This is a genomic window from Dehalococcoides mccartyi 195, assembly GCF_000011905.1.
In the GTDB taxonomy this organism is placed as follows: Bacteria; Chloroflexota; Dehalococcoidia; order Dehalococcoidales; family Dehalococcoidaceae; genus Dehalococcoides; species Dehalococcoides mccartyi.
The window spans coordinates 691,452-1,469,720 of sequence record NC_002936.3 but is presented as its reverse complement, the minus strand read 5'-3'; the positions used below and the strand labels follow the sequence as shown (position 1 = coordinate 1,469,720).

Below are 778,269 nucleotides of genomic sequence, written 5' to 3'. Positions count from 1 at the left end.
TATGGTAATTAGGCGGTGTTACAATGGCGGTGATGAATGAACTCAGGATTGTTTTTATGGGCAGCCCCGAATTTGCCCTTACTCCGCTTAAGATGCTCCTTGCCGAAGGATACGCTATCTGCGGGGTTTACACCCAGCCTGACCGTCCGGCCGGGCGGGGGCGTGAGCTTTGTCCTCCCCCGGTAAAGGCGCTGGCACTGGAACGCGGGCTGGCGGTTTACCAGCCCCAAAGCCTCAAGAAACCCGAAGAGCAGGCAGTCTTAAGCGGGCTTAAGCCGGATGTAATAGTAGTGGCGGCTTACGGCCTTATCTTGCCCCAGGCGGTGCTGGATATACCCGCATACGGGGTCTTAAATATCCACCCCTCCCTGCTCCCCCGTTACCGCGGGGCAACCCCGGTGGCCGCTACCCTGCTGGGGGGTGACGAATGGGCCGGCGTTTCCCTGATGAAACTGGAAGCCGGGCTGGATACCGGGCCGGTTTATTCCCGGGCTGCGATACCTGTCCGCCCGGAAGATACCACACCTCTTTTGGCTGACAAACTGGCCTTTATCGGCGGCTGTCTGCTTTTAGAATTATTAAGCCGGATTCCCTCTTTGCCCCAGCCGGAGCTTCAGGATAATGCAAAGGCCACTTATTTCGGTATGGTCACCAAGGACATGGGGCAGGTAAACTGGCAGACTCCGGCAGCGGAGATTGAGCGGCGGGTGAGGGCGTTTTTCCCCTGGCCGGGTGTTTTTACTTCGTATAACCAAAAGACCCTGAAAATACTGGAAGCAAGACCCCAAAAGCTGGGTTTGGGCTTACAGCCGTCTCAGGTCAGGGTTTATGAGGGTGACAGAATAATGGTCGGCTCAGCTTCGGGAGAGCTTGAGATAATACGGCTTCAGCTGGAGGGCAAGGCCGCCTGCTCTGCGGCAGATTTCCTGCGCGGTCAGCGCCACTTTGACGGGGTTAATCTGGGGGTTTAGCAAGCCCGCTTCAGCTGGCGGGCTAAATAGGTCACCTGGCACATTTCTTCCAAAGCAAAGGTGTATTTCAGGGCTTCTTCAATAGTCTCCCCTGTGGCAAAGCTGCCATGCCCGGCTACTACGATAACCTTGCGGTTTTCAAGTGCCCGGGCCGCTTCTTCCGCCATACCGCCGGGGTGAACCCTCTCCCCGAAACCGATAACCGGTATGGCCCCCATACAGTAAAGTCCTTCACCGCAGTCCGGTATTATTTCCGCCTCAAGCAGGGAAAGGGCGGCCGCATACGGCGGGTGGGCATGGACAATGGCTTTGGCGGAAGTGCGGCGGTAAATAGCCCGGTGTACCGGCAGTTCGCTTGAGGCAAGCGGGGTAAACTGGTCATCATAATCTATACCTGTCAGTATCAGGTCTGTTTCAGCCAGCAGGGGCAGTGAACTGCCTGTTCTGGTTATGTAAAGCTTGTCCTGCTGTCTCTGGCTAAGGTTGCCGGAGTGCGAAGAAACCAGCCCCCTGCTGAACAGCAGTTTTCCGGCCTGTATAAACCAGCTCAGGGTTTCAGGGGGTATCTGTTTATTCAACGCCGGCTTATCCCCTAATCCATCTGGCGGATTACAGCTATAACCCGCCCCTGTATTTCAACATTATCCGGCTGGGTATATATGGGCGGCATAGTGCGGTTGGCCGGCTGCAGGCGCACCCTGCCTGGTTCCATATAAACCTTCTTCAGGGTGACTTCTTTCTGGTCTTTCAGCCAGACAGCAGCCGTTTCGCCGTTGTCTACCGTTTGGGTGTGCTGCATAATTACCAGGTCTCCGTCATTTATCAAATCTTCTATCATGGAGACGCCCTTAACCCGCAAAGCGTAGATATTCTCCCGGCCGCGGGTAAGGTCTTCGGTCACCTCTATATTTTCGTCAGAAGTGACTACCGCAAAGCTGTCTGATTCGGGAACGGGTATGGGGATACCGGCGGCAATCTGGCCGATAACCGGTATGCTTATACGCCCTTCCTCGGTTTCTTCCGTTCCCACCAGCTCAATCCCGCGGGATATCTCAGCCTGACGGCGGATAAGCCCCATTTTCTGCAGGATTTTCAAATTATAATCAACCACAGAGGTAGAGCTGATATTACAGCCGTTTACAATATCCCGTATGCTGGGGGGATATCCGTAACGGCGGCGGAAACGGGCAATAAAATCTATCATAGCCCGCTGTCTGGTGGTCAGTTTCAAAGTCAACTCTGTCCCCGCATAAGAACACTTGTTCTACATAATAAATCAAAAACACCTTCCCTGTCAATACACAAAGGAAGGTGAAAAACGCAAATAAAAAGCGGAGTTATTTAGCGGCTTGGTTGAGCTTTTTCATCAGGCGGCTTTTGCGGCGGGCGGCGTTTTTAGGGTGAAGAATGCCCTTTTCGGCAGCCTTATCTAAAGTGCTCTGAGCGGACACAGCAGCGGCTTCAGCTTCGGTTAGCGAACCGGCGTCAACCAGTTTCTTGACCTTGGTCAGGCTGGTCTTTACCTGGCTCTTGGCCCGGCGGTTCTCCTGACGGTTGGCATCTGCTACGCGCAAAGCTTTTTCCGCAGATTTTGTGTTAGGCAAGTGAGTCTACCTCCAATAAAATGTACCTATGGAATATAGCAAATATGCAATCCAAATGCAACCGCAGGCACACCGCCTTTATCGGCGGGGATATTTCTGTTAAAATATAATATATTTATGTAACCTAAGGAGCATATCATGTTTTTGTATCTGCTGTTTATGCTGCCTCCCTTGGCGCTGATGCTGTATGCCCAGTGGCGGGTAAGCAGTTCTTTTAAAAAATATTCCAAAGTGGGCAATCTGGCCGGTCTCAGCGGTCTTCAGGCGGCCAGACGGCTGCTGGACGAACACGGGCTGGCAAATATTCAGGTGGAGCTTACCAAGGGCAAGCTTTCAGACCACTATGACCCCAGAGCCAAGGTACTCAGGCTGTCTCCCGAAGTAGCCAATACCGCTTCGGTGGCTTCTATAGGTATTGTTGCCCATGAAGTAGGCCATGCGGTTCAGGACAGGGAGTTTTACGCCCCCCTGAAAGTCCGTAATTCCCTTTTTCCGGTGGCCAGTTTCGGCAGCCAGTTCGGTTTCATTCTGGTACTGGTGGGATTGTTCCTTTACGGCTTCTCTTTATCATTCGGGCTTCCGGTTGCCTGGGCGGGGGTTGCTTTGTTTGCGGTGGCGGTAATATTTTCGCTCATTACCCTGCCGGTGGAGTTTAACGCTTCCAGCCGGGCCATGGCTATGCTTAGCGGCGGCTCACTGGTTTCGGTCAGAGAGTCAGCCGGGGTCAAAGCCGTGCTGGGTGCGGCCGCCCTTACTTACGTGGCGGCTTTGCTGCAGGCGGTAGGCCAGCTGCTTTACTTTGTGCTTATGCTGGTGGGGTTCGGGCGGAACGACTAAAGCTTTTACCTGCCGCGTATCTGTTTTTTTGAGTCTTAAAGCCCCGCCCCAAAAGCGGGGCTTTTTCTTGTCAAGCCAAGGGTTATAAACGTATAATCACACCAGTAGTCTTAGGGGGGTAGGTTATGAAACAGCCGCAAGACCTGCGCAGTTTTGAAAGTTTGCAGCAGATTCTGCATATGCTTCGCAGTCCGGAGGGGTGTCCCTGGGACAGGGCGCAGACCCATAAATCCATGCGGGACAGCCTGCTTGAAGAAACCTATGAAGTGCTGGAAGCCTTGGACGCAGAAGACACAGGGCGTTTTTGCGGTGAGCTGGGTGATTTGCTCCTCCAGATAGTTTTCCATGCTGAAATCGGCGCTGAAGCCAAAGAGTTTAACATGGGTGACGTGATAGAGGCTATAAATACCAAGCTTATCCGCCGCCATCCCCATGTATTCAGTCAGTCTAAATTTACGTCTCCGGCTGAGGTTCTGCATAACTGGGAGGAGATTAAAAAGACTGAGCGCGGCTATGACAAGTCCATGCTTTCCGGCGTACCCAAACAGCTGCCGGCTCTCAGTTACAGCCAGGAAGTGCAGGGGCGGGTGGCCAGAGTGGGCTTTGACTGGAAAGAAGACGAAGGGGTGCTGGAAAAGCTGGGAGAAGAAATAGCCGAATACGGCTCTGCCCCTACCCTTTCTGAAAAAGAAAAGGAATTCGGGGATATACTTTTTACCCTGGCCAATTATGCCCGCAGGCAGGGTATAGATTTGGAGTCTGCCCTCAGGGGGGCGAACAAACGTTTTTACAGCCGCTTTGAACACATGGAAGAACTTTGCCGGAACACGGGCAGAGATATATCTAAACTGAGCTTTACCGAACAGAACGAACTCTGGCAGGCGGCTAAAAAGAAAGAAAACGGGGAAAAAGCAGATTAGAATGGTCGGGGCGAGAAGATTCGAACTTCCGGCCTCAGCGTCCCGAACGCTGCGCGCTAACCAGGCTGCGCTACGCCCCGCCAGATTTAATATTATAGAGACAATTGCTTATAAGGGCAACTTGAAGCTAAAGCAGGCAGGGGTTAAATAAAATGAAATATTGCGTACTTATTACTGACGGTGCTTCCGGCTGGGGGATAAAAGAACAGGGCGGTAAAACCGCACTGGAACTGGCCCGCACCCCCAATCTGGATAAAATGGCCAAAAATGGCTTTATGGGCCAAAGTGCCAATGTGCCGCCGGGAATGGAGCCTTCGTCTGCCTGTGCCTGCATGTCCCTGCTGGGGTACGACCCCGAAATATATTATAAAGGGCGGGCGGCTATAGAGGCGGTCAGCATGGGGGTAGATGTTGCCCCTGACGAGGTTGTTTTCCGCTGTAATCTGGTGTCTGTAATAGACGGCAAAATGGCCAGTTATTCGGCCGGGCATATTTCCAGCGAAGAGGCGGCCGAACTGCTTGAGGCAGTAGCCAAAGAGCTTGGCAGTGAGCGGGTAAAGTTTTACCCCGGGGTAAATTACCGCCACCTGCTTAAACTAAAGGGCATGGGTGATACGGCCAAAGCGCTCTGCACCCCTCCCCATGATATTTCCGACCGTGAGGTATCCCCGTATTTGCCGCAGGGTGAGGGCAGCCTTATTTTAAACCAGCTTATCAGCTCCTCCCAGCAGATACTCAAAGACCACCCGCTAAACCTCCGCCGCCAGAGTCAGGGTAAACTGCCGGCAAATTCCATCTGGCTGTTCTGGGGCAGCGGCCCTATCCCGCCCATGCCCTCTTTCAAAAAGGCTTACGGGCTGGATGCAGTTTTAAATTCAGGGGTGGATTTGCTGCGGGGGCTGGGTATTATGATGAATATGAAAATACTGGAACTAAACGGCATAACAGACGGGCTTAATAATGATTTTTCCGGCCAGATGCGGGGCGGCCTTTTGGCACTTGGGGATAATGACCTGGCGGTAATCCATGTAGAAGCGCCGGATGAAGCCGGTCATGCCGGCAGCCTGGCAGATAAAGTAAAGGCAATAGAGCTTATAGATGAGCTTATGGTTGGCCAGCTTCTGGCTTATCCCGAAGATATACGGGTGCTGGTTACGCCTGACCATCCTACCCCGCTTGAACTTAAAACCCATGTGGCAGAGCCGGTACCCTTCCTGATGTGGGGCAAAGGGGTTGCCTCTAACGGTGTCTCCCGCTTTACAGAGAAAGAAGCGGCTAAAACAGGTATAATATTTGAAAAGGGCTGCAATCTGATGCAGGCTTTTCTCAAATAGGTTTATTTAGAGGTAGATAAATATGCCCAGAGAAGATGACAGATACCGGAACGCTATGTACAACGGGCATCCCCCGGCCTGTACCTGTGTGGACTGCACCCGCCGGCGGCTGGCGGGAAATGCCCGCCGCAAGAGCGTGGAACGCAGCCTGTTCAGCTGGATTATCATCGGGGCGGTGGTTTTGGTGATAATCATGTTTGTTCTCTGGTGGGGCAGCCGCGCCTGAGCCTTTTATTTTCAGGCTAAAGGTTTATAATATAGGGCAAAACCGTCTTTTAAGCCTGTGCAATTCTTAAAACGTACAGGCAAAATATAAACAGATTGTTTGGGGTTTAGTATGGCAGTTGTAGTTCATAAATACGGCGGCACTTCGGTTGGTGATGCCGAAAGGATTAAACACGTAGCCAAGCGGATTATTGCCGCCCGCCAGAAGGGCAGCGATGTGGTGGCGGTGGTTTCGGCTATGGGAGATACTACCGATGACCTGATTGCCCTTGCCCACAAGCTGAATGACTGTCCCGAACCGCGGGAGATGGACGTTTTACTGTCTACCGGTGAAATAGTCTCCAGCACCCTTTTGGCCATGGCGCTTAAAAACATGGGGCAGGATGCTATCAGCCTTTCAGGCCAGCAGGCAGGTATCCGTACGGATTCGGCTCATTCAAAAGCCCGCATTACCGGCATTGACCCCAAGCGTATTCATGATGAACTGGCTAAAGGGCGGGTGGTAATTGTGGCCGGTTTTCAGGGCGTGTCAGACTGTCAGGACGTAACCACCCTGGGGCGGGGCGGTTCTGATACTACGGCGGTTGCTCTGGCGGCCAGTTTGGGTGCCAGTATATGTGAGCGTTATACAGACGTGGACGGCGTTTATACCGCTGACCCCCGCCTGATACCGGATGCCCGGCGGCTTGCGGAAATAAGTTATGAAGAAATGCTGGAACTTTCATCTTACGGGGCTAAGATAATGCACCCCCGGGCGGTGGAAATAGGCCAGGTGTACAATATACCCATTCTGGTAGCGTCCAGCTTTAATGAAAATCCCGGCACACTGATACATGGAGGGGAAAATATGGAAATACGAAACAGGGTCAGCGGAATAGCCCATGATTTTGAGGTTGCCAAGATAACCATACTCGGGGTGCCTGACAAGCCGGGCATAGCGGCCGGTCTTTTTGCCCCGCTGGCCAAAGCCGGAGTCAGCGTGGACACCATCGTCCAGAACTCCAGCCAGGACCATATAACAGACCTGACCTTTACGGTTACCAAGTCAGATTTGGGCAAGGCGCTGGAGGTTATCGGCCCTATTGCCAAGGATATTCAGGCCCGGGAAGTGCTGAGTGATTCCAGGATAGGCAAAGTCAGCATTATCGGCACCGGCATGTTAAATGCACCCGGTTATGCCGCCCGCATGTTCAAAGCTTTGTCAGATGCCGGAATAAATATTTTGCTTATTTCCACCTCGGAAATACGTATAACCTGCATTATAGAAGAAGACAAGGTAAAAGATGCGGTTAAGGCTATACACAAGGCCTTTGAGATGGAAAAAGACTAGGGGTTTGTAAGAGGGTATAAACCGGGGTTTAAACTGAATATAAAAAGAGAGTGGCTGCCTTAAGCAGCCACTACTTCTTTGACTTCGGGTATTTCGCGCTTCAAGATTTTTTCAATGCCGTTTTTCAGGGTCATTGTAGACATGGGGCAGCCGGCGCAGGCGCCCACCAGTTTTACTTTTACTACTCCGTCCACAACTTCTACCAGTTCAACATTGCCGCCATCGGCTTCCAGGGCCGGTCTGATTTTATCCAGAACGGCTTCCACTTTTTCCAGCATTAGTAGCTCCTTCCAGCAGTATAAAAATTATTAAAACACCTATAATTTACAGTACCATAGCCCGGAAATGGTGTCAATTTGCCCCTGAAATAAGCGAATTTTTAAGCTATATGGAGTATAATAACCGGATAAAGGGTTTCTCATACTTGTAGACGGGTTTAGTATACAGTAAAATAACTACTCGTTTAGCAAATAACTGAAAATGAGGAATCTATGGCATACCAAGAAGAGGAACAGCTAAGACTCAAGCGGCAGAGCAGTAAACAGGCTGTAAGTTTAGCCATGGAAGGGCGCTGGCAAGAGGCGGTGGAGGTTAATAAAAAGATTATTGAGCAGTTCCCCAATGATGTGGAGGCCTTTAACCGTCTGGGGCGGGCTTATCTGGAACTGGCTATCTACCCGGAGGCTATTGCCGCCTATACCCGTGCCAAAGAGATAGATCCTTATAATATAATAGCTGAAAAAAATCTGCACCGGCTGGAAGTACTCAGCAAGGAAAATGCATCTGCCGGGACGGTGATTCACCGGGTTCAGCCCCAGGATTTCCTTGAAGAAATAGGCAAGGCCGGGGTGATAAACCTGACCCGTTTAGCTCCCAAAGGGGTACTGGCCAGAATCGTAGCTGGTGACCAGCTTTGTCTGCGGATAGACGGTGCCAATTTGTGGGTGGAAAACTGCGGCGGGGAAGTGCTGGGTATGGTGGACATACCCACTTCCAAGCGGCTTATAAAGCTGATGAAGGGCGGCAACAAATATTCAGCCACCGTTATCAGTTCCAATGAAGAAAAACTGGTGGTTATTATCCGCGAAACCTTCCAGCACCCCTCGCAGATGGGCATTCCCTCATTCTCGTCCAGAGGGCTTTCCAAGGGTGCGGTCAGCGCCGAATCTGAAGAGGGTGACAAAGAAGAAGGCGGATACGAGATGGAAGTAGACGAAACCGAACTGATGGTGGAAGAAGCCGAGGCTGAAAGCCAGACATATACAGATGATGAAAACGAGGGTGATCTGGAGGTTTAGAAGATGGTAACAGGTAATACCAGGCCTATAAATATAGAAGAGGAAATGAAGGGTTCGTACCTTGATTACGCTATGAGTGTAATCGTTTCGCGTGCCCTGCCGGATGTGCGTGACGGCCTTAAGCCGGTACAGAGGCGTATCCTCTATGCCATGAATGACCTGGGCATGAAGCATAATACCCCATATAAAAAGAGTGCCCGTATCGTGGGTGAGGTTTTAGGTAAATATCACCCCCACGGTGACTCTTCCGTTTATGATGCTATGGTGCGTATGGCCCAGCCCTTTTCCTACCGCTATCCGCTGGTAGACGGTCAGGGTAACTTCGGCAGCGTGGACAACGACCCTCCGGCTGCCATGCGTTACACCGAAGCCCGCCTGGCCCAGATAGCCGAGCAATTGCTGACTGACATAGATAAAAATACGGTAGACTTTATGCCTAACTTTGATGCCTCACTGGAGGAGCCTACCGTTCTGCCGGCCCGCATACCTAACTTGCTTATGAACGGCAGTTCGGGTATCGCAGTGGGTATGGCAACCAATATACCCCCCCATAATCTGGCTGAGCTCTGCCAGGCCATCTGCTACCTGATAGACAACCCGGATTGCGGCGTAGATGATCTGATGCAGTTTGTTTCCGGGCCGGACTTCCCCACCGGCGGCACTATCCTGGGCACCGACGGCATAAAGAGTGCTTACGCAACCGGCAAAGGCAAGATTGTTATACAGGCCAAAGCCCATATAGGCGAAGTGGACAACCGCAAGGCCATATTTGTTACCGAGATTCCCTACCAGGTAAACAAGGCCGAACTGGTGGTCAAGATTGCCGAACTGGTCAAAGACCGCAAGATAGTAGGTATTTCCGACCTCAGGGACGAATCTGACCGGCAGGGTATGCGGGTAGTTATTGAGCTGAAGCGGGATGCCGAACCCCAGCAGGTTTTAAACAGCCTATATAAACATACCAATATGCGTACTTCATTCTTTGTTAATATGCTGGCACTGGTAGACGGCCAGCCGCAGGTACTCAGCCTGAAAGAAGTGCTTAAAAACTTTATAGACTTCCGCCACCTTATCATCACCCGCCGGAGTCAGTTTGAACTTAAAGCCGCCAAAGACCGCGCCCATATACTGGAAGGTCTTAAAAAGGCGCTGGATTTTATTGACCGTATTATTGCCATTATCCGAAACTCTGAAAACGGTGATACCGCCCGCAAAAATCTGGTGGCTGAGTTTGATTTTTCAGTTATTCAGGCCCAGGCTATTCTGGACTTGCAGCTTCGCCGTCTGGCCAATCTGGAACGCCAGAAGATACTGGACGAATACGCCGAGCTTATGAAACGGATAGGTTATCTGGAAGATTTACTGTCTCACCCTGAAAAGATTTATGCCCTGGTAAAGGAAGACGCCAAAGACCTTAAGGGGAGCTACGGCCAGCCTCGTGCTACCGAGATTTCCAGCCAGGGGGTTATAGAATTCCGGGTGGAAGACCTGGTACCCCATATGGATGTTATCGTAACCTTGAGCGAGAGGGGCTTTATCAAACGGGTGCCGGCTAACGTATTCCGCCTGCAGCACCGCGGCGGTACCGGCATAATGGGCATGCCCACCCGTGAGGCAGACGCAGTCCGTTTCCTTTCGGTTTCAGATACCCATGACACCCTGCTCTTCTTTACCAACCGGGGTAAGGTATTCAGCCTGCGCTGTTTTGATATACCTGATGATGCCTCCCGTATTGCCAAGGGTACGGCTATCGTAAACCTGATACCTGTGACCCAGGACGAACGGATAACCGCCATACTGGACTTAAAGAGCTTCCCGGCAGACCATTTCCTGCTGATGGCCACCAATAAAGGTGAAATCAAAAAAACCTCACTTCAGGAGTTTACCGCAGTCCGTTCCTCCGGCCTGATAGCTATGGATTTGGCTACCTCTGATGAACTGGTGGCGGCGGTTGAAACCACTGAGGAAAAAGATATTCTGCTGGCTACCCGCATGGGGCAGTCTATCCGCTTCCCGGTAAGTGAACTCCGCACCAGCCTCAGGGCTTCCGGCGGTGTCAAGGCTATAGTCCTCTCCAAGGGGGACGAAGTGGTCAGTATGGACGTTGCCCAGGAGGGTACGCTGGTAATAACGGTAACTGAAAATGGTGCCGGCAAACTGACTGCCATAGAGGAATACCCCCAGCAGCACCGGGCTGGCAGCGGGGTTATAAACTTCAAGGTAGTAGACAAAACCGGTGAGGTGGTGGCCTCAAAGGTAGTCAGCGAGACTGACCAGATGATGCTTATCTCCGCTGACGGCATGGTTACCCGTACCCAGGTCAAGGAAGAAGACCCCTCACACGGCATACCTATCATGGGCAGAGCCACTCAGGGTGTGAGGGTAATGCGCCTTGAGGAAGGCGACCGGGTGGTTGCGGTGGCTACTTTTTAGCTGAAATATTCCGGTTAAAACATAAAGGGGGCTTTTAAAGCCCCCTTTTTTATTGGCGTTTTACCAGGCTGTTTATTTGCCGTGCAGGCGGTTGTTACATTCGGCTACCGCTTTTTCCAGCCCGCAGGCATGGCATTTGCCTTCGCGGCAGTCAGGCGTATCCTGCCCTTCCACTGAGCGGGCATATTCCCTTTTCAGGAATTCGGCACTTACCCCGGCATTTATATGCCCCCAGGGCAGTGTTTCGTCAAGCGGGCGTTTGCGGTGGGCATAGAACGAGGGGTTTAAACCGCATTGGTCAAAAGCCTCCTGCCAGAGGGTAAAATTGAAACACTCACTCCAGGCATCAAACTTGGCACCCTTTTGCCAGGCGGTGTATATTACTTTGCCCAGACGGCGGTCTCCTCTGGAAAACACGGCTTCCAGCAGGCTCATTTTGGTATCAGACCAGGAAACCTTTATTCCCCAGCGTTTCAGCCCCTGCCTTACTATATCCGCCCTGCGGTAGAGGGATTCTTCGTCCAGCTGGGCTTCCCACTGAAATGGGGTATGGGCTTTGGGTACGTATGAGGCCAGGCTCAGTCGTATCTGGGGGCGGCGTCCGGGAGCGCCGCGGGACAGTGAATTTACCCTGCCGGCCATCTGGCAGATAGCGGCGGCATCTTCGTCAGTTTCGGTCGGAAGCCCTATCATGAAATACATCTTGAAGCTGGTCCAGCCGCTTTCAAAGGCAGTACGGGCGGTATCACACAGCTCTTCTTCGGAGGTAAGTTTATTTATAACCCGCTGGAGACGCTCACTGGCTGCTTCGGGTGCAAAGGTAAGCCCGCTTTTACGCCCGCCCGCCAGCACGTTTACCAGCCCGACCGAATCCGGGGTCAGGCGTAAACTGGGCAGTGATAGGGCCAGGTGTTTGTCTGCGTATTTTCCCGCCAGGGTTTTTACCAGATTTTCAATACCCGGGTAGTCCGAACAGCTCAGCGAAAGCAGCGAAATTTCATCATAACCGCAGTTATCCAGTATGCCTTCAACGGCACTTAAAACCTCTGCCGCCGGGCGCACCCTGACCGGGCGGTAAATAATACCGGCAGAGCAGAAACGGCAGCCCCGGCTGCAGCCGCGGCTTATTTCCACTGCTCCCCTGTCCTGCACCACCTCTATATACGGTACTACCGGTTTTACGGTTGGCGGGGGTAGCTCAGGTAAAATGCGGCGGTTTATTACGGGAGGTGCTTCAGGTGCGGTGGGGATTATGGATTTTAAAATACCGTCAGGGTTATATTCGGCCTTATACAGGCTGGGTACGTAAATACCGGGGATTTTAGCCAGTTCCCGCAAGATTTGGTCTTTACTAAGGGTCTGTTTCTTGGCATCAAGGACGGCTTGGCACAGGTCTTGTATAGCCTCTTCGGCATCACCTATTACAAAAGCATCTATAAAATCTGCCAGGGGTTCGGGGTTGAGGCTGCAGCTGCCGCCGGCAACCACCAGCGGAAAATCCCCTCCCCTTTCGGAAGCAAGTATGGGTATGCCTGCCAGAGAAAGCATATTAAGTATATTGGTATAGGTAAGCTCATACCCCAGTGAAAAACCCAAGATATCAAACTCTTTTACGGGGTGTCCGCTTTCCAGACTGACAAAGGCAAGTTTTCTCTCACGGATAAGGTTTTCCATATCCAGCCAGGGGCTGAAAACCCTTTCGGCCAGAATATCCGGGTTGCGGTTTAAAATATCATAAAGCAGGGGTATGGCCAGGTTGGACATGCCTATTTCATAAGTATCCGGAAAGCTCAGGGCAACCTTAAGCGGGGTCTTTGCCCATTCCTTGCAAACGGAATTCCACTCCCCGCCGGTATAGCGGCCGGGTTTTTCAACCTGATGGAGAATATATTCGGGGTAGTTCAACAAAAGTTCCTCTCTGGGACAAGTCCGTTAAAATATGGTTTGCTTTTATTCCAGCTTAAACAGCAAATCATCTGCGGCGGCTATGACAGGTATGCCGGTTTCGGTTTCAACTTTGGCTGCCATCCTGGCCGGGTCTGCCCGGAAAAGCTGCAGTCCGAAGTGGGTAAGTATGGCTGTTTTGGGTTTAGCCCCGCTGATAAGTTTGGCAGCATCCGCTATGCTCAAATGATAAATGCGTTCTATAGATTCCCTAAGAACAACATTTATTATCAGTACGTCACAGCCGGCATAAATCTGGGGCATATCTTCAAAGTAGCGGGTATCACTTACGTAGCCTATGCGCTTTCCGCAAGATTCAAATATAAACCCGTAGGTTTCCACCGGGTGCTGATGACGCCGGGTAGTGAAAACCTTTATCCCGTCCAGATTGTATTCGTGTTCTTCCTCAAGCACAGTCAGGTCATTCAGAAACGGCCTTAGATACGAGTATATAACCGGTTCGTTATCCAGGGCATCTTCAGGGGCCAGAAAATGGCCGTTTTTGTTAAAGCCGCCCTGGGTCATGGCCTCTATCATTACGTTTACATCACCGGAGTGGTCCAGATGGCGGTGGGACAAAAGGATAGCGCTCAGGTTTTCCGGGTTTAAGCCCAGACGGCATACCTGCACAATACTGCCTGGGCCGGGGTCAATCAGGAACCGTTTGCCGTCAAGGTTCAGCCAGATTCCGCCCGAAGCCAGTATCTGGCGGCTGACCATAAATCTGGCCCCGCCTGTACCTAGAAAAGTGATGCTGTTGGTTTCTTCGGTGTAGCTCATATCAGACACTTAGTATAGACATTATTTAGCCAAATGCCAATTCAGAAAATATTTTGGCTATCTTGGGGTGTTAGTTACAAAAGCCTGTGTAGAAAGTACGGGTCTATATGTTAGAATATGACATCCCCGATTTTCCCCCGCATAAGGAGAGGGCATTGGAAGAATTAGGCTCCAGCTTCGGGCTGGACTTAATCATTGTGCTTGTATCGGCCGTTCTGGCCGGTTTACTGGCACGCCGCTTCAGACTGCCGCTCCTTTTGGGTTATCTGGGGGCGGGAATAGCCATAGGGCCAAACGGTTTTGGTCTGGTTCAGTCTCCGGGTGTTATTGAATCCATGGCTACAGTCGGCGTTATTCTGCTCCTTTTTACCCTTGGCCTGGACTTTTCGCTGGATGAGCTTAAGCGGGTGGGAAAGGTGGCGGTGCTGGGCGGCCTTATCCAGATAGTGGTTACCGCCGGGTTCGGGTTTTTGCTGGGCAGAGGCCTTGGCTGGGATATAAACGCCTCTATCTTCTTCGGGTTTATGGTCTCTCTTTCCTCTACCCTGATAGTCCTTAAAATACTTATGGACAAGGGTGAAGCCGAAGCCCCTCACGGGCGGGTGATGCTGGGCATCCTGCTGGTGCAGGATATCTGCCTTATTCCCCTGATGATTATCTTGCCGGCTTTGGGGGGTGAAGGCGGGGACATCGGCCTGACCATAGGTGTTGCCTTTGCTAAAGCGGCGGCCTTTATTCTGGCCATGTTTGGTTTGGGATTTTGGGTTTTCCCCCGTCTGCTGGGGAGAGTGGCTTCCCATTCGCACGAGCTTTTTCTGCTGTCTGTTATCACCCTGTCCCTGGGGGCGGCCCTGGGGGCAACTGCGCTGGGGCTTTCACCGGCGGTTGGGGCTTTTATAGCCGGGCTTCTTATCGGGCAGTCTATGTATGCCAAGCAGGCACTGGCAGATATAATCCCCCTTAGGGATATTTTCGGGGCTTTGTTCTTTGTTTCTCTGGGTATGCTGGCAAACCTTAACTTTGCAGTGGAAAATATAGGTCTGGTTCTGCTGGTAGTGGTATTTTTGCTGGTTATCAAAAGTCTGGTGGCCGGGGCAGTCCCCTGGCTGTTCGGCTATACCTTCCAGACCTCTTTTACTACCGGTATCGGCCTGATGCAGATAGGTGAATTCAGCTTTGTACTGGCCGGGGTGGGTCTGGCATCATCAGTTATTTCAGACAGTATTTATGCCATTACCATCAGCAGTGCCGTTATTACCATGATAATCACCCCTTTTGCCTTAAGTTTCAGCGGTGCGGCTTACCGAAAGGTCAGCCAGTGGCCGCTGGCCAGCAAGCTGGTCAGTTTGCGTACCTCCGGCCAGGCGGAGTTTATGGATTTGGATATTTCCAACCATGCGGTTATCTGTTCGCAGGGGGGTGTTGCCAAGACTCTGACCCGGGTGATGAACCGCCGCAATTTCCCCTTTCTGGTTATAGATTTAGACCCCCAGACCATAGCCGAACTCCGCCGCCAGAAAGCCCCCGCTATCTACGGTGATGCCGCTAATCCCGAAATACTCAGGTTTGCCCGCCTGGATAAAGCCCGCCTGCTTATATGCGCCATGCCCGGTTTTGCGGATACCGAACAGGTGGTTAAAAATGCCCGCAAGATAAACGACCGGCTGGATATAGTAGCCAGAGTTTCCAGTGACATCCAGGCCGAAAAGCTGAAAAAAATGGGTGTCAGCGAGGTAGTCCAGCCTGAGTTTGAGGTGGGTCTGGAACTTTCACGCCACGCCATGCACCGCTTCGGCATGACCACCATTGAAATCCAGTACATTTTAAACAGCCTGCGGAATATGGGTAAACCGGAGTAGCTTCGGCTGCGGCCGGATGTGCTATACTTTTAGCATCTTTTAATGGGAAAAGCAGATGAAAAAATATAAAGCAGGTATTATAAACGTAACCGGTTATGCCGGGCTGGAGCTTGCCCGTATTTTGGCAAGCCACCCCTCGGTGGAGCTTTGTTCGGTAACCGGGCGGAGTCTGGCCGGGAAAAAGCTTTCGGATGCATTTCCTTACCTGCACAGCCTTGATTTACCTATTACTGAAAGTCTGGAAGGGGAAGTGGATATTGCCTTTATGGCCTTGCCCCACAAGGAAGGGGCGTCACTGGTACCTGATTTGCTCTCAAAGGGTATGCGGGTTATAGATATCAGCGCTGATTTCCGCCTGAAAGACCCTCCACTGTATCAGGCATGGTACGGGTTTGAGCATCCCTGTCCGGAGCTTCTTGCCGAAGCGGTGTATGGTCTGCCTGAACTTAAGCGCAAGGATATTGCCAGTGCCCGTCTGGTGGCAAACCCGGGCTGTTACCCCACCTCTGCCATACTCGGGCTGGCCCCGGCTTTTAAAATGGACCTGATAGAGCCAAATGCCATTGTAGATGCCAAGTCCGGGCTTTCCGGTTCAGGGCGGACACCTACTGCTAAAAATATATTTTGTGAAGCCAGCGAAGATGTTTGCGCTTATTCCATTGGCACTCACCGCCACCAGCCGGAAATAGTGCAGGAGCTTTCTCTGGTTGGCGGGGGAGTAATACCTCGGGTTACTTTCTGCCCCCATCTGGTACCCATGAGCCGGGGTATACTTTCCAGTGCCTATGCCCGCTTGAAACAGCCGGTTACAGACGAAGAAGTCAAAGAGATTTACCGCCGTTTTTACAAAGACGAGCCTTTTGTAAAGATAACCGCCGAGCCGCCCCACACCCGTTATACCCGCGGTACCAATATGTGCTTTATTTACCCGGTGGTAGATGCCCTGAATGAACGGCTGATAGTCATAAGCTGTATAGATAATCTGGTAAAAGGTGCGGCAGGACAGGCTGTACAGAATATGAATATTATGCTGGGACTATCTGAAGATACCGGCCTCAAAGCTATAGCTGCCCTGCCCTAGCTTCAGTTTGCCAGCTACCCTTAGTTTTGCTATACTGATTACCCTGTGTGCCCCCATCGTCTAGAGGCCCAGGACAGCGGCCTTTCACGCCGTCAACAGGGGTTCGAATCCCCTTGGGGGTACCAATTTTTTCTCCGGCTGTTTTTATTTTCACTCTGGCAGTTAAATATTGTCTGTTTTCCGGCTATGTTTCTTAAGCGGACTGGTATAATATATATCTACAGTCCTTTGGCGGGAGGTTACAGATATGCTGGAATACTTTCGTACCCATGTTATAGCTTATACTATTGTTCTTCTGGTGTGTTTCTTCATTATGCTGGCGGGTATAATTTACTGGCCGCTCTTTATTGTGGGCGGGCTGCTTTTTATGGGGCTGTTTCTGCTGGGTTTCAAACTTATCCGCGAACCCGAAGAATACGAAGAAGAAATAATTATTAAACCTGTCAAAAAAGACTAGCTGTATTCTTAACGAAACGGAGGCTTCCGGGAATGGGTGTAAAACAGCTGGGTGAAACCTACAAGTGTGACATATGCGGCAATATTGTACGTGTTATTAAGGTAGGCGGCGGAACGCTGGTCTGCTGCGGGCAGGATATGAAACGGATAGAAGACTCGTATAAAGCCCCGGTAAACCTGCCTGATTCCAGCGGTGAGTAGTCCTGATTTGGTACCTCCTCTGTTTAAGTTTTAAAAGAGGGCGTCAGATTATCATTAGACTGCTGTTTGGCATTCCCAAACGGCAGTTTTGATGCAGTATCCTTCAAAGCAAACTTAATTGCTTCCCCGTAGTGTTATCAGCCTTAAACCTGAAAAAGGGTTATTCTGGTTGGAGCAGGCTGAACTGGGTTTTTTCATCAAAGCGGCGGATGGCCTTTGCCCCCAGTATTTCATACATAACCGCCTCACCCACAATCCAGGTGTTTACCCCCGGCCTCAGGCAGCCGGTGGTTGTTTTACCCATTCGCCCAAGAGCTGCGTGGATATGCAGCTTGGGGTTACCGCTTTCATCAGGCGTTATTATACCTACCCCGGCCACTTCATGGGCTCCGTCAAGGGGTATCAGCACCGGCTCAGGCGGGTACTCACGGCTTTGGCGCGGTCCTACCACCACCTGTCCTCCCTCAATTCCCCCGATAAGCACCACCTGGGCATGGCTTATATGCTGGGTGCGGGCAAAATCTTCCAGGCAGGACGGTACTTTATCGCCGTCTTCCAGCCGTATTATAAATACTCTGCCTATACTTCCCTGACTGGCTTTCATCTTTCTCTCCTTAGGCTATATGTGTTAACGCAAAGACCGGCATAGGTCTTGCCTCTATACCGGTCTGAGTTTAGCAGTTACAGGTCTTTGCGTTAGCTCCAGGAATAACCGCTTATCACCCAGCCCCCGGGACTGAATGACATATTTAGGTCTTTTATAAATGAACTGTAGTGGGATATTTTCAGCATATAGGTACCGCTTACCTGGGCGGTAAAAGCAAAAATATGTTCCGGGGTCAGCCAGTAGTCGCCGAACCAGTTTTCAATATGTTCTCCGTCCGGACCGAATACTTCTACCCGCCAGAGGTGGCTTGAATCCGACAGGTTAAAGGCACCGGTCAGGCTGGAATTGATGACTATGTACTGGTCTTTCAGAAGCTCCTTGCTCCAGCTTATCCAGGTAGATTCGCCGATACGGTTAGGCAGTACTAAAGAAGTGGTCTGGATAACCGGTGCAAAGTTGGCGGTTAAGGTGTAATTTTTATCCATCGTAATGTTTATAGTAGTCAGATTAGTAGTCAGGTCTCCTGTCCAGCCTATAAACTGGTAGCCGGGGGCGGCCTGGGCTGTCAGGGTTATGCTGGCCCCGTAGTCAAAATAGTCCCCTTCCGGGGTGACAATACCGGCGGCATTCGGTGAGATATTAACCGCAAGCAGCAGCAGGGGTACGAAATTAGCCACAATAGTCTTGTTGGCATCCATTATAAAGCTGATGGAGGGGTCAGTACCGCTTAAATCTCCGCTCCAGTGGTCAAAACGGTAACCCTGCATAGGATTAGCGCTTAGCTCTATGACAGACCCGGCATCAAAGCTGCCGCTGACTGTGCTTAGACTGCCCCCTGCCTGGGGTGAGGTGCTTATGTTAAGCTGAAACTGCCTTACAAAATTGGCTACTATATTCTTAGATGAGTTCAGGCTGAGGCTTACGGCTGGGTTAGTACCGCTTAAGTCTCCGCTCCAGTGGTCAAAACGGTAACCGGCAGCCGCCACCGCATTCAGGTTAATACTTGAGCCGCGGCTGTAAGAAGATTTATCCGGGCTTAGGTTTACTGTTCCCCCACCGGACGGGGAAATGGAGACATCAACCGCTATACCCCAAGGCGGGAAATGCCCGGCTGTCAGCCCCCAGCTGCCGAAGATTACGCCCAGTACAATCAGTACCGCCAGGCTTATGTTAAACCAGGCAGGCATTTTGGAGTGCCTGCCTTTTAGTTTGGTCTTAGCTTGTTTACGGCGGTAAAAGTAGTAGCCCGGTATTTTCTCTGATTGGGAAACCTCCGCCGGGGTTTCAGGTTCCAGCGGAGGTTCTTCATATTCATCTGCGGGTTCAGAGTTTTCTTTGGAAAACTCGTTATTTTTGTCTAGAGGTTCAAAGTCTTCATCATGGGGTTCTCTGGAATTATCGGGTTCAGGGTTCAGCTCTTTCTCAGGCATCTCCTTCAACCTTCCTTCACATTTTCTCTCCTATTATAACTCTTTTCTCTCCAGCCTGATACGGGCAAAATACAGACAAAGACCAATAATGGCTATGCTTACCGCCAATGCCCCCCAGGCCGGGTCGCTGCTTGCTGAGAGCAGCCGGGTAGACCAGCTGGAAAGGTTGCCGGGCAGAAATTGACCTATCCAGGGCAGCTGGGTTGCCAGACCCTGGGCTATCAGAATTACCAGAGCAGTGCCTCCGGCCGCCAGAGAGCTTTTAAAGAAGCTGGAGAAAAACAGGGTAACTGCCAGACACAAAAGCAAAAACAGGCTCATCAGCAGGGTGCTGCCCAGAAAAGGCATAAATGAAAAGTCGCCTATCAGCATAACGGTGTACCAGTAACACAGCCCGGCGCCCAGCAGCATGGAAACCAGCACCAGCAGTCCCAGAGCCAGATACTTGGACATTACAAATGCCCCCCGGCTGACCGGTTTGGACAGAGTCAGCATGGCCGTACCCTTATCCCGTTCCCCGGAAATTGCACCCATGGCAATCAGAATGCAGATAAGCACCCCTACCTGCAGCATGGTCTGACCGAATTCCTGCATAGACATAAGGGGGGTGGGGTCAGGCATTACCACCGGTATGTCGCCCCCCTGCCCGCTCATCTCAATAATCTGGGGCAGGTAGGCCAGAATGAGCGGGGTGGATATGCCGAAGAAGGCAAAGGCAATGGCTACTATAAGTGTCTTATAGGTTTTCCACTGCTCCTTCAGTTCTTTTTTAAATAAAGGTATCAGTCCGCTCATGCCTTCGCACCATTCCCTACAAGCTGGATAAATACATCTTCAATACTGGGGGTGGTAAGTTCATAATGGGTCAGGGTCAGCCCGCTTTGGGCAATTATGCCGGGTATTTCAGTTTTGGCTTTGGCAAGGTCACTGGCCTGAACATACACCACCTTCAGGTCACCTTCGGTTCGGACCTCGGCTGTTTTGACATAAGGCATTTTCAGAAGCTGGGTCAGAATGGGGGTGGGTTCTTCCTCAAACTGTATCTCAAAGGCCGAAGTGGAGTATTTGCGTTTAAGCTCCTCCACGCTGGCCGATGTTATCAGTTTGCCTTCGCTTATAATAGCTACCCGGTCACATACCCTTTCCACGTCTGAAAGTATATGGGTGGACATGAAAACAGTGGTATCCCCGCTTAGGCGCTCAATAAGGTTCAGCACATCTCTCCGCCCCATAGGGTCAAGGGCAGAGGTGGGTTCGTCCATAAATAGCACTTCGGGTTTGTTTACCAGGGCCTGGGCAATACCCAGCCGCTGTTTCATGCCCCGCGAGTACCCGCCCACCCGGCGTTTACCGGCCTCTTTCAGGTCTACCAGCTCCAGCAGTTCGTCTGCCCGCAGATTATTATCTTTGGGAGCTAATTTGTGGAGTTCGCCAGAAAAAAGCATAAATTCACGTCCTGTCATCCAGCCGTAAAAGGCAGGTACGTCCGGCAGAAAGCCAATCTTGGATCGGAGTGACAGGTTTCGGGGTGTTACCTCCTCGCCGGATACGTAAGCCTTGCCTGAGGTGGGCTGGGAAAGGCCGGTCAGCATCCGGACGGCAGTAGTCTTGCCTGCCCCGTTCGGGCCTAAAAACCCGAAAACCCGGTTTTTTTCAACCGCCAGGTCCAGCCCGTCCAGGGTGGTAAAATCACCGAATTTTTTGGTCAGCTTTTGGCAGAGTATGGCATCCAAGGTTTAGTCTTCCTCCCGGCCCAGAGTCAGGTAGATTATCGGGCCTATAATGTTTACAAATACGATTATTACCGCCCAGACCCACTTGTTGTCCCAGCGGACTTTGGGGCGTTTGACTAAATCCACCACTGCTATAATAAGCAGTATCAGCTGGAGGACAATCAGAGGGGCAATAAGTGCCCAGTTAATATCCATTTTATTTTCCTGCCTTTTATTCCACTATTACGGCTGTGCCGTAGGCCATTACTTCGGAAGCATTTTGCATAACCGCCGAGGTTGAAAAGCGGACACAAATAATAGCGTTAGCCCCCTTTTCCTTGGCTTCGGCTTCCATGCGCCGTATGGCTTCATTCCGGGCTTCGTCCAGCATCTGGGTATATTCCTCAATTTCACCACCCACAATGCTCCTTAATCCGGCCAGAATATCCTTGCCTATGTGTTTAGCCCGGATAGTATTTCCTTTTACCAGCCCCAGGTTTTTTATAATCTTGTGTCCGGCTACATCTTCGGTATTGGTAAGTATCATTTGGTTTTAGTCTCCTTCTTTGTTTCGTTTGCCAGTTCGGCATTGGCTCTTTGTATCTGGGCTCTTGCCTGGTCCAGCTGGCTCTGCATGGCAGACAGCTGGTCAGCCCTCATGACCGCAAAAGCATTCTGCTGGGGGTTTCCCATGAAAATCACCTGGTCTCCGGGGTGAATATTGAATATTTTGCGGAATTTTACCGGTATGACTATCTGCCCCTTAGCTCCCACCGAACCCGAACCGTAAAAAATCTCCATCTGTTGTGGGTTCATTCCACTGCCTCCCGTTTAAATATCTGGGGATAATAATACATATCCTACTAGTATGAATAGTATAACAAGTATTACTAAAAGGCAAGACCCTGCAGGCGGGTTTTGCAAATAAAGTTTCTGAAAGGCTGGCAAAGACAAAAACGGGCTTATTTAAACGGACTGGAAGCAGGGCTTAAGGCGGCGGTAGGTATCTGCCGGGGCTTCGTTCTGAACCTTGGTCTGGCCTATAACCGGCATGAAGTTGGTATCCCCGTTCCAGCGGGGCACAATATGGGTGTGGATGTGTTTGTCTATACCGGCACCGCCCACCCGTCCCAGATTCATACCTATATTAAAGCCTTCAGGTTTGTATTCATTTTTAAGTACGGCAACCGCCCGGCAGACCAGACGGTAATGCTCGTTGCGTTCTTCTTCGGGAAGCTCCTCCAAAGCGGAAGTATGGCGGAAGGGTACAACCATAAGGTGCCCGGCATTGTAAGGAAAAGCATTTAAGATAACAAAGTTGTATTGGCCGCGGAAAAGTATCAGGTTTTTCTGGTCTTCGCTTGCGGCCGGAAAAGTGCAGAATATACAGCCGCTATCTTCGTTTTTGACTGCCTTTTCTATGTATTTTGCCCGCCAGGGTGCCCATAAATTATCCATGCCAGCTCCTTGTCTGTTTATGATTTTAAACGTAAAAAGCCCCCAAGTCAAAGGGTTTTTGGATGTTAAAACAGAGAAAGAAACCGCAAGGGTTTGTGGGCTAAAGCAGGCTATGATAAAATATTATATTTAGCGCATCTATTACAGGGGGTATAATCACGTGGGAAAAATTTTCATAGTTGATGTAACCAACAGAGACGGTGTCCAAACAGCGCGCCTCGGCCTTTCTAAGCTGGAAAAGACCCTGATAAATATGTATCTGGACGAAATGGGTGTTTTTCAGTCTGAGTTCGGCTTTCCCACCACTAAACATGAGCGCGGTTATATTGAAGCTAACCTTGAGCTGGCCAAAATGGGCGTTATCAAGAATCTGCGTCTGGAAGGCTGGATACGGGCTCTTGTGGCTGATGTAGACCTGGCTTTCCGCCGGGCACCCGGCCTGAGACACCTCAATTTGTCCATATCCACTTCGGAACAGATGATAAACGGCAAGTTTCAGGGGCGCAAGGTCTTTACCGATATAATTGATGATATGACTGTGGCTGTCAATGCCGCTTATGCCAAAGGGGCTGAGACAGTGGGGGTAAATGCCGAAGATGCCTCCCGCACCTCAATTGTAAACTTGCTTGAGTTCGGCAAGGCTGCCAAAGAAGCAGGTGCTACCCGCCTGCGTTATTGTGACACTCTGGGTTATGACAACCCTTTTACCATATATGAAACTGCCCGTACTCTGTCAGAAAAAGTGGGAATGCCTATAGAGATTCACTGCCACGGTGATTTAGGTATGGCTATCGGCAACTCTCTGGCCGGTGCTAAGGGCGTGGTTGACGGCGGTCAGGACGTGTATGTAAATACCACCATAAACGGCATTGGCGAACGGGCGGGCAATGCCGACCTGGTAGCTTTCCTGCTGGCTGTTCTTAAATCCAAGGGTTTTGGTGAAAAATATCAGCTGGGCCATGAGATAGACCTTTCCAAGGCCTGGAAGATAGCCCGCTTTGCCTCATATGCGTTTGATGTGGAAATACCCATTAACCAGCCTGGGGTGGGACGCAACTGTTTTGCCCATGCCTCCGGCATACACGCAGACGGCGTTATCAAAGACTCCCAGAACTACGAGCTTTATGGCTATGAGGAACTGGGACGGGGTGAAGCCCTGATGGTTGAAACCGGGCGTGAAATCTGTGCCGGCCAGTACAGCGGCATTTCAGGCTTCCGCCACGTTATGGGCAATATGTCGGTGGAACTGCCTGAAGATAAAGATGAAGCCAACAAGATACTGGAACTGGTACGTTATGCCAACGTAGAGGCCCATAAACCTCTGGTGGAAGACGAGCTTATCTTTATTGCCAAATATCCGGAGATAAGCCGCCGCCTGCTTACTCTGACACCGCTTATGAATGACTAAAAAGCCGGACTTTAAAAAGGGGATTTAAATCCCCTTTTTTATTTGGAGGGTAAGATGAATATACAAATGAAATCCATCGGCACTGTGGTAAATGATATTGCCGCCAAACCTGACCATAATTTTAAATGGGCAGATGTGGTCTCCGAAATACATATAAATCCGGAACTGGCTGAGGGACTTGAGCGTATAGAAGAGTTTTCCCACCTGAATATTATCTGGTCTTTCCATCAGTCCCAGTCCGAAGGCCTGGCGCTCCTGGTCTATCCCAGAGGTCAAAAGGAGTTCGGTAAAATAGGGGTTTTTGCCAGCCGCTCTCCCTTCCGCCCTAATCCCATCGCCAAGACGCTGGTCAGGCTGCTTGAGCACAAAGGCAATGTGCTTAAAGTAAAAGGGCTGGATGCCATAAACGGTACGCCGGTACTGGATATCAAGCCTTTTATAATAGATTATGACTCTGATAAAGAGGCGATAACAGCACCTTGGCTCAGCAAAATTTAAGCCAAAAACTCAGTGACATATACCAGTGTCTTTTAGATAAATACGGCCCTCAGCACTGGTGGCCGGCTGAAAGCCGCTTTGAGATGATGACAGGTGCGGTGCTTACCCAGAGTGCCGCCTGGACAAATGTAGAAAAAGCCATTGCAAGATTAAAAGAGGCTGGTCTGCTCTCACCGGAAGCTATAATGAAGACCGATGAGGATACTCTGGCCGAAGCTATCCGTCCCTCAGGCTACTTCAATGTCAAAACCCGTAAACTAAAGGCTTTAGCTGCCTGGCTTGTAGCTGGTTATAACGGACAGGCTGATAAACTGCTGCCGGCGGAGACTGACGCACTCCGCCAGGAACTTCTGGGGGTATGGGGCATAGGTGAGGAAACGGCAGATTCCATACTTTTATATGCCTGCGGAAAACCCGTTTTTGTTATAGATGCTTATACCCGCAGAATTTTCAGCCGTTTGGGTCTGGCGGAGAGGGATGCGGGTTATGACCGTCTTCAAAGGCTTTTTACGGCAAATCTGGCGGCTGATGCCGCGGTTTTTAACGAATACCATGCCCTAGTAGTCAGGCATGCCAAAGAGCATTGCAGGGTCAAGCCTGTGTGTCAGGGGTGCGTGCTGAAAACTATCTGCGGCTTTAACTGATAGACCGGGCAGTTGCCTGCGGAAATATTCTTTGCTTAGGCAAAACAGGATTATAAAATATTCGGGCTTTCCTCAGCGGGGGCAGAATTCCGGTTTATCCAGACGGAGCGGCTTCTTATATCCCGGTCAAGAAACATGCGGTTAAATATCAGCTCGGCTTTGGAAACGGTATGGGCATATTCATTGTCAGGTGCCATCAGGCGGCGGGTAACCATGATTAGAAAAATTCCTATAAAGCCCCAGCTAATAGTCTGGTATTCCCGGATGCCAAAAAACCCGTGAAAATAGCCTGACATAAACGGCAGTGCGGCCACCCCCAGAAACACCCCCGGAGCCATTTTTTTGAAGAGACCAAAGGCGATGGCTGTTCCCAAAGCTATCAAAGCCGGAACGGGTGCCATTACCAGAGCCACTCCCAGTGAGGTGGCAATACCCCTCCCCCCGTTAAAGCGGAGAAAGACCGGCCAGTTATGCCCGGCAATAGTAAACAAACCGACTACTATTTGCTGCCAGAGCGCCAGTCCCAAAGCGCCGGACAGGAGTATCATCACAGCCCCTTTTGAAACATCAAAAATAAAAACAGCCAGCCCCAGCCTCTTGCCGGCGGTTTTAACAACATTGGAAGCCCCCACATTGCCGCTGCCGTAACGGCGTATATCTATGCCCCTGCGCCAGCGGGAAAGCAGGTAGGCCATGGGGATAGCCCCTACCAGATAACCGGCTATGGCCATGATTATAAATACCAGGCTCATTCCATATCCTCCGCCAGCCCTTTGGCCTTTATTTGGCGGGCTTTGGCAATCAGCTTTTTGGCATCCTGCAAGGGTACTTCCGCCCCGCCGATGGGTGTTTCGGTAAGTTCGTCCAGACCGTGATAATCGCTGCCGCCGGTAGTGAGCAGGTGGTGTTTGCCAGCCAGCTTTACCAGCCCGTCTATCTGCTGGGGGTTAAACCCCCCGTAGTGGCATTCAAGGCCCATCAGCCCGGCCTGAACCAGCCGTTCCACCATAGGCTCATGGTCCATTATGGTCAGGGGGTGAGCCATGACCGGTATGCCCCCGCAGGAAAGTACCAGCCGGACCGCTTCTTCGGGGTTCATTTTTATCCGCTCCACATAGGCAGGCCCTCCCCGCCCTATGTACTTGTCAAAAGCCTCGCCCATGTTCTGGATATAGCCTTTTTCAAGCATGGCGGTGGCAATATGCGGCCGTCCCACTGTACCTTCACCGGCAATTTCCGAAACCCTCTGCCAGCTTATTTCCATACCCAGCCCGTTAAGCTTTATGACCATATCACGGGCGCGTTCCACTCTGGAGCGGCGCATTTCGGTCAGGGTATCATTCAGAACCGGGTCTTGGTAATCTACAAAATACCCCAGAATATGGACATCCCCGCCGCTGTAGTCGGTGCTTATCTCCACGCCGGGTATGACCCTTAGTTTGGGGTACCTACGGGTGGCTTCTATGGCAATGCCAACCCCGCCCAGATTGTCATGGTCACATATGGCAATATACTCCATATTGACTTTGGCGGCTTTGGCAACAATATTCTCTGGTGAGTGGACACCGTCTGAAACGGTGGTGTGGATATGCAAATCTACTTTGGAAGACATGTTTAGCTTATCTCCCTGTAAATGCGTTCTATACCTGTGGCCAGTCCGGTTTTGGTATTTACGGTGACTACCACGGCATTCAGCATGACCCTGCCCTGGGCTACACTCAGGCGGCCGGGTATGCCGGTCAGGAAACGCTGGATAACCGCATCCGGTTCGTCCCCTATTATGGAATCAATAGGCCCTACCATGCCTATATCACTGACATAGGCGGTGTTTTTGGGCAGCAAACGGGTATCACAGGTGGCCACATGGGTATGGGTGCCAAGAACGGCACTTACCCTCCCGTCCAGATAGAAACCCAGCGCCATTTTTTCAGAGGTGGCTTCGGCATGGAAATCCACAATAATGGCAGCCGGTTTGAAATTCAGTTTGCACAGCAGGGCATCAATACTGCGGAAGGGGCAGTCTATATCGTACATAAAGGTACGCCCCATCAGGTTTACCACTAAAACCTTGTCTTTAAGGACATAACCCTGTCCGGGTACGCCCGGAGGGTAGTTTAAAGGGCGGATAACCGGCAGGCTCTCCTCGTCCATCACCGTGGCTATGTCACGGTGCTTCCAGACGTGGTTGCCGGTGGTGATTACGTCTGCCCCGGCCGAAATCAGGTCCTGGGCAGTGGCCGGGGTTATGCCAATCCCCCCGGCCGTATTTTCTCCGTTTACAATGGTAAAATCTATCTTGTATTCCTGTTTCAGTCCCGGCAAGATATCCCGCAGGGCATCCCGCCCCGGCTTGCCGATGACATCACCGATTACCAGTATCTTCATTACTACCTGCCCTACTTGGCAAAGTCTACAGACCGGGTTTCCCGGATAACAGTAACCTTAATCTGTCCGGGGTACTCCAGCCCGTCTTCAATCTTCTTGACTATATCTCTGGCCAGCCGCATAGCACCCAGGTCATCAATCTCCTCAGGTTTGACCATGATGCGCACTTCGCGCCCTGCCTGTATGGCAAAGGATTTTTCAACCCCTTTGAAGCTGTCGGCAATCTCTTCAAGAGCCTTGAGGCGTTTGATGTAGTTTTCCAGTGATTCGCGGCGGGCACCGGGTCTGGCCGAAGAAATGGCATCTGCGGCAGATACGATAAAACCCCAGATGGAAACGGTGGGGGTGTCAAAGTGGTGTTCAGCCACACCCTTGATAACTTCGGGTGATTTTTCCCACTGCTTGACCATGTCTGCGCCTATCTGGGTATGGGTGCCTTCCACGTCACGGTCAACCGCTTTGCCTATGTCATGCAGGAAGCCGGCCCGTCTGGCAAGGGTAACATTTACCCCCAGCTCGCTGCCTATCATGCCGGACATCTGGGCTACCTCTATACTGTGCTGAAGCACGTTCTGGCCGTAACTGGTGCGGTATTTCAGCCGCCCCATTACCTTTATGATTTCAGGCCGCAGTCCGTGAACGCCTGCCTGATAGGCGGCCTGTTCGCCGGAAGCTATCATGGCGGCTTCCACTTCCTCTTTGGCTTTTGCTACCACTTCTTCAATGCGGGCCGGGTGGATACGCCCGTCAATAATAAGTTTGGAAAGTGCCTGTCTGGCAATTTCCCGCCGTACCGGGTCAAAACTGGAGATAGTAACTGCCTCCGGGGTGTCATCTATAATAAGGTCTACTCCGGTTGCCTGTTCCAGCGCCCGTATATTGCGGCCTTCGCGGCCAATCAGCCTGCCCTTCATTTCATCGCTGGGCAGGGGTACGACATTGGTAGTGGTTTCGGTAACTACGTCAGAGGCACAGCGCTGGATAGCCTGGGAAACAATCTCCCGGGCTTTTTCATCCGCTTCAGCCTTGATTTTTATCTCCCACTCACGCAATCGGCGGGAGGTTTCCTGCTGCATTTCGCCTTCCAGCATCTCAAGCAAACTTGACTTGGCCTGTTCAGTGGTCATGCTGGCCACTTCTTCCAGACGCTTCAGTTCGGCTGTCCGTATTTCTTCAATCTGGGACTGTGTTTCATCAATACTTTTTTCCCGGTTGGTTAAGGACTGTTCCCGCTGTTCCAGGTTTTCAAGCTTGCGGTCCAGGGCTTCGGTCTTCTGCATAACCCGGTTTTCCTGCTTGGCCAGTTCAGAACGGCGTTCTTTAAGTTCAGCTTCGGCGGAATTGCGGGCCTTGTCAGCTTCGCGCTTGGCTTCCACCAGCACATCTTTAGCTTCCACTTTGGAGTCCGCCAGCATTTTGGTTGCTTTGCGCTGGGCGATACGGAGCTGGCGGTTCATAATAAAGCCCCTGAATACAAACAGGGCCATACCGCCGAAGACAATACCTATAATAAAACTGAAAAAGATGGCCAGAATGGCAGATAAAGGCAGGCCGGTAGTTGTTGTCGGCGCTGTCTCCATAAAGAATTCCAACATATATATATAAACCCCTTTCTTTTAGAAGCTCTCTTCAACGGGGGTATCAGAGAGCCGTAACTATGTAAGACTTACAATTCGTCTGTGTTACCGTTTCCGCATTCATCCCACAGGCGGGAAACGGTACGGTTAATTACCTCGTAGCCGAATCCGCGGCGCAGCAAATACTGGCTGAGGCGCTGGCGGAACAGGTGGTAATTATCTTTGGGCAGGTTTTTTGCCTTGGTCAGGGCTGCCCGGTAAGCACTGTCCACGTCATCAACAGTGTTTACCACGTTTTCAATTATCTCATTAGATATACCCTTTTTCTTGAGTTCCTGTGAAGTCAGGCTGCGGCTGCGGGGACGGAATGACTGGCGGTTTTCATGCCAGAACTGGGCAAAAGCCTGGTCATCTACCAGCCCCTGCTCCTTCAGCTTGGCCAGTATGGAGTCAATATCCCGGCTGCAAAATCCCCGCTTAACCAGTTTCTGGGCCAGCTCAGACTGGCTGCGGGGGCGATAGGACAGATACCCCAAAGCAGCTTCGTAACAGCTTTGGCAGTCATCAATGAGCTTTAAGGTTTCAATCTGGCTGGGGCTCAATTCCTGGCCTATTTTCAGGCCTTCCCTCTCACATACGCTATAAGACAGGTTGAAGAAATCCTTGTTGTCCAGAGATATCTTGCACCTCTGGTTAGCACCTCGGGTTTTTCTTATTGCCGTTATACTTGGCATTTAATCCCCCAAAAAAAAGACAAAGCCGAGACACAGTCTGCCTCAGCCCCAATATAAAAAGATGTCTTTTTACTTAAAGCCAGGGATTAATCGCCATCACCAATACTGCAAAGGGTGACCGCTGAGGCACGTATTTTTTCTTCAATTTCCTGCGCCAGATCTGGATTTGCCGCCAGATAGTTTTTGGCGCTCTCTCTGCCTTGCCCCAGGCGAATGTCCCCATAGGAAAAGAAAGCCCCTGCTTTCCTTATAACTTCACTGGTTACGCCTAAATCAATAAGGTTGCCCTCGCGGCTGATACCTGAGTCAAACATGATATCAAATTCGGCTGTCCTGAAAGGGGGAGCAACCTTGTTTTTTACCACTTTGGCCCGTACCCGTGTACCAATTGCTACGGTACCTTGCTTGATGGTTTCTATGCGCCTTAGATCTATACGCACCGAACTGTAGAACTTAAGCGCCCGGCCGCCGGGGGTGACTTCGGGATTGCCGAACATAACACCCACTTTTTCTCTCAACTGGTTAATAAAGATTACGGCCGTTCTGGTTTGCCCGATGGAAGCAGTCAGTTTACGCAGTGCCTGGGACATAAGCCTGGCCTGCAGACCTACATGTGAGTCACCCATGTCGCCTTCTATTTCGGCTTTGGGCACCAGCGCCGCTACGCTGTCAATCACTATGACACCAATGGCGGTGCTTCTCACCAGCTCTTCGGCAATACCAAGCGCTTCTTCACCGGTATCCGGCTGAGATATTAAAAGCTCATCCAGATTAACCCCGCAGGTTGAAGCGTATTTGGGATCAAGGGCATGCTCCACGTCTATGTAGGCGGCTTTTTCACCCATTTTTTGGGCCTGGGCAATAATATGTTGGGCCAGAGTCGTCTTGCCGGAGCCTTCCGGACCGAATATTTCAGATATCCGGCCTCTGGGAATCCCGCCAACGCCCAAAGCAATATCAAGTGCCAGTGAACTTGTAGGAATGAACTCAACTGTCTGCCTGAAGGTAGGGTCACTTAGTTTCATTATTGAACCCTTGCCAAAACGCTTTTCTATTATGCCGACAGTGAGTTCCAGTGCCTTATCTTTTTCCGTGGTCATTTCGCCTCGTTTTCTAGTCAAAATGATAGCATATAGTAACTTATTCTACAATAAGCCCTTGACTTTTCAGCCCTTTGGCGTGCGTGAAAACGGTCTTGTCCAGACCTTTAGTCAAGGGTGTGGTTAGTCAGGCTGGTAGAGCACAGAGCTGTCCGGTGATTCCCAGACCTCCACCCCCCGCAGCTCCACCCCCATCCGGCTGATAACCGGTTTCAGCTTGTCATATATGTCTCTGGATATGTTTTCGGCGGAGGGGTTTTGGTTGTCAAAGGGTGTCAAGTCATTCAGGCAGGTATGGTCGTAGCTTTGCAAAACCTCACCCAGGCTGGTTTTTAGCACTTTGAAATCAGCCCCCATGCCGCATTCGTCCAGTTCATTTGCCCTTACCTTCAGGGCTACTTCATAGCGGTGGCCGTGCAGGTTTTCGCACTTGCCTTTATATCCCCGCAGGAAATGGGCGGCTTCAAAATGTTTTTTTACACTCAGGTAGTACATTACTCGTCCTCCTCGTCATCTTCCGCTGTATCTTCGCCGCTTTGCGGCAGGCGGGAAAACGGGCGGATAGACTGGCCGGGCGGCAGTTCTTCAAGCAGCTCTGACAAACTTAAGCGGCTGCCCGGATAGATAAAATCAGCTGCCAGTTCCACAAGAGGCAGCATTACAAAAGCCCTTTCAGTCAGGCCGGGGTGAGGTATAGTCAGGGCGGGTGTATTCAAGCGCTTCTGTCCGTACAGCAGGATATCAATATCTATTATGCGGGGCTGGTTATGGCTGCTTGGGCTTCGTCCCATATCCTGCTCTACCTTTTGGGTAAACGCAAGCAGGTCTTGGGGTGAAAGTTCGGTGCGGGCTTCCAGCACCATATTTAAAAAGTCGGGTTGAGCCGGGCAGTTAAGCGGCTTGGTTTCATAAATTGTAGAAAGGCCGCTAATACTGATTTTCTCTGAAAGGCGGCTCTGGGCATCTTTCAGGTTCTGTTCACGCTCACCCGTGTTTGACCCCAGCCCCAGGTAGATTATTTCCATATTTTACCCCTTACAACAGCATCACTCATCCGGCAGACCCGTTTCATATAGGCTACATCATGCACCCTTACAATATCCGCCCCGCCCCCTATCCCCAGGGCAACCGTGGCGGCCGTCCCTTCCAGCCTTTCGCCCGGCGGGGTGTCCAGCACCTGCCCGATAAGGGATTTGCGGGAAGTGCCCAGCAGTATAGGCAGATTTAGGGTTTTCAGTTCTGACAAACGGCGGACAATTTCCAGATTTTGCTCCAGGGTTTTGCCGAACCCCACTCCGGGGTCAATAATAATATTTCGGGCGGGTACACCCAAGCCAAGCAGCCTCAGGGCAGTTTCCCTCAGTTCGCTGGTGACTGCCGCCATTATATCTTCCGCCGGGTTTTCCCGCTGGTTGGAGGTTATCACCCAGCCGGCAGGCCTTTTGGCTGCCAGCTCAAAAAGGGAAGGGTCTTTTTTTAACCCCCAGACATCATTTATTATGCAGGCGCCGGCTTTCAGGGCTTCTTCCGCCACTTCTCGCCGGTAGGTATCTACGCTTACGGGTATATCCAGATTTCGGGAAATAAGCCTAACCGCCGGTATGACCCTGTCCAGTTCTTCCCGGGTGTTTACCGGCTGGCTGCCCGGGCGGGTGCTTTCACCGCCTATATCCAGTATATCTGCCCCTTCCAGAGCAAAACGGCGGGCCTGTTCCAGAGCGGCTTCGGGGTTAGCACCCAGTCCGTCACCTGAAAATGAGTCAGCGGTGACATTGACTATACCCATTATGTAGGTACGCTCTCCCCAGCCGAATTGTTTTGAGCCGAAGAGGCTTTCTACAGGTTTTTTTGCGGGTAAATCCATTAACTTTCCCCTCTGTGATGATTATCTCAGCAAATGATAAAAGGAGCAAGCAAATACTGCCGCCCGGCCGTCATTTCCAAGCTTAAAAGGGCTTAATCAAAGTATTTTGAGCCTTAACTAATTTTTTATGTAGTTTGACAAGCCAAATTTTAGCGAGTATCATAAAACGTTGGTTGTGAGTATTTGATATATCGCAATTAAGCCTCAGTCTAAGTCCATTTCAGGTTTAATTTAGGAGGTCACACATGCCTAAGATTGGTCCTATGGAAATACTTATCATAGTTCTTTTGGTTGTAGTGGTGTTCGGTATAGGCAAACTTCCTCAGGTCGGAGATGCTATCGGCAAGGGCATCAGAAACTTCAGGAAGGCTTCCTCCGGTGAAGAAGAAAAAGAGGAAGTTGAAACCAAGGAAGAAACCAAGACCATTGAAAAATCAGAATAAATAAAACTGAATTAACCCCTTTTATATGTATAGAAGGGATTTGTTTTGAAAACCTGTGAAAGGTTTTAAATAGGAGGTAGGCTATGCCTAAGATTGGCCCAATAGAGATACTCATTATTGTACTTCTGATTGTGGTGGTTTTTGGTGCCAGCCGAATTCCCAAAATCGGCGAATCACTGGGTAAAGCCCTGCACAATATCCGCAAGAAGAATGACTTTGAAGAGGAAACTCCCAAGCCGAAGGTTGTAAAAAAACTGGAGGATGGTGCGGTTTCCGCCAAGATAAACGAAAAGATAGCTGAGACTAAAAAAGAGTCTTAAGCCCTTTTGTCTTTTACTAGGCTCTAAAGTAAAATTCGCTAGTAATTTGGATTAAGGCGTTAGATTATGGATTTTCTGGGAATCGGCTTCGGTGAAATTATTATCGTGCTTATTGTGGCCACCCTGATCTTCGGGCCCGGCAAGATACCTGAGTTTGCCCGCCAAATCGGACAGTTCGTTAATTCCTTCCGCAAGGTAACCAGTGAGATGACCAGAGACTTTACCAGAGCTATTGATGCTGAAAATCTGGCCTCTCCCGGTAAAAAGAAGACCGGCAGTAGTTCTACCAGTACCTCCAGCAAATCTAAATCGCTTGAAAATTTTCTGAACGGACCTGGAAGCGGGGGTAAGGCGTGAGCAGTAAGAACGAAACTCCCGAAACGGACGAAGAAGAACCCCCGGAGGAAGCCAAGGCAAAAGGCAAAATGCCTATCGGCGGGCATTTTAATGAGCTTCGCCAGCGTTTTACCCGGAGTATCATTGCCCTGATAGTGGGTGTACTGGTGGCCTTTTTCTTTGCCACTCCCATTATCGGCTTTTTAACCGCTCCCGGCGGCCCGGATTTCAAACCGGCCCAGCTGGGGGTCATGGAATATGCCTCGGTCTTTTTCAATGTATCACTCTGGGCGGGGTTTATTCTGGCTTCCCCTTATATCCTTTACCAGCTGATTGCTTTTATTACCCCGGCTCTAAACCGCAATGAAAAGAAATTTATTTTTACGGCCATACCGGCGGTCACTGGAATGTTCCTGCTGGGTCTGGCTTTTGCTTATTATGTGGCTTTGCCTCCTGCTTTAAATATCCTGCTGCACTGGGGCGATGATGTGGTACTCACCGTGGTAGGTATCCGGGACTATATGAATGTAGTCACCAGAATACTCATTGCCTTGGGACTTATATTTGAAACCCCCTTTGTTATTATGGTGCTGGCCAGACTGGGAGTGGTATCCCCCAAGTGGCTGGCTTCCAAGCGCAAAATCTGGATAGTCGTGGCCTTTGTCATTGCCGCGCTTATTACACCTACCTTTGACCCGGTAAACCAGACCATCATGGCCGGTCCGCTGATTGTTCTTTATGAAATATCCATCTGGCTGTCAAAACTGGTATACCGCAAGAAGAGGGAAGTCAGCGAATCTTAGTCACAAAAAAGTGAATACTCTGGCCTATTTGAATTTCACTAATAGATTAGAGTAAACTAAGTGTATCTTAAAGAGGCTTGAATAAAGCCTCTCCTCTTATATACCCCCGGAAGGGCAAGTGATTGAAAAGTTCAAATTGGTTTAGCTCAAATCGCAGTAAGATAATAACTCTGCTGGCTTTATTAAGTCTGGGGTTGGCCGCTATATATGGGTTTACCCATCAGGATTTAGGCTACAAGGAATACATTTCTCAGGTTGTACCGGAAGATTCCGAGTATACAGAGCTAATGGCTACCAGTCAGGGTGTGCTTTACGCCATACTGGATGACGAGGGTCAGCCTCAAAGCTATGTTACTATTTCGCAGGGACAGGGTTACGGCGGCCCTCTGCTGGTTGCCCTTAACTGGAGCCTTGACGGCATTATTCAGCAGATATCTGTCCCCGTTCAGCACGAAGACCTTCCCTGGTGGCGGGTTCTGGAAGCCAGACATTTTTTTGACCAGTATATAGGCCGCGGCTACGAAGACCCTATCCAGATACATGAAGACATAGACGCTGTTTCCGGTTCTACCGTTTCTTCAAACGGGGTCGCCATGGCTGTTAAGGCCGGAAGGCTTCTGGTGGTGAAGGAACTGGGGTCAGACTATAAAGACCCGCTTCCGGGTATAAAATTCGGTCTACCCGAATTTATGGTCTGTCTGGGTCTGGCCTTTGTGTTCTGGGTGCGCACCTTCAAGCCGTTTAAAAATCCCAAACGTGCCCGTTATCTGGCACTTACCTACAGCTTTTTTATAGTGGGTATCTGGCTTTCAGTACCCCTTAGCCTGAACAATATTGCCAGTTTCCTGGTAGGTTATGCCCCCAGCCTTGAGCAGTTTATCATCTTTTACATTGTAGTCTGGGGAATACTGGGTTTGGCCATCCTCTTTGGCAAAAACTACTACTGTTACTGGCTGTGTCCTTTCTCTGCGGTACAGGAAGGGCTTCATTTCATCGGAGAGGGCATTTCCCCCTCTTCCAATGCCCAGAAACGTTTCAGGTGGGTGCGCTATGCGCTTCTCTGGCTGGCTTTGATGCTGGTGTTTATATTCAGAGCGCCCAATGTGTCCGGTTTTGAACCCTGGAATCTGTTTTTCAGCCTCAAAGGGGACTTTCAGGAGTGGATACTCATGATAGCCACCTTGATAGGTGCCATAATTTTTTACAACTTCTGGTGTAATTATCTTTGCCCTGTAGGGGCTTCGCTGGATATAATAGTAAAGACCCGTAAGTGGATAGGAAACAAATGGAAAAGCCTGTTAAAGAAAAAATAAAGGTAATAGATATTTTCCTGGCGGTCATGATAGCGTTCTGCGCTGTTTTCAGTTTGATAGTTATGCTGGTAAAAGCTACCGGGCTGGTAGACTGAATAGCCTGTTTTAAAGGAAAATCTGAGGTATATACTTGAGCTTGCCAATAAAATATATGCGTGATAAACTAGCTATTTAGTTGTAGTATTATCAGTGAATTATTTATTTAATAATAGTTTTTAATAAACAATCATTTCTGGGGTACGCAGACGGTTGGTAAAGTGTCTCAGAAAGTGAGGCGGTCATTAGATGCAGAGCAGTTTCTGGAAACTACACGGTAAACAAGCGCTTATAATATTTGCCATTATCTCTGTAGTTATAGCCGGGGTAATAGGCAAGGTTTCCGCTTCACCTGACGTTGAGCAGTATCTTTCAAAGGTTGTTCCGGAAGCTGCCAGCTTTAAAAAACTGGATGACCGCGCATCAGATGACCTCTATCTGTTCGCTGCCCTTGACTCAAATGGCACCCAGATTGCGTATGTTACTTCCGGCCAGGGTATAGGTTATGCCGGCTCTATGACGGTAGTAGTTGCCTGGAGCAACGAAGGCGTTATTCTGGCTATGGATGTCCCCCAAACCAATGATACTCCTGCTTGGTACGGCAGACTGGCTGCCAATGATTATTTTTCCCAGTTTATCGGCCGCTCTTATCAGGACCCGCTCCAGCTGAATGAAGATATCAACGCCATTTCCGGAGCTACCCGTTCTTCAACCGGTGTTGATACCGGTGTCCGCGCAGGACGTCTGATACTTTCCGAACAGCTGGGCAACCCATATCCTGTTCCGCCTGAACCTGTCAATTTCGGGCTGGCCGAAGTCTTCTTTATTGCCGGCATTGTGTCAGTATTTGCCCTGCGGATGGTGCCTGCTTTACGCAAAATACATGTCCTGCGTTACCTGAGCCTGCTGATAGGGTTAGCAGTCTTCGGTATCTGGCTTTCCATACCGCTGAGTCTGGTTAACTTCATTGTCTTCCCCACCGGTTTTGCCCCAACCTGGCAAAGCAACTTGCTCCTGTACCTGATGGTTTTCGGTATCATAGGGGCGGCCCTTGCCTTCGGTAAAAACCTGTGGTGTTTCTGGATGTGCCCGTTCTCTGCCATTCAGGAAGGACTTAATTTTATCGGCGGCGGCCGTACCCGTCCCATTACCCGCACTCAGCTTGCCATGCGTAACACCAGGTATTTTATTCTCTGGGTAATAGTAGTGCTGGTTCTGGTTTTCCAGTCCCCTCAAATGGCAGTATTTGAGCCATGGAATACCATCTTTAGTCTGAAGGGGGCGCTGGATCAGTGGCTTCTGGTTATAGCTACTCTGGGCGTGTCTCTCTTTATCCATGACTTCTGGTGTCATTACCTCTGCCCGGTGGGTGCTACTATGGATATCATACTTAAAATACGCAAAGGCACTATCGGGCTGGTTCGGAAGTTTTCCAGCAGATAGTTACAAATAAAATAGCAGTAGTTTTTTACCAGCACCGGCCGCATTTATATTTAGGGGTTTGGTGCCGGGGGAGGATAATAAAGTGAAAAATAAACTTACCAGAAGAGATTTTATCAGGATTTCGGCTGTAGGTGCCGGGGTTTTAGCTGCCGGAGGTTTAGGGGTTAAAGAGCTGATAACCTCTGCGGCTGAATGCCAGTATTCCGAAACCAAAACTCTTTTGGGTACTTATATAACCATCACTCTGGTAGACAGCAGCCGGGACAATGCCGAAGCCAAGGTCAAGGATACCTTCGCTGAAATTGAGCGCTTGTCTTCGGTATTTAACCGCTTTGATATTACCTCTGAGCTTTACCGTTTGAATAAAAGCGGTCAGGCCATAGGTGCTTCCAGCGAATTTGTCTCGGTTCTTTCCAGTGCCCAGTATTGTGCCGAACTTAGCGGCGGGGCATTTGACCCTACCGTACTGCCTGCGCTGGACCTGTGCCAGGACAGCTTTGCCAAAACCAAGCTGCCCCCCTCTGTTGCCCAGCTGGATGAGGTAAAATATCTGGTTAATTATAAAGAGATGTCTATTAAAGGCAAAGACGTAGTCTTGGGCAGAAACGGCATGGCTCTTACGTTGGACGGCATTGCCAAAGGCTATATTGTGGATAAGGCTACCGAATATCTGCGGGGACGGGGTGTCAGCCAGGTAATAGTTGAAGCTGGCGGGGATTTGGCCCTTCAGGGTATGCGCGAAGACGGCCAGCCGTGGAAGGTGGGTATTACCCATCCCAGGGCTTATACCGGCTACTATGATGTTATCCAGTCTTCCAATGCCTGTCTGGCTACTTCCGGTGATTATGAAAACGCCTTTACCCCAGATTATAAATATAACCATATTATTGACCCCCGAACCGGTTTTTCACCTCAGGAACTGTGCAGTGCTACGGTTATTGCCCGTGATACCCTGCTGGCTGATGCTCTGGCTACTGCCGCCATGGTTATGGGCGTAGACGAGACCCTTAAACTGCTGGAGAGTTTGGACGGAGCCGAAGCTTTGCTTATCGGCAAAGACCTGAAGAGTTATACAACCAGCGGTTACCGTGCCCTAAGTGAGCACCTCAGCACCTGACCTTTTTGAGGCGGTACTCTTTAAATGAGGACTATTGACCATAAATCAAGCAGTCCTCATTTTTTATTTTATATCTGCGTTGCCGAATGCCCTTTTCTTGACAAAAAATTGCCATTCCTATAGCATAGACATATTTCCTGAGCTTGTTAGTAATAACAATACTACTATTAATGGTTAGTTTTTGGAGGCAGATGCAATGAAATTGTCAGCCCGCGGCAGGCATTCTATGGAAGCCATGTTTGACCTGGCTGTTCATTATGGCGAAGGCCCTATTTTGATTCGTGATGTTGCCCAGCGGCGAAAGATATCTGAACAGTATCTGGCTCAGCTTTTTATCCCCTTGCGTATAGCCGGGCTGGTCAGAAGCGTTCGCGGGGCTAACGGCGGTTTTGTACTGGCCAGAGACCCCCAAAGAAATAAGACTGAGTGATATTGTAAAGGCTACCGAAGGTTCTACCTCCCCTTCGGAGTGTGTAGATGACCCCAGAGTTTGCTGGCGCGGTGAAGGCTGTATCACCCGCGGTGTCTGGGTGAAGATTAAAAAAGCTACCGATGAAATTCTGGATTCTATAAGCCTGGCTGATTTAGTGCAGCAGTGGAAAGAAAGCGGTTCACCTGAAACTCCTCTGGAGCTGGGTGTTTAGCCCCTGCAACAAATCTTCGGGCATACCCTTCCATCGAGATAGTTATCTGGTTTCCGGTAAGGATATTTAAAATAACCTGCCGGAAATCTGTTTTTTGGAGTACCATGCTTCCCTGCCTTCAGAGCAGAATTGGTCTCGGAGGATATTTCAGGTATAATCTGCAGATAACTGTTTTACCGGTAGTCCAGTATCAAAAGGAGTAGCTGATATGACCGAAATGCCTGAAATAGGTAAAATATCACCGGATATTTTCAGGGAACTGATTTATCCCAGACTGGGGGCAGCCTCACCGGATGTGCTCATAGGACCTAGAAGCGGGGTTGATGCCGCCGTGGTAAATCTGGGGGGTAAGGCCGTTTCCCTGACTACCGACCCGGTTTTTATAGTACCTGAATATGGTTGGGAGAGGGCTGCCTGGTTTGCTATCAATATCCTCCTCTCAGATTCGGTTACCTCCGGTTTAAAACCCAAATACCTGACCATAGACCTTAACTTACCCATGGGTATTACCAAAGACCAGCTGAGTCTGGTCTGGCAGGTTATTCATGACCAGTGCGCCAGTAACGGCGTTTCCATAGTAACCGGACATACCGCCAGATATGAAAACTGCGGCTACCCGTTTGTTGGCGGGGCAACCGTAATTGGTGAGGGTGAACTGAATCAGTATGTCGGCCCGGAATTCGTAAAGCCGGGCGATAAAATAATTATTACCAAAGGACCGGCTATTGAAGCCTGCGGTATTTTTGCCGCCATGTTCCCCGGTTTTCTGGCCAGAAAATTCGGGGCGGATTTCAGCCGGAAAGCCCAGGATATTTTTTATAAAATGAGTGTGGTGGAAGACGCTCTGGCGGCTGTGTCTGTGGGGGTGCGGGATAACGGGGTAACTGTTATGCATGATGCAACCGAATGCGGCATCTGGGGCGGACTGTATGAAATAGCCGAAGCTGCCGGTATGGGTGTCACCATAGAAAAAGACCAGATTGTGATTGAAGACGGGGTAAAGGAAATCTGCGCCCTGTTCGGGATAGACCCTTTTGCTTCCATAAGTGAAGGCACTCTGCTGCTTACCTGCCGTGCCCATAAGGCGGAGGCAATCCTTTCAGCTATGTCTGCTAAGGGTATCAAAGCTTCGGTTGCCGGTGAAATAACCCCGGCCGGAAGCGGGATGAAGCTGGTGGAAAACGGGCAGGAAAAACCGCTGGTTCACCCTCAGGTTGACCCGTTCTGGAAGGCCTTTTATAATGCCCTGGAAAAGTATGATGAACTGGAAGGCAAAAAATGATGCAGGACAACGTTACTCCGCCCTCCTATTACAAGACAGATTACTGGAAACGTTATTCCAAGGTTTATGACTTTCTAACCCGTTTGCTTTTCACGCCTTTCGGCGGGGAAGAGCGCTTTCGCCGCAAATTCGTAGATGAAGCCAATATTCAGCCCAGGGACAATATTATAGATATGTGCTGCGGCACAGGGGCAACTACCCGTCTGGTAGCCGGAAAATTAAAAGACGGTCAGGTAACAGGGGTTGACCTTTCTCCTGATATGATGGCCAGAGCCAAAGAAAAAGTAACAGGCCTGCCGGCTGTTTTCCAGCAGGCTTCGGGTGACAACCTGCCCTTCCCGGAGGGTACTTTTGACAAGGCTTTTGTATCCTACGGCCTGCATGAAATGCCCACCCCTATCCGCCATGAAGCCATTAAACAGATTTATAAAGTGCTCAAGCCGGGGGGTGTTTTCAACGTGCTGGACTATAACCTGCCTCAGGGTATCGGGGGTTTGGGCATCCGGGTATTTATCCGGGTGTTTGAGGGTCTGCCGGCTTATCAGATGATGCAGCCGGGGGTCTTAAGCGGTGAACTAAAGGATGGCGGGTTTGAAATTCTTAACCGCCGCCAGCGTCTTTTAGGTATGTTCCAGATAATTCAGGTGCGCAAACCGCTTTAGCCTGAGAGCTTTCCCAGCAAATAAACCAGCCCGGCTGCAAACCACAGAGTTTAGCCGGGTTTGCCATATAGTATAGGTTTTTATATCCTTCGGGTGGTAAAATTAGGCCGTAAGAGGCATATATATGTACACAGAGCTTATTTCGCACAAAATAGCGGAACTCAAAAAAGAACGTAAGGCCGTTATACTGGCCCACAACTACCAGCTGGGAGAAATTCAGGAGGCGGCGGATTTTGTGGGTGACTCGCTGGAACTGGCCCGCAAGGCGGCCAATATTGATGCCGAAGTGATAGTTTTCTGCGGGGTTCACTTTATGGCTGAAACAGCGGCTATACTCAGCCCCGAAAAGACGGTCCTTGCACCAGAGCCAAAGGCCGGCTGCCCCATGGCGGATATGATAAGCGGGGCGGAACTCAGGGAATTTAAAGCCCGTTACCCCGGTTTGCCGGTGGTTTGTTATGTTAACTCTACTGCGGAGGTCAAGGCTGAGTCTGATATCTGCTGCACCTCTGCTAACGCCGTAAAAGTGGTGGAAAGCCTGAAATCAGATACGGTTTTATTCGTTCCTGACCAGTATCTGGGGGCGTTTGTTCAGGCGCATACCGCGAAAAAAATAATAAGCTGGCCGGGTTATTGCCCCTGCCATGCCCGTATAAAACCTGAAGATATTCTAAACTTAAAAAAGCACTACCCCAAAGCCAAAGTGGTAGTCCACCCCGAAAGCCGGCCTGAGGTAACCGCCTTGGCAGACGGGGTTTTATCTACCGGGCAGATGGTAACTTATGCCGCCCGGGCAGATGTTAAAGAGCTTATTGTAGGCACTGAAATAGGTATGCTCTACCGCCTGCGAAAGGAAAACCCAAACAAGCTCTTTATACCGGTATCCGAACAGGCTGTATGTGCCAATATGAAAATGACCACCCTGCCCAAGCTGCTTGCCAGTCTGGAAAATATGCAGACAGTAGTAAGTGTGCCGGAGGAAATCCGGCGTAAGGCAGTGGGTGCGGTAGAACGAATGCTGAAGGTGACTTAAAAGGGTGAAGGCAAATTCATTTCTGGTAGTCTTCATAACCGCCAAAGATGCGGAGGAAGCCGCCCTTATCTCAAAGGTGCTGCTTAGCCAGCGCAAAGCGGCCTGTGTCAGCATTGTTCCGCGGGTAAACTCGCAGTATTGGTGGCAGGGGAAGATAGAGGAATCAGCCGAAAGCCTGCTGATTGTTAAAACCCGCCAGTCCCTGCTGGATTCGCTTATAGAGGTAGTAAAGGAAGTTCACAGTTACGAAAACCCCGAAATATTGGCACTGCCGGTAGCCGGGGGCAGCCCGGAATATCTGGACTGGCTGGATAAAGAACTTTCCGCCCCGCCGGATATTCCGGAATAGCCAATGGGTGCTATAATGGGTGCTTAAATGATAAAAGATATTAGAAACGTTTTCAGTAAAGACCCGGCTGCCCGAAGTGTGGCAGAGGTTCTTTTTTGTTATCCGGGTTTGCATGCCCTCTGGTTTCACCGGGTGGCAAACTGGCTTTGGCGTCACAAGCTCCATTTCTGGGCACGCTGGCTTTCCCACGGCGGGCGGTTCTGCACCGGCATTGAGATTCATCCGGGGGCAAAAATAGGCCAGCGTTTCTTCATTGACCATGGAATGGGTGTAGTCATTGGTGAAACCTCTGAAATTGGTGATGACGTGCTCATGTATCAGGGGGTGGTCTTAGGCGGCACCAGTTTGTCCAAGGGTAAGCGTCACCCTACTATCGGCAGCAATGTGGTTATCGGCACAGGTGCGGTAGTGCTGGGCGGCATTACAGTGGGCGAAGGGGCAAAAATAGGGGCGGGTTCGGTAGTGACTAAAGACGTTCCGGCCGGGGCAACTGTAGTGGGTATACCGGGGCGGGTAGTAGAAGAATCCCGCCAGATGGTTATTGATTTGGAACACGGCAAACTGCCTGACCCGGTAGCGGATGCCTTAAAGGTAGTGCTGGCCGAACAGCAAAAGCTGATGGACAGGCTTGCCCAGCTTGAAAAAAACAGCGAGCTGAAAGTGCCTCAGGATGAGCTTCGCGGGCAGATACGTGAAATTATGAAAGAGTTTAACCTCTGACTTTTTAAAATGGATTTTGCGGATATAACAAAAAGGGGCGGTTTTACGCCCCTTTAATATTTCGGTCTAACAGCTTATATATCAGGTCTGGTGGGTTTTGCCGCAGTGCGGGCAACTGACCTCCTGCCCCTTTAAGCCGGGTGGGACACGCAGCCTGACCCCGCAGTCACAATCTACCGTCTGGTATTTATTCATATTCCAGAGGGCGTTTGAGGTTTCGCGGGCGCGGCCGATTTCAGTAGCCAAAGGCCCTTCGTCCGAAGCCTCCCGTATAGTCTCGGCGTGGTCAAGCTTGATAGCGGTAGGCGGTATAACATGCCCGCCTTTCACCTGTTTAAAGGCCTCGTCATAGTTGTGGTAGGAAGCCCCGTTCATAGACCGCAGAATCCGTATCCGCTCGCTTATGGGGGGATGGGTGGAAGTCAGGTCAGCGGCGGCTTTGCCTTTGGCTCTGAAGGGGTTAATTATATACATGGGGGCGGTAGCCTGGTTGGCTGAGCGCAGCTGTGCGGTAGAAGCCCCCAGCTTTTCAAGGGCGGAAGCCAGCCCCTCCGGGTAACGGGTATACTGGGCAGATGACGCATCTGCCAGATATTCGCGTTTGCGTGAGATGGCAAAATATATCAGCTGGGCAAACAAGGGTGCCAGTATAATAAGCAGCAGTGCCGCCACCATCAAGATAGCCTGAGCCCCGCCGCCGCCCCCTTCGTTTGAGGAAGAACGGCGTGACCCTCCGCCGAAAATAAACATCCGTGAGCCGTACTGGGCTAAAATAACTATAGTCCCCAAAAGGATACTGCACCACACCATCAGTGAGACATCCCGGTTTTTGATATGGGCCATTTCATGCCCTATCACACCCTGCAGTTCATCACGGTTCAGCTTCTGCAGCAGTCCGGAAGTAATGGCAACTGAAATATGGTTTTTGTCCCGTCCGGTGGCAAAGGCGTTTAAGGCGGGGTCGTCAATAATATAAACCTTGGGCATGGTATCCAGCCCGGAGGCAATCTTCATTTCCTCCACCACGTTGTAAAGGCGCGGATGGTCAGCCGGTTTTATTTCCTTGGCATTAGCCATGCCCAGAAGAATACTGTCACCCTGGGTTAGGGCTACCAGATTCATAATTCCCCACAGGACAAGAGCAATTACCAGTCCCACCAGCCCGTTATCGGTAAAGGCCATGCCTAAAGCGTAGCCCAGGGCTACCAGAATAAGCCCCATGCCGATAACCAGCATAATGGAACGGGTTCTATTGGATTGTATCTGTTCCCACATATCGGTCTAAATCCTGTTTAAAACTTTACCTTGGGAGCCTGGCGTTCCTCTTCTACTTTAAGCTCAAAAAATTCGCTGGCCTTGAAATTAGCTATACCGGCCACAATATTTGAGGGGAACATCTGGGTTTGGTTGTTGTATTTCATAACCGAATCATTGTAAAACTGGCGGGCAAAGCTTATCTTGTTTTCAGTAGAGGTCAGTTCTTCCTGCAAAGCCAGAAAGTTCTGGTTAGCCTTTAAATTGGGGTAGTTTTCAACTACTGCCAGCAGGCGTGAAAGGGCGGAAGACAGTTCGCCTTCGGCTTTGGCTCTGGCCTCCACACTGGTAGAAGTGGATAACTGCTGGGCCAGATTGCGGGCATTGGTCACAGACTCAAGGGTCTGCCGTTCATGGGTCATGTAGCCTTTGACTGTTTCAATAAGGTTGGGTATCAGGTCATAGCGTCTTTTCAGCTGGACATCTATCTGAGCCCAGGCGTTTTTAACCTGATTCCGCAGGCCTACCAGCCCGTTGTAAGCACCGGCAAACCATAGCCCCAGTATCAGTATCAGTGCCAGAATAACTATAAGTGCAATCCACATATTTCCCTCCTTGTGTTCTTTATATACTAAATATATTCAAAATGAACGCGTTACCGGGCTTTGAAAACCTCTTTGAGGAAATCCACTGCCGGTTGGTTGGTATCTTTGCCTAAGCGGGTAATAAGCTGGTCTACCTCTCCCCCGTCAAAAAACATGCCATGTCCCCCCGGACAGTCATCTGTAATCAGCAGGGGGTCTTTTAAGAGGGCAGTTTTTTTCATCTTACGGCGGCAGATGGGGCAGTGGCGTTTAGCCTCGCGGCTATCGGTTATTTCTTCTGCCTTTGGGGCGGTGCTTTTCAGTTTTACCGCATCCAGCAGCAGACCCAGTTCCCCGGCATCAAACCAAACCCCGTGGCAGGCCGGACAATAGTCCAGCTCTATCTCGCGGTACTCTACTACCAGCATATCTTTAGAGCAAGCCGGGCAAATCATAGACTTCTCCTTATATAACGTATCTATTAGTGTATGGATAGGCATATGTTCTTGTCAATGGGCGGATAGTTGATAATCAAAGCTGGAGAAAGCAGGGCGAATGCATGCGGCTAAATAATAAATGGCGTTATTGAAGAATAAACAGGGTGACAGGCTCGTAAAAAGGCTGCGGTAGCAGTTTTTATAAAACAGGGTTCAGGCTAAGTTTGGTTTCGGCGGGCAATAAGGCAGGCTATACAACCTAGTAGCAGGATAACAGACATGCCGCCCATGCCGATAGTAGTGTTGCTTATCGGGCCAAAAAAATGCCCGCTGGCAACCAACGGCGGAATTACTTCCAAGGCGGTTAGGAAACCCAACACCAAACATATACCCCCGAGTATAGCCAGAAGCAAAGCCAGTTTGTTCATTTGAGATTGACCTCTTAAATAAAACACTATCGTGACTAATTTAAGCACAAAAAATGCCTGCTGACAATAGATTGTATTGTATTCGGAAAAGTGATTAGCAAAGAGACATGCAAAAAGAAAAGCCCCTTGCGGAAAAACACCGTCAGAAGGGGCTTTTTAGCTTCAGAAAGTGGTACCCCTGGGGCGATTCGAACGCCCGACACGCGGTTTAGGAAACCGCTGCTCTATCCTGCTGAGCTACAGGGGCCTGCAACAAGCCCTTATTATAGCTGAAAATCGCCGGAACGGGCAATTGCCTTCCGGACAGGCCTTAATCCATTTAAATAAAAATATGCCCGTTCTGTCTGAGGAACGGGCATATCTCATTCCGCCTGATTTTTCAGTCCAGCAGTTTACTGCCTTTGGGTGTCAGCTGATATTTGCCCTCTTTTTCCTCAGCTAACCCTGCATTTGTCAGGGAACGTACCCCGCTTCTTACCCGATACAAAGGCAGGCCTGCAAACGGGGCTATCTCTTCAGGTGTGCCGGGATGCTCCTTTATGGCTTTTAAAGTTTGTCTGCCGCTGGTGCTCAGGCTTCCGTCAGATTCAAAACAGGGCATTTTATTCTCCTAAAGATTTTTCTTGCACAAATACCAGTCTATACATTCATACCCCTGCCCCATTCTTTCCTCGGCCATTTCCTGGGTAGACGGCGGAGGCACTACCACTTTGTCACCCGGATGCCAGTTAGCCGGCAGGGCTACCTTGTTTTCGTCAGCGGTCTGAAGGGCGTCAATCACCCGCAAAATCTCCTTCATATTCCGCCCTACGTTCATGGGGTAATACATGATAAGGCGTATTTTCTGGTCAGGGTCAAGTATAAATACGCACCTGACAGTCTCGGTTTTGCTCTGTCCGGGGTGAATCATGCCATAAGCCAAAGAGACCTCTTTGTTAAGGTCAGCAATAATGGGGAAGGGTATTTTTATTCCGGTTTTTTCTTCAACATTTCTTACCCAGGCAATATGGGACGAGTTGCTGTCTACGCTCAGGCCCAGCAGCTCAACCCCCCGCTTTTGCAGTTCGGGATAAATCTCGGAAAAGGCAATAAATTCAGTGGTGCAAACTGGGGTAAAGTCTGCGGGGTGGGAAAAGATAATAAGCCACTGGCCTTTAAAATCTTCCAGTTTCAAAACGCCGTGAGTAGTCAAAGCTTCAAACTGGGGTGCGATATCCCCTATACGGGGCATGGGTTGAGTTACTTCTTCCATTTTATCCTCCTGTTTTAGTTTACCGGCATATTCCCGGCGGGTTATATAGAGGGCTGAGTGGTGTTATAAAAGGCCCTCTTTATATTTTATCACCGGCAGCACCGGCCTGACAGGGGGTATCTATCACTTTTATCCGGTTATTTGCCTTTGCTAACCCTGCTTTACCTCAGTCCTTTCTGCATTTCAGGCAGGATATTGGGGAGATTTAGCTTTTTATATAAATTTTATTAAATTTAATATTTGATGCCTTGTGTTTAATCTTATATTTTGTATACTATTAGTAAAAGTAATAAAAAAATCGGTGAAATAATGGACGGATTTGAAAAACGCAAGACCCAGAGTAAAGAAGCTATTTTGAAAGTTGCCCTGGAATTATTTGAACAGCATGGTTTCAGCCGTGTTTGCATACCTGAAATTGCCCGGCAGGCAGGCGTTTCACCGGTGACGGTCTATAATCACTTCGGAAATAAAGAAGAGCTTATCAAAGAGATATTCAAGGTCTTTCTGGATAACCTGCTGGATAGCTACCGCAAGATAATAGAGGCCAAAATGCCGTTTGAGGAAAAGCTGGAGACCTTGTTTTTCAGCCAGGAGGCCTTTACCCAGCAGTATCAGGGTGAGCTTATGGAGACCTCCGCGAAGCGTTATCCGGTAGTGCAGGAGTATATTGATGATTACTGGGGAGAGCAGCGGGACAACCTTATCGGCAAGCTTCTGGCTGAAGGGAAAGCCGGCGGTTACATACGGCCAGACCTCAGCCTGCAGGTCTTTTTCTTTTACTATCAGATAGTCAGGCGGGGTGTTTATGCCATACCTAATATTGCTGAAAGAATGCTGAATAAACCCCATCTTATGCCGGAGGTCATCTCGGTGGCTATCCATGGTTTGCGCGGTTAGCCGGTTTTTGGAGTATAATCTGGCTGCCGGTTGGGAAATTCGGGATAGAAAGAAAACCTTATGCTGATAGAATTTACACTTGAAAGTCTGGTTATGCTGGCTATTGTAGCAGCTGTGGCCTTGGTGCTGTTTTTGTTGGTAAACAGGCTGTTTTCCAAATTTATACGCAAAGATGAGGAAAACAAAGTAAGCCTGCTCAGGAATGTTCTTAAAGCCATCCGCCTCCCGGTTTTGCTCATTATCTGGTGTCTGGCGCTGTATGTTATTACTGAAAATCTGACTATTGAAGTAGAGCTAGGCAAGCAGATTTCCCAGGCTCTTGAGCTACTCATGGTAGCCTTTACTCTTTGGATAGGGGCCGGGCTTATAGAGGGGCTGCTTAGCTGGCTGAAAACGGAAATACCCGGCAAGGCCAATTCAAAGGTAAATGACTATATAATAGACAGCCTCCGTTTCGTAGTGCCCTTTCTGGCACTGCTGGCGCTGGTTGTGGCAGGTATAAATGTATACGGGGTGTCAGCCGACGGGCTGACTGTCTGGCTGGGTACGCACGGAGTCAAACTGCTGCTTATTATCGGTTTGGTGATTGCCGGGGTTTATGCCGTCAGCCGGGGGGTGCCGGCCCTTATCCGCGGCATAATGTTCGGCGGGGTTGCCAAACCCAAAGAAGAGGCCAGAAAGCGGGCGGATACCCTTATCGGGGTGGCCGTTTCCACTGCTGAGGTAGTAGTGGTGGCTATGGGGGCTTTTGTAGCGCTGTCTGAAGTGGGGCTGGATATCGGGCCTATCCTGGCCGGGGTCGGCGTTCTGGGGGTGGCTATCGGCTTTGGCGCCCAGAGTCTGGTCAAAGACTATCTTTCAGGTTTGTTTATCATACTGGAAAACCAGTATTCGGTGGGAGATGTAATAAAGGTTATGGATGTGGTGGGAGAGGTGGAATTTATAGACCTCCGCCGGACCATTGTGCGTGACCTGGACGGGGTGGTGCACGTGGTTTCCAACGGCGAAATACGGATAACCAGTAACTACACCAAGTACCTTTCAAGGGTTAATTTTGATATCAGCATCGGCTATCAGGAAGATATAAATCACGCCATAGATGTTATAAACAGAGTATGCGCCGAATTTACCAGTGAACCCGAATGGAATAAATCTGTAGTTAAAAATTCACTTGGGGTGCTCAGGGTAAATAAACTGGGTGATTCCGGGGTGGATATAAAAGTGCTGGGTGACGTCAAGCCTGGTACCCAGTGGGCTATAAAAGGCGAGCTTCGCAAGCGGATAAAGATAGCTTTTGACCGCGAAAATATTGAAATACCCTGGCCGCATACCAAAGTATTCTTCGGCAATGCTCTGCCGGATACAAAGGCGCAAATTCCCAAAGTGCCGGATGGAGAACATCCGGAAGCGGAGTCTGACTCGGAGTAGGTTCATTCTATTACGCTGAATAAAAATCAGACAGCTGTTATAAAGGCTGTCTGATTTGGTTTTTATCCGGGGAAATCAGCCGGACTTGTTTAGATTGCTCAGGTGGATTACCTTTTTTTCGGGTGTTCTGTTTTTAGTGCCGCTCCTGTTTGTTTTGGCACCGCTTGAAACATGGGAAGTGACCGAACTGCCGAAGCTGCGTTTGCATCCGGTAGCTTTGCATTCCGGACAAACCTGGGGAGTATCCCGGTTATCTACCTTCAGGTTAACATCAAACACGTGGCTGCATTTGGCGCAGCTGAACTCATATATTGCCATGCCTATATTTCTCCTGAAGCATTTATACAGAATATTTTAGAAAAAGAATACCGGCTTGTAAAGTGTTTCTGAATGCGGGTGCTTAGTTAAAGCAGAAGTATAGACATGGTTTGTAGAAGTATGGCCGGTGGCTGATAGCCGGAAGGGGCAAGGTTTAAGGGTCGTCGTCGCTTTCTTTAGGCGGCATATCCTCCAGTTTGTCGGGGTGGAAAAGTACTGTATGAAGGACACAGGCAGCCGTAGCCCGGTTGGTAGCCAGCGGGATATTATGGGCATCGCATACCCGCATCAGGGCGGTAACATCCGGTTCATGGCTTTTGCGTTTCAGCGGGTCACGCAGGAAGATTACGGCTTTGATTATGCCGCTGGCCACAAACCCTCCCAGCTGCAGTTCCCCGCCGTCAGGGCCGCTTTCCTTGAGTATAACCGGCAGCCCGGTATGTTTCCGGATAAGTTCGCCGGTGCTTTTAGTAGCAATAAGGTGATGCCCCTTCATCAGGTGGGCATAAGCTTGAATCAGGTGTACCATGTCCTTTTTGCAGTTATTGTGGGCAATAAGACCCAGAGTAATCTTAGGTTCTTCCATGGCGTGTCACTCCAGAGGGGTGCCTCTCACTTTCCGTAAATCACATTGTAACACCCCATTATTAAGCTTTTGCTAAGCGGATATTAAGGTTGTGTTAAATCCCTGTGTCCAGGGTATTTTGACATTATTCTATTATGTAAAATAACTGGCAGATGGCCAGCTTTGGGCAGGTTTTGACTTTAGCTAGGGCAATACCTAGAATATAAATTTACTGTTTACAGAGTTATAGAATAGAGGGGTCTACAGGGGCTCTTTATCTTTTTATGAGGATTTGTATCTTAAAATGACAGCGGGTTTTTGGCTCGGCGGGGGTATTTTGCTGCTTTTTGCCGCCTTGGCGGGCATAGTCTTCAATCACGGCGGCAAAAAAGTCTGGCAGGCGGTGCTGTGGCTGATTATAGCGGCAGCGGTATGCCTGATTTGCGGGTCTTTAGGGGTATTTTTCGGTAACCCGCTGGATATTTCCCTCTGGAGTATTGCACCCGGGCTGGATATAGCTTTCTATATTGACCGTCTGGCCTCATTTTTTATCCTGATAATCAGCCTGGTTTCACTCTGCGTGGCAATTTATTCGCTGGGTTACAATAATCACCTGTTTTCCAATGAACGTGCCAACCTGCTTTCAGCCTTTATGGGTATTTTCATATTTTCCATGGCCGGGGTGGTGGCCTCAGCCAATACTTTCAGCCTGTTATTCTTCTGGGAGATAATGGCGCTTAGCTCCTTTTTCCTGATGATGAATGATTATCAGGCGGTATTTACCCAGCGGGCCGGCGTCTATTATTTCGTGCTTACCCAGCTTAGCACTGTTTTCCTGATGCTGATGGCTGTGGTTATGTATATCCAAAACGGCAGTTTTGAACTCAGCCTTGACGGTGCGCCGTCCGGTATCCAAAGCCTCGTTTTTGTACTGGCATTTCTGGCTTTTGGGATAAAGGCCGGTATCATCCCCCTTCACAAGTGGCTGCCTTATGCCCACTCAGCCAGCCCCTCCAATATTTCCGCCCTGATGTCCGGGGTAATGCTCAAGGTGGCTATTTACGGTCTGGTACGCTTCCTTATGGATGTGCTCAGTCCGGAAATATGGTGGGGGGTGGTCATACTCCTTTTGGGAGCGGTCAGCGCCTTGCTGGGGGTAATATACGCCCTGAAAGAGCATGACCTTAAAACTTTGCTGGCTTTCCACAGTATTGAAAATATCGGCATTATCCTGATGGGTATCGGGCTGTATGTTATTTTCGGTCTGTACGGGCAGGATACTTTAGCCCTGCTGGCACTCGGTTCAGCTTTATTCCACAGCCTGAACCATGCCATCTTTAAAAGCCTGCTGTTTATGACTGCCGGGTCGGTGGTTATGGCAGTGGGTGACCGTAATATTGAAAAAATGGGCGGGCTGGTGAAGCTGATGCCCTACACTTCGGTTATCTTTCTGGTGGGGGCGGTTTCCATATCCGCCCTGCCGCCTTTCAATGGTTTTATGAGTGAGCTGATGCTCTTTGAGTCTTTCTTCCAGTCATTTTCTCTGGCTGAAAGCAGCATAAAGATACTTCTGTTCAGTGTGCTGGCCATACTGGCGCTTACTTCGGCTCTGGCGGCTGCCTGTTTTGTAAAGGCTTTCGGGGCGGTCTTTCTGGCCATGCCCCGCAGTCAGGAAGCAGCCTCGGCTAAGGAAGTTTCAAAAAGCATGATTATCGGGCCGGCCATACTGGCAGTTGCCTGTCTGGTACTGGGTCTTTTTGCGGTTCAGGTATTCCAGTCGGCAGGTTACAGTTTTGATCTGCCTGATATGTCACTGGTTGGCCTGGTGCTGGTTATATTCGGGGTTTTGGTCTTCGGTATGGTCAGGCTGTTTTCACCCCGGAAAAGCCGCCGGAGTGAGACATGGGCTTGCGGATATATCCGCCCCACCCCCCGCTTTGAGTATACCGCCACCGGCTTTGCCGAACCTCTTTTCCAGATATTCCGGCTGATATACCGCACCCGCCACTACAATGAACGCAGTTACGAAGATAACCAGCAGGCTATTTTCAAGCAGGGCAAGTCCGCCATTCATACCTTAAAGTTTTTTGATGAGTATATTTACCTGCCAATTGCCGGTTTCTTCGGGCGTATTTCCCGTTTCGTATCCCGCCTGTAGGACGTTGATTTGGGCAGCCATATCCTGTACAGCTTTATAACCGTTCTGCTGGTTATACTGGCGGCAAGGTGGCTGTGGTGAGCTTAAATCTGGTGTTATACGGTCTTATAAACACCGCTCTGGCCCTGCTGGTATCTCCCCTCTTTATCAGCCTTATTAAAAAGGTCAAGGCTTATGCTCAGGGACGGGTGGGGCCGCCCCTTTTACAGACCTACTACCAGCTGTACAAACTTTTCAAGAAGGAACGGGTTTATTCCTATCAAACTTCCTTTATAATCCGCCTGACCCCTTACCTGAGCCTGGTTTTTATGCTGGTGGCCTCTTTATCTGTGCCGCTGGTTTTTATACCTGCGGCAGACCCCGGTCTGGGCAATATCATCTTGTTTTTATACCTCATGGTTATGTCCCGCTTTTTCATGGCACTTTCGGGGCTGGATGCCGGCAGCAGTTTCGGGGGTATGGGCAGTTCCCGCGAGATGACCATTTCAGCCATTATAGAGCCGGTGGTTATTATCGTATTCGGGGCGCTGGCGTATGTGCTTCAGACAACCAGCCTGTTTGATATGTTTGCTCAGGTGCGGGAAAGCAGTTTTTTGTCCAATCCCAGCCTGATACTGACCGGTATTTCACTTTTTATAATCCTTATTGTAGAGACTTCGCGGATACCGGTGGATAACCCCGAAACCCATCTGGAACTGACTATGATACACGAAGCCATGACGCTGGAATATTCCGGGCCGGATTTGGCACTGATAGAGCTTTCCCATGCCCTTAAACAAACCCTGCTGATGGGGGTGCTTCTAAATATAATCGCTCCCTGGGGGCTGGCGGCGGAAAGTACGGCTGGCGGCATAGCTTTAGCGTTTCTGGCTTTTGTGATAAAAGGCAGCCTGCTTGCGGTGGGGGTGGGCATATTTGAGTCCCTCATGGCCAAGTTCCGCCTTTTCCGGGTACCGGGGCTTTTTATGCTGGCTTTTTTCTTTTCCTTTATCACCGTAATATTTAAATTTTTGGCCTAGAGAATGTTAGAAAATATACCTTTAAACGACATACTGAAAATACTGCTGGTGCTGGTGCTGGTTACATCTGCCCTGGTTTTGTGGCAGCGCAGCCTTACCAGTTTGTTTAAAACTTATGCCCTGCAGTCTCTGCTGGTGGCATTGGTAGCTCTGGCGTTTTTTATACATGACAGCCACCTGACCCTGCTTTTTATTGCCCTGCTAACTCTGTTTGGCAAGGTGTTTCTGATACCCCGTATTCTGAACCGGATACTTTTCCAGATGAATATCCGGCGTGACCTGGAGTTCCGCTTCCTTTACCCGGTAAGCTCACTGATAGTCAGCATACTGCTGGTTTTCGGGGTTTATCAGGTGTTTTCAAGCCTTCTGGGCGAAGTAATGCCTGAGCGGCTGTTTACTCTGGGGGCGGTTATAGGGGTGTCCATGGCACTAATGGGCATGATGGTCATCTTCAGCCGCAAGAAAATGCTGACCAAGATAGTGGGCTACCTGAGCATGGAAAACGGGGCCATACTGTTTGGTTTATTTGTAGCGGAACTGCCCTTTATACTGGAAATACTGGTCCTGATAGACTTGGTGATACTGGTGCTGCTTCTTACGGTGCTGGCTTTCGGCATAGATTCAACTATAGAGGATTTTCACCCCCGTTTTACGCCGCTGGGTGAATGGTTCAAGAAAAAGTAATGGAAAACCTGATACTGCTGGCTTATATTTTGCCTTCACTCATTCTGGGCGGAGGGTTGCTGGGACTGCGTTTAGTCAGGGGCAGCTTGTCCCCGAAAATGCTGGCCGGATTCAGTCTGGGGCACGGCTTGTGGCATCTGGGGCTGAGCCTATGGGTACTTTTAGCTTTACCCCTGCCCCATTATTTCATGGAAAGCCGTTACTTATTCATTGACCGGTTGGGTATCTTTCAGGTGCTGATTGCTTCAGCGGTGTTTATACTGGCGGCACTTTATTCCCGCGGTTATGTCAGCCATCTTATTGCAAATAAAGAGCTGGATACGGAAAATCTGCCCGTTTTCTATCTGGGTTTTAACCTGCTTCTTTCCGTGATTACCTTTGCCTTTTTTGCCAATAATCTGGCCTTATTCTGGCTGTTTTTAGAGCTGAGCACCCTCTTTTCCGCCCTGCTTATTGCCACCTTGAATGCCCGTGATAACCTGGTGGCCGCTTTGAAGTATATATTTATTGCCTCTACCGCCATGATATTTGCCTTCATCGGGCTTATTATTCTTTTCTCCCTTACCCGTCAGGTGAGCGGTACAGGCACTTTGAACTGGGACGAACTGGCTGGCTTAGCTCCCCTGCTTTCACCGTCGGTGCTGGGTTTAAGTGCTTTGCTGATACTGACCGGGCTGCTGGCCAAGAGCGGGTTAGTCCCTTTGCATAACTGGCTGCCGGCGGCTTATGCCAAAGCCCCGTCAGTGGTTACCGCCCTGATGTCTGCTACCGTGCTGAATATAGGCATAGTGGGTATTCTCCGCTTAAGCGCCCTGCTTCGCCAAAGCCAGATAGGCGAAACTTTTTCCAATGTGCTGATAGGTTTAGGCATACTCAGCATAGGGGTAGCCGCTTTCAGTATGCTCTCCCGCCGAAATCTTAAAAAGCTTATCGGTTTTTCCAGCATAGAGCATATGGGTATTATGCTGCTGGCTATAGGCATAGGCACGCCTCTGGCGGTGTTCTGGATGCTGTTCCATACCCTGGCTCATTCGCTGGTCAAGAGCGGGCTGTTTTTTTCGGCCGGGATTATCCGCCGCCAGTACGGCAGTGACCGTTTTGACCGTATATTTGATATATTCCGCCTCCAGCCGGTGGCGGCCTGGGGGGTTATAATCGGCAGTGCTGCTATTACCGGTATGCCCCTGTTTCCGGTCTTCCTGTCTGAACTTAATATCCTTATCCAGCTGGGCGGTATTTCGGTCTGGCTGGTGCTGGCAGTGCTTTTCTGCCTGCTGCTGGTAGCTTCTTCCTTTGCCACTTTTCTGCTCAAAGCCTTTACCCGCAGTGAGCAAACTGCCGACCGCCCTGTTTTCCGGACCCCCCTGTCCATGAAGCTGCCGGTTTATGTTATTATGGCCGGAGTAGTGGTTTTGGGGGTTTTCCAGCCTCCCGTACTGGCTGATTTTCTCAGCCAGATAGTCAAAGGTTTAGGTTTTTAGCTATGAAAATACCTGATTTATATACTTATCTGTCCGAATTTCTAAGCCCTGCTATCAATCCCCTCAGGCTGGAAAAAGGGGCAAACAAAGATTATTATCTGGGGCTTGACTGGGCCGAAGCGGCTGCCCTTTACCCGAAGCTGGCCGAAGACGGCTTCGGGCTTATCGGCTTATTCGGCCTGGAGGGGTTCAGGGGCTACGAGGGACTCAGCCTTTTATACGTATTTGAGAAAAGGAATTACTCCGGGGCGCTGGTAATTATCCGCCGTACAGACAGCCCGGTTGCCTCTATTGCCGCCATTTTCCCCTCTGCCTGTTACTTTGAGCGGGAAATACGGGACGGCTACGGCTGTGAGTTTGAAAATGCCTTTGACCGCCGCCGGCTTTGGCTGCACGAAACCTACCCTGCCAATTTCCATCCGCTGGTAAAAAGTTTTAAAAACCAGCCGCTTAGTCTGCCTGCCGGGGTGGAGGATGAAGCCCTGTATCCATTTAAAAAGGTCAGTGGCGAAGGTGTGTATGAGGTTGGGGTAGGGCCGGTGCATGCCGGTATTATAGAGCCGGGGCATTTCCGTTTCAGTGCCATCGGCGAGCCTGTTTTGAATTTGGAAATCAGGCTGTTTTACAAACACCGCGGGCTTGAAAAACTGGCCGTGGGCAGGGATATAGATTTCGGGCTTAAAATAGCCGAATCTGTAAGCGGTGATGAATCCGCCGCCAATACTTATGCCTACTCTTCGGCGGTTGAGCATATTTGCTCTGTGCGTCCGCCCCGCCGGGCTGAACAGCTTAGGTTAATACTGCTGGAAATGGAAAGGCTCTATTCTCACCTTTCAGACCTTAGCGGTATGCTCACAGACGTAGCCTATCCGGTGGGGGCGGCTGCTCTTATGGCACTGCGTGAAGAACTGATGCGCTGGAACAAACGCCTTAGCGGCTCCCGCTTTTTAAAGGGCATAATTACTCCCGGCGGCTTGCTTCGGGATATACCTGCCGGGATTGTAAATGAACTGGCAGATTACCTGCGTGTCTTTGAGGGCAGGTTTAACCAGCAGGTTGAAAAGGCACTGGCCAAGACCTCGGTGGTTGACCGTTTTGAAACTACCGGTATTATAAATAACCGCCTGCTTGTACCCCTTAATATTACCGGGGTGGCAGCCAGAGCTTCGGGGGCGGATATAGATACCCGTTTAAACCAGCCTTACGGCTTGTACTCTGAGCTTGCGTTTGAGCCGCCTGTTTTGCCCGAAGGTGATGTCATGGCCAGGTTTAAGGTAAGGGTTTCCGAGGTGCAAACCTCACTGGGGCTTATACTTCAGACCGCCTCCAGGCTTTCCGCCGGCGAATATATAGTCCCGCTTAAGCCGCAAAACGGCTACAGCCTGGTGCTGGTCGAGTCTCCCCGCGGGCAGTCCCTCCACTGGCTGTGGCTTAGGGACGGGAAAATTGAACGCTATAAAGTGCGTACCGCCTCTTACTGCAACTGGCAGGCTATAGAGCATGCGGTGCTGGGGGATATTATTCCGGACTTTCCCCTGATAAATAAAAGCCTGAACCTGTCTTATGCCGGGACAGACCTGTGAGGTATCTGCGGTGAAAAACGTTTTAAATAATATTTTTAAACCCAAAGTATGCCGGCAGATGCCAAAGGGTGATGCAGACTTTGATAAACTGGGCTTTGCCCTGAAAACCGAGATACATGCTGTCTTCGGGCGGAGTCTGGCTATCAGGGCGCTGGACAGCGGCAGTGACAACTCTGCCGAAATAGAACTGAATAACCTTTCTAACCCCTATTATGACATTGAACGTTTCGGTCTCAGCTTCGTTGCCTCACCCCGCCACGCAGATATCTTGATAGTCACCGGTGCGGTCAGCCAGAATATGGCTATTGCCGTCAGGAAAACCTTTGATGCCATGCCCTCCCCCAAGCTGGTAATAGCCCTGGGTGATGATGCCTGCGGCAGCAGCATTGTCTGCGGCGGCTACGGGGTACTGGGCGGGGTTGATAAAATCCTGCCGGTAGACCTGAAAATACCGGGCAATCCGCCTGAACCAATCCAGATAATCACTGCCCTGCTGGGGCTTATGCGGTCTCTGGGCAAGAAATAACCCCTCCCTGTTGCCCCCTGCCGTCCGTCTAGCCCTTTTGCTGCCTGCCCTGCTTGTTCCTTAGGAAAGCTGCACTTTTCGGAAAAATTATTTCCATTTGGTCTTGACGCCGCATAGCCGTACGTTTTATAATTGCAACAATTACTAAATGCAACAAGATGCAATAATAAACCAGTTGCAAATAGCATTCAGACAACACCTCGTAAATGAAAGGAGACAGCAGGTTATGGCATGTTTTTTGGTAGTTGCAGGCGAGGCCGTGGTTACCACGGTTGTTCAGAAAACGGTAGAAAAAAAGGAAAAACAGCAGGGTATCAAGGCGGATAATACTTCGGGCATAAGCTGGGGCAGGAAACTGGGCTGGCTCAACAAAATGCTCTGGGGCGGCACGGCGCTGCTGGCTTTGGAGCATGTCTGGCATGGTGAGGTTGTGCCCTGGTGGCCGTTTTTAACGGCTATGGAGAACCCGGATGATATTGCCCCCATGCTGCATGAAATGGCTACTATCGGGACTGCCATGGCTATTACGGTCACCGCCATCTGGGCAGTTATGGTACTTATTGCAGATGCCAAGTTTAAATCATCTGCCAGGGCAAATAACATTGGTGCAGGTGCATAATGTGGCTGATAATGACTTTGGCTGCCGCTGTTATCACCACCGCTGTCTGGTATATAAAATCTCCAAATGATAAATATAAACTGGGTTTTCTCAGTCTTATGTTCTGGGGTGCAAGCATAATGTGGCTGGTTGACCACGTAATAGCCTATCTGCAGGAAGGAGGTGAATTTCATGGAAATCAATCAGGATGCAACCCTCTTGGGCATAAGCGTAATTATATTCGGGTTGCTGGTATGGGAAATTGTGCTGCTTGCCAGTGACCCCAAAGGAGTTATTAAAAAAGCTTTAACTAAATAGTATTTGTCCCCAATCTTTAATCTCTTTTAGAGGGCGGCCAAAAGCCGCCCTTATTATTATTAAGAAATGGCAAGGATTTTACCCGGAGGCCGGCAATATAAAGCGCGCTAAGTAAACTGCTGATGTCTGTAAAGAAGAGCCACATGGAAAGATAAACTTCGGGCAGACCCTGTGCCCTGGCTGCTGGAAACAGATTAGTCCCAGCTGAGGGCAGAAAAATCTGATAACAGGGTTAAAAAATGCTGCGATTATTTGTTTGAATATCACCAGTCCAAGTGCGGCTGGTTTTCTGATAATGGCACTCCCTCAGGCTTCATTCACTGCCTGGCGGGTAGCCTTCAGGTTTCTGACTGATTTTAATTGGTCTCTGCTGCTTGAAAAGTATATAGTGTTAGTATATACTATACACTATAGAGTTAGTGAATATGGGAAAAACAGATATAGTCAAACAGACCCTGATGCGGATAAGTGAAGTCGCGAAAGCGGCGGGTGTTTCTCTGCCGACTATTCACTACTACACCCGTGAAGGCTTACTGTCCCCCTTGCTCAAAACTGCCCCCAATATGGCTTACTACAGCCCTGACTGTGTTGAGGATATCCGGTTAATCAAAGAACTCCAATCAGAAAAATTCCTTCCTTTGTCTGTAATAAAACTCGTACTGCAAGCCAGGCGGGACGGACAGGATATTGAGCATCTTGGGGAGATGCGTACTCTCCTGGATGATGTATTTCAGCCGGTAGTCACAGGAGAGCCTAACCCGCTGACGGCAGGTGAGCTGATGAATGCCTCTGGGTTGTCTGCTCCGGAGATTAAGGGCCTGCAATCAATGGGTCTGCTGGTGCCCCGAAAAACCGCCAAGGGTGATGTGTATGATGATATTGACCTGCGTGTGGCCGGTATTATTAAAGAACTGGCCGGGTTTGGTCTGGAACTGAATGACCTGGGTATTTATAGCCGGTATATTGAGGTAATACGTAACGAAGCCGATGAAATACATAACAAAATTCATCATATGCGCGGTATGGATACGGTGCCCGTAGCCAGGCTGTTTAGTACCCTTAATAGCTTAAAAGCCTATTTGGCTACAAGGGTTTACCGCCAAGCTTTAGAGATGCACCAACAGGATATGGATAAGAAAGAGAGTTAAAGCCAGATGCTTCATAGAGTACCGCACCACTCTACTAAATATATCAGCCTGGATACCAGATTATGTCAGGCCTGCTGGAAATGTGTTGAAACCTGCCCCAACGGGGTGCTTGACAAGGTCAATCTGCCGTTCCACAAGCACGCCCGCATCAGCTGGCCGGATAATTGTAAAGGCTGTCAAAAATGTGTCAGGGTATGCCCGGAGAAAGCGATAACTCTTTCTCAAACAAATATTCACCATAATAAGGAGATTGCCTGATGAGAAGAGTTGTATGCTTATCCATGGCAGTATTATTTCTGGCCACCATAATAACCGGAATTGCGGAAGCTCATGTCCACCCCGGTAATTCCGGCCATCATGTGGCTGTGGCAATAGCTTTTATTGCCTCAATACTTATCCATCTGGTATTAAACAGGAAATCTTTTAGCCGTTATTTATCCGGTTAGGTTTGCAAATCGGGGTAAATAATAGACAGTATCAGTATGGACTTTGATTTAAATATTCGGTTTAGTTGTGCAGGTGCTTGTTTTTGAGCATGACTTAAAATGCATGTTATTTGGAGGCCGGGATTGCAGGAAAAGATAAGGCCAACAAAACTGTTATATGAAATTCGCAAGTCTGTCTCAAAGATTTTGGATAAGCCTTTTACAGAACATATAGACCATCAGGTCTTTAAACCTGACCAAAGAATTTTGGCTATCTGGGCTGCAGAATGCGCTGAGCGTGTTCTGCCATTTTTTGAAGAAAATTATCCCGGTGACGGCAGACCAAGAAAAGCAATTGAAGTACTCTGGGACTGGATTGATACCGGAGTGTTTAGTATGGCGGCCATACGCAAAGCTTCTCTTGATGCCCATGCTGCAGCCAAAGGGAAGGAAGAAAAAGACGCTGCCTTTGCCGCCCACGCTGCGGGTCAGGCTGTTGGCACAGCTCATGTTGTGACACATGCTTTGGGCGCGGCGCTGTACAGTATCAGAGCTGTTGTGGCCCGTTCGGCAGATGTAAATAGTGCGTCCCAGGAGCGTGATTGGCAGCTTGAACTATTGCTTAAATATGCTAAACAAGCAAGAGAGTGACCATATCGTAGAATCTCTTTAATCGTGCTTTGTAATAAGATATTCCCGAAAGACCTTGTTGGCTTTGCCAGCAAGATACAGGTGTGAAAACCTCAGGTCTAATGGCAAGAGTTCCTTTTTTACGAAGTCATCTATGGTTGGATAGCTTAATTCTTCCAACCTTTTTTCTGAGAGTTCCGCATCGTCAAAAGAGATTATCAAAGAAGTGTTGGTTGGATAATCTCTTCTAGCCTTCTTTTCTGCTGCTACTACAATTCGTTTAAGTTCGTTTTCTACTCCTTCTTCTACTGGGGTAGCTTCTGGCGGGATTGAAACCTGAATGTTCTTTCCTTTACCAGTCTTGATAACAGGAGCCTTTGCAAAACTATAACTTTTATTAAATAGTTCGCGCCTGCGCCAATAATCGTTTTTCCCCTCGTGAGCTTGGGTTACCTCAATGTAAGTTTCAGTTGCAGGCTCTGTTCTCTTGTCTATGACTATCGCATCGTATCTTTGATTACCCATAACTGGTTTTAAAAGAACTTGGTTGGTGTTTCCAAATTTATGTTCACCAAATTTTGCTAGAGGACTAATTTCCTCGGTTAGTTTTTTCAAGAGCCCTTTTTGCAGCCTGAAGGCTTTTAAACCTTCTTGGGTTGAACAAATATTTTCCACCTTCTGGCTTAACCAACTCTGTAGCTCAGAAGGCGTTCTTTCCTTTTCGATTTCGTCTTTAATTATGTATTCTGTTGCCATGTTCATTTTAATTCTAACATGCGTGAGAACAGGGACTCGGTGAGAGAATTAGTGTAAACAAAAGTAGTACAAAAACAGCAGGGAAAATGGAGCTGAGATATCAATAGGTAGAACTTTTCAATTCATATTTCTAATTAGTTAAAGACGTCATAAATTGGGTGCTGTTTGAGCCCTATGCTCCCAATAAAATTGACCTCAATAATTTATATTTGCTGATGATAAGTCACTTACTTTAATTGCATCTCAGTTGCTATAGTAGCAAGTTGAGTACGATTAAACACTCCGTATTTACTTTTTAACTGATGTATATCTTTTTTAACAGTATCCATCGATATCTGTAGTTCGAAGCATATTTCTTTGTTTAACTTCCCTTTGGCCAATAATGATAGTACTTTTAATTCGCGAGGTTTTAAATGGCTTTTCCCTATTTGTACTTTTGTATCATTAGGTTCATTCCCTAGTCTACTCAACCCCCTGATAACTCTGTACAATAGCTCTCCGTGCCAAACTGTACCACCAAGAGCAACCATGCGAATCGCTGAACAAACATAATCTCGCGAAGACCCCTTCGGTATAAATCCGCTAACCTTATGATCTAATGCCTCAACTAAATACAATTCACTTTCATATCCGGAAATTATCAGAATTTTTATGGAAGGAAACTTTTCATTAAGCTGTGAAGCAATATCAAATCCATCTGAACCACTAATCCTTATGTCCAGTAATAATACATCCGGATGAGCTTCAGCAATTTCCTTCAGGAGTCCTTTTTGTCCATTTGATTCACCTACTAATTCAAAGTCCTGTTCTTGATTAATAATGACTTTAAGGCCTTGTCTCACTATTTCATGGTCATCAACAATAAATATTCTGATTGGGTTACGTATATTGTCTGATAAATTCCCCATTTTAACCTCGGATATCGTTAAAGTGATAATGTAGGCATTATGTGATTAATTATAGGCAGCAAAACATGAATACAGGTACCCTTTACCCCACTTCTAATACAAAATGTTCCGCTGACAATCTCTGCTCTTTGGCGCATACTTTGTAACCCACTCGGCCGTATCCAATCGACGTTTTTTAAGCAAAAACCGATTCCGTTATCACATATGTCAAGCGAAATATTTTTATCAGTCCTATTAAGATCAACAACTATTTGTGATGCCTGAGAATACTTCTTAGCATTTAATAAAGCCTCATGGACAATCCGGTATATTGTTGTCTCTAAATACGGCGGCACTGCTTTTGTCAGTGAATGATTAAACTTTATCTCACAATGCATTTCATCTTGCAGATGAATTGATTCTTCTTGGATTAGCCTGATAAGTCCATACCTAGCGAGTGTGCTTGGGTAAAGTTCCCGCATAATACTTCGAGCTTCAATTATAGTATTATTCAATTGCCCCGATAATTCATCCAGTTTATCTCTTTTATCCTTATTAAAAGGTTTCTTGCAGAGGGTCAAAGCATTTATTTGATGCAAAATCCCAGACAGATTCTGGACAATCCTGTCGTGAATCTCAATTGAAACCCACTCCCGTTCTTTTTCTTGTGCTGCAACATAAGTCTGAATTTTTGTTTGGAACTCAGATATATCCTTAAACAATGCCAGGATATATTCATGGTTGTCCATCTCAATAAGCCTTAAGGAAATCTCTGATATTTTTATTTCACCATTTTTACATCGGTGAATTGAATTATGAATAGAATATCCCTGTGCTTTGACTTTGTTGATGTGTGGCATAACCTCTTTAACCCGCTCGGGTGGGACTATATCTATGACATTCAGGCCTTTAAATTCGCCTTTTGTATATCCGTGAACTTTACAAGCCTGATCATTAGCAAATACTATTTTGCCATTTAGATCCGCAATAAATACCGAATCTCTGATACCGCTTATCATCAAATCATTTGCGGGCAAAACTTCTTGCGTTGGTAATTGTTTTTCGCCAAGCACTTTTCTACTCATACTCGGATTATAACATACAAAATACAGCTCTAGGCTAAGACTATTTTAGACTAATTACTGCTCAGTCTAGGATTTCATTCTTAAAATACACCTTTGGTAGCCTCCTTTAAGGAGGCTACCAAGACTCTCAATTGCTTATACTCGTTAATACTTTGGTACGATGATTAATATGCTTATTGAATTTAATATCTATTGTAAAAGTGCAGGAGGTGGACAGCAGAAATTAACTCCATGAAACTCAAAACTGTATCTCAAAAGCAAATTCATATCGGAGGAGTAAATGTCTAGTTTTCACTCAATAGTAAGCAGAAGGGATTTTATGAAAGCCCTTGGTCTGGCAGGAGCCGGAGTTGGGACAACTGCGGCTGTAGCCCCGGTGTTTCGTGATCTGGATGAAGTAATATCTACCTCAGCTGAAAGTGATTATGCTAATCCCTGGTGGGTAAAAGAAGTAGACCAACCAACTACCGAAATTGACTGGAATATATTGCAAAGATTCCAGAAGGGCAGTTATAACAACTTTACCGCCCATTTGACAACTGAAGAAGTAAAAGCTATTCAAGCCAAGACAAAGCAAGAAGCTATTGCACGAATGACCAGTTCTTCCAAGCCTGGGCAAACCCTTCGCGATAATGCAATTAAAGTGGGTGGTTGGGCTGGTGTGTGGTACCGGATGACACAACCAAACCTGACCAAGGATCTGGTGGAAGGTTGGGATACTGTTCCTACCCCTGAAATGTTGGGGGTTCCCAAATGGCAAGGCACACCTGAGGAAGGTTCCAATATGATTACTCAAGCATTGCGGTTCTTTGGCGCATCTAGTGTTAGTTTTGCCGAGATAAATGAAAACACCCGCAAGATGATATGGGCACAGATGCCTCAGGGGACATATCCCGATATAACCTTTGAAGAAGCACCAAAGCCTTCTTTCAACAGTGCTTCAAACAAGGTAATTATTCCGGATACTGGTATTTATGCAGTAGTGCATACTGTAAGACAATCATTGGATACTTCCAGTAGGGTCGGGTACCTTTCTGATGGAGCAGCCGGACAAGCTTATGACAACTGTGATATAGCACAGTGGCGTTTACAGGCATTTCTTAAAGTACTGGGCTATTTTTCTGTCAGCCAGAATATACAGGGCAACGGCCCGATTGTTGGTTGGGGTGTTATGTCTGGGCTTGGCGAACAAGGCCGTTTGGCACATTTGATAACTCCGGGTTGGGGACCCATGATTCGTCAGTCAACTATGAATATTGTAAATCTGCCGGTAGCCCCCAAGAAGCCGATAGATTTCGGTGCCAGAAAGTTTTGTATTACCTGTAAAAAATGTGCTGATCTTTGCCCTTCTGGTGCATTGTCAAAAGAGACAAAGCTCACATGGGATATAGTTCAAGCTTATGATTCGGTCAAACCAAACCTTTTCAATAATCCCGGTTTAAATAACTGGCCACTTGACCATTTCAAATGTAATCGCTATTGGAATGAATCAGATACCTATTGCGGCGTTTGCCAAGCGGTTTGTGTCTTCAGCAAGGATGATGCTTCCAGTGTCCACGAAATTGTTAAAGCTACTCTTGCCAAAACTACAATGCTTAATAGCTTTTTTGTAAATATGGACAAAGGATTTGGTTATGGTCTTAAACCTGAAGATACCATTGAAGAATGGTGGACAAATTCATTCCCTGTAAATGGCATTCATTACGATAATGACGCCTATTACAATTAATCAGGAAAAATATCTTCGGAAGGTAAAAAATTATGTGGTTTATTATCGGGCTGTTAGTTGGAGCTTTATTTTTAGGTTTTATGTGGCTACAGAAACGCAGTAACTTCAAGCTTACCTGGTACGAATGGCTATTGGGGATTGCAGGATTGGCATTGTTGCTTTTTACTGTCCAGAATTATTTGGGCAGTTATGTTGAAATAGAACCCAAAGCCGCCACCATGTTTCTGCTGGTGACCGGTTTACCATCTCTGATTTTGCTGGCATTAACTTGGCAATTAGCTGCCAGAAGAATCAAAAAGGCCTAAGCCAGATTTCCTGTACTTATTCAAGCGGGGGAGTAGTTTCCCCCGCTTATTTAATACAAGGGGTATATTATGGTTCAACACTTACAATTGTAAGCTAACGTAAAATTGCTTAATCCCCAGGGTATTTTAGGTGATTCCCAAATAATATTATTAATACTATCAACAGAAACAAGCCGGAAAACTTCTGATGCCCAAATTTCCAGATTACATATATTGGCATATTGGAAGGATAAAGAATGCATAGATTGATTAGATTTGCGCTCACTTTCATCAGTATATTCTCAATAGGGTTATTAGCTGCCTGTGCAAATAGTAAGAATATAATTGAGCAACCTGAACAGATACCTGAAGTTTGCCCGGATACTTTGGTACAAATTGACGAAGCAGTTTTATCCGCTGCTATTGACGAAAATGGTAATCCAATTCAGCTTACTCATGAATTTACGGTCGAAACACCTAAAATCTATTGCACTTTTATAGTGCCGGACATTTGTTGCACGACACTGTTTGTTAGATGGTTTTACGGAGAAGAAATTATCGGTACTTGGGAAGGCGTCGGCATAGGTAATCTCATACCTCAGACTCTCTCTCTGGATAAACCGGCTGGTGGTTTTGCCAAAGGTGATTACAGGGTAACAATGTATTTGGGATTCCGCGAATTAGTGACTGAATATTTTACGATAAATTGAAGCTTGTATCACTTGTTTTTAGGAGGGGACTGTTTTTTAGTTGGCTGAAGAATCAAGCATAATTTGGAGGAACAAGGTGTTACAAGAACTTAAAATAGATACTTACAAAGAGCTGGGCTGTTTCCACGGGGTAAGAGCAGGCATTGCCTATCATAAAGCTCTGGGAGTATCCACCAATACTCTGGTTATAGAACTGCTGGAGGAAAGGAATATACTCTCCACCCGCACCGGATTGGGCAAAGCCAAATATATACTCAATACCCATATCCCCCCCGAACTCTGGGACTTTATGCATGACAACTCGGCAGACTGGCAAACAGCCTACTCGGTAGTACTGGAAGAAGTCCTCAAAAGATACGATACAGACCTGGATAATGTCTCATTCCTATCTACCGGGGTAGACCAGGACAATATAGCCTGGGCGGAAGAAACCTATGAGGAATTCTGGGTGTTGGCCTTTGCCACCGCCGGAGTTAAGACCAATGCCATGCGGATAGGCTGTGATGAAGCCAGCGGCATAGAGCGTAACGGCAAGTTTGAGAAGATAGGCACGATTAATGTTATCCTGCTGACCGGCTCAAGCCTTGAGACACCCACCCTGGCATCTTCATACATTACCCTGACCGAAGCCAAGAACGTAGCCTTGCAGGAGCTGGATATACGGAGTGCGGCACATCCAGAGTGGCAGGCAACCGGTACGGGTACAGACCAAATAATTACTGTATCAGGCACAGGTGGAAAATACACTTATGTAGGCGGGCATACCAAACTGGGGGAGATGATGGCCAGAGCAACCACCAGAGCCGTCAAACAGGCTATCAGGAACTGCCGGGGGTACTAGGGGTATTTGATGTATTATCCAATGAATTAAACCTTAATTAACTAATGCATCTGCTGCTTTTTAGATTTCCACTCAGAATAATACATCCTGATAGTCTCCCGTTTGTATATGATTTTGTCATACGGGTCACCAATACTATTATTTAGAATAAACTTAACCTCATGACACAAGTAACCATGTTCAAATAAATCAAATACGGTGCATTTTAGAGTACCAAGTCTAATATTAAATTTACGTGCAATTTCAATTGCTTTCTTATCCTCTTCACTAGGTTCAATACTCATTGTATTCTCCTCTTGCATCAGTAATTAATATCGATACCATTATGAAAACAGTCACTCATATAAAAGCGCTATTCTTTCTCATATTACTACCGTTATTATTATCGATATATTTTGTCCTGTGATAATCCTTTAACAAGATCTAGATGCCTTACCAAGTTATACATAGGGATTTTGAAACTAGGATATCACCTACCCCCTCAAAAAATAACCCCCTCAATTTCTATTTTAGCCTAAGTAATTGGGTTTGACACGTCTATCTGGGCATTTTATCAAACAGTAATTACCGTTTGATAGTTTACAAAAGAACCTTTTGTATGGTCATAATAAAGGGCAATTTGCAGCGCTAAGGGTGAGAATTGAATAAGCTTTAGAGGCTGGTTAGGTCTTAAAGAGATCTGAAACTGGCACTTTGAGGGCCCTGGAAATGGCATAAATATTCTTGAGCGAAGGATTCCTCTCGCCCCGTTCGATACCACCTAAATATGTCCTGTGAACACCTGCCCGATCAGCCAACTCCTCTTGCGAGACTCCGGCTTTCTTCCTTAAATCGCGTATGCGTTCACCGAATCGTTGTTCAATAGTCTTTTCAGTCATCATATAAATTCCTATTGACCAACATGATATGGTGATGTAGACTATAGGTCTACAGACTATAAGTATCATTTATAAGTATTAGGGGAGTTTAATGAAAACACTCGCAAGATTAATCCAAGCTGTTTTACTGGTTATCATGTTGATTTTTGCATGGAATGCAGTCGCTTATTTTGTAAACTCGGCTGATTCAGATGATTCAGCCCCTGCTGTCAGATCTATACCGACCAAGCAATCTATCCTCCAATCCCCCCTTACACTCGATGGTCTTAAAACATCCGGGCGGTATGCGGCTGGGTATGTCTTTCTTGATTTTTATGATTCATACAGATTAGTCAATTACCTGAATAAGTATGATTATTCAGAAACTCATCAACCTTATAATGCCGGCTCAAGATACGGCATGTACTTTTCGGATGTATTTTATCTGGTTCCCGGAGACAACCTGAAAATTGTTATCTATAGTGATGTACCTTTAGGCCAAGATTTAAATTGTGAAATATCCAAATACACAAACAAAGGCCCGGTTGGCGTTACACCTTCATATAATGTTGAGCGATATGAAAATGGCTATCGGGCAGTGCTTAGCTGCCATGCTACCGAATCCGGCACATATCAGTTCAGACTTTGGCATCAGGATAAGACGGCATCTAAAAGGTGCGCAATCGTATTCTATTTCGAGTAGCAAATGTCCAGCTAAAAAGCCCGCTCTGGATTTAATCATTTGAGCGGGCTTTTCCTTTATCTATCAAGTACTGTCGAACAATTATCCGGGCAAGGATTTTTAGCCCCTTCATCGTCTGGGGGTCTATAGAATTTGCCTTGGCTGTCTTTTTCCTGCCCATATATTCATAATAACAAACCGCAAAATACATATATTAGTTGTAATTAGCATTGGTAAGAGCATATAATTATGTTATAATGAATCACAGGCAGACTTATCAGGCTGTCAAGGGGGTAAAATATGCCAAGAAAAAAGGCTCCGTCTATTAAGGAAACCCGCGAATGGCTTGACTTATATGAGAGCGGCTGGTCAGAAGCCCATTTAGCCCAACGGAAAGGTAGGGATATCAGGACTATCCGCAAATATATAACCGAAGCTCAAGCGGAACGCCGTTTTGACCAAGCCGAACTTGAGGTACTAAAAACAGCACTGACCAAGCACCAAGAACAACTCCTTGCCACCTTAAACGAACTTGATGCGGCTATTGCCCTGCCGGAGCCCGATACCCGGTTTTATTTTGACCAAGATACTTATAAAATTGAATTTAATGCAGGGAAAGTAGTTGCCACGCAACCTGAGTCGTCCACAGATATTATCGTTAATTTAGAACTTGAAAACAGTCTTCTTTTCACCCTTGTTGAACAGCATTTAAACCATAACCTTACCTTCTTTTCATTAAAAGGTTGGAAAGCAGCATGCGAGAACTATATAAATAGGTGTATCTTCTTCCGAAAAGAATTAGTAGAAGGTATGGATAGAATGGGGAGAGAAGTAGGGATAGAAGTATGCGCAGAAGCAAGGGATGAGAAGGGTATTTTGCTTGATTTTATATGTAAAAACAGCTTTAAATTCATACTTCTAAATGATCGCACAATACTTGAAAAAGCAGTTGAAAGGTTACAAATTAATAAGAACCGGGGGGAAATAATAATAAAACCGGGTACCACTTTATTAAGCTGCCCAGGCGCTGAAGAGGCATGTCTGGAAGCAATAACCAAATTATTAAGCATCGATAATTTGAAAAAATTCACATACATACGGGAAGCCTATAAACAACTTGGAATGGAAACACAAACCCTTAAGAGAGATATTCAAACTCTGATTTTAACCAATTTTCTGCCAGGGGAATGCGATGTTTGCCGTCGCTTAAAAGGCCAAAGGAGCGGGAAATGAAAGTCGCACTTTACGCCAGGGTATCCAGCGAAGCTCAGGACGTAGAATTATCCATTGCCGCCCAGTTAAGGGCACTTAGGGATTATGCCGGAAAAAATAACTATCAGATTACTTATGAATTTATAGATGAGGCTGAAAGCGGGCGGACTGCCGCCAGACCTGAATTTAAACGGATGATAGCCATGTCCAAGTCATCCATACCACCTTTCGAAGCTATATTAGTCTGGAAACTTAATCGCTTTGCCCGTAACCGGGCTGACTCTATTACCTATAAACTACTGCTTCAGAAAAAGGGCATTAAAGTCATCTCCATAAACGAACCCCTTGACGATTCACCCACCGGCAAGCTGATGGAAGGAATAATAGAGTCTCTGGACGAATTTTATTCAGCCAACTTAGGGCAGGATATAAAGCGGGGAATGAAAGAAAATGCCCTCAGGGGATTTTATAACGGAAGCCAGCCGCCTTTAGGATATGAACTTGTAAAAGTGAAGGATGGCCCAAAGCAACGGAATAAACTTGCCCCCGAAGCGGATACCTCTCCGGGAGTTAAAACCGTAAGATACATATTTGCTCTGGCGGATAAAGGCAAGGGCTGTAAAGAAATAGCCAATATTCTCAACCGGGAAGAATATATAACTAAGGCAGGTAAACCCTGGGGCAGGACGACGGTTCATAAGATACTCTGCAATGAAGCCTATACAGGCACTCTGGTATGGGGAGCCAGACCCAGCCAAGGTCTGGCTAAAAATGAAGAGGCAGTGCGGTTAGAAAATGCCTGGCCGGGTATTATAGACAAGGAAACTTTCCAGCGTATCCAGCAGAGCATGGTCTCCCGCCAGCCTAAAAATACCCACCCCCGGACAGTACCCAGCCAGTACCTGTTAAGCGGAATGGCTTTTTGCTCCTGTGGTGCGGCTCTGACCGGGCACAGTGCCAAATCAGGCCAGTATGCGTACTATCAGTGTAACCGGAAGTTTAAACAGGGAAACGGGGTCTGTAACTGCCAGGCAATACCTAAAACAAAATTGGAATCAGCTGTTATTAAGCAAATAAAGTCCAAGGTATTAACCGAAGAAAATCTGGAGGAACTAGTAAAACAGGTCAATGAGGAACTTGAATCAACTTCCAGCCATCATAAGGAAAAGCTGGCCGTTTTGGATGCCGAACTGGATGATATCAGACAGAGGTTAAACCGCCTGTATGAGGCTATTGAAAGCGGCAAGTTAAATTATGACGATCTGGCGCCCCGGATAAGAGAGCTTAGGGAACGGCAGTCTAAACTTGAAAAGTCCAGGGTATTAGCTGAAGCTGAGATGGTAGCTGATAGTGACGACAATTTTAATCTTGGGATGGTTAAAGCCTATGCAAATGACCTTAAACAGCTGCTTAACGAATCGGAGATAACCGACTGCAAGACTTTCTTAAAGACTTTTGTTAAGAAGATTGAAACAGATAGCCGTAATGTGAGCTTGAAATATACCCTGCCGCTACCGGGAACTAACAGAAGAAGGGAAGTTCTACCTATTGATACCTTTGGTGGAGCTGAGGGGATTCGAACCCCTGACCTCTGCGATGCGAACGCAGCGCTCTCCCAACTAAGCTACAGCCCCATGTAAAGGGCATTATAACATAAGCCCGCTTTAGCATTAAAGCAAAACACCCGGCCTGCCTTGCCAGTGGACGAAGAATATTGATATACTTGCTAGTTAACCAGAGGTAGGTGAAATGGTAACTACAATGACTCAATATGAAACAGTAATCGGTCTGGAAGTCCACGTTCAGCTGAATACCAAAAGCAAGATGTTTTGCCGCTGCAGTACGGACTATACCAGTGCCGAACCCAATACCCATGTCTGCCCGGTATGTCTGGGCATGCCGGGGGTACTGCCCACTATAAATAAACAGGCGGTGGAATACACCATTATGTCTGGCTTGGCTTTGGGCTGTGATATTGCCTCCTTCAGCAAGTTTGACCGCAAAAACTACAACTATCCTGACCTTATGAAAGGTTACCAGATTTCCCAGTATGACCAGCCGCTTTGCGGCAAGGGATTTATGGATATAAATATAGACGGGGCTATCCGCCGCATCGGCATAACCCGTATTCACCTTGAAGAAGACGTGGCCAAACTCCACCATGAGAGTGATATTAACGGCCAGCCTTACAGCCTTTTAGATATAAACCGCTCCAGCATACCTTTGATGGAGATAGTCAGTGAGCCGGATATGCGCACCCCGGAAGAAGCCCGCCAGTACCTTATGAAACTGCGGACCATAATGCGCTATCTGGGTGTTTCCACTGCCAATATGGAAGACGGCAGTTTCCGCTGTGATGCCAATATTTCAATACGGCCTGAAGGCTCGCCTGAGCTTGGGGCTAAAGTGGAAGTAAAAAATATGAACAGCTTCAAGGCGGTTTTTTCCGCTTTGGAATATGAAGAAGTCCGCCAGCGGAAAATGGCAGATGAAGGCAAAAAGATAAGCCAGGAGACCCGCGGCTGGCAGGATGACAAATGCCAGACTGTCTCCCAGCGTTCCAAGGAATTTGCCCATGACTACCGCTATTTCCCCGAACCGGATTTGCCCCCCCTGCATATCAGTTGTGACTGGATAGAGGCTATAAGGGCAAAGCTGCCCGAACTGCCCGAAGTCCGCAAAGAAAGGTTTATTCAGGGATACTGGCTGTCCGAATATGATGCTTCGCTGCTGACGGCCAGCCGTGAACTGGCAGACTATTTTGAAGCGGTTCTGTCCGAAGCTGATTTCCAGAATATACCCCAGGACAAGGGCATAAAGGAAGTGGCTAACTGGGTAGTCGGGCCGGTAAGCTCCATAATGAATACTGCCGGGGCGGATATAAACGCTTTTACCCTCAAGGTCAGCCCGGCCAGCCTGTGCCGCCTGCTGGTGCTGGTTTCAGCCGGCAAAGTAAATGCCGCCACCGCCAAAGCGGTGCTTGAAGATATGTATAGTACCGGGCAAAATGCCGAGACTATCATTGAAAAGAAGGGTCTCAGCCAGATTTCCGACAGTTCCGAGCTGGTATCCATTGCCAAAAAGGTGCTGGCGGATAACCCCAAGGCGGTTGCCGAATATAACGAAGGCAAGACCCAGGTTATCGGCTTTTTAGTAGGCCAAATGATGAAACAAAGCAAGGGCAGAGCCAACCCTAACATAGCCATGGAGTTGCTTAAGAAAGCTCTGGAGGAAGGATAAACATGCAAACCTACCTGATTATAGCCCAGATAGTGCTGGCCGTAGCCCTCACTCTCTCAGTTCTGATGCAAGTAAAAGGCGGAGGTCTGGGCGGTATCTTCGGGCAGGCAGACAGCGTCTACCGTACCAAACGGGGTATAGAGAAAACCCTTTTTATACTCACCATTGTGCTGGTAGTCCTGTTCCTGCTGGTATCTCTGCTTATGCTGAAACTAAGCTAAAGGGGGCTAGTTGTGGGTATTATTACCCTTACTACTGACTTTGGCTTGCAAGATGCCTATGTGGCCGCCATGAAGGGGGCTATCCTGAGTATAAACCCAAATGTCCGGCTGCTGGATGTTTCCCATCAGGTAGAGCCCCAGAATATTCAGCAGGCGGCTTTTTTATTAGGTGAGGCCAGCCCCTATTTCCCGGCAGACACCATTCACTTAGCTGTAGTAGACCCCGGGGTAGGCAGCGGCCGCCGGGGGATTATTTTAGCCACTCCGGCTGGCATATTTATAGGTCCGGACAACGGTATTTTTAGTTATGTGCTTAGCCCCTATCTGCCCAAAAGTAACAGTGATTTGCTGCCGGCCGAAGGTCTTCTGAAGCTGGATATTCCCCGGGGTGTAGAGGCTTTTCAGTTAACCAACCCCGCTTTCTGGCTTAAAGCGGTCAGTGCCACCTTTCACGGGCGGGATATATTTGCACCGGCCGCCGCTTATATCAGTCTGGGTACTCCCCTTCGGGATTTCGGGCCGCGTCTTGACTGGATAAACGCCTTTCATCTGCCCTGCCCGGAGACTGCTCCTGACGGGACTATTACCGGGCACGTGGTATATGCAGACCATTTCGGCAATCTGGTTACCGATATTACTCCCCAAATGTTGCCTTCTGGCAAACCTGTCGGGCTGGAGATTTTGGGCCGGACTATCCATGGTCTTTGCCAAAATTACACTCAGGCCAGCGGTTTGCTGGCTGTTATCGGCAGCAGCGGGAGGCTGGAGATTGCTCTTCAGGGCGGCAGTGCCGCCGGTCTGCTTTCAGCCCGCCCGGGAGACTGTTTCCGCCTTATTATTCCGGCTGTAGCCAGAGAATAAATAAGTTAAAAAAGAGGGCCCCGTAAAAGATTCGGGGCCCAAATGTATTCCAAACTGTATTTAATTTTCGGGGGAAACGGTCGTTCCTTACTTTCCCCGCCTGGCCAGAAAAGCCAGATTTCTCATTAACCGTAGAGTAAACTAACCGGAAAGCTCAGGAACCTTCGCCGCTCTTTGCCGGCTTGATGATGGTCAACTCCCCCTAACTCCCACCAGCGAAGAGCCGATACAAGGGAAAAACCAAGTACATAACAGAGCCTGCAGTTTCTCCAAATGCCTTGCCTCCTTCTTGCCAGTATTGGCAGGAATTCTCCTTGCCTGTATTTATTATACCACGCCCTGTACACCCGAAGGTGTCTTATACCAAAAACACTGTATATATATACCCTTGCCTCTGCCTGCGGTAAACGCTATTATTAGCATAATCTGGGTACGGAAAGGGGCAGGCCAATGATTAAGATTTCTATACAGGGAGCTCGCGGCTCTTTTCATGATATTGTAGCGCGCCATAAATTCCCCGGTGATTCCGAGATTATTGAAAGTGACACCTCCCATCAGGTATTTGAAGATGTCAAAAAGGGGCTGGCTGATTACGGGGTTGTGGCTATAGAAAACTCCCTTTACGGCTCGTTTCTGGATAATTATGACAATTTGCTCAAATATGAAAGCAAGATAGTCGGCGAGACCTATCTGCACGTTATCCTGAACCTGATTGCCCTGCCCGGTGTTAAAATGGAACAGATACATGAAGTTTATACCCACCCTATTGCCATGATTCAGGCCGAATCTTTCCTTGAAAAGCACCCCAGTGTGATACGTATAGAGGGCTACGATACTGCCGGCAGTGTCCGCATGATAAAAGAAAAAAACCTTACTACTGCCGCTGCTATCAGCAGCAACCTGTCAGCCCAGCTGTATGATATGAAAATACTGGCCAAAGATATTGAAACTGAAAAGCAGAACTATACCCGTTTCCTTATCATAGCCAAAGAGCCCAAATACCCCCCTCAGGCGAATAAAACTTCTCTGGCCATAAAGGCTGAGAACAATGCCGGCAGCCTTTATAAGTGCCTTAAGTGTTTTTATGACCAGGGTATAAACCTGTCCAAGATAGAATCCCGCCCGGTTATGGGGCGTACCTGGGGTTATTACTTCTATCTGGATTTTGAACGGGGCTTAAATACGCCTGAAACCCAGCGCGCCCTGAAAGAGCTGGCAAAGGTAACCGAGACTATTCATGTTCTGGGTTCATATGAACAGGGCAGCGTGTTTGAGGAATAGTCCGGCTGTTTTTTAAAAGATTGAAAACAGAGTCCTTAAGCTTATGATATAGCGATTTGCACCGGCCTCTTTTTGAGACCGGTTTTTTTGTGTTTTCAGGTTTTTTCTCCCGGTAACAAACATTTCAGATTACCCTTTAAAGCCCGCCTGTATCTACGTGGACAGTTTCTCTTTTTTATAAGTAGTTTTACGTATAAGAAAAATAAGTACAAATGCCTAAAGCGTATTACGTATAAAAGCGGATAGTAAAAAACACACTGAAATATATAATTTACTCATGTATTGCTATTCCTGATTATCATTTATTTCAGTGAGGTGCAGTGTGTATTATGGCGCTCAGGAAAGACTGGGTGGCGTTGTGAAAGAACAGGTATGCCGTCAACAAATTAGGAGGATTTTATGAGCAAGTTTCATTCCATGGTATCCCGCCGTGATTTTATGAAGGGTTTGGGTATGGCCGGGGCAGGCATAGGCGCTGTTGCGGCGTCAGCTCCGGTTTTTCATGACATTGATGAACTTATAGCCTCTGATACAGCTGTTCAGCCGCGTCCCTGGTGGGTAAAAGAACGCCCTATTGATGACCCTACCATAGAGGTAGACTTTGATATGATGGAACGCCATGACGGGCGCAATCAGGGTCAGTCCGCCAGAGTCAGGGCTATGTATTACGGGGCAGATAGAGTTCTGGGGGCTGCGGCCTTGTCCGCTGCCGAACTGGCTGAAAGAACTGCCTCAAATTATCCGGGATATACTTACCGGTCAAGGGCGTTAGCCGGCAGCTTTAAACGGGTTTCTCCGGGTACTGCCCCGGGCTGGGCTGAAACCAAAGACCCCGCTCCGGTAAAAACTCCCGAAGAACGGGGCGAACCGAAGTGGACTGGTACTCCCGAAGAAGCTTCCCGTATGCTTAGAGCGGCTATGCGGGCTTATGGTGCTTCGCTGGTAGGCTATACCGAGCTTACCCAGGAACATCGTGACCATGTTATCTTCTCGTATGAGAAGGGTGATTCAAATAACGAAAAATACATCGGTACCGACGTACCGGTTACCGCTGCCCGCCCCATTGTCTTTGAAAATGTAGCGAAAGCATATGAGACCACTGAAAAGCTGGTCATTCCCAATGTACCCCTTTGGGAGATAGCCCTTTCAACCCAGGGTTCAAATGAGCTTTGGCGTTCCTCCGGCACTTTGCTGGGCGGTTTTGCCAATTCCAATACCTTTTACAACTGTGGCAATCTGCACGCCTCCACCTACAACTTCCTCAGGTATTTGGGTTATCAGCTTATCGGCACTATCGGTAATGATGCCCGCTACGTAGGTTCCGAAGGCGGAGCGGCTATTATGGCCGGTCTGGGTGAAGCCAGCCGCCAGAAACTTTATACCCTTACTCCCGAATATGGCGCTCCCGGCCGTTTATATGGCGTCTTAACAGACCTGCCTCTTGAACCTACCCACCCCATAGACGCCGGTATTTACCGCTTCTGCCATTCCTGCCAGAAGTGTGCTGACCATTGCCCGCCTCAGGTTATATCCAAAGAGAAAGAACCCTCCTGGGATATACCCCTGACCGAAGGCAAGGAGACCATTTTCTCGGTTAAAGGTACCAAGGCTTTTTATAACAATCTGCCCCTGTGCCGCCAGTATTCCAACGAAACCTCTCATGGCTGCCGCATTTGCTGGGGTGAATGCACCTTTACCGTTAACCGGGGCTCACTGGTGCATCAGATTATCAAAGGCACTGTGGCTAATGTTTCTCTCTTCAACACCTACTTCTACAAGCTGGGTGAGGCCTTTGGTTATGGTGCTGATGCCGAAAAAGCCGAAACATGGTGGGATCTCAGCCTGCCTACTCTTGGTCAGGACTCAACCATTACCGCGGCTGATGGCGGTTACGGTAAATAGGAAAGGAGATTAAAGCTTTATGTGGTTTTTTATAGGAATTTTGATTGGGGCTTTGGTGTTGGGTTTTATCTGGTGGTTGAAACACAAAAACCTTCACCTTACCTGGTATGAGTGGCTTATAGGTGCAGTCGGCCTGATATTGCTGGTATTTACCCTGCAAAACTTTATGGGCAGTTTTGAAGAAGTAGAGTCCAAGGCTGCCTATATGTTCCTGCTGGTTACCGGCTTGCCGTCCCTTATCCTGTTAGCCTTAACCTGGCAGCTGGCTGCCAGGAGACTTTCCAAAGCCTAAAACCTGTAATAACAGGTAAATATCCTCTGGCAAAAACTAAAAGTGCCCGGACCTGAAAAGTTCGGGCACTGGTATTTTGAGCGGAGGATTATTTTTGCTCAAAATGAATAATTTTGAAAATATCTTTCAAAAAATAAAATAGTATGTTATTATTACTCGCTTCCGGCATACCGCAGGCCGTACAGGACTCTCCGGCGCATCTGCTTACACATTATCGGCATCGGTTTCAAATCAGCGTGCACAAAAAATGACGTAGGAGGTTAATCAGGTTGTTCAAACGTTGGTGGCCCTCATTCTTAGGTGCTCTTTTAGTAGCGGCGGCTTTTATCTGGGTGTATGTATTCTTTCCGGTTATGGCTAAACTTCCGGCGGATTATGAACAGAATTATTATTTTTCTGGCACTGTTCAGGTACTTAATTCCGCCACCAACCAGTTAAACCCGGCTATGCCGGTCAATGTTACCCGTGCCCTGAAAGCTAGCGGTCTGGAAGATGATGTTTTGCTGTTAGACCAGAAGATTACGTTCACCCATGCTCAGGCCGGTACAGAGCTGCCTTTCGGTTCGGAGGAAGTTTATGGCCTGGATAGAACTACCCGGGCGAATGTTGCCGGTTACGGAGATATCAGCCGCACCGGCCAGTTTACCTTTCCGGCTGATACCCAAAAGCAGGACTATCCGTTCTGGTCTGCCACAGCCAACCAGAGCCTGACTGCCAAATTCGTCAAAGAAGAAACCTATCAGGGTCTGACTGTGTATGTCTTTCAGGTAGACCAGAAGAATATAAATCTGGGTACTTACGCTAATACCGGCATACCCCAGAGCGGAGACTTCCTGATAAATATCAAAGTAGAGCCGGTCAGCGGGGTGCCTGTGTATTCAGATACCACTACTACCCTTAAAATCTCCCCTGCCCCCTCAGTCAGTATGCCGATATTTATTTCAACCATAGCCTATACCTCTGAAACCATTGACGAGATGGTGAGCACTGCCGAGTCTACCCAGAGTCTGATTATGTGGGCCAGTGTTTATGCCTTCTGGATAGTGGTTGGCGTGGGAATTGTCTTTATAGGAATAGGGTTTTTCCGTAACCGCGCAGCCTAGGGCTAAATCTTAATCAAATCTAAAACGGGGGGCTGGGTTTAAAACCCGCTCCCCGTTTTTATACCCCGGGGCTTTTGTGGTACCGGCTTTGCCGCCCGCCTGCCCTTGTATTTGAGGCTGACTGGTGGTTATCATGGAGAAAGGCAAGCGCATGAATGAACAGATAAAGAAAAGCCGGGGAAGAGTGATTGCTGGCGGTCTATGTATTCTGTCAGCCCTGATGGGTGCATTGGGCATACTGAATTATTGGGTGGGAATTTTCGGGGAAGCCGGGAGCGGGTTTGGCAAAGGGGATATCCCGCCTTTTGTGCCCAGCATTATCTTTGATACTCCCATACCGGCGCTTGTAATTGCCTTGGCGGCTTTGGCCGGGAGTGTTTTTATTTTCCTGCGGAAGAAATGGAAATGGGCACTGATTGGTGCCGCAGCGGCGGCCTGCTCATTTATCCTGACCGGTATTCCGGCTGTCATCCTGCTGCTGGCTGCCAAAGACGAATTTACCGGTTAGTATTTAATCCGTCTTGCAAGCATGTTTAAACGGGGCTTTCATCAGGGTGATTACGCTTACTTGGATAGAAAATAACCAACCCCATGCATATTCATAATATATTTCGGGGCATAGGAATCCGCCTCAAGTTTATGCCTCAGGTTATATACATGGACCTTTATGCTGTTAACCACTTCTGGATAATGCCCCCCCGAAATTAGTTCGGACAGCCTTGAATACGTTACTATATTGGGGGCATCTTTAAGAAGTTCATGCATAATCTGGCTTTCAATAGTGGTCAGGATGACAGTTTTCTCATTTATAAACAGCAGCCTTTTAAAATAATCCAGTTTAAACGGCCCCCATTCCAGCAGGGCATCTTTGCTGGTGGTTATGGGGCGGCGGAGTATGCAACGTATCCTGGCCAGCAGCTCCATCTGGCGGAAGGGTTTTATGATATATTCGTTTGCCCCCAGCTCCAGCGCCTCCACTACATCAGATTCTTCCGAGCGTACCGTCAAAATAATAATGGGGGTATCACAGAAAAGCCGGGCGTCTTTCAGAACTTCCAGCCCGTCCATATCCGGCAGGCTCAGGTCAAGGATAACCAGGTTGGGCCTTTGTTCCTCAATCATCCTGAGCCCGCTTTCCCCGCGGGAAGCGCTCAGCAGGGTCACATCAGGCCAGCCTATTTTCAAAGCAAAAGATATTGCCTGCACTATCTTGTAATCATCTTCAATAATAAGTATCTTCATGGGGCTTCCGGCCTCAGCGGTATGGAAAAAGTAAAGGTGCTGCCTTCCCCAAGTTTGCTTTTCACTCTTATTTCACCCTGGTGCAGGTCAATAATCATCTTGGATAAAGCCAGGCCTATCCCTAGGCCTGAAGGAGAGCCTTTTTTATGGCTGCGTGAATATAGCTTAAACAAATTACTTGTTTCCTTGAGGCTCATGCCTTTGCCGTTATCCCTGACCTCAATTATCAAATACTTATCATCAGTTGAGGCACAAAGCCGGATATCTCCGCCAACATTAGTGTATTTAGCCGCATTATCCAGCAAATTTAAGATAACCTGCTTGAGACGTTTATAATCCGCAATCATAATAGGCAGCGGGTTTTGGATATTTATAGTCAGCTTTTGGGCGTTTGATTCAAATACGGGTTTCATTATTTCATTTACGTCTTTAAGCAGTTCATAAATATTCAGCGGTTCACATTCCAGCCTTAGCAGCCCTATTTCTCCCCTGGCAATATCCAGCAGCTCGTCAATCCGCAGATTAAGGTCTTGGATGCCCGCATACAGGCATTTCATATAACTCTGGTTGGGTTCTTCCTTCAGGTTCTTGCTCAGCAGTTCAGATGTAGCCAGCATGGAGGTCAGAGGGGTTTTCAGTTCATGAACCAAAGCTCTCATAAAGGTTACCCGCTGGCTTATTTCATTTTCCAGTGTTTCCCGGAGCTGTTTCTCCCGCTCTAAAGACTCCCGCAGTTCCTGCTCATTTTTCTTTCGGGCAGTTATATCCCGGATAACCGAAATAACCATGGTATCACCGGCCAGATAAATCAATTTATGGTTAATCTCAACCGGGATACTCTCGCCGTTTTTATTCTTGTGGGCTATTTCCAGCACTTCATGCCCTTTTTCAAACAGGTCACTCAGTATTTCCGTCCCCCGGATTGCTGTTTCGGGGGAATCAATAAACAGGTTTGTTTTGCCTATCAGTTCTTCGTACGTATAGCCGAAGTGCTTGCAGGCGGCGGTATTGGCTTCGGTAATAGTTACCGGCTCATTGGGGCTATTAAACTTGAACAGCAGTATGGCGTCATTAGCGCGGTTGAAAAGTTCGCGGTATTTCAGACGCTCTTTTTTCAGAGTGTAATTACATTGTTTTAACCGGGCCAGTTCTTCTTTAAGTTCGTCTGTTTCCACTCAGGTTCTCCCGGGTGTTTATAGCTATATTATACTGCCAGGATATTGCCTATAACCAGATGCTGGCCGCCGATGCTCAGGTTGGCAATAGTTAAGAATACTTAATTAAGCCTTATATTAACTTTACTTTCAGCTGCTCAGATTTACCGTTCGGTTTACCGTGCTTATTTATAATATCCAGATAGCTTCAAATAACCTAAAGGAGGGGCAGATAAGACCAAGCTGAAAAATACCCTTTGACACGCTGGAGACATTTGCAGGAAAGGAAAAAGTTATGAACAAGTTTCACACTAGTCTTAGCCGCAGAGATTTTATGAAGGGGTTAGGCTTAGCCAGTGCCAGTATTGGCGCAGTGGCCGCCGTCTCTCCGATTTTCCATGACCTTGATGAAGTAGCCTCTGCTGATTCATCTGTTAACAAACGCCCCTGGTGGGTAAGAGAGGTTGACAAGCCTACTATTGAAATAGACTGGGATAAAATGGCTGCTTTGGCTATACCAACCGAAGGCTGCCATCTTCCGCCCCTGCTGGCCGAATTTGTAGGATGGGACAGGGTAAATACAGCTATGGCTCAGGGGCAGACAGCCCTTAAGGAAGGGGCACAAAAGGTTGGTTCACGTGAAGCTATTTCGCTGCTGGATACCGCCATTCAGGAGGCCAGCTGGCCTCATTTTCTGACCCAGGCAGGCTGGCGGGAGCCGGTTACTCCGGTACTGGCAGACCCGGCGCCTATTCCCGAACTGGTCGGCTCTATCATGACCCACGAAACTTTGGGGGTGGCTAAATGGGAGGGAACTCCTGAAGAGAATTTTGCCCTGCTCAAATCTGCTATGAGGTTTTTCGGGGCTGGACAGATTGCTTCTATAGAGCTGGATACCAATGTTAAAAAAATGCTCTACCCGCAGGATGCCAGCCGGATGTTTTTCAATGGCCCTATTATGTCATATAAATTTGAGGACGTGGATAAGGGCTATATGACTGACACTAATTATGTTATCCCAAATACGGCCCGCTGGATAGTTACCTATACTACCCCCATGCCCAAAGAAATGTACCGCACCGCTCCTTCGGGTGTTTGTTATGCCGCTAATATGAGCCGTTACCGCCTTAACCACGAGACTATGGCTTGTGTTCAGCAGTTCCTCAAGACATTGGGGTATCAGGGACTCCAGTCTGCCCCCTTCCCCAATGGTATTTGTCCCTCCCCGGCTGTGGGTACTTTGTCCGGTCTGGGTGAAATGGACAGAATAAACCAGTGTGTTATTCCTGAGGAAGGTGCGGTAGTTGGTATTTACAAATTTATTACCGACCTGCCTTTGCCCGTCAGCAAGCCTATAGATTTCGGGGCTTTCCGCTTCTGCCACAGCTGCCGAAAGTGTGCGGATACCTGCCCGGCCAAGGCAATATCCTTTGAAGAAGAGCCCACCTGGGAACCGGCCGGCCCCTGGAGTACGGCTGGTAAGAGGGCTTATTTCAAGAATGAACCTGAGTGCAAGCTGTATCAGCACAGCACCGGGGCTACCTGCCAGATATGTACCGGCGTTTGTGTATTTAATGTAAATACCAAAGCCATGATACATGAGGTTGTTAAATCCACCCTATCCACCACCGGTATTTTTAACAGCTTCCTCTGGAAGGCTGATGTTGCCTTTGGCTACGGCCATCATGATGCGGCCGAATGGTGGGATCTTGACCTGCCCAGATACGGCTTTGATACCACTATGGGTGTCAGAGACGGCGGGTACGGAAAGTAAGAATTAGGAGATAGTGATATGTGGTTTACGATAGGTATATTAGTTGGTGCTTTAATACTGGGGCTTATCTGGCTGATGAAACGGCACAATTTCAGCCTGACCTGGTATGAGTGGCTGATTGGCGCAGTTGGCCTGCTTATGCTCCTTTTCACCATCCAGAACTACTTCGGCAGTCTGGCAGAGGTAGAGCCCAAAGCAGCTAATATGTTCCTGCTGGTAATAGGTCTGCCGGGGATTATCCTGCTGGCACTTAGCTGGCAGCTGGCTGCCCGCCGGGCAAAGAAAGCCTGATTTTATCGCTATACGGTATTAGGCGGGGGGAGGCTTAAGCCTCCCCCGTTCTAAAATCTTTTGAATAGAATACGTTTCAAGTATATTTGAAAGGTGTAAGCTTTTTGCCTTTTGCTGGGTTAGCGGCTAAAACTTTATTGCGTATCTGGGTCAAGGACTCAGACAGTTTTATTTTATCCTCTCTGGGAATATCTTCCATCAATTTAGTGAATATTTCCAGTGATATCTCTAAGGCCTTGGGGTAAAGATCCATGGCCTTTTCGGTTAGTTTTATCCGAACCATATGTTTTTTTTCAAGGTCTTTGGTTTTGGTAATAAGCCCATCTTTCTCCATGCGGCTGAGCATAGCTGAGATAGAATGGGGTTCAAATACAATACGTCTGGCCAGATTATGTGGGGTAGATTCTCCGCCCAGGCATAAAAGCTCATGGATAACGGTGAATTTTTCGGTTGTTAGATGGGATTCCTTCATTCTGCGCTCCCAGAGCCGGTTCATGACATGCCGAGTTTGAACTATGTTTATCCAGAGTAAATGTTCCAGTTTTACTGTTTCGTACTTGTTCATTTTTGTCCTGTGCTTGTAATTATCTTTTATTTAGTTGTTATATCTTAATCTCTCAAGCAGTTTTTGCCAAATCTCAATACATATTATTGACAATGAACCGTCACTATATTAGTCTATATAGACTAGTCTATATAGACTAATATAGTGACGAAAGAGGGTGATAGCAAGCTAAAAATAAAAATTATAACAACAGTGATAGCTCAACAGAATTCGAAAGGGGAAATCTATGAAAGAGTTTCATTCCACACTCTCACGGCGTGATTTTATGAAAAGCCTTGGGGTAGTCGGAGCAGGTTTAGGGACCATTAGCGCTGCTGCCCCGGTTTTCCATGACCTGGATGAGGTAACTGCGTCATCAGGCGGAGTGCAGAAACTGCCCTGGTGGGTAAAGGAGCGGGATTTCAAAAATCCTTCAGTCCCCATTGACTGGCAAAACCTGCCCAAGATGGAGGGTACTTTCCCCTATCAGGCCAGACCGACCCTGTCGGCTCAGGAGAGGTATGCCATGGGGATTCCCGGCGGCAGTTCGGGTGTCTGGGCCAGCCCTGAACAGGCCCAGGTCCTTTTTGATTACATGAAAAAGGAATTTCCGGGCTGGGACCCCGGCTATGCCGGTCTGGGTGATAACCGCACAACCGCCCTCTTTATGGCCACCAAATTTATGCGGATGGGTATGTGGCCGGGTGAAATAAACATGGGCGGTAAACGGGTTAATGTGGCCCAGGCTATTTCAGCAGCCGGAGGCACGGCTACCTTCACCTCATTCCTGGGTCTCCGTTCCAGTGAAACACTCCGCCCCCAGGACTTCGGTGTACCGCGCTGGGAAGGCACTCCTGAAGAAAATCTGCTTACCCTGCGGCAGGTAGTCCGTTTTCTGGGGGGCTGTGATGTAGGTGCTCAGGAAATGGATTCAGATGTTTTCAAGCTCTTCCATGAGACAAGCGGCGGCAAACAGCTGGTCATAGAAGACGTAGACGAAGCGGCTGAGACTGCCACCAAGCTGGTCATTCCCGCTAAAGCCAAATATATACTCCAGTGGACTGCCCGCCAGCCTTACGAATCTACCCGGCGCCAGGCCGGTGAATATGAGGATGCGGCTGTTTATTGGTCTTATCAAAGATTCCCCTTTGTCGGGGCTATAATCCAGGAATTTATCCATGCCTTAGGCTATACTGCGGTTTCCACCCATATGGCGGGTTATCATACTAATGCTATAGCCACCTTGACCGGTTTGGGAGAACACTGCCGGATGTCATCACCTACCCTGGTTCCCAAATACGGCACGACCAACCGGGCTATGTGGGTAATTATTACCGATATGCCCCTGATGGCAACCAAACCTATAGATTTCGGTGTCTATAAATTCTGCCAGACCTGCGGTATCTGCGCGGATAGCTGTCCGTTTGGCCTTATTGAGCAGGGTGACCCGTCCTGGGAGGCTACCCAGCCCGGTACCCGCCCCGGTTTTAACGGCTGGCGTACCAATACCACCACCTGCCCGCATTGTCCGGTCTGCCAGGGCAGCTGCCCCTTTAATACCAACGGTGACGGTTCTTTTATACATGATTTGGTACGCAATACCGTTTCCGTTACCCCTGTTTTCAACAGTTTCTTTGCCAATATGGAGAAAACTATGGGTTACGGACGCAAGGACCCGCGTGATTGGTGGAATATAGACGACTATACCTACGGCATAAATACATCCTACTAAGACTTAATGAATAAAGGAGTAATGAAATGTTTTGGATTGGACTGCTTGCCGGCGCGGCAATAGCTTTGGCGGTCAATTGGCTGGTGCGCAAAGGAATACTTACCAAATGGTACGAATGGCTGCTGGCTGGTTTGGGTATCTTAGCCCTGTTCGCTACCGGTCAGCATTATTTCAGCTCTCTGCGTGAGAATGAGCCCCAGTCAGCCTGGATGGGGGCGCTTATCTTTGGCATTATTGCCCTTATTCTGCTGGGGGTAGCCTGGCAGTTGTCCGTAAGGAGAGCCAACAAGACCTAGGTTTAAGTTTTGGTGCTTGAACTGGAAGCGGGGGACTTGTTCCCCCGCTTTTTATTATGCGCAGGGTTTGCTATACCTTCAGGAATGGGCTAATATTAATAAAGAGCATATGCCCGAAATAAAAAGGGTGTATTACCCTATCAAGCAAGCGGAGGAATAGTTAATGAAAATTGCAGTAGTCACTGACGACGGGAAAACAATCTGTCAGCATTTCGGACGGGCCGGGTATTATCTGGTGGCAAGTATTGAAAATGGCCAGGTTATTGGCAAAGAGCAAAGACCCAAATCCGGTCACCATACCGAGGGCATGCAGCATAATCATGCCGCCGGGGACTGCCACGGGTTTAATGCCCATTCCCAATCTGTTCATGCCGGTATGGTTTCAAATATTACTGATTGCCAGCTGGTGATAGCCGGCGGTATGGGTATGGGTGCCCGGCAAAGCCTTAGCCAGGCTGGAATTGATGTACATATGACTGATGTAGCGGATATAGACACCACCCTGAAGCTTTACCTTGAAGGCAAACTGCCGAATCTGACAGAGCGTTTGCACTAAAGAAGATTCTACCCGGCTTATCTAGGCGGTTTCAAAACTGCGGAACTCATGCGGGCAGAAACGGCTGTTTTGGCCTGCTCACTTATATGTCAGGGGAAAGCTGTTCTGCCTGCTTATTAGGGCTTAAGGGGATAACTGTCTTTATAGCGGCGGCAAAGCCGGGACGGAATATCCGTGTAAACCGGGCTGGCATTTCAGGCAGGTCGGGAAATGCATTTTGCTAGTCCAGGCTAAGCCTGCTTATGACCATTGCCAGTTTCATCCGGTTATCAACATGGAGTTTGGTCATAATATTTTTAAGGCTCTTTTTCACGGTAACATCAGATAAACCCAGTTCATGGGCAATGGCTTTATTGGTATTGCCCTTCAGCAGAAATTTAATTATCTCTTTTTCCCGCGGTGTGAAGTTAGGCACAGCCAGATTGGTATCTGTATCTGATGCGTAATGTGATATGGACAGACTGTTATAAGTGTTTTTTAATAATTCCATCGGCCAGACACTGTTGCCGTCAAAAGTCAGGCGGATGGAATTAACTATTACTCTGCCGGGGCTTTCTTTGGATAGCAGTCCGGCTGCCCCGTTTTCTATGGCCTTGGATACGTAAAATTCGTTTTTAAACCCTGTAATCATGATAAAGGGTATTTTGAACCCCGCCCGGTGGCTTTGTTTTATCAGGTCAAATCCGTTTTCATCTCCAAGGCGGATATCAGCCAGGACAACATCCGGTTTTAATTCTCTTATCATGGTCAAAGCTGAACTTAGATTGGCCGCGCACCCCACTATTTCCAAATCAGCTTCGCAGGAAATAATATTTACTAACCCCTGACAAACTATGTCATGGTCATCACATATCAGTACTTTTATCTTACTCTCAAGCATTTTCCCTACCCTACCGAAAACGGGATAAAAACTTCGATAGATGTACCTTTACCTATCTCACTTTCTATATTGAAACTGCCGCCCATCAGTTCGGCCCGTCTGCGCATACTTTTCAGCCCGCCAAATTTGCCGGATTGCAGGGATTTGTACAGATTGAACCCGCATCCGTCATCAATAACCGCCAGTCTTACGCCGTTTTCCACTATTTTTAGTATAACATCAATATGGCTGGCCTTGGAATGTCTCTGGGCATTCCAGATAGCCTCATGGAATATCCTGTAAAGTACCTCGGCAACCGGTTTGGGTATAGGGGCGGTTTTATCGGTTGTCAGTTCGGCTGACATGCCGGTTAGTTTCAAGGCACTTAGCTCTTCGGTTATAACCGAAACCAGTCCGCCTTCTGATAATACAGACGGGTATAGCTGTTTGGTTATCAGGCGGCATTCGGCGATAGTTTTTAAGATTGTGTCGTTTATTTCGTTCAGGGATTTATTCATTTGGGGTGAATCGGTGCCGGCCTGTTTGGTACTTTCAATCAGCCGGCAGGAACTAATCAGAAGCTGGATTACCCGGTCATGCACCTCGCAAGCAATCAGCTCCCTTTCGTTTTCCTGTGAACTTACATAGGCTGAAGCCAGCTCTTTAAGCTGGGTTTTATTTTTTTGAGCTCACGTTCAAGTTTATACTGGTCAGTTATGTCTGTCACGATAATGCCCAGACCGTCCCGCACCGGAAAGCGTATCGAATTTATATACCGGTTTTCCCCAACTGTCGGCCAGGCTTTGATGCTGGGGCATATTTTGGGTATGCCCGTTTTGAGAATCTGTTTGTAGCTGTGGATATGAATAGGCGGTATTCCGGGGGCAACATCCATGATATTTCTGTTAATGACCTCTGAGCGGGATTTTTTACCCAGAAACTCTATTCCCTTGGCATTTGCCTCAATGACTCTCAGGTCTTTATCCAGCAGGTAGAAGGCAATCGGGGCTGCGTCCAGAAGTGTTGTCGCCCAGTCATTTAAAACAGGCGGATTAGCACTTTTATCCGTGTTAATGTGGCTCTGTTCTTCTTGCATACACTAACCTGACTAATAATATTATACTCGGAAATAATAGCTTTACCAGATGCAAGCGTAAATACGCCTTCACAACTAATATACGTATTTCGGTCTACGTATTTTGGGTGTACCCAAAGAGATTCACAAAGACCTTAAAGTCCAGCTAAGATACGTGTTATGTACAATTACATAACAGTTTAGTGGGTGTTAGCCTGAGTTGCCAGTGGAGAGTCGGGATCACACCTTTAGGGATATTCATCTTTTTAACGGGTGAGTATTCTGTTTGCTCTAAATAAACCGGTGGCCTATTTGGCACAGGCCGCCTGAAAGGTAGGTGGTCAAAGCATAAAAGACAGGCAACTAATCTAGTTTCACCTTCCCCAGTACATTTTACCAGAATCATTGTCAGTATCAAATTTATGTTCAGGAGGTAATACACATGCATAGTTTTCATTCAACCGTAAGCAGAAGAGATTTTATGAAAACGCTTGGTTTGGCTGGTGCTGGTATTGGTGCAGCGGCAGCCGTATCTCCGGTTTTTCACGACCTAGATGAGGTCACTGCCTCTCCTACCGCTGGCTGGAAAAGAGCCTGGTTTGTAAAAGAAGTTGATGAGCCTACTTTGGAAATTGACTGGAATCAGATTCACCGGATGGACAGACGCGGCCAGCCCGGCCGTGATGTTATGGCCGGCAGGTCAGACGGGTATTACAGCTACTATCTGGAAATTGAAGAGTTTGTTAAGAGGGAATTTCCTGACTGGAAAGGTACTACCCTGCGTGACCGGGCTCTTAACGAGGCCTGGTATTCCACCTGGATGGGTACCCAGACTGTCAGAACCCCCGCACCTACCCCTGACCAGCTTTCGGGCAACACTTCAATAGGCCCTATGCCCAAGTGGCAGGGTACTCCGGAAGAAAACCTGCGGACTATCCGGGCCGCTTTCCGCAGCTTTGGTGTCAGTTCCGTAACTGTTGCCCCGGTGGATGAGAAGACCCGCAAACTGTTTTACTCATATGTGGGAAAACAAAAGGTTACTTTCGAGGATATAGATTTATTTGAGTCAACGACAGACAGATTTGCTATTCCCAATAATTGCCAATGGGTAATCCACTGGACAAATCTGCAGGATACCGAGCTGACTTCCCGTATGCCCAGCCATGTAGGCCGGGCTGGCTTCCCCATGGCTTATACCCATGTAAAGAGAATAGACCTGCTTATTGAACAGTTCCTGCGTGGTTTGGGTTACCAAAGCATAAATGCCGGTAACTATTGCCCCTCAGCCGCTTTTGGCATTATGACCGGCGTGGGTGAACATACCCGCATGGGTACTACCCTTAACTCTCCCGAATACGGTTCACATCTTAGAGGACAGTATCGGGTAGTTACTGATTTACCTTTGGCGGTTACCAAACCCATAGATGCCGGTATGGAACGCTTCTGCGAAACCTGCGGCGTTTGCGGAACCCAGTGCCCGTTCGGGGCTATTGCCATGGGTGATAAATCCTGGGATAACGCCTGCGGACAGGACTGGGCTGCCGACCAGAGCGTTGGCGGTGATACCTGTATGTGGAATATCCCCGGCTACAATGGCTGGCGGCTGGATTACCGCAAGTGCATGGGTAACTGCTGTTCCTGCATGGGTGCGTGTCCCTTCGGTACGGCTGGTGCTTCCCTAATCCACGAGGTTGTTAAGGGCACTATGTCTGTTACCCCGGTGTTCAACAGCTTCTTCAGGAGCATGTCCGAGACCTTTAACTATGGCCACAAAGAGCCTGAATCATGGTGGGATCTACCCCTGGAGCAGATTCCTGCTTATGGTGTAAACCCGGCATTGTTGGTCAAATAAACTTAGGGAGTATGTGAATAATGTTTGATTTTACTGCAGTTTTAATTACCGGGGCTATCTTGGGGGCTGCAATAACCTTGCTGGTAAGCTGGCTTCGCTCCAAAAACATCGGGCTTAAGTGGTACGAATGGTTGATGAGCCTGGTTGGTTTGGCACTGGTGATAATGGCCATCCAGCACTTTATGGGCTCCCAGATTGAAATGTACATGACAGCCGGTTGGTTTGGTGCACTGGCTATGGGTATCCCGGCGCTTATCCTTTTTGTCATAGTCTGGCGTCTGGTTGCTGTCAGGCAAAAAGCTAGCTAACTGTTTGGCAGAGTGTGGGGGGCTGGGTTCCAGCCCCCCAAAAAATTGTTAATTACGAGGGTATCAATGAAACTGAAGGCGGTTAGCTTACTAAGTATACTGGCCGGTTTAGGCCTGCTCATCACCGGCTGTGCCAATGATGCCTATGTTGAACCGCCTGCTGACAACGTCTGCCCTGATACCTACGTACGTATAATCAAGGGCGAAGTATCTACTGAGATAGATGCTCAGGGCGTGCCGGTAAACCCTGCCACTACATTTGCCGAAGGCACAAAAGTAATTATCCTTACTTACTGGATAACCGATGAAATATGCTGCCATGACCTGTCTATAGTGCTTAAGTGCAATGACGAAATCATATTTACTTATACTCAAACTGTGGGTGAGAGTGACCTGAAAAATCCTGACAGCATTGAGTTTTATCCGCAGCAGGAAAGCGGCTTTGCTGCCGGTGATTATACGGCTGTGGTTTACCTGGATATATCGGAGTTAATCAGCGTTTCTTTTACCGTAGTCTGATTTTTAGCGCGGCTGCTCTCCATTATTAAAAACTTCTTCAGATGGGTATAGCCCAAAGTAAAAGTGAGTTACCCGTACTCTGTAATAATGCAAGCCTGTAAATCAGGCAGCCTGGAGGCCTGAGAGTAGTTAAAGGCTGGAGGGCTGAAAGATCCTGAACTTTGAAACTCATATTTCGGGCAGCGGCTATTCGTATTTAAAGGGCGTCAGGTTTTTCCTTTTTGCCGCCGAAACAAGGGCATAATCCCGTAACCGGGCTACAGATTCCATAAACCCTATTCCATCCCCCTCCGGGATATCCCCCATAATATCGGTGAAGAGTTCCTGGCAAATCTCAATGCCCTTGGGGTAGAGTTCTTTGGACTTATCGGTCAGGGAAACCCTGACCATATTTTTTTTGGCCAGGTCTTTGGTTTTCAGGATAAATCCTTCACGTTCCATGCGGCTGAGCAGGGCCGAAATAGAGTGCGGTTCGTAAATGAAACGCTTTGATAACCTGTACGGGGTAGACTCTCCTCCTAAGTACACCAGCTCATGGATAACCGCCCATTTTTCACGTGTCAGGCCTATTTTCCTTAATTCATGAGCAAATGCCTGCCCGACTATGTGTTCAATCTGGGTTATCATTATCCAGAGCAGGTGATTTTTTGTCAGATGATTGGTTTTTCCCATGTCAGCTTCCCACCGGATTTTAATCATCACTAGTTCCTAACTGCCATATATTATCATAAAGCAGTCCCTTAAATATTTCCCCTCTATGATGTTAGTAGATATTGACAATGCTATGTGCAGACCCTAAACTGTGAATATAAAATAGTCTAGGTAGACAATCGTATTATATACTAATTACTGTTAATCTCAAACACTGGAGGTGAGTAATATTAAAAATGCCCGCAACATATCGTTCAACATTCACAATATTAAACAGGATTTTCAATAGAATAAGCTTTTTTAAGCACAATATTAACCCTTTTCAGCACCTTAGTATGTTAAATTTATTTATTGGGAATATAAAATGTCTCTTTCGTGTTTAAAATTGCACCGGAAGTAACAGAAAAGGGGGTGGATAATTAGAAGATGATTTAGGAAGGCTAATGTTTACATGCTAATTTTAAGTGTCACCATGGTATGCGGACCGGTAAATTTACCCGTTCCGTGCTGGAGACTAATCTTGAGGTAAGGAAAATCAGCATGCAATGAAAATATTAATAATATGCAATGACTCACAAGTTTTAAAAGACCTGGTACTGTGCCTCAAAATCCGTTATCAAAATCTGGAATACACGGTATCTGACAATATTAGTGACGGGATAGGCCTGATAGAAACAATCTCGCCGGATATCATATTCTTGGATTCCTGTTTATGTGATGCTGCTGCCCAAAATATAATTATCAGTATCCGGGAGTTTTCTGATATACCCATTATTATCCTGAATTCCATCGGGGAAATCGGCAGCAAGGTTCAGTTTCTGGAAGACGGGGCAGATGAATGTGTGGAAAAGCCGATAAACGGCATTGAATGCCAGGCGGTTACCAATGCATTGTTGCGGCGTAACCTCAATTTGGGGTTTAAGACCGAAAGCACGATACCTATCAGTAACGGGCTGGAGGTTAATTTTAACCGGCGGGAATTAACCCTGTTCGGTTCCCCTGTCCATCTGACGCCTATTGAATTTAGTCTGCTGGCTGTGCTCACCCGGAACAGCGGTCAGGTACTTACCTACAGGATATTGCTTGAAAAAGTATGGGGTACAGAATACAGCGGGGATTTAAATCTTTTGAAAAAACATATCCATAATCTTAGGTCCAAAATAGAGGCAAATCCGGAGTACCCCAAGATTATTATTACCGAACGAGGGTTGGGTTACAGTCTTATCAGGCAGTTCTAATACAGCATGTTCTTCCTCTGGCGCAGCAGATGGATTGTTGATTTATAACTAATACATATCGTCATAATTTCACCAAATTAAACCGAATCTTCATTAAACATACTTATAAAAAAGTATAGTCTCCACCTGTTTCGATACTTTCGCGTGATATGGTCTTGATACAGGTTGGAATTTGAAGATGGCGGAAGAAAATATTCTCCTAATTGATAACACAGTTGAGCTGGCTTCGCTGCTGAAAGCTGATGGTTATCAAATCATACGGGCAAAAAATGGGATTGAGGGTCTTATAAAGGCCTCACAATCCCGGCTGGATTTGGTAATACTGAACCAGGCCTGCCTCAGATTGCTTCCACCTGAATTAGCTCCTTTGATAGCTCAATTATCTTATATGCCTGTACTGGTATTGGGCCACCGCCATGAATCTTCCGAGATTCTTGAGATGGGGGCAGACTCATTTATATGCTCGCCCCCTCATCCCAGAGAATTGAAAGCCAAGATTAATTCTATTCTCCGGCGCAAGCGCAAACTCCCGCCGGAAAAGCCGGACGGCGGTGACAGCAAAAATACAGGCCGTAACATGCCTAATCTCAAAACCCCGTTAGGGCTTACCCCTACTGAAAACCGGATTGATGCCTGTCTGAAGCTGAATCAGGGGCATCTTATAGAGTACCAAAGCCTTATAAATGCCGTCTGGGGTAAACACACAGTCAGTCTGGATACACTGCATTACTATATGCGGAGGCTAAAAAGCAAATTATCCGACTCCAAAATCATCCAGAAAAGAGGCGTTGGTTATTGGCTTGAATAAAAATAACTAAATCTGGCTGACGGCGGCAATAGGCGGCCTTCATTCCCGTCAGCCCTGAATGGCTGTTTGCCTGATATTAATAGTTGACCGGGGTAAATCCTAATTTATAAGGGAGGTGAATTTGATAAATGGCATCCGGGAGAGACCGGAGAAGATATAAAACCAGGCAGAAATAAGTTAAATAAGGAGAAGTCTGTATGTCAAAGCTTCATAGTACACTATCCAGACGTGACTTTATGAAGGGATTGGGTCTCGCAGGGGCCGGGCTGGGTGCGGTAGCCGCAGCAGCGCCGGTATTTCATGATGTGGATGAATTAACGTCTTTCGGTTCCAATGTTAATAAATATCCCTGGTATGTCAGGGAGAGGGAAATCAAGGACCCCACGGTAGAAATTGACTGGAATACTCTTGAACGCCCGAATGCCAACAATTTTAAATCTCACCGCCGGCCTACTGCGGCCGAGTTTGAGGCTGCAGGTGTAATTGGCGGTTATATGACTGACCTTGAAACACCTGAAGAAGCGCTGACCCTGTATGATTACTGTGAGAAGGAATTCCCGGGTTGGGATAAAGGTTATGCCGGTGCGGGTGATATACGTTCCACTGCTTTGGATAATGCCTGTAAATTCATGATGATGGGGCAGTGGCCGGCCGAAATATATCAGGGCGGTAAGAGGATTAATGTCCGCAATGCCATACTGGCAGCCGGCGGTACTGCCACTTTCAGTTCTTTCCTTGGCCCTCAGGCGGCTACTACTATCCGACCGCAGGATTTTGGTGCCCAGAAATGGCAGGGTACACCTGAAGAAAACTTCAAAACCCTGCGAAACGCCTTCCGCTTCTTGGGGTGTCAGGATGTAGGCTGTGCCGAACTTGATAGCGATACTGTCAAATTCTTCCACAAGGTCAAGGGTGCCGGCAGCGGCTTCAACACCGGGGATGCAGGCGGTAAACAGATTGCCTTTAAGGATATAGATGAAGCATATGAAACTGATGACGAATATGCCATACCCAACAAATGCAAATACATTATTACCTTTACCGCCCGCCAGAGCTTTGAGGGTACTCGCCGTCAGGCCGGTATTACTGAGAGCTTCACGGTGTGGTATTGTTATGCCCGCTATGTCAAAATGATTTGCCATATGCAGGAATTCATCCGTGGTTTGGGTTATCAGTGCTTGAATATGAGCGGCTTGTATTTCTCTAATCCATTAGCCGTTATAACCGGTCTGGGTGAACATGGCCGCATGTCTTCCCCTGCCATTCACCCCAAGAACGGCACAACCAACCGGGCTAGCGGATGGGCACTTCTGACTGATTTACCGGTAGCTCCCACCAAACCCATAGACTTCGGGGCTTACAAGTTCTGTGAGACCTGCGGTATTTGTGCTGATGCCTGTCCCTTTGGTCTTATCCAGAAGGGCGAATCCACCTGGGAAAATCCGGCAGCAGCTAAGAACGGGCTGGCTCAGGGTCAATATAAAGGCTGGAGGACTAATAATGCGGATTGTCCCCACTGCCCCACCTGTCAGGGTACCTGTCCTTTTAACTCCACTTCCCAGTCCTTTATCCATGACATGGTCAAAGTAACCACCACCAATATACCGGTTTTCAACGGTTTCTTTGCTAATATGGAAAGGTTTATGGAATACGGGCGGAAACCGCAGTGGGAATTCTGGGATATTGAACAACCCACCTACGGTTTTGATACCACGGCCTAGGAAATGAAAGGAGAAGAGAAATGTATTTTATAGGTTTAGCAGTTGGAGCAGTTTTTGCTTTGGCTATATACTGGCTGATAAGGCAGAATAAACAGATTACCTGGTGGCAATGGTTGATTGCCCTTCTGGCCACCCTGTCACTGTTTGCGGCTGTCCAGCATTTTTACGGGTCACTGGCGGAAAATGATATCAAGGCTGCCTGGGTAGGCATGGGCATCTTTGGCATTATTGGAATAATTCTGGGGGTTGTAGACTGGCGGCTAATAGCCGGTAACAAAGAAAAAGCCTAGAATACCACCGGTTTAAACTCGTATAAGCGGGAGGGCAAAACCTCCCGCTTTATTTGTCAGCGGGACTGAAATTGGCTTAAACCACTCAAAAGTATCCTGCCTGATACTGCAGCCTGAACAGAAATATGGGGGCAGAAAAATTGACATACGGATATGGCAGTTAGCCGTTTATGTTTGCCCTTAGCAGTAATTGTCTTTTGTTATTGAAACTGACTAACCATGAGTCAGTTAGGTTATGTAAAAATCCTATATATCTTCCCGGTCTTTAGTTTTCAGTCTCTTTATATTAGCTGCTAAAAGTTTCTCCAAAATGCTCTTCAATTGGTTAGTTTCATTTTCGTTCAGGTCTTCAAAAACTTCCTGAAAAAATTCGGGGGCATAAGATTCGTCACAAAGCTGGCGGCCTTTTTCAGTCAGTTTTACCCTTATCCTGTTTTTCCATTCCGAATCCTGCTCCAGAGTAATCAGTTCCTTGCTTTGCATTCGTTTCAAATTAATAGCAATAGTATGCGGTTCTCTAAGAAGCTGGCGGGATATCTGGATGGGAGTTGGGGCGGTGGGACTATTTTTTACCACCATAAGAATAGTTGACTGTTCCGGGCTGATATCCAATCTATGCAGGTTCCGTTTGGAAAGTTTATAGAGAATATTCCTGGTCCGCATGATTATGCCGAACAACTCAATGTTTTTATTCTCGAAATTAAAAAGGAAAAAATCAGACATATTCTTATCTCCTTATCATCCCAATTTTAACTGTTAATTTTCTCATATTCAAACCAAGTATCCCCTTGACTAAGGTGATATAATTTATCTATATAGAAAAACTACATAGATAAACAACTCTGCAGCTCATATATGCAGCTGGATTTATAGCTGTCTATAAAGATAAGGAGGTGAAGATAGTCCAAAATCAGTCTGGTCTTCCCCGTCAAAATAATATGAACGGAGTGTAAATATGAACCAATTTCACAGCACTGTAAGCAGACGGGACTTTATGAAAGGCCTTGGTCTTGCCGGAGTAACCCTGGGTTCTGCCGGGGCGGTAGTCCCTCAATTTCATGACTTGGATGAACTTGCCAGCTCAGCTAAGGTAACTAATAAACGCGGTTGGTGGGTCAAGGAAAGAGACTACGGTAATCCCACTATAGAAATAGACTGGAACCTGATGAAACGCCGTGATTTGCGCGGTTTTTCAAACTGGGATTATCCAAGTTTGATGATGGCCTTTCCGGGTGGCCCGCAGGCCTTCCATCAGAACTCTGCAAAACAGGAAGCGGCGGTGACCTCAAAAGCCGAGGAGATATGGCCTGACTATGCCGGACCGACTATAAAGGATAAGGCTTTAGCAAGCTCCTTTTGGGCCTCTGCCTATGGTCATTCCGGGTATTGTCACGCCCTCAATCAGCACTGTATGCCAACCGTAATCCCAGCTCCCCGCCCCAGTGAAATAAACGTACCCGCCTGGCAGGGAACACCCGAAGAAAATGCAGCCATGCTAAGGGCCGTTTTCAGTCTGGTCGGCTTGGGGCCGGTGATTGGCACCACTATGCTGGATGAAAAATCCCAGAACTTTATCTGGGAATATTCCGGTGTAGGCTGGACGGGTGCAGAGTCCGGTGGAGGCAACAAACACATTGTGTTAGATTCGGGCATAACCGAATCCTATTTAGATGATACCAGTTTCCACATCCCCACTTCGCAAAAGTATGTCATTGCCACCCATAATATCTCGTGTGACGGGTTTCTGCGCCGCTCTCTGGCGGGTTCGGGTTTTGCCAGCACCGAAGAAATGTCTTATGTCCGGGTTGCCTTTGCCAAGAGCATTATTGAACAGTTTATCCGTGGCTTGGGTTATAACGTAACCTACGGCCATGATTTACAGTCTGCTGTGGCTTGGGATATGTGGAGCGGTGTCGGTGAACATTGCCGTATGGGGCAGATTATCGGTTCTCCTGAGTATGGCGGTTTGCTGCGCACCCACGCTGTTTTTTATACTGATTTGCCGTTGCCGGTAACCAATCCGATAGATGCCGGGTTCGTCAAATTCTGCGAAACCTGCGGTATCTGTGCTGAAACCTGCCCTGTAGGTGCAATACAGGAACGCGGTATTGATCGTAGCTGGGATAATAATTGCGGCCAGAGCTGGGCTGATGACAAACAGGCCGGCGGCAGCAAGGTAATGTATAACATTCCCGGTTATAAAGGCTGGCGTTGCAACCTGTTCAGCTGTGCATTTACGCCTTGTGCCAGCGCCTGTAAGAGTAACTGCCCGTTCAACGCCATTGGCGACGGAAGCTTTGTACACAGCATAGTAAAATCAACTGTTGCCACCAGCCCGATATTTAATAGCTTCTTTACCAGCATGGAGGGTGTTCTGCACTATGGCAAGCAGGATAAAGATCCCGCATCATGGTGGAATAGCCCTGATGAATGGTTTATCTATGGCACTCATCCCAATCTGTTGAGACAGTAAGCTACTTAAAAAAAGGAGAATATTGATATGGAGTATTTCATACCCCTTATGCTGGTCGGGGCTGTTGTTGCAGCGGCTCTTTTCGGTATTACCAACTGGCTGCGTAATCGGAATCTAAAGGTAAGCTGGTACGAATGGCTGATAGGCGGCATAGGATTTGCTCTGCTTCTACTGGCTATCCAGCACTTTTTTGGAGCTATGGAAGAGATCTTCCCGTTTGCAGCTTGGATGGGGCTTGCGATTATAGGTGTACCAGCCTTGATACTTATGCTGGTTGCCTGGCAGCTGGTAGCCAGAAGAGCTAAACAATCCTAGTTTAGGCAAATTGTATTCGGTATTTTGAGGGAGGGGAAGCTTGCTCCCCCCTTCTTTTGTTTCCATGGTTTTAATTCTACGTAGAGATAAGGAGTTTTTAGATAATCTATATTCCCCGTCCGAATTTTTACGTTCAAGTGCCCTGCCCTAGCAAGGACAAGCCATGTTATTAGCTTTGGTAGAGACGGGGGATCATCGAACTCCTTGTTATTTTATCCCTATATGAATTCAGGGTGATTTTCTGACAACCATTTTAGCACCACACTATGAATCTCTCGTGCCAAATCAATCATTTCCTTAGTATCTTGTTCCGAAATCATCCCTGTCATCTCATATCCACTGATATTACGTTTCTGCCGGAATTTATCAAATTTTCTTATCATGCTTGTATCTAATGGTAAAATGAAAGTTAAGGCTTGAATTGTCCAATAATGGCTTCCTTCACCCGTGATCCTGTAACCGCTGCTGACTAAAGCAATTCTGGCTATCGTGAGAGCAGCATTATACGCAGTAGAAAATTTTCTGTCTGTACTCAAGATCTCTATTTGGGCATCGGTTATGTCACGGTCAAAAACGGCTAAAAGCTGCTTTATCTCCTGTTTGCTTGGTGTATGTTCTTTTATTCGTCCGTCATTTAGTAAGTTCTTCAAGTCCATGTACGTCGCCTATAATAAAAATTTTTTCACCCTCTAATACATTATTGATGAAATAATTATCCTTTCCGATTTTTTGCCGAAATTCAGAGGTTTGATATACTACTGAGTTGATTTCCCGGTTGAGCTGTTTTTCTGCATCTGAAAGTAAGGCAACCGTATCTTCGAATGATATATCACCAATTACCATAATGTCTATATCACTGGTTTTATCCTCATTGCCACTGGCAATAGAGCCAAATATAAACGCAACCTTAATTAGGCTAGCAGATGGCAATAACGCACTGTGAAAGATATCTGTTATACCAAAAGTCTTGGTTATAAGACTTTTCAACTCTTTAAATACCGGGTTCATCGGATTAGCCTGATAGTATACCTGTTGATTATGTACTCTGCGCCGAATAATGCCAGAATCAGTAAGTTGTTTCAGTTCCCTCTGAACCGGTCCGACCCCAATACCTGTAGTGCGGGAAATCTGCCGCAGATAATACTCTTCATCTGCATGTCCGTAGAGCAGTGATAAAATGCCTCGCCTTGCTTTGCCGAAAAGGGTAGTTCCTATGATATCTTTATTTCTTAATGTACTCATACTGGTTACAATTGTAACTTATAAGGTTACAAGATTCAAGCATTGTATCAATGAAATCCTCAGGATTTGGGATTGCCCAGTAGAATGAAGTTTTGCCCCATTTTCTATACCAGTTAGAAACGATTAATATTTTGTGGTTGCTATATTCCCCGTGCACAGTTTTTTCAGGGTCGCAATAATCCGAAAATGAGCTATATTTATTGGCGTTTAGACCTGAATCAGAGGGTTTGAATGGTTTTTCAAATACATTCCAGTTCGTTGGTTTACTGCTTACAAAATATCTTCATAAAGTTTGCACATTTGGATTCTCCTTTCATCATTAGACAATTTCCCTTTTGGTTCTATTCACTTAGACAAGAGGGTAGAATGAATTTACTTCTTTTCCTGTACTGCGTACCTTTCCAGCATCCCCCTGGCAGTTTCTATCACTTTTACCCTTAGTTCTCTCGGTTCCAAAACCTTCACCCGTTCCCCCCAGCTTAGCACCCAGGACACAAAATCAGGCGTATCGGCTAGCCGAAAGCTGACCAGTACAGACTGGTCCGGCAGGGTTTCGTTTACCTGAGTGGGATGGAAAATGGTCTCTGTCATTATCCGGCCCACTTCCGGGGTAAAGCTGAGCTTTATATCTTTCACTTCGCCGTCTACTAGTATTCCCCAATAGGGAGAGTGGTATTTATCAATGTCAAAATCCCGGGGTATTGCATACTTATCATCCAGTATCTTTATGGACTGAATATGCTCTAGTTTAAAGGTGCGCATTTCGTTGCTTTTACCGCAGTGGCCGATCAGGTAAGCAGAATGTCCGGCGGCTGCCGGTTCTATAAAATAGGGAGAGACTTCCCGGGTGGAGCAGTCTTTCTTACCCAGCGTCCAATAAGAAATCTGTACTTTTCGTTGTTCCGCCCAGGCCCGGCAAAGTAGAGCCATAGTTTGTATATTCTCTTTATCAGCTGCTTTGTCGTGCATTTTATCCAGTGTTTGGCTTATCTGATGCTGAAAGGGAGCAGGCATTACGGAGTTGAGCTTGGTAAAGGTGGACTCAATATCCGGGTTATAGGTGCAACTGTAACCGAAAAGCAGGCGGGTAGCCAGAAAGACAGATAGCCCTTCGGTCAGGGTAAAATGAATCGGGGGCAGGAAATAGTTATCGGCTATATGGTAGCCGTTTTTGTCGGTGATAAGGGGTATTTTGAGAGTGGTTTCAAGTTCGTTCAAGTCACGGTAGGAAGTTCTCTTGGAAACTTGGCATAAGCGGGCGATATCTTTGACCTGAATGCCGTTAGGGTTCTGGTAAAGCAGGTGTTCAACCTTTAAAAGCCTAGCTGAACAATTCTGTTTTCCGTCTTCATTGACCAGACTCATGTTCGCCTCACATTTCTGTTGATTATATAACTCCGGGTTGGGTTTGGATAGATACATCTGTGGTTAATGCAAGTAAATTTTGGTTTTAATGGGTAAATTAAAGAAGCCAGTGTCTACTCGCTATCCGCCGGGGTTATCTTAAGGCTAAAGGCGTATTTTCGCATAAACAGGTTTGGACAAGCGTTAGCCGCACACAAAGAAGCTTCGCTGAAAGAGTGGGCCAGCATAATTCCCTGTATCTTGGCAAGCTTTTTAAATGAGCCGGACCGGTACCAGTTAGGCTGGCCGGATAATTCCTGCTGAACCGGGATATTTAAGAGGGTTTTTCCCAGCCATTCCACGTAGGCAAGCAGACGGCCCACATCTTCAGCTGTGGCTTCAGCCGGGACAATTTCCAATACAAAAAGTTCAGTTTCTTGCTCATTAACAAGCATCAATTGGGCCTGACCAACTGCCAAATTAGCTTCGCGGGCGTGGAATTTCAAGGGTTGATTCAAGCCGGTATTCAGCAGCTCAGGCTGTTTCTCCAAGATGTTTATTATCTGTTCTATTTGCCTATCGGTTTCGTTATCATTCCAGACCATTTAATCCTCCTTTGGGGATGGTAAATACTTATATTAAACCAAAGTTGTGACAGCTGTCTGTCACAGAAAAATTCTTTAAAAAAGTGTGACATATACCTGTCACAGGCTATGGTTATAATCTGCTTTATTTGGATAAAGGTGATAAATATGGAAGAAATACTGGATGAGGAGGAAATGCTGGAAGCGGCCTTGGATGGAGATGACTGGCAGCCGATGTCAAAACAACTTCATCTTAAACGCCAGAAGAAAAACCAGACGGATATAGACCAGTTCTTTAGCGAGGCTCATCGTTGTTATGCCACTGTTGCTCTTGAAAACTACTATGGTGATTTGCTGGCTTGGACAGTAGAAACTTATTTAAAGAGAGCCGGCTGGGATATTTACCGCAAACTGGGTTACCGGGAAGACCAGCCCAGCTACGCCAATATTCAGATTTCCCCCGAAACCACTCTGAATCTGATGACAAATGGTCAGATACTTATATCCCGGAATGAAACCCGTCTGGTTTTAACTCTGGATGGCAACTGTCGGGGTGCTACTTTGCAACTGGAGGCGGAACGTGGTAACCAAGCCCTGCTGGATGACTTTGCCGTCCAGGTTGAGGCTTTAGCCAAAAAGGAGAACTTTTACAAAGGGAAGTGTATCAGTTTTGGGGGTGTACTTCGCTTTCTCAAGCCCGGTTCTCAAAGTTGGGACAGTATTATCCTTGAGGAATCTGTAAAGGATGATATTTACCTGAACTCGGTTCAGTTTCTGAAACAACAGGACAGGCTTTCCCGTTTGGGCATATCCAAGAAAAGAGGTTTGCTGCTGGCTGGTGAGCCTGGCACCGGCAAAACAATAGTGTGCAAAGCCCTTATGTCTGGAGCCAAAGATATTACCTGCATAACCACCGACTGCTACCAGTTGCGGGAAGCTTGGTATGTAGATGAATTATACGAAATTGCCCGCGAACTCAGCCCGTCGATTGTGTTTATAGAAGACCTGGATTTAATAGGCAAAAGCAGGGACGAATACGGGAATGAAGCTGCTACACCCTTGAGTGCTTTGCTGGCGGCACTGGACGGGTTGGAAACCAACCTCGGGGTAGTCACCATCGCCACCACCAATTTTCTGGATTCACTGGATAATGCCCTGATAAGGCGCCCTTCCCGTTTTGACCGGGTTATTACCTTGAAGCGGCCTGACCTGTCCCAGCGGCAGGAGATTATAAACCGGCTCTGCCGCAAGATTCGTTTATCACCGGATGCCAGGCTTTATCTGGCTCGCCATAGCGAATGTTATACCCCCGCCCAGTTGCAGGAGGTCGTTTTCAGTCTGGCTATTGAATGCCAAACCAAAAGTAATACACAGAATAACCTCTTGCAGATTGGTCCGGCCGATATTGATAAAGCCCTGCGGCATATCTACGGGATAAAAAACAGCCATTTAGGCTTTATTCAGGCAACTAGAAGAAAGGAAAACGAATGAACTGGTTTAAAAGACACCTCCACTGGAGTTTGGTGCTGGGTTGGGTGATTCCTATAGCTCTCTGGTATCTGGCTATTTTTATCACCTCTCAGGTCGCTTCGGCTCAGCAACAGGTACTGGACGAAACCGTTTGGCTGGATATCTACTATGTTTTTGTAATGGCATATGTTGTCTGGCTGTTGGTTTTGGTGGGCTGGGTACTCAGGCAGAAAGGGCGGAGCCTGGTCTGGTTATTATTACTATTTGTCCCGTTCGGCTGGCTAGCCCCTTTCATGCTTGATAACCGAAGAAACTCTGTATTGTTTTCCACACAAACTGCGGGTAAAAATACCCTTTCAGCTTTGAAGAAAACGCCAGAAATAAATAAAAAGGGAAATCAGATGTCTTTTTGTGCCAAATGCGGTAACAAACTGGGAGAAGGTGATGCTTTTTGCAGAAATTGCGGCAGCTCGAGGCGGAATACTCCGCTAACCGAAAGCCCTATAATGGAAAGTCACTTGGCCGAATCTGCCCCGTCTGATGTAATTCCATTATCGGGGGAGTAGGTGGTTTTGCCGGATATGCTCCAGACCAAACAGAACTGGTTTAGAAGGGGGTTTATTGGCTTGTGCATACTAAGCGGCTTGCTGGTGGCTACCGTCGGTTTCCTGGGCTACCAGTGGAACAATACCGCTTCCGCAAAGGATAATCTCCAAAGTTCTTATAATACCCTTTCGGCCGAAAAGGAAGGCCTGATAACTGAAAATATATCCCTTTACTCACAGGTAAACACCCTTAACTCCCAGAATAGCCAGAAATCCAGCCAGATTATCAATCTGACTAACCAGATAAACCAGCTTAATGCCAAATACCCTCAGAAGTATTTTACGTCTGTAACAGCACTGAAAAACTGGTTGAACACTGCCGTAAACAAGGTTAGCTGGAGTCTGTCCGGTTGGGACCGAAGTTTGGCACTTCAGAAGCTGGCTCTGGCAGATGGCTATATCTGGAATATATCTTATGATGATTATACCAATACCTATATAAACGTTGTTTTTGTTGAGCCTGAATATATTTACTATGTCTGGCATGACGGGGACTATGAACTGAGAGGGTATTATTAGTATTGATTGGGCAGGTTGCTGAAATATTAGCTGAAGCACGGGTTGTTTATCCCGGATGCATTGGCTTAGTATACAGATAGCCTGCTTGGAAGTGCTGTAAATATACTAGTTTATCTGTACCGATAAACCGGGGGAGAATGAAACTGATTTATCAAAAAAGCCTATCAAAATCTAAATATATAACCGGCCTGCAGTGTTTAAAATTACTCTGGGAATCCGCTAATGATTCTGTAAATATGCCGGAGGTTAGCCCTGCTACCCAGCACACCTTTGACCAAGGGCATCAGGTAGGCGAACTGGCCAAACTTCTTTATCCTGAAGGTATCAGCCTGCAAACTGAAAACTTCAGCCAAAACCTGAAGGATACACGGGAGGCTCTTTTAGTGCGCCTTCCCCTGTTTGAAGCCGGATTTTTAACCAACCGGCTCTATTCCAGGGTGGATATACTTAACCCTGCAGGTGCCGATGAATGGGATATTATAGAAGTTAAAAGCACCACCGAAGTTAAAGAAGAGCATTTCTATGATATTGCCTTTCAAAGGCTTTGCTGTCAGTTTTCCGGGCTTAAGGTGCGGGATTGTTATCTTATGCACCTTAATAAAGATTACATTAAAAGCGGAGAGATAGACTCAGCCGGATTGTTCGTTACGGAAAATCTAACCGACAAGCTGGCTGAATATACCTGTGATTTAGAGGCAAATATTAGCGCCATGCTGGATACTATGGATTCGGAAACCTGCCCCGAAGCAACTATTGGAAAGCATTGTGATTCGCCTTATCCCTGCCCGCTTAAGGATGACTGCTGGCTGGATTTACCGGAACATAATATCTTTACTCTTTATTACGGCAACAAAATCTGTCCGGAACTTCAGCAGATGGGCATTTTAGAAATCAGCCAAATACCCGCAGGCATAAAGCTGAATGCCAAACAACAAATCCAGAAAGATTGCGTTACCAGTGCCACACCTTATGTAAAGTCTGCTGAAATAACGTCATTCTTGAATAAACTGGAGTATCCCCTGCATTACTTGGACTTTGAAACCTTTGCCACTGCTGTGCCCATATATGACGGCACTAGGCCATATCAGAATATCCCTTTCCAGTTTTCACTCCATATCCAAGATAGTATAGATTCCGGAGTTAAACACTATTCTTATCTGGCCGAAGATAAGGGCGACCCCCGCCCGGGTTTTCTGGCAGAGCTTAAGAAGGATATTGGGCTGAAAGGGAGCATCTTGGTTTATTACGAAAGCTTTGAGAAAACCAGGTTAAAAGAGCTCTCGGCTGCTTTCCCCGAATATAGTGAGTGGATAAACAGTATTTTGGAGCGGATTAAAGACCTTATCGTACCCTTCAAGGATTTCAGCTATTATCACCCCAAGCAGAAAGGGAGCACGTCCCTCAAATACGTCATGCCGGCACTTGCCCAAATCAGCTACGATAATCTGGAAATAGCCGAAGGCCAGACAGCCAGCCTTAAGTTTATGGAATCTGTTTTCGGCAATCTTACCCGGGAGGAAATCCAGAAAATACGAACTGATTTAGAAGTGTATTGCGGACAGGACACAGGGGGCATGGTGGAAATAGTGAAGAAACTGAGAGAGTTCTTGAGTTAGGTATTTTAGTTTAATAGTTTATTTTTGCATGTAGGAGTTGAGTTCAGTGAAAGATAAGTGGTACGGTGATAAACGTGATTTGGTAAAGTGGGGGATACTTCTTACGCTGGCTAAAATGTTCTCAGCCAGACGGATTCTTCAGGTAGCCTATTATAGGCCTGATTTGCAAGATGAATTGACCTGCCCCCCGATAGTGATACCACTTTTTAAGTAGTTACCACTGCCATTATTGCCTCCGGTGCTGGAGGACGATAACCAAGAGAGCTGTGAAGCCGGACTTGATTGTACTGCCTCCTCCAGTCAGTAATCAATACCCGAGCTTCAGCAAGCGTAGTAAAGATCTCCAAGTTCAATAATTCATCTCGCAGTTTGCCGTTGAATGATTCAATGTAGCCATTCTCCCAAGGAGAGCCGGGTTCGATGAAAAGAGTCTTGATGCCAAGTCGGGTCAACCACTAGCGTATTGCTTTGGCGGTAAATTCGGGCCCGTTGTCTGACCTTATATGTTCCGGGATACCCCTAAAAATGAATAGATTAAAGAGTTGGTCTATGACGTCTTCTGAAGTCAATCGCCGGTTGATCGTTATGGCTAGACACTTACGAGTATATTCATCGATGATATTAAGCATCCGGAAAGCCCGGCCGTCAGCGGTTCTGGCAGTGACAAAATCATAACTCCAGACATGATTCTTACGCTCCGGTCTTAGTCTGATGCACGAACCGTCATTGAGCCATAGCCGACTCCGCTTGGGCTGCTTCTTGGGCACCCTGAGTCCCTCGGTACGCCAAATTCTCTCTACTCTTTTATGGTTCACTCTCCAGCCTCTTTCATTGAGTAACGCTGTGATTCGCCGATAACCATACCTGCCGTACTTACTAGCCAGTTCAATGATATCAGCCACCAGCCGTTTCTCCTCACCTGGTATTTCCCGGCTGCGGCGTTGAGTAGCTCTGGATTGATATAGTACTTGGCATGCCCGCCTCTGGGAGACCTTGAGGTTACTCTGAATTCTCTCAATTATCTGCTGTCTCTTGTGCGGGCTTAGGAGTTTCCCCGTGCGGCCTCTTTCAAAATAGCTTTATCCAATGAGAGATCGGCTACAAGTTTCTTAAGGCGGGTGTTTTCCACTTCGAGTTCTTTGAGGCGTTTTGCCTGCTCAATACGCATACCACCGTATTCTTGGCGCCAGCGGTAGTAGGTACAGTCACTGACTTCAATCTTCTTTAGCATGACTGCAAGTGTAGTTCCCTGGCTGATGAGTATCTCAGCCTCGCGAAGCTTATTGATGATCTGTTCCGGTGTAAAAGATTTCCTGGGCATCTGATTTCCCCTTTTCTTATTTTCCAGTCTAACATGAAACTGGGCTCGTTTTCGGGGGGCAGGTCACTTATACCGGAAGAAGAATACTCAAGGCAGAAGAAACTCTTGGAACTCAGTCTGGAATCACTGGTTGTACCTGACTACGACGCGGCTCAAGAAGCCGGGAATCTTATTCTTAACCTGCCTGAACTTTGGAGTAAAGCCAACTTATCAGAGCAGAGAAAGATACTCCTTACCATGCTGGATGCGGTCTATGTGGATGTGAAAGAGCATCGCTCGATAATAGCAGTTAAAGCCAAGCCACCCTTCAGGCCTATCTTTCAGGTGGCAGTTTCAAAGAAAGAATCTAAGATTCATATTTTAAACGAGCCATTAAGTCATGAACCTAGCGGCTCGTCCGTGTTTCTGGTGGAGACGGGGGAGGGTCGAACTCCCCGTCCAGAAAAGGTGACCCAGGATCTACTACAGGATTATCCGTCTATTTAATCTTGTCTGGCTAGCTTTTGCCGGCCTAATTTAGCCAAACCAGCCGATATTTCTTTCGTCCCCCTCATCGGCGTTGGGGAAACGGCACCTCAACTAATCGGCACCCAAACCTGACCCGTTGAGGTGGGGCCAAGCAGGATGTGCTGTCTTATTTAGCCAGCAAGAACGAGTTCACGTTCGCCAGTTGTTTTTTGCCACCTGTTTAATGAGGTGGATGGCACCTCAGCCTGCAATCCAGTAGCCTACCTTCCCTGTCGAAACCACGCGTCCCCATAAAAATTGGTAACTAGCGGCGGAAATTGCGGTATTTGACCTCCCGCTCAAGTTCGCGTTCGGTGTCCCGCTTGGTTATGGTATCCCTTTTGTCATAGAGCTTCTTACCCCGCCCCAGTGACAGCTCTACCTTGGCGATATCGTTTTTTAGGTAAATACGAACCGGTATCAGTGTCAGCCCTTTTTCTTTGACCTTTGACATGAGCAGGGCTATTTCCTTGCGGTGCATCAGCAGTTTGCGTTCCCGCATTGGTTCATGGCTGGTATGTCCGCTGCACTCGTAGGCTGAAATATGGGCATTTACCAGCCAGAGTTCGCCCCTCTGGGGCTTTACATAGGCATCTCCCATATTTACTCTGCCGCTTCGGAGGGATTTTATCTCCGTGCCCAGCAGCATTATCCCGGCTTCGTATTTTTCTTCCAGGAAATAGTTGTGAAATGCCTTGCGGTTAGTTGTCAGGGTTACGTATTCTGCCATATGTATTATATCATACCCCAGATGCAGATTGCTTACAATCCGGGCATAATGCATTGGCGCTTGACAGAGAGTATCCCCTGTCATATACTAATAACAGTAATCATTACTGATAACAAGGGAGCAGAGAGATGACTAGTTCTCTACCCGGGAATATCCAAATTGGCACACGTGCCAGCCGCCAGCGTCAGGCTGTGCTGGAGGTTTTATCCAGAGCCAAGGGGCATATGCCCGCGGTGGATATTTATCAGAAAGTGCAGAAGAAATTCCCCCGGATTAGCCTGGGGACTATCTACCGCAACTTAAAAACCCTTAAGGAAGCCGGGCTTATAGAGGAAATCCATCTGGATGAGCATACCCACTACTACGAAATAAAGACCGGTGGTGAGCATTATCATTTACTTTGTTTGGGTTGCGGCAAGGTGGTGGAGTTCAAGTATCCGCTGGAATATATATTGAGCAATGTGCCTGAAGCCAGCGGTTTTCGGGTTTTGAATACAGACCTGCGTTTCAGCGGTTATTGTGACAGCTGCTCTAAAAATGAAGATTCCCGGTAAATTTAGCATAGAAATTATAAGATATAGACAAGGATACATATGGCTCAAGAAATAGTTTCTTTAACAAACCTGAAAAATGGCAGCCGTGCCCGGGTGTGCAGCATAGAGGGCGGCACAGCGGTTAATAACCGACTGGCAGCTTTGGGGCTTAGGCCGGGCAAGGAATTGACCAAAATCAGCGCTATGTCATTTAAAGGACCGGTTACCGTAAAGGTTGACGGCACCCAGCTGGCCATGGGGCATGGCATGGCTTCCAAAGTAATGGTGGAAGTTACCGGTATATGAAAAAGGTCTTGCTTTTTGGCAACCCGAATGTGGGTAAAAGTGTGGTCTTTACCCGCCTGACCGGTGTCCAAACCATGTCTGCCAATTATCCCGGTACTACGGTCACCTTTAGCCGCGGCCAGATGAAACTGGGTGATGAAATTGCCGAGGTTATAGATGTGCCCGGTTCTTATACACTTGAGCCTACCTGCGAAGCGGAAATAGTGGCCAGACGGATGCTGGACGAAGTGGCGGCTGACAAAGAGGGCGAAGTAATAATTCTGAACGTAGTAGATGCCACCAATCTGGAAAGAAATCTGTATCTTACTCAGCAGCTTCTGGAGAGGGGTTTGCCTACTGTTATCGCTATGAATATGTGGGATGAGACCCGCCACAAGGGCATAAAAATAGAGCTGGATAGGCTTTCGGAAATACTGGGCGTGCCCATAGCTCCAACCTCGGCTACCAGCGGCGAGGGTATAAAACAGTTGGTGGTACAGTTGCTTTCACCCCAAATTCCTTCTCTGGCCGTACAGGGGCAGGATGAACGCTGGCAACGTATCGGCGGTATTATTCACCAAGTACAGCAAATAACCCACAGACACCACACCCTTGGGGAAAGGCTGGCGGATGCCAGTGTGAGCCCTGTTTTGGGTGTGTTTATGGCTATGCTGATTATGGCGGCAGTTTTTATGGTGGTCCGTTTTGTGGGCGAGGGGCTGATAAGTTATGTATTTGACCCCATTTTCGATAACCTGTGGGCACCGGTAGTGCATTCTCTTTCCGATGCTTTAGGCGGCAGTGGTTTTCTGCACGGACTGCTGGTGGGTAATGTGTCCGGCGGGGAAATAAACTTCAAAGAGTCTCTGGGACTCCTTACCAGCGGTTTGTATGTGCCGTTTGCCATGGTTTTGCCGTACATAGTAGCCTTTTATTTGGTTTTGGGCATACTGGAAGATACCGGCTATCTGCCCCGTCTGGCGGTGCTGCTGGACAATGTAATGCACCATTTGGGCCTTCATGGATTTGCCTTTATACCCACTTTGCTGGGTTTGGGCTGTAACGTGCCGGCTATTATGGCTACCCGCAGCCTGGAAAGCCGTCGTGAGCGTTTTATTGCGGCTACTCTGGTCTCAGTGGCGGTGCCCTGCGTTTCTCTGCAGGCCATGATAATTGGCATGCTGGGGGGATTCGGGGTGGAGTATGTTTTTCTGGTGTTCGGCACTCTGTTTGCGGTTTGGCTGGGGCTGGGTATGATTCTGAACAAGATTACCCCCGGTTTCAGTCCCGAACTCCTTTTGGAAGTGCCTCCCTATCGCCTGCCCCCTGTCAATCTGGTATTTAAAAAGCTGGCCTTCAGGATTAAAAGTTTTCTGAAAGAGGCTTTGCCTATCATACTGGGGGTAGTGGCAGTTATAAATATACTAAATTTCACTAAAGTATTTGATGTTATCGCCAAGGTGGCTGAGCCGGTGGTGACCGGCATTCTGGGTTTGCCGGCTGAAGCGGCTGTGCCTCTGGTGGTGGGCTTTTTGCGTAAGGATGCGGCTATGGCGCTGATGGGTCCTCTGGATATGGGGCCTGAACAACTGGTGGTTGCCAGTTTGGTGCTGGCCATGCTGTTTCCCTGCATTGCTTCGCTGGTAATACTTTTCCGCGAACTGGGAAAGAGAGATGCCTTAAAATCAGTACTGGTCATGCTGATTGCGGCTTTCGGGGTGGGCGGGTTGATGAATCTTATTCTCTGAAAAAGGGCTTGATTTTTCTGCCAGAGCTATTTGGATTATAATAAGTAGATTATGACTCAGCCAGATTTGCCCAAGAGACAGATAAGTCAGGAAGCCGTATTGGTGGTTACGACCTTAAGTGCCTTCCTGACTCCTTTTATTTCATCATCTATAAATATCGCTTTGCCCTCCATGGGCGAAGAATTCGGTATTGATGCCGTCCACCTTAGCTGGATAGCCACCGCCTTTATTCTGGCGGCAGTGGTCTGTCTGGTGCCTTGCGGAAGGCTGGCGGATATCTACGGGCGCAAACGTATATTGACTATCGGCATCATTATTTATACTCTGGCTTCAATTTCCTCTGCACTTTCTCCCAATGAAGGCTGGCTGATATTCAGCCGGATTATTCAGGGTGTGGGCGGTGCCGGTATATTCGGTACTTCTGCTCCCATTCTCATTTCGGCTTTTCCTCCCGGTATGCGGGGACGGGTGCTGGGGATAAATGTAGCGGCAGTATATATAGGTTTGTCTGCCGGGCCTTTTCTGGGGGGCTTTCTTACCCAAAACTTTGGCTGGAGGAGTATTTTCTGGTCAAATGTGCCTTTGGGTTTACTGGTTATCGGGTTTATTTTCTGGAAGATGCGCGGCTGGGATATGGCCGAATCCAAGGGCGAAAAATTTGATTATCTGGGTTCACTGGTATATGGGCTTGGGGTGGTGGCGGCTATGGCCGGCACTACCATTTTGCCTGACCCGACTGCAGTCTGGTATATACTGGCAGGCCTTATAGCTTTCAGCGTGTTTATTTGGCGGGAACTGAATTTCACCAGCCCTATTTTTGATGTGCGTTTGTTTAAACGTAACCGTCCGTTTATCTTGTCCAATCTGGCGGCTCTTATAAATTACAGTGCTACTTTCGGGGTGGGCTTTTTGATGAGCCTGTATTTACAGTATATAAAAGGTTTCAGTCCCCAATCTGCCGGGTTGGTACTGGTGGCTATGCCCATTGTTCAGGCTTGTCTGTCGCCTTTTGCCGGCAGGCTTTCAGACCGCATTCAACCGCGTTTTGTGGCTACTGCCGGTATGGGCTTAACTACTATCGGGCTGGCCCTCTTGTCAACCCTGAGCACGGACACTCCGCTGGTATTTATAATAACTGCATTGATATTACTGGGGTTGGGCTTTGCCCTGTTTTCTTCTCCAAATACCAATGCGGTTATGAGTTCGGTTGAGAGAAAACACTACGGGGTGGCCTCAGGAACGCTTTCCACCATGCGTCTTTCCGGCCAGATGATAAGCTTGGCGGTGGTTATGTTCCTGTTTTCCCTGATACTGGGGCCGGTTCAGATTGGTCCGGAGAATTATGAAGGTTTTCTGACCAGCATGCGTACCGCTATGATACTTTTTACTACGCTGTGTTTTCTGGGTATCTTTGCGTCCCTGTCCAGAGGAAATACCCGCAAGGCCTGAGCTGGCTATTAGGTCTATTTCACTTGATAAAGAAGGTGGCTGCCTGCTTTACTGTTTGCCGGTAATCATCTGGTTTATACGGCTATAAGGGCAGGCTACCACCCCCAAATCATTTTATGAGTTCCTGTGCCCAAGCGGCGGCACGTTCAAGTTCGCCTTCTTTTAGAGGGCCTTTTTCAGTCTCTACGAAAAACCAGGTCGGCGGGGCTAAAAGCTGTCCGCCTTTTTGGGTCAGCGATGCGGCTATGCGGTCAGCGGCAAAGCCAAATATCTTGACTATCGGGTTGGAAAATCTGGTATCAAATGATGCTACCTTAATACCTTTCAAGGTGGGAAGATTTTTAATCAATTCCTGCAAGGGTTTGGTAGGACGGCCGCCCTGAGTCGGCGAGCCGAATATGACCAGGTCAAAGGTAAGCAGTTTTGACGGACTGATTTCGGTTGCTCTGCATACCTCAGCACCACTGCCGATAGCACTGGCTACAGACCGGGCAATTTGCTCGGTGTTGCCATAAAATGAATCATATATAACCAAAGATTTCATGATGTATCCTTGTCTTGTACCCGGTTTATTTTTGTTTCTTTATCTGGTAGCGGATAAGGGTTTTTAGTACTTTGGCATCCGGTTTGGATTGATATTCTTCCTCATGCGGGCCGGATATCTCATAACCGTTTGCGGCGATAAACCTGTGCAGGCGTTCCACAGATTCCATTTCCTGATCGTAAGACCCCAAATGCAGGATTTGGGCTACCGTGCCGTATTCCCAAGTTTCCAGCTTTACCTCGGTACCGGGTTCTTTCTGGGGCAGTGAAGTTATATTTTCAGGTACCGGTATACCGGCAATAATCACCCATTCATCCTTTGGATATAAATGGGCATCAGGGTAACGGGCACGCGGGCAACTTACTTTAAATGACTCTAATCCCTTCTTCAGCAGGTCAAATTTCAGGGTATATACAGAGCCAAACAAAGCCGGGAATATTTGGGAGAAAACCTTGTCCGGAGCACCCTTTCCCCTGACAACCGCCATCTTTTGATCTGGCATTTCCAGTATTACAGGATCAGTCTTGAGTTTGCGCGGTGACATCAGCACCTCCTTATCCGGAATATTTATGGTAAGTATAACACTCCTTGCGGCCTTGTTTAAGACTGCTTTTATAAATGGCTGGATTGTAAGGAGGGTACTTTGCGGTTATAATAAGCCCGATATGGTAGAGATACTTAGAAACAAGAGTTTTGCCACTCGTTTCCAGATACTTATTGAGATAGCTACTCACGGGCCTACTATTCAGCAGAGGGCTATAGCCCAAGAGCTGTCTATCACCCCGCAGGCCGTTTCAGACTATATAAGCCAGCTGGAAGGCGAAAGCATGATTACCTATTTGGGGCGTTCACGCTACCAGATAACCCGCGAAGGGGTAAACTGGGTGCTTAAGAATGTCCGGGAGGTAAAGGCCTATTTTGACGGGATAGACAGTGTCATAAACGGGATAGTGATATCACCCGCTATTGCCGAAAAGGATATAAAACAGGGCGAACAGGTAGGCCTGAAAATGGTAAATGGCCTGTTGTATGCCACTGCTGATTGCCAGACCAAGTCCACCGGGATTGCCGAAGCTGATGCCAAAGCCGGCGAAGATGTGGGCGTACGCGATATACAGGGGCTGATTGAATTCAGCTACGGGCTGGTGGCAGTGCTGGTTGTGCCGGGTATTGCCAAAGGCGGTTCGCGGCATATTGATTTGGAGCTTTTGAAAACCAGACTCAAAGGGGTTAGTCATGTAGGGGCAATCGGGCTTGAATCTGTGGCGGCACTGCACCGGGCCGGAATAGAACCCGATTACCTTTATGATGTTTCCGGAGTAGTTATAGATGCCGCTTTGCACGGGCTGTCTTCAGCGGTGGTTTGTACCGAAGAAGATGTATACGCTTTGGTATCCAGCCTTAAAGACCGCAATATTGAATACTCGCTGACCAGTCTCTAGTTCGTAAGTTCAGGGCAGACAAAAACAGCCTCTTTCGGAGGCTGTTTTATTATGTTCCGCTGTTCTGTTTTAAAAGACTGCCCAGATACGCTCCTATGAATACCATCAGCAGACCCAGCAGAACATTGGCCAGAATATTGGAAAAACCGTTAAAGTAGTCGCCATTTTTAAAGCAGTCTAAAGTTTCATAACTGAAGGTGGAAAAAGTGGTGAAAGCCCCCAGAAAACCGGCTGTCAGCATAAGTTTCAGGTGGGTATTGTGGCTGTCGGAGCTGAATCCCCACTGCATCAGGAAGCCCAGCACGAAACAGCCCAGGCAGTTTACAATCAGGGTTCCGTAAGGAAAGCTATCTCCCAACAATTTGACGGTAAGGTTATTCAGCCCGTAACGGCTGACTGCACCCAAAGCCCCGCCTGCCGCCAGCAGCAGTATTTCGCCCATTTAAACACCTCTTTTAAATGCTGATGAACAGATACGCCGAAAAGAGGCGTTTTTTGCCCCGGAATGACGGCAGTAAATGCAGGCTATCTGCCTGCCGGAATGCACCAGACAAAATATTCTAGCAGATGAATAAAATAAATTGAAATCCAAGTGGTTTTAGAGGGATATCAGTCCCGCCATCCCTCCGGCTGGAGACAATATTTGTCAAAAGCGGAGGAACAACGGTGATTGATAAACGGGGCTGGAGATTATTCGTATTCTACGAAATAGTTGTTAAGTTTGGTGTTTACCGAATTGAACAGCTTGTCTGAAAGCTCAAGATATTTATCCTTTTCTTCCTGAGTGAAGCAGTCAAAAATATCTTGGGTATAGTCATTGAATAACTCAGGGTTATGCTTGGCACGGTGCTCTTCAGTTATCTGGTAAACTGTCTTGCGGCCAATCTTCTGTTTTTCCAGATACCCTTTTTTTACCATGCGGTTCATTATCTGGAGGAGAGTGTTTGGCTCTTTGATTATAAGGCGGGCCATGGTATCCACATCAGCCTTGCCCAGATTTCTGAGCATATTCAAAATAGACATTTGCTCAAGGGTATATTCGGTATCGTGAGCCATTCGCTTTTGCATATAGCGCAAAATACTTAGATAGGTACAGCTGAAGTGGTGATAAAGTCTGTGATTCAGTTTGTCGAACATTTCTACCATTATGCTTTTTGTTTCTTTCCCCCATTAAATAAAACGTGCGCGCCATTATAACATATCAGGGCAAGTACTTTAAAAAAATACGCATATACATATGTAATAATACATATATAGCACCAATATCGGTTATTCAGCTTGCAGTCTGTCGTTTGGCGTGGGAGTGATTCTGCAAGGTTACTTCCGGAGTCTGGAAGTGTGTTTACGGCTTGACAGGGTTCTGGTATTTGTTATATTCTAATGCAACTAGTTGCAATTGCTTAATATTGCATAAGAGATGGTGATATGAACAGACCTGCTTCGGATATTGACTGGGCTAAAGCCTGGGATGACGCTACTGCCCAAAGAGGGCTGAGGGCTAATCTTGAGCGGCAGGGGCATAGCCGCGAGGATTTCTGGCAGAAATACCAGAGCTGGATGAGCCTGTATGTCAACCGTGATTACCCCGGGAAACTGCTTGAACGGATTATTGGCATTACCCGCGGGGGTGAAAGCCTGCTGGATATTGGTGCCGGTGCCGGTTCGTTTGCTATTCCTCTGGCCAAACAGGGTGTAAAAGTAACTGCCATTGAGCCTTCACCCAGACAGTCAGGTTTGCTGATGGCTGAGATTGAAAAAGAGTTACTTGCCAATATCAGGCTAGTCAGCCAGCCGTGGGAAGAACTGTTGCCCGAAGAAATAGGCTGTCATGACCATGTCATGGCGGTTTATTCGCTGGAAATGGAGAATATCCGCCTGGCACTGGAAAAGATGATAACTCTGGCCGCTAAGAATGTGTTTATTGTCCACACTGCCGGCAACGACCTCCGCCCTATTCTGAAGACTCTTTTCGGGCTGCAGGCCTCGCCTGATTATATTTATATATACAACGTACTCTACCAGATGGGTTTCAGCCCTGACGTAGAGGTGTTTTACCGTAATTATCAGATACTGCTGGATGTCCAGCTGGAGATGTTCTCCTACAACCCTGGGCTCAATCCGGAAGAGCTTGCCAAGCTGAAAGAACATCTGACGGATAGCGGTAAAACTTTTACTGAGGGCGGACAGGTCTGGCTGAAACGCCAGAATAGAGATGCCCTTATCTGGATTAAAAAGGAGGTTCAGTAATCTGGTGATTAAAAATTGGAAAAAGTTTAAGAAAGTCTGGCTTATCGGTCTGGCGGCAGTGATATCGCTAAGCCTGTTTGCTGGCTGTGAGCAGACAACACCCAATGCAGATGATACTGCCACGGCTATTACCCTGAAGGTCGGTTCTACCAAACCCTTCAAGACGACCAACCGCTTCAGTGACTACTGGTACGGGGTGTTGACTAACCTGACTACCCATGACAGCCTGATAAGGCTGGGGGATGACATGTCCATCAAGCCCTGGCTGGCCAAATCATGGACAGTGTCAGATGACGCTAAGACATTTGTTTTTACCATTGCGGATAATGCCTACTGGCATGACGGCACTAAGCTGACGGCTGAAGATGTGGCCTTTTCTGTGGAATACTACCGTGATTACATTGCTTCGGCCAGCTGGATGAAAGATGTAATAGCTGATGTCAGCTTTTCGGGGGATACAGTTACCCTTTCTCTGTCCCGTCCCTACGGTAACCTTCTGACCGAATTTATGACCTATTCCATTGTCCCCAAACATATCTGGCAGGATGTGACTGACCCGCTTAAGTATAACCAGACGGATATGACAGTCGGTTCGGGTCCGTTCGTATTTGAAAGTTTTGACCTTTCTTCCGGCAAGTTTATCTTCAAGGCTAACGAAGACTATTTTCAGGGCAAGCCCACCATTGACCGCCTTGAGGTGGATATTTACCAGAATATGGACGCTTTGGTTTTATCACTTGCCAAAGGTGATATAGATACCTGGTGGGATTACTCCGGGACTTTCCCCTATACCAGCATACCCGCCCTGATAAAGTCCAGTAAGGTGGACTTTGAGACCAGTACCTATCTGGGTGTGCCGTCTGCGCTGGGTTTTAACCTTGAAGACGGCCCTGCCAGCGATATAAATGTCCGCAAGGCTATTGCGGCGGCTATAAACTACCAGCAGATAATAGAATACTTTTATGCGGGCTACGGTAGTGTGCCTACCACCGGTTTTGTTCCCCCCACCCACCCCAATTTCAATGCTGACCTGCCTTCTCTGGCATATAATCCTGCAGAGGCCAATGCCCTGCTGGATGCGGCCGGACTGCTGGATACAGATGGGGATGGTATCCGTGAGGATTCATCCGGACAGAATATTTCCCTGAGACTGCTGGCCAGATCTGACCAGTCTACCAATATGCGTCTGGCTGAAATACTGCGGGATGCCCTGTCTGAGATTGGGCTTGGGGTAGAGATAAGAGCCCTGGACCTTTCGGCTTGGGCTTCGGTAAAAGATGCACTTGACTACGATATGGTTCTGTTCGGGGCTACTCCTTGGGGTACTCTGATGCATGCCGGGCATGGTTCGGGGTACTTTGACTCCAGACGTACCGGTCAGGGTGTTTTGCACAATCTGGACGCGGCTGAATATCTGGCCGCCTGTGACGCCAGACTGGCTACGGCTGACCCTGCCCAGCAGGCGGTGCTTGACCTCCGGATACAGGAACTTACCGCCGAGTATCTGCCGGGTATTGCCCTGGCCTGGACTGAGAGTGTCTACCCTTACCGGCAGGGTTGGTCAGGCTGGGTGATAGATAGTATCTATGGCGGGGTGTTTAACGGATTTTCCTTCTTGAGTGTCCAGTCCCCCTAGAGTATTATGGCTGGCCGGGGTTTTTATATCCCGGTCAGCCTTTATTCACTTTATAAAATATGCAAAGACATTATCACCCTGCGGCCAGCTTTCTGGGTAAGGCGCTGCGTTACAGCATCGTACTTATAGTTATTATTGCCTTAAATTTTCTTATTCCCAGAGTTATGCCGGGAGACCCGGTTAAAAATATACTGGGTGAACAGGCCTACTATACCGCGGAGGATGTGGCCGCTCTTTCAGCTGAACTGGGGCTGGACAAACCCGTATACCAGCAGTTCGGTGACTATCTGGGCGGACTCTTTAGCGGTGACTGGGGCTACTCGTACCTGTATATGCAGCCGGTTCTGGAGGCAGTGGGCGGGCATCTGCTATGGACGCTGGTACTTATCCTGCCGGCTATTATACTGGGGGCGCTCCTTGCCGGGCTGGCCGGGTTGGTGGCGGGCTATTTCCGGAAGACTCCTCTGGACATAGGTCTGACCAGCGGTTTTATGCTGGTTTATGCCATGCCTCATTACTGGATTGCCATGCTTATGCTTATGTTTTTCAGCTTCAATCTGGGCTGGTTTCCCATGGGCAAGGTGACTACCGGCGGGCTGAGCGGTTTTGCCTATTTTGCAGACCTGCTCTGGCATATGGCGCTGCCCCTGCTGGTTATTACCCTGTTTAAGGCGGCCTATGATTTTCTGATTATGAGAAATACGGTTATCTCCATTTGCGGAGAAGATTATATCCTGATGGCCAGAGCCAAGGGGCTCAGCCGCGGGCGGATTCTTTTTAAACATATACTCAGAAATTCACTTGCTCCTTTGGTGACGGTTACCGCTATTCAGTTTGGCATGCTTTTTTCGGGAGTACTGCTGGTGGAAACCGTTTTTTCCTGGCCGGGCATGGGGACGCTTATTTATGAAGCTATCGGGGCGCGTGATTATCCACTTATTCAGGGTGCCTTTTTAATTATTGCAGTTTGTGTCCTGCTGGCTAACATGACGGCAGACCTGCTTTACAGACGCCTTGATCCGAGGACAGCTTAAGATGAATATCCTTAAAAAACTGACCGCAAATAAACTCCTGTTCTTCGGGGTGGTACTTCTGGGGATATTCGTGCTTTCAGCGGTATTTGCTCCGCTGATTTCCCCGCATGACCCGTGGACTTACGGACAGGCTTTTCTGCACCCTTCTGCCCAGCATCTGCTGGGGACTAATGACGTGGGGCAGGATATATTTTCCGAGCTGGTTTATTCTGCCAGAGTATCCCTGTGGGTAGGTTTTGTATCTGCCTCTCTGGCTACTTTGCTGGGGGTGGCGGTGGGTATCTGGGCAGGATTCCGCCGCGGCTGGCTGGATAATGTACTGATGGGTATGGCTGATATATTTCTGGTTATACCGGCTCTGCCTCTGGTAATACTCCTTTCGGTATATCTGGGACCCAGTATCTGGAATATTATTCTGGTTATCGCCCTGACTCTCTGGCCGGGGACGGCACGGGTAATCCGTTCGCAGGTGATTACTATCCGCCAGAGCGGTTACGTGGAATCCGCCCGTATTATGGGGGCAAGTGAATTCCGCCTGATGTGGCGGCATGTACTTCCGAATGTATTGCCACTGGTGGCTGCAAAGTTTATTCTGGCGGTGGCGGTGGCCTTGCTCCTTGAGGCTTCCATGAGTTTTCTGGGTCTGGGTGACCCGTCTCAAAAAAGCTGGGGCATGATGCTTCATTATGCTTTTTCACGGGGAGGATTTGTCCAGAACCTGTACTGGTGGTATCTGCCGCCGGGACTGTGCATTACCCTGTGCATACTGGGGCTGACCTTTATCAATATGAGTTTTGAAGACCGTACTGATCCCCGGTTGCAAAGGATACTGGACAGATGAAAAACCTGCTGGTAGTTTCCAACCTGCACGTTTATTTTGAGACTCCTGCCGGTCTGGTGCGGGCTAACAACGGGTTGAATCTGCACCTTGAAGAGGGTTGTAATCTGGGTATTATGGGGGAGAGCGGCTGCGGCAAGACTGTACTTGTCTATACCCTGCTGGGGCTGCAGCAACCCGGTAAAATTATAACCGGCAGTATACTTTTCAGCGGCAGAGAGCTGGTAAATCTGCCCGAAGCTGAGCTGAACCATATAAGGGGCAGGCAGATTGCCCTTATCCCTCAAAACCAGTCTACCGCTCTCAATCCCCTTTTAAAGGTGGGTGAACAGATAGGCGAGGTTTGCGTGAACCTGAACAGGCCTGACATAAGGCTGGAGGGGGCTAGAAGGTTACTTTCGGATTTGGGATTGGGTGATATTCATTCGGTTGAGCATATTTTAAAAAGCTATCCCCACCAGCTGTCCGGGGGTATGCGCCAAAGAGTGCTGACGGCCATGGCGCTTCTTTCAGAGCCGGATTTACTGGTGGCAGACGAACCTACTACCGCACTTGATGCCAATACCCGTACCACCACCCTGAATATACTGAAAGAGGCATCCAAAAGAACCAGCCTGCTGGTTATCAGCCATGACTTACCTGCTCTGAAAACCCTCTGCCCAAAGCTGGGGGTAATGTATGCCGGGCGGATTGTGGAGTATGGTGATACCTTAAGCCTGATGTCAAACCCCCTTCACCCTTACAGCCGCCTGCTTATGAAATGCCAGCAAGCCGGAGATTATCTTGATATACCTTTGACAGGTTTTGAAAGCCGGGATTTACTGGGAGATAATGAAGGTTGTAGTTTCGCCCCGTTCTGTCCACAGGCAACCGGGATTTGTTTTAAAGAATTACCCCTTGAAGTTTGTCTGGACAATAGCAGAGTGGTTTGCCATCTTTATACCCAAAGCGGGATGAAGCTGTGTTAAAAGCCGAAAATCTGTCAGTCCATTTTGTAGTCAGGCATAACCCGCTGGTACGTTTGAAGCACCCAGACCACACCATCAGGGCTGTTTCCGACGTGAGTATTGAACTGAAAAACGGAGAGATACTGGGTCTGGTAGGTGAAAGCGGTTCGGGCAAGACCACTCTGGCCAGAGCCTTGGCAGGGTTGGTTCGCCCTTCTGGCGGGCAGGTATTATACCGGGGGAGTGACCTGCAAAAAATGGATGCCTTTGAGTTCAAAAAATACCGCCGCGAAGTCCAGCTAATACTGCAGGACTCGGATTCAACTCTGGACCCTCGCATGAGGCTTGTAGAGCTTTTGGAAGAGCCTCTAAAGATAAACCGGCACTTAGATAAGGCTGAAAGACAAGATTTGGTTTCAGCCATTATGGAGAAAACTTTTATTCCTCCTTCGCTTGCGGGTCGCTACCCCACGGAACTGTCCGGCGGGCAGCGTCAGCGGGTGTCACTTGCCAGAACCCTGCTGGTAAGGCCTAAAATAATAATCACTGATGAACCTTTGAGCGGGCTGGATACTATCCTTCGTTACCAGTTGCTCAAGCTTATGCTGGAGCTTAAAGAGGAATACGGTTTAAGCTACCTGCTTATTTCCCATGATTTACAGATGATTAGTTCAGTTTGCAACCGTGTGGCAGTCATGTACCGGGGCAAGCTGGTTGAGGTAATGGAAAGCGGAAATATGTCTTCGGCTGTTCACCCCTATACGAAAATGCTGCTGGCAGGGCTGGCACTGGGGCTTGAAGAAGGCCATGACCTGCATCACCATGCTGAAGACGGGCAAGGCTGCGGTTTTGCCGGGCGTTGCCCGGTGCATTTACCGATTTGCCACCAGGAAACTCCATTTTTGAAAGAGGTGTCTGAAAATCATCTCTGCGCCTGTCATTTAGCCTGAATTAAGCGGGGGCGAAATCTCATTGCCTGTGGCTTAGAGGTCTCCGAATATCTTGGGGGCTTCTTTTTTCAGTATCTCTTGGATTAGGTTAGCTACTACCCTCATTTCCGGCTGGGCGGACGGGGCAGTGCGCAGTTTCAAAATATGCCGCAGTTCGCGGAAATTCCAGGTGCAGATAATCTCGGTGGCACAGGCATTGGGCAGTACGTAACGGGCTATTTCAGGCTTTATACCCGCTTCCAGCAGTTTGCGGTAGGAATCCCAAGCGCTTTCCATAGCCTGATTGAACAGCGCCAGTTTGGCACTATCTCCTTCGGTAATTTCAGGCGGGGTGATAAACTCGGCCTGATTTTCCTTAACGTAACGCTGGCTTCGCTGGGAGTAACTGCCAATACGGTGTCTGACCAGCTCATGGGTAACCACCCGTGAGGCCTTTATATAAAAAGTGGCCGAAACATGCTCAAGCAGGCTTTCGTGCCCTTGTTTGATGCGTGTCTGAAGCCAGTCCTGGCTGCTGCCAAGTTTATTGCCGCTGGCGTAACAAAGCCGTCCGGCTTGTTCTGCCAGATTTTCGGCATCCGGAGTAATGGCCAGCAGTTTTACTTCTACGTTATATTCCATAAAAGGCGTCTCCTTATGCCGAAAGGATACCAATTCAGAAGTATTTTCACAAGCGGAAACAGCCATGGTAGAGCATTTGGGTGTACCGTTCACTTCAAATGGAGTTTTGGCTGATATATAGTAATTCTAAATGAAAAAATAAAGTATAATATGTCCATCTATTCAAGTAGAAAGATACAATATATTACTAAGTACAGCGGGGAGGTTAACCTCCCCTGTTGCTATCCCCCGGTTTTTATAGATTAGTAGCCGAAATTATTCAGCATAAAGCAGATTTTTCGGTTAGTCTAATGATTGTCTGAGTTGCCTGATAAATGTGGCTACTTTTTCAAGTGAAGGGTCTGTCTGGACAAGCTGCAGGATACGGCTGCCTACTATTATCCCGTCGGAAAATTTTGCGATATTTTGGGCTTGTTCGGGGGTTGAAATACCAAAGCCCACTGCCAGAGGCTGGCGGGCGGTTTTCCTTACCCTGTTTACAAAACTGCTCAAATCAGCCGGCAAGTTGGCAGTTGCCCCGGTAACGCCTGAGTGGGAAACGAGATAAATAAACCCCCGTGATTTGGCGGCAACTAGCTTAATCCGTTCGTCGGTACTGGTGGGGGCTAACAGAAAGATTATATCCAAGCCGGCTTCTGTGGCGGCAAAGTCTATGTCTTGGGCTTCTCCCGGCGGCAGGTCAGGAATAATAAATCCGCTTACACCCGCAGTTGCACACTTTTGGCAGAACTTGGTCAGTCCGTAGTTGTAAATGGGATTATAATAGCCCATGAATACCATGGGTATGGAGATTTTTTCTTTGAGCAGGGCGGCAACAGATAAACAGACTTCAGGCGTCACCCCGTTCTGGAGTGCCTGATAACTGGCATTTTGAATAGTAACTCCGTCTGCCAGCGGGTCTGAGAAGGGAATACCCAGCTCTATAATATCCACCCCGTTTTCTTCCAGCAGAGGCACCAGCCGCAGGGTGGTTTCAATATCCGGGTAGCCGACTGTTATGTAAGCTATAAGAGATTTTCGTTTTTGGAATGCATCACTGATACGGCTCATATCTTTACCCCCATTGCTTTTTGAACAATATCCATGTCTTTGTCCCCTCTGCCGGAGAGGTTTATGACTATATTTTTGTTTTTCGGCATGCCGACTGCTATTTTCAGGGCATGGGCAATGGCGTGGGAAGATTCCAGAGCAGGCATTATCCCTTCCAGCGAGCATAGCAGTTTGAAGCCGTTCAGGGCTTCTTCATCTGTGACCGAAACATATTCCACCCGCTTATTATCTTTCAGGTAGCTGTGTTCAGGTCCTACGCCGGGATAATCCAGCCCGGCCGAAATACTGTGGGTTTCAATCACCTGTCCATGCTCGTCCTGAAGCAGGTAGGACATGGCGCCGTGGAGTATACCCACCTTGCCGGCACTAAGGGTGGCCGAATGTTTGCCGGTGCTGATGCCGCTGCCGGCAGCTTCCACCCCGATAAGACGTACGCTTTGGTCTGGTATGAAATCATAGAAAATACCCATGGCATTGCTGCCTCCGCCAACACAGGCAACAATGCAGTCAGGTAGTCCCCCCAGCTGTCTTAAGGACTGGGCTTTGGTTTCCTGCCCGATAACTGCCTGAAAATCCCGTACCATAGCCGGATAAGGGCGCGGGCCGACCACCGAACCGATTATATAATAAGTGGTCTCCGGGTTGCTTACCCAGTCACGCATAGCTTCATTGATGGCGTCTTTCAGGGTACGGCTGCCCGAAGATACGCTTCTGACTTCCGTTCCCATCAGCTTCATGCGGAATACGTTCAAGGCTTGACGTTTGATGTCATCTTCGCCCATATAGACAATGCATTCCAGCCCCAGCATGGCGCAAACAGCTGCGGTGGCTACCCCGTGTTGCCCCGCCCCTGTTTCGGCAATTACCCTTTTCTTTCCCATATGCAAGGCAAGCAGCCCCTGACCGAGTGCGTTGTTGATTTTATGGGCACCTGTATGGGCCAGGTCTTCCCTTTTCAGGTAAATTCTGGCACCCCCCAGATGTTCAGTCAGCCTTTCTGCCAGATACAGCGGAGTGGGCCGCCCCGAAAAGGTGTTTGAAAGGGATTTCAGGCGTGACTGGAAAGTCTCGTCTTTTTTGGCTTGTTCATAAGCCTGTTCCAGTTCGTTTAGGACTGGCACCAGTATTTCAGGTACAAACTGCCCGCCATACTTGCCGAAATACCCCGGTTTACCGGTGCTATCTACTTTAGGCATTTTTCTACTCCCAGCATATTTAAATATTCCACCTCTTTAACCAATTGGCAAAACTGTTCCGGATACAAAGACTGCGCCCCGTCAGACAGAGCGCTGGGCGGGTCTGAATGGACTTCTACTATCAGTCCGTCTGCCCCTGTTGCAATGGCTGCTCTGGACAGGGGGATAACATAATCACGGCGTCCGGCGGCATGGCTGGGGTCTACTATGATGGGCAGGTGACTTAAGGCCTTGACGGACAGGATGGCGCTTAGGTCCAGTGTAAAGCGGGTATTGTCCGAAAAGGTGCGGATACCCCGTTCGCACAAAATAACTTGAGTGTTGCCTTCGGCTATTATATATTCGGCTGCCATCAGCAGTTCTTCAATAGTGGCTGACAGCCCCCGTTTTAAAATGACCGGCTTTTTTGTCTGGCCTGCCCTGCGTAACAGAGAGTAATTTTGCATGTTTCGGGCACCTATCTGGATAATATCTGTGCTGGCTTCAACCAGCTTCAGGTTTTCAGAGTCGGTGGCTTCGGTAACAATAAGCAACCCAGTTTCAGAGCGTACTTTTTCCAGTATTTTGAGGCCGGCTTTGCCCAAACCCTGAAAGCTGTAGGGTGAAGTGCGGGGTTTGAATGCCCCTCCCCTGAAGAGCTTGGCACCGCCCTCTTTTACCTGACGGGCTATGCGGAGGGTCTGTTCTTCACTTTCCACCGAGCAAGGTCCGGCAATGATAACCGGTTTGCAGCCGTTTCCTATTTCTACCTCTCCCAGACGGATAACTGTCGGTTTGGGGCAGGTTTCATGGCTGACCAGTTTATAGGGCTTGGTCACCCGCAATACTTCTTTCACACCTTCCAGTGCCAGAAAAGGGCTTTCCTCCACCATACCCTGATTGCCCACTATGCAGACGGCGGTTCGGTGGTCACCCGGTATGGGTATGCCCCGGTAGCCTGCATCCGTAATCTCACGGATGACGTTATCTATCTGTTCCTGAGTTGCATCGTTTTTCATTATTACTAACATATCCGGTTACCATCCGCATCTTTCACCCGTTCAATGAAAAGGTGTATTTTGGCTGTATCTTTTATCCCGTCTGTTTCCACTCCGCTGGCAACGTCTATTCCCCATGGTTTGGCTATTTTTATAAATCCCTGTATGTTTTCCGGATTAAGTCCGCCGGCCACCATGACGGGGTATTTCAGAGAGACCTGTTTTACAATCTGCCAGTCAAAACTTTGACCGCTGCCTCCGAATAAGGCCTTGGTATGGGTATCCAGCAGGAATACGGGTGTTTTTTTCAGGGCTTTAAGCCCGGCCTGTATTTCCTGAATAACCAGTTCGGCGGTAGTGCCTTCGGCAACGTGAATAACCTTGATAACCGGCAGGTTTACCTGATTGCAGTATTCCCAGCTTTCGTTACCGCTTAGCTGTACCCTGTCCAGACGGCAGACGGAGGCAATCCGGTTTACTTCTTCTGCCGTCTGGTTGGCAAAGACGCCTACCAGCATCGGTCTTGGGTTTAGTGGTTTCAGGGCTTCGGCTATCTCAAGTGCTTTCTCCGTGGTGATGCGCCGTTTGCTTTCGGCAAATACCACTCCGGCAAAGTCAGCCCCTGTCCGGGCTGTGGCCAAGGCTTGTCCAACCTCTGTCAAGCCGCAAATCTTAGTCTTAATCACAGCAGTTCCCTCATTTTGGCGGCAATATCAACCGAGGCTGTTAAGGCTTCTCCTACCAGCACTGCATCTACTCCCAGTTCTTCCAGACGGGAAATATCTGCTCTGGTCTGAATGCCGCTTTCACTGACAACTATGCACTCAGGGGGTATCAGGGGGCGAAGCCTTTCGGTTACAGTTAGGTCTATTTTAAACGTATGCAAATCACGGTTATTCAGGCCGATAATCCGGGCATTACTCTCTAAAGCTATTTCCAGCTCTGACCGGGTATGCACTTCCACCAGACATTTCATGCCCAGCTTATGGCTGAGTGAAAGCAGTTCCTGTAACCTTTCGGGAGACAGCATGGCTACTATCAGCAAAATAGCGTCTGCCCCGTACAGGCGGGATTCATATACCTGATACGGGTCATGGATAAAATCCTTACGGAGAAGTGGCAGCTTTGATGCCACCCCTGATTCGCGTATTTTCTTCAGGTTGTCAAGGCTTCCCATAAAATGGTGTTCTTCTGTCAAAACCGAAATGGCGGAAGCCCCGTTTCGGGCATATATGCCGGCAATATCCACCGGGTCAAAATCCGGGCGGATTATCCCTTTTGACGGAGAGGCTTTTTTTACCTCGGCAATCAGCCTGACCTGCCGCCCTTTAAGCTTCATGGCCATGTCAATGGGTAGATAGGGTATGTCCAGTACCAATTCCTGCAGTTTTGCTAATGGCAGCCGCATTTTTCTCCGCTCCAAATCAGGCAGGTTGTCGGTGACAATACGTTCCAAAATCATGGTTTTACCCGCTTGCCAAAGACTGGCTGAGTTTAATCAAAGATTCTAGCTTATTAAGTGCCAGCCCGTTGTCAATTATTTCTGCGGCCAGAGAGATACCTTCGGCAATGGTGTCAATCTTGTCTGCCACCATCAGGGCGGCGGCCGCATTCAGCAGAACTACATCCCGTTTGGGCCCTTTTGCACCTGAGAGTATGGCCCGCAGGGTAAGTGCGTTTTCCTCTGCCGCACCCCCTTTGACAGCCTGAAGGGAAACCTGTTCTAAGCCCATTTCTCGGGGTGAAACCGTATGGCGAAATTTGATTATCTCTTTGTCTTTCAGTTCCCAGATAACAGAGTCTCCGCTGATAGACATTTCGTCCATGCCGTCCAGACCGTGTACCACCAGAGCATGCTTGATATCCATGTGGCAGAGGGCTGAAATAATCTTGTCACCCAGCCCTATTTCAGGTACGCCGATAAGCTGGTACTGGGCACTGGCCGGGTTGGTCAGCGGACCTAAAATATTGAACACGGTGCGGATGCCTATTTCACGGCGGGAAGGGGCTACAAATTTCATGGCGGGATGAAAAACCGGGGCAAACATGAACCCGATACCTATTTGCTCTATACATATTTTTACCTGTTCGGCATTTAGATCTATTTTTATGCCCAGTGCTTCCAGCACATCGGCACTGCCGCACATACTGCTTGCCGCCCGGTTGCCGTGCTTGGCCACTTTTATGCCGGCTCCTGATATAACAAAGGCGGCGGTGGTAGAAATATTAAACGTGTTTATCCCGTCCCCGCCAATGCCCACTATGTCCAGTACCGGAGTGCTGGTGGATATACGGGTAGACTTTGCCCGCATGACATTTGCCAGACCGGCTATCTCTTCGGCGGTTTCACCCTTGACCCTGAGAGCAGTCAGGAATGCCCCAATCTGGGCAGGAGTAGTTTTTCCCTCCATGATTTCGTCCATGACTGAGGCAGACTGTTCAAGAGTCAGAGATTTACCCAGAACTAAAGACCCGATGGCTTCTTTAATCATTTATTTACTCTCTTTTACCTGATACAGGTGCATAGTATTTCAGAAAATTGCCCAAAATCTCCTTGCCGCATTCGGTTTTGAATGATTCGGGATGGAACTGTATGCCTTCAACCGGGTACTCTTTGTGCCTAAGCCCCATAATGGTGCCGTCATCTGTCCAGGCGGTTATTTCAAGACACTCCGGTAGGGTCGGTTTATCAACTATAAGGGAATGGTAACGTATGGCGGGAAACCCTTTGGGCAGACCTTTAAAAATACCCCGGTTGTTATGCTGTATCAGAGACTGTTTGCCGTGCATTATCCGGTCTGCCTGTCTGACAATCCCCCCGTAGGTATGCCCGATGCACTGGTGACCCAGACATATACCGAGGATCGGCAGTCTGGGGCCGAAATGGCGGATAATGTCATTGGACATCCCTGCCTGAAGGGGTGAAGATGGTCCGGGTGAAATCACGATATATTCAGGACCTAGGGCTTCTATGGCATCAAGGGTAATCTTGTTATTGCGGACTACCTTAACCTCCTGCCCCAGTTCGGAAAAATACTGAAAAAGGTTATAGGTAAAACTGTCGTAATTATCAATTAGTAATAACATGCGGTTTCTCCGATGCCTGATTTTCTGCCCTGTCCAGAGCTTTCAGCAAAGCCTGAGCTTTGTTTAATGTTTCCTGATACTCATGTTCGGGTACGCTGTCACTTACTATGCCGCAGCCTGCCTGGATATGGGCAATGCCTCCCTTGACAACCATGGTGCGTATGGCTATAGCCATGTCCATATTGCCCGAATAAGAAAAATATCCGACTGCCCCGGCATAAATGCCTCTCTTTTCGGTTTCCATTTCAGCTATTATTTCCATAGCTCGTATTTTAGGTGCGCCTGAGACTGTGCCTGCCGGGAAGCAGGATTGCAAAGCCTCAAACGGAGTAATGTTTGGTTTTAATTTGCCCTGTACGTGGGAAACCAGATGCATTACGTGGGAATAGCGTTCCACATCCATGACGTCGGTTATGCGGACTGTGCCCGGCTGGCTTATACGCCCGATATCGTTTCGTCCCAAATCCACCAGCATGATATGTTCGGCACACTCTTTTTCGTCATGGCGGAGTTCCTGCTCAAGACTGGTGTCTTCTTTCTGGGTTTTGCCCCGTTTTCTGGTGCCTGCCAGAGGGCGGGTCATAACCTCGCCGTCTTCCACCCGTACCAGTACCTCCGGCGAGGCGCCCACAATCTGGAAATCACCGAAATCCAGATAGTACATGTATGGTGAAGGGTTTACCGAACGCAAGGCACGGTAGATGTCAAAGGGATGGGCGGAGGTGGGTCTGGACAGACGCTGTGACAAAACTACCTGAATAGCTTCGCCTGAGTTAAGGTAATCTCTTATTTTGGATACCTTGCCCTCAAAATCCGCCTGTTTGAAATTGGATTTCATTTCGGGGATACTTGCGGCGGTAGATTTTGGGGCGGTTTCGGGCAGCGGCTTTCTAAGGCGGTTAACCAGATTTTCTATATTCCGGATAGCCTGATTATATGACGTTTCAATATCCTGTTCGGTATGGACATAGCTTAGTACTTTTATGGAATGGCTGATGTGGTCAAAAACCAGCATGGTATCAACCAGCATGAAGACTGCTTCCGGAAGATTTAGGGGGTCAGCCGATGGCGAGGGCAACTCCTCAAAGCGGGTAACTGCCTCGTAGCCCAGAAAACCCACCGCCCCGCCGCAGAAACGGGGCAAATCCCCCACCGGTACTACCCGGTATTTGTTTAGTTCATTTTCAACTTGGGTTAGAGGGGGAACGGTATCTGTCTGATAGGCTGTAAGCACTTTATGGGGGTTGGTGCCGATGAAACTATATCGGGCTACGCGCTCCCCGCCTTCCACACTTTCCAGCAGAAAAGCATTTTGGCTGTCTTTGATTTTCAGAAAAGCGGAAACCGGGGTTTCAAGGTCGGCCATAATCTCACAGGAGATGGGTATCAGGTTGCCCTGTGCGGCCAGTTTTTTTACTTCGGCTAAAGATGGGTAATACATTTTAACGGGCACCTCGCAAAAAAATAAATCCCTCGTCCTTTTTAGGGGCGAGGGATTAACCTTCGCGGTGCCACCCTAATTATCCCTGCAAAAAATACAGGAGCATCTTTTTTCGGGTGCGGCCCGGATTTCTCAGAGCGATACCCTAGGCTTTGATAACGGTGCCCTTCCGTCAAAACCTACTCAAGTTTCCTTTTTCGGCCTGCGACTCCTGAGTCCATTCAGTTCTATGCGCTAGCACCGGCTCTCACCTTGCCCGGCTCTCTGAGCTTCGCTTTAGACCTACTAATCTCATTCCTAGTCTGTAAAACAATATTACAATATAAAAAATGTCTTTGTCAATGTTATCTTGGTTACGTTATTGCCGGAGTTTCTTGCGGGACTGGCTAAGCGGGAGGGTTTAACTTTTTACTATTTTTTATTTTTGTTGATGTAAATTGTTAAAGCTTTTGCAGATAAATTTAAGACATAGAGTAAGGAAATTGCCACCATAATGCCCAGTATTGCTAAAATAAAACCCAGTGTGTCCATAATCAAATTCTCTCCTGTTATCTGAATAATGCCTGATATACCGGTGAAATTATAACACCAGTTATACGTATAACGATACTTCATCTCAGTTTTAGCAGATAACAATTCATGTATAGTAGCCGGTGACAGTTGTTTAGTGCCATTTATAAAAACAGCCCCCGTGACAGTTAAGTCAAAGGGGCTTTTTCACGTTCAAAAAATGGTGGGCGGTATAGGATTCGAACCTATGACCCCCTGCGTGTAAATTGTATCCCTACCCTATTTTTTAGTGGTTTTAAAGCTAAACTCTTGACTTCTGGCAACGCTTATTTTAGCTTTAATAGCCCATTTTCATAGATCAAATTGAAAAGCATTAGTGCCAAATTAGTGCCAGCAATTAAGTGTGAAAACACAATCTTATCATTCGATCACTTATTTATTGCCTATTTGGTGGAGTATCATTTTTTGGGCCTATTTTTGTTTAGTATTAAATGTTTTGAACGAGTTTTTATATGTTCTGCTAAAAATTTCACTAATTCGAATATTTGCCAAAGGAGATATAGGAAACTCCATAGTGTTATGAACATAATAGTGCGAAAAATTATAAGGGTTGGATCTCCAACTAAAATTAGGATTAATCCAGAAGTTAGATTAATAATAGCAATGAGAGTTACCCATTTGAATGGCCAAGTATCTTGCTCTATAGGATAAACTTTTTCAACTAGTGTTATATACTTCTCATCCAAAAAGACAACAAATATAGCTAATGCTGCTAATACTATACCAAGTAAGGTTGCGCTTACTGTAACAACCGCTAAACCAACTTGTATACTAACTGTGCTTAAAGTATCTTTGTCTCCCCAAAAAGCAATTAGGCCAGCTATAATGAGTGTAATCCAGAGAGCTGGATCTCGAACTATCTCTTTACCCCATCCACTCATATTTTATGAACAGCTCCGATTGATGAATTTATTATAAGCACTTATTAGTATCTTCCAAATACTATTGTCATCTTTTGGCAATGGCTCACCTATCTTTTCTACGGGGATTCTCTTCTTTGAATCAAATATTTTTGTTCGGCCATCCTTCTCGCCGCACGCACTTATTGTAGAATATCCAGATTCCCCATACTTCACCAAGTCTTGTATTGTACTTTCTATTTTTAGAGAGCCATAACCCTTAGCCTTTTTTAATACTATTTTTGCTTTGTCAGCATTTGTATTCTCTAATATCTGTCCGACTAATTTGGGATGTTTTGAGTAATCTGGATTAGGGGCACGTAGGTTTGCCGTGAATGTTAATATAGAATCAACACTTTTTGACCAATCATTAAATTGTGTAGATTCCACTAGATCCTCAATCTCCATACCGTTGGTATAATCTAAAAAACCTTCAAATGCTCCTCTAAAAGATTGATACCTTATGTCTGGCGTCTTTGTTTCGAATGTCAAAATGTGGGTATGCAAATCTAATATCCAATAAACATAATTAGATTGCCTAGCATTAACAATTTCTTCCGTGAAGTCCATTGCCTGTTCATCATAATTAGTCTTTTTTTCGATCCCAACTGAAACAAATCCGAGTTTTCCTGCCAGAAATCCATCAAAATTTCGAGGTAAACTAAATCGCCATGTCCGCCCATAGCGATTAATGCTTTTATCAGGACTTATGATATCGCGAATGGCGTCTTCAAAATTCTCTACAGGATATGGTTGGAAAAGAGTCATCTGAGGTATATAAGCAAGTTTGCAAAAATAAACAGAAGTAGATTTATTCATTTAAACCTCGTTTACGCTAATATTATCATATACTCCTTAATTTACAATAGATATCCCTATTTATCCATGATGTATTATTTGATTAGTAAATGGGATTTACTCCACTCCTTCAATTTTAGCCCCCATCTTAAGGGCGGTTTCTAATAGATGATTACTAGGCTTGTCTATGTTGGAAACTAATCCCTGCCTTTTGGCTACGTCATCCTTGAATTCTTCAGATGTAAGTATTTCATACAGGTCTTGTTTGAGCTTTACCATTCCGGCAACTGAACCCATGCCAGAGCTTAGAGAAGCAACCGCAGAAACCATACAGCCTCGTATCTGTCTTATAAGGTGGTCATACCTCACCTGCTTGGCTTTCATCCGGATTACCCCGTTAGCCTGACCGAAGAGGCTAAAGCTCTGCTGTATTATCTGCCAGTAGTCTTTGCTCTCCCAACGGGATTGATTGGTTTCCGAGCCTTTATCACATATCCTTAACCAGCTGGATGTGCAGTAACGCCATATATCCGCCAGGGTATCCATTAAGTCATTAAAGGTAGTTACTCCCATCTCTTTTAAAAAATGACGGCGGCACTGGAATTCAAACCTTATTACACTGGCTTTAGTATCCCAATCATTTGCCTTCCAGATCTCCCTCATCCATTCTTTCTGCTTAAGGGTAATCTCCAGAGTCTTATCATAAATCCGGGCAGATAAGTCCCCTTGCCCGAATTTGTATCCGGTATGTTTTCTGCAATTTAGATAATGCTCCAGCTTGTCCGATTCCATATATTCTGCCTTTACCCTGGCATGAGTTATTACTTCTGTTTCCATATCCAGGACAGGAAAGGGCATTTCCATATCAAGACACAGGTCTGCCCTGGATACCCGGTTGTTTTTGGGTACAGCCCATCTTAAGAGCCACTGGATGAAGTCGTTGACAGCCTTTTCCGGGCCGTTTGCCCACAGGTTTTGACTGCTGAAGGTTACATATACTTCCGGCATTATCGAGCCGCCCTTAGCTTCTCTGGCTATACAGACAGTTACATCCGCATTCCGAAGCACCCATTCATAACCCTTAGACCCGCGGGCCGAGATACTGAATTCAACTCCAAACCATTCAAGACCGTATCCCTTGGAGTTAAACATCTTCTCTCCGGCTTTCTCTTTGGCTTCGGTGAGCATCTCAAAGCATTCTGTTTCAAGGTATTCCTGTATCTCAAACCCTATTACCAGGGTGTCTATTCCGCTTGCTGCTACTTTCATTTAATCCATTCTCTCTTACTAGCCTTTACTATCCAGAACCCCCCTGTTAGTTAGTGAGGGGGGATTTTGGGGCAACTGGTCTTCTGCGTCTCACTGGCTCACCTGCCCTGCATCTTGCCCGTCACTCCGGCCGGGCAATCTTGCAGTGCAAAACACAGAATGCATTCCAGCCTGGCGAGTCCGGTCAATAAGACTGCTGAACAACCACTTGCCTGCCAATATCTACTTCACTGAAAGATACTTATCCAGGGCCGCCTTGGGTATCAGATATCTGTCTCCACACCTTACAGCGTAGATATTGCCTTCCCTTACCTGACGGTAAGCCAGGTTTAAGGAAATGCCCAGCTCAACTGCTAATTCCTTGACGGTTAATACCCTTCTTTCTTTTTCCAACTTCAAGTTCTCTCTTGACTCTCTTATACTTTTGGTTTAGTATAATTGTAATGAATAGTATCTAAGCACACAAGGCATACCAAGAGAATAGTAAAACACCGGATTAAAGATTAGGGGGAATCAGTTATGGCATACAGTGAAATGAAGAGGCAGCCGCGGGCCAAAGTTATGCTGCCGGCTATCAGGGAGTTGATTGTAATCCGAGCTTTGGAGAATCGGGATAAGGATCGTACCCTGCTGGCTCAGGAACTCAGAGAGGAAATTGAAAATAAGTTTCCCAAAGAGATACCGCCGACAGAAGAGACCTTAATAAAGCGGATTTCAGAGGCACGTACTAAAGCCAATGACCCCAGGGATGATAGCTGGCATTTGGGTACAGTGGATAAATACCCTGTATCAGTCCCGGCCATACCATTCATTCTACAGGTTCAGGCATCGAATCCTACTACCAAGATTTCCATAAGACGGGCACACTGGATTGATGTCTTGCATACCAGCGTTAAAGATATTGCCTTGCTATCTGATATCTCTCACCATTACACCTTTTATGAGAAGATATCAGAACTCGCTCAAACAGCCTTTAATACCGCCCGTTTTGATGCTCTACTGGTTAGCCAGGATAAACAGAAGAGCCTGCTAAAGTTATTTATGGAGATGCAGAAAGACGTTGAGTGGGATACTCGTCATAGAGTTTTTAAGCACGTAACTGGCTCGGAAATGGCAAATATCATAGAGTCTATTGCATTCAGGGGTGATATGGCTTTCGGGATAAATCCGTTTAAAACCGAGATTAAACTGGGTACAAAAGAAGAACTTCTTAGTCTCTGTAAGAGCAATAAGGCAATCAAAGATTCTGATCAGATATCAGCCGTAGATTTTATTCTAACACTCAGCCGCCCGATCCTAATTTTAGACGGAATAAAGCCGATATTTATTGATGATATAAGCGGGCTGAAACGATGAGAGGAGCAATAATCAAACGAGGTAACTCTTACCGGGTTAAGATCTCTCTGGGCAAGGATTCAGCAAGCGGCAAGTATCTTTCCCATTATGAAACAGTCAAAGGCAACAAGAAGGCGGCCGAGAAGAGACTGAACGAGCTTATACATCAGTTTGACTCCGGAACTTTTGTTAAGCCGGGCAAATCTACCATGTATGAGTATATGCAATCCTGGCTTAATGACTACTGTAAGCCCAATCTCTCACCCAGGACTGTTGAGTTGTATTCTTATATCAGCACCAAGCATATAATCCCCACCTTGGGTAATATACCCATTGTGGAACTTAAACCCCAGCACCTGCAGCATCTGTATGCTGATAAGCAGTCTTTCGGCCTGAGTAACCGGACTGTCCAGATTATTCATGTAGTACTTCATAAAGCCCTCAAGAATGCAGTTAAGACTGGGCTCTTAAGTCGGAATATAGCTGAGGCGGTTGATGCTCCCAAGATCCAGCGGCATGAAATGCAGGTTATGAATGAATCTGATATGCAGGTATTGCTGGAAAAGGCTAAGGAGACACCCTATTATGCTCTGTTTTATACCAGCCTGTTTACCGGAATGAGAAGAGCTGAATGTCTGGCTCTGAGGTGGAGTGATATTGATCTGATACTCTGCCAGGTCTATGTTTTAAGGAGTATGCAATATGTTCAGGATGCTGATCTGGGAAAACGGATAACTTTCAAAGAGCCTAAGACCAGCAAGAGCCGAAGGCAGATAGCCCTTTCACCCAGTAATGTCATTATCCTTAGGGAGCACTATCAGGATCAAAGCGAGTTGAGAAAGACTCTGAACCTGCCTGGCTTGACCGATAGTGATTTGGTATTCAGTCATTATGACGGGTCTCCCCTGCTTCCCAACAGCGTAACCCATGCCTGGATTAAACTGGCAAGGCGGTGCGGTTTGAACGGCATACGCCTGCATGATGCCAGGCATACCCATGCTTCTCTGCTACTTAAACAGGGAGTCCATCCCAAAATTGTTCAAGAGAGGCTGGGCCATGGCTCAATCCAGATTACCCTGGATACTTACAGCCACGTAGCCCCTGGCCTGCAACAAGCTGCTGCCAGCAAGTTTGATGATATTGTTTTGGCTGGGAAAAGAGAACTTGTTGAAAAATAAGCCCGTATTGATAATAGCTATCACAGGCGGCAAACTCATACACTAGAATAGTACTCTAAATCTTTACTGCAACACCCGCTGAGTTTATATGAATAACGAATAACAATGTTCACTTTGGCACTCTAGTATGAGATAACCTCTTGTGCAACTTCCTACTGGATCAAGGCTTCAGCATAATTATTATGCATCTCTATTAGCGTATTATTTTACTTTAAGCGTATCATCAATTCCCCTGCTTTCACCCTTGCACTGTAATATCTATATTTGAGGATCAATAATACGATATTACTTAGTGCTGCCATGGAAGTAAAGAACAGTAGAAGTATTAGCGTATAATTCTGGTTATTAATCTCGTTAAAAATATATATTGCCACATAAAAGGCTACTATGAATCCTCCAGGTATATATCCGTAAGGTATATCTTTTTTGCTCTTTTTTACAGTTTTGCGTTTTTCAAAGAACCTAATAGCAATCAATAATGTTAATAAATCCAGAATCACATATAACAATATAGCCAATATACATAGGAAAAAATCAGGTTCATAAAATGATCTTAACCGAATTGTCAGAATAATAGAAGCCACAAACATAATAAGAGGCATTATAGAAAGAGCAACTATCTCCTCTTTGTAATCATACATTGTTTTGGTTTTAAGTTTAATGTCATCTTCAACCATATATGCAAGATAGCTATCTAATAAGTCTTTAAGTTTTGATCTCATAAATCTTTATCCACAAATCAATTGGGTAATATTTCGTCATAAAAAGCGCGACATTTGTTGTATAGGATTTTGCTACTTGTTAGGCTATATGAGCATTATAATAACTGCACCGAAGGCCTGCTAGTCCCATAAAACACAAGACCAGAATTTATATCGCTATTCCTTTTACTTTTTCCACTATTCACGTTATTAGTGAGTCCAAAAATAGACCTTATTGTATTGGTAAAAATCTGAAAACCGGAAGTTATTACACCGGCAACTACTTCCTTATTTGTTATTATTTTATTAAGTGATGGAGCTATACCTACTCCTGCAGGCCCTGTTAGAGCACCAGAAATAACATCTGTAGTTAAATCATTAATAGTATAATCTTCGCCCGTCATAGCTGATTCAATTACCGAGTCAACCACATTAGATACTTCTGATACTGCTAGGTTTGCCACTACTACAAATGCGGTACTAACTTCTGCTGTAATATCAGCTAAAATACCAATCCCTGTAAATGCTAGCGCACCAGCAACTGCTCCTCCAACTACATTGGCTATTAATTCTTTAGTTGAAAACGCTTTCTCCGGGTGTATTGCACAATCTACAACGGTTTTAACCGCACCTGCTACAGCTCCAATAGCTGCTCCGATAATCGGTAAAAACCAAGCAAAATGTCCACTGGGATCAGTATATTTTAAAGGATTATTCTGGCAGTAAGAATACCTGTTTAAACACTGGGGATTCGTAAAATCTTGAATGTATATATCGGCACTTAAAAATCTACCAAGCGTTGGATCATAATAGCGAGCATTATAATAATATAGCCCGGTACCATCAAGCTTCTGGCCGGTAAACTGCTCATCAACAGGAACAGAACCGCTTCTGGTAACACCATACGGATAATACTTGGTTGAGCCAAGCGCAGTACCAGTATTGCTAGTGACCAAACTGGTGCTGTTAATACTATCCTGATGAACATACCTGAGAGTTGTACCTTGTCGTTCTGCCATCATTGTGTCCCCAAAATAATACCGAGTGGTTACCTCATCTGTGGCAAGGTTTTTTTCATAAAATTTGTTTATATACAAAATAGTTTCAATTGAGGTTATTTGTTTAATCCTATTGCCATCACCATCGTAAATAAAAGTAGTAATATCGCCACCTTCGGTAATACTAACCGGCCTATTTTCAAGATCCCAAGTCAAGGTTTGAGTGCCTCGATTGGTCATGTTGCCATTAGCATCATAGAGATAATTGGTGGTGCCTACTTGTGTTACGGCATGAGGCTGAGTGCTATAAGTGTATGAGGAACCATTCATGGCTACAATATTACCTATCTGATTATAACTGTATGAGGCAATATAAGCACCCGAAACAGCAGTTAAACGACCCAGGAAATCATATGTAAATGTTTCAGTCTGACTTGATAAAACATCTTGCCTAGTGGATACATTATCACCTGCATCCCAGGTATAGCGAGTATCCTGCAAAACATTACCACCACTCTGAGGTAAAGTTTTTATCTCCCACAGGTTACCGTAATAACCACCGGTAGTATCATAACTACCACCCAGACCATAGTAACCAAAAGTAGTTCGTAAGGTGTTGCCAAAGTTAATTTCTTTAGGCTGAGCCAGTTGGTTGTATAGCGTACTAGTTACCAAATTACCTGTAGTACTACCACTCAGGGCATAAGGTAGACCTCGTCCATTATAGGTATTGGTAACAACTTCTCCTGTAGGATATGTGATTGTTGTTATTCGGTTTAAACCATCATAAATATAAGAAGTAGCGTAATCTACGGAATCTATTGTCCGAAGTTCTTCAATGTTTCTACCCCATGAATCATAAGTCCAAACAATTGTACCAACAGCATCAGTCATACTAGTGCGCAAACCCAAGCCATAGTTACCATTGGCAGTGCTATCATAATTATAGCTGACATCGGTCATACCCAAACCTGCGGGGTATGTCTTGGAAGTGAGACGATTCAAAGCATCATAAGCATAGCTAATAGTATGGCTCAAGGCATCAGTTTGGCTGATGATGTTACCGTTATTGTCATAGCCATAGACCCAGCTTCCCATATCAGGATCCATCATACCCGTTTTACGATTTAACCAATCATAACTAATGCTTGTTATATTGTTGGAATTATCCTTAACCTGCGTAAGATTACCCAGTGTATCATATGTGTATTCAGTGGTAGCGTAAATAGCGTTATTAGCATCATATTCCACAACTTTTGTTAGACGTAAGTATGAATCGTAGTAATAGCGATGTTTATAACCGCGTTCATTAGTTACCAGTACCTGCAGACTGACTGTTGCTCTATCATAACTAACTGTTGTGGCATCAGCATTTATTTGGGTTATCAAACGGCCAAGTATATCATAGATATATGAAACAGATTTCCATGCGGTTTCAGGTGCTTTATAACCATTTATTGAGGTAGAGGCATAATCCTGAGGAACATATACTTGAGAAGTTCGGCCCCAGATATCATATTTTGTAGTTTGTTCAATGATAGTTCGTCCGGTTTCGCCCTGAGATTGTACCTGAACTACTCGACCGATACCGTCAAAGTATTGGCTTTGCCATATAGTGGTTGTTGAATTTATTCTGGTAATAGTTTTGAGGTGTTGCTGGTTAATAGTACCCCAGTTATTATATTGGTACTCTATACTGGGAAGAGTTTCCGTATCACCGGGTTTTACTACTTTGGTAATGCGCTTAAATGTATCAAAATAGCAGGTGGTTGTTTGTCCGTTAACATCCGTTTTAGTTAAAAGATTATCAGTACCTGGATCAAATGTGTAGCTTTCAGACAATCCGGTTATTGGATAAGTCTTAACTGTAGGATAAGTATTATATGTTGTTTCATATTCCCAACTGGTAATATTTCCATTAGGATCCTGCTCTGTTAGTACATTACCAAAGGTATCGTAGGTATAATAATTGCTAATTGAGCTCGAGCCATCTATAAAGGATTCCTTACGAGTAAGGTTTCCTTGGGTAGGTGGGGTAGTGTAGTCAGTATTGTTCCCGTCATAATAGTAGCGGGTTTCAGTTATTTGATTGCTATCTTTATCAAAAGTCCGCTCTCTGGCTACTAATCCTACTATATTGTCTGTGCTATTTGGATAATAATCATATTCAATATAAGATTCATCACCTATCGCATTCGGATTACCATCCAGATATTTTTTGATTACATTTCCATAGCTATCATATTCATATCGTTCCTGATTATAGTGATTGGAACCGCCTGTACCACTATATCCAATCGTGTATTTTACAAGCCGAATAATCCAAGTTCGGATAGTGTATTCGTATTTATGAATCTCATTATCACCAGTATCTGTAACATATATATATCCATTAGGAGCTACTGCTACCGATTGAGGTTGATTAAGCCCGCTTCCAATATTACTTACCCATTCTGGTATATCTGTCATTCCAGTCCCCGGAATATATTCATGGACCAGATTGTTTCCTGTATCGGCAACATATAAGTAACCTGTTTGCGAATAGAAAAGCCCTTGGGGTCCATTAAATGCAGTATCCACACCATTAAACTTGTAGGTATTGAAGCTGGCAAAACTAACTGTAGGACTATTAACAGTTGAGTAAATATGAATTCGGTTATTTCCTGTGTCAGCTACAAATAGGATGTTATCGTTGGTTACAGCTACACCCTGGGGTTGGTTTAGGGACTGTGTGCCCATATTCCAATAAAGAATTGTATTGACTAAGCTCCCTGTAGCTGTATAGATCTTGACATTATTGGCTCCAGTATTTGCAACATATATGTTTCCACCTTTTGCTACAGTAATACCTTGGGGACGAGTCAGACCAGTAATTAAATTGCTTACGAAAGTCCCATCTATAGTGTATTTTTGAATAGTATTGGCATTGGTATTTGAAACAAGCAGATATCCATCATAAGTAAAAGCTAAGCCTTGAGGTTGGTTTAAGGAATTGCCGAAGCTGCTCATAAGGATACCATTAGGATTATACTTTCGGATTAGGTTCGCATTAGTATCTGCTACATAGATATATCCATCTTGCCCAATTGCTACTGCATTCGGATTATTCAAACTGGAGATTGTATTGCTAAGTACACCACCCATTCGTAGTACTATTTCATCCAATGCCCCAGATTCAAAGTCTGAAGAAACACTTTCGGGGTATTCTTCATTAAATGCGCCGTTATACTTGCAATAGTTGTAGGAAAATTCCAGTCCGGTCAATTTTTCGGCTAGAATCGAACCAGTTGTATAAAAATTATGATTAATAAATCTGTTAGTTTCGGGTATCTCTCTGACTGAACTAAATCCTCTGAATGGAGCATCCCAGCCATAACCGGAGTAATAGGGTCCGCCACTATAAACATAGTTCGTAACTTGACTCACGCCTATACCGCTGTTTACAGTCTTAGTTGCAACGCATTCTCTAGTCCATGTATCGTATGTGGTGTTAGCCGGTGTTTGGACATAAGTAAAAGCCACATACCCACCATAGCCGCTATTAACCTGTGTAAGGAATGGCCATGATAAGGAAGCAGCATTGCCAGGATTGCCACTATAGGTGGTTTCATATGTACGCCTATATACCTGTTTATTCGTATAAGTGAAAGTTGTTGCTGGTAAAGAAGATACGCCATCAGCACCTTTTTGGATGATGGAGTTAAGCTTGATAGTACCAGAATAATATATGCCACCATATTGACTGGAATTATATGAAGCTGCAGTAACGGTATAAGCAAAGCTATATTTGCGAATCAGGGTAGCGCCTATGCTCACTTCAATGGCGTCCAGCTTACGATTTTCCATAACCTTGGGAGCTGGATTGGATCCATAGCTTTTAGGATTATCCAAACGAATATAGCCATCAGTTGCATCATTCTGGTCATATGATGATATAAAATGAATTACAATATCGCCATAAGTCAGATACTCTGGATAAGCTGATCTTACCCATGTATCAGGTGAAGTGCCTTTTATATCTTGGATATAGCTGACTGTTGCTTCATTTCCATTGGTATCCCTTATAATACTTAAATCCCAGCGATAACTTCCACCATCTGCACTGGTCAGGTATTGTACCGCGGTAGATCCAGTGCTACCACCAAATTCATAATAGTAGCCATTTTTATCATAGACTTCCCAAATATCCCCAGAGCGGGTTATCTTTAGAAATTCTTGTGGTTTGGTATAGTAATTTATCCCATCACCTGTTACGAGTTCATACGAACCATTGTTGAATTCGAGGAAGTATTTGTCAGCAATTGGTTCGTGAGTTATTCGGCCAAGGCTCAAACTCCATCCAATACCCACCCAAGAGCCAAGCGACCGTTTGTTTTTCATCTCATCTACAGAACCACTATTGTAGATTAATTCAATCTTGGGTTTAAAACCGCCAGGTCCGGCAGGAGTGTCAATTGAGTAGCTGTAAATCGATGCACCAGATTGTAGCCCGACCTGAGAATCCATAACCATGCCCGGCCCAGATATAAGAGGATTTGCCAGCTCTCCATAGTGGCTAAAATGATTAAGATAAGCTGTCAATATGCCAGTCTTTTTATCAAATTTACTCGATTCAACAGGCACCCAGGATTAATTCTTTTTCATCTAAATAGCATAGCTTAAGTGAATCTAAGTCTAAACCATGTAATTCTTCTGGGGTATGCTTGATCGTTATAAGAAGCTGTTTATCGAATTTATTAACAATTGTATCTGTAGCTTCAATTCTAGCAGTAAGGTCTACTACATTTACAAATCTAGTTCCTGTTGATCCCCATGGAATATATTCATCCATGTTTATTTGGACTTGGCCAGATACAGCACCAGCCGGAATTTGCAGACTTATTTTTTCACTAGCTGAAATCAGTATAGAACAGGATTCAGCTAATGCGTTAATTGTGGTTCGTTGTGGAGGTACCGGTATGACAGGTATTCTCTCCTGATTGTCTATGTAATGAATGATATCACTACCATCACTAGACCCGTCATCCGCAGCATGTAGAGAAATAGGAGGGACCATTTCAAAAAGAAGAATAATTGAGATGATAACACCGATAAGAGGAGTGAGTGATTTCAGAAACTTGGGCACAAACATAGTTGCCTCCGATTGACTCTTTGTATTATCCGAACAATATAGGCAAAATTATAACAATAAAGATATATTTGTCAACTATAATACAAATAATGTATAAATAATAGAAATAAATGACTATATCTACGTATCTATACCATGGATCACCCTAAGCATTTGCTATACGGTAAGGAACCTGATATTGCATCTAAGAGTAAATTGGATAAAATATGTTGTTCAATAAAACGATAAATATTTAAAGACCATAAAGGTAAATACGTCTATCTTATTGTTTTAAAGTAAGTTAAATAATAATAAAGTGCTCGATGGACTGAAGGAGAAATAGATGAAGAAAATCCGCCGGAGCTTTTGGGTAATATTAGGCATTATTTTTATGGTACTCGCAGGTATATTCCCTCGCTTTGATTCGGAATTTGTAATTCTTGCTCTATTTAGTTTCGCAGGTGCACTAGGTTTGTTAAATTTCTGGGGGGGGAATAAAAAAACCTAAAATAGTTTGAAATAAACTAAATATCAAAATCCTTTTTTTCCATAGATCATACTTTTGTTGAATAAAACAGCGTTCCGACTGATTAGATTGATAAGATAGCGTCATGTCATGATTGAAGTAGACCCAAATAGCGACTAGTTTTCAAACTCCCTACCAAATTCGCAAAGATATTGTGATAGAGGTATATGCTCGAATATGCTTATGATGAGATATCAGCATAGAAACTACTCTTCAATTAACATTTAGATTATGTTGTTTTGAGAATGGAAAGATCATCAGCCGAAAAAGTTTAGTGCCAAATTAGTGCCATTTATAAAAATAGCCCCCATGACAATAACATCATGAGGGCTGTTCTACGTTTAAAAAATGGTGGGCGGTATAGGATTCGAACCTATGACCCCCTGCGTGTAAAGCAGGTGCTCTAACCAGCTGAGCTAACCGCCCGAAAGAAATATGGCGCGCTTGGTGGGACTCGAACCCACGACCTCAGCCTTCGCAGGGCTGCGCTCTAATCCAACTGAGCTACAAGCGCCGGTATGGTGCCGAAGGAGAGATTTGAACTCTCACACCTATTACAGGTACTACGCCCTGAACGTAGCGCGTCTGCCGTTCCGCCACTTCGGCCTGTCAAGTCACCAGTTGATCAGGGTTATCTGGACAACTTAAGCCGCTAGATTATACTTATTGGGATAGACTAGTGTCAATCCAGCTTCAGGAGTATCTGCTTTTAGCGGCAGGATTTATTTTGAAAATTTTAGAGTCCTGGACAATATTTAGTTTTTAAACTGTTATTGAGGCCAACTACATCTGGGATATATAGTTATGTCAGGTAAGCGTTGACTTTAAGCTCTTTTGACGATACAATTTTAGTAGGAGATAAAAATGCCAATTTACGAATATGTATGCCCAAAATGCAAAACCAGATTTGAAGACATCCGCTCTACCAGCAAGGCTGATGAGGAAGCTCTTTGCCCTGAATGCAAAACTCCCTCTGCCAGAGGCGTTTCAGGTTTTGCCTGCCGAGGTACCGGTTCCTGCGGAAGCGGCGGCGGTTCCTGTTCAAGCGGTTCTTGTTCAAGCTGTTCCGGCTGCCACTAAATTCGGTTGATGAAACTGTGTTTCGTTAAAGCTGACCGGCAAATGCCGGCATAATTCATCTGCCTATCCCAGCCAGTAATGTATTGTGTCGGTTTTTGTTTTTAGTAAAAGATCCGGATTTTCTATTGCCTTTACTCTGTACGGTGCTTAAGCGGGTATTTATTTAGTTTGCGGTTGGCAGGTACTTTTTATAAGCGGCTATCTGCAAGTTCCGTTTATCGTTATAAGATAGAGGGAAACAGATATGTCTGAAAATTACTCTGCCGCTGGTGCACCGGATGTCTTTGAGTTTTCAGAGTGTTTCAGACTGTCTTCAGGTGTGTTTCCCGGAAAGGTAAAGGATAAAATATGCGCAAGAGAGTCTTAACTATATTTGCCGGTTTGCTGATGCTAGGTTTACCCCTTTCGGCCTGTTCCGTTGACACTCCTACGGCAGGGCTTGACCAGTCTATCTCTTTCCCCCCTGGACAGAGTTGTGCCATAGCCGGCGAAGATCTGATTATCAAATTCGTAGGGGTAGTATCCGACAGCCGTTGCCCCGAGGGTGTCCAGTGTATCTGGGCGGGTGAAGTGATGGTTCAGTTGGAGATTAACTCTGGCGGCGAAAAGACCAAGTTTTACATGGTTAAAAGAGGTGCCGGAGGAGATGCGGTAGCTGATTTCGGCATTTATAAATTCAGCTTTAACGTTACTCCCTACCCTGCAGTCGGTACAGAAATTACCAAAGACCAGTACCGACTCTTGCTGACTGTCAGTAAGGCACAGTAAGCTAGAACTGAAGTTCTGTATTGTTTATCACAGGTGTGCAATGTAGCATCTTGAAAAGAAACGGCGGGGTTTACCGCCGTTTGGCTATTAAAAAGGCAGGTCACTCCTGGAAGGTTTTCTTAGTAGCCAGCCGCCGGCCACAAGACTGACTGCCAATACTCCGATTAAAATGCCCAGCATAAGGGCGCTGTCTTCCCAGAACCCTCTGGGGAAAAACATTACCAGATAGTCTTTGGCGGGGTCTAACAGCCAGAAGTCATTGCTGAAACCAAGCAGGTGCAACCGGGTGAAGAAAGTCTGGAAATCCAGCATGGCTATAAGCCCGATGCCGCCTAATAACAAAAGGCTGAACACTCCTCCCTGAATAAGCACTATGCCGGCTTTTTTTACCCGCCCGGCCTGTTTTTTCAAGTATAGGTAAAGGAAAAATCCTCCGCCAAGTAACAGGCAGATGCCCAGAGCCAGATAATTCAGGCGGACAAGCCCCTTTACATCTTTTAAGTGAAGTATTTCCCGTTCTTTGAATACGGTTACGTCTACCCCGTCTTTTTCCAGATGTAGGTCTATATATTCCTCGCCGTTGTTAAAGTAACTAATAAGGGTAGATGCGGCTGTTTCTAGTTGGGCAGGGGTAAAGCCGGTTTTTTGGCTGATTTCGTACTTTTCAAAACCCTTTTCATACAGCCATCGGCAGTTTATAAGTATACTCAGGGTCAGGGTGAGTATTATCAGTGGGATAAGGAGTGTGGCTAAGGTTTTCCAGACATTATATAAAAATCTTTTCAATTCTGGTTTCATGGCTGTATTTTACACTCTTATCTACGAAAAATGCACCTTCAAACCTTGAGGTTGTCTGTTTGAGGTTGTTTTAAGCCTTGAAATGACTTCTCACCTGCATACCTCAAATGGCAGGGCTGTGTTATAATCTGCCCTTAGGAAAAGCTATGTTTTGTCATCTTCATGTCCACACCGAATTCAGCCTGCTGGACGGCATGTGCCGTATTTCCCAGCTGGTAGCCCGTGCCAAAGAACTTGGCATGGAGGCGCTGGCTATTACCGACCATGGTACTATGCACGGTATTCCCCGTTTTTACAAAGAGGCCAAAGAAGCAGGTATAAAACCGATACTGGGCAGTGAATTCTATTTGGCATATGGTGACCGTACCGCCAAAACAGCGGCAGATAAAAACTATTACCATCTGGTGCTGCTGGCTAAAAATAACAAAGGCTATCACAACCTTATCCAGTTAAGTTCACGTTCACACATAGAGGGTTTTTACTATAAACCCCGGATAGATAAAGAGCTGCTTGAAAAATATTCGGAAGGGCTGGTCTGCCTTTCGGCCTGTCCTTCGGGGGAAGTACCCCGCCTGATATTGGAAAACCGCTTTGACGAAGCCAGAGAGGCCGCTCTTTGGTACAAGAAAACTTTTGAAAACTACTATATAGAAATCCAGCGCCACCCCATGCCGGATTTGGAAAAGATAAACAGCGTCCTTATTCCCATGGCACGGGAGCTTGATATACCTTTGGTGGCTACCAATGATACCCATTATCTGGATAAAGAAGACGCCCCTTATCATGACCTGCTGCTTTGTATAGGCACAAATGCGCTGGTCAGTGACGAAAAACGGATGAAGATGGAGGGTGATTATTTTTACCTGAAATCACCTGAAGAAATGGCGGAAGCCTATCAGGATATACCGGATGCTATTGAAAACACCGCCAAGATAGCCGAAATGTGCAACGTAAGCCTGGATTTCGGGCGTTTGCACCTGCCGGAGATAGATATACCTGCCGGTAAAACCCCGGATGAGTATCTGGCAGACCTGTGTTATGAGGGGCTGCCCAAATTTTATCCTGATGCCAGCCAGGAGATACTTGACCGCCTGAAATATGAGCTGGATGTTATTAAAACCACCGAGTTTGCCAATTACTTTCTGGTTACCTGGGATATTATCCGTTTTGTAAAAGAAAAGGGTTTGTATTACGGCGTCCGCGGCAGCGCCGCTTCGTCTATAGTGCTGTACTGTCTGGGTATTACCGCCCTTGACCCTATTAAATACAAGCTGGTTTTTGAGCGTTTTCTGAATATTGAACGCAAGGAAATGCCTGATATAGACATGGACTTTCAGGATGACCGCCGCGAGGAGGTCATTGAATATGTGGTGGGCAAGTACGGGCGTGACCATGTTTCCCAGATTATTACCTTTGGTACGCTGGGGGCAAAAGCGGCGGTGCGGGATGCGGGGCGGGCGCTTGGCATGGCCTATGCGGATGTTGACAGGGTAGCCAAGGTCATACCCTTCTCCCTTCACATGACCCTGGACAAGGCTATGGAAGAAAGCACCGAACTGAAAGATATGTACAATCAGGATTCGGTTGTCCGTAATCTGGTGGATGCCGCCCGCAAGATAGAGGGGCTTTCCCGCCATGCTTCCACCCATGCCGCCGGGGTGGTTATTTCCAAAGACCCGCTGACAGACCATGTACCCCTGCAGCGCCTGAGCAAGGAAAATAATCTGGGTCTGGTCATGACCCAGTACACCATGGAAGATATTGCCAAGATTGGCTTGCTCAAAATGGATTTTCTGGGGCTGGTCAACCTGAATATACTTGGCAAGGCCTGTGCGGTTATTAAAGAATACACCGGGCAGGATATTGACCCCCTGGCCATACCCCTTGACGATGTAAAAACCTTTGAGCTGCTGGCGGCCGGCGAAACGGTGGGTGTTTTCCAGCTGGAAGGCACGGGTATGCGCCGCTATATCAAAGAGCTGAAACCGACCGTGTTTTCAGATATTGGCGCTATGGTGGCTTTGTACCGCCCCGGCCCTATGGAACAGATACCCCGTTTTATCAAATCAAAACACGGGCTTGAGCCTATCACCTACCCCCACCCCGCCCTTGAACCCATACTGGAAGAAACTTACGGTGTTATTGTTTACCAGGAGCAGGTGCTGTTTATAGCCCAGACCTTCTCCGGCTATACCCTGGGACAGGCGGATATACTCCGCAAGGCCATGGGCAAGAAGATTGCGGCCGTTATGCAGAAACAGAAAGCCAATTTTATTGACGGGGCTTTGAAAAACGGCTATACCCCTGAAATAGCCGAAGAGGTGTTTGCTCTGGTTGAGCCCTTTGCCGGTTATGCCTTTAACAAGGCTCATGCCACCAGCTATGCCCTTATTGCCTACCAGACAGCTTACTTAAAAGCCAACTATCCGGTGGAATACATAACCGCCTATCTCCAGGCATTTTGTGATGTGACTGAAAAAGTGGTAACTGCCGTTACCGAAGCCCGCCATATGGGGATAGAGGTGCTGCCGCCGGATATCAACCGCAGCGGGGTTAATTTTGAAATAGAGCAAAACGAAGACGGGGTTAAGAAAATCCGCTTCGGGCTGGCGGCGGTCAAGAATGTGGGGGTGGCGGCGGTGGAACCGATTGTGGCAGAGAGAAAAGCCAACGGGGAGTATCTGTCTGTTGAAGATTTATGCCGCCGGGCGGAAGGGTCATCACTTAACAAACGGGTAATGGAAAGCCTGGTCAAAGCCGGGGCACTGGACAGCCTGGGTGACCGGGGGACTCTCCTTTTCAATCTGCCGAATATACTTTCCCTGGCTCAGCGGGAACAGAAGCTGAAAGATTCAAACCAGACTACCATGTTTGACCTTTTCGGTCAGCAGTCACCCATGCCCATGCCCAGTCTGGAGATGGCGGAATCCCCGGTTACCACCCGTGAAAAGCTCCAGTGGGAAAAAGAGCTGGTAGGCATATTTATATCTGAACACCCTTTCACCCCGTATGCCAGTGCGGCTCAGGAGGTAACTACCGCCCTGTGCGGCCAGATAGATGAGGAACTGGATAACCAGCCGGTAACGGTGGCCGGTATGGTGGCTTCGGTGCGGGTTTCGGCTACCCGCGAAGGCAAACCGTTTGTAATGGCGGAAATAGAAGATTTGGTGGGGCGGGTGGAAGTAGCCGCCTGGCCTAAAGTATATGCCGCAACTAAAGCCCTCTGGGAGGAGGGGAATATTCTATTAGTGGAAGGTAAAGCTGTGGTTCGTGGAGACAGGGTATCAATTCATGCGGAAAAAGTAAGCCGGTATCAGCCGGAAACAGATAAAAAAGCGGCTCCGGTATTTATAAACGCTCCCCAGCCGAAGGCGGAAGACAAAGAGCCCCCGGCTCCCCAGCTGCAGCGGCTGGTGGTATGTATCCAGCAGACCGAAAATGAGGGCCGGGATATTGACTGCTTGAACGAAGTAGTTGAAATACTGAAGCAATACCCCGGTGAAACTGAGGTAAGGCTGTGCGTGGTAAATCACGAACGGGTTTTCATATTGAAAATGCCGGATATCTGGGTATACTATTGTCCGGAGCTTAAAAGCAAGCTTGCCGCCCTGGTGGGCAGTGCCAATGTGAGGCTGGAGAATAATGCCCCAAGCGGATAAACTGGAACTGGCCGGGGTAGCCCCCAACCAGATAGTGGCGGAAATGTGGCAGGGTTTTCTGGAGGGGGAGGGTATTCCCTCCACTCTGGGAGCGAAGCAGGTGTTTCCGTATCTGGGTATAACTTTGCTGCCGGTCAGTCTATATGTTTTGAAAGAGCACCTTACTCAGGCCAAAGAGATATTGGCGGATTTGCAAGTGCAGAATGAAGAGCCGGATGAACCCGCCCAAGAAGACTGAGGATACCCCATCTGTTTCAACCGCTAATCCGAACGCCGGGCATCGCCAGCGTCTGCGTGAGCGTTTCCTTAAGGCCGGTCTGGACGGGCTGAATGATTATGAAGTGGTAGATCTGCTGCTTACCTTAGGGACTCCCCGCCGTGATTGCAAGCAAGCGGCCAAAGAGGCCATAAAACACTTCGGCAGCCTTAGGGCGGTGCTGGAAGCCTCCCCTGCCGAACTTTCAAGCATAAAGGGAATAGGCGAGGTCAACTCCATGGCCCTTACCCTTATCAGGGAAGTATCCCGGCGCTACCTTAAGGACGGGATTATGGAAAAACCGGTCTGCAATACCGCCCAGCAGGTGTTTGATTACCTGTATTGCGCCATGCGGGGTCTGAAAAAAGAGGTTTTCAAGGTAATATATCTGGACAGCCAGCACCGGGTGCTGGAGGTGGCAGACCTTTTTAGCGGAACAGTGGCCAGCGGTTGTGTTATCCCCCGGGAGGTGATTGGGGCGGCTATTTCCCAAAATGCCTCCGCCCTTATTTTTGTTCATAACCACCCTTCCGGTAAGACCGAGCCTTCGCAGGCAGATAAAGACCTGACCCGTGAGCTGGTGTATGCCGCCATGGTGATGAAAATACGGGCTTTAGACCATATTATTATCGGGGATAACTGCTATTTCAGTTTTGCGGCTGCCGGTCTTATGGGAGAGTATGAAACAGGTTTTTTAAATTTGAAACTGAAACATGTTTCCGAAGCAAAACGTCATATATACCGGGCAGAACTGTTCGGGGGAAACCCGGAGTAAACCCAGGCTTAAGGGGTGGAAAATGAAGAAATCTGCTGTTTTGATACTTAGTCTGGTCTGCACTTTCAGTCTGGCTTTTTCCGGCTGCAGTCCGGAGGTCAAAACTTATACAGATGCGGATACTCTGATTGAATGCCGGGCTGGGGATGAGTTTATAGTGGCTTTGCCGGCTAACCCCACTACTGGTTATAGCTGGGAATTTCAGTCTGCCAGCTCCAAAGTATATCTGGTTGAAAAAACCTATACGCCGGATGATGCGGGCAATACTGCAGTTGGCGGCGGCGGAACCGAATATTTCCGTCTGAGGGCCTTGGATACAGATGAGACCGAGCTTTGGTTTTATTATTCCCGCCCGTGGGATTCCGTACCGGCTGATACGCTGGTTATCAACCTGAAGGTTTCCTAGTCTCCAGGGTAAGCAGCCAGCATTTTATATTGGTGCCCCCGTTAAAACCGCCTGTTTTGCCGTTTGCGGCAATCACCCTGTGGCAGGGTATCAGTATAGGTACGGGGTTTTTATGGAGAGCCTGCCCTACCGCTCTGGCGGCTTTGGGGCGGCCTATCCGGCGGGCTATCTGACCGTAACTGGCAGTTTGACCGTAGGGTATAAGGGCGCAGGTCTTAAAAACCTGTGATTCAAACGGGGTGTACCCGCTAAGGTCAAGGCTGAACGGGAAATCAGTGCTGTTTCCCTGAAAATAGCTTTCAAGTTTCGTTGCTAGGGGGTGGAAAAGGCTGTCGGTACGGATAGTCTCCGCCGGCGGGTTCAGCTCTGCCAGTGCTTCGGTTTGACCGGGCTGGGGCAGGGTAAGGCGGCAGATTCCCTGTGCAGATGCCATTACCCCAACCCAACCCGGTTGGATTTCAAGAATACCCCAGCTTATACCGGCGGCAGCCTTAACCCTGCTGGAGACGGGTTTTGGGCCGTTTGGTGTAACTCTACTCAAAAGCGGTTATCCACCCCTGATTTTTGAGCCTGCGGTCTCCTGGGTATGTTGAGGAGGAAGGCCGGACATCAAAAACTACTCCGGTACGGGTTCAACCAGCTCAAACTTGCCGTCAGCAAAGCGGCGGAGCAGGTTTACCCGTTTGGTGTCCGGGCCTAAAAAGAGCAGGTATTCTTCACCTGATAGGTTCATCTGGTTGACCGCTTCTTCTACGGTCATGGGTTTGGCCTCTTGTTTGCGTCTTCGGATTAGAGGCTCTTTGGAAGATGAAAATGTATCCGGCTGACTGAGGCGTATACTTTCACGATTGCGTGCTTTTACTTCCATCTTGCCTTTGGCATGGTCAATCTGCTGGTTAAGCACCTCTACCGCCCGGTCAGCGGCGGTCAGCAGGTTTTCTGCCCGTTCTTCAGCGTAAAGTACGTCTGTACCGGTATTGAGCGTGGCTTTAAGGATAAAATGGTCTGCCTGTGAGCGGGTTTGTTCCTCGTCAAGCTCTATCCTGAATTCGGAAATCTGGGGCAGTATCCGGGTTATCCGTCCCATTTTGCGTTGGATATAACTGCGGGTGCGGTTGTCCAGACGGCAATTCTTGGTGGTAATCTGAATCTCCATACTCTACACTCCTCTATCTTTCTCTGGCTATGGTCAGTCCCCATACGCTGAGGGCACCAGCCTCTTTAAGAGTGGCGGCGCAGGCATTCAGGGTAGCGCCTGTGGTTGCTACATCATCTATTATAATCACCCTGGGGGCGGTTGTCGTGGGGTATTTGAAAATAAATGCATTTTTGACATTTTCCAGACGCTCAGCACGGCTTTTGGTACGTGCCTGCGGGGCAGATGACAGTGAACGTTCCAGCCAGTGTTCATCCAGTTTCAAACCTGTTCTGCGGCAGAGTTCCCTTGCCAGCAGCAGGGACTGGTTGTAGCCGCGGTATTTCAAGCGGCTGGGGTGGAGGGGTACGGGTACAACAATATCAGCCGGAATGGGGTTTTGTTTCAGGTAGTCTGCCAGAAAATCCCCCAGCAAGGGGGCAACCGAACGCAGGTTGTGGTATTTAAGGGCATATATAGCTTGGGCAATGCCGCCTTCAAAGTTGAAAACCGAACGCAGCCCGTCCAGATGGACTTTGCCGGAAAGACACATGGGGCAAACCCCGTCATCTCCGGTATGATGGCCGCAGAGTGAGCAGACCGGCGGAGTAATATAACTCAGGCTGCCACTGCATCTGGCACAGAACAGCTTGCCTTCTTTGCCGCAGACCAGACACTGCTGGGGAAAGACTAAGTCAAGAAGGGTATCCTTGAGGGATTGATGCCAAAGTTTCATCTGTTTGCCCCCCGGCAGATTGAGCTGGCGTTTCCCGGCCTAGTGCTGGCGGTTGTTGCCGTTTATGATGGGTTCGTTTATATATATATCCCCGTTGCGGATTTTAAGGTTGAAGCCGCAGTTGGGGTTGGAACAGACCCAGGCTTTGTAATGGATGGACGCACCCTGGCTGCCAAAGTCTGACAGGGGTAGCAAATCACCCTGATTGCATTTTAAACATTTCGGAAAACCTGTATTCTCCACGAAGCTACCTCCCGGCTGAGACCTTGTTTTAAGTTGATTGAGTATACTCCAAGAGGCTTATCCTGACAAGACTAGGCGAGGCTGATTTGGGCCAGTCTGGTGTATACCGGCCCGGCGGCTAAAAGCTGGCTTTGGAAAAGACAGATATGTGAGGCTTTGAAACTGGTTTTAGGAAAGGGGGGTGCGGTTTTAAGTGATTCGGCGGCGGTTTGCAGGTCACTTTTTGCAGCCACCTCCTTAAGACGCCCCAGGGTTAGGTGGGGAGCAAAATCCCGTTTTTCTGCCGGAAAACCCAGCCCTGAAATATTTTTTTCAACCTCCGCAAAGAGGGTATTTAGTTTTTCTATCTCACCATGCAGCCCCAGCCAGATTACCTTGGGGCTTGAAAGTGAGGGGAAAGTCCCTATGCGGGTGGTGGATAGGGTAAAGGCGTGGCAGACCTGTGCGGCTTCCTCCAGCCCCTTTATGATATTGGGTATTTGGCTTAAAGGGGTATCCCCCAGGAATTTGATAGTCAGATGCATTGATTCGGGGTTTACCCATTTGACAGCTTGTGAGGGTATGGGTAATGCATCCCGGAGACCGGCGAGTCTGGTTTTTAGCTCCGGCGGCAGTTCTATAGCAATAAAGGTGCGGATAAGTCCTTCGGTCAAGATTGGTCTTTCCCTTCGCCCAGCCAGTTCAGGGCGTTTTGCTGCATTACCTTTGCCAATATATCCGGCTCAAGACAGCCTTGTGCCAGATGTTTCAAGGTGCGTTCATAAGCCATCAGGGGGTAATCACTGCCGAAAAGGAGTTTATTTTCCCCGCTCAGGGTTATCACCTGACGGTAAATCTCCGGTTTGTACAGGAAAGGGGCGGCGGCGGTGTCATAGGCGGTATTGGCCAGCGCTTTTTCAGCTTCGGGCATAAGGTGGTAAAAGGGCATGCCCCCGCCCAGATGGGCAAGTACCAACTTAAGCTCAGGGTAGCGGGCAACAAAGGGGTAAAACTTTTCCGGAGTGGTATTGCCCTTGCCGGAGTAGATATGCCCCAGCGGCTCTGAAGCGTGAAAAAGGCAGATCAGGCTGTTTTCGGATATCCGGTCAAACAGAGGTTGATAGGCAGGGGAAGCCAGTCTTTCCGGCTCTTCGGTGCGGAGTTCACCCAAACCCTTTACTCCCAGCTCAAGGCAGCGCTCCAGTTCCTTAAGGCTGGCCGCCGGGTCTGAAACAGGTAAAGCGCAGAACGGGATAAGCCTTTTGGGATAGCGGCGGGCAGAATCCAGCAGGTAGTTATTGGTAAGTGCGCACAGCTCGGCTGAATCCCAGCTGATATTAAGGGTTACCGCCTGGCTTATGCCGGCTTCGTCCATTGCCGTTAACAGTTCCTCTGCGGTAATCATTTTGGCTTTGGGATTTGAATACAGCATTCCCAGGCAGCTATCCCGGCAGGCGTAGTCCTGCCGGGCTGCAATGATTTCGGGCGGGAAAATATGGGTATGAAAATCTATTATCATAAGGGTTGGATTTTTATTCCTTTTCAGCGGTTTCTTTTTCTTCGGCAGCGGCAGCCGGTTTTTCTTCGGGTTCTTCAGGCAGGCTGGCTGTTACCGGGGTTTCAACCTTAAGGTGGATTTCGCTTACTTTGGCCACCAGAAGGTCAGGCTCGTTCAGTATGCGGGCATTGCCGGGCAGAACGATATCTTTTATGTAAAGGTCTTTTTCCGGACTGTCAAACTGGGATAGCTCAATATGTATTTCCGGCGGAAGGTCATCCGGCAGGGCTTCAACCGTAAGGTGGGTAAAGGGGGCGGTCAGTTTGTGGCCTTTTTCTTTGAGAAGGGGTGACTCCCCGCTGAAATGGATGGGGATTTCCGCTGTTACTTTCTCTTTCAGGTTTATCTGGTAAAAATCTACGTGCTGGAGATAGCCTTTTACCGGGTGGCGCTGTATTTCACGTATAAATGCCTTGCGGGTCTTTTTGTCCGTATCCAGTTTTAGGCTTACCAGGTGGGAACTGCCCGCCCGGCTGATGGTAGACTCAAGTTCCTGGGTGTTTGCCTGAAGTGCCAGTGATTTCAGGCCGTGACCGAAGATGTGGACCGGGGTTATTCCCTGAGCCCTCAGGAATTTGTTTTTGTTGCCGAAAACCTGCCGGGGATTAAGTGCCAGGCTGATACCAGTCATTTTGTGCCTCCTTCAAATCAGATAAAATTTTTTACCTGTTATGCTGAGAAAATCCGGGTATCTCTCTGATTATTCCTTTGTCAATGGCTCCTTGGATAAACTTCAAATTATTTCTGAAGCTGGTTATTAACTTCCCCTTGACATGGCATCTGGACTGTCAAGCGCTGTCCAGGGGTTAGACAAGTCCCCATTCATGGTAAGCCTGCTGGATTACGGCCAGATATTCGGCGGAGGGTTTACCCTCGTCATCAGAGCGGCGGCGGGTATGGGTAAAGGCTTCCAGCAGATTGCCGTCATCGTCATGGACATTTACTTTTATTCGTTCGCTGTTAGCCGGATACTCTTCATGGGCGTCCAGTTTGCGCAGTCCCGATTCGCTGATTTCATAAAGCCCGCCTTTGGCTCTGTCACCGCGGGAAGGTTTGATGCTGGCCAGTGCCCCGTGCCATTTGCGTGAATAGCCCAGGAAAACCAGCTTGTAGTTAGCCAGAGAGGCACTCTGTTTGGGGGCAGCGTCCGGGCAGATTTCCTTCATTTGTTTGCGGCTGAGGGTCTGTCCGTAGGCGAAATACAGCATGTCACTCTCCTGTCTGTTACTTAGATTATATCATTATAGCTGTTTGGTAAAGGGCTTTAAATGGGTGTTGTGGATGATATAGCGGGGGATATTTGGCCGTTAGTGTCCCTGTCCTGCTTTGCGTCAATTTGACTTATTGACTGATTCCGTTTATATTTGGGCAAAATGCGGGTTTGTCTGGAGAGGCCATGAAGGCTGCTGAAGAACCAATCTTGATAGAGGTGCTGACCCGTCTTAACGAATACGGGCCTGATGACCTTTTTGTCTGTTGTGCCAGTTTTGAAGAACGGTGTGTTACCTCTGTCCAGCGGATGAGCCCGAATTTCCGGGCGCGCTATTCCATTATTTTTGTGATTGAAGAACCCCGCCATGAAGAACTGGTGGAAGTAAACCTGGCCAAGATACAGGCTATTCTCTCCCGCAAAACGGCGGAGGGTTTGTTTGTTATCCGCTGCCAGCGCGAAGACCCGGTTGACGGTATCGGTCAGTTAAAGAGTATCTGGCACAGGTGCAAACCCAAAGATTCCGAAGAGCCGTTTATAACGGTGGATATATCAGGTTTTACCAAGGTCTACCTGCTGGGGCTGATGCATTACCTGGTGGCTGAGGCTAATCTGGGACTGCCCCGCATGATTCATACCACCCAGTCTTATTCCCCCACCCGCCTGACTCAGGGTGTACAGCAGATAAGCACGGTTACCAATTACTTCGGGAATATATCTCTGGAAAAAGACAATGTTCTGGTGCTGTTCCTGGGTTTTGAACCTGAACGGGCGCTTTCGGTCTGGAAGCAGTTTAATCCCACCCGGACCATTGCCCTGATAACCGCCCCCCGTGACAGCAACCTGGAATACCTGAAATACGCCGAAAAAAATAACGAGTACCTGCTTTCCCAGCCATCGGTAGAGGTGCGGCAGGCTCCGGCGGATAATCCCTGGGCAGTCCGCAATATACTTGAGTCTATTTATGATGAAGTCAAGACCACCTATAACATGGTGATAGGACCGTTCGGCACTAAGCCCCAGGTGGTGGGCGTTTTCCTGTTCTGGCTGGAACACCCCAAGGTTCAGATAGTCTATTCATTCCCTCAGGAATATACCAAGTCATATCTTAACCGCCGTCCCGGTCAAACCTACCTGCTGCCTTTGTCTCTAAGCTCCAAGTAGCCTGTTCAGAGGCGTTTTTTAAGGGCTGTATATCCGGCTTTCATTACCCGGTTGTGATTCCAGATAAATAGCGGCTTAAAGACAAAACCCAGAAAATTCATCAGCCTGCCGGTGGTGCTTACTTCCCAGATATAGGTGCTGATAGTATTGCCATTGTCAGCGGTAAGTGTCCAGACCCCCTGTCCCGTCAAATCCCCCCGGCTTTGCATCACTATTTCACCGAAGGGTACAGCTTTGGTTATTTCCAGCTCAAAGTTCAGGTCTCCGGTTAGCCCCTTTACTGCTGTCTGTATGCGGCAGCCCTGCAGCATTTCCTGTTCTTTAGACAGTATTTCAAACCGCTTTACCCCCGGCCACCATTCGGGCATACTGCGGGCATCTTTAATCAGCTCCCAGACCTTTTGGGGCGGGGCATCAAAGTGCCAGACAGTTTTAAACAGATATTTTATCAAAATAAATCCTTGCCTGTGATAAATTATTATAAACCTGACGGCAAAGGTGGCAACAGGTGTTGACAGAATATACCTTGAGGACATAGCATTCTGGGGTAGGAGTGTAATAAATGCATGAGTGAGTTCTGGAATGATATTCTGCTGACCTTTGTGCCGCTGTTTATAGTGGTGGATGCGGTGGGTAATCTGCCTTTTGTAATATCCATTACTGACCAAATTCCCGCCGGAGAACGCAAAAAAGTAGTCAACCTTTCAGTTATCACCGCCTCCCTGCTGGGGTTAGTGTTTCTTTTTATGGGCAAACTGATACTGGACCTGATGGGAATATCCGTAGGGGCGTTTGCCATTGCCGGCGGTATTATCCTGCTGCTTTTTGCCATACGCTATATGACCAGCGGGCACATGGTGGAGGTTATCAAGGAGGAGATGGTGGCGGTTGTGCCCATAGGTACTCCCCTTACCATGGGGCCGGCCACTATTACCACCCTGATTTTGCTGGTAAACCAATTTCCCGTGTATATAGTACTAATTTCCTTTGGCCTGAATATGCTGGCAACCTGGCTTATTTTCAAGTCTAACGAATGGTTTATTCACTACATGGGGCAGGGCGGTCTCAAAGCTATGTCACGCATCTTCAGCCTGTTTCTGGCGGCTATTGCAATCAGCATGATTATCAAGGGTTTGCGTCTTGAGGAGATACTTGGGGCGGTTGGCGGGGGGAGCTAAACTAAAATATAGCTAAAAAATGTTGGCTAAAGGCTTGACATTGCGTTCAGAGTGTTTTATCGTTTATACAAATCTAATAGGAGGTAAGCTATGCAGGGTTATTGTATGAAATGCCGCGCTAAGAAGGAAATGAAAAATACCAAGCAGATCACCATGAAGAACGGCCGTCCCGCTACTCAGGGTGTTTGCCCCGATTGCGGCACCAAAATGTTCAAAATCGGCAAAGCATAGGTTTTTTTATCTGTTTGTTGAAATAGCCGGGGATGTGAATCATGCCCGGCTTTTCCATTTTGGGGGCATACCGCCCGATGAGCCATATTTGCCTGCCGTGCAGCTTCGGAATAAAGCCCGCTGACCCCTTGACAAAACTTGTGCCTTTGACTACACTTGTCAAGCCATGACTAAAGAAGGTATGACGATTGCCCAAGCCGCTGATTTACTGGGTGTTTCCACCCGTACCATTCGGCGTTATATCAAGTCCGGCAAGATACAGGCGGAGCTTGTTCCCGGCTCTTTCGGTGAGGAATACCGCATTTATGAAATCCCCTCTGACCTGAAGAAGGAAGATGAGGAAGACCTGTCCCTGCAGACTATCCAGACACCGGTCCAGTTTATGGACGTGGTGCGTGAATTGCATGAGAAAAATCTGGCTTTAGCCGCCCAGCTGGGGGCGGCCACCGAAAAGATTAAGCAGATGGAGAGTCAGCTGAAAATGCTGAATGCACCGGGTGATAACACTCCTGACAAAGCACCTAAAAAAGGCTGGTTTGAACGGCTCTGGCAGAAACTGGGCTGGACAGAAAAGGCCTGAGTTTCTAAGGGTAAGCATGTAAAGTATCCGGGATGAGCCCCGGATTTTTTATGCCGTTTAAAGGCGGTTTTTGCGGCTGCGGATAAAATGGGTCAGCCCCACTACTACCGGCAGGCCGATACTGTAAGCGACCACTCCGCCGGGCAGTCCGTAAAGTATAACCGCCAGCCACAGAAGCCCGAACATAACTGCCGAAGCCGCAATAACGCTGGAAGTAAACAGCAGTACCAGCAAGCCCAGACCACCCATAATAAGCATGGGCTGGGTGGCGATTAGCAGCATTACCCCTATGGCAGTTGCCTCACCCCGCCCTCCCCTGAATCCCAGCCAGACAGGCCAGTTATGCCCCAGAACTGCAGCCAAGCCGCAGAACATCACCCAGCCGGGGCTGAGACCAGCCGCCAGAGCCAGTGTAATGGCCAGAGAGCCTTTGGCAAGGTCAAAAACGAAGACTGCTAAACCCCAGCCGCGGCCAAGGCAGCGGTAGGCATTCTGGGCGCCCATGTTATGGTCACCCATCAGGCGGATATCTCGGTCTGTGCTCAGGTATCCGGCCAGATAGGCGGACGGGAATGTGCCCAGCAGGTAGCTTAGCAGGACAAAGAGTAAAGGCATATTGCAGCCTCAAAGTGGTGCCGGGGGTGGGGGTCGAACCCACAAGGATTGCTCCGGCGGATTTTAAGTCCGCTGCGTCTGCCGATTCCGCCACCCCGGCTAATTAGTAACGCCATTTTAGCGTCTTACGGTGCTTCTTTCAAGGAAAAACGCTATACTGGAATAATGAAGATAAAAAATATATTTGAAGCTCCGGGTTTTTTGAAACATGTTTTGGCTTTGGGTATTCTGTTTGGCGGGGGGATTGCCGGGGCGCTCATATTCAGCACTCTGGCAGTAGTTGCCATCGGCTCTGATTCAGCCGGTTTTGCCGCTTTGGGCGGGGCTGTACTGGGCATAATTCTGGGTTACCCTTTGGGGCTTAGCATGGCTATGATCTGGCTGCGTTTCCGGACTCCTTATGCGGGTTCTGCCGGACTGGGGGTGTTAGGGGCTGTTCTGGGGGTATTGCTTACTATCGGCCTGGCCGAAGTTACCCATCTTAACCAGAACTCCGACCTGCTGTTTATGTCATTTTTCATAGCAGTGCCCTTGCTGGCGTTTCTGGGGTATCGCTTAAAGTTCATCTGGAGGGTTGTCAGCGGCAAAAACATTTAAATAACTGCATTTCACCGGCTTTATAAAATTTATGCCCGTGTTTGCTTCGGATTGCAGTCCGGCGGCACGGGTTTTTTTATGCCGAAATACGCATTAGACAGCAGGTATTTCCGGTATCAGCCTTGCGAAAGCAAAAGATAAGACGGTCAATGCTGAGTTTGAAAAGGCTGGAAAGCAAAATGAAAATTATGGGAAGTTGATGGGGATTGAAAGTATCTGGAGGCGACGAGCGGATTCGAACCGCTGAATAGGGGTTTTGCAGACCCCTGCCTTGCCACTTGGCTACGTCGCCCAGCCAAAGATTAGATTTTACGCCAGATAAGTGATTTTGGAGCGGAAGACGAGATTCGAACTCGCGACCTCCTCCTTGGCAAGGAGGCATTCTACCGCTGAACTACTTCCGCCCCTATAACTTATTGGTGCCGAGAGGGAGATTTGAACTCCCACGAGCTCATCACTCACTAGCCCCTCAAGCTAGCGTGTCTGCCATTCCACCATCTCGGCCAATATGGCAGGAGTGGAAGGATTCGAACCCTCGACCGGCGGTTTTGGAGACCGCTGCTCTACCGGACTGAGCTACACTCCTAAATCGTAAAAATCTAGAGAAGTATCTTACTACTAAACTGCCCCCTAAGTCAACTCCGCCTGAGGGCAGTTCAGCTTTCGTCCGGCATCGCTTTTCAAAGAGTTTTCAGGCAGATTTTGCGCTCTGGCGGGCGATGGTAGTTCCCACAAACAGGGCTATCAGCCCCATAATGCTGAGGGCACAGCCCCCGAATATTCCGGCTGCTTTCATGTAACCGCCCACCTGGACAAGCAGCGGGCTGAACAGGCTTTTCAAGGTGGTAAGCAGGGGTATAACCTGGGCGGAATAGTCATCCGGGTTTATGCCCTGAAAGTACGAGCCGATAAAATTGCCCCACTCCGGTATGGATATAAATACCAGTACTGCTCCCGTAAGTATAAGACAGCCAAGTGCCATAATGCCGAATCCATGTTTGCGTTCCAGTTTCATTCTATTCTCCTATTCTTTTTGGGGGGACTTTATGCCGGAAAGCTGGCTGGCTATCATTTGGGGGATAAAACCTTCAGGGCTGGTAAATCCCTCTCCGTAAGCTTCCCGGGTCAGGTAAAGCATAACTACCGCTGACATCAGTGTACGGGCGGTGACGTCCAGACGGTGTTCTTTTAAAACCCCTTGCTTGACGCCCTGGTCAAGGAGGGAGATGAGCGAAGTTACCCCCTGGCGTATCATGCTGAACCAGACCTAGCTGACGGCCGGATTGCTGGTTCCTTCCCGCAGAAAGATAGCCACCAGCTCTTTTTTTGATTCCAGCAGGCGGTAAAACTGAAGACAGAGCTGGCTGAGGACAGATTCGATACTCTGTTTGCCCTGTTTGGCTATTATGTTTTTTAACAGGGGCAGGAAACTGTGTTCGGCTATTACCGCCTCCATCAGGGCTTTTTTGTTGGAGAAGTAATGGTAAAGCAGCTCCAGAGATGTTCCGGCTGCTTCGGATATCTGGCTGATAGTTGCCCCCTGATAGCCTTGTTCAGCGAATACCTTTAGGGCAGCGTCCAGTATTTCCTGGCGGCGTTTTTCAGCCTGTATTCTGCGGGTTTCCGGTTTAGCTGTTTCGGGCATGGGCGTTTCCTTTAAAGTTCATTGAATATTCATTCAATATATACTAATTATAGTTTAAAAGCGGGCATTGTCAATACATCCTGAAAGATATTTCGGGGTTGGGGAAAATAAAAAAGGCCGGGCAGAATAACTGTCCAGCCTGTGTCAATGCTTGGGGTGTTAGTTCAGCAGATGCGCGGCAGCAGCTCTCCGCTTTGCATATCCAGTATGCGGAGCGCCCCCAGCGGGGTGCGTATGCTTACCCGCCCGGGGTTTGGGGAGATTACCCGCCCGATAATGGCGCTGTCTTTCCCGTAAGGGTGAGCTTTCATGGCAGAGAGTACGGCCGGGGCATCTTTTTCCGGCATTATAGCTATAATTTTCCCCTCGTTGGCTACATACAGGGGGTCAAGGCCGAGTGCCTCACAGGCACCGCCCACTGCCGGCTTGACGGGTATAGACTCCTCGTTAAGTTCTATGCCCACCTGTGACTGCCCGGCTATTTCGTTAAGGGTGGTTGCCAGCCCGCCTCTGGTGGGGTCACGCATGACGTGTATCCGGGGGCAGACTTTGAGCATATCGGTGATAAGCCCGTTCAAGGGGGCGCAGTCACTTTCAACGGCTGTTTTAAAGTTAAGCCCTTCCCTCTGGGCCATAATGGCTATGCCGTGGTCACCCATAGTGCCGGATACAATTACCGCATCATCCGGACGTGCGTTTGCACCGGATATGTCCAGCCCTTCGGGTATGAAGCCTACCCCGGCGGTATTTATAAATATCTTGTCGGCTTTGCCGGTATTGACCACTTTGGTGTCTCCGGTGACTATTTCCACCCCGGCTTCTTTAGCGGCAGCGGCGATAGACTTTATTATTTCTTCCAGAGCGGATATGTCCAGGCCTTCTTCAATGATAAAAGCCAGGCTGAGGTATTTGGGTATAGCCCCCATAACAGACAGGTCATTGACTGTGCCGCAGACTGCCAGCTTGCCTATATTGCCGCCGGGAAAGAAAATGGGGTTTACTACGTAACTGTCGGTAGTAAAAGCCGTTTTCCCTTTGGACTCAAAAACAGCCGCATCATCCAGCTTGTTTAGGAGCGGGTTGGACAGAGACTGGACAAGGTGCTTTGTGATAAGGTCATGGGTTAAGCGCCCGCCCGAACCGTGGGCCAGCAGGATTTTGGTTTTATCCAAGTTTGCCTCCGTAGTGGTAATAGGCGGCGCAGGTGCCCTCGGAAGAGACCATGCACGGCCCGACCGGGTTTTCCGGGGTGCAGACCTTTGAAAAAAGCTTGCATTCCAGAGGTGTCCGGGTGCCTTTGATAATTTCACCGCACAGACAGCCGGGTGTTTCGCGGCTGGGCTCGGAAAGTTTTATCTCAAAGTTTTTTTCGGCATCAAAAGCGGCAAATTCAGGCCGCAGGCAGAGGCCGCTTTGGGGTAAAATACCTATCCCCCGCCAGTTGGCCGGGCAGATATCAAATACTTCATCCATAATCTTAAGGGCGGCAGTATTGCCTTCAGGTTTGACTGCCCGTGAATAGCTGACGTCCAGACGGGGAGTTGCGTCTTCCACCTGGTCTACCAGAGACTTAACACAGTAGAGTATGTCCAGGCTTTCAAAGCCTGACACGGCACAAGCCAGATGGTATTCCTCTGGAATAAATTCCCAGGCATTGCTGCCGGTAATAGAAGAAACATGGCCGGGGCAGATTATGCCCGAAAGGCGGGTTTCACCTGCATCCAGTATCGCCCGCATAACGGGAGGGGTTATTTTGTGAATTGACATTACATAATAATTAGCAAGCCCCTGATTACGAGCCTGTATTACCGAAGCGGCAATGGTGGGGGCGGTGGTTTCAAAACCTATACCCACAAAGATAACCTTTTTCAAGGGGTTCTGGCGGGCTATCTCCAGTGCGTCCATGGTAGAGTAGACAATACGTACGTCCGCCCCTTCCGCCCGCACTTCCAGCAGGCTTTGGCGGCTGGAGGGAACCCTTAGCAGGTCTCCGAATGAGCAGATTATAACCCCTGGCAGCCTGGACAGGGCTATGACTTTGTCCAGGTCGGCGGTAGAGGTTACACAAACAGGGCAGCCCGGCCCTGACAGCATTTCAATATGGGGCGGCAGCAGCTGGCGGATGCCGTAGCGGAAAATGGCTACGGTATGCCCGCCGCAAAACTCCATAAAGCGGGCAGGCTTGGTGGAACGTTTGTTTATATATTCCAGCAGGGTGCGTCCTGACTGGCTGCTGCGGAATTCCTCTATGAAATTCACTCTTTACAGCATCTCCATCTGCTTGAATATAGACAGGGTTTCCAAAGCGTCTTTTTCGTCTATTACCTGTATGGCATAGCCGGTGTGAAGCAGTACGTAATCACCCGCTTTGGCTTCGGGGGTGAGCATCAGGCTGGCTTTATAGGTAGTCCCGTTCAGGTCTACCTCCGCTACCCCGTCTTCAACTGATATTATTTTGGCAGGTACGGCAAGGCACATTATATTCCTCCTTGGCTGGTGGCTATTACCGCCTGACCCAGTGATATGCAGCCGTCATTAGAGGGGATTTCTTTATGGGTAATCACTTCAAATCCCTCTGCTTCCAGCTTTTTTATCACCTGGCGGAAAACCCGCCTGTTCTGGAAAACCCCGCCTGAAAGGGCTACTTTGGTAAGGCCGCTTCGGGCTGAAAGCCTTAGGCAGGTGTCCAGAACTATCTGGCTGACAGTATTGTGAAATTTTACCGATATATAAGCGGCTGTTTTGCCTGATGAAAGGTCTGAAAGGACGCCTTGGATTATGCCCTTCAGCCGTATCAGGTAAATGCCCTTGTCTAAGTCTAACTCAAAGGGGTAGCACTGGGCAAATTCGGTATCCCCGGCTTCGGTTTCCAACTCTATGGCCGGCTGGGAATCATAGTTTGCCACTTGGCAGATTCCGCACAGGGCGGCAACTGCATCAAACAGCCTGCCCGCACTGGAAGTAAGGGGTGAGTTCAGTTTCCGCTCAAGCTGGGTTTTTATGATATCCAGTTCTTCCGGTTCTATATTTTTAAAAAAGTTCAAACCCTCTTCCCCCAGCAGGGTGTAGACATATGACACGGCTGTGCGGTAGGGTTTTTTAATGGCGGCTTCGCCTCCGGGGAGAGGCAGGTATTCCAGATGGGCTTGGCGGCTAAAACCCTGTTTTATGCCCCCGCAGAAAAATTCCCCGCCCCAGATATGCCCGTCCAGCCCGTAGCCGGTGCCGTCCAGAGCCACCCCGATAACCTCTTCGTCACAGTTGTTTTCCGCCAGACAGGAGGCAATATGGGCATGGTGGTGCTGGACTTTGACCAGAGGTATGTCAAGGCTGGCTGAGCGTGCCTCAGCCAGAGCGGTGGTAATATAACCGGGGTGGAGGTCTGAAGCTATTATTTGGGGGTTTAAGCGGAATAGCTTCAGGTAAACCGCCAGGGTTTCTTCAAAGCTGTCCAGCGTTTCGGGGTTTTGCATATCCCCTATATGCTGGCTGACAAAAGCATAACCGTCTTTAAGCAGGCAGAAGGTGTTTTTTTCCTGCGGACCAAGCGCCAGTACTTCTTTATCCGTAAAAGAGGTCTGGACAGGGTAGGGGGCATAACCCCTGCCCCGCCTGATTACCCTTTTTGCACCGGCCTCATACATGACCACGCTGTCATCATAACGGGAGTAGATGGGGCGGTTGTGAAGCAGAAAATAATCCGCTATATTGCCCAGCCGTTTCAGGGCTTCGTCATTGTCTTTGGCAATGGGCTCTGCGCTCAGATTGCCGCTGGTCATGATAAGGGGTTTACCCGTTTCCTTTAAAAGCAGGTGGTGGAGAGGGGTGTATGCCAGCATTATGCCCAGATAATTTTGTTTAGGGGCGGTTTCGGGGCATATGGGGCTTTCCCTGTTCCATTTGCAAAGGACAATGGGTGCGGCAGGTGAAATAAGCAGCTTTTCCTCTTCGGCGGATATAAAACAGTGTTTGCGGGCTTCGGCTATATCAGGAAGCATAACCGCAAAGGGTTTGGAAGGGCGGTGTTTACGGCGCCGGAGGGTATTAACCGCCAGCTGATTAGTGGCGTCAGCGGCCAGCAGAAAGCCCCCCAGACCCCGTATGGCTAAAATCCGGCCGTCTTTCAGCAGTTTTGCGGCTTCTGCTATAGCATCGGCACTTTCAAGCTCTTTTCCGGTTTTATCCACCAGCCAGAGGCGGGGGCCGCACACCGGGCAGGCATTGGGCTGGGCATGGAAACGGCGGTCTAAAGGGTTGTCATATTCGGCCTGGCAGACCGGGCACATTTCAAAGTCTTTCATAGTGGTCAGGGGTCTGTCATAGGGTATGTCCTCAATTATGGTAAAACGGGGGCCGCAGTTGGTGCAGTTGGTAAAGGGGTAACGGTAGCGGCGGTTTCGGGGGTCAGATACATCATTTTGGCACTGGGTGCAGGTGGCTATATCCGGTGAAACCAGCTGAAAACGCCCGGAAAGGCTCTGGCTGGGTTTGATGGTAAACCCTTCTTCACCTGTTAAGGGTATTTCAGTCTGTTTAAATGTTTTAATAACTGACTGGGGCGGGCTGAGGCTAATTAGCTCATCTGAAAAGCTGTCCAGCGCTTGTTCAATCCCTTCTGCCTCTATCTCCACTCCGGCAGAAGTATTCCTGACCCAGCCGTTTAAGCCGTGTTTGGCGGCCAGCTGGTAAACAAAGGGGCGGAAGCCCACCCCCTGGACAATCCCGCTGATGGCAAAGGCAAACCGCTTGGTTTGCTTAGGTGCGGGCATCTATTTCCCCTTGAGGAGGTTGCTTTTCAGCCAGGCTGTCCATTCGTCCAGCCCCTGGCCATTCCTTACTGAAAGCTCAATTATTTTTACGTCCGGGTTGAGACCCAGTACTGTTTTGCGGAAGGATTCCATATTAAAATCACTAAGCGGCAGGTAATCCATTTTGGTTATGACTATTACGTCTGTATCCCTGAACATAAAGGGGTATTTGGTGGGTTTGTCATCACCCTCCGGCACGGATGCCAGCACTACCCTTTTGGCTTCGCCCAGCTGAAATCCGGCCGGGCAGACCAGATTGCCCACGTTTTCAATAAAAATAATATCCAGCTTGTCCAGTTCCAGCCCGTCTGCGGCTGAGGCTACCATGTTGGCATCCAGATGGCAGCCCCCGTCTGTATTTATCTGAATAGCCTGCGAACCGGTGGCGGCTATTTTTTCGGCATCTACGCTTGAGGCTATATCACCCTCTATCACACCCACCCGGGCATCATCTCCCAGCAGCTCAATAGTTTTAAGAAGCAAGCTGGTTTTACCGGCGCCGGGTGAAGACATGACATTTATCACCAGTATGCCTTTTCCGGCAAACATATCCTTGTTTCTGGCAGCCAGCTGGTCATTCATGTCGGTAATATTTTTAAGAACTTTGACTTTCATCATCTACCTCAATGCTTTCAATAAAAAATTCGTTGCCGGCTATCACTTCGGCATTCCAGCCCTGACATTTGGGGCAGACCAGTGCATGCTGCCCTGAAGGGAAGGTATGGCCGCACAAACGGCAGCGGAATTCGGCGGGTATGCGCTTAAATTCTAAAAGCGCCCCCTTGGCCATAGTGTCCTGGCTGAGTATATCAAAACACATTTTTACGCTGTCTTCCACCACGCCTGCATATTCGCCTATCACCAGATTTATCCGGCTGATTTTACGGGCTTTGGCTTCTTCAGCCTTGGCTACAATTGTTTTTAGCAGTTCTTCGGTTATGGATAGTTCGTGCATAATTCTTATTTAATTATAAGGCAGACCCGCTTGGGTGTCTAATTCGGGGGGTATTTGACACCTTTTAAGGCTGTGTTTATTATTCAGAAAGAAGCGAGGTGTTTATTTGTATGAATTAAGTGTTTTGCCAAGCGGTTTGCGGGTAATAAGCCACCATATGCCTGCCAGCCGTTCGGTTACCATTTGCGTATATATCGGGGTGGGTTCGCGTTATGAAACAGACTGCGAGGCCGGTGCCAGCCACTTTATAGAACACATGGTATTCAGGGGTAGCAAAAAGTATCCTGATTCCCAGCTTATTTCCAGTGCCATAGAGGGGGTGGGGGGTATTTTGAATGCGGCTACCGACCGTGAGTCTACCCTTTATTATGCCAAAGTGGGCAGTGACAAGTTTGCTCTGGCCCTGGATGTGCTTTCGGATATGCTGGTAACCCCCCTGTTTAACCCCGAAGACCTTGAGAAGGAACGCAAGGTAATCTACGAAGAAATAAGCATGAGCCTGGACAACCCTTCCCACCGGGTAGGGCTGCTGCTTGATGAGATACTCTGGCCGGATCACCCGCTGGGGCGGGATATAGCCGGCAGCCGCCAGAGTGTGGCCGGTCTGGACAGCCAAAAACTGCTTGATTTCATGCACCGCCATTACACCCCTGCCAATATAGTGGTGGCAGTAGCCGGGGATATAAAGCATAAGAACGCCGTTTCGGCCATTTCTCAGGCCTTTGGCGGTTTGGCCGGGCAGCAAAAAGTTCAGACCTTTGAGCCGTATCACTCCGGCAACCCTTGTCAGGTAGGGGTGGACAAGCGTGATGCCGAGCAGATTAACCTGATGCTGGCCATGCCGGGCATGAACCGTCTGGATGAACGCCGTTATGCTTTCAGCATATTAAACACTATACTGGGTGACGGCATGAGCAGCCGCCTTTTTGCCCGTGTCAGGGATAATCTGGGTTTGGCTTATTCTGTCCAGTCCGGGCTTGAGTATTTGCATGATACCGGGGCTTTCTCTGTTTTTGCGGCGGTAGATCCGGCTAATCTGACTGCCTGTATAAAGGCTGTACTTAGTGAACTGGAAACTGCCAAGACAACCATAACAGCTGAAGAGTTGACAAAGGCTAAGGAAATGTCCAAGGGACGGATTCAGCTGGCTATGGAAGACAGCCGCTATATGGCCAAGTGGATAGGTTCTCAGGAACTGCTGTGCCAAAGGGTGAACACCCACGAAGATGTTATTCGCCTGATAGACGGGGTCAGCCTGAAAGGTGTTATGCAACTGGCAGGCGAATACTTCCAAAAACCCCAAATGCGGCTGGCACTGGTAGGGCCTGTTGACAAAGATGCAGTAGCCTGTCTGCTGAAAGACTAGACAATATATTTGTATCTAAGCCTATTGTGAATAATAGAAAAGGGCGGGACTTTAAAGTCCCGCCCTTCTTGTTTAACCCGTTTGGGTCTTAGTACATTCCGGGAGCTTCAGGCATGGGGGGAGCGGGGTTTTTATCCTGAATATCAGCTACCAGTGAGTCGGTGATGAGAACCATATTGGCAATGGAGGAAGCGTTCTCAAGGGCAGAGCGGACAACCATGGTGGGGTCAATGATACCCATTTCAGCCATATCGCCGAAGACATCTTTCTCAGCGTTGTAACCATGGCCTACGGGTGAGTTCTTGACCTTGTCAACGATAACGTTGCCGTCTTTGCCGGCGTTGGTAGCAATCCAGCGGACGGGTTCAATAAGAGCCTTGCGGACAATGCTGACACCGGTGGCTTCGTCGCCTTCCAGTTTCAGGGCATCAAGGCAGGGCAGGGCATTCAGGAGGCCGGTACCGCCGCCGGGCAGGATACCTTCTTCAATGGCGGCACGGGTGGCAGCCAAAGCATCTTCAACGCGGGCTTTGCGCTCTTTCATTTCGGTTTCGGTAGCAGCGCCTACTGCGATAACAGCTACGCCGCCGACCAGAGCAGCCTGGCGTTCCTGCAGTTTTTCGCGGTCAAAGGCAGATTCGGTTTCTTCAATCTGGGCTTTAATCTGCTTGATGCGGTTCTTGATAGCTTCGGCAGAGCCTTCGCCGTCAATAATGGTGGTCTTGTCTTTATTGGAGACAACTCTGCGAGCATGACCGAGGTCAGCTTCGGTTACGGAATCCAGCTTGCGGCCGGCTTCCTTGCTGATTACATGGCCGCCGGTCAGTATGGCCATATCTTCCAGCATAGCTTTCTGGCGGTCGCCATAGCCGGGGGCTTTGACAGCCAGGATATTCAGGTTGCCGCGCAGCTTGTTGACTACCAGGGTAGCCAGAGCTTCGGCTTCAACGTTTTCGGCTACAATGACCAGATTCTTTGAAATCTGCAGGATTTTTTCCAGAGCGGGCAGCAGCTCGGCAACGGTTTCAATCTTGCGGTCGGTCATCAGGATGGTGGCATCTTCCATGATGGATTCCATCCGGCCGGGGTCAGTTACGAAGTAAGCGCTGATATAACCGCGGTCAAACTGCATACCTTCTACGTAGCTGGTTTCATAGCGCAGACCACGGGATTCTTCAATAGTGATAACACCGTCTTTGCCGACTTTATCCATAACGTCAGCAATCAGGTTGCCGATTTCGGGGTCTTTACCGGTGATGGTGGCTACCTGAACAATCTGCTGTTTGCCCTTGACGGGGGTGGAGTTCTTGCGGAGCTGGGCCTTAAGAGCGGCCACAGCCTTTTCAATGCCGCGTTTCAGGTTGATGGGTTCGGCACCGGCGGCAATATTCTTGAAGGCTTCGTTGATAAGGGCCTGAGCCAGTACGATAGAGGTGGTAGTACCGTCACCGGCGGCATCGCTGGTGCGGGTTGCGGCCTCTTTGACCAGCTGGGCACCCATATTTTCAAAAGCATCGGGCAGTTCAATATCACGGGCAATGGTTACACCGTCATCTATAACAGTGGGTGCGCCCCATTTCCGCTCCAGGGCAACGGGATGACCTTTGGGACCAAGGGTTACTCTTACTGTGTTAGCCAGAGTATCAACGCCCTTCTTGAGGGAGACCCTGACTTTTTCGCCAAATATAATCTGCTTAGCCATTATACCTCCTAATATTCGTTAAAAAATTTAGCCTACGATTTTAGCCATAATCTGGCTTTCGGGCATGATGATGTAATCAATACCGCCAGATTTAAGTTCAACACCGCCGAATTTGGGGAAAAGAACCTTGTCACCGACTTTAATGCTCATGAGTTCGCGTTTGCCATCTTTGTCCAGACGGCCGGGGCCCACGGCGACAATCACGCCTTCCTGAGATTTTTCCTGAGCGGCGTCAGGGATGATGATACCGCCTTTGCTCATGTCTTGTTTTTCCTGGGGCTGGATGAGTACCATGTTGTGCAGGGGTTCGAATCTAGTTGCCATTATTCCTCCTTCTAAGTTTGACTAAATTTATTGCGGCAATGTTTTAGCAGTCTCAGTACGAGACTGCTAACAGGCATATAATACAGCACTGGGAAGTCGGCTGCAACTGCAATCAGCGGTAATTACAGGTATTTAGAATAAAATAACCATAAATACACCCTTAAGACTACGAAAAGCTATTTAATCCAATGCTGATAACTCTCCGGAATGCTTTACAGTATGTCAATAGCAATGCTTAGCAGAGCTTTAACAGGGTTTGCTAAACTGAAAATATACTAAAGTATAGAATAGTACTAAGCATAAATGCGCAGTCAATTTACGTATTAAGTACGATAGCAAGGGCTCTGGTTCTGGTCTATACTGATTGCAGTTCTCAAAGATCTGGATGGTCTTTGAAATACTGTACAGGCCGCCTCAAATACTGTACAGTTTGTAAAAGGGAGCTCGGAAACGAGTTCCTTTTTTATTTGGCGAAGAAATGCTTTAGATATCAGGAAACAACGGACAGCGCCGGCAGTACATCCATGTCCAGCCTGTCCTGACCGCCGGATATAAAGCGGAAATAGCCGCAGGAGGCTATTACGGCGGCATTGTCGGTACATAAGCCTATGGGTGGTATGGAAACCGGCAGAGGGGATTGTTCGCTTAGCTGTTTACGCAGCAGGTTATTGGCGGCCACTCCGCCTGCCAGCAGTATCTGCTTTACGTTGTACTCATGGGCGCAGTTCAGGGTCTTGGTTACCAGTACATCTACCACCGCTTTTTGAAAGCTGGCGGCGGCGTCATTTACCGAACAGACTTCGCCGTTTTCCACCAGCCGGAGCAGGGCGGTTTTCAGTCCGCTAAAGCTGAAGTCATGGCTGCCGGGTATCCACGAGCGCGGCAAATCCAGTACTGCCTCACCGTCCTGCGAAGCTCTGTCTATGGCCGGCCCGCCTGGATAGCTTAAACCCAGTATTCTGGCGGCTTTGTCAAAGGCTTCTCCGGCGGCATCATCACGGGTACGTCCCAGCAGCTGATACTGACCATGCCCTTTCATCAGCACCAGGTCGGTATGCCCGCCTGAGACAGTCAGGCACAGGCAGGGGAATTCCGGTATCCTGCCGGAAAGCCAGTTGGCATAGATATGGCCGTGCAGGTGGTTTACCGCCACCAGGGGTATGCCGCGGGCGGCGGCTATGGCTTTGGCGGCATTTACCCCCACTATCAGAGAGCCTGCCAGACCCGGCCCGTTGGTTACAGCTATGGCCGAAATTTCATCAAATCCGGTACGTGCTTCCTTAAGTGCGTCACTTATGACCGGTAATATGGAAAGCAGGTGCTGGCGGGAAGCCACTTCGGGGACTACCCCGCCGTAACGGGAGTGGATATCTATCTGCGAGGATACCCGGTTGGATAAAATATTTACCCCGTCTGCCACTACTGCGGCAGCGGTTTCATCACAGGAGCTTTCTATACCGAGTATCTTCATATATGCAGGATTATAGCATAGACAATGTCAAGGGGCTAAACCCTTTGACACCTATATAGGGCAATGTTATTATAAATATCCAGGCCATGTAGCCTAGGTTAGTGAGGTTTTCTTCAAAATGAGTACCGATACCTGGTACCTTATACTCTTCTTTCTGTGTATTGTCTTTTCCGCTTTTTTTGCCAGCTCTGAAACAGCCTTTATTTCGATCCAGCGGTTCCGCCTGCAAAATATGGTTCAAAGTAAAGTAAAGGGCGCAGACAAGGTCTCGCAGCTGATGGAGAGGCCGGAAAAATTCCTTTCCACTGTACTTTTGGGCAACAACTTTGTAAATACAGCCGCTTCCGCTTTGGGTACTGTTCTGGCGGTTTCTATCTGGGGTAATGAAAGAGGCGTGCTTATCGCCACTGCCGGGGTTACTATTATTTTGCTGGTTTTCGGCGAAACCACCCCCAAAACTCTGGCTACCCAGCATTCTGAAAAAATAGCCTTCGCAGTAGCCCCTGCGGTAGAGGTGATTTCCAAAATATTCGCACCTATAGTAGCTCTGCTTGGCTGGATATCCTCCGGTTTTACCAAGCTCTTCGGCGGCCCTGCCCTTAAAAGTTCCCTGGTGGCCGAAGATGATATCCGTGCTATGATAACTGTCGGCCATAAAGAGGGGACGGTTGAAGAAGATAAAGCGGAGCTTCTGCACAAGGTATTTGAGTTTTCAGACCGGCCGGTCAGGGAAGTGATTGTACCCAGACCGGAAGTGGAAAGCGTGGAAAAAGGCTCAACCCTGAAAGATTTTCTGGATTTATATGCCGAGTCCCCCATGTCACGTTTCCCGGTGTACGAAGACAACATGGATAACGTGCTGGGTATTTTATCTATCAAAGACGTGCTGATGGCACTGGCCAAAGGCACTCATAACCAGCAGGATTTGGTAGATGACCTTATGCGCCCGGCTTATTTTGCTCCTGAAACCAAGCCTATCGGCAAGCTGTTTAACGAGATGCGGGAAAAGAATTTCCGGATGTGTGTGGTGGTAGATGAGTATGGCGGTACGGCCGGTATCGTAAGCCTTTCCCGCCTGATGGAAGAGATAGTAGGGCCGGTGGGTGATGAACTGGCGGAAGCCGAAAAAGACTACGAATCTATAAACGAATACACCTTTCAGGTGGACGGCAGCATGCGGATAGAAGAAGCTAACGCAGAAATGGAACTGGACCTGCCCGAAGGTGATTATGAGACTATTGCCGGTTTGATACTTGACCGCCTGGGATACATACCCAAGCAGGGTCAGCAGATTAAACTTCAAAACCTTAAGGTAGTGATTACCCGTATGAAGGGTATGAAGATTGATGAAGTCCTGATAACAAAGGAAAAGCGTGCAGCGTCTAAGAGTTAGATACCAAAGGGGAGAAAACCTGAAGTTTATTTCTCACCTTGACATAATACGCCTGTGGCAAAGGGTTTTTTACCGGGCCGGGGTAGAACTGGCCTATTCGGAGGGCTTTAACCCTCACCCCCGAATGGCTCTGGCCTCACCCTTGCCGGTGGGGTATACCAGCCGGGCGGAGTTTATGGATTTATATACCTCTGCTGCTGTCAGCCCCCATTATTTTGAAGATTTGATTAACCGCCACCTGCCGGAGGGCGTCAAGATACTTCAAAGCTGCGTTGTTCCCCCCGAACATGACTCACTCCAGGCGCTGGTACGGCAGGCAGAGTATCTGGTAAGCGTAAATACTTCAATGTCTTTGGCGGAATGCCATAAGGCTGTAGATGATTTTATGGCTAAAGACAGCTTCTTGTGGCAGCTGCAGCGTCAGGACAAAGTAAAGGAATATGATTTACGCGCCCAGACAGCTGAACTGGAAGTGGTCTCTCTTTTGGATGGTGTGCTGTGCCTGCGGATGCTGCTTCAGTGTGACAGCAAAGGGGCCGGCCGCCCCGAACAACTCACCAAAGCCCTGGGTATCAGCGAATTTCCTTTGTCAGTGGAGCGTATACGGCTTGTCCTGGAGGCCTGATGCCTGAAGAAGAACTGGCTCTTCCCCCCGAAGATAATCTGAACTCTCCCCCTAAGCTGGATACCCAGCGTCAGCAACAAGCCAGAGAGTACGGCCGTATTGAGCGGCGGTTTACTTATATCCAAGCCCTTATCATTGCCGCAGCCGCATTGGTTTTAATATTCGGCGGGTTATCCGCCTCAGTTGCTGCCCATTTGGTATCTCACCCTGTCTGGGCAGCTGTTATTTACTTTTTGCTGCTGGCGGTTGTTTACGAAATATTCAGTCTGCCGTTTGGTTATTATACCGGGTATATACTGGCTAAACGCTACGGCACTTCCCGACAGACCCGCCGGGCTTTTTTTGCGGATACAGCCAAGTCTTTTCTGATTATGCTGGTGCTGGGTGCGCCTCTGGTTGCGGCGGTATATGCCGTTATGGGTGCATGGCCGGATATCTGGTGGCTGCTGGTCTGGCTGGGATTTTTAGCGGTGAGTTTGGGTATGACCTTTATTGCCCCTGTCTGGCTGATACCCCTTTTCTACCCTATGAAACCGCTTGAAGACGGGCAGCTGAAAGACAGTCTTTTAGAGCTTTGCCGGCGTATAGGCGTATATGTCCGCGGGATATATGTTATAGAGCTGAGTAAGCGCGGAACCGCCGCCAATGCCGCCCTGATGGGTTTGGGGCGTACCAGGCGGATAGTCCTGAGTGATACTATGATAGACCGTTATTCCATACCCGAAATAGAGGTTGTCCTTTCTCATGAGATTGCCCACCAGCAGCATAACGATATGCTCCGTCTTTTTTCTCTTCAGGCGGCAGTCCTGTTCGGGGTGCTGGCGGGGGGCGGGCTAATTTTCAGTTATCTGGGTGATGCGGTGGGGTATAATGGTCTGACAGACCCGGCCGGGCTGCCGCTTATGGGTAGTATCCTGTTTTTTTTGCTGATGGCAGTTGCCCCGCTAATCAGCCTTTTTACCCGCAGGCTGGAAAAGCAGGCAGATGAATTTGCCCTTAATATCAGTAATAATCCTTCGGCCTTCCGGACAGCTATGACCCGCCTGACCAACCAGAATCTGGCTGAGGCTGAACCCTCAAACTGGCTGGAGCGGCTGACCCAGGACCACCCTAACTATACTCAGCGGATTAGTCTGGCAGACGAATTTGAAAAACGCCATAGTGTAGACAGAGGTTAGACATGACCAGAATGTATTTGATTCGCCACGGGGAAACAGACTGGAATAATAAAAGACGGCTGCAGGGCGGGTTAAGTGATACCCCCCTGAATGAAAACGGGCTGCGCCAGACCCGAAATCTGGCACTGCGGCTCAAAGATGAAAAACTGTCTGCCATATACTCCAGCCCGCTCAGCCGGGCCAAAGTGACCGCCGAGGTGATTGCCCTTGAGCACAGCCTTGCCATCAATACCGCACCAGACCTTCGGGAGATAGAGGCGGGTGATTTTGAGGGTATGGACATGGGCAGTGCCAATATGAAGGTTACCGAACTCTTTACCGAACCCCACCCGGAGGGCGGTTTGCCCCGGATTCCGGGCGGTGAATCCCTGACTGATGTCCAGACCCGTGCCTGGCGGGTTATCACCCAAATAGCCGCTGACCATCCTGACCAGAATGTGGCGGTGGTCTGTCACTATTTTGTGATACTGGCGGTTATCTGCAAGGTGCTGGATTTGCCTCTGGAAAAAATGGCCAATTTCAGGCTTCACATTGGCAGTCTGAGTCTGATAGAGTTTAAGGGCAGCCAGGCCTATCTGGCACTCTTTAATGAAAACGTTTTTCATCAGGACAGCCGTTGTATTTGAGAAAATACTTGTTGACGAAGTTTTTAAAAGGCGGGACATACCCTTGGACAACAATGAAATTTTGAGCGAACGGGTAAGCAGATATATAAAACAACAGGGCATGGTGTCAGACGGAGATGAAATCCTGCTGGCGGTTTCTGGCGGGCCTGATTCCGTTTGTATGCTTTACATAATGCATAAACTAAGCTGTGAAATGGGTTTCAGTTTGCGGCTGGCCCATTTGAACCACAGCCTGAGGGGTGAAGAATCCGAGCGTGATGCCGCCTATGTGGCCGAACTGGCGGCTGCTTTGGGTGTACCCCTTTGCCAGCAGAAAGTCAGTGTCAAGGCCTATCAGGCTGAACACCACCTGTCAACTGAAGAAGCCGCCCGCGAAATGCGGTATGCCTTTCTTTGCCGGACTGCTGCTGAGTATGGTTCGGCGGCAGTGGCGGTGGGACACACCACAGATGACAATATTGAAACGGTTATGCTTCATCTGGTACGCGGCAGCGGAACCCGCGGGCTTCAGGGACTTAGGCCTGTTTTAAACCGTACGGTAGCCGGTGAAGGCTGTCTAAGGGTTATCCGCCCTCTGCTTGGCCTCAGCCGGGCTGAAACTCAAAATTACTGCTGCGAAGCCGGGCTTTCACCCGTACAGGACGTAACTAACCAGAGTACAGACCTTTTACGCAACCGTATCCGCCTTGAGGTGCTGCCCATGCTTAGGGGAATTAACCCCGCCTTTGAAGAAACCATACTCCGCACTGCATTTATTGCGGGTGAAGAAATGGCCCTGCTGGACGAAGTGACTTCTCAAATGAAGGCTGAGCTGGTAATCCGGCAGGACAATGTGCTTATGATTGAAAAAATAGAGATGCAGCGGCTTCATCCGGCACTCAAAAGAAACCTGCTTAGGCAGATGCTGGAAGAACTGCTGGGCGGACTGAAGGATATTGAAGCCCGTCATATAGAAAGCATTATCCAGACTCTGGACAAACCTGCCGGACGGCGAATAGACCTGCCTTACAAGCTGGTCTTTCAGGTGGACTATGAACATTATTTGCTGGGCTGGGAGATTGATGAACTCTGTCCGTACCCGCCTTTTCAGGGGGAGTACCGGCTGGGAGTTGGCACTGAAACTATTTTGGACGGCTGGACTGTAAAGACCGAAGTCTTGCCTTCCCCGGTAGGGCTGGATTTAAGTGAAAGTACTCTGGTGGCCTATCTGGATATGGACAAAGCCGGGAGTGACCTGGCTGTCCGCACCCGCACCGAAGGTGACCAGTTTCAGCCGCTGGGCATGGAAGAAGCCAAAAGCCTGAAGGAATTTATGATAGATAATAAAATCCCCCGAAGCTGGCGGGCCAGAGTACCCCTGCTTTTTTCGGGCGCAGAAATACTCTGGCTGGTGGGCTACCGTATCGGCCAGTCTGCCAAGGTAGATGAAAATACCCGCCGGGTGCTTCGGGTGGAATTTAAACTCCAAAATTAAAGCGGTTTGTAAGCCCTTAACCTGAGACTGCTTATCAGGCCGTCCAGTGCGTTGGTTTCAGTATCTTCACCGCTCTGGCAGGATTCGCCTGAACAGCCGCAGCTGCATCCGCAACCTTCATCGTCGTTACAGCAGCTATCTGCGCCATAGGTTTCTTTGGAAAGTAATGTTATGTCAACAAAGCCGGCCTCATTGATGATATCCAGATAATCGTCAAACTGTTCTGCCCCGGCAATACAGCTTATATAGGCAGCGGCAGATTTGCGGACTTCGTCCGGCAGTTCACCTTCCAGTACAATATCAGATATAACTATCCGCCCGCCCGGCTTGAGCACCCGCAGGGCTTCCTTGAAAACGGCAGGCTTGTCCGGTGACAGGTTTATTACGCAGTTGGAGATGATAAGGTCTATGCTGTCTGACTCCAGCGGCAGGTTTTCAATCTCCCCCTGGATAAACTCTACATTGGTATAGCCGCCCTGAAAAGCATTGCGTTTGGCTATAGACAGCATTTGGGGTGTCATGTCAACACCTATTACTTTGCCTTTTGCACCTACCCGCGGGCTTGCCAGAAAGCAGTCAAAGCCGCCGCCTGACCCCAGGTCCAGTACGGTCTCACCCTCTTTTATTTCAGCCAGTGCCAGAGGGTTGCCGCACCCCAGCCCCAGGTTTGCCCCTTCGGGAACGGAGTTTATTTCCTCTTCGGTGTAGCCTGCCTGAAGGCTGGATTCGGCGGCTATGTCAGAATTGCAGCTGCAACAGCTGCAGCCGCTGGCTGGCGAAGCCGCTCTTTCGGCGATATGTCCATATTCGTCACGAACCAGTTTTTTGATGTCTGTCACGGGCTAATTTCCTCCTGCCACTGTCATATTTTTTAAAATAGGGCTGACTATTTCGTTTGCCAGTTCTGAAAATTCGTCTGCTTTGATAAGCAGCAGACAGCAGGGCTTGCCGCCTGAATGGCGGGTGATAGCTGCCAGCTTGTCTCCCGGCTGAATATTCAGTTTGGTGCGGATTTCTTTGGGCAGTACCAGCTGGCCGCGGGCATCTACGCTTAAGATGGCATCTACCCCGCAGCAACATTTTTCTTCCATCTCGGCCTCGCAATAAATCAGAAAAATCAGAATATACTGAATAATACTTCAGGCGGGCTTTTCTGTCAAATAAAAAAGCGGCTGGTTAGAGCCGCTTTAAGCAGTATCACGGGGAATATTAACGCACTTTTTTAAGGCGGGGATTTTGGGATAGACCGGGAATACGTCCCCGCTTGGCTACCGCTTTGCCCGCAATTTCGTGCAGGTCTGCAGTGAAGTCAATGGGGCGGGCGCCGCTTATATAACTGCCTGTGCCGTAGCCGTCTACCGGGGCGTTATTCTCTGCGAAGTAGCGGATACGTTCCGGGGTAAGGCCGCCGGAAACGAATATCTTGACGTGATTGTGTCCGGCCATATCCAGATTAGCCCGCACTTCTTTAACCAGGTCAGCCGTGACCCTGCCTCTCTCAAAGGGGGTGTCCAGTCTGACACTGTCCAGCCTTTGTCCCATGGCTTCGGCTACCCGCAGGCTTTCTTCCACCTCGTCCTTGAAGGTGTCCACCAGAGCTACTCTGGGTACTTGGGGCGGCATGTGTTTGTCAAAGGCCAGGGTAGCTTTCAGGGTATCACCCATAACCAGTATCAGGGAATGGGGAATAGTGCCCGAAGGGCTGATGCCCCAGAGGCGCGCCCCTTCAATAGACGAACAGCCTTTGCACCCGCCTATCATGGCGGCATAATCCATCCGTCCGGCAACCAGCGGGTGAATATGGCGGGCACCAAAACTGGTAACGGGTATATCCCCGGCCGCTTCAACACATTCACGGGCGGCGGTTGCCCAGCCTGTGCCGGATGCCAGCATACCCAAATAAACAGTCTCGTAAAGACCGAAGCTCAGGTAAGGAGCTTTGATACGCATCACAACTTCCTTGGCGGAAATCTGGTCGCCATCTTCCAAAGCCCATATTTCACCCTCACCCGCCGGTAATACCGCCTGCAGAAGCTCTACAGCCTCGCTCAGGCCGCACAGAATACCGGGGCGGGTGGTAAATACTTCCATTACCGTCTCCGGGTTCTGGTTTTCCTTAGCCAGTATTTCCACCGTACGGGCAAAATAAATATCAGTGGTATCACCTGAGAGCAGGTTCCCGGGTATATTGAACTTCGGTTTAACAGGCATAATTCCTCCGGTTCTTTCTAATGGCGGAAGTGGCGGGTACCGGTAAATACCATAGCTATATTGTACTTGTTGGCAGCGTCAATAGATTCCTGGTCACGGATAGAACCGCCCGGCTGGATAATGGCGGTTACTCCGGCGGCAGCCGCCTGTTCAACGCTGTCAGGGAAGGGAAACATGGCATCTGAGGCCATGACACTGCCCTTTGAGGCCTCACCGGCCTTGCTCTTGGCAATGTCTACGCTGACTACTCGGTTGGGTTGCCCTGCGCCCATTCCCAGCAGGACTTTATTTTTAGCCAGGACAATGGCGTTTGATTTAATATGCTTGACTGCCCGCCAGGCGAATTTCAAATCTGCCATTTCCTCAGCGGTGGGTGCCCGGTTGGTGGCTACCTTGGTCTGAAGGGCCTCTTCGGCCAGTTCATCAGCCGCCTGCACCAGCAGCCCGCCTTTTACCCGGCGGTAATCCAGCGAAGCGGCCTTGTTTTCCGCATGTTTGGGCAGTTCGGCTATGAGTATACGCAAATCCTTGCGGGTTTTAAGGAATTCCAGTGCCTCCGGTTCGTATTCGGGGGCAATGATGATTTCATAAAAGACACCCTTCATGGCTTCGGCCATGGACAGTGTCACTTTGCGGTTGGAGGCTACTATACCGCCGTAAGCCGAAACGGGGTCACCCGAAAAGGCCTTCTTGTAGGCTTCGGCAATGTTTTCGTCACTGGCCAGACCGCAGGTATTGGTATGCTTGACTATGGCTACTGTGGCAGCCGCAAAGTCAGTGGCGGCTCCCCAGGCGGCGTCTGCGTCCAGAATATTGTTAAAGGAAAGCTGTTTGCCCCAGACCTGCTGCGCCCAGGTAATGCCGCTGTCCTGCCCTTGTCCAACCCTGTTTTCAGCATAGAAAACAGCCGGCTGGTGGGGGTTTTCACCGTAACGCAGGTCATAGCGTTTGGAAAGGGCTATGGTCATATTTTCGGGGAAACCCTCTTCTCCCTGCCAGAGGTACTGGGAGATGGCCGTATCATACATGGCTACGTGCTGGAAGGCCTTTTGGGCCAGTTTCTTGCGTTCGTCAAGGCTCAGAGTGCCTGCCTGAAGGTGTTCCAGTACACGGGAGTAATCCTGAGGGTCTACCACCACAATCACACTGGGGAAGTTCTTGGCGGAAGCCCGTATCATGGTAGGTCCGCCGATATCAATATTCTCCAGTGCATCAGTCAGGCTTACATCCGGCCGGGAAACAGTCTTGACAAAGGGGTAGAGATTGACTACCACCATGTCAATGGGTTGGATATGGTGTTCTTCCAGTTCGGCCATATGTTCGGGCAGGTCACGCCGGGCCAGTATGCCGCCGTGTACCTTGGGATGCAAAGTTTTGACCCGTCCGTCCAGTATTTCAGGCGAACCGGTCATGTCCGAAATGCCGTGAACGGTTACATTTGCCTGCTGGAGTGATTTCTTGGTTCCGCCGGTGCTGTATATATCAAAACCCAGTTCTGACAAGCCTTTGGCGAATTCGATAAGACCGGTTTTATCTGAGACGCTCAGGATAGCCCTCATGACAATCCCTCCTTATGTTAAATAAATTTATTTTTACCAGGTGCATAAATATATTTGCGGCAAGCTGCTCTTGGCAGCTATGCCCGTATAGTCTGTGAAAAAGCTGCCTCTGGAAAGAATCCCGGCTGCTTATTCAATTATTACCTGCACTCCGCTTTGGCGGGCTGCAATCTCCCCGATTACTTTTGCTTCCGGCAGATTTTGCATTATCAGAGCGGCCTCTTCGCTGCCGGCTATAATCACCATGCCTATACCCATATTAAACACGTGGAACATCTCTTCGCGGTCTATTCCCCCGGTTTTCTGGATAAGCTGGAGGAGGGGCGGTATTTCCCAGTTTTTAGTTTCAAAACGGGCGGATACATCTTCGGGCAGTGTCCTGGGGACATTGTCTGTCAGGCCTCCGCCGGTTATGTGGGCCAGCCCTTTTATGAGGGGGAGGTTGGGCTTTATTTCTTTCAGATAACTGCGGTGAGGCACCAGCAGGGCTTCGCCTGCGGTTTGCCCCAGTTCGGGATAATATTTATCCAGAGCTTCGCGGCTTTCGCCCAGAACTTTGCGTGCCAGCGAATAACCGTTGGTGTGGAGTCCGTTTGAAGCCAGACCCAAAATGACATCTCCCGGTTTGATACCCCGGTTGATAAGCATATTTTCCTTTTCAACTACCCCTACGATAAAGCCGGCCAAATCATAATCTTCCCCGTGGTAAAGGCCGGGCATTTCGGCCGTTTCTCCGCCGATAAGGGCGCAGCCCGCCTCTAGACAGGCGGTAGACAGTCCCTTGACAATGTCGGCTATTTTTTCAGGCGAAAGTTTGCCCATGGCTATGTAATCAAGGAAAAAGATTGGTTCAGCCCCGGAGGTCAGTATATCATTGACAGAGTGGTTGACAATGTCAATGCCTATAGTGTCATGTTTATTCAGCACCCCGGCCAGTTTCAGTTTGGTGCCTACTCCATCACAACTGGAAACCAGCACCGGGTTTTTGTAGCCTTTGAATTCGTACATTCCGCCGAAAAATCCCGGCCCGGCCAGTACCTGGGAGCCCAAAGTGGCTTTGGCGTACTGCTTGATGAGTTCTTTTGATTTTGAGGCGGAATTTATATCTACTCCTGCCCCGGCATATGTATCTTTGATGTGCCCACCTCTCAAATTGTGGTAACTAAGATTATCAGAAATAGCTATCAACTGCAAAGAAAAAACACCGCCGAAGGTATAAAACTTCGGGCGGTGTTAAATCCGGAATAACTCCCTGCGGGGGGAGGATTAGCTGCCGGGTGATGGCATCTGGCAGCAGTTGCCGCGCTGGTTGCCGAGTGCAAATTTATCCATCTCCAGCTGAACCGGCAGGGCGTATTCGCCGGTGAAACAGGCCAGGCAGAAGTTATCTTTGGGCAGCCCCACTGCCTTTATAAGGCCGGGCAGGCTGAGGTAACCAAGTGAATCTGCCCCTATGTATTTCTGTATCTCAGGCACGCTCATTTTAGCGGCAATAAGCTCCGAACGGGTGGCCATGTCTACCCCGAAGAAACAGGGGTTGGTTATGGGCGGGGCGCATACCCTCATATGTACTTCTTTGGCACCGGCTTTGCGCAGCAGGCGGATAACCTGGGGGGTGGTAGTCCCGCGGACTATGCTGTCATCTACCAGTACTACCCGCTTGTCTTCCAGAACACTCCTCAGGGGGTTGAACTTGAGCTTTACTCCCAGGTCGCGAAGGTGCTGGTCAGGCTGAATAAATGTCCGCCCCATGTAGCGGTTTTTAATAAGGCCTTCGGCCGGGGGTATGCCTGAATTTATAGCATAACCTATACCGGCTGCTGTAGCGGAGTCAGGTACGCCTATCACCAAATCCGCTTCTACCGGGTACTCTCTGGCCAGCTCTGCCCCCATAGCCTGGCGGGCGGAATATAAAAGCTGCCCGTCTATCTGGCTGTCAGGGCGGGCAAAATAAATAAATTCAAATATGCACAAAGCCCGGCGGGAAATCGGCTGTTTGAAACTGGTTACCCCGTTTTCATTTATAGCCAGAATTTCACCCGGCTCTATTTCGCGTATGAAATCAGCCCCGATATGGTCAAGGGCACAGCTTTCGGAAGCAACTACGTAACCCCCTTGAATTTTGCCCAGGCACAGGGGGCGGACACCCAGCGGGTCACGCATGGCGTAGAGGGTGTCTTTGGTCATAATAGTGCAGGAAAAAGCCCCTTTAAGGCGGTTCATGGCATAGCGTATCCGTTTGACCCAGTCAGTTTCAACTGCTGACAGGATAAGCTGGCCGATTATTTCGGTATCTGTAGAGCTTTTAAAAACATATCCCTGAGAGCTTAGTTCGGCATTCAGGGCTTCTGAATTAACTATATTGCCGTTATGGGCTATGGCCATAACGTTGTCGCCTTGGCCCATCAGAAATGGCTGGGCGTTTATCTGCTGGCTTGAACCGGTGGTGGAATAACGGTTATGCCCTATGGCAATATGTCCGCCCAGTTTGCGGAGTATATCTTCAGTAAAGATATGGGAGACCAGACCCATCTGGGAATAAAGCTTAAGTTCCCGCCCGTCAGATGTAGAAATACCTGAGCTTTCCTGTCCCCTGTGCTGCAAGGCAAACAGGGCGAAAAATGTGAGCCGGGCTACATCCTGACCGGGGGCAAATACACCGAAAATGCCGCAAGATTCATGCAAAGTAGACAGCCTCTTTATATCTGAGTGACAGCTTTTTATTATACGCCAAGCTTTGAAACGGGTCAATTTAAAGGGTAATACGAACCTCTTAAAAACCAAACAGGCGGGTTAAGCCGAAATATCCGGCATAACAGATGGCAGTGCATTTTATAAATTTGCCGGCCAGTGAAATCAGCATAAATTTGCGGATACCGAAATTTACCGCTCCGGCAGCCAAAGTCATGGGGTAGAAAAAAGGGTTGATAATGGCTGAAAGGATGAAGACCATGAGCGAACCCCGCCTTTCCATCAGCCGTATCATTTTGCAGTAGAGGCGGTTTAGTTTGCTGCCTGAATCTGACCCGGCCAGGCTGGATTTGCCGGAGTAGCCGGTCATGTAAATGGAGAAGCCGCCCAAGGCTTCGGCTAAACTGGCTACTATTCCAGCAAAAAGGGGCCCCAGTATCGGCTCCCCCACCGGCGGGGGCAAAACACCCCCCAGAGTAAACTGGACAGCCAGCATAGGCACCGGGACAATGGAAATGGAGCTGCCCAGAAAGCTGATGGCAAACATGCCTATATAGCCGTAACCGGCCAGGTCCTGAATAATATCCCGGCGGATAATAAGCCAGACCGAAAGGGCAATACTGATAATTATCACCAGAATGCCGAGCCAAATCCCCCATCTTTTAAACCAAGCACGGGTTTTCAGCTCGGCACCGGTTTCATATATTGAGATGTCTTCTTCGGGCAGATCCACTATCCAAGGCCTTCCTGGTATCAGGCGGCCTTCTGGCTGAAACTCAGGGCTTCATCCGCCTTGTCCACCAGTATTGTAGCATTTTCGCTGAACTCATTGCGAAGCAGCTTGTCAGCCAGCGGGCTTTCTATGTATCTTTCAATGGCCCTGCGAAGGGGTCTGGCACCAAAGGCCGGGTCATAACCCACCTTGGCCAGCCAGCCTTTGGCGGCATCGGTCAGCTCCAGCTTGAGTTTGCGTTCTTCAAGCCGTTTGGAAACATCTTTTATTATGAAATCCACTATCTGGCGTATCTGTTCTTCGGCCAGCTCATGGAAGACAATTATTTCGTCTACCCGGTTGATAAACTCCGGGCGGAAGGTCTTTTTAACCTCGGCCATGACCTTGTCTTTCATGCGTTCATAGCCGTCATGGCGGGTTTTGGAGTCATCAGTCCTGACGGCAAAACCCAGGGCAGATTCGCGTTTGATAGTTTCTATGCCTGCGTTGGAGGTCATAATGATAACCGTGTTTTTAAAGTCCACCGTTCTGCCCTGCCCGTCTGTCAGGCGGCCGTCATCCAGCAGCTGGAGCAGGGTGTTGTATACATCCGGGTGGGCTTTTTCAATTTCGTCCAGCAGGATAACCCGGTACGGGCGGCGGCGAACCAGTTCAGTCAGCTGCCCGCCTTCGTCGTAGCCCACGTATCCGGGGGGAGCACCTACCAGACGGGAAACAGTGTGTTTTTCCTGATATTCGGACATGTCCAGCCTGACCATGGCGGTTTCGTCATCAAACAAAAACCAGGCTAAGCTGCGGGCAAGTTCGGTTTTGCCAACCCCGGTCGGGCCTAAGAACAAAAAGCTGCCGATGGGACGGCGCGGGTCTTTAAGACCGGCCCGGCTGCGGCGGATAGCTTCGGCTACGGCTTTTACCGCTTCCTCCTGGTCTACCATACGCTCGTGGATGCGGTCTTCCATATTCAGCAGTTTGGAAGCCTCACCTTCCAGCATCTGGCTGACCGGTATGCCGGTCATAGACGAAACCAAGGTGGTAATCTGTTCGGCGGTTACTTCTTCGGCTATTTTCTCCTGTTTCAGCCAATCCTCGCGGGCAGTGTTGAATTTTTCCTCAAGACGCATCTTTTCAGCCTTGAGTTCAGCCGCTTTTTCGTATTCCTGAAGCTGGGAGGCGGCCTCTTCCTCAATGCCTGCCTGGCGGAGTTCATCTTCCAGTTTTTTTACTTCCGGCGGGGCGCTTTCGCTGTCCAGCCGGAGTTTACTGGCTGCCTCGTCAATAAGGTCTATCGCCTTGTCCGGCAGCTGGCGTTCGGTTATATAGCGGCTGGACAGTCTGGCGGCTGCCTCCAGAGCGGCGTCAGTTATTTTCAGTTTATGGTGGGCTTCGTATTTGGGTCTGATGCCCTTTAATATTTCAATAGTCTGTTCAACTGTAGGCTCGTCTACAAACACCGGCTGGAAACGGCGCTCCAGAGCGGTATCTTTCTCAATATATTTGCGGTAGTCATCCAGAGTGGTAGCCCCTATTGTCTGAAGTTCACCTCTGGCCAAAGCCGGTTTGAGCATATTTGAGGCATCTATAGCTCCCTCAGCCGCTCCCGCCCCGACTACGGTATGGATTTCGTCTATGAAAAGGATAATCTCTCCGGCGGATTGGCGCACCTCGTCCATGACCGCTTTGAGGCGTTCTTCAAACTCTCCGCGGAACTTGCTTCCGGCAACCAGAGCGCCCATATCCAGGGCCATTACCTTGCGGTCACGCAGGGATTCGGGTACGTCATTATCCGCAATTTTCTGGGCAACCCCTTCGGCAATGGCAGTTTTGCCCACGCCCGCTTCACCCACAATCACCGGGTTGTTTTTGGTGCGGCGGGAGAGTATTTGCATAACCCGGCGGATTTCCTGGTCACGGCCTATTACCGGGTCTATTTTGCCCTGTTTGGCCAGTTCGGTAAGGTCGCGGCTGTATTTGGCCAGTGCCCGGTATTTGCTTTCGGCTCTGGCATCGGTCACCCTGTGTCCGCCCCGTATTTTTTGGAGGGCGGAATAAACTTTTTCCTGGTCAATACCAAACTGCTTCAAAATTCGGGCAGATTCTCCCTGGGTATCTCCGGCAATGGCCACCAGCAAATGTTCCGTGCCGATAAACTCGTCCCGCAGGCGCTCTGCTTCGTTGTTGGCGGTTTGCAGCAGGTTTATAATACGGGGGGTGGGGTATATCTGGATATTGCCGCCTACCGCTTTGGGCGAACGCTTTAAAGAGTCCACCAGCTGCTTGGTTATTTCCTCTGAGCTTACTTTAAGTTCTTTTAGTATTTCACCCACCAGCCCCTTTTCCTGACGGATAAGGGCCAGCAGCACATGTTCAACGTCCCATTGGCTGTGCTGGTATTCCTGCACCAGCATCTGTGAAGCACTGAGGGCTTCCTGGGCTTGTTCGGTAAATTTTTCCTGTCTCACGGGTTTACTCCTCTCTGAGTAATTGTATTTCTTCCCTCAGGGCTTCGTTTTCGGATATAAGCTCCTGAATGCGGTTACGCATGTTTAAGATTACTTCAACCCCGGCCATATTTATACCCAAATCATCCAGCAGGGTTTTGGCCAGTTTCAGCCGTTCAATATCCTGCTCCGAGTATAATCTTATCCTGCCCTGCGAACGGAAAGGCTTGATAATGCCCACCCTTTCGTAATACCGCAGGGTATAAGTCTGCATACCCAGTATTTCGGCAGCTACTGAGATTACATAACGGGGCTGGTTTGCATTTTCCATAAATATCTCCCTTTAACTGTCCGGCCTAAGCTGGCGCAGTTTTTCAAAAAGGTCTCTTTCAGCGGCGGTAAGTTTTTCCGGCAGCACAATGTTGATTTTGGCCAGTAAATCCCCGCTGCCGTCTTTGCCTAAGTGGGGGATGCCCTGCCCTTTTAAGCGGAAAGTCCGCCCGTTCTGGGTTTCGGCCGGTATTTTCAAGGCTAGTTTGCCTTTGAGTGCGGGGACAAATATCTCCCCGCCCAGCATGGCGGTAGTCAGGTTTACCGGTACGTTTACCGTCAGGTCATCATCCTTGCGTTCAAATCTATCATTGGGGCGGACATGTATCCGGAGGAATAGGTCACCCCTTTGTCCACCCGATTGTCCATACCCGCCCTTGCCTGCCAAACGGATTTTGGAGTCATTTTTAACCCCGGCCGGTATTTTGACTTCCAGTCTTTCAATCCCCGGATTTATACCTGTACCCTGGCAGGTGGGGCAGACCTTTTTATCTTTTGCCCCGCTGCCTCCGCAGGTCTCGCAGGGTTTTTGCATCTGGAAACTTAGCAGACGGCTGGTGCCGCTGGCGGCTTCTTCCAGCGAAATGTCTACGGGTTGTTCAATGCTTTGTCCAGGCTGGGGGCGGCTTCGGCGCCCGCCCATACGGCCACCCAGCATCTGGCTCAAAATATCTTCAAACCCGCCGCCTTCGCTGCCGCCAAAGCTGAAATCATACCCCCCAAAGGGGTTGCCCTGGGTTTGCTGCTGGCTGGCCCGGGCTTTTTCAAACTGTTCGCCATACTGCCACTGGTCACCATACTTGTCATACTTGGCCCGGTTTTCAGGGTTGTTAAGTACTTCATAAGCCTGGTTAATCTTCTTGAAGGTTTCTTCAGCCGTCTTATCTCCCGGATTCAAATCCGGGTGGTACTTGCGGGCAAGCTTGCGGTATGCCTTCTTGATTTCGTCTGCGCTGGCGGTTTTGGCTACGCCCAGTGTTTCGTATAAGTTTTTTTCATTAGCCATACAATTCCCCCTGGGAAATACCTATTTTCTATTATATTATGGTGGTATGAATAATGTCAACAATATATTATTAAAGTTAATAAAACAGTATCAATACAGTTTAAGAAAAGCGGCTTTTCCATGTATATATAATGTTGACAAGCCTAAGGCACATCCTTATAATAAAAACGATTTAATGAATCAGACTTCTGCTTTGTCTATCCGTTTTCAAATTTATGGCAAAGGTTCGAAATTTGCCTTTCTATTTTACTCTCATCTTATCAAGTCTTAGCAGGTTATTATGTCAAAATTTGTTTTTGTAACTGGCGGTGTGGTTAGTTCTGTAGGCAAGGGCATTACCGTTGCCTCACTGGGAAATATTCTTAAAAGCCGGGGACTGAGTGTTTCGGTTCAAAAGCTTGACCCCTATTTGAATGTAGACCCCGGTACCATGTCACCCTATCAGCACGGCGAGGTTTTTGTAACCCAGGACGGGGCGGAAACAGACCTTGATTTGGGCAGCTATGAACGCTTTATAGATATTGAGCTTACCGCTGACTCCACTGTCACCTCCGGCCAGGTATATTCCGAAGTTATAAATAAAGAGCGCCGGGGTGATTATCTGGGGGGGACTATACAGGTTGTACCCCATGTCACCCAGGAGATAAAGGCCAGAATACAGCGTCTGGCAGACCGTTCCAAAGCGGATGTGGTAATAGTGGAAGTGGGCGGTACTGTCGGTGATATTGAGGGTCAGCCCTTTCTGGAAGCTATCCGCCAGATGCGCAATGATATGGGGCGGGATAATGTTATTTATATTCACGTAACCCTGCTTCCTTATATACAGTCCACCCAGGAGCTTAAAACCAAGCCCACCCAGCACAGTGTTAACGAGCTGAGGCGGATAGGTATCCAGCCGGATATAATAGTCTGCCGGGCAGATTATCCTATATCCGAAGGTATCCGGGACAAACTTTCTTTGTTCTGTGATGTGGAACGCAAGGCAGTTATCTTTATGCCTACTGTTTCCACTATATATGAAGTCCCCCTGAAGCTGGAGTCTGAGGGTGTGGGTGATTTGCTGGTCAGCCGCCTTCACCTGAATGCTTCCCCGTCTGACCTTAGTATCTGGCGCGGGCTGGTGGAAAAAATTAAAGAACCTACCCCAGCGGTCAGGATTGCTCTGGTCGGCAAATACGTAGAGCTGAAAGATGCCTATTATTCAGTCCGTGAGTCCCTGTGTCATGCCGCCATTCATAACGGGCGTGATATCCAGATAGACTGGGTGTATGCTGAAGATATTGAGAAAAACGGCCCTGAGGAATATTTAAAACACGTTCAGGGCATTATTATACCCGGCGGGTTCGGCATCAGGGGTATTGAGGGCATGATAACCGCCGTAAAGTATGCCCGTGAAAACGGCATACCCTATCTGGGTTTGTGTCTGGGCATGCAGGTCATGGTGATAGAGTTTGCCCGGCACGTGCTTCAGTCTGACAAAGCCCACTCAACCGAATTTGAGCCGGATTCCCCTTACCCGGTTATTGACCTGTTGCCGGAGCAACGGGGGGTGGATTCCAAAGGCGGTACTATGCGTCTGGGCAATTATCCTTGTGTAATTCAGCCCGGTACTATGGCCGGACAGGCTTACGGCAACAAGCTGATAAATGAACGTCACCGTCACCGTTTTGAGTTCAATAATGATTACCGTGATACCCTTTCCAAAGCCGGTATGGTATTCAGCGGACTGTCTCCTGACGGCAAGCTGGTAGAGATTTGCGAAGTTTCAGGACACCCGTTTATGGTCGGTTCGCAGTTTCACCCGGAGTTTCTTTCACGGCCAAACCGTCCCCACCCCCTGTTCCGTGAATTTATAAATGCTGCCAAAAAGGTTATAAGAGATGGTGAGCAGCCTTCTTTGCCGCTTTCGCCCTGAAATAAGGGCATAAATATAAATTGGTCCTGAGGTAGAAATGCGTATTTTTCTGGATACCGCTAATATTGAAGAGATTAAAAAAGGCCTGAAACTGGGAGTGGTGAGCGGTGTGACCACCAATCCCACTCTGGTTGCCAAAGAAGGCATCAGTGATTATAAATCCGTAGTACAGCAGATATGTGCCTTGCTGCCGGAGGGTGATGTCTCTGCCGAAATTACGGCTGAAGACCCCGCCGAAATGCTCAAGCAGGCCCGCGAGATAGCTAAATGGGCACCCAACGTGGTGGTCAAAATACCCGCCACCGCCGAAGGGCTGGAGATTATTTCCAAGCTGAGCAAAGAGGGTGTCCGCTTCAATATGACCCTCTGTTTCTCGGTCAACCAGGCTTTGCTGGGGGCTTTGGCCGGTGCGGCCTTTGTCAGCCCGTTTGTGGGCAGGCTGGATGATGCCGGGCATGACGGCATGATGCTTATAAATGATATTGTCAGTATATATAAGGAATACGGCTTTGAAACCCAGGTGATTGCCGCCAGTATCCGCCACCCGCTTCATTGCACTCAGGCGGCCCAGACCGGTGCCGGTATTGCCACCGTACCTTACAAGGTGCTGATGCAGATGATGCAGCATCCGCTGACAGATTCGGGTATTGCCCGTTTCATGGCTGACTGGAAAAGTGTCCAGAAGTAATATTTAAGGTTGTTTATCACAGGTGCTTCCTTTATATATAGAAACTAAAATACAGATAACTCGTTGTAGATAGGGGGTGAGACACAATGGAAATCGGGCAATTTGAGCTGAGTGAACTTGAGAAGAAGACTCGTGAAGAGCTTCTGGATATTGCCAAGGAAATGGGTGTAAACGGGGTTACTGCCCTTAAAAAGCAGGATTTGGTGATGCGCCTTATTCAGGTGTATACCGAATCACAGGGGAATGTATTCTGTTCGGGTATTCTGGAAATAATGCCGGACGGATACGGCTTTCTGCGCCAGGCATCTTTACTGCCCAGTTCGTCAGACATATATGTGTCTCAGTCCCAGATACCGCCGTTTCGGTCTTCGTACCGGTGACATGGTAATAGGGCAGGGACGCCCTGCCAAGCCGGGTGAAAAATATTACAGTCTTCTGCGGGTGGAAGCCATCAATGACCTTAACCCTGAAATGGCCAAACGCCGCCCCAATTTTGGTGCTTTAGTTCCCACTTTCCCTGACCGCCTTATAAACCTGGAAACTACGCCGCACGAACTTGCCACCCGCCTTATAAACCTGATAGCCCCCATCGGCCGGGGACAGCGCGGCCTTATCGTTTCCCCGCCCAAAGCCGGCAAGACCACCATTTTGAAAAATATAGCCAATGCAACCGCTACCAATTATAACGATATACATATAATGGTAGTCCTTATAGGTGAACGCCCTGAGGAAGTAACCGATATGCGCCGCCACGTACGGGGTGAAGTTATGGCCGCCACCTTTGACGAACCGGTGGAAAACCAGACCCGGGTAGCCGAACTGGCACTGGAACGGGCAAAGCGTATGGTGGAAAGCGGCAAAGACGTCTTTATCCTGCTGGACGGTATTACCCGCCTTACCCGTGCCTACAATCTGGCCATGCCTTCATCAGGCCGCACCCTTTCTGGCGGTATTGACCCGGTCGCCCTCCACCCCGCCAAGAAATTCTTCGGGGCTGCCCGCAATACCGAAGAGGGCGGTTCGCTTACCATCATTGCCACCTGTCTGGTAGAAACCGGCAGCCGCATGGATGACCTTATTTACGAAGAATTCAAAGGCACCGGCAACATGGAACTTCATCTGGAGCGCCGCCTGGCCGAACGCCGTGTCTTCCCTGCCCTGGACATCTCCCGTTCAAGCACCCGCCGTGAGGAACTCCTGCTGGGTGAAAACTACAAGCAGGTACAGCTTTTGCGGAGGATGGTGGCTATCATCGCTGATGACGCCAACCACTATACAGAGGTTAACGAGCGCGTGCTGGACCGCCTGCGCCGCTCCAAGAATAATGCTGACTTCCTGGCTAACCTCCAGAAAGAAATGTAAACCAAAAGGGATAAAAAATATTTTTGAACGTAAAGTACCTGAAAACTATAGTACTTTCAGCCAAATTAAGTTAAAATGCCCGTAAACTATTGACAGGCTGTGTTATTATATAAGATAGGTTAAACCATGAAAGGAGGTGGTGGTATTGGAATGCACCCGCAAGGGAAAGCGTCTTTGATTGATGCTGAATTGGACCACTCTTGGTCTTCATGTGTACATATATAATATGAAGACATTTGCATAAAATAAGTTTAAAAGGAAATTTATAGGTCGATGTTTAAGACAAAAATAAGTAAAGTGCTGGGCGTAGTCCTGACTGCTGCCATGGTTCTTTCCATGTTCACAGTCGCTACCCCCGTAGCTGCTGCCAACCAGGCTTGGAGCAAAATCTCCCTGCCCGGCTCCGGCTCAACCGGCGGCTATGTAGTAAGTGCTCCCGGTGACCGGTTTGACAACATCGGCATTTTGGAATGGAACGCAGATAAATCTGCTGTCTATGCCACTGCCGAATATGACGGTGCAGCCGCTATCTTCAAATCTACTGATGCTGGCCGCACTTGGAAAAAACTGACTATCCCGACTGTAACTGGTGGAATTATCTATGATTTCGTTGCTTCCTCCGTGAATGTCAATGAACTCTATTTCACCGATGGTAGGGATATCTTCACCTCCAAAGATGGCGGTGCTACCTGGAATTATCTGTCCAACGTATTTACTTGGGCTACCGCCAATGCTTGGGCTACCCCTCCCATTTCTGGCACTAACCTGATTGTCACCCTTGACATCGGTTATGCCGGCGCTAACAAATACGTCTTTGTCGGCACTGCCGTTTTTGGCGGCACTGATAGTGGCAACGGCGTATATATGTGCCAGGAAACCGCTTTCGGTATGCCCTGGTCTGACCTCGACATTGATTCTCAGCGCGCTTCTGCTTGGACCGCTTGCAGCGTTTGGGATGTAGTGGTAGACCCCACTGATTTTGCTACCAAACAGGGCGTTCTTGCAGTTGCCACCAATAATTCTAGCAAAACTGTCATTACCGCCAAATATTTCGGCAATCAGTGGAACCAGACTGCTCTCTGCAAAGATGCAGAGGTTATGCAGGACAATGTTACCATCATTGCTACGCCTTATCATGCCGAACTCTGGCTGCCCGCTGACTTCAGCTCCAGCCTGACCTCCGGCAAGTTCCAGGCTTGGCTTGCCCTTGCCACCTTCAGTGGACAGGGTGACGTCTACCTGTGGTACGGCGGCGCTGACAAGACCATTGACCTTAACGTCAGCGGTCTTGGCTCTGAAACCGAAGTATCTGACATTGACGGCGCCGGTGGTGTTGGCACTGCCAAACTGATTATCGGCGGTTACCTTAGCACTGCCACTGATGTCCCCAGCACCTGGTATTCTGCTGACGGCCTTACCTTCGCCAAGACCAGCAAAGCTCCCACTGGTAATGATGGCTGGTATAATGCGGAAGTAACCGTTTTGGCTTTGGCTGACTTTGCCACTTCCGGTAAAGCTCTTGCTGGTACCGGTGGTTGGGATTGTGGTGTTTCCTACACTGCTGACTTCGGCAAAACCTGGAATCAGATTTCCATGATGAGCCAGGCTATTACCGAAATTGACAACATTGCCGGCAACCTCTTCATAGTCACCTATGACTATGTTGAAGGCAGCGTCTGGCGTTTGACCAATGGCGTTTACGAGCGCGTTTTCTCAACCTCCATGGTTTCTGAGAGCGGCTACATTGATGTTGCCGTTTCACCCGCTGGTGACGCTGTATTTGTAGCTGACCTCGGCGGTACTACTATCTGGCGTTCACTGGATAACGGCCAGACCTTTACCGCTCAGGTAAGCAGCATTACCACTGTTGACGGTGGTGTTACTATCAATTCCTGGTTCGTTTCCAATGCCAACACTGTTCTGGTTGGTGGTTCAGGCAAGGTTTACCAGACCAGCACCAATGGTGTTTTCTGGTTTGGCCGCGCCTGTGCTGTTGGCACTGTTACCTCATTTGCCGTTTCAACTGACGGTTCTACCCTGGTAGTTGGCGGTTCAAATGGCAGCATTTCAAGATCCACCGATGGTGGCGTTACCTGGAGCACTCCTACCGCTGTTGCAATTTCTGGTACTTCTCTTGTAACCTTCCAGAACGGCAGCAATGATGTTGTCTATCTGACCAGCAGCAATGGCGGCGCTTACAAATATGACTTCGCTGCTACCGCTCCTGCCTGGATCCAGATTGATAACGTTGTTACCACTGGCAATACCTTTGACAGCGGCAGCTATGCTGATGTTGATGAGGGTGTAGGCATCTTCTCCGGTATTGCTTCCGGCGGAAATGTCCTGTATGTACTGGATGGTGATTGGGACAACCTGATCCGTATCACCAATGTTGGTACTTCCTACAAAGCTGGTATTATTCCTGCTCCTACTACTGCCAGTGATGCATACAAACTGATTGGTATTGCCGCCCCCGGTGCTAACATGCTTTACGGTATCTTTGATGACGAACTGTATGTTTACACCGACAAGATGGCTGTACCCGTAGCCAACGTTCAGACCACTAAGGTTACTACTGAAGGTTTCACTATCACTTGGGACGCTCTGAATGTTGATAACAGCAATGTAACCGTTGGTTACTATATAATAGTTACCGATGCTGCTACTGCTGTTAAGGTTGCTTACGGTACCACTACTGGTACTGAAACTACCGCTACTACCCTTAAAGTAACTGGTCTTGACGAAGACACCGTTTATCAGATAAGCGTCTGGGCTGTTGATCCGGTCATGAGCTTCGTGGGTACTGCTTCAGTCTCCACCCAGCCCGAAAAACTGACCTACAACTTTAACCTGATGCCCACCAACGGTGCTTCAAACGTACCCGTTAACCCCGTATTCGCCTGGGATTCAGTTTCTACTGCTGTAAGCTATGACCTTATTCTCAGCACCGATCCTACCTTCGCTGATGCTACCAAGGTTTTGGCTACCAAGAACCTGACCACCAATTACTGGGCTTATGACGGCACTCTTGACAACTCCGCCAGCTACTACTGGAGAGTTCGCGTCAATACCGCCAACAGCACCAGCGAATGGTTCCCGGCTGTATTCACTACTGTTAAGGCTGATGCCGCTGCGGTTGAAGTAAATAATCCTCCGGACATCACCTTAGAAGTACCCCAGGCTGAAATTCCTGCCTACATCTGGCTGATTGTGGCTGTCGGTGCTGTACTGACTATCGCCGTAATCGTCCTGATTGTTCGCACTCGCCGCGTAGTCTAATAAACTACAAAGTGAAAAAGGACTAACAGTCCTAAAGTAACCAAAAAGAGCCCCCCGGAAACGGGGGGCTCTTCTATTTTAAGGATTTTTAGGACGGTCTAAACTTTTTGGGCTGTAAATTTACATAATAATAGCCGGTTCGTCCTGGGGGCTTACAGTCAGAAACTGGGCAATGCCTGGCAGACAAAAGGAATTTAGCTGTAAAGTGCCGGAAAATGGCTGAAACGGCGTACTGGGGGGTGGGGATAATAGCCTGTTATGAAGTTTGCCGAAATAAAGAAAGGCCGGATTCCTCCGGCCCTTTAGTCAAAAAATAAAAACTGATTAGTGCTTGTGGGAATCAAACTCTTTCTGGAGTTTTTCCACCTGTTTCTTAATCTGCATATCCATGTAAGTGTGAATTACCGCCCAGAGTACAACCACAATAAGAAGGATTTCATACCATTCCATCTAAACGCCTCCATAAATACATTTTAGAAGATTATAGTTAGGACTAACCCGCCAGTCAATAGGTGCAGTTATTCAATAGCATGTCTTTAAGGGTTTTAAGGTTTACTACATCTTCCCGGTTGTAGGCCAGCAATGTTTTTAGTGCCCGGGTATCAAAGTTATTTATATAACTCCACCATAGCTGAACGGCTATATAACCGTTTACTTCGGTAAGCTCACGTGAGATACCCAGCTGGCATTCCACTTTTTTCAGCCCGCCTTTAAGGTTTTTGTCCCAGCAGTCAAACATGAGGTCACGGTGGTTGAAATGGCGGCTGAGGTCTATACCCAGTTTTCGGTGAATGAACGGCAGGTCAAACCCCTTGCCGTTGTAGGTATAGAGTATGTCTGTACCTGCTAAAGAAGCCATCACGTTTTCGGCGGTGCATTCTTTACCTACCAGCTGGATAAGGCCCGGTATAGAGTCTCCGTTTACCAGATGGATACCTATAACTGTAAGTTCTGACTGATAAGGCGAAAGGCCGGTTGTTTCAATATCTAAATATGCTTCCATGCGGGCTTTGTATTATCCTTTTCTCAAAAAACAGGGAATATTGTCAGATAGTATTGTAATAGATTTTCCGGCGTCTGGATACGGCCAGTATTATCCAGCCAATCACAATTGCCCCCAGTCCAATGGCAATATACAGGAAAGTATAGTCTGCCTTGAAATTGGCGGAGATATTCAGGGGTTTGTTAAGGGTGATAACAGCATTGGCATTTGTACCGGTATAGTCTCCGCTCCAGCTTTCAAATACCTGGCGGATTAAAAAGCCTTCCGCTTTAGGTGCGCTTAGTTTCACTGTGCTGCCGGCGGCATACCAGCCGCTGCCTTCAGGTGTGCCGTACGGGGAAGACAAATTCAGCAGGTATTCAATATCATAGTTCGCTTTTACAGTTTTGGGCTTGTCCATCACAATACGGGTACTGTCAAAAGGTCCTGTTATATCACCGCTCCAGCCGGTAAATGTATAACGGATACCGCCTTCTTCTATATCCGGGGCTGAAAGGTTGGCAAAGGTGTACTGGTCATACCATCCGCTGCCGCTGACTGCGGTGGTAGGGGAGTCTATTGTTAAAAGATACTGGCGGGAATAAACTGCCTCAAGGTTAGCCCCGCTGACAAATGAACGGCTGGCAGAGGTAACCCCGTCTGCCCAGCTATTGAAAAAATAACGCACCCCTGGCAGGGCATCTATGTTCAAAGCGGTAATCTCATGGGTAGTACCGGGAGTGAAATTTAATTGCGTGTAGCTGAGTGAATAGGTTTGGCCGTCTACTATTATGTAGTTATAGTTGCCGCTTATAGGTATGGAGGTGGTCAGAAGCAGCTTGCCGATAAGGCTAAGCTCTCCGCCTATGCCGTCTGACAGGAAGGGATGCTGCAGAGATAAAGCTAAGCGGGACTCATTTGTAGTGCGGGGCTGGGCATAGAAGAAGAGCTCTTCCAGAGATATCAGACCGTCACCGTTTATGTCCGCATTCGGCACATAGCTGAGACCGTCATTTATGTATCCGGAAAAAAGGCCGCTGTCCCCGTCTGCCCAGGAGACTTCTTCTGCCAGTGACGAATAGAGAACTACCCGCCCGGTTTGGTTTAAATCATCAGCAAATCCGGCCGAATAGCAGGATTCCAGTATTACAGCCTGATAATGGGATTCCAGCGGCGCGAGCCAGTTGGAAAGCTCCTGGCTTGAAATCCATTCCGAAACATAATAAGCGTCATAAGGGGCTATATATGATTGGCTGTCACCGTGTCCGGCAAAGAAAAAGACCACTGTATCATTGTCATCTTCCTGGCCTATCATCCAGTCCAGGGCGGACTTTATAGAAGATTTATCAGCGTTGCTGTTGGTCAGCAGCTTTACATGGTCATCGCCCCAAGCTTGCTTTAGGGAAGCTGCGAATTTTTGGGCGCCGTTGGCCAAGCCTGATACATCTGTAATTTTCTGGTAATCCGAAATGCCCACTACTACCGCCCAGTATTCATGGGTGGAGGCAGCACTAAGCGGTGTTTGGGGCAGGAGGCCTGCCAAAAGCCCCAAAGCCAGAATGGCGGAAATAGCAATCCGTTTCAGGCAGTGCATTCAGCGCTTATCCTTCCGCGCAGCTCTTGTTTTCCGGGTTTCAGGGCTGCAGTAACATAACCTGAGTGGTTACAGGCAAATTGCCTCTGGTGATATTCAGCTTAGATTGGGGTTCAAGACTACTTATACCTATTTCTTTTAGAAACTGGCCTATAGGCAAAAGTGAACTGGTGGATAAATCACTCTGGAAGTGCATGGGAATGACGATAGACGGTTCCAGCTTGCGCATTATCTCAGCGGCTTTGCCCGGGCTGACAGTATTGCCACCGCCAACAGGCAAAAGGAGGATATCCACCCGTCCCAGCTCTTCAATCTGGCTGTCAGTCAATCCCTGGCCTATATCACCCAGATGGCAAATGGACAAGTCATCTATCTCCATCTGGTAAATGGTGTTTTTGCCCAGTTCGCTGCCCTTGGCGTCATCATGAAAAGTGGAAAGACCCAAGATGATAACGTCCCCGATTTCGTATTCGCCGGGGCCGCTTACAATATGGGGGTTGCCGTCAATAGCTGAGGTAAACGAATGATTGGCATGAGCATGGCTTACGGTAACTACCTCGGCACTTTGTTTGCCCATAGCAAACCCCAGGCTGGAAGGGAACGGGTCAGTAATTACAGTAGTATTTTTGCCTTTAAGGCGAAAGCACGAGTGGCCTAACCATTTTATTTCCATATGGGTGAATTATATCAGACCCCTTTCAGAGGGTCAATTGAAGCCGGTCACTTTATTGGCAGCCGGAGAGGGGGCATAATTTACCCTTGACAGTGGTTGGCAGTCATGCTAAATTATACCTGTATTAGCAAACAAGCTAATAGAGTGCTAACGAGGTAGCAAGAGTGCTAACACCCAGGGCAGAGATAATACTGCGTTCTATAGTCAGGCAGTACATAACCAAAGCGGTGCCGGTATCGTCATCTTCCATACTGGAGGATTGTGGCCTGGATATCTGTTCGGCCACTATCCGCAACGAAGTTGTGCGGCTGGAAACCGAGGGTTATATCCTGCGTCCCCATCATTCCGCCGGCAGTATTCCGGCAGACAAGGGTTACCGCTATTATGTGGAATCCCTTAAAGATGTGGAACTGCCGACTAATGACAAGTTTCTTATCCGCCATCTTTTTCATCAGGTGGAAAAAGAGATGGAGGAGTGGCTGAATCTGACTGTGGCTGTCCTTTCCCAGCGTGTCCAGAGTATGGCGGTTGTTACCATGCCTCGCCAGACACAGGGCAAGGTCCATCATATAGAGCTGGTCAGCTTACAGGATAATCTGGTACTGGTAGTTCTGATACTGCGCGGGGCTAAGGTAAAGCAGCAGCTTATAAACTTTGAAAATACCGTTTCCCAGCCGGAACTCACCCTTATATCAAACCGCCTAAATGACGCCTATGCCGGGCTGACCCGTTTCCAGATAGAGCAGAAAACGCTTAACCTTAACCCGGATGAACTGAAGGTCAAGGACAGCCTGATAAAGATGATGCGGGGTGAGGACGAGCAGGAAAGCCGCGAACCTTTCTTTGACGGGCTGCATTATATGCTGGAGCAGCCCGAATTCCACCAGAACCAACGGGTTCAGGAGATAATGCAGCTGCTGGAGCAGAAAAAGCTTTCCAAGATGATTGCCCCGCCCTCGCCTTTTAACCGGGGGGTGCAGGTATATATCGGCCAGGAAAATGCCTCCGCCGAAATACGTGATTACAGTCTGATAGTCAGCCAGTACGGCATACCGGACGAGGCGGTGGGGACTATCGGGGTGATAGGCCCCACCCGTATGGCCTATGAAAGGGCATTGTCAGCGGTCAGTTACCTGTCTCTGGTTATGAGTACTCTGGTGGCCGAACTCTACGGCAAACCGCCAGGCGGTAAAGATGAATAGCAGTGCCTTTAGGGCATATAGTACATTTTTAAGTTAGGAAGGGATTATGACAGATAAAAAAATGTATGATAAAGAAGGAAATGAACACCCTGAAGATACCCAGGTTAAAGCTGATACTCAGGCAGACAGCCTGACTGCCCAGCTGGCCGCCGAAAAGAAACGTTCAGAAGAATATCTGGACAACCTGAAGAGGGCCAGAGCCGAGTTTGTAAACTACAAAAGGTATATAGAGCAGGAAAGAAACGTCCAGAGTGATATGGCCAGAGGCAATGCTTTTATGCTGGTTTTGCCGGTGCTGGATGATTTGGAGCGGGCTTTGGCATCTGTTCCGGCGGATATTGCCGGACACCCTTTTGTGGAGGGGCTGGACCTGATAGTCCGCAAGTTTCAGGCTATACTGGACAATCAGGGTGTCAAAGCTATTCCGGCGGCCGGTGAGCCGTTTGATTCCCGCCTGCATGAGGCGGTTGCCTGTGAAGACGGGCCGGAAGGCATTATTCTGCACGAAGCCCGCCGGGGTTATACGGTAGGGGATAAGGTACTTAGAACATCTCTGGTAGTGGTAGGTAACGGAAACCAGCCCTGCCGGTCTGATTCGGACATGAGATAAATTTCTTTAAGTAAACAAGGAGGAACGAAACACAAATGGCTAAAGTAGTTGGTATAGATCTTGGTACTACAAACAGTGAAGTTGCCGTCATGCAGGGCGGCGAACCGGTAGTTATTCCCTCTGCCGAAGGCAGCACCCTTATTCCTTCGGTAGTGGCAGTAAACAAAAACGGCGAACGCATTGTTGGCCGTCAGGCTAAAAATCAGGCTATTTTGAACCCTGAAAACACGGTTTATTCCATCAAGCGTTTTATGGGACGCAAATGGGGCGAACCCGCCGGGCGTGAGCTGCCGGTTGAGGCAGATGCCAAACGCAAACCTTACAAGGTTATTCAGGGTAACAATAATGAAGTCCGGGTGGTTATGGGTGACAAGGATTTCAGCCCTCCCGAAGTTTCCGCCATGATTTTGCAGAAACTTAAATCAGATGCGGAAGCCTACCTGGGCGAAAAGGTAACCGAAGCGGTTATTACCGTACCGGCTTATTTTAACGATGCCCAGCGCCAGGCCACCAAAGACGCCGGGGCTATTGCCGGGCTGAAAGTCCTGCGGATTATCAACGAACCCACCGCCGCTGCTCTGGCATACGGTCTGGACAAGAAGAAAGATGAAACTATCGCCGTTTATGATTTGGGCGGCGGTACCTTTGATATTTCCATACTGGAACTGGGCGAAGGCACTTTCCAGGTAAAATCCACCGCCGGTGATACCCATCTGGGCGGTGATGATTTTGACCAGAAGATTATTGACTGGCTTATAGCCGAATATAAGAAAGACCAGGGCATTGACCTTTCTAAAGATAAAACTGCTTTGCAGCGTCTGAAAGAGGCGGCTGAAAAGGCCAAGATAGAGCTTTCCACTGTTCAGCAGGCAGAGATAAATTTGCCCTTTATCACCGCAGATGCTTCAGGGCCCAAGCACTTAAATATTATCCTTACCCGTGCCAAACTGGAGCAGATGGTAATGGACCTTGTAGACAAGAGCCTTGAGCCCTGCCGCCAGGCTTTGAAAGATTCGGGCAAGACTGCTTCTGAAATCAACGAGGTTATTCTGGTAGGCGGACAGACCCGTATGCCGCTGGTACAGCAGAAGGTCAAAGAGTTTTTCGGCAAAGAACCTAACAAGGGTGTAAACCCTGACGAGGTGGTAGCTATCGGTGCTGCCATTCAGGCCGGCGTACTCAAGGGTGAAGTCAGTGACGTACTCCTGCTGGATGTTATCCCCCTGACTTTGGGTATTGAGACCCTTGGCGGTGTATCTACCGCTCTTATTACCCGCAATACTACCATTCCCACTTCCAAGAGCCAGGTATTTTCCACTGCGGCTGACAACCAGCCCAGCGTAGAAATCCATGTCCTGCAGGGCGAACGCCCCATGGCGGCCGATAACCGCACTCTGGGCCGCTTTATGCTGGACGGCATTTTGCCCGCCCCCCGCGGCGTCCCCCAGATAGAGGTTACCTTTGACATTGATGCCAACGGTATACTTTCCGTCAAAGCCAAGGATAAAGGCACCGGGCGTGAACAGAAGATAACTATCACCGCTTCCTCCGGCCTTTCCAAGGAAGAGGTTGAAAAGATGACCCGTGAGGCGGAAGCCCATGCCGCTGAAGATAGCAAACGCAAGGAAGAGATAGAAGCCCGGAATGTGGCGGATAATCTGGCTTACAATGCCGAAAAGACCCTGCGTGACAATAAGGACAAGATACCGGCCGAACTGAATACCGAACTGGAAAGTAAGATAGCGGCCGTCCGCACTGCCCTTCAGGGTACTGATGTGGACGCTATCAAGACAACTACTCAGGAACTTTCCACCGCTCTTCAAAGCGTAGGCAGTGCCGTTTACGGCCAGCAGCAGGAGCAGGGCGCTCCCGCTCAGGAAGAACCTTCGGCAGAAGGCAAAAAGAATGACGACGAAGGCACGGTAGAGGGAGAATTCCGCGAAGTTTAAATAAAGGCCGGGAATTTGATTCTGCGGCCTTTGGGAGGGGGTGTAATGCCCCCTCCCACCCTTTTCCCAGCAGATATTTGGTAAGCAAAAACATATTTCATTTGAACTGTCTTATTTCTATAAAATAAAGTTTTAGGTTATAATGATAAACTATGGCAAATAAAAGAGATTATTACGAAGTACTGGGTATTGAACGCAGCGCTTCTGACGAAGATATAAAAAAGGCCTTCCGCAAGATGGCTATGAAGCATCATCCTGACCGTAACCACGAGGATGGCGCTGCCGAAAAATTCAAAGAAATAAACGAAGCCTACGAAGTCCTTTCCAATCCCGAAAAAAGGGCGGCCTATGACCGGTTTGGTTTCAGCGCCGGATCAGATGCCTTTGGTCAGGGCGGCTTTGAAAACTTTGATTTCGGCGGTTTGGGCAGTATTTTTGAGACATTTTTTGGCGGTGCTACCCAGAGTGCCAAGCGCGGCCCCCGCCGCGGGCCGGATATGTCTTATGATATACGGATAACTCTTGAAGAAGCCGCAACCGGGGTTGAAAAAGAAATTACCACCGAAAGGCTTGAATACTGCTCTGAGTGCAGCGGTACGGGAGCTAAAGCCGGCACTTCACTTGTAAAATGTACCAACTGTAACGGTACCGGGCAGGTTTATCAGGTGCAAAAGAGTGTTTTCGGGCGTTTTACCAGCGTAACCCCCTGTCCCAAATGCCGGGGTGAGGGGACTATCATCGGCGAACCCTGTGCCAAGTGCCGGGGTACCGGTAAAGAATATGTCAAGCGGACTGTTCAGGTAAAGATACCTGCCGGGGTGGCAGACGGCAACCAGATACGCCTTAACGGCTACGGCGGTGTAGGTGATAAGGGCGCTTCCGCCGGTGATGTGTATATAAACGTAAGCATTGCCTCACATGCGGATTTCAAACGTGACGGTGATGATGTTATTTATGAACTTGAGATAAATTTTGCCCAGGCGGCTTTGGGCACTGAAGTAAATGTGCCGGGGCTTAGCACCTCTCACAAGCTGAAAATTCCGTCAGGCAGTCAGAACGGCAAGTACTTTGTGCTGAAGGGCAAGGGTATTCCCCATCTGAACCGCTTTGGCAGCGGTGACGAAATGGTGCACCTGAACGTTGTTACTCCTGAGAAGCTCAGCCGTAAACAGAAACAGCTCTTTGAGGAGCTGGAGAAGTCTTTCGCCGAGGATAAAAAGTAGCCGGTCTTTAAGTTTTCTAATCCGGATTAAGTTCAGGTGTTTTGCGGGTTCTGCGCCTGCGGAACATTTTAAACAAATCCCACTTGCGTCCGGCCAGTTCATGGGCAGCCTGGGCAGCCATCAGTTTTCTGGCGGCTTCCTTCGGGTCTGCGTTATTATAAAGCACGTTGTAAATGTTTTCGGTTACCGGCATTTCCAAATCCATAGAGCGGGCCAGCTCATAGGCTACTGCGGTAGTGGAAACACCTTCGGCTACATTGCTCATGCTGTACATAATGTCATTCAGGCTGCGGCCTTTGGTTAATTCCACCCCCACAAAATGGTTGCGTGACAGGTTGCTGGAACAGGTGGCAATCAGGTCACCCAGTCCGGCCAGACCCGAAAATGTCAGAGGGTTTGCCCCCAAAGCCGCCCCCAGGGCGGAAATCTCGGTAAGGCCGCGGGTAATCAGGGCGCTCTTGGCATTGTTGCCGAAGCTCAGCCCGTCCGCTATGCCTGCCCCCAGAGCGATAATATTCTTGAGTGAGCCGCCCAGCTCCACCCCTATGATATCCGTATTGGTGTAAGCGCAAAAGTTACTGGCGGTTACCAGTTTGGCGGCTTTTTTAGCCGTCTTTTCAGTATCGGCAGCCAGTACAGTTACAGCCGGCAGCCCCTTTAGTATTTCCATAGCCAGATTCGGCCCCGAAAGAACACATATATTCTGGGAAAAATCCGGGGAAATCTCGTCGGCAATTACCTGGCTCATACGCTTGGCAGTACCTATTTCCAGCCCCTTGGAGGCGCTGCAGACCAGCATGTTTTTAGTCAGCAAAGGTGCAGCCAGCCGTATATTGGGGCGCATCCGCTGGGAAGGCACAGCCATAAGAACCATGTCTGCTCCGGATAGGGCTTCCTCCAAACTGGCGGTTACGTTCAGGTATTCGGGGAAATAATAATCTTCCGGCAAAAAATCAGCCGGACGGCGCTGGGCTGAGAGAAGTGCGGCTTCGTCCTCGGTGCGTGCCCAGAGCATTACTTCGCGCCCTTTATGGGCTATGACCGTACCCAGGGTAATGCCCCAGGTAGTAGTGCCTATAATACAAACTTTAGACATGAAAAACCTAAGCTTTCTAATGCCGGATTGGTTTTAGACAAGGGGTGTTTAACGGGATTTTTCGTTGAGCTTGCGTTCTTTACCCGCTAAAAGCCGTTTAATATTATCGCGGTGCATGATGGTAATTAGAAGCGAACCTAAAACTGCATAAACTATATACTCGGTGGGGAAACCGCTGATAAATGTAAGGGGTATCAGCAAGGCATATGCCCCCACTACCCCGGTTATAGAGCCCAGCGAAGCAAAACCGGAAAGCCCGGCACCTATTATCAGTACTTCACCGCCGAATATGGCCGCCACCGGACACAGGGCAATCATGCCCCCGAAGAAGGTAGCCACACCGCGGCCGCCGCGGAATTTAAGGAACACAGGCCAGATATGCCCGGCAACAGCCGCCAGCCCGGCCAGCACCTGGGCGAATAAAATAGCCATGCCGTTAGTCCCGAAAGTAAGCGCTTCCGTGCCTATGACCAGCCCGGCAAAAGCCACGGCTGAAACTCCTTTGACTACGTCTAAAGCGGCTACCAGCAAAGCAGCTTTCCTGCCCATGGTTCTCAGGACATTGGTAGCTCCGGTGCGTCCGCTGCCGTAACTGCGGATATCTATTTTGGAACCGCGGTGGCTGACTAAATACCCAAAGGGGATTGAACCCAGGAGATAACTTACTATAACAACAAGCAGAAGCTTGGCAATTAACATTTTTCACCTCGGGCTTTAAAAGTTAAACGGATTGGGGTACCGAAAAATCCGAAAGACTCCCTGAGACGGTTTTCAATAAAGCGTTCATACGAAAAATGAACCAGTTTAGGGTTATTGACGAAAAACACAAATGAAGGCGGATTGGTGTCTGCCTGGGTGGCGTAATAGATTTTCAGCTGGGTTTTGCCCTGATGGGGCGGGGTATGGGCAGAGAGGGCTTCGGTGACCACGCTGTTTACCTTGGCAGTGGGAATACGTTTGTTGCGCTCTTCCTGAACTTTCAGCGCCATGGGGATAATAGTATCAACACCACGCCCGGTTTTGCCTGAAACAAACAATATCGGAGCGTAATCCAAAAACTTAAATCTACTCTGGATAGTCTGTGTCACTTCAGCTTTGTCCTGGCCTTTACCCAGATCCCATTTATTCAGGATAATTATAATACCCTTGGCGGTATCCCGGACATATCCGGCAATGTGGGTGTCCTGAGCGGTCACCAGCTCTTCAGTATCCATAACCAGCAGTACTATGTCTGCCCGGTCTACAGCTTTTAAGGCTCTGAGTACGCTGTATTTTTCAACACCGCTCTCAACTTTACCGCGCCGTCTTATCCCTGCAGTATCTATAAGTAACACATTAGTACCATTAAAGTTAAGAGGTGTGTCAATAGCATCTCTGGTAGTACCGGGTATATTGCTTACTATAGAGCGTTCCTGTCCCATAAAGGTATTAAGCAGGGTGGATTTACCTACATTGGTTCTTCCCACAAGTGCCAGCTTAACCGAATTGTCCTCTTCTGGGGTGGCAATGGGCTGGTCAGGCAGTTCTTCCAGCACCCGGTCCATCAGGTCTGAAATGCCGCTGCCGTGGAAGGCACTGATAACCGAAGGTTCGCCAAAGCCCAGGCTGTAAAATTCAGCGGCTTCCTGGCCCATTTTCAGGTTGTCGGCTTTATTGGCCACCAGTATTACCGGTTTACCGGTGCGGCGGATAATATCTGCCATTTCGTAGTCAGGTGTAATCAGCCCGGCTTTTACGTCTACTACCAAAAGTACCAGATCGGCTTCTTTTATGGCCAGACTTATCTGGATATTTACCTGCTGGCCGATAATGCTCTCAAGATCCGGGTCAAGCCCGCCGGTATCCACCATAATCAGCCGGCGGTCCAGCCAGCTTACAGTCGTAAACAAACGGTCACGGGTAGTACCGGGCAGGTCTTCGGTAATGGCCAGATTCTTATGGGCAAGGCGGTTAAGCAGGGTGGATTTACCCACGTTCTGCCGCCCCACAATGGCAATAATAGGGGTAGTATTATTCATATATTTCACGGCCGCTTAGTGCCTGCCGCCTATCTCCAGTCCACCCAGCATATCTCTTAGTACCGCCTTTTGGGCATGCAGCCGGTTTTCGGCCTGGTCAAAGATAACAGACTGAGGGCATTCCAGTATTTCCCGGTCAACCTCTTCACCGTAATGAGCCGGCAGAGGGTGCATAATGATGGCATCTTTATCAGCCATGGAAACCAGCTTGGCATTCACCTGAAAACCCGCAAAATCCTTAAGGCGTTTTTCAGTTTCAGCTTCCTGTCCCATACTGGTCCAGACATCTGTATAGATTACGTCAGCCCCGCGGAGGGCGGCCTTAAGGTCTGTCCCGCTGTATAGTTCAGCCCCGCTGTCTTCTGCGTAAGCTTTGGCCTTAGCAAATATGGCCTTGTCTACCAGATAGCCTTCGGGTGAAGCCAAGCGGCAGTTTATTCCCGTCATGGCGCAGGCCAGCAAAAGGCTGTTGGCACAGTTGTTGCCATCACCTATGTAAGCCAGATTAAGCCCCTTGAGTTCGCCCTTTTTCTCGTAAATGGTCAGGATATCCGCCAGTGCCTGGCAGGGGTGCTCCAAGTCTGAAAGGGCGTTTATAACAGGTATATCGGCATATTTTGCCAGCTGTACCAGGGTATCATGCCCGAAGGTGCGGCAGGCGATAACGTCTACAAAACGGGCTAGCACTCTGGCCACGTCAGCCACCGGTTCGCGTTTGCCCAAACCTACCTCAGCCGGTGAAAGATACAGTGCTTCCCCGCCCAGCTGCTTCATGGCCAGCTCAAAGCTGACCCGGGTACGCAGGGAGGGTTTTTCAAAGACCAGAGCCAGAGTTTTACCGGAAAGACAGCTGTTCCAGCCCCTGGCTTTAAGTTCAATGGCATCTGAAAGCAGACGCCCGATATCGTCAGGGGAAAGGTCTGAAATAGACAGCAGGTCCTTGGTGTTCACTTTTCGCCTCCGGCACACAATTACCCTTAATTATAGCATTAAAGTGTTTATCTGGATACTTTAATGACCGGGCGGGAGAGGGTCTTTTTGTAGCAAATAGTTATACAAACAACTAATATATGGTATAGTATAGATAGGTGTGTCAGGGCAGGCACTCTGACTGGTTGGGGTGGTTGCTTCGTGAAAGTCTCTGCCGGAGCCCTTGCCTTGGGTTGCACTTGACACCCTGTTCACAAGGGGTATTATAATGTACATATCATCTGAGACAGCTATGTAAAGGATAGGTATGTTTTGTCCGGTATTTGGCTTGGGCAAAACCGGGGGAGTTACTCCTTAGAGATTCTCTTTGGCCTTACAAATAAATGGCGGTTAGTTGGCGGTGGTTGCCGGATACGTTTTTAGAGAAAAAATAGACGTATCCGTCTGATATATTTTATGACTGTTTCGCTTAGCTTTACCCGAAAAAGGCTGGAGGAAGTATGAGACTGCGTCAGTATGACCCAAAAGAATCACTGTCTTACCTTACACTTGTGTCAGAAGTTTTGGGTGACTACGCTGCTTTTCAGTCTCCTCAGGATATAATCCGCCGGTTTGGCGGTGAAAGCCTGACCGATATCACCGAAACTCCGGAAGTGCGCCTGCCGGAGCTTGCTCCGCCTCTGCCCATAGGTTATGAACAAAAGGTTTTTCAGTTTAAAGAATCCGGTGCCACCGGCGGCTCTTTTGATGTGGTTTTCAATAATGAAGGCCAGATGGTGAACTTCCGCGCCCAGCTTTTCTTTGACGGCATATTGGCCGGTATGCGGGCGGCCTATTATAACCGCCTGAAACTGCGTTCGCTTATAGAGCAAATGGCTGATACGGGCCATGTCAGTTTTGATAACCGTTCTTCGCGCTACTACAGCTATTGTAATGAGCTGATGGTTACTTTCTGCCAGATGTCTGATTTCGGGCTGACCAGTGTATCCACCTGGATTACCCAGCGTGAAGAAACCTGCCTGCAGACCATGTCAGATTATTCCGGAGTCAAGCTCCAGCCGAATTTTATCGGTGTTTAATCTGTGCCATCAAAACGTAATCTGATTGCCGTATTGGCATTGTTACTCACATTTTGCGGGGTGTTGACAGGCTGTGATACTGGTTCCGCTGTTGATGATGCAAATCTGCCCGCTGTACAGAATATATCTGTTGCCGAAGCCAAAGCCCTTATAGACCGGAATGCGGTCTCTGCGGATTTTATTATTTTAGATGTGCGTACCCCGTCTGAGTATGCTCAGGGGCATATTCCGGGTGCGGTAAATCTGGATTATTACGCTTCCTTTGAAGCTTCTCTTTCGGCCTTTGATAAAACCAAGACTTACCTCGTTTACTGCCGTACAGGCAACCGTTCTGCTTCCGCTGCCCGGCTTATGCTGGATAACGGCTTTGCCGCTATATATAACATGCAGGGCGGAATAAACGCCTGGATATCCGGCGGACTGCCGCTGGAAACCTAGCTCAGGCTTCTTAACAGCGGCTAAAATACCTGAACCCATTTTGGCCTCATCTGCTATAATGTGTTTATGAATAAACCTGTAATAGTCCTCTTTGACGGCACTAACCTTGTTCACCGGGCATATCATGTACTTCCTCCGCTTGCCATCCGCAAAACAGGTGAAGTAGTGGGTGCCGCTTTTGGTTTCGCCTCCATACTGATTAAAGTCTTAACAGACCTTAAACCGGATTGTTATGCCATATCCTTTGACAGAAAAGGCCCAACCTTCCGCCATGAAATGTTCAAAGCATACAAAGCCCAGCGTCCGCCCATGCCTGACGAACTGGTCAGCCAGCTGGGGCGGGTACGCCAGATTGTAGATGCTTTTAATATGCCGGTATACGAACAGAGCGGCTTTGAGGCTGATGATGTGCTGGGTACGCTGGCAACCAGAGCCGCTGCCGCAGGTATGGAGGTTATTATAGCCTCCGGGGACGCAGACTCTATGCAGCTGGTCGGGCCGGATATCCGCATTTTGTATCCCGGTCCGGCAGGTTCTTTTGCCAGCACCAGTTTGTATGACGAGGTGGCGGTAAGGGCAAAATACGGTCTGGGGCCGGAGCATATTGCTGATTACAAAGCCCTTATGGGTGACCCTTCTGACAATATCCCCGGAGTACCCGGCATAGGCCCGAAAACCGCCCAGAAACTTATAGAAGAGTACGGCGGCATAGAAGATATTTATAAAAATCTGGATAAAATAAGCCCGCCCGGTCTTCAGAAAAAGCTGGCAGACAATGCCGAAGTAGCCCGTGACAGTAAAATACTGACTACTATCGTGTGCGATTTACCGCTTGATTTCAGTATTGAGGAATGCCGGGCAGAGCACTATAACCGCCAGAAAGTGGTAGACCTATTCCGTGAGCTGGAGTTTTTCAGGCTGATTGACCGCCTGCCGGGAGGGGAAAACCAGCTTCAGGGTACGCCGGATATGTTCGCTGTTGCTTCAAAGGTTGAGACCCGCTATATGGTGGCAGACAGCCAAAATATAGACAGTATTGTAAGCCGCCTGGCAAATGCCAAAGAGCTGGCGCTGGCGGTTTCGGGTACTCCCGAAGAAGCTATGGATGCCCGCCTGACGGCACTGGCACTTTCAAGTGCGGCGGGTGATGCCTGTTTTGTACCCGCTGAGTTTATCGGCAGTGCTTCAGAAGGGCAGATGTTTGCCGCCGAAGGGCATTCCGGCTTGGCAGCTCTGCTTGGTGATGAAAAAATAAGTAAAACCGCCCATAACGCCAAGTACCTTATGAATTTGCTTTTATCTGCCGGGCAGGCAGTAAAAGGGCTGGATTTTGATACAATGATTGCCGCCCATCTTCTGGGTGAAAAAAATCTGGCTATCAAAGACCTTGTCTTTGAGCATTTCGGCATAGAGATTGCGGATATTGAAAATATACTGACCCGAAACGGTAAAAAAGCCAGTTTCAGCGAGGTTCAGCTTTCAGAAGCGGCTCAGCTTGCGGCTGATTACACTTTCCGCCTCAAAGGTATCTTTGCCGCCCAGCTTGCCGAAACCAGGCTGATGGATTTATTTGCCAGGGTGGAAATGCCCCTTTTGCCCATACTGCTGGGCATGGAACGCACCGGCATTATGCTGGATACAGATTTGCTGAAGGCTATGGCTGAAAAGACAGGCAGGCAGATATTTAAACTGGAAGAAGATATCTATGCCCGGGCCGGGCATAACTTTAACATAGGCTCCCCTCAGCAGCTGGGGCGGATACTCTTTGACGAACTGAAACTGCCGGTTATCAAAAAGACCAAAACCGGCTATTCCACCGGGGCAGAGGTGCTTGAAGAACTGAAGGGCAAGCACCGTATTGTAGACCTGATACTGGAATACCGTATGCTGGTAAAGCTGAAATCTACTTATCTGGATACCCTGCCGCGTATGGTAAATCCGCATACCCGGCGGCTGCATACCAGTTTTAATCAGACCCGTACAGCTACCGGCAGGTTATCTTCTTCCGAGCCTAATTTGCAAAACATACCTGTCAGGGGGGAAATGGGCAGGGAGATACGGCGGGCATTTATTGCACCTCCCGGCACAGTGCTGCTGGCGGGAGATTACTCCCAAATAGACCTCAGGGTGCTGGCCCATCTTTCCCAGGACCCCGCCCTGATAGAGGCTTTCCAAAGTGACCAGGATATTCACACCGCTACCGCCGCCAGATTGCTGAACATTCCCCCGTCAAAGGTGACTAAAGAACAACGCCGCTTGGCTAAAACGGTAAATTTCGGGGTGATATACGGCATGAGCAGCTACGGGTTGGAACAGGCTACCGAGCTTTCGCTGGAAGAAGCCGACAAATTTATAAAAGCCTATTTTGAAAAATATCCGCGGGTGGCTGTTTATTTCTCGGAGATTAAGCAGCAGGTGCGTACTCAGGGTTATGTGGAAACCCTGCTGGGCAGACGCCGCTATATACCGGAAATCAATTCACCCAACCGTATTTTGCGTGAATCAGCCGAGCGTATGGCTATCAATATGCCGGTACAGGGGACATCTGCTGACATTATCAAGCTGGCTATGGTCCGGCTGGACGAAAAGCTTAAAGAAGAAAAGCTGAAAAGCCGCCTGCTTCTTCAGGTGCATGACGAGCTTATATTTGAAGTACCCAAGACAGAGCTTGGGCGGATGAGTGATTTGCTTGTAGAAACCATGTCAGGTGCAGTTGCCTTTGAAATACCGCTCAAGGTTGAGCTTAAGTCCGGGGCTAACTGGGGAGATATGGAGTAATACTGGACTTGGCAAAACTGCGTGATTACCTGCCGTATCTGATACTGCTGGGTGTGTTTATCCTGCTGGCCTGGCTGGTATTTTTAAACCCGGTTTTAGCCGCGGATACAGCTGTTTCGGGTTTTATTCAAGATATTTCACTGCCCGGTTTTGACGGATTTATGGAATTTATTTCCTGCCTGGGCAGTTTTCCGGTCTGGATTATTCCGCCGGGGGCGGCGGTAATCTGGCTGTGGTGCAAAGGCTATCGTTTACAGTCCGTAATTTGTGCTCTGGTGCCCGGCATTGCCGCCCTCTTGGGGTATATATTCAAATGGCTTATTGACCGCCCCCGTCCCGGCAGTCTGGAAGACGGCGGCACCAGTTTCCCCTCAGGCCATACCGCTTATGCTTTGGCCTGTTACGGGGTGATATTTTTTATCATACCCAAATTTATCCACCGCCCTGTATTCAGGTTTATACTCCGGCTGCTTTGCCTTGTGCCGGTAGTCTTTATGGGTATTTCCAGAGTATATTTAAATGCCCACTGGCCAAGTGATGTGCTGGGGGCATACCTGCTTTCGGGGGCAGTGCTGGGAATAGGGCTGACCTATCTTAAGCACAAATTAACCAAAGGAGTAAATCATGCCTGAACTGCCTGAAGTGGAAACGGTAAAAAACGAAATAATGCCCCATTTGCTGGGCAAAAAAATAACCCGCATGGAAGCTTTGTGGGCTAAAACGCTCTGCCCGCCTGAAACCGAGTTTAACAAACTGGTCTCCGGTTTACAGGTAACCGGGCTTAGCCGCCGCGGCAAGTATATTATCATCAGCTTAAGCGGCGGTCTGTTTATCAGTGTGCATTTGAAAATGAGCGGCGGGCTGACGGCAGTCAAGGCTGAGACTGAACAGTTCCCCCGTTTCACCAGAGCGGTCTTTCATTTGGAAAATGGAGAGCAGGTATATTTCACAGACATACGCAAATTCGGGCGGATAAACTTGCTTACCAGTCTGGACACTATTCTGGAAAAACTGGGGCCTGAACCTCTGGAAGGGGATTTTACCCCGGAGGTGCTTGGTAAGCGTCTTTCGGGGCGTAAAGGGCCTATTAAGGCCGTTCTCCTTGACCAGAAGGTGCTGGCAGGGGTGGGCAATATGTATGCGGACGAAGCTTTGTTTAAAGCCTGTCTGAACCCGCTCCGCCCGGCTGACAGCCTGAGCAAGGCAGAGGTAACCAAACTCCATTCGGCTATTCAGTCAGTTTTACATAAAGCTATACAGAACAAGGGGGCAAGTGTCAGCACTTATCACCGTCCTGACGGCTCAAAGGGGGGCGCCCAGCTGGAGTTTAACGTTGCCCACCGCCGGGGTGAGGTTTGCCCTGAGTGCGGTGCGCCTATAAACCGCCAGCTGATACGCCAGCGGGCCTGTTACTACTGCCCCCATTGCCAGGCCTGACACGTCCCGGTGTTTTCAAGCGGCTTTTGGTTGTATCAGCTGGGCTCTTATGCTATATTATCTTCTTGTTTAGACACTGGGGGGGTCGCATAGTGGTCTAGTGCGGGCGCCTGCTAAGCGCTTGCCCTGGGAAACCGGGGTCGAGGGTTCGAATCCCTCCCCCTCCGCCATAAAAAAACGAAGAAAAAGGACTTGAACCATCGCGGCTTGAGTCCTTTTGTTTATGTGTAGTGTAGTCAGTTTGCAGTGCCGTGATATACTGTGCTTCAGGTGGTGCGGGCTTACCGCTATCATATCTGGTATTCCGTGATTTACTTTCAGCAGTTTCTTGCCGTATAACCATATGATAAAGGAATGGCAAATGATGATGGGTCAGGCATGAATGGATCTAAGATAAAGTATATAGCGCTTTTGCGCGGAGTGAATGTAGGCGGCAAGAACAAGGTTTCAATGCCGGAATTAAAAGCTGCGTTTGAAAATGCCGGATTTACCGAAGTCAGCACTTATATCAACAGCGGAAACGTATTTTTTTCCTGTGAGGAGAAAGAAATCACCGATTTGCAGCAGCAATGCCGGCAGGTAGTGCTGGATACCTTCAGCTTGGAGATACCGATTGCTGTTCTGTCCGTAAACGCCCTTGCTGATGCGTTGAACCATGCTCCCGAATGGTGGGACCGAGATGCTGATTCCAAGCACAACGCCATCGTTGTTATTGCTCCGGCCAAGGCAGATGCTGTCATAAAAACGGTCGGTGAGGCAAAGCCTGAATACGAAAAGGTGGCATACCACGGACAAGTGATTTTTTGGTCTGCACCGATAAAAACCTTCTCCCGCACACGGTGGTTGAAAGTTGTTTCGACCTCCGCTTATGGCAACATCACTATTCGCAACGCCAATACAATAAAAAAGCTGTTGCAGCCAGGCAGTGATAAGGGGTAACGGCGGCATCTGTATTTGCCGAACTTCTCATCAGCTGTAGCTTCTTTCAGATTATGTTTGTTTTTTACTTCATCCGGTTTGGTACTGGGGTTTTACCCGGTTTATCACAGGCGTAAACAGGCTGGCGGGGGCTTAGCCGTTATTATCCAGAAACGCTCTGGCTCTGTCTGCCGCATTTTGCCTCAGGTTATAGTAATAAAACGAATAATCATAACTGTGATAAACCCCTTTGCCCAGCACGGGGTTTCCTGAAAACCATGCCTCCGCATCCACGCTGCTGCATACCAGCACGCCTTTTTCGCTGTCAACACGGGCATCAGCTAACCCCATTATTTTTTTTAACTCTGTGTCCGGGTTGATTGGAATATAGCCGTCCGCACCGGGCAGGTACGAGCCAAGATTTTCTGATGCCGAAGCTGGGACATCGTCTCTAGTCCAGCTGATGGGATTTATTACCAAAGCTCCTTCTGAAACTATCAGGTTCTTACCCTCAATCTCCGCTGCCTGGGTATTGTAGGATATGATTACCCCGGTGTCAGTTGCGTTTTCCGCGAACCTGAGGTGCGGGTTTTTAGCCAGATAATCCTCTGTCACCGAGTAGCCGATGGCATAAGCGGCAATCATCTGCTTATACACGTCCGGGTGCTTTCCCATATAGTCCGAAAGCAGATACAGCAGTATTTCAGAGCCCTGCGAATGGCCTGCCAGAATAAACGGCCTGCCGTTGTTGAAATGTTTTATATAATAGTCAAATGCGGCCATTGCGTCCTCTTCGGGTGCACCGCTTAGAAGATTATATCTGTCTTCCTCCGTCAGGGACAAACACGCTGCCGCATCACCCTGCCTGTAGTAGGGTGCATATATGTTACCCACAGTTTCAAATGCGGTTGCCTGCAGTTTATAAGCCATCTGGGCGCCAAAACGCATCATGTCGTTGTTTACTTCGCATATGTCAGGGTCGGTTGATGCCTGCTTGTGGTAGACCGTGGGGTACAGATAGAAAATATCCACCTCCATAACAGCTTGTGGCGGCAGGGCCAGCCAGTTATCAGGGTTAGAATAATCTGTGGCTTCCCCATCCTGACCGGAGAACCGGAGAATCCCCAGAATACCCAGGCCGGATACTAAAATAACAATCAGCAGGTAAAAAAGTTTCTTTTGCATGGGGAGTATTATATTTCCTGCGAAATGGTATGTAAAGGCTTGCGGCGGCTTTTACGGCAATAACACAAGCCGGTTTTTTAAAAGGTTCGGCTACTTATTATATTTTTAGGTATTGGGGTATAATCTATATTCAGTTTAATCTGGATGCGGAGATATTTTTGCTTATGCCCGGTTACTATTTGTGGACTATTGGCTGCCAGATGAATCAGGCCGAATCCGAGCGTTTAGGCAGGCTTTTTGAACTCTGGGGTTACTCTTTGGCGGATAAGGCCGAAGATGCTGAGCTGGTGCTGGTAAACAGCTGTGTTGTCCGCGAGCATGCCGAAAACAAGGTTATTAACCGCCTGCATATCTTGCGCAAGCTGAAAGATAAAAATCCCCGCTTGAAAATAGCCCTGACCGGCTGTCTGGTCGGGCAGGATATAGCTTCTGTCCGTAAAAAATTTCCGTTTGTAGATTACATTTTCCAGCCGGGTGCTTTGCCTGATTGGGGTGAGATTCCGGAAGGGTTTATTCTGCCGCTTAAGCCGCCGGTAAGTGCCAGTATCACCATTATGCAGGGCTGTGATAACTTTTGTACTTACTGCATTGTGCCTTACCGCCGGGGGCGGGAAAAGAGCCGGAGCATATCTGAACTATGCTGCGAAGCAGCCGAACTGGTCAGGCGGGGCAGCCGTGAGGTGGTACTCCTTGGGCAGAATGTTGATTCCTACGGGCATGACCTGCCCGAAAAGCCCTGTCTGGCAGATTTGCTTTATGCCCTTAGTGATATACCGGGTTTACTCCGGATACGCTTTTTAACCAGCCACCCCAAGGATATCAGCCAGAAACTTATAGACGCTATGGCCAGCCTGCACAAAGTATGCCACTCCCTGAGTTTACCGGTGCAGGCAGGCGCTGATACTATTCTGGCGGCTATGCGGCGGGGATATACCAGCGAACAGTACCGGGAGCTGGTGGGGCGTCTGAAAACCGCCATGCCGGATATCAGCCTCCAGACAGATTTGATAGTGGGCTTCCCCTCTGAAACCGCAGAGCAGTTTGACCAGAGCTATAAACTTATGTCAGATATCGGTTATGACGCTATCCATGTGGCCGCATATTCCCCCCGCCCCCAGACTGCGGCTGCCCGTGATATGGCAGATGACGTGCCGGTTGCCGAGAAAAAACGCCGCCTGAAGCTTATAGAAGACCTGCAGAAAGAAACAGTATCCAAAGCCAATTCCGCTCTGGTAGATACCTTTGCCGAGGTACTGGTGGAGGGCAGGCAAAAGAATAAGTGGCAGGGACGCACTTTAGGTGGTAAACTGGTATTTCTGGAGAGTGATTTGCCCCTTGAGGGATGTCTCATAAATGTAAAGATATTTAAAGCCAGCCCCTGGTCTTTGCAGGCAAAGCTGGTAAAGATACTGGAAAGTTAAAGGAGAAAATATGGATCAGCAGACTATTATGATGTTTGTTTTACTGGCTCTTTTCTTTGGTATGTTCTATTTTCTTATCATCAGGCCGCAGCGCCAGCGCCAGAAGGACCATGCCACTCTTATGTCCTCACTGGTAAAGGGTGACGGCGTTATTACTATAGGTGGTATTCACGGGGTGATAGAGTCCGTAGCCGAAGATAGTGTAGTTATCAAAGTGGAGTCAGGCACTCTGCTCAAGGTCTCCCGGGGCGCTATCGGCTATAAAAAAGCCCCCGAAGATAAAAAGTAAAATCCCCAGGACGGGCGTATTTTGATTTCCAGGTATGATTATATAATTATTGGCAGCGGTATTGCCGGGCTGTATACCGCTTTGCTGGCGCGTGGGCGAGGCAGTGTCTTGCTGGTTACCAAGGGCAAGATACAGGACTGCAATACCCGCCATGCTCAGGGCGGAATAGCCGCCGCCATCGGCCCGGATGATTCTCCCCGCCTCCATTTTGAAGATACGCTCTCAGCCGGAGACGGCTTGTGTGACCCTGAAATGGTGCGTTTGCTGTCCGAAGAAGCCCCCCAGCGTATTGGCCGAGCTGGTTTATCTGGGAGTGCCTTTTGACAGTGTCAACGGTGAAATAGCCCTTACTCTGGAAGCCGCCCACAGCCGCCCCCGTATACTTCACGCCGGGGGGGATGCCACCGGCAAACATATTGAAATCACCCTGAACAACTGGGTGCGGACGACAGAAATTGAGGTATTGGAAGATACGCTGGCCAAAGAGCTTATTGTGGAAAACGGGCGTATCAAGGGTGTGGCAACCCTGGATACCAATACCGGGGCTATCCAGAATTTTGAGTGCCGCTTTGTAATACTGGCAACCGGCGGGGCAGGCCAGCTTTTCAGCTTACCCACCAACCCGGAGGTTGCCACTGCAGACGGTGTGGCATTAGCTTTCCGGGCAGGGGCAGAGATAAAAGACATGGAGTTTTATCAGTTTCACCCCACTGCCATTCACCTGCCGGGGGTTGCCCCGTTTCTTATCTCGGAGGCGGTCAGAGGCGAAGGCGGCATTCTGCGGAATACCAGCGGCAAACGCTTCATGCCCGAATATGCCCCCCAGGCCGAACTTGCCCCCAGGGATGTGGTAGCCCGCAGTATTCACCTTGAGATGCTTAAAACCCAGTCTGACCATGTCTATCTGGACGTGACCCACCTTCCCCCCCACAAGGTAAGCAGCCGCTTTCCCCAGATATACCGTTTCTGTCTGGACCACGGGCTGGATATTGCCCGTGAGGCCATACCTGTTTCTCCGGCTGCCCATTATATGATAGGCGGGGTAAAGGTAAACAGCTGGGGAGAAACAAATATAAAGGGTCTGTTTGCCTGCGGTGAAGTAGCCTGCACCGGTGTCCACGGGGCAAACCGTTTAGCTTCAAATTCGCTTTTAGAGGTGCTGGTATTCGGCAGGCGGATTATAGAATACAGTGCCGGTGAAAACCAGCCCGAAATGCTGGCACCCCTGCCCCAGCTTACCAAGCGGTTGCTCGGGTGGGGTAAATACGTGCGTGATTTGCCTGACCCTTCAATACCCTCCCTCCAGAAGCTTCTCTGGGAAGACTCTGGTATAATAAGGAGTTATAGCGGTCTGTCCAAGGCACAGGAGATACTTTCAGGCTGGCAGTACAGCCTGGGTGATGTCTCAAACCGCCAAGGGATTGAACTGGCAAACCTTATCCTGGCCGGAAGGCTCATGGTGGAATCAGCCCTTCTCAGGCAGGAAAGCCGCGGGGCACATTACCGTACAGATTTCCCCGGCCACCGGCCTGAGTGGGAAAAACATATAGTCTTTATTAAGGAGGATTAACATGTCCCAGTCTCAAATTGAGAAAATCATTGACAATGCTTGTGATGAAGATTTTGCCCGGGGTGATATTACTACCGAAACACTAATCCCGTCTTCTCTGGCAGGGCGGGCTATTATAGTGGCTAAGCAGGACGGAATAATGGCCGGAGCTGAAGTAGCCAAAATAGTGTTTATGAAACATGACCCCAATATGGAAATAGATATACTGATAGAGGACGGCAAGAAAATAAAAGCCGGGGATGTGGTCATGGTGCTTAACGGCCGGGTGATAAACATCCTCAAGTGTGAACGCACCGCCCTGAATTTCCTGACCCACCTTAGCGGTATTGCCTCCCTTACTGCCAAGTATATTTCCAAAGTGGAAGGTTTGAACGTATCTCTGGCAGATACCCGCAAAACTATACCCGGTATGCGGATGCTGGAAAAATATGCCGTGTATGCCGCAGGCGGTAAAAGCAACCGGCCGGACCTGGCTTGCGGAGTCCTTATAAAGGATAACCACCTTATGGCTTTGTCTGCCAAAGGTATTGGTATAAAAGAAGCCATTGAAAAGGCTAAGACCAACAAGAGTAAACTGCCGGTAATTGTAGAAGTAAATACGCTGGAACAGGTAGCTCAGGCTATAGAGGCCGGGCCGAGTTCCATCCTGCTGGATAACATGAGTGTTGAGGATATGAAAAAAGCAGTTGATATTATTCCGGAAACTATAAAAATAGAGGCTTCCGGCAATATAAATCTGGATAATATCCGCGAAGTGGCTATGACCGGGGTAGACGTTATTTCAGTGGGGGCTTTGACCCATTCGGCTCCGTCACTGGATTTCAGCCTGGAGTTCCCTGTTCAGCAGGAAACAGAATAGCCTTTATAACTGACCCGGTTTTCTGTAAAGAAGAGCAAAGATAGTTATTTAGTCAGTGCCGGTTTCCGGTGAGGCTTCGAGTTGGGGGTTATCTTCCGGTTTTATAACACGGCAGAAGATATCTACCAGCGCCGGGTCAAACTGGGAGCCGGCACAGCGTTTCAGTTCGGCTATAGCCTGCTCGGTATGGAGTTGGGTGCGGTAGGGGCGGGGTGAGGTAACCGCATCATAGGCATCTGCAATACTGAGTATTCTGGCTTCCAGAGGTATGTTTTCGCCCTTAAGCCCAAACGGGTATCCGCTGCCGTCAAAGTGTTCATGGTGATGGAGTATTGCCGGCAGGCAGTTTACCAGGTCAATTATCCGCTTCAGTATTTCCACCCCCAGTTCCGGGTGGGTTTTAATAGGCTCCCATTCTTCATCGTCCAAAGCAGATGGCTTGGTCAGAATATGGTCGGGTACGCCTATTTTGCCTATATCATGCAGCAGTCCGGCCGCCCGTATGTTTTCCACTTTTTCCTCAGGCAGTTTTAATATTTCTGCCAGGGCTACTGCATATTCACTTACCTTGCGCGAATGCCCGTAAGTATAATGGTCCTTGGCATCAACCGTGGCCGCTAAAGCATAAATAATGGACATAGCCTTGGGACGGGCCTCCAGCTCGGAGTTGATTACCTGGGTGGGGTTGCTATTCAACTCGGCAGGCAGACTGGTACGGTTTCGTCCTGTCTCTTTGGAGTGGTACAGGGCGGCATCAGCTTTGGCTATAATCTCTTCCTTCATTATCCCGTCATTCGGCCAGTTAGCCAGACCCAGGGAAGCGGTTATGGGCATATCACGGAAGGAAGACTTGGTCTCAACATTTTTGCGGATACGTTCGGCTACATGATAAGCATCTTCAATCTTAGTGCCGGGCAGCATTATGGCAAATTCCTCGCCTCCGTAGCGGAAGGCCATATCAATAGAGCGGATGGAATTTTCCAGTATTTTACCCAGCCTGCGGAGCAGTTGGTCACCTGCCAGATGGCCGTATACGTCGTTGTAGACCTTAAAGAGGTCAAGGTCAAGCAGTATCAGGGAAAAGGTATTGCCGAAGCGTGAACCACGGGCTATTTCCTGTTCTATGCGCTCATGAAAGTGGCGGTGATTATACAGGCGGGTAAGTTCGTCGGTATTGGCACGGATAGTGGCCTGAGTATAAAGCTGGGCATTTTCTATTATAATACCGGCCTGATTGGCTACACTTATCAGCAGGTCCAAATCTCCGGTGGAATATATGCCCCCCCGTTTTTTGTTGCCCAGCCCGATAATGCCTATCAGCTTATCACGGCTTTTTATGGGATAGAGTAACCCCATCTCTGATTTCTGGAGCTGCTCTTTCTCTATCTGCCATAAGCCCTTCAGTTCCGGTAAAGTATCCAGTTTATTCAGGTATAACTGGGCATTGTTCTTATCCAGCCAGGCAATGACAGGGTTATCGGAAGCCAGTTTGAAATGGGTTTTCAGCTGGTCATCACCGGGGTAAACATATTGCAGGGAAAACTCACCGCTGGCAGCATCCGGGAAAAGGAGGGCGGTTTTGTTTACATTTAAAGATTTAGCCAGGTCAGGTAGCAGTGATTTGGCCAGTTCCTCCAGATTAAGTATGTTACCCATCTTGCGTGAAAAACCCATAAGCGCTAGACGGGATTCATAGGTCTCCTGATAAAATAACCTGTCTATGCGTTTTTCAATAAGTGTTCTTAGAGGGCGGGCGGTCATGGCCAGTATCAGCACAATCAGGGTTGCCATAAGGATTATAGTAGACATTTCTTCGGCGGGGAATATACGTGTAGCTACAAATAAAGCGCCTGCATATATGGTTATCATGGAGAAAAACAAAAGAACATAGGTAAGGGTCTTGCGGGCTATCAGTTTAATGTCTATCAGGCGGTACTGGGTTATGGCGTAGACAATAATTCCCGCGTTTATAAAGTTGCCCACATGGTCAAGGGGCAGGCCGTAGATGCGGGGGTTGTCACTAAGATTGGTATAGCTTGAAAGAACTACAATTACCCACCCCAGTACCAGGTACAGGGTGCGGTTGCGTTCGGCCGGGTCTGTAGATTGGCGGTATTTGTGTACCAGATGATAAATGATAACCCCTATGAACAGCAGGGCAAATGTAAAAATATAATAAAATAATGGAGTAGTGGTGTGGTAAACGATATTGTCCTCTATATAAGCAGAGGTAACCAGCTGTCCGTTCAGATTGAAGAAAATATCCAGGGCCAGTGTAATATAACCTATTATCAGGAAAAGGTTGTTTTTACGGTTGGTATAGACATGGATAAACTGGTAATACATAAGTATGGCGGTAAAGAGAGCAATATTTAGCAGGTTGTGCCAGAACAGGGTTTGTTCCGGCGGGGCGTCCAGATGGAGCATAAAAGAGGTGAAGCTCCAGAAAGCGGCTGCAGCTAAGAAGACAGAAAAAACACCGGTGATAGGCTGCCGTTTAGAAAGCAGGACAACGGCTAGCAGTACTATATATGCAATACTGGTTACAAGCGGTACCAGAGCCCAGATAGTCACGAAAATGCCTCTTCATTACCCGTTATATCCGGGTGCATAGTAAAAAATCAGGCTTGTATTGAGCCATTATGCAGTACAATAGTGTTGTTGTCAAATATGGACACCCAGTAATACAAATGGGCGGTAGCTTTGAGCCCCGCCCATTTTTGACTGATACGGACAGGTTTCCTGGGTTTTAGACTTTGACAGCTTCTTCCTGTTTGACAGTTACCTTGGTGGGAGTATTCAGCATAAAAGCCAAATCTCCGGCCGAAGGATTCAGATGCGGGGGCTTCAAATCACTCAAATCTGCTCCGGCGTTCTGCTGGCGTATTTTGTAGAGTTTGAAAGCACCTTTGGGCAAAAAGGTCACATCCAGCGGCATCAAACCTATAAAAGACTCCAAATCAGCGTATCCGGGGTGTACCTTTTTGAGTTCCTCGTGGATAGAGGCTGTAACCTCCTCTTTAGTCTGAGTGGTGTTATCTTTGGGTTCAATATAAAGGTGCAGACGGGGTGTATTATTCACCCGTTCCTTGCAGGCTACCCAATCCACATATTCTACCCGGCTGTTTTCAATAGCCTGCCAGATGCCTTTTTCGGAAAGGCGGGTAAAACCGGCAATATCAATCTGGTCATCCACTCTGGTCAGGTAAATCATCTGTGGGATATCTATATCCAAAGCTTCGTTGCGTAAAGATGTTATCTGTACCAGGTGGCCTAAGCGGTAGCGTACGAACGGGCCGCCGTGGAAACTGGTGATAACCACCTCGTAGTTGCCGGGTTTCAGTTCGTCCATCAGCAGGGTTTTGGGCTGATAACTGGTATCACGCCAGCTCTTTACCGCCTCTTCCTCAGGTATAAACTCAAAGAACTGCATATAGGGGACAAAGGTCATGCTGGAATAGTCCCAGGTTTGGGTAGCTATTAAAAAGGCTTCGGTGCAACCGTGGAAATCCAGCGGATAGCGCCCCCACTGTTCCTTTATTTTCTCACGGTAGACACTGCCGTCAATACCGTAGGTCATCAGCCCCTTTACCTTCCAAAGGTCTTTGGGGAGCATGGGGCGGCCGGCCAGCTTGGCCTTGATTTTACCTTTTAGCAGCCGCAGCATGGCTTTGGGATTAGACAGCAGGAATTTCATGCTTATTTTGCCGCTGCTCTGGCTGAAACGGTTGCCCAGGGCTACAGTTACACTGGACATGGACAAACAGTAATCCAGCCCTTCAGACAGAGCCATCTGGAAGCCCTTTTTCACCCGGTCTTCAAAGGGAATCCTTTCGGCCTCCTCTACTTTGGGCAGAAAATTAAACTTTTCATGGGGGAAACAGCGGGCAATAGTGCCGGTGGCATAAGGCGGCGGTGCCATGCCGTAGAGTACGGCATCATTCGGGCGGATATTTATATCCTTGCGTTTATTGCAGCTGCTGAAAAGGGCCATTGCCCAAACCAGAGACTCTACCTCGTCCATCTGGCGGGCGGTTACCGGAGCCCAGCGGTGGGCGTATTCGCCGTTTTTGCCGGAGGTATACTGCCAGAGAATAGGCCTTTTGGGAAGTATATCCATGCGTCTTTTAGTCAGGAAGGGGGCATAGTCCGCATAGGTGGTAAGGGGTACGCTCCGTCTCAGTTCCTCTGAATTGGTAGGCGTTGCCCCGTTGAAAATGTGCTTGCCCAGTTCGCATTTTTTAAGGAGTTCCAATTGTTCCTGAAGAAGTCTTTCCTGTATTTTCATGAAATCTTCAATGCTGAGGTCAATAAAACCGCAGCAGCGGTCCCAGATTTCCTCAACTTTACCCTGTGCAAATAGCTCACCTAGCTGGGTCATTTTGCTTCTCCTTGTATAGTATTTGAAAAATTACGCTGTTTTATATAAGCCGCAATGCTTTTGCGGTTGGGTATCAGCATGGGGGTGGTTTTTTGATACTGGGCATAGCCCGGAAACATTTTTCCGAATACCCAGCGGTCCTGTATGTATACCAGCAATATATCCAAAAGGCTCCAGATAACGGCCGCCCACAGGGCAAAGTCCGTGCCCGCACCCAGGGTCATACCGGCCATGGCCAGTACAAACCAGGGTACGCCGGGGTGACGTACCAGGGCGTAAAACCCGCTGGTAACCAGTTTGTCTCCCACTCCGGTTTTGACATAAGTTTTACCGAAGGGCAGATTTACAAAGAGGGAATAAAGAAAGAAATAGATGCCTGCTGCAAATACCGCCCAGCCGGCGGCATTCAGCCAGACGGGCAGTAAGAATGAATTTCCGTTGAAGCAGACCATAAAACCGGCATACACCAGCAGGGTTGAACCCGAAAGCCAGAGTATGGGCTTGAGAAGCGGCAGTTTTTTCAGGGCCACAAAATCAAGATATGTACCAGTGAAAAACCGATTGCACCAATAAATACATAAAACATGTTCTAAATATGGCAGACACAAAACACACTTGGAAGGTTTTAAATACTAGAACAATGTTCTATTAAAGCTGAGGGGAAAAAGAAAAAAGCCCTCTTCGTCTGAAGAGGGCTTAAGCAGGTCTTTAGAAGCCTGTTTTAGGTTATTTCCACTTAAGTTTTACTTCACCGCCGGGGGTTTCGTCTTTGCTGCCGGCACCGCCCAGTTTGCTTAAGGCCTCAAGGTCACTCATGGCAGAAGACCCTTTGCCCAGTTCCAGCCCGTAGCCTACAAAGAAATCCACGAAACTCTTGAGGAGTTTCTTGGTGTCTTCCTGGAAGGAGACCAGTTCTTCTCTGCTGGCAGACTTGTTGGATTTTTCAAGCAGTTTCTTAACGTCCTGCTTGAGGGCTTCAAACTCCTGGCTGGAGATTCCGTTTTCCTTGCGGTTTTCGCCGCCAAGCTGAGAGTCAATAAGGTAATTCAGGAAATCCGCCTGGCTCAGGTCGCCGCGGTTTTCATCAATCCGCCTTACCAGCTCCGCCGGTACAATCAGCATTCGTTTGTCAGACATGGTATCTCCTTTTACTGCCCCGGTAAGTTAGGCTTCGTCCTGTTCATTATCTTTAAGGTCCAGTGTGTCTAATATATTATCAATACTGCGTAAAAGTTCAAGCCCCTTGGCAGTCACCCTGTAGGTAACAGAAGGGTTGCCAAGCTGTACACGGTCAATAAGCTCCCTGTCCAGCATGAAGTTCAGATATTTCTGGAGCTGGAAATAAGACATATTGACGCTGTACATAATCTCAGTTTTGCCGGCTTCACCCAGCCTGAGCATGTCAGCGATAATCTCTATACTGGAACGTCTGCGGTCTAATCTCATAGCCCTTTTGACCTATTACTATCTGCTACGGAGTTACTATTATACTATGCCGTGCAAGCCGAATATAACCCCCCAATTCCAAATATTTTTAAAAATATTTTCAGGAGGGGTTTTCCAGTGTTTTCAAGGCCTCTTCCAAATCCGGCGGAAGGGGAGAGCTGAACTCTACGTTCTGCCCGTTTGAGGGCAGGCTGAAACTAAGGCGGTGGGCATGCAAAAACTGTCTTTTAAGCCAAGTCTCTTTCTGCCCGTAAACCGCATCACCTGCCACCGGGTGGCCTATAGCCGCAAAATGGACACGTATCTGGTGAGTGCGGCCGGTTTCAAGTTTGACTTCAAGCAGGCTGTATCCCTGAATATAACGCAGCACTTTGTAGCCGGTGCGGGCGGGCCTTCCGTTAGATACCACCGCAATTTTCTGGCGGTTTTGAGGGTCACGCCCCAGCGGGGCTTCAATAAACCCTTCCGCAGGATGCAGTTCCCCTTGCACCAAGGTCAGATAGTACTTACGTACGGTCCGTTCTTTAAACTGGGCAGACAGGTTCGCCAGGGCTTCGCGGTTTTTAGCTACCAGCAGCAGCCCGGAAGTATCTTTATCCAGACGGTGGACTATTCCGGGACGAAGGGGGTCGTCAAAGTCTTCCATTTCAGGTTCAAGTGCCAGCACCCCGTTTATCAGGGTATGGTCAGGGTGACCCGGGGCAGGGTGAACGGTCAGCCCTGGCGGTTTATTTATAAGCAGCAGGTCCTTGTCCTGGAAGATTATCTCCAGGGGTATATCTTCGGCTTTGAGTTCGGGCGGGGTTTCGGGGGGTATTTCTATAGTTATAGTGTCACCGTTTTTAAGTTTCAGACTGGGTTTGGCGTTTTTCCCGTTTACCTGTATATGGCCTGCTTCCACCAGTTCCTGTATAAAACTGCGGGAAAGGTCAGTTTCCTTTTGGGTTATGTATTTATCCAGCCGCTCACCGTCAGATTCGGCAACCAGTTTACGCGTTTTCACTGGCATCTCCTCCCGAATGGGAAGATGTCAGGTATAAGAGCACCAGCCAGATAATGCCCAGCGTCAGGCAGGAATCAGCCATATTGAAAGTAGGGAAATTCCCTACCTGTATAAAGTCAGTAACATAACCCAGCCGCACCCGGTCAATCAGGTTGCCTATCGTACCTGCCAGGATAATTCCCAAAGCGGCTACACCGGGGCGGGTATCCAAAAACGGCAGTTTTTTCCTTAAGAAGAAAGCGGTCAGGGCCAGTATTACTCCCAGACAGCTGGCGGCAATAAGCCACTCGGTGTGCCCCCTGAAAATACTGAAAGCCGCGCCGGTATTATGAACGTGGACAATCTGGAAGAAACCGCTTTCCGGTATGGCTGTGCCCGGGGTAAGGTTAGCGGCAATAATAAATTTGCTTAGCTGGTCAGCCAGAACGCCGCAAGCGGCGCTGACAAAAAATACTAATCCCCTGGTCATTAACCCCAACCCTTTTCAAGCTGATTTAGTAAGACTTGGCTGCTTTAGACTTGCACTGCATACACAGTCTGGCCTGCGGCAAAGCTTCAAGTCTGGCAGGGTCTATAGGCTCTTTGCACATTTCACAGAGGCCGTAAACACCCCGGTCATATTTATCCAGTGCGTACTCAGTTTCAGCAATCTGGTCAAGCAGTTTCTTTTCCATAGCCAGCCCGTTTTCAAGCTCGGCTGTTTCGGTTGCCTCTTCTTCACGTTTGCCAAAAGGGCTTCCCTCACGGCGGTCTTCAGCCACCCGTAAAGAACGCATCTGTTCAAGCTGGTCGGTCAGCCTTTTCAGGTCTGCTTCCAGCCGTAAACGGTATATCGGGTTTAATCCACTTTTTTTCTTTGCCACCATTGGGTCCTCCTGGTTGCTATGATACCTTCGGGTATGTTTCGGTACTGTGCCGTTTTGCCGGAAATTCCGAATGAAAAAACCGGATTCTGGTTTTTTAATCTAGCATCCGGGAAGAAGCCGGCATAAAATCTGCCCTGGCCTCCCCCGTGTGCGTAAAGAACAAACTACCCAAGCGGGATTTTGTGTGTCCCCTAATAACAACAAAGCTAAAACAGGAGGTGTTTCGCTTCATGTTTTCAGTGTAGTCTATAAAACCCAAATAAGCAAGATAAAATATTAGGGCACAGCTTGGAAAGAGAGGTTGTGTTCCGCCATCTCCAAGCCTTATAATCTTGGGCGTATGGCTGAACTTAATTTAAATGTAGATATCGCCCCGTATAATGCCCGCCAGCTCAGGCTGGCCAATCCGGTTATAGTGGCTTCCGGGACGTTTGGCTATGGTGATGAGTACCCCCACCTTTTTGACCGTAACCGTTTGGGTGCCATTGTCTGCAAAGCCACTACCCTGAAACCGAGGGAGGGAAACCCCCAGCCCCGCATAGCCGAAACTCCAAACGGCATGCTTAATTCCATCGGGCTGCAAAATATGGGGGTGGAGGCGGTTATCCGGGAAAAGGCGCCCCAGTGGTACACCTGGGGCGTGCCTGTAATAGTAAATATTGCGGCTGAAAGCATTGAAGATTATGCTGAGCTTGCCCGGCGGCTGGATAAAGTGCCCGGTGTAAGCGGTATAGAAGTAAATATCAGCTGCCCCAACGTTAAGTGCGGCTGTATAGAGTTTGGTTCTTCACCCGAATCTGCCGCCAGAGTGACTGATGCAGTCAGGAATGCCACCACTCTGCCCCTGATAATAAAACTGACCCCCAATACCAGCAGCATAACCGAGCTGGCCAGGGCAGTGGCGGATGCCGGGGCGGATGCTATTTCGCTTATAAATACCCTGCGGGGTATGCGTATAGATATTAAAAAACGGCGTCCCATACTGGGTAATCATACCGGGGGGCTTTCAGGACCGGCTATAAAACCGGTGGCTGTCAGCATGGTCTATCAGGTATCCGGTGCGGTGAATGTGCCTGTTATCGGCGGCGGCGGTATTATGAATGCCGAAGATGCGCTTGAATTTATAATGGCCGGGGCAACTGCTGTTCAGATAGGCACAGCCAACTTGGTCAACCCGCGTGCCCCCCTAGAGGTGCTTGAGGGGCTGGAAGCTTATGCCAGAGCCGAGGGGCTGAAAAACATACGGGAAATAGTGGGCATAGCCAGAAGCTAGGTTATTTTTCTGCCAGCATCTGGCCCAGTTCATAAGCCTTCTTGAGGGTATCAGACTGGGTCTGAATAGCACCCAGATTGTCCACTCCGCTTATCAGCAGTTCATAGGTGTACTTTACGTTCAGTACCGCAAAGAAAGCTCTCATGGTAGCTCTGGCGCCTTCAAAAACATCCCCGTTTTTCATACCTCCGGCGGCCACAAACATGCCTTTGCGTTCCCGGTCATCACCCAGGGGCGGTGTTTTCAGCTTGTACTTGCGTGCCCAGAGTGACTGGCAGCGGTCTATCATAACCTTAAGCTGTGAGCTGACACCCATAAAGTGAATAGGGCTGGATACTATTATCCGGTCAGCCTTTTCCATCTGGCTGATTACTTCGTCCATGTCATCACGGTAGCGGCACTCACCGGTATAAAAACAGTCATCACAGGCCGGGCAGTGGCCTATATCCAGATCTGACAGGTAAATAACATGGGTTTCCGCTCCTTTGTCTTTGGCACCTCTGATAGCTTCGTGCAGCAGGGTATCACTGTTGCCGCCAAGGCGGGGGCTGCCGGATAAACCCAGTACTCTCATTCCAGTATCTCCCGTATATGTTTCATGGCTATATCCTGGTGTGACTTCATAACTGCTTCGGCCACAACTTCGTGATGGTCATACCCCAGCAGGTGAAGCACCCCATGAATCAGTAAAAAGGCTATTTCATGGCTCACGCTGTGACTGGCGGCAGTTGCCTGAAGCTCTGCCTGGGGGTAAGAGATTATTACCTCTCCCAGATGGATGTTTTCGTCAGGCGGGGTAGGAAAATCATCCGCTGCGGTCAGGTTTTCGGGGTTTTCCTCCAGCATATAAAACGAAAGCACATCTGTAGGCTCGTCAAGCCCCCGGTATTTTAAGTTTAAGTCTTTTATTTCTTCCTGACCGGTAATAACTATACCCAGTTCCGAATTCGGGTCTGCGGCCTGGGCTTTAAGGGTTTTGGAAGCTATCTTTTTAAGAAATGGGGTGGACACCAGTTTTTTAAAAGGCGGTTTGACTATAACGTTTATTTCCATATGCCTAAATAATATCACAGCCCGGAAAGGCGGCACAATCAGGCTTTAAGCGGTGTCTGCGGCGAAGCGGCTTTTGTTGGAAGCGAATACGTGCTATAATGCTTCTTTAGTTTGTAAATAATTACGGAGTAAATATAATGGCTGTCAAAACCGAAAAGATTGAAAATACCAAAACCGCTCAGGAACTGCCTGACCTCAAAACCTTTATAACCGGGGTAAACAAAAAGGATAAGGTCAGCGGCCTGAAAATCCACTTTGCCTTCTGCAACCGCAAACGCCACGGTTAGTTTTCACAAAAACTTTAATTAGTAACTTATAAACGGGTGGCCGTTGCGCTGGAAATCAGGGATATAGTAGTCCTTGGCATCCGGTTCCTGAAGCCACCCGTTTTCTATTCCCAAAATATCCAGCATATTTATGGCGGTGCGGTATTCGGCCACAGATATAGTTCGGGCAAGCGGGGGCATATCCAAAGCCCGGTGGCAGGGGTAGTACTGGGCCATCAGGCTGACTGTAATCTCGGTTGATAAATCTGCTATCCACCGGAGGGATTCTTTGCTGCCGGCTAAATCATCCGGCAAAATCAGGTGGCGTACAATAAGCCCCCTCTCGGCAATTCCTTCGGAGTTGTAACGCACCCGTCCCACCTGGCGGAACATTTCCCGTATGGCGGCACGGGCATGGCTGACGTAGTCTTTGCAGCCGGAAATCTGGCGCGCCCATTCGTTATTGGCAAACTTGAGGTCTGGCAGGTATATATCTACCACCCCGTCCAGCTCATACAGCGTTTCCAGAGAGTCATAGGCGTTGGTATTGTAGACTACCGGCACTCTCAGCCCCATGGGTATGGCCTCTATCAGGGTGCGCAGCATTTGGGGGACGAAGTGAGAGGGTGAAACAAAGTTAATATTGTGTACCCCTTTGGTATTTTGCAGGTCTACAATCTGTCTGGCCAGAGTCTGGCAGTCTGTCAGGTTTTTCTGCTGGTTTTCATAATCCTGGCTTATCTGGTGGTTCTGGCAGAAGGCACACCTAAGGTTGCAGTTTGAAAAGAAAACAGTGCCGGAGCCGTTATCCCCGGATATGGCCGGTTCTTCCCCCAGATGCTCACAGACTGCTGCCACTATGGGGGCGTTTCCGCTGTGGCAGTACCCGCCGGTATCGTTTATCAGGCGGTTTACCCCGCATTTCCGGGGACAGAGGTCACACTCCGCCATACGTTCCTCAAGACGTAAAAGCCTCTGCTTTAGCTCCCCTGATTCATAAAGCTCAAGGTATCTGGGAGTATATTCGGAAGTGTCCCGGTTCAAGCTAAATCCTTCCCTGGAGTTTCAGGGCTTTTTCAATAGTTTTGCGTACGGATTCAGTTTCAGTTTCGGTTTTCATGCCCAAAGCGTTTATGATAAACGGCCAGGCCTCCTCTTCGGTTACCCGGTCAACCTTGGTGCCGTCATTTTTCTTTACAATCCGGCGGAACAGGGGGCGGTTATCTATAGAATCCCAGTAGGGGATAGTGCCTATCTTTATTAACCAGTTTATAGCTTCTTCTTTATTTACCTGCTGGCTCATATATATCTACTCCTCGCTTGTTAAAGTCTTTAAAAAACAGGGCGGCATGGGTGCGTCTGGGGAGGGGGGATAAACGAGGAGTGACCTATTGTCATATTCAGCGGACCTCTATGCCAGCTTTATTTGCCGGTACTCTCAGGCTGCTACTTACAGCCAAGCGGCATCTGTTACTGATTTATACCTCTTTTTGGCGTTTTCATCAAGTAAATTTTCAGCGTATAAAAAGGATAAAAACTAAACCATGCGGCAGTAAAATGTCTTCTTGCGGCCATGCTTTTTAGCCCGCTTTCTTGGCGGCAGGCATCCAAAATGACAGCCGGCAGGAGCATTTTTGGCCTGACCCTTTGCTATCTGTTTTACTCCGCTAAGAAGGCAGCTCAGACAGTCTGGCAATAGCCATGGCTATCCGCCCCAGGCATCTTTCCCTGCCCAGCACCTCCATTGTCTGAAAAAGGGGAGGGGCAACCTGCTGGCCGGTGGATGCGGTGCGGAGCATACCGAATAGCTGCCCCGGTTTTAGTTCCAGTTCGGCAGCCAGCGGACGGATATGTTCCTCCATACTTACGGCATCAAAGTTTGCCAGGGCTTCCAGCCGGGCAAAGGCCGCTTTCAAGGCACAGAGGCTTTCATCTTTGGTCAGTTTCTTATCAATAAGCGAAGCCGGGTCATAGCTGATATTGTCCGAATAGATAAACCAGCAAAGCTCTGCCAGCTCACTTAGTTTTTTGACCCTTTCCTGTATCAGGGGCATTACTTTGGTGGTATAGTCAAAATTTAAACGCCCGGATGCGGCAATCCGTTCGTCTTTTTCCAGAAAGGGTATAGCCCGGCTGGCAAGGTCCGGGGCGGAAAGGGTACGGATATACATGCCGTTCATCCAGTCCAGCTTTTCATAGTTGAAAATGGCGGCAGTCTTGCTTACCTTTTCCAGACAGAAATACTCTATCAGCTGCTTCCGGCTGAATAGTTCGGTCTTGTCATCATAAGCCCAGCCTAGCAGGGACAAGAAATTTACCATAGTTTCAGGCAGGTAGCCTGCCTGTTTGTATTCTATAGTAGAAGTTGCCCCGTGCCGCTTGGAAAGTTTGGAGCGGTCAGGTCCCAGTATCATGGGCAAATGGGCATATTGGGGTGGGGTATAGCCCAGTGCCTTATACAGCATAAGGTGCTTGGGAGTGGAGGGTAGCCATTCTTCCGCCCGCAGGACATGGCTTATCTGCATGGCATGGTCATCTACCACACTGGCCAGATGGTAGGTGGGAAAGCCGTCTGATTTCAAGATAACAAAGTCATCCTGTTTGGCGTTGTCAAAGGTTACTTCACCGCGTATCAGGTCTATAAATGTGGTCTGTCCTTCAAGGGGTATTTTAAAGCGGATAACCGCCCCCTCTTTTTGTCCCAGGCATAAATCACGGCAGCAGCGGTCATAACCCGGGGGTTCTTTGCGGGCTATCTGCTCTTCCCGCATTTTATCCAGCCTTTCGGAAGAACAATGGCAGTAGTAGGCTTTGCCCTCGGTAACCAGCCTTTCAGCCGCCTGGCGGTAAAGGAAAAGCCTTTCAGACTGATAGTACGGGCCGTAGTCTCCGCCTTTGTCCGGGCCTTCGTCCCAGTCAAGCCCCAGCCAGTTCAGGCTTTCCAGTATAGATTCCACCGCCCCTTCCACGTAGCGTTCGCGGTCAGTATCTTCTATCCGGACAATAAACTTGCCGCCATTGTGTCTGGCAAAGAGCCAGTTGAACATAGCAGTGCGGATATTGCCCAGATGGGGGTAGCCGGTGGGACTGGGGGCGTAGCGTACTCTTACTTCGTTTGTCATCTTGTTCCTGCCTTATAAGTACAGCCTGCCGGGTATTGCGGCTGTTTAAATATTTATTTTCAGGTAGCCTGGGGGGCGGTCACTTCAGGGGGTTTGGGCAGTTTTACTACCACGGTATCAGCCATTTTATCATGCCAGCCTTGTCTGCGTCGGTCACAGGCAATCCAGAAAAGCCCCAGCCCTAAAGGCAGGCTGGCCAGAATAAGCCCCGCAAAACGGATGAGTGAGTTTCCCAGCGAAACCCCGGAACCGTCTGTCCTGATAACTTTTATCTGGGCGGCCATCATGCCGATGGTCTGTCCCCGCCAGTACCAGAAAAACACAAAGTAAGCCACCATGACTGATAAAGAAAGCACATTGGTAAATGCGCTGACCGGGGCTACCAGCCACCAGATGCCGGACAGGCTGTCTATATTCCAGAAAACAGGTATTTCAAACCAGTGCACAGGCACAAAGGCCAGGGAAGTAAGGCTGATAATTATATCGTCTATAATAAATGCCCCGAACCGCCGCCAGAAACCGGCGAATTCCAGAGCCAGAGGGCTTTTTATGTGGGTCATTTTTGATGTCACACTCCCGCCAGATTTGGCTGTGGGTATTATACATCTAAATGGGGCTTAATCCTAGTAACCCAAAGGCAAGGTCGGATTCCACCTGAATGGTTAAGCTTACCGGAAGCAGGGCTTGGCAACGGTTAAAAAGGATTTATTTTGGGATACCGGTATATTATTCCATGGGCAGTATTATATCGGTAACTGCCCGGCTGAAACCCTCCGGCCCTACCCCTCTGACATAACTGGGGTTACGCAAACGCATCTTGTGCCACTTGTTGCCGGGGCGTTGCACCAGTATGGGGGAATCCACTGTTTCCAGCATGGAGTAGTCATTTTCGCTGTCACCCAAACCAAAGGTGTGGATATTGCCGAAATTCAGGCGGAACAGCTCGTTCAGTACCTTTATGGCCTTGCCCTTGTCATTGCCGCCGGTGACTTCGTAGAAACGCCCCCCGAAACTGTATTCCAGCCCGTTTTGCTGGATATGATTCAGGACTATATTGGTACTGCGTTTATCGCCCTCTATGTGTACGGTCTCGCTGTATTCACGCTGTTTGGCCAGCTCGGCCTGCTTCAGGTTAAGGTCAGTAAGGCGGCTGACGTCTTCAACAGACATATCCCCGAAGCTGGTAATAAATATATTGCCGGCTCTTTCAGAGTTTTCTATTTCGGTACAGGCCTCGGCCAGGGCTTTTTTAAGAATATGGCGGATATCTTTATAGCTCATACCCAGCTCAATCACCAGATAATTTCCGGCTACTCTGTCATAGGCAAAGGGCAGGCGGAAGTAATCTTTGGGGATAAAGATAGCTCCCCCGTTTTCGGTTATAAAGGGGTCTTTGATACCCAGTTCGTTGCGGTACAGGTCTTGCTCGCCCATAGTCTTGGCAGAGCAGAATACCAGTGGCAGCTCTTTGTCTTTGAGCAGCCGCAAAGCATCCAGTGCGGTTGAATATGAATAAGTCAGGGGGCTAAGCAAAGTGCCGTCCAAATCAGTATAGATAACCTTTTTAAACTGTCCCGAAGACGGCAGCCGGGAGGGGCGGGCTATCCGTGAAATCAGCTCTCCGTCAGGCAGAACCATCTGGGGCAGATACTTTTCAATAACGGCTGAAAACTTCGCCAGGTCCATCTTCTGGGGCGGGGGAATCAGCTTTACCTGGGGTATCTCAGGGTTGTTTTCCAGCCCCTCAATTCCTGCCAGCTGGTTTTCAATCTTTTTTTTCACGCTTTCATCCGCCAGCGGGCTGTGATAGATAACTGCCAGGCTGGGCAAAAGCATATCCTGTATCAGGTGGTCACCGCCTTTATCCTCGTGGAGGTGGGGGTTGATAGTTTCGGTTTGGAGTATCTCCACCCCTTCTTCCGCCACTTCCCTGTCCTCTATAGGCAGTATCCCGCTGAACTGTTCCAGTATGGACATAATCTCTTTGGTTTCCACCGCATAGCCGGTGCCGTAAGTCAGGCGTTTAGCCAGCTCTATGCTCATGGCGTGCTCACCCGCATTGCCGGTTTTGATAATCTCGGTTTCAAACTTGCCCTTGCTGGATATCAGGTGATTAAGGTGTTTATTGGTAACCTCGGAAACCCTGCCCCAGCGTTTGAAATACAGGTCTCCCACCAGCTTGGGCTTGTACTTCCAGAGCACCCGCACCATGGAATAGGGTGACTGAGCCAGATTAAAACCTGTAGCAAAATGTTTGGCGTATTCCCAGACCGCTCCCGGTATATAGTTGTCGGTATCTATAAAACCCACGTATTCCCGCCCGCTGAACATAGTCAGGATAATCCCCAGTATCATGCCCTCGGCTTTGCCGCTGCGGATAAGCCCGTCTTTACCCAGCAGTTCGGGGTAGCCGGCATCTGCAATGGCACCTGCCAGTTCGGGGTTCTTCTGGTGGACAACTATCGCCTGGCGGTGGGTTATACGGCAAAAGCGGCTGACAATATCCTTTTCGTTTTTAAAGTTATCCACTTCCTGTTTGGAGCTGTTGCTGATAACTATCATCAAACAGTCATGGGGTATGCCGCTCAGCACACCCTCAAAAACTTTAAGGTCTTCGTCTTTTATGGGCAGGATAATGGCCATTTTCTTTTCAACATCTGAAATGGCCTGTTGGTCTACCATCTCCACCTCACGGCTTTCCTGCAGGTGAGGCAGGCTGGGAGCCCCGGAATCAAGTTCTAAAAAACGCCTTACGCCGTGTATGGTTACATTCCCCAGGTGTTCGGCGGGACGCAGGCTTTCAATGCGCATAATGGAAAACTCCTTTGAACAGGTCTAAGTGCGCCGGTACGGCGTACAGCCTTATTTTAGGCTGAAACCGGGCAGGTATCAAGGTTTAAGGTTTGGGAAATGGTTTTGGCAGAAAGGCTCAGGCGAGACCCAGATACCAGTCCATAATCTGGCTGCCAAACAGCATGGCGGTTACAGCCCCTACTGCCAGAAAAGGGCCGAAGGGCATAGTCTGCCCCTTGCGGCGTTTGCCTGAAAGCATCAGAGCGGCGGCTGCCAGGCCGCCCAGCACTATGCCGGTAAATATAGCTACAAAAATATTGGGGAAACCGCACACCAGCCCGATAAATCCGGCCATTTTTATATCGCCTTCACCTATACCCCCGCGTGAAGCAATATAAATAAGCAGAAACAGCCCGAAACCGCTCAGCCCGCCGAAAAACGAAGAAGACAGGTTCGCCAGTATCCCGTCTGCCTGAAGGTACAGGGGTGAAAGCGCCAGTGCCAGCAGCATACAGGGGTAAATAATCACGTTCAGGATAAGCCCTTTTTCCAGGTCTATCACAAACAGAGTGATAAATACGCACAGGTATACCAGGCTTATGGCCAGCTCCGCGCTTGGGCCTATTATCACGTAGAAAATGGCAAACAAACTGGCGGTGGCTATCTCCACCCACAAAGCTCTGGCGGGTATCTTGGCCCCGCAGGAACGGCAGCGTCCCTTTAGGAAAATATAACTGAAAACAGGTATCAGCTCAGCTGCGCCCAGCCTTTTGCCGCAGGCATCACATACAGAGCCGGGGGTGACGATGGATTTATTGGCCGGCAGGCGGTCAGACAGCATATTTATAAAGCTGCCCAGCTCCGCTCCTAAAACGAAGAAAAATATAACCCAACCCGTAAACATGAACTATATTGTGGCTTTTTTTTGCCGAACCGTCAAGTGATTTGCATACTAAAGTACTGCCGGGTTGTATACAAATGGGCATAGAGTGTATTATAATCACTATGTGAAAGTGTTACTATATTACTATTGACCCCATAAAGGTCTGTAAAGTATCTTTAGTGTAACTATCATTACAAAACATGGTAAAACATAATTCAAAAAAAGAAAGGTGGTGAAAGACAAATGTACAATTTCATGAAGAAACTCCGCAAGCACCAGAAGGGCTTTACCCTGATTGAGCTTCTGGTAGTGGTAGCCATTCTGGGCGTTCTGGCGGCCGTAGTTGTTCCTAACGTTGCCAAGTTCATTGGTTCCGGTAAGACTGAGGCTATGGCAACAGAATTGCATACAATTCAGTTGGCTGTTACAGCTTATATGGCTGATAATACCACTGATCAGTTGCCAGCAGCTATTGCTAAAACCAATAGCTTTAGTGGGACTGCTATTGCCCCGTATCTGGTGACTTTGACTACTGAATTTTACTATGCCATTACAACTGCGGGTGTAGTGACACAAACTGAGTCTTAAAGTTTCTATTAATTAGCTAATTAATAAAGGTCTGCCCTAAAGCAGACCTTTATTATATTTCGTAACCTTGTTTGGCCAAACAAAAAGGGCGGTTAGTTTAGACCGCCCTTAATCTGTTTTTAGTAGCAGCTTCTTTAAAAAAGCAGGCTCTTGCTGCTTTCCACCAGCTTTTTGCGTTTCTGGCTGGCGGAGCTGCTGCTTATCAGCTTTTCCACCTCGGATGCGTCCTGACAGTAGTTAAACAGGTCTTCCCGGCTGATTACCTGCTGGCGGTAAAGTTCCACTAAAGCCTCGTCCATGGTTATCATGCCCTCATCCCGGCTGGTGCGGATAACATTCGGCAGCTGGTAAAACTTACCCTCGCGGATAAGGTTTCTGACCGCCGGGCTGCCCAGCATTATTTCCACTGCCACCACCCGCCCGTCGCTATTGGCACGGGGTACTAAGGTCTGGCAGAGAACGCCCTCAATCAGCGAGGCCAGACGGGTCTGGGCCAGATGCCTTTCATGGGGCGGGAACAGGTCTATAATCCGCTCCAGGGCCTGATAGGCGCTGGGTGCATGGGAGGTGGAGAGCACCAGATGGCCTGTTTCGGCAATAGTCAGCACTGCCGCGGCCGTATCCAGGTCACGCATTTCACCCACCATGATTACGTCAGGGTTCTGGCGGAGTACGTGTTTCAGGGCATGGCCGAAGGAAAGGGTGTCTGAGCCAAGCTGGCGCTGGGTGACGGCGCATTTTATACAGGGGTGAACGTATTCAATCGGGTCTTCAATAGTGACCACGTGCTTGTTTTCGGTGTTGTTCAGGTGCTGTATCATAGCCGCCAGGGTGGTGCTCTTGCCGCTGCCGGTAGGTCCGGTTACAATCACCAAGCCGCGGGGTTTGGTAATCAGTTTTTCACAAATATCCGGTAATTCCAGCTCGCTGATAGTGGGTATGCTGGGCGGCAGCAGGCGGATAGCCAGACTTATGGCTCCCCTTTGCATGGCGGCATTGCACCTTAGGCGTCCCACTCCCTCCAGTGAGTAGCCGAAATCCAGCTCCCATTCCTTGTAAAAAGTTTCCCGTTCTTCATGGGTAGTCAGCTGTTCAAAAGCGGTTTTGATATCTGCCGGCTGCAGCTGTTCATAAGAGTTCAGGGCTTCCAAATCCCCTCTTACCCGCACCAGCGGCGGGCTTTGGGCTACCAGATGCAGGTCAGAGCCTTTTTTTTCTTCGGCTTCGTAGATAAGTTTTATAACGTCCATGTTTTACCAGACTAGTTTATTTCAAAAGGAAATTAAAACTGTATATAGGCATATTCGGGTCTTCGGTCAGTATCTTGTCCATGCTGATTACCACTACATCCAGCCAGCGGTTGCTGCCGCGGAGTATGCCGGCATATTCCAGCACAGCCGTCTTGGTCAGGCCGTAACCTGTAACCGTAATACTTTCACCGTCAAAATCAATAGTAGAAAGGGCAATATTGCTGGAGTGCAGGTTGTAAATGGCTTTATAATCCCCGGTGATGGCCTCTCTTCCCTGATACATATCCCAGAGCATATCGTTCAGGGCGGTTACCACCGGGTTGGCGGCGTCCAGAGATTTTTGGGTTTCCGCAATCTGGCTGTTAAGGGCTGAAAGTTCGGCTCTTTTTTGTATCAGGGTAGCTTCCTGCTCCTGCACCTGCGGCTCTAAGACGTTGTTCTTTTGCTTCATATCATCAATATAAAACCAGCCCCAAACCAGGCCGCCCACCAGCAGAACTATGACTGTGGGCACCAGGATAGACGCCAGGGAAGTGCCTTTGGGTTTGTAAAAACCCGGCATGGCGTTAATATTGATTAGCGAATTCTGGTGTTCAGTTCCGGCCGGCAGCGCCCGGAGGGCCATACCCATATTTACAATATAAACACTGGGGTCAAAGCCTTCACCGGCAATAAAGGGCGAGGGCAGGCTGGAAATCTGGTTGCTCAGCTCATCCAGCAGAGAAGACCACGAATCCTGTTCATTGGCCAGTTCGCCGGATACCAGTACCGGTACGCTTTCATCCAGCGGGCTTTCAGCATGGCTGGAATTGTAAAAGGTGATGGTCCGGTTCAGTTCCTCGGCAATGGTGCTTATCCGTTCGGCAACAGACTGGCTTTCAACCGGCAGTGACAGGCTGCGGATAACCTCCGGAATGCGGCCTATAATGACGGCAATATCCACGTTATCCAGCCAGTTGCTTACAATAATAACCTTTTCCAGATTGGCACAGCGGCAAAGGGCCAGCGGGGCAATATCCAGTACCTCCAGCCTGAGGCCGGCTTTGTTTATGGTTTTTATTACCGAATCAGTGGTGTTTTTGGGGTGGGCTACTATAAATACCTTTACTTCACCCTGAGCGGAGGGAAGTACCTGGTAAGACAGGTAATTCTGGTCCATAGGGGTGGGAATTACCCGGTTAGCTTCGTTTTTAATAGCTTCGTCAAGTATATTCTTTGGTACGGCCGGCAAGCTGATAATCCGGAAGATAGATTTAAGGCCGCTCATGGCCGCTATCACTCTGCCGGTGGGTATCTTCTCACGGGAAAATAAAGATTTTATCTCCTCTGATACCTTGGTTTCATCCTGAATCAAGCCATCTATAACCAGCCCGGCTTCAAGGGGGGCGCTGGCCCATTTTTCAACCTTTTTACCGTTGTTTACAAGGACCTTTATTGCGGCATCTTCAATATAGAGCGTAGTTGTTTTAGCCATCTTATTTAACCCTCGTAACTTATCAGTAAAAGAGTAATAGTAGTGGTAGGTTTGGGCAAATCATCCTCAGCGGTGATGGTATCAAAGGTCAGCTTTATCACGTCCATGCTGCCGGTCAGGAAGTCTGCACCCTTGTCTATAGCGGATATGAAGCTGAGCATGGGGTTAATGTCTCCCCGGACTACAAGAGTGAACTCGGTCATTTCAAAATTAAGTTTGCTAAGTGTAAGTTTGCTGGCTTCAGAAGACTCAAAGCTGAGCAAATCCACTCCGGAATTAGCTGCCATCTGTACCAGTGCGCTGGCATACTCTATGGACTGAATTGTTTCCGGGAACTGCCCTTTTGCCTGAGCCAGTTTGCCTAAAACCTCCTCCAGCTGGGCGCAAAGCTGGTCTGCCTGTTCGGTAGTGGTGGCAATGTTGGCAACTACAGCGGGAATGGATGCTTCCGCCAGTGCCAGTCTATCCTCAAGGTCTGTTTTGCGGCTATCCTCATTTTCGAAGAGGATAAACAGACTGGCTCCGGCAATGATAATTAAGCCGAATGCCAGCAGTGCCCACGACGTTTTACTTATTTTCATAAATACTCCTTAGCCGCCTAGTACAGTCTGTGTGTCCCATGTGAGTATTTTAAGTTCAACAGAATTACCATTGAGATATGGATCAAGTGCAGATAAATTCCAGTCAGTGCGGAAAGTGATGGAAGAGTTGCTGTTCATGGTGATACTTTGGGCAATTACACAGCCGGTTATATCGGTATTTGCTGAAAGTTCAAGATGCCCATTCGGGGCATAAACAATTCCGATAATATCAACATTGCTATCTATAATTACTGTGCCTGTTTCGGAAATAATAAGAGGGGGGCGTTGATTCGGGGTAAGAAGACAATCTGTATTGGAATTCAGTGTAAGGTTGCCGTTAGCGATAAATGTGAGCGGACCATTAAAAGTATTGTTTGAAGATACAGTCATTGAGCCAGCAACGTAAACAAGACAACCGGCAGGGTTAGTAAAATTTATATGCGAGTTTGATTTGAAATCCAGATTACCACTTACGTAAAGAGCTGTTCCCCCGAAGTTAAATGTGGAATTGCTTGTTGTTGTGAATGAGCCTTCTATATAAAGGTTTTCGTTAACTGTAAGGGTTTTATTGCTGCTGATGCTGAGATTGCCAATTAGATGGGTGTCTCCATTTATAGTACCGCCAGAATTGTAGGCACTGGCTATTTTAATAGTGCCATCAGCAGCACTCATTGCCTCAAGCATAAATAAAGAAGTATCCAGTGTTGAAGTATTTATGGCGGTATTGGGGAAATAGCCTTGTTCAATATTGCCTACCCCACCAGTTATTGTGCCGCTGGCGGTAGCAGAACCTTCGATATCAATATTAGCTGAAGAACCTACGATAATATCGCCATTGGCGATTATATTACCATTATCCATATTGGGAAATGAGGAAACAGTGGTGTTGTTCTTTATAATTACATCACCGTCAAGAGAGGTAATGGCATTATCAAACAGCCCGCTTCCACCTAGCTGATATTTTAAGGTGGCCCGAGTGGTGATGGATTTGCCGTTCAGGCTGGCTTTTGAGACCACTTCATAATAACTGCCTACGTTATGGTAGGTCAGTTTTACTTCTAAGGTATCGCCGTTAAGGGCGGACAGGATATAGCGACGAGGGGAATCTTGGTTTGGCAGACCAATATTCCCGTCAGAGTCAGTTACTCCTTCGCCGCCGGTTTTGATAAGATTTATAGCCCATTCCACTCCGGCATCCGAATCATAAATCCCTGCAGTACGTTCCTCAATAGCTGTACCCTGTTGAAGTCCGGAACCTATCAGCATCAGCAGGGGAGGCAACATGATGGCACCTATTGCCAGAAAGATAAGGGCTATGGCCAGTGAAGCCCCTTTTTCCCCCTTGATAAGCTTTTTCATACTAATCATGTTATATTCTCCAGTGCTGCCCACGCAAATTTGCTAAATATGGACTATATCCCACTATACTAACAGGTCTGCGGTGTCATATTCAACCCAACAGATAGTACTTTTGGGCATATATTAGCTAATGCTCCAGGTTATTATCCCCCAGAAGTGGCTGAGACCGCTGCCGGGAAAATCTATTTTGTAGTTCCCGTATTCGTCAAACGGGCTTGCATATGTTATAGAACCGTTTTTAAGTTCAACTTCAGTTGAACCAGCCAGAGTGCCATGGAAATCACCACCAGGTTGCATTAAGGTTTTACCGTTTACTGAGAGGACAAATATGTAATCATCTTCGGTGGAACTTATATTTGGGTAGAAAAAGATATTACCTTCAGCAATAATGCTTCCCGAGCCGGTTAGAGTGCATTTCCCTCCGATTTCCAAAGCATATTGATTTCCGAGTGTGTTACTCTGTACGTATATAGAGTGACCATTCAGGTCTAAGGTAAAATCATGTCCTGTTTTACCTATTAAGGTGTCACCGGTTATGTAGATATCCCCGGTTAGCGTGTAAGTGGAGGTTGAGGTAGCTACGATGTTCAGTGTACCCAACCGCAGTATTTCCAGAATGCCAGCCGGGTAATTTGCCAGATTCAGGGTATCTGAAGCATACGGAGTGGTGTTTACATAATAAAAAGAAGATAGTTCATTAGCACTAGGCCATGCACCGGTATAATATTCAATAGGGGCATTATCTTCAGAAGGGTAATTCACCTCGTAATCTCCGGCTTTAACAGTTATCTCCCCTTTAGAAGTCATGACGTGATTCATTATGTCCGTATAGTTATTATAGGTGTCACTGACTACCGCAGTCACACTGATAGTTTCAGTGGGGCTGGCGGAGGTGGATACAATCTGGTAGGTATCCTCCGTAAGGTAGGCTAAAGTTACGCTCACCGTCCGCCCGTCTATAGAGATACCGGGCAGGGTGCGGCTTTCGCCGGTATTCGCCGGCAAACCGCCGGGTATCAGGGGGCTGTTTTCCGGGTCCAGATACCAGATAGCCTGCTCTATACCGGCATCTGCGGCATAAAGTCCGGCAGTCCGGTTTTCAAAGGTAGTCCCCTGCACTAGGGCCGAACCCATGAGCGTCATCAGCGGGGGCAGGGTAAGCGCCCCTATACCCAGGAACACAAGGGCAATAACCAGTGCCTGTCCCTGCTGGTTTCTGAGTTTTCTGCTTATGCTTATTAAATTCTTCATCTCCACACCTCCCCGGCCAGACCGGATGTGTTAGGTGCTGCTTATCCTTGGTTTAATGTGCAATATTCTTTCTTCAGTCTGGGTATTTAAGGTTATTATTATTTTAATATCTACGGCACCGCTTTGTTCATTTGATGCCAGTTCATCTTCATACATTATACCACTAACATACTCGGCAATGAGGCTTATCTGGGTGGAATTGTCCAGCAGCCTCAGCTGGGTTCTGGTAAGTGTACCGGTAGCCGTATTATAGGTGTAGGTAATTATGTAATCGGTTATGGCAGACTCCGGGTCAGTAGGGTCTGCCAGTGACCTTGTCTGTCTAATAGTCAAAGTATGGGTACCCGAATCCCATTCGGGCTGTTCGTTGGCCATCTGAATATCGTTAGACAGCCAGCTGCTGGTAATATCCAGATGGCGGATAATAGTCATATGGTCACTGCTTCGCTGGGTAATGGTAAACAGCTGGAAGACACTGGTAGTCAAACCTGCCATGATAAGACCGGTAATAGCCAGGGCAACCAGCAGCTCTACCAGAGTAAAGCCGCCCTGTTTTTGGCGGTATTTCAGCAGCTTTATTTTCATCTCTGTGTCACATAGTCTATAAGGGTAAAGATAATCTTGTTTATCCCGCCCTCATTGTGCTGTACAACTATAGTTATCTTCTGGATACCTTTATCCGTGATGCTTTGGTTATTGGTAGCCACATCCCAGGGAATACCGTAAATCTTGTTTTGTATCAGGTTGCCGTCCCGGTTATAGGTGCTGATGATAAAGGAAGTGTCAGACGGGCTGAGGAAGACATAATCCGCTACTGAGCCGTCATCCGCCTTTATATATGAAAAGCTCTTCAACTGTTCCATAGTGCTCTTGGCATAACTTTCGGAAGTGGTGCGCACATTGGCTATGGATACCGCTTTTACGGCTGTATTGAGGGCAGTCAGAAAAGCCACCCCGATGAGCCCCAGTATAGCCAGTGCCACAAGCACCTCAATCAGGGAAAACCCCTTTTGACGCCGAAGCAGCTTTCTTCTCATATTATTTATCCTTAGCCAATCTGCCCGTACAAAGAGTACATGGAAGACACCAGGGCAACGGCAATAAAGCCTACTATCAAGCCTATAGCTATGGTCATAACCGGCTGTATCATGCCTATGGCGGAACTTATGCGGTCGTCAGCTTCGGTATCATAAGTAGCTGATACAGTAGCAAGGGTATCATCAAGTTTACCGGTTTCTTCACCCACGCTTACCATCTGAACCATCATGGGCAGGAAGAGGGGGTTTTTGGTCATGGGGCGGGAAAGCCCTTCACCCCTTATCAGGTCATGCTGAACCTCTGCCAGGGCGTTGCTGATAAGTTTATTGTTGGCTGCGGCAGTGGTTTGATTCATGATTTCGGGCAGGGGCAGACCGGCTTTAAACAGCAGTGACATAGTCTGGCAGGCACGGGAAAGTTCTGAAAGGAGCAGAATCCGCCCGATTATAGGCAGTTTCAGGGCTATCCGGTCTCTCTGGTAGCGTCCTGCGGGTGTGCGCAGATATATTACCAACCCGGCTATGGTTGCTATAAAAATGCCGGTTACATACAAACCCCAAGCCCCAAAAAAATCACTTATGCCAATGAGTATTCTGGTGGCGGCGGGCAGTTCAGTGCCCATTTGGGAGTATAAACTGGTGAAGGCCGGTAATACGAAGGTTACCATGAGCAGCAGCACCAGAATACCTACCACCGCCACTACGCTGGGGTAAGTCAGGGCGCTCTTTATCTTCTTTTCAGTTTCCACGTTCCGCTGGACAAAGTTAGCCAGATTACGCAGTACTACTTCCAGGCTGCCTCCCTGTTCGCCGGCGGCAATTACCCGGTGATACAGGGGCGGGAAAGCCTTGGGGTGTTTGCTCATAGCCAGAGAGAGCGAACTGCCTCCCCGGATATCATTTACAATCTCGCCTATAATCTCACGGAAAAGTTTATTGGTTGTCTGTTCCTGGAGCAGTTCCAGTGAAGTGACAATATCCGTACCGGATTCAAGCAGCAGAGCCAGCTGGCGGGAAAACAGAATAACTTCTCTGGGTTTTACCTTGGAGAAGTTAAATGAACCGCTGGTGCTGAAAAAAGGCGTAATGGGTTTTATGCTTAAAATCTGGTAACCGCTGTGGCTCAGCAGCCTCTGGGCTGCCTCCAGAGAGGTCGCCGGGATTTTCCCTTTTACAAGCCTTTTGTCCTGACCGTAAGCTACGTAATTAAAGTCCATCTACTTACCTCAATACTGCTCCTCCGGAGAATAGGCACTGCGTAGTACTTCGGAGGGGGTGGTTATATTGTCTTTTACCTTCAGCATACCATCTTTCATCATGGTAATCATGCCGTCTTTAATGGATTGGGCGTGTATTTCGGACGGGGAAGCCCCGCTTAGCATCAGCCGCCTGATTTCATCACTTATAGTCATTATCTCAAACAGGCCCACCCGGCCCAGATAGCCGGTGAAGGCACATGATTTACAGCCGCTGCTATATACAAATTTGGTTCGTTTCTCCCCGATTTCCCGTTCGTAAGCTACCTGCTCAATAACCGGTACTTCAATGGTATGCTGGCAGTACGGGCAAATCCGCCTGACCATACGCTGGGCTACTACCCCTACCACAGCTGAAGCAATCAGGAAGGGTTCTACTCCCAGGTCTATCAAGCGGTAAAGGACGCCGGTAGTGTCATTGGCGTGTATAGATGAAAGCATCAGGTGGCCGGTAAGGGCTGCCTGAACGGCTATATTGGCTGTTTCAGCATCACGTATTTCACCTACCAGGATTACATCAGGGTCAAGGCGGAGGATAGAACGCAGGCCGCTGGCAAAGGTAATGCCGGCCTGGGTATTTACCTGTATCTGGTTTATATTTTTAAAGCGGTATTCCGCCGGGTCTTCTATGGTAATAATATTTTGCCGCATGATATCCAGCGAGTTTATAGATGCATAAAGGGTAGTGGTCTTACCGGCGCCGGTAGGGCCGCTGATAAGTATCATGCCGTAGGGCACTTTGAGCATTTTGTTGTATTTTTCCAGGCTGTCCGGCAAAAAGCCCAGCTGGGAAAGTTCTATGGTAGCCCGGCTTTTATCCAGCAGCCGCAGCACCGACATTTCCCCGTTTACGGTAGGAGCGGTTGCCGCCCGGATATCTATTTCCCGTCCGCCGGCATTTACCGTAAACTGGCCGTCAAGTGCGTGGAAATGGTCTGCAATATTCATATCACCCAGGATTTTTATTCTGGAAATAATAGCCCGGTGGGCGGTGATGGGTAAAGACATCATATCCTGAAGTGTGCCGTCAATACGGAAACGCACCCGCAGACGGTCTTCGTTGGGCTCAATATGTACGTCTGACGAGCGGGCTTTTACCGCTTCTTCAATAATCAGGTTCAGGGCTTGGGCTAAAGGTGCGTCAATAGCGGCATCAATAGCCAGACGGTCATCGGTGACTTCGCTGGGTATTGACATGCGGGAAAGGTATTTTTCAATATCCCCGTAACCTTTGTAGTTAAAGTCTATAGCTTCGCGTATTTCGCGGGCATCTGCCGGTATGGGCTTGATGCGGCGTTTGGAATGGGCGGAAAAGGCTTCAAGTGCCAGTATGTCAGACGGGTCTGCCATGGCCATCTCAAGGGTATTACCCACTACATTCAGGGGTATAGCAGTGTAACGCCGGGCAAGCACTTCGGGAATGAGCTTGAGCGCTTCGGGGCGGGGTGACTGGCGCAGGTCGGTTATGGCAGTTTTGCCGTTTTTAGTGTCGGTTTTGGCTGAGGTCTTTATAACTTCTTGGGCTGTATTTACCGCAGCCCCCTCTTCGGTAGCTATAGTAACGGGTTTAAATTTTATAAGCTTGACCTTCTGGGCATCAGCAAACTGCTGGGCATCAGCGGTTATCTGGGAGGCGGTAGCTATCAGCTTGTCAACTATGCCGCAATCAAAGGCTTTAGCGTCAAACAGAGCCACATCCTGAAGCTCAAGGGAGGGCTGTTTTTTGATAATGTCTATCCCCAGGGTATAGTTGTCAGTATTGATATCATTAGCCACTATGTCAAACACGTGTGAAATGCCGGAACGCCCTTTGATACGGGCATTTTCCCTTATGGTATAGCCCAGGCCGGTCAGAGCGTTAATAAGGTCTTCGCGGGTGGAGATGTTGCCTATACTCTCCAGACGGCTGGGGTGTTTGGTATTGCTGACCAGCAGGTCTTCCAGACGGTCTTCATCAAAGACTTTTATTCGCTGTTTTTCAGCCAGATTGCGGGTTTCGGGGGTGAGTTTGGGTATGGCAATAAGAATACGTTCATTTATACCGGTGTCAAAAGCCTTATTGGCAAAGTTAAAAATAGCGCTGCTTTCTTCTTCCTGGTTTGAACCCAGAGTTATGCAAACCGCCATTGTTCTGGTAGTAAAACCGTCATTCCGGCGGGCTACTATATCAAAGACGTGCTCCACACCGGACTGACCGGTTATTTTGACATCAGTTTCCACCTGGTAGCTGTGGCTGGACAGATAATCTGCCACCCGTTTACTAACCAGTTTGCGGAGTTCTGTATCTTTAACTTTGTTCTGCAACATTTCTTACTACATTCCAGCTTGTTTATTGGCTTTTTATCCAGTTACTTATCATATCTTACGCATAATTCACCTAAAGGTGCAACTATTTGTCAAAAATAAGCCAAATTTATATATTTATCAAGCCGCAGCGGATGGCCACTACAACAGCGTGTGCCCGGTCATTAGCGTTCAATTTGCGTAAAATGGCGCTGACGTGGTTCTTTATGGTCTGTTCACTTATTTCCAGATTGTTGGCAATCTGTTTGTTGGTATTGCCATTGGCAATAAGGGTCAGTATCTGTTTTTTGCGGTTGGTTAAAGGGGTAACGAAATTGGAAGCATCTTTGCCCAGCAGGGATACGTCTTGAAACTGGGCCAGCACCTGTTTGGCCAGGTTGGGGCTGGTCATCAGGCTTTCATTTATAGGGTATTCTCCCCGGTTAGCCCGGCGGATAGTCTCAATAAGCTCATCAGCCGTGCTGCTTTTTTTCAAACAGGCCACAGCCGCTGTCCTGATGCATTCAAACAGCTCGGTATCATTCGGGTTTGGGGAAAGGATAATAACCTTGGTATTGGGGAAGGTGCGTACAATCCGCCTGCCCAAATCTAGCCCGCTGTACGCCACCAGGTCTGAACCCAAAAGTACCACATCCGGCAGGCTGCTCTCAATCTGTTCCATTGGGTCTCTGTGGGTATCGGTTGGGAGTATCTCAAAGTTGTTGTCGGATAAGGCCTGGGCAACACCCGCCCTGAAAAAAGGTTGCTCATCTATGACCATTACCCTGATCTTACTGTTGTCTTCCATTGCCCGCCTCTTTTTTTAGCTTTAAGTTTCTTTGAGGGATTTGGTCTTGCCTTCCCGCTCCAAAAATTGTTCCACATCTTCCTTGCGGAAACGCCGGTCACCGCGTGCCCCTATCCGGTAGGATTTCAGCACCATCTGGTTGCTCCAGCGGCGGACGGTATTTATGTGTACATTCAGCATATGGGCGACTTCACTGGTAGTCAGCATCGGGGAAACTGTAGTATCTTCATGATTTGACATGGCAGTCCTTTCTTAAAGTATCTTAACCTAACTATTCAGAACTATACATGATATAAACTGTACTATCCAATCCCCCGAATGTACTAACCGTTATAGGAAAATAGTAATATGAGTTAAGATAACTTGAGGAAGCCAAAAGGGATATATTTCCTATAATGACGGAAACCGCTCAGGATTGCAACCCCCGGGTCTAAATAAAGCGGATTTTATAAAAAAATATTTGCTGCTGGCTGGGATTTGGCGAATTCGGGTTGCTATCTTTTTAAAAACTGCTTCGTTATAATTTGTGCACGGGTAAATAACCGGGTTTGACCGGCCGGGAGTCCTCAAAAAGAGGCCGGCCAAAAAAGGGGATCTTACTGGTGCAGACAGAGAAACGCCTGGTTGAGCTTGCTCAACAAAAAGACGAGCATGCCTTTGCCAGATTATATGAGGAATATTTCGATAAGATTTATCGCTATATTGCCTTGAAAATCGGGAATAAAATGGAGGCCGAAGATTTGACCCAGCAGGTCTTTATGAACATGCTCCGGTCTATATCTTCCTTCAAGTGGCAGGATAATACCCCTTTCTCTGCCTGGCTCTACCGTATTGCCCATAACCAGATAGTGGACTATCTGCGGAAGAGAAGCCGCCAGCCTGTGCTGGATATAGAAGTAGTCACCCCGCTGGCCTGTGCCGATGACCCGGTGGAAACTACCGAAGTAAATATAGATTATGAAAAGTTTGTGGAGGTATCCGGTAAACTTACACCCGCCCAGCAGGAGGTCATTTCCCTGCGGTTTTCTTCGGATTTGCCTATTGCCGAAGTGGCCAAAATAATGAATAAAACTCCGGGTGCGGTCAAGGCGCTGCAGCACAGTGCAGTGTCATCACTCCGCCGAATGCTCTCTGGAGCGTGAATAAAATGAATGTAAAAAATAACCCCGAATTTGATAATATCCTGAGTGAATGCCTGGACCGTATTCTTATAGACGGGCAGGATTTGGAAAGCTGTCTCCGCTTATATCCCGACCAGGCGGTGGAGCTGGCTCCTTTACTGAAAACAGCTATCGGTATTAATGCCCTTGCCTCAGGCTGCAAGCCTTCGGAGTCGTTCAAAGCCAAAGCCCGTTACGAATTTATGTCTGCCCTGAATGAAAGCAAGCACAAGAAAGGCTTTTTCCGGTGGCGTCTTAACTGGGCAAGCGGCCTTGTCGGCGCTCTGATGTTCCTGTTCGTTTCAGGCGGAGGGGTAGCGGTGGCGGCTTCCGGCAGTATGCCTGACAGCCCCCTTTACAGTGTAAAGCTGGCAACCGAAGAACTCTGGCTGAACGTTTCCTTTAGTGATGAGGGTAAGCTGAATACCATGAACCAGATTGCCGACAGAAGGGTTGCCGAGATAATTTATCTGTCGGATACCAATCAGGTCAGCCTTTTAAGGCAGACTAATGACAAGCTGAATTCCGCTCTGTCTGTTATGGCAAACCTGATATGGGCTGAAAGCAGTATGATGTCTGCTGATAATTCCCAAGGCAGAGATGATACTGAAATATTGGGTTTGCCCTCAGTAGAAGCACCTGATAAAACCCCGGGGATGCCTGAAACTCCGGGCGGCAGTGTTGGGACTACCCAGTATTATATCTTCCTTTCCGCCATTGCCAATCAGGATGCGCTTAATCTGGCGCTGGAAAGGGCTTCCGATGATGTGCGTGAGGATATGGCCTGGGTAATTGCCAATACCATTGCGGCTTACCAGCGGCTATTAAATATTATGGATATCCCCTGATAACTAAGCTAAACGGCGGATTTTAATGCGGGGCAGCCAGTACAAAACGTCTTCGCGGTGGCAGAGTTCGGTGCCCGGCGTCATCACGGCGGCTGTCCCCATGGCTACACCTAAACGGCAGGCTTCTTCCAGACTGTCCCCTCGGCAAAGGGATATGGCCAAGCCGGCCACCGTTGAATCACCCGCCCCCACCGCGCTTTTTACCCGCACATAGGGAGAGCTGGCTTTTATAACCTGCTTGCCGTCACTGGCTATCAGCCCCTTTTTGCCCATGGAGATTACCGCTATGCCCGCTCCCATTTGGACTATTTCCTTAGCCCCCAGTATTATTTCAGCCTCGGTTTCCAGTTTCCTGCCCAGCAGCTCTTCCGCTTCGCGGATATTAGGCTTTACCAGACAGGGTTTAGCCTTAAGCCCTGCCCGCAGGTATTTGCCGGTGGTATCCAGTATGGTTTGCTTGCCCAGTTTATGGGCGCTCTTGATAAGGGTGAAATAGACGTTTGAAGGTATTCCCGGCGGTACGCTGCCTGACATAACAATAATGTTTGACGAAGCGCTTTCCCTGTGCAGGTCTTCGTGAAAAAGTTTCAGTTCAGACGGCGTTATCCGCGGGCCGGGGGCGTTAAGATTAGTCTGGCGGCGGGTTTTAGTGTCGTATATTATAAAACAGCTTCGGGTAGGCTGGCTTATGGGAGTGAAGCGGTATTTAAGCCCCTGTTTTGCAAGCAGGGTTTCTATCTCCCGTCCCTCTTCACTGCCCAGAAAACCGCAGGCAATGGTATCATTTCCCATTTCATGTATCGCCCGTGACACATCTATGCCTTTGCCGCCGGCATATTTGGACATAAGATGCCAGCGGTTAGTTTCGTACAGTACCAGACCATGCACGTCTATGTGTTTGTCCAGACAGGGGTTTAGGGTAACGGTGGTAATCATGGGTTTTCTCCCGGCTGGTAGTTGGCATACCAGGTGGGGCTGGGGTTTATAAAATTACCCGCTTTAAGTCCCAGTTTTTCATGCCAGGGGCGTCCCGTATTTTCGGCTATCTGACACAGGCGTTTAAACCTTTCGGCGGCCACGCGGTTTATAAAATCCTGGCGGTTTACCGGGTTGGTTATCTCCAAAGCTTCCTGCCAGACGGCTCTGCCGGCCAGAAAACCGGATGCCCCGCACTGGCAGGCTATCTCCAGTTCACGCACGTACAGGTTAAAATCCGCCCCGGCAGAGAGTATAGCCCAGGGTACGGGACAGATGGAGTCCAGTTTTCGGGCGGATATAAAGGCCTCATCTTCGGTCAGGCTGAAGCGGAGGTCGGCGGGAAACTCCACCTTGAGTATATCTATACCCAGTCCTGCCAAATCTTCTACGGTGGAAAGGACTAAACCCGGTTTGTTTTTGGCAAAAAGCCCGGCATTTTTCAGTTCCTGCCCGGTGGGGTAGGTAACAGGCTCCAGCACAAAGGGGATATCCAGTTTGCGGCATTCGTCAGCCACGGTTTTTACCAGAAGCTGCTGGGTCTTGGCTAAATCTTTTATATCCGGGCGGTAATAAAGCAGCAGCTTGACGGCGTTTGCCCCCAGCAGTTTTATCTTGTTTACCCCCCAGTTTTTAAGAAGTTCGGTAGTCCGGTACTCAGCCTCTCCGCAGTAACCGCTTGATTCCAGGCTGACAAGCAAGCCGCAGCCGGGTGCAATGGCGTTTTGGGCCAGGCACTCAGGCAGCCCGTAAATGGGGTCAAGGAGTACGGCGCTGGCCTGCCCTGAAAAAGCCCGGCAAAGGCTCAGTTTGAAATCAGCCAGGCTGCGGTAGCATTCTTCTTCGGTGGTTTTCGGGCAGAGGTGCTTTTTTATGGAGCCGCGGTGGTCCATAGCCGCAATCTCAAATAAACCTCTCTGGCTGGCCAGAGCAGTCAGGTTAAGCAGTTTACCGGCACTGATAGTCATCTTAAGCCATTATGTAGCATTAAAGCATCTAAATCAAGAACTATTTGTTTTGGCAGGATATACGGGATATAATGGCTTTTAGCTATGAAAGTGGAATGCGCATCTAATATCGGTTTTTGTTTTGGGGTACGGCGTGCCATAAACATACTGGAGAAAACTGCCGCCGAAAAGGGTGGGGTGGAGACGCTGGGGGCTTTGGTGCATAACCAGCAGGTCTTAAACCGCCTTTCGGGCATGGGTGTCCGGGTAGTAAAAAATATAGAAGACATTTCTGGCCGGACGGTAGCCATTTCCTCCCACGGGGTGGGGCCTTTAGTTTTAGATGAACTGAAATCTAAGGGGCTGGAGGTAGTGGATACCACCTGTCCGTTTGTAAAAAGGGCTCAGGTAGCTGCCAAACGCTTTCATGATGCCGGTTTTTTTACCGTAATCTACGGTGATGTAAACCACCCGGAGGTTAAGGGCATTATGGGTTGGGCAGGCGGGGACGGGTTGGCTACCCTTAATCCGCAGGGACTGGTTGACGTGCCAGATGTATCCCGTTATATAGGGGTGCTTTCCCAAACCACCCAGATACCCACCGGCTTCACCTCGTTTGTTAAAAATGTGATAGACCAGGCTCTGGTGAAAGATGCTGAAATCCGTATAGCGGATACTCTCTGCCACGATATCCGGGAGCGGCAGACAGCCGCTTTGGAACTGGCAGGCAGGGTAGACCTGATGCTGGTTATCGGCGGGCATAACAGCGCCAATACCCGCCACCTGCTGGATTTGTGCAAGACCGTATCAAACACCTATCTGATAGAGACTGCTTCGGAACTGCAAACCGGATGGCTTAGGGGGGTAAACCGCATCGGCATTACCTCCGGGGCTTCCACTGACGAAACTACTATATCCGAAGTTTGTTCGTATCTGGGCAGCCTTTCAGCCGGAACTTAGCTTTAAATTAGCTTTAGCTTATGTTACAATCCACCTGTTATTTAGGAGGAGCAAATGAAACGGGTTTTTTCCGGTGTCCGTCCCACAGGCCGTCTCCATCTGGGCAACTACCTTGGAGCGGTTAAAAACTATGTGGCCTTGCAAGATGATTACGAATGTATTTACTGCGTAGTAGACATTCACGCCCTGACCACTCTGGAAGAAACGGATGCCTTAAAAGAAAACATATATGAAATGATGCTGGATTTGCTGGCATCGGGTCTGGACCCCAAAAAGTGTATCCTGTTTGTTCAGTCTCAGGTGCCGGAAATAAACGAACTCTTTACCCTGTTCGGCATGATTACCCCTCTAAGCTGGCTGCTTCGGGTGCCCACCTTCAAGGAAAAGGTCAGGATGCACCCTGACAATGTTAACTATGGTCTGGTAGGCTATCCGGTGCTTCAGGCGGCAGATATATCCCTTTACAAGGCTGACTTAGTGCCGGTGGGGGTTGACCAGCTGCCTCATCTGGAGCTTACCCGTGAGATAGTCCGCCGGTTCAATGAAAAATTCGGGGATACTTTCCCTGAGGCGCAGGCACGCCTGACCAATTTTCCCACGGTGGTTGGTCTGGACGGCAAGGACAAAATGAGCAAGTCGCTCAACAATCATATTGAGCTGGCTCTGTCAGAGGAAGAGACTGCCAAAAAAGTAATGAGTGCGGTTACTGATCCTGCCCGCCAGTATAAGACCGACCCCGGCCACCCCGATATCTGCAACGTGTACAAACTGCATAATTATTTCAGTCCCCAGGCAGTAGCCCAGATTGCAGATGACTGCCGGAACGCCCGCATAGGCTGTGTTCAGTGCAAACGGGCTCTGGCCGAAGCTATCAACGTCTACTTGCGCCCCATCCGGGCAAAAAGAAGCAAGCTGGCTGAAAACCCTGATGAGATTTACCGCATTATGGCAGACGGGGCGGAACGGGCAGGAGCGATAGCCCGGGAGACTATTGATGAAGTCCGCCGGAAAATGAATCTCCGCTGATTCCAATCACTAGCAAATTTAAGGTTATAAAATAAGCCCCGCTTTTGGCGGGGCTTTAGTTTTACAGTATAGATAAGCGGCTTACATCCCGGGGCAGTTGTGCTTTAAAAAGTGGCGGAAACGCTTCATGGCTTCTTCTAGATCTTTCATGGAGGTAGCGTAACAGCAGCGCAGGTAACCCTCGCCGCTATCACCAAAAGCAGTGCCGGGTACGGCGGCCACCGTTTCTTCCAGGAGCAGCTTTTCGGCAAATTCGGCTGAACTCAGTCCGGTTTTTTTGACTGAAGGAAAGGTGTAAAAAGCGCCTTTGGGCTCAAAGCAGGACAGCCCCATATCGTTGAAACTTTTTACTATAAACCGGCGGCGGCGGTCATATTCCTCTACCATCAGCCGCACGTCATCATGACCATTCTTCAGGGCTTCCAGGGCGGCTTTCTGGGCAGCAATGGGAGCACACAGCATGGTATGCTGATGTATCTTGGTCATAGCCTGAATAATATCCGCCGGACCGGCCGCATAGCCAATCCGCCAGCCGGTCATGGCATATGTTTTGGAAAAGCCGTTGATAATTACACTCCGTTCGCGCATACCCGGCAAAGTGGCAAAGCAGGTATGTTCAAAACCGGAGTAGATAATCTTGTCATATATCTCGTCAGATACCACCAGCAGGTTCTTCTCGCACGCTAGCTTGGCAATCTCGGCCAGTTTGGCCTTGGGCATAACCGCCCCGGTGGGGTTTGAAGGATACCCCAGCAAAATTGAACGGGTCTTGGGGGTAATTCTGGGGGCAATATCTGCCGCACTTATTTCAAAATTATTAGCTTCAAAAGTGGGTATCTGGACCGGGTTGCCGTATGCCATAAAGACACAGGAAGGATAAGCTACATAAGCCGGGTCAGTCATAAGCACTTCGTCACCGGGGTTCAGGGTAGCCCGCATAACCAGGTCCAAAGCCTCACTTGAGCCCACGGTTATTAAGATTTCGGTTTCGGGGTTGTACTCCAGTTTGTAGGTTTGGTACAGGTATTTGGCTATCTCCTGGCGGAGTTCCAAAAGCCCGGCGTTAGAGGTATACATGGTGTAGCCCTTTTCCAGAGCGTAAATGGCAGATTCGCGGATATGCCACGGGGTTGTAAAGTCAGGTTCACCCACACCCAGAGATATAGCTCCGCTGCCCATCTTGGCGGCCAGGTCAAAGAATTTGCGTATGCCAGAAGGCTTGAGCTCTTTGGCTCTGTCTGAGATAAAACCTTTGTCCGTTTCCACCTGTGATGTCATGGCCTAAACCTCTGAATATTTATTAAAGGACTACCGGCTCGCGTTTGATATCATCATTGCCGTCAATTATTTCGTCGTCTTCTTTGAACCGCTTAAGCAGAAAATGGGTGACCGCTCCCTGTACGCCTTCTATCGGAGCCAGTTTTTGGGCTACGAAATTAGCCACCATCTGCATAGTCTTGCCGCCTACCATTACCAGCAGGTCATAAGTGCCTGAAAGCAGATAGCAGGAGCGCACCTCCGGGTAGCGGTAAATCCTTTCGGCAATGGCATCAAAACCCACATCTCTCTGGGGGCTGACCTTGACCTCAATCAGGGCAAAAACCTGTTCGTGTCCCAGTTTCTCCCAGTTTATGACGGTTTTATATTTGAGGATAGTCTTGTCAGCTTCGGCTTGCTTTATCTCACGGCTGATATCCCCTTCGGCAAGGCCGGTCATGCAGGCCAGTCTGTCAGGTGTAATACGGGAGTCATTTTCCAGGATTTTTAAAATGTCACTAAGCATTATTTTCTCCTGTTTGTGGTAGAGCTATTATAACAGATATATTTAAATCTAAAAAATACTCCTCTTTACTTGCCGCTGTCAAAAAAATGCCCCCTGAGTATTATGTACGCAGGGGGCAAACAGGCTGATAAAAATATTTTAGGGCAGGGTGGTTACTATCCTTTCCCGGCTGAGAAAGCGGGTCAGGTAAGTAGAAATAGCCAGCAGCAATACTGCCACACCGGCTACTATGCCTACCAGAGCCCACTGGGCATCAATATTGCTGGCCAGGCCTATACCCGCACCCATCAGGCCGAACAGGGGTACGAAGACTATCAGGGTTAGAATGCGGTACTCCTTCAGCCCCACATACAGGTTTAAAAAGCCCATCAGGTTTACAAAGCCCATAATAACCAGCGGGGTCACAAACAGCACCTGAACAAATATCGCCAGCGAGGGCAGTATAAACTCCCCGTTTTCAAGACCGGTACGGATAATGGGTATCAAGACGGCCAGCAGGACAAACGGGTAGGTGGAGACGCTTACCCCCAGCACTTTGCCCAGCAGAATATCCCGCAGGCTGAGCGGGGTGCACATCAGGCTTTCAATAGTGCGGGTGTATTTTTCCATTACGAATGCCTGGCTGAGGAACATATAAGACATAAAGGCACTTATCATAATGGACAGGTAAAAGACTATGCCGTTAATGGATAAATTCATACCAGCTTGACTGGACAGATTATTGGAATACAGAAAACCGAACAGTACGGGCATAATGAGCGCCTGAATAAGCATACCCCTGTTGCTGAAGTTATACCGGATTTCCTTTTTAGCTACCGTAAATATATTTTGCATTACCTGGTCTCCTGTTTCATAGTCTCCAGATATATTTCCTCCAGAGACCGTTTTAGTTTGCGCACTTCTTCCAGCTTAATATCATGACCGGCTAGATAAGTGATTATCTGGGAGGTGTCCGCACCTTCAGCCGGAGTCAGGGTCAGGCCCTCCTGGGTACGGTGAATATCAATTGCCAGTTTGGCTGAGGTGAGCAGTTTTTCGGCTTGCTCAATATCAGCCGTATTGCCAAAGGAAAGTTCCATGCCGGGCTGGCGGTTTTTCCTGCCCAGGTTGGCCAGACTGTCCCAGGCCAGCAGTTTGCCGCCCTTGATAATGGCCACTTTATTGCAGATACGCTGAACTTCGTCCAGGTCATGCGAATTCAGAAAAATAGTCATATTGCCCTCGCGTGAGAGGGACAGGATAAGGTCACGGAAGTTTTTCTGGGCTTCGGGGTCAAGCCCGGAGGCCGGTTCGTCCAGAAAAAGAACCTCCGGTTTGTGCATAATAGCCTTGGCCAGCGCCAGTTTGCGTTTCATGCCTTTTGAAAATTTGCCTGCCGGGTCATTCCGGCGTCCGTTCAGGTCAAAAAATTCCAGCAGTTCGTTTATCCGGGCTTCGCGGTTAGGTATCCGGTAGATATCTGCAAAATACCGCAGGTTTTCATAGGCGCTCAGGCGGTCATAAATGCCGTCCACTTCCAGCAGAACCCCCACTTTGCTTCTGGCGGCATCATCTTTAGCCAGATTTTTGCCGTTCAGGGTGGCCTGGCCGCTGCTGGGGTTTAAAAGACCTAAAATAATTCTCATGGTGGTGGTTTTTCCGGCGCCGTTTGGCCCCAGAAAACCGAATATTTCCCCCGGAGCTACACTGAAACTGATATTATCCAGTACTGTTTTGCCCTTGAAGGTTTTGCTAAGGTTGTTTACTTCTATCATTGCCTTTCCTGTTCAGTATTGTATGTAAATATTTCTTCTATTGGTGCTTTGAAAAGGGAAGCTATCTTGAAAGCCAGCTCCAGGGAGGGGGAGTACTTTCCCCACTCTATAGCGATAACGGTCTGGCGGGTTATACCCAGTTTGTCCGCCAGTTCCTCCTGAGTAAGGTTGTGTATGGCTCTTAAAACCCGGAGTTTATTTTGCATAATATTTACATTTTATTCCGGTAATACAGATTAGCCAGGTCATACAGCAAAATAAAGAATAAGGCCATGCCTACCAGCAGCCAGTATTCGGGAGAAGAGGCGGCGTCTTCATTAATCACCATGTAAACCAGAGGGGCAAGACCTATTACCGGGCCGAAAATGCGGATGGTGAAACTGGCAGCCTTTTCCTGAATACGGTACTGGCGTTCGTCTGCCAGTATGCCCTTGACCTGGTTTCTTAAAAATATATTCATACCTATAAAGATAGGCACTACCAGCAGCCCGAACAGGTACAATCCGTTGGCTGCAGCCCAGCCTATGCCGATACCCAGTATTACCGATAGCAAAATAACTATATAGCGGTAAATTTTGATATTCATAGATTGGTATTGTAAAGCTGTATTTACAAAATGTCAAGGTATATATACATTTTAGAAACTATTACATAAGCAAAAGGCGGCTGTTTGCCAGCCGCCCTGTTCTTTGACTTAAAGAATCAGGTTTTAAATGCCGCGCCCCTGTTTGCGGGCGGCAATATCCAGAATAGCGCCTATGACCAGCCCGGTAACCAGCCCTATGGCAATCCCGGTGGCCATATTGCTCAACACAAAACCCAGCCCGGCACCCAGGGCCAGCCCTAGCGCCAGCCAGATACCTATATTTTCGCCGGGGGGTGTCAGCTTGTGCTTACTTTGCAGGTGGATAACAACCCCGTTTAAGGTGTTGAAGTATGACTCTTCATCTGTTTTGGCAACAGGTTTATTGCCCAGAGTTTTCAAACAGGCGGTCAGGGCATGGCGGAACATACTGCAATCTTCGCAGTTCTGTCCGAAGTTATCCATCTGGTAAAGGACGGTCTCAAGCCATTTCAGGCGGTATTTTTTGACCTCTTTGGGGCTAAGGGTCGTTTCCAGGTTGGTAACAGTTTCAATACTGGCCTGATACCAATCACTTGGCTGCTTAATCATGGATTTTCCACACCTCTCTATAACCGGGGAGTTTCCTTGTGCCAGGCGGTGGCGCACTGGAAAGCATGGGCTATGCGCATAATAGTCTGGTCAGCAAAGGGCTTGCCTATAATTTGTAAACCCACTGGTAAACCATCTACAAACCCGGCCGGTATGCTTATGGCGGGCAATCCGGCAATATTTATGGGGATAGTGCAGGTGTCACACATATACATCTCAAAGGGGTCACTCAGCTTTTCACCGATACTGAAAGGCAAGTTGGGGGTGGTGGGTGTTATAAGGGCGTCATATTTTTCAAAGGCGTTGTTAAACTCCTGGCTTATCAGAGTGCGCACTTTCTGGGCTTTGACATACCAGGCGTCATAATAGCCGGCTGAAAGGGCGTAAGTGCCTATCATGATACGCCGTTTTACTTCCGGACCGAATCCCTTGGCGCGGGTCTTTTCCATAGCTTCCCACATGTTTTCGGTCTGGTTGTAAGAATAACCGTATTTTACCCCGTCATACCGTGACAAATTGGCCGAAGCCTCGGAGGGTGCCAGTATGTAATAAACCGCCAGTGCGTATGGAGTATGGGGCAGGGATACCTCCCGGTCTACGCTTGCACCCAGACCCGAAAGTACTCCCAAGGCGTCATTTATCTTCTCGGCTATATCTGCCCGCATATTATGGCTGAAATATTCTTTGGGTACACCCAGTTTAAACCCCTTTATATCCCCGTCAAGGCAGCTGCTGAAATCAGGCGCTGTCTGGGGTACGGAGGTGGAGTCACGGTCATCAAAGCCGGCAATGGCATTCATTACCAGAGCACAGTCCAGAACATCTTTGGTAAAAGGGCCTATCTGGTCAAGCGAACTGGCAAAGGCTACCAGCCCGTAGCGGCTTACCATACCGTAGCTGGGTTTCAGTCCGGTAACACTGCAGAAGCTGGCCGGCTGGCGGATAGAACCGCCGGTATCCGAACCCAGTGAAAAGACTGCTTCCGAAGCAGCCACACAGGCAGCCGAACCGCCGGAAGAGCCGCCGGGAACTTTGGCGGTATTCCAGGGATTATGGGTGGTAAAGAAGGCCGAGTTTTCGGTGGAAGAACCCATGGCAAACTCGTCCATGTTGGTTTTACCCAGCAGCACCGCCCCTTCTTCGGCCAGTTTGTCCACCACGTGGGCATTATACGGCGGCACAAAGTTTTCCAGCATCCTGGAGGAACAGGTGGTGCGGATACCTTTGGTGCATAATACATCTTTAAGGGCCATGGGGATACCTGTCAGCGGGCGGATATGCCCCTGTTTTATAGCTTCGTCAGCCGCTTTAGCCTGGGCTAAAGCACTTTCCGGGCAGACAGTCATAAAAGCCTTTATCTCAGGCTCAAGTTTTTCTATCCTGTCCAGATGGGCTCGGGTAAGCTCGGCGGATGACAGTTTCCGTTCTTTCAGCAGTTTGTGGGACTGGGCAATGGTCAGCTTGATTAAATCTGTCATTATTCCATCACCGCCCGTATCCGCACGTAATCACCCTCGCGTCTGGGGGCATTTGAAAGTATCTCCTCACGGTCATAAGAGGGCTTTATAATATCCTCTTTAAGTACGCTTTTAACCGGGGTGGATTGGGCGGTCGGCTCTACGCCGGTGGTATCCACCTGCTGCAGTACCTCAAAATGCTCCAGCAAGGCCGAAAGCTCTTTACTCAAGCGGTTTATTTCATCTTCCTCCAGCCCCAGTTTAGCCAAGCGGGCAATGTGGAGTACATCTTCGCGGTTTAGCTTCATAATATCCCCCGTTTACAAGTCCCCAGATTATAACACCGCCGCCAAATACGGGCAACAAAGCCCCCTTTTGGTTGTATTAAGGTACGGGGGTTGTTGGTATAATAACGCTATGAATATCCGTCTGGTCTGGACTGTATTTACTACGCTTTTAGAAGGGGCAGGCATTGCCCTGCTGGGTTTATGGCTGCTGCCGAAGGTGGATTTCCCCCTGCCGCTTTGGGTGGTGCTGCTTGCCGAAGGGGTTTTGCTGGTACTAGCGGTGTATTTTTACCACGTGGGTACAGTTACGCTTGACCAGAAACCGCTTACCGGTGCGGAAACTATTATCGGCAGCAGTGCGGTAGTGGTGGAAAGCTTAAACCCTCAGGGGATGGTACGGCTGGACGGGGAGCTTTGGGAGGCAGTTACTTCCGAAGCCGGCATATCCAGCGGGCAGGAAGTGGTGGTAATAGGGCGGGATAAAATGCGTCTTCGGGTAAAACCCAAATAGAGCCGTTCTTTCGCTAAAAACCGCCAAGATGTTATAATGGCGGCAATCTCAGGCAGGTCTCGGTAAAGGGGGCTTAAGCGTGAACAACAATAATCCGGTTAAAAGGCTGATACTGGGGTTTAACAGTAAGCTCTGTCTGTGTAAAAAATGCCCCAGTTACCCGGGGCATAAGGATAAAGTGGTCTACTGTGAGCGGGCAAAAAGCCCGTATGTAATCAGCAAAACAAGCTGTCTCTGCCCCCAGTGCCGGGTATGGAAGCTGAACAATTTTGCGGAGACATATTACTGCAGCAGCGGCGCGGCTCCGTTATCCCGTATTTAGGCGGTAGTTTCAAGAGAGGTGTCAAAATAGAAATAATACCGGCAATAGATATTTTAGGCGGCAGGTGTGTCCGCCTTCTTCAGGGTGATTATGCTCAGGAGACAGTGTACTCTCCTGACCCGGTGGGTACAGCCATGCGCTGGCAATCTTTGGGTGCTCCCCGCCTGCATGTGGTGGATTTGGACGGTGCTGCCGACGGGGAAAGTGTTAACTTTGAGCTTATACGGGAAATAGCCAATTCGGCCCTTATACCGGTGGAAGTGGGCGGCGGTATCCGCAGTATGGATACGGTAAAGAAACTGCTTACGGCCGGGGTTGACCGGGTAATACTGGGTACGGTAGCGGTGGAAAACCCGGAGCTGGTCAGGGAAATATGTGCCAGATACGCTGACTCGGTAGCCGTCAGTATAGACGCCAGGAATGGCAAGGTGGCCACTCGCGGCTGGGTAAACAGTACCGAAGTGGATGCTTTGGAACTGGCCCGCAGTATGAAAAAACTGGGTGTGAAGCGTTTTATTTACACTGATATAAGCCGTGACGGCACTCTGAGTGAGCCTAACTTCGCGGCTATACGAGACCTTATTTCGGCTATAAATATGCCGGTTATAGCTTCAGGGGGTGTTTCCAGCCTGAGCCATTTGCGCCTTTTGAAAGATATCGGTGCGGAGGGGGCTATTGTGGGCAAGGCCATTTATACCGGTGACCTGAACCTTAAACGGGCCTTTGAAGAGTTGTCCTAGATTAGCTTAGAAATCTGTTTCATACATCAGGTAATGGCTGGGGGTCATGCCCAGTTCGGCATAGGTGGCTTGGGCGCGTTTGTTTTCTTTCTCTACATATAAACGCAGGCCGCAGACATTGCCTGCTTCTTTAGCCTGTGCGGTCAGATTTTCATACATAGCCCGGAAGATACCCTGGCGGCGGAATTCGGGCTTTATATATACGCTTTGCACCCACCAGTAAAATTTATTCCGCCAGTCACTCCATTCGTAGGTAACCATAAGCGAACCGGCGGTTTCCCCGTTACACTCGGCTATCAGGTAAAAGCCGTATCCGGGGTTTTCGAAAAGATAGGCTGCCCCTTTCAGGGTAGCGTCTTTATCCAGTGCCTTGTTTTCAGTTTCCTGTGCCATAGATGCATTAAAACCGGCAATAGTATTTGTATCACGGCTGTCTGCCCGGCGGATGCGAAGTGTTTCCTCCAAAATTTACCCCCGTGTTTTGATGTATACTTATCTTGTACGTTTAATATCACTTACAAGATGCACTTTAAACCAATTCCTGATAAAATAACATTTTCTACGCAAAAATAAAAACGGGAGATAATGTATTCAAATGGAACTCAAACTGGACGACAAAGGGCTTATAGCCGCTATAGTACAGGATGTGAAGGATGGCACGGTGCTGATGCTGGGCTATATGAACCCCGAATCCTTCAAGCTCACTCAAGAAACCGGCAGTGTCTGGTTTTACAGCCGTAGCCGCCAGGAACTCTGGAACAAAGGCGCTACCTCCGGCAACAAGCTTATTGTCAAGGAAATGTATATTGATTGTGACAAGGATGCCGTACTGGTAAAGGCTGAACCTATGGGTCCCACCTGCCACACCGGCAACCGCAGCTGCTTTTTCACACCGGTAGAGCTTAAGTAGCCGCTTCGCACTCAGGGCAGGCTTTTTGGGGAATATAATCGGGGTTGTCCATCTCAACTGTCTTTTTAAGGGCGGTGATGGCAACCTCGATTTGCTTTATATCCGGCTGGCGGGTAGTCAGTGACTGCAAAGCCAGGCCCGGTTTAATCAAAAAGCGGACTACCGGGTTGTGGCAGTGTCCGGCGCTGAAACGGGTAAATTCATAACTTAAGGCTGCAATTACCGGCACCAGTATTATCCGGGAAGCAAACATAACCGCAAAGGCAGGCTTGCCTATCAGGCTGAATACCAGTATGGCTATTACCATTACCGCCAGCAGAAAGCTGGTGCCGCAGCGGAGGTGGGCGGTAGAGTAAGTTTTTATTTCGGCAGCCCTTTCCAGTTCAAGCGGCACACCGGCCTCAAAGGCGTTTATGGTGGCATGTTCCGCCCCGTGGTAGCCGAAAACCCGTTTGATATCCGGTGTCAGGGTGACCAGTTTTATATAAATGACAAATATCACCAGCCTTACTATACCCTCAATCAGGTTAAACAAAACGGCTGATTCCAAAAAGGAACTCATAAGGTTAGTGATGAACAAGGGCGCCAGAAAGAAAAGGGCTACGCTGGAACCCAGTGACACCAAAAGCATCAGCCACAAAAGCCCGCCCGAAAGTTCTTCTTCCTCTTCCTTAAGGGCTATATTGGCCGAATATATAAGGCTCTGAATGCCCAGAATCATGCTCTCAATAAGCACAATAGCCCCCCGTATCACGGGCATTTTGCGCCATTTGCTGGTATAAAGCGAATGCAGGGGTCTTACTTCGGTGGTGATTTCACCGCCGGGGTTGCGTACCGCAGTGACCAGGTTTTTCTGGCCGCGCATCATTACCCCTTCAAGTACCGCCTGTCCGCCGTAATAAAATTTTTCTGCCAATATACTACTCCGTCATAAACAAAAAGGAGCGGCTTTTAGTACCGCTCCTTTTATTATCGCATTTTTAAATGGTAAATGCTTAGGTTTTGTTGCCGTAACGCTGGCGGAATTTCTCCACCCGTCCGGCGGTGTCAACCATTCTTTTCTCACCGGTGTAGAAGGGGTGGCACTGGGCACAAAGCTCTACCTTGATGCTGTCTTTGGTAGAACCCACTGTAAAAGTGTTGCCGCAGGCACAGCTTACGTTGGTGGCGGTATTATATTTAGGGTGTATTTTTTCCTTCATACGGCCTTAGTCAGCAACTACGCTGACTTTCCTCCTGTCATTAGTGGTGGGCTCAAACTTCACCACACCCTCGCAGGTGGCGAAGATGGTATAGTCACGCCCCAGCCCCACATTTTCACCGGGGTGAATGCGGGTGCCTCTCTGGCGGACAATAATTGTCCCTGAGTGCACTTTTTCACCGGCAAAACGTTTTACGCCCAGCATTTTGGGCTTGCTATCACGTCCGTTCTTTGTAGAACCCGCACCTTTTTTATGCGCCATCTGTAGTTACCTCGTTAGTTTTCTTGGCTCTGGGCTTGCGGGCAGGCTTTTCGGCAGCCCCGCCGGTCAGAATCTCACCTATAGTCAGTACAGTGTACAGCTGGCGATGTCCCGTTTTCTTGTGATTGCGGGATTTAGCCTTGAAACGGTAAGCAAAGACCTTGTCACCCTTGATATGGCCGGCAACAGTGGCAGTTACCTTGGCACCCGGAACAGTGGGGGAGCCTATAGTAACGGTTTCACCGTCATTAAGCATCAGAACCTTGTCCAGTTCAATGCTGTCACCCTCAGCCAGGTCAAACAAATCCACTTCAACCAGCTGGCCGGGTGTTACCTTGTATTGTTTTCCACCGGATTCAATTATGGCGTAAATGTTGACACCTCCCAAAAGCAAAGCAATATTATACAGTAGAATATATTAAAACGCAAAGCCACCTGGCTTTTAAACAAAACCTTCTAAAAATAATATGTTAGAGCGGCTCTTGTCAAGAACCCCTGCCATATTTACCCCTATAATTTAGCTTAAAACCGCCAAATTAGCAAAAATTTCTTTTGGGGGGATATACATTTCGGTTGGCCTGTGGAGTTATACTCAGAGTATCCGGCGAAGGAGGGGCAAAATGACTAACAGAGTATTTGTCAGCGGCGGCAGCGGTTTTGTAGGCGGGCATTTGCTGCCCCGGCTGGCTGAAAACGGCTTTAAAATCCGTCTGCTGGTTATGAATGAGGCCGAAGCCAAACGGGTAAAAACCCCCGGAGTGGAGTTTGTGTATGGTACGGTAAATGACCTGCCGGTGCTTATGGAGAGTATGAAAGATATCTTTGCCGTAATCCATCTGGTGGCCATACTGCGTGAAAATAAAGATATTACCTTTGAGAAGGTAAATATAGAGGGCACAAAAAACATGCTGGCGGCGGCTGACCAAAACGGGGTGAAAAGATTTATTCACATGGGGATACTGGGTGCCAGTGCCGACCCCCGTTTTACTTACCTCCATTCCAAGTATCTGGCTGAAGAAGCGGTCAGTAAGTCCGGTCTGGATTACAGCATTTTAAAGCCTTCGGTCATGTTCGGGCAGGGAGCAGGTTTTATAACTGCCCTTATCCGTTCATTTAAGCCCTATCCCTTACTTGCCCCGGTTGCCGGAAACGGCAAAACCCGCCTTCAGCCCATTTGGGTGGAGGACGTGGTCAGCTGCCTGCTGAAAATGCTGGACGGGGAAAAGATACATCAGAGCGTACAGATTGGCGGACCCCGGATATTTACTTATGATGAGGTTCTTTTGGCGGTGATGCAGGCTATGGGGGTAAAAAAGCCCCGTTTGCATGTACCGGTGGGTTTAATGCGTCCGCTGGTCTGGCTGATGGAACGCACCAGTTCCAACCCGCCCATTACTCTGCCGGAGTTGAAAGCTTTGTCGGTAGACAATATAACTGCCGAAGATGCCGTAAAGACAGAGTTCGGCTTTGACCCCAAGCCTCTTTCGGAAGGGCTTGATTACCTTAAGCCAGCTCCAGCCGTTCCTTAGCCAGCAGCTGCACACAGCTTTTCAGGTCTTCAAAGCGGCAGTTGTTGTTTATGACAATACTTGCGTATTTGAGGCGTTCATTATCAGTGGCCTGGGACTGGATACGGGCCATAACCTGCTCGCGGCTCAGCCCCATACGGTTGCGCAGCCGTTTGAAAATGCTTTCTTTGGGAGCGGTAATAAGCCAGACTTCATTTACCAGCTTTAACCAGCCGGCCTCTACCAGCAGGGGGGCTTCTATAGCTACGGCTTTTATGCCTTTTTGGCGGTATTCTTCCAGCAGGGAAGCAATGGCCTGTTCTATCAGGGGGTGGGTGATTTTATTCAGGTGCTCCAGCCTTTCGGGATATCCGAAGACCAGTTCGCCCAGTATCTTGCGGTTAATACTCCCGTCAGGGTTCATGACCTCATTGCCGAAAACGTCAGTTATCCTGGTGCGGATACCTTTATTCTGGAGTACGCGGTGGCCAATCTCGTCGGCGTCAATTATATTAACCCCTAGTTCCTTTAAATAACGGCAAACGGTAGTCTTGCCACTGCCGATACCACCGGTAATGCCTACAATTTTCATTGAATTAGTCTAGTCTTTTAAAAAAATCAGGTCAAGTAAATTCCGGCTTCAAATACTTTTGGATGTCCTGAACAGATTTTCATATTTCGCTGGCAGGCAGGTTTTGCCTACGTATCTTCTTGCCAAAACTAAGACACTCTTTATCTTTAAATACGTATGCATACTAATTGTGAGGTGCAGGCCCATGTGGGATAGTTGAAATATAGGTTGGCACTTCCTAAATGAAGGGCGGAATTGCCGCCGGGAGGTGATTTATGAGTACTAAAAGCTTAACCGTGCCTGAAAATGAGATGCTGGCGGGTATACTCAAAAACTATATCGGTGAGCTTCGGGTAGAAATAATCCATACTGAAACGGGTACTTACAAAAAAGCCCTGCATGCCAGGGAGAAGATTTTGCTCGGCATACTTCGTAAGCTGGAGTCGGCTGCAGGCGAAGGTAAACCCGGGGCGCCGCTGGGGAACAAAGCTTCCTGAACGGTCTTAGGGCAAATAGGCTATCAGGCTGGTATTTCCGTTAGCAGCCGGAATTGCCCGCCATTTGGACTTGATACGGGCGTTAGGCGGAAATATTTGGGTCGGGTTATTGTGGAAACAGGGCCGAGCGGCTAAAGTATTAGGTATATGAACCTTAACCTGTCTTTGGCGGCTTCTCTGGAAGAGCTTCAGGCTCAGCGCCGGGCTGACTATGTGGCAGCTAGAGTCCGTTTGCACCCTGATTTAGACAGCTGTGTCCGTGAGTTTAAGGGTGCGTTTATTATCTATGACGGAGAAGCATCTCCCATAAACCGGGTAATGTGCCTGGGACTAAAAGAAAGCATACTTGAAGAAGACCTGACCGGTCTGGAGGAGTTTTATAACGGACATGGTCTTAAGGCTATGCTGGACGTCTGTCCGCTGGCCGAAGAAGATATGATTTATCTGCTGGGCAAACGGGGTTATACGGTTTATCAGTTTGACAGTGTGCTGGTACATGAAGTAAGCAGTTTCCGCCTTGAGATAAAAGAGCCGCCGGGTATAGTTATCTGGCCGGTAAACAAAAATAACTACCTTACCTGGCTGGATGTGGTCAGCCGGGGTTTTTCCGCTGCAGAGGCAGACCTGCCCTCTATGCAGTCTATCTGCGAACCGAACTATCACAGCCGCAATTCTTCTGCCTATCTGGCTTATCTGGACGGCAAACCGGCCGGGGGCGGGGTTTTATATGTCCGGGGGCATATGGCTGAACTGGGGGGAGATGCCACTTTACCGGATTTCCGCCGCCGGGGAGTTCAGACTGCCCTTATCCAGCACCGCCTGAAAGCTGCCCGCAAAATGGGCGTCCGCCAGATGGTTTTTGTAGCTGCTCCGGGTACTTCATCTGAGCGCAATGCCCGCCGGGCTGGTTTTGAACTGGCCTACAGCCGGGCGCTGTTCCTCCAGCCCTGAGGGAGTAAAGCGGCAAAATCCGCCGCTATTTCCGGCAGGAAAGTATTTTCGCTTGGCTTCTTTGAGTCTTTTTGCCCGTAGTTCCCATATATTCCTATCCGCCTTTAAGATGTTATTTCAATACCACTTTGCCAGCCGGATTTCCTGCCTGATTTGGCAGCATGCGTTGACAGCTTTATCCCTGCGTCATACAATGGCAGCAAATTGTTTATGGCAACGAGGCAGCGCTGATGTTTCTGGACAGGGTAATAATCAGGTCAGACAGATTTCCGGATAACAGCCTTTACCCTTTTAATCTGGGTGTGCTGCATAAAACCTCCGAAATAACTTTTAGTAAGCCGGTTACTTTTTTTATTGGAGAGAACGGCAGCGGCAAGTCCACTCTGCTCAGGGCAATCTGCCGCAGGGCCGGTGTGCATATCTGGGAAGATACCAGCCGCCTGACGCTGGATAATAACCCCTATGCAGACCGCTTTTCAGACTATCTGGAACTCGGTTTGCCCCAAGGCGGGGTAAAAGGTTCCTTTTTTGATTCGCGCACTTTTCAGGACTTTACCCGTTTTCTGGATGAATGGGCAGCGGCTTCGCCGGATATCCTGAAATACTTCGGCGGGGATTCCCTTGCCAACCGTTCTCACGGCCAGTCACTGATGCAGTATTTTGAATCCCGTTACAAGATAAAAGGCCTGTATTTCATGGATGAGCCCGAAACGGCTTTATCACCCAAAAGCCAGCTTATGCTGTTGAAGCTCTTAAGTCAGGCATCCGCCTCAGACCATAACCAGTTTATCATTGTCAGCCATTCGCCTATTCTGCTGGCTTGCCCGAATGCGGCCATATATACGTTTGATACCGCACCTGTTTCCCCTATAGGGTATTACGATACCCAGTACTATCGCATATACCGTGATTTTCTGAATAACCCCGCGCCCTTCTTTGAGCAGTAAGCCTGTATGGGATATCCGTCTCAGGTGTATTTGTTAAATTTAGAAGTCATACATATTTGCCGCTTAAACAGTATTGCCAAAATAAAATAATTCTGGCATAATTTACCCATACTTATAAACAACGGTTGAAAATTAAAAAGTTGATAACCATTGTTGGTCCTGCCGGGGGAAATCAGGGTGCTGTCGGTTGAGGCGCCGAGCGGCTTAATTATCATCCAGGTCCCCTCCCGTGGGCGGAGCCCTGAGCGTAATCGGGCTAGCGGCAGGACCAGCTTATTTTTTAAAGAGGTTTGAAGGCCTCTTTTTTTGTTTTAAAAGGGTTTGCCGGCTGCTTATTTTTGCAGCCCAGGTTATGCTTGGGTATTTTTATATTTATATACGGGCATAGCTTCTGTTAGCGTTTTTCTTGCGGAAATTTAATCCGGTACGTGTTACAATAGCGGGTATTATACAAGCAGTATGGGAGGGAATATGCCGTCTCTAGATGTGGTAAGCGTAGTAGACATGCAAGCCATGGACAATGCCGTAAATAATGCCAAGCGTGACCTTGGGAACCGATATGATTTTAAAAATGCCAAGTACGAGCTGGTTTTAAACCGCAAAGACAAGAAAATAGAAATAGTTGCCGAAGATGAGTTTAAACTTAAGGCTATTATTGAAACTTTGATTCAGCAGTGTGTCCGGTTCAAGCTGGACAGCAAGTGCCTGGATGTTGCAGATGCCCATACTGTTTCGCTGGGGGCTGCCAAAACCGAGATAAAAATAAAAGATGGCCTGACCAAAGAAACCGCTTCTAAGATAACCAAGTTTATAAAATCAACCAAGCTCAAGCTGGATTCTGCCATACAGGGTGAACAGATACGTATAACCGGCAAGCAGATTGATGATTTGCAGGAGATAATGCAGCTGCTTAACGGGCAGGACTTTGACGTACCCCTGCAATATGTAAACATGAAGCGTTAGACTTTTATACCTATAAACAAGTAAAGCCCGCCTTTAAAAGCGGGCTTCATAATTTATATAGGCCTGTTTCAGGAAGTGTTTAAGCTGAAAGCTTACTTTTTCTTATCCAAAAAATCCCGTATCTTATAGGTCAGGTCAGCTACGTGGTTATTCATTTCCACCATGTCATCTGCAGACAGCTCGGCATGGAGCAGGCTGAACCAGGTCTCCCCGCTTAATCCCACCAGGGCATAGTCATCCAGAGTTTCTCTGGTGCCGTCTTTGTAGTTTACCGTAATGTAGGACACTTCTTTTTTGGTACCGTCTATTTTAAGCACTTTTCTCCTCCTATAGAAAAAGCCCCCCGGTCTTATTCCGGAAGGCTTTTAGCTTTAGAATTGGTAGCGGGGATAGGATTCGAACCTATGGCCTTCGGGTTATGAGCCCGACGAGCTACCACTGCTCCACCCCGCGTCAATATGCCCTGATAGTATAGTTATAATACCCGCCAAAGTCAAACGCAGCAAAGGGTTGGCAAGGTTTTTGAAGATGCCTGAGGCATTTAAAAATATGCTGTTATAGTGTAGACTAAGTCATTCGGATATGTCTTGGTTTTTTGCAGCTCTACTGGCCACTGCCCTTTTGGGCGTGGTGAATATTCTGGACGGGCATCTTCTCCAAAAAAGATTTCCCAGTCTAAAAGCTTTTATCCTGCCGGTAGGGCTTCTGATGGTAAGCTACAATCTTCCTCTGGCTTTGGGATTCCCATTTGCCGAAGGCACTCCCCCGGACATTATCCTTCTGGCGGTTACGGCTGGTCTTCTGCGTGCCTTTTCTGTTTACATAATGTTGTTTGCCCTTAAGACTGAAGAAGTCTCACGGGTGATACCCATCTATTACTCGTACCCTATTTTTGTAAGCCTTATGGCCGTACCTTTACTGGGCGAAAGCATAGGTTTGCTCAGGTGGCTGGCCATACTGGCGGTGGTGGGGGGTGTCATACTGGTATCTGCCCGCAAAAACGGTAATGGCAGACCATTCCGTCTGGGCAGAACTACGGTTTTGCTGATACTGGCCGGGCTGCTTATATCCGGGTCTGATGTAATAAACAAGCACGTGCTGGAAGTGATTACCTTCTGGAACAGCTACTGGATAAGCGGCGTGTGTCTGGCTCTGTTTCTGCTGGCAGTATCTTTCCGCAGGAGTGTTTTCGCCGAACTGAAGGGTCTTACAAAGCCGCTGCTTTGTTATTCACTGATAGTTTTAGATGAACTCTTTCTGTTCGGGGGAATGCTGCTCCTTCTTTGGGCTATCCAGCACGGCCCTATTTCGCTGGTTTCGGCTATCTCCAGTACCCGTCCCCTGTTCGTGCTGGTATATGCCTTTGTGCTGTTACGCCTGATACCGGGTTTCCTTTTGGAATGGCCTGCCGGCAGAAGGCTGCGGATACTCCAGATATGCGGGGTGGTTTTAACGGTGGGTGGTATTGCCGCCATGAATCTTTTTGATTAACCCCTGTTAAGACTGGTGTGAAGCTGTGTTTTTTACCGGGGGTGGTGTTATAATCTAGTTGGAGGAGCAATTATGCACGAAGCCCTGCTCTACCAGAAAATGCCTCACAACATAACCCGCTGTCATACCTGCCAGTGGAGCTGCCGTATAAACCCCAATCACCTGGGTGTTTGCCAGGTCTACCAGAATATAAGCGGTTCTCTGTTCAGCCTTAATTACGGGCGTACTTCCTCGGTGGCGGTAGACCCCATAGAAAAGAAGCCGCTCTATCATTTTTATCCCGGCAGTCAGGTATTTTCGCTGGGCAGCTGGGGGTGCAATTTCCACTGTTCCGGCTGCCAGAACTGGGAGATTGCCTGCCCGGATACTTATGAAAGGCTGTTTAACTCCCGCACCCTTTTACCCGAACAGGCGGTAAATATGGCTAAAGAGTACCATTGCCAGGGAATAGCTTTTACCTATAACGAACCCACTGTCTGGTTTGAATATACCCTGGACTGTGCCCGTCTGGCCAAAAACAGCGGCTTGTATACCGTATATGTGACCAATGGTTATATGTCTACCCAGGCACTGGATACTATCGGCCCTTATTTAGATGCTTTCCGGGTGGATATAAAGGGTTTTAAGGCCGGTACTTATCAGAAATTATCCAAAATACAGCATTGGGAAAAAATATTGACTACTACCGAGAGGGCAAAAGCCCAGTGGGGTATGCACGTGGAAGTGGTAACAAATATTATTCCCGCATATAATGATGACCCTGAACAGCTTACCGGCATAGCCCGCTGGATAAAAACCCGTCTGGGAGAGCTTACTCCCTGGCACGTTACCCGCTTTTATCCCTGCCGGGATATGCAGAACACGCCCTCTACGCCGCTTGAGACTCTGGAAAAGGCGGTTGAAATAGGTAAGGGCGAAGGGCTGAAATACATATATCTGGGGAATGTCCCCGGACATAAAAGCGAGACCACCTGCTGCCCTGAGTGCGGACAGGCACTTATCCGCCGCAAAGGTTATGACAGCGAAATATGCGGTTTGGATAATGACCGATGCCGCCGTTGCCAGTCAAAGCTTTATATCCGGCTCTCTTCCCCGGCGGAAGGTGAATAATGTTAAGACCAGCGTCTGCAGCCGGACGTTATTATCCGGCCAGCAAAGAGAAAATCCGTTCGGTTATTGCCCCCATGGAAGTGAAAGGGGTGGCCAAGGAACGGTATTTGGGGGCGGTAATGCCCCATGCCGGTTATCCGTATTCGGGAGGGGTAGCCATGGCGGTAGCCTCCCGTTTGGACTTGCCTGAGACAGTTATCATACTTGGCCCCAGCCATACGGGCATAGGGGCGGAATATGCCATAATGGCTTCTGGCATCTGGCAGACGCCTATGGGAGAGGTGGAAATAGACTCAACTCTGGCACACTCTATTATGAAATACTGCCGCCATATAAAGGCAGACCCGTCTGCCCACCAGTATGAACATTCTATAGAAGTACAGCTGCCGATACTCCAGTACTTCAAGCCTGATATAAAAATAGTTCCTCTGACTGTCTCTTTCGGCAAGGCAGAAACACTGGCTGAAATAGGGCATGGCATTGCCAGTGCCCTCAGGGAAACCGGGCGGGAGGCGATAATAATTGCCTCCTCAGATATGACCCATTATGAATCCCAGGCAGATGCCCACCAAAAAGACAGCCTGGCGCTGGATGCTATTATAAAGCTGGATGCCGCCCAGATGCTGGAAAGAATACAGCAAAACCACATAACTATGTGCGGTTTTGCCCCGGTGGCGGCCATGCTTACCGCCGTAAAGGAAATGGGGGCTAAGCGGGCCAGAGTGGTGGCTTACCAGACCAGCGGTGATGTCACCCATCATCTGGACCAGGTAGTGGGGTATGCCGGGCTGGTTGTTGAACAAACTGAAGAATCCCCCCAGGTGGCACTGGCCAGAGCGGCGGTGGAGACTTTTGTCAGAGAGAAAAAGGTTATTACCCCATCAGCCGAAATATCCGCTGAGCTTACCGGAGAAGCCGGTGTCTTTGTTTCACTTAAGAAACTGGGAGAACTCCGGGGCTGCATAGGCACTTTTGAACCCCGTTTTGATAATATTGCAGACGAGATTGTCTCTAATGCCGTAAGTTCCTCAAGCAAAGACCCCCGCTTTGAACCTGTGTCAGAGTGGGAGCTGCCGTTTTTAAGTTACAGTGTTGATGTGCTGACCCCGCCCCAGGCGGTAGAGGATATGGGCAGTCTGGATGCTAAAAAGTACGGGGTGATAGTGGAAAGCGGCCACCTAAGGGGGCTGCTGCTGCCTGATTTGGAGGGGGTTGATACCCCGTCAGAACAGATAGCCATTTGCCGCCAGAAGGCTGGCATAGCCCCGGACGCCCCGGTCAGGCTTTACCGTTTTGAGGTGCAAAGGTATTATTAGCATTTTAGTACGGCGGGGGATATTTGCCGGGCGGGTACAAGTAAATTTGCCTGCCTTGTGGTACAATTTCCTTTGGTTTATTCTTGGTTTAGCTTATAAGCTGGAGGCAGACTAACATGGCATACGGAAGTGGTGCCGGGGCATACGCGGCCATCGCTCAGGCAACCAAGGCCTCAGGGGTTATAGTCCGCCTGGAGCCGCAGGAATTTTTGGCTGTGCTTAACCGGATAAAAGACCCGCTCATAGTTACCGCTAAGTCCGGCTGGCCGGTTTCCGGACACCAGTACCTTACCAGTTTCAAGGGGCTGGCTTTTTATACAAAATCTTCTTCTCCGTTGGTGCTGCCCGGCATGGCAGATATAATCACCGCCCAGAGTATTTGGATACCCTAATAGCAGGAGACTTATGTCAAAGGTAGATAACCGGCTTCTTTACGCCAGTGAGATATATTCGGAAGAACTGCGTTTCAAGGTTATGGAGATTATGGCCATTATTGAGGCGGCTGTGGGTTTGGGGGTGGTATCATTGCTGGGGTATTTAGCCATCAACCCGCCTACCCCAACTGATAGGGTGCCTTACTGGCTGATAATGCTTATGGCTCTGGTCATGCTGGGTGTGACACTGCTGGTTTACAATATGCGCAAAATGTTTATCAGCCTTTCTACCGAAGGTATTTATATACGTTTCGGTTATTTCAAGCGCTTTTTCCCCTGGCTGGATGTGGAATCGGCTGAAATAAACGGCCGCAACCGTGATTTTTACGGCGGCTATGGCGTGCGTATGACCTGGGATAAAAAGGGGCGGATACTGGTTTGTATCACTCCCAAAACGCCTACAGTTTCCATAAACCTGGTAAACAGCAAATACCGCAAGCTGGTTATTTCTACCAACCGTCCGGATGAGGTGCTTTTGATAGCCAGTAAACATGCCGGAAAGAATTATGGATCTTTTTGATGCCGGGGCTGAAAAACTGAAAAAAAGCCAGTCTCCGCTGGCTGCCAGAATGCGCCCGGAGGGGCTGTCTGAATTTGTGGGGCAGGATCACCTCATAGGTGAAGGCCGCGCCCTCAGACTGGCCATAGAGGGTGACAAAATACCCTCGCTCATTTTCTGGGGGCCGCCGGGTTCAGGCAAAACTACTCTGGCGAATATAATTGCCCGCCGTCTGGATGCCCATTTTTCGGCCCTGAGTGCCGTTTCAGCCGGGGTGGCGGACTTGCGGCGGGTAGTAGAGGAAGCCCGTGAACGCCTGAAATTTGAACGCAGGCGGACTATCCTTTTTATAGATGAAATCCACCGTTTCAACAAATCCCAGCAGGATGCCATTTTGCCCTATGTAGAGGATGGCACAGTGGTGCTTATCGGTGCCACTACTGAAAACCCCTCGTTTGAGGTGAATTCCGCCCTGCTTTCCCGCGCTCAGGTATATGTCTTAAATCCCCTTTCGGAGAAAGAAATATCGCTTATTCTCAAGCGTTCTTTGGAAGACCCAAGCGGTTTGGGGAATTACCATGCCAGACTGCTTGAGGAGGCCGAAAAGCATATCAGCAGTTTTGCTCAGGGTGATGCCCGTATTGCTTTAAATATACTGGAACTGGCGGTTATGACCACCCCGCCGGACAAAGACGGCTGGAGGGTAGTAGGCTTGCCTCAGGTTGAAGATGCCGCCCAGAAGAAAAGCCTGCGGTATGATAAAAGCGGTGAACAGCACTACGATTTGATTTCAGCCCTGCACAAAACTATGAGGGGCTCTGACCCGGATGCGGCTGTTTACTGGCTGGGCAGGATGCTGGAAGCGGGAGAAGACCCTTTATATATTGCCCGCCGGGTAATCCGTTTTGCCACCGAAGACGTGGGTCTGGCTGACCCGCAGGGGCTGGTGGTAGCTATGGCCGCCCAGCAGGCAGTCCATTTCTTGGGTATGCCCGAAGGCAAATTGGCACTGGCCGAAGCGGTTATTTATCTGGCTGCCTCACCCAAAAGCAATTCCGTATATACGGCTTATTCCAGTGTCCAGAAGGAAATAGCCCGAAACCCTCAGGCAGATGTGCCGCTCCACCTTCGCAATGCCCCAACCGGCCTTATGAAAGACCTGGGTTACGGCAAAGATTATAAATATGCCCATAACTATCAAAACCACTTTGTAAAGCAGCAAAATCTGCCCGAAGCTATCAAGAACAGCCGTTTTTATTTTCCGGGTAAACTGGGTTATGAACTTAATATCGTAAACAGGCTGCGTGCCTGGTGGGGAAATGCTAAAGCTGATACAACTACAGGAGAAAAACAGGATGACAGCTGAAAATGAATTTGCACCTCAGATAGCCCGTTTGCCGGGGGTAGATTTATCCTACCGGGAAGCAGGCAGCGGCCCGGCGCTGGTTTTTATGCACGCCGGCATTACTGACAGCCGTTCCTGGCATAACCAGCTCTGCGAATTTGCCAAAGACTATCATGTAATTGCGCCGGATATGCGCGGTTACGGTCAGAGTGTCATTACCGGTGATATTTTTAACTACTACCGTGACGTGCTGGAGTTGCTTCATCTTTTGCGGATAGATAAAGCGGTGCTTGCGGGTAACTCGGTAGGGGGTACGTATGCGCTGGATTTGGCTCTGCTCCACCCGGATATGGTTTCCGCCCTGGTGCTGGTAGACCCGTGTATGCGCGGTTACCGCAATACAGATGAAAAATTTTTAGACCTTGACCGCCAGCTGGAAGAGCTGATTTCGCTTGGACAGAAAACCAAAGCCATAGAGCTTTATCTGCAAATTTGGCTGGTCGGTAACGGCCGGACAGACGCAGATATAGACAAGGGTGTCTACCGGTTGTGCAAGAAAATGCTGGAAGAGAACTATCAGGCAATAGTTGGCGGTAAACGGGAACAAAGATTAAAACGCCCTGAGGCCGAAGACTATCTGAGCCTTAAAATACCTACGCTGGTACTGGTAGGTGAACATGATGTCCCTGATATGCATACCATCGGGGACAGATTTGTTAAGTCCATTCCGCGGGCGTCTTTCCAGGAAATAAAACAGGCCGGGCATTTGCCAGCTTTGGAAAAACCGGCGGCGTTTAACAGTTTGCTGCGGGAGTTTTTAGGGCAAAACGGTCTTTGACTTTTAAACATTTTGGCGGGTTGTACGTAAATCAAAAATTAGCGGCGGGCTATAGACCCGCCGCTTTCTTTGGTGAATATATAACGGTTTATGACTGGCTGATGTCTACAATCGGGGCGGCAGGTGCATTCTTCTTGACGGATTCAATCCCGTTAAGGGCATTGGCACGGGTAGTGTAACCTTCACCGGAATCCGCAATCGTCTGCCCGTTGCTGGCTATTAACCTCCAGCGGAATTCCCCTTTTTTGTCTGTGAAAAGCTCAAATTTAGATGCCATAAATGCCTCCTCAGAGTTATTTATTTAAACCATTATAAACAAATAAATATTGGTGAATAAATAAGTGTAAGTACTTATTTTAGAGTCTGATGGTACCTAAGTAGCTTTTTCGGGGATAGCCGTTATATCCTGAGTTCAGTCTGGCAGTATGCGTATTGGCTTCGGTTTGGTCTTATTCCTTCGGCGGATATTTAATTTATGTCTTGAGAGATTGTACTGTATGGCATATAATATAATGTTCAAAAATGGGTGACAGTCTGCCGGCGGAGTACTTGCTTATATAAGACAGGCAGTTACTCCGGGGTGTTGGCGGGTTTTCGTTTGGCGGCTGTTATTTAATACAAAGATTTCTAGGAGGATACATGGAACTCACACTTGGAGAAGCTACACGCTACGTTTTAAATGAGCAGTATGCTAAAGTGGCTGCAGGCATGTATACAGATGCATTTCATCTGAAAAACGGTGAAACATTTAATCCGGATACTGCAGCTGACAAAGCTAAATGGCTGAATGAGATTGAAGCTAAACTAAAGGAAATTCACTCAGCCAAAAAAGAATCTGGCACTTTCAGCCAGCCCCGCCACGAAATAGCCCAGGAAGCTTATGTGGAAACCAAGCTCTGGCTGGAAAAATTATTGGGCATCAAGGGTTATGAGGAAAAGAACAAGGGTTTCCACCTGGGGCTTGAGTTTAAAGATTCAGTTAAGTAATCTGGTTTTGTAGTACCTAAGAGGGCGGCAGTACGTACTGCCGCCTCTTTTATATCCGCGGGGTAAAGCGCTTGTTTCTGACCGTCAGAAGTACTATCGGCGGGTTTTCCGCATAGCAAGGTAGGTAGCTTCCAGACGGGATAAATCCAGTTCCCCGCTGCGGGACATAAGGAATATATGGTCTTCTTTCATACCCAGCTTGACCATATCCAGGGCTATTTCGTCTGTATCACAGGTGACCACTTTTGAGAGCGGCAGTACGTGTTTGATAGCCCAGCCATGGCTGGTATGGGCGTCATGCAGTATATCAGTACCGACTGCTGTCAGGGTAATAGGCTTTAAGCGGCCTATACGGCAGACCAGACCGGCCAGTATGCCGTAATCAGACATATTTATCGCATGAATAATATCCGGTTTGAGAGACATCAGCGAAAGCTGAGCCTGAAAAAATGTCAGATAAGTAAGCGGGTATTTCACCGGGAATAGCAGATGGTGAAACCGGATTCCCTTATCCAGTGCCGTCCCGTCTTTTACCTGGTCATGGCTGAATATATGTACTTCATGTCCGCGTTTGGCAAAATAATTTGCCCATTTCAGGTTTAACTCATCAGCTGCACCGGCCAGCAGGCAAAGTTTCAGTTTTGTCTTGTTATCCAATTTATTACTCCAGTCTTTTGATGAACGCCATATTTTCTCATTTTAGCTCTAAATAATAAAGGCAAAATATTGGTGCGTATTCCCGTAATCTGCTTAGGGCAGGCACAGTCTGCCGGAATAACTTACATAATAAAAAATATATTTGCCGGGTTAAAGGGTATTTACTTTCTGTCAGCCGGGTGCTTAAACTTAGGGTGGAGGGGTAAAATAACCTGAAAGGATAGAGCTATGATGGATCTGGTTGATACCGCAGCGGCAAATGTGCGCCTTTCGTCCTTGTGCAAAGCAGTTACCCAGGTTGGGCTTATAGATATTCTTCGGGGAGGGCCTTTCACCATACTGGCACCTGACAACGATGCTTTTACCCAAATGCCAGAGGGTATGCTGGATTACCTGATGGGAAATGAGTCTGAATTAAAGTCTGTGCTGCTTTATCACATCATACCCGGCCGGCATACGGTAGAAGATTTGAGTAAACTCTATTCCACCAATACGGCTCTGGATAAGCCGGTGGAGATTTGGATTTCGGGCAAAACGCTGGCTGTAAATACCTCTCACGTTATCACCAAAGATATAGAGACCTCAAATGGTTTGATACACGTTATTGACAAAGTGTTACTTCCGCCCAAATAATATAGTTGTTCGGGTCTTACCGGGTGCATACGTAACCCGGCTTGAGGCAGAACAGACGGCAGTTAATCCGGAGGGGGTGACTGCCGTCCTTTTTTAATGCGGTATATATTTGCCTGAAATTATATAATCCGCTTTGAAAGGCCGCTTTTTTGGCCGCCGTGCCGTATTTTACATCTGTTTTAGCTGTGAAATTGCTTTAAAAAGCCTGTTTGCAGGCTAAATTTGACATTATTTATTGAATTGGGTTATTCTGTTGGCACTTCTTATTTCTCTGCTTCCCTGGTTCTCCAATAGGAGAAGGTTCCCGAATTTACCCCGGCATAGTTATCCATTAACTGTCTGAGTAAATCTTAAGGAGGTCGGAAAGCATGAGCAACTTTTCTCTTATTCTATTCTGCGGGTACTGATAACTTTTCAGTATACGCAGGGTGCCTCTGTCTGCTATAATCACAGCACTTGACTGATTGGTAGTATATTTCTGGTTTGCCGAAAAATTCCGACAAATAGAAGGGGAGTAGTATTCTCTCATTTTATAGTTTAAAGGAATATAAACGGCAGAAACAGGTAAAATCCAGTCGGATTTGGAAACCGCAAAAGCAGGTCTTTTCCGCTAATATATACAAAGACCAGTAATATCAGGAGGTAATGAATGTACAAAAAGATCCTGGTTCCGTTGGACGGTTCAAAGGTTGCTGAAGGAGTATTACCTCATGCTAAGGCCTTAGCCTTTTCCGAGGGTAGCCAGATTCTGGGTAGTGTCAGAAATTTTGTGTATTCTCCAGAAGTACTCTGAAGTGATGATTGGACAACCAACTAAAATATTGATATACACGATTGTCCTTGTTGTTTTGATTATAGCAGCTGGTTCTCTCATCTGTAAATGGGGGACCTCACTCATAATCACTCGGTTGGATCCGGTCGTTGAAAAGAATCATTAACTGCCCCAATATACTGTGCCAGCCCTGTACACTGCCCCATTTCTCAGTTATGTCTAAAATAGCCAGATACAATGATTTCAACAAAGCCGTATCTGATGGATAAGCAGATTTGGTTTTAGTGACCCTCCTCAACCGTCGATTAAAGTTTTCAATTCGGTTCGTTGTATAAATTAACCTGCGGATTTCAGGCGGGTATTTGAAAAAGGTGCTCAGCTCGATCCAGTGATCGAACCAGGACTTGATGGCTGCAGGGTATTTTTTTCCCCATTTCTCTGCAAACACGTCCAACTGGGCTCGTCCTGCTTCCTCAGTCGGCGCCTTGTAAATCTTCTTCATATCTGCCGTATATTCTTTGAGATCCTTGTAGCTGACAAAACGCATGGAATTGCGCACTTGATGCACAATACAGCGTTGAATATCGGTCTTTGGATAAACGGCCCGTATTGCCTCGTTAAAACCGGTTAATCCATCAACAGAGCAAATGAGTATATCTCTGACGCCCCGGTTCTTCAATTCATTCAGGCAGTTCAGCCAGTACTTGCTGCTTTCTGTTTCTCCAATCCATAAGCCGCAGACATCACTTCTTCCATTCAGATCGATGCCAATAGCCAGATACACGGCACGCTGCTGAACCATGCCCTCTGTCCGCACAGGGTAATGAATGGCATCAAAGAACATCATGGCGTACAGGGGCTTGAGCGGCCGATTCTGCCACTCCCTGATCTCGGGCAATATCTTGTCTGTAATCCTGCAGATCAGATCTGCAGACAGCTCAACCCCATAGAGGGATTTGACGTGTTCTGCGATATCTCTCGTGCTCATGCCCTTGGCGTACATCGAAATAATCTGATTATCCAAGCCGTCGATCTCACGCTGATATTTGGGTACAATCCGCGGCTCATACTCACCCTGGCGATCCCGGGGAACGTCAATTTTTATCTCACCATATTCAGAGCGAAGTGTCTTTGGTGTTGTGCCATTCCGGCTGTTATCTGTTTTCTTGTTTTGACTGTCCCATTTGGCATAACCCAGTTCTTCATCCAGTTCTGCCTGCATCATGCATTCCAGTGTGCTGCCAATCAGATCCTTAAGTGCTTCTTTGATATCGTCTGCATTTTTGATGTCATAAGCTTCAATGAATCCTTCCAGCCATCCTTCCGGCAGCCGATCTGATGTCCGTTCTCTCTTTGCCATAGTAAAATCCTCCTATTGTGGTTTTTATTGTATTTTACCATCTGAAGGATTTACACAAAATATTTTACACTCCCAGATTCTGCTTATAAATGTGGTCTCCAACCCCGCTATGGAGTTTGCATTTTCTGACCCTGCCATTGCCGCTATTTCGGTAAACGAACAGGTAGATACCGGCAAAGAATATATGGCCAGTATTGGAAACAAACTTAAAAGCGAAGGGTATGACGTCAGGGTTCTGTTAAGGGAAGGCGGAGCAGCTGAAGTTATACTGAAAACAGCAGAGGAAGAGAAGGTGGACGTGATTGCCATGTCCACGCACGGAAGAAGCGGTGCTGCCCGCTGGTTACTGGGAAGCGTAGCCGAACGGGTTGTCCGCCACTCCAATATTCCCATTATGCTTATCCGCTCAAGCGAATAATCTGCTTGTCCTGGGCGGCAAGGCAATTAACAAATAAATTAAAAGAGAACTGTATAGGAGGGACATATGATGCAAACATCTAGCCCCCCCACTCCAAAAGGCATATGGAAGGTAATATTCGCTTCCTCTGCCGGTACGGTTATAGAATGGTATGACTTTTATATCTTCGGTGCTTTGGCAACTACCATTGCCAGCAAATTCTATAATACCGGTACCCCCATCGGCGATATTATCGCTTGGCTGGGCACGTTTGCTGTCGGTTTTCTAGTTCGCCCGTTCGGTGCTATAGTTTTCGGCCGGATAGGTGACCTGGTTGGCCGCAAATTTACTTATCTTATTACAATTACCATCATGGGCTCGTGCACCTTCCTCATTGGTTTATTGCCCACTCAGGACGTGCTGGGCGCCTGGGCAGGTATAATCCTTATTACCATGCGTATTCTGCAAGGTCTGGCCTTGGGTGGTCAGTACGGCGGTGCGGCTACTTTTGTGGCTGAACACGCTCCGCAGGGAAAGCGTGGTTATTACACCAGCTGGATTCAGACTACAGCTACACTGGGTTTGCTTATCTCCCTGGGTGTCATATTAGTCACCCGTATGGGTCTGGGAGAAGCAGACTTCAACGAATGGGGCTGGCGTCTGCCATTCATGGCTTCCATATTACTGGTGGCGCTGTCACTCTGGATACGCAGTGCTTTAAAAGAATCTCCTCTGTTCCAGCAGCTGAAGGATACCAAAGCTGTTTCCAAAAACCCGCTCAAGGAAAGCTTTGCTAATCCTTATAACCTGCGCTGGGTTCTGATAGCCCTGTTCGGGGCTACCATGGGTCAGGGCGTGGTCTGGTACACAGGTCAATTCTATGCGCTGTTCTATCTGCAGAAAATATTTGAGACACCTCTGATTGATTCCAACCTGATAGTCGGTGCGGCGCTGCTGCTATCCATGCCGTTTTTTGTCTTCTTCGGGTCTCTCTCAGACCGGATAGGCCGGAAAAAGGTAATGCTTACCGGTATGCTTCTGGCGGTGCTGACTTACTACCCCATTTACGGCCTGATGGCGGCCTTTGCGCCTACAGACCCCGGCCAGCACTTCCTGTTCGGTTATATAGGCTATAATCCTGTCATGCTGGGTATCCTGGTATTTATCCAGGTAATTTACGTGACTATGGTTTACGGGCCTATTGCCGCCTTCCTGGTAGAGCTGTTCCCCACCAAGATACGTTACACCTCTATGTCTTTGCCTTACCATCTGGGTAACGGCGTCTTCGGTGGTCTGGTGCCTATGATAGGTTTGATACTTATCAATGCCACCGGAAATGACTTTGCCGGATTGTGGTGGCCGATGGCAATTGCCGGTATCTGTATGGTAGTTGGTTTCATGTTTATTAAAGAAACCAACAAGGTAGATATATCCGATGCTTCCACCTCAATTTCGGTTAAACATGAATCTGACCAACGGGCACTGGATAAATAAAATTTTTTCAGGTATAAGCTAGTACTCTCTAAGATTTAACAGTACAAGCCGGGTAAATGAGTGCCGCCCCTCCACAAAGAGGGGCGGACGGTTTTATATGGCAAAAGAAGCTTAAAAGACCTGTATCGGATAGCTGTCTGCGCTGCTTAAACCCACCTCGTTTCATACAAAAGGGGCAACTTTAGATTGCCCCCTGGTAAAGGCTATCAGCCCAAATACGGCTAATTACTTTCAGTGCGTTTGCGAGCCCTAAGTCTCATTTCGGTATCCAGTATCTTCTTCCGCAGGCGGATACTTTTGGGAGTGACCTCAACCAGCTCATCTTCGGCGATAAAATCCATAGATTGCTCAAGGCTGAGTTTCATAGGCGGCACCAGTTTTATGGCAATGTCCGAAGTAGACGAACGGATATTGGTCATCTTTTTCTGCTTGCAGACATTTACTGCCAGGTCAAGACCTCTGGCATGCAGGCCGACTATCATGCCCTCGTACACAGGTACATTGGCATCTATCATCAGTATGCCCCGTTCCTGTGAGTTATTAAGCCCGTAAGTGCAGGACAAACCTGCTTCGGCTGCCACCAATGCGCCGGTCCGGCTTTGCTCTATTTCACCGCACCAGGGCTGAAAATCCAGAAACTGGCTGTTCAGTACGCCTGTGCCTCTGGTAGCTGTCAGGAACGAGTTGCGGAAGCCGATAAGACCGCGGGTGGGTATGTTATATTCCAGCCTTACGTTTCCTTCGCCGTCATTGTGCATATCAGTCATGCGGGCCTGGCGTTTACCCAGAAGTTCGGTGACCTCTCCCACAAAATCCTCGCGGACATCTATCGTCAGAGTTTCCACCGGCTCATAGACTTTGCCGTTTATATCTTTCGTGATGGCTTCGGGTTTGGATATTTCAAATTCATACCCTTCGCGGCGCATGGTCTCTACCAGGATGGACAGGTGGAGTTCGCCCCGCCCGGAAATCAAAAATGAGTCCGGCGAATCAGTTTCCTCAACCCTCAGCCCTATATTGGTCTCCAGTTCACGGAAAAGCCTTTCCCGAAGCTGGCGTGAGGTGCAGAATTTACCTTCCCGCCCCCCGAAAGGTGAGGTATTGACCCCGAAAGTCATTCTGACAGTAGGTTCGCCTATTTCAATGCGGGGCAGGGCCTCAGGCTGGAGAGGGCTGGTGACGGTATCACCTATTGAGGCGTTTTCCAGACCGGTAATGGCTACTATCTCACCTGCTTCGGCACACTCCACTTCCTGTTTGCCCAATCCCATAAAGGTAAATACCTGACCCACTTCAAAAGGGTGAGCTTTATTTTGGGAATCTATATTAACTACCCGGTCATGGGAGCATATTTTACCCCGCTGAATGCGCCCGATAGCTATCCGCCCTTTGTGGGTATCATAATCCAGGTTGGAAATAAGCATTTGGAATTCACCCTGGGCGATGCTGGGCGGGGGAATTTTATCCAGTATGCACTCAAACAGGGGGATAAGGTCAGTGCTTTTTGTACCGGGGGTATTTACGGCATACCCTTCGCGGGCAGAGGTATAAACTACCGGGAAGTCCAGCTGTTCCTCGGTGGTAGCCAGCTCCAGAAACAAGTCCTGTACCAGCCCCAGCACTATTTCAGGGCGGGCATTTTCGCGGTCTATCTTGTTTATAACTACAATAGGCTTCAGCTTTTTCTGCATGGCTTCCTTAAGCACAAAACGGGTTTGGGGCATAGGGCCGTCTATACTGTCAATCACCAAGAGACAGCCGTCTGCCATATTCAGTACCCGCTCAACCTCACCCGAAAAGTCAGCATGTCCGGGAGTATCAATGATGTTTATCTTTACTCCGCGGTAGGTTATGGCGGTGTTTTTGGCCAGAATAGTAATGCCTTTTTCCCGTTCAAGGGTGTTTCGGTCCATAATAAGCTCGCCAACGTGCTGGTTTTCACGGAAAATGCGGCTTTGTTTAAGCATCACGTCTACCAGGCTGGTTTTGCCGTGGTCTACGTGGGCAATAATAGCAATATTACGGATATCGGTTCTCTGGTAGTTTTCCAAAATCTTTCTCCTGAAAATAGCCTGGTTACCAGGGCATACTTCGCCCTGCAAATCACAAAAGAATGAAAAAGCGGGAATTAAACGGAAGAAACCAGTCGGTAACGCTGGCGTAAGCCGTAGGGGATATGGATAAAAAGGTTATTCAAGTTGGTCTTTACTGCTTTATTATTCACTGCTTAGAGAAATATTTTACTCTTTTCAGGAAAATATGGCAAAAAGGTTAAATTGGTATTTGTAAATAGCCAGGCACAATTGTATAATTACCTTCGGTGGTTTAGAACACAGGTTGTCTCATCGGTTAACCCTTCACTTTGGATGACCGCAACTCTAGCCAACTATTTTCAGAGAGGAGGTCATCCAGATTGGCTTACCAGGATAAAGAAATCCAGTGTGCTGATTGTGGCGCTTCATTCACCTTTACAGCTTCAGAGCAGGAGCTTTATGCTTCCCGCGGCTACACCAATGATCCCAAGCGCTGCGTTAGCTGCCGCCAGGCCCGCAAGGCTGAAAGAGGCGGTTCGACCGGTGGTTTCGGGGGTATGAGCAGAGGTCCTGCTCGCCAGATGTTCCAGGCTGTCTGCGCTCAGTGCGGTCAGGACACCGAGGTTCCCTTTGAACCCCGCCAGGGTCGCCCCGTGTATTGCAGCAATTGCTACAACCGCGTAAAAGGCGGCAGATAGGCACTAGTTTAAGAAACTAAACAAAGCCCTGCTTTTAAAAGCAGGGCTTTTTATTTATCCCCGGAGGTTTTTTTAAAGGCAGGAATAGAAAACCTATTCCAGTTCGTAATAATATTGGGCCAGCATGGGGTCCTGGTTTTCCAGTACCTTAAGGGCATCTGCATCACCCTTCAGATAGTAGTTCATAAAAGCCAGACTGTAAGTCATAATGACTTCAATCCGCCCGTCATGGTTTACATGCGGCAGCGGGTCTGAAATGCTGTAAGGTGACTGGCTGAAGGTAAAGTGATGGGACTGGCTGACCACCAGAAAGAATTTAGGTGCGCTAAGCCCCTGGTCAGTTACCCAGAGGTCATCTTCGGCACTGGTCATCATCAGGTCATAATCCCCCCGCATAACCATAACCGGAATATTCACATTGTCCAAATTGTTCTCAAAGGGATAAGCCGGTGTGGCCAGCAGGATTATGGCTTTTATCCGCGGATCAGCCACCGCCGGGTCAGGGTGGGCACCGCTAAGAGAGAGCGTGGTCAGCCCCCCCAGTGAATGCCCGGCCATGCCTATTTTATCTGCATCTATCAGCCCGTAAAAAGGCGAAGACGGATTTTTATTCATATTCAGTACATAATCCAGACTGAAACGGGACTGGTTTATGCGGTAATTTTCCAGATAGTTAAGGTAATTATCACGGAAAAAATTGTCTACTGCTGAAAAAAGGTTATCAGTACGGTTATCCCAGTCTGTTCTGGGGGTAGTGGAGATATAATCTGAAAAAATTATTGACGGCATGTCATTAAACTCTACTGATGCCACCACATATCCCTGTCCCACCAGACTTTCCTTAAGATAAAGGGGATCAATGTCATTAGCGTTCAGTCCGTGATTAAAAATAATAAGCGGATACGGCCCGCCGCTGAAATCTGCCAGTGTGCCGTCAAATCCCTCAAAAGAGAAAGAACCCTGGCCGGTGGTGGGATACCAGATTGAAATATCCAGAACCTCGGGGTCTTTGCCCGCCTGATTAAAGGTTATCTGCCCCTGAATGTTGCCTACCTGATACTGGGCTACCAGGCTTGAATTTACGTACGGGACAATGGCGGCGCTGATTATCATGGGCAACCCGAGCAGAGCTATGCTTGCGAGTATAATTCCCCAGCGGAAAATAGCTTTAGTAGTCTGGCTTATTGTAATATTACGAATCACCCTAACTAAACCCTGCCTTTATCAGTGTATCTAACTTGTATCTCAGGTGGATATTATTTTAAAATACCTTACTGGATTACAATAATAACACACTGACCCTAAAAAACGTAACATCAGCTTTGGCATGATTCAAGATACAGCATGGTTGTTTGGGCGGATACTCCTGGATTATTGGGCTATTCCTGAGATTCGGGTGATTTGGGGCTGAGAACAGGCTGTAAAGATATAGTAACCAGATTATCATAGTGTGTATATAATATGTTCAAGATTTTGTCCCTATTTGTCCTTTGCATAGCGAGTTGCTATAATGTAAAAAGAGTCTTGTAAGAGTATAAATATATTGTTACAAAGGATTAGGAGAATATCATGGCTGATTTAATGACTGTTCGCGAAGTAGCCGAATATCTCAGAGTTACCCAGAAAACAATTTACCGTCTTCTCCAGCGTAATGCTATTCCGGCGTTGAAGGTCAGCCATAGCTGGCGTTTTGACAAGTCATCTATTGACGAATGGTTACGCAAGAGTGCGGTTGGCGTAAGAGCAAGTGTCCTGGTTATTGATGATGAGAGTACAGTGCGCAGTCTTTTCAAAGAGACTTTGGAAGACCAGGGACATGCGGTCAGCATGGCCAAAAACGGGGACGAAGCACTGGAACAGCTGCAAAGTAAAGACTTTGACCTGGTATTCCTTGACCTCAAAATGCCCGGTTTAAATGGGGCGGAACTTTACCAGAAGATTCGGGCCATCAAACCTAAACTGCCGGTTACTATCATAACCGGTTATCCTGACAGCGACACTATGGCCAAAGTATTGGCACAAGGTCCCTTTGGTGTTATGAACAAGCCCTTCGGTGAGATGGATATCATAAACGCCACCAAGAATTTTCTCCGCATTTCCCCCGAAGCTTAAGCAGTTTTAATTTTTCACTCTAAAAGAAGACCAGCCTCAGGCTGGTCTTTTTCTTTTCAACTCTGTACTTTATTAGGCATTTTTAAACATGTATAATAAAAGACGTAATAATCTGTATAGCGGGGTAAAACATATCCGGGTAAATTAAGCGGTGTCAGAAAGTCCGGCTGTATTTGGGAAGGCCGTTATTGATACTGCTTCCGGGGATACTCAGATTTGGCACGGGATACCGTATATTTTGTAGGAATTACTGATGGAAAAAGCCGAACTTTTTCATTTATTTTTAGATAATATGCTGGATGCGGTGGCGGTTTATGAAGCCTCTGGGGAAGGAAAGCCGCTCAAATTCCTGGAGGCCAACGGGCAAATGTGCCGTTACCTCGGCCATACCCATGAAGATTTTTTAAGGATACAGCCTGCGGATGTCAGTTTTGAGTGTTTCAATATAAACCGGATTGTATGGCTGGACCTGCTGGAAAGCCGTTACCTTTCAATAGAATACCTGTATAATACCAAAGACAACAGGTCTGTACCTATAGAAATACATTATCATTTATTCCAGCTGGATGAAAGAAATCTGGTATTTTTAACTATCCGGGATATTTCTGAACGCAAAAAGGCTGAAGAGAAGCAACGCAGATTAGAAAAAGACCTTAATCTTTCCAGCCGCTTAGCCTCGGTGGGTGCGCTCACAGCCGGAGTAGCTCATGAGATAAACAGCCCGCTTACCAGTATTCTCGGTTTTTCGGAAAGGCTGGCCCGTAAATGCACCAGCGAAGAACAGCACCGGGATATTGAGCGTATCCATACGGAAGCCTTGAGGGCGGCCAAGGTAATAGATAACCTGCGCACATTTGCCCGCAGCTACCAGCAGGAAAAGAAGCTGTGCGGACTTAATGAAATTATCCGTAAATCTGTGGAACTGCGTGAATACGAGCTGGTTGTGCAGAATATAGTAGTGGAACTGGAACTGGCGGAAAATCTGCCGGCTACTTTGCTGGATTTTTACAAGATACAGCAGGTGCTGGTTAATATGATACTTAATGCCGAACAGGCCATGTATCAGGCTCACGGGCGGGGCAGGCTGCTTATTAAGACCCAGAATATGGGCAATTATATCCGCATGATAATAGAAGATAACGGGCCGGGTATTTCACCAGAAATTGCGGAAAAGGTATTTGACCCGTTTTTCACCACTAAGGAAGACAGCCGGGGTACGGGGCTGGGACTGAGTGTGTGTTACGGTATTATTATGGAACATGACGGCAAGATACAGCTTGAAAGCAAGCTGGGCCAGGGAACGCGGTTTATTATAGATTTGCCTGTTAAAAACAGCCGGATATCCCGGAAAAAGGCCGCCGAAGTAGTGGTGGTGAAGGTAAACGCTAAGACCCCCGCAAAATTGCCGAAATCTTTGCCTCAAAATCTGCCTGACTAAGTGAGTAAAAGGCTACCACTTTGTTTCTGCCGCTAAGCCCGCGGCATATTTCTATTTCTGATTTCGGGGTATCAAGCAGCTCACTCAGGTAGTCTACCAGGGCTTTGTTGGCCTTGCCCTTTTCCGGCTGGGCAGCTATCTTGATTTTCAGCAGACCATTTTCATACCCGGTCAGCTCATTCCTCTGGGCAGAAGGCAATATTTTTAAATTTACCCTAAACGGGCTTTCTTTGGCTGGCATATTAAACCCTCTAAAAGGTAATATAATACTATGATTGATAACCCAGATTATAAACTAACTCTTCTGGCAGGGGAAATAGGCCGGCTGCTTAATAAGTGCAAGCTCAGTTTGGGCGTTACGGAATCCGCAACCGGCGGGCTGGTTTCACACGCCATTACCAATATTCCCGGCTGTTCGGCTTATTATCTGGGCTCGGTCACCAGTTACTCTAACAGTATCAAACAAAAACTTTTAGGTGTATCCACCCGAACGCTGGAAAGTCAGGGTGCGGTAAGTGCTGAAACCGCCTGCCAGATGGCTTCGGGGGGCAGGCAGCTGCTGGGTGCCGATATTTGTTTGTCGGATACCGGCATTGCCGGGCCGGGGGGTGAAACCCCGTCTAAGCCGGTGGGGCTTTTTTATTTGGGATTGTCCACCCCGGAGGGTGTCAAAGCATTTGAACGCCGTTTTGCGGGCAGCCGTGAGGAAATAAAATATCAGGCGGCTATGGCTGTTTTAGAGATACTGAAGGAATACCTGAAAGATACCTTTGGTGAATAACCTGCCCCGTATCCAGCCGGTGGTAACTGCTTTTCTTATAAAAAATGGCAAAGTGCTTTTATTTAAACGCAGCCAGCGGGTGGGCAGCTACCGGGGGCGCTGGGCGGCTGTATCCGGGCATATGGATACCTCACCCCTTGCACAGGTTTACACTGAAATATCCGAGGAAACCGGTTACACTCCCGAAGAACTGGTGCTGCTCAAAGAAGGACAGGTATTTGAGTACCATGATACTGCGCTGGGTATCCTCTGGCAGATACATCCCTTCCTTTTTCACCTGAAAATTGACAGGCCGCCTAAGATAGACTGGGAGCATACGGATTTCCGCTGGGTTTTGCCGTCTGAAATAGCTTCCCTTGCTACTGTTCCCCTGCTGAAAGAGGCGTTTGAAAGCCTGAGCGGATAAACGGCTGCGTTGTCCCCGTTTACTTCAGGGTGTTATACTTGCGGGTATAAACTAGTTTAGAAATGGAGTCTGTATTCATGCAAAGAGGTGATGGCCGCAACTTCAACCAGCTAAGGCCGATAACAATTACTCCCGGTTTCCAGAGCTTTGCCGAGGGTTCGGTTTTGATAGAGCAGGGCAAGACCCGGGTAATCTGCTCGGTTAGTATGGAAGATAAAGTCCCTCAGTTTCTGCGTAACAGCGGTACCGGCTGGGTTACGGCTGAATATTCCATGCTGCCCCGTTCTACTGTTACCCGCACCCAGAGAGATTCATCTGCCGGCAAAATATCCGGCCGGAGCCAGGAAATCCAGCGTCTGATAGGCCGCTCCCTGCGTTCCTGCGTGGATTTAGCGGCTCTGGGTGAGCGGTCTTTTATTATAGACTGTGATGTTATTCAGGCAGATGCCGGTACCCGCACCGCTTCCATAACCGGTGCTTATATTGCCCTGTATCTGGCATTTAAAAAGATGGTAGATATGGGTATTCTCTCCAAAATGCCCTTTACTTCTCAGGTGGCGGCGGTCAGCGTCAGTATTTTCAAAGGCAATATTGTGCTTGACCCCTGTTACGATGAGGATTTTCAGGCCGAAGTGGATTTTAACCTGGTTATGAATGACCGGGCTGAGTTTGTGGAAATACAGGGTACGGCTGAGGGCAAAACTTTTTCCCGTGATACCCTTGACCAGGTACTTAAACTGGGCGAAGCCGGTATCTGGCAGCTTTTTGATATTCAGAATAGTATTACCCGGCCGTAGCTTTAGTCAGCCGTGTAGCAGATATTTAAAAGGGGGGCTTTAAAGCCCCCTTAGATTATATTCAGTTACGGAAGTAGCGTAATAAGCTATCCCCGTATCTGGCCGTTCCCGTAGACTATCCATTTGTAGCTGGTTATCTCCTTAAGCCCCATGGGGCCGCGGGCGTGCATCTTCTGGGTGCTTATGCCCAGTTCCGCTCCCAGCCCGAACTGCGAACCGTCTGTAAAACGGGTGGAGGCATTTACCATAACGGCAGCCGCATCCACTTCGTTCAGAAAACGCTGGGAAGAGGTATAGTTCTGGGTGACTATGCTTTCGGTATGCCCTGAGCCGTATCTGGCAATATGCGAAAGAGCTTCGTCCAAGCTGTCTACTACCTTTACGGCGGCAACCAGTGCCAGAAATTCCTTGCCCCAGTCATCTGCGGCGGCGGGTATCAACTTGCAGCTGGAGGCATTTTCCAGTATTTCCATAGCCGTTTTATCTGCCCGTATTTCCACTCCGGCTTTGCTCCATTCGGCGGCAACCACCGGCAGGAAAGCGGCGGCTATATCTTTGTGTACCAGCAGGGTATCCATGGCGTTGCAGACAGTGGGGCGCTGTACTTTGGAATTGTAAGCTATGTTTACCGCATCAGCTATATTGGCATCTGCATCCACGTATATGTGGACTACCCCTATGCCGCCGGCAACCACCGGTATAAACGAGTTTTGTTTAACATAACTAATCAGCCCGGCGCCGCCTCTGGGTATGACCAAATCTATCTGGTCTGAAAGTTTGAGCAGGTGGTTTACCAGACTATGCTCAGTATTTTCTATAAACTGGACAGCTTCTTGGGGCAGGCCTGCCTCTTCAACCGCCTGGCGTATCAGCCTTGCCAGAATGGTGTTTGAGTGGATAGTTTCCTTGCCGCCGCGCAGGATAACCGCATTCCCGGCTTTCAGGCACAAAGCGGCAATATCCACCGTGACATTGGGGCGGCTTTCATAAATAGCCGCAATAACACCCAGCGGCACTCTTTTTTTACCTATCACCAGTCCGTTAGGCATAGTGTTCATATCAAATATTTCACCCACCGGGTCAGGCAGGGCGGCAATAGCCAGCGTATCTTTGGCAATCCCTTCCAGCCGGCTCTGGGTAATAATCAGGCGGTCCAGCATGGCAGCAGTCATACCCGCCGCTTTAGCTTCGGTCTGGTCTTTCAAATTAGCTTCCAGTATGGCCGGGGCGTTATTAAGCAGGCAGGCGGCAATATTTTTAAGGGCGGCATCTTTTTGGGCGGATGAAGCATAGCTTAAAGGGCGGGAAGCGGCTTTGGCCAGACGGGCTTTTTCTTCTATTTCCAGCAGTGCTTTTTCCATTGTCTCTCCTCTAAGCCGCGGTGATACACAAATATTAAACTCTGGGCCGGAAAATGGCAAGGTTAAAGTTAGACTAGCCTTGGCTCTTGACCGTTACCTTAGGTAATGCTTTATGATAGGGTTATGGAAAAACTGCTGACAGTGGGCGAACTTGCCAAAATGGCCGGAGTGAGTATACGCACTCTGCGCTTTTACGATGTGCACGGACTGCTGAAACCCCGCAGTTATACTGCTGCCGGATACAGGCAGTATGGCCGGGATGAGGCTTTGCGCCTTCAGCAGATACTCTTTTACCGTGAGCTGGGGTTTTCACTGGAAGAGGTAAAAAAGCTGGTTGATGACCCGGCTGTCAGCCTGCTTGAAAACCTGCGCCGCCAGAACCGCCTGCTAAAGGACAGGGAAAAACAGCTCTTAGATTTGCAAAATACAATTCAGAAAACTATATCCAGTCTGGAAGGGAAAATAGAAATGGAAATAAACGAATATTATCAGGGTCTGCCCCAGGAGAAGATTGATTATTACCGCCGTGAAGCCCGCCGCCGTTATGGCGAAGAGACAGTGCAGCGTTCCGAAGAGATGGTGGTAAAAATGGGTAAAACCAAAATGGCAGAGCTTCAGGCACAGGGGCAGTCTATATTTGAAGAACTGGCTGAGAATATACCGGGTGGCCCTGCCCAGCCTATCGCTCAGGAGCTGATATCCAAATGGCGGAAATGGCTTGAAAACTTTGCCCGGTATACTGACGAAGGCTTGCTTGGCCTGGCCAGAGGTTACCGGGATGACCCTGAGTTCAGGGCCTTTTTTGACAAAATCCATCCCGGACTGGCCGCTTTTATTGCAGATGCAGTCGAGGTGTATTTTAAAAAGTCAGTGTGACAATCTGCAAAATACCGCAGGAGCGGGGGGGTGGGGGCTGAAGAACAGCCCCCTGTTTTATTTCCAGAGAGTAAGTTTTGAGTACTGCCGGGAAATTATTTTCCGGCGTTTTAACATTTCGGCATTTGAAAGAGTTATTATAGAGTATCCGGTTTGAATTTATACTAACGGAGGCCGCTGTGGAAAGTGCCAGATTTCGCTGGGTAAGTATGTCAGTTATTGCCCTTCTGGTGGTGGTTACCGGGTTTAATACCCTGATGCTTTTTCAAAAATCCGACCAGCTTAGCCAGGCTGAAACCCAAATAAATTCTTTGACCCAGAGCCTGGCTTCACTAAACAGCCTGGGCGGAGATATTTCCAGCCTGCAGCAGGATTTTTCTGACCTGCAAAGCCAGCTTCAGCAGATAAATACAGACCTGACCTGCCATGTATGTGCTGTTGCTGACGTGGTCAGCCTGATTGAACCCTCAATAGTGCGGGTAGACGTGAGCGGGCGCAATTTCAGTGCTTCCGGTTCCGGCACTATTATTGATAAGCGGGGCTTTATACTGACCAATTACCATGTTATTGAAGGGGCAACTACTATCAGGGTAACCCTGATGGAAGGGGCTATATACTCAGCCAGTGTGGTAGGCAGTGACGTGGGTCGGGATATAGCTTTGCTGCGGATGAGTGCCACCGGCGGGCAGGAATTTCCTGCCGTTACTCTGGCAACCATGGCAGATATAAAAGTGGGCATGGATGTGGTGGCAGCCGGGTTTCCTCTGGGGACTGACCTGGCCGGGCCGGCTACTTTCACCAAGGGCATTGTTTCGGCTATGCGCACCTATGAAGGTTATCTGTACGTGCAGACAGATGCGGCCATAAACCCCGGCAATTCGGGCGGTTGCATGGTGAATATGGCTGGGCTTATGATAGGTATACCCTCTGCCGGGATAGTACCTTATGGCGAGGATATAGAAGATATAAATCTGGTTATACCGGTAGATGATATTCTAAGTTTTCTTGCCTTGTATCTGCCGGGCTAAAAAAATATGGCTGTGCATCCCTTTCCTAAATATACCCCAAAAGGGTATTATAAGATGTGCATAATCTAAAGGAGGATGAGGTATGACGACCGCCCAGAAATGGATAGGAGTATTACTCAGCCTGGTACTGGTAGGGGTAAGTGCGTTTAACACGGTGCTTCTGCTTGACCAGAAAGACCAGCTTGAGACAGCTCAGGGGCAAATTTCGTCTTTGCAAAGCCAGCTTAGTCAGGCCGGGACTGATATAAGTTCCCTTAAAAGCCAGCTGACTGCTGTAGATGGCCATTTGGCTACTCTGGATGGGCAAATTGACGAACTGTTGAAACTTTCTACAGCTCAGGTGGATGCCATTGCTTCGGTAATGGCTTCGGTGGTGTATATAGAAGTAGATTATTATGACCCGTCTACCGGTGAAAGAGGTACTGTTTCCGGTTCGGGGACTATCATGGACAGCCGCGGCTATATACTTACCAACCGCCATGTGGTGGAAAATGCCACTCACGTTACCGTAGTTCTGCCCAATAAGCAGATTTACGATGCCGATGATTTCTGGACTGATGATTTTATGGATGTAGCCGTAGTTAAAATAGATGCAGAAGGCCTGCAGGCGGCATCTTTCGGTGACCCCGCTAACCTTAAAGTGGGTGATGCGGTAGTGGCTTTGGGTTATCCCTTGAGCATATCTCCCCTTGATGGGGGTATGACGGTAACCGCTGGTATTGTTAGCAATCTGGAAAACTGGTTTTTCATAGATGAAACGCCTTATTTTGATGTAATCCAGACAGATGCGGCTATAAACCCGGGTAACTCCGGCGGCCCTATGATAAACCTTCAGGGGCAAATCATAGGGATAAACAGTGCCGGTATTCTGGATGCCCAGAATATGGGCTTTGCAATAAGTGTGGCTACTGCCAGGCATATTTATGAAAGCCTGGTGGCAGACGGCAGTTACAGTCAACCCTATTTGGGTATAGATATTGACGACTATTATGATGATATATCCGGCTTCCCCGGTGCTGAAGCCTCAACCGGGGTTGAGGTGCTGGATGTTGAGTCCGGCAGTGTAGCCGCCCTGGCCGGTTTAAGGGATGGAGATGTTATTTACCAGTTTAACGGACAGGCTGTAACATCTTTCTCAGACCTGCTGCGCTTTCTCTGGAGGATGAATGCCGGAGATACAGTGGTGCTTGAAACTAAGCGTAACGGCATTGAGCGGACTATCACCATAACCCTGGATGAACGCCCGTTATCTTCATATTACATTTAGTTTATAAATAGCAGCTTACTAAAAAGCCCGGTGCCCTTTAAAGCGTGCCGGGCTTTTTTTGTCCGTATTTGCTGTACAGGTTTCCCAGCGTACCCCTGCCGTTTACCAGATAACGGTACTTCTGAAGTTTACGTCCCGGCGGGGTAATAAGGCTGATAACCACACTGCCCCTGCGCCCGTCTTCCGTTTCAAAAATGTATTCAGAGGGTTTCAGCTCTTTTGAGGATGTTATTTCTCCCCACCACTTGGCAGATGTATATTGGCTGGAGTTGGTTTCCATCAGGTTATACTGGACATCCGCCAGCGGTTTGTCCACATCCTTCAGGTAAATATGCCCTGAGCCGTTTGTATATTTGATACTCATGGGGTTTTAAGCGGGCTCATACCCTGAAAGAGATAAAAATGGCGTGAAGGCATACCGTAAACGGCTTTGTTCAGTTTCTTTTTAAGGGTACAACGCCCTTGTTTTCCGTCTTCGGTGCGGATGGAATAACCGCCGCCGTCAGCTACCTTGTGGTATTCGGTGAAGACCAGTTCGCCCCACCAGCGGGAATCAGAACTATCCTGAAGGGTGTACTCTACCTCCCCTATCAGTTGGTCTCCCAGGTATATACTGCCCAGTGCCATGACCTACCTCCGTTAAATTACCACCAGGTTATTGCGGTGAATTATTTCCGGGCCCTGATTGCCTGCCAGAACTGTGTTTATTTCGTCTGTATGCAGCCCTTTTATCTTTGAAACATCATCTGAAGAATAATTGGTTATGCCATAGCCCAGCCGTTTGCCGCGGCTGTCGCTCAGTTTTACAATATCCCCCCGCCCGAATTTGCCCTCGGATTGTTGTACCCCGGCGGCAAGCAGGCTTTTCTGGTTTTCCCGTATAGCTTTGACCGCCCCGTCATCTATGCAGATATTGCCGCGGGTGCAAAGCCCGCTCATCATCCAGCGCTGGCGGCTGTCCGGTTTGTGGAGTGAAGGCATAAAGCGGGTACCTTCGGTTTCCCCGCTGGCCAGTTTAAGGATAATATCAGGTATATGCCCGTCTGCTATGATGACATTTACCCCTGAAGATGTTGCCAGCCTGGCGGCTTCCAGCTTGGTAACCATGCCGCCGGTACCCAGCTTGTTGGAACTGCCGGCAGCCAGTTTCTCCAGCTCTTCGGTAATCTCTTTAACTTCGGTTATCAGCCGGGCATCCGGGTGGAGGGTGGGGTCAGCTGTATAAAGCCCGCGGATATTAGTCAGTATCAGCAGCAAATCAGCCTCTATCAGGTTGGCTACCATGGCAGACAGGTTGTCATTGTCCCCGAATTTGGCCTGCTGGATTTCATCTACCGCCACCACGTCATTTTCATTGACAATAGTTATAACTCCCAGCTCCATCAAAGCCAGCAGGGTATTTCTGGCGTTTAAGTAACCGGAACGGTCAGACAAATCACTCTTGGTCAGCAGACCCTGGGCAACAGTCAGCCCGTGGGGGCTGAACAGCTGGTCATAATAATTCATAAGCTGGCTCTGGCCTATAGCCGCCAGCACCTGCTTGAAAGGCACATCTTTCGGGATATGCCGGAGACCCATTTTAGCCCGTCCGGCGGCAATCGCCCCGGAGGAAACAATAATTACCTCCGTACCCAAACGGGTCAGGTCAGCTATCTGGCGGCATAAATCCGCCATGCGCTCATGGTCAAGCTTGCCTGTGCCTCCGGTCAGCAGGCTTGTCCCCAGCTTTATTACAATCCGTTTGTAACAATTTCCGTTCATAAATAAGTCATTATAGCAAGCAAGTTAAGCCAGAACAAGAATTCCCCCGTATAAGTTGCCGCCAGACTTGAGGGAAGGCTCTTCCCGATGATACAATTTTCAAATGGGGCTGCCTTTTACGGCAAGCCCCTAAATGTGTTTGGAGAAGATATTGAATCTTAGCGGTTTGCTGCCCCTTATAGACCAAAGCCCGTCATTTAACAGCTTGTTTGAAGCTCTGGACAAAGGTGAGGCTGATATTTCTGTTTTGGATGCGGGGCGGGGTTTCAGTCTGGCAGCTGTATACCGTAAACTCAAATGCCCCATGCTTATTATTACCTCACAGCCGGAGCGGGCCAGGGAATTGCTGGTGCAGATAGCTGCTTATACCGGGGAAGAGCCGGGGTTTTTGCCTGACCCAAGTTTGCTGCCGTACCAGCGGGCTGTTTCTGACCGCAATACCTCACTGGAAAAGATGCGTCTGGCAGGTATTTTGGGCGGGTTTATCCGCAGCCAAGACGCCCAGATAATAGTCAGTGCCGTGCCGGCTCTTCTTCAGCGTTATGTATCACCGGAAATATTCAAGCAGTCATTTTTGCAGGTCTGGACTGGTTTGGAAACCGAACCCCAGGATCTGATACGCCGTTTTCAGCAGCTGGGCTACCGCCAGGAAAATATTGTGGAAATACCGGGTACATATTCCCGCCGGGGCGGCATACTGGATATTTTCCCCTATACCGAAGATAACCCGGTACGGCTGGAGTTTTTCGGCAATACGCTGGAAAGCCTGCGTGTTTTTGACCCCCAAAGCCAGCGTTCGGGCAAAAGCCTGAATGAACTTACCATAAGCCCGGCAAGTGAGCTGTTTCATCTGGGGCAGCTGCCCGTTAAGGAACTTAACGCCAGGCTGGAGGCTTTGCTTACTGATAACCTTAATCCCGAATTCAGCCGCACTTTGTCCGCAGATATAGCCCGCCTTAAGGAAGGGCTTAAGCCCGAATACCCTGATTTTTTTGCCCCCCTGTTTAACACCTCAAGTATATTTGATTACCTGCCGGCAGATGCGCTGGTGGTGCTGGATGAACCAGCCTCCATAGAGCAGGCGGCCTCCCATCTGGATAAAGAAGCCGAAGAGCTGCGCTCTGACCGTTTGTCACAGGGTGAGCTGCCTTCGGTTTATCCCCGCCCCTATTTCAGCTGGGAAGAGATATCCGCCAAGCTGAAAACCAAAAAACGTCTTATTATGGCCTCTTTCGGGCGGGAAAGTGAGGCCTTAAAGCTGGATTTTGCCTCTCAGGATAACTACGTGGGGCGTTTATCCGCTTTGTATGAAAAACTGGGGGAGTTGAAAGGGCATACAGGCCGGGTAGTTATCATCAGCCATCAGGCTGCCCGTCTGGCAGAGCTTCTAAAAGAGCATGGTATTTCAGCATCTGTCCAAACAGATATTTTGAACCCCCCTCCCCCCTCCAGCCTTAGCCTGGTTCAGGGAATACTGGGCGGCGGCTGGAATCTCAGCGGCAATGTTCACATACTCACTGATGCCGAACTGTTCGGCTTTGTAAAAGAGCGGCGTCTGCCTTCCAAACGCCCGTCTGCCCGCAAGGGAGTGGTGCTGGATATAAAACCGGGTGAATTTGTGGTTCATATAGACCACGGGGTGGCCTTGTTCAGCGGGGTCAGCCACTTGAACCGTGACGGCATGGATAAAGAGTACCTGATACTCAATTATGCCGGCGGTGACAAACTCTACGTCCCCACAGACCAGATGGACAGGGTAAACCGTTTTATAGGCAGCGGGGATGAGCCGCCGTCTTTGCACCGTTTGGGTACTCAGGAATGGCAAAGGGCTAAAGAAAAGGCCAGCGAATCTGCGGAGGAAACCGCCCGTGAACTCCTTGATATTTATGCCAAACGTAAAATGGCCAGCGGATACCCGTTTTCCACGGATACCGTCTGGCAGCAGGAAATGGAGGCATCTTTCCCGTATCTGGAAACGCCTGACCAGCTGAAAGCCCTGTATGATATCAAGGCAGATATGGAAAACCCCCGCCCTATGGACAGGCTTATACTGGGGGACGTGGGTTATGGTAAAACCGAAGTAGCCATACGGGCAGCCTTCAAGGCGGTTATGGACGGCAAGCAGGTGGCAGTATTAGTACCTACTACCGTGCTTGCCCAGCAGCATTACACCACTTTCCGTGAGCGTCTGGCTACTTTCCCTGTCAAAATAGAGGTGCTTAGCCGTTTTTGCAGCCCGTCTGAACAGAAAACCACGGTTGAAAATCTGGAAAGGGGTGAGGTGGATATCTGCATAGGTACTCACCGCCTGATTCAGGCTGATATAACGTTTAAAGATTTGGGGCTGGTCATAATAGACGAAGAACAGCGTTTCGGGGTAGCCCACAAGGAGTTTTTTAAGAAGCTGCGGGCTCAGGTAGATGTGCTTACCCTCAGCGCTACTCCTATCCCCCGCACTTTGCACATGTCTTTGGTGGGGGTGCGGGATATGAGTATTATAGAAACCCCGCCCGGTGAACGCCTGCCCATCAAAACCGTGGTAGCCGCTTTTGATGAGAGGCTGATACGTGAGGCCATACTGCGGGAGATGGAAAGGAACGGGCAGGTATTTTTTGTAAATAACCGGGTGATGGGTATAAATCTGCTGGCAGAGCGTATTCAGCAGCTTGTCCCCGAAGCCCGTATCGGCATTGCCCACGGGCAGATGGCCGAAGAAAAACTGGCCGCTGTCATGGCTGATTTTGTGCGGCACGAGCTGGATGTGCTGGTATGCACCACCATTATAGAGTCCGGGGTGGATGTACCTAATGCCAATACCCTTATCATAAACCGGGCAGACCGCTTCGGGCTTACCCAGCTTTACCAGCTGCGGGGGCGGGTGGGACGCAGTTCCCAGCTGGCTTATGCCTATTTCCTGTATGAAAAAGATAAACGCCTGACATCTGATGCCGAAAAACGCCTGAAAACTATTTATGAGGCAGCCGAGCTTGGGGCAGGCTACGGTATTGCCATGAAAGATTTGGAAATACGGGGTGCGGGCACTTTGCTGGGGGTAAAACAGTCCGGATATATAAATTCGGTCGGTTTCAATCTGTATACCCAGATGCTGTCAGAGGCTGTGGCCGGGCTGAAGGCCAAGGGCAGCGGGCTTTCCAAAGAGGAAATACGTATCCAGAATATGCCCGCCCCCAAGCTGGATTTACCTTTAGATGCCTTTATACCCGAATATTATATTCAGGATTTGGATTTGCGTTTATCTATTTACCAGCAGTTATCCGCCATTACCAATCTGGCGGGAGTGTTGGAAAAGGAAAAAGAGCTGGCAGACCGGTTTGGACAAATACCGCCGGAGCTTGAAAACCTGCTTTACTCCCTCCGCCTGCGTTTGCTGGCCAAAAAAGCCCACGTGGATACCATAGTGACCGAAGGCAGCCAGATAGTGGTGCGGATGCTGGGCGGGCTGATAATAAACAAAACCTTGCTTGAGCCGCTGAGGGCAGGGGTGCTGGTAGGGCGTAATCAGGTGTCTGTCCAGTATAAAAAGCTGGGTGATAGCTGGAAAGAAGTGCTGGAAGAGGTTGTTTGGCGGCTGGGCTAGGCGGAGTTTAAAATGAAGAGTATTTATGATATTATTCAAAATATTCAAATATCCTCCCCCAGGAGATTCAAATGAAAATTTTACTCCTTTATCCCCGCTACCCGGACACCTTCTGGAGTTTCAAGCATGCCTTGAAATTTATCTCTAAAAAAGCCTCTTTTCCGCCTTTGGGTCTTTTGACTCTGGCCGCCATGCTGCCGGAGAACTGGCAGAAAAAGCTGGTAGACCTTAACATTGAAAACCTGGCGGATAAAGATATACTGGCGGCAGATTATGTTTTTATAAGCGCCATGGCCGTCCAGCAAAAATCCGCCCACGAATGTATAGACCGCTGCCATGCCCTTGGCAGAAAAGTGGTGGCCGGCGGGCCGTACTTTACGGCTGAGGCGGAAACGCTTAAAGATATAGACCACCTGATTCTGGGTGAAGTAGAAAACTCTCTGGCGGATTTTGTGGCTGATTTGGAGGCGGGAAAAGCGGCGGCAGTCTACCCTGAAAAAGAGAAGTCTGACCTTGCCGATACACCTATTCCCCTCTGGAATCTGGTCAAGTCAAAAGAGTACTCTTCCATGAGCCTTCAGTATTCGCGGGGCTGCCCGTTTAACTGCGAGTTTTGTGATATTGTAGTTTTAAACGGCCGTCTTCCCCGTTCCAAAAGCCGGGGGCAGGTTCTGGCAGAGCTGGATGCCCTCTACAAGTCCGGCTGGCGTTCGGGGGTTTTCTTTGTGGATGACAACTTTATCGGCAATAAAAATAAACTCAAGTCTGATATACTGCCGGCAGTCATAGCCTGGCAGAAACGAAAGGGTTATCCTTTTTCATTTAATACCGAGGTATCTATCAATCTGGCAGATGATGTAGAACTGCTGCACCTTATGGTAGAAGCCGGCTTTGATACTGTGTTTGTGGGGGTGGAAACACCCAACCCGGAAAGTCTGGCGGAGTGTTCCAAACACCAGAATACCAACAGGGATATGCTGAGTTCAATTGAAAAAATTCAGCAGGCCGGTATTCAGGTGCAAGGCGGTTTCATATTGGGTTTTGACAGTGACCCGGCCTCTATCTTCCGTGCCCAGATAAATTTCATTCAGCAGAGCGGTATTGTGACCGCTATGGTCGGGCTTTTGAATGCCCCCAGAGGCACCCGCTTGTGGAACCGTCTTAAGAAAGAAAAACGCCTGCTGGAAGATTTCCGGGGAGACAATACAGACTGCAGCCTGAACTTCATACCCCGCATGAAGACCGAGGTCCTTATAAATGGCTATAACCGGGTGCTTTCAGTTATCTACGCCCCCCGCGAATATTATCAGCGGGTAGCCGTGCTTATATCCCGGTATCATCCCAAGCCCAAAGGGAGGGTCAAACCGGTATCCGCCCAGCGCCTGCGGGCATTTATGCGGTCTGTGTGGCATCTGGGTATTGTGGATAACAGCCGGAAGTATTACTGGAAGCTTCTGGGTTCTACCCTGATAAAAAACCCCAAGGCATTTCCTCTGGCCGTTACCCTGTCTATTTATGGATACCATTTCCGCAAGGTAGTGGAACGCTATACAGGGTGTAAGTTCGGGCAGGATACCGCCTGAGAGCGGTCTTAACCCAAATCTAGCCAGTAAAGCGGATTATTTAAGGAACCCCTGTCTTGGCCATGCGGCCGGGCAGGGGTTACCCTTTTGGTTTACATTTTTTCAAGACAACAGCACTATAGACTGTCTATCCGGAATTTCAGGGCATATACCTTTTTGCTGTCCGAGATATAAAAATAACGGATTAAAAGGCAATAAAATGCCCGAGCCGGATTTCAGCTGTTTTAAAACCCTTTTGAATATGGTGGTTTTAAAGGCGGTATTAGCTGTCTTTTATGCCTTTGGACTTCAGGTAGTCCACCACAGCCTGTACTGTCTTTAACTTTTCGGCGTCAGTATCAGGTATTTCAAACTTGGCATCAGGTGTACCGAATTCGGTTTCCAGTGCCATAATAAGCTCTACCTGATCCAGGGAATCTGCACCCAAATCATCTGCAAAACTGGCAGCAGGCACTACATCTTTTTCTTCAGCGCCCAGCTGCTCAACACTAACTTTTTTTACTCTTTCAAAAACCGTTGCCACTCCTTCACTCCTCCCGTTGCTTTGCTGTGTCCGCCAGCGCTTTGCTGACAGAACTTAGAACCCCGTTTATAAATCTGGCAGACGAGTTGCCCCCAAATGATTTGGCAAGCTCAACTGCTTCGTTAATAGCTACTTTAATGGGTACATCATTTTCGTGGATTATTTCAAAAATGGCCAGACGAAGTACGTTCCGGTCAATATAGGAAAGCTGCTCCACCGGCCAGGCAGAAGCAAACTGGCGGATATTTTCATCCAGCAGGTCCTTATGCTTGACTATGGCATTGGTCAGCCTGAAAATAAACTCGGCGTTTTCCTCGGTCTGGGGTGTTTCGGTCAAAAGGCGTTTTAAAACATCTTCGGCATTATGCCCTGCCAAATCTTGTTCGTACAGGGCTTGAAGTACTATTTCACGTGCTTTGCGTCTGCTGGTTGTCACTCTTTACTCTCTTATATTATAGACATACCGCCGTCCAGGCTGATTACCTGTCCGGTAATGTATTTGGCATCTTCTTTCGCCAAGTATAATGCACAAGCGGCTACATCTTCCACTGTGCCCAGTTTTTGCATGGGTATACGCTCTGTTATGGCCTGTCTTTGCTCTTCAGACAAAGCGGCGGTCATATCGGTTTCTATAAAACCGGGGGCAATGGAATTCACGGTTATATTGCGGCTGGCCACTTCTTTAGCTAGAGAGCAGCTGAATCCCAGAATGCCGGCTTTGGCTGCGGCATAGTTGGCCTGACCGGGGTTGCCCTTTAAACCCACTATGGAACTAAGGTTTATTATCCGTCCCCAGCGGTTTTTCAGCATCTGGCGGAGGGCTGCTTTGGAACACAAAAATACACTTTTCAGGTTGGTCTGGATTACACTGTCCCAGTCTTCTTCGGATAAACGCATGGTCAGCTGGTCACGGGTTATGCCGGCATTGTTTACCAGTATATCTACCCCGCCGAAGGCTTCCTGGGCGGCTTTGAAGAGGGCATCTACCCCACTGCTCTGGCTTACATCTGCCTGAACAAATACGGCCTGACCGCCATTGGAACGTATGTGGGCGGCCACTTCTTCACCGGCGGGCGAAAGGCTGTTTACCACCACTTTTGCCCCCGCTTCGGCAAACCGTAAAGCTATAGCTTTGCCTATGCCCCTGCCGGAGCCGGTAATCAGGGCTGTTTTGCCGTCTAAACTCAGCATCTTACCCATTATACGCTAAAATTTTGGATAGAAGCGGCATCGTTTATATTGTAGATACTGACACTGCGGTTAATTCTTTTAATCAGTCCGGCCAGCACTTTGCCCGGCCCAATCTCAACAAAGGTATTTACCCCGGCAGCAATCATGTTTTCTATGCTTTTTTGCCACTGGACACCGCCGGTCAGCTGGTTGACCAGTTCGCTTTTTATATCCTGCGGATTGGTAAGCGGGCTGGCGCTGGTATTGGCTACCAGAGGTATTCTGGCCGTATCAAACCCGGTAGAATCCAGTACTGCTTTTAAACCGGCAGAAGCCGGTGACATAAGCGGGGTATGAAACCCTCCGCTTACCTGCAGGGGTACCACCTTCATAGCACCGCTCTCTGCGGCTTGGGCAGAAGCTTTTTCTACAGTCTCTTTCAGGCCGCTGATAACCAGCTGTCCGGGGGAGTTGTAATTCGCTATGTAACAGCCTGTTTTAAGGCAGATATCCGCCAGTATTTCTTCCGAAAGGCCGAGAACGGCAGCCATAGCACCGGGTGTTTTGGCGGCTGCTTCCGCCATCAGTTCCCCCCGTTTGCGGGCAAGCAAAATAGCCTGCGGGTAGGGGAGTATGCCGCCTGCTCCCAAAGCCGAATATTCACCCAGCGAATGCCCGGCTACAAAAGAAGGCTCTGGCAGGAGATTTGACTTGCCGCTCTCTATAAAAGCAGCAAGGGCGCACAGGCTGTGGCCGACAATGGCGCTTTGGGAGTTGCGGGTGTCCTTAAGGTCTTCTTCCGGCCCTTCAAAACACAGTTTTGACAGTGAAAATCCCAAAGCTTTATCCGCCAGGTCAAAAAGCTCTCTGGCGGAATGAAACTCCGAATACAAGTCCCGGCCCATGCCCACGAATTGGGCACCCTGACCGGGGAAGACATAAGCTGTTTTAATCTCAGTCATGCCTTAAAACCGGCCAACAGAAATTACTGCTGACCCTTGGATTTGTCAGCTTTTTTCTTGGCTATGGCGTCCACATCAACCACTGTCCGGCCGTTGTAAGTACCGCAGACGGAACAGGCCTGATGGGAGAGCTTGGGGCTGTTGCACTGGGGGCATTCCATTACAGCCGGGGCACTCAGGGCGACATGGGCGCGGCGGTTACCCTGGCGGGCATGGGAAAGTCTTCTTTTAGGTAGAGCCATTATTTTACTCCGTTAAATTAGTATTCGTTTTATATTCAAAACCGCGGCACTCACCGGAGCACAGGGGTTTCATGGGCGTTGCCATTATAGCACCTTCGCGGATAATCTCGCTCAAATCCAATATATGGTGCTCGTCAATAAAAAAAGCGTCCAGCTCTTCGGAATTATCCACTTCGAACCCGTGGATTACATCCACGGTGGGCAGAAACCGCTCTTCAAGGCGGATACTGACCGGGCAGCTGAAGTCCTTTAGACAGCGGACACAGCTAAGGTTCATATGGGTATCCAGCAGTCCGGTAACCAAAAGGCCTCGGTCAATACGGGTAAAGGTAACTTCCCCGGATACCCTGACAGGGCTGCCCTCCAGATTTATTTCATCGTCCAGCTGGTAGGTGCGGGTGGCACCGATGGGTGACTTCAGCAGCTGGGCTACATTATATTGCAGCACTATCGTCCTCGTACAAAACAGAGTTTATTATAGATTAAGGTTATACCACATGCAAGTTAAGAGCCTGTGGGCAGTTTTACTTAGTATCAGGTTTTAAAAAACGCAGCACCAGATGCCCTATGGCGCCGACAGCAAAACCAGCCGGTGCTGCCACCATGCCCAGAATTACCCAAAAAGTGTCATCAATCTCAAACAGCCTGACCAGCATAAGGTGGATAAAGAAACTGACCAGAAACACTAAAACAGATATAAACATAAGGCGGCTGAAGTTTTTGGCCATCACACCCTCTCTTTCAAAGGATTAAGCTATTATACACCTGCTTCGGGCTGGCTGCGTTCCAGCAGGCCAAGCAGTTTTTCGGAAATACCTACACTGGAAAACCCCCCGTCATGATAAAGGTTTTGCATGGTAACCTTGCGGCTGAGGTCTGAAAGCAGGGTTACCACATAATCAGCGCATTCTTCCCCGCTGGCATTGCCCAAGGGGGCAAGCAGATTTGCGTATTCGTACATGGCATCAAAATTGCTTATTCCCGAACCGGCGGAGGTGCGGGTAGGTGACTGGGAAACGGTGTTTACCCTTATTCCCCGGTCTGCCAGGCGGGAACCGAAATTTCGGGCAATAGCTTCCAGCAGGGCTTTGGCATCGTTCATGTCGTTGTACTGGGAAAATACCCTTTGTGCCCCTATATAAGACAGTGCCACTATGCTGCCGTTGTCTTTTAATACCCCGGCTTCAAGGGCATAACGGATTATTTTGTGCAGGGATATGGCCGAAATCTCCAGCCCTTTGTTATAAAAAATATAGTTGGTAGATTCATACGGTATTTTCTTGCGGATATTGGCGCTCATACCTACCGAATGGACTATAAAATCTATCTCCCCCAGGCTGGTTTTTAGTCCGGCAAACAGGGCTTTCAGCTCATCATCGCTGGTGGCATCTGCAACCAGCAGCGGGGCTTGGCCGCAAATGCGGGCCAGTTCGGCGGTGTTTCCCATTTTAAGGGCGGTAGCTACGTTGGAAATAGCCAGTTCAGCTCCTTCGCGGTGGCAGGCCAGGGCTATTTTCCAGCCCAGACTTTGCTCGTTTAAGGGGCCGAATATAATTCCTTTTTTACCCTTGAGCAATCCGTAAGACGTTTGAGTCATAATATCTCCCGTCAAAATATTTTATAAATTTGTCACAAAAATAAAAAATGCATAAAAAGTGTGTTATATTATAGTCCATACCGCCTGCCGTATTCAAATATCAGGTATGCCTTTATTATAGCCTAAAAAAGTCCGGGGAATAGATGCAGGGAGGATAAATATGTCTGCCAAAGCCTTTGTCCTTATTGAGGCCGCTCCTGCCCAGGCGGGGAAAATAGCTGACAACCTCAGGGAGATTAGCGGTATATGCAGTATAGATGCGGTTACCGGCCCGTATGATATTATTGCCGTGGTAGAGCGGGACACCCTTACCGGAATAGGTGATTTTATCACCTCAAAGATACAGGCGGCAGAGGGTATTACCCGCACCGTTACCTGTCTGGTCCTCTAATCTATTTCGGCAAAGTAGGCACTAAAAAGGGCAGACCATTTATGGTCTGCCCTGATTGCAACTTAAACGGAGTATCTCTTTACATGCTTTGGGGTGAGGTCATACCCATAAGGTGCAAGGTTCTGGCCAGCACAATACGGCTGGCGTCTACCAGTTTCAGGCGGGCTGAGCTTAGTTCAGTATTATCTGAAATCACCCGGCAGTCTTTGTAAAACTGGTGGAAAGCATTGGCCAGTTCCTGGGCGTAATAGGTCAGGTGGTGGGGTTCAAGGGTGCGGGCCACAGTCTCCACAATCTCAGGCAGTTCGGCCATCTTGCGGATAAGCTCAAGCTCGGCTTCTTCCCCAAGCAGGGCGGTATCCCCGCCGCTGTAAGAAAGCCCTTTTTCCTTTGCCAGAGACAAAATACTGCAAATACGGGCATGGGCATACTGGACATAATATACCGGATTTTCGGCCGATTCCTTCTTGGCCAGTTCCAAATCAAAATCCATCTGGCTTTCGGTGGAGCGGGACAGGAAGAAGAAACGGCAGGCGTCTGCCCCCACTTCCTCAATAACCTCACTCAGGCTTATCATTTCACCGGTGCGTTTGGAAAGGCGTACCAGCTCACCGCCCCGCTTCAGGGTAATCATCTGGAAAAGCAGGGTAGTCAGCCGTTCGGGATTGATACCCAGAGCGCTTAGCATGGCTTTCATGCGGGATACATGCCCCTGATGGTCTGCCCCCCAGATATTTATAACCCGGTCAAATTTGCGTTCAATAAACTTGTTGTAGTGGTAAGCGATATCAGACGCAAAATAGGTGGGTGTGCCGTCACTGCGGACTATTACGTTGTCCTTGCTGTCTCCCAGCAGGGTGGAGCTGAACCAGGTGGCATTGTCCCTTTCGGCAATGTAGTTGTTGGCCAAAAGTATATCCATGGCGGTTTTGTACTGCCCGCCGCTATATAAAGACCTCTCTGAAAACCAGACGTCAAAATCCACCTTGAGGGATTTCAAATCATCACTGATAAGGCAGAGCATACGTGCCATGCCTATCTCCCCCAGGTCATTTTGGGCTATTTCAAGCGGCATTTGCAGGTATTTATCCCCGTATTTGGCTACCATTTCGGCCGCCAGCTCTACCATGTACTGTCCGTGATAACCATCCTGGGGAACAGCCGCCTCCTTACCCAGAGCCTGCTGGTAGCGGGCAAACAGGGTGCGTTTGAAAGCGTCTATCTGGCTGCCGGCATCATTGATATAAAACTCCTCTTCCACATAATAACCGGCGGCTTTAAGCACGTTTGAAAGGGTGCTGCCCAGCACTGCCCCCCGCCCATGCCCTATATGTATAGGCCCGGTGGGGTTGGCGCTGACAAACTCTATTTGAACGCGGCTGCCGCCGCCCATATTTATATTGCCATAGCTTTCAGCTTCGCCGAGGATGGTTTTCACCAGATTGCACAGCCACTCTTTGGAGAAAGTGAAATTTATAAAGCCGGGAGGGGCTACGCTTACTTTGGCAATGCCTTCACCGGGTTCAATATAGCCGGCCAGTATTTCAGCCAGCTCCATGGGGCGTTTGCCGGTAGCCTTGGCTAGCCGCAAAGGCAGGCTGGTGGCATAGTCACCATAATTGGTTTTTTGGGGGTGCTCTATGCTTATATCCACGCTGAGCGCCGGAATCTGCCCTTCCTGACGGGCTTTTTCCAGAGCCTGGCTGAGAGACTCTATAATAATATTTTTGATAGCTAAGATACTGTTCAAGACTAAACTCCGAGTATTTATTATTGCGGTTTAAACTGGAAAATAGATTATATCACATAATGGGAAGATGATAATGTCTGGAGGGGTTTTTTATGATTTAAGCAAATAGTTGGTAGATTACTCGATGCTAGCATGCTTGCTGAGGTTACAACTGGCACATAGTAGTTGAATATTTTCAGCTATTAACGATGACCCACCTTTGGAATAGGGGATAACATGGTCAAAATGAAGGTTTGAATTGTTGCCGCACTTTACGCATTTACCTTGGTCTCTAGCCCAAACAATTCGTTTTATATCTGAAGGTATAGCCCTTATATCAGCATCTAAAGTAGGCGTTGCTATTTCATTAGTAATCTCTGAAGTTAGCTCTAGTTTGAACTTAAAGACTTTACGATTATCAGAGGGCTCTTGCCAAGCATCAATTAGGTTGAAAACACCATTATAAACCCATATGCCGGGTTTTATCTTTTCATAAACACGAACTTTAGGAAATATCTTGGTTTGCTTGGCTTTTTGAGCGGCTTCATAGAAAAGGCCGTTAGCAGTAAGTTTATGTCCTGGGGTGTACATTGGCTGATCAATGTTTTTTGGGTTAACGAGTTCTGGTGTTTTGTTTACGTCATGTCCTTCGTATATAAGTATAGTTCCATCGTTCTCAAATCTGTCAGCGTAAGGTGCTCCATTACGCACACTCATAAGTATAATATTGTGACCATTTCGTAGTTTGAAATTCATCCCTTTTTGTAGATTGACTGACTCTGCTTGGCACATATCAAGATAGGATATTACCTGTCCCGGTTTAATCTCATCTGTCATTTTGCAGCTAGCTCCACTCGCTCTTTTTGGGCCATACCCGCCTTATTTCCTCTTCCAAAGCCTTGTTTTCAGGCAGGTTTAGTTCAGGGTCAGACTCAAACAAACGGGTAGCTTCCCTGCGTGCCTGTTCCAGCAAACCCACGTCAGATATGCTGGCCATGCGCAGGTCAGGCAGGCCGCTCTGGCGGGTGCCGAAAAATTCACCCGGCCCCCGCAGCCGCAGGTCTTCCTCCGCCAGCTTAAAGCCGTCCTGGGTGCTTTCTATGATAGACAGGCGTTCCTGCCCCAGCAGAGACGGATTTTCGGCCAGAAACATGCAGTAGCTCTGTTCTGTTCCTCTGCCCACCCGCCCCCGGAACTGGTGCAGCTGGGAAAGGCCGAAACGGTCGGCGCTTTCCACCAGCATTACGGTGGCGTTGGGTATGTCTATACCCACCTCTACAACCGGGGTGGAAACCAGTATGTCCATTTTGCCTTCGTTAAAGTGCTTCATGATACTTTCTTTTTCAGCGGCATTCATCCGCCCGTGCAGCAAAGCTACTTTGGATTCCGGAAACACCTCTGAAGACAGGGTTTCATATTCGGCGGTGGCGGCTTTGGCCTGTATAGCCTCAGATTCTTCTACCAAAGGGCAGATTATAAATGCCTGCCGTCCTGCCTCAATCTGTTTGCGTATAAAGTTATAAGCGCTGTTACGCTGTTCGGGTTTCAGCCAGCGGGTTTTTATGCTCTGGCGTCCGGGCGGCAGCTCATCTATAACTGAAAGGTCAAGCTCTCCGTATAGGGTTAAAGCCAAAGTGCGGGGTATGGGGGTGGCGGTCATGATAAGTATGTGGGGGTTCAGCCCCTTGCTCCTAAGGGCAGAGCGTTGTTCCACCCCGAAGCGGTGCTGCTCGTCTATAACAGCCAGCCCCAGGGACTTGAAGCGGATTTCCTTCTGGATAAGGGCATGGGTGCCAATGGCTATATCAATCTCGCCTTTTTTAATCTTTTCCTTCAGGATATCTTTCTGGCTGGATTTCATATCGCTTATCATCAAAGCTACCCTGAGCGGGCGGTCTAGCAACCCTTCAAAGGTATACACCCCGTCCAGAAGGGTGCTCACTTTGGCAATAGAGGCAAACAGGCGGGTGACACTTTTAAAATGCTGTTCAGCCAGTATCTCGGTAGGTGCCATAAATGCTCCCTGAAGCCCGTTGGCAGCGGCAGTAAACAGGGAAATAACGGCGACTATGGTCTTTCCCGAGCCCACTTCCCCTTGAAGCAGGCGGGACATGGGTACACTCTTAGAAATATCGGCTTTTATATCAGCCAGACATTTGGTCTGGGCATCAGTCAGTTTAAAGGGCAACTGTGAAATAAAATGGTCTATAGCGGGCAGGTTTATCTTTAAAGCCCGTCCGGTTTGTTCTTGCCAGCGTTTTTTCTTAGCCAGCACTCCCAGCTGGAGGATAAACAGCTCATCAAATGCCAGCCTGTTGCGGGCGGCGTCTTTCAATTCTTCGGTATCAGGAAAATGTGCCTGCCGGATAGCTTCGGCAAGCGGCAGCAGGCGGGTTCTTTTAAGGGTATCTTCCGGCAGAAAATCTGAAATACCGGGGGTGGAAATATCTATAAAGTTTTTCATCAGGCGGCGCAGGCTTCGCTGGTGGAGACCGGCGGTCAGGGGGTAAACCGGCACTAAACGCCCGGTATGAATAAGGTCAGCTTCGTCAGGCAGTTCCTCCCATTCGGGGGATTCAAATACAGGCCTGCCATTAAATATGGAAACCCGCCCCGAAAGGACTACTCTGGCATTTGGTTTCAGGTTACGCACCATATAGGGGTTGTTAAACCAGACCGCCCGCATATTGCCGGTATCGTCCCCCAGTACCGCCTCGGTTGAGCGGCGTCCTCCCATATAGTTCACCTTGGACTGCCAGACATTGGCAATTATGGTCTGTTCAGACCCTGCTTCCAGCTGGGATATTTTTTTCAGGCGGCTGTAATCCAGATGGCGGTTTGGGAAATAATAAAGCAGGTCCCGTACTGTGTTGATGCCCATTTTGTGAAATTTGGGGGCGGTAGCGGCACTTATGCCTTTTACTAAGTAAATATCCCCGTCAAGGGCTGGTGGGCAGCCGTCTGTTTTCGGTCTGGCAGTTTTAGCGGCGGGCTTTGCCTTGACTGTTTTGCGGGGTGCAGGTATGCCGGCAGGCTGGTTTTCCAGTTTGGGCAGAAATGCCAGCACCTCGGTTACCCACTTACGGCGTTTATCTTCTGTCATTCGGGCATAACCCGGGTCAGAGAGTTTCAGTTTGTGAAAAATAAGCAGGTCATCAGGGTTATTTATACCCGTTGCGGCTTCTTTTGCCCAGCGGGACAGGAAGTGGTCTAGCCCGCCCATAACGGCGTTATCAGCAAAGCCTTTTTGCACTTCCAGCTGAAGTATTTTTTTAAAGGCGCCGGTATCTGCTCCCAAATTTATACTCCGCCTTTGGTTTTTAAAAATGATAGACCATATACCCTCACTTGTCCACACTATCCCTGCATAAAAAAGCCCTCCTTTTAAGGAGGGCTTCAAGCCTAATATGTTTTTAAAAACTAGTGCAGGCTGGAAAAGCCCAGCTTGGGCAGGTGGATAGAGGGCAGCTTAAATGATTTCTTGTCTTCCGTTTCGTCTGGAGACGCTGTGCCTATACCGCTCAGCTTTTCCCTGATAGCCACTACCAAAGTGCCGGGGCCGCCGTGGACACCCAAAGCAGGCCCAAGCTGTGAGATATGGATTTTGCTCTGGTCAATAAAATCAGCCAGCTTTTCCTTTATACCATGGGCTTCTGCCAAATCTACGCTTTGGACAATCTGGACTGCTTCCAGATTGCGGTTATTTTTTACCAGTTCGGTCAGTTTTTCAATACCTTTATTGCGGGTGCGGTGGATACTGGCCGGCCAGAGAGAGCCGTCTCTAAGGGTAAGCATGGGGCGGATACTCAAAACCCCGCTGATAAGGTTGGAGGCGCTGCTGAGACGCCCGCTCTTCAGCACATATTTTATGGTATCCAGCAAAGCCCAGATATGTACCTGGGGGATATAGCTCTTGATGCTGTTTACTATATTCCCGGCGCTTTCACCCATTTTTGCCATTTCAGCCGCCTGGGTAGCCAGCAAACCCAAAGCCCCGGAAGTAGCCTTGGTATCTATCAGCTCTATATTGCTGCTGCTTTGTGCCAGTTCACGCCCCTGCAACGCCGAATTATAAGTGCCTGATAGTTTGGCACCCATAATCAGGGAGACTATCTGGTCAGTTTCCTTTGAAAGTGTTTTATATGCATTGGCAAAATCAGCCGGGGTAGGCTGGGAGGTGGTGAACTGTTCGCCCTCAAGCATACGGTTGTAGATTTCGGTTTGGCTGATATCCAGCCCGTCCCTGTAGGTCTTGTTGCCGGACATTACATATACCGGCACTACCGTTATGCCCAGTTCTTTTATAGTTTCCGGGAGTAAATCCACGGTGCTGTCAGTGACTATTTTTACGCTCAATTATTCATACCTTTAAATCAGATTTTTATCTAGGCATCTGCCCAGGCTACCACGCAGACAGCATTAGGGCCGATAGATGTGCCGATGACTGGGCCTATCCGTGAACGGATTATCTTTTCTTTGGGGAAGATATTACCCAAACGGTCTATCAGACTTTCGGCTACTTCGGGTGTGTTGGCGTGTTCAACCCCCAGATAGTGGATATTCTTGCGGCTGGCGGCATAGTTGTAAAGGTAATCCATACCCGCCTGATGGGAACGCACTCTGGTTACCGGGCTGACCTCTCCGTCCTGAACGGTAATAATGGGCTTGAATGAAAGCATAGCCCCCAGCAGGCTCTGGGCTTTGCCAATCCGCCCGCCTCTGGCCAGGTATTTCAGGGTGTCAAAATACATAACCCCCGCCAGATAGTTATGGGGTTTTCTGAGTTCTTCCAGTATCTGGTCCAGATTAGCCCCTTCTTTGGCCATATCCGATGCCCGGACTGCCCTGAGCCCGTGCCCGAGGGTAGTCAGCTGGGTATCCAGCACCTCTATGCGGCAGCCAGGGCTTTCCAGCGTTTTTTTAGTGTAAAGTGCAGACTGATAAGTGCCGCTGAGTTTCTGGGACAGAGTCAGAATAAGTATCTGGTCGGTTTCTTTTGAAAGACGGCTTACCAGTTCCATCACATATCCGGGCAGGGGCTGGGTAGTAGTGGGAACGTTACTGTCATGAACCAGACGGGTATAAAATGTTTCCGGGGTTATATCTATGCCATCCTGAAAGTGTTCGTTCCCGAAGGATACAGTGAGCGGCATTATATGCACATTGCCCATGACTTTGGCCATCTGGGGGGTTATATCCGAAGTACTGTCAATCACAATCTGGACATTCAAATTAAAGCCTCCAAAATCCTGTTACCGGCTTTTCCCGATGATGTTTAAACACAGGGTATTAGGCCCTGTGTATGTGCCTACTACCGGCCCCACCTGGGTAATATATATCTTTTCAGGCGGAAACAGGGGAGCGAGGCGTTCCTTCAGTTTCAGGGCATCGGTAGTAGAGGTGGCATAACCGATACCTACATATTCAAGGGTGCTGTGCTGGGCGGCAAAGTTGTAAAGCTGGTCCATACCGGCTTGAAGTGAGCGCACTCTGGTCAAGGGGGTTACCACCCCGTCCCGTACAGTCAGCAGGGGCTTTACTGAAAGGAGCGAACCCAGCATACTCTGGGCGCGGCCTATGCGTCCGCCCTTTTGCAAATAGGTCAGGGTATCAAAAAACATAAGCGGCTGGGCATCAGGCAGGCTTTGGGTTATGGCTTCTTTTATCTCTGCCAGGGTTTTTCCGCTTCTGGCCAGCTCACTTGCTTTTACCGCCAGTAGTCCCAGTGCCAGGCTGACTGTCTGCGAATCTATTACTTCTACGGGGCAGGTGGGGTTTTCCAGCATACTTACGGCGCTCAAAGCAGACTGGTAAGTGCCGGAGAGCTTGGATGAGATAGTAATAACCAGTATGCCTTCGGCTTCCGGCATCAGTTTTTCATAGTTGTCTTTAAATACGGCCGGTGACGGCTGAGTAGTCTGGGGGTAAATACCGCTTTGGGAAAGGCGGCGGTAAAATTCATCCGGTTTCAGGGTCACATTATCCAGAAAGTGTTCACTGCCGAAAGAGACAGTTAAGGGGATTACTGTAATCCCCATATTTGTAGCCATTTCGGGCGGAATATCCGAAGTGCTGTCGGTTATTATTTTTACCGCCATATCCAGCTCCTTAAAATTATTTATCTTCCAGAACGGTAACAGCTACCGCATTCGCTCCGGTATAGGCGCCTACCACCGGCCCAATCTGTGACCGGTATATCTTTACTTTGGGTAATATCTCCATTAGCTTGGCTGCCAGCTCATCGGCGTCTTCCGGGCTGGTGGCGTACTCTACCGCCAGATATTTTATCTTGGGGAAAGCGGTAATAAATTTATACAGGTATTCCATGCCGGCCCTGCGGGAACGTACTTTGGAAAGGGGGCAGATAATCCCGTCTTCCATTTTCAAGATAGGTTTGATAGAAAGCAGCGACCCCACCAGACTTTGGGCTTTACCCATTCGCCCGCCTTTGTGGAGGTAAGTCAGGGTGTCAAAATACATAATAGGGTGGCAGTCCGCCATTTTTTGGCGGATAGTCTGGCTGAGCTCCTTAAGGCCAAGCCCGGTTTTAGCCAGTTCGGCGGCATAAATAGTCAACAGCCCTGTCCCCATGATAACCCTTTCGGAGTCTATCACTTCCACCTGGCAGCGGCCGTGTATCATCTCGGCGGCATTTTTAGCAGACGAGTAAGTACCGGAAAGTTTTGAGGAAAGGGTGATAACCAATATCTCATCTGTTTCTTCACACAGCTTTTCAAATGTTTCCAGAAACACTCCCGGTGAAGGCTGGGTGGTAGTGGGGAATACATCCTGGGAAGTAAGGCGGCTGAAAAACTGGTCAGGTGTTATGCTTAGGCCGTCTTTAAAGTGTTCATTGTCAAACGAAACTGTCAGCGGAACTACGGTTATGCCCAGTTCAGCGGCCAGCTTCTGGCTGATATCCGAAGTGCTGTCGGTTACTATTTTGACTGCCATATTTTCCCTCTATTCAATAGAAACGGTGTAGTTATAATGGGGCTGTCCCCCATTCACCATCTCAACCTGAAGCGACGGATACTTTTCTATAAGCTCAGTCTCCAGTATTTTGGCCTCGTCTTCGGTCGTATCCGCCCCGTAATAGACGGTGATAACCTCTGATTTGGAAAGGTCCAGTTTGGATATTATTTCATCCAGCACCGCTTTGGGTTCATCACCCACCGCACACAGTTCGTCATCCAGCAAACCAATAGCCTGTTTTTTCTTTATATTGAGGTCATTCAGCTTGGTAGAGCGGACTGCCCTGGTTATCTCAATGGTTTTAACGTTTTCTTTGGCTTCCTTCATCAGGTTAAAGTTGGTTTCAAAGTCTGCTTCATAGTCAAAAGCCAGCAGGGCGGCTACGCCCTGGGGTATGGTGATGCTGGGTATAACCTTTATCTTTTTCTTGGTCAGGTTTTCCACCTGAATAGCTGTCAGGATAATGTTTTTATTGTTAGGCAGTATTATTACCTTGTCCGAAGGGGCGGCTTCCACTGCCTGTAAAATGTCTTTGGTAGACGGGTTTATGGTCTGCCCGCCGGAGATAATGCTCTGGGCGCCCAGACTTTTAAAAACCTCTTTCAGCCCGTCACCGGCAACTACGGCCACAATAGCGGTATCCACTGCCGGCATGCGTTCCTTTTGCAGGGCTAAAAAGTCTTCGTGCTGTTCGTCCATATTGCGTACGCTGACCTTGTGCATAGTACCCAGGTCACACACGTAGTTCATAACACTGCCCGGTTTGAGGGTATGTATATGCACTCTTACGGTGGTGGGGTCACCCACTACTATAAGCGAAACGCCCTTTTTCTTCAGCCACTCACGTATCTTGTCAATATCCATATTTTCGCCTTTGAGCAAAAACTCGGTACAGTAGCCAAAGGCTTCTTCGTCATCTACCACGTATTGTCCGGCAAGGTTGCCGGTGGGTATGTTTCCGGTAATAACCCGTGATTTGCGGAACTGCATGTCCTCAATTTCGCCCCGCAGGAAATGGAGAGCCCCCTCCAGTATGGTATAAAAACCCTGTCCTCCGGCATCTACTACCCCGGCTTCACGCAGGGCAGGCAGCAGGCTGGGGGTATTGGCTACGGATTCACCGGCCGCATTCATGCCTTTTTCCACCAGTTCACTTACGCTCTGGACACCGTTCTCCAGCTCTTGCTGGCTGGTGGTGGCTACATCTCTGAGTACGGTCAGGATAGTGCCTTCCACCGGGTTATTCAGCCCCTGATAGGCTGTCTCAGAGGCCTGTTTCATGGCTGCCGCCCAGTCAGAGGCGCAAATGTCAGTTTTATCTTTAAGGGCAATGGAAACACCCCTCCATATCTGGGAGAGGATAACGCCGCTGTTGCCGCGGGCACCCATCAAAGCACCCTTGGCTATGGCTAAGGCTACGGTTGAAACATTAGGTTCGTTGTATTTGAATGTTTCGTCTACTGCCGAGCGCATGGTCAGTAACATATTTGTACCGGTATCCCCGTCCGGGACAGGGAACACGTTTAAAGCATCTATATCCTGGGAGCTTTTTTCAAGCCAGTCTGTAGCAGCAGCCACCATATCTCTAAACTGGTCGCCGCTGATATTTCCGTTCTGTGTCATTTTTTCACCTTTGCTTATAGCAATTCTAAGTGGGCAAACTTGTAAAGGCCAATCTGCTATGATATATTTACTTGTCGGATTTTATATGAATTTAGTGGTTCAGTCAAAGGAGTAAATCTTTTAAAACTATGAAGTGTGAAATGTGTGGCAAGACCCCTACATATGGGCATAATGTAAGCCATTCCAAGAGGCGCACTAACCGCGTCTGGATGCCTAATATCCATTCCGCCAAGGTTACAGTCAACGGCGCTGAGGTTCGTATGAAGCTCTGCACCCGTTGCATCCGCTCTCAGGCCAAGCTTGCTAAAACTGCCTAATACAGACATTTAGTTTTTAACTCCAGCTTCAGCCAGTATTTTCTTAGCCCGGGCAATTGCCTGGGCTATTTGTTTTGGGGCAGTTCCGCCGGTCAGGTTGCGGGCGTTTAAAGCAGACTTTATATCTACTGCATAAATATCGTTTCCAAACAGGTTTGAAAACTGGCGGTATTCCTCAAGGCTCAGCTCGCCAAAGGTTTTATTTTGGGAGATGGCGTAGCTCACCAGACGGGCTACTATGCCGTGGGAACTGCGGAAACTTTCACCTTTGCCCACCAGATAGTCGGCAATATCGGTTGCCAGCACGTATCCTTTTTCCAAAGCCCGGAGCATACGTTCGGGTTTGAACGTGGCGGTTTTTATCATACCGGCAAATACCTCAAGGCTGTCACCCAGAGTATCTGCGCATTCAAACAGAGGTTCTTTATCTTCCTGAAGGTCACGGTTATAGGAAAGGGGCAGACCCTTCATGACAGTCAGCATGGTATTTAGAGAACCGTATACCCGCCCGGTCTTGCCGCGGCAAAGCTCGGCTACGTCAGGGTTTTTCTTCTGGGGCATAATGCTTGAGCCGGTGGTATAGGCATCATCAAGCTCTACAAAGGCATATTCCGCCGAAGACCATATCACCATTTCCTCACTCAGTCTGGAGAGGTGCATCTGGCAGATAGCGGCGTCTGAAAGGTATTCCAGTACAAAGTCCCGCTCTGAAACGGCATCCAGCGAGTTCTGGCTGATAGCCGTAAAACCCAGCTCTTCGGCTACCATTTTGCGGTCAAGCGGATAAGGTACGCCAGCCAAAGCCCCGCTGCCCAGAGGCATCACATCTGAGCGTTTTTTTGCGTCTGTAAAACGCCCGCAGTCACGCTCCAGCATTTCAAAATAAGCCAGCAGGTGGTGTGAAAGAAGCACCGGCTGGGCTACCTGCAAATGGGTATAACCGGGCAAAGCGGTTTGCTGGTGGGCTTCCGCCTGTTTCAGCAAAGCCCCCTGAAGGGTGCGTATTTTATTGATAGTGCTGGTACAGGTGTTTTTTACAAACAGGTGTACATCGGTGGCTACCTGGTCATTCCGGCTGCGGGCGGTGTGCAGTCTGCCGGCCGCCTCGCCGATAAGTTCAAAAAGACGCCCCTCTATGGCCATATGGATATCTTCCATTTCGGGTTTAAACACAAAACTGCCGGTTTCAATCTCTGTCAGGATATCCGAAAGCCCGTTTATGATGGACTGGCTGTCCCCAGCGGAGATAATGCTCTGCTTACCCAGCATGCGGGCATGGGCGGTTGAGCATTTTATATCTTCCTGGTATAAGCGCCAGTCAAACGGCAGCGAGGTGGTATATCTGACCACAAGTTCATCTGCCGGTTTTGAAAAGCGGCTGCGGATATGGCTCATCTAGGATTTATTCCCCTTTTCTTCTTCCAGAATAGGCTGGAGCTGGGCCTGCAGTTTGGCCTGAAGTCCCCACAGGGTTATGAAACCCACTGCCGAAGACGGGTCAAACTGGTCTCCCTTATCATAGGTGGCCATACCCTTGTGGTACAGGGAATAGGGGGATTTGCGTCCCACTACCCGGAAGCTGCCCTTGGAAAGCTTTAAGCGGACTGTGCCGCTGACAAAGCGCTGGCTGGATTCTATAAAAGCGTCCAAATCCTGCCGCAGGGCAGAGAACCACAGCCCGTTATAAATAATATCCGAATAGGTGGCTTCCACCATCTGCTTAAAGCGTAACTGGCTCTTGGAAAGGGTCATGGCTTCCAGAGCCTGGTGGGCGGCAATCAGCACCACCGCCGCCGGGGCTTCATAAATCTCGCGGGATTTAATGCCTACCAGACGGTTTTCCACGTGGTCAATACGGCCTACCCCATGCAGTCCGGCAATATCATGCACTTTCTGTATAAGGGCTAAAGGAGACAGTTTTTCCCCGTTTACAGCTACCGGCACGCCCTGTTCAAACTCTACTTCCAGGTACTCAGGTGCGTCCGGGGTTGCTTCCACCGGGCGGGTCCAGGCAAATACTTCGGGAATAGGCTCGTTCCAGGGGTCTTCCAGCAGACCGCACTCTATACTCCGCCCCCACAGATTTTCATCTATGGAGAAAGGGTTTTTGACTGAAATAGGTACGGGAATGCCCCATTTCTGGGCGTATTCCATAGTTTGCTCACGGGTCATGCCCCACTGGCGGGCGGGAGCAATAATCTTCAAATGGGGGGCAAGGGTGTTTATGCCCACGTCAAAACGTACCTGGTCATTGCCTTTGCCGGTGCAGCCGTGGGCAATGGCGGTAGCCCCTTCTTCCATGGCTATGTCTACCATAACCTTGGCAATCAGGGGGCGGGCAAGGGCGGTAGCCAGCGGATAGACACCCTCGTACATGGAATTGGCCTTGATAGCCTTCCAGATATAATCCTCGGCAAATTCCTTGCGTACATCCCGTACGTAGGCCTTTTTAGCCCCTACCTTCAGGGCTTTTTCTTTTATCAGGGTAAAGTCTTTCTCATTACCCACGTCTATGGTAACGGCAATAACGTCCATGCCGTATTTTTCCTGAAGCCATTTGACGGCGGCCGATGTATCCAGCCCGCCGGAATATGCCAGTACAACTTTTTCAGACATAAAAACCTTCCTTAAGCAATTGTTTTATTATCTACTAACCTTGGTTTGAAGTCCAGTCATTTTTTACGTTTTTAAGTTTATTGTTAAAAAATCAGTTATCTGTTTCTTTACTTCGGCGTGTTCCCACGAATACTCATGTCCGGGAGCACCTATATACAAAAGCACGTTGCCCGGGCTTTTAGGTGAGCGCCCGAAGAGTGCCATAAAATTGGCGGAGAGTATGGTTTTTATATCCCCGTAACTGAACGAATCCGGCACCAGCCCGTTGCTTCGCATCAGCAGCCGCCTTTCATGGTCAAACCCTTTGTGCCAGACCGGCGGGCCGGTTTCAATACTGAATACTTCAGGCATATCCCTGAGGAACATCAGGGTATTATTGGCCGAAACCGCTCCGTTGCTCTCACTGCCCAGCACTATTTTCAAATCCGGCAGGTGTTTCAGCAGGAAACCCAGTTTGGCTGAAAGCTCATTGGACTTGCTTAGCGAATGGCTGCTTGAGGCCAGCACTTCACTGAATTTTCCGCTTAGGCTGCGGGCAGTCCGCTGATAGTCCATTATCAGGGTTTCAAACCCCCAGTCTGTGGTAAGTTCGTATATGCCCCGGGTAATGCTCTCCCAGCCCTTTGAGGCCGAAATCCGGGCATAACCGAAACCGCCGGGATTAAACAGCAGCAATAAATCAATGTTTTTGACCGCCAGATAGGCCGCCAGCAGATTATTTCTGAAGGTTGCCTGTTTGGACAGGTTTTTGGGGAAAAACCGGGCGGCAAGCTTAGCGGCTTCGGCGCTTATACTTTCAGGTACTTCCGAAAGATTAGGTTCTTTGAGTTTGTCACCTGCGCTGGTGCGAAATAATCCCGGCATGGTCAGGGGATTAGCCAGCAAAATCAAAAAAGCGCCTGCCGCCAGCAGTACGGCTACTCCTAAAATAATTTTCAGTATGTCCCAGTCCATCTACCCCTAAACCCCGCAGCTTTCATGCCGGGTAAGCACACTATCCAGCTTGGCAATTGCCGCATCTATATCTGCTTGGGTGATATTCAGCGGGGGCATAAACCGCAGGGCATTGGGCTTAACCGCATTCAGCAGCAGCCCTTCTTCCAGGCAGCTTTCGACTATTTCTTTGGCAATATTGGTTTTAAAGTCCAGTGCCATCAGCAGACCGCAGCCGCGGCAGCCCTGTATAAGGCTGTGTTTTATTTTAAGTTTTTCAAGCCCTTCAGCAAGGTAGCTGCCCATGCTGCCGGCGTTTTCGGAGATATGGTTGTCCAGAATAAACTTCATAGCCGCATATCCGGCGGCACAGGCCAGCGGGTTGCCGCCGAAGGTAGAGCCATGTTCCCCCTTGGCAAAGACCGAAGCGCTCTCCTTAGCCATAAATGCACCTATGGGTATGCCGCCAGCCAGCCCTTTGGCCAGAGTAATAATATCCGGCTCAATGCCGGAATGTTCATAAGCAAAAAGTTTGCCGGTACGGCCGATACCGGTCTGGATTTCATCCAGTATCAGCAGTATGCCAGCCTCATCACATATTTGGCGGACAGCTTTAAGGTAGCCTTTATCAGGTACGTTTACCCCGCTTTCACCCTGTATGGGTTCAAGCATAACGGCACAGGTTTTGTCTGTAATGGCCGTTTTTATAGCCTGGGGATTATTGTACTCCACGTTTATAAAACCGGTTGGCAGGGGGGTATACGGCTCCTGGTATTTACTCTGGCCGGAGGCCGAAACCATGGCCAGGGTCCGCCCGTGGAAAGAACCGGTGGCGGTAATTACTTCGTAAGCCCCTTTTAGTTTGAGTTTACCGTAGCGGCGGGCAAGCTTAACTGCCCCTTCGGTAGCTTCGGTGCCGCTGTTGCAGAAGAAAATACGGTCCAGTACGCTGTTATCAACCAGCAGTTTGGCCAGTTTAAGCTGGGGAATGGTATAAAAATTGTTGGAAGTCTGGATAAGTGTGCCAGCCTGCTCTGAGACCGCTTTGACTACTGCCGGGTGACAGTGCCCCAGGCTGTTTACCGCCCAGCCGGCTACAAAATCCAGATATTCTTTACCCTTATCATCCCAGACCTTTGCTCCCTGCCCCTTAACAATAGTGATGGGTGCGCGGTAAAAAGTCTGCATGTAATATTTATGTTCAAGCTCTTGCCAGTTATCCATTTTAACCTCTTTTATTAATAGTATTATCGCCTTTTTAAAAAGGCAATCTGCCGGGTTAACAGGTTACTATGTCTAACTGCGCCTAAGATGCTGGCCTATTATGGTAGTGCCGCAATTGCCTTCGGTAAGCTCACGCACCAGCATATGGGGTATTCTGCCGTCTATTATGCAGGCGGAAGCACCTGCCAAAGTCGCCTTAAGGCATGAGCGGAGCTTGGGTATCATCCCGCCTGAGGCTGTGCCTGAAGAGAGCAGTTCGGCGGCGTGCTCTGCACTTATCTCACCCAGTGCCTCCCCGTTTTTGCCCTTTACGGCCGGTACATCTGTCATAAAGACCAGCCGTTCGGCCTGAAGGGCGGCTGCAATCTCTCCGGCGGCCGGGTCTCCGTTTATATTGATTAAACGGCGGCTGCCGGACGGGCGTTTTGTATGGTGGAAGCTGACCGGTGAAATCACCGGAGTAATATCTTTATCCAGCAGGGCGTTAATAAGCCCGGTATTTACTGCGGTCACATCTCCCAGATAGCCGGTTTCGGTTGCCCGCATTTGCCCGGTTATGGTAGCCCCGTCCACTCCGGATATACCGGCGGCCTGTACGCCCATATCCAGCAGGGCGGCCACAATTTCCTTATTCACCAGCCCCGTTAAAACAGCGGCAACTACGTCCAGAGTAGGGTCATCTGTCACCCGTTCTCCGTTAACAAGGCGTGTTTCCAGCCCCAGCTTGGCAGACCAGTCACTGACAGTGCTGGCACCGCCGTGGATAAGCACCGGCTTCAGCCCCAGCTGTTTTAGGGCGGCAATATCTTTCAGGGAGGTGTCCTTGGAACTAAGGACTGAACCCCCCAGCTTTATTACAACTATATGGTTACTCACTTGGGATACATTCATTTCAGTTTAAGTGGTGTAGTCCGCGTTTATTTTTACGTATTCGGCTGAAAGGTCACAACCCCAGGCGGTAGATTTGCCTTCGCCCAGGTTCAGGTTCAGTTTTATAATAACTTCTACCTGTTTAAGCCACGAAGACAGTTCTTTTTCGTCTGCACCTGTGCGCTGGCCTTTTTGGAGTACCCGGCTTTCGCCAAGGTACAAGTCCACCCGTTCTATATCAAAATCAGCCCCGGACCGTCCGGCGGCCGCCAGTATCCGTCCCCAGTTGGGGTCAGCCCCGTGGACAGCGGTCTTCACCAGCGGTGAGCCGGCTACCGCGCGGGCAATCAGTCTGGCGTCTTCCAGGCTGGCTGCGCCTTCCACCTGTATTTCAATCAGCCGTTTAGCGCCTTCACCGTCCCGGGCAACACTCTTAGCCAGAGACTGGCAGACAATGTTAAGTGCCTGCTGGAATACCAGCGAATATTCGGTATCTCCGGCAAAGGTGGGGTTTTCGGCTTGGCCGTTTGCCAGCATGAAGAGGCTGTCATTAGTAGAGGTATCACCGTCTACCGTTATCATATTGAAGCTGATATCCGCCGCTTCTTTAAGGGCAAACTGCAAAAAATCCTTGCTTACGGAGGCATCTGTGGTTATAAAACCCAGCAGGGTAGCCATATTGGGGTGAATCATTCCCGCCCCTTTGGCCGCTCCGGCTATGTAAAACTGGAAACCTTCTATATTTACCCGGACTGCAATCTCCTTGCTGCGGGTGTCGGTAGTCATTATTGCCCGGGCAAAATCATGCCCGTTGCGCTGGGAAAGACCTATCAGGCGGATACTCTCTTTGATTTTATCCATGGGCAGGCGGTGGCCGATAACCCCGGTAGACGCTATCAGCACATCTTTGGGCTGCATATTCAGGGTTTCAGCCGTAGTCTTTACCATCTCAATGGCATCTGCCATACCGGCTTCACCTGTTCCGGCATTGGCACAGCCGCTGTTGACTACAATAGCCCGGTTATCCGGGAAACCCAGATTGTGTTCTGAAATATAGACCGGGGCAGCCCGGAATTTGTTGGTAGTGAATATGCCTGCGGCCACGCAGGGCGTATCCGAGTACAAAATAGTTAAATCCAGATTGTTCTTGGACTTCTTTTTGATACCCGCATAAATAGCGCCGGTTTTGAAACCTTTGGGTGTGGTAATGCTGCCGTCAGGCAAAATATCTATACTGCTTTTCATAGCACTAGAATATACCACTTCCCAAGCCGGAGGGCAATTTAAAAAGGCACCTGGACAAGGTGAAATTTACCCGCCTGTCAGCAGGGTTTCTAAGTCCCCCGGTTCACACCGCACAGGGTCTTACGCAGTCTTTCGGGGTTACTGCTTTTCAAAACAGCGTTTTCGGTGCTTATTACCCCGTCTTTTGCCAGGCGGGTCAGTTCATTATCCAGTGTTTGCATACCTTCATTTTTGCCCAGTTGCATTATGGTCAGCAGTTCAAACGTTTTACCTTCGCGGATAAGGTTGCGGGCGGCATTGGTGGCAATCAATATTTCAAAAGCGGCCACCCGGCCTTTATTATCCAGTCTGGGAATAAGGGTCTGGGAGATAATGGCTTCCAGTACCTGGGAAAGCTGGAGGCGTATCTGCTGCTGCTGGGAGGGCGGGAACATATCTATCAGCCGGTCAACCGTCTGGGGGGCATCGGTAGTGTGGAGGGTGCCTATTACCAGATGGCCTGTTTCGGCGGCGGCAATGGCAGTGGATATGGTTTCCAAATCTCTCATTTCGCCTATGACTATTACGTTGGGGTCATGGCGGAGGGCGTGTTTTAAGGCCGTTGCAAAGGAATGGGTATCTCCCCCAAGCTCACGCTGGGATATGATACACTCGTTGTCATGGAACAGGTACTCTATGGGGTCTTCAATAGTAATCACGTTGCACCGGCGGCAGTTGTTCAGGTGCTCTATCATGGCGGCCTGGGTGGTGGATTTGCCGCTGCCGGTAGGGCCGGTAACCAGCAGCAACCCGCGCGGGCGGATAATCAGGTTTTTAAGGATAACCGGCAGCTTAAGTTCATCTATGTTGCGGATAGCAAAGGGGACTACCCTGAAAGCCAGACTCAGGCTGCCCCTCTGGCGGAGTACATTGACCCGGAAGCGGGCCAGATTGGTAACCGAATAGACGAAATCCAGTTCATTTTCGGCGGCAAATATCTCCTGCTGGTGGGGGGTAGTAATAGCGGTGAAAATTTGTTCGGCATCTTCCGGAGTAATTGGCGGGTATTGCATCTGGCGTATTAGGTCCCCGTTTATGCGCAGTACCGGTGCGGTAGGGGCTTTGATATGTAAATCTGAGGCGTCGTTGTCTACTACCAGTTTCAGCAGTTCATATACCTCTATCAAGGTCGCACCTCCCAAGCTGCAGACAGATATTACTCAGGCTGATAATATTTAAAATTATTATATGTATAATAACCTATAATACACATATGTCAAGAGAAGTGATTTTAAAGCAGGTTTGGGCTGAAGGGTGAAAGCCAAAATACACAATATCCGCTTTGCCAAATCCGTTATGAGGGCGGGTTTGGGTCAGTTACCCTGTTTGGGGGCAGGGCGTTACTAAGTGCTTAATCATGGTTATGGGTCTTGACAGCTTTGCGGAGGTTCAGGAATTCCTCCCGGACCGGCGAATCCAGCCAAATTCGGGAAAGGCTGCTGCGTTGTCCGGTCAGCCACAGGTACAGGTCATCTTTGGTCATAGAGCGCTTGCACCAAAGGCATGTATAAACCCCGCTTTCCTGTTTTACCCATTCATGGGTGTGTCCCATAATAGTCTCCTTGCAGGACAGGGTGTCTAAATATATTTTATGTTATATCCTGCGGGATTGCTATTAGTGGGAGTACGTAATTTGGCCAAAACGGGCAGGGCAAAACAGGGGTCTCTTTTGACTTCAAAAGGGCAGGTTTGTCAGCTCAGTCCTGTTTGAAACAGCTCTGGCAGTAAATACGGATATTTTCGGCGGTATCGGCGGCTGCGCCGGTCAGGTAAATTACCTTCCAGCCGTCAATACGGGATTTGTCTTTGTTCTCATAAACAAGCTTGCGGTTACAGCGGATATAAGTGTGGGCGTGAGATTGGTCTTTGCATTCGCATTTGCCGCCGCACCTCTGCCAGGCCTGCTCAACTACACTACTATACATATTCACCTCGTAAACCACGGCACTATAATAATCAACCGAAGCAGATTATTTGTCAATATATATAGCCGGTTTATAAAGTTTAAGGTATTATGATATATCTGTTTTATATAAGGGGTTTAAGATGAAGGTTTTAGCCGTATCGGGTAGTCCCCGTCCGCAAGGTAACACCGCCTTTCTGCTGGATGAAGTTCTTTCCGAGCTGGAAAAGGCAGGTATTGAGACCGGGAGAATAGACATTGCTCAGGCAAATATCAAGCCTTGTCTGGGGCATGATAACTGCGCCGAATATAAAAAGTGTCTCCAGCACGATGATATGGATGCCATTTTTAAAGACATGGCAGAAGCCGACGGCCTTATTGTGGCTACTCCGGTCTATTATTACAACGTAACTGCCCAGCTGAAAGCCTTTATAGACCGCCATTATTTTCTGTATAAACATGATATATCATTGGAATTTAAAGCTGTAGGGGTGGTGATACTGGCCGAAGAGCAGGGGTTGGATGATACCCTGAATACCCTGGTGCAGTATCTGGACAGCAGCTTTAAAGTAAAAGCCCATGAACTGGTGGTTTTGACCGGTTATGCCGCCCGTGAAGGAGACGCCAAAGACAACGCCGAACTTATCAGCCTTGCTCGGGATATGGGGCAAACGCTGGCGGCTACACTCAAAGGTGCATCCTGACGGATTATCGGGCTATTTGTTGGTGTTTATTTTGAAGGGTATGTACAGCAGGCAGGTACCTACCAGTGAAGTGACAATAAACACTGCCGCTACTATATAAAGTAATACCGACCAACCGCCTGTGGTTACAAAAACAGCCAGTGCCAGGGCAATGATGCCAAGAATAATGCGTATAATACGGTCAGCTTTGCTCATGTTTTTAGGCATATTCGCACTCCTTGACGGTATTTGCAACTATTTTTACTCTTTGCAACACCAAGGGCAATACGTAGATATACGTATAAGCGGAATCTCCGGTTACCCTGTTTTCAGTTTAAGCATTCTTTAGCGCGGTAGCCTAAGGTGTTTTACAGGCGGGAAGACCTGGCATTCGGGTCTTTTTTCCATACCAGGTAAGAGTAGACAAACAGGCCTATTATCCCCAGTAACAAACAGGCCAGGCTGGCTATCATCAGCCATGCAAAACCGGTAATGCCTGCCAGTATCATCAGCAAACCCGCACCCACAAACACTCTGCCGCCCAGACGGTGGGTTTTATCCCATGACAGGTCACTGCTTAATGTCCAGGCGGTGCGTATGCCCACGAACCAGGTGGGGCGGAGCTTGCCGAACATATTTCCCAGCAGTGCCAGCAGCAGCCCTACCATTATCAGAATAAAGGTGCTGGTATTGGCGACTACTCCGTACGAATAGAGTATGGTTATGCCATAAATGCCCCCGAAGAAGACCACTATCAGGCGGATAATCAGGCTGTATACTTTTTCAAACTTCAGGTAGTTAGCCTTGCGGGGGTCAAGGTAGGGCAGGTATATAAGCAGCAGAAATATGCCAAGACATATCAGGGGCATCAGCAGCAAGCCCTCAAACTTGCCTCCGTAGCGGTCTACTCTTCCGTCAATCCCCCAGTGTACCGGCAGCAAGTCCGGGGCATTAGGCCAGGTAATCAGCCCGGTTACAAACATGGCCAGTATAATAAAAAGACTCAGGCGGTGTTCTTTCCAGTTTATATGCATTATTAGCCTTCCTGTTTTATATTGCGAAGGTTTGGTTTGTCCTTTTTGAATATTTCCATCATCAGGTTCAGTACCTCTTCCAGCACCGAGGTATTCAGGCTGTAAAATATATGGTTGCCCTTTTTCTCCTCCCGTATCAGCCCGGCTTCTTTGAGGAGTTTAAAATGGCCCGAAAGGGTGGATAAAGCCAGGTCAAACTGGCGGCTTATTTCACCGGCACTTAAAGGGGTATCTTTGAGAAGCTTCAGTATCTGCCGCCGGTTCGGGTCTGACAGGGCTTTGAAGACCAGATTGTCCAAAGGTTGCACTTCCCAAAAAGTATTTCGGTATATACCGAAATAGTATATAATCAGGCCTGGTTTTTGTCAAAGACAGCCAAACCTGCCAGGCATTTATTTTAAGTATCCGAAAGGGGTTTAGCGGCGGGGGAGAAAGGCATTTTTTGGCAGGTATAAATTCTGGAATATCCGCCGGGATTAAGTGTAAGTTTTGCGGATTAGAGCTATAATAAATCACCCGGTTTTGGCTTGTAAAAGGTGCGCAAGGAGGAAATCTAGATGTTTTCCAAAGAGTGGTTTGTATATGTAATTGGCCGCTGGTTGTTGCTTTCCGGCATTGCCGGTGCCCTTATCCAGTTTGTATTTGCAGATAAACTGGGCATTGCCACTATTCCTGCCTTCCTTTTAAACCAGTTTGTGCTGGCCTGTGTTTTCTGGTACGTAGATAAGTATATATTTCAGCGGCATTTTAACCGGGTCAAAGAGATATTCAAGTTTCCCCGGGTAAAGGGCAACTTCACCCTGGACCACCAGTATAAAAAAATATCTGAAGAGTATGCCGAATTTGCCCAGGCCTATTCCGCTAACCCCGAAGACCACCAGAAATGGCTGCACCAATTTCTGGATTTGAATCATGCGGTAGAAATGACCGAGCGGGTCCTGCGGGAAAAAGGGGTCAGTGTAGACCAGGAGTATTACAATATTGTCCAGCAGAACAAGGCTCGCGGGCTGTACGAAAAGGCCTGACCGCCGGAAAGGATACTCTGGTGAGAGCCACCAAAGAATTTCTCCAGTTGGTCTTGGATAAACTTTCCGCCCTGCCCGGAGTTGATAGCCGGGCTATGTTTGGCGGCTATGGCATTTATTCCCAGGGGCTTATGTTCGGGCTGCTGGCAGATGAAAATAGCCTGTACTTCAAGGCCGGAGAAACCAACCTGGCTGATTACCTTTCATACGGCAGCCGCCAGTTCAAACCTATGCTGTATTACGAAGTGCCGCCGGAGGTATTTGAAGATGAGGTTCTGTTTGTTAAATGGGCAGAACGTTCGGTTATACAGGCCAGGCAGGCAGCTGCCAAAAAGGCTTCCAAAAAATAGCTATTTCCCAAAACTGCTAAGCCAAGCTGTGAAGGTGGCTGAAGTTTAAAATCCTCCTCTTAAAAGGCTCACTCTCTTATGCCTGGGAACAGGTTTCCTTTTTAAATCAAGGTTTAGTTTGGCGTCTGAAAAAATATCCGGTGAAAAAAGTTAAAGCTATATTTGCCGGTTTTGACAGCGGTCTCAGGCTAAGTGGTATAGTAAATAGTGTGGGATACGTTTAAGGGCCTATAACAGGTTTAAACGTATCCGGGCTAACATAGTAATCAATATTTTTGGGGGTAAGACATGAAAGTGGTGGCGTTTAACGGCAGTCCGCGGGCGCAGGGCAATACCCGCCGGGGGCTGGAAATGGTTCTGGCTGAGCTGGAGAAAGAGGGTATTCAGACTGAGATTGTTCAGCTGGGCGGCAAGAGGGTATTCGGCTGTCTGGCCTGCGGCCAGTGCAAAATAAATAAAAATCTCCGTTGTGCCCGTAATGATGACGACATGAATGCTTTTATAGCTAAAATGTTTGAGGCAGACGGCATCATTATAGGTTCACCCACCTATTTCAGCAATGTAAATGCCGAGGTAAAAGCCTTGATTGACCGGGCAGGCATGGTAGCCAGGGCTAATGACCATGCCCTTAAGGGTAAGGTCGGTGCGCCGCTGGTGGCTGCCAGACGGGCGGGGGCTACCTTTGTTTATTCGGCTATCAACTTTTTCTTTGGTATTAACCAGATGATAGTTCCGGGCTCTATTTACTGGAATATGACTCTGGGCGGAGCGCCGGGTGATATTGAAAAAGACGAAGAGGGCAAAAATACCTTTATCCAGCTCGGTAAAAATATGGCGGATTTGCTTAAAAAACTGAATTAGGTTTCTGAATCTGGGGGTTACGGGGCTGTACTTGGATAGGTCAGCCCCGTTAATTTTTTAAGTAAAAAAGTATTGTGTTTTGTCCTGCGGCTTATTATGCTAAAAGTATAAAGGAGCAAAAGGAATAAAACATATGGAATACAATAAATTAAGCCCCGAAGAAGAAGCGGTGTTAATCCGCAAAGGAACTGAACCGGCCTTCAGCGGCGAATATGTGAATTTGTTTAAAGACGGCACATATGTTTGCCGCCGGTGCGGTGCGCCCCTTTATTCCGCCAAAGACAAATTCCACTCCGGCTGCGGCTGGCCAAGCTTTGATGATGAACTGCCGGGAGCTGTTAAACGCCAGCCTGACCCGGACGGGCGGCGGACTGAGATACTCTGTGCTGCCTGCGGCGGACATCTGGGTCATGTCTTTAATGGTGAGAGCTTTACCCCCAAAAATACCCGCCACTGTGTAAATTCACTTTCGATTAAGTTTATGCCTGAGAGCGGCGGCAAATGACTGAAACAGCCGTATTCGGCGGGGGCTGTTTCTGGTGTATGGAGGCAGTATTCAGCCGTCTTTCGGGGGTACTCAAGGTTGAACCCGGATACGCCGGGGGGACTTTGCCGAATCCCACTTATCAGCAAGTCTGCGCTGGAGATACCGGGCATGCCGAAGTTGTGAAGCTGGAATTTGACCCCGCTCTGGTTTCATATACTGATTTGCTGGATGTCTTTTTTCAAATGCATGACCCTACTACCCCAAATCGCCAGGGGCAAGATATAGGCACGCAGTACCGCTCGGTTATTTTTTATACTACGCCTGCCCAGAAAGTGCAGGCTGAGGAGACTATCAAGAAACTTGACGAAAGCGCCGGCTTTCCAGAGCGGATAGTGACCGGGGTATTGCCCCTTGAAAAGTTTTACCCGGCCGAAGATTATCACCGCCAGTATTATGCCTTACATTCCCGCCAGCCTTACTGCCGTTTTGTTATCCAGCCGAAGCTGGATAAGCTGAAAGAACACTTCGGCGGTATGCAGAAATAGGTTTATCCGGACTAATAAAAAGGCGGCTCTTTTAAAAGCCGCCTTTAGTTTATATTCAGTTTAGGTTAAAGGCTTTTTTAGCCTTCGGTTATAGTTATCTTGATAATCTTGGGGGGATTGGAGGGGGTGCTTACCTCGCCATAACTGTTAGCTACTACCGGTACTGACGCCAGCTTGGTAATCACATCCATTCCTTCAATCACCCGGCCGAACTGGGTGTAGTTGGGCTGGTAGTCCAGGTTTTTAGCTTGTGCGCCGGTACAGATAAAGAACTGGCTGCCGTTGGTATTGGGGCCGGCATTTGCCATGGCAACTATACCGGGGTCATACGAATGTTTTACCGGCAGTTCATCAGCAAAGCGGTAACCCGGGCCGCCTCTGCCGGTGCCGGTCTGGTCACCGGTCTGAATCATAAAAGCTTTCATTATGCGGTGGAAGATTACCCCGTTGTAGTAGTTTTCTTTAGCCAGAAATACAAAATTATTAACCGTCACGGGGGATTCGGAGGCAAAAAGCTCAATCTTGAAGCTGCCCAAAGTGGTTTCCACCGTGGCGAAATATTGCTTGGCAGGGTCTATCTGCATGGCCGGGGCAGCATCCCAGGACATGGGGGTTACTTCAGGGGCGGCATCTCCGCCGTTGCAGCCGCTGGCAAACAGGGTTACGGGGAAAAGTGTAGCCAAAATAAGGGCTTTAGTGGATTTCATTAGTTTACCTTTCTGATATAAATTAAAATATTCGGGCTGTATTGAGAAATTTGTACCTGTTCATGGTATCAGAAAAAGCTGTGTTTTTCCAACTGCTGTTTGGTATTTTATATTTGAAAACAGGCTGGCTGCATAGAAAAGGGCGGCATCACAGCCGCCCCTTTTAGTTTTAGGCCTGAGTATTAGTCAAACGGCTTTTCCAGGAAAACTGCAATATTGTCATCGTAAATCAATACCTGAAAGTCAAAGCCGCGTACTACGCCGGAAAGAGTTGTGCAGGTACTATCCGAATTTGTAGTTTCGGCATATTCAGCCATATTCTGCAGCCGGGCGCGGTAGTATTCCACTGCGGCCTGTCTGCCGCCGCTGAAATTATAGTGATTGGTGTACTGAAGTTCACCGTCTCCGTTGCTCCGGCAGGCTACGTCATGGTATCGCTGCTGGGTAAGGTTAAAAACGGGGAATACATCTGACGGGAAATCCCCCCAAAGAGGATGTTCGGTATAAAAGTTATCAGGCATATCAGCCGCCAGGTAAATCAGATTACGGCTGCCTTCTTCTACAACTCTGGCGGTAAAGTGATAATTATTTATATCAGTGTCCACGTCGTAAAAGCTGGAAGGGTTCAGGCTTCCGGCAAGCCCGGCATAATAAGCTACAATCTCGGCTTTGGGCTTTTCGCTGTAGTAAACAACATTGTACGTACATACATATCCCGGGTTCATATTAAAACCGGGGAAAAACACATCTAAATTGCAGGAGCTTATGGCCTTGCTCTCATAAAGCGGCCACATCTGCTCAGGGTATCCTTGCAGCAGGTATCCCTCATACTGGGCATAGGGGTCATATACAGGCGGCGGATTGGAGGAATTGTTGGAGTTATCATCTGGGGGGGGATTAGATGCGTTACTGTCAGGGTCATTTCCTCCGCCACAGGCAGAGAGTACCAAAAGCAGGCAAACAAGGCTCATAAAGGCAATACGTCTGAGGCTTTTTTTCACAAACTATCCCTCTTAAAAAATATTGGCAGTTTGGAATGTATGCGGGAGAGCACCTTTATGGCACTTGGGGTCAATTGGCCAAACCAACCTAAGTAAGTATAACAAAACCTTACCATAAATATAAAGCATCAGGCGGCATTTTGGGGTATACCTTAAGCCGGTTTCAGATTTTCTCCGGCTGGCAATACCTAGAGGATAATAGTGCGGTTGTTGTGCACGAAGATGTGGTGGTCTAAAAATACCTTCATTGCCTGTGAAAGCACCAGTTTTTCAATATCTCTGCCCTTTACCATAAGGTCTTCTACGCTATCCTCATGGCTTATGGGCATGGTGGACTGGCAGATTATAGGGCCTTTGTCCAGATTGTTATTTACAAAATGGGCGGTAGCACCCACCAGTTTTACCCCGCGTTCAATCGCCTGGTGGTAGGGGCGCGCCCCCTCAAAAGCCGGCAGGAACGAATGGTGGATATTTATTATCCTGTTTTCAAAGCGGGCTACAAATTCGGGTGAAAGCACCTGCATATATCTGGCCAGTATCATGAAGTCTATACTGTACTCATTGATCAGACAGGTCTGCTCATTTTCGGCTTCAAGCTTGTTATCCGGGGTGACTTTGACTACTTTGTAATCAATGCCGAATAAGTCGGCTACCGGTTTTAAATTAGGGTGGTTGCTGATAATCAGGGGAATATCACACTTAAGTTCTCCGGCTTTATACCTCAGCATTATATCCCACAGACAGTGGTCATATTTAGATACAAATACTGCCAGCCGGGGTTTGCGGTCAGAGTAGAATATCTGCCAGTTGTCTGCGTAGCAGTATTCCTGCCCCATTAGTGCAATCTCGGCTTCCATCTGTTCACGGCTAAGTGCAAAAGCAGAAATATCCCATTCCAGGCGCATAAAAAAAGTATTGGACGGGTGGTCTACAAATTCGTCCAGGGTAATAATATTGCCGTTATTGCGGCAGATAAAGCTGGAAATACTGGAAATAATGCCTTTTTTATCTGTGCAGTGAATTTTAAGTATAGCGCTGGGCATATTCTTCTCTTTAAAAAAGTTATTACATACTCTAGCAGTTATTTATCGTCAAGACAATCTTTTCAGCTACGCATTTTGGGGCGGCTAAAACTTGAAATGGACAAACACCCGCCCGAAGTTTTTATCGTCTTTTTCCAGCCGGTGGTAGAGTTTTTTAATATCGGGCTGGGCCAGAAACCTGAGAACATGTTTCTTGAGCTGACCTGAGCCCTTGCCGGGGATAATCTCCACCGGGCTGATTTTCTTTTCAACCGCCTGGTTGATTACCCTGTGCAGTTCAGCCTCAATCTGACCGCTTTTATTGTAAATATCGTGTAAATCCAGGACCAGTTTTGTCATTTTACCTTACCGTTTATATATTTAGCAGGCGGGAAGGGTGCGCCGGACGGGTGCATCATAAACTAAAATGATATAGCTTGCCAAATAGCCAGCCGGAGTTTGGCCTTTTGGTGGAGTATTCTTGCCGGCTATTTAGGTATCACTCTTATTTTTTATTCGCTAAGTTTTCGTTTACTCTGAAAGCCACAATTTTTCTGATGAGCGGAAATGGCAGCGGTTTATCCAGCGGAAACCTGACTGTGCCTTTGGATATCTCGTAAGCTGACAGCTCTTTTTCAAAAGCGGTGATGCCTGATGATGAGGGGAAAAAGCTTATGTGGTTTTTGAAAGCACCGAAATGCACCAGATTGCCTTTTAGCTTAAATGTAGGTATGCCGTAGCTGATAGTCTCAACGGCCTGAGGTGCCTCCTCACTGATAACCTGCCTTAACTCCCTGAGAATAACCTGAACATTCTCAGGGAACCCCTGGATATATTTATCTATACTTTTGTCAGGTGTATTTTGCATTTCTTATTCCTGTTTGGTTAAAAGTAGCCAGACATTTACCATCTTATTCTAAGGTTAAATCAGGGCAGGTTCAATCCCTGGTTTGGTTTTGGGGGTGTATATACAGAGAGTTTGTTAGTTCGCCCTGCATTTGCGGTTGTTTCTGAAGAGGTTTTTTAAATAGTCATTAGCTTTTTTAAATTTTTAAGGTAAGGGTTAGACTGCCGGATATCAAATCTACAGCAAACCCTTACCTTGAATTTCCGTGCCTTACCTGAAACAGGTCTAGCCAATCTTTAAAACAGATACCTGCTTTAAAGTAATCATTAAGATATAGCTGATGCCCTGTCGTTCCAGCCTTCAAAAGTCAAAGCCGCATGGCTTGAATCCGCCAGCATGGTAAAGCTGCTGCCTTGAAAACCGGAATACTCCCAAAGTGTAACCGGTGCGGAACTGCAAATCTGAGCGGAGGAGATTTGGTTATCCCAGCCCAGCGTTGCCAGATTAGATATTTGGGCATAAGGGTCAAGCAGCATAAGGTTGCCTGAGTACAGCCAGTCTGCAAATAGTTCGCTGCGGTCCAGCCGCAGCATCTGCATCGCTTTGTCAGTGGAAGTATTGAATATATCCCCGTATTCTGCTTCAAGGAATATTTCCATGGCTCTGGCATCAGTAAAAGCGTATAACCCGCCTTTTTTATCTGTAGTAAAGTGAAGCTGATGCCCGTTGAAAAGGGTGATTTCCTCTGCTTTATACCATACTCCGTCTACATTTACCGGGCATTGGGGTACAACCTGAATTAGTTTGGCTTCATCTTCTGCGGACATAGGGTATAGGGCCACTATTTCCGAAGGGCTGAGGATAGTGCCATAAGTGTTGTCAAAGACCTGGGGATTCGGATAATACTTGCTTGCTATTTCTGCCGCTGATACATTGGCTGCAACCGGCAGGGCGGATACCATGACACCGAGTAATACCGAGGCTAATACTCTAATCATAATTACTCCTCATAGCTGATTAGTACAAGCCTAGCATATAAAGATGAACAATAAATGACCAAAAGATGATTATTGGATGACCGCTGAGGCCAAAATAGTGCTATTATAGGAATTATGAATGATTAACAGGTAAAAGGCTTTGCGGCGTGCGGATTTTATTACTTGATGATGATAAGTGTCTCTGCCAAACCCTGGAGCGGGCTCTCGGTGAGGCCGGGCATGTGGTTGAATATGCCTGTGACGGGGCTTCGGGAGAATACTTTGCCGCAAATTCTGAATTTGACCTATTGATTCTGGATATCGGCTTGCCGGATAAAAATGGTATTGAGGTCTGCCGGAAGCTCAGGGCTGACGGCATAGTTACATCTGTGCTCATGCTTACCGCCAGAGATTCGCTTGATTCAAAGGTAAAGGGTTTGGATGCCGGTGCGGATGACTACCTTTGCAAGCCTTTTGCCTGTGATGAACTGTTTGCCCGGATACGGGCACTTCAGCGGAGGCCGCCTCTGAGGGTATTGCCGGTTGTTGAAACAGCCGGCATTTCTTTTGACAATGTATCCCACCGGGTTTGCGGCGGGAAAACCGAGATAAAGCTTACAGCGGCAGAATATAAAATACTGGAATATTTTATTACCAATCCCGGTGTTCTTATCACCCGGTCCATGCTGGAGGAGCATCTTTGGGGGGCGGAAAGCACATCTGTCTCCAATACTATTGATTCCCTGATAAAAAAGTTGCGCCAAAAGCTGGGCTGGGATGCAAAAAGCGGCCCTATTAAGACCTTGCGCGGGGCGGGATACAGGCTGGATAGATGAGCGTAAAGATAAAGCTGACCATTATTAATGCCCTGGTATTGCTCTCGGTACTTGGGTTTTTTGGTCTCATATCGTACTTCTTTTTGTCTTACCATTTATTCAGCAGCCTGAATGATTCTTTGGCGGCTGATGCTGAAAAAGCAGCCGGAGAAATTATCCGATCTGAGGGCAATAGCCTGTATTATGCGGGGGATGTGTTTGCGGAAGTGGTTTATATATATGATATTGAAACCGGTCTTATATCCGGGAGTGAAAGGTACAAATCTGTTATCCAGGATTCCATTGCCGACATAACCGCCATAAATGAGTATATGCCCGCCATGCGCTTGGAAATTCCGGATTCCCAGTTAAGGTTTTATGTAGCCTGGTATGATAATGATTATAAGCCCAACCAGCTCCTTATACTTGTGGGTGATGCCGGGTATATTTATAAAACTCTGGATCAGTATAAACAGATTCTCTTTATGGCCATTCCCTTTGTCCTTATTATCGCCGCTGCCTTAGGCTATTTTTTGGCTTACCGGTGTTTAAAACAGGTTCAGGTAATCACCCATACCACCAATAATATAAATCCGTCTGACCTGAAAGACCGTATTCCGGTGAAACAAAATGATGAATTAGGCCAGCTTTCGGCAACCTTAAATTCACTTTTTGACCGGGTTTACGGGTTTATTCAAAGCCAGCACCGCTTTACTTCTGATGCCTCCCATGATTTGAAAGCCCCGCTTACGGTAATTAGGGCGGAATCCGAGTTGGCGCTTCGCAAAGAGCGGAATACCGAGGAATACCGTCAGGCTTTTAAGAATATTGTAAAGCAAGTTGAGAAAATGGCGCTGATTATTGATGATTTGATGGCTCTGGCCAGTCTGGATGCCGGTCCGCGTCCGGCTCTAAGCTTGAAAATAGATTTGGGTGCTGCCCTGGAAAGCAGTGCTGATAAATGGCAGACCGCTTTTGAAACGAAAAAGATTAAGCTGATTCGGGATATCCAGCCCGGTTTAAACATATACGGAGAGCCCGAACAGTTCAGCCGTCTCTTTGATAATCTTTTTTCAAATGCTGCCAAGTATACCCCTGACGGAGGGCAGGTAATGATTTCCCTTAGAGACGAAAGCGGGTTTATGGTGCTTGCCATAAAAGATACCGGAATTGGGATAAGTAAGGAGCACCTCCCCCGTATATTTGACAGGTTTTACCGGGCTGATTGGAGTGCAGAAGGTACTGGCTTAGGTTTATCTATAGTAAAGAGTACCTCTGAGATATACAAAGGGCGGGTTGAGGTGGAAAGTGAACCGGGCAAAGGCACTGTCTTTAAGGTATTTTTGCCCAAGCAGTCGGTATAGAAAAGTCATTAGTGTCAGTTAAATTTTTAATACAGCTCTACTCCTAAGGGCATTCTTTCAGCAAAACCGGGTTTAATTTAGCCGAATAGATAACTGCTCAAATCCAAAGAAGAAGAAGCCTGCAAGGTTTTTTAATCAGGTAATTAACAAGCCTATTAAGAAAAATATATCAGGCTGTTTCAGTCTGAAAGCTGATGATAACGGCGAAAAAGACGGCTGACTTAGTTCGCAGGCTATTTATCCTCAATAATATACCCTAACCCTTTTACCGTTTTTATAAGAGAATTTTTATTATTGTTGTCCAGTTTCTTGCGGATACGGCTGATTAACACTTCTATGACATTGGAAAAAATGTCACTTTCAGATTCCCAGATATGCTCTTCAATCATATTCTTGGTAATTATGCAGTTCTTGTTCAGTACCAAATATTCAAGAATGCCGTATTCTTTAGCCGTAAGCTCTATTTCCCTGCCATCGTAAAAAGCTCTTCTGTCCACTGTGTTTAAAGTAAGTTTCCTGAGCTTGATAGAGGGAGAATGCTGGTTATTGGCCCGTCTTAGCAAGGCTCTCAGGCGGGCAAGCAGTTCGGGGAAGCTGAAAGGTTTCACCAGGTAATCATCCGCTCCGCAGTTAAGCCCATTTACTTTGTCAGCTTCCTGATACCTGGCGGTCAGCATTATGATGGGGGTTTGATTGCCATTGGAGCGGATTTTATGGCATACAGCGAAACCATCAAGTTCAGGCAGCATTATATCCAGGATGATGACATCAAAGGTATAGGCCAAAGCCATTTCAGCTCCAAGTTTGCCATTGGACTCCCAATTGACTGCATATCCATTTTCTTCAAGACCGGAAGTAATGACTTTTGCCAGATTGGCATCATCTTCGATTAACAGCAGTTTCATCAGCATATATTATAGCATTCAGTCCGGGTGCAGATTAACGAAAATGTCTGCATTTGTAGAAAGTTTATCCGGGTTATTCATTTTCAGTTCAGATTAAGTTTGTAAACTAAGTCAGTTGCTGTAAAAGGGGATAAGCCTGATAATTAATCTTAAGATACTGCCTTACATTCTGAAAAATAACAGGAGGAATTAAAAAATGCCGGTATTCGGTTGGCATGAAATATGGTCTATTTTGCTGAGCCCGCCAATTTTCTTGTGGCTGGTTATGAGTGTTTTGTTCACTATACTTGTTGTGCGGGATGCCAAAAAACGTGGCTATCAGATGTCCTCATACCTATTCTGGGGTATCTTTACCTTTTTGCTCCCCCCTCTGGGTTCAATAGCGTATCTTATCCTGCGTAAATGAATCATGCAGCGCTGCTGACAGTTTTTTGCCATGGATAATCCAGACAATACAGAAGTGGTGCTATTTGTTTACGCAATATTATATTGCCGGGCGGGATTAAAATGAAAAACAGAATAATCTTATTGGGAATACTTAGTATACTCACTTTTTCCGCATTAAGTTTTACCGGGTGCGATAGTGACGAAGTGTTATGGGGGACAACCCCAGTGCCTTCGGAAATAACTTACCAGGGGCATTTATATCTTAATACAGGCAAAATAGTAGCTAAGCAGCAGGTATTAACTAATATACATCCTTTAGGAACTTATGATGCGGCAACTAGTACTGCCGCTGAATATACAACTGGCAGCTTATTATCTCCGGACGATTGTGGCAGGCTTAATCCCGTAATTTACTCTATAGATGGAGTAAAACCCGAAGAGGCAATTGCGTTTAAAGTTCTCTTGGTTACGCATTCAGGAACTGCCTGGTATTACTATTTCAAATATGAAAGAGTATCGTAATTAACGAAGGCGTATCTTAACATAAAGTAAGATATATATAGTATAATCAACGTTCTTATCCAGGCTAAAGAAAATCTGGCAAAAGCCTGGGAGATGCAGGAAAGTATTAAAGAACTTTGTGCCAAAGTCGTACCCTGTTTAGATAATTGCTCAAACGCTGAAAAGAAAGATGCTTACACCTATCTGGATTTGAAAATTTCAGCTACTCCTGAAGGTGTAAGCATCAAAGGTTACCTTGATTTGAACGTACTCACCACTGCACGAACATGGGCATAATAACGTGGATGTAGTTGTCCGCCCCCACCGGTTTTATCACACCGGGGCTTGACGGGCTGGTTACTTCCAGTGATACTTGCTGGGCTTTAAGTACTCCCAGGACGTCCAGAAGATATTTGCCGTTGAAGGCTATTTTAGCTTCCTCACCCTGAACTACGGCATCAAGTTCACCGGTATTGTCACCCACTTCTTCAGAGCGGGCGGAGATGGTGAGCTTACCGGGGGTATTATTGCCTCCGGGGTTCATCATCAGCCGGACTATGCCGCCGCCGTCACGGGCAAAGATTGTAGCCGTTCTGGTGGCCATAAGGAACTGGTTGGCATCTACTACCACTTTGGTAGTAAAGCTTTGGGGGATTATCTGGTTGTACTGGGGGAAATTTCCCTGTACCAGCTGAGATACCAACTCAATATTTTTAAGCCTGAAAAGTATCTGGCTCTTGGCAGTATCTACATTTATCATCAGGGCTTCTTCCTCGTCCATGCTGGCCAGGCGGGAAAGCTCACCCAGTGTACGGGCTGGAATGATTACTTTAGTAGCGGTTTTTACCGCTTCCAGCAGAGGCAGTTTATAGACAGCCAAACGGAAACCGTCAGCTGCAGCCAGAGTTAGGGTGCTGCCTTCAAATTCGGCGTTGACACCAGTGAGCACCGGGCGGGATTCGTCAGTTGCCGAAGCAAATACCACTTCGCTTACGGCCTGGCGGAAGGCCTCAACGTTAATCTTGGTGGAGATGCCGTTTTCCACTTTGGGTACAGGCGGGAAGTCTTTTGCGTCAACGCCTGTTATGCGTGCCTCAAAGCGGGCGCATTTGATATTGAGTGCCTTTGACTTGGCATTAAGGTTTAATTCTATTTTATCATTGGGCAGAGAGCTGACAAATTCGGTCAGGAGTTTGGCAGGTACGGTGGTGCTCCCTTCTTCCTCTATCTTGGCTCCTATCCAGCAGCTGATAGCCATTTCGAGATTGGTGGCGGCTAGTTTTAAACGTCCGTCATCAGTTGAGATAAGGACATTGTTGGTAATGGGCAGGGTAGTCCGGCCGGCAGCCGCTTTGCCCACAATGTTTAGACCCTTGTTCAGATTTTCCTGTAAGCATGTAAGTTTCATATTTACCCCCCGGGGTTATTTACTGGTCTTTCAGTATATCCCAAGAATAGCACTTAAACAAGATATTTTTGTGCTCAAAATGAGGCAGTAAATAGTTTATCAAGGAATAAAAACGGGATTAAAAAAAGAGCAGAGTGTGTAAATTTATTTGGTGTAGCTTAACTAGCTAGTGGCTATTTGGATCAGAAACCGGCTGGCTTTTTGGGCGGCTATAGACCGGTGGGAAATGCTGTTTTTTATTTCAGACGGGAGTTCGGCCATAGTTTTACCGTATTCCGGCAGGTAAAAAACGGGGTCATAGCCAAATCCATTAGTGCCGCGGGGTTCAGTGCTTATAAATCCTTCGCAAGTACCCTCAAAGGTGGCGATGATATGGCCCGGCTGGGCAATGGCGATTACACAACAGAAACGGGCGGTGCGTTTTTCAGCGGGGATAGTGTGCATTTTAGACAGAAGATATGCATTCCGGTCTGTATCCGTAGCGTTTTCCCCGGCATAGCGGGCGGAATAGACCCCGGGTTCACCCCCCAGAGCGTCTACTGCCAGACCGGAGTCATCTGCCAAAGTAAGAATCCCGCTTGCTTCCGCCAGAGCGGCGGCTTTCAAGCGGGCATTCTCTTCAAATGTAGTGCCGGTTTCGGCAACTGTTATATCTATACCCATATCTGCCGGTGTGACAAGCTCAAAACCCGAACCGCTAAGGAGAGAAGCATATTCTCTCAGCTTGCCCCGGTTGTTGCTTGCCAGCAGGAGCTTGGGCATAAACTAGTCTTCCAGGGGTTTAAAGCGTCCGGCCAGTTTCTTGGATACCTGAGGCATGGTGGTGTATTCCATTTCCTCCAGCGGCAGGCGATGGGGCTCAAACGGGCCGTGGGAGCGCATCATATCTGCCATATCCAGTGATTTCTGGCGGGCATTGTCAAAAGACTTATCTTTAAACATATCACGCGGGCCGATAAGCATACCGTTTGACAGCTGGAAACCCAGAGCGGTTACCCGGGGCGGGCCGTCAAAGCGGGTGGGGGTGCTGTCTTCTATTGAGACAGGCATAATAGGGCCGTTGTGCGAGCCGCGCATCCAGCCTTCTACCAGATAAGGCTGGGCGAAGGGTTCAAGTATTTCACCCACAGCCGGGAAAGACCCCTGAGCGCGGACAATACAAACCGGGTCGTCTTTACCTACATAACGGTCAGCTAAAAAGGCCAGTTTCTGGGTGGAAGAAACAGCCGCAATCTCGCCCTTGCGGGTGGAAACACTCTTGATAGCGAAGCGGGAATGAGCGCCGATAAATACCAGCATGTCATAAATTTCTTCGGGGGTGTTAAAGCTAATGCCCTTGCTTTCCTTGACGTCATGAACCTCAAAGGAGAAGCCGTCATGCATATTTTCAGCTATGACCAAACCTATGGTGTTAAAGGGGTCTGCAAACATTTTGTAAAGAGGCAGATTCCAGGCACCGGAAGAGGTCTTGTCGGCCATGAAGATTATGATAGGTTCGGAAGGCCGTTCCTCAAGCTCCATTTCGGCTACGCCGGGCCCCATGCCCTTTACGTTTCCGGAGAAGGCATCACACAGCAAGTCCTGCCCTGCGCCGTAAAGCTTCAGCTCTTTGGCAACTTCGGTGCAGCTTACAAAGGTATCCCAGGCCATTTCGTGAATAACTTTGTTGTTTATACCTTTCTGGTGGGTCATAACCAGCTGGAGGTCGTCACCGCACTTAGTTATATGGTAATCAATCAGCATGCCATTCTTTTTGGCCTCCGCCAGGTGCTTTTCAGCCCTGACCAGACACTGCGGGTGTGAGTCCGAATGGCCTACAAAACCGCCGATATCTGCTTTAATAACACTAAGGGTTACTTTCATTATTTTCTCCTTGGTGAAGATTAGTAATCTATACCTTTACGGGCTTTGATGCCCCTAGTATACGGGTGTTTGACTGCCTTTATTTCCGAAACCAGGTCAGCCAGTTCTATAAGTTCAGCCGGGGCGCCCCGCCCGGTCATAATCAGCTCTACGCAGGGCGGTTTGGCGTTTATCATCCGGATAACCTGTTCGGTGGTGACCAGCCCGGCCGTCAGGGCTATCATGATTTCGTCCATGACTACCAGGTCATACTGCCCGCCGGTTACCGCTTCGGAGGCGGTCTCAAAAGCCCGTTCCGCCTGTGTGCGGGTTTCTTCGGATATATTTTTGAGTATCCAGCCGGCCTGGCCGAAGCTTTGCAAAGTTACATTCGGCAGGGAAGACAATATTTTAAATTCGCCGTGGTCAAAACGTTTTCCTTTGGCAAAAAAAATGAGGCAAACCCTCAGCCCGTGACCGGCAGCCCTGATAGCAGTGCCGACTGCAGCCGAGGTCTTACCCTTGCCTTCACCGGTGAATATGGATATAAGGCCTTTTTCAAGGTAAGGGGTATGGTTTGTTACCAAAAAAATCCTCCCAACATACGGCCTAGCGCCGAAGATAAAGTTTAACAGTGGCATACGGGACTGTCAAGCCAAACTCCGGGTATTTCTGCTTGGCTCAGGCTTTGCAGGCGGGTAAAAACTTTTGATTGCACCCTTCGGGGCTACAGGCTAGAATAGTGTACATATGAAAATAGTGCGTTTTAATCTTACCGGCAGACGGGCCGGGTATGCCGTGCTGGAAGGTTCCCAGCTAAAGGAACTAAAGGGCAATCCTTTCGCCAAAGTTGTTTTTTCAGGCCGGGTTTTTGACCTTTCGGCAGTGAAGCTTCTTCCCCCCTCAGCCCCGTCTAAAATAGTGGCCATTGGTTTAAACTACAAAGCCCATGCCGGAGAGATGGCTGAAAATCTGCCCCGGACACCCCTTATCTTTTTTAAAAATGCCGGCGGTATTATCGGCACGGAAGATAACATAATAAAACCGTCTCAATCCGGGCAGGTGGATTATGAAGGGGAACTGGCCGTTATTATAAAAAAGAAAGCCCGCAATATAAGCCCCGAAGCTGCCTTTGATTATATACTGGGATACAGCTGTTTTAATGATGTAACCGCCAGAGATTTGCAGAAGGCGGACGGGCAGTGGTCACGGGCTAAAGGCTTTGATACCTTCGCGGTCTGCGGCCCGTGGATAGAAACTGAGCTTGACCCCCAGGGTCAGTTGCTGGAGACCTACCTGAACGGCAAGCTTAAACAGCGCGCTTTTACGGCAGATATGATATTTGATATTCCCCTGATAGTCAGCTTTGTATCAGAGGTAATGACCCTGATGCCGGGTGATATTATTGCCACCGGCACGCCTTCGGGCATCGGGCCGATGAAACCCGGAGACAGGGTGGAAGTACGCATTTCAGGTATAGGCAGTTTGATAAACCACCTGGCTTTGAAATAAAGCTTTTGGGGCAGGGTATCTCTTCAAAAGAAATCTTCCCGGCTTAGGTTTTCCGGAAATACTGTTTGGCATCTGGCCGGTTGAGGTATATCAGGCCGAATATGCCGGCGGCTGTACCCAAAGGGAATAAAATCAGCGAAACCGCAGCCTGGTATAAACTGGCCAGCCGCCCGTATTTACGGCCGCTCAGCAGACCTATTCCCCCCGCTATTGAGGCCGCAAAGTAAGTGCAGATGAAAAAGAGGAAGATGCTTAAGCCCCAGATAGCTCCCGTGCGGGCGTAATCATATAACCAGGCTACTGCAGGTAAAAAGAATAATAACATTATCAGTATGCCTGCCAGACTGAAGAGAGCGGCAAAAAACTGCCAGATTACCAGTATAATTATGCCGTCAGGTTTTCCCATATACTCAAAAACCACCGAGATATTTACTAACCCTGCGGTTTATATTAGATGCCTTAAAACCCTTAGTCAATATATTTTTGTGCTGCCTGAACGTCAACTTGAAAGCAAAACCGATTGTGCTATAATCATGCACGGTTTGGGCTGTTTAGGGCAGTCCGCACCGGTTTTTTAGGAAAAGCCCGCCTGTTTCCGGCGGTATTCTGGCTGCGGAAATAAAAATAGCGGACATTCCGGGGGCATTGAATGCTTAGTAAAGGCGATATGGTTTCGGTTACTTACCGGGTAGGGTGGGACCAGTCCGGTCAGGCTATACTGGAGACACTTGAAGATTGTACGGTGGAAAAGTATAAAGACGGTATTTTGGTTGTAAGCTATGCTGTCAAGAAAGATGATGGTATAGAGATTATCAGCCGGACATTTGACGTTAATTCTCCGGAATTTGTCGGTACGGTAAACCTTTAAAGCCCCTGTTCTTCGGCCTTCTTTTTCAGTTCGTAAAGTTTGTTAAGAGCTGCAAGCGGCGTCAGAGATTCTATTTCCAGCCCTTTTATTTCCTCTGCCAGCGCCGAAGTCTGCTCTGTCAGGGGCAGCAGAAGCTGCGGCTGGCAGTTGCGTATTTTCGGCTCTTTTTTAGCAGGATTTTCAAGTTCTGTAAGCACTTCGTAAGCCCGCTTTATAACCCACCCCGGCAGCCCGGCCAGTTTAGCCACGTGAATACCGTAACTTTTATCTACTCCGCCGGGGACTATCCTGTGCAGGAAAACCACTTCCCCCCGGTCTTCACTGACCGCAATATTGTAGTTTTTTACTCTGGGCAGATAGTTTGCCAGCTCCACCAGTTCGTGATAGTGGGTGGCAAAGAGCGTTTTGGCATGCAGTGAAGGCTGCGAATGAATATACTCCACAACCGCCTGGGCAATGGCCAGCCCGTCATAGGTACTGGTGCCGCGGCCTATTTCGTCCAGTATCAGCAGGGAGCGGCTGGTGGCAGTATTCAGTATAGATGCTGTTTCCACCATTTCCACCATGAAGGTAGACTGCCCGGCACTTAAATCCTCCCTTGCCCCGATGCGGCTGAAAATACGGTCTGTCAGGCAGAGTTCGGCGGTTTCTGCCGGAACATAAGAACCTATCTGGGCCATCAGCACAATAAGGGCGGTCTGCTTAAGATAAGTGGATTTACCGGCCATATTGGGGCCGGTCAGGATAATTATCTGGCAGTCTTCGGCGGACAGGGAAATGTCATTAGCTGCAAAACTGCCGTATCCCAGCCCCTGTTCCACCATGGGGTGGCGGCCTCTATGGATAACCAGGCTGTTTTCAGAGTGAAAGAGCGGGCGGACATAGCCGTTTCGTACCGCTACTTCGGCAAAGGCTGAAAGTACGTCTAAAGATGCCAAAGCGGCGGCGTTTGAGAGCAAAGCGGAGTAAAAGCCCCCCAGCTGGTTTAAAACCTGCTCGTAAAGCCCGGTTTCCATTTCCAGCAGGCGTTCTTTAGCATTTAAGATAAGGTTTTCGTATTCTTTCAGTTCGGGGGTTATAAACCTTTCAGCATTTACCAGCGTTTGCTTGCGGATATAGTTTTGGGGTATGTCAGCCAGATTGGCATTGGACACCTCTATGTAATACCCGAAAACCCGGTTATACCCCAGCTTCAGTGATTTTATGCCGGTCTGTTCCCGTTCACGGGCTTCCATCTGGGAAAGGAATGTTCTGGCGTCCCCGGCCAGAGAGCAGAGTTTATCCATTTCGGGGTTGAAACCTGACCGTATTACTTTGCCTTCACCCAGGGTGGAGGGCGGGTCATCGTTAATAGCTTCGTTTACAATGTCCAGCATTTCGGGCAGGGGTTTAAGCCCGTTTAGAAAATATGCCAAACGGGGCGGCGGCATAAGCCCGAACTGGCGGTGAATGGCGGAAACAGTTTCCAAGCTGTTTTTAAGTGAAATCAGCTCCTTGGGGAGTATGGTTTTCTGGCGGATACGGTTGGCTATCCGCTCCATATCGGCAATCTGTCCCAGTGCTTTGGCAAGGCTGGCGCGTGCCAGACTCTCTTCAAAAAAATAATCCACCGCCGAAAGCCGCTTTTCAATATCTTCCTGCCTAAGCAGCGGCTGTCCTAAAAACTTGCGGAGAAGCCTGCCGCCCATAGCTGTTTTGGTCTGGTCAAGCACCCCCAGTAAAGACCCTTTGAGGGAGTTCCCGCCGCTTGAGCGGAAGATTTCCAGATTGGAAAGCGTATGGCTGTCTATCTGCATATAGTCAGATATAGTATAAGCGGCCAGCCTTTCCAGCTGCTTCAGGGATGATTTCTGGGTTTCCTCCAGATAGTTAAGCAGAGCACCCGCCGCCGAAACGGCCAGCGGCAGGTTTTCACAGCCGTAAGCGGAAAGGTTCTGGCACTCAAAGTGCTTAAGTAAACGTTCACGGGCCACGTCTGCTTCAAAATAGTATCCATCCAGCTTGCTTATAGTGGCTTTCAGATGCAGTGGCAGGTTTAAGCTCTGGCTTTTAGGCAGTATTATTTCCGCCGGGTTCAGGCGGTTTATTTCGGCTTCCAGCCCGTTTATATCCAGCTGGGTACAGCCGAACTCCGAGGTGGATATATCCGCAAAGGCCAGCCCGCAGCTGTCTTCGGTCAGGTACAGGCTGAGCAGAAAATTGTTCTGTTTGCTATCCAGCAGGTTCGGCTCAACTACCGTACCGGGGGTCACCAGACGGGTCACCTGCCTTTTCACTAAGCCCTTGGTTTCGCCCGGTTTGGTTACCTGTTCGCAAATGGCTACCTTGTAGCCGCGGTTTATAAGGCGTGAGAGGTAGTTATCCAGGGCGTGGTAAGGTATGCCGGCCAGCGGCACTTTCAGCCCTTTGCCCATTTCGCGGCTGGTAAGGACTATTTCCAGTTCGCGGGCGGCTATACGGGCGTCTTCTTCAAAGGTTTCGTAAAAGTCTCCCAAGCGGAAAAAGACTATCGCTTCGGGGTAGTTCTTTTTTATATCCAGGTATTGTTTACGCAGGGGAGTTATATTTTCCATGAGCTTACATTTTAACTGCTTGGCGGCCTAAAGGGAAGTAAGGGATGAAAATGTTCACTCTGCGGCGGGTGTATTTTTGTTATATGTCCGGCAGTGATGTTACAATTGGCTTTCAGCTCTGGCTGTTAATCATTTATAAAACGCGGGGGGATTTAATTTGCCGGACTTTCAACTGGCTGTTATAGATGTGGACGGAACCCTGATAAACAAACAGGGCAGGATATCCGAGGCGGATAAAAAGGCTATTTCCCAGGCCAGGGAAAAGGGGATTACGGTTGCCCTGTCAACCGGCAGGGTCGTGCCTGCCTGCACTTATCTGCTGAAAGAACTGGGGCTAGACGGGTTTCATATTTTCTGTGACGGGGCGCTGGTGTACAACCCTGATACCGCCCAGACCTGCTATTCCCAGCCCCTTAGCCGTGAGCCCCTCCTTTCGGCTATTGATTTTGTGCGGGAACAAAGTATTTATCTGGAACTTTACACTATATTGGAATACTACGTGGAGTATGAAAACTGGTCTGCCAAAATGCACCGCGAATTTTTCCATATCTCCCCCACGGTTACTGATTTTAAGAAGATAGCCTTGCGGCAGGACGTGCAGAAGATAGAGCTGATGGTGCATAACACTGCGGAACGCAGCGGGGCGGAACTTTTCATGTCCCGTTTTGAAGATGATTTTCATTTCTCCATAGCCCGTGCTCCGGCTTATCCTGAAGTGGAGTTTGTAAATGTGCTTAGCCCGGGTGTTTCAAAGGGGCAGGCGCTTGAGAAAATGGCCGCCCAGATGGGTATTTCACTCAGGAATGTGATTGCTTTCGGGGACGGGAGCAATGATTTGCCGCTCTTCAGGGCGGCCGGTTTCGGGGTGGCAATGGGGAATGCCAGAGCCGAACTGAAGGAAATAGCAGATTACGTTACTCTAGATGTAGAAGAAAGCGGCCTTGCAGCCGCTTTCAGTAAGTTTCTTATTTAGATACAGGATATTTAGAAGGGCAGTATCAGGTTTCCGCCTTTTTCTGCCAGATAGCCCTCGGTTATTTCTTTGGCCATCAGCTTGTCAGTGGCTTCGCCGGTGGTATCTTTAATGCCGTGAAGTTCAGCCGGCAGAAAATCCAGATGCTTAAAAAACTCCGGGTTGCCGTGAGCCAGCAGTGCCCCTGTTTCCTGGGCTTTGCAGTTTTCCAGTATTTTGCGTACCAGCACCAGGGCAATGCCCCGCCTGACGTATTCCGGCATAACTACCAGCGGCATCAGGTACAAAACCGGCAGAGACGCTTCTTCAGACTCTATCTCAGCTTTTATAGCTACTGCCTTGCCCACTATCTTGCCGTCCCATACGGCTACTTCGTTAAATGCGGTCAGGTCTTCTTCTTCCAGTTTTTTAAACAGCACTCCCAGTATGGGGCTATTGGTAGCTTCAGTCAAGGCGGCTACCATTTCGGCATCTTCGGGGGTTTGAGTACGTATTTCCAGCATATAAACCTCTTACCGTTAGATTGAAACCTATTATACCACTATCAGGTAGTTGATTGCCTGCTTGTGGCAACCTTTGTTTAGAGTAGTTCCTTAATAGACAGGGCAAGTGCCTGATTTATACCCTTTACCTGTAAAAGCTCATCAAGGCTGGCCTGACGGATACCTGAAACCGAACCGAATGTTTTGATAAGCAGGCGGCGGCGGCTTGGGCCGATTCCGGGAATCCCGTCCAGTGCCGAAGTCAGCCCTGATTTATGGCGGATATTCAGGTGATACCCCAGCGCAAAGCGGTGGGCTTCGTCTCGCACCCGCTGAAGCAGCTGAAGGGCGGGGGAGTTGGCCATAAGCCTGATGGGTTCGGATTTTCCGGGCAGATAGATTTCTTCAAATTCTTTTGCCAGACCTATTACAGCCTGCCCCTCAAGCCCCAGGGTGTCTAATGTTTCTTTGACCGAGCTTAATTGACCTTTGCCGCCGTCTATCAGCATGAGTGAAGGCCGCCGGGCAAAACTTTCGCCGGCATTGTCTTTGTTTAGCCTGCCGAAGCGGCGGCTGATGACTTCTTTGAGCATGGAAAAATCATCCGCGCCCTTTACGGTCTTAATGCGGAAACGGCGGTAATGAGCTTTCTGGGGTTTGCCGTTTTCAAAAACCACCATGCTGCCTACGGCATTGGTGCCCTGTATATTGGATATATCGTAGCCTTCTATCCGCTGCGGCGGCAGGGGCAGTCCCAGCGCGGTTTGCAGTTCCTCCAGCGCATCTGTCAGGGTAGCGGCGGAAGACAGGTTTTTTATCCGTGCCTGTTTCAGCTGTTCCCTGGCATTTTCGGCTACTATATTTATAAGGTCTTTGGGCTGTCCGCGAAGCCCCGCCGTTATCTGCACTTTGCCACCCCGCCTTTCAGACAGCCACTTTTCCAGTATTTCGCGGTCTGAAAGCGGGTACTGGGTAACTATTTTTGGCGGTATCTGGGTGGAGGAGTGGTAAAACTGTTTTACAAATTCAGAAAGGATATCCCCCGGTTTTTCTTCGCGGGTACCCTGAAGGCTGAAGCTTTCCCGCCCGATAAGTTTGCCCCGCCGGATAAAGAAAACCTGCACCATGGACAGGTCTCCTTCCTGGGCAAAGGCAATGGCGTCCTGTTCGCCGCTTACCCTGGCGGCCAGCTGCTGTCCTTCAATCACCTCTTTTATAGATGATATCTGGTCACGGCGCAGGGCGGCGGTTTCATAATCCAGCCGGGCTGAGGCTTCGTTCATAAGTTTGGCAAGCAGCTTCAGCACCTTATCCTGTTTGCCCTCCAGAAAGAGTATGGCCTGTGAGATAAGGTGGTCATAATCCTGCTTGCTTATTTTGCCGGTGCAGGGCGAAAGGCACTGGTGGATATCGTATTCCAGACAGGGGCGGCTGCGTTTTTCCGGTTCGGTGCGGTTGCAGGAGCGGAAACGGAAAAGCTCTTTTAGCACCTGCAGGGTATGGCGGACGGAACGGGTGCTGGCAAACGGGCCGAAATACCTGCCGCCGTCATCTGCCATACTACGGGTTATATATATACGCGGCCATTTTTCATTTAAAGTTATTTTCAGGTACGGAAAACCCTTATCGTCCTTCAGGCGGACATTGAAATAGGGGCGGTGCCTCTTTATCAGGTTCAGTTCCAGTATCAAAGCTTCCTGTTCAGACCCGGTTATCAGGTATTCTAGTTCGTTTATCTGGCTGACCAGCTGACGGGTTTTGGGTTCAAGGCGGGATGGGGGTACAAAGTACGATTTGACCCTGTCTTTTAAAACAGCTGCTTTGCCTACATAAATGATTTCTCCCTGGGCGTTTTTCATCAGGTAAACGCCGGGGTTTTCGGGTAAACTGGCTATCTGGTTTTGCAGGGTTTCGCTTGGCATAGATAAATTGTAGCAACCGCAGCTCAGGTAAGCAAAGGGGCAGTAAAAAACGATATATTTTTTTCGGAGGGGAAATAAAGCTAAATAATTTTCGGGCGTATTTGACGGCGGCAAAAGTTATGTTACAATACATAAATAAAATTCTAAACGTTTAGCGAGGACTCTGATGCGTGATGATATACAAAGTTTTCTGAACTACCTTATGGTTGAAAAGGGGTTTTCAGAAAATACCACTGAAGCTTACGAGAATGATCTTCGCCAGATGATGACTTTTGCAGATAAAGAAGCCGCCAAGTCCGGCAAGATACCCGGCTGGGAAAACTTTACCCGCCAGACCATGCTGGCCTATATGCTGGACCTTAAGGAACGGAATTACGCCATAACTACCGTAGTCCGCAAGATGGCGGCCGCCAAAAGCTTTTTTAACTTCATGGTTGCCGAGGGCAAGCTAAAAGAAAACCCCACCGAAAATATCAGCACACCCAAAGTGGGCAAGCCGCTGCCTGATGCTATCAGCATAAGCCAGGTCAGGGCTTTACTAAACCAGCCTGTTAAGTCTGGCAGTTCGGAAGCCAAGCGGGATAAGGCCATGCTGGAGCTTTTGTATGCTTCGGGTATGCGGGTTACCGAACTGGTAAACCTGAACGTGCTGGATGTAGACCTGAAAGAAGGTTTTGTGCGCTGTTTCGGCAAGGGGCGCAAAGAGCGGATGATACCCATCTATCCTCAGGCTGCCCAGAGCATACAGGAATATTTAACCGAAATCCGCCCCAATCTGGTGCGGGCTGAAACCGAAAAAGCTCTGTTTTTAAACAGGCGGGGAGACCGCTTAACCCGTCAGGGTTTGTGGCAGATTTTAAAGGGTTATGCCCGTGAAGCCGGTCTGGATGACGTGGTCACCCCCCACACCCTGCGCCACAGTTTTGCCACCCATATGCTTTCCGGCGGGGCAGATTTGCGTTCGGTGCAGGAGCTGCTGGGTCATGCCAATATTTCTACTACCCAGATATATACCCACCTTACTTCCGAGCATATAAAGCGGAGTTATGAAAAAGCCCATCCCCGGGCTAAATAGGCGTTCTAATATACAGGGAGGAACTTTCTAAAAATGTCTAAAAAACGCGGCGTAGGCAAGCTGGCCTATCAAGATAAAAAGAATAAAACCACCCGGCAGCAGCCGGCTTCGGAAACGCCTAAGGCTGAAGCAGCGGGTATAAATAAAACCGAAAGTGCGGCTGCCGCACCAGTGACCCAAACTGCCAGGCGGGCAGTGCCTGTGCTGACTCCTCCTGAAATCGGCTCTGAGCTTAGGCTGGTAGGTGTACTGGCGGTGGTTATTGCAGCTGCCCTTGTAGTGCTTGCGCTGGTAATGTAGCAGCTTTGGCCTGAAAATGGCAGATACCTCATATCCGGACTTTCTGGTTCGGCTACCTGCCTGAAAGGGCAGATACGGGTTTATTTAATCTCAAAAGCATGGTATAGGGTATTATGGACTATAAAAAGTGGCTTATTCTGGCGGCATCTATATTTACTGCCGGCATAATTACCGGGTTTTTTGCCCCGGCAGACCTGATTGAAGGCCAGCTGTCCGGGCTTGAGGAAACGGCTAATGCTTTAGAGGGGTTTTCCAGTCTGGGTGTTTTTCTGGCGATACTTCTTAAGAATGCACTTGTCTTCATGATGGCCTTCGCCTTTGCCCCTGTCCTGCTTATATATCCTGTGGTCACTCTGTTTTTAAACGGCTGGATACTTTCGGCGGTGGGAGTTCTCTTTGCCAGAGAAGAGTCCCTGCTGGCGGTAATAGCCGGTATTATTCCCCATGGTATTTTTGAGCTGAGTGCCTTTGTGATAGCCCAGGCGGCCGCTCTCAGTTTCGGTGCTATGGCTATCAGTTCGGTATTCAGCCGGGATGCCCGTTCACAGCTTGGTGCTAATTTCCGCCAGAATCTGCGTTACCTGGGTCTGGGTATGGCTCTGCTGATACCGGCGGCGGCTATTGAGACCTTTGTCACCCCGTTTTTACTCGAAAAAACACTTGGTATCTGACTTTAAAAATTTTCTTAAAACCTTGTTTACCGATATTTGTATGTTATAATTACTTAATTTTTATCGGTAGGTGAACTATATGACAAGTGTCAATCCGGGAAAGATACGGAATGTAGCCCTACTATCACACAGCGGTGCAGGCAAGACTTCTTTGTCAGAGGCTATGCTCTACAGCGCCGGGATACTGGGCAGGATGGGAAAGGTAGACGAAGGTACAACCGCCTCAGATTATGACCCAGACGAAATAAAAAAGAAAATAAGCATAAACCTGACCCCCATACCTCTGGTATGGAAAGACTTTAAAATAAATGCAGTGGACACTCCGGGATACGCAGATTTTGCGGGAGAGGTACTAGCTGCCTTAAGGGTTTGCGAAGCGGCCGTGATAGTGGCTGCGGCGTCCTCAGGGGTGGAAGTAGGTACAGAACAGTCATGGAAGTATTGCGAGGCACAAAAAATGCCTCGCTTTATTTTTATCAACAAAATGGACCGCGAGAATGTCAGTTTCCAGCGGGTGATGGACAGTTTGCACAGCCATTTCGGCAACCGCTGCGTAGCCGTTCAGCTGCCCATAGGTTCATTTAAAGACTTTAAGGGTATAGTAGATTTGGTTAACCTTAAGGCTTATGCCGGTACGCCCTCGGCGGAAATAACGGTGCCTGAAGAACTGAAAGCCGAAATAGATACCCTGCGGGATAAACTGCTGGAGAGCGTGGCTGAAACAGATGACAGCCTGATAGAAAAATACCTGGGCGGAGAAGAGATAAGTCAGGATGAGCTGGTAACTGCCCTCAATAAGGCCATACTGGAGGGTAAGCTGGCACCGGTGCTGTGCGGCTCTGCCCTGGCAAACACTGCCATAGACCTGTTATGTGATGACATCTGCAAATATTTACCCAGCCCGCTTGAGCGTCTTTGCCAGACAGCCGAGGGTGAGGATATAAAAGTGGATGCCGAAGCTCCCCTTTCGGTGCTGGTTTACAAAACCTCGGCTGACCCGTATGTGGGCAAACTGACTTATCTCAGGGTGATTACCGGTGTTTTGCATTCAAATTCGCAGGTTTGGAATATAAATAAAAATGCCCCCGAAAGGGTGGGGCAGCTGTTTTCACTTAGGGGTAAAACTCAGGAAACGCTAAATGAGATAGGCCCCGGCGATATGGGGGCGGTAGCCAAACTGACGGTAACCGCTACCGGGGATACTCTGGGTGTTCAGGGACATACTGCCCTGCTTTGCGGCTTTGAAATGCCCTTGCCCAGCTACAAGGTGGCTGTTTTTCCCAAGAGCAAGGCTGACGTGGATAAACTGGGCAATGCTCTGGCCAGGCTCAGCGAAGAAGATTTGACCCTGCATGTGCATCGGGATGCGGATACCGGCGAGACTATTGCCGCCGGTTTGGGTGAGGCCCAGCTGGAAGTGATGGCGGAACGGATGGGGCGCAAGTTTGGGGTGGCGGTTGATTTGGCTGCTCCCCGCGTGCCTTACCGTGAGACTATACTGGGTGCAGCCGGTGCGGATTACAAACATAAAAAACAGAGCGGCGGTCATGGCCAGTACGGGCATGTAGTTATCAAAGTAGAGCCGGGCAGCGGGATTGAGTTTGTAGATGCGGTGGTAGGCGGCTCTGTACCCCGCAACTTTATTCCGGCAGTTGAAAAGGGTATCCGTGAAGCCGCCCATGAAGGCCCGATGGCAGGTTATCCGCTGGTAGATGTGAAAGTAACGCTGGTGGATGGCAGTTCACACCCGGTGGACTCCTCTGAAATGGCTTTCAAGATTGCGGCCGCAGGGGCGCTGAAGAAAGGGCTGTCAGAGGCTCAGCCTGTCCTCCTTGAGCCCATTGAAAACATGCGGATTATCGTTCCCAAAGACTATATGGGGGCGGTTATAGGTGACCTGAATACCAAGCGGGCTCAGGTGCAGGGTATGGACACCGAGGGTGATGAAAGCGTAGTTATTGCCCAGGCACCGCTAGGTGAAGTCCAGCACTATGCCATAGACTTAAAATCCATCACCCAGGGACGCGGGCATTTCAAGATGGATTTTGCCCATTACCAGCAGGTGCCAGCTCATATTGCCCAGAAACTGGTGGCTGACAGGCAGGTACAGCTGGAAGCAGAAAAAGTTTAGTTTATCAGGGCTAGGTGCTTTTTCAAGGGGGGCGAAAGCCCCTCTTTTTATTTAGCGGAATATGTTAGAAGTACAGTTTTCAGGCGGGCAGGGTTATACCGGCTACTCTGGGTATGCCGGCATAATCAGGGCTTATTTCAACTGCCGCTTGAGGCAGGTACTCTTTTATATAGTTGGCAAGTACTTCTGACTGGTGTATGCCTATTTCCAGCAGGGCTGTGCCGCCGGGGCGAAGTTTCCCGGGTAAAACAGGTATCAAGCGGCGGTATATATCCAACCCGTCTGCCCCACCGTCCAGGGCTGAGACAGGTTCGCCCTTAAGCAGCCCGGCTTCGGCGGTGGGTACATAGGGCAGGTTTGCCATTAGTATATCTACCATTTCGGGCAGGCTTTCCAGCAGGTCTCCCCGGTAAAACATGAGGCGCTTTTCCAGCCGGTATTCAGCGGCGTTATTCCGGGCTACTTCCAGAGCCTCTGCGGATATGTCAGTGGCATATACATAAGCATCTTTCAGCTCCAGTGCCAGCGTTATGGCAATAGCCCCGCTGCCTGTGCCGATATCTGCAATATAGGGGCTTTCATAACTGCGGGCAATCCGAAGGGCTTTTTCTATAAGGTGTTCGGTTTCAGGCCTGGGTATCAGCACCCGTTTATCCACCTGAAAGGCGCGGCCGTAAAACTCTTTTGCACCTGTGATATAGGCACTGGGCTCACCCTCAAGGCGGCGCTTCAGGGTTTGGAAATAAGCGGCTTCTTTATCAGGGTGTAGTTCCCGTTCCAGTTCCAGATGAAGCTGCACCCGGCTGATGCCCAGAGTATGCCGCAGGAGAATTTCAGCTTCCAGACGGGCTTCTTCCAGCCCACTGTCCTCAAGGAGACCGGCGGCTTTCTGCCATGCCTCCCGGTATTTCATTAATCTTCGCCCTTTAGAAGTTCGGTCTGTTCGTGAGTAGCCAAAGTATCAATAATTTCGTCTAAATATCCTTCCAGTATGTGGGGCAGGTTATGGGCAGTAAGCCCTATCCGGTGGTCTGTCAGGCGGTCCTGGGGGAAATTGTAAGTGCGTATTTTTTCACTGCGGTCTGCCTGTCCCACCTGGGCGCGGCGGCTTTCAGTGCGTTCTTCGTCCACCTTGCTTTGTTCCAGTTCCATCAGTCTGGCACGCAGCACCGCAAAGGCCTTGTTCTTGTTTTTCAGCTGTGAGCGTTCGTCCTGACAGCAGACAACCAAGCCCGTGGGTATATGGGTCAGGCGGATGGCAGTAGCCACTTTCTGGACGTTCTGTCCGCCGGCGCCGCTGGAATGAAATATATCCACCCTTACATCGTCCATATTTATATCTATGTCTACTTCCTCTACCTGGGGGAGGACGGCGACAGTGGCGGTAGAGGTATGGATACGGCCGGAAGCCTCGGTCTGGGGGACACGCTGTACCCGGTGGACACCCCGTTCATACTTCAAGCGGCTGAAAGCCCCTTTGCCGTTTACCTCAAAGACTACTTCTTTGATAATGCCGGCTACGTTGCCGTTTATGTCAATGACTTCGGTTTTCCAGTTTTTCAGCAGGGCATAGCGGGTATACATCTTATACAGGTCTGCGGCAAACAGCCCGGCTTCGTCACCGCCTGTGCCTGCCCGTATTTCCATGATAATGCTTTTGTCATCATTGGGGTCTTTGGGCAAAAGCTCAAGGGTCATCTGGGTGTAGAGGTCTGCCATAGATTTTTCAAGGCTGGCAATCTCACCGCGTACCATGTCCTTCATGTCTTCGTCTTTTTCAATCTCAAGCAGGTTTTTGGTATCTTCAAGCTCTTTGGATATGGCTTTATAGCGGCGGTACATTTCCACTTTGGTCTGCAAATCAGCCCGCTCCTGGGCCAGAGTACGCACCAGCCGGGCATCATTTATAACTTCCGGTTTGCTTATTTCCTCTTCAATTTCCCGGAAGCGTTTTTCGCAGTTTTCTAATCTTTCAAGCATTGTCCCAAACCCTTATTTCTTTGATGACAGTTAAAATATTAGCCTATAGCCAAAAATTTTACAAAAGAGAGCGGGTACAGCCGAAACTGTACCCGCCGGATTGCCCTCTAAGACCGTATGCTAGTGTTTGTGGTGTTTGCGTGCCGCCAGCAGTTCGTCAAAAGCTGCTCTGGCCTCGTTTACCGAAGTTTCGTCATCAAGGGTAGTGGTATCACCAATGGGTACTTCGTTGGCAACGGCCTTCAGCAGGCGGCGCATAATCTTGCCCGAACGGGTTTTGGGCAGTTTTTCCACGAAGATAATCTCCTCCGGGGTGGCAATAGTGCCGATGGCGGTGCGGAGGTGGTGGGTAAGCTCTCTCTTTACATCTGCTGAGGCTTCCACATCTTTCTTCAGGGTAACAAAAACCACAATGGCTTCACCCTTCACTTCGTCAGGGCGGGAAGCCACTGCCGCTTCGGCTACTGAGCTGTGGCCTACCAAAGCATGTTCCAGTTCGGCGGTGCTTATGCGGTGACCGGCCACCTTGATAACTTCGTCAGCCCGTCCCAGCAGCCACAGATAGCCGTCTGAGTCCTTCATGGAGAAGTCACCCGGGCAGTACCAGCCGGGGAAACGGCTCCAGTAGGTCTTTTTATAAAGTTCATCCCCGTTATATATGCCCAGCATTATGCCCGGCCAGGGTTTGCGGATGGCAATAAACCCGATTTCATTAGCCGGCAGTTCCTTGCCTTCGGCATCTACCACTACCGGGTCAACACCCGGCAAGGGCAGAGTGGCTGAACCCGGTTTGAGCGGGAATGATTGGATGCCGGGGCAGGGGGTAATCATAAAACCGCCTGTTTCGGTCTGCCACCAGGTATCGGAAATGGGGCAGTTCTCATGGCCTATATTCTTGTAATACCATTCCCAGGCCTCCGGGTTGATGGGTTCGCCCACGCTTCCCAGCATTTCCAGAGTGCCAAGGTTGTGCTTGGCGGGCAGTTCCTCACCGTGGCGCATAAACATGCGGATGGCGGTAGGCGAGGTATAGAATATGCTTACCCCGTATTTATCAATAATTTCCCACCAGCGGTCTACCGAAGGATAATCCGGTGCTCCCTCGTAAATAACCTGGGTAAGACCCAGAGCCAGCGGGGCGTAGACTACGTAAGTGTGGCCGGTAATCCAGCCTACGTCTGCCGTACACCAGAAGACTGATTCGTCAGTGGGTTTGAAAGCCCATTTAAGGGTATTGCAAGCCCAGACACCGTAACCGCCGGTGCCGTGCAGAATACCTTTCGGTTTGCCGGTAGTGCCGGAGGTGTACAGGATAAAAAGCGGGTCAGTGGAATCCATAGCTTCAGGGGCTACGTATTTGTCGGCATCTTTCAGCATATCATGAGCCCAGACGTCTCTGGCGGGGTCCATGACTACCTCATAGCCGGTGTATTTGATAACCAGCACGTGTTCCACACTGGGGGTGGATTTTACGGCCTCGTCCACTATTTCTTTAAGGGGCAGTATCTTGCCGCGGCGGTGGCCTCCGCTGGCGGTCACAACCATTTTAGAGCCGGAATCATTTACCCTGTCTGCAATAGACTGGGAAGAAAAGCCGGAGAAGATTACGTTATGGATTGCCCCGACCCGGTTGCAGGCCAGCAGGATATATACCATTTCGGGTATCATGGGCAGGTAGACAGTTACCCTGTCTCCCTTGCCTATGCCCAGCTTTTTCAGGACAGACGCATAGCGGTTTACGTTTTCATAAAGATCAGAATAGCTTATGGTTTGGGTATCTCCGTTTTCGCCTTCCCAGTATATGGCCACCTTGCTTTTACGCCAGCTTTTGGCATGGCGGTCTACGCACTGGTAAGACATATTCAGCTTGCCGCCTACAAACCAGCGGGCATAAGGCGGATTCCAGTCCAGTACTTTTTCCCATGGTTTTTCCCATGAAAGCACGTCTGAATGTTTAGCCCAGAAACCCTCGGAGTCAGTAAGGGCACTGTTGTAGAGGTCCTGGTATCTTTTTAATGGCCAGAAATAAGTTTTGGTAGGCAGATTCTGGGTTTCAAACTTCTTTTCTTCGGTACTCATGTCTTTTCCTCCTCTTGTATCTGATTAGATCATAAGGATACCCGGGCTGATTTTGCTGCCGGGTTCCGGCGCGCAACCGCATTCGGCGGTCACATTGTCTCCCAACACCACATTCTCATATTTGCCGCCTGCCTTCAGGTGGCAATGATTGGCAATGATGGACGAAACAACTTTGCATTCGGCTCCTATGGTCACATTTTGCCAGATAACAGATTCGGTAAGGGTAGCCTCATCTTCAATCCGGCATTCCGCGCCGATAACTACTGGCCCTGCAATACAGGCATTTGCGCCTATAATGCAGTTTTCTCCCACCAGTACCGGCCCGCTGATTCGGGCTGTGGGGTGAAGCTGGCAACCGCGGCCAATGACTATCTCATTACCCCGGCTGAAACCAAAATCTCCGCCCTCGCCGCAGAGTAAATCCCTGTTTAGCTGGGAGTATTTTTCGGGGCTGCCAATGTCTATCCAGTACGCACTGGACGGGTAGGCATAAACCGCCTGACATTCATTCAGCAGGCGGGGGAAAAGCTGTCTTTCAAAGCTGTGGTTTTCACCCGCAGGTATGTATTTGAGTACTTCGGGCTCAATGATATACGTGCCGGCATTTATCATGTTGGTTGTTATCTGGGCGGGTGAAGGCTTTTCCAGAAAGCGGCTTACCCTGCCGCCGTCTGCGGTTTCAACCAGCCCGTATTTGGTGGGGTCATCTACCGGTGTCAGGGCTATGCTGACCAGCGCTTTTTTATCCCGGTGGGCGCGCAGCATGGCAGACAAATCCAGATGGGTAAATATATCCCCGTTCAAAGTAATGAAAGTGTCATCAAGGTAGCGTTCGGCATTTTTGATAGCCCCGGCTGTGCCTAAAGCCTCGTGTTCAACCGAATATACCAGGTTTACACCCAGGCTTTGGCCATTGCCGAAATACTGCTCAATGGGGGCGGCCAGATGCCCCTGGGTAAGGATAATATCTTTGATGCCGCAGGAAGACAGGTAACGCAAAACATGGCTTAAGAAAGGTACGTTAAGTACCGGAACCATGGATTTGGGCGTGTTTATACTTAGCGGCCGAAGCCTTGTGCCCTGCCCGCCGACCAGAATAATAGCTTTCATAGGTTCTTGTTCTCTTCTGAGCAAATTCTACAAGCTAAGAGGGATAGGGTACAGGAAAATGAATCACAGACGGATAAGTATATATTAGCAATGAGGACTTATCTTAATATATTCGGGGCGGTTAAATCAAGTTTAACCAAAACTGATGCGTTGCGTTATATATTGGTAGAATCTATAATTATGTGACTTTCTTTCCGCAGAGGTTTAAGACATTGGCGGGGAAGGGATTTATGGACAACAAACTACCCTTTTTATAATGGGGGTTGTTTTAAGTACCAGGATAATATTAGGGGGATAAACAAAATTGGCCAAGAAACCGCAACAACCCGTAAAACGGCATTACAGTAAACATCAGGTAGCAAAATTTGAATCCCAGAAGAAACGCCAGAGGATAATCTTTGCCACCGGGCTTTCGGTGATAGGTATCGTTCTGGTCCTGGTGGGAATGGGCGTATACAAGGGCTGGTATGTAGACCAGTATAAACCCATGCATACGGTCGTACTGACGGTGGGTGACACTAAATACAACGTATCTTATTTCGTAGATGCCCTCAAGCATTTTACCGGCGGTGATTCCACTTATGCTTACTACTTTATAGATGCAGTAGCCGAAAGAATCCAGCTGAACCAGCTTATTGTGGAAAAAGCTGCCGAAATGGGTTACACCGTATCCGAAGATGAAATAGATGCCTCCATAGAGGAAAACAGTCTGGATGATGTGCCCGCCGTGAGGGATATTGTCCGGGCAAGCCTGCTGATTAGCACCCTGAAGACCGAGTATTTTGACCCGCAGGTGCCCCAGAATGCCGAACAGCGTGAAGCTCTGGCCATGCTGCTTGAAAGCGAAAGCGCCGCCAGTGAAGTACTGGCAGGTATAACCACTGATGAAGAGTTTGCCGCTAAGGCCGCCGAATTGTCTTTGGAATCTAATACCAAAACTGACGAGGGTACTATAGATTTCAGGCCTGCCAATACTATTTCATCGCTTTATGGCTCAGAGATACTGGAACAGTACATTTTCTCTACCGATAGCTATGACTATACCCTTTTACAGGATGCTGACGTAAGCAAGCAAAGGGCTTACTGGCTGATAGAAGTGCTGGAACGCAACGCTGACTCCGGGCAGATTCATGCATTGGGTATGCTCCTGCCTTCCCAGGAGGTAGCGCTTGAGGTTAAGGCCAAACTGGAGGCCGGTGAGGACTGGGGGGATTTGGCAGTTGAGTATTCACAGCTGGCCAATGTTGAGGATAACCGGGGGGATATGGACTGGATATCCTCAACAAGCGTACCTGAGAATGTGGCTGATATTATATTTGCCGATGACGCAGAACTGAATACCGTTCTTGACCCTATACAGGATGATACCAATACTACCCGCGGCGGGTGCTGGATAGTCCGGCTGAAGAGTGTTGACGAAAACCGTGAGCTTAGCGAAGATGACCGCACTCTTCTTATAAATGATAAAGTAGATGAGTGGACGACTGACCTTAAGAATGCCAATCTGGATAGATTGACCAATACTTTCAGTGATGACCTTATCACTTTTGCCATAGACCAGCTGGACTAACGGGATAAAGGACAATTTCAATGGAAAAAGAGTATATAGGGGTAGGAGTAATAGGTCTGGGAGTAGTAGCCGGACAGGTGTCCAAAGTGCTCCATGAGAGGGAGGAATTCCTTTCTGCCCAGCTGGGCTTCCCCCTGAAACTGAAAAAGGTAAAGGTTCTCCCTCAGGATATGAGCCGCCCCCTGGCAAAGCTTTTGCCCGAAGGGGTGCTGACTACTGATGAAGATGACTTTTTTAATACCCCCGGTCTGGATATTGTGGTTGAGGCTATCGGCGGGGAATACCCCGCTTTCAACCTGCTTTCCCGCGGGCTGAAAATGGGTAAATGCGTGGTTACTTCCAATAAAGAGGTTATTGCCAAGCATGCTCCGGAACTGGTCAAACTGGCCAGGGAAAATAATACCGGCCTGCGCTGCGAAGCCAGCGTGGGCGGGGGAATACCGCTTATCTCGCCTTTTCAGTATGATTTAGCCGCCAACCATATAAACGGCATTTATGCCATTATCAACGGGACTACCAACTATATCCTGACCCGTATGGCCAAAGAAGGGCTGGACTTTGAGACTGCCCTGAAACAGGCCCAGTCTCTGGGTTATGCCGAAGCCAACCCGTCTAATGACATAGAAGGCACGGATGCTGTTTATAAACTGGCCATTATGGCTTCCATAAACTTTCAGTGTAAGGTTAAACCGGAAGATATTTACCGTGAAGGTATTTCCCGCCTGACCAGCCGTGATTTCTGCTATGCGGATGAGCTTGGGTTTAACATAAAACTGCTGGCTATAACAAAACCCGGCAACGGTCAGATAGAAGCCAGGGTTCACCCGGTCTTTTTGCCCAAGGATGAATGGCTGGCCAAGGTGGACGGGGTTTTCAATGCCGTATTGGTAGAGGGTGATTTAGTCGGGCCGGTGCTCTTTCAGGGCCAGGGGGCAGGTGCTTCGGCCACTTCCAGTGCGGTGGTGGCGGATGTGCTGGCGGCGGCGCAGGATATCCACCTGGGGGTGGGTAACCGGATGCGCTGGAATATGGACAAACCTCTGGGCGTAAAACCCATGAGCGATATTCTCACCCGTTATTACCTGCGGATGACAGTGACCGATTCACCGGGTGTGCTGGCCCTTATTGCCAGAGTACTGGGTGACCATAATATCAGCATTTCGTCGGTAATCCAGAAAGAAACAGACGAAGAAAACCTGACTGCCGAGATAGTTATCATGACCCACCCCGCCAAAGAAGCCTTTGTCCAGCAGGCGCTGGTGGAGCTGGGCGGGCTGGATAAAGTAAAGGATATAAATAATTTTGTTCGGGTAGGTATTTAGGAGAATATATGAAACAGGGTGTCATTGAGCATTACCGGAAATATCTGCCGGTTACAGATAAAACCCCCCCGCTTACGCTGGGTGAGGGTGATACGCCTCTGGTGCGTTGCCCAAAGCTGGAAAAGGAACTGGGGATAGCTGAGCTTTATTTTAAGCTGGAAGGCTGCAATCCCACCGGCTCTTTCAAGGACCGGGGCATGGTCATGGCGGTTGCCAAGGCTATTGAAGATGGTTTTAAAGCGGTGGTTTGTGCTTCCACCGGCAATACCAGCGCTTCGGCTACCGCCTATGCGGCTGCCAGCGGGCTTGAGTCCATTATAATTATCCCGTCCGGCAAAATAGCCCTGGGCAAACTGGCTCAGGCAATTGTTTACGGGGCAAAAATCATTCAGATTAAAGGCAACTTTGACCAAGCCTTGCAGATAGTCTTCAAACTGACTGAGAAGCACAAAGTGGCGCTGGTTAACTCGGTTAATCCATACCGTATAGAAGGCCAGAAAACATCTGCTTTTGAGATTGTAGACGCTCTGGGCAAAGCGCCTGACTTTTTGTTTATACCGGTGGGCAATGCCGGCAATATTACTGCCTATTGGAAGGGTTTTAAAGAATATCACCAGCTGGGTAAAGCCGCTTCCCTGCCCAAAATGATGGGTTTTCAGGCCGAAGGGGCCGCCCCCATTGTCCGCGGCCATGCTATTGCCGAGCCTGAAACACTGGCCACCGCTATCCGCATAGGTAACCCTGCTTCCTGGAAAAAAGCCGAGGAAGCCAGAGACCAGTCAGGCGGGATTATAGACATGGTTTCAGATGCCGAAATAATGGCCGCTTATCACAAAATGGCATCAGCCGGCATTTTCGGTGAGCCGGCCTCGGCCGCACCCTTGGCTGGGCTGATAAAACGTATTAAGGGCGGGCAGGATTTTTCCTCAAGCCAGGTTGTATGTGTGGTTACCGGAAACGGCCTTAAGGACAGCAATATTGCCATAAAAGGGGCGGGCGGTTTTTCCGAAACCGAAGCCAGCCTTGGGGCAGTTGAAAAAGTACTGGGCTGGTAGGTTTCCGGCTTAATAATTCTGGAGAACTGATAAATGTTTGACGAACAGGCAATAAAACAGTCGGTGCAAAACATGCTCTTAGCTATTGGCGAAGACCCTGAGCGGGAAGGGCTTAAGGAAACTCCCAGACGGGTAGCCCAGATGTATGCCGAACTGTTTTCGGGTATGAACCAGGACCCGGCCGAAGTCTTGCGGGTAGGCTACGAACTGGGCCACCGTGAAATGGTGATTATAAAAGATATACCCTTTTACTCTATGTGTGAGCATCACCTGCTGCCCTTTTCAGGGGTGGTTCATATAGGATACATACCCAATATTGACGGGCGGGTAGTGGGTATAAGCAAACTGGCCAGAGTAGTGGAAATTTATGCCAAACGCCCCCAGATACAGGAACGCATGGCCACCCAGATTGCAGATGCCATTATAGACGGGCTGAAGTGTGACGGGGTGGCGGTGGTAATAGAGGCTGAGCACATGTGCATGGTGATGCGGGGTATCAAAAAACCCGGCAGCCGGGTGATAACCTCGGCACTGCGGGGCAGTTTCCATAAGTCACCCGCTGCCAGAGCAGAGTTTCTTTCACTTATCCAGCAAAAGCACTAGGGTTGTTGCTCAATGTTAAAAAAGGGGCTTTAAAGCCCCTTTTTATTTATCAGGTAATCAGTGACGGTGTTATATTTTTACTTCGTCCCAGTGGATATCCCGTATATCAAATACCGGCCCGTCATGGCAGACAGTTTTCATGCCTTTGATTGTTTTTACGGCACAGCCGTAGCAGATACCCAGACCGCAGGCCATGCGTACTTCTAGGGAAACCTGTATGTCCTTGCCTGACAGCTGGGGTTCTTTTGCCAGAGCCTTAAGCATGGGCATAGGCCCGCAGGCTATTATCTGGTCTGCATCCGGCAGAAACTCCGCCAGATGGTGGGTAATAAGCCCTTTTTTGCCTATAGCCCCATTTTCAGTGGTGACATGGCAGCTGGCGTCTTCCGGCAGCAAGTGGGAAGGGCAGACCTGAAGCTCGGTTCTGGCACCCTGTATCAGGCTGACCCGCTTGCCTTGTTTTAAAGCTTCGTCTGCCAGAAAACGGAGCGGGGCGATACCCAGCCCGCCCCCCAGGAGCAGCAGGTGACGGCTGTCCTCATTTACCCGAAAGCCGTTGCCCAACGGGCCAAGCACCGAAAGGCTGTCTCCTGTTTGAAGTTTGCTGAGCCAGTCTGTGCCTTTTCCCACCACGGCATACATCAGGGCGATAAGCCCGTTTTCCCGGTGGCACTGGTGGATGGAAATAGGCCGCCTCAGCAGGTTTTCACCGCCGCAGGACAGCATGACAAACTGCCCCGGACGGGCAGAAGCCGCTATTTCGGGTGCTTCAAGCCACATCAGGCAGATGCCGGGCATGACCTCTTCGTTTTCAATTACACTGGCTGAAAGCTGGTTTAGCTGGGTAGTTGTCACAATACTTTCCTAACTGCCGCTTTTACCCTGACGGTATTCATTCAGCGGCAAGACCGTTATCTGGCGGTTGCCGTTGGCTAAGGCTTCCACTGCGGCTTTAGCGGTATCCATAGAGGTAAAGCAAGGCACTTTGCGTTCGGCAGCTGCCCGGCGGATATAAAAGCCGTCCCTAAGGGGTACCCGGCCGCCGGTCATGGTATTTATCACCCCGCAGACGGTGCCGTTTCGGATAATATCCACAATATTGGGGTGGCCTTCATCCAGTTTTTTGCTTATCTGTTTAACGGTTATACCGGCGGCGGTCATCATGGCGGCAGTGCCTTCGGTGGCGTAGAAATTGTATCCCAGCCCGTGCAGGGTGCGGATAAGGGGCAAGGCTTCAGCCTTGTCACGGTCAGCTACGCTAAAAAGAAGAGTGCCTTTTTCGGGCAGCATTATAGAGGCCGCCTGAAGGGTTTTTACCAGGGCTTTATTAAAGGTGTGGTCTACCCCCATGACTTCGCCGGTGGATTTCATTTCCGGCCCAAGGTAGGTATCTACCCCCACCAGTTTTGCCATGGAGAAAACCGGGGCTTTTATGGCAACCAAATCCGTATGGGGCATAATCCCGTTTTGATAGCCCTGCTCTTTAATAGTTTTGCCCAGCATCACGTTCACCGCTATATCTACCATGGGCACTCCTGTAACCTTTGAAAGGAAGGGTACGGTGCGTGAACCTCTGGGGTTTACTTCCAGTATATAGACTATATTGTCTCCCCCCTCGGGGTCTTTGGAAACTACAAACTGGATATTCATCAGCCCGCGTACGTTCAGGGCTTTGCCTATGCGTATGGTATAGTCTGAAATGGTGGCCAGGTCATGGGCATTCAGGTTCTGGGTGGGATAGACTGCCATAGAGTCCCCGCTGTGGACGCCGGCCCGTTCAATATGCTCCATAACGCCGGGGATAAACACGGTTTCCCCGTCTGCAATGGCGTCAACTTCCACTTCCTTGCCCACCAGATATTTGTCTATCAAAATGGGGTGTCCGGTATTCAGCTCTATGGCGGCGCTCATATAACGTATCAGGTCAGATGCGTCACTGACTATTTCCATCGCCCGTCCTCCCAGTACGTAACTTGGGCGGACTACTACCGGGTAGCCAATGCTTTCAGCTATGCTCAGGGCTTCGTCCAGAGTGGTTATGCCGGCACCCGGCGCCTGGGGTATGCCCATTTCCGAAAGCAGCCGTTCAAAGCGGCGGCGGTCTTCGGCTAAATCTATAGCTTCGGCTGATGAGCCGATAATGGGGTTGCCGCTGCGGGTAAGGGGTGAGGCCAGATTTATAGCTGTCTGCCCGCCGAACTGGACAATGCTGGGGGTGGATTCGGGGGCGGAAATGTTTTCATTTTCCAGTATATCCCGGACACTCTCTTCGTCCAGAGATTCAAAATAAAGGCGGTTTGAGGTATCAAAATCTGTAGACACCGTTTCGGGGTTGGAGTTTATCATAATGCTCTGCAAGCCTGCCTTTTCCAAAGCCCAGGCGGCATGCACCGAGCAATAGTCAAACTCTATACCCTGACCTATGCGGATAGGGCCTGAACCTATAACTACGGCCTTTTTAATATTCTCAGGCAGAGCCTCATTTTCTTCGTCATAAGTGGAGTAGAAGTAAGGGGTGGCGGCATCAAATTCGGCGGCACAGGTGTCTACCATTTTAAACACCGGTTTTATATTCCACTCCAGGCGCATCTGGCGTATCTGTTCGGCTAGTTTGCCTGACAGGGTGGCGATTTCTTCATCAGAAAAACCCAGTTTTTTGGCTTGAAGCATCAGCTCCGGGGTCAGGTTTTCCTTAAGCAGGCGTTTTTCCATATCGGTAATGTTTTTAAGTTTGTATAAAAACCAGTTGTCTATCTTTGTTTTTTCGTGGATAGCTTCGGGTGTATGCCCGCGGCGCAGAGCGGCCAGTATTGCCCATAAACGGGTATCATGGGCGTGCAGGGGGTAGGTGGAAAGGTTATCTCCCATTATCCAGCTTCGGTCTTCCCAGAGTATGGTTTTCTTGCCGAACTCCAGAGAGCGGATAGATTTGTGGATAGCCGCTTCAAAGCTGCGGTCAATGGCCATTACTTCGCCGGTGGCTTTCATCTGGGTGCCAAGTCCGCGGTCACCGAGTGCAAACTTGTCAAAGGGGAAGCGGGGGATTTTGGCTACTATATAGTCTACCGCCGGCTCAAAGCAGGCCAGAGTCTTGCCAGTAACCGCGTTTGGTATTTCGTCCAGCCGTTTGCCAATGGCTATCTTGGATGCCACTCTGGCAATGGGGTAGCCGGTAGCCTTGCTGGCCAGGGCTGATGAACGGGATACTCTGGGATTAACCTCAATTACATAATATTCATTGCCGTTCGGGTTTAGAGAAAGCTGTACGTTACAGCCGCCCTCAATACCCAGCGCCCGTATTATCTTGATGGAAGCGGTGCGCAGCATCTGGGATTCTTTGTTGGTAAGGGTTTGCACCGGGACAACTACAATGCTGTCTCCGGTATGGACTCCCATGGGGTCAAAATTTTCCATGTTGCATATGGTAATGCAGTTGTCCGCCCCGTCACGCATTACTTCGTATTCAATTTCTTTCCAGCCGGCAACCGATTTTTCTACCAGTATCTGGTGGATGGGTGAGGCATTCAGTCCCGTTTGAGCTACCTCCTCTACCTCCTCCCAGTTATTGGCAAAACCGCCGCCTGTGCCGCCTAAGGTATACGCCGGGCGTATTACCACCGGCAGGCCTATTTCGCGGGCAACTTTAAGTGCGTCTTCGGCGGTGGTTACTGTCTCCGAAGGGGGGACAGGTTCGCCTATTTTGGCCAGCAGTTCTTTAAAAAGTTCGCGGTCTTCGGCGGTGCGGATGGTATTTATGGGAGTGCCCAAGGAACGTACATTGTACTTGGCAAGCACGCCCGCATCTGCCAGGTCTACCGCCAGGTTAAGCCCGGTCTGCCCGCCCAAAGTAGGCAGCAAACCGTCAGGCCGTTCTTTTTCAATGATTTTGGTTATAGATTCAACAGTCAGGGGTTCAATATATACCCTGTCCGCAACATTTTCGTCAGTCATAATAGTAGCCGGGTTGGAGTTTACCAGTATGGATTCCACTCCTTCTTCGCGCATGGCTTTGCAGGCCTGGGTACCGGCGTAATCAAATTCGGCAGCCTGGCCGATGATAATCGGGCCGGAGCCGATAATAAGAACTTTTTTGGGTTTATTCATCACTTCGCATATTCCTTTTTGCTTTCTCAACTAATCCATCTCTGAGTGGTGTCAGCTACTTTTTGGTTTGTTTTATCATTTCCACAAACTGTTTGAACAGGTAGGTGGAATCCATCGGTCCGGGTGAAGCTTCGGAGTGGTACTGTATGGAGAACACCGGCAGTTCGCGGTGGCGAAGCCCTTCCACCGTGCCGTCATTCAGGTTTATGTGGCTGACCTCCAGCCCTTCTTTCAGGGTGGCGGGGTCAAGGGAGTAGCCGTGATTTTGCGAGGTTATATATACCCGACCGCTGGCAAGGTCTTTAACCGGGTGGTTTCCGCCCCGGTGGCCGAACTTCAGCTTGAATGTTTTAGCCCCGAAGGCTTTGCCTATCAGCTGGTTTCCCAGACAGATGCCCATGACCGGGTATTTTTCACAGGCGTATCTGACTGTATTTACCAGATAGTCCAGCAGTTCCGGGTTGCCGGGGCCGGGTGAAAGAAGCACCCCGTCTGGATTAAGGGCATCTATGTCTTGCGGGCTGGCAGTGCAGGGCAAAACAGTTACTTTGCAGCCGTGGGATTTCAGCTGGTTAAGTATAGAGTACTTAAGCCCGCAGTCCAGCACCGCTATATGAAACCCGGCAAAAGAGGGTTTTTCCTTTTGCCATTCGTAGGCTGAAGGAGTGCTTATCTTGCGTACAAAGTCAATCTGCCCGTAGTCAGGTGCGCTGCGGATAGTTTTAAGGGCTTCTTCAGGGGTTTTGGTAGTGGTTATCATGCCCCTCATTACCCCGGCAGAGCGCAGCTTACGGGTAATGGCGCGGGTATCTATGCCGCTTATGCCGGGTATGCCGGATTCTTCCAGAAAGGAGTGAATGGTTTGGTTATTCTGGTAGTGGTTTGGCAGCAGGCATTCCTCATGTACCCCAAAGGCGGTTGCCCTGATGCAGGCGGATTCATTATCAAAGGGGTTTACCCCGTAGTTGCCGATAAGAGGGTAAGTGGGGACAATAATCTGGCCGGTATACGAAGGGTCAGTCAGCATTTCCTGATATCCGTTCATGCTGGTATTAAAGACCACTTCGCCTATGGCTTCAGTTTCCGCCCCGAAGCTTTTGCCGCTGAATACTGTTCCGTCCTCCAGTACCAGGTATGCTGTATTTGTCATTTAATCTATCCTTCTCACTTTCTAAACTGGCAAGTCTGTTATTCCCGGTATGCTATCCGGCCGCAGGCAATGGTGGTTTTTACCCTGCCTTTCAGCCTGCGTCCCTCAAGGGGAGTATTTTTGCCCTTGGAGAAGAATCTGGCGGTATCCACCGTCCATTCTTCGTCAGGGTCAAATATAACCACATCTGCACTGGAGCCTGGTTTCAAATTGCCGATGTTTTTGTGTTTTTCACCCAGTACCTGCCGGGGGCCGGCGGTCAGCTTTTCTATAAGCAGGCTTAGGCTGATAGAGCCTGAGTGTACCAGCCCCATCAGGCTGGCAAATGCGGTTTCCAGCCCCGAAATGCCGTTTGCGGCCAGACCGAATTCACACAGTTTGTCATTGGCAGTGTGGGGGGCATGGTCTGTGGCAATGGCATCTATAGTGCCGTCTTTCAGCCCTTTTATTAATGCCTCAATATCACTCTGGGTGCGAAGCGGCGGGTTGACTTTGGCATTTGTGTTGTAGCCGCTTACTTCAGCTTCGGTCAGGGTCAGGTGGTGGGGGGTAACCTCCGCGCTTACCTGTATGCCTGCGGCTTTGGCTCTGCGTACCAGTTCCACCGAACCGGCCGTACTGATATGGCAAAGGTGCAGCTGCCCGCCGCTTTCTTTGGCCAGGGCAATATCCCGGCTCAGGGCAATTTCTTCAGCGGCATCAGGTATGCCCTTTAATCCCAAACGGCAGGCTAAAAGACCTTCGTTCATTACCCCGCCTTCCGCCAGGCACGGCTCTTCGCAGTGCTCCATAACGGGCAGGCCAAAAGTGCGGCTGTAAAGCAGGGCATGGAGGAGCATGGAGCTGTTTGACACGTAGTCACCGTCATCTGAAAAACCGGCCACTCCTGCTTCGGCCAGCTCTCCCATGGGGGAAAGCTCCTGTCCTTTGCGCCCTTTGGTAATGGCGGCTATGGGCAGCACCCGTATGGGCGAAACCTTGGCGGCGGTGTTTCTAACAAAGTCTATCACCGGCAGATTATCCGCTGCGGGATTGGTATTAGGCATGGGGCAGATGGTAGTGAACCCTCCGGCTGCGGCGGCCTTGCAGCCGCTTTCAATAGTCTCTTTGCCTTCAAAACCCGGCTCACGCAGGTGTACGTGCAGGTCTATAAAACCGGGGCAAACCACTTTGCCTTCGGCATCTATAACTTCATCAGCTTTATCTGAAGGTATATTACTGTTTATTCCGGCAACCAGCCCGTTTTCCAGCAGCAGGTCTGCCACTTTATCTGTGCCTCCGGCAGGGTCTATGATGCGCCCGTTTTTAATCAGTATTTTCATATCTATATTTCCTTGCTTCCGCTGCACAGGTAAAAGAGGGCCATGCGGATGGCTACCCCGTTTTTTACCTGTTCGTTTATGACAGACTGCTCTCCGTGCACCACAGATTGCGAAAGTTCTATATCTTCATTTACCGGGCCGGGGTGCATCACCAGCGCATCCGGTTTAGCCAGTTTGAGTATTTCTGCATTCAGCTGAAAGTACTGGGCGTATTCCCGTATTCCCGGCAGAAGCCCGCTTTGCTGGCGTTCACGCTGAAGACGCAGCCCCATTACCACGTCAGCCCCGCTGACTGCCTGTTTTATATCTGTTTTTACCGTTACTTCGGGGAATATTTGGCTGTCGGTATTTAAGCCCTCCGGCAGCAGGGTATAGGGGGCGCACAGGGTGATTTCAGCCCCCATTTTGCTTAGCCCCCAGATATTGGAGTGGGCTACCCGGCTGTGTTTTATATCCCCTATCAGGGTTATTTTCAGCCCTTCCAGGGCTGGTTTGTGCCTTAGTATGGTAAATATATCCAGCAGGGCCTGGCTGGGGTGGGCATGCCAGCCGTCACCGGCGTTTATAATGTTTGCCCGGCAGTGGTTTGCCGCCAGATAAGGCGCTCCTGACAGGGGGTGGCGCATAACTACCATATCCGCCCCCAGTGCTTCCAGTGTATCCAGCGTATCCAGCAGGCTTTCCCCCTTGGAAACGCTGCTCTGGGAGACATTCAGGTTTAATACATCAGCAGATAAACTTTTGGCCGCCAGCTCAAATGATGAACGGGTGCGGGTGGAGGGTTCGTAAAAGAGGGTGGCTATAGTCTTGCCTTTCAGGGCCGGCACTTTCTTTACCGGGCGGGATAAAATATCCAGCATGACGCCGGCTGTCTGCATAACCATGTCCAGTTCTTCGCGGCTGAAGTTATCTAAATCCAGCACATGGCGGTGTTTCCAGCCCTGTACCTCGGAAAGCAGGGTTTCAGTTTCTGCGGGGGTTTTGGGGGTGTTCGTCATGTTTATACCTCACCTGCTTCATTATCCAGTATAAGTATTTCGTCCCGTCCGTCTGTTTCGGTCAGGCGTACTTTTATCTTCTCGTCACGTGAGCTGGGTATATTCTTGCCTATATAATCCGCCCGTACCGGCAGTTCGCGGTGGCCTCTGTCTACCAGCACTGCCAGCTGGATAGCTTTGGGGCGTCCGTAATCTATCAGGGCATCCATAGCCGCCCGGGTGGAACGCCCGGTAAAGAGGACGTCATCTACCAGTACCACTATTTTGTTGTTTATGCTGAAAGGTATGTCAGTATTTTTGATGGTGGGGTGGAAACGCTGGGAATCAAGGTCATCACGGTAGAGTGAAAAGTCCAGTGTCCCCACCGGTATTTCCAGCCCTTCAAAGCGGAGGATATTTTCGGCCAGGCGGTTTGCCAGAGGTACGCCCCGGGTATACATGCCGATAATAACAAGGTCACGGCTGGAATGGTTTCTTTCCAGTATTTCATGGGCAATACGGGCCAGAGTGCGGCGGATATCTTCGGCGCCCAGTATTACTTTTTGTGCCATAAAAAAACCTCTTACCAACATTTGCCGGCAAGAGGTCAAAAGACACTTCTTTGTCTAAAATCCCTTACCGGCCTCTCAGGACCAGCTTAAAGGTAACCCTGTATTTAATTTACTGCTAGTATTATATCACCCCCGGTCAAGACGGGCAAATTTATTTTCAGCTTATAAAAAATATTTAAACAGCAAAAATAGTTTATCTTCAGGTTTGGGCCAGACTGCGGGCGAAATGACCTTGGGGTGATAATAATGCTATAATACCCCTGTTTCATGCAAGACATACTTACAGGGCTAAACCCCGCTCAAAAACAGGCCGTTGAAGCCGTGGAAGGGCCGGTGCTTATACTGGCCGGTCCGGGCAGCGGTAAAACCAGGGTTATTACCCACCGGATTGCCTACCTGATTAAAGTAGTAGGTATAAACCCCCACCGCATTATGGCTGTTACCTTTACCAACAAGGCCGCCCGTGAAATGGAGACTCGCTTAAACCTGCTGGCTCCCTCAGCGGCGGGACGCCTGACTATGGGCACTTTTCACGCTATCTGCGCCCGCATACTCAGGCAGGACGGTCTGCCTTTAGGTGTGCCGGCTGACTTTGTAATATATGATGATGATGACCAGCAAAGCCTTATCAAGCAGGCTATGGCCGAGCTTGAGCTGGACCCCAAGCGTTATCCGCCCGCTTCCATCAGAAATGCCATTAGCCAGGCCAAAAGCCAGCTGGTGCTTCCGGCGTATTACTTTGAAAAAGGCCGGAGCTATTTTGAAGAGGTGGTAGGCAGGGTTTACGAACTCTACGAAAAACGCCTTAAGCAGAACAAGGCGTTGGATTTTGATGACCTGCTGCTGAAGGTTGTTCAGCTGTTTAAGCAGCACCCTGAGGTGCTGGCCAGATATCAGGAACGTTATCTGCATGTAATGGTAGATGAGTTTCAGGATACCAATCTGGTTCAGTATGAGCTGGTAAAGATGCTGTCTGCCAAGTATAAAAATATTTGTGTGGTGGGTGACCCTGACCAGTCCATTTATTCGTGGCGTTCGGCAGACCTGAGAAATGTCTTTAATTTTGAGACAGATAATCCGGGTGCCAAAGTGATTTTGCTGGAGCAGAATTACCGCTCCACCAAAAATATTCTGGAAGCGGCTTCGTGTGTAATTGCCCCGAACAGCGGGCGTAAACCTATCAGTTTGTGGACTGAAAACGAATCCGGCCAGCCTATAGCAGTAGTTGAAACCTTTAACGAGCAGGAAGAAGCCCAGTTTGTGGTTTCTGAAATTGAGAAACTGACCCGGTATGAAAAGTTCAGCCCCGGTGATATAGCTATTCTTTACCGTACCAATGCCCAGTCACGGGCTCTGGAAGAGGCATTTATCCGTTATGGCATGCCTTACCGTCTGGTTTCCGGCACCCGCTTTTACCAGCGGCGTGAGGTTAAAGATATTGTAGCTTATCTGCGTTTGCTGCAAAACCCTCAGGATAGCGTCAGCCTCCAGAGGGTTATAAACATACCCACCCGCGGAATAGGGGCTAAAACCCTTTCAGATTTGGGCCAGTTTGCCAGAGAGCAGGATATCAGCCTGTATGAATCACTTGTAAATTTATCAGATGAAAATACCCCCAAACCGCCCATACCCAGCCGGGGCTTAAAACCCCTGACTGACTTCGGTCTTTTACTGAAGTCACTGGTGGCGGATGCCCGTAATCTGCCCCTTTTAAACCTGCTGGACAGGCTGCTTGAGGGTATAAATTACCGTGAATTCCTGTTTGCCTCCGAAGACGGGGAGGAGCGCTGGGATAATATACTTGAACTGCGGACAGTTGCTCAGCAGTATCAGGAAATAGTCCCGCCCGAAGGGCTCTCGGTTTTTCTGGAAAGCGTGGCCCTGGTATCAGATTTAGACAGCCTTGAGGAAGGTGTTTCGGCTGTTACCCTTATCACCCTGCATCAGGCCAAAGGGCTGGAATACCCGGTGGTTTTCATGGTGGGTATGGAAGAGGGTGTCCTGCCGCACAGCCGTTCGTTTGATGACCCCGCCCAGATGCAGGAAGAACGCCGCCTGTGTTATGTGGGTGTAACCCGTGCCCGCAAGCGGCTTTACCTGGTGCGGGCTTTCCGCCGCTCCCTTATGGGGCAGAGCAATGTAAACGAACCCTCACGTTATCTTAAGGATATACCCCAGAGTATCACCAAAGGCCGTGAAAAACAGCCCTTGTCCGAGCAGCATACTGCCGCTTCGGCAGTTTCACCCGTTATCAAACAGCATCTGCAAAGTGCGGGCATGTCCATTAAGTCAGCGTCTCCTCCCGCCCCCAAACTGCTGGAACTGGAAGCGGGTGACAGGGTGCTGCACCCCCAGTTTGGCGAAGGGATTGTAACCAGTATCAACCGGGTGAAAAATGATGCCGAGGTTATGATATCTTTCCATTCGGTAGGCATGAAACGCCTGATGCTCAGCTTTGCCCGCCTGACCAAACTGGAAAACTAGGCAGTTTCTCCGCCTGTTTCACCTTCACCTATTTACCAAACCCCGCTTAGAGTTTAGAATTAAATATATTTTCTAAGAAAGAAAGTATTTTATGCCTATAAAACTGCTGGACAAGGCAACTATTGCCCGCATAGCCGCCGGAGAGGTCATTGAAAGGCCGTCTTCCGTGGTCAAAGAGCTGCTGGAAAACTCTCTTGATGCCGGGGCTAAACGGGTGGATGTTGTTATCCGCGAAGGCGGCATTGGCTATATAGAAGTAAGTGATGACGGGTGCGGCATAGTTTTTTCGGAAGTTTTGCTGGCCTTTGAACGCCATGCCACCAGCAAGCTTTCCAGCTTTGAAGATATTTATGCTATCTCCAGTCTGGGTTTCAGGGGTGAAGCCCTGCCCAGTATTGCGGCGGTGGCAGATTTGGAAATGCTGACGGCTGCCCGAACTGAAGAAAGCGGCACTTATTTGTCTTTGTCCGGCGGCGAAATGGTTAAGCATACCCGTATGGCACGTTCACCAGGTACTACTATAAAGCTCACCCGCCTTTTCAGCCGGGTGCCTGCCCGCCTGAAATTCCTTAAAACCCCCCAGCATGAAGCCTCCAAAGTGTCGGAAGTGGTGCTGAGCTATGCTTTGGCTTACCCTGAGGTCAAGTTTACTCTGAGCATTGACGGGCGGAATACCTTAAATACCCCCGGCAACGGCAAACTGCGGGATGCCGTGCTGGAAATATACGGAAACGACGTTGCAAGTAAAATGCTGGATTTGGAAACAGACTCTTACCGTTCATCTGCCATAAATATCAGCGGTCTGGTAAGCCCGCCTGAAATCAGCCGTTCCAACCGTAATTCCCTCCATTTCTTTGTTAACCGCCGCCTTATCCAGAGCAGGGCTTTGCAAAAAGCGGCAGAACAGGCCTACAGCGGCTTGCTTATGGTGGGGCGTTACCCTCTGGGGGTTATAAATATATGGCTGGATGGGGCGCTGGTAGATGTAAATATTCACCCCACCAAGGCAGAAGTTAAATTTTCAGATGAAAGTGCCGTTTTTACCGCTGTCCAGCGGGCAGTCCGTTCGGTACTGGTGGAGAAGCCACCCACTCCTCATATAGCCGAAGAAGCGTCTGTTTACCGGCAGGAATCTGCCAGACAAGAGCCAATCTGGGGTGAGACTCCAAAACCCGCCGGTACTGTCCAGCAGTATTTTTCGCCTGTTATCCAGAGTGCTAAAACATCGGTTTTGCCGCTGCTGCGGCTGGTGGGGCAGATAGGCGGCCTTTACCTGCTGGCCGAAGGGCCGGATGGGCTTTACATAATAGACCAGCACGCCGCCCATGAGCGTATCCGTTATGAAGAAATTGCCTCACAAACCCCCTCTGAAAATGCGCGCCAGAGCCTTCTTGATCCGTTTATACTGGAACTAAACCCGGTGCAGGAAGCCATGATTGAAAAATGCAAATCAGAGCTGGATTTAATGGGTTTTGAAATAGAAGAATTCGGCCGCAGAGTCTACCGTGTGCAATCAATTCCGGCCGGTTTTACCGCACCCCAGGCCAAAGCCCTTCTTTCAGAGCTTGTTGATAATCCCAAAGATGCCCCGGCAGAGATAAAGGAACGTTTACAGCGGCTGATGGCTTGCCATACCGCAGTTCGGGCAGGACAGGTGCTTAACGAGGCGGAGATGCGTGAACTGCTGCTGAAACTGGAGAAAACCGCTGTACCCGGCCACTGCCCTCACGGGCGTCCCACTATTGTAAAAATAGACTTTTGCCAGCTTGAAAAAGACTTCAAGCGTACTTAGTCGGTATCTGCCAGCGGCTCTTGGGGGCAGTCTTCCTCAGGGGTATTCCGTTCAAGTATTTCCTGCAGGGGTTTTTCCAGCAGTACCCCCGGCTGGATAAGCTCCCAGCGTACCATGCCGTCTTCTATAAGCTGGCGGATTTTCTTTTCGGAATCTGTCAGCTGGCAGTGCTTGCCGGTTTTTACTTCCACAATAACTATCTCACGGGGATTGCCCTGTGCCAGTCCCGGAAAGACTATAAGGTCTATGGGGCTGCCCAGAAAACGGGCTTCGGTGGGGTCATATTTAAACTCGGGCAGGTAAGGGGTTAACTGTTCGGCAAAGCGGCCACCCAGAGTGGCACGGCTTTGGGCAACAGACTGTTTTTGCACCCGCTCCATATCTTTCTGCCAGAGGATTACCGCCGCATCCTGCCAGCGTTTAAACCGCTTTTCAAAAGACCAGCGCATATAATAATAAACCGCAAAAATGGAAAGTATGGCGGTAATAACTACAATAAGGGCTATGATTAGGGGAGTATCCATACTTTAAAACCTTTCTAGGCGGGTTTTAACTGCTGCCGTGTTTGGTCAGGGGCAGACCCTGGCGGCAAAGCGGGCAATCCTCCGGTTTGTAAGTAGTGGTGGCTGAACGCAGACAGCTGAAAACAGGGGCGTTAAACTGCAGAGCGGTATCAGAGCGGTCTACCAGTACGCCTATGCCTGCCACTTCACCCCCGGCTTTTTTAACCGCAGCCAGCACCTCGCGGACAGATTTGCCGGTGGTTAATATATCATCTACCACCAGCACTTTGGCTCCCGGTTTTATTACGAAACCCCGCCGGAAACCGCGCTCGCTGTCGGCAATTTTTTCGGCAAAAACACATTTCAGCCCCATCTGGCGGGCTATTTCATGGGCTAAAACTATACCCCCGGTGGTAGGGCCGGCTACCAGTTCTATCCCTTTGTCTTTGTAATGCTCGGCTATCATGCCGCAAAGCTGCTGGTTATATTCCGGGTTTTCAATGATTCTGAATTTTTCCCAGTAAATGGGGGAGTGCAGTCCCGAAGTCAACAGAAAATGACCCTTCAGTATTGCTCCGGTCTTTTCAAAGAGTGTTTCTACGTCTTCCATAACTAATCCCGTTTCATTATGAGCAAAATAGGCAAAACAGACAAGAAGTGAAATTCACCCAGAGGCCAGACTGATACCCAGGCCTTGCCCACAATATCTTCCCTGGCCACAAAAAACCCGTAACGGGAGTCAAGACTGACTACCCGGTTGTCTCCCATTACATAGTACTGCCCTTCCGGCACATAAACCTTGGTGGTGGGGAAAGCTTTGGGATAAACAACATACGGCTCGGATAAGGGTTGGTCATTTATATAGACTGTACCGTCTTCTTTTACTTCTACCGAGTCACCCGGCAGCCCGATAATCCTCTTTATAAAGTCATTTTCATAAGAATACTGTTCCGGAGGGGGGAAAACTATAATATCGCCCCGCTGGGGTTCTCCGAACAGGTATGCAAGCTTATTTACCAGCAGGCGCTGTTCGTCTTTGAGGGTGGGGTCCATGCTGCTTCCGTCTACAATAGAGTAGGACAGGGTGACTTTTGATATTCCGAAGATAACCAAAGCTACCAGGATTATACCGGCTAGTTCCATCAGGAGGCTTTTCAAGTTTGCAGCATTCATCTGGGGCAAATTATACAACCTTTCTGATATTCATTCTACAAAAAATCCATCCAATTTTTTAAAACGCTGCTAACTTCTTTTTGGTTGGGGCGTTATATTATTTGAATATCAAGGAGGTAAGGATGGACAAAAAAATATTATTGCCTATAGTAAGCGGGTTACTGGTAGTTTCACTAGCCGGAGGCGTAGTGGGTTGTGCTGCCAGCACTACTGATGAAACAGATACAACGGACAGCCCCGGTGTTATCTGGAGCCAGCAGAATACTGGTGTCTGGGTAAACGGCAGCGGTGAGGTAGTTGTAAGCCCTGATGTAGCCATTTTGACCCTGGGGGTAGAGAGCATGGGTGCCAGTATTGATGCCGCCCAGGCCCAGGCCGCCCAGGCTATGAACGCCATTATAAACTCTCTCAAAGCCAACGGAGTGCTGGAAACCGATATCAAGACCAGCAGCTACTATATCTCTCCTGTTACCGAATGGGTTGATAACAGATCGACTATTGTAGGTTACAGGGTAAGCAATCAGGCTGAGGTAAAAATCCGCCAGATTGCTCAGACCGGCAGTATTCTGGATGAGGCCGTCAGGGCTGGCGGAGATGACAGCCGGGTAAACGGGCTGTATTTCTCAATAGATGACCCCTCTGCCGCTTATGAGCAGGCCCGCACTTTGGCTATTCAGGATGCCAAGGCCAGAGCCGAACAGATGGCTTCGGTAGCAGGTATATCTTTGGGTAAACTTATCTACATCACCGAAACCAGCAACTATATACCCCGCTGGGATTACTCCAAAGATACAGGTATGGTAAGCTCTGCTCCTGAAATTACCCCCATTAGTTCAGGGGAAACCACCGTAACGGTAACTGTCCAGGCTGTTTACAGTATAAAATAAACCCGGAATATCCAAGTCTAGCTGATTCGGAGCCGCTTTTTAAAAGCGGCTCCGGCTTTTTATATACGTATTACCCTGATATATAGTAAATCATTAAAACCAGTGCGGGTTTGCAAAAAATGAAGATTTGATGCTAGAATGCCAGCGCTATGAAATATATGTCTCAGGCTTTGTCGCTTGCCAAGCTGGCTATAGGTCAGGTCAGTCCTAACCCGGCGGTGGGGGCTGTCATTGTAAAAAACGGCGAAGTGGTCGGTCAGGGCTTTACCCAGCCGCCCGGCGGTGACCACGCTGAGATAGTAGCTTTGAAGCAGGCTGCCGAAAAGGCCAAAGGGGCTGCTTTATATGTGACTTTAGAGCCGTGCTGCCACCAGGGGCGGACCCCGCCCTGCACTGTGGCTATTATAGAATCAGGCATCAAAGAGGTTTATATTGCCACCCTGGATGATAATCCCTTAGTTTCCGGCAAGGGCAAGAAAGAGCTGGAAGATGCCGGTATAAAGGTTCATCTGGGCATGATGGAGCGTGAAGCCCGCCAGATGAATGAAGCCTATTTCAAGTATATTACCACCGGCATGCCCTTTGTGACTGCCAAATACGCCATGAGCCTTGACGGCAAAACGGGTACCCGCACCGGTGATTCCAAGTGGATTTCCAACGAGGAATCCCGTCATTTTGCCCATTATATCCGCCATATATCAGATGTGATTATGGCCGGGCTTAATACTATCCTCAAAGATGACCCCCACCTGACAGCCAGAGTAAACTGCGGGCGGGGCGGTACTTCACATTGCCAGCCCACCAGAGTAATTATTGATGATAACGGCCGGGCACCTTTGAGTTCCAACGTTTTTCATGTTCCCGGCAATACCATTGTAGCTGTAGCCAAAGGGCTTACCCCCGAAGAGAAACAGGCGTATGATGAGGTCGGGGCAAAAGTGGTGGAAATGCCGGATGAACGGGGGCTGGTAGACTTAAAATCCCTGCTGCGTTATCTGGGGCAAAACGGGGTAACCAGTGTGCTGGTAGAGGGCGGCGGCATTGTGCTGGGTTCGCTTTTTGACCTTAAACTGGTGGACAAGGTTTTGGTATTTGTCGCCCCCATAATAATAGGCGGCAAGGACGCTAAAATACCGGTTGCGGGTTTGGGGGCGGAGCTGATTACAGACTCAGCCAAGCTTCGGGATATTACCACTACCGCATTCGGACAGGACGTGTTGATTTCCGGTTACGTTATTAAGGAGTAACCGTGTTTACAGGCATAGTTGAGGAACTTGGCTTTTTAAAAGCCCGAAACCCCGCTTATTTGCACATTGGGGCAAAGCTGGTGCTGGAATCACTGAAAGTGGGTGACAGCATAGCGGTCAATGGCGTCTGTCTGACAGTTACCAGTTTTGACAGTTCTTCTTTTCATGCGGATATCATGCCCGAAACCCTGCGTCTTTCCAATCTGGGCAAACTGTCTTCTGATTCACCTCTAAATCTGGAACGGGCACTTACTCTAAACAGCCGAATGGGCGGGCATCTGGTGCAGGGGCACGTAGACGGCACTGCCAGGTTAGTTTCCTCCGTACCTGACGGCAGCGCCCGCCTGCTTACCTTTGAAACAGACCAAGACCTTACCCGTTATATGGTTCATAAGGGATTTGTGGCGGTCAACGGGGTCAGTTTAACTATTACAGATTTACAGGCAAAGCGTTTTTCCATTTCGCTGGTGAACCTGAGCGGCAAATCAACTAATCTGGGTCTGCTAAAGCCGGGGGATACGGTAAACATAGAAACTGATATAATAGGTAAATACGTGGAGAAACTGTGCCGGACAGAACGGGGCATAAGCCCGGAGTTTCTGGCCGAAAACGGTTTTTAAGCTATTTTAGTTTTTCAGGGGGAGTATATTTTATGCCTAATGCCCGTGTTGAAGATGCTATTGCAGATATAAAGGCCGGCCGTTTTGTTATTGTAGTAGATGACTATGACCGCGAAAATGAAGGTGATTTGGTCATGGCCTCTGAAATGGTCACGCCTGATGCCATAAATTTCATGGCAAAAAATGCCCGCGGCCTTATTTGTGTTTCACTCACTGCCGAAAGGCTTGAACAGCTGAAAATACCTATGATGGTTACGGAAAATACCTCGCCTTACAGCACCGGGTTCACCGTTTCGGTGGAAGCCCGTAAAAAAGTTACTACCGGTATTTCAGCGGCTGACCGGGCGGCTACAGTGCAGGTTTTGATAGACCCGGCGGCTACCCGTGAAGATATTGCCATGCCCGGACATATGTTCCCCCTGCGCGCCCGCGAAGGCGGGGTGCTGGTACGGGCGGGGCATACCGAAGCCTCTATGGATTTAACCCGGATGGCCGGGCTGTACCCTTCCGGTGTACTTTGCGAGATTATGAATGATGACGGCACTATGGCCCGTCTGCCCCAGCTTGAAGCGAAAGCCGCCGAATGGGCTATAAAGATAATAAGCGTTAAGGACATAATTTCCTACCGCCGCCGTACCGAAAAAATGGTTAAAAAGATAACCGAAGCCGAACTGCCTACTTCTCACGGACAGTTTAAAGCGGTTGCCTATAAAAGCCAGTTTGATGCTGACGAACACATTGCTCTGGTAATGGGAGATATCTCCGGCCCGGAGCCGGTTTTGGTCAGGGTACACAGCGAATGTATCACCGGTGATGTCTTTGGCAGCAAGCGCTGTGATTGCGGTGAGCAGCTGGATATGGCGCTTAATCAAATAGCCAAAGCCGGGCGGGGAGTGCTGCTTTATATGCGGCAGGAAGGCCGCGGCATAGGCCTGCATAACAAGCTGTGCGCATATGCCCTGCAGGACAAGGGTTTGGATACGGTTGAGGCTAACATTGAACTTGGTTTTGCACCTGACCTGCGTGAATACGGTATAGGTGCTCAGATACTGGTAGATTTGGGCTTAAGTAAAATCCGGATGATGACCAATAACCCCAAAAAGGTGGTAGGTCTGGAGGGTTACGGTATTCAGGTAGTTGAGACCGTGCCTATTATAGTTGAACCTAACAGTTTTAACCGCCATTATCTGGAAACCAAACAGAAAAAAATGGGCCATCTGTTAAACGTAGACAAAACAAACTAAGAGATACATCTTAAGGAGTAGGCAAAATGGGTAAAGAGTTTTCAGGTGTTTTAAACGGGCAGGGTTTGAAAGTGGCTCTGGTGGTATCCCGCTTTAACGAATTTATTACTTCAAAGCTGCTGTCAGGGGCTAAAGACAGTCTGGAACGCCACGGGGTAAGTGCCGACAATACTGACGTAGCCTGGGTTCCGGGTGCTTTTGAAATTCCGCTTGTAGCTCAGAAACTGGCCAAGAGCGGCCGCTACGATGCGGTTATCTGTCTGGGGGCGGTTATCCGGGGCAGTACCCCCCATTTTGAATATGTATCCAGCGAAGTTTCCAAGGGTATTGCCAGAGTAGGGCTGGATGCGTCTTTGCCGGTGATATTCGGGGTTATAACCGCAGATAGCATTGAACAGGCCATTGAGCGGGCAGGCACCAAGATGGGCAACAAGGGCTTTGATGCTGCTACTCAGGCTATTGAAGTGGCCAATTTGATGAAAAACCTCGGCTAAGTAACTTTATAAACCATATCTCCCGGCCGTACCCGGTCGCAGACTCTTATGCCAACACTATCGCCGGCTTTGGCCTCGGTAAGGTTGGCATGATTTATTTGGATGGAATCTACTTCTTGCTCAAAGTCAGTGGTATGGCCTTCTATACGTATGGTATCCCCCACTTTGAGCTGGTCTATCAGGTCTATACCAGCCACCCCGGGATGGGCAAAATAATCGGAAACCGTACCTACCAGCAGTTCAGGCATTTCCTTCTCCGTTTCCGCCCTCTCGCTTTCAGTATAAAACCGCATACACCCGCAGGCAATACCCTTGCCCGAAAACCCGCTAAATGTTTTGACATGTTCTGCTTTCTTACTTATAATGGGTTAAATCTGAACGGAGGTATCACTTGGCAAACAAAGACAAGCCCTCCATGAAAAAGCACAGTGACGATATAAGCTTGGACGATATCAATAACCGTCTGGAGCTTTTTGACCAAAGGCTGGATAATATTGATTCGGTAGTTTCAGCAGTGGTTGAACGGGTGATGAGCCAGCCGATAACTATATCCACTACTTGCCCCCACTGCGGCAAGAATTTGGATATTGCTCTGGTAGGCAACCGCAGACCCACTGTATCCAAGTAGTTTTTCCTGCATCACTTTTCATTATCATGTTATGGGAGGTATGTACATATGCAAATGACAGGTACGCTCAGTCAGTTCCGTTATGATGTCTTTAAGCGGCGTAGTGCTTTAAATATATGGGCTAAAATCGGCCTTACTCTGGCGGCTGCGGGGTTGATTGCCCTGTCCGCCCAGATAAAACTGCCCCTGCCGTGGACTCCCATACCTGTTACACTGCATACTTTTGCCATCTTGCTTTCAGCTGTTTTGCTGGGCAGGTGGTGGGGTGGTGCGGCTGTTGCCATATACGCAGCGGCCGGTTGGGCTGGTATGCCTGTTTTCAACGGCTGGAGTGCCGGTGTAACCGCAACTGCCGGTTATCTGGTGGGATTCGTTTGCCTGTCTCTTTTCCTGGGATATTTTGCTGACAGGTATATCCGGGCGCGCAGCTTTACCACCATGTTCGGCCTGATGCTATTTGCAAACTTTGCCCTGGTATATATACCCGGTCTTTTCTGGCTTAACTACTGGCTGTCATCTGTCGTCGGTCAGCCGGTCAGCTTTACTGCTTTGCTGTCTATGGGGCTGGTGCCTTTTATTGCCGGGGATATCATCAAGATAGGTGTTGCCGCCCTTATTGTAAAGGGTGTCACCCCTAAAAAGGCTTTCGGCAATGAACTGGATGCCCATAAAATGGCGGGTTGGAATATCTTCTAAGTCTTATTTGACGCTAAGGTGCTAAGCTAGTAAAATATGTGTCTCTTGGGCGGTTAGCTCAGTTGGTTAGAGCGCAGCGTTGACATCGCTGAGGTCAGTGGTTCGACCCCACTACCGCCCACCATTCTTTAAACGTAAACAGCCCTCATGATGTTAGTGTCATGGGGGCTGTTTTTATTGGTGGCACTAATTTGGCACTACATTCTTTCAGCTAATAACTGTTTCAGCCAAAACAGTAATGGCATGCTTACTGGTGGCGACTTGTTGTAAGCTATGGGTTGCATGGCTATAAGTATCCAGGGTTATCCGGATGAAGGCCCAGCAGGTAAGGTATGCCCATTTTATCTGACAAGTAAGGGGTTGTATGGTTTCTGCGGTAGCTTCTTTAAACTTTGACATGGGATTAGTTATTGGAATGGTAAAGCTCAAACAAGACCTGTATGAGATGCTTCCTTTCAAAGTATTCAAGGACGATGTGGTCAAGAGGCAAGGACTGGTTTCCAACATAGACGAGCCCAGTAATCATCTTTTGGAAACTGCCTTTAAGATGAGTGCGGAAATTTAGAGGATAGGATGAGGCAACTAGAGTAATGGCGTATAATATTAGTTTAATATAACCATTATGTTGACATCTTTGCCGTTAGATTTATAATTTGTTATATATCAGGATATCGGCCGTCTGAGGATGCAAATAGTTGGAATAAAATAAAGAACTTCAGAAAAAGAACGGGATTCGATATGAAAACTAGAATAAAATTACCTATTTATAAAATAATGACATTTTTCTTGAGCATATATCCAATCCTTTATGTCTTTACAGGTGTAGGAAGTGAACCCCTTATTGACATCGGGAGCTTATCTGAAACACTATCCCAAGCGTTATTGTTTTTCCCGATCATTATGTTTATCTTGGCCTGGGTGATCCTTATAATAGATGTGTTCCATAATAAGACGGTAGCAAAGAACCAAAGGGCGTTCTGGGTGTTTTTATTGATTGCCGGCCATTTTGGGGTTTTCCCTTTTTATTGGTATTTCCACATATATAAAAATTCCAAAGAGTCTGCTACGGTTGTTACGGAAGAACCAGTCAGGGCGCAGCGAGGTCTTTTTGAAGGCAAATCTGCGGGTTTTAAAATAATGCTGTTGGTGGGCGGATTATTACCTTTAGTGTTAGGTGTTATAGGCGGTATAGCCCGCATTTCCTTAAATAATGAGGGATTGTTTTATACATTTGGGATTGCCAGCTATGCTGTGGGGATAGCAATCCTAGCTCTATACATAATAGATGCCACCAGAAACAGCTTGGTTGCTTCGAATCAAAAGGGGCTGTGGATAGTTCTGCTCATACTGGTAAATGTAATTATCTTTCCTGTTTACTGGTATATGAATGTGTGGAAAGAAGCAAGCAGACTGCAGATTTAGAACCTAATAAATAAGGCAAGTAACTATCATTGATTTTCACATATAAATATTTGTAGCACTAATTTGGCACTAATGTTTAGCAAATTGATCTCTGAAAATAAGCTTGTAAAGCTAAAATCAGTGTTACCACCAGCCAAGAGTTTAGCTTTAACACTACTAAAAAGCAGGCTAGGGATATGATTCACACGCAGGGGGTCAGTGGTTCAAATCCACTACCGCCCACCATCTTGTACAATAGGCAGAACCCTCTTATCCGTACTTATTTCCGCCGCCTGCACAAAATATTCCAGCTTAACTTCGTTATCTCTGATGCGTATTTTTTCACAAAACCCCTATAGACTGCACGTTCTGCCTTTTCAATATATAGTTAACCCACTGCAAAGCTTGTAAGAGCGGCTGTGCCGGGGTAACAACCGGATTAAGAGTCTGCTTCTGCCGGCCCTGCTTCAAATTGGCTGTTATATAGCGAAGCATAAAATCCGTTTGCTTCAAGCAGTGTTTCATGGCTGCCCTGTTCTACAATTGCACCGTCTTTCATTACCAGTATGATATCTGCATTATGGATTGTGGACAGGCGGTGGGCAATTATGAATGCGGTACGGCCTTTCATCAGATTTTCCATAGCCTGCTGTATCAGCATTTCGGTTCTGGTATCTACCGAGCTGGTAGCTTCGTCCAAAATTAAAATCTTGGGGTTGGCCAAAACGGCTCTGGCAATGGTCAGCAACTGTTTTTGACCTTGGGAAATATTGCTGGACTCCTCGTTCATTATCATTTCATACCCGCTAGGCAGGGTGTGTATGAAATGATCTACGTAGGCAGTTTTGGCTGCGGTATAAACCTCTTCGTCAGTTGCGTCCAGCTTGCCGAAGCGGATATTATCCATAATACTGCCATTAAAGAGCCAGGTATCTTGAAGTACCATGCCGAAAGCACTCCGGTATTCCTGTCTCTTTATATCCTGGATATTTACCCCATCTACCAGAATCGCCCCGCTGTTTACGTCGTAAAAGCGCATCAGCAGTTTGACCATGGTGGTTTTCCCCGCACCCGTAGGGCCTACAATGGCTACCCGCTGGCCGGGTTTTATATCCGCATTAAAATCTTTAATTATGGTTTTAGCCGGGCTGTAGCCAAAGGACACATCTTTAAAGCTGACAGCACCTGAAATATCCTTCAGGCTAACCGGGTTAGACGGTTCGGGTACTTCCTCGTCTTCTCCCAGAAATTCAAAAATACGCTCGGCTGCTGCCGCTGTAGACTGGAGTACATTTACAATATTGGCGGTTTGTGCCAGCGGCTGGGTAAATGACCTGACATACTGGACAAAGGCCAGTATGTCACCTACCTGAATAGTTTTTTGTATGGCCAAAAAGCCGCCCAGAATACATACAACCACATAACTCAGGTTGCCTATGAAGTTCATCATGGGCATCATAATGCTGGACAAAAACTGGGCTTTCCAGGATGCACTGTATAGCTCTTCATTCAGCCCTTTGAATTTGGCTATGGATTTTGCCTCACCGTTAAAGGCTTTCATGACATTGTGGGCGGAATACATTTCTTCCACATGGCCGTTTATATGACCCAGATAGTCCTGTTGTTTGCGGAAATATTTTTGGGACCGCCCGACAATCATTGAAATCAGGCCTATAGAGATGGGGACTATTATCAGCGAAGCCAGTGCCATAATCCAGTTTATAGTAAACATCATCACCAGCACGCCCAGTATGGTAACTATAGAGGTAACCATTTGTGACATGCTTTGGGTCAGGGTGTTGGATATCAAATCAACATCGTTGGTTACGTGGCTCAGCACTTCGCCGTAGGTCTTGTTGTCAAAGAATTTCATTGGCAGGCGGTTTATTTTTTCAGCTATCTGCTTGCGCAGGTCATAGGTAACCTTGATGGATACGCCGGTCATTATGTAGCCCATAATATAGCTGCATATGGCACTGATTACGTACAGCCCGACCAGAATCAGTACGATATTGCCGATATAGGTAAAATCAATGTCGGCACCGGCTGCATTAGTAACTTTACTGACCAAGCCTTCAAAAAGCTTGGTGGTTGCATTGCCTAACAGTTTCGGGCCGATAATGGTAAATACCGTACCAAAAATGGCTAATACCAGAGCAATAATAAGCGGAAAGCGGTATGGTGTCAGGTATTTCAAAAGGCTGGCCATGGTGTCCTTAAAATTTCTGGCCTTTTCACCTGATTGTGCCATTCGCATTCCGCCCATAGGTCCGCCGCCCATGTGCATGCCGCCGCCCATAGGTCTGCCGCCCATCGGCATTCGTAACTGAGGGGTATTTCTGTTCTGGCTCATGCTGATAACTCCTCCGTGGATAGCTGTGAGAGGGCCAATTCGCGGTATACCGTGCAGTTTTCCATCAATTCTTTGTGGGTGCCTTTTCCGGCAATCCGCCCGTTGTCCAGCACGATAATCTGCTCGGCATGCATAACGGTATTTATCCTTTGGGCTACAATCAAGACCGTAGCATTGTGAGTTTCTTTTTTAAGGGCTTTTCTCAGAGCTGCATCTGTCTTGAAATCAATGGCGGAAAAGCTGTCATCAAAGATATATACTTCAGGTTGTTTAGCTATGGCTCTGGCAATAGCCATTCTTTGTTTTTGACCGCCGGATATATTTGCCCCTCCCTGCGATATAGGTGTTTGGAGGCCGTTTTCGGCGATGTCAATATATTCTGTCAGCTGGGCTATCCGGGCGGCTTTCTTTAGCCAATCTTCATCCGCATTTTCATCTCCATACCCTATATTGCTCTCTATAGTGCCGGAGAATAAGCTGGCTTTTTGGGGGATGTATCCGATTTTATCCCGCAAGGCATACTGGGTGACACTGCGGATGTCCGTGTTATCTATCAAAATCTGGCCTTCGGTTATATCGTAAAAGCGGGGAATGAGATTAACCAGAGTTGATTTGCCGCTGCCTGTGCCGCCTACAATGGCGGTAGTTTGCCCGAGTTTGGTAGCAAAAGAAATATCCTTCAGGACATAATCATCTGCGCCGGGGTATTTGAAACCTACCTTTTGGAATTCCACTTTGCCTCTGGTGTCGGTATCAAAGCTTATGGGGTTTTCGGGGTCCTTGATGTCCGGTTCAGTTTCCAGTACCTCCGCAATGCGTTGGGCGGATACGGTAGCTCTGGGCATCATTACAAATACCATGGAGACCATAAGGAAGGCCATAATAATCTGCATGGAGTATTGCATAAATGCCATCATATTGCCTACCTGCATGGCACCTGCATCTATCTGATGTGCTCCCACCCAGATAATCAGCACCCCCACCCCGTTCATTATCAGCATCATGGCCGGCATCATAAATACCATTATCCGGTTGATAAACAGAGATGTTTTAGTAAGGTCTGCGTTGGCTTTTTCAAATTTCGTTTCTTCCAGTTGCTGCTTGTTAAATGCGCGCACAACCATCAGCCCGCTTAGCATCTCACGGGTAACCAGATTTAATTTATCAACAAACTTCTGGATTATTCTGAACTTGGGTATTGCTACTGCGAAAACCACGCTTATCATAGCCAGTATCGCCATTACGGCGGAGGCAATAATCCATGACATGGATACATCCTGCCCTAGGGCTTTGATTATGCCGCCTACACCCATAATAGGGGCGTAGAACACGATTCTGAGCAGCATGACCAGTATCATTTGTATCTGCTGGATATCATTGGTAGAGCGGGTTATAAGAGAGGCCGTAGAAAATTTATCAAATTCGCTGTTGGAATAACTTTCCACCTTGGTAAAAACCTTGCGGCGGGTGTCCCTGCCGAAGCCTGCGGCTACCCTTGCGGACAGAAATCCTACGGTAACCGAAAGGGTTACACTGACCAGCGTAAGCAGCAGCATCAGCCCGCCGATTCTGAACATATAGTTCATTTGCAGCCTGTTCAGGTCAATGCCGATAGTTTGATACTCTGTGGCCAGATAACTTACGGCGGATTGGGCAACCATACTTTCGGGTATAGCGGACAGATGGCTTTTGGCACTCTGGATAATGGCATCAAGCTGTTCTGCCGGTAAATTTGCCAGTACCTCAAATATATCTGCTCCGTCAGGCAATTCAAACTGGCCACCCAGAATATCAGCCGCCGTCCCGTTTTCAATATACGATACCATCAGTATCGGCAGAGGCATAACGGTGTTTAAGCGGTTCAGGGCATTTTCATCATCAGTATTCAGCTTATATATAGGTTCGTTTGCCAAACCGGGATAGGACTCCAGGTATTGGTTATATTCAGCGGCAGACAGCAAATTTTTATCCAGCAGTATGTAGTACCCGGTGACTGCTGCCTTGTCTTCACTGTCTACAAAAAGGAGTATGCGGGACATTTCGCTGGAACGTATGGCTGTAGGGGTGGCGTTTTCAATGCCCTGTTGCTGTACGCCTATGTTTATAATTTTTGACATAAGGTCCGGCAAGGACAAGTCACTCATGGCCTGACCCAGCAGCAGGATAAAAATAAATATGACAGACAGGGTAAACGGTTTGAGTGACTTAATTAATTTCCACAAGGGTATCTCCTTCTGATACAAAGGCAATATATCTGTTACTGGGCTAAAACATTTCTTCTTTGGTAATTATTTCGGGGTTGACCTTGGCCATTATTCTGGTGATTTCTTTAAGTTCATCAGTATTCAGGGCATCAAATTTTTTAGCTGCAGAGTTGAAAAGTACATTTTTGAACTGATGGATTTCATTTCTGGCAGACGGGGTCAGCTTTATCTTTATACTGCGTCTGTCAGCCGGGTCTGTTTCCCGTGTTATCAGTTTTTTGTCAACCAGGGTATTTATAAATTGGGTAATAGCACCGGGGGTTACTGAAGTCAGGCGGGCTAGCTCCTTGACGGATATTCCCGAATCACTGTACCTGCTTATTATCAAGACCAATCTGGCCTGGGGAGGGCTGAGGGAGGGCTTTATGACTGAAGCATCCCGCTGAACATTTTTCATTAAAGAAAACATACGGAGCAGCAGCCGCTGTAACAGCTCATACCTTGCAGTATCGGATTCTCCCGGAAACTGTTTTTCAGGCATCTCCCTTTAGAAACCCGCCCTTTATAGTTTAGTTACTATATAATTTAGTATCTAAACAGATATTTGTCAAGAGAATGTTTGGTTTGAGCAAAAAACCATTTGGTTTAAAGGCCGGTAGTGCTAATATTCTGGTATGGGTGATTTGACCGACCGGGTTGTTCTGCACGGAAAACCGCCGTACACTTTGATGTTTTTGCATGGCGGGCCGGGTGCAGGCGGGGAACTGGCTCACTTGGCAGAGGATATAAGCCCAATAAAGGGGGTTATTGAGCCGCGTCTTTACAGTCTCAGCATAAAGGAGCAGATAGATTATCTGCGGGACATTGCCCGTACGGGGCAACAAAAAGTAGTGCTGTTGGGTTATTCATGGGGGGCGTGGCTGGGCATTATGCTGGCAGCGGCCTGCCCGCAGTATATTTCAAAACTGATACTGGTATCTTGCCCGCCATTCTGTCAGGCAGAAGCAAATGGCATTGCTGATATCCGCCTGGGGCGGTTGAATACAGAACAGAAGAGTAGATTAACAGCTTTGAACCGTCTGCTGGCTGAAGCTGATAATACTGCTGTTGCTGATGGGGCTATGACCGAAATAGGGGAACTGTTTCTGCAGGCGGATACCTATTCTTCTCTGAATCTGCCTGATACAGCGGCAGAGTGCAGTTACCAAACATATAAATCTGTCTGGCAGGAGGCACTTGCTTTGCGGCAGGGAAATAAATTTGCAGGGTATCTGGCTTTGCTGAAATGTCCGGTGGTTGCTATCCACGGGGATTATGACTCTCACCCGGCAAAACCGGTCTTTGAATATTTAGGAGACAATCTGACCGGGTTTTCATCGGTTTTGCTCAGACGGTGCGGTCACTGCCCGTGGCATGAGCAGTATGCGCGGCAAGAATTTATGGCGGTACTCAAACAGGAAATCTGGTATTACTCACATACCGGAAATTGACGCCAGAGCGGCATCTTCGGTACTTTAAAAAACCCTGTAAAAACAGACAGAGCAACCAGGATAGTTATTCCAAGGCAGACGCGTTATGTGTCTAGATAAGCAGGTCTGTTGAAAGCCTGTGTTTATCGTGGGCGTTATTTCTGTGCAGCCGTTCAGGCTTCGCTGACTGGTTCAGGCAGAGTTTGGCTGGGCAGTTCCGGTGCTACTTTCTCGTCCGGGAAGGGTACTATGACCGGGATATTCATGTATTCCATGATATGGACATGAATACGGTAAACCGATTCAATATTTTCGGGTGTCATGGTCTCCAGCCCGCCGTAAGAGAATATGCGGGAGTTTTTCAGGAAGACAAAACGGTCACAGTAGCGGATAGCCAGATTAAGGTCATGCAGAATTATGGCAACACAGGTATTATGTTCTTTTGCAATGCTTTTTACTATCCGTAGTACTTCGTGCTGGTTACGCGGGTCAAGGTTGCTGGTAGGTTCGTCAAGCAGCAGCAGTTTCGGCTCTTGAGCCAGTGCCCTTGCCAGCATGACCTTCTGAGCCTCACCGCCCGAAAGGCTGGAGACATTACGCAGGGCAAAGTCTTCCAGTTTCATTTTCTGCATTATATCGTATACAATCCGCCGGTCTTCCAGAGATGCATCCCACTTGATGTAGGGTTTACGCCCCAGCAGAATAGTGTCAAATACGGTCATGTTTATAGCCCGGTTGTTCTGGGGCACATAAGCAATATTCTGGGCTATAGCGTTACTGCTCATATCAAAAATACTTTGACTGTTAACCATTACCACCCCCTTCTGGGCGGGGCAAATACGGTTTATACACTTTAGCAGAGTGCTTTTACCTGCCCCGTTGGTGCCCAGAATGGCAATACAGCGGTTATCCTGAATGTCAAAGCTGATATCCTCCAGCACGTTTTTGCCGGCCTTGTTATAGGCAAAGCTGACATCATTTATTTCAATCATTGCTCTTAAACCCCCTGAATAAAAGGAACAGAAATAGCGGAGCACCCAGGAATGAAGTGATGGCGCCTATCGGCAGTATAACGGGAGCAATAACCAGCCTGCCGAAAGTATCAGCCAGAACCAGCAGCAAAGCCCCGGCTGCTGCGGAGCAGGGTATAAGATAACGGTAATCGTTGCCCACAAAACGGCGCATAATATGGGGGGCAACCAGACCCACAAAGCTGATAATTCCTACAAAAGAGACCGCCACCGCTGCGGTCAGCGTGCAGATGCACATACTGATAAGCATAACTGCCCGGGTATTGACCCCCAGACTTTTGGCCGTGTCTGTTCCGCCTTCCATGGCATTATAGTTCCAGCGGTTAAGCAGGAAATAGGTTATGGAAGCTGCAAATACAATGGCAAGTATCAGAATCTCCGTCCAGCTGGCTGCCCCCATGTTGCCGAATGTCCAGAAAACCACCGAACTGATTTTGGTTTCGTCAGCAAAATACTGGAGGAGTGTTGTGCCGCCGGTAAACAGAGAGCTTAAGGCCACCCCGGCCAGAATAAGCCCGCCCGGCCCCAAATCTTTTTTAAGCTGGGACAAAAGTATGACCACAAAGGTAGATAAAGAACCGCAGATAAAGGCACACAGGGTTACAATATATGGGTTATTTATGGAAACCGCCGTAGCGGCGGAGTCTGAATTAACCACTCCGCCGCCAAAGACGATAATACCCACGGCTGCCCCGAAGGCTGCCCCATGGGAGACACCCAGTGTGGAGGCTGAGGCCAGGGGGTTGCGCAGGACGCATTGCATTACTGCCCCCGAAACTGCCAGAATTGCCCCCACCGCAATAGCGGCCACCACTCGCGGCAGCCTTATATTAAAGATAACCATCTGGGACAGGTCGGAGCCGTTCCCGAAAAGGGTTTTGACTACGTCCGGCAGGGTAATATGTAAAGACCCTGCCCCCACGGCGAAAAGGGCGGCCACCACTGTTGCCACTGCGGCAATCAGGAATACCAGCCTTTTCCGCCTCAGAAAGGCATTGTATAAATGAAATTGATTAGTCCGGTTTTCTTCCATCAATCCTAACCAAGGGTTACTTTGCCGTAACCAGCCCCGGCAGACTCTAAGATACTCAGGTAGTTGTCAATACCCAGGAAAAAGCTGAAAATTTCGTTAGCCTTCTGGTTGAAGTCTATGTCACTGAACTGCTCCGGATAGAGCAGGCTGGCCACATAATAGGCGTTTACAATGGGTATTTCAAGGTTGGAATAGTATGAAGTAGAGCTGGGATATTGATAAAGATTGCCGCTCTGCACTGCAGTCAGCTGGGCATATAAGCCCGGATTGTCATTGTAGTCAGCCCTGACCAGACCAACACCGCCGCTGTCCAGGAATATGTACTGGGGATTCCAGACAATAATCTGCTCTTTGTCAATTAGCAAAGCACCGGAAGTGTTGGATAGGCCTTCGGTAACGTCGTTAGCGGAAATAACCTCAAAAACTGCATATTTGGTATATACTCCGTCCAGACCGTGCATGCCCTTGAAGGTAGCTGCCGCTCCCAGAACCGAGGGTTTGCCCTGGTCCGGAATACCGGCAGTTCTGGTGGCCAAATCAGCCAGGCAGTCATTTATATAAGTAATAACGGCTTCAGCCCGGGCTCCCACGCCGCAGACATTTCCCAGCAGCCGGAGCGCATCTTTATAATCAGTCTCGAATAAAGTGCCCATAGGCACTGCCACTACCGGAATACCGGTTTTGGTCTGGATTTCATCAGCCAGTTCTTTGGTATAAGAACACAGGATTACGTCCGGGTCACAGCTGATAATTTCTTCCGGATAATAGTCGGTTGCTCCGGCGGCATCTGTACCCACCAGGGGTACATTAGCCCATACGTCTTTGTTGGCATAAGCGTAGGCGGTAACCGGGGTAACATTGCTTGCATCCATGCCGCCCAGTCCCACTACCTTGTCCGCCAGACCTAGATAACTAATCATCCGGGGGGTATTACCCAGCGGGACAATCTTCTCTACTACGGTGGGGATTTCAACCGTACGCCCCACACTGTCAGTAATAGTACGGGTTGAGGTGTTGTCTGAAGGGTCATCTGTTTGGCTATCTCCGCAGCCAGCCACTGTGCAGGCTACCAGCGAGAGTGCCAGTATAAATGGGATAACTTTTTTCATAACTGCACTTACCTTTCTTTGTGTTTTTCATTGCTGCTTATCTGCAGGGAGTAAGCAGGATTAACCGCTTAATATAGGCCTTGCTTACGTTACCAGCCCCGGTCATAGGTGGTAAAACAATCCAGACAGACTGTTTTACCGTTCTGAAAGCGCATTTTGTGTTCCGGTGCGCCCTCTCCGCAGACATCACATACCAGAGTCTGAAAGAGTCTGGCCCTTTCCGGCAGGTCTTTCTTGGGCTCTGAAAAGCTGAAGATTTCATCCAGCGGGGCACTTAGGAGGTGTGCTTGCCACTGGGGACGTTCCATTCCGTTATTCTTGCCCGGCTTGAGGCAGACCCTCAGTTTTTTGCCGTCTGTCCGGTTGTAAAAAGAGAACGCCTGCTTGCCGGTTCCCCGGTAAATAAGATTGCCCTTGCCCATAGTGCAGCTCAGCAGGGCTTGCACGGCATCCACCCCGCAGGCATCGTTTTCGGTGATGCATACAATCTGTTCATCTTCCGAAGTGCCAATGCCCAGCTTTTCAATAGCCGCTTCACACGCCCGGAAGCCTATAGCCAAGCCGGGGCATTCATGGCCGTGAAAGGCTACTGCCTTTTTCCAGAGTTTTTCGTCCATAGAGTTTTGTACCTCCTGTTAGTTTCGGCCTTAAGACCTTTAGATATTGATATTAATATCAAATGCAACTAGTTGCATGTACAATGGATTGCATTATACACCGCTTATTTACGGCTGTCAAAGGTCTGGGGATTAGAAAAACTGCTTGTAAATTTTGCCTATATATAAATAGGTATGCGTGGCGCCCGGTCTTTTACAGAGGGTATTTGATTTGAGGCGTGAGTACATCTGTATAAATAAGGTGCTGGTTCCTGGATAAATGCAGTTGATATGCAGTTATGGTGTTTTCAAAATAAGTGCCATTCCTAGTTTTAAAATTAGGAATGGCACTTTAGATTAGCCAGGTAGATTTGTTATCAGAATAATCTAAGATATTTCAGTTTACAATTTCAGATTGTTTTAGTTTTTTTATTGAGGCGCTTCATGGTGGCATCTAATATTTTGGTGAGTAGTTTTTCCAATTGCTCTCTTTCATCATCGGTGAGCACAGTTGTAGGTTTAATCAGACTTTCACGTATTTCCAGCATCTGGCGGCAAACACCATAACCTTTTTCTGTTAGAGATATAGTTATCATACTGTGGTTATCAGCATCTTTTTCTTTATAGATTAATCCGTTAGATTCCATTCTGTTGATAAGCCCCAGTATTGTGTGGGGTTCGCGCAGAAGACGATGGGTAATATCATTTATGGTTGCTTTGCCGTGGGTAGCTACCTGGTCAAAAACGCCTGCCTGCTCGGGAGAAATACCAATTTTGTAATATGCTCTTTCAAGTTCTTTATACATGGCCCTGCGGGTTCGCATTAGCAACAGGCCAGCTGCATCATTAGGATCCCATTTGTAAAATTCGCTGAATTCCATAATCCGTTTTGATACTCCTTTAATACCTTAAATAATATCAACTTGTAGGTGAATCGTCAAAAATTCAGCATAAAGTACTACGCCATTTGGACGATGTATTTACTAGCGCGATAATGTATCGTACATGATAAGTATCGTATACGATATAATTCGTATACGATATAACGATACCAAAGTATATTTACATATTCAGTACTAGAAGGAGGTGAGAATGGAACACTGACGCTCGGGAAAGACCGTGTGGCATTTGGGAAGACAAATTATTAACAAAAAGAGAGAGGAATCATGACAGAAGTAAATCGTAGAGATTTCCTCAAGGCCGCAGGTGTAGGTGCTGCTGGTCTAGGAGTAGCCGCCGCTGGCAGTTACTGGAATTCTTATCATGAGGGACAATCTGCATTCTCCATGCAGGGTCAGGAACACCGTCAAGGTCATGAATATTTTAATCGTGAACCATTCCGTGTTGACAAGGTTACCCCTTTCAGCTGGGAGGTTATCGGCCCTGATTTGCCTAATAACCATTCCGTAGGGGGCATACACCGCATAGATATGCGTTGGTATTATGGTGAACGGTTTAAGAGTGCCGGACATGCGGTATCTGGAAGTAGCCCGGCGCTGGGTTATGACCTGACCAAAGGTGACCTGGATGCTATGCCCAATACTTGGCCGTCCAATGGTCTGGCTGGTTTGTCCACTTTCTATCAGGAGTACTATGATCTGTATCCCATGATGGTGGATATAGACAAAGAGTACAAGTATGATTGGCTTCCCCAGCTTGTTGAACGTTTTCAAGCAAGTATAGAAAGCAGAGCCAATTTCAATGCCAACGAAGGCCTTATTGCCATGGCCAGATCTGAAGCTCAGAGAGCCGTTCCTGTCTCCAGTATCACGGCTCCGCCTGAAGAAAATGACTGGTCTGGTGTTTCAGCCAGACGGGCAGTATTTGATTCTCCGGAGCTTGCCAGCCAGCTTGTTAAGCGTATGGCAGCTGACCTGGGTGCAACTTTCGTAGGTGTTACCCCATTAAACAAGGGCTGGGTTGCCTATAGTCATGCACCTTTGGGTGGCTTGGGCGGCGGTACCGGGGGGCGTGGGTTTGGCATCAACACGCCTATCAAAATACCTGACTGGTGGGACAATGCCATCTTGGTAACCGGTACTATGAGCTGGGATGTAAACGCCGGTGACCCAAACTATGGTGACTCATGGACAGGTTACAACATTTCATCCCAGATAGCCCAGCAGATGGTCAAATTCCTTAAATATCTGGGTTATCCTGCCCGTTGGCATTCCCCGTTCGGCGGATATGACTTCCCTGTTCCTGGTATCGCTGCCGAATGTGGTATGGGTGAAATTGGGCGCACCTCTAACTGTCTTGCTCCTGACTTTGGCGGTAACGTAAGACCTGCCGTTATTACTACCAGTCTGCCTTTAGCCGCAGATAAACCGGTAGATTTTAACCTTGCAGAGTTCTGTAGCCGCTGTAAATTGTGCGCTCAGGTCTGTCCTACTCAGGCTATAAGCTATGATGACAAGCCCAAATTTGAGATCTACGGGCAGCGCCGTTTCAACACTAATCTTGCTAAATGCCGCGACGGTTGGAATCTGGGGGCCGGGCCTATGGGTTGCCGTGCCTGTATCTCAGTATGCCCGTGGACCAAAAAGAACACTTGGGTACATCGCTTCGTGCGTGAAGTTTTGTCTCATGATGCTACTGGTACATCCCAAAATATAGCTATCTGGGCAGAACGGACACTCTATCCCAAGCATTATCAGGAAGAACTTAATCCGCCTAACTATCAGGGTGTTTACGAACCTCCGAAGTGGATTCAAACTAATGAATATGTCAGCAGTTTTGTCAATACTCCAATGGGGGTGAAGTAATATGTGGATGATGCTCTTAAACGTACTGATGGGACTTGGTCTGGCAGCTGCGGCCTGGGCAGTATATTCCATGGCCAAAGGATACGGTAAAGCTGTTAAATGGTGGCACTGGATTATGCTGCTTTTGTCCGGTGTTTTATGGATTATCGGTTTTGCCTGGTTGGGTGCTCAGCTTGGCGAAGAATTGGGCAGTATGGTGTTCATTCAAGGTGCCCTTTTCGGTTGGGGTATTCTATTAATTGTAAGTATTGTTCTTGCTCTTGTTACTTTCCAGTTAATTAGACGCCAAGAAAAATAAATCAAGCTGTTGGGCGGTGCAGCTTATTACTGCACTGCCCAGCATAAGTGAGAGTAAAATGCCTTTATACGAATATAGATGCCAGTTTTGCCAGAGTTCATATGAGAAAATAGGTAAACCAGAAGATTGCCAGATTGACCGCTGTCCCGGCTGTGGTGGCAGGGCTCAGCGGGTAGTATCCGGTTTTTCATGGAAAAATCAGACATCAAATCTGGTTAAATTTCAGGATAGTTCTGACGAAAAAATGTATTATGCCGAGAAGCGCTTAAATGAAGACAAAAGCCTTGATCCCAATGCATGGCTATTAAAGGTAGCTCAAGATAGACTGGCAGAAAAAGCTGCGAAATCAGCACAAGCCTGAATATGTTACTTAATTTTTCAACAAACTGGTTTGGGAGAACGAAGTTAGCCCTGTTTACAGGGTGTCTATTGCTGATAATGGGGTGCTATGGCTGTGCTGAACCAGAGACAGAAAAAGTAATACCGGATGCTTGCCCTGATTTGGGTTTACTGGTAACACAGGCAGATGTTACCGATATGCTTGATCCGTACGGACGGCCGATTGATAGGGGCAATGTATTTTCGTCATCTGCAGAGTCGATATTTTTAGTTTTTTCGTTATCGGATGATATGTGTTGTAAGACCCTTAATGTGCGCTGGTTTCGGGATAGTGAAGCAGACCCTATACAGATAGAGGATAACTTGCATTCTCAATTTCCCATTAAGCTTATACTTTATGCGCCAGAGGAAGGATTTGTGCCAGGAGAATATCACGTAATTATCTATGTGGATTTATGGGAACGGTTAAATATGCCATTTGTAATAGGTGAATAAAAAACTGGATACATTAAACTGCAGAGAACTTAGGGTTGGTATTATTAACAAACGAATACAAATATTACCTGCGAATACGAATATTACCAGAAATGTCCTGGAAACGGGAAAGAAAGCCGGTGAAAATCCGGAGCAGTAGCGCCTACTGTGAGCGGGGAAAAGAGCAAGCCAGCAAAGCGCCCGGATTCAGGTACTGCCCTTCCGGTGACTACGGAAAGAGCAGGTGCGGAGTTAAAGATAATTAGCCCCCTCCTGTATTCCGGAGGGGGCATATTTTACGGGGAAAGGGAATAAGGCTGATATGGAGGGAACAAAGGTGATATCTGAACTGAAAACAGATACCTGTTATAAAGAACTGGGCAGTTTTCACGGGGTAAAAGCAGGCATTGTCTATCATAAGGCACTGGGTGCGTCCACCAATACTTTGGTAATAGAACTGCCGGAGGAAAGGAATATACTCTCCACCCGCACCGGGCTGGGTAAGGCCAGATATATCTTAAACACCCACATACCCCCTGAACTCTGGGATTTCATGCACGACAACTCATCAGACTGGCAGACAGCCTATTCGGTAGTGCTGGAAGAAGTCCTTGAGAGATACGGCACAGACCTGGATAAAGTCTCATTTTTATCTACTGGAGTAGACCAGGACAAAATAGCCTGGGCGGAAGAAAGTTATGAAGAATTTTGGGTACTTGCCTTTGCTACTGCCGGGGTCAAGACCAACGCCATGCGGATAGGCTGTGATGCCGCAAGCGGTATAGAGCGAAATGGCAAGTTTGAGAAGATAGGCACGATAAATATTATCCTGCTTACCGGCTCTACTCTGGAGACACCCACGCTTGCTTCGTCGTATATCACACTGACCGAGGCTAAGAATGTAGCTTTACAGGAACTGGATATACGGAGTGCGGTACACCCCGAATGGCAGGCAACCGGAACGGGAACAGACCAGATAATCAGCGTATCAGGCGGGGATGACAAGTATACTTATGTAGGCGGACATACCAAACTGGGGGAGATGATGGCCAAATCTGCAACTCAGGCGGTCAAACAGGCTGTCAGAAACTGCCGGGGGTATTAGACGTAAAACTGGGGAATATAAAGGGTTAAGACGCAAAGTCAGGTACTTGTATCCGGATTAAGCGCCTTAACCCCAGCTAATTCAGACTGTTAGCCGCTATTTTGGGTTCTTTTTAATTTAATTGCTTTTTCATGGCAGGCACTTACGCAAGTGCCGCAGCCTTCACAGCGTTCTGGGTGGACTAATCTGGCTTGTTTGCTACCATGAGCAGATACTTTGAGCCTGGCGAAAAATGGGAGCTGGCTTTTTTCTTCGGCGGATAATTTATATATTTCAAATACACCATTGGGGCAAGCCACGGTGCATTCTCCATCCCCTTCACATTTAGAAGTATTTATTACCGGAATAAAATCACCCGGGTTGTGTCTGGGAGCTGGCGTCTGATTGTTTGACTGCATTTTTTGCCTTTCTGAATTCAAATAGATTTATAGTGTTAACGGCTTTATTATCACTGCCCGCAGGCAAAATAATCCCATGGGTAAAGAAATATCTGACTGAAGGTCTTACTAATTTTCAAATCAACCGCTTATCCCCAAACCTCTAAGGTAAGTTTTCTTCGGTAGCCGGTGCGGGGTTTATTTTGCTGACCAGATTGACTAGTATTTTCATTTCTTCGGTATTCAGCGCCCCAAATTTTCGGGCGGCTGAATTGAAGAAATCTTTTTTCAGGTTTTGGATCTCCTTTTCGGCTGGCGGGGTTAGTTTTATCTTGATACTGCGCCTGTCCGCCGGGTCTGTTTCCCGGGTTATCAGGTTTTTATCAATCAACCCGTTTATAAACTGCGTGACAGCACCCGGGGTAATTGACATCAGACGGGCTAATTCCTTTACGGATATACCTGAATCACTGTGCTGGCTGATTATAAAAATCAACCGGGCTTGGGGCGGGCTGAGATGCGGGTGTGTGGCAGATACGTCCCGCTTAATATGATGTATCAGTACATGCATATGCTCGAGAATCTGCTGGGTGAGTTCATCCCTTTCGGTATCTGCTTTAATCCGGTTGTGCTGGTCTGTCATGTTCTTGTGCTGCCTGCCAAGTAGTAGTTTGACTGTTAAATAATTTAGTAGCTAAACAGATGTTTGTCAACCCCCCGAAAATCCTGGGTGGTTTGTTTTTAGTATATTTTACGTTTGCATAGTTATAAATATTACAGCCGTGTTACATTATTTTTTAAGATAAGATGTAATAAAACGGTAATATACCGGTAATAATTGACTGTTATCATAGATTTATGATGAACAGAAAGTTACCTGATAATACCCCGAAACTGGCGCTCATCGGCTGTTCCGATATTTTGCCTAACGGGCTTGAAAATGACCTGACTGAGGCCGGTTATTCCTGCCTGAGTTTTGATTTTTCGCTGGTTAAGCTGCTGGAAAACAGCACCGAACCGCTGGATGCGGTAATTATCTGCCTTATTGATTGGGATGACGACCGCCTTGAGGCCTGTGAGAAACTTTTGGGCGGAAAGGTTTTTACCCCTGATATACCCCTGGTGGCGGTGGTGAATGAAAAGACCATGCGCAAAATTCCCCGCCAGTTTGAGTTTGATGAAATTATTATCACGCCTTACAGCCGCCCGGAAATGGAATTCCGGCTGGGGCGGATTATTTACCAGTTCCGGCAGAAAGTCAGCCGGAATATTATAGAGATAGATGACATTTCAATAACTTTGGACAGTTATGAGGTCAGGGTCAAAGACCGTTTGCTTAGCCTGACGCTTAAAGAGTATGAGCTGCTGAAATACTTGGCTTCTAACCGGGGGCGGGTCTATACCCGCGAATCTCTGCTGGAGACTATCTGGGGGTTTGACTATTACGGCGGCACCCGCACCGTAGACGTGCATATCCGGCGTCTGCGTTCCAAAATAGGTGACTTTAACGAGAAATATATCAAGACGGTCAGAGGGGTGGGATACACCTTCCGCGCTGCCCGTCTGCCGGTTGCCTAGCCTGTTTACCTGCCGGAAACATTCAAGAAACAAACATTTTAACTGCCATTAATTAGCTGGCAACACTGCTTTTGTATAGTAAATATATTAAAAGCAGGGCTGGATTATTGGAAGCCACTAACTCTCAGGATATCTAAATCCCGGCCGGTTAGTTTTCTGAGGAAAGCTATTTCACATTCCTTGGCCCTGAAGAGGAGACAAATTTTATGAAGAGAATGGTTAACCGTATTTTACCCCGGTTTGTGGCTGTTTTTGCGGTAATGGGGGTGTTGGTTTTTTCCGGCTGTTCCCCGGCTGAGGAAAACCATGTAGCTGTTGAAATCAGTATTTCCGCCGCCGCCAGCATGACTGATGCCCTCCAGGAGATTAATGCCCTGTACATGCAGGAAAACAGCTGGGTTACTTTGAGTGTCAACTTTGCTTCTTCCGGTACTTTGCAGAAGCAGATTGAAAACGGGGCTCCGGTAGATGTGTTTATCTCGGCGGCACCCGCCCAGATGAATGCCCTGGAAGAAGGCGGTTTTCTGGTGGATTCCAGCCGCCGCAATCTTTTGAATAATAAGATTGTTCTGATTGTCCCGTCTGATAGTACCCTGGGGCTGGACAGTTTTATGGACCTTCTGGATTCAGGCGTGGTGCGCATCGCCCTGGGTGACCCGGAATTTGTACCGGCGGGAACTTACGGTAAAAAAGCTTTGGAGATACTGGGTATTTATGACCAGCTGCTGCCCAAGCTGATTTTAGGCAGTGATGTCCGCCAGGTTCTGGGCTATGTGGAAGGCGCTAATGTGGAAGCCGGTATTGTTTATTCCACTGATGCTGCCATTACAGATGGTGTAGTGATAGTAGCCGAAGCCCCGGCTGAGGTGAATACCCTGATTGTATACCCTGCCGCCATTATAAAGGGCTGCCAGGATATTGAAGCTGCCCAGGCATATATAGATTTTCTTTTCGGGCAGGAAGCGGCTGCTATCTTTGCCGAATACGGCTTTAGTTTAGCTGAGGGTTAAACCCTTAAATTAACTTATTGGAAGCGGATGTGGATTCATATCTTTTACCACTGTGGATATCATGCAAAACGGTTCTGGTTACTACCGCCATAACCTTTATTCTGGGTATTGCGGTAGCCCGCTGGATGGCCAGATACTCAGGCAAATACAAGGGCATGATAGACGGGATTTTTATCCTGCCGCTGGTGCTTCCGCCTACGGTGGTCGGTTTCGGCCTGCTGATGCTGTTTGGCAAAAACGGGCCGCTGGGAGAATTCCTATCGCTGTTTGATATGACGGTAGTATTCTCCTGGCCGGCCACCGTAATCGCCGCCGTTATCATGACCTTTCCCCTGATGTATATGTCCGCCAGAGCGGGTTTTGAGCAGGTGGACGTAAATATTGAAAATGCCGCCCGGACACTGGGGGCTAGCGAGTGGCGGGTTTTCTGGACTATTACCATGCCGGCTGCCCGTCCGGCTATTATGGCGGCTACTGTGCTGGCGTTTGCCCGGGCTCTGGGTGAATTCGGGGCTACCCTGATGCTGGCCGGAAATATACCCGGCAAGACCACCACTATTCCGGTGGCTATTTATTTCAATATTCAGGCCGGACATACGGATAAAGCTATGGTACTGGTCTTTATTGTACTGGCCATTTCTTTTGTATCACTGGCGGCTTTGACTTACTGGAAGCTGAAAATACCGGCCAAGCCCTAAAACGGCGGTAAGGCGGCTGAAATGGCTTTGAGGAGGGGGTAAATGCTTGAAGTTAACATAAAAAAGAAACTGCCCGGTTTTGATTTGGAGGTGGCTTTTTCGGCTGACAGCGGGATAATGGCTATGCTGGGGCCTTCCGGTTCCGGCAAAACCATGACCCTGCAGTGTGTTGCCGGGCTTACTCAGGTTGACGAAGGGTATATAAATCTGAACGGGGAAGTCCTGCTGGATACCTCCCGCAAGATTGATATCCGCCCTCAGGTACGCCGGGTGGGATTTGTTTTTCAAAACTATGCCCTTTTTCCCCACCTTACCGTCAGGGATAACATTGCTTATGGTATAAGGCATCTGGAAAAGGCCGAAAGTGACGGCATTATCACCCGTCTGATGGAAAATATGCATATAGCCTCTCTGGGGCATCGCTTTCCCAGCCAGCTGTCTGCCGGGCAGCAGCAGCGGGTAGCTTTGGCCAGAGCCATTGCCCCCGAACCCAGGGTACTCCTGCTGGATGAGCCTTTTTCGGCTTTGGACGCGGTGGTTAAGGAAAGTCTGGAAATAGAGCTGCTTAGCCTTCAGCAGTTTTACAAGGGCATTATTATTCTGGTTACCCATAATTTTGCCGAAGGCTACCGGATGTCATCCAAAATGGCCATATATGAATCCGGGCGGATAGCCCAGTGCGGGGACAAAGGCAAGATAGTGGGTTCTCCGGCTAATCTGACGGTAGCCGGGCTGATGGGCTTTAAAAACCTGCTGGTCGGGACAGTCAGCCAGATAATCGGACAGGATTTATATCTGGAAGTACCCGGCCTTAGCCTGTTCAAGATACGTCTGCCTGAACAGATGCAGCTGGCGGTAGGTATGCGTCTTACTTTGGGTATCCGCTCTGAATTTGTCCGGGTGTCTGCGGCCGCCGAAGAAAACAGCCTGCCGGGGGTGGTCAGCGGAGTGATAAATGAAGTCGCTTCAACCCGCTGTTTCTTTTCCGCCGGTGCAAATTTGCAGTATACCTTTGAAGCCTTTCTTCCCCCTCCGGCGGATGCTTCCCTTAAAGTGGGCAGCCGCCTCAATTTCTGTTTCCCCACGGAGCATCTGGTAGTAGTTGGACAGGCAGGGGAAACAGCCCAAACCGGCAGCCTGGCTGGTTGATTAGAATCTGGTTTTTCTCTCTGGTACTTTTCTGCTTGCGGCCAGTTTACCTTTTGGAAATCTGCGGGAAACAAATATTTTACCTGATAGAAACCGTGCGGCAATACAGAATTGGTAAAGTGAGAATGTCTTAAAAAATTCAGGCAAATAGTGCTTACAATCTCAAGGAGGTTTGAAATGAGGAAGGTGGCTATCTACGGCAAGGGAGGTATCGGCAAGTCAACGACCACCCAGAATACGGTGGCGGCTCTGGCCGAAATGGGACGCAAGGTACTGGTGGTGGGCTGTGACCCTAAGGCTGATTCTACCCGGTTGCTTTTGGGAGGACTGGCCCAGAAAACGGTGCTGGATACTCTGCGTGAGGAGGGTGAGGACGTAGAGCTGGACCTTGTCCGCAAGACCGGTTTCGGCAATACCCTGTGCGTGGAATCCGGCGGCCCGGAACCGGGCGTAGGCTGTGCCGGCCGGGGTATTATTACGGCGGTTAATCTGATGGAACAGCTGGGCGGGTATGAATCAGACTCTCCCCTGGACTATGTTTTCTATGATGTTCTGGGAGACGTGGTCTGCGGCGGCTTTGCCATGCCTATACGCGAAGGCAAGGCGGAAGAAGTTTATATAGTCTGCTCAGGCGAGATGATGGCCATGTATGCGGCTAACAATATCTGCAAGGGTATCCGCAAATTTGCCGATGCCGGCTCGGTTAAACTGGGCGGGCTTATCTGCAACAGCCGCATGGTGGACAATGAAAAGGAAATGATTGCCGAATTTGCCAAACGTCTTGGCACCCAGATGATTCATTTCGTCCCCCGGGACAATGATGTCCAGCGGGCTGAAATCAACAAGAAGACAGTTATCGAATGGAATCCGCAGGCCAAGCAGGCTGACGAATACCGGGCTTTGGCTAAGGCTATAGATAACAACCAAATGTTTGTAGTGCCTAAACCTATCAGCGTAGATGAACTGGAATCCCTGCTGGTGGAATTCGGGGTTATTTCCTAATAAATTTCAAAAGAGGAGACGACAATGATGATTATGGTGCGGGCCATTGTGCGCCCTGAAAAAGTGGACGATGTTATGGCGGAGCTTATGTATGCCGGCTTTCCGGCTGTTACCAAGATAGACGTTTTCGGGCGCGGCAAACAGCGGGGTATCCGGGCTGGCAGTGTTTCCTATGACGAATTGCCCAAAGTGCTGCTTTTGACAGTTATAGATGACAAGGACAAGGAATTTGTCATTGATACCATTATGAAAACTGCCCGGACTGGTGAAAAAGGCAACTTCGGTGACGGTAAGATTTTTATCTCACCGGTGGAAGAAGCCTATACCATCAGCACCGGCAGCGCTGTTTTGTAGGGGGTACATATGAAAGAGGTTATGGCTATTATCAGGTTTAACAAGATAAATATTACTAAGCGCGCCCTGGTGGATGCTGGCTTTGCTTCCATTACGATGCTGAAGACCATGGGCCGGGGTAAAGGTAATGTGGATTATCTGCTGCTGGCGGGAGCCGAAGGCGGCCATGAAGAAGCCATTTCCCAGCTTGGGCCGTCTCTCAAGCTGGTACCCAAGCGGCTGATTACCCTGGTGGTGCCGGATGATCAGGTGAAAACAGTGGTTAATACAGTTATAGAAGTAAACCGGACAGAAAATCACGGTGACGGCAAAATCTTTGTCATGCCGGTACTGGAAGCGGTACGGTTACGTACAGGTGAACGGGGCGAGGACGCCATAGACTCTGTGGTCAATGTCTTGTAAGGAGCAAAACCGTGGTAAAGGAATCAATATATAACCCGGAGGAAATCAAGGATAAGCTGGTTGCTGATTTTCCTTCAAAAATTGCCCGCAAAAGGGCTAAGGCTATTGTAGTTAATACCGGCACAGACGAAACACCCCAAATTGCGGCCAACGCCCGGACTGTTCCCGGCCTGATTACCATGCGGGGCTGTGCTTATGCAGGGTGCAAAGGCGTTATTTTGGGGCCCACCAGAGATGTTTTAAGCATTACTCACGGCCCTATCGGGTGCGGTTTTTATTCATGGCTGACCCGGCGTAACCAGACCCGCCCGCCCAAGCCGGAAGACGAAAATTTTATGACTTACTGTTTATCTACTGATATGCAGGAGTCAGAAATAGTCTTCGGGGGTGAGAAAAAACTGGCCCAGGCTATAGAAGAGGCATACCAGCTTTTCAAGCCCAAGACCATAGTTGTTCATGCTACCTGTCCGGTGGGTCTGATTGGAGACGATATCCATCAGGTTACCCGGGCGGCGCAGGAAAAACTGGGCATCAAGGTTTTCGGTTTCAGCTGTGAAGGCTACAAGGGGGTCTCACAGTCTGCCGGACACCATATAGCCAACAACCAGATATTCAAGCATATGGTGGGTACGGATAACACCGCTTCGCCCTCACCCTACCGGGTAAATCTGCTGGGTGAATATAACATCGGCGGGGACGCTTTTGTAATTGAAGACCTGTTTGCCCGCTGCGGGTTTGAGCTGGTTTCAACCTTCTGCGGCAACTCAGACCATGACAGCATGTGCCGTTCCCATACTGCCGAACTTAATCTGGTCATGTGCCACCGTTCTATCAACTATATGGCTGATATGATGGAAACCAAATACGGCATTCCCTGGATTAAGGTTAATTTTATCGGGGCGGAAGCAACTGCCAAGTCCCTGCGCAAGATTGCCCGTTATTTCGGGGATGAAAAGCTGATTGAACAGACCGAACGGGTTATTGAAGAAGAAATGCCGGCGGTTTCGGAAGCCCGCCAGCTGTACCAGGAACGCTGCCGCGGCAAGAAGGTGATGCTTTTTGTAGGCGGTTCACGCGCCCACCACTATCAGGAGCTTTTTAAAGAGCTGGGTATGGAAGTGGTGGCGGCCGGTTATGAATTTGCCCACCGGGATGATTATGAAGGACGCAGGGTACTGCCCAGCATTACGGTGGATGCTGATTCACGCAATATTGAGGAGCTGACCGTAGAAAAAGACCCCGAAAGGTATAAGGAAAGAGTAAGCCCTGAGAAATGCGCTGAGCTGGCTGCAAATGGGGTGGAATTTAAGGACTATGCCGGTATGATGCCGGAGATGGAAGCCGGGTCACTTACCATAGACGAGCCCAGCCACCACGAAACATTCCGCCTGCTGGAACTCTATAAGCCGGATTTATATTGTGCCGGTGTTAAGGAAAAATACGCAGTTCAGAAAACCGGTATACCCTGCCTGCAGCTTCATAGCTACGATTACGGCGGCCCGTTTGCCGGGTTTGAAGGGGCAATTAACTTTTACAAAGATGTTGACCGGCTGGTAAGCAGCCGTATCTGGTCTTACCTTGAAGCACCCTGGCAGCGCCAGACTCAGGTTAAAGCTACCTATGGAATCTGATTGGGGGAACGGAGGGATAAACTAGTCTATGTTACTCAGACATACCGCACCCGGGGATTCGCCCCGTGAAGCACTGACAATTAACCCGGCTAAAACATGCCAGCCCATAGGGGCCATGTATGCCGCGCTGGGTATTCATAACTGCCTGCCGCACAGCCACGGCTCACAGGGGTGCTGTGCGTATCACCGCAGCACCCTGACCCGCCACTATAAGGAGCAGGTGCTTAGCGGTACCAGCTCCTTTACCGAAGGGGCCAGCGTCTTCGGCGGGCAGGCCAATCTGCTCCAGGCTATTGACAATATATTCAGCGTTTATAATCCGGATATTATTGCCGTTCATACTACCTGTTTGTCTGAAACTATCGGTGATGATATTACCCAGATTATCAGCAAGGCCAAAATAGAAAATCATATCCCGCAGGGAAAACTGGTTATCCATACCAATACCCCCAGCTATGCCGGCTCACATGTGACCGGTTTCGCCAACATGGTGAAATCCATGGTGCAGTATTTGTCTGAACCGGCTGAAGGCATGCCGGAGCGGCGCGCCAATATTATCCCGGGTTGGGTAGAACCGGCGGATATGCGGGAAATTAAACGCCTGGTAGAGGCAATGGGCATAAATTACATTATGTTCCCGGATACCTCCGGGGTGCTGGATACTCCCCTTACCGGTCATTCCGAGCTTTTTCCGGCCGGGGGAACTACTATTAAGCAGCTCCGTGATACCGGCCGCAGCAAAATCACCTTTGCTTTGGGTGAAGCGGCCTCCGGCCCGGCAGCACTCCAGCTGGATTCAAAATGCAAAGTGCCCTATGACCTGCTGGATTTGCCCATCGGCCTGCAGGCAACTGACCGCTTTATAAATGCCCTTTGCAAGCGCTTTCATGTTGACGTGCCTGAGAGCATTACCGAAGAACGCGGCCGCCTGCTAAATCTGATATCCAACCTGCATCAGTACACTTACGGCAAGCGGGTGGCTTTGTGGGGAGACCCTGACCAGCTGGTAGCCCTAAGCGAGTTTCTGGTGCTGCTTAATATGAAGCCGGTATATGTTCTGACCGGTACGCCGGGTAAAAGGTTTGAAGAAAGAATGGCCGCAGTGCTGGGGGATTCAGTCCCCGAAGCCAAAATAGCCCAGGGGCCGGGGGCGGATATGTACCGCCTTCATCAGTGGATAAAGCAGGAGGGGGTAGACCTGCTGATAGGCAATACCTACGGCAAGTATATTGCCCGGGATGAAAATACCCCGCTGGTACGGCTGGGCTTCCCCATTCTTGACCGGGTTGGCCACCAGTATTTCCCGGTTGTGGGCTATCGGGGGGCAATGCGTTTGCTGGAAATGATTTTAAATGCCTTTTTGGATAAGAAAGACCGCGAATGCAAAGAAGAATCTTTTGAGCTGGTCATGTAGGTAAACAAAAGTGATTGAAATTCTGAAAGACCGTAAACAACAGGTACGCGAAGGCGGCAAGGCCGCCGGCTTTGATATGGTCTGCGATACGGCCAGTCTGGCCGGTTCGGTAAGCCAGCGCGCCTGTGTGTTTTGCGGTTCACGGGTGGTTCTTTACCCCATTGCTGACGCACTGCATCTGGTGCACGGGCCGGTAGGTTGTGCCGCCTATACCTGGGATATACGGGGGGCGCTTTCCTCCGGGCCGCAGCTGCACCGGATGAGTTTTTCAACTGACCTTAGGGAAAAGGACGTTATATTCGGAGGGGAAAAGAAACTCTACCGGGTTCTGACAGAGCTTATTGATACTTATCATCCCAAAGCCGCCTTTGTATACAGCACCTGTATTGTGGGGGTTATCGGGGATGATGTGGAGGCGGTTTGCCGGACTGTTAGCCGGGAAAAAGGGATTGATGTTATCCCGGTTCATTCCGAAGGGTTCAGGGGTACCAAGAAAAACGGCTATCAGGCTGCCTGCCAGGCCCTGAGCCGTCTGGTAGGTACGGCTGATACCGCCGGAATCAGCAAGCTGAGCCTGAATATTCTGGGAGACTTTAATATAGCCGGTGAAATCTGGCAGATAAAGGAATACTATCGGCGGATGGGTATACAGGTAGTTTCAACTATAACCGGAGATGGCCGGGTAGATGAAATCCGCCGTGCCCACGGGGCTAGTCTGAACGTAGTCCAGTGTTCCGGCTCTATGATGGCATTAGCCAGAATGATGCAGGAAAAGTATGGTATTCCTTACCTCAGGGTTTCCTATTTCGGTATTGAAGATATGTCTAAAGCCCTGTACGAGGTGGCGGAAAAGCTGGGAGATGAGGCCATGCTTAGCCGTACCCGGGAGCTGGTTTCGCAGGAAGTAGCCTCTATAATGCCCGAACTGCGGGAATACCGGCGGAAGCTGGAGGGGGCCAGAGCGCTGGTCTACACCGGAGGGGCTTTCAAGGTGTTTTCCATGGTACGCTCCCTGCGGACGCTGGGGATTAAAACAGTGGTAGCCGGTTCCCAAACAGGAGATAAAGATGACTACCGCCAGCTGGCGGATTTGTGTGACGAAGACACCGTGCTGCTGGACGATACCAACCCGCTGGAGCTGGCTAAATATGTGCAGGAAAAAGGGGTTGATTTGATTATCGGCGGGGTCAAGGAAAGACCCATTGCCTATAAGCTGGGGGTGGGCTTTTGTGACCATAACCATGAACGCAAAATTTGTCTGGCCGGATACAGCGGCATGCTTAATTTTGCGCGCGAAGTGTATACCTCAGTTTGCAGCCCGGTCTGGTCTCTAATGCCCAGACGCCGCCTGCATACCGGGGGTGAACAGACATGACTGTTTCTGATTATCAAACTGCCCCTCACGAGGCTACCCGTAACGCCTGTTATTTATGCGCACCTCTTGGGGCAAGCATTGCCTTTTCGGGGATAGCCCGCTGTCTGCCTTATCTTCACGGCGGGCAGGGCTGTGCAACCTATATCCGCCGTTATACTATCAGCCATTTCCGCGAGCCTATGGATATTGCTTCCTCTTCCTTTGGAGAAGAGGCCACTGTCTTCGGGGGCAAGGATAACCTTTTTTGCGGCTTGAAAAATGTTATTTCTCAATATCAGCCTGACCTTATAGGTATTGCCAGCACCTGCCTTTCAGAAACCATTGGTGAAAATGTGCCGGCCTTAATAGAAGAATTCCGCCAAAGCGTTGATTTGGGTGAGACCCAGCTGGTTTTCGCTTCTACCCCCAGTTATGCCGGTTCACACCTGACCGGTTTTCACAAGGCTGTTCTGGCAACCGCTAAGGCTCTGGCTGTGAAAAAAGAAGAACATGGCGGCATAAACATAATGCCCGGAATGATATCTCCGGCAGATATCCGCTATATAAAGCGCATCTGTCAGGATTTGGGTATATCTGCCGCTCTTTTGCCTGACTATTCGGATACGCTTGACGGGGTAAGCTGGCCTGAATACCACTGCTTCCCTGAGGGCGGTACCCCGGTCTCTGTGCTGAAAGGTATGGGCGGGGCAAAGGCCAGTATAGAGCTCTGCCGCTTTTCAGACCCCCAGCTGTCAGCCGCCTCTTTTCTGGAAAAGTGCCACGGCCTTCCGGCTTACCGTATCGGGTTGCCGGTGGGTGTGCGGGCGGCAGATGAATTTATGGATTTGCTTTCCGGCTATGCCGGGCGGCCGCTGCCGGAAGGCTATACCCGTGAGCGGGGGCGGCTGCTGGATGCCTATGTGGATGCCCATAAATATGTGTTTGGCCGTAAAGCCCTGGTCTACGGGGATGCCGACTTTGTTATGGGTATCGGGCGTTTTCTGGCTGAAATAGGCATGGTGCCGGTGCTGTGTACTGCTGACAAAGGGGGCAATCTGGCCGGGCAAGCGGAGGATTTGCTGGCCGGGGTTGAAAAGGCGGTGGTGCTGGAAGGGGCAGATTTTGCGGATATTGAAACCCTGGCAACTGAACTTAAGCCGGATATCTTTATCGGCAGCAGCAAGGGCTATAAGCTGGCCCGCTTACTGGGTGTGCCCTTGGTGAGGCTGGGTTTTCCGGTGCATGACCGGCTGGGGGGAGCGCGCCTTAGGTGTGTCGGTTATGCCGGCACTCAGGAGCTGTTTGACCGTATTGTCAATGCCCTGCTGGAACACCGCCAGGATGAGTCGGACATTGGCTACAGCTATATGTAAGCAGGAGGGAACGCAAAATGTCTGAGGCAGCGGTTCGGGATAAAGTGGCAGTGGCCAGTTATGAAGGGGTGCTGGTTAACCAGCATCTGGGTATGGCTGAGCAGCTGTTTATATACCAGCGGACAGACTCCGGTTATGTATTTGCCGAAACCCGCCCCACTCCGGAAAAGGGCGGGGGTGAAGAGCGCTGGAAAAAGCTGGCAGAGATTATCGGGGACTGTCAGGCCTTGCTGGTAAACGGAATAGGCGAAACCCCGAACGGGATTTTGAGTGATTCCGGCCTGGCTATATACGAAGTAGAAGGTCTGGTGGAATATGCTCTGGAAGCTATCTGGCAGGGCAAGGCCCTCCGGATGCCGCGCCGGGTTGCCCGGGGATGCCGCCGGGCTATGAGCGGTGAAGGCGGTATGGGCTGCGGCTGAATTTAATAAAAATATCTGACTTAAAGGAGTTTGATTCTTATGAAAACCCCTGATTATCACATACTTGTTTGCAACAGTTTCCGTGTAAACGGTGACCCTCAGGGTATCTGTAACCGTAAAGGGGCGGCTGACCTGCTGGGTTATCTGGAAAACGAAATAATTGACCGGGGTCTGAATGTGCTTGTTTCCAGCACCGGCTGTCTCAAATCCTGTGAACACGGGCCGGCTATGGTTATTTACCCGCCCGGCTGGTGGTATGGCGAAGTAGATACTGCCAAGCTGGATATCATTCTGGATGCGCTGGAGGATGGCCAGGCTGCCTCCGAGTTGTGTCTTAGCTGAGGCTCAAGACTATTATGTCCCGCCAAGACTGCATTATCCGCCCGGCAATTCCATCTGACGTCAGCCAGATGGTGGCCCTGCTTCAGGACCTTTTCCTGATAGAGACTGATTTTACTTTTAATCAGTCCAAACAGCAGGCCGGTCTGCTTAAACTGCTGGAACAGCCTTCGGCTATTGTTCTGGTGGCTGAGATAGGCGGCCGGGTAGCGGGAATGTGTACTGTTCAGACCATCATTTCCACAGCCGAAGGTTGTCCCTCCGGTCTGCTGGAGGATATGGTGGTAAGCGAAGCCTTCCGCGGCCGGGGAGTGGGCAGGATTTTGCTTGAAGCTGCTGAAGACTGGGCGCTTTCTAAAGGGTTTTCCCGCCTCCAGCTTCTGGCTGATTCGCGGAATTTACCGGCTCAGGGTTTCTACCGGGCCTGTGATTGGCAAAGAACAAATATGGTCTGTTTGCGGAGAAATCTGGGTTCGGCCGGTCTGGCGGGCAGCCCCAAGAACCTTAGTTAACAAGGATTTAACACTTTGTAAATTTGGCCGAAACCTTGCAGTTCTATAGTTATTATATAGGCTCAGATTTAAACAGAAAGTAGGGGTAAAGGCAGCATGGGTGAATGTAACAAAAGTATGGGGCATCCCTGCTTTGATATGGCAAGCAGGTCTTCGGTTGGGCGTATTCATCTGGCGGTTGCGCCCCGCTGTAATATAAAGTGCAACTACTGCACCCGCAAATATGACTGTGCCAATGAAAGCCGCCCCGGGGTTGCCTCACGGGTGATTACCCCTATTGAAGCTCTGCGGCTGGTCAGGGAGGCAGTGGCGGCCGAGCCGCGTATTCAGGTAGTGGGTATTGCCGGACCGGGTGACCCCCTGTCCAACCAGGCCACTTTTGAAACCTTACAGATGGTCAGGCAGAATTTTCCGGATTTATCACTCTGCTTAAGCACCAACGGCCTGCTTCTTTCAGATAAAATAGACCTTCTGACAGATGCCGGGCTGGATTCGCTGACAGTTACGGTTAACACTCTTAATGAATCCAGCGGCGCCCGTATTTACGATTATGTATCCTATGGGGGAGAGGTGTTAAGAGGTATAGAGGCGGCTGCGCTTCTCCGTGATAAGCAGCTGGCCGGTATCCGGCAGGCGGTGGAGCGGGGTATAAGGGTTAAGGTCAATTCGGTCTTGCTGCCCGGCATAAACGAACACGAAATGCCCTTTTTAGCCCGTCTGCTGGGGGATATGGGGGTTTCGGTTATGAATATTATGCCTCTTATTCCCCAGGCTAAGTTTGCTGACTTAACCCCGGTTTCTATGGTGCTCCACCACAAAATCCGCACTGAGTGTGCTGAATATATCCGGCAGATACATCATTGCCAGCAGTGCCGGGCTGATGCGGTGGGGCTGTTGGGAAATAAAGAAACGCTGTTTGCCTGTTAATTTCCGGCCGGGTTATTCTGTCCGGCGGCATTTGCTTGACATCTGATATATGCTTGTTATAATGCAACAGGATAATTCAGCTATGAGTTGCATAAATATTCTGAAAAACGCCGGTTACAAGCTCACTCTCCAGCGCAAGTTGGTGGTGGATGTTATTCACTCGTATCCTTCCCACCTGACTGCCGAGGAGATAATAAGCAAGGTTCAGGAAAAATTTCCGGATATCAACCGTTCCACCGTTTACCGCACTCTGGAGCTTTTGGAAAACACCGGCTGTGTGGTAAAAAGCAAGATGGATGACCGGACTATTTATCACCATGCTGACGAAGGGCATCACCATCATCTGGTTTGCAGCCGCTGCGGACGGCGGATAGAATGCAGTGATGATATGCTTAGCTCCCTGCGTGAAGATATTCAGTCCAAGTACGGGTTTAATCCCAACCTGAGCCACATGGTCATAAACGGCCTGTGTGCTGACTGCCGCAAGTAACAACCCTCCGCTTTTACAGCCTGGTTTTTGGCTGTCTGCATTTTTTGGGTTAATGCCGGTTTGCTGATAATGAGCCTAATCCTGCCCGTAAGCCCGGCGGCTAATTTATTTTTCCGTGATTTTGGGAAAACTGCCTTAAGCGCTTAAATAACTTGGCTAAAACTTTGAAAAAATAGTATGGGACATGGTATTCTATGGCACATCGTCACTGGGCAGAAAAATACCGAGGGGGAAGTTTTTTTATTTTTTACCCGTAACGGCCTTTTGCCTCGGCTCTATCAGCCTGTTTGCCCACAAGTAATTTACTAAAGGAGAAACGTGGACAAGATCAAGCTATTTTTCAACCCTAAGAGCGTAGCTCTGGTAGGCGCAACTGACAAAGAAGGTTCTACCGGCAAAATTATTCTTCAGAATCTTATTAAAGGTAAAGACCGAAGGGCTGTTTATCCTGTTAACCCGAACCGGGAATCCGTACTGGAATAGAAATGTTATCCGGCCCTCAAAGATTTGCCCGAAGTGCCTGAACTGGTACTGGTGGTAGTCCCTGCCAAGTTTGTACCCCAGGTTATAGAAGATGCCGGCAAAGTAGGCACCAAGTCTGTTATTATCATTTCGGCTGGTTTCAAAGAGGTTGGCCCTGAGGGCAAAGCCCTTGAAGAGAAAATTGCCGAAATTGCCAAGCAGTACGGCATACGTATTATCGGCCCTAACTGTATGGGTACCATGAGCCCCGCAAGCGGTTTCAACGCTACCTTTGCCCGTATGGAAATGCCTAAGCCCGGCAATGTGGCTTTCCTCTCACAGAGCGGTGCTTTGGGCTCGGCCGTACTTGACTGGGCTATTGCCCGGAATGTGGGCTTTTCAGGGTTTGCTTCCATCGGCTCTATGATGGATGTCAATTTCGGTGATTTGATTGATTACTTTGGTACTGATGAAAATACCAAGAGTATTATTGTATATCTGGAGACCATGGGTGAAGCCAAGAAATTCATGAGTGCCGCCCGTGGTTTTGCCCGCACCAAGCCCATTATCGTTATCAAACCCGGCCGCTTTGAAGAGAGCGCTCAGGCCGCCAAATCCCACACCGGCTCAATGGTGGGTAATGCCATGTTTGTGGACGCTATTTTCCAGCGGGCAGGCGTGGTCCGGGTGGATAATATCGGTGACCTCTTCAGCTGTGCCGCTATTTTAAATACCTCAAATCTGCCCAAGGGGCCGAACCTGGCTATTGTGACCAATGCCGGCGGTCCCGCCGTACTGGCTACCGACTCCCTTATGGAACAGAAGGGCAAACTGGCCCATATAACTGACGAAACAGTTACCGCCCTGAATCCGGTTCTACCTCCCTCATGGAGTAAAGGCAACCCCATGGATATTCTGGGGGATGCCGACCCCGAAAGGTATGCAGTCACCCTTGAAGCCGCCATTAAAGACCCCGGGGTGGACGGTGTAGTGGTTATTTATACCCCCCAGGGTGCGGCTAATCCTCTGGATATTGCCAAAACTATTGTCAAAATTGCCAAGAAGAGCAAGAAACCGGTGCTTACCTCGTGGATGGGTGATGCCAACGTGGCCGAGGCGCGGAAGCTCTTCTATCAGAACAATATACCCAGTTTTGAGTTCCCCGAAGAGGCGGTTAAGGGTTATATTTTCATGTACCGCTATGCCCGCGGCCTTGAAAACCTGTATGAAACCCCCGAAGAGCTGGCAGTAGACGTAGACCCTTCCAAAGAGTACATACGGACTATTCTCAAGAAGGTGGCCAGCGAAGGGCGCACTCTTCTTTCCGAAACTGAATCCAAGAAGTTCCTTCAGGCCTACGGCATTGATGCTACCGTACCGTTTTTGGCACGGGATGGCAAAGATGCCGCCCAGATTGCGTCCGCCCTGCGTTTCCCGGTGGTGATGAAGATTGCTTCGCCGGATATTTCCCATAAATCAGACGTGGGCGGGGTTATCCTGGGGCTTAAAACCGAGGCCGAGGTTGAAAAAGCCTTTGCCACCATGATGGAAAATGTAAAGGTGGCCTGTCCTGAGGCTAATATTGAGGGCGTGACCCTGCAGCGCATGGTAGACAAATATGACTACGAGCTGATTATCGGCTCAAAGAAAGACCCGGTCTTCGGGCCGGTTATTCTGTTTGGCTCCGGCGGTATTGAAGCCGAATTCCAAAAGGATGTGGCTGTGGGTCTGCCGCCCCTTAATCAGGTGCTTGCCAGACGGGTCATGGAAGGCACTAAAATCTACGAAATGCTCTACAAGGGCTTCCGCACCAAACCCCCGGCGAATCTGCGTTTGCTTGAGGAAACTCTGGTTAAGTTCTCCAACTTGCTGGTGGATTTCCCTGAGATTATGGAGATTGATATTAACCCGCTGGCACTGCTGGGTTCAGAGGCCATTGCCCTGGATGCCCGCATAATAATAGACGAAGAATATATCAAGAACCCGGCGGGTGACCATAACCACCTTATTATTACCCCGTATCCGGCCAAGTATATCAAGCCGTGGCATACCAAGGACGGGCGTGATGTTATCCTCAGGCCTATCCGCCCTGAAGACGAGCCTATGGAAAAAGCTCTGCTGGAAGGCTTGTCCGAAGAATCTTCGCGTATGCGCTTCTTCCACATACTCAAGGACATTAACCATTCCCTGCTGGTGCGTTTCTGCAATATTGATTATGACCGCGAAATGGCCATTATTGCCGAATATAATGACAAGGGCAAGAAACGCAACGTGGGCGTAGGCCGGCTGATAATTGACCACAGCGGCCAGAGCGGTGAGTTCTCAGTACTGGTGGCAGATGACTTCCAGCACCATGAGCTGGGGGCTAAACTGCTGGATATGCTGATTGGCATTGGCCGCGAAAAGGGCCTGAAGAATTTGTATGGTGTGGTACTGGCCGAAAATGTGGTTATGCTGAATCTGTGTAAAGATTTCGGTTTTAATATCAAGAAAGACAAGTCCACCGAATACAAAGTTAATATGGAACTCTAAAAATACAGCCAAAGCGTTTAGGAGTAATGGTTAAGGAGGCTACGGATATCCGTAGCCTCCTTTTTTAATGAGTATTATTGGATAAATTCAGTCGCTGACGGGCAATTCCGGGCTGAAAATGAAAATCAGGTCTTTTATTCCGTAGTTGTACGTAGTATTATGAGGAATGCTGCGGCTGCATTGACACAAGGCATATTCATGTCTTTGCATACATCTAAAGAGGTAATAAAGGCTGTGAATAAGATAACCTTGAAACCCGGCAAACCCTCTGCCAGGGCAGGGCACTGTCCTTCACCTGTCAAAATCCTGTTGGCGGATGACCACGAAGTTGCCAGAGAAGGCTTGCGTAAAATGCTGCGATGCGAAGCAGATATTGAGATAGTGGGCGAGGCGGATAATGCCTCGGATGCTATCAAGCTGGTACAGGAACTAAAACCCCAGGTTATTGTAATGGATGTTACCATATCCGGTATGTGCGGATGTGAGCTGAGCCGCCAGCTGAAGGCCGTATATCCTCCGGCCAGGGTTATATTTCTTACCGAGTACGAGGCTGAACAATATACAGCCGATGCTTTGGCTAACAGTATAAATGGGTTTTTGACTAAAAACTCTTCGCCTGAGCTTCTTTCCAACACTATCAGGGTTGTAGCTTGCGGCGGCAGTGTCTGGCAGGAAAAATTACTTGAAAATGCCTCTAAAAAAATGATCAAAGCTTTAAATATACGGGCTGAAAGACAGAATTTAAGCAGTGAACACTCGTCTTCAGCAGTAAGTATCGTACCTCAGGACGTGCTTTCCCCGCGTGAACTGGAGATACTTATTATGGTGGCGCGCGGTTATACCAACAAGGAAATCAGCGTTAATATGGATTATGCTGAAATCACCATCAAGAAATATGTTAAAAGTATTCTAAGCAAACTCAACGTTTCCAACCGGACTCTGGCGGGTATTGCGGCTGTCAAGTTCGGGCTTGTTTAGCTGTATCGGTTTAAATATTCAAATATTTTGGTCTTGCCGCTTGCGGCGGTAAGACCTTAATCCCCGCTATATCTTGAGATAGCCGAACATTCCGCACTGCCATCATTTTTTATAGTCACTCGAGACCTCTTTACCGGCTGGCATAAGCAATCTGTTTAATTTATAAAGACGCTTAATTCTTTTTGGGTATCAGAGATATTGGCTGTACGGTAAGCTTGGTGGTATTACCGCAGTATTTAAGATACTTTTGCCATCTTCTGGCCTGTCTGTGCGTTATATCTTTAGAGGCGAAGAATTATAGTATTTTTAGTTTGGATATTTAAAAGATTTAATGAATATTTATGTTTTAACCATATGGGTGATTGAAGGGGCGGCTTTCCAGTGTTAGGCTTATACTAACAGATATGAACTACCTGAAGAAAATTAAAACCTATCTGACCACTTACCGCTGGACCTGGGTACTGGTAGGCGGGCTGGGACTGTTTTTAGTTGCCGACCAGCTTATCAAGCTGACCGGCGGGGCTAACTTTTTGCCGCTACTGGTAGTGCTGGGTGCCTTTATCATGCCGGTAACCTTTGTCGTATTTATCTATGAGCGTTTGCCTCTGGCGAACAAAAATATCCGCTGGGTGCTGGCCAGTTTCTTTGTGGGCGGGATAATCGGGCTGATTATGGCAGGTTTGCTGGAATATGCTACTGTCTCCAACCTGAACCTGTCAGGGTTGTTTGTGGTGGGAGTTATTGAAGAAGCTGCCAAACTGATATTCCCGATGCTGCTTTTCTGGGGCGGAGGTTTCCGGGCTGAGGCTAACGGGGTTTTATTCGGAGTGGCAGCCGGAATGGGCTTTGCCGCTTTGGAAACGATGGGTTATGGGGTGGTTAGCCTTATCCAGAGCCAGGGGGATATAAATATCTTGGAGCAGGTGCTTCTTTTCCGGGGCTTGTTTTCACCTGCCGGGCATGCCGCCTGGACTGGTATAGTCTGTGCCGTGCTGTGGAGACAGCGCGCCGAATATGGCAGAGGGCCGCTTAATCTGGCAGTTATACTGGCTTTTATGCTGGCTGTGGCACTGCATATTGTCTGGGATATAGCCAGCGGGCTGAATCTGCCCGGTGTCTGGGCGGCGGTAGTGCTGCTGGCGGTGGCCGCATTAAGTTTGCTGTTACTAGTAAGGGCTATACGCCATGCCCGCTACCAGTTGCGCCGGGAGGATTTTTCGGTTTAAACTCCCCGGCTGGTGTTTGGGGGTTTATTTTTAAGACGGCTTACAACCTGCTGAATGGCAAATGTGCCTATATACAGAAGTGTCAGCCCTCCGGTGAAGATGATTACCATCTGGACTGGGTTTAAGGTGAATACCTTGCCCACTACTGCCCCGAAGATAACGTAAAGGGCATCATAAAAAAGGCCGGATATCAGCACTCCCAGCATGAGTACCTTGGTTTTGCGTTTGGCTCCCATGAGCAGTGTCAGCGGTATGCGCAGCCACATAAACCTGCCTACTGCTATGGCAAAGGGCGAATACAGGTTTACCCTCTGCAAGGCCGGGGATTCCGACATCTTTTTAAGCGGAGTTCTGGTGCGGAGGAAAGTGATAAACCTTTCTATAGGGCCGCTGCCTACCATTCCCAAACGTGACAATGCCAAAGCCCCTATCTGCCGTCCGGCCTGAGCTACCAGTATCAGCAAAATAAGCAGCCATAAGGAAAGCTCTCCGTTAGCCACCTGATATCCGCCCATCAGCCAGGCTGTTTCCAAGAGGTATGGTATGGTCAGCCCTACAGTTTCACTGATAAAACAGACCCCGAAAAGTACCAGTAAAACTACCAGATTAAATTCGGAGAGCATGGCAACGCTCTGGTTAATTAAGGTTTCAAAATCCATTAAATATACCTAACTGTAAGCATTCGTGCCCAGTAAGACGGGTACGGTCACAAAATTGTAGCCCTGCTTGAGCAGGTTTGATATAAGGCTGTCCAGCACTTTGAGAGTCAGCTGGCAGTCAGATTCAAGGCTGTTGGAGTCTATGCCGTATCCGTCATGGAGCAGCAGAATACAGCCGGGGTTTATTTCATCAAGTACCTTGGAAACGGCGTTGTCAGTTTCGGCCAGACTGTCACCCTCTACCGCATAGCTCCAGTTGACCGTTATCATATTCATTTCCTTAGTAGCCGACAGTTCCCAGGGGGAGCTTTTCCCATATGGCGGGCGGTACAAACAGGGAGTAATGCCGGTATATTGGCAGATGACTTCGGCACACCTTAGCATATCTTTTGAACCGAAATCAGACAGGGCATGGTTGGCATCATGGCTGTAAGAGTGGTTACCCAGTATATGCCCGCGTTCAAGTATTTCCCTGGTTAGTTCAGGGTAAACTTCCACCTGTTTGCCCACCACAAAAAAGGTTGCCTTTATATTGTACTTATCTAGTATGTCCAGGATTGCGCCGGTATATTCGGGGCTGGGGCCGTCCTCAAACGTCAGGGCAATATTTTTACCCTGACCGTCACCCTCAAAATAAACTTTGCCGAACAGCTGTGACGAAGGGCTGGCATACCCCCAGAAGAGTATGCCTACTAAGCCTAGTATGGGTAAGGTATTTTTGACTGAATGAAAAAAGCTGGGACTGCGGTACAGGCTGCGGAAAAACTGGCTTATATGCTCTAATACCCAGCCGGTTACCATAGCAATATTATTAAATACATCCCGCAGTATCCTGAGGAACGGTTTTTTGACCCTCCGGGCAGAGGTAAGGGCTATCAGGCGGCGGTCCAGGAGGACTTTGCCCTGTCTGCTTAAGCGGGTGGAGATATCATATTGGTCTGCTGAAAAGGCACTTACGTGGTATCCGCCTATTCTTTCAAATACGTGGCGTTTAAAGGCAAAATTCGCCCCTGAAATGAGCATAGGGCGGCCATGAAACAGCCGGGTATAGGTATTGCATACCAGCCGCAGAAAATACTCCAGAAATGCCCACCAAGGCGGGTCAGCATATTTGTAAACCCCGGCTACGGCTACGACTACGGCAGAAGGCTGGCGTTTGAAATCCGCATAGATAAGGGAAAGCCAGTCCGGCGGGTAGATGGTGTCAGCATCTGCCTGAACTATTATTTCACCTGAAGCAGCTTCCGCACCTATTTGCCGGGCATAAAAGGCACTGTGTTTCTCGCAGTGCAGTATCTTTACGGGGTATTTACGGGCAACCAGGGCGGTTTTGTCGGTGCTGCCGTTTACTACTACGATAACTTCATAACTGCCGAAATCTTGCCGGCACAGGCTGTCAAGACTGCGGGGAAGAAATTTCTCTTCATTGCATGCAGGTAATACAACACTGATCATACGGCGTTATTATAGCCTATATGTCAAAATATGTCATAGCTAAGGTATATCAATAATCCTGAAGGTCTGGCTTAGTGTTCTTTTAGAGCCGGGGTCAAAGTCAAAAACAAGCATAGCTGATTTCTCCCCTATATAAACCAGCTTTTCAACCCCGTCTTCAACTACCACGCTTCTGGCCTGAGTGAAATCAACCTGCTTTTCCCGGCCTGTACGGTTGCACACCCAGAGGGGCAGACCTGTTTCAACCGTGCGTTTCTTCCAGCGCTCCTCCGGCGGGTATTTACTGCCCCAGGCTGCCGCCGCAATAATAAGCTTTGCACCCTGCCCGGCAAGTATCCCGGCATGTTTGCCGTCATAAGTGTCCGCACAGATAAGCATACCCAGCTTGCACCCGTCCATCTCAAAGACTGAAAGGCTGTTTCCGGGGCTTGACCAGCCTTCCTCCGCACCGGGGTGTACTTCTATTTTAGCGTGTTTGCCTGCCAGTTCGCCTTTACGGTTTATGGCAAACAAGCAGTTATAGCATTTACCGCTGGAGAGCTCTCTTTCCGGGTAGGAGAGGAATACCCCTATATCCAGAGATTTACATAACTCCATTATTTCTGTCAGCCACCGGTCGGGCTGGGGAGATATCCATTTTGTGCCTATGACTTCTTCAAAAAAATAGCCTGAGACGGCCATTTCAGGGGTCAGCACCCATTTTACCCCGGCCAGAGCGGCTTTGCGGAGGGAATTTGAAATTAGGGTACGGTTGGCTTCAATATCTGCGGTTTTGGGCTCTATATGCAGCATGGCTACTTTAAATGTTTCAGTCATTAGTAATCTATCCCCTGTCTTGCATCCACTCCTTTTTCAAAGGGGTGTTTACGGTTCACCAGTTCGGTTACCTGGTCTGCCAGCACTACCAGACGGGTATCCGCATGGCGTCCGGTGAGTATCAGTTCCACTTTTTCCGGTTTGGATTTTACCAGTTCAACCACATCTTCTACATTTATAAGCTTCCAGGCAGAGGCGGTGTTTATTTCGTCCAGCATGACTACATCATATTCACCGCTTAAAATCACCTTCTTTGCTTCCGCTAAGGCCTGTCGGGCGTAGTCCAAATCTGCCTGAGTGGTATACTGCGGCCCCATAAAATCACTCCGGCCGAAAATAGCGTAATCTATCCCCGGCAGCCGCTTCAGCGAATTGTATTCGCCGCCTTCGTGAAGGCCCTTTAAGAAAAAGACTATGTAGGCCTTTAGTCCGTAACCGGATGCCCGCATAACTGTACCCAGAGCCGCCGAGGTTTTGCCCCGGCCGTCTCCGGTAAATATCTGAACAAGACCTGTATGGTACTTAGCCGTTTGTGGGGTATCATTCACTTTTCAACTCCTGCAAATATTCAGACCATTGTTATTTATATCCAGGCAATGGCTATGCATATACCTGCCCAGATAAACATACTGGCTTTATACAGCCTGACGGCAACACTCAGGTCTGTGTCACTTAGCGGGTGAAGCGGCTTACCTATAGTGTAGCAGTTAGCCTTTTCCAGCGAAATACCAATTGCTCCGGCCATGGCAGCCATAGGCCAGCCTGCGTTAGGGGAGGTAGTTCTGGCATGGTCTGCGACGGCAGAGTGTAGTGCCCGTTTGGGGTTTTGCCGAAGAATAAATGCTCCTATTACAAAAAGCAGGGCGGTCAGGCGGGCTGGGATAAAATTAGCTGTGTCATCCAACCGGGCGGCAAATTTCCCCAAGTATTCGTACTGGCCATGATAACCTATCATGCTGTCCAGTGTATTTATAGCCCGGTAGGCAAAAGCCCCGGGTACGCCCAAAAATATAAAGTAAAAGAGGGGAGCTACAAAAAAATCGCTGGCGTTTTCCGAAATGGAACGTATGGAAGCGGAAACAATGTCTTTGCGGCTGAGGCCTTCTTGAGTATGCGGGACGGTACCTATCAGTGTTTCCAATTCTTTAGGGGGTACACTGTTGCTATTATTCCCCAGCAGTTTTTTTATTTTCAAGGCTATTGTCCATTGCTTGCGCAGGCAAAAGGCGGGTTTAAGCATAAGCCCACCCGCAATTATATAAAGCAGGGTATTAAAATCTTTGAGATACCCCAAAATGAAAAATACGGCTGCAAAAGATATACTCACGGTCAGTATGCTTAGAAATGCCCCGTAAATAAACTGGATTTTAGGACTGTGTGAAGGACTGAAGCGGTTAAGAAAGGATATAAATTTGCCAAGCCAAACTACCGGGTGAAGAGGTGCGGGATATTCACCCAGTAACAGGTCTAAGGCAAGGGCAAGCACAATTATATATACAGTTTCCACAATTATCTAAAAATAAAATAGAGTTAGTGTTTTTAGAGTTGACTGACTAATTAGAATAGCCGTTTTACCTCAAAGAAAAGGTCTTTTTTATCCAGATTGTCGGTAGTTTGCTGGGTGCAGGTCACGGTATTAAGGTGTTTTTTGGCCGCAGCTACTGCCTGACGCATTTCTTCCGGGGTGGCTCTCCGCCAGGTATTATCACCGCATTCAAAATAGGCGTCTATCCTGAGGGGAATATCCCGGCTGAGACTGGCAATATGTTTGGCAATGACCTCTGTTTCAGCTATATCTATATAGCCGGGGATAAATACCATTTCAGCCCGCAGTTTCTTGCCTGAACGGAAAATATTTTCAAAATTTTCCAGCATTCTGGTATTGGGTACTTCGGTATAGTCCAGATAGAGTTCCGGGGTAACTGCCTTCAGGCTGAAAACTACTTCATCTACGTTGGAAAGGTCAGGTAGTTTCAGCCCGTTGGTATTTAAGGTTATATAAACACCAAACTCAGCTTTGAGACGGCGGCATATTTCGGCAAAATGGGGGTCTATGGTGGCTTCCTGACCTTCAAACAGAACCTCTTTGAGCTCCACTTTGCGCAGTGTTTCCATAATTCCGTTCAGGCTAAGGAACGATTCAGGACCACGGGGCGGGGCTAGATGAGGGTCACGGGCAACTACATCCAGATTTTCTTCCAGAGCCAGGCAGTTGATTTCCTTTTTACAAAGACAGCCGCGGCATTTTAGATTGCAATTCCAGTGAAACAGATACGCTTTTTTAATACCCGGTGCATAAGCTATATGATAGACATTTGTCATATCCGGGTTGGCTTGGCGGTCAGGCATAATGCGCGGGGTATGAGAATTTGCAGTCATAAGTGTATATCCCTATAAAAAATTATCTACCATTATAACACAACATTCTGGCAAAACGGCTCAGGAATTTTAAAAATGTACAATTTAGAAATGATTTTTTCAGGTTTGGGGCATCAGGGTATTGGCAAAAGGGAAAGCGGTTGTTATTATGAACGGGTAAGACTTATGTATGAGGTGTCCGGTGGAAGAAAAAATACTTGGCGTAGTGCCTGATTTTAAAAAGTCAAAGCCCTTAGGTAAGCGGGATACTTATTCTCTGGTGGTTACCGACCAGAGCTTTATATTTGCTTTGATGACCAGCCAGATGCTAAAAGATGCGGCAGCCGAAGCTCAAAAGAAGGGGAAGGAATCCGGCAAAGGGTTTTTTGCCCGCTGGGGTGACCAGATACGAAGCGGTTTTACCCTTTATAAAAAGTATTACAATATGCCCGCCGAATCTATACTGGATGAGAGTAAAGGTAATTTTCAGATATGGCTTTCGAATATTTCAAAGGTAACTGTCAGTAAAAAGACCGGTGGTGAAGACCAGGCGGACATTACCGAAATAAAAATTGAGACCGCAGGCGGTAAAGAAGAATACTTTATTAATGGCAGCAGCAAAGAAATGACAGGCCTGTTTGAAGCTGTGCTGGGAGACAAACTGGATATGAAAAAGGGGATTCTGGGATAGGCTGAAAATTCCCTGTCCGGTAAGCCCCTTTTAGCGGACTGAACTTTTTTGGGCCTGCTGGATTATAGGCCTTGTCCGGGCAGTGATTTCAGTCACCCAGCGGCAGGCTGGATAAATAGCGTTCGCCGCTGTCAGGCATAATGGCTACAATAAGCTTGCCGCAGTTTTCGCCCTGTTTAGCTGTTTCCAGCGCTGCCCAGAGTGCTGCCCCGGATGAAATACCCGCCATAATACCCTCTTCACGCGCCAGGCGGAGTGCCATTTTCACTGCTTCTTCTCCGGGCACCTGTATGACTTTGTCTATCAGTTCCACGGAAAGTATGCGGGGTATAAAGCCTGCCCCTATGCCCTGAATAAGATGGGGGTGGGGTTCTCCGCCTGAAAGTACCGGTGATTCGACCGGTTCTACCGCTATTATCTGTACCGAAGGTTTGACTGCTTTTAGGCCTTTGGCTGTGCCGCTTAGAGTGCCGCCTGTGCCTACGCCCGCTATCAGTATATCTACTTTGCCGTTTGTATCCCGCCAGATTTCTGCGGCAGTAGTCTGGCAGTGGCTTTCCGGATTAGCCGGATTTACAAACTGGCCGGGTATAAAAGTCTCTGGGAGCTTGTTTTTGAGTTCGGCTGCTTTTTCCAGAGCCCCCTGCATACCAAGTTCTTTCGGGGTAAGTACCAGTTCCGCCCCCAGCAGGCGGAGCAAACGCCTTCTTTCCAGTGAGAAGCTTTCAGGCATGGTCAGCATCAGGCGGTAGCCTCTGGCGGCACAAACCGCGGCAAGGGCTATTCCGGTATTGCCGCTGGTGGATTCTATTATGATGCTTCCGGGGCGAAGCTTGCCTTCCTGCTCGGCCTTTTCTATCATATGCAGGGCGGGGCGGTCTTTGGCACTGTGGGTGGGATTAAATGATTCCAGTTTCAGCACAATTTCGGCTTTCAGCCCGCTGCCTATCCTGTTCAGACGCACCAGCGGGGTATTGCCTATAAGTTTAGTAATATCCGGAGCGATATTTTGGTTGGTATGTTTATTATGCTCAGGCGTTATATTATCCATGCCCTGACCCTTTCAGAGTAACTACTCAAAACCCGGTATAAATAGGATTGTCGGGCATGGCCGCAAGTTTGTCAAGAATGTTTTAAAAATAGCCTTATTCGTGTTATACTGATATTTCATTATGAGCTTATTGTCTGTAGTATTTGTTGCTTTGGCGCTTTCTGCTGACTGTTTTGCCGTATCAATCGGCATAGCTTGCACCCATACAGATGTTAAACCCCGTATTATGTGGCGGGTGGCTGGCACGTTCGGTTTGTTTCAGGCCGGTATGGCGGTTATAGGTTATTACGCCGGTCTAAGTATTGCAGATGTTATTTCCTCTTTTGACCACTGGGTTGCTTTTGGCCTGCTGACAGTAATCGGCGGGCGTATGGTATATGAGTCTGTGCAGGGGGAAGATGACCAGAAACTGGTCAGGCTTGACCTGACCCGCGGGCTTGGACTGTTGGGGGTGGCTATTGCCACTTCTATAGATGCGCTGGCTGTAGGCCTGACCTTTTCGCTGTCCGAAACTAATATCGGGCTTGCGGCTTTGCTGGTAGGTGCGGTTTCTTTGGCGGTAAGTTATCTGGGTTTCAAACTGGGTAACCGTATCAGCCATTTGGCCAGCCGCTGGGTAGGTATAGCAGGCGGGCTGATACTGTGTCTTATCGGGCTGAAAATACTGGCGGAACATACGCTGGGCTGGGACATATTACTGTAATACCGGCGAAATGATTGCGAAATAATAATGTTGATTTAGCTTTGGCTGTATTTGACAAGCGGTTATTTACATGCTAATTTATATAAATACGGAAGTTATATACCGTATATAGGGGTAAGTATGAAAAGGGTACAGATTAAAGAAGAACTTTGTATGGGCTGCGGCCTGTGCCGTGTAGCCTGCCAGACCGAACACTCGGTCTCTCATGACGTTATCAAGGCCGTCAAAAAGGAAAATCAGAAGCCCAGAATACGGGTGGAACGCAAGGGTGAGATAAGTTTCTCTGTGCCCTGCCGCCACTGTGATGAGCCATGGTGTGCTTATTCCTGTATCAGCGGTGCTATGACCCGTGACCCCATAACCGGCATTGTTTCCAGTGACCCTGAAAGATGTATCGGCTGTTGGACATGCATTGTGGCCTGCCCGAATAGCGCTCTTATAAAAGACAAGGCTAACCATGTAATTCTCAAGTGTGATTTGTGCGGGGGCAAAGAAATACCCGCTTGCGTAGCCAACTGCCCTAATGAAGCTCTGGGGCTGGTTGACGGCTAAAAGGCTGGCAAAAAGATGATTGCGCTTGTAGATTACGGTGGGGGTAACCTGAAGAGTGTGGCCAATGCCATACATGCTTTGGGTTATGAGTTTAAGCTGACTTCCTCCCCTGAAGAGATTCTTTCAGCCGAAGCAGTTATTCTGCCCGGGGTAGGTGCAGCCGCCGATACCATGGCCGGTTTGCAGTCCAAAGGGCTGGATAAAGCTATAAAAGAGCTGGTTGCGCGGGATATTCCCCTGCTGGCTATCTGCGTGGGTATGCAGGTGCTTTTTGATTATACTGCCGAGGGTGATAATACCAAGTGTCTTGGCATTTTAAAGGGTGATGTGAAACGCCTGCCCGAAGGGTTAAAAATACCCCAGATGGGCTGGAATCAGCTTAAACAGAGGGTTTCGCACCCCATATTTGAGGGTATACCTGACGGAATAGATTTTTATTTTGTTCATAGTTATTATGCCAGCCCTGCTGACCCCGGCATTATCGGGGCGACCACAGACTACGGGGTGGATTTTTGCAGTCTGGTTATCAGTAAACGCCTTATCGCTACCCAGTTCCACCCTGAAAAGAGCGGTAGCTACGGCTTAAAGTTATATCAAAACTTTTTTAAGATGGCTCTGGGAGATAAAAAATGAAAGCCGATTATTTGATTGTAGGATGTTCTGCCGGCGGTATAGGCGCGGCGGAGGCTATTCGGGAAGTAGACCGTGACGGTTCTATTGTTATAGTAGGGGAAGAGCCTTATCTGGCATATTCCCGCCCCATGATAGCCAAATATCTTTCCGGACAGAAGACTGTGGAAAAAATACTTTTCCGCCGCCCGGAATTCTATACCAACAACAACATCACCTGCCTGACCGGCGTCAAAGCGGAAGCAGTGGATACAACTGCCCATGAAGTCAGCCTGTCAAACGGTGAAAAAGTAGCCTACGGCAAACTCCTGCTTGCCCCTGGCGGCAAACCCATTGTTCCGCCTATTGACGGGGCAAACAAAGCGGGTGTTTTCAACTTTATAAATATGAAAGACGCCTCTTTGATAGACAGCTATGTAAAGGCTGAAAATGTAAAGAAGGCAGTTATCATAGGGGGCGGACTTATCGGCATGAGCGCCGCGGATGCCCTGACCAAGCTGGGTATTGAAGTAGATATTATAGAGCTTAAAGGCCATATCCTGAATACTATTCTGGATGAAGCGGCCGGCAAGATAGCCGCCCAGACTGTCACCTCTTATGGGGTGAAACTGAATACCGGACGGACTGTCAGCAAGGTATTAGGTTTACATAAAGTTTCAGGCGTAGAGCTGGATAACGGCCACCAGATAGAAAGCCAGATGCTGGTAATAGCTATCGGCGTTATTCCCCGGACTGAGCTTTGTAAAGCTGCCGGTCTGGAAGTAAACCGGGGGGTGGTGGTAAATGACAATATGCGTACCAGCAGCCCGGACGTATACGCCTGCGGTGATGCCTGTGAGTCTTTTGACTTTATTTATAACAGCCGCCGGGTTACCCCTATCTGGCCGAATGCCTATATAGGCGGGCGGATAGCTGGTTACAATATGGCCGGTTTGGAGACCACCTATCATGGCGGTACGGTGATGAACTCGCTTAACTATTTTGGTATGGATATTGCCACTGCCGGCATGTCGGTTTTGCCTCCAGATGCTGGCGGTCTTGAGGTTATTTCCACTCTGACTGCCAACGGCTATAAGAAACTGGTCTTAAATGAACAAGGCAAGATTGTGGGCATGTTAACTCTGGGCGAAACGGATACTGCCGGTATTATATTCGGCCTTATGCGTGACCAGAGTGATGTGCGTCCCATCAAAGACAATATACTTAATGAAAATTTTGGTCTGGCCTATCTGCCGGCTGACAGCCGCGAAGAGCACCTTCATGGCAATACTTCGGGCAGGGTAGCCCCGGCAGATTTTAAGCATTAGCAGGAGATTTCCATGAGAGACTTAACTAGAGTAAGCAATAGCCATTCGGACAGCAAGGTTATAGATGCCTGTTCGCTTTTCGGTATGATGGATACCTCCGGAGGACGTTTCTCCGGGGCAGATTTAATTACGGCCATTGGCAGTATGCATGACCGCGGAAACGGTCTGGGCGGCGGTTTTTCCGCTTATGGAATCTACCCTGATTTTGCAGATGATTATGCTTTCCATATCATGTTCCTCAGCCAGCAGGCTAAGACGGAAACAGAGTGTTTTCTGGAAAGCTCTTTTAATCTTAAACACAAAGAAGAAGTTCCTACCCGTGACCAGCAGGGGATAACTAACCCGCCCATTGTCTGGCGGTATTTTGCTTCGGTCAGCCCTGAAAAATGCGGTAAGTTTATTGAAGAAGATTACGTGGTAGACCGGGTAATGTATATAAACACCTGCATAAATGATGCCTTTGTTTTCTCAAGCGGGAAAAACATGGGTGTCTTTAAGGGTGTGGGCTATCCCGAGGATATCGGGCGGTTCTTCCGCCTGGAAGAATACGAAGGATATTTGTGGACTACCCACGGCCGCTTTCCTACCAATACCAAGGGATGGTGGGGAGGTGCTCACCCCTTCTGCCTGCTGGACTGGACAGTGGTGCATAACGGGGAGATTTCTTCCTATGGCATAAACAAGCGTTTTCTGGAGCAGTACGGATACAAATGCACTATGGAAACTGATACCGAGGTGGTTGCTTATGCCGTAGATTTGCTGATGCGTAAGCATGGCCTGTCTGTTGGGATGGCTGCCAAAGTGCTGGCTGCCCCTCTTTGGAATCAGATAGCCCGGTTGCCGGAACACGAACGCAAGATTATGACTACTCTTCGCCAGATTTACGGCGGTTTGCTGCTTAACGGCCCGTTTACAATTATTGTGGCTCATACCGGCGAAATGATAGGTATGACTGACCGCATCCGTTTGCGTCCTATGGTGGTCGGTGAATACCGTTCCAAGCTGTTTATTTCTTCTGAGGAGTCTGCCATCAGGCTGATACAGCCTGAACTGGATAAGGTCTGGCTGCCTGTCGGCGGCGAACCGGTGGTGGGCAGTTTGCAAAACCCCATTAAGGTGCAGAAGGAAGCTACTGCATGCTGAATAAACGGGTTATTCCATGTTTAGATGTGAATAACGGGCGGGTAGTAAAAGGCACCAGCTTTGTTAATCTGCGTGATGCCGGAAACCCGGTGGAACTGGCGGCGCGTTATTACCGCGAAGGCGCTGATGAGCTGGTGTTTTTAGATATTTCAGCCACTACCGAAGAACGCAAGACTATGGCCGAGGTGGTAGAGCAGGTATCCAAGGAGGTTTTTATACCTCTGTGTGTGGGCGGCGGGCTGCGGAGCATTGCGGATATGAATACTCTGCTTCGGGCCGGGGCTGACAAGGTCTCTATAAACTCGGCAGCCGTATCTGACCCGGATTTGATAAGCCGGGGGGCTGAAAAATTCGGCCGGCAGTGTATTGTAGTGGCTATTGATGCCAAACGTGAAGGCAGCGGCTGGCAGGTTTATACCCATAGCGGAAAGAAACCCGCCGGGTTGGATGCGGTGGAATGGGCTATTAAGGCCGAAGCACTGGGTGCCGGGGAAATACTCCTGACCAGTATTGACGCCGACGGTAAAAATACCGGATATGACAATGAGCTTAACCGGGAAATCAGTTCCCGCTTGAATATACCCGTTATCGCCTCTGGCGGGGCGGGTAGCCCGGAAGACTTGTATAATGCCCTGGATAAAGGGCAGGCGGATGCGGTGCTGGCGGCCAGCATTTTCCATTACGGGCGTTACACTATAGCCGAAGTAAAACAATATCTTAAGAGCAAGGGTTTGCCGGTAAGGCTGGAGAACTAAGATGAAGACATTTTTACCTTCTAAGTTTATAGTAGACAGGATTGAAGACCGTTGTATTAAATGCAAAGTCTGCATAACCCAGTGCAGCTTTGATACCCATTATTATGACGAAGATGATGACCAGATAAAGGTCCGCAACCAGAACTGTGTGGGTTGTCACCGCTGTGTGACTTTCTGCCCCACCAATGCTCTGGTAGTGCGCAATAATCCTTTGGAATACCGCCAGAATGCCAACTGGACGCCCGAAATGATAGAGGATATTTTCAAGCAGGCAGAAACAGGCGGCGTTCTCCTTACCGGTATGGGCATGGATAAGGCTAAACCCATTTACTGGGATAAACTGCTTATAAACGCTTCACAGGTAACCAACCCTTCCATAGACCCTCTGCGTGAGCCTATGGAACTTACCACCTATCTGGGACGCAGGCCTGATAAAGCCGCTTTTGATAATTGCGGTAATGTGGAAGAAAACATTACCCCCCTGGTGAAAATAGATGTGCCGGTTATGTTTTCCGCCATGTCTTACGGTGCTATCAGTCTGAATGTCCACCGTTCCCTGGCTCAGGCAGCTAAAAATATGGGCACTATGTGGAATACCGGTGAAGGCGGTCTCCACTCCAGCCTGATGGAATTTAAAGATAATACCATTGTTCAGGTAGCTTCCGGCCGTTACGGCGTTCAAAATGATTACCTTAATTCCGGGCGTATTGTGGAAATCAAAATAGGCCAGGGTGCCAAACCCGGCATAGGCGGACATTTGCCCGGTGAAAAGGTAAGTGCTGATGTTTCGCTTACCCGGATGATACCCATGGGGACAGATGCTATTTCCCCTGCCCCCCAGCATGATATTTACTCTATAGAAGACTTATCCCAGCTTATATATGCGCTTAAAGAAGCCACCCATTACCGCGTACCCATTTCGGTAAAGATTGCGGCTGTACATAACGTTTCGGCTATTGCCAGCGGTATAGTCCGGGCGGGTGCGGATATAGTGACCATTGACGGTATGCGGGGTGCTACCGGGGCTGCACCTAAGGTTATCCGTGATAATGTGGGTATACCTATTGAGCTGGCTCTGGCGGCGGTTGATTCACGGCTGCGTGAAGAGGGTATCCGTAATCAGGCTTCGCTGGTGATTTCAGGCGGTATCCGCAACAGCGGTGATGTTTTCAAGGCTATTGCTTTGGGTGCTGACGCTGTAAATATCGGTACGGCGGCTTTGGTGGCTTTAGGCTGCCATCTCTGCCAGCAATGCCATACCGGCAAATGTGCTTGGGGTATTTGTACCTCGGATTTGGCTTTGACCAAGCGGATTAACCCTGAGATAGGTGCCAAGCGCCTGACCAATCTGCTGCGCGGTTGGAGTCTTGAGATTAAAGACATGCTGGGCGGCTTGGGCGTAAACGCTATTGAAAGCCTCAGAGGCAACCGCCTCCATCTGCGGGGTGTAGGTCTATCCGCTGAAGAGCTGAAAATACTTGGAGTAAGGGCGGCAGGTGAATAAATGACTAGTATCGAAGTGAAACAAAACCAGGATACTGCCTGTGTAAATTTGCACGGTGTTTATTACCGTGAGCTTAATACCCGTTTGGCAGAGCTGGTAAATCAGGGTGTCCGCTCTTTGGAACTTAACAATGCCTGCGGCCAGCGTTATATCGGTACCAGCCTTAAAGGTGACTTGAAAATAACCATAAACGGCACACCCGGCAACGACCTGGGGGCTTTTATGGATGGCCCCAGTATAACAGTAAACGGAAATGTGCAGGATTGCTGCGGCAATACTTTAAATAACGGCTGTATTGTCGTTCACGGGCATGGCGGGGATATATTCGGTATGTCTGCCCGCGGCGGCAAGCTTTTCGTGCGTGATTATGTGGGTTACCGTGCCGGTATTCATATGAAAGCCTATCAGGATAAAAAACCGTCTCTGGTTATCGGGAATACCGCCCAGGACTTTCTGGGGGAGTATATGGCCGGAGGTGTGCTGGTAGTACTGGGTTTGGGTCTTGGGGAAAATGAAACCCACAAGGCCAACTTTATCGGCACAGGCATGCACGGCGGCGTAATATATATGAGCGGCAAGGTTGAAGAACACCAGCTTGGCAAAGAAGTGGCTATAGCCGAGCTGGATGAGACCGATTGGAAAACTTTACGCCCTTTAATTGATGAATTTGCTCTCCACTTTGGTTATAATGCAGAGGAGATAGCTGCCAGGCCTTTCTACAAGCTTTATCCGAAGTATCTCAGGCCTTATGGCAGAATGTACGCTTATTAAGAAACACTTAAGGCGGGCCAGTTGTTAAAACTGTTTATTGTGACTGCAGATACTAAAAAAATGGGCAGTTTGCTTAGGGAACTGGAGGCTGACCGGTTTGAAATAAAACAGGCGGCCTCTTTTGTTTTGGCTTATCCTCTGCTTGCTGAATTTGTACCTGATATTGTCCTGCTGGATTTTCTTAGCCTGAAAACTGAGGAATCCGAATGGGAAATCCCGGAAAATGTTTCCTTAGCCAAAAACCCCCTTATTATGGGCCTGCTGCCGGCAGATGATTACGAAGAAATAGCCCTTAAACCGGGATTGGATGACTTTATCCGCTGGCCGGGTTCGGTAAATGAGCTTAAAGTGCGGCTGGTGCGGCTGGCTGAAAAATGGGGCATGAGTGAGCCGGGTATTATCCGGGCCGGTGACCTCATAATAGATACCCTTGGCTGTGAAGTCACTCTGTCAGGGCGGCTGCTTGACCTGACCTTCCGTGAATTTGAGCTTTTAAAATTTTTAGCCCAAAACCGGGGGCGGGTTTTTTCGCGTGAGGCTTTGCTTAACAAAGTGTGGGGTTATGACTATTACGGCGGAGACCGCACGGTTGATGTCCACATAACCCGCCTGCGCGGCAAAATAGAAGACCAGACCCATACCTTTGTTGAGACTGTGCGTAACATAGGCTACCGTTTTAAACGCCGGTTTTAACCCTGTAGTCTCCTTTATCCCTGGATTTCGTAATATTCCCGAAATATAAAATTAATTTAATTGCAATATAAACTTAATCTGTTGTTAACCTTCCATCGGTAAACTGTATGTAATAAAAATACAGAAGGAGGGTTTAGTTATGGACAGCGGCGATACGACTTGGTTACTTGTCTCTACCGCTCTGGTCATGCTGATGACTCCGGGCGTGGCTCTGTTTTACGGAGGCATGGTCCGGCGCAAAAATCTGGTTTCCACCCTTATGATGAGCTTTGGGGCTATGGCTCTGGGTGGAGTGCTCTGGGTTTTGATCGGCTACAGTCTTGGTTTCGGTAACGATATCAACGGTCTGGTAGGCGGTCTGAACTTCCTGGGTTTAAATGGTGTGGGGCAAGATCCATCTGACACTTATGCTACCACAGTACCTCATCTGGCCTTCATGATGTTCCAGGGTATGTTTGCCATTATCTCTCTGGCCCTTATTACCGGTGCGGTAGTAGAGAGAATCCGCTTTAGTGCTTTGCTCCTGTTTGGGGCACTCTGGCTTTGCCTTATCTATTCGCCCATTGCCCACTGGGTCTGGGGTGATGGTGGTTGGTTATTCAATCTGGGTGTTTTGGACTTTGCCGGCGGTACTGTTGTACACATCAACGCTGGTGTTTCTGCAATGGCTTTGGTATTGGCACTGGGTGCCCGCCGCGGTTTCCTTAAAGAACAGATGGAACCCAATAACCTGCCCATGGTTATGCTGGGTGCGGCTCTGCTCTGGTTCGGTTGGTTCGGTTTCAACGGCGGCAGCGCTTTAACTGCCGGTGGTCTGGCTTCAAATGCTTTTGTTACTACTAACACTGCGGCTGCCAGTGCAGCTCTGTGCTGGATATTCCTTAGTTGGCGTCATCGCCGGCCGTCGCTTCTGGGTGCAGTTACCGGTGCAGTTGCCGGTTTGGTAGCCATTACCCCTGCGGCTGGTTTTGTAACACCTTTGGCGGCTATCGCTATCGGTGCGGTGGCAGCTCTGGTTTGCTACGGTGCTATGATATTCAAGATGAAACGCGGATTTGATGATTCACTGGATGTTATGGCAGTACACGGTGTAGGCGGTATCTGGGGTGCTTTGGCAACAGGTATCTTTGCCAGCGTGGCGGTAAACTCTGCCGGTGCTGACGGTCTGTTGTCCGGTAACGTGGAACTGTTCCTTAAACAAGCTTTGGGTGTGGCTGTTACAGGCGGCTTTGCCTTCGTGGGCAGCTTCATAATTGCCAAGGTGGTAGATAAGCTGGTAGGCCTGCGGGTCAAAGAACCCGAAGAAATGATAGGGCTTGATATTGCCCAGCACTCTGAACGGGCTTATGGTGGGAGTTTAAGATGAAAAAGATAGAAGCCATTATCCGCGAAGAAAGATTGGAACCGGTTAGAAAAGCATTGGAACTGGCAGGTTTTGCCGGGTTGACTGTCACCGAAGTCAGCGGACGCGGAAAGCAAAAGGGTGTTCCGCTTCAGTGGAGAGTAGGTGAATACCGGGTAGAGTTTCTGCCGAAGCTGAAACTGGAGATGATTTGCCACGATGATGATTGCCAGGTTGCAGTTGATGCCATCGTCAAGGCTGCCCGGACAGGACGTATCGGAGATGGTAAAATATTCATAATGCCAGTTGAGCAGGTGGTGCGGATTCGTACAGGTGAAACAGGCAGCGAGGCTGTCTAAGCCATACGTGCCGTAACATCACTGAAACAAATACGAAATAATGCTGAAATATATAACTGGTAGACTAAACAACTGATTTGGGGAAAATATTTCCCCGGCAATAAAAGGAGATACGTTAGAAATGACGAGGGCAGAATCTGTAGAGTACGTTCTTAAAACGGCTAAGGATCATAATGTACGGTTTATTCGCCTGTGGTTTACTGATATTTTGGGCACCCTGAAAAGTTATTCCATTGCCTATAACGAGCTTGAAAGGGCTTTGGAAGACGGCATGGGTTTGGACGGTTCTTCTATTGAAGGTTATGCCCGCATAGATGAATCTGACATGTTGGCCTTGCCTGACCCGGATACTTTCCGGATTATGCCCTGGTCAAATGGTGAATATCAGGTTGGACGTATGTTTTGCGATATCAAACACCCGTCCGGCGAGCAGTTTGAGGGTGATCCCCGCTATGTCCTGAAGAGGAACTTGAAAAAAGCGGCTGATATGGGTTTTACATTCTATGTCGGGCCTGAACTGGAGTATTTTTACTTCAAGAATGACCGATCAACCGAGTTTTTAGATGAAGGCGGCTATTTTGACCTGACTCCCCGTGATTTGGCCACCGACCTTCGCCGCGAAACTATAGTGGCTTTGCAGGACATGGGTATCATAGTTGAATATGCTCACCATGAAGTTGCCCCCAGCCAGCATGAAATTGATATCCGCTATACTGATGCTTTAACCATGGCGGACAATGTTATGACTTATAGATTGCTGGTTAAAGAAGTGGCTCTGCGTCATGGTTTACATGCCAGCTTTATGCCTAAGCCTGTTGGTTCGGTAAACGGCTCCGGTATGCATACCCACCAGAGTCTTTTCAAGGGTGACAAAAATGCCTTCTTTGATGCCAAAGATTCCTATTACCTGTCTACTATGGCCAAGCAGTATATTGCCGGTATCCTTAAATATGCTCCCGAATTTACCGCAGTTACTAACCAGTGGATAAACTCCTACAAGCGTCTGGTACCCGGTTTTGAAGCTCCGGTATACCTTTCCTGGGCACGGCGCAACCGGGCTGACCTGGTACGGGTACCTGAGTACAAGCCGGGACATGAGAAATCCACCCGCATAGAGCTCCGCTCGGCTGACCCGGGCTGTAACCCTTATCTGGCTTTCAGCGTTATGCTGGCCTCCGGTCTTAAGGGTATTGAGGAAAAACTGACTCCTCCCGCCCCCATTGAAGAAAATGTTTATGAGATGAACGAAGCTGAGCGTGCCAAACGCGGCATCGGGACTTTGCCCGGCAGCTTGCTGGAAGCCCTGAAGCTGACCGAGGGCAGTGATCTGATGCGTGAAGCTCTGGGTGACCATGTTCATAAGGCATTTATCTCTAACAAGAAAATAGAGTGGACTGAGTACAGCGCAGCTGTTACTGACTGGGAACTCAAGAGATATTTGCCCCTCCTCTAGTCTTTACTGAATAAATTGGCGCAGGGTCTGGTAAATGGGTTACAATAGCCTATACCAGACCCTGTTTTTTATATATGAGGGAAGTATGGGGAAATTGCGTTTAGCAATGGCACAAATTGATAGCGTGGTGGGTGATTTGGCCGGGAATACGGCCTGTATTATCCGCCATATTCAAGAGGCTCGTTCACTTGGCGCAGACGTAATAGTTTTTCCCGAACTGGCCATCTGCGGCTATCCGCCCGAAGATTTACTCCATAAACCCCGTTTTGTTGAAGGTAATCTTCACTCGCTTGACTCTGTTATCAAAGCCTCAGAGGGTATTACGGTTATTGTGGGGTATGTGGATTCCCATAACGGTCTGCATAACTCTGCCGCCATTATTCATAATGCCAGCCTGATTGACAGTTATCATAAAATATTCCTGCCTAATTACGGCGTGTTTGATGAGAACCGTTATTTTCTGCCGGGTAACCGCTGCCCTGTGTATACAATCTGCGGGCTTCGGGTGGGGGTGAATATCTGTGAAGATATCTGGTTTGCCTCAGGCCCGTCTACCGCTCAGTCCAACAAAGGGGCGGAGCTGATTATCAATATCAGTGCTTCGCCCTATCATTTTGGCAAAAGAAACCAGCGTGAAAAGATGCTCTCAGACCGCGCCCGGGAAAACCGGGTCTATATTGCCTATACCAATATGGTGGGCGGTCAGGATGAGCTGGTATTTGACGGTGCCAGCAATGTTTTTGACTATACTGGCAATCTGGTGTTAAGGGGAAAACAGTTTCAGGAAGATTTGCTGGTGCTGGACCTGGATATACCGGCTTTAACCCGGCAAGGAGATATGAGCACTGAAATCCCGGACTCTATCTTTGTTTCAGCATCAGGTCTTAGTGAACCAAAACTGCCGTTTGAAAATAGTGACAGTGTCCCTCTGGATGCTGATGCAGAGGTTTATCAGGCGCTTTTACTGGGTACTAAAGATTACATAAATAAAAACGGCTTTAAGAAGGTGGTTATCGGTCTTTCCGGGGGGATAGATTCCAGTCTGGTAGCTGCTATAGCCACAGATGCCTTAGGTGCGGATAATGTAGTGGGGGTTATTATGCCCTCCCGTTATTCTTCCGCAGGCAGTATTTCAGACAGTTTGCGTCTGGCGGAAAACCTGGGTATAAAAACCCTGCAAATCCCCATAGACCCCATTTTCAAATCCTTTCTGAGTACCCTTTCAGAGGTATTTGCCGGAACTGAAACTGACACTACCGAAGAAAATATTCAGGCGCGTATCCGGGGCAATCTGCTTATGGCCCTTTCCAATAAATTTCACTGGCTGGTGCTTAATACCAGCAATAAAAGCGAAACCGCTATCGGCTACAGTACCCTGTATGGTGATATGGCCGGCGGTTTTGCCATTATCAAGGATGTTCCCAAGGTGCTGGTTTACCGCCTGGCTCACAACCGTAATAAATCAGCCGGCTTTGAGCTGATACCCCATAATGTGCTCACTAAACCGCCGTCTGCCGAACTTAAACCCAACCAGCTTGATACTGATTCTTTGCCTCCTTATGAATTGCTTGACCCTATTCTGGAGGCTTATGTGGAGCAGGATAAAAGCATAGACCAGATTGTGGCTTTGGGGTTTGAGGAAAGCATTGTTAAGCGGGTGGTCAAAATGGTAGACCGGAGTGAATATAAACGCCGTCAGGCTCCTCCGGGTATAAAAATCACTCCCAAAGCCTTCGGGCGTGACCGCCGTTTGCCTATTACCAACCGTTATAATCATGTTGGCTGAATACCTGCCGGGCTGGCAAAATAAACCTTGTCGGCGTTTTTGCCGGATTATTTTGCGGGGTGGTTTATATGAAAATGCCTGAAAATTTGGACCCCGAAATGATTGCCCCCTGCGGTATAAACTGCCTCGGGTGCAAGGCTCATATTATGCAAAAGAAAACCTGCCCGGGGTGTTTAAGCGATAGCCCGACCAAGGCCGCCAGTTGCCGTAACTGCCTTATCAAAACATGTGCCGCAGAACACGGGCTGAAGAGTTGCGGCGAATGCCAGACCTTCCCCTGCCGCCTGATTACCCATATTGATAAAAGGTATCGCCTGCGTTACAGCCTCAGCCTGGTTGAAAATGGACTCTTCCTGAAACAAAACGGGATGGAAGCATTTTTGGACAGGGAAAAAGAACGCTGGACTTGCCCGGAATGCGGCGGGGTAATCTGCCTGCATAATCATATCTGCAGCAGCTGCCTTAAAAAATATGAAACAGCCGGCAGCGGCTGAATTTTACTCTACCGGTAGCGCACTTAGCTTAACTGGCTGTAGATTTATCCTTTAACAGGTCTGGTTTATACCGGTGCGGTAAATACGGCAAAGGGTGCAATCTCCTTCGGGCTGCCAGTTATCATGCAGTTCCGGGCAAAAGCCCATTTCTTTCATCAGCCGCACTAAAGTACAGGCCGGCAGGCCGACTACATTCAGATAGCAGCCTTCTATCTTTTCCACCGGTTCAAATTCCCTGTCCTGTATGCCGTAGGCACCGGCTTTGTCCATGGGCAGGCCGCTTTCCACATATCTTTGGGCTTCCGCCGGAGTAAAAGGGCGCATATGGAGGCTGCTCTGACAGGTGCCGGAGCGTACCTGGCCGTTTTGGGTATTTATTAAGCAAATGCCGCTTATTACCGTATGGCTTTTACCGCCCAGCCTGAGCAGGTAGTTAAGGGCTTCTTCCGGGGAAGCAGGCTTGCCCAGTATGCCTAGTGTATCCACCACTACTGTATCTGCAGCTATGATAAGCCCCTGTCTGGTATTCCGGGCAATGTCTCTGGCTTTGGTTTCGGCATTTAAAGTGGCAAATTTGGCGGGTGCAACCGAACCGTCAGGGTGTAACTCAGCCTGGGAAGGGCAAACTGAAAACGTGAAGCCCATTTCCCTTAGTATCTGTTGCCGGCGGGGTGAGGCTGAGGCCAGTATTATTTCAGGCAGATTGGTATTTTGGCAGTCAGGCATGATTTTGTTTGCTCCCGTACCGGATATTTTTATCTGCAATCAGGCAGTGCGTCTTATTATCAAAACCTATTTGGGATTTATTTCCGGCCAAGCACTATGACCTGCATTTTAGTAAAGCCAGCGTTTCAACGTGGCTCGATTGCTCCAGATGGATGTCAAAACCCCGGAAAATCAGTCCGTTCGTTCTCGGAAATAAATCCACGGCTTTTTTGACCTCAAAATTGCCATTTTCTCGACCGCGGACGTTCTCGGAAACAGGTCGATGTGCTTGTCCCTACTTATATAATACAGCCGCACATATTTTCCAATCGCCTCGACACTTCGCTCTGAGGGAATATGTCCGAAAATCTGTGGTTTACCATCCACTCGACTCTACTGCTGGATCATGTACAGATACGAATCCCTGTCTGGGTATTCATACGGGAAAGGAAGCTCATATTTTGTTATTCGCCGATAGCCACGCTTCTCAAAAAAGCTATGACAGTTCGTGGCCACGGATGGAGTATCAAAAACAAAGGTAGTCAGTCCCTGCTCCTTTGCAAACTCCTGAAGCGTCGCATAAAGCTTTCCAAGAATACCTTGTTTTCTATAGTCCGCTCTAACAAAGCCCTTCTTAAGAACCGCATTACCGTTTCCTTTATTCATCAGCGCCAAGGTGCCAATGAGCGTATCACCCTCAACGGCCAGCCAGAACTCGCCGCCATCCTTTTCATAGCAGGTGGGTATGTCCAGCAGATCAGGTTGTTCCTCAAGCGAAAGATTTATCTTTGCCTCATTGTTCTGGATGCCCAGAATCAGGTCGATGATCTGCTGTTTGTATTTTTCCTGATAAGTGATTATCTGCATGTTATGTCCTCACCCCGTATAGGCATCATCTACGGTGTTCTTAAAGTTCTGCTTCTCCAGCCACTCGCGCTCTTCCTCGTTCTCCGGAATATCGATCCGTTCTATCTTGAAGATCACAGGCTGGGTACCGTCATTACAGCAGGCAATCATCATACGGTCATCGTTTGTCCAGCTCTTCATTATGGAGCCGCCCTGCAATGCCGTATAAACATACCGGCTGATGGCATCCCACGCTTCACCGCAGAATTTTCCGTCCATCAGATGGTAAAAGTCATCCTGCTCCGGCGTTCTCTTCAGGATAAATTCATCTCCTGCCTTAAAGAAAGGACAGGCGCCGGACTTCGGATTAGCCAGATATTTTTCTTGCAGCTCTGGAAAGACTTTCGTTTCTAATACTGTTATTTTGCATTCGTGCTGCATACTGCTGCCTCCTATAAATCTGTACTTCTCTCCACATTATAAAGACTCACACCCTCCGGTCGAAAGTCCATCTGGATTTCCCAGAACTCCACGCCCTGTTCGGCAGCCCTGTGGATCGTCTCAGAGACCTCCTCATAATGCGTCGAGCGCAGTCGCTCCTTGCGTTCGGTGATGCGATACTGATACACCTGCAGGAAGATCGCTCTCTCGTGCTCCGAAAGAGAGCCTGCCAGCTCGTTCACGTGCTTGACCATCCGGTCTGTCGATGAGAACGGCTTCGGCGGCAACGTCTTGATGGTCTCGCCGTATTTCACATTGATGGTAGTGAGTGGTGTCTTCACCTCAAGGTATGTGTCACCGACCTTAAAGTCCAGCTTGGAGATACCGAGCTTGACCTCTCTTTGTATATCGTCATACTCCGCCACAATTTTATCCAGCTCATGCTCCCGAAAGAAATGCTCCACCAGCCTGTTGGAGAGAATCTGATTGATGCCCACCCAGTTGTCATCATCCGACAGAAGCACGGCCTCAATGTCATAATGCAGCTTTCGCTTCGGATCTGGATGATAAGAAAGCAGACAAGGTAGATTCTTATTCTCCACGTCTCCGATCCGGTTTGTTGTCGGTATATGTGCGATCAGCTCCTCGCCGTCAATCTGAACGACAGCAGTGAACTGACTTTTTCTTTTTAGCATTGTGCCTCTGATAAGAGGCTCATCAAATTGGTACATTTACGCATCCTCTTTCGGCACCGGAATATAAACCATCTTCAGAGGGATCATCTTTCTGTATTTCTCGCTCAAATCTTCGTAGTATTTGAGGATTAGGTCTACCAACTCTGTGCCATTTATACCACGGATGATCGGCGTGCTATCCAGATACTTCTGAGCATTCTTCGTATAATTAGAAAGCGTCACGAACAAGCCATAATCTCCCTCGCGCATTGCACCTTTGAGGGACTGGATGGTAGTTTCCTTTATGTCGCTATCCTGACTCTTGACCTGAACAAGAATACGCGGAGGAAGCTCATCTTTATATGCTGTGATATCAATGCCGCTATCTCCACCCTGCGGAGAAACCGTCGTCCGGTATCCCATTGCCCGGAGCAGATCGGCCACAAAGGCCTCAAGATCATATCCCTTCAGCTGGCGACTCAGCTCTTTCAAAATAAAGTCCTTCGTGCTCTCAACGATATCCTCTGCGGTCGCTCCGACACTTTCATCCTCTGAATCGTCGGATGTTATCGATTTCTTAAAGTCTTTATCAAGTGCTGATAAAAACTCGTCAGCATAGTTCTTCACCGAAAAGAAAGACATCGCAGAGCCGACTTCATATAGCGCACCCTGTGAGAAGCTAAGACGCGGTATATGCTTAAGCCATTTTACTTTTCTACGCTGAACATACTCTCCGTCGTTATCCTCAAAGAAGTAATCGCCTTCAACGGTACCAATATTTATCTTCCTATCAGTTTTGGACGGAAAAACCACATAATCGCCGATCTGCACCTCATGGATAAACCTGTAGAGCATACCGGCACCATTTGCAATTTGGCCTTTCTTAGCATCCGGGTAAGCCTCTATATAATGAGCCTTAAAGGCATCTCGGTTTGCCTCAACCTTTGTAAGATCGCCAAAATCTCTCCAGCCAATCGCGATCAAGTCCTTATTTAAGAACAGACTGTCATTCTGGGTATGAATACCCCAGACCTTTTTTTCATCAGAATTTCCGTCCATAATGCCCTCCAATTAATACCAGTATTCGCTGGTTTTTTATTTCATTACCTTCTCCAATAGGGACTTATAGCTATCGACTACGTCGTATACCACATTCCCATTGGAAATGGCCTTAAAGTGTTCTCTCGCGCAGTGAATCTTGGACTCCTCAATCAGCCGCAGCTGCATCGAGCTCATGGAGCCCTTCGTCTCTGCCACGAAGTATATGTGCTTTACCTTGCCCTCGTAGAAGGCAATTGCCCAGTCGGGATTGTAGTGGCCGACAGGAGTGGAAATATAGAATCCATCCGGCAGCTTCACGTAAACCGCAACATCGGTGTTTGTATCAAGGTCTGTAGCAAAGTCGCGCTCGTTCGATGAATCGTAAACGATGTGATCGTACAGGTGCTTCTTTGCCTTCATCGCATTAACGCCCAGCTTGCCCTTGATGGTGGGATCGGTGAAAACATCCATGCCATAATGCTCATCCAGAACGTCGTAGGTAATGTGCTCGATAATGGCCGTGGCTTTCTCGTCATTGATCAGCGCGGCGGCCTTGACGATAAACTCCTCCGGATTATCCTTAAACTGGTCGAACACAAACGGCTTGATTCCCTGAAGGATTGCAATGACCGCCTTACGGGTAAGCCCGGTCTCGTCCACCAGTTTCCCAATCAGGTCATACTTTACATTCGAGTTCGCTGTGATGGTCACACCGTAGCTGGCGGACTCTTCTTTTACGAAGGAGGCTCCGGATACAAGCTCTTCCTTCGACTTGATGTTATCCATTGCACCGGACTCTACGCGGAAGTAAATCTTCGATACACGCAGCTTGGCATCAAGGGAGGCGATGGACTTCCTGATCAGCTCGTCGGTATCAAAATCAACAACATATACGGACTTAGCATTGATCTTTGACCACAGCGCTTTGAATTCCGGCATAGCCAGTTTCTCTTCATCGACCTGAAGCTCGACGTTATTGCTGCGGGCATTCTCAGGCTGCATGCTACGAGCATCGTAAATGGAGTCAACAATCTCAATAACAGAGGCTGCGGAATCAGCCACTTCCTCTGCGACCTTGATTTCTCCGTTTGCCTTATCCTCGTAATACTTATCTGTCAGAACGCCCTTACGGTCGATATAACCGTTAACGATCATATCGTAGTGGATTGCGGAAGCAGTATCCTGATCGATAACCTGCTCATTACCCTTGTCGTCCTTGATTACTTTTCCGACAAAGAGATCGATGGTAACCGCACGCGGTCTATCAGCAACGGCGTCAGCCATCTCGGTCTGCAGGCCTTTGGCAAAGGAATCGTAGCTCTCGCTGGCAATAACCGTCAGAACATTCACGTTATGAACGTCATTTCCGAGCGCATTGGTATCCATACGCTCACCGTCCTGATTGACGCAAAGACGCAGGCCACGGCCTACTTCCTGACGCTTACGAACATCACTGCTGGACTGCTTCAGCGTACAGATCTGGAACACATTAGGATTGTCCCATCCTTCACGCAGAGCGGAGTGTGAAAAGATGAAGCGCACCGGAGACTTCTTCGGATCACGATCAAGAAGCAGCTCCTTGTTCTTCATAATCAGCTCATAGGCGCTCACATCGTCTGAGGTCGTTTCTTTACGACCGACCTTGGAATTGATCATCTTGCCTTTTCCGTCCACTGAGAAATATCCCGCATGCGTCTTAGAAGCCTTGATGCTCTGCAGGTATTTGATGTATTCATCCTCGCCTATACTAAGCTGCATATTGCTGATGATGTCCTCGTACTCCTCTTCAAACATTCTGGCGTACTTTCCATTTACCGGCTGACCTGCAGCATCATACTCTCTGTAGTTTGCAACCTCGTCAATAAAGAACAGGGACAACACCTTGATGCCCTTATAGAAGAGCTGACGTTCTCTCTGAATATGCGACAAGATTGTCTCTCTGATCTGAATACGGCGCAGCTGGTCTTCATCGACCGCGCCCATCACGTCACCGGCATAAATCTTGATGCCGTTCAGGAATTCCACGGAGTCGTCCCGGCCATCGATCTGCTTGACCACAAAGCCGTTTTTGTATTCTTCCAGCCCGCCGGAATAGTCGTAGAGATTATCTCCGATTTTCACAACGCGGCTCTTTTTCTTTGGAGTGCCACTGGCCATCTTGACCTCAAACTGCAGCGTAGCAGTAGGATCACCCTTGGAAAGATTCAGACCTTCCAGATAGAGATAGCTGTCCGTGGCCGTGCTGCCGGTCTCGGTGATACCCTTAACGGCGATCTTCTTAACCAGACGCTTGTTATATGCTTCCATAGCGTCCAGCCGATATATCATATTGTAAATGCTGTCTGACTTATGCGTAGCGGAATAACGCAGCGTCAGCAGCGGCTGGAATTCCTTCAGGCGCTCCTTTGTCTGCTTACCTTCCACAGACTGTGGCTCGTCGATGATCAGAATCGGATTCGTCTTCGCAATGATGTCAATCGGGCGACGGCTGCGGAACTCGTCCAGCTTCATGTAAATACGCCTTGCATCCTTGCCCTTGGCATTGAACGCCTGCGAATTGATGATCATGACATTAATAGAGCTATCCGAAGCAAAGCGGTCAATCTCCGTGAGCTGTGCAGAATTATAGATAAAGAAGCGGATCTTTTTTCCGTACTCTTCTGCGAAATGCTCTTGCGTCATCTGGAAGGACTTATACACGCCCTCACGTATAGCGATACTCGGAACCACAATGATGAACTTACTCCAGCCATAGGCGCGGTTCAGCTCATACATTGTCTTGATATAGGTATAAGTCTTGCCAACACCGGTCTCCATCTCGATGGTGAGATTGAAACCGTCGCTGCGGCCTTCCAGCTTGGAAGACGGCTGGATTTGATTTGTACGCTGAATTTTCTGTATATGCTCCAGAATCAGATGATCGGAAAGCTCCGGCACAATCTTCTGGTTACTCCAACCGGTATAATCACGTTCCTCATTCAATCCAATCTGAAACATACCGGTTCCTCTATCCATCATATAGGTAGGCGTCAGATAAGGCTGGCCTGCAAAAACATCCACGACCGCCTTGGCAGCATCAGCTTGGAATTTTTGATGTTTGTATTGAATTCTCATCTGTGCGCCTCCTTCCATTTCTTTATAGTATTCATAATTTCATCCTCATGCTTTGCCCTAAAAATCGTTCTGAAAGCACCCAGAGAATAGATAACTGACTGTGAAAAAATGTCTCTTGGTATATCCTTCAGTAAAATCTCTATTGGACGTGAATGATACAGTTTATCCGGCTCTTTTTCATCAAAGCTGTACGCGCCCGTAATCTTGGCAAGGCAGTAGTTTCTGCTTCCTTTTGATGGAATCAGCACATAGTCGCCCGTTTGTATTTCCTGTGTAAAGGTAAAGAGCTGCCCCGCCCAATTAGAGACTGAAGTCCGGTTATCCATCTTTTTTTCTTTTTCAACAACGGCTCTAAAATCGGCTCGCTCTTTGATTGATGACAAGTCGAACTTATACCCGTCCCAAGGAATATAAACACGGCTCGTTCTCAAATATTTGTCATAGAATCCGGAGTTCTGTCCGGCACGTATCACCCACATCATAGGCACCTCCTCGTTTAAATCACCTTGATCCTCGTATCCGGTGCCAACATTTTGAAAATCTCCCCTACGTTGATCTTTGCCGGGCTTCCATCGAAGCTGCTATCGCGAAAAACTGCGCGGAGCGGCTGACGCTTGGCGATAGTTTTAATAACAGAATCCGGAATGTTCTCATCAAAGCAGGCAATCAGATCGCCATCGTTGTATGTGTGAACTGTGCAGCCTTCAATCTGCTCTGACGTGTACGGCATCGAGAGCGGCAATCCCCATTCAAGCAGGCAACCAAATAGCAGATCGAGGTCAGAACGATCCGATTTCACATTGGACTCCAACATCGAAAGCATTCCCTGATTGTATTCCCCAGCAGAATAATAAACATCATTCATATTACTTTCTGCAACCTTGAACACTCTGAATCCAGTATCCAAATCGAACAACGGTGCAGATTCATTGATGCGCTGCCCAATCCTGCGAATTCGCTCCTTTCCAATCTCGCAGATATTCTCATATCCGGCTTCTTTAGCAGCGCCGCCATCTTCGCACGGTTCAGGAAGCTGCACCATAATATACTTCCTATGACAACCATCTTCAGCATTCATCTGCATGACAGCGTGAGCCGTTGATCCGGTTCCGGAAAAGAAATCCATCACGATGTCATCTTCTTTTGTCGTTGCCTCAATAATTCTCATCAGCATTTTCACTGACTTCTGTCCTTTAAAATCCTGATCAACATCGAGAATTTTCGAGATTTTCTCTCCTGAAAAAGAGACGATTGCAATGCTGTTCAAATCATCATACTCATTCGAATTCCATGTATCCTCTATCGGATATCTTTCTGGTCGATTTCCATGATTAATAAATTCCAGAAGTTCCTTCTGCTGTTCGTCGCTTAAACCGAGGCTTTTCAGCTTTGCCGTCACCTTTGCATCTTTCTTAAGCAAAGGCTTGAAATCCTTATTCTCAATATATTTCTTTATGAACTCAATTTTACTTGAGTTCTTCGAATAAAACAGAATAGTGTCATGATTTCGGATGAAATTCGGAGCCATTGTTTTATAACCTGAGAGCCACCCTATTCTCCAGACAATTTCTCGTTGAAAATTCTCTGCTCCAAAAACCTCATCCATTATCTTCTTCAGGTTTTCGACTTCATTAAAATCAATACTTATAAAAATGCTTCCGTCGTCTGTAAGGAGATTTCTGGCGAGCATGAGCCTTGAATACATCATCGAGCACCAATCAGAATGGAACCTCCCATTGGAATCTGTATTCTTAAAAAGTCTATTCCCGTCTGCATCCACCTCACCAATTTCATCACTGTACTCCGCTGAGCCAACTGCAAAGTCATCTGCATAGATGAAATCGCTGCCCGTATTGTATGGCGGATCAATAAAGATTAGTTTCACTTTCCCCATATAGCTCTCCTGTATGAGCTTGAGGACTTCGAGATTGTCACCTTCGATATACAAATTCTCTGTGGAGTCCCAATTTACACTCTCCTCTGGGCACGGACGCAGAGTCTTGCGGATGGGCTTATTGGCTTCGACTATGGCCGCTTTCTTACCAACCCATGTAAACTCATAGGCCTCGTCGCCCTCCAGCACATCACCGGATAGCATCTGCCGGAGAAGCTCAAAGTTAACCGCCTTCTTGTAGACCTTTTTGTCGGGAGTGCTGCGCTCCTCGTCTACGGTCTCGGTGATGCAATTCGGAAACAGGGCAGCAATCCTGTCGATGTTTTTCTCGGTCATGTCAACTGACTCCATTCTCATTTTATCCATTAGCTCTTTCCTCCTGCTTGTTTCTGTTCTTATAAGCTATTCTAATTTTTTCAAACTCTGCATCATTGCCCTTCAGCTCGTTTAGTTTCTCTTGTAGGAATTCGAGCGCAAAGTTTGAAAACTTGTGTGTCTTTCCACTCTTGGAGACGGTTATTTCCAGATGATATTTCTTGGATTCCTTCATCTTGAAGTACCAAATGAGTGCGTATAAATCTTGCGTGCTGATTCCCAGTTTTTCAGCCATCTGCTTTTGAATATACGGATGAGTATCGTCTGGATTCCCTTCAGGGACGGGAACTTCCTCTGCCAGATCAATATTACCAGTGACTTTTATAACCGGAATACCATCCGTCTCGTTGAAGCTCCCTTCCTTTATGAACTTTGCTTTCTTCAAAACCTGAGTGACCAGTTTTCTATCAAAGGCAACATCCACACCATACGGAGTTGAAAACTTTCCGTCGCTATAATTTACAATACCCAGATTGGCAGTCCCGCTCTTGCGTATCACCTCAAGGACGCGAAGCAAATTTTCTCGTTCTCGATTTATGCGATCCGATATAATCCGCTCCATCTCGGCGGGCTTTATTTTTCCGTTTCTCGCCCGATAACGATAAAATACATCTCCAGCTGTTATACTTTCGCTGCTGTTATCCTTTTGAGCGATCACGGGCTTTATTTCAGACTCGATTGTATATATCCAGCCGATTTTCTTTCGCTCTGTAATAATGACACCGTTATCATCCTCTTTTTCTTCTTCCAGAACAATTGCCCCCATTTCCCATTCTATAGCAGGTGAGAAAAGGGCGTTTATGGCGTCAGTAAATACTTCCTGCTTCAAGTTTTCAAAGTTATCATTTTTAAGGCCTACGATTTTTCTTGGCGAGTCTGTGATGCCGAAGATAATATACCCTCCGCTGTTATTTGCATAAGCAGCCATCGTTTTAGCATAAGCTGCAGTATTTCCTTTATTGAAAGACTGTTTGAACTCAACAGTATTACTTTCTCTGCTCCTCATCGTGCCAGAAGAAGTTCTTCCTGCAAGGATTTTTCGAACTTCTTTATCATGATCCATTACCCAGCACCTCCAGTTCTTTTTTTAGTTTCTTTAGCTCTGCGTTCAGCTGCACCTGCTTGTTCAGCTGCTTTTCCTTGCGGACTTTCGCTTGAAGTGCTGCAATCTGCTTTTCCAGCTCCTGACGGCGGGTATCGCGTTCTACGGATTCCTTCAGCGATTCAGTCTTTCCGTCCTCGGCGCGGAGCGCATCGCCCGCGATCTGCCGCACAAAATTCTCATAAACCTTATCGACACTCAGGCCTTCTACCTTCAGAGGCAGCTCATCTTCCGGGAGCCAATCTGTGTGATAGTAGGTGCCTACCTTAAAAGCATTTGACCCGGAGGCCGCAGCCTCTTTGTAGGCCGTCCACGCTTGATACTTTCCATCGTATTCCAGTAGGAACAGAATGTGATAAGGTATCTCTTTATCAATCTGCCGGAGGACGGATTCTTCAAGCTGCTGCCCGTTTAGCTTTACCTCAAATATCTCCAGCTCTGTTACGGTTTCACCGGCGGCAAGATTCATGGTCGTAGTGGCCACTTTGTTGCGCCAGTAGATCACCTTGATCTGATCTATGAACACTCGCTTTAACGTCGGCGATACAGAAATGTTCTCATAGAACTTCTGCTTCGGGATGCGCCGGTTAAACTCCGTGCTCTTCGGTAATCCAATCACCGGATGCACCTCCTCATTTCACTACTAAGAAGCAAATAAGCTCAAAGTCATCCAGCCCGTTGATCTCCGACATCAGGGCAGAAGTCCCGCCAGCGGAGAACAGGCTGTCAATATCGCTTTCTTCTTTTACATCAATAATGGAATTTATCGCATCGGAGAGAAGCTGCGACACTTCCTCCATGTTCCTTCCATCATCAGTTTCCTTGTTGAATTTCTCGCACAGTGTCAAAATCGGTTCAGACTTTCCTCGGCACAGCAACCGGACGGTGTCCAGCAGCTTCTTCGGATTCAAGTAGTCGCAGACAATTTCTCCGTCTACACCGATATACACCATGTAGAACGGGTGAATGCGATTCTGGTTATCAATGTTGATACTGTTATTGATGTTCCGTAGGACAAAGATCACGCCCTCCGGATTCTCCTCCGTGGCCGGAACTACCGCGTGCAGTCCCTTCGGCTTAGTACTAAGGTCATGCGTCTTTATATATTCCAGCAGGTCAAGCCGGAACTCATTTAGTCCCAGATCCATGATGGAAATACCCGTGGACATATCTTCAATATCCACGACCTCTTCCTGCAGACGCTTCAGCTGCTGCTTTCTGTATTCGAGGTCGCCTTTTTCCTCTGGATTGATCAGGTCATCGTCTCCGGTCGAGGTCATAACGGAGATTTTCATTCTGGTCTCCACGCGAGATTTAAGGTTGATGTAATCGTCCAGCGTCATGTCCGGCCAGAAGTTCACCAGCTGAATATACAGGTTCCTGCTGCCGATACGGTCAATTCGACCGAAGCGCTGGATGATGCGCACCGGATTCCAGTGAATGTCATAGTTCACCAGATAATCGCAGTCTTGCAGGTTTTGACCTTCGGAAATACAGTCCGTAGCAATCAGGACATCAATTTCCTTTGTACTGCCCGGCATCAGAACATCACGGCTCTTTGATATAGGCGAGAAGCAGGTCAGCACATTATTGAGCGTGGCTTTCAGGCCTTTGATGGTAGTCCGTCCGTCAATGCTTCCAGTAATAACCGCTGTATCCAGACCATAGTTTGATTTCATGTAGGCAGACACCTGATCGTACAGATACTCTGCCGTATCGGAGAACGCGGAGAAGATCAGCACCTTCTTGTTGCCCTCATTGATAGGATGCTTCATTTTGTCATCCAGAAGATGAAGCAAGGTCTGCAGCTTCAGGTCATGCTCCGGTGTGACGTCTGCTATCATAAGCGTCAGCAGCTCAAGCGTATCCGCATCGCGCTGCAGCTCATCACGCCATGTTTTATAGTCCATATCAGCAAGGTCAATCTTTACCTTTTTGCCGACGGTGAAGTAATCGTTATTCTCGTCATCAATATCAAAATCGCTGTCAGAAGCCTCATACATATCCAGATCAGCTTTTCCGTTTTTCTCAAAGCTGTCAATGGCTGAGATGGTGCTCTTTATCAGCGCCAGAATTCTGCTCAATGTCAAATTGAAGGAATAAACAGAGCTCTCCAGACGCTTCAGGAGATTGATACTCATCAAACGCTGGATGCCTTGCTCACGGCCTTTCTGCGTAAGGTTATTTCCTTTGTTGTGCGTGAGGTCGATGTACTTCGACATCTTGCTCGGAAAGATATAGTTTGACGGAGTATAGATCACGAGCGTCAGCTGCATCAACTGCTCGTAAATCTGGTTATAGTTTATGGCGCTCGAAAGATCGGTCATGCTCGGACGCCTTGAGATAGGCTTCAGGCGTTGCGGGAATTTGCCGATTTCTTCCGTGTTGTAATATTTCTCTATGTGCTTTCTGGAGCGGGCAATCGTCACGCTATCGAGGACTTCAAAGAAATCGAAATCCAGTGTCCTAAGCAGCGCGTCCGTCGTTCTTGCTTCCGGATCGAGCTTGCTCCATGCATTGAAGGCTTTCTGCGCCTGACGGAATATCTCATCAATCGGCTTTTTGGTATCGAGCTTCTCATTGATAAATTCCGAGTTCCCCTCATAGGCGATGGCCAGCTGATTTTTCAGGTCGGTGAATCTGTTGTTGACCGGTGTCGCTGACAGCATCAACACTTTCGTCTTGACGCCAGCACGGATCACCTTGTCCATCAATTTCACATAGCGGTTCTCCTGCGTGTTGGCATGGGTACCTGCGCCATTCCTAAAGTTGTGGGACTCGTCGATGACCACAAGATCGTAGTTACCCCAGTTCAAGCGATCAAGATCAAGGCCATTTGAAGTGCCGCCATTCCTTGATAAGTCCGTATGGAACAGAACATCATAATTCAGGCGATCTGATGCTATTGGATTGTTTACGTAGTTATCCTTATATGTATTCCAGTTCTCGCATAGCTTCTTCGGGCAAAGGACAAGAACAGTCTTATTCCTGTTCTCGTAATATTTGATAACAGCCAGCGCAGTGAAGGTCTTACCAAGACCGACGCTGTCAGCAAGGATGCAGCCATTGTACTTCTCCAGCTTGTTGATGATGGCAAGCACTGCATCTCGCTGGAAATCATATAGCATACCCCAGATTTTACTCTGCTTAAAACCCGTGGCTTCGTTCGGGAGGACGTCCTCTGATATATCGTCGAGGAACTCACTGAAAACATTGTAAAGCGTCATGAAATAGATGAATTCCGGTGAGTTCTCATTGTAGGCCGTACTGATATTGGAAATAATAACATCAGTTACGTCCTGCATCTTATCCTTGTCATTCCAAAGCGACTCGAAAAGCTGCATGTACTGCGTAGAGAACGGAGCCTCCATACGGTTGACCATGTTGTAGCTGTTATTGCCACGTTCGCATCCGATGTCTACGGTCGTGAAACCGTTCATCGGCATATAGGCCACTTCCTCTGCAGGCGCAGCGACAGTCATAAAGCCGCCCATGTTCTCTCCGGTAACATTGGACTTGAAAGTCGCCTTACGTCTGATCCAATCCGCGCACTCCTTGGCGATGGCCTTCTGCGTCATTTCGTTACGCAGCTTGATTTCAAATTCTGTACCATATAAACTGCTCTCACGGCTGAGACGAGGAATATAAAATTCGCGTTTTTGCTTCTCAGCCTTCTCCTTGATGAAGGTCGGAGACGTGAAAATAAAGCGGAACTCGTCCACCTGCTCCAGTTGAGCCTTCAGCTCCTTATATGCGTACATGGAGAAGCATGCAGCGGCAATGGAAACCTTGCTGCCACGCTTCACCGTCTGTTTTAAGTCGTCCCGGACTATATCCGTGACATTGTCAAAGATTTTCATAGATTTACTCCTTTGGATGCCACGATCAGTTCTTTTCCTCCGCAGCCTCATCCGGCACTATTTCGCAAATATCTGAAATGTCACACTTCAGTTCTTCGCATATCTTCACTAATACATCTGTCGTGACATTAGCACCTTTACCGAGCTTGGCGAGGGAGGCTGAGCTTATCTTTGCCTTCTTTGCAAATTCAGTTTTTTTCATATCCTGCTCTACCAGTTTCACCCATAATTTTTTGTAAGATAATTTCATTTCGACTCCTTCGGGAGATCTTTTCTCCAACTCGGCATAAAACCGTATACGTGACTGTCCTTCTCGTCCTTGTGATACGTTATTACATTAACTCCTCTTGCTTTGAAATCTATGTTTTGAGGTATGACATTAAGGTTATCTACTAAGATCACCTGTCCGGAACCCTGATGATTAAGGAAATATTGATACAAGCCGTTCTTAATGGTCTCGCCATCAAATCCTTCCTCATTTTCATCGAAGCCCAGCAATGGTGTATCTATCATTAGGAAGCCCGGTTTTATAAACACATCATCTTTGTTGAAGTATTCATATAGCATCAGCGCAACCACTGAATTCAGAAAAGACCGATATCCTTTGCCTTGATCTTCCGACTTGGGAACTCCATCCATAAGAATATCAAATGTAGAAAAATCCCAGCTGGCATATCCCACAGAACGATAATTGCACTCCTTCAGTATTCTGTTAAGGATCGTATTGAAGCCGGTTCCTACTTCCTCCTCAAACTCCTGCTTTGCATGGTAGAGAGGAGGATTTTTCTTTTTCTTTAGCTCGGAGACCTTCTTGTCACCAAGAATGGCCAGCTGATCATTTACGAAATCAATTCCATTTTGAAGCGTCGTGTAATCCTTAAACTGCTGCATATTATAACGGCAGTTCTGGATTTCTTGATTCTTTTCATCAAGAGCAGCGCTTATTTCAGATCTTCGCTCTTGCAATTCCTTGATGCTTTTTTGTATCGTTTTCTGTTCATCCCGGACACTATCCTCTGTGGCTACAATTATTGCGAGTTCAGAAGCAATCCTTTTTATTTCAGCATTGATTGCCTCAGCATAGCTATCGTCATCTTCCGGATGAAGTTCTCCGCCACAGAACGGGCAGACACCATTCGACGGGAGGTCTTTGACCGCCTGCTCACCCTTCGAGATAAAGTCGAGTCTCTGCAGGTCGGCCTTGTATTGACTTATGAGCGATTCATATCGATCAACAAGGACACGACAATTTGCATCCTCCTGCTGGTATTCAGCGACCTGCCTGACAATGGCCGTGTTCTCCTCCATCAGGTCTTTTATTTCCTGCTGCACTTCTTGGATACGTTCGGAGAGCTTCTGCATCTCTTTATCGATATCCGTACCTTCCAGCTCTTCCAGCTGCATGATGTAGCTGATACGCTTTTCAGTCAGGGCAGCGACCTGTTCGTCAATATAATCGACTACGGCCTTTTTCTTTGCCGTGGCCACCTCCGGCTTTGTGATTTCCGGTACACCCTTTTTGTAATCACCGGTCAGCAGAAAATATAAGGAAGCGATTAAAGGCGTTTCATATCGAGAGTCCTTAATCACCAGCGACTCAGATTTATCAATCTCATTTTCATCGGCAAAGAAAACGCTGGCAATGTTAGTCCATGACATTCTCTCTCTTGCATAACGCGCAGTCTTTGGAACCTCAATCGTCTCATTGAGACCGATGATGCGTAACCACAGATCGTTCAGGTATCTTGAATTATCCTTTTTATAATTTGTGTCATACTCGCCGTTTTCTACTTCTTCACTTTCTGCCTCAACTATGACCTTTTCCTCATCGAGTGTTCTGGAAATCTTGATCCGGCCATACCTCTCCGTAAGGAAAGTACCTTCGATATCTGTGTAGCCAGTCAGTGGAGAATAAGGCCTTGTGTCAGAGCTGAAAAGATAATAGATGCATTTCAGTATCCACGTTTTACCTGTGTTTGACCTGCCCTGTATGATGTTTAATCCGTCGGTAAAATTAACGACACCATCAATCTTTCCGGCTCCGGAGACACGTAATTTTTCAATCATGAACTTTTGCATTCTTACGCCTCCTTTGACTCCGTAGCCCGGTCACTTATGTACTGTAAAACACCATCATCGGTGAAACCTGAAAACTTCCTGCATACAATTTTGGCTCCTACTGTATAGGCTTTCGAATAAGAGGACTGAATGTTCTGGACGACCTCGCGTCCTCTGTCGTTGATGCTATAAAGAAAGCCCTGATCGGTATGCTCTACATTTATAAAATCATTCCTGACTGAGAGCTTTATAGCCTCAGTTATTTTTTCACGCTTGTTCGCAAATTCGGCAAACCCGAATTCATTATCTCCATGTAGGTTCTTGTCCAGCACCTTGCACTTCTTTCCGTAAATACAGATAAAGTCCAGCGCTGCGAACCTGTCCACGTTTGCCGGAGCATCTAATGTATCTGCCAGAAGCAGCACCCTCAGCATGTTCTCGAACACCGTGTTAAATACTTTACTCCTCATATGGGTCAACCCACGATTTTATCGTCTTGTCATTCACCAGTATGTGAACGATTCCAAGCCTTTCTAAATTTCCTATCAAATTCTTTATCAGTGACAGCTTCGACTTCGTGAGCTGGACATCAGAAATCTTCTTTAACACTTCCAGCAGCCTCCTATACCCATTGTCGTAATCGTCAAGGTAGGTAGTCTTTATTCCATCAAAAGCATCGCTTTTCAAAATATCAAACTGATTTTCTCCATCCTCATACACCTCGCTGATGGATCTCTGAATACTCTCAGCACTCAGGTAAGCCTTCCGCTGGTCATAGAAGTTCGTCTGATACTTCTTTGGCAGCGTCGGAATGTCGTCCATCGTTACCGAATCACGAGAAAGAACCTCGGCGTATGCATCACAAAGGGCAGATATGTAGTCTGCCTCAAAATCATAAATCTGTGCGTCGCTCAGCTTAATCGGAAGCTCAATCACGTCGCCGTCAATATACAGTTTTCCGTTTTCGCAATAGATACGGTCACCGGCCAGATTCTTGATACTGGGCTTGGGATCATGAATGGTCAGAGTGATATCGACATCATGTATTCCCTTGGAGAGCCCATGAAAAATCTGGTTCAGAATGTCCTGAACGGCAGACCCAAGCTCATCTATCTCCACTAATATTCCACGGCGCTGGAGGAACTGCTGAAGGTGCTCCTTGTCGGCATCGTAAAGGTTATCAATTTCTTCTGCAAAATCCTGTCCGTCATAACGACTGCAGATCAGCCCTGCGCGAGCTTTTGAAATAAACTTCTTACCCTCAAGGATCTGATCAAGCATATTGATCGACATCCGGCTGGCGAGAGGATTGAATTCGTCATTCTCGGCCATCTTTTCTTCTTCCTCAGTCATCGGATCGCGCAGAGTGTCGCCAACCAGAGCAATTACAAAATCGCCACCGCGTCCGGTCGGATCCATGTATGTCTTCAATTCGCCAGCAATCTCATGAAAGAGCACTCCGCTACACCTCCTTTTGACCTCTTAGGTCAAACCGCAGTCATCGGCGGTCATAACCGAAATGGCCGGATTTTGTACAATGAAGTCAGTCAGTGGATTACTGACAAAAACTTGCTTTTACATTATACCACAGATTTCGGCGAATTTCAATTCTTTACGAGCTTTCGCTGATATATATTTTGTGAACGCAAAGAAGTTTTTTAGTCTATTTTACTGACTGCCCTGAGCAAGGCGTAAAAAGGCTCACCGCTACGGACGCTCACCCGGCATGCAGAGTGGCTCGAACGTCCATAGCGGAAACAAGTAAATAAACCCATCCTACGAGCGTGGATGGCAACTGAAACGGATTAATTTCTCGTTCCGGTCGGCCTTCCACGCTCTTTTTTCGTGAGACCTCCGGTTCGGGAACCACTCGAAACTGGAGGTTTCAACATGAAAAATAATGAAAATGATAGTAAACAGAAGACTTATTTCATCTACGTTCGCAGCACCGGCGAGAAGGTGCCGGTCAGCAAGGCACAGCACGACGCTTTCTATAAGGAAGCCGACCGCATCCGCCACAAGGAGCAGGATCACGGCAGGTGTATGTGTCCCTATCGCTTCATCTGGAAATGTGACGGTGATTGCCTCGACTGCGAATATCACGCTGCAGGAGACGTCACTTCTCTGGATCAGCCTCTCCCGGACGGCAACGGTACCCTCGGTGATTATATCCCGGATACCCGTAAGCCTATGGACGAGGTCATCGCAGACCGTATGCTGCTGGAGCAGCTCTTTGCCCGCCTGCGCGAGCTTGATCCGGAGGCCGACACCATCATTCAGCTTTGGCAGGATCACCCAGAGGGCATCTCCGACCGTGCCATCGCCAGAGAGCTCGGTCGCCCGCAGAAGACCTTCGCTGATCAGATGAAGAAGTACCGTACCGACCTTCGCAGGATCACCGGCGACAAGTAATACCCAGACCACGAACCACGGCTTTCCGGTCACTGTCCCACTTCGGGATGGTGGCCGGAAAACTTTTTATAAATTCTTCCGCTCAAATCGACAGCTCATCTCCAGTGGAAGGTGAAGGACAGAGACAAAGCCTTCAGAAAGCGAGGTGAACACGATGTACCGCAGTTACGCAGACACCGGCGGCAACGTGGCCGAGGAGATCAAGCTCCTAAATACCATCAGCCACGTATCCGCCAGACTGGCAAGGAACCTCTCTATCCTTGCCGCAAGCAAATCCGAGGAAGGAGGAAAAACGAATGTCAAAGATGGCAGAAATGGCACAGACCATCGAAGAACTCAGAAGCGCTGCTGCTTCTATTAATGCCGCAGCCGACTGGCTCTACCAGCAGTTTTCCGGCGACGACGCTCCCGTGCAGAAGGCTCCCGCCAAGAAGGAAAATCCGAAGCCTGAAATCAAGCTGGAGGACGTAAGAGCCGTCCTTGCCGAGAAGTCCCGCGCCGGTCATACCGCAGAGGTACGCACCCTTCTCCAGAAGTACGGTGCCGAAAAGCTCTCGGCTGTTGACCCGGCAAACTACGAAGCCTTGATGAAGGACGCGGAGGTGATCGGCAATGGCAGCTAAAGCACACGCGATCCTGTCGGCTTCAAGCTCTGACCGCTGGCTCCACTGCCCGCCGTCCGCAAGGCTCTGTGAGTCCTACGAGGATAAAGGAAGCGACTACGCAGCAGAAGGAACCGACGCCCACGCACTTGGCGAGTTCAAGCTAAAGACCGCGCTGGGACTGCCTGCAGAAGACCCGACCGAAAGCCTCAAGTGGTATTCCGAGGAGATGGAGGACTGCACCAGCGGCTATGCCGAATATGTGCTGGAGCAGGTTGAAGCCGCCAAGGAAACCTGCGCTGACCCGGTCGTCCTGATCGAGCAGCGTGTGGACTTCTCTCGCTGGGTAGAACAGGGCTTCGGCACCGCCGACTGCATCATCATCGCAGACGGCACGCTCCGAGTGATCGACTACAAGCACGGCCTTGGCGTTCTGGTCTCCGCAGAGGAAAATCCGCAGATGCAGTGTTACAGCCTTGGCGCTTTGGAACTTTTCGATGCGCTTTACGACATCGACAAGGTTTCCATGACCATCTATCAGCCGAGACGCCAGAACGTCAGCACCTACGAGATCAGCAAGGAAGATTTGTACCGCTGGGCGGATGAAGTCTTAAAGCCCACCGCAGAGCTTGCCTTTGCCGGTGACGGAAATTTCCTGTGCGGCGAATGGTGCGGATTCTGCAAAGCCAAGAACGAGTGCCGTGCCAGAGCCGAAGCAAACTTAAAGCTCGCACAGCACGACTTCAAACTCCCGCCTCTGCTTACAGATACGGAGATTGAGGTCATTCTCGGAAAAGTGGACGAGCTGGTCAGCTGGGCTTCCGACATCAAGGAATATGCTCTCCAGCAGGCACTCTCCGGGAAGGAATGGTCTGGCTTCAAGCTCGTCGAGGGCAGAGCCAACCGCAGATACAGCAACGAGGCCGCAGTTATCGATGCGGTCGAGAAAGCGGGCTTTGACCCGTATGAGAAGAAGCTGCTCGGCATCACCGCCATGCAGAAGCTCCTCGGCAAGTCCCGTTTTGATGAACTCCTGACGGCCTACATCGAAAAGCCGCAGGGCAAACCCACTCTTGTGCCGGAGTCCGATAAGCGCCCGGCCATGAATACAGCAAAAAATGATTTTATGGAGGAAAACGACAATGAGTAAGAATGTAAAAATCAGCAATCCCATGAAGGTTATCACCGGTGTCGACACCCGCTGGAGCTACGCAAACGTCTGGGAGCCCAAGTCCGTGAACGGCGGCACACCCAAGTACAGCGTGAGCCTCATCATCCCGAAGTCCGATACCAAGACCATCGCCAAGATCAAGGACGCCATCGAAGCTGCCTACAAGGAGGGCGAGGCCAAGCTCAAGGGCAACGGCAAGTCTGTACCGGCTCTTTCCGTTCTGAAGACTCCTCTTCGTGACGGAGACGCAGAGCGCCCGGACGACGAGGCTTACAAGAACTCCTACTTCGTCAATGCCAACGCCACCTCTGCTCCCGGCATCGTGGACGCAGATCTGAACCCGATCCTGACACGCTCCGAGGTGTACTCCGGAGTGTACGGCAGAGCCAGCATCACCTTCTACGCCTTCAACAGCTCTGGCAACAAGGGTATCGCCTGCGGGCTCAACAACCTGCAGAAGATCCGTGACGGTGAGCCTCTCGGCGGCAAGGCCAGCGCAGAGTCTGACTTCGCTACCGATGACGACGAAGATTTCCTGAACTGATGGAGGTGCGACTATGAACGAAGTAATGATCTCCACAGTCCTCTGCAACATTCTCGTCGGCTGCTTCTGCGTGCTCATCCTTGTATGGGCGGCAGTCGCAGTCCAGACCCTCTTCAATGATCGCAAACGCGACAAGCGAGAGGCAGAACGTGAACAGCATGAAAAAGAACAGGCCGCCCGCGACCTCGAATACCACGAAAAGCGCATGCAAGCCTTAGACAAATAACTGACGGCAGGCGGCTTAGGAGCGATCTTAGGCCGCCTGTTTGAATTGAGGTGATCCGATTGAAAAACATCAGTATAGATATAGAAACCTTCTCCGACATCGACCTGAATAAGTGCGGCGTTTACAAATACGCGGAGTCTCCGAACTTTGAAATTCTGCTTTTCGGTTATGCGGTCGATGGCGGCAAGGTGCAGGTCATTGACCTTGCACAGGGAGAACATATCCCGCAGGAAATCATCGATGCCCTGACAGACGATGAGGTGACAAAATGGGCTTTCAATGCGAACTTTGAACGAGTCTGCCTGTCCCGGTATCTTTCCGATCTTGGCGTGAGCCTTGATCCCTTCCATGATAACCACCCTCTCTCCACGGAGTGCGCCCGGTTTCTGAATCCGGAAGGCTGGCGCTGCTCTATGGTCTGGGCAGCCACGATGGGACTGCCGCTTTCATTAAAAGGCGTCGGTCAGGTGTTAAAGCTCGAAGATCAAAAGATGGACGAGGGCAAGGCGCTCATCAAATACTTCTCCGTGCCTTGCGCTCCTACCAAAGCCAACGGAGGCCGCACCCGGAACATGCCCTTCCATGATCCTGAAAAGTGGGAAACCTTCAAAGCATATAACAAGCGGGACGTCGAGGTCGAGATGGCGATTCAGCAGCGCCTTACGAATTTCCCGGTACCGGACTTCGTCTGGGATGAATATCGAATCGATCAGGAAATCAACGACCGTGGCGTGCGCCTTGATATGGATCTGGTGGCAAAGGCAATCGAGATGGACACCCGCTCCCGGACAGAACTGACCACGGCCATGAAGGATATTACGGAGCTCGACAATCCCAACTCCGTCCAGCAAATGAAGCAGTGGCTCTCTGACAACGGCCTCGAAACCGACAGTCTTGGAAAGAAGGTCGTGGCCGAACTCATAAAGACCGCTCCCTCTGAACTTCAGACTGTTCTGGAGCTCCGCCAGCAGCTTGCCAAATCCTCCGTCAAGAAATATCAGACGATGGAACGGGCGGTCTGCGATGATGGCCGGGCTCGCGGCATGTTCATGTTTTACGGAGCCAACCGCACCGGTCGATGGGCAGGCAGGCTGATCCAATTGCAAAACCTCCCTCAGAACCATCTGGAGGATCTGGCCGATGCCCGCGCCCTTGTTAAATCCGGAGACTTCGATGCCGTGAAGCTCCTGTACGAAGATGTGCCGGACACGCTCTCGCAGCTTATCCGGACAGCATTTATTCCGAAGGACGGCACGCAGCTTTATGTTTCGGACTTTTCTGCCATCGAAGCCCGCGTGATCGCTTGGTATGCCGGTGAGATGTGGCGGCAGAAGGTCTTTGCAGACGGCGGCGACATATACTGCGCCAGCGCGTCCCAGATGTTTCATGTCCCGGTTGAGAAGCACGGCGTCAACGGCCACCTGCGGCAAAAAGGTAAGATCGCAGAACTCGCGCTCGGCTACGGCGGCTCGGTCGGTGCATTAAAGGCGATGGGTGCTATCGAGATGGGCTTGTCCGAAGACGAGCTTCCTCCGCTGGTGGATGCTTGGCGGCAGACCAATCCGCACATCGTAAAATTCTGGTGGGATGTCGACCGGGCGGTCATGGAGGCCGTAAAGCATAAGCACACGACCTCGTCCTACGGGCTGACCTTTTCCTGCCGCTCCGGGATGCTCTTTATCACGCTGCCATCCGGCAGAAACCTCGCCTATGTAAAGCCCAAGGTCGGCACAAACAAGTTCGGCGGCGAGTGTATCACCTATGAAGGCGTCGGAGCCACGAAAAAGTGGGAACGGCTCGACTCATACGGCCCGAAATTTGTGGAAAACATCGTGCAGGCGACCAGCCGTGACATTCTCTGCTATGCCATGAAGACGCTTAGGAACTGCGAAATCGTCATGCATATCCACGACGAGCTGGTCATTGAGGCTGATCCTCACATGTCCCTTGATGTTCTCTGTGAGCAGATGGGCAGGACACCGCCGTGGGCTCGCGGCTTGCAGCTTAGGGCAGACGGGTACACCACGCCCTTCTACAAAAAAGATTAAATATCGTCCGCTCAAATCAGGCGTTCATCTCCAGTGGAAATTAGAGGTGGACGCCTTTTAAGTCTGCCCGGAAAGGAGGACTCAAGGTTTGAGTAACGATTATCGAAACAGCGAAGGCTATCCTGACCCGACTGCCGGTGAGGCGATCTGTCGGATTGCCGCCAATGAGAAGCAGTTCCTGCGTGCCTTTAGGCCTATCGTCTACATCTGCTCTCCCTATTCCGGAGATGTGGAGGGAAACGTGGCTGCGGCGAGACGCTACTGCCGCTTTGCCGTGGACAAGGGCTTCATTCCCATCGCTCCGCACCTTTTGTACCCGCAGTTCCTGAACGACGATGACCCATCGGAGCGCGAGCTCGGTCTCTTCTTCGGGAATGCGCTTATGAGCAAGTGCGCAGAGGTCTGGGTGTTCGGAAGCCGCATCTCATCCGGGATGGAAACAGAAATCAAACGTGCCAAGTGGAAAGGCTACCACTTGCGCTATTTCACAGAAGAATGTCAGGAGGTCTAACACCATGTATGAAGTAACAGAAAGACGTAGAAAACTCGAAGACGGCACCGAAATCACAACTTACACCCGTGAGGTTATCAGCTGCAACATCCTGCAGGTCGAAGCCGGTACGAACGGTTTTCAGGGAGGTGACTCCGGCCACGGCAGCCGCACCTATTTCCGCATCAAGGATCTGGCCAGCACAGATATAAATATCCGTTCTCACACCGACAGCTATGGCGGCAGCGAGTTTGAGGTTACCCTCGGCGGCGACTGTGAGCTGGAAACCATGATCCGGGCGCTGAAGTTCATCACGAAGGTGCTCGAAGATGAATCGCAGGAGGTGTACGACTGATGAAATACGCCACCGCCAATAGCCGCAAGGCTATCAAATGGAAAAACGGCGACACTTCGATGGATGCCTTAAAGGCCAGATTCCAGAACACCGTCCGCACCACGGAGACCATTGAGGAATACCGCAAGATGTCCAAAGCCCAGCAGGCAGACATCAAAGACATCGGCGGTTTCGTGGGCGGGCATCTTCGGAACGGTCGCCGTAAAAAGGGATATGTGCTTTGCCGCTCCATGCTGACTCTCGACATGGACTACGGCGAGCCGGATGTGTGGGATACCACCATCAGCAAAATCCCGTACCAGTGCCTGTGCCACTCGACGCATAAGCATACACCGGAAAATCCGAGGCTCCGTCTGGTAATCCCGCTCACCCGCGAGATCAGCGAGCCCGAATATGAGCCAGTCGCCAGAATGTTCGCCAAGGAAGTCGGCATTGATATGTTCGACGACAGCACCTATGAGGCCAACCGCCTCATGTACTGGCCTTCCACTTCCGTCAACGGCGAGTATGTATTCAAGGAAAAGGACGGCGACGCCTTAGACCCGGATGCCTACCTTGCCAAATACGATGACTGGCAGGACTCCAGCACATGGCCGGTATCCTCCCGTGAGTCCTGCGTGGAAGATCACGGTGCCAGCAAGCAGGCTGATCCTCTTGCCAAGCCGGGAATCATCGGTGCGTTCTGCCGGGCTTATCCGATCTCGGAGGTAATCCCGGAGTTCCTCTCCGATGTATATGCTCCGACCGATGACGAGAACCGCTACGACTATATCCCTGCGGACAGTCCCGCCGGTGCCGTTTCCTACGGAGATAAGTTTTTGTATTCGCATCACTCCTCAGACCCTGCCTGCAAAAAGCTCCTGAATGCTTTTGACCTTGTCCGCGTCCACCGCTTCAGCGATCTGGACAAGGATGTGCTGGATGAGTCAACCTCGTCGAAGATGCCGTCCTATAAGGCCATGATGGACTTTGCCTCCGGCTGCGACAAGGTGAAAATCCTGCTGCTTTCGGAGAAGCAGGCGCAGGCCGGTGAGGAGTTTGCCGCTACAGACGACGGCTCCGATGATGACTGGAAAGCCAAGCTCCAATATCAGTCCCGCAGCACCGTCCTTCAGAACAGCGTCTGGAACGAGATGCTGATCTTGAATAACGATCCGGATTGTCAGGGCTTTGCCTATAACGAGATGGCCAACCGCATACAGGTGATCGGCGATGTTCCTTGGGATCGTCCCGCTGACAATAAGTTCTGGCGCGATGCCGATACGGCGCAGCTGAAAGCCCTGATCGACATCCGCTATGTCTGCTTCTCTGACAGAAACCACAATGTCAGCTTTACGAAAGTGGCAGACGACCGCCGGTTCCATCCCGTGAGGAACTACTTAAACGACCTGCCGAAATGGGATCAGGTGCCTCGCGTGGACGAGCTCTTTATCCGCTGCCTGCAGGCAGATGACACGAAGTATGTCCGGGCAGTCACCAGAAAAACCTTAGTGGCCGCCGTGACCCGCATCTACCATCCCGGCACCAAGTTCGATACCGTTCCCGTCCTTGACGGCGCACAGGGTATCGGCAAGAGCACCATGTGGAAGTCTCTTGCCGGTGATGAATATTTCTCCGACGCCCTTTCGCTTACTGACATGGACGACAAGTCCGGTGCGGAAAAGCTGCAGGGCTTCTGGATCATTGAAATCGGCGAACTGGCCGGAATGAAAAAGGCCGACATCGAGAAGGTCAAGTCCTTCCTCTCCACTTCAGATGATAAGTACCGTCCCAGCTACGGCAAGGTGGTCGAAAGTCATCCGAGGCAGTGTGTTGTGGTCGCTACGGTCAACGGCGAGCATGGATACCTCCGTGATATCACCGGAAACCGGCGCTTCTGGATTGTGAAATGTCGCCAGACGGAAAATGCCGTGCGCTGGAAAATCACGCCCGAAGAACGTGACCAGATATGGGCGGAGGCCAAGTATTACTACGAGCAAGGCGAAAAGCTGTATCTCGAAGGTGACCTTCTTGCGGAAGCTGAAGAAGCCCAGAGAAGCGCTATGGAAACAGACGAGCGCCAAGGCCTCGTGGAACAGTACCTGTCAAAGCTCCTGCCGGAAAACTGGTCTGAGATGGATCTCTACCAGCGTCGGAATTTCCTTGACGGTGATGACATCACATCTGATTCCGGCACCGTGGAACGCACCGAGGTCAGCAATGCGGAAATCTGGTGTGAATGCTTCGGAAGGAATATCGCTGACTTAAAGCCCACCGACTCTTATGCCATCGCGGCACTTATGACACAGGTGGACGGCTGGAAGCGTACCAATCGCAGGGCTTCCCAGCCTCTTTACGGACGTCAGCGATTGTACGAACGCACAACATAGGTGGACAACCTCGTGGACAAGGACAACTTTTTCCCTTTATTTAATCCGGCAAAACAGAAAAAGGAGGCCACACAGGCACCTGCGCACACCCGCGTAGATAAATATAGGAAAAAGCTGTCCGCTTGTTCCACCTTGTCCACTCAAAGGAGATGAATGGAAATGAAAATAGATGAAAAGACAATTGAGAAAAAGCTGATAAATGCAGTGAAATCAATGGGAGGCATCGCGCCCAAGTTCGTCTCTCCGGGCTTTGACGGGATGCCGGACAGGCTTGTCCTTCTTCCGGGAGGTGTTATGGCTTTTGCGGAGCTAAAGGCTCCGGGAAAGAAACCGCGCCCGCTCCAGCTGGCAAGACACCGACTTCTTCGGGAGCTGGGATTCAAGGTTTACGTCATTGACGATATCTCACAGATTGGAGGGATGCTTGATGAACTTCACGCCACATGATTATCAGGACTATGCCATCCGCTACATCGAAAAGCATCCCGTGGCCGCTGTCCTTTTAGATATGGGACTTGGCAAAACGGTGATCTCCCTGACTGCTGTATATGATCTCTTGTTTGACAGCTTCGAGGTACGGCGCGTTCTGGTGGTCGCTCCCTTACGAGTCGCCCGTGATACTTGGCCTTCGGAAATCCAGAAATGGAGTCACCTTGCGGGTCTAACCTTTTCGGTCGCAGTCGGGACTGCCAAGGAGCGAAAAGCAGCACTTATGCAGCAAGCGGACATCACGATCATCAACCGCGAAAACCTGCAGTGGCTCATTGACGAGTCCGGCTTTCCCTTTGACTACGATATGGTGATTATCGACGAGCTATCGTCCTTCAAAAACCACAAGTCAAAGCGCTTCAAGTCTCTGATGAAGGTTAGACCCAGACTCCATCGCATTATCGGCCTCACCGGCACACCTTCCTCCAACGGTCTCATGGATCTGTGGGCAGAGTTCAAAGTGCTGGATATGGGTGAGCGCCTCGGACGCTTCATCACACAATACCGGACAAATTACTTCATGCCGGACAAGCGAAACGGCGAGATCATCTACTCCTACAAGCCGCTGCTCTATGCGGAGGACGCGATTTACCGGAAAATCTCGGATATCACGATTTCCATGAAATCGACCGACCACTTAAAGATGCCGGAGCTGGTATCCACGGCCTATGAGGTGCAGCTTTCGGAATCGGAGCGTGACCGCTACGAGGATTTGAAGCAGGAGTTCATCCTGCAGCTCCCAGACGGCGAAGTCACCGCTGCCAATGCAGCATCCCTCACCGGGAAGCTCTCCCAGCTGGCCAATGGTGCGATTTATGCGGATACCGGAGAAATCATCGAGTTTCACGACAGAAAGCTGGACGCTTTGGAGGATATTATCGAGGCCGCCAATGAAAAACCGCTCCTTGTAGCCTACTGGTTCCGGCACGACTTATCCCGCATAAAGAACCGCTTCAATGTTCGGGAGATCAAGACAAGCCGCGATATCGCTGACTGGAATGCGGGAAAGATTCCTGTAGCAGTCATACATCCGGCCTCTGCCGGTCATGGCCTAAACCTTCAGGCCGGAGGCTCCACCCTTGTATGGTTCGGGCTCACATGGTCGCTGGAACTCTACCAGCAGACCAACGCCCGCCTCTGGAGGCAAGGCCAAGAGTCCCATACCGTGGTGATCCAGCACATCATCACAAAGGGCACCATTGATGAGCGGATCATGCGGGCACTCACCAAGAAAGAACTGACACAGTCGGCACTGATCGACGCGGTCAAAGCCGAGGTGGTGTGATGAGCGATCCTTATGAAAATCTCGCAAACGCAATCGTGCTGCAGGCCGTGAAGGATTACCGCAACGCCCTGAAGCGCCTGAAAAAGAAGTCCGGCAACAAGGCCGCGATGGCAGACGCGCTGGAATGCGAGCGCTTCTTCCGCTCCGGCTGGTACAAGACCCTAACGAGCGTGGACGGCGAGTACCTAATCACAAAACTACGAGAGGAGGCTAAGCCTAAATGACAGTAAAAGAATATCTCCATCAGGCCTACCGCCTTGATCAGAGAATCAAGTCCGATACGATGGAAGCCCAGAACCTTCGTGAGATGGCGGGCAGCGTGTCGGCTATCCAATATGATAAAGACCGGGTGCAGACTTCAAGGAACACCGAGGCTCCCTTTGCCCGGACGCTTGAAAAGCTCTGGGACTTGGAACAAAGAATTGCACGGGAGCTTGAGATGCTTTCCGACCTGAAAAAGCAGATCCGGGAAGTGATCGAGGCAGTTCCGGACACCGACGAGCGCATGGTTTTGAAGTACCGTTACATCCACAACTATACATGGGAGCAGATCGGCACCGAGCTTTGTGCAGATGCCCGCACCATCCGGCGCTGGCACGGAAACGCACTGCTGCATGCATCTCTCCCTGAAAATCCTATCGAAATATGAAATGCGCCCGAAATGTCCATATTTGTCCTAAGATGCCCACCTGCCACTTATGATAGTATATAATCAGCGAAACAGAATAAAGAAACGGCTGCACGCGCAGCCACCAAGCCTTGTGGGATTATCCTGCAGGGCTTTTTCTTTGCCCGAAAGGAGGCGCGGCTTATGCCAAGGAAACCAAAACGACCGTGCCGCTTTCCCGGCTGCCCGAACCTGACCGACGGTGCTTACTGCGAGGAGCACGCCAAGGTGATGGAACAACACTACGAGAAGTTCCAGCGCGGCTACTCTCCCGGCAAACGCTACGGCAGAGCTTGGAAACGAATCCGTGACAGGTATGTCCACAAGCACCCGCTCTGTGAGCAGTGCTTAAAGGCCGGACGCTACGTCGCGGTCGAGGAAGTCCACCACATCATTCCTCTTGCTGACGGAGGAACGAACGAGGAGTCCAATCTCATGAGCCTTTGTCGTTCGTGCCACGAGAAGATTCACCACGAGCGCGGCGACCGGTAGGGCGGGTGAAATCTCTACGACCTGTTTTCCCGGAAAACGGCGCGGGGTCTTCTTCGCAAAAATTGCAATTCAAACGGGGTATTAAACCCAGCCCGATAAGACAAGGAGTGATTGACGTGGCAAAAGACGGAACCAATCGCGGCGGGCGGCGTGTAAAAGCAGGCTCCAAACCTGACGCCCTCGCCGACAAAATCACAAGAGGAGCACCGGCAAGGCGCATGGAGCTTCCCGACTTCACAGACGACTTAACTGACCTCGATACAGAGAACATCGGTGACGGCGTGGAGCTCGAAGGCATGGATATGCCAAGCCCGGACGACTACCTATCTGCACAGCAGAAGGACGGCAAGCCGCTGGGCGCAGATGAAATCTATAAGGAAACATGGCTGTGGCTCAAGGAGCGCGGCTGCGACAGGCTCGTAAACAAGCGCCTACTCGAAAGCTACTCCGAGGCCTTTGCCAGATATATTCAGTGCTCCGAGGCGGTCAGCAAATACGGCCTGCTCGGAAAACACCCGACTACGGGAGCTGCGATTGCGAGTCCATTCGTGCAGCTCTCTCTTAATTTCCAGAAGCAGGCCAACCTGCTCTGGTATGAGATTTACGACATTGTAAAGCAGAACTGCACCGAGCCATTTGAAGGCAGTCCGCAGGACAGCGTGATGGAGCAGCTGCTTCGAAGCAGGAGGAACATGTAAATGAATACAGAAAGATTTGAACAGGTACCTATAGATAAGCTGGTACCCTACGCCCGGAACGCCAGAACGCATTCCAAGGAACAGATCGCGCAGCTTAGAGCTTCCCTTCGGGAGTTTGGCTTTGTTAGCCCTGCGGTCATTGACGCGGACTATAACATCCTCGTCGGACACGGACGTGTACAGGCTGCCCGCGAGGAAGGCTATGAAAACGTGCCCTGCGTCTTTGCCGAGAACCTGACGGAAGCCCAGAAGCGAGCATATATCCTTGCGGATAATCAGCTGGCGCTCAATGCCGGATGGGATGAGGAAATGCTGTCGGTCGAATTATCCGACCTGCAGGATCAGTCCTTTGACCTCTCGCTCCTTGGCTTTGATGCCGGTGAACTCGACAAGCTCCTCGGCACCGAAAACGAAAAGGACATCGCCGATGACGACTTTGACCTGACTTCCGCTTTGGAGAAGGCTTCCTTCGTGGAGCCCGGCGACATCTGGACAGTCGGCAGGCACCGCCTCATGTGTGGCGACGCCACTTCTCCGGAAGATGTGGAAAAGCTCATGGACGGCAAGAAAGCAAACCTCATCCTGACCGATCCTCCTTACGGCGTATCCTTCAAAGCCTCGGACGGTCTGACGATCCAGAACGACTCCTTAAAGGGCGAGGAATTTTACAAGTTCCTTCTGGCGGCATTCAAGAACATGGCTGACCACCTCGAAAAAGGCGGAGCGGCCTACTGCTTCCATGCAGACACCGAAGGCCTCACCTTTAGGAAGGCATTCATTGACGCAGGCTTCCATCTCGCCGGTGTGTGTATCTGGGTAAAGAACAGCCTCGTGCTCGGTCGCTCCGATTATCAGTGGCAGCATGAGCCGGTGCTCTACGGATTTTTGCAAAACGGCAAACACCCGTGGTATTCCGACAGAAAGCAGACGACCATCTGGAACTATGACAAACCAAAGCGTAATAAGGATCACCCGACCAGCAAACCGCTGGATCTTCTGGGCTATCCTATAAAGAACTCCTCTCAGGAGAATTCTGTGGTCATTGATACATTTGGCGGCTCCGGCTCCACGCTCATGGCCTGCGAACAGCTCAACCGTATCTGCTGCATGATGGAGCTTGATCCGAAATACGCCTCTGTCATCCTCCGGCGCTATGTGGAGGATACTGGCGATACGGAAAATGTGTATGTAGTAAGAAACGGCGAAAAGCTCTACTACTCCGCTCTGGCAAAAGAGGTCGAGACCTCTCCGACGGCGGGTGTATAGTACACAATTTCTGCCCTGTATATTTGTCGATTATATTCCTTTGAAATATCGAGAAAACGCTTGCTATATAAGGCTTTCAGAGTGATGTATATACATGCCAAAAGGCACAGCCAAAAACCACATTTGAAAAACGGAGGTACACACAATGAAAGCAAACTACAACGTAACCGGAAAAGAAAGAAAAGCACTGGTCGCAGCCATCGCAGAGCTCACCGGCGACAAGGCAGTCTACAAGTTCATGCCCACCTGCGCCTTCGAGATCGGCGACATCACGGTCGACAAGGAAGGCGGCGTCACCTGCGAGGACGCGGACAAGCTGGAGCGCCTGATCCACAACCTCATCGCGGACGGCTTCACTCCGGCTGAGGAAATCGAAAGCACCGACGAGGAAGCCACCGCAGAGGAACCGGAAGCGGACGAAGGCACCGGCCTCACGGTCAGCCTCCCGCTGGAGAAGGCTGCGGTCGGAAACCTCACCAACCTCCTAACCGCCAAGGAAAGCCTCATCAAGAAGGCACTCGGCATTGACGATCTCGGCATCGAGATCACAGAGGATAAGGTCACCTTCCCTTGGTTTTCCGAACTGCCGGAGCCGGAAGCAGTCAAGGCTTACACCCACTTCATCGCAGCCCTTTGCAAGATGAGTAAGGATTTGAAGCGGGTAAGCGCCACCGAGAAGGAAGTCGACAACGAGAAATACGCCTTCCGCTGCTTCCTCCTGCGGCTTGGCTTCATCGGAAACGAGTACAAGGCCGAGCGCAAGATTCTCCTTCAGAACCTTTCCGGCAACTCCAGCTGGAAGAACGGCGCACCGGAAAAGGAGGTGGCGGCATGCGAATGATAAAGCAGCACGAGCTTGAAGCGCTCCGCCTGCGCTACCCGGCAGGCACCCGCGTGGAGCTTCTTCAGATGGACGATGTGCATGCTCCACCCATTGGCACCAAAGGAACGGTTACGGGTGTCGATGATACCGGAAGCCTTATGGTGAACTGGGATAACGGCTGCGGCCTGAACGTGATCTACGGCATCGACTTTGTCAGGAAGGTGGTGGACTAAGATGGATGAAAAAGTAAAAGAGCAGATCCTCGCCATCCGGGACACCGGCCTCACGAATATGTTTGATGTCACCGCCGTCCAGCGGCTGGCCTACGAGAGAGACTTCTACGAGCTGGTTCTCTACCTTGAGGATCACCGGTCAGAATACGCAAAATTTATCCTGACCGGCGAGGCGTAAACTACACAATTACGGCCTCGGATATTCCCGCAGGATTGTCACATATATTCTCCGAATTAACTTGCTATTACAGGCGTTCAGAGTGATATATGTACATACCAAAAGGAACACAGAACAAGGAGGAAACCACCATGAAGTACACAATCGAAGCCATTGAGAACGCAAAGCCCGGAATGAAATGGGACGAGATCGGATGCCACTGGACACTCGGACAGGCCTACCTTTACAGCAAGGAAGCCGGAAACGACCTGCCGAACTTCGCCGAGGTCATTTGGGACGACGACATCGAGACGATCCTTTCCGACTGCAGGAAGCTGGGAGTGAAGGAATTCACGATAAGCTCCACCTTCTCCAGCCTGATCGAGACCATCGCCCGCTTCGAGGAGCTCGGCTGCACCTTGGACGGCATCGTCAGAGTCAAGGAGCGCTACACCCACTTCGGAAGCGACGACCGCGCCCTGATCCCGGCTTTCAAGATGACGGTAAAGGAGGCGTAAACCATGTGGAGCGAAGGAACAATCGGAATACCGGATGCAAAGGACAAAGGAAAATACACGGTTTGCCACTACTGGGTAAAGCACTACGAGGAGCCCAGCGAGGAATATGGGATCAACGGCGGGAAGATTTCAAAGCTGATGATCAAGATCAACGGAACCGTCACAGCCAACTACGACAGAGGCTGGGACATCGAGCCGGAGGATGAGCCGACGCAGCTCGCCTACATGATCCTCCTGCAAAACTACAACTAAAACCCCTGAGAATGAATATTCCGGGAGACTGAGCCGCAGGGCTCTTTCTCTCGTACTGATACCAAGAATCGCATGCCGAACACGTCGGCTGGCGGTCTTTTATTTTGCCCGGAAGGAGGCGGCTTTCATGCCAATGCGAAAACTGAAAAACTACAAGCCGACCCGCTTCATGGCCGAGTCCTCTCACTACAGCAAGCAGATGGCGGATTTCGCTGTGATGTTCATCGAGCAGCTCTGCCATACCAAAGGCACATGGGCGGGAAAGCCCTTCGAGCTTATCGACTGGCAGGAAAGAATCATCCGCGACCTGTTCGGAACGCTGAAACCAAACGGCTACCGCCAGTTCAACACGGCCTACATCGAGATACCAAAGAAGATGGGCAAGTCAGAGCTTGCCGCTGCGGTCGCCCTGCTTCTTTGCTGCGGCGACGGAGAGGAACGCGCCGAGGTCTACGGCTGCGCTGCCGACCGCCAGCAGGCCACCATCGTTTTTGATGTGGCTGCGGATATGGTCAGGATGTGCCCTGCCTTAAACCGACGCGTGAAGATACTGGCCTCCCAGAAGCGGATCATCTACGAGCCGACGAACAGCTTCTATCAGGTGCTGTCCGCCGAGGCCTATTCGAAGCACGGTTTCAATATCCACGGCGTGGTCTTTGATGAGCTGCATACCCAGCCCAACCGAAAGCTCTTTGATGTTATGACCAAGGGCTCCGGCGACGCCAGAATGCAGCCGCTCTACTTCCTGATCACGACTGCCGGAAACGATACGAACACCATCTGCTACGAAGTCCACCAGAAAGCGCAGGACATCCTTGACGGCAGAAAGGTTGATCCGACCTTCTATCCGGTCATCTACGGTGCGGACACTTCCGAGGACTGGACAGACCCGGAGGTCTGGAAGAAGGCAAATCCCTCGCTCGGTATCACGGTCGGCATCGACAAGGTGGAAGCCGCCTGCGAGTCGGCAAAACAAAATCCCGGCGAGGAGAACTCCTTTAGACAGCTCCGCTTAAATCAATGGGTAAAGCAGGCGATTCGCTGGATGCCAATGGAGAAATGGGACGCCTGTGCTTTCCCGGTAAATGAGGACGACCTCGAAGGCCGTGTCTGTTACGGCGGCCTTGACCTCTCCTCCACCACAGATATCACTTCCTTTGTGCTGGTCTTCCCGCCAAGGGATGAGGATGACAAGTATGTGATCCTTCCGTACTTCTGGGTGCCGGAGGATACGCTGGATCAGCGTGTCCGGCGTGACCATGTGCCTTACGACACTTGGGAAAAGGAAGGATACCTCGAAACCACGGAGGGCAACGTCATCCACTACGGCTACATCGAGAAATTCATCGAGCGGCTGGGCGAGCGGTTCAACATCCGTGAGATTGCCTTCGACCGCTGGGGAGCCGTCCAGATGGTACAAAACCTTGAGAACATGGGCTTCACTGTCGTTCCCTTCGGTCAGGGCTTCAAGGATATGAGCCCGCCCACGAAAGAGCTGATGAAGCTGACACTGGAAAAGAAACTCGCCCACGGCGGCCACCCGGTGCTCCGCTGGAATATGGACAACATCTTCATCCGTACTGATCCTGCCGGAAACATCAAGGCCGACAAGGAGAAGTCCACGGAGAAGATCGACGGTGCCATCGCAACCATCATGGCACTTGACCGGGCGATCCGCTGCGGCAACGACAACGGTGCTTCTGTGTATGACGGCAGAGGCATCCTTTTCATATAGGGACAAAAACAATGTTGATACTTTCACTGATTGGCTTTCTGGTGATCCGGGAAGCCCTTAACGGATTGGAGGGATGGCTATGAGTATATTTTCAGGATTATTTCGGAGCCGGGATAAGCCCAAGGACGCGACCAGCGGAAGCTCCTACCGCTTCTTCTTCGGCGGCACGACCTCCGGCAAAGCTGTAACGGAACGCTCCGCCATGCAGATGACGGCGGTCTACTCCTGCGTTCGGATTCTATCCGAGGCGATTGCTGGCCTGCCCGTTCACCTGTACCGGTACGACGGCAGCGGCGGCAAGGAAAAAGCGACCACTCATCCGCTCTACTTCCTATTGCATGATGAGCCAAACCCGGAAATGACATCCTTTGTCTTTCGGGAAACGCTGATGACGCACCTTTTGCTGTGGGGAAACGCCTACGCGCAGATCATCCGAAATGGCAAGGGCGAGGTCGTGGCTCTCTATCCGCTTATGCCAAACCGCATGACGGTTGACCGCGACGCAGACGGTCACCTCTACTACGAATATCAGACCTCGCAGGATGAGGCGCACACGATGGATGGCAGCCGCGTCAGGCTCTCTCCAAGCGATGTGCTCCATATTCCCGGCCTTGGCTTTGACGGCCTGATGGGCTACAGCCCGATTGCGATGGCAAAGAACGCTATCGGCATGGCGATTGCCTGTGAGGAATACGGAGCTAAGTTCTTCGCTAACGGCGCGACGCCCGGCGGCATCTTGGAGCATCCCGGTGTGATAAAAGACCCGGAGCGTGTCAGGGAAAGCTGGAACTCAGCCTTCGGCGGCAGCGCCAATGCAAACAAGGTGGCGGTTCTTGAGGAGGGCATGAAATACACGCCCATCTCCATTTCACCGGAGCAGGCGCAGTTCTTGGAGACGCGGAAGTTCCAGATCAATGAGATCGCTCGTATCTTCCGCATCCCGCCTCATATGATCGGCGACCTTGAGAAATCGAGCTTTTCCAACATCGAGCAGCAGTCGCTGGAGTTCGTGAAATACACGCTCGACCCGTGGGTCTGCCGCTGGGAACAGTCCATGCAGCGGGCGCTTTTGTCTATGGACGAGAAGAAGGAATACTTCTTCAAGTTCAATGTGGACGGCCTGCTTCGCGGAGATTACCAGAGCCGCATGAACGGCTATGCGACCGGACGCCAGAACGGCTGGATGAGCGCTAACGATATCAGGGAGCTGGAAAATCTCGACCGTATCCCGGAGGAGGAAGGCGGCGACCTGTATCTTATAAACGGCAACATGACCAAGCTCAAGGACGCAGGCATTTTTGCAGCCTCGTCTCAGGGACAGGAGGAGCCAGATGAAACAGAAGAATCAAAACAAGAGCCGGAACAGCCACAGCAAAGTGAGCGCACCCGGCCACGAAAGAAGGAGGCACTATGACCAGAAAGTTTTGGAACTGGGTGCGAAACGAGGAACCGGACAGCTTTGGCTCAGACCGAACGCTCTACCTCGACGGGGAAATCTCCGATGAGACATGGTTCGGCGACGAGGTCACACCACAGTTATTCAAAGATGAATTAAGCAGCGGAGACGGAAACATCACCCTCTGGATCAACAGTCCGGGCGGTGATGTTTTTGCTGCTGCACAGATTTACAACATGCTGATGGATTACCCGCATGACGTAACGGTCAAGATCGACGCCCTTGCTGCCTCGGCGGCATCCGTCATCGCTATGGCCGGTACCAAGGTCTGCATGAGCCCTGTGGCCATGATGATGATCCACAATCCTGCGACCATCGCCATCGGTGATACCGAGGAGATGCAGAAGGCCATCGACATGTTAAACGAAGTCAAGGAATCCATCATGAACGCCTACGAAATCAAGTCCGGGCTTTCCCGCCACAAGATTTCACAGCTGATGGATGCCGAGACATGGATGAACGCCAAGGAGGCCGTTAAGCTCGGCTTCGCTGACGAGATTCTGTTCAAGGCGGGCGAGGAACCTGCCTCGGACGATGAGGCCGATACGGAGATGCTTTTCTCCCGCAAGGCCGTCACTGACTCACTGCTATCGCGGCTTATCCCTAAGAAAAAGCCGGAGGCAAATAAACACATGGTACCAGTAACCGATCTTGAGAAGCGCCTTTCGCTTCTCACACATTAAAGGAGGATTTTTATTATGACTCAGATTATGGAACTCATGGAAAAGAGAGCGAAGGCATGGGAGGCTGCAAAGGCTTTTCTTAACACCCACTCTCAGAACGGCGGCATGGTTTCTGCGGAGGATGCCGCAACCTATGACAAGATGGAGAAGGAAGTCACCGACCTCACCCACGATATCGAGCGCCTGCAGCGTCAGGAGCAGATCGACAAGATGATGAGCGCACCGACCTCTGCTCCCCTTACCGGAAAGCCCGGTGCCAAGGATGAGCCGGAGGATAAGCCCGGCATCGCTTCCAAGGCATACCGCTCCGCCTTCTGGAACAACATCCGCAAGCGCAACTACTACGATGTCCAGAACGTGCTGGAGGTCGGCACCGATGCCAACGGCGGATATCTCGTCCCGGACGAGTACGAAAAGCAGCTGATCGACGCGCTTCAGGAGGAGAACTTCTTCCGTTCCCTCGCTACGGTCATTCAGACCCAGTCCGGCACCCACACCATTCCGGTCGTCGCCTCTCACGGCACTGCCGCTTGGATGGATGAGAACGGCCTGTACCCTGAATCCGACGATACCTTCGACCAGATCAGCCTTTCCGCTTACAAGCTGGGCACGGCGATCAAGGTTTCCGAGGAGCTGATGAACGACTCCGTTTTCGACCTCGAAAAGTACATCTCCACCGAGTTTGCACGCAGGATCGGTGCTGCCGAGGAGGAGGCTTTCCTGATCGGCGACGGCAACAAAAAGCCCGAAGGCGTGTTCACCAAGGTGGCAGCCACTACCGGCGCGACCACAGAGATCAACAATGCCACGGTGTCCTTCGACGACATCATGGACGTGTTCCATTCGCTCCGCAGCGTCTACAGGAACAAGGCCATCTGGATCTTGAACGATACCACCATCAAGGCGCTCAGGAAGATCAAGGACAACAACGGGAACTACATCTGGCAGCCCTCTGTTGTGGCTGGCCAGCCCGACACCATCTTGAACCGTCCTTACAAGACCAGCATCTACGCGCCGGAGCTTGCTGCGGGCAATACCGCGATCCTCTTTGGCGACTTCAGCTTCTACTGGATCGCTGACCGTCAGGGACGCTCCTTCAAGCGCCTCTCCGAGCTCTATGCGGCAAACGGCCAGATTGGCTTCCTTGCTTCCGAGCGCGTGGACGGCAAGCTCATCCTTCCGGAGGCTGTAAAGGGTCTGTCCGTCAAGGCGGCCTCTTCTTCGAGAGGATAAGAAACTACTGTAACCAGCCGTCCGCAGGGATCACCCTCTCTGCGGGCGGTTTCATTTAAAGGAGGCGGACATGGAAGTAACACTGGAAGAAGCAAAGACCTATCTCCGCGTCTCTACAGGTGACGAGGACAGCCTGATTGAAAGCCTGATCTCTGCTGCGACAAAGCAGGTGCAGGACATCACAAGACAGTCCGACGAGGAGTTTATGGCAAATGAAGAAAAAGCCCTGATCCGCATCCGTGTGGCCGTGCTCTATACCGTAGGCTACCTGTACGAGCACCGGGAGGAAGCAGATCACCATGCGCTCAATATGACGCTTCGGTCTCTTCTCTTTGGCACCCGGAAGGAGGGCTTCTGATGAATATTGCAGCAATGCGGGTGCGCGTCACCTTTCAGAAGAATGCGGTCACGGTTGATAAGTACGGAAACCACAAAAACGGCTGGACGGATTACTTCTCCTGCTGGGCGACCGTAGGCACAAGCACCGGTTCCGAGTCCACCGGCGTCGTGATAAACCCAGAGGAATCGCTGGATTTTACCTGCCGCTACTGCTCCGAGCTGTCTGTCGTGGAATCCACGAAGTACCGGATCATAGCTGAGGGCAAGACCTACAACATCACCTATGTAAATCCGATGGGCTACAAGCGAAACAGCATCAAATTCAACTGCAAGCTGGAGAAACCGAAATGAGCAGAACCGTATCAATCGACGAAATGGATAACGCGATCATGGAGGAGCTTGAAAAGTATGCCGACCTTGCCGCTGATGAGCTGAAAGCTGCGGTCAAGGAAACGGCAGCTTCCGTCCGCAAGGACATACAGTCAGGCGCTCCCGTGGATACCGGCAAGTACAAGAAAAGCTGGTCGGTCAAAAACGTCCGGGAGGATTCCGAGAGCATCAAGCTTGTGGTGCATTCGAGGAACCGCTACCAGATCGCGCACCTCTTGGAACATGGCCACGCCAAGCGCGGAGGAGGCCGAGTTGCTGCAAAGCCTCATATCGCCTCTGCCGAGCAGCGCGGAAATGAAAAGCTGATGCAGACCATCGAGCAGAAACTGAAAGGCGGCTGATATGACATACGACAATGTAATCGAAATGCTGGAGGAAGCCGGGCTCCCACTTGCCTACGACCATTTTGCCGAAGGTGAGTCGCCAGACCCGCCCTTCCTCGTTTTTCTGTTTCCGGGAACGGATAACGTGTTCGCTGATGACACGGTCTATAAGAAAATCGACCAGTTAAACATCGAGCTTTACACGGACAAGAAAGACCCGGAGATAGAAACCACCATCGAGGACATCCTCCTCTCCCATGAGCTTCCCTATGAGAAGTCGGAGGTCTGGATCGAATCGGAAAAGATGTACGAGGTTCTTTATCAAACACAGATGATAGGAGGATAAACCACTATGGCTAATAAGAAAAACAAGGTCAAGTTTGGCCTGAAAAACTGCCACTACGCTATCGCAACGCTGGCCGAGGACGGCACCGTCACCTTCGGTACACCTGTTGCGATGCCCGGCGCAGTATCCCTTTCGCTTGATGCAGAGGGTGAAAACGACCCGTTCTATGCGGACGACTCCGTATATTACATGGTCTCTAACAACAACGGCTATTCCGGCGACTTCGAGCTGGCGCTGATTCCGGAGAGCTTTCTTACGGATGTCATGCACGAGGTTGAGGATGCCAACGGCGTCATCGCTGAGAACAAGGACGTGGAGCCTGAGCATTTTGCGCTGCTCTTTGAGTTCTCCGGCGACCAGAGGAAGATCCGTCACTGCATGTACTACTGCAGCGCGACCCGTCCCTCTGTCTCCGGCAGCACAAAGGAGGACTCCACCGAGGTGCAGACGGAAACGCTCTCCATTACGGCAACGCCTCTGCCTTCCGGTCTCGTGAAGGTCAAGACCGGCACCAATACCAGTGAGGAGACCTACAACAACTGGTACAACGCAGTCTATCAGCCGCAGGCCGCTGTGAATGTCCCTGAGACGCCTGCGGAAGATGTGACTGAGTAAGGAGGCGCACTATGGCAGTAACAAAATCCGTCGAGATTGACGGCAAGGAGGTCACCTTCCGTGCCTCTGCCGCCATCCCTCGTCTTTACAGAAACAAGTTTCACCGGGATATCTACAAGGACTTGAATGAGCTGCAGAAAGGCATCGACGAGAACGATCCGGAAAACTCTAATCTGGATACCTTCTCCCTTGAGCTTTTCGAGAACATCGCGTGGCTCATGGCAAAGCACCAGAACCCGGATGTCCCGGATACTCCGGAGGACTGGCTCGACCAGTTCAATACCTTCTCGATTTACGAGATTCTCCCGCAGATCATAGAGCTTTGGGGACTGAACGTGGAACAGCAGGTTACCTCTAAAAAAAACATCGCAACACTGAGCGGGAAATGACGACCCCGCTCTTTTTACTCCGATGCGTGCAGATCGGGCTTCAAATCTCGGAGCTCGATTTGCTCACCATCGGGACTGTCAACGACATGTATTCAGAAATGGACATGGACGATTATCCGTTCGCCGAGGTCGCAACGCAGGCACAGATGGATCGATTTTAACAGGAAGGAGGTCATCGCATGGCTGACAGGATAAAAGGCATAACCGTGGAAATCGGCGGCGATACGACCGGCCTTTCCAAAGCGCTCTCCGACGTAAACAAGGAAATCAAAAACACGCAGTCGCAGCTTAAAGACGTCAATAAGCTCCTAAAGCTCGACCCGACGAATACCACGCTGCTTGAGCAGAAACAGAAGCTCCTTAAACAGGCTGTCTCCGAAACGAAAGATAAGCTCACACAGCTGAAGTCCGTGCAAGACCAGATGGATGCTGGACTCAAAAACGGTACCGTCACCCAGCAGCAATACGATGCATGGCAGCGTGAGATCATAGAGACAGAAAACGAGCTTAGAAACCTCGAACAGCAGTGCAGAGAAACAGACTCCCATATCTCAGCTACCTTAAAGCAGACCGGAAGCAAGCTGCAGGAAGTCGGCGGCAAGATATCCAGTGTGGGCACAGGACTGACCACGCATGTCACGGCTCCGATTATGGCCATCGGCGCAGCTTCCCTTGCTGCCTTTAATGAAGTGGATGCAGGGCTTGATATCGTGGCGCAGAAAACCGGCGCTACGGGAAAAGCTCTGGAAGACATGAACCAGATCGTCAAAGACCTCGCCACAGAGATACCGACGGACTTCGAAACTGCCGGTGCCGCTGTCGGCGAGGTCAACACCCGCTTCGGCTTAACCGGGCAGGCGCTTGATGATCTCTCTGCAAAATTCATAAAGTTTGCCCAGCTCAACGACACCGATGTTTCGACATCTATCGACAACGTGTCCTCGGTTATGAACGCCTTCGGTATGGACGCATCTGAAGCAGACTCCCTTCTTGATGCATTAAACGCCACCGGTCAGGCGACCGGCATTGATATGGATACCCTCGCGGGCGCTCTTTCCTCCAATGCCATCCAGCTAAAGGAAATGGGACTGACCGCCCAGCAGGCTGCCGGTTTCATGGGCATGGTGGAAATGTCCGGTCTTGATACCTCATCTGCCATGATGGGTCTTAAGACCGCCATGAAGAATGCGACGAAGGACGGCAAAACGCTGGATCAGGCGCTTGCTGATTTCTCCCAGACCATGAAAGGCAACGGCTCTGAAACGGAAAAGCTGCAGGCGGCCTATGACCTTTTCGGAAGCAAGGCAGGTGCGTCGATTTACAATGCCGTCCAGACCGGGAAACTGAGTCTTGATGACCTTGCCGGTTCCCTCGGTGACTTTGAGGGAAGTGTCGAGAACACCTTCAACGAGACCCTCGACCCGATTGACCAGTTCAAGATGACGATGAACTCCCTGAAGGAAACCGGCGCGGAAATCGGAAACACCCTCGCTACCGTTCTGGCTCCGGTCTTAAAGGACATCTCCGCAGCCCTGAAGGCATTTGCTGAAATGTGGAGCAAGATTCCGGCTCCGGTTCAGCAGACGATTGTAAAGATCGCCCTTGTGGCTGCGGCTATCGGCCCGATTCTGGTGGTGGTCGGAAAGATCATCTCGGCGGTCGGCACGATTATGACGATCATACCGCAGGTTTCTGCTGCAATCGGTGTGGTAAAAGGCGCGATGGCAGCCCTGAACGCGACCATGCTGGCCAATCCTATCGTCCTAATCATCGCTGCGATTGCGGCGCTGGTGGCTGCCTTCATCTATCTTTGGAACACGAACGAGGGCTTTAGGCAGTTCTGGATCGACCTGTGGGAAAACATCAAGCAGGCAGTCGTTACGGCATGGGAGGCGATCAAGAGCTTCTTCTCCACTGTCTGGGAGACCATCAAGGGAATCTTCGAAGCTGCGGTGAACGGCATCAGCACCTTCCTCACAAATGCATGGATGGCGATCACGACCACGGTGCAGACGGTTTTTAATGCCATAAAGACTTTCTTTGAAACGATCTGGAACGCCATAAAGACTGTTTTTGAGACCGTGTTCAATGTGATAAAAACTATCGTCACCACCTACTTCAATATCTACAAGACGATCATCGAGACCGTCCTGAATGTGATAAAGGCAGTGGTCACGACGGTATGGAACGCAATAAAAACCGTGGTCACAACAGTCGTCACGGCAATCCAGACCTTCATCACCACGGCTTGGAATGCCATAAAGACAGCGGTCACTACTGTGATGAATGCCATAAAAACTGTGGTATCTACGGTCTGGAACGGGATAAAGACCACCATCATGACTGTGGTAAATACCGTGAAAAACGGCATCACCACAGCCTTCAACGCCATAAAAAATACGATATCGAATGTCCTAAACGGCATCAAGAATACCGTCTCTAATGTGTTCAACGGGATCTGGAACTTTATTTCCGGCATCGTGAACAAGCTGAAGAACGTATTCAACTTCCACTGGGAGCTGCCAAAGATCAAACTGCCGCACTTCTCCATCTCCGGGAGCTTCTCTCTAAACCCGCCGTCTATCCCGCATTTTTCTGTGGAATGGTACAAGAAGGCGATGGGAAACGGCATGATCCTCGATTCACCGACCATCTTCGGCATGAGCGGGAATACGCTCCTTGGCGCAGGAGAAGCCGGTGCGGAGGCTATTGTCGGTGTTGACTCCCTGCGCGGCATGATTCAGGATGCAGTGGCCGGACAGACCTCGGCTATCGTTACTGCTCTTGCAGGTGTCGGCGGCGGAGGCGATATCACCATCCCGGTTTATCTTGGAGGCACGCTGCTTGACGAGACGATTGTCACAGCTCAGCAGCGAATGGCGCTCCGGTCAGGAGGCAGATGATGGCTTTTTCACACTATTTGAATATTGACGGCGTAGAGATGCCGCTTCCAGCCTCCTATGACCTGTCCCTCTCTGATGTGGAGGCGGACAGCTCCGGAGAGACGGAGGCCGGAACCACCCAGCGAGATATTGTCCGCTCCGGCGTGGCAGAAATATCTGTGGCCTTTCAGGTGTCTCCCGCATGGCTTAAAACCCTGTCAGCAATGCGGAGCCTCCCTCGGCTCTCTGTGGACTTTTTCAATACCGAGACGATGGTCAGGGAAAACCGTGAGATGTACATGGACGGCTTCAAGGTTTCCCTTGCCCACGACACCAGCAAGAAAGGCTTATGGAAGGTCAGCTTCACGCTGAAGGAATATTAAACGGGAAGGAGCGATGCTCATGTACAGCGTATCAGACGCATATAAAACTGCGATACAGGAAAACACTCGCTCCTTCACATGGTCTGGGAAGATCACCACAACCGCCGGACGAGAATATCCTTTCACAAACGAGGACATCGTAAAGGGCTCCGGGTATGTTTCCCGGCAGTGCTCCGGTTCCTCTGAAATCGAGCTCGGCTCTGTCTATGCGGCAGAGCTTGGAATTTCTCTGTTTTCCGATATTGACCGATATTCCTTGGAAAATGCAGAGGTTGAGCTCATCTTTCATATGAACCTCTCTGATGACACCGTTGAGGACGTCCCGATGGGCATCTTCTATGTCGCTGAGGCAAACCGGAAAATAAAAACGCTTGAGATAAAAGCCTATGACGCGATGCTGAATTTTGATAAGGCGTATAGCGAGGCGCAATCCAGCGGGTATCCTTATGATTTTCTCACTGCAATGTGTACGACATGCCATGTGGAGCTTGCTCATACGCAGGAAGAAATCGAAGCCCTGCCAAACGGCGCAGAGCTCCTTGGTATTTATCCGGATAATGATATCGAAACTTGGCGTGACTTCCTGCATTATCTCGCGCAGGCGCTCTGCTCGTTTGCCTTTATCAACCGCGAGGGAAAGCTGCAGCTGGTTCAGTACGGTGAAAGCCCAGTATGTACGGTAAATAACACCCACCGCTATTCCAGCAGCTTCTCGGATTTCGTGACAAGGTATACTGCGATCAGCTCCACAAACCGACGTACTAATACCGCCGAATATTATTCTCTCGATCCCGACGACGGCCTCACCATGAATCTTGAGACAAATCCTCTGCTGCAGTTTGGACTTGATGAGACCAGAAGCCGTATTCTCAACAACATCCTGAATGCAATCTCGGTCATTCGGTATGTTCCGTTTGATTCCGAGACCATAGGTGATCCTGCTCTGGAACCCGGCGATGTGCTCACTTTTACCGGCGGGCAGGCGGACTCCTCCCAGATGGCTGCGATTACTTCCATCACAACAAAGATAAATGGGAAATGCTCTTTAAAATGTGTCGGCAAAAATCCTCGCCTTGCGGAAGCAAAAAGCAAGAATGATAAGGACATCACCGGCCTTATCAATTCTGTTGAGAGCACAAAAATGGCGACCTATTCCTATATGAATGCCATGCCCTACACCCTTGGCGAGGAGCCAGTATTCATCGTCAGCTTGGAGTTTGCCACGCAGGAAGAAACAGACTGCGAGTTCAAAGCTGCTGTCCTTATAAATGTGACGGCAGCGCCAGTGGATCGTTCCGTTACTGCCGAGGGCACAGGAACCACTATTCTCCCCGAAGAAACCACGAATGAGAACGATAATCCCATCACCAATGACAGAGAACTTGAAACCACTGTTACCGTACCTGTGGAATGGCAGGAGGACGGCCAGTCTGTCATCAGAGTCGGGTATGTTGTTGACGGCCATGAGGTGGAGGAATTCCATCCGATGGAGACTTGGCACACCGGTGCTCATATCCTGAACCTGTTTTATCCGCTTCTGGATATGACAGAAAAGACACTGCACACCTTTGCCGTATGGATCACTATTGCTCCCGGCAGCGCAACGATAAATGCTCAGAACATCATTGCTTCCATCACCGGTCAAGGCTTGGGTGCTCAGGACAGATGGAATGGCCGCATTGATGCCAGTGACGATTATATTCCGCTCGTGCTTTCTGGCCTTCAGCATCTCCCCTTTGAAGAAGCCATGGAGACCATTCTCCATACACCGGAACCAGCCGGAGCTTCTGATGCTGTGTCGCCGATGCTCCTATCCGGCATGGCACTTTATGCCCTTTCCGACAACGTGCGCACCTTTGCGCCTATTGTTCATGACATCGTGGATGTAAGCGACAAACGGAAGATGTCATACAGCCGAGACTATATAGAGGATGATACACAGTTTTCTCTCCGGAAGTCTTACACAATTTTTGGTGGCACTGAGCGAAACCTGAACCGTGGCCGTATGGATTCGCTGACCATTTCAACAGCAGATTTTGATTCACTGACAAGCATCGTAATCAATCCGTTTGTTACGGAACCATTCATAAATGGAAGAATCCTCCCGGCACGGGTACTCACAGACACTGCCTATACCATTCATGAAAATGGCAGCCTGAAGCTAAAGACCGAGTATGCGGAACTCATCGAGGGTGAGGCCGCAGAAATCGACCGAGGCAGACTTGCAGTTTATCCGCTTGGACTTACCGCGTTCGAATCGATAACAGAATTGGAGGTGCAAAGTGGCTGATTACTTTTCTATCTCAGAGCTTCTTCAAAGCACTGATAACATGACCTATATACGAAACAACGTCGGAAATGACAGTGGCACGGACATTGTTCCCGGTGTCAGCTGGTTTACCTACAATTCCGTGACCGCTGAGAATATCTATGTAAATGGAAACTCGTGGATGGGGATTGGCACCAATGGCGAACAGGTAAAAGTCCACCGGCGCGACGCAATGAGCTGGACAATCCGTCGAGAGGAAGGGACGATCTACAACTACTATAGGTTTTTGCGCGTCCGCTGGGAGGGATACTCACAGTACAGCATGACGAGTGCTGATGTAAAGCTGGTCTGGGATCTGCTGCTTTTGGATACCGGCGATATCGTTCTTCATTTTGAAACGATACCCACAAACCCTTCCTACCTTGGCGAGTGCACCCTTGTAACCGGTACCGGGAATATTTCCTTCACGCCTGTTGCAGGAGGATGTGTGACTTTTTTGCACCAGAATGACAGTGGGACAGCCTTCGTCCGTTCAGATGAGCTTCCGGTGCTTCTCGATCCATACAACCGACGCTATCTGATAACAGACGCCACAGGAGCCCTTTATACCGTGGAGGAAGGAAGCCTTTTAAAGCTCAGTGAAACCGAGCTGACCGCAGAAGTGTTTGAAACTTACGGCGTGCAGGATATCCCGGACGGAGCCCTGCTTCTTACGCTCGTAGATCCGACCATCCTCTACTGGCACGATTCCGAGAACAGGTTCCCGCCCTTCACAGCGAGTTATACCGGCGTGCCGAAACCGCAGGTAATCTACTCGGAAAATATCGACATGTCCGATTCATCTATTATTGGCATTGAGAAGGTCACAGTAGACTGCGATGATTCAGCGCTCTTTGCCGTTTCCTTTGATGCCGGAGAAAGCTGGTGGACTTATACCGGCTCCTCGTGGGCAAGGTTATCGGAGGAAGCATCCGGTATGTCGAAAGCCGCACTGGAAGCTATCTCTACAAATGCATGGGCAGAGAAAGCCATCACCGGCCAGCTGATGTACCGCTTTGTGATTAGCGGCGAGAACGGATATGTACGTTCAATCACCACAGACTATCTGAACACGGAGGAATAACTATGCTCAAAGGAAAAAGTATTATAGAGCTCACAGATGTCCATACCGGTAAAAAGGAAATCTATGAAGATGAAAACCTTGTAACGGAAGCCATCTTTGATATTCTCAACACAAATATTCAAGGCGCGATGTATAACAGTCCCAGCTTTGACAGCCAGAGCGGTGAAGCATGGCTTCTACCTATATATCAGCGGCTCACTGGCGGCATTCTTCTTTATCAGGACGAGATTGAGGAAGATCCATCCGTTATATACGCTCCCCTCAATAATCCACTGATCGGGTATGCCTCAAATGATGCTAACAATACGGAGGATATCCAGCGCGGCAGCCGCAACCTGACAGAGAGCAAGGCTGTGGACGGCGGCTTCAAATATGTATGGGACTTTGCCACTTCGCAGGCCAATGGCACCATCTCCTGCATTTGCCTGACAAATGTTCTCGCCGGACGCGGCTGCAAGTATGGTGCAAACTATTTTGTTCGTCTGAAAGGCGACACCCCTATCAGCGGAGAGATTGATAATAACAGCTATCGGCATAACCATCGGACTTTTATTGCTGATGGATACCGACTGGAGATGATTGCTGTCCGCAACAGCACTTCTGTGAATCTTAGAAAGGTTCCGGAGGACTACATCCACGCACGCCTGATGGTCAGAACTTATACTCAGATGGCGACAGAGGCCATCGAGGAAACAAACATCGAAATGAACCACTACCCTTATTGGACGCACTACACCGGAGGCGGGAGCAAAGACGATACCGACGCTCCTTACTGGAATGATGAAAACCGAATGGATTATCTTTTCCACGCTTCGGATGGCAACTGGTACGGCATTGCCCGAAAAGAAATCCGCACCTACACTGGCGTGCGATACGGTTCTGAAGTATACGACCGCACCGGCTTTGAGTGGTATATGGATAAGATCAGTGGTGACAGATGCACGACCCAAAGGATCATCCTGCCTTCCGACACTACTGACATTTCCAATATCGGCATGAGCGGCAAATGGCTGATGTTTGCTATCGGAAGCACCGTCTATCGCCTCGATACGACGAATGTGGCAAACATAGAGGTCGTGGCAAACGCCAGCTATAACAATAACCAGCAGTACACCTTCTGTATCGATGATGAAGTTGTCATCAATGGCTGGTACTACTACGACGGCAGACCTGCCCTCTACGTAAGAAATAAGGACACTTATACGGACGGTGAGCAGTGGGGACATCGTATGGTCTCTATGTATAAGACCTACGCCTATCAGGAATTTTTCTACAGCTACTACGGATATCATTTCCGTAAGGAGCTGTATTTGTATACGCCGTACCTCGCCACCATCAACAATCTCTCCACACCCGTTATCAAGACGGCGGATAAAACTATGAAAGTCACCTATACGCTGACAGAAACGGAGGAAGCATGATAAAGTTTGAAATCCCATATAACCTTGATCCGGCCTATCCGGAAAAGCTCCTGCAGAGGCCTGCTCTGATTCCGTACATTGATTGCATCTATGCCGCTGCGTGGAAGGATGACTGCGATAATACCCGCTTTGACATTACCTTCCGGAGCGACTATCCGAAAACCTACGAGGAATATGTCGAGCGCATCAAAAGCCTTCTCGCCCTCGGCATCCCTGTCTGCATACTCGCCCAGAAGAAGACAACCATCACCATGATCCGAAAATACCGCGCCCTTGGCATCCACCAGTTTATTCTGAATGATGACAAGCTGGCGGCAAGGATCAAGCAGGAATATCCGGAAGTGCGGCTTACGTTATCCATCACGCGGGCGCTGACCCTATCCGAGCTTCAAACCGGTGATTATTCCATGTATGACCGGATTGTATTGTTCCACTGGTTTGCCCGGCATCTGGAAGCTCTGCAACAGCTCCCGACCGGCTATCAGTACACCATGATTGCAAACAGCGCCTGCTACCATGACTGCAAATGGCATGACGAGCACTGGTTCCTTAAAGGCGATACACCGGAAAACTACGCCAAGGAATCTGAACGCGTCTGTTCAAGCTGCACAGCGCTTCTGTCAAAAGGGAAACAGCAGTCAGCATATATCGAGCCAGAAGACCTGAGATACTTTGACCCGTATGTCTCGCGCTATAAGCTGGTTGACCGCTATGATGATACGGACACCATTTTCAACAATTTGTATTCCTACTCCGCACGCATCGGTAGCGGCGGGAAGCCAAAAGAATACTATAACCTGTAACTCGGAATTAGGCAGCGCCAAGGCGGCAGCTGCTTTTTTCATGCCAAGAAAAAGGAGGAATCACAACATGAAAGAATTCTGGAACTCTATTCAATTAGCTTTTGCCGCTGTCGGAGGATGGCTGGGCTACTTCCTTGGAGGATGTGACGGGCTGCTGATTGCCCTGATTATCTTTGCTGTCTGCGACTATATCACTGGTGTTATGTGCGCCATCGTCGATAAGAAGCTGTCCAGCGAAGTGGGCTTCAAAGGCATCTGCCGCAAAGTGCTCATCTTCGTGCTTGTCGGTATTGGAAACGTCGTTGATGTTCAGGTGCTCGGCCAGCCGGGAGTGCTCAGAACGGCGATCATCTTTTTCTATTTGTCCAATGAGGGTCTGTCTCTGACAGAAAACTCCGCTCATCTCGGACTACCTATCCCTGAGAAATTGAAAGCGGTTTTAGAGCAGCTCCACGACCGCGACAGTGAGGAGGAACACAAGCATGATGAATAAAGGAATTGACGTATCCCATTGGCAGGGAAACATTGACTGGAACAAGGTCAAAAAGGCCGGTATCGAGTTTGCCATCATCAAAGCTGGCGGCTCCGATGCCGGTTTTTATACGGATAGTAAGTGGGAAGCAAATTACAAAGGTGCGAAAGCAGCCGGTATTCCTATCGGCGCATATTATTTTGTCGGTAAGGACTGCGTGACCGCTGCCGCCGGAAAAGCTGATGCAGAGCGCTTTCTGAAAATCCTGAAGGGAAAACAGCTTGAATACCCGGTCTACATGGATAATGAAGCACAACCTGCTTCTGCCAAGGTCGGTATCACGGAGGCCACCATTGCTTTCTGCGAGACAATGGAATCCGCCGGATACTTCGTCGGCATTTACGGCTCCGCTGTTTCTGGCTTCAAAGAGCGCATGGACGACACGAAGCTCACGCCTTACGCTCACTGGGTAGCACAATATGCCAGCAAGTGTTCCTATAAGGGCAACTACGGCATCTGGCAGTATTCTTCCAAAGGCTCTGTCGATGGCATCAGCGGCAACGTAGATCTGGACTATGGCTATGTGGATTATCCCGCCATCATCAAGAGCGGCGGCTTCAACGGCTATACGAAGGATGCCTTTGACGACAACACCCCTGCTCCAGCGACAAACTCCCAGCGTGACCAGATCATCGCACAAGCAAGAGCATGGCTTGGAAAGAAGGAATCCGACGGCAGCCATAGAGAAATTATTGACGTCTATAACAGCCACAAGCCCCTCGCCAGAGGATATGCCGTGAAATACACAGACGCATGGTGTGCAACTTTTGTTTCTGCCCTCGCCATCAAGTGCGGCCTGACCGATATCATTCCGACCGAATGCGGCTGCGGTCAGATGGTCACCCTTTTCCAAAAGCTCGGTGAGTGGATTGAAAATGATGCTTATCTCCCTTCTCCCGGCGATGTTATCTTCTATGACTGGCAGGATTCTGGTTCCGGAGACAACACCGGCTGGCCAGATCACGTCGGTATCGTCGAGGAGGTTTCCGGCAAGACCATCACCATCATCGAAGGAAATAAGAGCGATTCTGTCAGCAGACGAACGCTGCAGGTCAACGGCAAATACATCCGTGGCTATGGCGTACCGAAGTACAATACCGGCTCCGTCACTCCTGATCCGGTTGCTCTGAGAAAGACCGTGGACGAGCTCGCCAAGGAAGTGCTGGACGGCAAATGGGGAAACGGAACTGACCGCAAAGAACGCCTCACCGCTGCCGGGTATGATTATTCTGCTGTGCAGGCAAAGGTCAATGCTCTGGTGAAAGCAAAGAGTGAATCTGCTGTTTTCTATACCGTGAAAAGCGGCGATACCCTCTCTTCCATCGCCCAAAAGTATGACACCAGTGTTTCTGCGATTCAAAAACTCAATCCAACGCTCATCAAAAACGTAAACCTGATCCTGACCGGCTGGAAGATTAGAGTGAAATAACCGAATATCCCATCTGCTATGCCTGCGAGTGTTCTTCGGAATACCCGCAGGTTTTTTTTATTTTCCTCCGCTCAAAACAGCCTGCAATCTCCAGTGGAAACTGGAGGTGGATATGTTATGCCAAACGAAAATACAAATGTTCAATCTGGATATTTTACACAGGAGCGGATTCAAGGCGATCTGGACTATAGCCGGGCGCAGGATATCTCCAAAAAGATGCTCGATGACGGCCTGATTTCTGTGGCTGAATTCAACAAATTAACCGCCATCAATCGGGAAACTTTCTCTCCCTTGTTCGCGGAAATAATGCCAGAAATACCTTGATATGTAGCGGCTTTAGAGTGATGTATAGACGTACGGAAAGGAGGGACTTCCCTTGAAAAAAGTAACAAAAATCGCGGAAGCAGCGAACACAAAAGTCAAGCTCAAGAAGATCAGGGTAGCCGCCTACTGCCGCGTCTCCACAGATTCCGATGCACAGCTTGAAAGCCTTGAGGCTCAGAAGACGCACTACGAAACCTACATCACTTCCCGTGATGACTGGGAGTTCGCAGGCCTCTACTACGACGAGGGTATCACCGGTACTAAGAAAGATAAGCGTCCGGAGCTCATGCGGCTCATCGGTGACTGCAAAGCCGGTAGGATAGATTTCATTGTTACGAAGTCTATCAGCCGCTTCAGCAGAAATACAACGGACTGCTTAGAGTTGGTCAGAAAGCTGCTTGATCTGAACATTCCGATCTTCTTCGAGAAGGAGAACATCAACACCGGATCGATGGAGAGCGAGCTTTTTCTGGCAATCCTCTCCGGCATGGCCGAAAGTGAATCTGTTTCCATATCAGAAAACAGCAAGTGGTCAATTCAGAAACGCTTCGAAAACGGAACCTTCAAATGCAGCTACCCACCCTACGGATATGATTGGGACGGCGAACAGATGGTAATCAACCCTGAGCAGGCAGCTGTGGTAAAAGAAATCTTCGCAGCTCTGCTCTCCGGCAAAGGCACACACGCCATCGCGGATGACTTGAACCGTCGCGGCGTTTCTTCCAAGCGAGGCGGACGCTGGACGGCCACAACTATACGCGGCATGCTTTCAAATGAGAAATACGTCGGCGACTGCCTTTTCCAGAAAACCTATTCTGATTCACAATTTGTCCGACACAACAACCACGGTGAGCAGACGCAATACATGGTCACGGAGCATCACGAACCGATCATCAGTCGTGAGGATTTTGAAGCTGCAAGGATTTTTATAAGTCAGCGGGCTTCCGAAAAAGGCGTGACAAAAGGTACCGATAAATACCAAAACCGATATGCTTTCTCCGGCAAGATCATCTGCGGTGAATGCGGCGACACCTTCAAGCGCCGGATTCATAGCTGCACCGATCACAAATACATCGCGTGGTGCTGCAACACCCATATCAAAGACAAGGATAGGTGCCACATGCTATTTGTAAAAGACGATGCGCTGAAGCAGGCATTCACCACGATGTTGAACAAGCTGATTTTTTCACACCGGCAAATCCTGAAGCCTTACTTAGAATCGTTAAAAACCTCATCGTCAGATGATTCCCTTCATCGTATTCAGCAGATTCAAACCCTTCTGGCTCAGAATACCGAAAAGCGTGAGACTCTTACAATGCTCATGACGCAGGGAATCATTGATCCCGTACTCTACAGTCAGGAAACAAACGAACTGCTTTCACAGGCAGACAGTTTCCGAGATGAGATTGAAGCCCTGAAGAATGAAGTCTCCGGGGATGTAAATAAAGTCACCGAAACCACAGCACTGATTCATTTCGCAGAAAAGAGCGCCATGCTTCAGGAGTTCGACAAAGACTTATTTGACAGATATGTAAAGCGCATCATCGTTCATTCCAGAAACGATATCCGGTTTGAACTGAAATGCGGCCTGACGCTCAGGGAAAGGAAGTGAGGATATGGGACATACACCATACGGATACAGAATTAAGAGCGGTTGCGCTGTGATTAACGAAGAAGAAGCCGCTAAAATCAGGAACCTATACGAGAATTACATCGCCGGAATGGCACAGTCAAAAGCTGCCATCGAGGCAGGCATCGAGACCTACCACAGCTCAGCCAAGCGCCTAATGCAAAACAGGCACTACCTTGGCGATGATTTCTACCCGGCAATCATCGATCAAGAGACCTTCGACAAGGCAGAAGCGATTCGTCTGGAACGTGCCGGTAAGCTCGGAAGGCTGAACCTTCTGAAAAGCTCAAAGCCTATAAAGGTTCCGACACACTTCTGGTTTGCAGAAGCGGAGAAAGAATACGAAGATCCGAGGCTACAGGCAGAGTATCTGTACAGCCTCATTGAAAGCGAGGCGATCTAATGGGAAATGTTATGGTCATCCCGGCCAAAAGGCAGGTCGGGAACACGGTAAAACAATCCGAGCAGAAAAAGCTCCGCGTCGCAGCCTATTGCCGAGTCAGCACGGATTCCGACGAACAGGAAAGCAGCTATGAGGCGCAGGTCACGCATTACACGGAGTACATCCAGAAGAATCCCGACTGGGAACTGGCAGGCATATTTGCGGACGATGGCATATCCGGTACCAACACCAAAAAGCGTGACGAGTTCAACCGCATGATTGACGAGTGCATGTCCGGAAACATTGACATGATCATCACCAAGTCCATCAGCCGATTTGCCCGAAACACTCTCGACTGCCTCCAATACATCCGGCAGCTCAAGGACAAGAACATTCCGGTCTATTTCGAGAAGGAATCCATAAACACGCTGGATGCCAAAGGCGAGGTGCTCCTTACGATCATGGCGAGCCTTGCTCAGCAGGAAAGCCAATCAATGAGCGAGAACATAAAGCTCGGCCTTCAATACCGCTATCAGCAGGGCAAGGTTCAGGTTAACCACAACCGCTTCCTCGGCTATACCAAGGATGAGAACGGCAACCTTGTCATTGATCCGGAACAGGCCGAGATCGTAAAACGCATCTACCGGGAATACCTCGAAGGCTCCAGCATGGACAAGATTGCTTCCGGTCTTATGGCTGACGGCATTTTAACCGGTGCAGGAAAAGAAAAATGGCACACAAGCACCATCAACAAGATTCTCCGAAACGAGAAGTATATGGGTGACGCGCTGCTTCAAAAGACCTACACCACAGACTTCCTGACGAAGAAGCGCATCAAGAACAACGGCACCGTACCTCAATACTACGTTGAAGGCGACCACGAAGCGATCATTCCAAAAGACCTCTTCATGCAGGTGCAGGCGGAGCTTGTCCGTCGCCGAGTAGTCCACGTCAGCCCGACAGGCAAGAAACGCAGCTTCTCCTGCAATCACTGTTTTGCACAGATGGTTTTCTGCGGAGACTGCGGCGAGCTTTACCGGCGCGTTCACTGGAATAACCACGGCTGCAAGTCCATCGTCTGGCGCTGCATCAGCCGATTGGAGCCGGGCTCCGCAGACACAAACTGCACCAACCGGACGGTTAACGAGCTCCTGCTGCAGGAAGTCACGGTCACAGTCATCAATCAGATTCTGACAGAGCGCGGCACCTTTCTAAAACAGTTGCAGGCCAATATCGCCAAGGCCGTAGTCAGCGCCGATACCCTATCGCCGGATGGCATTCAAGCTCGGCTGGAAGAACTGCAAAAAGAGCTCATCAAGAAGGCAAACAACAAACAGGATTACGATGCCATCGCTGACGAAATCCTCAGACTCAGGGAACAGAAGGAACAGTCCGAGGTCGACAGCCACCACCGGGAAGAAGCCATGAACCGGATCAAGGAACTGCAGGACTTTATCTTCAAGCAGAAAACAGACATCACAGAGTTCGACGAAGCTCTGGTAAAAAAGCTCATCGAGAAGATCACCGTCTTTGCCGACCACTTCACTGTGGAATTCAAGTCCGGGATCACAATTGATATAGAGGCATAAAAAGAGCAAGCATCACAGACTTATTATCTGAGATGCTTGTTTGCTTTACCTCCAACATGTTAAAGGTTTTATTTCAATTATTCGATCTGGAGAAATCTGAATACCGTTTTTCATCAGAAGAATATGCTCAAATGGCTCTCCAAAGGCGGTATCGTAAGCCATCGTTAAATACATCAATACTTTGTCCTTATCGCTCTGATCATCGTCCCCGTCAAAAACAATATCGAAACCATTTACTTGAGCTACTATTTCATATGGGAAATGCGACTGCTCCCATTCCTCAGATAATTTTAATCTTAATAGGTTGTCAATATCCCATAGTATTTCCGGGCGGCAATGAACCTGACCCCCATAAGGACTTCTTTCCCATACCGATAAAAATCCGCAAGTTGTAAAATCATAATAGAACTTTCTTCCAATCGACCAACATAAATATTCCTGTGTACCTGTTCTGGGACAATTGCCAGCATTATAAGAAATATCAAAGGCTTTCCCTTTATATGTCAATAATGCGTCCTCTATATTTATTATTATCCCGTGCCGATCTAAAAAAACTCTCAGTTCTGATTCGACACAAAGATATGCTTGCTTTAAATCTAAGATCCCATATTTCTTTATAGCTTCACACTCGTTTGCACTCGTGGTTACGTGAAAATACACAAAATTAAAATCAAGATATGTTCTCGGAAGATGTCCGAATCTTTTTATTACCTCTTCCACTAAATCATCTGTATATCTGTATTCACTTTCATGCCCTACAAATTTTTCCCAAGTTGAAATGTCGACTCCGCTTAGTCCTACTAATGTTTTACAGGCATTTGCAGAAGATCGTATATCATAAGTATTAAACAAATACAAAACCTCCTCTGACATCTATCTCGAACACTCAACACCCCTGACATCTAATCCACAGCTTCAACTATGTGACATCTAATCCGGCAACTCAACTCTCACACTTTTTGAGCCAAGCCACCATAGATAAGTTACCACAGAACTATTACCGTCTCCACCTGCTCGAAGCTACCTAAAGTCGAAAAGTGCCTGAAATCAAGGGCTTTCGCGCCTATTTTCCTTCGACCCTTGACATCAAGCAGACCGTCTCGACATGGTAAGTCTGGGGGAACATATCCACCGGTATTACCTGTGAAAGTTCAAACGGGCCGCCAAGCAGTATTTTGAGGTCTCTGGCCAGTGAAGACGGGTCACAAGCCACATATACCAGGTTACGGGGCGGGTTTTGGCATATGCTGGCTAAGACAGACGGGTGGGCTCCGCTACGTGACGGGTCAAGTATAAGTGCGTCCATTTGCCCCTGAAACTGGCTGATAACGTCCTCTGTTTTAGACTGGATAAGTTCAATATTATCTATGCCTGCAATATTCAGGCGGGCATCCTTGATGGCGGCGGCAGATTCCTCAATGGCTATTACCCTGTTGCAGTCAGGGCTGAGCAGGACTGCAAATGTACCCACTCCGGCATAGGCATCTACCAGCGTTTCCCCGCCGCTAAGGTTCAGGTGTTTTTTTATGAGTCCGGCCATTTTTTCGGCCTGGGGGTTGTTTACCTGAAAAAACGAAGCGGCAGATATGCAAAAATCATGCCCCAGCAGCAGGTCATGGTACTCTTTCTGCCCGCTTTCAATGCTTATATCGGCTTTTGTCAGTTTAGGCTGGATAAGATAACTGTCTTTATTGCTTGCGTGGCGGATGGAAAGCTGGCGGGTCTCTCCGCATTTATCTTGCAGTTCTGCCAGGACTTTATTTATGCCGGAGTTCATTATACGGCAGTGGTCTACCTGTACATGGCGGCGTGAAAACCGGTTTACAAAACCCAGCTTGGCGTGATATATGGAAAAACGGGCATGATTGCGGTAGCCATATTCGGCTGCTGAGGGTATTACCTCTGAGATATAAGTGCTGTCCAGCCCTGCTTTTTCAAATTCGGCCAAGATAATCTGGTGCTTTAGTTTCAGCTGGTGGGGATAGCTTATATGCTGGAAGGTGCAGCCGGTACAATCACCAAAATACGGGCAGGCAGGAGGGACCCTTTCGGCAGAGGGGTTATGCACTTTTATTACCTGAGCATAGCCGCGTCCGGCTTTATGGGTAAAAAGGCGGATATCTGCCGTTTCTCCCGGAATACCCCCGAAAATTTCCAGGGTACGGTCAGTCAGGGTTACTTTGGTAAGCCCGGAGTTAGCGCCTTTTTCCAGGCAGACATTTTCAATGATTTCAGGTGTAATTTCGTTCATATGCAGAGGGAATTGTATCATAAATGAAGATTTGGCGTTCAGTCCGGGGCGGGTGCATTCATCAGCTTAAAAAATGTCTTGTTACCCGTTTACTTATAGCCTAAAATTAGGATAATCGGTTTTCTGGGGGGATTATGCCCAAGATTAGCAAGACCAAAGCCCAGCTGGCAGCCGAACTTGAGGAATTGCAGTGCCGTTATGAGCAGTTACTTTCAGTTACGGCATCTCCGGTCTTTCCGGAAAGTAAGCCTCTGCCTGCATCTTCAGAAGTTTCCAAAACTGTTTCAGACATAAGCAAATATAAAAATATAAGTTTAGCCCAAGAGAGGCTGCCCGGTCAGTCCGCTTTAGAGGATAAAGAGCTTGCCTTTGCAATGATGTCTAACAGTTATGCTTTGCAATCTATCATGGATAATACCACTATCCAGCTGGCTTTTTTGGATCGGGATTTTAATTTTATAAAAGTTAACCGGGCTTATGTAAAAAATTGCGGGCATACGGAAGAAGAATTGATAGGTTTCAATCATTTCGTTCTCTTTCCCAATGCTGAAAACGAAGCTATTTTTAGAAAAGCGGTTGAAACCGGCGAATCAGTAGAATTCCATGACAAACCCTTTGAGTATGCTGACCAGCCGTGGAGGGGTATTACATACTGGGATTGGAGTTTAGTGCCAATCAAAAGTTCTGACGGGCGGGTGCAGGGGCTGGTATTTTCCCTGCTGGAAACCACTGTCCGTAAGCATATGGAAATAGCTCTGAAAAATTCGCTTGAGGAAACCCGGCGGCGTATCCACGAAACAGCGGTTTTGCTGGAGGCATCACGTGCCATACTGGAGCGCCCCGGTCTTCAGGAAGCTGCTATTGCAATTTATTCTTCTTGCAAAAAAATCACCTCCTGCCAGAGCGGTTTTATAGGGCAAATAGAGGGTGATGTCTGCCGTATTATTTATGCGGATAGCACTAATAAGCACTTTCAATTCCCTTCATCTATACTGCTTAGAGGTCTGGCTTTGCAGGCCAGTTTAAGCGGGAAGTCTGTACTGGAAAATGATTTAACCCTGGATGAAGATAATGAGTTATTCAAAGACAGTTGCCGGGATTTAAAAAATGCCCTTTTTACGCCGGTGCGTCTTGGCGGGCGGAGTGTGGGGCTGCTGGCTCTTTTTGATAAACCCGGCGGGTTTGACGTATCCGATATCCGGGTGGCTTCGTCATTTCGGTCTTTGGCGGCTATCGCATTTCGGAGCAGCCGGACCCGCCAGATGCTGGAGGAGAGTGAAAAGCGTTACCGCTTTTTGTTTAATAGTTCCGGAGATGCGGTGTTTGTTCACTACATAACTCCGGATGGTGAAAAAAGTAACTTTATTGAAGTGAACGAAGTGGCTTGCAAGCGGCTTGGGTATAGCCGTAAAGAACTGCTTAGTATGTCTCCCAGCCAGATAGATGACCCGGCTTTTGATGCATCGGTGGCGGAAGCTGTTAAGAAACTGAATGAAGAAGAACGGGCTATCTTTGAGCAGCGGCATCTGCGCCGTGACGGTACATTTGTACCTGTTGAACTTAATATCCAGCGGTTTGAACTGGGAGACCGGTTTGTGGTTATTTCGGTAGCCCGTGATATTACCGAGCGTAAAAAGGCTGAAGCTGCCCTGAAACTGGAGAGGGATAAACTGCGGGGGATACTGGATGCTATGGAGGACGGTGTTTACATTGTAGACGCTGATTATGAGATAGAGTATATTAATCCGCCGCTTATGGCTCAGTTCGGACCTATATCCGGCAGGAAATGCTACGACTATTTTCATGAGCGCCAGATTCCTTGCAGCTATTGCAAAAGTAAAGAGGTGCTAAACGGCCAGACTGTCCGGTGGGCTTGGCATTCCTCCCATAACCAGCGTGATTATGAGCTTATGGCCACGCCTATAAAAAATCCTGATGGCACTACTTCCAAACTGACTATTTTCCATGATGTCACCGAGCGCAGCCATATGCAGCGGATTATTTTGCGTTATCAGGCTGGTTTACTGGCGCAGGCGGAGAGGATTGCCCATATAGGCAACTGGGATTATGACCTTTTGGGGCATAGCATGATACTTTCAGACGAGGTTTACAATATACTGGGGTTACGCTCTGAAGACGGGCTTCCCGGTTTTAAGCAGATTATGGAAATAGTCCACCCTGAGGATAGGGATATGCTGCGCAGTGAGGCCCAAAAGGCGGTAGTTTCCGGTTCAAGACTAAATATCCAGCACCGGATAATACGCCCTGACGGACACTTGCGGTATGTGCATGAACTGGCGGAAATCACCCTGAGTGATACCGGGGTTCCGCAGAGGGTGCTGGGAACTATTCAGGATATTACCGAGCATAAAATGGCCGAGGAAGCCCTGCGGGACAGCGAAAGGCGGTATCGTCTGCTGGCTGATAATATGGTGGCATTTGTCTGGACTATTGATGGGCACTTGAATATCAGTTACCTTTCCCCGTCTACTATCCGCCTGCTCAACTATTATCCTGAAGATATACTGGGCAAACATATTTCCATGGTATTCACCCCCGAATCTTATGAGAAACTGCTGTATGTGTACCAGCAGGTACGCAAAAGCGGTTCGGAGCTTATTGTGAACCCGCTGGAACTGGATGTAAAACGCCAGGACGGCAAAGTAATCTTGACCGAGACACTGATGCGTCCCCTGTATGATGAAAATCACCACTTTTTAGGTATACTTGGGGTTTCACGTGACATAAGCGAACGCAAGGCTGCCGAATACGAACTGCATACTCTTTCCCAGCGGCTGGTTGAGCTGCAGGAAGAAGAGCGGTCTATTATCGCCCGGGAACTGCACGATCAGATAGGGCAGTCCCTTACGGTTTTGAAGCTTATGCTGGACAAGGCAAAAGATAGTCCGCCGGATAAGACCGAAGAACTGCTGGCTGAAGCCCAGCCGCTGGTTAGCGAACTTATCAGCAGTGTCAGAAATATGTCACTTGATTTGCGCCCGCGGATGTTAGATGACCTGGGGCTTTTGCCGGCTTTGCTCTGGTATTTTGACCGCTTTACCAGCCAAACAGGAATAAACGTAAATTTCCAGCATGCCGGTCTCAAACGCAAGTTTTCTCCCCAGCTGGGTACGGCTGTATACCGTATTATTCAGGAAGCCCTGACTAATGTTGTGCGCTATGCGGGGGTTGATAATGTGCTGGTACGGGCCAAGGCGGATAAAAACCAGCTGGCGCTGGTAATCCAGGACAAGGGCAAGGGGTTTAACCCTGCCCAGCGGGCTACAGGTATGTCCAGCGGGCTGAAAGGTATGAAGGAACGGGTGCGTTTTCTCGGCGGTAAGCTGGATATAGAATCCAAACCGGGTGAGGGAACTCATATCATAGTTGAACTTCCTTTGAATGAAGAACGGGACAGGATTAACGGAGGCGAACCATGATAAGTATAGTACTGGCAGATGACCACCAGATTGTGAGGCACGGGCTGAAAGCTTTGCTTGAGGCGGAAGCTGATTTTGAGGTTGTGGGAGAAGCCTCAGATGGTATTGAAGCGGTAAATCTGGTTGAAAGCCTGCAGCCGGGGGTGCTGGTAACTGACCTTATGATGGGCGGCATGAGCGGTATTGAGGTTACGTATCAGGTGGTCAAGCGTTCACCTAAAACTGCGGTGGTTATCCTGTCTATGTACGGCAATGAGGCCTATGTCCATGAAGCCTTACGGGCCGGGGCAAGGGCTTATGTACTTAAGGACTCCACTTCAGAGGAACTGGTAAGGTCTGTCCGCGAAGCTGTGCAGGGGCATAGGTATCTTAGCTCCCCCTTGTCTGAAAAAGCTATTGAAGCCTATATGGAAAAATCTGCCGAAGCTACATCACTAGACCCTTATGAAACTTTAACCATACGGGAACGGGAAGTGCTTCATCTGGTAGCACAGGGGCATACCTGTGCCGAAATAGCCGAGAGGCTGTTTATCTCACCCCGCACCGTAGAGGTTCACCGCGCTAATATGATGCGTAAACTGGATTTGCGTAACCAGACCCAGCTCTTACGTTACGCCCTGCAAAGGGGTATCATCCCCCCGGAAAATATGTATGATGTATCTGAAAAAAGTATGCCTGAGGAAACTACGGGATAATTTATTCTGTAATTACGTAAACGTACGTATATCTATCAGTGCGCTTATAGTTTATATTAGTTTCGGGCAGACTCTTTCGGGGGAAACTAGGGTGCTTTAGTTTGAGGCAGCTAAAGCTTAAATTTCATCCAGGTCCCCTGCCGTGTGCTGAGCCCTAGGCGTAATCGGTTATCGGAAGGGTCTGCCAAAACTTTTTTAGGGGTTTGATATGTCAGGGCTGGGTTTGTGGCTTATCTTAATAGCCCTTATACTGAGCATTGGCAATCCGGGCGGGGCAGAAGAAAATAAAGCCTAGATTTATGGCTACCCCCCCAAGTTCGGGTATATTTATAAAGCTTGCCGCTCTCAGAGCGGTTTTTTATTTGCCTTTAATCTAAAATAAATTTTTCTTGGTATTCGGGTGCTTTTGCCTGCCAGCCCAAAGTATTTTTTATAGTTTCTGTAAACCGGGCGCTTGTTTCCGGCTCGCCATGGGTTACAAATACCATTTCAGGTTTATTTTTAAACCCCTTTAGCCAGCGCAGCAGGGTAGGCTGATCTGCGTGTGCCGAAAAAGCCCTGAGTTCCTCTATGCGGGCTTGTACCGGATAGTGCTGGCCAAGTATCCGTACTTCTTTTGCTCCGTCAGTTATCAGCCTGCCCAGAGTCCCGGTTGCCTGAAAGCCCACAAACAGGATAGTTGATTCGGGGCGGCTAATGTTATTTACCAGATGGTGTTTTATCCTGCCGCCGGTACACATACCCGAACCGGCTATAATTATGCAGGGGTCTTTTTCAGCCAGAATGGCTTTAGAATCCGCCGCTTTGTTGGTAAAGTGAAGACCTTCAAATTCAAACGGGGAGCTTCCGTTGTTCACCCAGCCGCTGGTTTCGCGGTCATACAGTTCCGGGTGTTCTTTAAATATTTTAGTAATGCTGATAGCCATGGGGCTGTCTACAAAAACTTTCAAGCTGGGTATTTTGCCCTCTGACATAAAGCGGTTAAGGAAAAACAGCAGGTCCTGAGTGCGTTCCAGAGCGAAACTGGGAATAACGATATTCCCGCCCAGTTTAACAGTCTGGTTTATTATCTCGGCCAGTTTCAGGGAAGCCTCATTTATGTCCTGGTGGGTGCGGTCTCCGTAAGTGGACTCTATGACCACGTAATCTGCCTGATTTACAAGGTCAGGGTTTTTCAAAATCGGTCTGTCCCAGTTTCCCAAATCACCTGAAAAAACTATCACTTTCTGCCGGTGGTTTTCCTGTATTTTCAGCTCTATGCTGGCCGAACCGAAAACATGCCCGGCATTATGAAATGTGGCAGTGATATCTTCTGTTACGGCTATTTCCCGGCTGTATTCCACTGTTTTAAAAAGGGGAGATACGGCTCTGGCGTCTTCGGCGGTGTAAAGGGGTATTTCGGGATACTTGGTTTTTCGGCCTTCGCGTTCATGGCGTTTCTTTTTAAAAGCGGCATCTTCTTCCTGAAGTTTACCGGCATCTGTCAGGGAGATACGGGCAATTTCTGCGGTGGCTTCTGTTGCAAAAACCGGCCCGGCAAAACCTTCCTTTACCAGCTTTGGCAGCAACCCGCAGTGGTCAATATGGGCATGGCTGATGATTACAGCACTTAAGCTTTGGGGGGGTATCTCAAAAGGCTGCCAGTTCCGGTCTTGCAGCCGCCGTTCCTGATAAAGCCCGCAATCCACCAGCAACTGGGTATGGTCTGTTTTAATCAGGTATCTTGAGCCGGTAACATTTCGGGCTGCCCCTAAAAACTGTATTTCTATACTCATCCAGATATGCTCCCACTTAATTTTTCCCATTATACCCTAATTACTAAAAATAGGGGGATAAATGGGGTAAATAAAGTTGAGTATATAGATGTTAGTCCGGCAGACAGCTGCACACCAGGTTGTATTTAACAGTATTTGCAGTTTACATAGCTGCCGGGGGAAAGGGGTAGTTTTCAGATTATCAGGCGGTTTTTTCAAGTTGGGATATCAGGTATGGCTGGCAGGCAGCCAGTAGTTAAAGGTGCTGCCTTTCCCAAGTAAGCTTTCGGCCCAGACATAACCGCCGTGGGCTTCTGCCATCTCTTTTACAATAGCCAGACCAAGCCCGCTGCCGCCTTCGCTTCGGGCTCTGGACGTATTTACCCGGTAAAAGCGGTCAAAAATATGGGGTAAGTCTGCCGGTGGTATCCCCTCTCCGTTGTCAGTTACGGATACCATAATCCCGGGTTTATCCCGGTAAAGCATATTTTTCAGGCTGAGGCTGATTTGCCCGCCGGCAGGTGTGTGCCGCAGGGCATTACTGAGCAGGTTGGCTGTTATCTGGTTTAAGCGGGTGGCATCACCCGTAACGGTAGATAGATTAGCGGGAATATCACTTAATAGGGCAATAGATTTGTCTTTGGCCAGTATAGATGCCTGTTTGGCCTGACGGCGGATAATGTCTGCGATATCCAGCTGGGTCATTTCCAGCTTGAGTTTGCCGGATTCAGCCAGAGATATATCCCGGAGGTCCTTTATAAGGCGGGTAAGGGTGGCGGATTCTTCTTTGATAGTGGTAAGGTGCTGGGCATCAGCCTCAAATACCCCGTCCAGTATTCCGTCTACGGTCCCCTCAATAACTGTAAGTGGGGTACGAAGTTCATGGGCAATATCAGCCAGCAGTCTCTGGCGTGACTGTTCGTTGGTTTCCAGGCTTTGGGCCATGTGGTTGAAGCTTTCAGCCAGTTCGCCCAGTTCGTCACGGGAGTCTACCTTTACCCGCTGGGAAAGCTCTCCCCCGGCAATCCGTCTGGCACTCCGGCTGAGGGCTTTAAGCGGACGGATAATCTGGCTGGCCAGCAGCAGCCCCAGACCCAGGGCCGCCAGACCGGCTAAGCCCCCGGACAGCCAGATAGACCTGTTCATTTCATCCAGCAGTTGCTGCTGGGATTCGCTGATTATGCCAGCAGCGGCATTACCGCTATTGTTCTGCCCGCTCTGCATCCCTTTACCGTAACCGCTGCCGGAGCCGCTGCCCTGGCTGCCAATCCAGTAGAGATAGCCTGCATCTGTACCCGAAATGCTTATCAAAGTACCGTTTGACAGGCTGTATTCGTCTGTCTGGTAGCCTATCCATTTGTTTTGGGTGTCAGCTACTATCAGCCCGCTGGCATCGCTTAATACTAAACGCCCGCCGTTACTGCCCAGCAGCTGGATAAGGACACCATTTACGTTATCCCAGCCTTGATATTGGGCATAATATGTACCCAGTGCACTTTCCACGCTGGTTATAAATTCGGTATTCCCCCGGATAATATACTGGCGGAACTGGCTGGCGGTCAGCTGGTTGGCGGCAAACGAAGTAAGACCCACCGACAGCAAAACAGTCAGCAGCAGGGCACCGAAAATTTTATAGCTTAAGCGGGACACGCTCTTTTACCCTTTGTCTTTCATCTTGTAACCTACCCCGTGTACGGTCAGGATATAGGCTGGGGATTCGGGGTCGGGCTCTATTTTTTTACGCAGATTTTTAATGTGGCTGTCTATAGTGCGTTCATAGCCTTCGTAAGCCTCACCCAGTTTGTCCAGTATTTGCATACGGGAGAAAACCCGCCCCGGGCTTGCGGCCAGATTTGCCAGTATATCAAATTCGGTAGCGGTCAGGTCTATATTCTCCCCGTCCATTTTTACCAAACGCCGTTCCGTATCTATTTCCAGGCGGTCAATAACCAGTACCGGCTCGGAAGCAGGGGTGTGTTCAGACCGCCTCAGCTGGACTTTGGCGCGGGCTACCAGTTCTTTAGCCTCAAAGGGTTTGGTCATATAGTCATCCGCCCCTATTTCCAGCCCTATCAGCTTGTCGGTAAGTTCATCCCGGGCGGTAAGCATGATTATAGGCACGCGGCTTTCCTTGCGGATTTCGCGGCAGACATCCCAGCCGGATATTTCGGGCAGCATCAGGTCAAGTATTATCAGGTCGGGGTTCTCTTCACGGAATTTTGCCAGGGCCTCTTTGCCATTATAGGTAACGCTCACCTTAAAGCCTTCGCGTTCAAGATAGGCTTTAAGGATTTCGGCTATTTTATTCTCATCATCGGCTATCAGTATTTTCTTAGACATATTCTTCTCATATTATAATGTAAACTGCCAAACGGCAAGGGGCAGGCTTTTAGGGCCTGCCCCCATCTTTACCGGCTATAATATTGCACAGCCCCGGCAGACTTATCTGCCGCCTCTTTGTCCGGCACCGCTACCAATCCCGGTTCCGTCACAGATGCCGTTGCTGCTGCCGGCGCCAATCCCGGTTCCATCACCGGCACCGCTTATAGGGCCGCTGCCGTCACAGGCGCCGTTGCCCAAGCCTGCACCGCTGCCGATACCGGTTCCGTCACAGACACCATTTCCGGCACCGCCAGTCTGGTTGACCATGCGGAGAACATTCTGCTCCATTATCTGCAGGCGGTAAGCAGCCTGCTCCTGGGTGATTTGACCCGCATTTACCATAGCCTGCACTGAGGCCCTGTGCTGTTCCATCAGGGCATTTACCAGCGCATCGGTAGTGATGCCCTGTCCGGCGGCGATTTCCGCCAGGGTTTTACCGCTTTGGCGTTCCGCCTGTAGCTCTGCCTGGGTCATGTTGAGCAGACTAAGCACTGTTCCGTTACAATCACCGGCAAAGCTGCGGTTCTGACCGGCAGCTGAAACAGTGGAAAACAGGAACAGGGCGGAGAGGGCAGCTACTACCCCCACAATGATTAAGACTTTTAGACCTTTTTTCATTTCTCTAACCTCCTTGAGTTGTTATGTATTAACTATACAGGCCAGGTGTGGAGATATTATGGAGGAGGTATGTAAATGGTATGTCAAAATTGATTTAAAAATATCAGCGGTAGTGGCCGTAACGGTTGACCAGTATTACCCCCGCCAGTGCCAGAAGACCGCCCAGCAGGCTGATTGGGGCAGGTATTTCCCCCAGCCACAAAAAGGCTATACCTATGGCAAAAACAGGGTTCAGGTATAAAAAGCTGATTACCTGTGAGATGCGGGCTTTGGACAGGGCGTAGCTGTATAAAAGGTAAGATATGGCGGTAGGGAATATACCCAGATAAACTACCGCCAAGGTAGATGAGGCAGGGGCTTCGGATATTTCCTTTAAAAGACCGGGTGCGCCTACCATAAGCAGCAGGGTTCCCGCCCAGATGGCATAGGTGGAAAACTCAAACCCGCTGTATTTTTTGAGCAGGGGTCTTTGAAATACTATGTAAATGCTGGTAAAGAGGGCAGCCAGCAGTACCCAGAAGGCGTGGGGTTCAAAGCTGAGGGTTTGGCCTTCGCCCAGAGTGATTACTGCAATTCCCCCGAAGCTGAGGAGTATGCCCAGCCAGCCGGCCGGAGTGAGTTTATCTTTGTAGAAAAATCTGGCCAGCAAAACACTGAAGATTGGGGCAGATGCAATAATGAGGCTGGCGGCGCCGGCGGTTACGGTTTTTTCGCCGTAGTTGAGGGCAAAGTGATACAGGCTTATGCCTATCAGCCCCAGCAGAAATATTGCCGGTAAATCCCGTTTGTCCGGCAGGCGCATCCGGGTTATCAGGGCGTATATGACCAAAGCCAAAGATGCCACCAGGAAACGCAGGAGTGCCAGGTGGGACGGGCTGTAGTCTGCCAGGCTTACCCGTATGGCGGCAAAGGCTGATGACCAGAATAGAATGGTAAAAATAAGTGCTATTAAGATATGCCTGGGCATGGCTACTTTCCGCTTGGGGGCATATTCAGTTCGGGTTGTCCGGGGCTGGTTTCCTTGAATAAAGAAGCTTTTTTCAGGAGTTCGCGGGCGTTTTCCAGTGATTTTTCGCCTGTTTGGTTGCCTGATAGCATTACCGAAAGTTCGGCAAGATGTTCTTCACTATCCAGGCGTGCAATCCGGCTGTTTATCCGGCCATTAAGTTCGGTTTTTGATACATAAAAGTGATGGTCGGCATATGCGGCTATCTGGGGCAGGTGGGAAACGCTTATCAGCTGATGCCCTTGTGACAGCTTCCAGAGCTTCCGCCCCAGCATGTCTCCGGAGCGTCCGCCCACCCCTATATCAATTTCATCAAATATCATCACCGGTATATCGTCCAGCCGTGAAGCAGCGCTTTTTAAAGCCAGAGTAATGCGTGATATTTCACCGGTAGAGGCTATTTTGTTAAGCGGGCGGAGAGGCTCGCCGGGGTTGGTGCTTACAAAAAATTCCACAATGTCTGTGCCGCTTGAGGTAAAGCCAAGCATCTGCCCGCCAACCGGCAGCCCGTTTTCATCAGACTGGGTTTGGAAATTTACTTTAAATATTACCTGCCCCATGTTAAGGTCCGCCAGTTCGGCTTGTACTGCTTTTTCAAGACTAAGGGCGGCTTCTTTGCGGTGTTTGCTTAATCCTGATGCCATATCTCCGAGGCGGCTTTTTAATTCGGTGATAGCCCCGCTTAGTTTATCTGTTTTTTCGGCATAGCCGATTATGCTATCCAGTTCGGCTTTGGTTTTAGCCAGAAAAGCCAGTATCTGGGGGATATCCCGCCCGTATTTCCTTTCCAGACTGTGGATAAGTGCCAGACGGTTTTCAATATCTTCCAGTTCCGCGGGGTTAAAATCAAGCCCCCGGTTATAGTTCTGGACTGAGCGGCAGTTTTCCTCAAGGCTGAAATAAGCGTTTTCCACCTCGTCTGCCGTTTCCTTTAGTGAGGCGTCTATTTCGGAAATTTTTCTGAGGGATTGCATAGCCTGGTTTAAATCTGCCAGTACCCCTCCGCTTTGGCCGCTGCACAGATACTCCAGTGACTGGTGGGTCAGGTTTTTCAGTTTTTCGGCGGAAGCCATGACCTGCCGTTTGGAAAGCAGGTTTTCCTCTTCGCCTTCGGCAAGATTGGCCGCTTCTATTTCATCTGCCTGAAAACGCAGAAACTCCTGCTGGCGGATGGCTTCGCGGTTGGTCTTTTCCAGTTCGGACAGCTGCCTTTGCAGGCAGGTAAGCTCACCTGCCAGACGGGCAAACTCGGTGCGTTCACCGGCAGTATGGGCATAACCGTCCAGCATATCCAGATGGAAAGATTTATTAAGCAGGGAAAGGTGTTCACTTTGGCCGTGTATATCAATAAGATAGGGGCAGAGGCGGCTTAAGACCGAGCGGCTTATGGCGCTGCCGTTTAACCTTAGCACACTGCGGCCGGCCAGTTTTGACTCAAGGCGGATAATAAGGCTGTCATCTTCCAGTTCCAGCCCGTTTTCAGCCAGTATGGCGGCTATTTTCAGGCGGCTGGCGGGGTTTAAATAAAACACTCCCTCCAGATTGGCTTCACTGGCCTGGTGGCGGATTTGTTCGTCACCAATACGCCCCGAAAGCAGGCTTTCCACCGCATCTATGACCAGTGACTTTCCGGCTCCGGTTTCACCCGTAATGACATTAAGACCTTCACCGGGTGACCAGGTGATATCCTCAATAATGCCGAAATTTTTTACCCGAAGCTCAACTAGCATAAAATCGTATCAGCCCAGCTTTTTATATTAAAAACATTATCTGGTTTTGAGGCTGAAAAATCAAGAAAACAGCTTGAGATGTCATAAACCGGCAGGCTTTGGATTGACTATTGCTATCTTAGCAGTTAAACTTTTAAAGGTTTTTGGATTTTTTGCTGAAAAGCGGGTGAAAAAGTGAAATTAATGGTCATAGGCTGTGGCCAGTGCGGCGGGCGTATTGCTGACCAGTTTGCCCTGTTAGGTAAAAACGCCAGACGTCAGCGCGGCATCAGCATAGTTTCAAATGTCCTGGCGGTAAATACCGACATCGCTGACCTGTCCGGTTTGGTGCATATAAAGGCAGATTATAAACACCGTATTCTTATCGGCAGCCGCAAGACCAGCGGGCATGGTGTGGGTAAACTGAATGAGCTGGGAGCCCAGCTGGCACGTGAAGACGGGGATAAAATACTGGACAGTATCCGCGAAACCCGCCTGCTGCAGGATACCGATGCCTTTTTACTGATAGCAGGTGCATCCGGCGGTACCGGCTCAGGGGCGATTGCGGTGCTGACCAAGATGATAAAAGAACGGTTTGTAGATAAACCTGTTTACAATATGATTGTTCTGCCCTTTAACTACGAGGAAACTACCGAAGAGCGGACTATTTATAATGTAGGCACCTGTTTAAAGTCTGCCTACGGGGTGGCGGATGCCGTAATACTGGCGGATAATCAGCGTTATGTGCGTGATGCCTCTTCTATAAGTGATAATTTCAGCAAGATAAACTACCGTTTCGTAGAGCCTTTTTACAATATACTCTCCGCCGGTGAGGAAACTAACCCCCGTTATATCGGCTCAAAGGTGCTGGATGCCGGTGATATTATCCAGACCCTGTCCGGCTGGACGGTTATCGGCCACAGCAAGATTGCCAGTTCCTTTCTGCCCTTCCGGCTGGATTTCAGAGGCAAACATGCCGAAACCCAAAAGGGGGCTCAGGCTATGGAAGACGCCATTGCCGAGCTTTCTTTGAAATGCCGCCCCGAAGACGCCAGACGGGCTTTGTACCTGCTGTCGGCTCACCCCAACAAGATGAGTATAGATATTATCAAGGAGCTTTCAGCCACCCTGAGGGATAACGCCAAACATGCCATTATCCGCAGCGGCGATTACCCGCGGGGAGACAATATGGGTGTGACGGTGATTATGTCCGAGATTTCCAGCCCCAAAAAGGTTATGGATTATTTTGACCGCACTATCCGCTTTATTTCCCTGGACAAGCGTCTGTCACAGGGGTTCAATGTAGAAGATGCTTTCGGGAGCATACCCTCCCTGCTGGACTGATAGGGTTTATTCCCTCTTATATTTCTGATAAAAAAGAGCCGTACTTTCAAAAGTACGGCTCTTGGCATACAGGTTTATTTTAAGCCGGAAGTTTAATCGTCAGCTTCTGCGTTTTTAGAGCCCGGCTCATTATCACGGCGGGCCTTATTGGCAGCATACATTTTGGCCAGATACTCCAGACGGTTCTGGGTGGCCTCGTTTACTTCTTTGGCCGGGAAGTCTGCCCGGTTGTTCTTTTCTTCCGGTTCGGAGTAATAGGGGTTTTCCTCTGATGAAGCTTCGGTTTGTTCATCAGTATCATCAGCTGTGCCATCGTCTTTTACGGCTTCAGGTGTTACGGCCTGTATCTGGCGGGGGGGGCGGGGTGAGATTGCCGGGCGGGTGGCAGGCGGTTCGTTGGCTACCGCATCCAGCTTTTCGGCTGTCTGCTTGGTAACTGCGGCAATAATCTGTTTTGAGGTATCCACACTGCCGATAAACTCTTTAAATACCCCAATCCAGGTTTGGGAGACTTCCTGGGCAGCTTTGCAGCTGGCTTCAATAGCCTTGGCAGAAGCTGCTTTGGCATCATCGGCGGCCTTGCGGGAAGTTTCCTGTATCTGCTTTACGGCCTGGACGGTGTTTTGCTGGACTTCCTCAACCCTGGTTACAGTTTCTTTAAGATGAGCGTTGGAGGAATCTACCAGATTTTTCATCTGGGCATTCATGGCCTCGGCTTTGCGGATTTCCTCTTGAAGCCTGTTTATGAGCGCTGAAACTTCTGCCGAAGAGTTCTGGCTGAGCTGGTTCATTTCGGCTATAGCTTTGGTGGCATTTTTTACATTGGTATCTACATTTTCACGTATCCGGGCACCGTTTTCCTGCATTTTTAGCAGGGCAGATTCGGAAGCCCTTACCGACACATCAGCCGTCTTTTTCAGCATATCTATAGTTTCATCAGACTGGGAAACGGCATCACGGGAGGCACGTATGCATTCCTCACTCATTTCCTTGGCGGTGCGGGTGCTGTCTAAAGCAGACTGTTTGGCAGAGCGGGTGGCATCTTCTATCCGAAGCATGGCTTCCTTGGTCTGGCGAACTGCCTCTTCGCAGTTATCCTTTGCCCAGCGGCTGGTGTCGTCTGCCCGTTTTATGGCTTTTTCAAACAGGTCGGTATATTTGGCTATCATTTCCTCAGAACGGCGGCTGGCCTCCTCGGCTTTTTGAGCATACAGGACAGTATATTTTTCCATACTATCCTGATACTGTTTGGCAGCGGCATCGGCCTTGTCTATAGCAGACTGAGAGTCTTTGGCCGCATTTTCAGCCGCTTTTTTGGCTGCTCTGGCCTGGTCTTCAGCTTGTTTTAAGGCTATGCGGGTAACTTTTAAATATTCTTCAGCGGATTCTTTGGCTGATTTGCCGGTTTCATCGGTCATATTCCACCTCATTTAATTTGGTAATTTCAGACAAGTTATTCTACAATTAAAAATCCGCTATAGCAACGCTTTAAAAGGCCGCTCTGAGACGGCAGGCAGTTTGTAAAAATAATAAAGAAAGAACGGGGAAATGACTAAAAAATATTTTTCAGCACCCGGTGCCCAGGGTCCCTATTCACTGGCGGTAAGGGCGGGAGATTACCTGTATATTTCCGGCCAGATAGGCCACACAGATATAGAGGGCAAACCTCTGGCTGGGGTGGAAGCCCAGACCAAACGCTGTCTGGAAAAGATGGCTGAGCTACTTAAAGAGGCGGGTGCTTCTTTTGATGATGTGGTAAAGACTACCGTATTTTTGAAGAGCCAGGAAGACTTTGCCAAGATGAACAGTGTTTACACGACCTTTTTCAGTGCGCCCAAACCTGCCCGCTCAACTGTCATTGCCGGTATGGTTTTTCCGGAAATAGTGGTGGAAATAGAAGCAGTTGCCTATCTGCCTGGGGTATAACTCTGCCAATTGGAAAACACAAAGCCGCCTCCAGTTAAGCTGTGAGCGGCTTTTTTATTTAAAAATATTTCAGGATTACAGGTGTTCTATGGGGATAATCTCCCCGCATTTGGGGCACTTTATAGCGGATAGGTAGTGTTTCTGGTAAACAGATTTAAAGCCGTTGGTGGCAAAAGCGGAGACAATACTGCCGATATTCTCTCTGGCAATATGGTCAGTTTTGGCCTTAGCCTCATCAAGAGTGCCTTCCATAGTTACGGTTTTTATTTCTTTGGCATTGGGGCTGGTAATCACTATTTCAAATTTTTCAGTTTCCATCGGCCGCTCCTTAAGGATACTCTGGAGATATTTTAACCTATATTTGCTGTATAAGAAAGGTATGTGCCAAATATATTCTTTGGTGGCCGCCACCCACTGTAAAATAGGGCGTGAGGGGGTATAAAAAATTCGGCCAAAATTCGGATAAAAGTATTAAGGTATTGATTGTTGACTTAAGGTGTGCTAAAAATGTGTTTAAGCGTGCCCGTTCTTCGAATGAATTTATAGAGGGTAAGCAGACCTGTTTATCTTGACCTGATAAGAGGTAAAGAAATTGGTTGATGCTGAGCTTATAACCAGGGTGTTGGAACAGTTGCCGGAAGGTGTAATCGTGGTGGACGCCGATGGCAGGATTGTTTTTGTGAACAAATCTGCCGAAAAAATCCGGCATATTTCGGCAGAAGACCGGGTGGGCAAGCACATTTTCATGTGCCATCCGCCTAATTCCCAGAAATCAGTTGACCGGGCTCTCCAGTACCTCCAGAAAGAAGACACTAAAACCTTTGTCCGTATGATAACTGACCACGAAAACGGCAAGTATTATGAAAACACCTATAACCCTGTCCGGGATGAGAATAATAAATATATAGGCTCAATGGTTATCAGCCGGGATATAACTGACAGCCGCCAACTGGAAATGGCCCGCTCAAATAACTTAAAGGAGATGGAGGAAAAGGTCTCCGAGTTAAAAGAGAAGCTTTCCCAGATGTTTATATCTTTAATTTTCTCCCTTATCAACACCCTGGAAGCCAAAGACCCCTATACCAAAGGCCATTCTATGAGGGTTTGCGGTTTGGCTTCTAAAATGGCTGAATATAAATGGGGTCTTTCCCCCATAAAAGACCAGGTGGAATTAGCCGCCCAGCTGCATGATATAGGCAAAATCGGTATCCGGGAGGAAGTGCTCCACAAAGCTGATAAACTGTCTGTTGACGAGTATAACCATATCAAAACCCATACTATTATTGCCGGAAATATTCTGGCATCGGCTGAAAAGTTTAAACCGATAATAAGCATTATCCGCCATCATCACGAAAGATTTGACGGGCAGGGCTATCCCGACGGTCTTAAGGGCGAGGCTATACCGGAGGGGTCCAGAATACTGGCTATTGCGGATACGTATGATGCTATGACCTCTGACCGCCCATACAGAAAGGCCCTGTCTTGCGAAGAGGCGGCTGAAGAAATTAAGAAGAACCTGGGCAGTCAGTTCTGCCCGGAATTCGGTAACTTGTTTTTAGACCTTTTTTATTCAGGCACAATCTGCTAGTAAAATATTCTTATAACAAGTTTGGCCTAAATAGGCAGTCAGGGCAAAATAAATCTTGAAAATACCTGACATAACTGATGCCAAGGCGGGCGTTTTTACAAAATAAAAATTCTGAAATACCTGCGGTGTTTTCCGAAGAAAAAAGGCTTTTTTGCCTCAGTTTATAGAGAAAATAGAGCTTGACGGAAACATAGCTAATATAAATTATGCAGTATCTGACGAACAAAACGTAGCCTGTTATTGGCGACCCCAGGGGGATTCGAACCCCCGATCTCCACCGTGACAGGGTGGCATGTTAGACCGCTACACCATGGGGCCTAGAAGCGGAAAACAGTTTAGAGTATTTGAAGCAATCTGTCAAATATAATTTGGTGTCCGGGCAGGTTCATTTCGGCCAATATTGTTTGCTTCTTCGCTATATGCTATAATGACCGTCAGATTTTTTAAGGGAATATATTGCCTTTAACTTAGAGAGGAAAACATGGCCGCAAGCGAGCTACTTAAATCCAGAGTTGAAAACCTGCGTGATTACGAACTGGTGGTTATTTTAACCACTGACACCCCCAAAGAAAAGGTTGAGGCCATTCTGGAAGGCATTAGTAAGACCATAGCTGAAAAAGATGGCAGCTTTACCGAAGTGAATCACTGGGGTAAACGTAAGCTGGCTTATCTTATCGGCAGATATGGCGAGGGTTATTACGTGTTTATCAAGATGAAGGCCAAGCCTTCTTCCATACGCAAGATAAACGCTGATTTGCGTATTTCAGAGCAGGTTATCCGCCATATGGCCATTAATATGGACGAAGAGTAATATCTGCTTGATGCTGCCGGGCATTTTGCCAGAGAGGAGACACGAGAGATGGTGAGTTTGAATAAGGTTATGATAATTGGCAATGTTGGCGGTGAACCGGAGATGCGGTATACCCCCAGCGGGCATCCCGTTACCTCCTTTAAAGTTGCTACCAATTGGGTTTATAATACCCCTGAAGGTGAGCGCAAGCAGGAAACCGAATGGTTTACGGTGGTTGCTTGGAACAAGCTTGCCGAGCAGTGCAACCAGTTTCTTTCCAAGGGGCGGCTGGTGTATGTGGAGGGGCGGCTTCGCACCCGCAGCTGGGAAGGACAGGATAGCGTCAAGCATTACCGTACTGAGGTAATTGCTTCACGGGTTACCTTCCTTGAGAAAGCCAGTGCAGGCAGCGGTATGGATGCCCGTGATGATGACAATGGCGGCGGTGAATTAGAACCGGAAGACATTCCGTTTTAGTGAATATTAAATCTCTTGATAGGAGTTTGCTTGAGTGAGTATCCAGGAAAGACCTAACAGACCAGCCAGGGGTGGGCGCGGCCGCTATACCCCCAAGCGCAAGATATGTTCTTTCTGCGCTGAAAAGGTTAGCCGTATTGATTACAAGGATTCGGCTAAACTGGCCAGATACATATCTGACCGCGGCAAAATTGAACCCCGCCGCCGCACCGGTACCTGTGCCCGGCACCAGAGGGCTTTGGCTAATGCCATTAAACGGGCTCGTTTTATTGCCCTGATGCCCTTTGTGTCCGAACATGTACGCCGCCAGGGTAATGTGGCTACTTTTTCGCCTATGCGTGAGCTAAGGCCTGAACCCAAAGTGGCTGAACCTAAGGTTGAGCCTAAAGTAGAGGCCAAGGCTGAAGCTGCGGTACCTGAAGTAAAGGCTGAGGTTGCTCCTGCAGCCGAAACTTCCGAATCTGCAGAATCTGCCTAAAATAATAAACTATTTCTTGCCATTTAAGGAGTTAATGTGCCTAAGAGGACATATCAACCGAAACGTATCCCCCGCATGAGGGTTCATGGGTTCCTGTCAAGGATGAGCACCCGCGGAGGACGCGGCGTACTCAGCGCCCGCCGGGCTAAGGGGCGCAAGAAACTGATTGTAGTCTAGAGTGTGATTGGCATACTCCGGGTTGATTATATATCCGGAGTATGGTTACACTATTTACAATGAAACACTCAAACAGGCTTACCAGACGGGAGGAATATTCCCGGGTGCTTGCCAGCGGCGGTACTTATATAGGGCAGCTGGCTGTGATGAAAGCTGTGCCTAACAGCCTTGAATTGAGCCGGGTGGGCTTCATTGTAAGCAAAAAAGTAGGCGGGGCTGTAGAGCGTAACCGGGCTAAACGGATACTGCGGGAGAGCCTGCGGACTACCGGCCTCAAACAGGGCTGGGACATAGTATTTATAGCTAGGGCAAAAGCGGCTACAGTGAAATGTGCCGAAATGGAGAGGGTAGTTAAGCACTTGCTGGGCAAGGCGCAGATACTATCAAAAGCAAATGAAAAAACTAGCTCTAAAGCTGATTAGATTATACCAGAATACCTACTCTAAAACTGCACCTCCCTCATGCAGGTTTATTCCCACTTGCTCCCAGTATACTTACGAAGCTATTGAAAGATTTGGAATATTTAAGGGAATTTGGTTGGGTGTGAAACGGCTTAGCCGCTGCCACCCCTTGAACAAGGGTGGCTACGACCCAGTGCCAGAATAGGACGGAAAATTGTTCAAAACCAATCGCATACCCAAAAAAGTTATTTTGCTGTTTAGCCTTATCGGCATTCTAGTTGTTTTAAGCGGCTGTATAGGTTCCGGACAGAAACCTTTAGGCTGGTCAGGCATACTTATCTCTGATAATGATGCCATTTTTGGTTCTATGACTGGCAAACTTATAGCTCTTAACAAGGATGCCAGCACTCCCCGGTATCAAATATCACTTGAGACCACTACCAATGGCGGCGGCTGTGCCGGTGCTGTTACTACTGTAGGTATATACGGTACACCGGTAGTCTCTGACGGGGTTATTTACGTTTCAACCTACGGCGGCAAAGTTTATGCCTACAATCAGGCTGACGGCAGTCTGAAATGGGTTTACCCCGGAACCGGGTCAGTATCTGCCATTGTCAGCGGTATTGCTCCTAACGGAGATAAAATCTTTTTTGCGGATACTAACGGGGTTGTTTACGCCCTGAGCAAGGCAGACGGTCAAAAGGTTTGGGAATATCAGACCGGTGCCAAGATTTGGGCTTCACCGGCTGTTGCCGGAGATCTGGTAATAGTCCCCGGGTTTGACAAGAAAGTATATGCCCTGGATATCAACACCGGCAGCCCTGTTTGGACTTTTGAAACCCAAAGCCCCTTTGCCAGCGCCCCGGTAGTTGATAACGGCGTTGTTTATGTGGGCTGTTTTGACCGCAATCTGTACGCCCTGGATTTGGAAGATGGCAGCCAGAAATGGGTCTTTGAATCACCCAACTGGTTCTGGGCGACCCCGGTTGTGGCTGACGGCAAAGTTTTTGCCCCCAATCTGGACGGCAACACCTATGTACTTGATGCTTTGACTGGTTCTCAGATTAAAGTAATTGATATGACTGACGAGGTGGCTTCTTCCCCGGCCCTGCTGGGTGACAATGTGATTGTAGCCACTAAGACCGGCAAGATTTTTTCCATAAATGTATCTTCAATGGAAATGAAGGCTGTTACCGACCTTGCCTTGAAAGTGATTGCACCGGTTACGGTGTCAGGTGAAGTTGTATACATACATACCCAGGAAGATGAAACTGTCTATGCTATAAATCCGGAGAGCCGGACTATAATCTGGACTTTTGTAGTAAGTTAGCGAGGTAGTCGTTGGATATTGGTGCTATTTGGGATTTAGTAATACTTTCGCCGATGATAAACGGCATGGTCTGGCTTTCCCACAATCTATGGGGGAGCTTCGGGCTGACAGTTATTGTTCTGACTGTGGTTATAAGGCTGGCACTCTGGCCGCTTAACCGCAAACAGCTTACTGCCACCAAGAAGATGCAGGAAATTACCGTCCACATGGAGGCTTTGAAGAAAAAGCACGGTAATGACCGCCAGAAACTGGCTGAAGAGCAAATGAAGCTCTACAAAGAGTCCGGGGTTTCACCTACCGGCTGTCTGGTTCCCATGCTTATCCAGTTTCCCATCTGGATAGCCTTGTACCAGGCAATAGTGCGGGTACTGGCTGTTACGCCGGAAGATTTCATGAATCTGGCTGATCATCTTTATTCATGGCCGGTAGTTTACCAAACCCTGCCGCTCAGCAATCATTTCCTCTGGATGGACCTTTCCCTTCCGGACTTTGCCTTAGCTGTGCTGGTAGGTGTCAGCATGTATGTCCAGCAGAAAATGTCTACTCCCAAAGCTATTAACCAGCAGCAGGCGGCTCAGGGGCAGATGATGAGTTTCATGATGCCGTTCATGTTCTTCTTCTTCTCGCTCTCTTTCCCCAGCGGTCTGGCTTTCTACTGGTTCGTTTCCGCCATAGTGGGTATCATAATGCAGTACTTCATTACCGGCTGGGGGCAGCTTGAGCCTATGGCCGAAAAGGTAATCTCTTATTTCCGGGGCGGCCGCCAGGTGCGGACAGGAAATACATATAAAACTGAAAAAAGAACTGCAACTCCGTCTGGTCAGTTGATTGATTCTTCGGCCAAAGGTAAGCAGATGGAAGGTAGTATAGATGAAAAAGGTCGAGACGAGCGCCAAGACGGTGGAGGAAGCAATAAAGCTGGGTCTAAATCAGCTAAACGTAAGCCGAGACGAGGTTGAGGTAGAGGTTCTGTCTGAAGGCCGGCATGGTTTGCTGGGCTTGCGGGGCGAAGATGCCAGGGTATGCCTGCATCTTCTTGAAAATGAATATGATGACGATATTGCGCCGGGCAACCAGATGGATGCCGGTGACCTGGCTCAGAGTATCCTTGAAACTCTGCTGGACAAGATGGATATTGAGGCCTATGTAGATATCCTGCCGGAAAAAATGGTTACCGATGAAGAATCCCAGCCGAGTACTGTTTTGAACATTGTGGGCGAAGACCTGGGTATACTTATCGGGCGCAAGGGGCAAACCCTGATAAGCTTACAGCAGATAATCAGGCTGATGCTGTCTCACCAGCTGGGCAGGTTTGAACCGGTGGTGGTTGACGTAAACGGTTACCGGCAGCGGCGGCTTAGCTCCCTTCAGTCTCTGGCCTGGAGGACTGCTGAACAGGTTAAGCTTAGGCATATGCCTTTTTCACTGGAACCCATGCCAGCTTATGAGAGGCGGATTATCCACCTGGCGCTGGCTGGTGATGACGAAGTAACTACCCAGAGCGTTGGCTTTGGTGAATCAAGAAAAGTTGTGGTAGTCTTAAAAGAATAGTACAATAAACCTTACAAAAGGCCTTGACGGAGAAGAGTAGGTTACCTGCGGTGCAGCAGCGAGTCTGGTACGGTGAAAGCAGACCTTCCCGCGGTTATCCCGAAAATCACTCCTGAGCCGCCAGCCAAAAAGCCTTTAGGCCAAGTAGACCTGGCCGGGTTCGCCACCCGTTATAATGGGCGGGGCATGTTAGTGCCCTTATGAGAGCCTCTGCTTTAGGGCAGGGGAAGCGGGGTGGTACCGCGGGCTTATTTGTCCCGTCCCTGATAAGGACGGGATTTTCTTTTTTAAGAGGTGATGAATGTTTAAGGCTGTGAATCCCAGACAAAACTTCCCCCAGATGGAAGAAGATATCCTGAAACTTTGGCAGGACAAGGGCGTATTCAAAAAGAGCATTGAAAACCGCCGTGACGGCAAGCGTTTTACCCTGTACGAAGGGCCGCCCACTGCCAACGGCCGTCCCGGTATTCATCATGTTCTTTCACGGGTTTTTAAGGACGTAATACCCCGCTACAAGGTTATGAAGGGTTATTATGCCCCCAGGATTGGCGGTTGGGATACCCATGGCCTGCCGGTTGAGCTTGAGGTGGAAAAAGAGCTGGGCTTTACCAGCAAAAATGATATTGAAAAGTACGGCATTGCCGAGTTCAATGCCCGTTGCCGTTCCAGCGTTTTTAAATATGTGTCCGAGTGGAACAAGCTGACTGAACGGATTGCCTACTGGGTGGATTTGGACAATGCCTATATAACTATGGATAACAACTATATAGAGAGCGGCTGGTGGGCGCTTAAGCAAATGTGGGACAAGGGATTAGTGTATCAGGGGCATAGGGTTACCCCCCATTGCCCGCGCTGCGGCACTTCGCTAAGCTCTCATGAGGTGGCGCAGGGATATAAGGATAATACCGAAGACCCTTCCGTATTTGTAAAGTTTGAAATAGCCAAAGAAAGTCTGGCCAAGGCAGGTTTGGCAAAGAAATGGGCTTACCCGGCTGACAAGCCGCTTTACCTGCTGGCCTGGACTACTACCCCCTGGACTTTACCTGCCAATACCGCGCTGGCAGTATCCGCTGCGGACCAGTATGCCATACTGGATATGACGGACTATTATATGATACTGGCCAAACCCCGTCTGTCAGCCCTCAAACTGGCGGAAAACCCCGTAGCGGGGGAATGCCTGGGCAGTGACCTTAGCGGGCTTTTTTATAAGCCGCTGTTTGACCCGCGGGAATTCGGTATTCCTGTAAGAAATATGCAGGATAACTCTGAGACAGGTGTTTCTGAAGAACTGCTTTATCCGGTAATCACCACCAGCTATGTATCTATGGATGACGGTACGGGTATAGTCCATACCGCCCCGGCTTACGGCGAACTGGACTATGAATCCGGGGTGAAGTACGGGCTGAAATTTGTCCACCACGTGGATTTGCAGGGCAGGATAACCGGCAGTTACCCGTTTGCCGGCAAATTTGTTAAAGAAGCTGACAAGGATATCTCCCGCAACCTGAAAGAGCGGGGGCTGATGTTCCGTAATGAACGTATGCACCATACCTATCCGTTCTGCTGGCGGTGTGATTCCCCGCTTATTTATTACGCCAAGCAAAGCTGGTATATACGGACTACCGCGGTCAGAGACGAACTGATAAAGGGCAACCAGCAGATAAACTGGTATCCCGAACATATAAAAGACGGCCGCTTTGGAGACTGGCTGGAAAATAATATTGACTGGGCTTTTTCCCGCGAGCGTTACTGGGGAACGCCTGTACCCATCTGGCGGTGTGAAAAGTGCGGCCGGACGGAGTGTGTCGGCGGCATTGACGAACTCAAAGCCAAGCCGAATTTTAAAGGCATGCAGGAAAAACTGGATATCCACCGCCCATATGTAGACGAGTGGACTTATGACTGTGATAAATGCGGCGGGAATATGAAACGGGTTACCGAGGTTATGGACTGCTGGTATGACTCCGGGGCTATGCCGGTTGCCCAGTACCATTACCCCTTTGAGCCCGAAAGCAGGTCTATTGCCAAAGACGGGCGTTTCCCTGCTGACTATATCTGTGAGGCTGTAGACCAAACACGCGGCTGGTTTTACAGTTTGCATGCTATTTCTACCCTGATATTCAACCGCCCCTGTTATCAGAATGTAATCTGTCTGGGGCATATACTGGATGAGCGCGGCGAAAAAATGAGCAAGTCCAGAAATAATGTTATTCAGCCGGCTACGGTGCTGGATAAATACGGGGCAGACGCTGTCCGCTGGTATTTCTATACTGCGGCCCCTCCCGGAAATGCCAGACGCTTTTCCGAAAAACTGGTGGGTGAGGTAACCCGCCAGTTCCTGCTGATGCTCTGGAACGTATATTCATTTTTCGTTACCTACGCCAATATAGACAGCTTTACCCCTTCGGAAAAGTATCTGGAAGGCGAAGTGCCCGAACTGGACAGGTGGATTTTATCCGAGCTTAACCAGCTGGTGCTGGATGTAGATAAGGGGTTGGATAATTATGACCCCACTCAGGCCGGACGGCGGATTGAAGATTTTGTGGGATACCTTTCCAACTGGTATGTCCGCCGCAGCCGCCGCCGTTTTTGGAAGAGCGAAAATGATGCTGACAAACTTTCAGCCTATCAGGCTTTGTATACCTGTCTGGTTACTCTTTCCAGACTGCTGGCTCCCTTTACCCCGTTTGTAGCCGAAGAACTCTACCAGAACCTGGTGCTTTCGGCAGACCCGTCTGCTTTGGAAAGTGTCCACCTGACGGATTTTCCGGTGGCGGACACAGCGCTTATAGACGAACAGCTGGATAACGAAATACGGCTGGTGATGAAGGTTTCCAGTATGGGGCGTTCTGCCCGAAGCAAAGCGGCTCTCAAAGTCCGCCAGCCTCTGGCTGAGGTGCGGGTGGTACTGGCTTCCGCCGGTGAAAGAACAGGACTTATGCGTCTGGCCGAGCAGGTGCTGGAAGAGCTGAATGTAAAGGCTTTGGCAGTGGAAGAGCCGGGCACAGTTATACCGGAGAAAAACTATGCCGCAAGTACCGAAGGGGCTTATACAGTAGCCGTCTATACCGGACTTTCACCCGAACTGCTGGCTGAAGGCACTGCCCGCGAGATTGTCCACCGTTTGCAGACTATGCGGAAATCTGCCGGATTTGAGATTGCAGATTATATAAATACTCATTATCAGGCTGATGAATATCTGGATAGTGTTATCCGGATGCATAGCGAGTATATAAAGAAAGAAACACTCTCCAACCAGCTTATAAAGGGAAACGCCCCCGAAGGGGCGTATGCTGAAAGTCTGGATATTGACGGCCACTCCCTAAGCCTGTGGGTGGCACGCTAAAAAACTAAAAAACTAGCTTTCCGGCGGCGGGGTCTCTGCCAGTGTCAGAGTGACAGTAGCGGTTACTCCGTCCCGGAAATAGCTGACCTCTATTTTATCGCCTATCTTTTTGCCGTGGATAGCTAGTATCAGTTCTTCATCAGTCAGCACTGGCTGGCCGTTTATGGCCAGAATAACATCATTTGCCATTAGACCTGCTTTTTCGGCGGGTCCGCCTTCAGACACGCCCCGGATAAGCACCCCTCTGTCTATGCCCAGCCTGAAGTATGACTGGATTGAACTGTCTACGGTCAGTATGCCGGCCACTCCCATAAAAGGCCGGGTAATATAGCCTTTTTTGACCAGCTCTTCAATGAAGGTGCGGGCGGAGTTTATATTTATAGCGTAGCCTACCCCTTCCACCCCCACTTCCGCTATTTTGGCAGAGGTAATGCCGATAACCTCACCGGCCATATTTACCAGCGGGCCGCCGGAATTGCCTTCGTTTATGGCTACATCTGTACCTATCAAACCGTACAGGGTTACACTCTGGTCAACGGTTATCTGGGCATCCAGACGGCTTATCCAGCCGCCTTTCATGGTTATCCCCAGCCCCAATGCATTGCCGATAGCCGCCACCGGTTCGCCTACTTCCAAAGCTGACGAATCACCTATATATACAAACGGCAGGTCTTCACCCAGTGTATCCACCTTGATTACCGCCAGGTCTGTGCGTGAATCTGTTACCACCTGGCTGGCGGTAAAGGTACGGCCGTCTGAAAGGGTGACGGTGACAGTGCTTCCGCCTTCAACTACGTGGTTGTTGGTAATAATATAGCCGCTGGGGTCTATTATGAAACCCGAACCTGAGGCTACGGCAACCGTTTGGCGGCCGAATATATCCTGGGTTATGTATTCCACATCTACCGCTACCACGGCTGGTTTTACCATGGCAACCACCATGGCATAGTTGGCCAGTTCCGGCAGATTCTGCTGGGGAGTGGGGAATGTCCAGTCTGCATCAATAGGGGTAGAAGTGCTGTCGGTATTGTCAGAGTTTATAGGCTGGGATAAGTAATCACAGCCTCCGCTGAGAACACTAACAACAAGTACTATGCCCAGAAACAGACTTAATAATTTTTGTTTCTTTTTCATAGTTTTGCTCAAGCCGGCAGCTGGGAGATAAGGTTATTGATAATGGGCAAAGCTATATACAGGCTGATAGCATAGCCGATGCCCTCCACCCCTACCTCCTGTATTTTGGCGCTGGTTATGCCGATAACTTCACCCTGATAGTTTACCAGCGGTCCGCCGGAGTTACCCGGATTTATGGCGGCATCGGTTTCTATCAGCCCGGTCAGGCTTTCGGTATCGCTGAACTGAACAGTGGTATTTAACCGGCTTATCCAGCCGCCGGTCATGGAAATACCCATACCCAGCGCATTACCTATAGCGGCCACCGGTTCTCCTACCGCCAGTTTAGATGCATCACCTAGCTTGACTGCGGGCAGATTGGTGGCATCTATCTTTATCACCGCCAGGTCGTTGGCCGGATAAGTGCGTACCGCTACCGCATTGAAAGTGCGCCCGTCATCCAGGGTTACTGTTATGCTGGTGGCGTCCTCCACCACGTGGTTATTAGTTACGATAATCCCGTTTGAATCTATAATCCAGCCGGAGCCGGCAGCCTGTTCTACTACTGTCCGCCCGAAAATATCACGGGTGACCAGCTCTACATTTATAGCCACTACTGAAGGTTTTACCGCTTTTACGGCATTTACGAAATTAACCGGGCTGGGCACACTGCCCAGCTCATCACTGCCGTCAGACAGATTTTGGTTATTACTCTGGTTTTGGGTGTCATCTTCAGGAGAATTGCTGAACTCCTGAAGCAGGTCACAGCCCTGAGCCAACAGCATGGATACCACCAAGCTGATTGAAATAAACAGACCGAAGAAATTCTTGGAAAATTTTTTCATAGCCTCTTCCTGTATGGAGTTATTGGTTTTATTATAGCAGGAAATTGTGTAGAAATTATTTATAAACTAAAGGGAGGGGTTTTTTGCCCCTCCCTTGTGAAAACAGTTTTGAGGTATTTGCCTAAGCGCTTACTTTGGGCAAACCTTTCTGGGCTTCTTTAACCAGTTCGGCAGGGTATTCATAATTGCTCAGCTTGCCCCGCAGGTACAGGTCATAGGAAGCCATGTCTACGTGGCCATGGCCGCTGTGGCAGAAGAGTATAGTCTTGGCTTCGCCGGTTTCGCGGCATTTCAGGGCTTCATCAATAGTCGCCCTTATGGCATGGTTGGTTTCGGGTGCGCTTATGAAACCTTCGGTCTGGGCAAACTGTATGCCTGCCTCAAAGGTCTCTATCTGGTTGACCGCTGTGGCCTCAATCAGGTTCAGGCGGCTGAGGTGAGACAGCAAAGGAGACATACCGTGATAGCGCAGACCGCCGGCATGTACCGGAGGCGGCATAAACTGATGTCCCAGAGTAAACATTTTCATCATGGGGGTCATGCCGGCTTCGTCACCGAAGTCATAGGCATCCAGCCCCTTGGTCAGTGAAGGGCAGCTGGCAGGTTCAACAGCCATAATGCGGGTATCCTTGTGAGTGCCATTGAGCTTGTCTTCTACAAAGGGCAGGGCAATACCGCCGAAGTTAGAGCCGCCGCCTACGCAGCCAATAACTATATCCGGGTAGCAGTCTGCCATAGCCATCTGTTTTTTGGCTTCCTGACCGATAATAGTCTGATGCAGCAGAACATGGTTAAGTACGCTGCCCAAAGCATACTTGGTGCCGGGATGGGTTACGGCGTCTTCCACCGCTTCGCTTATAGCAATACCCAGGCTGCCGGGGCATTCGGGGTCACGTTCCAGTATTTCACGGCCTATCTTGGTATCCGGGCTGGGGCTGGGTACAACTGACGCACCCCAGGTTTCCATCATGACCCGGCGGTAAGGCTTCATATTGTAGCTTACCTTTACCATATAGACCTTGCACTCTATATCAAAAAATTTGCAGGCCATGGCCAGCGAAGAGCCCCACTGTCCGGCGCCGGTTTCGGTGGAAATCCTCTTTATGCCGGCTTTTTTATTGTAATAGGCCTGAGCCAGAGCAGTATTGGGTTTGTGAGAACCGGCCGGGCTGACATCTTCCAGTTTGTAAAAGATTTTGGCCGGGGTCTGCAAGGCCTTTTCCAGCCTGTGGGCGCGGTAAAGGGGGGTAGGCCGCCAGATTTTATATATTTCCAGCAGTTCTTCGGGGATGGGTATATGCCTTTCGGGGCTGAACTCCTGCATGATAAGGCTCATGGGGAATATGGCTTCCATATCAGCCGGAGTTACCGGCTGGCCGGTACCCGGGTGCAGAACCGGGGGCAGCGGTACGGGTAAATCAGGCTGGATATTGTACCAGACCTGGGGCATATCCTTTTCTTGCAGTAGAAACTTGGTTTGAGCCATGGCTGTTCTCCTTGAGATTATTTTAGTATCCGTTTTGCCTTGGTTTAGTATTTACTTCCCTGTTGCCAGTCAGCCCCAGTCCATCTAAAGCCTCCTTAGCCGTATCAGGTTTGTCCGGGCAGGGATAATAAAAAACCCTCTGCCCTGAAAGGGGCAGAAGGTTCACTTCCGCGGTACCACCCTAATTAGCCGTAACCCTAAAGCTACCGGCCATCTTTAACAGGCACTTGGGGCGAACCCTTTATGCCTTAGGATACGTTAACGCTTCCCCTGCGGCAAGGCCTACTTGGATAACTCCGTTCGGTTTGCGGCTCCCAAGTCCATTCACCCTCTGCGTCAGCACCGGCTCACACCTTGCCCGGCTCTCTCAGCCTCGCTTGAAAATTACTAGTCTTGTTCACAGCCTTTGAATATTCAGTTAGCTACATATTAATCACTGGGTGTCTGCTTGTCAAGCTGGTTTCCGTTAAACAAACAAAATGAATGATATTAAAAAATTGATACAAAATATAAAATCTGGTACACTGGCTCATCTAATGCTTCAGACAATATATTTCCGGATGGTGAGATTTGAATCTTGCTGACAGGCTTTCAGAAATAGTGGCAGCCCGGCCTGAGGCTGTCGCTTTGAAATCTGAAAATAAACAGGTTACTTATAATGAATTGGACAGTATTTCCGACTGTTATGCCTGGGCGCTTACCCGCCGGGGAGTGGTTGCGGGCGAACGGGTGGCGCTTCTGATGCCAAACTGTTTTGAATTTGTGTTTTTTTATTTCGGTATAGTCAAAATAGGGGCTGTGGCCGTACCGCTTGACCCCAAATACAAATGGCCTGAACTGAAAGCTTTGCTGGATGACTGCCAGCCTGTAGCCTTGGTTTGCCAAACCGAGGGGCTAAATGTATTGCACCCGCACCGCTCTGAACTGGGTTATATCCAGCATTATATCAGTCTGGAAGATACCGTTTATCCGGGTGTAGCTGTACTTAAAGACTTTTTGGCTAACATATCGGAGTTGCCTTTTGAAATTGATGTGCCTGAAACTCAGGTAGCCCATATCGCTTATACATCGGCTGCCCAGTTACGCCCGCAAGGCGTCATGATAAGCCATGAAAATCTGGTAAAGACAGCCGCTATTTCCGCCTGCGGGTTTGAACAAACGGCCGAAGACAGGGTAATACTCTTTGCCCTGCCGCTTCATCACGTCATCGGGCTGGTGGTGGTAATGCTGGGTACTCTTTTTTGCGGCGGGAGTGTGATACTTCTTTCCGGTGTTTCTATAGACTGCCTGCTAAAAACTATTGAAAGGGAAAGCATTACCGTATTTCTGGGCGTTCCTTTTATTCATGCCATGCTGGTTCGCCATTTGCGTGAAAATTCTTCTGAATACAATCTGACTTCACTCAGGTTATGCGGCAGTGCCGGTGCGCCCCTGCCCCCGGAACTGGTGCTGGCCTACAGGATTTTGCTGGATAGGGACTTGGTGGATTTTTACGGCCTGACTGAATCTACTTCCCATGTAACCTGCCAGCCGTTAGACCGAAGCGGTAAACCCGGTTCAGTGGGTAAAACACTTAACGGGTTTGAACTGGAGGTGGTGGATGGGGCAGGGCATTTATTACTGCCGTTTCAGGCGGGGGAGGTCATTATCCGCGGGCCGGTTATGCAGGGGATATACCGTCAGCCTGAAAGAACCAGCCAGATGTTGCGTAACGGCTGGCTTTATACCGGGGATATCGGCTATAAGGATAACGAGGGATTTGTTTACATAAAGAGTTTTATTAAGCCCATGCTTATTACCAAAGGTCAGAATATATATTTTTCTGACCTTGAAGATTTGCTTCTTTCATGCCCGGGGGTGAAAGAAGTACTGGCAGTGGGGATACCTGATCCTGATGGTATGCGGGGTGAAGTGGTTCGGGTGGCGGTGGTACTTCGGGACGGGTTTGAGCAAACCCCTGCCGGTATTAAGAAATACTGTCTGGATAATCTGGCGCAGTATAAAACCCCCCGGGAAATCTTTATTTTAAAAGAACTGCCCTGTGATTTGCTGGGTTTGCCCTGCCGGGAAACTCTAAGGCAGATGCAAAAATGAGCGGAATGTATATATTGCCAAACTCATAGCTATGTGTATAATAAGTTACATACTGTAGCTGATGAGAGGTGAAATATGGCTAACGTAGCCATAGTAACCGATACCACTGCCTGTATACCCTCCGAACTTGTCCGGAAATACCAGATAGAAGTTATTCCGATAGACGTTGTGATAGACGGCAAGGTTTATCCCGATAACGAACTAAAGCTGGGCCGCTTTTACCGGATGCTAAAAGAATCTCCCCTGACCGCTAAAACTATTGGTTCGGTGCCGGGTCCTTATATTGAAGCCTTCAGCCGTTTGGCGTCCAGAACTGACCAGATATTGTGCATTACCGAGCCGGTGCGGTTTTCGGGTATGTTCAATGCCGTCCAGCTGGCGGCCATGCAGGTACTGGAAAAGCAGAAAAACCTTTGTATAAAAGTAATTCCCTGCGAAACAGCGGCTGCCGGTTTGGGGCTGGTAGTTATGGAAGCCGCCCGCCAGGCTGAATCCGGCAAAAGCCTGAATAATCTGGTTGCCCAGGTAAATACCCTGATGCAGAGGGTATATCTGTATGCCACTTTGGATACCTTTGATTATTTAATTAGAGGCGGGCGTATTCCTAAAATAGCGGCTCTGGCAGATTCTGTCCTTCAGATAAAGCCGGTTTTTACGCTGCGGAACGGGGATGCCCAGACTATAGCTCTGCCGCGGACTGCTGAAAAAGCTTTGCAGAATATACTGGACTTGATGACCGAACACGTAAAGGGCAAAGGGAAACTCACAGCGGCGGTAATGCACGCTGATGCCCTGGAACGGGCACACGGCCTTGAACAGAGCATAAAGGAAAAATATCCTCAGGCAGAAATTTTGCTGATGGAATTTACCCCGGTGATGGGGGTGCATACCGGTCCTGGGGTAGTCGGAATAGCTTTTTACGAGGCTTGAAAACTGTCTGGGTTTTTTAGTTTTTTTGGAATATAATGTTTAGTTATTATGCTGCTTGCGTCTGAAAATGATACCGGATTATTGCTGTCCAGTTTGGGGAAGTTGCCTCCGCCGGAGAAATGCCCGTTTCTGCTTATACTTGTCGGGCTGCCGGGAACAGGTAAAAGTACCTTTGCAAAGCATTTTGTAGAACACATACCGGCTGTGGTACTGGAGAGTGACGCTTTGCGTAAAACCCTGGTAACACAACCGGTTTATACTGATACTGAGCATACCAGAGTTTTTACGGCAGTGCATACGCTTATGGCCAAACTGCTAAAGCAGAAAGTATCTCTGGTGCTGGATGCTACCAGCCTGACTGCTAAAGACCGCGAACCTTTATATAAGATTGCCTCCGGGGCGGGAGTCAGAAATTTTGTTGTAGAGATTGATTTGCCTCCGGAGATTATCAAAAAACACCTGAACGAGCGGATACAGCAGGGTACATCCCGCTCTGATGCGGATTGGGAGATTTACCTGCAGCTGAGGCCGAAGTTTGAGCCTGTTTCCGGTAAATGTTATCGTATAAAGAGTGAGTCTGACTTTCAGCCGGTGCTGGAGTATCTAATAAAAGATGTAAAAAACTATATTTCACAAGAGGAGTGCAGATAATGGAAATAAAAGTCATTCAGCAAAACCCCCGGTCAATTACGGCTGATGTTTTGGCAATGCCTGTTTTTGAAGGGCAGGATTTGAGTTTTGAACTTAAAGAACTGGATGCCAAGCTGGGGGGCAGCCTGGCTGAAATGAAGGATAAAACCGAGCTCAAGGGCAAAACAGGAGAGCTTGATCTGATAAATACGCTGGGCAATCTACCTGTCCGCTATTTGGCCGTATTCGGTTTGGGAAAAGCTGATAAATTCGGGCCTGACGAACTCCGTAAGTCTGTGGGTGAGCTTGCAAGGGCTTTATCCAAAAAGGCTTTCAAGAATATGGCTATCTGGTTAGGCGAGCTTCCGCTTGCGGCAGATGTGCTGGCTGAAACAGCGGTTGGCGGCGCACTTATGGGCAGTTACCGTTTCCGCAAGTATTTTACCAGCGGCAATGAAAACGGGGTGATTGATGAAGTTAAACTGGCACTGGGGGACAATGCTGACCTGTCCAGCGCCTCACAAGGGCTTATCAGGGGGCAGATTATAGCCGAAGCGGTCTGTTCTGCCCGTGACCTTATAAACGAACCTTCCAGCAACATGACCCCTACTGATTTGGCAGATTTTGCACAGCGTTTGGCCGAATCTACAGGCCTTGGCTGCCAGATATTTAATGAATCCCAACTGCTTGAAAAAGGCATGGGTGGCGTGCTGGGAGTGGGGCAAGGCTCATGTCAGGCACCCAAATTTATTGTCCTCAAATATACCGGGCGTGATAGTGATGAAATTGATTTGGCTTACGTGGGTAAAGCTATTACGTTTGATTCAGGCGGCATATCCTTGAAACCCTCGGATAAAATGTGGGAAATGAAGTCGGATATGTCCGGCGGGGCGGCCGTGATTACATCTATGGGGGCTATTGCTAAGCTGAAACCGGCGGTAAATATTATGGGTATTGTGCCGGCTACTGAAAACATGCCCAGCGGCTGTGCTATCAAGCCGGGTGATGTTCTGCGCATGGCCAGCGGAAAGACGGTAGAAATCCATTCTACTGACGCTGAGGGGCGGCTGATACTGGCTGATGCCCTTGATTATGCCTGCCGGCAGGGGGCTAAACAAATAGTAGATATTGCCACCCTTACCGGTGCCTGCTCACGCGTATTCGGCAGTGCCTGCAGCGGCGGTTTTACCAATAATGACGACTTTTATGCCGGGGTTGTATCTGCTGCCAAACAGGCGGGCGAATGCATCTGGCAGCTGCCCACTTTTGAAGAGTATAGAGAAATGATAAAGAGCGATGTGGCTGATATAAAAAATGTGGGCGGTGCGGTTGCCGGTGCCAGCACGGCGGCTTTGTTTCTGGAAGAATTTGTGCAAGATACACCCTGGGTGCATTTGGATATTGCCGGCACGGCCTATCTTGATAAGGACAGCGGTTACCGGATCAAGGGCGGTTCAGGAGCATCTGTAGCTACTCTGATACGTTTGGCAGTAAATACTGCAAAATAATTATAAATATATGGCTGAAAACCTTGACTTTTGTGCTAAAATGAATGGGTTGCAAATGAGGGTTGGTTTTTGCAAGCAATGTACTGCCTTCTCTTGCATCAGGACAGATTATCCTGGCCGGGTTTAGCCCAGGGTGAATAATATGCCTCAAGATTCTGCAATTTTGGTTTTGCCAAAGTTGTTTTTGTGGTTGGAGGCAGATTATTTGTTATTGGGCTGCTATTACATAGGCCGGGGGTTTTAATATCTGTGAAAAAGCTGCAATATGGCTAAGCTGACAGCCGATGCTTAACCGGGTAAAAACTCTGGTGGAGTATTTTTTAGCCGGGATAATGGCATCGGTTTTATGCTTTAGTATCGGGCTGAATAGGGGCATCCGATTTGTGACTTACCAAGCCGGCAAGTCGGGGGTGTTCTTCAGGTGGGGGGCATTTTGACCTGCTCCATTCACCTGCCGAATATCGGCCGCAGTTTAACCCAAGATAACCAAATATTAAGATGCCATTTTACTTATTATGATAAACCAGGAGTACATTCTTGATATACAATGCTTCCGAATATAATTTTAAAGCACCGGAAATACTTTCCCGTGCCAGAAGAGTCCTGATAAAGCCTTGTGCCCATTATCCGGTGCAGTATCCGGTGAGTACCAGCCGTGAGCTCATATCCAAAATCATAGCCGGAATACGCAAACTGAGTGATGCGGATATTATCATACTGGAGGGAGCACCTGGTGGTGCGCCCATGAAGAGTATTTATAAATCTCTTTCGTATGATTTTCAAAGGGTGGTCCTGCTGGACGTAAATGATTGCACCTGGGTTGAGGTGGATAACCCGCTTAACAAGCCTCTGGTTATACCTACCTTTTGGGTGCCCAATGTTATCTTGTCCAGTGATTTTCTGATAAGTGTTACCCCGTTGCAGGTGATAAACGGCAAGGGCAACTTCTCAATCTCAAATCTGCTGCCGGTACTGCCTTCCAGCAAATATGGCAGCGGCAAAACAGGCTGGGACGCGCTTTATAATCAGGGTATTGAAAAGGTTTTATCTGACCTTTACTTTACGTTGCCCTTTGATATGGGTATCATAGAGGCCACCCAGAAATTTACCAGTCACGGTGACCCCACTAAGGGCGAGATTGAGCACGTGGGCAAGATATTTGCGGGTGAACCTTATGAAGTTGATACCGAAGTTTCACGTACTCTGAATATAAAAACAGATTATCTGGAGTTAATAAAAACGTCCAGCGTTGAACTGGAACGCTGGACTTAAAACCCTTGGTTTTCATTTATTCGGCTTAGTATTTGATGTGGAAATCACCGTAGTTGCCATTTGTGCTTGACCAGCTTACTTCCACTTCTTGAACCTCAGCATGGGGAGGGCCGGAGCGGAGCAGTTTTAGAAATTCAAGCAGAATATCTTTGTCTCCTTCGGCTATCACTTCCACGTCAGTGCCGCTCTCAAGGTTTTGGGCGTATCCGCAAAGCCCCAGACGTATGGCTTGTGTCCGGGTAAAATCCCTGAAGTAAACTCCCTGAACTTTCCCTTTGACAACCGCTTTCAGACAATGCACGCCTGAACCCCGTATCCCAAGTTATATATCCTTGTTTTTCTTCTTTTTGCGGACTACTTCCGGTTCTACATTCGGCTGGAAAAACTCACCCGAAACTGCCGGTTTTTTGGAATCTTTCTTCTGTTTTTTGGTCTCGCGTGATTGAAAATCTCTGCCACCCATACGTGTCCTCCTACAATGCTAAAAGTTTATCAAATGTTATCTTCGGCTGTAAAGCTGTTTTCAAACTGCTGCAAGGCTTCTTTAGCGGCGCTGGTTTCGGCTTCTTTTTTGCTGCGCCCCGAACCTTCCGCCAGCACTTTGTCTTCGGTATAGACTTCGGCTATAAACAGATGGTTATGTTCCGGCCCGCTGAAATCTATAATACGGTAGCGGGGTGTAAGCTGAAATTGGGCTTGCACAAGCTCCTGCAGGCGTGATTTGTAATCAATGTTGGAACTCAGGGTTTGCACCCGTTCCATTTCGGTCTTAAAAAGGCGGAAGATAACTTCCCTGGTTGCATCTATCCCTTTATCCAGATATATGGCTGCCAGCACGGCTTCAAATGCACCCGCCAGATTGGCCGGCTTAAAACGCCCCTTGGAGGCATCTTCACCCCGCCCCAGATAGAGGTATTTGCCAAGATTGATGCCCAAAGCTACTCTTACCAGACTTTCCCGCCGCACCAGCAGGGAACGGAAACGGGTCAGGTCACCTTCCTGAATATCAGGGAAATCATGGTAAAGCCGGTCTGCAAATATTACACCCAGTACGGCATCACCCAGAAATTCCATTCTTTCGTTAGAGCCGCTTAAGTGGTTTGGGTTTTCGTTTACCCATGAAGTATGTATGAGCGCCTGCTCCAAAAGGGACAGATTTTCAAACTTTACTCCCAGGGATTTTTCAAGTTCAGTTAAATCTAACATTTCAGATAAGATTATGCCATTCGGCAAATACATGTCAAGCAGGAACAAATGCAGGGTTTTCTTGACTTAAAATTAAAAAGCATTTATGATAGTCCTGATATAAAAATGTATATAGGAGATAGGAAACGGAATGAGTAAACTATTAGAGAATGCCGGCGTCATAGCTTTCATCTTAGCCTTCCTGTTTTGTTGCTTTGGCATAAGTTTAGTTATTTTCTATGGCTTCCTTTATATGCCTCCTGCAATTACCCCTATTTCATAAGATAGTTTTTGCAAAACAATGCCGCACCTTTTAATATTGATGCGGCATTGTTTTGCAGCTTGGTTCACTGTATAATCCGTGTGCATGTTGGGGAATCGTCTAGCGGTAGGACAGCGGACTCTGAATCCGTATGGGAAGGTTCGAATCCTTCTTCCCCAGCCATTTCGTTCTTTACGGCGCATTCGTCTAGCGGCCCAGGACGCGTCCCTCTCAAGGACGAGATCACCGGTTCGAATCCGGTATGCGCTACCAATAGGTATTTAAAGCCCTTTTGCAAAGCTGAAAAGTTTTGAAGAGGGCTTTATTTTTACCTGTTTGCTTTTATTTAGTATTTAAAGCCAAGGTAAGGTGCCGGAATAAAAGTAACTTTCTGCCTTTTTGAGTTTCTTATTTAATAAGTGCAGCCCGAGCTTATTTTTTAAATCAGTCAAAAAATAACTTTTATAAATTTTGGGGTTTAAACAAGCCACGTCACACCAAAGAAATCTTTAAGGGTGCACTGCGTGACCAGCATATGTATGCCAGGTTATATGACAGATGGGCAAAAATAACAAAAAATATGCCAAATATTTTAAAAAATACCCCCCTCCAAAGCTAAAAAGGGATTTGCTTTCCCCTAAACCCTATGATATACTCTCCCACGTTGAAATTGATTGCCGAATAAAAACGGCCACTTTAAAAGACAGGTTACACGGTAAACAACTCCATAAAAGCCTTCAACAGGCTGGGGTTTTTCCTTGACAGAGAGTAACGAAATGTGATACTATCTCTTTTTGTCTGGAACTAATGCACCTTAACAACTGGATAGCGGAAAGAAAAGTTTTAAAACAATACACTAGTAATTATTATTGAGCTTGGAGAGTTTGATCCTGGCTCAGGATGAACGCTAGCGGCGTGCCTTATGCATGCAAGTCGAACGGTCTTAAGCAATTAAGATAGTGGCAAACGGGTGAGTAACGCGTAAGTAACCTACCTCTAAGTGGGGGATAGCTTCGGGAAACTGAAGGTAATACCGCATGTGATGGGCTGACATAAGTCGGTTCATTAAAGCCGCAAGGTGCTTGGTGAGGGGCTTGCGTCCGATTAGCTAGTTGGTGGGGTAATGGCCTACCAAGGCTTCGATCGGTAGCTGGTCTGAGAGGATGATCAGCCACACTGGGACTGAGACACGGCCCAGACTCCTACGGGAGGCAGCAGCAAGGAATCTTGGGCAATGGGCGAAAGCCTGACCCAGCAACGCCGCGTGAGGGATGAAGGCTTTCGGGTTGTAAACCTCTTTTCACAGGGAAGAATAATGACGGTACCTGTGGAATAAGCTTCGGCTAACTACGTGCCAGCAGCCGCGGTAATACGTAGGAAGCAAGCGTTATCCGGATTTATTGGGCGTAAAGTGAGCGTAGGTGGTCTTTCAAGTTGGATGTGAAATTTCCCGGCTTAACCGGGACGTGTCATTCAATACTGTTGGACTAGAGTACAGCAGGAGAAAACGGAATTCCCGGTGTAGTGGTAAAATGCGTAGATATCGGGAGGAACACCAGAGGCGAAGGCGGTTTTCTAGGTTGTCACTGACACTGAGGCTCGAAAGCGTGGGGAGCGAACAGAATTAGATACTCTGGTAGTCCACGCCTTAAACTATGGACACTAGGTATAGGGAGTATCGACCCTCTCTGTGCCGAAGCTAACGCTTTAAGTGTCCCGCCTGGGGAGTACGGTCGCAAGGCTAAAACTCAAAGGAATTGACGGGGGCCCGCACAAGCAGCGGAGCGTGTGGTTTAATTCGATGCTACACGAAGAACCTTACCAAGATTTGACATGCATGAAGTAGTGAACCGAAAGGGAAACGACCTGTTAAGTCAGGAGTTTGCACAGGTGCTGCATGGCTGTCGTCAGCTCGTGCCGTGAGGTGTTTGGTTAAGTCCTGCAACGAGCGCAACCCTTGTTGCTAGTTAAATTTTCTAGCGAGACTGCCCCGCGAAACGGGGAGGAAGGTGGGGATGACGTCAAGTCAGCATGGCCTTTATATCTTGGGCTACACACACGCTACAATGGACAGAACAATAGGTTGCAACAGTGTGAACTGGAGCTAATCCCCAAAGCTGTCCTCAGTTCGGATTGCAGGCTGAAACCCGCCTGCATGAAGTTGGAGTTGCTAGTAACCGCATATCAGCAAGGTGCGGTGAATACGTTCTCGGGCCTTGTACACACCGCCCGTCACGTCATGAAAGCCGGTAACACTTGAAGTCGATGTGCCAACCGCAAGGAGGCAGTCGCCGAGGGTGGGACTGGTAATTGGGACGAAGTCGTAACAAGGTAGCCGTAGCGGAAGCTGCGGCTGGATCACCTCCTTTCTAAGGATAATTGGCCTCGTGCCTATTAACCTAGGTCGATATCCGACTTAAAACGGATACTTCTCTTTTCTTTCCGCTATCCAGGGGTTAAGGTGTTAGTGTTATAAGGGGATAAAAATTACTTTCTCCTGATTGCTAACCTGTATCTATCCCGCTTTGAAACTCATGTAGGTTTTGTTAGGCATTTTGGGCTGAAGGACTTGCGCTAAGCGTCCTGTTTGCTATATTATATTGACGTTTTTCGGGTAGTATTTCGAAGATACCCAATCTGTCTGTTGTTATCAATCGGGCCATTAGCTCAGCTGGTTAGAGCGCAGTCCTGATAAGACTGAGGTCCTTGGTTCGAGACCAAGATGGCCCACCATAAAGCTAAAACTTAGCATAATCAAACGAATAAAAATACCTGCTGATTAACCGGTTTTTCGCGAGAGAACCGGTTTTTTTATAAAGAAGCAGGAAGATAATGTCTATTATTTCATTTTAGGTGAATAACCTGCGCTGCAAATTGGTATAGTTTAGTATTCACCGGGTTATTGGGCGGGCAAAAAAATCTTTGTGAAATGAAAATATTTACTTTAAAAAGACTGATTGCCGGAGGTAATATAACAGTATGATAAGTAATGAAGGTTCAGAAAAAGTATTATCTCCGGAAGAACAGGCTAAATTACTTGGCCTGCTTAAAGGGCGTTTTGAGCAAAATATACACCGCCACGAGGGCATTGTTTGGGCTAAGGTGCAAGAAAAGCTTAAGGCAGATACCCTTAAATTGTGGTCATTGGGTGAGATGGAAAAAACCGGCGGTGAGCCGGATGTGATTGATTATGACAAAAGTACAGGTGAATATTTATTCTATGATTGTTCGCCCCAAAGCCCGGAAGGACGCCGAAGAGCGTGTTATGACCGTGCGGCGGCAGAGAAGCGGCCGGCACCGGGCGGGAATGCTGTTGATATGGCCAATGAGATGGGGATTGAACTTTTAACCGAGGAGCAGTACCGTACATTGCAAAAATCCGGCAGTTTTGATACCAAGACTGACAGCTGGTTAAAAACCCCGGCGGATATCCGGAAACTGGGCGGGGCTATTTTTGCTGATTGCCGTTACGGCCATGTGTTTGTGTTTCATAACGGCGCAATCTCATGGTATGCCTCCAGAGGATTCAGGGGGTTGCTTAGGGTTTAGGTGTTATCCGTTTGGCCGGAAAGGAAGATATAATTTTCATGGACAGCGGAAATGTTACAGGGTAAAGTAATACTGTGAAGATGGAGTATAGTGTGGCGGCGGGTATAAACGCCTTTGGAGTTACCATAAATCATCAGATCCTATATTCCTGCGGGTAGGGTGGGTATAAATGAATAACAAAAGGCCGAATCCGGAAGTTTCAGAACTGCGATATCGCCGCCTTTTCGAAACGGCTCAAGACGGTATTCTCATTATTGATGCCGAATCCGGCAAAATAACTGATGCCAACCCCTTTTTGTTCGAGATGCTGGGTTATGATACAGACGCTATTATCGGTAAAAAACTCTGGGAAATTGGTCTATTCCATCATATAGTTTCCAACCGCAAGGCATTTGAAGTTCTGCAGGCTAAAAGCGGTATTCGCCACGAAGACGTATACCTTGAGACAAAAAGCGGCCAAATACGCCAGGCGGAATTTACCAGCAATACCTATTATGTCGGTGAGGATAAAATCCTCCAGTGCAATATACGGGATATTACCGAGCGCAAGCTGGCAGAAGAAGAGCTGCGCAAAACTGAAGAACGTTACCGGGAGTTCTACCAGAAATCCCCCATCGGTTACCAGTCACTGGATTCCGAAGGCCGTCTGATAGAGGTCAATCAGGTCTGGCTGGATGAAATGGGATACACCAAAGAAGAAGTTGCCGGCCGCTGGTTCGGTGATTTTTTGCGGCCTGACCAGATAGACCTTTTCAAGAAACGCTTTGCTGTTTTCAAAAATACTGGTACTGCCGCTACCGAATTTTATATGAACCGCAAAGACGGGTCAGTGGTGCTGATAGCATTCAGCGGGAAAATAGCCCGTGATACTAAGGGTAATTTTAAACAAACCCATTGCACATTGCAGGATATTACCCAGAGGCATTTGGCAGAAGAAGCTATCAGGGAAAGCCAGCGGAAATATCAGGCCCTTTTTGAAAGCATAGGTGATGCGGCTTTTGTCTGTTATATTGATGACCATAAGTGGGCGGATGAGTTTATTGAACTGAATAAAGTGGCTTCGGATATGCTCGGCTATACCCATGAACAGCTCTTGTCAATGTCAGTAAAGGAGCTGTTTTTTAGTTTGCCGTCAGACCTTATCTTGGAAGAGACCACCGATAAGCTTTACCGTCATAAGGTAATAACCCGTGAGTCCAGACTGCGGCACAAATGCGGTCAGGCTATTCCGGTGGAAATGACATTCCATTTATTTGACTTGCAGGGCAAGCCGGCGGTGCTTACTCTGGCCCGGGATATAACCAGCCGTAAAGAGGCCGCCCGTGAACTTGAGCAAAGTCATAGCCGTTTGGTAAAAGCCGAACAGGTAGCCGGATTCGGTTATTGGGAATTTGATTTAGCCAATGGGCTGGTATATCCCTCTGCCGGTGCCAGAGAAATATATGGCTTAGAGAGCGAGAGTATCACTATTCCTTTTGTCCAGCAGATACCTCTTTCCGAATACAGGTCTGACCTGGATAAAGCCATGAATGACCTGATAAAGCATAATATCCCGTATGATATTGAGTTTAAAATAAAACGGCCTACCGACGGAGCTGTTTTGTATGTACACTCTATAGCAGAGTATGATGCCAAGCGGAATTTGGTGTTCGGTACAATTCAGGATATTACCAAGAGAAAGCAGGCCGAAGAATTACTCCGTGAAAGCGAAGCCAGATTCCGTTCAACTTTTGACCAGTCTCCTATAGGTGCTGCCATATATGATTTGGGCTTCAAATACCGGCAGGTCAATGATAAATTCTGCAAAATGTTAGATTATTCTGATGACGAGCTGACTAATCTGTCAGTCAGGGATATTACCCACCCGGATGATTGGCCTAAAGATTTAATTCATCTGAATCAGCTGAAAAACAGGGAAATCAGCCGTTATGAAACGGATAAGAGATATATTCACAAAAGCGGCAGTGTATTCTGGGTGCATCTGTCCGTGGCCGGTATCCGGGATGCCGGAGGGAATCTGCTTTACTATCTGGCTATGATTGTAGATATTACAGCCCGTAAAGAAGCCGAAGATGCCCTCCAGAAATACAAACTGATTGCCGAAGACAGCCGGGATATTATCCTGTTCCTGGACAGGCAAACCGGGCGATTGCTGGAAGCTAATACCGCGGCTGTAAAGTCCTACGGATATAGCCGTAAACAGCTTTTGTCAATGAGAATACAAGATTTGCGTGCCCCGCAAGCCAGGATACTTAGTGACTCTGAGTTTGAGCAAGCCTATGCTCATGGCATGCTTTTTGAAACCATGCACCGCCGTAAAGACGGCAGCACTTTCCCGGTGGAAGTCAGCTCACGGGGAGCAGATATTGAAGGGACAACCACCCTGATAAATATTATCCGGGATACTACAGAGCGCAAACAGGCCGAAAAAGCCTTGAGCGAAAGCCTGCAGAGTTATCAAGTGCTTTTTAATAGCGTTACCGATGCCATTCTGGTGTATCAGCCGGAGGCGGATTATTCCCCCGGCAAATTTATAGAGATGAATGATGCTGCGGTGGCTATGCTGGGGTACAGCCGCCAGGAAATGCTGCAGATGAACCCGCTGGATGTGGTTTCAAAAGGAATACCCACGGTTAATGTATTTACAGATACCATGCGTCAGGCAGAAAAAAATTCTGAACTGGTAGCTGAGCAAACGCTAAAGACGAAATCAGGTGAAACCATACCGGTTGAACTGCACTCGCGTATGTTTGAGTTTGGGGGCAAGCATACGGTTATTACCCTTGCCAGGGATATAAGCGAACGCAAGAGGCTGGAGGAAGAACAGAAAAAACTGCGTCACCAATCTGAAATGTCCAGCCGTCTGGCGGCAATAGGCGAAATGGCCGCCGGAATTGCCCATGAGATAAATAACCCTCTGACGGGGGTAATCGGTTTTGCTTCTATCCTTATGGATAGGGAAGATTTGCCGCCTGATGCTATGGAGCAGCTGCAGATAATCAATTCCGGCAGTCAAAGGGTAGTGGAGATTGTAAAGCGGATGCTTACATTTGCCCGCCAATCCAAACCGGTCAGGAGCAGTATAAATATTACCGAACTTATTGATAATACTTTGGAATTACGCAGTTACGTGCTGAAAACAGCCAACATAGATGTAGTCAGGCATTATGAACCCGGGCTGCCGCTGCTGACTGTTGATTCCGGCCAAATCCAGCAGGTTATTCTGAATCTGATTCTAAATGCCGAATATTCCATGAAAAAAGCCCATGAAAAAGGCACACTGACTATTACCGTCAGCCGGACGGGGGATAGAATCAGAATGTCTTTCCGTGATAATGGTATGGGTATGTCCGCCGAGACACTGGGTAAACTCTTTCAGCCATTCTTTACCACCAAAGAGCCAGGTGAAGGTTCGGGCTTGGGGCTCAGTTTGTCTCACGGTATCATACTGGAACATGATGGCACTATCCGGGGAGAAAGTATCCCCGGTGAAGGGGCTGAATTTATTGTGGAATTGCCCATAAAGCTTTCCAATGAAAAATCTGCTATCAGCAATCAGGATAGCATGGCTATAGAGCTAGCTAAAAAAGCATCTATACTGGCAGTTGATGATGAGCCGGCTATCCGGTCACTGATACGGATTGTGCTTACCCAAGATGGCTATCAAGTAGATGAATGCGAAGCCCCCCAGGAAGCTATGGAAATGATTTCTAAAAATAAATATGATGCTATTCTTCTGGATATACGCATGCCCGGCATGAGCGGCCTGGAGCTTTATTCAGCAATAACCGCTAAATGGCCCAAGATGGCAAAACGGGTGATTTTTATTACCGGTGATACCTCCGGCAAGCTTATGGTTGCCAATGATATACCCTGTATAAACAAGCCTTTTAATATAGCAGTTTTGAAAGACACCCTGCTTAAGATACTTTCACAGCCAAACTGATATCGGCGGCTGTTTTGCTATTCCCCTTCGGCCTGAAACCCCTGGAAATTTATTCCGCTTACTTTGGAAAGATATAAATAAAAGCTATTTCCTCATTAGAGAAAAAGGGGTAAAATATTCCCTGTTATACTTTTTGCCGGCAGTATTTGCCAGGGTAATTCCGTTTACCCTGTTATATAGTTGTCATTATATTAGGAGGAGCCAGTGGTTATACGTAGCCCCGAATATGAAACCCTTCCCCGGCCGCAGCTGGAAGCGTTGCAGCTGAAAAGACTTCAGGAGACAGTCTCTTATATCTATGAGCGAAACCCTTTTTACCGCCAGAGTATGGATAAACTGGGGGTAAAACCCGCCGATATAAAAACCTTAAAAGACATAGCCCGCCTTCCCTTTACCAGCAAGGAAGATTTCCGGCAGAACTATCCCTTCGGGTTATGCTGTGTGCCTAAAAATGAAATATCCCGCATACAGTCTTCGTCCGGTACTACAGGCAAGCCTGTTATTGCTCCCTATACCGCCAAGGATGTGGATACCTGGGCTGAACTGATAGCCCGTTCCTTAAGCTGTGCCGGGGTAGTGCCTGAAGATATTTTGCAGAACGCTTACGGTTACGGGCTTTTTACCGGCGGGCTGGGGCTTCATTACGGGGCGGAAAAACTGGGGGTGGCGGTAGTGCCGGCCTCTACCGGCAACACCAAACGCCAGCTGATGCTGCTGCAGGATTTGGGTACTACGGTCATTAGCTGTACCCCGTCTTACTCCCTGATAATGTATGAAGCCGGCAAGGAAATGGGTCTGGATTTTCATAATTCTTCGCTCAAGCTGGGCATTATGGGTGCCGAGCCGTGGAGCGAAAATATGCGCCGCGAAATAGAAGCCAAGCTGGGTATAACCGCCCTTAATATATACGGTCTGACCGAAATAACCGGGCCGGGTGTGGCTATGGAATGTCCCCAGAAATGCGGCCTGCATATCTGGGAGGATAATTTCCTGGTGGAGATAATAAACCCTGAAACGGGTGAAGTACTTCCTTACGGCCAAAAAGGGGAACTGGTAATTACCACCATAAACAAACAGGCCCAGCCGGTACTGCGTTTCCGGACTAAAGACATTACCAGCCTGATGCCTGAAAAGTGTGGCTGCGGGCGGACTATGGTGCGTATGGCTCAGATATCCGGCCGGAGTGATGATATGATACGGGTAAGGGGCGTTTCGGTGTTCCCCTCACAGATTGAAAGTGTCCTCCTTACCGTAGAGGGTATTGAACCCCATTACCAGATAATAGTAGACAGGCACAATGCTTTTGCCTCAGATGAGCTGGAAATATGGGTGGAAGTGTCCGAAGGCATTTTCTCTGACGAAATGGCCGGTTTGAATGCCCTTCAGAAAAAACTTCAGGCCGAACTGGATAGCGTACTGGGTATACGCGCCAAAATCAAGCTGGTAGAACCGCGCAGTCTGGCCCGGACTGAGGGCAAGGCAAAAAGGGTTATTGACCGTTCCGAATTACCTGAAAACAGGTAGCAACCAGGAGGAAGAGGAAAATGATGATAAAACAGGTTTCCGTTTTTGTGGAAAATAAACCCGGGCGTTTGTCTGCAATCTTGCAGGCTATGGATAAGTCAAAAATAAATATCCGGGCCTTATCTGTTAGTGAAACCGCCGAATTCGGTATTGTCCGCATGATTTTAGATAATCCTGATGACGGGGCAGAGGCACTTAAAAAAGCCGGTTTTACCAGCCGTACGGATATGATGGTTACGGCTGAAATCCCGGATATTCCCAGCGGGCTTTTGAAGACAGTAGTTGAACCGCTTGGCAAGGCTGATATCAATATAGATTATTTCTATGCCTTTTTGGATTCTACACCGGGCCGGGCCAGGATAGTACTGAAGGTGAGCAACCCTGAGAAAGCTGAAACTATCTTAGGCTGAAGCCGGTTATAAAATTATAGGTTGTATCATGTCTGAGTGTCCCACCCCTTTGGGGGTGGGATATTTGTTTTAGATGGGGAATGCCGGCAGATAAATTTACATAATAAAAATTATTTTGGCCTTAGCTATAGGTAGCTTAAAAAATAAATATTTATAAATTGTATAATACTTTCAGGATGTGCTAGAGGAGGAGGAAAGCAGTGAACCAACCAACAAAAGGCAGTCACGAGATCTTAAGCAAGCCCCTGCCCCAGATACTGGACGAAATCGACGGCAGTATTATCCGGGCAGAACAGGCCGCCGCAGATGCCAGAAAGGCCGCTGAAGAAGCGCGCAGGGCTGGCGAAGAAGCCGCTGAGGCTGTTATGAAGAAGATCCGCAACGTCTTTAACAAAATGGTGGAAGACATTACTACAGAGCTTGCCACTCACGAAAACAAACCCCAGAAATAATACGGTTATCCCAAAGCTGAAATAGAAAGCTACCCGGCTCCCCCCAAAGGAGCCGGTTTTTTATTTTAAAAAATAATCGCCTTCATTTGCTTTAAGACTTGAGATAACACTGTTTTTAGTGCGTTTTGAGGCGGAAAATGAGCAAAATACGCCCATTATCAGCTATGGGTAACTCTATATATTTGGAGCCGGGATTTAAAAAAAACAGTTTTAGGGTATAATAAAAAAATAATACTATCCGGAGGGTTTGCATGTCTGAGACTGAGCTTATTTGTGAACTGCTGGCTGATGCCAAAGTCTTTACCGAAACTGAGTCTGGCTATAAGCGCTATATTTGTGCCAAATGCCCCAAAGACGGGTTTGAAGCCCAGGTTTCAAGGGTAGAGAAACATGATACTACTACGATGTCAGTGGAAAAGGCCGCATTTTACTGCCCCATTTGCCACAATGAGTTTATAGCTTCCACACAGGATATGTATTTAGCTTAGAAAATGGCCGGGGTGGCCGGGAGTACTTGAGAATTTAAATGCATCTAGGTTATTTGAGAAAAGCATACCGTTATCTGCTGAAACGGATACGTGAGCTCAAAATACACTGGAAACTATATCTTTTTCAAAGCTTTCTGGCCACCCTTGTACTTTTTATAATTGCCCTGACACTTAGTATTGAAAATGCGGTCGTTATTGCGTCTATTGCTTCCACGGCCTTCATTGTTTTTACTCAGCCCAGTTCACCCCCGGCTGTGCCGCGCCGTATTTTCTGGGGGCACGTACTGGGATTTTGTATTGGGTGTCTGGTAAATTTGATACCTCACCAATATATGCTGACTGATGCCCTGGTTTACGCTCTGGCAGTGGGGCTTTGCATTTTTTTGATGATGATTATGGATTTAAAACACGCTCCGGCGGCGGGTACAGCTCTGGGTGTTGCCATAACAGGCTTTAGCCCCGGGGTATTGATTGCGGTGGTTACCAGTGCTCTGGTGCTGTCTATGGCTCAAAGCCGGATGAAGGGTTTTTTAAAAGATCTGGCCTGAACTCCTGGCTGGCCATAACCGGCCGGGTCTCATTTTAGCCGGTATATCCTCTATGCCTGAAGGCGGGAAGTGGCTGAGTTCAACCGCATTTTTGGTACAGCGTTTCAGGCACTCTCCGCAGCGTACACATCTGTAAGGGAAAGTGCTACGCCAAACGGTCAGCCCCTGCGGACAGTCCCGCTCTGGTATCGGCACCTGAATACCGTACTATAGTTTGGTATAGTTGGGGTATAGTTAGGGTAGATAAGGTGGCATAGTTGACGGTCTGATGACGAGTGTTCAGGTGGGTTTGGGCCTGCTAAATGCGGCATTGATTGCTTTAGTTTTATTCGGCTCCGGTTAAATATTTATGGTACTTAGGTAACTATCTAAAAGTTACTATCTGGCTATTTAACTATACTCAGATAAACAACTATGCTTTTAAGGCATACTGATTGGAGGGTATAGAAATGGCAGGCAATAACCCCAATATATTCACCATAAATGACCACGAATTTAACATAACCCAAAAAGGGCTTGACCCCGAACAGGTTAAGGTATTTATAGAAAAACTGCTTGAGGAAAACAGCCGCTATACGGCCGAACTTGCCAGAATGAAAGAGCAGGCTGAGCATCTGGATTCCCTGAAGAAACTGGCAGATGCCACGGTTATGGAGGCTGATAAGCTGGCGGCGAGGCTTAAAGAAGAGGCTGTGGCTAAAGCTAAAGCAGAGTCAGACAGCCTGATTGCAAAGGCTGAGGAAAAAGCCAGGAAAGTGTACGAACAGATTTACCGCCAGCTGAACACCCTGAAGCAGCAGGTAAACAGCCTGGACAAGGATTTTGATTTTAAGTCTGAGGGGGCAGCGGTCACGGCTGAGCCTGTAATGACCGCCCCGGTTAAAGAAACACCTGTGCGTGAACAAAGTGACTTTATGGCTAAGGCAGTGGACACCTCGGATATTCTGGAATCGGATACCCGGGAATTGATTGTACGTGACAAGGAAATAGAGCTGGAGATACTGCCGCCGGTAGATGCGGTGAAAATAACTAAAATAATGGACCAGCTGGAAAACGCCAGTGAGGTTGAGGTGGTAGAGCTGATACCCCGCCCCAATCACCCGGTGATTATAGTATATGAAAATAAGCCCAACAGCCTGCTGGATGTACTTAGGAAACTGAGCATGGTAGGCAAGGTAAATGAAATTCCGGCCAGCCCCAACGGGAGCGGGATTGTACGGCGTAAGTACGAAATATCTCTGGCGGCCAACGCCGTTAAGTAAAACATTCTAAGGGAGTGGCCGGCACAGTTTGAAGGGAAATTAAGCCCCGGTGTGCCGGCCTTTTTATTTGTGTTTAGCTGGCTTTGGAAAGCAGGAGTTTTTGCATTTCCTCTTTGGTGGGCAGTTTGCCAGATACAACCACCTCTTCATTTATGACCAGCGCCGGGGTCATCAGTACGGGATAGGCTGATATTTTGTCTATATCTTTTACTTTTACAATCTGGGCTGACAAACCCAGTTCCAGTACGGCTTCCTTGGTCATTTCTTCCAGTTTGTTGCACTTGGTGCATCCTGTGCCCAGTACTTTGATTATCATGTCTTTTCTCCATTTAATATTAGAATATGCCGAATATAAACCCGGCTAAACTTGAACTAATGATTACCAGCCCTATATAAGTGAGGGCTTTGCGGTTACCCAGTATTTTGCGGATAACCAGGAAACCGGGTAAAGAAACAGCCGGTCCTGCCAGCAGCAGAGCCAGTGCCGGGCCTTTGGCCATACCTAAATCAACAAATGCCTTGACTATAGGGACTTCGGTCAGGGTGGCAAAATAGAGTAACGCCCCCGAAAGCGAGGCTATAAGGTTTGAAACAGGGTTATTGCTGCCCACGTAGCTGGTGATAAAATCAGCCGGAATCAGGGTTTTTAAAACCCCGGCTATAAAAATGCCGCCTACCAGCCACGGGAAAATAAGCTTCACAAAACGCCATGTTTCGGAAAGCCATTCTTTTATCTGAGACATATTGAAAAACCGCCACAGGCAGAAGAGCAATACTAAAAGTGCCAGCAGGAATACGGGTATATTTTTGGCGGATGCGAATATAAGTATGGCAATCAGACTGCCGAAATAAATCAAGGTCTGGTATAGGGGGCGTTTGGCGGCCGTATCTGCGGGCAGGCTGGTTATCTGCTGGGCGGTATCCGGCTTATCTTTGCGGAACAGGTAGGCCATAATAAGCCCGATTAGTATAGAAAATATGATGGCAAAGATAGCTCTGGCAATACCGATATCGTAGCCAAGTACCCCGGCAGACAGTGAGACAGCCAGAATACTTATGGCCGGGCCGGAATAAAGAAAGGTGACTGCCGGGCCGATACCTCCGCCGCGTTTGTAAATACCGGCAAAAAGCGGCAAAACAGTGCAGGAGCATACGGCCAGTATAAACCCTGAAATAGAGGCAATGCTGTATGAGACAAACGGGTTTACTTTACTGCCGAAATATTTGGTGACTATGTACGGGTCAAGGAAAACCGAAATAGCCCCGGCAATAAAAAATGCCGGAACCAGACAGGCTATCACGTGGGCGGAAAGGTATTCCAGCAGGGCGGAAAAGCCGCCCGCCAGCAAACTCAGGATAAAGTCCATTAGCCGTTGCTTCGTCTGCAGCTGGATTTTAGCTGCCCGAAATCTGTGTCTGCCTGCGGGTTTTGTTCCAGCATGGCTGATACGCTCTGCATGACCTTTTTAAGGTCAGGTGCAAATTCAGCCCAGTTTACCGAATACAGTGCCCATAAACCATCACGGCGGAGTTTTATCAGCCCGGCCTGATGCAGGTTTTGCAGGTGACGGGAAGCAGAAGTCTGGCTTATGCCCAGTGCCTGCTGGATTTCACAGACACAGCATTCCTGTTTGAAAAGTAAACTCAGTATCCGCAGACGGTATTCATCTGCCAGCGCTTTAAAAATGGATGCATATTTTTCCATAAAACCCCCATATGCGTATATTAGCATATAAGAATATATTAAAACTATTCGGCAGGGCTGTCAAATACATATCAGGCCTGCATACCCAAAATTGTCTTAAAAACGGGCAGGTGCTATGCTTTAAAGATGGTATATGTTTTTAAGGAACTCAGCCTTGAGGAATTAAGCTCTGATTTTGCCTCCGGCCAAAACGGGCTTAATTTTGTTTATCCCTTTTTGCACCCCGGCTGGCAGTCTGTCTGGCAGAAGTGTTTTTCTCCGCCCGGCAGGCAAGTTTGCGGGCTGGTGACTTTGGGGTCTGAGACGGTGGGGCTTATAGCCTTGCGGATAGACAGCGGGGTTGCCCGTTTTATAGCTGACGGAAATGTTTTTGATTATCTGGATTTTGCGGTAAAACCCGGCCATCAGGCCGGATATTTTGAGCTGCTGCTTAAGCTTTTGAAGCAAAACCAGGTTGAGGTGCTGGAACTGGAGGGGCTTACAGCCCGTTCCCAGGCTTATGACGTTCTGCTGCCGCTGGCGAAAGAAAAAGGTATTTTGGTAGTTTGCGAACAGGCAGACGTTTCTCCGCTGCTTGAGCTGCCGGCTGACTTTGAAAAATACCTGGCAGGGCTGGAAAAGCACCAGCGCCACGAACTTAAACGCAAATTACGCCGTCTTGAGGAAACTCTGACACCCCGGCTGGAAGTAGTGACCAGCCCTGGTGATATAGATATTTTGCTTGACCAGATGGAGCTCAGCCACCTTGAGAAAGCAATTTTCCTTAATCCGGAAATGCGCTGCTATTTTAAGCAGCTGGCAGACTGGCTTGGCAGTCAGGGCTATCTGCGTCTTGTTTTTCTCAAAACCGGGGAGACTGTTTTGGCAAGTCTGTTTTGCTTTGATTATAATAATATAAGATACTTGTATAACAGCGGCTACAATCCGGAGTATTCCCACCTTAGTGTGGGCGTGCTTTCCAAAATGCTGGCTATTAAGGATTCTATTGAAAAAGGCTATGATGCCTTTGATTTTCTGCGCGGAGAGGAAAAATATAAATTTCATCTGGGCGGGAAATCCCAGCCGGTTTACCGCTGCTGCATAACTCTGGATAGTCAGGTATAAACTTTGGCCAGAAAAAAATTACGTATTGCACTTATCAGCTTGCACAGCTGTCCTCTGGGGCAGCCCGGCGGACGGGATACCGGCGGTATGAATGTGTATATCTGCGAACTGGCCCGGACTTTAGGCCGTTTAGGGCACCAGGTTGATATTTATACCCGCGCCCATGACCCCCGTGATGACGTCTGGGAATTTTTAGCCCCGAACGTGCGGCTTATTCATATTCAGGCCGGGCCGGTAGAGGATATGGGCAAGCTGGCCCAGTATGAGCATCTGGAGAGCTTTGTCTGCGGGCTGGAAAAATTCCGTAAACACGAGGGTATTACATATGACCTTATCCACAGCCATTACTGGCTGTCTGCCAGAGCCGGGCTGGTTTTAAGTAAGCACTGGAATGTACCCCATCTGGTTATGTTTCACACTCTGGGGAAGGTTAAAAACCGTTTGATGCAGGCCCAGGTTGACCCTCAGCTCCGCTTGGATGCCGAGCAGAATATAGTCCAGGAAACCGACCTGATAATAGCCTCTACCCAAAATGAAAAAGAAGACCTGATATCTTTGTATCAGGCGTCAGCGGATAAAATACGGGTAATTCCCTGTGGGGTAAATACCAATCTTTTCTCTCTGGCCAACCGCGCCGAATCTGAAGCAGTCCTGGGGCTTTCCCAAGTGCCTAAGGCATTATTTGTGGGGCGGCTGGAGAAGCTGAAGGGGCTGGATAATCTGCTGAGGGCGGTTGCCCTGATTGATAGTGATATGGAGCTTATGGTGGTGGGCGGTGACGAATACAGCCAGGGGGAAAGAAACCGGCTGGAAGCTCTGTCCGGAGAACTTGGCATCTCGGATAAAGTGAAATTTTACGGGGCGGTCAGGCAGGATATGCTGGCAGGTTATTATAATGCCGCCAGAGTTTGCGTAGTTCCCTCTTATTATGAGAGTTTCGGCATGGTTATCCTGGAAGCTATGGCCTGCGGCACTCCGGTGATTAGCGGCAGGGTGGGGGTTGCGCCTGACATAATTTGCCCAGGCGTAAATGGCTGTCTTACCCCCGGCAATCAGCCGGAACAGCTGGCTGGTTGTATGAAGGAATGGCTTTATCAAAAAGAAATTGACCGCAAAGCTATAAGGGAAATAGCCGGTAAATACGCCTGGCAATCTGTATCGGCTCAGGTAGAGTCTGTGTATTATGCTATTTTATCTGCCAAAACAGCAGAGATTATTTAGAACGGAGGGGTTATGTCTTTCAAAGCTGATGTGTTGGTTATCATGCCTCATCCGGATGATGCCGAATTCGGGGCAGGCGGTACTATTGCCAAAATGACCGCCGAAGGTAAAAAAGTGGCTTATGTAGTCTGTACCAATGGGGATAAAGGCACTTCTGACCGCAATATGATACCGTCGGAGCTGATAAAGATACGTGAAGAAGAGCAGCGTCAGGCGGCAGCCGTACTGGGGGTTGGCAGGGTAGTTTTCCTGGGCAAACCTGACCAGGGGCTTGAAAATACGCCTGAACTGCGCAAAGAACTGGTACGCCAGATACGCACTTTCAAACCGTTTACGGTTATTACTACAGACCCGTATCAGCGTTATATGTGGTGGCATAGAGACCACCGCCAGTGCGGAGAAGCCGTGATGGACGCTATTTTCCCGTATTCGCGTGACCATTTGGCTTACCCTGACCTTATTGCCGAAGGTTTGGAGCCGCATAAAGTGAGTGAGCTTTTGCTTTCAAACCCCCAGGAGCCTAACTATGAGGTTGATATAAGCCAGACGGCCATACTTAAACTTAAATCCATTTCCTGCCATAAAAGCCAGGGCGGAGGCCGGATGGACGAGGTTATTTCGGCCTTAAGCGGTAAGAGCGATATCAGCGCATACGCTGAGATGTACCCTGATGCCGAAAAGTATATAAGAACCGAGTCATTTCACCGGGTGGATATGTGGTGGTAACGGACAGCCGTATTTGGGGTATTTGGCTAAAATAGCCGTGGCTCTGACCTGTCTGCGAAAATAGATACGAAAACAGCTGATTTTGCTTGACTTTGGAGCTTTATTTACGTATAATCTCACTTTGATTGTTTGACAATCAGCCTGAAACGTGATAAAAATATTGCCCGAGTGGCGCAAAGGAAGCGCAACCGACTTGTAATCGGTAGGTTAGCGGGTTCGAATCCCCTCTCGGGCTGAGCCGCTAACTTTTTTTTGGGCTTTTTTAACAGCATCATGGAGAGGTGCCGGAGTGGTTAATCGGAGCAGACTGTAAATCTGCCGCCCTAAGGGCTACGCAGGTTCGAACCCTGCCCTCTCCAGAGTATTTTATGACCCCGTCGGGCTAGACAGTGGGTATTAAAATAAATATAATGTAAGCGTTGCCCACATAGCTCAGTAGGTAGAGCACGTTCTTGGTAAGAACGGGGTCATCAGTTCGAATCTGATTGTGGGCTCCATAATAATAAGGGGGAATAATTAAAAGAAATGGCAAAGCAAAAGTTTGACCGCTCTAAGCCTCATTGTAATGTAGGCACTATTGGGCATGTAGACCATGGCAAAACTACCTTGACAGCGGCTATTACCCGAACCCTTTCAACCAAGGGCTGGGCTGATTTCCGCGCCTATGACCAGATTGATAACGCTCCTGAGGAAAAAGCTAGAGGTCTGACTATTGCTATTTCTCATATTGAATATCAGACCGAGACCAGGCATTATGCCCATATTGACTGCCCTGGACATGCTGACTATATCAAGAATATGATTACCGGTGCTGCCCAGATGGACGGCGCTATTCTGGTAGTTTCCGCGCCTGACGGCCCCATGCCCCAGACCCGCGAACACGTGCTGCTGATTCACCAGGTAGAAGTGCCTGCTGTAGTAGTAGCCCTTAACAAATGTGACATGATGGATGATGAAGAACTGCTTGAGCTGGTTGAGCTTGAGGTTCGTGAACTTCTTACCAAAAACTCTTTCCCCGGTGATGAAATACCGATTGTACGGGTAAGTGCCATTAAAGCCCTTGAATGCGGCTGCGGCAAACGTGAATGTGAATGGTGCGGCAGAATCTGGAAGCTGATGGATGCTGTTGATTCCTACATACCCATTCCTCCCCGCCCGGTTGACAAGCCCTTCCTGATGAAGGTTGAAGACGTATTCAGCATCAAGGGACGCGGTACTGTTGCTACCGGCCGTGTTGAACGCGGTATTATTAAAGGCGGCGATGAAGTTGACCTGGTTGGTCTGCATCATGAACCCCGCAAGATTGTTGTTACCAGCTTGGAGATGTTCCATAAGATTCTTGACTCCGCTGAACCTGGCGATGCTGTCGGGTTGCTTCTCCGCGGTGTTGAGCGTGAAGATATCGAGCGCGGTATGGTACTTGCCAAACCCGGCTCTATCAAGCCCCATATTAATGCCGAAGCTGAAGTTTATGTACTCAGCAAGGACGAGGGCGGCCGCCATACTCCTTTCTTCAATGGCTACAAGCCCCAGTTCTTCTTTGGTACTACTGATGTAACCGGCGAAATTCATCTTCCCGAAGGCGTTGAGATGGTTGTACCCGGAGACCATGTAAAAATGAAGATTTCCACTATCTATCCGGTAGCTATGGAAAAGGGTATGCGTTTTGCCATCCGCGAAGGCGGTAAAACCGTTGGTGCGGGTGCCATCTCTCAGGTATTGTCGTAATATGGCCAAAAAAACTGACACAAGAATTGTGATAAATATGGCTTGTACTGACTGTGGTGAAAGAAACTACACCACTGAAAAGAACAAGCGCAACGATCCCAGGCGTATAGAGCTTAACAAGTACTGCCCGCGCTGCCGTGAGGCAAAGGTGCATCGCGAGACCAAGTAATTTGAGGAGGAGAGCTAGGTAATATGTGTCCTTCCGCACAGCAAACTGCCAAGGCGGCTGGTAAGAAACCTGGTTTCTTTTCCAACCTTGTTGCCGAATTGAAAAAAGTAGTCTGGCCTTCACGGCCAGACGTGATAAAGCTTACTACCATGGTTTTGGTGGTTGCTATAGCGGTTGGTATTTTACTGGGCGTTGTAGATTACGGCTTTAGCTGGTTTATTGATAACGTATTTGTGAAATAGTACGTTTAGAAATGTTATGGGTTGCCAACTGACGGGTGAGATTTTATGATTGTTAAACAGAAGAACTGGTATGTAGTGCATACCTACTCCGGGCACGAAGAGAGAGTCCGCAAAGGTCTTGAAGAGCGGATTAAATCTATGGATGCCGAGGATGATATAGAGCGGGTTGTACTGCCTACCGAAGAAGAAGTTGAAGTCAAAAACGGTCTGCGGCGTACCATAAGGAAAAAGATACTGCCCGGCTATGTGCTGGTGCAGATGAACATGAACGATAAAAGCTGGACTATAGTCCGCAATACTCCCGGTGTGACCGGCTTTGTAGGGTCAGAGGGCAAGCCTACCAATTTGCCGCCTGAAGAAGTCAGCCGCATTCTGGACCAGATGGAAGCCGAATCACCCAGGGTTAAGGTCGGTTTCCGCAAGGGGCAGAGTGTTAGGGTTATTGACGGACCGTTTGTTGATTTTATCGGCATGGTAGACGAAATTAATACTGAAAAAGGCAAGGTTAAGGTGCTTCTCTCCCTGTTCGGGCGGGAAACTCCGGTAGAGCTTGACTTTTTGCAGGTCGAAAAGCTCTAGAGGCTTTAGGAGACATACGTGGCAAAAAAAGTAAAGGCAATTGTAAAGTTACAGATACCCGCAGGTAAAGCTAATCCTGCTCCTCCCATTGGTCCGGCGCTGGGTCAGCACGGTATCAATATCATGGGGTTCTGTAAGGAATATAATGACCGCACAGCCTCTATGGCGGGCACTATTGTACCTGCTGAGATAACCATTTATGATGACCGCTCTTTTACCTTTATTACCAAGACCCCTCCGGCGGCTGACCTTTTGAAAAAGGCGGCTGGTGTTGAGGCAGGTTCGGGTACTCCCAGCAAGAGCGTAGTTGCCGTTATCTCAAAGGGGCAGCTCAGGGAAATTGCTTCGGTCAAGATGAAAGACCTGAATGCGGTTAATATTGAGGGTGCTGAGAGAATTATTGAAGGTACTGCCCGCAGCATGGGCATTAAGGTGGAATAACAGATGGTAACACGCGGTAAAAAATATCAGGACGCAATAAAACTGCTTGACCAGAGTCTGGCTTACGCTCCGGCTGAAGCTATTGATGTGGCCAAAAAAATGGCCGCTGCCAAGTTTGATGAAACCGTTGAGATGCATCTGAAGATGGGCCTTGATCCTAAAAATGCTACCCAGCAGTTGCGCGGCGTGGCTGTGCTGCCTCATGGATTGGGTAAGACTGTGCGTGTACTGGTGTTTGCTCAGGGTGAAGCTGAAAAAGCGGCCCAGGCAGCCGGTGCTGATGTATACGGCGGCGACGAACTAATAAAGAAGGTTGAAGCCGGTTTCCTTGATTTTGATGTGGCTATATCCACCCCTGACATGATGAGCAAGGTTGGTAAACTGGGTAAAGTTCTGGGCCGGCGCGGCCTTATGCCTAACCCCAAGAGCGGTACTGTGGTACCGGCCGAAGATTTCAAACAGGTTATCGAGGAAGCCCGCAAGGGGCGGGTGGAATTCAAGTTAGACCGTTCCGGCATTGTGCATATTATACTGGGCAAGGCCAGTTTTGAAGGTCAGGCCCTGCTGGAGAATATGACTTCTGTGGTAGATGCTATTATCCGCTCAAAGCCAACCGGTGCTAAGGGGCAGTATATCAAGAGTGCTTACCTGGCTACTACCATGGGGCCTGGTGTTAAGATGGACCTTCGGGCTGTTTCCGCCATGGGTGGCGCATAAGTCAGCCCTGGTTTTATAACTGAATATTTCCTGAGACGTGGGTGCCTTCGGGCTTAATACGCTGCCTGCTGAGGATACAAGACTTTTTACTAAGGGTTTTCTTGAGTCCTTGTGCTTTGGCATAAGGACTTTATTTTTTTAGAAAAGGAGGTGCGGTTTGGTAAAAAAGATACGTGAAAAGAAAAAGATAGCAGTTGATGAGTTAACTGACGCTTTAGCTGTTGCCCAGTCTGCGGTTTTTACCGATTACCGCGGTATCAGTACATCAGAGCTGACTACAATACGCATGAAGCTGCGTGAAGCTGGTGTAGGTTACCGTGTACTTAAAAATACCCTGGCCCGGCGCGCAGCTGACAACACTGACCATGCAAATATCAAGAGTGCGTTTGAAGGTCCGGTGGCTATGGCTTACTCTTCAAGTGATGTGGTTGCCCCGGCTAAAGTCCTGATGGACTATCTGGCTGGCTCCAAGTCTACTTTGAAAGTAACCGGCGGTTATCTCAGCAACAAGCTTATTTCCGTTGAAGAAGTAGCCGAACTTGCCAAGTTGCCGTCTCGCGAAGTGCTTATCAGCAAGGTTTTGGCTGGTATGCAGAGTCCTATTGCCGGTTTGGCAATGGTTCTCAATGGCCCTGCCCGTGGTTTGGCCGTGGTACTTCAAGCCCGTATGAAACAGCTTGAAGGCTAAATAAAGTAATAAAAATATAATAAGGAGTTATTTTCATGACTATTGACGAAATGATGAGTGCCATTAAGGGCATGACCGTTATTGAACTGTCCGAACTGGTAAAGGCCCTTGAAAAGGAATTTGGTGTAAGCGCTGCTGTTGCCGTAGCCGCCCCCGCTGCTGGTGGTGCCGCTGTTGCCGCTGCTGCTGAAGAAGAAAAGACCGAATTCAATGTAATCCTTAAAGATGTCGGCGCCAACAAGATTAACGTAATCAAGGCTGTCCGCGAACTTACCAGCCTGGGTCTTAAAGAAGCCAAGGATATGGTTGAGGCCGCTCCTAAGGCTGTTAAAGAGAATGTCAGCAAGGAAGAAGCTGACGCCGCCAAGAAGGCTCTTGAGGCCGCTGGCGCTACCATAGAAATCAAATAAATTACTGTTAGCTGAAATCAAAAACAAAGGGCGGGGTTTAAATCCCGCCCTTCTTTATGCCCGAAAACTGGTGTCCTAGAGTTTATTGGGGTGCAAATCCCCTTTGCCGACATCAATCGCCTGAACATTATCCGGAAATACCAGACCGCAGGAAATAAGGGTTTTCATGGCATCTTCAACCGAAACATTTACCCGTTCAATCTGGTTCTCCCTGAGGAGTTCCAAAAAACCGCTGGTGGGGTTTGGAGAGCCGGGCACGTATACCAGATACAATTTTTCACCAGCCGAATTTGTGGTTTCATTGGTGATAAACGCCAGACTGTGCATTCCGGTGCGGGGAAATTCCACCATTACCGCCTCTTTGAAAGAGACCTTATTGCTTACTCCCAGCGTTTCTATAACCTGCTTGGCACTGTTATATACCTGATTGAAAATGGGTACTTTGACTAGTATTTTATCAACCCAGCCCAGTATTTGTTTACCAAAATAGTTGCTTAAAATCAGACCCACCAGATATATCAGGACCAGGGTTACCAGAAGACCCAGGCCGGGGAAGTACCAGTTAAAGAAAAACTCTATAACCGGCTTTAGTAGCCCGTCTATAATGTTAAATACCCAAATCAGCAATCCCAGAGCCGCCCCTATGGGTAAGACAAAGGCCAGCCCGGTCAAAAAGCGGTTTCTCAGTGTTTTCAGGGCCTGATTATTGGATGATGACATATTTGACCTCCGGGTGCATATGGTTTTATATATTCTAGCAGTAAAGGGCAAAAAGAATATATTATTTTTAATTTGAATGCCCTCTGCAGTTTAAATATAATACCATGATTATGTATCAAGTTTGTTTAGTTGCAGATGAAAATATTTTGAAGATGGTTTTTGACCTTCGGTACCGGGTGTTTGTGACTGAACAGGGGATTGACCCTGATACCGAATATGACCAGCATGATAAAAGTGCCCGCCATCTGGTTATCCATGATGGAGAACGGGCACTAGCCTGCTGCCGCATAAGATTGCTGGATAAAAACCTTGCCAAGATTGAAAGAGTGGCGGTGGACAGAGACCACCGCAAATTCGGCCTGGGGCGGAAGATTATGGAATATGCGGCCGAACTGCTGAAAACTGAACAGGCAGACAGGGTGGTGGTGCATGCCCAGACAAGTGCGGCCGGTTTCTATGCCAGTTTGGGTTATACCTCCCAGGGGGATACCTTCATGGAAGACGGCATAGAGCATATTCAGATGTATCTCCGCCTGTAAGTACCCAGGCCGGGTTTCATTTTGTGAACTATCTGCTAAATAATCTAAGTTTCGGTATCCGGCTTTTTGGGTTCTTTTTTGTCGTCCTTGAAGATATTGCTCACGTTCTTGCCGAAACTCTGGGCAGCGTCACCCACTTCTTTAAATTTTACCTTTACCTCCTCGTCTTTAAAACGGTCTGTGACAGCTCCGGCCGAATTTGAGACACTCCGCCCAAATTCTTTGGCCTTCTCTTTTAACGAGGGGTCATTAAATATTTCGCTGACGGCGCTTCCGAAAGCGGCCAGCATCTCTCCGAAACTCTCAGCAGCCTTGCGGGAATTAGCTTTTAAATCTTCTTTCATAGTTTTATCTCCTTCAGATATGGGCGGCAGTTCGGTTTTATAGTCTTCGCGCGGGAGGGTAAAAAGAATTGTACCCGGCTCTGCGCCTTTACCGGAAGCGCTGAAGCCTATTTTTACCAGAAGTTTCTGGGCGGCTATAGATTCCGGATATGTCTGGGCAATAATCTCTCTGACGCTTTGGTCACCAAGTATCCAGCCGATAAGGCTGTGAACTGCTTCCATAGCGTATCCGTGGTGCTGGTAATGCTCTAATATGGAGTAGTCTATTTCCATGCGGCCTTCGGCGGTAGGTTCCCCTTTAAATCCGGCCTGACCGATAAGCTGGCGGTGAATGCCGGATTGGTTAAGTATGATATACCAGTTGAGATAGCCTGTTTTTACATCATACTTTGTCAGTAACCGCTTCAGGGTTTCACAGCCGTAGCCTTCCGGCGGCCAGCTGGTCGGGATTTCTGCCCCAAGTAACTGCCCCAGCTGTTTTGTATCTTGAATTTCGCAGTTAAGCATGTCCGAATTTGCCGGTATCAATTCCAGACGGGGGGTTTGAAGAACTAATGGTTCTTTCATTTTATACCTGCCAGCGCGGCCGATACTGGATTGCCTCGGCCACATGATGTGATTTGATTATATCATTATTTTCAAGGTCAGCAATGGTGCGGGCTAATTTTAATATGCGGTGGTAGGCTCTGGCCGAAAGAAACAGCTGTTTGGTTGCCGAACGAAGCAGATTCTGGGCATCCCCTTCCAGTGTGCAAAAACGCCGTATCTCCGCCGGTGTCATTTCGGCATTGGAAAGTATTTTGCTGCCGCGAAAACGCTCAAGCTGGATAATCCTGCAGCTTGCTACTCTTTGACGGACTGTTTCAGATGTTTCAGCCAGATGTTCGCTGGAAAGCTTTTCGTACTCTATGCGGGGTACGTCTATAACTATATCTATCCTGTCTAAAAACGGCCCGCTTATCCGCCGTTGGTAACGTATTACCGAACCCGGCGGGCAGGTACAGTGCTTGGTATTATCACCATAAAACCCGCAGGGACAGGGATTCATGGCACCCACCAGCATAAAGTTAGCCGGAAAGCTGACACTTCCCTGTGCCCGGCTGATGGTCACGGTTTTGTCTTCTAAAGGCTGGCGGAGAAGCTCAAGCAGGCTGTGACCGAATTCCGGCAGTTCATCCAGAAAAAGAACCCCGCGGTGGCTTAAGCTGATTTCCCCCGGTTTGGGGAAAGTGCCTCCGCCGACCAGCCCGGCTGAAGAAATGGTGTAATGGGGGGAGCGGATGGGGCGGTTATGTATTAAAGGGGTATCAGGCGGCAGCAGCCCGGCCACGCTGTATATCTTGGTTATTTCCAGAGATTCGGCACTGGTCATGGGCGGAAGTATTGAAACCAGTGCCCTTGCCAGCATGGTTTTACCGCTGCCGGGCGGACCGGTCATTACCATATTGTGCCCGCCGGCGGCGGCTACTTCCAGTGCCCGTTTTACATTTTCCTGCCCTTTTATAAAAGACAGGTCAACATAATTTGCCGGAATATCGTTTTTCAGTTTTTCTTTAGATTTAGTTACTTCGGGTGCCGGGCGGTTACCTTGCAGGTATTCCGCCAGTTCCGCCAGGGTTGTAAAGGGTAATATGTTAGCCCCCTCTACCAGCGAGGCTTCAGCGGCATCACAGGCGGGTACAATTATATTGCGGTATCCTTTTTGAAAAGCCAGGGCTGACATAGGCAGTATGCCGGCGGTATGGCGCAGGCTGCCGTCAAGGGAGAGTTCCCCCAGAAACACTGTGTTGGAAACATCTGCTGCTTTTAACTGTTCGGAACTTATAAGGATAGCCAGTGCAATGGAAAGGTCATATGCCGGGCCGGCTTTCTTGAAATCAGCCGGTGCCAGATTGGCCACAATTCGCTTTACCGGAAAGGTGAAACCGGAGTTTCTAATTGCAGCCCTTACCCGTTCGCGGGCCTCCTGAATGGCGGTATCAGGCAGCCCTACAATGGTAAATGAGGGCAGCCCGGCCGAGATATCGGCTTCTACTTCAACAATAGTGCCTTCCAGTCCGATAATTGCACAACTTGATACTTTGGCAAGCATAATAGTTAATGTTAGCGTTAAGCACAGGGGGTGTCAACGGGATATGCATGGCAGTTTTTGAACGGCTGTGTATTGCTAAGGCATGGGGTTTGTGTTATACTGCTGTAAAAGCTAAATCACGTTGTTGAGGTGGGTTCAAACCCACTTTTTTGTTGTATCGGGATAAACTGAGGAGGATACATAACCGAGATGAAAAGCGACTTTTTGCTCGCTATCACCCAGCTCTCGGCAGAAAAGAATCTGCCAAAGGAAGTAGTACTTGCTACCGTTGAGTCGGCTTTGGTATCGGCTTATCGTAAAGAGAGCTTTGCTCCAAACCAGAATATCGCGGTGAAGATAGACCAGCTGACTGGCAAGGTAAAGGTCATGGCCGAAAAGCTGGTAGTTGAAAAAGTGACTGACAGCCGCCAGGAAATGCGTTTGCTTGAGGCCAAACGGCTGAAAGCTGATGCCAAGATAGGCGACCTTATGATGGTTGAAGATACTCCGGCTGATGCCGGGCGTATTGCTGCCCAAACTGCCAAGCAGGTTATCCTGCAGCGTCTGCATGAAGCGGAAAATACGGCTATTTTTGACGAATATGCCTCCAAGGCGGGTGACACCCTGGTAGGCGTGGTTCAGCGTATAGAGCCCAAGCAGATTACTGTTGATATAGGCCGGGTGGAAGCCATAATGCCCGCCAGCGAACAGGCATACGGTGAAAGGTATCGGGCCGGGCAGCGTATAAAGGTGTATGTAGTGGATGTGGCTAAAACAGCCAAAGGCCCGGCTGTTATTGTTTCGCGTTCTCACCCCGGTTTGGTACGGCGTCTGTTTGAAATGGAAGTGCCGGAGGTTTTTAACCAGCTGGTAGAGATAAAGGCGGTTGCCCGTGAAGCCGGTTCACGCTCTAAAGTAGCGGTAGGCGCTTTACAGCCGGGGATTGACCCGGTGGGTTGCTGTGTGGGTTTGCGGGGTATCCGCATTCAGAATATTGTCAGTGAGCTGAACGGCGAAAAGATAGATGTGGTGGCCTGGGATAGTGAAATAGCTAATTTTATTGCCAATTCACTTAGCCCGGCTCAGGTTACAAAAGTTATTCTGAACGAAGCTGAAAAATCTGCTATTGTGGTCATACCTGACCGCCAGCTGAGTTTGGGTATTGGTAAAGAAGGACAGAATGTGCGTCTGGCGGTTAAGCTGACCGGCTGGCGGATTGATATTAAGAGTGCCTCTGATGAAGAGGTGGAACGGGCGGAAGAAACTGCCCGCAAGCAGGGGGAAACTGAAAAGCCTGCCATAACCGAAAAGGTTATTGAAAAACAGCCTGCCGCTGCACCTGCTGCCAAGGCCGAAGCAGAACCTATTGAGCCGGTCATGCCTGAGGCTATAATAGCCGAACCGGCGGTGAAGGAAACACCTGCCAAGACTGAAGCCGTGCCTGAAGAACAGGGTGTGGTGGTACCCCTTAATGTGCTGGATAAAGTGGCTGAGGGTGATACAGTCAAACTGCGTTTTGCAGAAGATTTGCTGCCCCGGCGTGAAATAGTCATAGATGATAAAAACAAGGGTAAAAACAAGAAAAAGACCGTCAAAGGCAAAGATACCGCTGAAGATGGTATCAAGCTGAAGGGCAAAAAACGGCGGAATGTAACGGATTATGAATCAGAGGAAATCGACTTCTAAATTTGTGCCCATGCGGACTTGTATCGCCTGCCGTACCGAAAAGGCTAAACAAGAGCTTATCCGGCTGGTAAGAACAGAAGATAATGACGTAAGGGTAGACCATAGCGGGCGTCTGGAAGGACGCGGAGCCTATTTGTGCAGAGATATGGCCTGCTGGGAATCCGGGCTGAAGGGCAGTTATATTACCCACGCTTTGAAGATTGCCATTACTCCGGAGAACCGCGAAGAATTGTTGAAATATGGGCGCGAAGTGTGTGAGGTGAAGGAAAATGGTAGAGAAGACAAGTAAATCAAGCGCCAAGACTGAAGTTGCCCCTCCGGCTAAGGTTATTGAACTTGGGGCGGCGGTGTCGGTAAAAGAGCTGGCTGATAGTCTGGATACAAATCCGGTTGAAGTTATTAAGGCCCTTATGCGCAAGGGCATTATGGCTAATATAAATCAGGTTATAGAGTTTGAGGTTGCCAAGGGTATTGTAGAGGCGGCTGGTTTTGAGGCTAGGCTTAAGGTTCTTAAGAAAAGCGCCGCCAAAAAGGTCTCTCCCGCTAAAGAAAAACTGAGTAATTTCCCCCTTCGTCCGCCGGTAGTAACCATTATGGGCCATGTAGACCATGGTAAAACCCGTCTGCTTGATGCTATACGCTCCACCAATGTTATGGAAAAAGAAGCGGGCGGCATTACCCAGCATATTGGGGCTTATCAGGTGGAAATCAAAGGCCAAAAGATAACTTTTCTGGATACCCCCGGCCATGAAGCTTTTACTGCCATGCGCGCCCGGGGTGCTCAGGCTACCGATATTACTATTCTGGTAGTTGCCGCTGATGACGGCGTTATGCCGCAGACGCTGGAAGCGCTTGACCATGCCAAAGCCGCCGGTGTGCCCATTATTTTGGCTATAAACAAGATGGACAAACCCGAAGCTAATCCGGACAGGGTCAAACAGCAGCTGGCTGAGGCCGGGCTGGTAGTTGAGGAATGGGGTGGTGATACTCTGGCCATTCCCACTTCTGCCCGTGAAAAGAAGGGTATAAATGAACTGCTGGAAGCAGTCTTGCTGATTGCCGAACTTGAAGATTTGCGGGCTGACCCCAATCAGCCTGCCAGCGGTGTGGTTATTGAAGCTGAAATGGATAAGAACAGAGGCCCTATGGCTACTGTTCTGGTCCAGAGCGGTACTCTGAAACTGGGAGACACTGTGGTTGCCGGCACTACCTGGGGGCGGGTAAAAGCTATGTTTAATGATGTGGGTAAACGCATCAAAAAGGCTGAACCCTCCACTCCGGTGGCCTTGCTGGGTATGGAAAGTGTGCCTCAGGTAGGTGACAAGATTATAGCCGTGGCCACCGAAAAACAGGCCAGGGATATGGTTAATGAAAACAGCCAGGTTACCCGTAAAACAAACGCAGTCAGCCTGACTAATGTGTATGACCAGGTTAGCAAGGGCAATATCAAAGAGCTTAACATAATACTTAAAACTGATGTTCAAGGCAGCCTTGAACCCATTAAAGATTCACTGGAAAAACTGAGTACCGATAAGATAAAGATAAACATAAACCGCAGCGGTGTCGGTAACATAACCGAGAGTGATGTTATGCTGGCTATGGCTTCGGGTGGCTTGATTATCGGCTTCAGCACTGGTATAGAAACCAATGCCCAGCGTCTGGCGGATGCCGAAGATATTGATATCCGGCATTATGACATTATTTATAAACTGGTAGAAGATGTGGAGAAAGCTGTTCAGGGTCTGCTTGAACCCACTATTAAAGAAGTTATTGACGGCCGGGCTGAAGTGCGGGCAGTCTTTGAAAGCACTAAAAAGCTCAGCATTGCCGGTTGTATGGTACTGGAAGGCAAGGTTCTAAAGAATTCTCAGGTAAGGCTGCTTAGGGGCGGCGAAGTGATTGTAGATGCCCCCAGCAACAGTCTCCGCCGCTTTAAGGATGATGTTAAAGAAGTGGTGGCCGGTTATGAGTGCGGCGTAGGCTTGAAAGATTTCAATGATTTCCAGAAGAGTGATATTTTGGAATTTTATCATAAGGAAAAATCACGCTGATGTCACGGCGGGTAAAAAAACTTAACCAGCTGTTCCGGGCAGATATAAGCGCTCTCCTTCAAAAAGAGGTTCGTGACCCGCGTCTGGATACGCTTTTGTCTGTAAACGAGGTAGATGTATCTGAAGATATGCGCCATGCCACTGTATATGTGAGCCATCTGGCCGGTGATGAACATAAAGATGAAATACTGGCCGCTTTAAACGCAGCGGCCGGTTTTTTCCGCACCGAAATAGCTAAAAAGACTGATATACGCTATATGCCGGTTTTCAATTTTATCTGGGATGATACTATTGAAAGGGGTGTTCGCCTGAATACCCTTATTGACCGGGTTACTCAACACCAGCCTGAAGATTAGCCATGAATGGCATCTTGAATATCAACAAACCTCCAGGTTTGACCTCTTTCGGGGTGGTCTCAAAAGTAAGGCATATTTACTCCCAGAAAAAGGTAGGGCATGGCGGTATGCTTGACCCGAGTGCCACCGGGGTTATACCTGTTTTTCTGGGAAGCGCAACCCGCCTGATAGAGTACCTTTCTTCAGTCCGCAAAACCTATCTGGCTGAAATAGAGCTGGGTACGGAGACAGATAGCTACGATAGCGAAGGGGAGATTACTTCCCGAAAGAGCTGTGAACATATTACTGCTGATATGGTGCGTAATGCTTTGCCGGATTTTCTGGGTGAGATAACCCAGATTCCCCCCATGTACAGTGCGGTAAAACACCGCGGGGTTCGCCTGTATAACCTGGCCAGGCAGGGGATAGAGGTTGAAAGAAACCCGCGTAAAGCTGCGATTTACGGCATTGAATTCCTCGGTTTTGCTTCACCTGTGCTGCGTTTGCGGATAGAGTGCGGACACGGTACGTATATACGTTCTATAGCCTTTGATTTAGGCAGGAAACTGGGCTGCGGGGCATATTTGAAAACCCTGGTCAGGGAATCTTACGGCCCATTCCACCTTACAACTTCACTTGATTTGGCTGACCTTGAAGCGGCTGAAAATAAAGGAAGGCTGGCAGATATTCTGCTGCCGCCGGAAGCCGCCGTAGGGCATTTGCCGCGTATAACCCTTGATGATGAAAGTATAACCCGGCTGGTAAACGGGTTGGAAATAAGGCTGGAAATGACCGGGCAGCCGGAAGCTATGGCGGTGTATAGCGCTGAAAACCGCTTTGCGGCTGTAATCCGCCCTGAAACTGACGGCAGCTGGCACCCTGCCAAAGTCTTCCTGAGCCCATGCCCTAAAAAGAATGCGGATTAGCTTAAAATTATACTTATAATGCTTGACAATGCGCCTCTAATAGTAGATGATATATTCCAAAATACCCGAAAGGAGACCGGCCATGGTACAGGCTTATTGTGTCAAGGATCGCAAGAAGATTGACGTCAAAGATGCCAAGAGAGTTACTCTGAAAAATGGTCGCGGAGCCTGGCAAGGTACCTGCCCTGTTTGCGGCGGGAAGGTTTACAGAATAGGCTAGGGTTAAGCTTAGTTTATCCTGGGAAATGGCTTTAAAAATGCCCGGATGGGCTTAAAGATGGTATCAAATTATTCAGAGGTTATCTTCTGAAGGGTTAGTGACGTTTCAGGGTAGCCTCTTCTGTTGGAAGGAGAAAACGGAAAAAATTGGGTAAAATCAATGTTGCCATTATCGGTGTTGGTAACTGTGCTTCGTCCCTGGTACAGGGTGTTCACTATTACCGCAAAGCTAAGGATACTGAGTTCGTTCCCGGTCTTATGCATGTAAATCTTGGCGGTTATCACATCAGCGACATTAATTTCACCGCTGCCTTTGATGTAGACAAGAACAAAGTCGGCAAAGATATTAGTGAAGCTATTTTTACCAAGCCCAACAATACTTTTAAGTTTACTGATGTTCCGGCAACCGGTGTTAAGGTTGAGCGCGGCATGACCCATGACGGTCTGGGAAAGTATCTTTCCCAGATTATTCAGAAGGCTCCCGGCTCTACCGCTGACATTGTAAAAATCCTCAAAGAGACCAAAACAGATGTTGTTATCAACTATCTGCCGGTGGGTTCCGAAGAAGCCACCAAGTGGTATGTAGAGCAGATTTTGGAAGCCGGCTGCGGTATGGTTAACTGCATACCGGTATTTATTGCCCGGGAAAAATATTGGCAGCAGCGTTTTGTCACTGCCGGTGTACCTATTATCGGTGATGATATCAAGTCACAGGTGGGTGCTACTATTACCCACCGCGTACTGACCAGACTCTTCTGTGACCGCGGTGTAAAGCTGGAGAAGACTTATCAGCTGAACTTCGGCGGCAACACTGACTTTATGAATATGCTTGAACGTGAGCGTTTGGAATCAAAGAAGATTTCCAAGACCAACGCAGTTACCTCCCAGCTTGATTACAAGCTTGATCCTGATTGCGTTCATGTAGGCCCCAGTGACTACGTGCCGTGGCTTGAAGACCGCAAGTTCTGCCATATCCGCATGGAAGGCCGGACTTTCGGTGATGTCCCCTTGAATTTGGAGATGAAGCTGGAAGTTTGGGACAGCCCCAACTCCGCCGGTGTAGTCATTGATGCTATCCGCTGCTGTAAATTAGCTATGGATAACGGTATGTCAGGTTCACTGAACGAACCTTCTTCATATTTTATGAAATCACCTCCCGTTCAGTATACTGACGATGCTGCTCACGCTATGACGGCTGAGTTTATAAAGAAGACCTCTGCTAAAAAAATGGCCGAGGCTGAAAAAAAGGCAGAAAAATAACCCGGACTTCCTTAGTAGCACTATAGGTTAGTGGCGGTTAACAGTGAAGATAGTTTTAGTCTGTCCTTATGATTTTGCCTATCCGGGTGGCGTAGTTAACCACGTTAGCTCGCTTTATAAAGAACTTAAGATGCTGGGGCATGATGTTCGCATTATTGCTCCAGCATCAAAGTCTCCGGCAGAATACGGTACTGATTTTATCAGGATGGGCAAGCCCCGCCCTCTGGCTATCTCCGGCACAGTGGTTCGCATCAGCCTTTCGGTCAATCTTAAAAACCGTATTAAACAGGTTTTGGAAACCGAAAAGTTTGACGTTATCCACCTGCATGAGCCTTTTATGATAATGCTGTGCAGTGCCATGCTCCGGTTTTCCAAAACCTGCAATGTAGCTACTTTCCACGCCAGTCAGGGCAAGCCCGGTTATAATTTGGGCTGGCCTTTTACCCGCATATTCCTGAGAAGGCGCAGGCGTAATCTTCACGGGCATATGGCGGTTTCCAAAGCGGCTCTGCGTTTTGCCTCCAAATATATCCCCGGTGACTATACTATTGTGCCCAACGGTATAGACCTGGATTTATTTAATACCGAAGTTCAGCCTGTGCCGGAGTATCTGGATGACAAGCTGAATATCCTTTTTGTGGGGCGTATGGAGAGCCGAAAGGGTTTGGACTATCTGATTGATGCATACGCCCAGATTAAGCCCCTGTGCCCCCAGACCAGGCTTCTGGTAGTGGGGCCGGGTACTCCCAGGCAAATGAGCCATTATCGCAGCAAGGTAAAACGGCATGGGCTTTCAGATGTGGTTTTTACCGGCGGGGTTGCCTGTAATGAGCTGCCGCGGTATTACAAGACAGCCCATATTTACTGCTCCCCGGCTACCGGTCAGGAAAGTTTCGGCATTGTACTTCTGGAAGCTATGGCTTTGGGTGTGCCGATTGTGGCTTCACAAATAGAGGGATACCAGTGTGTACTGACGGATAATAAAGAAGGTCTGTTAGTACCGCCCAAAAACTCTGATAAACTGGCAGAAGCTCTTTTGAAACTGATTGCCCAGCCTGATTTGCGTTCTGAACTCAGCGCCGGTGGACTAAAAACGGTTCAGCAGTACAGTTGGAAAAGAGTTGCTAAAAAAGTTGAAGAGTACTACCATTTGGTGTTAAGCAAAAATCACCATGGTCCCGAAGGTAAATAGCCTGGCTGTTGCCTTTAACTCAGGGCAGAAAAGAGTCTGAATATCATGTCTGGTATGGCAAACTTACGTAAGGAAATAGCCCTAAAAGTCACCAATCCCATTATAAACCTTTTAGCTAAAACCGGTCTTACCCCCAATATGGTTACGGTAACCGGTTTTATTGTTACCCTGGTAGCCGCCGGGATTATAGTGAACGGAAATCTGTTGCTTGCAGGGATTGTTATGCTGCTGGCAGGTGTATTTGACATGCTGGACGGGGCGCTGGCCAGACGCACCGGCAAGGTTACCCGCTTCGGAGCGGTGCTGGATTCCACTCTGGACAGGGTTTCGGAAGCGGCAATACTTATCGGGGTATGTGCTTTTTACTCTCAGAGCGGGCAGACACCCGCAGTGGTGCTGGCGGTGGTTACCCTTACTCTTTCCCTGCTGGTCAGCTATATACGTGCCAGAGCTGAGGCTATGGGGCTTGAGGGTAAGGAAGGGTTTTTTACCCGGCCTGAACGGGTGGTTGCCCTGGCCATTGGCATGATGTTTAACATACTTGTGCCGGTGCTGGTGCTGGTAAGCGTGCTTAGTTTAATAACTGTTATCCAGCGGCTTGCCAATGTTTACCGCCAGACCAAATAATAGTGACTTTATTCGTCTAATCTGTTAAACTTTAGCGGTTTCCCCTCAGCAACTGGTAGTTGGGTGAGGGGATAAAATATGTTTGAAGCCAAAATTGGGGGAGTTATGCCTGTTACAGCAATAGTAGGTGGACAGTGGGGGGATGAAGGTAAGGGCAAAGTTGTAGATATGCTGGCCCAGGAGGCTGACTATGTAGTGCGTTTTTCCGGGGGCGATAACGCAGGCCATACGGTTATAAACCCTATGGGTGAGTTTAAACTTCACATTATACCTTCAGGTGTTTTTTATCCCGGTGTCAAGTGCATTATCGGCAACGGGGTGGTTATAAACCCTGATGTTTTTATCCGCGAACGCAATGAGCTTATCAGCCGGGGCGTAGATGTAAAAAATGTTTTTATAAGTGACCGGGCTCATCTGGTATTGCCTTATCATATTTTGCTGGACGGGCTTGAAGAAGAGGCCAGGGGCAATAAGTCACTGGGTACTACCCGCAGGGGCATCGGGCCGGCTTTCGTAGACAAATATGCCCGCATGGGTATCCGGGTGGGTGATTTGCTTCTGCCCGAATATCTGCATGAGCGGCTGGAATATGTGCTGGAATGTAAAAACCAGATTCTGACCAAGGTTTATGATGCGGCACCCATTTCTCTGGACGAGATTTATGAAACCTGCCTTAAATGGGGTAAAGAGTTAGCCCCCAATATAAAAGAAACAACTCATATTATTGAAGAGGCTATCAGTCAGGATAAAAAGATAATAATGGAAGGTGCGCAGGGGGCTTTGCTTGACCCTGATTTCGGCACTTATCCTTACGGCACTTCCAGCTCGCCTCTGGCGGCTGGCGGTTGCTTGGGAATAGGCATAGGGCCGGCTTCAGTCAGTGCTACCCTGGGTGTTTTCAAGGCTTACAGTACCAGGGTTGGCGGCGGGCCTATGCCTACTGAGCTTTTGGATAAAACCGGGGATATCATACGTGATGAAGCCCACGAATATGGCACAACTACCGGCCGTCCCAGACGGATAGGCTGGTTTGATGCGGTGGCAGGGCGGTTCAGCTGCCAGATAAACGGCATGACCACTGCCATTATGACCCGTTTAGACATTATGGATATTCTGCCTGCCATATCCATTTGTACGGCTTATGAGCTTAACGGCAAGATAATAAAATATTTTCCGGCGAACTCAGGTGAACTTGCCAAGTGCAAGCCTGTTTATGAGGAAATGCCCGGCTGGCTTTGCTCTACCAAAGAGGTTCGCTGCTATGATGATTTGCCATTGGCAGCCAAAAATTATATCTGCCGGATTGAAGAGCTTATCGGCTGCCAGATGAGTGCAGTTTGTATTGGCCCTTCACGCGAACAGACTATCTACAAATAAACCTGATATTTCTCTAAATACCGAAGGGGGCTTTTAAGCCCCCTTTTTATATTTATAATATCCGCTTTATAAAGCTTAGGATACTTTGCCGTCAGAGTTTTTCAGCATACCGTATATGGTCTGTTCAGTACCTGGAAGCCCCTGGCTGGCTAGTAGTTTGAACCCCATATGCTCATACATAGCTACATTCTGGCTGCTTTGAGTTTCCAGATAGCACGGTATACCGGTTTCGTTCATGAAGTCCAGCATGGGGCGTATCAGATGCCCGGCAATCCCGTTGCCCTGATACTTAGGGTCAACCGCTAAAAGCGCCAGATAAAAATATACAGGCGGGGCGTATTTGGCCCGCAGGTTCTGGCTGACTTTATCTATTCTGGATATTTCATTCAGAAGGGGCAGTTGGCTTCGTATTTGAAACAGATAGTATAGATGCCTGAGGCGCTGGCCTAGCGGTTTGCGGACATCATTGGGTTCCCAGAGGGCTATCCCCTCTAAGTTAGCCGAACTGGCATAAGCCTGTCCGTTTTCCATCTGGCTTTTCAGTATATATTCAAAAATCTGGTAGAGAGCGTCCGGGCTGGCTTTTTCTTTGGCAATCTCCCTTATGACCGGGTCATTTTGAAAAGCCCGGGCACAAACTTCGGCGGCTTTGGTTATATCTGATTTATTCAGCTTGTAAAGATATTGAAGAGGAATTTCCTCCATGTTAGTCCTTTCTGTTTTTCCTGAGCATGGCGTGCAGTGAAATATTGGCAAGCGGGATACCAAACTGGCCTATTTCTTCATACCCCCAGTGGCGGTACATACTTACATTTGTCTGGTTTTGGGTTTCAAGATAAGACGCAGTGTTACTTTGGTCAAGTTCGGCTAGAATAGGGCGTACTACTTTACTGGCAAATCCCCTGGAGCGGTATTTGGGGGCAACTGCCAGCAGGGCAAGATATTTGTTGGGGAAAGGGTATAGCTGGTTTCTCATTTTGTCACACAGGCTGTTCAGATGCATATCCTGCTGAAAGTAATTAAACCCGCACCACATGTTTTTTACGGGAAAGCCGCAGCTTATCAGCTGCCAGAGAGAAATATGCACCGGGGCGTCAAACCAAACGGACACTGCCTCCATATCAGGCGAAGAGGCATAAGCCTGCCCGTATTTTATGCCCAGTGCGGCATAGTATTCAAAAACAACCGGTAACCGCTTAATTTTCCGGGTATCTCCCTGCAGGAGGTACGAAGTAAGCTGGTCATCTTTGAAGGCTTCGGCAGTTACATAGGCAAGACGTTTTATATCCGTTTTTTCCAAACGGTAGAGACCATTGTCAGACTGTATCATTTTTATTTTATGGGCAGGTCTATAGTATAGCCCTTCAGACTTTCGCGTATCAGGGCAGCAGTTTTTTCATCTGCTTCGGTCATGGGCAGTCTAAGCCCGCCTACTTCAAACCCCAGGTAATTCAGGGCGTATTTGATAGGTATGGGATTGGATACTACAAAAAGTGAGCGTATCAGCGGGGTCAGGTGGCGGTGAATAGCGGCTGCGTTATCCGTATTGCCCGAAACAAAACTGGTTATCATCTCCTTTATTTGCTTGCCCACTATGTGGGAAGCTACCGAGATAACGCCGTAAGCCCCCATGGCCAGCATGGGCAGGGTATCACTGTCATTACCGCTCCAGACAGTGAAATCAGGGCGGACATTGTTTATTATCTGGGCTATATCATCCAGTTTGCCGCTGGCTTCCTTGACACCCACAATATTGGGTATCTGGCTCAGGCGGATTACTGTTTCCGGACTCATGTGGGTGATGGTGCGTGAGGGTACATTATAAAGTATGCAGGGAAGCTTGGTAGCCTCGGCAATAGTCTTGAAATGAAGGTACAACCCCTCCTGGGTGGGTTTATTGTAATAGGGCACTACCAGCAAACAGGCATCTACCCCAATCTTCTCCGCTTTGAGAGTATTTTCCAGGGCTTCCTGGGTGCTGTTAGCACCTGTTCCGGCAATAACCTTTCCCCGGTTGCCGACCGCAGATTTTACAGCTGCAAACAGGGCGTGTTCTTCTTCCCAGGTAACGGTAGGTGATTCGCCGGTAGTGCCAACTACCACCAGCCCGTCACTGCCTGAATCAAGAAGTCCCAGAGCCAGTTTCTGAGCCTGGGCATAATCTACTGTCCCGTCTTTTTTAAACGGGGTTACCATGGCCGTAATCAGCCTGCCTAATTCTTTCATCTTAACCTCCTATCATGCCGCGGTTGACCAGTTCTTCGGCAATCTGGACGGCGTTTAGGGCCGCGCCTTTCCGGACATTGTCCGCCACCACCCACATAACCAAACCATTGGGGTTGGAAATGTCTTTGCGTATCCGTCCCACAAATACCTCGTCTGTACCGGTGGCCAGCCAGGGGTGCGGATAAAGTTTGACAGCCGGTTCGTCCAGTACTTTTATACCCGGTGACCGAAGGAGTATATCCCGGGCCTGTTCCGGCTCCATGGGACGTTCAAATTCTATAGTTACAGCTTCAGAATGGCCGGTGATAACCGGTACTCTTACGCAGGTAGCTGAAAGCTGTATGTTGTCAGCATGCATAATCTTGCGGGTTTCTTCCAGCATTTTCCATTCTTCCTTGGTATAGCCGCTGTCCAGAAAAACGTCAATCTCCGGCAGCACATTAAAGGCAATCTGGTGGGAATATACATGGGCAACCGCTTTCTGTCCGTCAAGGAGCTGGCGGGTTTGGGTTTGCAGCTCATCTACCGCGTTTACGCCCGTGCCGGACACAGCCTGAAAGGTAGTTACCACAATACGTTTAATTGGATTTACCTTGTGCAGAGGGTACAGGGCGACTACCATCTGAATGGTAGAGCAATTGGGGTTGGCAATAATCCCTTTATGCCTGGTAATATCTTCAATATTCACTTCCGGTACTACCAGGGGGACTTTGGGGTCCATGCGGAAAGCGGCACTGTTATCTACTACTATTGCTTTGTGCTGGGCGGCAATGGGGGCAAAATGGCGTGAAATATCCGCCCCGGCAGAGAACAAAGCTATATCCACGTTATTAAACGAATCATAGGCGGTCTCCCTGACCTCTATTTCCTCGCCTTTGACCATCATTTTCTTGCCCGCAGAGCGGTCTGACGCCAGGAGTGAAACGGTATCCATAGGAAAATCCCGTTTCTCCAGTACTTTTATAAATTCCTGACCTACCATTCCGGTAGCACCTACTATGGCCACTCTGTAACCCATGGACTGCCTCCTAAAGCTTAAGCAGTTTGTCCAGACCGAAAACAAAACCTTTGGTTTGGACTATTTCTTTTATCGCCAGTACCACACCGGGCATATAACATTCGCGGCTGAAGGCATCATGCCGTATAGTCAAAGATTGACCGGCCGCTCCGAAAATAACTTCCTGATGGGCCAGCAAACCCGGCAGGCGCACACTGTGCACCCGGATGCCGTCATGTTCCTGTCCGCGGGCATCTGACATATTTTCCTTAGCCGGTTTGTTAAAGGCTTCACCCCGGGTTTTAAGCATGGCGGCTGCTGTAGCCAGCGCAGTACCGGAAGGTGAGTCCAGTTTCTTATCGTGATGCAGCTCTATCACTTCGGCGCTGGCAAGGAAACGTGATGCTTCCTGTGCCAAGTGAACCATTATTATAGCACCAAGGGCAAAGTTGGGTGCAACTATAATGCCGATATCATTAGTTTTAGCCAGCTGTTCAATTTCTGATATTTCCTCAGGCGAAAAGCCGGTAGTGCCTATAACCAGATTAACCTTGTGGGCGGCGGCAATGCGGATAGCAGGCATGGAAGCTTTGGCAATAGTAAAATCTACCATTACATCCGGCTTGGTCTGCGAAAGAACGGAAGAGAGGTCTGCCGAATAGGGGATAGAGCCGCTTCCGTCCGGCAGGGGCAGGGCAGGGCTTTTTGCCCGTATGTCCACTGCTCCCACCGGAAGAAGGTTATTTTCCTGGCACAGGGTCTTTAAGACCTCCTGGCCCATTTTGCCTGAGGCACCGTGAACTACAACCTTTATAGGTGTCATAGCGCCTCCTAATATATTATGAGTTAGACCGGTCTTGAGGGCGGAAAGGCCCGGAACGGCGCGGCTGGGAATCACGGTTGCGGGAGATGGGAACAGCATTGGGATTGAGAATGACCCGGCGTGACAGGTTTATTCTGCCCTGTGAATCAATCTCAGTTACCTTTACTGTTATTTCGTCACCCACTTTAACTACGTCTTCCACTTTTTCCACTCTGTGGTCGGCCAGTTCGCTTATGTGTACCATGCCCTCTTTGCCGGGCAGGATTTCAACAAAAGCACCAAAGGTCATTATCCGGGTAACTTTACCGGTATAAACACTGCCGGCTTCTACATCTTTGGTCAGGTCTTCAATTATCTTTATAGCTTTTTGGGCCGAAGCTTCGTCAGTAGCACCGATGACCACTGTGCCGTCATTTTCAATATCAACGGTGGTATTGGTCTGCTCAATAATAGAGCGGATGGTCTTGCCGCCGCTGCCGATAACACTGCCAATCTTGGAGGGGTCAATGCTTATCTTGTACATTCTGGGGGCGTAAGGGCTAAGCTCGGTCTTGGGCTGGGCAAGAGCCTTGTCCATTACTTCCAGTATGGTATAGCGGGCTTCTTTGGCCTGGTAGATAGCGTCACGGATAACGTCAAAGCTGATACCCTTGACTTTCATATCCACCTGTATGGCGGTTATGCCGTCACGGGTACCGGCAACTTTGAAATCCATATCGCCGTAGTTATCTTCAATACCTTCAATATCAGTAATGGTGCAGTAGGTATCATTTTCACCGGTAATAAGGCCGATGGAAATACCGGCAACAGCTTTTTTAACTGGTACACCTGCATCCATAAGTGACAAACTGGACGAACAGACACTGCCCATAGAAGTAGAGCCTGATGAACCGACTACGTCAGCTACCATACGAATGGTATAGGGAAATTCTTCGGGAGTGGGCAGGACAGGCACCAAAGCCCTTTCAGCTAAAGCACCATGACCGATTTCACGCCGTCCGGGGGAGCCGGAACGCTTAACTTCACCGGTAGAGAAGGGGGCAAAATTATAGTGAAGCATAAAACGCTTGGTATCTTCGGCACTCAAGCCGTCCAGCTGCTGGGCTTCCTGCAAAGAACCCAGTGTGGTAATGGCCATAACCTGGGTATCACCCCGGGTGAACAAAGCTGAACCGTGAACGCGGGGCAGAATACCTGTTTCAGCGTCCAGCTGGCGGAGCTGCTTAATACCCCGTCCGTTTACCCTGATATCTTTTTCAAGTATAGTTGAGCGGATAGCCTTTTTGATTTCTTTATCATAAGCGGCCAGAATATCGCCTTCGGCATATGTCTCTGCCAAAGCTTCAACCAGTTCGCTCTGAAGGGCTTCAACCGCATTTTCACGGAGGGTTTTATCCTGATGGCTCAGGGCTTCGTTTACTCGCCCTTTTACAAAGGCGGCTACCGCTGCTTTGACTTCTTCGGGTATTTCCAGCACCGGCACCGGCAGTTTTTCCTTGCCCAGCTTGGCGCGGATTTCATCCTGCAGGTCAATAAGCTCCTGATTTGCCTGATGGGCAAACTCAATCGCTTTAATCATAAGGTCTTCGGGAATTTCCTTAGACCCGGCTTCAATCATAACTACGGCTTTACGGGTGCTGACTACCACCAAATCCATCTGGCTTTGTTCCAGCTGGGCAAAGGTGGGGTTAAGCACGAATTCGCCGTTTGTATAACCTACGCGGCTGGCTCCCACCGGGCCTTCGTAGGGTATTTGTGACATGGTAAGAACGGTTGAAGCACCTACCACACCCCAGATATCAGCGTCATTTTCCTTGTCTGAGGCAATTACGGTGATAATAATCTGAAGTTCATTCCGCCACTCCTTGGGGAGAAGGGGGCGGAGAGGTCTGTCTGTCAGACGTCCGGCCAAAATAGCCTGTTCACTGGGGCGTCCTTCGCGGCGGATAAACCCGCCGGGGATTTTGCCTGCGGCATACATCCGCTCTTCGTAGTCTATAGTCAGGGGGAGGAAATCCACCCCTTCGCGCGGTTTTTTGGCAGCACAAAGTGTTACCAGTAATTCGGTATCCGCATAGCGGATAGTTACTGCGGCATCTGCAAGGCGGGCCATTTTCCCGCTCTCTATAGTAAGTTTTCTGCCGCCAATAGTTCGTTCAAATGAGTTGGCAGTTATCAATAACGTAATCTCCTTACAGGGTTATTTGCCTTTGGCAATATTTATTTTCTAAGGCCAAGATTGGCAATAAGCTCCTGATAACCGGCCCCGTTATTGTTGCGCATGTATGAGAGCAAGCGGCGGCGGCGGCCAACCAAAGTAAGCAGGCTTCTCTTGGTATGAAAGTCATGTTTATTAGCAATCATGTGGGTGGTTAACTGGTGAATACGGGCAGTGAGCAAGGCTACCTGCACTTCAGTAGAGCCGGTATCGTTTTCGCTCTTTTTGAATTCGTTGATAATCAGAGATTTTTCCTGTTTGTCCAAACTTATTCCCCTTATGTTATTCTACTCAATTTAAAGTCAAAATTATATCACACTGTACCTGTGTTGTAAAACAAATGCGCTATATTTAGGTATAATATACCATATTCCGGCAAGTGTTTACTTGACGTAATATATGGGTAACGCTATATTCATTTAAGGGCTTTAAAAGAGGTGTTTGGGTGAGTTTGCACGCCGGTATATTAAAACTGTGGCTGGACTTGCCTGAAAATACCTCGCTGAAGGGCAAACGCCAGATTATTCAGCCGTTAATCAGGCAGTTGCAAAACCGTTTTAATCTTTCGGTAGCCGAAGCCGAAGAAATGGACAGATGGAAGACGGCGGTTATTGGTATAAGCTGTATCAGCAACAGTGCTGTGGTGGCTGACCAGTTACTGAATAAAGTATTGGCTTTTGTGACTGATGGCGGGTTTGATGTGGTTATACGTGATTTTCAGATTGAAATAATGGCGGTTTAGGATAAAGGCTTTTGGAAACTACCGAATTTTTAGCCTACATTGCGTCCCTGCCTGATTATCAGGAGCAGATAGCCCATATTGAACGCCTGCCATACCGTCCGGCGGAATATGCCAGAACTGACGCCCCGCTGTTGCCCCGGATAGATGCACGCCTCAGGAAAAAACGGATTTTGCCCTTGTACACCCATCAGGCAAATGCTGTAAACCTTAGCCGGCAGGGGAAGAATATTATCGTGGCCACCCCGGCGGCCAGCGGCAAAAGCTTGTGCTATAACCTGCCGGTGCTGGAAAAACTGCTCTCAGACCCGAATGCCAGAGCTTTATACCTTTACCCGGCTAAGGCTTTGGCACAGGACCAGCTGCGAAGCCTGAAATCTTTGGCAGTGCCTTCACTCCTGGCAGATGAGGAAATAGCTGTATATGACGGCGATACCCCCGGCAACAGCCGTGCGGATATACGCCTGAAAGCCCGGATTATACTTTCAAACCCGGATATGCTCCATGTTTCCATACTGCCGTCTCACCAGAAGTGGGGGCGGTTTTTACGCCACCTGGAATATGTGGTGATAGACGAAGCCCATATTTACCGGGGGGTATTTGGTTCGCATCTGGCAAACATTATCCGCAGGCTTCGGCGTCTTTGCCGTTACTACGGCAGTTCCCCGCAGTTTATTCTCAGTTCGGCTACTATAGCCAGCCCCGGCGTTCATGCCCAAAGTCTGACCGGGCTGCCTTTTTCAGTGGTAGATAATGACGGCGCTCCCAGGTCAGAAAAAGATTTTGTCTTTTGGAATCCGCCCATTATTGACCCGGCTAACGGCATACGCCATAGCGCCAACTCGGAGTCTTCGTTTCTTCTAAGCGAACTGGTCAGCCACGAAATACGTACCCTGGACTTTACCCGTACCAAACGGCTGACCGAGCTTATTTATAAATATTCGCGTGACCGCCTGATAGCCATAAAGCCGGAGTTTGCAGACCTCATCAAGCCTTATCGGGGAGGGTATACCGCCGAAGACCGCCGCAAGATAGAAAAAGAGCTTTTCTCAGGCAGATTGCTTGGGGCGGTTTCCACTAATGCACTTGAGCTGGGAATAGATATAGGTGACCTGGGGGCTACCATACTGACCGGCTTTCCGGGCAGTATCTCCAGCACTTTTCAGCAGGCAGGGCGCAGCGGCCGAAGGTGCGGACACTCCCTTTCCTTTTTGCTGGGGCTGGATAACCCCCTTGACCAGTATTATATGAATAACCCCGAAAAACTGTTTAACAGCGGTTTTGAAGGCACTTTTATCAATCCGGAAAATCCATATATCTACCGGGTTCATCTTTTATGTGCCGCCTGGGAGATGCCGGTAAACGCCAGTGAAACGGATATGTTCGGTGAAAACCTGATTGAGGAGCTGGATACACTTGCCCAGGAAAGAGTGCTTAATAAGCGGAGGGACAATTATTATCTGTCAGCCGATATTTCTTATCCCGCCGGAGATATCAGTATCCGTTCGGCTTCGGGCAAGGATTTCTGTCTGATAGATGCCGAAAGCGGACAGATTATTGAGACGCTGGACTTTCAAACCGCCTTTTTGCAGGCCTATCCGGGGGCGGTCTATCTGCATCAGGGTGAAAGCTATCTGGTAAGCCGTTTTGACCTTAACTCCCAGATAGCCCTGCTGGAAAAGAAAAAACTGGACTACTATACGGTTACCCGTGACCTTACCGAAATAAGCATAATTGAAGTGCTCAAAAACAAACTGGTGGGGGATATCAGCGTATATCTGGGCAAGGTTGATGTTACTTTAACTGTAACCGGCTACAGGCGTAAAGCCCAGTTTACAGAGCAGGTATTGAGCGAGGAGCAGCTGGATTTGCCGCCGCAGACTTTTCCCACTATAGCTGTCTGGTTTAAACTGCCTTCTGACATAGTCTCCGCTATGGGAAAAACTAAAATGGATTTTCACGGGGCTATCCACGCCGCCGAACACGCCCTTATCGGGTTGCTGCCTTTATTTGCCCTGTGTGACCGGGGAGATATCGGCGGTGTTTCTACCCCGCTCCACCCGGATACCGGTACTCCGGCCATATTTATATATGACGGACACCCCGGCGGGGTGGGTATTGCCGAAAAGGGATATGAAGTCATCAAAGACCTTTGGGAAGCCGCCAGAAACTTTATTGAAAAATGCACCTGCATAGACGGCTGTCCCAGTTGCGTTCAGTCACCCAAGTGCGGCAATAATAACAAACCGCTGGATAAAAACGGGGCTAAAGCCGTACTGGAAAGATGCCTGGGCAATGCCTGTTTGTGATGCTGAATTTGTTCGGGTATAATTTTAATATAGTACTTTTTAAAAATTGAAACAGGACAGGTATTTATGTTTGAAATAAATGTAGACCCGGTAGCCTTCAGCATCGGTTCGCTGGTGGTCAAATGGTACGGAATCATGATGGCCCTGGGTGTGATAGCACTGGTTTCCTGGATATTCTGGCGGATTAAACGCGGGGCTGATATTTCTTATGATACGGTGCTGACTGCGGCTATTATCGCCATTCCCTCCGGCATTATTTTTTCAAAGCTCCTGCATGTTATAGATGCCTGGGAATATTACAGCCTTAACCCAGGAGCTATTCTAAGCGGTGAAGGTTTAACCATATTCGGGGCTATTATCGGTGCAACTATAGGCTTGTGGATTTACAGCCGTTATTCCCATTTCAATCTGGGTTACCTGCTGGATGTAGCTGTTCCGGGCATACTGCTGGGGCAGGCGATAGGCCGGGTGGGGTGTTTGCTGAATGGGTGTTGTTACGGGGAATACGGCGGCAGCGGCTGCAGTGTGATTTATACTAACCCTGCCTCAGCCGCACCTTACGGGGTGGAGGTTGTTCCTACCCAGGCTTACGAAATAATATTTTTGCTGTGTCTTTTTGCCTTCAGCTTGTTTATAGCCAAAAAACTGCGGCCGGACGGTCAGCTTTTTCTGCTGTATATCAGCCTGTATGCCGCCTGGAGAGTGGCTATTGGTTTTGTGCGGGTGAATGATGATTTTGCTCTGGGGCTGGAACAGGCCCAGGTAGTGGGTCTGATACTTATTGCCCTGGCTGTTCCGTTCTTTATATACCGCCAGAGGAAACAAAAAGAGGCGGATAAGAACACTTAGTCAGGATACTTTTATGCCCCAAATGGGTTATGTTTGAAATAGAAACGGCGCTGCAAGTATATTCCAGTTTGCAGCGCCTCTGCTTTTTACTGCGGATATGACGTTTGACTAAAGCCGTTCTTTAAGGTTTTTACGGAAAATAGCCCTCTTGGCATTGCCGGAGCCGGCCTTGTTTTTTATCTCTTTCATTCGGGGTATGTACATAATTATGGGTATCATAACTACCAGCAGGGAAAAAAGCACTTTACCCAAATCATGCTGCCCCAGCCAGGCCACCAGTATGAAGCTTAAAAAAGATATGCCGTAGCTAAGGGTGGGGAAACGGGTAATAGCCATCAGCACCAGAAAACAGGCTATATATATGGGTATGCCCTCCGGCATAAGGTAGGCCAGAATGCCAATGGCGGTGGCGCCGCCCTTGCCGCCCTTGAATTTCAGCCAGACCGGGTAATTATGACCGGCTATAGCCATCAGGGCGCACAGCATCTGGATACCCAGCCCCTCACCCAGCCAGTTGGCAACCGCCATAGCCAGAGCACCTTTGCCTATATCTACCGCCAGCACCAGAATGCCCGGCCAGAAACCCACGTTGTAAAAAACATTCATAGATCCCATGTTTTTTGAGCCTACGGTGCGAATATCTATACCTTTAAAAATCCGCCCTGCCAGATAAGGGGCAGGAGTAGAGCCGATAAAATATGCGGCAATGAGGGCGATTATAACCATTATCAAGCTGTTCATTTGCTCACCTTTTTACTAAATCTTGGTGCCTGCGGGGGCCATGTCAATTATCTTTAAGCGGAGCGTGTCTGTCCCGCACCATTTATCCAGTTCCAGATTATACACTATATCCACCGGAGATTGGAGAAAACCGTTCAGTTCCTTAAACTGGCGGAAGGCTATTCCGTCCCAGAAGCGACCTTTATGTTTTATCCGCAGTTTCAGGTGCTCGTTGTTGCTGCCCATGGAGCGGTAATCTGTAATATTCAGCCCCCGGCTGAGGAATACGGGTTTGGGGTTTGCTTCCCCGAAGGGGGCCAGCCGTTCAAGTTCGCGCAGGGTAGCCGGACAGAGCTGGCTTAGGTCTGTATCTATATCAATATCTATAAAGGGTTTCAGCTCTACCCCGCTTAGGCTTTCTTCGGCATAGGCGGATATACCCTTTATAAACGTATCCAGATGTTCTGTGGGCAAGGTGAAGCCGGCTGCCTGGGCATGCCCGCCGAAATGGCTGAACAAAGGGGCAAAGCGGCTGAGTGCCTGAATAATATTGAAATCCGGTATACTCCGGCAGCTGCCGGTGGCAAAGTCCGCATTGGTCTTGATGACAATAGACGGGCGGTAGTATTCGTCTGAGAGTCTGCCGGCCACCAGCCCGCTGATACCCTGGGGGCATTCGGCATCACTGTATACCAGCAGGGAGGGAGGTGATTGGCTGTCCAGCCTGGCTCTGGCTTTTTCCACAAAACGGACAGTTAATTGCTGGCGTTCGGTGTTCTTGTTTTCCAGCCAGAGAGCCAGTTCCTGGGAATCACTTATAGCCGTGGAGGTTAAGAGTTTGTACCCGGCCATAGCGTGCTCCAGACGCCCGGCGGCATTGAGGCGGGGCGCCATTATCCAGGAAATGCTTTCCGGCTCTATTTCCCCCAGACGCAGGCGGCTCAGCTGGGCCATTTCTACTATACCGGGACGCGGCTCTGCATTCAGGCGTTTTACGCCTTCCTTTACCAGATAACGGTTTTCGTCCAGAATGGGTACAATATCCGCAACCGTGCCGATGGCTACCAGGTCCAGCAGGTCTCTGGCTTCACTTTCCCGCCCCAGATTGCGGTACAAAGCCTGTATAACTTTATAAGCCACGCCCACCCCGGCCAGTTCTTTAAACGGGTAGGCTGAGCCGGGTACTTTGGGGTTTATAATGGCATGTGCAGGCGGCAGTTCATCAAGCGGAGTGTGATGGTCGGTAACTATCACGTCCAGCCCTATTTTATTTGCCCGTTTGATTTCGGGTATGGCGGTAATGCCGCAGTCTGTGCTGATGATAAGTGAAGCACCCTCGGCTTTGTGTTTTTCAAGGGCGGATATCTTCAGCCCGTAACCTTCGGTGATGCGGTGGGGTATATAGGGGGCTACATTTCCGCCTAGACGGGCAATACCCGTAGTCAGGACGGCTGTTGCCGTCAGCCCGTCAGCGTCAAAATCACCGTATACCACCATTTTTTCACCTGTCAGCAGGGCTTTGTAAATACGGCTGACCGCCTTTTCCATATCAGGAAATAAAAACGGGTCATGGTCTAAACGTCTGTCGGGTGACAGAAACATATCAGCTTCTTCAGGGGTTTTGATACCCCGGTTGTAAAGCAGACTGGTAATCAGGGGCGGATAAGGGAAATTCTGGCTGGTCTCTTCCGGAGGCGCCGGTTTTAGCTTCCAGAGGCAGTTAGCCAATATTTTCATCACCCATTTCCCTGAGGATAAGCACCGAATTATGCCCGCCGAAACCGAATGAATTATTAAGCGCCACCCTTACCTTGGCTCTGCGGGCGGTGTTGGGGGTGTAATCTAAATCACAGTCAGGGTCAGGAGTGGTGTAGTTTATGGTAGGCGGTATAATGCCGTTTTTAATAGTCAGGGCGCAGATAGAGGCTTCAATAGCCCCGGCCCCGCCTATCAGATGCCCCAGCATGGATTTGGTGGAGCTGATGGCCAGTTTCCGGGCGTGTTCCCCGAAGGCCACTTTAATAGCATTGGTTTCCATCTTGTCATTCAGGGGGGTAGATGTGCCGTGGGCATTTATATAGTCTACCGCTTCCGGTTTGATGCCGGCGGTATTCAGGGCAATATTTATAGCCCGGGCGGCTTCTACACCGGATTCCACCGGCTGGGTTATGTGAAAAGCGTCTGAAGAGCCGCCGTAACCGATTATCTCGGCAATGATATTTGCTCCCCTGGCTTTGGCAGACTCCATTTCTTCCAAAACCAAAATCGCCGCACCCTCCGCAATAACAAAGCCGTCCCGGTTGGCATCAAACGGGCGCGAAGCCGTCTGGGGGTCTTCATTGCGGGTGGATAGGGCTTTTAAGGCTGAAAAACCGGCAAAACCAACCGGGTTCATAATAGATTCGGCACCGCCCGCCAGGATAATCTTGGCCGAACCAAAACGTATTTTTTCAAATGCTGTGCCTATGGCGTCTGAACCAGAAGAACAGGCCGAAGTAGTACAGAAATTAGGCCCTTTAAGACCCAGCTGGATAGAAACCTGGGCTCCGGCCATGTCTGCAATCATCATGGGTACTAAAAAAGGGCTGACTCTGTCCGGCCCTTGTTCCAGGAAAACTTTGATTTGTTCAAAGAGAACCGAAAGCCCGCCTATGCCGCTGCCTACAATTACCCCGATATCCTGCCGGACGCTTTCATCTGCCCCCAGTCCCGAATTTTCCAGTGCCTGTTTGCCGGCGGCTACCGCCAGCTGGGCAAAACGGTCCATGCGGCGGATATCCTTGCGGGATATATAGTTCGCCGGGTCAAAATCTTTGACCTCTCCGCCAAAGCGGACAGCCAGATTTGATGCGTCAAAGAGGCTGATATGGTCTATACCTGAACGGCCGTTTATCAGGCCTTCCCAGGTGGTTTGAGTATCAAGTCCAAGAGGGCTGACAATGCCGATGCCGGTTATGACAACCCTGTTTTGGGGCTGGTTATCAGTCATCTGTTCACCTCAGTTGTTAAATTGGCTATTTATAACACAGGCATATTATAACTGCAAGTTTGGGGAGGCTTTGGTATAATCAGGTTTGATGTTTAATATAGCTTTAGATACACTGGGCTGCAAGCTGAATCAGGCTGAGACCGAGGCCTTCGGGCGTGAATTTGCCCGGGCAGGTTACCGTCTGGTAAGCCCTCAGGATAACTGGGATATTTATATTTTAAACAGCTGTACGGTTACTCACGTGGCAGACCGCAAAGCCCGTTATCAGATACGTATTGCCCGCCGGCATAATCCGGCTGGGTTTATCTGCCTCATGGGGTGTTATGCCCAAAACGGCGGGGATAAGCTAAGCTGCCCGGATGCTGATTTGATACTGGATAATTGCCGTAAAAGCGGTATAGCGGCTGAAATAAGCCGCCTTTTTCCGCCGGAAGCTCTTGCTCCATCTCTGTATGAAAACGGCCGGACACGCAGTTTTATCAAGATACAGGACGGCTGTGATAACTTTTGTTCATATTGCATAGTGCCGTTTGTCAGGCGGCATAAAAGCTGCCGCCGGGTTGACGAAATAATCAGCGAAATAAACCTTCGGCAGGCTGAAGGGTATCAGGAGATTGTGCTTACCGGCACGGAAATCGGCGAGTATGCTTCAGGCGGGGTTGACCTTGCGGGGTTGATTGAGGCTATCCTGGCCAATACCCAAATACCCCGTTTGCGCTTGTCTTCCTTGCAGCCAGGTGAAATAACCCCTCGGCTGTTAGCTCTTTGGGAAAACCCCCGCTTGTGCCGCCATTTTCATATGGCCCTGCAGAGCGGCAGTGACTGCATACTGGCTTTGATGCGCCGCCCTTATAGTCTGGGTGATTATAACCGGGCATTAGAGGCAATCCGCAGTCAGGTTCCGGGTGCGGCTGTGACTACAGACTTGATTGTGGGTTTTCCGGGAGAAACCGAAGAAGACTTTGCCTTGAGCCTGAAATATATACAGCAGGCCGGGTTTGCCCGGGTGCATGCTTTTCCGTATTCCGAGCGGCTGGGTACGCTGGCATCAGGCATGGAGGGTAAAATAGACCCGTCCGTTATAAAAAAACGCCTTTCCCTGGTGATGGCTGCGGCTAAAAGTGTCAGTATGCAGTACCGCCGGCAGAGCAAAGGCTTGGGAAAAGAGGTACTCTGGGAGAATAAAATGCGGGACGGCCTCTGGTTTGGCTATACTTCAGACTATATACGGGTGTACGGCAGATTTTCCGGCCAGCCGACTAATACTATTTCACAAGTGAAATTGGTTAAAATTTATGCTGACGGTATGTTAGCCGCTGATACAGTATGACATAATATTATTTCCAAACGGCAGTTTAAGGCAAATGTGCAGATAAAGATAGGTAAAAGCTGTCAGGCAGGTTTTTTAAGGCCTGCCGCTTCCCAGTAATTTTTAAAGCTGCTGTAGGGTATCAGACCGCTCATGGCCTGGCTGGCTGCCGGTATATCGTTTTCAACAGCGGCCGCTACCGGATTAAGCCCGCCCATCATTATCATACCTACTTTATTCAGTCCTGACGGCATTTCGCAAACTGATTTACCGGCTTCACCTACAACCAGTACCCCGTTAATGCCGGCGTTTCTCAGTTTGGCTATTATCTTTTCGGCCAGCGGCAAACTGGCGGCAGGTATCTCGCGGAAATTACATAATACTTTGCCCTCACCCCTTCGGGCTACTTCTGAAACGCTGGTCATCCGGCTGGCAATAAATATTTCAGAGGGGTCAAGCGAAGAGCCTGTATAGTAAATCATATCCGTAAAGCGCCGCGGTTTATTCTGGTGGAACTGCAAAGTACCCCCGAAGCGGGAATCCATGGGAATACCTGCCTTAAGCAGGGTGCCGTTTATTACAATGGAACAGACAGTGGCAAAAGCAACCTGCCCGGCGGGTACGCTGATATCCGCAATCTTGTCTCCTTCATGGGCAATGCACACCAGCTCACTTACGCACAAATTGGCTTTATACGCCTGGGCCATAGCCCTGAGGGCCGGTTTGAACTGCTCTTTGGCAAAAAAGGATATATTTACCGGCACCATTCCGCTAAGGGTGTCCAGATTGAAATCTGTCAGATAGGCCAGACGCTCAATCTTGTCAATAACAAAGCCGACTTTGTCAGTTACCAGGGCATTTTCCAGTTCCTCAAGACCAAGCTGGGTAATGCTCCGGCCGTCACGCCGGCTTATCTTGCAGGTCATTCCTCTGTCATCCAGCATTATCAGGTGATAGCGGACTGCCCGTTCCGAAAGCTCAATGCCGTATTCATTCTTCAGGCGGCGGGCAATGATTTTACTGCCAAGCGGTGTCTGGCAGCTGGCCAGAACACGCAAAATGGCTAATTTTTCGCGCTCTACTTCGCGTCCGTCCTGTTTTATCAAGTTAATCCTCGGTGTAAGATTTTTATTCATTGTAACAGCGCCCCGTCATATAAGGCAATAATTTGCCGTATGCAGGGCAAGATTTTTATATTTGTTCGGCCGGACAGCGGCAGGCGTATTTTACGGGAAACTATCTGAGGGGCGGCATATTTACCGGTATACCCCGTGAGTATAAATATTTTTTCAGTTCCATTATATTTATCATGCCGGAATGAAATACCGAAGCCGCAAGCACCGCCTGGGCTTTGCCCCCGGTTATTACGGCATATATATCCTCCATACTGCCGGCACCGCCCGAAGCTATTACCGGTATACTTACTGCTTGGGCAACTGCTTTGGTCATCTCCAGGTCATAGCCGCTTTTAGTTCCGTCAGTATCCCGGCTGGTAAGCAAAATAGCACCTGTTCCTTGCTTTTCAATCTGTTTCACCCAGCTCACCAGTTCCAAACCATGTTTATTGTCTGTATCGGGCATAATAGCCTCCAGACGGTGAAGCCCGCTTTCGGGCGGGTTTTTAATCCCATCTATAGCCGTAATTATACGTTCACTGCCGAATCTGGCTGCCGCTTCCGCCAGAAAACCCAGATTTTGGGGTGTAATGTTATTTAGGGCAACTCTGCTTACACCAAGAGACAGCAAACTTTTAATATCCCTCAGGTCTCTGATACCGCCGCCCGCAAGCAGCGGCAAATCTGTATTCCCTATAATCTTTTTAACCCAGTCCGTGTGGATAGCACTTCCTTCCAGAATGGCAGTCATATCCAAAAAGGCCAGTTCGTCCGCCCCCTGTCCGGAATATGCCAAAGCGGCTTCAGCCTGGTCATAGGAATCTGCCATTCGGGTAAACTCTATTGCTTTGGTTACCCGGTTATTCTTCACATCTAAACAGGGGATAATCTTGATAGGGTTCACCTTATCACCATCAGTTTTTATTCATTTGCATGTAAACTGGCGCACTTGGGAATAGTATGCTATTTGGAGGTTCAAAGTAAAGTTGGCGGTTCAAAGGTGTTAAGCGGAGTTGTCCTGATATTGCCCGCATACGGCTATGATGTTAAGATATCTTGTGCCGTACAATTTGAAGCGAAGCCGCCCTGACAATGTGCCAAATGAAATAAGCCTTCGTCACCTGACTGTTGATGAAGCTTTGCCGGCATTTAAGCAGTATTTGAATGATGCGTTTATGGCCGGGCATATGATTATAAAAATTATACACGGGAAAAGCGGCGGCGTAATCCGTGGGCTGGTCTGGGAAGAGCTCAAGGGGCATCCCCTTGTTCAGTCTTACCGTTTGGGTGAATACGGGGAGGGCGGTTCGGGTGTAACTATCGCTTACCTGGAGCGGCGTTAAAGCCACATAAGACTTTTGCACAAATAAATTGAAATGATAGGTGGGTTTTGGCTATAATACTGTGGTTTTGGTGAGTGTGGCCTAGCGGTTAAGGCACCAGGTTGTGGCCCTGGAGATCGTGGGTTCAAGTCCCATCACTCACCCCATTTTTTTAAACGGCCTGCGCCTATAGCTCAGTGGATAGAGCATCGGTCTTCGGAACCGAGGGTCGTGGGTTCGAATCCCTCTAGGCGCGCCATATTTGAAGCTGAATATAAGCCCCAGGCAGTAAAAAGCCAGGGGCTTTTTTGTTGTTAAAATAGTTATTTTGAATATATATGAAAATTAAATTGTGGGGCAGTAAAAAAACTGCCCCCCTTTTTTATCTATCTGGTCTAGTTCTGAAATCGTTTTTCAGCTTCGTCCCAATTTATATTTTTAAGGAAAGCAGCAATATAATCCGCCCGTTTAAGTCCGTAATCTGTCATAAAGGCGTGTTCAAATATGTCTATCACCAGTATCGGGGTTATTCCTGCCAAATGCCCGGTTTCGTGTTCATTTATCCATTGGTTAAACAGCCGCCCGGTTTGGGAGTCTTTGTAGAGTATTACCCAGCCTATACCCCGCATAGAAGCGGTGGCTTTAAAGTCAGTTTCCCAGAGCTGGTAACTGCCAAACTCTGCTGAGAGAGCCTGGTAAAGTTTGCCTGTATTTGATAAGGGGGCGGATTTACCCAGGTTTGAAAAATAGTATTCATGCAGGCGCATTCCGTCAAACTCAAATCCGAAGCGGCGTTTAAGTTCAGCGTACTCCGGAGCAGCCGTTTTGCCTTCGGCCAGCATAGTTTTCAGTGTGTCTGAAAGCTTATTGGTGTTGTTCACATAACCCTGATACAAAGTGAAATGATTTTTGAGTAGCGTGTCGGAGAATCCCTCAAGTCCTAATAGGGCTGAATAATCATGAGCTGTATACATAACAAATCCCTCCGCAATAATAATATATTTTATTCTAACAGGTCTTTAAATACTTCGGCATGGTAGCGTTCATGGGCTGAAAGTTTTTTGAATAATTCTTTTACGTCACTTTCGGTTGACTGGATAGCGGATTGGTCGTATTTGTCAGCCACCTTGTGTTCCAGTTCTATATCTGCCTTGAGCATCTTGTTGTGTTCAAGGGTTTGTTCAATTTTACCATGTTCCAGATGCGGAAAACCTTTTTTGTCTATCATTTTTTCTGCAAGCCAGCCCATGTGCTGCATTTCGTTTATGGCCTGGTCCTGGAGCTCTTTCCGGGTTTCCTCATTTTTGGCGGCATAAGACTGGAGCAGATACTGAAGGATAACTGTGTATTCATGTTTTATGCCCCAGCTCAGGTTTTCAGCAGTAGTACCGGTGGCATTCCCGCGCTTGTCGGCCATCTTTTCCCGTAGTGTCTTCTCGGCAAAGTGTTTAAAGTCCCTCTGATGGGATTCCTCGTCCGAAAGGATACGCATAAGCAAACGCTTTATTTTAGGGTCGTCAATCAGCCTTATATGTTCACGGTACTGAGCGATAGCACCGTTCTCCAGCCCTATATTGGCCTGCATCCATTCGGATACAGTTTGGCCGGTCATATCCATCATGCCCCGTTTGAAGCTGGGTTCTCCGCCCAAATCTGTAATGGCCTCTGCCAGCCAATCCAGATGGCGCATTTCTTCACGGGCAATAGCTTCTATCTCGCAGGCTGTCTCTCCTTCACCTATAGCGTAGGCATGACCCAGATACTGGATAATAGCTCCGTGTTCATCTTCCATATCTCTATTAAGCAGCTCAATAATCTTGGGTCTATCCATCCGGAGTCCTTTCTTAGCGGTATTATTCAGAGCGGGCAGTCTATCTAAGTATGGTCAGGATTTGGTTTTTGGATTGCCTGGTTTGGTATTTATGTTGGCTTTTCTGGTTTTGGCGGCCTTGGTCACCGAAACCTTCTTAGCCTTAGCTTCGGATACCTTGGGTATGCTGATTTCCAAGATGCCGTTATCCAGCGTGGCTGCAATATTCTGGATGCTGGTATTGTTGGGCAGGGTCATAGAGCGTGAGAAACTGCCGTAACTTCTTTCACTGAAGTAATAATTTTCCTCAGATACTTCGCTGGTGTACTTTTTTTCGCCTTTGATGGTAAGTACGTTATCTGATACCGAAACTTCAATATCCTCTTCATTTATGCCGGGCATCTCTGCCTTTATCAGATATTTGTCCTTAAGCTCCAGCATTTCGGTAGCCGGCAGCCAGTCACGTTCGTTAGCTAGCATACTCCAAAGGCCGGGACTGAGTATTTCTCGGAAAGGACGCCAGGGACGCAGTGACCAACCCGGTTGCCATCTTTCCAGAGTCATAATCAAACCTCCTTTTCGCCCGCTCTCTCCTTATATAAAAGTATGCCATGCCGGTAAAAATGTCTCAATACGTATCAATACTTATAACGGGTGTGTTATTGCTTTAGATAAGTATTTAGTTTTACCCTGCGCAGGCGGAGGGAATTGCTGACTACAGTCAGAGAGCTGACGGCCATGGCCAGAGCTGCCAGTATGGGGTTTAAAAATCCGTATTCTCCCAGGAAGAAATGAAGGGATTGGGGGACACCGCTGTGGCTTAAAAACAGGTAGAGTACCCCGGCTGCCACGGGTATCAGGATAATATTGTAGAAAAAAGCCCAGAAAAGATTTTGGCGGATAGTATTAAAAGTTGCCTTGCTAAGGACGATAGCTTTGGTAAGACCGAATAAATCACCTGAGATAAGGGTGATATCACCGGTTTCCATAGCTATATCAGTGCCGGTGCCTATGGCTATGCCTACGTCTGCCTTTGCCAGTGCCGGGGCATCATTTATACCGTCTCCCACCATAGCTACAAAGTGACCTTGGTCTTGCAGTTCCTGTACCAGCCTTGATTTGTCTTCAGGCTTTACCTCAGATATATACTGGTCCAAGCCAAGTTCGTCTGCAATGCGTTTGGCTGCCCTCTGGTTGTCACCGGTGAGCATAATAGTGCGGAGTTTATTTGCCTTGAGTTCGGCTACCACCGCCTGGGATTCGCGTTTTAATATATCCCGTACCGCCACCATACCCTCAAGTTTGCCGTCCGCTGCCACGAAAATAAGGTTTTCCCCGGCTTCCCAGAGCTTGTCAGCCTCAGATTGGTATTCAGCAAGGGATATCCGGTTTGACTGCATCAGGTTTGCGTTGCCGATGAGTATTTGTTTGCCGCTAACAGTGGCTTTTAACCCCGCACCGGGCAGGGCGGAAAACTCTGACGAGGAGGTAATCTTTAGTTTTTTGCGCGCAGCCTCTTTTACCACTGCTTTGGCCAGAGGGTGTTCGGAAAACTGTTCGGCAGAGGCTACCAGGGTTAAGAAGGAATCTTTATCCATGGTATGGCTTACCAGATTGCTTAGCACCGGTTTGCCGCGGGTAAGAGTACCCGTTTTATCCAGTACAATTGTATCCAGTTTATGCATTTTCTCCAGTGCCACCGCACTGCGGATAAGTATTCCGTTTTCAGCCCCTTTGCCCATACCCACAATTAAAGCGGTGGGTGTGGCCAGCCCCAAAGCACACGGGCAGGCAATAACAAGTACGGCTATCATATTTAAAGCGGCATAGGTAAAAGATGGCTCTGGCCCGAATACCAGCCAGAACACAAAGGTCAGTATGGCTATACTGATAACCGCCGGTACAAATACCGAGGCTATTTTGTCCGCCAGACGCTGGATAGGGGCTTTGCTTCCCTGAGCTTCCTCAACCAGCCGGATTATCCTGGCCAGGGCGGTATCCGCCCCTACTTTTTGAGCTTCGTAAGTAAATGCGCCGGTTTGATTAAACGTACCGCCGATAACATAATCCCCGGCTTTTTTTTCAGCCGGTATACTCTCTCCGGTTACCATAGATTCGTCCAGGCTGGAATAGCCTTCCAATATCAGCCCGTCAACCGGCAGCCGTTCCCCCGGACGGATAACAATTTTATCTCCAGCCACCACTTCGCTGATGCCCACCAGTATTTCCTTGCCGTCCCGGATAATTGAAGCGGTACTTGGCTGAAGGCCGACCAGACGGCGGATGGCATCAGAGGTGCGCCCTTTGGCACGGGCTTCCAGAAAACGCCCGGTCAGGATAAGGGCGATAATCATGGCGGAGGTATCAAAGTAAAGGTGCTTTTCCAGCAGCGGTGAATCAAATATTGAGGGGAATACCAAAGCAGTCAGGCTGTACAGGTAAGCTGCAGAAGTACCCAGGGCGATAAGAGTATTCATGTCCGAGGTGCGGTTTTTCAGGGCGGCAAATGCCCCGCGGTAAAAACGCAGCCCAGCCCAGAACTGCACGGGCGTAGCCAGCAAGAACATAATAAATTCCTTGCCGCCAAAGGCTGGCAGGAATCCTATAATCATAAGGCTTATTCCCAGCACCAGAGCAACTGTAAGTTCCTGTTGCAGTTTGCGGGTTTCGGCATTTTCCGAGCTGTTAAGCTCGTTTTGGGGTGTTTCTTCCGACAGCAGTTCGTAGCCGGTGTTTTTTATGGCTTGGCTGAGTTCACGGTAGGAAATAAAATCCAGATACTCCACATTGGCAGTCTGATTAGCCAGGTTTACACTGGCACTGAGAACCCCGTTTGTGTTCTTCAGGGCTTTTTCGGCTCTGGCTACGCAGGAAGCACAGTGGAGGCCCTTTATGGGGAAAATGGATTTGCGGCTGATAACGCCGTAACCCAAGCCCGAAATAATAGATTTAATATCTGCCAGGCTGATAACGGCCGGGTCATAGCTGAATATAAGTTTGGCGGAGGCAAAATTCAGTTTGGGGTCTGTTATCCCGTCTGTTTTTGACAAACGCGCTTCTATACTGGCGGCGCATCTGGTACATGACATACCGCTTATACCCATGATTATCTTTGGCAAAGTATCCGGCAGGTTCTTTTCAGGCATTATTTTTAAGCTTATGACAAAAGGTCTTTCTTCATTTGGTCAAACTCTTCTTTACTTATTTCACCTTTGGCGTAGCGTTCTTTCAAAGTTTCCATGTAATGGGTTTTAGTGGCTGAAGATGAGGGCTGCCCTTTCCGGACAAGCTGAACAATACCCCAGATAATTAGGCCGATAATGGCGCACCAGAAAATCAGCATGAAAATACCGCCGAAAAACATCCAGCCCCAGCCGGCACTTGACCAGTCAAACATCATGGTTTTGGCCTCCTCGGCATATTTATTAATATCATATAATATTATAGCATATCAGATATGATTTCAGATTTGACTGTTAAGCTCCAAAAGTATGTGTTAAAATTATATAAAGGCTGGGATTTTGATTTTTGGCTTTTCAGTTGTTATCCTAGTAGTATCCGGGGAAAAGGGGATGGAAAATGGCTTTTTACTTTGAAAAGGTGATGGAATACTTTGTGAATCCTCTTAATTCGGGTGAAATGGAAAATCCTGACGGCATAGGCAGAGCCGGAAATGACATTTGCGGAGATGTTACCGAATTTTACATAAGGGTAAAAGATAACCGTCTGGTGGAAGTGAAATTTAAAACTTACGGCTGCGGGGCAGCTGTGGCTATATCCAGTCTGGTAAGCCTGATGGCTACCGATAAAACAATTGAAGAAGCTATGAAAATTGATAACAAGGCAGTAGAGGCTGAGATTAAGGGGCTGCCGCAGAACCGCAGCCATTGTTCCCAGATGGGCCCCCAGGCCCTGCACAGCGCTATTGCTGATTATAAAAGCAAAGTTCAGGCCAGAGGTTAATATGACACATTCAAATTCTGCTAAAAATCCGACTGCTTGCCCATACTGTGATATTGCTACCGAAGCGGAAGCGCGTATGCCTTTCTGCAAGGCCTGCAAGCTGTCACTTTTTTACTGTCCGGCTTGTGGCGGGTTGGTCGGGCGGGGGGAAGCATTTTGTCCCCATTGCCAGGCAGAGATGACCGGACAAAAAGAAAAATAGACGGGTGAGGGATTTTGGAAAACGTTATAGTCAGTGAACTGTGTGAAAAAATATCTGAGAAGCGGATGGTCCGGGATGATATGGGTATTGAGTATGCCATAAAGGCTTTTGCTTCGCATACCCATACCCACGTCCTTTTTGTGGTCAATAAAGATGGCGTTTTGACCGGGATTGTTAAGCTTAAGCAGCTGCTTGAGTGGGTAAAAGTGAAGCTGAATATCGTGTCTGAAAAGCACATTGTTACCCGCTCGGATGCCTTTGAGGTGCTGCGTCTCAGCCAGTCATGCACTATTAAAGAAATAACTTCCGAAATTATCAGCGTCAAGCAGGGCGATACCATTGCCCATGCCGTAAACCTGATGGCCGAAAAGGAAATGGTGGAAATACCGGTAGTAGATGACGCTGGCAAGCTGGTGGGCGAACTCAGGATTTCAGATTTGCTTTCCAAGCTGATGGTGGATATTGAGACCGCCGAATCTGATAATACCTGCACTACAAACTAGTTTTACCTAGCGTGAAGCCGCGTATCCGGCGGCAAATGCTTTCAAATTGCCCTCAAGTAACTTTGGGGGCAAACGCTTTTTTATAGCCCCGGCTAGTATCTCGTGGTCAAAGGGCAGATAACTGGCGGCATATCCCAGCAGGTAAATATTCAGCATTTTGGCATTCCCAAGCTCTTTGACTGCCTGGTTAGCGGCTATAAAATCTGCTTTTATGCCCATTTGTTTATACCCCTCAAGTATTTCGGCATCTGAAGGGTATTCTGCAATGCCCAGGCTTATTGAGGCCGGGGGCATGGCCATATCATTGATAACGGCTTTAGTCTGTTTGCCCAGATACTCCATATAGCGGGCGGCCTCCAGTTTTTCAAAGGCAATTATCAAATCAGTCTGTCCCTGCGGGATAAGGGGGGAGGATACTTCTTTATCAAAACGCAGGTGGCTGACTACACTCCCGCCGCGTTGTGCCATGCCCAAAGTATCTGTCTTTTTGACATCATAACCGGCAGCCATGGCCGCATCACACAGAATATTGCTGGCCAGTATTACCCCCTGTCCGCCCACGCCTACAATCAATATACCAAACTTTTTCATAAGTTTACGCCGCCTCATTGGTTTTAATGGCTTTTTGGGGGCAGACCTGGGAGCACAGGTTGCAATTACTGCCGGTGCAAAGGCCTGGGTCTATAAAGAGTTTGTCACCGTCACGCTGTATAGCCGGACAGCCTAAAAGCAGGCAGGCATCACACCTGTTGCACAGGCTGGTGTCTATGGTATTTGGCAGGGAGCGTTTCCGGCAGATGACATTACACTCTCCGCGTACAATTATCACGTTCAGCTCGCCGCTGGATATGGCATTTTTCAGCCCGTTTCTCAAAGCTTTCAGGTCAAAAGCGGGCAAGACCTGCAGGTTTTTTATCCCGGCACCTCTGACCAGTTCTTCTAAATTTACCTCGGTAACGGTTTGGCCGTTTGCCGCAATGCCGCAGCCGGGGTTTCCCTGATGCCCGGTCATGGCGGTAGTGCGGTTATCCAGTATCAGTATGGTTATCTTTGACTGGTTGTAAACGGCGTTAATCAGACCGTTTATGCCGGAATGCATAAAGGTGGAGTCACCGATAATGGCTATAACGGGTTCGCCAAGGCCGGCTTTTTCCATGCCCACTGCCTGGCTGATACTTCCGCCCATACAGCCGCAGGTATCCATGGCCGAAAGCGGCGGATAAGCCCCCAGGGTATAGCAGCCTATGTCACCCGAAAGCACCAGCTTGGGTTCACGCTTTGGCTTTCCGGGCAGAGCCGAACGCTGTCCCAGAGTGCTGAGGGTAAAAAATATGCCGGTATGCGGGCAGCCCGCACACAAAAGCGGCGGCCGCTTGGGAAAGTCCGGGGTATTTATTTTTGGCAGAGTGTCTTTAATCTCAGGCAGTATGCCCGCTTTGATTGCCGCAGCCCAGATTATATCCGGGTTAAGTTCGCCGCTGCGGGGTATGTATTTTTTACCTATTACGGATATGCCCATGCGGCACAGGGAATCTTCAAGAACCGAATCCAGTTCTTCCACCACAAATATAGTTTCAACACTCTGGCTGAACTCTTTTATAAGGTTTTTAGGTAAAGGGTAGGTCATGCCCAGCTTTAAAAATGAAGCTTCAGGGAAAACCTCTTTAGCATATTGAAAGGCAATGCCGCTGCTTATGATACCCAGTTTGGCATTTCCGGGTATGTACTGGTTACAAGGGCAGTTTTCGGCATATTCGCCTATCAGTTCTTCCCTTTTAAGCACCTTCGGCCAGCGTACCCGGGCAGCGGTGGGTACCATCACCAGTTTGGCGGTATCATGTTTAAACGCAGCCTGGGCTGCGGGTTGTTTTTCAGCAGAAGTTTCCACCAGAGAGCTGGAATGGGAAACACGGGTGGTGCTGCGCAGAATTACCGGCGTATCAAAATGTTCGCTCAGTTCAAAAGCCAAAGCCATAAAATCATAGGCTTCCTGACTGTTTGACGGCTCTAGCACCGGCATTTTAGAAAGCCGGGCATAGTGGCGGGTATCCTGTTCGTTCTGGGAGGAGTGTATGCCGGGGTCATCTGCTACTACTATGACCAAGCCGCCCTTTACCCCGGTGGTGGATGCAGCCATAAAGGCATCTGCGGCTACGTTTAAGCCCACATGTTTCATAGCCGCCAAAGCCCTCACCCCGGTATAAGATGCGCCGGTTGCCACTTCTACGGCTACAGCTTCGTTAGATGACCACTGGGTATTTATATCCGGAAATCTGGCCAGATTTTCCATTATTTCGGTACTGGGGGTGCCGGGATAGGCAGCAGCCAGTTTAAGACCTGCGTTATATGCACCTAAGGCTAAAGCTTCATTGCCGGATAATAGCTTTTTCAAGACCTTGTTCTCCCCTTGGCTAATAGTTCTAGGATAATGAATAGCTTGCGGCTTGTCAATCAGGCGGGATATGTATATTTGAGTGTGCTTTCAGGTACGGCGGAAATATTATGGTTTGACACACATTTATACCTGTGTTACACTACGCCGATGAGATACACAGGCTATGCTTATTTTTACTTCATGTTTACCGGGCGCACTTTGTGTGCGCTTTCGGGGGCAGTTGATAAGTAAAAATAGGTAGACCGGTTTAAATAAGCAAAAGTGTTTTACAAGCTCACCTCCCCCAAGCGGGAGGTGAAGTTTTTTTGGCAGATAAATAAAGAGGGTGCAATGGCCGAAGTAGACACGATACCCAAACTGGTAAAGAATAACGCCGAGCAATGGGGCAATAAGCCCGCCATGTGTATGAAAAATCTGGGTATATGGCAGAAATATACCTGGAGTGATTACTACGGTACGGTTAAGTATTTCGGTTTGGGGCTGCTCAGTTTGGGGACTAAACCCGCTGACCGGGTGGCTATTATCGGCGATAACGAACCCGAATGGTTTTGGGCGGAATTTGCCGCCCAGGCCATAGGTGCAATCCCCACCGGTATATATGTGGACTCTATCCCTGACGAGGTTAAATATATTGCCCGTCATGCTGATGTAAAAATAGCAGTAGTAAATGACCAGGAACAGGCTGACAAATTTCTGGAGCTGCTGCCGGAACTGCCAAACCTTACCAAGATTATTTACTGGGACCCCAAAGGACTTAAAAATTACGATGACCCCATGCTGATAAGCTTTAAAGAAGTGGTGAAGCTGGGGCAGGAATATGAAAAAGCTCACCCTGGCTTATTTGAAGAGCTGCTGGGTGCTACCAAGCCGGATGATATAGCCTTTATCTATTACACCTCCGGCACAACCGGCCTTCAGAAAGGGGCTATGCTCAGCCACCGTTCACTTATCACTACCGCCAAGGGTTTTATTGCCCGCTATCCTCTTGATTATAAAGATGACCTTATTTCAAATTTTCCGGCCTCATGGGTGGGTGACAGCTTTTTCGCTACTGTACCCCATATACTTTCCGGGGCGCGCTTAAACTTTCCCGAAGAGCCGGAAACCGTGGCTGAAGATACCCGTGAGATCGGGCCTGATTTTGTTATCTACGGCCCGCGCCAGTGGGAAAGCCTGGTGAGTGAAATACAGGTAAAAATAATGGATGCCCACCCGCTTAAGCGTCTGGCTTACAGGGCACTTTCCCCGCTGGGATACAAAATGGCTGAAAAAATGCTGGCCGGAAGCAAACCCGGTCTCCCCTTGAAGATAGGCCACAAAATAGCTGACGGGCTGCTGTTTCACCCCTTAAAAGACAAACTTGGGGTCAGCAAGGTAAGATTTGGGGTTACCGGAAGTTCGGTGCTTTCGCTGGATACATTCAAAATGATACATTCCATGGGTATTGAGCTAAGGCAGAATTATGCTTCAACCGAAGCCGGGTTTATTTCCTCCCACGGCAAGGGCGATATCAGCTTTGAAAGCGTGGGGCGGCCGGCACTTGGCACGGAAGTGCGCCTGACAAACGAAGGTGAGCTCCTTATCCGCAGTGACTGTATGTTCAGCGGTTATTACAAAGACCCTGAAAAGACTGCCCAGAGTTTTAAAAACGGCTGGTTTGCCACCGGTGATGCCGTCAATATAAATGAAAAGGGCCACCTAATATTCCTTGACCGCCTGAAAGATTTGGGCGTGCTGGCAAGCGGGATAAAGTATGCCCCCCAGTATATTGAAGGGCGCCTCCGTTTCAGCCCTTATATAAAAGATGCCATGGTGGTTGGCGGTGAAGACAAGGAATATGTAACCGCCATTATAAATATTGATTTTACTATGGTGAGCAAGTGGGCGCAGAAAAACCGCTTGAATTTCACCACCTTTGTAGACCTTTCCCAGAAAAAAGAGGTTGCGGATTTGGTTGCCAAAGACCTTATCCGGGTAAACAGCTATCTGCCGGAAGGCTCACGGGTAAAAAAGTTTGTTTTGCTGCATAAAGAGTTTGACCCTGACGAAGCTGAACTTACCCGCACCCGTAAACTTCGGCGGGGTTTTGTATCTGAACGGTATAAAGACCTGATAGATGCCATGTACCATCTGGATAAAGAAGTAAAGGTGGAAGCGGCGGTAACCTATAGGGACGGGCGCAAGGGCGTGGTAACTACCAGTATAAAAGTAAGGTCTTTGTAGGCGGAGATTATGGCAGATTTATTGCAATATGTAATAACCGGTATTACGGTTGGTCTGGTGTACTCTCTTATTGCGCTTGGTTTTACCCTTATCTGGAAATCTTCTTCGGTGGCTAATCTGGCTTTGGGTCAGATGGTGCTTATCTGCTCATGGTTTACCTACAGTATGCTGGCACAGGTAGGCATGCCCTTCTGGCTGGGGTTTATCTGCGTGGTTTTATTTGCACTGGCTCTGGGCTGGCTGATGGAAAGGATTATCCTGAGGCCGCTTATCGGCCAGCCTATCCTTTCACTGGTTACGGTGACGCTGGGGGTGGGGTTTTTCCTTGAGGGTGTGGTCAGCTTTATCTGGCCGCAAAGTGTGGCCGCCCTGCCCAAGATTTTCCCGGAAACACCTATCCACATAGGTTCGGCGGTTATTTCACAGGAATATGTCTGGGCGGCCGGTATATCTTTACTTCTTTTTGCCATGCTGACCCTCTTTTTTAAATACCACAAAATGGGGGTGGCCATGCGGGCTACCGCTGATGACCAGCAGGCTGTTCAGGCCTGCGGTATACCCGTAACCCGTATATTTTCCCTGTCCTGGATGCTGGCCATAGTCTTGGCGGCTGTGGGTGGGGTATTGATGTCCAGCATAGGCGGTATCACTTTAGGCTTGGTGGAAACCGGTATCAAAGCCTTTTCAGTGGTGATACTGGGCGGGCTGGATTCGTTTTTAGGGGCTATGATAGCCGGGCCTATTATCGGTCTGGCTGAAAATCTGGGAGGCGGGTATCTTACCTCCCTCACCTGGCCGGGCGTTAAAGAGGTAATACCCTTTATCATTATTATCATCGTAATGTTCATCAAGCCTTACGGCCTGTTTGGGCAGGAACGCATCGAGAGGATATAGCTATGGACCTACCTTGCGGAACGCGTAATTTCAGCTACAAGACGGATATGGCTATCTTCCGTACCAAAACCCATTGGGCTATGCTGATTGGTTTTCTGATTCTTTTATTCAGCCTGCCGTTCAATATCAGCAGTTACTGGCTGGGTATTATGAACCTTATAGGCATTACGGTTGTGGCGGCGGCCGGTTTAAATATACTTATGGGTTACTGCGGACAGCTTTCGGTAGGCCATGCCGGCTTTATTGCGGTGGGGGCATATACTACCGCTATTTTGGCCAGCAAACTGGGAGTGCCTTTCCCCTTTGACATGATAGCGTCCGGCATTATGGCCGGTCTGGTGGGTGTGCTGTTCGGGTTGCCATCACTTCGGGTAAAGGGGTTTTATCTGGCTATTTCCACTATTGCCGCCCAATTCATCATAATCTGGGTGATAAACCACTGGTCCAGCCTTACCGGCGGTTTTAACGGGATTGTGATACCCCCGATTAATCTTTTTAATTTTGACTTTACCACTCAGGGCAGCCAGTACTTCATTATTATGCTGGTGGCTGTTTTGGCTATTTTCTTCATGAAAAATATAGCCCGCACCCGCATAGGGCGGGCATTTGTAGCCATACGGGATAATGATTTGGCGGCTGAGGTTATGGGTATAAATGTCTTCAAGTATAAGCTGCTGGCTTTTTTCATCGGCTGTTTTCTGGCCGGTGTGGCCGGTTCGCTTATGGCTCACTGGATAGGTTATTTGACGGCTGAAAATTTCACCTTGTCTGATTCTATTTTATACGTTGGTATTGTGATTATAGGCGGTTTGGGTACAGGGGTTGGCCCCATATTCGGGGCGCTCTTTATCCGTCTGCTGCAGCAGGGTGTCCAGTATGTATCCCCTCTTATGGGCTCTGCTTTCCCGCAGTTGCCGTCAGGCTTTGCAGCCGGGCTTGGGCCGATGGTATTCGGTCTGGCAATTGTCTTGTTTTTAGTGCTTGAACCAAGAGGCCTCGCCCACCGCTGGCAATTGTTCAAGTCCTCTTACCGGTATTGGCCTTTCTCGTATTAGGCGAAAAAATAGGGAATTCTGAAAAAAGGAGGAGCACAAGTCATGTTAGGGCAAAACCGTAAACAATTGATAAAGAGGGGAGCTTTGTCCTTTTTTAGCATGCTCCTTTTGCTTTTTTCAGTGGTGGCGGGGGGATGCGGTTCAAGTGATACTGATGCCAATAATCCTGACGGAACGGAAAAGCCTACTTTGAAGGTTGGTTTTTCAATACCATATACCGGCCCGGCAGCTGAAAAAGGCTCTGTGATGGGGAATGCTAAGCTGGACGCAATCAAGTACATAAACGAAGAACTTGGCGGGGTAAACGGATACCAGATAGAAGTACTCTGGCGTGACACCAAGTATGATTCCGCACTGGCGGCAACTATTGTACAGGAGATGATGGATAAGGACTGTTTGTTCTTCACTACCTGTGCTTCCAAGGAAATGCAGGCATCTATGGAGATTGCCAACCGGGCAAGTTTCCCCGGTTTCACGGTTTTCAGTTCACCGGTCTGCACCCACCCGGCAAAGCATATATATGCCCAACTGCCGGACTATGGTGACAGCTGGGCATCATTTGCCAAATACTATATGGAAAATATCTGGCAGGGTGAGGGTACTCCTAAAATGGCCCTCATGATACTCCAGAATCCCACCGGTTACGGTGCCCGTGATGCGGCTAATGCCTTGGCGGCTGATTTGGGTATAGAGATAGTGGGTATTTACGAACACTCTGCCACTATTACAGATGACACGGCAAACCTGATAAACCTTAAAAGTCAAAACCCGGATGTGGTCTTTATATCCAGCACTCCCCAGCCTACTTCGGTTATCATCAAGCAGATGAATCAGATGGATATTTATCCCGGAGTAACTGTGGGTTGCGGCCATGCCGGTTTTACCAAGGCACTTATTGATTTGGCCGGTGTGACTAATACCGAAGGTATTTACGGCGTATATCCTACTGTAAACTGGGATGAAGATGTGCCGGGAATGGCCAAAATGAAAGAATACTGCCTGAGATATCACCCTGAAAATTACGGCAACATGGATTATATCGCTTCCTGGTCAGAGGGTTTGATTGTGGCCGAAATACTGCGCTTAGCCCTTATCAATACCCCCGGAGGCATAGATAATCTGACTCCGCAGGCTATTGAGGAATACGGAATAAAGAAGCTTAATGGCTATACGGTGGGCGGTTTGCAGGGGCCGGTTTCATATGTCAGCGGTGATAACCGTCTGGCCAAAGCAGTCAGGGTGTTCCAGATATCAGACGGTGTAATGCAGGTCTTGAGTGACTGGGTAGAAGCACCGCTTATCAGGTACGAGGATTTTAGCTGGTTTGGCAGCTAAATAGGCTGTAAACAGGTACAAGGGGAGCTGTAAGGAGTTGTGTTGCGAAGCTTAATAATAGATAATATAGCCTCAGAGGAGGGATCTGATGAGACTAGGAAAATCTGAAATTGGCTTTAGAATCTTCATGGCTCTGGTGCTTGCCCTTGTACCTGTTGCCTTGGGCGGCTGTAATCTGGATAATATTATTGGCAATAATAACAATAACACGCCGGCATCTACTAAAACTCTCAAAGTGGGCTTAAGTGTATGCTATACCGGCCCGGCGGCTGAAAAGGGTACACCCCAGGGTAATGCCAAGCTGGATGCCATAAAATACATAAACGATGAGCTTGGCGGGGTAAACGGCTACAAGATTGAGCCTATATTCCGGGATACCAAATATGACACCGCCATAGCGGTTACCGTAATAAACGAGTTTATTTCTACTGACTGTTTATTCTTCACCACCAACTCTTCAAAGGATATGCAGGCATCTATGGAAATAGCCAACCGGGCAGGTTTTCCGGGATTTACCACTTTCAGTTCACCATCACTTACCCATCCTCCCCAGCATATATACTCCCAGCTGCCTGATTATGGTGATGACTGGGTAGCTTTTATGCAGTATTATCTGGAGAATGTCTGGCAGGGTGAGGGCAAACCGAAAGTAGCCCTGATGATACTCCAGAATCCCACCGGTTACGGTGCGCGGGATGCCGCTAATGCTATGGCAGAGGAACTGGGTGTGGAAATAGTGGGTATTTACGAACATTCCACTACTATTAATGATGACACAGCCAATCTGTTAAATATGAAAAACCAGAATCCGGATGTGGTTTATATATCCAGCACTCCCCAGCCGACATCTGTCATTGTAAAACAGATGATTGAACTGGGGATTTACCCCGGTGTCCAGATAGGGTGCGGTCACGGCGGCTTTACCCAGTCACTGCTTGAGCTTGTCGGTGCAGATAAGGCTGAGGGTATAATGGGGGTGTACCCCACCGTAAGCTGGGACGAAGATGTTCCGGCTATGGCCAAGATGAAGGAATACTGCCTCAGGTATCACCCTGAAAATTACGGCAATATGGATTATATCGTCTCGTGGGCTGAGGGTTTGATAATAGCTGAGATACTGCGGCTGGCTATAGAAAACTCCCCCGGCGGTGTAGACTCACTGACCCCCCAGATTATTGAAGAATTCGGCATAAAACGGCTGAACGGGTATGATGTGGGCGGCCTGCATGGCCCGGTTTCTTACTCAGTGGGAGATAACCGTCTGGTAAAATCTGTAAGGGTTTTCAGGATTGAAGACGGGCAGCTTAAGGTTATAAGCGGCTGGATAGAAACACCCAGCATTGCGTATGAAAATTTTGACTGGTTTGGCAAATAGCGGGAGGTAATATTGGGTCTATGCTCAAAGTAAATAACATAGAAGTTACCTACCTGAACGTTATCAAGGTGCTTCACGGCGTTTCGCTGGAAGTGCCGGAGAAATCCATTGTGGCTTTGCTGGGCGGCAACGGTGCCGGTAAGACTACCACTTTAAAAGCCATTTCCGGCTTGCTGCATATTGAAGAAGGTCTGGTAACAGACGGCAATATTGAGTGGGACGGCACCCGGATTGATAAAAAAAATCCGGAAGCTATCGGTAAGCTGGGTATAGTTCAGGCTCTGGAAGGCCGCCATGTTTTTGAGCATTTGACCACCGAAGAAAATCTGATTGTGGGGGCGTTTAACCGCAAGGACCGTCAGAATATAAAATCAGATTTAGCTATGGTATACGAATATTTCCCTCGCCTTAGGCACGTTCAGCATAACACAGCCGGTTACCTTTCCGGCGGTGAGCAGCAGATGCTGGTCATAGGGCGGGCTATGATGGCCCGCCCCAAGCTGATGATGCTGGACGAACCCTCACTTGGTTTGGCACCTCTGATGGTCAAGGAAATATTCGGTATTATCAAGAGGTTTAACGAAGAACAGGGCACTTCCGTGCTGCTGGTTGAGCAAAATGTGAAAGTAGCTTTATCTATTGCCCATTACGGTTATGTGCTGGAAAACGGGCGGATAGTGCTTGACGGTGATACTTCATTCCTGATTAACAATGAAGATGTCAAAGAATTTTATATGGGGCTTTCCACGGTGGGCGCTAAAAAAAGCTATCGTGAAGTCAAACATTACAAGAGGCGGAAAAGATGGCTTTAGAAAACGGCAAAAATAACCACTTTGACAAGCTGGAGTCCATGGGGCTTGAGGAGAGGGTTGAATTTTTAAACACCAGGCTCAAAGAGACGGCTGCTTATGCTTATGAAAATTCGGCGGCAACCAGAGCTATGTTCCAAAAAGCCGGGCTGAAGCCTGAGCTTATACGCAAGGTGGAAGATTTGGAGCGGCTGCCTATTACCCGCAAAGCAGACCTGATTGAAATGCAGAAACAGAACCTGCCTTATGGCGGTTTTCTGATGATACCGGAAGAAAATATTGAACGCATATTTATTTCTCCCGGCCCTGTTTATGAACCGCTGCACACCAGCACTATCCATTGGTTCGGGCGTTCTTTCTGGGCAGCCGGTTTCCGCAAGGCAGATGTGGTTATAAATACCTTTACTTACCACTTGTCTCCCGCTGGTATACTTTTCCACGAGGGTTTGCGTGACTGCGGGGCTACGCCTATTGCCTCAGGCACCGGCCATACCGAAATGCAGATTAAGACTATTCAGGAGCTGAAAGTAACTGCCTTTGTGGGTACTCCCAGCTATCTGATGAGCCTGTTTGCCAAAGCCGAAGAGATGGGTTTGGATGTTAAAAAAGAGCTTAATATCAAGCGTGCCTGGTTTACCGGTGAGATGCTGACGTCTTCTATCCGTAAAACGCTTGAAAAAGATTATGGCATAGACACGTATCAGGCTTACGGGGTGACTGAAACCGGAGGCTGTTTGGCCTACGAGTGTGAAGAAAAAAACGGCTTGCACCTTATGTCTGATGAATATGTAGTGGAGATAGTAGACCCCAAGACTGGCAAGCAGCTTGGCGAAGGTGAAGTTGGCGAAGTGGTGGTTACCCCGGTAAATAACAAAACCTGGGGGCTTATGCGGTTCGGCACAGGTGATTTATCCTGCCTTAAAAAAGAGAAATGCGGCTGCGGGCGTACCGCCTATAAGCTCAGCGGCATAATAGGGCGGGTAGGAGATGCGGTAAAGGTGCGGGGTATGTTTGTAGTCGGCAAACAGGCTGAGGAAGTTTTCAAGCTTTTCCCGGAGATTGTCCGCTGCCAGATAAGGATAAACCGCCCCGAAAACAAAGATGAGATGACCTTTGTCTGTGTCCACGATGACACCGAATTTGATGCCAAAAAGCTGTCTGACGAACTGAATAAAAAATTTCAGGACAGGTGTCTTTTAAAGGCAGACCATATAGAATTTGTAGCTGCAAATGCTCTGGCAGAAGAAACCAAGCTGATGCTGGATGAACGCAAGTGGGATTAGGGGAAATAAATGGTTGATTGGCAGATTACCGCCTGTACCATACTCTGCGAAGCAGTTTGTGATGAGATAACCATAATCGTCAAGGATGATGGTTCGGTACGCTGTACTGCTTATGATATATACGGCTCTCCTTCACGGGATACCCTGAAAGAGATGTCAAAACGGGCTAAAAAATGCGGACATGGCTTAAAATGCGAAGGCCCTCTTTGCCACCGGGTTATAAGCTACCGGGATAAGATTATGAATGAGGAGAGAGGGCAGAATGAATCAGCCTGATACCAAGATAAAAATAGCTGACCTCTCCCTTTCGTTTGGCGGTATCAAAGCCCTGAAGGGAATCAATCTGGACATATATGATAATCAGATAACTGCCGTAATAGGTCCGAATGGGGCAGGCAAGACCAGTTTGCTAAACTGCATCAACGGTTTTTATAAACCCCAGGCAGGCAGCATTGTTTATAAAGGCCAGAATATTGCCCGTATCCGCCCTGACCGGGTGGCTAAAATGGGTATTGCCCGTACTTTTCAGAATATAGAGCTTTATTCAGGTTTGACTACCCTTGAAAACCTGATGGCCGCCCGGCATATATTTATGAAACAGAACTTTCTGACCGGGGGTGCCTATTTCGGGCCGGCCCATAAAGAAGAAATAGCTCACCGCAAGATAGTAGAAGACATAATAGATTTTTTGGAAATAGAGCCTGTCCGCAAAAAGGTAGTCAGTATGCTGCCGTACGGCATGCGTAAGCGGGTGGAACTGGGCCGGGCTTTGGCGCTTGAGCCGGAAGTACTTTTGCTGGATGAACCTATGGCAGGCATGAATCTGGAAGAGAAAGAAGATATTGCCCGCTTTATCGTAGATATTTTTGAAGGGCAGGGTGAGACCTATCCTGATACTCCCATACTGCGTGACGGGGTAAAGTGTATTGTGCTTATTGAACACGATATGGGCGTAGTTATGGATTTAGCTGACCGTATTGCGGTGCTGGACTTTGGCAGCAAAATAGCTGAGGGCAGGCCTGAAGAAATAAAGAATGATGAGCACGTGATAGCGGCCTATCTGGGTGATGAATAAACTACCTGGCGGGCGGGTTTAAAGCGGAACGCCGCTGGCACTTACTTTAGCTATCAGTTTGCCTTTGGCATTGGTCACCTCTACTTCGGCAACAGCCAGACGGCGGCCTGATTTGACTACTTTGGCTTCCGCAGTTAGTTCGTCATCATTATCCGGGGCTGACAGAAAGTGGATATTGAACTGGGCGGCTACCGTAGGCAGTTTCAGACTGTTCACTGCATAACCGAATGCCTCATCTGCCAAAGACATGGTGATTCCGCCAAAAATTATGCCGTAGGCATTTATAAACTCCGGTTTGAGTTTGATACTCAGCTTGGAATAACCGGGTTTCAATTCCAGTATTTTTATGCCCAGAAAATTCAGGGCAGGTTCAGTGCGGCTTTTTTCATGCAGAAGCTTAATATTTTCTTCAGCATCAGGGTGTGTCATCTTATTCCCTCGTTCAAAATATCATAAATCTTGTTCATGTCTATGCTTGCCCTGACTATATCTGCCAGTTTATCATATTCTTTGTCACGGTCAAAATAGCCTGCCTGCCGCTCAGGGATGCCCTTGTAACGGCGGATTGCATTTAAGAAGCCGCGGCGGAAAGAGTCACTTTCAAATATTCCGTGTATATATGTACCCAGCACCGTACCTTCGGCATTGGATGCCCCGTCCAGATAATCAGCCGGGCCTTTGGGGGTTTTGGTAATCTGGAAGGCAGGCTGGGCAGTAAATAAGCGGGTCCTTCCCATGTGGATTTCATAGCCGCCCACTTCACAACCGGCCATATCTGCAAGCAGCCCGTTATTAAACCTGACCTGGCCGCTTACCTGTGTGGTGGATTTTTCTTTTTCAAAGGTTGTTTCGGTATCCAGCAAACCCAGACCCTTTAATTCGGTGGTTTCAGACTCAGTCTTGTGGGGGTCGTATATCATCTTTCCCAAAATCTGATAGCCGCCGCAGACGCCTAAAACATGGGTGCCTTTTCCGGCTTTTTTGATGATAGTTTCCGCCAGACCGTTTTGCCACAGATATTCCATGTCAGGTATGGTGGATTTGGTACCCGGAATTATTATCAAATCAGGGTTGCCAATCTCACCGGTTTTAGATACAAACCTGACTGATGCCCCGTCTGTGGCTAAAGCGTCAAAATCGTCGTAGTTGGATATGCGGGGCAGACGTATTACCGCAATATCAAGGTCGGTTTCACCCAGACCGCTTTTACATTCGTCCAGGTATACCGAATCTTCCTGGGCAATGGCCATATTCCGCAGATAGGGGATAATGCCCAGTACCGGTATGGAGGTGCGGTCTTCCAGTACATCTATGGCTGGTTTAAGTAAACTGGCATCCCCCCGGAATTTATTTATCAGATAGCCCTTTACATAACTGCGTTCTTCAGGCTCTAAAAGGTCTATAGTGCCAATCAAAGAAGCAAAAACGCCGCCCCGGTCTATGTCTCCGGCCAGAAGCACCGGCGCACCGGCGGTTTTGGCAATCCGCATATTTACAATCTCCCGCTGCCTCAGGTTTATCTCAGCCGGGCTGCCTGCCCCTTCTATGACCACAATATCATTTTGCTCCCGCAGACGGTTAAGTGCCGCCAGAGCGGTATCCAGCAGCAGGGGTGCATATTCATAATATTCACGGGCAGAAATGGTGCGGTCCACTTTGCCGTTTACAACAATCTGGCTTTTGGAATCTGCTTCGGGCTTCATCAGAATAGGGTTCATATCTACACTGGGGGCAATGCCGCAGGCTTCTGCCTGAACAGCCTGTGCCCGGCCGATTTCACCGCCCTCTTGGGTGACAAAAGCGTTCAGCGCCATATTTTGGGACTTGAACGGGGCTACTTTGTAGCCGTCCTGTTTGAATATCCGGCAGAGCGCAGTGACCAGTATGCTCTTGCCCACATTAGAAGAAGTGCCCTGAACCATTATCAATTTCGCCATGGCGTTCATTATACCAGTTTTTATTTAAGTAGAGTAGAAAAAGGACAACTTATTTTGATTTATAGCGTGTTCTGCCTTGAAAATCTTTGATGTATAATGTTTCCCAACTAATATAGCGAGGCTGAAAATGCTGGTTGAGAATCCCAAAAAGCAGGCATTAGAAATAATTAAACGCCTTTCGGTGATATACCCTGAGGCTAAAACAGCGCTTAACTTTACTACCCCGTTTGAAATGCTGGTAGCTACTATTTTGTCTGCCCAGTCTACTGACAAAATGATAAATAAAATCACGCCAGCTCTCTTCAAAAAATATCCCGGCGTACAGGCCTTTGCTGATGCATCTCTGGCTGAGTTGGAACAGGATATTAAGTCATCAGGTTTCTTTCACAACAAGGCGCTGAATATTATAGGTGCTGCCAGAGCGGTTGTAAGCCGTTTTGGCGGGGATGTCCCCCGTAATATGGCAGATATGCTTACTCTGCCGGGGGTTGGGCGTAAAACAGCCAATGTAGTTTTGCATAATGCTTTCGGGCTGGTGGAGGGAATAGCGGTAGATACCCATGTAAAGCGTTTAGCTGGGCGGCTGGGGCTAAGCACTAATACTGACCCGGTGAAAATAGAGCAGGATTTGATGGCACTTATTCCCCGCAGTGAATGGGGGAATTTTTCGTATTACCTGATAGACCATGGGCGCGCAGTCTGTGATGCCAAAAAGCCGCGTTGCCCGGAGTGTGTGCTTAATGATATCTGCCCGTCTGCTTTTTTATTTATCAAGGTGAAATAGGCGGCGGGCATTGGCAGTGGTTGCCGATGCCACTTCGTTAGTACCAAGGTTTTTTATCTCCGCCAGAGTTGCCGCTGTCAGCGGTATATAGGCGGGTTCGTTCCGTTCCCCGCGGTGAGTTTGGGGGGGCAGAAACGGGCAGTCAGTTTCCAGTACTATATGCTCAAGAGGTATGGCGGCAAAGGCAGGGTGATATTTTCTGGAAGACGGATAACCGATATAAGCGCCCAGCCCTATATAAAAACCCATATTTATATATTTAAGTGCGGTTTCGGCCGAACCGCTGAAACAGTGGATTACGCCTTTGCCTGCGCTCGCCGGGCTCTGGGCAGACCAGTCCGAAAGTATTTTCAGTACGTCTTCTTCGGCCTGGCGGCAGTGGATTATAAGCGGCAGACCGGTTTGGTCAGCTAAATCAAGGTGGTGGTAGAATGTTTCCAGCTGGGTGTGGCGGGGTGAGTAATCACGGTAATAATCCAGCCCGCATTCGCCTATAGCCACCACCTTTTCACACTTAACCAGTAGTTCCAGACGTTCAAAATCCGCCTCGGTAACCCCAGTGCATTCCTGGGGGTGGATACCGACTGCGGCGTATATGGCCGGATTGGCGGCTGCCAGGTCAATGGCTTTTTGGCTGGAAGGTATGTCTATACCGGTGGTAATTATAGTTTTTACGCCGTTTTCAAAAGCCCGCTTTAGCATTTCCTGACGGTCAGCGTCAAATTCAGGCATATCCAGATGGGAATGGGTGTCTACATATTCATAAATCGGCACGGCAAATGTCCTAATGGATTATTAGCTCGGCGGCCTTTTCAATAAGGTTTAAGAGTGTTTCAGGTACAATGCCGAATATTAACACAGCCAGTCCCGAAATACCAAGTGCCAGTTTAAGCGGCCAGGAAGCCAGTACCCGTACATCCTGGCGGGCAGGTCTTAGCCACATTACCCGTATTACGTTGAAGTAAAAAACGGCCGAAATCACGGTGTTTACGGCGGCGATAATCATCAGCCAGAGCATATCCGCCTGGACAGATGCGCTGAAAATATAATACTTGGCAAGGAAACCTGCCAGAGGCGGAAAACCGGTGAGAGACAACAGCGCCAGTGTCAGGGCAGAAGCATATACCGGGTTGGTCTTGGCTAAGCCTTCGTAAGAGGATATTTCATCACTGCCGGTAGAACGGCTGATGGCTATGATAGAGATAAAGGCGGCCAGGTCTGATACGGCAAAAGCCACCAGATAAAAGAGCAGGCTTATCCGCCCGTCTGCCAGTTCCGGGGCGTTTCCCACCGCTGCCAGAGCCACCAGTATATAACCGGCATGGGCTATGCTGGAGTAACCCAGCATTCTTTTGATGTTTTTCTGGGGTATGGCCAGTACATTTCCCAGTGTCATACCCACAGCGGCCAGAATGGCAATAATCAGTGCCCATTCCTGGCTGAGTGCCAGCGGGTCGGTAAAAACGGTGTAAAACAAACGTAGGAAAAGGGCAAACCCGGCCGCTTTGCTGGCTATGGAAAGGTATAATGTTATCGGGGTGGGAGAGCCCTGATAAACGTCCGGCACCCAAAATTGGAATGGCACGGCGGCTACTTTAAAGCCCAGACCTGTAATGGTCAGTATTATACCCAGCAGCAGCCCTGCATGAGTGGTTATATCTGTGCCTGAGGGCAGGGTTTGTATATAGTTTACAATACCGCCCAGATTAGTTTCGCCGCTGAAACCGTAAATAATCACCAGGCCAAACACCAGCATAGCCGAAGCCACCCCGCCCAAAAGCAGGTATTTGAGAGCTGATTCGGTGGAATTCTGGTCTTTTAAAAAACCCACCAGTACGTAAAAAGACAGTCCGGTCAGCTCTAGTGAAAGATACATGGTAATAAGGTTGGCCGTGGAGGCCATCATTATCATGCCCAGCAGGGCAAACAGTACCAGAGCGTAGTATTCACCCTGAAAACGTTTAAACTTAGTTACATAATCAGTAGAAGCCATTATAACCAGGCCTGAAAGGCAGATAAAAAGAATACGGAAGAAACTGGAGTAGCTGTCCAGTGCCAGCATACCGCCAAAAGCCATTTCGGGTGGGTTATTCCAGTTTAGAGCTGTGGCTACAGCCGCTGCTGCCAGTCCCAGCAAAGACAGATAGGCCAGATACCTCTTGCTTTTAGTCAGAAAGAGGTCAGTTATTATAACCAAAATGGCTGTTATCAGTATTATTATTTCAGGCATAAACAAATCCATCTGCCTCTATCCGCCGAAAACGGCCGCCAGCGGGGCCACTCCGGTTTGAATCACATCTACTATAATCTGGGGATAAAGGCCAACCCCGAACATTACCACTAAAAATACCAGTGAAAAAACTATTTCGGTTTTATCGGCATCTTTTACCATCTGGAATTTTTCCAGTCCGGGGCCCAAAAATACCCTCTGGACTGTCCAGAGTATATAGGCAGCTGCCAGTACCAAACCCAAAAGGCAGAGCATGGTAAATACCTGCCCGCCGGGGACTACCGAACTCTGGAATGAACCTAAAAATACGCTGACTTCGGCGATAAACCCGCTGGTAGCCGGCACAGCCATCGCCCCCAGACCGGCCAGTATAAATATGATAGCTGTGCGGGGCATCTGTTTTGCCAGACCGCCCAGCTTGTTAATATCCCGTTCGTGGGTATTGTGCATAACTACACCGGTTATGGCAAAGAGCAGACCGGTGATTATACCGTGGCTGAACATTTGCAGAACCGCACCGTTCATGGAGATTTCACCCAGGGTAAATATACCCAGCAGTACAAAACCCATGTGGCTTACCGAACTGTAGGCAATAAGCCTTTTGATATCTGTTTGTTTAAGGGTGATAGCGGCACCGTAAATTACGTTTATGACCGCAATAGTCAGTATCAAAGGCGCCCAGTCACGGCAGACGTCAGGGAACATGGCCACGTTTAACCTGAGCATGGCATAGCCGCCCATTTTAAGCAACGTACCTGCCAGAATAACACTGGCGGCGGTAGGTGCGTCTGTATGGGCATCCGGCAGCCAGGTGTGGAAGGGGAAAGCCGGAAGCTTGATGGCAAAACCGATAAAAAACATAAAGAAAGTAAGCACCATCATGGCCGGACGCAGGAAATTATTTAGGTCCGTAGATGCCAGAGACGCTATATCCAGACTGCCGGTGGCAAAGAAAAGTATCAGGATACCGGCCAGTATAAACGCACCGCCAAACAGGGTGTAAAGGACGTATTTAAGAGCCGAATACTCTTTACGCCCGGCACCCCAGATTGAAATCAGGAAATACATGGGTATCAGTTCCAGCTCCCAGAAGATAAAGAAGAGCAGCAAATCAAGAGAGACAAATACGCCTGTAATGCTGGTTTGGAGTATAAGCAGCCAGACAAAAAACTCTTTTATCCTGAGGTCTACTTTCCAGCTGATAAGTACCGCCAGAACACCCAGTAAAGTAGTCAGAACCAGGAAAGGCAAACTTAAACCGTCAACGCCAAGGTGGTAGTTAGCGTTTAAAAGGGATATCCAGGGGAGATTTTCTTCAAACTGTATAACCCCGGCCATGGAACTACTCCGGTCAAATCCGGCAAAGACCACTAGTGAGAGCACCAGCGGCACAAGAGTGAGCAGCAGTGAGCTGATTTTTATTGCCCGCCCGGACAAACGCGGCCACAGAGCCATCAAGATAGCTCCCGCTGCGGGCAGGAAAGTTATTAGTGTTAAGTATGGTATGCTCATACTCCCCCCTTACCAGATAATAAGAGCCGCCATCACCAGTACAACCACCCCGGCGGCAAGATAAATTCCGTATGATTGGAGCTGCCCGGTCTGGGCTTTGCGTCCCACCTTGCCGCTCTCTACGGTTATAGCGGCAACCCCGTTTACCGCCCCGTCCACTATGCGTTCATCAGCGGTGCGGAAGCGGCTGAAAAGACGGGAAAATAATACTTTTTGAATGAAGAAGCCGTTTAAGCCCCCGTCTACCACCTTTTTGTCAAAGAAAGCCGCAAAAGCAAACAGTCCCTTCATAAGCAGCGTGCGGGATATAACACCTTCGTACAGCTCATCCATCCAGTATTTCTTGGAAAATATCATATAAAGCCATTTAAAACGCTCTGAAAATACAGCGGGTGAAAGGCTCTTCTTTTTATACATCAGGAAAGCCAGATATATACCGCCGCCGGCTACGGCCAGTGAAACCAGGGCCAGCGGGTGCAGCAAAATGCCGAATAATCCCTCAAAAAAGCCGGTATGCACCTCTTCGCCCAAAAAGCCGCTGAAACTGCCGCCGGCATTCAGCAAACCGCTGATTACCGAAGGCACAACCAGTATCAGAAGCGGCCATGACATGACCTTGGGGGATTCATGGGGATGCCCCTTGCCGCGGTAAGTGCCGCCGAAAGCCACGAAGTACAGGCGGAACATATAAAAGGCGGTCAGGAATACGGTGATGAGTGCCAGAATGAACAGAATAAATTGCCCGTCCATAGCCCCGGCAAGTATCTCGTCCTTGCTGAAAAAGCCTGAAAGCGGCCAGATACCTGCCAGACTGAGTGAGGCAATAAGAAAAGTCTTGCTGGTAACAGGCATGGGTTTGGACAGGCCGCCCATTTCGCGGATATCAAATGTGCCGGTAGCGTGATTTACGCTGCCCGAACCTAAAAAGAGCAAACTCTTGAAAAAAGCATGATTAAACAGGTGGAATATACCGATAGCAATGCCGCCTGTACCCAGCCCCAGCATCATATAACCCAGCTGGCTGACTGTGGAATAGGCCAGTATACGCTTCATATCGTTCATAACCAGCGCCATGGTAGCGGCAAATATAGCGGTAACCGCACCGATTATAGATACCCAAAGCATGGCTGTTGCCGAGCTTTCAAATATAGGGTAGGTGCGGGCAACCAGAAATACACCGGCAGCAACCATGGTGGCGGCATGGATAAGGGCGGAAACGGGGGTAGGGCCTTCCATAGCATCAGGCAGCCATACATGCAGGGGGAACTGGGCTGATTTACCCACCGCACCGGCAAATATGCCCAGAGCGGCCACAGTTACTGTGCCGGCACCTATAAGCCCCATTTCGGCCATGCCGTTCAGGCTGTTTATATCCAGCGTGCCGGTATTCGCAAACAAAATGAGTATAGCGGCTAAAAAGCCCACATCACCTATACGGGTTACAATGAACGCCTTTTTAGCGGCATTGGCGGCGGCCGGGCGGGTAAACCAGAAGCCGATAAGAAGATATGATGCCAGACCCACCAACTCCCAAAAGAAGAAGGTAAAAAGCAGGTTGTCAGAGAGCACCAGCCCCAGCATAGAGGCGGTAAAGAAAGACAAAAAGGCATAGTAACGGGGATACCCTTTATCACCGTGCATATAGCCCTGTGAATATATGTGTACCATCAGGCTGACAAAAAGGATTACAAAGCACATTATGGCGGCCAGCGGGTCAAAGTTTAGGTTAAGGCTGATATCAACCGAATTACCAATTGAAAACCAGCTGAAGCCGGAGGCATAGTGAGAAGCCCCTTCCTTTCCCAGCAGGCCTGTCAGCCCCCAGATAGAAAGTAGCAGCGAACCACCTACACCGGCTATGCCTAGGTATCCGCTTAAAGCCGGTTTTTTGCAGAAAAAGGAGTACCCCAGGGCTATCAAAGCCCCGCAGATAAGGGGGAGCAGCATTATGAGCCAGAGTCCGGTTTGGGTCATCGCTTATTCTTCCTCTTTACCACTTCATCAAATCTATCTTGGTGGCATCAATAGTATCCCGGTTTTTGTAAATGGATATTATTATGGCCAGACCAATAGTTGCCTCGGCGGCCGCCACCGCGATAATAAACAGAGTAAATATCTGCCCGGTAAAAAATTCGGCGGCAGAAAAACGGTTAAAGGCCACCGCCGCAATGGTAACTGCGTTCAGCATTATTTCTATGCACATCAGTATCACTACGGCGCTCTTTTTAACCAGTGCCCCGTAAAGACCGATACAGAACAGTATTACCGCCAGTACCAAAAAGTGAGTCAGTCCCATATTATTTGTCCCTCACCAGTACTATAGCCCCGATAATGGCCACCAGTAATATTACACCCGTAATCAGTACTCCCAGCCCGAACCCGTCTGAACCGAAAAGCATTTCGGCCAGGCCGGCGGTGGTGGTGGAGGGGGCGGGTGCGTCACTGGAGGTCCAGTTTGAGCTGATAAGCATATAGGTCATTATCCCGCCCAAAGCGGTAACAACAGCCAGAGCCGGTATTTTAAGCTTGTTGGTAAGGTTGCCCCGCTGAACCTCACGGGTAAGCATGATTGCCAGTATTATCAGTACCGATATAGCACCGATATAAATAAGTATCTGCACTGCTGCCAGAAAGTCTGCCGAAAGCAGCAGGAACACGCCGGCAACCGAAAGGAAACAGAGTATCAGCCAGAGGGATGAGTGGAAAATATTTTTCACTCCCACCACCAGCAAGGCGGAGGCTATACAGGTTATGGCTATAATCCAGAACGCTATTTCCACCCCGGTTTACCTTTCAAAGTAGCCTTTCTTATTTATAAGCAGGGTTTGTTCAGCCAGTTTTTCTGCGGCATCCGGGCGGTCATACCCGCTGAGTACCCGGGTTGCCGAGGGGGCAAGTTCATCCCCGGTAAGTATCAGCTCACGGCAGCGGCACTCGGAACGGCTTTGCCCTTCCGCTTTTTCAACGTTGGTACAGCGGTAGGTGGTAGTTTCGTAGCCGTAGCCCATGTAAATTGAAGTTTTGGTAGGGCAGGATTCAACACACAGACCGCAAAAGACGCACAGCCCGAAATCTATAGACATATGGTCTACCTTAAGTTTGCGGTCTTCGCCGCGGGAAACCTCCATATTGATGGCCTTTACCGGACAGGCTCTGGCACAGGCCAGGCAGGCAATACAGGTCTCCTTCACCCAGATAACCTGCGTTCCCCGTATCCTTTTTGACATAGTCAGTTTTTCTTCCGGATACTGGACAGTTATCCAAGGGCGGAAAAGATGCTTGAAGGTAAGGCGCATTCCTTTAAGAATGCCGCCCCCGGTATTACTTAACGCTGACACGTCCACCTCCCAGCTTGTAAAAACGGCTGAACAGGAGGATAAGCCCGAACATTACCGCTATATTTATACCGATAAGCACTGCTGTATTCATGTCAGGCGCAGCCAGTATCTCAAATGCCGTTATAACCAGATTGGCCAGGGACAGCGGTAAAAGGAACTTCCAGCCGAAAGCCATCACCTGGTCTATACGAAGACGGGGTATGGTGGCACGCACCCAGATTATAAACATAAAGATTATCAGGACTTTAGTAATAAACCAGATAACGGGGTGCAGCAGCGGCCCCTGCCAGCCCCCCAGAAACAGGGTGGTGGCTATGGCCGAAATTGCCAGTACTTCGGCGTATTCCATCAGGTAAAAAAGGCCGAATTTCATGCCGGAATATTCGGTATGAAAACCGGCAATGATTTCAGATTCCGCTTCCAGCAAATCAAACGGGGTGCGGTTTATTTCCGCCATGGCGGCGGACAGGTAAACGAAGAAACCCAGAGGCTGCAAAAGTACAAACGGGACACTCTGGGCTTTTACTATCTCATTCATAGAAAGCGAACCGGTTAACATAACAACGCCAAGTATTGAAAGCACCAGCGGTATTTCATAGCTGACTTCCTGGGCTATGGTACGCATGGCACCCAGCAGGGAATACTTGCTGTTGCTGCTCCAGCCGGCCATAAATATACCTATTACCGTTACCGAGCTGACCGCCAGTATATAGAGTATGCCTATATTCAGGTCAACCAGCATAGCTCCGTCTGCAAAGGGTATGGCGGCAAACATCAGCATTACCGGTACAAAAGCCACCAGCGGGGCTAACCAGAATACCCCTTTGTCTGACTCGGTAGGGATAATATCCTCTTTAATAAGCACCTTGATAGCATCTGCAATGGGCTGTAGCAGCCCGAAAGGACCGGCTCTGTTGGGGCCGGGGCGCAACTGAAAACGGCCGATAAAGCGGCGCTCCAGCCAGATAAATAAAAGCACACTCACAATTACAAAACCAAAGAGTATGACCAGGTAGACTAGCAGGTGAACCCAGAAGTCAGACATTATCTGTCCACCTCACCCATTACAATGTCTATGCTGCCGAATATAGCCATCAGATCAGCCACTTTCCAGCCTACCACCATATCTTTCAAAGCTGATAAATTTAAAAGGCAGGGCGGACGCACCCGCCAGCGGTAAGGCTTATCCGTGCCGTCTGAAACCAGATAAAAGCCCAGTTCGCCTTTAGGCCCTTCTATGCGGCTGTAAACTTCACCCGCAGGCGGCTTAAGGAGTTTGGGTGCTTTACCCATTATTTCACCTTCGGGCAGGTCTTTGACTGCCTGGCGGAGTATCCGCACGCTCTGGCGCATTTCCCTTATGCGTACCATATAGCGGTCGTATGTATCACCGTTTTGGGCGGTGGGTATATCAAACTCAAAACGGTCATAGATTGAATACGGGTCATTCCGGCGGATATCCCAGTTTACCCCGCTTGCACGGAGAACCGGCCCGGCCGCACTGGAGTTTATGGCCAGTTCACGCTTAAGCACGCCCACACCTTTGGTGCGGATAAGCACAATTTCATTAGTGGAAATAAGCTGTTCGTATTCGTCTATGAAACCGGGCAAGGTGTCCAGCAGTTTTTTCAAGGCAGGCAGGAATTCTTCCGGCAAATCCTGAACAAAGCCGCCGAAACGGTAATAATTGTAATTTAAGCGCTGGCCGCTGCACATATCAAACAGTTCCACAATCTTTTCACGTTCGCGGAACATGTACAAAAGCGGGGTTTGAAGGGCTCCCAAATCATTCAGGAAAAAACCCAGACCCGCCAGGTGGCTGGCTATCCGCTGGAGCTCATCCAGTATTACCCTGATATATTCAGCCCGTTCGGGCACTGTTATGCCGGCCAGTTTTTCCACCGCCATAACATAAGCGTGGTTGTTGGTCATAGAGCCCAGATAATCCAGTCGGTCGGTAAAAGGTATGTCCTGCAGGTAGGTACGTCCCTCAGCCAGCTTTTCAATACCCCGGTGGAGATAACCGAAAACCGGCTCCAGGTCGGTAATAACCTCACCGTCCAGAATCAGCCGCAGACGGAACACCCCGTGGGTGCTGGGGTGCTGGGGGCCTATATTTAAAATAAAGCTTTCAGTTTTAATGGCCATTTGCAAAGTCCTTGCGCAAAGGATAACCTTCAAAGCCCTCCCACAGGAAAATGCGTTTCAGGCCTATATGGTTTTCAAAAACCACTCCGAAAAGGTCATATATTTCACGTTCCTGCAGTTCTGCTCCCCGCCAGATATCCACTACCGAAGCCATTTTGGGGTTAGTCTTGTCAGTCAGGCGGGTTTTAAGTGTCATGGCGGTATTGTTCACAATTGAATTCAAATGGAAAATTATTTCTATGTATTCAGGATAGTCAGCCGCGGTAAGGTTGGTCAGGTAGTCCATTTGCAACGGCCGGGAAACCAGATATTGGCACACATGGTGTATATCCTCAGGCAAAGCCAGCAGGAAAGAACTTTCCGCCTGGATTTCAATCCCGGGCAGTTCTTTAGATAAATCAGCCTTCAGTTGTTGGTAATCAAGTACGGCGGTCATGAATCTATCTCTTTATAATGCGGGTTTTATCTATTTTTTCGTGGATATCCATGATAGCCCTTAAAAGGGCTTCCGGACGGGGAGGGCAGCCGGGTACATATACATCAACCGGGACTACCATATTGAAACCCGGAACTACCGAATATGAATCCCGGAACAAACCGCCGCTGGTTCCGCAGGCACCCATAGCCAGCACCCATTTCGGTTCCGGCATCTGGTCATAAATCCTTTTCAGCCAGGGAGCCATTTTCCAGGTAAGAGTACCGGCAACTATCATCAGGTCTGCCTGGCGGGGGGAGGCGCGGAAAATATCCATACCGAAACGGGCTAAATCCCAACGGGAAGCTGCCATGCACATCATTTCAATAGCGCAGCAGGCCAAACCGAACATCACCGGCCAAAGGGAATAATGGCGTGACCAGTTCAGTACCTTTTCAACGCTGGTAACGAAAACACCCGGAGGCGGCTCTTCGCTGTTTAGCCAGTCTGCAGGGTCGGGGTAAGGCGTGGTATGACCGGTGCGGAAGCTTTGAATTATGCCGCCTTCATGCTGGTCAATTTCATCCAGCGTAAGCAGGCTCAGTGGTTTTCCCGAATCTAGTTCCATTCCAAAGCCCCCTTCTTCCAGGCATACAGGTAGCCCACCATGACTATTATCAGAAAGGCAAGCACTATTCCAAAAGCATAAAACCCGAGCGAACCTATCTGGGTTGCCCAGGGGAAAAGAAAGACCAGCAGTACATCAAAAGCAATCAGCAGCAGGGCATAATAATAATAACGGAAATTAAACTGAACCCAGGTGCGGCCTTGGGTTTCCACACCGCATTCATAGGTGGCATTTTTGACTTTGTCAGGTTTGTTAGGCACGATGCCGATTATACGAAGGAGAACCGGTAGGCCTAGTACTATGGCGGTAAAGAGTATTGCAGCGACAAGGAATAGTGCAATATAGCCGTAATCAGTCAGCATAATTCCTCCCCTGAAATACTTTTTACTACTATAGCATTAGTCCCCTTGAAGAGTAAAGCTTAAATATGATGTAATGGTATTATAAAATAGTAACTTAAAGTTTTAATTGTACATAAATATTCTAAAAATAATTATAAAGTCTAATACTAAAGTATTAGAACTTGGAATCTTTGGACCAAAAAGTGCGGAAAAGAAATATATTTGCAGAGTGCACCGGGGCAAACCCCGCCGGAACTTGCTGCATTTAATACGGCAAATGGTACTGCGTGTTGCCGGCAGTTTAAAACTGGTGGGGCTTGGTCTGCTGGGTTTGCTGGTATGCCAGCAATTTTTGCAGTCTTTCCGGGTTACTGCTTTTTAACAGGGCTTCTTCCAGCGAAACTATATTCTGGCGTACCAGACCTGCCAAAGACTGGTCAAGGGTCTGCATACCGTCTTTGGCACTCAGCTGCATTACGTTATGCAGTTCATGGGCCTTTTTGTCACGTATCAGGTTGCGTACGGCGGTATTGGCTACCATTATTTCAAAAGCGGCCACCCGCCCTTTGCCTTCCCGTTTTGGCAGCAGCGTCTGTACCAGTACCGCCTCAATAACCAGAGACAGCTGCATGCGTATCTGCTGCTGCTGGTCAGGAGGGAATATATCTATTAAGCGGTCTATAGTCTGGGGGGCATCGGTAGTGTGCAAAGTACCCACTACCAGATGGCCTGTTTCGGCGGCGCTGATGGCGGTGGAAATAGTCTCCAGGTCACGCATTTCACCCACCAGTATTACGTCAGGGTCATGCCGGAGGGCATATTTCAGGGCAGTGGAAAAAGACTTGGTATCGTCACCCAAATCTCTCTGGGCAATAATGCAGCGGTTATTGGTATAAAGATACTCAATGGGGTCTTCTATGGTAATGACGTTACGCGAATCAGTATTATTCAGGTGGTCTACCATGGCGGCCATGGTGGTGGATTTGCCGCTGCCGGTTGGCCCGGTTACCAGAATAAGGCCGCGCGGTTTCAGGATAAGCTCTTTGCAGATTTTGGGTACACCCAGTTCATCTATAGAACGTATCTCAAAAGGCACCTGGCGGAAGGCAATGCTGATAGAGCCGCGCTGTTTCATCACGTTTACCCTGAAGCGGGCTACCCCGGCTACACTGTAGGCAAAGTCCAGCTCTTTTTCGGCATAAAATATTTCACGCTGTTCGGGGGTGGTTATCTCTTCCAGTATCTGCTCAATGGCCTTGTTGTATAAAACAGGCCAGTCTGTCTGGGGTTTAAGGGCGCCGTCTATTCTGAGTACAGGCGGGTTCGGCACTCTCAGGTGGAGGTCTGAAGCCTTTTTTTCTACTGCTATTTTTAATAATTCGTCTGCGCGCATTTGTCTTCCTTCTGAACCGGATATGATATCATATTATAGTATAAGTTAGTTTTAGTAAGGAAAATCCCCCAAAAGTACTATTTAAGTTTATTATATTATAACTATATTACCACCGGCAGGATATATTTGTTTGAAGACTAATATGGTAAGTGATATAGTTATCTAAATTTTAGCTTGAATGCGTAGCTGTTTCAGGCTTTGTTTCAGGCGGGGGCTGATATGCAAAAGACACTGGAGGAAATAAACCAGAGAATCAGGGAAGGCAAAGCGGTTGTTCTGACCGCCGAAGAGATTGTGGGCTATACCCGTGAGAAAGGGCTGAAAGCCGCTTTCAAAGAGGTGGATGTAGTTACCACCGGCACTTTTGGCCCTATGTGTTCCTCTGGTGTTTATTTTAATATGGGTCACACCACTCCCCGCATGAAACTGGGCGGCGGCAGGGCTTATCTGAATGACGTATCAGCGTATGCGGCTTTTGCGGCGGCAGATTTATTTATAGGCGCCAACGCCCTGCCGGATGATGACCCCCGTAACCGGATTCACCCCGGAGAGTTCAATTATGGCGGCGGATATGTTATAGAGGAGCTGGTAGCCGGCAAAGACATCCGTCTGGAGGCCAGTGCCTACGGGACAGACTGCTATCCGCGCAGGCGGCTTTCCAGTTACCTGAACATAAAAGACCTTAACGAAGCCGTTTTGTTTAATATGCGTAACGCCTACCAGAACTACAATGTGGCTGTTAACCTTTCAGATAAAACCATATATACCTACATGGGTGTTTTGAAACCCAATATGGGAAACATAAATTACTGCACCGCCGGTATGCTGTCACCGCTGCTTAATGACCCGTATTACCGGACTATAGGTATCGGCAGCCGCATCTTTTTAGGCGGGGGCGTGGGCTATGTGGCCTGGCAAGGCACTCAGCACAACCCCGGTGTTGCCCGGACGGAGGGCGGCGTGCCCAAAGGCGGGGCTGGTACTCTGGCGGTTATCGGTGACCTTAAACAAATGGATGCCCGTTATCTGGTGGGTACCAGCATGCTGGGTTACGGGGTAACCTTGTCGGTAGGTATCGGCGTGCCTATCCCCATACTTTCTGAAGAGATACTGCAATCTACGCTGGTTACTGATGATGATATTGTAGGTACGGTGATAGATTACTCGTCTGCCTATCCTAATCTGCGTCCGGGCGCGGTTGCCGAAGTTACTTATGCCCAGCTGCGAAGCGGCAGTGTGGATATAAACGGTAAAAATATACCCACCGCTTCCCTTTGCAGCTATTCCCGGGCACGGGAAATTGCCGTTAAACTAAAAACCTGGGTTGAGCAGGGTAAATTTGAAATCACCAGTCCGGTTGCACCCCTGCCGGGTATAGACTCCGGTCTTAAAGTCCGCCCGTTTAATGAACGGCCGCTTGGTGATACCAATCATCATATCTTGTAGGTAGTAATATGAAAACATCTAAAAGAATAGTTTTGCGTTTTCCCCAAAGACTGGTAGACCGTCCCATTGTTTACCATCTGATACGTGATTTTGACTTGGCATTCAATATCCTTAAAGCCTCCATCACGCCTGATAAAGAGGGGCTGATGGTACTGGAGATTACCGGGGAACGTGAAGCCTACGATAAAGGTATTGCCTACCTGAATGAGGCCGGTGTCAAGATAGATTCTCTCAACCGTGAAGTAACCCGCAACGAAAACCGCTGTACTCACTGCGGAGCGTGCGTGACTATGTGCCCGGTAGATGCGTTCAGCATAGATGAGGATAACCGGGAAATTAATTTTGATGCTAAAAAATGCATAGTCTGCGGCATATGCATTCAGGCCTGCCCGCCGCGGGCTATGGAACTGCACTTTTAGTGGTTTAGCATGTATGAACCGCGTAATTACCGGAACTGGGTAAACGCTGGTAAACTTATTCCTTTTCAGGTAGTTGAAGAGGAATCAGACCTGTTTATACTGGCTGCAACCGAACTAAAAGAGCTAAGCTACTTTTTTACCCGGAAATACCGCCAGGAAATAACCTCTTACATTAAGCGTCAGCCTGTTTTTGCCTCAAGCCTCAAGCCGCTAAAGATTTATGCAGATGCTCCGCCTATTATACAAGCTATGGCCGGAGCTGCTGATAAAGCGGGTGTAGGGCCTATGGCGGCGGTTGCCGGGGCAGTAGCCGAATATGTGGGCAAAGAGCTTCTAGCCTACAGCCCCGAAATTCTGGTTGAAAACGGCGGAGATATATTTGTTCATACCCTTTCGGCCAGACGGATTGGTATATTTGCCGGACGCTCTGTCTTAAGCGGCAGGCTGGCACTGGAAATAAGCCCCCATAAAAGCCCGCTGGGTATCTGCACCTCTTCCGGTACAGTGGGGCACAGCCTAAGTTTGGGCAAGGCGGATGCGGCTCTGGTGGTATCCGGGTCTGCTATTCTGGCAGATGCGGCCGCTACCGCAGTGGCCAATCAGGTGCAAACCGCTCTTGATATTCCCGCAGCGCTGGAGTACGGGCAAAAGATAGAGGGTGTTGCCGGGCTGGTGGTTATTAAAGATGACAAAATAGGTATCTGGGGAGATATACAGCTTTCTCCGGTATCTCCTGTAAGATAATCAAAAAGTATCCTAATAACTGCGGATATGGTAAAGTATGTTGGGTGTAAACAGGGGAAATAGCCTGTGTGGGCTAAAGAACCGCTACTTGTTTACATAAAGATAACATAATGTTATGCTATACAGTAAAATAGCTTCAGCGGAGGAATGGGAATGGCGCCACGTTTTCTAAAAGGCCAGAGGGTGAAAATACTGTCAGTACGTCTAGCCAACATGACCTCCAAATACCCTGAAATTGATAAATATGTTTCTGAAACCGGCATAATCATAGAAGATTATTTTGTACGCTACATGGATCCCAAAAACGAAAAGCCGCCCATCACCAGTTATATGTACTCTATAAAACTGGATACCACCCGGCGTTTGATAACTGTAGCCGAAGACGCTCTTGAAATATATCTGGGTTAATTATCTCATACAAGAAGGTTTCTGCCATGCCTGTTACACAGGATGAATATTTAGCCGGGCGCGCAGCCGAAAATTTGGTAAAACAGCAGCACACCAAGCTGATGCGCGGTGCCATAATAAAGGCCTGCCTGTCTCCGCGGGTTATCCTGACTTTCGGCCTTATTTTAATAATTAGTTTGGGCGGGTTCTTTTTATTCGGAAAACTGCTGGGGTTATTTGCAGACTGAAATGACCCTATAATAGCATTCTAATATTACTTTAATATCTGTCCTCTAAAAAGTTTTACAAAGGTTATGTTCAAAGCTAGCTCACGCGACTGTGATGGCAGTCTTTTTTCCGGCAATATTCATTTTACAGCCAATAGCCGTTTGGATTACCATGTAAGTCGGGCTTAATATAGTATTGTAAAGGGCAAAACAAGTCTATGGGGATTATTTATCATAATAAACCTGAAATGCAGTCACCTACTCTGCTGGCAGCCTGGCCGGGTGTTGGCAACGTGGGCATTGTTACTTTGGCGGCTTTGCGTGACCAGCTGGGGGCGGGTGTTCTGGCGGATATAGAGCCGGAGGAGTTTTTTTATCCTTCGGGGGTAAATATAAAAAACGGTGTCCAGCAGGAACTTAGGTTTCCCCAAAGCCGTTTCTATTATCAAAAGTGGTGCGGTCAGGATGTAGTAATATTTATGGGTGATGAGCAGCCGGCTGACGGGCAGAATACCTATGCCCAGGGCAGCCGTGCCAGCCGGATGACCGCTAAAGTGATTGATGTGGCTGAAGAACTGGGCTGCCAGAGGATTATTACTTTCGGTGCGGCGGTGACTATGACCCATCATAAGGCCAAACCTAAAGTATGGGCAGTGGCCAACAGCAAAAATTTTCTGGATATGATAAATGAACGTCTGCCGGCTGAGCTCAAAAGCAATTTGGCGGGTAAAAATTTCGTCCCCCATATTTCGGGTTTAAACGGGCTTTTGCTGGGTGTGGCCGGTAAAAGAAATATACCTGCGGCCTGCCTGATGGGGGAAATACCGGATTATCTGTCTCACCTGCCGCTGATTTACCCGCATGCCTCCCGTTCGTCACTTGAAGCCCTGAGGTATATTATGCGTATAAGCGTGGATTTGTTCCGTATGGATGAATCTGTCCGCGAAATGGACGAAATGATTGCTGAAATGTATGCCCGTTTTCCTGAAATGGTAAGGCAGAAACTGGATAACCGTTATCATGCCGCTGAAAACGAAGGTATTTCCGATGATGATGAGAAATGGCTGAAAGAGAACATAGCCGAATTTTTTAAGAAAGACCATAATCAGGATGAACATGGAAGCTAAAAACCCGCAGGCACAGTGCCTGATTATTGCCTGGCAGGGCGAATTCGGTTTGCTGAGCGAAAGAGTGCTGGCCGAAATCGAAAAACAGGATACTCCTGTCACTGTATTTGAGGTGGAAATAGAAAAATACTTCTCACTTAACGGGGTAGCGGTTAAAGATGACTTAACCCATTTCCCCGGTGGTGAACTGAAATATCTGCCTGGAGGGCAGCTGCTGGTATTTCGGGGCAGTATCCCCGAATTTAACCAGTATGAGTATCTGAACAGGCTGGTTAATACAGCCTTGGCTTATCAGGTAAATGAAATAATCTGCCTGGGCAGTGTGGGTGCTATGATTTCCCATACCGCCCCCCGCCGCCTTATGGCAGTGGTCAACTCTGACATACACAAATACAGTTTGGAAAACACCGGGGTTGAGTGCAATATGAATTTTGACACCCCGCCTAACCAGAAGGTAGATATAAATTCCTTTGTAATCTGGCTGGCGGGTAAATACGGTATAAATGCCATGAGCTTGTGGCAGGTTTTGCCCTTTTATTTGCAGAACAGCGGGGACGCTGCGGCTGAGCTTCTTTTGCTTGAATTCCTGGGTGACAGGTTTGCCCTAAAGCTCAATCTGGCTGAAACAGAACAAAAGGTAAAGTATCAGTCCGGCAAAATAAGTACCCTGTGCCAAACAGATACCCAGGTTGAAAGCGGTTTGAAAATGCTGGAAGGCGGGCTTAGCCTGGATGCTGCAAGCCGTAATCAGCTTTTAGACCAGATAAGCCGCCTTTTTGAAGATTGTTAGTTAGCTAATTGCTTTTGGTATCTTCGGCCGGGGGTGTTTCGGTATCTTTTTCGGCAAAACAGGAATCAATCTGTTCGTCTTCCGGAGCAGGGGGTATCTGGTCCCGTCTTTCCCTGAGCCAGCGGTGAATTTCGTCCAGTACCGGCGGAGCTATGCTGAATACTTCGATATCAGCCGGGAATTGCATCAGGTTGCCTTCACGGATAAACAGCACACCGGCCTCATTCCCTTTGACCGTTCCGCTTATTCTGCCGAGGATAAACTCGTAGCGGCTTTTTACCGCCTGTATAAATTTTTCAGAAACCAGTTTGGATACATTCTGGCTGGTAAAACCTATCATCATAAAGCGTTCCCAGTCTAGGCATTCCCGCACCAGTTCACTATCTTCTGTGGCCTCAATTACCGCACCTTTTTCCAAAAAACGGAGGGCCATTTCCTTGCTTACGGGGCTGAAATTTGTCAGCACTTCCAACCCTTCTGCGCCGCTTTGGTCTACTGATTCGTGAAATACGTAGTTGACAGCCCCAATGCGGCTTTCCAGATGGGACAGCTGAACGCTTACTTCTTTCCAATAGCGGCTGAGCATGGCGCCATATTCGGGTGGTGCATCTTTCCAGCCAAGCACCAGCGGAACTACATAGAGCTTCTTTTTATCCGCATATTTACTGCTTTCGGGCTTTTGTATTTTGGCTATCTCTTCAGACACTTTGACCTCCTGGTTGGTATTTGGGTGCTATAACAAACTGAATAGTCTTCGGCTGGCCTAATCTTCGGGGAAAAACAGGTCATCATAGATAAGTTCCAGCTTCAGTTTGTGTTCCAGCTCTTCGGCAGATAAAAACCGGCACATATCCTTTGCTTCCCGGCTGATGAAGGTAGACATGAGGTGGGAATAGAACTCTGAGGCAGACTGTTCTTCTTTAATAGCATAAAGGAGTATGTCCTGCAGTCCTGCCCCTTCCATGTCATTCCCGCCTTTGACATAAGTATCCAGCTTGAGAGATTGCAAGCGGGGTGCAATGGTTTTTGGCTTAAATTCGCCTTTTACCAGCAAATCTTTAAGCACTTTCAGATGGCCTTCTTCGCTCTGGATTAGTTCCTTTAAAAGCTGTTTTACAGCCGCATCATCTGTTTTTTGCAGGGCAGACTGATAAAGTGACTGAGAGGCAACTTCCTTGTATACAGCCGCTTCAATAAGTTCTCTTAATTCTTCGCTCATCTGGCAAAATCCTCTCTGCGCTAAGAAATATTTGGTTGCCGGCTCCGGCTAAAACTTATGCCGCTTAAAGCATATTATAACAGGCAAATCCCGTAAGGGGTAATCTGCCGGAATATGTGTAATAAATATATAACAATAGCGGATACTGCCGGATTAAAATACACCGGCATATACCCCATGGAAAAGGACTATTTGTAGGGCGTTTTAGCAACGGGCTGATATTTCTGTTGGGACTGAAAAACTAGTAGTCGATAATAAATTCCCCGTTTTTATATAATAATTCGCCATCCACCCAGATTTCACCACCGTCACGCAGGTCACATACCATATCCCAGTGTACGGCAGATTTATTGACACTGCCAGTTTCCGGATAACCCGCTCCGCAGGCCAGGTGGAAACTCCCTCCGATTTTTTCATCAAAAAGTATTTGTTTGGTAAATTTCTGGATTCCCTCACTGGTGCCAATGGCGAATTCACCCAGATATCTGGCACCCGGGTCAGTATCCAGGGTCTTAAGCAAAAATTCTTCGTTAGTTTCAGCGGTTGCTTTTACCACCTTGCCCTTTTCAAACCAGAGGCGAATCCCGGTAACTTCACGCCCGGCCTCTATGGCAGGGTAGGAAAAATATACATATCCTTCGGCGCTGTCTTCTACCGGGCCGGTAAATATTTCCCCGTCAGGCATGTTGAGTTTGCCGTCACAGCTTACAAAAGTACGTCCTTCTATACTCAGGCGGAGGTCAGTTTCTTTGGCCTTTATATGCACCTGTTTTTTACCCTTGAGCCAGTCTACTACTTTCTGCTGGCGGGTATTTAGGTTTTTCCAGAAACCCACCGGGTCATTCATATCCGGCAGACAGGCGTTATAAACGAAATCAGTATATTCTTCCAGACTCATACCGGCATCCTGGGCATAGCCGTTAGTGGGGTAAATAGCCAGTACCCAGCGGAAATTGCCTTCGGCGGTACGGCGCATACTGGTTTCCATTAGGTCGGTGCGGGCTTTTTCAAAGGCTACCATTTTCCGGGGGTCTATGCTGGTCATGGATTTGGTATTTTCCTCAGCCAGCAGGTGTATAGTAGCGTCATAATGTTCCGTTATATACCTTTGGGGAAAGTGGACATAGCTTATCTGTTCATCAGAACCGTATTTCAGCAAATACTCCAGGAATTCGTTTTTGGAGACCTGCATAAGGGGGTGGCCTCCGGCAGCCAGTATTTTTTTATATACTTCAACCGCTAAGGGCAACGCACCGCTGAAATAATTGACCGCCACCGTGTCACCCGGCTTTACCTCAATAGAATAGTTAACCAGTAAATCCGCCAGTTTTTCCGTCCGCGGGTCGACCATAAATAAACCTCGCTTAAAATGTATTATAGTTTATTATAGTGGCTGTGATAGGCAAATCCAACTTGTGAAACCGCAGGGGTTTTACCGGCAATGCAAGCAAGATGCTATATATATTTAGCACGGGGAATAAAGTGGACTGTTTGCTCTTTAAAAACGGATGATAAGCTGGAATATGCGGATTACCATTCCGGAGCGGAGAGGCTGGCGGAAAAGACGCGGCAGCTGGGGTATTGCCTGAAACACAGCTTTTAATCTAAGAGCCAGTACGTCCAGTTTGCACCCGGATATAAACAACTGATATATAGAGGTATTTACCGGTTTAAGCTCTTTTATTCCGTTTATCAGCAGACCTATTACTGCTGCCCTGGCTATTACAGATACTAAAAACAGGCTTAGCATATGGTAGCCGTTAATCTGGGGCAGTATGCTAACCAATAAACCGCCGACAAGTGAACCCAGCGCAATACCCAGACTGTTTCCCCCGGTGTAAAGGGCAAAACCGCGCATCCGGTTACGGCGGTTGGAACTTTCAAAGATATAATTTGTGCCTGACAGCAGGAAACCTGACCAGACAATGCCTGAAAGTGCCTGAACACCTATCAGGTAATATGTATTATGGCTAAACATCCATAAAAGCGGTACTATCGGTACAAATATGCTGCAGAGCTTAAGTATCTTTACCGTGCCGCAGATATCACAAACCCGCCCCCAAACCTTCATAAACACAAAATTGGCTATTGAGGCTGAGGATATTACTATTATATATGTCAGATAGTCGAAGCCAAGCTCACGCAGCATGTAGACCGCAAAAAACGGTGCGGCAATATAAGTGCTGAAGTTTATTAGGGCTGAGTAAGATATGAATTTGCCCATGGGGGTTGTGTTTAGACCCTTTAACAGGGCTTTCATGCTGACATTGTCTTTGACCGGGGTTTTAGCCTGAGGGTCTTCCATCTTGTTTAAAAAGAAGCTTGAAATAAAACGGGCTAAGCTGGCACCGAAAAATATAAGGCCAAAACCCAAAAAGAGGGTATTTGCGCTTATCTGGAGCAGCAGCCCGCTCAAAAGTGAAAAAGCCAGAGTCATAATGCCGGCTATCATGCCGCGGTAGCCGAAAAAACGCCCGCGGATAGGGCCGGGGACAAGGTCTGCCATCAGGCTTGACCAGGCCGGATTACCCAGTGAGCCGAACATAGTCCCCAAAGTGTACCAGAGTATCAGCCACCACACCCCGTAGTCACTGAAAAGAACAGGCAGAATGAACGCCGGTATAAAACATACCGCTTGCAGCAATACGGCCTTAAGCACAAAGGCTTTGCGGCTTTTGGCCTTCTCGGACAGGAACGGGGCAAACAGCTGTGAAAAAGCAATGGATAGGTTGGGTAGTGCTGAAAGTATGCCTATCTGGGGTACGGATGCCTTTAGTGCCAATGCAAAAGGTGTTACATAATCCTGGGTCAGCCCCAGCATGGCTGAATAGGCCGCTCCGTCTTTGATGCTGTTATCTAAACTCTGGCGAGTGATATTTTTCATCTTAATTACTCAGTTTTCCTAATTGAAATATGGCAAATGTAGATACCAACAGAGACGGCGGGGTTATAATAAGACCCAGTCTGGTATAATCCAGGGGCTTTATTATCAGCCCCCGTTTCCGCAGGAGCATAAGCCAGAGCATGGTGGACAGAGAACCCATTATCAGCAGATTAGGCCCCAAATCTGCGCCCAAAATAGCCTGATACACCAGCCATGCATTGCCGCCGCTGATATCAGTTATGGCGGATAAACTGGATACTGAGACCATCATCATCGGCCAGTTATTTATAAGGTTAGAACCGATAGCTGTCCCGAAAGAGGTAATTAGCCCTGTTTCCAGCTGGTTGTCGCCGGCCATAGTGCCGGAAAGCCAATTCCCCAGTGCCGAAGTAATTCCGGCATTTTCCAATCCGTTTACCATAAAAGCCAATCCCAGTACAAAGGGCAGTATTGACCATGAAACAGACTGCCGAAGATGCCCGAAATCCATTTTTTTATAGAATAGGGTTATGCCCATCAGAATAAATGCAGTCAGCATAAGAGGGATTGCCAGTGGCCACCCCATAAACGAAGTTAAAAGGCAGCCTATTGCCAGAAAAACCAATGCCAGCCTGACCGAGCGAGAAAAATTATTTGCTACAACCGCCTTAGCCGTTACCAGTGAAAACCCCGCTTTAAGGTCACGGCGGAAAATAAAGTAAAATATGACTATCATAATGGTAATAGCAAGCAGGGCTGGGATTAACATAAATCCCAGATATTCACTTAGGCTAAGGCCGAATTTATCTACCGCCAGTAGATTTACCGGATTGGAAAAAGGGAAGATAAATGAGGCTGCGTTAGCCACAAAAGCGCAGGCAAATACATATGGCAAAGGCTTCAGCCCGTAGCGCTGGACAAGCATAAAAATTACCGGGGTTAAGAGCAGGGCAGTGGCATCATTTGACATAAACATAGTGATAACAATACCCAGTGCAAAAACCAGCCCCAGCAGCCGCCAAGAGCTGCCGTTTGAAAGCTTCAGAGCCAAGTTAGCGGCCGAATCAAAAAAACCGGACAACTCTGCGAAATAACTAACCAGCATGAGCCCGAGGAAGAAAAATAAAATGTTCAGGTTGGTAGCTAAAGTCTGCCCGATACTTGACAGGGGAATCAGCCCCAGCACAAGCATTAAAAAGACCCCAAAACAAATAGCCCCGGCTTCGTTAAACGGCCGAGGTTTAAATACCACTAACAGAATGGTGGTAACGAATATAGATAAAGCCAACCAGAGCATATTCAAAAATAATGCAGGAGAATCACCCTTGATGCGAGAGAGATTCTCCTGCCCTTTACCATCAGTTGATTACCAGTTACTTTTTAACGGGCTTGGCAGCGGGAGCGCCGGGCTTGGCAGCAGGAGCCATGGGTTTTTTGTCAACCATTGTAGTCACCCCCTTTCGTGCACTCTAATGTACCCGATGTGGCAACACCTACGTTGTCAGTTTTAGATATTGCATGCATGAACAAAATAGTTTACAATCAAGATGTTCTAATATTCATGTATATATAGTTATGATATCTAAAACATGAATAATTTATCACTAATCAAAGACCTTGTCAAATGGTAAAATTGGGCATAAATTTAAGGGGAGTTACGAATGGCTAGCTGGACTTTTCTCACGAACCACGCACTGGTGCTAAGCTTTTTAGCCAGACATTCACGTATCACCGCCCGTGAAATTGCTGAAAATATACATATTACCGAACGGGCTGTCAGGAAAATTATTGCCGACCTTGAGGCCGAGGGCTACATTGCCAAGAAAAAAGAAGGGCGCGGCATAAAATACCGCATCAACCCGGATTTATCTTTACGCCATGAATCATATCAGGAAATAATTATCGGTGATTTTCTGGAAGGTCTGGGCTGGAAACGCCGCAAGCGTAAACCTGTAGCTGAAGCCAATGTTATTACGGCTGAAGCACCTGCCAAGTAGCAGATATTTTGCCGCAAGTAACAAATATTTTAAAAATACCTGATAAATAGCTGGTTAAAGTTTGTCAAAACCTACCCAACGATGCTAAAATAACCTCTGTTTGTGGGCCGTTAGCTCAGTTGGTAGAGCATCTGACTTTTAATCAGAGGGTCACAGGTTCGAGACCTGTACGGCCTACTTTAAAGCTAAATACACCGGCGGCTGTCCAAAAAGTGCGGTGAAAGATACCCTGATTGCACCCCAAGCTCACGATAGAACTATACGTAAACTTGATACCCTGATTGTATCCACTGGTCTTAGACGTCACCTTGAAGCATTTCTTTTGGCATGCCGTGTTGAAGATTTATCCCGCAGGACTATTTTTGATTATCGGCAGAAGATTGGTCAGATAATCGATTACATGGTAGCTCTTGGTCTTACAGATCCAAAAGAAGTTACTGCCTCACATATAAGAGGATTTTTACTTACCAAACAGGAAACTTGTCAGCCGGTAAGTGTCCACGGTTATTATCGCTCTATTAAAGTTTTTTTCAATTGGCTAACACGAGAAGGTGTTATCAGTTTTAGCCCGATGGCTCCTATCCGTCCGCCAAAAGTTCCCAAAAAAATAATTCGGCCTTACTATCCGGATGAACTAAGGTCGTTGCTTTTAGCGTGTGAAGGGCGAGGTATTTTGAGTTTACGTGACCGGGCTATTATGCTGGTGTTAATTGATAATGGGATTAGGTTAGGGGAGCTTGCGAACATCAATATTTCAGATATTGATGTAGATAGAGAAACAATCAGCGTCTGGGGTAAGGGACGTAAACAGCGTGTTGTGGGAATTTCTAAACGCACCCAGATGGCAGTTTATAAATATCTACATGCCCGAGTTGATAATAATCCGTCTCTTTGGGTTACTACTGACAGTAAGACTCTCACGCCTAAAGGTATATATTTGGCTATTCATAGATTAGGCGAAAGAGCCGGGCTGAAGGATGTCCGTAACTCGCCGCATACCTTTCGCCATACGGCCGCGACATTGTCGATAAAGAATGGCGGGGATTTATTCCAAGTGCAATCAATGCTTGGACATACTACATTGGCCATGACCAGACGTTATGCGGCTTCGTTACAATCAGAAGCAGCAGCTGAAGCGCATAAGAAGTTTAGCCCGGTTGATAATCTAAAGCTGTAAAAATATTTTGCATACTTTGTTATAATTAAATAAGAGGTAAAAGATATTTAAGGAGACTTGAATTTTAAAAAGAAAGAATGGAGATAATCATGAGTAATTCAGCAAAGAATAATGGTAAACGATGGGATGATAACGATACCAAAATATTGCGCGAATTGGCCGCAGGGAATACACCGACCAGATTGATAGCTTTAAAGCTAGGAAGAACTCCAGATGCAATATATAGTGCAGCAGGAGAGATGGGTATTTCTTTAAGGCCCAACAATCAGTCGCCTTATAATAGGCAAACAAAGTAATAATCCCTGCAAATACAATCACTATTATCTTTTACCTTTAGAACAAAGAGACCGGGTATTTTACCCGGCCTCTTTCTATATCTGGGAATATTTGTGACACTTTGTCACTGGCTAATTATTGATATTGGGCGGGCGAGTTAACTCATATAATTGGGCGTATTTAGCCCCATTAGAAATCTGATTTGCTGCTGTTGTGACATCTAAGGTTTTTAATTTGTACTGGAAAGCATATGCGATATATGGCTTACCTATAACAAATTCTAAGGACTCTTCAGATGTTTCATAAGGACCAGATACTATCATTTTAGAATTATCAACAATATTGTGGTAACCGATATAGTAGTATCTCCGTCGCAGATTATCTATATGGCCTTGTAAAGAACCAAATAAATATGCTAGAGCGAATAAGAACCCAACTCCTACTGCCCCTATAATGAGAGCCAATACAATATCCATAGCTCATATTAATTCCGCTTTATAACATCTGTCAATAGTACTTTAGTTGGTCACATACCAATTGAGCGGCGAATATGCCTGGGAATACTCTGCTTAATCTTTGGTGCTTTTGCCTGAACAAACCTTATCTCCGGATTACGTTCAATATCAATTTTAGCAGTGGTAACACCCATTTCCTGAGTAAGATTAGTGGGTGGCTTTTTGCCACGAGTAAAGAATGTTTCTTCCGGAGTACCTTCAAGCCTGGGGGCATCTTCAGGCGGTTGGAATACTATTTCAACATGACCATCAGCACGTTTTATATACCAGACCGGGCGCTGATCGCCACCACTGCCCAAAGCCCCCTGTCTCCATGCTACATCTCCGTTTTTCAGTTTAGGGCGTGTTATTTCAGTAGTCACTTGCCTTTTTTTATCAGGCTCTTTTGGCGTATAAGTACCTATTGGGGGACGTGGCGGCGGATTACTGACAGGAGGATTAACTCTTGTCTCAGGAGGATTTACACGCCCTTCACTGGGCACCCTGGTTGCAGAGGTACTTATTCGCTGGCTGGTATTAGTATAACGCGATAGATTATCAGTGACCCTTATACCAGTTCCACCGCGGCGAGGGAGGGTATCTATTCTTCTATTATTTGGTATAGGGCGTCTTAGCTCAGATGTTGCACGGGCTTCTTTTGATGTAGCTATCCTGCGGCTCGATTGTTGAGGGCGTGCCGATATTGCTACAGCTTTCCCTACGAAACCTCCTACTGTATAAGGCACCGTATAGCCACGTCTGACGGCCATGTCCCGCATCCTGAATTCTTCCATAGCACGAGCATATTCAGCTTCCATCTCGGCGCGTGTTATAGCCCGGGCTTTATTACGAACTAATTTGATATTCTGTTCACCTATATGATGTATTTTGGATACGCCGTTGGTACCGGATCCTGAGTCAATATTCGTCACTAATCCGTCATACTTGGAAGTTATGCGGCCACCTTGAGGTGTATGCCCATGAACGAGTCTTTCAGCATCAAATGTTTTCAGCATTTCCATTGCTGATTCTTTAGTCATCTGATAGCGGTTTTTGACCATCAAGTCATAAAAATGCTTAGATCCTTCGGTGGTCTTAGCCAGTTCTTTAGTGTATTTGTTTACGATCTCAAGATTGCTGCCTTTAAACCCTTTGATTTTAGCTTCTTTTAAGAGCTGCATATATACATTAGGGCTATCTGCATGGACATATAGAACCCCATCCTTTACGTACATTGCAGGGCGATCTTTGAGCCATTCCAGAGTTTTACTATCAGCTGATAAGGCCTCAGCCACATGCCCGCGGCCATCAGCAAAGAGTTCCATTAATTTAGCTGAAGTTTCATTACCTGTACTTCTAAAATATTCGGCGTATTTACCAAGCAACTCTTTCGAACGTACCTTGCCTGCCTGGCTAAGCAGTTCCGGAGGCAGAGTTTTCAGCTCTCTTGCTACTGCTCCGAATACTATATCATGGTTACCCATGAGAGTAGTTATACGGCTGCCCATTTTACTAGCCTGTGCGTCAAGAACCTGCATCTTATTAATCAGTTTAGTGCCGCCATAACCTCGGTCTACAATATCACCGGCCTGTACAAGGGTTGTATCTTTGGCTATCCAGTTGCCGGCCTCATCTACGAAGCCTTCTCTGGTGAGCGTATGCATTACCTGGTTATATTTGCCGTGCAAATCACCCAGGGCGTATGTTCCTTCTGATAGAGGGCTGATTCGACCTGTCTTCTTAAGCTGTTCCAGCTGCTTTTTGATCTGAGTTACATTTTTTTGAGCTTCAACTAACTCATCGTAAGGAGTAGTTTTACCTGCTTTTTTGCTGACCTTGGCTTTTGTACCCGGATTAAATATATTCTTTAGAGTATCAGCTGAACCGATAATCTTCATCTGGTTTATTTCTGTCTGCGTAAGCGGAGAGGCCTTGCCGTTAATTACCAGTATATGTAAGAGATCTCCATAAGCATCACGGGAATATAAAAGCTGGTCTGGTTTTGGCAATACCGTACCGGCGGGCAGACGCATCTCTATTTCGGCTGTGCCGGCCCATGTTTTGCCGGAGATTTTCAGCTTTGAAAGTAATTCCGGGTCTCTGATAATAATTGCGCCTTTGAGAGCGCCTTTAGAACCTGAAACGCCAGCGGCTGTAGACATAGAAAACTTGGTATGCAAAGAAGGAGATACAAATAAATCTCTACCTTTACCTACAGAAGCAGCTCCTTTTACATCATCCTTGACTACGCCCACAGTCAGGCCGTCTAAAAAGGGGCGGACATCCGGAGTAGCGCTGATTACGGCCGGAGCTATGGTTTTGTTCAGAGCGGTTGTTTGTATTTCCGCTGTTACACCCTCTTTTGTAGCTTTGGCTGTTTTACCCGCGATGGCCTTTTTAGTTATTTCATCCCGTAGGGCCATTGCAAGCGCTTTTTTACCGCCGACATCAACAACGGGCAGACGGACGGTATGGAAGCTCAATTCAGCTGAGCTTAGAGGGATCTTACGGGGCATAATCATGGTTTCAAACGGGGATAGAGCCACCTTAGCAGTTGCCAATGGGTGTAGGACACTGGTCAGAGGCGCTTTAACTTCTGCCAATATTGCTTTACCCAATGCCGCGGCGGGTCTAGCTCCAGCTCTGGCTATTGCAGCTGCTTGTCCGATAAATGGGATAAAGGTAGCCACATCAATAGCAGCTGACAGGGCTATTTGACCGCCGGAATCGCCCTTACCGATTGAATACAATGTGCCGACTATGGGAATCATATAGATCGTAAAATCTTTGAGAACTTCCCCGGTGTTTTGCTGCTTGATTATCCGGGTAATGAATTCCTCTTTACTCTCGGCCATTTCCATGCCTTTGATTCCGGCTTGCCAGGCGGCCTTATCGTATTCTTTGGATAGATCATCTCTGTTGAATGTCTTGGTTTGGGCTTGCCCAAAGGTAAAGATCTCTTTAATAATATCACGGGCTAATCCTGAATCCTGGTCTGCTGATTTTCTGAGGACGTCATCAATCGTCTTGTAGTCACTGGGTTGGCCACCTAGAATTGTAGCTATTCTGGCAGAATTCAGGCTGCCGTCTTTGTTATAGATATCAGACGGTTTCATACCTAACAGGTCAGCCATTCTTAGTTGCCCGGATAGTTTCTGCTTCGCAATATTTTCCAGTACCGCGTCTGATATAGACTTTGAGCTGGCCTGTAGGTTCTGCCTGGTTACAATTTCATTTGCTTCACGCATAGCTTGTTTGAGGTTATCAGAGCTAACATCATAACCCACAATCTCTTTAAGTTCAGCAAAATACTTATCAGCTTCATTTTTGGGCATATACGCCCAGTCAAAATTGGGGGCGTTATATTCAATCTGTTCATTTGATGGCAGTAGCCCCAGGCTTACAGCCACGTCATCAGGCATTCCGGGCGGTGCGTTTTGGCCTACGTTATATCCGGAATCAGGCGGTACATAGACCGAATCAGCCGGTATCAAACCGTATTCAATCGCCTTTTTAAACTGCTCTTCAGGCGAAAGGGATGAAAAACCCTTGGCATCAATAAAAGCTGCCAGAGCCTTAGCGGTGGCGGTAGATTTATCCATGCCGGCCAGGGTATTTTTGAGCTCGTCTATATCATCAGTCCGGAGCTGGGCATTTTGAAGTACATCTGGTGTTCTTTCCACAGCCGCTAGGATGACATTTGCGGGCGCGCCGATGCTGGCGAGGTACTCTGTTATATATTCGTGCATTTTGGCGGGGTCTGACCAGGCTAAGCCCGCCATAGGCACGGTGTAGACTGTGCCATTGGGGGTAGTAAACGTCCAAGCGGTAGAATTATCCACTGTGACCTTAACATTGTTATCGGTACCTGTGGTATCAGAGCTGTTATCGGTGCCGGCATCAGAATCATTTACCGGCTCATATGTGTACGTTTTGCCACTGCCGGCCGCTAAACTCTCTTCAGTTATGGCAGTGAATTTCTTATCTCCTACTTTAGGTTCTTGCTCAGCTACTCCTTTGCTGCTGCCTGCCGCTTCACTCTCTACTGTTATAGCTCTGCCACTGGATTTTATCACGGGGACTTGCTCCGCCGCGCCCTGGATAATATTATCCGGAGCCTGAGCGTTGACCAGAAAGTTATTTATATACTGGGCAACATCTCCTTCCGCGTTCTTGGTATTGATTTCGTACTTTAACCCGCCGGGAGCGGTTATAGTCCAGATATCATTAGCTACTTTGACCGATACATCAGACTGACCGGTAGTGTTTTTTTGGATAGCCTGTCCATTGCGCTGTTTTTCGGCCGCTTTGATAATAACTGCATCACGGCCTGAGACATTTTCAATCAGTTTTGCCCGGCTGGAAGACCCGCTTACAGGATTTGAAGGATCATATAATATGGACATATCATACCTCTCTTCTGTTAGTAGCGTAGATGGCTGCCCGGATTATCATGTAAACACTCATCAGGATAATAGGCAGAGCCTGTATAATGGCATTTCCGCCAATATCCGGATCTATAATGCCGTAGCCTAAGAGCAGCAGGGATATCCCGGCGATAATAGTCATAATGATATCCCGCTTTATATAGGCAATAGCTATCAGTCCCAGGGTAATGATAACTCCAATCATGATTCCCTCCGTTCTGTCCTGGCTGTATCCGTCCGAATATCCCCAGCCGGAATATCCCCAGGCTCTGTAGTAGTGAGTGCTTAGTTCTCCGGCAGCACCGGTATCGGTGAAGCTTTCAGCCGGGCCGTCATATACTACCAGGCCATCATCTGGTGATTCCGGATAATGCAGACTGCCCCGTACAATGACCGTAGACAGGGACAGGTCACCTTTTACCCAGGTCAGTTCAATATTATTTCCTGAGATATCAGCTGAGAGGTTAGCCGGATCTGCCGGCTTTCCCTCTTCTGTGCCGAAAATGAGGAAAGTATCCGGAGACATAAGGTTTAAATTAGTAGCAGCCAACCAGGCAGCCGAGCGGACAACACCCGAGATACGCAGTTCATCAATCAGACCGTCAAAATAGGTGCTGCCGCTGCTGCCGCCCATCCGGTTGCCAATATATAACCCGTCAGTATTAGTGTCCGGGTCAGAGCTCAGGGTCTGTGATCCGGCGGCAGTGCCGTTATGGTAGAAGCTGATAGCCCGGCCATTGCAGGTAAACGAAATATATGTCCAGTCAGTATCGGTAAAAACATTATTACTCTGGACAGCTGATGGTCCCGCCCATTCTATCCGGTTTATGCTGCCAATATAGCGGGTATTGCAGTAGTAGCCCAGGGCAGGGTTGCCCTTAGCAAAGATATAGCCGTCTGTACCGGCGCTGTCAGGCAGGATAATCGCTTCTACGCTGCCGCTGGTAATATCCAGAATGGCATTATAGGCAACGATTATCTGGTCATTTATTCCGTCAAAGTACTGGGCATACCCCAGCAGTCCGGCGGTTTGTGCGGCCATATCGCCGGATTTAGTACCTGGCAGGCTGCCTACGGAGCTATTTATTAGGGTAGAGCTGGCATCAGACATATGGTACACAGCCACATATCCGTTTGACCAGACACCGGCGGGATTCTGTCCATCACTGACGGCCTTATTCCCGTAGTACATATATATGCCATCAGTAGCCACATTGGCCAGCTGAACAGGATTCTTGACATAAATCTCAGCTGTTTCAGATACAGAATCCCAGCTGACAATCTCATAATCCAGGTTACTCACCCCATCTGTAAAACGGATATCCTCTCCATTATCCTGTGCCCGGCTAAAATCAAAATTGGTGGAATCCAGTTTGATATACACCGGGAAATTGGTCAGAGTTTCGGAGATTGTGGTCATATCCAGGGCGATAAAACGGCGGTACAGCCAGTTATTATTCCACCAGCTGGAGTTAGTATCATCATAGTAGATTGTGCCGGCTAAATCCCATTTCATCAGTCCCTGACTGCCCCATCCGCTATCAGTAGTCAGCAGGGGAAGAGATAAGGTGACGTCCCATACCCGGGTACCGCTGCCCCAGCCGGTATCACCTTTAGGGTTCTTTTCCAGGCTCTTTTCAGGTAAAGATATAGAGGTCTTAAGTTTATTGTCCTTAAGAGACTTGGATTTTGCTGTCCAGTCAGCCAATTCTATAGGGATAATCTCCTGTATAGTACTGGTTTGCCAGGCAACCGGGATATCCGTAAACCAGTACACCGTACCTGTTTTCTGATCTATCCTATCATAGGCACCTGATTTGATAATTTCCCCTCCGGATGAAACCAGGTTACCTGATTTATCCATAACCGGAAGTGAAACATCCTGGTATAGGGTCTGGCCGCTGGCATCTATACTGAGTACCAATTTACCGGTAGCAGTATAACTCTCTTCAATAGTTTCAAACTGGGTAGGGTAACTGACCTGATATTCATTTATGGTCAGCTCTGTAATAGTAAGACGAGATAGGTCTGAGACATTCAATCCGTCAAATAGGACTTCAAGCGGCAGGTCGGGCAGGGCTTTACCCTCATTGGTGATAGTGACACGGAAGGTCACACTGACCGGGCTTTCGTAGATACGCTCGAAGTGGACGGTCAGCTGGTCAGCTGCTGTTACCGAAGCAGCCGGCTGAATAATCAGGCCAGCCAGCAGGACTATAACAGATATAAATTTAACTAACCGCCGCAGCATCTATTGCCCGTTCCCTCTCCGCCCATCCTTTTACACTCTCATATAACATTGGATTAGACGGCAGCCGTTCACCCCGCGACCAGTAAAGTTCAGTCATTTTACTGACACCCAAACTTCTGGCCAGGGAGCGCGGTCCCACCTTTTTTCTGAGGTACTTGATATCGTCAACAAACGAGAGCACCTCGTGTGATGATTCTTTCAGCCCCAGTACTGCATGGGTCTTGCCCGGCATTCTCTGCCTCTCCGGCTTTTCTGCATTCATAGTTACAGTGTACATGTCCAAATCCCTCAGTAAAGATTTTCTTAATTTTATTAAAGATTTATCTGATTAACGCCTACTTGAGTAGACCTTAAATAAAAAAATACCCTCTACAATCGCAAATAACAGAAAAATATTTTGTTATGGAAGGGGGTGAGAAGGCTTTGCAGAAGATATTTGGGGTAGTCATCGGAATTATTGGCATTGCAGTCGTTTTCATTATTTTCCCCATGGTTATGGACAGTACCCATGACGTCCAGACTGACAGGTATGTTGAGACCGAAGCGGCTGTGGCCACCGGAGCGGGTGAAACCTCAGCGGGCGTTGTACTTACGTATGAGCTTTATAACAACGTCAATACTTCGGTTATATCCATTACCTCAGATGAGGTTACTGATGTTCCTGTTGCCGGCACATGGACTCAAGCTACCAAAACTTTAACCGTGACTGGTCTAGCAGCTGAGGATTCACGGACTCTGACTATTACCTACGAACACGATGCCTTGACCGGCTTTACCGGTATGGGAGCATTCGCGGGCATTATTCCTCTGTTGATATTGGTTGCGATTATTTCAGTCTTAGTTGCCGGAATCTGGTCAAGCGTCAAAGGCCGCGGGTGATGGCCTGAAACTTTAGCTGATTGTCCATTTTTTAAATACACAGTAATGAGAGGAGGTGAATAAAGTGGGAAATATTTGGAAGGTCGTCCTGGGTGTTGCTGCTATAGCGGTTTCATTGGTAATTTATCCGATCATCCTGGACGGGGTGGCCGCTATTACCGGGGATGCCAACATAGCCGATTACACCGGCCTCGAGCCGTTTGCTAACGTGCTGCCTCTTCTGATCCTGGTTGCCATGATCTTCGGCGGCGGTCTGCTCACATTCCAGGGTGTGCGTGGCGCTAGAAGCTCCAGCAAAAGCAAATCCGGCAAGAAATATTCTTAGTCCCCACTCTTTACTATGAGCATGCCCTGGCAGAAAACAAAGCGGATACAACCGTCACTCAAACTTACCGAAGACTCTCGTATCTTGGAACCAGATCTGCCGGTATATAAGGGCGTGGCTGTAGATGAAGATACCCGGGAGGCATGGGTGCTTTTCCCTGACGCTCTAATCCCAGGGGAAAACGGTATCGGACCGTCAACTCTGGTAATAAACGAACGGGATACAGCCCCCGTGCTTCTCGGCGGGACAAAAGAAAATATACGTGATGCCAAATCCATACGTGAACTAGTTAATGCAATCTCTCATGAGTGCAGGGAAGAGGCTCATGTCAGCCTGGATAAAGAGCACAAGCAATCATGGCTGAATAACTGGCTTCCTATAACAATTTTATCCATAACCCTGCTGTTTATTCTGATGGTCATAGTGGGGCTTATCTCTAACGGCACACTCCATTTACCGGGGTAATAATTATGAAGAATAAAAATAATAACAATCTTAAACCGAATACTCTGGTGCTGGACCGTGAAAACGGTTTCAGCCTTCAGCATATAGAAAATGCCGCCGGCCGGCGCTGGCGCTTCAGGGGGCAGACAGTATTTTTGTATCAGTCTGTAAATGGTGTTCTCAGTGAATACCGGGTACCGGCTGAAATGAAAGAGCCGCCTGAACGGACATATCGATATCTGGACTGGACTTACCTAGTGAAAGAGCTATTTTCCCGTACCAATCCATGGCCTGAACGCATAAAAATAGGTTTGCAGGTAGCGATTGTGCTGGCTCTCCTGTTTTTTATCTACCTCATTTATAGCTCTTTTACAGGAACGGGGGCATAAATGGCTAGGAAAACTCCATTTGGCACTGAAAACGGATTTACCCCTTTCCAGTCATCGTCTAACCACAATGGCAACGGCAGTGGCATAAATGTCGATGACGTCCAAAATTTGATAGGTGACGCTCAAGTCCCGTCAGTTATTAAGGAGTTGGTAGACCCCGGTGAAACGCCTCTCAAACTGCTTATGCGAACCTGTTTCAAGAATGAGGGGCAGGTAAATTCCGCGGTCGAATACCTGTCACGCTGTAAAGCCACCAATGACAAAGAAGGAGAAGAAAAACTTCTTTTCAAAATGGCCGCCAATGTCTCCATAGACGGGATGGCCCGCAAGGAAGTCGTGATGGCGCTATCACAGCGGATTGCACCTGAGCTTTATACCTCAAAGAAACTGGCGGCAAACCGTGACGCCAAAGATGATCGGGGACCGTAAGGGGGAAAGATGCCGTTTAACTGGGGATTTATCGGTCCAGAAGGCTCCGGAAAAAGTATAGGTATGACCTATCTTGATGTATTACATCTTGCCAAGGATGGACAGGTTGCTACTTTCCCGGGCTACAATATTTATCTGCGGCAAGAGAGGGATTCTGAAGGCCAGCGAATCCTGCTCTCCCATCCGGTCACCATGGAACAGATGATTATGACCCCGATAGAGAATTTCAGGGGGCATATAGTCTCTATTGATGAAATAGACAACTTCATGGATTCGTCACGTTCTATGTCAATGTTCAATCTGCTTATGTCGTATATCGCCAAACAGCGGCGCAAAAGTGGCATGGGCTTTAACTATACCATTCAGGAATGGGGCGATCTGTATTACCGGATGCGTAATAAGACCCATCTCTTAACCCTATGCTGGGACTTATACTGGTCGCCTTGGGGAAAAGACCGCAAGCTGGAAAGAGGCGAAATAATCCGCTGGGTGACCTTTGACTGCCTGGGTTTTTTTACCGGTAAACCCTGGTCTCAGCTGAAGACGAAATTGCTGACTGCCAAGCCTATTCGCGAATACTATGATACTTTCGCGGCTGTAGATATATTTGAGGGTATGAAAAAGTTTGAAATAATCAAACCGACAACCCGAATTGACCTGCGGCCGGGACAATTGGAAGAAGAGCCGTTGTCGCCCAAAGATGAGGTAGAACACCGGGAAATGGACCGCCGGATTATGGATGATTTAATCGAACAGGGTGTTAGTCCCAAAACAATGGGAGTGTTGCATAAACGCCTGGCCAGGGATAAATCACTATGAAAAAGGTGCTTTGCGGCTTATTACTGGCGGTAGTCTTGGTACTGGGAAGTCCTGCTGCCCAGGTAATGGCGGCTGATCCCACTACTCCTACCACCTTCTCAATAGACGATGTGCAAGTGGTTCATAATATCGTTGAGGCCGGCGATAGTCTGTATGCATTTAAATACACTATTGCTTATGATTCTGGACAGCCTACTACTCCGGCTAACAAGTTGTTCCACTTCCGCTTAATGGATACTGACGGAGTAACCCAGCTGGGAGCGGTAGAACCCTACGCTTATGCTGACTCCGGCTATGGCATGGGATATTCAGCCTTCTATTTTACAGCTGATAATTCACCCGTATGGGAAGCTGCTCTGATAGTAAAAATGGTTGGCTCTCCACAATACTGGGGGAGCCCGCCGGAGGTTAATTATACCCTGACCGGCTCTGATTACAGTCAGCTTGATACTAAATCAGAGAATCAGGTGCTGATGGGCAACTGGGTTATAGAGGTATGCCGTACCCTGGAAATCAACTGGGCGGTCAAACTCCTTACTGAAACTAATCAGGGCACGATCTTAAACGATACCGGCGCGGCCTATGGCAAGGGCACAATCCCTGGATTACAGACAATGTGCCCCAAAATATTCTCGGTGCAAAACCAGACTATTGATACTTCAGACCGTGACTGGAACCCGATTAAAATTGATGAATGGAAACTGCAATGGGACGGAACAGTAGTAGGAGCGTTTCTAGCCGGATTGGCCGAACTGTTCTCCATGGACTGGCAGATAGTGACCAGCTTCGGGGTGGGAGTACTGGTTATTCTATTGTTTGTCTGGGGACAGAGCAAATGGTCAGACAACCAGGCGGCTATGATTGCGGGCATCCATGTGTTGAATGGCTCAACTCTGATGGGTTTTTTGCATCCGGCTATTCTGGCCATTCTGACGCTGCTTAATGCTCTGTATCTGGGATATTTATTGATGGGTAAACACGCATGAAAAAATTTATTATCGCAGTCAGTATGTTTGTCATGTCCGTGCTGATTGGGCCGGGCACTATCTTAGCGTCTGATATAACAGATGCTATATACCGGGCGGATATCCGGGCTACCAATAGCAGTTATACGGCCATGAAAGTGTCAGCGCCGTTTACCTGGTCGACCCAAAGCCTGCTGGACGGGTATTACATTAATTCGGGCTTTACTAATCTGGCCCTGCGTGATTCCATCGGTAATGACATACCTTTTATGCCCGGGCAAGGATCTGATCCGTGGATTATGTGGATTGACCAGATAGCGCAGAATTCCGTTCTTAATTACAGCCTGTATACAGGCGGTGAAACTGCTATGGGCGGTAAACTGGCCTATTTCCCTGACACAGCCGGTATGAGCGTTGTTGATTCTGCGTCTTTGGAGCTGGGGAGTGATTTTGAGATTGAGTTGAGTGGGTATATAAATACATCCAGCGGGACCAGCAAATTAATAATCGACAAAGGCGGTGCTTATATTTGCTACCCGAATAATGCAGGCGAAATTGTTGCGCTAATCGGATCAGCAGCAAATATTAGCCAAGCCACATATTATTCAGCCACCACATCCAGAGTCTACGGAGCAAATTGGTATGGACAAACTTTTATCCCTATTAGCGATATATATGTCAACAGTATTACATTATGGTGTCAGAAAATATTAGCGCCAAGCGGAAATTTTAATGTATATATCTACGCCGTATCTGGAGGAGTGCCAACTGGTACTGCGCTTGCAACTGGATCAATTAGCGCATCTACTATCAGTGGGTCAGCTGGCGCCCAAACATTTTACTTAAGTCAGTCAGCAAAATTAAGTTCCGGAACTTCTTATGCCTTGGCTTTCTCTTGCCCGACTGGAGACGCTTCTAATTATATTAAGGTGTGGTCAGAAAATTCGGATGCTTATGCCAGTGGAACTAAGTGTTCGTCATCGGACAGCGGCGTAACTTGGTCAGCAGACAGTTATGATTATTATTTTGTTGTAGGTGGCTATACTCCTGCTGTAACACTAACAGCTACCGGAATAATATCTAGCGACCATACAGTAAAAACTGTTTTATCCGGGGGAACATTTTCTTTATACGTTGACAATATATTGGCTGATTCTGCCGCTTATGCTGGCTCTATTACTGATAATGCCAATAACTGGGTTATCGGGGCTAACGGATCCATGCCTTACCTGTACTACGCTAAAATAACGATTGGTGGGGTATTAAAAGGCTCGTGGGAATGGCAATACGCCACTACATTTACGGATCTATCCGGGAATAGTAATGATGCCACGCCCTCATTCCGGACAACAACCACCGATGCGGATGTCTCGGCAGCTATAATCAGCTACAACGCCTACAATTTGAGCGCATTAGTAGTTTCTGGAGATGACAAAGGTATTCAGATTATAGATGATGATGAAATTTCTGATACGCCTGCCGGATTTTTCGGAGCGCTGGATCCTGACCGGCTTGAATTCCTGTCCCCTATAAATGAGATTATATCCGAAGCAGGTATCCCGCTTGAATTTGTCTGGTATCCGTTTATATTCGGCGGCGGAGCTGCTATTACCATGATATCGTTCGGAGTAACCCGTAAATTATTGCCATGTATCATCGCAGGTGGTATCTGGACAGGGTTCTTGTCTGCCGCTTTGGGAGCTGATTTATGGACAGTCCTGCCATTTGTAGTCGTAGCGGCTACTGAACTGGTAAACAGAAAGACGGTGAGTCTCTGATGCGTCCTCAATGGCTGGTATGGGTAGTATTTGCCTTCGTAATCGGCAATGCTATGTGTCTGATACTTGACGGTGTTTGGATAGGTACTGCCGAGCAGAATTTTTTTAATGCCTTACTGGGGTTCCAGGTAATGAGTTATACCGATAGCACGATGGCCAATATTGGCATTACAATTGCGAATTTCACAAACGGTTTAATCGGGTTTTTCACCCACGCTTTACCGAAACTGGTAGCATGGGATTATTCATTTCTGGATGGCGGATGGTCTGTAATCAAGTGGTTTTTACTCTGGCCTATATCAGCCGGTACTGTTTTAGGCGTAATCCTGTCATTCAGGCGATAATCAACGGCAAATACTGGCGGCAGTATCTTGCCGCCCGAAGCTCTTTAAACTTCCGGCTGTAATCAAAATACTCATCCACTGACAGCATATTATCTCTGGCGGGCTTTATTGACGCCCATAAACGGTCACAGAGGCGCTGGCATGAACACCCTTCACAGCCAGCGCTTCCCATTTCCTCGGCGCAGATATCCAGTTCATTCTGAAGCATTCGTAGGTTAAAATCATCCTCTCCCCGTTCAACAACACCTGTCCTGCTCATAAATTCACCTCTCTATTTAGTCCCCATAAAGTTGAATATGATTGTTTTTACTCCCATGGTTGATGAAGCGATTCGGGGTTCCTGATAGTTCTCGGGCACGTTTGCGCTAAACGATACCCGCATGATTGGCTTAATATTTCCATGGATTAAGGCACTTAGCATCGAGCCTGGATTATTCTGCCCACGCCCAGGTACGTTTACAGATGGTTTCATCTGAACGTCGTCTATCTCTTCAAACGTAACTACTCTGTGAGGGGTATTTTCATCCGTTCCAGCAAATGAAACCGCTATGAAATCAATCGGATATCTCATTTTATTGATATCCAGCAGCAGTTTTAGTTCATACTGCTCTAAAAATGCCTCGAACTCTATATCCAGCCAGACCGGTTCACCTTCTTCTATAATCTGCTTGGATTTAAATGACCGTATCTGGCCGAACGTTACGACCTTAGGACAATTTACAATTGCTTTTTCCATGCTGTTCACTCCTCTTTTTTGTGTTTATTCCATAACCACCCAATACTGAGGTCCGCAAATCGGAATAGCGACTCGCTTACCTATTAAATTTTGTTTATCAAGATTCGTTTCGGTAACTATTAAATGATGCGTGCCGGGGCTCTCGAATAGTCTATTCTTGGGACGAATGCCTTCAATAAAAGAACCATCCGGCCAGACTGCTTTAAGATGTCTCATTTTTATCATCTCCTCACTTTTTAAAACCTTACCCTGCCCTGCCTTACCCCTCCCCGCCCGGTCCGTCCTAGCCCCACCGTGCCTTACCAGACCATGCCCCGCCCTACCCTGTATGCTGCATTATTGCTCAATAAATTTTGTAACTATGAATTTACCGAATTTACCCCCACGTCCTGGGCGAAAATCACCTATCCCTACGTATAGTCCGGCATGATCTAAGGCCTGTTTAACAACCTCAATAGGAATTTGTTCATCTCCAATATTGATTTCAAATTCTAATTCCCACTCCTTAAATATTGGTCTGTAACGTACTATCCGTGCTTTCTGTATGACAACAGGACGACTATCGGTTTCATAATTCTGTATCAAATGAGTGATAGCATCAGGGGAAACAGAGACAGCGGAACCAATGAGTTTTGAATAGGTTGCCCCTCGTTTGCCTGGTATTTTTAGTGTTTTACTGGCCTCTTTAAGCGAGGCTTCAATATGGCTCGCTGGCTGATAAATTTGTCCATGATCATCCTTGTATAACGATAGTTCAGCCTCTGCCTTCCAATCTGGTACGCCGGTGCGTCTTTTTGACGTATCGTCTGCCCCCGCCATCGGGAATCTGTGCATCAATAATGGGGTGATACCTTTGATTTTAGTTAAAACAGTTTTCATTGATTTTCTTTCCTTTCCCTTAGCACAATTTTTATTAAGATAGGCCATCATTTTTTACAATTGTGAATTTTGATGTCTTATCTCTTTACAAAGGAGCTCTTTAATTGCTGTCATCTCTTACACTCCTATTGCCTGTTGCTGGTTACTAATGGCAGCTCTATTTGGTTACGGCTAAGCCACGTCAGTACACGCACTGAATGAAATCCACCAGGCAACAATAACCATAATTTTTCTCGCTTAAATCCTTTAATTATTGGCGCACACTGGTCTAGCCATATTACGTTATCAGCATGTTGACGCAACCAGCTAATTAACGGACGCCTCTTTTGGACACAAGACGAAACGGCCCCCTTTATTCCATACCCATTTAGCTTTGCATCAGTGCGTGTAATTTGGTAAGGGGGGTCAAGAATAACCCAATCCCAGTGACGTTTATCCTGTGCAATAAATTCCTCAACAGTACAATTTGCCGTAGCATTTTGATGTGCAATATCTACTCGCTCACTTCCTATCGTGCTGGAGCCAGAGAATAAGTGCAGGATATTACCGCTAATGAGGGATTTGATTATGCTTACAACCACAGGTGTAAATGCTCCGGGATAACCGGTATTATTAAACCCCATTCCGCAGGCTTCTATTTTGAACCCTTTGGCTGTCATGCCGTCACCTCAACTATTCCTTCAAAAATCATTTGTTTTTTGAAGCCTCCCATCCGATAAGATTTTTGGCTTTAAAATTTATGCAAAAATGGGGGTGGGTTTTTTGAAGCATTTTAATTGCCGGCCTTTATCCGGTTATAGACCCAACCGGCTGTAATTCTTAGCCCGGTCTGCTCGCTCAATATCCTCGCCGTCTCGGAATAACCCTGATTTTCTTTAGTAATCCGGTTAACCCGTGAGCAGGCTATCTCGTGGGCTTCCAAAACCTTATTGAAGTCTATTGCCTTTCTTGGGCGACCGAATGCCTTACCCTTAGCCTTTGCTCTTGAAAGTCCGGCGTTAACTCTTTCAATAATGGTGTCCTTTTCAAACTGGGCAAAAGCGGCATAGATGTTAAACATCAGGTCTCCAGCTGGACCTTGGACTGAAAGAACAGGGACAGTGGTAACAATAAAATCTATGCCGGCATTGCGCAGCATTTTAACGGACGAGGTGGCCACCGTAATGTCGCGGAATGCCCGGTCAAGTTTCCACACCAGTAACCCCCGAAACTTTCGGGCAGATGCATCCACTAACAACTGTTTCCATGCCGTCCTGCGGACGAAATCATTGGCCGAGGCATGATCTATATATTCCCTGGTTATTTCCATGCCGTTTTCCTGGCAATATTTCCGCAGCTCCATCAGTTGGACTTCCGGATCCTGATTTTTATCCCGAGTGCTTACCCTGGCATATAACGCGACTTTCATTTATCCGAGCCCTTTGAGAATGATTTAACAATCTTCATGTCAGCTAACTCCTATTCTTTTGGAAACATGGAAACAATAAAGGAATCTCAAAGCTAAGTTACGTTGTTTCCAAAATGTTTCCATTTTATTATTGTTAAGTAGTTTATTTGTTCGTATATCAATCGTGTTACCAAAATGTTTCCAGCTAACATTATGTCTGTTTCCAATGTTTCCAAAATTTAGGGCTTGTTTCCAGGTCTTGGAAACAACGTAAGCCACGATTGGAAAAAGTGGTTTGTTTCCATGTTTCCAAAATTTTGATATACCCCCCGCCGGTAAAAAATATTTACACATTTTCCATGCCTTCCAGCGGCAGGGATGTTGTTTTAGCCAATCCGATAGCCTCATTTTTAACCTTGACTACCCGGAATGACTTCGGGATAGCCGTTACTCTGGCCATGACCGTAGGCCTGCCGTCATTGGAGGCCTCAGTAAATCCCATGCGGTTTAAATCCCGCCATGTTTCCAGCTCGTTGATGGTATATGGATTGTTGGACTTTGCGCAGTGCTGGACTATTACCTGGTAAGTGGCGGCCGGATCCAGCAGGGTATGCCCGTTCATATAATCCCGCCAGCCGATAGCGGTCTTACCTGATGGCAACTCAGTCAGCGCGGCATCATTTTTATTGCGTAATACTGCCGTACCGATACGCAGCGATGCCTGGATAGCCTCAATAGCTCTCTGACCTGGGCGTTGTTCCTCAACCATTTCGCCCTGCTCCTTGGCCATGTCCATGAAATAACGGCGGCCCTCATTCATGAATAAATCGTATTCGTCTGCCTTAAGCTCTCCAGTAGATTTAGCAAACTCTAAAGCGGTAGACAGCGCAATCAGAAGGATGGCTACTACATCCGGCAGGCGGGAATGTATTTTGCAGTCGCTTAATTCATTGGTAATCTCAGCCCGCAGCTGGGTAAATTTCTGCCGGAGTTCACATTTGCGCTCAAGCCAGTTCGGTTGTAACCAGGCGATATAGTTGGCCATGGCCTGGCGGTATAGGTGGCGGTCCTTAGTCTGAGCCTCGGTCATTAAGCCGAGGTCAACCATTTCCTTTTCCAACCGCACGCTGATAATACGGGCGGTATGGGAATGGCCGGAGGGTGTATGCTCACCTGATGTAACCAACATACCGCGGGGATAATAACTCAGGCGTGAGGTTGTGTCTGAGCGCATCCGGCCGCGCCCCTGGTGATTGCCCTGGGCACGAATGATATGCTCAGCTTTAGCTTCCAACTCGCGTTTCTTATTGTTATCCTGACCAGGTGCCCAGTCATCTATAACCAGCGGCAGGTCCTTAGCGGTGAACAACAGTTTTTCCAGCTGGTTACCGGTATCCCGCCAAGACGCCGGCAGATGGTTATTGTCAAAATCTCCGAAATGGCAGAGTGCCAACGCAGACAGAGTTGATTTATAACTGCCGGACACAGCCACCAGCCATAAGGTAAAAGCCGGTTCAAGGGCTTCGGCCAGCGGAGACAGATACATCGTTGTCCAAAGCGGCAGGGTAACGGACAAGTCAGCGATATAGAGAAAGTTCAGGCTGGCCCGGACAGATTCCCTTAATTTCTCCGGGTCCGGTGTGCCCAGGAAATACCTCTGCAGCTGGGGTTCCAGGTCTACATCCACTCCATCACAGCCTATAGCCCCGCCCTGGGAGAGGAATATATCTTGCCCGTTAATATGACGCCAGCCGGTATGGGTATATATATGACGGGATTGGGCGTTTTGGGAGAGCAGCTGCATAGCCTCTCTGAGGCAGTCTTTAACGCTCTGACCGGCGCCTATGATGGCCCGCATTCCCCATTCTGATACTACCCAGTTTAATCCAGGGAAAGATGATGCAGACACCTCAATAGCGGGCAGATTATTACCGGCGTAATCATGGCCAAGTATCCGGAAAAACTTGGATACTTCTACCCCGTTGTCTCTGGTTATTTCTTCTGTTACCCTGGCTGTAAAATTACACAGGGGGAGAGTCAGCGATCCATCTCTGCCGCCTTTTATTAGACAGACCCTGCCGTTTTCCACACAATACCGCTCTCCGGATATCTCACGGAGGGAGTCCTGTATTAGCGGCGGTACATAGACCGGTGCCTCGGCTACCAGTTTTTCCAGCTGGGAGGCAGTTCCGCCGGCATTCAGCCAGTCGGAAAAGTCCTTAACCCCTGTATAGCCGTCCTCAGTCTTCTGGAATTCACCCGGCATCTCTATAATTTTTACCGGTACGCCTCTGTTATGTACGGATAGGGCGACCTCGGAGGCATGTTTGCGGCCGGGTTCGTCTTTATCGGCGATAATGATCACTTGAGGCGCACCTTTTAATTCATCAGAATATTTGTCTTCCCACTTGCCGGCGCCACAATCATTACACGTTGCGACCAAGTTTAAGCCTCGTATGTTATCAACGTCCTTTTCACCTTCAGCAATGTAGACTGATTTACCTTCAGCTATCCCGCGTACCAGATTAGGCAGCCGGTACAAAATATGGTCTATCCCATCCATATTATTGATGTAGTACCCGTTCTGATCCGGGCGTCTAAATCTGAAGGTTTTTGGCTGGTAGCGTACATGCTCGTAGTATATGGATCCGTCTTTTTGCTCATACGGGTATGCCATAACTATCCGACCCAGCGGTGAATTTTTCTTGGATGACTTGGCAGTTTTGGGCATTGCATCATTAACAGGCATATCCAACGCGGACATGATCGTCTCATAGCTACATCCGGCAAAGCATTTGATCAAAATCTTGCCACTCTTTTCGCATACTGATAGTGACGGGTTTTTATCGGCATGCGCAGGGCAGCAGGCCATCCAGCCGGAGCCGTTCTTTTTGACGCCCTGGAGTTTGGCCAGTATATCGTCTATCGTATATTTACGTGTTGCTGTTGTCATATTGGACCTCATTTCAGACTAGTTAAATGGAAATAGCCGAACTTAGGGTTTCTGACCGGGAATTCATTGCCGGCTTTCCGCATGGCATCTATCGGGCTATCAGCCTTTCCCTCCCACCATTGACCGGTGCGTTCATTCTTGATACGATAAGCCACTTGTTGTTGAGGCATTGCCTCATTCCCCTTTCTGGGACGAAGCTCACACTTCGCCCCAAAGTATTTCAGCCTTATAAGCCGTTTAAGTTGCCCCAGGTTTTCAGACCGGCGGCTGTCCATTCCTCCTATCTGATTTTCTTTATTAGCAGCCTTAAGGGCTTTTTGCTGTCTTAATAGTTCAATATTTGCTAATCTAGGTCTCCCACCAAGCTTACCGATTTTCTGTAACCACTCGACTCCGTATCGTTCCAGAATAGCTTGACCTCCGAGTGCTCCGGCATTTTTACGTTGCCGAATTTGAGATGGAGTCATGGGATATAGTTCTATTTCTGATTTATTAGTTTCCATCGTTCTCCTCTGTACCAAACATCGACTCTTGAATTTGGAGACGCAGTTCCGGATAAGTCCGAGCGACACTTGTCAAAAATGCAGGTGAGGGTTGCATTTTTTTGTGCTTAATTCTGCACCATATTGCTGGGTCAAATCCTATTGTCCGGGAAAATTGGTTTCCCGAGATGCTGTTTTTGCCAAGGTATTGTTTGATAATATCAACTATTTTGTTGCTCATTTCTACATGAGGATACCACTACCATTGACTTAAGTCAATATATAATTGACACTTTTGTTAAATATATCTACAACTTGTAAATATTCAACAGGCAAGTGAAAATAGGTGCTATGGAAGATAAGTCATCAATAGGTATAACGCTCAAAGAGTTACGCAAAAAAATAGGTATGACGCAGAGTGAATTAGCCCGGAGATCAGGTGTAGATCGTGCCTACATATCCCAATTGGAAAGCGGGAAAACATATAGTGCTACACTTGGAATTGCGCAGAAGTTAGCGCGTGGACTTGATATTTCGACATCAGCATTATTGGGTGAGAAAGAAGAATCTCTTGGTAATTTATTAAGCCGCGCACAAGCAATATCCAGAAGAATGGATGATATTGAATTCATCCCAGTAATTGGTTATATACCCGCAGGATATCCGGAATTAGTAGATGAAGAGGCAGCATCTGATTATGTTCCTGTCCCAAAGGAATTATTAAAAAATGCGAGTAAGAGAGTGTATGCGTTGAGAGTGAGCGGTGAGAGCCTCAAAGGGGATGGGATTGAAAACGGCGATATAATCATTGTTGATAAAGATTCAGAGATGTTTGAAGGTAAAATTTATGCCGTTCGTACAGCGCATAATGAAGTGACTGCAAAACATCTATATTTGAATAATGGACAGATTATTCTGCGGTCCTCAAATGGAGATTATAAAGATTTAGTTATGACTAACGCTGATATATTGGGAAGAGTTATTGCTTCTATCAAAAGATTCTAATATACATAACATAATGCAAAGGAGAGTGGCTCCGCCTGGTTTTTTAGCTTTTGACTTTTAATCAGAGGGTCACAGGTTCGAGACCTGTACGGCCTACCACTTACTCCCTCGTGTTTTGCTAACCGTTTGCTAACCGAATTTTCTTCAAGCGATTCTTCGTTAGCTGACAGCATCTTATCAAAAACATTTACAGCCTTTTTCTGAAGCCCAGGCATTACATGGCTATATGTATCTAAAGTAATATTGATACTGGCATGCCCAAGCCTTTCGGAAACAATCTTAGGGTGTATACCTGCCTGAAGCATAAGCGTAGCATGTAAGTGACGCAGGTCATGCAGACGAAGCTTATCAAAGCCTGCCTTTCGGACTGCTTTCAGGAAAGTGTGAGTAACTGTATTTGGATTTAAAGGCTCTCCATTAGGCCGAGTAAAGACGAAGTCATGTAAGCCAAGTTCTACCCCTAGTTTTGCATAATATGCCGTCTGGTCTGCTTTGTATTCGAGCAGAAGAAGCTTCATTGTGGGTGGTATGTCTATGCATCTTCGACTGTGAGGCGTTTTGGGTTCTTTTATGACGTATTCACCGGATCTTAAGGTAAAAGCTGTCTCGGCTATTTGAATTGTGTCTTGTTTTAAATCTATATCCTTCCAGCGTAATGCTAAAGCTTCGCCTCGGCGCATGCCACAATAAAGAAGCAGGCAATAAAAAACGTAATAGGGGGTTGTTTCAAAAGCATCTAGGAGTCTGGGTAATTCATCTTTATCTGGAACAGATATTGCAGTCTTTCGGGGTCTGGGTGGTTCAACTGCATCAGCTGGATTTCTCATAATTAAGCCAAGTTTGGTTGCCTGTTTAAGGCATTTACTTATTATCCGATGCTGGTAAAGCACACTTCGAGCAGAGAGGCCACCTTTACCATCTGCACGGCCTTTTTCTAATTGCCTTGCATAATAAGCTTGGATAATCTGGGGAGTAAGTTCAGTCAGTATAACCTTGCCTAGTGCAGGTTCAATATGCCCGATTATGTTTTGATAGTAACTTTCAAATGTTCTTTGGGTAGTTTGGATCTTAACGTAATCTCTACACCAGTTTTCAAGCCATTCGCCAAATGATAATTTACTCTGTTTTACAAATATACCGTTATCTTGCGCAGTAAGAAGTTCACGCAGTTTTTTATCGGCTTCTTTTTTCGTTCCTTTTATCGTATGCCAAGATTGTCTGCGTTTACCAGTAGCTGGATCGCGTGGCAGTTCAATTACAATTGACCAGCTGTCCGTACTGCGTTTTACGATATGGCCTTTCATTCGTTACCCCGTTTTAGAATTTCTTCTAATTGCATGCGGGAAATCAGTATGCGCTTACCTAATTTTATAGAAGGGATAGCGCCTTGTCTAACCAGTTCATAAGTAAAATTCTTTGACAATCCTAACATCTTAGCTGCTTCTGGCACGCTAAGACAAAGACGCTTGCCGTTTAATAAATCAGGAGAAAAAGTATCGGGGTTTACTGTGTTCATGGTTTTCACGCTAGTTCTGTCCTTTCGTATTCACAAATCTTCTATCAATTTTATAACCACCTTCTTCAAGTGATTTTTCAAGCATATCTCGGTCATTAGTTTGTAAGACCGCATGTTTTTGCCACTCGGTTTCCTTTTTCTCAACTTTGGGGGAAAAACCTCTGGAAAACCCATACATACGGCATTTTACCACTCCAAAGTAAGGCCAGATGTAAATCACTCCAGCCATTCATTTTTCTTAAGTACTTGCTGATATAACCGGCACAGTTTGTTGTTATGGCTTTCGGGCTTTCAATATTTGCTCGTCCCTTATTCCAATTGCCGTTGATAATTGAAAGGGGTGCAAGCCATTTCAGGTTCGGGAAGAAGATATGTACATGCGGATAGCCCGTTTCTTTTTGAACCTCGACTACCCAAAGATAGTGGAGTCTTGGCCAGCCACGCCGTTTTCGATATTGGTTGAGACCATTCAGAAATTTACGAGTGTCTTTGCTAAATGATGCCCATGCTTCTTGTTTAGAAATCTTTTTGGGATCATAGGTCAAAGTTTCCATTAACCCTTTTACGTTATTAAACTTACCCAAGCGTCTTTTTATTTTTCTCGAAATGTTCAAGCGTCCGTCTTGAAAGTATCTGCTTTGAGCAGTTGAGGGCATAAGTTTAAGCTGTGTATGGTCTGACTTATTCTGAAGTACAACAATGGTGTTACCAACACGTACTTTGTGTAACATGAAATCCCAGTATGTAAGTAAACCCTTAGCTCTATAAAGCTGAGCGTTGACATTAACGTTGTTATGGACAAGTAAAGAAGGAGGGGGTACGGGGGAGGACGACCGCCCTTCCGCCCCACCGAACGGTCGGTCTTCGGTGACGCATGGCAACGCCCTGGTGCGATTTCCTGCGTCCTGCTTGCACATGGCAGAGCCATGTGCGCCTGTCTCGCGATGGCATCGCACCGCTATGTATGCGCCAGTGATTGCAGTCAAAGCGCCACCATCACTCGCCAGTCTTTTCGGGTTGCCCTTCGGGTCTTTCCGCATTTCTCAATTCCTCGATTCTATCTTTATACAATTCACCGTAAAGGCCATGTTCGACCATGAACTTCTTTGTGAAGGTTTTTGAACTTTTGCTTAGTCCAGAATTTGGATTTTCCAATGTTTCTCTTAAATTTTGTACATATTCTGATTGTGTAATTTCAGTGTTTTCCCATTTTCTCAGTAGACCAAGTACATTCATAGACAATAATATAACCATTGCTTGTGGATTATTATTTGCCTTTAATTTTTTATTTAGTGTATGCAAATGGTTTTTTACCGATTGGTACTGTATGCCCAGAAGTGCACCTATTTCTTTGTTATTATGGCCTTCAATCATTAATACAAAGACCTCAAGTTCACGATGAGAAATATTCATACCCTTAGCTGGCTCTAACCACTCGTAGCTAGGGTGAATAACGATTTTCAGTATTGTCTTATATAGACTTGTATCCATCGTTAACCTCTATTCACTAACATTAGTACCAGAGTACTCTTATAGAAATATTTTGTCAAGGATAAAAGTCTTCTAATGAATAAACAAATATGTAATAATGTTTAGATCAGAAAAAGAGGGATATATGCAAACTAAAAGCAGAAAATTGAAAGAGGATTTTTGGTTTTGGGCGATATTCATAGCCCTAGTTTTATTCGCATTAATAAGTGATTGGTGGAAAACCAATGCTACTCTTGGTTGGACAATAATATTGGTAGTATCAGCAATAATTATATTTGTATTTATCAGGTTTAGATCAGTACGTTCAAAGGCAGGTCAGGTAGTTAAATCAACTGCTGAGAAAATAATTTATGACTCAACCGAAATCCATAGAAGAGAACCGGTACCAAATAAAATGCGCAAAAGAGTGCTAGAGAGAGCAGAAAATCGTTGCGAGAATCATGACTGTAATTACACGGGTATTCCAGAAATCCATCACATAGATGATAATAACTCTAACAATGACCCACGTAATTTAATTGCACTGTGTCGTAATTGTCACGGAGATGCTCATCATGGCAACATAATTGCTTCACAATGTAGAAACTGGGTAAAGAGAGATTATTTTCAGATAAAAAATAACCGACCCAACGTTAGAAGTAATTAGGATATAGAGTATATGACTATAGATGAAACTGCACTGATCATGAATGCGTTTGTTGCAATTGGTACAATAGTATTAGCATGTGCTACTTTTTATTCCATTAAGAATTTAAAGGATCAATACAGAAACAATCATATCCGGGAATTGTTAAGTGAAACAGTTATAATTCTTAATAATTATCTATATTTTTACAAAGAACAAAATAACAATATACAACTAATAAAGCAGACCATTAAAGATAACCCGATAAACAAACAAGGTATTTTGAAAAATCTCTTGTCTACAAATGAACGTCTAATCGATCGATCTGAAGAGATTTTCAGGGAATTCTCTCGCATTGAAATTATGCTGGAATACAGCAATGTACCTGACAAGGAATTTAAAGAAATGATTAAAGAATTCAATAATTGTTATGATGATTTTAAGGAGCTTGACTTCAAGAAGTCGATTTCGAACCTAAAAGACTGCATAAAGTTTATTGAAGACCCGATTTATATTGCCTGGCTGGACTCTATAAATAATTTGATAAACACTTGTGTAAGACTCAAACAAACTAAGTATTGCTAAACGGCTGCTTGTTAGCCCTATTATTTGACTAAATCAGATATCACGAAACAAACGTAAAATGCCATAGTATAGGACTAAAAAGTATCCCTTTCCACGTGTTCTCTGCCTCTTTAGATTTTAATAATTCTTCCTATAGCTAGATCTCTAACTCGGAAAGCTATAGTCAAACTCACCTTTTTTAACCTTACGCCATAATTCACGAAAGCTATTATAAGTAATTTCAGTCATAACTCTTGCAAATTGTTCTTTAGTCATCTTGTCCCTAAAATTTTCGTGATAGTATTTTAAAGTGAGAAATATCATATTAAACGCAGCTGTTCTTAATAGCCGTAGGGTGTACTCGTCCTTTTTTGTAATATTACATCCTTTTGTAAAAACGTAATCGCTTAACCCTTCTTGTTGAAGTTTAATCATAGCATTCAAGTGAAATAAAGTTATATCCTCCTTGCCAGCAATATTTGCTGAATAATAGACAAAAGGCGTTTTGTTATTTTGTCCACCAAGCTGCAAATACATATTATATAATTCTTCTTTTGTTTGATTGTCCCACAAATATTCCATTTCCTTTTGGCCTCCATCTAGGAAATGAGAAGTAATCGAATAAGCGATAGCTATTTCTCGTAACTCACTTAAGGAGTGAAAGTGATAATAAATACAAGGCTGGCTTACATTTACGTGCTCCACTAGGAGCTTCAAAGTTACATTGCGTTCGCCATGTTCTGTACATAATTTGAGGTATGTATCAAGAATATGCCTTTTTGTTGCCCCTGAACTTAGCATTACATGCCTCCTTTCACCGTAAAATCATAATAACCCACAAAAACAAAACTCATCATAAGGCACAATACCAAGATATACAATTAGCTACCAACAAGATTGCTAATGCTACTATAAATAGCATTAATTATTTATAGTTTCAAAGCTGTTCATTTTAATATCTATAAATATTGCCCTGAAATTATATTTTAGCTATATCTTAACGTCAGTATACTCTAACAGTATTGATTCTTATATCCCATATTTTCGAATTAATCCTGGAGGAGGTGCATAAATAATAAGAAGATTTGATTTGTGAATTCATAGCAACGGGAAAATATTTTAAGTTTGTGTGGATGTAGCGCATTTGAAGAATAGAAATTTTTCAATATGCGTTTATTTGCAAATCTGTGGAGCTAAGGGAAAGGAGTATTTTATGAGTAATTTTCATTCTACAGTAAGCCGGCGTGATTTTATGAAAGGCCTAGGGTTAGTCGGCGCCGGGTTGGGAACCGCTACTGCGACTGCTCCTCTGTTTAAAGACCTGGATGATGTTAGTTCTTCAGCTTGGGGTAACTGGAAACGTCCCTGGTGGATCAAGGAAAGAGAACTTGGAAATCCGACTATAGAAATCAATTGGAATGAAATGCAACGTTTTGACTTAAGGGAAAATCTATGGATGCCGCATGCTTTGGCTAGCTATGTAGGTGTCGATAAAGTTTTACAGATTTTCCATGAAAAAGGCGCTAGTCAGGCTGAAGGTCTTAAAAATAACAAACCAGGTCAATCACTAAGAGACCTTGCTCTTGCATCTGCATCCAGTACATTTAATACCTCTTATGTTCCAGGACAAGAATTGAAGACTTGGTTAGGGCCTCAGAAAACCGAATTTTCTGGAGTATCTGCCACACCTGAGGAACTTGGGGTGCCAAAATGGGAAGGGACTCCAGAAGAAAACCTAAAAATGCTTCGCGCGGCAATGCGCTTTTTTGGCGCCTCTCAAATAGCCGTCAGCGCATTAGATACTAATGAAAGAAAAATAATATCAACCCATGATACAGGTAACGCACATAATTATAATTATCTTTACAGTTGGCCCCCCCCAGCTACTGATGCCAAGGCCTTTGTTTTTGAGAATGTGGATAAGGCTTATGAAGGAAACGACAAATATGTCCTCCCCGATAAGCCGCTTTGGACTGTGTGTATAGCTGTGCAGATGTCAAAAGAAATGTTTCGTCATGAAGAAAGTCATCTTAGAATGGCCGCTAATTCAAGCCGTTATCGCCTTCATGCAACAATACAATACCTGACTCAAAACTTTTTACGTGGCCTTGGCTACCAAGGGATGGGATACCCTAAGTCTTATTGGGGTGCTTTGCCTGCGCAAGCTACTGCTGTTCTATCTGGTATAGCAGAGATGGGACGCAATGATAATTACTGTATAAGTCCAGAATTTGGCTCAGTTTGCGGTTATTTCAGTTTAATAACTGACTTGCCTCTAATGCCAACTCCGCCGATAGACGCTGGGATATTCCGTTTTTGTCATACTTGCCGTAAATGCGCCGAAGCGTGTCCGGTTGGAGGAATATCTTTCGAAGCTGAACCATCATGGGAGATTCCGCCATCAGCAATTGCTACTGATAAACCAATAAGTTTCTCTACACCAGGTAAGCGGACATACCATACTGATGCATTGAAATGCAGGTTGTATTTTGATGCGCAGCCGAGTTATTGCGCCAGGTGTATGGGTACTTGTGTGTTCAATACAAACACTAGTGCAATGGTTCATGAGCTTGTAAAAACAACAGTAAGTTCGACTGGCCTTCTCAATGGATTCCTCTGGAATGCTGACAAGGCTTTCGGCTATGGGTTAGTACCCGCTGAGGAGACGAGTAAATGGTGGGATTTATCTCTTCCTCTATATGGCCAGGATGGCAGTATTGGAGCTACTGATGGAGGATACAAATAACAGGTGTTAATTGAACGAAATGGAGGATAGAGGAAAATGTGGTTCTTAATCGGTTTGGTTGTCGGTTCCTTAATAACGGCGCTTATTTGGTGGATAAAAAAGGCAAAAGCAAACCTTAAATGGTATGAATGGATTATAGGGATTTTGGGGTTAGCTTTATTGCTCTTCACTGTTCAGAATTTTTTCGCCAGCTTTGCTGAACTTGAACCCACAGCCGCCTACACGTTCTTGCTGGCCACGGGGTTGCCATCTCTAATTTTTCTGGTCGTTGCTTGGCAATTGGTGACTAGAAGAATTAAATCATCCTAGACTTTAGGATAACTAAAAGATATTGGGGAAGCCATTATGGCTTCCCCTTTCATTTTGATAAACAAAACCTGCAAAATAAATCCCCTGTCTTTGCTAACATTTTGCTAACCAACTGTTTGTTTTGCCTTGGTATTTAACTAAATCAGACGGTACGGAACAAACGTAAAATGCTACATCAAGGGACTATAAAGTATCCCTTTTTACGTGTTCTTTGTATCTTTTAATCAGAGGGTCACAGGTTCGAGACCTGTACGGCCTACCACTTACTCCCTCGTGTTTTGCTGCCGCATTACTTTCACTTAGTTTACTGCTGGCAATTGGTCTTTGTTCAGTCTTCCTGTGTTCATCATCTTTTATTACCCGCATACCAAAAATCTTGCTTTTCTGATATTTATTAAAACATAAAAACATATTGTCAAATACTTATTTTAAGTGCATAATGTCTATATAATTACAATGATGAGTATAGGCGAAAAGATACGAGAATTCCGGAAGGCCAGAGGCTGGACGCCTGAATACTTAGGTAGTCGTTCGGGGCTTTCCGGGCAATATATACGAAAGCTGGAGAAAGGTGAGCGGCAGAGTATTACGCTGACCACCGCCAGTAAACTTTCCAGCGCTTTTGGTATTGAACCATCCAAACTTATTTCGGAAAGCGAAGCTACATTACCCAGGCAAATTGAAGATATACTGACTGAAATCCGGTCTGTGTTTCAAAGACTTGAAACTGTGGAAGTTTGCGTACACGGGTGCATGCCTGAACGCAGACCCCGTAATGAATTAAAATATAAAAGCCTTCTTATTCCCCGCGGCTTGGTTGAAAACCTGAAAAATATTTATGCCCTCCAGGTAGATGATAACCATTTGGAACATTTTGGCATATACCCCGGTGAGATGGTGGTCATTCAGGCAGGACAGGCAATAAAAGACGGCAATCTGTATGCCTGCCAGATAGGCCAGGGCATTTACGGGTATCATCTGTATATCACAGATAATGGCCTCCGTATTTCAGACGGAAATGGCACAAACCGTAATCTGCCGCTGACCGAGATAAAGGTCCTGGGGAAAATACTTTTAAGCTACAAATGTAAAGTAATTTAGCTTCAGTTTTCACTCTTTCTGCTGCTAGTATTTTTCTGATGGAACGGCCACCAGTTCCAACAGCCGATTATAGTAGCCAGTGAAGGTACCAGGATACCTCTGACAATGACGGTATCCATTATAATGCCAATGGCGACCGCCGCCCCCAGCTGGTACATGGTAAGTATGGGTGAAGTGAGCATGGCTGCGAATGTACCACCCAGAATAAAGCTGCAAGCCACGATAACCCCGCCGGTTGAGGAAATTGCATTTTTGACAGCTTCCCTGATGGGTTTAGTCTCTGATTCCTCGCGGATACGTGATACAAGCAGGATATTGTAATCTGAACCCAGCGCTACTATCAGGGTAAATAATATGATGGGCAGCATAAAGCTTATACCGGCGTGCCCTAATACATCCTGGAACAGCCAGGTTATTATGCCCATAGTTGCACCGTAGCTTAGCATCACGGTCAGGAGCAGATAAATGGGGGCAACTATACTTCGTAAAAGGGTAAGCAAAACCAAGAATACCCCGCCCAGAATTATCATCTGGATATGGGTGAAATCTTCTTCAATCATACCCCGGACGTCCTGGCTGGTGGCGCTGGTACCCTGAATGCCGTATTCCAGACCGGAAAGCTGTCCTTCTGTCATGTCCTGCTGGAGCAGGGCTTTTACATCGGAAATGGTATCCATGGCTTCATTGCTGTAGGGCGAATCAGCCAGTATCAGGAACAAACGTATTCCTGACCTGTCCTGTGAATAAAATGCATCCACCAGGCTGCGCAGTTCGGGAGAGGCCTGCATAAGAGCTTGAGATATAAAATACGGGTTGCCGTTGTCCGCCAGAGTGCTGCTTAATAAATACATATTCTGTCCGAATGCGCTTATTTCACTGAGCAGCATTGCAGCGGCATTATCAGAGGCACTGTCTGACGGGAGGGATTGGGGGAAGAAATAGAAGACACCCTCACTGCCAATCACGAATGACAGGTGTTCGGTGGAGTAGGCCAGACTGTATAATCCGGAAACAATACTGCCGTCATTGCTGGACTGGGCAATAAGGAGGGCAAGTGTATCAATCTTTTGCATGGCCTGCTGGTAGTCATATAAATCAGCAATAAAGCTGTATGCCTGTGCGCTTTCTTCCAGATAGGCTTTTACCGCAAAGGCTATTTCAGCTTGAGCCGGATAGCCCAGCCTCAAAGCATCTGCGGTCTGACGGATTTTTTCAGTCAAGGCAGTTAGCTGGGTATCTATTTGGGCATTGTGGCGGATACTTGTAAGTATATCGGTTATATTGTTTATAGAGGTTAGGCAGTCCTGATAGGCTGTCTCATCTGCAAGCCATGAAAAACTCTGACCTAGTTCCAGCAGGTAAGTTTTTATAAAGCCGAAACTTGCTAAAGTCTGGTCAGAAACCAAATCAGCGGGGTCAAGATTCCCGGAAGATGCATCTGGTATCAGACCCAGTATCTGGTTGGCGGCCAAAAGCGCTGAACCGGAAACGGAAGTCCCGTCCGGCTGAAGCACAGACTGGATACCGCTTATCCCCTTAATATTTTCCAGGCTGGCGGTTAAATCAGCCAGTTCCTCAAGTATAGCGGCGGAACTTAGGTCTTCGCCGTTGCTATCAGCCAGTACCAGAGTGGCTGGCATCATTTCGCCTATATTAAAATGCTCCAGCAGTTTATTAAAACCGATTACCGATTCGGCATCCTGGGGCAGTTCACTTATAGTATCAAACGAAACTTGTTGGCGTGACAGCTGGGTATAGGGTACGAAAAGAAGCCCGATAATAACCAGTGCTATGGGCAGAGGGTGTTTGGTGGTGATATTGCCTATCCAGCTCCAGAAGTGGAATTTGTTTTTAGGCGGTGCATCCGGCTGCTTTTCCTTCTGGTTTTTATCAAATTTGCTGGGCCAAAATATTTTACCGCCGAATATAGATGCCAGCGCAGGGGTGATTGTTAAAGCACACAGCAGGGTAATGGCAATGGTCACACTCAGTGAAGGCCCCATGGTTTGAATCATCTGGTAGCGGGCGATTGACATGCCCATCAAACCCACAATAAGGGCTATGGCGCTGGCAGATATGACAGCCCCTATCCGCCCCAAAGCGGTTTTAAGTGCATCCCAGCGGTTTTGGTTGTTGTGGAGTTCTTCGCGGAAACGTGACATAAGAAACAAACAGTAGTCCGTGCCTACCCCAAATATCAGTACCACTATAAATATATCCAGCTGTGACCAGATATTTACTCCGGCTTCAGCCATATAGCCCAGCACGCCCCGGCTAACCAGATAAGCAATGCCTATGGTTAAAAGCGGTACCAGTGAAGCTACCGGTGAGCGGTAAATAATAAGCAGCAAGACCGAAACCAGCACAATGGTAACAATGGTGGTCAGGTCTATACTGTCCGCCAAAGCGGCAAAAAGGTCATTTAATATGCCGGCTTCGCCGGAAACAAATACTTCAAGCCCTGCGGGCGTATCTGCCAGCTGAGAATGAATGGCGGTTATGATTTTTTCTGTCCGGCTGTCCTCGGCGGCCTGCATGAGGCTTATATTTATCAGCATGGTAGTATTATCCGGGCTGATAAGGCGGCCGGCTAACTGGGGGTTGTTAAATACCGAATCTACTTCCCCAATGCCGGCGGGCGCATCCCCGGAAGAGAGCCAGTCACTTAAAGATTCGGCATAATCCATATCAGTCTGGCTCAGGCTAGACTGGTTAAACAGGATTAGATAGAGACCGAAAACCGAGGAAATATCATCCGGGAAATACTGTTTTAAAAGAGCATCAGCCTTAACTGAATCTGAGTCTGAGGGCATAAAGCCGGACTGGTCCAGTGTGCTTGCATCCTGCAAAGATGGGGCGGAAAGCGCCATTACCGCAGCCAGTATCACCCAGAAACTGACTACCAGATATTTAAATTTGATAACCCAATTTGCAATAGTCTTGAACATATTTTTAAATCCTGTCAGTACTTTCTGCCGCTGTTAATTTATTGGCAATGGATTTTTCAAGCTGGCAAAACCCATTCCGGATTATGGATAAGCCTTCGTTATCTACCCCGTCCAGCAGTTCGGCTACTTTGTCGGTGGTAAACTGCCACAGGCTCTGGTAATGGTCATTACCTTTTGGGGTAAGGTGGCAGATGACCACCCGGCGGTTATCGGGCGGAGTTTCTCGTTCTACAAAACCCTGCCTGACCAGACGGTCAACAATGCCGGTCAGGGTAGCAAGCCCGACGCAAAGTTTCTTGGATATTATCCCCATGGAGAGAGGGCCGTGCTGGCGCAGAAGTAAAAGCACCTGCAGCTGGGGCATGGTGATTTCGGTTTCCAGCAGCCCCTGGGGGACTACCAGGGCTTCGGTATAAAGTTTCTGGATAAACCCCAGAATATCTTTTACCAGCACAAATTTTGCATCTTCAGAGCACGTTTCAGGTGTCATGTTTTTCCTCTATACATCGTGTCATATATATATTTATCAGTACTAAAATATTTTGTATAGCACTAATTATAATCAGGCCTAAAAACGGTGTCAAACCCTGATGACAGTGCCCCTTAAATTTGACTTGTTATACGTATATCCATTATTATTTTTGGATTGAAAACACTTAGTATTTTCTGTTACGAAAGGCCAGTATGAATATAGAGGAAGTCAGCAAGAACAAAAAAATCCTGTTGGATGAGATACCTTACAACGTGGATGACGTGGATTTTATGAAGCCGGGCAAGGGCAGTGCCGTCTACCGGATAAAGTTCCGCAATCTGATGGATGGCGGAATTCTGGAACGCACCTATCATTCGGGTGACAAACTGAAGGAAGCTGATGTAGCTACTTATGATATGCAGTATCTCTACCATGAGAATGGCAATTATATATTTATGAATACCGATACCTTTGAACAGCACTACATGACCGAAGACCGTATGGGTTCACGGGGTGTTTTTCTGAAAGACGGCATGGTTATTCCGGTACAGCTTTTGGGTGATGCCCCCATTGAAATTACCCTGCCTAATTTTGTTGAGCTGGAAATAGTGGAAACTTCTATGAGTACCGGCAAAGAAACCGTAACTGCCCAGAATAAACCGGCCAAACTTTCCAACGGCATGGAAATAGGCGTTCCCACTTTTATAAAGGCTGGGGATATTATAAAAGTAGATACCCGCACCGGTGCCTATGTGGAAAGAGTTGGCAACAAGAAGTAGCTGGATGTACTTAGACGAGAAGCAGCGGCTGGGGAAACTGGAAGACAACCTGAAACGCCGCATGCAGATACTTGGGTGGATACGCAGTTTTTTCAATGAGCAGGGGTTTCTGGAAGTGGAAACCCCTGTTTTTGTTCCGGCAGTTGCCCCGGAACGATATATAAAACCGGTGGAATGCCAGAGCGGTTACCTGTCTACTTCCCCTGAGCTTTACATGAAACGTATGCTGGCAGCGGGATATGCAAAAATCTACCAGATAAGCCGCTGTTTCAGGGACGGGGAGAAAGGACGCCAGCATAACCCCGAATTCAGTCTGCTGGAGTGGTACCGGGCCGGGGCTGATTATCTCCAGATGATAAAAGACACCGAAAATCTGTTTCATTATATTGCCATAAAACTGTCCGGTAAGCCACTAGTCCGGTACATGGCGAAGGAAATTGACCTGATGCCCCCGTGGAAACGGATAACTGTGCAGGATGCCTTTCTAACTGCCGCAGGCTGGGATCCGCTAAGCGTAGATGATGAAAAGCGTTTTGATGATGACCTGGTGTTAAAGGTTATTCCGTCTTTTCCGTCCGAACAGCCTACGGTGCTGATGGATTATCCGGCTAAAATGGCATCTCTGGCCAGGATAAAAGAGACTAAACCGGAAGTAGCCGAACGGGCGGAGTTTTTTATATCCGGCTTGGAAATGGCCAATGCTTATTCAGAGCTGACAGACCCGCTTGAGCAGGCAAGCCGTTTTGCCGGGGAAAAGCGGCTGATAGAAACTGAGCAGAATAGGCGGGTGGTTTCGCCTGATAAATTTTTGGAATCAATGAAATATCTGCCTGCCTGTGCCGGAAATGCACTGGGAATAGACCGCCTGGTTATGTTCTTCTGTAATACAGACAGCATACAGGACGTTATACCTTTTACAGCCGATACGGCCTAATTACATTACATAATATATCTGCGAATCATAATAGATATAATAAAACCCCGGTCACAGCCGGGGTTTTTCTCTGCGATAAACCTTTTTCTAATAGCGGTAGTGGTGGACTTCGGTTATCCGGCTAGCGTGCTCAGCCTGCGGGGCGGCGTAAAGCGGATGCTGGGTGATTGCATGCTGAAGACAGGTTTCGGCGCAAGTACCGCAGTAAATACACTTTAGCGGGTCATATTCTATAAGGTGTTTTTCCGGTTTAAGAGTAATAGCGCGGGCGGGACAGACCCGGGCGCAATCGTTGCACATATCACAACGCCCGGCATCCCAGGTGATGTTACCGCGTGAACCAGCAAATGACTCCCGTTTTTCGTATGGGTAGCGGCGGGTGGGGGGAGTTGAAAACAAATTTTTAAGTACTGTTCCTATCATCCAGGGCATAGCCTTCTCCTAACGCTCCGTGCAGGATATACATGGGTCTATAGATAAGGTAATAACAGGCACATCTGCCAGTTCACACCCCGGCAGCATGACCAGCAGGGTGGGGATATTGGCAAAGGTGGGGGTACGTATTTTGCACCTGTCCAAATGATTTGTGCCGTTGGCTTTTATATAATAAGTAAGCTCGCCGCGGGGCTGCTCCACCCGGGTAAATATTTCTCCCTCAGGATAGGCTTCGGCCTTAACCATTATTTCCCCTGCTGGCATTTGCTGAAGCGCGGCCAGCGTAAGGTCTATGGATTGGTAAATTTCACGGGTGCGCACCAGGGTGCGGGCATAGCTGTCCCCGGCGGTTTCCACTACCGGCTCAAAGCCAAGCTCCTTAAAAGCGGCATACCCGGTGGCCCGGGCATCAGATGGGACGCCGCTGCCGCGCATGGTAGGGCCGCAAGCACCTAAGGTAACCGCCTGGTCATAGGATAAAATACCTTTGCCTACAGTCCGTTTTTTCAAGGTGGGGTCATTCAGCAGGGTAGGCAGGATAGTTTTATCCATCATTTTTCTAAACTCAGCCAGCATATCAGACGTTTTTTTCAGCATTTCGGTGTCTATGTCACGGCGCACTCCGCCCACCACGCAGGCAGAAGTAATAACCCTGTGTCCGGCAGTCATCTCCAGTATATCCAGGATAATCTCACGGGCGCGCCAGATTTGCATGAACAGGCTTTCAAAACCGAGTGCATCCGCCAGCAAACCCAGCCAGAGGCTATGGCTGTGAAGACGGGAAAGCTCAGCCCAGGCAGTGCGCAGATAATGTGCCCGTTGGGGAACTTCAATACCGGCCAGTTCCTCTATGCCCTGACAATAGCAAAGGGCGTGCTGAATTGAACAGATGCCGCAAATACGTTCTACCAGAAAAATATTCTGCCGCAAGGTATTTATCTCACAGGCCTTTTCTACCCCGCGGTGTACGTAACCGATAACCGGCGTAACCCCGACTACCGTTTCGTCTTCGCATTCCAGTTTAAGCTGTACCGGCTCAGGGAATACCGGATGCTGTGGCCCGAAGGGTATTACTGTCCGTGCCATTTATTCCTCCAAATCACAGCGCCAGCAGCGTTTGCCCTCGGCGGCGGCAACTTCACGGCTATAGCCGGCAGTTTCTTCATTTCGCTCTTTGGCTTGCTTAATATCATATTTAACACTTAAAGGTTTGCTCTTGGGAAAAATCCGTTCAAGGAAAGTATCACGGGATACTGGCTCGTGGGCTACAATATTTTCATACACCCACTTGCCGGCACTGCCCAGATATTTGTCTATACTGGCGGCGGCTTTTTTACCGGAGGCAACGGCATGAATTACCGAAGTAGGCCCGTTTACGGCGTCTCCGCAGGCAAAAACACCCTCCTGCGAAGTACTAAGCGTATCATCGTCAACCTTAAGCACATTGCTGCCGTTTATATTTTCAACAGCCAGCCCGAATTTTTTAAATACGTCTGTAGCACCGCTGAAAGCGGCTATTATGTTGGAGCGGCGTACCCCCTGATTGGCACCCAGCGCCAGCAAAGTGGCATCAAACCCCATTTCTTTGAGGCTACTCAGCGAATTTACGGCTGTACCCAGTTTGAACTCAACACCCAGTTTGGCAACGTTTTCAATTTCGGCATCCAGTATCTGGCGGGGCAGTGCATACTCAGGTATGCCTACCCGCATATAGCCGCCGGCTTTCGGCAAAGCCTCAAACACAGTTACCTTATGCCCCTTTTTGGTCAGAAAATAAGCTGCTGCCAGACCAGCCGGACCAGAGCCAACCACTGCCACTTTTTTGCCGGTAGGTTTGGCGGTGGCGGTATCTGTATAATGGCCGTATTCATAGGCCGCCCGTTTAAGCTGTTTGATGCTTATAGCTTCTCCGCACTTGCCCTGGCGGCAGGCAGATTCACAGGGGGCTAAGCAAACCCGCCCCAGTATTCCGGGGAAAGGCATGGCCTGTTTGATTACAGCCAGGGCCGCATCATAGTTCCCTTCGCCGCAAAGGCGGACATAACGGGATACATCTATACCTGCCGGGCAAGCCCTCTGGCAGGGGGCAGTCAGGCGTTCTACCGGAATAAGCTTGTAATCAGGGGCTTTTATCATATAGCTCTTGGGGGTTTCTTTGGTGACCAGAAACCCGCCGCTGAAATCTATGGCAATTTTGCTGAGTTTGAGCTGGTAAAGCTCCTGCATTTCGTTTTCAATGAGCGAAGCACATAGATATATGTTTGAAATACTGGGAACAGTTTCATTTTTATCTATTTTAAGCCGGAGGTGTTTCATCTGAAGACCATTTTCCAGATTGTAGTGGTAAATAACTTCAAATTCGTTACCCAAGTCTACGCAGGAGGCGGTACAGAATATCGCCCCCTCGTCATAAAGCTTCTGGGTCTGGTCAAGCAGTTCCTCGGCTTTTATATATTCAGCATTTTCTAACATAACTATTCCTCAGTCCCGAAAGTGAGAGCTTTGGCCATTTCAAAATTAGCCCGGATAAAATTGGTGGGGCAGATATCAAAGCACTGCTGGCATTTTTCGCATTCCCGGCTGGCTATCTCCGGTACGAAGGTTACCTCCCGCTGAGTACCCCGGCTGATAAAGCACAAAGCGTTGGCTTTTTTAACCTCGGTACAGTAGCGCACACATAAACCGCAGAGCACGCAGAAAGAGGCATCATGGCTGAAGCGGGCGGCATCCGCCCCGTATTCTTCTGCCAGGTCTCGTATGGGTTTTGAAGCGGGGGCTTTGGTGAGCAGCAGCTCTATAAGTACCTTGCGGATATGGCGTATTTTTTCGGTATTGGTATTTACTACCAGGCCGTTTGACGCCGGATAAACACACGAAGCTACCACCTTGGAGCGTGAGCCTGTTACTACCTCCACGCTGCAGACACGGCAGCCGCCATATGGTTCAAGCTGTTCATGGAAGCAAAGCGCGGGTATATGAATACCGGCTGCCGCCGCTGCCTGAAAAACAGTTTGCCCGCTTTGGGCAGTAACTTCCCTGCCATCTATGGTAAGCTTGATTTCTTCCATTATTCTGCCTTCCGGTTTAAAGGAATAGGTTCAGACGGTACGTTGTCCGGTATAGGTATGCCGGATATTTTCCTGACCGCATAAAATTTGGCCGGGCAGGTATCCAGACAGGCTCCGCACTTGATGCATTTATCCTGTTCTATAGTATGAATAAGCCCTTTGCCGCCCTTTATGGCATCAGTAGGGCAGTTTCGGGCGCAAATCATGCAGGCTTTGCATTTGTCAGGGTCAATATAGAAAGTAAGCAAGGCTTTGCAGACGCCGGCTTCACAGTGTTTGTTTTTAATATGGTCAATGTATTCGTGACGGAAATATTTAAGGGTGGTCAGCAGGGGATTTGGGGCTTGCTGTCCCAAAGCGCACAGGCAGGCTTCACTCATTACCCCGCTCAGGTCTTCCAGAGTGTCCATATCTGCCATAGTGCCTTTGCCTTCGGTAATACGGGTAAGTATTTCTACCAGCTGGCGGAGTCCCTCGCGGCAGGGCAGGCATTTGCCGCAGGATTCATCTGACAAAAAGTTTATAAAATAGCGGGCAATATCTACCATGCAGGTTTCTTCGTCCATTATGATAAGCCCGCCTGAACCTACCATAGAACCCAGTTTACTCAGCACATCATAATCAACAGGCGAATCCAGCAGGTTTTCGGGTATGCAGCCGCCTGAGGGGCCGCCTGTCTGGACAGCTTTTATTTTTTTGCCGTCACGCAGGCCGCCGCCTATTTTAAATATAATATCCCGGAGGGTAGTACCCATAGGTACTTCTACCAGTCCGGTATTGTTAACCTTGCCAACCAAAGCAAATATTTTGGTGCCTTTGCTGCCTTCGGTACCGATAGACCTGAACCACTCCGCCCCTTTGTTTATAATATGGGGTACGTTAGCCCAGGTCTCCACGTTATTTAGATTTGAGGGTTTATCCCAGAGCCCCTTGATCGCAGTGCGGATATATTTGGGGCGGGGTTCACCAACCCGCCCTTCAATAGCAGTCATCAGTGCGGACGATTCGCCGGATACAAAAGCCCCGGCTCCTTCGTGGACTTTGACAATAAAATCAAATCCGGAGCCAAGTATATTTTTGCCCAGCAGACCATACTCCTCTGCCTGCCTTATGGCAGCGTACAGGTTTTCCACCGCCAATGGGTATTCGGCACGTACATATATATAACCCTCTTTGGCGCCGACTGCAAAAGCCCCTATAGCCAGACCTTCCAGCACGCAGTGGGGGTTACCCTCCATGATGGAGCGGTCCATAAATGCCCCTGGGTCACCCTCGTCACAGTTAACCAGCACGTATTTGACCGGGTCAGGAGCATCACGGGTGGTGCGCCACTTTTTACCGGCAGGGAAACCGTCGCCGCCGCGTCCGCGCAGATTGGCTGTATCTACTTCTTCCAGTACAGATTCCGGGGTCATCTGGAAAAGGGCTTTAACCAGGGCGGAATAACCGCCCCGCTGAATATAATCCTCTATATTCTGGGGATTTATATGCTCGTTATCGCCCAGTACAGTCCGTTCCTGGTACTTGTAAAAGGGAATATCCTGATGATAAACCAGCTTTTCGCCGCTGGCAGGGTCTTTGTAAAGCAAATGGTCTACCAGTTCGCCGGTTTTTATTGTTTTAGCGACAACGTCTGCGGCGTCTTCAGGTTTTACATGGAAATAGCAGATATTTTGGGGATAGATAACAACCACCGAACCTTTTTCACAAAAACCATGGCAGCCGGTTTCTTTAATATCAACTGAACTTTCCAGGCCCTGCTTGGCAAGCTCGGCCCGGAAAGCATCTACCAGTTTAACCGAACCCAATGCCCGGCATCCTGTACCGCAGCATACCGTTATGCAGGGGCGGGAGGCAGACTGGTTTTTGACCAGTTTTTTCCGCAGGGTTTCCAGCTCAGCCGGAGTATTCAGCCTTGGCATCATCTGCTCCTAACTAATCGTAATCTGCCAGTATTTTTTCGGCGTCAGCAGTGGGCAGTTTGCCATGATAGTGACCGTCAACCACCACCACCGGCCCTAAGGCGCAGCAACCCAGACAGTTTACTGTTTCCAGGGAAAACTTAAGGTCAGGCGTAGTTTCACCGGCTTTGATACCCAGTGATTTTTCCAGCCTGTCCAGTATTTTGGGTGCCCCAAACACATGGCAGGCAGTACCTACGCAAACACTCACATTGTGCTTACCTTTGGGAATCACGCTGAAAAGTTTATAAAAAGTGGCCACATGATAGACCCGGTTTACCGGTACGTTAAGAGCTTGGCTGACTTTATACAAGGCCTCTTTGGGAAGCCAGTTATATTCTTTTTGGATTTTAAGGAGTACCTGAATAAGCATATCAGCTTTATCACGGTAACCGTCCAGGATATTATCCAGCTTTGACAGGTCTATAACCTCAGGTGCTTTGGTTTCACAATTACACATGCTGTTCCTCACGTTTGGCTTCAGTTTTGGCCTTGGCTTTTTTCTCAGCCAGCTTGCCCAGCCCCATAACCACGCCGTCTATAATAGCCTCCGGTCTGGCGGCACAACCGGGCACATATACGTCCACCGGTATTACCTTGTCTACCCCGCCCAGTATATTCGGGCAGTTATGGAAAACACCGCCGCTGCAGCCGCAGGTGCCGATAACTATTACTACCTTCGGGTCAGGCATTTGCTGGTACAAGTTTTGCAAAACACGGTAATTACGCTTATTGGCCGGGCCGGTTACCAGAAGTACATCCGAGTGTTTGGGGTTACCCATGTTAACAATGCCGAAGCGTTCAACATCATAAAGGGGGGTAAGACAGGCCAGTATTTCAATATCACAGCCGTTACAGCTGCCGCAGTCAAAATGGAGCAGCCAGGGTGATTTTATTTGAGATTTAGTAACAAAATCCACTTAAACCCCTCCCAGTGCTGAAAGTCCGATAAGATTAACCAAAGCCAGACCCAAACCGAACATCCAGGAGATTTTGAGCATGGAAGACCAGGTAAGGCGGGCGGTAATATTGTCAATCAGTAGCACCAAAAACCAGCAGCCCAGTGCCAGGGCAACGCCGGGCACAATACCCGGAAGCCACATGAGAGAAATAAAGCCCAGCACCAGTATCAGCTCATACATGTGGGCAATCTCTATAAGCCCCAGGTGGATACCTGAATATTCGATAAATACACCCTTCACCAGTTCCTGATGGGCATGCTCCGAAGAAGATATATCAAACGGGGATTTACGCATAAGAATAACCAGTACCAGAACCAGGGCTAAAAGTATGGGCCACAAAGAAGGCAGCAAGGGCTGGTCTATTTCGGAAATCATGAAACTGCCGTTAGCAACATAAAGCCCGATAGCCGTTATAATCAAGATAGGTTCATAGGAGAGTATTTGCAAAAGTTCCCGGTTAGCACCAATCTGGCTGTACGGGGAACGGGTGGCAAAAGCACCCACAACCAGAAACACATCGGCCACCCCCAGCACCAGCACAATCAGCAGCAGGTCCTGGCCGAGGAAAAACATGACCGTAGCCGCCATGATAAACAGCAGGTAACCTATAGAACCAACGGCCTGCATACGGCCGGTAATCATGCGGCGTTTAGCTAAAAGTTTGATAGTATCATAAACCGGCTGAAGCAGGGGCGGGCCGAATCTGCCCTGCATTCGGGCTGTCAGTATGCGGTCAAGACCGCGGAGCAAACTGCCCAGTACCGGGGGTAAAACCAGAGCTAAGGCAACCAGCAACCATTCATTCATATCAGCACCACTACCAGCATACTAACCAGTATCAAAAGGCCAGCTATTTTTAGCCCGGTATCCAGATGGGGGTTGGCAAACTGGGTGTCAAGATACATAGACCCCAGCTTTAGTTTAGTTTCACCGTCAGCCACCGAATAAAAACTGTCCGCTGAGGTGCTGACATTTTCACCGCACATATAGGCAGTGCTGAGGTTTTTGGTTTTAGGCTTAAATAAAACCGGCACCAGTATAATGGCTATGGCCAGCAGGATAAACAGCGGCCACACAGTAAATAACCCGGCCGCACTGCCGAAAAATCCGTTTGAAGTGTCAATGGCATTCGGATAGAAAGCAGTTACCGCCGGTAAAATAAAGCTTTCATAGAAGGGTATCACCCCTATACTGAACACTCCGGCAAAAGCCAGCAGTACAATCAAAGGGGCGTGGTATAAAAATGAAAAACGCTCAAAACGTATTTTTTCTATACCCGGCGTTACGCTGAAAAAGCGGCCCAGCCATTTTACCCAGAAAACGGTAGTAGCTGCCGAGCCTATAATCAGCAGCAGGAACACCAGGGGTGAGATAAACCCGGACATAGCTGAAGTGGCCTCTATAGCCGCCCATTTGCCCAGCAGCATACCGAAAGGCACCAGCATCATGGAGAGAATACCGGCTATAGTTATACCGGCAATTAAAGGGTAACGGCGTACCAGCCCCTCCATGTTTTCAATATCACGGCTGCCCAAAGAGTGGTCTATGACACCCACGCACATAAAGAGCAAGGCTTTTGATATGGCATGAAAAATGGTGAGCACAATGGCAGCAGTAATTGCCAAAGGGGTATTTATACCCACACACATAATAATAAGCCCCAGGTTTGAGATGGTGGAGTAGGCTAAAACTTTCTTGGATTCACGCTGGCTGATGGCCATAATGGCGGTAACCATAAAAGTAAATGCCCCGAACAGGGCAATTAACGTAGCTAAAGATGTATCAGTAATAGCCGGTGCCAGCCGGATAGAAAGGTAAATACCCGCTTTTACCATAGTGGAGGAATGAAGCAGGGCGGAAACAGGTACGGGTGCCACCATTGCCCCCAGAAGCCAGCCCTGAAACGGCACCTGGGCTGATTTGGTAAAAGCCGCCATAAACAGGAAGAAGAGTGGCGCCATGGCTACGGCCGGGTTAGTTATAAGAGCCTGCAGGGAAATACTGTCATAATTTGTAAAGACATAAATAATAGCCAGTACAAATCCCAGACCGCCTATCAGATTCATCCACAAAGCCCTAAAAGCATTGTTGATGGCTTCCTTGGTTTGTTCATGGCCAATCAGGGCAAAGCAGCATAAAGTGGTTATTTCCCAGAAAAAGTATATCCAGAGGAGGTTATCAGAAAAGACAATGCCGTTCATAGCACCCAGCAGTATGGTCATAAAGAAGAAGAAACGGGGCTGGCGGGTGACGCTTAGGTGCTGGTGATGCTCATGGTCTTTCATGTATTTGATGGCGTAAAGAAGTATAAGCGAACCGATAATGGAAATAATGAGGCACATTATTATCGAAAGCTGGTCAATAAAGAAAGCCGGTTCGGACGCAAGCGGTACGGAGGGTGCCCAGACAAACTCAAACAGGCCCAGGAGAATTATCTGGGAAAGCACCAGCCCGGAGGTTAAAACACCTCTGGCACTCCAGCCGTTTTTAAGGATATCTTTCACACCCACAAACAGGAAAAATACCAGCAAAGCATAATCCAGCACCAGAATAACACTGTCCCACTGGTGGGCGGGGCTGTATTCAATGGGCAAATTTCCCTGGGAAAACAGCAAAATGGAACTGCAGATGAGTACAATAGCTGACAGAGCAACCAGCCCGGACCGGAGAAGGGTATTTTTCAGAAAAAGGCAAACCAAGCCGGCGGTAAATGGGAAGAGAACGGCTATAGCAATAAGACTACTGGCCAAAATCTAATCTTCCTTTTTTAGTAATGTCTACCCCGGGCATAAAGACATACGTATGCAAAAGACAATAGAATACCCAAAAGTAGCTTAAGTGGCGGTATTGTAACACACTAAATGCCCTTTGGCAAGGCTGAAAAAACAGGCTATTGGAGCTTTAAAACACTTAGAAATGCTTCTTTGGGCACTTCCACTTTGCCAATCTGGCGCATTTTCTTCTTGCCTTCCTTCTGCTTATCCAGAAGTTTGCGCTTACGGGTAATATCACCGCCGTAACATTTGGCAATTACGTCTTTGCGCTTGGCGGATATATCAGCCCGGGCCACAATCTTGCTGCCGATAGCCGCCTGAAGGGTGACCTGATATAGCTGCCGGGGTATCATTTCCTTCAGCTTCTTTACAAGCGCCTCACCAATTTCATGGGCTTTATCCGGAGGAATAATGCGGCTGAAAGCATCTACCGCAACATCATTTACCAGTACGTCTATCTTTGAAAGGTTGGCAATGCGGTAACCAACAAATTCGTAGTCCAGTGAAGCATAACCCTGAGTCCGGCTCTTAAGCTGGTCATGAAAGGTGGTGAGTATGGAACGAAGCGGCATATCATAATGAAGCTGTACCCGCTGTCCAAGCTCACTCATAGCCAGCTGCCCCAGATACTCGGTATTTTTATATACGCCGTAATTTTCCCGGACCAAATCCATAACCGTACCGATATATTTTGAGGGCGTTATAATCACTACCGAAACCCACGGCTCTTCAATACTGGCAATCTCGTGGGGAAGGGGCATCTCGTTAGGGTTTACGACTGTAAGAACCTCACCGCTGGTACGGGTGACTGTCAGGCTGACACCGGGGGAGGTGACTACCAGTGAAAGGTTAAACTCACGTTCCAGCCGTTCTACAATTATATCCAGATGGAGCAGCCCCAAAAAACCGCAGCGGAAACCATGCCCTAAAAGCGGGCTGGATTCTGGTTCATAAGACAGCGAGGCATCATTCAGACTCAGCTTTTCCATAGCCTCACGCAGTTCGTGATAATCATCTGTCTGAGTGGGATAAATACCGGCAAAAACCATGGCCTTGGCCGGGTGATAACCTATAAGCGGCTGGATTGCACCCCCGTGCTGCAAAGTAACTGTATCACCCACCCGGCATTCGCCCACAGACTTAAGTCCAGTGGCTACATAGCCTACATCACCTACGTCTAACCTCAAAGCGGCAACCTGGGCAGGGGCAAAATACCCGGCTTCAAGCACCTTGAATTCCGTACCCTGTCCCATCAGGCGTAAATCATCACCCTTGTTTATATTCCCGTCTGCCACCCGCAGGTAGGCAACCACACCCTTATAAGGGTCATAATGCGAATCAAATATAAGCGCCCGCAGGGGCAGCTTGCCATCACCCTTGGGGGCAGGCACTCTGGCTACGATAGCTTCCAGCAGTTCCGGCACGCCCAAACCCAGTTTGGCACTTATCTGAATTACGGCATCTTCGTCATAACCCAGTACGCTTTTAATTTCGCCCATTACCCGCGGAATATCAGCCCCTGGCAGGTCTATCTTATTGATAACCGGAATAATTTCCAGGTTGTACTCTATGGCCAGGTAAACATTGGCTAGAGTCTGGGCCTGAATACCCTGAGTTGCATCTATAACCAGAATAGCCCCTTCGCAGGCGGCAATAGTCCGTGAAACTTCATAGGAAAAATCCACGTGTCCGGGAGTATCTATAAGGTTCAGGCGGTATTCATGGCTATCCTTTGACAGATAGCGCAGGCGGATAGCCTTGGCTTTTATGGTTATGCCGCGCTCACGTTCCAGCTCCATGCTGTCCATGACCTGTTCGCACATTTCATCATGCCGGAGTGTACCCGTCATTTCTATCAGGCGGTCAGCCAGAGTGGATTTGCCGTGATCTATGTGGGCAATAATGCAGAAATTTCTTGTAGCGGATTGACTCATATCACCAACTTTTAACTATACACTTGTATACTGCCGGATATATAAATTAGCGTATTTTCACCTTTAAGGCAAGAAACGCCAGAAAACCTCGTTTGAAAGCAAGCGTCCTCTGGGAGTCAGGCTGATACCGCCATCAGATTTTTCTAAAAGGCCCAGGCCCGTGCATTCCTGTATAACCGGAAAATATTTGTCCATCACATGTTGCCCGAAGCGGTTTTCAATATCTTCGGCAGTTATACCCTTATCCAGCCGAAGACCCAGTATGATGGTTTCAGCCAGTTGATTTTCCAAATCTAGATATATATTTTCAGATGGCGTCGGCGGGAGGTCATTTTGCCATCTGTTTAAATATTCATCCAGGCTGGAGGTATTTGCCAGCCGCCAATTCTCAAGAAAGGAGTGCCCGGCCGCTCCCAGACCCAGATACGGCCTGTTTTGCCAGTAGGTAAGGTTATGGCGGCTTTCGTATCCCGGTTTAGCCCAGTTAGATATCTCATAATGGCGGTATCCGGCTTTCGCCAGTATGTCTTCGGCGGCTTGATACTGGTCAGCCGCAGTTTCGGCATTTATTTCAGGCAGCAATCCTTCTTGCACCTGCCGGTACATAGGTGTATCTTCTTCTAAAGTCAGGCCGTAAAGTGAGATATGTTCCGGAGCAAGTGCCAGCGCTTCTGCCAGATTTTTTTTAAAAGAACTAACGCTGGAATCCGGCAGGCCATATATAAGGTCAAGGCTGATATTATTAAAGCCGGCAGCTCTGGCCTGTTTATATGCTTGACGGGCTTTTGCGGCATTATGCAGCCGCCCAAGCATTGTCAGTTCGGCACCCGAAAAGCTTTGGATACCCAGACTTAAGCGGTTTATGCCCAGGCTTTTTATTTCTGGAAGATAAGGCAGGGCCAGCGTACCGGGATTTGCCTCAAAGGTAATTTCCGCATCCGGCAACAAATGTGCCGCAGTGCGTATACCGGCTAAAATATCTGCCACTTGCGAAGGGGATAAGAGGCTGGGTGTGCCGCCGCCAAAATACAGGCTGTGAAAGTAAAGCCCGCTTGCCCTGGACTTTATTTCTTTTCTAAGGCATTTTACATAATCAGGCAGGCAATCCAATCTTGCAGGGTAAGAAACAAACGAGCAGTATCCGCATTTTTGCAGGCAAAAAGGGAAGTGGAGATATAAGGCAAGGCTGGTGTCTGTCATAAAAGTATTATATCAGGATTGGGCAGCGGAGGCAGTAGAAGGTTCAAACGGTATTAAAACACCATCGCTTAGGGTATATACCCTGGTAGCAACCGCTAGAGGGAAATTGCCGTGGGTAGCTACTACCAACCCGGCTTTGCCTGCTTTTACCGGTGAGAGCAGCATCTCTATTATTTCAGCCCCGGTTTCGGGGTCTACATCACCGGTGGGCTCATCTGCCAGTATTATTTCGGGTTTGGCGGCCAGTGTCCGGGCAATAGCCACCCTTTGCTGCTGCCCGATACTTAGCTCGGCGGGCAGGTTTTGAAGCCTGTCCGATAGTCCCAAATCCGCTAAAATACGGTGAATCCGCTCTGATTTTTCAAGTGGCGAGAGTGCGGAATTACGCAAAACGATTGCCACGTTTTCATATGTATTCCACGAACCAATCAGATTGAAATTCTGGAAAATAATGCCCAGGCGGCTTCGGCGGAGTTCAGAACGCTGCGAATTGCCAAGTGTATTTAATTCCCGCCCGTCAAAAAGCACCTTTCCCGAATCCGGATTGTCTAAACCGGATAATATCCAGAGGAGAACGGACTTACCTGCCCCGCTCTTGCCGCGGATAACCACCACTTCACCCGGCTCAACCCTCAGATTGATATCCTGTAAAACGGGTATGGATTGGACACCTTTCCGGAAAGAACGGCGAAGATGTATGGCTTCCAGGCTGGACTTTTTCATTCTAGAGCCCCCTCAGGCTTTCAGCCGGGCGCATTGAGGCTGCGCTTAAGGCGGGGATTATCCCGGCTATTATTCCGCCGGCCATGGCCAGACCGAAAGCGCTCAGCGTGACCGTCCAGTCAATTCCCAGCGTATCCTGGCTGACAATTCCGCTGAGACTGGCAAACGGCACAGTGTCTATAAGTATAATACCCAGCAAAATACCTGCTCCGGCTCCGATAAGTGCCTGTATAACTGACTGACTGGTTATTTGCCAGACAATAGTGCTGTTGTTAAGGCCTATGGCTTTTAAGATACCGATATCCCGCCGCCGTTCCAGTACCGCCGAATATTCAGATTTCAAGGCCAGAGCAATTACGCTTATAAGTAAAATACCTGAAATCAGCCAGATGCCATTTTCACCTATGCCCATGGCGGTTGAAGCTGGTTTGGAACAGGCATAAGTGGAAACCAGACTACGGTCACCCATTATTTCTTCTACCTGATTTATAGCCTGGTAATGTACATTTGCACCGGCAGATTCCACCAGTATAATGTTGGTTGCATCTGATGGCAGAGCAGTATTAAGGCGGGTATTTATAAGACTGCGAAGCTCGTTTATAGGCATATAGACATCAGCTTTGCCGGGGCGTATGCCCGCATTTATAATTCCCCCCACCTGAAAGCTCTGTCCGCCTATATCCAGCCGGAAACCTACCGGAAGGTTTTCAGCCAGAGCAAAGGATTCCTCAAGCATGACCAGCCCGGTATCAGTTGGGGTAAGGAATTCGCCCTGGATAATATCCCCGGCGGCACAGCAGTTAGTTTTAACTGCCGTGTCATTAAGAGGGTCAAAACCTGCTACCAGAGTGTATTTAGCGGTGGCTTCGTCGTAAAAACGGAACAGAATAAAAGCCGAGGCATCTTTTACGGTATCAAGTGCCGTTATCTGGCTGACAATATCAGCTGAAATTACTTTTGCCGGAGTATTGTTAGCTATAAAACCTTCGTGAAGCGGATCTTTCAGGTCTACAGCACAGGCTTCAGTATTGCACTGGGGGAGATAAGTTATGAAATGAGTACCGGTAGAATTAAGTACCGCAGTAGAGGCGTCCTGGGAAAAACTGAGCACTGAAAACAATACTACGACAATGGCCAGTGCTAAGCTGTAGCCCAGCATGTTGCCAATGCTGCGGGCAGGACGGCGGATAATTTCTATCCAGGCGTAATGCAAAATCTCTTTCAAATAATCTCACCTGTTGGCTGTTTAAAAAAGATTATTTCAGAAAACTGCTTTTGTCAATCATTTTTATTGCAATTCACACCAGTTGCAGCAAAATACAAATAGTTACTGAGGGGTAAATGAGAATTGTATGGGCAAGCACCCAAATATTGCTTGACTAAAATGGCTGATAAAAAACGGGAAATAATATCTGCGGCTTATGCGGAGGAGTGCCTGGCTGGCAGGACAGGATACTGCGGTGCATCGTGTTACAGATGCTTACCAAAGCTATATAATCACAAACGGATTTACTTGGAAGGGGCACTGCGGTAATGGATGTTCCACTTGGCAGCCAGAGAAGCAATATATGCCCGGCTTTCAGGTGAAACTGCACGGTTAAGTTCGGCTAAAAAGCCGTGCAGAAGCTCTCCGCCTGTCATACCGGGCATAGGCTCTTCCGGACCGGGCAGATTGATATACACAATCTCGGTCATAACCTTCTGGTATTCAATTGCTACACCCATATTGCACCTCTTTTACCCCCTTGATGGGATATGTGCAAGGGGGTTATTAACGCCCGCTGCTATTGCGGTAGTGAATATTCCACTTGGATGCCAGAGTGCTTACAAAAGCCCTTGTCTCAGCTGAAGGAGCCCGGTTGAGCTCAGCCAAAAAGCCATGCAAAAGTTCCCCGCCAGTCATGCCGGGTTGAGGTTCTTCAGGCCCTGGCAGGTTTACATACACGATTTCGGTCATTTGCTTCTGGTAATCAATTGCAGTTCCCACGCAGCACCTCTTTCAAATTTTGTTATGGAGCGGGTGACGGGATTCGAACCCGCGACGTCTTGCTTGGGAAGCAAGCACTCTACCGCTGAGTTACACCCGCAAGTTTTGAGGCTATTTTAGAGCAATTCGGCCGAATAGTAAAGGGCTTGGCAGCTTTCCGGCTTGTTTAGCCGTACAAAATATCGGCTTTGCTCCCGGCCAGCCTAAGTTTGCCTGATAAGATGCATTATCTCCTTTATGCTGGGGGTTTTGCCATACATGAGCAAAAAGATTCTGAATAATTTGGCGGCCAGACCGAAAAAAAACCAGATAGTGAGCGCAAGGAGAATAGCCGCCAGTACAATTTCCCATACAGGTATGCCGATACCCATCCGCATAATAATAGTAAGGGGTGAGGTAAGGGGAAACAGGGAAAGTATCTGGTTAAGCAGGTTGTCACCGCCGTCTAAGATAAAGGGCATAATGTAAAAAGGAAAGGCGGCTGACATGGTGACAATAACTGACAGCTGCTGCCCGTCACGTACGTTAGAGGTTACAGCACCTATGGCCGCCATCATGATTGCGTACAGGAAGTAACCCAGTATAAAGAAAACCAGACAGACTATAATCATATCTGCCGGTATAGACAAAGCACCCAGAATATCACCGAAAGTGCTGGTGGCAAATTTTACCAAGCCCCAGGCACAGACCAGCCAGAAGGCAACTTGTATAAGACCTGCCAGCCCCAGCCCTATTATTTTACCGGTCATAAGTTCACGGGTGGTAACAGAGGAGAGGAGTACTTCCATAATACGGTTTTCCTTTTCCTCACTAAGACCCTGCAGCAGATAACCCGAAGCTGTAAATATGGACATCAGCAAAAGTATGCCGAATAGATAGGAAACAATATAATTGGGAATGCCGCCCTGACCGGGTGCCGGCTGGCCGGTTTCGTCTATAACGGTACTTATCAGGGCAAACGGGTTTTGCACCCGGCCTAAGATATCAGTATCAACCTTGCCATCCAAAAGATTGGAGGTTAGAAAATTGGATATAGCGTAGGTGATATCGCCGCCGGGGTTTGTCTCGGCCTGCATGGTAAAACGCTGAATGATACCCGTATTTATATAATCCTCAGGTATGATAAGAAACTCGTCCAGTTCCCCGCTTAGCATATTATCAACTGCGGTTTGAGAATCTGTTTGGGGCACCAGTACAACCCCCGGCTGGTCCTGATAGCCGCTGAAAATACCTGTGTTGTCCACGTAGCCCACTTGAAGCGGTTCGGAAGTATCCGGCTGTGCGTTTATATTCTGGATTAGCATACCTACTAAAATACCCACCAAACCAATCACCGGCAAAGCCAGCGAGGTTATTACAAACCCCTTGCGCTTGATAGTTGACATAAACTCGTGCTTTAAAACAATACTGTATTTAGACATTTTTCTTACCTGCAATGCTGATAAAGATATCATTTAGAGTGGGGGTGGCCACCTCAAAGCGGTGAATAACCAGCCCGCTGTTCACCAGCTGCACCAGCACATCCTGGGTAGTGGTGCTGCCGTTTAGTATAATATGGGCTTTGCCGTTCTTGGCTTGCAGGTCGCTTATTTTATCCAGCCGAGGGAATTCGCCATCGTAATCTACCTCAAGAGTATTACTGCGGTAGCGGTTTTTGATATCCGCCAGATTACCGTAGAGCACCTGCTGGCCTTTATTAAGCATGCAAACGCGGTCACACATTTCTTCTACTTCATTCATGCGGTGGGTGGAAAGAATAAGTGATTTGTTCTGGCTGCGCAGTTCCATCATAAGGTCTTTTACCAGCTGGACATTTACCGGGTCCAGACCGTTAAAAGGCTCGTCTATTATCATCAGAGCCGGGTCATGGATAATCGTGGAAACCAGCTGAACCAGCTGTCCCATGCCATGAGAAAGCTGTTCTATTTTCTTTTCGGCATGAGCCGAAAGTCCTACCTTTTCCAGTAACTCCAGCGCTCTTGCCCTGGCGGCAGACGGATTCATACCTTTCAGGCTGGCCAGATATACCAGGGAATCAATTATTTTCTGCTTGCGGTAAAGACCGCGCTCCTCAGGCAGGTAACCGATATGGTTTTGGGCATCAGCATCCATGGGTTTATCCAGTATAAGTACCTTGCCGCTGTCAGGTTTGATAATATCCATTATCATCCGGATGGTGGTAGTTTTACCCGCTCCGTTCGGCCCAATCAGCCCCATAATCTGCCCCCGCTCAAGGCTAAGTGATAAATCATTCACTATAACATTGCGGCCGTATATTTTGGTTATGCCATGTGTCTCTATTACACTCATAGACTACTCCCCGGTATGGTTTAAACCCGGCTAAACTAAATTTCTTCTACCAGCCTGCCGCTTATTACTGAAGCAGGCTGTTCGTTAAGTATATCTGACAAAGGGCGGGCAAACTCGTCTTCCATCTTGACCATCAGCCAGCCCATTTTAGTCCGCAAAAGCGAATAACCGCCTTTAAGTTTTTCACCTTGAAGGTTTATAACTAGATGCCCTGTGCTGTAAGATTCCTCCAGTGTTTTGCCGTCTTTCAGGTTCTGAAAAGTGCCCCTGTCCCAGACTATAACTTTACCGGCACCATATTCCCCGGCCGGTATTACCCCTTCAAAAGAGGCATACTGCATGGGGTGGTCTTCGGTGGCAACCGCCAGCCTTTTTTCTTTGGGACTGGCAGACGGTCCTTTGGGCACAGCCCATGACTTTAATACACCGTCAATTTCCAGCCTGAAATCATAATGCAAATGGCTGGCAAGATGTTTTTGCACAACAAACACGGGGTTAGCGGATGGCGGGCTTTTTGTCCCTGACGGTTCGGCGGTTTTATTAAAATCACGTTTGCGGTTATATTCTTCCAGCGGGCTGGCAGGCATAACAAGTTTACTCCTCAGACGTGCTTATTGTTGTATAATATAACGGTTCCGGCCTAAAGTCCAGACACTTTAGGGGAGATGGAGAAGCATATGGATGAACCTGTTATTTCCCTAAGTGATATTAAGAATAATTTGCATACCTGTCTTATGGGCAGGGAAATAATATATCTGCCCGAAACTGCATCTACCCAGACAACCGCTATGGATATGGCACGCAAAGGTTCCCAGGAGGGTACTTTGGTAATAACCGGAAAACAAACCGAGGGGCATGGACGCCTGAAAAGACTATGGGTATCGCCCCAGGGTAATATCTATATGTCCCTGATACTGCGCCCGAATCAAAATCAGCTTTCCCGCCTGATAATGGCTGCTTCGCTGGCAGTCAGCTTTGCCATAGAGAATACCACCGGCCTGATTGGTGAGCTTAAATGGCCGAATGATATCCTGATAGACGGCAAGAAAGTGTGCGGTATGCTGGTGGAAAATGATATACGTGACGGGCAGGTAAACTTCAGTACGGTGGGGCTGGGTATAAACGTAAATACAGATATGCAGTCATACCCCGAGCTAAAGGGTATTGCCACCAGCCTGATAAACCATACCGGCAAACCTGTCAGCTGTGAAAAGCTGATAGTGAGCTTTCTGCATGAATTTGAAAGGCTGTATCTGGGCCTGAACGAATATGGCGAGTGCATTTTTGAAATGTGGAGAAAACGCTTGATTACTCTGGGTAAAGAGGTAGACGTAACAAGCGGCAAAGATACTTACCGGGGTATTGTGGAAAGCGTAGTTCCGGACGGCAGTCTGAAAATACGGCTGGCAGACGGTAATCTGGTGCATATAGTGGCGGGTGATGTAAGCCTGCGGCATGCGGAATGATATTTAATACACTAATATATAAAGAAGGCCTGCTCTAAAAGCAGGCCTTCTAATTTACATGACGGTAAAAAGCTATTCTTTAGTGTCTTTTTCAGTCTTGGGGTTCATCATGCCTTTACCCTTATCCATGAACATGCTGATAAGGTCTACCGGCACAGGGAAAATTATAGTGTTAGAGTGTTCTGAAGCAATTTCGGTCATGGTTTGCAGGTAACGCAGCTGGAGGCTGACCGGCTCTTTGGCAATAACCTTGCCGGCCTGAGCCAGTTTCTGGGAAGCCTGCATTTCACCTTCGGCATGAATAATCTTGGCGCGGCGTACCCGCTCGGCTTCAGCCTGAGCAGCCATAGACCGTTTCATAGCTTCGGGCAGTTCCACTTCTTTTATTTCTACAATGCTGACCTTGACACCCCACGGGGCAGTGGCTTCATCTATAATCTGCTGAAGTATCTGGTTCAGTTTTTCACGCTGGGAGAGCAGTTCGTCAAGCTCTGACTGGCCAAGTACATTCCTGAGGGTAGTCTGGGAAATCTGGGAAGTAGCCCGGTAATGGTCAACCACTTTCACCACCGAGGCTTCAGGGTCTACCACTCTGAAATAAACCACGGCGTTAACCCTTACGGTGACATTATCACGGGTAATGACTTCCTGTCCGGGTACATCCATAGTGACTACCCGCAGGTCAACCTTTACCATACGGTCTACAAAGGGGATAAGGAAAAATAAACCCGGCCCTTTGCCGCCGATAAGCCGCCCCAGCCGGAATATGACACCCCGTTCGTATTCGGCAACTACCTTGACGGCCATACTGAGTATCAGCAGCAGTATAACCAGAACCACCCCGACCGTTATTAAAGTGTTCAGGGTTTCCTCCATTTATTCACTCCTTTCCATTTTGACGTACAATTTCAGTCCTTCCAGACGTACTATTACTACTTCCTGTCCCACTTCGGCAGAGCCGTTTTCAATATGCGCCGCCCATATCTCCCCGTCATACAGCACTTTGCCTTCGGGGTTGAGCGGGGTTTTTACCAGAGCTTTTTTGCCGTACAGCTCTTCTTTGCCGGTGGCAGCCTGTTTTAGGTGGGCGCTGACCACCTGATTTACCACAAAAATTATTACCAGTACAGCTATAATTATTAAAGGGACTATCCAATACCAGCTCATACTTACTCCTTTGCCGGCCAATACAAGACGACTAAAGTATATTGCTTTAAGGTATAATATTTCAATAACTTTACTACTATTTGCTTGGTCAGGCCGGGTATTGTAAAATCTACAGACTAACTTTAAACGGAGTAGAAGAACATGATTGCGCGTTGTAAAGGCTGCAGTGATTTATTGCCCGAAGATATGCTTCGGTTCAGGTATATAGAAAGCATTTTCCATGACAGTTGCATTACCTGGGGTTACGAAGAAGTGCGTACCCCCATGCTGGAATACCTAAGCCTGTTTACCTCAAGCGGCACACTTACCCCCCAGATGCTTAAAAGGGTATATTCCTTTTTGGACTGGGACGGCTGGAGCGGCGAAAGGGTGGTACTGCGGCCGGACGGCACTATACCGGCTGCCAGACTTTATATAGACAACCTCCAGGAAATGGAAGTTGCCCGTTTGTGCTATACCTCCAATATTTTCCGCTTTGATGAAACAGGCAAAAAATCCCGCGAAAACTGGCAGCTGGGGGCTGAAATTATCGGCGTTACCGGTTCGGAAGCTAATGCAGAGCTGATTACGCTGGCGTTGGAAACCCTGTCCAGACTGGGTTTTGAAGACGTGGAGCTAAGGCTTTCCCATTCCCAGCTTATAAAAGCGGTGCTGGCCCAGCTTGAGCCGAATGCTGATGAACAGCATAAAATATTTGATCAGCTGCTGGATGGGGACGTTGCCCTGATGAGCAGGCTTGAGGCCGAAAAGCCTGAGCTTTTCCGCACCCTGAAGCTCCTGATGGAAAACAAGGGCACTTCAGCCGCTTTCCTGAAAAATGTAATGGCCATGGCCGGGGCTGCCGGCGGTGACCTGGAAGAACCCCTAAATGATTTTATTGCCGGGGTAGACGTACTGGATAAGCTGGGTGTCAGCTACCAGATAGACCTTGCCTCCGGTAAAGGTTTTGAATACTATACCGGGGTAATTTTCCATTTGTTCGTAAACGGCGAACACGTGGGCGGCGGCGGCCGCTATGACAAGCTTATCCCCCTGCTGGGCGGTCCTGACAAACCGGCAGCCGGGTTTGCTTTGTATCTGAACCGCCTTATACCTATGATAGATGCCGAAGATATGTATGACATGGTAGAAGAAAAAATACTTATAAAATATGAAGGTGATAACCTTAAAAATGCCTACGAAATGGCTAACCTTATTCGCGAGTGCGGCATAAGCGCTGAGCTTTTTTACCCCGGTGTGGATACGGCCGCTTATGGCTGGGCGGTTACGGTTAAAGCGGCTGACAGCTATGAAGTAACAGACCTGATTGAAGACAAAACCACAGAGTTTAAAAATCAGGCCGAGGTAATATGCCTGCTAAGCGGTGAAGAAGATGCTTAGAGTGGCTCTGCCAAAAGGCAGATTACTTGGTGATACCAAAGCCCTGCTGGAAAAAAGCCAGTGGGGGCTTGACGGATATGTGGATAAGGCTAAAATATACTGCTTTAAATCAGTTTCCAACCCGGAAATGTCCGCCAAAATATTTCACGAGAAGGATATACCCATTCAGCTGGCCATAGGCAACTATGATTTGGGTGTCTGCGGGGCAGACTGGCTTACCGAACTGACTTCACGTTACCCTTCCAGTAGTATAGTCAAACTGAAAAATCTGGGCTATGGGCATGGCGCTTTATATGCGGCAACGGCTGTAAACAGCCCGTATGACAGCCTGGCGGCGCTTTCCGCCTGCAGTACCCGCATACGCATAGCCAGCGAATACCCGAATATCGCCGAGGCATTTGCCATGCAGCTGCGGCTTAAAAATTTCAGTATTTTCCCGCTTTGGGGTTCGGCAGAGGCTTATCCGCCGGATACCGCTGAAGTGGTTATTCTGCCGCGCAAGTCCGAAGCGGACCTGGCTAAAAAGAATCTGCGTTCCATCGCCAAAGTGCTGGATTTTAAAGCCTATCTGATAGCCAACAGCCAGAGCCTTGAAGAAAAAGATCTGAGCGGGGCTATTTCATCTGTAATGGCAAATATCAGCCGGTATGTTGAACCCAAAGCAGAAGATATTAAGATTGAACCAGTAAATGGCTGCCAGCCATCTTTTCTGGATATGCCTGATGATACTGTGCGTTTGGCACTGCCTGACGGGCATCAGCAGCCCCATGTCCGCAAGATACTGGATGCCGCAGGGATAGCTATTGAAGACTATCCATCTGCCACGGGCAATCACCGTCCGGCATTCGGCATAAACGGCATTGCGGTAAAGGTAATCCGCCCGCAGGATATGCCCATACAGGTAGCCAACGGCAATTTTGACCTGGCTATTACCGGGCGTGACTGGCTGACTGACCATCTTTACCAGTTCCCGACCAGCCCGGTAAAGGAACTGCTGGATTTGAAATACGGCTGGGTGAAACTGGTGGCGGTGGTGCATAACGATGTGCCGGTTTCCAATCTGGACGAACTGAAAGATTACTGCGGCAGCCGCGAAATGCGGATAGCTTCCGAATATACCAACATTTCTGACTTTTACGCCAGAAGCAACCACCTGGGGCATTACCGCATTGTTCCTACCTGGGGGGCTACTGAGGCTTTTCTGCCGGAAGATGCCGATATGCTGGTGGAAAATACCGAAACCGGCGGCACTATTGCCCGCCATAACTTGAAAATAATAGATACTTTATTTGAATCTACCGCCTGTGTTATAGCCAACTACCAGAGCGTAGTTTCCGCCGCCAAGAGCGAACGGATAAACACGGTAATAAGTATGCTTAAAAAGGCATTGGAGGCCTAAAGTAAAATGGAAATAATCCGCGGGTTTGCCCCAGCAGAAAAAAGGCTCTCCCGCCGGGATAAAGCCGGGTTCTTTCTGGACGAAACCCAGAGGGCCGAACTTGCCAAACGGCTGGGGGTTGACCCCGAAAAGGCTGTAAACGGCATAATTGACGATATACGCAAACAGGGTGACAAAGCTGTTTTAGAGTATACCCTGAAGTTTGACCGTGCCGCTATTTCAAAACTTGAGGTAAGCCCAGCCGAAATAAAGCAGGCCGCTGGTGAAATACCTGCCGAACTATTTGAAGCACTGAAACTTGCCGCCACTCAGGTGCGGGCTTATCACCACTTTCAGAAAGAGGCTGTCTGGAAAGCAGCTGAAATTATGCAGGGCAAACAGCTTATCCGCCCGCTGGAAAGGGTAGGCTTGTATGTACCCGGCGGCAAAGCTTTTTACCCGTCAACTGTGTTGATGACTGCTATTCCGGCCAAGGAAGCCGGGGTAGATGAAATAATACTGGTGACTCCGCCGGGAGCAGACGGAAAAATACCTGCGCCCACTCTGGCTGCCGCTTATATAGCCGGAGTAGACAAGGTGTTTGCCTGCGGCGGTGCTCAGGCGGTGGCAGCGCTTGCTTTCGGCACCAAATCTATTCCCAAAGTAGACAAGATATGCGGGCCGGGTAATATATTTGTTACACTTGCCAAAAAAGCCGTATTCGGGGTAGTGGATATTGACGGGCTTCAGGGCCCTAGCGAGGTATTGATACTGGCTGACCAGTATGCAAATGCCGAATACTGTGCCTCGGACATACTGGCCCAGGCCGAACATGACGTACTGGCTTCGCCTATTATGGTGACTACATCTGCGGAACTGGCAAAACGGGTGAATGATATTGTGGAGACAAAAGCTGGTAGCTGTGCCCGAAAGGATATTATCCGGCAGTCTTTAAGGGACAACGGGCTGATTGCGGTTGTGGATAATATGGATGAGGCCATTAAGCTGGCCAATATGTATGCCACCGAACATTTATGCCTGCTGGTAAAGGATTCAGAACAGTATTTATCCCGTATAAATCATGCTGGCTGTATCTTCTACGGGGAAAAAGCCAGTGTGGTAATGGGGGATTATGTAGCCGGGCCAAGCCATGCTTTGCCCACCTCCGGTACTGCCCGTTTCAGTTCCCCGCTTAATATACTGGATTTTGTAAAATATATAGATATTGTAAACGTGAGCAAAGAGGAAGTGACAAAGCTGGGGAAAGCCGCTGTCACTATTGCCAGAGCCGAAGGGCTGGAATGCCATGCCGAAGCCGCCTTAAAGCGGATGGAATAAGTGAGAACTGATATGACATATGATATGAAAAAATACATACGGACAGATTTAGAAGGGTTTGCCGGCTATTCTGCCTGCAAAGCACCGGAACTGGTAAAGACAAAAAACCGGATAATCAAGCTGGATGCCAATGAAAACCTGTACGGGGCTGCGCCAACTGTCCAAAAGGCTATGTCAACCTTTGACCAGTACCATATCTATCCTGACGCCACCCAATTTGAAATCCGCCGTTTGCTGGCGGAATATACAGGCGTAAATATGGAGCAGATTATCTGCGGGGCGGGCTCTGACCAACTGATAGACTTGCTGCTGCGGCTGTTTATAAACCCCGGAGATGAGGTTATTAACTGCCCGCCTACTTTCGCCATGTATAAGTTTTATACTGATTTGAACCGCGGAACCGTGGTCAATGTGCCGCGTGATGCCGGTTATGATGTAAATATCGGCGGCATTAAAAATGCACTTACCCCAAAAACCAAGCTTATATTCATAGCCGCCCCCAATAACCCCACCGGCACAGCCATAAGCAAAGAAGATATCCGGCAGATACTGGATTTGGGCGTACCCACTGTAATTGACGAAGCTTATTACGAATTTACCGGGCAGACTATGGTGACGGATATGCCCAGTTACCCGAACCTGATGATACTGCGCACCTTTTCTAAGTGGGCAGGGCTGGCTGGTCTGCGGGTGGGTTACGGGCTTTTCCCGCCGGTAATTGCAGATTACCTTTCACGTATCAAAGACCCGTATTCGGTTAATATTGCGGCTGATGCAGCCGTCCGCCAGACTATGCTTCAGCGCGAATATATGCTGGAAACTGTAAAAAAGATTGTGGATGAACGTAAACGGTTATATACTGAACTAAGTAAATTTAGCTGGCTGAAACCATATCCGTCTGCGGCTAACTTTATTTTGTGCAAGCTGCTTAAAGGCAAGGCTAAAGATGTTCAGCAGGCACTGGAGTCACAGGGCATTTTGGTAAGATGCTTTGATGCCCCAATGATGGAAAACTGCCTGCGGTTTTCAGTGGGCAAGCCCGAAGATACAGACGCACTGTTAAAAGCGCTTGGGGAAATGGGGGAATAACATGACCAAGAGAACAGCATCTATAAAAAGACAGACCACCGAAACCACCATAAGCCTTAGCCTGAATCTGGATGGCAGCGGTCAGGCTGAAATGTGCACCGGGGTCAGGCTGTTTGACCATATGCTCTCTCAGCTGGCCAAGCACGGTTTATTTGACATAAATGTTTCCGCTAACGGGGATGATATTCATCATCTGGTGGAAGATGTGGCGCTTACGCTGGGTAAAGCCTTTAACGAGGCCTTGGGGGAACGCAAGGGGATAGTACGGATGGCTGATGCCACTGTACCTATGGATGATTCCTTGGCGACAGTGGCCTTGGACCTGAGCGGCAGGGGATATGCGGTGGTGGACTTGCCCTTTTCCAAAAATGACCTTACCGGTTTTCCCACCGACCTGGTCAGACATTTTCTGGAGACCTTTGCCATTGAGGGGCGGCTTAATTTGCATGCCCGTATTTTATATGGGTCAAATGACCACCATAAGGCCGAAGCCCTTTTCAAAGCGCTGGCGCGGGCACTGGACAAAGCTACCAGTTTAGACCCCAGACGTGAGGGCATTGCCCCCAGCACCAAAGGCATGCTGGAAAACTGATTTAAATAGTTTATAGAATAAAAAAGGGGCGAAAAGCCCCTTTTTTATTTTGGATATGTGAAACCCAGCTAGACCAGTTTGATACCGGTTATTCTTTCATACGCGTATTCATACCGGCGGGTAGTTGATTTGATAACCTCATCCGGCAATACCGGGCCTGGAGGCTCTTTATCCCAGCCGATAGCTTCCAGATAATCTCTCACGGGCTGTTTGTCATAGCTATCCTGGGCTTCGCCTACTCTATAAGTCTTTTCATCCCAGAAACGGCTGGAATCCGGGGTAAGGGCTTCGTCAATAAGGATAAGCTCTGAGCCGTCCAGACCAAACTCAAACTTGGTGTCAGCTATAATAATACCCCTTTGGCGGGCATATTCCCGCCCAAGTTTATAAAGTGCCAAGCTTTTTTCAGCCAGTTTATCAGCCAGCTCTTTGCCAACCATAGCTTCCAGTTCGGCAATGGTCATAGGATGGTCATGTTCGCCCTCACCTTTGGTAGTAGGAGTAAATATAGGTTCGGGCAGCTCCTGGCTTTGTAAAAGACCTTTGGGCATGGGCATACCATTTACCGTACCCGTCTTTTTATATTCACTCCAGGCTGAGCCGGCAATGTAACCCCGTACCACACATTCCACCGAAACCCGCTTTACCCTTTTGACCACCATGCTTCTGCCGCTCAAATATTCTGGGTAACGAAAGCGTTCTTCCGGGGGCAAATATTTATCCAGACAGCTTACATCTTCAACCAGCTCTATAACATGATTGGGTATTATGCGGGCGGTTTTTTCAAACCAGAATGAGGAGATACGGTTAAGCACCCGCCCTTTGCCGGGTATACCGCCAGGCAATATTACATCAAAAGCTGAAATACGGTCACTGGCAATGATAAGCAGTTTATCACCCAGCAGATAAGTATCCCGCACCTTACCCTTAATAAAAGAAGGCAGCGGCAGGGCGGTTTCCATGAGTACTTTGTTATCAGTCATTTATATAGCTCTGGGGGCCAGTCCTTCGTCAGAGGAGGCATCCCCGCCTTTCTTCCACTGGGAATTAGTCAGCCCTACCCGTCTGAATATATCATCTATGTAGCGCAGATAAAATTTGTAGTCAAATAATTCGTCAACTTCGGCAGAAGAAAGGTGTTCCATAACCTCGGTATCCGCCTTGAGCAGGTTCATAAAATTATCTTCGCCTTGCCAGGTGCGCATAGCATTCCGCTGCACCATCTTGTATGCCTGCTGGCGTGAAAGCCCCTTGTTTATCAGGGCAAGCATAACTCTCTGTGAATAAACCAGACCGCCGGTAAGGTTAAGATTCTTTTCCATCTGTTCAGGGAAAACATTTAGACCCTTTATAACATTGGTAAAAATGTGCAAAGCGTAATCCAGCAGCAGACAGCCGTCAGGCATTATTACCCGTTCGGTAGAGGAGTGGCTGATATCCCGCTCATGCCACAAGGGCTGATTTTCCATGGCGGTAACGGAATAACCGCGTATTATACGGGCAATACCGCAAATTCGTTCGCAAAGCTCAGGATTTTTCTTATGAGGCATAGCTGACGAACCGGTTTGCCCTTTTTCAAATGGTTCTTCAGCCTCGTGGCATTCAGTCTTCTGAAGAGCCCGTATTTCGGTAGCAAATTTCTCCAGCGAACCGGCGATAATGGCCAGAGTAGTCATGTACTGAGCATGACGGTCACGCTGGATTACCTGATTGGAAATGGAAGCCGGGGAAAGCCCCAGTTTTTTACAGGCTATTTCTTCAATTTCGGGTGATAAAGTAGCATATGTGCCTACCGCACCTGACATTTTGCCCACCGTAATAGCTTTGGTGGCGTCCGCAAGGCGCTGGCGGTTACGCTTCATTTCTTCCATCCAGAGTGCCAGTTTCAGCCCGAATGAAATGGGTTCGGCGTGCACGCCGTGGGTACGCCCTACCTGAACAGTATATTTATACTCCATAGCTTTGGCAGCCAGGGCATTTATCAGCTCTTTAATGCCGCTGTTAAGTATCTTGGAGGCTTCGACCAGCTGAAGGCTGAGGGCGGTGTCCATAACGTCTGAAGAAGTCATGCCCATATGGATAAAGCGGGATTCATCACCCAAGCTTTCGGCCACCGAGCCCAGAAAGGCAGTCATATCGTGGTGGGTTTCTTTTAGTAGTTCTTCCATACGTTTGAAATTCAAACGCGCCAGCTTGATTTTGGTAATATCCTCACGGGAAATCACGCCAATTTTAGCCCAGGCTTCGCAGACTGCAATTTCAATATCCAGCCAGTAACCGAATTTGCTTTCGTCTGACCAGACTTTTTTCATTTGAGGGCGGCTGTATCGCTCTATCATTTGTTCTCACCTTTTAGTTCCCGACGGTAGCTTTCATAAGCCTGACGGATATTTTGATATTTTAAACCCAGTATTTCAGCCGCCAGATAAGCCGCATTCTTGGCACCGGCCGCTCCGATAGCTACGGTTGCTACCGGTATACCGGCGGGCATCTGGACTATGGAATAAAGGGCATCAACCCCTTTGAGTTCACCTGAAGCCACCGGTACGCCTATAACCGGCAGTGTCAGCCAGCTGGCAATTACTCCCGGCAAATGGGCTGCCCCCCCAGCGGCAGCTATAACCAGTTCAACCCCCCGTGCGGACGCACCCAGACAAAACTCCTGCACTTTTTCGGGAGTACGGTGAGCAGACATAACCAGCGTCTCAAAAGAAATGCCCATTTTCTCCAGTATTTCCTCAGTAGGTTTCATAACCTCGGCATCAGATTTAGAGCCCATTACAATACTTACTAGCGGCATAGTTCCCTCCCGTTAAACAAGGCTATGTCCCGGCGGTACTGGCAATCTTCAAAAGATACCTTGCCTATGTTCCTATATACATTTTCCCGGGCAGCCTCTATGCTTTGGCCTTTGCTGACCAGACAGAGTACCCTCCCGCCATTGGTAACTATCTCATCCTCTTCAGAAACAACAGTGCCGGCATGAAAGACCAGTATATCCGAAGGCATATCTGAAAGGCCGCTTATGGGCAATCTCTTGCGGTATTCAGCCGGGTAACCGCCTGAAGCCAAGACTACTCCCACGGCGCAGGAGTCTTCCATTTCAATACTAAGTTTATCAAGCCGCCCCTCCAGGGTTGCCTCCACTATTTCAAGCAAGTCTGTTTTAAGCAGGGGCATCAAAACCTGTGTTTCGGGGTCTCCAAACCGGGCATTAAACTCCATGACCTTTGGCCCTTCGGCTGTCATCATCAGCCCCGCATATAAAACACCTTTATAGGTAATACCGCGTTCAGCCAGGGCTTTGATAACCGGGAGCAGAATACGGGACATTATCTCGTCCTTAAGCTCAGGTGTAAAAAACACGGGGGGGGTATAACTGCCCATACCGCCGGTATTAGCACCCTTATCCCCGTCATAAATCCGTTTATAATCACAGGCGGCACTTAAAGGAGCAACCGTTTTGCCGTCAGTAACCGCAAAAAAGCTCATCTCACGCCCCACCATGCACTCTTCTATAACTACGTTTTCGCCGGCTTCGCCGAATATTTTGGCTTCCATAATATCTGATAAGGCCGCCATAGCCTGCTCATAGGTTTGGGCAACGGTAACCCCTTTGCCGCCTGCCAGACCGTCTGCCTTGATTACCACCGGCATTTCAAGCCGGTTCAAATATGAACAAGCTTTTTCATAACTGGAAAAACTGCGGCTGTAAGCGGTGGGGATTTTATTTGAAAGAAGCAGTTCTTTGGTAAAAACCTTGCTTGATTCCAGCTGGGCTGCCTCACGGCAGGGTCCGAATATGCGCAGACCGGCAGATGCAAAGACATCTACCACTCCGCCTGCCAGCGGTGCTTCAGGCCCTACAAAAGTGATATCAATGGAGTTATCTTTGGCGAAGGCCAGCAAACCTTTGATATTTGTACAGCTTATAGCCACATTTTCAGCTATAAGGCTTGTACCGGCATTACCCGGGGCAACGTAAATTTTAGTAACTTTCGGGCTCTGAGAGAGCTTCCAGACAATAGCATGCTCTCTTGCCCCATTTCCAATAACCAGAACTTTCAGAGTTGTCTCCTCAGCAAAACTAAACTATTCTTCTGCCCCGCTCGTAGCGGCCATGCCAACGGGGGGCATAAAACTCATAATTGCCGTCTTCCCTCAGGAAAAGAAACTTTGAATCCGCAGATGTATCACGGCGGCAGGCAGGCGGGTAGTTTATGGTATTTGATTCCAGACACTGCCAGATAGCCTCATCACTCCAGTGGCCTTTTTTCCTGACCGCCTGCAGTATCTCTTCGGCCGAAGCCCTCCCCCCCAAATCTGTCAGCGCTTTTTTAACTTCATCCAGACAGGTTTCGGGTGTGTAGCCTCTGCCCATGATATAACCGCCGGTCATAATACCTTACTCCCATTCAATAGTGGAAGGCGGTTTGGAGCTTATATCATAAACCACCCTGTTCACTTCTTTAACCTCGTTAACAATCCGGTTGGATATAACTGAAAGCAAATCATAAGGCAGTTTAGCCCAGTCCGCCGTCATGGCGTCTTCGCTGGTGACAGCCCTGATTGCAACCAGATAACCGTAGGTGCGGAAATCACCCATAACACCCACAGACTTAACATCAGTCAATATGGCAAAGCTTTGCCATACCTGGTGATACATTTTGGCTTTTTTAATTTCGCTCATTACAATCCAGTCCGCCGCGCGGAGGATTTCCAGCTTTTCACGGGTAACTTCACCGATAATGCGTATTGCCAGACCGGGGCCGGGGAAGGGCTGACGCCAAATCATTTCGTCCGGCAAACCCAGCTCTTTGCCCAGCAGCCGCACTTCATCTTTAAAGAGATAGCGCAAAGGCTCTATAAGTTTTAACTTCATATGGGCAGGCAGGCCGCCCACGTTATGATGGCTTTTTATTTTGGCGGAAGCTTTAGATACGGAAGAAACGCTTTCTATGACGTCAGGGTAAAGTGTCCCCTGAGCCAGAAAATCAATCTTGCCAAGCTTACAGGCTTCATCTTCAAATACTTTAATAAATTCACTGCCGATAACCTTGCGTTTCTGTTCGGGGTCGGTAACTCCGCTAAGGCTATCAAGGAAACGGTCAACCGCATCTACATATATTATTTTCATACCCATATGGTTTTTGAAAACATGCAGGGTGCGGTCAGCCTCCTCACGCCGGAGAAGACCGTTATTTACATATATGCAGGTCAGCTGGTCACCAATGGCCTTGTGGATAAGAGAAGCCACTACCGCCGAATCAACCCCGCCGGAAAGGGCACAGATAACCTGACCGTCTCCGACCTGTTCGCGTATATTATGAATGCTTTCCTGAATATAGTTGCCCATAGTCCAGTTGGCATGACATTTACAAATATTGAAAACAAAGTTTTTAAGAATGATTTTGCCGTTAGGGGAATGGACAACTTCGGGGTGAAACTGCAAACCGTAAATGTCCGCTTCGTTACCCATAACCGCCACCGGGCAGTTTTCAGTGTAAGCCAGCGCCGTAAACCCGGCCGGCATTTTCTCAATACGGTCTCCGTGGCTCATCCAAACGGGAGAGGGTTCGGGCATATCCGACAGGAGGTCGGAATTTGCCACGCTTGAGTGGAGTAAGGCATGGCCGTATTCGCGTTTTTCACTGTGCTCAACTACCCCCCCAAGCTGGTGGGTGATAGCCTGCATACCGTAGCAAATACCCAAAACCGGCAATTTACTTTCAAATATATAAGCAGGGGCCAAAGGCGCTCCTGCTTCGTAGACACTGGAAGGCCCGCCGGAAAGAATAAACCCGCGGGGATTTAAGTGGGCTATTTTCTCCCAAGGGGTATCGTGCGAAACCAGCTCGCAATAAACATGCATCTCACGTATACGGCGGGCAATAAGTAAGCTGTATTGAGAACCGAAATCAAAGATTACTATTGATTCACGCAGGCTTTCATCTTCGTTATCAATAAACTCCGGTTTGGCGCCGGACTTTTCCTTGGCAATTTCCAAATAAGTAGAGACCTCAATGTCTCCGCTAGTGGCAACCCGCAGGCTTTCAGTGGTTTGTATATTATTCATTTCGCTCATCATTTTCTTGATGGTAGCTTAGCATTATAGGCTAAAATTGTAAAGAAAACAGGCCCGTTTCTCATAGGGCTTTCCCGGATAATACTTGACTAAATTTCCTAAGAGTATTTAGATATATTTACCGGGTTTGTAAATGCCAGAGGTAATAAATATATGACACCAAATTTGTTTGATGCCGGTATGGAAAGCCAGATAGACCAGGCAGTCAGCATACTTAAGCGGGGCGGGGTAGTGGTATTTCCCACCGATACAGTTTATGCAGTGGGGGCTTTAGCCAGCAATACCCAGGCAGTGAGGCGCGTATTTGACATAAAAGGCCGCGCCAATACTAAGGGTTTGCCGGCTTTAATAGGGGATATCTCCCAAATAAATCAGGTGGCCAAAGTTTTTCCGCCGCTGGCCAGCAAGCTGGCTAAAGAATACTGGCCGGGAGGGCTTACCCTGGTGCTGCCCAAGACAGATAATATACCCCTTGAGCTGACCGGCGGAAATGAAACTGTAGCCATAAGGATACCAAACCAGCCGGCGGTAATTGAGATGCTGAAACGGGTTGGTGAACCGGTAACCGGCACCAGCGCCAATCTCAGCGGGTGCAAAAGCTCACTTAATGCCGCTGAGGCCGAAAAACAGCTGGGTGACCGGGTGGATTTTATCCTTGACGGCGGGCAGGTGAGCGGAGGGGTGGAATCTACCATAATAGCGGTAAACCCTGACGGTTTGAAGATTATCCGCCAGGGGGCCATAAAAGAATCAGATATACTTGAAACGGCCGCCAAAAACGGCTTTTCAGCTTGACAGCAAACGTGGACTGTGTTAAGGTTAAACACTTCCAATAATCCGTCGTACACCCGTCCCCAAAGGACGGTTTTTAATTCTTTTAAACGGGAGAACCTATAATGAAAAGCGAAGATGTCAAACTAGGTATTGAACGTGCCCCGCACCGGTCTTTGCTGCGCGCTCTGGGCTTAAACACCGAGAGCTTTCAAAAACCTTTTATAGGTATTGTAAACAGCTTTACCGAAGTAGTCCCCGGACACATTCATCTCAGGCGTATCTCCGAAGCGGTTAAAGAGGGTATAAATGCCGCCGGCGGAGTGGGATTTGAGTTTAATACTATTGCGGTTTGTGATGGCATTGCCATGAACCATGCCGGTATGAAATACAGTCTGCCCAGCCGTGAGATTATTGCCAATACAGTTGAAATAATGGCCATGGCGCACGCCTTTGACGGCCTGGTGTTTATACCGAACTGTGACAAGGTGGTTCCCGGCATGCTGATGGCTGCCTGCCGTTTAAACATTCCCTCTATATTTGTCAGCGGCGGCCCCATGCTGGCCGGGCGGTTAAGGAAAAATGACCAGGTCAGCTGTGTTGATTTGAACAGCGTTTTTGAAGCAGTGGGTCAGGTGGCCAAAGGCCAGATGACCGAAGAAGAACTGCTGGAACTGGAAAAAGTGGCCTGTCCCGGCTGCGGCAGCTGTGCCGGCATGTTCACTGCCAATACCATGAACTGCCTGACCGAAGCTCTGGGTATGGCTTTGCCCGGCAACGGCACTATCCCGGCGGTAGATTCACGCCGCACCCAGCTGGCCAAAGACACCGGCAGGCAGATACTGAAACTGATAAAAGACAATACCTGCCCCAAGGATATAATCACGCCGGATGCCATTTACAACGCCTTCAGTCTGGATGTGGCACTGGGCGGCAGTACCAATTCGGTACTCCATGTTATGGCAGTTGCCCATGAAGCCGGGGCTGATTTTTCACTGGAAGAAATAAACAGGGTAAGTGATACTACCCCGAATTTGTGCAAACTCCGTCCGTCAGGGCCGTACCATATTGAAAACCTGGACCAGGCCGGCGGCATAGGCAGTGTGCTCAAAGAGCTGAAACCCTGGCTGAAAAATGACGCCCGGACTGTTTCCGGCAAAACTATAGGCCAGATGGCGGATGCCGCCCCCAAAGCTGATAATAAAGTTATCCGTTTTGCTTCAAACCCGTATTCACCCAAAGGCGGGCTGGCTATTTTGTTCGGCAATCTGGCACCAAGTGGCAGCGTAGTCAAACGCTCTGCCGTTGCCCCTGAGATGATGGTTCACCGCGGGCCTGCCCGTATATTTGACTCTGAGGAGCTGGCTACCAAAGCTATTATGGGCGGCAAGATAATCCCCGGTGATGTACTGGTTATCCGTTATGAAGGGCCTAAAGGCGGGCCGGGTATGCGGGAGATGCTCACCCCAACCTCGCTTTTGGCAGGCATGGGGCTGGATAAAGAAGTAGCTCTGATTACGGACGGGCGTTTTTCAGGCGCAACCCGCGGAGCCGCTATGGGGCATGTTTCGCCCGAAGCCGCTGCCCGCGGACCTATAGCCGCCTTGCAGGACGGGGATATGATAAATATTGATATCCATAATTACAAACTTTCGGTAGAGCTTTCAGATGAGGAAATCCAGAAACGGCTGGCAAATGTGCCGGCTTTCAAACCTAAAATCACAAGCGGTTATCTGAAATATTATACAGAAAACGTCACCTCGGCCAGTACCGGGGCGGTTTTCAAAGACTAATTCTAAGGGGGCAATGAGAAAATGAAATTGACTGGCGCCCAGATAGTATGTGAAAGTCTGCTCAAAGAAGGGGCAGATGTAATCTTCGGGTATCCGGGTGGAGTACTCTTGCCTCTGTATGATACTTTCCCCCAGTACCCCGCCTTAAGGCATATTTTGACCCGGCATGAACAGGGTGCCGCCCATGCTGCCGATGGTTTTGCCAGAGTAACCGGCAAAGTAGGTGTCTGCCTGGCTACGTCTGGCCCTGGTGCTACCAACCTGATTACCGGCATTGCCAATGCCTACATGGATTCCATACCTATGGTAGCTATAACCGGCCAGGTTACCCGTAACCTTATCGGCAAAGATGCTTTTCAGGAGATTGATATTACCGGCATCACTTTGCCTATTACCAAGCAGAATTATCTGGTAACCAGGGCAAGTGCACTGGCTGACACTATAAAAGAAGCTTTCTATTTAGCCCGAACCGGACGCCCCGGCCCGGTGCTGATAGATATACCCAAAGACGTATTTATTGAGCAGGCAGAGTTTGAATACCCTGATGAACCTGATTTGCCCGGCTACAAACCCGTTATAAAGGGCAATCTGATGCAGATACAAAAGGCGGCCAAGCTGATAGAAACCGCTGAGAAACCGGTGATTATTGCCGGACACGGGGTAAACATTTCCGGTGCTAATGAAGAACTGAAAACCCTGGCGGAAAACTGTCAGCTGCCTGTTATTACCACTTTGCTGGGTGTCAGCAGTTTCCCCGAAGACCATATACTAAGCTACGGTATGCTGGGTATGCACGGCATGGCTTATGCCAATATGGCTGTTGCGGCCACTGACCTGATAGTGGCTATCGGTATGCGTTTTGATGACCGGGTTACCGGTAAGCTGAGCGCATTTGCTCCCCATGCCAGTGTTATTCATATAGATATAGACCCGGCTGAAATAGGTAAAAATATACGGGTTGACGTGCCTATAGTGGGTGACGTTAAAACCGTACTTAAATCACTCAACAAACAGGTAGAATGTGTCCAGCACTCTGAGTGGCTGAGGCAGCTGGAAAACTGGCGCAGAGAGCACCCGCCGCTCTCCATACGGCATACTGACCTTATCCTGCCCCAGTATATAGTCCAGCAGATAAGCGAAGCTACCAGCGGCAACGCCATTGTGGTTACCGGGGTGGGACAGCACCAGATGTGGGCTGCCCAGCACTATACATATATCCGCCCCAATTCTCTGGTGACTTCCGGCGGTCTGGGCACTATGGGTTTTGACCTGCCGGCTGCTTTGGGTGCTAAAGTCGGCTGTCCTGACGAAACTGTCTGGTGCATTGCCGGGGACGGCGGATTCCAGATGAATATGCAGGAACTGGCCACAATAGTTCAGGAAAGGGCTGCGGTAAAAATAGCGGTCTTCAATAACGGCTATCTGGGTATGGTTCGCCAGTGGCAGGACTTGTTCTATAACAAAAATTACGTGGCTACTCCTTTGGGCTGCCCTGATTTTATAAAAATAGCCGAAGCCTATGATATACCGGCTCTAAACGTTAAACGCAAGGAAGAGGTCCGGCCGGCTATTGAACAGGCTATGGCCACCGAAGGACCTTTCCTTATAAACTTTATAATTGAACCTGAAGAAAACGTATATCCCATGGTTCCTCCCGGCGCCGCTCTCCACGAAGTACTGGAAGAACCTAAGAAAGAGGTGAGTGCATGTCCCCGACGAAGCATACCATAGTAGCTTTAGTTGAAGACAGGCCCGGCGTATTAAACCGCATGGCCAGCCTTTTCAGACGGCGTGGTTTCAATATTGACAGTATTGCAGTCGGGCGGAGTGAAACACCCGGTTTTTCCCGTATGACCATTGTGGTTGACGGGGCTAATACCATGGTTGAGCAGGTGCGCAAGCAGCTTGACAAAGTGGTGGATGTGGTCAAGGTGTCAGATATTACCGGGCAGGATATTATCTGCCGTGAGCTGGCACTTATAAAAGTAAAATCCACTCCGGCTAACCGCAGTGAAATAATGCAGATTGTAGATATTTTCCGGGCAAAAATAGTGGACGTAGCTTCCGACTCGCTGACAGTGGAAGTAACCGGAGATGAAGAAAAAGTAAATTCGCTATATAATCTATTACGTGCATTTGGTATCAAGGAGATAACCCGCACCGGCCGAATCGCCATGACCCGCGGCGGGCTTGCTACCGCTACCGAATTGCAATCAGCTAAAGAATCAAAAACAAAAGAGTAAAAAGCTCTAGGAGGAAAGATGGCTGTTATATATTACGATAAGGACTGTGACTTAAGCCTTATTGAAAAGAAAATTATCGGTATTGTCGGTTATGGTGCCCAGGGTCATGCCCATGCCCAGAACCTGCGTGATTCTGGCCTGAAGGTTATTGTGGCTTGCGTTGAAGGCGGACGCGGCTGGAAAAAAGCCACCGCTGATGGTTTTGAGGTAATGTGCGTAGCCGAAATGGCTAAAAAAGCCGATATTATTATGATGCTGGCACCGGATACATCTCAGGCCAAAATTTATAAAGATTCGGTGGAACAGGGGTTAACACCCGGCAAAATGCTGATGTTTGCCCATGGCTTCAATATTCATTACGGGCAGATAGTCCCCCCGTCTTTTGTAGACGTGACCATGATTGCCCCCAAATGCCCCGGCTATATGCTGAGACAGGTCTTCACCGAAGGCGCGGGCGCTCCTTCGCTTATTGCAGTTGAACAGGACGCCAGCGGCAAGGCTAAAGAAATAGCTCTGGCTTATGCCAAGGGTATCGGCTCTAACCGTGCCGGCGTACTGGAAACCACTTTTGCCGAAGAAACCGAAACTGACCTTTTCGGCGAGCAGGCCGTTTTGTGCGGCGGCACTACCTCATTGGTCAAAGCCGGTTTTGAAACCCTGGTGGAAGCCGGATACCAGCCCGAAGTAGCTTATTTTGAATGTCTGCATGAGCTCAAGCTGATTGTAGACCTGATGTATCAGGGCGGTATTGCCTATATGCGTGATTCCATTTCTGACACCGCCAAATACGGTGACTTCACCCGCGGCCCCAGAGTTATCAACGAAGAAACCTATGAAACTATGGGTGAGATACTGGGCGAGATTCAGGATGGCAGCTTTGCCAAGGAATGGATACTGGAAAATCAGGCCGGACGCCCTGTTTATAACTCCCTCCGCCGCATGGAGTCTGAGCACCTTATTGAAGAAGTGGGTGCCGAACTGCGCTCTATGATGAGCTGGCTGAAAAAGAAAAAGTAAAGGGCATTTAAAAATAACCATGACAGATTACATTCCAAATAATATAAGCGGACTGTATCACAGCCTGGCTGAAGGGAAACTTCTCATCCTTAGCAGCCCCTCTTTCTGGACGAAGAGGGGTATCCGGTTATAATGCTAAATATAGAGTAATTTTCTTTCAGAAAGGATTTTTGTCATGGACAAAATAAAGATTTTTGATACCACCCTCAGAGATGGAGAACAGGCTGCCGGTGCGTCTTTGAATGCACAGGAAAAACTGGAGATAGCCCGGCAGCTGGAAAAACTGGGGGTGGATATCATTGAAGCAGGTTTTCCCATCACCTCTCCCGGTGATTTTGAAGCGGTAAAGCTGATAGCCCAGGAAGTGCGCACCCCTGTCATCTGCGGTCTGGCCAGAGCTATACCGGCTGACATTGACCGTGCCTGGGAGGCTTTGAAAGAAGCTGCCCACCCCCGAATTCATGTGTTTATTTCTTCATCTGAAATACACATGGTTCACCAGATAAAAAAGAGCCGTGAAGAAGTAATGGAGCTGGCACGCACTATGGTTGCCAGAGCCAAAAGCTATACTGATGATATAGAGTTTTCCCCGATGGATGCCAGCCGCTCTGACCCGGAGTTTCTGTATAAACTGCTGGAAGCAGTTATAGATGCCGGGGCTACCACCCTGAATATACCTGATACGGTGGGTTACGCTATTCCCAGTGAATTCGGCGAACTCATAAAGGGTATCCGCCAGAATGTGCCTAATATAAACAAAGCGGTAATAAGCGTACACTGCCACGATGATTTGGGCATGGGCACAGCCAATTCGCTGGCTGCGGTTAAAAACGGTGCCAGACAGGTGGAATGCACCCTGAACGGCATAGGCGAGCGTGCCGGTAATGCAGCACTGGAAGAAGTAGTGATGGCACTGCGCACCCGGAGTGACTTTTTCAATTTTGAAACAGGTATAAACACCCAGGAAATATACCGCAGCAGCCGCCTGGTCAGCGCTCTGACCGGTTTTGCTATCCAGCCCAACAAGGCTGTGGTGGGTGAAAACGCTTTCCGCCATCAGTCCGGTATCCATCAGGACGGCGTTATTAAAATGGCTAAAACTTTTGAGATTATGGACCCCAAAGAAGTGGGTATTCAGGCTTCCAGTCTGGTGCTGGGCAAACTTTCCGGCCGCCATGCCTTCAAACAGCACCTGACAGAGCTGGGCTTTGACCTGAACGAAGAGGATTTTGACCGCGCATTCAAGGCCTTTAAAGATTTGGCCGATAAAAAGAAGGACGTGACTGACCGGGATATAGAAGCGCTGGTTGCCGAGGAACTGCGGACTACAGTTGAGCTTTATCATCTGGACCGGATACAGGTTACCTCCGGAGACCGGGGCATACCCACTGCTGCCGTCAGACTAACCACCCCGAACGGCGGAGCAGCAGAAGATGCCGCTTTGGGCAGCGGGCCGGTAGATGCTGTTTACAAGGCCATAAACCGGATAGTAAATGTACCTAACAAACTGACTGAATTTTCGGTCAAGTCTGTTACGGCCGGCATTGACGCACTGGGTGAAGTGCTGATCCGGATTGAGAGTGACGGGGTAACATATACCGGACGCGGCTCTGATACCGATATAATAGTAGCCAGCGCCAAGGCTTATATGAACGCCTTAAACCGTTTGCTCAGGGTCAAGAACGCATCTTAAAAGGAGCGACATGCCATGCCGATAGAAGTGGAAATGCTGTTTCGCATTCTGCTGGCCGTGGTACTGGGCGGGATTATTGGTTATGAACGGGAACGCTCAGGCAAGGCAGCCGGGCTGCGTACCAACACCCTTATTTGCGTGGGTTCCTGCCTGATAACCCTGGTATCCATATACGGTTTTGCGGAAACGGATATCAGCCGGATAGCCGCCGGTATAGTTACCGGGGTGGGCTTTCTGGGTGCAGGGGCTATACTCCGCCAGACAGAGGGACATGTTGAGGGGCTAACCACTGCCGCCACTATCTGGGCTGTTGCCGGTATAGGCCTGGCATCCGGTGCGGGTATGTACTTTTTGTCCGCCGTCGGTACCGGTGTGATACTGCTTATATTACTTATTGACCGGGTAAAATTCCGTTAGATATTCTTGGAGAGGTTATGATGAACTTAGTTGAAAAAATACTGGCCGCCCACAGCGGCAAAACTCAGGTCAGCCCGGGTGATTTTATAAACGCCAAGGTAGACCTGGTGCTGGCTAATGACATTACCGCACCTATAGCCGTAAAAGAGTTTAAGAAGATTGGGGTCAGCAAAGTATTTGACCCCAAAAAGATAGTTTTTGTGCCTGACCATTTTGTACCCAACAAGGACATTGCATCTGCCGAACAGGTAAAAATGGTGCGTGAGTTTGCCCGTGAGCAGGGTATACTCTTTTTTGAATGCGGTAAAATGGGTGTTGAGCATGTAATCCTGCACGAGCAGGGTCTGGTACTGCCGGGGGATATTGTGGTAGGCGCTGACTCCCATACCTGCACTTACGGGGCACTGGGCGCTTTTACTACCGGCATGGGCTCAACCGATATAGCCGCCGCCATGGCCACCGGTGAGGTTTGGATGAAAGTCCCCCCCACCATCAAATTTAACTATTCGGGTAAGCTGCCCAAATGGATTGGCGGTAAAGACCTTATTTTGTTTACCATAGGTCAGATAGGGGTAGACGGGGCTTTGTACTCTGCCATGTATTTCTGCGGAGAGGCTATTGATGCCCTTTCCATGGAAAACCGCTTTACCATGTCCAATATGGCCATAGAGGCCGGCGGCAAGGCAGGTCTTTTCAGGGTTGACGAAAAGACTCTGGAATATGTGACCCCCAGAGCCAAACGCCAGTATACGGTTTATGATAATGATGCTGATGCGTCTTATGCCAAAACATATAACTTTGATATTTCCAAGCTTGAGCCGCAGGTATCACTGCCGCATTCACCGGCAAATGCCCGCCCCATCAGCCAGATTGGTAAAATAAAGGTTGACCAGGTTATCATCGGCTCATGCACCAACGGCAGGCTGGAAGACCTGGCCATATCTGCCAAACTGCTTGAAGGGAATAAAGTCAGCCCTGATTTGAGGACTATTGTTATACCCGGTTCGCAGCAGGTCTATCTGGATGCCCTGAAAGCCGGCTATATTGAAACCTTTATCAATGCCGGGGTTGCGGTTTCCACTCCCACCTGCGGTCCTTGCCTCGGCGGGCATATGGGTATTTTGGCCGCCGGTGAACGCTGTCTGGCAACTACCAACCGCAATTTCGTAGGGCGTATGGGCAGCCCCAAGAGCGAAGTATACCTGGCCGGGCCGGCCGTTGCCGCCGCTACCGCCATCAAGGGATATATTGCCCATCCCGATGAAATTTAAATAGTAAATCCTGTCAGAGGGAGACGAAGAAGGTCTTGTTTAAAACAGGCTTTATTCAGCTAGGAGAAAAGATGTTAAAAGGATTTGTACATAAATACGGTGAAAATGTGGATACGGATGCCATTATCCCGGCACGGTATTTAAACGTATCCGAACCTAAGGCACTGGCCGAACATTGTATGGAAGATATAGACTTGGACTTTGTAAAAAAGGTTAAACCGGGTGATTTTATCGTGGCCACCACCAATTTCGGCTGCGGTTCTTCACGTGAGCATGCACCTATTTCAATAAAAGCTTCCGGTGTTTCGGCGGTTATTGCCGCCAGTTTCGCCCGCATATTTTTCCGCAACGCCATAAACATCGGCCTGCCATTGCTTGAAAGTGCCGAAGCAGCCGAAAAAATAAACAGCGGTGACGAACTGGAAATAGATTTGGAAAGCGGCGTTATCAAAGACCTGACTACAGGTAAAAGCTTTGCCGCCAAACCCTATCCTGAGTTTATGTCCCGCCTGATAAAGGCCGGCGGCCTTATTGAATATACCCGTGAAAAACTTTGCGGAAGAGGTGTTTAGTTGGATTTCAAACTGACAGTTCTGCCCGGTGACGGCATCGGCCCGGAGGTTATGGCCGAAGGCCTAAAGGTGCTTAATGCTGTTGCCAAAAAATACAAACATAGCTTTGAATATCAGTACGGCCTTATCGGCGGCTGCTGTATAGACAAAGAGGGGGTAGCACTCAGCCCTGAGACACTGGCCATGTGCAAAAAGTCTGATGCCGTTTTACTGGCGGCAGTAGGTGACCCCCGCTTTGATGACCCCAAACTGCCGGTTCACCCTGAAGATGGTTTGCTGGCCTTAAGACGCGGCCTTGGTCTTTTTGCCAATATCCGCCCGGTCAAGGTTGCCCCTTCGCTGGTTAATTCTGCTCCCATAAAAGCAGAAATAGTAAAAGGCACTGACTTCATCTTTATACGGGAGCTGACCGGCGGCGTTTATTTTGCCAAGCCTAAAAAACGCTGGACCACACCTTCGGGTATCCGCAAAGCTACCGACAGCATGACCTATTCCGAAAAGGAAATAGAACGGATTGTGCGTGTTGGCTTTGAGCTGGCACGAAGCCGCAAAAAGAAACTGGTCAGCGTGGACAAGGCCAATGTGCTACTGTCTTCGCGTTTGTGGCGGCAGATAGTAATAGAAATTGCTAAAGACTACCCTGATATTACGGTGGAACATATACTGGTAGATGCCTGTGCCATGAAACTGATACTTGCACCCACTTATTTTGATGTTATTGTGACTGAAAATATGTTCGGTGATATTTTGACTGATGAAGCTTCCATGCTGGCAGGTTCTATGGGCATGCTGCCCTCTGCCTCTCTGGCAGGCATACCGGCAAAAGGTACTAAAACATTTGGCCTCTACGAACCTATTCACGGCAGTGCCCCCACTATTGCCAAGCAAAATATTGCCAACCCCATTGCCACCATTTTAAGCATAGCCATGATGCTCCGTTATTCCTGCGGGCTGGAGACCGAAGCTGCTGAAATTGAGGCGGCGGTTGACAAGGTTCTGGCGGCTGGTTATGCTACGATAGATATATTTAAAGAGGGCAACACCAAACTTGGTACAGCCGAGATGGGCAGCCAGATAGCTAAAATTATAGGAGGCTAAACTCCTGTGCAAGTAAAACTATATGATACTACTTTAAGAGACGGTTCTCAGCGTGAAGGAATTTCCTTTACGGTAGCTGATAAGCTTAAGATTGCCCAGAAACTGGATGAACTGGGCATACACTATATTGAGGGCGGCTGGCCGGGTTCAAACCCCAAAGACAGTGAATTTTTTGTTCAGGTAAAGTCCCTCAAGCTGAAAAATGCCAAAATGGTGGCTTTCGGCTCTACCCGCCGCCCCAAAGTTAAAGCCGAAGCAGATGCAACCCTGAAGCAGCTGGTTGAGGCAGGTACGGAATATGTTACATTGGTCGGCAAGAGTTCCGCCAGACAGGTGACCCAGGTGCTGGAAACCACTCTGGAAGAAAATCTGGCCATGATTACTGATTCCATTGAATACCTGCGTTCAAAATGCATAAAGGTTTTTTTGGACGCCGAACACTTTTTTGACGGCTACAAAGACAACCCCGAATACTCCATACAGGTTTTGCAGGCGGCCGAAAAGGCCGGAGCTGAAGGCGTGGTGCTTTGCGATACCAACGGAGGCAGTCTGCCCGAAGAAATAGCCGAAGCCGTAGAAGCGGTAACCAAGTCGGTAAATATCTGCGTGGGTATTCACTCTCATAATGACACGGAAATGGCCGTAGCTAACAGTATAGCCGCTCTCAAGGCCGGTGCCAGCCAGATTCAGGGTACGATAAATGGTTTTGGTGAAAGATGCGGCAATGCCAACATGTGCTCCATAATACCCATTTTAAAGCTGAAAATGGGTATAGACTGCATAACTGACAGCCAGTTGAAGCTGCTGACCGATACTTCCCATTATATAAGCGAACTGGCAAATCTGGTTTCCGAACCGTTTTTGCCGTATGTGGGTGCCAGCGCCTTTTCCCACAAAGCAGGCCTGCATGTCAGCGGCCTGAGCAAGTGGTCAGGCAGTTACCAGCATATAGAGCCGGAACTGGTGGGCAACCGCCAGCGTTTATTGGTATCGGAATTGGCAGGCCGGTCAAACATTGTCCAAAGGGCCAAAGCTATCGGCATAAATTTGACGTCGGACTCAAAAGAAGTCAAAGATTTGCTTCAGCAGGTCAAGAAAATGGAGAGCATGGGTTTTCAGTATGAAAATGCTGAGGCCTCTTTTGATTTGCTGGTAAACCGCACCCAGGCGGGTTATGCAGCCCCGTTTGAGCTTATAGATTTTATGGTGGTGGTAGAAAAACAGCGCCGCCCCTCAGCTATGCGCAGCCAGGACGAAATGATGGCCGAAGGGATAGTAAAAGTAAGGGTAGACGGCGAGGTTATGCATACTGTCGCCGAAGGCAACGGCCCCATAAATGCACTTGATGCCGCTTTGCGCAAAGGACTTTGCCAGTTTTATCCGGAACTTTCATCTGTCCATCTTTCGGATTACAAGGTGCGTATACTGGAGCAGACCAGCGGTACAGATGCTTTGGTGAGGGTGCTGATTGAATCTACTGATGGTGAAAGTACCTGGCATACTGTAGGTGCCAGCCCGAATATCATCGAAGCCAGTTGGCTGGCTTTGTCAGACAGCTTTGAATACTGGCTGATTACCAAGAAATGTAAAAACTGCAAGAAACAGTAAACTTATTTAGCGGCGGGGAAACCCGCCGCAATTACATACAGCGGTTTGGGGTGTCCGTTCAGGTTCATAGATTTGCAAACAGTTTCTTCCGTAAAAGCACCGATTACTACACTCCCTAAACCCGAAGACACACACTCCAGACAAAAATTTTGAGCCGCGTGACCCACTTCAAAATAAGCATACTTGTCAGCGCTTTTGCCATACCTCTTTATCAGCTCATCAGGACGGTAGCAAATAACCAGCGAAAAAGGTGCATCAGCTACAAAGTCCTGATTAAAACACCCCTCCGCCAGCTGAAGGCGGAAATCACCGCCTAGCTGCAGATGAAGAACGTGCCGCTCCGGATTATACCGGTAAACACCGGCATCCAAGCCTTCTATCCCTTTATCACCGGCTATAATATAAAGCTCCAGCGGGTAAATTGCCCCGGCACTGGGTGCAGAGCGCAATTTATCTACCGTATCGGTAATACCGTCTGAAGCCCATAACAGCTGGGATAATATTTCTTTGGTCAGCCCGCGGCTTGAAAAGGCTCTCACCGAACGCCGTTTATTTATAGCTTCTTCAACTGTCATTTTGCCCCGGACAGCAGGCGGGGGTAATTTTATAATATCGGCCATTTAACCCTTGATTACTCCTAATGGTCTGGTTTTAAATATATTTCGGGCAATACCGGCTTTGTGGGTTACTTCTACCACATCTGCCACATCCTTGTAGGCTTCCGGGGCTTCTTCAGCCAAGCTGTCTATATCACCTGCCATTACACTTATACCCTGGGCTCTAAGGTTTTCCATAAGCTGCGGAACGGAAGCAGCTTTTTTAGCCAAGCTCCGGCTTAGCATCCGGCCTGCACCATGGCAGGTAGACCCAAAAGTTTCTTTCATGGCAGTTTCGGTGCCCACAGCCACATATGAGTACCTGCCCATATCCCCGGGTATTATAACAGGTTGCCCCACTTTTCGGTAAATCGCGGGTATTTCAGGCCGCCCGGCCGGAAAAGAGCGGGTTGCGCCCTTGCGGTGGACACATACGTTCTGCATTTTCCCGTCAACCATGTGTTCTTCTATTTTGGCAATATTATGAGCCACATCGTATATCTGGTTCATACCCAAATCCTGCCGCCCTTTTTCAAATACCTTCATAAAGGCATCCCGCGCCCACTGGGTAATGCACTGGCGGTTAGCCCAGGCATAATTGGAAGCGCAAGCCATAGCAGCCAGATAATTCTGCCCGTCTTCTGATTTTAACGGGGCACAGGCCAGCTGGCGGTCAGGCAAATTTATCCCATATTTCCTGACGGTCTCATTGAGCAGCTGGACATAGTCAGTGCAGACCTGATGCCCCAAACCCCGCGAACCGGTGTGGATAAGAAAAAGTACCTGACCGGTTTCCTGCACCCCAAATACTGAGGCCACTTCCGGGTCAAATATCTCAGCCACCACCTGTACTTCCAGAAAATGATTTCCCGAACCTAGTGTACCCAGCTGGGAGGAACCCCTGGTTTTAGCCTTGGGGGAAACCCTGTCCGGATTAGCACCGGACAGACTGCCGCATTCCTCAGTCAGGCTGATATCTTCAGACTCGCCCATGCCCTTTTCCAGTGCCCAGTTTCCGCCGCGGGTCATGACGCTATCCATATCCGGCTGGCTCAGCTTTATATTACCGCTGCCGCCAACACCGGAAGGTATTTTGGCAAAAAGCTCAGCCAAAAGTTCATCTATCTTAGGCTGTACCTCCCGGACACTAAGGTTTGTCCGCAAAAGGCGGGTGCCGCAATTTATATCAAAACCAACGCCGCCGGGTGAAATTACCCCGTCACTTATCCGGGTGGCCGCCACCCCGCCTATAGGAAACCCGTAACCCCAGTGAATATCAGGCATAGCCATAGACTTGCCGACAATACCAGGCAGAAATGCCACATTGGCAATCTGCTCTATAGCATGCTCCTCCCATATTTGGCTAAGCATAGGCTCACTGGCATACACCAGACCGGGCACTTTCATACCGGTTTTATAGTTCTGGGGAATTTCCCAGCGGTAATCATCTATTTTTTTTAGTATTCCCTGCCACGGGCTGGTCATAACTGCCTCCTAGATATCCAATACCACTTGTAGCTTGTACCCTCCGCTAATCTTTTTTACCTTAAGCAGGTGGTAGGTAGCGGCTTTTACATAATGATGTAAAACAGTATCAGCCGTAATTTTCTGTCCGAAACAGGTGGCTGAAAGCCTGAAATCAGGGCTAACGGCTACCTCAAACCGGCCAAATACCATCTGGTGAGTATCAAATATGTAGATAAGCTCGTTCAGCCATTTAACCAGCAGATTTTCATAGCTGTCTGAACTGAATGCCAATGATACGGCTTTATCCTGCTGCAAAGTTGAGGTATCGGTGATAAGGCTGAAAAGCCCGCTGGCTGAAAAGGCAAAAGCAGCACTCAAATCTGCTCCCTGGGCTATTATGCCCGTGTCGGCAGTATGCTGCATCAGCTTATATCCGGAAAACATGGCTATTTATTATAACATTTTAAATATTCACGAGCGTAAATTTCTTTCAGCTTTGACCATCATTTAGTATAATATAAGCGAATAAACGGAATCGGAGTGAATATGGGCGAAATTAAATCTGCTCTTGAAATCGCCATGGAAAAGCTAAAGGATATTGAAGAGGTTACCGAGGAAGAAAAAGCCCGCTGGAAATACCTGCCGGCTGGAGAAAAGCTGGGAGCGGCCTATCTGAAAGGGAATGTAGACCTCAAAGCGGAACTTCAACAGTACAGCGGAAAAGCGGGTGAGTACGTGGCAAAAGGTATAGAAAACCTGCTGTCATCCCTGATAACCCTGCCGGAAAATGAAGCCGCCAAGCGTACTAACGAAACAGCTATGGAAGGCATAAAAAGTATCAAGGAAGATAAGGAAGCTGCCGAAGCAGTTATCTCTCAGATGGTGCAAATCCTGACCCATTATGCTGACCAGGGGGAAAAACAGCGCCGCAGCGCTTATGACCAGCTAAAACAGCAGTATTCCCAGTACCTGCAAAAAGCCATGCAGCAGGGAATGGAAATGCCCCCGGGGCTGTCAAATGACATAGAGAAGCACCCCCGTTTTCAGGAAGAATGGCGAAAACGGAAAAATGAATTTGAAGCCCGGTATATAGAATCTCTGGCGCAAATGAAACAAGCACTTTCACAAATAAAATAGGGGTCTAGTGTGGACGATTCTCTGATTTTTAAAGCAGTGGCAAATACCCGGATACTCCGTCCGCCCAAACAGCGGCTGGCGACTTTCGGTATTACCAATATAGATTATTACCTGCTGACTACGCCGTCTTATCCCGTTGAGGATGGGGACGCGTCTTCACCTAGGGAAACGGTGATACGGGAAGGCAAAGTAATAGTCCAGCAGCCGCGGATAGTTACGCCTTATTATCTTAGCCGCCTGGAAGGCTTCTCTGACGAAGCAAAACGCTATTTCAGCCTGCTAGTTGACCGGTACGGCTCTCAGGCACCGGGGCTGATGTATGCCTATAAAAATGAATCCAAAGGGCTTAACATAGTACCGGGGGAACTGCATACGGTAGCCCAGAATATAAACCAGCAACTGGATAGGGATAAAATTGAACTCTCCACCATTATAGAGGGCGAAGATATCCTCTGGGATGTTTCCCTGCTCAAGTTCATTTACGACCTTACCCGCCATTCGCTTCAGGGCAACCTCTCAGATTTAGGCAGCCGGGGACGGCTGGGAGTGGGTGCTGACGGCGTACCCAGCGATGCCCGTTTTCATATTGAGGAGCTGTTTTCCAAAGCACTCAGGGACGAAGCCGACCCCAAAGACCTTAAAGACGAGCTGGAGCGCTGGGAGCTTTTTAATGAATATCAGGACCGCTTTTTTGCCCTGTTTAAGAAAAAATAAGGGGAAGACTGATGAAAATTACCTCAGTGGAAGCCAGAGACCTCTCCGAAGCATGGTTTTTGTGCTTAAGACAGGTGCTGACAGATGGTTACGAATACACTATTGAACGCGGCAGTTATACGGGGCAAAAACGCAAAGAACTGGATATGATAACTGTCCATATTAAAAATCCCGGCAACCGCCCCCTTATACCGGATGTCCCCCCCGGCGTACCTGCCCCATCCACTCTGGAATATATAGACAACTACCTGCCTTATCTTATGACCGCCCACCGGGCAGAGGGTGAACAATATACTTACGGCCAGTACCTTGAAGCCCAGATTGCCAAGGTCATAAAAATGTACCGGGACACAGGCTTCAATACCAATCAGGCCTTTATGACCGTAGGTAACCCCGAAACACTGGATTTGGAAGACCCGCCCTGCCTGCGAAGTATAGATACCAGAATCCGCTACGGAAAACTTCATTTCGTTATATATTTCCGCTCATGGGATTTGTGGGCAGGTTTCCCGTCTAATCTGGCCGCTATCCAGATGCTCAAAGAATACATGGCCGCCGAAATAGGGGTGGAGGACGGAGAGATTATCGCCATGAGCAAGGGCATGCATATATACGATTATGCATGGGATATAGCCAAAACCGCCGCCGGTATGAACGGCGCTTAGATATTTGGCATTTCTGCTTATTTGTACTATAATGCTGAACGTTCTTTTCAAAAACAGACAGCTTTGTATTTGTCACAAACTGGGTATAGTGTTAAAATATGGGTGTTTTAAACGTGGGCCGATAGCTCAATTGGCAGAGCAATTGACTCTTAATCAATTGGTTGGAGGTTCGAGTCCTCCTCGGCTCACTTTATAATGGTTTTAAAGCGGTCAGGCGTGGTATTGACCGCTTTTCTGTTTGCCGGTGATTTCAGAGCTTGCAAGAAGGAATTAAAAATGGCCAAACAAGATTTACCACCTCTGATAGAGTTTAAGAACATAAGCCTGGTACGCGGTGAACGCCTGTGCCTGAAAAATATAAATCTGGTTATAAACCAGGGGCAAAGCCTGGCAATCCTCGGCCCGAACGGAGCGGGTAAATCCAGCCTGATTAAAACCATAACCCGCGAACTGTATCCGATTTTTGACCCCCAAAATTCAAGCCTGCGTATACTGGGACGGGAAAACTGGGATGTGTTTGCGCTGCGAAGCCAGTTGGGCATAGTATCAGCCGAAGTTTTAAACCAAAATATCAGCCAGACCTGCAAAGAAGCAGTGCTAAGCGGGTATTTCGGCTCACCATATCTGCACGATGCCGGATTGGTCAGCACGGAGATGGAAAACTATGCCAATGAAGTAATGCATCTGCTGGAGATAGACAAACTGGCGGAAAGGCTGACCAATGAGATTTCAAGCGGTGAAACCCGCCGGGTGGTTATTGCCAGAGCTTTAGTAAACAAACCCCAAAGCCTGCTGCTGGATGAACCGACTACCAACCTTGACATGAAATCCGCCCACCAGTTACGCAAACTGCTCAGCAAAATTGCCGGTCTGGGCACCCAGATAATACTGGTAACTCATAACCTTAGTGACATAATACCGGAAATAAACAGAGTGGTTATGCTGAAAGACGGCAGCATTTTCCGGGACGGGGTAAAAACCGAGATACTGACCGAAGCTAATTTTGCAGAGCTTTTCGGGTTTGAAGTAAACCTATTGAGCAAAGACGGTTTTTATCATATATACTAGCACCTTATACACATAAAAAAGCCCTCTGTCTCCAGAGGGTTTTTTTATACAGTTAATGTAATATTATTATTACATTCCTTCCTGGTCACCCAGCTTAATGGCTTTATCCATTTCTTCCTTAAGCAGGGGAGGCAGGCCCTCAACATCTACATTCAAAAAGCCGCGTACAATGGCAGCCGTAGCTTCATCTTTATTTAACCCTCTGGCCATCAGGTATTCAACTTCCTCTTCGGCTATTTTACCCACCGCAGCCTCATGAGACAAATCCACTCCGGCCACCTTACCCATAAGCTCCGGTATGGCATAAATAATGCCGTTATCACCCAGAATAAGCCCGCGGCACTCCAGATGCCCCTTGCAATCCGGCACTTTTCCTTCAATATACCCGCGGGAGATAATCTCCCCGCCGGTGGTCAGGGCGCGGGTAATAAGCTCTGTCCGGGTATGCCTGGCATTTAAAAAGACCCGCGAACCGACATCCATTTTAGAGCCGGGAGGGCAAACCATAACACTGTTAAAACGGGCAACTGCATTTTCACCGTTCAGATAGGCCACCGGGTATGACTGCAGGTTTTTAACAGTTTTCATGACAACGTAATTACTCAGGAAAACCCCGTCCTCTTCCACTATGGCACCGGTACGCGGACGCACGGCTATATCCGGTGACCAGGTGTGTATCATGGTAAAGGTTACTTTAGCGCCCTTTTTTATAAAAAACTCGGTCACACCCAGATGCAGACCGGTCTCAGTGCGGTGAGCGGAAGTACAGCCGGTAATAATATGCAGCTCGGAACCTTCTTCGGCAATAATAATGTTGTGGACATTCTGTATAGCCTGGTTTTTAGCCATGTACATACAGGACTGAACGGGGAATTCGGTTTTTACGCCGGGAAGCGCCCGTATAAAATAGCCGTCTGCCTTGTTAAGCTCAACATGGGCGGTATATTTATCCGCATCTACAGATACCGCTTTCCACCAGTAATCTTTCAGCCAGTCATACTTCAAAGCGGCTTCACTGGTTGACATAATCTCTATGCCATCCTGCTGGGTAGAGAAATGGACGGGGCGGTTATCCATCTGGATAAATGTTCCGCTGCGTTCCTTAAGGTCATCCAGTATTACACCTGACTCAAGCATACGGGATTTATCTTCAGCCCCAAGCTCAGATGGTTTATTTACGTATTTATGGTCATCGGTATTATCGGTATATTTTTCTAATAAAATATCATCACCGATGGCGGGTTTTTTATTTACAGCAGCACCGGCTTTATCAGCCAGATTGGGCCTTAGATCTTTCGGGGACATTCTACACACTCCTGATAACCGTTCTGCTTTATAGTTTCCAGCATATCCCGCGGGTCACCGGTGCAATTTATGCGTCCGTGGCAGAGCACATAACCGGTACGGGCGTTTACATAATCCAGGATATGCCCGGTGTGGGTTATTACCAGACCACCCCGTTTGCGTTCGCGGATAGGGTGTTTTTTCTCCAGCAGGTCATTTATAAGGCTGCCGATAAGGGCAATATTTTCCAAATCAACCCCGGATTCAGGTTCATCAAGCAGGACCATATCCGGCCCTTGTGCCAGTAACTGCAGCAGTTCGGAACGTTTGATTTCACCCCCGGAAAAGCCGTGGTTTACGTCTCTTTCCAGAAAATCTGTCATGTGGGCTTTTTTGGCAAGCTCATCAATCAAGCCTGAGTCTTCTTTAGTCCGAAGCGAACTCCTGACCATTTCCCTCAGTTTTACCCCGCGGACTACTGGCGGGCGCTGAAAACTTATGCCTATGCCTAAACGGGCACGCTCATCAATGGGGACATGGGTAATATCTTTGCCATTAAATATAAGCTGCCCCTGAGTTATCTTGTACCGGGGAAAGCCCATCAGAGTCATCAGCAAAGTAGTTTTGCCGCTGCCGTTAGGCCCGAAAATGACATGGGTTTCTCCGGCAGGCAGTACCAGGTCAACTCCGTGGAGTATCTCACGGCCATCTACCTCAACGTGGAGGTCTTTTACCTCAAGCAAAATTTCTAAATCCATTTTAAATACCCCTGAATTTATGCTTAGTATATGTTAAATGTTACCAGTAAAGCGGCGGATATGCAATTTGCACGCCAACTGGCGGCATGACTATTTTACCTTAGCGGCGCTTGGGAACGGTGAGTGCCGCCAAAGCGGTGGTAATAACTGCAAACAATATCAGAACCCCGCACTGAAAGCCTACTTCAGCCAGATTTTTCCCCTGAAGCATTATTTCCCGCATGCCGTCCACGCCATAGGTCAGCGGCAGTATATTTGACAGGTACTGAAGCCATTCCGGCATTTGGGAAACCGGCCAGATAACACCGCACAAAAACACCTGGGGGACAATAATAAGAGGGATAAACTGAACCATTTGAAATTCATTTTTGGCAAAACTGCTGGTGAAAATGCCCAGTGTAACCGCCCCGGTAATAATAAGCACCTGAAAGAGCAGAATCTGCCAGAGTTCACCCTGAAAGTTGACTCCCAGCACGTAGATAGTAAAAAGAACAATGATAAGTGTCTGGAGCAGGGCAAACACGAAAAACCCCAGCAGATAACCGGCAACTATGTCCAGACGGGAAACAGGTGCCGCCATAAGCCTTTCCATAGTCCCCTGAGATGTCTCCCTAAGGAATGAAATGCCGGTCAGCAGGAAGCTGAAAAACAGGGCTAAAGTGGCCAGCATGGCCGGGGCAATATAATCAAGTACAGTGGCATCCGGGAAACTTACCCCTATAAGCCCCATAACCACCACCGGGACTACTATAATAAGGGCCATAGTCCGCCGGTCATGGAGCAACTGGCGGATAAGCCTCTGGGCAATAGCCAGTATATTATTCATGGCTGAGAGCACCTCCTGTGCGGATGGAATATAAAAAGGCGTCTTCCAAACTGGCATCGGCATTGCCTGTAGCCGCCTTTAATTCTGACGGAGTACCTTCGGCAATAACTCTGCCCTCACGCAGAAATGCCAGGCGGTCACAGTGGGCGGCGTCATCAAGGGTATGACTGGATATTACTATTGTTACCCCCTTCTGGTTCAAGCTCTTAAAGTACTCCCAGAAGCGGCAGCGCAGTTCGGGGTCAAGCCCCACAGTGGGTTCGTCTAAAAAGATTACCGGCGGATTATGGACAATGGCACAAGCCAGACTTACCCTCTGTTTCATGCCTCCGGAAAGGTTCATAACAGCATCGTTCCGTCTGTCCCAGAGGTCTACCAGCCTGATTACTTCTTCTATCCGGGCTTTACGCAGTGTTTTATCCCGCAGCCCATAGATACGGGCAAAAAAGTCTATATTCTGGCTGACTGTCAGTTCGGTATACAGGGAATGTATCTGAGGCATGTACCCCAGCTGATATTCCAGCTGGCGGCTGAACTCTTTGCCCAGTATAGCAAGATATCCGCTTTTTTGGCGGAGAAGCCCCACCATTATCCGGATAAGAGTGGTTTTGCCTGCCCCGTTAGGCCCCATTATCCCGAAGCTTATACCGCAGGGAATCTCCAAACTCAAATCATCTAAAGCTTTAATGCGCTTATAGCTGAAAGATATATCCCGCAAGCTGATAGCTGTATCAGTCATAACGTGTCCCTTTCTGTCTGGGCAACGGCTTTTTAAAAACTAACCCTTTGCCTGACTCTCAGCCGAATATTCCCAAGTTTTCTGAACTGCTCTTGATTCATAATACCCGCAGCAAGCGTACACCCGCAAGAGTTAGTATCAATATAGTTAGATTTATTAGTGCGAAACGGGAGTTTATGCTAATATGAAAGTGAAAGCTTTATATACGGGAAGGTGAATTGAAGACCAGACTGGCAAACTACATCTCTGATATTTTCAATCCGCTTACGCTTAGCATATTGTTTGTTTTCCTTTTGGCCAAAGACTCTACCGCCAATTTGTGGGAAGCCGCCAAATGGTCATTTATATTTATAGCCCTGTGCATGCTGCCGATATTTCTGGTCATTTTAAATATGGTCAAAAAAGGTAAACTAAAGTCAGTCTTTTCAAACCCCCGTGAGCAGCGCCATGTTTTATATGTTTTAGGTTCGGTGCTGGTGGGCGCCGCTTTGATAATACTGGTATTTATCGGCGCGCCGGATAAACTGATTGCCGCTTTATTTGCCGGTTTTGTCTCCAGCGTACTTTTTATGATAGTAAATTTCTTCTGGAAGATAAGCGTTCATACCGCGTTTGCCAGCGCCTTTTTCAGTATAGCTTTGGTGCTTTACGGCTACAGTGCTTTGGGTTTTGTTTTGCTGGTACCCATGATGGCCTGGGCCAGAGTTTACTTAAAAGAACATACCGTTGGGCAGGTAACTGCCGGAGCATTGCTGGCGGGCACAGTGATAGTAACTGTTTTTAATATTTTCAATATGGTCAATCTCTAAGTAGTCCGGGTAAAAAAAGTCTTCTTTTCTTTGGCACATATAAGCTGTACAGCCTGACGCCCTGAAAGTATTACTCCCGGCACACCCCCTGATACCCAGTGTCCTGCCAGATAAAGGTTTGACAGCCCCTCTAAAGTCCGCCTTGATTCGGCCTTGAAATTTAAGGCATTCAAACCCCAGCCTTCCGGCGCACCCTGATGATTTAAGGTATAACGGCTGAAAGTGCAGGGAGTAGCAATATCCCTGATTTCCACTGCTTGGGATACGCCAGAATATAGCATATCCAGATTGTCCAGTATTTCAGCCGCCAGCCGTTCTTTTTCAGCGGTATATTTACTAAGGTCGGTCTGCTTAAGGTTGTTCCAGTAAACCCATTCGGTTTCAAACTCTACCTGAATAACGCTCTTGCCTTCAGGTGCAAAGTGACTACTGTAGTTAAATATCCGAAGGAACAGCTGCCGGACCTCCCTGTTACCAACCCGCAAGGGCTTTTTTAAAAAAATTGTATTAAAAACATTTTCATTTTCAAAAGTGCGTTTTACCCCAAAGCTGGCCACAAAATAGGGCAGGCTGAGTTCAGAGGTATCAAACTTGTTTTGGAGCTTTTTGCCTATATACTTGCCGTCAAGCAGGTGAAAAACTGTATTATAAATATCACCGGCTGAAATAACGTAATCTGCATAGTCTTCAGTCCCGTCAGCCAGCCTGACCCCGATTGCACAGTCATTCTGAACCAGTATCTTTTCCACCGTAGCAGAGCAGGTTAGTTCCCCGCTCAAATCTTTATACCGTTTTTCTATCCGGCGGACAAAATCTTTACAGCCTCTTGCCAGGTAGCTTATTTGCCCGTCACCGGCAAGTGCCAGCAGCATGACTACAAACCAGACAGGCACTTGGGGGGTAAAGAGATTATTCAGGCAGTCCGCCAGCCAGCGGCTTTGCATTAAGGAAGTATACTCTGCCATACTTTTTGCATACCGGCCGGACATATACTTAACCAGACCACGCATTTTCCAGATAGCCGTAAGCCTGTCCATGCCGGAGGTAAGTTCCGGCGGATTAAGCTGCCCGTACGTAGCTAAATCTTTGCCGGAGAAAGCATGTACCGCCGCTACCAAACCATCTATCAAGGGAGCATCTGCAGGGGAAAGCATTTTCATCTCCAGCGCCAGTTCAGAAATATTAACGGGTATATCCAGCTGCCTTCCCTGCTCAATATCAATAAAACTGCCGTATGATTTCATGGTCACAAAGTTGGCCGGGTCTGCCACCCCAAGCTGGCGGTAGATATTATATAAATCAGTGCCGTTTTTGTAGCCGGTAATGAAGTGAATACCGCCGTCAACCAGGTAATCACCCCGCCGCCAGGAGGCGGCAACACCGCCGGGCTTGGAATGATGCTCATAAATACGGGTATCATAACCATTCATGCGGGAATAACAACCGGCAGAAAGTCCGGCTAAACCCGCACCAATAATGATAACCTTTTTTGCAGACACGGCGGCCTCCTGAAATACAGCCGAATGATAATCCGCTTTTATAAAAGCGTCAATAGCTGAAAACGGCATAAAAAAACCGCCTGCGTCAGGCGGTTTAATATACGTTGGCTCCCGAGGTAGGATTCGAACCTACGACCAAGCGGTTAACAGCCGCCCGCTCTACCACTGAGCTACTCGGGAACGCTTTATTTGGCTGGCGAGCCAGGATTCGAACCTGGGCATAAGGATTCAAAGTCCTCTGTGCTACCACTACACAACTCGCCATAGCCTAAAAGTAAGCTTTCAAGTCCTCTTGGTGCCGAAGGTCGGACTCGAACCGACACGAGGTTTACCCCCAGCAGTGTTTGAGACTGCCGCGTCTGCCATTCCGCCACTTCGGCCGGTTTAAGATTACTTTCGCTGGCTACGTTTGCTGATTAAAGCTATTTTAAGTAACTGAAATACCAATATCAAATGGTGCCGAGGCCCAGGATCGAACTGGGGACACGCGGATTTTCAGTCCGCTGCTCTACCGGCTGAGCTACCTCGGCGAAAACATGTAGTATTGTAGCCTTAAGCGTTAAAGGTGTCAAGAATTTCAGCCTGTTTCAAGGCTATTTTTATCTTGCACCGACAGGATAATACGCATATTATTATATCCTGTGCTGATATGTTAAAGCGATATATAATCAGCCGGATAATATTTCCGGCATATGCAGAGGTATCTCAGCTGATGCCCCAAATACGCTGTCTGCTTTTAAAAGAAGCGCTAGCTGGATAGGGCAGGGAGACGCCCAAACCGCCGTCTAAGGCCCTGAGAGGCTTAATGAGTGGTACAAACATATCCAGCAGGGGCGAATTAAGGTAACTGGAAAATGAAGCAAGAAATGAAACCTGCCGCTTCCGAAAAAAGGATTATGGGGTTTGCACCCAACGTATTTTTTCTGGGGATAGTAAGCTTCCTGACTGATATCTCCAGTGAGATTATTTTTACCCTGGTGCCGCTGTTTCTGGCTAACGTACTGGGAGCGACTACCACCGTAATCGGCTTCGTGGGCGGGCTTTCAGATTCTACCGAAGCCATTTTTAAAATCTTGAGCGGGTATCTTAGTGACAAGATTAACCGCTGTAAAAGCCTGGCACTCTTCGGCTACGGATTTTCGGCACTTTCAAAGCCGTTTATGCTTTTGGCAAACAGCTGGGGCATAGTCACCGGTGTCCGCTTTGCAGACAGGGTAGGCAAGGGGGTCAGGTCTTCACCCAGAGACGCCTTGATTGCCAATTCGGTTGAAGTATATGAAAGAGGGCGCAGTTTCGGTTTACATAAAGCAATGGACAGCCTGGGTGCGACACTGGGCCTGGGTATTGCGGCCGTAGTCATATATTTTACCCAAAGCGGCAGCCTGACACTCAAACCGGAAACATATACTACACTGCTATGGTGGGGAATAATTCCGGCTTTTTTGGCAGTGCTGGTACTGGCGGTATTTGTAAAGGAAAAACGCCGCCCCCAAAATACCGCCCAAGCGGATATGAAACCCCATTTTAATTTTCGCACTTTGCTTTCCGGTATGGACAGCCGCTTCAAACTTTTTCTTTTGGTTATGTTTTTATTTACGCTGGGGAATTCCAGTGACTATTTTGTTATTCTGCGGGCACAGGATATGGGGGTTTCGGTACTGGCAATCAGCCTGATGCTGGTAGTTTTTAACCTGACCTATACCTTGATTTCACTGCCGGCCGGGCTGCTTTCAGACAGAATAGGGCGCAGAAGAGTAATAGCCATGGGCTGGCTGTTTTACGCCCTGGTGTATCTGGGTTTTGCCGTTACCCAAAGCCAGATTGGTATCTGGATACTGTTTGGCTGTTACGGGCTATACTACGGGATTGTAGAAGGGGTAGCCAAAGCTTTTGTGGCAGATATGATACCACCGGATAAACGGGGTACTGCCTATGGCTTATATCAGGGTGTAGTCGGGCTGACTTTGCTGCCGGCCAGCCTTATTGCGGGTATTCTGTGGGACACTATAGGTTCGGCAGCACCATTTTACTTCGGGGCGGCACTGGCCTTGCTTGCCGTTATCGGTTTGCTGGTATTTATCAAAGAACCGCCAAAGAAAAAACCTGCGGGGGCAGCTTAGGCTAAAAACATATTGTCTATCAGACGGGTTTTGCCGAATCTGGCAGCTACCAGGGCAATAGTTTTTATAGATACTTTATCCGCCTCACCCAGGGTATCCTGGTCTGACAAGCTGACATAATCTATTTCCGCCAGGGATTCGCGCTGTATTTCCTCAGTCATTTTTCTGCGAATAATCTCCGGGTTGTACTCTTTTGCAGCAAACAAGCTTTTGGCTGTGAGCAGGGAGCGGTAAAGCACCAAAGCCGCCTTACGCTCTGAAGCAGAAAGATAGGTATTACGGCTGCTTAGTGCCAGACCGTCACTCTCACGCACTATGGGCAGCATTTCCACTGATACGTCCAGATTAAGGTCTGAGGCCATTTTTTTTATTATGAGGTACTGCTGGTAATCTTTCTGCCCGAAATAGGCTTTGGCAGGGCAGATTATTGTAAAAAGTTTCGCCACAACAGTACATACCCCGCGGAAATGCCCCGGACGGACAGCCCCTTCCAGACGTTCCTGCAAAACACCAGGCTCTACCCATGAATCAAAGCCGGGTGGATACATTTCCTCAACGGACGGGGCAAAGACATAATCCACACCGGCATTTTCCAGCATGGCCATATCCCGTTTTTCGTCACGGGGGTACTTTTTAAAATCCTCATGCGGCCCGAACTGGGTGGGATTAACAAAGATACTGGCGACCGTATTTAGATCCTGTTTTTTAGAAGCCCTAATCAGTGACAAATGCCCTTCGTGCAGATAGCCCATAGTCGGCACCAGGCCAACCGGTCCGCAGATTTCACGGTGCAGTTTTTGCATCTCGGCTACTGTTCTGATGATACGCACTTTTTCAGTTCCTCCAATACCTTTTTATCAAGGGTGAAGCTTTCTTTCAAAGTGGGAAATTCACCTTTTGCAACCTCAGTTACATATCCGGATACAGCTTTTGAGATAATACCGTTTAAATCAGCGTATTTTTTGGTATGTTTAGGTACAAAATCAGTAAACATACCCAGCATATCGGATACCACCTGCACCTGGCCATCACAATTTTCACCTGCCCCTATGCCTATGGTAGGTATGGAAACGGCAGCGGTAATCATGGCCGCCAGCTCAGCCGGCATAGTCTCCAGCACTATAGCAAACGCCCCGGCTTTTTCCAGAGCCCTGGCATCTTCTAGCAGGGCTAAAGCAGCTGTCAGAGTTTTCCCCTGGACTTTAAACCCGCTTAGCTGGTTAACAGACTGGGGAGTCAGCCCTATATGCCCCATAACGGGAATGCCGCAGTCAACTATACGTTTAACCTTGTCAGCCACATTTACCCCGCCCTCCAGTTTGACTGCCTGAGCGCCGCCTTCCTGCATAAAACGCCCTGCGTTCAGGAGTGCCTGTTCCGGGCTTAGGTGATAGGTCATAAAGGGCATATCGGCTATGACCATGGCCTTTTGGCTGCCCCTGACTACGGCTTTCAGATGGTGCAGCATATCTTCCATGGTCACGCTTACGGTGGAATCATACCCAAGCACCACCATACCCAAACTGTCTCCCACCAGTATGGCCGGTATACCGGCTTTATCCAGTATTTGGGCAGTGGGATAGTCATATGCAGTCAGCATGGCTATCTTCTGCTTGTTCTGTTTCATTTCCTTTAGCTGGCTGATGGTGGTGCGCATCTGTTTATACCTCTAAATTCCGGCTGGCAACCCCGTTTTTAACTTTGGTTATGCGGTTAAGACTGTCTACATAGACCAGATTCGGCTGGTGGGTAAGGGTATCTTCTTCGGTAATCAGACTGTAGCCCAGTATAATTACTTTATCACCCTTCATTCCCATACGGGCAGCTGCCCCGTTTAAGCATATCTGCCCGCTGCCAGCCGGGCCCTCTATGACATAGGTCTCCAGCCGCGTTCCGTTATTTACATTTACCACATGCACCTGTTCGTAGGGCAGCAAGTTGGCTGCCTGCATAAGGTTTTTATCAATGGTAATACTGCCTTCATAGTCTATGCAGGCATCGGTAATGGTAGCCCGGTGGATTTTGCTTTTGAGCATGATTCTCACTGTATATGTCTCCTTAATTTGCCAGTATCTCGGATACTTTTTCTATGCCAGCCAGATTGGGGTTTTCCTTATCAAGCGCTATTTTAACAGTTTGGCTGCCCAGTTCTTTATAAACAGGCAGCAACTCCGGGGCAGTATTTTCAAGATTTGCCAGATGTTTTAAAACCGTCCCGTAATCCCCCCTGGCTATAGGCCCGGATAGAGCACTAGTTATACCTGCTTTTTCTATATTTGAAAGGGTGCCGCGTACCAGCGGCATAAGGGCTTTTACGGCTTTATCTTCGGGGACACCGAAAGTCTGCCAGAGCCCGGCAGCCATTTCCATAAGTGTAACCAGATAGTTGGAAGCCATAACTGCTGCCAGATGATAACTTAGCTTATCTGACGGTTTAAGGATTATCCACTCTCCGCCAAGCACTTTTACCATATCCTTAAGCACAGGCAAAGTCTGGTCATCACCCTCCAGCGCATAGGTAATACCCCTAAGGTTTTTTACCGGGTCTGTCTGTAAACTGAAACTCTGGAGGGGGTGCAGTACCCCTGTATGCGCCCCAAACTCGTGGGCAGTTTGCAACAGTTCAGCTGAATAAGCCCCGGAACAGTGAATTATATATTGGCCGGGATGCCAGCTGATACTGCGGCAGACTTCGGCAATAGTGTCATCCGGGGTGGTAATAAATACAATATCAGCGGTGTCAGCCACTTCCTGCGGATTAAGGCAGATTTGTACCGAAGGGATTTTCCGGCAAAGCCTGTTCGCAGACTGAGCCGTGCGGCTGGCAATGCCGGAAACGGGATATCCTTTACCGGTTAGCCCCACAGCTAGAGCACTCCCCACTGTGCCTGCCCCTATAAAACCCAGCGTCTGCACCTGTTACCCCCTGATAATGATAGATGCCCTCCCCGGCAGACCGAAGAAGGCATCTAAAAAAATCTTTTTATTTACCGTCTCGGCCGTTTTCCGATCCAAGCGGGGAGATATTTAATTTAAAGCACCCGAAAGCTCACCGCCGGTTAAGGTCGGTGGCATATAGCCCGTATTTAGGCCTCTATATTCTGGTCGTAGGGTATAAACTCAATGTCCTCAGTGGATGAACCAACGAAAGTGATTTTCCCGTTGGTCATACCCATACATGTACCGGTAATTGCAATCTCCATGCCGATTTCAATATCAGCCCCCGGTTTGATTACATAATTACCGAAGTAGCAAATTATATTTGCCCCGTTATCCAAATCAGTTTTCAAGGATATCCAGCAACTGTTAGGTGCTGAACCGTAAACAAAGTCGGCTATTTTCCCTCTGACTTTGATAGTTTTATTGGTATAATACTGCTCAGGGTTGATTTCACCGGGACTGATAAACTGTGAATACAAAGTTTCGGCAGCTACCAGTATAATAACAGGCTCGCCAGATGGAGTATTATCAGCAGGTTCATTATTATCTACCTGCTGGGTATTGTTACTGGTACTTCCGGTAGGTGAAGAATCTATTTTGCCTTCCAAAGCAACTGAAACCGAGAATATTATGCTCACTGCGGCAATAACCAGCACAGGTGAAGAGAGCATTATCCCCCTTAGAAATTTGCCATTTGTAGAGTTGCTCATCTCAATACCTCAAGACATTATATTGATACCCTAAAATGATATACCACATGACATATCCGGTCAAGCCAAAAACCAGTTTTTGTATCTGGCAGCGCTTTGAAAAAATCAGGCTAAGATTATCCGGGGCGGTTATTTACTACTAGATTATATCCTGAAGGGCTCTGGCTGAAGCCAGTATGCCGGCAGTTTCAGTATCTTCAAGCATAAAGGGCGGCTGCTGGAAAAGCCTTTCATGGAGTGCACTTATAGAGATTAGGCCGTTTTCCACCGCCCAGATATCCGTTTCGTTATTGTCTGCCGGGCTTAGCTGGCGTCGCCTGAGCCAGAAATAACGCTTCCTGCCATCATGCCCTTCTTCCACTGTTTCTATGTGGGTTTTATGGGCAAGCGGGGTAACCCGTAACTCATTAATCCGGCAAAGCGGCAGGTCAGGGGTATTTATATTCAGAAAAGAATTTTTACTGATATGCCCGCTCTGTATCCGGCGTGCTATCTCCGCTGTAATACAGGCGGCACTATCCAGATTTTCGGGCTCTTCCGCCGTGACGGGTATTGAGATGGCTATTGAGGGTATGTTACGCAGGTATCCCTGCAGGGCGGCACCCACCGTTCCTGAAATAAGCACATCATCACCCAGATTCAGGCCATGGTTTATGCCTGATACCACCAAATCCACCGGTTCGGTTATCAGCTTGGCTAAACCCATTATTACACAGTCACATGGGCTGCCTTCTACCGAATAAGCCTCTATGCCCGGAATAAGCGGGTGGGTTTTCTGCACCCGGAGGGGCTGGCGCAGGGTTACCTGGGTGCCGGTAGCACTTTGCTCACGGTCAGGTGCTACCACCACTACTTCGCCAACTTCTTTGAGCCTTTTCACCAGTGCCCACAGGCCTGATGAATAAATACCGTCATCATTGCTCACAAGTATTCTCATAACAAAGATGAGTTTAGCATACCCTCAAAAACCGGGCAAACTAACCGCCGTCATTACCCGGATAACAGCCGGAATTACCAAAATTGCTTAAAAAACCTCTCACGGATATACTTACAGTGAATAAAAATTGACTATCACTCTGTCTATTTGTTTGAGGATTTGTGAAAACCAGCGATTTTGATTATAACCTGCCGCAGGAATACATTGCCCAGAAACCCGCTGAACCCCGTGACAGCTCACGTTTGCTGGTCTTAAACCGCCAGAGCGGGGAGCTAAAGAGCTGTATTTTCAGAGACATAACCGGTTATTTTCAGCCGGGAGACGTACTGGTAATGAATAACAGCCGGGTACTGCCCGCCCGTATAAAAGGCATTAAGCAGGATACTTCAGCTAAGATTGAAATACTCCTGCTGAAAAGTGACGGCAACGGTTGCTGGGAAGCCCTGTTAAAACCGGGGAAACGCACCAAACCCGGCACTATTATTGATATCCGGAAGCAAGACGGACAGATACATATTCAAGCCGAGGTGCTGGCAGATAAGGAAGACGGCATCAAGCTTTTGCGTTTTTCAGATGAAACCCTGCTGATGAAACTGGGCGAAGTGCCTTTGCCGCCTTATATACACACGCCGGTTTCAGACCCGGAACGCTACCAGACAGTTTACGCCCTGACTAACGGCAGTGTTGCCGCCCCAACTGCGGGTCTTCATTTCACCCCGGAGCTGTTAGAACGCCTTGGAGATATGGGTGTAATTTGTACCTACGTAACCCTGCACATAGGACTGGATACCTTCCGCCCGGTCAAAGAGGAAGACCCCAGTGACCATATAATCCACCGTGAATACGGTATACTAAGTGCGGAAACTGCCGCGGCTATCTGCCAGGCCAAAGCAAACGGTAAACGGGTATTTTGTGTGGGTACTTCGGCCACCAGACTGGTGGAACAGGCTTCCAGTCTAAGTCAGAACGGGATTATTGAACTATATTCGGGCTGGGCGGATTTGTTTATCTTGCCGGGATATAAATTTAAAGTGGCTGACTGTTTTATTACCAATTTCCATCTGCCCCGTTCCACCCCCCTTATGCTGACAGCGGCCTTTGCCGGCTGGCCGTTACTTCAGAAAGCCTATGAAAAGGCTATAAATGAGCATTACCGCTTTTACAGCTTTGGTGATGCCATGCTGGTTTTATAAAACACCCCCAAAAATTACCCATAAATAACAAAGGCCGGGTTTAATTCCCGGCCTTTAGTTTTATTATTCGCAAAAACTGGTCATTCCCAGCGGAAAAAGCGGACTGAGATAACCATACAGACCACCAGCCAGCCTGTGACTACCAGCAAATCAACCCCCAGCGGGAAAACAGGAGCTCCGTCCACCATTACCTGTCTGAAGGCATCACCCAAATAGGTCAGCGGTAAAGCATTTACCACCGGGCGCATGAAATCCGGCATATATTCCAGCGGAAAGAAAATGCCGGAAAGGAACATCATGGGGAACTGGATAAGCTGCACAATGGGCATAGCACCCTCTTCGGTCTTGGCCAGTGAAGCCACCAGAAAGCCCAGACTGATAAATGACAGCGTTCCCAGCATCACCAGCCCTAATAGCAGCCACCAGTTGCCTAAAATCTCCACGCCGAACATAAGCTGCCCGATGACTATAATGATAACGGTCTGAAGCACTGCCAGCCCCAGCCTGAGCACCACCTGGCTGAATATAATAGTGGAGCGGGAAATAGGGGAAGCCCCCAGCCGTTTCAAAATCTTCTTTTCCCTCTGCTGAATAAGCGGCATGGCCGAATAAATTCCCAGGAACATGATAGACATGGCCAGCACACCGGGGATAAAGAAACTCATCATACTCATGTCTTTGGTCTGAATAGTCTCTTCGCTTATCTCAAACAAAACGGGCGTCTGGGTTATCTCACGGTTGATACTCTGAAGTATCTCTTTGACCACCGGCAAAATAATCTGGTTTACGCTGGTCTGAGAGCCGTCATAATAGACCTGCACCTCGGTAGTCTGCCCGGACAGAGCCGCCTGCCCCAAACCCTCCGGCAGTATTATAACTGCCTTGAGCTTACCGTCTGTAAGAAGCTGCAGACTGTCATCCCGCGGGTTATCCTGCACTGAAAATATGCTTACCTGACTGAAAGCCTGAACTATACCCTGACTTATCTGCGAATCGTCTTCGTTTACCAGGGCAACATCATAATTAATCTTGTCTGTACCGCTGAAAACCAGCCCGAACATAATGATAAAGAGTACCGGGAAAGCCAGGGTAAAAAACAAAGCGGTCTTGTCCCGAAGAAATTACTTGAAATTGGCATTTAGCATATTTAAAAATGAATTCATTCTCTTATCTTCCTGCCGGTCAGTTTCAAGAATACGTCTTCCAGGGTGGCCTGGCGGACATGCAGATTACGCAGTTCGGTATTACCCTTGTTTTTATCCGCATAATCCAGTATGGCGCCCATAGTTTTAGGCACATCAGCCGAATATAAAATAACCTCAAAACCTTCTACTGAAGCACTGGTCACACACGGAAAAGACCCCAGTAGTTCACCGGAGGGCACAGGTTCCATTTCAAACTCAATGGCGCTTTCTTTAAAGTTGCTTGAGATAAGTTTTTTAGGTGTATCCAAAGCAATAATCTTGCCATGGTCTACTACCGCAATCCGGTCACAAAGCCGTTCAGCCTCGTCCATATAATGGGTGGTGAGGAAGACTGTTTTACCCTGTGCGCGCAGCTCTTCAATAACCGACCACAAACCCCGCCTGGCCTGAGGGTCAAGCCCGGTGGTGGGTTCGTCCAGAAAGGTAATCTCCGGGTTATTGACCATAGCCATAGCTACCGATAAGCGCTGCTGCTGACCGCCGGATAGATTCTTAGAAAGCACCTTGCGGCTTTCGGTCAGCGCTACCATTTCCAATAGTTTATCAACCGGCAGAGAATTACGGTAGAAAGAGGTGAAAAGTTTTAATATTTCTTCTACATTTAACAGCGGCAAAAGAGCCGGAGCCTGAAGCTGGATGCCGATAAGCTGTTTAATCTGTTCACGCTGTTTGCGTACATCCATGCCCATCACCGTGACACTGCCTGAATCCGCATCCCGCAGCCCCTCAATAATTTCGGTTGTGGTAGTCTTACCAGCACCGTTCGGACCCAGCATACCGAAGACCTCACCTTTTTTGACCTCAAAACTGATACCATCCACCGCCCTGATTGGACCGTAGACCTTTACCAAGTCTTGCACTTGAATAACCATCTGTTTCCTTTCTCTGTCTGCAGTGAAAAGGCATAATTAAACTGCACGTGCACTAAGTATACAGCAGCAATATTAAGGCTGGATTAAGGAAGACGGGTTAACTGCCTGTAAAGTTTTGGATGAGCAGATAAACACCATAGCCCAGCACAGCCACCGCAGCAATCAGGAGCACTACCAGAAGGGGCATTACATCATTGCGGCGGTTAGGACGGTAACTGCGCTCCTCACGGTAAGCCTTGGCAGGGCGGCGGGGAGTGCGGTAGCGGGGTTCTTCATCTTCGTAATAATCATCTTCAGCAGCATAACGGCGGGAGGTGCGGCTGCGGGGACGTTCTTCGTACTGGTCATAATAGGGATAAGCCTGCCGGGCAGGTCTAGCGGCAGGGGTAGTATCATCTTCATCACGGTAATTCCGCGGCTTGGCAGTTGATTCCAGTTCTTCATCATTTTCATATTCGTCATCTTCGGGAGCAGGCTGTACTGGCGGTGAAAACTTTTCGGCTGACTCACGGCGGGTGGTATTCTTATAAAGACGGCCGGTTCGCCCAAGAGGGGGAGCGTCAGGGTTTAACATCTGGCCGCAGCTTGGGCAATAGTTAACCTTCCCCACAATGCCCTGACCGCAGCTGCAAAAGGTCATATTATCTATATCGGGGTTTTGCGAACCCCGGGGTTGTCCGACACCGCAGAAAGGACAGAAAAGCAAGCCGGATTCAACCAGGCTATCATCAAAATCACGGGAACAATTAAGACACTTCATAAAATCCTCGTTATCTATCAATTTTAGTTGGCAAATTATAACACTCTTTTTCCCCGAAGCATACCATTTAGCTTTAAACTTTGTATTTATGGAACTAAAGTTTAACCAGCCGAAAAGGTCAAAACACCAGCCGCTGCGCACCTCCCCGTAACAAATTCAACTACCAGTGTATATAACGTATTTCAGGCTGCAAGGTTAGGCAGGAATAATAGATATCAGTGCGGCCGAAAAACCCCGGTTTTCTAGACAGGTGGAGTTTTGGGGGCTATAATCACAACCAGATGATGAACAGGATAAATCTTTCGCTTTTTATTCCCAGGGCTGATATTGAAGTTTATCTTGAACGTTTGGCTGCTGAAATTAACCGCAGCTACCAAGATAAACCGCTGGTGGTAATAGGCGTGCTAAAGGGGTCATTTATTTTTATGGCTGACCTGATTCGCCGCCTGAATATGCCTGTTGAACTGGAATTTGTAGGGCTGGCCAGTTACGGCCAAAATACCCAAAGCAGCGGCAAAGTACGCCTGACCCGCCCCCTTAAGCGGGATATTACCGGCAAAGACGTACTGGTAGTGGAAGATATTGTTGATTCGGGGTTAACTATTTCTTACCTTTTAAAGTATCTGAAAAGGCGTAAAGCAAACTCGGTAAAGCTGTGTGCCCTGCTCAGTAAACCCAGCCGCAGAATCTGCCCGGTAGAAATAGACTATCTGGGCTGCGAAGTAGCTGATAAATTTCTGGTAGGTTACGGACTGGACAGGGGCGAATGCCACCGCCAGTTACCTGAAATATTTGCTCTGGAGGAACAACCGGATGCAGACAAACCTTAGCCAGCTGATAAAAGTTGCCAGAGGCGAAGCCAAAGCTGATTTGGTGCTTTTAAATGCCAGAGTAGTAAACGTATTTAACGCTGAGATAGAACCGGCAAATGTGGCCGTGTTTGGCGGCCAAATAGCCGGTGTCGGGGACTACACACTGGGTAACCGGGTGCTTGACCTGAAAGGTGCATATCTTCTGCCCGGACTTATCAACGGGCATACCCATGTGGAAAGCTCCATGTTGGATATTTCCCAATACGCCCGAGCAGTAATTGCCCATGGTACTTCCGCCCTGATAACCGACCTGCACGAAATAAGTAATGTCTGCGGCAAAGAGGGCATTGATTATGTCTTGAGTGCTTCAGCCGATTTGCCTTTAAACATTTTTTTGCAAGTCCCTTCCTGCGTACCTGCCACCCATCTGGAAACTGCCGGAGCCGAAATAAACTCCAACGATGTGACGGAGCTGCTGCGTCTTCCAAACGTAACCGGACTGGGAGAAATGATGAATTTCCCAGGGGTACTGTTCGGTATCCCTTCGGTACTTGACAAGATTGAGGCCGCTTCGGGTAAAGTGCTGGACGGTCACGCTCCGGGTCTTTCGGGCAAGGATTTAAATGCCTATATTTCCGCCGGGATACACTCTGACCATGAGTGTATCCAACTTGACGAGGCCAAAGAAAAACTGGCCCGCGGCATGTACATAATGATACGCGAAGGTTCTTCGGAGAAAAACCTGACAGAGCTTCTGCCGCTGGTAACCGATAAGACTTATAAGCGCTGTATTTTTGTGGTAGATGACCGAAGCTGTGCTGATTTGCAAAGAGACGGGGATATTGATGCAGTAGTGCGCAAAGCCATCAAGCTGGGACTTGACCCCGTAAGGGCAATCCAGCTGGCCAGTATAAACACCGCCGAGTATTTCCGTCTGAATGGTCACGGGGCAATTGCACCCGGATATCTGGCTAACATGATAGTCTGCCAAGACCTAAATCAGCTGGATATAGATATGGTCTTTCACAAAGGGGAACTGGTAGCGGAAAAGGGTCAGGTATTATTTAAACCCCAAAGCCACGTCCCCAAGTCACTTCTAAGCAGTATGCACATAAAACCTTTTGACATCAAAGACCTGGCGATTAAAGGCAGCAGTACCCAAATGCCTGTCATAGAGGTAATACCCGGGCAGATTGTAACCCGCAGGCTAAACCTGAAAATACCGGCTGAAAACGGGGTTCTCACGCCAGATATTGAACAGGATTTGCTAAAAATAGTGGTATTGGAAAGACACTGCCAAAGCGGCAATATAGGACGGGGGCTGATAAAGGGATTTGGTCTTAAAAAAGGGGCTATAGCTTCATCTGTCGCCCATGATTCGCATAATGTAATAGCTGTAGGCACAAATGATGCCGATATATACACTGCCGTAAAGGAACTGGAAAGAATAAACGGAGGCATTGCCCTGGTGGTGGACGGTAAGATAAGTGCTTCGGTGCCATTGCCGGTAGCCGGGCTGCTTTCTACCCAGCCGCTTGAAAAAGTGGTAGATGCACTGGAAGAAATAAATAAACAGGCAGCCGGACTGGGCTGTAAATTAAGCGCCCCCTTTGCCACTTTATCCTTTATGGCCCTGCCTGTTATACCCGAACTGCGCCTGACTGACTTGGGGCTGGTAGATGTAAACGCTTTTAAACTTATTCCACAGGAGACATGATGCACAGACCGCTGGTATCGCCCATATTTGAAAACCGATTTGATGCAGGCAGACAGCTGGCTGAAAAACTGACCCAATACAAGGACAAATCTGCCATAGTGCTGGCTATCCCTAACGGCGGTATACCCATTGCTACCCAGGTGGCTTTGGCACTGGATGCCGATATGGATATGATTATTTCCCGTAAACTGCCCATACCGTTAAGGCCGGAAGGAGGCTTCGGGGCAGTGGCAGATGACGGGGCGGTGATGCTTAACCACGAAGTGGTAAATTACCTGAAGATGACCGAACAGCAAATACATTATACGGTCAACAAAGTACGGGCCGAAGTCCAGCAGAGAAGCCTGCTGTACAGGGGACACCGCACACTTTCCATACTGAACGGGCGGACAGCTATTATCATTGATGACGGACTCGCCTCAGGTTACACCATGCTGGCGGCGATAGAATCTGTAAGGCGCAAAAAACCGGCCAGAATAGTTGCCGCCGTACCCGCTGCTTCGGCTACTGCCCGCAAACTGGTGGAAAAAGCAGCCGACGAAGTAATTACCGTAGCTGACGGGTTTATGCCCAAGTTTTACGTATCAGATTACTACCGGTACTGGAATGTACTGGATGATGAACAGGGGTTAAAGGTATTTAAAGACTGGCAGATGCGCCGCCAAAACTTAAATCTCCGCCCGGAAAACCTGCCTCCGCCCAGCATGACCATGCGGCGTAAACCCCTTATTTAAGGCGGGTAATACGCTTTAGGGCGGCTATCTCTCCCGGAGTAAGCTCACGGGTTTTACCCTCTTCCAGTTTGCCCAAACGCAGTGTGGCTATACGGCTGCGCTTCAAAGCCTTTATCTGGTATCCCAAATGGGCAAACATACGCCTTACTATCCTTTTTTTACCTTCGTGTATTATCAGTTTGTAGTTATACGGCGGTTCGTCTGTAACCCGGCTTAAGCGGGCAGGTGAGGTCAGCCCGTCATCCAGCAGCATGCCTTTTTCCAGGCTTTCTTTATCTGCCTGGGTAAGTGCGGCATCAATGGATATCAGGTATTCTTTTTCTATTTCATAGCTGGGGTGGGTAAGGCGGTTAGTCAGTTCACCGTCATTGGTAAGCAACAAAAGGCCGGTAGTAGTCTCGTCCAGCCTGCCCACCGGGAAAAGACCTGCCCCCTCATAACGGCGGTGGAGCAAATCCATCACAGTTTTACGACCCAGTTCATCACTGGTGGTAGAGACTATTTCAGGCGGCTTATTTAACATAAGGTATATACGGCGGATACGGCTAAGTTCAACAGGTTTGCCCTCAAAGGTTACCTTGTCCTGCTGGGTATTTACCGGCTGGGAGTAAGATTCCGCTTTCTGTCCGTTCAAAGTAACCAGACCTTGCTTAATAGCCTCCGCCATTTTGCGGCGTGAACCAAGCCTGGCTTCCACTAAAACTTTCACCAACGGAGTACCTGAAGATGCATTATATGACATTAAAATTCCTTTAAATGGGTATTAAACTTTTGTCTGCTTGCTATCCAGTGAAGTATACAGCCTGCGCCCATATTCCAGCAGAGTCTTTTTCTCCTGTGCCGAAGTCTGCCTGGCATCCAAATAATGTTCCAAAGCCTGAACAGGGTCAAGCCCCTCCGCTTTGAAACCGCCCTCTCTTTGGCGGCTTGAGCGGGTGAAATTTTTGGAAACAGTGAAGTTATGGGCCTCACGCAAAGCTTCCCGTATATCATTATCCCGCAGCTGCCCGCCAATCTCTGCCGGCAGCTCCAGTTTCAGGCGGACTATAGCATCTTTTATTTCCGGCTGGCGTGATTGTAATATATTTATTACTTCCTGAGTAGGGTCAAGGCTGTCTGCCGTTACAGTATGCTCTATAGTCAAAAAACGGCGGCCTTCCAGTTTTATAAACTCAAATTCAGTTTTACGGCTGAGGGAGTCTATCTCTACCAGATAAAAACCTTTATCGTCTTTTTCCTCACCGAAATCCAGCCTTTCCAGACTGCCGGGATACACTACCGGAGGGGAAGAAGACAATACCTGCTGCTTATGGATATGCCCCAGAGCAATATAATCAAAAGCAGGGTTGGCAATATTACTTAACATAACTGTAGGCTCGTGACCTATTGAGATATTCCGCTCGGAGCCCAGTTTGGCGGTATTGACCGAAAGATGGGCGGAAAGGATGGCGGGGATATCTTTATCAAGCTGGCCTGCCAGATTTTCTATAATACCGGCCAGATAATGTTCCACCCTCTGGTTCAGTTCCTCAATGCTCAGGCTTTTTTCTTCTTTCTGGTTTGAGACCGAAAGAACAGAGGAACGGCGTAACCACGGCAGGGAGGCGACCTGAATAAGACCGCTGCGGGTATTTATCAGCCGCACTTCCGCCTTGGCGGAAACATGCACATTGGCAATATTAAGTGTGTCAAATATTTCAGTTGTGGTAGCCCTGCCGGTGGCATTCGGCAGGTCATGGTTTCCTACTAGCAGGAATACCTGTATGCCGTTATTTGCCAGGGTACTTATCCGACGGGCGAACTCCCGCTGCTGAGTTTGGGAAGGGTCACGGCTTTTGTAAGCATCACCGCTGAAAACCACCAAATCCACTTTGTTCTCAATGGCATAAGCCACCAAACGGTCAAAAGCAGCCAAGAAATCAGCCAGCCGGGAGGAAAGCCCGGTTGCACTGTCAAAACGGCCGTAATTCTCCACCCCTATGTGAAGGTCTGCAAAGTGGAGGATTTTCAATTTCGCCTCCAAATCAGCTGTTAAACGGCTCACCCGAAAGCTTGGCAGCCAGAATGCAGCTAAGTTCGGATACTTTTACCCGTATTTGATCCATGCTATCCCTGTCACGTATGGTCACCATGCCATCTTCCAGAGACTGGAAATCCACCGTAACGCAGTAGGGTGTACCTATTTCGTCCTGACGGCGGTAACGGCGGCCGATACTCTGGGAGTCATCGTAAGCTACCATCCAGCATTTTCTAAGGTCAGCATAAATCTTGCGGGCATAATCAGACAGTATTTCTTTCTTGGAAAGAGGCAAGACGGCTATCTTGTACGGGGCAAGTGCCGGGTGCAGGTGCAAAACAGTCCGTATTTCGTCCTTGTCAGGCTCTTCGGCATAAGCATCAATCAGGAAAGCCAGAGTAGAGCGTTCAACCCCGGCTGAGGGTTCTATTACATAGGGTATAAAGTGTTCTTTGGTTTCTTCGTCAAAATACTCCAGTGCCTTGCCGCTGTATTTGGAGTGCTGGGTAAGGTCAAAATCACGCCTGTTGGCTATACCTTCAAGCTCACTCCAGCCCATGGGGAAATTGTATTCCACGTCATAACAACCCTTGGCATAGTGAGCCAGTTCGTCAGAGCGGTGAGCCCGAAGCCTGAGGTTTTCAGGATTCATACCCAGATTTTTATACCAGTTCAGGCGGTACTGAGTCCATTCCTCCAAGCAGGCATCATCCGCACCCGGTTTTACAAAATACTCCAATTCCATCTGCTCAAACTCGCGTGAGCGGAAAATAAAGTTACCGGTAGTAATTTCGTTGCGGAACGATTTACCTATCTGGGCAATACCGAAGGGCAATTTTTTGCGGGTGGTATTTAAAACGTTTTCAAAATTTACAAATATGCCCTGAGCGGTTTCCGGCCGCAGATAGACAATATTGGCCGCCTCTTCAACAGGACCCATAAAGGTTTTAAACATGAGGTTAAACTGGCGTGATTCGGTAAGCTCACCGCCGCAGGCCGGGCATTTGGGTTCGGCAAGGTCTGTGGGGCGCCAGCGCATTTTGCAATTTTTGCAGTCCACCATAGGGTCGGAAAACCCGGCCACATGACCGCTGGCTTCCCAAACGCGGGGGTGCATGATAATACTGGCATCCAAACCAACCACGTCATCCCGGTCACGTACCATATACCGCCACCAGGCTTCTTTAACGTTGCGCTTCAGTTCTACGCCCAGCGGGCCGTAGTCCCAGCAGCTATTCAGGCCGCCGTAGATTTCACTGCTGGGGAATATAAATCCCCGGCGGCGGGCCAAAGAAACTATTTTATCCATGGAAACAGGCTGAGAAACATTTTCAGACAAGGTCAATTACTCCTTTTTGCTTGCACTCGGGCCGTTAAAAGTTTTGTAAGCCCTGACAAATACCGGAATGGCAAAAATCCCTATAACAATGGCTGCTATAACAATAAGGATAATGGCAAACAGCCACAGGGGCAACAGGTGAATTTGATGAACATTGTAAACAAATACGTCCAGCAAAGCATATGCCAGTATCAGCTGGGGCACAGCCATAATATTACCCATAAACCCAAGCAAAGTTCCCGGTTTCACCCAGAAATCCGTCTGGTTGGTTTTAAAAAAGCTGAGCCGCGGCAGGAAAAACGCCAAGCCAAAAGCCAAAAGTACCACTAAAACCTGCACTCCAACCAGCATGCCGGTTATCAGCCCGGCATTTATATAGGTAACCGGTGCGCCGTCAATACTGAAGCGGTATGCCACCTCTGCCGGCAAACGGCCAAAATATATAGCAGTAAGGATAAGCGACATAACCAGCGCCAGCAGCGGTGCCATGAAATAAGCCGGACGGAAGCTGAATGAAGCGGCAGGCAGATTCGGCTGATTATCTATACTCATGAATAAAAAGTTATCAGCTTTGGGCAAATAAGTCAAAAATATTTTGGCGGATACCAGCTTTAGTGCTAGAATGTGCCAAAATATTATCCTTGAGGCTTATACAAACATGCTTAACCGCAAACTCCGTTTAGGTTTACTGGGTACAAACTGCTATATACTGGGTGATGAAGAAAGCCGTGAGGGGCTTATAATTGACCCGGCTGCTATCTCAAACTCAATCCCCGAAACAGTGACCGAGCACCATCTGAATGTAAAATATATCTTACTTACCCACGGGCATCTTGACCACCTGGCAGGGCTGGAATATGTCCGGAAACTTTACCCCGGAGCTAAACTTTGTTTTAACCCTTCGGATTCCCACTTAAGTGAAAATATTGAGCTGGTAAGTTACCTGGGAATGCCCGCGCTGCCAAACCTTGTGCCGGATATTCCGCTTGATGAAGGCAGTACGCTGGAACTGGGCAAAACCAGATTTTCGGTTATTTCTATACCGGGCCATACACCGGGCGGTATCTGTTTGTACACGCCGGGTTATTTGTTCAGCGGAGATACCCTTTTTAACTCCGGCATAGGGCGGTCAGATTTTGAGGAAAGTGATACCGAGGCCTTGCGGCAGAATATAATAAACAGGCTGCTCAGCCTTCCCCCTGAAACCCTTGTCTTCCCCGGACACGGCCGGGAAACAACCATTGGCAGAGAAAAGGCCGGCAACCCGTTTATTTAGCTTTATATAGCCTTAAATTATACCGCTAAAATTAGCCAGTATAGGTGCCATAACCAAGGCAATAATGGCAACCAGCTTAATCATAATATTAAGTGACGGTCCGGCGGTATCCTTCATGGGGTCGCCCACCGTATCACCCACCACTGCCGCTTTATGGGCATCCGAACCTTTACCGCCGTAAGCCCCGGTTTCAACCCATTTCTTGGCATTGTCCCAGGCACCGCCGGCATTGGCAAAAGTGACTGCCAGTACAAACCCGCACAGTATGATACCGGCCAGAAAACCCACTACGGCTACCGAACCAAGCAGCCAGCCGACTATTACCGGTGAAACTACCGTGATAATACCGGGCAAAATCATCTGCTTAATGGAGTCACGGGTGCAGATATCTACACATTTGCCGTATTCGGGTTTGGCAGTGCCGTCCATAATACCGGCAATCTCTTTAAACTGACGCCGCACTTCGTTCACAATGGAAAAACTGGTCACACCCACTGCTTTTAAAGTAAGTGAACAGAAAACAGCCGGCATCATAACACCCAGCAAAAGCCCGGCCAGCACCTTGACATCCAGCAGGCTTACCTGCGAAGCAGTTATACCAACCGCCTGGGTGTAAGAAAGCAAAAGAGCCAGTGAAGTAAGCCCGGCAGAACCTATGGCAAACCCTTTGCCTATGGCGGCAGTGGTATTGCCCAGAGAATCAAGCGCATCCGTCCGTTCGCGTACTTCCTTGGGCAAACCCGCCATTTCAGCTATACCGCCGGCATTGTCAGCTACCGGGCCGTACGCATCGGTAGCGTCCTGAATACCCAGGGTAGCCAGCATACCCACACCGGCCAGAGCCACACCGTAAACATCACCGAAAGTATAAGCAATGACAATAGCGGCGACTACCAGAATTATCGGAGGGACTACACTCAACAGCCCCACCGAAAAACCGGAAATAATATTGGTGGCCGCACCCGTCTGGCAGGATGCCGCTATACCCAGAGTGGGTTTATAGACATATGAAGTAAAATAGTTGGTGCTTTCACCGATAAATACACCCGCCGCCAGCCCGGCCAGAATGGCAACAAAGAGACCCAAATCTGCCTGAAGATACCAGACAGCCAGGAAAGAGAATACCGCCGATAAAAAGGCGGCTGCCAGAGTACCCTTGCGTAAAGCTGCCAGCAAGGCCTTCATCTGGAGTTTTTCCCCGGTACGTACCAAAAAGATACCGATAACCGAGGCCAGTATACCCCCGGCTGCAACCAGCATGGGCAGGAAGAAAGCCGCTTCCTCAGACGGGACAAGCGAATACCCCAGTTTCATTGAGAAAGCGCCGACAGTAGCCAGAGCCATGGTAGCTATAATGGAATCTACATAAGATTCAAAAAGGTCAGCCCCCATCCCGGCCACATCACCCACGTTATCACCCACAAAGTCTGCCACTACCGCCGCATTGCGGGGGTCATCTTCGGGGATACCTTTTTCCACTTTGCCGACAATATCCGCCCCGGTATCAGCCGCTTTGGTAAAAATACCGCCGCCCACTCTGGCAAAGATAGCCACAGAGGAAGCCCCGAAACCATATCCGGGCAGAATCTGCAGGAAATCTGCGTTACTGCCAAAGGCAAAGTACATTATTGAAAGGCCGATAATACCGATACCAACCACACTCATACCCATAACCGAACCAGCCCTGAAAGAAAATTTCAGGCCTTGATTAAGGCTGTGACTGGCGGCAGTAGTAGTACGCGCATTAGCCCTGACGGCTATACTCATGCCAATAAAACCCGCAAGCCCGGAGCATAAGGCCCCAAACAGGAACGAGACCGATACCGGCCAACCCAGCGAAGGCAACAACGCCAGTATGATAGTCACTGCCGCTACGAAGATGGCCATAACCGTGTATTCACGGGTGATAAAAGCCATGGCACCTTCCCTGATGGCCGAGGCAATTTCCCTCACTTTAGATATGCCCTCATCTTGCCGGAGGACAAACCTGGCCAGCAGCCCGGCAACAACCAGACCCGCTAAACCGACAACCAATGCAATCCAGATAGACACTAAATTACTCCCCTTTCCGGGTCAATTTTGACTGGAAATCTTCCAGCTTTTGCTCAAGCCCCTTTTGCTGTATATATAACGTTAAATCACTTCGGGTGCGTTCCAGCACACCCCGAACCATGTCTGTAGTCCGGCGAAGCCCGCCGGTAATGGCATCCGGGAAATCCATGGTAACCAGTACTTCGTAGATATCATCCATAGCCTGAAGCAGCTCTTCGCCGCGGGTATCTTCGCCCTTTCTCAGGCCATCCAGTATGTAACGCCTAAGTTCACCTGCCGCTTCGCCAATACCGTTTAAATAGGCGGCATTATCCACTTCCAGTTCCTGTGGCGAGGGCATATCCTTACCGTCCACCAGAGCCAGTACTGTATTGGCTTCGGCGTACTCTTTCTGGGCATCAAGGAAAAACGCGGTGTTGGACAATTCCCCGCATGCGTCTATAGCCTGCCCGGCCTCCTTAATAAGGGCTTTGGCCGAAACCAGCATTTCTCTTGCCTGTGCCAGTTCCTGGCGGTGAACCGCCCTGATAGCCAGACTGCAGTAGCGGATAGCTTCCCGGCTGACAGGCAGGGATTTTTCACGGGCGGCATCACGGGTTTTAAAATTTTCCCGTATGCTGTCAGATATCTGTTCCATTTTGAGACTGATACTAGTCAATTTTTGCTGCCTCCATAAGGGTTATAAATTCTGAAGTAGCCTTTTTAATATCAGGCGCACCTAAGACCGCACTTATCAGACAGAGGCTGTCCGCACCTGCCTGCATGGCTTCATAAAAATTTGACTTGTTTATGCCGCCAATAGCCACCAGAGGTATTTTTACCACCTGGTGAATGGCCTTTAAACCTGAAAGACCGCCGAAAAGGACATCTGGTTTAGTTTGGGTGGGAAAAACCGCCCCGGCCGCCACATAGTCCGCCCCTTCGTTTTGAGCTGAAACAGCCTGTTCGGGCGTATCTGCAGAAATACCTATAATGCTATCCGGCGGCAGAAAGCGGCGGGCTTGCGAAAGCGGCATATCTGTCTGCCCCAGATGAAGCCCGTCCGCACCGCAGGCTAGGGCAATATCCAGGCGGTCATTTACAATAAAAAGCGCACCGTATTCAAGGCAAATTTCCTTCAAGTTTACGGCCAGTGCCAGAAACTTTCGGGTAGAGGCCGTTTTAGCCCTAAGCTGGATAAGGCGGCAACCGCCTTCAAGGGCTTCTCTGGTAACTGCAGGTATATCCCGCCCGGCCAGATAATCTGCATCTATAGCCACATACAACCCCGTTATCATATCCCGGCGGTGTTTACGCAAAAGCCTGGCCGCCAGGTCTTTTTCAAGGGTATAAAGTTCAAAACGCCCGCGGCTGTAGAGAGCGGCATCAAGACCCGTCTCAGATAAACCGGCAAACTCTTCTAAAACACGCAGGGATTGTTCTGCCCGCTTGGCATTGGCACTTACAACCGAAAATAAGGTTTCCGGTTTGGACTGGTCAGCTGTTTCTAACTGAGCGCCGATATCCGTATCCGCCTGGCGGGAAAATAAAAGGCGGGAATTAGAGGTGATATCCTGTAAAGTAAGTGAGTGACGCAGGTTTTTTAAACGCGAAGTCAGCGTTTCATCTTCAAGGTACAAACGGGCAATCTCTTCCAGTATCCGTAAACCTTCGCTTAAGCGGTTCTGGTTGACATCAACTATCCGCCACAGTTTATCAAGATTATCCACGCCAAGATTTTAACACAAACCCGTATCTTTCGTCTTTATTCTTCACCCAGTGCGTTTTTAATAAGTTCCAGTTTAGGTTCAGGCTGGCTAAGGTCTACTGAAACGAAGTCTATCCGGCAGGGCAGGTGTTCCAGATGGTATTTTTGCATATAGCTTTCGGCACTGGCAATAAGATGGGCTTTTTTACGCAGGGTAATAGATTCGGCAGGCAAACCGTATTCCAAGCGGCGTTTGGTGCGCACCTCAATAAATGCCAGACACTCACCGTCCTGCCCCACTATATCAATTTCACCCTCAGGCAAACGGCAGTTGGTCTGGATAATGCGGTATCCCATACCCTTCAGGTACTCTGCTGCCAGTTCCTCACCCAGCTTACCTGTTTCTTTACGCTTATATGACATCAAACATACTCTTTAAAGGGGCAAAAGTGCGGCGGTGGATGGGGGAGATACCTTTTTGGGAAATGCACTCCATATGAAGCGCCGTGCCATACCCCTTGTGCTTGGCAAGGTGGTATCCGGGATAGGTAGCCTCAAGTTCGCACATCAGCCGGTCACGGCTGACCTTGGCAATAATGGAAGCACAGGCAATACTGAAGCAAAGGGCATCACCATCCACAATGCCCTTTTGGGGCAGGGGAATATCCGGCAGTTTCAGGTAATCCACCAGCAAAAAATCAGGCCGACAATCCAAATGTTCCACCGCCTGCTTCATGGCAAGCCTGGTAGCAGGGGCAATCCCCAGGCAATCAATCTGGGTATTATCCACTACACCCACCCCGAAACTTATTGCCATGGAAACAATATGGCAGTAAAGGTATTCGCGTTTTTCGGGGGTAAGCACCTTGCTGTCCCGCACCATAGCCACCCAGTCGCCCTTTAACCGGGGCGGCATGATGACCGCTCCGGCTACCACCGGTCCGGCCAGACACCCCCTGCCGGCTTCGTCTAAACCGGCAATTGAGGAAAAACCCTGCTTCCAGAGATGCTTTTCCTCAGCCCAGCCGGGGCAGATCGCGGCAGGCATATCAGGCGACGTCCCCGCCGTGTTCAATAATACCCCCGCCAAGTACCATATCACCCAGATAAATAACGGCTGCCTGACCGGGGGTGGCTGCCCAAACGGGGCTTGCCAGTTCAAGCAAATAAAAATCACCTGTTTGGGATATCTTTTTTACCTCGGCCGGGGCGGCTTTGTAGCGGACTTTGACTATCATACCGGGGGTATCCAGCGGAATCCTGCTTTCCCGCCAGATGAAGTTGCTCAGCAATATGCGGCTGGTGTAAAGCTGATCATGGCTGGCAACCATAATGGTATTGGCCTCCGGATTCATATCAGATACAAAGAGCTTTTCATTTGAAGCCAAGCCCAGTCCCTGCCTTTGACCTATGGTATAAAGAGGTAGTCCCTGATGTTCGCCCAGTATTTTGCCGGTTTTATCCAGAATTTTGCCGGGGGTAAATCCCATACGGGTAGCCAGAAAAGATTTGTAATCACCGTCAGGTATAAAGCACACGTCCTGGCTCTCCTTTTGGGAAACGGGCAGTTTCATCTTATCCGCTAAGCGGATAATATCCTTTTTGTACCTTTTGCCCAGAGGGAATATAAGACGGGACAGTGATTCGGGCGGCAGGGTATATAAAAAATATGACTGGTCTTTTTTCTCATCTGCCCCTTTTAGAAGGTGAGTGCCGTTTTCATCTGAAAGGACACGGGCATAATGCCCGGTAGCTAAATAACCGGCATTGAAATCAGGTATTTTTTCAAGTAAAGCGCCTATCTTTACATAATAATTACAGCGGATACAGGGGTTCGGAGTACGCCCCTGCGAATACTGCTGGCAGAAATCTGCAATAACCCTTTGGGAAAAAATATCACTCAAATCAACCACATAATGGGGGATACCCAGAGCAGCCGCCACTTCACGCGCCCGGTTAATAAGTTTAAGGTTATAGCCGTTGCCGTAAGGTTCATTATTGGACTTGAGCTGCAGGCTGACCCCGGCTACATCGTATCCCTGCTCCAGAAGGAGCATGGCCGCAACCGAGGAATCCACCCCGCCGCTCATAGCTACCATTATTAATTCGGAAGTGTCATTCATTGCGGCAGCTTCAAAAGAGCGTTAACCCTTTGCTTAATACATTTGGTAAGCTCTGACTGGGAGAGTGAAGCATCCAGCTTCAGAAACCTGTTTGGTTCGGCAGCGGCAATAACCCCGAAACCGTCACGAACCCTTTGGTGGAAGCCATTATTTTCACTTTCAAAGCGGTCAGGCGGCAACTTTCCTTTGCGGAGGAGGGCGGCTTTGTCATCCATATCCAGCCAGATGGTTAAGTCAGGTACCAGACCGCCGCTTGCCAGGCTGTTTATACATTTTACCGTATCCAGCTCAAGCCCCCGCCCGTACCCCTGGTATGCCAAGGTGGAATCTGTATACCGGTCACATATAACTATATTGCCATCCAGCAAGGCCGGTTTAATCACATTGTCTATAAGGATAGAACGCGAGGCGTTGAAAAGAAACAACTCCGCAAGAGGGGAAATATTTTCTTCTTCAGACCACTTCAACAAACGGGTTATTTTATCACCTGAGCGGGTACCGCCGGGTTCGTGAGTAAGCACACACCCCAGCCCCAGTTTTTTCAGATACCTGTACAATGCCTTGGACTGGGTGCTTTTGCCGCAGCCTTCGCCGCCCTCAAATGTTATAAACAAAGACATATTTTAACCCCTTGATATTCTTACCCGGCGGTGCGGCTCTTTGCCCAAACTATGGGAAGAAAGATGCTCTTTTTCAGCTATTATGTGCTGAAAGCGCCTTATATAAGCACCCTGCGGGCTAAGCTCTACCGGTATATGGGAACTTTTAACCTGGGCTATTGCTTCTTCGGCTTCATGTATAGCTAAATCTATTTCAGGCGGCTTATCTGCTGTAAAAGCTACATCCCTGCCGCTAAGGGTAGCCAGAAGCTGGTGGAACTGCCCCGGCGTATGGCTCTTAAGTACGTATATAGGTATATTCATATTTTCGGCATCACGCACCCTTTGGGGTTTGCGGCGGTAATAATTCCGCGAAGTAACCATCAGCTGTGCCTGCTCAGGGCGTTCGGCCAGCTTGATATCCAGATGCATTTCCCGGGCAATTTCTTCCATACGGCTGCGGTTCACCCCGAAAAGATACATAACCGGCAGTTCCTTGCCCTTTGGAAGAGGCAAACTCTCGGCGGCAACTTTAACTTTTTCTTCGCTGGGCTGCTGCTTGCTGATAACTACCTCGCCATTTTCATCAAGGTAGCGGATTTCAGACGAAGGGGACACCCCCCGTAAAATAGAGTCTACCGCCGCACCCACATCCGGGTGGACAGCCACTTTGTTGCGTTCCTGTATTTCCACAATCACCTGAAAAGTGGGCGGGGCGCGCCGTTCCAGTATAGTTTTCTGGGTTCCGCGTCTGCGGGCTTCTTCGTCACCCAGGGTAACAGACTGGATACCGCCGATAAGGTCACTTAAGGTAGGGTTAAGCATCAGGTTATCCAGCACATTGCCATGAGCTGTGCCTACCAGCTGAACACCCCGTTCAGCGATGGTGCGGGCAGCCAGGGCTTCCAGTTCCGTGCCTATTTCATCTATTACAATCACCTGCGGCATATGGTTTTCAACTGCCTCTATCATAACGGCGTGCTGCATATCAGGCGTACGGACCTGCATGCGGCGAGCATGGCCAATGGCAGGGTGGGGGATATCCCCGTCACCTGCAATTTCATTGGAAGTGTCCACTATAACCACCCGTTTTTTAAGGTCACCCGCCAGCACTCTGGCTACTTCCCTGAGCATAGTGGTCTTGCCCACACCAGGGCGGCCCAGCATAAGCACGCTCTGTCCTGACTGGATAAGGTCCTGAATGATTTTGATAGTGCCGAAAACCGCCCGTCCTACCCGAAGGGTCAAACCTACTATTTTGCCTTTGCGGTTGCGTATAGCGGAAATACGGTGCAAAGTACGTTCAATACCTGCCCGGTTGTCATCACCGAAATCACCTATGCGGGAGGATACATAATCAATATCTTCCTGGGTAACATCACGTTCAGACAGGATAATCTCACGGTCAGGAAAACGGGCTTCGGGAGTACGCCCCAAATCCATAACAATTTCTATCAGATTTTCCCGGTCAGCAGGGTTTGCAAACGGCTGGCGGACATGAGGGGGAAGTACCTCCAGCAGGGCATTGAGGTCATCAGTCAACAGTTCAGGCATATCTGCCTCCGTAATCTTTTTGGCAACCAGTACTGCAGATAAGTATACAGGGCTTAATCTGCTTCCACTCCTTACAAGGCCTCACCCGGATTTAGCGGATACCCGGTAAAGCCCTCCGGAATAATATGCATACTATCTAATTAGTAACCCGGACAAATATTTCCCCTGCCTATCTTTAGTATATTTTACTATTTATACCGCGCTCCAACAAGCTAAATAAGGGGATTTTTAGCCGGCATTCCCGCCCGTCTGGGATACTGGGACAGGGTATTTGATATTTTTTCCAGTACTACCAGTTTACGGCCGTCTTGCAGCCCCGGCAAATCCACTTTTATTATTTCAGACACCCGCCCGCCCATCTTTTTAATGGCGGAGGCAGCCCTGTCCATCTCTTCCTCTATGTCACCTTTTTTGGGGGCAACAACCCGCCCGCCTACGGCACAAAACGGCAAAGTCAGTTCGGCGAGAGTTGCCATATCCGCCACTGCCCGTGAGGTGACCAGAGTATATTTCTGGCGGTAAAGGGGGTTTTGGGCGGCATCTTCCGCCCTTTGGGATATTATTTCAACACCGGTTAAACCCAGTTTGGCAGTAATTTCGCTTAAAAAGCGGGCCTTTTTCTGAGTGGCTTCCAGTAAACCAAGCTTCATACCTGGAAAAATTATCTTTAGCGGCAGACCTGGGAAACCGGCTCCGCTGCCTACATCCAGCAGTTTTTCATCACCCTTAATACCAGCCAGTGCTAGCGAAGCCGAATCTAAAAAGTGCTTTAACTGAATATCTTCGTATCCGGTTATAGCCGTCAGATTAACCCGGCTGTTATAGTCCACCAGTTCACGGTAATAGGTTTCAAACTGTTCAAGCTGGACAGAACTTAGCGAAATGCCCAAAGAGGATAGACCGCAGATAAGTTTATTCATGGATAGTAATATAGCATAAAGGCAGATTTCAGGCTTTATTTTTGCATTTGACAATTTAACCGTGTTATCATTTATTTACATAAACTCGCTAGGGGTGCTCCAGGCTGAGAGGCACATAGCCAACCCTAAAACCTGAACTCGGTAATGCGAGCGTAGGGAAGCGAACTTTGAGACCAGGGTCTAAAGTTAACGCTTTGCCTTGGTTAATTTATTTTCAGGGGAAAATCATGACCCAACTCAAGCAAGCCCGAAAAAACATCATCACTCCCGGAATGAAAGCTATAGCCAAAATTGAAGGACTACCGCCGGAGTTTATCTGCCAAGGTGTAGCTGACGGGAATATTGTCATACCGGCTAACAAACTCCGGAAAAACCTGAAACTGTGCGGCATAGGCAAGGGGCTTTCCACTAAGGTAAATGCCAACATAGGCACCTCCACAGACTTTGGTACGGTGGAAAGTGAGGTTGAAAAACTTAAAATGGCCGAAATGGCGGGTGCCGATACCATAATGGACCTCTCCACCGGCCCCAAGATAAATTCAGTCCGCCAGTCTATACTGAAAAATACCTGCCTTCCGCTGGGGACTGTGCCTGTCTATCAGGCAGCTGTGGAAGCCAAAGACCGTTACGGGGCTATGGTAAAGATGACAGCTGACGACCTGTTTAGCGCAATAGAATCCCAGGCCAAAGAAGGGGTAGATTTTGTAACCGTACATTGCGGGGTTACCCGCCAGGTTATAGATACGTTTAAAGGGCAGGGCAGGCTTACCGATATAGTTTCCCGCGGGGGTACTTTCACCGCCGGCTGGATGGTATTCCATCAGGCAGAAAACCCGCTTTATGAACATTTTGACCATCTGCTGGATATCTGCCGCGAATATGACGTTACTTTGAGCCTGGGAGACGGGCTGCGCCCCGGCTGTATTGCAGATGCAACAGACCGCGCCCAGGTAGCTGAACTGCTGGTGCTGGGTGAACTGGTAAAAAGAGCCAGAGAAGCCGAAGTGCAGGTCATGGTGGAAGGTCCCGGGCATGTGCCTTTGAACCAGATAGAGGCCAATATAAGATTGCAGAAATCCGTCTGCGAAGACGCCCCCTTTTATGTTCTTGGCCCGCTGGTGACAGATATTGCCCCCGGATATGACCATATTACCGGGGCTATCGGCGGGGCTGTAGCGGCAGCCGCCGGGGCTGATTTTCTGTGTTACGTTACCCCGGCTGAACATCTGTCTCTGCCGGATGTTACCGACGTAAGAAACGGGGTGATTGCCTCACGCATTGCCGCCCATGCCGCTGACATTGTAAAGGGGGTAAACGGGGCAGCAGAACGTGACCGGCAGATGGCCATTGCCCGTAAAAAACTGGACTGGGATAGCCAGCTTAATCTCTCACTTGACCCGGAACACGCCAAGCTTACCCGTGACCGCTTTAAAACCAAAGGCAAAGCCTGTAGTATGTGCGGAGACTTTTGCGCCATGGAACTGGCGGAAAAACATCTTGGCGTTTCGGTCTCGCGGTGCTAGCATAAGATAAATTTTTTTATAAGATTGTCAGGTGATATGGAACAGGGCATAAATATAGGCAAGCTTTTCGGCATCCAGTTTCGCCTTCATTACGGCTGGTTCATAATTTTCGGGCTGGTGTCCGTATTTCTGGCAACCCAGGTATTTCCTGATATTCTGGAGAGTACTTCCAGCCTCCAGCTTTGGGTTATGGGGCTTGCCACCAGTTTGATGTTTTTTGCATCGGTAATTGTCCACGAACTTGCCCACAGTGTGGTCGGCAGGGCAAACGGAATGCAGGTAAAAAGCATAACCCTGTTTATATTCGGCGGGGCTGCCAATATGAGTGAAGAAGCGGAAACTGCCGGAAGCGAATTTAAAATGGCACTGGCCGGACCGGCTTCAAGTCTGGTACTGGCAGGAATATTTTATGTTCTGTATATAAACCTTAACGGACAAAGCCCTGAACTGGCCGTAATGAACTACTGGCTGGCTCAGATTAACCTGATACTGGCGGTATTTAACCTGATTCCCGGCTTCCCCCTGGACGGCGGGCGTATTCTCCGGGCAGCCTTCTGGCAGCAAACCAAAGACCTGACCAAATCCACCCGCATTTCAACCATAGCAGGCCAGATATTCGGTTATCTTTTTATAGCGGCCGGAATATTTATCGTAATCCGCACTCAGGACTGGCTGTCCGGTGTCTGGCTGGGACTGCTGGGCTGGTATTTATCTGATACCGCCCGCACCAGTTTCCGCCAGTATACCCTGCAGCAGTTCTTAAAGAGGGTATCTCCGGCTGAGATATTGGATACGGGTATGCCCAGTGCCAAATCCAATCAGCTTTGGGCTGACTTTGCAAACCGCACGGATAAATCATATATACTGGTTGAAGATGAAAACGGGCTGGCAGGTATAATAAACCGGCACAACCTGAAAAACACGGACAGTCTTAAATCCAAGCCCTTAGCTGAACTATATACTCCCATCAGCCAAATACCGGTCATACCGCCGGAGGAAAATGCTCTGGATATTGCCCGCCGCATGAATGAGGATGATATAGAGATAGTCAGGCTGGCAGGTGAAGACACTCAAACCGGTTTTATTACTCTGGACAGTTTCATAGCATATGTAAACAAAGCGGCGGACAAGGGCTTTACCAATGCTTAGCGCCCTCATTTACCTGTTATTAATCACCGCCGCCGAACTTGTCACCGTAGTCTTACACCCGCTTTTAGGTTTGGGCCTGTATATTTGTCTGCTATTTGGCATTATCGTACAGGTTGCCAGAACTAACCGCTTTCACCCAGACCGGCTTATTCTGGCACTTTCACTGGTAGCCTTGATACGGATAATCAGCCTGGCTATGCCCCTTGGGGATATACCGCAGATATGGTGGTATCCTGTTATTTACCTGCCATTACTTATAGGCGCGGTCATAGTGGCCAGAATACTGGAATATACTTTTAAAGATATCGGCCTCAGCTGGGGGAAAATACCGGTACAGATACTGATAGGCCTGACGGGGATAGGGCTGGGATTTGCCGAATATGCTATTTTGAAACCTGATGCCATTATAGATACTTTAAGCTGGAACAGCCTGATATTACCCGCCACAATACTTCTGCTCACCACAGGGTTTGTAGAGGAACTGATATTCAGAGGCATTTTACAGAAAGCAGCCCTGGAGTCATTCGGCTCAAAAGGTATTATTTATATAAGCCTGATATTTGCCGTGCTCCATACCGGATTTTTATCTATAGCAGATATAGTATTTGTATTCGGAGTGGCAGTTTTCTTCGGTTATCTGGTCAAAAAGACAGGCTCTATACTGGGAGTAACCCTGGCGCACGGGATAACAAATACTATACTCTTTGCGGTAGCGCCGCTGTTACTGGGCTAATGTTTCCATTATACGGGAAATCACAATAACACCCATCACCAGAAACAGGGGAAAAATACTGATACCCAGGTAGCGGGCTACCCTTATGGAAAAAGCGGATTTTCTGGCCAGTGCCATCTCCCGGGCAATCAAAAAAGCTATCAGAGAAGCCAGCGAGACACCGCCTATAACTGCCGCCGTACCTGTTGCAGTAGCAATAACCACACTGGTTACGGTTACGATCATATACCCCTCTGCCAAGCATAATTTTATACTTTTGTCCTTTATTATAACGTTATTTTAGATTTAGCACAATACTCTTTTGTGTTATTATTGCCAATTGTCTTTTTTGCCTGAAAAATGGATAATATATTTTGTGAATAAGGATATATTGGTAATAGGGGCAGGGCCGGTAGGGATATACACCGCCAAGTGTCTGGCTCAGCGCGGCTACGAAGTAAGGCTGCTGGAAAAAAGGCCGGAGATGGCAAAACAGGTTTGCTGTACGGGCTTAATCAGCACAGAGTGCGCCGCAAAATATGGCTTTGAGTCCGAACACGTACAAAATATATTTTCGGAAGCGGTTGTATATTCACCAAACGGGCAAAAGTTACTGCTCAAGCGGGATACACCCCAGGCCATAATGCTGGATAGGAGCGGATTTCAGGCTGGTTTACTAAAACAGGCCATAAACTGCGGGGTGCAGACAAATTTCGGCTGCCAGGTAAACGGACTTGAAAACACAGGTAATGGTATCCGCATAACCACCAAAGGAGGGCAAACTTTCTTTGCCAAAGCCGCTGTTCTGGCCGCAGGATATAATACTGAGCTCAGCCGGGCAGCCGGACTGGGAGAAATAAAGCACTTTGCCTTCGGCTTGCAGGCCGAAAGCCATATTTCCGCACCATCCGGCTTGGAGCTTTTTACCGGCAACGCCATATCCAAGGCCTATTTTGGCTGGCTAAGCCCCATAGATGACCATACCGCCAAAATAGGGCTGCTTACCCAAACAAACCCGCATGAATGCTGGTCTGGATTACATAATGTTTTGCATCAACGCAATTTGATACCCCCTGGCCATATCCGCTATACCTGCCGCCAGGTTCCGGCAGGCAATCTTTCGGCCAGCTTCGGAGACAGAATACTGGCAGTAGGTGATTTTGCCGGCCAGCTTAAACCCACTACAGGGGGAGGAATTTATTTCGGCCTGCTATGTGCCGATTTGGCAATATCCTGTCTGGATAAAAAAATAAAAACCGGTAACCTTTCCAAAGCCGAGATGTCCGAATATGAGAAAGGCTGGAAATCCCTTATCGGATTTGAACTATCCGCCGGCAGAATGCTCAACCGGATATATGCCGGGCTGAATGACTATTTGATTGAACAGATTTTTAAAAAATGTGCCGTAAATGGTATGATTGATAAGATGGCTGCAAAAAGTCAGCTGGGGTTTGACTGGCATGGCAAAGCCTTTGCCCACCTCTTAAAAAACCCGCTTGACCTTATCCGCAGCTAAAAAAGAAAATCGGAGTCAATCAAAACTTTTATGCAAAACAGCGGCATTAACCTTGATGAAGCATTAAACCAATACCTTAGCGATAACAGCCACAAAAAGATAAATCAGAACTCGCTGGTTCACTTTACCCGCTGGTGCGGCAAAGACAAGCTAGTCTGCCGCCTGACCGCTATTGAGGTATCCCGCTACCCTGAGTGTATCTCATCTTCTGACAAGGAAATATCCGCCAAACTCCAGTCCATCCGGGCTTTCCTGACATACCTGAACGAACAGGGTTGGGTGGATTACAATCTTTCTTCACACATAAAGATAAAGAAACTGGCCTCCCGCAAATCTGCCTCCCGCGCCAGCCAGACCGTGGTTGAAAAAATACCCATGACCGCCAGCGGATACAAAAAGCTGGAAGATGAACTTAGCACGCTTAAGGTCAAACGGATTGATGTTATTGAAGAAATGCGTCTGGCCGCTATGGATAAAGATATGAGGGAAAATGCCCCTTACCATGCCGCCAAAGAACAGCGCGGACAGATAGAAGGGCGCATAAAAGAAATAGAACACGAACTGAAATACGCCGACGTCAGTGAGTATACAGACACCAACACTTCAAAAGTGAATATGGGCAGCACCGTAAAACTCCGTGACCCGAAAAACGGCGAATGCTGTACCTATACTCTGGTAAGCCCCAAAGAAATAGAACCCTTAAAAGGCAAAATATCAGCCTCTTCACCCATTGGCAAGGCTGTCTTTAACCGGAACAAGGGGGAACAGATAGAAATAGAAGTGCCTTCAGGCACTTTACAATATATAATAGAAGATATAAGCTTTTAATAACTCCTTACAGCTAACGGAGGGAGACCGTGAAATCCTCTTTCAAGCTTGGGCGGATTCTGGGCATAGAGATAGGCATTCATGTTTCGTGGCTTATCATCTTTGCCCTGCTCAGCTGGTCTCTGGCAGTAGCTTATTACCCCGCAATAGATGAAAATATAAGCCCCCTTACCGCCTGGGTACTGGGTATTACAAGCTGTCTGCTGCTTTTCGGCTCGGTTTTAGCCCATGAGCTGGGACACTCTATTGTAGCTATACGCCACGGGATACCGGTTAAAAGCATAACATTGTTTATCTTCGGCGGGGTTTCAAACCTGACCAAAGAACCGGATAACCCCGGAGCCGAATTCCGCATGGCTATCTCCGGTCCGGCAGTCAGCATTATACTGGCACTGGTATTCTGGGCTTTCGAGGCTGTTTTTTCCGCTTTAGATGCCACTTTAGCCAGCGGAGTATTCCTGTACCTGGCTCAGATAAATGCCATGCTGGCCATTTTCAACCTTATTCCCGGTTTCCCCCTGGACGGGGGGCGGGTACTCAGAGCTATTATCTGGAATGCCTCAAACAGCATCAAAAAAGCAACCCGAATTGCCGCCAGAGTGGGGCTGGGTTTTGCTTACCTGCTAATATTCGGGGGCATTGCCATTGCTTTCCTGGGTATAGGAATAAGCGGCCTCTGGCTGGCGCTGATAGGCTGGTTCATGGCTACAGCCGCCCAGGGGTCATACCAGCAAACAGTTATTTCGGAAATACTCAGCGCAGTAAACGTAAGCAGAGTGATGCGGCGTGAATTTAAAACTATTGACCCGGATAAAACACTCTATCAGACACTTCACGAATATATATTGCCGCTTAACCAAAGGGCACTCCCGGTATTTGAAAACGGGCAACTTACTGGCCTGATAAGCCTGAGTGATATTAAAAAAATACCCACAGATAAACTTGGCCAGACATACGTACGGCAGGTAATGACCCCCCTTGAAAAGCTGCAAACTGTTGCTCCGGAAGAAAATCTGAGCAGTGTTGTAAATATGCTGCAGTCCAAAGATATTAACCAACTGCCGGTTTTGTCAGATGGCAAACTGGTAGGCATTATTTCCCGTACCAGCCTGATAGAATACCTGCAGATGCGACAGGAAATGGAAACCAATCAGCCGGATGTAAAACAATAAAAATATATCCGGATATATTGACGCCAAGTTTAAAATAATATAGCCTTAAACTAGATTATTAAAGGAGATACTAATGACCAAAACCTCTACCGGTTTGCAGGAAAATGTTGCCGGATTACTTTGTTACGTACTCGCCTGGATTTCCGCTATTATATTCCTGATTCTTGAAAAGGATAATAAATTTGTCCGCTTCCATGCCTATCAGTCACTGGTGGTTTTCGGTTCACTTCAGATTATCGGGCTGGTTTTTACCATAATACCTGTGCTGGGGGTATTTATCACCTGGGTAATAAGCGTTCTTTCATTCATATTGTGGGTAGTCCTGATAGTCAAAGCGGCACAGGGGTTCAAATATAAACTGCCTATTGCAGGGGATATAGCCGAGCGCTGGGCAAATAAATAACCTCTGAAAAACCAGGGGATAACACTGAGCCAGACTTCACCGTCTGGCCTTTTTATATCAGAAAGTTCTTGTATATCAGCCCAGTATGTATTTTATAAACCCCAGCACCAGAGAAAGCCCGCAAAGTACCATCCCTAACAGGCTAAGGCGGTGGCGGGGGGAGCGCAGCATACCGCCAACCCCTAATCCCAAACCGATAAGAGCCAGAAAAAAATTGAAAAAATTTATCGTGCCCAGCAAGGGAATTAAGCCTATACCCATGCCGGCCAAACTAAAAAGCCCTATTATAAAACTGGCAATACCCATAACTGTCTCCTGACGGGTAGTTATATCAAAATACAGCCGGCTTTGTAAAATGACTAACCCTGCTGATGTGAAGTTACATATATATCACTTAAGTTCAAGGTGGTTATATGTTTGACGAAAATGCACTTATAACTTATACTTACGGCGTTTAAAAATAGAATATTAAAAAAGAAAGGGAGAAGACTGTGGATCTATCCTGGTTGGTGTGGACAGCAGGGCTTATTGCCGTGCTATTTGCCCTCTACCTGATTCGCGATGTTATGCGTCGTGATTCCGGTACCCCGGCTATGCAGGATATTGCCGGCCGTATTCTTGAAGGCGCTGTAGCTTTCTTGAGGCGGCAGTATCGCACCATCGCTATTCTGGCCATCGTGGCTGCAGTAGCTGTGGGTGCAGTGGTTGGTTTGCTAGGTGGCGAACGCGGACTGGAAGCCTATGGCATAACCGGTTTCGGTATCGCCTGGCGGACTGCTCTCGCCTTCATGGCAGGTGCTCTATGTTCCGGTATCTCTGGCATCATAGGTATGTACATCTCGGTTAAATCAAACCTCAGATGTGCCGCTGCTGCCGCAAAAGGCGGCCTCTCTGAAGCTGTTACCGTAGCTATTAGAGGCGGGGCTGTTTCCGGTTTCCTTATTGTTGCCCTAAGCCTGCTAGGCGTTGCCGGCATCTATTACATGTACGGCGGCAACCCCGAAGTAACTCCCCATCTTATTATCGGTTTCGGTTTCGGCGCCAGCTTTGTAGCCTTGTTTGCCCAGTTGGGCGGCGGTATTTACACCAAAGCCGCTGACATGGGTGCTGACCTGGTGGGTAAAGTTGAAGCCGGCATCCCCGAAGATGACCCCCGCAATGCCGCTGTTATCGCTGACCTGGTGGGCGATAACGTAGGTGACTGCGCCGGCCGCGGTGCTGATTTATTTGAATCTACTGCTGCCGAAAACATAGGTGCCATGATTCTGGGTATTACCCTTTATCTGGCTACCGGAAATGCTGCCTGGGTACTCTTCCCGCTGGTTGTCCGTGCCTTCGGCATCATAGCCTCAATCGTAGGTATTATGTTTGTACGCGGTAAGGATAATGAAAGCCCCATGAATGCCCTTAACCGCGGCTATTTTACAGCTGTGGGTTTATCCATAATAGGCCTCTTCGTAGCTAACCAAACTATCGGCGGCGACCTGTGGCTGTTTGGCGCAGGCGTTATCGGTATTCTTACCAGTGTAGCCATGGTATTCATAACCCAGTACTACACTGAATTCCGCTATAACCCTGTTAAAGAAATTGCCAATGCCTCACGCACCGGTCCGGCTACCAATATCGTTTCCGGTACGGCTGTCGGCCTTGAGACCGCCATGCCCACCGCCATTACTATTGGTGCCGCTCTGCTGCTTTCTTACTGGATGGGCGGTCAAACAGGTATCGCCGGCGGGGCTGTGTTCGGTACGGCCGCTGCTACCATGGGTATGCTTATGACCTGTCCCTTTATCCTTGCCATGGATACATTCGGCCCCATTACCGATAACGCCAATGGTGTTATTGAAATGGCCGGAGTAGGCGGCAAGGTAAGGAAAATTACCGATCATCTGGATGCCGTAGGCAATACTACCAAGGCTTTGACCAAGGGCTATGCTCTGGCCTCTGCCGGTCTGGCTGCTTTCCTGCTCTTTGAGGCTTACCTGGAGCGGGTTGCCTTCCTTCGCGGCGAAACCGAAATGATGGCGGTAGACCTTTCACGTATAGAAGTATTTGTAGGCGGCTTGCTGGCGGTTGCCTTGGTATTCTTCTTCTCTGCTGTAGCTATCAAAGCCGTAGGCAAAACTGCCTCCAAGATTATTGAAGAAGTACGCCGCCAGTTCAAGGCTGACCCCGGTATTCTGGCCGGGACTTCACGCCCGGATTACGCCCGCGCAGTAGATATAACCGCTGCTGCCGGCCTGCGTGAAATGATTTTCCCCGGACTGCTTCCGGTTCTTTCGCCCATTGTGCTGGGTATTTTCCTTAAGGTGACCGGATATGATTCCGCTATGGCCATTGCCGGATTCCTGATGGTAGGCACCATAAGCGGTATTATGATGGCCGCTTATCTGAATAACTCCGGCGGTGCCTGGGATAATGCCAAGAAATACATTGAAACCGGCGAAATGCTTGAATCAGACGGCAGCCCCGTTATGAAACATACTGTTACTCATGCCGCAACCGTGGTAGGTGATACGGTAGGTGACCCCTTCAAGGATACTGCCGGCCCTTCAATCCACGTACTGATAAAGTTACTCTCCACCATTACTCTGGTACTGGCCCCCCTCTTTATCTAGTAAAATAGTTAACCAAAATCAAAAGCCCCCGGCCGAAAAACCGGGGGCTTTATTATTGAAGTGATACTATAGTCAGGCTGCAGCACCCACTGCCTTAGATTCCATCTCCTTGGCTAGGCATTTGGCACAATCTTGATGCACATATCTTTCCCGATACTCATAAAGGTTATTTTCATCCTCTATCCTGATAACCCTCTCCTTTTTGCACTTGGGGCAGGCGTTGATTGTAACTTTCATTTCGGCCTCCTCCATATTTATTGACTCAAACGCTGTGAGGAAAAGAGTCTGTCTGTGTTAGAAGGTTACAATAATTGACCGCTAAAGATAATGCGTATTAGTACTTATTTGGACTATGGGAAAACACCTATTTTTAAATATATCTTAACAATTTTGCTTTATTTATAATGACTTTGGTAGAGTAATGCCATATACTATAGCCAGGAATTTTTATGCAGATATACGAAAAAACCATAAATGTTGTCATAGGCACTACCAAACTGCCCGGTGAGCTGGCTGTACCGCCGGAACCCATAGGGCTGGTGATATTTGTGCACGGCTCCGGTTCAAACCGCCAGAGTCCCCGCAACCGTCAGGTTGCCCACCAGCTGAACAGCTACGGTTTAGCTACATTTTTATTTGATTTGCTGACACCCCAAGAAGATATGGTGGATATCCTGATAGCCAATACCCGCTACAATTTCCGCTTTCTGGCAGACAGGGTTATAAAAGTAACCGAAATGCTGAAGGACAGGGAAGAAACCAAAGACCTGCCGCTGGGATATTTCGGGGCAAGTACCGGAGCCGCCGCCGCGCTCTACGCATCTTCGCTGCTGCCCGGACAGATAAAAGCGGTAGTCTCCAGAGGAGGCCGGCCTGACCTTGCCAAAGAACTGCTGCCCATGGTGGAATCCCCCACTTTATTTATAGTAGGGGAGAAGGACTCTCAGGTGTTAAAACTGAATACTCAAGCCCAAAAGATAATGCGCGCTCCTAATCATCTGTGTATATTACCGGGAGCCAGCCATCTTTTTGAAGAACCAGGGGCACTTGAAAAAGTAGCCGAACTGGCCGGCGGCTGGTTTATAGAATACATGGAAAAGACGGCCTGAGGAGGAAAGATGAGCGGTCTGCTGGTCTACCTGATATTACTGGTGCTTATCTTTGTCCTGGACATGATTTGGATTGGGTTAATTGCCAAAAAATTTTACGTGACCGAACTTTCTTCCATTGCCCGCTGGAGCGGAGGGAGTATGTCACCGGACTGGCCTTCAGCCATACTGGTTTATCTGATTTTCAGTTTGGGCATAGTAACTATGGCTTTGCCCTTGGCAGATGACAATATTTTTGCCGCTCTGGCTTATGGCGGGCTTTTCGGTTTTATTACTTACGGCGTTCATGACCTGACTAATTATTCCACTTTAAATAGTTTCAGCCTGAAGATGGCTTTGGTAGATATGGGCTGGGGGGTTTTTCTGGGTGCTGCCGCCGGACTGACAGGCGGCATTTTGTACAGCCTGTAACTTTTTTTGAGAGTTTACCTGTTTTTACCTGTAAATGGTGACGGGAGGTAATATGGCTAACAAAAAAGTAAAACAGCCTGAGCTGAATCAGCCACAAGCGTTTAGGAATCTGCGGGTTTATAACCTTGTCATGGGCAGTTTCCATTTAGCCCAATCAATACTTATCTTATTCCTCAGCAACAGTTTTTCACTTCCGGTTACTACTAACTTTATCGGCGGCGGGCCCGGCGGGATTACTTTTAAACCACCCGAAATACTTTTTGACCTGCCTATAGGCCCCATGGTAGCCATTTTTCTGCTGCTTTCAGCCGCAGCCCATTTTCTGTTATCTGCACCGGGCATATTTGATTGGTACAAATCTAATTTATCAAAAGGGATTAACTACGCCCGCTGGTACGAATATGCCTTAAGTTCGTCTGTTATGATTGTACTTATTGCCATGCTAAGCGGCATATATGATATAGCCACTTTGATTGCAATTTTCGGGGCAAATGCTGCTATGAATCTGTTTGGCCTGATGATGGAGCTTCATAACCAGACCACATCCAAAACCAACTGGCTTTCATACACTTTCGGGTGTTTTGCCGGATTCATACCCTGGGTGGCTATAAGTATTTATTTCTTCGGGGCAATATCGCAAGCCAGCGAAAATATACCCACCTTTGTTTATTTTACCCTGCCTACTCTATTCGTTTTCTTTTTCAGCTTTGCTCTAAACATGTGGCTGCAATACAAGAAAGTGGGCAAGTGGCGGGATTACCTGTTTGGCGAGAAGGTTTATATATTCCTGAGCCTTACTGCCAAGACAGCTCTGGCCTGGCAGGTATTTGGAGGAGCACTGGCAGGCGGTTCTTAAACGAGCCTGAACAAGCATCCTAAACTTGCTGACCCGGCAATAAAAAAGCCCTCTTTTAAAAGAGGGCTTTCGTTTAAAGAAAATGGTCGGGGTGAGAGGATTTGAACCTCCGACCACCTGAACCCCATTCAGGTGCGCTACCAGGCTGCGCTACACCCCGACTGTGCAAGATATGGTAGCATAGTGCTTAACTTTGAGCAAGTCTGACTTTTTGTCCGCCAAAGCTAAATATGCTATAATTACAGGGTAATTTCAAAAACTAATGCATAAACGGAGAGAAATTTCATGGCAATACGCCGCATCTGTGAGTTGCCTGAGCCTATATTAAGGAAGAAGGCTAAAAAAGTACCGTCTATTGACGGCTCTATTCAAACACTCATTGATGACATGATTGAAACCATGAAGAGCGCTGACGGAGCAGGGCTTGCTGCCCCGCAGGTAGGCGTATCTCTAAGGCTGATAGTTTTCCGCGAACCGGACGCTAAAGAAGCCACAGTGCTTATTAACCCTGAGATTGTGAAAAAAGAAGGGCAGAGACAGGTGACCGAAGGCTGCCTTTCCATTCCAGGTTATTTTGGTGAACTTACCAGAGCCGAAACTGTCACTGCCAAGGGGCTTGACCGCCACGGTAAGGCTTTCCGCATAAAAGGTACCGGTGTTGTTGCCCAGCTGCTGGAACATGAAACCGAACACCTGGACGGAATACTTTATATAGACCACCTTGAGAGTGAAGAAAAACTGCATGAGATACAGCCGGAAGATGAAATACCCGAAGAAATCCGTGATTAGCAGATGAACAGGATAAACATATATGCCCGTTGCTCATAAACCTAAAATAATGTTCCAGAGTGATTTTGACGGCACCCTTACCGAAGGGGATGTAAGCTTTTTAATACTTGAGAAATATGCCCAGGGTGACTGGTGTGCTATTCTGCGTGAATACCAAGAGGGCAAGATAAGCGTAGGTGACTTTAATTACCGGGCTTTCGCCCTGGTAAAAGAAGACCGTGAAACACTGGTTGATTTTATCCGCAAGAATGCCATACCCAAGAAGGGCATTTACGAACTTATCAACTACTGCCGCCAGGAAGATATCCGCTTTTCGGTGGTAAGTAACGGCTTAGATTTTTATATTCATACCATGCTGGAAGAAATGGGATTTAAAGATATTGAGATAAATGCCGCCCGCACGCTTTTCACCAGCAACGGCCTAGATGCCCGTTATTACGGGCCTGACGGCAAAATGGTAGAAAACGGCTTTAAAGAGAGCTATACCAACCACTATAAATCACAAAATTACCAGGTAATTTATGCCGGTAACGGCCCTTCTGATTTTCCGCCGGCCAAGCTATGTGAATACGCCTTTGCTACCGATATGCTGCTTGACCGTTTTAAGCAGAGTAATCTGCCCTGCTATCCTTTTCAGGACCTGCACGATATCGTATTCCACTTAAAAGCACTGCCCCGTTAGGGTCGGGGGCCAAAAATACGCGTGCCCAGCCTGACCAGATTAGTTCCTTCCTGAACGGCCACTTTATAAGAGCCCGACATGCCCATGGAAAGAAACTTAAGCTCGGTATTAGGCAAACCCATAGCGGCTATTTCATCAAACTTGTTTTTAGTCAGGCGGAATACGCTACGCAGTTCATCAGGGTCTTCCAGTGCCGGCCCCATAGTCATAAGCCCTGAAAGCCTGAGATTTGACAAGCCGGATAACCGCTTTGCCAGTTCCACGGTATCTTCCGGCAATACCCCTGATTTCTGTTCTTCCCGTCCGCTGTTTATCTCTATAAACACAGATAAAACCTTGTCAATTTCGGCAGCTCTGCGGTTTAACTCGGAGGCTATTTCAAAACTATCCACCGTTTCAACCACCGAAAACAAACGGACAATTTTTTTGCATTTGTTTGACTGAAGCTTGCCGATAAAATGCCACTCAACCTTTTCCCCTATAAGCGGGTAAGTTTGCTCCGCTTCGGATAGATAGTTATGCCCAATTATCTTTACCCCGGCCTCTATAGCCGCCAGTATTTCAGCCGGCTGGCGTTTTTTGACAGCCGCTTCAAGTGTCACATCAGGCGGCAGCTCAGCCAGTATGTCCCTTATGTTCCGAGTAATATCTTCGTACATATTTTCAACCTTAGCCCAGGCTATTTCCGCATTGAGGACAGAAACGCATACCGGCTTCCACTCTGGCTTCGCAATTAGCACACTCGTACCGGGGTGTTTCCATTTCCAGTTGCTGTATCAAGTTTTCCATCTGCTTTTTACTCAGCAGGCGGGCTTTCACTGTAGATTGGAGACTTTTATCAATTTCAAACCGCTCATGGCAATGGCCGCAATACATGTATTGCTTGCGGGAAAAATCAAAGGTGGGGATAAAATAAACCGTGAGCTTTTTGCGCTGCTGTTCAACAGTCATTACCGAAGTAGTCTTACAGCCCGGACAGGTAGTGACCATGTATCCCAAAATATCGTAATATGCTTTATTTCCAAACAGTACAATCATCAAGTGATGTTATAATGGAAAAGCCTGCTTGTCAAACCGGTTATTTATTATCAGGTTGAGAGGCCAAGCCTAAAATGTTAATATGTACTCTCACAGCGGGGGAGTGCCGGAATTGGCAGACGGGCATGACTTAGGATCATGTGTCGAAAGGCGTCGGGGTTCGAGTCCCCGCTTCCCCACCACACACCACTCTAAATACCTGTTAAATCTAAATCACCAGGGTATACTCTCTCTCATTGCCTTCCCGAGGAATCAGCCGCTATCCGCATTCAAGGTTATATTTACCTTTATTCCATTATCATCTACTTAAATATTTAATTATTTACAATATTTGGCTGGTAATATATTTACCCATCTGCCCTTAAACTACCGCAAATCAAATCCAGCTTTTCGCTTTACATAATAGAATTTATTCTTATCTACTCATACTTTCGTATTGACTCTGGATTGAGCATAGATTAGACTACACATGAGTTATATATAAGTACTTGCTTGTTTAATAGTTCGTTTTGATTGTCAGAGCTATATGTAGTTTTTGGCAACGGTTATTTGTGGCATTGGTACTACTAGCCGGCCAAGGAAAGAGGATAAAATGGAGAATAAAAGCCCTACTCTGGGTCAGCATGTAGACCAGCCCGGTCCCAAAATTATGACCAAGCCTCTGCCCATTATTCTGGACGAAATGGAGGCTAATATCCGCGCCGCTGCGGAAGCTGCCAGACGCGCAGAGGAAGCAGCAAAACAAGCAAGTGCCTCCGCCGGTACTTCTATGCATGCCGCAGAAGTAGCCGAAAAAAGGGCGGAGGATGCCCGGCTTGCAGGTGAAAATGCAGCTGCAGTAGCCCAAAAAGCTGCTGCCGAAGCAGTCGCAAAAGCGGCTGAAGCCGCCTCAAAAGCCCAGGAAGCTATTTTGCGTTCAGTTGAGGCTGATAAGGCTGCCGTAAAAGCCGCCGAAACCTTCAAAAAAGCTGCTGACGATGCCAGTGAAAAAGCCAGAGCTTCGGCCGCCGAAGCAGCTGCCCAAGCCAGTTTGGCCGCTGAAGAAGCTGCCAGACGTGCCGAAGAAGCTGCCAGAAGCGCTGAAGAAACAGCCAGAGCTGCCATATATGCAGCCGAAGAAGCAACCGCCAAAGCAGATGAGGTTGCCCGTTCTTCAAAAGAAGCTGCCTTAGCTGCCCAGAGAGCCGCCGAACAAACAGCCATCAGGGCTGAAGAAATTGCCAAAGCTGCCAAAGAAGCTCTTGAGAGACTTATTAAGCAAGCGGAAAAAGCCAGTGATGAAGTTGCCGCCGCTATTGCGGCTGCCAAATCAGCCGGCAAAGAAGCTACTATAAAACTAACTACCGAAGCAGGTAAAGCCGCCGATGATGCCGGGCGCAAAGCCAAAGAAATGGCCGTATCTGCTTTACATTTATCCGAACAGCTGGCTCACAAGGCCGAAATGGCTGATGTGGCCGGAGATGAAGCTATAGAAGCAGCCACTAAAGTCAGCGGTAAATTAGCCGACGCAGTTGACGAAGCCGGACGAATAGCCAAAGAATCAGCTGCAAGCGGTTTCAAAATTGCCGAAAATATGGCTCAGCAAGCTGTATCTGCAGACAAAGCCGGCGATGATGCTATCCGGACTGCGATGTCCATCTTGCAGGAGCTAGCCACCAGAGCTGAAAGCACCGCCAAATCTGCCGCTGAGCGAGCTACCGGTGCTGAAGCTACTGCCAAAGCCGCTGCCGAACGGGCTACCGGTGCTGAAACCACTGCCAGAGCTGCTGCCGACAGAGCGGTGGCAGAGGTAATGCGGGTAAGGCAGACAGCCGAAGAGGTCGCCCAAAGCGCACGCAAAGCAGCAGATGAAGCACTTGCCAAAGCTGAGGAAGCTCTGGTAAAAGCTGTCATCAAACGCCTTACCAGCTGGGAGTGGATTGTAATCCTGGTAGTAATTAACCTTAGTATAGTATTTGCGGCAGTACTTATTGCTACTGCTCTGGGTGCTTTGCTCTAATAAAATATCTTGTTGATGGTCCGCCACGAATGATATAATGGCTTCGTGGTGGTCAAACCTGATACGAAAGCCTCTCAACCGTTTAATCCGGCTGGGAGGCTTTAGGTTTTTTACCTAATACTGGTGAGAGGAATCTAAAAATGGAAGGAAAGAAAAACATTTCTTCAAATAATGAGCCTGTTGCCCAACCCAAGATTTTAACTAAGCCTTTACCTCAAATTCTGGACGAAATGGATGCCAATATACGCGCGGCTGCCGAAGCTGCCCGCAGGGCACAAGAAGCCGCCATTACCGCCGGTAAAGCCGCTGAAAGTGCTACCCATGCTGCCAATCTGGCTGAAAAACGGGCTGAAGATGCCCGGTTAGCCGGTGAAAAAGCGGCTGAAACCGCAACCCGTGCTGCAGCAGAAGCTGCCGCCGCCGCCGAAAAAACTGCTAAGTTAGCTACTAACGCTGCCAATGAAGCCCTGAAAGCCGCTGAACTGGCTTCACGTAAAGCCGAAGATGCCGAAAGAGGGGCTGCCAAAGCAGCTGATGATTTTAAAAAGGTAGCGGAAGAAGCTGCCAGAAGAGCTGAAGCTGCCAGCCAGGCCGCCCGTGATGCAGCAGACAACGCCATGCTTATAGCCGAATCTGCCGCCCAAAGGGCTGAAGATGCCGGTGAAAATGCCCGTCAAGCAGCTGAAAAAGCTATTCGCGAAGCTCAAGATGCCACTATTGCCGCTATTCAGGCTTCCGAACTGGCCACCAACGCCGCCGAAGAAGCTGCCCATAGAGCCGAACAGGCCTCTGCCTTAGCCAGAAAAACTGCCGAAGAGGCCAGCAATGCTTCGCGCGAAGCTGTACTCAAAGCTGAAGAAGCCGCCCGTAAAGCCGAAGCTGCCAGTTTAGCGGCTACCAATGCAGCCGAAAATGCTATGAAATCTGCCAGCGAAGCAGCCAAAAGAGCCGAAGCTGCCAGTCTGGCCGCCAAAGAAGCTGCCGCCATGGCGACTGCCGCCGCTCAGGCCGCGGCCAAAAAAGCAGAGGAAGCCAGTGCTATTGCTAAATCTGCGGCTGAACAAGCTATAAAAGCCGCTAGTGATGCAGCCCTGAGAGCCGAAGCGGCTGCTAAAGCCGCTACCTTAAAAGCAGAAGAGGTACTTTTAGCCTCTAAGAAAGCTGCGGCCGAGGCAATAGCCACCGCCAGTGAAGCTGCCATGTCTGCGGCCATGAAATCAGAAGCCGCTGTTGCCGCCGCCAAATCTTCGGCAGAAAAAGCCATTTTAGTAGCTGAAGATGCCGCCCGTAAAGCCGAGGCTGCTGCTTCTGAAGCATCTAAAAAAGCCGAAACTGCCAGTATGCTTTCCACCCAAAAGGCAGAGGAAGCCATAAAGGCTGCCGACTTAGCTGCCAAGAGAGCCGAAGCGGCTGCTTTGGCTGCCACTCAAAAAGCTGATGAAGCAGTTAAAACCGCCGGAGAAGCTGCTAAACTGGCGGCTGCCAATGCTACAAATGCGGCCAGTGAAGCTGCCAAGAGGGCTGAAGCTGCCGCCGCTGCCGCTACAAAGAAAGCCGAAGAGGCTATTGCGGCTGCCAAACTGGCATCTGACGAAGCGGTAAAAGCCGCAACCAAAGCTGCTGAAGATGCAGCGAAAAAAGCCCAGTTAGCCGCCGAAGAAGCCACCCGCCGGGCAGAGGAGGCATCTGCCGCCGCGGCTTCTGCCGCTGCTGCCGCCGCCCTAAGAGCCGAGGAAGCTGCTTATAAGGCCGAAGATACCGCCAAGGCGGCTAAATTGGCTGCCGAAGAAGCTACCAACCGGGCTGACGAAGTAGCTCTAGCTGCCAAAGAGACTGCTCTGGCTAATAAAAAAGCTGCCGAGGCAACTGCCGTCCGGGCCAGCCAGATTGCTTTGGCTGCCAAGACAGAACTTGATAAAACTATTCTGGCTGCAAATAAAGCCGGGAATAATGCCACTGAAGCCACTGCTGCCGCTAAGGAAGCCACTGCTGCCGCCAATACCCGAAAAGATGCTGACAGTGCCCGCAAGGCAGATGAAGCCGGACGCAAAGCCAAAATGGCGGCTACTGCCGCCCTTCAGTTAGCTGAAGAAACTGCCCGTAAAGCTTCTCTAGCCGAAATAGCCGGAGATGAAGCTCTTGAAGCCGCAACCAGAGTCAGCGGTGATATTGCCAAACGGGCTGAAGATGCCGGTTATGCCGCTAAGGAATCCGCCAAGTCAGGCTTCAAGGTAGCTGAAGAAACCCGCAAGAAAGCCATCCTGGCTGACGAAGCCGGTGATGCCGCCATACATGCTTCTATGAGCATTATTCAGGAACTAATAAACAGGGCTGAACAGGTGGGTATTGAGGCCAAGCGTTCAGCCGAAGACTTTGCCCGGATATCACGCTCACAGGCAGAAGCCATGCTGCGTGACGCCCAGATGAAAGCCGCCGCCGAGGTTGAAAAAGCCCGCCGTGCTGCCGAAGATGCCGGTGCCAAAGCAGAAAGCATTGCCAATTCGGCCAAACTGGCGGCCGAAGAAGCCATGAACAAAGCTCAGGAAGCTCTGGTCAAGGCTGTTATCAAACGCCTTACCAGCTGGGAGTGGATTTCAATCCTGGTTATCATAAACTTAAGTATAGTTTTTGCGGCCGTACTTCTGGCTACCGCCTTCGGCGCGCTTATCTGATAATATTGCCTAATTTGGCTTAGCCCATGTATAATTAGTTACAAAAGCTAACCCAAGAGAGAAAAAGCCTCTCATTAACCGGAAACGGTGGGTGAGAGGCTTTTATTTAGATTAGAGGTGAATCTTATGGCCAACCAAATAGACGAAGCAAAGCCCATAAGCGACCTTGAAATCATGCGTCACTCCGCCGCCCATATTATGGCTGAAGCGGTCTTGTCCATGTTTCCTGAGGCCAAGCTTGGCATAGGGCCGGCTATTGATACCGGTTTTTACTATGATTTTGACTTACCCCGCACCCTCACACCCGAAGACCTGCCGGAAATAGAAACCAGAATGAACCAGCTGGTAAAGGCTAATCTTCCTTTCAGGCGTGAAGAAATGTCTAAAGATGAAGCCCGAAAGCTTTTTGCCGACCAGCCGTATAAACTGGAACTTTTAGATGATATTCCTGATGAAATTGTAAGTGTTTACCGCCAGGGGAACCTTTGTGACCTCTGCCGCGGACCTCACGTTAACTACACCAGCAAGGTAAAGGCGTTTAAGCTTTTATCTATTGCCGGTGCTTACTGGAGGGGTGATGAAAAACGCCCCATGCTGCAGCGCATATACGGGGCAGCTTTCCTGGATAAAGCCTCTCTGGCTGAATACCTGAATATGCTTGAGGAATCTGCCAAACGCGACCACCGCAAACTGGGCAAAGAGCTGGAACTTTTCTCACTCCATCAGGAAATAGGGGGCGGGCTGGTAAACTGGCTGCCCAACGGCGCTATAGTACGCCACCTGATTGAGGAATTCTGGAAGAAAGAACACCTTAAACGGGGTTATAGTCTGGTTTATACCCCCCATATAGCCAAAGTAGACCTCTGGAAAACAAGCGGGCATTGGGGCTTTTACCGTGAGAATATGTACAGCCCCATGGATATTGACGGCGAGGAATATGTACTTAAGCCCATGAACTGTGTTTACCATATTCTTATGTTCAAAAACCGCACCCGCTCATACAAAGAGCTGCCTATCCGCATGGCTGAACTGGGCACTGTGTACCGCTATGAACGTTCCGGGGTACTGCACGGGCTTTCAAGAGTGCGCGGCTTTACCCAGGATGACGCCCATATTTTCTGTTTGTATGAACAGCTGGAAAAAGAAGTAGTCAAGGTGCTTGACCTGGCTAAATTCATGATTGATACCTTCGGCTTTACAAGATACAAGGTTATGCTTTCCACCCGCCCCGAAAAATACGTAGGGGAGTTGGATAAATGGGAATATGCCACTGACATTTTGGCCAAGGCACTGGAATCCAACCAGATTGCTTATCAGGTAGACCCCGGAGAGGGTGTTTTCTACGGTCCGAAGATTGACATAAAGTTTGAAGATGCCTTAGGACGTGCCTGGCAAGGCCCAACCATCCAGGTAGATTTCCAGCTGCCGGAGCGGTTTGATGTAAGTGTAGTCGGTGAGGACGGTAAAGACCAGCCGGTAGCCATGGTTCACCGCACAGTACTGGGCAGTATGGAACGCTTTATGTCCTGCCTGACCGAACAATACGGCGGTGCCTTCCCGGTCTGGCTGTCACCAAAGCAGGTTATGCTGATACCAATTGCAGACCGGCATAGTGAATTTGCTGAAAAACTGGCTTGTGAACTCAGGGAAGAAGAGGTTAGGGTAGAGGTAGATAACCGCTCGGAAACCATGAACCAGAAAATCCGCCAGGCTCAGCTTGCCAAAATACCCTATATGCTGGTAGTGGGTGACAAAGAGATTGAAACACAGAGTGTCTCCATTAGAACCCGCAGCGGCAGCCAATGTGTAATGCCCTTTGCAGAGTTCAAATCTATGCTGATTGATAAAATAAAAACCAAGTCTACCGAGATTTGATTACCTAGCTGAACTGTGGTATATTTTGCCAGAATAGACGCGTGTCCGTTAAGGAGGTAGCCAGGAATATTTAAGGAACTGCGCATCAATAATCAGATAACTGCCCGGGAGTGTCGCTTGGTAGGCGATAAAGGCGAGCAGTTAGGAATTCTGCCGATTTTGCAGGCCCGGGAACAGGCCAGAAAAATCAATCTTGATTTGGTTGAAGTTGCTCCTACAGCGGTGCCCCCCGTGTGCCGTTTGATGGATTACGGTAAATACCGCTTTGAACAAACCAAGAAGGATCGTGAAGCTAAAAAAACACAGAAAGTGTCTCTATTAAAAGAGATACGTGTGCGTCCCAAGATTGGCGAACATGATTTTGATGCCAAAGCCCGCTCTGCCCGCAAACAGCTGGAATGCGGAGACAAAGTAAAGCTGACTGTTATGTTCCGGGGACGGGAAATAACCCATGCTGAGCTGGGGCTGAAATTACTTAAGAAAATGGCTGACTCCCTGACTGATATTGCTACTATAGAAGGGCAACCTTCATTACTGGGATCCAGAATGCATTTAACACTTTTGCCTAAAGCACCTGCTAAGGCGACCAAGGTAAAGGAAGGACAGGAAACCGCTAATGCCTAAAATGAAAACCAGAAAGACTGCTGCAAAGCGCTTTCATGTAACCGGTACCGGCAAGATTATGCGCAGCAAGGGCATGAAGAGCCACCTGCGCCGTAATAAATCCGCCAGAGTACGCCGCCAGTTTGACGAAATGTCTCAGGTAGCTGGTGTGGACAGGGCTCGTATTCAAAAGTTAATTCCGTATGGTGTAAGCTAACTAGGGAGGGGTATTACATTGGCAC

Annotated in this window: 811 protein-coding genes, 33 tRNA genes, 1 rRNA gene, 1 other RNA gene, 10 pseudogenes, 1 riboswitch and 3 other annotated features (1 of these 860 cut by a window edge); of the genes and pseudogenes, 440 read left to right on the top strand and 416 right to left on the bottom strand. The window is 48.6% G+C overall.

What is annotated here, in order from left to right; all coding sequences use genetic code 11:
• The first annotated feature begins 23 nt into the window (after positions 1-23).
• Positions 24-971, top strand: a complete 948-nt coding sequence (gene fmt, locus DET_RS08385) for a methionyl-tRNA formyltransferase (RefSeq protein WP_041223418.1) — start codon at positions 24-26, stop codon at positions 969-971.
• On the opposite strand, the gene DET_RS08380 is transcribed toward fmt, so the two are convergent.
• The 3 genes from DET_RS08380 to rpsT all read right to left on the bottom strand — a co-directional run bounded on the left by DET_RS08380 (position 968) and on the right by rpsT (position 2,575).
• The gene (locus DET_RS08380; RefSeq protein ID WP_010937310.1) at positions 968-1,549 is read right to left on the bottom strand and encodes an aldolase; all 582 of its coding nucleotides are present in this window, start codon (positions 1,547-1,549) and stop codon (positions 968-970) included. The two genes, fmt and DET_RS08380, sit on opposite strands and share 4 nt — an antisense overlap.
• Positions 1,550-1,563: 14 nt before the next feature.
• Complete coding sequence (gene lexA / locus DET_RS08375; protein WP_012882749.1) at positions 1,564-2,208, bottom strand: transcriptional repressor LexA; 645 nt, start codon at positions 2,206-2,208, stop codon at positions 1,564-1,566.
• 100 nt (positions 2,209-2,308) lie between these two features.
• Positions 2,309-2,575 carry a 30S ribosomal protein S20 gene (gene rpsT / locus DET_RS08370; RefSeq protein WP_010937308.1) on the bottom strand — a complete coding sequence of 89 codons (267 nt, stop codon included), beginning with the start codon at positions 2,573-2,575 and terminating at the stop codon, positions 2,309-2,311.
• Between the two features lie 138 nt (positions 2,576-2,713).
• Here rpsT and DET_RS08365 point away from each other — a divergent pair, with 138 nt between their 5' ends.
• Positions 2,714-3,412 (top strand): zinc metallopeptidase, encoded by a 699-nt coding sequence (locus DET_RS08365; RefSeq protein WP_010937307.1) that lies wholly within the window; start codon positions 2,714-2,716, stop codon positions 3,410-3,412.
• 125 nt (positions 3,413-3,537) lie between these two features.
• Positions 3,538-4,332, top strand: coding sequence for a nucleoside triphosphate pyrophosphohydrolase (gene mazG / locus DET_RS08360; RefSeq protein ID WP_010937306.1), 795 nt, complete (start codon positions 3,538-3,540; stop codon positions 4,330-4,332).
• Between the two features lie 2 nt (positions 4,333-4,334).
• Here the strand turns inward: mazG and DET_RS08355 are convergent.
• Positions 4,335-4,412: transfer RNA gene (locus DET_RS08355), tRNA-Pro, on the bottom strand.
• Positions 4,413-4,484: 72 nt separating this feature from the next.
• Between DET_RS08355 and DET_RS08350 the strand changes: the two genes are divergently transcribed.
• From DET_RS08350 to DET_RS08340, 3 genes are all read left to right on the top strand, one after another.
• Positions 4,485-5,666, top strand: coding sequence for a cofactor-independent phosphoglycerate mutase (locus tag DET_RS08350; protein WP_010937305.1), 1,182 nt, complete (start codon positions 4,485-4,487; stop codon positions 5,664-5,666).
• A gap of 22 nt (positions 5,667-5,688) precedes the next feature.
• Positions 5,689-5,892 carry a hypothetical protein gene (locus DET_RS08345; protein WP_010937304.1) on the top strand — a complete coding sequence of 68 codons (204 nt, stop codon included), beginning with the start codon at positions 5,689-5,691 and terminating at the stop codon, positions 5,890-5,892.
• A gap of 111 nt (positions 5,893-6,003) precedes the next feature.
• On the top strand, positions 6,004-7,221 hold the full coding sequence (locus DET_RS08340) for an aspartate kinase (RefSeq protein WP_010937303.1): 1,218 nt from the start codon (positions 6,004-6,006) through the stop codon (positions 7,219-7,221).
• A 59-nt stretch (positions 7,222-7,280) separates the two neighbouring features.
• On the opposite strand, the gene DET_RS08335 is transcribed toward DET_RS08340, so the two are convergent.
• On the bottom strand, positions 7,281-7,499 hold the full coding sequence (locus tag DET_RS08335) for a NifU family protein (RefSeq protein WP_010937302.1): 219 nt from the start codon (positions 7,497-7,499) through the stop codon (positions 7,281-7,283).
• A 213-nt stretch (positions 7,500-7,712) separates the two neighbouring features.
• Between DET_RS08335 and DET_RS08330 the strand changes: the two genes are divergently transcribed.
• Positions 7,713-8,519, top strand: coding sequence for a tetratricopeptide repeat protein (locus tag DET_RS08330; protein WP_010937301.1), 807 nt, complete (start codon positions 7,713-7,715; stop codon positions 8,517-8,519).
• A gap of 3 nt (positions 8,520-8,522) precedes the next feature.
• The gene (gyrA, locus tag DET_RS08325; protein WP_010937300.1) at positions 8,523-10,952 is read left to right on the top strand and encodes a DNA gyrase subunit A; all 2,430 of its coding nucleotides are present in this window, start codon (positions 8,523-8,525) and stop codon (positions 10,950-10,952) included.
• A gap of 72 nt (positions 10,953-11,024) precedes the next feature.
• Here gyrA and DET_RS08320 read toward each other — a convergent pair whose 3' ends face one another.
• Both DET_RS08320 and DET_RS08315 read right to left on the bottom strand, forming a co-directional pair.
• Positions 11,025-12,857, bottom strand: a complete 1,833-nt coding sequence (locus DET_RS08320) for a TIGR03960 family B12-binding radical SAM protein (protein WP_041223417.1) — start codon at positions 12,855-12,857, stop codon at positions 11,025-11,027.
• Between the two features lie 45 nt (positions 12,858-12,902).
• The gene (locus tag DET_RS08315; protein WP_010937298.1) at positions 12,903-13,676 is read right to left on the bottom strand and encodes an MBL fold metallo-hydrolase; all 774 of its coding nucleotides are present in this window, start codon (positions 13,674-13,676) and stop codon (positions 12,903-12,905) included.
• Positions 13,677-13,831: 155 nt separating this feature from the next.
• On the opposite strand from DET_RS08315, the gene DET_RS08310 reads away from it, so the two are divergent.
• The 5 genes from DET_RS08310 to DET_RS08290 all read left to right on the top strand — a co-directional run bounded on the left by DET_RS08310 (position 13,832) and on the right by DET_RS08290 (position 17,273).
• On the top strand, positions 13,832-15,535 hold the full coding sequence (locus DET_RS08310; RefSeq protein WP_010937297.1) for a cation:proton antiporter: 1,704 nt from the start codon (positions 13,832-13,834) through the stop codon (positions 15,533-15,535).
• A gap of 55 nt (positions 15,536-15,590) precedes the next feature.
• The gene (gene argC, locus DET_RS08305; RefSeq protein WP_010937296.1) at positions 15,591-16,616 is read left to right on the top strand and encodes an N-acetyl-gamma-glutamyl-phosphate reductase; all 1,026 of its coding nucleotides are present in this window, start codon (positions 15,591-15,593) and stop codon (positions 16,614-16,616) included.
• A 49-nt stretch (positions 16,617-16,665) separates the two neighbouring features.
• Positions 16,666-16,741 (top strand) — tRNA-Glu (locus DET_RS08300).
• A gap of 122 nt (positions 16,742-16,863) precedes the next feature.
• Positions 16,864-17,073 carry a hypothetical protein gene (locus DET_RS08295; RefSeq protein WP_010937295.1) on the top strand — a complete coding sequence of 70 codons (210 nt, stop codon included), beginning with the start codon at positions 16,864-16,866 and terminating at the stop codon, positions 17,071-17,073.
• A gap of 32 nt (positions 17,074-17,105) precedes the next feature.
• Positions 17,106-17,273 carry a desulfoferrodoxin FeS4 iron-binding domain-containing protein gene (locus DET_RS08290; RefSeq protein WP_010937294.1) on the top strand — a complete coding sequence of 56 codons (168 nt, stop codon included), beginning with the start codon at positions 17,106-17,108 and terminating at the stop codon, positions 17,271-17,273.
• Positions 17,274-17,433: 160 nt separating this feature from the next.
• Here the strand turns inward: DET_RS08290 and DET_RS08285 are convergent, their stop codons facing one another.
• From DET_RS08285 to DET_RS08250, 8 genes are all read right to left on the bottom strand, one after another.
• Positions 17,434-17,877, bottom strand: coding sequence for a PPC domain-containing DNA-binding protein (locus tag DET_RS08285; RefSeq protein ID WP_010937293.1), 444 nt, complete (start codon positions 17,875-17,877; stop codon positions 17,434-17,436).
• A gap of 92 nt (positions 17,878-17,969) precedes the next feature.
• Positions 17,970-19,310, bottom strand: a complete 1,341-nt coding sequence (locus DET_RS08280; protein ID WP_010937292.1) for an InlB B-repeat-containing protein — start codon at positions 19,308-19,310, stop codon at positions 17,970-17,972.
• Between the two features lie 33 nt (positions 19,311-19,343).
• Positions 19,344-20,105 (bottom strand): ABC transporter permease, encoded by a 762-nt coding sequence (locus tag DET_RS08275; protein WP_010937291.1) that lies wholly within the window; start codon positions 20,103-20,105, stop codon positions 19,344-19,346.
• Positions 20,102-21,043 carry an ABC transporter ATP-binding protein gene (locus DET_RS08270; protein WP_010937290.1) on the bottom strand — a complete coding sequence of 314 codons (942 nt, stop codon included), beginning with the start codon at positions 21,041-21,043 and terminating at the stop codon, positions 20,102-20,104. The genes DET_RS08275 and DET_RS08270 overlap by 4 nt, the downstream gene beginning before the upstream one ends.
• A 3-nt stretch (positions 21,044-21,046) precedes the next feature.
• Entirely contained in the window at positions 21,047-21,238 is a 192-nt protein-coding gene (locus DET_RS08265; RefSeq protein ID WP_010937289.1) for a PLD nuclease N-terminal domain-containing protein, read from the bottom strand.
• A 16-nt stretch (positions 21,239-21,254) separates the two neighbouring features.
• Entirely contained in the window at positions 21,255-21,569 is a 315-nt protein-coding gene (locus DET_RS08260; RefSeq protein ID WP_010937288.1) for a YbjQ family protein, read from the bottom strand.
• Positions 21,566-21,838 carry an AbrB/MazE/SpoVT family DNA-binding domain-containing protein gene (locus tag DET_RS08255; protein ID WP_010937287.1) on the bottom strand — a complete coding sequence of 91 codons (273 nt, stop codon included), beginning with the start codon at positions 21,836-21,838 and terminating at the stop codon, positions 21,566-21,568. The genes DET_RS08260 and DET_RS08255 overlap by 4 nt, the downstream gene beginning before the upstream one ends.
• 150 nt (positions 21,839-21,988) lie before the next feature.
• On the bottom strand, positions 21,989-22,480 hold the full coding sequence (locus tag DET_RS08250) for an HIT family protein (RefSeq protein ID WP_010937286.1): 492 nt from the start codon (positions 22,478-22,480) through the stop codon (positions 21,989-21,991).
• A 160-nt stretch (positions 22,481-22,640) separates the two neighbouring features.
• On the opposite strand from DET_RS08250, the gene DET_RS08245 reads away from it, so the two are divergent.
• Genes DET_RS08245 through DET_RS08235 form a run of 3 tightly spaced genes read left to right on the top strand, consistent with a single transcriptional unit; the run spans position 22,641 to position 25,030 of the window.
• Complete coding sequence (locus DET_RS08245) at positions 22,641-23,888, top strand: homocitrate synthase/isopropylmalate synthase family protein (RefSeq protein ID WP_010937285.1); 1,248 nt, start codon at positions 22,641-22,643, stop codon at positions 23,886-23,888.
• 54 nt (positions 23,889-23,942) lie between these two features.
• Positions 23,943-24,386, top strand: a complete 444-nt coding sequence (gene tsaA / locus DET_RS08240; RefSeq protein ID WP_010937284.1) for a tRNA (N6-threonylcarbamoyladenosine(37)-N6)-methyltransferase TrmO — start codon at positions 23,943-23,945, stop codon at positions 24,384-24,386.
• A complete protein-coding gene (locus tag DET_RS08235) occupies positions 24,368-25,030 on the top strand; it encodes an endonuclease III domain-containing protein (RefSeq protein WP_010937283.1) in 663 nt (220 codons plus the stop codon). The genes tsaA and DET_RS08235 overlap by 19 nt, the downstream gene beginning before the upstream one ends.
• Positions 25,031-25,080: 50 nt before the next feature.
• On the opposite strand, the gene DET_RS08230 is transcribed toward DET_RS08235, so the two are convergent.
• The 9 genes from DET_RS08230 to folP form a co-directional block, all read right to left on the bottom strand.
• Positions 25,081-25,782 carry a glycerol-3-phosphate acyltransferase gene (locus DET_RS08230; RefSeq protein WP_010937282.1) on the bottom strand — a complete coding sequence of 234 codons (702 nt, stop codon included), beginning with the start codon at positions 25,780-25,782 and terminating at the stop codon, positions 25,081-25,083.
• Complete coding sequence (locus DET_RS08225) at positions 25,779-26,642, bottom strand: PHP domain-containing protein (RefSeq protein ID WP_010937281.1); 864 nt, start codon at positions 26,640-26,642, stop codon at positions 25,779-25,781. Before DET_RS08225 ends, DET_RS08230 begins: the two co-directional genes overlap by 4 nt.
• Positions 26,643-26,644: 2 nt before the next feature.
• Entirely contained in the window at positions 26,645-27,415 is a 771-nt protein-coding gene (locus tag DET_RS08220) for a TIGR00282 family metallophosphoesterase (protein WP_010937280.1), read from the bottom strand.
• 11 nt (positions 27,416-27,426) lie between these two features.
• On the bottom strand, positions 27,427-29,010 hold the full coding sequence (gene rny / locus DET_RS08215; RefSeq protein ID WP_010937279.1) for a ribonuclease Y: 1,584 nt from the start codon (positions 29,008-29,010) through the stop codon (positions 27,427-27,429).
• Positions 29,011-29,081: 71 nt separating this feature from the next.
• Positions 29,082-29,726 (bottom strand): regulatory protein RecX, encoded by a 645-nt coding sequence (locus tag DET_RS08210; protein ID WP_010937278.1) that lies wholly within the window; start codon positions 29,724-29,726, stop codon positions 29,082-29,084.
• Between the two features lie 86 nt (positions 29,727-29,812).
• Positions 29,813-30,826: a recombinase RecA gene (recA, locus tag DET_RS08205; protein ID WP_010937277.1), complete on the bottom strand. Its 1,014-nt coding sequence runs from the start codon at positions 30,824-30,826 to the stop codon at positions 29,813-29,815.
• Positions 30,827-30,949: 123 nt separating this feature from the next.
• A complete protein-coding gene (gene queD / locus DET_RS08200; protein WP_010937276.1) occupies positions 30,950-31,321 on the bottom strand; it encodes a 6-carboxytetrahydropterin synthase QueD in 372 nt (123 codons plus the stop codon).
• Positions 31,321-31,851, bottom strand: coding sequence for a 2-amino-4-hydroxy-6-hydroxymethyldihydropteridine diphosphokinase (folK, locus tag DET_RS08195; protein WP_010937275.1), 531 nt, complete (start codon positions 31,849-31,851; stop codon positions 31,321-31,323). The genes queD and folK overlap by 1 nt, the downstream gene beginning before the upstream one ends.
• Complete coding sequence (folP, locus tag DET_RS08190; protein WP_010937274.1) at positions 31,842-32,690, bottom strand: dihydropteroate synthase; 849 nt, start codon at positions 32,688-32,690, stop codon at positions 31,842-31,844. Before folP ends, folK begins: the two co-directional genes overlap by 10 nt.
• Before the next feature lie 245 nt (positions 32,691-32,935).
• Between folP and tatA the strand changes: the two genes are divergently transcribed.
• The 14 genes and pseudogenes from tatA to cysE all read left to right on the top strand — a co-directional run bounded on the left by tatA (position 32,936) and on the right by cysE (position 43,191).
• The gene (gene tatA, locus DET_RS08185) at positions 32,936-33,133 is read left to right on the top strand and encodes a twin-arginine translocase TatA/TatE family subunit (protein WP_010937273.1); all 198 of its coding nucleotides are present in this window, start codon (positions 32,936-32,938) and stop codon (positions 33,131-33,133) included.
• A gap of 83 nt (positions 33,134-33,216) precedes the next feature.
• Positions 33,217-33,453 carry a twin-arginine translocase TatA/TatE family subunit gene (locus DET_RS08180; protein WP_010937272.1) on the top strand — a complete coding sequence of 79 codons (237 nt, stop codon included), beginning with the start codon at positions 33,217-33,219 and terminating at the stop codon, positions 33,451-33,453.
• Between the two features lie 66 nt (positions 33,454-33,519).
• Positions 33,520-33,810 carry a Sec-independent protein translocase subunit TatA/TatB gene (locus DET_RS08175; protein ID WP_010937271.1) on the top strand — a complete coding sequence of 97 codons (291 nt, stop codon included), beginning with the start codon at positions 33,520-33,522 and terminating at the stop codon, positions 33,808-33,810.
• Entirely contained in the window at positions 33,807-34,592 is a 786-nt protein-coding gene (gene tatC / locus DET_RS08170) for a twin-arginine translocase subunit TatC (RefSeq protein ID WP_010937270.1), read from the top strand. Before DET_RS08175 ends, tatC begins: the two co-directional genes overlap by 4 nt.
• Positions 34,593-34,762: 170 nt before the next feature.
• Positions 34,763-35,905 carry an FMN-binding protein gene (locus DET_RS08165; RefSeq protein ID WP_041223487.1) on the top strand — a complete coding sequence of 381 codons (1,143 nt, stop codon included), beginning with the start codon at positions 34,763-34,765 and terminating at the stop codon, positions 35,903-35,905.
• Positions 35,878-36,000, top strand: coding sequence for a hypothetical protein (locus DET_RS08870; protein WP_010937268.1), 123 nt, complete (start codon positions 35,878-35,880; stop codon positions 35,998-36,000). Before DET_RS08165 ends, DET_RS08870 begins: the two co-directional genes overlap by 28 nt.
• A gap of 190 nt (positions 36,001-36,190) precedes the next feature.
• The gene (locus tag DET_RS08160; RefSeq protein ID WP_010937267.1) at positions 36,191-37,384 is read left to right on the top strand and encodes a 4Fe-4S binding protein; all 1,194 of its coding nucleotides are present in this window, start codon (positions 36,191-36,193) and stop codon (positions 37,382-37,384) included.
• Positions 37,385-37,466: 82 nt separating this feature from the next.
• Entirely contained in the window at positions 37,467-38,501 is a 1,035-nt protein-coding gene (locus tag DET_RS08155; protein WP_010937266.1) for an FAD:protein FMN transferase, read from the top strand.
• 196 nt (positions 38,502-38,697) lie between these two features.
• Positions 38,698-39,145: pseudogene (locus DET_RS08945) on the top strand (RrF2 family transcriptional regulator).
• Positions 39,146-39,353: 208 nt separating this feature from the next.
• Positions 39,354-40,427: an AIR synthase family protein gene (locus DET_RS08145; protein ID WP_010937264.1), complete on the top strand. Its 1,074-nt coding sequence runs from the start codon at positions 39,354-39,356 to the stop codon at positions 40,425-40,427.
• Positions 40,424-41,089: a class I SAM-dependent methyltransferase gene (locus DET_RS08140; protein ID WP_010937263.1), complete on the top strand. Its 666-nt coding sequence runs from the start codon at positions 40,424-40,426 to the stop codon at positions 41,087-41,089. The genes DET_RS08145 and DET_RS08140 overlap by 4 nt, the downstream gene beginning before the upstream one ends.
• A gap of 124 nt (positions 41,090-41,213) precedes the next feature.
• Positions 41,214-42,122 carry a quinolinate synthase NadA gene (gene nadA / locus DET_RS08135; RefSeq protein WP_010937262.1) on the top strand — a complete coding sequence of 303 codons (909 nt, stop codon included), beginning with the start codon at positions 41,214-41,216 and terminating at the stop codon, positions 42,120-42,122.
• A gap of 4 nt (positions 42,123-42,126) precedes the next feature.
• Positions 42,127-42,471, top strand: coding sequence for a divalent-cation tolerance protein CutA (gene cutA, locus DET_RS08130; RefSeq protein ID WP_010937261.1), 345 nt, complete (start codon positions 42,127-42,129; stop codon positions 42,469-42,471).
• Between the two features lie 27 nt (positions 42,472-42,498).
• Positions 42,499-43,191 (top strand): serine O-acetyltransferase, encoded by a 693-nt coding sequence (cysE, locus tag DET_RS08125; RefSeq protein WP_010937260.1) that lies wholly within the window; start codon positions 42,499-42,501, stop codon positions 43,189-43,191.
• 81 nt (positions 43,192-43,272) lie between these two features.
• On the opposite strand, the gene DET_RS08120 is transcribed toward cysE, so the two are convergent.
• From DET_RS08120 to DET_RS08090, 7 genes are all read right to left on the bottom strand, one after another.
• Positions 43,273-44,466: a M48 family metallopeptidase gene (locus DET_RS08120; protein ID WP_010937259.1), complete on the bottom strand. Its 1,194-nt coding sequence runs from the start codon at positions 44,464-44,466 to the stop codon at positions 43,273-43,275.
• A 17-nt stretch (positions 44,467-44,483) separates the two neighbouring features.
• Entirely contained in the window at positions 44,484-45,050 is a 567-nt protein-coding gene (locus tag DET_RS08115; RefSeq protein ID WP_010937258.1) for a LemA family protein, read from the bottom strand.
• 50 nt (positions 45,051-45,100) lie between these two features.
• Complete coding sequence (locus DET_RS08110) at positions 45,101-45,484, bottom strand: zf-TFIIB domain-containing protein (protein WP_010937257.1); 384 nt, start codon at positions 45,482-45,484, stop codon at positions 45,101-45,103.
• A 200-nt stretch (positions 45,485-45,684) separates the two neighbouring features.
• On the bottom strand, positions 45,685-45,894 hold the full coding sequence (locus DET_RS08105) for a hypothetical protein (protein ID WP_041223416.1): 210 nt from the start codon (positions 45,892-45,894) through the stop codon (positions 45,685-45,687).
• Between the two features lie 170 nt (positions 45,895-46,064).
• A tRNA-Arg gene (locus DET_RS08100) sits at positions 46,065-46,141 on the bottom strand.
• A gap of 132 nt (positions 46,142-46,273) precedes the next feature.
• Positions 46,274-46,495, bottom strand: a complete 222-nt coding sequence (locus tag DET_RS08095; protein ID WP_010937255.1) for a hypothetical protein — start codon at positions 46,493-46,495, stop codon at positions 46,274-46,276.
• Between the two features lie 9 nt (positions 46,496-46,504).
• On the bottom strand, positions 46,505-47,146 hold the full coding sequence (locus DET_RS08090; RefSeq protein ID WP_010937254.1) for a peroxiredoxin: 642 nt from the start codon (positions 47,144-47,146) through the stop codon (positions 46,505-46,507).
• A 309-nt stretch (positions 47,147-47,455) separates the two neighbouring features.
• Here DET_RS08090 and DET_RS08085 point away from each other — a divergent pair, with 309 nt between their 5' ends.
• Both DET_RS08085 and DET_RS08080 read left to right on the top strand, forming a co-directional pair.
• Positions 47,456-48,043: a TetR/AcrR family transcriptional regulator gene (locus DET_RS08085; RefSeq protein ID WP_010937253.1), complete on the top strand. Its 588-nt coding sequence runs from the start codon at positions 47,456-47,458 to the stop codon at positions 48,041-48,043.
• A gap of 60 nt (positions 48,044-48,103) precedes the next feature.
• Positions 48,104-49,471 (top strand): mechanosensitive ion channel family protein, encoded by a 1,368-nt coding sequence (locus tag DET_RS08080; protein ID WP_010937252.1) that lies wholly within the window; start codon positions 48,104-48,106, stop codon positions 49,469-49,471.
• A 75-nt stretch (positions 49,472-49,546) separates the two neighbouring features.
• On the opposite strand, the gene DET_RS08075 is transcribed toward DET_RS08080, so the two are convergent.
• The gene (locus DET_RS08075; RefSeq protein ID WP_041223415.1) at positions 49,547-49,789 is read right to left on the bottom strand and encodes an FmdB family zinc ribbon protein; all 243 of its coding nucleotides are present in this window, start codon (positions 49,787-49,789) and stop codon (positions 49,547-49,549) included.
• A gap of 154 nt (positions 49,790-49,943) precedes the next feature.
• Entirely contained in the window at positions 49,944-50,375 is a 432-nt protein-coding gene (locus tag DET_RS08070; RefSeq protein ID WP_010937249.1) for a methylglyoxal synthase, read from the bottom strand.
• 283 nt (positions 50,376-50,658) lie between these two features.
• On the opposite strand from DET_RS08070, the gene DET_RS08065 reads away from it, so the two are divergent.
• From DET_RS08065 to DET_RS08010, 12 genes are all read left to right on the top strand, one after another.
• The gene (locus DET_RS08065; RefSeq protein ID WP_010937248.1) at positions 50,659-52,512 is read left to right on the top strand and encodes a proton-conducting transporter membrane subunit; all 1,854 of its coding nucleotides are present in this window, start codon (positions 50,659-50,661) and stop codon (positions 52,510-52,512) included.
• Between the two features lie 77 nt (positions 52,513-52,589).
• Positions 52,590-53,531, top strand: a complete 942-nt coding sequence (locus DET_RS08060) for a respiratory chain complex I subunit 1 family protein (protein ID WP_010937247.1) — start codon at positions 52,590-52,592, stop codon at positions 53,529-53,531.
• A 3-nt stretch (positions 53,532-53,534) separates the two neighbouring features.
• On the top strand, positions 53,535-54,215 hold the full coding sequence (locus DET_RS08055) for a hydrogenase subunit (protein WP_010937246.1): 681 nt from the start codon (positions 53,535-53,537) through the stop codon (positions 54,213-54,215).
• A complete protein-coding gene (locus DET_RS08050) occupies positions 54,215-55,696 on the top strand; it encodes a proton-conducting transporter membrane subunit (RefSeq protein ID WP_041223486.1) in 1,482 nt (493 codons plus the stop codon). The genes DET_RS08055 and DET_RS08050 overlap by 1 nt, the downstream gene beginning before the upstream one ends.
• A gap of 2 nt (positions 55,697-55,698) precedes the next feature.
• Complete coding sequence (locus DET_RS08045) at positions 55,699-57,279, top strand: NADH-quinone oxidoreductase subunit C (protein WP_010937244.1); 1,581 nt, start codon at positions 55,699-55,701, stop codon at positions 57,277-57,279.
• Between the two features lie 10 nt (positions 57,280-57,289).
• Positions 57,290-57,805, top strand: coding sequence for an NADH-quinone oxidoreductase subunit B family protein (locus DET_RS08040; RefSeq protein WP_010937243.1), 516 nt, complete (start codon positions 57,290-57,292; stop codon positions 57,803-57,805).
• 226 nt (positions 57,806-58,031) lie between these two features.
• Positions 58,032-58,424, top strand: coding sequence for a hypothetical protein (locus tag DET_RS08035; RefSeq protein ID WP_010937242.1), 393 nt, complete (start codon positions 58,032-58,034; stop codon positions 58,422-58,424).
• Between the two features lie 171 nt (positions 58,425-58,595).
• Complete coding sequence (locus DET_RS08865; protein ID WP_010937241.1) at positions 58,596-58,721, top strand: hypothetical protein; 126 nt, start codon at positions 58,596-58,598, stop codon at positions 58,719-58,721.
• Between the two features lie 425 nt (positions 58,722-59,146).
• The gene (locus DET_RS08025; protein ID WP_044026235.1) at positions 59,147-59,869 is read left to right on the top strand and encodes a MerR family transcriptional regulator; all 723 of its coding nucleotides are present in this window, start codon (positions 59,147-59,149) and stop codon (positions 59,867-59,869) included.
• A 6-nt stretch (positions 59,870-59,875) separates the two neighbouring features.
• Positions 59,876-60,127: a DUF362 domain-containing protein gene (locus DET_RS08020; protein WP_010937238.1), complete on the top strand. Its 252-nt coding sequence runs from the start codon at positions 59,876-59,878 to the stop codon at positions 60,125-60,127.
• Complete coding sequence (locus DET_RS08015) at positions 60,127-60,315, top strand: hypothetical protein (protein WP_041223414.1); 189 nt, start codon at positions 60,127-60,129, stop codon at positions 60,313-60,315. The genes DET_RS08020 and DET_RS08015 overlap by 1 nt, the downstream gene beginning before the upstream one ends.
• A gap of 123 nt (positions 60,316-60,438) precedes the next feature.
• Complete coding sequence (locus tag DET_RS08010) at positions 60,439-60,945, top strand: putative immunity protein (protein ID WP_148184977.1); 507 nt, start codon at positions 60,439-60,441, stop codon at positions 60,943-60,945.
• An 18-nt stretch (positions 60,946-60,963) separates the two neighbouring features.
• On the opposite strand, the gene DET_RS08005 is transcribed toward DET_RS08010, so the two are convergent.
• The 3 genes from DET_RS08005 to DET_RS07995 all read right to left on the bottom strand — a co-directional run bounded on the left by DET_RS08005 (position 60,964) and on the right by DET_RS07995 (position 63,640).
• On the bottom strand, positions 60,964-61,680 hold the full coding sequence (locus DET_RS08005; RefSeq protein WP_148184975.1) for a hypothetical protein: 717 nt from the start codon (positions 61,678-61,680) through the stop codon (positions 60,964-60,966).
• Positions 61,681-61,907: 227 nt separating this feature from the next.
• Positions 61,908-62,588 carry a response regulator transcription factor gene (locus DET_RS08000; protein WP_010937234.1) on the bottom strand — a complete coding sequence of 227 codons (681 nt, stop codon included), beginning with the start codon at positions 62,586-62,588 and terminating at the stop codon, positions 61,908-61,910.
• Positions 62,589-62,605: 17 nt separating this feature from the next.
• Positions 62,606-63,640 (bottom strand): PAS domain-containing sensor histidine kinase, encoded by a 1,035-nt coding sequence (locus tag DET_RS07995; protein WP_010937233.1) that lies wholly within the window; start codon positions 63,638-63,640, stop codon positions 62,606-62,608.
• Positions 63,641-63,932: 292 nt separating this feature from the next.
• Here DET_RS07995 and DET_RS07990 point away from each other — a divergent pair, with 292 nt between their 5' ends.
• From DET_RS07990 to DET_RS07975, 4 genes are all read left to right on the top strand, one after another.
• On the top strand, positions 63,933-65,381 hold the full coding sequence (locus tag DET_RS07990; protein WP_010937232.1) for a reductive dehalogenase: 1,449 nt from the start codon (positions 63,933-63,935) through the stop codon (positions 65,379-65,381).
• Positions 65,382-65,413: 32 nt separating this feature from the next.
• Positions 65,414-65,686 carry a hypothetical protein gene (locus tag DET_RS07985; RefSeq protein ID WP_010937231.1) on the top strand — a complete coding sequence of 91 codons (273 nt, stop codon included), beginning with the start codon at positions 65,414-65,416 and terminating at the stop codon, positions 65,684-65,686.
• Between the two features lie 236 nt (positions 65,687-65,922).
• Positions 65,923-66,375, top strand: coding sequence for a hypothetical protein (locus tag DET_RS07980; protein ID WP_010937230.1), 453 nt, complete (start codon positions 65,923-65,925; stop codon positions 66,373-66,375).
• A gap of 76 nt (positions 66,376-66,451) precedes the next feature.
• On the top strand, positions 66,452-67,216 hold the full coding sequence (locus DET_RS07975; RefSeq protein WP_010937229.1) for an adenosylcobinamide amidohydrolase: 765 nt from the start codon (positions 66,452-66,454) through the stop codon (positions 67,214-67,216).
• 41 nt (positions 67,217-67,257) lie between these two features.
• Here the strand turns inward: DET_RS07975 and DET_RS07970 are convergent, their stop codons facing one another.
• Both DET_RS07970 and DET_RS07965 read right to left on the bottom strand, forming a co-directional pair.
• Positions 67,258-67,500 (bottom strand): hypothetical protein, encoded by a 243-nt coding sequence (locus DET_RS07970; protein WP_012984059.1) that lies wholly within the window; start codon positions 67,498-67,500, stop codon positions 67,258-67,260.
• A gap of 378 nt (positions 67,501-67,878) precedes the next feature.
• A complete protein-coding gene (locus DET_RS07965) occupies positions 67,879-68,097 on the bottom strand; it encodes a helix-turn-helix domain-containing protein (protein WP_010937228.1) in 219 nt (72 codons plus the stop codon).
• A gap of 88 nt (positions 68,098-68,185) precedes the next feature.
• On the opposite strand from DET_RS07965, the gene DET_RS07960 reads away from it, so the two are divergent.
• From DET_RS07960 to DET_RS08940, 3 genes and pseudogenes are all read left to right on the top strand, one after another.
• Positions 68,186-68,776: a hypothetical protein gene (locus DET_RS07960; protein ID WP_015407424.1), complete on the top strand. Its 591-nt coding sequence runs from the start codon at positions 68,186-68,188 to the stop codon at positions 68,774-68,776.
• A gap of 279 nt (positions 68,777-69,055) precedes the next feature.
• Positions 69,056-69,988: a hypothetical protein gene (locus tag DET_RS07955; protein WP_010935871.1), complete on the top strand. Its 933-nt coding sequence runs from the start codon at positions 69,056-69,058 to the stop codon at positions 69,986-69,988.
• Positions 69,943-71,034, top strand: a pseudogene (locus tag DET_RS08940) (recombinase family protein); the annotation flags it as partial. The gene DET_RS07955 and the pseudogene DET_RS08940, both read left to right, overlap by 46 nt.
• A 491-nt stretch (positions 71,035-71,525) precedes the next feature.
• Here DET_RS08940 and DET_RS07940 read toward each other — a convergent pair.
• Positions 71,526-71,601 (bottom strand) — tRNA-Ala (locus DET_RS07940).
• 127 nt (positions 71,602-71,728) lie between these two features.
• On the opposite strand from DET_RS07940, the gene gatB reads away from it, so the two are divergent.
• The 8 genes from gatB (at position 71,729) to DET_RS07895 (ending at position 79,375) form a co-directional block, all read left to right on the top strand.
• Positions 71,729-73,207, top strand: coding sequence for an Asp-tRNA(Asn)/Glu-tRNA(Gln) amidotransferase subunit GatB (gene gatB / locus DET_RS07935; RefSeq protein ID WP_010937225.1), 1,479 nt, complete (start codon positions 71,729-71,731; stop codon positions 73,205-73,207).
• Between the two features lie 2 nt (positions 73,208-73,209).
• Positions 73,210-73,428: a preprotein translocase subunit SecG gene (secG, locus tag DET_RS07930; protein WP_010937224.1), complete on the top strand. Its 219-nt coding sequence runs from the start codon at positions 73,210-73,212 to the stop codon at positions 73,426-73,428.
• Between the two features lie 12 nt (positions 73,429-73,440).
• Entirely contained in the window at positions 73,441-74,289 is an 849-nt protein-coding gene (locus DET_RS07925) for an SAM hydrolase/SAM-dependent halogenase family protein (RefSeq protein ID WP_010937223.1), read from the top strand.
• 450 nt (positions 74,290-74,739) lie between these two features.
• Complete coding sequence (locus tag DET_RS07920; RefSeq protein ID WP_010937222.1) at positions 74,740-75,570, top strand: prephenate dehydratase; 831 nt, start codon at positions 74,740-74,742, stop codon at positions 75,568-75,570.
• A 399-nt stretch (positions 75,571-75,969) separates the two neighbouring features.
• Positions 75,970-77,472 (top strand): reductive dehalogenase, encoded by a 1,503-nt coding sequence (locus tag DET_RS07915; RefSeq protein WP_010937220.1) that lies wholly within the window; start codon positions 75,970-75,972, stop codon positions 77,470-77,472.
• A gap of 19 nt (positions 77,473-77,491) precedes the next feature.
• Positions 77,492-77,764 carry a hypothetical protein gene (locus DET_RS07910; protein WP_010937219.1) on the top strand — a complete coding sequence of 91 codons (273 nt, stop codon included), beginning with the start codon at positions 77,492-77,494 and terminating at the stop codon, positions 77,762-77,764.
• A gap of 269 nt (positions 77,765-78,033) precedes the next feature.
• Positions 78,034-78,867: a porin PorA family protein gene (locus DET_RS07900; RefSeq protein WP_010937218.1), complete on the top strand. Its 834-nt coding sequence runs from the start codon at positions 78,034-78,036 to the stop codon at positions 78,865-78,867.
• A 133-nt stretch (positions 78,868-79,000) separates the two neighbouring features.
• Positions 79,001-79,375 carry a hypothetical protein gene (locus tag DET_RS07895; RefSeq protein WP_234943815.1) on the top strand — a complete coding sequence of 125 codons (375 nt, stop codon included), beginning with the start codon at positions 79,001-79,003 and terminating at the stop codon, positions 79,373-79,375.
• 56 nt (positions 79,376-79,431) lie between these two features.
• Here DET_RS07895 and DET_RS07890 read toward each other — a convergent pair whose 3' ends face one another.
• Together DET_RS07890 and DET_RS07885 are read right to left on the bottom strand one after the other, a co-directional pair.
• Positions 79,432-80,109, bottom strand: a complete 678-nt coding sequence (locus DET_RS07890) for a response regulator transcription factor (RefSeq protein ID WP_010937215.1) — start codon at positions 80,107-80,109, stop codon at positions 79,432-79,434.
• Positions 80,106-81,284 carry a PAS domain-containing sensor histidine kinase gene (locus DET_RS07885; RefSeq protein WP_010937214.1) on the bottom strand — a complete coding sequence of 393 codons (1,179 nt, stop codon included), beginning with the start codon at positions 81,282-81,284 and terminating at the stop codon, positions 80,106-80,108. Before DET_RS07885 ends, DET_RS07890 begins: the two co-directional genes overlap by 4 nt.
• Before the next feature lie 274 nt (positions 81,285-81,558).
• On the opposite strand from DET_RS07885, the gene DET_RS07880 reads away from it, so the two are divergent.
• Together DET_RS07880 and DET_RS07875 are read left to right on the top strand one after the other, a co-directional pair.
• The gene (locus DET_RS07880; RefSeq protein ID WP_010937213.1) at positions 81,559-83,037 is read left to right on the top strand and encodes a reductive dehalogenase; all 1,479 of its coding nucleotides are present in this window, start codon (positions 81,559-81,561) and stop codon (positions 83,035-83,037) included.
• A gap of 18 nt (positions 83,038-83,055) precedes the next feature.
• Positions 83,056-83,328: a hypothetical protein gene (locus DET_RS07875; RefSeq protein ID WP_010937212.1), complete on the top strand. Its 273-nt coding sequence runs from the start codon at positions 83,056-83,058 to the stop codon at positions 83,326-83,328.
• Between the two features lie 76 nt (positions 83,329-83,404).
• On the opposite strand, the gene DET_RS07870 is transcribed toward DET_RS07875, so the two are convergent.
• Positions 83,405-83,893, bottom strand: a complete 489-nt coding sequence (locus tag DET_RS07870) for a MarR family winged helix-turn-helix transcriptional regulator (protein WP_010937211.1) — start codon at positions 83,891-83,893, stop codon at positions 83,405-83,407.
• A gap of 226 nt (positions 83,894-84,119) precedes the next feature.
• On the opposite strand from DET_RS07870, the gene DET_RS07865 reads away from it, so the two are divergent.
• The 3 genes from DET_RS07865 to DET_RS07855 all read left to right on the top strand — a co-directional run bounded on the left by DET_RS07865 (position 84,120) and on the right by DET_RS07855 (position 86,456).
• Entirely contained in the window at positions 84,120-85,604 is a 1,485-nt protein-coding gene (locus DET_RS07865) for a reductive dehalogenase (RefSeq protein WP_010937210.1), read from the top strand.
• A 26-nt stretch (positions 85,605-85,630) separates the two neighbouring features.
• The gene (locus tag DET_RS07860; RefSeq protein WP_010937209.1) at positions 85,631-85,900 is read left to right on the top strand and encodes a hypothetical protein; all 270 of its coding nucleotides are present in this window, start codon (positions 85,631-85,633) and stop codon (positions 85,898-85,900) included.
• Between the two features lie 163 nt (positions 85,901-86,063).
• Positions 86,064-86,456 carry a NifB/NifX family molybdenum-iron cluster-binding protein gene (locus DET_RS07855; RefSeq protein ID WP_010937207.1) on the top strand — a complete coding sequence of 131 codons (393 nt, stop codon included), beginning with the start codon at positions 86,064-86,066 and terminating at the stop codon, positions 86,454-86,456.
• 220 nt (positions 86,457-86,676) lie between these two features.
• Here the strand turns inward: DET_RS07855 and DET_RS07850 are convergent, their stop codons facing one another.
• Genes DET_RS07850 through DET_RS07840 form a run of 3 tightly spaced genes read right to left on the bottom strand, consistent with a single transcriptional unit; the run spans position 86,677 to position 88,411 of the window.
• On the bottom strand, positions 86,677-87,336 hold the full coding sequence (locus DET_RS07850; RefSeq protein WP_010937206.1) for a response regulator transcription factor: 660 nt from the start codon (positions 87,334-87,336) through the stop codon (positions 86,677-86,679).
• A gap of 5 nt (positions 87,337-87,341) precedes the next feature.
• Complete coding sequence (locus DET_RS07845; protein ID WP_268741272.1) at positions 87,342-87,929, bottom strand: sensor histidine kinase; 588 nt, start codon at positions 87,927-87,929, stop codon at positions 87,342-87,344.
• A 26-nt stretch (positions 87,930-87,955) separates the two neighbouring features.
• On the bottom strand, positions 87,956-88,411 hold the full coding sequence (locus DET_RS07840; protein ID WP_010937204.1) for a PAS domain-containing protein: 456 nt from the start codon (positions 88,409-88,411) through the stop codon (positions 87,956-87,958).
• A 421-nt stretch (positions 88,412-88,832) separates the two neighbouring features.
• On the opposite strand from DET_RS07840, the gene DET_RS07835 reads away from it, so the two are divergent.
• The 3 genes from DET_RS07835 (at position 88,833) to DET_RS07825 (ending at position 91,069) form a co-directional block, all read left to right on the top strand.
• Positions 88,833-90,242, top strand: a complete 1,410-nt coding sequence (locus tag DET_RS07835; RefSeq protein ID WP_010937203.1) for a reductive dehalogenase — start codon at positions 88,833-88,835, stop codon at positions 90,240-90,242.
• Positions 90,243-90,262: 20 nt separating this feature from the next.
• Positions 90,263-90,550 carry a hypothetical protein gene (locus DET_RS07830; RefSeq protein ID WP_010937202.1) on the top strand — a complete coding sequence of 96 codons (288 nt, stop codon included), beginning with the start codon at positions 90,263-90,265 and terminating at the stop codon, positions 90,548-90,550.
• Positions 90,551-90,616: 66 nt separating this feature from the next.
• Positions 90,617-91,069, top strand: coding sequence for a hypothetical protein (locus DET_RS07825; protein ID WP_010937201.1), 453 nt, complete (start codon positions 90,617-90,619; stop codon positions 91,067-91,069).
• Between the two features lie 186 nt (positions 91,070-91,255).
• Here the strand turns inward: DET_RS07825 and DET_RS07820 are convergent, their stop codons facing one another.
• Positions 91,256-91,741 carry a MarR family winged helix-turn-helix transcriptional regulator gene (locus tag DET_RS07820; protein WP_234943814.1) on the bottom strand — a complete coding sequence of 162 codons (486 nt, stop codon included), beginning with the start codon at positions 91,739-91,741 and terminating at the stop codon, positions 91,256-91,258.
• A 524-nt stretch (positions 91,742-92,265) separates the two neighbouring features.
• On the opposite strand from DET_RS07820, the gene DET_RS07815 reads away from it, so the two are divergent.
• The 4 genes from DET_RS07815 to DET_RS07800 all read left to right on the top strand — a co-directional run bounded on the left by DET_RS07815 (position 92,266) and on the right by DET_RS07800 (position 95,777).
• A complete protein-coding gene (locus DET_RS07815; RefSeq protein ID WP_010937199.1) occupies positions 92,266-92,958 on the top strand; it encodes a winged helix-turn-helix domain-containing protein in 693 nt (230 codons plus the stop codon).
• A gap of 178 nt (positions 92,959-93,136) precedes the next feature.
• Positions 93,137-93,766, top strand: a complete 630-nt coding sequence (locus DET_RS07810; RefSeq protein ID WP_010937198.1) for a response regulator transcription factor — start codon at positions 93,137-93,139, stop codon at positions 93,764-93,766.
• A gap of 197 nt (positions 93,767-93,963) precedes the next feature.
• Complete coding sequence (locus tag DET_RS07805; RefSeq protein WP_010937197.1) at positions 93,964-95,487, top strand: reductive dehalogenase; 1,524 nt, start codon at positions 93,964-93,966, stop codon at positions 95,485-95,487.
• A 20-nt stretch (positions 95,488-95,507) separates the two neighbouring features.
• Complete coding sequence (locus DET_RS07800; protein WP_010937196.1) at positions 95,508-95,777, top strand: hypothetical protein; 270 nt, start codon at positions 95,508-95,510, stop codon at positions 95,775-95,777.
• 246 nt (positions 95,778-96,023) lie between these two features.
• On the opposite strand, the gene DET_RS07795 is transcribed toward DET_RS07800, so the two are convergent.
• A complete protein-coding gene (locus DET_RS07795) occupies positions 96,024-96,500 on the bottom strand; it encodes a MarR family winged helix-turn-helix transcriptional regulator (protein ID WP_010937195.1) in 477 nt (158 codons plus the stop codon).
• Positions 96,501-96,732: 232 nt separating this feature from the next.
• On the opposite strand from DET_RS07795, the gene DET_RS07790 reads away from it, so the two are divergent.
• On the top strand, positions 96,733-98,250 hold the full coding sequence (locus DET_RS07790) for a reductive dehalogenase (protein ID WP_010937194.1): 1,518 nt from the start codon (positions 96,733-96,735) through the stop codon (positions 98,248-98,250).
• A gap of 27 nt (positions 98,251-98,277) precedes the next feature.
• Positions 98,278-98,565, top strand: a complete 288-nt coding sequence (locus DET_RS07785; protein ID WP_010937193.1) for a hypothetical protein — start codon at positions 98,278-98,280, stop codon at positions 98,563-98,565.
• A gap of 218 nt (positions 98,566-98,783) precedes the next feature.
• Here DET_RS07785 and DET_RS07780 read toward each other — a convergent pair whose 3' ends face one another.
• From DET_RS07780 to DET_RS07765, 4 genes are all read right to left on the bottom strand, one after another.
• Positions 98,784-99,221: a hypothetical protein gene (locus tag DET_RS07780; RefSeq protein WP_010937192.1), complete on the bottom strand. Its 438-nt coding sequence runs from the start codon at positions 99,219-99,221 to the stop codon at positions 98,784-98,786.
• A complete protein-coding gene (locus DET_RS07775; RefSeq protein WP_010937191.1) occupies positions 99,196-99,807 on the bottom strand; it encodes a nucleotidyltransferase domain-containing protein in 612 nt (203 codons plus the stop codon). Before DET_RS07775 ends, DET_RS07780 begins: the two co-directional genes overlap by 26 nt.
• Before the next feature lie 372 nt (positions 99,808-100,179).
• The gene (locus DET_RS07770) at positions 100,180-101,172 is read right to left on the bottom strand and encodes a helix-turn-helix transcriptional regulator (RefSeq protein WP_041223413.1); all 993 of its coding nucleotides are present in this window, start codon (positions 101,170-101,172) and stop codon (positions 100,180-100,182) included.
• Positions 101,173-101,285: 113 nt separating this feature from the next.
• Positions 101,286-101,756: a hypothetical protein gene (locus DET_RS07765; RefSeq protein WP_010937189.1), complete on the bottom strand. Its 471-nt coding sequence runs from the start codon at positions 101,754-101,756 to the stop codon at positions 101,286-101,288.
• Positions 101,757-101,903: 147 nt separating this feature from the next.
• On the opposite strand from DET_RS07765, the gene DET_RS07760 reads away from it, so the two are divergent.
• From DET_RS07760 to DET_RS07745, 4 genes are all read left to right on the top strand, one after another.
• Positions 101,904-103,226, top strand: a complete 1,323-nt coding sequence (locus DET_RS07760) for an AAA family ATPase (protein WP_234943813.1) — start codon at positions 101,904-101,906, stop codon at positions 103,224-103,226.
• Positions 103,223-103,771, top strand: coding sequence for a zinc ribbon domain-containing protein (locus DET_RS07755; RefSeq protein WP_010937187.1), 549 nt, complete (start codon positions 103,223-103,225; stop codon positions 103,769-103,771). The genes DET_RS07760 and DET_RS07755 overlap by 4 nt, the downstream gene beginning before the upstream one ends.
• Before the next feature lie 15 nt (positions 103,772-103,786).
• Complete coding sequence (locus DET_RS07750) at positions 103,787-104,329, top strand: hypothetical protein (RefSeq protein ID WP_010937186.1); 543 nt, start codon at positions 103,787-103,789, stop codon at positions 104,327-104,329.
• 137 nt (positions 104,330-104,466) lie between these two features.
• Positions 104,467-105,945, top strand: coding sequence for a DUF2779 domain-containing protein (locus tag DET_RS07745; protein WP_010937185.1), 1,479 nt, complete (start codon positions 104,467-104,469; stop codon positions 105,943-105,945).
• A gap of 206 nt (positions 105,946-106,151) precedes the next feature.
• On the opposite strand, the pseudogene DET_RS07740 reads toward DET_RS07745, so the two are convergent.
• From DET_RS07740 to smpB, 3 genes and pseudogenes are all read right to left on the bottom strand, one after another.
• Positions 106,152-107,266 (bottom strand): annotated as a pseudogene (locus tag DET_RS07740) (IS3-like element ISDsp1 family transposase).
• A gap of 406 nt (positions 107,267-107,672) precedes the next feature.
• Positions 107,673-108,024, bottom strand: a transfer-messenger RNA (tmRNA) gene (ssrA, locus tag DET_RS08440).
• Positions 108,025-108,038: 14 nt separating this feature from the next.
• Complete coding sequence (gene smpB / locus DET_RS07725; protein ID WP_010937183.1) at positions 108,039-108,557, bottom strand: SsrA-binding protein SmpB; 519 nt, start codon at positions 108,555-108,557, stop codon at positions 108,039-108,041.
• A 74-nt stretch (positions 108,558-108,631) separates the two neighbouring features.
• On the opposite strand from smpB, the gene DET_RS07720 reads away from it, so the two are divergent.
• From DET_RS07720 to DET_RS07705, 4 genes are read left to right on the top strand one after another with little or no spacing between them, the layout of a single operon-like run.
• Positions 108,632-109,057: a Fur family transcriptional regulator gene (locus DET_RS07720; protein ID WP_010937182.1), complete on the top strand. Its 426-nt coding sequence runs from the start codon at positions 108,632-108,634 to the stop codon at positions 109,055-109,057.
• Positions 109,058-109,096: 39 nt separating this feature from the next.
• Positions 109,097-109,342, top strand: coding sequence for a FeoA family protein (locus DET_RS07715; protein WP_010937181.1), 246 nt, complete (start codon positions 109,097-109,099; stop codon positions 109,340-109,342).
• Positions 109,339-111,069, top strand: a complete 1,731-nt coding sequence (locus DET_RS07710; RefSeq protein ID WP_010937180.1) for a ferrous iron transporter B — start codon at positions 109,339-109,341, stop codon at positions 111,067-111,069. Before DET_RS07715 ends, DET_RS07710 begins: the two co-directional genes overlap by 4 nt.
• 51 nt (positions 111,070-111,120) lie before the next feature.
• A complete protein-coding gene (locus DET_RS07705) occupies positions 111,121-112,518 on the top strand; it encodes an MFS transporter (protein ID WP_010937179.1) in 1,398 nt (465 codons plus the stop codon).
• Positions 112,519-112,627: 109 nt separating this feature from the next.
• Here DET_RS07705 and DET_RS07700 read toward each other — a convergent pair whose 3' ends face one another.
• Together DET_RS07700 and DET_RS07695 are read right to left on the bottom strand one after the other, a co-directional pair.
• On the bottom strand, positions 112,628-113,062 hold the full coding sequence (locus DET_RS07700; protein ID WP_010937178.1) for a flavodoxin family protein: 435 nt from the start codon (positions 113,060-113,062) through the stop codon (positions 112,628-112,630).
• Positions 113,063-113,087: 25 nt separating this feature from the next.
• Positions 113,088-113,606: a GyrI-like domain-containing protein gene (locus DET_RS07695; protein ID WP_010937177.1), complete on the bottom strand. Its 519-nt coding sequence runs from the start codon at positions 113,604-113,606 to the stop codon at positions 113,088-113,090.
• A gap of 121 nt (positions 113,607-113,727) precedes the next feature.
• Here DET_RS07695 and DET_RS07690 point away from each other — a divergent pair, with 121 nt between their 5' ends.
• Positions 113,728-114,504 carry a winged helix-turn-helix transcriptional regulator gene (locus DET_RS07690; protein ID WP_010937176.1) on the top strand — a complete coding sequence of 259 codons (777 nt, stop codon included), beginning with the start codon at positions 113,728-113,730 and terminating at the stop codon, positions 114,502-114,504.
• 49 nt (positions 114,505-114,553) lie between these two features.
• Here DET_RS07690 and crcB read toward each other — a convergent pair whose 3' ends face one another.
• Together crcB and DET_RS07680 are read right to left on the bottom strand one after the other, a co-directional pair.
• Positions 114,554-114,946 (bottom strand): fluoride efflux transporter CrcB, encoded by a 393-nt coding sequence (gene crcB / locus DET_RS07685; protein ID WP_010937175.1) that lies wholly within the window; start codon positions 114,944-114,946, stop codon positions 114,554-114,556.
• A gap of 248 nt (positions 114,947-115,194) precedes the next feature.
• Entirely contained in the window at positions 115,195-115,641 is a 447-nt protein-coding gene (locus DET_RS07680; RefSeq protein ID WP_010937173.1) for a MarR family winged helix-turn-helix transcriptional regulator, read from the bottom strand.
• 288 nt (positions 115,642-115,929) lie between these two features.
• On the opposite strand from DET_RS07680, the gene DET_RS07675 reads away from it, so the two are divergent.
• Genes DET_RS07675 through DET_RS07645 form a run of 6 tightly spaced genes read left to right on the top strand, consistent with a single transcriptional unit; the run spans position 115,930 to position 122,156 of the window.
• On the top strand, positions 115,930-116,751 hold the full coding sequence (locus tag DET_RS07675; protein WP_010937172.1) for a class I SAM-dependent methyltransferase: 822 nt from the start codon (positions 115,930-115,932) through the stop codon (positions 116,749-116,751).
• 4 nt (positions 116,752-116,755) lie between these two features.
• The gene (locus tag DET_RS07670; RefSeq protein ID WP_010937171.1) at positions 116,756-118,387 is read left to right on the top strand and encodes an ABC transporter substrate-binding protein; all 1,632 of its coding nucleotides are present in this window, start codon (positions 116,756-116,758) and stop codon (positions 118,385-118,387) included.
• Between the two features lie 59 nt (positions 118,388-118,446).
• Positions 118,447-119,421: an ABC transporter permease gene (locus DET_RS07665; protein ID WP_010937170.1), complete on the top strand. Its 975-nt coding sequence runs from the start codon at positions 118,447-118,449 to the stop codon at positions 119,419-119,421.
• A gap of 1 nt (position 119,422) precedes the next feature.
• Positions 119,423-120,262, top strand: coding sequence for an ABC transporter permease (locus DET_RS07660; RefSeq protein ID WP_010937169.1), 840 nt, complete (start codon positions 119,423-119,425; stop codon positions 120,260-120,262).
• Positions 120,259-121,227 carry an ABC transporter ATP-binding protein gene (locus DET_RS07650; protein ID WP_010937168.1) on the top strand — a complete coding sequence of 323 codons (969 nt, stop codon included), beginning with the start codon at positions 120,259-120,261 and terminating at the stop codon, positions 121,225-121,227. Before DET_RS07660 ends, DET_RS07650 begins: the two co-directional genes overlap by 4 nt.
• Positions 121,221-122,156, top strand: a complete 936-nt coding sequence (locus DET_RS07645; protein WP_010937167.1) for an ATP-binding cassette domain-containing protein — start codon at positions 121,221-121,223, stop codon at positions 122,154-122,156. Before DET_RS07650 ends, DET_RS07645 begins: the two co-directional genes overlap by 7 nt.
• A gap of 33 nt (positions 122,157-122,189) precedes the next feature.
• Here DET_RS07645 and thyX read toward each other — a convergent pair whose 3' ends face one another.
• The 13 genes from thyX to DET_RS08595 form a co-directional block, all read right to left on the bottom strand.
• The gene (thyX, locus tag DET_RS07640; protein WP_010937166.1) at positions 122,190-122,777 is read right to left on the bottom strand and encodes an FAD-dependent thymidylate synthase; all 588 of its coding nucleotides are present in this window, start codon (positions 122,775-122,777) and stop codon (positions 122,190-122,192) included.
• 282 nt (positions 122,778-123,059) lie between these two features.
• A complete protein-coding gene (trpA, locus tag DET_RS07635; RefSeq protein ID WP_010937165.1) occupies positions 123,060-123,827 on the bottom strand; it encodes a tryptophan synthase subunit alpha in 768 nt (255 codons plus the stop codon).
• Complete coding sequence (trpB, locus tag DET_RS07630) at positions 123,824-125,023, bottom strand: tryptophan synthase subunit beta (protein WP_010937164.1); 1,200 nt, start codon at positions 125,021-125,023, stop codon at positions 123,824-123,826. The genes trpA and trpB overlap by 4 nt, the downstream gene beginning before the upstream one ends.
• Positions 125,011-126,033 carry a 3-deoxy-7-phosphoheptulonate synthase gene (gene aroF / locus DET_RS07625; protein ID WP_010937163.1) on the bottom strand — a complete coding sequence of 341 codons (1,023 nt, stop codon included), beginning with the start codon at positions 126,031-126,033 and terminating at the stop codon, positions 125,011-125,013. The genes trpB and aroF overlap by 13 nt, the downstream gene beginning before the upstream one ends.
• Positions 126,027-126,686, bottom strand: coding sequence for a phosphoribosylanthranilate isomerase (locus tag DET_RS07620; RefSeq protein WP_010937162.1), 660 nt, complete (start codon positions 126,684-126,686; stop codon positions 126,027-126,029). Before DET_RS07620 ends, aroF begins: the two co-directional genes overlap by 7 nt.
• Positions 126,683-127,462, bottom strand: a complete 780-nt coding sequence (gene trpC / locus DET_RS07615) for an indole-3-glycerol phosphate synthase TrpC (RefSeq protein ID WP_010937161.1) — start codon at positions 127,460-127,462, stop codon at positions 126,683-126,685. Before trpC ends, DET_RS07620 begins: the two co-directional genes overlap by 4 nt.
• 4 nt (positions 127,463-127,466) lie before the next feature.
• Positions 127,467-128,492: an anthranilate phosphoribosyltransferase gene (trpD, locus tag DET_RS07610; protein WP_010937160.1), complete on the bottom strand. Its 1,026-nt coding sequence runs from the start codon at positions 128,490-128,492 to the stop codon at positions 127,467-127,469.
• Positions 128,493-128,496: 4 nt separating this feature from the next.
• On the bottom strand, positions 128,497-129,087 hold the full coding sequence (locus tag DET_RS07605; RefSeq protein ID WP_010937159.1) for an anthranilate synthase component II: 591 nt from the start codon (positions 129,085-129,087) through the stop codon (positions 128,497-128,499).
• On the bottom strand, positions 129,071-130,528 hold the full coding sequence (trpE, locus tag DET_RS07600; RefSeq protein WP_010937158.1) for an anthranilate synthase component I: 1,458 nt from the start codon (positions 130,526-130,528) through the stop codon (positions 129,071-129,073). The genes DET_RS07605 and trpE overlap by 17 nt, the downstream gene beginning before the upstream one ends.
• A 40-nt stretch (positions 130,529-130,568) precedes the next feature.
• Positions 130,569-130,836 (bottom strand) — a binding site (T-box leader).
• A 660-nt stretch (positions 130,837-131,496) separates the two neighbouring features.
• Positions 131,497-131,979, bottom strand: a complete 483-nt coding sequence (locus tag DET_RS07590) for a hypothetical protein (protein WP_041223411.1) — start codon at positions 131,977-131,979, stop codon at positions 131,497-131,499.
• Positions 131,980-131,982: 3 nt separating this feature from the next.
• Positions 131,983-132,816 carry a hypothetical protein gene (locus DET_RS07585; RefSeq protein WP_010937155.1) on the bottom strand — a complete coding sequence of 278 codons (834 nt, stop codon included), beginning with the start codon at positions 132,814-132,816 and terminating at the stop codon, positions 131,983-131,985.
• A 96-nt stretch (positions 132,817-132,912) separates the two neighbouring features.
• Positions 132,913-134,064, bottom strand: coding sequence for a hypothetical protein (locus DET_RS07575; RefSeq protein WP_041223410.1), 1,152 nt, complete (start codon positions 134,062-134,064; stop codon positions 132,913-132,915).
• 222 nt (positions 134,065-134,286) lie between these two features.
• Positions 134,287-134,457, bottom strand: coding sequence for a helix-turn-helix domain-containing protein (locus tag DET_RS08595; RefSeq protein ID WP_010937153.1), 171 nt, complete (start codon positions 134,455-134,457; stop codon positions 134,287-134,289).
• Between the two features lie 126 nt (positions 134,458-134,583).
• Here DET_RS08595 and DET_RS07570 point away from each other — a divergent pair, with 126 nt between their 5' ends.
• Positions 134,584-135,420 carry a hypothetical protein gene (locus DET_RS07570; RefSeq protein ID WP_010937152.1) on the top strand — a complete coding sequence of 279 codons (837 nt, stop codon included), beginning with the start codon at positions 134,584-134,586 and terminating at the stop codon, positions 135,418-135,420.
• Entirely contained in the window at positions 135,417-136,577 is a 1,161-nt protein-coding gene (locus DET_RS07565; RefSeq protein WP_010937151.1) for a tyrosine-type recombinase/integrase, read from the top strand. The genes DET_RS07570 and DET_RS07565 overlap by 4 nt, the downstream gene beginning before the upstream one ends.
• 206 nt (positions 136,578-136,783) lie before the next feature.
• On the opposite strand, the gene DET_RS07560 is transcribed toward DET_RS07565, so the two are convergent.
• The 3 genes from DET_RS07560 to DET_RS07550 form a co-directional block, all read right to left on the bottom strand.
• Positions 136,784-137,299, bottom strand: a complete 516-nt coding sequence (locus tag DET_RS07560; protein ID WP_234943812.1) for a hypothetical protein — start codon at positions 137,297-137,299, stop codon at positions 136,784-136,786.
• Between the two features lie 95 nt (positions 137,300-137,394).
• Positions 137,395-142,899: an RHS repeat-associated core domain-containing protein gene (locus tag DET_RS07555; protein WP_010937149.1), complete on the bottom strand. Its 5,505-nt coding sequence runs from the start codon at positions 142,897-142,899 to the stop codon at positions 137,395-137,397.
• On the bottom strand, positions 142,889-143,407 hold the full coding sequence (locus tag DET_RS07550; protein ID WP_041223408.1) for a hypothetical protein: 519 nt from the start codon (positions 143,405-143,407) through the stop codon (positions 142,889-142,891). The genes DET_RS07555 and DET_RS07550 overlap by 11 nt, the downstream gene beginning before the upstream one ends.
• Before the next feature lie 322 nt (positions 143,408-143,729).
• Between DET_RS07550 and DET_RS08735 the strand changes: the two genes are divergently transcribed.
• The gene (locus DET_RS08735) at positions 143,730-143,894 is read left to right on the top strand and encodes a hypothetical protein (RefSeq protein ID WP_167518162.1); all 165 of its coding nucleotides are present in this window, start codon (positions 143,730-143,732) and stop codon (positions 143,892-143,894) included.
• A 367-nt stretch (positions 143,895-144,261) separates the two neighbouring features.
• Here DET_RS08735 and DET_RS07545 read toward each other — a convergent pair.
• The 3 genes from DET_RS07545 to DET_RS07530 all read right to left on the bottom strand — a co-directional run bounded on the left by DET_RS07545 (position 144,262) and on the right by DET_RS07530 (position 144,518).
• A tRNA-Val gene (locus tag DET_RS07545) sits at positions 144,262-144,338 on the bottom strand.
• Between the two features lie 10 nt (positions 144,339-144,348).
• A tRNA-Arg gene (locus DET_RS07540) sits at positions 144,349-144,426 on the bottom strand.
• Positions 144,427-144,431: 5 nt separating this feature from the next.
• A tRNA-Leu gene (locus tag DET_RS07530) sits at positions 144,432-144,518 on the bottom strand.
• A 258-nt stretch (positions 144,519-144,776) separates the two neighbouring features.
• On the opposite strand from DET_RS07530, the gene DET_RS07525 reads away from it, so the two are divergent.
• Both DET_RS07525 and DET_RS07520 read left to right on the top strand, forming a co-directional pair.
• Positions 144,777-144,992: an FmdB family zinc ribbon protein gene (locus DET_RS07525; RefSeq protein WP_010937148.1), complete on the top strand. Its 216-nt coding sequence runs from the start codon at positions 144,777-144,779 to the stop codon at positions 144,990-144,992.
• Positions 144,993-145,340: 348 nt separating this feature from the next.
• Positions 145,341-145,760 (top strand): hypothetical protein, encoded by a 420-nt coding sequence (locus tag DET_RS07520; protein WP_010937146.1) that lies wholly within the window; start codon positions 145,341-145,343, stop codon positions 145,758-145,760.
• Between the two features lie 87 nt (positions 145,761-145,847).
• Here the strand turns inward: DET_RS07520 and DET_RS07510 are convergent, their stop codons facing one another.
• On the bottom strand, positions 145,848-146,558 hold the full coding sequence (locus tag DET_RS07510; RefSeq protein ID WP_010937145.1) for a TIGR01906 family membrane protein: 711 nt from the start codon (positions 146,556-146,558) through the stop codon (positions 145,848-145,850).
• 146 nt (positions 146,559-146,704) lie between these two features.
• On the opposite strand from DET_RS07510, the gene DET_RS07505 reads away from it, so the two are divergent.
• Genes DET_RS07505 through DET_RS07485 form a run of 4 tightly spaced genes read left to right on the top strand, consistent with a single transcriptional unit; the run spans position 146,705 to position 151,654 of the window.
• Positions 146,705-150,217, top strand: coding sequence for a DNA polymerase III subunit alpha (locus DET_RS07505; protein ID WP_010937144.1), 3,513 nt, complete (start codon positions 146,705-146,707; stop codon positions 150,215-150,217).
• Positions 150,201-150,455 (top strand): putative signal transducing protein, encoded by a 255-nt coding sequence (locus DET_RS07495; RefSeq protein ID WP_010937143.1) that lies wholly within the window; start codon positions 150,201-150,203, stop codon positions 150,453-150,455. The genes DET_RS07505 and DET_RS07495 overlap by 17 nt, the downstream gene beginning before the upstream one ends.
• A complete protein-coding gene (gene radC / locus DET_RS07490) occupies positions 150,433-151,248 on the top strand; it encodes a RadC family protein (RefSeq protein ID WP_010937142.1) in 816 nt (271 codons plus the stop codon). Before DET_RS07495 ends, radC begins: the two co-directional genes overlap by 23 nt.
• A 22-nt stretch (positions 151,249-151,270) precedes the next feature.
• On the top strand, positions 151,271-151,654 hold the full coding sequence (locus DET_RS07485; RefSeq protein WP_010937141.1) for a protease inhibitor I42 family protein: 384 nt from the start codon (positions 151,271-151,273) through the stop codon (positions 151,652-151,654).
• Here DET_RS07485 and DET_RS07480 read toward each other — a convergent pair.
• The 8 genes from DET_RS07480 to DET_RS07425 form a co-directional block, all read right to left on the bottom strand.
• Entirely contained in the window at positions 151,635-152,195 is a 561-nt protein-coding gene (locus tag DET_RS07480) for a methylated-DNA--[protein]-cysteine S-methyltransferase (protein WP_010937140.1), read from the bottom strand. The genes DET_RS07485 and DET_RS07480 overlap by 20 nt on opposite strands.
• 75 nt (positions 152,196-152,270) lie before the next feature.
• Positions 152,271-152,810: a ribosome hibernation-promoting factor, HPF/YfiA family gene (gene hpf, locus DET_RS07470; protein WP_010937139.1), complete on the bottom strand. Its 540-nt coding sequence runs from the start codon at positions 152,808-152,810 to the stop codon at positions 152,271-152,273.
• Between the two features lie 13 nt (positions 152,811-152,823).
• Positions 152,824-153,525 (bottom strand): ComF family protein, encoded by a 702-nt coding sequence (locus tag DET_RS07460; protein ID WP_010937138.1) that lies wholly within the window; start codon positions 153,523-153,525, stop codon positions 152,824-152,826.
• Positions 153,526-153,564: 39 nt separating this feature from the next.
• Positions 153,565-153,768 carry a hypothetical protein gene (locus DET_RS07445; RefSeq protein WP_010937137.1) on the bottom strand — a complete coding sequence of 68 codons (204 nt, stop codon included), beginning with the start codon at positions 153,766-153,768 and terminating at the stop codon, positions 153,565-153,567.
• A gap of 71 nt (positions 153,769-153,839) precedes the next feature.
• Positions 153,840-154,421, bottom strand: a complete 582-nt coding sequence (thpR, locus tag DET_RS07440) for an RNA 2',3'-cyclic phosphodiesterase (protein ID WP_010937136.1) — start codon at positions 154,419-154,421, stop codon at positions 153,840-153,842.
• Positions 154,418-155,266 (bottom strand): amidohydrolase family protein, encoded by an 849-nt coding sequence (locus tag DET_RS07435; RefSeq protein ID WP_010937135.1) that lies wholly within the window; start codon positions 155,264-155,266, stop codon positions 154,418-154,420. The genes thpR and DET_RS07435 overlap by 4 nt, the downstream gene beginning before the upstream one ends.
• Before the next feature lie 13 nt (positions 155,267-155,279).
• Positions 155,280-155,936, bottom strand: coding sequence for a 50S ribosomal protein L25/general stress protein Ctc (locus DET_RS07430; RefSeq protein WP_010937134.1), 657 nt, complete (start codon positions 155,934-155,936; stop codon positions 155,280-155,282).
• A 175-nt stretch (positions 155,937-156,111) separates the two neighbouring features.
• On the bottom strand, positions 156,112-156,513 hold the full coding sequence (locus tag DET_RS07425; RefSeq protein ID WP_010937132.1) for a gamma-glutamylcyclotransferase family protein: 402 nt from the start codon (positions 156,511-156,513) through the stop codon (positions 156,112-156,114).
• Between the two features lie 188 nt (positions 156,514-156,701).
• On the opposite strand from DET_RS07425, the gene DET_RS07420 reads away from it, so the two are divergent.
• Positions 156,702-157,679: a hypothetical protein gene (locus DET_RS07420; RefSeq protein ID WP_010937131.1), complete on the top strand. Its 978-nt coding sequence runs from the start codon at positions 156,702-156,704 to the stop codon at positions 157,677-157,679.
• Between the two features lie 5 nt (positions 157,680-157,684).
• Here the strand turns inward: DET_RS07420 and DET_RS07415 are convergent, their stop codons facing one another.
• Complete coding sequence (locus DET_RS07415) at positions 157,685-158,131, bottom strand: SRPBCC family protein (RefSeq protein ID WP_010937130.1); 447 nt, start codon at positions 158,129-158,131, stop codon at positions 157,685-157,687.
• A gap of 114 nt (positions 158,132-158,245) precedes the next feature.
• On the opposite strand from DET_RS07415, the gene DET_RS07410 reads away from it, so the two are divergent.
• The 3 genes from DET_RS07410 to DET_RS07400 all read left to right on the top strand — a co-directional run bounded on the left by DET_RS07410 (position 158,246) and on the right by DET_RS07400 (position 159,668).
• On the top strand, positions 158,246-158,857 hold the full coding sequence (locus DET_RS07410; RefSeq protein ID WP_010937129.1) for a MarC family protein: 612 nt from the start codon (positions 158,246-158,248) through the stop codon (positions 158,855-158,857).
• Between the two features lie 90 nt (positions 158,858-158,947).
• Positions 158,948-159,088: a DUF5679 domain-containing protein gene (locus DET_RS08730; protein ID WP_010937128.1), complete on the top strand. Its 141-nt coding sequence runs from the start codon at positions 158,948-158,950 to the stop codon at positions 159,086-159,088.
• Positions 159,089-159,254: 166 nt separating this feature from the next.
• Entirely contained in the window at positions 159,255-159,668 is a 414-nt protein-coding gene (locus tag DET_RS07400; RefSeq protein WP_010937126.1) for a helix-turn-helix domain-containing protein, read from the top strand.
• Positions 159,669-159,725: 57 nt separating this feature from the next.
• Here the strand turns inward: DET_RS07400 and DET_RS08590 are convergent, their stop codons facing one another.
• Both DET_RS08590 and DET_RS07385 read right to left on the bottom strand, forming a co-directional pair.
• Positions 159,726-160,283, bottom strand: a complete 558-nt coding sequence (locus DET_RS08590; protein ID WP_010937125.1) for a glycerol-3-phosphate acyltransferase — start codon at positions 160,281-160,283, stop codon at positions 159,726-159,728.
• A 15-nt stretch (positions 160,284-160,298) separates the two neighbouring features.
• A tRNA-Leu gene (locus tag DET_RS07385) sits at positions 160,299-160,383 on the bottom strand.
• Between the two features lie 65 nt (positions 160,384-160,448).
• On the opposite strand from DET_RS07385, the gene DET_RS07380 reads away from it, so the two are divergent.
• Entirely contained in the window at positions 160,449-160,880 is a 432-nt protein-coding gene (locus DET_RS07380) for a hypothetical protein (RefSeq protein WP_041223479.1), read from the top strand.
• Between the two features lie 217 nt (positions 160,881-161,097).
• Here the strand turns inward: DET_RS07380 and DET_RS07375 are convergent.
• The 13 genes from DET_RS07375 to hypA form a co-directional block, all read right to left on the bottom strand.
• Positions 161,098-161,172 (bottom strand) — tRNA-Cys (locus DET_RS07375).
• Positions 161,173-161,209: 37 nt separating this feature from the next.
• Positions 161,210-161,284 (bottom strand) — tRNA-Gly (locus DET_RS07370).
• Positions 161,285-161,297: 13 nt separating this feature from the next.
• Positions 161,298-161,384 (bottom strand) — tRNA-Leu (locus DET_RS07365).
• Between the two features lie 5 nt (positions 161,385-161,389).
• Positions 161,390-161,466, bottom strand: a tRNA-Trp gene (locus tag DET_RS07360).
• A gap of 105 nt (positions 161,467-161,571) precedes the next feature.
• Entirely contained in the window at positions 161,572-161,895 is a 324-nt protein-coding gene (locus DET_RS07355) for a hypothetical protein (RefSeq protein WP_010937123.1), read from the bottom strand.
• A 9-nt stretch (positions 161,896-161,904) separates the two neighbouring features.
• Positions 161,905-162,135: a hypothetical protein gene (locus DET_RS08830; protein WP_010937122.1), complete on the bottom strand. Its 231-nt coding sequence runs from the start codon at positions 162,133-162,135 to the stop codon at positions 161,905-161,907.
• 12 nt (positions 162,136-162,147) lie between these two features.
• Entirely contained in the window at positions 162,148-162,525 is a 378-nt protein-coding gene (locus tag DET_RS08825; RefSeq protein ID WP_010937121.1) for a TetR/AcrR family transcriptional regulator, read from the bottom strand.
• A 164-nt stretch (positions 162,526-162,689) separates the two neighbouring features.
• A complete protein-coding gene (gene hypE / locus DET_RS07345; RefSeq protein WP_010937120.1) occupies positions 162,690-163,697 on the bottom strand; it encodes a hydrogenase expression/formation protein HypE in 1,008 nt (335 codons plus the stop codon).
• Complete coding sequence (hypD, locus tag DET_RS07340) at positions 163,690-164,784, bottom strand: hydrogenase formation protein HypD (RefSeq protein ID WP_010937119.1); 1,095 nt, start codon at positions 164,782-164,784, stop codon at positions 163,690-163,692. Before hypD ends, hypE begins: the two co-directional genes overlap by 8 nt.
• Before the next feature lie 3 nt (positions 164,785-164,787).
• Positions 164,788-165,003: a HypC/HybG/HupF family hydrogenase formation chaperone gene (locus tag DET_RS07335; protein ID WP_010937118.1), complete on the bottom strand. Its 216-nt coding sequence runs from the start codon at positions 165,001-165,003 to the stop codon at positions 164,788-164,790.
• The gene (gene hypF / locus DET_RS07330; RefSeq protein ID WP_010937117.1) at positions 165,003-167,294 is read right to left on the bottom strand and encodes a carbamoyltransferase HypF; all 2,292 of its coding nucleotides are present in this window, start codon (positions 167,292-167,294) and stop codon (positions 165,003-165,005) included. The genes DET_RS07335 and hypF overlap by 1 nt, the downstream gene beginning before the upstream one ends.
• A complete protein-coding gene (gene hypB, locus DET_RS07325) occupies positions 167,295-167,948 on the bottom strand; it encodes a hydrogenase nickel incorporation protein HypB (RefSeq protein WP_010937116.1) in 654 nt (217 codons plus the stop codon).
• Positions 167,929-168,288 carry a hydrogenase maturation nickel metallochaperone HypA gene (gene hypA, locus DET_RS07320; RefSeq protein WP_010937115.1) on the bottom strand — a complete coding sequence of 120 codons (360 nt, stop codon included), beginning with the start codon at positions 168,286-168,288 and terminating at the stop codon, positions 167,929-167,931. The genes hypB and hypA overlap by 20 nt, the downstream gene beginning before the upstream one ends.
• A gap of 106 nt (positions 168,289-168,394) precedes the next feature.
• Here hypA and DET_RS07315 point away from each other — a divergent pair, with 106 nt between their 5' ends.
• Positions 168,395-169,654 carry a M16 family metallopeptidase gene (locus DET_RS07315; RefSeq protein ID WP_010937114.1) on the top strand — a complete coding sequence of 420 codons (1,260 nt, stop codon included), beginning with the start codon at positions 168,395-168,397 and terminating at the stop codon, positions 169,652-169,654.
• 88 nt (positions 169,655-169,742) lie between these two features.
• Here DET_RS07315 and groL read toward each other — a convergent pair whose 3' ends face one another.
• The 3 genes from groL to tsaD form a co-directional block, all read right to left on the bottom strand.
• Positions 169,743-171,356: a chaperonin GroEL gene (gene groL / locus DET_RS07310; protein ID WP_010937113.1), complete on the bottom strand. Its 1,614-nt coding sequence runs from the start codon at positions 171,354-171,356 to the stop codon at positions 169,743-169,745.
• A gap of 27 nt (positions 171,357-171,383) precedes the next feature.
• Positions 171,384-171,680, bottom strand: coding sequence for a co-chaperone GroES (gene groES, locus DET_RS07305; RefSeq protein WP_010937112.1), 297 nt, complete (start codon positions 171,678-171,680; stop codon positions 171,384-171,386).
• A 490-nt stretch (positions 171,681-172,170) separates the two neighbouring features.
• The gene (gene tsaD, locus DET_RS07300) at positions 172,171-173,151 is read right to left on the bottom strand and encodes a tRNA (adenosine(37)-N6)-threonylcarbamoyltransferase complex transferase subunit TsaD (protein WP_010937111.1); all 981 of its coding nucleotides are present in this window, start codon (positions 173,149-173,151) and stop codon (positions 172,171-172,173) included.
• A gap of 118 nt (positions 173,152-173,269) precedes the next feature.
• Between tsaD and DET_RS07295 the strand changes: the two genes are divergently transcribed.
• From DET_RS07295 to tilS, 5 genes are read left to right on the top strand one after another with little or no spacing between them, the layout of a single operon-like run.
• Entirely contained in the window at positions 173,270-174,544 is a 1,275-nt protein-coding gene (locus DET_RS07295) for an HlyC/CorC family transporter (protein ID WP_010937110.1), read from the top strand.
• Complete coding sequence (locus DET_RS07290; RefSeq protein ID WP_010937109.1) at positions 174,525-175,169, top strand: TIGR03936 family radical SAM-associated protein; 645 nt, start codon at positions 174,525-174,527, stop codon at positions 175,167-175,169. Before DET_RS07295 ends, DET_RS07290 begins: the two co-directional genes overlap by 20 nt.
• Positions 175,169-176,347, top strand: coding sequence for a M48 family metallopeptidase (locus DET_RS07285; RefSeq protein ID WP_010937108.1), 1,179 nt, complete (start codon positions 175,169-175,171; stop codon positions 176,345-176,347). The genes DET_RS07290 and DET_RS07285 overlap by 1 nt, the downstream gene beginning before the upstream one ends.
• Before the next feature lie 2 nt (positions 176,348-176,349).
• Entirely contained in the window at positions 176,350-176,973 is a 624-nt protein-coding gene (locus tag DET_RS07280; RefSeq protein WP_010937107.1) for a histidine phosphatase family protein, read from the top strand.
• 43 nt (positions 176,974-177,016) lie between these two features.
• Positions 177,017-178,447 (top strand): tRNA lysidine(34) synthetase TilS, encoded by a 1,431-nt coding sequence (gene tilS, locus DET_RS07275; RefSeq protein ID WP_041223478.1) that lies wholly within the window; start codon positions 177,017-177,019, stop codon positions 178,445-178,447.
• Here the strand turns inward: tilS and DET_RS07270 are convergent.
• From DET_RS07270 to DET_RS07215, 10 genes are all read right to left on the bottom strand, one after another.
• Complete coding sequence (locus DET_RS07270; protein WP_010937105.1) at positions 178,444-179,286, bottom strand: arsenite methyltransferase; 843 nt, start codon at positions 179,284-179,286, stop codon at positions 178,444-178,446. The genes tilS and DET_RS07270 overlap by 4 nt on opposite strands.
• 3 nt (positions 179,287-179,289) lie before the next feature.
• Positions 179,290-179,538 (bottom strand): HgcAB-associated protein HgcC, encoded by a 249-nt coding sequence (gene hgcC / locus DET_RS07265; protein ID WP_010937104.1) that lies wholly within the window; start codon positions 179,536-179,538, stop codon positions 179,290-179,292.
• Between the two features lie 118 nt (positions 179,539-179,656).
• A complete protein-coding gene (locus DET_RS07260) occupies positions 179,657-180,658 on the bottom strand; it encodes a nicotinate phosphoribosyltransferase (RefSeq protein WP_010937103.1) in 1,002 nt (333 codons plus the stop codon).
• A gap of 17 nt (positions 180,659-180,675) precedes the next feature.
• Positions 180,676-182,217 carry a bifunctional phosphoribosylaminoimidazolecarboxamide formyltransferase/IMP cyclohydrolase gene (purH, locus tag DET_RS07255; protein ID WP_010937102.1) on the bottom strand — a complete coding sequence of 514 codons (1,542 nt, stop codon included), beginning with the start codon at positions 182,215-182,217 and terminating at the stop codon, positions 180,676-180,678.
• A 129-nt stretch (positions 182,218-182,346) separates the two neighbouring features.
• The gene (purM, locus tag DET_RS07245; protein WP_010937101.1) at positions 182,347-183,369 is read right to left on the bottom strand and encodes a phosphoribosylformylglycinamidine cyclo-ligase; all 1,023 of its coding nucleotides are present in this window, start codon (positions 183,367-183,369) and stop codon (positions 182,347-182,349) included.
• A gap of 114 nt (positions 183,370-183,483) precedes the next feature.
• Positions 183,484-184,902, bottom strand: a complete 1,419-nt coding sequence (gene purF, locus DET_RS07235; RefSeq protein ID WP_010937100.1) for an amidophosphoribosyltransferase — start codon at positions 184,900-184,902, stop codon at positions 183,484-183,486.
• Positions 184,903-184,990: 88 nt separating this feature from the next.
• Entirely contained in the window at positions 184,991-185,644 is a 654-nt protein-coding gene (locus DET_RS07230) for a VTT domain-containing protein (RefSeq protein ID WP_041223406.1), read from the bottom strand.
• 17 nt (positions 185,645-185,661) lie between these two features.
• On the bottom strand, positions 185,662-188,100 hold the full coding sequence (locus DET_RS07225; protein ID WP_010937098.1) for an ATP-dependent Clp protease ATP-binding subunit: 2,439 nt from the start codon (positions 188,098-188,100) through the stop codon (positions 185,662-185,664).
• Between the two features lie 4 nt (positions 188,101-188,104).
• On the bottom strand, positions 188,105-188,410 hold the full coding sequence (locus tag DET_RS07220; RefSeq protein ID WP_010937097.1) for a MerR family transcriptional regulator: 306 nt from the start codon (positions 188,408-188,410) through the stop codon (positions 188,105-188,107).
• 12 nt (positions 188,411-188,422) lie between these two features.
• Positions 188,423-189,415, bottom strand: coding sequence for a DnaJ C-terminal domain-containing protein (locus DET_RS07215; protein WP_010937096.1), 993 nt, complete (start codon positions 189,413-189,415; stop codon positions 188,423-188,425).
• Between the two features lie 280 nt (positions 189,416-189,695).
• Between DET_RS07215 and DET_RS07210 the strand changes: the two genes are divergently transcribed.
• The 4 genes and pseudogenes from DET_RS07210 to DET_RS07195 all read left to right on the top strand — a co-directional run bounded on the left by DET_RS07210 (position 189,696) and on the right by DET_RS07195 (position 196,659).
• Positions 189,696-191,330, top strand: a complete 1,635-nt coding sequence (locus tag DET_RS07210) for a CTP synthase (RefSeq protein WP_010937095.1) — start codon at positions 189,696-189,698, stop codon at positions 191,328-191,330.
• Positions 191,331-191,367: 37 nt separating this feature from the next.
• The gene (gene fsa, locus DET_RS07205) at positions 191,368-192,018 is read left to right on the top strand and encodes a fructose-6-phosphate aldolase (RefSeq protein ID WP_010937094.1); all 651 of its coding nucleotides are present in this window, start codon (positions 191,368-191,370) and stop codon (positions 192,016-192,018) included.
• A gap of 86 nt (positions 192,019-192,104) precedes the next feature.
• A pseudogene (gene rho, locus DET_RS07200) lies at positions 192,105-193,380 on the top strand (transcription termination factor Rho).
• A gap of 273 nt (positions 193,381-193,653) precedes the next feature.
• Positions 193,654-196,659 (top strand): fibronectin type III domain-containing protein, encoded by a 3,006-nt coding sequence (locus DET_RS07195; protein WP_010937093.1) that lies wholly within the window; start codon positions 193,654-193,656, stop codon positions 196,657-196,659.
• Positions 196,660-196,983: 324 nt separating this feature from the next.
• On the opposite strand, the gene DET_RS08860 is transcribed toward DET_RS07195, so the two are convergent.
• From DET_RS08860 to DET_RS07180, 4 genes are read right to left on the bottom strand one after another with little or no spacing between them, the layout of a single operon-like run.
• Positions 196,984-197,109, bottom strand: coding sequence for a hypothetical protein (locus DET_RS08860; protein ID WP_257787741.1), 126 nt, complete (start codon positions 197,107-197,109; stop codon positions 196,984-196,986).
• A gap of 55 nt (positions 197,110-197,164) precedes the next feature.
• Positions 197,165-197,662 carry a ribonuclease H-like domain-containing protein gene (locus DET_RS07190; RefSeq protein ID WP_010937090.1) on the bottom strand — a complete coding sequence of 166 codons (498 nt, stop codon included), beginning with the start codon at positions 197,660-197,662 and terminating at the stop codon, positions 197,165-197,167.
• 43 nt (positions 197,663-197,705) lie between these two features.
• Positions 197,706-199,235 (bottom strand): caspase family protein, encoded by a 1,530-nt coding sequence (locus tag DET_RS07185; RefSeq protein WP_010937089.1) that lies wholly within the window; start codon positions 199,233-199,235, stop codon positions 197,706-197,708.
• A 40-nt stretch (positions 199,236-199,275) separates the two neighbouring features.
• Positions 199,276-199,908 carry an MBL fold metallo-hydrolase gene (locus DET_RS07180; protein ID WP_010937088.1) on the bottom strand — a complete coding sequence of 211 codons (633 nt, stop codon included), beginning with the start codon at positions 199,906-199,908 and terminating at the stop codon, positions 199,276-199,278.
• 164 nt (positions 199,909-200,072) lie between these two features.
• Here DET_RS07180 and hrcA point away from each other — a divergent pair, with 164 nt between their 5' ends.
• The 4 genes from hrcA (at position 200,073) to dnaJ (ending at position 204,892) form a co-directional block, all read left to right on the top strand.
• On the top strand, positions 200,073-201,110 hold the full coding sequence (hrcA, locus tag DET_RS07175) for a heat-inducible transcriptional repressor HrcA (protein ID WP_010937087.1): 1,038 nt from the start codon (positions 200,073-200,075) through the stop codon (positions 201,108-201,110).
• Between the two features lie 46 nt (positions 201,111-201,156).
• A complete protein-coding gene (locus tag DET_RS07170) occupies positions 201,157-201,720 on the top strand; it encodes a nucleotide exchange factor GrpE (RefSeq protein WP_010937086.1) in 564 nt (187 codons plus the stop codon).
• A gap of 35 nt (positions 201,721-201,755) precedes the next feature.
• Positions 201,756-203,669 (top strand): molecular chaperone DnaK, encoded by a 1,914-nt coding sequence (gene dnaK, locus DET_RS07165; RefSeq protein WP_010937085.1) that lies wholly within the window; start codon positions 201,756-201,758, stop codon positions 203,667-203,669.
• A gap of 152 nt (positions 203,670-203,821) precedes the next feature.
• Positions 203,822-204,892 (top strand): molecular chaperone DnaJ, encoded by a 1,071-nt coding sequence (gene dnaJ, locus DET_RS07160; RefSeq protein ID WP_010937084.1) that lies wholly within the window; start codon positions 203,822-203,824, stop codon positions 204,890-204,892.
• A gap of 16 nt (positions 204,893-204,908) precedes the next feature.
• On the opposite strand, the gene DET_RS07155 is transcribed toward dnaJ, so the two are convergent.
• Genes DET_RS07155 through argF form a run of 4 tightly spaced genes read right to left on the bottom strand, consistent with a single transcriptional unit; the run spans position 204,909 to position 208,957 of the window.
• Positions 204,909-205,988, bottom strand: coding sequence for an NAD(P)H-dependent glycerol-3-phosphate dehydrogenase (locus tag DET_RS07155; RefSeq protein WP_010937083.1), 1,080 nt, complete (start codon positions 205,986-205,988; stop codon positions 204,909-204,911).
• A 48-nt stretch (positions 205,989-206,036) separates the two neighbouring features.
• Positions 206,037-206,687 (bottom strand): glycerol-3-phosphate 1-O-acyltransferase PlsY, encoded by a 651-nt coding sequence (plsY, locus tag DET_RS07150; protein WP_010937082.1) that lies wholly within the window; start codon positions 206,685-206,687, stop codon positions 206,037-206,039.
• The gene (gene der, locus DET_RS07145; RefSeq protein WP_010937081.1) at positions 206,681-208,006 is read right to left on the bottom strand and encodes a ribosome biogenesis GTPase Der; all 1,326 of its coding nucleotides are present in this window, start codon (positions 208,004-208,006) and stop codon (positions 206,681-206,683) included. Before der ends, plsY begins: the two co-directional genes overlap by 7 nt.
• A gap of 15 nt (positions 208,007-208,021) precedes the next feature.
• Positions 208,022-208,957, bottom strand: coding sequence for an ornithine carbamoyltransferase (gene argF, locus DET_RS07140; protein WP_010937080.1), 936 nt, complete (start codon positions 208,955-208,957; stop codon positions 208,022-208,024).
• 479 nt (positions 208,958-209,436) lie between these two features.
• On the opposite strand from argF, the gene DET_RS07135 reads away from it, so the two are divergent.
• From DET_RS07135 to DET_RS07100, 7 genes are all read left to right on the top strand, one after another.
• Positions 209,437-210,015, top strand: a complete 579-nt coding sequence (locus DET_RS07135) for a hypothetical protein (protein WP_010937079.1) — start codon at positions 209,437-209,439, stop codon at positions 210,013-210,015.
• A gap of 3 nt (positions 210,016-210,018) precedes the next feature.
• A complete protein-coding gene (locus tag DET_RS07130; protein ID WP_010937078.1) occupies positions 210,019-210,453 on the top strand; it encodes a rhodanese-like domain-containing protein in 435 nt (144 codons plus the stop codon).
• A gap of 66 nt (positions 210,454-210,519) precedes the next feature.
• Positions 210,520-213,231 carry a DNA polymerase I gene (gene polA / locus DET_RS07125; protein ID WP_010937077.1) on the top strand — a complete coding sequence of 904 codons (2,712 nt, stop codon included), beginning with the start codon at positions 210,520-210,522 and terminating at the stop codon, positions 213,229-213,231.
• An 8-nt stretch (positions 213,232-213,239) separates the two neighbouring features.
• The gene (locus tag DET_RS07120; RefSeq protein WP_010937076.1) at positions 213,240-213,863 is read left to right on the top strand and encodes a phosphatase PAP2 family protein; all 624 of its coding nucleotides are present in this window, start codon (positions 213,240-213,242) and stop codon (positions 213,861-213,863) included.
• Entirely contained in the window at positions 213,856-214,668 is an 813-nt protein-coding gene (gene mutM / locus DET_RS07115) for a DNA-formamidopyrimidine glycosylase (RefSeq protein WP_010937075.1), read from the top strand. The genes DET_RS07120 and mutM overlap by 8 nt, the downstream gene beginning before the upstream one ends.
• A 78-nt stretch (positions 214,669-214,746) precedes the next feature.
• Positions 214,747-214,838 (top strand) — tRNA-Ser (locus DET_RS07110).
• 184 nt (positions 214,839-215,022) lie between these two features.
• Complete coding sequence (locus DET_RS07100) at positions 215,023-215,607, top strand: DUF1697 domain-containing protein (RefSeq protein WP_200858151.1); 585 nt, start codon at positions 215,023-215,025, stop codon at positions 215,605-215,607.
• A 132-nt stretch (positions 215,608-215,739) separates the two neighbouring features.
• Here DET_RS07100 and DET_RS07095 read toward each other — a convergent pair whose 3' ends face one another.
• Positions 215,740-216,771 carry a DUF3089 domain-containing protein gene (locus tag DET_RS07095; protein WP_010937073.1) on the bottom strand — a complete coding sequence of 344 codons (1,032 nt, stop codon included), beginning with the start codon at positions 216,769-216,771 and terminating at the stop codon, positions 215,740-215,742.
• A gap of 164 nt (positions 216,772-216,935) precedes the next feature.
• On the opposite strand from DET_RS07095, the gene miaB reads away from it, so the two are divergent.
• The 4 genes and pseudogenes from miaB (at position 216,936) to nadC (ending at position 220,910) form a co-directional block, all read left to right on the top strand.
• Complete coding sequence (miaB, locus tag DET_RS07090; protein WP_010937072.1) at positions 216,936-218,192, top strand: tRNA (N6-isopentenyl adenosine(37)-C2)-methylthiotransferase MiaB; 1,257 nt, start codon at positions 216,936-216,938, stop codon at positions 218,190-218,192.
• A 10-nt stretch (positions 218,193-218,202) separates the two neighbouring features.
• Entirely contained in the window at positions 218,203-218,481 is a 279-nt protein-coding gene (gene yajC, locus DET_RS07085; protein WP_010937071.1) for a preprotein translocase subunit YajC, read from the top strand.
• Positions 218,482-218,502: 21 nt separating this feature from the next.
• Positions 218,503-220,051: pseudogene (nadB, locus tag DET_RS07080) on the top strand (L-aspartate oxidase).
• 1 nt (position 220,052) lies between these two features.
• Positions 220,053-220,910, top strand: a complete 858-nt coding sequence (gene nadC, locus DET_RS07075; protein WP_010937070.1) for a carboxylating nicotinate-nucleotide diphosphorylase — start codon at positions 220,053-220,055, stop codon at positions 220,908-220,910.
• A gap of 48 nt (positions 220,911-220,958) precedes the next feature.
• On the opposite strand, the gene DET_RS07065 is transcribed toward nadC, so the two are convergent.
• From DET_RS07065 to DET_RS07030, 8 genes are all read right to left on the bottom strand, one after another.
• The gene (locus tag DET_RS07065; RefSeq protein ID WP_041223405.1) at positions 220,959-223,484 is read right to left on the bottom strand and encodes a diguanylate cyclase; all 2,526 of its coding nucleotides are present in this window, start codon (positions 223,482-223,484) and stop codon (positions 220,959-220,961) included.
• A gap of 175 nt (positions 223,485-223,659) precedes the next feature.
• The gene (locus tag DET_RS07060) at positions 223,660-225,291 is read right to left on the bottom strand and encodes a GH3 family domain-containing protein (RefSeq protein WP_010937067.1); all 1,632 of its coding nucleotides are present in this window, start codon (positions 225,289-225,291) and stop codon (positions 223,660-223,662) included.
• Entirely contained in the window at positions 225,288-225,821 is a 534-nt protein-coding gene (locus DET_RS07055; RefSeq protein ID WP_234943807.1) for a methyltransferase family protein, read from the bottom strand. The genes DET_RS07060 and DET_RS07055 overlap by 4 nt, the downstream gene beginning before the upstream one ends.
• Before the next feature lie 196 nt (positions 225,822-226,017).
• Positions 226,018-226,428: a hypothetical protein gene (locus DET_RS07050; RefSeq protein ID WP_010937065.1), complete on the bottom strand. Its 411-nt coding sequence runs from the start codon at positions 226,426-226,428 to the stop codon at positions 226,018-226,020.
• A 27-nt stretch (positions 226,429-226,455) separates the two neighbouring features.
• The gene (locus tag DET_RS07045; RefSeq protein ID WP_010937064.1) at positions 226,456-226,737 is read right to left on the bottom strand and encodes a winged helix-turn-helix domain-containing protein; all 282 of its coding nucleotides are present in this window, start codon (positions 226,735-226,737) and stop codon (positions 226,456-226,458) included.
• A gap of 100 nt (positions 226,738-226,837) precedes the next feature.
• A complete protein-coding gene (locus DET_RS07040; RefSeq protein ID WP_010937063.1) occupies positions 226,838-227,740 on the bottom strand; it encodes an RluA family pseudouridine synthase in 903 nt (300 codons plus the stop codon).
• The gene (gene lspA / locus DET_RS07035; protein WP_010937062.1) at positions 227,727-228,209 is read right to left on the bottom strand and encodes a signal peptidase II; all 483 of its coding nucleotides are present in this window, start codon (positions 228,207-228,209) and stop codon (positions 227,727-227,729) included. The genes DET_RS07040 and lspA overlap by 14 nt, the downstream gene beginning before the upstream one ends.
• Before the next feature lie 25 nt (positions 228,210-228,234).
• Entirely contained in the window at positions 228,235-228,606 is a 372-nt protein-coding gene (locus DET_RS07030) for a TraR/DksA family transcriptional regulator (protein WP_010937061.1), read from the bottom strand.
• A gap of 340 nt (positions 228,607-228,946) precedes the next feature.
• On the opposite strand from DET_RS07030, the gene DET_RS07025 reads away from it, so the two are divergent.
• Entirely contained in the window at positions 228,947-229,879 is a 933-nt protein-coding gene (locus DET_RS07025) for a dihydroorotate dehydrogenase (protein ID WP_010937060.1), read from the top strand.
• A 1-nt stretch (position 229,880) separates the two neighbouring features.
• Here the strand turns inward: DET_RS07025 and DET_RS07020 are convergent, their stop codons facing one another.
• Both DET_RS07020 and ybeY read right to left on the bottom strand, forming a co-directional pair.
• The gene (locus tag DET_RS07020; RefSeq protein WP_010937059.1) at positions 229,881-230,453 is read right to left on the bottom strand and encodes a flavodoxin family protein; all 573 of its coding nucleotides are present in this window, start codon (positions 230,451-230,453) and stop codon (positions 229,881-229,883) included.
• Positions 230,450-230,932 (bottom strand): rRNA maturation RNase YbeY, encoded by a 483-nt coding sequence (ybeY, locus tag DET_RS07015; protein ID WP_041223403.1) that lies wholly within the window; start codon positions 230,930-230,932, stop codon positions 230,450-230,452. Before ybeY ends, DET_RS07020 begins: the two co-directional genes overlap by 4 nt.
• Positions 230,933-231,069: 137 nt before the next feature.
• Here ybeY and DET_RS08725 point away from each other — a divergent pair, with 137 nt between their 5' ends.
• Positions 231,070-231,219 (top strand): hypothetical protein, encoded by a 150-nt coding sequence (locus DET_RS08725; protein WP_010937057.1) that lies wholly within the window; start codon positions 231,070-231,072, stop codon positions 231,217-231,219.
• A gap of 18 nt (positions 231,220-231,237) precedes the next feature.
• On the opposite strand, the gene DET_RS07010 is transcribed toward DET_RS08725, so the two are convergent.
• The 6 genes from DET_RS07010 to DET_RS06985 all read right to left on the bottom strand — a co-directional run bounded on the left by DET_RS07010 (position 231,238) and on the right by DET_RS06985 (position 238,017).
• Positions 231,238-232,242 (bottom strand): radical SAM protein, encoded by a 1,005-nt coding sequence (locus DET_RS07010; RefSeq protein WP_010937056.1) that lies wholly within the window; start codon positions 232,240-232,242, stop codon positions 231,238-231,240.
• Between the two features lies 1 nt (position 232,243).
• Positions 232,244-232,501, bottom strand: coding sequence for a hypothetical protein (locus DET_RS07005; RefSeq protein WP_010937055.1), 258 nt, complete (start codon positions 232,499-232,501; stop codon positions 232,244-232,246).
• A gap of 364 nt (positions 232,502-232,865) precedes the next feature.
• Positions 232,866-234,320 (bottom strand): glutamate--tRNA ligase, encoded by a 1,455-nt coding sequence (gene gltX, locus DET_RS07000; protein WP_010937053.1) that lies wholly within the window; start codon positions 234,318-234,320, stop codon positions 232,866-232,868.
• A gap of 59 nt (positions 234,321-234,379) precedes the next feature.
• Positions 234,380-234,880: an RDD family protein gene (locus tag DET_RS06995; protein WP_010937052.1), complete on the bottom strand. Its 501-nt coding sequence runs from the start codon at positions 234,878-234,880 to the stop codon at positions 234,380-234,382.
• Between the two features lie 166 nt (positions 234,881-235,046).
• Complete coding sequence (locus DET_RS06990) at positions 235,047-237,131, bottom strand: bifunctional mannosyl-3-phosphoglycerate synthase/mannosyl-3 phosphoglycerate phosphatase (RefSeq protein ID WP_010937051.1); 2,085 nt, start codon at positions 237,129-237,131, stop codon at positions 235,047-235,049.
• Positions 237,132-237,249: 118 nt separating this feature from the next.
• Positions 237,250-238,017: a prepilin peptidase gene (locus tag DET_RS06985; protein ID WP_010937050.1), complete on the bottom strand. Its 768-nt coding sequence runs from the start codon at positions 238,015-238,017 to the stop codon at positions 237,250-237,252.
• Positions 238,018-238,239: 222 nt separating this feature from the next.
• On the opposite strand from DET_RS06985, the gene DET_RS08895 reads away from it, so the two are divergent.
• The gene (locus tag DET_RS08895; protein ID WP_010937048.1) at positions 238,240-238,584 is read left to right on the top strand and encodes a type II secretion system protein; all 345 of its coding nucleotides are present in this window, start codon (positions 238,240-238,242) and stop codon (positions 238,582-238,584) included.
• Positions 238,585-238,718: 134 nt separating this feature from the next.
• Here the strand turns inward: DET_RS08895 and DET_RS06975 are convergent, their stop codons facing one another.
• The 11 genes from DET_RS06975 to DET_RS06910 all read right to left on the bottom strand — a co-directional run bounded on the left by DET_RS06975 (position 238,719) and on the right by DET_RS06910 (position 250,123).
• Positions 238,719-239,834 carry a type IV pilus twitching motility protein PilT gene (locus tag DET_RS06975; protein WP_010937047.1) on the bottom strand — a complete coding sequence of 372 codons (1,116 nt, stop codon included), beginning with the start codon at positions 239,832-239,834 and terminating at the stop codon, positions 238,719-238,721.
• A 16-nt stretch (positions 239,835-239,850) separates the two neighbouring features.
• Positions 239,851-241,308 carry a pilus assembly protein PilM gene (pilM, locus tag DET_RS06970; protein ID WP_010937046.1) on the bottom strand — a complete coding sequence of 486 codons (1,458 nt, stop codon included), beginning with the start codon at positions 241,306-241,308 and terminating at the stop codon, positions 239,851-239,853.
• 5 nt (positions 241,309-241,313) lie between these two features.
• A complete protein-coding gene (locus DET_RS06965) occupies positions 241,314-241,889 on the bottom strand; it encodes a hypothetical protein (RefSeq protein WP_010937045.1) in 576 nt (191 codons plus the stop codon).
• Positions 241,890-241,898: 9 nt separating this feature from the next.
• The gene (locus DET_RS06960; RefSeq protein ID WP_010937044.1) at positions 241,899-243,257 is read right to left on the bottom strand and encodes a DUF7305 domain-containing protein; all 1,359 of its coding nucleotides are present in this window, start codon (positions 243,255-243,257) and stop codon (positions 241,899-241,901) included.
• 114 nt (positions 243,258-243,371) lie between these two features.
• On the bottom strand, positions 243,372-244,499 hold the full coding sequence (locus DET_RS06955; RefSeq protein ID WP_010937043.1) for a pilus assembly PilX family protein: 1,128 nt from the start codon (positions 244,497-244,499) through the stop codon (positions 243,372-243,374).
• A gap of 30 nt (positions 244,500-244,529) precedes the next feature.
• Positions 244,530-245,084: a PulJ/GspJ family protein gene (locus tag DET_RS06940; RefSeq protein WP_010937042.1), complete on the bottom strand. Its 555-nt coding sequence runs from the start codon at positions 245,082-245,084 to the stop codon at positions 244,530-244,532.
• Positions 245,081-245,536 (bottom strand): type IV pilus modification PilV family protein, encoded by a 456-nt coding sequence (locus tag DET_RS06930; RefSeq protein WP_010937041.1) that lies wholly within the window; start codon positions 245,534-245,536, stop codon positions 245,081-245,083. Before DET_RS06930 ends, DET_RS06940 begins: the two co-directional genes overlap by 4 nt.
• Before the next feature lie 11 nt (positions 245,537-245,547).
• Positions 245,548-246,753: a type II secretion system F family protein gene (locus DET_RS06925; RefSeq protein WP_010937040.1), complete on the bottom strand. Its 1,206-nt coding sequence runs from the start codon at positions 246,751-246,753 to the stop codon at positions 245,548-245,550.
• 9 nt (positions 246,754-246,762) lie between these two features.
• Positions 246,763-249,099: a GspE/PulE family protein gene (locus DET_RS06920; RefSeq protein WP_010937039.1), complete on the bottom strand. Its 2,337-nt coding sequence runs from the start codon at positions 249,097-249,099 to the stop codon at positions 246,763-246,765.
• A 106-nt stretch (positions 249,100-249,205) separates the two neighbouring features.
• A complete protein-coding gene (locus DET_RS06915) occupies positions 249,206-249,883 on the bottom strand; it encodes a LuxR C-terminal-related transcriptional regulator (RefSeq protein WP_010937038.1) in 678 nt (225 codons plus the stop codon).
• Between the two features lie 21 nt (positions 249,884-249,904).
• Positions 249,905-250,123: a helix-turn-helix domain-containing protein gene (locus DET_RS06910; protein ID WP_010937037.1), complete on the bottom strand. Its 219-nt coding sequence runs from the start codon at positions 250,121-250,123 to the stop codon at positions 249,905-249,907.
• Between the two features lie 362 nt (positions 250,124-250,485).
• On the opposite strand from DET_RS06910, the gene DET_RS06900 reads away from it, so the two are divergent.
• Complete coding sequence (locus tag DET_RS06900) at positions 250,486-251,025, top strand: ECF subfamily RNA polymerase sigma factor, BldN family (RefSeq protein ID WP_010937036.1); 540 nt, start codon at positions 250,486-250,488, stop codon at positions 251,023-251,025.
• A gap of 5 nt (positions 251,026-251,030) precedes the next feature.
• Positions 251,031-251,891: a DUF5667 domain-containing protein gene (locus tag DET_RS06895; protein WP_010937035.1), complete on the top strand. Its 861-nt coding sequence runs from the start codon at positions 251,031-251,033 to the stop codon at positions 251,889-251,891.
• 3 nt (positions 251,892-251,894) lie between these two features.
• Here DET_RS06895 and pfkB read toward each other — a convergent pair whose 3' ends face one another.
• Complete coding sequence (pfkB, locus tag DET_RS06890; RefSeq protein WP_010937034.1) at positions 251,895-252,827, bottom strand: 1-phosphofructokinase; 933 nt, start codon at positions 252,825-252,827, stop codon at positions 251,895-251,897.
• Positions 252,824-253,834 (bottom strand): tagatose 1,6-diphosphate aldolase, encoded by a 1,011-nt coding sequence (locus DET_RS06885; RefSeq protein ID WP_010937033.1) that lies wholly within the window; start codon positions 253,832-253,834, stop codon positions 252,824-252,826. The genes pfkB and DET_RS06885 overlap by 4 nt, the downstream gene beginning before the upstream one ends.
• Before the next feature lie 84 nt (positions 253,835-253,918).
• On the opposite strand from DET_RS06885, the gene ispH reads away from it, so the two are divergent.
• Together ispH and trpS are read left to right on the top strand one after the other, a co-directional pair.
• Positions 253,919-254,773 carry a 4-hydroxy-3-methylbut-2-enyl diphosphate reductase gene (ispH, locus tag DET_RS06880; protein WP_010937032.1) on the top strand — a complete coding sequence of 285 codons (855 nt, stop codon included), beginning with the start codon at positions 253,919-253,921 and terminating at the stop codon, positions 254,771-254,773.
• Positions 254,774-254,827: 54 nt separating this feature from the next.
• Positions 254,828-255,799 carry a tryptophan--tRNA ligase gene (gene trpS, locus DET_RS06875; RefSeq protein WP_010937031.1) on the top strand — a complete coding sequence of 324 codons (972 nt, stop codon included), beginning with the start codon at positions 254,828-254,830 and terminating at the stop codon, positions 255,797-255,799.
• 81 nt (positions 255,800-255,880) lie between these two features.
• Here trpS and DET_RS06870 read toward each other — a convergent pair whose 3' ends face one another.
• The 9 genes from DET_RS06870 to gatC all read right to left on the bottom strand — a co-directional run bounded on the left by DET_RS06870 (position 255,881) and on the right by gatC (position 262,275).
• Complete coding sequence (locus DET_RS06870) at positions 255,881-257,077, bottom strand: aminotransferase class I/II-fold pyridoxal phosphate-dependent enzyme (protein ID WP_010937030.1); 1,197 nt, start codon at positions 257,075-257,077, stop codon at positions 255,881-255,883.
• Between the two features lie 22 nt (positions 257,078-257,099).
• Positions 257,100-257,582, bottom strand: coding sequence for an Lrp/AsnC family transcriptional regulator (locus DET_RS06865; RefSeq protein WP_010937029.1), 483 nt, complete (start codon positions 257,580-257,582; stop codon positions 257,100-257,102).
• Positions 257,583-257,720: 138 nt separating this feature from the next.
• The gene (locus DET_RS06860; protein WP_010937028.1) at positions 257,721-258,416 is read right to left on the bottom strand and encodes an ABC transporter permease; all 696 of its coding nucleotides are present in this window, start codon (positions 258,414-258,416) and stop codon (positions 257,721-257,723) included.
• A complete protein-coding gene (locus DET_RS06855) occupies positions 258,416-259,336 on the bottom strand; it encodes an ABC transporter ATP-binding protein (RefSeq protein WP_010937027.1) in 921 nt (306 codons plus the stop codon). The genes DET_RS06860 and DET_RS06855 overlap by 1 nt, the downstream gene beginning before the upstream one ends.
• On the bottom strand, positions 259,333-259,542 hold the full coding sequence (locus tag DET_RS06850; protein ID WP_010937026.1) for a helix-turn-helix transcriptional regulator: 210 nt from the start codon (positions 259,540-259,542) through the stop codon (positions 259,333-259,335). The genes DET_RS06855 and DET_RS06850 overlap by 4 nt, the downstream gene beginning before the upstream one ends.
• Before the next feature lie 5 nt (positions 259,543-259,547).
• A complete protein-coding gene (locus DET_RS06845) occupies positions 259,548-259,922 on the bottom strand; it encodes a DUF2178 domain-containing protein (protein ID WP_010937025.1) in 375 nt (124 codons plus the stop codon).
• A gap of 123 nt (positions 259,923-260,045) precedes the next feature.
• Positions 260,046-260,510, bottom strand: a complete 465-nt coding sequence (locus DET_RS06840; RefSeq protein WP_010937024.1) for a hypothetical protein — start codon at positions 260,508-260,510, stop codon at positions 260,046-260,048.
• A 17-nt stretch (positions 260,511-260,527) separates the two neighbouring features.
• Positions 260,528-261,988: an Asp-tRNA(Asn)/Glu-tRNA(Gln) amidotransferase subunit GatA gene (gene gatA / locus DET_RS06835; RefSeq protein WP_010937023.1), complete on the bottom strand. Its 1,461-nt coding sequence runs from the start codon at positions 261,986-261,988 to the stop codon at positions 260,528-260,530.
• Positions 261,988-262,275, bottom strand: a complete 288-nt coding sequence (gene gatC / locus DET_RS06830; RefSeq protein WP_010937022.1) for an Asp-tRNA(Asn)/Glu-tRNA(Gln) amidotransferase subunit GatC — start codon at positions 262,273-262,275, stop codon at positions 261,988-261,990. Before gatC ends, gatA begins: the two co-directional genes overlap by 1 nt.
• Positions 262,276-262,384: 109 nt before the next feature.
• Between gatC and DET_RS06825 the strand changes: the two genes are divergently transcribed.
• The 3 genes from DET_RS06825 to hisA all read left to right on the top strand — a co-directional run bounded on the left by DET_RS06825 (position 262,385) and on the right by hisA (position 263,827).
• Positions 262,385-262,765, top strand: coding sequence for an NfeD family protein (locus DET_RS06825; protein WP_010937021.1), 381 nt, complete (start codon positions 262,385-262,387; stop codon positions 262,763-262,765).
• A 79-nt stretch (positions 262,766-262,844) separates the two neighbouring features.
• Positions 262,845-263,087 carry a DUF2769 domain-containing protein gene (locus tag DET_RS08890; protein ID WP_010937020.1) on the top strand — a complete coding sequence of 81 codons (243 nt, stop codon included), beginning with the start codon at positions 262,845-262,847 and terminating at the stop codon, positions 263,085-263,087.
• Positions 263,051-263,827, top strand: coding sequence for a 1-(5-phosphoribosyl)-5-[(5-phosphoribosylamino)methylideneamino]imidazole-4-carboxamide isomerase (hisA, locus tag DET_RS06820; protein ID WP_041223475.1), 777 nt, complete (start codon positions 263,051-263,053; stop codon positions 263,825-263,827). Before DET_RS08890 ends, hisA begins: the two co-directional genes overlap by 37 nt.
• 6 nt (positions 263,828-263,833) lie before the next feature.
• Here the strand turns inward: hisA and DET_RS06815 are convergent, their stop codons facing one another.
• Positions 263,834-264,292, bottom strand: a complete 459-nt coding sequence (locus DET_RS06815; protein WP_010937018.1) for a GNAT family N-acetyltransferase — start codon at positions 264,290-264,292, stop codon at positions 263,834-263,836.
• A 130-nt stretch (positions 264,293-264,422) separates the two neighbouring features.
• On the opposite strand from DET_RS06815, the gene hisI reads away from it, so the two are divergent.
• Entirely contained in the window at positions 264,423-264,737 is a 315-nt protein-coding gene (hisI, locus tag DET_RS06810) for a phosphoribosyl-AMP cyclohydrolase (protein WP_010937017.1), read from the top strand.
• Here hisI and DET_RS06805 read toward each other — a convergent pair.
• From DET_RS06805 to rplU, 4 genes are all read right to left on the bottom strand, one after another.
• Positions 264,730-265,653: a DUF1385 domain-containing protein gene (locus tag DET_RS06805; protein WP_010937016.1), complete on the bottom strand. Its 924-nt coding sequence runs from the start codon at positions 265,651-265,653 to the stop codon at positions 264,730-264,732. The two genes, hisI and DET_RS06805, sit on opposite strands and share 8 nt — an antisense overlap.
• A gap of 79 nt (positions 265,654-265,732) precedes the next feature.
• Positions 265,733-265,939 carry a 50S ribosomal protein L31 gene (gene rpmE / locus DET_RS06800; protein ID WP_010937015.1) on the bottom strand — a complete coding sequence of 69 codons (207 nt, stop codon included), beginning with the start codon at positions 265,937-265,939 and terminating at the stop codon, positions 265,733-265,735.
• Positions 265,940-265,945: 6 nt separating this feature from the next.
• Positions 265,946-266,200, bottom strand: coding sequence for a 50S ribosomal protein L27 (gene rpmA / locus DET_RS06795; protein ID WP_010937014.1), 255 nt, complete (start codon positions 266,198-266,200; stop codon positions 265,946-265,948).
• Positions 266,190-266,588, bottom strand: coding sequence for a 50S ribosomal protein L21 (gene rplU, locus DET_RS06790; RefSeq protein WP_010937013.1), 399 nt, complete (start codon positions 266,586-266,588; stop codon positions 266,190-266,192). The genes rpmA and rplU overlap by 11 nt, the downstream gene beginning before the upstream one ends.
• A gap of 232 nt (positions 266,589-266,820) precedes the next feature.
• On the opposite strand from rplU, the gene DET_RS06785 reads away from it, so the two are divergent.
• A complete protein-coding gene (locus tag DET_RS06785) occupies positions 266,821-267,729 on the top strand; it encodes an NAD-dependent epimerase/dehydratase family protein (RefSeq protein ID WP_010937012.1) in 909 nt (302 codons plus the stop codon).
• Here the strand turns inward: DET_RS06785 and coaE are convergent.
• On the bottom strand, positions 267,704-268,300 hold the full coding sequence (gene coaE, locus DET_RS06780) for a dephospho-CoA kinase (RefSeq protein WP_010937011.1): 597 nt from the start codon (positions 268,298-268,300) through the stop codon (positions 267,704-267,706). The two genes, DET_RS06785 and coaE, sit on opposite strands and share 26 nt — an antisense overlap.
• Before the next feature lie 254 nt (positions 268,301-268,554).
• Between coaE and DET_RS06775 the strand changes: the two genes are divergently transcribed.
• The 4 genes from DET_RS06775 (at position 268,555) to DET_RS06750 (ending at position 271,637) form a co-directional block, all read left to right on the top strand.
• Positions 268,555-268,776, top strand: coding sequence for a hypothetical protein (locus DET_RS06775; RefSeq protein WP_010937010.1), 222 nt, complete (start codon positions 268,555-268,557; stop codon positions 268,774-268,776).
• Positions 268,777-268,923: 147 nt separating this feature from the next.
• Positions 268,924-269,727 carry a GNAT family N-acetyltransferase gene (locus tag DET_RS06770; RefSeq protein ID WP_010937009.1) on the top strand — a complete coding sequence of 268 codons (804 nt, stop codon included), beginning with the start codon at positions 268,924-268,926 and terminating at the stop codon, positions 269,725-269,727.
• 230 nt (positions 269,728-269,957) lie between these two features.
• Positions 269,958-270,674, top strand: coding sequence for an AAA family ATPase (locus DET_RS06760; protein ID WP_010937008.1), 717 nt, complete (start codon positions 269,958-269,960; stop codon positions 270,672-270,674).
• A 471-nt stretch (positions 270,675-271,145) separates the two neighbouring features.
• On the top strand, positions 271,146-271,637 hold the full coding sequence (locus DET_RS06750) for a YajQ family cyclic di-GMP-binding protein (protein ID WP_010937006.1): 492 nt from the start codon (positions 271,146-271,148) through the stop codon (positions 271,635-271,637).
• Between the two features lie 92 nt (positions 271,638-271,729).
• Here DET_RS06750 and DET_RS06745 read toward each other — a convergent pair whose 3' ends face one another.
• Complete coding sequence (locus DET_RS06745; RefSeq protein ID WP_010937005.1) at positions 271,730-271,954, bottom strand: hypothetical protein; 225 nt, start codon at positions 271,952-271,954, stop codon at positions 271,730-271,732.
• A gap of 61 nt (positions 271,955-272,015) precedes the next feature.
• A tRNA-Met gene (locus tag DET_RS06740) sits at positions 272,016-272,090 on the bottom strand.
• 129 nt (positions 272,091-272,219) lie between these two features.
• On the opposite strand from DET_RS06740, the gene DET_RS06735 reads away from it, so the two are divergent.
• From DET_RS06735 to DET_RS06705, 7 genes are all read left to right on the top strand, one after another.
• Entirely contained in the window at positions 272,220-273,128 is a 909-nt protein-coding gene (locus DET_RS06735) for an EamA family transporter (RefSeq protein WP_010937004.1), read from the top strand.
• 72 nt (positions 273,129-273,200) lie between these two features.
• Positions 273,201-274,238, top strand: coding sequence for an AmmeMemoRadiSam system radical SAM enzyme (amrS, locus tag DET_RS06730; RefSeq protein ID WP_010937003.1), 1,038 nt, complete (start codon positions 273,201-273,203; stop codon positions 274,236-274,238).
• Positions 274,238-275,554: an AmmeMemoRadiSam system protein B gene (gene amrB, locus DET_RS06725; protein WP_010937002.1), complete on the top strand. Its 1,317-nt coding sequence runs from the start codon at positions 274,238-274,240 to the stop codon at positions 275,552-275,554. Before amrS ends, amrB begins: the two co-directional genes overlap by 1 nt.
• 116 nt (positions 275,555-275,670) lie before the next feature.
• Entirely contained in the window at positions 275,671-275,946 is a 276-nt protein-coding gene (locus DET_RS06720) for a hypothetical protein (protein ID WP_010937000.1), read from the top strand.
• A gap of 13 nt (positions 275,947-275,959) precedes the next feature.
• Complete coding sequence (locus DET_RS06715) at positions 275,960-276,508, top strand: hypothetical protein (protein WP_010936999.1); 549 nt, start codon at positions 275,960-275,962, stop codon at positions 276,506-276,508.
• Complete coding sequence (locus tag DET_RS06710; RefSeq protein ID WP_010936998.1) at positions 276,480-277,853, top strand: replication-associated recombination protein A; 1,374 nt, start codon at positions 276,480-276,482, stop codon at positions 277,851-277,853. Before DET_RS06715 ends, DET_RS06710 begins: the two co-directional genes overlap by 29 nt.
• On the top strand, positions 277,843-278,670 hold the full coding sequence (locus tag DET_RS06705) for an alpha/beta fold hydrolase (RefSeq protein ID WP_010936997.1): 828 nt from the start codon (positions 277,843-277,845) through the stop codon (positions 278,668-278,670). Before DET_RS06710 ends, DET_RS06705 begins: the two co-directional genes overlap by 11 nt.
• An 88-nt stretch (positions 278,671-278,758) precedes the next feature.
• Here DET_RS06705 and DET_RS06700 read toward each other — a convergent pair whose 3' ends face one another.
• Positions 278,759-278,947, bottom strand: coding sequence for an HVO_2922 family protein (locus DET_RS06700; protein WP_010936996.1), 189 nt, complete (start codon positions 278,945-278,947; stop codon positions 278,759-278,761).
• 362 nt (positions 278,948-279,309) lie between these two features.
• Between DET_RS06700 and DET_RS06695 the strand changes: the two genes are divergently transcribed.
• Positions 279,310-279,657 (top strand): hypothetical protein, encoded by a 348-nt coding sequence (locus DET_RS06695; protein ID WP_010936995.1) that lies wholly within the window; start codon positions 279,310-279,312, stop codon positions 279,655-279,657.
• Between the two features lie 93 nt (positions 279,658-279,750).
• Here DET_RS06695 and DET_RS06690 read toward each other — a convergent pair whose 3' ends face one another.
• Positions 279,751-280,314: a glycosyltransferase gene (locus DET_RS06690; protein ID WP_010936994.1), complete on the bottom strand. Its 564-nt coding sequence runs from the start codon at positions 280,312-280,314 to the stop codon at positions 279,751-279,753.
• A gap of 228 nt (positions 280,315-280,542) precedes the next feature.
• Between DET_RS06690 and DET_RS06685 the strand changes: the two genes are divergently transcribed.
• Both DET_RS06685 and DET_RS08610 read left to right on the top strand, forming a co-directional pair.
• The gene (locus DET_RS06685) at positions 280,543-280,947 is read left to right on the top strand and encodes a fasciclin domain-containing protein (protein WP_010936992.1); all 405 of its coding nucleotides are present in this window, start codon (positions 280,543-280,545) and stop codon (positions 280,945-280,947) included.
• 649 nt (positions 280,948-281,596) lie between these two features.
• Positions 281,597-281,740 carry a universal stress protein gene (locus tag DET_RS08610; protein WP_234943805.1) on the top strand — a complete coding sequence of 48 codons (144 nt, stop codon included), beginning with the start codon at positions 281,597-281,599 and terminating at the stop codon, positions 281,738-281,740.
• A 97-nt stretch (positions 281,741-281,837) separates the two neighbouring features.
• On the opposite strand, the gene DET_RS06680 is transcribed toward DET_RS08610, so the two are convergent.
• The gene (locus DET_RS06680; protein ID WP_010936990.1) at positions 281,838-283,079 is read right to left on the bottom strand and encodes an IS256-like element ISDet4 family transposase; all 1,242 of its coding nucleotides are present in this window, start codon (positions 283,077-283,079) and stop codon (positions 281,838-281,840) included.
• On the opposite strand from DET_RS06680, the gene DET_RS08855 reads away from it, so the two are divergent.
• Together DET_RS08855 and DET_RS06670 are read left to right on the top strand one after the other, a co-directional pair.
• A complete protein-coding gene (locus tag DET_RS08855) occupies positions 283,021-283,497 on the top strand; it encodes a universal stress protein (RefSeq protein WP_080505027.1) in 477 nt (158 codons plus the stop codon). The genes DET_RS06680 and DET_RS08855 overlap by 59 nt on opposite strands.
• A gap of 66 nt (positions 283,498-283,563) precedes the next feature.
• Positions 283,564-284,970, top strand: a complete 1,407-nt coding sequence (locus tag DET_RS06670) for an MFS transporter (RefSeq protein ID WP_010936988.1) — start codon at positions 283,564-283,566, stop codon at positions 284,968-284,970.
• A 221-nt stretch (positions 284,971-285,191) separates the two neighbouring features.
• On the opposite strand, the gene typA is transcribed toward DET_RS06670, so the two are convergent.
• Positions 285,192-287,021 (bottom strand): translational GTPase TypA, encoded by a 1,830-nt coding sequence (typA, locus tag DET_RS06665; RefSeq protein WP_010936987.1) that lies wholly within the window; start codon positions 287,019-287,021, stop codon positions 285,192-285,194.
• Positions 287,022-287,383: 362 nt separating this feature from the next.
• Between typA and DET_RS06660 the strand changes: the two genes are divergently transcribed.
• A complete protein-coding gene (locus DET_RS06660) occupies positions 287,384-287,701 on the top strand; it encodes a zinc-ribbon domain containing protein (protein ID WP_010936985.1) in 318 nt (105 codons plus the stop codon).
• A 93-nt stretch (positions 287,702-287,794) separates the two neighbouring features.
• Here the strand turns inward: DET_RS06660 and DET_RS06655 are convergent, their stop codons facing one another.
• Positions 287,795-288,814, bottom strand: a complete 1,020-nt coding sequence (locus DET_RS06655) for an alpha/beta hydrolase family protein (RefSeq protein WP_234943803.1) — start codon at positions 288,812-288,814, stop codon at positions 287,795-287,797.
• A gap of 456 nt (positions 288,815-289,270) precedes the next feature.
• On the opposite strand from DET_RS06655, the gene DET_RS06645 reads away from it, so the two are divergent.
• On the top strand, positions 289,271-289,813 hold the full coding sequence (locus DET_RS06645; RefSeq protein WP_010936983.1) for a response regulator: 543 nt from the start codon (positions 289,271-289,273) through the stop codon (positions 289,811-289,813).
• 253 nt (positions 289,814-290,066) lie between these two features.
• The gene (locus tag DET_RS06640) at positions 290,067-291,251 is read left to right on the top strand and encodes a two-component system sensor histidine kinase NtrB (RefSeq protein ID WP_010936982.1); all 1,185 of its coding nucleotides are present in this window, start codon (positions 290,067-290,069) and stop codon (positions 291,249-291,251) included.
• On the opposite strand, the gene DET_RS06635 is transcribed toward DET_RS06640, so the two are convergent.
• On the bottom strand, positions 291,199-291,492 hold the full coding sequence (locus DET_RS06635) for a DUF167 domain-containing protein (protein WP_010936981.1): 294 nt from the start codon (positions 291,490-291,492) through the stop codon (positions 291,199-291,201). The genes DET_RS06640 and DET_RS06635 overlap by 53 nt on opposite strands.
• A 30-nt stretch (positions 291,493-291,522) precedes the next feature.
• Here DET_RS06635 and DET_RS06630 point away from each other — a divergent pair, with 30 nt between their 5' ends.
• From DET_RS06630 to rph, 3 genes are all read left to right on the top strand, one after another.
• Positions 291,523-292,032 (top strand): CinA family protein, encoded by a 510-nt coding sequence (locus DET_RS06630; protein ID WP_010936980.1) that lies wholly within the window; start codon positions 291,523-291,525, stop codon positions 292,030-292,032.
• A complete protein-coding gene (locus DET_RS06625) occupies positions 292,025-292,438 on the top strand; it encodes an NUDIX domain-containing protein (RefSeq protein ID WP_041223401.1) in 414 nt (137 codons plus the stop codon). Before DET_RS06630 ends, DET_RS06625 begins: the two co-directional genes overlap by 8 nt.
• A 77-nt stretch (positions 292,439-292,515) precedes the next feature.
• Positions 292,516-293,235 carry a ribonuclease PH gene (gene rph / locus DET_RS06620; protein ID WP_010936978.1) on the top strand — a complete coding sequence of 240 codons (720 nt, stop codon included), beginning with the start codon at positions 292,516-292,518 and terminating at the stop codon, positions 293,233-293,235.
• An 86-nt stretch (positions 293,236-293,321) separates the two neighbouring features.
• Here the strand turns inward: rph and DET_RS06615 are convergent, their stop codons facing one another.
• Entirely contained in the window at positions 293,322-294,596 is a 1,275-nt protein-coding gene (locus DET_RS06615) for a glutamate-5-semialdehyde dehydrogenase (protein ID WP_010936977.1), read from the bottom strand.
• Between the two features lie 105 nt (positions 294,597-294,701).
• Here DET_RS06615 and DET_RS06610 point away from each other — a divergent pair, with 105 nt between their 5' ends.
• From DET_RS06610 to DET_RS06600, 3 genes are all read left to right on the top strand, one after another.
• Complete coding sequence (locus tag DET_RS06610; RefSeq protein ID WP_041223400.1) at positions 294,702-295,472, top strand: MerR family transcriptional regulator; 771 nt, start codon at positions 294,702-294,704, stop codon at positions 295,470-295,472.
• A gap of 179 nt (positions 295,473-295,651) precedes the next feature.
• A complete protein-coding gene (locus DET_RS06605; RefSeq protein WP_041223399.1) occupies positions 295,652-296,500 on the top strand; it encodes a S1C family serine protease in 849 nt (282 codons plus the stop codon).
• A gap of 82 nt (positions 296,501-296,582) precedes the next feature.
• Positions 296,583-297,767, top strand: a complete 1,185-nt coding sequence (locus DET_RS06600; RefSeq protein WP_010936974.1) for a trypsin-like peptidase domain-containing protein — start codon at positions 296,583-296,585, stop codon at positions 297,765-297,767.
• Between the two features lie 37 nt (positions 297,768-297,804).
• Here DET_RS06600 and DET_RS06595 read toward each other — a convergent pair whose 3' ends face one another.
• The 3 genes from DET_RS06595 to proB are packed head-to-tail and all read right to left on the bottom strand — an operon-like array spanning position 297,805 to position 299,528.
• Complete coding sequence (locus DET_RS06595; protein WP_010936973.1) at positions 297,805-298,131, bottom strand: hypothetical protein; 327 nt, start codon at positions 298,129-298,131, stop codon at positions 297,805-297,807.
• Positions 298,128-298,394, bottom strand: coding sequence for a hypothetical protein (locus DET_RS06590; RefSeq protein WP_010936972.1), 267 nt, complete (start codon positions 298,392-298,394; stop codon positions 298,128-298,130). The genes DET_RS06595 and DET_RS06590 overlap by 4 nt, the downstream gene beginning before the upstream one ends.
• A gap of 12 nt (positions 298,395-298,406) precedes the next feature.
• Positions 298,407-299,528 carry a glutamate 5-kinase gene (proB, locus tag DET_RS06585; RefSeq protein WP_010936971.1) on the bottom strand — a complete coding sequence of 374 codons (1,122 nt, stop codon included), beginning with the start codon at positions 299,526-299,528 and terminating at the stop codon, positions 298,407-298,409.
• A 133-nt stretch (positions 299,529-299,661) separates the two neighbouring features.
• On the opposite strand from proB, the gene mfd reads away from it, so the two are divergent.
• Complete coding sequence (gene mfd / locus DET_RS06580) at positions 299,662-303,126, top strand: transcription-repair coupling factor (protein WP_234943802.1); 3,465 nt, start codon at positions 299,662-299,664, stop codon at positions 303,124-303,126.
• 71 nt (positions 303,127-303,197) lie between these two features.
• Positions 303,198-304,709, top strand: a complete 1,512-nt coding sequence (locus DET_RS06575) for a B12-binding domain-containing radical SAM protein (protein WP_010936969.1) — start codon at positions 303,198-303,200, stop codon at positions 304,707-304,709.
• A gap of 262 nt (positions 304,710-304,971) precedes the next feature.
• Here the strand turns inward: DET_RS06575 and acpP are convergent, their stop codons facing one another.
• From acpP to DET_RS06530, 8 genes are all read right to left on the bottom strand, one after another.
• Entirely contained in the window at positions 304,972-305,232 is a 261-nt protein-coding gene (gene acpP, locus DET_RS06570; protein WP_010936968.1) for an acyl carrier protein, read from the bottom strand.
• A gap of 4 nt (positions 305,233-305,236) precedes the next feature.
• Positions 305,237-305,668 carry a transcription antitermination factor NusB gene (gene nusB, locus DET_RS06565; protein WP_010936967.1) on the bottom strand — a complete coding sequence of 144 codons (432 nt, stop codon included), beginning with the start codon at positions 305,666-305,668 and terminating at the stop codon, positions 305,237-305,239.
• A gap of 11 nt (positions 305,669-305,679) precedes the next feature.
• On the bottom strand, positions 305,680-306,432 hold the full coding sequence (gene fabG, locus DET_RS06560) for a 3-oxoacyl-[acyl-carrier-protein] reductase (protein ID WP_041223398.1): 753 nt from the start codon (positions 306,430-306,432) through the stop codon (positions 305,680-305,682).
• Positions 306,432-307,364 (bottom strand): ACP S-malonyltransferase, encoded by a 933-nt coding sequence (gene fabD / locus DET_RS06550; RefSeq protein ID WP_010936965.1) that lies wholly within the window; start codon positions 307,362-307,364, stop codon positions 306,432-306,434. The genes fabG and fabD overlap by 1 nt, the downstream gene beginning before the upstream one ends.
• 23 nt (positions 307,365-307,387) lie before the next feature.
• The gene (rpmF, locus tag DET_RS06545; protein ID WP_010936964.1) at positions 307,388-307,606 is read right to left on the bottom strand and encodes a 50S ribosomal protein L32; all 219 of its coding nucleotides are present in this window, start codon (positions 307,604-307,606) and stop codon (positions 307,388-307,390) included.
• A gap of 4 nt (positions 307,607-307,610) precedes the next feature.
• Positions 307,611-308,054, bottom strand: a complete 444-nt coding sequence (locus DET_RS06540) for a YceD family protein (protein WP_010936963.1) — start codon at positions 308,052-308,054, stop codon at positions 307,611-307,613.
• A gap of 76 nt (positions 308,055-308,130) precedes the next feature.
• Positions 308,131-308,334: a hypothetical protein gene (locus tag DET_RS06535; RefSeq protein WP_010936962.1), complete on the bottom strand. Its 204-nt coding sequence runs from the start codon at positions 308,332-308,334 to the stop codon at positions 308,131-308,133.
• Between the two features lie 29 nt (positions 308,335-308,363).
• Positions 308,364-309,203, bottom strand: a complete 840-nt coding sequence (locus DET_RS06530) for an enoyl-ACP reductase FabI (RefSeq protein ID WP_010936961.1) — start codon at positions 309,201-309,203, stop codon at positions 308,364-308,366.
• A 160-nt stretch (positions 309,204-309,363) separates the two neighbouring features.
• On the opposite strand from DET_RS06530, the gene DET_RS06525 reads away from it, so the two are divergent.
• Complete coding sequence (locus tag DET_RS06525; protein WP_010936960.1) at positions 309,364-309,594, top strand: Lrp/AsnC ligand binding domain-containing protein; 231 nt, start codon at positions 309,364-309,366, stop codon at positions 309,592-309,594.
• A 79-nt stretch (positions 309,595-309,673) separates the two neighbouring features.
• Here the strand turns inward: DET_RS06525 and argS are convergent, their stop codons facing one another.
• The 8 genes from argS to DET_RS06485 form a co-directional block, all read right to left on the bottom strand.
• On the bottom strand, positions 309,674-311,344 hold the full coding sequence (argS, locus tag DET_RS06520; protein WP_010936959.1) for an arginine--tRNA ligase: 1,671 nt from the start codon (positions 311,342-311,344) through the stop codon (positions 309,674-309,676).
• Positions 311,345-311,461: 117 nt separating this feature from the next.
• Positions 311,462-312,160: an HNH endonuclease gene (locus DET_RS06515; RefSeq protein WP_010936958.1), complete on the bottom strand. Its 699-nt coding sequence runs from the start codon at positions 312,158-312,160 to the stop codon at positions 311,462-311,464.
• A 7-nt stretch (positions 312,161-312,167) separates the two neighbouring features.
• Positions 312,168-314,621: an ATP-dependent DNA helicase RecG gene (gene recG / locus DET_RS06510; RefSeq protein ID WP_041223397.1), complete on the bottom strand. Its 2,454-nt coding sequence runs from the start codon at positions 314,619-314,621 to the stop codon at positions 312,168-312,170.
• A gap of 122 nt (positions 314,622-314,743) precedes the next feature.
• Positions 314,744-315,679, bottom strand: coding sequence for a DegV family protein (locus tag DET_RS06505; protein WP_010936956.1), 936 nt, complete (start codon positions 315,677-315,679; stop codon positions 314,744-314,746).
• Between the two features lie 29 nt (positions 315,680-315,708).
• Positions 315,709-316,554: a DegV family protein gene (locus DET_RS06500; RefSeq protein ID WP_041223396.1), complete on the bottom strand. Its 846-nt coding sequence runs from the start codon at positions 316,552-316,554 to the stop codon at positions 315,709-315,711.
• Positions 316,555-316,575: 21 nt separating this feature from the next.
• Complete coding sequence (locus tag DET_RS06495) at positions 316,576-317,421, bottom strand: DegV family protein (RefSeq protein ID WP_010936954.1); 846 nt, start codon at positions 317,419-317,421, stop codon at positions 316,576-316,578.
• A gap of 16 nt (positions 317,422-317,437) precedes the next feature.
• A complete protein-coding gene (locus tag DET_RS06490; protein ID WP_010936953.1) occupies positions 317,438-318,277 on the bottom strand; it encodes a DegV family protein in 840 nt (279 codons plus the stop codon).
• Positions 318,278-318,286: 9 nt separating this feature from the next.
• The gene (locus tag DET_RS06485) at positions 318,287-319,921 is read right to left on the bottom strand and encodes a DAK2 domain-containing protein (protein WP_010936952.1); all 1,635 of its coding nucleotides are present in this window, start codon (positions 319,919-319,921) and stop codon (positions 318,287-318,289) included.
• Positions 319,922-320,049: 128 nt separating this feature from the next.
• Here DET_RS06485 and rpmB point away from each other — a divergent pair, with 128 nt between their 5' ends.
• A complete protein-coding gene (gene rpmB / locus DET_RS06480; RefSeq protein WP_010936951.1) occupies positions 320,050-320,238 on the top strand; it encodes a 50S ribosomal protein L28 in 189 nt (62 codons plus the stop codon).
• Positions 320,239-320,247: 9 nt separating this feature from the next.
• On the opposite strand, the gene argH is transcribed toward rpmB, so the two are convergent.
• The 9 genes from argH to DET_RS06435 form a co-directional block, all read right to left on the bottom strand.
• Positions 320,248-321,633, bottom strand: coding sequence for an argininosuccinate lyase (gene argH / locus DET_RS06475; RefSeq protein WP_010936950.1), 1,386 nt, complete (start codon positions 321,631-321,633; stop codon positions 320,248-320,250).
• The gene (locus DET_RS06470) at positions 321,634-322,854 is read right to left on the bottom strand and encodes an argininosuccinate synthase (protein WP_010936949.1); all 1,221 of its coding nucleotides are present in this window, start codon (positions 322,852-322,854) and stop codon (positions 321,634-321,636) included.
• Positions 322,855-322,917: 63 nt separating this feature from the next.
• On the bottom strand, positions 322,918-323,808 hold the full coding sequence (locus DET_RS06465; RefSeq protein WP_010936948.1) for a hypothetical protein: 891 nt from the start codon (positions 323,806-323,808) through the stop codon (positions 322,918-322,920).
• 6 nt (positions 323,809-323,814) lie between these two features.
• Complete coding sequence (locus DET_RS06460) at positions 323,815-325,011, bottom strand: acetylornithine transaminase (protein ID WP_010936947.1); 1,197 nt, start codon at positions 325,009-325,011, stop codon at positions 323,815-323,817.
• 72 nt (positions 325,012-325,083) lie between these two features.
• Complete coding sequence (gene argB / locus DET_RS06455; RefSeq protein WP_010936946.1) at positions 325,084-325,902, bottom strand: acetylglutamate kinase; 819 nt, start codon at positions 325,900-325,902, stop codon at positions 325,084-325,086.
• 6 nt (positions 325,903-325,908) lie between these two features.
• The gene (argJ, locus tag DET_RS06450) at positions 325,909-327,126 is read right to left on the bottom strand and encodes a bifunctional glutamate N-acetyltransferase/amino-acid acetyltransferase ArgJ (protein ID WP_010936945.1); all 1,218 of its coding nucleotides are present in this window, start codon (positions 327,124-327,126) and stop codon (positions 325,909-325,911) included.
• Between the two features lie 89 nt (positions 327,127-327,215).
• Positions 327,216-328,292 carry a type IV pilus twitching motility protein PilT gene (locus DET_RS06445; RefSeq protein WP_010936944.1) on the bottom strand — a complete coding sequence of 359 codons (1,077 nt, stop codon included), beginning with the start codon at positions 328,290-328,292 and terminating at the stop codon, positions 327,216-327,218.
• Between the two features lie 224 nt (positions 328,293-328,516).
• Positions 328,517-328,717: a hypothetical protein gene (locus tag DET_RS06440; RefSeq protein WP_010936942.1), complete on the bottom strand. Its 201-nt coding sequence runs from the start codon at positions 328,715-328,717 to the stop codon at positions 328,517-328,519.
• Between the two features lie 145 nt (positions 328,718-328,862).
• Positions 328,863-329,090: a hypothetical protein gene (locus DET_RS06435; protein ID WP_041223395.1), complete on the bottom strand. Its 228-nt coding sequence runs from the start codon at positions 329,088-329,090 to the stop codon at positions 328,863-328,865.
• Between the two features lie 121 nt (positions 329,091-329,211).
• Between DET_RS06435 and DET_RS06430 the strand changes: the two genes are divergently transcribed.
• Positions 329,212-329,772, top strand: coding sequence for a flavodoxin family protein (locus DET_RS06430; protein WP_010936940.1), 561 nt, complete (start codon positions 329,212-329,214; stop codon positions 329,770-329,772).
• A 12-nt stretch (positions 329,773-329,784) separates the two neighbouring features.
• Here the strand turns inward: DET_RS06430 and DET_RS06425 are convergent, their stop codons facing one another.
• The 3 genes from DET_RS06425 to DET_RS06415 all read right to left on the bottom strand — a co-directional run bounded on the left by DET_RS06425 (position 329,785) and on the right by DET_RS06415 (position 331,075).
• A complete protein-coding gene (locus tag DET_RS06425) occupies positions 329,785-329,979 on the bottom strand; it encodes a YgaP family membrane protein (RefSeq protein ID WP_010936939.1) in 195 nt (64 codons plus the stop codon).
• A gap of 140 nt (positions 329,980-330,119) precedes the next feature.
• Complete coding sequence (locus DET_RS06420) at positions 330,120-330,785, bottom strand: SdpI family protein (protein WP_010936937.1); 666 nt, start codon at positions 330,783-330,785, stop codon at positions 330,120-330,122.
• A gap of 2 nt (positions 330,786-330,787) precedes the next feature.
• Positions 330,788-331,075 (bottom strand): autorepressor SdpR family transcription factor, encoded by a 288-nt coding sequence (locus tag DET_RS06415; RefSeq protein WP_041223472.1) that lies wholly within the window; start codon positions 331,073-331,075, stop codon positions 330,788-330,790.
• Between the two features lie 267 nt (positions 331,076-331,342).
• On the opposite strand from DET_RS06415, the gene DET_RS06410 reads away from it, so the two are divergent.
• The 5 genes from DET_RS06410 to msrA all read left to right on the top strand — a co-directional run bounded on the left by DET_RS06410 (position 331,343) and on the right by msrA (position 334,053).
• Complete coding sequence (locus tag DET_RS06410; RefSeq protein WP_010936935.1) at positions 331,343-331,810, top strand: hypothetical protein; 468 nt, start codon at positions 331,343-331,345, stop codon at positions 331,808-331,810.
• Between the two features lie 20 nt (positions 331,811-331,830).
• Positions 331,831-332,160, top strand: a complete 330-nt coding sequence (locus DET_RS06405) for a TfoX/Sxy family protein (RefSeq protein WP_010936934.1) — start codon at positions 331,831-331,833, stop codon at positions 332,158-332,160.
• A gap of 288 nt (positions 332,161-332,448) precedes the next feature.
• Positions 332,449-333,021, top strand: coding sequence for a flavodoxin family protein (locus DET_RS06400; RefSeq protein WP_010936933.1), 573 nt, complete (start codon positions 332,449-332,451; stop codon positions 333,019-333,021).
• A 133-nt stretch (positions 333,022-333,154) separates the two neighbouring features.
• Positions 333,155-333,526 carry a methionine-R-sulfoxide reductase gene (locus DET_RS06395; RefSeq protein ID WP_041223394.1) on the top strand — a complete coding sequence of 124 codons (372 nt, stop codon included), beginning with the start codon at positions 333,155-333,157 and terminating at the stop codon, positions 333,524-333,526.
• Positions 333,523-334,053: a peptide-methionine (S)-S-oxide reductase MsrA gene (gene msrA, locus DET_RS06390; protein WP_010936931.1), complete on the top strand. Its 531-nt coding sequence runs from the start codon at positions 333,523-333,525 to the stop codon at positions 334,051-334,053. Before DET_RS06395 ends, msrA begins: the two co-directional genes overlap by 4 nt.
• Before the next feature lie 77 nt (positions 334,054-334,130).
• On the opposite strand, the gene DET_RS06385 is transcribed toward msrA, so the two are convergent.
• The 6 genes from DET_RS06385 to DET_RS06360 form a co-directional block, all read right to left on the bottom strand.
• Entirely contained in the window at positions 334,131-334,760 is a 630-nt protein-coding gene (locus tag DET_RS06385) for a peptidylprolyl isomerase (RefSeq protein WP_010936930.1), read from the bottom strand.
• 182 nt (positions 334,761-334,942) lie between these two features.
• The gene (locus tag DET_RS06380) at positions 334,943-335,761 is read right to left on the bottom strand and encodes a hypothetical protein (protein ID WP_010936928.1); all 819 of its coding nucleotides are present in this window, start codon (positions 335,759-335,761) and stop codon (positions 334,943-334,945) included.
• 188 nt (positions 335,762-335,949) lie between these two features.
• Entirely contained in the window at positions 335,950-336,804 is an 855-nt protein-coding gene (gene purU, locus DET_RS06375) for a formyltetrahydrofolate deformylase (protein WP_010936927.1), read from the bottom strand.
• An 84-nt stretch (positions 336,805-336,888) separates the two neighbouring features.
• Entirely contained in the window at positions 336,889-337,143 is a 255-nt protein-coding gene (locus DET_RS06370) for a Smr/MutS family protein (RefSeq protein WP_041223393.1), read from the bottom strand.
• Positions 337,144-337,288: 145 nt separating this feature from the next.
• The gene (locus tag DET_RS06365; protein WP_010936925.1) at positions 337,289-337,651 is read right to left on the bottom strand and encodes an iron chaperone; all 363 of its coding nucleotides are present in this window, start codon (positions 337,649-337,651) and stop codon (positions 337,289-337,291) included.
• 305 nt (positions 337,652-337,956) lie between these two features.
• Complete coding sequence (locus DET_RS06360; protein WP_010936924.1) at positions 337,957-338,628, bottom strand: hypothetical protein; 672 nt, start codon at positions 338,626-338,628, stop codon at positions 337,957-337,959.
• Between the two features lie 146 nt (positions 338,629-338,774).
• Between DET_RS06360 and DET_RS06350 the strand changes: the two genes are divergently transcribed.
• Both DET_RS06350 and DET_RS06345 read left to right on the top strand, forming a co-directional pair.
• Positions 338,775-339,443 (top strand): response regulator transcription factor, encoded by a 669-nt coding sequence (locus DET_RS06350; protein WP_010936923.1) that lies wholly within the window; start codon positions 338,775-338,777, stop codon positions 339,441-339,443.
• Positions 339,440-340,786: a sensor histidine kinase gene (locus DET_RS06345; RefSeq protein WP_010936922.1), complete on the top strand. Its 1,347-nt coding sequence runs from the start codon at positions 339,440-339,442 to the stop codon at positions 340,784-340,786. The genes DET_RS06350 and DET_RS06345 overlap by 4 nt, the downstream gene beginning before the upstream one ends.
• Positions 340,787-341,019: 233 nt before the next feature.
• Here DET_RS06345 and DET_RS06340 read toward each other — a convergent pair whose 3' ends face one another.
• On the bottom strand, positions 341,020-341,691 hold the full coding sequence (locus DET_RS06340) for a response regulator transcription factor (protein WP_041223471.1): 672 nt from the start codon (positions 341,689-341,691) through the stop codon (positions 341,020-341,022).
• A gap of 507 nt (positions 341,692-342,198) precedes the next feature.
• On the opposite strand from DET_RS06340, the gene DET_RS06330 reads away from it, so the two are divergent.
• Positions 342,199-342,600 carry a hypothetical protein gene (locus tag DET_RS06330; protein ID WP_041223392.1) on the top strand — a complete coding sequence of 134 codons (402 nt, stop codon included), beginning with the start codon at positions 342,199-342,201 and terminating at the stop codon, positions 342,598-342,600.
• Positions 342,601-342,850: 250 nt separating this feature from the next.
• Here DET_RS06330 and dnaN read toward each other — a convergent pair whose 3' ends face one another.
• The 4 genes from dnaN to DET_RS06310 form a co-directional block, all read right to left on the bottom strand.
• Positions 342,851-343,987, bottom strand: a complete 1,137-nt coding sequence (gene dnaN / locus DET_RS06325; protein ID WP_010936917.1) for a DNA polymerase III subunit beta — start codon at positions 343,985-343,987, stop codon at positions 342,851-342,853.
• Between the two features lie 162 nt (positions 343,988-344,149).
• Positions 344,150-344,749 (bottom strand): XTP/dITP diphosphatase, encoded by a 600-nt coding sequence (locus DET_RS06320; protein ID WP_010936916.1) that lies wholly within the window; start codon positions 344,747-344,749, stop codon positions 344,150-344,152.
• Positions 344,750-344,752: 3 nt separating this feature from the next.
• Positions 344,753-345,850 (bottom strand): fructose-1,6-bisphosphate aldolase/phosphatase, encoded by a 1,098-nt coding sequence (gene fbp / locus DET_RS06315; protein WP_010936915.1) that lies wholly within the window; start codon positions 345,848-345,850, stop codon positions 344,753-344,755.
• A 20-nt stretch (positions 345,851-345,870) separates the two neighbouring features.
• Entirely contained in the window at positions 345,871-346,416 is a 546-nt protein-coding gene (locus tag DET_RS06310) for a cob(I)yrinic acid a,c-diamide adenosyltransferase (protein ID WP_010936914.1), read from the bottom strand.
• Between the two features lie 163 nt (positions 346,417-346,579).
• Here DET_RS06310 and DET_RS06305 point away from each other — a divergent pair, with 163 nt between their 5' ends.
• Positions 346,580-347,341 (top strand): fumarylacetoacetate hydrolase family protein, encoded by a 762-nt coding sequence (locus DET_RS06305; protein WP_010936913.1) that lies wholly within the window; start codon positions 346,580-346,582, stop codon positions 347,339-347,341.
• Positions 347,342-347,384: 43 nt separating this feature from the next.
• On the opposite strand, the gene DET_RS06300 is transcribed toward DET_RS06305, so the two are convergent.
• Positions 347,385-347,747, bottom strand: a complete 363-nt coding sequence (locus tag DET_RS06300) for a hypothetical protein (RefSeq protein WP_010936912.1) — start codon at positions 347,745-347,747, stop codon at positions 347,385-347,387.
• Between the two features lie 243 nt (positions 347,748-347,990).
• Here DET_RS06300 and DET_RS06290 point away from each other — a divergent pair, with 243 nt between their 5' ends.
• The gene (locus DET_RS06290; protein WP_010936910.1) at positions 347,991-348,209 is read left to right on the top strand and encodes a hypothetical protein; all 219 of its coding nucleotides are present in this window, start codon (positions 347,991-347,993) and stop codon (positions 348,207-348,209) included.
• Here DET_RS06290 and mutS read toward each other — a convergent pair.
• Positions 348,206-350,782, bottom strand: coding sequence for a DNA mismatch repair protein MutS (gene mutS, locus DET_RS06285; protein WP_010936909.1), 2,577 nt, complete (start codon positions 350,780-350,782; stop codon positions 348,206-348,208). The two genes, DET_RS06290 and mutS, sit on opposite strands and share 4 nt — an antisense overlap.
• A 157-nt stretch (positions 350,783-350,939) precedes the next feature.
• On the opposite strand from mutS, the gene DET_RS06280 reads away from it, so the two are divergent.
• Positions 350,940-351,755, top strand: coding sequence for a Cof-type HAD-IIB family hydrolase (locus DET_RS06280; protein ID WP_010936908.1), 816 nt, complete (start codon positions 350,940-350,942; stop codon positions 351,753-351,755).
• An 11-nt stretch (positions 351,756-351,766) separates the two neighbouring features.
• On the opposite strand, the gene DET_RS06275 is transcribed toward DET_RS06280, so the two are convergent.
• Both DET_RS06275 and uvrC read right to left on the bottom strand, forming a co-directional pair.
• Entirely contained in the window at positions 351,767-352,258 is a 492-nt protein-coding gene (locus DET_RS06275; protein WP_010936907.1) for a GNAT family N-acetyltransferase, read from the bottom strand.
• Between the two features lie 77 nt (positions 352,259-352,335).
• Positions 352,336-354,159, bottom strand: a complete 1,824-nt coding sequence (gene uvrC, locus DET_RS06270) for an excinuclease ABC subunit UvrC (protein ID WP_010936906.1) — start codon at positions 354,157-354,159, stop codon at positions 352,336-352,338.
• Positions 354,160-354,325: 166 nt separating this feature from the next.
• Between uvrC and xerD the strand changes: the two genes are divergently transcribed.
• From xerD to fusA, 4 genes are all read left to right on the top strand, one after another.
• The gene (gene xerD / locus DET_RS06265) at positions 354,326-355,234 is read left to right on the top strand and encodes a site-specific tyrosine recombinase XerD (RefSeq protein ID WP_010936905.1); all 909 of its coding nucleotides are present in this window, start codon (positions 354,326-354,328) and stop codon (positions 355,232-355,234) included.
• 33 nt (positions 355,235-355,267) lie between these two features.
• Entirely contained in the window at positions 355,268-355,534 is a 267-nt protein-coding gene (locus tag DET_RS06260) for a hypothetical protein (RefSeq protein WP_010936904.1), read from the top strand.
• 113 nt (positions 355,535-355,647) lie between these two features.
• Positions 355,648-356,205, top strand: a complete 558-nt coding sequence (locus tag DET_RS06255; RefSeq protein ID WP_010936903.1) for a stage II sporulation protein M — start codon at positions 355,648-355,650, stop codon at positions 356,203-356,205.
• 79 nt (positions 356,206-356,284) lie between these two features.
• The gene (gene fusA, locus DET_RS06250) at positions 356,285-358,336 is read left to right on the top strand and encodes an elongation factor G (protein WP_041223391.1); all 2,052 of its coding nucleotides are present in this window, start codon (positions 356,285-356,287) and stop codon (positions 358,334-358,336) included.
• Between the two features lie 79 nt (positions 358,337-358,415).
• On the opposite strand, the gene prmC is transcribed toward fusA, so the two are convergent.
• From prmC to DET_RS06230, 4 genes are all read right to left on the bottom strand, one after another.
• Positions 358,416-359,249 carry a peptide chain release factor N(5)-glutamine methyltransferase gene (gene prmC / locus DET_RS06245; protein ID WP_010936901.1) on the bottom strand — a complete coding sequence of 278 codons (834 nt, stop codon included), beginning with the start codon at positions 359,247-359,249 and terminating at the stop codon, positions 358,416-358,418.
• Entirely contained in the window at positions 359,249-360,316 is a 1,068-nt protein-coding gene (gene prfA / locus DET_RS06240; protein ID WP_010936900.1) for a peptide chain release factor 1, read from the bottom strand. The genes prmC and prfA overlap by 1 nt, the downstream gene beginning before the upstream one ends.
• Before the next feature lie 120 nt (positions 360,317-360,436).
• Complete coding sequence (acs, locus tag DET_RS06235) at positions 360,437-362,395, bottom strand: acetate--CoA ligase (protein WP_010936899.1); 1,959 nt, start codon at positions 362,393-362,395, stop codon at positions 360,437-360,439.
• A 24-nt stretch (positions 362,396-362,419) separates the two neighbouring features.
• Complete coding sequence (locus DET_RS06230) at positions 362,420-363,505, bottom strand: nucleotidyltransferase family protein (protein ID WP_010936898.1); 1,086 nt, start codon at positions 363,503-363,505, stop codon at positions 362,420-362,422.
• Positions 363,506-363,809: 304 nt separating this feature from the next.
• Here DET_RS06230 and DET_RS06225 point away from each other — a divergent pair, with 304 nt between their 5' ends.
• From DET_RS06225 to folE, 4 genes are read left to right on the top strand one after another with little or no spacing between them, the layout of a single operon-like run.
• A complete protein-coding gene (locus DET_RS06225) occupies positions 363,810-365,075 on the top strand; it encodes a peptidylprolyl isomerase (protein ID WP_010936897.1) in 1,266 nt (421 codons plus the stop codon).
• 20 nt (positions 365,076-365,095) lie between these two features.
• On the top strand, positions 365,096-366,397 hold the full coding sequence (locus tag DET_RS06220) for a homoserine dehydrogenase (protein ID WP_010936896.1): 1,302 nt from the start codon (positions 365,096-365,098) through the stop codon (positions 366,395-366,397).
• Between the two features lie 8 nt (positions 366,398-366,405).
• Positions 366,406-367,452: a threonine synthase gene (thrC, locus tag DET_RS06215; RefSeq protein ID WP_010936895.1), complete on the top strand. Its 1,047-nt coding sequence runs from the start codon at positions 366,406-366,408 to the stop codon at positions 367,450-367,452.
• 33 nt (positions 367,453-367,485) lie between these two features.
• The gene (gene folE / locus DET_RS06210) at positions 367,486-368,055 is read left to right on the top strand and encodes a GTP cyclohydrolase I FolE (protein ID WP_010936894.1); all 570 of its coding nucleotides are present in this window, start codon (positions 367,486-367,488) and stop codon (positions 368,053-368,055) included.
• A gap of 69 nt (positions 368,056-368,124) precedes the next feature.
• On the opposite strand, the gene DET_RS06205 is transcribed toward folE, so the two are convergent.
• From DET_RS06205 to pyrR, 6 genes are read right to left on the bottom strand one after another with little or no spacing between them, the layout of a single operon-like run.
• Entirely contained in the window at positions 368,125-368,910 is a 786-nt protein-coding gene (locus DET_RS06205) for a dihydroorotate dehydrogenase electron transfer subunit (RefSeq protein WP_010936893.1), read from the bottom strand.
• A gap of 9 nt (positions 368,911-368,919) precedes the next feature.
• Positions 368,920-372,159, bottom strand: a complete 3,240-nt coding sequence (gene carB / locus DET_RS06200; RefSeq protein WP_041223390.1) for a carbamoyl-phosphate synthase large subunit — start codon at positions 372,157-372,159, stop codon at positions 368,920-368,922.
• Between the two features lie 55 nt (positions 372,160-372,214).
• Positions 372,215-373,309 carry a glutamine-hydrolyzing carbamoyl-phosphate synthase small subunit gene (gene carA / locus DET_RS06195; RefSeq protein WP_010936891.1) on the bottom strand — a complete coding sequence of 365 codons (1,095 nt, stop codon included), beginning with the start codon at positions 373,307-373,309 and terminating at the stop codon, positions 372,215-372,217.
• Between the two features lie 38 nt (positions 373,310-373,347).
• A complete protein-coding gene (locus tag DET_RS06190; protein ID WP_010936890.1) occupies positions 373,348-374,631 on the bottom strand; it encodes a dihydroorotase in 1,284 nt (427 codons plus the stop codon).
• Positions 374,632-374,633: 2 nt separating this feature from the next.
• On the bottom strand, positions 374,634-375,629 hold the full coding sequence (locus tag DET_RS06185) for an aspartate carbamoyltransferase catalytic subunit (RefSeq protein WP_010936889.1): 996 nt from the start codon (positions 375,627-375,629) through the stop codon (positions 374,634-374,636).
• A gap of 2 nt (positions 375,630-375,631) precedes the next feature.
• The gene (gene pyrR, locus DET_RS06180; RefSeq protein ID WP_010936888.1) at positions 375,632-376,180 is read right to left on the bottom strand and encodes a bifunctional pyr operon transcriptional regulator/uracil phosphoribosyltransferase PyrR; all 549 of its coding nucleotides are present in this window, start codon (positions 376,178-376,180) and stop codon (positions 375,632-375,634) included.
• 267 nt (positions 376,181-376,447) lie between these two features.
• On the opposite strand from pyrR, the gene DET_RS06175 reads away from it, so the two are divergent.
• Together DET_RS06175 and mutL are read left to right on the top strand one after the other, a co-directional pair.
• Entirely contained in the window at positions 376,448-378,664 is a 2,217-nt protein-coding gene (locus DET_RS06175; RefSeq protein WP_010936886.1) for an ATP-dependent helicase, read from the top strand.
• Between the two features lie 91 nt (positions 378,665-378,755).
• The gene (gene mutL / locus DET_RS06170; RefSeq protein ID WP_010936885.1) at positions 378,756-380,456 is read left to right on the top strand and encodes a DNA mismatch repair endonuclease MutL; all 1,701 of its coding nucleotides are present in this window, start codon (positions 378,756-378,758) and stop codon (positions 380,454-380,456) included.
• On the opposite strand, the gene DET_RS06165 is transcribed toward mutL, so the two are convergent.
• Genes DET_RS06165 through lepB form a run of 3 tightly spaced genes read right to left on the bottom strand, consistent with a single transcriptional unit; the run spans position 380,453 to position 382,132 of the window.
• Positions 380,453-380,980, bottom strand: a complete 528-nt coding sequence (locus DET_RS06165) for a Holliday junction resolvase-like protein (protein WP_010936884.1) — start codon at positions 380,978-380,980, stop codon at positions 380,453-380,455. The two genes, mutL and DET_RS06165, sit on opposite strands and share 4 nt — an antisense overlap.
• Positions 380,981-381,005: 25 nt before the next feature.
• Positions 381,006-381,569: an orotate phosphoribosyltransferase gene (gene pyrE / locus DET_RS06160; RefSeq protein ID WP_010936883.1), complete on the bottom strand. Its 564-nt coding sequence runs from the start codon at positions 381,567-381,569 to the stop codon at positions 381,006-381,008.
• A 2-nt stretch (positions 381,570-381,571) separates the two neighbouring features.
• Complete coding sequence (lepB, locus tag DET_RS06155; RefSeq protein ID WP_044026244.1) at positions 381,572-382,132, bottom strand: signal peptidase I; 561 nt, start codon at positions 382,130-382,132, stop codon at positions 381,572-381,574.
• A gap of 122 nt (positions 382,133-382,254) precedes the next feature.
• Here lepB and DET_RS06150 point away from each other — a divergent pair, with 122 nt between their 5' ends.
• From DET_RS06150 to ribE, 5 genes are all read left to right on the top strand, one after another.
• On the top strand, positions 382,255-383,019 hold the full coding sequence (locus DET_RS06150; protein WP_010936881.1) for an SIMPL domain-containing protein: 765 nt from the start codon (positions 382,255-382,257) through the stop codon (positions 383,017-383,019).
• A gap of 149 nt (positions 383,020-383,168) precedes the next feature.
• A complete protein-coding gene (ribD, locus tag DET_RS06145; RefSeq protein ID WP_010936880.1) occupies positions 383,169-384,266 on the top strand; it encodes a bifunctional diaminohydroxyphosphoribosylaminopyrimidine deaminase/5-amino-6-(5-phosphoribosylamino)uracil reductase RibD in 1,098 nt (365 codons plus the stop codon).
• Between the two features lie 2 nt (positions 384,267-384,268).
• Positions 384,269-384,886, top strand: coding sequence for a riboflavin synthase (locus tag DET_RS06140; RefSeq protein WP_010936879.1), 618 nt, complete (start codon positions 384,269-384,271; stop codon positions 384,884-384,886).
• A gap of 32 nt (positions 384,887-384,918) precedes the next feature.
• Complete coding sequence (locus DET_RS06135) at positions 384,919-386,130, top strand: bifunctional 3,4-dihydroxy-2-butanone-4-phosphate synthase/GTP cyclohydrolase II (protein WP_010936878.1); 1,212 nt, start codon at positions 384,919-384,921, stop codon at positions 386,128-386,130.
• 26 nt (positions 386,131-386,156) lie between these two features.
• Positions 386,157-386,624 carry a 6,7-dimethyl-8-ribityllumazine synthase gene (ribE, locus tag DET_RS06130; protein WP_010936877.1) on the top strand — a complete coding sequence of 156 codons (468 nt, stop codon included), beginning with the start codon at positions 386,157-386,159 and terminating at the stop codon, positions 386,622-386,624.
• Here the strand turns inward: ribE and DET_RS06125 are convergent.
• The gene (locus tag DET_RS06125) at positions 386,621-386,872 is read right to left on the bottom strand and encodes an EF-Tu/IF-2/RF-3 family GTPase (RefSeq protein ID WP_011929242.1); all 252 of its coding nucleotides are present in this window, start codon (positions 386,870-386,872) and stop codon (positions 386,621-386,623) included. The two genes, ribE and DET_RS06125, sit on opposite strands and share 4 nt — an antisense overlap.
• 143 nt (positions 386,873-387,015) lie before the next feature.
• On the opposite strand from DET_RS06125, the gene DET_RS06120 reads away from it, so the two are divergent.
• The 5 genes from DET_RS06120 to DET_RS06100 all read left to right on the top strand — a co-directional run bounded on the left by DET_RS06120 (position 387,016) and on the right by DET_RS06100 (position 389,370).
• The gene (locus DET_RS06120; RefSeq protein WP_010936875.1) at positions 387,016-387,252 is read left to right on the top strand and encodes a hypothetical protein; all 237 of its coding nucleotides are present in this window, start codon (positions 387,016-387,018) and stop codon (positions 387,250-387,252) included.
• A 48-nt stretch (positions 387,253-387,300) separates the two neighbouring features.
• A complete protein-coding gene (locus DET_RS06115; protein WP_010936874.1) occupies positions 387,301-387,948 on the top strand; it encodes a biotin transporter BioY in 648 nt (215 codons plus the stop codon).
• Positions 387,949-387,995: 47 nt separating this feature from the next.
• A tRNA-Val gene (locus tag DET_RS06110) sits at positions 387,996-388,072 on the top strand.
• Between the two features lie 240 nt (positions 388,073-388,312).
• The gene (locus DET_RS06105; RefSeq protein ID WP_010936873.1) at positions 388,313-388,513 is read left to right on the top strand and encodes a hypothetical protein; all 201 of its coding nucleotides are present in this window, start codon (positions 388,313-388,315) and stop codon (positions 388,511-388,513) included.
• A 173-nt stretch (positions 388,514-388,686) separates the two neighbouring features.
• Complete coding sequence (locus DET_RS06100; protein ID WP_010936872.1) at positions 388,687-389,370, top strand: hypothetical protein; 684 nt, start codon at positions 388,687-388,689, stop codon at positions 389,368-389,370.
• Between the two features lie 418 nt (positions 389,371-389,788).
• Here the strand turns inward: DET_RS06100 and DET_RS06095 are convergent, their stop codons facing one another.
• The 3 genes from DET_RS06095 to DET_RS06085 are packed head-to-tail and all read right to left on the bottom strand — an operon-like array spanning position 389,789 to position 394,447.
• The gene (locus DET_RS06095) at positions 389,789-391,702 is read right to left on the bottom strand and encodes an ABC transporter ATP-binding protein (RefSeq protein ID WP_010936871.1); all 1,914 of its coding nucleotides are present in this window, start codon (positions 391,700-391,702) and stop codon (positions 389,789-389,791) included.
• Positions 391,699-393,924 carry an ABC transporter ATP-binding protein gene (locus DET_RS06090; protein ID WP_010936870.1) on the bottom strand — a complete coding sequence of 742 codons (2,226 nt, stop codon included), beginning with the start codon at positions 393,922-393,924 and terminating at the stop codon, positions 391,699-391,701. The genes DET_RS06095 and DET_RS06090 overlap by 4 nt, the downstream gene beginning before the upstream one ends.
• A 43-nt stretch (positions 393,925-393,967) precedes the next feature.
• Complete coding sequence (locus DET_RS06085) at positions 393,968-394,447, bottom strand: MarR family winged helix-turn-helix transcriptional regulator (RefSeq protein ID WP_010936869.1); 480 nt, start codon at positions 394,445-394,447, stop codon at positions 393,968-393,970.
• 133 nt (positions 394,448-394,580) lie between these two features.
• On the opposite strand from DET_RS06085, the gene DET_RS06080 reads away from it, so the two are divergent.
• Entirely contained in the window at positions 394,581-395,396 is an 816-nt protein-coding gene (locus DET_RS06080; protein WP_234943801.1) for an alpha/beta fold hydrolase, read from the top strand.
• Between the two features lie 152 nt (positions 395,397-395,548).
• On the opposite strand, the gene DET_RS06075 is transcribed toward DET_RS06080, so the two are convergent.
• The 5 genes from DET_RS06075 to DET_RS06055 all read right to left on the bottom strand — a co-directional run bounded on the left by DET_RS06075 (position 395,549) and on the right by DET_RS06055 (position 400,025).
• Positions 395,549-396,367, bottom strand: a complete 819-nt coding sequence (locus DET_RS06075; RefSeq protein ID WP_010936867.1) for an ABC transporter ATP-binding protein — start codon at positions 396,365-396,367, stop codon at positions 395,549-395,551.
• Entirely contained in the window at positions 396,360-397,439 is a 1,080-nt protein-coding gene (locus tag DET_RS06070; protein ID WP_010936866.1) for a FecCD family ABC transporter permease, read from the bottom strand. The genes DET_RS06075 and DET_RS06070 overlap by 8 nt, the downstream gene beginning before the upstream one ends.
• Positions 397,440-397,444: 5 nt before the next feature.
• Entirely contained in the window at positions 397,445-398,548 is a 1,104-nt protein-coding gene (locus tag DET_RS06065; protein ID WP_010936865.1) for an ABC transporter substrate-binding protein, read from the bottom strand.
• An 89-nt stretch (positions 398,549-398,637) separates the two neighbouring features.
• Entirely contained in the window at positions 398,638-399,165 is a 528-nt protein-coding gene (locus DET_RS06060) for an FmdE family protein (RefSeq protein ID WP_010936864.1), read from the bottom strand.
• A gap of 389 nt (positions 399,166-399,554) precedes the next feature.
• Positions 399,555-400,025: a MarR family winged helix-turn-helix transcriptional regulator gene (locus DET_RS06055; protein ID WP_010936863.1), complete on the bottom strand. Its 471-nt coding sequence runs from the start codon at positions 400,023-400,025 to the stop codon at positions 399,555-399,557.
• A gap of 285 nt (positions 400,026-400,310) precedes the next feature.
• Here DET_RS06055 and DET_RS08935 point away from each other — a divergent pair.
• The 6 genes and pseudogenes from DET_RS08935 to DET_RS06030 form a co-directional block, all read left to right on the top strand.
• Positions 400,311-400,379, top strand: a pseudogene (locus DET_RS08935) (twin-arginine translocation signal domain-containing protein); the annotation flags it as partial.
• 990 nt (positions 400,380-401,369) lie between these two features.
• A complete protein-coding gene (locus DET_RS08930; protein ID WP_407636479.1) occupies positions 401,370-401,909 on the top strand; it encodes a 4Fe-4S double cluster binding domain-containing protein in 540 nt (179 codons plus the stop codon).
• A 1-nt stretch (position 401,910) separates the two neighbouring features.
• Entirely contained in the window at positions 401,911-402,207 is a 297-nt protein-coding gene (locus tag DET_RS06045) for a hypothetical protein (RefSeq protein WP_010936861.1), read from the top strand.
• Positions 402,208-402,265: 58 nt separating this feature from the next.
• The gene (locus DET_RS06040) at positions 402,266-402,568 is read left to right on the top strand and encodes a zinc ribbon domain-containing protein (protein ID WP_041223468.1); all 303 of its coding nucleotides are present in this window, start codon (positions 402,266-402,268) and stop codon (positions 402,566-402,568) included.
• Between the two features lie 77 nt (positions 402,569-402,645).
• Positions 402,646-403,041: a hypothetical protein gene (locus tag DET_RS06035; protein ID WP_234943850.1), complete on the top strand. Its 396-nt coding sequence runs from the start codon at positions 402,646-402,648 to the stop codon at positions 403,039-403,041.
• A 316-nt stretch (positions 403,042-403,357) separates the two neighbouring features.
• A complete protein-coding gene (locus tag DET_RS06030; protein WP_041223388.1) occupies positions 403,358-404,125 on the top strand; it encodes an adenosylcobinamide amidohydrolase in 768 nt (255 codons plus the stop codon).
• An 89-nt stretch (positions 404,126-404,214) separates the two neighbouring features.
• On the opposite strand, the gene DET_RS06025 is transcribed toward DET_RS06030, so the two are convergent.
• Both DET_RS06025 and DET_RS06020 read right to left on the bottom strand, forming a co-directional pair.
• Positions 404,215-404,523: a 4Fe-4S dicluster domain-containing protein gene (locus tag DET_RS06025; protein WP_010936856.1), complete on the bottom strand. Its 309-nt coding sequence runs from the start codon at positions 404,521-404,523 to the stop codon at positions 404,215-404,217.
• 142 nt (positions 404,524-404,665) lie between these two features.
• On the bottom strand, positions 404,666-405,145 hold the full coding sequence (locus DET_RS06020; RefSeq protein ID WP_010936855.1) for a MarR family winged helix-turn-helix transcriptional regulator: 480 nt from the start codon (positions 405,143-405,145) through the stop codon (positions 404,666-404,668).
• 215 nt (positions 405,146-405,360) lie between these two features.
• Between DET_RS06020 and DET_RS08800 the strand changes: the two genes are divergently transcribed.
• From DET_RS08800 to DET_RS05910, 20 genes and pseudogenes are all read left to right on the top strand, one after another.
• Positions 405,361-406,080, top strand: a complete 720-nt coding sequence (locus tag DET_RS08800) for a winged helix-turn-helix transcriptional regulator (protein ID WP_231935525.1) — start codon at positions 405,361-405,363, stop codon at positions 406,078-406,080.
• Positions 406,081-406,286: 206 nt separating this feature from the next.
• A complete protein-coding gene (gene modA / locus DET_RS06010) occupies positions 406,287-407,090 on the top strand; it encodes a molybdate ABC transporter substrate-binding protein (RefSeq protein WP_010936853.1) in 804 nt (267 codons plus the stop codon).
• A gap of 29 nt (positions 407,091-407,119) precedes the next feature.
• Complete coding sequence (gene modB, locus DET_RS06000) at positions 407,120-407,788, top strand: molybdate ABC transporter permease subunit (protein WP_010936852.1); 669 nt, start codon at positions 407,120-407,122, stop codon at positions 407,786-407,788.
• 42 nt (positions 407,789-407,830) lie between these two features.
• Entirely contained in the window at positions 407,831-408,937 is a 1,107-nt protein-coding gene (locus DET_RS08420) for an ABC transporter ATP-binding protein (protein ID WP_010936851.1), read from the top strand.
• Between the two features lie 177 nt (positions 408,938-409,114).
• On the top strand, positions 409,115-409,939 hold the full coding sequence (gene nifH / locus DET_RS05990; protein WP_010936850.1) for a nitrogenase iron protein: 825 nt from the start codon (positions 409,115-409,117) through the stop codon (positions 409,937-409,939).
• A gap of 24 nt (positions 409,940-409,963) precedes the next feature.
• Complete coding sequence (locus DET_RS05985; RefSeq protein WP_041223387.1) at positions 409,964-410,293, top strand: P-II family nitrogen regulator; 330 nt, start codon at positions 409,964-409,966, stop codon at positions 410,291-410,293.
• A gap of 9 nt (positions 410,294-410,302) precedes the next feature.
• The gene (locus DET_RS05975; protein ID WP_010936848.1) at positions 410,303-410,695 is read left to right on the top strand and encodes a P-II family nitrogen regulator; all 393 of its coding nucleotides are present in this window, start codon (positions 410,303-410,305) and stop codon (positions 410,693-410,695) included.
• A gap of 11 nt (positions 410,696-410,706) precedes the next feature.
• Positions 410,707-412,326 (top strand): nitrogenase component I subunit alpha, encoded by a 1,620-nt coding sequence (locus tag DET_RS05970; RefSeq protein ID WP_010936847.1) that lies wholly within the window; start codon positions 410,707-410,709, stop codon positions 412,324-412,326.
• A gap of 28 nt (positions 412,327-412,354) precedes the next feature.
• On the top strand, positions 412,355-413,740 hold the full coding sequence (gene nifK, locus DET_RS05965) for a nitrogenase molybdenum-iron protein subunit beta (protein ID WP_010936846.1): 1,386 nt from the start codon (positions 412,355-412,357) through the stop codon (positions 413,738-413,740).
• A gap of 10 nt (positions 413,741-413,750) precedes the next feature.
• A complete protein-coding gene (gene nifE / locus DET_RS05960) occupies positions 413,751-415,115 on the top strand; it encodes a nitrogenase iron-molybdenum cofactor biosynthesis protein NifE (RefSeq protein ID WP_010936845.1) in 1,365 nt (454 codons plus the stop codon).
• Positions 415,112-416,467, top strand: a complete 1,356-nt coding sequence (locus tag DET_RS05955; protein ID WP_010936844.1) for a nitrogenase component 1 — start codon at positions 415,112-415,114, stop codon at positions 416,465-416,467. Before nifE ends, DET_RS05955 begins: the two co-directional genes overlap by 4 nt.
• 17 nt (positions 416,468-416,484) lie before the next feature.
• The gene (locus DET_RS05950) at positions 416,485-416,889 is read left to right on the top strand and encodes a NifB/NifX family molybdenum-iron cluster-binding protein (protein WP_010936843.1); all 405 of its coding nucleotides are present in this window, start codon (positions 416,485-416,487) and stop codon (positions 416,887-416,889) included.
• A 39-nt stretch (positions 416,890-416,928) separates the two neighbouring features.
• The gene (locus tag DET_RS05940; protein ID WP_010936842.1) at positions 416,929-417,231 is read left to right on the top strand and encodes a (2Fe-2S) ferredoxin domain-containing protein; all 303 of its coding nucleotides are present in this window, start codon (positions 416,929-416,931) and stop codon (positions 417,229-417,231) included.
• 14 nt (positions 417,232-417,245) lie between these two features.
• Positions 417,246-417,740 (top strand): GNAT family N-acetyltransferase, encoded by a 495-nt coding sequence (locus DET_RS05935; RefSeq protein WP_010936841.1) that lies wholly within the window; start codon positions 417,246-417,248, stop codon positions 417,738-417,740.
• Positions 417,741-417,836: 96 nt separating this feature from the next.
• Positions 417,837-418,667: a radical SAM protein gene (locus tag DET_RS05930; RefSeq protein ID WP_010936840.1), complete on the top strand. Its 831-nt coding sequence runs from the start codon at positions 417,837-417,839 to the stop codon at positions 418,665-418,667.
• An 82-nt stretch (positions 418,668-418,749) separates the two neighbouring features.
• Entirely contained in the window at positions 418,750-419,157 is a 408-nt protein-coding gene (locus DET_RS05925; RefSeq protein ID WP_010936839.1) for a Fur family transcriptional regulator, read from the top strand.
• A 318-nt stretch (positions 419,158-419,475) separates the two neighbouring features.
• A pseudogene (locus DET_RS08795) lies at positions 419,476-419,871 on the top strand (CoA-binding protein); the annotation flags it as partial.
• Complete coding sequence (locus tag DET_RS05920; protein WP_326923793.1) at positions 419,872-422,151, top strand: GNAT family N-acetyltransferase; 2,280 nt, start codon at positions 419,872-419,874, stop codon at positions 422,149-422,151.
• Positions 422,152-422,385: 234 nt separating this feature from the next.
• Positions 422,386-423,129, top strand: a complete 744-nt coding sequence (locus DET_RS05915) for a response regulator transcription factor (protein WP_010936837.1) — start codon at positions 422,386-422,388, stop codon at positions 423,127-423,129.
• A gap of 404 nt (positions 423,130-423,533) precedes the next feature.
• On the top strand, positions 423,534-424,355 hold the full coding sequence (locus DET_RS05910) for a PrsW family intramembrane metalloprotease (protein ID WP_010936836.1): 822 nt from the start codon (positions 423,534-423,536) through the stop codon (positions 424,353-424,355).
• Here DET_RS05910 and DET_RS05905 read toward each other — a convergent pair.
• The 6 genes from DET_RS05905 to DET_RS05880 are packed head-to-tail and all read right to left on the bottom strand — an operon-like array spanning position 424,352 to position 429,664.
• Complete coding sequence (locus tag DET_RS05905) at positions 424,352-425,014, bottom strand: hypothetical protein (RefSeq protein ID WP_010936835.1); 663 nt, start codon at positions 425,012-425,014, stop codon at positions 424,352-424,354. The two genes, DET_RS05910 and DET_RS05905, sit on opposite strands and share 4 nt — an antisense overlap.
• A 9-nt stretch (positions 425,015-425,023) precedes the next feature.
• Positions 425,024-426,469: a glycosyltransferase gene (locus tag DET_RS05900; protein WP_010936834.1), complete on the bottom strand. Its 1,446-nt coding sequence runs from the start codon at positions 426,467-426,469 to the stop codon at positions 425,024-425,026.
• 39 nt (positions 426,470-426,508) lie between these two features.
• Positions 426,509-427,285, bottom strand: coding sequence for a carbon-nitrogen hydrolase family protein (locus tag DET_RS05895; protein WP_010936833.1), 777 nt, complete (start codon positions 427,283-427,285; stop codon positions 426,509-426,511).
• Complete coding sequence (locus tag DET_RS05890; protein ID WP_010936832.1) at positions 427,285-427,833, bottom strand: cob(I)yrinic acid a,c-diamide adenosyltransferase; 549 nt, start codon at positions 427,831-427,833, stop codon at positions 427,285-427,287. Before DET_RS05890 ends, DET_RS05895 begins: the two co-directional genes overlap by 1 nt.
• A 35-nt stretch (positions 427,834-427,868) precedes the next feature.
• Positions 427,869-428,792, bottom strand: a complete 924-nt coding sequence (gene cbiB / locus DET_RS05885; protein WP_010936831.1) for an adenosylcobinamide-phosphate synthase CbiB — start codon at positions 428,790-428,792, stop codon at positions 427,869-427,871.
• A gap of 50 nt (positions 428,793-428,842) precedes the next feature.
• Complete coding sequence (locus DET_RS05880; protein WP_010936830.1) at positions 428,843-429,664, bottom strand: radical SAM protein; 822 nt, start codon at positions 429,662-429,664, stop codon at positions 428,843-428,845.
• Between the two features lie 181 nt (positions 429,665-429,845).
• On the opposite strand from DET_RS05880, the gene DET_RS05875 reads away from it, so the two are divergent.
• Positions 429,846-430,334 carry a hypothetical protein gene (locus DET_RS05875; protein ID WP_148184972.1) on the top strand — a complete coding sequence of 163 codons (489 nt, stop codon included), beginning with the start codon at positions 429,846-429,848 and terminating at the stop codon, positions 430,332-430,334.
• A gap of 88 nt (positions 430,335-430,422) precedes the next feature.
• On the opposite strand, the gene cysK is transcribed toward DET_RS05875, so the two are convergent.
• On the bottom strand, positions 430,423-431,385 hold the full coding sequence (gene cysK, locus DET_RS05870; protein ID WP_010936828.1) for a cysteine synthase A: 963 nt from the start codon (positions 431,383-431,385) through the stop codon (positions 430,423-430,425).
• A 121-nt stretch (positions 431,386-431,506) separates the two neighbouring features.
• Here cysK and DET_RS05865 point away from each other — a divergent pair, with 121 nt between their 5' ends.
• The 14 genes from DET_RS05865 (at position 431,507) to DET_RS05800 (ending at position 444,877) form a co-directional block, all read left to right on the top strand.
• On the top strand, positions 431,507-432,088 hold the full coding sequence (locus DET_RS05865) for a manganese efflux pump MntP (protein ID WP_010936827.1): 582 nt from the start codon (positions 431,507-431,509) through the stop codon (positions 432,086-432,088).
• 120 nt (positions 432,089-432,208) lie between these two features.
• Positions 432,209-432,640 carry a 4Fe-4S dicluster domain-containing protein gene (locus DET_RS05860; RefSeq protein ID WP_010936826.1) on the top strand — a complete coding sequence of 144 codons (432 nt, stop codon included), beginning with the start codon at positions 432,209-432,211 and terminating at the stop codon, positions 432,638-432,640.
• Positions 432,641-432,655: 15 nt separating this feature from the next.
• Complete coding sequence (gene hisH / locus DET_RS05855; RefSeq protein WP_010936825.1) at positions 432,656-433,273, top strand: imidazole glycerol phosphate synthase subunit HisH; 618 nt, start codon at positions 432,656-432,658, stop codon at positions 433,271-433,273.
• Positions 433,270-434,577 carry an NAD(P)/FAD-dependent oxidoreductase gene (locus tag DET_RS05850; protein WP_010936824.1) on the top strand — a complete coding sequence of 436 codons (1,308 nt, stop codon included), beginning with the start codon at positions 433,270-433,272 and terminating at the stop codon, positions 434,575-434,577. Before hisH ends, DET_RS05850 begins: the two co-directional genes overlap by 4 nt.
• A 12-nt stretch (positions 434,578-434,589) precedes the next feature.
• A complete protein-coding gene (locus DET_RS05845; protein WP_010936823.1) occupies positions 434,590-435,720 on the top strand; it encodes a class II glutamine amidotransferase in 1,131 nt (376 codons plus the stop codon).
• Positions 435,714-436,475 carry an imidazole glycerol phosphate synthase subunit HisF gene (hisF, locus tag DET_RS05840; RefSeq protein ID WP_010936822.1) on the top strand — a complete coding sequence of 254 codons (762 nt, stop codon included), beginning with the start codon at positions 435,714-435,716 and terminating at the stop codon, positions 436,473-436,475. Before DET_RS05845 ends, hisF (DET_RS05840) begins: the two co-directional genes overlap by 7 nt.
• Position 436,476: 1 nt before the next feature.
• Positions 436,477-437,979: a glutamate synthase-related protein gene (locus DET_RS05835; RefSeq protein ID WP_010936821.1), complete on the top strand. Its 1,503-nt coding sequence runs from the start codon at positions 436,477-436,479 to the stop codon at positions 437,977-437,979.
• On the top strand, positions 437,980-438,750 hold the full coding sequence (locus tag DET_RS05830) for a hypothetical protein (RefSeq protein ID WP_010936820.1): 771 nt from the start codon (positions 437,980-437,982) through the stop codon (positions 438,748-438,750).
• Positions 438,751-438,771: 21 nt separating this feature from the next.
• Positions 438,772-439,443, top strand: coding sequence for a response regulator transcription factor (locus DET_RS05825; RefSeq protein ID WP_010936819.1), 672 nt, complete (start codon positions 438,772-438,774; stop codon positions 439,441-439,443).
• Between the two features lie 139 nt (positions 439,444-439,582).
• On the top strand, positions 439,583-440,809 hold the full coding sequence (locus DET_RS05820) for an ammonium transporter (RefSeq protein ID WP_010936818.1): 1,227 nt from the start codon (positions 439,583-439,585) through the stop codon (positions 440,807-440,809).
• Positions 440,806-441,144, top strand: a complete 339-nt coding sequence (locus tag DET_RS05815; protein ID WP_010936817.1) for a P-II family nitrogen regulator — start codon at positions 440,806-440,808, stop codon at positions 441,142-441,144. The genes DET_RS05820 and DET_RS05815 overlap by 4 nt, the downstream gene beginning before the upstream one ends.
• Positions 441,145-441,265: 121 nt before the next feature.
• Entirely contained in the window at positions 441,266-442,597 is a 1,332-nt protein-coding gene (locus DET_RS05810; protein ID WP_010936816.1) for a glutamine synthetase family protein, read from the top strand.
• Positions 442,598-442,682: 85 nt separating this feature from the next.
• Positions 442,683-444,383 (top strand): NAD+ synthase, encoded by a 1,701-nt coding sequence (locus DET_RS05805; RefSeq protein ID WP_010936815.1) that lies wholly within the window; start codon positions 442,683-442,685, stop codon positions 444,381-444,383.
• A 74-nt stretch (positions 444,384-444,457) separates the two neighbouring features.
• On the top strand, positions 444,458-444,877 hold the full coding sequence (locus tag DET_RS05800; protein WP_234943799.1) for a DUF3795 domain-containing protein: 420 nt from the start codon (positions 444,458-444,460) through the stop codon (positions 444,875-444,877).
• A gap of 51 nt (positions 444,878-444,928) precedes the next feature.
• Here the strand turns inward: DET_RS05800 and DET_RS05795 are convergent, their stop codons facing one another.
• The 15 genes from DET_RS05795 to DET_RS05725 form a co-directional block, all read right to left on the bottom strand.
• Complete coding sequence (locus DET_RS05795; protein WP_010936813.1) at positions 444,929-445,603, bottom strand: Maf family protein; 675 nt, start codon at positions 445,601-445,603, stop codon at positions 444,929-444,931.
• A 372-nt stretch (positions 445,604-445,975) separates the two neighbouring features.
• Positions 445,976-446,449 carry a GNAT family N-acetyltransferase gene (locus DET_RS05790; protein ID WP_010936811.1) on the bottom strand — a complete coding sequence of 158 codons (474 nt, stop codon included), beginning with the start codon at positions 446,447-446,449 and terminating at the stop codon, positions 445,976-445,978.
• Positions 446,450-446,458: 9 nt separating this feature from the next.
• Complete coding sequence (locus DET_RS05785; RefSeq protein ID WP_010936810.1) at positions 446,459-446,869, bottom strand: TIGR04076 family protein; 411 nt, start codon at positions 446,867-446,869, stop codon at positions 446,459-446,461.
• Between the two features lie 11 nt (positions 446,870-446,880).
• Positions 446,881-447,600 carry a DNA/RNA nuclease SfsA gene (locus DET_RS05780; RefSeq protein WP_010936809.1) on the bottom strand — a complete coding sequence of 240 codons (720 nt, stop codon included), beginning with the start codon at positions 447,598-447,600 and terminating at the stop codon, positions 446,881-446,883.
• Positions 447,601-448,602, bottom strand: a complete 1,002-nt coding sequence (locus DET_RS05775) for a restriction endonuclease (RefSeq protein ID WP_010936808.1) — start codon at positions 448,600-448,602, stop codon at positions 447,601-447,603.
• A 36-nt stretch (positions 448,603-448,638) separates the two neighbouring features.
• Positions 448,639-451,698, bottom strand: a complete 3,060-nt coding sequence (locus DET_RS05770; RefSeq protein ID WP_010936807.1) for a type III restriction-modification system endonuclease — start codon at positions 451,696-451,698, stop codon at positions 448,639-448,641.
• Positions 451,695-452,180 (bottom strand): restriction endonuclease, encoded by a 486-nt coding sequence (locus DET_RS05765; protein WP_010936806.1) that lies wholly within the window; start codon positions 452,178-452,180, stop codon positions 451,695-451,697. Before DET_RS05765 ends, DET_RS05770 begins: the two co-directional genes overlap by 4 nt.
• 14 nt (positions 452,181-452,194) lie before the next feature.
• Entirely contained in the window at positions 452,195-453,958 is a 1,764-nt protein-coding gene (locus DET_RS05760; protein WP_010936805.1) for a site-specific DNA-methyltransferase, read from the bottom strand.
• Entirely contained in the window at positions 453,951-455,030 is a 1,080-nt protein-coding gene (locus tag DET_RS05755; RefSeq protein ID WP_010936804.1) for an ATP-binding protein, read from the bottom strand. The genes DET_RS05760 and DET_RS05755 overlap by 8 nt, the downstream gene beginning before the upstream one ends.
• On the bottom strand, positions 455,020-455,688 hold the full coding sequence (locus DET_RS05750) for a DUF4391 domain-containing protein (RefSeq protein ID WP_010936803.1): 669 nt from the start codon (positions 455,686-455,688) through the stop codon (positions 455,020-455,022). The genes DET_RS05755 and DET_RS05750 overlap by 11 nt, the downstream gene beginning before the upstream one ends.
• Before the next feature lie 13 nt (positions 455,689-455,701).
• A complete protein-coding gene (locus tag DET_RS05745; RefSeq protein ID WP_010936802.1) occupies positions 455,702-458,929 on the bottom strand; it encodes a helicase-related protein in 3,228 nt (1,075 codons plus the stop codon).
• Between the two features lie 25 nt (positions 458,930-458,954).
• Positions 458,955-459,179 carry a helix-turn-helix domain-containing protein gene (locus DET_RS05740; RefSeq protein ID WP_010936801.1) on the bottom strand — a complete coding sequence of 75 codons (225 nt, stop codon included), beginning with the start codon at positions 459,177-459,179 and terminating at the stop codon, positions 458,955-458,957.
• Complete coding sequence (locus tag DET_RS05735) at positions 459,176-461,008, bottom strand: ATP-binding protein (protein ID WP_010936800.1); 1,833 nt, start codon at positions 461,006-461,008, stop codon at positions 459,176-459,178. The genes DET_RS05740 and DET_RS05735 overlap by 4 nt, the downstream gene beginning before the upstream one ends.
• A gap of 2 nt (positions 461,009-461,010) precedes the next feature.
• Positions 461,011-461,457, bottom strand: a complete 447-nt coding sequence (locus DET_RS05730; protein ID WP_041223386.1) for an ABC-three component system middle component 2 — start codon at positions 461,455-461,457, stop codon at positions 461,011-461,013.
• Positions 461,447-462,445, bottom strand: coding sequence for an ABC-three component system protein (locus tag DET_RS05725; protein ID WP_200858150.1), 999 nt, complete (start codon positions 462,443-462,445; stop codon positions 461,447-461,449). The genes DET_RS05730 and DET_RS05725 overlap by 11 nt, the downstream gene beginning before the upstream one ends.
• A gap of 432 nt (positions 462,446-462,877) precedes the next feature.
• On the opposite strand from DET_RS05725, the gene DET_RS05720 reads away from it, so the two are divergent.
• From DET_RS05720 to DET_RS05490, 44 genes and pseudogenes are all read left to right on the top strand, one after another.
• Positions 462,878-463,399 (top strand): hypothetical protein, encoded by a 522-nt coding sequence (locus DET_RS05720; protein WP_010936797.1) that lies wholly within the window; start codon positions 462,878-462,880, stop codon positions 463,397-463,399.
• A 296-nt stretch (positions 463,400-463,695) separates the two neighbouring features.
• Positions 463,696-464,022, top strand: a complete 327-nt coding sequence (locus tag DET_RS05715; RefSeq protein WP_010936796.1) for a hypothetical protein — start codon at positions 463,696-463,698, stop codon at positions 464,020-464,022.
• A complete protein-coding gene (locus DET_RS05710) occupies positions 464,012-465,151 on the top strand; it encodes a DUF2800 domain-containing protein (RefSeq protein WP_010936795.1) in 1,140 nt (379 codons plus the stop codon). Before DET_RS05715 ends, DET_RS05710 begins: the two co-directional genes overlap by 11 nt.
• Positions 465,144-465,716: a DUF2815 family protein gene (locus tag DET_RS05705; RefSeq protein ID WP_010936794.1), complete on the top strand. Its 573-nt coding sequence runs from the start codon at positions 465,144-465,146 to the stop codon at positions 465,714-465,716. Before DET_RS05710 ends, DET_RS05705 begins: the two co-directional genes overlap by 8 nt.
• Positions 465,717-465,729: 13 nt before the next feature.
• Positions 465,730-465,942, top strand: a complete 213-nt coding sequence (locus tag DET_RS05700) for a hypothetical protein (protein WP_041223385.1) — start codon at positions 465,730-465,732, stop codon at positions 465,940-465,942.
• Between the two features lie 59 nt (positions 465,943-466,001).
• Positions 466,002-467,990: a DNA polymerase gene (locus tag DET_RS05695; protein WP_010936793.1), complete on the top strand. Its 1,989-nt coding sequence runs from the start codon at positions 466,002-466,004 to the stop codon at positions 467,988-467,990.
• An 88-nt stretch (positions 467,991-468,078) separates the two neighbouring features.
• A complete protein-coding gene (locus tag DET_RS05690) occupies positions 468,079-468,501 on the top strand; it encodes a DUF4406 domain-containing protein (RefSeq protein WP_041223384.1) in 423 nt (140 codons plus the stop codon).
• Positions 468,502-468,505: 4 nt separating this feature from the next.
• On the top strand, positions 468,506-468,835 hold the full coding sequence (locus tag DET_RS05685; protein ID WP_002593362.1) for a hypothetical protein: 330 nt from the start codon (positions 468,506-468,508) through the stop codon (positions 468,833-468,835).
• Positions 468,835-471,204, top strand: coding sequence for a virulence-associated E family protein (locus tag DET_RS05675; RefSeq protein ID WP_010936792.1), 2,370 nt, complete (start codon positions 468,835-468,837; stop codon positions 471,202-471,204). Before DET_RS05685 ends, DET_RS05675 begins: the two co-directional genes overlap by 1 nt.
• A gap of 159 nt (positions 471,205-471,363) precedes the next feature.
• Entirely contained in the window at positions 471,364-471,651 is a 288-nt protein-coding gene (locus DET_RS05670; RefSeq protein WP_010936791.1) for a VRR-NUC domain-containing protein, read from the top strand.
• A complete protein-coding gene (locus DET_RS05665; RefSeq protein ID WP_010936790.1) occupies positions 471,632-472,978 on the top strand; it encodes a DEAD/DEAH box helicase in 1,347 nt (448 codons plus the stop codon). The genes DET_RS05670 and DET_RS05665 overlap by 20 nt, the downstream gene beginning before the upstream one ends.
• Positions 472,978-473,202, top strand: coding sequence for a hypothetical protein (locus DET_RS05660; protein WP_041223383.1), 225 nt, complete (start codon positions 472,978-472,980; stop codon positions 473,200-473,202). The genes DET_RS05665 and DET_RS05660 overlap by 1 nt, the downstream gene beginning before the upstream one ends.
• Positions 473,199-473,627, top strand: coding sequence for a hypothetical protein (locus DET_RS05655; protein ID WP_010936789.1), 429 nt, complete (start codon positions 473,199-473,201; stop codon positions 473,625-473,627). Before DET_RS05660 ends, DET_RS05655 begins: the two co-directional genes overlap by 4 nt.
• Positions 473,628-473,789: 162 nt before the next feature.
• Positions 473,790-474,137: an HNH endonuclease gene (locus tag DET_RS05650; protein WP_010936788.1), complete on the top strand. Its 348-nt coding sequence runs from the start codon at positions 473,790-473,792 to the stop codon at positions 474,135-474,137.
• 116 nt (positions 474,138-474,253) lie between these two features.
• A complete protein-coding gene (locus DET_RS05645) occupies positions 474,254-474,835 on the top strand; it encodes a terminase (protein ID WP_010936787.1) in 582 nt (193 codons plus the stop codon).
• Positions 474,836-476,101 carry a site-specific DNA-methyltransferase gene (locus tag DET_RS05640; protein WP_010936786.1) on the top strand — a complete coding sequence of 422 codons (1,266 nt, stop codon included), beginning with the start codon at positions 474,836-474,838 and terminating at the stop codon, positions 476,099-476,101.
• Between the two features lie 145 nt (positions 476,102-476,246).
• The gene (locus DET_RS05635) at positions 476,247-476,942 is read left to right on the top strand and encodes a hypothetical protein (RefSeq protein ID WP_010936785.1); all 696 of its coding nucleotides are present in this window, start codon (positions 476,247-476,249) and stop codon (positions 476,940-476,942) included.
• Entirely contained in the window at positions 476,933-477,157 is a 225-nt protein-coding gene (locus tag DET_RS05625) for a DUF4314 domain-containing protein (RefSeq protein WP_010936784.1), read from the top strand. The genes DET_RS05635 and DET_RS05625 overlap by 10 nt, the downstream gene beginning before the upstream one ends.
• A 1-nt stretch (position 477,158) precedes the next feature.
• Positions 477,159-477,335, top strand: coding sequence for a DUF5049 domain-containing protein (locus tag DET_RS05620; RefSeq protein ID WP_041223382.1), 177 nt, complete (start codon positions 477,159-477,161; stop codon positions 477,333-477,335).
• A gap of 131 nt (positions 477,336-477,466) precedes the next feature.
• Positions 477,467-477,832, top strand: a complete 366-nt coding sequence (locus DET_RS05610) for a DUF7698 family protein (RefSeq protein WP_041223381.1) — start codon at positions 477,467-477,469, stop codon at positions 477,830-477,832.
• Between the two features lie 3 nt (positions 477,833-477,835).
• Positions 477,836-478,084 carry a DUF7678 domain-containing protein gene (locus DET_RS05605; RefSeq protein ID WP_002593375.1) on the top strand — a complete coding sequence of 83 codons (249 nt, stop codon included), beginning with the start codon at positions 477,836-477,838 and terminating at the stop codon, positions 478,082-478,084.
• 133 nt (positions 478,085-478,217) lie between these two features.
• Positions 478,218-479,819, top strand: coding sequence for a terminase large subunit (locus tag DET_RS05600; protein ID WP_234943797.1), 1,602 nt, complete (start codon positions 478,218-478,220; stop codon positions 479,817-479,819).
• Positions 479,820-479,898: 79 nt separating this feature from the next.
• The gene (locus DET_RS05595; RefSeq protein WP_010936781.1) at positions 479,899-481,233 is read left to right on the top strand and encodes a phage portal protein; all 1,335 of its coding nucleotides are present in this window, start codon (positions 479,899-479,901) and stop codon (positions 481,231-481,233) included.
• Complete coding sequence (locus DET_RS05590; RefSeq protein WP_010936780.1) at positions 481,230-481,958, top strand: head maturation protease, ClpP-related; 729 nt, start codon at positions 481,230-481,232, stop codon at positions 481,956-481,958. The genes DET_RS05595 and DET_RS05590 overlap by 4 nt, the downstream gene beginning before the upstream one ends.
• A gap of 15 nt (positions 481,959-481,973) precedes the next feature.
• Positions 481,974-483,191 (top strand): phage major capsid protein, encoded by a 1,218-nt coding sequence (locus DET_RS05585; protein WP_010936779.1) that lies wholly within the window; start codon positions 481,974-481,976, stop codon positions 483,189-483,191.
• 70 nt (positions 483,192-483,261) lie between these two features.
• The gene (locus tag DET_RS05580; protein ID WP_010936778.1) at positions 483,262-483,549 is read left to right on the top strand and encodes a head-tail connector protein; all 288 of its coding nucleotides are present in this window, start codon (positions 483,262-483,264) and stop codon (positions 483,547-483,549) included.
• On the top strand, positions 483,549-483,881 hold the full coding sequence (locus DET_RS05575; protein ID WP_041223380.1) for a phage head closure protein: 333 nt from the start codon (positions 483,549-483,551) through the stop codon (positions 483,879-483,881). Before DET_RS05580 ends, DET_RS05575 begins: the two co-directional genes overlap by 1 nt.
• Positions 483,878-484,261: an HK97 gp10 family phage protein gene (locus DET_RS05570; protein ID WP_010936776.1), complete on the top strand. Its 384-nt coding sequence runs from the start codon at positions 483,878-483,880 to the stop codon at positions 484,259-484,261. Before DET_RS05575 ends, DET_RS05570 begins: the two co-directional genes overlap by 4 nt.
• 1 nt (position 484,262) lies before the next feature.
• The gene (locus tag DET_RS05565; protein ID WP_010936775.1) at positions 484,263-484,589 is read left to right on the top strand and encodes a hypothetical protein; all 327 of its coding nucleotides are present in this window, start codon (positions 484,263-484,265) and stop codon (positions 484,587-484,589) included.
• A 6-nt stretch (positions 484,590-484,595) separates the two neighbouring features.
• Entirely contained in the window at positions 484,596-485,204 is a 609-nt protein-coding gene (locus tag DET_RS05560; protein ID WP_010936774.1) for a major tail protein, read from the top strand.
• 11 nt (positions 485,205-485,215) lie between these two features.
• Positions 485,216-485,593 carry a hypothetical protein gene (locus DET_RS05555; protein WP_010936773.1) on the top strand — a complete coding sequence of 126 codons (378 nt, stop codon included), beginning with the start codon at positions 485,216-485,218 and terminating at the stop codon, positions 485,591-485,593.
• A 179-nt stretch (positions 485,594-485,772) separates the two neighbouring features.
• Positions 485,773-488,496 carry a phage tail tape measure protein gene (locus tag DET_RS05545; protein ID WP_010936772.1) on the top strand — a complete coding sequence of 908 codons (2,724 nt, stop codon included), beginning with the start codon at positions 485,773-485,775 and terminating at the stop codon, positions 488,494-488,496.
• Positions 488,496-488,858 carry a hypothetical protein gene (locus DET_RS05540; RefSeq protein WP_010936771.1) on the top strand — a complete coding sequence of 121 codons (363 nt, stop codon included), beginning with the start codon at positions 488,496-488,498 and terminating at the stop codon, positions 488,856-488,858. Before DET_RS05545 ends, DET_RS05540 begins: the two co-directional genes overlap by 1 nt.
• Positions 488,859-488,877: 19 nt before the next feature.
• Positions 488,878-491,148, top strand: coding sequence for a hypothetical protein (locus DET_RS05535; RefSeq protein WP_010936770.1), 2,271 nt, complete (start codon positions 488,878-488,880; stop codon positions 491,146-491,148).
• The gene (locus DET_RS05530) at positions 491,141-492,250 is read left to right on the top strand and encodes a hypothetical protein (protein WP_010936769.1); all 1,110 of its coding nucleotides are present in this window, start codon (positions 491,141-491,143) and stop codon (positions 492,248-492,250) included. The genes DET_RS05535 and DET_RS05530 overlap by 8 nt, the downstream gene beginning before the upstream one ends.
• A 2-nt stretch (positions 492,251-492,252) precedes the next feature.
• Entirely contained in the window at positions 492,253-493,671 is a 1,419-nt protein-coding gene (locus DET_RS05525; RefSeq protein WP_010936768.1) for a hypothetical protein, read from the top strand.
• Positions 493,668-494,474 carry a hypothetical protein gene (locus DET_RS05520; RefSeq protein WP_010936766.1) on the top strand — a complete coding sequence of 269 codons (807 nt, stop codon included), beginning with the start codon at positions 493,668-493,670 and terminating at the stop codon, positions 494,472-494,474. Before DET_RS05525 ends, DET_RS05520 begins: the two co-directional genes overlap by 4 nt.
• Before the next feature lie 67 nt (positions 494,475-494,541).
• A complete protein-coding gene (locus DET_RS05515; protein WP_010936765.1) occupies positions 494,542-494,967 on the top strand; it encodes a phage holin family protein in 426 nt (141 codons plus the stop codon).
• Positions 494,957-495,439, top strand: a pseudogene (locus tag DET_RS08925) (glycoside hydrolase family 25 protein); the annotation flags it as partial. The gene DET_RS05515 and the pseudogene DET_RS08925, both read left to right, overlap by 11 nt.
• A gap of 195 nt (positions 495,440-495,634) precedes the next feature.
• A complete protein-coding gene (locus tag DET_RS08920) occupies positions 495,635-496,435 on the top strand; it encodes a LysM peptidoglycan-binding domain-containing protein (protein WP_407636478.1) in 801 nt (266 codons plus the stop codon).
• A gap of 117 nt (positions 496,436-496,552) precedes the next feature.
• Positions 496,553-496,759, top strand: coding sequence for an SHOCT domain-containing protein (locus DET_RS05505; protein ID WP_041223378.1), 207 nt, complete (start codon positions 496,553-496,555; stop codon positions 496,757-496,759).
• Positions 496,760-496,811: 52 nt separating this feature from the next.
• Positions 496,812-498,371, top strand: coding sequence for a recombinase family protein (locus tag DET_RS05500; RefSeq protein WP_010936763.1), 1,560 nt, complete (start codon positions 496,812-496,814; stop codon positions 498,369-498,371).
• A 4-nt stretch (positions 498,372-498,375) separates the two neighbouring features.
• On the top strand, positions 498,376-498,792 hold the full coding sequence (locus tag DET_RS05495; protein WP_010936762.1) for an integrase: 417 nt from the start codon (positions 498,376-498,378) through the stop codon (positions 498,790-498,792).
• Positions 498,792-500,360 carry a recombinase family protein gene (locus DET_RS05490; protein ID WP_041223377.1) on the top strand — a complete coding sequence of 523 codons (1,569 nt, stop codon included), beginning with the start codon at positions 498,792-498,794 and terminating at the stop codon, positions 500,358-500,360. Before DET_RS05495 ends, DET_RS05490 begins: the two co-directional genes overlap by 1 nt.
• Before the next feature lie 45 nt (positions 500,361-500,405).
• Here the strand turns inward: DET_RS05490 and DET_RS05485 are convergent, their stop codons facing one another.
• Positions 500,406-501,212 (bottom strand): hypothetical protein, encoded by an 807-nt coding sequence (locus DET_RS05485; protein ID WP_041223376.1) that lies wholly within the window; start codon positions 501,210-501,212, stop codon positions 500,406-500,408.
• A gap of 211 nt (positions 501,213-501,423) precedes the next feature.
• Positions 501,424-502,611, bottom strand: a complete 1,188-nt coding sequence (locus tag DET_RS05480; protein WP_010936759.1) for a class I SAM-dependent RNA methyltransferase — start codon at positions 502,609-502,611, stop codon at positions 501,424-501,426.
• Positions 502,612-502,745: 134 nt separating this feature from the next.
• On the opposite strand from DET_RS05480, the gene DET_RS05475 reads away from it, so the two are divergent.
• Both DET_RS05475 and DET_RS05470 read left to right on the top strand, forming a co-directional pair.
• On the top strand, positions 502,746-506,051 hold the full coding sequence (locus DET_RS05475; protein WP_010936758.1) for a PAS domain S-box protein: 3,306 nt from the start codon (positions 502,746-502,748) through the stop codon (positions 506,049-506,051).
• Positions 506,048-506,746, top strand: coding sequence for a response regulator (locus DET_RS05470; protein ID WP_010936757.1), 699 nt, complete (start codon positions 506,048-506,050; stop codon positions 506,744-506,746). The genes DET_RS05475 and DET_RS05470 overlap by 4 nt, the downstream gene beginning before the upstream one ends.
• A gap of 368 nt (positions 506,747-507,114) precedes the next feature.
• Here the strand turns inward: DET_RS05470 and DET_RS05465 are convergent, their stop codons facing one another.
• The 6 genes from DET_RS05465 to recN all read right to left on the bottom strand — a co-directional run bounded on the left by DET_RS05465 (position 507,115) and on the right by recN (position 514,236).
• On the bottom strand, positions 507,115-508,521 hold the full coding sequence (locus tag DET_RS05465; protein WP_010936755.1) for an MBL fold metallo-hydrolase RNA specificity domain-containing protein: 1,407 nt from the start codon (positions 508,519-508,521) through the stop codon (positions 507,115-507,117).
• Between the two features lie 207 nt (positions 508,522-508,728).
• Positions 508,729-510,150, bottom strand: a complete 1,422-nt coding sequence (locus DET_RS05460; protein ID WP_010936753.1) for a sensor histidine kinase — start codon at positions 510,148-510,150, stop codon at positions 508,729-508,731.
• Positions 510,151-510,156: 6 nt separating this feature from the next.
• Complete coding sequence (locus DET_RS05455; RefSeq protein ID WP_010936752.1) at positions 510,157-510,840, bottom strand: response regulator transcription factor; 684 nt, start codon at positions 510,838-510,840, stop codon at positions 510,157-510,159.
• A 102-nt stretch (positions 510,841-510,942) separates the two neighbouring features.
• On the bottom strand, positions 510,943-511,500 hold the full coding sequence (locus tag DET_RS05450; protein ID WP_010936751.1) for a hypothetical protein: 558 nt from the start codon (positions 511,498-511,500) through the stop codon (positions 510,943-510,945).
• 103 nt (positions 511,501-511,603) lie between these two features.
• Positions 511,604-512,467 carry a DMT family transporter gene (locus tag DET_RS05445; RefSeq protein WP_010936750.1) on the bottom strand — a complete coding sequence of 288 codons (864 nt, stop codon included), beginning with the start codon at positions 512,465-512,467 and terminating at the stop codon, positions 511,604-511,606.
• A gap of 2 nt (positions 512,468-512,469) precedes the next feature.
• Positions 512,470-514,236, bottom strand: coding sequence for a DNA repair protein RecN (gene recN, locus DET_RS05440; protein ID WP_010936749.1), 1,767 nt, complete (start codon positions 514,234-514,236; stop codon positions 512,470-512,472).
• A 183-nt stretch (positions 514,237-514,419) separates the two neighbouring features.
• Between recN and DET_RS05435 the strand changes: the two genes are divergently transcribed.
• On the top strand, positions 514,420-515,559 hold the full coding sequence (locus tag DET_RS05435; protein ID WP_010936748.1) for a tubulin/FtsZ family protein: 1,140 nt from the start codon (positions 514,420-514,422) through the stop codon (positions 515,557-515,559).
• Between the two features lie 92 nt (positions 515,560-515,651).
• Here DET_RS05435 and DET_RS05430 read toward each other — a convergent pair whose 3' ends face one another.
• A complete protein-coding gene (locus DET_RS05430; protein ID WP_010936747.1) occupies positions 515,652-516,977 on the bottom strand; it encodes a hypothetical protein in 1,326 nt (441 codons plus the stop codon).
• Positions 516,978-517,107: 130 nt separating this feature from the next.
• On the opposite strand from DET_RS05430, the gene DET_RS05425 reads away from it, so the two are divergent.
• Positions 517,108-517,485, top strand: a complete 378-nt coding sequence (locus tag DET_RS05425; RefSeq protein WP_010936746.1) for a RidA family protein — start codon at positions 517,108-517,110, stop codon at positions 517,483-517,485.
• 75 nt (positions 517,486-517,560) lie between these two features.
• Here the strand turns inward: DET_RS05425 and DET_RS05420 are convergent, their stop codons facing one another.
• Positions 517,561-517,803 (bottom strand): hypothetical protein, encoded by a 243-nt coding sequence (locus DET_RS05420; protein WP_010936745.1) that lies wholly within the window; start codon positions 517,801-517,803, stop codon positions 517,561-517,563.
• A 274-nt stretch (positions 517,804-518,077) separates the two neighbouring features.
• On the opposite strand from DET_RS05420, the gene DET_RS05415 reads away from it, so the two are divergent.
• Positions 518,078-519,073 (top strand): HD domain-containing phosphohydrolase, encoded by a 996-nt coding sequence (locus tag DET_RS05415; protein WP_148184970.1) that lies wholly within the window; start codon positions 518,078-518,080, stop codon positions 519,071-519,073.
• Between the two features lie 241 nt (positions 519,074-519,314).
• Here DET_RS05415 and DET_RS05410 read toward each other — a convergent pair.
• A tRNA-Asp gene (locus DET_RS05410) sits at positions 519,315-519,391 on the bottom strand.
• Between the two features lie 163 nt (positions 519,392-519,554).
• Here DET_RS05410 and rpsF point away from each other — a divergent pair.
• The 10 genes from rpsF (at position 519,555) to ileS (ending at position 527,623) form a co-directional block, all read left to right on the top strand.
• Complete coding sequence (gene rpsF / locus DET_RS05405; protein ID WP_010936741.1) at positions 519,555-519,884, top strand: 30S ribosomal protein S6; 330 nt, start codon at positions 519,555-519,557, stop codon at positions 519,882-519,884.
• Positions 519,885-519,932: 48 nt separating this feature from the next.
• Complete coding sequence (locus tag DET_RS05400; protein WP_010936740.1) at positions 519,933-520,340, top strand: single-stranded DNA-binding protein; 408 nt, start codon at positions 519,933-519,935, stop codon at positions 520,338-520,340.
• A gap of 34 nt (positions 520,341-520,374) precedes the next feature.
• On the top strand, positions 520,375-520,818 hold the full coding sequence (gene rpsR, locus DET_RS08885) for a 30S ribosomal protein S18 (RefSeq protein ID WP_010936739.1): 444 nt from the start codon (positions 520,375-520,377) through the stop codon (positions 520,816-520,818).
• 36 nt (positions 520,819-520,854) lie between these two features.
• Positions 520,855-520,995 (top strand): 50S ribosomal protein L34, encoded by a 141-nt coding sequence (gene rpmH, locus DET_RS08570; RefSeq protein ID WP_010936738.1) that lies wholly within the window; start codon positions 520,855-520,857, stop codon positions 520,993-520,995.
• Between the two features lie 59 nt (positions 520,996-521,054).
• Complete coding sequence (rnpA, locus tag DET_RS05390) at positions 521,055-521,417, top strand: ribonuclease P protein component (protein WP_010936737.1); 363 nt, start codon at positions 521,055-521,057, stop codon at positions 521,415-521,417.
• Positions 521,389-521,601, top strand: a complete 213-nt coding sequence (gene yidD, locus DET_RS08565; protein ID WP_077975371.1) for a membrane protein insertion efficiency factor YidD — start codon at positions 521,389-521,391, stop codon at positions 521,599-521,601. The genes rnpA and yidD overlap by 29 nt, the downstream gene beginning before the upstream one ends.
• Positions 521,602-521,610: 9 nt before the next feature.
• Complete coding sequence (locus DET_RS05385) at positions 521,611-522,726, top strand: PQQ-binding-like beta-propeller repeat protein (protein ID WP_010936736.1); 1,116 nt, start codon at positions 521,611-521,613, stop codon at positions 522,724-522,726.
• 11 nt (positions 522,727-522,737) lie between these two features.
• Positions 522,738-523,685 carry a YidC/Oxa1 family membrane protein insertase gene (locus DET_RS05380; RefSeq protein WP_041223374.1) on the top strand — a complete coding sequence of 316 codons (948 nt, stop codon included), beginning with the start codon at positions 522,738-522,740 and terminating at the stop codon, positions 523,683-523,685.
• Entirely contained in the window at positions 523,597-524,277 is a 681-nt protein-coding gene (gene jag, locus DET_RS05375) for an RNA-binding cell elongation regulator Jag/EloR (protein WP_010936734.1), read from the top strand. The genes DET_RS05380 and jag overlap by 89 nt, the downstream gene beginning before the upstream one ends.
• Positions 524,278-524,578: 301 nt before the next feature.
• Positions 524,579-527,623, top strand: a complete 3,045-nt coding sequence (gene ileS, locus DET_RS05370) for an isoleucine--tRNA ligase (RefSeq protein WP_010936733.1) — start codon at positions 524,579-524,581, stop codon at positions 527,621-527,623.
• A gap of 12 nt (positions 527,624-527,635) precedes the next feature.
• Here the strand turns inward: ileS and DET_RS05365 are convergent, their stop codons facing one another.
• The 3 genes from DET_RS05365 to DET_RS05355 form a co-directional block, all read right to left on the bottom strand.
• Positions 527,636-528,757 (bottom strand): S1C family serine protease, encoded by a 1,122-nt coding sequence (locus DET_RS05365; RefSeq protein ID WP_010936732.1) that lies wholly within the window; start codon positions 528,755-528,757, stop codon positions 527,636-527,638.
• 8 nt (positions 528,758-528,765) lie between these two features.
• Positions 528,766-529,581, bottom strand: coding sequence for a S1C family serine protease (locus tag DET_RS05360; RefSeq protein ID WP_010936731.1), 816 nt, complete (start codon positions 529,579-529,581; stop codon positions 528,766-528,768).
• Positions 529,582-529,702: 121 nt separating this feature from the next.
• Positions 529,703-531,067, bottom strand: a complete 1,365-nt coding sequence (locus tag DET_RS05355) for a TrpB-like pyridoxal phosphate-dependent enzyme (protein ID WP_010936730.1) — start codon at positions 531,065-531,067, stop codon at positions 529,703-529,705.
• 146 nt (positions 531,068-531,213) lie between these two features.
• Positions 531,214-531,477 (bottom strand) — a binding site (T-box leader).
• 160 nt (positions 531,478-531,637) lie between these two features.
• On the opposite strand from DET_RS05355, the gene DET_RS05350 reads away from it, so the two are divergent.
• From DET_RS05350 to DET_RS05325, 5 genes are all read left to right on the top strand, one after another.
• Entirely contained in the window at positions 531,638-533,161 is a 1,524-nt protein-coding gene (locus DET_RS05350) for a class I adenylate-forming enzyme family protein (RefSeq protein WP_010936728.1), read from the top strand.
• Positions 533,162-533,236: 75 nt separating this feature from the next.
• Complete coding sequence (locus tag DET_RS05345; protein ID WP_010936727.1) at positions 533,237-534,091, top strand: DegV family protein; 855 nt, start codon at positions 533,237-533,239, stop codon at positions 534,089-534,091.
• A 48-nt stretch (positions 534,092-534,139) separates the two neighbouring features.
• The gene (locus DET_RS05340; protein ID WP_041223373.1) at positions 534,140-534,742 is read left to right on the top strand and encodes an AAA family ATPase; all 603 of its coding nucleotides are present in this window, start codon (positions 534,140-534,142) and stop codon (positions 534,740-534,742) included.
• On the top strand, positions 534,742-536,229 hold the full coding sequence (locus tag DET_RS05335; RefSeq protein ID WP_010936725.1) for a leucyl aminopeptidase: 1,488 nt from the start codon (positions 534,742-534,744) through the stop codon (positions 536,227-536,229). The genes DET_RS05340 and DET_RS05335 overlap by 1 nt, the downstream gene beginning before the upstream one ends.
• Before the next feature lie 537 nt (positions 536,230-536,766).
• A complete protein-coding gene (locus tag DET_RS05325) occupies positions 536,767-537,501 on the top strand; it encodes a DUF362 domain-containing protein (RefSeq protein ID WP_010936723.1) in 735 nt (244 codons plus the stop codon).
• Positions 537,502-537,526: 25 nt separating this feature from the next.
• Here DET_RS05325 and DET_RS05315 read toward each other — a convergent pair whose 3' ends face one another.
• Genes DET_RS05315 through rnc form a run of 3 tightly spaced genes read right to left on the bottom strand, consistent with a single transcriptional unit; the run spans position 537,527 to position 538,707 of the window.
• The gene (locus DET_RS05315; RefSeq protein ID WP_010936722.1) at positions 537,527-537,802 is read right to left on the bottom strand and encodes an acylphosphatase; all 276 of its coding nucleotides are present in this window, start codon (positions 537,800-537,802) and stop codon (positions 537,527-537,529) included.
• Between the two features lie 21 nt (positions 537,803-537,823).
• Complete coding sequence (locus DET_RS08720) at positions 537,824-537,964, bottom strand: hypothetical protein (protein ID WP_010936721.1); 141 nt, start codon at positions 537,962-537,964, stop codon at positions 537,824-537,826.
• 29 nt (positions 537,965-537,993) lie between these two features.
• Entirely contained in the window at positions 537,994-538,707 is a 714-nt protein-coding gene (rnc, locus tag DET_RS05310; RefSeq protein WP_010936720.1) for a ribonuclease III, read from the bottom strand.
• Between the two features lie 350 nt (positions 538,708-539,057).
• Between rnc and DET_RS05305 the strand changes: the two genes are divergently transcribed.
• The 12 genes from DET_RS05305 (at position 539,058) to DET_RS05230 (ending at position 551,127) form a co-directional block, all read left to right on the top strand.
• Positions 539,058-539,131: transfer RNA gene (locus tag DET_RS05305), tRNA-Gln, on the top strand.
• 13 nt (positions 539,132-539,144) lie between these two features.
• Positions 539,145-539,221, top strand: a tRNA-Glu gene (locus DET_RS05300).
• A gap of 599 nt (positions 539,222-539,820) precedes the next feature.
• Positions 539,821-541,317, top strand: a 16S ribosomal RNA gene (locus DET_RS05285).
• A 287-nt stretch (positions 541,318-541,604) separates the two neighbouring features.
• Positions 541,605-541,681: transfer RNA gene (locus DET_RS05280), tRNA-Ile, on the top strand.
• Between the two features lie 246 nt (positions 541,682-541,927).
• A complete protein-coding gene (locus tag DET_RS05275) occupies positions 541,928-542,497 on the top strand; it encodes a DUF4256 domain-containing protein (RefSeq protein ID WP_010936717.1) in 570 nt (189 codons plus the stop codon).
• Between the two features lie 169 nt (positions 542,498-542,666).
• Positions 542,667-546,443 carry a PAS domain S-box protein gene (locus DET_RS05270; RefSeq protein WP_010936715.1) on the top strand — a complete coding sequence of 1,259 codons (3,777 nt, stop codon included), beginning with the start codon at positions 542,667-542,669 and terminating at the stop codon, positions 546,441-546,443.
• 204 nt (positions 546,444-546,647) lie between these two features.
• Positions 546,648-547,967 carry a phenylacetate--CoA ligase family protein gene (locus DET_RS05265; protein ID WP_010936714.1) on the top strand — a complete coding sequence of 440 codons (1,320 nt, stop codon included), beginning with the start codon at positions 546,648-546,650 and terminating at the stop codon, positions 547,965-547,967.
• A 20-nt stretch (positions 547,968-547,987) separates the two neighbouring features.
• Entirely contained in the window at positions 547,988-548,377 is a 390-nt protein-coding gene (locus tag DET_RS05260; protein ID WP_010936713.1) for an ACT domain-containing protein, read from the top strand.
• Between the two features lie 200 nt (positions 548,378-548,577).
• Positions 548,578-548,829 carry a hypothetical protein gene (locus DET_RS05245; protein ID WP_010936712.1) on the top strand — a complete coding sequence of 84 codons (252 nt, stop codon included), beginning with the start codon at positions 548,578-548,580 and terminating at the stop codon, positions 548,827-548,829.
• 251 nt (positions 548,830-549,080) lie between these two features.
• The gene (locus DET_RS05240) at positions 549,081-549,317 is read left to right on the top strand and encodes a hypothetical protein (protein ID WP_010936710.1); all 237 of its coding nucleotides are present in this window, start codon (positions 549,081-549,083) and stop codon (positions 549,315-549,317) included.
• Positions 549,318-549,355: 38 nt separating this feature from the next.
• The gene (locus DET_RS05235) at positions 549,356-549,865 is read left to right on the top strand and encodes an HPP family protein (RefSeq protein WP_010936709.1); all 510 of its coding nucleotides are present in this window, start codon (positions 549,356-549,358) and stop codon (positions 549,863-549,865) included.
• A gap of 449 nt (positions 549,866-550,314) precedes the next feature.
• Positions 550,315-551,127 (top strand): DivIVA domain-containing protein, encoded by an 813-nt coding sequence (locus DET_RS05230; RefSeq protein WP_010936707.1) that lies wholly within the window; start codon positions 550,315-550,317, stop codon positions 551,125-551,127.
• 73 nt (positions 551,128-551,200) lie between these two features.
• Here DET_RS05230 and DET_RS05225 read toward each other — a convergent pair whose 3' ends face one another.
• The 3 genes from DET_RS05225 to DET_RS05215 are packed head-to-tail and all read right to left on the bottom strand — an operon-like array spanning position 551,201 to position 552,832.
• Positions 551,201-551,443, bottom strand: a complete 243-nt coding sequence (locus tag DET_RS05225; protein ID WP_010936706.1) for a thioredoxin family protein — start codon at positions 551,441-551,443, stop codon at positions 551,201-551,203.
• 19 nt (positions 551,444-551,462) lie between these two features.
• Positions 551,463-552,494, bottom strand: a complete 1,032-nt coding sequence (locus DET_RS05220) for a permease (RefSeq protein WP_010936705.1) — start codon at positions 552,492-552,494, stop codon at positions 551,463-551,465.
• Complete coding sequence (locus tag DET_RS05215) at positions 552,494-552,832, bottom strand: ArsR/SmtB family transcription factor (protein WP_010936704.1); 339 nt, start codon at positions 552,830-552,832, stop codon at positions 552,494-552,496. The genes DET_RS05220 and DET_RS05215 overlap by 1 nt, the downstream gene beginning before the upstream one ends.
• Before the next feature lie 126 nt (positions 552,833-552,958).
• On the opposite strand from DET_RS05215, the gene DET_RS05210 reads away from it, so the two are divergent.
• The 14 genes from DET_RS05210 (at position 552,959) to rplL (ending at position 560,857) form a co-directional block, all read left to right on the top strand.
• Positions 552,959-553,936 (top strand): GNAT family N-acetyltransferase, encoded by a 978-nt coding sequence (locus tag DET_RS05210; RefSeq protein WP_010936702.1) that lies wholly within the window; start codon positions 552,959-552,961, stop codon positions 553,934-553,936.
• 3 nt (positions 553,937-553,939) lie between these two features.
• On the top strand, positions 553,940-555,157 hold the full coding sequence (locus DET_RS05205; RefSeq protein ID WP_010936701.1) for a glycosyltransferase family 4 protein: 1,218 nt from the start codon (positions 553,940-553,942) through the stop codon (positions 555,155-555,157).
• A 12-nt stretch (positions 555,158-555,169) separates the two neighbouring features.
• Positions 555,170-555,883 carry a PIG-L deacetylase family protein gene (locus tag DET_RS05200; RefSeq protein ID WP_010936700.1) on the top strand — a complete coding sequence of 238 codons (714 nt, stop codon included), beginning with the start codon at positions 555,170-555,172 and terminating at the stop codon, positions 555,881-555,883.
• Positions 555,884-556,045: 162 nt separating this feature from the next.
• A tRNA-Thr gene (locus tag DET_RS05195) sits at positions 556,046-556,118 on the top strand.
• Positions 556,119-556,158: 40 nt separating this feature from the next.
• Positions 556,159-556,242: transfer RNA gene (locus DET_RS05190), tRNA-Tyr, on the top strand.
• A gap of 62 nt (positions 556,243-556,304) precedes the next feature.
• A tRNA-Thr gene (locus DET_RS05185) sits at positions 556,305-556,380 on the top strand.
• Between the two features lie 28 nt (positions 556,381-556,408).
• Positions 556,409-557,611, top strand: coding sequence for an elongation factor Tu (tuf, locus tag DET_RS05180; RefSeq protein ID WP_010936699.1), 1,203 nt, complete (start codon positions 556,409-556,411; stop codon positions 557,609-557,611).
• Between the two features lies 1 nt (position 557,612).
• The gene (rpmG, locus tag DET_RS05175; RefSeq protein WP_010936698.1) at positions 557,613-557,780 is read left to right on the top strand and encodes a 50S ribosomal protein L33; all 168 of its coding nucleotides are present in this window, start codon (positions 557,613-557,615) and stop codon (positions 557,778-557,780) included.
• A gap of 23 nt (positions 557,781-557,803) precedes the next feature.
• Positions 557,804-558,022: a preprotein translocase subunit SecE gene (gene secE / locus DET_RS05170; RefSeq protein ID WP_010936697.1), complete on the top strand. Its 219-nt coding sequence runs from the start codon at positions 557,804-557,806 to the stop codon at positions 558,020-558,022.
• A gap of 45 nt (positions 558,023-558,067) precedes the next feature.
• Positions 558,068-558,601, top strand: coding sequence for a transcription termination/antitermination protein NusG (gene nusG, locus DET_RS05165; protein WP_010936696.1), 534 nt, complete (start codon positions 558,068-558,070; stop codon positions 558,599-558,601).
• Positions 558,602-558,619: 18 nt separating this feature from the next.
• A complete protein-coding gene (rplK, locus tag DET_RS05160) occupies positions 558,620-559,042 on the top strand; it encodes a 50S ribosomal protein L11 (protein WP_010936695.1) in 423 nt (140 codons plus the stop codon).
• Positions 559,043-559,045: 3 nt separating this feature from the next.
• Positions 559,046-559,759 carry a 50S ribosomal protein L1 gene (gene rplA / locus DET_RS05150; RefSeq protein ID WP_010936694.1) on the top strand — a complete coding sequence of 238 codons (714 nt, stop codon included), beginning with the start codon at positions 559,046-559,048 and terminating at the stop codon, positions 559,757-559,759.
• Between the two features lie 11 nt (positions 559,760-559,770).
• Positions 559,771-559,903, top strand: a sequence feature (ribosomal protein L10 leader region).
• Between the two features lie 13 nt (positions 559,904-559,916).
• On the top strand, positions 559,917-560,447 hold the full coding sequence (gene rplJ, locus DET_RS05145) for a 50S ribosomal protein L10 (protein ID WP_010936693.1): 531 nt from the start codon (positions 559,917-559,919) through the stop codon (positions 560,445-560,447).
• Positions 560,448-560,482: 35 nt separating this feature from the next.
• A complete protein-coding gene (gene rplL, locus DET_RS05140) occupies positions 560,483-560,857 on the top strand; it encodes a 50S ribosomal protein L7/L12 (RefSeq protein ID WP_010936692.1) in 375 nt (124 codons plus the stop codon).
• A 75-nt stretch (positions 560,858-560,932) separates the two neighbouring features.
• Here the strand turns inward: rplL and DET_RS05135 are convergent, their stop codons facing one another.
• Positions 560,933-561,577 (bottom strand): DUF502 domain-containing protein, encoded by a 645-nt coding sequence (locus DET_RS05135; RefSeq protein WP_010936691.1) that lies wholly within the window; start codon positions 561,575-561,577, stop codon positions 560,933-560,935.
• A gap of 152 nt (positions 561,578-561,729) precedes the next feature.
• On the opposite strand from DET_RS05135, the gene DET_RS05130 reads away from it, so the two are divergent.
• Positions 561,730-562,116 carry a GNAT family N-acetyltransferase gene (locus DET_RS05130; protein ID WP_234943848.1) on the top strand — a complete coding sequence of 129 codons (387 nt, stop codon included), beginning with the start codon at positions 561,730-561,732 and terminating at the stop codon, positions 562,114-562,116.
• Positions 562,117-562,160: 44 nt separating this feature from the next.
• Here the strand turns inward: DET_RS05130 and DET_RS05125 are convergent, their stop codons facing one another.
• Entirely contained in the window at positions 562,161-563,027 is an 867-nt protein-coding gene (locus DET_RS05125; protein ID WP_010936689.1) for a GNAT family N-acetyltransferase, read from the bottom strand.
• 1 nt (position 563,028) lies between these two features.
• Complete coding sequence (locus DET_RS05120; protein WP_010936688.1) at positions 563,029-564,552, bottom strand: YifB family Mg chelatase-like AAA ATPase; 1,524 nt, start codon at positions 564,550-564,552, stop codon at positions 563,029-563,031.
• 189 nt (positions 564,553-564,741) lie between these two features.
• Here DET_RS05120 and nusA point away from each other — a divergent pair, with 189 nt between their 5' ends.
• From nusA to DET_RS05075, 10 genes are all read left to right on the top strand, one after another.
• Positions 564,742-566,217 (top strand): transcription termination factor NusA, encoded by a 1,476-nt coding sequence (gene nusA, locus DET_RS05115; protein WP_010936687.1) that lies wholly within the window; start codon positions 564,742-564,744, stop codon positions 566,215-566,217.
• Positions 566,192-566,506 (top strand): RNase P modulator RnpM, encoded by a 315-nt coding sequence (gene rnpM / locus DET_RS05110; protein ID WP_010936686.1) that lies wholly within the window; start codon positions 566,192-566,194, stop codon positions 566,504-566,506. Before nusA ends, rnpM begins: the two co-directional genes overlap by 26 nt.
• Entirely contained in the window at positions 566,487-568,268 is a 1,782-nt protein-coding gene (gene infB, locus DET_RS05105; RefSeq protein WP_010936685.1) for a translation initiation factor IF-2, read from the top strand. The genes rnpM and infB overlap by 20 nt, the downstream gene beginning before the upstream one ends.
• Positions 568,268-568,624 carry a 30S ribosome-binding factor RbfA gene (gene rbfA / locus DET_RS05100; protein ID WP_010936684.1) on the top strand — a complete coding sequence of 119 codons (357 nt, stop codon included), beginning with the start codon at positions 568,268-568,270 and terminating at the stop codon, positions 568,622-568,624. The genes infB and rbfA overlap by 1 nt, the downstream gene beginning before the upstream one ends.
• Positions 568,625-568,626: 2 nt before the next feature.
• The gene (gene truB, locus DET_RS05095) at positions 568,627-569,529 is read left to right on the top strand and encodes a tRNA pseudouridine(55) synthase TruB (protein WP_010936683.1); all 903 of its coding nucleotides are present in this window, start codon (positions 568,627-568,629) and stop codon (positions 569,527-569,529) included.
• Positions 569,530-569,611: 82 nt separating this feature from the next.
• On the top strand, positions 569,612-569,749 hold the full coding sequence (locus tag DET_RS08715; protein WP_167518161.1) for a DUF5679 domain-containing protein: 138 nt from the start codon (positions 569,612-569,614) through the stop codon (positions 569,747-569,749).
• Between the two features lie 146 nt (positions 569,750-569,895).
• Positions 569,896-571,008 carry an inositol-3-phosphate synthase gene (locus DET_RS05090; RefSeq protein ID WP_010936681.1) on the top strand — a complete coding sequence of 371 codons (1,113 nt, stop codon included), beginning with the start codon at positions 569,896-569,898 and terminating at the stop codon, positions 571,006-571,008.
• Positions 571,009-571,051: 43 nt separating this feature from the next.
• Positions 571,052-572,200, top strand: coding sequence for a glycosyltransferase family 4 protein (locus tag DET_RS05085; RefSeq protein WP_010936680.1), 1,149 nt, complete (start codon positions 571,052-571,054; stop codon positions 572,198-572,200).
• 45 nt (positions 572,201-572,245) lie between these two features.
• A complete protein-coding gene (locus tag DET_RS05080; RefSeq protein ID WP_010936679.1) occupies positions 572,246-572,827 on the top strand; it encodes a CDP-alcohol phosphatidyltransferase family protein in 582 nt (193 codons plus the stop codon).
• Positions 572,828-572,932: 105 nt separating this feature from the next.
• Complete coding sequence (locus DET_RS05075) at positions 572,933-574,204, top strand: adenylosuccinate synthase (protein ID WP_010936678.1); 1,272 nt, start codon at positions 572,933-572,935, stop codon at positions 574,202-574,204.
• A 75-nt stretch (positions 574,205-574,279) separates the two neighbouring features.
• On the opposite strand, the gene DET_RS05070 is transcribed toward DET_RS05075, so the two are convergent.
• Genes DET_RS05070 through rpsO form a run of 7 tightly spaced genes read right to left on the bottom strand, consistent with a single transcriptional unit; the run spans position 574,280 to position 580,734 of the window.
• Entirely contained in the window at positions 574,280-574,909 is a 630-nt protein-coding gene (locus DET_RS05070) for a GNAT family N-acetyltransferase (RefSeq protein ID WP_010936677.1), read from the bottom strand.
• A 1-nt stretch (position 574,910) separates the two neighbouring features.
• Positions 574,911-575,534, bottom strand: a complete 624-nt coding sequence (locus tag DET_RS05065; protein WP_010936676.1) for a GNAT family N-acetyltransferase — start codon at positions 575,532-575,534, stop codon at positions 574,911-574,913.
• 2 nt (positions 575,535-575,536) lie between these two features.
• Positions 575,537-576,430: a 4-hydroxy-tetrahydrodipicolinate synthase gene (gene dapA, locus DET_RS05060; protein ID WP_010936675.1), complete on the bottom strand. Its 894-nt coding sequence runs from the start codon at positions 576,428-576,430 to the stop codon at positions 575,537-575,539.
• Position 576,431: 1 nt separating this feature from the next.
• On the bottom strand, positions 576,432-577,448 hold the full coding sequence (locus tag DET_RS05055; RefSeq protein ID WP_010936674.1) for an aspartate-semialdehyde dehydrogenase: 1,017 nt from the start codon (positions 577,446-577,448) through the stop codon (positions 576,432-576,434).
• Between the two features lie 10 nt (positions 577,449-577,458).
• Complete coding sequence (dapB, locus tag DET_RS05050; protein WP_010936673.1) at positions 577,459-578,250, bottom strand: 4-hydroxy-tetrahydrodipicolinate reductase; 792 nt, start codon at positions 578,248-578,250, stop codon at positions 577,459-577,461.
• Positions 578,251-578,266: 16 nt separating this feature from the next.
• Positions 578,267-580,429, bottom strand: a complete 2,163-nt coding sequence (locus DET_RS05045; RefSeq protein WP_010936672.1) for a polyribonucleotide nucleotidyltransferase — start codon at positions 580,427-580,429, stop codon at positions 578,267-578,269.
• Between the two features lie 41 nt (positions 580,430-580,470).
• Complete coding sequence (gene rpsO, locus DET_RS05040; RefSeq protein WP_010936671.1) at positions 580,471-580,734, bottom strand: 30S ribosomal protein S15; 264 nt, start codon at positions 580,732-580,734, stop codon at positions 580,471-580,473.
• Positions 580,735-580,913: 179 nt separating this feature from the next.
• Between rpsO and DET_RS05035 the strand changes: the two genes are divergently transcribed.
• The 3 genes from DET_RS05035 (at position 580,914) to DET_RS05025 (ending at position 584,365) form a co-directional block, all read left to right on the top strand.
• Positions 580,914-581,210, top strand: a complete 297-nt coding sequence (locus DET_RS05035; RefSeq protein WP_010936670.1) for a DUF503 domain-containing protein — start codon at positions 580,914-580,916, stop codon at positions 581,208-581,210.
• Positions 581,211-581,221: 11 nt separating this feature from the next.
• Complete coding sequence (locus DET_RS05030) at positions 581,222-583,516, top strand: DEAD/DEAH box helicase (protein WP_010936669.1); 2,295 nt, start codon at positions 581,222-581,224, stop codon at positions 583,514-583,516.
• 66 nt (positions 583,517-583,582) lie between these two features.
• Positions 583,583-584,365 carry a prolipoprotein diacylglyceryl transferase gene (locus DET_RS05025; protein WP_010936668.1) on the top strand — a complete coding sequence of 261 codons (783 nt, stop codon included), beginning with the start codon at positions 583,583-583,585 and terminating at the stop codon, positions 584,363-584,365.
• A 108-nt stretch (positions 584,366-584,473) separates the two neighbouring features.
• On the opposite strand, the gene DET_RS05020 is transcribed toward DET_RS05025, so the two are convergent.
• Genes DET_RS05020 through fabF form a run of 3 tightly spaced genes read right to left on the bottom strand, consistent with a single transcriptional unit; the run spans position 584,474 to position 588,074 of the window.
• The gene (locus DET_RS05020; RefSeq protein ID WP_010936667.1) at positions 584,474-585,106 is read right to left on the bottom strand and encodes a glycerol-3-phosphate acyltransferase; all 633 of its coding nucleotides are present in this window, start codon (positions 585,104-585,106) and stop codon (positions 584,474-584,476) included.
• Positions 585,107-585,121: 15 nt separating this feature from the next.
• On the bottom strand, positions 585,122-586,822 hold the full coding sequence (gene recJ, locus DET_RS05015; RefSeq protein ID WP_010936666.1) for a single-stranded-DNA-specific exonuclease RecJ: 1,701 nt from the start codon (positions 586,820-586,822) through the stop codon (positions 585,122-585,124).
• Positions 586,806-588,074, bottom strand: coding sequence for a beta-ketoacyl-ACP synthase II (fabF, locus tag DET_RS05010; protein ID WP_010936665.1), 1,269 nt, complete (start codon positions 588,072-588,074; stop codon positions 586,806-586,808). The genes recJ and fabF overlap by 17 nt, the downstream gene beginning before the upstream one ends.
• Before the next feature lie 88 nt (positions 588,075-588,162).
• Between fabF and mtaB the strand changes: the two genes are divergently transcribed.
• The gene (mtaB, locus tag DET_RS05005) at positions 588,163-589,404 is read left to right on the top strand and encodes a tRNA (N(6)-L-threonylcarbamoyladenosine(37)-C(2))-methylthiotransferase MtaB (RefSeq protein ID WP_010936664.1); all 1,242 of its coding nucleotides are present in this window, start codon (positions 588,163-588,165) and stop codon (positions 589,402-589,404) included.
• Between the two features lie 62 nt (positions 589,405-589,466).
• Here the strand turns inward: mtaB and DET_RS05000 are convergent, their stop codons facing one another.
• The gene (locus DET_RS05000) at positions 589,467-590,519 is read right to left on the bottom strand and encodes a DUF128 domain-containing protein (protein WP_010936663.1); all 1,053 of its coding nucleotides are present in this window, start codon (positions 590,517-590,519) and stop codon (positions 589,467-589,469) included.
• A 100-nt stretch (positions 590,520-590,619) separates the two neighbouring features.
• Positions 590,620-591,402, bottom strand: coding sequence for an imidazole glycerol phosphate synthase subunit HisF (gene hisF / locus DET_RS04995; RefSeq protein ID WP_010936662.1), 783 nt, complete (start codon positions 591,400-591,402; stop codon positions 590,620-590,622).
• A 136-nt stretch (positions 591,403-591,538) separates the two neighbouring features.
• Here hisF (DET_RS04995) and DET_RS04990 point away from each other — a divergent pair, with 136 nt between their 5' ends.
• The 3 genes from DET_RS04990 (at position 591,539) to DET_RS04980 (ending at position 592,079) form a co-directional block, all read left to right on the top strand.
• Positions 591,539-591,841, top strand: coding sequence for a Smr/MutS family protein (locus DET_RS04990; RefSeq protein WP_010936661.1), 303 nt, complete (start codon positions 591,539-591,541; stop codon positions 591,839-591,841).
• A gap of 70 nt (positions 591,842-591,911) precedes the next feature.
• A tRNA-His gene (locus tag DET_RS04985) sits at positions 591,912-591,987 on the top strand.
• A gap of 16 nt (positions 591,988-592,003) precedes the next feature.
• Positions 592,004-592,079: transfer RNA gene (locus tag DET_RS04980), tRNA-Arg, on the top strand.
• Positions 592,080-592,215: 136 nt separating this feature from the next.
• Here the strand turns inward: DET_RS04980 and DET_RS04975 are convergent.
• From DET_RS04975 to DET_RS04955, 5 genes are all read right to left on the bottom strand, one after another.
• Complete coding sequence (locus DET_RS04975) at positions 592,216-592,794, bottom strand: superoxide dismutase (RefSeq protein ID WP_010936660.1); 579 nt, start codon at positions 592,792-592,794, stop codon at positions 592,216-592,218.
• A 29-nt stretch (positions 592,795-592,823) separates the two neighbouring features.
• Complete coding sequence (locus DET_RS04970; RefSeq protein ID WP_010936659.1) at positions 592,824-593,651, bottom strand: ferritin-like domain-containing protein; 828 nt, start codon at positions 593,649-593,651, stop codon at positions 592,824-592,826.
• Positions 593,652-593,705: 54 nt separating this feature from the next.
• On the bottom strand, positions 593,706-594,194 hold the full coding sequence (locus DET_RS04965; RefSeq protein WP_010936658.1) for an Hsp20/alpha crystallin family protein: 489 nt from the start codon (positions 594,192-594,194) through the stop codon (positions 593,706-593,708).
• A 95-nt stretch (positions 594,195-594,289) separates the two neighbouring features.
• Positions 594,290-596,776 carry a heavy metal translocating P-type ATPase gene (locus tag DET_RS04960; RefSeq protein WP_010936657.1) on the bottom strand — a complete coding sequence of 829 codons (2,487 nt, stop codon included), beginning with the start codon at positions 596,774-596,776 and terminating at the stop codon, positions 594,290-594,292.
• Between the two features lie 11 nt (positions 596,777-596,787).
• Positions 596,788-597,030 carry an SHOCT domain-containing protein gene (locus tag DET_RS04955; RefSeq protein WP_010936656.1) on the bottom strand — a complete coding sequence of 81 codons (243 nt, stop codon included), beginning with the start codon at positions 597,028-597,030 and terminating at the stop codon, positions 596,788-596,790.
• Positions 597,031-597,209: 179 nt separating this feature from the next.
• Between DET_RS04955 and DET_RS04950 the strand changes: the two genes are divergently transcribed.
• Genes DET_RS04950 through DET_RS04940 form a run of 3 tightly spaced genes read left to right on the top strand, consistent with a single transcriptional unit; the run spans position 597,210 to position 598,298 of the window.
• Entirely contained in the window at positions 597,210-597,593 is a 384-nt protein-coding gene (locus DET_RS04950; protein ID WP_010936655.1) for an iron-sulfur cluster assembly scaffold protein, read from the top strand.
• A 1-nt stretch (position 597,594) separates the two neighbouring features.
• Complete coding sequence (locus tag DET_RS04945; protein ID WP_010936654.1) at positions 597,595-597,795, top strand: hypothetical protein; 201 nt, start codon at positions 597,595-597,597, stop codon at positions 597,793-597,795.
• Between the two features lie 14 nt (positions 597,796-597,809).
• Complete coding sequence (locus DET_RS04940) at positions 597,810-598,298, top strand: CBS domain-containing protein (protein ID WP_010936653.1); 489 nt, start codon at positions 597,810-597,812, stop codon at positions 598,296-598,298.
• 6 nt (positions 598,299-598,304) lie between these two features.
• Here the strand turns inward: DET_RS04940 and DET_RS04935 are convergent, their stop codons facing one another.
• Positions 598,305-598,889 (bottom strand): indolepyruvate oxidoreductase subunit beta, encoded by a 585-nt coding sequence (locus DET_RS04935; protein ID WP_010936652.1) that lies wholly within the window; start codon positions 598,887-598,889, stop codon positions 598,305-598,307.
• 4 nt (positions 598,890-598,893) lie between these two features.
• On the bottom strand, positions 598,894-600,690 hold the full coding sequence (iorA, locus tag DET_RS04930; RefSeq protein WP_010936651.1) for an indolepyruvate ferredoxin oxidoreductase subunit alpha: 1,797 nt from the start codon (positions 600,688-600,690) through the stop codon (positions 598,894-598,896).
• A 333-nt stretch (positions 600,691-601,023) separates the two neighbouring features.
• Between iorA and DET_RS04925 the strand changes: the two genes are divergently transcribed.
• From DET_RS04925 to DET_RS04885, 9 genes are all read left to right on the top strand, one after another.
• Positions 601,024-602,916 (top strand): AMP-binding protein, encoded by a 1,893-nt coding sequence (locus tag DET_RS04925; protein WP_010936650.1) that lies wholly within the window; start codon positions 601,024-601,026, stop codon positions 602,914-602,916.
• 9 nt (positions 602,917-602,925) lie between these two features.
• Positions 602,926-603,810, top strand: coding sequence for a branched-chain amino acid ABC transporter permease (locus DET_RS04920; RefSeq protein ID WP_010936649.1), 885 nt, complete (start codon positions 602,926-602,928; stop codon positions 603,808-603,810).
• 2 nt (positions 603,811-603,812) lie between these two features.
• A complete protein-coding gene (locus DET_RS04915; RefSeq protein WP_010936648.1) occupies positions 603,813-604,865 on the top strand; it encodes a branched-chain amino acid ABC transporter permease in 1,053 nt (350 codons plus the stop codon).
• 42 nt (positions 604,866-604,907) lie between these two features.
• A complete protein-coding gene (locus tag DET_RS04910; protein WP_010936647.1) occupies positions 604,908-606,200 on the top strand; it encodes an ABC transporter substrate-binding protein in 1,293 nt (430 codons plus the stop codon).
• Between the two features lie 88 nt (positions 606,201-606,288).
• Positions 606,289-607,575: an ABC transporter substrate-binding protein gene (locus tag DET_RS04905; protein WP_010936646.1), complete on the top strand. Its 1,287-nt coding sequence runs from the start codon at positions 606,289-606,291 to the stop codon at positions 607,573-607,575.
• Between the two features lie 20 nt (positions 607,576-607,595).
• The gene (locus DET_RS04900) at positions 607,596-608,387 is read left to right on the top strand and encodes an ABC transporter ATP-binding protein (protein ID WP_010936645.1); all 792 of its coding nucleotides are present in this window, start codon (positions 607,596-607,598) and stop codon (positions 608,385-608,387) included.
• Complete coding sequence (locus DET_RS04895) at positions 608,378-609,667, top strand: phenylacetate--CoA ligase family protein (RefSeq protein WP_010936644.1); 1,290 nt, start codon at positions 608,378-608,380, stop codon at positions 609,665-609,667. Before DET_RS04900 ends, DET_RS04895 begins: the two co-directional genes overlap by 10 nt.
• A 9-nt stretch (positions 609,668-609,676) precedes the next feature.
• Complete coding sequence (locus DET_RS04890; protein WP_010936643.1) at positions 609,677-609,943, top strand: hypothetical protein; 267 nt, start codon at positions 609,677-609,679, stop codon at positions 609,941-609,943.
• Positions 609,930-610,742 (top strand): ABC transporter ATP-binding protein, encoded by an 813-nt coding sequence (locus tag DET_RS04885; RefSeq protein ID WP_010936642.1) that lies wholly within the window; start codon positions 609,930-609,932, stop codon positions 610,740-610,742. The genes DET_RS04890 and DET_RS04885 overlap by 14 nt, the downstream gene beginning before the upstream one ends.
• 18 nt (positions 610,743-610,760) lie before the next feature.
• Here DET_RS04885 and DET_RS04880 read toward each other — a convergent pair whose 3' ends face one another.
• Positions 610,761-611,171 carry a PaaI family thioesterase gene (locus DET_RS04880; RefSeq protein WP_010936641.1) on the bottom strand — a complete coding sequence of 137 codons (411 nt, stop codon included), beginning with the start codon at positions 611,169-611,171 and terminating at the stop codon, positions 610,761-610,763.
• The gene (locus tag DET_RS04875; RefSeq protein WP_041223457.1) at positions 611,168-612,679 is read right to left on the bottom strand and encodes a cobyric acid synthase; all 1,512 of its coding nucleotides are present in this window, start codon (positions 612,677-612,679) and stop codon (positions 611,168-611,170) included. The genes DET_RS04880 and DET_RS04875 overlap by 4 nt, the downstream gene beginning before the upstream one ends.
• A gap of 127 nt (positions 612,680-612,806) precedes the next feature.
• On the opposite strand from DET_RS04875, the gene nth reads away from it, so the two are divergent.
• Complete coding sequence (gene nth / locus DET_RS04870) at positions 612,807-613,463, top strand: endonuclease III (protein ID WP_010936639.1); 657 nt, start codon at positions 612,807-612,809, stop codon at positions 613,461-613,463.
• Here the strand turns inward: nth and DET_RS04865 are convergent.
• From DET_RS04865 to DET_RS04800, 13 genes are all read right to left on the bottom strand, one after another.
• On the bottom strand, positions 613,443-614,237 hold the full coding sequence (locus tag DET_RS04865; protein WP_010936638.1) for a TatD family hydrolase: 795 nt from the start codon (positions 614,235-614,237) through the stop codon (positions 613,443-613,445). The genes nth and DET_RS04865 overlap by 21 nt on opposite strands.
• A 10-nt stretch (positions 614,238-614,247) precedes the next feature.
• Entirely contained in the window at positions 614,248-615,705 is a 1,458-nt protein-coding gene (locus tag DET_RS04860) for an NADH-quinone oxidoreductase subunit N (RefSeq protein ID WP_041223372.1), read from the bottom strand.
• Between the two features lie 6 nt (positions 615,706-615,711).
• Positions 615,712-617,205 (bottom strand): complex I subunit 4 family protein, encoded by a 1,494-nt coding sequence (locus DET_RS04855; RefSeq protein ID WP_010936636.1) that lies wholly within the window; start codon positions 617,203-617,205, stop codon positions 615,712-615,714.
• A 9-nt stretch (positions 617,206-617,214) separates the two neighbouring features.
• Positions 617,215-619,179, bottom strand: a complete 1,965-nt coding sequence (gene nuoL, locus DET_RS04850) for an NADH-quinone oxidoreductase subunit L (protein ID WP_010936635.1) — start codon at positions 619,177-619,179, stop codon at positions 617,215-617,217.
• A 16-nt stretch (positions 619,180-619,195) separates the two neighbouring features.
• Entirely contained in the window at positions 619,196-619,501 is a 306-nt protein-coding gene (gene nuoK, locus DET_RS04845; protein ID WP_010936634.1) for an NADH-quinone oxidoreductase subunit NuoK, read from the bottom strand.
• 1 nt (position 619,502) lies between these two features.
• Entirely contained in the window at positions 619,503-619,985 is a 483-nt protein-coding gene (locus DET_RS04840) for an NADH-quinone oxidoreductase subunit J family protein (RefSeq protein WP_010936633.1), read from the bottom strand.
• A 6-nt stretch (positions 619,986-619,991) separates the two neighbouring features.
• Complete coding sequence (locus DET_RS04835; RefSeq protein ID WP_041223371.1) at positions 619,992-620,543, bottom strand: NuoI/complex I 23 kDa subunit family protein; 552 nt, start codon at positions 620,541-620,543, stop codon at positions 619,992-619,994.
• Positions 620,527-621,588 (bottom strand): NADH-quinone oxidoreductase subunit NuoH, encoded by a 1,062-nt coding sequence (gene nuoH, locus DET_RS04830; RefSeq protein WP_010936631.1) that lies wholly within the window; start codon positions 621,586-621,588, stop codon positions 620,527-620,529. Before nuoH ends, DET_RS04835 begins: the two co-directional genes overlap by 17 nt.
• The gene (locus tag DET_RS04825) at positions 621,588-622,691 is read right to left on the bottom strand and encodes an NADH-quinone oxidoreductase subunit D (RefSeq protein ID WP_010936630.1); all 1,104 of its coding nucleotides are present in this window, start codon (positions 622,689-622,691) and stop codon (positions 621,588-621,590) included. Before DET_RS04825 ends, nuoH begins: the two co-directional genes overlap by 1 nt.
• Positions 622,681-623,127, bottom strand: coding sequence for an NADH-quinone oxidoreductase subunit C (locus tag DET_RS04820; protein ID WP_010936629.1), 447 nt, complete (start codon positions 623,125-623,127; stop codon positions 622,681-622,683). The genes DET_RS04825 and DET_RS04820 overlap by 11 nt, the downstream gene beginning before the upstream one ends.
• Before the next feature lie 4 nt (positions 623,128-623,131).
• Entirely contained in the window at positions 623,132-623,734 is a 603-nt protein-coding gene (locus DET_RS04815; RefSeq protein WP_010936628.1) for an NADH-quinone oxidoreductase subunit B, read from the bottom strand.
• Positions 623,725-624,096, bottom strand: coding sequence for an NADH-quinone oxidoreductase subunit A (locus DET_RS04805; RefSeq protein WP_010936627.1), 372 nt, complete (start codon positions 624,094-624,096; stop codon positions 623,725-623,727). Before DET_RS04805 ends, DET_RS04815 begins: the two co-directional genes overlap by 10 nt.
• Before the next feature lie 280 nt (positions 624,097-624,376).
• Positions 624,377-625,468 carry a type IV pilus twitching motility protein PilT gene (locus tag DET_RS04800; RefSeq protein ID WP_010936626.1) on the bottom strand — a complete coding sequence of 364 codons (1,092 nt, stop codon included), beginning with the start codon at positions 625,466-625,468 and terminating at the stop codon, positions 624,377-624,379.
• A 219-nt stretch (positions 625,469-625,687) separates the two neighbouring features.
• Between DET_RS04800 and DET_RS04795 the strand changes: the two genes are divergently transcribed.
• The 7 genes from DET_RS04795 to DET_RS04765 all read left to right on the top strand — a co-directional run bounded on the left by DET_RS04795 (position 625,688) and on the right by DET_RS04765 (position 630,608).
• Positions 625,688-626,914, top strand: coding sequence for a homocysteine biosynthesis protein (locus DET_RS04795; protein ID WP_010936625.1), 1,227 nt, complete (start codon positions 625,688-625,690; stop codon positions 626,912-626,914).
• A gap of 8 nt (positions 626,915-626,922) precedes the next feature.
• Positions 626,923-627,333, top strand: a complete 411-nt coding sequence (locus DET_RS04790) for an NIL domain-containing protein (protein WP_010936624.1) — start codon at positions 626,923-626,925, stop codon at positions 627,331-627,333.
• 9 nt (positions 627,334-627,342) lie between these two features.
• Positions 627,343-628,077, top strand: a complete 735-nt coding sequence (locus DET_RS04785; RefSeq protein ID WP_010936623.1) for a UPF0280 family protein — start codon at positions 627,343-627,345, stop codon at positions 628,075-628,077.
• Positions 628,078-628,230: 153 nt separating this feature from the next.
• Positions 628,231-628,485 carry a hypothetical protein gene (locus DET_RS04780; protein ID WP_010936622.1) on the top strand — a complete coding sequence of 85 codons (255 nt, stop codon included), beginning with the start codon at positions 628,231-628,233 and terminating at the stop codon, positions 628,483-628,485.
• 26 nt (positions 628,486-628,511) lie between these two features.
• Positions 628,512-628,712 (top strand): hypothetical protein, encoded by a 201-nt coding sequence (locus DET_RS04775; RefSeq protein WP_010936621.1) that lies wholly within the window; start codon positions 628,512-628,514, stop codon positions 628,710-628,712.
• Between the two features lie 197 nt (positions 628,713-628,909).
• Complete coding sequence (locus DET_RS04770) at positions 628,910-629,818, top strand: PAC2 family protein (RefSeq protein WP_010936620.1); 909 nt, start codon at positions 628,910-628,912, stop codon at positions 629,816-629,818.
• On the top strand, positions 629,808-630,608 hold the full coding sequence (locus DET_RS04765; protein ID WP_234943791.1) for a PAC2 family protein: 801 nt from the start codon (positions 629,808-629,810) through the stop codon (positions 630,606-630,608). Before DET_RS04770 ends, DET_RS04765 begins: the two co-directional genes overlap by 11 nt.
• 4 nt (positions 630,609-630,612) lie before the next feature.
• Here DET_RS04765 and DET_RS04760 read toward each other — a convergent pair whose 3' ends face one another.
• From DET_RS04760 to DET_RS04740, 5 genes and pseudogenes are all read right to left on the bottom strand, one after another.
• On the bottom strand, positions 630,613-631,314 hold the full coding sequence (locus tag DET_RS04760) for a hypothetical protein (protein ID WP_010936618.1): 702 nt from the start codon (positions 631,312-631,314) through the stop codon (positions 630,613-630,615).
• Between the two features lie 57 nt (positions 631,315-631,371).
• Positions 631,372-631,848 (bottom strand): annotated as a pseudogene (locus DET_RS04755) (rubrerythrin); the annotation flags it as partial.
• A gap of 220 nt (positions 631,849-632,068) precedes the next feature.
• The gene (locus tag DET_RS04750; RefSeq protein ID WP_010936615.1) at positions 632,069-633,178 is read right to left on the bottom strand and encodes an aminopeptidase; all 1,110 of its coding nucleotides are present in this window, start codon (positions 633,176-633,178) and stop codon (positions 632,069-632,071) included.
• 147 nt (positions 633,179-633,325) lie between these two features.
• Positions 633,326-634,711: an MFS transporter gene (locus DET_RS04745; RefSeq protein ID WP_041223370.1), complete on the bottom strand. Its 1,386-nt coding sequence runs from the start codon at positions 634,709-634,711 to the stop codon at positions 633,326-633,328.
• A 1-nt stretch (position 634,712) separates the two neighbouring features.
• Positions 634,713-635,987, bottom strand: a complete 1,275-nt coding sequence (locus DET_RS04740; RefSeq protein WP_010936612.1) for an ArsB/NhaD family transporter — start codon at positions 635,985-635,987, stop codon at positions 634,713-634,715.
• Between the two features lie 364 nt (positions 635,988-636,351).
• Between DET_RS04740 and DET_RS04735 the strand changes: the two genes are divergently transcribed.
• The 4 genes from DET_RS04735 to DET_RS04720 all read left to right on the top strand — a co-directional run bounded on the left by DET_RS04735 (position 636,352) and on the right by DET_RS04720 (position 638,160).
• On the top strand, positions 636,352-636,687 hold the full coding sequence (locus tag DET_RS04735) for a helix-turn-helix transcriptional regulator (RefSeq protein WP_010936611.1): 336 nt from the start codon (positions 636,352-636,354) through the stop codon (positions 636,685-636,687).
• A gap of 104 nt (positions 636,688-636,791) precedes the next feature.
• Positions 636,792-636,864 (top strand) — tRNA-Lys (locus tag DET_RS04730).
• 40 nt (positions 636,865-636,904) lie between these two features.
• Complete coding sequence (locus tag DET_RS08555; protein ID WP_010936075.1) at positions 636,905-637,864, top strand: tyrosine-type recombinase/integrase; 960 nt, start codon at positions 636,905-636,907, stop codon at positions 637,862-637,864.
• An 89-nt stretch (positions 637,865-637,953) separates the two neighbouring features.
• The gene (locus DET_RS04720) at positions 637,954-638,160 is read left to right on the top strand and encodes a hypothetical protein (RefSeq protein ID WP_041223432.1); all 207 of its coding nucleotides are present in this window, start codon (positions 637,954-637,956) and stop codon (positions 638,158-638,160) included.
• Between the two features lie 111 nt (positions 638,161-638,271).
• Here the strand turns inward: DET_RS04720 and DET_RS04715 are convergent, their stop codons facing one another.
• Genes DET_RS04715 through DET_RS04700 form a run of 4 tightly spaced genes read right to left on the bottom strand, consistent with a single transcriptional unit; the run spans position 638,272 to position 645,589 of the window.
• The gene (locus DET_RS04715) at positions 638,272-638,616 is read right to left on the bottom strand and encodes a hypothetical protein (RefSeq protein ID WP_010936074.1); all 345 of its coding nucleotides are present in this window, start codon (positions 638,614-638,616) and stop codon (positions 638,272-638,274) included.
• A 50-nt stretch (positions 638,617-638,666) separates the two neighbouring features.
• Complete coding sequence (locus DET_RS04710; RefSeq protein ID WP_010936073.1) at positions 638,667-643,040, bottom strand: metallophosphoesterase; 4,374 nt, start codon at positions 643,038-643,040, stop codon at positions 638,667-638,669.
• 1 nt (position 643,041) lies between these two features.
• Entirely contained in the window at positions 643,042-645,312 is a 2,271-nt protein-coding gene (locus tag DET_RS04705; protein ID WP_010936072.1) for a DUF2341 domain-containing protein, read from the bottom strand.
• A complete protein-coding gene (locus tag DET_RS04700) occupies positions 645,293-645,589 on the bottom strand; it encodes a hypothetical protein (protein ID WP_010936071.1) in 297 nt (98 codons plus the stop codon). Before DET_RS04700 ends, DET_RS04705 begins: the two co-directional genes overlap by 20 nt.
• Before the next feature lie 146 nt (positions 645,590-645,735).
• Here DET_RS04700 and DET_RS04695 point away from each other — a divergent pair, with 146 nt between their 5' ends.
• The 9 genes from DET_RS04695 (at position 645,736) to DET_RS04655 (ending at position 651,684) form a co-directional block, all read left to right on the top strand.
• Positions 645,736-646,191, top strand: a complete 456-nt coding sequence (locus DET_RS04695) for a hypothetical protein (protein ID WP_010936070.1) — start codon at positions 645,736-645,738, stop codon at positions 646,189-646,191.
• A gap of 64 nt (positions 646,192-646,255) precedes the next feature.
• Positions 646,256-646,516 carry a hypothetical protein gene (locus DET_RS04690; RefSeq protein ID WP_010936069.1) on the top strand — a complete coding sequence of 87 codons (261 nt, stop codon included), beginning with the start codon at positions 646,256-646,258 and terminating at the stop codon, positions 646,514-646,516.
• A gap of 84 nt (positions 646,517-646,600) precedes the next feature.
• Positions 646,601-646,981, top strand: a complete 381-nt coding sequence (locus tag DET_RS04685; RefSeq protein WP_148184965.1) for a hypothetical protein — start codon at positions 646,601-646,603, stop codon at positions 646,979-646,981.
• Positions 646,982-646,986: 5 nt separating this feature from the next.
• Positions 646,987-647,349, top strand: a complete 363-nt coding sequence (locus DET_RS04680) for a hypothetical protein (protein WP_010936067.1) — start codon at positions 646,987-646,989, stop codon at positions 647,347-647,349.
• On the top strand, positions 647,350-647,778 hold the full coding sequence (locus DET_RS04675) for a hypothetical protein (RefSeq protein ID WP_010936066.1): 429 nt from the start codon (positions 647,350-647,352) through the stop codon (positions 647,776-647,778). It abuts the gene before it with no gap.
• A 9-nt stretch (positions 647,779-647,787) separates the two neighbouring features.
• Entirely contained in the window at positions 647,788-648,597 is an 810-nt protein-coding gene (locus DET_RS04670; protein ID WP_010936065.1) for a hypothetical protein, read from the top strand.
• Positions 648,594-649,583, top strand: a complete 990-nt coding sequence (locus DET_RS04665) for a hypothetical protein (RefSeq protein WP_010936064.1) — start codon at positions 648,594-648,596, stop codon at positions 649,581-649,583. Before DET_RS04670 ends, DET_RS04665 begins: the two co-directional genes overlap by 4 nt.
• On the top strand, positions 649,580-651,340 hold the full coding sequence (locus DET_RS04660) for a hypothetical protein (protein ID WP_010936063.1): 1,761 nt from the start codon (positions 649,580-649,582) through the stop codon (positions 651,338-651,340). The genes DET_RS04665 and DET_RS04660 overlap by 4 nt, the downstream gene beginning before the upstream one ends.
• A complete protein-coding gene (locus DET_RS04655) occupies positions 651,340-651,684 on the top strand; it encodes a hypothetical protein (protein ID WP_010936062.1) in 345 nt (114 codons plus the stop codon). Before DET_RS04660 ends, DET_RS04655 begins: the two co-directional genes overlap by 1 nt.
• Here DET_RS04655 and DET_RS04650 read toward each other — a convergent pair.
• From DET_RS04650 to DET_RS08710, 7 genes are all read right to left on the bottom strand, one after another.
• Positions 651,674-651,943, bottom strand: a complete 270-nt coding sequence (locus tag DET_RS04650; protein ID WP_010936061.1) for a hypothetical protein — start codon at positions 651,941-651,943, stop codon at positions 651,674-651,676. The two genes, DET_RS04655 and DET_RS04650, sit on opposite strands and share 11 nt — an antisense overlap.
• Positions 651,944-651,955: 12 nt before the next feature.
• Positions 651,956-652,420: a hypothetical protein gene (locus DET_RS08665; RefSeq protein ID WP_041223320.1), complete on the bottom strand. Its 465-nt coding sequence runs from the start codon at positions 652,418-652,420 to the stop codon at positions 651,956-651,958.
• A 336-nt stretch (positions 652,421-652,756) separates the two neighbouring features.
• Entirely contained in the window at positions 652,757-653,350 is a 594-nt protein-coding gene (locus DET_RS04635) for a hypothetical protein (protein ID WP_010936059.1), read from the bottom strand.
• 74 nt (positions 653,351-653,424) lie between these two features.
• Complete coding sequence (locus DET_RS08660; RefSeq protein WP_041223318.1) at positions 653,425-653,958, bottom strand: hypothetical protein; 534 nt, start codon at positions 653,956-653,958, stop codon at positions 653,425-653,427.
• Positions 653,959-654,071: 113 nt separating this feature from the next.
• The gene (locus tag DET_RS04625; RefSeq protein WP_010936057.1) at positions 654,072-654,707 is read right to left on the bottom strand and encodes a recombinase family protein; all 636 of its coding nucleotides are present in this window, start codon (positions 654,705-654,707) and stop codon (positions 654,072-654,074) included.
• Positions 654,708-655,032: 325 nt separating this feature from the next.
• The gene (locus DET_RS04615; RefSeq protein WP_010936056.1) at positions 655,033-657,639 is read right to left on the bottom strand and encodes a CHC2 zinc finger domain-containing protein; all 2,607 of its coding nucleotides are present in this window, start codon (positions 657,637-657,639) and stop codon (positions 655,033-655,035) included.
• Between the two features lie 8 nt (positions 657,640-657,647).
• A complete protein-coding gene (locus DET_RS08710; RefSeq protein WP_041223316.1) occupies positions 657,648-658,142 on the bottom strand; it encodes a hypothetical protein in 495 nt (164 codons plus the stop codon).
• 315 nt (positions 658,143-658,457) lie between these two features.
• Here DET_RS08710 and DET_RS04600 point away from each other — a divergent pair, with 315 nt between their 5' ends.
• Entirely contained in the window at positions 658,458-659,126 is a 669-nt protein-coding gene (locus DET_RS04600) for a LexA family protein (protein WP_041223323.1), read from the top strand.
• Here the strand turns inward: DET_RS04600 and DET_RS04595 are convergent.
• The 4 genes from DET_RS04595 to DET_RS04580 all read right to left on the bottom strand — a co-directional run bounded on the left by DET_RS04595 (position 659,123) and on the right by DET_RS04580 (position 662,133).
• Positions 659,123-660,430 carry a tyrosine-type recombinase/integrase gene (locus DET_RS04595; RefSeq protein ID WP_010936610.1) on the bottom strand — a complete coding sequence of 436 codons (1,308 nt, stop codon included), beginning with the start codon at positions 660,428-660,430 and terminating at the stop codon, positions 659,123-659,125. The genes DET_RS04600 and DET_RS04595 overlap by 4 nt on opposite strands.
• The gene (locus tag DET_RS04590) at positions 660,427-660,642 is read right to left on the bottom strand and encodes a helix-turn-helix domain-containing protein (protein WP_044026233.1); all 216 of its coding nucleotides are present in this window, start codon (positions 660,640-660,642) and stop codon (positions 660,427-660,429) included. Before DET_RS04590 ends, DET_RS04595 begins: the two co-directional genes overlap by 4 nt.
• 140 nt (positions 660,643-660,782) lie before the next feature.
• Positions 660,783-661,682 (bottom strand): rolling circle replication-associated protein, encoded by a 900-nt coding sequence (locus DET_RS04585; protein ID WP_010936608.1) that lies wholly within the window; start codon positions 661,680-661,682, stop codon positions 660,783-660,785.
• Positions 661,639-662,133 (bottom strand): helix-turn-helix transcriptional regulator, encoded by a 495-nt coding sequence (locus DET_RS04580; RefSeq protein ID WP_010936607.1) that lies wholly within the window; start codon positions 662,131-662,133, stop codon positions 661,639-661,641. The genes DET_RS04585 and DET_RS04580 overlap by 44 nt, the downstream gene beginning before the upstream one ends.
• A 124-nt stretch (positions 662,134-662,257) precedes the next feature.
• On the opposite strand from DET_RS04580, the gene DET_RS04575 reads away from it, so the two are divergent.
• Both DET_RS04575 and DET_RS04570 read left to right on the top strand, forming a co-directional pair.
• Positions 662,258-662,779, top strand: coding sequence for an HNH endonuclease signature motif containing protein (locus tag DET_RS04575; RefSeq protein ID WP_148184968.1), 522 nt, complete (start codon positions 662,258-662,260; stop codon positions 662,777-662,779).
• Between the two features lie 12 nt (positions 662,780-662,791).
• A complete protein-coding gene (locus DET_RS04570) occupies positions 662,792-663,343 on the top strand; it encodes a hypothetical protein (RefSeq protein ID WP_010936605.1) in 552 nt (183 codons plus the stop codon).
• A 144-nt stretch (positions 663,344-663,487) separates the two neighbouring features.
• On the opposite strand, the gene DET_RS04565 is transcribed toward DET_RS04570, so the two are convergent.
• Positions 663,488-664,123, bottom strand: a complete 636-nt coding sequence (locus DET_RS04565; RefSeq protein WP_010936604.1) for a TetR/AcrR family transcriptional regulator — start codon at positions 664,121-664,123, stop codon at positions 663,488-663,490.
• A gap of 412 nt (positions 664,124-664,535) precedes the next feature.
• On the opposite strand from DET_RS04565, the gene DET_RS04560 reads away from it, so the two are divergent.
• The 3 genes from DET_RS04560 (at position 664,536) to DET_RS04550 (ending at position 667,478) form a co-directional block, all read left to right on the top strand.
• A complete protein-coding gene (locus DET_RS04560) occupies positions 664,536-666,068 on the top strand; it encodes a reductive dehalogenase (protein ID WP_010936603.1) in 1,533 nt (510 codons plus the stop codon).
• Between the two features lie 36 nt (positions 666,069-666,104).
• Complete coding sequence (locus DET_RS04555; protein ID WP_010936602.1) at positions 666,105-666,377, top strand: hypothetical protein; 273 nt, start codon at positions 666,105-666,107, stop codon at positions 666,375-666,377.
• 456 nt (positions 666,378-666,833) lie between these two features.
• Complete coding sequence (locus tag DET_RS04550; RefSeq protein ID WP_041223369.1) at positions 666,834-667,478, top strand: helix-turn-helix domain-containing protein; 645 nt, start codon at positions 666,834-666,836, stop codon at positions 667,476-667,478.
• Positions 667,479-667,480: 2 nt separating this feature from the next.
• On the opposite strand, the gene DET_RS04545 is transcribed toward DET_RS04550, so the two are convergent.
• Together DET_RS04545 and DET_RS04540 are read right to left on the bottom strand one after the other, a co-directional pair.
• Positions 667,481-670,426, bottom strand: a complete 2,946-nt coding sequence (locus DET_RS04545; protein WP_010936599.1) for an MMPL family transporter — start codon at positions 670,424-670,426, stop codon at positions 667,481-667,483.
• 4 nt (positions 670,427-670,430) lie between these two features.
• Positions 670,431-670,916: a MarR family winged helix-turn-helix transcriptional regulator gene (locus DET_RS04540; protein WP_010936598.1), complete on the bottom strand. Its 486-nt coding sequence runs from the start codon at positions 670,914-670,916 to the stop codon at positions 670,431-670,433.
• A 194-nt stretch (positions 670,917-671,110) separates the two neighbouring features.
• On the opposite strand from DET_RS04540, the gene efp reads away from it, so the two are divergent.
• Both efp and DET_RS04530 read left to right on the top strand, forming a co-directional pair.
• Complete coding sequence (efp, locus tag DET_RS04535) at positions 671,111-671,677, top strand: elongation factor P (protein WP_010936597.1); 567 nt, start codon at positions 671,111-671,113, stop codon at positions 671,675-671,677.
• Positions 671,678-671,681: 4 nt separating this feature from the next.
• Positions 671,682-672,611, top strand: coding sequence for an amino acid--tRNA ligase-related protein (locus DET_RS04530; RefSeq protein WP_010936596.1), 930 nt, complete (start codon positions 671,682-671,684; stop codon positions 672,609-672,611).
• Between the two features lie 87 nt (positions 672,612-672,698).
• Here DET_RS04530 and DET_RS04525 read toward each other — a convergent pair whose 3' ends face one another.
• The 19 genes from DET_RS04525 to DET_RS04435 all read right to left on the bottom strand — a co-directional run bounded on the left by DET_RS04525 (position 672,699) and on the right by DET_RS04435 (position 690,552).
• A complete protein-coding gene (locus DET_RS04525) occupies positions 672,699-673,043 on the bottom strand; it encodes a 4Fe-4S binding protein (protein ID WP_010936595.1) in 345 nt (114 codons plus the stop codon).
• Between the two features lie 9 nt (positions 673,044-673,052).
• Complete coding sequence (locus DET_RS04520) at positions 673,053-674,132, bottom strand: nickel-dependent hydrogenase large subunit (RefSeq protein ID WP_010936594.1); 1,080 nt, start codon at positions 674,130-674,132, stop codon at positions 673,053-673,055.
• Positions 674,133-675,518: an FAD-dependent oxidoreductase gene (locus DET_RS04515; RefSeq protein WP_010936593.1), complete on the bottom strand. Its 1,386-nt coding sequence runs from the start codon at positions 675,516-675,518 to the stop codon at positions 674,133-674,135. It abuts the gene before it with no gap.
• A gap of 2 nt (positions 675,519-675,520) precedes the next feature.
• A complete protein-coding gene (locus tag DET_RS04510; protein WP_010936592.1) occupies positions 675,521-676,114 on the bottom strand; it encodes a 2Fe-2S iron-sulfur cluster-binding protein in 594 nt (197 codons plus the stop codon).
• On the bottom strand, positions 676,114-678,036 hold the full coding sequence (locus DET_RS04505) for an NADH-quinone oxidoreductase subunit NuoF (protein ID WP_010936591.1): 1,923 nt from the start codon (positions 678,034-678,036) through the stop codon (positions 676,114-676,116). Before DET_RS04505 ends, DET_RS04510 begins: the two co-directional genes overlap by 1 nt.
• Positions 678,037-678,049: 13 nt before the next feature.
• A complete protein-coding gene (locus DET_RS04500) occupies positions 678,050-678,535 on the bottom strand; it encodes a complex I 24 kDa subunit family protein (RefSeq protein ID WP_010936590.1) in 486 nt (161 codons plus the stop codon).
• On the bottom strand, positions 678,528-678,995 hold the full coding sequence (locus DET_RS04495; RefSeq protein WP_010936589.1) for an NADH-quinone oxidoreductase subunit B family protein: 468 nt from the start codon (positions 678,993-678,995) through the stop codon (positions 678,528-678,530). Before DET_RS04495 ends, DET_RS04500 begins: the two co-directional genes overlap by 8 nt.
• Entirely contained in the window at positions 678,996-679,844 is an 849-nt protein-coding gene (locus DET_RS04490) for an NADH-quinone oxidoreductase subunit H (RefSeq protein WP_010936588.1), read from the bottom strand.
• Entirely contained in the window at positions 679,841-681,787 is a 1,947-nt protein-coding gene (locus DET_RS04485) for an NADH-quinone oxidoreductase subunit 5 family protein (protein WP_010936587.1), read from the bottom strand. The genes DET_RS04490 and DET_RS04485 overlap by 4 nt, the downstream gene beginning before the upstream one ends.
• 140 nt (positions 681,788-681,927) lie before the next feature.
• Entirely contained in the window at positions 681,928-683,745 is a 1,818-nt protein-coding gene (gene lepA / locus DET_RS04480; protein ID WP_010936586.1) for a translation elongation factor 4, read from the bottom strand.
• Positions 683,746-683,808: 63 nt separating this feature from the next.
• The gene (gene hemW / locus DET_RS04475) at positions 683,809-684,945 is read right to left on the bottom strand and encodes a radical SAM family heme chaperone HemW (RefSeq protein ID WP_010936585.1); all 1,137 of its coding nucleotides are present in this window, start codon (positions 684,943-684,945) and stop codon (positions 683,809-683,811) included.
• Positions 684,946-684,957: 12 nt separating this feature from the next.
• On the bottom strand, positions 684,958-685,668 hold the full coding sequence (locus DET_RS04470; RefSeq protein WP_010936584.1) for an ABC transporter ATP-binding protein: 711 nt from the start codon (positions 685,666-685,668) through the stop codon (positions 684,958-684,960).
• Between the two features lies 1 nt (position 685,669).
• Positions 685,670-686,893, bottom strand: coding sequence for an ABC transporter permease (locus DET_RS04465; RefSeq protein WP_010936583.1), 1,224 nt, complete (start codon positions 686,891-686,893; stop codon positions 685,670-685,672).
• A 284-nt stretch (positions 686,894-687,177) separates the two neighbouring features.
• Positions 687,178-687,393 carry a hypothetical protein gene (locus DET_RS04460; protein WP_041223368.1) on the bottom strand — a complete coding sequence of 72 codons (216 nt, stop codon included), beginning with the start codon at positions 687,391-687,393 and terminating at the stop codon, positions 687,178-687,180.
• Between the two features lie 46 nt (positions 687,394-687,439).
• On the bottom strand, positions 687,440-687,655 hold the full coding sequence (locus DET_RS04455) for a hypothetical protein (RefSeq protein ID WP_010936581.1): 216 nt from the start codon (positions 687,653-687,655) through the stop codon (positions 687,440-687,442).
• A gap of 25 nt (positions 687,656-687,680) precedes the next feature.
• A tRNA-Gly gene (locus DET_RS04450) sits at positions 687,681-687,755 on the bottom strand.
• Positions 687,756-687,858: 103 nt separating this feature from the next.
• The gene (locus DET_RS04445; protein WP_041223367.1) at positions 687,859-689,076 is read right to left on the bottom strand and encodes an ABC transporter permease; all 1,218 of its coding nucleotides are present in this window, start codon (positions 689,074-689,076) and stop codon (positions 687,859-687,861) included.
• Positions 689,069-689,965 (bottom strand): ABC transporter ATP-binding protein, encoded by an 897-nt coding sequence (locus tag DET_RS04440; RefSeq protein ID WP_010936579.1) that lies wholly within the window; start codon positions 689,963-689,965, stop codon positions 689,069-689,071. The genes DET_RS04445 and DET_RS04440 overlap by 8 nt, the downstream gene beginning before the upstream one ends.
• A 35-nt stretch (positions 689,966-690,000) precedes the next feature.
• On the bottom strand, positions 690,001-690,552 hold the full coding sequence (locus DET_RS04435) for a DNA polymerase ligase N-terminal domain-containing protein (protein WP_010936578.1): 552 nt from the start codon (positions 690,550-690,552) through the stop codon (positions 690,001-690,003).
• Positions 690,553-690,642: 90 nt separating this feature from the next.
• On the opposite strand from DET_RS04435, the gene DET_RS04430 reads away from it, so the two are divergent.
• Complete coding sequence (locus DET_RS04430; RefSeq protein WP_041223366.1) at positions 690,643-691,431, top strand: biotin--[acetyl-CoA-carboxylase] ligase; 789 nt, start codon at positions 690,643-690,645, stop codon at positions 691,429-691,431.
• 72 nt (positions 691,432-691,503) lie between these two features.
• Here DET_RS04430 and DET_RS04425 read toward each other — a convergent pair whose 3' ends face one another.
• Both DET_RS04425 and DET_RS04420 read right to left on the bottom strand, forming a co-directional pair.
• On the bottom strand, positions 691,504-692,307 hold the full coding sequence (locus tag DET_RS04425; protein WP_010936576.1) for a slipin family protein: 804 nt from the start codon (positions 692,305-692,307) through the stop codon (positions 691,504-691,506).
• Positions 692,308-692,598: an NfeD family protein gene (locus DET_RS04420; RefSeq protein ID WP_010936575.1), complete on the bottom strand. Its 291-nt coding sequence runs from the start codon at positions 692,596-692,598 to the stop codon at positions 692,308-692,310.
• 141 nt (positions 692,599-692,739) lie between these two features.
• On the opposite strand from DET_RS04420, the gene DET_RS04415 reads away from it, so the two are divergent.
• Genes DET_RS04415 through hisB form a run of 5 tightly spaced genes read left to right on the top strand, consistent with a single transcriptional unit; the run spans position 692,740 to position 698,375 of the window.
• Complete coding sequence (locus tag DET_RS04415; protein ID WP_010936574.1) at positions 692,740-693,978, top strand: ATP phosphoribosyltransferase regulatory subunit; 1,239 nt, start codon at positions 692,740-692,742, stop codon at positions 693,976-693,978.
• Positions 693,971-695,377: an ATP phosphoribosyltransferase gene (hisG, locus tag DET_RS04410; RefSeq protein ID WP_010936573.1), complete on the top strand. Its 1,407-nt coding sequence runs from the start codon at positions 693,971-693,973 to the stop codon at positions 695,375-695,377. The genes DET_RS04415 and hisG overlap by 8 nt, the downstream gene beginning before the upstream one ends.
• 6 nt (positions 695,378-695,383) lie before the next feature.
• On the top strand, positions 695,384-696,694 hold the full coding sequence (hisD, locus tag DET_RS04400; RefSeq protein WP_010936572.1) for a histidinol dehydrogenase: 1,311 nt from the start codon (positions 695,384-695,386) through the stop codon (positions 696,692-696,694).
• Positions 696,695-696,706: 12 nt separating this feature from the next.
• Positions 696,707-697,783, top strand: coding sequence for a histidinol-phosphate transaminase (gene hisC, locus DET_RS04395; RefSeq protein WP_010936571.1), 1,077 nt, complete (start codon positions 696,707-696,709; stop codon positions 697,781-697,783).
• Position 697,784: 1 nt separating this feature from the next.
• A complete protein-coding gene (hisB, locus tag DET_RS04390; protein ID WP_010936570.1) occupies positions 697,785-698,375 on the top strand; it encodes an imidazoleglycerol-phosphate dehydratase HisB in 591 nt (196 codons plus the stop codon).
• A gap of 68 nt (positions 698,376-698,443) precedes the next feature.
• On the opposite strand, the gene DET_RS04385 is transcribed toward hisB, so the two are convergent.
• From DET_RS04385 to guaA, 6 genes are read right to left on the bottom strand one after another with little or no spacing between them, the layout of a single operon-like run.
• The gene (locus tag DET_RS04385) at positions 698,444-699,358 is read right to left on the bottom strand and encodes a phosphoribosylaminoimidazolesuccinocarboxamide synthase (protein WP_010936569.1); all 915 of its coding nucleotides are present in this window, start codon (positions 699,356-699,358) and stop codon (positions 698,444-698,446) included.
• A complete protein-coding gene (gene purB, locus DET_RS04380; protein WP_010936568.1) occupies positions 699,359-700,714 on the bottom strand; it encodes an adenylosuccinate lyase in 1,356 nt (451 codons plus the stop codon). It abuts the gene before it with no gap.
• Positions 700,711-701,175 (bottom strand): 5-(carboxyamino)imidazole ribonucleotide mutase, encoded by a 465-nt coding sequence (gene purE, locus DET_RS04375; protein WP_010936567.1) that lies wholly within the window; start codon positions 701,173-701,175, stop codon positions 700,711-700,713. The genes purB and purE overlap by 4 nt, the downstream gene beginning before the upstream one ends.
• Positions 701,166-702,443: a phosphoribosylamine--glycine ligase gene (gene purD, locus DET_RS04370; protein ID WP_010936566.1), complete on the bottom strand. Its 1,278-nt coding sequence runs from the start codon at positions 702,441-702,443 to the stop codon at positions 701,166-701,168. Before purD ends, purE begins: the two co-directional genes overlap by 10 nt.
• A gap of 19 nt (positions 702,444-702,462) precedes the next feature.
• Positions 702,463-702,774: a hypothetical protein gene (locus DET_RS04365; RefSeq protein WP_010936565.1), complete on the bottom strand. Its 312-nt coding sequence runs from the start codon at positions 702,772-702,774 to the stop codon at positions 702,463-702,465.
• A 6-nt stretch (positions 702,775-702,780) separates the two neighbouring features.
• Complete coding sequence (gene guaA, locus DET_RS04360) at positions 702,781-704,382, bottom strand: glutamine-hydrolyzing GMP synthase (protein WP_010936564.1); 1,602 nt, start codon at positions 704,380-704,382, stop codon at positions 702,781-702,783.
• A 231-nt stretch (positions 704,383-704,613) separates the two neighbouring features.
• On the opposite strand from guaA, the gene DET_RS04355 reads away from it, so the two are divergent.
• The 11 genes from DET_RS04355 to cimA all read left to right on the top strand — a co-directional run bounded on the left by DET_RS04355 (position 704,614) and on the right by cimA (position 716,943).
• Complete coding sequence (locus DET_RS04355) at positions 704,614-705,255, top strand: L-threonylcarbamoyladenylate synthase (RefSeq protein WP_010936563.1); 642 nt, start codon at positions 704,614-704,616, stop codon at positions 705,253-705,255.
• A 101-nt stretch (positions 705,256-705,356) separates the two neighbouring features.
• The gene (gene ilvD / locus DET_RS04350; protein ID WP_010936562.1) at positions 705,357-707,024 is read left to right on the top strand and encodes a dihydroxy-acid dehydratase; all 1,668 of its coding nucleotides are present in this window, start codon (positions 705,357-705,359) and stop codon (positions 707,022-707,024) included.
• A gap of 21 nt (positions 707,025-707,045) precedes the next feature.
• Positions 707,046-708,755, top strand: a complete 1,710-nt coding sequence (gene ilvB, locus DET_RS04345; RefSeq protein ID WP_010936561.1) for a biosynthetic-type acetolactate synthase large subunit — start codon at positions 707,046-707,048, stop codon at positions 708,753-708,755.
• The gene (ilvN, locus tag DET_RS04340; protein ID WP_010936560.1) at positions 708,731-709,267 is read left to right on the top strand and encodes an acetolactate synthase small subunit; all 537 of its coding nucleotides are present in this window, start codon (positions 708,731-708,733) and stop codon (positions 709,265-709,267) included. The genes ilvB and ilvN overlap by 25 nt, the downstream gene beginning before the upstream one ends.
• A gap of 18 nt (positions 709,268-709,285) precedes the next feature.
• A complete protein-coding gene (gene ilvC, locus DET_RS04335) occupies positions 709,286-710,284 on the top strand; it encodes a ketol-acid reductoisomerase (RefSeq protein ID WP_010936559.1) in 999 nt (332 codons plus the stop codon).
• Between the two features lie 175 nt (positions 710,285-710,459).
• Positions 710,460-711,977, top strand: coding sequence for a 2-isopropylmalate synthase (locus DET_RS04320; protein ID WP_010936558.1), 1,518 nt, complete (start codon positions 710,460-710,462; stop codon positions 711,975-711,977).
• Between the two features lie 15 nt (positions 711,978-711,992).
• Complete coding sequence (locus DET_RS04310; protein WP_010936557.1) at positions 711,993-712,394, top strand: MgtC/SapB family protein; 402 nt, start codon at positions 711,993-711,995, stop codon at positions 712,392-712,394.
• A 17-nt stretch (positions 712,395-712,411) separates the two neighbouring features.
• A complete protein-coding gene (leuC, locus tag DET_RS04300; protein WP_041223364.1) occupies positions 712,412-713,665 on the top strand; it encodes a 3-isopropylmalate dehydratase large subunit in 1,254 nt (417 codons plus the stop codon).
• 71 nt (positions 713,666-713,736) lie between these two features.
• Positions 713,737-714,237: a 3-isopropylmalate dehydratase small subunit gene (gene leuD, locus DET_RS04290; RefSeq protein ID WP_010936555.1), complete on the top strand. Its 501-nt coding sequence runs from the start codon at positions 713,737-713,739 to the stop codon at positions 714,235-714,237.
• Positions 714,238-715,335: a 3-isopropylmalate dehydrogenase gene (gene leuB / locus DET_RS04285; RefSeq protein ID WP_010936554.1), complete on the top strand. Its 1,098-nt coding sequence runs from the start codon at positions 714,238-714,240 to the stop codon at positions 715,333-715,335.
• A gap of 6 nt (positions 715,336-715,341) precedes the next feature.
• Positions 715,342-716,943: a citramalate synthase gene (gene cimA / locus DET_RS04280; protein WP_010936553.1), complete on the top strand. Its 1,602-nt coding sequence runs from the start codon at positions 715,342-715,344 to the stop codon at positions 716,941-716,943.
• Positions 716,944-716,945: 2 nt separating this feature from the next.
• Here cimA and DET_RS04275 read toward each other — a convergent pair whose 3' ends face one another.
• From DET_RS04275 to DET_RS04265, 3 genes are read right to left on the bottom strand one after another with little or no spacing between them, the layout of a single operon-like run.
• Positions 716,946-717,563, bottom strand: coding sequence for a SagB/ThcOx family dehydrogenase (locus DET_RS04275; RefSeq protein WP_010936552.1), 618 nt, complete (start codon positions 717,561-717,563; stop codon positions 716,946-716,948).
• The gene (locus DET_RS04270; protein ID WP_010936551.1) at positions 717,564-719,024 is read right to left on the bottom strand and encodes an RtcB family protein; all 1,461 of its coding nucleotides are present in this window, start codon (positions 719,022-719,024) and stop codon (positions 717,564-717,566) included.
• A 9-nt stretch (positions 719,025-719,033) separates the two neighbouring features.
• Positions 719,034-719,429: an archease gene (locus DET_RS04265; RefSeq protein ID WP_234943790.1), complete on the bottom strand. Its 396-nt coding sequence runs from the start codon at positions 719,427-719,429 to the stop codon at positions 719,034-719,036.
• 123 nt (positions 719,430-719,552) lie between these two features.
• Here DET_RS04265 and DET_RS04260 point away from each other — a divergent pair, with 123 nt between their 5' ends.
• The 5 genes from DET_RS04260 (at position 719,553) to DET_RS04240 (ending at position 722,590) form a co-directional block, all read left to right on the top strand.
• Positions 719,553-720,143, top strand: a complete 591-nt coding sequence (locus tag DET_RS04260) for a hypothetical protein (protein ID WP_010936549.1) — start codon at positions 719,553-719,555, stop codon at positions 720,141-720,143.
• A gap of 9 nt (positions 720,144-720,152) precedes the next feature.
• Positions 720,153-720,857 (top strand): hypothetical protein, encoded by a 705-nt coding sequence (locus DET_RS04255; RefSeq protein ID WP_010936548.1) that lies wholly within the window; start codon positions 720,153-720,155, stop codon positions 720,855-720,857.
• 11 nt (positions 720,858-720,868) lie between these two features.
• Entirely contained in the window at positions 720,869-721,522 is a 654-nt protein-coding gene (locus DET_RS04250; protein WP_010936547.1) for a thymidylate synthase, read from the top strand.
• A 115-nt stretch (positions 721,523-721,637) separates the two neighbouring features.
• A tRNA-Lys gene (locus DET_RS04245) sits at positions 721,638-721,710 on the top strand.
• A gap of 88 nt (positions 721,711-721,798) precedes the next feature.
• Positions 721,799-722,590: an ABC transporter ATP-binding protein gene (locus DET_RS04240; protein ID WP_010936546.1), complete on the top strand. Its 792-nt coding sequence runs from the start codon at positions 721,799-721,801 to the stop codon at positions 722,588-722,590.
• A 69-nt stretch (positions 722,591-722,659) separates the two neighbouring features.
• On the opposite strand, the gene DET_RS04235 is transcribed toward DET_RS04240, so the two are convergent.
• From DET_RS04235 to DET_RS04220, 4 genes are all read right to left on the bottom strand, one after another.
• Complete coding sequence (locus DET_RS04235) at positions 722,660-723,895, bottom strand: SufB/SufD family protein (RefSeq protein WP_010936545.1); 1,236 nt, start codon at positions 723,893-723,895, stop codon at positions 722,660-722,662.
• Entirely contained in the window at positions 723,877-724,632 is a 756-nt protein-coding gene (locus tag DET_RS04230) for an ABC transporter ATP-binding protein (RefSeq protein WP_010936544.1), read from the bottom strand. Before DET_RS04230 ends, DET_RS04235 begins: the two co-directional genes overlap by 19 nt.
• Positions 724,633-724,732: 100 nt before the next feature.
• Positions 724,733-725,458 (bottom strand): ABC transporter permease, encoded by a 726-nt coding sequence (locus tag DET_RS04225; protein WP_010936543.1) that lies wholly within the window; start codon positions 725,456-725,458, stop codon positions 724,733-724,735.
• On the bottom strand, positions 725,451-726,197 hold the full coding sequence (locus DET_RS04220; RefSeq protein ID WP_010936542.1) for an ABC transporter ATP-binding protein: 747 nt from the start codon (positions 726,195-726,197) through the stop codon (positions 725,451-725,453). Before DET_RS04220 ends, DET_RS04225 begins: the two co-directional genes overlap by 8 nt.
• 218 nt (positions 726,198-726,415) lie before the next feature.
• On the opposite strand from DET_RS04220, the gene DET_RS04215 reads away from it, so the two are divergent.
• Entirely contained in the window at positions 726,416-727,006 is a 591-nt protein-coding gene (locus DET_RS04215) for a phosphatidic acid phosphatase (RefSeq protein WP_010936541.1), read from the top strand.
• Here the strand turns inward: DET_RS04215 and DET_RS04210 are convergent.
• The 5 genes from DET_RS04210 to DET_RS04190 form a co-directional block, all read right to left on the bottom strand.
• Positions 727,003-728,574 carry a phytoene desaturase family protein gene (locus tag DET_RS04210; protein WP_010936540.1) on the bottom strand — a complete coding sequence of 524 codons (1,572 nt, stop codon included), beginning with the start codon at positions 728,572-728,574 and terminating at the stop codon, positions 727,003-727,005. The genes DET_RS04215 and DET_RS04210 overlap by 4 nt on opposite strands.
• Before the next feature lie 36 nt (positions 728,575-728,610).
• Positions 728,611-728,685: transfer RNA gene (locus DET_RS04205), tRNA-Asn, on the bottom strand.
• Between the two features lie 10 nt (positions 728,686-728,695).
• Positions 728,696-728,769 (bottom strand) — tRNA-Gln (locus DET_RS04200).
• A gap of 29 nt (positions 728,770-728,798) precedes the next feature.
• Positions 728,799-728,885: transfer RNA gene (locus DET_RS04195), tRNA-Leu, on the bottom strand.
• Positions 728,886-728,959: 74 nt separating this feature from the next.
• A tRNA-Phe gene (locus tag DET_RS04190) sits at positions 728,960-729,035 on the bottom strand.
• Between the two features lie 324 nt (positions 729,036-729,359).
• Here DET_RS04190 and DET_RS04180 point away from each other — a divergent pair.
• Positions 729,360-730,625, top strand: a complete 1,266-nt coding sequence (locus DET_RS04180) for an MFS transporter (RefSeq protein WP_041223363.1) — start codon at positions 729,360-729,362, stop codon at positions 730,623-730,625.
• On the opposite strand, the gene panC is transcribed toward DET_RS04180, so the two are convergent.
• The 6 genes from panC to surE form a co-directional block, all read right to left on the bottom strand.
• Positions 730,622-731,455, bottom strand: a complete 834-nt coding sequence (panC, locus tag DET_RS04175; RefSeq protein ID WP_041223362.1) for a pantoate--beta-alanine ligase — start codon at positions 731,453-731,455, stop codon at positions 730,622-730,624. The two genes, DET_RS04180 and panC, sit on opposite strands and share 4 nt — an antisense overlap.
• Positions 731,434-732,282 carry a 3-methyl-2-oxobutanoate hydroxymethyltransferase gene (gene panB / locus DET_RS04170; RefSeq protein ID WP_041223361.1) on the bottom strand — a complete coding sequence of 283 codons (849 nt, stop codon included), beginning with the start codon at positions 732,280-732,282 and terminating at the stop codon, positions 731,434-731,436. Before panB ends, panC begins: the two co-directional genes overlap by 22 nt.
• Before the next feature lie 4 nt (positions 732,283-732,286).
• Complete coding sequence (panD, locus tag DET_RS04165) at positions 732,287-732,661, bottom strand: aspartate 1-decarboxylase (protein ID WP_010936535.1); 375 nt, start codon at positions 732,659-732,661, stop codon at positions 732,287-732,289.
• Between the two features lie 22 nt (positions 732,662-732,683).
• A complete protein-coding gene (locus tag DET_RS04160) occupies positions 732,684-733,541 on the bottom strand; it encodes a Rossmann-like and DUF2520 domain-containing protein (protein ID WP_010936534.1) in 858 nt (285 codons plus the stop codon).
• Between the two features lie 170 nt (positions 733,542-733,711).
• On the bottom strand, positions 733,712-734,275 hold the full coding sequence (locus DET_RS04155; RefSeq protein WP_041223360.1) for an OB-fold protein: 564 nt from the start codon (positions 734,273-734,275) through the stop codon (positions 733,712-733,714).
• A gap of 139 nt (positions 734,276-734,414) precedes the next feature.
• The gene (gene surE, locus DET_RS04150; RefSeq protein WP_010936530.1) at positions 734,415-735,212 is read right to left on the bottom strand and encodes a 5'/3'-nucleotidase SurE; all 798 of its coding nucleotides are present in this window, start codon (positions 735,210-735,212) and stop codon (positions 734,415-734,417) included.
• 161 nt (positions 735,213-735,373) lie between these two features.
• On the opposite strand from surE, the gene queA reads away from it, so the two are divergent.
• Positions 735,374-736,405 (top strand): tRNA preQ1(34) S-adenosylmethionine ribosyltransferase-isomerase QueA, encoded by a 1,032-nt coding sequence (gene queA / locus DET_RS04140; protein ID WP_010936529.1) that lies wholly within the window; start codon positions 735,374-735,376, stop codon positions 736,403-736,405.
• 80 nt (positions 736,406-736,485) lie between these two features.
• Here the strand turns inward: queA and DET_RS04135 are convergent.
• From DET_RS04135 to DET_RS04125, 3 genes and pseudogenes are all read right to left on the bottom strand, one after another.
• Positions 736,486-737,511: pseudogene (locus DET_RS04135) on the bottom strand (ABC transporter permease); the annotation flags it as partial.
• A 53-nt stretch (positions 737,512-737,564) separates the two neighbouring features.
• Positions 737,565-738,482: an ABC transporter ATP-binding protein gene (locus tag DET_RS04130; RefSeq protein ID WP_010936527.1), complete on the bottom strand. Its 918-nt coding sequence runs from the start codon at positions 738,480-738,482 to the stop codon at positions 737,565-737,567.
• A 97-nt stretch (positions 738,483-738,579) separates the two neighbouring features.
• On the bottom strand, positions 738,580-739,242 hold the full coding sequence (locus DET_RS04125) for a hypothetical protein (protein ID WP_041223453.1): 663 nt from the start codon (positions 739,240-739,242) through the stop codon (positions 738,580-738,582).
• A gap of 281 nt (positions 739,243-739,523) precedes the next feature.
• Between DET_RS04125 and hpt the strand changes: the two genes are divergently transcribed.
• From hpt to DET_RS04110, 3 genes are read left to right on the top strand one after another with little or no spacing between them, the layout of a single operon-like run.
• Positions 739,524-740,072: a hypoxanthine phosphoribosyltransferase gene (gene hpt / locus DET_RS04120; RefSeq protein WP_041223359.1), complete on the top strand. Its 549-nt coding sequence runs from the start codon at positions 739,524-739,526 to the stop codon at positions 740,070-740,072.
• The gene (gene ade / locus DET_RS04115) at positions 740,056-741,771 is read left to right on the top strand and encodes an adenine deaminase (RefSeq protein ID WP_010936524.1); all 1,716 of its coding nucleotides are present in this window, start codon (positions 740,056-740,058) and stop codon (positions 741,769-741,771) included. Before hpt ends, ade begins: the two co-directional genes overlap by 17 nt.
• Complete coding sequence (locus DET_RS04110; protein WP_231935588.1) at positions 741,768-742,505, top strand: phosphoribosyltransferase; 738 nt, start codon at positions 741,768-741,770, stop codon at positions 742,503-742,505. The genes ade and DET_RS04110 overlap by 4 nt, the downstream gene beginning before the upstream one ends.
• On the opposite strand, the gene DET_RS04105 is transcribed toward DET_RS04110, so the two are convergent.
• From DET_RS04105 to DET_RS04090, 4 genes are read right to left on the bottom strand one after another with little or no spacing between them, the layout of a single operon-like run.
• Positions 742,498-743,214 (bottom strand): pseudouridine synthase, encoded by a 717-nt coding sequence (locus tag DET_RS04105; protein WP_234943843.1) that lies wholly within the window; start codon positions 743,212-743,214, stop codon positions 742,498-742,500. The genes DET_RS04110 and DET_RS04105 overlap by 8 nt on opposite strands.
• Positions 743,215-743,268: 54 nt before the next feature.
• Positions 743,269-744,516 (bottom strand): metallophosphoesterase family protein, encoded by a 1,248-nt coding sequence (locus tag DET_RS04100; RefSeq protein WP_010936521.1) that lies wholly within the window; start codon positions 744,514-744,516, stop codon positions 743,269-743,271.
• Positions 744,517-744,529: 13 nt separating this feature from the next.
• Complete coding sequence (locus DET_RS04095; RefSeq protein ID WP_010936520.1) at positions 744,530-745,831, bottom strand: glycine--tRNA ligase; 1,302 nt, start codon at positions 745,829-745,831, stop codon at positions 744,530-744,532.
• A gap of 36 nt (positions 745,832-745,867) precedes the next feature.
• On the bottom strand, positions 745,868-746,413 hold the full coding sequence (locus DET_RS04090) for a hypothetical protein (RefSeq protein ID WP_044026242.1): 546 nt from the start codon (positions 746,411-746,413) through the stop codon (positions 745,868-745,870).
• 106 nt (positions 746,414-746,519) lie between these two features.
• Here DET_RS04090 and DET_RS04085 point away from each other — a divergent pair, with 106 nt between their 5' ends.
• Complete coding sequence (locus DET_RS04085) at positions 746,520-747,137, top strand: MBL fold metallo-hydrolase (protein WP_010936518.1); 618 nt, start codon at positions 746,520-746,522, stop codon at positions 747,135-747,137.
• 12 nt (positions 747,138-747,149) lie between these two features.
• Here the strand turns inward: DET_RS04085 and DET_RS04080 are convergent, their stop codons facing one another.
• The 9 genes from DET_RS04080 to rsmG all read right to left on the bottom strand — a co-directional run bounded on the left by DET_RS04080 (position 747,150) and on the right by rsmG (position 756,072).
• The gene (locus DET_RS04080; protein ID WP_010936517.1) at positions 747,150-749,189 is read right to left on the bottom strand and encodes a sodium-translocating pyrophosphatase; all 2,040 of its coding nucleotides are present in this window, start codon (positions 749,187-749,189) and stop codon (positions 747,150-747,152) included.
• 4 nt (positions 749,190-749,193) lie between these two features.
• Positions 749,194-749,847 carry a haloacid dehalogenase gene (locus tag DET_RS04075; RefSeq protein WP_041223357.1) on the bottom strand — a complete coding sequence of 218 codons (654 nt, stop codon included), beginning with the start codon at positions 749,845-749,847 and terminating at the stop codon, positions 749,194-749,196.
• Entirely contained in the window at positions 749,840-750,898 is a 1,059-nt protein-coding gene (locus DET_RS04070; protein ID WP_010936515.1) for a thiamine phosphate synthase, read from the bottom strand. Before DET_RS04070 ends, DET_RS04075 begins: the two co-directional genes overlap by 8 nt.
• 35 nt (positions 750,899-750,933) lie before the next feature.
• Positions 750,934-751,299: a YraN family protein gene (locus DET_RS04065; RefSeq protein WP_010936514.1), complete on the bottom strand. Its 366-nt coding sequence runs from the start codon at positions 751,297-751,299 to the stop codon at positions 750,934-750,936.
• Complete coding sequence (locus DET_RS04060; protein WP_010936513.1) at positions 751,289-751,924, bottom strand: ribonuclease HII; 636 nt, start codon at positions 751,922-751,924, stop codon at positions 751,289-751,291. Before DET_RS04060 ends, DET_RS04065 begins: the two co-directional genes overlap by 11 nt.
• A 1-nt stretch (position 751,925) precedes the next feature.
• Entirely contained in the window at positions 751,926-752,999 is a 1,074-nt protein-coding gene (gene mnmA, locus DET_RS04055) for a tRNA 2-thiouridine(34) synthase MnmA (protein ID WP_010936512.1), read from the bottom strand.
• On the bottom strand, positions 752,996-753,619 hold the full coding sequence (gene tmk, locus DET_RS04050) for a dTMP kinase (protein ID WP_010936511.1): 624 nt from the start codon (positions 753,617-753,619) through the stop codon (positions 752,996-752,998). Before tmk ends, mnmA begins: the two co-directional genes overlap by 4 nt.
• A 3-nt stretch (positions 753,620-753,622) precedes the next feature.
• Positions 753,623-755,152 carry a R3H domain-containing nucleic acid-binding protein gene (locus DET_RS04045; RefSeq protein ID WP_010936510.1) on the bottom strand — a complete coding sequence of 510 codons (1,530 nt, stop codon included), beginning with the start codon at positions 755,150-755,152 and terminating at the stop codon, positions 753,623-753,625.
• A gap of 212 nt (positions 755,153-755,364) precedes the next feature.
• On the bottom strand, positions 755,365-756,072 hold the full coding sequence (gene rsmG, locus DET_RS04040) for a 16S rRNA (guanine(527)-N(7))-methyltransferase RsmG (protein ID WP_041223452.1): 708 nt from the start codon (positions 756,070-756,072) through the stop codon (positions 755,365-755,367).
• 80 nt (positions 756,073-756,152) lie between these two features.
• A riboswitch (TPP riboswitch) is annotated at positions 756,153-756,248 on the top strand.
• Positions 756,249-756,299: 51 nt separating this feature from the next.
• Here rsmG and thiC point away from each other — a divergent pair.
• From thiC to DET_RS04025, 3 genes are read left to right on the top strand one after another with little or no spacing between them, the layout of a single operon-like run.
• Positions 756,300-757,595, top strand: a complete 1,296-nt coding sequence (gene thiC, locus DET_RS04035) for a phosphomethylpyrimidine synthase ThiC (protein WP_010936508.1) — start codon at positions 756,300-756,302, stop codon at positions 757,593-757,595.
• A 36-nt stretch (positions 757,596-757,631) separates the two neighbouring features.
• The gene (locus tag DET_RS04030) at positions 757,632-758,744 is read left to right on the top strand and encodes a site-2 protease family protein (protein WP_010936507.1); all 1,113 of its coding nucleotides are present in this window, start codon (positions 757,632-757,634) and stop codon (positions 758,742-758,744) included.
• Entirely contained in the window at positions 758,737-759,477 is a 741-nt protein-coding gene (locus tag DET_RS04025) for a CPBP family intramembrane glutamic endopeptidase (protein WP_010936506.1), read from the top strand. The genes DET_RS04030 and DET_RS04025 overlap by 8 nt, the downstream gene beginning before the upstream one ends.
• Here DET_RS04025 and DET_RS04020 read toward each other — a convergent pair.
• Positions 759,466-759,702, bottom strand: coding sequence for a hypothetical protein (locus tag DET_RS04020; protein WP_010936505.1), 237 nt, complete (start codon positions 759,700-759,702; stop codon positions 759,466-759,468). The two genes, DET_RS04025 and DET_RS04020, sit on opposite strands and share 12 nt — an antisense overlap.
• 130 nt (positions 759,703-759,832) lie before the next feature.
• Between DET_RS04020 and DET_RS04015 the strand changes: the two genes are divergently transcribed.
• The 4 genes from DET_RS04015 to DET_RS04000 all read left to right on the top strand — a co-directional run bounded on the left by DET_RS04015 (position 759,833) and on the right by DET_RS04000 (position 763,375).
• Positions 759,833-760,972, top strand: coding sequence for an NAD(P)/FAD-dependent oxidoreductase (locus DET_RS04015; protein WP_010936504.1), 1,140 nt, complete (start codon positions 759,833-759,835; stop codon positions 760,970-760,972).
• Between the two features lie 30 nt (positions 760,973-761,002).
• Positions 761,003-761,800, top strand: a complete 798-nt coding sequence (gene greA, locus DET_RS04010; RefSeq protein ID WP_041223356.1) for a transcription elongation factor GreA — start codon at positions 761,003-761,005, stop codon at positions 761,798-761,800.
• Between the two features lie 29 nt (positions 761,801-761,829).
• On the top strand, positions 761,830-762,972 hold the full coding sequence (locus tag DET_RS04005) for a site-2 protease family protein (RefSeq protein ID WP_010936502.1): 1,143 nt from the start codon (positions 761,830-761,832) through the stop codon (positions 762,970-762,972).
• A gap of 73 nt (positions 762,973-763,045) precedes the next feature.
• Complete coding sequence (locus tag DET_RS04000; RefSeq protein WP_010936501.1) at positions 763,046-763,375, top strand: DUF4870 domain-containing protein; 330 nt, start codon at positions 763,046-763,048, stop codon at positions 763,373-763,375.
• Between the two features lie 75 nt (positions 763,376-763,450).
• On the opposite strand, the gene DET_RS03995 is transcribed toward DET_RS04000, so the two are convergent.
• Positions 763,451-763,681 (bottom strand): hypothetical protein, encoded by a 231-nt coding sequence (locus tag DET_RS03995; protein WP_010936500.1) that lies wholly within the window; start codon positions 763,679-763,681, stop codon positions 763,451-763,453.
• A gap of 185 nt (positions 763,682-763,866) precedes the next feature.
• On the opposite strand from DET_RS03995, the gene DET_RS03990 reads away from it, so the two are divergent.
• Entirely contained in the window at positions 763,867-765,993 is a 2,127-nt protein-coding gene (locus DET_RS03990) for a sodium-translocating pyrophosphatase (RefSeq protein WP_010936499.1), read from the top strand.
• A gap of 72 nt (positions 765,994-766,065) precedes the next feature.
• On the opposite strand, the gene DET_RS08705 is transcribed toward DET_RS03990, so the two are convergent.
• On the bottom strand, positions 766,066-766,230 hold the full coding sequence (locus tag DET_RS08705; RefSeq protein ID WP_010936498.1) for a hypothetical protein: 165 nt from the start codon (positions 766,228-766,230) through the stop codon (positions 766,066-766,068).
• A 212-nt stretch (positions 766,231-766,442) separates the two neighbouring features.
• Between DET_RS08705 and DET_RS03985 the strand changes: the two genes are divergently transcribed.
• The 3 genes from DET_RS03985 to heR are packed head-to-tail and all read left to right on the top strand — an operon-like array spanning position 766,443 to position 768,369.
• Positions 766,443-767,102 carry a dienelactone hydrolase family protein gene (locus DET_RS03985; RefSeq protein WP_010936497.1) on the top strand — a complete coding sequence of 220 codons (660 nt, stop codon included), beginning with the start codon at positions 766,443-766,445 and terminating at the stop codon, positions 767,100-767,102.
• A 9-nt stretch (positions 767,103-767,111) separates the two neighbouring features.
• Positions 767,112-767,513 carry a DUF2177 family protein gene (locus tag DET_RS03980; protein WP_010936496.1) on the top strand — a complete coding sequence of 134 codons (402 nt, stop codon included), beginning with the start codon at positions 767,112-767,114 and terminating at the stop codon, positions 767,511-767,513.
• Positions 767,514-767,565: 52 nt separating this feature from the next.
• Positions 767,566-768,369, top strand: a complete 804-nt coding sequence (gene heR / locus DET_RS03975; RefSeq protein ID WP_010936495.1) for a heliorhodopsin HeR — start codon at positions 767,566-767,568, stop codon at positions 768,367-768,369.
• A gap of 83 nt (positions 768,370-768,452) precedes the next feature.
• Here the strand turns inward: heR and DET_RS03970 are convergent.
• Positions 768,453-768,529, bottom strand: a tRNA-Pro gene (locus tag DET_RS03970).
• Between the two features lie 125 nt (positions 768,530-768,654).
• Between DET_RS03970 and def the strand changes: the two genes are divergently transcribed.
• Together def and DET_RS03960 are read left to right on the top strand one after the other, a co-directional pair.
• The gene (gene def, locus DET_RS03965; protein WP_010936494.1) at positions 768,655-769,158 is read left to right on the top strand and encodes a peptide deformylase; all 504 of its coding nucleotides are present in this window, start codon (positions 768,655-768,657) and stop codon (positions 769,156-769,158) included.
• 22 nt (positions 769,159-769,180) lie between these two features.
• Positions 769,181-769,840, top strand: coding sequence for an MtnX-like HAD-IB family phosphatase (locus tag DET_RS03960; RefSeq protein ID WP_010936493.1), 660 nt, complete (start codon positions 769,181-769,183; stop codon positions 769,838-769,840).
• On the opposite strand, the gene DET_RS03955 is transcribed toward DET_RS03960, so the two are convergent.
• Positions 769,837-770,499 (bottom strand): YggS family pyridoxal phosphate-dependent enzyme, encoded by a 663-nt coding sequence (locus DET_RS03955; protein ID WP_010936492.1) that lies wholly within the window; start codon positions 770,497-770,499, stop codon positions 769,837-769,839. The genes DET_RS03960 and DET_RS03955 overlap by 4 nt on opposite strands.
• Positions 770,500-770,509: 10 nt before the next feature.
• Positions 770,510-770,878: a zinc ribbon domain-containing protein gene (locus DET_RS03950; protein WP_010936491.1), complete on the bottom strand. Its 369-nt coding sequence runs from the start codon at positions 770,876-770,878 to the stop codon at positions 770,510-770,512.
• 97 nt (positions 770,879-770,975) lie between these two features.
• Between DET_RS03950 and DET_RS03945 the strand changes: the two genes are divergently transcribed.
• The 7 genes from DET_RS03945 to rplT form a co-directional block, all read left to right on the top strand.
• Positions 770,976-771,060: transfer RNA gene (locus DET_RS03945), tRNA-Leu, on the top strand.
• A 410-nt stretch (positions 771,061-771,470) separates the two neighbouring features.
• The gene (locus tag DET_RS03940) at positions 771,471-772,877 is read left to right on the top strand and encodes a hypothetical protein (protein ID WP_010936490.1); all 1,407 of its coding nucleotides are present in this window, start codon (positions 771,471-771,473) and stop codon (positions 772,875-772,877) included.
• A 140-nt stretch (positions 772,878-773,017) separates the two neighbouring features.
• Complete coding sequence (locus DET_RS03935) at positions 773,018-775,549, top strand: hypothetical protein (RefSeq protein ID WP_010936489.1); 2,532 nt, start codon at positions 773,018-773,020, stop codon at positions 775,547-775,549.
• 126 nt (positions 775,550-775,675) lie between these two features.
• Complete coding sequence (gene thrS / locus DET_RS03930; protein ID WP_010936488.1) at positions 775,676-777,424, top strand: threonine--tRNA ligase; 1,749 nt, start codon at positions 775,676-775,678, stop codon at positions 777,422-777,424.
• A gap of 66 nt (positions 777,425-777,490) precedes the next feature.
• Positions 777,491-778,048, top strand: coding sequence for a translation initiation factor IF-3 (gene infC, locus DET_RS03925; RefSeq protein WP_197702149.1), 558 nt, complete (start codon positions 777,491-777,493; stop codon positions 778,046-778,048).
• Entirely contained in the window at positions 778,041-778,244 is a 204-nt protein-coding gene (rpmI, locus tag DET_RS03920; RefSeq protein ID WP_010936486.1) for a 50S ribosomal protein L35, read from the top strand. Before infC ends, rpmI begins: the two co-directional genes overlap by 8 nt.
• An 18-nt stretch (positions 778,245-778,262) precedes the next feature.
• Positions 778,263-778,269, top strand: the 5' end (the start) of a protein-coding gene (rplT, locus tag DET_RS03915) for a 50S ribosomal protein L20 (RefSeq protein WP_010936485.1). 353 nt of this gene lie beyond the right edge of the window; only the first 7 of its 360 coding nucleotides appear in the window; it begins with the start codon at positions 778,263-778,265; its stop codon lies beyond the right edge, outside the window.

Bases quoted from the DNA above. Each gene is read 5' to 3' on its own strand.
- efp (WP_010936597.1), top strand. From the start codon at position 671,111: ATGAATATAGAGGAAGTCAGCAAGAACAAAAAAATCCTGTTGGATGAG.
- DET_RS06230 (WP_010936898.1), bottom strand. From the start codon at position 363,505: ATGAAAGCTATTATTCTGGTCGGCGGGCAGGGCACAAGGCTTCGGCCG.
- DET_RS06710 (WP_010936998.1), top strand. From the start codon at position 276,480: ATGCCGGAAAGAATTATGGATCTTTTTGATGCCGGGGCTGAAAAACTG.
- DET_RS07005 (WP_010937055.1), bottom strand. From the start codon at position 232,501: ATGAGCCAGCAGGTAAATAAAGAAGAAGCTATAAACTGGTTAATAAAG.
- DET_RS08590 (WP_010937125.1), bottom strand. From the start codon at position 160,283: ATGCCTTTACTCTTTGTCCTGCTAAGCTACCTGCTGGGCACATTCCCG.
- DET_RS06320 (WP_010936916.1), bottom strand. From the start codon at position 344,749: ATGCCCAAGCTCCTGCTGGCAAGCAACAACCGGGGCAAGCTGAGAGAA.
- groL (WP_010937113.1), bottom strand. From the start codon at position 171,356: ATGGCTAAGCAGATTATATTTGGCGAAAAAGTCAGGGTCTCCCTCAAG.
- DET_RS08825 (WP_010937121.1), bottom strand. From the start codon at position 162,525: ATGCCCGAAACAGCTAAACCGGAAACCCGCAGAATACAGGCTGAAAAA.
- DET_RS06600 (WP_010936974.1), top strand. From the start codon at position 296,583: ATGACGACCGCCCAGAAATGGATAGGAGTATTACTCAGCCTGGTACTG.
- dnaK (WP_010937085.1), top strand. From the start codon at position 201,756: ATGGCTAAAGTAGTTGGTATAGATCTTGGTACTACAAACAGTGAAGTT.
- DET_RS04750 (WP_010936615.1), bottom strand. From the start codon at position 633,178: ATGGTCGACCCGCGGACGGAAAAACTGGCGGATTTACTGGTTAACTAT.
- DET_RS05730 (WP_041223386.1), bottom strand. From the start codon at position 461,457: ATGAGGAGTAAAGTATTTAACACGGTGTTCGAGAACATGCTGAGGGTG.
- polA (WP_010937077.1), top strand. From the start codon at position 210,520: ATGAATAAACCTGTAATAGTCCTCTTTGACGGCACTAACCTTGTTCAC.
- DET_RS08115 (WP_010937258.1), bottom strand. From the start codon at position 45,050: ATGTGGATTGCACTTATAGTTATTCTGGCACTGATACTGATACTGGGG.
- DET_RS08895 (WP_010937048.1), top strand. From the start codon at position 238,240: ATGTACAATTTCATGAAGAAACTCCGCAAGCACCAGAAGGGCTTTACC.
- DET_RS05620 (WP_041223382.1), top strand. From the start codon at position 477,159: ATGGATGAAAAAGTAAAAGAGCAGATCCTCGCCATCCGGGACACCGGC.
- mutM (WP_010937075.1), top strand. From the start codon at position 213,856: ATGCCTGAACTGCCTGAAGTGGAAACGGTAAAAAACGAAATAATGCCC.
- DET_RS05930 (WP_010936840.1), top strand. From the start codon at position 417,837: ATGGGTGAATGTAACAAAAGTATGGGGCATCCCTGCTTTGATATGGCA.
- DET_RS04595 (WP_010936610.1), bottom strand. From the start codon at position 660,430: ATGAAAGGCCATATCGTAAAACGCAGTACGGACAGCTGGTCAATTGTA.
- DET_RS04180 (WP_041223363.1), top strand. From the start codon at position 729,360: ATGAAGCAAGAAATGAAACCTGCCGCTTCCGAAAAAAGGATTATGGGG.
- DET_RS05455 (WP_010936752.1), bottom strand. From the start codon at position 510,840: ATGTCTAAGAAAATACTGATAGCCGATGATGAGAATAAAATAGCCGAA.
- pfkB (WP_010937034.1), bottom strand. From the start codon at position 252,827: ATGATTACCACCGTTACCCTAAACCCCTGTCTGGACAAACACATAGAC.
- DET_RS04515 (WP_010936593.1), bottom strand. From the start codon at position 675,518: ATGTTAGAAAATGCTGAATATATAAAAGCCGAGGAACTGCTTGACCAG.
- DET_RS06695 (WP_010936995.1), top strand. From the start codon at position 279,310: ATGGAACTCACACTTGGAGAAGCTACACGCTACGTTTTAAATGAGCAG.
- DET_RS04240 (WP_010936546.1), top strand. From the start codon at position 721,799: ATGGCCAAACAAGATTTACCACCTCTGATAGAGTTTAAGAACATAAGC.
- aroF (WP_010937163.1), bottom strand. From the start codon at position 126,033: ATGTTAGTAATAATGAAAAACGATGCAACTCAGGAACAGATAGATAAC.
- hisC (WP_010936571.1), top strand. From the start codon at position 696,707: ATGACATATGATATGAAAAAATACATACGGACAGATTTAGAAGGGTTT.
- rnpA (WP_010936737.1), top strand. From the start codon at position 521,055: ATGAAACACTCAAACAGGCTTACCAGACGGGAGGAATATTCCCGGGTG.
- DET_RS08290 (WP_010937294.1), top strand. From the start codon at position 17,106: ATGGGTGTAAAACAGCTGGGTGAAACCTACAAGTGTGACATATGCGGC.
- recJ (WP_010936666.1), bottom strand. From the start codon at position 586,822: ATGAAAATATTGGCTAACTGCCTCTGGAAGCTAAAACCGGCGCCTCCG.
- DET_RS04990 (WP_010936661.1), top strand. From the start codon at position 591,539: ATGATGTTAAGATATCTTGTGCCGTACAATTTGAAGCGAAGCCGCCCT.
- DET_RS04780 (WP_010936622.1), top strand. From the start codon at position 628,231: ATGGCGCCACGTTTTCTAAAAGGCCAGAGGGTGAAAATACTGTCAGTA.
- DET_RS05935 (WP_010936841.1), top strand. From the start codon at position 417,246: ATGTCCCGCCAAGACTGCATTATCCGCCCGGCAATTCCATCTGACGTC.
- hpt (WP_041223359.1), top strand. From the start codon at position 739,524: ATGATGAACAGGATAAATCTTTCGCTTTTTATTCCCAGGGCTGATATT.
- DET_RS03940 (WP_010936490.1), top strand. From the start codon at position 771,471: ATGGAGAATAAAAGCCCTACTCTGGGTCAGCATGTAGACCAGCCCGGT.
- DET_RS05900 (WP_010936834.1), bottom strand. From the start codon at position 426,469: ATGATCAGTGTTGTATTACCTGCATGCAATGAAGAGAAATTTCTTCCC.
- DET_RS05025 (WP_010936668.1), top strand. From the start codon at position 583,583: ATGTTTGAAATAAATGTAGACCCGGTAGCCTTCAGCATCGGTTCGCTG.
- DET_RS08180 (WP_010937272.1), top strand. From the start codon at position 33,217: ATGCCTAAGATTGGCCCAATAGAGATACTCATTATTGTACTTCTGATT.
- DET_RS04435 (WP_010936578.1), bottom strand. From the start codon at position 690,552: ATGCCTGCCAGCCCGCTGGAAGAATATAACCGCAAACGTGATTTTAAT.
- DET_RS08725 (WP_010937057.1), top strand. From the start codon at position 231,070: ATGGCTGTCAAAACCGAAAAGATTGAAAATACCAAAACCGCTCAGGAA.
- DET_RS07665 (WP_010937170.1), top strand. From the start codon at position 118,447: ATGCAAAGACATTATCACCCTGCGGCCAGCTTTCTGGGTAAGGCGCTG.
- DET_RS07675 (WP_010937172.1), top strand. From the start codon at position 115,930: ATGAACAGACCTGCTTCGGATATTGACTGGGCTAAAGCCTGGGATGAC.
- DET_RS07690 (WP_010937176.1), top strand. From the start codon at position 113,728: ATGGTAGAGATACTTAGAAACAAGAGTTTTGCCACTCGTTTCCAGATA.
- DET_RS04825 (WP_010936630.1), bottom strand. From the start codon at position 622,691: ATGGCCATTAAAACTGAAAGCTTTATTTTAAATATAGGCCCCCAGCAC.
- DET_RS06895 (WP_010937035.1), top strand. From the start codon at position 251,031: ATGAATGTAAAAAATAACCCCGAATTTGATAATATCCTGAGTGAATGC.
- DET_RS06220 (WP_010936896.1), top strand. From the start codon at position 365,096: ATGGAAAAAGAGTATATAGGGGTAGGAGTAATAGGTCTGGGAGTAGTA.
- DET_RS06330 (WP_041223392.1), top strand. From the start codon at position 342,199: ATGAAAAACAGAATAATCTTATTGGGAATACTTAGTATACTCACTTTT.
- DET_RS05560 (WP_010936774.1), top strand. From the start codon at position 484,596: ATGGCTAATAAGAAAAACAAGGTCAAGTTTGGCCTGAAAAACTGCCAC.
- DET_RS05565 (WP_010936775.1), top strand. From the start codon at position 484,263: ATGACATACGACAATGTAATCGAAATGCTGGAGGAAGCCGGGCTCCCA.
- DET_RS04460 (WP_041223368.1), bottom strand. From the start codon at position 687,393: ATGGGTGTAGCAATTGAATACCAGAAGGTTATGACCGAGATTGTGTAT.
- fmt (WP_041223418.1), top strand. From the start codon at position 24: ATGGCGGTGATGAATGAACTCAGGATTGTTTTTATGGGCAGCCCCGAA.
- DET_RS04815 (WP_010936628.1), bottom strand. From the start codon at position 623,734: ATGGAACTAGATTCGGGAAAACCACTGAGCCTGCTTACGCTGGATGAA.
- DET_RS04705 (WP_010936072.1), bottom strand. From the start codon at position 645,312: ATGCTGCGGCGGTTAGTTAAATTTATATCTGTTATAGTCCTGCTGGCT.
- DET_RS06340 (WP_041223471.1), bottom strand. From the start codon at position 341,691: ATGAAACTGCTGTTAATCGAAGATGATGCCAATCTGGCAAAAGTCATT.
- leuC (WP_041223364.1), top strand. From the start codon at position 712,412: ATGATGAACTTAGTTGAAAAAATACTGGCCGCCCACAGCGGCAAAACT.
- recA (WP_010937277.1), bottom strand. From the start codon at position 30,826: ATGACCACGGAAAAAGATAAGGCACTGGAACTCACTGTCGGCATAATA.
- argC (WP_010937296.1), top strand. From the start codon at position 15,591: ATGAAAAAATATAAAGCAGGTATTATAAACGTAACCGGTTATGCCGGG.
- DET_RS06850 (WP_010937026.1), bottom strand. From the start codon at position 259,542: ATGCAAAATAAACTCCGGGTTTTAAGAGCCATACACAACCTTACTCAG.
- DET_RS08045 (WP_010937244.1), top strand. From the start codon at position 55,699: ATGAAAATACCTGATTTATATACTTATCTGTCCGAATTTCTAAGCCCT.
- DET_RS06705 (WP_010936997.1), top strand. From the start codon at position 277,843: ATGACAGCTGAAAATGAATTTGCACCTCAGATAGCCCGTTTGCCGGGG.
- truB (WP_010936683.1), top strand. From the start codon at position 568,627: ATGAATGGCATCTTGAATATCAACAAACCTCCAGGTTTGACCTCTTTC.
- DET_RS07155 (WP_010937083.1), bottom strand. From the start codon at position 205,988: ATGTCTAAAGTTTGTATTATAGGCACTACTACCTGGGGCATTACCCTG.
- DET_RS07510 (WP_010937145.1), bottom strand. From the start codon at position 146,558: ATGAAACCAGAATTGAAAAGATTTTTATATAATGTCTGGAAAACCTTA.
- DET_RS08220 (WP_010937280.1), bottom strand. From the start codon at position 27,415: ATGAAGATACTGGTAATCGGTGATGTCATCGGCAAGCCGGGGCGGGAT.
- rpmB (WP_010936951.1), top strand. From the start codon at position 320,050: ATGAAGTGTGAAATGTGTGGCAAGACCCCTACATATGGGCATAATGTA.
- DET_RS05080 (WP_010936679.1), top strand. From the start codon at position 572,246: ATGTCTGGTATGGCAAACTTACGTAAGGAAATAGCCCTAAAAGTCACC.
- DET_RS04975 (WP_010936660.1), bottom strand. From the start codon at position 592,794: ATGTATACAGCTCATGATTATTCAGCCCTATTAGGACTTGAGGGATTC.
- hisB (WP_010936570.1), top strand. From the start codon at position 697,785: ATGACCAAGAGAACAGCATCTATAAAAAGACAGACCACCGAAACCACC.
- DET_RS06125 (WP_011929242.1), bottom strand. From the start codon at position 386,872: ATGCCTGAACTGCTGGTAGGTACGGTTTCCGATTATTTTGCCCATCCC.
- DET_RS06670 (WP_010936988.1), top strand. From the start codon at position 283,564: ATGATGCAAACATCTAGCCCCCCCACTCCAAAAGGCATATGGAAGGTA.
- DET_RS04000 (WP_010936501.1), top strand. From the start codon at position 763,046: ATGACCAAAACCTCTACCGGTTTGCAGGAAAATGTTGCCGGATTACTT.
- DET_RS04860 (WP_041223372.1), bottom strand. From the start codon at position 615,705: ATGGATTTGTTTATGCCTGAAATAATAATACTGATAACAGCCATTTTG.
- carB (WP_041223390.1), bottom strand. From the start codon at position 372,159: ATGAATAAACCCAAAAAAGTTCTTATTATCGGCTCCGGCCCGATTATC.
- DET_RS05070 (WP_010936677.1), bottom strand. From the start codon at position 574,909: ATGGAGGAAATTCCTCTTCAATATCTTTACAAGCTGAATAAATCAGAT.
- DET_RS07420 (WP_010937131.1), top strand. From the start codon at position 156,702: ATGAAGGCTGCTGAAGAACCAATCTTGATAGAGGTGCTGACCCGTCTT.
- DET_RS08020 (WP_010937238.1), top strand. From the start codon at position 59,876: ATGCTTCATAGAGTACCGCACCACTCTACTAAATATATCAGCCTGGAT.
- DET_RS04660 (WP_010936063.1), top strand. From the start codon at position 649,580: ATGAAAAAATTTATTATCGCAGTCAGTATGTTTGTCATGTCCGTGCTG.
- ribD (WP_010936880.1), top strand. From the start codon at position 383,169: ATGAAATATATGTCTCAGGCTTTGTCGCTTGCCAAGCTGGCTATAGGT.
- DET_RS07180 (WP_010937088.1), bottom strand. From the start codon at position 199,908: ATGGAAATAAAATGGTTAGGCCACTCGTGCTTTCGCCTTAAAGGCAAA.
- msrA (WP_010936931.1), top strand. From the start codon at position 333,523: ATGACTGAAACAGCCGTATTCGGCGGGGGCTGTTTCTGGTGTATGGAG.
- DET_RS06920 (WP_010937039.1), bottom strand. From the start codon at position 249,099: ATGTTGCAGAACAAAGTTAAAGATACAGAACTCCGCAAACTGGTTAGT.
- DET_RS08345 (WP_010937304.1), top strand. From the start codon at position 5,689: ATGCCCAGAGAAGATGACAGATACCGGAACGCTATGTACAACGGGCAT.
- DET_RS04270 (WP_010936551.1), bottom strand. From the start codon at position 719,024: ATGACCAGCCCGTGGCAGGGAATACTAAAAAAAATAGATGATTACCGC.
- DET_RS08090 (WP_010937254.1), bottom strand. From the start codon at position 47,146: ATGGAAGAAGTAACTCAACCCATGCCCCGTATAGGGGATATCGCACCC.
- DET_RS05210 (WP_010936702.1), top strand. From the start codon at position 552,959: ATGGTATATGTTTTTAAGGAACTCAGCCTTGAGGAATTAAGCTCTGAT.
- DET_RS04275 (WP_010936552.1), bottom strand. From the start codon at position 717,563: ATGGCCGATATTATAAAATTACCCCCGCCTGCTGTCCGGGGCAAAATG.
- DET_RS07795 (WP_010937195.1), bottom strand. From the start codon at position 96,500: ATGTCTGATTTTTTCCTTTTTAATTTCGAGAATAAAAACATTGAGTTG.
- DET_RS06495 (WP_010936954.1), bottom strand. From the start codon at position 317,421: ATGGCGGTAAAAATAATAACCGACAGCACTTCGGATATTCCGCCCGAA.
- DET_RS04565 (WP_010936604.1), bottom strand. From the start codon at position 664,123: ATGCTAAGTTCAGGGGCAACAAAAAGGCATATTCTTGATACATACCTC.
- DET_RS08210 (WP_010937278.1), bottom strand. From the start codon at position 29,726: ATGCCAAGTATAACGGCAATAAGAAAAACCCGAGGTGCTAACCAGAGG.
- DET_RS05535 (WP_010936770.1), top strand. From the start codon at position 488,878: ATGTACAGCGTATCAGACGCATATAAAACTGCGATACAGGAAAACACT.
- fbp (WP_010936915.1), bottom strand. From the start codon at position 345,850: ATGAAAGTAACCCTTAGTGTTATTAAAGCAGATATCGGCGGTTTTGTA.
- DET_RS03950 (WP_010936491.1), bottom strand. From the start codon at position 770,878: ATGATTGTACTGTTTGGAAATAAAGCATATTACGATATTTTGGGATAC.
- DET_RS04765 (WP_234943791.1), top strand. From the start codon at position 629,808: ATGGAAGCTAAAAACCCGCAGGCACAGTGCCTGATTATTGCCTGGCAG.
- DET_RS04910 (WP_010936647.1), top strand. From the start codon at position 604,908: ATGTTAGGGCAAAACCGTAAACAATTGATAAAGAGGGGAGCTTTGTCC.
- DET_RS05720 (WP_010936797.1), top strand. From the start codon at position 462,878: ATGAAAAATAATGAAAATGATAGTAAACAGAAGACTTATTTCATCTAC.
- DET_RS04490 (WP_010936588.1), bottom strand. From the start codon at position 679,844: ATGAATGAATGGTTGCTGGTTGCCTTAGCTCTGGTTTTACCCCCGGTA.
- ilvB (WP_010936561.1), top strand. From the start codon at position 707,046: ATGAAATTGACTGGCGCCCAGATAGTATGTGAAAGTCTGCTCAAAGAA.
- DET_RS07840 (WP_010937204.1), bottom strand. From the start codon at position 88,411: ATGCAAGAAGAACAGAGCCACATTAACACGGATAAAAGTGCTAATCCG.
- fabF (WP_010936665.1), bottom strand. From the start codon at position 588,074: ATGACTGATAACCAGCCCCAAAACAGGGTTGTCATAACCGGCATCGGC.
- thrS (WP_010936488.1), top strand. From the start codon at position 775,676: ATGGCCAACCAAATAGACGAAGCAAAGCCCATAAGCGACCTTGAAATC.
- DET_RS07575 (WP_041223410.1), bottom strand. From the start codon at position 134,064: ATGAAAGTAGCAGCAAGCGGAATAGACACCCTGGTAATAGGGTTTGAG.
- DET_RS06770 (WP_010937009.1), top strand. From the start codon at position 268,924: ATGAACCTTAACCTGTCTTTGGCGGCTTCTCTGGAAGAGCTTCAGGCT.
- DET_RS05605 (WP_002593375.1), top strand. From the start codon at position 477,836: ATGTGGAGCGAAGGAACAATCGGAATACCGGATGCAAAGGACAAAGGA.
- DET_RS06965 (WP_010937045.1), bottom strand. From the start codon at position 241,889: ATGAAAATAAGTAAAACGTCGTGGGCACTGCTGGCATTCGGCTTAATT.
- DET_RS06640 (WP_010936982.1), top strand. From the start codon at position 290,067: ATGGAAAAAGCCGAACTTTTTCATTTATTTTTAGATAATATGCTGGAT.
- groES (WP_010937112.1), bottom strand. From the start codon at position 171,680: ATGGCAACTAGATTCGAACCCCTGCACAACATGGTACTCATCCAGCCC.
- DET_RS06645 (WP_010936983.1), top strand. From the start codon at position 289,271: ATGGCTGATTTAATGACTGTTCGCGAAGTAGCCGAATATCTCAGAGTT.
- DET_RS05845 (WP_010936823.1), top strand. From the start codon at position 434,590: ATGAGAGACTTAACTAGAGTAAGCAATAGCCATTCGGACAGCAAGGTT.
- amrB (WP_010937002.1), top strand. From the start codon at position 274,238: ATGTTAAGACCAGCGTCTGCAGCCGGACGTTATTATCCGGCCAGCAAA.
- DET_RS06700 (WP_010936996.1), bottom strand. From the start codon at position 278,947: ATGGCATCTAAATTTGAGCTTTTCACAGACAAAAAAGGGGAATTCCGC.
- DET_RS05445 (WP_010936750.1), bottom strand. From the start codon at position 512,467: ATGCCCAGGCATATCTTAATAGCACTTATTTTTACCATTCTATTCTGG.
- DET_RS05000 (WP_010936663.1), bottom strand. From the start codon at position 590,519: ATGAATAAAAATCTTACACCGAGGATTAACTTGATAAAACAGGACGGA.
- DET_RS08715 (WP_167518161.1), top strand. From the start codon at position 569,612: ATGGTACAGGCTTATTGTGTCAAGGATCGCAAGAAGATTGACGTCAAA.
- DET_RS05805 (WP_010936815.1), top strand. From the start codon at position 442,683: ATGGGGAAATTGCGTTTAGCAATGGCACAAATTGATAGCGTGGTGGGT.
- DET_RS08730 (WP_010937128.1), top strand. From the start codon at position 158,948: ATGCAGGGTTATTGTATGAAATGCCGCGCTAAGAAGGAAATGAAAAAT.
- DET_RS06535 (WP_010936962.1), bottom strand. From the start codon at position 308,334: ATGGCCAAAAACTTCAGCCGCCTTATGTTTATATCTGTTTTAGTGTTT.
- lepA (WP_010936586.1), bottom strand. From the start codon at position 683,745: ATGAGTCAATCCGCTACAAGAAATTTCTGCATTATTGCCCACATAGAT.
- DET_RS06105 (WP_010936873.1), top strand. From the start codon at position 388,313: ATGGTTTCTGCGGTAGCTTCTTTAAACTTTGACATGGGATTAGTTATT.
- DET_RS06345 (WP_010936922.1), top strand. From the start codon at position 339,440: ATGAGCGTAAAGATAAAGCTGACCATTATTAATGCCCTGGTATTGCTC.
- DET_RS06750 (WP_010937006.1), top strand. From the start codon at position 271,146: ATGCCGTCTCTAGATGTGGTAAGCGTAGTAGACATGCAAGCCATGGAC.
- DET_RS05820 (WP_010936818.1), top strand. From the start codon at position 439,583: ATGGACAGCGGCGATACGACTTGGTTACTTGTCTCTACCGCTCTGGTC.
- gatB (WP_010937225.1), top strand. From the start codon at position 71,729: ATGACTCAATATGAAACAGTAATCGGTCTGGAAGTCCACGTTCAGCTG.
- hgcC (WP_010937104.1), bottom strand. From the start codon at position 179,538: ATGGAAGAAAAATGTTGCTGCGGGGTAGATGCCATCTTAAGCGTAGAT.
- thrC (WP_010936895.1), top strand. From the start codon at position 366,406: ATGAAACAGGGTGTCATTGAGCATTACCGGAAATATCTGCCGGTTACA.
- DET_RS08120 (WP_010937259.1), bottom strand. From the start codon at position 44,466: ATGTGGGAACAGATACAATCCAATAGAACCCGTTCCATTATGCTGGTT.
- DET_RS08065 (WP_010937248.1), top strand. From the start codon at position 50,659: ATGACAGCGGGTTTTTGGCTCGGCGGGGGTATTTTGCTGCTTTTTGCC.
- DET_RS08260 (WP_010937288.1), bottom strand. From the start codon at position 21,569: ATGATACTTACCAATACCGAAGATGTAGCCGGACACAAGATTATAAAA.
- DET_RS05575 (WP_041223380.1), top strand. From the start codon at position 483,549: ATGAATATTGCAGCAATGCGGGTGCGCGTCACCTTTCAGAAGAATGCG.
- DET_RS04090 (WP_044026242.1), bottom strand. From the start codon at position 746,413: ATGAGTATAGATAATCAGCCGAATCTGCCTGCCGCTTCATTCAGCTTC.
- DET_RS07045 (WP_010937064.1), bottom strand. From the start codon at position 226,737: ATGAGATTAGACCGCAGACGTTCCAGTATAGAGATTATCGCTGACATG.
- DET_RS05235 (WP_010936709.1), top strand. From the start codon at position 549,356: ATGCATCTAGGTTATTTGAGAAAAGCATACCGTTATCTGCTGAAACGG.
- crcB (WP_010937175.1), bottom strand. From the start codon at position 114,946: ATGGGCGAAATACTGCTGCTGGCGGCAGGCGGGGCTTTGGGTGCAGTC.
- DET_RS04625 (WP_010936057.1), bottom strand. From the start codon at position 654,707: ATGAAAGTCGCGTTATATGCCAGGGTAAGCACTCGGGATAAAAATCAG.
- DET_RS04365 (WP_010936565.1), bottom strand. From the start codon at position 702,774: ATGACCGGCGGTTATATCATGGGCAGAGGCTACACACCCGAAACCTGT.
- DET_RS06515 (WP_010936958.1), bottom strand. From the start codon at position 312,160: ATGACAGATGAGATTAAACCGGGACAGGTAATATCCTATCTTGATATG.
- DET_RS06190 (WP_010936890.1), bottom strand. From the start codon at position 374,631: ATGAAAATACTGATTAAAAACGGGCGCATCATAGACCCTGCCGGAGGC.
- DET_RS05665 (WP_010936790.1), top strand. From the start codon at position 471,632: ATGAACTTCACGCCACATGATTATCAGGACTATGCCATCCGCTACATC.
- DET_RS05905 (WP_010936835.1), bottom strand. From the start codon at position 425,014: ATGGATTTTGAAACCTTAATTAACCAGAGCGTTGCCATGCTCTCCGAA.
- DET_RS07700 (WP_010937178.1), bottom strand. From the start codon at position 113,062: ATGAAATCTTTGGTTATATATGATTCATTTTATGGCAACACCGAGCAA.
- prfA (WP_010936900.1), bottom strand. From the start codon at position 360,316: ATGCTTGAAAGATTAGAAAACTGCGAAAAACGCTTCCGGGAAATTGAA.
- DET_RS07990 (WP_010937232.1), top strand. From the start codon at position 63,933: ATGTCTAGTTTTCACTCAATAGTAAGCAGAAGGGATTTTATGAAAGCC.
- gatA (WP_010937023.1), bottom strand. From the start codon at position 261,988: ATGACAGATTTAATCAAGCTGACCATTGCCCAGTCCCACAAACTGCTG.
- DET_RS07985 (WP_010937231.1), top strand. From the start codon at position 65,414: ATGTGGTTTATTATCGGGCTGTTAGTTGGAGCTTTATTTTTAGGTTTT.
- DET_RS05470 (WP_010936757.1), top strand. From the start codon at position 506,048: ATGATAAGTATAGTACTGGCAGATGACCACCAGATTGTGAGGCACGGG.
- DET_RS05540 (WP_010936771.1), top strand. From the start codon at position 488,496: ATGGCTTTTTCACACTATTTGAATATTGACGGCGTAGAGATGCCGCTT.
- DET_RS06425 (WP_010936939.1), bottom strand. From the start codon at position 329,979: ATGCCTAAAAACATGAGCAAAGCTGACCGTATTATACGCATTATTCTT.
- DET_RS06135 (WP_010936878.1), top strand. From the start codon at position 384,919: ATGCCTAATGCCCGTGTTGAAGATGCTATTGCAGATATAAAGGCCGGC.
- jag (WP_010936734.1), top strand. From the start codon at position 523,597: ATGAAAAAGGTCGAGACGAGCGCCAAGACGGTGGAGGAAGCAATAAAG.
- DET_RS07880 (WP_010937213.1), top strand. From the start codon at position 81,559: ATGAACAAGTTTCACACTAGTCTTAGCCGCAGAGATTTTATGAAGGGG.
- DET_RS04735 (WP_010936611.1), top strand. From the start codon at position 636,352: ATGGCTAGCTGGACTTTTCTCACGAACCACGCACTGGTGCTAAGCTTT.
- DET_RS06440 (WP_010936942.1), bottom strand. From the start codon at position 328,717: ATGGGACACACCCATGAATGGGTAAAACAGGAAAGCGGGGTTTATACA.
- DET_RS06485 (WP_010936952.1), bottom strand. From the start codon at position 319,921: ATGACACAGAACGGAAATATCAGCGGCGACCAGTTTAGAGATATGGTG.
- DET_RS04095 (WP_010936520.1), bottom strand. From the start codon at position 745,831: ATGGATAAAATAGTTTCTTTGGCCCGCCGCCGGGGATTTATATTCCCC.
- DET_RS06930 (WP_010937041.1), bottom strand. From the start codon at position 245,536: ATGAGAAGAAAGCTGCTTCGGCGTCAAAAGGGGTTTTCCCTGATTGAG.
- DET_RS04545 (WP_010936599.1), bottom strand. From the start codon at position 670,426: ATGTTCAAGACTATTGCAAATTGGGTTATCAAATTTAAATATCTGGTA.
- argB (WP_010936946.1), bottom strand. From the start codon at position 325,902: ATGAATGTATCCCAAGTGAGTAACCATATAGTTGTAATAAAGCTGGGG.
- DET_RS06430 (WP_010936940.1), top strand. From the start codon at position 329,212: ATGAAGGTTTTAGCCGTATCGGGTAGTCCCCGTCCGCAAGGTAACACC.
- coaE (WP_010937011.1), bottom strand. From the start codon at position 268,300: ATGAAAATTGTAGGCATTACCGGTGGTATCGGCAGTGGCAAGACTACC.
- DET_RS05230 (WP_010936707.1), top strand. From the start codon at position 550,315: ATGGCAGGCAATAACCCCAATATATTCACCATAAATGACCACGAATTT.
- DET_RS07560 (WP_234943812.1), bottom strand. From the start codon at position 137,299: ATGAGATCAAAACTTAAAGACTTATTAGATAGCTATCTTGCATATATG.
- DET_RS04225 (WP_010936543.1), bottom strand. From the start codon at position 725,458: ATGAATAATATACTGGCTATTGCCCAGAGGCTTATCCGCCAGTTGCTC.
- DET_RS04580 (WP_010936607.1), bottom strand. From the start codon at position 662,133: ATGGATACAAGTCTATATAAGACAATACTGAAAATCGTTATTCACCCT.
- DET_RS04805 (WP_010936627.1), bottom strand. From the start codon at position 624,096: ATGCTGACTGATTACGGCTATATTGCACTATTCCTTGTCGCTGCAATA.
- DET_RS04560 (WP_010936603.1), top strand. From the start codon at position 664,536: ATGAGTAATTTTCATTCTACAGTAAGCCGGCGTGATTTTATGAAAGGC.
- nifK (WP_010936846.1), top strand. From the start codon at position 412,355: ATGTTACTCAGACATACCGCACCCGGGGATTCGCCCCGTGAAGCACTG.
- DET_RS04770 (WP_010936620.1), top strand. From the start codon at position 628,910: ATGGGGATTATTTATCATAATAAACCTGAAATGCAGTCACCTACTCTG.
- DET_RS05835 (WP_010936821.1), top strand. From the start codon at position 436,477: ATGAAGACATTTTTACCTTCTAAGTTTATAGTAGACAGGATTGAAGAC.
- DET_RS07710 (WP_010937180.1), top strand. From the start codon at position 109,339: ATGAAAAAGGTCTTGCTTTTTGGCAACCCGAATGTGGGTAAAAGTGTG.
- DET_RS07875 (WP_010937212.1), top strand. From the start codon at position 83,056: ATGTGGTTTACGATAGGTATATTAGTTGGTGCTTTAATACTGGGGCTT.
- nusG (WP_010936696.1), top strand. From the start codon at position 558,068: ATGATTGTTAAACAGAAGAACTGGTATGTAGTGCATACCTACTCCGGG.
- DET_RS05975 (WP_010936848.1), top strand. From the start codon at position 410,303: ATGAAAGAGGTTATGGCTATTATCAGGTTTAACAAGATAAATATTACT.
- DET_RS04795 (WP_010936625.1), top strand. From the start codon at position 625,688: ATGCAAAAGACACTGGAGGAAATAAACCAGAGAATCAGGGAAGGCAAA.
- DET_RS05450 (WP_010936751.1), bottom strand. From the start codon at position 511,500: ATGAAAAAAGGTCTAAAAGTCTTAATCATTGTGGGGGTAGTAGCTGCC.
- DET_RS06420 (WP_010936937.1), bottom strand. From the start codon at position 330,785: ATGCATATAAACTGGAAAGAACACCGCCTGAGTCTTTTTATTATACTG.
- DET_RS07525 (WP_010937148.1), top strand. From the start codon at position 144,777: ATGCCAATTTACGAATATGTATGCCCAAAATGCAAAACCAGATTTGAA.
- DET_RS04590 (WP_044026233.1), bottom strand. From the start codon at position 660,642: ATGAACACAGTAAACCCCGATACTTTTTCTCCTGATTTATTAAACGGC.
- DET_RS06685 (WP_010936992.1), top strand. From the start codon at position 280,543: ATGATGGATCTGGTTGATACCGCAGCGGCAAATGTGCGCCTTTCGTCC.
- DET_RS06255 (WP_010936903.1), top strand. From the start codon at position 355,648: ATGGACTATAAAAAGTGGCTTATTCTGGCGGCATCTATATTTACTGCC.
- hypF (WP_010937117.1), bottom strand. From the start codon at position 167,294: ATGCCCGCACCTAAGCAAACCAAGCGGTTTGCCTTTGCCATCAGCGGG.
- panB (WP_041223361.1), bottom strand. From the start codon at position 732,282: ATGCGCACCACCATCAGCCAGCTAAAGGAAATGAAACAGAACAAGCAG.
- mfd (WP_234943802.1), top strand. From the start codon at position 299,662: ATGTGTTTGGAGAAGATATTGAATCTTAGCGGTTTGCTGCCCCTTATA.
- DET_RS07025 (WP_010937060.1), top strand. From the start codon at position 228,947: ATGGCTGAACTTAATTTAAATGTAGATATCGCCCCGTATAATGCCCGC.
- DET_RS06075 (WP_010936867.1), bottom strand. From the start codon at position 396,367: ATGATTGAAATAAATGATGTCAGCTTTGCCTATAACAAGGCCGGCAAA.
- DET_RS07815 (WP_010937199.1), top strand. From the start codon at position 92,266: ATGAAAATATTAATAATATGCAATGACTCACAAGTTTTAAAAGACCTG.
- DET_RS07835 (WP_010937203.1), top strand. From the start codon at position 88,833: ATGCATAGTTTTCATTCAACCGTAAGCAGAAGAGATTTTATGAAAACG.
- DET_RS06990 (WP_010937051.1), bottom strand. From the start codon at position 237,131: ATGCGCATTGAAAGCCTGCGTCCCGCCGAACACCTGGGGAATGTAACC.
- DET_RS06940 (WP_010937042.1), bottom strand. From the start codon at position 245,084: ATGAAAATAAAGCTGCTGAAATACCGCCAAAAACAGGGCGGCTTTACT.
- DET_RS06630 (WP_010936980.1), top strand. From the start codon at position 291,523: ATGATTGATAACCCAGATTATAAACTAACTCTTCTGGCAGGGGAAATA.
- DET_RS06575 (WP_010936969.1), top strand. From the start codon at position 303,198: ATGAAAATTTTACTCCTTTATCCCCGCTACCCGGACACCTTCTGGAGT.
- DET_RS04575 (WP_148184968.1), top strand. From the start codon at position 662,258: ATGCAAACTAAAAGCAGAAAATTGAAAGAGGATTTTTGGTTTTGGGCG.
- DET_RS08275 (WP_010937291.1), bottom strand. From the start codon at position 20,105: ATGAGCGGACTGATACCTTTATTTAAAAAAGAACTGAAGGAGCAGTGG.
- DET_RS07050 (WP_010937065.1), bottom strand. From the start codon at position 226,428: ATGTCTGACAAACGAATGCTGATTGTACCGGCGGAGCTGGTAAGGCGG.
- DET_RS04210 (WP_010936540.1), bottom strand. From the start codon at position 728,574: ATGCCGTTTTCAGCTATTGACGCTTTTATAAAAGCGGATTATCATTCG.
- gatC (WP_010937022.1), bottom strand. From the start codon at position 262,275: ATGAAGCTAAACCGCGAAGATGTACTCCACATTGCCCGCTTGGCTAAA.
- DET_RS06860 (WP_010937028.1), bottom strand. From the start codon at position 258,416: ATGCAAAATATATTTACGGTAGCTAAAAAGGAAATCCGGTATAACTTC.
- DET_RS04085 (WP_010936518.1), top strand. From the start codon at position 746,520: ATGCTTAACCGCAAACTCCGTTTAGGTTTACTGGGTACAAACTGCTAT.
- secG (WP_010937224.1), top strand. From the start codon at position 73,210: ATGCAAACCTACCTGATTATAGCCCAGATAGTGCTGGCCGTAGCCCTC.
- DET_RS08665 (WP_041223320.1), bottom strand. From the start codon at position 652,420: ATGGAAAAAGCAATTGTAAATTGTCCTAAGGTCGTAACGTTCGGCCAG.
- DET_RS07355 (WP_010937123.1), bottom strand. From the start codon at position 161,895: ATGAAACTGGAACGCAAACATGGATTCGGCATTATGGCACTTGGCTGT.
- nuoK (WP_010936634.1), bottom strand. From the start codon at position 619,501: ATGGGACTGACTCACTTTTTGGTACTGGCGGTAATACTGTTCTGTATC.
- DET_RS04045 (WP_010936510.1), bottom strand. From the start codon at position 755,152: ATGCCTGAACTGTTGACTGATGACCTCAATGCCCTGCTGGAGGTACTT.
- DET_RS07460 (WP_010937138.1), bottom strand. From the start codon at position 153,525: ATGAAACTTTGGCATCAATCCCTCAAGGATACCCTTCTTGACTTAGTC.
- trpC (WP_010937161.1), bottom strand. From the start codon at position 127,462: ATGATTTTGGAACGTATTGTCACCGACAACCTGCCTGATTTGGAGCGG.
- DET_RS08265 (WP_010937289.1), bottom strand. From the start codon at position 21,238: ATGGATATTAACTGGGCACTTATTGCCCCTCTGATTGTCCTCCAGCTG.
- DET_RS05525 (WP_010936768.1), top strand. From the start codon at position 492,253: ATGCTCAAAGGAAAAAGTATTATAGAGCTCACAGATGTCCATACCGGT.
- DET_RS07295 (WP_010937110.1), top strand. From the start codon at position 173,270: ATGAGTACCGATACCTGGTACCTTATACTCTTCTTTCTGTGTATTGTC.
- DET_RS06165 (WP_010936884.1), bottom strand. From the start codon at position 380,980: ATGGATACTCCCCTAATCATAGCCCTTATTGTAGTTATTACCGCCATA.
- DET_RS07220 (WP_010937097.1), bottom strand. From the start codon at position 188,410: ATGGAAAATGCAAACCAGCCCCGTTATGTAATCTCAGTAGCTGCCGAA.
- DET_RS08865 (WP_010937241.1), top strand. From the start codon at position 58,596: ATGGAAATCAATCAGGATGCAACCCTCTTGGGCATAAGCGTAATTATA.
- ribE (WP_010936877.1), top strand. From the start codon at position 386,157: ATGGGTAAAGAGTTTTCAGGTGTTTTAAACGGGCAGGGTTTGAAAGTG.
- DET_RS04415 (WP_010936574.1), top strand. From the start codon at position 692,740: ATGATTGCGCGTTGTAAAGGCTGCAGTGATTTATTGCCCGAAGATATG.
- DET_RS07400 (WP_010937126.1), top strand. From the start codon at position 159,255: ATGACTAAAGAAGGTATGACGATTGCCCAAGCCGCTGATTTACTGGGT.
- DET_RS08335 (WP_010937302.1), bottom strand. From the start codon at position 7,499: ATGCTGGAAAAAGTGGAAGCCGTTCTGGATAAAATCAGACCGGCCCTG.
- DET_RS04880 (WP_010936641.1), bottom strand. From the start codon at position 611,171: ATGACACACCCTGATGCTGAAGAAAATATTAAGCTTCTGCATGAAAAA.
- DET_RS06150 (WP_010936881.1), top strand. From the start codon at position 382,255: ATGGACAAAAAAATATTATTGCCTATAGTAAGCGGGTTACTGGTAGTT.
- DET_RS07285 (WP_010937108.1), top strand. From the start codon at position 175,169: ATGCCTGAAGAAGAACTGGCTCTTCCCCCCGAAGATAATCTGAACTCT.
- DET_RS06635 (WP_010936981.1), bottom strand. From the start codon at position 291,492: ATGCCAGCCAAAGAAAGCCCGTTTAGGGTAAATTTAAAAATATTGCCT.
- DET_RS03980 (WP_010936496.1), top strand. From the start codon at position 767,112: ATGAGCGGTCTGCTGGTCTACCTGATATTACTGGTGCTTATCTTTGTC.
- DET_RS06490 (WP_010936953.1), bottom strand. From the start codon at position 318,277: ATGGCAGTCAAAATAGTAACCGACAGCACTTCGGATATCAGCCAGAAG.
- DET_RS04895 (WP_010936644.1), top strand. From the start codon at position 608,378: ATGGCTTTAGAAAACGGCAAAAATAACCACTTTGACAAGCTGGAGTCC.
- DET_RS05755 (WP_010936804.1), bottom strand. From the start codon at position 455,030: ATGGATCATGATAAAGAAGTTCGAAAAATCCTTGCAGGAAGAACTTCT.
- DET_RS07750 (WP_010937186.1), top strand. From the start codon at position 103,787: ATGCTCCAGACCAAACAGAACTGGTTTAGAAGGGGGTTTATTGGCTTG.
- rplL (WP_010936692.1), top strand. From the start codon at position 560,483: ATGACTATTGACGAAATGATGAGTGCCATTAAGGGCATGACCGTTATT.
- DET_RS04970 (WP_010936659.1), bottom strand. From the start codon at position 593,651: ATGGATAGACCCAAGATTATTGAGCTGCTTAATAGAGATATGGAAGAT.
- queD (WP_010937276.1), bottom strand. From the start codon at position 31,321: ATGTACTACCTGAGTGTAAAAAAACATTTTGAAGCCGCCCATTTCCTG.
- DET_RS07430 (WP_010937134.1), bottom strand. From the start codon at position 155,936: ATGACTGGTATCAGCCTGGCACTTAATCCCCGGCAGGTTTTCGGCAAC.
- DET_RS08870 (WP_010937268.1), top strand. From the start codon at position 35,878: ATGGAAAAGCCTGTTAAAGAAAAAATAAAGGTAATAGATATTTTCCTG.
- DET_RS07695 (WP_010937177.1), bottom strand. From the start codon at position 113,606: ATGTCACCGCGCAAACTCAAGACTGATCCTGTAATACTGGAAATGCCA.
- DET_RS08085 (WP_010937253.1), top strand. From the start codon at position 47,456: ATGGACGGATTTGAAAAACGCAAGACCCAGAGTAAAGAAGCTATTTTG.
- DET_RS06855 (WP_010937027.1), bottom strand. From the start codon at position 259,336: ATGATAGAAGTAAACAACCTTAGCAAAACCTTCAAGGGCAAAACAGTA.
- DET_RS07785 (WP_010937193.1), top strand. From the start codon at position 98,278: ATGGAGTATTTCATACCCCTTATGCTGGTCGGGGCTGTTGTTGCAGCG.
- DET_RS08800 (WP_231935525.1), top strand. From the start codon at position 405,361: ATGATGAACAGAAAGTTACCTGATAATACCCCGAAACTGGCGCTCATC.
- DET_RS08930 (WP_407636479.1), top strand. From the start codon at position 401,370: ATGGGTGAAATTGGGCGCACCTCTAACTGTCTTGCTCCTGACTTTGGC.
- DET_RS04265 (WP_234943790.1), bottom strand. From the start codon at position 719,429: ATGCAGCATACTGCCGACACGGGCATAATAGCCCAGGGAGCAGATTTG.
- DET_RS04945 (WP_010936654.1), top strand. From the start codon at position 597,595: ATGACACATTCAAATTCTGCTAAAAATCCGACTGCTTGCCCATACTGT.
- ybeY (WP_041223403.1), bottom strand. From the start codon at position 230,932: ATGGAAATAAACGTTATAGTCAAACCGCCTTTTAAAAAACTGGTGTCC.
- tatA (WP_010937273.1), top strand. From the start codon at position 32,936: ATGCCTAAGATTGGTCCTATGGAAATACTTATCATAGTTCTTTTGGTT.
- xerD (WP_010936905.1), top strand. From the start codon at position 354,326: ATGCGTGATGATATACAAAGTTTTCTGAACTACCTTATGGTTGAAAAG.
- DET_RS05740 (WP_010936801.1), bottom strand. From the start codon at position 459,179: ATGAAATTATCTTACAAAAAATTATGGGTGAAACTGGTAGAGCAGGAT.
- DET_RS06395 (WP_041223394.1), top strand. From the start codon at position 333,155: ATGGAATACAATAAATTAAGCCCCGAAGAAGAAGCGGTGTTAATCCGC.
- der (WP_010937081.1), bottom strand. From the start codon at position 208,006: ATGAATAATACTACCCCTATTATTGCCATTGTGGGGCGGCAGAACGTG.
- DET_RS07890 (WP_010937215.1), bottom strand. From the start codon at position 80,109: ATGAAGATACTTATTATTGAAGATGATTACAAGATAGTGCAGGCAATA.
- DET_RS08710 (WP_041223316.1), bottom strand. From the start codon at position 658,142: ATGGAAACTAATAAATCAGAAATAGAACTATATCCCATGACTCCATCT.
- DET_RS07410 (WP_010937129.1), top strand. From the start codon at position 158,246: ATGAGTGAGTTCTGGAATGATATTCTGCTGACCTTTGTGCCGCTGTTT.
- DET_RS07060 (WP_010937067.1), bottom strand. From the start codon at position 225,291: ATGACCCAGCTAGGTGAGCTATTTGCACAGGGTAAAGTTGAGGAAATC.
- DET_RS04420 (WP_010936575.1), bottom strand. From the start codon at position 692,598: ATGAGCTGGTATTGGATAGTCCCTTTAATAATTATAGCTGTACTGGTA.
- secE (WP_010936697.1), top strand. From the start codon at position 557,804: ATGTGTCCTTCCGCACAGCAAACTGCCAAGGCGGCTGGTAAGAAACCT.
- DET_RS08075 (WP_041223415.1), bottom strand. From the start codon at position 49,789: ATGGCAATATATGAGTTCAGCTGCGCCAAATGCAGCCACGTGTTTGAT.
- DET_RS05745 (WP_010936802.1), bottom strand. From the start codon at position 458,929: ATGAAAATCTTTGACAATGTCACGGATATAGTCCGGGACGACTTAAAA.
- DET_RS08225 (WP_010937281.1), bottom strand. From the start codon at position 26,642: ATGTCTTCCAAAGTAGATTTGCATATCCACACCACCGTTTCAGACGGT.
- DET_RS05480 (WP_010936759.1), bottom strand. From the start codon at position 502,611: ATGAACGAAATTACACCTGAAATCATTGAAAATGTCTGCCTGGAAAAA.
- DET_RS06070 (WP_010936866.1), bottom strand. From the start codon at position 397,439: ATGGAAGAAAACCGGACTAATCAATTTCATTTATACAATGCCTTTCTG.
- DET_RS04885 (WP_010936642.1), top strand. From the start codon at position 609,930: ATGAATCAGCCTGATACCAAGATAAAAATAGCTGACCTCTCCCTTTCG.
- DET_RS07215 (WP_010937096.1), bottom strand. From the start codon at position 189,415: ATGGCTAATGAAAAAAACTTATACGAAACACTGGGCGTAGCCAAAACC.
- DET_RS07435 (WP_010937135.1), bottom strand. From the start codon at position 155,266: ATGATAATAGATTTTCATACCCATATTTTCCCGCCCGAAATCATTGCA.
- DET_RS04955 (WP_010936656.1), bottom strand. From the start codon at position 597,030: ATGATGTTTGACTGGTCAAGTGCCGGCTGGGGCTGGATGTTTTTCGGC.
- DET_RS08420 (WP_010936851.1), top strand. From the start codon at position 407,831: ATGCTTGAAGTTAACATAAAAAAGAAACTGCCCGGTTTTGATTTGGAG.
- DET_RS07745 (WP_010937185.1), top strand. From the start codon at position 104,467: ATGAAACTGATTTATCAAAAAAGCCTATCAAAATCTAAATATATAACC.
- DET_RS07190 (WP_010937090.1), bottom strand. From the start codon at position 197,662: ATGGAAGCATATTTAGATATTGAAACAACCGGCCTTTCGCCTTATCAG.
- DET_RS06715 (WP_010936999.1), top strand. From the start codon at position 275,960: ATGTCAAAGGTAGATAACCGGCTTCTTTACGCCAGTGAGATATATTCG.
- DET_RS06385 (WP_010936930.1), bottom strand. From the start codon at position 334,760: ATGAAATCCACTAAAGCCCTTATTTTGGCTACACTTTTCCCCGTAACC.
- mtaB (WP_010936664.1), top strand. From the start codon at position 588,163: ATGTTTAATATAGCTTTAGATACACTGGGCTGCAAGCTGAATCAGGCT.
- rph (WP_010936978.1), top strand. From the start codon at position 292,516: ATGCAAAGAGGTGATGGCCGCAACTTCAACCAGCTAAGGCCGATAACA.
- DET_RS05360 (WP_010936731.1), bottom strand. From the start codon at position 529,581: ATGAAAAAATTTTCCAAGAATTTCTTCGGTCTGTTTATTTCAATCAGC.
- DET_RS07605 (WP_010937159.1), bottom strand. From the start codon at position 129,087: ATGTTATTACTAATTGATAATTACGACAGTTTTACCTATAACCTTTTT.
- DET_RS03955 (WP_010936492.1), bottom strand. From the start codon at position 770,499: ATGTACGAAGATATTACTCGGAACATAAGGGACATACTGGCTGAGCTG.
- DET_RS05515 (WP_010936765.1), top strand. From the start codon at position 494,542: ATGAAAGAATTCTGGAACTCTATTCAATTAGCTTTTGCCGCTGTCGGA.
- DET_RS06840 (WP_010937024.1), bottom strand. From the start codon at position 260,510: ATGATTAAGCAGCCAAGTGATTGGTATCAGGCCAGTATTGAAACTGTT.
- DET_RS06985 (WP_010937050.1), bottom strand. From the start codon at position 238,017: ATGTTTACGGGTTGGGTTATATTTTTCTTCGTTTTAGGAGCGGAGCTG.
- miaB (WP_010937072.1), top strand. From the start codon at position 216,936: ATGCCCGGTTACTATTTGTGGACTATTGGCTGCCAGATGAATCAGGCC.
- DET_RS04230 (WP_010936544.1), bottom strand. From the start codon at position 724,632: ATGGATTTAGAAATTTTGCTTGAGGTAAAAGACCTCCACGTTGAGGTA.
- DET_RS05435 (WP_010936748.1), top strand. From the start codon at position 514,420: ATGGTCATAGGCTGTGGCCAGTGCGGCGGGCGTATTGCTGACCAGTTT.
- DET_RS05075 (WP_010936678.1), top strand. From the start codon at position 572,933: ATGCCTGTTACAGCAATAGTAGGTGGACAGTGGGGGGATGAAGGTAAG.
- DET_RS06410 (WP_010936935.1), top strand. From the start codon at position 331,343: ATGTTTTCCAAAGAGTGGTTTGTATATGTAATTGGCCGCTGGTTGTTG.
- DET_RS05270 (WP_010936715.1), top strand. From the start codon at position 542,667: ATGAATAACAAAAGGCCGAATCCGGAAGTTTCAGAACTGCGATATCGC.
- DET_RS08000 (WP_010937234.1), bottom strand. From the start codon at position 62,588: ATGGGGAATTTATCAGACAATATACGTAACCCAATCAGAATATTTATT.
- DET_RS07920 (WP_010937222.1), top strand. From the start codon at position 74,740: ATGATTAAGATTTCTATACAGGGAGCTCGCGGCTCTTTTCATGATATT.
- rny (WP_010937279.1), bottom strand. From the start codon at position 29,010: ATGTTGGAATTCTTTATGGAGACAGCGCCGACAACAACTACCGGCCTG.
- DET_RS06175 (WP_010936886.1), top strand. From the start codon at position 376,448: ATGCAAGACATACTTACAGGGCTAAACCCCGCTCAAAAACAGGCCGTT.
- argH (WP_010936950.1), bottom strand. From the start codon at position 321,633: ATGAGCCATATCCGCAGCCGCTTTTCAAAACCGGCAGATGAACTTGTG.
- DET_RS04965 (WP_010936658.1), bottom strand. From the start codon at position 594,194: ATGACTCTGGAAAGATGGCAACCGGGTTGGTCACTGCGTCCCTGGCGT.
- DET_RS04320 (WP_010936558.1), top strand. From the start codon at position 710,460: ATGGACAAAATAAAGATTTTTGATACCACCCTCAGAGATGGAGAACAG.
- trpA (WP_010937165.1), bottom strand. From the start codon at position 123,827: ATGAGCCGTATCAGTGATGCATTCCAAAAACGAAAATCTCTTATAGCT.
- DET_RS04505 (WP_010936591.1), bottom strand. From the start codon at position 678,036: ATGCCAAGGCTGAATACTCCGGCTGAGCTGGAAACCCTGCGGAAAAAA.
- DET_RS06615 (WP_010936977.1), bottom strand. From the start codon at position 294,596: ATGGAAAAAGCACTGCTGGAAATAGAAGAAAAAGCCCGTCTGGCCAAA.
- DET_RS04060 (WP_010936513.1), bottom strand. From the start codon at position 751,924: ATGCCTGCCGCGATCTGCCCCGGCTGGGCTGAGGAAAAGCATCTCTGG.
- DET_RS04025 (WP_010936506.1), top strand. From the start codon at position 758,737: ATGCTTAGCGCCCTCATTTACCTGTTATTAATCACCGCCGCCGAACTT.
- DET_RS08110 (WP_010937257.1), bottom strand. From the start codon at position 45,484: ATGATTTGCCCGGCTTGCTCTAAAGATATGCTGGTAGTAGAGTACCGC.
- DET_RS07825 (WP_010937201.1), top strand. From the start codon at position 90,617: ATGAAACTGAAGGCGGTTAGCTTACTAAGTATACTGGCCGGTTTAGGC.
- DET_RS06300 (WP_010936912.1), bottom strand. From the start codon at position 347,747: ATGGGAAAACCTGACGGCATAATTATACTGGTAATCTGGCAGTTTTTT.
- DET_RS05275 (WP_010936717.1), top strand. From the start codon at position 541,928: ATGATAAGTAATGAAGGTTCAGAAAAAGTATTATCTCCGGAAGAACAG.
- DET_RS06360 (WP_010936924.1), bottom strand. From the start codon at position 338,628: ATGATTAGAGTATTAGCCTCGGTATTACTCGGTGTCATGGTATCCGCC.
- DET_RS05365 (WP_010936732.1), bottom strand. From the start codon at position 528,757: ATGAAAAAGAAACAAAAATTATTAAGTCTGTTTCTGGGCATAGTACTT.
- DET_RS04030 (WP_010936507.1), top strand. From the start codon at position 757,632: ATGGAACAGGGCATAAATATAGGCAAGCTTTTCGGCATCCAGTTTCGC.
- DET_RS05125 (WP_010936689.1), bottom strand. From the start codon at position 563,027: ATGAAAGAACCATTAGTTCTTCAAACCCCCCGTCTGGAATTGATACCG.
- DET_RS06885 (WP_010937033.1), bottom strand. From the start codon at position 253,834: ATGACTATCAGTGCCGGTAAACTGCTTAACCTGACTGCTCTGGCCAGC.
- DET_RS06305 (WP_010936913.1), top strand. From the start codon at position 346,580: ATGAAAATAGTGCGTTTTAATCTTACCGGCAGACGGGCCGGGTATGCC.
- DET_RS07915 (WP_010937220.1), top strand. From the start codon at position 75,970: ATGAGCAAGTTTCATTCCATGGTATCCCGCCGTGATTTTATGAAGGGT.
- DET_RS04510 (WP_010936592.1), bottom strand. From the start codon at position 676,114: ATGGAAGAAATCAAGCTTACCATAGATGGCAGGGAAGTTACTGCCCAA.
- rnc (WP_010936720.1), bottom strand. From the start codon at position 538,707: ATGTTAGATTTAACTGAACTTGAAAAATCCCTGGGAGTAAAGTTTGAA.
- DET_RS04260 (WP_010936549.1), top strand. From the start codon at position 719,553: ATGGGCGAAATTAAATCTGCTCTTGAAATCGCCATGGAAAAGCTAAAG.
- DET_RS04250 (WP_010936547.1), top strand. From the start codon at position 720,869: ATGAAAATTACCTCAGTGGAAGCCAGAGACCTCTCCGAAGCATGGTTT.
- tmk (WP_010936511.1), bottom strand. From the start codon at position 753,619: ATGTCTTTGTTTATAACATTTGAGGGCGGCGAAGGCTGCGGCAAAAGC.
- DET_RS04790 (WP_010936624.1), top strand. From the start codon at position 626,923: ATGAAAACATCTAAAAGAATAGTTTTGCGTTTTCCCCAAAGACTGGTA.
- DET_RS04960 (WP_010936657.1), bottom strand. From the start codon at position 596,776: ATGCCTGAAAAGAACCTGCCGGATACTTTGCCAAAGATAATCATGGGT.
- DET_RS05640 (WP_010936786.1), top strand. From the start codon at position 474,836: ATGAATACAGAAAGATTTGAACAGGTACCTATAGATAAGCTGGTACCC.
- trpS (WP_010937031.1), top strand. From the start codon at position 254,828: ATGAAACGGGTTTTTTCCGGTGTCCGTCCCACAGGCCGTCTCCATCTG.
- DET_RS05240 (WP_010936710.1), top strand. From the start codon at position 549,081: ATGTCTGAGACTGAGCTTATTTGTGAACTGCTGGCTGATGCCAAAGTC.
- DET_RS04925 (WP_010936650.1), top strand. From the start codon at position 601,024: ATGGCCGAAGTAGACACGATACCCAAACTGGTAAAGAATAACGCCGAG.
- DET_RS07715 (WP_010937181.1), top strand. From the start codon at position 109,097: ATGGCTCAAGAAATAGTTTCTTTAACAAACCTGAAAAATGGCAGCCGT.
- DET_RS04440 (WP_010936579.1), bottom strand. From the start codon at position 689,965: ATGAGTGTAATAGAGACACATGGCATAACCAAAATATACGGCCGCAAT.
- DET_RS04540 (WP_010936598.1), bottom strand. From the start codon at position 670,916: ATGACACCTGAAACGTGCTCTGAAGATGCAAAATTTGTGCTGGTAAAA.
- folE (WP_010936894.1), top strand. From the start codon at position 367,486: ATGTTTGACGAACAGGCAATAAAACAGTCGGTGCAAAACATGCTCTTA.
- mnmA (WP_010936512.1), bottom strand. From the start codon at position 752,999: ATGAATGACACTTCCGAATTAATAATGGTAGCTATGAGCGGCGGGGTG.
- DET_RS05830 (WP_010936820.1), top strand. From the start codon at position 437,980: ATGACTAGTATCGAAGTGAAACAAAACCAGGATACTGCCTGTGTAAAT.
- DET_RS04500 (WP_010936590.1), bottom strand. From the start codon at position 678,535: ATGTGTAATTGTGAAACCAAAGCACCTGAGGTTATAGACCTGTCAAAG.
- rpmI (WP_010936486.1), top strand. From the start codon at position 778,041: ATGCCTAAAATGAAAACCAGAAAGACTGCTGCAAAGCGCTTTCATGTA.
- DET_RS04110 (WP_231935588.1), top strand. From the start codon at position 741,768: ATGATGCACAGACCGCTGGTATCGCCCATATTTGAAAACCGATTTGAT.
- DET_RS05555 (WP_010936773.1), top strand. From the start codon at position 485,216: ATGGCAGTAACAAAATCCGTCGAGATTGACGGCAAGGAGGTCACCTTC.
- DET_RS04655 (WP_010936062.1), top strand. From the start codon at position 651,340: ATGCGTCCTCAATGGCTGGTATGGGTAGTATTTGCCTTCGTAATCGGC.
- DET_RS05570 (WP_010936776.1), top strand. From the start codon at position 483,878: ATGAGCAGAACCGTATCAATCGACGAAATGGATAACGCGATCATGGAG.
- DET_RS05950 (WP_010936843.1), top strand. From the start codon at position 416,485: ATGTCTGAGGCAGCGGTTCGGGATAAAGTGGCAGTGGCCAGTTATGAA.
- DET_RS08350 (WP_010937305.1), top strand. From the start codon at position 4,485: ATGAAATATTGCGTACTTATTACTGACGGTGCTTCCGGCTGGGGGATA.
- DET_RS07790 (WP_010937194.1), top strand. From the start codon at position 96,733: ATGAACCAATTTCACAGCACTGTAAGCAGACGGGACTTTATGAAAGGC.
- DET_RS07590 (WP_041223411.1), bottom strand. From the start codon at position 131,979: ATGAGTGGATGGGGTAAAGAGATAGTTCGAGATCCAGCTCTCTGGATT.
- DET_RS05735 (WP_010936800.1), bottom strand. From the start codon at position 461,008: ATGCAAAAGTTCATGATTGAAAAATTACGTGTCTCCGGAGCCGGAAAG.
- DET_RS05590 (WP_010936780.1), top strand. From the start codon at position 481,230: ATGACCAGAAAGTTTTGGAACTGGGTGCGAAACGAGGAACCGGACAGC.
- DET_RS07485 (WP_010937141.1), top strand. From the start codon at position 151,271: ATGAAGAAATCTGCTGTTTTGATACTTAGTCTGGTCTGCACTTTCAGT.
- DET_RS08830 (WP_010937122.1), bottom strand. From the start codon at position 162,135: ATGATACGCCAGGGGGTAACTTCGCTCATCTCCCTCCTTGACCAGGGC.
- DET_RS07800 (WP_010937196.1), top strand. From the start codon at position 95,508: ATGTATTTTATAGGTTTAGCAGTTGGAGCAGTTTTTGCTTTGGCTATA.
- infB (WP_010936685.1), top strand. From the start codon at position 566,487: ATGGTAGAGAAGACAAGTAAATCAAGCGCCAAGACTGAAGTTGCCCCT.
- trpD (WP_010937160.1), bottom strand. From the start codon at position 128,492: ATGATTAAAGAAGCCATCGGGTCTTTAGTTCTGGGTAAATCTCTGACT.
- tuf (WP_010936699.1), top strand. From the start codon at position 556,409: ATGGCAAAGCAAAAGTTTGACCGCTCTAAGCCTCATTGTAATGTAGGC.
- DET_RS04670 (WP_010936065.1), top strand. From the start codon at position 647,788: ATGCCGTTTAACTGGGGATTTATCGGTCCAGAAGGCTCCGGAAAAAGT.
- folP (WP_010937274.1), bottom strand. From the start codon at position 32,690: ATGGATTTACCCGCAAAAAAACCTGTAGAAAGCCTCTTCGGCTCAAAA.
- DET_RS04675 (WP_010936066.1), top strand. From the start codon at position 647,350: ATGGCTAGGAAAACTCCATTTGGCACTGAAAACGGATTTACCCCTTTC.
- DET_RS06040 (WP_041223468.1), top strand. From the start codon at position 402,266: ATGCCTTTATACGAATATAGATGCCAGTTTTGCCAGAGTTCATATGAG.
- DET_RS05635 (WP_010936785.1), top strand. From the start codon at position 476,247: ATGAAAGCAAACTACAACGTAACCGGAAAAGAAAGAAAAGCACTGGTC.
- yidD (WP_077975371.1), top strand. From the start codon at position 521,389: ATGAAAAAACTAGCTCTAAAGCTGATTAGATTATACCAGAATACCTAC.
- DET_RS05785 (WP_010936810.1), bottom strand. From the start codon at position 446,869: ATGCAGCACGAATGCAAAATAACAGTATTAGAAACGAAAGTCTTTCCA.
- DET_RS04890 (WP_010936643.1), top strand. From the start codon at position 609,677: ATGGTTGATTGGCAGATTACCGCCTGTACCATACTCTGCGAAGCAGTT.
- DET_RS05780 (WP_010936809.1), bottom strand. From the start codon at position 447,600: ATGTACCAATTTGATGAGCCTCTTATCAGAGGCACAATGCTAAAAAGA.
- DET_RS06085 (WP_010936869.1), bottom strand. From the start codon at position 394,447: ATGCCTGAAAAACAGTTTCCGGGAGAATCCGATACTGCAAGGTATGAG.
- rpmA (WP_010937014.1), bottom strand. From the start codon at position 266,200: ATGGCGCATAAAAAAGGTGCGGGTTCTACAAAGAACGGACGTGATAGC.
- DET_RS04220 (WP_010936542.1), bottom strand. From the start codon at position 726,197: ATGACTGATACAGCTATCAGCTTGCGGGATATATCTTTCAGCTATAAG.
- hpf (WP_010937139.1), bottom strand. From the start codon at position 152,810: ATGGAGATTCAGATTACCACCAAGAATTGCCGTCTGGACAACCGCACC.
- DET_RS07505 (WP_010937144.1), top strand. From the start codon at position 146,705: ATGTTTTGTCATCTTCATGTCCACACCGAATTCAGCCTGCTGGACGGC.
- folK (WP_010937275.1), bottom strand. From the start codon at position 31,851: ATGGAAATAATCTACCTGGGGCTGGGGTCAAACACGGGTGAGCGTGAA.
- ilvN (WP_010936560.1), top strand. From the start codon at position 708,731: ATGTCCCCGACGAAGCATACCATAGTAGCTTTAGTTGAAGACAGGCCC.
- DET_RS08035 (WP_010937242.1), top strand. From the start codon at position 58,032: ATGGCATGTTTTTTGGTAGTTGCAGGCGAGGCCGTGGTTACCACGGTT.
- fusA (WP_041223391.1), top strand. From the start codon at position 356,285: ATGACAAGTGTCAATCCGGGAAAGATACGGAATGTAGCCCTACTATCA.
- DET_RS06365 (WP_010936925.1), bottom strand. From the start codon at position 337,651: ATGCAAAATACACCTGACAAAAGTATAGATAAATATATCCAGGGGTTC.
- DET_RS08340 (WP_010937303.1), top strand. From the start codon at position 6,004: ATGGCAGTTGTAGTTCATAAATACGGCGGCACTTCGGTTGGTGATGCC.
- DET_RS04155 (WP_041223360.1), bottom strand. From the start codon at position 734,275: ATGAGCAACTCTACAAATGGCAAATTTCTAAGGGGGATAATGCTCTCT.
- DET_RS07755 (WP_010937187.1), top strand. From the start codon at position 103,223: ATGAACTGGTTTAAAAGACACCTCCACTGGAGTTTGGTGCTGGGTTGG.
- yajC (WP_010937071.1), top strand. From the start codon at position 218,203: ATGGATCAGCAGACTATTATGATGTTTGTTTTACTGGCTCTTTTCTTT.
- DET_RS06080 (WP_234943801.1), top strand. From the start codon at position 394,581: ATGGGTGATTTGACCGACCGGGTTGTTCTGCACGGAAAACCGCCGTAC.
- DET_RS04130 (WP_010936527.1), bottom strand. From the start codon at position 738,482: ATGGTTATTCAAGTGCAAGACTTGGTAAAGGTCTACGGTCCAATCAGG.
- DET_RS07760 (WP_234943813.1), top strand. From the start codon at position 101,904: ATGGAAGAAATACTGGATGAGGAGGAAATGCTGGAAGCGGCCTTGGAT.
- hisF (WP_010936822.1), top strand. From the start codon at position 435,714: ATGCTGAATAAACGGGTTATTCCATGTTTAGATGTGAATAACGGGCGG.
- DET_RS05475 (WP_010936758.1), top strand. From the start codon at position 502,746: ATGCCCAAGATTAGCAAGACCAAAGCCCAGCTGGCAGCCGAACTTGAG.
- DET_RS04425 (WP_010936576.1), bottom strand. From the start codon at position 692,307: ATGGAGGAAACCCTGAACACTTTAATAACGGTCGGGGTGGTTCTGGTT.
- DET_RS04920 (WP_010936649.1), top strand. From the start codon at position 602,926: ATGGCAGATTTATTGCAATATGTAATAACCGGTATTACGGTTGGTCTG.
- DET_RS07910 (WP_010937219.1), top strand. From the start codon at position 77,492: ATGTGGTTTTTTATAGGAATTTTGATTGGGGCTTTGGTGTTGGGTTTT.
- DET_RS06055 (WP_010936863.1), bottom strand. From the start codon at position 400,025: ATGGAATTCAGCGAATTTTACAAATGGGATCCTAATGATGCAGCTGGC.
- radC (WP_010937142.1), top strand. From the start codon at position 150,433: ATGAACCCGCCCAAGAAGACTGAGGATACCCCATCTGTTTCAACCGCT.
- DET_RS08105 (WP_041223416.1), bottom strand. From the start codon at position 45,894: ATGAACAAACTGGCTTTGCTTCTGGCTATACTCGGGGGTATATGTTTG.
- DET_RS04445 (WP_041223367.1), bottom strand. From the start codon at position 689,076: ATGTCTAAATACAGTATTGTTTTAAAGCACGAGTTTATGTCAACTATC.
- DET_RS05135 (WP_010936691.1), bottom strand. From the start codon at position 561,577: ATGTCATCATCCAATAATCAGGCCCTGAAAACACTGAGAAACCGCTTT.
- DET_RS06960 (WP_010937044.1), bottom strand. From the start codon at position 243,257: ATGATTAGTATGAAAAAGCTTATCAAGGGGGAAAAAGGGGCTTCACTG.
- DET_RS05700 (WP_041223385.1), top strand. From the start codon at position 465,730: ATGAACGAAGTAATGATCTCCACAGTCCTCTGCAACATTCTCGTCGGC.
- rpmE (WP_010937015.1), bottom strand. From the start codon at position 265,939: ATGAAGGAAAAAATACACCCTAAATATAATACCGCCACCAACGTAAGC.
- DET_RS07585 (WP_010937155.1), bottom strand. From the start codon at position 132,816: ATGAATAAATCTACTTCTGTTTATTTTTGCAAACTTGCTTATATACCT.
- DET_RS06720 (WP_010937000.1), top strand. From the start codon at position 275,671: ATGGCATACGGAAGTGGTGCCGGGGCATACGCGGCCATCGCTCAGGCA.
- DET_RS08140 (WP_010937263.1), top strand. From the start codon at position 40,424: ATGATGCAGGACAACGTTACTCCGCCCTCCTATTACAAGACAGATTAC.
- DET_RS07210 (WP_010937095.1), top strand. From the start codon at position 189,696: ATGTCAAAATTTGTTTTTGTAACTGGCGGTGTGGTTAGTTCTGTAGGC.
- tsaD (WP_010937111.1), bottom strand. From the start codon at position 173,151: ATGAAGATACTCGGTATAGAAAGCTCCTGTGATGAAACCGCTGCCGCA.
- DET_RS08025 (WP_044026235.1), top strand. From the start codon at position 59,147: ATGGGAAAAACAGATATAGTCAAACAGACCCTGATGCGGATAAGTGAA.
- DET_RS04915 (WP_010936648.1), top strand. From the start codon at position 603,813: ATGGACCTACCTTGCGGAACGCGTAATTTCAGCTACAAGACGGATATG.
- panD (WP_010936535.1), bottom strand. From the start codon at position 732,661: ATGCTCAAAAGCAAAATCCACCGGGCTACCATTACCGATGCCTGCATA.
- purB (WP_010936568.1), bottom strand. From the start codon at position 700,714: ATGATAGAGCGATACAGCCGCCCTCAAATGAAAAAAGTCTGGTCAGAC.
- DET_RS04430 (WP_041223366.1), top strand. From the start codon at position 690,643: ATGGATGAACCTGTTATTTCCCTAAGTGATATTAAGAATAATTTGCAT.
- DET_RS05770 (WP_010936807.1), bottom strand. From the start codon at position 451,698: ATGAGAATTCAATACAAACATCAAAAATTCCAAGCTGATGCTGCCAAG.
- DET_RS05585 (WP_010936779.1), top strand. From the start codon at position 481,974: ATGACTCAGATTATGGAACTCATGGAAAAGAGAGCGAAGGCATGGGAG.
- DET_RS08015 (WP_041223414.1), top strand. From the start codon at position 60,127: ATGAGAAGAGTTGTATGCTTATCCATGGCAGTATTATTTCTGGCCACC.
- DET_RS04680 (WP_010936067.1), top strand. From the start codon at position 646,987: ATGAAGAATAAAAATAATAACAATCTTAAACCGAATACTCTGGTGCTG.
- mutS (WP_010936909.1), bottom strand. From the start codon at position 350,782: ATGGAAAATATAACTCCCCTGCGTAAACAATACCTGGATATAAAAAAG.
- DET_RS07380 (WP_041223479.1), top strand. From the start codon at position 160,449: ATGAAGATAAAAAATATATTTGAAGCTCCGGGTTTTTTGAAACATGTT.
- DET_RS06870 (WP_010937030.1), bottom strand. From the start codon at position 257,077: ATGACATCACAGGTGGAAACGGACAAAGGTTTTATCTCAGACAGAGCC.
- nadA (WP_010937262.1), top strand. From the start codon at position 41,214: ATGTACACAGAGCTTATTTCGCACAAAATAGCGGAACTCAAAAAAGAA.
- rpmF (WP_010936964.1), bottom strand. From the start codon at position 307,606: ATGGCTCTACCTAAAAGAAGACTTTCCCATGCCCGCCAGGGTAACCGC.
- DET_RS05595 (WP_010936781.1), top strand. From the start codon at position 479,899: ATGAGTATATTTTCAGGATTATTTCGGAGCCGGGATAAGCCCAAGGAC.
- DET_RS07425 (WP_010937132.1), bottom strand. From the start codon at position 156,513: ATGCTGTATTTCGCCTACGGACAGACCCTCAGCCGCAAACAAATGAAG.
- DET_RS05400 (WP_010936740.1), top strand. From the start codon at position 519,933: ATGGTGAGTTTGAATAAGGTTATGATAATTGGCAATGTTGGCGGTGAA.
- hisG (WP_010936573.1), top strand. From the start codon at position 693,971: ATGCTTAGAGTGGCTCTGCCAAAAGGCAGATTACTTGGTGATACCAAA.
- DET_RS05925 (WP_010936839.1), top strand. From the start codon at position 418,750: ATGAGTTGCATAAATATTCTGAAAAACGCCGGTTACAAGCTCACTCTC.
- greA (WP_041223356.1), top strand. From the start codon at position 761,003: ATGCAAAACAGCGGCATTAACCTTGATGAAGCATTAAACCAATACCTT.
- DET_RS06100 (WP_010936872.1), top strand. From the start codon at position 388,687: ATGAAAACTAGAATAAAATTACCTATTTATAAAATAATGACATTTTTC.
- DET_RS08855 (WP_080505027.1), top strand. From the start codon at position 283,021: ATGAATCCTTCCAGCCATCCTTCCGGCAGCCGATCTGATGTCCGTTCT.
- DET_RS06925 (WP_010937040.1), bottom strand. From the start codon at position 246,753: ATGGACTTTAATTACGTAGCTTACGGTCAGGACAAAAGGCTTGTAAAA.
- DET_RS07955 (WP_010935871.1), top strand. From the start codon at position 69,056: ATGCCAAGAAAAAAGGCTCCGTCTATTAAGGAAACCCGCGAATGGCTT.
- leuD (WP_010936555.1), top strand. From the start codon at position 713,737: ATGTTAAAAGGATTTGTACATAAATACGGTGAAAATGTGGATACGGAT.
- thyX (WP_010937166.1), bottom strand. From the start codon at position 122,777: ATGGAATATAACGTAGAAGTAAAACTGCTGGCCATTACTCCGGATGCC.
- DET_RS05860 (WP_010936826.1), top strand. From the start codon at position 432,209: ATGAAAAGGGTACAGATTAAAGAAGAACTTTGTATGGGCTGCGGCCTG.
- DET_RS03960 (WP_010936493.1), top strand. From the start codon at position 769,181: ATGCCCGTTGCTCATAAACCTAAAATAATGTTCCAGAGTGATTTTGAC.
- DET_RS05335 (WP_010936725.1), top strand. From the start codon at position 534,742: ATGGAAATAAAAGTCATTCAGCAAAACCCCCGGTCAATTACGGCTGAT.
- uvrC (WP_010936906.1), bottom strand. From the start codon at position 354,159: ATGCCAAGCGAAACCCTGCAAAACCAGATAGCCAGTTTACCCGAAAAC.
- DET_RS08720 (WP_010936721.1), bottom strand. From the start codon at position 537,964: ATGGGTGGCAGAGATTTTCAATCACGCGAGACCAAAAAACAGAAGAAA.
- DET_RS08070 (WP_010937249.1), bottom strand. From the start codon at position 50,375: ATGGAAGAACCTAAGATTACTCTGGGTCTTATTGCCCACAATAACTGC.
- DET_RS04720 (WP_041223432.1), top strand. From the start codon at position 637,954: ATGAGTAATTCAGCAAAGAATAATGGTAAACGATGGGATGATAACGAT.
- DET_RS05815 (WP_010936817.1), top strand. From the start codon at position 440,806: ATGAAAAAGATAGAAGCCATTATCCGCGAAGAAAGATTGGAACCGGTT.
- DET_RS05705 (WP_010936794.1), top strand. From the start codon at position 465,144: ATGAGTAAGAATGTAAAAATCAGCAATCCCATGAAGGTTATCACCGGT.
- cysE (WP_010937260.1), top strand. From the start codon at position 42,499: ATGATAAAAGATATTAGAAACGTTTTCAGTAAAGACCCGGCTGCCCGA.
- DET_RS08330 (WP_010937301.1), top strand. From the start codon at position 7,713: ATGGCATACCAAGAAGAGGAACAGCTAAGACTCAAGCGGCAGAGCAGT.
- DET_RS07030 (WP_010937061.1), bottom strand. From the start codon at position 228,606: ATGGTGGCAAAGAAAAAAAGTGGATTAAACCCGATATACCGTTTACGG.
- smpB (WP_010937183.1), bottom strand. From the start codon at position 108,557: ATGCATTATGCCCGGATTGTAAGCAATCTGCATCTGGGGTATGATATA.
- DET_RS05715 (WP_010936796.1), top strand. From the start codon at position 463,696: ATGTCAAAGATGGCAGAAATGGCACAGACCATCGAAGAACTCAGAAGC.
- DET_RS03995 (WP_010936500.1), bottom strand. From the start codon at position 763,681: ATGGGTATTGCCAGTTTTATAATAGGGCTTTTTAGTTTGGCCGGCATG.
- DET_RS08280 (WP_010937292.1), bottom strand. From the start codon at position 19,310: ATGCCTGAGAAAGAGCTGAACCCTGAACCCGATAATTCCAGAGAACCC.
- DET_RS08285 (WP_010937293.1), bottom strand. From the start codon at position 17,877: ATGAAAGCCAGTCAGGGAAGTATAGGCAGAGTATTTATAATACGGCTG.
- DET_RS08705 (WP_010936498.1), bottom strand. From the start codon at position 766,230: ATGAAAGTTACAATCAACGCCTGCCCCAAGTGCAAAAAGGAGAGGGTT.
- DET_RS04570 (WP_010936605.1), top strand. From the start codon at position 662,792: ATGACTATAGATGAAACTGCACTGATCATGAATGCGTTTGTTGCAATT.
- nadC (WP_010937070.1), top strand. From the start codon at position 220,053: ATGTCCCAGTCTCAAATTGAGAAAATCATTGACAATGCTTGTGATGAA.
- DET_RS05910 (WP_010936836.1), top strand. From the start codon at position 423,534: ATGAACTACCTGAAGAAAATTAAAACCTATCTGACCACTTACCGCTGG.
- DET_RS08365 (WP_010937307.1), top strand. From the start codon at position 2,714: ATGTTTTTGTATCTGCTGTTTATGCTGCCTCCCTTGGCGCTGATGCTG.
- DET_RS06060 (WP_010936864.1), bottom strand. From the start codon at position 399,165: ATGGACGAAAAACTCTGGAAAAAGGCAGTAGCCTTTCACGGCCATGAA.
- DET_RS06465 (WP_010936948.1), bottom strand. From the start codon at position 323,808: ATGGACTGGGACATACTGAAAATTATTTTAGGAGTAGCCGTACTGCTG.
- DET_RS07765 (WP_010937189.1), bottom strand. From the start codon at position 101,756: ATGGTCTGGAATGATAACGAAACCGATAGGCAAATAGAACAGATAATA.
- dapB (WP_010936673.1), bottom strand. From the start codon at position 578,250: ATGACACCTATAAAGGTTGTAGTTCACGGTGCCTCAGGCAAAATGGGC.
- DET_RS06370 (WP_041223393.1), bottom strand. From the start codon at position 337,143: ATGACAAAACTGGTCCTGGATTTACACGATATTTACAATAAAAGCGGT.
- DET_RS06290 (WP_010936910.1), top strand. From the start codon at position 347,991: ATGCTTAGTAAAGGCGATATGGTTTCGGTTACTTACCGGGTAGGGTGG.
- rplA (WP_010936694.1), top strand. From the start codon at position 559,046: ATGGTAACACGCGGTAAAAAATATCAGGACGCAATAAAACTGCTTGAC.
- DET_RS04635 (WP_010936059.1), bottom strand. From the start codon at position 653,350: ATGATGGCCTATCTTAATAAAAATTGTGCTAAGGGAAAGGAAAGAAAA.
- DET_RS07280 (WP_010937107.1), top strand. From the start codon at position 176,350: ATGACCAGAATGTATTTGATTCGCCACGGGGAAACAGACTGGAATAAT.
- DET_RS05660 (WP_041223383.1), top strand. From the start codon at position 472,978: ATGAGCGATCCTTATGAAAATCTCGCAAACGCAATCGTGCTGCAGGCC.
- DET_RS05055 (WP_010936674.1), bottom strand. From the start codon at position 577,448: ATGGGTTACAGAGTGGCCATAGTAGGTGCTACCGGAATGGTAGGTCAG.
- DET_RS05810 (WP_010936816.1), top strand. From the start codon at position 441,266: ATGACGAGGGCAGAATCTGTAGAGTACGTTCTTAAAACGGCTAAGGAT.
- DET_RS08050 (WP_041223486.1), top strand. From the start codon at position 54,215: ATGGAAAACCTGATACTGCTGGCTTATATTTTGCCTTCACTCATTCTG.
- DET_RS06910 (WP_010937037.1), bottom strand. From the start codon at position 250,123: ATGTCAAATCATGAAGATACTACAGTTTCCCCGATGCTGACTACCAGT.
- DET_RS07095 (WP_010937073.1), bottom strand. From the start codon at position 216,771: ATGCAAAAGAAACTTTTTTACCTGCTGATTGTTATTTTAGTATCCGGC.
- DET_RS08255 (WP_010937287.1), bottom strand. From the start codon at position 21,838: ATGAACCCACAACAGATGGAGATTTTTTACGGTTCGGGTTCGGTGGGA.
- DET_RS05465 (WP_010936755.1), bottom strand. From the start codon at position 508,521: ATGAGTATAGAAATACAGTTTTTAGGGGCAGCCCGAAATGTTACCGGC.
- amrS (WP_010937003.1), top strand. From the start codon at position 273,201: ATGCACGAAGCCCTGCTCTACCAGAAAATGCCTCACAACATAACCCGC.
- DET_RS05765 (WP_010936806.1), bottom strand. From the start codon at position 452,180: ATGATGTGGGTGATACGTGCCGGACAGAACTCCGGATTCTATGACAAA.
- hisI (WP_010937017.1), top strand. From the start codon at position 264,423: ATGGAACTCAAACTGGACGACAAAGGGCTTATAGCCGCTATAGTACAG.
- DET_RS07185 (WP_010937089.1), bottom strand. From the start codon at position 199,235: ATGCACTGCCTGAAACGGATTGCTATTTCCGCCATTCTGGCTTTGGGG.
- DET_RS07020 (WP_010937059.1), bottom strand. From the start codon at position 230,453: ATGAGAGTACTGGGTTTATCCGGCAGCCCCCGCCTTGGCGGCAACAGT.
- dnaJ (WP_010937084.1), top strand. From the start codon at position 203,822: ATGGCAAATAAAAGAGATTATTACGAAGTACTGGGTATTGAACGCAGC.
- DET_RS06825 (WP_010937021.1), top strand. From the start codon at position 262,385: ATGAATATCCGTCTGGTCTGGACTGTATTTACTACGCTTTTAGAAGGG.
- DET_RS05670 (WP_010936791.1), top strand. From the start codon at position 471,364: ATGAAAATAGATGAAAAGACAATTGAGAAAAAGCTGATAAATGCAGTG.
- DET_RS07100 (WP_200858151.1), top strand. From the start codon at position 215,023: ATGGCAAATGATGATGGGTCAGGCATGAATGGATCTAAGATAAAGTAT.
- DET_RS07550 (WP_041223408.1), bottom strand. From the start codon at position 143,407: ATGTTTGTGCCCAAGTTTCTGAAATCACTCACTCCTCTTATCGGTGTT.
- DET_RS06975 (WP_010937047.1), bottom strand. From the start codon at position 239,834: ATGGACGTTATAAAACTTATCTACGAAGCCGAAGAAAAAAAAGGCTCT.
- DET_RS05345 (WP_010936727.1), top strand. From the start codon at position 533,237: ATGGCTAACGTAGCCATAGTAACCGATACCACTGCCTGTATACCCTCC.
- DET_RS05865 (WP_010936827.1), top strand. From the start codon at position 431,507: ATGAGCTTATTGTCTGTAGTATTTGTTGCTTTGGCGCTTTCTGCTGAC.
- DET_RS04710 (WP_010936073.1), bottom strand. From the start codon at position 643,040: ATGTCCATATTATATGATCCTTCAAATCCTGTAAGCGGGTCTTCCAGC.
- gyrA (WP_010937300.1), top strand. From the start codon at position 8,523: ATGGTAACAGGTAATACCAGGCCTATAAATATAGAAGAGGAAATGAAG.
- DET_RS06760 (WP_010937008.1), top strand. From the start codon at position 269,958: ATGTTTCTGGACAGGGTAATAATCAGGTCAGACAGATTTCCGGATAAC.
- DET_RS07870 (WP_010937211.1), bottom strand. From the start codon at position 83,893: ATGAACAAGTACGAAACAGTAAAACTGGAACATTTACTCTGGATAAAC.
- ispH (WP_010937032.1), top strand. From the start codon at position 253,919: ATGAAAGTGGAATGCGCATCTAATATCGGTTTTTGTTTTGGGGTACGG.
- DET_RS07520 (WP_010937146.1), top strand. From the start codon at position 145,341: ATGCGCAAGAGAGTCTTAACTATATTTGCCGGTTTGCTGATGCTAGGT.
- prmC (WP_010936901.1), bottom strand. From the start codon at position 359,249: ATGAAATACCGGGAGGCATGGCAGAAAGCCGCCGGTCTCCTTGAGGAC.
- DET_RS05420 (WP_010936745.1), bottom strand. From the start codon at position 517,803: ATGGAAACTGAAAAATTTGAAATAGTGATTACCAGCCCCAATGCCAAA.
- DET_RS04550 (WP_041223369.1), top strand. From the start codon at position 666,834: ATGATGAGTATAGGCGAAAAGATACGAGAATTCCGGAAGGCCAGAGGC.
- rpsF (WP_010936741.1), top strand. From the start codon at position 519,555: ATGGCCGCAAGCGAGCTACTTAAATCCAGAGTTGAAAACCTGCGTGAT.
- DET_RS05520 (WP_010936766.1), top strand. From the start codon at position 493,668: ATGATAAAGTTTGAAATCCCATATAACCTTGATCCGGCCTATCCGGAA.
- DET_RS05655 (WP_010936789.1), top strand. From the start codon at position 473,199: ATGACAGTAAAAGAATATCTCCATCAGGCCTACCGCCTTGATCAGAGA.
- DET_RS07650 (WP_010937168.1), top strand. From the start codon at position 120,259: ATGAAAAACCTGCTGGTAGTTTCCAACCTGCACGTTTATTTTGAGACT.
- DET_RS08315 (WP_010937298.1), bottom strand. From the start codon at position 13,676: ATGAGCTACACCGAAGAAACCAACAGCATCACTTTTCTAGGTACAGGC.
- acs (WP_010936899.1), bottom strand. From the start codon at position 362,395: ATGAGTACCGAAGAAAAGAAGTTTGAAACCCAGAATCTGCCTACCAAA.
- DET_RS04065 (WP_010936514.1), bottom strand. From the start codon at position 751,299: ATGTCATATAAGCGTAAAGAAACAGGTAAGCTGGGTGAGGAACTGGCA.
- DET_RS07565 (WP_010937151.1), top strand. From the start codon at position 135,417: ATGAGAGGAGCAATAATCAAACGAGGTAACTCTTACCGGGTTAAGATC.
- DET_RS05120 (WP_010936688.1), bottom strand. From the start codon at position 564,552: ATGCTTGCCAAAGTATCAAGTTGTGCAATTATCGGACTGGAAGGCACT.
- DET_RS07260 (WP_010937103.1), bottom strand. From the start codon at position 180,658: ATGCCTGTTAAACCGAAGTTCAATATACCCGGGAACCTGCTCTCAGGT.
- DET_RS08250 (WP_010937286.1), bottom strand. From the start codon at position 22,480: ATGGATAATTTATGGGCACCCTGGCGGGCAAAATACATAGAAAAGGCA.
- DET_RS05600 (WP_234943797.1), top strand. From the start codon at position 478,218: ATGCGAAAACTGAAAAACTACAAGCCGACCCGCTTCATGGCCGAGTCC.
- DET_RS06865 (WP_010937029.1), bottom strand. From the start codon at position 257,582: ATGCTTAGTGACATTTTAAAAATCCTGGAAAATGACTCCCGTATTACA.
- DET_RS04385 (WP_010936569.1), bottom strand. From the start codon at position 699,358: ATGACTGATAACAAAGTACTCATGGAAACCGCCCTGCCGCTGCCTTCT.
- DET_RS07970 (WP_012984059.1), bottom strand. From the start codon at position 67,500: ATGAGTATTGAACCTAGTGAAGAGGATAAGAAAGCAATTGAAATTGCA.
- DET_RS07495 (WP_010937143.1), top strand. From the start codon at position 150,201: ATGCCCCAAGCGGATAAACTGGAACTGGCCGGGGTAGCCCCCAACCAG.
- DET_RS08230 (WP_010937282.1), bottom strand. From the start codon at position 25,782: ATGAGCCTGGTATTTATAATCATGGCCATAGCCGGTTATCTGGTAGGG.
- DET_RS04615 (WP_010936056.1), bottom strand. From the start codon at position 657,639: ATGACAACAGCAACACGTAAATATACGATAGACGATATACTGGCCAAA.
- DET_RS05580 (WP_010936778.1), top strand. From the start codon at position 483,262: ATGGAAGTAACACTGGAAGAAGCAAAGACCTATCTCCGCGTCTCTACA.
- gltX (WP_010937053.1), bottom strand. From the start codon at position 234,320: ATGACAAACGAAGTAAGAGTACGCTACGCCCCCAGTCCCACCGGCTAC.
- fsa (WP_010937094.1), top strand. From the start codon at position 191,368: ATGCGTATTTTTCTGGATACCGCTAATATTGAAGAGATTAAAAAAGGC.
- DET_RS08160 (WP_010937267.1), top strand. From the start codon at position 36,191: ATGCAGAGCAGTTTCTGGAAACTACACGGTAAACAAGCGCTTATAATA.
- DET_RS06530 (WP_010936961.1), bottom strand. From the start codon at position 309,203: ATGACTCAAACGTCTTACGGATTGCTCAAGGGTAAAAAAGGAATTATA.
- DET_RS08080 (WP_010937252.1), top strand. From the start codon at position 48,104: ATGCTGATAGAATTTACACTTGAAAGTCTGGTTATGCTGGCTATTGTA.
- DET_RS08610 (WP_234943805.1), top strand. From the start codon at position 281,597: ATGTACAAAAAGATCCTGGTTCCGTTGGACGGTTCAAAGGTTGCTGAA.
- hemW (WP_010936585.1), bottom strand. From the start codon at position 684,945: ATGACAGACACCAGCCTTGCCTTATATCTCCACTTCCCTTTTTGCCTG.
- DET_RS04520 (WP_010936594.1), bottom strand. From the start codon at position 674,132: ATGGCACGGACAGTAATACCCTTCGGGCCACAGCATCCGGTATTCCCT.
- DET_RS06785 (WP_010937012.1), top strand. From the start codon at position 266,821: ATGACTAACAGAGTATTTGTCAGCGGCGGCAGCGGTTTTGTAGGCGGG.
- DET_RS05215 (WP_010936704.1), bottom strand. From the start codon at position 552,832: ATGGAAAAATATGCATCCATTTTTAAAGCGCTGGCAGATGAATACCGT.
- DET_RS03935 (WP_010936489.1), top strand. From the start codon at position 773,018: ATGGAAGGAAAGAAAAACATTTCTTCAAATAATGAGCCTGTTGCCCAA.
- DET_RS07865 (WP_010937210.1), top strand. From the start codon at position 84,120: ATGAAAGAGTTTCATTCCACACTCTCACGGCGTGATTTTATGAAAAGC.
- DET_RS05610 (WP_041223381.1), top strand. From the start codon at position 477,467: ATGAAGTACACAATCGAAGCCATTGAGAACGCAAAGCCCGGAATGAAA.
- DET_RS06845 (WP_010937025.1), bottom strand. From the start codon at position 259,922: ATGAATATCAAAATTTACCGCTATATAGTTATTTTGCTATCGGTAATA.
- DET_RS07135 (WP_010937079.1), top strand. From the start codon at position 209,437: ATGAGACTGCGTCAGTATGACCCAAAAGAATCACTGTCTTACCTTACA.
- DET_RS06185 (WP_010936889.1), bottom strand. From the start codon at position 375,629: ATGACGAACACCCCCAAAACCCCCGCAGAAACTGAAACCCTGCTTTCC.
- DET_RS04020 (WP_010936505.1), bottom strand. From the start codon at position 759,702: ATGATCGTAACCGTAACCAGTGTGGTTATTGCTACTGCAACAGGTACG.
- DET_RS05495 (WP_010936762.1), top strand. From the start codon at position 498,376: ATGGGACATACACCATACGGATACAGAATTAAGAGCGGTTGCGCTGTG.
- fabG (WP_041223398.1), bottom strand. From the start codon at position 306,432: ATGGGTAAGATGCTGAGTTTAGACGGCAAAACAGCCCTGATTACCGGC.
- DET_RS05490 (WP_041223377.1), top strand. From the start codon at position 498,792: ATGGGAAATGTTATGGTCATCCCGGCCAAAAGGCAGGTCGGGAACACG.
- DET_RS07770 (WP_041223413.1), bottom strand. From the start codon at position 101,172: ATGAGTCTGGTCAATGAAGACGGAAAACAGAATTGTTCAGCTAGGCTT.
- DET_RS04950 (WP_010936655.1), top strand. From the start codon at position 597,210: ATGGCTTTTTACTTTGAAAAGGTGATGGAATACTTTGTGAATCCTCTT.
- ileS (WP_010936733.1), top strand. From the start codon at position 524,579: ATGTTTAAGGCTGTGAATCCCAGACAAAACTTCCCCCAGATGGAAGAA.
- DET_RS06435 (WP_041223395.1), bottom strand. From the start codon at position 329,090: ATGTATAGTAGTGTAGTTGAGCAGGCCTGGCAGAGGTGCGGCGGCAAA.
- DET_RS05200 (WP_010936700.1), top strand. From the start codon at position 555,170: ATGTCTTTCAAAGCTGATGTGTTGGTTATCATGCCTCATCCGGATGAT.
- DET_RS06775 (WP_010937010.1), top strand. From the start codon at position 268,555: ATGAGTACTAAAAGCTTAACCGTGCCTGAAAATGAGATGCTGGCGGGT.
- DET_RS05790 (WP_010936811.1), bottom strand. From the start codon at position 446,449: ATGCAGATAATCACTTATCAGGAAAAATACAAACAGCAGATCATCGAC.
- DET_RS04905 (WP_010936646.1), top strand. From the start codon at position 606,289: ATGAGACTAGGAAAATCTGAAATTGGCTTTAGAATCTTCATGGCTCTG.
- DET_RS04585 (WP_010936608.1), bottom strand. From the start codon at position 661,682: ATGCGGAAAGACCCGAAGGGCAACCCGAAAAGACTGGCGAGTGATGGT.
- rbfA (WP_010936684.1), top strand. From the start codon at position 568,268: ATGTCACGGCGGGTAAAAAAACTTAACCAGCTGTTCCGGGCAGATATA.
- DET_RS04525 (WP_010936595.1), bottom strand. From the start codon at position 673,043: ATGCCCTGGATGATAGGAACAGTACTTAAAAATTTGTTTTCAACTCCC.
- tsaA (WP_010937284.1), top strand. From the start codon at position 23,943: ATGAATATACAAATGAAATCCATCGGCACTGTGGTAAATGATATTGCC.
- DET_RS07850 (WP_010937206.1), bottom strand. From the start codon at position 87,336: ATGCTTGAGAGTAAGATAAAAGTACTGATATGTGATGACCATGACATA.
- DET_RS06525 (WP_010936960.1), top strand. From the start codon at position 309,364: ATGTCTGCCAAAGCCTTTGTCCTTATTGAGGCCGCTCCTGCCCAGGCG.
- DET_RS07805 (WP_010937197.1), top strand. From the start codon at position 93,964: ATGTCAAAGCTTCATAGTACACTATCCAGACGTGACTTTATGAAGGGA.
- DET_RS07720 (WP_010937182.1), top strand. From the start codon at position 108,632: ATGACTAGTTCTCTACCCGGGAATATCCAAATTGGCACACGTGCCAGC.
- surE (WP_010936530.1), bottom strand. From the start codon at position 735,212: ATGAGAATACTTGTGAGCAATGATGACGGTATTTATTCATCAGGCCTG.
- DET_RS07775 (WP_010937191.1), bottom strand. From the start codon at position 99,807: ATGAGTACATTAAGAAATAAAGATATCATAGGAACTACCCTTTTCGGC.
- hypA (WP_010937115.1), bottom strand. From the start codon at position 168,288: ATGCACGAACTATCCATAACCGAAGAACTGCTAAAAACAATTGTAGCC.
- DET_RS04775 (WP_010936621.1), top strand. From the start codon at position 628,512: ATGCCTGTTACACAGGATGAATATTTAGCCGGGCGCGCAGCCGAAAAT.
- DET_RS04745 (WP_041223370.1), bottom strand. From the start codon at position 634,711: ATGAAAAATATCACTCGCCAGAGTTTAGATAACAGCATCAAAGACGGA.
- DET_RS05130 (WP_234943848.1), top strand. From the start codon at position 561,730: ATGGTTTTTGACCTTCGGTACCGGGTGTTTGTGACTGAACAGGGGATT.
- DET_RS07830 (WP_010937202.1), top strand. From the start codon at position 90,263: ATGTTTGATTTTACTGCAGTTTTAATTACCGGGGCTATCTTGGGGGCT.
- dapA (WP_010936675.1), bottom strand. From the start codon at position 576,430: ATGAAAGAATTAGGCAGGCTGATTACGGCCATGGTAACCCCGTTTAAA.
- ade (WP_010936524.1), top strand. From the start codon at position 740,056: ATGCAGACAAACCTTAGCCAGCTGATAAAAGTTGCCAGAGGCGAAGCC.
- DET_RS07780 (WP_010937192.1), bottom strand. From the start codon at position 99,221: ATGGACTTGAAGAACTTACTAAATGACGGACGAATAAAAGAACATACA.
- rsmG (WP_041223452.1), bottom strand. From the start codon at position 756,072: ATGAATAAACTTATCTGCGGTCTATCCTCTTTGGGCATTTCGCTAAGT.
- DET_RS04235 (WP_010936545.1), bottom strand. From the start codon at position 723,895: ATGTCCCCGAAAGATCTAAGGCCCAATCTGGCTGATAAAGCCGGTGCT.
- mutL (WP_010936885.1), top strand. From the start codon at position 378,756: ATGCCTATAAAACTGCTGGACAAGGCAACTATTGCCCGCATAGCCGCC.
- DET_RS04650 (WP_010936061.1), bottom strand. From the start codon at position 651,943: ATGAGCAGGACAGGTGTTGTTGAACGGGGAGAGGATGATTTTAACCTA.
- DET_RS04355 (WP_010936563.1), top strand. From the start codon at position 704,614: ATGACACCAAATTTGTTTGATGCCGGTATGGAAAGCCAGATAGACCAG.
- DET_RS07170 (WP_010937086.1), top strand. From the start codon at position 201,157: ATGACAGATAAAAAAATGTATGATAAAGAAGGAAATGAACACCCTGAA.
- DET_RS06995 (WP_010937052.1), bottom strand. From the start codon at position 234,880: ATGACCCACATAAAAAGCCCTCTGGCTCTGGAATTCGCCGGTTTCTGG.
- DET_RS04125 (WP_041223453.1), bottom strand. From the start codon at position 739,242: ATGAAGTGTCTTAATTGTTCCCGTGATTTTGATGATAGCCTGGTTGAA.
- DET_RS05985 (WP_041223387.1), top strand. From the start codon at position 409,964: ATGATGATTATGGTGCGGGCCATTGTGCGCCCTGAAAAAGTGGACGAT.
- DET_RS07195 (WP_010937093.1), top strand. From the start codon at position 193,654: ATGTTTAAGACAAAAATAAGTAAAGTGCTGGGCGTAGTCCTGACTGCT.
- DET_RS05800 (WP_234943799.1), top strand. From the start codon at position 444,458: ATGCCTGAAAATTTGGACCCCGAAATGATTGCCCCCTGCGGTATAAAC.
- DET_RS04740 (WP_010936612.1), bottom strand. From the start codon at position 635,987: ATGCTCTGGTTGGCTTTATCTATATTCGTTACCACCATTCTGTTAGTG.
- DET_RS07680 (WP_010937173.1), bottom strand. From the start codon at position 115,641: ATGTTCGACAAACTGAATCACAGACTTTATCACCACTTCAGCTGTACC.
- DET_RS08175 (WP_010937271.1), top strand. From the start codon at position 33,520: ATGGATTTTCTGGGAATCGGCTTCGGTGAAATTATTATCGTGCTTATT.
- DET_RS04665 (WP_010936064.1), top strand. From the start codon at position 648,594: ATGAAAAAGGTGCTTTGCGGCTTATTACTGGCGGTAGTCTTGGTACTG.
- DET_RS05760 (WP_010936805.1), bottom strand. From the start codon at position 453,958: ATGGATAAAATGAGAATGGAGTCAGTTGACATGACCGAGAAAAACATC.
- thiC (WP_010936508.1), top strand. From the start codon at position 756,300: ATGACCCAACTCAAGCAAGCCCGAAAAAACATCATCACTCCCGGAATG.
- DET_RS05355 (WP_010936730.1), bottom strand. From the start codon at position 531,067: ATGGCTCAAACCAAGTTTCTACTGCAAGAAAAGGATATGCCCCAGGTC.
- DET_RS07810 (WP_010937198.1), top strand. From the start codon at position 93,137: ATGGCGGAAGAAAATATTCTCCTAATTGATAACACAGTTGAGCTGGCT.
- DET_RS05340 (WP_041223373.1), top strand. From the start codon at position 534,140: ATGCTGCTTGCGTCTGAAAATGATACCGGATTATTGCTGTCCAGTTTG.
- pyrE (WP_010936883.1), bottom strand. From the start codon at position 381,569: ATGGAAGACGTAGAAACACTCTTTGAAAAGACCGGAGCAATACTGAAG.
- carA (WP_010936891.1), bottom strand. From the start codon at position 373,309: ATGACAAATACAGCATACCTGGTACTGGAGGACGGAACAGTATTCAGC.
- DET_RS06025 (WP_010936856.1), bottom strand. From the start codon at position 404,523: ATGCAGTCAAACAATCAGACGCCAGCTCCCAGACACAACCCGGGTGAT.
- nifH (WP_010936850.1), top strand. From the start codon at position 409,115: ATGAGGAAGGTGGCTATCTACGGCAAGGGAGGTATCGGCAAGTCAACG.
- ilvC (WP_010936559.1), top strand. From the start codon at position 709,286: ATGGCTGTTATATATTACGATAAGGACTGTGACTTAAGCCTTATTGAA.
- DET_RS06045 (WP_010936861.1), top strand. From the start codon at position 401,911: ATGTGGATGATGCTCTTAAACGTACTGATGGGACTTGGTCTGGCAGCT.
- heR (WP_010936495.1), top strand. From the start codon at position 767,566: ATGGCTAACAAAAAAGTAAAACAGCCTGAGCTGAATCAGCCACAAGCG.
- DET_RS06610 (WP_041223400.1), top strand. From the start codon at position 294,702: ATGCTTTATGATAGGGTTATGGAAAAACTGCTGACAGTGGGCGAACTT.
- DET_RS06735 (WP_010937004.1), top strand. From the start codon at position 272,220: ATGTCTTGGTTTTTTGCAGCTCTACTGGCCACTGCCCTTTTGGGCGTG.
- DET_RS05775 (WP_010936808.1), bottom strand. From the start codon at position 448,602: ATGGACGGAAATTCTGATGAAAAAAAGGTCTGGGGTATTCATACCCAG.
- DET_RS08145 (WP_010937264.1), top strand. From the start codon at position 39,354: ATGACCGAAATGCCTGAAATAGGTAAAATATCACCGGATATTTTCAGG.
- DET_RS04875 (WP_041223457.1), bottom strand. From the start codon at position 612,679: ATGGCGAAATTGATAATGGTTCAGGGCACTTCTTCTAATGTGGGCAAG.
- DET_RS05225 (WP_010936706.1), bottom strand. From the start codon at position 551,443: ATGATAATCAAAGTACTGGGCACAGGATGCACCAAGTGCAACAAACTG.
- DET_RS05545 (WP_010936772.1), top strand. From the start codon at position 485,773: ATGGCTGACAGGATAAAAGGCATAACCGTGGAAATCGGCGGCGATACG.
- nuoL (WP_010936635.1), bottom strand. From the start codon at position 619,179: ATGACCCAAACCGGACTCTGGCTCATAATGCTGCTCCCCCTTATCTGC.
- DET_RS06400 (WP_010936933.1), top strand. From the start codon at position 332,449: ATGAAAGTGGTGGCGTTTAACGGCAGTCCGCGGGCGCAGGGCAATACC.
- DET_RS06590 (WP_010936972.1), bottom strand. From the start codon at position 298,394: ATGGCACTGGGCAGTATATACCTGGGAGACCAACTGATAGGGGAGGTA.
- argJ (WP_010936945.1), bottom strand. From the start codon at position 327,126: ATGAAAAGCAGTATAGATATTTTGCCTGACGGCAGCATTACCACACCC.
- DET_RS06955 (WP_010937043.1), bottom strand. From the start codon at position 244,499: ATGAAGAATTTAATAAGCATAAGCAGAAAACTCAGAAACCAGCAGGGA.
- DET_RS05795 (WP_010936813.1), bottom strand. From the start codon at position 445,603: ATGCCTGACTGCCAAAATACCAATCTGCCTGAAATAATACTGGCCTCA.
- ilvD (WP_010936562.1), top strand. From the start codon at position 705,357: ATGAAAAGCGAAGATGTCAAACTAGGTATTGAACGTGCCCCGCACCGG.
- DET_RS05220 (WP_010936705.1), bottom strand. From the start codon at position 552,494: ATGGACTTTATCCTGAGTTTGCTGGCGGGCGGCTTTTCCGCCCTGCTG.
- DET_RS05020 (WP_010936667.1), bottom strand. From the start codon at position 585,106: ATGAACAGCTTGATAATGGTTATAATCGCCCTCATTGCCGCATATTTT.
- def (WP_010936494.1), top strand. From the start codon at position 768,655: ATGGCAATACGCCGCATCTGTGAGTTGCCTGAGCCTATATTAAGGAAG.
- DET_RS05065 (WP_010936676.1), bottom strand. From the start codon at position 575,534: ATGATACAGTCTGACAATGGTCTCTACCGTTTGGAAAAAACGGATATA.
- pilM (WP_010937046.1), bottom strand. From the start codon at position 241,308: ATGGCTAAAACAACTACGCTCTATATTGAAGATGCCGCAATAAAGGTC.
- DET_RS06680 (WP_010936990.1), bottom strand. From the start codon at position 283,079: ATGGCAAAGAGAGAACGGACATCAGATCGGCTGCCGGAAGGATGGCTG.
- DET_RS06115 (WP_010936874.1), top strand. From the start codon at position 387,301: ATGCAAATGACAGGTACGCTCAGTCAGTTCCGTTATGATGTCTTTAAG.
- hisD (WP_010936572.1), top strand. From the start codon at position 695,384: ATGGAAATAATCCGCGGGTTTGCCCCAGCAGAAAAAAGGCTCTCCCGC.
- DET_RS07855 (WP_010937207.1), top strand. From the start codon at position 86,064: ATGAAAATTGCAGTAGTCACTGACGACGGGAAAACAATCTGTCAGCAT.
- DET_RS06915 (WP_010937038.1), bottom strand. From the start codon at position 249,883: ATGGAAGACAACAGTAAGATCAGGGTAATGGTCATAGATGAGCAACCT.
- DET_RS05940 (WP_010936842.1), top strand. From the start codon at position 416,929: ATGAAAACCCCTGATTATCACATACTTGTTTGCAACAGTTTCCGTGTA.
- DET_RS06260 (WP_010936904.1), top strand. From the start codon at position 355,268: ATGTCTAAAAAACGCGGCGTAGGCAAGCTGGCCTATCAAGATAAAAAG.
- fabD (WP_010936965.1), bottom strand. From the start codon at position 307,364: ATGACTGAGATTAAAACAGCTTATGTCTTCCCCGGTCAGGGTGCCCAA.
- purE (WP_010936567.1), bottom strand. From the start codon at position 701,175: ATGCCGCTAGTAAGTATTGTAATGGGCTCTAAATCTGATGCCGAGGTT.
- DET_RS06095 (WP_010936871.1), bottom strand. From the start codon at position 391,702: ATGAGCCAGAACAGAAATACCCCTCAGTTACGAATGCCGATGGGCGGC.
- DET_RS05260 (WP_010936713.1), top strand. From the start codon at position 547,988: ATGATGATAAAACAGGTTTCCGTTTTTGTGGAAAATAAACCCGGGCGT.
- DET_RS08295 (WP_010937295.1), top strand. From the start codon at position 16,864: ATGCTGGAATACTTTCGTACCCATGTTATAGCTTATACTATTGTTCTT.
- DET_RS05895 (WP_010936833.1), bottom strand. From the start codon at position 427,285: ATGACTGAAACATTTAAAGTAGCCATGCTGCATATAGAGCCCAAAACC.
- DET_RS06655 (WP_234943803.1), bottom strand. From the start codon at position 288,814: ATGATAATCAGCGCCGCCATTGTCCCGTACGTAAATTCAAGCCTGGTA.
- DET_RS08660 (WP_041223318.1), bottom strand. From the start codon at position 653,958: ATGACAGCCAAAGGGTTCAAAATAGAAGCCTGCGGAATGGGGTTTAAT.
- DET_RS06275 (WP_010936907.1), bottom strand. From the start codon at position 352,258: ATGCTGGAAATACGTACTCAAACCCCCGAAGATGCCGAAATGGTAGCC.
- DET_RS04310 (WP_010936557.1), top strand. From the start codon at position 711,993: ATGCCGATAGAAGTGGAAATGCTGTTTCGCATTCTGCTGGCCGTGGTA.
- DET_RS05425 (WP_010936746.1), top strand. From the start codon at position 517,108: ATGACTAAAAAATATTTTTCAGCACCCGGTGCCCAGGGTCCCTATTCA.
- DET_RS05710 (WP_010936795.1), top strand. From the start codon at position 464,012: ATGGCAGCTAAAGCACACGCGATCCTGTCGGCTTCAAGCTCTGACCGC.
- DET_RS04820 (WP_010936629.1), bottom strand. From the start codon at position 623,127: ATGACCGCCGTACTTGATTACCAACAACTGAAGGCTGATTTATCTAAA.
- DET_RS06460 (WP_010936947.1), bottom strand. From the start codon at position 325,011: ATGGATAACTGGCAAGAGCTTGAACATAAATATTACATGCAGACTTTT.
- pyrR (WP_010936888.1), bottom strand. From the start codon at position 376,180: ATGGCACAAAAAGTAATACTGGGCGCCGAAGATATCCGCCGCACTCTG.
- DET_RS06035 (WP_234943850.1), top strand. From the start codon at position 402,646: ATGGGGTGCTATGGCTGTGCTGAACCAGAGACAGAAAAAGTAATACCG.
- DET_RS04800 (WP_010936626.1), bottom strand. From the start codon at position 625,468: ATGCGCGCAGACGAATTATTAAAAATAGCAGTAGAAAAAAAGGCTTCA.
- DET_RS07965 (WP_010937228.1), bottom strand. From the start codon at position 68,097: ATGATGACTGAAAAGACTATTGAACAACGATTCGGTGAACGCATACGC.
- DET_RS05685 (WP_002593362.1), top strand. From the start codon at position 468,506: ATGTATGAAGTAACAGAAAGACGTAGAAAACTCGAAGACGGCACCGAA.
- rnpM (WP_010936686.1), top strand. From the start codon at position 566,192: ATGAATCAGAGGAAATCGACTTCTAAATTTGTGCCCATGCGGACTTGT.
- DET_RS05505 (WP_041223378.1), top strand. From the start codon at position 496,553: ATGCCAAACGAAAATACAAATGTTCAATCTGGATATTTTACACAGGAG.
- DET_RS05920 (WP_326923793.1), top strand. From the start codon at position 419,872: ATGGGTACCATGAGCCCCGCAAGCGGTTTCAACGCTACCTTTGCCCGT.
- DET_RS04785 (WP_010936623.1), top strand. From the start codon at position 627,343: ATGTATGAACCGCGTAATTACCGGAACTGGGTAAACGCTGGTAAACTT.
- DET_RS05850 (WP_010936824.1), top strand. From the start codon at position 433,270: ATGAAAGCCGATTATTTGATTGTAGGATGTTCTGCCGGCGGTATAGGC.
- DET_RS08095 (WP_010937255.1), bottom strand. From the start codon at position 46,495: ATGCCCTGTTTTGAATCTGACGGAAGCCTGAGCACCAGCGGCAGACAA.
- DET_RS07820 (WP_234943814.1), bottom strand. From the start codon at position 91,741: ATGGGAAAAACCAATCATCTGACAAAAAATCACCTGCTCTGGATAATG.
- DET_RS04855 (WP_010936636.1), bottom strand. From the start codon at position 617,205: ATGAGCATACCATACTTAACACTAATAACTTTCCTGCCCGCAGCGGGA.
- DET_RS08860 (WP_257787741.1), bottom strand. From the start codon at position 197,109: ATGGAATGGTATGAAATCCTTCTTATTGTGGTTGTACTCTGGGCGGTA.
- DET_RS04700 (WP_010936071.1), bottom strand. From the start codon at position 645,589: ATGTACACTGTAACTATGAATGCAGAAAAGCCGGAGAGGCAGAGAATG.
- recN (WP_010936749.1), bottom strand. From the start codon at position 514,236: ATGCTAGTTGAGCTTCGGGTAAAAAATTTCGGCATTATTGAGGATATC.
- DET_RS05955 (WP_010936844.1), top strand. From the start codon at position 415,112: ATGACTGTTTCTGATTATCAAACTGCCCCTCACGAGGCTACCCGTAAC.
- DET_RS04530 (WP_010936596.1), top strand. From the start codon at position 671,682: ATGTACTTAGACGAGAAGCAGCGGCTGGGGAAACTGGAAGACAACCTG.
- DET_RS07335 (WP_010937118.1), bottom strand. From the start codon at position 165,003: ATGTGCCTTGCCGTACCTGCCAAAATAATATCAGTTGAAGACGGGGTA.
- modA (WP_010936853.1), top strand. From the start codon at position 406,287: ATGAAGAGAATGGTTAACCGTATTTTACCCCGGTTTGTGGCTGTTTTT.
- mazG (WP_010937306.1), top strand. From the start codon at position 3,538: ATGAAACAGCCGCAAGACCTGCGCAGTTTTGAAAGTTTGCAGCAGATT.
- nuoH (WP_010936631.1), bottom strand. From the start codon at position 621,588: ATGTCTGACTTCTGGGTTCACCTGCTAGTCTACCTGGTCATACTCTTT.
- nth (WP_010936639.1), top strand. From the start codon at position 612,807: ATGCTGGTTGAGAATCCCAAAAAGCAGGCATTAGAAATAATTAAACGC.
- DET_RS06470 (WP_010936949.1), bottom strand. From the start codon at position 322,854: ATGTCTGAAAAAGTTGTACTGGCATATTCCGGCGGGCTGGATACATCG.
- rpmG (WP_010936698.1), top strand. From the start codon at position 557,613: ATGGCCAAAAAAACTGACACAAGAATTGTGATAAATATGGCTTGTACT.
- plsY (WP_010937082.1), bottom strand. From the start codon at position 206,687: ATGTTAATTGCCAAGCTTCTGCTTGTTGTTATAGTAAGTTATCTCCTG.
- DET_RS04935 (WP_010936652.1), bottom strand. From the start codon at position 598,889: ATGAAAAAGTTTGGTATATTGATTGTAGGCGTGGGCGGACAGGGGGTA.
- DET_RS06595 (WP_010936973.1), bottom strand. From the start codon at position 298,131: ATGAGTATCAAATATACAAACGGCTCAGGGCATATTTACCTGAAGGAT.
- lspA (WP_010937062.1), bottom strand. From the start codon at position 228,209: ATGACCAGGGGATTAGTATTTTTTGTCAGCGCCGCTTGCGGCGTTCTG.
- DET_RS07705 (WP_010937179.1), top strand. From the start codon at position 111,121: ATGACTCAGCCAGATTTGCCCAAGAGACAGATAAGTCAGGAAGCCGTA.
- DET_RS07860 (WP_010937209.1), top strand. From the start codon at position 85,631: ATGTTTTGGATTGGACTGCTTGCCGGCGCGGCAATAGCTTTGGCGGTC.
- dnaN (WP_010936917.1), bottom strand. From the start codon at position 343,987: ATGAAACTTACATGCTTACAGGAAAATCTGAACAAGGGTCTAAACATT.
- DET_RS07660 (WP_010937169.1), top strand. From the start codon at position 119,423: ATGAATATCCTTAAAAAACTGACCGCAAATAAACTCCTGTTCTTCGGG.
- DET_RS04555 (WP_010936602.1), top strand. From the start codon at position 666,105: ATGTGGTTCTTAATCGGTTTGGTTGTCGGTTCCTTAATAACGGCGCTT.
- proB (WP_010936971.1), bottom strand. From the start codon at position 299,528: ATGAACGGAAATTGTTACAAACGGATTGTAATAAAGCTGGGGACAAGC.
- DET_RS04715 (WP_010936074.1), bottom strand. From the start codon at position 638,616: ATGGATATTGTATTGGCTCTCATTATAGGGGCAGTAGGAGTTGGGTTC.
- DET_RS08735 (WP_167518162.1), top strand. From the start codon at position 143,730: ATGAAGAAAATCCGCCGGAGCTTTTGGGTAATATTAGGCATTATTTTT.
- hisH (WP_010936825.1), top strand. From the start codon at position 432,656: ATGATTGCGCTTGTAGATTACGGTGGGGGTAACCTGAAGAGTGTGGCC.
- cysK (WP_010936828.1), bottom strand. From the start codon at position 431,385: ATGGATAATATAACGCCTGAGCATAATAAACATACCAACCAAAATATC.
- DET_RS05625 (WP_010936784.1), top strand. From the start codon at position 476,933: ATGCGAATGATAAAGCAGCACGAGCTTGAAGCGCTCCGCCTGCGCTAC.
- DET_RS04900 (WP_010936645.1), top strand. From the start codon at position 607,596: ATGCTCAAAGTAAATAACATAGAAGTTACCTACCTGAACGTTATCAAG.
- DET_RS04470 (WP_010936584.1), bottom strand. From the start codon at position 685,668: ATGAAAAAGTCCAGCCTGGAAGCCATACATCTTCGCCGTTCTTTCCGG.
- DET_RS08005 (WP_148184975.1), bottom strand. From the start codon at position 61,680: ATGGCAACAGAATACATAATTAAAGACGAAATCGAAAAGGAAAGAACG.
- trpB (WP_010937164.1), bottom strand. From the start codon at position 125,023: ATGCCTAAAGTAGATAGCACCGGTAAACCGGGGTATTTCGGCAAGTAT.
- DET_RS05880 (WP_010936830.1), bottom strand. From the start codon at position 429,664: ATGACTGCAAATTCTCATACCCCGCGCATTATGCCTGACCGCCAAGCC.
- DET_RS03985 (WP_010936497.1), top strand. From the start codon at position 766,443: ATGCAGATATACGAAAAAACCATAAATGTTGTCATAGGCACTACCAAA.
- nusA (WP_010936687.1), top strand. From the start codon at position 564,742: ATGAAAAGCGACTTTTTGCTCGCTATCACCCAGCTCTCGGCAGAAAAG.
- DET_RS05675 (WP_010936792.1), top strand. From the start codon at position 468,835: ATGAAATACGCCACCGCCAATAGCCGCAAGGCTATCAAATGGAAAAAC.
- DET_RS08055 (WP_010937246.1), top strand. From the start codon at position 53,535: ATGTTAGAAAATATACCTTTAAACGACATACTGAAAATACTGCTGGTG.
- lepB (WP_044026244.1), bottom strand. From the start codon at position 382,132: ATGAATGCTGCAAACTTGAAAAGCCTCCTGATGGAACTAGCCGGTATA.
- DET_RS05430 (WP_010936747.1), bottom strand. From the start codon at position 516,977: ATGACCGATGAAACCGGCAAATCAGCCAAAGAATCCGCTGAAGAATAT.
- trpE (WP_010937158.1), bottom strand. From the start codon at position 130,528: ATGTATTACCCATCTTTAGCCGAAGTAAAAAAACTGGCCGCACAGGGC.
- DET_RS07960 (WP_015407424.1), top strand. From the start codon at position 68,186: ATGAAAACACTCGCAAGATTAATCCAAGCTGTTTTACTGGTTATCATG.
- DET_RS07570 (WP_010937152.1), top strand. From the start codon at position 134,584: ATGGCATACAGTGAAATGAAGAGGCAGCCGCGGGCCAAAGTTATGCTG.
- DET_RS06065 (WP_010936865.1), bottom strand. From the start codon at position 398,548: ATGAAAAAAGTTATCCCATTTATACTGGCACTCTCGCTGGTAGCCTGC.
- DET_RS07980 (WP_010937230.1), top strand. From the start codon at position 65,923: ATGCATAGATTGATTAGATTTGCGCTCACTTTCATCAGTATATTCTCA.
- DET_RS06020 (WP_010936855.1), bottom strand. From the start codon at position 405,145: ATGACAGACCAGCACAACCGGATTAAAGCAGATACCGAAAGGGATGAA.
- hypB (WP_010937116.1), bottom strand. From the start codon at position 167,948: ATGAAAGTCAAAGTTCTTAAAAATATTACCGACATGAATGACCAGCTG.
- DET_RS07895 (WP_234943815.1), top strand. From the start codon at position 79,001: ATGGAGAAAGGCAAGCGCATGAATGAACAGATAAAGAAAAGCCGGGGA.
- purU (WP_010936927.1), bottom strand. From the start codon at position 336,804: ATGCCCAGCGCTATACTTAAAATTCACTGCACAGATAAAAAAGGCATT.
- DET_RS05650 (WP_010936788.1), top strand. From the start codon at position 473,790: ATGCCAAGGAAACCAAAACGACCGTGCCGCTTTCCCGGCTGCCCGAAC.
- purH (WP_010937102.1), bottom strand. From the start codon at position 182,217: ATGAGGGCTATCCTGAGCGTCTCAGATAAAACCGGTCTTATCGAATTC.